The 922,746-nt window shown below is 71.0% G+C and carries 707 protein-coding genes, 1 tRNA gene and 24 pseudogenes (1 of these 732 only partly in view); 396 read left to right on the forward strand and 336 right to left on the reverse strand.

Features of this window, described 5'->3' with window-relative positions; genetic code table 11:
• Positions 1–4: the 3' end of an iron chelate uptake ABC transporter family permease subunit gene (locus OG933_RS40420; protein WP_362534225.1), read on the forward strand. Its footprint begins 1,022 nt before the window's first position; only the last 4 of its 1,026 coding nucleotides appear in the window; its start codon lies off the left edge, out of view; the stop codon is at positions 2–4.
• On the forward strand, positions 1–1,053 hold the full coding sequence (locus OG933_RS40425; RefSeq protein ID WP_405632070.1) for a FecCD family ABC transporter permease: 1,053 nt from the start codon (positions 1–3) through the stop codon (positions 1,051–1,053). Before OG933_RS40420 ends, OG933_RS40425 begins: the two co-directional genes overlap by 4 nt.
• Positions 1,054–1,199: 146 nt before the next feature.
• The gene (locus OG933_RS40430) at positions 1,200–1,718 is read left to right on the forward strand and encodes a MarR family winged helix-turn-helix transcriptional regulator (RefSeq protein ID WP_142268647.1); all 519 of its coding nucleotides are present in this window, start codon (positions 1,200–1,202) and stop codon (positions 1,716–1,718) included.
• Between the two features lie 21 nt (positions 1,719–1,739).
• Here the strand turns inward: OG933_RS40430 and OG933_RS40435 are convergent, their stop codons facing one another.
• Entirely contained in the window at positions 1,740–2,921 is a 1,182-nt protein-coding gene (locus OG933_RS40435) for an MFS transporter (protein ID WP_405633666.1), read from the reverse strand.
• A gap of 81 nt (positions 2,922–3,002) precedes the next feature.
• Here OG933_RS40435 and OG933_RS40440 point away from each other — a divergent pair, with 81 nt between their 5' ends.
• The gene (locus tag OG933_RS40440) at positions 3,003–3,773 is read left to right on the forward strand and encodes an AraC family transcriptional regulator (protein ID WP_405632071.1); all 771 of its coding nucleotides are present in this window, start codon (positions 3,003–3,005) and stop codon (positions 3,771–3,773) included.
• On the opposite strand, the gene OG933_RS40445 is transcribed toward OG933_RS40440, so the two are convergent.
• On the reverse strand, positions 3,770–4,042 hold the full coding sequence (locus OG933_RS40445; protein WP_057604407.1) for a hypothetical protein: 273 nt from the start codon (positions 4,040–4,042) through the stop codon (positions 3,770–3,772). The genes OG933_RS40440 and OG933_RS40445 overlap by 4 nt on opposite strands.
• A 150-nt stretch (positions 4,043–4,192) precedes the next feature.
• On the opposite strand from OG933_RS40445, the gene OG933_RS40450 reads away from it, so the two are divergent.
• From OG933_RS40450 to OG933_RS40460, 3 genes are all read left to right on the forward strand, one after another.
• A complete protein-coding gene (locus OG933_RS40450; RefSeq protein WP_405632073.1) occupies positions 4,193–4,585 on the forward strand; it encodes a hypothetical protein in 393 nt (130 codons plus the stop codon).
• Positions 4,582–5,049, forward strand: a complete 468-nt coding sequence (locus tag OG933_RS40455; RefSeq protein ID WP_362534210.1) for a peroxiredoxin — start codon at positions 4,582–4,584, stop codon at positions 5,047–5,049. Before OG933_RS40450 ends, OG933_RS40455 begins: the two co-directional genes overlap by 4 nt.
• 127 nt (positions 5,050–5,176) lie before the next feature.
• Positions 5,177–7,522: a SpoIIE family protein phosphatase gene (locus tag OG933_RS40460; protein ID WP_405632076.1), complete on the forward strand. Its 2,346-nt coding sequence runs from the start codon at positions 5,177–5,179 to the stop codon at positions 7,520–7,522.
• A 25-nt stretch (positions 7,523–7,547) separates the two neighbouring features.
• Here the strand turns inward: OG933_RS40460 and OG933_RS40465 are convergent, their stop codons facing one another.
• Positions 7,548–8,378: an aldo/keto reductase gene (locus tag OG933_RS40465; protein WP_405632078.1), complete on the reverse strand. Its 831-nt coding sequence runs from the start codon at positions 8,376–8,378 to the stop codon at positions 7,548–7,550.
• Positions 8,379–8,581: 203 nt separating this feature from the next.
• Here OG933_RS40465 and OG933_RS40470 point away from each other — a divergent pair, with 203 nt between their 5' ends.
• On the forward strand, positions 8,582–9,577 hold the full coding sequence (locus tag OG933_RS40470; protein ID WP_405632080.1) for a TauD/TfdA dioxygenase family protein: 996 nt from the start codon (positions 8,582–8,584) through the stop codon (positions 9,575–9,577).
• A gap of 6 nt (positions 9,578–9,583) precedes the next feature.
• Here the strand turns inward: OG933_RS40470 and OG933_RS40475 are convergent, their stop codons facing one another.
• Both OG933_RS40475 and OG933_RS40480 read right to left on the reverse strand, forming a co-directional pair.
• Positions 9,584–10,618 carry an LLM class flavin-dependent oxidoreductase gene (locus OG933_RS40475; RefSeq protein ID WP_405632083.1) on the reverse strand — a complete coding sequence of 345 codons (1,035 nt, stop codon included), beginning with the start codon at positions 10,616–10,618 and terminating at the stop codon, positions 9,584–9,586.
• Positions 10,619–10,717: 99 nt separating this feature from the next.
• Positions 10,718–12,223 (reverse strand): metallophosphoesterase family protein, encoded by a 1,506-nt coding sequence (locus tag OG933_RS40480; protein ID WP_405632084.1) that lies wholly within the window; start codon positions 12,221–12,223, stop codon positions 10,718–10,720.
• A 310-nt stretch (positions 12,224–12,533) separates the two neighbouring features.
• On the opposite strand from OG933_RS40480, the gene OG933_RS40485 reads away from it, so the two are divergent.
• Together OG933_RS40485 and OG933_RS40490 are read left to right on the forward strand one after the other, a co-directional pair.
• Positions 12,534–13,643 carry an LLM class flavin-dependent oxidoreductase gene (locus tag OG933_RS40485; RefSeq protein WP_405632086.1) on the forward strand — a complete coding sequence of 370 codons (1,110 nt, stop codon included), beginning with the start codon at positions 12,534–12,536 and terminating at the stop codon, positions 13,641–13,643.
• Entirely contained in the window at positions 13,640–15,040 is a 1,401-nt protein-coding gene (locus OG933_RS40490) for an NtaA/DmoA family FMN-dependent monooxygenase (RefSeq protein ID WP_405632089.1), read from the forward strand. The genes OG933_RS40485 and OG933_RS40490 overlap by 4 nt, the downstream gene beginning before the upstream one ends.
• On the opposite strand, the gene OG933_RS40495 is transcribed toward OG933_RS40490, so the two are convergent.
• Complete coding sequence (locus OG933_RS40495) at positions 15,000–15,827, reverse strand: MHYT domain-containing protein (RefSeq protein ID WP_405632092.1); 828 nt, start codon at positions 15,825–15,827, stop codon at positions 15,000–15,002. The genes OG933_RS40490 and OG933_RS40495 overlap by 41 nt on opposite strands.
• Before the next feature lie 196 nt (positions 15,828–16,023).
• The gene (locus OG933_RS40500) at positions 16,024–16,872 is read right to left on the reverse strand and encodes a class I SAM-dependent methyltransferase (RefSeq protein WP_405633668.1); all 849 of its coding nucleotides are present in this window, start codon (positions 16,870–16,872) and stop codon (positions 16,024–16,026) included.
• Positions 16,873–17,240: 368 nt separating this feature from the next.
• Here OG933_RS40500 and OG933_RS40505 point away from each other — a divergent pair, with 368 nt between their 5' ends.
• Positions 17,241–19,643 carry a M4 family metallopeptidase gene (locus OG933_RS40505; protein ID WP_405632094.1) on the forward strand — a complete coding sequence of 801 codons (2,403 nt, stop codon included), beginning with the start codon at positions 17,241–17,243 and terminating at the stop codon, positions 19,641–19,643.
• A gap of 143 nt (positions 19,644–19,786) precedes the next feature.
• Here OG933_RS40505 and OG933_RS40510 read toward each other — a convergent pair whose 3' ends face one another.
• The 3 genes from OG933_RS40510 to OG933_RS40520 all read right to left on the reverse strand — a co-directional run bounded on the left by OG933_RS40510 (position 19,787) and on the right by OG933_RS40520 (position 22,715).
• Positions 19,787–20,977: a glycoside hydrolase family 64 protein gene (locus tag OG933_RS40510; protein ID WP_362534180.1), complete on the reverse strand. Its 1,191-nt coding sequence runs from the start codon at positions 20,975–20,977 to the stop codon at positions 19,787–19,789.
• A 226-nt stretch (positions 20,978–21,203) separates the two neighbouring features.
• A complete protein-coding gene (locus tag OG933_RS40515; RefSeq protein ID WP_362536568.1) occupies positions 21,204–21,959 on the reverse strand; it encodes a dienelactone hydrolase family protein in 756 nt (251 codons plus the stop codon).
• A gap of 135 nt (positions 21,960–22,094) precedes the next feature.
• A complete protein-coding gene (locus tag OG933_RS40520) occupies positions 22,095–22,715 on the reverse strand; it encodes an L-threonylcarbamoyladenylate synthase (protein ID WP_362536566.1) in 621 nt (206 codons plus the stop codon).
• Between the two features lie 215 nt (positions 22,716–22,930).
• Between OG933_RS40520 and OG933_RS40525 the strand changes: the two are divergent.
• Positions 22,931–23,294: pseudogene (locus OG933_RS40525) on the forward strand (MFS transporter); the annotation flags it as partial.
• A 110-nt stretch (positions 23,295–23,404) separates the two neighbouring features.
• The gene (locus tag OG933_RS40530) at positions 23,405–24,940 is read left to right on the forward strand and encodes a helix-turn-helix domain-containing protein (protein ID WP_362536570.1); all 1,536 of its coding nucleotides are present in this window, start codon (positions 23,405–23,407) and stop codon (positions 24,938–24,940) included.
• Positions 24,941–25,055: 115 nt separating this feature from the next.
• Here OG933_RS40530 and OG933_RS40535 read toward each other — a convergent pair whose 3' ends face one another.
• The 7 genes and pseudogenes from OG933_RS40535 to OG933_RS40565 all read right to left on the reverse strand — a co-directional run.
• Positions 25,056–26,279: a cytochrome P450 gene (locus OG933_RS40535; protein ID WP_362536564.1), complete on the reverse strand. Its 1,224-nt coding sequence runs from the start codon at positions 26,277–26,279 to the stop codon at positions 25,056–25,058.
• Positions 26,276–27,520: a cytochrome P450 gene (locus tag OG933_RS40540; RefSeq protein ID WP_362536562.1), complete on the reverse strand. Its 1,245-nt coding sequence runs from the start codon at positions 27,518–27,520 to the stop codon at positions 26,276–26,278. Before OG933_RS40540 ends, OG933_RS40535 begins: the two co-directional genes overlap by 4 nt.
• On the reverse strand, positions 27,517–28,146 hold the full coding sequence (locus OG933_RS40545; protein WP_362536560.1) for an ATP/GTP-binding protein: 630 nt from the start codon (positions 28,144–28,146) through the stop codon (positions 27,517–27,519). Before OG933_RS40545 ends, OG933_RS40540 begins: the two co-directional genes overlap by 4 nt.
• Entirely contained in the window at positions 28,115–28,480 is a 366-nt protein-coding gene (locus tag OG933_RS40550; protein WP_362536558.1) for a DUF742 domain-containing protein, read from the reverse strand. The genes OG933_RS40545 and OG933_RS40550 overlap by 32 nt, the downstream gene beginning before the upstream one ends.
• The gene (locus OG933_RS40555; RefSeq protein ID WP_054245159.1) at positions 28,477–28,899 is read right to left on the reverse strand and encodes a roadblock/LC7 domain-containing protein; all 423 of its coding nucleotides are present in this window, start codon (positions 28,897–28,899) and stop codon (positions 28,477–28,479) included. Before OG933_RS40555 ends, OG933_RS40550 begins: the two co-directional genes overlap by 4 nt.
• Positions 28,896–30,332, reverse strand: a complete 1,437-nt coding sequence (locus OG933_RS40560; RefSeq protein ID WP_405632100.1) for a sensor histidine kinase — start codon at positions 30,330–30,332, stop codon at positions 28,896–28,898. Before OG933_RS40560 ends, OG933_RS40555 begins: the two co-directional genes overlap by 4 nt.
• A gap of 156 nt (positions 30,333–30,488) precedes the next feature.
• Positions 30,489–30,668: pseudogene (locus tag OG933_RS40565) on the reverse strand (hypothetical protein); the annotation flags it as partial.
• Positions 30,669–31,002: 334 nt separating this feature from the next.
• Between OG933_RS40565 and OG933_RS40570 the strand changes: the two are divergent.
• On the forward strand, positions 31,003–31,146 hold the full coding sequence (locus tag OG933_RS40570) for a hypothetical protein (protein WP_405632101.1): 144 nt from the start codon (positions 31,003–31,005) through the stop codon (positions 31,144–31,146).
• Between the two features lie 4 nt (positions 31,147–31,150).
• Here OG933_RS40570 and OG933_RS40575 read toward each other — a convergent pair whose 3' ends face one another.
• The 5 genes from OG933_RS40575 to OG933_RS40595 form a co-directional block, all read right to left on the reverse strand.
• A complete protein-coding gene (locus OG933_RS40575; RefSeq protein WP_362535279.1) occupies positions 31,151–31,618 on the reverse strand; it encodes a hypothetical protein in 468 nt (155 codons plus the stop codon).
• Between the two features lie 160 nt (positions 31,619–31,778).
• Positions 31,779–33,038, reverse strand: coding sequence for a DUF3500 domain-containing protein (locus OG933_RS40580; RefSeq protein ID WP_405632104.1), 1,260 nt, complete (start codon positions 33,036–33,038; stop codon positions 31,779–31,781).
• A gap of 177 nt (positions 33,039–33,215) precedes the next feature.
• Positions 33,216–33,584 (reverse strand): helix-turn-helix transcriptional regulator, encoded by a 369-nt coding sequence (locus tag OG933_RS40585; protein WP_020127091.1) that lies wholly within the window; start codon positions 33,582–33,584, stop codon positions 33,216–33,218.
• Between the two features lie 211 nt (positions 33,585–33,795).
• Entirely contained in the window at positions 33,796–34,170 is a 375-nt protein-coding gene (locus tag OG933_RS40590) for a hypothetical protein (RefSeq protein ID WP_028806388.1), read from the reverse strand.
• Between the two features lie 270 nt (positions 34,171–34,440).
• Positions 34,441–35,028, reverse strand: coding sequence for a hypothetical protein (locus tag OG933_RS40595; protein ID WP_362535273.1), 588 nt, complete (start codon positions 35,026–35,028; stop codon positions 34,441–34,443).
• Positions 35,029–35,352: 324 nt separating this feature from the next.
• Here OG933_RS40595 and OG933_RS40600 point away from each other — a divergent pair, with 324 nt between their 5' ends.
• The 6 genes from OG933_RS40600 (at position 35,353) to OG933_RS40625 (ending at position 42,506) form a co-directional block, all read left to right on the forward strand.
• Positions 35,353–36,207: an ABC transporter permease subunit gene (locus tag OG933_RS40600; RefSeq protein ID WP_362535270.1), complete on the forward strand. Its 855-nt coding sequence runs from the start codon at positions 35,353–35,355 to the stop codon at positions 36,205–36,207.
• The gene (locus OG933_RS40605) at positions 36,204–37,091 is read left to right on the forward strand and encodes a carbohydrate ABC transporter permease (RefSeq protein WP_362535267.1); all 888 of its coding nucleotides are present in this window, start codon (positions 36,204–36,206) and stop codon (positions 37,089–37,091) included. Before OG933_RS40600 ends, OG933_RS40605 begins: the two co-directional genes overlap by 4 nt.
• A gap of 152 nt (positions 37,092–37,243) precedes the next feature.
• The gene (locus OG933_RS40610; RefSeq protein WP_362535264.1) at positions 37,244–38,896 is read left to right on the forward strand and encodes an extracellular solute-binding protein; all 1,653 of its coding nucleotides are present in this window, start codon (positions 37,244–37,246) and stop codon (positions 38,894–38,896) included.
• Between the two features lie 49 nt (positions 38,897–38,945).
• Complete coding sequence (locus tag OG933_RS40615) at positions 38,946–40,010, forward strand: LacI family DNA-binding transcriptional regulator (RefSeq protein WP_405632111.1); 1,065 nt, start codon at positions 38,946–38,948, stop codon at positions 40,008–40,010.
• Between the two features lie 14 nt (positions 40,011–40,024).
• Positions 40,025–41,950 (forward strand): DUF2264 domain-containing protein, encoded by a 1,926-nt coding sequence (locus OG933_RS40620; protein WP_405632114.1) that lies wholly within the window; start codon positions 40,025–40,027, stop codon positions 41,948–41,950.
• A gap of 103 nt (positions 41,951–42,053) precedes the next feature.
• Positions 42,054–42,506 (forward strand): flavodoxin family protein, encoded by a 453-nt coding sequence (locus tag OG933_RS40625; protein WP_171395117.1) that lies wholly within the window; start codon positions 42,054–42,056, stop codon positions 42,504–42,506.
• A gap of 21 nt (positions 42,507–42,527) precedes the next feature.
• Here the strand turns inward: OG933_RS40625 and OG933_RS40630 are convergent, their stop codons facing one another.
• The 3 genes from OG933_RS40630 to OG933_RS40640 form a co-directional block, all read right to left on the reverse strand.
• Entirely contained in the window at positions 42,528–43,085 is a 558-nt protein-coding gene (locus tag OG933_RS40630) for a precorrin-3B C(17)-methyltransferase (RefSeq protein WP_405632117.1), read from the reverse strand.
• A 75-nt stretch (positions 43,086–43,160) separates the two neighbouring features.
• Positions 43,161–43,628 (reverse strand): hypothetical protein, encoded by a 468-nt coding sequence (locus OG933_RS40635; RefSeq protein WP_314220616.1) that lies wholly within the window; start codon positions 43,626–43,628, stop codon positions 43,161–43,163.
• Positions 43,629–43,770: 142 nt separating this feature from the next.
• The gene (locus OG933_RS40640; protein ID WP_405632119.1) at positions 43,771–45,714 is read right to left on the reverse strand and encodes a CASTOR/POLLUX-related putative ion channel; all 1,944 of its coding nucleotides are present in this window, start codon (positions 45,712–45,714) and stop codon (positions 43,771–43,773) included.
• Positions 45,715–46,152: 438 nt separating this feature from the next.
• On the opposite strand from OG933_RS40640, the gene OG933_RS40645 reads away from it, so the two are divergent.
• A complete protein-coding gene (locus OG933_RS40645) occupies positions 46,153–48,423 on the forward strand; it encodes a M4 family metallopeptidase (protein WP_405632122.1) in 2,271 nt (756 codons plus the stop codon).
• Positions 48,424–48,606: 183 nt separating this feature from the next.
• Here OG933_RS40645 and OG933_RS40650 read toward each other — a convergent pair whose 3' ends face one another.
• Positions 48,607–49,131: a hypothetical protein gene (locus OG933_RS40650; protein ID WP_362535247.1), complete on the reverse strand. Its 525-nt coding sequence runs from the start codon at positions 49,129–49,131 to the stop codon at positions 48,607–48,609.
• Between the two features lie 428 nt (positions 49,132–49,559).
• Here OG933_RS40650 and OG933_RS40655 point away from each other — a divergent pair, with 428 nt between their 5' ends.
• Complete coding sequence (locus tag OG933_RS40655) at positions 49,560–50,600, forward strand: hypothetical protein (protein WP_405632124.1); 1,041 nt, start codon at positions 49,560–49,562, stop codon at positions 50,598–50,600.
• Positions 50,601–50,765: 165 nt separating this feature from the next.
• Here OG933_RS40655 and OG933_RS40660 read toward each other — a convergent pair whose 3' ends face one another.
• Positions 50,766–51,674: a helix-turn-helix domain-containing protein gene (locus tag OG933_RS40660; RefSeq protein WP_362535288.1), complete on the reverse strand. Its 909-nt coding sequence runs from the start codon at positions 51,672–51,674 to the stop codon at positions 50,766–50,768.
• 130 nt (positions 51,675–51,804) lie between these two features.
• Here OG933_RS40660 and OG933_RS40665 point away from each other — a divergent pair, with 130 nt between their 5' ends.
• Positions 51,805–52,398 (forward strand): MBL fold metallo-hydrolase, encoded by a 594-nt coding sequence (locus tag OG933_RS40665; protein WP_405632126.1) that lies wholly within the window; start codon positions 51,805–51,807, stop codon positions 52,396–52,398.
• 259 nt (positions 52,399–52,657) lie between these two features.
• Here OG933_RS40665 and OG933_RS40670 read toward each other — a convergent pair whose 3' ends face one another.
• On the reverse strand, positions 52,658–53,107 hold the full coding sequence (locus OG933_RS40670; RefSeq protein ID WP_362535238.1) for a spore-associated protein: 450 nt from the start codon (positions 53,105–53,107) through the stop codon (positions 52,658–52,660).
• A gap of 240 nt (positions 53,108–53,347) precedes the next feature.
• Positions 53,348–54,028, reverse strand: coding sequence for a class I SAM-dependent methyltransferase (locus tag OG933_RS40675; protein ID WP_405632129.1), 681 nt, complete (start codon positions 54,026–54,028; stop codon positions 53,348–53,350).
• A 286-nt stretch (positions 54,029–54,314) separates the two neighbouring features.
• Between OG933_RS40675 and OG933_RS40680 the strand changes: the two genes are divergently transcribed.
• The 13 genes from OG933_RS40680 to OG933_RS40740 all read left to right on the forward strand — a co-directional run bounded on the left by OG933_RS40680 (position 54,315) and on the right by OG933_RS40740 (position 69,824).
• On the forward strand, positions 54,315–55,136 hold the full coding sequence (locus OG933_RS40680; RefSeq protein WP_362535286.1) for an endonuclease/exonuclease/phosphatase family protein: 822 nt from the start codon (positions 54,315–54,317) through the stop codon (positions 55,134–55,136).
• Positions 55,137–55,498: 362 nt separating this feature from the next.
• Positions 55,499–57,028, forward strand: coding sequence for an alpha/beta hydrolase domain-containing protein (locus OG933_RS40685; protein ID WP_405632131.1), 1,530 nt, complete (start codon positions 55,499–55,501; stop codon positions 57,026–57,028).
• Between the two features lie 266 nt (positions 57,029–57,294).
• The gene (locus tag OG933_RS40690) at positions 57,295–57,528 is read left to right on the forward strand and encodes a hypothetical protein (protein WP_230193646.1); all 234 of its coding nucleotides are present in this window, start codon (positions 57,295–57,297) and stop codon (positions 57,526–57,528) included.
• A 367-nt stretch (positions 57,529–57,895) separates the two neighbouring features.
• The gene (locus tag OG933_RS40695; protein ID WP_362535231.1) at positions 57,896–59,506 is read left to right on the forward strand and encodes a cation acetate symporter; all 1,611 of its coding nucleotides are present in this window, start codon (positions 57,896–57,898) and stop codon (positions 59,504–59,506) included.
• Between the two features lie 237 nt (positions 59,507–59,743).
• A complete protein-coding gene (locus OG933_RS40700; protein ID WP_405632132.1) occupies positions 59,744–60,115 on the forward strand; it encodes a hypothetical protein in 372 nt (123 codons plus the stop codon).
• Between the two features lie 255 nt (positions 60,116–60,370).
• Complete coding sequence (locus OG933_RS40705) at positions 60,371–61,654, forward strand: cation:proton antiporter (protein ID WP_405632135.1); 1,284 nt, start codon at positions 60,371–60,373, stop codon at positions 61,652–61,654.
• A gap of 466 nt (positions 61,655–62,120) precedes the next feature.
• Positions 62,121–63,104 (forward strand): Gfo/Idh/MocA family protein, encoded by a 984-nt coding sequence (locus OG933_RS40710; RefSeq protein WP_383467288.1) that lies wholly within the window; start codon positions 62,121–62,123, stop codon positions 63,102–63,104.
• Positions 63,101–64,117, forward strand: a complete 1,017-nt coding sequence (locus OG933_RS40715) for a Gfo/Idh/MocA family protein (RefSeq protein WP_405632138.1) — start codon at positions 63,101–63,103, stop codon at positions 64,115–64,117. The genes OG933_RS40710 and OG933_RS40715 overlap by 4 nt, the downstream gene beginning before the upstream one ends.
• A gap of 59 nt (positions 64,118–64,176) precedes the next feature.
• Positions 64,177–64,740 (forward strand): NADPH-dependent FMN reductase, encoded by a 564-nt coding sequence (locus tag OG933_RS40720; protein WP_405633671.1) that lies wholly within the window; start codon positions 64,177–64,179, stop codon positions 64,738–64,740.
• Positions 64,741–64,799: 59 nt separating this feature from the next.
• A complete protein-coding gene (locus OG933_RS40725) occupies positions 64,800–66,089 on the forward strand; it encodes a cytochrome P450 (RefSeq protein ID WP_362535217.1) in 1,290 nt (429 codons plus the stop codon).
• Positions 66,090–66,320: 231 nt separating this feature from the next.
• Positions 66,321–67,019 carry a class I SAM-dependent methyltransferase gene (locus tag OG933_RS40730; RefSeq protein WP_362535214.1) on the forward strand — a complete coding sequence of 233 codons (699 nt, stop codon included), beginning with the start codon at positions 66,321–66,323 and terminating at the stop codon, positions 67,017–67,019.
• A 131-nt stretch (positions 67,020–67,150) separates the two neighbouring features.
• Positions 67,151–68,440, forward strand: a complete 1,290-nt coding sequence (locus OG933_RS40735; RefSeq protein WP_362535212.1) for a cytochrome P450 — start codon at positions 67,151–67,153, stop codon at positions 68,438–68,440.
• Between the two features lie 94 nt (positions 68,441–68,534).
• Complete coding sequence (locus OG933_RS40740; RefSeq protein WP_405632143.1) at positions 68,535–69,824, forward strand: cytochrome P450; 1,290 nt, start codon at positions 68,535–68,537, stop codon at positions 69,822–69,824.
• Positions 69,825–70,048: 224 nt separating this feature from the next.
• Here OG933_RS40740 and OG933_RS40745 read toward each other — a convergent pair whose 3' ends face one another.
• Entirely contained in the window at positions 70,049–71,314 is a 1,266-nt protein-coding gene (locus OG933_RS40745; RefSeq protein WP_362535206.1) for a phthiocerol/phthiodiolone dimycocerosyl transferase family protein, read from the reverse strand.
• A gap of 296 nt (positions 71,315–71,610) precedes the next feature.
• On the opposite strand from OG933_RS40745, the gene OG933_RS40750 reads away from it, so the two are divergent.
• The 15 genes and pseudogenes from OG933_RS40750 to OG933_RS40820 all read left to right on the forward strand — a co-directional run bounded on the left by OG933_RS40750 (position 71,611) and on the right by OG933_RS40820 (position 137,506).
• Positions 71,611–72,702, forward strand: a complete 1,092-nt coding sequence (locus OG933_RS40750) for a cytochrome P450 (RefSeq protein ID WP_362535202.1) — start codon at positions 71,611–71,613, stop codon at positions 72,700–72,702.
• Between the two features lie 31 nt (positions 72,703–72,733).
• A complete protein-coding gene (locus tag OG933_RS40755; RefSeq protein WP_405632146.1) occupies positions 72,734–90,130 on the forward strand; it encodes a type I polyketide synthase in 17,397 nt (5,798 codons plus the stop codon).
• A 33-nt stretch (positions 90,131–90,163) separates the two neighbouring features.
• Complete coding sequence (locus OG933_RS40760) at positions 90,164–101,041, forward strand: type I polyketide synthase (RefSeq protein ID WP_405632148.1); 10,878 nt, start codon at positions 90,164–90,166, stop codon at positions 101,039–101,041.
• A 37-nt stretch (positions 101,042–101,078) separates the two neighbouring features.
• On the forward strand, positions 101,079–111,983 hold the full coding sequence (locus OG933_RS40765; RefSeq protein ID WP_405632150.1) for a type I polyketide synthase: 10,905 nt from the start codon (positions 101,079–101,081) through the stop codon (positions 111,981–111,983).
• A 114-nt stretch (positions 111,984–112,097) separates the two neighbouring features.
• Positions 112,098–117,752 (forward strand): annotated as a pseudogene (locus tag OG933_RS40770) (beta-ketoacyl synthase N-terminal-like domain-containing protein); the annotation flags it as partial.
• A gap of 50 nt (positions 117,753–117,802) precedes the next feature.
• A complete protein-coding gene (locus OG933_RS40775) occupies positions 117,803–128,584 on the forward strand; it encodes a type I polyketide synthase (RefSeq protein ID WP_405632153.1) in 10,782 nt (3,593 codons plus the stop codon).
• Positions 128,581–129,441: an arylamine N-acetyltransferase gene (locus tag OG933_RS40780; RefSeq protein ID WP_362526356.1), complete on the forward strand. Its 861-nt coding sequence runs from the start codon at positions 128,581–128,583 to the stop codon at positions 129,439–129,441. The genes OG933_RS40775 and OG933_RS40780 overlap by 4 nt, the downstream gene beginning before the upstream one ends.
• Positions 129,442–129,574: 133 nt before the next feature.
• A complete protein-coding gene (locus tag OG933_RS40785; RefSeq protein WP_362526359.1) occupies positions 129,575–130,648 on the forward strand; it encodes a 3-dehydroquinate synthase family protein in 1,074 nt (357 codons plus the stop codon).
• Positions 130,649–130,707: 59 nt separating this feature from the next.
• Entirely contained in the window at positions 130,708–131,931 is a 1,224-nt protein-coding gene (locus OG933_RS40790; RefSeq protein ID WP_362526362.1) for a 3-deoxy-7-phosphoheptulonate synthase, read from the forward strand.
• Positions 131,928–132,152 carry a hypothetical protein gene (locus tag OG933_RS40795; protein ID WP_362526364.1) on the forward strand — a complete coding sequence of 75 codons (225 nt, stop codon included), beginning with the start codon at positions 131,928–131,930 and terminating at the stop codon, positions 132,150–132,152. The genes OG933_RS40790 and OG933_RS40795 overlap by 4 nt, the downstream gene beginning before the upstream one ends.
• Positions 132,153–132,313: 161 nt before the next feature.
• Positions 132,314–133,474 carry a 3-amino-5-hydroxybenzoate synthase gene (gene rifK / locus OG933_RS40800; protein WP_362526366.1) on the forward strand — a complete coding sequence of 387 codons (1,161 nt, stop codon included), beginning with the start codon at positions 132,314–132,316 and terminating at the stop codon, positions 133,472–133,474.
• Entirely contained in the window at positions 133,471–134,550 is a 1,080-nt protein-coding gene (locus OG933_RS40805; RefSeq protein ID WP_362526368.1) for a Gfo/Idh/MocA family oxidoreductase, read from the forward strand. The genes rifK and OG933_RS40805 overlap by 4 nt, the downstream gene beginning before the upstream one ends.
• Entirely contained in the window at positions 134,547–135,242 is a 696-nt protein-coding gene (locus tag OG933_RS40810) for an HAD-IA family hydrolase (RefSeq protein WP_405632158.1), read from the forward strand. The genes OG933_RS40805 and OG933_RS40810 overlap by 4 nt, the downstream gene beginning before the upstream one ends.
• A gap of 14 nt (positions 135,243–135,256) precedes the next feature.
• Complete coding sequence (locus tag OG933_RS40815; protein WP_405632160.1) at positions 135,257–136,156, forward strand: ROK family protein; 900 nt, start codon at positions 135,257–135,259, stop codon at positions 136,154–136,156.
• Positions 136,157–136,261: 105 nt separating this feature from the next.
• Positions 136,262–137,506, forward strand: coding sequence for a cytochrome P450 (locus OG933_RS40820; protein ID WP_362526375.1), 1,245 nt, complete (start codon positions 136,262–136,264; stop codon positions 137,504–137,506).
• Positions 137,507–137,707: 201 nt separating this feature from the next.
• Here the strand turns inward: OG933_RS40820 and OG933_RS40825 are convergent, their stop codons facing one another.
• A complete protein-coding gene (locus OG933_RS40825) occupies positions 137,708–139,405 on the reverse strand; it encodes a bifunctional 3-(3-hydroxy-phenyl)propionate/3-hydroxycinnamic acid hydroxylase (RefSeq protein ID WP_362526378.1) in 1,698 nt (565 codons plus the stop codon).
• 347 nt (positions 139,406–139,752) lie between these two features.
• On the opposite strand from OG933_RS40825, the gene OG933_RS40830 reads away from it, so the two are divergent.
• Positions 139,753–141,003 carry a cytochrome P450 gene (locus OG933_RS40830; RefSeq protein ID WP_405632165.1) on the forward strand — a complete coding sequence of 417 codons (1,251 nt, stop codon included), beginning with the start codon at positions 139,753–139,755 and terminating at the stop codon, positions 141,001–141,003.
• Positions 141,004–141,077: 74 nt separating this feature from the next.
• Here the strand turns inward: OG933_RS40830 and OG933_RS40835 are convergent, their stop codons facing one another.
• The 3 genes from OG933_RS40835 to OG933_RS40845 form a co-directional block, all read right to left on the reverse strand.
• Entirely contained in the window at positions 141,078–142,154 is a 1,077-nt protein-coding gene (locus OG933_RS40835) for a methyltransferase (RefSeq protein WP_405632168.1), read from the reverse strand.
• A 74-nt stretch (positions 142,155–142,228) separates the two neighbouring features.
• Positions 142,229–143,032 carry a methyltransferase domain-containing protein gene (locus tag OG933_RS40840; RefSeq protein WP_362526386.1) on the reverse strand — a complete coding sequence of 268 codons (804 nt, stop codon included), beginning with the start codon at positions 143,030–143,032 and terminating at the stop codon, positions 142,229–142,231.
• A 237-nt stretch (positions 143,033–143,269) separates the two neighbouring features.
• Positions 143,270–143,467 carry a 4Fe-4S domain-containing protein gene (locus tag OG933_RS40845; protein WP_362526389.1) on the reverse strand — a complete coding sequence of 66 codons (198 nt, stop codon included), beginning with the start codon at positions 143,465–143,467 and terminating at the stop codon, positions 143,270–143,272.
• A 304-nt stretch (positions 143,468–143,771) separates the two neighbouring features.
• Here OG933_RS40845 and OG933_RS40850 point away from each other — a divergent pair, with 304 nt between their 5' ends.
• Positions 143,772–144,539: a thioesterase II family protein gene (locus tag OG933_RS40850; protein WP_405632172.1), complete on the forward strand. Its 768-nt coding sequence runs from the start codon at positions 143,772–143,774 to the stop codon at positions 144,537–144,539.
• Positions 144,540–144,660: 121 nt separating this feature from the next.
• Here OG933_RS40850 and OG933_RS40855 read toward each other — a convergent pair whose 3' ends face one another.
• The gene (locus OG933_RS40855) at positions 144,661–145,758 is read right to left on the reverse strand and encodes a LuxR C-terminal-related transcriptional regulator (RefSeq protein WP_405632174.1); all 1,098 of its coding nucleotides are present in this window, start codon (positions 145,756–145,758) and stop codon (positions 144,661–144,663) included.
• An 883-nt stretch (positions 145,759–146,641) separates the two neighbouring features.
• Between OG933_RS40855 and OG933_RS40860 the strand changes: the two genes are divergently transcribed.
• Positions 146,642–147,409, forward strand: a complete 768-nt coding sequence (locus OG933_RS40860) for a response regulator transcription factor (RefSeq protein WP_362526398.1) — start codon at positions 146,642–146,644, stop codon at positions 147,407–147,409.
• A gap of 130 nt (positions 147,410–147,539) precedes the next feature.
• On the opposite strand, the gene OG933_RS40865 is transcribed toward OG933_RS40860, so the two are convergent.
• A complete protein-coding gene (locus OG933_RS40865) occupies positions 147,540–147,947 on the reverse strand; it encodes a type II 3-dehydroquinate dehydratase (protein ID WP_405632177.1) in 408 nt (135 codons plus the stop codon).
• A gap of 198 nt (positions 147,948–148,145) precedes the next feature.
• Here OG933_RS40865 and OG933_RS40870 point away from each other — a divergent pair, with 198 nt between their 5' ends.
• Positions 148,146–148,430, forward strand: a complete 285-nt coding sequence (locus OG933_RS40870) for a DUF5988 family protein (protein ID WP_362526404.1) — start codon at positions 148,146–148,148, stop codon at positions 148,428–148,430.
• Positions 148,431–148,540: 110 nt separating this feature from the next.
• A complete protein-coding gene (locus OG933_RS40875) occupies positions 148,541–148,813 on the forward strand; it encodes a hypothetical protein (protein WP_362526407.1) in 273 nt (90 codons plus the stop codon).
• Between the two features lie 61 nt (positions 148,814–148,874).
• On the opposite strand, the gene OG933_RS40880 is transcribed toward OG933_RS40875, so the two are convergent.
• Positions 148,875–151,862: a carbohydrate binding domain-containing protein gene (locus OG933_RS40880; RefSeq protein ID WP_405632182.1), complete on the reverse strand. Its 2,988-nt coding sequence runs from the start codon at positions 151,860–151,862 to the stop codon at positions 148,875–148,877.
• A gap of 203 nt (positions 151,863–152,065) precedes the next feature.
• Between OG933_RS40880 and OG933_RS40885 the strand changes: the two genes are divergently transcribed.
• Positions 152,066–152,398, forward strand: coding sequence for a hypothetical protein (locus tag OG933_RS40885; RefSeq protein WP_405632185.1), 333 nt, complete (start codon positions 152,066–152,068; stop codon positions 152,396–152,398).
• Between the two features lie 163 nt (positions 152,399–152,561).
• On the forward strand, positions 152,562–153,398 hold the full coding sequence (locus OG933_RS40890; RefSeq protein ID WP_405632188.1) for a chitosanase: 837 nt from the start codon (positions 152,562–152,564) through the stop codon (positions 153,396–153,398).
• On the opposite strand, the gene OG933_RS40895 is transcribed toward OG933_RS40890, so the two are convergent.
• The 3 genes from OG933_RS40895 to OG933_RS40905 are packed head-to-tail and all read right to left on the reverse strand — an operon-like array spanning position 153,383 to position 155,988.
• The gene (locus OG933_RS40895) at positions 153,383–154,675 is read right to left on the reverse strand and encodes an acyltransferase family protein (RefSeq protein ID WP_405632191.1); all 1,293 of its coding nucleotides are present in this window, start codon (positions 154,673–154,675) and stop codon (positions 153,383–153,385) included. The two genes, OG933_RS40890 and OG933_RS40895, sit on opposite strands and share 16 nt — an antisense overlap.
• Positions 154,676–154,726: 51 nt before the next feature.
• Positions 154,727–155,344 (reverse strand): hypothetical protein, encoded by a 618-nt coding sequence (locus OG933_RS40900; protein ID WP_362526418.1) that lies wholly within the window; start codon positions 155,342–155,344, stop codon positions 154,727–154,729.
• Positions 155,341–155,988, reverse strand: a complete 648-nt coding sequence (locus tag OG933_RS40905) for a sigma-70 family RNA polymerase sigma factor (RefSeq protein ID WP_362526420.1) — start codon at positions 155,986–155,988, stop codon at positions 155,341–155,343. Before OG933_RS40905 ends, OG933_RS40900 begins: the two co-directional genes overlap by 4 nt.
• A gap of 216 nt (positions 155,989–156,204) precedes the next feature.
• On the opposite strand from OG933_RS40905, the gene OG933_RS40910 reads away from it, so the two are divergent.
• Both OG933_RS40910 and OG933_RS40915 read left to right on the forward strand, forming a co-directional pair.
• Positions 156,205–156,768, forward strand: coding sequence for a hypothetical protein (locus OG933_RS40910; protein ID WP_405632193.1), 564 nt, complete (start codon positions 156,205–156,207; stop codon positions 156,766–156,768).
• Positions 156,769–156,824: 56 nt separating this feature from the next.
• Entirely contained in the window at positions 156,825–157,268 is a 444-nt protein-coding gene (locus OG933_RS40915) for an ATP-binding protein (RefSeq protein WP_405632195.1), read from the forward strand.
• A 163-nt stretch (positions 157,269–157,431) separates the two neighbouring features.
• Here the strand turns inward: OG933_RS40915 and OG933_RS40920 are convergent, their stop codons facing one another.
• Positions 157,432–158,757: an alpha/beta fold hydrolase gene (locus tag OG933_RS40920; RefSeq protein ID WP_405632197.1), complete on the reverse strand. Its 1,326-nt coding sequence runs from the start codon at positions 158,755–158,757 to the stop codon at positions 157,432–157,434.
• A gap of 341 nt (positions 158,758–159,098) precedes the next feature.
• Between OG933_RS40920 and OG933_RS40925 the strand changes: the two genes are divergently transcribed.
• From OG933_RS40925 to OG933_RS40950, 6 genes are all read left to right on the forward strand, one after another.
• Complete coding sequence (locus OG933_RS40925) at positions 159,099–159,746, forward strand: hypothetical protein (RefSeq protein WP_362526431.1); 648 nt, start codon at positions 159,099–159,101, stop codon at positions 159,744–159,746.
• 49 nt (positions 159,747–159,795) lie between these two features.
• Positions 159,796–160,767, forward strand: a complete 972-nt coding sequence (locus OG933_RS40930) for a helix-turn-helix domain-containing protein (protein WP_405633673.1) — start codon at positions 159,796–159,798, stop codon at positions 160,765–160,767.
• 372 nt (positions 160,768–161,139) lie between these two features.
• Positions 161,140–162,690 carry an MFS transporter gene (locus tag OG933_RS40935; RefSeq protein WP_405632200.1) on the forward strand — a complete coding sequence of 517 codons (1,551 nt, stop codon included), beginning with the start codon at positions 161,140–161,142 and terminating at the stop codon, positions 162,688–162,690.
• 76 nt (positions 162,691–162,766) lie between these two features.
• Positions 162,767–163,090 (forward strand): DUF1932 domain-containing protein, encoded by a 324-nt coding sequence (locus tag OG933_RS40940; RefSeq protein WP_405632203.1) that lies wholly within the window; start codon positions 162,767–162,769, stop codon positions 163,088–163,090.
• An 11-nt stretch (positions 163,091–163,101) separates the two neighbouring features.
• The gene (locus OG933_RS40945; protein ID WP_054245302.1) at positions 163,102–163,548 is read left to right on the forward strand and encodes a hypothetical protein; all 447 of its coding nucleotides are present in this window, start codon (positions 163,102–163,104) and stop codon (positions 163,546–163,548) included.
• A 212-nt stretch (positions 163,549–163,760) separates the two neighbouring features.
• Complete coding sequence (locus tag OG933_RS40950; RefSeq protein ID WP_405632206.1) at positions 163,761–164,462, forward strand: 2-phosphosulfolactate phosphatase; 702 nt, start codon at positions 163,761–163,763, stop codon at positions 164,460–164,462.
• 352 nt (positions 164,463–164,814) lie between these two features.
• Here the strand turns inward: OG933_RS40950 and OG933_RS40955 are convergent, their stop codons facing one another.
• The 5 genes from OG933_RS40955 to OG933_RS40975 are packed head-to-tail and all read right to left on the reverse strand — an operon-like array spanning position 164,815 to position 168,986.
• Entirely contained in the window at positions 164,815–165,390 is a 576-nt protein-coding gene (locus OG933_RS40955) for a hypothetical protein (protein WP_405632209.1), read from the reverse strand.
• Positions 165,387–166,784 carry a hypothetical protein gene (locus tag OG933_RS40960; protein ID WP_405632211.1) on the reverse strand — a complete coding sequence of 466 codons (1,398 nt, stop codon included), beginning with the start codon at positions 166,782–166,784 and terminating at the stop codon, positions 165,387–165,389. Before OG933_RS40960 ends, OG933_RS40955 begins: the two co-directional genes overlap by 4 nt.
• Positions 166,781–167,614 carry an ABC transporter ATP-binding protein gene (locus OG933_RS40965; protein ID WP_405632213.1) on the reverse strand — a complete coding sequence of 278 codons (834 nt, stop codon included), beginning with the start codon at positions 167,612–167,614 and terminating at the stop codon, positions 166,781–166,783. Before OG933_RS40965 ends, OG933_RS40960 begins: the two co-directional genes overlap by 4 nt.
• Positions 167,611–168,429: a zf-HC2 domain-containing protein gene (locus OG933_RS40970; RefSeq protein ID WP_405632216.1), complete on the reverse strand. Its 819-nt coding sequence runs from the start codon at positions 168,427–168,429 to the stop codon at positions 167,611–167,613. Before OG933_RS40970 ends, OG933_RS40965 begins: the two co-directional genes overlap by 4 nt.
• Positions 168,426–168,986, reverse strand: a complete 561-nt coding sequence (locus OG933_RS40975) for an RNA polymerase sigma factor (protein WP_362526454.1) — start codon at positions 168,984–168,986, stop codon at positions 168,426–168,428. Before OG933_RS40975 ends, OG933_RS40970 begins: the two co-directional genes overlap by 4 nt.
• Positions 168,987–169,563: 577 nt before the next feature.
• On the opposite strand from OG933_RS40975, the gene OG933_RS40980 reads away from it, so the two are divergent.
• The gene (locus OG933_RS40980) at positions 169,564–172,605 is read left to right on the forward strand and encodes a glycosyl hydrolase (RefSeq protein ID WP_405632218.1); all 3,042 of its coding nucleotides are present in this window, start codon (positions 169,564–169,566) and stop codon (positions 172,603–172,605) included.
• Positions 172,606–172,758: 153 nt separating this feature from the next.
• Complete coding sequence (locus OG933_RS40985; protein ID WP_405632220.1) at positions 172,759–173,868, forward strand: abortive phage infection protein; 1,110 nt, start codon at positions 172,759–172,761, stop codon at positions 173,866–173,868.
• 38 nt (positions 173,869–173,906) lie between these two features.
• On the opposite strand, the gene OG933_RS40990 is transcribed toward OG933_RS40985, so the two are convergent.
• Entirely contained in the window at positions 173,907–174,278 is a 372-nt protein-coding gene (locus OG933_RS40990) for a DUF6083 domain-containing protein (RefSeq protein WP_405632222.1), read from the reverse strand.
• Positions 174,279–174,419: 141 nt separating this feature from the next.
• On the opposite strand from OG933_RS40990, the gene OG933_RS40995 reads away from it, so the two are divergent.
• Positions 174,420–175,460 (forward strand): YihY/virulence factor BrkB family protein, encoded by a 1,041-nt coding sequence (locus OG933_RS40995; RefSeq protein ID WP_405632225.1) that lies wholly within the window; start codon positions 174,420–174,422, stop codon positions 175,458–175,460.
• A gap of 8 nt (positions 175,461–175,468) precedes the next feature.
• Here the strand turns inward: OG933_RS40995 and OG933_RS41000 are convergent, their stop codons facing one another.
• From OG933_RS41000 to OG933_RS41010, 3 genes are all read right to left on the reverse strand, one after another.
• Complete coding sequence (locus OG933_RS41000) at positions 175,469–176,245, reverse strand: polysaccharide deacetylase family protein (protein WP_405632227.1); 777 nt, start codon at positions 176,243–176,245, stop codon at positions 175,469–175,471.
• 188 nt (positions 176,246–176,433) lie between these two features.
• On the reverse strand, positions 176,434–178,350 hold the full coding sequence (locus tag OG933_RS41005) for a glycoside hydrolase family 5 protein (RefSeq protein ID WP_405632229.1): 1,917 nt from the start codon (positions 178,348–178,350) through the stop codon (positions 176,434–176,436).
• A 174-nt stretch (positions 178,351–178,524) separates the two neighbouring features.
• Complete coding sequence (locus OG933_RS41010; RefSeq protein WP_405632232.1) at positions 178,525–179,097, reverse strand: hypothetical protein; 573 nt, start codon at positions 179,095–179,097, stop codon at positions 178,525–178,527.
• 252 nt (positions 179,098–179,349) lie between these two features.
• Here OG933_RS41010 and OG933_RS41015 point away from each other — a divergent pair, with 252 nt between their 5' ends.
• Positions 179,350–180,273, forward strand: a complete 924-nt coding sequence (locus OG933_RS41015; RefSeq protein ID WP_054245213.1) for a TIGR03564 family F420-dependent LLM class oxidoreductase — start codon at positions 179,350–179,352, stop codon at positions 180,271–180,273.
• 18 nt (positions 180,274–180,291) lie between these two features.
• Here OG933_RS41015 and OG933_RS41020 read toward each other — a convergent pair whose 3' ends face one another.
• Positions 180,292–181,656: a hypothetical protein gene (locus OG933_RS41020; RefSeq protein ID WP_405633676.1), complete on the reverse strand. Its 1,365-nt coding sequence runs from the start codon at positions 181,654–181,656 to the stop codon at positions 180,292–180,294.
• A 164-nt stretch (positions 181,657–181,820) separates the two neighbouring features.
• Here OG933_RS41020 and OG933_RS41025 point away from each other — a divergent pair, with 164 nt between their 5' ends.
• Positions 181,821–183,089, forward strand: a complete 1,269-nt coding sequence (locus OG933_RS41025) for a molybdopterin-dependent oxidoreductase (protein WP_405632234.1) — start codon at positions 181,821–181,823, stop codon at positions 183,087–183,089.
• 319 nt (positions 183,090–183,408) lie between these two features.
• Here the strand turns inward: OG933_RS41025 and OG933_RS41030 are convergent, their stop codons facing one another.
• Genes OG933_RS41030 through OG933_RS41040 form a run of 3 tightly spaced genes read right to left on the reverse strand, consistent with a single transcriptional unit; the run spans position 183,409 to position 185,551 of the window.
• Complete coding sequence (locus OG933_RS41030) at positions 183,409–184,242, reverse strand: class I SAM-dependent methyltransferase (protein ID WP_405632236.1); 834 nt, start codon at positions 184,240–184,242, stop codon at positions 183,409–183,411.
• Positions 184,239–184,856 (reverse strand): DUF2064 domain-containing protein, encoded by a 618-nt coding sequence (locus OG933_RS41035; protein ID WP_020127149.1) that lies wholly within the window; start codon positions 184,854–184,856, stop codon positions 184,239–184,241. Before OG933_RS41035 ends, OG933_RS41030 begins: the two co-directional genes overlap by 4 nt.
• Entirely contained in the window at positions 184,853–185,551 is a 699-nt protein-coding gene (locus OG933_RS41040; RefSeq protein ID WP_405632239.1) for a glycosyltransferase family 2 protein, read from the reverse strand. The genes OG933_RS41035 and OG933_RS41040 overlap by 4 nt, the downstream gene beginning before the upstream one ends.
• 114 nt (positions 185,552–185,665) lie before the next feature.
• Here OG933_RS41040 and OG933_RS41045 point away from each other — a divergent pair, with 114 nt between their 5' ends.
• Positions 185,666–186,451, forward strand: coding sequence for a response regulator transcription factor (locus tag OG933_RS41045; RefSeq protein ID WP_405632242.1), 786 nt, complete (start codon positions 185,666–185,668; stop codon positions 186,449–186,451).
• 2 nt (positions 186,452–186,453) lie between these two features.
• Positions 186,454–187,563 carry a sensor histidine kinase gene (locus OG933_RS41050; RefSeq protein ID WP_405632244.1) on the forward strand — a complete coding sequence of 370 codons (1,110 nt, stop codon included), beginning with the start codon at positions 186,454–186,456 and terminating at the stop codon, positions 187,561–187,563.
• Positions 187,564–187,687: 124 nt separating this feature from the next.
• Here the strand turns inward: OG933_RS41050 and OG933_RS41055 are convergent, their stop codons facing one another.
• On the reverse strand, positions 187,688–188,689 hold the full coding sequence (locus OG933_RS41055; protein WP_362526486.1) for an NAD-dependent epimerase/dehydratase family protein: 1,002 nt from the start codon (positions 188,687–188,689) through the stop codon (positions 187,688–187,690).
• Positions 188,690–188,834: 145 nt separating this feature from the next.
• Here OG933_RS41055 and OG933_RS41060 point away from each other — a divergent pair, with 145 nt between their 5' ends.
• Positions 188,835–189,566, forward strand: a complete 732-nt coding sequence (locus OG933_RS41060) for a flavodoxin family protein (protein WP_362526489.1) — start codon at positions 188,835–188,837, stop codon at positions 189,564–189,566.
• 196 nt (positions 189,567–189,762) lie between these two features.
• On the opposite strand, the gene OG933_RS41065 is transcribed toward OG933_RS41060, so the two are convergent.
• From OG933_RS41065 to OG933_RS41100, 8 genes are all read right to left on the reverse strand, one after another.
• Positions 189,763–191,220, reverse strand: coding sequence for an APC family permease (locus OG933_RS41065; protein ID WP_405632246.1), 1,458 nt, complete (start codon positions 191,218–191,220; stop codon positions 189,763–189,765).
• A 254-nt stretch (positions 191,221–191,474) separates the two neighbouring features.
• Positions 191,475–192,125 carry a TetR/AcrR family transcriptional regulator gene (locus OG933_RS41070; RefSeq protein WP_405632248.1) on the reverse strand — a complete coding sequence of 217 codons (651 nt, stop codon included), beginning with the start codon at positions 192,123–192,125 and terminating at the stop codon, positions 191,475–191,477.
• A 68-nt stretch (positions 192,126–192,193) separates the two neighbouring features.
• A complete protein-coding gene (locus tag OG933_RS41075; protein ID WP_405632250.1) occupies positions 192,194–193,048 on the reverse strand; it encodes a fumarylacetoacetate hydrolase family protein in 855 nt (284 codons plus the stop codon).
• A gap of 11 nt (positions 193,049–193,059) precedes the next feature.
• Complete coding sequence (locus tag OG933_RS41080; RefSeq protein WP_362526500.1) at positions 193,060–193,995, reverse strand: 3,4-dihydroxyphenylacetate 2,3-dioxygenase; 936 nt, start codon at positions 193,993–193,995, stop codon at positions 193,060–193,062.
• Positions 193,988–195,448 carry an aldehyde dehydrogenase gene (locus tag OG933_RS41085; RefSeq protein ID WP_405632253.1) on the reverse strand — a complete coding sequence of 487 codons (1,461 nt, stop codon included), beginning with the start codon at positions 195,446–195,448 and terminating at the stop codon, positions 193,988–193,990. Before OG933_RS41085 ends, OG933_RS41080 begins: the two co-directional genes overlap by 8 nt.
• 120 nt (positions 195,449–195,568) lie before the next feature.
• Entirely contained in the window at positions 195,569–196,381 is an 813-nt protein-coding gene (locus tag OG933_RS41090; protein ID WP_362526506.1) for an acetoacetate decarboxylase family protein, read from the reverse strand.
• Between the two features lie 13 nt (positions 196,382–196,394).
• The gene (locus OG933_RS41095) at positions 196,395–197,612 is read right to left on the reverse strand and encodes an NAD(P)/FAD-dependent oxidoreductase (RefSeq protein ID WP_405632255.1); all 1,218 of its coding nucleotides are present in this window, start codon (positions 197,610–197,612) and stop codon (positions 196,395–196,397) included.
• Entirely contained in the window at positions 197,609–197,803 is a 195-nt protein-coding gene (locus OG933_RS41100; protein ID WP_362526510.1) for a ferredoxin, read from the reverse strand. Before OG933_RS41100 ends, OG933_RS41095 begins: the two co-directional genes overlap by 4 nt.
• Before the next feature lie 233 nt (positions 197,804–198,036).
• Between OG933_RS41100 and OG933_RS41105 the strand changes: the two genes are divergently transcribed.
• Both OG933_RS41105 and OG933_RS41110 read left to right on the forward strand, forming a co-directional pair.
• Positions 198,037–199,401 (forward strand): glutamine synthetase family protein, encoded by a 1,365-nt coding sequence (locus tag OG933_RS41105; RefSeq protein ID WP_405632257.1) that lies wholly within the window; start codon positions 198,037–198,039, stop codon positions 199,399–199,401.
• 20 nt (positions 199,402–199,421) lie between these two features.
• Positions 199,422–200,720, forward strand: coding sequence for a cytochrome P450 (locus OG933_RS41110; protein ID WP_405632259.1), 1,299 nt, complete (start codon positions 199,422–199,424; stop codon positions 200,718–200,720).
• 100 nt (positions 200,721–200,820) lie between these two features.
• On the opposite strand, the gene OG933_RS41115 is transcribed toward OG933_RS41110, so the two are convergent.
• The 3 genes from OG933_RS41115 to OG933_RS41125 all read right to left on the reverse strand — a co-directional run bounded on the left by OG933_RS41115 (position 200,821) and on the right by OG933_RS41125 (position 203,956).
• Positions 200,821–201,318, reverse strand: coding sequence for a peptidylprolyl isomerase (locus OG933_RS41115; RefSeq protein WP_171395077.1), 498 nt, complete (start codon positions 201,316–201,318; stop codon positions 200,821–200,823).
• A 95-nt stretch (positions 201,319–201,413) separates the two neighbouring features.
• The gene (locus OG933_RS41120) at positions 201,414–202,892 is read right to left on the reverse strand and encodes a glutamate-cysteine ligase family protein (protein ID WP_362526517.1); all 1,479 of its coding nucleotides are present in this window, start codon (positions 202,890–202,892) and stop codon (positions 201,414–201,416) included.
• Positions 202,893–203,017: 125 nt separating this feature from the next.
• Positions 203,018–203,956, reverse strand: a complete 939-nt coding sequence (locus OG933_RS41125) for a hypothetical protein (protein ID WP_405632262.1) — start codon at positions 203,954–203,956, stop codon at positions 203,018–203,020.
• 169 nt (positions 203,957–204,125) lie between these two features.
• Here OG933_RS41125 and OG933_RS41130 point away from each other — a divergent pair, with 169 nt between their 5' ends.
• Both OG933_RS41130 and OG933_RS41135 read left to right on the forward strand, forming a co-directional pair.
• On the forward strand, positions 204,126–204,545 hold the full coding sequence (locus tag OG933_RS41130; protein ID WP_362526521.1) for a hypothetical protein: 420 nt from the start codon (positions 204,126–204,128) through the stop codon (positions 204,543–204,545).
• A gap of 256 nt (positions 204,546–204,801) precedes the next feature.
• Positions 204,802–206,427, forward strand: coding sequence for an MFS transporter (locus tag OG933_RS41135; protein WP_362526708.1), 1,626 nt, complete (start codon positions 204,802–204,804; stop codon positions 206,425–206,427).
• A 417-nt stretch (positions 206,428–206,844) separates the two neighbouring features.
• On the opposite strand, the gene OG933_RS41140 is transcribed toward OG933_RS41135, so the two are convergent.
• A complete protein-coding gene (locus OG933_RS41140) occupies positions 206,845–208,044 on the reverse strand; it encodes an MFS transporter (protein WP_405632264.1) in 1,200 nt (399 codons plus the stop codon).
• Positions 208,045–208,269: 225 nt separating this feature from the next.
• On the opposite strand from OG933_RS41140, the gene OG933_RS41145 reads away from it, so the two are divergent.
• Positions 208,270–209,775 carry a glycoside hydrolase family 3 N-terminal domain-containing protein gene (locus OG933_RS41145; RefSeq protein ID WP_405632267.1) on the forward strand — a complete coding sequence of 502 codons (1,506 nt, stop codon included), beginning with the start codon at positions 208,270–208,272 and terminating at the stop codon, positions 209,773–209,775.
• 96 nt (positions 209,776–209,871) lie between these two features.
• Here OG933_RS41145 and OG933_RS41150 read toward each other — a convergent pair whose 3' ends face one another.
• Positions 209,872–210,903, reverse strand: coding sequence for a glycosyl hydrolase (locus OG933_RS41150; protein ID WP_362526530.1), 1,032 nt, complete (start codon positions 210,901–210,903; stop codon positions 209,872–209,874).
• 268 nt (positions 210,904–211,171) lie between these two features.
• On the opposite strand from OG933_RS41150, the gene OG933_RS41155 reads away from it, so the two are divergent.
• Positions 211,172–212,200, forward strand: coding sequence for an N-acetylglucosamine kinase (locus tag OG933_RS41155; protein WP_405632270.1), 1,029 nt, complete (start codon positions 211,172–211,174; stop codon positions 212,198–212,200).
• A gap of 214 nt (positions 212,201–212,414) precedes the next feature.
• Complete coding sequence (locus OG933_RS41160) at positions 212,415–214,724, forward strand: glycoside hydrolase family 3 N-terminal domain-containing protein (protein WP_405632273.1); 2,310 nt, start codon at positions 212,415–212,417, stop codon at positions 214,722–214,724.
• Here OG933_RS41160 and OG933_RS41165 read toward each other — a convergent pair.
• The 6 genes from OG933_RS41165 to OG933_RS41190 all read right to left on the reverse strand — a co-directional run bounded on the left by OG933_RS41165 (position 214,688) and on the right by OG933_RS41190 (position 224,243).
• Positions 214,688–215,566 carry a carbohydrate ABC transporter permease gene (locus OG933_RS41165; protein WP_405632276.1) on the reverse strand — a complete coding sequence of 293 codons (879 nt, stop codon included), beginning with the start codon at positions 215,564–215,566 and terminating at the stop codon, positions 214,688–214,690. The genes OG933_RS41160 and OG933_RS41165 overlap by 37 nt on opposite strands.
• The gene (locus tag OG933_RS41170) at positions 215,563–216,612 is read right to left on the reverse strand and encodes a carbohydrate ABC transporter permease (protein WP_405633678.1); all 1,050 of its coding nucleotides are present in this window, start codon (positions 216,610–216,612) and stop codon (positions 215,563–215,565) included. Before OG933_RS41170 ends, OG933_RS41165 begins: the two co-directional genes overlap by 4 nt.
• Positions 216,612–217,982, reverse strand: coding sequence for an extracellular solute-binding protein (locus OG933_RS41175; protein WP_405632277.1), 1,371 nt, complete (start codon positions 217,980–217,982; stop codon positions 216,612–216,614). The genes OG933_RS41170 and OG933_RS41175 overlap by 1 nt, the downstream gene beginning before the upstream one ends.
• Positions 217,983–218,157: 175 nt before the next feature.
• Entirely contained in the window at positions 218,158–218,835 is a 678-nt protein-coding gene (locus tag OG933_RS41180) for a peptidyl-prolyl cis-trans isomerase (protein WP_405633680.1), read from the reverse strand.
• Positions 218,836–218,987: 152 nt separating this feature from the next.
• On the reverse strand, positions 218,988–223,253 hold the full coding sequence (locus OG933_RS41185; RefSeq protein ID WP_405632279.1) for an NEW3 domain-containing protein: 4,266 nt from the start codon (positions 223,251–223,253) through the stop codon (positions 218,988–218,990).
• A 105-nt stretch (positions 223,254–223,358) separates the two neighbouring features.
• Entirely contained in the window at positions 223,359–224,243 is an 885-nt protein-coding gene (locus OG933_RS41190; protein ID WP_362526544.1) for a MurR/RpiR family transcriptional regulator, read from the reverse strand.
• A gap of 218 nt (positions 224,244–224,461) precedes the next feature.
• On the opposite strand from OG933_RS41190, the gene OG933_RS41195 reads away from it, so the two are divergent.
• Entirely contained in the window at positions 224,462–225,226 is a 765-nt protein-coding gene (locus OG933_RS41195) for a sugar isomerase domain-containing protein (RefSeq protein ID WP_405632282.1), read from the forward strand.
• A 92-nt stretch (positions 225,227–225,318) separates the two neighbouring features.
• Here OG933_RS41195 and OG933_RS41200 read toward each other — a convergent pair whose 3' ends face one another.
• Positions 225,319–225,723, reverse strand: a complete 405-nt coding sequence (locus tag OG933_RS41200; RefSeq protein ID WP_405632285.1) for a hypothetical protein — start codon at positions 225,721–225,723, stop codon at positions 225,319–225,321.
• 316 nt (positions 225,724–226,039) lie between these two features.
• On the opposite strand from OG933_RS41200, the gene OG933_RS41205 reads away from it, so the two are divergent.
• A complete protein-coding gene (locus OG933_RS41205; RefSeq protein WP_405632287.1) occupies positions 226,040–227,686 on the forward strand; it encodes a sigma-70 family RNA polymerase sigma factor in 1,647 nt (548 codons plus the stop codon).
• Between the two features lie 21 nt (positions 227,687–227,707).
• Here OG933_RS41205 and OG933_RS41210 read toward each other — a convergent pair whose 3' ends face one another.
• Together OG933_RS41210 and OG933_RS41215 are read right to left on the reverse strand one after the other, a co-directional pair.
• Complete coding sequence (locus tag OG933_RS41210; protein ID WP_405632290.1) at positions 227,708–232,903, reverse strand: hypothetical protein; 5,196 nt, start codon at positions 232,901–232,903, stop codon at positions 227,708–227,710.
• Positions 232,904–233,143: 240 nt separating this feature from the next.
• Positions 233,144–234,325 (reverse strand): S1 family peptidase, encoded by a 1,182-nt coding sequence (locus OG933_RS41215; RefSeq protein WP_362526555.1) that lies wholly within the window; start codon positions 234,323–234,325, stop codon positions 233,144–233,146.
• A gap of 344 nt (positions 234,326–234,669) precedes the next feature.
• On the opposite strand from OG933_RS41215, the gene OG933_RS41220 reads away from it, so the two are divergent.
• Together OG933_RS41220 and OG933_RS41225 are read left to right on the forward strand one after the other, a co-directional pair.
• Positions 234,670–236,427: a cation:proton antiporter gene (locus OG933_RS41220; protein WP_362526557.1), complete on the forward strand. Its 1,758-nt coding sequence runs from the start codon at positions 234,670–234,672 to the stop codon at positions 236,425–236,427.
• On the forward strand, positions 236,424–237,728 hold the full coding sequence (locus OG933_RS41225) for a DUF2254 domain-containing protein (protein WP_362526559.1): 1,305 nt from the start codon (positions 236,424–236,426) through the stop codon (positions 237,726–237,728). The genes OG933_RS41220 and OG933_RS41225 overlap by 4 nt, the downstream gene beginning before the upstream one ends.
• Positions 237,729–237,850: 122 nt before the next feature.
• On the opposite strand, the gene OG933_RS41230 is transcribed toward OG933_RS41225, so the two are convergent.
• On the reverse strand, positions 237,851–239,674 hold the full coding sequence (locus OG933_RS41230) for a glycoside hydrolase family 15 protein (RefSeq protein WP_362526562.1): 1,824 nt from the start codon (positions 239,672–239,674) through the stop codon (positions 237,851–237,853).
• Between the two features lie 209 nt (positions 239,675–239,883).
• Between OG933_RS41230 and OG933_RS41235 the strand changes: the two genes are divergently transcribed.
• The 3 genes from OG933_RS41235 to gap all read left to right on the forward strand — a co-directional run bounded on the left by OG933_RS41235 (position 239,884) and on the right by gap (position 242,556).
• On the forward strand, positions 239,884–240,318 hold the full coding sequence (locus tag OG933_RS41235; protein ID WP_362526564.1) for a hypothetical protein: 435 nt from the start codon (positions 239,884–239,886) through the stop codon (positions 240,316–240,318).
• A 109-nt stretch (positions 240,319–240,427) separates the two neighbouring features.
• On the forward strand, positions 240,428–241,387 hold the full coding sequence (locus OG933_RS41240) for a GlxA family transcriptional regulator (protein ID WP_405632293.1): 960 nt from the start codon (positions 240,428–240,430) through the stop codon (positions 241,385–241,387).
• Positions 241,388–241,557: 170 nt separating this feature from the next.
• Positions 241,558–242,556: a type I glyceraldehyde-3-phosphate dehydrogenase gene (gene gap / locus OG933_RS41245; protein WP_362526567.1), complete on the forward strand. Its 999-nt coding sequence runs from the start codon at positions 241,558–241,560 to the stop codon at positions 242,554–242,556.
• A 171-nt stretch (positions 242,557–242,727) separates the two neighbouring features.
• Here the strand turns inward: gap and OG933_RS41250 are convergent, their stop codons facing one another.
• Positions 242,728–243,609, reverse strand: a complete 882-nt coding sequence (locus OG933_RS41250; protein ID WP_405632296.1) for a helix-turn-helix transcriptional regulator — start codon at positions 243,607–243,609, stop codon at positions 242,728–242,730.
• A gap of 106 nt (positions 243,610–243,715) precedes the next feature.
• Here OG933_RS41250 and OG933_RS41255 point away from each other — a divergent pair, with 106 nt between their 5' ends.
• The gene (locus OG933_RS41255) at positions 243,716–244,414 is read left to right on the forward strand and encodes an SDR family NAD(P)-dependent oxidoreductase (RefSeq protein WP_405632298.1); all 699 of its coding nucleotides are present in this window, start codon (positions 243,716–243,718) and stop codon (positions 244,412–244,414) included.
• A 31-nt stretch (positions 244,415–244,445) separates the two neighbouring features.
• Here the strand turns inward: OG933_RS41255 and OG933_RS41260 are convergent, their stop codons facing one another.
• From OG933_RS41260 to OG933_RS41270, 3 genes are all read right to left on the reverse strand, one after another.
• Positions 244,446–244,982 carry a GNAT family N-acetyltransferase gene (locus OG933_RS41260; protein ID WP_405632301.1) on the reverse strand — a complete coding sequence of 179 codons (537 nt, stop codon included), beginning with the start codon at positions 244,980–244,982 and terminating at the stop codon, positions 244,446–244,448.
• Positions 244,983–245,121: 139 nt separating this feature from the next.
• Positions 245,122–245,784, reverse strand: a complete 663-nt coding sequence (locus tag OG933_RS41265; RefSeq protein ID WP_405632304.1) for a DUF305 domain-containing protein — start codon at positions 245,782–245,784, stop codon at positions 245,122–245,124.
• Between the two features lie 90 nt (positions 245,785–245,874).
• Positions 245,875–246,321 carry a DUF6153 family protein gene (locus tag OG933_RS41270; RefSeq protein WP_405632306.1) on the reverse strand — a complete coding sequence of 149 codons (447 nt, stop codon included), beginning with the start codon at positions 246,319–246,321 and terminating at the stop codon, positions 245,875–245,877.
• A gap of 200 nt (positions 246,322–246,521) precedes the next feature.
• On the opposite strand from OG933_RS41270, the gene OG933_RS41275 reads away from it, so the two are divergent.
• Positions 246,522–247,844, forward strand: a complete 1,323-nt coding sequence (locus tag OG933_RS41275) for a cytochrome P450 (RefSeq protein WP_362526584.1) — start codon at positions 246,522–246,524, stop codon at positions 247,842–247,844.
• Here the strand turns inward: OG933_RS41275 and OG933_RS41280 are convergent.
• The gene (locus OG933_RS41280) at positions 247,841–249,979 is read right to left on the reverse strand and encodes an FUSC family protein (RefSeq protein WP_405632309.1); all 2,139 of its coding nucleotides are present in this window, start codon (positions 249,977–249,979) and stop codon (positions 247,841–247,843) included. The genes OG933_RS41275 and OG933_RS41280 overlap by 4 nt on opposite strands.
• 239 nt (positions 249,980–250,218) lie before the next feature.
• Here OG933_RS41280 and OG933_RS41285 point away from each other — a divergent pair, with 239 nt between their 5' ends.
• Positions 250,219–250,536, forward strand: a complete 318-nt coding sequence (locus OG933_RS41285; protein ID WP_362269788.1) for a hypothetical protein — start codon at positions 250,219–250,221, stop codon at positions 250,534–250,536.
• A gap of 123 nt (positions 250,537–250,659) precedes the next feature.
• Here OG933_RS41285 and OG933_RS41290 read toward each other — a convergent pair whose 3' ends face one another.
• Both OG933_RS41290 and OG933_RS41295 read right to left on the reverse strand, forming a co-directional pair.
• Complete coding sequence (locus OG933_RS41290) at positions 250,660–251,580, reverse strand: SGNH/GDSL hydrolase family protein (RefSeq protein WP_405632312.1); 921 nt, start codon at positions 251,578–251,580, stop codon at positions 250,660–250,662.
• A gap of 190 nt (positions 251,581–251,770) precedes the next feature.
• The gene (locus tag OG933_RS41295) at positions 251,771–252,385 is read right to left on the reverse strand and encodes a TetR/AcrR family transcriptional regulator (protein WP_362526592.1); all 615 of its coding nucleotides are present in this window, start codon (positions 252,383–252,385) and stop codon (positions 251,771–251,773) included.
• Positions 252,386–252,495: 110 nt separating this feature from the next.
• Here OG933_RS41295 and OG933_RS41300 point away from each other — a divergent pair, with 110 nt between their 5' ends.
• Both OG933_RS41300 and OG933_RS41305 read left to right on the forward strand, forming a co-directional pair.
• Complete coding sequence (locus OG933_RS41300; RefSeq protein WP_405632314.1) at positions 252,496–253,230, forward strand: SDR family oxidoreductase; 735 nt, start codon at positions 252,496–252,498, stop codon at positions 253,228–253,230.
• 198 nt (positions 253,231–253,428) lie between these two features.
• The gene (locus OG933_RS41305) at positions 253,429–254,064 is read left to right on the forward strand and encodes a ScbR family autoregulator-binding transcription factor (RefSeq protein WP_405632315.1); all 636 of its coding nucleotides are present in this window, start codon (positions 253,429–253,431) and stop codon (positions 254,062–254,064) included.
• A gap of 151 nt (positions 254,065–254,215) precedes the next feature.
• Here OG933_RS41305 and OG933_RS41310 read toward each other — a convergent pair whose 3' ends face one another.
• Both OG933_RS41310 and OG933_RS41315 read right to left on the reverse strand, forming a co-directional pair.
• Entirely contained in the window at positions 254,216–254,647 is a 432-nt protein-coding gene (locus OG933_RS41310) for a BlaI/MecI/CopY family transcriptional regulator (protein WP_405632318.1), read from the reverse strand.
• 218 nt (positions 254,648–254,865) lie between these two features.
• Entirely contained in the window at positions 254,866–256,395 is a 1,530-nt protein-coding gene (locus OG933_RS41315; protein WP_405632320.1) for an MFS transporter, read from the reverse strand.
• Positions 256,396–256,906: 511 nt separating this feature from the next.
• Between OG933_RS41315 and OG933_RS41320 the strand changes: the two genes are divergently transcribed.
• From OG933_RS41320 to OG933_RS41340, 5 genes are all read left to right on the forward strand, one after another.
• Positions 256,907–257,995 (forward strand): S-(hydroxymethyl)mycothiol dehydrogenase, encoded by a 1,089-nt coding sequence (locus OG933_RS41320; protein WP_405632323.1) that lies wholly within the window; start codon positions 256,907–256,909, stop codon positions 257,993–257,995.
• Positions 257,995–258,627, forward strand: a complete 633-nt coding sequence (locus OG933_RS41325) for an MBL fold metallo-hydrolase (RefSeq protein ID WP_405632326.1) — start codon at positions 257,995–257,997, stop codon at positions 258,625–258,627. The genes OG933_RS41320 and OG933_RS41325 overlap by 1 nt, the downstream gene beginning before the upstream one ends.
• Positions 258,628–258,878: 251 nt before the next feature.
• Positions 258,879–259,241: a bifunctional 3-phenylpropionate/cinnamic acid dioxygenase ferredoxin subunit gene (locus OG933_RS41330; protein WP_054245245.1), complete on the forward strand. Its 363-nt coding sequence runs from the start codon at positions 258,879–258,881 to the stop codon at positions 259,239–259,241.
• Positions 259,238–260,401, forward strand: a complete 1,164-nt coding sequence (locus OG933_RS41335; RefSeq protein ID WP_405632328.1) for an NAD(P)/FAD-dependent oxidoreductase — start codon at positions 259,238–259,240, stop codon at positions 260,399–260,401. Before OG933_RS41330 ends, OG933_RS41335 begins: the two co-directional genes overlap by 4 nt.
• Positions 260,402–260,531: 130 nt before the next feature.
• Complete coding sequence (locus OG933_RS41340) at positions 260,532–261,683, forward strand: aromatic ring-hydroxylating dioxygenase subunit alpha (RefSeq protein WP_405632331.1); 1,152 nt, start codon at positions 260,532–260,534, stop codon at positions 261,681–261,683.
• Here the strand turns inward: OG933_RS41340 and OG933_RS41345 are convergent.
• Positions 261,671–262,417 carry an IclR family transcriptional regulator gene (locus OG933_RS41345; RefSeq protein WP_362526716.1) on the reverse strand — a complete coding sequence of 249 codons (747 nt, stop codon included), beginning with the start codon at positions 262,415–262,417 and terminating at the stop codon, positions 261,671–261,673. The two genes, OG933_RS41340 and OG933_RS41345, sit on opposite strands and share 13 nt — an antisense overlap.
• A gap of 202 nt (positions 262,418–262,619) precedes the next feature.
• Here OG933_RS41345 and betA point away from each other — a divergent pair, with 202 nt between their 5' ends.
• Both betA and OG933_RS41355 read left to right on the forward strand, forming a co-directional pair.
• Complete coding sequence (gene betA, locus OG933_RS41350) at positions 262,620–264,287, forward strand: choline dehydrogenase (RefSeq protein WP_405632334.1); 1,668 nt, start codon at positions 262,620–262,622, stop codon at positions 264,285–264,287.
• 3 nt (positions 264,288–264,290) lie between these two features.
• Complete coding sequence (locus OG933_RS41355) at positions 264,291–265,127, forward strand: 5,10-methylenetetrahydrofolate reductase (protein ID WP_362526615.1); 837 nt, start codon at positions 264,291–264,293, stop codon at positions 265,125–265,127.
• Between the two features lie 171 nt (positions 265,128–265,298).
• Here OG933_RS41355 and purU read toward each other — a convergent pair whose 3' ends face one another.
• On the reverse strand, positions 265,299–266,180 hold the full coding sequence (gene purU / locus OG933_RS41360) for a formyltetrahydrofolate deformylase (RefSeq protein ID WP_020127203.1): 882 nt from the start codon (positions 266,178–266,180) through the stop codon (positions 265,299–265,301).
• 219 nt (positions 266,181–266,399) lie between these two features.
• On the opposite strand from purU, the gene OG933_RS41365 reads away from it, so the two are divergent.
• From OG933_RS41365 to OG933_RS41405, 9 genes and pseudogenes are all read left to right on the forward strand, one after another.
• Positions 266,400–267,869 (forward strand): aldehyde dehydrogenase family protein, encoded by a 1,470-nt coding sequence (locus OG933_RS41365; RefSeq protein ID WP_405632338.1) that lies wholly within the window; start codon positions 266,400–266,402, stop codon positions 267,867–267,869.
• A 20-nt stretch (positions 267,870–267,889) separates the two neighbouring features.
• Entirely contained in the window at positions 267,890–268,978 is a 1,089-nt protein-coding gene (locus OG933_RS41370; protein ID WP_362526619.1) for a glycine betaine/L-proline ABC transporter ATP-binding protein, read from the forward strand.
• Positions 268,978–270,951: an ABC transporter permease gene (locus OG933_RS41375; protein WP_405632340.1), complete on the forward strand. Its 1,974-nt coding sequence runs from the start codon at positions 268,978–268,980 to the stop codon at positions 270,949–270,951. Before OG933_RS41370 ends, OG933_RS41375 begins: the two co-directional genes overlap by 1 nt.
• 11 nt (positions 270,952–270,962) lie before the next feature.
• Positions 270,963–271,940 (forward strand): ABC transporter substrate-binding protein, encoded by a 978-nt coding sequence (locus OG933_RS41380; protein ID WP_362526623.1) that lies wholly within the window; start codon positions 270,963–270,965, stop codon positions 271,938–271,940.
• 207 nt (positions 271,941–272,147) lie between these two features.
• Positions 272,148–274,586 (forward strand): FAD-dependent oxidoreductase, encoded by a 2,439-nt coding sequence (locus OG933_RS41385; protein WP_362526625.1) that lies wholly within the window; start codon positions 272,148–272,150, stop codon positions 274,584–274,586.
• Between the two features lie 173 nt (positions 274,587–274,759).
• A pseudogene (locus OG933_RS41390) lies at positions 274,760–274,891 on the forward strand (serine hydroxymethyltransferase); the annotation flags it as partial.
• Positions 274,888–276,120 (forward strand): sarcosine oxidase subunit beta family protein, encoded by a 1,233-nt coding sequence (locus OG933_RS41395; protein ID WP_362526629.1) that lies wholly within the window; start codon positions 274,888–274,890, stop codon positions 276,118–276,120. The pseudogene OG933_RS41390 and the gene OG933_RS41395, both read left to right, overlap by 4 nt.
• A gap of 11 nt (positions 276,121–276,131) precedes the next feature.
• Positions 276,132–279,566, forward strand: coding sequence for a sarcosine oxidase subunit delta family protein (locus tag OG933_RS41400; protein ID WP_405632343.1), 3,435 nt, complete (start codon positions 276,132–276,134; stop codon positions 279,564–279,566).
• Positions 279,559–280,161, forward strand: a complete 603-nt coding sequence (locus tag OG933_RS41405; protein WP_405632346.1) for a sarcosine oxidase subunit gamma — start codon at positions 279,559–279,561, stop codon at positions 280,159–280,161. Before OG933_RS41400 ends, OG933_RS41405 begins: the two co-directional genes overlap by 8 nt.
• Positions 280,162–280,207: 46 nt before the next feature.
• Here OG933_RS41405 and OG933_RS41410 read toward each other — a convergent pair whose 3' ends face one another.
• Positions 280,208–281,875, reverse strand: a complete 1,668-nt coding sequence (locus OG933_RS41410) for an amidohydrolase (RefSeq protein WP_405632349.1) — start codon at positions 281,873–281,875, stop codon at positions 280,208–280,210.
• Positions 281,876–281,946: 71 nt separating this feature from the next.
• Positions 281,947–283,488: an APC family permease gene (locus OG933_RS41415; protein WP_405632351.1), complete on the reverse strand. Its 1,542-nt coding sequence runs from the start codon at positions 283,486–283,488 to the stop codon at positions 281,947–281,949.
• Between the two features lie 153 nt (positions 283,489–283,641).
• Between OG933_RS41415 and OG933_RS41420 the strand changes: the two genes are divergently transcribed.
• Both OG933_RS41420 and OG933_RS41425 read left to right on the forward strand, forming a co-directional pair.
• Positions 283,642–284,388, forward strand: coding sequence for a TetR/AcrR family transcriptional regulator (locus OG933_RS41420; protein WP_405632353.1), 747 nt, complete (start codon positions 283,642–283,644; stop codon positions 284,386–284,388).
• A gap of 91 nt (positions 284,389–284,479) precedes the next feature.
• The gene (locus OG933_RS41425; RefSeq protein ID WP_405632355.1) at positions 284,480–285,052 is read left to right on the forward strand and encodes a peptidase inhibitor family I36 protein; all 573 of its coding nucleotides are present in this window, start codon (positions 284,480–284,482) and stop codon (positions 285,050–285,052) included.
• Between the two features lie 68 nt (positions 285,053–285,120).
• Here the strand turns inward: OG933_RS41425 and OG933_RS41430 are convergent, their stop codons facing one another.
• Both OG933_RS41430 and OG933_RS41435 read right to left on the reverse strand, forming a co-directional pair.
• Positions 285,121–286,296 carry a spore photoproduct lyase family protein gene (locus OG933_RS41430; protein WP_405632358.1) on the reverse strand — a complete coding sequence of 392 codons (1,176 nt, stop codon included), beginning with the start codon at positions 286,294–286,296 and terminating at the stop codon, positions 285,121–285,123.
• A gap of 76 nt (positions 286,297–286,372) precedes the next feature.
• The gene (locus OG933_RS41435; RefSeq protein ID WP_405632360.1) at positions 286,373–287,371 is read right to left on the reverse strand and encodes a helix-turn-helix transcriptional regulator; all 999 of its coding nucleotides are present in this window, start codon (positions 287,369–287,371) and stop codon (positions 286,373–286,375) included.
• Positions 287,372–287,462: 91 nt separating this feature from the next.
• On the opposite strand from OG933_RS41435, the gene OG933_RS41440 reads away from it, so the two are divergent.
• Positions 287,463–287,885 carry a VOC family protein gene (locus tag OG933_RS41440; protein WP_405632362.1) on the forward strand — a complete coding sequence of 141 codons (423 nt, stop codon included), beginning with the start codon at positions 287,463–287,465 and terminating at the stop codon, positions 287,883–287,885.
• Positions 287,886–287,957: 72 nt separating this feature from the next.
• Here the strand turns inward: OG933_RS41440 and OG933_RS41445 are convergent, their stop codons facing one another.
• Together OG933_RS41445 and OG933_RS41450 are read right to left on the reverse strand one after the other, a co-directional pair.
• Positions 287,958–289,775 carry a serine/threonine-protein kinase gene (locus tag OG933_RS41445; RefSeq protein ID WP_405632365.1) on the reverse strand — a complete coding sequence of 606 codons (1,818 nt, stop codon included), beginning with the start codon at positions 289,773–289,775 and terminating at the stop codon, positions 287,958–287,960.
• Between the two features lie 339 nt (positions 289,776–290,114).
• Positions 290,115–291,092, reverse strand: a complete 978-nt coding sequence (locus OG933_RS41450) for a zinc-binding alcohol dehydrogenase family protein (RefSeq protein ID WP_405632367.1) — start codon at positions 291,090–291,092, stop codon at positions 290,115–290,117.
• 138 nt (positions 291,093–291,230) lie between these two features.
• Here OG933_RS41450 and OG933_RS41455 point away from each other — a divergent pair, with 138 nt between their 5' ends.
• The 4 genes from OG933_RS41455 (at position 291,231) to lexA (ending at position 294,498) form a co-directional block, all read left to right on the forward strand.
• The gene (locus tag OG933_RS41455; protein ID WP_362526660.1) at positions 291,231–291,584 is read left to right on the forward strand and encodes a transcriptional regulator; all 354 of its coding nucleotides are present in this window, start codon (positions 291,231–291,233) and stop codon (positions 291,582–291,584) included.
• A gap of 318 nt (positions 291,585–291,902) precedes the next feature.
• A complete protein-coding gene (locus OG933_RS41460) occupies positions 291,903–292,553 on the forward strand; it encodes a TetR/AcrR family transcriptional regulator C-terminal domain-containing protein (protein ID WP_362526663.1) in 651 nt (216 codons plus the stop codon).
• A 71-nt stretch (positions 292,554–292,624) separates the two neighbouring features.
• Entirely contained in the window at positions 292,625–293,689 is a 1,065-nt protein-coding gene (locus OG933_RS41465) for a threonine aldolase family protein (protein WP_405632371.1), read from the forward strand.
• A gap of 137 nt (positions 293,690–293,826) precedes the next feature.
• Positions 293,827–294,498 (forward strand): transcriptional repressor LexA, encoded by a 672-nt coding sequence (lexA, locus tag OG933_RS41470; protein WP_020127222.1) that lies wholly within the window; start codon positions 293,827–293,829, stop codon positions 294,496–294,498.
• A gap of 59 nt (positions 294,499–294,557) precedes the next feature.
• On the opposite strand, the gene OG933_RS41475 is transcribed toward lexA, so the two are convergent.
• The 5 genes from OG933_RS41475 to abc-f form a co-directional block, all read right to left on the reverse strand.
• Positions 294,558–299,084 (reverse strand): trypsin-like peptidase domain-containing protein, encoded by a 4,527-nt coding sequence (locus OG933_RS41475; protein ID WP_405632374.1) that lies wholly within the window; start codon positions 299,082–299,084, stop codon positions 294,558–294,560.
• A gap of 16 nt (positions 299,085–299,100) precedes the next feature.
• Positions 299,101–299,424: a CU044_2847 family protein gene (locus tag OG933_RS41480; RefSeq protein ID WP_362526672.1), complete on the reverse strand. Its 324-nt coding sequence runs from the start codon at positions 299,422–299,424 to the stop codon at positions 299,101–299,103.
• A gap of 217 nt (positions 299,425–299,641) precedes the next feature.
• Positions 299,642–301,201 carry a mucoidy inhibitor MuiA family protein gene (locus OG933_RS41485; RefSeq protein ID WP_405632375.1) on the reverse strand — a complete coding sequence of 520 codons (1,560 nt, stop codon included), beginning with the start codon at positions 301,199–301,201 and terminating at the stop codon, positions 299,642–299,644.
• A gap of 8 nt (positions 301,202–301,209) precedes the next feature.
• Positions 301,210–303,351, reverse strand: coding sequence for a DUF4139 domain-containing protein (locus tag OG933_RS41490; protein WP_405632378.1), 2,142 nt, complete (start codon positions 303,349–303,351; stop codon positions 301,210–301,212).
• A 229-nt stretch (positions 303,352–303,580) separates the two neighbouring features.
• The gene (abc-f, locus tag OG933_RS41495; RefSeq protein ID WP_405632380.1) at positions 303,581–305,269 is read right to left on the reverse strand and encodes a ribosomal protection-like ABC-F family protein; all 1,689 of its coding nucleotides are present in this window, start codon (positions 305,267–305,269) and stop codon (positions 303,581–303,583) included.
• 352 nt (positions 305,270–305,621) lie between these two features.
• Between abc-f and OG933_RS41500 the strand changes: the two genes are divergently transcribed.
• The 3 genes from OG933_RS41500 (at position 305,622) to OG933_RS41510 (ending at position 310,854) form a co-directional block, all read left to right on the forward strand.
• A complete protein-coding gene (locus OG933_RS41500; protein ID WP_362526684.1) occupies positions 305,622–306,809 on the forward strand; it encodes a glutamate--cysteine ligase in 1,188 nt (395 codons plus the stop codon).
• A 98-nt stretch (positions 306,810–306,907) separates the two neighbouring features.
• A complete protein-coding gene (locus tag OG933_RS41505) occupies positions 306,908–308,692 on the forward strand; it encodes an N-acetylglutaminylglutamine amidotransferase (protein WP_362526686.1) in 1,785 nt (594 codons plus the stop codon).
• A complete protein-coding gene (locus tag OG933_RS41510) occupies positions 308,665–310,854 on the forward strand; it encodes a S9 family peptidase (protein ID WP_405632384.1) in 2,190 nt (729 codons plus the stop codon). Before OG933_RS41505 ends, OG933_RS41510 begins: the two co-directional genes overlap by 28 nt.
• A gap of 18 nt (positions 310,855–310,872) precedes the next feature.
• On the opposite strand, the gene OG933_RS41515 is transcribed toward OG933_RS41510, so the two are convergent.
• Positions 310,873–311,589: a helix-turn-helix domain-containing protein gene (locus OG933_RS41515; RefSeq protein ID WP_362526691.1), complete on the reverse strand. Its 717-nt coding sequence runs from the start codon at positions 311,587–311,589 to the stop codon at positions 310,873–310,875.
• Between the two features lie 222 nt (positions 311,590–311,811).
• On the opposite strand from OG933_RS41515, the gene OG933_RS41520 reads away from it, so the two are divergent.
• The 3 genes from OG933_RS41520 to OG933_RS41530 are packed head-to-tail and all read left to right on the forward strand — an operon-like array spanning position 311,812 to position 314,240.
• On the forward strand, positions 311,812–312,477 hold the full coding sequence (locus OG933_RS41520; RefSeq protein ID WP_405632387.1) for a DUF4097 family beta strand repeat-containing protein: 666 nt from the start codon (positions 311,812–311,814) through the stop codon (positions 312,475–312,477).
• A 12-nt stretch (positions 312,478–312,489) separates the two neighbouring features.
• Positions 312,490–313,452: an ATP-binding cassette domain-containing protein gene (locus OG933_RS41525; protein ID WP_405632389.1), complete on the forward strand. Its 963-nt coding sequence runs from the start codon at positions 312,490–312,492 to the stop codon at positions 313,450–313,452.
• A complete protein-coding gene (locus OG933_RS41530; RefSeq protein WP_405628548.1) occupies positions 313,449–314,240 on the forward strand; it encodes an ABC transporter permease in 792 nt (263 codons plus the stop codon). The genes OG933_RS41525 and OG933_RS41530 overlap by 4 nt, the downstream gene beginning before the upstream one ends.
• Positions 314,241–314,392: 152 nt before the next feature.
• On the opposite strand, the gene OG933_RS41535 is transcribed toward OG933_RS41530, so the two are convergent.
• Entirely contained in the window at positions 314,393–315,235 is an 843-nt protein-coding gene (locus tag OG933_RS41535) for a phosphotransferase (RefSeq protein ID WP_362533754.1), read from the reverse strand.
• Positions 315,236–315,368: 133 nt separating this feature from the next.
• Positions 315,369–318,533 (reverse strand): CHAT domain-containing protein, encoded by a 3,165-nt coding sequence (locus OG933_RS41540; protein ID WP_405632392.1) that lies wholly within the window; start codon positions 318,531–318,533, stop codon positions 315,369–315,371.
• A 136-nt stretch (positions 318,534–318,669) separates the two neighbouring features.
• Here OG933_RS41540 and OG933_RS41545 point away from each other — a divergent pair, with 136 nt between their 5' ends.
• Both OG933_RS41545 and OG933_RS41550 read left to right on the forward strand, forming a co-directional pair.
• The gene (locus OG933_RS41545) at positions 318,670–319,023 is read left to right on the forward strand and encodes a hypothetical protein (RefSeq protein WP_362533760.1); all 354 of its coding nucleotides are present in this window, start codon (positions 318,670–318,672) and stop codon (positions 319,021–319,023) included.
• Positions 319,020–319,922, forward strand: coding sequence for a hypothetical protein (locus OG933_RS41550; protein WP_405632394.1), 903 nt, complete (start codon positions 319,020–319,022; stop codon positions 319,920–319,922). Before OG933_RS41545 ends, OG933_RS41550 begins: the two co-directional genes overlap by 4 nt.
• Before the next feature lie 82 nt (positions 319,923–320,004).
• Here the strand turns inward: OG933_RS41550 and OG933_RS41555 are convergent, their stop codons facing one another.
• Positions 320,005–320,967, reverse strand: coding sequence for a hypothetical protein (locus OG933_RS41555; RefSeq protein ID WP_405632397.1), 963 nt, complete (start codon positions 320,965–320,967; stop codon positions 320,005–320,007).
• Between the two features lie 343 nt (positions 320,968–321,310).
• On the opposite strand from OG933_RS41555, the gene OG933_RS41560 reads away from it, so the two are divergent.
• The 3 genes from OG933_RS41560 to OG933_RS41570 all read left to right on the forward strand — a co-directional run bounded on the left by OG933_RS41560 (position 321,311) and on the right by OG933_RS41570 (position 322,899).
• On the forward strand, positions 321,311–321,664 hold the full coding sequence (locus OG933_RS41560) for a VOC family protein (protein WP_362533767.1): 354 nt from the start codon (positions 321,311–321,313) through the stop codon (positions 321,662–321,664).
• A 115-nt stretch (positions 321,665–321,779) separates the two neighbouring features.
• Entirely contained in the window at positions 321,780–322,469 is a 690-nt protein-coding gene (locus tag OG933_RS41565; protein ID WP_405632399.1) for a M24 family metallopeptidase, read from the forward strand.
• Between the two features lie 64 nt (positions 322,470–322,533).
• On the forward strand, positions 322,534–322,899 hold the full coding sequence (locus tag OG933_RS41570; protein WP_362533773.1) for a S26 family signal peptidase: 366 nt from the start codon (positions 322,534–322,536) through the stop codon (positions 322,897–322,899).
• A gap of 82 nt (positions 322,900–322,981) precedes the next feature.
• Here OG933_RS41570 and OG933_RS41575 read toward each other — a convergent pair whose 3' ends face one another.
• Complete coding sequence (locus tag OG933_RS41575) at positions 322,982–323,806, reverse strand: class I SAM-dependent methyltransferase (protein WP_405632402.1); 825 nt, start codon at positions 323,804–323,806, stop codon at positions 322,982–322,984.
• A 491-nt stretch (positions 323,807–324,297) separates the two neighbouring features.
• On the opposite strand from OG933_RS41575, the gene OG933_RS41580 reads away from it, so the two are divergent.
• Complete coding sequence (locus tag OG933_RS41580; protein WP_405632404.1) at positions 324,298–324,744, forward strand: hypothetical protein; 447 nt, start codon at positions 324,298–324,300, stop codon at positions 324,742–324,744.
• A gap of 75 nt (positions 324,745–324,819) precedes the next feature.
• On the opposite strand, the gene OG933_RS41585 is transcribed toward OG933_RS41580, so the two are convergent.
• Together OG933_RS41585 and arsM are read right to left on the reverse strand one after the other, a co-directional pair.
• Complete coding sequence (locus OG933_RS41585) at positions 324,820–325,500, reverse strand: pyridoxamine 5'-phosphate oxidase family protein (protein ID WP_362533782.1); 681 nt, start codon at positions 325,498–325,500, stop codon at positions 324,820–324,822.
• 455 nt (positions 325,501–325,955) lie between these two features.
• Positions 325,956–326,894 (reverse strand): arsenite methyltransferase, encoded by a 939-nt coding sequence (arsM, locus tag OG933_RS41590; RefSeq protein WP_362533784.1) that lies wholly within the window; start codon positions 326,892–326,894, stop codon positions 325,956–325,958.
• A gap of 105 nt (positions 326,895–326,999) precedes the next feature.
• Here arsM and OG933_RS41595 point away from each other — a divergent pair.
• Positions 327,000–327,191 (forward strand): annotated as a pseudogene (locus OG933_RS41595) (ArsR/SmtB family transcription factor); the annotation flags it as partial.
• Between the two features lie 130 nt (positions 327,192–327,321).
• Here OG933_RS41595 and OG933_RS41600 read toward each other — a convergent pair.
• Together OG933_RS41600 and OG933_RS41605 are read right to left on the reverse strand one after the other, a co-directional pair.
• Positions 327,322–329,484, reverse strand: coding sequence for an FG-GAP-like repeat-containing protein (locus OG933_RS41600; protein ID WP_405632407.1), 2,163 nt, complete (start codon positions 329,482–329,484; stop codon positions 327,322–327,324).
• Positions 329,485–329,647: 163 nt separating this feature from the next.
• Positions 329,648–330,175, reverse strand: a complete 528-nt coding sequence (locus OG933_RS41605) for an AAA family ATPase (protein WP_362533789.1) — start codon at positions 330,173–330,175, stop codon at positions 329,648–329,650.
• Between the two features lie 153 nt (positions 330,176–330,328).
• Between OG933_RS41605 and OG933_RS41610 the strand changes: the two genes are divergently transcribed.
• Both OG933_RS41610 and OG933_RS41615 read left to right on the forward strand, forming a co-directional pair.
• Positions 330,329–330,898: a hypothetical protein gene (locus OG933_RS41610; RefSeq protein ID WP_362533791.1), complete on the forward strand. Its 570-nt coding sequence runs from the start codon at positions 330,329–330,331 to the stop codon at positions 330,896–330,898.
• A gap of 84 nt (positions 330,899–330,982) precedes the next feature.
• On the forward strand, positions 330,983–331,843 hold the full coding sequence (locus tag OG933_RS41615; RefSeq protein ID WP_362533794.1) for an oxygenase MpaB family protein: 861 nt from the start codon (positions 330,983–330,985) through the stop codon (positions 331,841–331,843).
• 85 nt (positions 331,844–331,928) lie between these two features.
• Here OG933_RS41615 and OG933_RS41620 read toward each other — a convergent pair whose 3' ends face one another.
• On the reverse strand, positions 331,929–332,828 hold the full coding sequence (locus OG933_RS41620; RefSeq protein ID WP_405632410.1) for a helix-turn-helix transcriptional regulator: 900 nt from the start codon (positions 332,826–332,828) through the stop codon (positions 331,929–331,931).
• A gap of 221 nt (positions 332,829–333,049) precedes the next feature.
• On the opposite strand from OG933_RS41620, the gene OG933_RS41625 reads away from it, so the two are divergent.
• The 3 genes from OG933_RS41625 to OG933_RS41635 all read left to right on the forward strand — a co-directional run bounded on the left by OG933_RS41625 (position 333,050) and on the right by OG933_RS41635 (position 334,983).
• Positions 333,050–333,370: a carboxymuconolactone decarboxylase family protein gene (locus tag OG933_RS41625; protein ID WP_362272999.1), complete on the forward strand. Its 321-nt coding sequence runs from the start codon at positions 333,050–333,052 to the stop codon at positions 333,368–333,370.
• 74 nt (positions 333,371–333,444) lie between these two features.
• Positions 333,445–333,858, forward strand: a complete 414-nt coding sequence (locus tag OG933_RS41630) for a cupin domain-containing protein (protein WP_405632414.1) — start codon at positions 333,445–333,447, stop codon at positions 333,856–333,858.
• A 102-nt stretch (positions 333,859–333,960) separates the two neighbouring features.
• Positions 333,961–334,983 carry a zinc-dependent alcohol dehydrogenase family protein gene (locus tag OG933_RS41635; RefSeq protein ID WP_405632417.1) on the forward strand — a complete coding sequence of 341 codons (1,023 nt, stop codon included), beginning with the start codon at positions 333,961–333,963 and terminating at the stop codon, positions 334,981–334,983.
• Positions 334,984–335,130: 147 nt separating this feature from the next.
• On the opposite strand, the gene OG933_RS41640 is transcribed toward OG933_RS41635, so the two are convergent.
• Complete coding sequence (locus tag OG933_RS41640; RefSeq protein WP_405633683.1) at positions 335,131–336,597, reverse strand: MFS transporter; 1,467 nt, start codon at positions 336,595–336,597, stop codon at positions 335,131–335,133.
• Positions 336,598–336,942: 345 nt separating this feature from the next.
• On the reverse strand, positions 336,943–338,190 hold the full coding sequence (locus tag OG933_RS41645; protein WP_405632419.1) for a DUF2993 domain-containing protein: 1,248 nt from the start codon (positions 338,188–338,190) through the stop codon (positions 336,943–336,945).
• A 127-nt stretch (positions 338,191–338,317) separates the two neighbouring features.
• Between OG933_RS41645 and OG933_RS41650 the strand changes: the two genes are divergently transcribed.
• The 3 genes from OG933_RS41650 (at position 338,318) to OG933_RS41660 (ending at position 340,999) form a co-directional block, all read left to right on the forward strand.
• Complete coding sequence (locus OG933_RS41650) at positions 338,318–339,106, forward strand: alpha/beta fold hydrolase (protein WP_362533807.1); 789 nt, start codon at positions 338,318–338,320, stop codon at positions 339,104–339,106.
• Between the two features lie 65 nt (positions 339,107–339,171).
• Positions 339,172–340,365: an acyl-CoA dehydrogenase family protein gene (locus OG933_RS41655; protein ID WP_405632421.1), complete on the forward strand. Its 1,194-nt coding sequence runs from the start codon at positions 339,172–339,174 to the stop codon at positions 340,363–340,365.
• A 133-nt stretch (positions 340,366–340,498) separates the two neighbouring features.
• Positions 340,499–340,999 carry a hemerythrin domain-containing protein gene (locus OG933_RS41660; RefSeq protein ID WP_362533812.1) on the forward strand — a complete coding sequence of 167 codons (501 nt, stop codon included), beginning with the start codon at positions 340,499–340,501 and terminating at the stop codon, positions 340,997–340,999.
• A 141-nt stretch (positions 341,000–341,140) separates the two neighbouring features.
• Here the strand turns inward: OG933_RS41660 and OG933_RS41665 are convergent, their stop codons facing one another.
• The 3 genes from OG933_RS41665 to OG933_RS41675 form a co-directional block, all read right to left on the reverse strand.
• Positions 341,141–342,241: an AI-2E family transporter gene (locus OG933_RS41665; protein WP_020127256.1), complete on the reverse strand. Its 1,101-nt coding sequence runs from the start codon at positions 342,239–342,241 to the stop codon at positions 341,141–341,143.
• 247 nt (positions 342,242–342,488) lie between these two features.
• A complete protein-coding gene (locus OG933_RS41670) occupies positions 342,489–342,767 on the reverse strand; it encodes a GlsB/YeaQ/YmgE family stress response membrane protein (protein ID WP_020127257.1) in 279 nt (92 codons plus the stop codon).
• 268 nt (positions 342,768–343,035) lie between these two features.
• Positions 343,036–344,412, reverse strand: a complete 1,377-nt coding sequence (locus OG933_RS41675; RefSeq protein ID WP_405632425.1) for an MFS transporter — start codon at positions 344,410–344,412, stop codon at positions 343,036–343,038.
• Positions 344,413–344,728: 316 nt separating this feature from the next.
• Between OG933_RS41675 and OG933_RS41680 the strand changes: the two genes are divergently transcribed.
• Positions 344,729–345,631 (forward strand): NAD-dependent protein deacetylase, encoded by a 903-nt coding sequence (locus OG933_RS41680; protein ID WP_362533822.1) that lies wholly within the window; start codon positions 344,729–344,731, stop codon positions 345,629–345,631.
• Positions 345,632–345,661: 30 nt separating this feature from the next.
• On the opposite strand, the gene OG933_RS41685 is transcribed toward OG933_RS41680, so the two are convergent.
• Both OG933_RS41685 and OG933_RS41690 read right to left on the reverse strand, forming a co-directional pair.
• Positions 345,662–346,933: an NAD(P)/FAD-dependent oxidoreductase gene (locus OG933_RS41685; protein ID WP_405633685.1), complete on the reverse strand. Its 1,272-nt coding sequence runs from the start codon at positions 346,931–346,933 to the stop codon at positions 345,662–345,664.
• Positions 346,934–347,082: 149 nt separating this feature from the next.
• Entirely contained in the window at positions 347,083–347,535 is a 453-nt protein-coding gene (locus tag OG933_RS41690; RefSeq protein ID WP_405632426.1) for a pyridoxamine 5'-phosphate oxidase family protein, read from the reverse strand.
• Between the two features lie 173 nt (positions 347,536–347,708).
• Here OG933_RS41690 and OG933_RS41695 point away from each other — a divergent pair, with 173 nt between their 5' ends.
• A complete protein-coding gene (locus OG933_RS41695; RefSeq protein WP_405632429.1) occupies positions 347,709–350,501 on the forward strand; it encodes an ATP-binding protein in 2,793 nt (930 codons plus the stop codon).
• 28 nt (positions 350,502–350,529) lie between these two features.
• Here the strand turns inward: OG933_RS41695 and OG933_RS41700 are convergent, their stop codons facing one another.
• The 13 genes from OG933_RS41700 to OG933_RS41760 form a co-directional block, all read right to left on the reverse strand.
• On the reverse strand, positions 350,530–350,982 hold the full coding sequence (locus tag OG933_RS41700; RefSeq protein WP_362533834.1) for a DUF1801 domain-containing protein: 453 nt from the start codon (positions 350,980–350,982) through the stop codon (positions 350,530–350,532).
• Positions 350,983–351,180: 198 nt separating this feature from the next.
• Positions 351,181–351,735: an NADPH-dependent FMN reductase gene (gene ssuE / locus OG933_RS41705; RefSeq protein WP_362533836.1), complete on the reverse strand. Its 555-nt coding sequence runs from the start codon at positions 351,733–351,735 to the stop codon at positions 351,181–351,183.
• A gap of 61 nt (positions 351,736–351,796) precedes the next feature.
• Positions 351,797–352,564, reverse strand: coding sequence for an alpha/beta hydrolase (locus tag OG933_RS41710; RefSeq protein ID WP_405632432.1), 768 nt, complete (start codon positions 352,562–352,564; stop codon positions 351,797–351,799).
• Between the two features lies 1 nt (position 352,565).
• Entirely contained in the window at positions 352,566–353,618 is a 1,053-nt protein-coding gene (locus OG933_RS41715; RefSeq protein WP_405632435.1) for an LLM class flavin-dependent oxidoreductase, read from the reverse strand.
• A gap of 19 nt (positions 353,619–353,637) precedes the next feature.
• Positions 353,638–353,931 (reverse strand): hypothetical protein, encoded by a 294-nt coding sequence (locus OG933_RS41720; protein WP_362533927.1) that lies wholly within the window; start codon positions 353,929–353,931, stop codon positions 353,638–353,640.
• A gap of 138 nt (positions 353,932–354,069) precedes the next feature.
• Entirely contained in the window at positions 354,070–355,410 is a 1,341-nt protein-coding gene (locus tag OG933_RS41725) for an LLM class flavin-dependent oxidoreductase (RefSeq protein WP_405632438.1), read from the reverse strand.
• Positions 355,411–355,433: 23 nt separating this feature from the next.
• A complete protein-coding gene (locus OG933_RS41730) occupies positions 355,434–356,282 on the reverse strand; it encodes an ABC transporter ATP-binding protein (protein ID WP_362533848.1) in 849 nt (282 codons plus the stop codon).
• Entirely contained in the window at positions 356,279–357,157 is an 879-nt protein-coding gene (locus OG933_RS41735) for an ABC transporter ATP-binding protein (RefSeq protein ID WP_405632440.1), read from the reverse strand. Before OG933_RS41735 ends, OG933_RS41730 begins: the two co-directional genes overlap by 4 nt.
• Positions 357,157–358,044, reverse strand: coding sequence for an ABC transporter permease (locus OG933_RS41740; RefSeq protein ID WP_405632442.1), 888 nt, complete (start codon positions 358,042–358,044; stop codon positions 357,157–357,159). Before OG933_RS41740 ends, OG933_RS41735 begins: the two co-directional genes overlap by 1 nt.
• A gap of 2 nt (positions 358,045–358,046) precedes the next feature.
• Positions 358,047–359,075, reverse strand: a complete 1,029-nt coding sequence (locus tag OG933_RS41745) for an ABC transporter permease (protein WP_405632445.1) — start codon at positions 359,073–359,075, stop codon at positions 358,047–358,049.
• Positions 359,076–359,106: 31 nt separating this feature from the next.
• Positions 359,107–360,675 (reverse strand): ABC transporter substrate-binding protein, encoded by a 1,569-nt coding sequence (locus tag OG933_RS41750; protein WP_405632447.1) that lies wholly within the window; start codon positions 360,673–360,675, stop codon positions 359,107–359,109.
• A gap of 481 nt (positions 360,676–361,156) precedes the next feature.
• Complete coding sequence (locus OG933_RS41755) at positions 361,157–362,077, reverse strand: DsbA family protein (RefSeq protein ID WP_405632449.1); 921 nt, start codon at positions 362,075–362,077, stop codon at positions 361,157–361,159.
• Positions 362,074–362,511, reverse strand: a complete 438-nt coding sequence (locus OG933_RS41760) for an Rrf2 family transcriptional regulator (protein ID WP_362533866.1) — start codon at positions 362,509–362,511, stop codon at positions 362,074–362,076. The genes OG933_RS41755 and OG933_RS41760 overlap by 4 nt, the downstream gene beginning before the upstream one ends.
• 138 nt (positions 362,512–362,649) lie before the next feature.
• Between OG933_RS41760 and OG933_RS41765 the strand changes: the two genes are divergently transcribed.
• Positions 362,650–363,156 carry a cupin domain-containing protein gene (locus OG933_RS41765; RefSeq protein WP_405632453.1) on the forward strand — a complete coding sequence of 169 codons (507 nt, stop codon included), beginning with the start codon at positions 362,650–362,652 and terminating at the stop codon, positions 363,154–363,156.
• A gap of 31 nt (positions 363,157–363,187) precedes the next feature.
• Here the strand turns inward: OG933_RS41765 and OG933_RS41770 are convergent, their stop codons facing one another.
• The 3 genes from OG933_RS41770 to OG933_RS41780 form a co-directional block, all read right to left on the reverse strand.
• On the reverse strand, positions 363,188–363,700 hold the full coding sequence (locus OG933_RS41770) for a carboxymuconolactone decarboxylase family protein (RefSeq protein WP_362533872.1): 513 nt from the start codon (positions 363,698–363,700) through the stop codon (positions 363,188–363,190).
• Between the two features lie 146 nt (positions 363,701–363,846).
• A complete protein-coding gene (locus OG933_RS41775; protein ID WP_405632455.1) occupies positions 363,847–365,610 on the reverse strand; it encodes a thiamine pyrophosphate-dependent enzyme in 1,764 nt (587 codons plus the stop codon).
• Between the two features lie 13 nt (positions 365,611–365,623).
• Positions 365,624–367,207, reverse strand: coding sequence for an FMN-binding glutamate synthase family protein (locus OG933_RS41780; protein WP_405632458.1), 1,584 nt, complete (start codon positions 367,205–367,207; stop codon positions 365,624–365,626).
• A 593-nt stretch (positions 367,208–367,800) separates the two neighbouring features.
• On the opposite strand from OG933_RS41780, the gene OG933_RS41785 reads away from it, so the two are divergent.
• Both OG933_RS41785 and OG933_RS41790 read left to right on the forward strand, forming a co-directional pair.
• On the forward strand, positions 367,801–368,004 hold the full coding sequence (locus OG933_RS41785; protein ID WP_009192932.1) for a cold-shock protein: 204 nt from the start codon (positions 367,801–367,803) through the stop codon (positions 368,002–368,004).
• A gap of 53 nt (positions 368,005–368,057) precedes the next feature.
• A tRNA-Met gene (locus tag OG933_RS41790) sits at positions 368,058–368,131 on the forward strand.
• A 66-nt stretch (positions 368,132–368,197) separates the two neighbouring features.
• Here the strand turns inward: OG933_RS41790 and OG933_RS41795 are convergent.
• Entirely contained in the window at positions 368,198–369,709 is a 1,512-nt protein-coding gene (locus OG933_RS41795) for an MDR family MFS transporter (RefSeq protein ID WP_405632459.1), read from the reverse strand.
• Between the two features lie 91 nt (positions 369,710–369,800).
• Here OG933_RS41795 and OG933_RS41800 point away from each other — a divergent pair, with 91 nt between their 5' ends.
• Positions 369,801–370,370 (forward strand): TetR/AcrR family transcriptional regulator, encoded by a 570-nt coding sequence (locus OG933_RS41800; RefSeq protein ID WP_405632464.1) that lies wholly within the window; start codon positions 369,801–369,803, stop codon positions 370,368–370,370.
• 99 nt (positions 370,371–370,469) lie between these two features.
• The gene (locus OG933_RS41805; protein WP_362533930.1) at positions 370,470–371,372 is read left to right on the forward strand and encodes a DMT family transporter; all 903 of its coding nucleotides are present in this window, start codon (positions 370,470–370,472) and stop codon (positions 371,370–371,372) included.
• 170 nt (positions 371,373–371,542) lie between these two features.
• On the opposite strand, the gene OG933_RS41810 is transcribed toward OG933_RS41805, so the two are convergent.
• Entirely contained in the window at positions 371,543–372,067 is a 525-nt protein-coding gene (locus OG933_RS41810) for a cupin domain-containing protein (protein WP_405632467.1), read from the reverse strand.
• 107 nt (positions 372,068–372,174) lie between these two features.
• Between OG933_RS41810 and OG933_RS41815 the strand changes: the two genes are divergently transcribed.
• A complete protein-coding gene (locus OG933_RS41815) occupies positions 372,175–372,816 on the forward strand; it encodes a nucleotidyltransferase domain-containing protein (RefSeq protein ID WP_405632470.1) in 642 nt (213 codons plus the stop codon).
• 102 nt (positions 372,817–372,918) lie between these two features.
• Here OG933_RS41815 and OG933_RS41820 read toward each other — a convergent pair whose 3' ends face one another.
• Entirely contained in the window at positions 372,919–373,050 is a 132-nt protein-coding gene (locus OG933_RS41820) for a hypothetical protein (RefSeq protein ID WP_362533890.1), read from the reverse strand.
• Between the two features lie 32 nt (positions 373,051–373,082).
• Here OG933_RS41820 and OG933_RS41825 point away from each other — a divergent pair, with 32 nt between their 5' ends.
• The gene (locus tag OG933_RS41825; protein ID WP_405632473.1) at positions 373,083–373,679 is read left to right on the forward strand and encodes a TetR/AcrR family transcriptional regulator; all 597 of its coding nucleotides are present in this window, start codon (positions 373,083–373,085) and stop codon (positions 373,677–373,679) included.
• A 135-nt stretch (positions 373,680–373,814) separates the two neighbouring features.
• On the opposite strand, the gene OG933_RS41830 is transcribed toward OG933_RS41825, so the two are convergent.
• Positions 373,815–374,180, reverse strand: a complete 366-nt coding sequence (locus OG933_RS41830) for a YybH family protein (RefSeq protein WP_405632474.1) — start codon at positions 374,178–374,180, stop codon at positions 373,815–373,817.
• Positions 374,181–374,278: 98 nt separating this feature from the next.
• Here OG933_RS41830 and OG933_RS41835 point away from each other — a divergent pair, with 98 nt between their 5' ends.
• Positions 374,279–375,190, forward strand: coding sequence for a LysR family transcriptional regulator (locus OG933_RS41835; RefSeq protein ID WP_405633687.1), 912 nt, complete (start codon positions 374,279–374,281; stop codon positions 375,188–375,190).
• Between the two features lie 18 nt (positions 375,191–375,208).
• Here the strand turns inward: OG933_RS41835 and OG933_RS41840 are convergent, their stop codons facing one another.
• From OG933_RS41840 to OG933_RS41865, 6 genes are all read right to left on the reverse strand, one after another.
• A complete protein-coding gene (locus OG933_RS41840; RefSeq protein ID WP_405632476.1) occupies positions 375,209–375,970 on the reverse strand; it encodes a hypothetical protein in 762 nt (253 codons plus the stop codon).
• 106 nt (positions 375,971–376,076) lie between these two features.
• Positions 376,077–376,325 carry a hypothetical protein gene (locus OG933_RS41845; RefSeq protein WP_362533903.1) on the reverse strand — a complete coding sequence of 83 codons (249 nt, stop codon included), beginning with the start codon at positions 376,323–376,325 and terminating at the stop codon, positions 376,077–376,079.
• 501 nt (positions 376,326–376,826) lie between these two features.
• Positions 376,827–378,437 (reverse strand): cation acetate symporter, encoded by a 1,611-nt coding sequence (locus OG933_RS41850; protein ID WP_405632479.1) that lies wholly within the window; start codon positions 378,435–378,437, stop codon positions 376,827–376,829.
• Entirely contained in the window at positions 378,434–378,904 is a 471-nt protein-coding gene (locus OG933_RS41855) for a DUF485 domain-containing protein (RefSeq protein WP_405632480.1), read from the reverse strand. The genes OG933_RS41850 and OG933_RS41855 overlap by 4 nt, the downstream gene beginning before the upstream one ends.
• 290 nt (positions 378,905–379,194) lie before the next feature.
• Entirely contained in the window at positions 379,195–380,136 is a 942-nt protein-coding gene (locus tag OG933_RS41860; RefSeq protein ID WP_405632483.1) for an ornithine cyclodeaminase family protein, read from the reverse strand.
• Positions 380,133–380,903 carry an IclR family transcriptional regulator gene (locus tag OG933_RS41865; RefSeq protein ID WP_362533915.1) on the reverse strand — a complete coding sequence of 257 codons (771 nt, stop codon included), beginning with the start codon at positions 380,901–380,903 and terminating at the stop codon, positions 380,133–380,135. The genes OG933_RS41860 and OG933_RS41865 overlap by 4 nt, the downstream gene beginning before the upstream one ends.
• 129 nt (positions 380,904–381,032) lie before the next feature.
• Here OG933_RS41865 and OG933_RS41870 point away from each other — a divergent pair, with 129 nt between their 5' ends.
• The 5 genes and pseudogenes from OG933_RS41870 (at position 381,033) to OG933_RS41890 (ending at position 386,079) form a co-directional block, all read left to right on the forward strand.
• Positions 381,033–382,364, forward strand: coding sequence for an amidohydrolase family protein (locus OG933_RS41870; RefSeq protein WP_405632486.1), 1,332 nt, complete (start codon positions 381,033–381,035; stop codon positions 382,362–382,364).
• Positions 382,361–383,434 (forward strand): dipeptidase, encoded by a 1,074-nt coding sequence (locus OG933_RS41875; RefSeq protein WP_405632488.1) that lies wholly within the window; start codon positions 382,361–382,363, stop codon positions 383,432–383,434. Before OG933_RS41870 ends, OG933_RS41875 begins: the two co-directional genes overlap by 4 nt.
• A gap of 120 nt (positions 383,435–383,554) precedes the next feature.
• A complete protein-coding gene (locus OG933_RS41880) occupies positions 383,555–383,902 on the forward strand; it encodes a PRC-barrel domain containing protein (protein WP_362533925.1) in 348 nt (115 codons plus the stop codon).
• Positions 383,903–384,303: 401 nt separating this feature from the next.
• Positions 384,304–384,799 (forward strand): annotated as a pseudogene (locus OG933_RS41885) (STAS domain-containing protein); the annotation flags it as partial.
• Between the two features lie 122 nt (positions 384,800–384,921).
• Positions 384,922–386,079: a hypothetical protein gene (locus OG933_RS41890; RefSeq protein WP_362532136.1), complete on the forward strand. Its 1,158-nt coding sequence runs from the start codon at positions 384,922–384,924 to the stop codon at positions 386,077–386,079.
• A gap of 54 nt (positions 386,080–386,133) precedes the next feature.
• Here OG933_RS41890 and OG933_RS41895 read toward each other — a convergent pair whose 3' ends face one another.
• A complete protein-coding gene (locus OG933_RS41895) occupies positions 386,134–386,937 on the reverse strand; it encodes a maleylpyruvate isomerase family mycothiol-dependent enzyme (protein ID WP_405632491.1) in 804 nt (267 codons plus the stop codon).
• A gap of 171 nt (positions 386,938–387,108) precedes the next feature.
• The gene (locus tag OG933_RS41900) at positions 387,109–388,632 is read right to left on the reverse strand and encodes a hypothetical protein (protein WP_405632494.1); all 1,524 of its coding nucleotides are present in this window, start codon (positions 388,630–388,632) and stop codon (positions 387,109–387,111) included.
• Positions 388,633–388,971: 339 nt separating this feature from the next.
• Here OG933_RS41900 and OG933_RS41905 point away from each other — a divergent pair, with 339 nt between their 5' ends.
• Both OG933_RS41905 and OG933_RS41910 read left to right on the forward strand, forming a co-directional pair.
• Complete coding sequence (locus OG933_RS41905) at positions 388,972–389,463, forward strand: flavin reductase family protein (RefSeq protein ID WP_362532129.1); 492 nt, start codon at positions 388,972–388,974, stop codon at positions 389,461–389,463.
• Positions 389,464–389,556: 93 nt separating this feature from the next.
• Positions 389,557–389,970 carry an amphi-Trp domain-containing protein gene (locus OG933_RS41910; RefSeq protein ID WP_405632497.1) on the forward strand — a complete coding sequence of 138 codons (414 nt, stop codon included), beginning with the start codon at positions 389,557–389,559 and terminating at the stop codon, positions 389,968–389,970.
• A 26-nt stretch (positions 389,971–389,996) separates the two neighbouring features.
• Here OG933_RS41910 and OG933_RS41915 read toward each other — a convergent pair whose 3' ends face one another.
• Positions 389,997–390,437 (reverse strand): MarR family transcriptional regulator, encoded by a 441-nt coding sequence (locus OG933_RS41915; RefSeq protein WP_362532123.1) that lies wholly within the window; start codon positions 390,435–390,437, stop codon positions 389,997–389,999.
• 90 nt (positions 390,438–390,527) lie between these two features.
• Between OG933_RS41915 and OG933_RS41920 the strand changes: the two genes are divergently transcribed.
• Complete coding sequence (locus tag OG933_RS41920) at positions 390,528–390,980, forward strand: nuclear transport factor 2 family protein (protein ID WP_362532121.1); 453 nt, start codon at positions 390,528–390,530, stop codon at positions 390,978–390,980.
• Between the two features lie 60 nt (positions 390,981–391,040).
• Here OG933_RS41920 and OG933_RS41925 read toward each other — a convergent pair whose 3' ends face one another.
• The 7 genes from OG933_RS41925 to OG933_RS41955 form a co-directional block, all read right to left on the reverse strand.
• On the reverse strand, positions 391,041–392,240 hold the full coding sequence (locus tag OG933_RS41925) for a hypothetical protein (RefSeq protein WP_405632502.1): 1,200 nt from the start codon (positions 392,238–392,240) through the stop codon (positions 391,041–391,043).
• A gap of 122 nt (positions 392,241–392,362) precedes the next feature.
• The gene (locus OG933_RS41930) at positions 392,363–392,890 is read right to left on the reverse strand and encodes a SigE family RNA polymerase sigma factor (protein ID WP_362532115.1); all 528 of its coding nucleotides are present in this window, start codon (positions 392,888–392,890) and stop codon (positions 392,363–392,365) included.
• Between the two features lie 286 nt (positions 392,891–393,176).
• Entirely contained in the window at positions 393,177–393,440 is a 264-nt protein-coding gene (locus OG933_RS41935; RefSeq protein ID WP_405632503.1) for a DUF3253 domain-containing protein, read from the reverse strand.
• 31 nt (positions 393,441–393,471) lie between these two features.
• Complete coding sequence (locus OG933_RS41940; RefSeq protein WP_362532109.1) at positions 393,472–393,909, reverse strand: ATP-binding protein; 438 nt, start codon at positions 393,907–393,909, stop codon at positions 393,472–393,474.
• 180 nt (positions 393,910–394,089) lie between these two features.
• Positions 394,090–395,844 (reverse strand): glycoside hydrolase family 3 N-terminal domain-containing protein, encoded by a 1,755-nt coding sequence (locus OG933_RS41945; protein ID WP_362532106.1) that lies wholly within the window; start codon positions 395,842–395,844, stop codon positions 394,090–394,092.
• Between the two features lie 136 nt (positions 395,845–395,980).
• Complete coding sequence (locus OG933_RS41950; RefSeq protein ID WP_405632504.1) at positions 395,981–398,308, reverse strand: family 78 glycoside hydrolase catalytic domain; 2,328 nt, start codon at positions 398,306–398,308, stop codon at positions 395,981–395,983.
• 201 nt (positions 398,309–398,509) lie between these two features.
• Entirely contained in the window at positions 398,510–399,133 is a 624-nt protein-coding gene (locus tag OG933_RS41955) for a TetR/AcrR family transcriptional regulator (RefSeq protein WP_362532100.1), read from the reverse strand.
• Between the two features lie 248 nt (positions 399,134–399,381).
• Here OG933_RS41955 and OG933_RS41960 point away from each other — a divergent pair, with 248 nt between their 5' ends.
• From OG933_RS41960 to OG933_RS41980, 5 genes are all read left to right on the forward strand, one after another.
• Positions 399,382–400,860 carry an MFS transporter gene (locus tag OG933_RS41960; protein WP_405632507.1) on the forward strand — a complete coding sequence of 493 codons (1,479 nt, stop codon included), beginning with the start codon at positions 399,382–399,384 and terminating at the stop codon, positions 400,858–400,860.
• Between the two features lie 68 nt (positions 400,861–400,928).
• The gene (locus OG933_RS41965) at positions 400,929–402,434 is read left to right on the forward strand and encodes a family 43 glycosylhydrolase (RefSeq protein ID WP_405632509.1); all 1,506 of its coding nucleotides are present in this window, start codon (positions 400,929–400,931) and stop codon (positions 402,432–402,434) included.
• 76 nt (positions 402,435–402,510) lie between these two features.
• Positions 402,511–403,326, forward strand: coding sequence for a DUF427 domain-containing protein (locus OG933_RS41970; RefSeq protein ID WP_405632511.1), 816 nt, complete (start codon positions 402,511–402,513; stop codon positions 403,324–403,326).
• A 24-nt stretch (positions 403,327–403,350) separates the two neighbouring features.
• A complete protein-coding gene (locus OG933_RS41975; RefSeq protein WP_405632513.1) occupies positions 403,351–404,055 on the forward strand; it encodes a TetR/AcrR family transcriptional regulator in 705 nt (234 codons plus the stop codon).
• Positions 404,056–404,203: 148 nt separating this feature from the next.
• Entirely contained in the window at positions 404,204–405,193 is a 990-nt protein-coding gene (locus tag OG933_RS41980) for an NAD(P)-dependent alcohol dehydrogenase (protein WP_405632516.1), read from the forward strand.
• A gap of 7 nt (positions 405,194–405,200) precedes the next feature.
• On the opposite strand, the gene OG933_RS41985 is transcribed toward OG933_RS41980, so the two are convergent.
• On the reverse strand, positions 405,201–405,848 hold the full coding sequence (locus OG933_RS41985; protein WP_405632519.1) for a TetR/AcrR family transcriptional regulator: 648 nt from the start codon (positions 405,846–405,848) through the stop codon (positions 405,201–405,203).
• A 284-nt stretch (positions 405,849–406,132) separates the two neighbouring features.
• Between OG933_RS41985 and OG933_RS41990 the strand changes: the two genes are divergently transcribed.
• The 11 genes from OG933_RS41990 to OG933_RS42040 all read left to right on the forward strand — a co-directional run bounded on the left by OG933_RS41990 (position 406,133) and on the right by OG933_RS42040 (position 418,943).
• Positions 406,133–407,341, forward strand: coding sequence for a CaiB/BaiF CoA transferase family protein (locus OG933_RS41990; protein ID WP_405633688.1), 1,209 nt, complete (start codon positions 406,133–406,135; stop codon positions 407,339–407,341).
• Positions 407,341–408,366 carry an LLM class F420-dependent oxidoreductase gene (locus tag OG933_RS41995; RefSeq protein ID WP_405632522.1) on the forward strand — a complete coding sequence of 342 codons (1,026 nt, stop codon included), beginning with the start codon at positions 407,341–407,343 and terminating at the stop codon, positions 408,364–408,366. Before OG933_RS41990 ends, OG933_RS41995 begins: the two co-directional genes overlap by 1 nt.
• Before the next feature lie 28 nt (positions 408,367–408,394).
• Complete coding sequence (locus OG933_RS42000) at positions 408,395–409,537, forward strand: acyl-CoA dehydrogenase family protein (RefSeq protein ID WP_405632524.1); 1,143 nt, start codon at positions 408,395–408,397, stop codon at positions 409,535–409,537.
• A 115-nt stretch (positions 409,538–409,652) separates the two neighbouring features.
• The gene (locus OG933_RS42005; protein WP_362532076.1) at positions 409,653–410,870 is read left to right on the forward strand and encodes an acetyl-CoA C-acetyltransferase; all 1,218 of its coding nucleotides are present in this window, start codon (positions 409,653–409,655) and stop codon (positions 410,868–410,870) included.
• Between the two features lie 355 nt (positions 410,871–411,225).
• Entirely contained in the window at positions 411,226–413,409 is a 2,184-nt protein-coding gene (locus OG933_RS42010) for a 3-hydroxyacyl-CoA dehydrogenase NAD-binding domain-containing protein (protein ID WP_405632526.1), read from the forward strand.
• A gap of 91 nt (positions 413,410–413,500) precedes the next feature.
• Positions 413,501–415,333 carry an AMP-dependent synthetase/ligase gene (locus OG933_RS42015; protein WP_405632527.1) on the forward strand — a complete coding sequence of 611 codons (1,833 nt, stop codon included), beginning with the start codon at positions 413,501–413,503 and terminating at the stop codon, positions 415,331–415,333.
• Positions 415,334–415,651: 318 nt separating this feature from the next.
• A complete protein-coding gene (locus tag OG933_RS42020) occupies positions 415,652–416,335 on the forward strand; it encodes a S1 family peptidase (protein ID WP_362532070.1) in 684 nt (227 codons plus the stop codon).
• A gap of 265 nt (positions 416,336–416,600) precedes the next feature.
• Positions 416,601–417,269, forward strand: coding sequence for a Type 1 glutamine amidotransferase-like domain-containing protein (locus tag OG933_RS42025; RefSeq protein WP_405633690.1), 669 nt, complete (start codon positions 416,601–416,603; stop codon positions 417,267–417,269).
• Positions 417,270–417,763: 494 nt separating this feature from the next.
• A complete protein-coding gene (locus OG933_RS42030; RefSeq protein ID WP_405632530.1) occupies positions 417,764–417,916 on the forward strand; it encodes a hypothetical protein in 153 nt (50 codons plus the stop codon).
• Between the two features lie 28 nt (positions 417,917–417,944).
• Positions 417,945–418,352 (forward strand): NUDIX domain-containing protein, encoded by a 408-nt coding sequence (locus tag OG933_RS42035; protein WP_405632532.1) that lies wholly within the window; start codon positions 417,945–417,947, stop codon positions 418,350–418,352.
• 243 nt (positions 418,353–418,595) lie between these two features.
• The gene (locus OG933_RS42040) at positions 418,596–418,943 is read left to right on the forward strand and encodes a hypothetical protein (RefSeq protein ID WP_405632534.1); all 348 of its coding nucleotides are present in this window, start codon (positions 418,596–418,598) and stop codon (positions 418,941–418,943) included.
• A gap of 176 nt (positions 418,944–419,119) precedes the next feature.
• Here OG933_RS42040 and OG933_RS42045 read toward each other — a convergent pair whose 3' ends face one another.
• Positions 419,120–419,662 carry a DUF6882 domain-containing protein gene (locus OG933_RS42045; RefSeq protein WP_405632535.1) on the reverse strand — a complete coding sequence of 181 codons (543 nt, stop codon included), beginning with the start codon at positions 419,660–419,662 and terminating at the stop codon, positions 419,120–419,122.
• A 70-nt stretch (positions 419,663–419,732) separates the two neighbouring features.
• Here OG933_RS42045 and OG933_RS42050 point away from each other — a divergent pair, with 70 nt between their 5' ends.
• Positions 419,733–420,311 carry a suppressor of fused domain protein gene (locus tag OG933_RS42050; RefSeq protein WP_405632538.1) on the forward strand — a complete coding sequence of 193 codons (579 nt, stop codon included), beginning with the start codon at positions 419,733–419,735 and terminating at the stop codon, positions 420,309–420,311.
• A 133-nt stretch (positions 420,312–420,444) separates the two neighbouring features.
• Here the strand turns inward: OG933_RS42050 and OG933_RS42055 are convergent, their stop codons facing one another.
• Entirely contained in the window at positions 420,445–421,518 is a 1,074-nt protein-coding gene (locus OG933_RS42055) for a hypothetical protein (RefSeq protein WP_405632539.1), read from the reverse strand.
• Between the two features lie 400 nt (positions 421,519–421,918).
• On the opposite strand from OG933_RS42055, the gene OG933_RS42060 reads away from it, so the two are divergent.
• Together OG933_RS42060 and OG933_RS42065 are read left to right on the forward strand one after the other, a co-directional pair.
• The gene (locus tag OG933_RS42060) at positions 421,919–422,578 is read left to right on the forward strand and encodes a zinc-binding dehydrogenase (protein ID WP_405633691.1); all 660 of its coding nucleotides are present in this window, start codon (positions 421,919–421,921) and stop codon (positions 422,576–422,578) included.
• A gap of 128 nt (positions 422,579–422,706) precedes the next feature.
• Entirely contained in the window at positions 422,707–423,426 is a 720-nt protein-coding gene (locus OG933_RS42065) for a hypothetical protein (RefSeq protein ID WP_405632541.1), read from the forward strand.
• Between the two features lie 900 nt (positions 423,427–424,326).
• Here OG933_RS42065 and OG933_RS42070 read toward each other — a convergent pair.
• On the reverse strand, positions 424,327–425,856 hold the full coding sequence (locus OG933_RS42070; RefSeq protein WP_405632543.1) for a carboxylesterase/lipase family protein: 1,530 nt from the start codon (positions 425,854–425,856) through the stop codon (positions 424,327–424,329).
• 1,147 nt (positions 425,857–427,003) lie between these two features.
• Here OG933_RS42070 and OG933_RS42075 point away from each other — a divergent pair.
• A complete protein-coding gene (locus OG933_RS42075; RefSeq protein ID WP_405632546.1) occupies positions 427,004–428,647 on the forward strand; it encodes a GMC oxidoreductase in 1,644 nt (547 codons plus the stop codon).
• Between the two features lie 84 nt (positions 428,648–428,731).
• On the opposite strand, the gene OG933_RS42080 is transcribed toward OG933_RS42075, so the two are convergent.
• From OG933_RS42080 to OG933_RS42100, 5 genes are all read right to left on the reverse strand, one after another.
• Positions 428,732–429,211 carry a carboxymuconolactone decarboxylase family protein gene (locus tag OG933_RS42080; protein ID WP_394643614.1) on the reverse strand — a complete coding sequence of 160 codons (480 nt, stop codon included), beginning with the start codon at positions 429,209–429,211 and terminating at the stop codon, positions 428,732–428,734.
• Positions 429,212–429,302: 91 nt separating this feature from the next.
• Positions 429,303–430,376 (reverse strand): dihydrodipicolinate reductase, encoded by a 1,074-nt coding sequence (locus OG933_RS42085; protein ID WP_405632548.1) that lies wholly within the window; start codon positions 430,374–430,376, stop codon positions 429,303–429,305.
• A 252-nt stretch (positions 430,377–430,628) separates the two neighbouring features.
• A complete protein-coding gene (locus OG933_RS42090) occupies positions 430,629–431,849 on the reverse strand; it encodes a metallophosphoesterase (RefSeq protein WP_405632550.1) in 1,221 nt (406 codons plus the stop codon).
• A gap of 282 nt (positions 431,850–432,131) precedes the next feature.
• Entirely contained in the window at positions 432,132–432,839 is a 708-nt protein-coding gene (locus OG933_RS42095) for a hypothetical protein (RefSeq protein WP_405632552.1), read from the reverse strand.
• A 228-nt stretch (positions 432,840–433,067) separates the two neighbouring features.
• On the reverse strand, positions 433,068–434,207 hold the full coding sequence (locus tag OG933_RS42100; protein WP_405632553.1) for an acyl-CoA dehydrogenase family protein: 1,140 nt from the start codon (positions 434,205–434,207) through the stop codon (positions 433,068–433,070).
• A gap of 146 nt (positions 434,208–434,353) precedes the next feature.
• On the opposite strand from OG933_RS42100, the gene OG933_RS42105 reads away from it, so the two are divergent.
• Positions 434,354–434,980 (forward strand): TetR/AcrR family transcriptional regulator, encoded by a 627-nt coding sequence (locus OG933_RS42105; RefSeq protein WP_020127353.1) that lies wholly within the window; start codon positions 434,354–434,356, stop codon positions 434,978–434,980.
• Between the two features lie 12 nt (positions 434,981–434,992).
• Here OG933_RS42105 and OG933_RS42110 read toward each other — a convergent pair whose 3' ends face one another.
• Genes OG933_RS42110 through OG933_RS42125 form a run of 4 tightly spaced genes read right to left on the reverse strand, consistent with a single transcriptional unit; the run spans position 434,993 to position 439,785 of the window.
• Positions 434,993–436,609 carry an aldehyde dehydrogenase family protein gene (locus OG933_RS42110; protein ID WP_405632555.1) on the reverse strand — a complete coding sequence of 539 codons (1,617 nt, stop codon included), beginning with the start codon at positions 436,607–436,609 and terminating at the stop codon, positions 434,993–434,995.
• Positions 436,606–437,499, reverse strand: a complete 894-nt coding sequence (locus OG933_RS42115; protein WP_405632557.1) for an oxygenase MpaB family protein — start codon at positions 437,497–437,499, stop codon at positions 436,606–436,608. The genes OG933_RS42110 and OG933_RS42115 overlap by 4 nt, the downstream gene beginning before the upstream one ends.
• Positions 437,500–437,535: 36 nt before the next feature.
• Complete coding sequence (locus tag OG933_RS42120) at positions 437,536–439,134, reverse strand: DUF6114 domain-containing protein (protein WP_405632560.1); 1,599 nt, start codon at positions 439,132–439,134, stop codon at positions 437,536–437,538.
• 24 nt (positions 439,135–439,158) lie between these two features.
• Positions 439,159–439,785, reverse strand: a complete 627-nt coding sequence (locus OG933_RS42125) for a DUF6230 family protein (RefSeq protein ID WP_405632563.1) — start codon at positions 439,783–439,785, stop codon at positions 439,159–439,161.
• A gap of 138 nt (positions 439,786–439,923) precedes the next feature.
• Here OG933_RS42125 and OG933_RS42130 point away from each other — a divergent pair, with 138 nt between their 5' ends.
• Positions 439,924–440,853 (forward strand): oxygenase MpaB family protein, encoded by a 930-nt coding sequence (locus OG933_RS42130; protein WP_405632566.1) that lies wholly within the window; start codon positions 439,924–439,926, stop codon positions 440,851–440,853.
• A 1-nt stretch (position 440,854) separates the two neighbouring features.
• Positions 440,855–441,760 (forward strand): oxygenase MpaB family protein, encoded by a 906-nt coding sequence (locus OG933_RS42135; RefSeq protein WP_405632569.1) that lies wholly within the window; start codon positions 440,855–440,857, stop codon positions 441,758–441,760.
• Between the two features lie 68 nt (positions 441,761–441,828).
• Here the strand turns inward: OG933_RS42135 and OG933_RS42140 are convergent, their stop codons facing one another.
• From OG933_RS42140 to OG933_RS42150, 3 genes are all read right to left on the reverse strand, one after another.
• Positions 441,829–442,338, reverse strand: coding sequence for an SRPBCC family protein (locus tag OG933_RS42140; RefSeq protein WP_362532013.1), 510 nt, complete (start codon positions 442,336–442,338; stop codon positions 441,829–441,831).
• 213 nt (positions 442,339–442,551) lie between these two features.
• A complete protein-coding gene (locus OG933_RS42145; protein ID WP_362532139.1) occupies positions 442,552–442,872 on the reverse strand; it encodes a hypothetical protein in 321 nt (106 codons plus the stop codon).
• Positions 442,873–443,040: 168 nt separating this feature from the next.
• A complete protein-coding gene (locus OG933_RS42150; protein ID WP_405632572.1) occupies positions 443,041–443,391 on the reverse strand; it encodes a hypothetical protein in 351 nt (116 codons plus the stop codon).
• A 72-nt stretch (positions 443,392–443,463) separates the two neighbouring features.
• On the opposite strand from OG933_RS42150, the gene OG933_RS42155 reads away from it, so the two are divergent.
• The 4 genes from OG933_RS42155 to OG933_RS42170 all read left to right on the forward strand — a co-directional run bounded on the left by OG933_RS42155 (position 443,464) and on the right by OG933_RS42170 (position 450,448).
• Complete coding sequence (locus OG933_RS42155; RefSeq protein WP_405632574.1) at positions 443,464–444,324, forward strand: alpha/beta fold hydrolase; 861 nt, start codon at positions 443,464–443,466, stop codon at positions 444,322–444,324.
• Between the two features lie 112 nt (positions 444,325–444,436).
• A complete protein-coding gene (locus OG933_RS42160; protein ID WP_362532005.1) occupies positions 444,437–445,207 on the forward strand; it encodes a methyltransferase domain-containing protein in 771 nt (256 codons plus the stop codon).
• Positions 445,208–445,728: 521 nt separating this feature from the next.
• Positions 445,729–446,487, forward strand: coding sequence for an alpha/beta fold hydrolase (locus OG933_RS42165; protein ID WP_362532002.1), 759 nt, complete (start codon positions 445,729–445,731; stop codon positions 446,485–446,487).
• 1,171 nt (positions 446,488–447,658) lie between these two features.
• Positions 447,659–450,448, forward strand: a complete 2,790-nt coding sequence (locus OG933_RS42170; RefSeq protein WP_405632577.1) for a LuxR C-terminal-related transcriptional regulator — start codon at positions 447,659–447,661, stop codon at positions 450,446–450,448.
• Between the two features lie 56 nt (positions 450,449–450,504).
• Here OG933_RS42170 and OG933_RS42175 read toward each other — a convergent pair whose 3' ends face one another.
• From OG933_RS42175 to OG933_RS42210, 8 genes are all read right to left on the reverse strand, one after another.
• Positions 450,505–452,604, reverse strand: coding sequence for an FAD-dependent oxidoreductase (locus tag OG933_RS42175; protein ID WP_405632579.1), 2,100 nt, complete (start codon positions 452,602–452,604; stop codon positions 450,505–450,507).
• A 28-nt stretch (positions 452,605–452,632) separates the two neighbouring features.
• Complete coding sequence (locus OG933_RS42180; protein WP_405632581.1) at positions 452,633–453,475, reverse strand: SDR family oxidoreductase; 843 nt, start codon at positions 453,473–453,475, stop codon at positions 452,633–452,635.
• Positions 453,472–454,641: an acyl-CoA dehydrogenase family protein gene (locus tag OG933_RS42185; protein ID WP_362531990.1), complete on the reverse strand. Its 1,170-nt coding sequence runs from the start codon at positions 454,639–454,641 to the stop codon at positions 453,472–453,474. The genes OG933_RS42180 and OG933_RS42185 overlap by 4 nt, the downstream gene beginning before the upstream one ends.
• A 50-nt stretch (positions 454,642–454,691) precedes the next feature.
• Positions 454,692–457,703, reverse strand: coding sequence for a 3-phosphoshikimate 1-carboxyvinyltransferase (aroA, locus tag OG933_RS42190; RefSeq protein ID WP_405632584.1), 3,012 nt, complete (start codon positions 457,701–457,703; stop codon positions 454,692–454,694).
• A 167-nt stretch (positions 457,704–457,870) separates the two neighbouring features.
• Entirely contained in the window at positions 457,871–459,196 is a 1,326-nt protein-coding gene (locus OG933_RS42195; RefSeq protein ID WP_385248404.1) for a 3-deoxy-7-phosphoheptulonate synthase, read from the reverse strand.
• A gap of 361 nt (positions 459,197–459,557) precedes the next feature.
• Positions 459,558–460,265: an HAD-IA family hydrolase gene (locus tag OG933_RS42200; protein ID WP_362531982.1), complete on the reverse strand. Its 708-nt coding sequence runs from the start codon at positions 460,263–460,265 to the stop codon at positions 459,558–459,560.
• 95 nt (positions 460,266–460,360) lie between these two features.
• On the reverse strand, positions 460,361–461,500 hold the full coding sequence (locus OG933_RS42205; RefSeq protein WP_405632588.1) for a Gfo/Idh/MocA family protein: 1,140 nt from the start codon (positions 461,498–461,500) through the stop codon (positions 460,361–460,363).
• A complete protein-coding gene (locus tag OG933_RS42210) occupies positions 461,497–462,660 on the reverse strand; it encodes a DegT/DnrJ/EryC1/StrS family aminotransferase (protein ID WP_405632591.1) in 1,164 nt (387 codons plus the stop codon). Before OG933_RS42210 ends, OG933_RS42205 begins: the two co-directional genes overlap by 4 nt.
• A gap of 354 nt (positions 462,661–463,014) precedes the next feature.
• Between OG933_RS42210 and OG933_RS42215 the strand changes: the two genes are divergently transcribed.
• The 4 genes from OG933_RS42215 to OG933_RS42230 all read left to right on the forward strand — a co-directional run bounded on the left by OG933_RS42215 (position 463,015) and on the right by OG933_RS42230 (position 467,985).
• Positions 463,015–463,452 (forward strand): type II 3-dehydroquinate dehydratase, encoded by a 438-nt coding sequence (locus OG933_RS42215; protein WP_319302981.1) that lies wholly within the window; start codon positions 463,015–463,017, stop codon positions 463,450–463,452.
• A 97-nt stretch (positions 463,453–463,549) separates the two neighbouring features.
• Positions 463,550–464,476, forward strand: a complete 927-nt coding sequence (locus OG933_RS42220; protein WP_362531971.1) for a GNAT family N-acetyltransferase — start codon at positions 463,550–463,552, stop codon at positions 464,474–464,476.
• Between the two features lie 44 nt (positions 464,477–464,520).
• The gene (locus OG933_RS42225; protein ID WP_405632595.1) at positions 464,521–467,055 is read left to right on the forward strand and encodes an amino acid adenylation domain-containing protein; all 2,535 of its coding nucleotides are present in this window, start codon (positions 464,521–464,523) and stop codon (positions 467,053–467,055) included.
• A 42-nt stretch (positions 467,056–467,097) separates the two neighbouring features.
• Positions 467,098–467,985, forward strand: a complete 888-nt coding sequence (locus tag OG933_RS42230; RefSeq protein WP_405632597.1) for an ROK family protein — start codon at positions 467,098–467,100, stop codon at positions 467,983–467,985.
• A gap of 138 nt (positions 467,986–468,123) precedes the next feature.
• Here the strand turns inward: OG933_RS42230 and OG933_RS42235 are convergent, their stop codons facing one another.
• Entirely contained in the window at positions 468,124–469,161 is a 1,038-nt protein-coding gene (locus OG933_RS42235) for a 3-dehydroquinate synthase family protein (RefSeq protein WP_362531962.1), read from the reverse strand.
• A 347-nt stretch (positions 469,162–469,508) separates the two neighbouring features.
• Here OG933_RS42235 and OG933_RS42240 point away from each other — a divergent pair, with 347 nt between their 5' ends.
• From OG933_RS42240 to OG933_RS42280, 9 genes are all read left to right on the forward strand, one after another.
• Complete coding sequence (locus OG933_RS42240) at positions 469,509–479,009, forward strand: SDR family NAD(P)-dependent oxidoreductase (protein ID WP_405632599.1); 9,501 nt, start codon at positions 469,509–469,511, stop codon at positions 479,007–479,009.
• Between the two features lie 34 nt (positions 479,010–479,043).
• Positions 479,044–484,665 carry a type I polyketide synthase gene (locus tag OG933_RS42245; protein WP_405632602.1) on the forward strand — a complete coding sequence of 1,874 codons (5,622 nt, stop codon included), beginning with the start codon at positions 479,044–479,046 and terminating at the stop codon, positions 484,663–484,665.
• Between the two features lie 205 nt (positions 484,666–484,870).
• On the forward strand, positions 484,871–494,611 hold the full coding sequence (locus OG933_RS42250; RefSeq protein ID WP_405633692.1) for a type I polyketide synthase: 9,741 nt from the start codon (positions 484,871–484,873) through the stop codon (positions 494,609–494,611).
• Between the two features lie 64 nt (positions 494,612–494,675).
• Positions 494,676–505,070 carry a type I polyketide synthase gene (locus tag OG933_RS42255; RefSeq protein WP_405633694.1) on the forward strand — a complete coding sequence of 3,465 codons (10,395 nt, stop codon included), beginning with the start codon at positions 494,676–494,678 and terminating at the stop codon, positions 505,068–505,070.
• Positions 505,071–505,106: 36 nt separating this feature from the next.
• Positions 505,107–515,006, forward strand: a complete 9,900-nt coding sequence (locus OG933_RS42260) for a type I polyketide synthase (protein ID WP_405633696.1) — start codon at positions 505,107–505,109, stop codon at positions 515,004–515,006.
• A gap of 4 nt (positions 515,007–515,010) precedes the next feature.
• Positions 515,011–515,793, forward strand: a complete 783-nt coding sequence (locus tag OG933_RS42265; RefSeq protein WP_362533407.1) for an arylamine N-acetyltransferase — start codon at positions 515,011–515,013, stop codon at positions 515,791–515,793.
• 17 nt (positions 515,794–515,810) lie between these two features.
• Positions 515,811–517,451: a bifunctional 3-(3-hydroxy-phenyl)propionate/3-hydroxycinnamic acid hydroxylase gene (locus tag OG933_RS42270; protein WP_405632605.1), complete on the forward strand. Its 1,641-nt coding sequence runs from the start codon at positions 515,811–515,813 to the stop codon at positions 517,449–517,451.
• Between the two features lie 79 nt (positions 517,452–517,530).
• Positions 517,531–518,463 carry a class I SAM-dependent methyltransferase gene (locus tag OG933_RS42275; protein WP_385254506.1) on the forward strand — a complete coding sequence of 311 codons (933 nt, stop codon included), beginning with the start codon at positions 517,531–517,533 and terminating at the stop codon, positions 518,461–518,463.
• Positions 518,464–518,875: 412 nt separating this feature from the next.
• Positions 518,876–519,469: a malonic semialdehyde reductase gene (locus OG933_RS42280; protein ID WP_362533400.1), complete on the forward strand. Its 594-nt coding sequence runs from the start codon at positions 518,876–518,878 to the stop codon at positions 519,467–519,469.
• A 181-nt stretch (positions 519,470–519,650) separates the two neighbouring features.
• Here the strand turns inward: OG933_RS42280 and OG933_RS42285 are convergent, their stop codons facing one another.
• The 3 genes from OG933_RS42285 to OG933_RS42295 are packed head-to-tail and all read right to left on the reverse strand — an operon-like array spanning position 519,651 to position 523,210.
• Entirely contained in the window at positions 519,651–521,945 is a 2,295-nt protein-coding gene (locus tag OG933_RS42285; protein WP_405632609.1) for an ABC transporter permease, read from the reverse strand.
• Positions 521,946–521,948: 3 nt separating this feature from the next.
• Positions 521,949–522,698 (reverse strand): ABC transporter ATP-binding protein, encoded by a 750-nt coding sequence (locus OG933_RS42290; protein ID WP_362533395.1) that lies wholly within the window; start codon positions 522,696–522,698, stop codon positions 521,949–521,951.
• Positions 522,695–523,210, reverse strand: coding sequence for a PadR family transcriptional regulator (locus OG933_RS42295; protein WP_310431145.1), 516 nt, complete (start codon positions 523,208–523,210; stop codon positions 522,695–522,697). Before OG933_RS42295 ends, OG933_RS42290 begins: the two co-directional genes overlap by 4 nt.
• 124 nt (positions 523,211–523,334) lie before the next feature.
• Between OG933_RS42295 and OG933_RS42300 the strand changes: the two genes are divergently transcribed.
• The 5 genes from OG933_RS42300 to OG933_RS42320 all read left to right on the forward strand — a co-directional run bounded on the left by OG933_RS42300 (position 523,335) and on the right by OG933_RS42320 (position 530,062).
• A complete protein-coding gene (locus OG933_RS42300) occupies positions 523,335–524,603 on the forward strand; it encodes an ABC transporter substrate-binding protein (protein WP_405632612.1) in 1,269 nt (422 codons plus the stop codon).
• Positions 524,604–524,833: 230 nt separating this feature from the next.
• Positions 524,834–526,471, forward strand: coding sequence for a glycoside hydrolase family 13 protein (locus tag OG933_RS42305; protein WP_405633698.1), 1,638 nt, complete (start codon positions 524,834–524,836; stop codon positions 526,469–526,471).
• A 55-nt stretch (positions 526,472–526,526) separates the two neighbouring features.
• Positions 526,527–527,855 (forward strand): ABC transporter substrate-binding protein, encoded by a 1,329-nt coding sequence (locus OG933_RS42310; RefSeq protein ID WP_405633700.1) that lies wholly within the window; start codon positions 526,527–526,529, stop codon positions 527,853–527,855.
• A gap of 6 nt (positions 527,856–527,861) precedes the next feature.
• Complete coding sequence (locus OG933_RS42315; protein ID WP_362533389.1) at positions 527,862–529,220, forward strand: ABC transporter permease subunit; 1,359 nt, start codon at positions 527,862–527,864, stop codon at positions 529,218–529,220.
• Positions 529,217–530,062, forward strand: coding sequence for a carbohydrate ABC transporter permease (locus tag OG933_RS42320; protein ID WP_142268407.1), 846 nt, complete (start codon positions 529,217–529,219; stop codon positions 530,060–530,062). The genes OG933_RS42315 and OG933_RS42320 overlap by 4 nt, the downstream gene beginning before the upstream one ends.
• Before the next feature lie 169 nt (positions 530,063–530,231).
• On the opposite strand, the gene OG933_RS42325 is transcribed toward OG933_RS42320, so the two are convergent.
• Both OG933_RS42325 and OG933_RS42330 read right to left on the reverse strand, forming a co-directional pair.
• Positions 530,232–531,857 (reverse strand): alpha/beta fold hydrolase, encoded by a 1,626-nt coding sequence (locus OG933_RS42325; protein ID WP_405632614.1) that lies wholly within the window; start codon positions 531,855–531,857, stop codon positions 530,232–530,234.
• 14 nt (positions 531,858–531,871) lie between these two features.
• Positions 531,872–533,113 (reverse strand): alpha/beta hydrolase, encoded by a 1,242-nt coding sequence (locus tag OG933_RS42330; RefSeq protein ID WP_405632616.1) that lies wholly within the window; start codon positions 533,111–533,113, stop codon positions 531,872–531,874.
• Positions 533,114–534,230: 1,117 nt separating this feature from the next.
• Here OG933_RS42330 and OG933_RS42335 point away from each other — a divergent pair.
• The 3 genes from OG933_RS42335 to OG933_RS42345 all read left to right on the forward strand — a co-directional run bounded on the left by OG933_RS42335 (position 534,231) and on the right by OG933_RS42345 (position 536,361).
• Entirely contained in the window at positions 534,231–535,064 is an 834-nt protein-coding gene (locus OG933_RS42335) for a DUF4436 family protein (protein WP_405633702.1), read from the forward strand.
• 271 nt (positions 535,065–535,335) lie between these two features.
• A complete protein-coding gene (locus OG933_RS42340) occupies positions 535,336–535,806 on the forward strand; it encodes a hypothetical protein (protein ID WP_362533381.1) in 471 nt (156 codons plus the stop codon).
• 153 nt (positions 535,807–535,959) lie between these two features.
• On the forward strand, positions 535,960–536,361 hold the full coding sequence (locus tag OG933_RS42345) for a gas vesicle structural protein GvpA (RefSeq protein WP_362533378.1): 402 nt from the start codon (positions 535,960–535,962) through the stop codon (positions 536,359–536,361).
• A gap of 244 nt (positions 536,362–536,605) precedes the next feature.
• On the opposite strand, the gene OG933_RS42350 is transcribed toward OG933_RS42345, so the two are convergent.
• Positions 536,606–537,460 carry a peptidoglycan-binding protein gene (locus OG933_RS42350; protein WP_362533376.1) on the reverse strand — a complete coding sequence of 285 codons (855 nt, stop codon included), beginning with the start codon at positions 537,458–537,460 and terminating at the stop codon, positions 536,606–536,608.
• Between the two features lie 337 nt (positions 537,461–537,797).
• Here OG933_RS42350 and OG933_RS42355 point away from each other — a divergent pair, with 337 nt between their 5' ends.
• The 5 genes from OG933_RS42355 to OG933_RS42375 all read left to right on the forward strand — a co-directional run bounded on the left by OG933_RS42355 (position 537,798) and on the right by OG933_RS42375 (position 542,195).
• Positions 537,798–538,091, forward strand: a complete 294-nt coding sequence (locus OG933_RS42355) for a hypothetical protein (RefSeq protein WP_405632619.1) — start codon at positions 537,798–537,800, stop codon at positions 538,089–538,091.
• A gap of 54 nt (positions 538,092–538,145) precedes the next feature.
• Positions 538,146–539,939, forward strand: coding sequence for a S8 family peptidase (locus tag OG933_RS42360; RefSeq protein ID WP_405632621.1), 1,794 nt, complete (start codon positions 538,146–538,148; stop codon positions 539,937–539,939).
• 423 nt (positions 539,940–540,362) lie between these two features.
• Positions 540,363–541,214 (forward strand): RNA polymerase sigma factor SigF, encoded by an 852-nt coding sequence (locus OG933_RS42365; protein ID WP_362273165.1) that lies wholly within the window; start codon positions 540,363–540,365, stop codon positions 541,212–541,214.
• A 172-nt stretch (positions 541,215–541,386) separates the two neighbouring features.
• A complete protein-coding gene (locus tag OG933_RS42370) occupies positions 541,387–541,809 on the forward strand; it encodes a hypothetical protein (protein ID WP_362533370.1) in 423 nt (140 codons plus the stop codon).
• A 17-nt stretch (positions 541,810–541,826) separates the two neighbouring features.
• The gene (locus tag OG933_RS42375; protein WP_405632623.1) at positions 541,827–542,195 is read left to right on the forward strand and encodes a low affinity iron permease family protein; all 369 of its coding nucleotides are present in this window, start codon (positions 541,827–541,829) and stop codon (positions 542,193–542,195) included.
• A 54-nt stretch (positions 542,196–542,249) separates the two neighbouring features.
• Here the strand turns inward: OG933_RS42375 and OG933_RS42380 are convergent, their stop codons facing one another.
• Genes OG933_RS42380 through OG933_RS42390 form a run of 3 tightly spaced genes read right to left on the reverse strand, consistent with a single transcriptional unit; the run spans position 542,250 to position 545,622 of the window.
• On the reverse strand, positions 542,250–543,608 hold the full coding sequence (locus OG933_RS42380; protein WP_362533365.1) for an MFS transporter: 1,359 nt from the start codon (positions 543,606–543,608) through the stop codon (positions 542,250–542,252).
• 59 nt (positions 543,609–543,667) lie between these two features.
• Positions 543,668–544,588 carry an amidohydrolase family protein gene (locus OG933_RS42385; protein WP_405632627.1) on the reverse strand — a complete coding sequence of 307 codons (921 nt, stop codon included), beginning with the start codon at positions 544,586–544,588 and terminating at the stop codon, positions 543,668–543,670.
• A 5-nt stretch (positions 544,589–544,593) separates the two neighbouring features.
• Positions 544,594–545,622: an amidohydrolase family protein gene (locus OG933_RS42390; protein WP_405632630.1), complete on the reverse strand. Its 1,029-nt coding sequence runs from the start codon at positions 545,620–545,622 to the stop codon at positions 544,594–544,596.
• Positions 545,623–545,799: 177 nt separating this feature from the next.
• Here OG933_RS42390 and OG933_RS42395 point away from each other — a divergent pair, with 177 nt between their 5' ends.
• From OG933_RS42395 to OG933_RS42405, 3 genes are read left to right on the forward strand one after another with little or no spacing between them, the layout of a single operon-like run.
• The gene (locus OG933_RS42395; protein ID WP_054237867.1) at positions 545,800–546,474 is read left to right on the forward strand and encodes a response regulator transcription factor; all 675 of its coding nucleotides are present in this window, start codon (positions 545,800–545,802) and stop codon (positions 546,472–546,474) included.
• A 12-nt stretch (positions 546,475–546,486) separates the two neighbouring features.
• Positions 546,487–547,899, forward strand: coding sequence for a sensor histidine kinase (locus OG933_RS42400; RefSeq protein WP_405632633.1), 1,413 nt, complete (start codon positions 546,487–546,489; stop codon positions 547,897–547,899).
• A complete protein-coding gene (locus OG933_RS42405) occupies positions 547,896–548,888 on the forward strand; it encodes a TAXI family TRAP transporter solute-binding subunit (RefSeq protein WP_405632635.1) in 993 nt (330 codons plus the stop codon). Before OG933_RS42400 ends, OG933_RS42405 begins: the two co-directional genes overlap by 4 nt.
• 45 nt (positions 548,889–548,933) lie before the next feature.
• Here OG933_RS42405 and OG933_RS42410 read toward each other — a convergent pair whose 3' ends face one another.
• Positions 548,934–549,797: a helix-turn-helix transcriptional regulator gene (locus OG933_RS42410; protein WP_362533354.1), complete on the reverse strand. Its 864-nt coding sequence runs from the start codon at positions 549,795–549,797 to the stop codon at positions 548,934–548,936.
• A gap of 131 nt (positions 549,798–549,928) precedes the next feature.
• Between OG933_RS42410 and OG933_RS42415 the strand changes: the two genes are divergently transcribed.
• Positions 549,929–550,879, forward strand: a complete 951-nt coding sequence (locus OG933_RS42415; RefSeq protein ID WP_405632637.1) for an NAD(P)-dependent alcohol dehydrogenase — start codon at positions 549,929–549,931, stop codon at positions 550,877–550,879.
• 136 nt (positions 550,880–551,015) lie between these two features.
• Here OG933_RS42415 and OG933_RS42420 read toward each other — a convergent pair whose 3' ends face one another.
• Entirely contained in the window at positions 551,016–551,897 is an 882-nt protein-coding gene (locus OG933_RS42420; RefSeq protein ID WP_405632640.1) for an NAD(P)-dependent oxidoreductase, read from the reverse strand.
• A 96-nt stretch (positions 551,898–551,993) separates the two neighbouring features.
• Here OG933_RS42420 and OG933_RS42425 point away from each other — a divergent pair, with 96 nt between their 5' ends.
• Entirely contained in the window at positions 551,994–552,344 is a 351-nt protein-coding gene (locus tag OG933_RS42425; protein ID WP_405632643.1) for a winged helix-turn-helix transcriptional regulator, read from the forward strand.
• Between the two features lie 103 nt (positions 552,345–552,447).
• On the opposite strand, the gene OG933_RS42430 is transcribed toward OG933_RS42425, so the two are convergent.
• From OG933_RS42430 to OG933_RS42445, 4 genes are read right to left on the reverse strand one after another with little or no spacing between them, the layout of a single operon-like run.
• Positions 552,448–553,569 carry an XdhC family protein gene (locus tag OG933_RS42430; protein ID WP_405632646.1) on the reverse strand — a complete coding sequence of 374 codons (1,122 nt, stop codon included), beginning with the start codon at positions 553,567–553,569 and terminating at the stop codon, positions 552,448–552,450.
• Complete coding sequence (locus OG933_RS42435) at positions 553,562–555,688, reverse strand: xanthine dehydrogenase family protein molybdopterin-binding subunit (RefSeq protein ID WP_405632649.1); 2,127 nt, start codon at positions 555,686–555,688, stop codon at positions 553,562–553,564. Before OG933_RS42435 ends, OG933_RS42430 begins: the two co-directional genes overlap by 8 nt.
• The gene (locus OG933_RS42440; RefSeq protein WP_405632651.1) at positions 555,685–556,677 is read right to left on the reverse strand and encodes an FAD binding domain-containing protein; all 993 of its coding nucleotides are present in this window, start codon (positions 556,675–556,677) and stop codon (positions 555,685–555,687) included. The genes OG933_RS42435 and OG933_RS42440 overlap by 4 nt, the downstream gene beginning before the upstream one ends.
• Entirely contained in the window at positions 556,674–557,252 is a 579-nt protein-coding gene (locus OG933_RS42445; protein ID WP_362273176.1) for a 2Fe-2S iron-sulfur cluster-binding protein, read from the reverse strand. The genes OG933_RS42440 and OG933_RS42445 overlap by 4 nt, the downstream gene beginning before the upstream one ends.
• Positions 557,253–557,504: 252 nt before the next feature.
• Between OG933_RS42445 and OG933_RS42450 the strand changes: the two genes are divergently transcribed.
• Positions 557,505–558,104 carry a TetR/AcrR family transcriptional regulator gene (locus OG933_RS42450; RefSeq protein WP_405632653.1) on the forward strand — a complete coding sequence of 200 codons (600 nt, stop codon included), beginning with the start codon at positions 557,505–557,507 and terminating at the stop codon, positions 558,102–558,104.
• A 305-nt stretch (positions 558,105–558,409) separates the two neighbouring features.
• Positions 558,410–559,612 carry a PP2C family protein-serine/threonine phosphatase gene (locus tag OG933_RS42455; RefSeq protein WP_362533335.1) on the forward strand — a complete coding sequence of 401 codons (1,203 nt, stop codon included), beginning with the start codon at positions 558,410–558,412 and terminating at the stop codon, positions 559,610–559,612.
• Positions 559,613–559,683: 71 nt separating this feature from the next.
• Here OG933_RS42455 and OG933_RS42460 read toward each other — a convergent pair whose 3' ends face one another.
• A complete protein-coding gene (locus tag OG933_RS42460) occupies positions 559,684–560,064 on the reverse strand; it encodes a MerR family transcriptional regulator (RefSeq protein ID WP_362533332.1) in 381 nt (126 codons plus the stop codon).
• Between the two features lie 116 nt (positions 560,065–560,180).
• Between OG933_RS42460 and OG933_RS42465 the strand changes: the two genes are divergently transcribed.
• Entirely contained in the window at positions 560,181–561,254 is a 1,074-nt protein-coding gene (locus OG933_RS42465) for an alkene reductase (RefSeq protein WP_405632656.1), read from the forward strand.
• A gap of 88 nt (positions 561,255–561,342) precedes the next feature.
• Here the strand turns inward: OG933_RS42465 and OG933_RS42470 are convergent, their stop codons facing one another.
• Positions 561,343–563,061 (reverse strand): SpoIIE family protein phosphatase, encoded by a 1,719-nt coding sequence (locus tag OG933_RS42470; protein ID WP_405632659.1) that lies wholly within the window; start codon positions 563,059–563,061, stop codon positions 561,343–561,345.
• 193 nt (positions 563,062–563,254) lie between these two features.
• Between OG933_RS42470 and OG933_RS42475 the strand changes: the two genes are divergently transcribed.
• Entirely contained in the window at positions 563,255–564,100 is an 846-nt protein-coding gene (locus OG933_RS42475) for an RNA polymerase sigma factor SigF (protein WP_405632662.1), read from the forward strand.
• Between the two features lie 51 nt (positions 564,101–564,151).
• On the opposite strand, the gene OG933_RS42480 is transcribed toward OG933_RS42475, so the two are convergent.
• The gene (locus tag OG933_RS42480) at positions 564,152–564,616 is read right to left on the reverse strand and encodes an ATP-binding protein (RefSeq protein WP_362533322.1); all 465 of its coding nucleotides are present in this window, start codon (positions 564,614–564,616) and stop codon (positions 564,152–564,154) included.
• A 313-nt stretch (positions 564,617–564,929) separates the two neighbouring features.
• Positions 564,930–565,841: an aminoglycoside phosphotransferase family protein gene (locus OG933_RS42485; protein WP_362533319.1), complete on the reverse strand. Its 912-nt coding sequence runs from the start codon at positions 565,839–565,841 to the stop codon at positions 564,930–564,932.
• 319 nt (positions 565,842–566,160) lie between these two features.
• On the opposite strand from OG933_RS42485, the gene OG933_RS42490 reads away from it, so the two are divergent.
• Positions 566,161–566,709, forward strand: a complete 549-nt coding sequence (locus OG933_RS42490; RefSeq protein WP_405632667.1) for a DUF1062 domain-containing protein — start codon at positions 566,161–566,163, stop codon at positions 566,707–566,709.
• Positions 566,710–566,813: 104 nt separating this feature from the next.
• On the opposite strand, the gene OG933_RS42495 is transcribed toward OG933_RS42490, so the two are convergent.
• The 4 genes from OG933_RS42495 to OG933_RS42510 form a co-directional block, all read right to left on the reverse strand.
• Positions 566,814–567,410: an HD domain-containing protein gene (locus OG933_RS42495; RefSeq protein WP_362533315.1), complete on the reverse strand. Its 597-nt coding sequence runs from the start codon at positions 567,408–567,410 to the stop codon at positions 566,814–566,816.
• Between the two features lie 207 nt (positions 567,411–567,617).
• Entirely contained in the window at positions 567,618–567,848 is a 231-nt protein-coding gene (locus OG933_RS42500; protein WP_362273196.1) for a hypothetical protein, read from the reverse strand.
• An 84-nt stretch (positions 567,849–567,932) separates the two neighbouring features.
• Positions 567,933–568,616 (reverse strand): hypothetical protein, encoded by a 684-nt coding sequence (locus OG933_RS42505; RefSeq protein ID WP_362533312.1) that lies wholly within the window; start codon positions 568,614–568,616, stop codon positions 567,933–567,935.
• Between the two features lie 210 nt (positions 568,617–568,826).
• The gene (locus OG933_RS42510) at positions 568,827–569,327 is read right to left on the reverse strand and encodes a hypothetical protein (protein WP_362533309.1); all 501 of its coding nucleotides are present in this window, start codon (positions 569,325–569,327) and stop codon (positions 568,827–568,829) included.
• 402 nt (positions 569,328–569,729) lie between these two features.
• On the opposite strand from OG933_RS42510, the gene OG933_RS42515 reads away from it, so the two are divergent.
• Positions 569,730–570,428: a tectonin domain-containing protein gene (locus tag OG933_RS42515; RefSeq protein ID WP_142268321.1), complete on the forward strand. Its 699-nt coding sequence runs from the start codon at positions 569,730–569,732 to the stop codon at positions 570,426–570,428.
• Positions 570,429–570,562: 134 nt separating this feature from the next.
• On the opposite strand, the gene OG933_RS42520 is transcribed toward OG933_RS42515, so the two are convergent.
• From OG933_RS42520 to OG933_RS42535, 4 genes are all read right to left on the reverse strand, one after another.
• A complete protein-coding gene (locus tag OG933_RS42520; RefSeq protein WP_405632672.1) occupies positions 570,563–570,910 on the reverse strand; it encodes a hypothetical protein in 348 nt (115 codons plus the stop codon).
• Positions 570,910–571,080 carry a CsbD family protein gene (locus OG933_RS42525; RefSeq protein ID WP_405632675.1) on the reverse strand — a complete coding sequence of 57 codons (171 nt, stop codon included), beginning with the start codon at positions 571,078–571,080 and terminating at the stop codon, positions 570,910–570,912. The genes OG933_RS42520 and OG933_RS42525 overlap by 1 nt, the downstream gene beginning before the upstream one ends.
• A 206-nt stretch (positions 571,081–571,286) precedes the next feature.
• On the reverse strand, positions 571,287–571,670 hold the full coding sequence (locus OG933_RS42530; protein ID WP_020132044.1) for a hypothetical protein: 384 nt from the start codon (positions 571,668–571,670) through the stop codon (positions 571,287–571,289).
• Positions 571,667–571,873 (reverse strand): hypothetical protein, encoded by a 207-nt coding sequence (locus tag OG933_RS42535; RefSeq protein WP_078615999.1) that lies wholly within the window; start codon positions 571,871–571,873, stop codon positions 571,667–571,669. The genes OG933_RS42530 and OG933_RS42535 overlap by 4 nt, the downstream gene beginning before the upstream one ends.
• Positions 571,874–572,043: 170 nt before the next feature.
• Here OG933_RS42535 and OG933_RS42540 point away from each other — a divergent pair, with 170 nt between their 5' ends.
• From OG933_RS42540 to OG933_RS42555, 4 genes are all read left to right on the forward strand, one after another.
• Positions 572,044–572,811, forward strand: coding sequence for a hypothetical protein (locus OG933_RS42540; RefSeq protein ID WP_405632679.1), 768 nt, complete (start codon positions 572,044–572,046; stop codon positions 572,809–572,811).
• 785 nt (positions 572,812–573,596) lie between these two features.
• Positions 573,597–573,758, forward strand: coding sequence for a hypothetical protein (locus OG933_RS42545; RefSeq protein WP_405632680.1), 162 nt, complete (start codon positions 573,597–573,599; stop codon positions 573,756–573,758).
• 278 nt (positions 573,759–574,036) lie between these two features.
• The gene (locus OG933_RS42550; protein ID WP_054237796.1) at positions 574,037–575,557 is read left to right on the forward strand and encodes a catalase; all 1,521 of its coding nucleotides are present in this window, start codon (positions 574,037–574,039) and stop codon (positions 575,555–575,557) included.
• A gap of 264 nt (positions 575,558–575,821) precedes the next feature.
• Entirely contained in the window at positions 575,822–576,154 is a 333-nt protein-coding gene (locus tag OG933_RS42555; RefSeq protein WP_362533296.1) for a putative quinol monooxygenase, read from the forward strand.
• A gap of 80 nt (positions 576,155–576,234) precedes the next feature.
• Here the strand turns inward: OG933_RS42555 and OG933_RS42560 are convergent, their stop codons facing one another.
• Together OG933_RS42560 and OG933_RS42565 are read right to left on the reverse strand one after the other, a co-directional pair.
• Positions 576,235–576,714, reverse strand: coding sequence for a hypothetical protein (locus tag OG933_RS42560; protein ID WP_362533293.1), 480 nt, complete (start codon positions 576,712–576,714; stop codon positions 576,235–576,237).
• A 243-nt stretch (positions 576,715–576,957) separates the two neighbouring features.
• Positions 576,958–577,521: a TetR/AcrR family transcriptional regulator gene (locus OG933_RS42565; protein ID WP_405632684.1), complete on the reverse strand. Its 564-nt coding sequence runs from the start codon at positions 577,519–577,521 to the stop codon at positions 576,958–576,960.
• 140 nt (positions 577,522–577,661) lie between these two features.
• Here OG933_RS42565 and OG933_RS42570 point away from each other — a divergent pair, with 140 nt between their 5' ends.
• Positions 577,662–578,972 (forward strand): oxygenase MpaB family protein, encoded by a 1,311-nt coding sequence (locus tag OG933_RS42570; protein ID WP_405632687.1) that lies wholly within the window; start codon positions 577,662–577,664, stop codon positions 578,970–578,972.
• An 8-nt stretch (positions 578,973–578,980) separates the two neighbouring features.
• On the opposite strand, the gene OG933_RS42575 is transcribed toward OG933_RS42570, so the two are convergent.
• Positions 578,981–580,381, reverse strand: coding sequence for a hypothetical protein (locus OG933_RS42575; protein ID WP_405632690.1), 1,401 nt, complete (start codon positions 580,379–580,381; stop codon positions 578,981–578,983).
• Positions 580,382–581,052: 671 nt separating this feature from the next.
• On the opposite strand from OG933_RS42575, the gene OG933_RS42580 reads away from it, so the two are divergent.
• Positions 581,053–581,421 (forward strand): hypothetical protein, encoded by a 369-nt coding sequence (locus tag OG933_RS42580; RefSeq protein ID WP_020132033.1) that lies wholly within the window; start codon positions 581,053–581,055, stop codon positions 581,419–581,421.
• A 290-nt stretch (positions 581,422–581,711) separates the two neighbouring features.
• Positions 581,712–585,608: a DNA-binding protein gene (locus tag OG933_RS42585; RefSeq protein ID WP_405632693.1), complete on the forward strand. Its 3,897-nt coding sequence runs from the start codon at positions 581,712–581,714 to the stop codon at positions 585,606–585,608.
• Between the two features lie 45 nt (positions 585,609–585,653).
• Here OG933_RS42585 and OG933_RS42590 read toward each other — a convergent pair whose 3' ends face one another.
• Positions 585,654–586,223 carry a hypothetical protein gene (locus tag OG933_RS42590; RefSeq protein WP_362533280.1) on the reverse strand — a complete coding sequence of 190 codons (570 nt, stop codon included), beginning with the start codon at positions 586,221–586,223 and terminating at the stop codon, positions 585,654–585,656.
• 312 nt (positions 586,224–586,535) lie between these two features.
• On the opposite strand from OG933_RS42590, the gene OG933_RS42595 reads away from it, so the two are divergent.
• From OG933_RS42595 to OG933_RS42605, 3 genes are all read left to right on the forward strand, one after another.
• Positions 586,536–587,540 carry a LacI family DNA-binding transcriptional regulator gene (locus OG933_RS42595; protein WP_362533277.1) on the forward strand — a complete coding sequence of 335 codons (1,005 nt, stop codon included), beginning with the start codon at positions 586,536–586,538 and terminating at the stop codon, positions 587,538–587,540.
• Positions 587,541–587,830: 290 nt separating this feature from the next.
• A complete protein-coding gene (locus OG933_RS42600; RefSeq protein ID WP_405632697.1) occupies positions 587,831–590,800 on the forward strand; it encodes a glycoside hydrolase family 2 TIM barrel-domain containing protein in 2,970 nt (989 codons plus the stop codon).
• A 289-nt stretch (positions 590,801–591,089) separates the two neighbouring features.
• Positions 591,090–592,079, forward strand: coding sequence for an aldo/keto reductase (locus OG933_RS42605; RefSeq protein ID WP_405632698.1), 990 nt, complete (start codon positions 591,090–591,092; stop codon positions 592,077–592,079).
• Positions 592,080–592,178: 99 nt separating this feature from the next.
• Here the strand turns inward: OG933_RS42605 and OG933_RS42610 are convergent, their stop codons facing one another.
• On the reverse strand, positions 592,179–592,823 hold the full coding sequence (locus tag OG933_RS42610) for an MBL fold metallo-hydrolase (protein WP_405632700.1): 645 nt from the start codon (positions 592,821–592,823) through the stop codon (positions 592,179–592,181).
• Between the two features lie 148 nt (positions 592,824–592,971).
• Between OG933_RS42610 and OG933_RS42615 the strand changes: the two genes are divergently transcribed.
• Complete coding sequence (locus OG933_RS42615; RefSeq protein WP_362526023.1) at positions 592,972–593,397, forward strand: MarR family transcriptional regulator; 426 nt, start codon at positions 592,972–592,974, stop codon at positions 593,395–593,397.
• A 38-nt stretch (positions 593,398–593,435) separates the two neighbouring features.
• Here the strand turns inward: OG933_RS42615 and OG933_RS42620 are convergent, their stop codons facing one another.
• The 4 genes from OG933_RS42620 to OG933_RS42635 all read right to left on the reverse strand — a co-directional run bounded on the left by OG933_RS42620 (position 593,436) and on the right by OG933_RS42635 (position 597,047).
• On the reverse strand, positions 593,436–593,993 hold the full coding sequence (locus OG933_RS42620) for a hypothetical protein (RefSeq protein WP_405632702.1): 558 nt from the start codon (positions 593,991–593,993) through the stop codon (positions 593,436–593,438).
• Complete coding sequence (locus tag OG933_RS42625) at positions 593,990–595,720, reverse strand: PHP domain-containing protein (protein ID WP_405632705.1); 1,731 nt, start codon at positions 595,718–595,720, stop codon at positions 593,990–593,992. Before OG933_RS42625 ends, OG933_RS42620 begins: the two co-directional genes overlap by 4 nt.
• A gap of 342 nt (positions 595,721–596,062) precedes the next feature.
• On the reverse strand, positions 596,063–596,806 hold the full coding sequence (locus tag OG933_RS42630) for a VOC family protein (protein ID WP_405632708.1): 744 nt from the start codon (positions 596,804–596,806) through the stop codon (positions 596,063–596,065).
• Between the two features lie 10 nt (positions 596,807–596,816).
• On the reverse strand, positions 596,817–597,047 hold the full coding sequence (locus OG933_RS42635; RefSeq protein ID WP_405632709.1) for a hypothetical protein: 231 nt from the start codon (positions 597,045–597,047) through the stop codon (positions 596,817–596,819).
• A 192-nt stretch (positions 597,048–597,239) separates the two neighbouring features.
• Between OG933_RS42635 and OG933_RS42640 the strand changes: the two genes are divergently transcribed.
• The 8 genes from OG933_RS42640 (at position 597,240) to OG933_RS42675 (ending at position 613,306) form a co-directional block, all read left to right on the forward strand.
• Entirely contained in the window at positions 597,240–599,792 is a 2,553-nt protein-coding gene (locus OG933_RS42640; RefSeq protein ID WP_405632710.1) for a discoidin domain-containing protein, read from the forward strand.
• Positions 599,793–600,044: 252 nt separating this feature from the next.
• Positions 600,045–600,860 (forward strand): DUF4097 family beta strand repeat-containing protein, encoded by an 816-nt coding sequence (locus tag OG933_RS42645; protein WP_405632711.1) that lies wholly within the window; start codon positions 600,045–600,047, stop codon positions 600,858–600,860.
• Between the two features lie 314 nt (positions 600,861–601,174).
• On the forward strand, positions 601,175–603,751 hold the full coding sequence (locus OG933_RS42650) for a beta-L-arabinofuranosidase domain-containing protein (protein ID WP_405632713.1): 2,577 nt from the start codon (positions 601,175–601,177) through the stop codon (positions 603,749–603,751).
• 87 nt (positions 603,752–603,838) lie between these two features.
• Positions 603,839–607,258: a glycosyl hydrolase gene (locus tag OG933_RS42655; RefSeq protein WP_405632715.1), complete on the forward strand. Its 3,420-nt coding sequence runs from the start codon at positions 603,839–603,841 to the stop codon at positions 607,256–607,258.
• 58 nt (positions 607,259–607,316) lie between these two features.
• Entirely contained in the window at positions 607,317–610,562 is a 3,246-nt protein-coding gene (locus tag OG933_RS42660) for a family 78 glycoside hydrolase catalytic domain (RefSeq protein ID WP_405632718.1), read from the forward strand.
• Positions 610,563–610,702: 140 nt separating this feature from the next.
• Positions 610,703–611,407: a VanZ family protein gene (locus tag OG933_RS42665; protein WP_405632719.1), complete on the forward strand. Its 705-nt coding sequence runs from the start codon at positions 610,703–610,705 to the stop codon at positions 611,405–611,407.
• Positions 611,408–611,475: 68 nt separating this feature from the next.
• Positions 611,476–612,210, forward strand: coding sequence for a response regulator transcription factor (locus OG933_RS42670; protein WP_362526000.1), 735 nt, complete (start codon positions 611,476–611,478; stop codon positions 612,208–612,210).
• Positions 612,203–613,306 (forward strand): sensor histidine kinase, encoded by a 1,104-nt coding sequence (locus tag OG933_RS42675; protein ID WP_405632722.1) that lies wholly within the window; start codon positions 612,203–612,205, stop codon positions 613,304–613,306. Before OG933_RS42670 ends, OG933_RS42675 begins: the two co-directional genes overlap by 8 nt.
• A gap of 141 nt (positions 613,307–613,447) precedes the next feature.
• Here OG933_RS42675 and OG933_RS42680 read toward each other — a convergent pair whose 3' ends face one another.
• Positions 613,448–615,745, reverse strand: coding sequence for an ATP-binding protein (locus OG933_RS42680; RefSeq protein ID WP_405632724.1), 2,298 nt, complete (start codon positions 615,743–615,745; stop codon positions 613,448–613,450).
• A 197-nt stretch (positions 615,746–615,942) separates the two neighbouring features.
• On the opposite strand from OG933_RS42680, the gene OG933_RS42685 reads away from it, so the two are divergent.
• Together OG933_RS42685 and OG933_RS42690 are read left to right on the forward strand one after the other, a co-directional pair.
• Positions 615,943–616,842 (forward strand): PIG-L deacetylase family protein, encoded by a 900-nt coding sequence (locus tag OG933_RS42685; protein ID WP_405632725.1) that lies wholly within the window; start codon positions 615,943–615,945, stop codon positions 616,840–616,842.
• Between the two features lie 91 nt (positions 616,843–616,933).
• Positions 616,934–617,611, forward strand: a complete 678-nt coding sequence (locus OG933_RS42690) for a DUF4232 domain-containing protein (RefSeq protein ID WP_405632727.1) — start codon at positions 616,934–616,936, stop codon at positions 617,609–617,611.
• A 164-nt stretch (positions 617,612–617,775) separates the two neighbouring features.
• Here the strand turns inward: OG933_RS42690 and OG933_RS42695 are convergent, their stop codons facing one another.
• Positions 617,776–621,516 carry a family 78 glycoside hydrolase catalytic domain gene (locus OG933_RS42695; protein WP_405632729.1) on the reverse strand — a complete coding sequence of 1,247 codons (3,741 nt, stop codon included), beginning with the start codon at positions 621,514–621,516 and terminating at the stop codon, positions 617,776–617,778.
• A 755-nt stretch (positions 621,517–622,271) separates the two neighbouring features.
• Entirely contained in the window at positions 622,272–623,021 is a 750-nt protein-coding gene (locus OG933_RS42700; RefSeq protein WP_405632732.1) for an SDR family NAD(P)-dependent oxidoreductase, read from the reverse strand.
• 331 nt (positions 623,022–623,352) lie between these two features.
• Between OG933_RS42700 and OG933_RS42705 the strand changes: the two genes are divergently transcribed.
• The 3 genes from OG933_RS42705 (at position 623,353) to OG933_RS42715 (ending at position 625,110) form a co-directional block, all read left to right on the forward strand.
• Positions 623,353–623,565, forward strand: coding sequence for a hypothetical protein (locus tag OG933_RS42705; protein WP_405632734.1), 213 nt, complete (start codon positions 623,353–623,355; stop codon positions 623,563–623,565).
• The gene (locus OG933_RS42710) at positions 623,553–623,732 is read left to right on the forward strand and encodes a hypothetical protein (RefSeq protein WP_405632735.1); all 180 of its coding nucleotides are present in this window, start codon (positions 623,553–623,555) and stop codon (positions 623,730–623,732) included. Before OG933_RS42705 ends, OG933_RS42710 begins: the two co-directional genes overlap by 13 nt.
• A gap of 442 nt (positions 623,733–624,174) precedes the next feature.
• The gene (locus tag OG933_RS42715; RefSeq protein ID WP_405632736.1) at positions 624,175–625,110 is read left to right on the forward strand and encodes an SDR family oxidoreductase; all 936 of its coding nucleotides are present in this window, start codon (positions 624,175–624,177) and stop codon (positions 625,108–625,110) included.
• Positions 625,111–625,162: 52 nt separating this feature from the next.
• Here OG933_RS42715 and OG933_RS42720 read toward each other — a convergent pair whose 3' ends face one another.
• Positions 625,163–625,846: an alpha/beta fold hydrolase gene (locus tag OG933_RS42720; protein WP_405632739.1), complete on the reverse strand. Its 684-nt coding sequence runs from the start codon at positions 625,844–625,846 to the stop codon at positions 625,163–625,165.
• A 252-nt stretch (positions 625,847–626,098) separates the two neighbouring features.
• On the opposite strand from OG933_RS42720, the gene OG933_RS42725 reads away from it, so the two are divergent.
• Both OG933_RS42725 and OG933_RS42730 read left to right on the forward strand, forming a co-directional pair.
• Positions 626,099–626,863: an AraC family transcriptional regulator gene (locus OG933_RS42725; protein WP_405632741.1), complete on the forward strand. Its 765-nt coding sequence runs from the start codon at positions 626,099–626,101 to the stop codon at positions 626,861–626,863.
• A 104-nt stretch (positions 626,864–626,967) separates the two neighbouring features.
• Positions 626,968–627,198 carry a hypothetical protein gene (locus OG933_RS42730; RefSeq protein WP_405632743.1) on the forward strand — a complete coding sequence of 77 codons (231 nt, stop codon included), beginning with the start codon at positions 626,968–626,970 and terminating at the stop codon, positions 627,196–627,198.
• Between the two features lie 114 nt (positions 627,199–627,312).
• On the opposite strand, the gene OG933_RS42735 is transcribed toward OG933_RS42730, so the two are convergent.
• Positions 627,313–628,362, reverse strand: a complete 1,050-nt coding sequence (locus tag OG933_RS42735) for a GDSL-type esterase/lipase family protein (RefSeq protein WP_405632745.1) — start codon at positions 628,360–628,362, stop codon at positions 627,313–627,315.
• Positions 628,363–629,143: 781 nt separating this feature from the next.
• On the opposite strand from OG933_RS42735, the gene OG933_RS42740 reads away from it, so the two are divergent.
• The 7 genes and pseudogenes from OG933_RS42740 to OG933_RS42770 all read left to right on the forward strand — a co-directional run bounded on the left by OG933_RS42740 (position 629,144) and on the right by OG933_RS42770 (position 632,968).
• A complete protein-coding gene (locus OG933_RS42740; RefSeq protein WP_405632748.1) occupies positions 629,144–629,698 on the forward strand; it encodes a hypothetical protein in 555 nt (184 codons plus the stop codon).
• Between the two features lie 805 nt (positions 629,699–630,503).
• Positions 630,504–631,337, forward strand: a complete 834-nt coding sequence (locus OG933_RS42745; protein ID WP_405632750.1) for a PIG-L family deacetylase — start codon at positions 630,504–630,506, stop codon at positions 631,335–631,337.
• Between the two features lie 132 nt (positions 631,338–631,469).
• On the forward strand, positions 631,470–631,736 hold the full coding sequence (locus tag OG933_RS42750) for a hypothetical protein (RefSeq protein WP_405632752.1): 267 nt from the start codon (positions 631,470–631,472) through the stop codon (positions 631,734–631,736).
• Between the two features lie 105 nt (positions 631,737–631,841).
• Positions 631,842–632,004 (forward strand): annotated as a pseudogene (gene rpmG, locus OG933_RS42755) (50S ribosomal protein L33); the annotation flags it as partial.
• Between the two features lie 56 nt (positions 632,005–632,060).
• A complete protein-coding gene (locus OG933_RS42760; protein ID WP_362276829.1) occupies positions 632,061–632,321 on the forward strand; it encodes a type B 50S ribosomal protein L31 in 261 nt (86 codons plus the stop codon).
• A 35-nt stretch (positions 632,322–632,356) separates the two neighbouring features.
• Positions 632,357–632,479: a type B 50S ribosomal protein L36 gene (gene ykgO, locus OG933_RS42765; RefSeq protein ID WP_362525957.1), complete on the forward strand. Its 123-nt coding sequence runs from the start codon at positions 632,357–632,359 to the stop codon at positions 632,477–632,479.
• 315 nt (positions 632,480–632,794) lie between these two features.
• Positions 632,795–632,968, forward strand: coding sequence for a hypothetical protein (locus tag OG933_RS42770; protein ID WP_362525954.1), 174 nt, complete (start codon positions 632,795–632,797; stop codon positions 632,966–632,968).
• 98 nt (positions 632,969–633,066) lie between these two features.
• On the opposite strand, the gene OG933_RS42775 is transcribed toward OG933_RS42770, so the two are convergent.
• The 5 genes from OG933_RS42775 to OG933_RS42795 form a co-directional block, all read right to left on the reverse strand.
• Positions 633,067–635,544 (reverse strand): carbohydrate binding domain-containing protein, encoded by a 2,478-nt coding sequence (locus OG933_RS42775; RefSeq protein ID WP_405632757.1) that lies wholly within the window; start codon positions 635,542–635,544, stop codon positions 633,067–633,069.
• A 206-nt stretch (positions 635,545–635,750) separates the two neighbouring features.
• Positions 635,751–636,608 (reverse strand): glycoside hydrolase family 43 protein, encoded by an 858-nt coding sequence (locus OG933_RS42780; protein WP_362525950.1) that lies wholly within the window; start codon positions 636,606–636,608, stop codon positions 635,751–635,753.
• A gap of 94 nt (positions 636,609–636,702) precedes the next feature.
• A complete protein-coding gene (locus tag OG933_RS42785) occupies positions 636,703–637,632 on the reverse strand; it encodes a carbohydrate ABC transporter permease (protein WP_405632760.1) in 930 nt (309 codons plus the stop codon).
• Between the two features lie 22 nt (positions 637,633–637,654).
• Positions 637,655–638,527 carry a sugar ABC transporter permease gene (locus OG933_RS42790; protein WP_362525945.1) on the reverse strand — a complete coding sequence of 291 codons (873 nt, stop codon included), beginning with the start codon at positions 638,525–638,527 and terminating at the stop codon, positions 637,655–637,657.
• Positions 638,528–638,618: 91 nt separating this feature from the next.
• Complete coding sequence (locus tag OG933_RS42795) at positions 638,619–639,887, reverse strand: extracellular solute-binding protein (RefSeq protein WP_362525942.1); 1,269 nt, start codon at positions 639,885–639,887, stop codon at positions 638,619–638,621.
• Positions 639,888–640,313: 426 nt separating this feature from the next.
• Between OG933_RS42795 and OG933_RS42800 the strand changes: the two genes are divergently transcribed.
• Positions 640,314–641,336, forward strand: coding sequence for a LacI family DNA-binding transcriptional regulator (locus OG933_RS42800; protein ID WP_362525940.1), 1,023 nt, complete (start codon positions 640,314–640,316; stop codon positions 641,334–641,336).
• Positions 641,337–641,711: 375 nt separating this feature from the next.
• On the opposite strand, the gene OG933_RS42805 is transcribed toward OG933_RS42800, so the two are convergent.
• The 4 genes from OG933_RS42805 to OG933_RS42820 form a co-directional block, all read right to left on the reverse strand.
• Positions 641,712–642,710, reverse strand: a complete 999-nt coding sequence (locus tag OG933_RS42805; RefSeq protein ID WP_405632763.1) for an RNA polymerase subunit sigma-70 — start codon at positions 642,708–642,710, stop codon at positions 641,712–641,714.
• Positions 642,711–643,353: 643 nt separating this feature from the next.
• Complete coding sequence (locus tag OG933_RS42810; protein ID WP_405632765.1) at positions 643,354–644,247, reverse strand: hypothetical protein; 894 nt, start codon at positions 644,245–644,247, stop codon at positions 643,354–643,356.
• Complete coding sequence (locus tag OG933_RS42815) at positions 644,232–645,770, reverse strand: hypothetical protein (protein ID WP_405632768.1); 1,539 nt, start codon at positions 645,768–645,770, stop codon at positions 644,232–644,234. The genes OG933_RS42810 and OG933_RS42815 overlap by 16 nt, the downstream gene beginning before the upstream one ends.
• Positions 645,770–646,951, reverse strand: a complete 1,182-nt coding sequence (locus OG933_RS42820) for an FAD-dependent monooxygenase (RefSeq protein ID WP_405632769.1) — start codon at positions 646,949–646,951, stop codon at positions 645,770–645,772. Before OG933_RS42820 ends, OG933_RS42815 begins: the two co-directional genes overlap by 1 nt.
• A 379-nt stretch (positions 646,952–647,330) precedes the next feature.
• Between OG933_RS42820 and OG933_RS42825 the strand changes: the two genes are divergently transcribed.
• Together OG933_RS42825 and OG933_RS42830 are read left to right on the forward strand one after the other, a co-directional pair.
• Entirely contained in the window at positions 647,331–647,801 is a 471-nt protein-coding gene (locus OG933_RS42825; protein ID WP_405632771.1) for a hypothetical protein, read from the forward strand.
• A 628-nt stretch (positions 647,802–648,429) separates the two neighbouring features.
• Positions 648,430–648,951: a GNAT family N-acetyltransferase gene (locus OG933_RS42830; protein ID WP_362525926.1), complete on the forward strand. Its 522-nt coding sequence runs from the start codon at positions 648,430–648,432 to the stop codon at positions 648,949–648,951.
• 80 nt (positions 648,952–649,031) lie between these two features.
• Here the strand turns inward: OG933_RS42830 and OG933_RS42835 are convergent, their stop codons facing one another.
• Entirely contained in the window at positions 649,032–649,577 is a 546-nt protein-coding gene (locus tag OG933_RS42835) for a hypothetical protein (RefSeq protein ID WP_405632772.1), read from the reverse strand.
• Between the two features lie 62 nt (positions 649,578–649,639).
• Here OG933_RS42835 and OG933_RS42840 point away from each other — a divergent pair.
• Positions 649,640–649,847 (forward strand): annotated as a pseudogene (locus OG933_RS42840) (transposase family protein); the annotation flags it as partial.
• A gap of 93 nt (positions 649,848–649,940) precedes the next feature.
• Here OG933_RS42840 and OG933_RS42845 read toward each other — a convergent pair.
• A pseudogene (locus tag OG933_RS42845) lies at positions 649,941–650,069 on the reverse strand (DUF6417 family protein); the annotation flags it as partial.
• Positions 650,070–650,354: 285 nt separating this feature from the next.
• Here OG933_RS42845 and OG933_RS42850 point away from each other — a divergent pair.
• The 6 genes from OG933_RS42850 (at position 650,355) to OG933_RS42875 (ending at position 655,411) form a co-directional block, all read left to right on the forward strand.
• Positions 650,355–650,663 (forward strand): hypothetical protein, encoded by a 309-nt coding sequence (locus tag OG933_RS42850; RefSeq protein WP_405632774.1) that lies wholly within the window; start codon positions 650,355–650,357, stop codon positions 650,661–650,663.
• A gap of 344 nt (positions 650,664–651,007) precedes the next feature.
• Positions 651,008–651,208: a hypothetical protein gene (locus OG933_RS42855; RefSeq protein ID WP_405632776.1), complete on the forward strand. Its 201-nt coding sequence runs from the start codon at positions 651,008–651,010 to the stop codon at positions 651,206–651,208.
• A gap of 49 nt (positions 651,209–651,257) precedes the next feature.
• A complete protein-coding gene (locus OG933_RS42860) occupies positions 651,258–653,177 on the forward strand; it encodes an ABC transporter ATP-binding protein (RefSeq protein ID WP_405632779.1) in 1,920 nt (639 codons plus the stop codon).
• A gap of 139 nt (positions 653,178–653,316) precedes the next feature.
• Positions 653,317–653,673, forward strand: coding sequence for a hypothetical protein (locus OG933_RS42865; RefSeq protein ID WP_405632782.1), 357 nt, complete (start codon positions 653,317–653,319; stop codon positions 653,671–653,673).
• A gap of 273 nt (positions 653,674–653,946) precedes the next feature.
• The gene (locus tag OG933_RS42870) at positions 653,947–654,285 is read left to right on the forward strand and encodes a YciI family protein (RefSeq protein WP_405632784.1); all 339 of its coding nucleotides are present in this window, start codon (positions 653,947–653,949) and stop codon (positions 654,283–654,285) included.
• Positions 654,286–654,790: 505 nt separating this feature from the next.
• Positions 654,791–655,411, forward strand: coding sequence for a hypothetical protein (locus tag OG933_RS42875; protein ID WP_405632785.1), 621 nt, complete (start codon positions 654,791–654,793; stop codon positions 655,409–655,411).
• Positions 655,412–655,889: 478 nt separating this feature from the next.
• Here the strand turns inward: OG933_RS42875 and OG933_RS42880 are convergent, their stop codons facing one another.
• Positions 655,890–656,111 carry a helix-turn-helix domain-containing protein gene (locus OG933_RS42880; protein ID WP_405632787.1) on the reverse strand — a complete coding sequence of 74 codons (222 nt, stop codon included), beginning with the start codon at positions 656,109–656,111 and terminating at the stop codon, positions 655,890–655,892.
• Positions 656,111–656,602, reverse strand: coding sequence for a DUF2975 domain-containing protein (locus OG933_RS42885; protein WP_405632788.1), 492 nt, complete (start codon positions 656,600–656,602; stop codon positions 656,111–656,113). The genes OG933_RS42880 and OG933_RS42885 overlap by 1 nt, the downstream gene beginning before the upstream one ends.
• Positions 656,603–656,957: 355 nt before the next feature.
• Between OG933_RS42885 and OG933_RS42890 the strand changes: the two genes are divergently transcribed.
• On the forward strand, positions 656,958–657,398 hold the full coding sequence (locus OG933_RS42890) for a VOC family protein (protein WP_405632790.1): 441 nt from the start codon (positions 656,958–656,960) through the stop codon (positions 657,396–657,398).
• Positions 657,399–657,697: 299 nt separating this feature from the next.
• On the opposite strand, the gene OG933_RS42895 is transcribed toward OG933_RS42890, so the two are convergent.
• The 10 genes from OG933_RS42895 to OG933_RS42940 are packed head-to-tail and all read right to left on the reverse strand — an operon-like array spanning position 657,698 to position 669,122.
• On the reverse strand, positions 657,698–659,308 hold the full coding sequence (locus OG933_RS42895; protein WP_405632792.1) for an ABC transporter ATP-binding protein: 1,611 nt from the start codon (positions 659,306–659,308) through the stop codon (positions 657,698–657,700).
• Positions 659,305–660,177 carry an ABC transporter permease gene (locus OG933_RS42900; RefSeq protein WP_405633705.1) on the reverse strand — a complete coding sequence of 291 codons (873 nt, stop codon included), beginning with the start codon at positions 660,175–660,177 and terminating at the stop codon, positions 659,305–659,307. Before OG933_RS42900 ends, OG933_RS42895 begins: the two co-directional genes overlap by 4 nt.
• Before the next feature lie 32 nt (positions 660,178–660,209).
• The gene (locus OG933_RS42905; RefSeq protein WP_405632794.1) at positions 660,210–661,163 is read right to left on the reverse strand and encodes an ABC transporter permease; all 954 of its coding nucleotides are present in this window, start codon (positions 661,161–661,163) and stop codon (positions 660,210–660,212) included.
• A complete protein-coding gene (locus OG933_RS42910) occupies positions 661,160–662,758 on the reverse strand; it encodes an ABC transporter substrate-binding protein (protein ID WP_405632797.1) in 1,599 nt (532 codons plus the stop codon). Before OG933_RS42910 ends, OG933_RS42905 begins: the two co-directional genes overlap by 4 nt.
• A 35-nt stretch (positions 662,759–662,793) precedes the next feature.
• Positions 662,794–663,597: a class I SAM-dependent DNA methyltransferase gene (locus OG933_RS42915; protein WP_405632800.1), complete on the reverse strand. Its 804-nt coding sequence runs from the start codon at positions 663,595–663,597 to the stop codon at positions 662,794–662,796.
• Positions 663,598–663,610: 13 nt separating this feature from the next.
• Complete coding sequence (locus OG933_RS42920; protein WP_405632803.1) at positions 663,611–664,873, reverse strand: MFS transporter; 1,263 nt, start codon at positions 664,871–664,873, stop codon at positions 663,611–663,613.
• Complete coding sequence (locus tag OG933_RS42925; protein ID WP_405632806.1) at positions 664,857–665,915, reverse strand: dipeptide epimerase; 1,059 nt, start codon at positions 665,913–665,915, stop codon at positions 664,857–664,859. Before OG933_RS42925 ends, OG933_RS42920 begins: the two co-directional genes overlap by 17 nt.
• Positions 665,912–667,000, reverse strand: a complete 1,089-nt coding sequence (locus tag OG933_RS42930; RefSeq protein WP_362525892.1) for a pyridoxal-phosphate dependent enzyme — start codon at positions 666,998–667,000, stop codon at positions 665,912–665,914. The genes OG933_RS42925 and OG933_RS42930 overlap by 4 nt, the downstream gene beginning before the upstream one ends.
• On the reverse strand, positions 666,997–667,869 hold the full coding sequence (locus OG933_RS42935) for a Rossmann-like domain-containing protein (protein WP_405632809.1): 873 nt from the start codon (positions 667,867–667,869) through the stop codon (positions 666,997–666,999). Before OG933_RS42935 ends, OG933_RS42930 begins: the two co-directional genes overlap by 4 nt.
• Entirely contained in the window at positions 667,866–669,122 is a 1,257-nt protein-coding gene (locus OG933_RS42940) for an ATP-grasp domain-containing protein (RefSeq protein WP_405632812.1), read from the reverse strand. Before OG933_RS42940 ends, OG933_RS42935 begins: the two co-directional genes overlap by 4 nt.
• 362 nt (positions 669,123–669,484) lie before the next feature.
• Here OG933_RS42940 and OG933_RS42945 point away from each other — a divergent pair, with 362 nt between their 5' ends.
• The gene (locus OG933_RS42945) at positions 669,485–669,862 is read left to right on the forward strand and encodes a hypothetical protein (protein WP_362525885.1); all 378 of its coding nucleotides are present in this window, start codon (positions 669,485–669,487) and stop codon (positions 669,860–669,862) included.
• A 55-nt stretch (positions 669,863–669,917) separates the two neighbouring features.
• Here OG933_RS42945 and OG933_RS42950 read toward each other — a convergent pair whose 3' ends face one another.
• From OG933_RS42950 to OG933_RS42975, 6 genes are all read right to left on the reverse strand, one after another.
• Positions 669,918–670,256 (reverse strand): nuclear transport factor 2 family protein, encoded by a 339-nt coding sequence (locus OG933_RS42950; RefSeq protein ID WP_405632815.1) that lies wholly within the window; start codon positions 670,254–670,256, stop codon positions 669,918–669,920.
• Positions 670,257–670,427: 171 nt separating this feature from the next.
• Entirely contained in the window at positions 670,428–671,279 is an 852-nt protein-coding gene (locus OG933_RS42955; RefSeq protein WP_405632818.1) for an aldo/keto reductase, read from the reverse strand.
• A 26-nt stretch (positions 671,280–671,305) separates the two neighbouring features.
• Positions 671,306–672,280, reverse strand: coding sequence for an aldo/keto reductase (locus OG933_RS42960; protein ID WP_405632821.1), 975 nt, complete (start codon positions 672,278–672,280; stop codon positions 671,306–671,308).
• Positions 672,281–672,620: 340 nt separating this feature from the next.
• Entirely contained in the window at positions 672,621–673,250 is a 630-nt protein-coding gene (locus OG933_RS42965; protein ID WP_405632824.1) for a flavodoxin, read from the reverse strand.
• Positions 673,251–673,342: 92 nt separating this feature from the next.
• Complete coding sequence (locus tag OG933_RS42970) at positions 673,343–673,882, reverse strand: NAD(P)H-binding protein (RefSeq protein WP_362525873.1); 540 nt, start codon at positions 673,880–673,882, stop codon at positions 673,343–673,345.
• A gap of 32 nt (positions 673,883–673,914) precedes the next feature.
• A complete protein-coding gene (locus OG933_RS42975) occupies positions 673,915–674,763 on the reverse strand; it encodes an aldo/keto reductase (RefSeq protein ID WP_405632828.1) in 849 nt (282 codons plus the stop codon).
• Positions 674,764–674,929: 166 nt separating this feature from the next.
• Here OG933_RS42975 and OG933_RS42980 point away from each other — a divergent pair, with 166 nt between their 5' ends.
• Positions 674,930–675,847, forward strand: a complete 918-nt coding sequence (locus OG933_RS42980; protein WP_405632831.1) for a helix-turn-helix transcriptional regulator — start codon at positions 674,930–674,932, stop codon at positions 675,845–675,847.
• A 174-nt stretch (positions 675,848–676,021) separates the two neighbouring features.
• Here the strand turns inward: OG933_RS42980 and OG933_RS42985 are convergent, their stop codons facing one another.
• The 6 genes from OG933_RS42985 to OG933_RS43010 form a co-directional block, all read right to left on the reverse strand.
• Positions 676,022–677,500, reverse strand: a complete 1,479-nt coding sequence (locus OG933_RS42985) for an aldehyde dehydrogenase family protein (RefSeq protein ID WP_405632833.1) — start codon at positions 677,498–677,500, stop codon at positions 676,022–676,024.
• A 45-nt stretch (positions 677,501–677,545) separates the two neighbouring features.
• Positions 677,546–678,583, reverse strand: a complete 1,038-nt coding sequence (locus OG933_RS42990; protein ID WP_405632836.1) for an oligopeptide/dipeptide ABC transporter ATP-binding protein — start codon at positions 678,581–678,583, stop codon at positions 677,546–677,548.
• Positions 678,576–680,567 (reverse strand): dipeptide/oligopeptide/nickel ABC transporter permease/ATP-binding protein, encoded by a 1,992-nt coding sequence (locus tag OG933_RS42995; RefSeq protein ID WP_362525858.1) that lies wholly within the window; start codon positions 680,565–680,567, stop codon positions 678,576–678,578. Before OG933_RS42995 ends, OG933_RS42990 begins: the two co-directional genes overlap by 8 nt.
• A complete protein-coding gene (locus tag OG933_RS43000) occupies positions 680,564–681,502 on the reverse strand; it encodes an ABC transporter permease (protein WP_405632838.1) in 939 nt (312 codons plus the stop codon). The genes OG933_RS42995 and OG933_RS43000 overlap by 4 nt, the downstream gene beginning before the upstream one ends.
• Before the next feature lie 66 nt (positions 681,503–681,568).
• The gene (locus tag OG933_RS43005) at positions 681,569–683,191 is read right to left on the reverse strand and encodes an ABC transporter substrate-binding protein (protein WP_405632840.1); all 1,623 of its coding nucleotides are present in this window, start codon (positions 683,189–683,191) and stop codon (positions 681,569–681,571) included.
• Between the two features lie 585 nt (positions 683,192–683,776).
• Complete coding sequence (locus tag OG933_RS43010; protein ID WP_362525849.1) at positions 683,777–684,580, reverse strand: IclR family transcriptional regulator; 804 nt, start codon at positions 684,578–684,580, stop codon at positions 683,777–683,779.
• A 158-nt stretch (positions 684,581–684,738) separates the two neighbouring features.
• Here OG933_RS43010 and OG933_RS43015 point away from each other — a divergent pair, with 158 nt between their 5' ends.
• The 5 genes from OG933_RS43015 (at position 684,739) to OG933_RS43035 (ending at position 689,647) form a co-directional block, all read left to right on the forward strand.
• Complete coding sequence (locus OG933_RS43015; RefSeq protein WP_405632843.1) at positions 684,739–685,605, forward strand: alpha/beta hydrolase; 867 nt, start codon at positions 684,739–684,741, stop codon at positions 685,603–685,605.
• Positions 685,606–685,945: 340 nt separating this feature from the next.
• The gene (locus tag OG933_RS43020; protein ID WP_405632846.1) at positions 685,946–686,533 is read left to right on the forward strand and encodes a carboxymuconolactone decarboxylase family protein; all 588 of its coding nucleotides are present in this window, start codon (positions 685,946–685,948) and stop codon (positions 686,531–686,533) included.
• Complete coding sequence (locus tag OG933_RS43025; protein WP_405632849.1) at positions 686,533–687,465, forward strand: aldo/keto reductase; 933 nt, start codon at positions 686,533–686,535, stop codon at positions 687,463–687,465. Before OG933_RS43020 ends, OG933_RS43025 begins: the two co-directional genes overlap by 1 nt.
• A gap of 56 nt (positions 687,466–687,521) precedes the next feature.
• Complete coding sequence (locus tag OG933_RS43030; RefSeq protein WP_405632851.1) at positions 687,522–688,922, forward strand: MDR family MFS transporter; 1,401 nt, start codon at positions 687,522–687,524, stop codon at positions 688,920–688,922.
• Positions 688,923–689,254: 332 nt separating this feature from the next.
• Positions 689,255–689,647, forward strand: a complete 393-nt coding sequence (locus OG933_RS43035; protein WP_405632853.1) for a hypothetical protein — start codon at positions 689,255–689,257, stop codon at positions 689,645–689,647.
• A 262-nt stretch (positions 689,648–689,909) separates the two neighbouring features.
• Here the strand turns inward: OG933_RS43035 and OG933_RS43040 are convergent, their stop codons facing one another.
• Positions 689,910–690,350: a hypothetical protein gene (locus tag OG933_RS43040; protein ID WP_362525833.1), complete on the reverse strand. Its 441-nt coding sequence runs from the start codon at positions 690,348–690,350 to the stop codon at positions 689,910–689,912.
• Positions 690,351–691,230: 880 nt separating this feature from the next.
• On the opposite strand from OG933_RS43040, the gene OG933_RS43045 reads away from it, so the two are divergent.
• From OG933_RS43045 to OG933_RS43080, 8 genes and pseudogenes are all read left to right on the forward strand, one after another.
• The gene (locus tag OG933_RS43045) at positions 691,231–695,262 is read left to right on the forward strand and encodes an amino acid adenylation domain-containing protein (protein WP_405632854.1); all 4,032 of its coding nucleotides are present in this window, start codon (positions 691,231–691,233) and stop codon (positions 695,260–695,262) included.
• Positions 695,263–695,324: 62 nt separating this feature from the next.
• Positions 695,325–695,933 (forward strand): serine O-acetyltransferase EpsC, encoded by a 609-nt coding sequence (gene epsC / locus OG933_RS43050; protein ID WP_405632856.1) that lies wholly within the window; start codon positions 695,325–695,327, stop codon positions 695,931–695,933.
• A gap of 84 nt (positions 695,934–696,017) precedes the next feature.
• Positions 696,018–696,971: pseudogene (locus tag OG933_RS43055) on the forward strand (acetyl-CoA carboxylase biotin carboxylase subunit family protein); the annotation flags it as partial.
• 27 nt (positions 696,972–696,998) lie between these two features.
• A complete protein-coding gene (locus OG933_RS43060; protein ID WP_405633706.1) occupies positions 696,999–698,258 on the forward strand; it encodes a cysteine synthase in 1,260 nt (419 codons plus the stop codon).
• Positions 698,255–699,529, forward strand: coding sequence for an ATP-grasp domain-containing protein (locus OG933_RS43065; RefSeq protein WP_405632857.1), 1,275 nt, complete (start codon positions 698,255–698,257; stop codon positions 699,527–699,529). Before OG933_RS43060 ends, OG933_RS43065 begins: the two co-directional genes overlap by 4 nt.
• Positions 699,530–699,610: 81 nt before the next feature.
• Positions 699,611–700,867, forward strand: coding sequence for an ATP-grasp domain-containing protein (locus tag OG933_RS43070; RefSeq protein WP_405632858.1), 1,257 nt, complete (start codon positions 699,611–699,613; stop codon positions 700,865–700,867).
• Between the two features lie 50 nt (positions 700,868–700,917).
• A complete protein-coding gene (locus OG933_RS43075) occupies positions 700,918–702,141 on the forward strand; it encodes an MFS transporter (protein ID WP_405632860.1) in 1,224 nt (407 codons plus the stop codon).
• A 61-nt stretch (positions 702,142–702,202) separates the two neighbouring features.
• Positions 702,203–702,655, forward strand: a complete 453-nt coding sequence (locus tag OG933_RS43080; protein WP_054244704.1) for a cupin domain-containing protein — start codon at positions 702,203–702,205, stop codon at positions 702,653–702,655.
• Between the two features lie 71 nt (positions 702,656–702,726).
• On the opposite strand, the gene OG933_RS43085 is transcribed toward OG933_RS43080, so the two are convergent.
• The 5 genes from OG933_RS43085 to OG933_RS43105 all read right to left on the reverse strand — a co-directional run bounded on the left by OG933_RS43085 (position 702,727) and on the right by OG933_RS43105 (position 707,851).
• Positions 702,727–703,275, reverse strand: a complete 549-nt coding sequence (locus tag OG933_RS43085) for a nucleoside deaminase (protein ID WP_362525817.1) — start codon at positions 703,273–703,275, stop codon at positions 702,727–702,729.
• Positions 703,276–703,303: 28 nt separating this feature from the next.
• Positions 703,304–704,140 carry an LLM class flavin-dependent oxidoreductase gene (locus OG933_RS43090; protein ID WP_405632863.1) on the reverse strand — a complete coding sequence of 279 codons (837 nt, stop codon included), beginning with the start codon at positions 704,138–704,140 and terminating at the stop codon, positions 703,304–703,306.
• An 88-nt stretch (positions 704,141–704,228) separates the two neighbouring features.
• Entirely contained in the window at positions 704,229–705,461 is a 1,233-nt protein-coding gene (locus OG933_RS43095) for an MFS transporter (RefSeq protein WP_405632865.1), read from the reverse strand.
• Positions 705,462–705,717: 256 nt separating this feature from the next.
• Positions 705,718–706,743 (reverse strand): transporter substrate-binding domain-containing protein, encoded by a 1,026-nt coding sequence (locus OG933_RS43100; protein ID WP_405632867.1) that lies wholly within the window; start codon positions 706,741–706,743, stop codon positions 705,718–705,720.
• Positions 706,744–707,038: 295 nt separating this feature from the next.
• On the reverse strand, positions 707,039–707,851 hold the full coding sequence (locus OG933_RS43105) for a TauD/TfdA dioxygenase family protein (RefSeq protein WP_405632869.1): 813 nt from the start codon (positions 707,849–707,851) through the stop codon (positions 707,039–707,041).
• Positions 707,852–708,477: 626 nt separating this feature from the next.
• Here OG933_RS43105 and OG933_RS43110 point away from each other — a divergent pair.
• Complete coding sequence (locus OG933_RS43110; RefSeq protein ID WP_362525802.1) at positions 708,478–709,053, forward strand: RNA polymerase sigma factor; 576 nt, start codon at positions 708,478–708,480, stop codon at positions 709,051–709,053.
• Positions 709,050–710,045, forward strand: coding sequence for a hypothetical protein (locus tag OG933_RS43115; RefSeq protein ID WP_362525799.1), 996 nt, complete (start codon positions 709,050–709,052; stop codon positions 710,043–710,045). Before OG933_RS43110 ends, OG933_RS43115 begins: the two co-directional genes overlap by 4 nt.
• A gap of 108 nt (positions 710,046–710,153) precedes the next feature.
• Here the strand turns inward: OG933_RS43115 and OG933_RS43120 are convergent, their stop codons facing one another.
• Positions 710,154–710,693: a YbhB/YbcL family Raf kinase inhibitor-like protein gene (locus OG933_RS43120; RefSeq protein WP_362525796.1), complete on the reverse strand. Its 540-nt coding sequence runs from the start codon at positions 710,691–710,693 to the stop codon at positions 710,154–710,156.
• Positions 710,694–710,868: 175 nt separating this feature from the next.
• Between OG933_RS43120 and OG933_RS43125 the strand changes: the two genes are divergently transcribed.
• Both OG933_RS43125 and OG933_RS43130 read left to right on the forward strand, forming a co-directional pair.
• On the forward strand, positions 710,869–711,573 hold the full coding sequence (locus tag OG933_RS43125; protein ID WP_362525793.1) for a GntR family transcriptional regulator: 705 nt from the start codon (positions 710,869–710,871) through the stop codon (positions 711,571–711,573).
• Positions 711,574–711,637: 64 nt separating this feature from the next.
• Positions 711,638–712,504 (forward strand): SCO6745 family protein, encoded by an 867-nt coding sequence (locus OG933_RS43130; protein ID WP_405632873.1) that lies wholly within the window; start codon positions 711,638–711,640, stop codon positions 712,502–712,504.
• A gap of 153 nt (positions 712,505–712,657) precedes the next feature.
• On the opposite strand, the gene OG933_RS43135 is transcribed toward OG933_RS43130, so the two are convergent.
• Positions 712,658–713,143 carry a DUF427 domain-containing protein gene (locus OG933_RS43135; RefSeq protein ID WP_362525787.1) on the reverse strand — a complete coding sequence of 162 codons (486 nt, stop codon included), beginning with the start codon at positions 713,141–713,143 and terminating at the stop codon, positions 712,658–712,660.
• A gap of 187 nt (positions 713,144–713,330) precedes the next feature.
• On the reverse strand, positions 713,331–714,374 hold the full coding sequence (locus OG933_RS43140; protein ID WP_405632877.1) for a zinc-dependent alcohol dehydrogenase family protein: 1,044 nt from the start codon (positions 714,372–714,374) through the stop codon (positions 713,331–713,333).
• A gap of 108 nt (positions 714,375–714,482) precedes the next feature.
• Between OG933_RS43140 and OG933_RS43145 the strand changes: the two genes are divergently transcribed.
• Positions 714,483–715,409 carry a LysR family transcriptional regulator gene (locus OG933_RS43145; RefSeq protein ID WP_405632879.1) on the forward strand — a complete coding sequence of 309 codons (927 nt, stop codon included), beginning with the start codon at positions 714,483–714,485 and terminating at the stop codon, positions 715,407–715,409.
• A 9-nt stretch (positions 715,410–715,418) separates the two neighbouring features.
• Here OG933_RS43145 and OG933_RS43150 read toward each other — a convergent pair.
• Together OG933_RS43150 and OG933_RS43155 are read right to left on the reverse strand one after the other, a co-directional pair.
• A pseudogene (locus tag OG933_RS43150) lies at positions 715,419–716,024 on the reverse strand (ABC transporter ATP-binding protein).
• On the reverse strand, positions 716,017–716,997 hold the full coding sequence (locus OG933_RS43155; protein WP_405632882.1) for an oligopeptide/dipeptide ABC transporter ATP-binding protein: 981 nt from the start codon (positions 716,995–716,997) through the stop codon (positions 716,017–716,019). Before OG933_RS43155 ends, OG933_RS43150 begins: the two are co-directional and overlap by 8 nt.
• 100 nt (positions 716,998–717,097) lie before the next feature.
• Between OG933_RS43155 and OG933_RS43160 the strand changes: the two genes are divergently transcribed.
• On the forward strand, positions 717,098–718,336 hold the full coding sequence (locus OG933_RS43160; RefSeq protein WP_405632885.1) for an MFS transporter: 1,239 nt from the start codon (positions 717,098–717,100) through the stop codon (positions 718,334–718,336).
• Positions 718,337–718,445: 109 nt separating this feature from the next.
• Here OG933_RS43160 and OG933_RS43165 read toward each other — a convergent pair whose 3' ends face one another.
• Positions 718,446–718,841: a helix-turn-helix domain-containing protein gene (locus OG933_RS43165; RefSeq protein WP_362525779.1), complete on the reverse strand. Its 396-nt coding sequence runs from the start codon at positions 718,839–718,841 to the stop codon at positions 718,446–718,448.
• A 156-nt stretch (positions 718,842–718,997) separates the two neighbouring features.
• On the opposite strand from OG933_RS43165, the gene OG933_RS43170 reads away from it, so the two are divergent.
• The 3 genes from OG933_RS43170 to OG933_RS43180 all read left to right on the forward strand — a co-directional run bounded on the left by OG933_RS43170 (position 718,998) and on the right by OG933_RS43180 (position 722,017).
• Positions 718,998–719,729, forward strand: a complete 732-nt coding sequence (locus tag OG933_RS43170) for an alpha/beta hydrolase family protein (protein WP_362525776.1) — start codon at positions 718,998–719,000, stop codon at positions 719,727–719,729.
• Positions 719,730–720,355: 626 nt separating this feature from the next.
• A complete protein-coding gene (locus OG933_RS43175; protein ID WP_405632888.1) occupies positions 720,356–721,198 on the forward strand; it encodes a phosphotransferase family protein in 843 nt (280 codons plus the stop codon).
• A 252-nt stretch (positions 721,199–721,450) separates the two neighbouring features.
• The gene (locus OG933_RS43180; protein ID WP_362525770.1) at positions 721,451–722,017 is read left to right on the forward strand and encodes an antibiotic biosynthesis monooxygenase; all 567 of its coding nucleotides are present in this window, start codon (positions 721,451–721,453) and stop codon (positions 722,015–722,017) included.
• 533 nt (positions 722,018–722,550) lie between these two features.
• On the opposite strand, the gene OG933_RS43185 is transcribed toward OG933_RS43180, so the two are convergent.
• Complete coding sequence (locus OG933_RS43185) at positions 722,551–722,880, reverse strand: hypothetical protein (protein ID WP_405632891.1); 330 nt, start codon at positions 722,878–722,880, stop codon at positions 722,551–722,553.
• Positions 722,881–722,929: 49 nt separating this feature from the next.
• A complete protein-coding gene (locus OG933_RS43190; RefSeq protein ID WP_405632893.1) occupies positions 722,930–723,487 on the reverse strand; it encodes a DUF3291 domain-containing protein in 558 nt (185 codons plus the stop codon).
• Between the two features lie 273 nt (positions 723,488–723,760).
• Between OG933_RS43190 and OG933_RS43195 the strand changes: the two genes are divergently transcribed.
• Positions 723,761–724,462 (forward strand): SDR family oxidoreductase, encoded by a 702-nt coding sequence (locus OG933_RS43195; RefSeq protein WP_405633707.1) that lies wholly within the window; start codon positions 723,761–723,763, stop codon positions 724,460–724,462.
• Between the two features lie 37 nt (positions 724,463–724,499).
• On the opposite strand, the gene OG933_RS43200 is transcribed toward OG933_RS43195, so the two are convergent.
• Positions 724,500–724,640 carry a hypothetical protein gene (locus tag OG933_RS43200; protein ID WP_405632894.1) on the reverse strand — a complete coding sequence of 47 codons (141 nt, stop codon included), beginning with the start codon at positions 724,638–724,640 and terminating at the stop codon, positions 724,500–724,502.
• A 38-nt stretch (positions 724,641–724,678) separates the two neighbouring features.
• Between OG933_RS43200 and OG933_RS43205 the strand changes: the two genes are divergently transcribed.
• From OG933_RS43205 to OG933_RS43215, 3 genes are all read left to right on the forward strand, one after another.
• Entirely contained in the window at positions 724,679–725,698 is a 1,020-nt protein-coding gene (locus OG933_RS43205) for a hypothetical protein (RefSeq protein WP_405632895.1), read from the forward strand.
• A 377-nt stretch (positions 725,699–726,075) separates the two neighbouring features.
• A complete protein-coding gene (locus tag OG933_RS43210; RefSeq protein WP_405632896.1) occupies positions 726,076–727,029 on the forward strand; it encodes an SMI1/KNR4 family protein in 954 nt (317 codons plus the stop codon).
• A gap of 395 nt (positions 727,030–727,424) precedes the next feature.
• Positions 727,425–728,876: a carboxylesterase family protein gene (locus OG933_RS43215; RefSeq protein WP_405632897.1), complete on the forward strand. Its 1,452-nt coding sequence runs from the start codon at positions 727,425–727,427 to the stop codon at positions 728,874–728,876.
• Positions 728,877–728,968: 92 nt separating this feature from the next.
• On the opposite strand, the pseudogene OG933_RS43220 reads toward OG933_RS43215, so the two are convergent.
• Positions 728,969–729,126 (reverse strand): annotated as a pseudogene (locus OG933_RS43220) (AraC family transcriptional regulator); the annotation flags it as partial.
• Between the two features lie 2 nt (positions 729,127–729,128).
• On the reverse strand, positions 729,129–729,995 hold the full coding sequence (locus tag OG933_RS43225; protein ID WP_405632898.1) for a helix-turn-helix domain-containing protein: 867 nt from the start codon (positions 729,993–729,995) through the stop codon (positions 729,129–729,131).
• 234 nt (positions 729,996–730,229) lie between these two features.
• Here OG933_RS43225 and OG933_RS43230 point away from each other — a divergent pair, with 234 nt between their 5' ends.
• The 4 genes from OG933_RS43230 (at position 730,230) to OG933_RS43245 (ending at position 732,902) form a co-directional block, all read left to right on the forward strand.
• Complete coding sequence (locus OG933_RS43230; RefSeq protein WP_405632901.1) at positions 730,230–730,625, forward strand: MmcQ/YjbR family DNA-binding protein; 396 nt, start codon at positions 730,230–730,232, stop codon at positions 730,623–730,625.
• Positions 730,622–730,990, forward strand: a complete 369-nt coding sequence (locus tag OG933_RS43235) for an MmcQ/YjbR family DNA-binding protein (RefSeq protein ID WP_405632902.1) — start codon at positions 730,622–730,624, stop codon at positions 730,988–730,990. The genes OG933_RS43230 and OG933_RS43235 overlap by 4 nt, the downstream gene beginning before the upstream one ends.
• A 423-nt stretch (positions 730,991–731,413) precedes the next feature.
• Positions 731,414–732,169: an SDR family oxidoreductase gene (locus OG933_RS43240; RefSeq protein ID WP_405632904.1), complete on the forward strand. Its 756-nt coding sequence runs from the start codon at positions 731,414–731,416 to the stop codon at positions 732,167–732,169.
• 40 nt (positions 732,170–732,209) lie between these two features.
• The gene (locus tag OG933_RS43245) at positions 732,210–732,902 is read left to right on the forward strand and encodes a TetR/AcrR family transcriptional regulator (RefSeq protein ID WP_358342372.1); all 693 of its coding nucleotides are present in this window, start codon (positions 732,210–732,212) and stop codon (positions 732,900–732,902) included.
• A gap of 474 nt (positions 732,903–733,376) precedes the next feature.
• On the opposite strand, the gene OG933_RS43250 is transcribed toward OG933_RS43245, so the two are convergent.
• Positions 733,377–734,495, reverse strand: a complete 1,119-nt coding sequence (locus OG933_RS43250; protein ID WP_362525750.1) for an acyl-CoA desaturase — start codon at positions 734,493–734,495, stop codon at positions 733,377–733,379.
• Positions 734,496–734,502: 7 nt separating this feature from the next.
• On the reverse strand, positions 734,503–735,558 hold the full coding sequence (locus tag OG933_RS43255; protein ID WP_405632905.1) for a ferredoxin reductase: 1,056 nt from the start codon (positions 735,556–735,558) through the stop codon (positions 734,503–734,505).
• Positions 735,559–735,645: 87 nt separating this feature from the next.
• Here OG933_RS43255 and OG933_RS43260 point away from each other — a divergent pair, with 87 nt between their 5' ends.
• Complete coding sequence (locus OG933_RS43260; protein ID WP_362525745.1) at positions 735,646–736,788, forward strand: helix-turn-helix domain-containing protein; 1,143 nt, start codon at positions 735,646–735,648, stop codon at positions 736,786–736,788.
• A gap of 169 nt (positions 736,789–736,957) precedes the next feature.
• Positions 736,958–737,302: a thioredoxin domain-containing protein gene (locus OG933_RS43265; protein WP_362525743.1), complete on the forward strand. Its 345-nt coding sequence runs from the start codon at positions 736,958–736,960 to the stop codon at positions 737,300–737,302.
• Between the two features lie 187 nt (positions 737,303–737,489).
• On the opposite strand, the gene OG933_RS43270 is transcribed toward OG933_RS43265, so the two are convergent.
• The 3 genes from OG933_RS43270 to OG933_RS43280 all read right to left on the reverse strand — a co-directional run bounded on the left by OG933_RS43270 (position 737,490) and on the right by OG933_RS43280 (position 741,171).
• Entirely contained in the window at positions 737,490–738,383 is an 894-nt protein-coding gene (locus tag OG933_RS43270; RefSeq protein ID WP_405632907.1) for an RNA polymerase sigma-70 factor, read from the reverse strand.
• Between the two features lie 71 nt (positions 738,384–738,454).
• Positions 738,455–739,633 carry an NAD(P)/FAD-dependent oxidoreductase gene (locus tag OG933_RS43275; protein ID WP_405632910.1) on the reverse strand — a complete coding sequence of 393 codons (1,179 nt, stop codon included), beginning with the start codon at positions 739,631–739,633 and terminating at the stop codon, positions 738,455–738,457.
• 497 nt (positions 739,634–740,130) lie between these two features.
• Positions 740,131–741,171 carry a hypothetical protein gene (locus OG933_RS43280; RefSeq protein WP_362525736.1) on the reverse strand — a complete coding sequence of 347 codons (1,041 nt, stop codon included), beginning with the start codon at positions 741,169–741,171 and terminating at the stop codon, positions 740,131–740,133.
• 132 nt (positions 741,172–741,303) lie between these two features.
• Between OG933_RS43280 and OG933_RS43285 the strand changes: the two genes are divergently transcribed.
• A complete protein-coding gene (locus OG933_RS43285; RefSeq protein WP_405632913.1) occupies positions 741,304–741,504 on the forward strand; it encodes a DUF3459 domain-containing protein in 201 nt (66 codons plus the stop codon).
• Positions 741,505–741,690: 186 nt separating this feature from the next.
• Here OG933_RS43285 and OG933_RS43290 read toward each other — a convergent pair whose 3' ends face one another.
• The 3 genes from OG933_RS43290 to OG933_RS43300 all read right to left on the reverse strand — a co-directional run bounded on the left by OG933_RS43290 (position 741,691) and on the right by OG933_RS43300 (position 745,782).
• The gene (locus OG933_RS43290) at positions 741,691–741,993 is read right to left on the reverse strand and encodes an antibiotic biosynthesis monooxygenase family protein (RefSeq protein WP_362525732.1); all 303 of its coding nucleotides are present in this window, start codon (positions 741,991–741,993) and stop codon (positions 741,691–741,693) included.
• A 42-nt stretch (positions 741,994–742,035) separates the two neighbouring features.
• The gene (locus OG933_RS43295) at positions 742,036–744,597 is read right to left on the reverse strand and encodes a GH32 C-terminal domain-containing protein (RefSeq protein WP_405632916.1); all 2,562 of its coding nucleotides are present in this window, start codon (positions 744,595–744,597) and stop codon (positions 742,036–742,038) included.
• Between the two features lie 222 nt (positions 744,598–744,819).
• Positions 744,820–745,782, reverse strand: coding sequence for a carbohydrate kinase (locus OG933_RS43300; RefSeq protein ID WP_405632918.1), 963 nt, complete (start codon positions 745,780–745,782; stop codon positions 744,820–744,822).
• Between the two features lie 251 nt (positions 745,783–746,033).
• Between OG933_RS43300 and OG933_RS43305 the strand changes: the two genes are divergently transcribed.
• The 6 genes from OG933_RS43305 to OG933_RS43330 all read left to right on the forward strand — a co-directional run bounded on the left by OG933_RS43305 (position 746,034) and on the right by OG933_RS43330 (position 752,590).
• Positions 746,034–747,050: a sugar ABC transporter substrate-binding protein gene (locus OG933_RS43305; protein ID WP_362525726.1), complete on the forward strand. Its 1,017-nt coding sequence runs from the start codon at positions 746,034–746,036 to the stop codon at positions 747,048–747,050.
• 149 nt (positions 747,051–747,199) lie between these two features.
• A complete protein-coding gene (locus OG933_RS43310) occupies positions 747,200–748,195 on the forward strand; it encodes an ABC transporter permease (RefSeq protein WP_054245057.1) in 996 nt (331 codons plus the stop codon).
• On the forward strand, positions 748,192–749,028 hold the full coding sequence (locus OG933_RS43315) for an ATP-binding cassette domain-containing protein (RefSeq protein WP_362525724.1): 837 nt from the start codon (positions 748,192–748,194) through the stop codon (positions 749,026–749,028). Before OG933_RS43310 ends, OG933_RS43315 begins: the two co-directional genes overlap by 4 nt.
• Positions 749,029–749,104: 76 nt before the next feature.
• A complete protein-coding gene (locus OG933_RS43320; RefSeq protein ID WP_405632922.1) occupies positions 749,105–750,136 on the forward strand; it encodes a LacI family DNA-binding transcriptional regulator in 1,032 nt (343 codons plus the stop codon).
• 334 nt (positions 750,137–750,470) lie between these two features.
• Positions 750,471–750,668 carry a hypothetical protein gene (locus tag OG933_RS43325; RefSeq protein ID WP_405632925.1) on the forward strand — a complete coding sequence of 66 codons (198 nt, stop codon included), beginning with the start codon at positions 750,471–750,473 and terminating at the stop codon, positions 750,666–750,668.
• Positions 750,669–751,330: 662 nt separating this feature from the next.
• Positions 751,331–752,590 carry an esterase/lipase family protein gene (locus OG933_RS43330; RefSeq protein WP_405632927.1) on the forward strand — a complete coding sequence of 420 codons (1,260 nt, stop codon included), beginning with the start codon at positions 751,331–751,333 and terminating at the stop codon, positions 752,588–752,590.
• A gap of 393 nt (positions 752,591–752,983) precedes the next feature.
• Here OG933_RS43330 and OG933_RS43335 read toward each other — a convergent pair whose 3' ends face one another.
• The 4 genes from OG933_RS43335 to OG933_RS43350 form a co-directional block, all read right to left on the reverse strand.
• Positions 752,984–754,633: an NAD-dependent malic enzyme gene (locus tag OG933_RS43335; RefSeq protein WP_405632930.1), complete on the reverse strand. Its 1,650-nt coding sequence runs from the start codon at positions 754,631–754,633 to the stop codon at positions 752,984–752,986.
• Positions 754,634–754,702: 69 nt separating this feature from the next.
• Complete coding sequence (locus OG933_RS43340) at positions 754,703–754,831, reverse strand: DUF6207 family protein (RefSeq protein ID WP_405632934.1); 129 nt, start codon at positions 754,829–754,831, stop codon at positions 754,703–754,705.
• A gap of 97 nt (positions 754,832–754,928) precedes the next feature.
• Complete coding sequence (locus OG933_RS43345) at positions 754,929–755,279, reverse strand: STAS domain-containing protein (RefSeq protein WP_362525709.1); 351 nt, start codon at positions 755,277–755,279, stop codon at positions 754,929–754,931.
• Positions 755,280–755,513: 234 nt separating this feature from the next.
• On the reverse strand, positions 755,514–755,714 hold the full coding sequence (locus OG933_RS43350; protein ID WP_405632938.1) for a hypothetical protein: 201 nt from the start codon (positions 755,712–755,714) through the stop codon (positions 755,514–755,516).
• 633 nt (positions 755,715–756,347) lie between these two features.
• Between OG933_RS43350 and OG933_RS43355 the strand changes: the two are divergent.
• Positions 756,348–756,584 (forward strand): annotated as a pseudogene (locus tag OG933_RS43355) (ANTAR domain-containing protein); the annotation flags it as partial.
• Positions 756,585–756,707: 123 nt separating this feature from the next.
• Here the strand turns inward: OG933_RS43355 and OG933_RS43360 are convergent.
• Positions 756,708–757,076, reverse strand: coding sequence for an STAS domain-containing protein (locus OG933_RS43360; protein ID WP_405632941.1), 369 nt, complete (start codon positions 757,074–757,076; stop codon positions 756,708–756,710).
• 160 nt (positions 757,077–757,236) lie between these two features.
• Between OG933_RS43360 and OG933_RS43365 the strand changes: the two genes are divergently transcribed.
• Positions 757,237–757,716 (forward strand): ATP-binding protein, encoded by a 480-nt coding sequence (locus OG933_RS43365; RefSeq protein WP_405632944.1) that lies wholly within the window; start codon positions 757,237–757,239, stop codon positions 757,714–757,716.
• A 201-nt stretch (positions 757,717–757,917) separates the two neighbouring features.
• Here the strand turns inward: OG933_RS43365 and OG933_RS43370 are convergent, their stop codons facing one another.
• Positions 757,918–758,223 (reverse strand): hypothetical protein, encoded by a 306-nt coding sequence (locus OG933_RS43370; RefSeq protein ID WP_362525701.1) that lies wholly within the window; start codon positions 758,221–758,223, stop codon positions 757,918–757,920.
• A 332-nt stretch (positions 758,224–758,555) separates the two neighbouring features.
• Entirely contained in the window at positions 758,556–758,912 is a 357-nt protein-coding gene (locus OG933_RS43375) for a hypothetical protein (RefSeq protein ID WP_405632948.1), read from the reverse strand.
• Between the two features lie 419 nt (positions 758,913–759,331).
• Here OG933_RS43375 and OG933_RS43380 point away from each other — a divergent pair, with 419 nt between their 5' ends.
• The 8 genes and pseudogenes from OG933_RS43380 (at position 759,332) to OG933_RS43415 (ending at position 764,582) form a co-directional block, all read left to right on the forward strand.
• Positions 759,332–759,973: a carbonic anhydrase gene (locus OG933_RS43380; RefSeq protein WP_405632951.1), complete on the forward strand. Its 642-nt coding sequence runs from the start codon at positions 759,332–759,334 to the stop codon at positions 759,971–759,973.
• A gap of 351 nt (positions 759,974–760,324) precedes the next feature.
• Positions 760,325–761,062: a DUF4142 domain-containing protein gene (locus OG933_RS43385; protein WP_405633709.1), complete on the forward strand. Its 738-nt coding sequence runs from the start codon at positions 760,325–760,327 to the stop codon at positions 761,060–761,062.
• Between the two features lie 404 nt (positions 761,063–761,466).
• A complete protein-coding gene (locus tag OG933_RS43390) occupies positions 761,467–761,799 on the forward strand; it encodes a hypothetical protein (protein WP_405632954.1) in 333 nt (110 codons plus the stop codon).
• A 125-nt stretch (positions 761,800–761,924) separates the two neighbouring features.
• On the forward strand, positions 761,925–762,131 hold the full coding sequence (locus OG933_RS43395) for a hypothetical protein (protein WP_405632957.1): 207 nt from the start codon (positions 761,925–761,927) through the stop codon (positions 762,129–762,131).
• A 42-nt stretch (positions 762,132–762,173) separates the two neighbouring features.
• A pseudogene (locus OG933_RS43400) lies at positions 762,174–762,641 on the forward strand (alpha/beta fold hydrolase); the annotation flags it as partial.
• 59 nt (positions 762,642–762,700) lie between these two features.
• The gene (locus tag OG933_RS43405; RefSeq protein ID WP_405632958.1) at positions 762,701–762,832 is read left to right on the forward strand and encodes a hypothetical protein; all 132 of its coding nucleotides are present in this window, start codon (positions 762,701–762,703) and stop codon (positions 762,830–762,832) included.
• Between the two features lie 61 nt (positions 762,833–762,893).
• The gene (locus OG933_RS43410; RefSeq protein WP_405632961.1) at positions 762,894–763,652 is read left to right on the forward strand and encodes an SDR family oxidoreductase; all 759 of its coding nucleotides are present in this window, start codon (positions 762,894–762,896) and stop codon (positions 763,650–763,652) included.
• A 132-nt stretch (positions 763,653–763,784) separates the two neighbouring features.
• Positions 763,785–764,582, forward strand: coding sequence for an SDR family NAD(P)-dependent oxidoreductase (locus OG933_RS43415; protein WP_362525682.1), 798 nt, complete (start codon positions 763,785–763,787; stop codon positions 764,580–764,582).
• A 390-nt stretch (positions 764,583–764,972) separates the two neighbouring features.
• Here the strand turns inward: OG933_RS43415 and OG933_RS43420 are convergent, their stop codons facing one another.
• Complete coding sequence (locus OG933_RS43420) at positions 764,973–765,932, reverse strand: AraC family transcriptional regulator (RefSeq protein WP_405632963.1); 960 nt, start codon at positions 765,930–765,932, stop codon at positions 764,973–764,975.
• A 300-nt stretch (positions 765,933–766,232) separates the two neighbouring features.
• On the opposite strand from OG933_RS43420, the gene OG933_RS43425 reads away from it, so the two are divergent.
• A complete protein-coding gene (locus OG933_RS43425; RefSeq protein WP_362525678.1) occupies positions 766,233–767,105 on the forward strand; it encodes an alpha/beta hydrolase in 873 nt (290 codons plus the stop codon).
• Positions 767,106–767,613: 508 nt separating this feature from the next.
• Positions 767,614–767,919, forward strand: a complete 306-nt coding sequence (locus OG933_RS43430) for a hypothetical protein (RefSeq protein ID WP_405632966.1) — start codon at positions 767,614–767,616, stop codon at positions 767,917–767,919.
• Between the two features lie 19 nt (positions 767,920–767,938).
• Here OG933_RS43430 and OG933_RS43435 read toward each other — a convergent pair whose 3' ends face one another.
• Positions 767,939–768,280, reverse strand: a complete 342-nt coding sequence (locus tag OG933_RS43435; RefSeq protein WP_142270547.1) for a DUF5713 family protein — start codon at positions 768,278–768,280, stop codon at positions 767,939–767,941.
• A gap of 246 nt (positions 768,281–768,526) precedes the next feature.
• Positions 768,527–769,105, reverse strand: coding sequence for a YceI family protein (locus OG933_RS43440; protein WP_362525671.1), 579 nt, complete (start codon positions 769,103–769,105; stop codon positions 768,527–768,529).
• Between the two features lie 100 nt (positions 769,106–769,205).
• Between OG933_RS43440 and OG933_RS43445 the strand changes: the two genes are divergently transcribed.
• Positions 769,206–770,063, forward strand: a complete 858-nt coding sequence (locus OG933_RS43445; protein WP_405632970.1) for a helix-turn-helix domain-containing protein — start codon at positions 769,206–769,208, stop codon at positions 770,061–770,063.
• Between the two features lie 287 nt (positions 770,064–770,350).
• Here OG933_RS43445 and OG933_RS43450 read toward each other — a convergent pair whose 3' ends face one another.
• Entirely contained in the window at positions 770,351–771,313 is a 963-nt protein-coding gene (locus OG933_RS43450) for a zinc-binding dehydrogenase (RefSeq protein ID WP_405632973.1), read from the reverse strand.
• A 166-nt stretch (positions 771,314–771,479) separates the two neighbouring features.
• Between OG933_RS43450 and OG933_RS43455 the strand changes: the two genes are divergently transcribed.
• Entirely contained in the window at positions 771,480–772,124 is a 645-nt protein-coding gene (locus OG933_RS43455; RefSeq protein ID WP_362525662.1) for a helix-turn-helix domain-containing protein, read from the forward strand.
• 389 nt (positions 772,125–772,513) lie between these two features.
• Here OG933_RS43455 and OG933_RS43460 read toward each other — a convergent pair whose 3' ends face one another.
• Positions 772,514–772,765 (reverse strand): acyl carrier protein, encoded by a 252-nt coding sequence (locus OG933_RS43460; protein ID WP_362275533.1) that lies wholly within the window; start codon positions 772,763–772,765, stop codon positions 772,514–772,516.
• A 122-nt stretch (positions 772,766–772,887) separates the two neighbouring features.
• Here OG933_RS43460 and OG933_RS43465 point away from each other — a divergent pair, with 122 nt between their 5' ends.
• On the forward strand, positions 772,888–773,190 hold the full coding sequence (locus tag OG933_RS43465; RefSeq protein ID WP_405632975.1) for an acyl carrier protein: 303 nt from the start codon (positions 772,888–772,890) through the stop codon (positions 773,188–773,190).
• A gap of 86 nt (positions 773,191–773,276) precedes the next feature.
• Positions 773,277–774,344, forward strand: coding sequence for a bis-aminopropyl spermidine synthase family protein (locus OG933_RS43470; RefSeq protein ID WP_362525656.1), 1,068 nt, complete (start codon positions 773,277–773,279; stop codon positions 774,342–774,344).
• Between the two features lie 41 nt (positions 774,345–774,385).
• Here OG933_RS43470 and OG933_RS43475 read toward each other — a convergent pair whose 3' ends face one another.
• Entirely contained in the window at positions 774,386–775,501 is a 1,116-nt protein-coding gene (locus OG933_RS43475; protein WP_405632977.1) for a BtrH N-terminal domain-containing protein, read from the reverse strand.
• A 192-nt stretch (positions 775,502–775,693) separates the two neighbouring features.
• Here OG933_RS43475 and OG933_RS43480 point away from each other — a divergent pair, with 192 nt between their 5' ends.
• Entirely contained in the window at positions 775,694–776,095 is a 402-nt protein-coding gene (locus OG933_RS43480; RefSeq protein WP_242432767.1) for an S-adenosylmethionine decarboxylase family protein, read from the forward strand.
• A gap of 10 nt (positions 776,096–776,105) precedes the next feature.
• Here the strand turns inward: OG933_RS43480 and OG933_RS43485 are convergent, their stop codons facing one another.
• Positions 776,106–776,801, reverse strand: a complete 696-nt coding sequence (locus OG933_RS43485; protein ID WP_405632979.1) for an alpha/beta fold hydrolase — start codon at positions 776,799–776,801, stop codon at positions 776,106–776,108.
• A 13-nt stretch (positions 776,802–776,814) separates the two neighbouring features.
• Positions 776,815–777,888, reverse strand: coding sequence for a hypothetical protein (locus OG933_RS43490; protein WP_405632982.1), 1,074 nt, complete (start codon positions 777,886–777,888; stop codon positions 776,815–776,817).
• A 119-nt stretch (positions 777,889–778,007) separates the two neighbouring features.
• Between OG933_RS43490 and OG933_RS43495 the strand changes: the two genes are divergently transcribed.
• The 4 genes from OG933_RS43495 to OG933_RS43510 are packed head-to-tail and all read left to right on the forward strand — an operon-like array spanning position 778,008 to position 782,138.
• Positions 778,008–778,652: a hypothetical protein gene (locus OG933_RS43495; protein ID WP_362525644.1), complete on the forward strand. Its 645-nt coding sequence runs from the start codon at positions 778,008–778,010 to the stop codon at positions 778,650–778,652.
• Positions 778,649–779,395, forward strand: coding sequence for a 4'-phosphopantetheinyl transferase family protein (locus tag OG933_RS43500; protein ID WP_405632984.1), 747 nt, complete (start codon positions 778,649–778,651; stop codon positions 779,393–779,395). The genes OG933_RS43495 and OG933_RS43500 overlap by 4 nt, the downstream gene beginning before the upstream one ends.
• A 56-nt stretch (positions 779,396–779,451) precedes the next feature.
• Complete coding sequence (locus OG933_RS43505) at positions 779,452–781,194, forward strand: B12-binding domain-containing radical SAM protein (RefSeq protein ID WP_405632987.1); 1,743 nt, start codon at positions 779,452–779,454, stop codon at positions 781,192–781,194.
• On the forward strand, positions 781,191–782,138 hold the full coding sequence (locus OG933_RS43510; protein WP_383477557.1) for a Gfo/Idh/MocA family oxidoreductase: 948 nt from the start codon (positions 781,191–781,193) through the stop codon (positions 782,136–782,138). Before OG933_RS43505 ends, OG933_RS43510 begins: the two co-directional genes overlap by 4 nt.
• Here the strand turns inward: OG933_RS43510 and OG933_RS43515 are convergent.
• Positions 782,120–783,289 (reverse strand): radical SAM protein, encoded by a 1,170-nt coding sequence (locus OG933_RS43515; RefSeq protein WP_405632991.1) that lies wholly within the window; start codon positions 783,287–783,289, stop codon positions 782,120–782,122. The genes OG933_RS43510 and OG933_RS43515 overlap by 19 nt on opposite strands.
• A 232-nt stretch (positions 783,290–783,521) precedes the next feature.
• Here OG933_RS43515 and OG933_RS43520 point away from each other — a divergent pair, with 232 nt between their 5' ends.
• From OG933_RS43520 to OG933_RS43595, 16 genes are all read left to right on the forward strand, one after another.
• Positions 783,522–784,568 carry a 3-dehydroquinate synthase family protein gene (locus OG933_RS43520; RefSeq protein WP_405632994.1) on the forward strand — a complete coding sequence of 349 codons (1,047 nt, stop codon included), beginning with the start codon at positions 783,522–783,524 and terminating at the stop codon, positions 784,566–784,568.
• An 8-nt stretch (positions 784,569–784,576) separates the two neighbouring features.
• Entirely contained in the window at positions 784,577–785,428 is an 852-nt protein-coding gene (locus OG933_RS43525; RefSeq protein ID WP_405632997.1) for a shikimate dehydrogenase family protein, read from the forward strand.
• Entirely contained in the window at positions 785,425–786,576 is a 1,152-nt protein-coding gene (locus tag OG933_RS43530; protein WP_362525623.1) for an aromatic ring-hydroxylating dioxygenase subunit alpha, read from the forward strand. Before OG933_RS43525 ends, OG933_RS43530 begins: the two co-directional genes overlap by 4 nt.
• A gap of 94 nt (positions 786,577–786,670) precedes the next feature.
• The gene (locus tag OG933_RS43535) at positions 786,671–786,922 is read left to right on the forward strand and encodes a phosphopantetheine-binding protein (RefSeq protein ID WP_020129798.1); all 252 of its coding nucleotides are present in this window, start codon (positions 786,671–786,673) and stop codon (positions 786,920–786,922) included.
• A gap of 61 nt (positions 786,923–786,983) precedes the next feature.
• Complete coding sequence (locus OG933_RS43540; RefSeq protein WP_362525620.1) at positions 786,984–787,688, forward strand: FkbM family methyltransferase; 705 nt, start codon at positions 786,984–786,986, stop codon at positions 787,686–787,688.
• A gap of 40 nt (positions 787,689–787,728) precedes the next feature.
• Positions 787,729–789,456, forward strand: coding sequence for a carbamoyltransferase (locus OG933_RS43545; RefSeq protein ID WP_405633000.1), 1,728 nt, complete (start codon positions 787,729–787,731; stop codon positions 789,454–789,456).
• 22 nt (positions 789,457–789,478) lie between these two features.
• Positions 789,479–790,687, forward strand: coding sequence for a DegT/DnrJ/EryC1/StrS family aminotransferase (locus tag OG933_RS43550; RefSeq protein WP_362525614.1), 1,209 nt, complete (start codon positions 789,479–789,481; stop codon positions 790,685–790,687).
• Positions 790,687–791,757 (forward strand): Gfo/Idh/MocA family protein, encoded by a 1,071-nt coding sequence (locus OG933_RS43555; RefSeq protein WP_405633003.1) that lies wholly within the window; start codon positions 790,687–790,689, stop codon positions 791,755–791,757. Before OG933_RS43550 ends, OG933_RS43555 begins: the two co-directional genes overlap by 1 nt.
• The gene (locus OG933_RS43560) at positions 791,754–792,974 is read left to right on the forward strand and encodes a DegT/DnrJ/EryC1/StrS family aminotransferase (RefSeq protein WP_362525608.1); all 1,221 of its coding nucleotides are present in this window, start codon (positions 791,754–791,756) and stop codon (positions 792,972–792,974) included. The genes OG933_RS43555 and OG933_RS43560 overlap by 4 nt, the downstream gene beginning before the upstream one ends.
• The gene (locus OG933_RS43565; RefSeq protein WP_362525605.1) at positions 792,967–793,626 is read left to right on the forward strand and encodes an HAD-IA family hydrolase; all 660 of its coding nucleotides are present in this window, start codon (positions 792,967–792,969) and stop codon (positions 793,624–793,626) included. The genes OG933_RS43560 and OG933_RS43565 overlap by 8 nt, the downstream gene beginning before the upstream one ends.
• Positions 793,623–794,096 (forward strand): type II 3-dehydroquinate dehydratase, encoded by a 474-nt coding sequence (locus tag OG933_RS43570; RefSeq protein ID WP_405633006.1) that lies wholly within the window; start codon positions 793,623–793,625, stop codon positions 794,094–794,096. Before OG933_RS43565 ends, OG933_RS43570 begins: the two co-directional genes overlap by 4 nt.
• The gene (locus OG933_RS43575; protein WP_405633008.1) at positions 794,093–796,240 is read left to right on the forward strand and encodes an AMP-binding protein; all 2,148 of its coding nucleotides are present in this window, start codon (positions 794,093–794,095) and stop codon (positions 796,238–796,240) included. Before OG933_RS43570 ends, OG933_RS43575 begins: the two co-directional genes overlap by 4 nt.
• Entirely contained in the window at positions 796,237–797,202 is a 966-nt protein-coding gene (locus OG933_RS43580) for an ROK family protein (protein ID WP_405633011.1), read from the forward strand. Before OG933_RS43575 ends, OG933_RS43580 begins: the two co-directional genes overlap by 4 nt.
• Positions 797,199–798,071, forward strand: coding sequence for a glycosyltransferase family 2 protein (locus OG933_RS43585; RefSeq protein WP_405633014.1), 873 nt, complete (start codon positions 797,199–797,201; stop codon positions 798,069–798,071). Before OG933_RS43580 ends, OG933_RS43585 begins: the two co-directional genes overlap by 4 nt.
• Positions 798,068–799,471 carry a condensation domain-containing protein gene (locus OG933_RS43590; protein WP_405633017.1) on the forward strand — a complete coding sequence of 468 codons (1,404 nt, stop codon included), beginning with the start codon at positions 798,068–798,070 and terminating at the stop codon, positions 799,469–799,471. The genes OG933_RS43585 and OG933_RS43590 overlap by 4 nt, the downstream gene beginning before the upstream one ends.
• Before the next feature lie 319 nt (positions 799,472–799,790).
• Positions 799,791–801,125: a condensation domain-containing protein gene (locus OG933_RS43595; protein WP_405633020.1), complete on the forward strand. Its 1,335-nt coding sequence runs from the start codon at positions 799,791–799,793 to the stop codon at positions 801,123–801,125.
• A 57-nt stretch (positions 801,126–801,182) separates the two neighbouring features.
• Here OG933_RS43595 and OG933_RS43600 read toward each other — a convergent pair whose 3' ends face one another.
• A complete protein-coding gene (locus OG933_RS43600) occupies positions 801,183–801,488 on the reverse strand; it encodes a phosphopantetheine-binding protein (protein WP_362535020.1) in 306 nt (101 codons plus the stop codon).
• Positions 801,489–801,623: 135 nt separating this feature from the next.
• On the opposite strand from OG933_RS43600, the gene OG933_RS43605 reads away from it, so the two are divergent.
• Positions 801,624–803,030: a condensation domain-containing protein gene (locus tag OG933_RS43605; protein WP_405633024.1), complete on the forward strand. Its 1,407-nt coding sequence runs from the start codon at positions 801,624–801,626 to the stop codon at positions 803,028–803,030.
• A gap of 6 nt (positions 803,031–803,036) precedes the next feature.
• Here the strand turns inward: OG933_RS43605 and OG933_RS43610 are convergent, their stop codons facing one another.
• Positions 803,037–804,815, reverse strand: coding sequence for a condensation domain-containing protein (locus OG933_RS43610; protein ID WP_405633026.1), 1,779 nt, complete (start codon positions 804,813–804,815; stop codon positions 803,037–803,039).
• Positions 804,816–805,088: 273 nt separating this feature from the next.
• On the opposite strand from OG933_RS43610, the gene OG933_RS43615 reads away from it, so the two are divergent.
• Entirely contained in the window at positions 805,089–806,393 is a 1,305-nt protein-coding gene (locus tag OG933_RS43615) for an MFS transporter (RefSeq protein WP_405633029.1), read from the forward strand.
• 226 nt (positions 806,394–806,619) lie between these two features.
• Complete coding sequence (locus tag OG933_RS43620; RefSeq protein ID WP_405633032.1) at positions 806,620–809,808, forward strand: AMP-binding protein; 3,189 nt, start codon at positions 806,620–806,622, stop codon at positions 809,806–809,808.
• A 502-nt stretch (positions 809,809–810,310) separates the two neighbouring features.
• Here the strand turns inward: OG933_RS43620 and OG933_RS43625 are convergent.
• From OG933_RS43625 to OG933_RS43635, 3 genes are read right to left on the reverse strand one after another with little or no spacing between them, the layout of a single operon-like run.
• Positions 810,311–810,865, reverse strand: a complete 555-nt coding sequence (locus OG933_RS43625; RefSeq protein ID WP_405633035.1) for a TIGR03086 family metal-binding protein — start codon at positions 810,863–810,865, stop codon at positions 810,311–810,313.
• Positions 810,862–811,428, reverse strand: coding sequence for an SRPBCC family protein (locus tag OG933_RS43630; protein WP_405633037.1), 567 nt, complete (start codon positions 811,426–811,428; stop codon positions 810,862–810,864). Before OG933_RS43630 ends, OG933_RS43625 begins: the two co-directional genes overlap by 4 nt.
• Positions 811,425–811,787: a metalloregulator ArsR/SmtB family transcription factor gene (locus tag OG933_RS43635; protein ID WP_362535043.1), complete on the reverse strand. Its 363-nt coding sequence runs from the start codon at positions 811,785–811,787 to the stop codon at positions 811,425–811,427. The genes OG933_RS43630 and OG933_RS43635 overlap by 4 nt, the downstream gene beginning before the upstream one ends.
• A gap of 591 nt (positions 811,788–812,378) precedes the next feature.
• Between OG933_RS43635 and OG933_RS43640 the strand changes: the two genes are divergently transcribed.
• The 4 genes and pseudogenes from OG933_RS43640 to OG933_RS43655 all read left to right on the forward strand — a co-directional run bounded on the left by OG933_RS43640 (position 812,379) and on the right by OG933_RS43655 (position 816,404).
• On the forward strand, positions 812,379–812,960 hold the full coding sequence (locus OG933_RS43640) for an RNA polymerase sigma factor (protein ID WP_405633040.1): 582 nt from the start codon (positions 812,379–812,381) through the stop codon (positions 812,958–812,960).
• 170 nt (positions 812,961–813,130) lie between these two features.
• Positions 813,131–814,468: pseudogene (locus OG933_RS43645) on the forward strand (putative bifunctional diguanylate cyclase/phosphodiesterase); the annotation flags it as partial.
• Between the two features lie 117 nt (positions 814,469–814,585).
• Complete coding sequence (locus OG933_RS43650) at positions 814,586–814,876, forward strand: hypothetical protein (protein ID WP_405633043.1); 291 nt, start codon at positions 814,586–814,588, stop codon at positions 814,874–814,876.
• A gap of 142 nt (positions 814,877–815,018) precedes the next feature.
• The gene (locus OG933_RS43655; protein ID WP_405633046.1) at positions 815,019–816,404 is read left to right on the forward strand and encodes a condensation domain-containing protein; all 1,386 of its coding nucleotides are present in this window, start codon (positions 815,019–815,021) and stop codon (positions 816,402–816,404) included.
• A 593-nt stretch (positions 816,405–816,997) separates the two neighbouring features.
• Here the strand turns inward: OG933_RS43655 and OG933_RS43660 are convergent.
• From OG933_RS43660 to OG933_RS43670, 3 genes are read right to left on the reverse strand one after another with little or no spacing between them, the layout of a single operon-like run.
• Positions 816,998–817,945: a hypothetical protein gene (locus OG933_RS43660; RefSeq protein WP_405633049.1), complete on the reverse strand. Its 948-nt coding sequence runs from the start codon at positions 817,943–817,945 to the stop codon at positions 816,998–817,000.
• Positions 817,946–817,960: 15 nt separating this feature from the next.
• A complete protein-coding gene (locus tag OG933_RS43665; protein ID WP_405633052.1) occupies positions 817,961–818,389 on the reverse strand; it encodes a hypothetical protein in 429 nt (142 codons plus the stop codon).
• Positions 818,386–820,953 carry a hypothetical protein gene (locus OG933_RS43670; RefSeq protein ID WP_405633055.1) on the reverse strand — a complete coding sequence of 856 codons (2,568 nt, stop codon included), beginning with the start codon at positions 820,951–820,953 and terminating at the stop codon, positions 818,386–818,388. The genes OG933_RS43665 and OG933_RS43670 overlap by 4 nt, the downstream gene beginning before the upstream one ends.
• A 403-nt stretch (positions 820,954–821,356) precedes the next feature.
• On the opposite strand from OG933_RS43670, the gene OG933_RS43675 reads away from it, so the two are divergent.
• Positions 821,357–825,553: a CHAT domain-containing protein gene (locus OG933_RS43675; protein ID WP_405633056.1), complete on the forward strand. Its 4,197-nt coding sequence runs from the start codon at positions 821,357–821,359 to the stop codon at positions 825,551–825,553.
• A 228-nt stretch (positions 825,554–825,781) separates the two neighbouring features.
• Entirely contained in the window at positions 825,782–825,958 is a 177-nt protein-coding gene (locus tag OG933_RS43680; protein ID WP_405633058.1) for a hypothetical protein, read from the forward strand.
• Between the two features lie 36 nt (positions 825,959–825,994).
• On the opposite strand, the gene OG933_RS43685 is transcribed toward OG933_RS43680, so the two are convergent.
• Both OG933_RS43685 and OG933_RS43690 read right to left on the reverse strand, forming a co-directional pair.
• Positions 825,995–826,756, reverse strand: a complete 762-nt coding sequence (locus OG933_RS43685; RefSeq protein ID WP_362535064.1) for an isocitrate lyase/phosphoenolpyruvate mutase family protein — start codon at positions 826,754–826,756, stop codon at positions 825,995–825,997.
• 1,535 nt (positions 826,757–828,291) lie between these two features.
• Complete coding sequence (locus OG933_RS43690) at positions 828,292–829,539, reverse strand: helix-turn-helix domain-containing protein (RefSeq protein ID WP_405633060.1); 1,248 nt, start codon at positions 829,537–829,539, stop codon at positions 828,292–828,294.
• Between the two features lie 424 nt (positions 829,540–829,963).
• Between OG933_RS43690 and OG933_RS43695 the strand changes: the two genes are divergently transcribed.
• The gene (locus OG933_RS43695) at positions 829,964–830,614 is read left to right on the forward strand and encodes a LuxR family transcriptional regulator (protein WP_405633063.1); all 651 of its coding nucleotides are present in this window, start codon (positions 829,964–829,966) and stop codon (positions 830,612–830,614) included.
• Positions 830,615–831,067: 453 nt separating this feature from the next.
• On the opposite strand, the gene OG933_RS43700 is transcribed toward OG933_RS43695, so the two are convergent.
• Positions 831,068–831,586 (reverse strand): RNA polymerase sigma factor, encoded by a 519-nt coding sequence (locus tag OG933_RS43700; RefSeq protein ID WP_385256534.1) that lies wholly within the window; start codon positions 831,584–831,586, stop codon positions 831,068–831,070.
• 53 nt (positions 831,587–831,639) lie between these two features.
• Positions 831,640–832,932, reverse strand: coding sequence for a phthiocerol/phthiodiolone dimycocerosyl transferase family protein (locus OG933_RS43705; RefSeq protein WP_405633065.1), 1,293 nt, complete (start codon positions 832,930–832,932; stop codon positions 831,640–831,642).
• A 426-nt stretch (positions 832,933–833,358) separates the two neighbouring features.
• Between OG933_RS43705 and OG933_RS43710 the strand changes: the two genes are divergently transcribed.
• The 3 genes from OG933_RS43710 to ccrA are packed head-to-tail and all read left to right on the forward strand — an operon-like array spanning position 833,359 to position 847,059.
• Positions 833,359–841,956 carry an amino acid adenylation domain-containing protein gene (locus OG933_RS43710; RefSeq protein ID WP_405633067.1) on the forward strand — a complete coding sequence of 2,866 codons (8,598 nt, stop codon included), beginning with the start codon at positions 833,359–833,361 and terminating at the stop codon, positions 841,954–841,956.
• Positions 841,949–845,827, forward strand: a complete 3,879-nt coding sequence (locus OG933_RS43715; RefSeq protein WP_405633069.1) for a type I polyketide synthase — start codon at positions 841,949–841,951, stop codon at positions 845,825–845,827. Before OG933_RS43710 ends, OG933_RS43715 begins: the two co-directional genes overlap by 8 nt.
• A gap of 2 nt (positions 845,828–845,829) precedes the next feature.
• Complete coding sequence (ccrA, locus tag OG933_RS43720) at positions 845,830–847,059, forward strand: crotonyl-CoA carboxylase/reductase (RefSeq protein ID WP_405633710.1); 1,230 nt, start codon at positions 845,830–845,832, stop codon at positions 847,057–847,059.
• Positions 847,060–847,246: 187 nt separating this feature from the next.
• On the opposite strand, the gene OG933_RS43725 is transcribed toward ccrA, so the two are convergent.
• Both OG933_RS43725 and OG933_RS43730 read right to left on the reverse strand, forming a co-directional pair.
• A complete protein-coding gene (locus OG933_RS43725; RefSeq protein WP_405633071.1) occupies positions 847,247–848,725 on the reverse strand; it encodes a class I adenylate-forming enzyme family protein in 1,479 nt (492 codons plus the stop codon).
• Positions 848,725–848,979: an acyl carrier protein gene (locus OG933_RS43730; RefSeq protein ID WP_362534779.1), complete on the reverse strand. Its 255-nt coding sequence runs from the start codon at positions 848,977–848,979 to the stop codon at positions 848,725–848,727. Before OG933_RS43730 ends, OG933_RS43725 begins: the two co-directional genes overlap by 1 nt.
• Before the next feature lie 322 nt (positions 848,980–849,301).
• Between OG933_RS43730 and paaA the strand changes: the two genes are divergently transcribed.
• The 10 genes from paaA (at position 849,302) to OG933_RS43780 (ending at position 858,032) form a co-directional block, all read left to right on the forward strand.
• Positions 849,302–850,369 (forward strand): 1,2-phenylacetyl-CoA epoxidase subunit PaaA, encoded by a 1,068-nt coding sequence (paaA, locus tag OG933_RS43735; RefSeq protein WP_405633073.1) that lies wholly within the window; start codon positions 849,302–849,304, stop codon positions 850,367–850,369.
• Positions 850,366–850,707, forward strand: coding sequence for a 1,2-phenylacetyl-CoA epoxidase subunit B (locus OG933_RS43740; protein WP_362534785.1), 342 nt, complete (start codon positions 850,366–850,368; stop codon positions 850,705–850,707). Before paaA ends, OG933_RS43740 begins: the two co-directional genes overlap by 4 nt.
• Positions 850,691–851,491, forward strand: a complete 801-nt coding sequence (gene paaC / locus OG933_RS43745) for a 1,2-phenylacetyl-CoA epoxidase subunit PaaC (RefSeq protein WP_405633075.1) — start codon at positions 850,691–850,693, stop codon at positions 851,489–851,491. The genes OG933_RS43740 and paaC overlap by 17 nt, the downstream gene beginning before the upstream one ends.
• On the forward strand, positions 851,488–851,988 hold the full coding sequence (paaD, locus tag OG933_RS43750) for a 1,2-phenylacetyl-CoA epoxidase subunit PaaD (RefSeq protein ID WP_020129834.1): 501 nt from the start codon (positions 851,488–851,490) through the stop codon (positions 851,986–851,988). The genes paaC and paaD overlap by 4 nt, the downstream gene beginning before the upstream one ends.
• Positions 851,985–853,112, forward strand: coding sequence for a 2Fe-2S iron-sulfur cluster-binding protein (locus OG933_RS43755; protein ID WP_405633077.1), 1,128 nt, complete (start codon positions 851,985–851,987; stop codon positions 853,110–853,112). The genes paaD and OG933_RS43755 overlap by 4 nt, the downstream gene beginning before the upstream one ends.
• Positions 853,113–853,158: 46 nt before the next feature.
• Entirely contained in the window at positions 853,159–853,935 is a 777-nt protein-coding gene (locus tag OG933_RS43760; protein WP_405633079.1) for an SDR family oxidoreductase, read from the forward strand.
• 53 nt (positions 853,936–853,988) lie between these two features.
• Positions 853,989–854,834 (forward strand): tryptophan 2,3-dioxygenase, encoded by an 846-nt coding sequence (locus tag OG933_RS43765; protein ID WP_405633080.1) that lies wholly within the window; start codon positions 853,989–853,991, stop codon positions 854,832–854,834.
• Positions 854,824–855,708 (forward strand): alpha/beta hydrolase family protein, encoded by an 885-nt coding sequence (locus OG933_RS43770; protein WP_405633082.1) that lies wholly within the window; start codon positions 854,824–854,826, stop codon positions 855,706–855,708. The genes OG933_RS43765 and OG933_RS43770 overlap by 11 nt, the downstream gene beginning before the upstream one ends.
• Positions 855,705–856,955 carry a kynureninase gene (locus OG933_RS43775; RefSeq protein ID WP_405633085.1) on the forward strand — a complete coding sequence of 417 codons (1,251 nt, stop codon included), beginning with the start codon at positions 855,705–855,707 and terminating at the stop codon, positions 856,953–856,955. The genes OG933_RS43770 and OG933_RS43775 overlap by 4 nt, the downstream gene beginning before the upstream one ends.
• 303 nt (positions 856,956–857,258) lie before the next feature.
• Positions 857,259–858,032 (forward strand): maleylpyruvate isomerase N-terminal domain-containing protein, encoded by a 774-nt coding sequence (locus OG933_RS43780; RefSeq protein WP_405633087.1) that lies wholly within the window; start codon positions 857,259–857,261, stop codon positions 858,030–858,032.
• 497 nt (positions 858,033–858,529) lie between these two features.
• On the opposite strand, the gene OG933_RS43785 is transcribed toward OG933_RS43780, so the two are convergent.
• Positions 858,530–860,173, reverse strand: coding sequence for a flavin monoamine oxidase family protein (locus tag OG933_RS43785; protein ID WP_405633090.1), 1,644 nt, complete (start codon positions 860,171–860,173; stop codon positions 858,530–858,532).
• Positions 860,174–860,675: 502 nt separating this feature from the next.
• Here OG933_RS43785 and OG933_RS43790 point away from each other — a divergent pair.
• A complete protein-coding gene (locus OG933_RS43790; RefSeq protein WP_362534808.1) occupies positions 860,676–861,725 on the forward strand; it encodes a lytic polysaccharide monooxygenase auxiliary activity family 9 protein in 1,050 nt (349 codons plus the stop codon).
• Between the two features lie 291 nt (positions 861,726–862,016).
• The gene (locus OG933_RS43795) at positions 862,017–862,931 is read left to right on the forward strand and encodes a hypothetical protein (protein WP_405633093.1); all 915 of its coding nucleotides are present in this window, start codon (positions 862,017–862,019) and stop codon (positions 862,929–862,931) included.
• Between the two features lie 438 nt (positions 862,932–863,369).
• On the opposite strand, the gene OG933_RS43800 is transcribed toward OG933_RS43795, so the two are convergent.
• The 4 genes from OG933_RS43800 to OG933_RS43815 all read right to left on the reverse strand — a co-directional run bounded on the left by OG933_RS43800 (position 863,370) and on the right by OG933_RS43815 (position 865,949).
• Entirely contained in the window at positions 863,370–863,810 is a 441-nt protein-coding gene (locus OG933_RS43800; protein WP_405633096.1) for a nuclear transport factor 2 family protein, read from the reverse strand.
• Positions 863,801–864,607 carry an MBL fold metallo-hydrolase gene (locus OG933_RS43805; protein ID WP_405633098.1) on the reverse strand — a complete coding sequence of 269 codons (807 nt, stop codon included), beginning with the start codon at positions 864,605–864,607 and terminating at the stop codon, positions 863,801–863,803. Before OG933_RS43805 ends, OG933_RS43800 begins: the two co-directional genes overlap by 10 nt.
• 506 nt (positions 864,608–865,113) lie before the next feature.
• Positions 865,114–865,608 carry a MarR family transcriptional regulator gene (locus OG933_RS43810; RefSeq protein ID WP_362534820.1) on the reverse strand — a complete coding sequence of 165 codons (495 nt, stop codon included), beginning with the start codon at positions 865,606–865,608 and terminating at the stop codon, positions 865,114–865,116.
• A complete protein-coding gene (locus tag OG933_RS43815; protein WP_405633101.1) occupies positions 865,605–865,949 on the reverse strand; it encodes a hypothetical protein in 345 nt (114 codons plus the stop codon). The genes OG933_RS43810 and OG933_RS43815 overlap by 4 nt, the downstream gene beginning before the upstream one ends.
• Positions 865,950–866,344: 395 nt before the next feature.
• Here OG933_RS43815 and OG933_RS43820 point away from each other — a divergent pair, with 395 nt between their 5' ends.
• From OG933_RS43820 to OG933_RS43840, 5 genes are all read left to right on the forward strand, one after another.
• Entirely contained in the window at positions 866,345–867,988 is a 1,644-nt protein-coding gene (locus OG933_RS43820) for a peptidoglycan-binding protein (protein WP_405633104.1), read from the forward strand.
• A 296-nt stretch (positions 867,989–868,284) separates the two neighbouring features.
• Positions 868,285–871,902 carry a LamG-like jellyroll fold domain-containing protein gene (locus tag OG933_RS43825; protein WP_405633106.1) on the forward strand — a complete coding sequence of 1,206 codons (3,618 nt, stop codon included), beginning with the start codon at positions 868,285–868,287 and terminating at the stop codon, positions 871,900–871,902.
• Positions 871,903–871,999: 97 nt separating this feature from the next.
• A complete protein-coding gene (locus OG933_RS43830; protein ID WP_405633108.1) occupies positions 872,000–878,368 on the forward strand; it encodes an RHS repeat-associated core domain-containing protein in 6,369 nt (2,122 codons plus the stop codon).
• A complete protein-coding gene (locus OG933_RS43835) occupies positions 878,350–878,748 on the forward strand; it encodes a hypothetical protein (protein WP_405633111.1) in 399 nt (132 codons plus the stop codon). The genes OG933_RS43830 and OG933_RS43835 overlap by 19 nt, the downstream gene beginning before the upstream one ends.
• 249 nt (positions 878,749–878,997) lie before the next feature.
• Complete coding sequence (locus OG933_RS43840; RefSeq protein ID WP_405633113.1) at positions 878,998–879,885, forward strand: SCO6745 family protein; 888 nt, start codon at positions 878,998–879,000, stop codon at positions 879,883–879,885.
• A 205-nt stretch (positions 879,886–880,090) separates the two neighbouring features.
• Here OG933_RS43840 and OG933_RS43845 read toward each other — a convergent pair.
• From OG933_RS43845 to OG933_RS43870, 6 genes and pseudogenes are all read right to left on the reverse strand, one after another.
• Positions 880,091–880,378 (reverse strand): annotated as a pseudogene (locus OG933_RS43845) (ABC transporter permease subunit); the annotation flags it as partial.
• 96 nt (positions 880,379–880,474) lie between these two features.
• The gene (locus OG933_RS43850; protein WP_405633116.1) at positions 880,475–881,311 is read right to left on the reverse strand and encodes a CAP domain-containing protein; all 837 of its coding nucleotides are present in this window, start codon (positions 881,309–881,311) and stop codon (positions 880,475–880,477) included.
• Between the two features lie 1,164 nt (positions 881,312–882,475).
• Positions 882,476–882,868 (reverse strand): hypothetical protein, encoded by a 393-nt coding sequence (locus tag OG933_RS43855; protein WP_355904467.1) that lies wholly within the window; start codon positions 882,866–882,868, stop codon positions 882,476–882,478.
• A 14-nt stretch (positions 882,869–882,882) separates the two neighbouring features.
• Positions 882,883–883,686 (reverse strand): FHA domain-containing protein, encoded by an 804-nt coding sequence (locus tag OG933_RS43860; RefSeq protein WP_405633119.1) that lies wholly within the window; start codon positions 883,684–883,686, stop codon positions 882,883–882,885.
• Between the two features lie 252 nt (positions 883,687–883,938).
• A pseudogene (locus OG933_RS43865) lies at positions 883,939–884,103 on the reverse strand (SDR family oxidoreductase); the annotation flags it as partial.
• Between the two features lie 56 nt (positions 884,104–884,159).
• Complete coding sequence (locus tag OG933_RS43870; protein ID WP_405633122.1) at positions 884,160–884,927, reverse strand: hypothetical protein; 768 nt, start codon at positions 884,925–884,927, stop codon at positions 884,160–884,162.
• Between the two features lie 203 nt (positions 884,928–885,130).
• Between OG933_RS43870 and OG933_RS43875 the strand changes: the two genes are divergently transcribed.
• From OG933_RS43875 to OG933_RS43900, 6 genes are all read left to right on the forward strand, one after another.
• The gene (locus tag OG933_RS43875) at positions 885,131–885,580 is read left to right on the forward strand and encodes an Asp23/Gls24 family envelope stress response protein (protein WP_362534848.1); all 450 of its coding nucleotides are present in this window, start codon (positions 885,131–885,133) and stop codon (positions 885,578–885,580) included.
• Positions 885,581–885,624: 44 nt separating this feature from the next.
• A complete protein-coding gene (locus OG933_RS43880; protein ID WP_362534851.1) occupies positions 885,625–885,852 on the forward strand; it encodes a hypothetical protein in 228 nt (75 codons plus the stop codon).
• Positions 885,849–886,295 carry an Asp23/Gls24 family envelope stress response protein gene (locus OG933_RS43885; RefSeq protein ID WP_405633124.1) on the forward strand — a complete coding sequence of 149 codons (447 nt, stop codon included), beginning with the start codon at positions 885,849–885,851 and terminating at the stop codon, positions 886,293–886,295. Before OG933_RS43880 ends, OG933_RS43885 begins: the two co-directional genes overlap by 4 nt.
• A complete protein-coding gene (locus tag OG933_RS43890) occupies positions 886,292–886,981 on the forward strand; it encodes a DUF6286 domain-containing protein (protein WP_405633126.1) in 690 nt (229 codons plus the stop codon). Before OG933_RS43885 ends, OG933_RS43890 begins: the two co-directional genes overlap by 4 nt.
• 10 nt (positions 886,982–886,991) lie before the next feature.
• Positions 886,992–887,585 (forward strand): alkaline shock response membrane anchor protein AmaP, encoded by a 594-nt coding sequence (gene amaP, locus OG933_RS43895; RefSeq protein ID WP_405633127.1) that lies wholly within the window; start codon positions 886,992–886,994, stop codon positions 887,583–887,585.
• Between the two features lie 73 nt (positions 887,586–887,658).
• Positions 887,659–887,829, forward strand: a complete 171-nt coding sequence (locus tag OG933_RS43900) for a hypothetical protein (RefSeq protein WP_405633130.1) — start codon at positions 887,659–887,661, stop codon at positions 887,827–887,829.
• Positions 887,830–887,927: 98 nt separating this feature from the next.
• On the opposite strand, the gene OG933_RS43905 is transcribed toward OG933_RS43900, so the two are convergent.
• From OG933_RS43905 to OG933_RS43920, 4 genes are all read right to left on the reverse strand, one after another.
• Positions 887,928–888,644, reverse strand: a complete 717-nt coding sequence (locus OG933_RS43905) for a GAF and ANTAR domain-containing protein (protein ID WP_362534865.1) — start codon at positions 888,642–888,644, stop codon at positions 887,928–887,930.
• A 79-nt stretch (positions 888,645–888,723) separates the two neighbouring features.
• Complete coding sequence (locus OG933_RS43910; protein WP_405633132.1) at positions 888,724–889,497, reverse strand: ANTAR domain-containing protein; 774 nt, start codon at positions 889,495–889,497, stop codon at positions 888,724–888,726.
• Positions 889,487–889,786 (reverse strand): hypothetical protein, encoded by a 300-nt coding sequence (locus OG933_RS43915; RefSeq protein ID WP_405633134.1) that lies wholly within the window; start codon positions 889,784–889,786, stop codon positions 889,487–889,489. The genes OG933_RS43910 and OG933_RS43915 overlap by 11 nt, the downstream gene beginning before the upstream one ends.
• A 65-nt stretch (positions 889,787–889,851) precedes the next feature.
• A complete protein-coding gene (locus OG933_RS43920; RefSeq protein ID WP_405633135.1) occupies positions 889,852–890,295 on the reverse strand; it encodes an STAS domain-containing protein in 444 nt (147 codons plus the stop codon).
• A gap of 1,320 nt (positions 890,296–891,615) precedes the next feature.
• Between OG933_RS43920 and OG933_RS43925 the strand changes: the two genes are divergently transcribed.
• Positions 891,616–891,954: a hypothetical protein gene (locus tag OG933_RS43925; protein WP_405633137.1), complete on the forward strand. Its 339-nt coding sequence runs from the start codon at positions 891,616–891,618 to the stop codon at positions 891,952–891,954.
• 216 nt (positions 891,955–892,170) lie between these two features.
• Here the strand turns inward: OG933_RS43925 and OG933_RS43930 are convergent, their stop codons facing one another.
• The 3 genes and pseudogenes from OG933_RS43930 to OG933_RS43940 form a co-directional block, all read right to left on the reverse strand.
• Positions 892,171–892,383 carry a hypothetical protein gene (locus tag OG933_RS43930; protein ID WP_405633139.1) on the reverse strand — a complete coding sequence of 71 codons (213 nt, stop codon included), beginning with the start codon at positions 892,381–892,383 and terminating at the stop codon, positions 892,171–892,173.
• 126 nt (positions 892,384–892,509) lie between these two features.
• Positions 892,510–892,678, reverse strand: a pseudogene (locus OG933_RS43935) (transposase family protein); the annotation flags it as partial.
• 890 nt (positions 892,679–893,568) lie between these two features.
• Positions 893,569–893,766, reverse strand: coding sequence for a hypothetical protein (locus OG933_RS43940; protein ID WP_405633142.1), 198 nt, complete (start codon positions 893,764–893,766; stop codon positions 893,569–893,571).
• An 81-nt stretch (positions 893,767–893,847) separates the two neighbouring features.
• On the opposite strand from OG933_RS43940, the gene OG933_RS43945 reads away from it, so the two are divergent.
• From OG933_RS43945 to OG933_RS43995, 11 genes and pseudogenes are all read left to right on the forward strand, one after another.
• Positions 893,848–896,598 (forward strand): hypothetical protein, encoded by a 2,751-nt coding sequence (locus OG933_RS43945; RefSeq protein WP_405633145.1) that lies wholly within the window; start codon positions 893,848–893,850, stop codon positions 896,596–896,598.
• Positions 896,599–896,758: 160 nt separating this feature from the next.
• Positions 896,759–897,490: an SMI1/KNR4 family protein gene (locus OG933_RS43950; protein ID WP_405633147.1), complete on the forward strand. Its 732-nt coding sequence runs from the start codon at positions 896,759–896,761 to the stop codon at positions 897,488–897,490.
• 599 nt (positions 897,491–898,089) lie between these two features.
• The gene (locus tag OG933_RS43955; protein WP_405633149.1) at positions 898,090–900,636 is read left to right on the forward strand and encodes a YncE family protein; all 2,547 of its coding nucleotides are present in this window, start codon (positions 898,090–898,092) and stop codon (positions 900,634–900,636) included.
• Positions 900,637–900,640: 4 nt separating this feature from the next.
• Positions 900,641–900,784: a hypothetical protein gene (locus OG933_RS43960; protein WP_405633152.1), complete on the forward strand. Its 144-nt coding sequence runs from the start codon at positions 900,641–900,643 to the stop codon at positions 900,782–900,784.
• A 268-nt stretch (positions 900,785–901,052) separates the two neighbouring features.
• Positions 901,053–901,322: a CU044_2847 family protein gene (locus OG933_RS43965; protein WP_405633154.1), complete on the forward strand. Its 270-nt coding sequence runs from the start codon at positions 901,053–901,055 to the stop codon at positions 901,320–901,322.
• A gap of 11 nt (positions 901,323–901,333) precedes the next feature.
• Positions 901,334–903,106, forward strand: a pseudogene (locus OG933_RS43970) (AAA family ATPase); the annotation flags it as partial.
• Positions 903,107–903,232: 126 nt separating this feature from the next.
• Positions 903,233–904,771, forward strand: a pseudogene (locus OG933_RS43975) (ATP-binding protein); the annotation flags it as partial.
• 34 nt (positions 904,772–904,805) lie between these two features.
• Positions 904,806–904,982: a hypothetical protein gene (locus OG933_RS43980; protein WP_405633157.1), complete on the forward strand. Its 177-nt coding sequence runs from the start codon at positions 904,806–904,808 to the stop codon at positions 904,980–904,982.
• A gap of 185 nt (positions 904,983–905,167) precedes the next feature.
• Positions 905,168–905,486 (forward strand): annotated as a pseudogene (locus OG933_RS43985) (ATP-binding protein); the annotation flags it as partial.
• A gap of 7 nt (positions 905,487–905,493) precedes the next feature.
• Positions 905,494–905,811: pseudogene (locus tag OG933_RS43990) on the forward strand (ATP-binding protein); the annotation flags it as partial.
• 165 nt (positions 905,812–905,976) lie between these two features.
• Positions 905,977–907,413, forward strand: a complete 1,437-nt coding sequence (locus OG933_RS43995; RefSeq protein WP_405633159.1) for a protein kinase domain-containing protein — start codon at positions 905,977–905,979, stop codon at positions 907,411–907,413.
• Here the strand turns inward: OG933_RS43995 and OG933_RS44000 are convergent.
• Entirely contained in the window at positions 907,362–907,940 is a 579-nt protein-coding gene (locus tag OG933_RS44000; protein ID WP_405633161.1) for a hypothetical protein, read from the reverse strand. The two genes, OG933_RS43995 and OG933_RS44000, sit on opposite strands and share 52 nt — an antisense overlap.
• Before the next feature lie 179 nt (positions 907,941–908,119).
• Here OG933_RS44000 and OG933_RS44005 point away from each other — a divergent pair.
• Positions 908,120–908,263, forward strand: a pseudogene (locus OG933_RS44005) (transposase); the annotation flags it as partial.
• Between the two features lie 98 nt (positions 908,264–908,361).
• Entirely contained in the window at positions 908,362–909,984 is a 1,623-nt protein-coding gene (locus OG933_RS44010) for an MFS transporter (protein WP_405633163.1), read from the forward strand.
• Between the two features lie 456 nt (positions 909,985–910,440).
• On the opposite strand, the gene OG933_RS44015 is transcribed toward OG933_RS44010, so the two are convergent.
• From OG933_RS44015 to OG933_RS44045, 7 genes and pseudogenes are all read right to left on the reverse strand, one after another.
• Entirely contained in the window at positions 910,441–910,734 is a 294-nt protein-coding gene (locus OG933_RS44015) for a DUF1330 domain-containing protein (protein ID WP_405633165.1), read from the reverse strand.
• A gap of 112 nt (positions 910,735–910,846) precedes the next feature.
• A complete protein-coding gene (locus tag OG933_RS44020) occupies positions 910,847–912,301 on the reverse strand; it encodes an MFS transporter (RefSeq protein ID WP_405633166.1) in 1,455 nt (484 codons plus the stop codon).
• Positions 912,302–912,327: 26 nt separating this feature from the next.
• On the reverse strand, positions 912,328–912,786 hold the full coding sequence (locus OG933_RS44025) for a MarR family winged helix-turn-helix transcriptional regulator (protein WP_229876805.1): 459 nt from the start codon (positions 912,784–912,786) through the stop codon (positions 912,328–912,330).
• Positions 912,787–912,817: 31 nt separating this feature from the next.
• Positions 912,818–913,204: a hypothetical protein gene (locus tag OG933_RS44030; RefSeq protein ID WP_405633169.1), complete on the reverse strand. Its 387-nt coding sequence runs from the start codon at positions 913,202–913,204 to the stop codon at positions 912,818–912,820.
• 170 nt (positions 913,205–913,374) lie between these two features.
• Positions 913,375–913,581, reverse strand: a pseudogene (locus OG933_RS44035) (hypothetical protein); the annotation flags it as partial.
• Positions 913,506–913,952: a hypothetical protein gene (locus OG933_RS44040; RefSeq protein WP_362536497.1), complete on the reverse strand. Its 447-nt coding sequence runs from the start codon at positions 913,950–913,952 to the stop codon at positions 913,506–913,508. The gene OG933_RS44040 and the pseudogene OG933_RS44035, both read right to left, overlap by 76 nt.
• A gap of 332 nt (positions 913,953–914,284) precedes the next feature.
• Complete coding sequence (locus tag OG933_RS44045; RefSeq protein ID WP_362536493.1) at positions 914,285–914,974, reverse strand: ScbR family autoregulator-binding transcription factor; 690 nt, start codon at positions 914,972–914,974, stop codon at positions 914,285–914,287.
• Between the two features lie 234 nt (positions 914,975–915,208).
• Here OG933_RS44045 and OG933_RS44050 point away from each other — a divergent pair, with 234 nt between their 5' ends.
• Complete coding sequence (locus OG933_RS44050; RefSeq protein ID WP_405624831.1) at positions 915,209–916,138, forward strand: NAD(P)H-binding protein; 930 nt, start codon at positions 915,209–915,211, stop codon at positions 916,136–916,138.
• An 870-nt stretch (positions 916,139–917,008) separates the two neighbouring features.
• On the opposite strand, the gene OG933_RS44055 is transcribed toward OG933_RS44050, so the two are convergent.
• Positions 917,009–918,001 carry a ScbA/BarX family gamma-butyrolactone biosynthesis protein gene (locus tag OG933_RS44055; RefSeq protein WP_405624830.1) on the reverse strand — a complete coding sequence of 331 codons (993 nt, stop codon included), beginning with the start codon at positions 917,999–918,001 and terminating at the stop codon, positions 917,009–917,011.
• Between the two features lie 332 nt (positions 918,002–918,333).
• On the opposite strand from OG933_RS44055, the gene OG933_RS44060 reads away from it, so the two are divergent.
• The 4 genes from OG933_RS44060 (at position 918,334) to OG933_RS44075 (ending at position 922,184) form a co-directional block, all read left to right on the forward strand.
• Entirely contained in the window at positions 918,334–918,522 is a 189-nt protein-coding gene (locus OG933_RS44060) for an acyl-CoA carboxylase epsilon subunit (RefSeq protein WP_362536487.1), read from the forward strand.
• Between the two features lie 129 nt (positions 918,523–918,651).
• A complete protein-coding gene (locus OG933_RS44065; RefSeq protein ID WP_405633179.1) occupies positions 918,652–920,238 on the forward strand; it encodes an acyl-CoA carboxylase subunit beta in 1,587 nt (528 codons plus the stop codon).
• A 67-nt stretch (positions 920,239–920,305) separates the two neighbouring features.
• Positions 920,306–921,007, forward strand: a complete 702-nt coding sequence (locus OG933_RS44070) for a ScbR family autoregulator-binding transcription factor (protein ID WP_405624829.1) — start codon at positions 920,306–920,308, stop codon at positions 921,005–921,007.
• Positions 921,008–921,329: 322 nt separating this feature from the next.
• Positions 921,330–922,184, forward strand: a complete 855-nt coding sequence (locus OG933_RS44075) for a BTAD domain-containing putative transcriptional regulator (protein ID WP_405624828.1) — start codon at positions 921,330–921,332, stop codon at positions 922,182–922,184.
• Positions 922,185–922,746: the final 562 nt, after the last annotated feature.

Genomic DNA, 922,746 nt, shown 5'->3' on the forward strand with positions numbered 1-922,746 from the left:
GTGAGCCTGCTCGAAGACCGCGGCACCGCGGGCGTGCTGCGCACCGGCCGCTGGTCCCTGCGCTATGCCCGCCGCACGTTGCTGACCTGCGCCGTGACCGCTCTGCTCGCCGCGTGCACGCTGGTGCTCGCCCTCGGTACGGGCAGCTACCGGCTCACCCCCGCGGAGGTGCTCGCCACCCTCGCCGGCGGCGGCCCGCCGGGCGCCGGGTTCATCGTGACGGACCTACGGCTGCCCCGGGCCCTGGTGGCGCTGCTGGTCGGTTTCGGGACGGGCCTGGCGGGAGCGGTGTTCCAGTCGCTCACCCGCAACCCGCTCGGCAGCCCGGACATCATCGGCTTCGGCAACGGCGCCTCGGCCGGCGCGCTCGTCGCGATCATCCTCTTCGACGCCGGCGGCCCGCAGACGGCGCTCGGTGCCGTGTGCGGAGGCCTCGCCACCGCCGCGGTCGTCTACCTCCTCGCCTGGCGGCGGGGTGTGCACGGCTACCGGCTCGTCCTCGTCGGCATCGGCGCCTCAGCCGTGCTCGGCTCGGCGACCGGCTTCCTGTACGTGCGCGCCGACATCGGCAAGGCCGCGCAGGCGGCGAGCTGGATGATCGGCTCGCTCAACGCCCGTGACTGGACCGACGTCCGCATCGCCGCCCTCGGCCTGGTCCCGCTCGTCCCGCTCGTCCTGGTCTACGCCCGGCGGCTGACCCTCCTGGAGATGGGCGACGACACCGCCGCCGCGCTCGGCGTGCCCCCGGAACGCAGTCGGCTGGTCCTGCTGTGCGCCGGTACGGGTCTCACGGCGATGGCGGTTGCCGCGGCCGGTCCGATCCCGTTCGTGGCGATGGCCGCCCCGCAGCTCGCGCGCCGGGTCACGCGCGCCGCGGGGCCCAACCTGCTGCCCGCCGCTTGGACCGGCGCCCTGCTCGTCTCCGCGGCCGACCTCGCCACCCGGCGCCTCACCGGCTCGGCGCTGCTGCCGGTCGGCGTGGTGACGGGCGTGGCGGGCGGCGCGTACCTGGCGTGGCTGCTCAGAGGGGAGCGTGGTGCGGGCCGGATATGAGCCTGGGCTCACGGCCGCGTATGGGTGGCCGCGTACCATCCGGATACGGCGGAGGTGTCGTACGCGGGTCGTCCTTCCGCAGCAGGCGCGGTACACGTGCGCAGTAACTTACTTGAGTTACGCAACAAGATGGTAAAGTGGGTCGCATGTCCACCGAACCCCTGCCGTTGCCCTCCACCGCGACTCCGGAAGTGATCGAGATCGAGCGCGCGCTCACTCGCATCACCTACCTGAGCACCCGCGCCCGCCAGCACGACCGGCTGATGACACTGGCCGGCGTCCCCCTGGACCGCGCCGCCGTGGCGCTGCTGCGGCAGGTCGCCGACTCCGAGCCGCTGCGTCCGGGGGAGCTGGCGCAGCGGCTGGGCGTGGAGGCCTCGCATGTGACCCGTACGGTGCAGCAGCTCCAGAAGTCCGGTTACGTCACCCGGGTCCCCGACCCCGACGACGGCCGGGCCCAGCGGATCCAGCTCACCGAGGCCGGCCGCGCGGCCGTCGGCCGGGTCCGGGACGCGGGCGCCCGGGGGATGCAGCTGGCGCTGGCCGACTGGTCCCCGGACGAGCTCGGACAGCTCGCCACGCTCTTCCACCGCATGGTCGACGACTTCCTCTCCCACTCCATCGAGGACGAGACCGAGCAGCCGGCCGCGGCGCCACGCGCCTGACCCTCGGGACGCGCCCGACCCTCAGGCGCGGGAGCCGGCCACGGGCGACTGAGCGGCGGTGGGGACCGGCTCACGCAGCCCGCGCAACAGGAACCAGGCCACCACCGGCGGTATCAGCAGGGGGAGCAGACCCGTCCGCAGGGACGTGGCGTCCGCGAGCGCGCCCAGGGCCGGCGCGGCCGCACCCCCGATGCTGACCGTCAGTCCCAGGGTGACGCCGCTCGCGGTGCCCATCCGGCGGGGCAGACAGTCCTGGCCCAGCGTCACATGCAGCGAGAACGGCACGTACAGGCCGGCCGAGGCGAGCGCGACGAACAGGTACAGGGGCGGGCCCGGGACCAGGACCACTCCGGCCACCGCCGGCACCGTCACGGCGTACGAGTGCCGCACGACCCGGAGCCGTCCCCAGCGCCCGGCGAGCCGGCTCCCGGCCAGCGTCCCCACGGCGCCGCCCGCGTAGAGCACGCACAGCGCGGCCGTCCCCGCCGCCGCCCCGCCTCCGGTTCGCTGACGGACGTACAGCGAGACGAACGTGCTCAGGCCGACGAAGACGACCGAGCGGCACACCACGGCACCCGACAGACGCAGGAACGCCGGCCAGTCGTCCCGGCCCGCCCCCTCCGCCCGCTCCGCTCCCTCCGCCCGCTCCGCCCCCTCGTCCGTCACCGGGACGGACCCGGCCCGGCCGGCTGCCGAGCGCACCGCGGCCCCGCACAGTGCCACGCCCGCCAGGGCCGGCAGCCCCAGCAGCGGCGAGGCGCGCAGACCCCAGGTCGCGACGACGGCCGCGACCAGCGGCGGGGCGAGCGCGAAGCCGACGTTGCCGCCGAGCGCGAACCAGCCCATCGCCGTGTGGCGGCCGTCCGAGGCGGCCCGCGCCGCCCGCGCGGCCTCGGGGTGGTAGGCGGCGACCCCGAGGCCGGACACGGCCACCGCCGCCAGCGTGAGCGGGTACGAGCCGCCGATCCCGCTGACGGCGATCCCCGTACCGGAGGCCGCCGCCGCGAGCGGCAGCAGCCACGGCATCGCGAACCGGTCGGTCAGCACGCCGAACAGCGGCTGCGCCACCGACGAGAGCAAGGAGGCCGCCAGGACGATTCCCGAGGCGGCGGCGTAGGAGTAGGCACGCTCGGCGACGAAGAAGGGGACCAGCGCGGCCACGGCTCCCTGGTACACGTCCACGCAGGCGTGCCCCAGGGACATCAGGGTGATGGATCGGTTTTTCGGCACGCTGCGATCGTCACGGCCCGGGTGGCTGTCGCGCTTCCGATAATCTGCCGCCTTGTGCCGCACATCCGCCACACTCCGACCGCGCCCACCCGGGTCCAGCCGCTGGCCGCGGGCCGGCGCATCGACGCCCACCGGCACGACGACCACCAGATCGTCTACGCGGGCTCGGGTGTCCTGGCCGTCACGACCGACGCCGGCACCTGGTTCGCTCCCGGCACCCGCGCGCTGTGGGTGCCCGCCGGAACCACGCACGCGCACCGGGCGTACGGCCGGCTCGACCTGCACCTGGTGGGCCTGCCGGCCGACGACAACCCGCTCGGTCTGGACGCGCCGACCGTGCTCGCCGTCAGCCCGCTGCTGCGGGAGCTGATCCTCGCCCACACCCGGGCCCCGGACGACCCGAGCCCCGAACGTGTCCGCCTGCTCGCCGTGCTGCGCGACCAGCTGCGCGCCTCCCCGCAGCAGCCGGCCCGACTGCCCACCCCCGCCGACCCCCGGCTCGCCGAGGTCTGCGCCCTCGTCCACGCCGACCCCGCCGACCAGCGCACGCTCGCCTCCCTCGGCGCCGCCACCGGCACCGGCGAACGCACCCTGAGCCGCCTCTTCCGCCGCGAGTTCGGCATGACCTTCCCCCAGTGGCGCACCCAGTCCCGGCTCTACCACGCCCTGCGTCTGCTGGCCGACGGCACGCCCGTCACGACGGTCGCCCACCGCTGCGGCTGGTCCTCCGCCAGCGCCTTCATCGACGTGTTCCGAAGGGCCTACGGGTACACCCCCGGCCGGCACCCCGGCCGCCACCACGGACGGGCCCCGGACCTGTCCTAGACGCGCACGAAACCGCCGGTCCACTCGTCCTCGTCGAGGGTGTGCTCGTCGATGACGAAACAGTCCGGTTCGTCGGCGAAGCCCGGCAGCAGCCGGGCGCGGCGCCTGCGCTCCGCCGCCTTCTCGGCCGTGGAGTACACGCCGAGCAGCTTGGCGTCGTCGCCGTCCTCCTCGTCGACGTGCACCGTCTCCCCGTCGAGGTGCAGGGTCGACCCGCCTTCACCGGCTTCGTTCCGGTGCCCGATGTGCCACAGCAGATAGACGGTCATCCCGCCAGGCTATCGCCGGCCGCCGCCAACCATGATGCGCCCCGGCCGAGTTGGGGGAGCCCCGGTCCCGGGTCCCGGCTCGCGACCCCGCCTCCGAAGTTCCGCTTACCCTCCAGTAAGGTCGGGCGCCAGGTCATCAGAGGAGGAACCGTGTCCCGGTCCGAACGCTCACCCCTGCTCCTGGCGGGCCTGCTGGCCGGCATGGGGGTGGCCCACTTCGCCGTCCCGCGCCCGTTCGACGCGATCATTCCGCGCACGCTCCCGGGCTCGCCCAGGGCCTGGACGTACGCCAGCGGTGTGGCCGAGCTGGCGCTGGCGGCGGGAGTGGCCCTGCCGCGGACCCGCAGGACGGCCGCGCTGGCCGCGGCCGGGCTCTTCGCCGGCGTCTTCCCCGCCAACGTCAAGATGGCGTGGGACTGGCGGCACCGCCCCACCCCGCTCAAGGCCGCAGCCGTGGCCCGGCTTCCCTTCCAGGTGCCCCTCGTGCTGTGGGCCCGCAATGTCGCCGACGGCGCCGCGAAGACCACGGAGGGACGGTCATGACCAAGGCCCTGGAGACCGGCGACCTCGTCGAGGACTTCGCGCTGCCGGACGAGACCGGCACGGTGCGCAGCCTGACCGACCTGCTCACCGACGGGCCGGTGGTCCTCTTCTTCTACCCCGCCGCCCTCACCGCGGGCTGCACCGCCGAGGCCTGCCACTTCCGTGACCTGGCGGCCGAGTTCGCCGCCGTGGGCGCCCGGCCCGTCGGGATCAGCGGGGACTCCGTCGACCGCCAGCAGGAGTTCGCGGGCCGGCACTCGCTCGGCATGCCGCTGCTCTCCGACGCCGACGGGGCGGTGCGGGAACGGTTCGGCGTGAAGCGCGGCTTCTCCCTCGCCCCCACCAAGCGGGTCACCTTCGTGATAGCGCAGGACCGCACGGTCCTGGAGGTCGTCCGCAGCGAGCTGCGGATGAACACCCACGCCGACCGCGCCCTCGACGCACTGCGCGCCCACGGCGGCTGAGCGCCGGAGCGGGACGGCCGGGGAGACCGGGGAGACCGGGGAGACCGGGGAGACCGGGGAGCGCTGTGCGCCCCGGTCGGGCCCGTCGCGGTTGATGCGTCGGGACAAAGGGACCATTCTTGACGATATGGAGCATGTCGTCGCTGCGGCGGTCATCGATGCTCACGGCATCGTGACGGGCTGGAGCGAAGGTGCCCGTCTGCTGACGGGCCATGCGGCCGAGGAGGCCGTGGGCCGGGCCGCGGCCGACCTGCTCGTCGAGGAGCTCCCGCCGCTCCCGGCGCGGGCCTGGACCCGGCCCGTGCTCGTACGCCACCGCGACGGCCGGCACCTCACCGTGACCGTCACCGCCTGCCCGGTGCTCGGCGCCGACGGGGAGCCCGCCGGCTGGGCCCTCACCGCCGAACGGCCCCCGAGCCCGGAACCGACCCTCGCGGAGAGGGCCTTCCAACAGGCGTCCATGTCCATGTCCGTCTTCGACCCCCACCAGCGCTATCTGCGTCTGAACGAGGTCGCCTGCAAGGTGATGGGCGTCTCCGAGGACGTCCTGCTCGGCCGCCACTTCTCGGACACCGTCCAGGAGGCCGAGCACAGCCGCGGCTTCGACTGGCACCTGCGCCATGTCGCCGAGACCGGCCGTCCGATCCGCTACGAGAGCTGGGCCGGCGCCCCCTCCCTCAACCGGGAGCACGCGTGGACCACCGAGATGTGGCCCGTGCGGGAGCCGTCGGGCGAGGTCGTCGGTGTCGCCCTGGCCGCCTTCGACAGCACCGAGCAGTACTTGGCCCGCCAGCGGCTGGCCGTGCTGAACGAGGCCGCGGCCTCGATCGGTACGACCCTCGACATCGTGCGCACCACCGAGGAGGTGGTCGATCTCCTGGTTCCCCGTTTCGCCGACTTCGTCAGCGTCGACCTGCTGGACTGGGTCCTCGGCGCCGACGAGCCGCCGCCCGTCCCGGACGGCGAGGTGGTGCTGCGCCGAGTCGCCCACGGCTCCGCCCACGAGGGCACCCCCGAGGCGGCGGTCCGCCTCGGCGAGACCGACGTCCATCCGCCGTTCAGTCCACCCGCGCGCGCCCTGCGGGAGGGGCGTGCCGTCCGTATCCAGGCGGGCGAGCCCGATTTCATGAGCTGGCTCGCCGAACGCAACGCGCGCGCTCCCGAGGGCCGTCGTTTCCGCAGCGGCGTCCACTCGGTGATCGCGGTGCCCCTGCTGGCCCGGGGCACCACCCTGGGCGTCCTGGTCGGCGTCCGTATCGCCCATCCCGACGACTACGAGGCCGACGACGCCGTCTTCGCCGAGGAACTCGCCAGCCGGGCCGCCGTCTGCATCGACAACGCCCGCCGCTTCGCCCGCGAACGCACCACCGCCCTCGCCCTCCAGCACAGCCTGCTGCCCCGCGGCCTGCCCGGACAGGCCGCCGTCGAGGTCGCCCACCGCTATCTGCCCAGCGGCTCGACGGCCGGCATCGGTGGTGACTGGTTCGACGTCATCCCGCTCTCCGGCAGCCGGGTCGCCCTCGTCGTCGGCGACGTCGTCGGACACGGCATCGCGTCGACGGCGACCATGGGCCGGCTCTGTATGGCCGTACGCACCCTCGCCGACGTCGATCTGCCGCCCGACGAACTCCTCACCCACCTCGACGACCTCGTCACCCACCTCGCCGGCTACCAGGAGAGCGGCGACGACGAGGTCGCGGAACTGGGCGCCACCTGCCTGTACGCCGTCTACGACCCGGTCAGCCGCCGCCTCGCCCTCGCCGCCGCCGGCCATCCCGCGCCGGCCCTCCTGCTGCCCGACGGCCGCGCGGAGCTGATCCGGATGGCGACGGGCCCCCCGCTCGGGGTCGGCGGGCTGCCCTTCGAGGCGGTCGAACTGGAGCTGCCCGAGGGCGCGGTCGTCGCCCTCTACACCGACGGCCTGATCGAGGACCGCGACCGTGACGTCGACCGCGCCACCGGCGAGCTGTGCAGCGCCCTGACCGCGCCCGCCGCCACGCTCGACGCCCTCTGCGACACCGTGCTCAAGGCGGTCCTGCCGGAAGAGCCCGGCGACGACGTCGCGCTGCTGCTCGCCCGCACCCGGGCGCTCGGCGCGGACCGGGTCGCCGCCTGGGACGTGGAGCCGGACCCCGCCCAGGTCGCCGCCACCCGCCAGGCGGCGACCGAGCAACTGACCGCGTGGGGCCTGGAAGAGGCCGCGTTCGTCACCGAACTCGTCGTCAGCGAACTCGTCACCAACGCCATCCGCTACGGCGCACCCCCCATCCGGCTCCGCCTGATCCGCGACCGCAGCCTCATCTGCGAGGTGTCCGACGGCAGTTCCACCTCCCCGCACCTGCGCCGCGCCCACGCCTTCGACGAGGGCGGGCGAGGCCTGCTGCTGGTCGCGCAGCTCACTCAGCGCTGGGGCAGCCGGCAGACGGACCGGGGCAAGACGATCTGGGCGGAGCAGTCGCTGGAGCTCGAGTGATCACTCCTGGACGGTGCTGCCCCGCTCAGAACTCCTCGTGCACCTCGGGGTCGCCGCCCAGGCGCCGGTGCGGCCGCTGCGCGATCGCCGCCAGCTGCGTCGGCCCGAGTTCGAAGCCGAAGACGTCGAGGTTGGCGCGCTGCCGCTCGGGACTGGACGACTTCGGGATGGGGACGGTGCCGAGCTGGAGGTGCCAGCGCAGGACGACCTGGCCGGGCGTCACGCCCAGCGACTCCGCGACGGAGACGACGGCCGGGTCCTCCAGGAGCGTCGAACCGCGGCCCAGCGGGCTCCAGCTCTCCGTGCGGACGCCCTTGGTCTCGTGGAAGGCGCGCAGCTCGTCCTGGGGGAAGAGCGGGTGCAGCTCGATCTGGTTGACGGACGGCAGCACGCCGGTCTCCTTCTCCAGCCGCTCGATGTGCCCGGCGGTGAAGTTGGAGACACCGATGGACCGGACCAGGCCGTCCTCGCGGAGCTTGATCATGGCCCGCCAGGAGTCGACGAACCTGTCGACCCGGGGCAGCGGCCAGTGGATCAGGTACAGGTCGACATAGTCGAGGCCGAGCCGCTGCCGGGACTCCTCGAAGGAGGCGAGGGTCTCCTCGTAGCCGTGGTGGCGGCCGGGCAGTTTCGTGGCCACCACGATCTCCTCGCGCGGCACCCCGCCGCGGGCCACGCCCCGCCCGACCCCGCTCTCGTTGCGATAGTTCGTCGCCGTGTCGACGAGCCGGTAGCCCAGGCCGAGCGCTTCGGCCACCGACCGCTCCGCCTCGGCGTCGTCCATCGGCCAGGTGCCCAGACCCAGGACCGGGAGCTTCGTACCGTCGTTGAGCGTGTACTCCGGGATGCTGCTCACCAGGGGACCTTTCCTCGACTGTGCCGTACGTGCCGTCCCACCAGCCTCACCGATGAGGCGGGGATCGATCAACCGGAGGCCGCTCGGGGCGGGCGCCCGTCTCCTGTACGGGTGTCCGGACGCCCTGTCGCCAGGCCGCCGATTCGCTGTCACGATCTTCCCGGAGCCGTGACGGACGACGAGTGAAGACGAGCGGAGCACGCATGACGACGGACAGCCGGGCCACCCCCTTCGACGACCCGACGGCCGAGGAGGCCGCGCGGGCGGCCGGAGTGGAGGTGAAGCCGGTCGCCGGACACATCGGCGCCGAGATCGAGGGCGTCGACCTGGCCGCGGGACTCGACGACGCCCAGGTCGCCGTGGTCAGGGCGGCGGTGCGGCGCTGGAAGGTGGTGTTCTTCCGCGGCCAGCGCCTCGACCACGCCGGACACGTGGCGTTCGCGCGACGGTTCGGCGAACCCGTCGTCCTGCGCAGGCGTGGCGGCGCGTCACCGGCGGACTTCCCGGAGATCGAGACGACCGCCGACCGCCTCGAACTGGGCGGGAAGTTCGGCATGGAGCACGAGGAGTGGCTGCGGCGCCGCCGGCACACCCTCCTGCGCGGCTGGCACTGCGACCACGGCGCCCGCGTCGACCCGCCGGCCGCGACGATCCTGCGCGCCGAGACCGTACCGCCCTACGGCGGTGACACGACCTGGTCCAACCTGGCGGCCGCCTACGCCGGACTCTCCGCGCCCCTGCGGGAGTTCCTGGCCGGGCTGCGCGCCGAGCACCGGCTCGGCGTCGGCTACCAGCCCCGCCCCGGCGACGACGCGTACGTCCGCCACCTGCTCGATCACCAGGTCGCCTCGGTGCACCCCCTGGTACGCGTCCACCCCGAGACGGGGGAGCGCGTGCTGTACGTCAACGGCTACTACGTCGAGCAGATCACCGACCTCTCCCGCGCGGAGAGCCGGGCGATCCTGGACATGCTGCTGGAGGAGGCGACCCGCCCCGAGTACACGGTCCGCTTCCGCTGGGAACCGGGCAGCGTGGCGTTCTGGGACAACCGCGCCACCATCCACCTCGCGCCGACCGACAACGCGCATCTGCGCTTCCCCCGCACGATGCACCGGGTGATGCTCACCGGCGAGATCCCCGTCGGCGTGGACGGCAGGCCGTCCGAGCCGGTGACGGGAACCGAGCCGGGCCGCTGGTGAGGGTCCTCACGCTCCGGCGCCGGGCCGCCATCCCAGCGCCGGACCCAGCTTCGTCGCCATGTCGGTGAGGATCTGTACGTAGTCCTCGTGCCCGAAGGTGAACGGCAGGGCGAAGGCGACCTCGTCGATCTCACGGAACGCGGCGTGGGCGTGCAGGCGTTCGGCGATCTCGTCCGAGGTGCCGACCAGGTCCGGGGCGAACAGCAGCCGGGCCGAGCCCTGCGGCGAGGTCGTACGGGGGAGCCGCTTCGCCACGAACTCCTCGTACCTCGCGCGCTGTTCGGGTGAGGCGGAGTCGGTGGGGATGACCACGAGACCCTGCGAGACACGGGCCGCCTCGCCGTCGGGGTGGGCGGCGCGGAAGGCGTGGACGTGGGAGAGCTGGATCTCTGCGAAGTCCCTGGTGTCGTCCGGGCCTTCGGCCTTCACCACGCTGCTGGTGAGGAAGTTCATGCCGTGTTCCCCGGCCCACCGCGCCGAACCCAGGCTGCCCCCGCCGTACCACAGGCGGCGGCCGAGACCGGGGGAGTGCGGCTGCACCACATCGGAGAACACCTCGAAGCCCTCGACCCCGCTGAAGTCGGTGGCGGACTTGCCGCGCACCAGGTCCAGCAGCCGCCGCACCCGCTCGTAGCCGAAGTCCTCCGCGTCGGCGGTGTCCGGGTACAGGGCCTCCTTGACCTGCTCGTAGTGCATCGGCGGGCCGACGCTCACCCCCGGGTTGAGCCGGCCCCCGGCGAGGATGTCGACGGTGGCCAGGTCCTCCGCGAGGCGCAGCGGGTTCTCCCAGCCCAGCGGGATGACCGCGGTGCCGAGCTCGATGCGCCGGGTGCGCTGCGAGGCGGCCGCGAGGACGGCGACGGGAGAGGATATGCCGTACTGGAGGTGCCGGTGACGCACCCAGGCGCTGTCGAAGCCGAGCCGTTCACCCAGCTCGATGATCTCCAGCGTGGTCTCGTGCCCCCGGCCCGGATCGTCCGCGTCGAACAGCCCGATGGTGAGGAAGCCCAGCCTGCGCAAAGGGCGTGAGGTCGGCGGCACGGGGTTCCTCCATCGTTCGACGGCGTGTACGGCCGTACGGCCGTACGGCTGTTGCCGGCGGTGGTCGGCGGTTGTTCGTGGATGGTGCGAGCGGTCGTTTCAGACCAGCGGGATCGTGACCTCGTCCTCGACCGGTGGGTTCAGCTCCTGGGCGCGGTTCCCGGTGGCCGCGAAGCAGCGCAGCCGGACCGACTCCGGGGTGACGTCCAGCCGCAGGAAGCACTTGAAGAACGGTGGGCTGTACGTCACCGAACTCGGCGAGAAGAGCTGGGTGTAGATCTTGCGCACCGGCAGCCGGAGCCGCTTGCGGCGCTCCGGGCGGCTCCCGGTGCCCAGCAGACCGGCCAGCAGGCGGATCCGCCGCGTCACCCTGACCTCCGGGCCCGGCGTGCGGGTCGGCGGGATGCCCAGCCGTTCGGCGACCACCGCCTGGGCCTCGGTCTCGCTGAGGGCGAAGAACCGGCGCAGCCGCAGCCGGCGCCCGTAGAGCCGGCTGTAGAAGGCGAGGGAGTCGCCGCGCAGCGGATAGCAGCGGAAGTCCCGCTCGGTGACGCCGGCGACGGACACCCGGGGGATGGTGTGCGTGGCGTGCATGAACGCGCCCCCGCCGCCCGCGACCACGTACTGCAGCGTCCGCCCGTCGGCCAGCCGCACCGGGTAGCGCTGGTAGTTGTGGATGTCGCCGCCTATGGCCGCCACGTAGTGGTGCTCGGGCGCGCTGACGATCTCGTCGACGGTGCCGCCGCCCTCGATGGGGCACGGGTGGTGCTCGCCGTCGACGTAGAGGGGCGAGCCGGTCACGAGGATCTTGGGGCGCGGGCCCTGCGACACAGCGCGCAGCCACGCGCCCTGCTCGGCGTCCAGCGTGCCCAGCAGCCCGGTGTCGATGCCGATGATCCGCACCGGGCCGGCGTCGATCGCCCAGTACGGTCCGGGCTGCACCGCCCGCTGGCCGGTCGCGGACCTCAACGCGCGTGCCTCGGCCAGGCGTTGGCCGTCGTGTGCGCGTGGCCGGTGCCACAGCAGGGCCCGCAGCCGGGCGCGGCTGAGCAGGCGCGGCGCGGGCTCGGCGGGCAGGGGCGGGGCGTCGCCGCAGAAGACCCGCATGAACGCGCCCAGGTCCTCGTACCAGTCGTGGTTGCCCGGTATCGCGTATATGGGCGCCGGGTAATCCCGGTACGGGCGGAAGAACTTGGTGCCGTAGTCGTCGGCGCTGCCCACCGGATAGATCACGTCACTGGCGAGCACGGCGAAGGACGTGCCCTGACTTGCCCTCAGAAAGCCGGGCACGACGGCGTACTGGGGATCGTCGCCCTCGCCCGTGTCGCCGATGACCATGAAGGAGAAGCTGTCCGGGTCCGTGCGCCGGATGACCTTGTCCTCGGGTGCGCCGGCCGCAGCCCGCTGCGCCACCAGGCGGCCGCGGGTACGGCCCGTCGGGTCGCCGAACCACGACGCCAGCACGCCGTTGCGGGCGGCCCACAGCATCCTGGGGTCCAGCCACGAGACCTTCTCGGTCCGGTCCGGCATGAGCTGCCGGTACGCGCCTCGGTCGGCGCCGACCCAGCCGGCGCCTTCGGCGGTATCGCGTGAGGAGTCAGACACCGGTGCACCGTAGCAATGATCCACAGCGCGGCAGGAGTCCCCCCGGCCGGTTCATGCACCGGCATCTAATGCCCTTGACACTTTCCGGGGCCGACCACGTAGGTTGAAGCGATCTGTCACGAAGGGCGGAGGCCCCCGATGCGCGCACCTGGCACGACACCGCACGGTGTCGGCACGGGCACGCGGCTGATCACCCGACGGCATGTCGACTACTGCCGTACCGCCTCCGCCGTCTGTCCTTCCGCACGCCGCTGACCCCCGCCGGCCCGTCGGGCCGGTCGACTCGTCGTGCCTTTGGAAGGAACTCCCGTTGTCCGGTCCCGCCCTGCGGCTCGCCGTCGAACTCGACGGTGACGGCGCCCACCCCGCGGCCTGGCGCCGCGCCGCCCACTCGCCCGACCATCTGCTCACCCCACGCCGGGTGGCCCGCGTCGCCGCCGCCGCGGAGAACTCCGGGTTCACCCTGATCACGCTGGCGGACGGCGCGCTGCCGCCCGGCGGCACCCCCGACGTCGTCGGCCGCATCGGGGCGGTCGAGCGGGCCGCGTTCCTCGCCGCGTCGACCAGCGTCATCGGCATCGCGCCCGTCGTGCCGGTCACCTACGCCGAACCTTTCCACGTCTCCGGCCAGTTGGCCTCCCTCGACCACATCTCGGTCGGGCGCGGCGGCTGGGTGGTGGGCGAGGAGGAACGTCCCGAGGCGGCCCGGGTCTGGGGCCGTCCGCACGTCGACGGCGAGGCCGCCCGTGCCCGGGAGTCCCGCGACGGAGTCGAGGCCGTCCGCGCCCTGTGGGACTCCTGGGAGGACGACGCGGTCATCCGGTCCGTCGCCACCAGCAGATACCTCGACCGCGACCGGCTGCACTACGTCGACTTCACCGGCGACGCCTACGCGGTGAAGGGCCCGGCCATCGTGCCGCGCCCGCCCCAAGGGCAACTCGTCGTCCTCGGCCGGCCCGACCGCGTCCCCGCCGGGCAGCTCGACGTCGCCCTCGTCGAGGGCCGCGACCTCGGCGCGGTCGCCGCGGCCGCCGCCGACGCCGGAACGCCCCGCACCTTCGCCGAGATCGAGGTCGCCCTCGACACGGCCCACGCCACCGCCGAGGAGCGCGTCGCCGACCTCGAACAGCACGCGCCCTGGACCGACCGCGGACGGCTGCGCCACATCGGCTCCGCCTCCGGACTCGCCGTCCTGCTCGGGCGGTTGCGGGGCGTCGTGGACGGCGTACGCCTGCACCCGCTGGTGCTCGACGAGGATCTGCCGGAGCTTTCCCGGCTCGTCCTGCCGCACCTCTTCGAGCGGCGCCTCGCCCTGCGCCCGCTGCCCGGCGCGTCCCTGCGTACCCACCTGGGCCTGGAGCGCCCCGCCAACCGCTACGCCGCCGGCCCGGACCTCGAGGCCCTTCAGGAGACCCGATGACCCGCACCGACCCCCTCGACGTCCCCCGGCCGGACGCCCGGCTGCACTTCGGTGTCTTCTTCCAGGGCGTCAACCACTGGACCATCTGGTCCGACCCGGCCAGCGGCTCCCAGATCGACCCCGCGAACTTCCGGCGGGTCGCGCAGACCGCCGAACGGGGCCTGTTCGACGCGTTCTTCCTGGGGGAGGGGCTGCGGCTGCGCGAGGTCGACGGACTGATCCACGAACTCGACGTCGCCGGACGGCCCGACGCCATCACCCAGCTCGCCGCGCTGGCCGCCGTCACCGACCGGATCGGCCTGGTCAGCACCTCCAACACCACGTTCAACGAACCCGCCGACCTGGCCCGCCGGCTCTCCGGCCTCGACCTGCTCTCCGAGGGCCGCGCCGGCTGGAACGTGGTGACCACCGACAACGCCTGGACGGGTGCCAACTTCCGGCGCGGCGGCTACCTCGACCACGCCGACCGCTACCGGCGCGCCGAGGAGTTCCTCACCGTGGCCCGCGCCCTGTGGGACGGCTGGGCCGACGGGGCCGTCTCCGGCGCCGCGGGAGCCCCCGCCTGGGCGGCGCCGGGAGCCGTGGGCCGGGTCCGGCACCGGGGGGCGCAGTTCGACGTCGACCTCGCCCCCACCCTGCCCCGCAGCGGCCAGGGCCACCCGGTGATCTTCCAGGCCGGGGACTCCGGCGAGGGACGCGACTTCGCCGCCCGCAACGCCGACGTCGTCTTCTCCGCGCACGGCAACGACTTCGACGACGCGCTCGCGTTCGCCGAGGACCTGCGGCGGCGGCTGCTCGCCGTCGGCCGGCCCGAGGACGACCTGCGCATCCTGCCCGGCACGGAGATCATCATCGGGGCGACGGAGGCGGAGGCGCTGGAGAAGAAGCGCTGGATCCGTCTCCAACAGGTCACCCCGGCAACGGCGTTGGGTGTCGCCGGTCTGCTGTGGGGCCTCGACCTCTCGGACCGGGACGCCGACGGACCGCTGCCCAAGGAGGACCCGGTCGTCGCCGAGAACGACGGCTCGTTCGGCGCCCGGCGCGTCGCCGACCCGCGCACGGTGGTCGCCGAGTGGCGCGAGAAGGCGGAGACACACGGCTGGTCGCTGCGCGAGACCGTCATCGCCCTCGGACCGCAGCGCGGGCACGTCGGCACCCCCGCCGGACTCGCCGACCGGTTCGCCGAATGGGTGCGCCACGGGGCCGTCGACGGCTTCAACGTGACGCCGTACCTCATTCCGGACGGCCTCGACGACATCGTCGACCTGCTCGTGCCGGAACTCCAGGAACGCGGCGTCTACCCCACGCGGTACACGGGCAGGACGCTCCGTGACCACCTGGGCCTGCGCGAGCCCCTCACCCACCGCTCCACGACCGACGGACGGCAGGCGGGCTGACCGCCTCCTCCGCCGTACCGGCCCGCCCCGCCCGGGCGGGCCGGTTCCACTCGCCGTCGCCGAGCACGAGCAGCGGATCGAACATCACCACCACCGCGGCCAGCAGCAGGAAGATCACCGGCCCGATCAGCATCGGCAGCAGCAGCGAGGTGGGGCTGTCGCCGGCCCACGACGAGGTCGCGCCGTGCACATGGACGCTGACCGCGGCCATCGCCGTGTAGTGCATCCCGGACACGGCGACGCCCATCACCAGGCTGGCGCCCAGGCTCGTCAGGAACCCCCGGATCGTGACGGCCGCCCACAGGGCGGCGGTCGCGGCCACCACGGCGATCAGCACCGAGAGCGCCACCGTGCTCGGCGTGTACTCGATGGCGCCGTTGAGCTGGAGGGCAGCCATGCCCAGATAGTGCATGGCGGCGACCCCGATGCCCGTGACGACCCCCGCGAGCGACAGCGACGCCCGGCCGGCGCCCCGGTAGCCCACGATGAACACACCGATGCCGACGACCACGATCGCGACCGCGAGGCTGAGCACGGTCAGGCCGACGTGGTAGCCGATCCGGGTCTCCTCCACCTGGAAGCCGATCATGGCGATGAAGTGCATCGTCCAGATGCCGCAGCCGATCGACGCGGCCCCCAGCGCCAGCCAACCAGGCTTCCACGAGCCGCCGTTGAGCAGTGTCCGCACGATGCAGCGCAGTCCTAACGCTCCTCCCATGCAGGCCATCACAAAAGCCGCCACGGGGGTCACCACCCCGTACCGGAATCCGTCTATCGTGCCTTCCATCATCAACTCCCCCCGAAGTCACGACTGTTCGTGAAGAACGTGTCTACGGGTAAGGGAGTGGCGAAAGCAAGCGTTTCCTGAGAGTCGACGGTCACGTCCGGGTGAAGACCGGCGCGGGAGAGCCTGCCGCCGTCATCGCCGGGTTGTTCTCGCCGGTGACGGCGGACAGGAGCGTGCCCACCGGGTCCGAGCCCGGTCACCGTGGCGAGGTGTCCTTTCCCCAGACGAAGACCTCGGTGCTCGGCCGGCGTTCGGAGAAGCGGCCCGACGCGGAGGCCTCCCGCAGCAGTCGACGCAGGTCCGCCTCGAACGCGTCGCGGCGCGCGCCGAACAGGTGCGGAGCCGAGAACGACATCGAGAACACCCCCGCCACGACGTCGTCGGCCGTGCGTTCGAGCGGCTGTCCGCCGGGCACCACATGACGCCGCGGGCCGGAGAATCCGGCCCTGGCGAGCACCGCGGCCTCACCGCCGGGCGTGCCCTGCGGCAGCACGCCCCGGCCGGCCCGGCGGACCGGCCCGAGGTAGTGCCTGATCAGTTCCTCGATCGCCGCACCGGGCACCGCCGGATGAGGAAGACCGTCGACGGTGAGCGTCTCGCTCTTCAGGTCCGAGATGTGCACCAGGGCACCGCCGGGCCACAGCATGTCCCTGGTGGTCGCGGCCACCAGCTCGCGATCCATCCAGTGGAAGGACTGGCCGAAGGTGGCGACGGTGAACCGGCCCAGACCCGCGGGCAGTTCCTCGGCCCGGGCCCGCACCCACCGAGCCTTCCCGGCCACTCCGCCTCCGGCCGCCTCACGCCTCGCCTCGGCGATCATCTCCGGGTCCGGGTCCACACCGACGACCTCGCCGAACAGGTGGGCCAGAGTCAGCGCGAGGATGCCCGGTCCGCATCCCACGTCGAGGAGCCGCCCCCGTCCGTCGAGACGCAGCGCCTCGGCGAGCGTGTCCGCCAGCCCGGGGGCATAGGGGAGCCGTCCGCGCCGGTAGTGCGCGGCGGTACCCGCGAACAACGTCTCGTCCCACTCCCACCCGGCCACCACGCCGCCCACCGCCCCCGCGCAGATCCCCTTTGTCCGGTTGCCGATGATCTCACGGCCGGGGCGGTGCGCACCGGCCCGAGCGGCCCGCCCCCGGCCGCCGGGACAGGCCGCGCACAGGGCTCTCACAGCGGGGCCGGGGGGTGGGGGCTCCGCCCGCGCCCGGCACCGAGGGATAACCCTTGAAGGGTCGGGCTTTGGCTGACATGCCACTGTCAAGCCTGCCATTCTCCCACCCAACTACCGCGCACCAGCGGCAAGTTGCCTTCCCGTGCTCACGGTCCCGCACAACTCAGCTCGTCCCGGACAGCACACCCGTCTGCCCGGTCTGTCACCGGCCGTTCCCCACGGCCGCCGCAGTAGGAGAACGAGTGAGACCCAACCCCCGCAAGCGGACCACGGTCGGAGCGGCCCTGCTCTCCACCGCCGCACTCGTGGCCCTCGGTGTCCAGACGGTTCCGGCGACCGCGCTGCCCGCAGCCCCCCACCCCAGCCCCGTCCGCGCCGGTGGCCTGCCCGCCGACCTCACTCCCGCCCAGCGCACGACGCTGATCAGGAGTGCCGAGGCGAAGACGACGGACACGGCCGAGTCCCTCGGCCTGGGTGCCCAGGAGAAGCTGGTCGTCAAGGACGTCGTGAACGACAACGACGGCACCCTGCACACGCGTTACGAGCGGACCTACGCCGGTCTGCCCGTCCTCGGCGGCGACCTCGTCGTGCACACGCCCCCGGCCTCGCTGGCCGCCGGCACGGTGAGCACGACCTTCAACAACAACCGCCGCACCGTCTCGGTCAAGTCCACGACCGCCACGTACAGCAAGGCGGCCGCCGAGACCAAGGCCCTGACGGCGGCCAAGGCGCTCGACGCGCAGAACCCCGCCGCCCAGAGCGCGCGCAAGGTGATCTGGGCCGGCGAGGGCACGCCCAAGCTCGCCTGGGAGACCGTGGTGAGCGGCCTCCAGGACGACGGCACGCCGAGCAAGCTGCACGTCATCACCGACGCCGCCACCGGCGCGAAGCTCTCCCAGTTCGAGGGCATCGAGACCGGCACCGGCAACAGCCAGTACAGCGGAACCGTCACCATCGGCACCACGCTGTCCGGCTCGACGTACCAGCTGAACGACACCACGCGCGGCACCCACAAGACGTACAGCCTCAACAACGGCACGTCCGGCACCGGCACCCTGATGACGGACGCCGACGACACCTGGGGCACCGGATCCGGCTCCAACACGCAGACGGCCGGCGTCGACGCGCACTTCGGTGCCCAGACGACCTGGGACTTCTACAAGAACACCTTCGGCCGCAGCGGCATCAAGAACGACGGCGTCGCCGCCTACTCCCGCGTCCACTACAGCACGGCGTACGTCAACGCCTTCTGGGACGACGACTGCTTCTGCATGACCTACGGCGACGGCACCAGCAGCACCCACGCGCTGACCTCGCTGGACGTCGCCGGCCACGAGATGAGCCACGGTGTCACCTCCAACACCGCGAACCTCAACTACACGGGTGAGTCGGGCGGTCTGAACGAGGCCACCTCCGACATCTTCGGCACGGGCGTGGAGTTCTACGCGAACAACTCCTCCGACGTCGGTGACTACCTCATCGGCGAGAAGATCGACATCAACGGGGACGGCACCCCGCTGCGGTACATGGACGAGCCCGACAAGGACGGCGGCTCCGCCGACAGCTGGTACTCCGGCGTCGGCAACCTCGACGTCCACTACTCCTCGGGCCCGGCGAACCACATGTTCTACCTGCTCTCCGAGGGCAGCGGCAGCAAGACCATCAACGGCGTCACCTACAACAGCCCGACCTCCGACGGCGTCGCCGTCGCGGGCATCGGCCGGGCCGCGGCCCTGCAGATCTGGTACAAGGCGCTGACGACGTACATGACGTCCAGCACCAACTACGCGGGCGCCCGCACCGCCGCCCTCAGCGCGGCCACCGCGCTGTACGGCTCCAGCTCCACCCAGTACGCCGGGGTCGGCAACGCCTTCGCCGGCATCAACGTCGGCAGCCACATCACCGTCCCGTCGACGGGCGTCTCGGTGACCAACCCGGGCAGCCAGTCCGCCACGGTCGGCACCGCGGTGAGCCTGCAGATCTCCGCCAGCAGCACCAACAGCGGCTCGCTGACGTACGCCGCGACCGGGCTGCCCGCCGGCCTGTCGATCAGCAGCTCCACCGGCCTGATCTCCGGCACGCCGACGACGGCCGGCTCCTCCAGCACCACCGTCACGGTGACCGACAGCACCGGCGCGACCGCCACCGCGTCGTTCACCTGGACGGTCAGCTCCACCGGCGGCGGCTCCTGCACCGCCACCCAGCTGCTGGGCAACGCGGGCTTCGAGTCGGGCAGCACCACCTGGACGACGACGAGCGGTGTGATCACCAACTCCAGCAGCCAGGCGGCCCGCACCGGCTCCTACAAGGCCTGGCTGGACGGCTACGGATCGACCCACACCGACACGCTGTCGCAGTCGGTGACGATCCCGAGCGGCTGCACCAACACCACGTTCACCTTCTACCTGCACGTCGACACGGCCGAGACCACCACCAGCACGCAGTACGACAAGCTGACGGTCACCGCCGGGTCCACCACCCTGGCCACCTACTCCAACCTCAACGCCGCCAGCGGCTACGTCCAGAAGTCCTTCAGCCTCGGGTCCTTCGCGGGCTCCACCGTGGCGCTGAAGTTCTCGGGCGTCGAGGACTCCTCGCTCCAGACCAGCTTCGTCGTGGACGACACCGCCGTCACGACCGGCTGATCACGACCGGCTGATCCACTCGGACCACGACCGGCTGATCCACTCGGACCGACGACGTCCCGCACGCGGGCTCCCTCCGCGTGCGGGACGTCGTCGTGCGTGCTCCGTTCCGTTCAGTTCACCTCAGTTCACCTCAGTTCAGCTCAGTTCAGCGGGTCGAGCGTCAGGTACGCCTGGCTCGGCGAGCCGTCGTGGACGAGGGACTCCTGCTGCCCGACGTCGTCGAAGGCGAACGCGTACGCCTTGCCGTCCGCCATCTGCGCGTGGATCTTGCGGGCGTAGTGGTTGGTCACCGTGTCCTGGTAGAAGTTCGCCGTCGTGGTGTCCGGCTGGTTGGGATTGACCAGGAGCGTGGAGCGGTTGAAGCCCGCGCACAGGGTGCGGGAGATCGGTCCGCGCACGGCGTCGTTCGGCGCGTCCAGCAGCCGGTGACAGCCGAAGATGCTGTTCGCGTCCGGCTTCTGGAAGCTGGTCACGACCGCTCCGGCGGAGTTGGTGAAGTTCATGACCCCGCCCGAGACCCGGCCGTAGTACTTGGTGCCCGGCTGGTCGGCGAACGGGGTGACGGTCAGAGTGCTGGTCGCGTACTTCTGCCAGACGCGGTTGACGTAGTCGTCCATGACGTTCGCCGGGAGGGCGCCCGTCTCCACCCCGTACAGCGGGGCGAGAGCCCGCAGCACGGTGCCGTCGGACCGGGTCTGGATGAGGTTCGCCCAGCCGCCGGGCTGTCCGCGCAGGGCGTTGAAGAAGCCGTTGTAGCCGCCCGCCTTGAGGTGCCCGGTGCTGATGGTGGTTCCGTCGGCGCGCTGCACGCCGACCGCGTACGGCGCGGAGAACATGTCGACCTGAGTGCTGTTCAGCCACAGCCCGGAGTCGTTGAGCGTGTACTCCGACCAGTTGAACAGGATGTTCCGGTTCGGGTCGGTCGGGTTCTGCACGGCCGGCTGCACCAGTCCGCCGGTGGTCAGTCTGAAGTCGAGCTTCTGTCCGTAGGAGAAGTAGACCCGGCCGGAGAACTTGGGGATCCGGATGGTGGCGGACTGCCCGGCGGCCGGGCCGGCGATCGAGGCGTCGGGCGCGGGTGTGGGCGGGTTGCCGCCGGCGGGCCAGGCGTGGAAGGTGCCGTTCGCGTCCGCCCAGCCCTGCCGGCCCGTCGTCAGCTGGGTGCCGAGGTTGTAGACGTAGAGGCGGTCGCCGCGCCCCGAGTTGTTGGTGATCTTCAGCGGGATGGTGTCGGGGACGGCCGCCTGGGCCGGGGGACCGAGAGAGAGCAGTGCGCCGACGAGAGCGGCTGCTCCGGCGATTCTGAGTGCGTGCGTGATGCTCGAGAGCACTCTCCACCTCCGTGCGGGTAGGCCTGTGGGGTTGGTCCGTACCATGTTGAGAGCGCTCTCAAAGTCGCATCGAGGTTGTGCCCATGTCAACAATCTCGGCAGAACCGGGTGCAGAGGCAGAGGCAGAGGCAGAGGCAGAGGCAGAGGCAGAGGCAGAGGCAGCGAAGAGGGTGGGCCCCCGGCACGGCTCGTGCCGGGGGCCCACCCTCTTCGCTGGTCCCGGTGCTCAGAACGTGCGCTTCAGCAACTCCAGCAGCGCGGCCCAGTGCCGCTCGGCGCCCTTCTCGTCGTACGCGGCGGTGTCGGCCTGCGTGTAGCCGTGCTCGGCGCCGGCGTAGACCTCGCACGTGTGCCGGACGCCCGCCGCCGTGAGGGCCTCCTCGAAGCGCTCGATCTGCTCGGGCGGCAGCGAGTGGTCGTTGTCGGCGTGGCCGAAGTACAGCTCGGCCGTGATGTGCTCGGCCGCCAGGTGGGGGCTGTCCGGCGCGTCGGTCGCGAGCCGCCCGCCGTGGAAACCGGCCGCCGCCGCGACCCGGTCCGGATGGCCGCCGGCCGTCCACAGGACGAGCCGGGCGCCCATGCAGTACCCGGTCAGCGCCACCGGGCCGTCCGCGACCAGCGGGCTCTCCTCCAGCCACCGCAGATAGGCGCCGGCGTCCCGCACGGCGGCCTCGGCGGTGAGGGACTGGATGAGCGGGCCCAGGGCCGCGAAGATCTCCGGACGCGCGCCCGGGTCGATGAACTCGGGCAGCTCCACGACGGGCGCGCGCCCGTGCCGGTAGAACACGTTCGGGACCAGCACCGTGTAACCGGCGTCGGCGAGCCGGTCGGCCATCGCCCGCAGGTGCGGACGCAGCCCGAAGGCGTCCTGGTAGAGCAGCACGCCGGGCCGGGGCGCCCCGTCACCGGGATGCGCGAGATAGGCGTCGGCGACGCCGTCCTCGGTGCGGATGTCCACGGCTGTTCCCTGTACGGAGGTCATGGGGGTGCCTCTCTGCGCGGTGCACTGCGGCGAGCGATCGACCGGCCCGGTGGGGCCGGGCAGCGACCATCGTTGCATGCACCATCCACCTGCTCTCCGGGGCCCTCGGTCCAGGGTGCCGGAGAGCGGAAGGCCCTACTCGAACCGCGAGGTGTCACCCGCCCCGTGCCGCACGATCTCCGCCTCACCCTCGGAGAAGTCGATGACCGTGGTCGGCTCGGTGCCGCAGTCCCCGGAGTCCAGCACGGCGTCCACCACGTGGTCGAGCAGGTCCTTGATCTCCCAGCCCTGGGTCATCGGCTCGTCCTCGCCGGGCAGCAACAGGGTGCTGGACAGCAGCGGTTCACCGAGTTCGGCGAGCAGGGCCTGGGTGACCACATGGTCCGGGATGCGCACGCCCACCGTCTTCTTCTTCGGGTGCTGGAGCATGCGCGGCACCTCCTTGGTCGCCGGGAGGATGAAGGTGTAGCTGCCCGGCGTCGACGCCTTGATCGCGCGGAACACGTCCTTGTCCACCCGGACGAACTGGCCGAGTTGCGCGAAGTCCTGGCACACGAGGGTGAAGTGGTGCCGGTCGTCCAGGTCGCGGATGGCCCGGATCCGGTCGATGCCGTTCTTGCTGCCCAGCCGGCAGCCCAGCGCATAGCAGGAATCCGTCGGGTACGCGATCAGCGCGTCCGCCCGGATGGCGGCCGCGACCTGGGTGATGGTGCGCGGCTGAGGGTTGTCGGGGTGCACGTCGTAGTACTTCGCCATTGGCCGAGCTTATGCCGTGCCAGGGGGCGGCGGCCCCGCAGGACCGCCGTGCGGCTCGCCCAGGAGGAACTGCCGACTGCCGGCGAGCAGCCCCGCTGCCGTCGCGGGGCCCCTCTCCCGGCCGTGGCGCATCCGGCGCCGGGCGACCCGGTCGAGCCCGGTCAGCGCCAGGAAGCCGCGCAGCCGCCGGGAGTCCGGGTCGAACCGGCCGGCCGTACCTCCAGAACATCCGCGGCCGCACACCCGTCGGGGCGGGTGTCCGCAGCCTGTCCGCAGCCTCCCGCTGAGCCTCGCCCCGCTGGTCGCCTCCCCGCTCGGCGCCGCGCTCACCGGCCGGTCGGCACCCGTTTCTGCATGCCGCTCGGCACGGCCCTCCAGGCCGCCGCCTGCTTCGGCCTGCTCACCTGGTCCACGGACTCCTCCTGCGCCACGATGTGGCCGCCGCTCTTCGTGCTGGGCCTGGGTGTCGGCATGGTGACGGCGGCCTCCTCCGACGCCATCGTCGGTGACGCCCGTGTGCAGGACGGCGGTGTGGCCGGCCGACTTCGGGCCACCACCCTCCGGATCGGCGGCGCCCTCGCGGTACCCCGGTCCCGCGGGCGGACGTTCCGCTCCGCGTGAGGTAACGTCCCCGACCGATATGACTGGTTCGGCCCGGACGGGCCGTGAGGGACGAGGAGAGCGCCGAGATGGCCGGCCGGGACGACGGGAACCCCCACACCGACGCGGGCCACGACGCCGGCTCGGCGTGGGCGCAGGAACTCCTCGGACATCTGCGCCCCACCGGCGGCGACCTCCGCAGAGTCCTCGACTGGCTGGCGGACACGCTCGACGCGACCGTCTCCCTGCGCGACGACACGGGCGCCGCGCTCGCCGGACCGCTCACCCCGCTGGACGAGAACCTGGTCGCCGCCGTCACCGGCGGCCGGCTCGCCTCCGCCGCCTGGGAGGGCGAGGGCAGGTCCGTGCGCCTGATCAGGGTCGAACTCCCGCGCCCCGCCTCGTCGGGCGTGCTCGCCGTGAGCCGGACGAGCCCCTTCGACCGGCGCGCCTCCGCCATCGTCACGCACACCGTGGGCGTCCTCGAACTCCTGCTGCGCGCACAGGAGACCGCCGCGACCGGACACCGGCTGGCCCGCGCCACCGCCGACCTGCGCCTCGCCATCCTCCAGCTGCTCATGGTCGAGGACACCGTCGCCGCCCGCCGCGTCGCCGCCGGTCTGTGGCCCGGCCTGCTCGACACCGACACGGCCTGCGTCTACGTGGTCGAGACCAGCCCCGAGGACCGCGACCGGCTCGCGGCGGCCTGCGTGGCGGCGACCCACGACGCGGCCCTCGTGGTGCGCTGTCCCGCCATGGACGGCCACGTCATCGTCGTCGTCCCGGACGACACCGCGGGCCGTGCGCTGCGCGCCCTGTGCGACCGGCACGCCGGCGCGTTCCTCGGCGGCAGCGCCCTCCAGAGCCTCGCCCGCACCGCCACCGCCTACGGACAGGCCGTCAGTGCCCTCGCCGTGGCCCGCTTCCGCCCCGACAAGACGGCCGTCTACGCCGAACGCACCCACCCCGAACGCCTGATGGACCCCGAGGTCCTGCGCACCTGGACGACCCGGCTGCTGCGCCCCCTCGACACCCTCCCGCACCACACCCGCGCCGAACTCCTCGCCACCACCCGGCTCGGCCTGGAGTTCACCGCCGTCAACGCCGCGAAGGTGCTCGGCGTCAGCCGCAACACCGTCCGCGCCCGCATGGAACGCGTCGAGAACCTGCTGCGCGCCGACTTCTCCGACCTCACCGTCCGCGCCGCGGTGCACCTCGCGCTGCACACCCAGGTCGTCATCGCCGGGCACCTGACGGGCACCCAGGCGGCCCCCGCCCGGCTCGGCGAGCTGCTCGGCGGCCCCGCACTGCGCGGCTGGGCGCAGGACCTGCTGGCCCGCCTCGACTCCGACGGCCGGGACCTGCGCGGCACGCTGCGCGCCTGGATCGCCGCCGGCGGCAACGCCGAACGCGCCGCCCAACTGCTCGGCGTGCACGCGCAGACCGTCCGCGAACACGTCCGCAGCGCCGAACCCGTCCTCGAACGTCAGCTCCTCGCGGCCGGCAGCGACCTGTACGAGGTCGTCCTGGCCCATGTGGCGGCGGGCGACCTGGACCAGCCCGACCTGCACGAATCCGCCCCGTGGACGGAACCGGGCCATCCGGACTCACCTGTGCACAGGTGAGTGCTCCGGCGGCCCGAGCGGGCATCGACACGATTCCCAGCCGCTCGCCGGACACGTAGTTTCGAGGAGCGGCGGGGGTACGACCGGAACGGGGGACCGGTCGCACCCCCGTGCTTCAGTCCCGCAGACGGACCGGGATCTCCTGCCAGCCGCTCGCGATGAACGAGGGCACCTGCCGCAGCTCCGCGGCCCCGGTGTCCAGGCTCAGTCCGGGGAACCGGTCGAACAGCGCGGGCAGCGCCGTCAGCGCCTCCATCCGGGCCAGTGGAGCCCCGATGCACCGGTGCACACCGATCCCGAACGCCAGATGGTCGTCCGCCGCGCGTGCCGCGTCGAACACGTCCGCGTCCGCCCCGAAGTGCGCCGGATCCACGTTCGCCGCCGCGTACGTCGTGATGATCGCGTCCCCGGCCGGGATCGTCACCTCACCCACCGTGATGTCGTCGACGGCGAACCGCAGCGGCAGCGTGGCGATCGGCGGGTGCAGCCGCAGCGTCTCGTCGACGACCGCGTCCCAGCCGATCTCGCCCGCGCGGACGGCCGCCAGCTGCTCGGGCCGCCGCAGCAGCGCCACCGCCGCGTTCCCGATGAGGTTCACCGTGGTCTCGAAACCGGCGCCGATGACCAGCAGCAGCGTGTACAGCAGTTCCTCGTCGCCGAGCCGGTCGCCCTCCTCGTCGCGCACGCGGATCAGCTCGGTCGTCATGTCGTCGCCGGGGTGCTCGCGCTTGTACGCGATCAGCCCGCCCAGCACCGTGCCGATCTGTTCCTGGACGTACGCGGCGTGCTCCGGTGTCGGGTCGGTGGTGTCCATGATGGCCGCGACCAGCCGGACGTTGGCCTCCCGCAGATCGTCCGGCACCCCGAACAGTTCACAGACGATCTGCATCGGCAGCGGATGCGCGAAGCCGGCCTTGAGGTCGACGGTGTCGTCGCCCTTCTCCAGCGCGTCCAGCAGCTCCGTGGTGATCGCCTCCACCCGGGTGCGCAGCGCCTCGGTACGCCGGTGGGTGAAGCTCGGCGCCACCAGTTTGCGCAGCCGCGCGTGGTCGGTGCCGTACGTGGAGAGCATGTTGATCACACCGACCCAGCCCAGGATCCAGCCCCAGGAAGGGTGCTCGCCGAGCTCCGCCCACTGCCGCCAGTGCCGCCGCGGGTCCTTGCTGACCCGAGGGTCCAGGATCAGTGCCTTGAGGGTGTCGTACCCGGTGGGCGCCCAGGCCGGAATGCCGCCGGGCAGCTCCACGGGCACGATCGGCCCGAGGGCGCGCAGCCGGGCGCTCTCGGCGTGCACATCGGTGCCGAACGGGTCGAGGACGATGCGGTCGGTCACGGTCACGAACGGACTCCTGAGGGTTCGGAAGCGGGGGAGCGGGGGCTGAAGCGGACGGGCAGCGCGGTCAGCGAACGGTGGAACGGGCCGGGCCGCCAGGTCAGCCGGTCGCGGGGCACGACGGGATCGAGGTCGGGCAGCCACTGGGTGAGCCGTTCGATCGCCTCGGTGACCAGCAGCAGCGTGTGCTGCTTCACCGGACAGGCGTGCGCTCCCGCTCCCCACGACAGATGCGAGGCGTCGTTGGGATGCCGGCCCTCGGTGGCCTCCCGCTCGGCGAGGATCCCGAGTGCCCCGTAGGACACCACCACCGGCACCGCCTCGCGCAGCCACACCCCGTGGAAGGCGACGGGCCGGCGGACGTAGTAGATGCCGTAGTTCGCGAGCGGCGTCTCGTGGTGCAGCACCTCGACCACCGCGTCCATGACGGGGCGGGCGCCGTCGGTGAGGGTGGAGTAGTAGAGCGGGTTGCCGAGGATCCTCGACAGCGTGTTGGACAGCAGGTTGGCGGTCGGCCCGTATCCGGCGCCGAGCGTGAGGAACACCTGCCAGGTGACCTCCTCCCGGGTCAGCCCCGCCGGGTGGTCCAGCAGCCGGCTCGGCAGATCGTCGCCGCGCCGTTCGGTCTTGGCGGCGATGAGGTCCAGGACGTACTGGGCGTACTCCGCCTCGCCCACGGTCGCCCGGTCGCCGCCCTCCATCATCTTGCCCACGCCCGAGTGCAACCGGTCGCCCTGGCTCTCCGGCAGGCCGAACAGGTCGTTGAAGACCAGCGCCATCAGCGGCTCGGCGAAGTCGCCGACCAGGTCGGCCTCACCCCTCGGCCCGATCCGGCCCACCAGCAGCCGCACCGCCCGGTGCACCCGCCCCCGCAGGTCGTGCGGTTCCACCAGGTCGAAGACGTCGATGAGGGTGGTGCGGTAGCGGACGTGCGCCGCCCCGTCGGCGAACAGGGCGTTGGGCCGCCACCGCATCATGCCGAGCACCGGAGAGTCGTCGGGGACGGTCGACTCCCACGCGCGCGGGTCGTGCGAGAACGTCTCCTCGTCGTGCAGCACATCCAGCGCCGCGCGCCGGTCGGTGACCACGTATGCCGGAACTCCGGGCGCCAACTCGCCCCAGCCGACCGGCCCTTGATTGCGCAGTGCCTGGTAGTGGCGGAGCGGGTCGGCCGCGAAGCTCTCGTCCCACAGGCGCACGGGCGCGGAGCGCGCGAAGTCGCGCCGGTCCGGGGGATGGATGGTCACCGGGCCTCCACGGGGTCATGTCCGATCAGATGGTCGACGAGCGCGAGCAGCGCGTCGATCGAGGAGTCGCGGTCCCGCGCGTCGCAGGTCACCATCGGTGTCCCGGGCTCCAGGTCCAGCGCCTGGCGCAGCCGCTCCGCGCCGTAGTGACGGGGCGCGTCGGGGAAGTCGTTGAAGGCCACCGCGTACGGCAGCCCGCTCTCCTCCACCAGGCCGAGCACGTCGAAGGACGCGTCGAGGCGGCGGCTGTCGACGAGGACGAGCGCGCCCAGCGCGCCGTAGGCGATGTCGTCCCACAGCGCGCGGAAGCGCTCCTGTCCCGGCGTGCCGAACAGGTACAGCACGACATCGCCGGGGAGGCTGATCCGCCCGAAGTCGATGGCGACGGTCGTCGTCGACTTCTCCCGCACCCCGGCCAGGTCGTCCACCTCGGCGGACGCCTCGGAGAGGTGTTCCTCGGTGTGCAGCGGCCGGATCTCGGACACCGAGTCGATCAGGGTCGTCTTGCCCACCCCGAACGGCCCCGCGACCAGGATCTTCACCAGGGCGCGGGCGGCGGTGTCGGGGCGGTGGACGGCGCCGGGCGCGCCGGCGCTAGGCGTGGTGTTTGAGGGCGCGGAGGCCATCGGCCACTCTCTTCAGCAGGTCGGGGTCGAACCGTTCGGCGGGCGGGATCGGCGCGCGGGCGAGAACGAGGTCCCGGTCGACGAGGTCGGCCGCCAGCACCCGTACCGCGGAGACCGGCAGTCTGAGCAGCGCCGCCGCCTCCACCACCGCCAGCGAACCGCCCGCCAGCGTGTCCAGCAGGGCCAGTTCGGCGGCCGGCAGGCCGTGCGGCAGCGGCTCCTCGGTGCGGGCGAGCACCGACAGCCGCTCCAGGTGGGGCCGGCTGGGCCGGGCCACACCGCCGGTCGACAGGTACGCGGGGACGAGGGGACGGCCGGCCGGGCGCGGGGTCATGCCGGCGCGTTGTCGTCGGCTCCTCGGGGCGCGGCCGCCATGGCCTTCTCGCCCAGTCGCGCCACCTGGGAGTGGACCCGGTGCGCCAGCAGGTCCAGCCGCATCTCGCCGTCGCCGTACGCGGCCACGCAGGTGCCGTGGTCGGTCGGCACGATCAGCACATAGCCGTGGTCCGACTCGATGACGATCTGGCGTACCTCGGCCCGCTCCCGGTCGGCGAAGGCGGCCGCCGCCGTCCGGCAGGCCCCCTGCACGGTGCTGGTGATGGCGGCCACCCGCTCGGCCGACGGCTGCGACAGGGCGTCGGTGTAGCCCGTCACCAGTCCGTCCCGGGTCAGCATGACGGCGGCCAGCACGTGCGGCACCTGCAGGATCGGTTCCAGCACCCATGCCGTGTCGCCCGTATTACGGCTGGTCATCTCGCCGCTTCCCCCTCGATGTCGATGTCGATGTCGGTGTGGTCCGTGTGGTCGGTCTCGCCGGTCCGGTCGGCCGGGGTGTCCCGGTGGCCGTCCGGTCCGGCGTTCTCGGCGGCGGCGCGGGCCGCCGCCGTGCCGGACTGGAGCGCGCCGAGCGCGGCGGCGGCCTCCTCCGGTCTCCGCGCGGGACTGTGCGCGGGTCTTTGGGCCGGGCTCTCCTCGGGTGCGGCGGCCGGGGTGCGGCGACGGCGCTGCGGCAGGCCGTCGGTGTCCGAGGGCTCGTGATGCCCCGGTGCCGCCTCGGGGACGCCGGACTCCGTGCCGTACGCGTGGGAGGGCGCGGGCCGGTCGGCCGTGGCCTTCCGGGTCGTGCGCGGCGCGCTCGCGGCCGGCGGCCGGTCGGCCGGGTCGAGACGGCTGAGGAGATGACTGTCGACCCGCAGCACCGCCCGCACGCCGCCGTACGGGGAGGCCGAGGAGACATCGACGCCCAGGTCGAACTGCCGGGTGAGACGGCCGATCGCGGCCAGCCCCATGCGCGGCGGATCGCCCAGGTCGGTCAGCAGGATCAGGTCGTCGCCGGCCACCAGTCGCTGGGCACGGTCGCGTTCGTCCCGCGTCATGCCGAGACCCGCGTCGTCGATGGTGACGCACACGCCGTGGTGGACGTGCTCCAGGCTCACCACGACGTCGGTGTCCGGGGCGGAGTGCCGGAGCGCGTTGTCCAGCAGCTCGGCGACGATGATGGCCACCGGCTCGACGGCGTGCGAGACCAGGGCCGTACCGGTCTCGAGGTGGTTGTGGACCTGGACCCGGTGGTAACCCGCGAGCCGGGCCTGACCGCCGGTCACCGCGTCCACCAGGTGCGACTCCTCGCGCGCCAGCCCGACCCACGCCCCGCACACCACGGCGGTGACCTGCGCGCGGCGCAGCGACTGCTCGTTCTCGTGGTCCAGCCGGAACAGGGTCTGCGCCAACTCCGGGTCGTCATAACGCTGTTGGAGTCCGCGCAGCGCGTCCTGGAGCCGGTAAAGGGCCGCCTGGATCTCCCGGGTCGCGCCCCGCATCCCGGCCTGTGCGGCCGCGTCGACCCGGGTGCGCTGGGCGGCCACCTCGGACTGGAGCGCCAGCACCACGTTCTCCAGGGCGATGCCCAGCGGGGTGCCGGTGGTCAGCGGCTGGAGCGGGCCCGGTTCGGCCACGTGCGGATGGGCCACCTGGCGGGCGGCCGCGGGCACCCGGCGGTCGGCCAGATGCTCGACCTCCGCCGTGAACGCCCTCACGGACCCCTCCAGTTGGGTGCGCAATGTGGCGATCTCGGCTCGCTGCCGGGCCTGTTGCCGCCGTAGTCGCAGCAACCCGCCGCCGAGGGCGAGCGCGGACAGTGTGCCGGCGGCCAGGCCGCCGGCCACGAGGTCCGGTAATTCCATCATCGATTCGGTTCCAGGGGGGTCGGGCGTCGTCTCGGTGCTCAGGGCAGGGGCGGATCCGAGAGGCTCGGACCGGGCACTCGCAGCACAGTACACACCGTCATCGATCGATCCCGCACGGTTGAGCGAGACTTGCCTCCCAAAGTGCCCGGTATCTGTTCACTTCTGCGTCGACTGTCTGGATTGCCGTACGCGACAAGGGAGTTGGACGGCCGTGTAGTCGTCGTCGACCAGGTGATGGCTGCCGGCCACGAACGAGGCCCGGTCCGACAGCAGGAAGACGATCAGCGCGGCCGGCTCGGCGGGCCCGCCGAGCCGGCCGGGTGCAGGGCGACGAGACGGGACATGAGTCCCGATGAGACTTGTGTCCCATCGGGACACTACTTGCACCGCAATGCGCTTGTGGGGTGCCGGTGTCGCGTCACGCGGCGGGAGAGCCGGTCGGGCCGGTCCTACGATCGGACGGGGGTGGTCCTCCGAACGGACGGGGGCAGGCCTCCGAACGGGGGTCGCGCTCACCCGTGCCGGTGAGCGCGCGGTGCCCGCGCGTACCACCGGCGCGCCCCTCCCCGTTTGCCCGGGCATGGACCGACCTGCGCCCGTACAGCCCCGAGCCGACTGCCCGTCCGGCCTCCTCCGCGCCGCTCTGTGGGCGGACCGGCCCGGGTGCCGGGTGCCGATCTACGCCCGGCTCGTCGCGGAGTGGCGGGCCCACGGGCGGACCGTGCCCGCCCGCTCGGACCTGCAGTGGGTGCCCTCGCCCTCGGCCTCGGCCCGCCGCCTCCGCCGCGACGAGGACGGCACGTTCCGCCCGTGACGCGCTACCGGCCGCACATCGGGGTCAGCACGGCCAGCGTGCCGTTGGCCTGTCGCAGGGCCAGTTCCAGCGTGGCCGGCGCGTGCAGCATGCCGGTCCCGTCCGGCGGGACCAGCCACTCCAAGAACCGGGCGGCCCGGTAGGGCGGGGGAACCGCCACCCAGGAGCCGCGGCCCGCACGTCTCAGCCCCGCGCCGATCCACCGGGTGCCGGGATCCGGCGGGAGGAAGAACCCGACCCGGTGCGACGCGGTGTCCACGAGTGTGGGTCCCGGGACGGGGCGGGACGCCTGCCACAGCAGATCCAGGGTGAGCAGGCCCAGCCGGTCGGGCACGCTGAGGACGTCCCAGTAACGGCCCGCCTCCAGCAGGGCGATCCCGTCGCCCTGGTCCCATTCCCGCTTGCACAGCCGCGGGTCCGTCGCGGCGGCGGCGAGCCATTCCACGCCGCGCGTCCACATCGCATCGCTCATATCGGCTCCGTGTGACGTCCACCCCCGGCCGCATGCCGAGCGGGCATATGCATGCTCGTAGATATTTCTACATGGCGGAAGGGGTGGCGGACCGTGGCGTTTTGGTGTGTTTCGTTCGAGACCCGAGCCGCTGTTCGGACCCGCGCCGCCCGGCCGGACCCTAGTGGTCGTTCTCCAGGTGCAGCTTGAGCAGGTCCACGCCGTAGTCGCCGCCGTTGGGGGTGCGGATGATGGTGTGGATGTGCTGCTGGGTCGGGGTTCCGCCCGGTCCGCCCATGCCGCCGCCACCGTTGCTGTCCTTGTTGCCGTAGGCGAGCGGCGACTGGGCGTCGTACTCGATGAGGACGACCGGGCTGTGCACGCGGTAGTAGAAGGCCGAGGAGTCCTTGGTCTCGCCGATCCAGTAGAAGTACGTGTCGTCGAGGTGCTCCTCCACCTCCTTCATCTTCACCTCGGCGTGCCCGTCGTCCATGTTGCCGACGTAGACGCGCACCAGATCCAGCAGAGCGCTCTTCTGGGCGGCGGTGAACCCGGAGGCGACGAGGCCCTGGTAGGCGAGCTTGAGGTTGTCCTGGCCGGCGCCGGCCTTCAGGTTGTCCCCGGCCTTGGTCTCCGAGGAGATCGCCTTCTTGCGCTGGGCGTCCGTGAGCGACCGCAGCAGGGTGAGGCCGGCCGTCGTCTCCTTCTTGAAGAGGGTGATCTTCTCGCCGTCATAGGTGGCCGAGGTCGGCTCGGAGCCCATGAAGGTGGGCGTCATGACCACCTGGTCCCCGAGCACGAAGTAGTTGATGGCCACGTGGTGGCCCTCGTACTGGAAGCCCCACGGCGCGGTGGTCGACGGGGTGCCCATGAAGGTGAAGAAGTAGGCGCCCTCGGTGAGCGTGTCCCGGTTGCCGCCGCTGTAGTCGCCCAGGAACGCGTTGAGCTTCATGATGTTGCGGGTCTGGGTGAGTCCCTCGGCGGACAGCGCGACCCCGAGCAGCGCGTAGCCGAGGTCGCGCTGCTTGTCGGTCAGGTCGCCCATCCGGGCGCCCTCACGCTGATAGCCGTCGACGTTGCTCCAGGCCAGCCACTCGTCGTCGTCCACCTCGAAGACGGAGGCCTTGCGCTCCTTCGTGCTCAGCCCGTCCAGGAACGCCTGGGCGGCCTTGACGACCTTGTCGGTGGAGACGTCCGTCGCGTGGATCGAGTACAGGTCGTCCGCGACCTTGCCGTCGGTGGTGACACCGACGAAGTCCGCGTACTTGACCTCGCTCGCTCCGGGGCCCATTCCGCCGGCGCCGCCGCCGGGTCCCCCGGAGGGCATACCGCCCGGGCCGCCGGAGGACGAGGCGGCGCTCGCGGTGTCGGAGGAGCCGGAGGAACAGCCGGTCATGGTCGCCATCGCGGCGACACCGCCGGCGAGCAGCGCCTTGTTCATGAACCAGCGACGGCTGTGTTCGGATGCGGGGGTACGTGGTCGGTGTCCGTGCATGGGCCCCAAACTTCAGGAGGTACCTGAAGGAAACCTGAAACCGGCCCGCTGCCCCCGCCCCCGCCCCCGCCCCCGTCCCGGTCCCGTTCTTCCTGTCCCTCTCCTGACCCCGTTGTTCCCCCATCACGGCCGTCCGGTGCCGCCCTGCGGAACCGGCAGCGGCAGATCGGCCTGGCGCAGCTCCGCCAGCAACTCGTTCTGTCCCGCGAGGAGTTCGGTGAGGATGCGGCGGGCGGCCCGCAGCAGCTCGGCCACGTCGCCGCCCGCGAGCGCGTAGCTGACCGTCGAGCCCTCCCGGATCGACACCACGATCCCCGCGCGGCGCAACACCGCCAACTGCTGGGACAGGCTGGACGGTTCGATCTCGATCTCGGTGAGCAGGTCCCGTACGGCGACGGGGCCGCCCTGGAGCAGTTCGAGGACCCTGATGCGGACCGGGTGCCCGAGCATGCGGAAGAACTCGGCCTTGGCCTGGTAGAGGGGAACCTGCATGATCGATCGCTCGCTCCCTGCCGCGTACGGTGCGTGGTGCGCGATGGCGCGGCGGCCCGCCCGGCCGGCCGTACGCCGCCGCGCGCCACGTGCTGCGTCACGATCCTGGTGGCTGCGGGCTCCGCACACCCGTGTGATGCGCTGATCTGGATGTGTCGAGATGAAGAAATCTTCAATTCGAGGGTGTGCGAAGCCGCGGCCGTCCGGTCGCCTACACCTCGAGCTCGGCCTCGATCCGCTTGAGCTGGTGACGGGCCATGGCCAGGTTGGACCGGCCGCGGTCCAGGACGAGATAGAGGAACAGCCCGCTCCCGCCACGGCCCTTGAGCAGCCGGATGAGGTGGTACTGGCTGGCGAGCGTGATCAGGATGTCCTCGATCTCACCCTTCAGCCCCAGGTGTTCCATGGTGCGGACCTTGGCGCGGATCACATCGGTGTTGCCGGCCGCGGCGACGTTCAGATCGAGGTCCTTGCCTCCGCCGAGTGTGCCGAGTGCCATGCCGCTCGTGTAGTCCACGACGGCGACCCCCACCGCCCCCTCGATCGCGGTCATCGTCTCCTTCATAGAGATCTCCAGATTCGCCACGGCGCTTCTCCTGCCGCTCGTGCGGGCCCGGGCTCCTCCGGCCCCGCTGGTTCCTCGAACGTACGGAGCGTGTCCCCCGACGGAGTGACGCGCTTCGGGACTGGCCCGAGGAACTTCGGATCGGCAAGTTCCCTGAACCCTTTTGAACGTGCGTGTACGGGAGTTGAGCGGATCGGCGACGCTCACGCGAACGTGTGCCCATCGCGCTGATGATCGGCACCGTGCGCACGGCAGTCGGCGCGCCTGACGACGCCTGACCGGGAGTCGGTCTCAGTTCGTGGGCAGCCACTTCTCCAGGGCGCCGATGAGACGGTCCAGCGCGGGTGCGTCGGTGGAGCGGTCCGTCATGACCGTACGGCCGTCGAACTGAAGCGTGTACTGGAACTTGTCCGCCGACCCCATGTCGATCGCGAACGCGGGGACATCGTCGAGCGCCGGATCTCCGAGCAGCGTCCGCAGCGTCGTGAACTGTGCCGCGGTGGTGCGGCGCACCGCGGACTCGCCACTGTCGGTGGTCCGGACCGTGCCGTCGCCCCGGAGGACCACCTGCCGGTTCACCCCGGCGAAGCCGCCGCTGACGGTCATGGTCACCAGCTTCTGGTCCGGGCCGGTGACGGGTACCGGCGACGGGCTCGCCGACGCCGGAACCGACGCGGAGGGCGAGGCGGCGGCGTCGGAGGAAGCGGAGCCGGAGGGCGAGGCGGAAGGTGAGGCGGGTGACGGTGGGGCGTCGGAGACGGTCGCCGTGACGACGGTCTCGTCCGTCGGCTCCGCCGCCTTCCCGTCGTCCCCGGACGAGCAGCCGGCCAACGCCAGCGCCGCGGCCGCGCACACCATCACCGAACTCCGAGTGAGCACCGTTCCCTCCCCTGTGTGTCATGTCCGTGTGTGTCATGTCCCCGAGCACTCCTGTCCCTGAGTACCCGTCATGTCAGGGTGCCATGCCCCGGGTTCGCCCCCGTCGGGGCGCGGCCGGCCGCCTGTGTCAGAAGTGTTGACCGCGTTCTGAAAACGTTTTAACTTCACTTCACTCGACCCTTGAGGGGAGGAGACTCCGTGGCGACGTTGCTGCGTGAGAACCCCAGTAAGTCGGAAGAGAACAGTGCGTCCCGTCGCCCGTTCCGGCGCCGGAAAGAGCGGAAACGTTTTCAGAGAACACACGGCAGGACGCTGTTCCTGCTCATGCTGCCGGGGCTCGCCTACTTCCTCGTGTTCCACTACGGCGCGCTCGCCGGCAACGTCATCGCCTTCAAGGAGTACGTGCCGTTCGACGGGCTCTGGGGCAGCCCATGGGTCGGCCTGGGCAACTTCCGGCGGATGTTCGAGGACGCCGAGTTCTGGGACGCCGTTCTCAACACCCTCTGGATCGCCGTCCTCCAACTCGTCTTCTACTTCCCCGTCCCGCTCGGTCTCGCGCTGCTCCTGCACACCCTCACCTGGAGCACGGTCCGCCGCTTCGTGCAGTCCGTGGCCTATCTGCCGCACTTCGTCTCATGGGTGATCGTCGTCGCCCTGTTCCAACAGGTCCTGGGCGACACGGGCATGGTGAACGGCTACCTCGGCGACGCGGGCCTGCACACCGTCGACATCGTCGGCAACCCCGACGCCTTCCGCCCGCTCGTCGTCGCGCAGGTGATCTGGAAGGACGCCGGCTGGGGCACCATCATCTTCCTCGCCGCGCTCTCCCAGGTCGACGAGCAGAGTTACGAGGCCGCCGCGATCGACGGCGCCGGGCCCTGGCGGCGCTTCTGGCACATCACCCTGCCGGCGATCCGGCCGGTGATCGTGCTGCTGCTCATCATGCGGCTCGGCGACATCCTCTCCGTCGGCTTCGAGCAGATGCTGCTCCAGCGCGACGCCGTCGGCCCGCAGACGGCCGAGGTCATCGACACCTTCGTCTACTACCGGGGCATCGTCGGCGGCGACTACGGATTCGCCGCCGCCGCGGGCCTGTTCAAGGGCCTGGTCGGCGCCCTGCTCGTGTACGCGGCCAACCGGGTCGCCCACCGTCTCGGCGAACAGGGGGTCTACCGGTGAGCACCCACGTCCGCCCCGGCTGGATGGAGAAGCCGCGGCCCGCCACCCAGGCCGCCAAGGCCGTCGCCCTCGCCGCGGTCGTCCTGCTGGTCTGCGTGCCCTTCCTCGTCATCGTGTCGACCTCGCTCGCCGCCCCGCGCGAGGTCGTGGCGAACGGCGGCTGGGTGCTGTGGCCCGAGCACCCCACCCTGGAGGCGTACCGGGACATCCTCGACGGCGGCATCGTCACCCACGCCCTCGCCGTCAGCGCCGGCGTCACGCTCGTCGGCACCGCGCTGAGCCTTCTGTGCACGGTCACCCTCGCCTACGCCCTCTCCCGCCCCGGTGTGTTCGGCGGCCGCCCGGTCCTGCTGCTGATCCTTTTCACCTTCCTCTTCCCGCCGGGCATGATCCCGGGCTTCCTGCTGGTCAAGGAGCTGGACCTGCTGGGCAGTTACGGCTCCCTGGTCCTGCCGGTGCTGGTCAACGTCTTCAACCTGGTCGTGCTGCGCGGGTTCTTCCAGGGCATCCCCGAGGAGCTGTACGAGGCGGCCCGCCTCGACGGCGCCGGGGACTGGCGAGCCCTGTGGTCCATCGTGCTGCCGCTGTCGAAGGCGGCACTCGCCGTGGTCGGACTGTTCTACGCGGTGGCGTACTGGAATTCCTGGTTCTACGCCTCGCTGTACCTCGAGAGCGACCACTGGCCGGTGCAACAGGTGCTGCGCACCTATGTCGTGGCCGGCTCCGGCCTCACCGACACCACCACCGGCGAGGCCACGGTCAACGCGCCGCAGACGATCCAGATGGCCGTGCTGGTGATCGCCACCGTGCCGATCCTGCTCGTCTATCCCTTCCTCCAGAAGTACTTCACCAAGGGCGTGCTCACCGGCGCCGTCAAGAGCTGACCCCGCACTTCGAGAACCGACCCCCACCGCAAGAACCGACCCCACCGCAAGAGCCGACCCCCCCACCGCAAGAGCCGACCCCCCCACCGCAAGAACCGACCCCCCACCGCAAGAGCCGACCCGCACCTCGCCCCGCAGAAAGGTCATTCGTCATGTCCGGCATGTCCCGACGTACGCTGCTGCGATCCGTGGCCGCGGGTGGCGCCGCCGTCGCCGTCCCCGGTCTGCTCACCGCCTGTTCCACCACGGGCTCGGACGACAAGGGCGTCTCCAACGCGGGCAAGGAACTCGCCCCCTGGCCCGCCTACGCCGCTCCCGCCGGCCCCCGGCCCGACCTCGCGCCCACCGAGGCGGGTGTCCAGGCGGGCTTCACGTCCTACCCCTCCTCCCTCGTCACCTCGGTCGCCCGTACCCCCGGCGACGGCACCACCGTGAAGGTCCTGACCGTCACCTTCGGCACCCCGCCCAAGGCGGCGGACCAGAACCAGTACTGGCGGGCCGTCGAGAAGGCCCTCGGCGTCACGATCGAGTTCACGGTGGTCCCGCAGGCCGACTACCAGAAGAAGATGGCCACCGTCATGGCCGGCGACCCCGACTCACTGCCCGACATCATCAACGTCTTCACCAATGTCACCCTGCCGCGCGAGGCCCAGTTCGTACAGCGCAGGGCCGAGGACCTCACGCCGTATCTCTCCGGCGCGGCGGTCCGGGACTACCCCAACCTGGCGGGCATCCCCACCCACGCCTGGCGCGACATGGGCCGCATCGGCGGACGGCTCTACGGCATCCCCCTCGAACGCCCGCTGCCCGGCTCGACCCTCTGGCTCAACCAGGGCCTGTTCACCGAGGCCGGCATGCGAGACGGCTGGGCCTCCACGGACTTCGCCGCCGTCGCCCGCAGGGCCACCCACGGCAAGCGGTACGCGCTCGGCGCCTCCGTGGGCTCCCTCTTCGGCAACGCCGTGCACGCCGCCGCCCACCACGCCCCGAACGGCTGGGCCGTCGACACGAACGGCACCTTCCGTCCCCACTACGGCGACGACCGCCACAAGGCCGCCGTCGCCTTCCAGGCCCAGCTGCGCAAGAACGGGTCCTACCATCCCGACGCCACCTCGATGTCCCAGGTGGACCTCGGCACCCTCTTCCTCAACGGCACCGTCGCCGCCCTCCAGGACGGATTCGGCGCCTACCAGACCCGCTACCCCGACGCCGAGGGACTGCTGACCCCGGTGCCGGCCCTGCCGTACGGCGTCGACGGCACCCCGGGCGGCATCGTCGCCGCCCGCCGCTCCTTCGGCTACACGATCCTCAAGAAGGCCGGGAAGGAACGCGTCCGGATGCTGCTGCGCCTGCTCGACCACCTGGCCGCGCCGTTCGGCACGAAGGAATGGGAACTCGTCCACTACGGCCTGGAGGGCGTCCACTTCACCCGGGGCAAGGACGGCTCCCCGCGGGCGACGAAGCTCGGCGAGGTGGAGAACGTCTCCAACCTGCCGTTCCGCTACCTGGCCGAGGGCCCTCAGGTGCTGTTCCTGCCGGGCCTGCCCGACGCCGTACGCGCGCTGCACACCTGGCAGCGGACGGTCGTACCGGTCGCGATCCGCAATGCCTCCTTCGGCCTGAAGTCCCCGACCGACACCTCCCAGGGCGCCACGCTCAAAGCCCTGATGGACGACACGGTCACCGCCGTCGTCGCCGGCCGTGCCCCGATGTCGGAGTACGACGAGGCGGTGCGGAAGTGGCGCTCCCGGGGCGGCGACAGAATGGCCGCTGAGTACGCCGAGGAGTACGACGCCAACACCTGAGTCGGCGGCAGCGGCGCAACGGACACGGGCGAGGGGAACGGGGTACGACATGACGGCACAGGGACGGGTGACCATCCGCGAGGTGGCCGAACGCGCGGGCGTGTCCGTGGCGACGGTCTCCCGCGTGCTCAGCGGCAACTACCCGGTCCCGCAGGCCACCCGCACCCGGGTGCTGCGCGCCGCCCGCGCCCTCGACTACGTCGCCAACGCCCACGCCCGTGCCCTCGTCGGCGGCGGCCGCAAGACGGTCGCCGTCGTCCTGCGCCAGGTCACCAGCCCGTTCTACGCCCAGGTCGCCGAGGGCGTCGAGGCGGAGGCCGCCACCCACGGCTGGCTCTGCCTGGTCGGGACCACCGGCGGGGACCCGCAGCGCGAACTGGAGTTCGTGCAGCTCATGCGGGAGGAGGGCGCCCGGCTGGTCATCCTGGTCGGCGGGGTCGTCGAGGACGACGCCTACCGTGAGCGCGTCGCGCACTACGCGCAGGCCCTCGCCTCCGCCGGGGCCCGCCTGGTGCTGTGCGGCCGGCCCGCCCCCGACCCCGACATCCCCGCGCTCGTCGTCGAGTTCGACAACGAGGCCGGGGCGCGCGCCATCACCGGGCACCTGCTCTCGGCCGGCCACCGCAGGATCGTCTTCCTCGGCGGACTGCCCGGCAACACCGCCCTGGACGCCCGGGTGCGCGGCTACCGCGCGGCCCTCGCCGGGCACGGGCTCCCGCCGGAGGCCGCCCAGGTCGTCGACTGCGGGCTGGGCCGGGCCGCCGGGCTTCGCGCGATGACCGAACTCCTCAAGGAACGAACGGAGTTCACGGCCGTCTTCGCCGGGGACGACATGGTCGCGGCCGGCGCGCTGCGCGCCATCGCCGAGGCCGGACTGCGGGTCCCCGACGACATCTCCGTCGTCGGCTACAACGACATCCCGCTCGCCGAGGACTTCCACCCACCCCTCACCACCGTGCGCACCCCCGCCGAGGAACTCGGCCGCGCCGCCGTGCGCATCGCCCTGCGCGACCCCGAACAGGCTGCCGCCACCCGCCATCTGCTCGGCACCCACATCGTCGTACGCGACAGCGTCGCCGCGCCTCCACCCGGGCGCGCCCACCGACCGACCTAAGGAACCGCCCCCGTATGACCGCGCCGCACCTGTCGGCCGACGCCGGCCGTCTGCCGCCCCCCGACCCCACTCTGTCCCCGTACACCGGCTACACCCGGGCCCACTGGGAGGCCGCCGCCGACCGGCTGCTCGCCGCGCTCCGCCCGTACGCCGGTCCCGGCCTCGCCCAGTACCGGCTGCCCGGCCGCACCGGCCACTCCGGTGCCTGGTCGGACGGCCTGGAAGGGTACGCCCGCTCGTTCCTGCTGGCCGCCTTCCGGATCGCGGGCTCGGGCGGAGACGTCGGCCCCACGCTGATCGAGCGCTACGCGACCGGTCTCGCCGCCGGTGTCGACCCCCGCCATCCGGAGCACTGGCCGCCCATCACCGACCGGAGCCAGCCCATGGTCGAGGCCGCCTCCGTCGCCCTCGCCCTGCACGAGACCCGTCCCTGGATCTGGGACCGACTGCCCGACAGGACTAGGGAGATGGCGGTCGCCTGGCTGGGCGGTTTCGTCGGCGCCACCGCCAACGACTCCAACTGGCGGCTGTTCCAGGTCATCACCGAGGAGTTCCTCGCCTCCGTCGGCGGGCCGTACGACCGCGCCGAGATCGACGGGGGACTGGACCGCCTCGACGACTGGTACCGGGGCGACGGCTGGTACACCGACGGCGACGGCCGCAAGTTCGACTACTACAACGCCTGGGCCCTGCACCTCTACCCCGTCCTCTGGGCCCGCGTCGCCGGCCACCGCGCGGATCCCGCCCGCGTCGCCACGCACCGCGCCCGCCTGCGCGAGTTCCTCGACAGCCACCAGTACTTCTTCGGCTCCGACGGGGCCCCCGTCCACCAGGGCCGCTCCCTCATCTACCGCTACGCCACCGCCGCCCCGCTGTGGGCGGGCGTCCTCGCCGACGCCACCCCGCTGCCCCCCGGCCGCACCCGACGCCTCGCCTCGGGTGCTCTGAAGCACTTCACCGACCGCCAAGTGCCCGACGAGAAAGGCTTGTTGAGCCTCGGCTGGTACCGGCCCCACCTGCCCGTCACCCAGCCGTACTCGGGCCCCGCCTCCCCGTACTGGGCGAGCAAGGCCTTCCTCGGTCTGCTGCTGCCCGCCGACCACCCGGTGTGGACGGCACCCGAGGAAGCGGGCCCCGTCGACACCGCCGACCGGCAGCTGGCCCTGCCCGCGCCGGGGTGGCTGCTGCACTCCACAGCCGCCGACGGGATCGTCCGCCTGGTCAACCACGGCACCGACCGGCTCCCGCCGCCGCCCGCCGCGTCCGACGACAGCCCGCACTACACGGGCTTCGCCTACTCCACCGCGACGGCCCCCGAGATCCCGCCCCCCGGCGAACCACCCGGCCCTGACAACCGCCTCGCGCTGCTGGCCCCCACGGGCCCGTCCCGTCGCGGCCGCATCCACCCGCTGTACGCGGAGGGCCGGCGCGCGGCGTCCTGGCACACCCCGCTCGGCCCGGACGGGGACGAGCGCCTGCGCATCACCACCGCGAGCGTGGTGCGCGGGCCGTGGGAGATCCGCGTGCACCGCGTCGAGGCCCCCGCCGGCACGCCCGTACGGGCCGGCGGCTGGGCGGTGGCCTGCGACGACGTCCCGCCCCTCGCGCTGACGGGTGAGGCCTGGGCGGTGGCCCGCCGCGCCGACGGTCTCACCTCGGCCCTCGTCGGCCTGTTCGGCTGGGACGACGGCACCGCCGAGGTGGCCCGGGCCCGGGGCCACAACGCCTATGGCGACCACTCGGCCGTTCCAGTCCTCACCGCACCGCACCCGGGCGGCGCGCAGTTGCTGGCGACGCTGGTGGTCCTCACCGCCGACCCGCTCGTCGCGGCGGACGTGCGGACCGGAGCGGGCGCGGTCCTCGTCTCCGACGGCACCCTGGAGGTCCGCTTCCCGGACGGCACACCCGAGACCGTCACGCCGGTGCCCGATCCGGGGTGAGGGCCGACGTGAGCGCCGACGCGCGTCAGATACGGGTCCCGGCCCCTGTCCGGCCGCGGCGTCGCTTGCGGCCGGGCCGGGGGAGCGGGCAGGGTTCCGTGCCGTGGCCACTTTGCTGATCGTCCATCACACCCCCTCGCCCAACTGCCAGGCGCTGTTCGAAGCGGTCGTCTCGGGCGCGACGGCACCGGAGATCGAGGGCGTCCGCGTCGAACGCCGGGCCGCCCTCGCCGCGACCGCCTCCGACGTCCTGGCCGCCGACGCCTACCTGCTGGGCACGCCGGCCAACCTCGGCTATATGTCCGGTGCGCTCAAGCACTTCTTCGACCAGGTGTACTACCCCTGCCTCGACACCACCCGCGGCCGGCCCTTCGGTTACTACGTGCACGGCGGCAACGACGTCACCGGCGCGGTGCGCGGCATCGAGACCATCACCACGGGCCTGGGCTGGCGACGCGCGGCCGAGCCGGTCACCGTCACCGGGGAACCCGACAAGGCGGACGTGGCGGCCTGCTGGGAACTGGGCGCGACGGTCGCGGCCGGCCTGATGGACTGACGGGCGCCGGGCCGCCGTGCGTCAATGCCCGCCCCGCCCGGGCAGACACGTCCCCTCGACCGTGCGCCCGACGACCTCCGCCGTCGCGTGACCGCTGCTGTCGACGGCCCCGTTGACGCACACCCGGCCCTCGCCGCCCCCTACGAGCATGTCGTGCAGGGGGACCAGGAAGTCGCCCTGCACCTCGATCTGCCGCGCCTCCAGGCCGAGCGCCTCGGCGGCGGCCGTCCGCAGCCCGTCCAGGGTGGTCCCCTTGGCCGCGAGTTCCTGGAGCGCGGCGGCCAGCGCCGTCGCCCGGGGTTGCGCTTCCTGCCGCTGCCCGGCGGTGATGGGCTGGGCCTCACGATAGGCGTGGTTCTCGGCGACCCGCTGGTCCCAGCCGTAGCTGATGCACGGAGACGGTGACGCCAGGGTGTCCTCGGGCGGCGGGCAGAAGCCCTTCGCCGAGGCGGAGGGCGAGGAAGCGGTCGAGCCGGCCGCCCGTGGGTCGCTCGACGGATCGGCGCATCCGGCGGTGAAGGCGAGCAGGGCGAGCAGAACCGGGGCGCCGAGCCGCCGCCGTGGCCGTATCCGTGTCATGCCTCGATCATGGCAGGTGGGTAGGACACACGGGCGTCGACACGAGACGTCGGGACGCAGGGGCGTGCGTCGGGCTCAGTTCCAGAGCGGGTACGTCACCACTCGCCCGAACTGCTCCGGCCTGTCCCCGAGGTAGGTGAGGGTGATCCGGCTGTAGTGCTGCACCTGCGGGTTCTTCTTCCACGGCTGCGGCCGGTCCAGCTTCACGACGACGGCGTACGGGTGGAAGGCGCCCGCCGCGCAGTACGGATCGCAGTCGTTGACGACGTTGACCCCGGTGGCCCGCGCCGAGTTCGAGCCCCAGCTGTCCCAGTGCAGCGAGACCAGACGGCTGTTGCCGTCGCCGCACGCGAGGATGAAGTCGCCGGGCCGCACCTTGGCGTGCCAGAGGCAGTCGACCAAAACGGGCGGCGTGGCCTGCCGCACCGCGGCCGCGCGCGCCGTGGGCGGCGACGCGGCCGGCACGGCCGAGGCCGAGCCGACGGCCGCCGTGAGGCCCAACGCCGCACAGAGCATGACCGCTGTTCTCGTCGTGTGTCGCATGTCCGCTCCCGCCCGACGAACCGGGAGCCGTCTGTGCCCGCGCCCGGATGAAGTTCTCTACCGACGCTACGACGGTGAGCGCAAGGGGACCACTCGAACGGCCCAGACCCGCGAGGCGTGGCGACGACCCGGGGTGGACGCGCTAGGAGGCGTCCACCCGCGCCGCCTGGCTCCCTTCCGCCCCACCGGCCTCACCGGCGCCGCCCTCGGCCGCGCCGTCCCGTACGACCACGACGATCTCGTCCGTGCGGCTCCAGACCCGTCTGCCGGCCTTGGCGGGATTGAGCCGGACCCCGTGGTCGGCGGGCGCGGCGGCGGTGTCGTGACAGCGGTAGCCGATCGCGCACTCGCTCCGGTCGCGCGCCGCCGCCACGACCGTGGCGAAGGAGGCGGGACGGTCCGCAAGCACATAGTGAGGTGCCGGGCGCAGCCGCAGCGCGCTGCCGCCGACGGCGAACAGTTCCTCGAACACCCCGGCCAGGTGCCCGTTCTGCGAGACCTGTGCCATGAGCAGCCCCGTCAGCTGTCCGCCGACGACCGCCTCGGAGCCCGGTCCGAGCGGGGCCAGGGCGCGGTTGCGTTCGTCGGCGAGCTCCGCGATCACCGGCACGGCGTGCCCGGTCTCCTGCGCCAGCGATCGCAGGATCAGCAGGACGACCAGCGTGCGGTGGTCCGGCCGGTCGGCGTCGTCGCCGGTGTCCGGCCCGAGCACGATGATCCGGTCGTAGGAGCCCGGGTCGAGACCACGCAGGGACGAGGGGTCGGTCGGATCGGCGGTCGCGCAGGTCACGGTGAGCCCGTCGACGAGCGAGGCTTCCCTGCGTGGTTCCGGCAGCGGCGGTGTCGGTGGCGTCTGCTCCGCCGGGTCGGTGACGACGTGCAGGACCGAGCCCGGCCGAGCGCAGCGGCGCAGCTGGTCGACCAGGTGGGGCGCCCGACGGTTCCAGCCCAGCAGCAGGAAACGCGACGGTTCGACCGGGCCGGCACCGTGCCCGGCCAGGGCCGAGGGCTCCACGAGGTCCCGGCCGTCCTCCCACCGCGCGCCGGCCTCGTCCGGCGCCACGACCACGAGGCGGTCTCCCGGCGCGACGACGGTCTCCGGCGGCGGGCTGAGCAGGGGAGTGCCGTCGGCCCGCACCAGCCCGGCCACCGCGGCCGTCGCGCAGTCGAGCAGGACGTCGCCGAAACGACGTCCCACGAGCTCGGGAGCGGCGGCGAGGTAGAACTCGTCGCCCGCGAAGTCGAGAAGTTCCCGCAGTACCGGCGTCAGGCCCGGGTGGAGCGCGGAGTGCGCGATCAGTCCGGCCGCCGTCCGGTCGGACTCCAGCACGATGCCCCGCGGACCCGCGGCCAGCCGGGCCGCGGTCCGGTACCGCTCGTCCCGTACGCAGGCGACGACGGGCGGGCCCGCGTGCTCGCCGAGGACGGCGCGCAGGGCCAGCAGGGTCCGTACCGTCTCGGCGTCCCCGGCGGCCTCCGTGCCGGGCAGCACGAGCACCGCGTGCGCCGACCCGGGACTGACCAGTCCGAGCGCGTCGGGGTCGGCCGTGGAGCCGCTGCGGCAGATCAGCCGCGTGGTCCCGGTGGGTCCGAGCACGGCCGCCAGCGCCTCCTCCATCTCCGTCTTGTCCCGGTCGGCGAGCACCACGACCGCGCTCCAGCGCTGGTCGGCGCGGGCCGCGACCAGCTCGCCGACCACCGTGAACACCTGTTCCGACCAGCCGAGCACCACCGAGTGGCCCGTCTCCACCACGGTGGAGCGGCCTCGGCGCAGTTCGGTGAGGCGGTCGGTGAGGCCGGTGGTGATCACGCCGATCAGGGTCGACACGTACAGCAGGGCCATCAGACCCAGCAGCACGGACAGCAGCATCCGCAGCGGGGCGCCGGTCACCGCGCCCAGCCGCAGGGTCTCCGCGCTCACCCGCCACACCGCGGTCAGCCGGCCCGACAGCGACCGGGGCGAGGACGGGTCCGTCCACACCAGCAGCGCACTTGCCGGGACGACGATGCCCAGACAGGTCACGGCCAGCCACCCGACCAGCCTGCCGGTGCTGCGGGCCAGTGTGTTGTCGAACCGGTAGCGCATCCGCTCCCGTAACGAAACCGGCTCTCGCCGCTGCCCTTCCACCGCGCCCCCTGTCTCCCGCCGACTCCCGTCGCCGCCTGAACTCGCAGGGTGCTGCCCGGAGTGCCGCGACACGCCGTGGGGATCCCCGTATTCACCCTTTCGGGAACGGGGGCCGCTCTCGCGGCTGAAAACGTGCGCCGAGCAGGGCGGATCCCCAGCAGGACATGGTCATTTCCAGCCGTTGTTTTGGCATTCCCATGACAAACCTGTGCACGCAGTGCCACGCTGCTGCCGAAGTTCACCATTCCTTCACACCCGCATCATGCGGGGCATCCCACTCACCCCCCACCTCCTTCCACCCGCCTGCCGTGCAGCGCTCCGGACCGGCCCCATCCCGCCGTTCCGCCCCACCTCGGCCCCCACCACCGGCCGACCGTCGCACAGAAGGAGAACCCGTTGCCCCGGCGACACCACCCCATCCTCCGGCGCAGACGCGCCACCGCCCTCGCGCTGACGACCATCGGGACCCTGCTCGCTCTGGGAGCCCCCGCCGGTACCGCCGGCGCGGCGCCCGCCGACCCCGGCCCCGCCAAGATCACCGCCACGCCTCGCGCCGGCGCGGCGGCGGCCACCCTGTCTCCGGCCCGCCGGGCCTCGCTGATCAAGAGCGCGCAGACCACGGCCGGCACCACGGCCCAGCGGCTCGCCCTCGGCGCGCAGGAGAAGCTCGTCGTCAGGGACGTCGTCCAGGACGCCGACGGCACCACGCACACCCGCTACGAGCGCACCTACGCCGGACTGCCCGTCCTCGGCGGTGACCTGGTCGTCCACCTCAAGAGCGGCCGGACCACCGTGTCCAGGGCGAGCGGAGCCACGCTCGCGCTGCCGTCCCTCAGCCCGAAGCTCTCCGCGACCAACGCCACCGGCAAGGCTCTCGCGGCCGCGAAGAGCGCCGACGTGACCGGCACCGCGACCGAGCGCGCGCCCCGTCTCGTCGTCTGGGCCGGCGCGGCCAAGCCCGTACTGGCCTGGGAGACGGTCGTCGAAGGCGTCCAGCAGGACGGCACGCCCAGCGAACTCCAGGTGGTCACCGACGCGGCCACGGGCAAGCAGATCCTCGCCGCCGAGAAGGTGCACACCGGCACCGGCACCGGCCAGTACGTCGGCACGGTTCCCGTCGGCAGCACACTGTCGGGATCGACGTACCAGCTCACCGACGGCGACCGCGCCGGGCACAAGACGTACGACCTGAACCAGGGCACCTCCGGAACCGGCACCCTCTTCACGGACGACAACGATGTCTGGGGCACCGGCCTGCCGTCCAACCGCCAGACCGCCGGTGTCGACGTGGCCTTCGGCGCCGCCGCCACCTGGGACTACTACAAGGACGTCTACGGCCGCAACGGCATCCGCAACGACGGCGTCGCCGCCTACAGCCGGGCCCACTACGGCAGCAACTACGTCAACGCCTTCTGGCAGGACAGCTGCTTCTGCATGACCTACGGCGACGGCTCGGGCAACACGCACCCGTTGACCTCGCTCGACGTGGCCGCCCACGAGATGAGTCACGGCGTCACCGCCGCCACCGCCAACCTGACCTACTCGGGCGAGTCCGGCGGTCTCAACGAGGCGACCTCCGACATCTTCGCCGCGGCCGTCGAGTTCCACTCGAACCTCGCCGCCGACCCCGGCGACTACCTCGTCGGCGAGAAGATCGACATCAACGGCAACGGCACCCCGCTGCGTTACATGGACAAGCCCTCCAAGGACGGCTCCTCCCGCGACAGTTGGAGCTCCACCCTGGGCAGCGTCGACGTCCACTACTCGTCGGGCCCCGCGAACCACTTCTTCTACCTGCTCTCCGAGGGCAGCGGCGCCAAGACCGTCAACGGCGTCGCCTACGACAGCCCGACCTACGACGGTCAGGCCGTCACCGGCATCGGCATCGAGAACGCCGCCGCCATCTGGTACCGGGCGCTGACGACGTACATGACCTCGTCCACCAACTACGCGGGCGCCCGCACCGCCACCCTCCAGGCGTCGGCCGACCTGTTCGGCGCGTACAGCCCCACCTACCTCGCCGTCGCCGACGCCTGGGCCGCCATCAACGTCGGCAGCCGCATAGCCCTCGGCGTCAACGTCGCCCCGATCGCCGACCAGACCAGCGGCGTCGGCCAGGCGGTCAGCCTTCAGGTGGACGCCTACACCACCAACACCGGTGCGGGCCTGACCTATGAGGCCACCGGCCTGCCGGACGGCCTGACCCTCGGCGCGAGCGGCCTGATCTCCGGGACGCCGACCGCTCTCGGCACCAGCGACGTCGCCCTCACGGTCACCGACAGCACGGGCGCGTCCGTCACGGACACCTTCACCTGGCGGATCGCGTACATCTACGCCACCGCCACCCGCGTCGACATCCCCGACAACGGCGCCGCGGTGGAGTCCCCGATCACCATCGCGGGCCGCGACGGCAACGCCTCTGCCACCACCTCGGTCTACGTCAACATCGTCCACACCTACCGCGGTGACCTGACCGTCGACCTCGTGGGCCCCGACGGCACCGTCTACTCGCTCCTCAACCGCACCGGCGGCTCCGCCGACAACGTCGACCAGACCTTCACCGTCGACGCCTCGGCCCAGCCGCTCACCGGCACCTGGAAGTTGAGGGTCCAGGACCGCGCGTCGATCGACGTGGGCTACATCCAGCGCTGGCAGCTCACGCCTTGAGCCGGTCGGTCCACACCCTGACCGGTCGGTCCACACCCTGAGTTCACTTTCCGACCGGTTCACTCTCCGACCGCAGACCGCTCGACACCGCCGCCCGGGTCTTCCTGGACCCGGGCGGCGGTGTCGTCCGTACGGGTCCGGGGAGCACGCCGGCCCGGCGCGGCATGCCACCCGGCGGAACGGTCAGGCGGTGCGGCAGAGCACCGCCGGATCGATGGGTGCCGCGGCGCGGACCACCGGCGCGTGCAGGGGATGCGCGGTGCGTCCGGTGGCCGCGGCCTGCGAGCGGTTGCGTGCGAAGACGACGAGTCGCAGCACCGCGAACCGTGCGGCACCGGCGAGTGCGGAGGCGGACAGGTAGACGGCCTGCTCGAGCACCGCGCCGGGTGCCGCCACCAGCTGCTGCAGGATGAGCATCGCCACGCAGGTCACCGCGTAGGCGGCTGCCGCGGACCCGGCCGACTGCGCATGCTGGCGCCAGGTCGCGCGCCCGCCGGTACCGAAGGTGAAGCGGGCGTGCAGCTCGGTGGCGAGGAGCGTGGAGGCCACGGTGATCAGGGCGTTGGCCAGGATCCAGGGAATCCAGGAGCCGAGGGCTGCCACGGCGAAGCTGGAAGCGACCCCTACTCCGCCGCCACAGAGTACGAAGCGGGCGAAGGAACTGATGGCGCCGGGTGATGCCTGCCGTAGGCCCTGTGCTGTCTCCATGATCCGCCCCCTGGAATCGCCCCTTCGCGAAACGCGCGCCTCTCGACTTGCGGGGCCGCCGGCTCGCTGTTTCTTGTTGTGGAAACGCTACGTTGCATTCACGTGGCGAGCAACGAATTAATCGCGCAGATTCTACATAATGCCAGTTCATGGCGATGAAATCGTTGCAATGGCTTCAGCGTTAATGCAACAAACATCTCGAGCTCGTTGCAATGAATCGGAAGTGAACGCTATGCCGGGCACGTTCACCCGATCCTGGATGTCCTCAGCGGCAAGGTGGCGCCGGGCCCTGGGCGGTGTCCTGCCGGCCGGGGAGGCCGGCGAAGTGTCCGGCGCTCGAAGCACGTCGGACCCGTGATGAAATCCGGTGGATCCTCCGCGGCGGGCGCGGCACAATCCCCGGGGAACCGGGGCGAGGGGGAGCTTGTTTGGACGTGTTCGTGTGTGCCGGGTGCGGCACGGAGCTGACCGCATCGGTGTCCCGGGTCGCTCTCCCCGTCCACACCCACCACGGGGGATGGGAGGAACTCCATCCGCCGCTGATGGAGCCCGCGACATACGCCGTCGATCCCCGGCCCACCGGACCGCCCTGGCGGTTGTGGGACGAGGTCGGAGAGGACGCGGCTGTCCTGCAGGGCGTGTACGCGCCCGTGTACTCCGTCTCCTTCGGCGCGCGGAACAGGATCGTCATAGCCCCCGGCGACTCCCGGTCCATGGCCCTGATCCCCGAGAAGTGCGAGGGCTACTGCCGGGGTGTGGACGGCCGGGCCGGCCCCAACCTGGCGTGCGAGGGGTGCGGGCGGGCCGTCGCGACCCGCATGGACGACTGCGGGTTGTGGCAGACGGTGTGGCTGGAACCCGATGCGGTGGTACGGCGCCCCTCGGGGCTCCCGGCCGCTGCGCCTCCCGACTGGGACGACCTGGAGCGCGTCGGGCATCGCGTCCCACCCGTCGAACCCGACGGGTCGTGGAGCCGCCGCTGGGAGGCGGCGGTCGGAGTCACGCTGGCCCACCTCGTCGCTGTCACCGAGAACCGCCCTGTGACGCTCCCCGCCGGCCCCGTCGCCGAGTTGCTCGGCCACGCCGTCGGCCGGTACCTCCCCGCCGGGCCCGATGCCCGTTCCGTGGAGCTGGCCGGCCCGGGGATCCCCATGCCCCGGCCCCGTCCCGACGTCCTGCTCGTCCCTCGCCACCCCCTCACCGGCGCGCCCTGGCGTCCGCCCGGCGACGACGGGGCCGTGGTGCCGCTGGACAGCGGGGTCTGGGCGTACCTGGCTCACCCGGGCGAGACCTCGCCGATGCCCGCGACCGGGGTGCTCCCGGAGGGCGTGCTGCGCGACGACTACCCCTTGCCGCCCGGCCCCTGGCACCCGCTGACTCCCCACCACAACGCCTTCGAGTACACCCTGGTCGGGCTGCCCGCCGTACGTGCTCCCCGGTTGCGCACGTATCGCGACGCGTACCACTAGAGCGTTTCATCCGGATCATGTGGCCGACCGGCGAGGGGATGGGCGCCAGCGCGAAGGCGGCGGCGTCCGGCGCGAAGCGCGCGTGGGCGGTCACCGGGGCCCCTGGCAGCGTCGCTCCGGGCTTCGTCCGAGCCCCGAGTCGGCCCGGCGGGCCCGCGTTGTCCGTTACGGCGTGTTGGTGAAGGAGCGGCGGTAGGAGCGGGGCGGCACTCCCCGGCGGCGCACGAACTGTTCGCGCAGGACGGCCGCGCTTCCGTATCCGACGCGGCGGGCGATCTCCTCGACCGGCAGGTCCGTGGTCTCCAGGAACTCCTCGGCGCGGCTGAGCCGCAGGCTCCGCAGCCAGGCGTGAGGGGTGGTGCCGGTCGCGGCGGTGAAGCGGCGGGCGAAGGAGCGTTTGCTCATCACGGCACGCCGGGCCAGTTCCGCGACGGGAAGCGGCTGGTGGAGGTTCTCGCGGGCCCACGCGAGCACCTCGCCGAGACGCTCGTCGCGGCAGTCTTCGGGGACGGGGGCGGCCAGGTACTGCGCCTGCCCGCCGTCGCGATGGGAGGGCAGCACCACGTCCCGGGCAACGGCGTTGGCCATGGCGGCTCCGTACTCCCGCCTCAGCAGGTGCAGACAGAGATCGAAGCCCGCGGCGGCTCCCGCGCCGGTGATGACGGGTCCTTCGTCGATGTAGAGGGCGTCGGATTCGACGGTGACGTTCGGGTGGCGACGGGCGAGCAACTCGGCGAACCGCCAGTGGGTGGTGGCCCGTCGGCCGTCGAGCAGTCCGGCGGCGGCGAGCGCGAAGGCGCCGACGCAGTGGGCCGCGACCAGTGCGCCGCGCTCGTGCGCGGCCGACAGCGCATCGAGCACGGCCGGTGCGGGCGGTGTGCGGAAGCCGGCCCAAGGCAGGGCGATCACCAGATCGGCGGCGGCGAGCTTGTCCAGGCCGTGCGTGAGGGTGAGCGGCACGCCGACGTCGGTGGGGACCGGCCCGGGCCGGTCCGTGCACAGGGCGAGGTCGAAGCCGGGCAGCGTCGCCCCGTGCGGACCGAAGACCTCGGTGACGATGCCGACGGCGAGCATGCCGACTCCGGGCGGGGCGTACGCGGCGACGGTCGTGAAACGAGGCACCCGGTCAGTGTGGCACTAATCCTGCGATCACCGGCAACTGTGCCACTCGTGAACGACCGTCCTGCCCGGAAGGATTGAGGCCATGACAGACGCACCGCTCGGCCGCAGCGCCGTGTACACGATCCTGACCACCGGATACGTCGGCTCCACCGGCCCCGGAGTCGCCGCCACCGTCTCCTACATCTCCGACGGCGACCGGCATGTGATCTTCGACCCGGGCATGGTGGCGCATCGCGACCGCATCCTCGCTCCGCTCGAGGAGTTGGGGCTCGGCCCCGACGACATCACCGACGTGGTGCTCAGCCATCACCACCCCGACAACACGATGAACGTGGGCCTGTTCGGACGGGCCCGGGTACACGACCACAAGGTGGAGTACCTCGGCGATCAGTGGAGAAACCGGGACGCCGAGGGCTACGAACTCACCCCGTCGCTGCGGCTGATCCGCACCCCGGGCCACAGCGCCGAGGACATCACGCTGCTGGCGGGCACGGAGTCGGGCGTGGTCGCCTTCGCCGGTGACCTGTGGTGGCACGCGGAGGGCCCGGCGGACGACCCGGTGGCCCCCGACCGTGACGTGCTGCGCGCCTCCCGGCTCCGGGTGCTGACCGCCGCGGACCTGATCGTGCCCGGCCACGGCGGCCCGTTCGAGGCCGACGACAACGCGCCACGTTAGCCGCGCCGTCCGGGTGCGTGCCGCGGAATTGCTGGGGGCCGTGGCTGAGCGTCGTCGACAGCCCTGGCGGAGCCGGGTGGATCCGCCAGGGCTGGCCGGACGGTTACGGCCTACTGCCTGTCCTGCACCACGCCGCCACGGCGCCCTCAGGCCGGCCCCGGCGCTGGCGGGCCCGACGGTCGGCGGTCGTTCCGGCCGTCAGTCGCAACGCGGGGACCTTTGGCCCACCTGGTGTGGCGGGCGGTCGGACCGGGGTGGATCACCGGGTGTACGTGGTCCGCTGTTCCTTGAGGGAGGCGCAGTTGGAGCCGATCACCTGTACGTAGGTGTTGGCGATGCCGCCGCCCCAGTCGACGCAGTGGCCCTTGCCGATGACGTAGGAGGGTCCTGCGTACGAGGTGTAGGACCCGTAGTCGTCGTCACCTTCGTTGGTGTCGGGGACGTAGATCCAGGCGGACATGTCCACGCGGGTGCCGGGGTTGTTGCGGATGGTGACGACACAGTTGTTGCCGTTGGTGGCGTTGTAGGCGAGGTAGACGGTGCCCAGCGAGCCGACGGCAGCGGAGTTCACGGTCTTGTAGCCGCTTCCGCAGACTTTCTGCGGGGTGGTGTTGGGTGCGGCGGAGGCGGGTGCCGCCAGGGCGGTGGTGGCCCCCACCGACAGGGCGGCCAGCGCGGCGGCGCCCAGTATGGAGTGAGTGAAGCGCATATTTCCCCCTTGAGTGCTTAGGAGTTGGTTGCTCCTGTCTTATGTGACGGGCAGGGACTTCGGATGGTTGTGCCGGAGTTACCGGTGTTTTCAGACATAACTGGCGGCGTGGTTGGCCGAGTTGGGACGCAACCGTAGGCGCGTGAGGGCTGCGCGACCTCACTTCTCCTTCGTGCTTCGAGCCGCTACGTCGGAGTGGGGCCGTCACCGCGGACCTGCGTGACTCCGTCGGCGGGGCCCTCAGCGCAGTCGGCGCGCCCGGAGCACCAAGTCGTCGGTGTGGTGCGCGCCGGCGCCGCCGTCAGGCGCCACCCGTGGCCGCTGCTCGTCCACCTCCACCTCCCAGTCGTCGTTGAGCAGAGCGGCGACCATCGAAGGCCAGACGTAGTCGGCCGGGTCGAAGCCGCTCTCGTGCGCCGACTGGGCGTCCATGCCCGCGTGGTGTACGAGCAGCAGCACGCCGCCGGGCGCGACCGCCGCGAGCAGCGCTCGCTCGGCTGCGGCGTCGGGGGTGCGCAGCAGGGCCGGGTACTGCGCGGAGACGAGGTCGAAGGAGGCCGGCGGGAGTGCCGCCTCCGTCAGCGCGGCGTGTACCCAGCGAACGCTGAGGCCGGCGTCCCGCGCGTGCCCGGCGGCCCGCTCCAGCGCCACGCCCGAGACCTCGAGCGCGGTCACGTCCCAGCCGGCGCGCGCGAGCCAGACGGCGTCCGCGCCCTCCCCGCAGCCGACGTCGAGCACCCGCCCGGGTGCGAGCCCGGCGACCTCGGCCACGAGCGCGCCGTTGGGCCGGCCGCTCCACAGCTGTTGCCGGTCGGCGTATCGGTTGTCCCACTCCGCCCGCACCGCGGGGTCTCCTACGTATCCGTCGGCGGGCAAGGGGGCGTCGGGCGCGGGCGGTCCTGCTGAGATGTTGTCGGTCACGGGCCCACCGTCGCCCATCGTCCCCCGGTCACGCCACTGCTGTTGCCGGTCCGGCAAAACGGCGTCCGAGCTGGTGCCCGCGGGGCGCTGGAGCGGGCGAGTTCGCCTGGTGGGGCCGGCTCACGTGTGACCTCCCGCCCGTCCAGGTCTTTCAGCGGCGGGGAGAGCGCAGGGAGATCCGCCGTGCCGTATGTGTCGCTGACAGCCTCGTCCCATAACCTCGTACGTGGGGACGTCCGATGCCGTGGACTTCCACTGTGAGGAGGCGATCGTGCCCGGTAGGGGAATGCGTCTGCTGACAGGTGCCTTGATCGTGGCCTGCCTGGCGCTCGTGGGCCACAGCGCGCGGGGTGGTGCCCCCTCCGCCGGGTCACTGCCCGTCGAAGCCGTCAGGGACGTCGTACCGAACCGGGTCATGACGTGGAACCTCTGCAACCCCTGCGAGGAGAGCAACGTCGACCGGGCGGCGGAGATTGCCACGTACGCACCCCAGGTCATCGGCCTGCAAGAGGCGTGCGTGCGTGACGTCGAGGGGATCCGGGACGAACTGGAGAGACGCCACGGGCTGGTCTACCACGTCGCGTACGGGACGGTTCTTCGCAATTGGGGGCGTTGCGGGGGAGTGCCGTGGAATCCGGGGGCCTACGGCCAGGCGCTTCTCTCGGCGGCACCGATGACCGACCTCGTCAACGTGGAATATCCCGACGGCGGATCCGAGGACCGTGGGTACATGGCGGTCACCACCACTGTGGGCGGCCAGCGTCTGCGGGTCTTCAACACACACCTCGCCGAACGACGCCAAGAAGCGGTCCGAGCGGACCAGACCGGCGTGCTCGCCGCTGAAGTCGCCCGGCACAAGCGCGCGATCGTTCTCGGCGACTTCAACGCCGTACCGGACGCCCCCGAACTCGCCGCGATCTGGGAACTGGCCGTGGATGCGGACGCCCAGTGCCGTCCCTCGCCGACCGGCGACTGCAAGACGACCACCGACTGGCAGAGCAAGTTCGACTACATCTTCCTGCGAGGCATCGCCCCGCTCAAGCAGGGTGTGCACCCGACCTCGTACTCGGACCACGATCTGGTGCACGCCGACCTGGATGCAACATAAGTAAGCATTGCGGGGCCGGCTCGACCGGTGTTCCCGAGAGCCGGCGACCCGCCTCGCCCGGCCCGGGCCGCCGTGGTGCTCAGCGCCATCACCACCCGACTCAGGGCTGACGTGCAATGTTCTGCGCTGTGCTGAGTGGGTCAGGAACCCGGCGAGGCAGAGGCCGCGCGGTCTGAGCAGCCGGCCTCCGCCGCACCGATCGCAGCAGTCTCCGAGACCCTGTGCGACACCGCCGGCGCCAGAACCACCGTGGCAGGGGTCGTCGTTGCGCGACACCGGTGAATTCGCCGTTGGCCGCCAGGCGCGGGGGGACGAGAGTGCGTCGACCTGACCATTCGACACGGAATTCACGGAGGCAACCCGTGCGTACGTCCTTCCGGTTACCCCGGCGGTGGGCCACCGCCACCGCCCTCGGAGCGGTGCTCGTCACCACGCTCCTCGGCACGTCACCCGCCCAGGCCGGCCCTGCCCGGGCCGAGGCCGCGAACCCCACCGTCAGCGTCCCGCCGGCCGGCAGCCACGGCTTCCCCTTCCTGGCGGCGGCGGAGGACCTCGGCTCGTTCGGTTACACCGAGAGCGAGTACTTCATCGCGGGCACGGCGACCTCGTACGCCAAGTCGGGGCTGTGGGGCTCCGACGGCCGCTGGAACGTACGTGCGTCCGGCGGCGCCGCGTACAAGAGCCGCCTTCTCGTCCGCCGGCCCGTCGACGCGGCGAAGTTCAACGGCACCGTCGTCGTGGAGTGGCTCAACGTCAGTGGGCAGCTCGAACTCTCCCCGGACTACTGGTTCGAGCGGGACGAGCTGCTGCGCGAGGGATACGCCTGGGTCGGCGTCTCGGCTCAGTCGGTCGGCATCAACGGCGGTCTCGGCGAGATCAAGGGGCTGAAGGGCTGGGATCCGGCCCGGTACGGCAGCCTGGTCCACCCCGGTGACGCCTTCGCCTACGACATCTTCAGCCAGGCGGGACAGGCGCTGCGCACCCCCGACGGGCCCGATCCGCTGGGCGGCCTCACGATCAGGACGCTGCTCGCCGACGGTGAGTCGCAGTCGGCCGGTCTCATGACGACGTACGCCAACGCCGTCCAGCCCGTCTCCGGCGTCTACGACGGCTTCATGGTGCACAGCAACAGCGCCCTCGCCGCACCCATCAGCGGCGACCTGGGCGACATCCTGCTGATGCCGTACCCGTCGCGGATCCGTACCGACCTGTCCGTACCGACGTTCGTCGTGCTCACGGAGACCGATGTGCCGGGGGCGTCCGCGGCGCGGCAGCCCGACACCGACCGCCTCGTGCACTGGGAGGTGGCCGGCACCGCGCACGGCGACCAGTGGGCCTACGACCTCGGCCGGCCGACGGTGATCAGGTCCGCGGGTACGGCCGCACCACAGCCCGACTGCGCCGCCGGATCGGCCCCGTACAACGACGGCCCCGGCCACTACGCGATGAACGCGGCGCTGCACCACCTGGCCGGCTGGGCGCAGGGCGGCCCCCGGCCCGCGAGCGGGGCACAGCTCGACGCAGACCTGCGCGACCCCGCGACGGGCCTGGCCGTCGGCGGCATCCGGCTCCCCGACGTGGCGGTGCCCACGCGTACGCTCACCGGCGCCCGGGACACCGGCGGCAGCGGAGTCTTCTGCGGTCTCTACGGCGCCCGGGACCCGTGGAACGGCGACACCGATCCGTGGGACCGGCACGACGCGGCCGACCCGTCCGACCCGGCTTTCCCGCCCCGGCCGGAACCGGTGCTCAGCCGGTTGTACCCGACGCACGAGGAGTACGTGAGCAAGGTGCGGACGGCCGCGCAGGCCTCCGCGACCGCCGGGTACCTTCTGCCGGAGGACGCGACGACGGTCGTCACCGCCGCCCAGGAGTCGGACATCGGCGGCTGACACTCCATCAACTGCCGTCTGCCGCAGTACTCTCCTCGGCGACCGCCGCGCGCGGCAGGCCATGACACAGCGCCGAGCCGATCGGGCCGCCGTCGCCTCGTCCCGGAGGCGGCTGTGCGGGCGGCGGCTCGGCGCTGCCGATGAGAGCGGGACGACATACCGGGTGACCTCGCCGGACGTCCGTCCGTACGGGTAACTTGATCATGATCTGGGCGTGCCTGCCGAGGGGCAGGGGTAGGAGAATACGCACGGGCGGAGGAACATCGATGAGTGAACGTCAGGACTGCGAGTGGTCGGCGATGACGCCGGCGGACTTCGACCGGGACGTCCCGCTGCGTCTGAACGTGGGGACGGGACCCACCCCTGTGCCGGCCGAACCCGACGAGTACGGCACCGTCCCCCTCTTCGGCAAGGAGCCGCCCGCCCGGCAACCCGCCCGGCAACCCGTCCGGCGCACCGGGGGCCGGTCCGGTCCCGTGGAACAGGACGAGCTGTTCTGACCGGGCCGGGACGACGGCCGTGAACTGAACAACCACGCACGCAAGTCGGTCGTCAACGGGCTGCGTGCGGAGGCGGGGGAGGGACATCGAGGCGAGCCTGTGCCCTCGCACAGCCCCGCCGCGGCCCCGCTGTGCCACCGCCTCCGGCGTGCCCCGTCCGCTGTACGCGGCCCCGGCCGGCTGATGGCATGACCGCCATGTCTTCCGCATCTCCTCCACCGCCAGGCCCGTACGAACCGCATGACACGGACGTACCGAACGGGCCGTACGTACGGAACGGCCCGTGCGCGCCGAACGACCTGTACGCGGCGAAAGCCCCCTGCATTTCCAGGACTTCGTACCCGGCAACGGCACCGGAGGACCGAGCATGACCACCGGCGACGGACATTCGCTCGCCGTCGTGGTCTTCCTCGTCTTCGTCGCGGTGTCCCTGCTGATGTGCGGGCTGGCGGCGGCCGACCTGGACGACCCCGAGCACTTCTACGCGGGGGGCAGCGCCGCCTTCGGCCCGGTCGGCAGCGGACTCGCCATCGCCGGCGACTACATCTCCGCGGCCACCCTGCTCAGCACCACGGGCTCGGTCGCCCTCGACGGCGCCGACGGCATGCTCTTCGCCTGCGCCACCGTCGTCTCGCTCTACCTGGTCATGCGGATCCTGGCCGAACCCCTGCGCCGCGGCGGTGTGTTCACCCTGGGGGACTTCTTCGCCGACCGGCTCGGCGACCTCTCCGTACGCCGTGCTCTCGGCGTCGCCACTCTCGTCGTCCTCACCCCGCTGCTCCTGGTGCAACTCTCCACCGCGGGGCACATCATGGTGGCCATGTTCGGCCTCCCCGCCGGCGCGCTCACCGGCTGCACCGTCGCCGCCGGGACGCTGATGGTCTGCTACGCCGCGTTCGGCGGGATGCGCGGGATCGGTTACGTACAGGTCCTCAAGGTCGGTGTCGTGCTGACCGCGGTGCTGCTCGTGGCCGGGCTCGTCCTGGCCCGGTTCGGATGGTCACCTGCGGGCCTCTTCCACGCCGCTCAGGACCGCTCCGAGGCGGGCGCCGACTACGCGCGCCCCGGACTGCACTTCGGCCACTCCTTCGCCGGGCGCCTCGACCTGATCAGCTTCGAGACCACTCTCCTGCTCGGGGCCGCCTGCCTGCCGCACCTCACCATGCGGCTGCACCCGCTGCGCGACGCCCGTACCGCTCGACGTGCCGTCGGCTGGGCCGTGGGTCCCGTCACCGTGGTGTGCGCCGCGGTGGTGGTGGCCGGACTCGGCGCCTGCGCGCTGATCGGCCGGGACCTGCTGCGGGCCGCCGACCCCGGGGGAGCGACGGCGCTGCTGATGCTGACGGGCGCGCTCGACCCGGTCGCCGGGGGAGTGCGGCACAGCATGGTGTTCGCCACCGTCGCCTGCGCCGTCTTCGTGACCACGCTCGCGGCCGTCGCCGGTATCACCCTGGCGGCCGCCTCCAGCCTCGTCCGCGACTTCGGCGGCCGGCCGGTCCACGGAAGCGCCCGCCGCTCGCCCGGCGGCGAGATCCGCCGGGCGCGGATCGGCATCGTCCTGGTCGGAGCGGCCGCCGTCGTGCTGGCCGTGATCGTCCAGGACCGCGGCCGACTGACGCTGATCTCGCTGTCGTTCACCGTCGCGGCCTCGGTACTCGCTCCGGTCCTGCTGTACGCGCTGTTCCTGCCCGGCCACACAGCCACCGGGGCGCGCTGGACCGTCTACGGGACCCTGCCGCTGATCGCGCTGCTCCTGGCGGGGTCCCCCGCCGTCTCGGGCACGCCCACCGCGCTCTTCCCCGACCGCGACTTCCACTGGTTCCCGCTCCAGACCCCGGGGCTGATCACCATCCCCGCGGGCTTCCTGCTCGGTCTCATCGGCCGCACCCGCCCCGAGTCCCCGCGAGAACCCTGGCACCACGGAACGGGGACCGCGCGCCGTGCCGCACGCAGCCCCGACGCGGCGGGACGCCCCTGAGCCTGTCCGCCGCCGCTCGGCAGTGACTCGTGGGAGGCGATGCCCCCGCCCGTGATCGGCAGTCGTGTGCCGGGGGGGGGGGGGGCGCGCAGCGTGCGCTGTGGGTTCTGCCAGGTGGCGCAGTGGTGTGACGAGATGGGTTTGGGGACGTTCGGGTGGTTCGTCGCCGGTCCTGCAACCGTCGACCGGGCAGGCCGCCTCCTGGACACCAAGCGAACGCCGAATGCTGGAGGTTGTATGCAGGAGTGGCAGTACTCACCGACCGCCGTGACGGTGCCCGAGCTGATCCTGGACCCCTACCGCTGCGGATTCGACGCGCAGACGACTCTGAGCGGGGCGGACTCCGCAGAGCAGTGGGGGGACGAGGACTGGCGCGTGCCGCCGCAGGCGCGGGCGGCCGAGGAGGAGGCACCGAGGTCTGCTCCCGCCCCGAGCCGGCGGTTGCCCCTGGCGATGGCTCCGGCCGACCGGCGCCGTCTGGAGCTGCACGCGGCACTCATCCGAGCGGGAGTCGCGCCCGTGCCAGGAGACCTGCACGCCGTGGAGGCGTTGAGCGCCCTCGACGACACCGTCAACGAGGCCGTCCGGCGCTGGATCGCCGCCTACTGAGCCTGGGGGTTCTGCCGTGGGGCCGGCGTGCGGCGGCATCCCCCGGGGACAAATGGGTGTTGACCCCGATGGTGCCGACCCCCGCCGGTGCGTGATCGTGGAGGAGGCGCCCGGAACGTCGGGCGGCGTCGAGGCGGGCCGGTCGCGGTCGTCGGCGCATCCGTCCAGCTGTCACCATCCGTGAAGGAGAACCGCCCATCCACTCCCGTGCCGTGCAACGAGCCCGACTCCGCCTGCCCGGAAGGGAGGTGACGCATGGGACACGCTGACGCCCTGCTGGCCATGGGCGGCGCCTTCCTCGCCGCGGCCTTCCTCGCCCGCCTCGGCAACCGCATCGGGCTGCCGACCATCCCCCTGTTCACCCTCGCCGGGATGTTGCTCGGCCCGCACACCCCGGGCTTCGTCCTGGTCGAGGACGCCCACGACTTCGAGATGCTGTCGGCACTCGGCCTGGTGCTGCTGCTGTTCTACCTGGGTCTGGAGTTCCACCTCGACGACCTGAAGACCGGCGGCAGACGCCTGGCGCTGGCCGGCGGAAGCTACCTGCTGCTGAACGTCGGCGCCGGACTCGGCTTCGGCCTCGCGCTCGGCTGGGGCACCCGGGAGGCGCTCGTTCTCGCGGGCGTCCTGGGGATATCCTCCTCCGCCATCGTCACCAAGATCCTCATCGACCTGGGCCGTCTCGGGCGTCCGGAGACCCGTCTGATCCTCGGCGTCATCGTGGTGGAGGACGTCTTCCTCGCCCTGTACCTCGCCGCTCTCCAGCCCGTCATCGGTGGCGCGCACGGTGCCGCCGAGGTGCTGGTCCAGGTGTCGAAGGCGTTCGGGTTCCTGCTGGTCCTGGCCGCCACCGCCCGCTGGGGCACGCGGCTCATCGGCCGGCTCATCCATGTACGCGACGACGAACTCCTCGTCATCAGTTTTCTGGGCGCCGCCGTACTCGTCGCCGGAGTCTCCGAGCTCCTCGGTGTCGCGGACGCCATCGGGGCGTTCATGGTCGGTCTGATCCTCGCCCGGACCCCCTCGGCCGCCAGGATCCGCCGGCTGGTGCATCCGCTGCGGGACGCCTTCGCCGCGATCTTCTTCTTCGCGTTCGGACTGGCCATCGACCCGGGTGACTTCGCGGCCGTCCTTGCTCCGGTCGCCCTCGCGGCCACCCTGACCCTCTGCATGAACGTGGCAGCGGGACTGATCGTGGCCCGTCTCCACGGTTACGGTCCCGAGCCCGCCGCGAACATCGCCGCCACGCTCCTGGCCCGCGGCGAGTTCGCGCTGATCCTCGCCGCCATGGCCGCGAGCGCGGGACTCGACGACCGGCTCGCCCCCTTCATCGCCGGGTACGTCCTCGTGCTGGCCGTGCTCGGGCCCGTGGCCGCGGGGCGCGCGCACCTCGTAGTCCGCCTGGTGACCGGAGGCCGCACACCGACCGCTCCGACACGTCCCACGCCCGCCGCCGACGCCGAGCCGGGCGCACCCGACGAACGGGCCGTGCCGGCGACCTCAGCACACCGCTCCGCAGGCACGGAGCGCGTCGTCTGAGAGGAGTGGCCGTCCGGCGCGGCCGCACGCCGGACGGGGATCACGCGCGCCGGGGCGAGGGGGCGATCGCGCCCGCGAGCTGGGTCAACGGCGTCCCGGGCGACCACAGTTGCGGACGTCGCGGACTGTGCCGGACCGACGGGCCGGGCGGTCGTGGTGGCCGCCGAGTCCCGCGTCGGTCGACCTCGGCCCGGCGGCGGATCGCGCCCTGGCCCGGTCCGCCCCGAGGCGGATCCCGCGGTCGAAGCGGCCGCTGAGGCGGTCGCCGTTGCCCTTCCTCAGGTCGACGACTTCCTCGTCGCCGGGCCGGCAGCGTGGCCTCGCAGCAGGTCGAATACGGCCGCCCGCTCGTCGTCCCGTCCCGCACGGCCGCCCGCGTCGCCGTTGACCGACTACCCACGTTGGTGATGGCCCCCGACCAGCGGGCGGACGAGACTGTTCGGACGCGGAAGGGACGGGGGATGCCATGCGGCAGCTCGAGGTGGCGCTGATCGGCGCGGGACTGATAGCACGTCTGCACCTGGACGCCTGGATCGGTGCCGGGGCGTCCGTCCGCATCTATTCCAAGGACGGCCGGGCCGAGGACCTGGCACGCGAATTCGGCGCCAAGGCGGTCGGCTCCCTGGACGACGCACTGAACGGCGTGGACGCCGTGGACATCTGCTCCCCGACCGGAACGCACCACGAGATAGCCATGGCCGCCATCGCCGCGGGCGTCGGGGTGGTGTGCGAGAAGCCGCTGTCGGCAGACGTCGCGGAGGCCGAGGAGATCGTGGCCGCGGCGGAACAGGCCGGAGTGCGCCTCCTGCCCGCCCACGACATACGTTTCGCCCCGGCCTTCGCCCGGCTCCACGAACTGGTGGCGGCAGGTGACCTGGGCACGGGCGCGGTTGCCCGGTTCGCGGTGGCCGGCTACCACCCGCGGCCATGGACCGGTCACGCGTCCGCGCGGTCCGGTGGGATCCTGACCGATCAGATGCTGCACGCCGTCGACATCGCCTACTGGATCTTCGGAGATGTCGTGCGGGTCCACGCCTGCTACCAGGGCGAGATCGCGGCACCGGCCCCGCAAGGGGCCGTCGCGGTCGGAACCGCCGTTCTCACCCACGCGGGCGGCGCGCTCACCCAGATCGTGAGTCGGTGGACGGCGACGCCCCACCCGCCCATTCGCGTCGCCTTCCAGGTCTCGGGCACCGGCGGGACGGTTCTCCACGATTCCGAGTGGCCTCAGGAGATCCAGACCTACGGCGGTGCGGCCGGGGGCCGCGGGTACTTCGGTGAGACACCGTTCGCCTCCGAGATCCGCGAGTTCGCCCAGGCGTTCCTGGGCGGTCCGGAACCACGCCTGGGGCCCCGGGACGCGCTCGCCGCCGTCCGCATCACCCAAGCCGCGGCGGAGTCCGCATGGACGGGTCGGGCCGTGGAACTTTCCGTGGAGGGAGCCGCGTGAAGGTCGCCGTGCTGTCGTTCGCCCACGAGAAGGCCGCGGTCTACGCCCGGCTGTTGCGTGACATGCCGGGCGTCGATCTGGTCACCGCGGACCCCGACGCGCCGGACGACCCCGACGACCCGGCTCGGGGGCGGACCATGGCCCGGCGGCTCGGCGTGGCGTACACGGACGGCTGGGACGAGGTGTTCGCGCTGCGACCCCGGGCCGTGGTGGTCACGAGCGAGATCGCCCGCCGTCGCGAACTGGTCGAGAGGGCGGCCGAGGCCGGGGCGCACGTCCTGTGCGCGCATCCGCCGGCGACCGAGGTGGCGGACGCCCGGGAAATGGTGCGCGCCTGTGAGGACGCGGGCGTCCGGCTGACGCTCGCCTCTCCGGCCTGCTTCGGTCCCGCGTTCGGCGCCGTGCGCCGAAAACTCGCCGACGACGAGACCATCGGCACGCTGATGACCATTCAGGGCGCCCACAACAGCCCACGGCCGCACCTGTCGCATCCTTCGCGGACGCCCGCGGAACCGGCCGACGGCGGGGCAATCGCGGCCAACGCGGCCGTCCTGCTCGACATGGTGGACGCGGTCCTCGGCGGGGAGCCCGCACAGCAGGTGTACGCGCAGGCGAACAGCGTCCTCGGTGGAGAACCGGGCGTCGAGAGCGCGGCGCTCGTCACCGTGCGCTACGCGAGCGGGACGGTCGCGGCCCTCGACTGCAGCCGGAGCCCGTCCGCCGGCCGACCGGCGGCGGGCGGACCGACCATGACCTTCGTCGGAGACCGGGGAAGTGTGGAACTGAACACCGCCCCGCGGCTGCTCGGCGGATTCGCCACCGCCACGGCCGGTGAACGGTGGGAAGCCAGCGGAGCCGACGCGGACGCGGTCATGCTCGGCGAGTTCATCGCCTCGGTCGGCAACGGGCACGGCGCCGGCCCGGACGGCGCCACCGGGGTGCGCACCCTGCGTATCATCCGGGCGGCCTACGCGTCGGTGGCCACCGGCCGGCCCGTCGACGTGGGGTCCTGACCGCGGCGGTTCCGCGTGCGCACGCACCCTCACCCGTCACACCCGGCATGGAGACGCGCATGACCAGAATCGGGATCATCGTCGGCACCACCCGCCCGGGGCGCCTGGGGCCCCAGATCGCGCAGTGGGTCGAGACGTCGGCGAAGACACGTGCGGAGGCGGATTTCGAAATCGTCGACCTCGCCGACTACGACCTCCCCCTGTTCGACGAGCCGCGAGTGCCGCGGCTGGGCGACTACGAGCATGCCCACACCCGCGCATGGAGTGCCAGGATCGCCAGGCTCGACGGGTTCGTGTTCGTCACCCCGGAATACAACTGGTCGATTCCCGCCGTGCTCAAGAACGCCATCGATTTCATCTACACCGAGTGGAACAACAAAGCCGCCGGATTCATCGGGTACGGCAGCAATGTCGGCGGTGCCCGCGCCGTGGAGCACCTGCGACAGATCGCCGGAGCGGTCCAGCTGGCGACCGTGCACACCCAGGTCAACCTGTCGCTCTGGACCGACTGCGAGAACTTCACCACCTTCACGCCAGCCGAAGGCCACGACGCCGTGCTCCAGCGGATGCTGACCGAGGTGATCGCGCTGACCAACGCGCTCGCACCCCTTCGCCAGGCCTGAACCCCGCGTCACGTCCGAAGAAACGCCGCCCCGCAGCCCGTCACGGAACAGGACCATCGATGAGCAGTTCGTCCGCGGTGCCCACCACGGAGTCCACCCCAGCCGCCGACGAGACCGGGCCGGTGTACCGGCGTCCCTTCCCACCGGGGTTCACCGACCGCGGCGGCTGCCCGTTCGATCCGCCCGCCCTGCTCGCCGAGTACCGCGAGCGGGCCGACGTACAGCGGATCGATCTGGCGGACGGCGACACCGCATGGCTGGTCACCGGGTACGACGAGGCCCGCAGACTGCTTGGCGACCCCCGGCTCAGCACCGACCGGCAGCGCAACCCGCGGATCGCGAAACTGCCGCCTGAACTGCGCGAGAAGCTCATGAACGAAAGAGCCGTCGCGGGCAATTTCGTCGCCATGGACGAGCCCGAGCACACGCGCTACCGCAACCTGCTGAACACAGAGTTCACCCTGCGGCGGATACGACGGCTGGAATCGCGGATCCTGGACATCGTCACCGCCCGACTCGACGTCATGCGCGCCGACGGCACCAGCGCCGATCTCGTGCGCGACTTCGCCCTGCCGGTGACGTCCCTGGCGATCTGTGAACTGCTCGGAGTCGCCTCCGAGGACCGCGAAGAGCTCCAGGCGCGGGCCAACAAGACCCTCGACCTGGACGTCTCCTTCGAGGAGCAACTGACTGACCTCGACGAACTGCGCGCGTACATGCGCGGCCAGGTGCGGCGCAAGCGCGTCGCTCCCGCCGACGACATCCTGTCCGGGCTCGTCCACGCCGACACCGAACCGGCCCTCACCGACGACGAGATCGTCGGCATGGCGATCCCGCTCCTCGTCGGCGGACACGAGACGACCGTGAACATGCTGGCGCTGGGCACGTTCGCCCTGCTGGAACACCCCGACCAACTGGCGAAGCTGCGGGCGCACCCCGAGCTGATCGAAGGCGCCGTCGAGGAACTGCTGCGCTACCTGACCATCCATCACCTCGGCATCCTGCGCACCACGACCGAGGCAGTGGAAACCGCGGAGCAGGTCATCCCGGCCGGGGCGATGGTCCTCGTATCGGTGTCCGCGGCCAACCGGGATCCGCGCCGCTACCCCAGGCCGGCCGAACTCGACGTGGGCCGCCCGAGACGGGCGCATCTCGCCTTCGGACACGGCATCCACCGGTGCATCGGCTCGCAGCTGTCCCGCGCCGAGCTGACCGTCGGATTCACCGAACTGCTGCGAAGGCTTCCCGGGCTGCGTCTCGCGGTCCCGGCCGGCGAGATCCCGCTGCGAGACAACATGGCCATCCACGGCGCGCACAGCCTGCCCGTGACCTGGGACGCCACCCCGTAGCCCGTCGTCAGCCAGGCGTCCGAACGGCGGAATTCTGTCCCAGTCGCATTCCGTCACCCTGGAATTCTTCGGGAATTCGGGAAACAACGGGGAATCGCCGAGGGATTTTGTGCTGCCTTTCGAAACGCGTCAAGGATGAAGAGCTACCAGGTCGAGGGATGCTCAGTCGACCATGTCTGCCCCATCCTGGGAGACGCGAACAGGGAATTGTCGGCGACAGGGACGGATTCGATGGCTGAAATCGACGCATACCAGAACTTCGACGCGACGACCGCGGACTACGAACACGCCTATCAGACCGGCGCCCTGTTCGCAGGGGTGGTGCTGGAGCGGATGCCATGGGACATCGGCCGAGCACAGCCGGTGCTGGTGGAACTGGAAAAGGCGGGCCTGGTTTCCGGCGATGTTCTCGACATCGGTTCCGGTCTGGGTGACAACGCAATTCATCTGGCCAGGTGCGGCTATCGCGTGACCGGTCTGGACATCGCCCCCACCGCTGTGGAGAAGGCACGGGCCAGGGCCGCCGAACAGGACGCCGCGGTGACGTTCGCCGTCGGCAACGCGACAAAGCTGGACGGCTACCGGAACCAGTTCGACACGGTGACCAGCAGCCTGGTCTTCCACTGCTTCGGCCCGACGCAGCGCCGCGAGTACGCGGACGCCCTGGCGCGAGTGATGCGGCCCGGAGCGCGGCTGCTCCAGTGGTGCTCCCGAGGCGACGCGGCCGGCCCCGAGCCCATCACCGAGGAGACCGTCCGTTCCGCCTTCAGCGGACCGGGCTGGACGATCAATACCCTGCGCGCCGACCACCTCACGACGACCGTCCTGTCGGAGCAGCTCCGCCAGGACTACCAGGGCGGCAAGCTCGACACCGACGACACCGGCGCCACACTGGTGCCGATCTGGCTGCTGGACGCGACACGCGCCTGAGACGCGACACGCGCCTGATCGCCGCGTGCCCAGCACCCCTGCGACGGACCGGTAGGGCGAGAACCCGGGTCCTCGAGACAACCCCGTCAACGGCGGCCGCGGCGCGAGTCCCGCCGGGAACAGGACCACCGATGAGCAGTTCGTCCGCGGTGCCCGCCACGGAGCCCACCCCGCCGGCGGGCAGCACCCCGTCGATGTTCCGGCTCTACTTCCCCACAGGGTTCACCGATCGCGGCAGCTGCCCGTTCGATCTGCCCGCCCTGCTGGAGGAGTACCGCGAGCGGGCCGAAGTACAGCGGATCGACCTGGCGGACGGCGACACCGGCTGGCTGGTCACCGGCTACGACGACTGCCGCAGCCTGCTGAACGACCCGCGGCTCAGCACCGACCGGCAGCGCAACCCGCGGGTCGCGAAACTGCCGCCGGAACTGCGGGCGAGGCTCATGGACGACACGACACGCGCCGGCGACTTCCTCGCCATGGACGCCCCCGAGCACACGCGCTACCGCCAGCTGCTGAACCGGCAGTTCACCCCGCGGCGGATGCGTCAGCTGGAACCGCGGATCCACGAGATCGTCACCGCCCGGCTCGACGCGATGCTCGCCCAGGGCGCCAGCGCCGATCTGGTACGGGATTTCGCCCTGCCGGTGCCGTCCCTGGTCATCTGTGAACTGCTCGGGGTCGCCCAGGAGGACCGCGCGGACTTCCAGGCGCGTACCAACCAACTCCTCGAAGCGCATGTCTCGTTCGAGGAGCAGATGGCCGGCCTCGACGCACTGCGGCAGAGCATGCACGAGCTGGTGCGGCGCAAGCGCGACGCCCCCGCCGACGACCTGCTGTCCGGGCTCGTCCAGGCCGACATCGAGCCGGCGTTCACCGAGGACGAGATCGTCGGCATGGCGCTCCTGCTGCTCGTCGGCGGGCACGAGACGACCGCGAACATGCTGGCGCTGGGCACGTTCGCCCTGCTGGAACACCCCGAACAGCTCGCGAAGCTGCGCGAGCACCCCGAGCTGATCGACGGAGCGGTCGAGGAACTGCTGCGTTACCTGTCGATCGTGCCCCTCGGCCTGCTGCGCTTCACGACCGAGGAGGTGGAGATCGCGGGCCGGATCATCCCGGCGCGGTCGACGCTCGTCATCTCGGTGCCCGCGGCCAACCGGGACCCGCGCCGCTACGACTGCCCGGCCACGTTCGACGTGAGCCGGCCCCGGCAGGCCAACCTGGCCTTCGGGCACGGTATCCACCAGTGCGTCGGCCAGCAGCTCTCCCGGGCCGAGATGACCGTCGGGTTCACCGAACTGCTGCGGCGGCTGCCCGGACTGCGCCTCACGGTCCCGGCCGACAAGGTCCCGCTGCGCGACCAGGCCGCTCACTACGGCCTGCACAGCCTGCCCGTGGCCTGGGACACCACCGCATAGTCCGCGGCGGTGCCGATCCTCCGCGCCCCACATCTCCGGGACACACCCGCCGACGGCGGCCGGGACGCGCGTCCCGCCGAGAACAGGACCAGCGATGAGCAGTTCGTCCGCAGTGCCCGGCACGGAGCCCACCGCACCGGCCGGCAAGACCCGTTCGGTGTACCGGCTGCCCTATCCACCGGGGTTCACCGACCGCGGCGGCTGCCCGTTCGACCCGCCCACCATGCTCGCCGAGTACCGCGAGCGGGCCGCGGTCCAGCCGCTCGAACTCACCGACGGCGAAATCGGCTGGCTGGTCACCGGATACGACGAGGCGCGCAGACTGCTCAACGACGACCGGCTCAGCGCCAACCGGATGCGCAATCCGCGGATCGCGACGCTGCCGCCGGAACTGCGCGAGAAGCTCCTGGACGAGAAGGCGCGCGCGGGCAACTTCATCGCCATGGACGCGCCCGAGCACACGCGCTACCGCCAGTACCTCAACAAGGAGTTCACCCCACGGCGGATACGGCAGCTGGAACCGCTGATCCACCAGATCGTCACCGAACGCCTCGACGACATGCTCACCCGAGGCGAAAGCGCCGACCTCGTGCCCGCCTTCGCCGTTCCGGTGCCGTCGCTGGTCATCTGTGAGCTGCTCGGGGTCGCCTACGAGGAGCGGGACGAGTTCCAATCACGGGCCAACAAACTGCTCGATCTGGAAGTCTCGTACGAGGACCAGCTGTCCCACCTCGACGACCTGCGGGAGTACATCCGGGGGCAGGTGCGGCACAAGCGCGACGCCCCCGCCGACGACCTCCTGTCCGGGCTCGTCCAGGCCGACATCGAGCCGGCGTTCACCGACGACGAGATCGTCGGCATGGCGGTCCCGCTCCTCGTCGGCGGGCACGACACCACCGCGAACATGCTGGCGCTGGGCACCTTCGCGCTGCTGGAACACCCCGAGCAGCTCGACAGGCTGCGCGAGCATCCCGAGCTGATCGACGGGGCGATCGACGAACTGCTGCGCTACCTGACCATCGTGCACCACGGCCTGCTGCGCCACGCGACCGAGGACGTCGAGATCGCGGGGCAGGTCATTCCGGCGGGAGCGCTGGTCATCATCTCGGTGTCCGAGGCGAACCGGGACCCGCGCCACTACGACACCCCGGCCGCGTTCGACGTCAGCCGCCCCCGGCAGACCCATCTCGCCTTCGGGCAGGGCATCCACCAGTGCATCGGCTCCCAGCTGGTCCGGGCCGAGCTGACCATCGGATTCACCGAACTGCTGCGGCGGCTGCCCGGACTGCGCCTCACGATTCCGGCCGACAAGGTCCCGCTGCGCGACATGATGGTCATCTACGGGGTGCACAGCCTGCCCGTGGCCTGGGACGCCACCCCGTAGCCGGTGAGCCGGACGACCCGCGCACGCCGAAGCCGACGCCGGGACAAGGCCGTTCACGGTCGCGTCCGGCGTCGGCTTCCTCACGACGCACGAGGAGCAGACCTCGACAGCGGGTCCAGAGGCGTCGACGGGGGTGTCGAAGGGGATTCCGCGCGCCGCGGACGAAGTCGGCGCGCGGCTGCGGCCACGCGCCGATCAGCGGCTCACCCCACCGGCACCGGAGATCACGACTCCGGCGTCATACGGGTCAACAGTTCACGCAGACGGTCCAGGCGCCTCGACTGCTCCGCATCCTTCTCGGGCCAGGCAAGAGCGATGCTCAGCCGGCCGGCGAAGGTGCTCACCACGTAGCCCCGGGCGGCCACGAACTGCGCCGGCGCTTCCCTGATGCGGGAAACCATGTTGAAGTTCGTCAGCCGCAGACCGTCCGGCGTCCGCATGGGGGGCACCAGCCCCACGTTCGTCATGCTGATCACGGCGGGTCCCGCTTCCCGCGGCGCCGCCTGCCGCGCCTCGCGCGGAGTGGCGGCGCCGACCGTGTGCCGGTTGATCATGTCCACGATGTCCGGGAGGCTGCGCTGGATGGATCCGTCGGCCAGTCCTGCCCGCAGCCGCTCACCGAACGCGCGACCGATCGCGACGGCATGGGGCTCGATGCCGTCGGTGACCCGGAACCGCACCTCGCCCACCACGTTCGCACCCTCGGTGGCCCCGATCCGAGGAGTGAGACGATTGCGGAGGTTCACCGGGAACCTCAGCACCAGGTCGGTCACCGGCACGTCGCGGAACTCGGCTTCGACGAGCAGGAGGGCGCCCGACACCAGGCCGCTCACCGTGATGTGTGCGCGGCGGCAGAGTTCCGCCAGCGCGGTCGTCTCGGCCGGGGTGAACCGGCATTGGGCAACGTGCCGGACGAGGGGGACCAACCCCGGCGCCGGCACGTCCGTCACGTGCGACGCCCTCGGTGTGGCCGCCCCGGTGGGGACGGCGCCGCGGATGCCGCGCTCGGCCAGCAGGTCCTCCAGTGACCGGGGGAACGGCTGCCGGGGCAGGTCGACCGGCACGCCCTGGATCACATCGGTGTAGCAGGACCACAGTGCCGCGAGCACCCCGATGGAGTGGTGGCCGTCGGCGATGCCGTGATGGGTCAGCAGTGTCACGCTCGCCTCGTCGCCGTCACGCACCACGTTCAGCATGCTCAGTGTCTGACGCTGATCCAACTCCACGCCGGTCAACGGGTGTTCCAGGTCGCCGTCGCAGAATCGGACTTCGGGTCGGGTGCCGGATTCCACGACGTGCAGTCCCTCATCGCCGTTTTCCAGTCGGCCCGCGAGCTGGGGATGGGCGTGGCACACCGCCTCATAGGCAGTCTTCAGGGCGTCAGGGTCCAGTCGGCCGGCGGCGTGCACCATGTAGCCCGTGTAAATCTCTTTGTCGGCGTAGATTCTTTCGGTGGGTGTCAGCGCGCGCCACATTCCGGCTGTTGTCATGAATCGCCCTCCCCGTGCGTGTGCGAGGTCCCGCCAGGCTAGGACGAGTCACGAACCGGCGACATCCCCCGGCCTGGTAGGGCCGGAGCCGTAAGCGGAGTCGACGGACCGGTGCCCGTGACCACGCCTACCAGGTTGAGGGATTCCGTGCCGTCACGGCTCGTCTAGCCTGACTCCAGAGACGGGAGGATTTCATGACTGACGCAATTCCTTTCGAGGTTCCCTGGGCGCGGACCCATCAGTTCGATCCTCCTGCGATATTCGATTCTCTGCGAGAGTCGCGCCCGCTCGCGAAAATGACCTACCCGGACGGACATGTCGGCTGGATCGCCACCAGCCACGAGATGGTGCGTAAGGTCCTCGGTGACCCGAGATTCAGCCACAGCACGGAAATCGGTCACTTCCCCGTGACGCATCAGGGGGAACTCGTACCGAACCATCCGCAGATACCGGGAATGTTCATCCATATGGACCCGCCCGATCACACCAGGTACCGGCGTCGACTGATGGGCGAGTTCACCGCACGCCGGGCGAGCCGGCTGGCGTCACGTGTCGAGGCCGTCGCCGCCGAGCAGGTCGACGTCCTGCGCGAGCACGGGGCCCCCGCGGATCTGGTGCGGGACTTCGCCGGACCGCTGGTCCTGAGGATGCTGTCCGAGCTGGTCGGTCTGCCCTACGAGGAGCGCGAGGAGTACGCCCACGCACCGACCCTCCTGCACGACCCGGACGCGAAGCCGGACGAGGTCGCGTCCGCCTACGAACGGGCGAGTTCCTTCTTCGCCGAGGTCGTCGAAAGAAGGCGGAAGGAGCCCGGGGACGACCTTCTCGGTCGCCTCGTCGCCGAAGGACAGCTGACCACCGAAGAGCTGTGCAATATCGTCACTCTCCTGCTGTTCGCGGGCTATGAGACCACGGAGAGCGCATTGTCCGTCGGGGTTTTCGCCCTGCTGCATCACGCGGATCAATGGGCGGCGATCCGTGCGGACCCGTCGAAGCTCGACCGCGCGGTCGAGGAACTCCTGCGCTATCTCACCGTCAACCAGTACCACACGTACCGCACTGCGTCGGAGGACATCGAACTGAACGGTGAGACGGTCAGGAAGGGGGACACCGTCACCGTGTCCCTGCCCGCGGCCAATCGCGACCCGGCGAAATTCGCATGCCCGGCGGAGCTGAACATCGACCGAGACACCTCGGGGCATGTGGCGTTCGGTTTCGGTATCCATCAGTGCTTGGGCCAGAATCTCGCGCGCGTCGAACTGCGGGCCGGCCTCTCGGCGCTCCTCCGGGCCTTTCCCGACCTTCGGCTTGCCGTCGCGTCCGACGAGGTGCCGCTGCGGCTCAAAGGGTCCGTCTTCGCGGTGAAAAGCCTGCCCGTCTCCTGGTGAGTTCCCCCTCCCCGAAGGGATTTACGGCACCGTGCGCACCGACCTCATCAAGCCACTTCCCGTCGCACTCCTGGAGAACGCGAACCGCTTTCCCGACAAGGTGGCTTTCGAGGACGACCGGCGGGCGGTCACCTACGGCGACCTGGAGACACGGACGCGCAGGCTGGCCGGACAGCTGGCCGGCCTCGGCGTTCGGCACGGCGACCGGGTGGCCATCTGCCTCGGCAACACGGTGTCCACGGTGGAGAGTTACCTGGCGATCGTCCGCGCGGCAGCCGTCGCGGTGCCGCTCAACCCCGTCTCGTCGCCCGCCGAGCTGCGGTACCTGCTGGCCGACAGCGGTGCCGTGGCGGTCATCACCGATCCCGCGCAGGCGGAGCGGCTGCGGCGCTCGTCGGCCATGGCACCCGACACCACACTGCTGGTGACGGGCGGCCTTCCCGTGCCCGCGGGAGCCCACGCGTACGACGAACTCGCCATGAGCGAGCCGACCGAGCCCGCCAGGGACGACCTCGGCCTCGACGAGGTCGCCTGGATGTTCTACACATCGGGGACGACCGGCCGACCCAAGGGTGTCCTGTCGACACAGCGCAACTGCCTCTGGTCCGTCGCCTCCTCCTATGTGCCGATTCCGGGACTGACGGACCAGGACCGGGTGCTCTGGCCGCTCCCGCTGTTCCACAGCCTCTCGCACATCGCCTGCGTGCTCTCCGTCACCGTGGTGGGCGCCACCGCCCGGCTCATGGACGGCAGTTCCGCGGAGGACGTGATCAGGACACTCGGCGAGGACGGCTCGACCTTTCTGGCAGGTGTCCCCACCACGTACCACCACCTGGTGACGGCCGCTCACCAGAACGGATTCTCCGCACCCTCCCTGCGGATCGCCCTGGTCGGTGGAGCGGTCACGGGGTCCGGGCTGCGCCGGGACTTCGAGGAGGTTTTCGGGGTCCCGTTGATCGATGCCTACGGCAGCACCGAGACCTGCGGGGCCATCACCATGAACCCGCCGGACGGCCCCCGGGTCGACGGATCCTGCGGCCTGCCCGTGCCGGGCGTCGCAGTCCGCGTCGTCCACCCCACCACCGGCCTCGACGTACCCGTCGGACAGGAGGGGGAGGTGTGGGTCAGCGGGCCGAACATCATGGTCGGCTACCACAACAGCCCGGAGACGACCGCCGAGGCGATCCGGGACGGCTGGTACCGCACCGGCGACCTGGCCCGGCGGGACGACGCCGGCTACTTCACCATCTGCGGACGGATCAAGGAACTCGTCATCCGGGGAGGGGAGAACATCCACCCCGAGGAAGTCGAGGTGGTCCTGCGCAGCGTCGAGGGCGTCGCCGACGCGGCGGTCGCCGGCGCACCGCACGACACGCTCGGAGAGGTGCCGGTCGCCTACGTGGTCCCTGGTCCCTCCGGGTTCGACACCGCGACGCTGCTCGACCGGTGCCGCGAGCGGCTCTCCGCCTACAAGGTGCCCGAACAGGTCCACGAAGTGGCCGGCATCCCCCGGACCGCGTCCGGCAAGACCAGGCGGGGCCTCCTGGCCGACCGGCCGAGCCGGCTGCGCTACGCGGCGAGCGGACACCACGACGCACTGCTGACCGTGAACTGGGTTCCCGTGACAGCTCCGGCCAACTCCGTTCCCCCGGACGGAAGATGGGCGGTCGTGGGCCCTGCCGGGGCAGAACTCGCCGCCGCACTTGAAGCAGTCGGCACCGAGGTGCGGCGCTATCCGGACCTGGCGGCGGTACGCACCGCCGTGGCCGACGGCGAGACCGCTCAGGACGTGACGGTCCTCCTCCCGCCGACGGAACCCACGGACGCGCGGGATCCATTCACCGTGGGACGCGACAACGCCCGGCTCCTGGCGCAACAGGTGAACGCCTGGTCGGCGCGTCCGGAGTCGGCGGCATCCCGGTTGGTGATCCTCACCCGCGGCGCGGTCGCGGCCTCCGCGCGCGACACCGCCCAGAACTTGGCCGAATCGCCGCTCTGGGCCGTCGCCCGGTCCCTCCAGGAGGACCACCCGGCATCACTCACCGTCCTTGATCTCGACCCAGACCCAGACCCAGGCACAGGCATGCGCGTGACCGGCCTGCTGTCCGCGATCGCGTCCGAGGAGCCGCAGGTCGCGGTGCGGGCGGGTGCGCTGCTGGTCCCCCGGCTGACCCGCCTCCCCGTCTTGGACATCCCCCGGGCGGCGCCCTGGCCCGGAGCGACCGGCACGGTGGTCGTCACCGGAGCGGACACAGCACACGGCGCGGCGATGGCACGCCGACTTGCCACCGTCCACAAGACGGAGAACCTGCTGCTCGTCAGTTCCCCCGGGAGCACCAACACCGGTGCCGGCACCGGCGTCGGAGCCGATGACGAAGCGGCCTGCGCCGGGACAAGCATCATCCGGGTGACCGCGGACGGAGGTGATCCGGGGCCACTGCGAGCCGCGCTGGCCGACCTTCGGCACCCGGTGACCGCGGTGGTGCACGCCGCCGATGATCCCGAACTCGCCCTGCGACTGGACGAGATGACCGCCGAGGACGACCTCTCGGCCTTCCTCGTGGTGTCCGACAGCGCCGGATTGCTGGGCGCGCCCGGCAACCCCGTCGGGGCTGTCAACGGGATCCTGTCCGATGCGGTTGTACGCAACCGCCGGTCGCGGAACCGGCCCGCCTCCTTCCTCGCGTGGGGCGGACGGCCGCGCGACCACGACTCGGCGGGGGACGAAGACACCGGCCGTGGCAACCGGCTCCTCTCCGCGTTCGACCTCGCCCTGACGACGAACCCCGCGTCTCTGGTGGCCCTGAGGCCGGGCACAGCGCCCAGAGGTACCCGGGTTCCCCCGATCCTGCGAGCCTTGACGGAGGAGGGGCAGAACCGGCAGTCCCGGCCCGACGAGGCCGTCACCGCGGACCTGCGTGACCGGCTGTCCGGCCTGGAGGAGCGCGCGCAACTGGCGCTGTTGGAGGAGCTGGTCCGTGAGCGGGCCGCCGCCGTGCTGCAACAGGCGGGACCGGAGCCGATCCCGGCCGACCGCGCCTTCCGAGACCTGGGCTTCACCTCGATGGCCATCGTGGAGCTGCGCGATCGGCTGACGCAGGCCACCGGGCTGCGGCTGCCCACCACCGTCGTCTTCGACCATCCCACCCCGGCAGCGCTTGCCGCCCGCCTACGGGACGAGGTCCTGGGGATCACCGGCCTGGTGGCCGAGCCGGCTATATCGGCCGACCCCGATGAGCCGATAGCGATCGTGGGTATGGCGTGCCGTTTGCCGGGTGGGGTGGCGGGGCCGGCGGATCTGTGGCGGTTGGTGGTCGAGGGCCGGGACGCGGTGTCGTCTTTCCCGGACGACCGGGGCTGGGATCTGGAGGGGCTGTTCGACCCGGATCCCGATCGTGCGGGTACTTCGTACACCAGCCGGGGCGGCTTCCTGCATGAGGCGGGGCTCTTCGATGCGGGGTTCTTCGGTATTTCGCCGCGTGAGGCGTTGGCGATGGATCCGCAGCAGCGGTTGCTGTTGGAGGCGTCGTGGGAGGCCTTGGAGGGCGCCAATGTCGACCCGGTGTCGTTGAAGGGCACCGATGTAGGGGTGTTCTCGGGGGTGTTCGGCCAGGGCTACGGGACCGGCGCCGGGGCGGTCGCGCCGGAGGTGGAAGGCTTCGCGAGCACAGGGTCCGCGGGAAGCGTGGCGTCGGGCCGCGTGTCGTACGTGCTCGGCCTCGAGGGTCCGGCGGTCACTGTGGACACGGCGTGTTCGTCGTCGCTGGTGGCGATGCACTTGGCGGCGCAGGCGCTGCGTCAGGGTGAGTGCTCGATGGCGCTGGCCGGCGGCGCGACGGTGATGGCGACACCCGGCACCTTCGTGGAGTTCTCCCGGCAGCGGGCACTGGCTCCCGACGGGCGCTGCAAGGCGTTCTCCTCGGCGGCCGACGGTACCGGTTGGGCCGAGGGTGTGGGTGTGGTGGTGCTGGAGCGGTTGTCGGTGGCGCGGGAGCGTGGGCACCGGGTGCTCGCGGTGCTGAAGGGCAGTGCGACCAACCAGGACGGTGCGTCCAACGGCTTGACCGCGCCGAACGGTCTGTCGCAGCAGCGGGTCATCCGCAGGGCGCTGGCGAACGCGGGGCTCACCTCGTCCCAGGTGGATGTGGTCGAAGGCCATGGCACGGGGACGGTGCTGGGTGACCCGATCGAGGCGCAGGCTTTGCTGGCCACCTACGGTCAGGGTCGTGACCCGGAACAGCCTTTGTGGTTGGGGTCGTTGAAGTCGAATGTTGGTCATACTCAGGCGGCTGCGGGTGTGGCGGGCGTGATCAAGATGGTGCAGGCGCTGCGGCACGGGGTGCTGCCCGCGACGTTGCATGTGGACTCGCCGACTCCCCAGGTGGACTGGTCGGCGGGTGCTGTGGAGTTGTTGACAGAGGCGCGTGAGTGGCCGCGTAACGGTCGTCCGCGCCGGGCGGGTGTGTCGTCGTTCGGTGTCAGTGGTACGAACGCGCATCTGATCCTGGAGGAGGCGCCCGCCGAATTGGCTGAGCCTGTCTCGGAGGAGGCGGAGCGGGACACCGCTGAGTCGCTGCCGGGTGGTGTGGTGCCGTTGGTGGTGTCGGCGGGGAGTGCGGGTTCGCTGGCGGGTCAGGCGGGGCGTCTGGCGTCGTATGTGGAGTCAGATACCGGTGAGGTGTTGCTGACGCGTGTGGCGGGGGCGTTGGTGTCGGGGCGTGCGCTGTTGGGTGAGCGTGCGGTGGTGGTGGCCGCTTCGGGTGAGGAGGCGGCCGCCGGGTTGCGGGCGCTGGCGCGGGGTGAGGGTGCGGCTGGTGTGGTGACCGGAAAGGCGGCCGGTAGTGCGTCTGGTTCGGGTGTGCCGGGCCGGGTGGTGTGGGTGTTTCCGGGTCAGGGTTCGCAGTGGGTGGGGATGGGCCGGGAGCTGCTGGATTCTTCGCCGGTGTTCGCTGAGCGCATCGCGGAGTGTGGGGCTGTGTTGGAGCGGTGGGTGGACTGGTCGTTGGTTGATGTGTTGCGGGGTGAGGTTGAGCCGGGGTTGTTGGAGCGGGTGGATGTGGTGCAGCCGGCGAGTTTTGCGGTGATGGTGGGTCTGGCTGCGGTGTGGGGTTCGGTGGGGGTGGTGCCGGATGCGGTGGTGGGTCATTCGCAGGGTGAGATAGCGGCGGCGTGTGTGGCGGGTGTGCTGTCGCTGGAGGATGCGGTGCGGGTGGTGGCGCTGCGCAGTCAGGCCATCGCGGGTGAGTTGGCGGGGCGCGGTGGGATGGCGTCCGTTGCGCTGAGTGAGGCGGAGGCGGCTGTCCGGCTGGCCGCGTGGGCGGATCGGGTGGAGGTGGCTGCGGTCAATGGCCCGGCCTCGGTGGTGATCGCCGGTGATGCTTCGGCGCTCGAGGAGGCATTGGAGGTGTTGTCCGAGCAGGGTGTCCGGGTGCGGCGGGTGGCGGTGGATTATGCCTCGCACACCCGGCATGTCGAGGACATCCGGGACACGCTGGACGACGTGCTGGCGGGGATCGTCGCGCAGGCTCCGATCGTGCCGTTCTTCTCGACCGTGACCGGTGATTGGGTCGAGGGTGCCGGGGTTTTGGATGGTGGTTACTGGTATCGGAATCTGCGGGGTCAGGTGCGGTTCGGTCCTGCCGTGACCGATCTGCTGGCGCAGGGGCACGGTGTGTTCGTGGAGGTCAGCGCGCATCCCGTCCTGCTCCAGCCGATCAGCGAGGTCGTGGACGCGACGCAGGCGGATGTGGTGGTGACGGGATCACTGCGCCGTGAGGATGGCGGGATGCGGCGCCTGTTGGCATCGGTGGCGGAGCTGTTCGTCCGGGGTGTCGCGGTGGACTGGGTCAAGGTTCTGCCGGGTGGGGCAGGATCCGCGCCGGTCGACCTACCGACTTACGCCTTCGACCACCAGCACTACTGGCTGCGTGCGGCCGAACCGGCGACGGACGCGGTGTCGTTGGGGCAGGCGAAAGCCGATCATCCGTTGCTGGGCGCGGTCGTCGGTATGCCGAACTCGGCCGGCTTCATGGCCACGTCGAGCTGGTCTCTTCGGTCGCATCCCTGGCTCGTGGACCACGTGGTGTCCGATGCCGTCCTGGTACCGAACACCGCCCTGGTAGAGCTGTCCATCCGACTCGGAGACCTGGCCGCCACCCCCGTCCTCGACGAACTGACCGTCGATACGCCCGTGGTGCTGCCGCAGCGGGGCAGCCGGGCCATCCAGGTCGTCGTCGGCGAGCCCGACCGGGCCCGAAGGCGGTCGTTGGAGATCTACTCCCGTGGCACGGACGCGCCTTCGGACGCACCCTCGGACGCGCAGTGGACGCGGCACGCGCACGGCACGCTGGCTCCCGCCGGAGTCGGCGTGATCGCCCCGCCCGCCGGGCCCGCCACCGAAGTCGCCCTCGACGGTGCCGTTCTGCGGGACGCCGACCGTTACGGCGTGCACCCCGCCCTGCTGGACGCCGCCGTCCGCACGGTCGTCCCCGACGGCATGGTTCCGTCCGTGTGGACCGGGGTGTCGCTGCTGGCGTCGGGTGCCGCCGCACTGAGGGTGCGACCGGGCGGGACCTCGGCGGCGGGTACCGGCCTGCACCTGAGCGACACCTCGGGGCGGCCCGTCATGACCGTCGGAGCGGTCCTGGGAACGCCGTTCTCCCAGGCCGAACAGGGCGGATTCGGCGGGGCGTTGCAGTCCGACGCGCTGTTCCGTGTCGGCTGGACGGAACTGCCGCTTCCCGCCGCGGACCGTGCTCTCGACGTCGTGACCGTCGCGACCGGCGACGATGTCGCGGCCTCGGCCAGGTCTGCCAGGTCTGCCGGGTCGGCCAGGGGGGCTGCCCGTCCGCATGACGTCCTGTTGTACGAGGCTGAGGTGTCCGGCGCGATGGCCGACCCCCGCGTATCGGTCAACGCGGCGTTGGCCGTACTCCAGGCGTGGTTGGCGGAACCCGCTCTGGCGGAAACCCGCTTGGCCGTCGTCACCGGGGACTGTGCCGACCCCGACGCGGCGGCGGTGTGGGGCCTGGTGCGGTCGGCACAGTCGGAGCATCCGGGCCGGATCGTACTGGCGGACCTCGACGACGTCTCCCGGTCCGCTCTGCCGGCCGTGATACTGAGCGGCGAACCGCAGGTGCGGGTGCGCGACGGCCTCGCGGAGGTGCCCCGTCTGGTCCGGGTGCCCGTCCGGCCGGGCGGGTCGACTCCCGACGCCGGGCCGCGGCCGCGCACCCTCGACACCGAAGGCACCGTACTGATCACCGGCGGTACCGGAACGCTCGGTGCGACGACGGCCCGGCATCTGGTCACCACGCACGGCATCCGCCACCTGGTCCTGGCCGGCCGTCGGGGTGAGGCCCCGGAACTGTACGACGAGCTGACCGCGCTGGGTGCGTCCGTCACCGTCGCGACCTGCGACGTGGCGGACCGGGTCCAGCTCGAGACGCTCCTGCGGGGCATACCTGCCGAGCACCCGCTCACCGCCGTGGTGCACGCCGCCGGAGTCCTGGACGACGGGGTGCTCACCGAGCTGACGCCGGAACGAGTCGACACCGTGCTGCGGCCGAAGACGGACGCGGCGCTCCATCTGCACGAGCTCACCCGGGACCTGGACCTGGCCGCGTTCGTGCTGTTCTCGTCCGCTGCGGGCGTGCTGGGCAACCCCGGTCAGGCCAACTACGCCGCGGCCAACGCCTGGATGGACGCGCTGGCGCGACAGCGGCACCGTCTCGGCCTGCCTGCCGTGTCCCTCGCCTGGGGCTACTGGGCGACGGCCAGCGCCATGACGGAGCACCTGGGCGCCGCGGACCTGCGGCGCAATCAGCGTCTGGGCATGGTGGGTCTCTCCGCGACCGAGGGAATGGCCCTCCTGGACGCCATTCTGCGGGGCTCCGTGAGCACCGACGCGGACACGGCCGGCACCCTGGTCGCGGCGAAGCTCGACGTGGCCGCCTTGCGGGCGGCGGCGGGCGCCGACGGGCCGGTACCTGCGCTGCTGCGCGGTCTGGCCCCGTCGCCGCGACCGTCGGTCCGGGCCACCGCTCCGTCCGGACCCATGTCCCTGACGGAGCGCCTGGCCGCTCTGGGCGACGCCGAGCAGACCGAGGCCATGGTCGACCTGGTCCGACGGCATGCCGCCGAGGTGCTCGGACACACCACCGCCGACGCCGTCCGTGCCGACCGGACGTTCAAGGACGCCGGGTTCGACTCGCTGACCGCGGTGGAGCTGCGCAACCGGCTGGCCGCGGCCACCGGGCTCACCCTGTCCCCGGCGATGATCTTCGACCATCCGAAGCCGGCGGCGCTCGCCGGCCATCTGCGCGCCAAGCTCCTCGGCGGCACCTCGCGCCGTCCGGCCGAGCCCGTCGTGCCCGTGGCTCCCGCCGGGACGACCGACGAGCCGATCGCGATCGTGTCGATGGCCTGCCGCTTCCCTGCCGGAGTCCACAGCCCGGAGGATCTCTGGCGGATAGTGGCCGACGGGGTCGACGCCGTCACCGAGTTCCCCGACGACCGGGGCTGGGACACCGATCGGCTCTTCGACGCGGATCCCGACCACCCCGGCACCACCTACGTCCGCCATGGCGCGTTCCTCGACGACGCCGCCGGGTTCGACGCCGCCTTCTTCGGTATCTCACCGAACGAGGCGCTGGCGATGGACCCGCAGCAGCGACTGCTCCTGGAGACGTCCTGGGAGGCGTTCGAGCGGGCCGCGATCGACCCGACCACGCTGGCCGGGCAGGACATCGGCGTGTTCGTCGGGGTCAACAGCCATGACTACAGCGTGCGGATGCACCAGGCGTCCGGCGTCGAGGGATTTCGGCTCACCGGCGGCTCGGGCAGTGTCGTCTCCGGACGTGTCGCCTACCACTTCGGCTTCGAGGGCCCGGCCATCACGGTCGACACGGCCTGTTCCTCCTCACTCGTGGCACTGCACACGGCGACGCAGGCGCTGCACCGCGGCGAGTGCTCCATGGCGCTGGTCGGCGGCGTGATGGTGATGGGGACCGTGGAGACCTTCGTCGAGTTCTCCCGGCAGCGCGGACTGGCACCCGACGGCCGGTGCAAGGCGTTCGCGGAAGGCGCGGACGGTACCGGCTGGTCCGAGGGTGTGGGGCTGCTGCTGGTGGAGCGGCTGTCGGAGGCCCGTCGCCGGGGCCATCAGGTGCTGGCCGTGGTCCGCGGATCGGCAGTGAACCAGGACGGCGCCTCGAACGGTCTGACGGCGCCGAACGGCCCGTCCCAGCAGCGGGTGATCCGCAAGGCCCTGGCCCAGGCCGGGCTGGTCACCTCGGACGTGGACGCCGTGGAGGCGCACGGCACGGGCACCGCGCTCGGCGACCCGATCGAGGCGGAGGCGCTGCTGGCGACCTACGGCCAGGACCGGCCGACGGACCGGCCGCTGTGGCTCGGCTCGGTGAAGTCGAACATCGGGCACACCCAGGCGGCGGCGGGTGTCGCGGGCGTGATCAAGATGGTGATGGCCATGCGGCACGGGGTCCTTCCCCGGACACTGCACGTGGACCGGCCGTCGTCCCACGTCGACTGGTCGGGGGGAGCGGTGGAACTGCTGACCGAAGCGCGCGCCTGGCCGCGGAACGGCCGTCCACGCCGGGCCGGGGTCTCCTCCTTCGGTATCGGCGGCACCAACGCGCACGTCGTTCTCGAGGCGGCACCCGACGATCAGCCGGTGACCCCCACGCCGGGACCCGCGCGGGAACCTGGGCATGAGTCCAGGCCGGAATCGACCGGCGTATCGGGCACGCATCCGGTGCCCGTCCCCGTGCCCGTGCCCGTGCCGGTTCTCGTGTCGGCGCGGACGCCGGCCGGACTGCGTGGGCAGGCCGACCGATTCGCCCGCTTCCTCGACGAGCGGCCCGACGTGCGCCTCGCCGACGCCGCCCACGCGCTCGCCACGACGCGTGCCCAACTCGACCACCGCGCCGTCGTCCTGGCGTCCGACAGGCGCCGACTCCGCGCCGGGCTGAGCGACCTGGAGCACGCGACGGCGAGCCCGGCCGTCGTTTCCGGCACCCCGGTCACGGGCGGACTGGCCTTCCTCTTCACCGGTCAGGGCAGTCAGTGGGCCGGAATGGGCCGTGAACTCGCCGACGCCTACCCGGTGTTCCGCGATGCCTTCGCCGCCGCCTGCGCCGCCCTGGAGAAGCACCTGAACGGCCACCTGGCACGCCCGCTGCGCGACGTGGTGTTCGCCGAGCCGGGATCTCCCGACAGCGAACTGCTGGACCGGACCATGTACACGCAGAGCGCCCTGTTCGCCCTGGAGACCGCGCTGTTCCGGCTCTTCGAGTCCTGGGGGGTGCGACCGGACCTCGTCGCCGGCCATTCGATCGGTGAGATCACCGCCGCGCATGTCTCCGGAGTGCTGGGACTGGACGAGGCGAGCGAACTGGTCGCCGCGCGCGGCCGGTTGATGCAGGCCCTGCCCGAAGGCGGCGCGATGGTCGCCGCCCAGGCGACCGAGGACGAGGTCGCGCCCCTGCTGGAACGGGCGCGAGGCACGGTCTGCGTCGCGGCGGTGAACGGCCCGGACGCGCTGGTGCTCTCCGGTGCCGAGGACGCCGTGCTCACCCTCGCCGAGGAACTGGCGAGCCGCGGCCGCAAGACCCGGCGGCTGGCGGTCAGTCACGCCTTCCACTCACCGCTCATGGAGCCCATGCTCGACGAGTTCCGCACGGTGGTGGAGCACCTGTCGTACCGGCCGGGTGACCTCACCGTCGTCTCCACCCTCACCGGCGAACCGGCCCGGGACGGGCAGCTCGCCACCCCCGACTACTGGGTCGACCAGGCACGTAACGCCGTACGGTTCGGCGAAGCCGTCACCTCGCTGAGCGACCTCGGAGCAACGACGTTCCTCGAACTCGGTCCGGGAGGCGTCCTCGCCGCCATGGCGCTCGGTTCGCTCGGTTCGCCCGGCTCACCGGAGCTGAGCTGCGTCGCGACCCTCCGCAAGGACGGCGCGGAGGCCGGCGATGTCCTGACCGCGCTCGCGGAACTGCATGTGCGTGGCGTGGCCGTGGACTGGACGGCCGTGCTCGACCTGCCGACCTCGGAGACCGGGGCCGACCTGCCCACCTACGCGTTCCAGCACCAGCGCTACTGGGTCGAGACCGACGACGCGGCGACAGGCGGCGCGGAAGCACTCGGCACCATCGGCGCCGGGCACCCGCTGCTCGGCACCATCGTCGAAGTGCCGGGCGACGACGGCGGCAGCGGTGGCGTCCTGCTCACCGGACGCCTGTCGCGGCGAAGCCGGGGCCGACTCCTCGGCCCGACGGCAGTGGCGACGGCGACGGCGACGGCGACGGCGACGGCGACGAACGGTATCACCGGGATACCGGCCGCCGCGCTCCTCGAGATGATCGTCAGGGCCGGCAACGAGGTGGGCTGCGGCAGCCTCGAACAGGTCGTCGTCAAGCAGCCGTTGACGGTCCCGGAGCATGGCCACGCCCAGCTGCGGGTCTCGGTGGACGGGCCCGGCCCGGACGGGCGCCGTCGGGTCGCCGTCCACAGCAGGCCCCTCGACCCGGAGCGAGGCCCCTGGACGTGCCACGCCCGAGCAGTGCTCGTCCCCGCACTCCCGGAGCCGGCCTTCGACCTGCGGACCTGGCCGCTGCCGCCGTCCACGGACGACGTCGTACTCCTCCCCTGGGTGCAGCGCATGTGGCAGCAGGACGGACAGACCTTCGCGGAGCTCTCGCTACCGGATGAACTCGTCGCTGACGCGGCCGAGTTCATCCTCCATCCGGTGCTCCTCGACACCGCCCTTCGCGTGTTGGACTCCCGTACCGTCGACGGCCTGTCCCCAGCGCTCGACTACCACCGCGACCGTGACCTCACCGACTGCACCGGACTGGCGGTGTACGCGGAAGGCGCGGCATCGCTGCGACTGCGGATCACACCGGCACGGGACGGCCGCCATCTGCTGGAACTCGCGGACCCGGCCGGTGAACCCGTCGCGGTCCTGGGCCCGTTGGCCCTGGCCGCCACGCCCGGCGACGGTGCCGAAGCGCCCCAGACGGTGCCGGACGAGCCCGACGAGCCCGACGTCTCCGATGGAGCTGCCGCTGCGCGGACGTCGTCCGTCACTCTCACCCGTCGCGTGGTGCAACGCGAGGAGGGGGCCGGAGAGACGATCGGTGACCGGCTGACCGGATTGTCGATCGCGGAACAGCACCGCGTGCTGAGGGACCTGGTCCAGGAGAGCACGGCGGTCGTGCTCGGCCACCGCGAGTCGGACCGGTTCGCGTTCGACGGGGAACAGTCCTTCAAGAGCTTGGGATTCGACTCCCTCACCGCCGTCAGACTCCGCAACCGCCTGCACGATTTCACCGGGTTGAACCTGCCCAGCACGCTGGTCTTCGACTATCCGACGCCTGGCCTCCTCTCGAACCACCTTCGGGCCGAACTGCTGGGCGAGCGACCCGCACTGACTGCCACGACCATCACGACCACAGCGGCGGCACCGGACACCGACGAGCCGATCGCGATCGTCGGAATGAGCACGCGGCTGCCGGGCGGAGCCGACAGCCCCGAGGAACTGTGGAAGCTGGTCGTCGAACAGCGGGACGCGGTGTCCGGCTTCCCGCTCGACCGCGGCTGGGACCTCGACGGGCTGTACCACCCGGATCCGGACCACCCCGGAACGAGCTACACCCGCTCAGGCGGGTTCCTCCACGAGGCCGCGCGCTTCGACGCCGGGCTCTTCGGCATCTCGCCCCGTGAGGCGCTGGCGATGGATCCGCAGCAGCGACTGCTGCTGGAGACTTCCTGGGAGGCGTTGGAGCGGGCGGGCGTCGACCCGCTCTCCGCGAGGGGCGGTGACATCGGGGTCTTCACCGGAATCGTCCACCACGACTACGTGACCCGACTCCACCGGGTGCCCGAGGACGTTCAGGGCTATCTCATGACCGGCACGGCGGGGAGTGTGGCTTCGGGTCGGGTGTCGTACGTGTTCGGGTTCGAGGGTCCGGCGGTCACTGTGGACACGGCGTGTTCGTCGTCGTTGGTGGCGATGCATCTCGCGGCGCAGGCGCTGCGTCAGGGTGAGTGCTCGATGGCGCTGGCCGGCGGCGCGACGGTGATGGCCAGTCCGGACGCGTTCCTGGAGTTCTCCCGGCAGCGCGGCCTGTCCGCCGACGGGCGCTGCAAGGCGTTCTCCTCGGCGGCCGACGGTACCGGTTGGGCCGAGGGTGTGGGTGTGGTGGTGTTGGAGCGGTTGTCGGTGGCGCGGGAGCGTGGGCATCGGGTGCTGGCGGTGCTGCGGGGCAGTGCGGTGAATCAGGACGGTGCCTCGAACGGCTTGACCGCGCCGAACGGTCCTTCGCAGCAGCGGGTGATCCGCAGGGCGTTGTCCGGTGCGGGTCTGGTCTCGGCGGACGTGGATGTGGTGGAGGGGCATGGGACGGGGACGGCTCTGGGTGATCCGATCGAGGCGCAGGCTTTGTTGGCCACTTACGGGCGGGACCGGGATCCGAAGCGTCCGTTGTGGTTGGGGTCGTTGAAGTCGAACATCGGTCATACGCAGGCGGCTGCGGGTGTGGCGGGCGTGATCAAGATGGTCATGGCCATGCAACACGGTGTCATGCCCCCGACGTTGCATGTGGAGGAGCCCACGCCGGAGGTGGACTGGTCGGCGGGTGCGGTGGAGTTGTTGACCGAGGCGCGTGAGTGGCCGCGTAACGGTCGTCCGCGCCGGGCGGGTGTGTCGTCGTTCGGCGCCAGCGGTACGAACGCGCATCTGATCCTGGAGGAGGCGCCCGCCGAAGTGGCTGAGCCTGTCTCGGAGGAGGCGCAGCGGGACACCGCTGAGTCGGTTCCTGTGGGCGTGGTGCCGGGTGGTGTGGTGCCGTTGGTGGTGTCGGCGCGGAGTGCCGGTTCGCTGGCGGGTCAGGCGGGACGGCTTGCGGAGTTCGTCGAAGGCGCCGGCGGGGTGACGCTGCCGGGTGTGGCGGGGGCGTTGGTGTCGGGGCGTGCGCTGTTGGGTGAGCGTGCGGTTGTGGTGGCCGCTTCGGGTGAGGAGGCGGCCGCCGGGTTGCGGGCGCTGGCGCGGGGTGAGCGTGCCTCCGGGATGGTGACCGGAAAGGCGGGCGGTAGTGCGTCTGGTTCGGGTGTGCCGGGCCGGGTGGTGTGGGTGTTTCCGGGTCAGGGTTCGCAGTGGGTGGGGATGGGCCGGGAGTTGCTGGATTCTTCGCCGGTGTTCGCTGAGCGCATCGCGGAGTGTGCGGCGGTGTTGGAGCGGTGGGTGGACTGGTCGTTGGTTGATGTGTTGCGGGGTGAGGTTGAGCCGGGGTTGTTGGAGCGGGTGGATGTGGTGCAGCCGGCGAGTTTTGCGGTGATGGTGGGTCTGGCTGCGGTGTGGGGTTCGGTGGGGGTGGTGCCGGATGCGGTGGTGGGTCATTCGCAGGGTGAGATAGCGGCGGCGTGTGTGGCGGGTGTGCTGTCGCTGGAGGACGCGGTGCGGGTGGTGGCGCTGCGCAGTCAGGCCATCGCGGGTGAGTTGGCGGGGCGCGGTGGGATGGCATCTGTTGCGTTGAGTGAGGCGGAGGCGGCTGTCCGGCTGGCCGCGTGGGCGGATCGGGTGGAGGTGGCTGCGGTCAATGGCCCGGCCTCGGTGGTGATCGCCGGTGACGTTCTCGCGCTTGACGAGGTGCTTGAGGTGTTGTCCGACCAGGGTGTCCGGGTGCGGCGGGTGGCGGTGGATTATGCCTCGCACACCCGGCATGTGGAGGACATTCAGGGCACGTTGGCTGATGCGCTGGCGGGGATCGTCGCGCAGGCTCCGATCGTGCCGTTCTTCTCGACCGTGACCGGTGATTGGGTCGAGGACGCTGGTGTTTTGGATGGTGGTTACTGGTATCGGAATCTGCGGGGTCAGGTGCGGTTCGGTCCTGCCGTGAGCGATCTGCTGGCGCAGGGCCATGGTGTGTTCGTGGAGGTCAGTGCGCATCCCGTCCTGCTCCAGCCGATCAGCGAGGTCGTGGACGCGACGCAGGCGGATGTGGTGGTGACGGGATCACTGCGCCGTGAGGATGGCGGGATGCGGCGCCTGTTGGCATCGATGGCCGAACTGTTCGTCCGGGGTGTCGCGGTGGACTGGAGCAAGGTTCTCCCGCAAGCGGCGGTCGACGAGCGGGTGGACCTGCCGACTTACGCCTTCGACCGCCAGCACTACTGGTTGGGGGAGGCGGAAGCGTCCGACTCCGCCGCCGACGCTGCCGGAGGCGGGGACTCCGACTTCTGGGAGGCAGTCGAGCAGGCCGATCTGGGTACCCTCACCGAGCTGCTTGAGTTGGCGTCGGGCGACCAGCGCAGCGCCCTGAGCACCGTGGTTCCCGTGCTGGCGGAATGGCGAGGCAAGCGCCGCGAGAGGTCGACCGCGGAGAGGCTGCGCTATCACGTCACCTGGCAGCCGTTGGAGCGTGAAGCGGGTGGCGTGCCGAGTGGCCGCTGGCTGGTGGTCGTACCGTCCGACCGTCCGGACGACGCGGGGATCGACGCCCTGCTGGCGGAACTGACCGGTCAGGGACTCGACATGGTCCTGCTGGAGGTCGGAGAACCCGACCGCACCCGGGATCGGCTCGGCGAGCGGCTGACCGACGTCCTGGCCGCGCACGACCCGACCGGCGTGCTGTCCCTGCTCGGCTTCGACCAACAGCCGGGAAGCGGCCCGCAGGACCCGACCGCGATCACGGCGTCGACGCTCGCGCTCGTCCAGGCCCTGGGGGACAGCACCGCCACGCCACCCCTGTGGTGCCTGACCAGGGGAGCGGTGAACATCGGCATCCACGACACCCTCACGGCACCGGCCCAGGCGTCGCTGTGGGGCCTGGGTCGCGCCGCGGCGCTCGAACGCCTCGACCGGTGGGGCGGTCTGGTCGACCTGCCCGCCGTCACCGATCCGCGCGCGGTCCGGTACCTGCTCGGAGTGCTGAACTCCGCCGCCGGTGAGGACCAACTCGCGGTCCGACGATCGGGCGTGTACACCCGGAGGCTGGTGCGTAAATCCGTACCGGACTCCACCCGCGACGCCCGCTGGCGGCCCCGGGGCACGGTCCTGGTGACCGGTGGCGCCGAAGGGCTGGGCAAGCATGTCGCGGTCTGGCTCGCGCTCGCCGGCGCCGACCGGCTCGTCGTCACCACCACCGCGCACGCCCCCGACCGGAGTCTGTCGGAACTAAGAGCCGAACTGGCCGAGTTGGGCGTCGGTACCACGGTGGAGTCATGCCGCGACTCCGACCGGGAGGCGATCGCGCGACTGGTCTCCGTTGCGTCCCCGGAGCAGCAGCTCACGGCCGTGGTGCACGCCGCCGACATCACCCGGACCAGTTCCGTCGACGACACCGGCGTGCACGATCTCATCGACGTGTTCACGGCCAAGGTGCACACGGCGATATGGCTGGACGAGCTGCTAGACGATACGCAGCTCGACGCGTTCGTCGTCTTCTCCTCGATCGCGGGCGTGTGGGGCGGCGGTGGGCAGGGCCCCTCCGGAGCGGCGAACGCCGTCCTCGACGCCCTGGTCGAACGGCGTCGCGCCCGGGGCCTGCGGGCCACGTCGATCGCCTGGGGAGCCCTCGACCAGATCGGCGTGGGCATGGACGAGGCCGCCCTCGCCCAACTCCGCCGCCGTGGTGTCCTGCCCATGGCCCCCCAGCTGGCGGTCACCGCGATGGTGCAGGCGGTGCAGGGCAACGAGAAGTTCGTGACGGTCGCCGACATGGACTGGGGCGCCTTCATCCCCGCGTTCACCTCGGTGCGCACCAGCCCCTTGTTCGCCGACCTGCCGGAAGCGAGGACAGCACTTCAGGCATCGCAGGGCGACAGCGAGAACAGCGACACATCGTCCTCCCTCGCGGACTCCCTGCGAGCGGTCTCGGACACCGAGCAACACCGCGTCCTGCTCCGGCTGGTCCGCGGCCACGCCTCGACGGTCCTCGGCCACAGCGGCGCGGAGGGCATCGGCCCGCGCCAGGCGTTCCAGGAAGTCGGCTTCGACTCGCTGGCCGCCGTCAACCTGCGCAACAGTCTGCACGCCGCCACGGGACTGCGCCTGCCCGCGACGCTGATCTTCGACTACCCCACCCCCGAGGCGCTGGTCGGCTACCTGCGCTCCGAACTTCTCCGCGCGGACGACGCCGACCCGGAAGGGCGCGAGGACGACCTCAGGCGGGTCCTGGCGTCCGTGCCGTTCGCCCGTTTCCAGGAGGCGGGCGTCCTGGACACCCTCCTTGGCCTCGCCGATACCGAGGCCGATACGAACGCCGGTACCAGGGGCGATCCCCATGCCGACGCCGGTGCCGGCGTGTCGGTCGGCGACGCGTCGGCGACCCCCGACGACATGGAACTGATCGACGCCATGGACATCGCCGGTCTCGTGCAACGGGCCTTGGGCAAGACGAGCTGACCACCGATGGTGAACGAATCGTGGAGGATGGTTATGTCGGCGCCAGACGAGCAGATCGTTCAGGCACTGCGTGCGTCGCTGAAGGACAACGCCCGGCTTCAGCAGGAGAACAGCACACTCGTCGCAGCAGCCGCAGAGCCCATCGCGATCGTCTCCATGGCCTGCCGGTACGCCGGCGGAATCCGCGGTCCGGAGGACCTCTGGCGGGTGGTGTCCGAGGGCACCGACGTGTACACCGCCTTCCCGGAGGACCGCGGCTGGGACGTCGAGGGCCTCTACCACCCGGACCCCGACAACCCCGGTACGACGTATGTACGAGAGGGCGCCTTCCTGCACGATGCGGCGCAGTTCGACGCCGGCTTCTTCGGTATCTCGCCGCGTGAGGCCCTGGCCATGGACCCCCAGCAGCGACAACTGCTGGAGGTGTCCTGGGAGACCTTCGAGCGGGGCGGCATCGACCCCCACTCGGTACGGGGCGGCGACGTCGGGGTGTTCGCCGGAATCGTGCACCAGGACTATGCGCCCGACCTCAGCGGGTTCGAGGGATTCCTGAGTCTGGAGCGAGCCCTGGGCACCGCCGGCGGCGTAGCGTCCGGGCGGGTCGCCTACACCCTGGGACTCGAGGGGCCCGCCGTGACGGTCGACACCATGTGCTCGTCCTCGCTCGTGGCGATACACCTCGCCGCGCAGGCACTGCGCCGGGGCGAGTGCTCGATGGCGCTCGCCGGCGGTTCGACGGTGATGGCGACACCCGGCGGGTTCGTCGGCTTCGCGCGTCAGCGAGCACTCGCCTTCGACGGGCGCTGCAAGTCCTACGCCGCGTGCGCCGACGGATCGGGCTGGGCCGAGGGCGTGGGCGTGGTGCTGTTGGAGCGGCTGTCGGTGGCGCGCGAGCGCGGGCACCAAGTGCTGGCCGTGATACGCGGCAGCGCGGTGAACCAGGACGGTGCCTCGAACGGCCTGACGGCGCCGAACGGTCCGGCGCAGCAGCGGGTGATCCGCAAGGCGCTGGCAGGCGCCGGCCTCTCAGCGTCCGAGGTGGACGCGGTGGAGGGCCACGGTACGGGCACCGTGCTGGGCGATCCGATAGAGACGCAGGCGTTGCTGGCCACCTACGGACAGGGCAGGGAACCGGAACAACCGCTGTGGCTCGGCTCGGTCAAGTCTGTCATCGGGCATACCCAGGCGGCGTCCGGTGTGGCGGGCGTGATCAAGATGGTGCAGGCGCTGCGGCACGGGGTGCTGCCCGCGACGTTGCATGTGGACTCGCCGACTCCCCAGGTGGACTGGTCGGCGGGTGCTGTGGAGTTGTTGACAGAGGCGCGTGAGTGGCCGCGCAACGGCCGTCCGCGCAGGGCCGGGGTCTCCGCCTTCGGAGCCAGTGGTACGAACGCCCATCTGATCCTGGAGGAAGCGCCTGCCGTTGATGGGGAGGAGACGCGGGAGCCGCTGGTGCGGGGTGGTGTGGTGCCGTTGGTGGTGTCGGCGGGGAGTGCGGGTTCGCTGGCGGGGCAGGCGGGGCGTCTGGCGTCGTTTGTGGAGTCGGGTGCTGGTGGGGTGTCGTTGGCGGGTGTGGCGGGGGCGTTGGTGTCGGGGCGTGCGCTGTTGGGTGAGCGTGCGGTGGTGGTGGCCGACTCGGGTGAGCAGGCGTTGGCGGGGTTGCGGGCGCTGGCGCGCGGCGAAGGCGGTCAGGACCTGGTGGCTGGTAGTGCGTCTGGTTCGGGTGTGCCGGGCCGGGTGGTGTGGGTGTTTCCGGGTCAGGGTTCGCAGTGGGTGGGGATGGGCCGGGAGTTGCTGGATTCTTCGCCGGTGTTCGCTGAGCGCATCGCGGAGTGTGGGGCTGCGCTGGAGCGGTGGGTGGACTGGTCGTTGGTTGATGTGTTGCGGGGTGAGGTTGAGCCGGGGTTGTTGGAGCGGGTGGATGTGGTGCAGCCGGCGAGTTTTGCGGTGATGGTGGGTCTGGCTGCGGTGTGGGGTTCGGTGGGGGTGGTGCCGGATGCGGTGGTGGGTCATTCGCAGGGTGAGATAGCGGCGGCGTGTGTGGCGGGTGTGCTGTCGCTGGAGGACGCGGTGCGGGTGGTGGCGCTGCGCAGTCAGGCCATCGCGGGTGAGTTGGCGGGGCGCGGTGGGATGGCGTCTGTTGCGCTGAGTGAGGCGGAGGCGGTCGAGAGGTTGGCCGCGTGGGCGGATCGGGTGGAGGTGGCTGCGGTCAATGGTCCGGCCTCGGTGGTGATCGCCGGTGATGCTTCGGCGCTCGAGGAGGCATTGGAGGTGTTGTCCGACCAGGGTGTCCGGGTGCGGCGGGTGGCGGTGGATTATGCCTCGCACACCCGGCATGTCGAGGACATCCGGGACACGCTGGACGACGTGCTGGCGGGGATCGTCGCGCAGGCTCCGATCGTGCCGTTCTTCTCGACCGTGACCGGTGATTGGGTCGAGGACGCTGGTGTTTTGGATGGTGGTTACTGGTATCGGAATCTGCGGGGTCAGGTGCGGTTCGGTCCTGCCGTGACCGATCTGCTGGCGCAGGGCCATGGTGTGTTCGTGGAGGTCAGCGCGCATCCCGTCCTGCTCCAGCCGATCAGCGAGGTCGTGGACGCGACGCAGGCGGATGTGGTGGTGACGGGATCACTGCGCCGTGAGGATGGCGGTCTGCGGCGCCTGTTGGCATCGATGGCCGAACTGTTCGTCCGGGGTGTGACCGTGGACTGGGTCAAGGTTCTGCCGGGTGGGGCAGGATCCGCGCCGGTCGACCTACCGACTTACGCCTTCGACCACCAGCACTACTGGATCCAGATGGCAGGTTCGGCGACGGACGCGGAGTCGTTGGGTCTGGCGGGGGCTGATCATCCGTTGTTGGGTGCGGTGGTGCGGTTGCCGCAGTCCGACGGGTTGGTCTTCACGTCGCGGTTGTCGTTGCGGTCGCATCCGTGGCTGGCTGATCATGCGATCGGTGGCGTGGTGATCGTCCCCGGCACGGTGTACGTCGATCTCGCGGTGCGGGCCGGCGACGAGTTCGGCTATGGCGTCCTCGAAGAGCTCGTGATCGAGGCCCCGCTGGTGCTGCCCGAGCGAGGCGGGGTACGGCTCCAGATCGCGGTGGGCGGACCGGGCGAGAACGGCTCGCGCACGGTGGACGTGTACTCCCTGCGCGAGGACGCCACCGATGAGGGTGGTGCGGACGCGTGGACGAGGCACGCCACCGGACTGTTGTCCGCCTCGCCGACGAATCACGGGATGGAACCGGTGTTCGACTTCGCGGCCTGGCCGCCGTCGGGTGCGCAACCGGTGGAGGTCGGGGGCTTCTATGCCGACCTGGTCGAGCGTGGCTACGCGTACGGTCCGGCGTTCCAGGGCTTGCGGGCGGTGTGGCGACGCGGTGACGAGGTGTTCGCCGAGGCCGTCCTGCCGGAGGAACAGCGGGCGGACGCAGGCAGGTTCGGCATTCACCCGGCGCTGCTGGACGCCGCTCTCCATACGAACGCCTTCGCCCATCCGGACGACGACCGCCAGGTGCTGCCGTTCGCGTGGAACGGACTGCTGCTGCATGCCATGGGGGCCTCGGCGCTGCGGGTGCGGGTCGCTCCCTGCGGTCAGGATGCGCTGTCGTTCCAGGCTGCCGACGAGGCCGGTGGCCTGGTCATGACCATGGACTCGCTGGTGTCACTGCCTGTGTCCACCGACCAGTTGGGCGGTGCGGCGGCGGACACGGCGTTCGCTGACTCGTTGTTCGGGGTGGAGTGGGTGGAGTTGCCTGCGGCGCAGGGGGTGGGGGTGTCGCCGTCGTGGGTGGCGGTGGCCTCTGCGGACGAGGTGACGGCGCTGGCGGGGAGCACGGATGTTCCGGCGGTGGTGGTTCTGGAGGCTGTCGGTGGTGGCGGGGTGGACGCGGTGTTGGCGTTGTCGTCCCGCGTGTTGGAGATAGTGCAGGCGTGGTTGTCGGCCGGGGCGGGACTGGATGAGTCACGGTTGGTGGTGCTGACCCGGGGCGCGGTACCCGCTGGCGGTGAAGCGGACGTGAGTGACCCGGCGGGAGCGGCGGTGTGGGGTCTGGTTCGTGCCGCGCAGGCCGAGCACCCCGACCGGATCATCCTGCTGGACATCGATCCTGCTGCCGATGCTGGTGTGGAACCCGTGCTGGGTCCGTTGCTGGCCAGTGGGGAGCCTCAGGTCGCTGTCCGTGGCACGACACTGTCCGCCCCCCGGCTCGTCAGGGTCGGCGGTGCGGTACCGGATGCTGTCGATGTGCCGGCCGTGTTCGGGGCCGAGGGGACCGTCCTGGTCACCGGTGGAACCGGCGCGTTGGGTGCTCTGGTGGCCCGGCATCTGGTGGCCAGGCATGGTGTGCGGCGTGTGCTGCTGGCCAGCCGTCGGGGTCCGGATGCCGAGGGTGTGCCGGAGTTGGTCGCCGAGCTCAGTGAGCAGGGGGCGTTGGTCTCGGTCGCGGCCTGTGATCTGTCTGATCGTGAGCAGGTCCGGGCCCTGTTGGCGTCGGTGCCGGACGAGCACCGTCTGACGGGCGTGGTGCATCTGGCTGGTGTGCTGGACGACGGGGTGATCGGGGCGTTGACCCCGGAGCGGTTGGCGGGGGTGTTCGCGCCGAAGGTGGACGCGGTCCGGCACCTCGACGACCTGACCCGTGACATGGACCTCGACGCGTTCATCGTCTTCTCGTCCGCTGCCGCACTCATGGGGTCGGCGGGGCAGGGCAACTACGCGGCGGCGAATGCGTTCCTGGACGGGTTGATGGCCAACCGCCGGGCGGCGGGCCTGCCCGGCCTGTCCCTCGCCTGGGGCCTGTGGGAGCAGACAGCCGGCATGACCGCTCACCTCAGCGCCATGGACCAGGCACGTATGAGCCGTGGTGGTGTGCTGGCGATGACGCCGGTCGAGGGACTGGCCATTTTCGACATCGGCCTGCACACGGGCCGAGCGCTGCTGGTGCCGATCAAGCTGGACCTGCCGGCGCTGCGCAGCCAGGCCGCGGCGGGCGGGGGAGTCCCGCATCTGCTGCGCGGCCTGGTACGCGCAGGTCGGCGCGTGGCGCGGGCGGCAGCCGGGCACAGCGGCGGCCTGGTCCGCCGGCTCGCCGGGCTCCCCCCGGCCGAGCAGGAGAGCGCCCTGCTGACCATCGTCCAGACCGAGGCAGGCGCTGTCCTGGGCTTCAGCGGACCCGAACTGGCCCAGGGGACACGGGGGTTCAGCGACATCGGCTTCGACTCCCTGACCGCGGTCGAGTTGCGGAACCGACTGAGCGCGGCGACCGGAGTGAAGCTGCCCGCCACGCTGATCTTCGACTATCCGACTCCCTCGGTGCTGGCCCGCCATCTACGCGAACAACTCGGTGACACGGCCGGCGCACCTGCCCCGGCTGTGGCCGTCGTCGCGGCTCCCGACGAACCGATCGCGATCGTCGGGATGGCGTGCAGGCTGCCGGGCGGCGTGGCGGACCCCGAGGATCTGTGGCGGTTGGTTCACGAGGGCCGTGAGGGCATGTCGCCCTTCCCTGAGGATCGGGGCTGGGATCTGGAGGGCCTGTTCGACCCGGACCCCGACAGCGCGGGCACCTCGTACACCAGCCGGGGCGGTTTCCTGCCCGGGGCGGGGCTTTTCGATGCGGGGTTCTTCGGGATTTCGCCGCGTGAGGCGCTGGCGATGGACCCGCAGCAGCGGCTACTGCTGGAGACCTCCTGGGAGGCGTTGGAACGGGCGGGCATCGACCCGACCACCGCCCGGGGCAGCGACATCGGAGTCTTCTCGGGCGTCTCCATCCACGACTATCTCGAGTCCCTCAGCAACATGCCCGCGGAACTCGAAGGCTTCGTCACGACCGCCACGGCGGGGAGTGTGGCTTCGGGTCGGGTGTCGTACGTGTTCGGGTTCGAGGGTCCGGCGGTCACTGTGGACACGGCGTGTTCGTCGTCGTTGGTGGCGATGCATCTCGCGGCGCAGGCGCTGCGTCAGGGTGAGTGCTCGATGGCGCTGGCCGGCGGTGTCGCCGTGATGGGATCGCCGATCGGCGTCCTCGGCATGTCGCGGCAGCGGGGCCTGGCCGCTGACGGCAAGTGCAAGGCGTACGCGGACGGCGCGGACGGCACGGTGTTGTCCGAGGGCGTCGGTCTGGTGGTGCTGGAGCGGTTGTCGGTGGCGCGGGAGCGTGGGCATCGGGTGCTGGCGGTACTGAAGGGCAGCGCGGTGAACCAGGACGGCGCCTCGAACGGCCTGACGGCGCCGAACGGTCCTTCGCAGCAGCGGGTGATCCGCAAGGCTTTGGCCAGCGCTGCGCTTTCCCCATCCGAGGTGGATGTGGTCGAAGGCCATGGCACGGGGACGGTGCTGGGTGACCCGATCGAGGCGCAGGCTTTGTTGGCCACCTATGGACAGGGCCGTGACCCGGAACGGCCCTTGTGGTTGGGGTCGTTGAAGTCGAATGTTGGTCATACGCAGGCGGCTGCGGGTGTGGCGGGCGTGATCAAGATGGTGCAGGCGCTGCGCCATGGCGTGATGCCGCCCACGCTGCATGTGCAGGAGCCCACGACGAGCGTCGACTGGACCGAGGGCGCCATCGAGCTGCTGGCGGAGGCGCGTGAGTGGCCGCGCAACGGTCGTCCGCGCCGGGCCGGGGTCTCCTCGTTCGGGATCAGCGGTACGAACGCGCATCTGATCCTGGAGGAGGCGCCCGCCGAAGTGGCTGAGTCTGTCTTTGTTCCGGAGGACTCGGAGTCTGTCTCGCGCGTGGCGGTGCGGGGTGGTGTGGTGCCGTTGGTGGTGTCGGCGGGGAGTGCGGGTTCGCTGGCGGGTCAGGCGGGGCGTCTGGCGTCGTTTGTGGAGTCAGATACCGGTGAGGTGTGGCTGACGCGTGTGGCGGGGGCGTTGGTGTCGGGGCGTGCGCTGTTGGGTGAGCGTGCGGTGGTGGTCGCGGGTTCGTCCGAGGAGGCGCTGACTGGGCTGTCGGCCCTGGCTCGGGGTGAGGGTGCGGCTGGTGTGGTGACCGGAAAGGCGGCCGGTAGTGCGTCTGGTTCGGGTGTGCCGGGCCGGGTGGTGTGGGTGTTTCCGGGTCAGGGTTCGCAGTGGGTGGGGATGGGCCGGGAGTTGCTGGATTCTTCGCCGGTGTTCGCTGAGCGGGTGGCGGAGTGTGGGGCTGTGTTGGAGCGGTGGGTGGACTGGTCGTTGGTTGATGTGTTGCGGGGTGAGGTCGAGCCGGGGTTGTTGGAGCGGGTGGATGTGGTGCAGCCGGCGAGTTTTGCGGTGATGGTGGGTCTGGCTGCGGTGTGGGGTTCGGTGGGGGTGGTGCCGGATGCGGTGGTGGGTCATTCGCAGGGTGAGATAGCCGCGGCGTGTGTGGCGGGTGTGCTGTCGCTGGAGGATGCGGTGCGGGTGGTGGCGCTGCGCAGTCAGGCCATCGCGGGTGAGTTGGCGGGGCGCGGTGGGATGGCGTCCGTTGCGTTGAGTGAGGAAGCGGCGGCCGTTCGGCTGGCCGCGTGGGCGGACTGTGTCGAGGTGGCTGCGGTCAATGGCCCGGCTTCGGTGGTGATCGCCGGTGACGTTCTCGCGCTTGACGAGGCGCTTGAGGCGTTGTCGGGGGAGGGTGTCCGGGTGCGGCGGGTGGCGGTGGATTACGCCTCGCACACCCGGCATGTGGAGGACATCAGGGACACGTTGGCTGATGCTCTGGCGGATGTGCATGCCCAGGCACCCAATGTTCCGTTCTTCTCGTCCGTGACCGGTGATTGGGTCGAGGACGCTGGTGTTTTGGATGGTGGTTACTGGTATCGGAATCTGCGGGGTCAGGTGCGGTTCGGTCCTGCCGTGAGCGATCTGCTGGCGCAGGGCCATGGTGTGTTCGTGGAGGTCAGTGCGCATCCCGTCCTGCTCCAGCCGATCAGCGAGGTCGTGGACGCGACGCAGGCGGATGTGGTGGTGACGGGATCACTGCGCCGCGAAGACGGCGGGATGCGGCGCCTGTTGGCATCGATGGCGGAGCTGTTCGTCCGGGGTGTCGCGGTGGACTGGACAGGCGTACTCCCCGCGGGGACGGGGACTCAGCCTGCACCGGTCGACCTGCCGACCTATGCCTTCGACCATCAGCACTATTGGCTTCAGCCGGCCGTGCAGGCGACGGACGCGGAGTCGTTGGGTCTGGCGGGGGCTGATCATCCGTTGTTGGGTGCGTCGGTGCGGTTGCCGCAGTCCGATGGGTTGGTCTTCACGTCGCGGTTGTCGTTGCGGTCGCATCCGTGGCTGGCCGATCACGCGGTCGGTGGTGTGGTGCTGGTTCCGGGTACCGGGCTGGTGGAGTTGGTGGTGCGGGCGGGTGATGAGGCCGGGTGCAGTGTCCTGGATGAGTTGGTGATCGAGGCGCCGATCGTGGTGCCCGAGCGTGGTGGGGTCCGGCTCCAGGTCGCGATCGGCGGACCGGACGAGGCAGGTTCCCGCACGGTGGAGATCTACTCCCTGTCCGAGCACAGCACCGACGACGACGGTGGTGGCGCGGAGGCATGGACACGGCACGCCGCGGGACTGCTGTCGTCGGTGGCCGCTCGGTCGGGTGGCTCCGGGTTCGACTTCGCCGCTTGGCCGCCCGCGGGTGCGCAGCCGGTCGAGGCCGACGATTTCTACGCCGAATTGGTCCAGCACGGATATGGGTACGGTCCGGCGTTCCAGGGGGTGCGGGCGGTGTGGCGACGGGGCGAGGAGGTCTTCGCCGAGGTCGCTCTGCCCGAGGAACAGCGTAAGGAGGCCGGCAGGTTCGGCATTCACCCCGCGCTACTGGACGCGTCCCTGCACGCAGTGTTGCTTGCCGCCGGAACGCCTGAGGGTGACATCGAACGTGAAGCGGACGGCCACGCGGTGCGGCAACCGCTGGACTGGAACCGGCTGGTGCTGCACGCCTCGGGTGCCTCCGTGCTGCGGGTTCGCCTGGCCACCGACGGCTCCGGCGCCCTGTCACTGGAGGCGGCGGATGAGACCGGCGGCCTGGTGGTGACGGCGGACTCGCTGGCGTTGCGGCCGGTGTCCGTGGAGCAGTTGGAGACGGCGGCGGACGCAGCGGTCACCAACTCGTTGTTCGCGGTGGAGTGGGCGGAGTTGCCTGCGGCGCAGGGGGTGGGGGTGTCGCCGTCGTGGGTGGCGGTGGCCACGGCTGACGACGTTACGGTGCTGGCCGCGAGCACGGATGTTCCGGCGGTGGTGGTTCTGGAGGCTGTCGGTGGTGAGGGGGTGGACGCGGTGTTGGCGTTGTCGTCCCGCGTGTTGGGGGTGGTGCAGGCGTGGTTGTCGGCCGGGGCGGTGTTGGAGGAGTCGCGGTTGGTGGTGCTGACCCGGGGCGCGGTACCCGCTGGCGGTGAAGCGGATGTGAGTGACCCGGCGGGAGCGGCGGTGTGGGGTCTGGTTCGTGCCGCGCAGGCCGAGCACCCCGACCGGATCATCCTGCTGGACATCGATCCTGCCGCCGATGCTGGTGTGGAACCCGTGCTGGGTCCGTTGCTGGCCAGTGGGGAGCCGCAGGTCGCTGGCCGTGGCACGGCGCTGTCAGTCCCTCGGCTGGTCCGTGCCACTGGTGGAGTTTCGGATGTTCCGGCGGTGTTCGGTGCGGAGGGAACGGTTCTGGTGTCGGGTGCGGGCTCGTTGGGTGCTTTGGCGGCCCGGCATCTGGTGGCCCGGTACGGGGTGCGGCGTCTGCTGCTGGCCAGTCGTCGGGGTCCGGATGCCGAGGGTGTGCCGGAACTGGTCGCCGAGCTCACCGGGCAGGGGGCCACCGTGTCGGTCGCGGCCTGTGATCTGTCCGACCGTGAGCAGGTCCGGGCCCTGCTGGCCTCGGTGCCCGACGAGCACCGTCTGACGGGCGTTGTGCATACCGCCGGTGTATTGGACGCCGGGGTGATCGGCACATTGACCCCGGAGCGGTTGGCGAGGGTGTTCGCGCCGAAGGTGGATGCGGTGCGGTATCTCGATGAGCTGACCCGTGGTCTGGCTCTTGATGCGTTCGTCGTCTATTCGTCCGTGTCGTCTGTGTTCATGGGTGCGGGCAGTGGGAGTTATGCGGCGGCGAACGCGTTCTTGGACGGGTTGATGGCGGGCCGTCGGGCGGAGGGGCTGCCGGGTCTGTCCCTGGCCTGGGGGTTGTGGGAGCAGTCGGCCGGTATGGCGGCGGGTACCGATGATCTCACCCGGGCGCGGATGAACCGGCGTGGTGGTCTGCGGGCGATGACGTCGGTGGAGGGGATGGAACTCTTCGATGCCGCTGTGGGGTCCGGGCGGGCGTTGTTGGTGCCGGCGAAGCTGGATCTGCGGGGGGTGCGGGCCGGTGCCGCGGCCGATGGTGGGATTCCGCACCTGTTGCGGGGTCTCGTCCCCTCGGGGCGGCAGCTGGCGCGGGCGGCGGGTACCGGTGACGAGCAGCGCCAGCTCTCCGGCCGGCTGGCCGGACTGCCCCCCGCCGAGCAGGCACAGGTCCTGCTCAACCTGGTGCGGGCCCGGGCCGCGACCGTGCTCGGGCATGCCGGGCCGGAGGGCGTTCGAGCGGATATCGCGTTCAAGGACGTCGGCTTCGACTCGCTCACTTCCGTGGAACTGCGCAACCGACTGCGTGAATCGACCGGTCTGAAACTTCCCGCCACACTGGTCTTCGACTATCCCACTCCGGAGGCCATCGCGCGCTATCTGCACCAAGAACTACTCCCGGACGGCGCCGCGGTGGGCCTGGGTGTGGACGAGGAACGGCTGCGGAACGCGCTCGTCTCAGTTCCCCTGATCCGGTTCAGGGAAGCGGGATTGCTGGATGCTCTCATGAAGCTGGTTGCTCCCGGCGATGAGGCGTTGGACGTCGGCGCGATCGACAAGGCCGATGAGGACAGGGCGATTTCCGAGCTCGATGTCGATGATCTCGTGCAACTGGCGCTTGGCGACTAACAATCCTTCGAAATTGCTGAATGATGGGGGCAATTAAGTGAGTGCGTCATACGAAAAGGTCGTCCAGGCGCTGCGGAAGTCGCTGGAAGAGGTCGGCTCGCTGAAGAAGCAGAATCGCCAACTTCTCGGCGTTTCGCGCGAACCGATAGCGATCGTGGGTATGGCGTGCCGTTTGCCGGGTGGGGTGGCGGGGCCGGCGGATCTGTGGCGGTTGGTGGTCGAGGGCCGGGACGCGGTGTCGTCTTTCCCGGACGACCGGGGGTGGGACCTGGAGGGTCTGTTCGATCCGGATCCGGACCACCCGGGCACCTCCTACACCCGTCGGGGCGGCTTCCTGCATGAGGCGGGGCTCTTCGACGCGGGGTTCTTCGGGATCTCGCCGCGTGAGGCGCTGGCGATGGATCCGCAGCAGCGGTTGCTGTTGGAGGCGTCATGGGAGGCATTGGAGGGCGCCAATGTCGACCCGGTGTCGTTGAAGGGCACCGATGTAGGGGTGTTCTCCGGGGTGTTCGGCCAGGGCTACGTCGCACCGGGGGCCGATGTGGTCACGCCGGAGTTGGAGGGTTTCGCGGGCACAGGGGGCTCGTCGAGCGTGGCTTCGGGTCGGGTGTCGTACGTGTTCGGGTTCGAGGGTCCGGCGGTCACTGTGGACACGGCGTGTTCGTCGTCGTTGGTGGCGATGCACTTGGCGGCGCAGGCGCTGCGTCAGGGTGAGTGCTCGATGGCGCTGGCCGGTGGCGCGACGGTGATGGCGACGCCAGGTGCCTTCGTGGAGTTCTCCCGGCAGCGCGGCCTGGCCCTCGACGGGCGCTGCAAGGCGTTCTCCTCGGCGGCCGACGGGACCGGTTGGGCCGAGGGTGTGGGTGTGGTGGTGCTGGAGCGGTTGTCGGTGGCGCGGGAGCGTGGGCATCGGGTGCTGGCGGTGCTGCGGGGCAGTGCGGTGAATCAGGACGGTGCCTCGAACGGCCTGACGGCGCCGAACGGTCCTTCGCAGCAGCGGGTGATCCGCAGGGCGCTGGACACGGCGGGACTCACGCCCACGGACGTGGACGTGGTGGAGGGGCATGGGACCGGGACGGCTCTGGGTGATCCGATCGAGGCGCAGGCGTTGCTGGCCACTTACGGGCGGGACAGGGATCCGAAGCGTCCGTTGTGGTTGGGGTCGTTGAAGTCGAACATCGGTCATACGCAGGCGGCTGCGGGTGTGGCGGGCGTGATCAAGATGGTGCAGGCGCTGCGGCACGGGGTGATGCCGCCCACGCTGCATGTGGACGCGCCCACGCCGGAGGTGGACTGGTCGGCGGGTGCGGTGGAGTTGTTGACAGAGGCGCGTGAGTGGCCGCGTAACGGTCGTCCGCGCAGGGCCGGTGTGTCTGCGTTCGGTGTCAGTGGCACCAACGCGCATCTGATCCTGGAGGAAGCGCCTGCCGTTGATGGGGAAGGGACGCGGGAGCCGCTGGTGCGGGGTGGTGTGGTGCCGTTGGTGGTGTCGGCGGGGAGTGCGGGTTCGCTGGCGGGTCAGGCGGGGCGTCTGGCGTCGTTTGTGGAGTCAGATACCGGTGAGGTGTGGCTGACGCGTGTGGCGGGGGCGTTGGTGTTGGGGCGTGCGCTGTTGGGTGAGCGTGCGGTGGTGGTGGCGGGTTCGTCCGAGGAGGCGCTGACTGGGCTGTCGGCCCTGGCGCGGGGTGAGGGTGCGGCTGGTGTGGTGAGTGGTAGTGCGTCTGGTTCGGGTGTGCCGGGCAAGGTCGTGTGGGTGTTCCCGGGCCAGGGTTCGCAGTGGGTGGGGATGGGCCGGGAGTTGCTGGATTCTTCGCCGGTGTTCGCTGGGCGCATCGCGGAGTGTGCGGCGGTGTTGGAGCGGTGGGTGGACTGGTCGCTGGTGAAGGTTCTGCGGGGTGAGGTCGAGTCGGGGTTGTTGGAGCGGGTGGATGTGGTGCAGCCGGCGAGTTTTGCGGTGATGGTGGGTCTGGCTGCGGTGTGGGGTTCGGTGGGGGTGGTGCCGGATGCGGTGGTGGGTCATTCGCAGGGTGAGATAGCCGCGGCGTGTGTGGCGGGTGTGCTGTCGCTGGAGGATGCGGTGCGGGTGGTGGCGCTGCGCAGTCAGGCCATCGCGGGTGAGTTGGCGGGGCGCGGTGGGATGGCGTCCGTTGCGTTGAGTGAGGAAGCGGCGGCCGTCCGGCTGGCCGCGTGGGCGGACTGTGTCGAGGTGGCTGCGGTCAATGGCCCGGCCTCGGTGGTGATCGCCGGTGACGTTCTCGCGCTTGACGAGGCGCTTGAGGCGTTGTCGGGGGAGGGTGTCCGGGTGCGGCGGGTGGCGGTGGATTACGCCTCGCACACCCGGCATGTCGAGGACATCAGGGACACGTTGGCTGATGCGCTGGCGGATGTGCATGCCCAGGCACCCAATGTTCCGTTCTTCTCGACCGTGACCGGTGATTGGGTCGAGGACGCTGGTGTTCTGGATGGTGGTTACTGGTATCGGAATCTGCGGGGTCAGGTGCGGTTCGGTCCTGCCGTGACCGATCTGCTGGCGCAGGGCCATGGTGTGTTCGTGGAGGTCAGTGCGCACCCTGTCCTGCTCCAGCCGATCAGCGAGGTCGTGGACGCGACGCAGGCGGATGTGGTGGTGACGGGTTCACTGCGCCGCGAAGACGGCGGGATGCGGCGCCTGTTGGCATCGATGGCCGAACTGTTCGTCCGGGGCGTGACCGTGGACTGGGCCAAGGTTCTCCCGCAAGCGGCGGTCGACGAGCGGGTGGACCTGCCGACTTACGCCTTCGACCATCAGCACTATTGGCTTCAGCCGGCCGTGCAGGCGACGGACGCGGAGTCGTTGGGTCTGGCGGGGGCTGATCATCCGTTGTTGGGCGCGTCGGTGCGGTTGCCGCAGTCCGACGGGTTGGTCTTCACGTCGCGGTTGTCGTTGCGGTCGCATCCGTGGCTGGCTGATCATGCGGTCGGCGGCGTGACGATTGTCCCCGGTACCGGGCTGGTGGAGTTGGCGGTGCGGGCGGGTGACGAGGCCGGGTGCAGTGTCCTGGATGAGTTGGTGATCGAGGCGCCGCTCGTGGTGCCCGAGCGAGGCGGGGTCCGGCTCCAGGTCGCGATCGGCGGACCGGACGACACAGGTTCCCGCACGGTGGAGATCTACTCCCTGTCCGAGCACAGCACCGACGACGACGGTGGTGGCGCGGAGGCATGGACACGGCACGCCGCCGGACTACTGTCCTCGGCCACCGCGCATGGGACGGAATTCGATTTCGCCGCCTGGCCGCCGCCCGGCGCGCAGAAGGTCGATCTGGATGTCGCCGACTTCTATGCCGGTTTGTTGGAGCGTGGTGTCGGTTATGGTCCGGCGTTCCAGGGGGTGCGGGCGGTGTGGCGGCGCGGCGAGGAGGTCTTCGCCGAGGTCGCTCTGCCCGAGGAACAGCGCAAGGAGGCCGGCGGGTTCGGCATCCATCCGGCGCTGCTGGACGCGGCTGTGCAGGTGGGGTCGTTCGGCGGTCAGGTGGACGAGGGCGCGGCGGATCCCGGGGTGCCGGTGTTGGCGTTCGCGTGGAATGGGTTCGTGCTGCATGCCGTGGGTGCGTCGGCGTTGCGGGTGCGGGTCGCTCCGTGCGGGCCGGATGCGTTGTCGGTCGAGGCTGCCGACGAGACGGGCGGCCTGGTAGCGACGATGGACTCGCTGGTGTCCCGGCCGGTGTCCACCGAACAGTTGGGTGCTGCGACGGTGCATGAGAGCCGTGATTCGTTGTTCGCGGTGGAGTGGGTGGAGTTGCCTGCGGTGCACGGGGTGGGGGTGTCGCCGTCGTGGGTGGCGGTGGCCTCTGCGGACGAGGTGACGGCGCTGGCGGGGAGCACGGATGTTCCGGCGGTGGTGGTTCTGGAGGCTGTCGGTGGTGGCGGGGTGGACGCGGTGTTGGCGTTGTCGTCCCGCGTGTTGGAGATAGTGCAGGCGTGGTTGTCGGCCGGGGCGGCGTTGGAGGAGTCGCGGTTGGTGGTGCTGACCCGGGGCGCGGTGCCGGCGGGTGGTGAAGGGGTCGTGAGTGATCCGGCTGCGGCGGCGGTGTGGGGTCTGGTTCGTGCCGCGCAGGCCGAGCACCCCGACCGGATCATCCTGCTGGACATCGATCCTGCCGCCGATGCTGGTGTGCAGCCGGTGCTGGGTTCGGCATTGGCCAGTGGGGAGCCGCAGGTCGCCACGCGTGGCACGGTGCTGACGGTCCCTCGACTCGCGCGCAGCGCATATCAACGTTCCGCTACGGGCGCGGTGTTCGGGCTGGAGGGGACGGTCCTGGTTGCGGGCGCGGGGTCGTTGGGTGGTCTGGTGGCCCGGCATCTGGTGGCCCGGTACGGGGTGCGGCGTCTGCTGCTGGCCAGTCGTCGGGGTCCGGATGCCGAGGGTGTGCCGGAGCTGGTCGCCGAGCTCACCGGGCAGGGGGCGTGGGTCTCGGTCGCGGCCTGTGATCTGTCCGATCGTGAGCAGGTCCAGGCGCTCCTGGCGTCGGTGCCGGACGAGCACCGCCTGACGGGCGTGGTTCACACAGCCGGTGTGTTCGATGACGGGGTGATCGGGGCGTTGACCCCGGAGCGCCTGGCGGGGGTTTTCGCGCCGAAGGTGGACGCCGTGCGGCACCTCGACGAGTTGACCCGTGGCCTGGACCTCGACGCGTTCGTCGCCTTCTCCTCCGTCGCGGGGGTGTTCGGGGGCGGTGGCCAGGGCAACTACGCGGCGGCGAATGCCTTCCTGGACGGGTTGATGGCCAACCGTCGGGCGGCGGGCCTGCCCGGGGTGTCGCTCGCCTGGGGCCTGTGGGAGGAGCGCCTCGGCATGGCCGCCCACCTCAGCAGCGTCGACCAGGCGCGTGCGAGCCGTGGTGGTGTGCTTGCGATCACCGCTGAGGAGGGCATGGACCTGTTCGACGCCGCCGTCGAGTCCGGCCAGTCGCTGCTGGTGCCGATCAAGCTGGACCTGCGGGAGTTGCGTGCTGGCGTGGCCGACGGCGGCTCAGTGCCGCACCTGCTGCGCGGTCTGGTGCGGGCGGCGCGACAACCGGCGCGGGCGGCAGGTACCGGCGGCGCGAGCCGGAAGTTGTCCGACCGGATCGCCGGACTGCCCGAGGCAGACCAGGAGGCTCTGCTGCTCGAGGTGGTGCGTGCCCAGGCCGCGGTAGTGCTCGGGCATGCCGGGCCTGCGGGCGTCCGGTCGGACATGGCGTTCAAGGACGCCGGGTTCGACTCGCTCACGTCCGTGGAACTGCGCAACCGGCTGAGTGAGGCTATTGGTCTGAAGCTTCCTCCCACGCTGGTCTTCGACTATCCGACCCCGCTCGTCCTCGCCCGCTACCTGCGCGACGAGTTCGGTGACGTGGCACCGGTGCCAGTGACGCCGACGATCGTGGCGGCCGACGCGGGAGAGCCGATAGCGATCGTGGGTATGGCATGCCGGCTGCCGGGTGGGGTGGCGGGGCCGGAGGATTTGTGGCGCTTGGTGGTCGAGGGCCGGGACGCTGTGGCGCCCTTCCCCGACGACCGGGGCTGGGATCTGGAGAGCCTGGTCGACCCCGACCCTGACAGCTCAGGCACTTCGTACACCAGTCAGGGCGGTTTCCTTCGGGGGGCGGGGCTTTTCGATGCGGGGTTCTTCGGGATCTCGCCGCGTGAGGCGCTGGCGATGGATCCGCAGCAGCGGCTGTTGCTTGAGGCATCGTGGGAGGCCTGGGAAGGCGCCGGTGTCGACCCGGTGTCGTTGAAGGGCACCGATGTAGGGGTGTTCTCCGGGGTGTCCAGTCAGGGTTATGGGACCGGAGTGCTCGCGCCGGAGTTGGAGGGCTTCGCGGGCACGGGGTTGGCGTCGAGCGTGGCCTCGGGCCGGGTGTCGTACGTGTTCGGTCTGGAGGGGCCGGCGGTGTCCGTGGACACGGCGTGTTCGTCGTCGTTGGTGGCGATGCATCTCGCGGCGCAGGCGCTGCGTCAGGGTGAGTGCTCGATGGCGCTGGCCGGCGGCGCCATGGTGATGGCGACACCCGGCACCTTCGTGACGTTCTCCCGGCAGCGGGGTCTGGCTTCTGACGGGCGGTGCAAGGCGTTTTCCTCGGGTGCGGACGGCATGGGTCTGGCCGAGGGTGTGGGTGTGGTGGTGCTGGAGCGGTTGTCGGTGGCGCGGGAGCGTGGGCATCGGGTGCTGGCGGTGCTGCGGGGCAGTGCGGTGAATCAGGACGGTGCCTCGAACGGCTTGACCGCGCCGAACGGTCCTTCGCAGCAGCGGGTCATTCGCAGGGCACTGGACACGGCGGGACTCGCGACCACGGACGTGGATGTGGTGGAGGGGCACGGGACCGGGACGGCCCTGGGTGATCCGATCGAGGCGCAGGCTTTGTTGGCCACCTACGGTCAGGGCCGTGACCCGGAACGGCCTTTGTGGTTGGGGTCGTTGAAGTCGAACATCGGTCATACGCAGGCGGCGGCGGGCGTGGCCAGTGTGATCAAGATGGTCATGGCCATGCAGCACGGCGTCATGCCCCCGACGTTGCATGTGGAGGAGCCCACGCCGGAGGTGGACTGGTCGGCGGGTGCGGTGGAGTTGTTGACCGAGGCGCGTGAGTGGCCGCGTAACGGTCGTCCGCGCCGGGCGGGTGTGTCGTCATTCGGCGTCAGTGGTACGAACGCGCATCTGATCCTGGAGGAGGCGCCCGCCGAAGTGGCTGAGCCTGTCTCGGAGGAGGCGCAGCGGGACACCGCTGAGTCGGTTCCTGTGGGCGTGGTGCCGGGTGGTGTGGTGCCGTTGGTGGTGTCGGCGCGGAGTGCCGGTTCGCTGGCGGGTCAGGCGGGACGGCTTGCGGAGTTCGTCGAAGGTGCCGACGGGGTGACGCTGCCGGGTGTGGCCGGAGCTTTGGTGTCGAAGCGTGCGCTGTTGAGTGAGCGTGCGGTTGTGGTGGCCGCTTCGGGTGAGGAGGCGGCCGCCGGGTTGCGGGCGCTGGCGCGGGGTGAGCGTGCCTCCGGGATGGTGACCGGAAAGGCGGCCGGTAGTGCGTCTGGTTCGGGTGTGCCGGGCCGGGTGGTGTGGGTGTTCCCGGGTCAGGGTTCGCAGTGGGTGGGGATGGGCCGGGAGTTGCTGGATTCTTCGCCGGTGTTCGCTGAGCGCATCGCGGAGTGTGCGGCTGCGCTGGAGCGGTGGGTGGACTGGTCGCTGGTGAAGGTTCTGCGGGGTGAGGTCGAGTCGGGGTTGTTGGAGCGAGTGGATGTGGTGCAGCCGGCGAGTTTTGCGGTGATGGTGGGTCTGGCTGCGGTGTGGGCTTCGGTGGGGGTGGTGCCGGATGCGGTGGTGGGTCATTCGCAGGGTGAGATAGCCGCGGCGTGTGTGGCGGGTGTGCTGTCGCTGGAGGATGCGGTGCGGGTGGTGGCGCTGCGCAGTCAGGCCATCGCGGGTGAGTTGGCGGGGCGCGGTGGGATGGCGTCTGTTGCGTTGAGTGAGGAAGCGGCGGCCGTTCGGCTGGCCGCGTGGGCGGACTGTGTCGAGGTGGCTGCGGTCAATGGCCCGGCCTCGGTGGTGATCGCCGGTGACGTTGCCGCGCTCGAGGAGGCATTGGAGGCACTGTCCGAGCAGGGTGTCCGGGTGCGGCGGGTGGCGGTGGATTATGCCTCGCACACCCGGCATGTGGAGGACATTCAGGGCACGTTGGCTGATGCGCTGGCGGGGATCGTCGCGCAGGCTCCGATCGTGCCGTTCTTCTCGTCCGTGACCGGTGATTGGGTCGAGGACGCTGGGGTTTTGGATGGTGGTTACTGGTATCGGAATCTGCGGGGTCAGGTGCGGTTCGGTCCTGCTGTGACCGATCTGCTGGCGCAGGGCCATGGTGTGTTCGTGGAGGTCAGTGCGCATCCTGTCCTGCTCCAGCCGATCAGCGAGGTCGTGGACGCGACGCAGGCCGATGTGGTGGTGACGGGATCACTGCGCCGCGAAGACGGCGGTCTGCGGCGCCTGCTGGCATCGATGGCGGAACTGTTCGTCCGGGGTGTCGCGGTGGACTGGACAGGCGTACTCCCCACGGGGACGGGGACTCAGCCTGCACCGGTCGACCTGCCGACCTATGCCTTCGACCATCAGCACTATTGGCTTCAGCCGGCCGTGCAGGCGACGGACGCGGAATCCTTGGGTCTGGCCGGGGCTGATCATCCGTTGTTGGGTGCGTCGGTGCGGTTGCCGCAGTCCGACGGGTTGGTCTTCACGTCGCGGTTGTCGTTGCGGTCGCATCCGTGGCTGGCCGATCACGCGATCGGCGGCGTGACGATTGTCCCCGGTACCGGGCTGGTGGAGTTGGCGGTGCGGGCGGGTGACGAGGCCGGGTGCAGTGTCCTGGATGAGTTGGTGATCGAGGCGCCGCTCGTGGTGCCCGAGCGAGGCGGGGTCCGGCTCCAGGTCGCGATCGGCGGACCGGACGAGGCAGGTTCCCGCACCGTGGAGATCTACTCTCTGCCCGAGCACAGCACCGACGACGACGGTGGTGGCGCGGAGGCATGGACACGGCACGCCACCGGACTGCTGTCGTCGGTGGCCGCTCGGTCGGGTGGCTCCGGGTTCGACTTCGCCGCTTGGCCGCCCGCGGGTGCGCAGCCGGTCGAGGCCGACGATTTCTACGCCGAATTGGTCCAGCACGGATATGGGTACGGTCCGGCGTTCCAGGGGGTGCGGGCGGTGTGGCGACGGGGCGAGGAGGTCTTCGCCGAGGTCGCTCTGCCCGAGGAACAGCGTAAGGAGGCCGGCGGGTTCGGCATCCATCCGGCGCTGCTGGACGCGGCTGTGCAGGTGGGGTCGTTCGGCGGTCAGGTGGACGAGGGCGCGGCGGATCCCGGGGTGCCGGTGTTGGCGTTCGCGTGGAATGGGTTCGTGCTGCATGCCGTGGGTGCGTCGGCGTTGCGGGTGCGGGTCGCTCCGTGCGGGCCGGATGCGCTGTCGGTCGAGGCTGCCGACGAGACGGGCGGCCTCGTGGTGACGATGGACTCGCTGGTGTCCCGGCCGGTGTCCACCGAACAGTTGGGTGCTGCGACGGTGCATGAGAGCCGTGATTCGTTGTTCGCGGTGGAGTGGGCGGAGTTGCCTGCGGTGCACGGGGTGGGGGTGTCGCCGTCGTGGGCGGCGGTGGCCTCTGCGGACGAGGTGACGGCGCTGGCCGCGAGCACGGATGTTCCGGCGGTGGTGGTTCTGGAGGCTGTCGGTGGTGGCGGGGTGGACGCGGTGTTGGCGTTGTCGTCCCGCGTGTTGGAGATAGTGCAGGCGTGGTTGTCGGCCGGGGCGGGACTGGATGAGTCACGGTTGGTGGTGCTGACCCGGGGCGCGGTACCCGCTGGCGGTGAAGCGGACGTGAGTGACCCGGCGGGAGCGGCGGTGTGGGGTCTGGTTCGTGCCGCGCAGGCCGAGCACCCCGACCGGATCATCCTGCTGGACATCGATCCTGCCGCCGATGCTGGTGTGCAGCCGGTGCTGGGTTCGGTGCTGGCCAGTGGGGAACCGCAGGCCGCTGTCCGGGGCACGGCGCTGACGGTACCTCGGCTCGCCCGTACTGCTTCTCGAGTTCTCGACACGGAGGCGGTGTTCGAGCCGCAAGGGACCGTTCTGGTCTCGGGTGCCGGGACGTTGGGTGGTCTGGTGGCCCGGCACTTGGTCACCCGGCACGGGGTGCGGCATCTCCTGCTGGCCAGCCGACGAGGCCCGGACGCCGAGGGTGTGCCGGAGCTGGTCGCCGAGCTCAGTGAGCAGGGGGCGTTGGTCTCGGTCGCGGCCTGTGATCTGTCCGATCGTGAGCAGGTCCAGGCGCTCCTGGCGTCGGTGCCGGACGAGCACCGCCTGACCGGTGTGGTCCATACGGCGGGGGTGTTTGACGCCGGAGTGATCGGGGCGTTGACCCCGGAGCGGCTGGCGGGAGTGTTCGCGCCGAAGGTGGACGCGGTCCGGCACCTCGACGACCTGACCCGTGACATGGACCTCGACGCGTTCATCGTCTACTCGTCCGCCTCGTCCGTGTTCATGGGCGCGGGAAGTGCCGGCTATGCGGCGGCGAATGCGTTCCTGGACGGGTTGATGGCCAACCGCCGGGCGGCGGGCCTGCCCGGGCTGTCACTCGCCTGGGGTCCGTGGGAGCAGACCACCGGCATGGCTGACAACATCGACGACCTCACCAGGACCCGGATGAGTAGGCGTGACGGGCGCGGGGGAGTCATGGCCCTCAAGTCCGCTGAGGGCATGGAGCTGTTCGGTGCCGCTCTGGGGTCAGGTCAGTCGCTGCTCGTGCCGGTCAGGCTGGATCTGCGGGGGGTACGGGCCGACGCGGCGGCCGGCGCCGGTGTGCCGCACCTGCTGCGTGGCCTCGTACCGGTCGGCAGGCAGCAGGCGCGTACGGCGGGCGCCGGCGACGGGCATCGGAAGTTGTCCGACCGGCTGGCCGGGCTCCCCGCGGCACAGCGGCAGGCCCTGCTGCTCGACATGGTGCGTGCTCAGGCGGCGGCCGTGCTCGGGCATGCCGGACCGGAGGGTGTTCGAGCGGAGACGGCGTTCAACGAGGCCGGGTTCGACTCGCTGACCTCCGTGGAACTGCGCAACCGACTGCGGGAGGCGAGCGGGCTGAAGCTGCCCGCCACGCTGGTCTTCGACTACCCCACCCCGCTGGCTCTCTCGGGCTATTTGCTTGGCGAACTCGCCGTGGACGAGGCGTCCGCCGCGGATCCGGTGCTGGCCGGCCTCGCCGGTCTGGAGGCTGCCATCGAGACGGCGGCGGCCGATGAACAAGCCGGCGAGCGGATCACCGTACGTCTGCGGGAACTGCTGAAGGCAGCTGAGGCGGCGGGCGCTCGTGAAGAGGCCCCTGGATCCACGGCCACCCCCGACCAGGATCTTGAAACCGCCAGCGACGAGGAGTTGTTCGCGCTCTTCGACCGGCTGGACTGACCCGGACCGGTGCGGGTGGGCCCGGGTGGGCCCGCCCGCACGGCCCGCACGGACGGTGGTGCGGGGAATCGACCGAAGGCAATCACGCACAGACTTCCTGGGGAGCTGAATTCAGTGGCTGACGAGGTACAACTCCGCGACTACCTCAAGAGGGCCATCGCCGACGCCCGCGACGCCCGTAAGCGGCTGCGCGCGGTCCAGGAGCAGGCGCGGGAGCCGATCGCCATCGTGTCGATGGCGTGCCGGTACCCGGGCGGTGTGGCTTCACCCGGTGACCTCTGGCGGCTGGTGGCCGACGGAGTCGATGCCGTCTCTGGCTTCCCGGACGACCGGGGGTGGGATCTGGAGGGTCTGTTCGATCCGGATCCGGACCACCCGGGCACCTCCTACACCAGTCAGGGCGGTTTCCTTCGGGGGGCGGGGCTCTTCGATGCGGGGTTCTTCGGGATCTCGCCGCGTGAGGCGCTGGCGATGGATCCGCAGCAGCGGCTGTTGCTTGAGGCATCGTGGGAGGCCTTGGAGGACGGCGGTATCGACCCGGTGTCGTTGAAGGGCACCGACGTCGGGGTGTTCTCCGGGCTGTCGGGCCAAGGCTACGGGGCCGGTGTGGGTGTGGTTACGCCGGAGTTGGAGGGCTTCGCGGGTACGGGGGCTTCGTCGAGTGTGGCGTCGGGCCGGGTGTCATACGTGTTCGGTTTCGAGGGTCCGGCGGTCACGTTGGACACGGCGTGTTCGTCGTCGTTGGTGGCGATGCATCTGGCGGCGCAGGCGCTGCGTCAGGGTGAGTGCTCGATGGCGCTGGCCGGCGGCGTGATGGTGATGTCTACGCCCGGCTCCTTTGTGGCCTTCTCCCGGCAGCGGGGTCTGGCTTCTGACGGGCGGTGCAAGGCGTTTTCCTCGGGCGCGGACGGCATGGGTCTGGCCGAGGGTGTGGGTGTGGTGGTGCTGGAGCGGTTGTCGGTGGCGCGGGAGCGTGGGCATCGGGTGCTGGCGGTGCTGCGGGGCAGTGCGGTGAATCAGGACGGTGCGTCGAACGGCTTGACGGCGCCGAACGGTCCTTCGCAGCAGCGGGTGATCCGCAGGGCGCTGTCCGGTGCGGGTCTGGTCTCGGCGGACGTGGATGTGGTGGAGGCGCACGGGACCGGGACGGCCCTGGGCGATCCGATCGAGGCACAGGCCTTGCTGGCCACCTACGGTCAGGACCGGGACCCTGAACAGCCTTTGTGGCTGGGGTCGTTGAAGTCGAACATCGGTCACACGCAGGCGGCGGCGGGCGTGGCCAGCGTGATCAAGATGGTCATGGCCATACAGCACGGTGTCATGCCCCCGACGTTGCATGTGGAGGAGCCCACGCCGGAGGTGGACTGGTCGGCGGGTGCTGTGGAGTTGTTGACCGAGGCGCGTGAGTGGCCGCGTAACGGTCGTCCGCGCCGGGCGGGTGTGTCGTCGTTCGGTGTCAGTGGTACGAACGCGCATCTGATCCTGGAGGAGGCGCCCGCCGAAGTGGCTGAGTCTGTCTTTGTTCCGGAGGACTCGGAGTCTGTCTCGCGCGTGGCGGTGCGGGGTGGTGTGGTGCCGTTGGTGGTGTCGGCGGGGAGTGCGGGTTCGCTGGCGGGTCAGGCGGTACGTCTGGCGTCGTTTGTGGAGTCGGGTGCTGGTGGGGTGTCGTTGGCGGGTGTGGCGGGGGCGTTGGTGTCGGGGCGTGCGCTGTTGGGTGAGCGAGCGGTGGTGGTCGCGGGTTCGTCCGAGGAGGCGCTGACTGGGCTGTCGGCCCTGGCTCGGGGTGAGAGTGCGGCTGGTGTGGTGGCTGGTAGTGCGTCTGGTTCGGGTGTGCCGGGCCGGGTGGTGTGGGTGTTTCCGGGTCAGGGTTCGCAGTGGGTGGGGATGGGTCGGGAGTTGCTGGATTCTTCGCCGGTGTTCGCTGGGCGCATCGCGGAGTGTGCGGCTGCGCTGGAGCGGTGGGTGGACTGGTCGCTGGTGAAGGTTCTGCGGGGTGAGGTCGAGTCGGGGTTGTTGGAGCGAGTGGATGTGGTGCAGCCGGCGAGTTTTGCGGTGATGGTGGGTCTGGCTGCGGTGTGGGCTTCGGTGGGGGTGGTGCCGGATGCGGTGGTGGGTCATTCGCAGGGTGAGATAGCGGCGGCGTGTGTGGCGGGTGTGCTGTCGCTGGAGGATGCGGTGCGGGTGGTGGCGCTGCGCAGTCAGGCCATCGCGGGTGAGTTGGCGGGGCGCGGTGGGATGGCGTCCGTTGCGCTGAGTGAGGCGGAGGCGGCTGTCCGGCTGGCCGCGTGGGCGGATCGGGTGGAGGTGGCTGCGGTCAATGGCCCGGCTTCGGTGGTGATCGCCGGTGACGTTCTCGCGCTTGACGAGGCGCTTGAGGCGTTGTCCGACCAGGGTGTCCGGGTGCGGCGGGTGGCGGTGGATTATGCCTCGCACACCCGGCATGTGGAGGACATCCGGGACACGCTGGACGACGTGCTGGCGGGGATCGTCGCGCAGGCTCCGATCGTGCCGTTCTTCTCGACCGTGACCGGTGATTGGGTCGAGGACGCTGGTGTTTTGGATGGTGGTTACTGGTATCGGAATCTGCGGGGTCAGGTGCGGTTCGGTCCTGCCGTGAGCGATCTGCTGGCGCAGGGCCATGGTGTGTTCGTGGAGGTCAGTGCGCATCCTGTCCTGCTCCAGCCGATCAGCGAGGTCGTGGACGCGACGCAGGCGGATGTGGTGGTGACGGGTTCACTGCGCCGCGAAGACGGCGGGATGCGGCGCCTGCTGGCATCGATGGCGGAACTGTTCGTCCGGGGTGTCGCGGTGGACTGGACAGGCGTACTCCCCACGGGGACGGGGACTCAGCCTGCACCGGTCGACCTGCCGACCTATGCCTTCGACCATCAGCACTATTGGCTTCAGCCGGCCGTGCAGGCGACGGACGCGGAATCCTTGGGTCTGGCGGGGGCTGATCATCCGTTGTTGGGCGCGTCGGTGCGGTTGCCGCAGTCCGACGGGTTGGTCTTCACGTCGCGGTTGTCGTTGCGGTCGCATCCGTGGCTGGCCGATCACGCGGTCGGTGGTGTGGTGCTGGTTCCGGGTACCGGGCTGGTGGAGTTGGTGGTGCGGGCGGGTGATGAGGCCGGGTGCAGTGTCCTGGATGAGTTGGTGATCGAGGCGCCGCTCGTGGTGCCCGAGCGTGGCGGGGTCCGGCTCCAGGTCGCGGTCGGCGGACCGGACGAGACCGGCTCGCGCACCGTGGACGTGTACTCCCTGCGGGAAGACACCGCCGACCATGACGGCGCGGACGCGTGGACACGGCACGCCACCGGCATGCTGTCGTCGGCGAACGCCCAAACAGCTGGCCGCGGCGATGGGTTCGATTTCGCCGCCTGGCCGCCGCCCGGCGCGCAGAAGGTCGATCTGGATGTCGCCGACTTCTATGCCGGTTTGTTGGAGCGTGGTGTCGGTTATGGTCCGGCGTTCCAGGGGGTGCGGGCGGTGTGGCGGCGCGGCGAGGAGGTCTTCGCCGAGGTCGCTCTGCCCGAGGAACAGCGTAAGGAGGCCGGCGGGTTCGGCATCCATCCGGCGCTGCTGGACGCGGCTGTGCAGGTGGGGTCGTTCGGTGGTCAGGTGGACGAGGGCGCGGCGGATCCCGGGGTGCCGGTGTTGGCGTTCGCGTGGAATGGGTTCGTGCTGCATGCCGTGGGTGCGTCGGCGTTGCGGGTGCGGGTCGCTCCGTGCGGGCCGGATGCGTTGTCGGTCGAGGCTGCCGACGAGACGGGCGGCCTGGTAGCGACGATGGACTCGCTGGTGTCCCGGCCGGTGTCCGTGGAGCAGTTGGAGACGGCGGCGGACGCAGCGGTCACCAACTCGTTGTTCGCGGTGGAGTGGGTGGAGTTGCCTGCGGTGCACGGGGTGGGGGTGTCGCCGTCGTGGGTGGCCGTGGCCTCTGCGGACGAGGTGACGGCGCTGGCCGCGAGCACGGATGTTCCGGCGGTGGTGGTTCTGGAGACCGTCGGTGGTGACGGCGTGGACGCGGTGTTGGCGTTGTCGTCCCGCGTGTTGGAGATAGTGCAGGCGTGGTTGTCGGCCGGGGCGGCGTTGGAGGAGTCGCGGTTGGTGGTGCTGACCCGGGGCGCGGTACCCGCTGGCGGTGAAGCGGACGTGAGTGACCCGGCGGGAGCGGCGGTGTGGGGTCTGGTTCGTGCCGCGCAGGCCGAGCACCCCGACCGGATCATCCTGCTGGATGTCGACCCGGCGTCGGACGGCACAGCGGGATCCGCGCGGGGACCCGCATGGGGATCCGCACGGGCATCTGAATGGGGATCCGTGCTGGGTGCGGTGCTGGCCGGTGGAGAGCCGCAGGTCGCGGTGCGCGGAACCACTCTCTCCATACCCCGCCTCGCCCCCGCCACCGGCCAAGGGCCGTATGACGCAGGCGTGTTCGGGCCGGAGGGAACGGTCCTGGTGTCGGGCGCCGGATCGTTGGGCGCTCTCGCGGCCCGGCACTTGGTCACCCGGCACGGGGTGCGGCATGTGTTGCTGGCCAGCCGCCAGGGTGTGGAGGCGGAGGGCGTGCCGGAGTTGGTCGCCGAGCTCACCGGGCAGGGGGCGTTGGTCTCGGTCGCGGCCTGTGATCTGTCCGACCGTGACCAGGTCCGGGCGCTCCTGGCGTCGGTGCCGGACGAGCACCGCCTGACCGGTGTGGTCCATACGGCGGGGGTGTTCGACGCCGGAGTGATCGGGGCGTTGACCCCGGAGCGGCTGGCGGGGGTGTTCGCGCCGAAGGTGGACGCGGTCCGGCACCTCGATGAGCTGACCCGTGGCCTGGACCTCGACGCGTTCATCGTCTACTCGTCCGCCTCGTCCGTGTTCATGGGCGCGGGAAGTGCCGGCTATGCGGCGGCGAATGCGTTCCTGGACGGGTTGATGGCCAACCGCCGGGCGGCGGGCCTGCCCGGGCTGTCACTCGCCTGGGGCACCTGGGAGCACACCACCAACATGACAGCCCATCTCAGCAACGTCGACCAGGCACGTATGAGCAGGCGGGCGAGCCGTGGCGGCGTCGTGGCGCTCAAGCCCGCTGAGGGTATGGAGCTGTTCGATGCTTCCGTGGGGTCAGGTCAGTCGCTGCTGGTGCCGGTCAGGCTGGATCTGCGGGGGGTACGGGCCGATGCGGCGGCCGGCGCCGGTGTGCCGCACCTGCTGCGTGGCCTCGTACCGGTCGGCAGGCAGTCCGCGCGGGCAGCGTCCACGACCGACGGCGGCCTGCTGCACCGCCTGGCCGGGCTTGCCGAGGCCGAGCAGGAAGCACTGCTGCTCGACCTGGTGCGTGCTCAGGCGGCGGCCGTGCTCGGTTATGCCGGGCCGGCGGGTGTCCGGGCGGAGACGGCGTTCAAGGATGTCGGGTTCGACTCGCTGACCTCCGTGGAACTGCGCAACCGACTGCGGGAGGCGAGCGGGCTGAAGCTGCCTGCCACGCTGGTCTTCGATCATCCGACCCCGCTGGTCCTCGCCCGTCACCTGCGCGACGAGCTCGGTATCAGTGACGACGTGCTTTCCCGGGTGAACGCGAGGATCGAAGACGTCGAGTCGCTGATCAGTGGTCTGCGCCTTGACGAATCCATGAGATCCAGTATCGCGATTCGGCTTCAGGGTCTGGTGGCCAGGTGCAACGGAGCGCTTGAGCAGACGGAATTCTCCATGGTGTCGGAAAAACTGGAATCCGCGTCGGCGGACGAGGTTCTCGACTTTATCGATGACGAACTGGGTCTCGGTTGAGATCGGTTCGAGGCTTCGCGGCTCCGTCAAACCTTCGTGAGGACTGAAGAATGGCCACGGACGAAAAGCTCCTCAAGTACCTCAAGCGCGTCACGACCGAGTTGCACAACCTGCGCAAGCAGGGCTCATCGCATGCGGGTGAGCCGATAGCGATCGTGGGTATGGCGTGCCGTTTGCCGGGTGGGGTGGCGGGGCCGGCGGATCTGTGGCGGTTGGTGTGTGAGGGCCGGGACGCGGTGTCGGGGTTCCCCGACGACCGGGGCTGGGAACTGGAGGGTCTGTTCGACCCGGATCCGGACCACCCGGGCACCTCCTACACCGATCAGGGCGGTTTCCTTCGGGGGGCGGGGCTCTTTGATGCGGGGTTCTTCGGGATCTCGCCGCGTGAGGCGTTGGCGATGGATCCGCAGCAGCGGTTGCTGTTGGAGGCGTCGTGGGAGGCGTTGGAGGACGGCGGTATCGACCCGGTGTCGTTGAAGGGCACCGATGTCGGGGTGTTCTCCGGCGTGTGTGGTCAGGGCTACGGGGCCGGTTCCGGCGGTGTCGCACCGGAGTTGGAGAGTTTCACCGGCACGGGTGTCGCGGGGAGTGTGGCGTCGGGTCGGGTGTCGTACGTGTTCGGGTTCGAGGGTCCGGCGGTCACTGTGGACACGGCCTGTTCGTCGTCGTTGGTGGCGATCCATCTGGCGGCGCAGGCGCTGCGTCAGGGTGAGTGCTCGATGGCGCTGGCCGGCGGCGCGATGGTGATGTCGACGCCTGGCACCTTTGTGGCGTTCTCCCGGCAGCGGGGCATGGCCGCGGATGGGCGGTGCAAGGCGTACGCGGACGGCGCGGACGGCATGGGTCTGGCCGAGGGTGTGGGTGTGGTGGTGCTGGAGCGGTTGTCGGTGGCGCGGGAGCGTGGGCATCGGGTGCTGGCGGTCGTACGGGGCAGCGCGGTGAACCAGGACGGTGCCTCGAACGGCCTGACGGCACCGAACGGTCCTTCGCAGCAGCGGGTGATCCGCAGGGCGTTGTCCGGTGCGGGTCTGGTCTCGGCGGACGTGGATGTGGTGGAGGGGCATGGGACCGGGACGGCTCTGGGTGATCCGATCGAGGCGCAGGCGTTGCTGGCCACCTACGGTCAGGGCCGTGACCTGGAACGGCCCTTGTGGCTGGGGTCGTTGAAGTCGAACATCGGTCATACGCAGCAGGCCGCGGGCGTGGCCAGTGTGATCAAGATGGTGCAGGCGCTGCGGCACGGGGTGATGCCGCCCACGCTGCATGTGGAGGAGCCCACGAAGGAGGTGGACTGGTCGGCGGGTGCCATCGAGCTGCTGGCGGAGGCGCGTGAGTGGCCGCGCAACGACCGTCCACGCCGGGCCGGGGTCTCCTCGTTCGGGATCAGCGGGACGAACGCCCATCTGATCCTGGAGGAAGCACCGCCGGAGGACGCGGAGCCTGACCCCGAACAGCCGGCGTCTGCGGGTGCCGTGTCCTTGGTGCTGTCGGCGCGGAGCGTCGGTTCCCTGGCGGGTCAGGCCGGTCGGCTGGCGTCGCTCGTCGAACGCGCCGGTGGGGTGTCGTTGGCGGGTGTGGCGGGTGCGTTGGTGTCGAGGCGTGCCCTGTTGGGTGAGCGTGCGGTGGTGGTCGCGGGTTCGTCCGAGGAGGCGTTGGCCGGGCTGACGGCGCTGGCGCGGGGTGAGAGTGCGGCTGGTGTGGTGAGTGGAAGGGCTGCCGGTTCGGGCGCGCCGGGAAAGGTCGTGTGGGTGTTCCCGGGGCAGGGATCCCAGCGAGTCGGAATGGGCCGGGAGCTGTACGAGCGGTATCCGGTGTTCGCGGAGGCGCTGGACGAGGCGTGTGCGCAGTTGGACGCGTGTCTCGCCGGGTGGGTTGATCATCCGGTACGGGATGTGGTGCTGGGCAGGGTGACCCCGAGCGCCGTGCTTCTGGACCAGACCGTGTTCACGCAGGCGGGGCTGTTCGCGCTGGAGAGCGCTCTGTTTCGGCTGGTGGAGTCCTGGGGCGTGCGGCCGGACGCGGTGATCGGACATTCGATCGGCGAGGTTGCTGCCGCGTATGCGGCGGGTGCGCTGTCGTTGCCGGACGCGGCACGAGTGGTCGCGGCCCGCGGCTGGCTGATGCAGGCACTGCCGCCGGGCGGCGCGATGGTCGCGGTGGCCGCCGGGGAGGACGAGGTCGCCGGGCTCCTGGGAGAGGGCGTGGAGGTCGCGGCGGTGAACGGCCCGTCCTCGGTGGTGCTCTCCGGCGACCAGGACGCGGTCCTCGCGGTGGCCGACCGGTTGCGGGAGCGGGGATTCAAAACGAAGCGGCTGGCGGTTTCGCACGCGTTCCACTCCCTGCGGATGGAGCCGATGCTTGCCGACTTCGCCGCCGAACTGAGCGAGGTGGAGTGGCGGCCGCCCGTGATCCCGGTGATCTCGAACGTGAGCGGCCGGCCGGCCGAACCCGGGGAACTCGCCGACGCCCAGTACTGGGCGAGGCATGTCCGGCGGCCCGTGCGGTTCGCCGACGGGATCGCCGCCGCGGTGCGGTACGGCGGCGCGCTGTTCGTGGAACTGGGTCCGGGCGCCGCCCTGTCCGGCTTGGTCGAGGAGACAGCCACCGCTACGACGACCGAGGCGACATGTGTCGCGGCCCTGCGAGACGGCCGTTCCGAAACGCAGACCCTGCTGGCTTCGGTGGCGGAGCTGTTCGTCCGGGGTGTGACCGTGGACTGGGGCAAGGTTCTGCCGGGTGGGGCGGGATCCGCGCCGGTCGACCTGCCGACTTACGCCTTCGACCATCAGCACTACTGGATCCAGATGGCAGGTTCGGCGACGGACGCGGAGTCGTTGGGTCTGGCGGGGGCTGATCATCCGTTGTTGGGCGCGTCGGTGCGGTTGCCGCAGTCCGATGGGTTGGTCTTCACGTCGCGGTTGTCGTTGCGGTCGCATCCGTGGCTGGCCGATCACGCGGTCGGCGGCGTGACGATTGTCCCCGGTACCGGGCTGGTGGAGTTGGCGGTGCGGGCGGGTGACGAGGCCGGGTGCAGTGTCCTGGATGAGTTGGTGATCGAGGCGCCGCTCGTGGTGCCCGAGCGAGGCGGGGTCCGGCTCCAGGTCGCGATCGGCGGACCGGACGACACAGGCTCGCGCACCGTGGACGTGTACTCCCTGCGGGAAGACACCGCCGACCATGACGGCGCGGACGCGTGGACACGGCACGCCACTGGCATGCTGTCGTCGGCGACCGCCCAACCAGGTGGCGTGGGTTCCGCGTTCGACTTCGGCACCTGGCCGCCGCCCGGCGCACAGCCGTTGGACGTGGACGCCGGGGATTTCTACGACGGTCTGCTCGAGCGCGGTTACGCCTATGGTCCGGCGTTCCAGGGCCTGCGGGCGGCGTGGCGACGCGGCGAGGAGATCTTCGCCGAGGTCGCTCTGCCCGAGGAACAGCGTAAGGAGGCCGACGGGTTCGGCATTCACCCGGCGCTTCTGGACGCGTCCCTGCACGCAGGGATGCTTGCCGCCGCGTCGGACACGACGGAGGAGACATCCCCCGGCGAGCCTGTACTGCCGTTCGCGTGGAACGGCCTCGTGCTGCATGCCGTGGGTGCCTCGGCGCTGCGGGTACGCCTGGCGCCGGGAGGACTTGGCGCCGTGTCGCTTGCGGCGGCGGATGAGGCCGGTGGCCTCGTGGTGACGATGGACTCGCTGGTGTCCCGGCCGGTGTCCGCCGAGCAGTTGGGTGCTGCGGTGGTGGATGAGAGCCGTGATTCGTTGTTCGCGGTGGAGTGGGTGGAGTTGCCTGCGGCTGAGGGGGTGGAGGTGTCGCCGTCGTGGGTGGCGGTGGCCTCTGCGGACGAGGTGACGGCGCTGGCCGCGAGCACGGATGTTCCGGCGGTGGTGGTTCTGGAGGCTGTCGGTGGTGGCGGGGTGGACGCGGTGTTGGCGTTGTCGTCCCGCGTGTTGGGGGTGGTGCAGGCGTGGTTGTCGGCCGGGGCGGTGTTGGAGGAGTCGCGGTTGGTGGTGCTGACCCGGGGCGCGGTACCCGCTGGCGGTGAAGCGGACGTGAGTGACCCGGCGGGAGCGGCGGTGTGGGGTCTGGTTCGTGCCGCGCAGGCCGAGCACCCCCATCCATTCGTCCTGTTGGACATCGATGCCGATGCCGATGCTGGTGTGGAGCGGGTCCTGGGTTCGGCATTGGCCAGTGGGGAGCCGCAGGTCGCCACGCGTGGCACGGTGCTGACGGTCCCTCGACTCGTGCGCAGCGCACATCAACATGCCTCCACGGGCGCGGTGTTCGGGCTGGAGGGGACGGTCCTGGTTGCGGGCGCGGGGTCGTTGGGTGGTCTGGTGGCCCGGCATCTGGTGGCCAGGCATGGCGTGCGGCATGTGCTGCTGGCCAGCCGTCGGGGTCCGGATGCCGAGGGTGTGCCGGAGTTGGTCGCCGAGCTCAGTGAGCAGGGGGCGTTGGTCTCGGTCGCGGTCTGTGATCTGTCCGACCGTGACCAGGTCCGGGCGCTCCTGGCGTCGGTGCCGGACGAGCACCGCCTGACGGGCGTGGTTCACACAGCCGGTGTGCTGGACGACGGGGTGATCGGGGCGTTGACCCCGGAGCGGCTGGCGGGGGTGTTCGCGCCGAAGGTGGACGCGGTCCGGCACCTCGACGACCTGACCCGTGACATGGACCTCGACGCGTTCGTCGTGTTCTCGTCCGCCTCGGGGGTGTTCGGGTCGGCGGGGCAGGGCAACTACGCGGCGGCGAATGCCTTCCTGGACGGGTTGATGGCCAACCGTCGGGCGGCGGGCCTGCCCGGCCTGTCCCTCGCCTGGGGCCTGTGGGAGCAGACAGCCGGCATGACCGCTCACCTGGAGGGTGTCGACCAGGCGCGTGCGAGCCGTGGTGGCGTGCTGGCGATCCTGGAGACGGAGGGTGTGGAACTGTTCGACGCCGCCCTCACCTCCGGGCAGGCGTTGCTGGTGCCGATCAAGCTGGACCTGCGGGCGCTGCGAACCCAGGCCGGGGCCGGCGGTGGTCTGCCGCATCTGCTCCGCGGTCTGGTGCGGACGGGGCGGCAGGTCGCGCGGGCGGCATCTTCCACCGACGGTGGACTGGCGCGACGGCTGGCCGGACTGGCCGAGGCCGAGCAGGAGTCGCTGCTTCTCGATCTGGTGCGTGCCCAGGCCGCGGCCGTGCTCGGGCATGCCGGGCCTGCCGGTGTCCGGGCGGACACGGCGTTCAACGAGGCCGGGTTCGACTCGCTCACTTCCGTGGAACTGCGCAACCGACTGCGTGAGGCGACCGGTCTCAAGCTGCCCGCCACGCTGATCTTCGACTACCCGGCCCCGCTGCCGCTCGCCCGCTACCTGCGCGACGAGCTCGGTGACACGGTGGCGAGCACTCCCTCGGCTGCTCCGGCGGTTGCTGCGGATCCCAACGAACCGATCGCGATCGTCGGGATGGCGTGCAGGCTGCCCGGCGATGTGGCGGACCCCGAGGATCTGTGGCGGTTGGTTCACGAGGGCCGTGAGGGCATGTCGCCCTTCCCTGAGGACCGGGGCTGGGATCTGGAGGACCTGTTCGACCCGGACCCCGACAGCGTGGGCACCTCGTACACCAGCCAGGGCGGATTCGTACGCGGAGCCGGGCTCTTCGATGCGGGGTTCTTCGGGATCTCGCCGCGTGAGGCGCTGGCGATGGATCCGCAGCAGCGGTTGCTGTTGGAGGCGTCGTGGGAGGCGTTGGAGGACGTCGGTGTCGACCCGTCGTCGTTGAAGGGCACCGACGTCGGGGTGTTCTCCGGCGTGTCCAGTCAGGGCTATGGGGCCGGTGCCGTCGCGCCGGAACTGGAGGGCTTCGCGAGCACGGGTACCGCGTCGAGTGTGGCGTCGGGCCGGGTGTCGTATGTGTTCGGGTTCGAGGGTCCGGCGGTCTCCGTGGACACGGCGTGTTCGTCGTCGCTGGTGGCGATCCATCTGGCGGCCCAGGCGCTCAGGCAGGGCGAGTGCTCTACGGCGCTGTCCGGCGGCGTCACGGTGATGGCGACACCCGTCAGCTTCGTGGAGTTCTCCCGCCAGCGAGGCCTGGCAAGGGACGGGCGGTGCAAGGCGTACGCGGACGGCGCGGATGGCACGGGCTGGGCCGAGGGTGTGGGTGTGGTGGTGCTGGAGCGGTTGTCGGTGGCGCGGGAGCGTGGGCATCGGGTGCTGGCGGTGCTGCGGGGCAGTGCGGTGAATCAGGACGGTGCGTCGAACGGCTTGACGGCGCCGAACGGTCCTTCGCAGCAGCGGGTGATCCGCAGGGCGCTGGACACGGCGGGACTCACGCCCACGGACGTGGACGTGGTGGAGGGGCATGGGACCGGGACGGCTCTGGGTGATCCGATCGAGGCGCAGGCGTTGCTGGCCACTTACGGGCGGGACAGGGATCCGAAGCGTCCGTTGTGGTTGGGGTCGTTGAAGTCGAACATCGGTCATACGCAGGCGGCTGCGGGTGTGGCGGGCGTGATCAAGATGGTGCAGGCGCTGCGGCACGGGGTGATGCCGCCCACGCTGCACGTGCAGGAGCCCACGAAGCAGGTGGACTGGTCGGCGGGTGCGGTGGAGTTGTTGACCGAGGCGCGTGAGTGGCCGCGCAACGGTCGTCCGCGCCGGGCCGGAGTCTCCTCGTTCGGGATCAGCGGTACGAACGCGCATCTGATCCTGGAGGAAGCGCCTGCCGTTGATGGGGAGGAGACGCGGGAGCCGCTGGTGCGGGGTGGTGTGGTGCCGTTGGTGGTGTCGGCGGGGAGTGCGGGTTCGCTGGCGGGTCAGGCGGGGCGTCTGGCGTCGTTTGTGGAGTCGGGTGCTGGTGGGGTGTCGTTGGCGGGTGTGGCGGGGGCGTTGGTGTCGGGGCGTGCGCTGTTGGGTGAGCGTGCGGTGGTGGTGGCCGACTCGGGTGAGCAGGCGTTGGCGGGGTTGCGGGCGCTGGCGCGCGGCGAAGGCGGTCAGGACCTGGTGGCTGGTAGTGCGTCTGGTTCGGGTGTGCCGGGCAAGGTCGTGTGGGTGTTCCCGGGCCAGGGTTCGCAGTGGGTGGGGATGGGCCGGGAGTTGCTGGATTCTTCGCCGGTGTTCGCTGAGCGCATCGCGGAGTGTGGGGCTGCGCTGGAGCGGTGGGTGGACTGGTCGCTGGTGAAGGTTCTGCGGGGTGAGGTTGAGCCGGGGTTGTTGGAGCGGGTGGATGTGGTGCAGCCGGCGAGTTTTGCGGTGATGGTGGGTCTGGCTGCGGTGTGGGGTTCGGTGGGGGTGGTGCCGGATGCGGTGGTGGGTCATTCGCAGGGTGAGATAGCGGCGGCGTGTGTGGCGGGTGTGCTGTCGCTGGAGGATGCGGTGCGGGTGGTGGCGCTGCGCAGTCAGGCCATCGTGGATGAGTTGGCGGGGCGCGGTGGGATGGCGTCTGTTGCGCTGAGTGAGGAAGCGGCGGCCGTCCGGCTGGCCGCGTGGGCGGATCGGGTGGAGGTGGCTGCGGTCAATGGCCCGGCCTCGGTGGTGATCGCCGGTGACGTTGCCGCGCTTGACGAGGCGCTTGAGGCGTTGTCGGGGGAGGGTGTCCGGGTGCGGCGGGTGGCGGTGGATTACGCCTCGCACACCCGGCATGTCGAGGACATCAGGGACACGTTGGCTGATGCGCTGGCGGATGTGCATGCCCAGGCACCCAATGTTCCGTTCTTCTCGACCGTGACCGGTGATTGGGTCGAGGACGCTGGTGTTCTGGATGGTGGTTACTGGTATCGGAATCTGCGGGGTCAGGTGCGGTTCGGTCCTGCCGTGACCGATCTGCTGGCGCAGGGCCATGGTGTGTTCGTGGAGGTCAGTGCGCATCCCGTCCTGCTCCAGCCGATCAGCGAGGTCGTGGACGCGACGCAGGCGGATGTGGTGGTGACGGGTTCACTGCGCCGTGAGGATGGCGGGATGCGGCGCCTGTTGGCATCGATGGCCGAACTGTTCGTCCGGGGCGTGACCGTGGACTGGGCCAAGGTTCTCCCGCAAGCGGCGGTCGACGAGCGGGTGGACCTGCCGACTTACGCCTTCGACCATCAGCACTATTGGCTTCAGCCGGCCGTGCAGGCGACGGACGCGGAGTCGTTGGGTCTGGCGGGGGCTGATCATCCGTTGTTGGGCGCGTCGGTGCGGTTGCCGCAGTCCGATGGGTTGGTCTTCACGTCGCGGTTGTCGTTGCGGTCGCATCCGTGGCTGGCCGATCACGCGGTCGGTGGTGTGGTGCTGGTTCCGGGTACCGGGCTGGTGGAGTTGGTGGTCCGGGCGGGTGATGAGGCCGGGTGCAGTGTCCTGGATGAGTTGGTGATCGAGGCGCCGCTCGTGGTGCCCGAGCGTGGCGGGGTCCGGCTCCAGGTCGCGATCGGCGGACCGGACGAGACCGGCTCGCGCACCGTGGACGTGTACTCCCTGCGGGAAGACACCGCCGACCATGACGGCGCGGACGCGTGGACACGGCACGCCACCGGCATGCTGTCGTCGGCGAACGCCCAACCAGCTGACCGCGGCGATGGGTTCGACTTCGCCGCCTGGCCGCCGCCCGACGCGGAGCCGGTGGATATCAGCGACGGCTATGGCCTCCTGGCCCAGGGAGGCTACGGGTACGGTCCGGCGTTCCAGGGGGTGCGGGCGGTGTGGCGACGCGGCGAGGAGGTCTTCGCCGAGGTCGCTCTGCCCGAGGAACAGCGTAAGCAGGCCGGCAGGTTCGGCATCCATCCCGCGCTGCTGGACGCTGCCTTGCACTCGACCATGCTGAACGCTGTGGCGGCGGTCATGGCCGAAGGCCAAGGCCAAGGCCAAGGCCAAGGCCAAGGCCAAGGCCAAGGCCAAGGCGACGGCGAATCGGGCGGGCTGGAGCTACGGCTGCCGTTCGCGTGGAACGGGCTGGAACTGCACGCGGCCGGTGCCTCGGTGCTGCGTGTGCGGGTCGGACGACCCGAGCGCGACGCACTGTCGCTGGAGGCGGTGGACGAAACCGGCGGCCTGGTGGTGACGATGGAGTCACTGGTGGGCCGGGTGGTGTCGGCCGAGCAGCTGGATACGGCGGCCGGCTCGGCGCGTGCGCACTCGCTGTTCCAGGTGGGGTGGACCGCGCTGCCCCCGGTGCGTGGAATGGAGCCGACACCGTCCTGGGTCGCGGTGAGCACCGCGGAACAGGTGGCGACCCTGGCCGACGACGTGGCATCGGGCGCGGCAGCCCCGGCGGTGGCGGTTCTGGAAGCCGTCGGTGGCGACGGCGAGGAGCCGGTACTGGTTCTGGCCTGCCAGGTCCTGGAAGTGGTGCAGTGCTGGCTGGCCGGGGCGGGACTGGAGGAGTCGCGGTTGGTGGTGCTGACCCGGGGCGCGGTGCCGGCCGGCGGTGAAGCGGATGTGAGTGACCCGGCGGGAGCGGCGGTGTGGGGTCTGGTTCGTGCCGCGCAGGCCGAGCACCCCGACCGGATCATCCTGCTGGACATCGATCCTGCCTCCGGCGACACATCGGGAGCCGCGTCGGCGTCGGGGTCCGCGGTCGGATCCGGGTCGGGGTCCGAGGTCGGATCCGGGTTGGGATCCGCCTTGGACTCGGTGCTGGGAGCGGTGCTGGCCAGTGGTGAGCCGCAGATCGCGGTGCGCGGAACGACCCTCTCGATGCCCAGGCTGGTCCGTGCCACTGATGAAGTTTCGGATGTTCCGGCGGTGTTCGGTGCGGAGGGAACGGTTCTGGTGTCGGGTGCGGGCTCGTTGGGTGCTTTGGCGGCCCGGCATCTGGTGGCCCGGTACGGGGTGCGGCGTCTGCTGCTGGCCAGTCGTCGGGGTCCGGATGCCGAGGGTGTGCCGGAGTTGGTCGCCGAGCTCAGTGAGCAGGGGGCGTTGGTCTCGGTCGCGGCCTGTGATCTGTCTGATCGTGAGCAGGTCCGGGCCCTGTTGGCGTCGGTGCCGGACGAGCACCGTCTGACTGGCGTGGTGCACACCGCGGGCGTGACCGATGACGGGGTGATCGGCACATTGACCCCGGAGCGGTTGGCGAGGGTGTTCGCGCCGAAGGTGGATGCGGTGCGGTATCTCGATGAGCTGACCCGTGGTCTGGCTCTTGATGCGTTCGTCGTCTATTCGTCCGTGTCGTCTGTGTTCATGGGTGCGGGCAGTGGGAGTTATGCGGCGGCGAACGCGTTCTTGGACGGGTTGATGGCGGGCCGTCGGGCGGAGGGGCTGCCGGGTCTGTCCCTGGCCTGGGGGTTGTGGGAGCAGTCGGCCGGTATGGCGGCGGGTACCGATGATCTCACCCGGGCGCGGATGAACCGGCGTGGTGGTCTGCGGGCGATGACGTCGGTGGAGGGGATGGAACTCTTCGATGCCGCTGTGGGGTCCGGGCGGGCGTTGTTGGTGCCGGCGAAGCTGGATCTGCGGGGGGTGCGGGCCGGTGCCGCGGCCGATGGTGGGATTCCGCACCTGTTGCGGGGTCTCGTCCCCTCGGGGCGGCAGCTGGCGCGGGCGGCGGGTACCGGTGACGAGCAGCGCCAGCTCTCCGGCCGGCTGGCCGGACTGCCCCCCGCCGAGCAGGCACAGGTCCTGCTCAACCTGGTGCGGGCTCAGGTGGTCGCCGTTCTGGGCTACCCCGCGACCCACCACATCGACGTGGACCAGGGGCTCTTCGAGATCGGCTTCGACTCCCTCACCGCCATCGAGCTGCGCAACCGCCTTCGCAACGCCACGGAAAGGAAGCTCTCGCCCAATCTCGTCTTCGACTATCCGACGCCAGGAATGCTCGCCGGCCATCTGCACGAGCTGATGTGCGGCGAACAGGCGTCAGCCCATGGAGCGATCTCGGTATGAAAGAGGGTGACGATGTGTTCGACGTGGGAAAATATCTTCAGCGGATAGGCTGGAGCGGAGAGGCCGGTGTGGACATCGCGACATTACGCGCACTGCACAAGAAGCACCTCATGGCGATTCCGTACAACGGCGCCGGCCAGGATCTCAGAAACGGGATACGCCTCGTCGACCTCGACGAGAACGCATTGTTCGAGACGAGCATTGTCAACCGGCAGGGCGGGACCTGTTTCGAGCTGGCCCGGCTGTTCCACCGGCTGCTCGGCGAACTGGGCTACGACGTCACGCTGATGGCGGGAAGTACGGCCGAAGGCCGGGAGAACTTCGGGCTGGACGTCGAGCACATGCTCAACCGTGTTGCCCTGGACGGCGCTGAATGGCTCGTGGACGTCGGCTACCCGGGGCCCTCCTTCATCGAGCCATTGCTGGTCACCGACTCGGTGCAGACCCAGTACGGGTGCCAGTACCGGCTGGTCGACCACGAGTCCGGGTTCGCTCTCCAGCGCCGGGGAAGGGTCAGCCGGTGGAGCGTCGTCTACACCTTCACGAGGAAAGCCCGGCAGTGGAGCGACTGGCAGGAGCTGGAGGACCGTCTCAACCGGGAGTTCGCGTCGGACGGGTCCGAAGCGTGCCCGATCGCGCGGGGAACGGACCGCCTCTTCCGGGAGATCGAGGCGGACACGAGAGCGTACGACGGTCAGGACGTTCTGTGCGGCCGGACTTTCGACGACGGCCAGATCGTACTGAAAGGGCGACGCTATCTGACGGTCCGTGACGGTCGCGAGGAAGTGCACACGATCACGGACGACGGCGAGCACCGGAAGCTGGTCTCCCGCATTCTGTCGGGCGAGTTCAGCTGAATTCGGAAGGGGAATCCGATGGTGAAGGACACGGCTGACGTGATGCCGAGCGGCGGTGCCGACGCAGCGCCGCGCGGCCGAGCGGAACGGGCCGAGACGCCACTGCGCACGGCGGCGGGCCGGTAGAGACGCCATGACCTCCGTCCCGCTGCGCCTCAGAGATCATTCGTACGACGTGCTCATCGGCCCGGGGGCACGCACGTCGCTCGCCGAGGTCGTCCGACGGCTGGGCGCCAGACGGGCCGTCGTCGTGTCGGCCCGGCCTGCGCCATGGGTGCCCGACACCGGGGTGGAGACCCTGCTGCTGCCGGCCCGGGACGGTGAGCGGGACAAGACCCTCGCCACCGTGGAGGCCTTGTGCGGTGAGTTCGCACGGTTCGGGCTCACCAGGTCCGACGTCGTCGTCTCGTGCGGTGGCGGGACGACCACCGATGTGGTCGGGCTGGCGGCCGCGCTCTACCACCGTGGCGTGCCCGTGGTGCACCTGCCCACGTCGCTGCTTGCCCAGGTGGACGCCAGTGTCGGCGGGAAGACGGCGGTGAACCTTCCGGCCGGCAAGAACCTGGTCGGCGCGTACTGGCAGCCCAGCGCGGTGCTGTGCGACACCGAGTATCTGTCGACCCTGCCCCCGCGGGAGATGCTGAACGGTCTCGGTGAGATCGCCCGGTGCCACTTCATCGGAGCGGCGGACCTGCGTGGGCTGCCGCCGGCGGAACAGATCGCCGCCAGTGTGACGCTCAAGGCGCGGATCGTGGAGATGGACGAGCGGGACACCGGAGTACGGCACCTGCTCAACTACGGTCACACGCTCGGCCACGCGCTCGAGAGGGCGACCGACTTCGCGCTGCGGCACGGCGAGGCGGTGGCGGTCGGGACGGTTTTCGCTGGTGTACTCGCCGGTGTACTGGGCCGTGTCCCTCAGGCCCGTGTGTCGGAACACCGGGAGGTCGTCCGGTACTACGGTCTGCCCACCGCCCTGCCCGTCGAGGCCGATGCCGCGGCTCTCGTACGTCTGATGCGGCACGACAAGAAGGCGATCACCGGACTCGCCTTCGTGCTGGACGGACCGAAGGGCGCGGAACTGGTGAGCGACGTGCCGCGGGAAGCGGTCGAGCACGCCCTGGACCGGATGCCCCGAGCACCCCTCGCCGATCTCGTCGGCGAAGCCACGCTCGGTGCCTCCACGACCGATACGGCCAGGAAATGAGGCACTTTCGGCGGTGGCCGGCTGATCTCGGCGGACCGGCCGGCGCGCATCACGCGTCGGTGGACCAGCTGCTGGCGGGCAGACTGGAGGCGGCGCTGGCCAGGCCCGCCGCTCAGCAACCGGTCTGGCCGGACCCCGAGCGGGCGAGAGAGGCGAGGGCATCGCTGAGCCGGGCCGAGCCGATCGTGACGCCGGCCGAGACCGCACGGCTGGCCGGTCGGCTCGCGGCGGTCGCGCGCGGGGAGGCGTTCCTGCTCCAGGGGGGTGACTGCGCCGAGACGTTCGCCGAGAACAGCGAAGCCCATCTGCGGGCCAACCTGCGGACTCTGGTGCACATGGCCGCCGAACTCACCCGCCGGGCAGGACTGCCCGTCGTCAAGATCGCCAGGATGGCCGGGCAGTACGCCAAGCCCCGCTCCAAGGCCGTGGACGCGCGGGGCCTGCCCGTCTACCGCGGCGACATGGTGAACTCCGTCGAGCCCACACCCGAGGCCCGGACGCCCGATCCCCACCGGATGCTGAGGGCCCACGCCGACGCGGCGGACGCGAGGGCTCTGGTCCACACGTTCCGCCGAAGCCATGAGGGCGACGACATCTACGTAAGTCACGAAGCGCTCCTGCTCGACTACGAGCGGTCCTTGCTGTGGGCCGACATCAGCGGGCCGGAACCTCGTCTGTCCAGCGGGCTGGGGCACTTCCTGTGGATCGGCGAGCGCACCCGTCGGCTCGACGGCGCGCACATCGCGTTCGCGGAACTGCTCTCCAACCCGATCGGCCTCAAGCTCGGGCCGGGCACGACCCCGGAGAAGGCGGTCGAATACGTGCGGCGGCTCGACCCGCACGGTGAACCGGGGCGGCTGACACTGGTGAGCCGGATGGGACACACACGGGTCCGCGATGTCCTGCTGCCGATCGTGGAGAAGGTCGCCGCCTCCGGTCACCAGGTGATCTGGCAGTGCGATCCGATGCACGGCAACACCTACACGTCGGCCAACGGATACAAGACCCGCCAGTTCCGGCACATAGCCGACGAGATCGCCGGCTTCTTCGCAGTGCACCGACGGCTGGGCACCCACCCCGGCGGCATTCACGTCGAGGTGACGGGCGACGACGTCACGGAGTGCGTGGGGGGTGCCGCGGGCATCTCGGAGGCCGACCTGCCCGCCCGCTACCGCACGGCCTGCGATCCCCGGCTCAACGCGGAGCAGTCGATGGAACTCGCGGTCCGCGTCGCGGAGATGGTGGCGGACGGCGTCGCGGAGAAGAAGGTGAGGCTGCGATGACCGGCCATCCGCCCGGCACGCCCCTCACGGGCACCACCCGGCTGTACGCCGTCCTGGGCGATCCCGCCGCCCGGGTCCAGGCGCCCACCCTGATGGATCCGGTCTTCGCCCGCCCGGGCATCGACGCGGTGCTCGTCCCCGTGCACGCCCGGCCGCGGGACCTGGAGCACATCGCGTGCTCGACGGGCAACTGGGCTCCCATCAGGTCTTCTTCGGCCTGAACCGAGCGTTGCGGCGACTACCGGACCGAGGGATGCGGGGGCGACCGGCAGAGCTCTACGTTGGACCTGTTGTCCCAGCTTTCCTCGCACCGCACATGACGCTGCACGGGGCGGAGCGTGCGCGTCTTCCGCGATCCCGAGTCAGCCATGTTTGGAGAGACATGAACGTGCGACAAGCGCCGGAGTTCCCCCAGTGGCCTCAGTACGACGAGGGCGAGCGGGAAGGCCTTCTCCGTGCGCTCGAGCAGGGCCAGTGGTGGCGGATGGGCGGAAACGAAGTCGACTCCTTCGAGCGGGAGTTCGCCGAACACCACGGTGCCGCCCACGCCCTCGCGGTCACGAACGGAACCCACGCGCTGGAACTCGCCCTTCAGTGCATGGGGGTCGGTCCGGGATCCGAAGTCGTCGTCCCGGCGTTCACGTTCATCTCCTCCTCCCAGGCGGCGCAGCGACTCGGGGCCGTCGCCGTCCCCGTGGACGTCGACAGACACACCTACTCCCTCGACGTGGCCGCGGCCGCGGCGGCGGTGACGCCGCGGACCCGGGTGATCATGCCCGTCCACATGGCGGGATTCATGGCGGACATGGACGCGCTGGCGAAGCTCTCCGCCGACACGGGCGTCCCGCTGCTCCAGGACGCCGCGCATGCCCACGGCGCTCGCTGGCGGGGAAAGCGGGTCGGCGAGCTCGGCTCCGTCGCCGCGTTCAGCTTCCAGAACGGCAAGCTGATGACCGCGGGCGAGGGCGGCGCCGTGCTGTTCCCGGACACGGAGATGTACGAGACCGCGTTCCTGCGGCACAGTTGCGGACGGCCTCGCGCCGATCGCCGGTACCTGCATGAGATCGCCGGCTCCAATCTGCGGCTCAACGAGTTCTCCGCAGCGGTATTGCGCGCGCAGCTGGGGCGCCTGGACGCCCAGTTGAGTACCCGTCAGAAGCGCTGGGCGCTGCTGAGCCGCCTGCTCACGCCGATCGACGGCGTCATCCCGCAACGAGGTGACGAGCGTACCGACTTCCCCTCGCACTACATGGCGATGTTCCGGGTGCCGGGCATCGGGGAGGAGAACCGCAACGCCCTGGTCGACCGGCTGGTGGCGGCCGGGCTTCCGGCGTTCGCGGGCTTCCGCGCGATCTACCGCACCGACGCCTTCTGGGAGATCAACGCCCCTGACGCGAGCCCGGACGAGATCGCCGAGCGCTGCCCCGTCACGGAGGCCATCAGCCAGGACTGCGTCTGGCTGCACCACCGCGTGCTGCTCGCCACCGAGCAGGACATGCACCGGACGGCCGCGATCGTCGCGGACGCTGTGGCCGCCGTATGAGCGTCAGGGTGGCCGTCGTCGGACTCGGCTGGGCAGGACGGGAGTTGTGGCTCCCGCTGCTGAGGGAACACACCGGGTTCGACGTGGTGGCCGTCGTCGACACCGAACCCGCGGCGCGGGCCGCGTTCGAGGGGACGCCGGGCGTCCCGGTGCACCCGTCGGTGGAGGCGCTCACCGCCCGGACGGTGGACCTCGCCGTCGTCGCCGTACCCAACCACCTGCACGCCGAGGTGGCCGGCGCCCTGCTCCGGAAGGGCATTTCCGTCTTCCTGGAGAAGCCGGTGTGTCTGACCTCCGACGAGGCCGACACCCTCGCCGCAGCCGAACGCGGGGGCGGCGGCATGCTGCTCGCGGGCAGCGCCGCCCCTTACCGCGGGGACGTGGAAGCCCTGGCACGTCTGGTGCCGGATCTGGGCCGGATCCGCCATGTCGACCTGTCCTGGGTCCGGGCGCGCGGTGTACCGCAGGCCGGCGGCTGGTTCACCCGGCGCAGCAAGGCCGGCGGCGGCGTGCTGTTCGACCTCGGCTGGCATCTGTTCGACACGCTCACGTCCCTGCTCGGTCCCGCCCGCTTCGCACAGGTCGTCGGCGTGACGTCGGACGACTTCGTCAACGGCGGTGCCTGGGGCGCGACATGGCGTCAGGACCGGCCCGTCGCCGACGCCGTCTCAGACGTCGAGGACACCGCGCGGGGCTTCTTCGTCCGGGACGACGGGGTTTCCGTGTCGTTGTGCGCCGGCTGGGCGTCGCACGAGGCGCTGGACGTGTCCCGGATCCAGGTGACGGGCAGCGCCGGGACCGCCGAGCTGAGGTGCACCTTCGGATTCAGCCCTCACCGCCACCCCCGGTCGGAGCTGACCCTGACCCGGGAAGGCGCCACGACTTCGATCCCGGTGCCGGACGAGCCGATCGGCTACGAGTACAGGCGGCAACTGGACGGCCTCGCCGTGATCCTGACCGAACCGGACAACCGCGGCAGGGCCATCGGCGAGGCCCGTACGACCGTCCGGGGCATCGAGGGTTTCTACGCGTCGGCCCGTTCCCCGCACGCCCGCAAGGTGGTGGGGATCGCGTGACAGCCCCCAAGACCGGGCGGTCGGCAACCGTGACGGAGACACTGCCACCGGTCAGGCGTGCCGTGATCTTCGACCTGGACGGAGTCCTCGTCGACAGTTTCGCGGTGATGAACGAGGCGTTCGCCCTCGCGTACGAGGAGGTGGTGGGCGAGGGGCCCGCGCCCTTCGAGGAGTACCGACGCCACCTCGGGCGCTACTTCCCGGACATCATGCGGATCATGGGTCTGCCGCTGGAGATGGAGGAGCCGTTCGTCCGCGAGAGCTACCGGCTCGCGCACCGGGTGCCGGTCTTCGAGGGCATTGTCGAGCTGCTGCTGACGCTGCGGGTGCGGGGGCTCCGGCTCGCGGTCGCCACCGGCAAGAGCGGGCCGCGGGCACGCTCCCTCCTCGAACAGCTGGGTCTGCTTCCCTTCTTCGCCCATGTGATCGGCTCGGACGAGGTCGAGCACCCGAAGCCGGCCCCGGACATCGTGCTGCACGCGCTCGACCTGTTGGGGCTGCCCGCCGAGCAGGCCATCATGGTCGGCGACGCACCGACCGACCTCGCCAGCGCCCAGGGCGCCGGAGTGACCTCGGCCGCCGCACTGTGGGCCGTGTCCGATGTGGACGAACTGCTCGCCGCCCGGCCGGCCGCCGTCCTGCGCCGCCCGGCCGACCTGTTGGCACTGTGCCGGTCCGTGCCCCGCGACTGAGGACCACCGAGGCGATGGAGAAGATCCACTACCTCGGTGTCGACATCGGGGGCACCAAGGTGGCCTTCCGGGTGGAGGCCGACGCGGAGTGCGTCGACGAGACCGTGTTTCCCTGGGCTCCCCGGCACAGCGCGGCCCGCGACCTTGCCCAACTCGGGTCTTTCGTGGGCGAGTTGCGAACACGGCTGGGAGTGTCCTTCCGGGCAGTGGGAGTCGCGGTGCCCGCGACGGTCGGACCGGCCGGACGGGTCACCGCCTGGCCGAGCCGACCGGAGTGGGCCGGGACGGATCTGGCGGTGGCACTGCCCGCGCTCTTCCCCGGCGCAGCCGTGGCCTGGGCGGACGACGGCGATCTCGGCGCACTCGCCGAGGCCCGGCGCTCGGGTTGTGACGATCTGCTCTACCTGGGGGTGGGTACGGGCGTCGGCGGCGGACTCGTGCTGAACGGCGAGCTGTGCCCGGGACTCGGCCGCGGATCCTTCGAGATCGGACATTTGGTGGTGGAGATGAGCGGTCCGCGGTGTCTCTGCGGCCGCCGGGGGTGCCTCCAGGCGATCGCCTCCGGCCCGGCCACCCTGCGCCGCGCGACTCGGCTGCGGGGGAGGACGGTCCCCTTCGACGACCTGCGGCAGGCATGGTGCGACGGCCGGCCGTGGGCGGTCTCCGTGATCAGGCGGACCTGCCGGGCGCTGGCCGTCGCGGCGATCGGCGTCCAGGAATTGGTCCATCCGCGACTCGTGCTGCTCGGCGGCGGCTTCGCGAGCGGTATCCCGGGCTTCGTCGAAGCCGTGTCCGCATACCTCGCGGAGCTGGCCCGCCCAGGCCTGCTCCCGCTGCCCGTGAGGCCGGCCGCGTCGGGAGGCCTGTCCTCGCTGCACGGCGCGGTGTCGCTCGCCCGCCTGGCAGCGCCCTGACCCGTCAGATCCCGTCAGACCCCGTCAGGCCCTTCAGGTCCCGCTTCCGCAGAGCGGGAACCGCCTTCGCCCGCCACCGAAGCTCGACACAGAAGAGGGAGACCCATGACCGCTACCGCAGAGAACTCCGCCGACCCGATCGACCTGCTCTCGCCGGACCTGACCGCCGAACCGTTCGCCAGGTACGCGCGGATGCGTGAGCAGGCGCCGGTGCTCACCGGCACCGTGCTGGGGTCGCCGATGTGGCTGGTCACCCGTTACGACGACGTACGCCAGGTCCTCACCGACCCGCGGTTCGTCACCGACCCGGCATCGGTACAGGGAGCGGGCCAGGACGGAGAGCACGCGATCCTGAAGCAGCTCGACATCCCGTCCGACGTGGTCGACCTCATCGAGAAGGCGATGATGAACCTCGACGGCGCGGCCCACACCAGGCTGCGCAAGCTGGTCTCCCGGGCGTTCACCGCGCGACGGGTGGCCGAGATGCGTCCGCGGATCGAGGAGATCACCGCGAGGCTGCTCGACCGGATGGCCGACGCGGGGCGCGACGGAGCCCCGGTCGACCTCGTGGAGGCGTTCTGCTATCCGGTGCCGATCGCCGTGATCTGCGAGATGGTCGGGATCGACGAGGCCGACCGCCCGCAGTGGCACCGTTGGGGGCGTGTGCTGTCCCTGATGCAGGTCGAGCTCCTGCCGACCATCCTGCGCGAGTGCGCCGACCACGTGATGGACGTCATCACCCGGCGGCGCGCGGAGCCGCGTGACGACCTGATCTCCGCGCTCGTACAGGTCCAGGAGGACGACGGAGACCGCCTCTCCGACCGGGAGATGGTCACCCTGGTCTTCACCATGGTGACCGCCGGGCACGAGTCGACGACGTACCTGATCGGCAACTCGGTGCTCGCCCTGCTCGAACACCCGGACCAGCTCGCGCTGCTGCGCGAGGATCCGTCCCGGTGGCAGCCGGCGGTGCGCGAGCTCATGCGCCTGGGGCCCTCCCAGTTTGCACAGCCCCGGTACGCGGCGGAGGAGATCGAGCTGGGCGGGATGAAGATCCCGGCGGGCTCGGCGGTCACCCCGCTGCTCCTGGCCGCCAACACCGACCCGCGCAAGTACGCCGACCCCGAGCGGCTGGACGTCTGCCGGGGAGCCGGGAGCCACGTCGGGTTCGGGATGGGCGCGCACCACTGCCTCGGTGCTCCGCTGGCCTACCAGGAGGCGGAGGTGGCGCTGCAGGCACTGTTCACCCGGTTCCCGGACCTCTCCCTCGCGGTGCCGCGCGAGCAGATCCCGTGGGCGCTGCGGCCCGGGTTCACCCGGGTCGAGAAGCTCCCGCTGCGGCTCCGCTGAGCGCGCCCCGGCCGGCTCTGCTGGCCGCCCCCGTCGGCCGGCCCGGCCGGCGGGGGCCCGCCCGCACCGCACCGGAGCGGGCGGCCTGCACGTACGGGGATCAGGCCGGCGCGGATCCTCGGAGAGCCCCTCTTCCGGGCGGCCCGATCGTCCCCGCCGCGCGTCTCCCACCTGCCCGATCGCGCCGTGCCCTCGGCGCCGTCAGCCGGCCCGGTCGGACACGCCGGCCGGCACCGCGGCGCTCAACCGGTCCCGCAAGCCGTCGACCAGGGCTCGGGTGTCCACGGGGCCGCTCGCCGCGCCGAAGACGTGGTAGTCCGGACGGACGAGCAGCGAAGTAGCCCCGAACCGCGCCAGATACGGTCCGTAGACGTCGTCCAGGTCCACCACACCGACCACGGCCGCCCGCCCGCCGTCGGCCTCCGCGGTCGACGCCGGCACCCGCTCGTCGGGGGTGTGCCCGGTCGGCAGCAGCCGCACCACATGGGCCCCCAGGCCGACCAGGAAGGAAAGCCGGTCCGCGTCGAGCGCGCTGAGCGGATCGTCGGTCGTCAGCAGGACGAAACCACGGCCGACGACGTCGTCGAACAGACCGCTGCTGCCCGCCCGGCCCACTCGTCCCTGTGGGACGACCTCACCCGCCGGCGGCTCGGCCGTGTCCGCTCCCGGACGCCGGTGCAGCAGCCCGCCCGAGAGCGGCCTCGCCGGCTCGGGCCGGGTCGGTGGCCGACCGCGCCGATTGGCGAGCACCGTGGCATCCCGCTCCGCGGCGGCCACCGGATCCGTCACACAGATCACCCGGCCCAGCTGGACAGACGCCAGGATCGACTCCCGGGCCTGTGCGCGGCGTTCCTCCGGATAGCTGTCCAGGAGGGACTCGGCCGCCAGGCCGCTCAGCGTCAGGTCCAGCTTCCACGCCAGGTTGACGACGTCCCGGATCCCGGAGCACATGCCCTGTCCGGCGAAGGGCGGCATGAGATGCGCCGCGTCACCGGCCAGCAGGACATGGCCCACCCGCCACCGGTCGGCCCAACTGGCCTGGAACATGTACGTGGTGCTGCGCAGCAGGGTGGCGGTGTCGGGGGTGACGCCGAAGGGCGCCAGCAGCCGCCACGCCGTCTCGTCCCGGTTGAGTTCGGCGGTGCTCTCACCCGGCAGACGCATGAACTCCCAGCGCCGGCGCCCGGGGCCGCTGCCCACCAGGGTCGTGGGCCTGGCCGGATCGCAGACCTGCACGTTGGTGGGGGTGAACTCGCGTGGCGGCCGCAGTTCGATGTCGCAGAGCAGCCACTCGTAGGAGAACCCGAGGTCCGTGACGGAGACGTCGAGGTGGTCGCGGACGAAGCTGTTGGCGCCGTCGCACCCCACGACCCACCTCGCGGAGAGGATCCGGGTCGTTCCGTCGCCGGTGGCGGCGGTCACCTGCACCTGCTGCTCGCCGTCGGTGATGCCCACGACCTCGTGCCCGCGCAGTACCGTGATCCCGCGAAGCGCCGCCGCTCTGGCGGCGAGCAGTTCCTCCAGGGCGGGCTGGTGCATCGTATTGGCGTCCGGCCAGCCGTAGGGGCCGGCTGTGGTGAACGCGATGTCCAGCAGTGCCGCTCCGGCGGCGGTCCGCCACTGGTAGCCGTTGGCCGGTTCCGTGATCCGGCCCAGATCCGGGCCGATCCCGGTGGCGGCCAGGAGCCGTGCGGTCTCCCCGTCGAAACTGGTCGCCCGGGGAAGCGGGTACGGCCGGACCCGCCGTTCGAGTACGATCACCCGCCGGCCGCGCTGGGCGAGCAGCACCGACAGCGCGGCACCGATCGGCCCGTTGCCCACGATGACGACGTCCGCGTCCGTCGAATCCGTCGCGTCCATCGGGTCTGCCGGGTTCGGCTTCGGGTCGTGTGGTCGCATGGTTGCCATCGGGGACCTATGCGCGTGCTGCCGGCAGATCGGCGAGGACTTCGGAAAACGACGTCAAGGAAAACCTCACAGGTATGCGCTGTCCGCGGAGCTGAATTCCGCCACGCTGGAAATCGCTGGAATAGTATTCCCCTCCTCGAAACGTGTCAAGAAGCGAAAAACCTTACCAGGTCGGGGGATGTTCGTCCGGCCATTGCTGTTTTAGCCTGCCGAAAGGCCGTGTCGACCGATCAGGTGTTTCCCAGCCGGCGGCGTACTTCGAGAAACGGGTCCTTCGGTTTTATCCGGCCCGAACGACAATGCCCGTCCAGATTTTCTGACATGGAAGGGGGAGAGCCATGACCGCTACCGCCGAGAACTCGGCCGACCCGATCGAACTGCTCTCGCCGGAGCTGACAGCCGACCCGTTCGGCGGGTACGCGCGCATACGTGAACAGGCCCCGATGATGACGGGCACGATCGTGGACGGCGCTCCGCCGATGTGGCTGGTCACCCGTTACGACGACGTGCGTCGGGTCCTCACCGACCCGCGGTTCCTCAACAACCCGGCGGCGGGGCCCACGCCGGGCGGCTCCTCGATCATGAAGCTGCTCAAGATCCCGTCCGACCTGGTCGACTACCTCGCCGACAAGCTCATGCAGATCGACGGCGCCGACCACCGCCGTCAGCGGAAGCTGGTCTCCCGGGTGTTCACCGCGCGACGGGTGGCCGAGATGCGTCCGCGGATCGAGGAGATCACCGCGAGGCTGCTCGACCGGATGGCCGACGCGAGCCGCGACGGAGCCCCGGTCGACCTCATGGAGGCGTTCTGCTATCCGGTGCCGATCGCCGTGATCTGCGAGCTGGTCGGGATAGACGAGGCCGACCGGCCCCGGTGGGGCGAGTGGGGGCGCGTGCTGTCCTCGCCCGTGGAGTACATCGAGCGCGTCCCGGACGTTCTGCGCGAGTGCGTCGACCACGTGCTCGACGTGATCGCGCGCCGGCGCGCGGAGCCGCGCGACGACCTGGTCTCCGTCCTGGTGCAGGCCCAGGAGGAAGACGGCGACCGTCTCTCCGACCGCGAGTTGGTCACCCTCGTCTTCACCCTGGTGATCACCGGGTACGAGACGACGACGTACATGCTCGGCAACTCGGTGCTCGCCCTGCTCGAACACCCGGACCAGCTCGCGCTGCTGCGCGCGGACCCCTCCCGGTGGCCGCAGGCGGTGCATGAGCTCATGCGCCTGGGGCCCGCCCAGTGGGGACTGCCCCGGTATCCGACGGAGGAGGTCGAAGTGGGCGGCAAGACGATCCCGGCGGGGTCGCCGGTCATGCCGCTGCTGCTGGCCGCCAACACCGACCCGCGCAAGTACGACGACCCCGAGCGGCTGGACGTCTGCCGGGACAGCGGGCAGAGCCATCTCGGATTCGGACAGGGGGCGCACTACTGCCTCGGCGCGCCGCTGGCCCTGCTGGAGGCGGAGGTGGCGCTGCAGGCGCTGTTCACCCGGTTCCCGGATCCCTCCCTCGCGGTGGAGCGCGAGAAGATCCCGTGGGTGCCGCGGCCAGGAGTCACCCGGGTCACGCGGCTGCCGCTGCGACTCGCCTGAACGCCGCTCCCGCCGGTCGGAGCGGCCGGCGGGAGCGGCGGGGGCGGCCGGCGCTCACCACGGCGCCGGTCCGGCTACGCGACCTTCGTCGCGCACAGGATGCCGTGCGCGATCAGTGCTCCCGGCATGTGGGCGAGATCCTGGGCGACCGTCCTGGTGACCTTGAACCCGCACTCCTCCACCCACTTCCGGTAGGTCGCGAGCTTCTGCGGCCCGCCCTGGCCCATGGTGCAGCCGAGGAAGTAGGCGGGGAAGAGGTCGACGCCGACACTGCTGGACTCCCTGACGTCGTCGGGGTACACCGGCACCAGGATGTTGATCTGCCCACCGACCTTCAGTGCCCTGTTGACGCCGTTGAGGATCCTGAGCACGTCCTTTCTGTCGAACATGTCCAGGAAATGCTTGATCAGGACGATGTCGAAACCCTGGGGAACGCTTTCGAAGACGTCACCGCCGATGAACGAGCAATGCTTCTCCACGCCTTGAGCTCTGAAATTCTCCAGGCATTCCCGCTCTTTCTCGGGCAGGTCGAAAGTCGTCACGCGCAGTCCGGGTGACGCCTTCGCCCGATAGGTCATGATCGCTCCCAGACCGGTGTTCCCGGCGAGGTCGAGGACCTGTGAGCCGGACGCTATGTGGACGTTGCGGAGAAACCAGGGATCCATGTGAGCGGTGACGTCGTCCATCATCGTCGCCCAGGATTCGCGCAGGTCCTTGTGCTCGGCCACGGCCTCGTAGAGATTCCCCTCGAAGCCGTAGAGCTTGTCCAGGCCGACGATCGTGCCCGTACGGACGCTTTCGGTGAGGTAGAACATCTGCCTGAGCATGACCACCTTGATCATGTTCATCACCTGGAGGACACGCCTGAGGTCGGTCTCGGCGATGCCCGCGAACGCGTCGAGGGAGTAGCCGCCGGAACGCTTGTCGTAGGAGACGAAGCCCTCCTTGACCGACAGGTGGAGGAGCTGCTCCACGGCGTCCGGCGCGGCGCCGACGGCGTTCCCGAGCTGGGCCGCGGTCATGCCGGGGGTCTTGCGGAGCGCATCGACCAGACCGAGCTCGAAACACGACAAAAGGATCATGAACCTCGCGGGTCCCACCATGTACTCGCGAAGTCGTAGGAACGTGGCTACTGCGGTCATCGCGGTCATCGCACTGATTCCTTAGCTCGGTTGGTCGTCCGGCGCAACGTCCTGATCCGGCTCGAGGCCGCGTCCCGCCCGACTCAGGCAGGACGCCGGGCGACGATCCTGGCGTGATGGAGTCGGGCCCTGTCCGCCTCGAACACGGCCCGCAGCACTTCGTCCACGAACTCGTCGGCGCGCTCGCCCAGCGCGGCGGCCTGGGTGGCGAACCCGGCCAGCTTGTACCGCCGGCGCAGCTCGGGCAGCTCCGACGGGTCCAGGCCGGGACCCTTCGCGCTCAACGCGTGGACGATCTCCGGTTCGTAGTGGGTGATCTCCAGTCCGGTGTCCACGAGGATCTCCGCCACTTCCTCGGCCGGATACTCGTGCATGGCAGGCTGCGCCCCGGCGAGCAGGTCCTTCCACTTCGGGCTGTCCGCGATCTCTCGCAGGATCCCGAACATCCCGGGACCGTCACCTCGCGGCTGGGCACCGGTCCACTGGAGCACGACGTACCCACCCGGACGCAGCGCGCGGGCCATCCGGCGCAACGGCGCGTCGACCTCGGTCACCCAGTGCAGCACCCAGGAGGAATGGACCACGGTGAAACGCTCCTGCGGGAGGTCCAGCCGCTCCGCCGTGCGGACCTCGGCGTGCACGGGGAGTCCGGCACACCGCTGCCGGGTGGCGTCCACCATGGACGGTGACGCGTCGCATGCCCAGACGTCGAAACCCCGCTCCGCGGCGGTGCGCGCTATCTCCCCGGTTCCGCAGCCGATCTCGGCGAACGCCCCGCCTTGTTCCAGAACGTCGCCCGCGAGCGAGAGCGCGGCGAGTGCCGTTTTGACGTGCGGTGTGTTCACCTGCGCGTAATCCTCGGCCAGCCAGGCACTGGTTGCGGTCATCGACGATGTCCTTTCTCTGCCGGGAACCGTGCGGCGCCGAGTGGAATCGGCGGACCCATCGCCCGAAATCGCGCCGCCGCCCGGGACATGGGAAATCCCTGCCGATCCCGCGACGCGCACCGGGCCTTTGCAAAGTAGGGCAGGAGCGACAGGCTGGGCATCCCCCGATCTGATAGGCCCCCGTCCGGGGGGCGGGGGGTGGCACCGACCACTGCGGCAACAGGCCCGCCGACACGGTCATTCGGCCAGCGAGAGGGCCCCGCTCGGGCAGATGTGAACTGCTTCGCGAGCCCTTTTCACCAGGAACTCGCCCTCCGGCTCGGAGTTCAGCACGACGACGGTGCCGTCCTCCTCGCTCTGGTCGAACAGTTCCGGCCCGCTGAGCGCGCACTGGCCTGCGCCGACACACTTGCCGGTGTCCGCGATGATCTTCATGAAATTGCCTCCTACCAGATGACCGGCAGCCGGCCGACCGGAGTTCGCGTACACGACGGAGGGCGGGCCTATTCCAGGGGTCGAACGTCCCGGCCGGGCGTCATCCCGACTCACCCCGAAATGCGGCGTGATGAGCAGACGAGGGGCTATCAGACCGAGGGATGCCCGACCGGTGACACCTCTCCTACTCTGCCGAGGGACGACACAAGTCGCGGGGTCGGCACGGATCCCACCGTCGACCGTCGGCCGACCCGCGGTCGAGGCAAGCGTGCCAAAAGGCGATTCCTGAAAGGAATTTCAGCCAGTGCCTCAACCAGCGGAGCAGTTCGAACGATGGATCCGTCGATTTCACCCGGCGCCGGACAGCAGAGCCCGCCTGGTGTGCCTGCCGCACGCCGGTGGATCGGCGAGCTTCTTCTTTCCGGTCTCCAAGGCGCTCGCGCCCGAGGTGGAGGTGCTCGCGGTCCAGTACCCGGGGCGGCAGGACCGGCGCCACGAGCCGAATGTCTCCGGCCTCCCGGACCTGGCCGACCGGATATTCGCGGCGCTGCGCCCTCTCGATGATCGTCCCCTCGCGTTGTTCGGGCACAGCATGGGCGCCGTGCTGGCCTACGAGATCGCGCTGCGCATGCAGGACTCCGGACTCCCCGCACCCGTGCGGCTCTTCGTCTCCGGCCGCCGGGCCCCGTCCCGCCACCGCGACGAGCGGGTGCACCTGCGATCGGACGCGCAGATCGTCGCCGAGATTCGGATGCTGAGCGGCACCGACGCGGCCGTGCTGGCCGACCCCGAGGTGCTGGACATGATCATGCCCGCCGTCCGCAGCGACTACCGTGCCGTCGAGACGTACCGGTACGACCCCGGCAGGATGCTGGACTGTCCGGTGACGGTGCTGACCGGAGACAGCGATCCCCGGGTCTCGATCGACGAAGCGGCAGCCTGGGAGGTGCACGCCACCGGGCCGACGGAGCTCCAACTGCTCCCCGGTGGTCACTTCTTCCTCGTCGATCAGAGTGAACGCGTGATCGGACTCGTGGCGGAGAAACTGGGTGGCCAGGGCGTCGGTACGTAGGCCGGGGCCGCTGTCCGAGGCGATCCGGCTCCGGCCGGCGCGTCGCCGACGGGCTCCCGTTCGCGGAGGGGAACACCTGCCGGCCGCGGCTTCGTCGCAATGGGTCCGGCTGTACCGGATGTCAGTATTCACCACTCGACACCCGGCTCCACGTTCGCGTCAGTTCCACGCGAGAAGCCACGTTCATTTTCCGGAAGATCTTCTTCAGATGGAAAGCCACCGTGTGGCCGGAGATGAACAGACGCTCACCGACCTGGGAGTTCGTGAAGCCGTGGCTCACCAACTCGGCGACGGCAGCTTCCGTGTTGGTGAGGGAGTCGACGTTGACGCTGTGGGTGGCGTACTGCGGATAGCGGCCACGCCGCACGCCGAGCGAGCGAAGCCTGCTGACGACCCTACGGGCATCTCGTGGCGCCGCGGAGCTGGAATATCCGTCCACCGCTCGTTCGAGGACCTCGACCGCCCGATCACGTTCATGATGCGGTGCGGAGAGGAGTTTCCCGGCATCTTCGTAGGCCGAGGCACCGGCCCACAGGTCCAGATGCGATTCGGCTGCCACGATGAGCTTTTGCGGATTCTCCTCCAGTAACCCGTCGGCATGTGCCGCTGCCGCTTCCAGGGAACGGAGCCCGCGGTTGCGTGCGGCGAGCCCGGATGCTTCGTCGACGACACGCTTGGCGAGAGGTTCTTCGTCCAGGTCTTTCGCGGCCCGGACAAGCCACGAGGCGGCGGCCGGTTGCGAGGCCAGCAGCTCGAGCACCAGCTGGTCGTCCCTGATGATGCCCGCGACGAGATGAGCGGCGCTCACTGCGCCTCCCTGCACCTCCTGGAGCTGAGCGGCGGCCCAGGCGCACTGGCTGGGGCCGTGGAGGGTGTTGCCGAGCAGGGCGTCGTCCCGCAGCTGGTTCGCGAAGTCCAGGCTCACGCTCATGTTGCCCTGCCGCAGAGCGCTCAGTGCCATCACGGTGTGCGCGGCGGGAAGCAGGCAGTTGAGGCCGGCCTCCCGTGCCTGGTGAACACCCTTCCCTGCCAGTTCGACAGCGGTGTCGACGTCCCCCTGGGTGAACGCGAGGTCCGCCGCGCAGATCAGTGAGGCCGCCACCAGCTCGCCGGTGCCCTCGATGCCGGTCCGCACTTCCTCCACGCTGTCGAGTACACGTGCCGCGGAGGCCGGCTCGCGGATTCTGACCAGGAGGGTGGAATACCAGACTTTCGCCATACCCAGGCAATTTCCGTCATATGTGGGGTGCGTTTCACTGGATGTGGCCGCCCAGCGTATGGCCTCCGTCAGATCCCCGCGCGACCAGGCGGAGAAGGAGAGCGCGGAGAGCCGAACGGGCTCGCAGGAGGTGCTTTCACAGGCATACGACACAGAAAGAGAGGGCCTCGACTGCAGGGGAAAACAGGTATTGGGCATCACATCTCCTGGCCTGGGGTCATCGTCACGCTCGGATGTTCTCTGTGGGGGCTACCGGCAGCGCTGACCATCGGCATTCGGCGCCTCGCCGGCCGCCCTGCATCCTCGGATCACGGACCGGAGGGAGGTGGGCGTGCGGCACGAGGCGGTACCGGATGACGCGAGATGGTGGGGGGAGGGAAGAAGGGGGAGTGAGCTCGAGTTGGGCCTGGCTTGTTCGGACGATCCGATCTTAAAGCCCGGAAGTGCAGAGTTACTTCAGCAGAAATGAAGTATTAATTTAAAACTACTGTCGAGTAACGTGCAATTCTTGCCACCTGCGATATGCCCGGATCTGTCGTGCCCTTCCCGGCTGCAACTGGCCTGTGGCCCGGTCGCGGAGCTAGTCCGTCAGGCCGGGCCATGGTGTGAGGTGGCTCGCGCGCGGCTGAGAGGTGATCCCGGAAGCGGCACGTCACTCGCGTGACGGACCGCGCTCGCCTCGCGCTCGCCGGTCGTTTCGCCCGCGCCCGTTGTCCGATGCCCGTATCCGCACGGCGCCTCCGGCGCACTCGGCGACAACTGCCCTGCGCCCTCTGTCAGTTCATGTGCGCGTAGATCAACGGGCCATGGCTGCTTCCGTTTCGGACCAATAGGAGCCGGGTATGTCTTCAGGCTGGATCAATGGATCCGGGTGGGTTTACGGGTGGAACCCGGACAGCTTTGGCGGAAAACGAGGGGAAATGTTTTGGGAAAGTCATCCGTCCGCGTTCTGTTGGTAAGCGATGATGCAGGCCTGAATGGCGCCTTGCATAAACCGCCGTTCCCCGCAAAATACACGATCATTATGGCGGCCACCGGCGGCGAGGCCGTGGAGAACTTTCCTGATTTCGACCTGTTGCTCTTCGACTCTTCCACGCCGGGCCTGGACAGTTACGAGGTCTGTAAGAGGGTCCGCACGCAGACGTCCGTGCCGATCATCATTCTCGGACCGTATGTCAACGAGATCGACCGGGTGCTCGCGCTGAATGCCGGAGCGGACTACTGCGTCGTCAAATCAGACTCGCTCCACGAGTTGAAAGCGAGTATGGATGCCGTCATACGGAGATCGCGTATGCCTCATCGGCAGGTCCACAGGCCGCCGGCCAGGGCCGGGGAGACATTGATCGTGGGGTCCCTGCGTCTGAATCTGCGCAACCGTGATGTCGCCCTCGACGGTCGGCAGATCCAACTGACCCCGAAGGAGTTCGATCTGCTCTCCATGCTGATGGAGGACCCCGACACCGTGCACACCCGCAAAGCCATCATCTCCCGGGTGTGGAAAGATCACTGGTTCGGCTCGACGCGGACTCTCGACGTCCACATCGGGGCCCTACGCCAGAAGCTCGGCTCCTACGACTGGATCGAGACCAAACGTGGAATCGGCTTCCGGCTCGGTTCCGCACCGTCACCGACCGCGCGGGACTCACCGTAACCGCAGAGGTGTCCACGCGGTGAAAGCGCGGGCCTAGTCGGAAACCCCGCGCGGCAGCCGGGCCCGCGTGCCCGACGTCGGTCATGTCCGTCTCGCGGACCCCTCTCGTGCACACTCCCGGGCTCTCAGGTCACGTGGCGTCGCCCGGACAGCCGCAACAGGGCCTGGCGGCCAGACGATGGCCGAAGGCTCCCAGGTCGACCACCACGCCGCTCGCCAGAGGGGCGATCACCGATTCGTGGCGGAATTGTTCGCGGGCCCATACGTTGCTGAGGTGCACCTCGACCCAGGGCGGGGAATAGCTTGCCAGCGCGTCGCGAAGACTCCATCCGGCAATCATGAGAGCACCTGGATTGACGATCGCCCCGACAGTGGTGTCACCGTGCTCGTGAATCGCGCCGACGAGATCTCCCTCCCCGTCGCGCTGGATCGAGAGAACTTCCCACCCTGGACGCTCACCTCCTCGTCGACCGCCGCTTCGATGTCGGCCAACGTATCGGTGCCGTATATCCACCTCCATGGTGTCGATGCCGTGCACGATGCACCACCATCAGAATGGGTAGTTCCCGCGGCACACGAGCGTCGGACGGCTTGCCGGGAAACCGCTTCGGCGCTACCAGCATGGGTAGACTTTCCGTATCGGGCGGACAAGAAAGCCCTCACTCGTACCCCTCCTCCCTTCGCTCCGTTTACGCTCGGCGGAAGTCCTACGACTGACCGGGAGTTGAGGACGGCCGTGGTCGAGCGACCCGGTTCCGGCGGCCGCGAGCGGCTGGTCCAGAGGGTGAGGAAAATCATGGACGACAATGGCGCCCCCAACGTTTTTCTGCGCGGCGGGATTCGCACGGCGATCGCCGACGAGGAACGGCTGCGCTTTCTGCCCGATCTCGACGTGGACAAGGTCAAGGTACTGTGCGGCAATCGCTATGAGCACTTCGAGGCCAGTTCCGAGACGACGGTGGTCGACGACCGCGAACTGAGGGTCTTCGTGTGGACATCTTGCACCTACGTGGCGGAGTGACCCGTCGGTGGCGCGTGGGGACCTCGCCCCGGAGGTCATTTCTCCGCCAGGGCCTCGGCCGAAGAGTGCTCAACGGGCCGTTGTCAGTGGTGGATGACAAGCTGCTGGTCATGGACGAGGTTGAGTTCTTGCGGGGCCGGGTCTACGGCGCCGACCACGACGACGCGGGACCCCGACCGGAGCGCGTGTACGGGCAGCTCGTGGGCGGCCCGCTGGACGGGCTGCTCCTGGACGTCACGGACCGGCCCGCCCACGAGCTGCGCGAGGTGGTGCTGATCACCGAGATAGGCCGCTACGGGCCCGGCGGCCGCGCCGTGTACGGACGACGTGCCGGCGACGACCGCCGTTTCGACTGGTTGGGCGACGCGCCGGGCGCCCCCTGAGCCGGCCTCCTGAACCGTCTCCTGGACCGGTCTGTGAACCGGTTCAGGTTCCCGCGCGCTGCTACTTCAGATAGGGCCCGTCGGCGCCGATCTTCCCGGGCCCGTTCAGTACGTACACCCGTAGGTTGCCCTTGCCCGGGGCGGCTACCGACAGGGTGCCGTTCGAGACGCTCCGCACGTCACCCGTGACGGCGTCCGTGTACGTGCCGTTCGGGATGCCGGTGAAGCTCGCCCCGCCGGTGACCGTCACCAGCGCGAAGCTGTCCGTGCCGCCGCTGGTGTAGCGGCGTTTGAAGGCCATCTCGCCGCTGATTCCGTCGGTCGAGTACTGGCCCGTCTGCAGGGCCGGGACCGCCCTGCGGATGTGGTTCAGCCGCTGGAGGTGCTTGACCAGTGGCTGGGCCAGGGTGGTGGCGACCGTGCCGCTCGCACTCGCGACCGTGCCGAAGTCCGAGGCGGTGACGGTACCGGCCAGGTGGTCGCCGAAGTAGGCGCGCCCGGTGGACGCCAGCGGGCAGCTCGGCCCGCAGTCGATCTGCTTGCCCTTCTGGAACTCGATCTCCGAGCCGTAGTACAGCGTCGGGATGCCGCGGAAGGTCCACATGAGCGCCATGTTCTCGGCCCAGGCGTCGGTGCCGCCGCTGTAGCGCGTGCTCGACTTGTTCGGCCCGTAGTCGTGGCTGTCCACGTAGACCACGTTGTAGGTGGCGTCGTTGACGCTGTCGTCGGAGTCCTTGCCGTTGCCGAAGGCGTTCTGCGCGTCGCCGAAGTTCATGTGCATCCGCATGTCGATGATGTTCATGCCGGAGAACTGGCTGCGGTCGGGCGCGTGATAGCTGTTGCCGCTCAGGAAGGCGTTGGCCGACGTCGGCTGGTTCGCGGTGCCGAGATTGTTCTCGTAGGTGAACTGCTCGATGGCCGCCGTCTCGTCGTCCGCGCTGTACTCCTTGCGCTCCTTCCAGGTGAAGAACTGCGCGGAGTGGTTCACGGAGCCGCGGTTCCACTTGTCGTTGACGAAGGCGCCGACCTCACCGAAGACGAAGAAGTTCCTGGCCGCCTCCGTGCCGAACTTCTGGGTGACCCGGTCGTAGATGGCGGGCAGGAAACGACGGTTCCACGTCACGCGCGGGATGTGGACGGCCGTGTCGATCCGGAAGCCGTCGACGCCCATGTCGATGTACTTGTCGTAGGCGCCGATGAGGTAGTTCTGCACGGGCGTCGACTCGGTGTCGAAATCGGCCAGGTCCTCGTGCAGCCAGCAGGACCGGGAGTCCTCGCCCTCCCAGTTGCCGATCCAGCACCGGTGGTAGTAGGCCTTGGGGAACATGCCCGAAGTGGGGCTCGGCCACTGGCAGTTGTAGAGGGTGGAGCCCTCGACGCTCTTGCCTCCGGTGGGCTTGCCCCAGTTGAGACAGGTGTTGCCGGTCGGCTCGGCCGTCGACCACAGGTCACCGTTGTAGTAGGACTTCCCCGACTTGGGTTCGACGGTCAGGCCGTCGTACGCGAAGCCTTCGGCCTTCTCGTCGTAGTACCAGCTCCACTGGGAGTCGCGGACCCCGTACACGGTCGGCGTGAACAGACCCTTGGCACCCCAGCGTGAGCTGTGGTTGTAGACGACGTCCTGGTAGATCTTCATGCCCTTGGCGTGCGCCGCGTTGATCAGGTCCTGGTAGGAGGCGCCGGCGGACTCCAGGCGCGGGTCGACCTTGTAGAAGTCGTAGCCGTGATAGCCGTGGTAGTCGTAGTCCGAGCGGTTGAGCACGACGGGCGTGATCCAGACCGCCGAGAATCCGAGGGCCTTGATGTAGTCGAGCTTCTCGACCAGGCCCTTGAAGTCCCCGCGGAACATGGGGTCGTTGTTCGCCGCGTTTCCGGACTTGACGTGCTGGCTGCCGCCGCGGTCGTTCGCGGTGTCGCCGTCGTGGAAGCGGGCGGTGAGCACGAAGTAGATGGGGTCCTTGCGCGGATCGGTGCCCAGCGGAGTGCCGGCCGCCGGGGAAGGCGCGCGCTCACCGGTCGTCGCGGTAGCCGCGGCGGAGGCGGGCGAGGTGTTGCCGGCCGCGTCGACCGCCTTCACCGTGTACGTGTAGGCGGTCTTCTCCTCGAGCCCGGAGTCGGAGAACACCGTCGAGCCGACATCGGTGACCACCGTCCCCAAGGTGCCTCCGGTGCGCGTGACCTGATACTTCGTCACGCCCTTGTTGTCGGTGGCCGCGTCCCAGCTCACCGCCACCGACGTGTCGGTGGCGCTCGCCGTGACCCCGGCCGGGGCGGTCGGTGGCTCGGTGTCGGGCACCTCGGCCGCGCACGGGTTCGCCGCGCCGGAGGTGACCGTCCGGTCCTTCACGGTCGTGGTGCCGAGCGGGATCGGGTAGTCCGCGCCGTTGTTGTTGTCCCAGACCCCGTTGCCGTTGTTGAACGCGGCCTTGAGCGACGTCGCCGTACCGATGTCCAGGGTCTTCTTCCACCAGCCCGTGCAGGCGGCCTCCATGCCGACGCCGGGGGTCGTCGTCCAGGAACCGCCGGTGGGCGCGTAGTGGATGTTGGCGGTGGTCCATCCGGAGGTGGCGGTCGAGTAGTAGACGGTGGCCTCGTTGCCGCTGCCCGTCTCCGTGCCGGCGCACGGATCGCTGTGCGCGATCACGCCGTCCTTGACGGTCACGGCGCCGGTCCCCAGCGTGTAGTTGCCGCCGCCGTTGTTGTCCCAGGTGCCGCTGCCGTTGTTGAAGGTGGCCTGGAGCCCCGCGGCCGAGCCGAGGTCGACGGTCTGCCTCACCCAGTCGGCGCAGGCGGCCTCCATGAGTACGCCGGGGACCGTGGTCCAGGTGCCGCCGTCGGGGGCGTAGTGCAGATAGGTCGCGGACCAGTTCTTCGTCTTCGTGTAGTAGAAGACGGTCGCCGTGTTGGCGGCGGCGGCGGTTGTCCGCAAGGGGACGGGGTCGGGTTCGGACGGGCCCGCGAGCAGTCCGAACAGCCCGGCCGCCGCCAGGGCGGCGGCGAGCGGACGTGGTGGCCTGCGTCTGCGGGGCGTTGTCGGTGCGCGCCTCATGGCCTCTCCCGGTACGGGCAGCGGATGGAGGGAGTCGCCATGAAAGAGCAACCGGCAACTTCCTGAAAGGACTTGCGCACGGAAGTTACAGGGGCATGCCACCTCCGTAAAGGGATCGCGCGGTGCGCGAGAGGGGGCGGGTCACCTGCGCCGGAGCGAACGGAACAATGGCTTCCATTCCGGGAGGGTGATCAAATGTGCGAATGTCCACAGGATTCACGCCCGCTTCCCGGGTGACGACCGCGACGCCGACGGTCCGCCATGGCTGGCACAAGCTGCTTATCGGCCTTTTTCTGCTGGGGCGGGTCGCGCGTGTCCCGGCCGCCATGGACGCCACGACGGGGGCGACCCCTTCGGGCTGGTGGCACGTGGTGTGGGAGGTGCTCGCCCTGGTGCTAGCCGCCTTCGCGGTGAGTGAGTGGGAGATCCTCCGGGCGGCGGCCTGGCGCATGTCCGTCACGCAGTGGATCTGCATGATCGTGTTCCATGTCGGGCTGCTCGGTTTCCTGACCTCTCAGGTGCTCCAACTGTTCTAGTTCCCGGCCCGCGTGACGGTGGGTCAGTGGCGGTGGGGCCGTTTGTTCGATCGCACGAACATGGCTTCGATGGGTTACTTCTGTCGCCAAGGCTTGATAGGAAACTTTCCTGTCAGTCGCAGTGCAGCCTCACCCCACCCCCCACTCCTCACCTGGAGCCACTGTGGTGCACATATCCCGGCCGGTCGACGGCCCCACCCCCACCTCCCGCCGCCTCTTCCTCGCCCTCACCGGCGCCCTGGCCGCCGCGCCGCTTCTCGACGCCCGCCGGGCGACCGCGGCCACCGCGGCGAAGAGCCTCGACGACCCGGCGAAGAAGGAGATCGCCATGAAGCTGGTGTCGAGCGCGGAGAACTCCTCGCTCGACTGGAAGGCCCAGTACCAGTACATCGAGGACATCGGCGACGGCCGGGGCTACACCGCCGGCATCATCGGGTTCTGCTCCGGAACCCACGACATGCTCGACCTCGTACAGCTCTACAGCGACCGCAAGCCCGGCAACGTCCTCGCCAAGTACCTGCCCGCCCTGCGCGAGGTCGACGGCACCGACTCGCATTCCGGTCTCGACCCGAACTACCCGAAGGACTGGCGCAAGGCAGCCCAGGACACCGCCTTCCAGCAGGCCCAGAACGACGAGCGCGACCGCGTCTACTTCAATCCCGCCGTCCGGCAGGGCAAGACGGACGGCCTGCGGGTCCTCGGCCAGTTCGCCTACTACGACGCCATCGTCATGCACGGTGACGGAACCGACCCCACGAGCTTCCGCAACATCCGCAGGCGGGCGCTGACGAAGGCCAAGCCGCCGGCCCAGGGCGGTGACGAGACGACGTATCTCAACGCCTTCCTCGACGCCCGGGTCTGGGCCATGAAGCAGGAGGAGGCGCACAGCGACACCAGCCGGGTCGACACCGCCCAGCGCGTCTTCCTGCGCAACGGCAACCTCGACCTCGACCCGCCCCTGGACTGGAAGGTCTACGGCGACAGCTACCACATCGGCTGACCGCCTCCGCCTGATCCCGGCTGGAAGCGGCGCGCCAGTCTGCGGCCCCACGCCTGACCCGGTACCTCGACATACCGATAGGTCAGTGCGCACAGCGGCAGCAGCACGGCGAAGAACGCCGCCTCCAGCGCGGGCACGTCCTGCCGCCACCGGCCGACCGTGCCGTCGGTCACCGCCAGCAGCACCGGATGCACCAGGTAGACCGAATAGCTGATCGTTCCCAGCGCGGTCACCGATCGCGGTACCCGAAGACGGCGCGCCGCCAGTCCGGCGCCGAAGGTGAACGCGGCCGCCAGGAACGCCAGGATCCAGCCGCGCCGGGTGAAGTGGGCGCCGTCGCCCTGCCCGTAGGCACTGCCCACGGCGCAGGCGAGCACCACGGCGGCCGTGCCGGCCACGCGCCACCGGCCGGCCCCGCCGTTCTCGGCCCGGTGGACCGCGGTGCCCAGGAACATCACGGCGAGAATCACCAGCCCCTCCCACATCGCGACCGTGCCGTTGAAAGCGACCAGAACGAGCGCTGACACCCCGCCCAGCACGCCTCCGGTCACACGGAGCACGGGTGTCCCGGCGCTCGCACAGCAGATGGCGAGCACCAGGGCGATGGCGGCGAGCACGACCAGCGGGCCGGTCCCGACCGCGCCGGAGAGCGCGGAGACCGGCAGCGCGCCCCCCACTGCCGCGCTCACGGCGGCGAGCGCGGCCAGGGCACAGGCGATCGCCGCCGACCGACGGTGCAGACGGACCGTGAAGAGCGCGACGGCCAGCAGATAGAAGGCCATCTCGTAGGAGAGGGTCCACAGGACCAGAAGGACGCTCGGTGTCCCCAGCAGCTCCTGGAGCAGGGTGACATGGGCGACGGCGACCGTGGTCAGGCTCTGCCGGCCCGGACCGGCGCGCAACTCGGCGACGCCCAGCAGGTCGAGCGCGAGCACCGCGGTGACGGCGGCCGCCCACAGCGGGTACATGCGGAACACCCGTCCGATCCAGAACGACCGGACGCAGCCCCGGCGCTCCAGTGACGCGGGGACGATGTACCCGCTCACCAGGAAGAACAGCAGGACGCCGTACCGCCCGATGTTGAACTGCGGCATCAGCTCCTGCCGGAACTGCGGCAGGAACGCGTACGACGAATGGTCGAAGACCACGGCGAGAGCCGCGACGGCGCGCAACGCGTCGAGCCAGCCCAGTCGCGTCGACGGGAGCGATCGGAGTGACTGTTCGATTACGGAGGGTGACTTCTCCGGGCGTGGAGGAACCAGGGGCGGGGGTTGCATACGTGGACCGGATCCTGTGCGGGTGAGGGGTTCGTCAGGCTGGGGCAGGCGCTAGTCGTCCGGCAGGGCGACCTTCATCGGAACGCAGGGCTCGGCCTGGCTCCTGGTGGAGTACAACTCCACGGCGCGCGGCCGGGACATGCCCTCCATGTTCTCGAAGGTCAGTACGTTGCCCCGGCGCAGGGTCAGGTCCCAACCGGCCTTGATCGGGATGACGGGGACACGGTTGCCGTGTCTGTCGACGGCCCGGACCGGGAGCGGGGTGAACTCGCTGCGCTCGCAGACATAGCCCGGGGCCAGCACGTCGATGGTCACCTCGATGCCCCACGCGCTCACCCTCGTCGCGAGTTCGCGCTGGGCCGCGACGTCGATCGACTGGTCCTTCACGGTGAGTGTGACGGTGCCGTCTCCGTGGCGCTCCACCGCGTACGCCGTCGAGTAGGGCGACGATCCGGGCACCACCGCCGCACCGAACCAGGCCACCGCGCAGGCCGCCGCGACGACGGCGATCCGGGGCGGGGTGAACAGCCGGCGCACGGACGCCCTCGCCCCGCCGCCACCGGGTTCGGCCGTGGTCGGCCCGGCTCGGTGGGTTCCTGCCTCGCGCAGCTCGATCTCCCTCTTGAGCTCGTCCAGGAGCCGGTCCTCGAACGTCCGCCTCGTGCTCATGCTTCCCCCCTCGCGATGTACAGCAGCGGTACGTCCGGCGTCGTGGCCTCCGCGGAACTCGTGCGGGTGGCCGGGGGCGTCGTCTCCGCGCCCTGGGCCTCCGCCTCCCGCCGCAGTGCCTTGCGGGCGCGGTGCAGTCGTACGCGGGCCGTGACCTGGCGTATCCCCAGTGCGGCCGCCGCCTCCGTGACCGTGAGCTGGTCCACCGCGATCAACTCCATGACGGCCCGCTCGCCCTCGGGAAGCCTCGCCAGCGCGGCCAGGGCGCGCCGGCCGGGGCTCTCCGCGTCGAGTCTGTCCTCGATGCGGACGATGTCGTCGGCCTCCAGCAGCCGCCGCCCGGAGAAGCGCAGGTCGCGTTCCGTCTCCCGGGCGACCCGGCGCCGCTCCGACGACACCACGTTGCGGGCGATGCCGAACAGCCAGGCCGTCTCGCTGCCGAGGTCCGGCCGGTAGGAGTGCGCCGAACGCAGGACGGCGAGGAAGATCTCGGCCGTCAGGTCGGCCGCGGTGTGCGGGTCGTCGACGCGCCGGGCCACGAACCGCATCACCGGGTCCAGGTGGCGGCGGTAGAACTCCTCGAAGAGCCGAGGGTCACGTACCGCCGCGGCGGGCCCGCCCGGTAACCGTTCCGCGTCGTCCACAGGCGTCTCCTCCTCGGGTCCTTCAAAGGCGCTACACCCGTTCTTGGAACGAGGTGCGAAAAGCGTTACAGAAAGAACCCGGGCCCGGCCGGAGACACAGGGCCCGAGCGAAAGCGTGGCACTGTTGCGCACACAACCGATCACTCGGTACATGACAGAAGCGATCCATGCGACACCTGCCGGGCGCGGCACGCGCCAGAAAGGGAGTTCTCGGACGTGTTGGCCCTGTTGGGACTGGCGGCTCTGTTCGCGAGCCCGCTCTGGTGCATCGCCGTAGTCGTCAAGCTCGTCTCCGTCGCGCTGCCGGGACGGCGGCCGGACCGGGCCGTGCACCTGTTGCGCTGGTCGGCCGGGATGGCGGTCGCGGCGGCCGTCGGCTGCTACCTGCTCGCGAGCGGAGCGGTGGCGTTCGCCGAGCACGAGTCCCGGTCCGGCGCCGACTCGTCCCCCGCGCCCGCCTGCCGGGGGGAGGAGGTCCCGCGGGAGACCCGCCTGCACCTGGTGACCCACCGGGCCTCCTATTTCCCGCCCGGCTTCGACTGCGTACTCGACGACGGGAACACCTACGAGAGCAGCGGCGTCTACGAGACGCTGAACACGTGCGTCGTCGTCTTCGCGGTCGGCGCCGGTGTCCTCGCGGCGTCGGCCGGGTTCGTTGCGGCCCGCCGGGACCGGGCGCGGGCCGCGCCGGGCGCGGACGGTGACCCCGGCACGCCTCCGGGTGACACCTCGGACGACGAGCGGCACGATGACCGAGTGAGTGGTGCGGCTGGTGCGTAGGGGGTGGGTTCGCGGGTAGTCGCGCCGATATGAACGGGGTAGTGAAGGCGGTCCGGATGGAACCTGTCCCGCCCGACCAGGGTTCTTCCGCCCCCGGCGGGAACCCTGCCGAGACGACGGTGGCGCTGGACGGCAAGGACGGTTGTATCGCCCGGGCGCGCCGCCTCACGGGCGACTTCCTGCGTCGCGTGCAGAGCCGGGACGGTCTCGCCGTGTCGGACCGGGCCGTGGACCTGTCCGAGCTCGTGGTGAGCGAGCTGGTCACGAACGCGCTCAGATACGCGCCCGGTCCGGTCCTGCTCCAGCTGCGCATCGCCGGGGCCGCGGTGGAGATCGTCGTGTGGGACAGCGATCCGGCGCTGCCGGTGCCCCAGGCGCCTGATCCGACGCGGGTGGGCCAGCACGGCCTGGAGATCGTGCGGGCGGTGGTGGAGAACTTCGTCGTCGCGCAGGAGCCGGTCGGCAAGCGGATCGTCGCCCGCCTGGGTCTGTCGGACTGACGCGGGCCGAGGCCGTCCGACGCAGGCCGACTCGGTCGACTCCGGCGGACGGCCGTGTGCCTGTGCCTGCGCCCGGCCCGTATCCGTGACCCGGCGACGACCGGTACGTCGCGACCGGGCGTACCGGCCGCCGCCGAGTGACTCGTGTCAGGGGCGGAGAATGTCAGGGCTGGAGAGGAAGGGTGGCGCAGTTGGACGTGACCGGCCTGGCGTTGAGCCGGTCGGTCAGCCAGGAGATCGCGTCGCCCTGGTCGACGAGCAACGGTGTGAAGTGGTTGATCAGGGACCGGCCGAGACCGGGCAGGATCACGGGCTTGTAGGTGACGTCGGCGCCCTTGGCGCACCATGCGACGGCGAGGGCGCGCGCCTGTGCGTGCGGTACCAGGTCGTCGGCGGTGCCGGTCGCCACCCGGACCGGAGACGCCGGCTCGAGGGTGCCGATGCGCTGGTCGGCCAGGAACGCCTTGAGGGCCGGCTCGGCCTGGACGATGTCGCTGAGTGAGCGCCCGTCCGTGGTCCAGTGGGTGCTGCTGGCCGAGTTGTAGGAGAGGAGCGCGTCGCCCACGCACATCGTCGACAGGTCCTTGAGCGCGGCGCGGCCGGCCGCGTTCAGGTGCGCTTCGGCGATCGGTACGAGAGCCGGATCGGACTCCAGGAAGCCGTTCACCGACCAGCCCAGCGCGCCGGCCAGGTCGCTGCCGTCGATGGCCTTGGTGACGGCGACCAGGTCGGCGGGCGGAGCCCCGGTGTAGGTCCCGGCGAGGGTGACGTCGGGGGCGTAGGAGGGCTGGAGTTCGGCGGCGGCGGCCGTGGCCCCGCCGCCCTGGCTGTAACCGAACAGCGCCACCCGGGAGCCGGACGTCAGTGACGTGGCGTCGAGGGAACGGACGGCGCGGACGGCGTCCAGAACGGCGTGGGCCTCGTCGACCCGGTTGACGTAGGTGTGCAGCCGGTCGGTCGCGCCCAGCCCGGTGTAGTCCGTGACCACGACGGCGATGCCCCGGGCGAGCAGACGGTAGATCGCCAGGTCCTCGTAACCGACCGACAGCGTCTGGCCGTTGACGACGAGCGGGTGTTCGAGGCCGAGGGAGGCGGCGCACTGGTCGCCCTGGCCCATCGTGCCGGGTGCCACGACGACCAGGGGCCGTGGTCCGGTGCCCGTCCAGCGGGCCGTCGGTTCGATGTAGGCGCCGGTGACGGCCATGGGGCGGCCGGCCGAGTCCGTGGACTTGTACATCAGGCGGGTCGCCGTGCCGGGCAGTGGTCCGTCGATGCCCGGCAGGCTCAACGCCAGCGGGAGCGGTTCGGAGCGGATCAGAGTGCCGTCGGCGGACGGAAGGGCGGCGGGCGGGTTGTAGAACGTGGGGATGGTGACGCCGCGCGAGACCACGGCGTCCGACTGCGTGGCCGCGTCGGCGGGTACGGCGGTGACGCCCAGGCAGGCAGCGGCGGTGACGGCTGCGGCCAGCAGGCGGGTGGGGGCGGGCATGGCGGACCTCCGGTGAGGGGGAGGCCGAGCCTTCGTCTGCGGCTCGGGTGGCGGACGGCCCGGTGGGGTGCGGACCGTGACGACCGAGCGGCACGGGGCTCCGGTCGTCCACCATTGCCCCGTACCGCTCTTAGACGAACTGTCAGGACCGTAGCGAGAGCGGGGTTACCTCGGGTAGCGGTCGGTAGGTTACGTTTCAGTAATATGACTGCCGAGTAGCAAGTTCGAAGCCGTCCTCCCGCCGATCACTCGCATCACAACGAGCGCCCAAAAGCGGCCCCTTGGCGGCAATCTCTGACAAAACAAGACCGCGAGGTCGCCTGTCGCTAGCGTCCCGAGCCATGAACACCGACCGCACGCGCGGCGCGCAGCTCGGCGACCACGCCTCCCGTGACGACGCCTTCGTGCCACCCCAGCCCGGCACCCACCACTCCTCGACGCAGACGGCGACCGCGAGCGGCAGCGCCAGGATCACGCAGAAGAACACCCAGATGAAGTTCTCGATCCCGGTGATCGGGCCCCTGCTGAGCATGGCGTACGCCCATCCGCTGATCGCCGGGCTCACCGCCCTGGCGGTCGTCGGGGGAGGAGGCGCCGCGGTCACGGCAGCCCTGCCCGACGCGACGTCCTCGCCCTCGACCGCGCTGGTGCGCGGCTTCGTCATGGAGCAGTCGGACGGTCAGAAAGCCCCCACGGGTTACGACTTCACGTCCACACCGCCCGTGGTCGCCGACGCCGGCACGGACGCCTTCTACGTCCAGGGCGGCTTTCTGATGTCCACCAACGGCAGGCTGGCCTCGTGGGGTTCGTCCGGGGTGCCCACGGCGGAGGGCTGCCGCAAGGCCGTCACCGACGAACCGGTACGCAAGACGTCCGTCTACATCGGATACGCGGTGTGCTATCTCGACCGCAACGGCGATCCCGGCTATCTCACCTTCACCGCCTCCGACGCCAAGTCCATCACCGTCGACACCGCTCACCTGGGCTGATCCCACCGCTGCCAACGGGCCGGTGACGCCGGTGTGGTTGACTACGCTCGTGCTGCACGAGTCGGTCTTCCGCACCACGGACCTGCCGGTGGGCGACCGGTTCGAGGCGTGGGCGGAGCGCATGGGCCGGACCCACGCGCCCATGCGGCTCAGCAGCGATCGCCACGCGGACTACCGCGGCTCCCAACGCGTGATCGCGCTGGGCGACGTCGTCGTGTGGCCGGCCACCTTCGACCAACTGGTCTTCCGCCGTACGCCGAAACTCATCCGCGAGTCCGACCCCGAGACGTACCACCTGTCCCTCCTGCTGAAGGGCGAGGGGGCGGCCGACTGGGGCAGACAGCAGGCGGCCTACCGGATGAACGACTTCCACATCAACTCCTCCTCGCGGTCGTGGGAGGTGCTCACCGGCTCCGAGCCCGTCACCGTCCTCGGCGTCGAGGTCCCGCGTGCTCTGGTGGCCGTGCCGGGGCACCGGGCGGACCAGGTGCTGGGGAGCCTCCTGTCGGGCCGCGAGGGGATCGGCGCGCTGCTCTCGCAGTTCCTCCGTCAACTGGTCGCGGACACCTCCTCGTACCAGCCCTCGGACGCACCACGGCTGGGCACGGTCATCGCCGACCTGGTCACGGCCCTCTTCGCGCACACCGTGGACGCCGACCTCCGGCTCCCGCCGGAGACCCGTGACCGCACCCTCGTCCTGCACGCCAAGACGTTCATCCACCGGCACCTGGACGACCCGGACCTGACCCCCGCCGGGATCGCCGCCGCACACCACGTCTCCCGCAGCTATCTGTACCGCGTCTTCCAGGCCGAAGGCCTCACCGTGGCCTCCTACATCCGCGACCAGCGGCTGGAGCACGCCCGCCGCGACCTCGCCGACCCCCGGCTGCGCGCCCTGCCCATCCGCGCCGTCGCCGCCCGCTGGGGCTATCCCCGGGCCGCCGAGTTCACGCGGGCCTTCCGCACCGCCTACGGGCTCCCGCCCAGCGAACTGCGCGAACAGGCGCTGACCGAGGCGTAGGACGGTCTGCTTCCGGGTTCCTCTCGGCTGCCTCGGCTGCCCCTCGGCTTCCCCCGGCACCACCGGTGGACGCTCCGCCAAGCAGATGTGGACCGTCCGCCAACGACATACCACCCGCCCCTCCCGCATCCTGGTGATCACCGCGGCGCACCGCCGCGACAACGGGGGCCGTGCCAGGACGACGGGGGAGTCCTGGCACGGCACGGCCCCGCCCGCCCGCGCGCACCGCTCACGGACGGCCCGCGGATGGGTCACGGATGATCGAGTGGTGACGGTCCGGCCACGGGCGTACCGTCTAACGGTGGACCCGACAGCGGACGCCTCCGTCTACTGACCTCTCCCCAGGGCCCGCTCCCGAGCGGGCGACACGTCATGAGCAGCCTCCCGCAGCCGACCTCAGCACCCCGGACCACCGCCCGACAGGGTGGCGGGGGCAACTCGATGGCGCTGCTGGTGATCGCCTCGTGTCAGCTGATGGTGGTTCTGGACATCACCATCGTGAACATCGCGCTGCCGGACATCCAGCGCTCCCTGGACTTCTCCACCACCAGCCTGGCCTGGGTGGTCAACGCCTACACCCTCACCTTCGGCGGCCTGCTGCTGCTCGGCGGCCGGGTCGGCGACATCCTCGGCAGACGGCGGGTGTTCATCTTCGGAGTGCTGCTCTTCGTCCTCGCCTCCCTGCTCGGCGGACTCGCCCAGAACGAGGCCCAACTCCTCGCCGCGCGCGCCCTTCAGGGCGTCGGCGGCGCCATCGCGTCCCCGACCGCCCTGTCCCTGGTCAGCACGACCTTCCAGGAAGGACCCGAGCGCAACCGGGCGTTCGGGGTCTTCGCCGCGGTCTCGGCGGGCGGCGGTGCGATCGGCCTGCTCGCGGGCGGGATCCTCGTGGAGTGGCTGAACTGGCGGTGGGTGCTGTTCGTCAACGTTCCCATCGGACTGCTCATCGCCCTCGCCACGCCCCGCTTCATCAAGGAATCCGAGCGCCACCCCGGCCACTTCGACATCGCCGGCGCGCTGACCTCCACCGTGGGCATGGTGTTGCTGGTCTACGGGTTCATCAGAGCCGCGCAGGAAGGGTGGCGGGACACGCTCACGATCGCCTCGTTCGTCGCGGCCGTCGTCGTCCTCGCGGTGTTCATCCTGGTCGAGCGGCGCTCCCGGCAGCCGATCACGCCGCTGCACATGTTCGCCGACCGCAACAGAGCGGGCACCTACGGCATCATGCTGTGCCTCGCCGCCGCGATCTTCGGCATGTTCTTCTTCCTCACGCTCTTCGTGCAGAACGTGCTCGACTTCAGCCCGCTCGCGGCCGGGTTCGCCTTCCTGCCGGTCAGCGCGGTCATCGCGGTCGGCGCCGGCCTCGCCTCGCGGTTCCTGCCCACGTACGGCCCCAAGCCGTTCATGGTGGTAGGCGCGATCCTCGCGGCCGGAGGCCTGTCCTGGCTGACCCTGACCGACGTCCACTCCACGTACGCGGGCAGCGTCCTCGGCCCGATGCTCGTCTTCAGCCTGGGCATGGGCATGGAGTTCGTCTCGCTCACGCTGATGGCGCTCTCGAACGTGTCCCCACTGGAGACCGGCGCGGCCTCCGGGCTCCTCAACGCCACCCAGCAGGTGGGCGGTTCGCTCGGCCTGTCCATCCTGGTCACGATGTACGGCACCGCGAGCCGCAACGAGGCGGAGAATCAGATCCCCGACTTCCTGGCCCAGGCGACCCCGGCCGAACGCCTGAACTTCCGGCGCACCGGTCAACTCCCCGCCCCCTGGTCCGACGAGGTCCTCACGGCCGGCGTCTCGGCCGCCTTCGTCATGGCGGCGATCTTCACGGTCCTCGCCGCTCTGATCGCGATCATCGTGATTCAGGTCCGCCCCTCGGACCTGGAACGCCTCAAGGGCGGCACGTTTCCGGGCGGCGGTTGAGACGCGACTCACCGTCAGGCACGGTGAGGGTGACCGCCGTGGTTCGAGGGGGCCGCCTGCCGGTCAGGGTCCGCACATGGGGCATCGAGACGTGGGAATTCTGCATCCGCTCGACCTGGCGCGACAGATGCTGCCGGACACCCCGCCGGCCGGTACGGAACACCTGGCCACAGCCGGGCCGCGGGCATGGCGCCGGGAGCCGGAGAGGCGCGAGATCGCGCAGGCCTGCCGGGGAGCGGGCGTACCGTCCGTCTTCGCCGAGGCCGCCGCGGAGACGTTCGCCCGGTGGGAAGCGCACCAGGACGACGCGGCCGTGACGGGTGAGCGGTTGATCGCCGATCTCGTTCAGGGGACTTCGCCGTCCATGTCGCGCGACCGGACGGGTTTGCCGTTGCGGTGAGCGGCAACGCGATGTCCATGAGTGAACCGAACAGGAAGACGAGTGAACAGTCCGCAGCCGAGCGGGTGACCGCGTCCAAGGCCCGGCGCACGGCGGACAAGGCGACCGCTCCGGCGGCCCGGGCCGCGAAGAGCGCCGCGACGAAGACGGACGACGCCGCGTCGGCCACCAGGTCCGGAGTCCAGCGCTCGGCCGAGGCGACGACCGGTGCCGTGCAGAGCGCGGCGCACAGTGCCTCACGCGGGGTCGAGGCGGGCCGTCAGGCGATCGTCGCGACGTCGGGGCAGGTCGCCGCGACCGCCAAGACGGCCTGGACGGTCATCGCGCACCGGAAGCTGATCGCCGCCGGTGTCGGCGCGGGCCTTTCCGCGCTGACGGCGGCCTCGTACGCCGTGGGCCGTCGCTCCGGCCGTCACCCGCAAGGCCCTCTCACCCGGCTCACCGGCGGTCGGATCTGACCCTTTGAGGTCGCGGTCAGGAGATCGGCCCCCGGCGGGTTCCCGCCGGGGGCCGGGTCGTGCCCGGCCCGATCGCGCACAGGTCGTCAGATCCGCAGCCGGGGGGCAGCTCAGCGGTGGGCGTTGCCTTCCAGGCACTCCGGCGAGACCTTCGATGTGAAGCGTGCCACTGTCCAAGCGCTTCGGGTGGGGCATAGGCGATCATTCCAGGTATGGACGCTCGTTTCCTCGGCATCGCTGATCTGGTCGAAGCTCCGTCCGTGGCGGTCGTGGTCGACGTCATGCGTGCTTACACCGTGGCTGCCTGGGCCTTTGCCCAGGGGGCGGAAAAGATCGTTCTTGCCGAGTCGCTGGACGAGGCCCTGGCGCTCAAGGCTCGCCACCCGGATTGGGTGGCACTCAAGGACGGTCCGCCCGCGCCCGGGTTCGACGCCGTCAACTCCCCGGGCCTGCTGCGGTCGGTCGACCTCGGCGGACGGACCGTTGTGCAGAAGACCACGGCAGGGACGGTCGGCGCCCTGGCGGTCAAGGAGGCGTCGCTGGTGCTGTGCGCCGGCTTCGTGGTGGCGGAGGCGACGGCTCAGCTCTTGCGGACGCGCGGGAGTGACCGTGTCACGTTCGTGGTCACCGGCGAAGACGGGCAGGCCGAGGAAGATCTGGCGTGTGCTCAGTACATCGCTCGCAGGGTCGACGAGGCCGGGACCGACGCCGCTGAGTTCCTGCGCCGCGCTGCCGAGTCGCGCGCCGCCGCCGAACTGGCCGAGGGGGTGCGTCAAGGAGTCCATCCCGACGACGTCGCGCTCTGTCTGGAGCTCGACCGGTTCCCCTTCGCCATGGTGGCGACCTTGGAAGGCGCACTGATGGTCCTGCGTCCAGTGAGTCCCCGAAACGACTCGGGCGGCACCGGGAGTTGATCGAGCGGTCCCCCGCCGCGTGGTGATCGGTCAGGGACGGGGGCAGCCGCCGTACGACGTCATCGGCTTGCCGTTCGCGTCGTCGAGGCAGCCGCCGACGTACGAGCCGCCGCCGACAACATTGGCGGGAAGGTTGGCGGGCACCGAAGTCACCGTGTTGCAGTGCGTGCTGCTGCTCCTGGGGCCGAGCGGCGCTCCGTTCCGGCGGACCCGATCCCAGTCGAGCGTGACCGTACCCGCGCTGAACAGTTCGCGCGGTTCACCGGAGCCCGGGCCCTGCGGATCGCCCGTCCTGCCCCGGTAGTAGTCGACGACCTTGGTGCGGATGCCGCACGCGACCGCGCCGCGGTCGTCACCGTCTCGGTCCCGCGACGGCGTAGGCCGCGGTGCCGGCGACCGCGAGGACCAGGGCCGTCCAGGTGCCCTCTGCCGTGCCGGGCGGCAGCAGCATCCAACCCACCACCCGCATCGGCGCACTCGTCGGGGGCGGGGCGAGGAACGAGAACGAGAGCCAGGCGAACGGCAGCGTCCAGGCGTACCGGCCGCCCGCGAGCGCCGCGCCCAGGGCGACCAGTCCCATCAGGCCCGCGCTGTCCCGGACGACGAACGCGGTGGTGGCCAGGTTCTCGCCCATCGACTGCACGGTCAGCAGCAGCGTGCCGACCACCACCCCGCAGAGCAGCACGTGTGCCGCTCTGCGGGGCACCCAGCGGATCGCGGCCGTGCGGTCCAGCGCGAGGTCCTGCCCGCCGAGCCCGATCGAGGCTGCCATCGCCCCCGTGGCGAGGACGAGCACCGGCAGCCGCGGATCACCGGGCCCCCCGCTGCCGTCCCGGGCGAGTGGCCACACCACCACCGCGCTGATCAGCACCGCGGCGAGCGACGCCGGTACCTGGCGCGAGCGCGCGTACAGGGACAGCCATCTCACCGGGACGCACCACCGCTCAGCGCGTCGAACGCGTCGCCCTCGCAGGAGAACGCGGCCGTGCGCATCGCGTCGATCCGTGAGAGCTGTTCGGCCCGCGGCAGCGCCTCGAGTTCCTTCCACACCGGGCGGGTCTCGGCGTCGACCTCGCGGCGCAGCCCCGCCGACAAGGTGCCGGGAAGCGGCCGGAGTTCCCCGAGGACCCAGCCCACCGCGACGGTCTGCGCGAATTCGTCGTTCCCGAAGCTGCTCCAGCCGACGGGGGAGCACCCCGGCACCATGCCCTTGGCGATCAGGGCCCGGGTCAGCTCCTCGCCCTTCGCGGCGGCGATGATGTCGTCGTCGAAGTCGAAGAGCACGGTCGTGCGGGACCACTGCGGCGTGGAGCCTTCCGGCAGCACGGTGGCGTTCTCCCGGACCGTGACCGGCGCCTGGCCGCCCAGGGCGGCACGCAGCCGGCGCAGCGCCTCCTTCCCCGGGCCCGCGAGGCCGGCGAGTCGCCCCTGCTGTGTCTTCGTCACGCACACCGGGCCGTCGCACACCAGCTCCGCGGCGGCCTCGTCGACGACGTAGATCCGGTGCGGGTCGGCGGGCAGGACGAGCAGGGCGAGCGCCGCGCCCGCCAGGACGGGTGTCAGGGCGATCAGCCGGGCACGCGGGGTCGCGGCGACCAGCAGCGCGAAACCGGTCGCGGCCATGGCGAGCAGCCAGATCGTCTGCCCGACGTGCACGGAGGCGGAGAGTGTGAGGAGTGCGTTGCGCGCCTCCTGCACCGCCGGTGACAGCAGGGAGATCCGGTTCGGCTCCGTGCTCGGGACCCCCGTCGCGGTGGTCGTCTCCGTCCGCCCCAACGACATCTGCATGAGTGCCGTGAACACGAAGGCGCCCATGGCCAGCGCGGGCGGCGTGAGCACGGACGGCAGGGCCCGCCCGGCCCCCATGCCCAGCACGGCCCCCGCGACGAGAGAGAGTGCCCCCACCAGCGAGATCGGCAGCCACCCGAGGTGCGTGTACTGCGTGTTGGCGACCACCTGGACCGCGCCCACGAGGACGAGGAGCGCAAAGGCCGTGGTCAGCGTGACCGCCGTCGGGCCCGCCAGCGCGGTCGCGCGGTGCCGGGCGGGCCGCGGCGTGCTCGTCAGCAGCTCGGACATCTTCGAGCGGTGGTCGCGCAGGCCCTGCAGCGCCCCGAGCCCCACGGTGAGCGGCCACAGGTAGAACAGCAGGCCGCGGGTCCACAGAGCCATGGACGTCCACTGGGCCGTCCACGCCGTGGTCCCCGTCCACCACGATCCGGGAATCAGGTACAGGAACGCCAGCGCCGGCAGCAGGACCACGGCACCGGCCCACGGGGCGACGGAGCGCCTCAGCTCGATACGCAGAACGCGGACGTTCACCAAGTGCCCCTTCCCTGCTCGGGCTTGAGCAGCAGCGCCGAGTAGCCGCGCTCCAGTGGACTGTCACCCACGTGCTCGGGGCCGCCCACCGAGGCCAACTCGTCCGGAGGGCCCTGGAAGACCAGCCGGCCCTCGGCGAACACCACCACACCGGTGCAGGCGGCGGCGACGTCCTCCACCAGATGGGTCGAGACGACCACACAGGTGTCCGTGCCCAACTCCTGCAGCAGTTCACGGAAGCGCAGCCGCTGCGCCGGGTCCAGGCCCACCGTCGGCTCGTCCAGCAGCAGGATCGTCGGGTCGTTGACGATCGCCTGGGCGATGCCGACCCTGCGCACCATGCCGCCCGACAGGGTCTTCATTTTCTCGTCGGCACGGTCGGCCAGACCCACCCGCTCCACGGCGCGCTGCACGGCGGCCGGGATGTCCGCCTTGGGCACCTCCTTCAACCAGGCCATGTACTCGACGAACTCACGCACCGTGAAGCGCTTGTAGTAGCCGAACTCCTGCGGCAGGTAACCGATCCGGCGGCGCAGCGCACGGTGCTCGCCCATGCCGGCCGCGGACTCGCCGAGCATCTCCAGGGTGCCCTCGGTGGGGCGCAGTACGGTGGCCAGCGTCCGGATGAGGGTGGTCTTGCCTGCCCCGTTGGGGCCGAGAAGGCCGTGTACGCCGGTGCCCAATGACAGGTCGAGGCCGTTGACGGCCATCCGTTTCCTGCCGACCCTGACCTTCAGCCCGGTCGCCCGGATCTCCCAGGCGTAGGCCGTCGGTGCGAGGTCGGCCGCACTCACCGCGGACGTCATGTGGTGTTCCTTCCGGATCGTCATCGATGGGCTCCCAGCACGGAGTACGCGCCTCTGCGGGCGATCACGACACCGATGCCGAGTGCGAGGATCAGCCCCCACGCGGGCAGACCGCCCGTCTGCAGGGCGAAGCTCGTACGGCTGGTGGCCAGGGTCGGCGCCACGACCACGGCGGCCCACACGGCAGCCAGCACGACGGCGGCGCGGGTCACCCCGACGACACCGCCGAGCGCCAGCGTCGCCGTAGTGAAGGCCAGACAGGGCAGCAGCCACTGAGCCACCATCACCCCCGTCATCCAGCCGCCCACCGACAGCGCGGGCACGACCACGGCGAGCACGGACGCGGTGCGTCGCAGCACCAGATAGAGCCCGGCCCTGGGCACCGAGGCCGTCAGTTCGTACGCCGGATCCAGGCCGCGCGACCAGGACGCCGCGACGCCGAGCACGGGCAGAACCGGCGCGAGCAGGAGCACCAGCGACACCTCGCCGTAGCCGGTGTCGGCCAGGTCGAGCAGCAGGGCCAGCAGCGTCACGCCCACGACCATGGCCAGCCACGGCACCATCGTCGGCGTCATCCATCGCGACAGCGGCGCCGACCGGCGCCGGCCGCGCGGCATCGTGGCGGTGACCGCCAACCGGGGTTCGAGGCCGGACCATACCCTGTCTACCAGCGCCGCCACGGCGGGCACCTCGGCCTCGACGGTGGCGGACAGCCGGTCACGGCACCCCCGGCACGTCTCCAGATGGGCCTCCACCGCCCACACCTCGTCGGCGGTGAGGTCCGCGCCGCCGCGCGCGTAACCGTCGATGATCCGCTCCGACGCGTGTTCCCTGCTCATGCCAGTGCCCTCCGCATCGCGATCCGGGCCCGGCGGGCACGGGTCTTGACCGTTCCCTCGGGCAATCCGAGCAGGACCGCGGTCTCCCGGACGGACAGTCCGTCGAGCACCATCGCCTGCAGTACCTGTCTCAACTCCGGCGCGAGGCACCGCAGCGCGTCCCCGACATCGCCGCCGACGGTCGCCGCCAGGGCTTCCTCCTCGGCGGCGGGCGCCGCGTCGAGCACGGCGGCGGCGGGCGGCGGTTCCGCGTGGTGAGCCCTGCGCCGGAACGCGTCGACGAGACGGCGCGCCGCGATCGTCCACAGCCAACCGGTGGCCGATCCTCCGACCGCGGCCCCGGCGAAGGCGCCCGCCGCGCGCCACACCGCCAGATACGTCTCCTGCATGACCTCCGCGACGATCTGCTCGTCCACACACCGGCGGCGCAGCCGCACCGCCAACCACGGCGACGTACGGCGGTACAGCTCCTCGAACGCGGCACGGTCACCTCTGGCCACCAGCCGGACGAGACGCTCCTCGTCCAGTGCGCGCGGTGCCTTGCTGATTGATCTCACACCGGCTAGACGCCCGCGCCGGACCGCAGGTTTTCCTCCCGACGTGATCCCCGCCACATGCGGAAGACCCGTGGGCTCCACTCCGCTGAAGCTTCGCCCGTCGACGCGGCGGTTGTTGCGCCGGTCCGGAGGGTCCCGCCGGCGCCGTACGGGGCCTGCTCGACGGGGGTCGTCGCCCTACTGCGCGAGCGGCGCGCGGCCCGCTGCCCGCGGTATCGCCTCTCATCCTGTGCAACTTCCCAGCAGCAAACCGGACATCGCCGTCACCCGTCGCCCAAGGGCTCCCTCAAGGACTCTCTCGAGGGCTTTCCCAGGGCTCCCCAAGGGCTCGCCGAGAACCTCGCCGCCGTCCGCGCCGCGATCGAGCCTCGAAGTCCGTCGTGCTCGCCGCCCACCCCTGTGATGTGCGCGCCACCCCGCCGCCCCGCCACTATCCCCCGCGCCACCACTTCCCGCGTCCTCTTCTCGACTTGATCCGTCCGACGTCTTGACCTTGCTCCGAGCCGAGGCTTAGCGTTCCCGCGTTCGAGTCGGATTGAAACGATTCAAAACCAAGAACGATCATCTGGGAGCGCTCATGCGGGAACCGGTCGAGCAGGTCGAGCAGGGCGGCGGAATGTCACGGCGGGCGGTTCTCGCCGCCGGGGCGACGGTGGGTATCGCGGCCGGGATCGTGGCTGCCGTGGGATCCGGGACGGCGGCCGCGGCGGCGCCGTCCGTCACCGGGGCGCCGGGCCCCGCCGCCGACTGGTTCGCCGCTCCCGCCCGTTCGGTGCGGCCCAAGTTCCGCTGGTGGTGGCCGGACGGTCTGGTGAACACCGACGAGATCGCCCGCGAGATCGACCAGATCGCGGACGCGGGATTCGGCGGCGCGGAGATCGCCGCCGTCCATCACAGCATCAAGGACAAGTCGGTCCTCGACACCGCGCACCACGGGTGGGGCAGCCGGCCGTGGCGCGACGGCGTCGAGGCAGCGCTGCGCCGGGCCGCGAGACGGGGCCTCACCATCGACCTCACGCTCGGCCCGAGCTGGCCCGTCGCGGTCCCCGGTGTCACCCCGGACGACGACGCGGCCGCCAAGGAACTCGTCCACGGCCGGGCCTCGTTGAGCGCCGGAGCCACCTTCCGGGGACCGGTGCCGCCACCCGTGCACGCGCCCGCCGCCGGTGTGACCCGGCAGCGGCTCCTCGCCGTACAGGCCGCCCGCGTCGAACCCGCGTACTCCACGCGCAAGGAGACCGGACTCGACGTCTCCAGCGTCCGCGACCTCACCTCCTTCGTCGCCGAGGACGGCTCCCTGACCTGGACGGCTCCCGACACGGGGGACTGGACGCTGATCTCCTACTGGACGCGCGGCAGCGGTCAGCAGCCCGAGTCCGGCCCGCACTCCGCGCCCGCCGCCTACGTCGTCGACCACCTCGACCCGGCGGGCACCGCGGCCGTCACCGGGTTCTGGGAGCAGCAGCTGCTGACCCCCACCGTGCGGAGCCTGCTGAAGGCGGCCGGCGGCGCCTTCTTCGAGGACTCCGTGGAGCTGGAGACGGACGGCCTGACCTGGACCCCGTCCCTGCCGGACGCCTTCGCCGAGCACACCGGCCGGCCCCTGCTGCCCTACCTGCCCGTCCTCGTCCTGAGCGACAGCAACCAGGTGTTCGCCTTCGAGGCGCAGCTGACCCGGCAGATCAGACACGACTTCTGGGAGACCTTCTCGGAACTCTTCAACCGGCACCACGTGCGCGCACTGCGCAACTGGGCCCACTCCCTCGGCATGACCCTGCGCGCCCAGCCCTACGGACTGCAGACCGACGCGATCGAGTCCGCGGCGATCCTCGACATCCCCGAGGGCGAATCCCTCGGCTTCAAGAACCTCGACGACTTCCGCTGCCTCGCGGGCGGCAGGGACATGGCGGGCCACACGGTGCTGTCCTGCGAGTCGGGCGCCTACAACGGCTCCGCGTACAGCACCACCTGGGACCGCTTCCTGCGCACCATGGGCGGCGCCTACGCGGCCGGCGTCAACCAGACCGTCGTCCACGGGTTCTCCTACGCCACCGCGCCCGGCGTGAGCTGGCCCGGCTTCGCCGCCTTCAGCCCGTACAACGGCGCCTCGGGATACGGCGAGTCGTGGGGACCCCGGCAGCCCAGCTGGCACCACGTGGCGGACATCGCCGCCTACCTCGGCCGGGTGCACGGCGTGCTCCAGTCCGGCACCGCCCGCGCCGACGTCGCCGTCTTCCGGCAGACCGGCTACGCCGCCACCGGCATCGGCGCGTCCTGGTTCACCGCGACCGGCATTCCACTCGGCTGGACCCACCAGTTCCTCAGCGGTCCGCTGCTCGACCTGCCGAACGCCACCGTCTCGGGCGGCCGGCTCGCCCCGAACGGGCCTGCCTACAAGGCCCTGTTCGTCGAGGGCGACTTCTTCTACTCCTCCACTCCCACCCTCGCCACGGCCGACGCCCGCCGCCTGCTGACGCTGGCCGAGGCCGGCCTGCCGATCGTCCTGCTGGGCGCCTTCGACCAGCCGCTCACCCCGGGGGTCCCCGACGACGGCGAGACCGACCGGCTGCGGGAGCTCCTGGCCCGGCTGCTCGCCCTGCCCCACGTCACCCGGGTCACCGACAAGGCCGCCGTGGGCGACGCCCTCGCCGGGCTCGGAGTCACCCCGGACGTACGCCACGCCACCTCCTCCACGCTTCTGAACGCACACCGCGTCACCCGGGACGCCGACTTCTACTACCTCTGCAACGGCAAGCACGCGGAGACGGTCAAACCGCCCGTGGCCGCCATCGACCACCAGGTGACGCTGCGCCACACCCGTCGCACACGGGGCGGGACGACGATCCCCTACCTGCTCGACCCCTGGACGGGAGAAGCCACGCGCATCGCCCGGTACACCGAGGACGACGGCGACGTCACCGTGCGGGTCGCCCTCCAGCCCGGCCAGGTGATGATCGTCGCGCTGGGCCGTCCTGGACTCTTCGGCGACCGCAACGGGGCCAAGCCGCACGTCGTCGACACGGACGCCTCCGAAGTCCTCTTCGACGGGCGCTCGCTGACGGTCCGTTCGACCGAGGCGGGCACCCGCACGACCCGGCTGTCCTCGGGCCGTACGGTCACCACGACCATCCCGTCCGTACCCGCCCCCATCACCCCGGGCCGCTGGCAGCTGGACGTCGACGACTGGTACCCCGGATCCTCCCCGACCCGGACCGACCACGTACACCGCACGCTGACCCTCGACACGCTGCTGCCCTGGTCGGGGATCCCGGAACTGGCCGACTCCGCGGGCATCGGACGCTACCGGACGACGATCGACCTGCCCGCCGGGTGGACCTCCGCGCACGGCGCCCACCTGGAACTCGGCCAGGTCTCCGACACCGCCCGTGTCACCGTCAACGGCACCGGCGCCCCGCCCCTCGACCGTCTCCACCCGGTCGTCGACGTGGGCCCTCTGCTCCGGCGCGGGCGCAACGTGATCGAGGTCGAGGTGGCGATCCCGCTCGTCAACCGGCTCCGGGTCGCCCAGCCCGCGGTCTTCGGCGCCGTCGCCCGACAGGACTTCGGTCTCGTCGGACCCGTACGGCTCGTCCCGTACGGGCAGGGCACGATCGGCTGAGGGAACGGGGCCGGGGCGCGACCGGGCCACGCCTTTCGGACGTGTCCCGGCCGCCGGAACGACCGCAGGACCGGCCCCCTCACCGACCTTCGTCGCGCCGATCCAGACCATCGGCCGACTGCGTCCTGCGCGTGCCACCGGCACCGTGGGGGCATGGAGCGAACCAATCGGATCAGTCGGGCGGGTTTCCTGGCCGGGACGGCGGCGGTCGGCGCGGCGGCCGTGCTCGGACCGGCGGGACGGGCGCACGCCACGGGACGAGGGCGCGGGCTGCGACACCGGGGCGTCGTCTACACCGTGGGGGAGGGCGAGACCCCGGCCACGGGGTGGACCGCCGAGCGGATGCGGGCGGACCTGCGCGCCATCCGCCACGACCTGCACGCCGACACGGTCGACGTCACCGGCGACGGCGTGGAACGCCTCGCCGCGACCGCGACCGAGGCCGCCGAACACGGCCTGCACGTATGGCTTCAGCCCACGCTCGGGGACGTCCCGGCGCGGGACATCCTCGAACACCTCGCGGAGACCGGCCGGGTCGCGCAGCGGCTGCGCAGGCAGGGCGCGAGCGTGGACTTCAGCGTGGGCTGCGAGTTCTGGCTCTTCGTGCCCGGCATCGTGCCGGGGGAGACGGTGCTGGAGCGCGTACGCAACCTCATGAACGGGACCTACGACCCCGTGGTCATGCAGCGCCGTCTGGACGCCTTCACGGCGCGGGCCGCAAGGACCGGCCGCTCGGTCTTCGACGGCCGGCTGTCCTACGCCGCCGCACAGGACGACCGGGTCGACTGGTCCCTGTTCGACGTCGTCGGCATCGACTACTACTCCTCCTTCGCACGACCCGCCGACCATGTGAAAGAGCTGCGCCGCCACACGCGCTGGGGGAAGCCCATGGCCATCACCGAGTTCGGCACCTGCGCCTATGTGGGTGCCCCGGACACGGGCGGCATGGGGTGGGACGTGGTCGACTACGACAAGGACCCTGAGGAGATCAAGGGCCACCTGGTCCGCAGCGAACGCACCCAGGCCGACTACGTCAGCACACTCCTCGACGTCTTCGAGTCGATGGGGCTGTACGCGGCGATGGCCTTCGAGTTCGTCACCCCGGACGCCCCGCACCGCGCCGACGACCCCCGCTACGACCTCGACATGGCGTCCTACGCCGTCACCAGAACCGTGCAGAGGCGCCCCGGTCACCCGGAAGCCGGCTGGCACTGGGAACCGAAGCAGGCCTTCCACGCCCTGGCCCGCCACTACGGCCGGTGAGCCGCCCCGCGTTGAGCGGACCGACCGGCTCCGCGCGGCTACCCCGCGTCCGGGAAGCCGATCTCCTCCGGCGCCGCCTCCGGCCCTTCGCGCGGCCCCTCCTGCGCCCGCCCGCTCTCCGACCGCTCCCCCCGGCGCGCGTTCTCCGCCCGCATGGCCGTCAACCACGGCCACAGGTCCGGGAGCAGTTGCGCCGCGCACGGCAGCCGGTGCTCGACGCGGCAGCGCTGGGTCGGAACCGGCGGGCGCACCCCGTACACCGTCACCCGCCCGTCGGACAGGACGATCCACCGATGCTCCGCGGGTACGAGGTGGGCGAGGACGTCCACCCCCGGCTCCAGCAGCACCCGGTCCTGTTCCAGCGTCAGTACCCGGTCCTGCGGCAGTCCGCAGTACGGGCACGTGTACATCCGGTCCCCCACGGTCGTGCAAGGGCCCGCGCGGGCCCAGGGCGAGTCCCCGCCAGGTCGGGAGTTCGGTCAGACTCACTCGGGTTCCGGTCGCTGTCCTGGCCGACGCATGGAACGGCCGGACGCGGTTACTCCGTTGTCATGGCACGCACATCGAAATCCGACCATGACGACACCACGCCGTCGGCGACCGGTCGGGCGGGCACGTCGGGGCCGGACGAGCAGGTGGAACGGCGGACGCCGGACGGTCCCGGGCAGTTGCCGAAGCGCGCCTGGCCGGCCGTGCTCACGGGCACCCTGCGGGAGTTCAAGGACGACGAACTCACGGACCGGGCCGCGGCACTGACGTACTACGGGGTGCTGTCGATGTTCCCGGCCCTGCTGGTGCTGGTGTCGCTCCTGGGGCTGGCGGGAAAGTCGGCGACCGACGAGGTCCTGGACAACCTCCGCAAGGTGGCGCCCGGTTCGGCCCGCGACATCATCAGCGACGCGGTGCAGCAGTTGCAGGGCCGGGGCGGCGTCGGCTCGGTCATGGCGATCGTCGGTCTGGTGCTGGCGGTGTGGTCGGCCTCCGGCTACACGGCGGCCTTCATCCGCAGCGCCAACGCGGTCTACGACATGCCCGAGGGGCGGCCGGTGTGGAAGGTGCTGCCGCTGCGCGTGGGGGTGACGGTGGTGCTTCTGGTGCTCACGGTCGCCAGCGCGCTGATCGTGGTGTTCACCGGCGGTCTGGCCCGGCAGGCCGGCGCAGCGCTGGGCATCGGGGACACGGCGCTGACCGTGTGGTCCATCGCGAAGTGGCCGGTGCTGGTGCTCCTGGTCACGATCATGATCGCCCTGCTGTACTGGGCGACGCCGAACGTCCGGGGGCGCGGACTGCGGTGGATCACGCCCGGGAGCGTGCTGGCGTTGGTGATCTGGCTGATCGCCTCCGCCGGCTTCGCCTTCTACGTGGCCAATTTCGGCTCGTACAACAAGACGTACGGCACGCTCGCCGGTGTCATCGTCTTCCTGGTGTGGCTGTGGATCAGCAACATCGCGATCCTGCTGGGCCTGGAGTTCGACGCCGAGCTGGCCCGGCAGCGGGCCGTGGCCGGCGGACTGCCCGAGGGCGAGGAACCGTACGTCCGGCCCCGGGACACCCGTGCCTGGAGCGAGGACGACAGGGGCGGCGCGCGGTGACCGCGCGTTCAGCGCACCGGGAAGCCGAAGGAGTACCCCTGCTGCTGCAGCCACGGCAGGATCTCGCGCAGGGCCGCCGCGGTCTGTGAGCGGTCCCCGCCCGCGTCGTGGAAGAGGATCGTCGGGCCGTTGGACACCTCGCTCTTCACGGTGGCCACGATGGCGGCGGCGCCCGGCCGTTCGAAGTCCTTGGTGTCGACGTTCCAGCCCAGCGGCCGCATCCCGCGGGAGGCGGCGAGATTGCGGCTGTAGGGGGTGAAGGCGCCGCCCGGCGCCCGGTAGTACACCGGTCGGACGCCCCCGGAGGCTTCGGTGATCATCCGTTCGGCGTCCAGGATCTGCTGCGACTGGTAGGAGTCGGGCTTGGTGTCCATGGTGGTGTCGTGCGAGACGGTGTGGTTGCACAGCCGGTGGCCGTCCGCCACCACGGCCTTGACCAGGTCGGGGTGGGCCTGGGCCTGCGTGCCCACCATGCAGAAGGTCGCCTTCACACCGTTCTCCCGCAGCACCTCGAGGACCTGCGGAGTCCAGTCGGGGTCGGGACCGTCGTCGATCGTGATGTTCACGCCGCGGGCACCGTGGTCCGAGGCATGGGCGATGTCCACCGACACCCGGGCGGGCGCGGAACCCGCGGAGGGGCGCGCCGAGGCGTCCGCTCCGGCCTGCCCTCCGTCCACCGGTCCGGCCTGCGCGGTCCACACCGAGGTGACGGCGGCCATCGCCGTCACACCGACTGCCGCCGCGATAACCCGGCCGTACCATCCCCGCCCGCCATGCCGCGCCATGTCTGCCCTGTTCGTGTCGTGTCGGTGGATCCCGTGCCCCGGTGATCCCGTGCAGCTGTGAGGACGGTGAAAGGGCCCGGCGGGATCCGCCTGTTACCGATCACGGACAATTTCGCAGGGGTTCCGGGACGCAAGGGCGTCCGCGCCCCCAACAGGCGCTCGTCGGGAGCCTGTTGGGGGCGCGCCGTTCACGGGCCCAGCGGCACGCACAGCAGGGCGGCGGGGCCCGGTGTGCTGCCGAACCGGGTGGTGAAGGCGATGCCCGCGGCGTACTCGTCGGCGGCGCACTGGCCCTTGTAGTGGCCCTGGGCGAAGTCGCCGCCGGTGTCGGCGGGCCGGTTGTCGGACCGGTCGAACCAGACGGTCCGTCCGGACCGGCCCAGCGCGGTGCGGGCGGGCACGCACAGGGCGGCCGACACGCGCTCCCCGCGGCCGCTGTGGCCGATGAGGAACTGCCCGGCGGGGCACTGGAGTTTGGTGTAGCCGCCGGCCCAGTCGCCGCCGGCGGGGACGTGGCGTTCGTCGGTGACGACCGTCTGCGCGCCGTCCGGGGCGCGAAGGTCACCGCCGGGGGTGTCGGTGCACAGACCCCGGCCGCCGGTGTGGCTGAGGCCGATCAGCCGAAGTCCGTCCGGGCAGGCGGCCTTGGACGCCCCGGGATCCCAGTCCCCGCCGGCCCGTACCCGCCGGGACTGCACCGCGTCGCCGTGATCGGTGGCGAGCATGCGCCGGACCGGCACCGGCGGGACGGTCCCCGTGCGGGTCGCGGATGTCATGAGGTGATCCCAGGCGGCACCGCGCCAGTCGGCCTCGTCGAGGATGCCGTACCGGCGCCCCGTCGTGTCGTAGCGCAGCAGCGCCCAGTCGTCGTGGCCCTCCCAGCCGACCAGGGGCCAGTACGCGAAGTCGGCGTCGTGGTCGGCGAAGTAGTCGGTGAGGTTGCCGAACCAGGTGCGGGCGGCGGCGCCGGTCTCCCGGGCGCCGATGCCGAACTCGCTGATCCACACGGGGGCGGAGTAGTGCTGTCCCTCCGCGGTGACGAAGAAGGCCTGGTCGGTGAGGACCTGGGACAGCTGGTCGCGGGTCAGGTCCTGGTAGCGCGGGTCGTGGGTCTCGCCGATCCCGGTGGCACCGCTGTGCCGGGGGCCGGTGTAGCCGTAGAAGTGGGCGGAGTAGACCAGCTTGTGCGCGTCCAGCAGCGTGTGCGAGAGCGTGCGGACGGGCGTGAGGGTGGGGCGCTCGTGGGGCAGCCCGTCCACGGGCAGTCCGGTCCAGTTGATGCCTTCGACGACGATGAGGAGGTCGGGGTCGGCCTCGGTGAGGATGCGGTCCGCCGCGAGTTGGGCCGCCGCGTACCAGTCGTGGTCGTCGCCGAGGCCCCAGTTGGGGTCGTCCAGGATGTCACGGCGCACCTCGTTGTAGAGATCCGCGCCCACGACACGGGAGTCGGCGGAGTAGCGGCGGGCCATGAAGACCCAGTCGTCCGTCCACTGCCGGGTGGTCCGGCCGCTGTTCCAGCGTTCGTTGCCGTCCACGCCGCAGCACCAGCGGGTGGTGTTGGTGTGGTTGTTGAGGATGACCGCGAACCCGTCGCCGGTGAGGGCGGCCACGACGGCGTCGAAGATCTGCAGGGGTGTGCTGCCGCGCAGGCGCGGGTTGGCCGCGACCGCGGTGTCCGGCACCGGGGTCGTCGTGCGGATCATCTCGTTGGAGAACGGCAGCCGGATGCTGTTGATGCCGAGCCGGTGGAAGTCGGCGAGCAGCTCGGACAGCGGGGCGCGGTCCAGGCCGAGGGGTATGCCGGAGGAGTTCTGGCCGGCGTGGTGGTTCGCGGGATCGGCGGCGCTGCCGCTTCCCGACCACGAGCCCTGGGCACCGTCCCAGTTGGCGGACTTCAGGCGGAAGCGGCGGCCTTGCGCGTCGACGATGTAGCGGCCCCGGGTGGACAGGGGCGGCTGCCAGTCCTCCGCCGCCGGGGGAGCGGCCTCGGTGGCGGAAGCGGCGGCGACGGCGTCCTGGGCGGCGGCCGCGGTCGGTGCTGGGGCCAGCAGCGTGAGCATCACGGCTGCTGATGTCAGGTACTTGACAAGTCTGAAGGTCTGCATCCGGTCCTCTGCGGGGCGCGGTGGGGGTGGCGAACGGCGACCGACAGCCTACGAAATCCCGGCCGGGATGTCCCGGGGGCCGCGGGAACCCGCGCTCGCGACGTGCGTACCCTCGCCGCGCCCGGCGCTCGGCCCCAGGAGGCCGGGCGCCGGGGACGGTCCGGACGGCCGGTGTCACCAGGCGTGCGCGACGTCCACCACGAGGTGGTCGGCCAGGCGCAGCACCCGGAACGGCAGGCGTGCGCGAACGCCGAGCCCGAACTGCGTCACTCCTTCGAAACTCCCGGCGTACCGGGTGTCCCGGAAGGTGCTGTATCCCGTGAGGTTCACGCCCGGCAGCGGCTGTGCCACCCGGCCCGGATAGGTGGGGGTGCCGGTCTCGGGGTCGTAGGAGGGCGCGTTGACCCGCACCTCCAGGATGGCACCGCCGCCGACGGCGATGGGGCGGCCCGAGCCGTCCTGGTAGAGCCGGTCGACATACGCGACCGAGAAGCCGAGTTCGGCGGCGCCCGCGCCCGGCACGTCGACGACGAACCGGTCGTAGCAGTCGTGGCGGCCGGTCCTGACGTTCGTCAGCGGCGTCGCCGTGCCGGCGAAGTACGTCTTGTCCAGGCTGCCCCAGCCGGTGGGGCAGGCCGTGGCGGCCCGGGTGGCCGTGGCCGGGGCGGCGGTGGCCGGGACCGCGGCCACACCCAGGGTGGCGGCCAGCAGAGCGGCGGTGGCCCAGAGTGTTCTGTTTCGCACCATGATCTCCCCCGAAGGACGTGTGTGGTGATGTGTCGGTTAAAAACAGAGACAACCTGATTGCCCCATAGGTTGCACTGTTCTCCGTCTCGATGTGGCGTCAGTGTGCCCGGCCGCCTCGGGCGGTCGCGAACGGGCGCGCGGGCTCCGGCGGGCCGGGCGCCGGACGCGCGTCACACGCTCGTTCACACGACTGACAAAGAGCCGTCACACGGCACCGGAATGCCCGGCCGGCCGCCCCTGGTTCTCGCTGACATGACCTTGGGAGTAGCACTCGACGCGAGCGACGCCGACAACCAGATCGACGCCACCGTGCGGCTCGCGCAGGAGGCCCGGGCCGCCGGGCTGCGGTCCGCCTGGTTCGGGCAGACCTTCGGCGCGGACTCACCCCAGCTCGCGGCGATCGTCGGGCGCGAAGTGCCCGGCCTGCACGTGGGGACGTCCGCGATTCCCGTCTTCGGCCGCCACCCGCTGCTGGTCTCCAGCCAGGCCCAGACCGCCCAGGCGGCCACGCACGGTCGCTACCATCTCGGACTGGCGCTCGGCACCAAGCTCCTGACCGAGACCGGCTTCGGCATCCCCTTCGAACGGCCCATCGCCCGACTGCGTGAATTCCTCACCGCCCTGCGGCAGTTGACGGAGACCGGCGCCGCCGACTTCCACGGTGAACTGCTCACCGCGACCACCCCGCTCCCGGCGCGGGTGCCGGGCGCCGAGGCCGGCGTGCCGTTGCTCGTCGCCGCGATGGGTCCCCAGGCGCTCCGGGCCAGCGGCGAGCTGGCGGACGGGATCCTGCCCTACCTGGCGGGACCGCGCGCCCTGGAGGAGCACATCGTCCCGGCGGTCACCGCCGCGGCCCGGGCCGCGGGGCGCCCCGCGCCCCGGATCGTCGCCCTGGTGTACGGAGTGGTCACCGACGACGCCGACGCCGTACGGGAGAAGGCCACCGAAAAGCTCGCGTTCTACGAACAGTTCCCGTCCTACGCGCGGGTCGTCGAACTCTCCGGCGGCCGGCGGGCCGGCGACGTGGCGGTGATCGGCGACGAGCGGACGGTCGCCGCCGAGGTGCGCCGCTACCGCGACGCCGGGGCGACGGAGGTGGTGTTCTCGGGCACGGGCATCGCCGGGGCCGCCGCCCGCCGCCGCACCTGGGCACTCCTCGGAGAACTCGCCGGCTGAGCGCCGGCGCGCCCCGGCTCACCAGCCGGTCAGCAACAGATGGTTGAGCAGCAGGGCCAGTGCGGCCTGGGCGGCCAGCCAGGCACGCGGGCGGGTGAGGAACGCGCAGGACGGGAGGAGCCACAGGGCGAACGGGAGCCAGATGCGTTCCGTCTCGGCCTTGCTCATGCCGGACAGGTCGGCGACGAGCAGGGCGAGCAGGGCGGCGGCCACGAGGAGGGCGAGGCGGGCGTCCGCGCCGGAGCGGTGCGGGCCGTCGGGCCGCGCGAGGCTCCCGCCGCGACGGTGGCGGAGCGTCGCGCCGGTCCGCCGGAGGCCGGCCGCCGTCGCCAGACCCGTGATCAGGACCGCGCAGGCGAGGTTGGCCCACACCCAGTAGCCGTAGGGGCGGATCCCGCCCGCGCCCTGCCGGTAGCGCGTGACCAGCAGCCGGTACGCCTCCCACCAGTCGAATCCGGCGACGGTGAACGCCGTCGGCACGACGGCCGCCCCGGCGAGCAGAAGGACGAGCAGCTCGGGACGCTCCCGGACGCGCCCCCGGCCGAGCAGCAGCACCGCCGCGCCGATGAGCGCGAAGAGCGTGAGGCCGTAGGAGAGGTAGCAGGTCAGGCCGAAGAGCAGGCCCGAGCCCAGCGCGGCGCTCCCGACCCGGCGTCCGGTGACCGCCAGGGCCAGCAGCGCCACGGACCACGCGGCGACCGCCGCGAAGTACGCGTCCGCCGAGGTCCCCATCCACACCGCGGCCGGAGCCAGCACCAGGAAGGGTGCCGCCCGCCGCGCGAGCCCCTCGTCGGCCAGCGCCCGCACCGCCACCAGGACGGCCACACAGGCCGTCGCGCCGACGGCGACGCACCAGGTTCCGGCCCAGCCCCCGCCCCGCAGCCCGATCCGGTCGAGCAGGACGAACGTCAGCGTGGCCGCCGGGGGATGACCGGCGACATGCGCGGGCCAGTTGTCCGGGGACTCCAGCAGGATGTGGTGGGTGAAGTCGCGCAGGGCCGCCGGGACGTCGTGGAAACGGCCGACGACCTGGAGGTACTCGTGGCGGGAGGTGAGCCGGCCGGCGACGCCCCGCTGCCAGCCGTCGATCAGGGCGAGCGAGAGGATCCAGGCCGTGGCCGTGCCCCAGGCCGCCGCCAGCAGGGCCCGCCAGGGCAGGCGGGCGGCCAGGGCGGGACCGTACCCCACGGTCGCGACCGCCACGACGACGGCCACCGGCGTGCCCGGTCCCAGATGAGGCCCCCAACTTCCCAGCAGGGGAGGCCAGTTGACGCGCAAAGTGTGATGGGCGTGCTGGATGTGGTGGCCGATCAGCACGGCCGCCGTCACGAGCAGGACGGCGGCGCCCACCGCGTACAGGTCGCGGCGGAGGTCGCGGGTGATGCCGCCCGAGCGTCGGACGCGCGGCTCGGTGGAGCGCAGGGTGCTGTTCACACCGGCACGCTAGGCCGGGCGGCGGGTCGCGGGCCGCCGTCCGGGCCGGACGTCAGCGTTTCGTCATGGGTCGCGCACCCGTTTCCGGCGGTGCCCCGGCCTACGGTCGGATCATGCGAGACGACACACGGCTCCCCACCTCCCCCGGCTTCTGGCGCAGCCCGCTGCGCGGCCCCTGGTTCACCTCGGTGCTCGGCCTGGTGCTGCTCGCCGGCATCACGGTGCTGTTCGTGACGGGCCTGGTCTCGTACGCCGCCTACAACCCGGACCTCTCCCCGGTGAACGACAAGACCCCGGACAAGGGGATCCTCGGCTTCTACCTCTTCTCCTGGCCGACCGACCCGCACTGGCTGTACCGGGTCAACCAGGGCGTGCACGTCACTCTCGGCGTCACCCTGATCCCCGTCCTGCTGGCCAAACTGTGGTCGGTCGTGCCGAAGCTCTTCACGCTGCCGCCGGCCCGCTCGCTCGCCCACGCGCTCGAACGGATCTCCCTGCTGTTGCTGGTCGGCGGCGCGCTGTTCGAGTTCACGACCGGCGTGCTCAACGTCCAGCTCGACTACGTCTTCCCCGGCTCCTTCTACCCCCTGCACTTCTACGGCGCATGGGTCTTCTTCGCCGCGTTCGTCGCCCACGCCGTGCTGAAGGTCCCGGCGGCCGTACGCAATCTGCGCCGCCTGCGGGCGGAGGAGCCGGCCTCGTCGCAGGAGTCCGCGCCCGCGCCCGAACAGGAGCTCGTCTCCCCGCGCCCGGACCCCGCGACCGTCTCCCGGCGGGGAGCGCTGTGGTTCGTCGGAGGCGGCTCGCTGCTGCTGTTCGCCACGACGGCCGGCCAGAGCTTCGACGGACCGCTGCGGCGCACCGCCCTGCTCGCTCCGCACGGCGGACCCGATCCGGGCAGCGGCCCGAACGGCTTCCAGATCAACAAGACGGCGGCGTACGCCGGGATCACCGCGCCGGAGACGGACGAGGACGCCTGGCGCCTCGTCGTCACGGGGCGCTCCGGCATTTTTCGCCTCAGCCGCGCCCAGCTCCGTGAGCTCCCGCTGCACAGTGCGGCGTTGCCCATCGCCTGCGTCGAGGGCTGGTCGACCTCGGACCAGTGGTGGCGGGGCGTACGGCTCCGGGACCTGGCCGCGCTCGTCGGCCACGACGATCCGCCGGACGTGTTCGTCGAGTCCCTCCAACGGCGCGGCGCCTTCCGCCACGCCGCCCTGCGCGCCAACCAGGTCGCCGACCCGCGCTCCCTGCTCGCCCTGTACGTCAACGGCGAGTCCCTGACCCCCGACCACGGCTACCCGGCGCGCGTCATCGTGCCCGCCGCGCCCGGCGTGCTCAACACCAAGTGGGTGGCCCGGATGACCTTCGGAGAGACGCGATGACGCCCGTGCGACCCCGGCCGGTGATCGGCAGCCCCTTCCAGATCCTCCTGCTCGCCTGCTCGTTCGCGCTCGCCGCCTACGCGGGCGTACGTCTCCTCGCCGACGACTGGTTCGGCGTGGCGCTGTGGTGGGTGGGAGCGGCGCTGCTGCACGACCTCGTGCTGCTGCCCCTGTACGCAGTGGCCGACCGGGCCGTCGTACAGGGGCTCGGCGCGACCGGTCATCGGCGCCTGACGATGTACGTCCGGGTACCGGCCGCGCTCTCCGCCTTGCTGCTGCTCGTATGGTTCCCGCTGATCAGCGGGATGGTGGAGCTCCGCTACCGGTCGGCCACCGGCCGCTCGGCGGACGGGTTCCTCGCCCACTGGCTGCTGATCACCGCGGTGCTCTTCGGCGGCTCGGCGCTGCTCCTCGCGCTGCGACTGCGCAGGGCGAGGAAGCAGCGGCCGCCGGCCGTCCACTGACCGGCCGTCCGCCAGCCCTCGCGGTGCGCGTACCGCAGCAGGGCCGGCGTGCCGAGCCGCGCCCAGGGGAACGCCCGGCCGGTGCCGCCCGCCTCGGGCAGGCCGACGACCTCGACCTCGGCCCGCTCGTCCACGTCCACCGGCGCGGTCTCGGCGATCAGCAGGCCACCCGGGACGAGCAGATCGGCAGCCCGGCGCAGCAGGGCGAGCGGGTCACCGCCGATGCCGACATTGCCGTCGATGAGCAGCACGGTCGCCCAGCGCCCCTCGCCCGGCAACGGGTCGAAGACCGACCGCCGCAGCGCCTGGCCGCCCAGCTCCAGCGTGTGGGCGACGGCGGCCTCGCTGACGTCGATGCCCAGCACGGGCCGTCCCCGGGCGGCGAGTTCGGCCACCAGCCGGCCGGGCCCGCAGCCCACGTCCAGTACGGCTCCCTCGCACCGGTCCAGGATCGCCAGATCGGCCGGGTCGGCGCGGGCGCACCACCGTTCCACCTCCAGCGGCAGCAGCCAGCCGTCGGCGCGGCGCAGGAACAGCGGGCCCCGGCCCGTGCGCAGCGCGGCGCTGTACGGGTCGGCGGCGGCCCAGTCGGTGGCGACCCCCGCGATCCCTGCAGCCCCCGCGGCCTCTGCCGCGTCGGCGTCGGCGTCGGCGGGGCCGGCCCCGGTGAGGTCGTACGCGGTGCTCATCGGCTCACCGCCGCCGTGCACCCGGCGAGACGGTCGGCGAAGCGGCTGTGCGGGGCCAGCGCGGCGACGGCCGTCGCGTCCGCGGCCGTGTCCACGTCCCGCAGACACGGCAGGTCGCGCACCCGCAGCCCCGCGCCGACGAGCCGCGCCCGCTGCGCGGCCCCCGTCGAAGGCGTCGACATGGGCACGCCCCGCAGCAGAGCGGGATCGGGCTCGGCGAGCCCCAGCGCCCAGAAGCCGCCGTCCCGCGCCGGGCCGAAGTACGCGTCGCAGCCGTCGAAGTCGGCGGTCAGCAGCTCCGGCGTCACCTGCGGAGTGTCCATCCCGATGAGAAGGGCAGGGCCGTCGCACCGGGCGAAGGCGTCCGCGAGCCGTTCGTCGAGCCCGCCCGCGCACTGCGGTACGACGTCGAAACCGGACGGCAGCCAGGGCCCGGGGGCGCCGTCCAGCACCAGGACGCGGCGGGAGGCGGGCGTGGCCGCCACCACCCGCAGGGTGTCGGACAGCGCCGCCTCCGCGAGCGCCGCCGCCTCCCGTGGGGTGAACGGCGGGGTGAGCCGGGTCTTCACCCGGCCCGGCAGCGGCTCCTTGGCGATGACGAGCAGCGTGGTCACCGTGCGACTCCTTCGCGCGCCGGAACGCCGTTGAGGACGCGGCTCATGTCCCGGACCGCCTGCCAGGTGCCCCGCCAGGTGCCCGTCACCTTCGAGACGCCCGTACGGGGCAGGTAGGGGACGTCGTGCTCGGTGATCCGCCAGCCCGCGTCGGCCGCGCGCACCACCATCTCCAGCGGGTAGCCGCTGCGCCGGTCGGTGAGCCCGAGGGCGAGCAGCGGTTCACGGCGGGCGGCCCGCAGCGGGCCGAGGTCGTGCAGGCGCAGCCCGGTGCGGCGGCGCAGCAGCCGGGCGAGCGCGAGGTTGCCGGCTCGGGCGTGCGCGGGCCACGCGCCCCGGCCGCTGGGCCGCCTGCGGCCGAGCACCAGATCGGCCGTGCCGGCGCGGACCTCGTGGACGAACGGCGCGAGCAGCGCCGGGTCGAGGGAGGCGTCGCAGTCGCAGAAGCAGACGATGTCGGCGGTGGCCGCGGTCAGTCCGGCGTGGCAGGCGGCACCGAAGCCCCGGCGGGGCTCGTGGACGACTCTCGCGCCGAGTGCGCGGGCGATCTCCGGCGAGCCGTCGGTCGATCCGTTGTCGACGACGAGGGCCCGCCAGCCGCTCGGCACACGGGCGAGCACCCAGGGGAGTGCCTCGGCCTCGTTGAGACAGGGGAGCACGACATCTACTTCTACGTCCGTGGTCACGGTCTTCACCCTACGAACGCGAACAGGACAAACCGGGCTTCGGCTCCTTACGAAACGCGGACGTCCGGGCGCCGGGGCGCCCGAGGCGCGGCACGGACCGGGTCGCGGTGCGAGGCTGGGCGCATGCAGCAGTCGCACGAGTCCCCGCCCCCTCCACCGGCATCGGCCCGGGTCCTGGTCGTGGACGACGACCCCACGGTCTCGGAGGTCGTCGCCGGATACCTGGACCGGGCCGGCTATGTCGTCGACCGGGCCGACGACGGCCCGACCGCGCTGAACCGGGCCGCCGCGCACTGGCCCGACCTGGTGGTGCTGGACCTGATGCTGCCCGGCATGGACGGTCTGGAGGTGTGCCGCCGGATGCGCGGGCACGGGCCCGTGCCGGTCATCATGCTGACCGCGCGCGGCGACGAGGACGACCGCATCCTGGGCCTGGAGGTCGGCGCCGACGACTACGTCACCAAGCCCTTCAGCCCCCGCGAACTCGTCCTGCGGGTGGAGTCGGTGCTGCGCCGCAGCCGGCCCCCCACCGGTGCGCGGGTGCTGGGCGCGGCCGGCCTGTCCCTCGATCCCGGCGCCCGCCGCGCCACCAAGGACGGCGTCGAACTCGCCCTCACCCTGCGCGAGTTCGACCTGCTCGCGTTCTTCCTGCGGCATCCCGGGCGGGCGTTCGGCCGGGAGGACCTGATGCACGAGGTGTGGGGCTGGGAGTTCGGTGACCTGTCCACCGTGACCGTCCATGTGCGCCGGCTGCGCGGCAAGGTCGAGGACGACCCGGCGCGGCCGCAGCTGATCCGGACGGTGTGGGGCGTGGGCTACCGCTTCGAACCCGGATCCGACCGAGAACCCGGATCCGACCGAGAACCCGGATCCGACCGAGAACCCGGACCCGACCGAGAGGGGGAGTGACCGTGCGCGACACCCTGCTCATCGCCCTGTTCGCCTTCCTCGGAGCCCTGCTCGCCGGGCTGGTCGGCGCGGGGGCGCTGTGGCTGCTGCGCCGCCGTTCGCTCACCGCGTCGCTCACCGTGGTGGCCGCCGTCGCCGTGACCGCGATGCTGGCGGGCACACTGGCCGTGGCGCAGGCGATGTTCCTGTCCGGGCACGACCTGAGCGTCGTGACGACGGTCGTGGCCATGGCCGCGGTGGTGTCGCTGGCCACCGCCCTTCTGCTCGGCCGCTGGGTGGTCGCCCGCAGCCGTGAACTCACCCGTGCCGCCCGTTCGTTCGGCGACGGCGGTGCCTTCACCGCCCCCGACGGCCCGGCCACCGCCGAACTGGACGCGCTGAGCCGTGAGCTGGCGGCGACCAGCGGGAAGCTCGCCGAGTCCCGGGACCGCGAACGCGCGCTGGAGGCGTCCAGACGCGAACTCGTCGCCTGGATCTCGCACGACCTGCGCACTCCGCTGGCCGGACTGCGGGCGATGTCGGAGGCGCTGGAGGACGGCGTCGCGGCCGACCCCGACCGCTATCTGCGCCAGATCCGCACCGAGGTGGAGCGGCTCAACGACATGGTGGGCGACCTGTTCGAGCTCTCCCGCATACACGCCGGAGCGCTCGCCCTGTCCACCTCCCGCATGTCCGTGTACGACCTGGTCGGCGACGCCCTCGCCGGCGCCGACCCGCTCGCCCGCGAACACGGCGTGCGGCTCGTCGGCGGCCGGGTCGAGCCCCTTCCGGTCGAGGTGGACGGCAAGGAGATGAGCCGGGTGCTGGGCAACCTGCTCGTCAACGCCATCCGGCGCACACCCGCCGACGGCACGGTCGCCGTCGCCGCCGAACGCTCGCCCGCCGGGGTCGTCGTCTCCGTCACCGACGGCTGCGGCGGCATCCCCGAGGAGGATCTGCCGCGCGTCTTCGACACCGGATGGCGCGGCACACACGCCCGGACGCCGCCGGCCGGCGCGGGGCTCGGCCTCGCCATCGTGCGGGGGATCGTGGAGGCCCACCAGGGGTGGGCCACGGTACGCAACATCCCCGGCGGCTGCCGCTTCGAGGTGACCCTGCCGAGGGCCCCCTGAGACTCCGCGGACGCCGGACGCCGGACGCCGGACGCCGGACGCCGGACGCCGGACGCCGGACGCCGGACGCCCGACGCCCGACGCCCGACGCCCGACGCGTGGCGCGTGGCGCGTGGCGCGCGGTTCAGTCCCCGCGCAGTCCGGCCCGCGCGAACTCCCGCATGCCCTCCTGGAAACCGACCTGGGGCTTCCAGCCCAGCTCGGCCCGCAGCCGTTCGGAGTCCGCCGTGATGTGGCGGACGTCGCCCAGCCGGTACTCGCCGGTGACGACCGGCTGGGGCCCGCCGTACGCGGCGGCCAGGGCCCGGGCCATCTCGCCCACCGTGTGCGGCTCCCCGCTGCCGGTGTTGTACGCCGTCAGCGTGCCCTTCGGTGTGCCGGCGTCCAGCGCGGCCAGGTTGGCCGCGGCCACGTCCCGTACGTGCACGAAGTCCCGCCGCTGCCGCCCGTCCTCGAAGACGCGCGGGGCCTCGCCCCGGGCCAGCGCGGAGCGGAAGAAGGAGGCGACTCCGGCGTACGGGGTGTCCCGGGGCATCCGGGGCCCGTACACGTTGTGGTAGCGCAGCGACACCGCCGTCCCGCCCGTCGACCTGGCCCAGGCGGCGGCCAGATGCTCCTGGGCGAGCTTGGTCGTGGCGTACACGTTGCGCGGGTCGGCGGGGGCGTCCTCGGCGACGAGCCCGGGGGCGAGAGCCCTGCCGCACGCCGGGCACGGCGGCTCGAACCGTCCCGCGTCCAGATCGGCGACGGCCCGTGGCCGCGGTCGCACCACCCCGTGCTCCCGGCACTCGTAGCGACCCTCCCCGTAGACGACCATCGACCCGGCGAGCACGAGCCGCCCGACGCCGGCCGCGGCCATGGCGGCGAGCAGGACGGCCGTTCCCAGGTCGTTGCGTGAGACGTATTCCGCCGCGTCGGTGACCCCGTCGCCGAGCCCGACCATCGCGGCCTGGTGACAGACGGCGTCGACGCCGCCGAGGGCGCGGGCGACGGCGGCGGGATCGCGCACGTCGGCGGCGGGGTCCTGCCGGACGTCGTACACGAGCGCCTCGTGCCCGCGCGCACGCAGGGCGTCGACGACATGGGACCCGATGAATCCGGCACCGCCGGTGACCAGTACACGCATACGGCCACGCTAGGGCCGCGGCCGGGCCGGGCCCCGTGACCCGCCCGGCACGTCATCACTCCGTAAGACGCGGCACGCGCGTCGAACCGGGACGGAACGCACTCTTCGCGAGACGCTTCCCAGGCCTTCAGCAAGGGAGACCGTCATGGCAGCCTCGCCCTCCTCCGGCGACACGTACCGCTTCGCCGACCTCAGCGCCCTGTTCGTCAACTGCACCCTCAAACCGTCTCCGCAGCTCAGCCACACCCAGGGCCTGGTCGACAAGAGCCGGGCCGTCATGGACGCGCACGGGGTGACCACCGACGAGATCCGCGCCGTCGACCACGACATCGCCCCCGGTGTCTACCCGGACATGACCGCGCACGGCTTCGCCACCGACGCCTGGCCGGCCCTGTACGAGCGGGTGATGGCGGCCGACATCCTGGTGCTGGCCGGACCGATCTGGCTCGGCGACAACAGCTCCGTGACGAAGAAGGTCGTCGAGCGCCTCTACAGCTGCTCCAGCCTGCTCAACCCGCAGGGCCAGTACGCCTTCTACGGCCGGGTCGGCGGCTGTCTGATCACCGGCAACGAGGACGGCGTGAAGCACTGCGCGATGAACCTGCTCTACAGCCTCCAGCACCTCGGCTACACGATCCCGCCGCAGGCGGACGCCGGCTGGATCGGCCCGGCGGGTCCCGGGCCTTCGTACCTGGATCCCGGCTCGGGCGGTCCGGAGAACGACTTCACCAACCGCAACACGACCTTCATGACGTGGAACCTGATGCACCTCGCGGCAATGCTCAAGCGCAACGGCGGCGTCCCCGCCCACGGCAACCGGCGTTCGGAGTGGGACGCGGGCTGCCGCTTCGACGCGCCCAACCCCGACTACCGCTGACGTCGGACGCCGACAACCGCCGACAACCGCCGACGTCCGGCGGCGACGGCCCATCGGCATCGGGAGCCTGCGGAACACTGCCGGAACCCGGCAGTGCGCGGGCCCCTGCCGGGCGCGCATCATGACTCGCGGGGAGCACTGCGGAGGGTTCCGGTGCCCGGCATCCACCAGGTGCCGGACACCGGAACCCCGGAGGTCAGCGCGTCGCGGCCGGCCTCTGCCGGGTCAGCCTCGCCACGACGAGGCCCAGGACCAGGACCGCCGGGACGGTCAGCTGGAGCCAGACGGACGTGGTCGCGTCGCCGCCGATGAGGGTGGTGAAGTTCTCGATGATGAGCCAGATCGCACCGGCGATGCCGAGCGCGCCCAGAACCGGTGCGACCAGCGTGTTCCAGGGCCGGGTGTCGGCACGTGAGCGGCGGAAGAAGACGATCACGGAGACCGAGGTCAGGAAATAGAGAAGCATGATCCCCAGGACGGCGACTCCGCTGAACCACGAGAAGAGGGTCAGCACCGGGTCCTTCCCCAGCAGCGCGAACGGCATGACGAGGGCCACCGAGATCGCCGTCTGGACGATGCCGGCCACCCAGGGGGAGTGGCGCCGGTTGAGCCCGGTGAGGCGGTGCGGCAGCAGGCCTTCCCGGCCCAGGGAGAACAGATAGCGGTTGGCCGAGTTGTGGAACGCCAGGATGCCGGCGAACAGCGAGGTGGCCAGCAGGACGGGCAGCACGTCACCGGTCCACGCGCCGAACTGCGCCGCGATGGGGGCGAAGACGAAGGTCGTGGCATCGCCGGACTCCAGCGCCTTTCCCGCCTCGGCCGTCGCCGTGGACGCGCCGTGCGCGGAGACCAGCATCCAGGAGGTGAAGGCGAAGAAGCAGGTGATCACCGCGACCGACAGGTAGGTGGCGCGCGGCACCGTCTTCCTGGGCTCGCGGGCCTCCTCGCCGTAGATGGCGGTGGCCTCGAAGCCGAACATCGACGCCACCGCGAACATCAGGGCCACCCCGGGAGCGCCCTGGAGCGCGGCGTGCGGCGAGAAGCTGTCGCCGAGGCCGAGGCCCTCGGGGCCGCCGCCCTTGAAGAGGGTGACCAGGGCGAAGACGATCAGGACGCTGAATTCGGCGAGGACGAACACGGCCAGCAGTTTGGCGCCCATCTCGATCCCGGCGGCGCCGAGGACCTGGACGATCACCATGGTGAGCAGCGTCCAGATCCACCACGCGATGCGGACGTCGGTGTAGTGCTCGACCAGTCCGCTCACCGTCGCTCCGTAGAGCCCGTACATGGCGGCCTGGATCGCGCAGTAGGCGAAGAGGGCGACACCGGCGCTGCCGGAACCGGCCGAGCGCCCCAGGCCCTTGCCGATGTAGGTGTAGAAGGCGCCGGCGTCCACGACGTGGCGGCCCATGGCGACGAAGCCGATGGAGAACAGCAGGACCACGACGCCGGCCGCGAGATACGCGGCGGGGGCGCCGGTGCCGTTGCCGATCGCGATGGCGATGGGGACGGCCCCGGCGATGCCGGTCAGCGGCGCCTGGGCGGAAAGGACGAAGAAGAGGATGCCCAGGACGCCGAGGGAATCGGGTTTGAGCCTTCCTGTCATGGATGAATCGTGCGCGGTGTGCGATGCGACCGCCGTCTGACTGTCCACTCGGATCACCTGTCGGGGGACGGGGAGGATGGGGAGTTTGATTTGAAGCCAAACGAGGTGCCTCATGGTGGGTTCGAACTATCCGTTTGGCAAGGGGGTGCGACGGGATTTTTCCGCCCGGTCCCGCGTCTTTCGCACGGCCGTGACTCCGGTGCCGGAGCGGCCGGTCGCCCGGCGGGGCGGCGCCGGGCGCGGGACGGCGAAGGCCCCGGACGCAAAGACGTCCGGGGCCCGAGAACGCGCAGGTCGGACGGTCAGGCGGGGGCTTCCCCAGGGGTATCGCCGACGGTGTCCCCGTCGGCGTCCCCGTCGGCGTCGAGGAGCCTCAGCAGGGAGCGCAGCTCCTCCAGGGCCGCGTCCGTGACGCCGGGCTCGCCCAGGACCAGCTGATGCAGCACCAGACCCTCCAGTGCCGCGAAGACCAGCCGGGTCAGCGCCGTGTCCGCGCCGGCCGGCAGCATCCGGCTCAGCTCGCGCCGGGTGGCGTCGAAGTACTCGTCGTACAGCGCGCGGATCTGCGGGAGCAGCTCCGGCCTGCGGCGCGCCTCGAGCAGCAGCTCGTACTGGAAGGCCTGGGTGTCCGGGTCCGCCGTGACCATGTCGGACAGGCCGGTCGAGAAGTCCGCGACCTTGCCGGTGCCGGGTTCGAGGGCGCTGATGTTCAGCGAGGTGCGGATGGTGTGGGCGAGCGCCTCCTCGATCAGCGCGTCACGCGAACCGAAGTGATGCACGACCAGGCCGTGGGTGACCCCGGCCTCCTGCGCCACGGCCCGGTAGGTGAGCTTGCGCAGTCCGCCCCGCGCCACCACCCGCACGGCCGCCGTCAGCAGCGCCTCGCGTCCCTCGCCGTAGTGCAGACGCCTGCGGGGCTGTCGGCTCTCGGGGGCGTCTGCGGAATCGGCCATGGCGGTGACCCTACCCGGGCCCGCCCGGACGGCCGCCTCGAGCCGGCGGCGGCGCTCTTCCGGCGGCATCAGCGCCGGGGCGGACGGATACCGCGGAACTTCCAGTCGCCGCCGAGCGCGGTGGAAAGCACCTCCTCGGACTCGGTGGGCTGCGCCCCGACGTCGGCGCGGACCGGGGTCGGGCCGGTCACGACGTGGTTGGTGAGCCGGCCGAGGCCCTCGACCTCGACCTCGACGACGTCGCCGGGCCGGACGGGGCGTGAGTTGGCCGGAGTGCCCGACAGCAGGACGTCACCGGGGTACAGGGTGATCGTCCGGGCGATGTCGGCGACGAGGTAGTGCATGTCCCACTGCATCTCGTCGGTCGAACCGTCCTGCACGACCTTGCCGTTGACGTAGGTGCGCAGGCTCTTGCCGCGGAAGTCCCAGTCGGTGACCAGGCCGGGGCCGAGCGGGCACAGGGTGTCGGAGCCCTTGACCCGGAGCATGGAACCGGCGTCCGTGTCGCGGAAGTCGTGCAGCCCGTAGTCGTTGGCGATCGTGTAGCCGGCGATGTACTCGCCCGCCTCGGCCGGGGAGATGTTGCGTGCCGTCCTGCCGATGACGATGGCGACCTCGCCCTCGTAGTTGAGCCACTTGCACCCGTCGGGGCGGACGACGGCGCCTCGGTGGGAGTTGAGCGAGGAGACCGGCTTGTGGAAGTAGGTCGGGGTGTCCGGGAGGTCGATCCCGAACTCGTCGACGCGGCTGCGGTGGTTGAGGTGGACGGCGATCACCTTGGAGGGGACCACCGGGGGCAGGTGCCGCGCCTCGTCGGTCCTGACGCGGCGGCCGTCCCCGGCGGCGAGTTCGTCCCCGTCGACGGTGACCTGGACGACGGCGCCGTCCAGGAGGATGCGGCGGTACTCGGGAGAAGCAGCCATGGCGGGCCTTCCTAGGAGCGGCGGTGGGGATGGTGCGGGGCGGCGGGCGCCGGGAGGCCCGTGCCGGTCCAGCCGTCGGCGGGCCGGTCGAACCACAGGTGGGCCTGGCCGGTGCCGACGGAGTTCTCGTACGCGCCGTACTGGCGGGCCCGGGCGGTGCAGGCCTGTTCGCCGAGGGCGCCGGCCAGCATCAGATAGTGGAAGAACTTCGCCTCGGGCTTGTACTTCCAGAACGCGTCCATGGTGTCCAGCACCTTGTCGTGGCGGCCCTCCTTGAACCAGGCGATGCGTTCCTGGTCCGCCTCGCGGGCCTGCGGGGTGCGGATGTGGACCAGGTCGCTGGCCTCGTGGTCACGGATCTCGCGCAGCGGCCAGAAGGTGTGGGAGAGGGCGCCCGAGGCGATGAGGAGCACCCGGCGGCCGGGGGTGGCGGCGATGCCGTCCGCGAGCGCGCGGCCCAGCCGCAGATGGTCCTCCATGTCGCCGGTCTGGCAGACCCCGATGGTCACCCACCGCTTGTCCGGCAGCCCTTCGCCGAGGAACTTCCAGAGGTTGGTGGTGGCGTAGTAGATCGGCAGGTGGTCGTCCTCGATCGCGGTGATCCAGGTGCCGTGCCGGTCCGCGAACGACGCGATGTGGTGGGCGAGTTCGGGGTCCCCGGGGAAGTCGTACGGCATCCGGCACATGCCGCGCGGCAGCTCCTCGGAGGTGAACAGACCGGCGCGGCGGTGCTGGGCGGTGACGACGAACTCGACCGTCGTCGCCCAGTGGGAGTCGAGGACGACGACGGTGTCGTAGTCGTCCCGTGCGAAGACGTCCTCGCGGAGCTGGTGGAGTCCGGTGACCAGGGTGATCTCCTTGCCCTCGTTCAGCTCCAGCCGGTCGGCCTCGGGCAGCACGATGGTGGGGACGTGGGCGAGGAGTCCCGCCCCGACGATCTCACCCATGGTTCTTCCATCCGTTCGGCGCGGTGACGGTGTTCTTGACGTCGCAGTAGAAGTCGAAGCTCCACGTTCCGCCCTCGCGGCCGACGCCGGAGTGGCGTGAGCCGCCGAAGGGTGCCTGGAGATCGCGCACGAAGAAGCAGTTGACCCAGACCGTGCCCGCCACCAGCTGCGCGGTGACGCGCTCGGCACGCTCGTGGTCGCCGGTGGCGACGGTCGCCGCGAGGCCGAAGCGGGTGTCGTCGGCGAGGCGGACGGCCTCCTCCTCGGTACCGAAGGTCTGGAGGGTCAGGACCGGTCCGAAGACCTCCTCCTGCACGATCTCCGAGTCCTGGGCGACGTCGGTGAGGAGCGTCGGCGCGTAGTACTGCCCGTCCCGGCGGTGGCCACCGATGACCGCACGTGCTCCGGCCTCGACCGCCCGCCGCACGAAGCCGTCGATCTTCTCCAGCTGTCGAGGGTGGATGGTGGGCCCGACGTCGGTCGTCTCCTCGCGCGGGTCGCCCTGCACGAGCGCGGACGCCTTATCGACGAACCGGCGCGTGAACTCCTCGGCGACCGTCTCCTCGACGAGGATCCGGGTGGCCGCGAGGCACACCTGCCCGGCGTTGTCGTACTGCTCGACGGCGAGATCGACGGCGAGGTCCAGATCGGCGTCGGCGAACACCAGCAGCGGTGACTTGCCGCCGAGTTCGAGGCTGAGCGGGGTCAGCCGGGCGGCGGCCGACCCGGCGATGCGCCTGGCCGTCGGCACGGATCCGGTGAAGCTGATCCGGCGGACGTCCGGGTGCGAGGTGAGCGCGTCGCCGATCTCCGAGCCGTAGCCCTGGACGACGTTGAGGACACCGGCGGGCAGCCCGGCCTCGGCGGCGATGTCGGCGAGCAGCGAGGCGGTCAGCGGGGACCATTCGGCGGGCTTGAGCACGACCGTGTTCCCGGCGGCCAGGGCCGGCGCGACCTTCCAGGTGGCCAGCATCAGCGGGGCGTTCCACGGTGTGATGAGCACGCTGGGGCCGGCCGGGTCCCACGAGACGTGGTTGGTGTGGCCGCGGGTCTCGAAGTCCTCGTGCTCCAGCCGCAGCAGCCAGTCGGCGAAGAAGCGGAAGTTGTGCGCCACACGGGGCATCACGCCCCGCCGGTGCGAGCGCAGCAGGGCGCCGTTGTCGGTGGTCTCCACGATCGCGAGCTCGTCGAGCCGCTTCTCGACGCCGTCGGCGACGGCGTGCAGGACGCGGGCGCGTTCGGCGGGGGAGGTGGCGGCCCAGGCGGGGAAGGCGGCCTTGGCGGCGGCGACGGCGGCCTCGGCCTCGGCGGGCCCGCCACGGGCGATCTCGCCCAGGGTGCTGCCGTCGATCGGCGAGGTGTCGGTGAACGTCTCGGCGGAGGCGACGCGTCGGCCGCCGATCCAGTGCCGGGTGTCGACGGAAACACCGGCGACGATGACCTTGTCAGCCATGGGAACGGCTCCTTCGGGGCGAGGGGGCGGGATACCTGCCAGGGGCGCGGGCCGGGGCGGTCCGGGGCTCCGCCGCGTGGGCGCGACCGGCCCCGGACCACCCGCACGTCGACGACGACCTCATTCGGCATCCGCCTTCGACGTCCCGGACTCCAGCAGCCGCCCGCCGTCCCAGACGACCCCCACCTGCCGGTAGTAGGCGGCGATCGGCTCGCGGATCTCCAGCCGGGCCAGCTCCTCGGTGGGCGCCTCGAACAGCGCCAGCTCCGCGTCGCCGGTCCAGGCCTGCCCCGCCTCGAAGGACGCGGCGCCGGACTCGATCAGCTCGTCCAGGGCGAACCCCTTGCCCTTCTCGATCGACGGCAGCAGGCGGTGGTGCGCCATGGGGTGCCCGTTGACGAAGCCGTTCGTCCGCGACGGCTCCCGCAGGGTCACCACGGCCTCGGCCAGCCGCCGGTCGGCGGCTGCGAGGGTCGCGCCGAACCGGGCTCCGGCCTCGATGCGCGGTGCGGGCCCGTACGGGTGCGGCCGGGTCTGGTGGATCGAGCCGAGCTTCTTCGGGTAGCCCTGGTGCAGTCCGCGGGCGATCGCGAAGTCCTTGTCGACCCAGATGTACACGCACCGCGAGTACGTGCGCCCCCGGTAGCCGCAGCGGACGACCGCGAAGGCCTCCTTGTACTGGGAGCGCACGGGGTCGAGCAGCTCCGCGCCCGAGGAGGAGCAGGACTGCCAGTCGGCCCAGACCAGCGCGACCGCGCCCGGGTCCTCGTCGGCCAACTCCAGTGGTGCGGGCAGCAGTTCACGGACGCGGGCGGGGTCGGTGCGGTACTCGACGGTGAGCAGGTCACCCGAGTAGCGCCAGGGCGGGGACGGGACGAGCGACGAGGAGCCGGTCGCCGTCCTGGGGTGGAAGTATCCGCGGACGGTGGTCATGTCAGGGGGTTCCTTAGGTGGTGAGAGCGGGTTGCCGGAGCAGTTCGGCGCGATGGCGGGCGGCGGCGGACACGGTGGCGGGGCCGCCCAGGGCCACGACGCCGACCAGTCGGCCCTCGTGGTGGTAGCCGACCAGGACGTCGGCGGCCGGGTCGCCGTCCAGGACCCGCACATCGCCCCTGCCGAGCGCGGGCGCGCCGAAGGACTGGAGCCGGAAGCCGTGCTGGTCGCTCCAGAAGGAGGGCAGGGGCGCGAAGGGTGCCGGCTCGGGACCCTCGCCGGTGAGCCGGGCGGCCAGCACCTTCGCCGCGTGCTTGGCGGTGTCGGTGGGGATGCACCAGTGCTCGACCCGGCGGGGAACGCCGTCGTAGCGGGCGTTGGGGAAACGCGCCACATCGCCGACCGCGACCACGTCGGGCCGCCCGCCGACCCGGAGCTGCTCGTCGGTGAGCACGCCGTCGGCCAGGTCGAGGCCATTGCCGTCCAGCCACTCGGTGTTCGCGAGCGAGCCGACCGATTCCACCACGACGTCGGCGGGCAGGACGGTGCCGTCGTCGAGCAGTACGCCCGTGACCCGGTCCTCGCCCTCGAACCCGGCGACGCCCGTCCCGAGCACGAAACGCACTCCGTGCTCCTGGTGGCGCTTCAGCAGCGCGCGTCCGAGCAGTTCTCCGAGCGGGCCCACCATGGGCAGGGGCAGCGGGTCGACGACGGTCACCTCGGCGACGCCGAGGCTCACGGCGGTGGCGGCCACCTCGCAGCCGATGAACCCGGCGCCGACCACGACCACCCGGACACCCGGCCCGGTCAGCTCGTCACGCAGCCCCCGGGCGTCGTCGACGGTGCGGATCGCGTGGCGGCCGACGAACGGCCCGGGACAGGCCAGCCGGCGGGGCCGCATGCCGGTGGCGACGACGAGAGCGTCGTACGCGATCTCCGACCCGTCGTCGAGGGCGACGATCCGCTCGTCGAGGCGGGCGGCCACCGCCTTCGTGCCGAGGCGCCACTGCGCGTCGGCCACGCTCGCGCGGGGACGGAAGGCCAGCGACTCGAAGGGCGCCTTCCCGGCCAGCACCTCCTTGGAGAGTGGGGGCCGGTTGTAGGGCATGTGCGGCTCGTCGCCGACGAGCGTGATCGCCCCCGTCCAGCCGGCCGCGCGCAGCTGCTCGGCGGTGCGCAGTCCGGCCATGGAGGCGCCGGCCACGACGACCCCTGCACGGTGCGACGTCATGATCGGGCCTCGATCCGGATGGCCTGGAGCGGACAGACGTCGGCGGCTTCCTCGACCTCGTCGAGCAACGCGTCGTCGGGGTCGCTGACGTAGGCCAGGCGCCCGTTCCCGTCGAGCCGGAAGACGTCGGGGGCCGCGAAGACGCACTGGCCGTGGTCCTGGCACTTGTTCATGTCGACGACGACCTTCATGGCCGGTCCTCCTGGGAGTGTGGGGGCCCGACCGCTGTCGGCCGGGCCCCGGCCAGGAGGTCCGAGGACCGGACCTCCAACTCATTTGGCTTCAAACAACATAGGAAGCCGCACCCCCCTGGTCAATACCTGTCCAGGTGGATAATTTTTTGCCGCCGACCCCTTGCGGGGCGATGGGGCCGTTCATATCGTTTGGCACCAAACAACCGGCACCAGCCGCCGAGGAGACCACGGTGAGCGCAACGCAGACACCGGACCCCCGTCAGCACCAGGAGCGGCTCGCCGCCGAGGGCATCGACGTGGTCCGGGTGACCTATCCCGACCTCATCGGCACCGAGCGCGCCCGCGACGTCCTGCTCGACCAACTGCCGGCCGCCTGCGAGCACGGGCTCGCGTTCTGCCGGGCCGTCTACCACACCTCGCCCCAGGGGGACGTCGTCCCCGTGAGCGGCGGCCTGGACGCCGGACTGCCCGACGTCACCGTGCGCCCGGACCTCGACACCCTGGTCGCCCTGCCCTGGGAACCCGGGGTCGCGACCTGCCTCGGGGAGGTGGTCGACCCGGCGACCGGGGCACCCGCCGCCGAGTCACCCCGTGACCTGCTGCGCTCGGTGCTCGCCCGGTGCGCCGAGCAGGGACTGCGCCCGGTGGTCGGCCCCGAACTCGAATACTTCCTGTGCGACGCGGACCCGGCGTCCCCGAGCAGGTACACGCGTTACTCGGGAGCCACCGGTGTGGTCTACACGGCCGGCCTGCGCGCCGACCCCGACAACCACCTGCTGCGCACCCTGCGCCTGCTGCGCGACCTCCGCATCGGCGTCACCAACGGCAACCACGAATTCGACGGCGGCCAGTTCGAGATCAATCTGACGCACTCCGAGGCGCTGTCGGCCGCCGACCGCGCTTTCCGCTTCAAGTCCGCCGTCAAGGAACTCGCACGCAAGGAGGGACGGCTCGCCACCTTCATGGCCAAGCCGTTCAACGACGCCGGCGGCTCCGGATTCCACCTCCATCTGTCCTTCGAGGCCATGGACGAGGAGAGCGGGCACAACGTCCTCGACGACCCCTCGGGCCCCTACGGCCTGTCCGCCACCGCCCGGCACGCCGTCGCGGGACTCCTCGCCCACGCCCCGGCCCTCGCCGCCCTCGCCAACCCGACGGTCAACTCCTACAAGCGCTTCGGCCCGGACACCCTCGCGCCCTGGCTGATCGACTGGGGACTGGACAACCGCAGCGCCATGGTCCGCATCCCGCCCGAGCGCGGCTCCGGCGCCCGGCTGGAGCTGCGCCTCGGCGACGCCGGCGCCAATCCGTACCTGCTGATCGCGGGCACGATCGCCGCCGCCCTGCTCGGTGTGCGGGCGGGGGAGGAGCCCCCGGCCCCGCTGGAGGGCTACGGCTACGACACCGCCCGGGCGGCCGTCCTGCCGATGGGCCTGTCCGCCGCCCTCGACGCGCTGGAGGCGGACACCGCCCTCACCGACGTGCTCGGCAAGGACTTCACCACCTCGTACCTCAGCTACAAGCGCAACGAGGTCGAACGCTTCCAACGGCATGTCACCGACTGGGAGTTCACCGAGTACGCCTACCACCTGTGACGTCCAGGAGACCGAACGCCATGACCGCTTCCGCCCCGCTCCCCTCCGTGCGCGACGCCGTGCCGGCGCCCATGCCGCTGGACGAGGTGAACCTCGCCGACCTCGACAACTTCACCGACGGCGTCACGCCCTGGCGCATGTTCCACACCTTGCGCCACCAGGACCCGGTGCACTGGCAGCCCGAAGACGCGCCGAACAACGGCTTCTGGGCGCTGACCCGGCACGCGGACATCGCCCGCGTCGACCGGGACGCGGAGACCTTCACCTCGACGCGGTTCGTCAACCTGGAGGAGGTGGACGACGACCAGATCAAGAAACGCGCCTCCATCCTGGAACTCGACGGTGTGCGCCACCGGGCGCTGCGCAGCCTCATCCAGCGACAGTTCGGCGCGGGCGTGATCAACGGCTACACCGACTTCCTGCGCGGCCTCACCGCCACCACCCTGGACACGGCTCTCGCGAAGGGCACCTTCGACTTCGTCGCCGACGTCTCCGCCGACTTCCCCATCAACGTCCTCGCCCGGCTCCTCGACGTACCGCCGGAGGACAACCAGCGGCTCATCGACTGGGGCAACCGCATCATCGGCAACACCGACCCCGACTACGCGGACGTCCTGCTGCACAGCGCGGAGAGCGAGCAGTACCGCGATCTGCCCTTCCGATCGCCCGCCTCGCTGGAGGTGTTCGACTACGGCCGGGAGCTGGCCCGGCAGCGGCGCGGCAAGGACGGCACCGACCTGGTCTCGCGCCTGGTCAACACCCCACCGCGCGACGGCGTCCCGCTCTCCGGGCAGGACTTCGACAACTACTTCCTGCTGCTGGTCGTCGCGGGCAACGAGACGACCCGCCACACCATCACGCACTCGATGCTGGCCCTGCTCCAGCACCCGGAGCAGCTCGCCCGCCTCCAGCAGGACCCGGCCCTGATCCCGGTCGCGGTCGAGGAGTTCCTGCGCTGGGCGTCCCCCGTCTACCACTTCCGCCGCACGGCGACCCGGGACGTGGAAATGGGCGGCAAGCAGATCAGGGAGGGCGACAAGGTCGTCATGTGGTTCGCCTCCGGCAACCGTGACGAGGAGGTCTTCGGCAACCCGTACGACTTCGACGTCAGCCGGCAGAACAACGACCACGTCACGTTCGGCAAGGGCAGCCCGCACCTGTGCCTGGGCAATCTGCTGGCCCGGACCGAGATCCGCATCATGTTCGAGGAGCTGATCCCGCGGCTGGCGGGCATCCGGCCGGCCGGCGAGGTCCCGCGCGTGCGGTCCAACTTCGTCAACGGCATCAAGAAGCTGCCGGTCGAGGTGACCCTGGCCTGACCAGGCCGAGCCGACCCGCGCACCCGCGCCCCGTACGACACGACGGCGCTCGCGCCGCCGGCCGGGGGTGACCCCGGCCGGCGGGCGCTCGAGACCGGGGTCAGAGCTGGCCGGACTCCGCGATGGTGATCTTCGCCGAGGTCGAACCGCTGCGCGAGCCGTAGGACTCGATCTTCTTGACGAGGGCCATGCTGGCCTCGTCGGCGACCTCGCCGAACACCACGTGCTTGCCGTCGAGCCAGTCGGTGACGATCGTGGTGATGAAGAACTGCGAGCCGTTGCTGTTGGGGCCGGCGTTGGCCATGGAGAGCAGGCCGGGCCGGTCGTGCTTGAGCTGGAAGTTCTCGTCGGCGAACTTCTCGCCGTAGATGCTCTTGCCGCCCGTTCCGTTGCCGCGGGTGAAGTCGCCACCCTGGAGCATGAAGTCGGGGATGACCCGGTGGAAGGAAGAGCCGGCGAAACCGAAGCCCTTCTCGCCGGTGGCCAGCGCGCGGAAGTTCTCGGCCGTCTTGGGGACGACGTCTTCGAACAGGTTGAAGTTGATCCGCCCGGCGGGCTCGTCGTTGATGGTGATGTCGAAGTAGATCTTGAACGTCATGGTTCTATCCTGCACGGTCGAGCGGGCCCTGCCGAATCGAGGGGTCGTGTCGGCCCTCACAGCCGCCGATCGGGGCGGTCGGCGAGGGCCGCCGCTCAGTCGACCGGCCAGGTGTGGGCGGGGGCGTTGAGGTGCATGTAGTCGATGTAGAGCTGCGTCATCCGCCGCAGCGCCTCGTGGCGGCCGGCCTGGGCGGAGGCGGTGATGCGATGGAACATCTCCTTCTGCCAGACGGCGCCGTTACGGCCGGTGACGCACCGCTGTTCGATGATTCCGAGCAGTGGCTCCCGCCAGGCCGCGTCCATCCCGGAGAGTTCCAGACCCCGGTGGGCCAGCGGCAGCAGGCGCCGCAGGACGAGCTCGGCCACCGGCGCCTCGCCCATGCCGGGCCAGTACAGCCGGGCGTCGATGCCGTCCCGCGCCGCCGTGTGCAGATTGTCCTCGGCGGCCCGGAAGGACATCCGCGACCACACCGGCCGCTCGTCCTCCACCAGGGCCCGGGTGATGCCGTAGTAGAAGGCGCCGTTGGCGAGCGTGTCGGCGACGGTCGGACCGGCCGGCAGACAGCGGTTCTCCACCCGCACGTGGGGCTGGTCGTTGGCGACGGCGTAGACCGGCCGGTTCCAGCGGTAGATGGTGCCGTTGTGCAGGGTCAGCTCGCCCAGCTCCGGCACGTCCCCTCCGGACAGCGTCTCGCGCGGATCCTGCTCGTCGCACAGGGGCAGCAGCGCGGGGAAGTAGCGCAGGTTCTCCTCGAAGAGGTCGAAGACGCTGGTGATCCACCGCTCCCCGAACCACACCCGGGGCCGTACGCCCTGCACCTTGATCTCCTGCGGGCGGGTGTCGGTGGCCTGCTCGAACAGCGGGATACGGGTCTCGTGCCACAACTCCTTCCCGAACAGGAACGGCGAGTTGGCCGCCAGCGCCACCTGGACGCCGGCGACCGCCTGCGCCGCGTTCCAGTAGGCGGCGAACTCGTCGGGGGAGACCTGGAGATGGAACTGCGTACTGGTGCACGCGGCCTCCGGGGTGATCGTGTCCGCGTAGGTCCGCAGCCGGTCGACACCGTCCATCTCGATGTGCAGATCCTCGCCCCGCGCGGCGAACACCTGGTCGTTGAGCAGCCGGTAGCGGGCGTTCTCCGACAGCGCCGACTCGCCGACGTCCTCCTGCCGCAGCGTCGGGAGGATACCGATCATGATCAGATGCGTGCCCACCGTCCGGGCACGCTGCTCGGCGTGGTTGAGCGCGCCACGGATCTCCGCCTCCCAGGCGTCGGGGCCGCCCTGCGTCAGACGGCGCGGCGGCACGTTGATCTCGAGGTTGAAGCGGCCGAGCTCGGTGGACCAGGCGGGATCCGCGATCGCGTCGAGCACGTCGCTGTTGCGCATCGTCGGCTCGGCCTCGTCGTCGACCAGGTTCAGCTCGATCTCGAGACCCACCCGGGGCCGCTCGGACTCGAACCGCGACTCGCGCAGCATCTGCGCGAACACGTCGAGGCACTCCTGCATCTTGATCCGGTACCGGCGGCGGTCCTCGCGGGTGAAGACCAGCGCCGGGACGTCACGTCCCATCGGCCCTCCCGGCTTGCCCTGTGTCGGACGCCCTCGCCTCCAGCGTCGCACCACCGGACGCCCCCCACCATGCGGGAAGCGCGGCCCGCGGGCGCACCCCGCCCGGCGCCCGGACACCGGGAGGCCTACGGGCCCGGTTCGGCCAGCCGGTCCACCTCCTGCGCGGCCTCCCGGGCCGCCCGCTCGGCCCGGTCCACCGCCTGAGCGGCGGTCCGCAGCCGTTCCTCGGCCTCCTTCTGCTCCTGCTCGGCCTGCCGGAGCTCCTGGCGCGCCTGACGCAGCCGCTCCTGTGCCGCGGACTCGCGCTCACGGGCCCGGTCGTGCCGCTCGCGGGCCTGCTGGAGCGATGCGTCGGCATCGGCCCGTCCGGCACTCAGCGCCCGCAGCCGGCGGTCGGCGGCTTCCGCCGACCGCCGGGCCTGGCCGAGCTGCCGCTGCCGTAGGCGGCGCCGCTCGGCGAGTTCGTCCTTCGCCCGGGACCGCGTGTCCGGCGCTGCGGGCGCCGGTCGGGCCGGCCCGTGCGAGGGGCCGACGGCGGCCGCGCCACGGGACGGGAAGTCGGCCGGCGGGGTGAGGGCACTCTCCAGGCGACCGGTGGCCCACCGCTGCGCCGCGTCCTCGTCGGCGAGCACCGCGCGCAGGGTGGACTCGACGTCCTGCCGAGCCGCGCCCGACAACGGATGCCCGGCCTCACGAGCCAGCTCGGCGGCCTGCCGGGACAGCGCGGAGACGACGCTCCGGCGCTGCTCGGACAGCTCCCTGATCCCGTCGGCGTCCAGGGACCGGTACGCCTCGCGCAGCGCCCGTCCCAGCTCCAGGAACCGCCCGCTCTCCTGCGGCTGCGAGCGCAGCAGCACGTTGGCCGCCCAGGCCGCGAGCGTGGGGCGACGGGCGGCATGGATCCGACGGGCCTCGTCGCCGCGCCCGTCGCGCTTGGCCTCGGCCGCCAGCTGCTCCCGTCGGGCGACGAAGCCGGACGGCGGTGTGGCGTAGAGCTCGTCGAGCAGCCGCTCCACGTCCTGCCCCGCAGCGGGTCGAGCGGGTCGTGCACCCTTGCGCGCCATGATCAGCAGCGTCCACCCGGCCGGGCCCACACGCATCCCGACAGCGGGAGAGCCGGGGCAGCGCTGGGTTCCGGCCAACCTGATCGCCCCTGAGTACGCGTACTCAGGTCCGGGGACGATCACCCCGGCAGAGTGTGGGGTTCATGACACATCACGGAGGAGAGCGAACATGAGCCGAGCGAGAAAATCCCTGTTCATGACGGTGCTGGCCGCCGGTGCGCTGACGGGTGCCGGTACGGCGCCCGCCGCCGCGGCCGGGGATCCGCTGCTGCCGCACCCCGGTCCGGACGGCCTGGTGTGGGTGGAGGAGTGGACGGGGGACGGCGGCGTCGCGTCGGGAGGCGCCTCGAACGGCCTGCCGACCGTCCTCACGGTGGCCTGCGAGGGCGGTGGCAGCGTGCGGGTGACGATGTGGTCGCAGGAGGAGGCCGAGGTCGCCGCGTTCTCGGTCGACTGCCCGGCCGGGAGCGCCGGGGTGGGCTCGGCGACCATGGCCGCCGGCGTGGTGCGGCCGGGCTCCTTCACCGTGGGAGTGGACGCTTCGGCCGATGCCGTCCGGTGGTCGCTGACGGTGACTCAACCGGAGTAGCGGACCCCCACCCCCGAGCGCGGCGGGAGCGGCGGGAGCGCCCGCGCGGCCGTGCGGACCCCGTCCCCGCTCGCGGTCCGCACCGGCTCCCCCTGCCTCCCCGCCGCCCTGCTCGTGGCCGCCGTCGCGGCCGCCACGACTGCTCATGTGTCCATGGCGGGCGCGCCTGACCCTCTGTGACGACGCCCCTTCCTGACGGCGATGTGCACCGGATGCGTCGTCAGCCGAGCGGGTTCAGACTGAGGGCGTGACTGGCATGTACACCAAACAGCAGGCGGGGAGTGCGCAGGAGGGCCCGCGCAGGCCTTCGCAGTCGCTGGCCCTCGCGGCCATGATGTTCGCGGTGTCGATGACGTTCATCGACCAGACCATCGTGTCGATCGCCACGCCGGACATCGTCCGCGAACTCGGCCTGTCCGCCTCCGGTATGCAGTGGGTCGTCAACGCCTATCTGCTGGCGTTGGCCGCGTTCTTCGCCCTCGGCGGACGTCTGGCGGACCTGCTCGGTCCGCGCCGCGTCGTCGTGGCGGGCACCTTGGTGTTCGTGGTCTCGTCGGTCCTGTGCGGCTGCGTACCCAGCGGCGACTTCGCGCTGACATGGCTCATCGTCTTCCGGGCCACCCAGGGGCTCGGCGCGGCCCTGCTCTTCCCCGCCGCGCTGGCGGTGGTCGTGGCGGTCTTCCCGGTGGAGCGGCGCGGCCGCGCCCTCGCCCTGTTCTTCGGTGTCACCGGCGCCCTGACCGCCATCGGGCCGCTCCTCGGCGGCTGGCTCACCGGCTGGACCTGGCGGGCGATCTTCTGGGTCAACGTGCCCGTGGCCGTCGTCGCGTTGATCCTGACCGCGCTCGCCCATGTCTCCGACCGCCGCCGTGACGAGCCTCTGGACGTGCGGGGCGCCGTGCTGATCGCGATCGGCATGGGCGGGAGCGTGCTCGGCTTCCAGCAGGCGTCGGCGTGGGGCTGGGACAGCGTGCTCACCTGGGTCTGCATCCTGGGCGGTCTGGCTGTGCTGTGGCTGTTCTGCCGCTACGAACGGCGCACGGCCCACCCGCTGGTCCAGCTCGCGGTCTTCAAGGACCGCGCCTTCGTGGTCGACGGACTCGTGCTGTTCTTCTCCATGCTCGCGTTCGTCCCGCTGTTCTTCTTCGCCTCCGTATACGCGCAGGTGTCCCTGAGCGCCTCGCCCAACCAGGCAGCCCTGTATCTGCTGTACGTCTTCGCGGGCTTCGCGCTCGCCTCGCAGTGGGGCGGGCGGATCCTGGACAAGCGCGGCGCGCGGCCGACCCTGAAGATCGGCTGTGTGGTCGGAGCGGTGGGCTTCGCGCTCTGGGCCGGGAAGCTGACCGATCTGTCGATGCACGACCAGTGGCCCTACGCGGCCCTCGCGGGGGCCGGCATCGGCTTCGTTCTCGCGCCCGCCTCCACCGACGCCGTGAACCGGGCCATCGACGCCTCCTACGGCGAGGTCACCGGCATCACCCAGACGATCCGCAACTACGCGGCGAGCGTCGGCCTGGCACTCTACGGATCCCTGCTGACCCACCGGATGACCGAGAACGTCGACGACACGCTGCGGTCGGGTGGAATGCCGTCCGGGACCGCGGAGAGCACGGCGAAGAGCGTCGCCGAGGCGATCACCGGCACCGGCGACGACCAGAAGCTCAGCGCCGGGGGCTCGGCGGTCGCGCGGACGGTACAGGAGTCGATGCCGGAGATCCGGATGGACTTCGCCGAGGCCAACCAGTGGGTGTTCTACGGGATGGCGATCGCCCTGGGTATCGGATACCTGTGCGCGATCCGGCATCCCGGCGGCACGAGCGGCACGGAACGGACCGACGTGCCGTCGGGCGGCCGCTCGCACACCCGTGACCGGGCTTCCTGACGACGGGGACGGGGACGGGGACGGGCGACGGGCGTTGGGCGTTGGGCGTCTGGCGTTGGGCGTTGGGCGTGGGACCCGGCACCCGGCACCCGGTCCCTGGTAGCGGGAAGCCGGTAGCCGGGAAAGCCGTTCGGCTTCCCCGGCTACGGGGACTCAGCGGCTGCGAACGGCGCTGGTGGTGAAGAATCCCGTGGCCGCGGCGCTGAGCAGGGCGCAGACGGCGAGGAAGGCGGTACGTCGCATCGAGGGGCCTTTCCGGTGATGACGGATGGGTTCTGCACAACGCCGGGCGGCCCCCTGTCGCTTCGCCCCGGGACCGACCCCACCCGTACGGCTGCGGCCAAGCGTGTATGCGTGCCGCCCCGGCCCGCGACGCCGGTGCCGTGGGCCCGGTGCGCGATCGCCCCGTCCGGGGACTCAGGCGTGCACGTCCTCCACCCGTACCGGCCGCCGGAGCAGATAGGCCCCCGCCGTCGAGACGAGGACGGCCATGCACCCGATGAACACCAGCCCGGCACCCTCCAGGCCGAGGGGACCCACCAGCACACCGACGCCGATCACCGGCACCGAGATGCCCGCGTAGGCCACCACGAAGAGCGTCGAGATCACCGCCGCGCGCCGGTCCTCGGGAGACGCCCCGGCCACCGCGGACAACGCCCCACGAAACGCCAGCCCCTGGCCGACCCCGCCGACGATCGCGCTCAGCACCACCAGCGCCAGCACCTCCCACCGCAACGCGCCCGCGAGCAGCGCCAGCCCGGCCAGGAGCGCGGCGCAGCCCAGCGGCAGCGACCGCCCGACCCCGACCCGGCCGACGACCAGCTGCCCGGCGGTCGAGGCGAAGAAGGCCAGCGCGACGATGAGACCGCTCACGGCGTGGTTGCTCACGTCGAGGGAGTCGGCGAGGAACGCCGGGCTGACCGAGGTGAACACGCCGAACAGCGCGAACCCCACGAACGAGGCGATCGCCGCCGGCCCGAACACCGCCCGCACCTCGGGGGGCAGGCCGGGCCGCTGCGGCCGTACGGTACGCAGCGCCCTGCGGTGCCGCACGGTCTCCGGGAGCCACGCCACGACGCCGACCGAACAGGCCACCAGGGCGAGATGCACGACGAACGGCAGGTACAGCGGCCGGTCGGCGTACTGCGCGAGCACTCCGGCGAGCAGCGGACCGCAGCCCAGCCCGCCCATGTTGGCGGCCGTCGCGACGAACGTGGCCCGGGAGGCGCCGCCGGGCGGTGACAGGTCCATCACGTACGCCGTGGCGGCCCCGGTGAACAGCCCGGCGGACAGCCCCGACAGCAGCCGTCCCGCGTACAGCCAGCCCAGCCCGGTGGCGGCCAGGAAACACACGGCGCTCGCCGCGGCGCAGCCCAGGCCCATCATCAGCACCGGACGTCTGCCCACGGTGTCCGAGGCGTTGCCGGCCAGCAGCAGCACACCGATGACCCCGAAGGCGTACACCGCGTAGACGACGGTGACCGTCAGCTCGGAGAAGCCGAACTTCTCCTGGTAGAGAGGGTAGAGGGGGGTCGGCAGCGTGGTTCCGGCCATGCACGCGGCGAAGACGGCTCCGCCGAGCAGACACGGGAGCCATCCTCGGTGATCACGGTCCATGGCGGCGACAGTAACCCCGCGCGGGGTCCCGCCGAGGCCCGACGTGCCCGACACCGTGCCCGGCACCCCCTGAGCCGCCGCACCGTCCCGGCGTCCCTGCCGGAGCCCGTCCCGGGCGTCGGATCGCCCCGGGATCCGATGGCGACGGCGGCCGCGAGCGGCGTGGTGAATCGTTAATCCACCGAAATATTGACTTTCGGCTTGACGAGCCAGAGGATTCCGGGGGTGACGCACTCCGCCCCCGGGCCCACCGGCCCGGCACTCTCCGCCGACCTCGACGAGGCGGCCCACCGTTGTCTCGTCGCGGGATTCGACGGCACGACCACCGTCCCCGACACCCTGAAACGGCTCGTCGACCGCGGACTGGGCGGGGTCATCCTGTTCACGCGCAACGTCCGCGACGCCGACCAGGTCCGCGAACTCACCGGCACACTGCGGACGTTGCGCCCTGACCTGCTGATCGCCATCGACAACGAGGGCGGCGGCATCGGGCACCTGGCGGCCGCGGGCGCCCCCGAGGTACCCGGCTCCTGGGCGCTCGGTGTCACGGACGACCCGCTGCTCACCGCCGCCTGCGCCGACGCCCTGGCGGGACACCTGCTCTCGCTCGGCATCACCGCCTCCTACGCCCCCGTCGCCGATGTCCAGCGCCGGCCCGAGAACCCCATCGTGCGCACCCGCGCCTTCGGATCCGACCCCGAGCTGGTCTCCCGGCATCTGCGCGCCTGGATCGGGGCCACCGAGGCACGCGGCGTGGCCTCCTGCGCCAAGCACTTCCCCGGGCACGGCGGGACCGTCACCGACAGCCACCACGAGCTCGCGGTCGACCCGCGGCCCTACGACCGGCTCGACCTCGCGCCCTTCCGGGCGGCCGTCGAGGCCGGCGTGCCCATGCTGATGAGCGCCCATGTCGTGTTCCCGGCCCTGGACCCGGACCGGCCCGCCACCCTCAGTCCGCGCATCCTCTCCGACCTGCTCCGCGGCGAACTCGGCTTCGACGGTGTGCTGGTGAGCGACGCGCTGGAGATGAAGGCCATCGCCGACCGCTACGGCGAGGCGGCCGGCGCGCGTCTCGCGCTCACCGCGGGAGCGGACCAGGTCATCGTCGCCGTGCCGGACCTGGAGGTCACCCTCGCCTGCCGGGACGCCGTGCTCGACGCCCTGCGGTCGGGGGAGCTGCCCGAGGCACGGGTGGCCGAGGCCGCGGAGCGGGTACGACGGCTCGCGCTGCGCTACGCGCTGCCCTACCGGCCGGGCGCGGTGGCCGCGTGGGACACGGAGGCCGGGCTGACCGCGGCGCGGCGGGCCGTGCGGAGCGCGGGGCCGTCGCCGCGACCGGGCCCGGGCGCCCATGTCGTCGACCTGTTCCCCGCCCCGCACCCCGCCCTCAACTGGGGCGGCGAGGACCTCCTGACCGCCTGGCACGCCCTCGACCCGACGGTCACCGGGACGGCGGTCGCCGGGGAGCCGGAGGACGCCGGGAGCGTCGTGGAGGTCGTCGTCGAGGAGGTGCTGCGGGCGGCCGAGGGGCGGCCGCTGGTCGTCGCCGTGTGCGACGCCGGGCTGTACGTCTGGCAGGGGCGCCTGCGGGACGCGCTGCTGGCGGCGCGACCGGACGCCCTGCTGGTCTCCACCGGGTTGCCGGAGCCGGGCAGCGCGGTGTGCGCGCACGGCAGGGGGCGGGTCAACCTGCGGGCGCTGGCGGAGGTCCTGACGGGCCGCACCTCCTGACCGGGGCGGAGACTCCGGGGCCGGAGTTCCGGCCGGCCCCGGTCCTCGCCCCTGTTTCCGCCCTCGCCTCCGCCACCGCAACCGCCTCCGGGTGTCTCACTTGCCGTCGATCAGCTCCGTGATCCCCCTCGCGGCCAGGTGTGCCGTGTCCGCCGCGCGCTCCGCCAGGACCACGGCCGGGCGGGTTCCCTCCTGGCGCAGCCGCATCCAGGCGTCGAAGAACGCGCCGCCGGGGCCGGACACCGAACGCGTGGACGGGGTGCAGTGCAGGACCAGGGCCGTGGTCCGGGCCGGCGGAGGGCCGGAGGCGGCGCGGAGGTCGGTCACCGTGGCGGACAGGGCCTCCGCGATCGGCTTGGGCCGGCCCGCGGAGTCGAACAGGCCCAGCGTGTACTCCAGCTCCGGGAAGTCGGCCAGCGAGCGGTCGACGTCGTGGGAGCACCACCAGGTGACGCCCCACAGCCGTGCGCAGCCGGCCGCGTTGAGCAGGGTCGCGCGGGCGAAGTCGGGGGCGTCGGCGGCCGGGATGTGCGGCTCGGGCGCCCCGGTCTCCTGGACCCATACCGGGCGGGCCGGATCGGTGGCGTAGGCCGCCGCCAGTTCCGTCCCGTACTCCGCGAGATGGTGCACCTGCGGTGAGCGCGGACCGTAGCGCCGCGCGCAGTCGGCGGAGAACACCCACGGGTGGACGGTGGTCAGGTCGCCCTTGCGGGCCGAGGCCTGCGGGGTGAACGGGTGGTCGTCGCCGTACCAGGCGGCGTCGTACGCCGAGTGCGTGACCAGGCCGACGCCGTCGCCCAGTCCGTCCCGCGCGGCGGCCAGCAGCGTGTCGAGGTAGTGGTCCACCTCGGCCACCGACACCGGGTTGTGCTCGACCAGGTTGTTGAGCTCGTTGCCGAGCTGGAGCCCGAGGAGACGGGGGTGGCCCGACAGCGCGCGGCCCAGCGTGCGCAGCAGCAGCGCCTGGGCCTCGATCGCCCCGGGGTCGGTGAACACGTTGCGGTGGTGCCAGCTGCGCGTCCACTCCGGGTAGAAGTCGAAGCTCGACAGATGCCCCTGGACGCCGTCCACCAGGACGTCCAGGCCGCACTCGGCGGCCAGGTCCACCAGGCGGACCAGCTGGTCCACGGCCGACGCGCGGACCAGCGTGCGGTTGGGCTGGAGCAGCGGCCACAGATGGAAGACCCGGACGTGGTCCAGACCCAGCCCGGCGATCTGTGCCAGGTCCTCGCGCGCGAGCCCGGGATCGAAGTCGTGCCAGGCGTGGAACCAGCCCCGGCGTGGGGTGTAGTTGACACCGAAGCGGAGCTCGGGCGCGGACCGGTGCGTGTCGATGGTGTCCTCCTCGCGAGACGGACCTTGTCTCGGGCGAATGTATCAACCACCATGGGATGCAATGAATAGTGATTTGAACCAAGTCCGCGATCTCGTGGTCGGACTCGACGCCGGCGGCACGCGCACGCGTGCCGTCCTGGCGGACCTCGGCGACGGCCGGACCCGGGGCGAGGGCACGGCGGGGCCGGGCAACGCGCTGACCGTGCCCGGTCCCGAGCTCGCCGACCACCTCGCCGAGGCGCTCGCCCGGGCGGTGCCCGAACCGCTGCGCGGGCGGGTGGCCGCGGTGGCGGGCGGCTTCGCCGGCACCGGCCACCAGCGCCAGGGCGCCGACGAGCCCGGCCGGGTGCGGGCCCGCACGGCCCTGTCCGGCGCGCTCGCCCGGCTGGGCATCACCGCCCCGACGGTCGACGTGCACAGCGACATCGAGACCACGTTCGCCACCGCCCCCGGCCATCCCGCCGACGGCCTGGTCCTGGTGGCCGGCACCGGCGCGGTCGCGGCCCGGATCGCCGCCCGGGCGCCGACCGCGACCTCCGGCGGCGACGGCTGGCTCCTCGGGGACGACGGCAGCGGCTTCTGGATCGGCCGCGCGGCAGTCCGCTCGGCCCTGCGGGCGGCCGACGGCCGGGGTGCGCCCACCGTCCTCGCCCGCGCGGTCGGCCGTGAGCTGGGGCTGCCGCCGGGCGTCCTGCCCCCCGAGGCCTACGGCGTCACGGACACCGCTGCCTGGAGCGCGGTCCTGCGCACCGCCTACCGCGCGCAGCTGCTGCCCGCCGTCATGGACCGGCCGCCGGTCCGGCTGGCCGACCACGCGCCGCTGGTCGTCCGGGCCGCCGAGGAGGAGGACTCCGTCGCCGGCGAGATCCTGCGGGAGGCCGCGCGCCGGCTGACGCAGACCGTGACGGCCCTGGCCCCGCGCCCGGGCGAACCCCTGGTGGTCACCGGCGGCCTGCTCGCCCCGCACGGCCCCCTGCTCACCCCCCTCACCGAACGCCTGGCCCACCTCGCGCTCACGCTCACCCCCGTGTCGGACGGCTCCCCGGGCGCCGTGGCCCTGGCCCGCCTCGCCCACCGCACCGCCCGCTGAAGCGCCCCGCGCAAGAGCACCTCATGCCCCTCGAGGACCACCCGGCCGTTCCGTACCAGGATCCCCGCCACGACACCCCACCGCACCGCCCGCTGACGCGCCCCGCGCATGAACACCTCATGCCCCTCCAGGACCTCCCCGCCGCTCCGTGCTCGCCGGATTTCTGTCACGCCCACCGCGCCGCCCCCTGACGCGTCCCGCGCAAGGACCTCCCATGCCCTCTCAGGACCACCCGGCCGTCCCGTACCTCGACCCGGCCGCCCCGCTGGACACCCGTGTCGCCGATCTTCTTGCCCGGATGACCCCGCGGGAGAAGGTCGGCCAGCTCAATCAGCGGATGTACGGCTGGGACGCCTACCGCCGCACAGCCGCCGGGGACTTCGAACTCACCGAGGCCCTGCACGCCGAGACCGAGCGCTTCGAAGGTCTCGGCGCCCTCTACGGACTGATGCGGGCCGACGCCTGGTCCGGCGTCGACCACGGCGACGGACCCGGCATCGAGGACAGCGCCGACCTCGCCGACCTGGTCCAGCGCCATGTGCTGGAGCGCAGCCGGCTGCGGATCCCCGCCCTGTTCGTCGAGGAGGTGCCGCACGGGCACATGGCCCTCGACGGCACCGTCCTCCCCGTCAACCTGGCGATCGGCGCCACCTGGGACCCCGCCCTGTACGAGCGGGCGGCGGCCCACGCCGCCGCCGAACTGCGGGCCCGGGGCGGCCATCTGGCGCTCGTCTCCGCGCTGGACATCGCACGGGACCCGCGCTGGGGACGCACCGAGGAGTGCTTCGGCGAGGACCCGTACCTCGCGGCCCGGCTGACGGAGGCACTGGTCCGGGGGATGCAGGGCACAGGGGAGCGGTTCGCGGCGGACAAGGCGCCCGTCGTCCTCAAGCATTTCGCCGGCCAGGGCGCCACGGTCGGCGGCCGCAACTCCGCCGAGTCCGAACTCGGCCCGCGTGAACTGCACGAGATCCATCTCCCGGCCGCCCGGGCCGGAGTCCGGGCCGGGGCCGCCGCCGTGATGGCCGCCTACAACGAGGTGGACGGTCTGCCCTGCTGCGGCAACCGTGCCCTGCTCACCGGACTGCTCCGCGAACGGTGGGGTTTCGGGGGCCTGGTCATGGCCGACGGGCTGGCCGTGGACCGGCTGGCCCGCATCACCGGTGACAAGGTCTCCGCCGGGGCTCTCGCCCTCGACGCCGGAGTCGACCTCAGCCTCTGGGACGAGGGCTTCACCCACCTGGCGGAGGCCGTCGAACGGGGCCTGGTGAGCGAGGCCGCCCTGGACGCCGCCGTCGCCCGCGTCCTGCAACTGAAGTTCCGGCTGGGCCTGTTCGAGCAGCCGTACACCCGCCGTGCGGCGGTGCCCGTGGACGCCGGACGGGAACTGAGCACCGAGCTGGCCAGGGCCTGCGTCACCCTCCTGCACAACACCGGGGGCGTCCTCCCGGTCGGGCCGGACGTGCGGCGCGTCGCCGTGCTCGGCCCGCACGCCGCCACCACCGCGCACCAGCTCGGTGACTACACCGCCCCTCAGCGCCCCGGCACCGGCGTGAGCGTCCTCGACGCGCTGCGCCGCCTCGCCCCGCCCGGCACGGACGTCCGCCACGCCAGGGGCGCGGCCCTCACCGGCGCCGACCTCACCGGCATCCCCGAGGCGGTCGCGACGGCCGCCGCCAGTGACCTGGCCGTACTGGTGCTGGGCGGCAGCAGCGCCCGGACCCCCGACACGGAGTTCGACGCCAACGGGGCCGCGCGGACCGTCGTGTCCGAGATGACCTGCGGCGAAGGCGTCGACCTCGCCGGGCTGCGGCTGGGCCGGGCCCAGCACACGCTCCTGGACGCGGTCACGGCCACCGGCACACCCACCGTCGTCGTCCTCGTCCAGGGCCGCCCGCACGCCGTGCCGGAGGCGGCGGACCGGGCCGCCGCGCTGCTCACCGCCTGGTATCCGGGCCCGTGGGGCGGCGAGGCGATCGCCGAAGTGCTTCTCGGGCTCACCGAACCCGTCGGCCGGCTGTCCGTCTCCGTGCCGCGCGCGGCGGACCGGCTCCCCGTCCACTACAACCACAAGGACACCGAGTACGGCTCCTACGTCGACGGCGACGCCGGGCCCCTCTACTCCTTCGGGCACGGGCTGTCGTACACGACGTTCCACCACGGGCCGCCCCGGGCGGCCGGGCACACCGTCGAGGTCGACGTCACCAACACCGGCACGCGGCGCGGTCGCAGCGTCGTCCAGCTCTACGTCCGCCGGCTGCGCGCGCCGGTCTGGCCGCGCACGCTCGAACTGCGGGCGTTCCGGAGCGTGGAGCTCGCGCCGGGGGAGCGTCGCACGGTCGCGATACACCTCGGCGCCGACCAACTGGAGCTGGTCGGCGCCGATCTGGAGACGGCCGTACCGTCACAGGCGGTGGAGATCCGGGTGGCTGTGTCGGCAGGCGAGGCGCTCACCGCCGTCCCCCTCGTGCTCGAGGTCGGGCGCGTTCAGAGTTTGACGGCCCCCGACGACACGCCCTTGTAGAACCACCGCTGCGTGATCACGAACAGCACCAGTACCGGGACCACCGAGATCACCGAGCCGGCCATCACCACCCGCTGGTCGTAGCCGAACGACGAGCTCTGCAGCCGGGAGAGCCCCAGCGTCAGCGTCATGTGGTCCTCGGAGCGCAGCACGATCAGCGGCCAGAGGAAGTCGTCCCAGGCACTGATGAAGGTGTTGACCGTGACCACCAGGATCGCGCCCCAGGCGGACGGCAGATACAGGTACCGGAAGCGCTGCCACTCGTTCGCGCCGTCGAGCATCGCCGAGTCCTCGATCTCGCGCGGCACCGCGAGGAACGCACCGCGCATCAGCAGGACGTTGATGGCGCCGACGAATCCGGGCAGCCACACGCCCGCCAGATTGTCGACCAGACCCAGGTCGCGGATGCTCAGGAACAGCGACACCATGATCGACTCGAACGGGAACATCATGGAGGCGACCAGCACGACCCAGACCGCTCTGCGGCCCTTCCAGCCCGGCTTGGACAGGATGTAGCCGGCCGTGGTGGAGAACAGCAGCTGACTGGTGACCGACAGGGCGACCACGATCACGCTGTTCCTGATGTACGTGGCCACCGGCACCTGGTCGAAGACCTGCCGGTAGGCCCGCAGCGTCGGGTGGTGCGGCAGCAGCGAGGCGTCCGCCCCGAAGACGTCCTCACTCGTGCTCTTCAGCGAGGCCAGGAGCTGCCAGACCAGCGGGCCGACGGTGATGCCCAGCACGAAGAGCAACAGCAGGTAGCGGACGACCAGTTCACGGGGGCGGCCGTACTCCCGCCAGCGCGGCACCAGCCGCCGGGGCCTGTCCACCGCCGTCGTCATGACTCGTCCTCCTTCGTCAGGCGCTGCGCCAGCAGGGTCAGCCCCAGTGTCAGCGCGAACAGGGCCACACTGACCGCCGAGCCGTAGCCGGCGTTGCCGGTGAGGGGGTCCAGGCCGACGTCCCGGATGTAGAAGGGCAGGGTGCGGTCGGCGCCGCCGGGCCCGCCGGTGGAGCTGCCCAGCATGTAGATCTCCGTGAACACCCGCAGCGAGCCGATGCCGGTCAGGGTGCCGACCAGCATCATGGCCTGCCGCACACCCGGCACCGTGATGTGCCAGAAGCGGCGGACCGTACCGGCGCCGTCCATGGACGCCGCCTCGTGGAGCTCCTTCGGCACGTTCCCCAGCGCGGCCAGATAAAAGATCATGTACCAGCCGAGCCCCTTCCACAGCGTCAGGCCCATGGCGGAGAACAGGATCAGCCAGGAGTCGGACAGGAACGGGATGGCGTCCCTGATCAGATGGGCCTTCTCCAGCCAGGTGTTGATCAGCCCGTCGTCGGCGAGCAGCCACTGCCAGCTCAGTCCCACGACCACGCTGGAGGCGAGCACCGGCGTGTAGAAGGCGGAACGGAAGAAGCCGATGCCGGGCAGGTTCTTCTCGACCAGGACGGCCAGCATCAGCGGCAGCAGCACCATCAGCGGTACGACGATCACCGCGTACAGGACGCTGTTGCGGGTCGCGAGCCAGAAGTCGGAGTCGTCGAGCATCCGGGTGTAGTTGGACAGTCCGACGAAGTCCGCGGCGCCGCCGAGCGGCTTGGCGTCGGTGAACGACAGCAGGACGGTGTTGAGGAACGGGAACACGCCGAACACCACCGCGCAGACCACGGCGGGCGCGGTCCACAGCCAGGGCAGCCACCAACGGCGGTACAGCGCGGCTCCGTTGGCACCGGCCGAGGGGCCTGGCAAGAGGGCCCGGCCGAGGCGGCGGACCCGGGACGGGGCCGGGCCCGGTACGGAGGCTGCGCGCCCCCCACCGGGCAGGGAGACGGTGCGCTCCGCACCGGGCACGGACACCGGGTTCGTGGTCTGGGCCGCCACGATCAGCCCGCCTGCTTCAGCAGCTCGTCGGCCTTCGACTGGGCGTCCTTCACGGCCTGTTCGGGGCTCTTCTTGCCCTGCATCGCCAGCTGCACCTGCGCCACGATCGCGTTCTGCACGGCCGGGGAGAGGTTGGTCTGGTACGCGGTGGTGGTCTTGAGCTGTTCGGCGACGAGCTTGCGGGCCTCGGAGAAGGGGTCGTCCCCGGTCACCTTCTGGAAGAACGGGTCGTCCAGCGAGGCGGTGGTCGTCGGGAAGATCACCACGTCCGGGTCCTTGCACCAGGCCGTCTGGTTCTCGGCGTCGGTGAGGAACTTCGCGAAGGCGAGCGCCGCGGGCGCGTGCTTGCTGGTGGCGGCGACCCCGATGTACTGCGGCGCCCCCGTGGTGTGGCCGAGCTTGTCGTAGGGCTGCTGGCCGACGCCGGTCCTGGCGTACACCGACGGGCTGTTCTGCTTCACGAACCGCACGAAGCTCGGGTTCGTCGAGCCGTAGGCGACCTTGCCCTGGCTGTACAGCGTGGAGGGGTCGTTGCTGGAGGACAGCGAGTCCTTCGGCATCGCTCCCTCCTTGTACAGCTTGGCCATCCAGGCGACCCACTCGGTGGTCCGCGGATCGTCGGCGAAGACGGCGGACTTGCCGTCGTCGGCCAGCACCTTGATGTTCATCTGGTCGAAGTCGGCGGGGATCCGCCAGACCGGGTTCGCCATCGTCGCGTAGTACTTGCCCTGGCCCGCCTTGGCGATCTTCTCGTAGTCGGCGAACAGCCCGAACAGGGTCGTCGGAGGTTTCGCCGGGTCGATCCCGGCCCGCTCCAGCAGATCGGTGTTGTACGTCAGGACGATGCCGCCGGTGTACCAGGGGAGCACCGTGTGCTGCGGCATGCCCGAGGAGTCCTTCATGGTGCTGGAGTTCCAGAACGCCGGGACGAACGGCGTCTTGGCGTCCGGGTCCTTGACGCCGAGGTCGAGCAGGTAGCCGGCCTTGGTGAGGGCGGTCCCCGTCTCGGAGTTGAGGTTGAGGACGTCCGGCAACGTACAGGCCTGGGCGTCGGCGACGGTGCGCTGGGTGAAGGTGTTGTCGCCGGGGTCGTCGATCCACTTGACCGACGCGTCGGGGTGGGCCTTCTCGAACGCCTTGATCACCCCGTTGAAGAAGTCGCCGAAGTCTTTCTTCAGGTTGGTCGTCTGGAAGGTGATCTTCCCCTCGACGTCCCCGGTGAGCTTCCCGGAACCGACGTTGCCCTGGTCGACCTCGCAGCCGCCGGCCGTGGCGTCCCCGCTGTCGGAGCCGCCCGACAGGCCGCAGCCGGCCGTGGTCAGGGCCAGGGCTATGACGCCTGCCACGGTTCCGGTCAGTCTTCCCGCACGCATGTTGCCTCCTGCGATCCGTCAGCCGCTGACGCGGGCTGCTGGCCCGAAGCGCTGGCTCGAACTGCTGGTTCAAACCACCAACTTCGACTCCGATTGATGAAAAGGTGGACCAGAATTCATCGGAGGTCAATGGCTTGCCGTGTTGCTTTTCGGTTCCGTGTGGTTACCGGCGTGTTCAGTGCCGGTGCTCGTGGTCCGGGTGCGACGGATCGCCCGGGTGCTCGTGCCCGGGCGCGTACTCCACCTCGGCGCGGGCCCGGTCCAGCCAGTCGAAGAAGGCCTGCCGGCCCACCGCCCGCCGCAACTCCCGCACCACCTCGTCCCGGACCTCCGCGTACGGCAGGAAGTCCCCGGCGCCGGCCACTCCGTACGGGTCGACACCGCGCCGCAGCGCCCCGGGGGTGAGGAACCGGTCCGGATTGCGGTCGTAGTAGGCCCGTGCGGCCCGCTCCGGCACCTGCTGCTCGGCCTCCAGCGCCGCCAGCAGGGCGCGCACGGCGGGGGAGTGGGCGAGTGCCACGGCGACGATGCTGCCCAGGTCGGCGACCTCGGTCCCGGAAACCGCGAGCACCCGCGCCGGGGACACCTCGGGCGGCGGTGCGAGACCGCGCTCGGCGCAGGCGCGGCGGGCCAGTTCGTCGACGACCACGACCTGCGTGGCCCACCGTCTGCGCTGCCGCTGCGCGCGCGCCAGTGCCTCCGGGCGCGTCTCCCGCTCCCGGGCGGGCACCGCGTCCAGCACCGCCTCCACCCGCTCCCCGGGCACGGCCTCCCCACGCACCAGCGCCGCGTGCCCGCCCGGCCCTGGGCGCGCGGCCGACGCCGCTCGTCCGTGTGCCGGCCCGTCGAGCACCGGCGCGTCCTTGCTCCCGGCGTGGTGTGTCGTCGGGGGTGCCTGTCCGGGTGCGGCCTCGGTTCCCGCCACCGCGTGCCCGCCCGGGGCGCGGTGTGTCGTCGGTGCCGGCCGTCCGGGTGCGGGCTCGTCTCCCACGAGGGTGGGTCCGCTCATGACGTCACCTCCAGGACGACCGCCTCCGTGTAGGCCACGCAGCCGTGCCAACCCGCCTTGACCATCAGCCAGTACGAGCCCGGCGGCACCGCCGAACCGTCCACCTCCACCTCGCACACCGCGCTCTCCCCGGCGGGCACCGCGAACCCCTGGCAGCCCGGCCCCACACCGGCCCAGGTGCCCCAGGACGACAGTGCCCACAGGGTTCCGCCCACCGGCCCGCGCGTGGTGTTGCGCACGCGCACCGGCACCCGCACCCGCTCGCCCCGGCGCACCTCGATCCGGTCGACGCCCAGCTCCATCACCAGGCTCGGCCCGGTCCGACCGTCGGGTCCGCCCGGCGGGGCCTCCCCGGGCACGTCCAGGGCGACCACGTCCTCGTAGGTCTGTCCGCCGTACGCCAGTCGTGCGGCGAGCGGGTACCGGCCCGGCACGGGGTCCGCCGGCGGAGTGACGGTGACCTCGGTGAGCGTGAAGCCGCCCGGGCCGAGCGCGTACGGCAGCGCGGCGGGCTCGGCGCTCCAGCCGGGTGGCACATCGAGGGCCACCGTGCCCGACACCGGCGCGTCGGTGAGTTCGGAGGAGACGCGGACCGTCGCGGTGACGGGGCCGGCGGCGGTGAGCGCGGCCGGTGCGAGGTGGACGGCCACGGGCAGGTTGCCCCGGGGCGCCGGCCCGGAGTTGTGCAGCCAGTACCGGGTGTACACCGGCTGGGCGGGTTCCCGCGCGGCGATCCCGGGCCCCTCCGCCCGCGGGCCGGCCGACGGCGAGGCCAGCACGGTGGCCACCTCGAAACCCGTCAGGTCCAGCTCCAACGCGCCGTCCGCGCCGGGGTCCAGGGGCTGACCGGGCCGTTCGAGCACGTCCGCCCGGCTGCCCGCCGTCCAGGGCGAGGGACCCGCCAGCCGCGCCCGCACCGGCCGTCCGTCCACCTCGTGCGCCCGCACGACGATCCCGCGCCCGGGGTCCGGCGGTGCGGTGCCGCCCCGGGCCAGCGGGGAGCCGGCCGGCTTCAGCGCGTCCAGCAGCACCCGGCCCTCGGGACGGAGCGTCAGCAGGGTCGCGTTCCTCGGCAGGTCGGCCGGCGTCTCGCGGGGCTCGCGCAGTCGCGCGGTGAGCGGATGGTTGAAGGCATGCCCGGCGCGCGGCCAGCCCAGCTCGCGCCAGTCGCCCTCGCCCGCGACGACGGCGTACTCGAAGGTGTGCGACCAGCGCTGGAGCTGGAAGGCGGAGCCGTCCGGCGCGGTACGCCGGGGCGGGTCGACCCAGATACCGGAGGGCCAGCCCGTGCACGAGCGCATGAGGGACATGTAGAGGTCGCCGGCGGAGGTGACCACACAGCCCGGCGTGCCCCGGTTGAGGACCGCGAAGCCCCGGCCGTCCCACGCGTCGCCCGGCGGCAGCGCCTCCCCGCCGCCGGCCGCGGTGGCCCGTACGGTCGCGTCGTCCAGGTCGGCGACCAGCGCGTCGACGGCCTTCACGTCGTCCTCGGGGCCGACGCCTGCCACCACCAGCAGCGGCAGCCGTTCCAGGTCGCGCAGGTCGGCGCCGGGCACCCACTCCTCGCGCAGCGAGGCGCGGGGCGCCACCCACACGACGGCCAGTCCCTCCTCGGCGAGTTGGCGGCGCACCTCGCGGGCCGCCGCCGGGTCCCAGCCCAGAGCCTCGGCGACCACGGGATTGCGCTCCGGGCCGCCCACGGCGATCCGGATGTCGGGCAGGTTGGAGTCGACCTCCAGGTCGCCGTAGCGCGGGCCGCCCCCGATCGTCGAGGTGGCCGTGACGCCCACCCGCACCAGGGCCGCGGCGAGGGGGGTGCCCAGCTCGCCGGCGGCGTCCCAGTCGGCGAACACCAGCTCCGCGACGCCGATCGACCGGTGGCCGAGCAGCCGGCCCGCGCCGTCGTGGACGGCGACGCGGGCCGTGGAGCCCAGGCCGAACCAGGAGTTCGCGGGGTTGTCCAGCGTCCAGGGGAACCGCTCGCTGTCGACCTCCACGAACCCGAAGCCGCGCCCGACGACGGCGTCCGCGACCTCGTGCACCGGAAGCCCGCCCCGCACGTCCGAGGGCCAGCGCACCCGGATCAGCCGGTCCGCGCCGTCGTAGCCGTCGACGGTCGTCGTCACGTCCAGCCGGTCCACGCCCGCCCAGAGGGTGAGCCGCTGGGTGTACCGGAACAGCCCGAGGTCGGCCCGGACGGTGATGCGGGAGCCGGCCGGCGAGTGCTCGACATCGATGTCGGCGGTCACGTCACGGCTGCGGGCCGCGGTGGTGCCGGTCGGCGTGAGGTGCCAGGGGCCCTCCCCGAAGCGCGGATGCCGCGGATACTCCTCCTGCACCACCAGTTCGTTGCCGATGTCCCCGGGCCGCAGCAGCTCGCGGCCGCCCTCGGTGAGCGCGCGCAGACTGCTGACGCCTCCGCCGCGCGCGGGGTCGACCGTCACCTCGTAGAACGTGTTGCGGATCGTGGCCCCCTCGCCGGCGGTCCAGCCGGGCGTCCGGCCCTCGGCGAGGGAGAGCGCCTTGAGGCCCATGCCCGGCACCTCGGGTACGACGACCCGCAGCGTGCCGTCCTCGACCACCGAGGGCAGCGGCAGGCCGTCGACGTCCAGCGGGACCAGCCCGGGGTCGGCGACGGTCAGCACGTCGCTGCGTCGCCAGGTCGCGGAGTTGAAGACGACCAGGTCGGACGTGCCGCCGGGCAGCGCGACCACCCTGCGGGCCAGCGCGTCGGTCGCGTCGGTGTGCACCGCCCCGGCGAGGTCGTACAGCTCCCGCCAGCCGGTGAGCAGGTCGATGTAGACCTGGTCCGACTCCGAGCCGGTGATCGCGTCGTGGTGGGCGCCGTAGATCAGCTGTCGCCAGGCCTTGTCCAGGGCCGCGTCCGGGAAGGGGTGCCCGGCGACGAGGGAGGCGAGCGTCGCCCAGGCCTCGGCGTCGGCGAGCAGTGTCTCGCCGTACCGCTGGGCCTGTTTGGTGTCGATGTAGGAGACGTCTTTGCCGGTGTAGACCGGGTTCATGTCCCGGGTCTGCGGGGACGCCGTCCGCCCCTCCCGCTCCAACTCCGCCCGGACGGCGGCGAAGAAGTCCCGGGGCACGCCGCTGACGAACCGGGGCCAGACGTACCGGGCGTTCCAGTCGCGGTGGATGCCCATCACCCAGCGGCACGGCGGGGCGTAGTCGCCGCCGACGGGCAGCAGGACGTTGCGCGTGAGCGCGACCGTCTTCAGACCCCGGAAGAGCTTGAGCGCGGCGGCCTCCGCCTCGGGCAGCGTGGGCGCGTTGTCGATGACCCAGCCGGCGCCGTAGTGGTTGACCATGTAGGCGGTCAGCAGCCCGCGTCCGGAGGGGGCGATCCAGCTGAACTCGGCCGGGAACTGCATGCGTTGGGGGTCGCGGGGCTCCTCGCCGAACACCGAGAGGGCCGGCCCCCACTGGTGGAACGGGCCGCGCGCCCAGGAACTGGAGGTGACGCCCGCGTCCGCCATCAGCCCCGGGAACTGCGGGTCGTGCCCGAAGGCGTCCAGCTGCCAGGCGGTCTCCGGCGCCGCCCCGATGATCCCGCGCTGGAAGCCGTCCCCGTACAGCGCGTTGCGTACGGTCGCCTCCGCGCCGGTGAGGTTGGTGTTGGGCTCGTTGTAGGTGCCGCCCATGATCTCGACCCGGCCGGTGCGGATCAGCTGGCGCAGGAAGGCCCGCTCCTCGGGGAAGGCGTCCCAGTAGGGCTTGAGGTAGTCGACCTCCGCGAGCACGAAGGTGTAGGCCGGGTCGCGCCGGGCCAGGTCGCAGTGGGCCCGCACCAGGCTCATGCCGGACTGGCCGCGCGAGTCGAAGGTCCGGGCGGGCAGTCCGGTGGCGGCCGGGTCGTCGGCGACGTCCCAGGTCTCGGTGTAGGCGGCCTGGGTGTTCCACCAGACGGGGTCGTAGTGGAAGTGGCTGACCATGAACATCGTCCAGCCGGGCTCGGCGGCGGTGAACCGGGCGGTGTGCCGGGCCGTCCGGGATCCGTCGGTGGCGGTGACCGTGATCTCGCGGTGGTCGCCGGGGGCGAGGCCGTCGACGACCACGGGTATCTCGGCGCGTACGGTGCCGTCCTCGCCGACGGTGACAGCGCTCTGGCCGACACTGCGGACGCCCGGGCCCGCCACGCTCAGCCGGACCGACCGGCCGGGGTCGTGCCCGATGTCGACGGCGACCACCTGGTGCGGCTCGTCCTCCGTGCCGGTGAAGAGCTCGGTCGACTCGACGGAGATGACACGCATGGGGCTCCTAGGAGTGCGCGGGGGAGCCCCATCCTGGCACCGCTGGGTGGTTCAATCAACCATCTCTTGTCATTTTGGTTGGCTCATCCATGCATGACAGGTGGCTCAGCGGGTTCGCCGGGCCTTCACCGCGTGCGCCCCGGCGATGTGGTCGGTCAGCGCGAGGGAGGCGCTCGCCCGCTGATAGGAGAGCTGGCCGACCCGTACGTAGAGACAGTCGATGAGCATGAGCACCGAGTGACGCGCCCCGATGCTGCCGGTGCGGAAGCTGGTCTCCGAGGAGGAGGAGATCAGCCGCACGTCGGCGGCGCGGGCCAGTGGTGAACGTGAGTCGGCGGTGAGGGCGACGGTCGTGGCGCCGCGCTCCTTGGCCAGCTCGAACGGCTCGATCGTCTCCCGGGTCGCCCCGGAGTGGGAGATGCCGATCGCCACGTCCGCCGGGGTCAGCAGGGCGGCCGAGGTGGTGGCCGCGTGCACCTCGGTCCAGCCGCGCACCGCGCAGCCGATCCGGAACAGCCGGGTCTCGGTCTCCTGGGCGACCGCGCCGCTGCCGCCTACGCCGTAGACGTCGATGCGCCGGGCGCGGGCCACGGCCTGGGCCGCGCGCTCGATCGCGTCCAGGTCGATCCGGTCGATGGTCTGCTGGACGGCCCGCAGGTCGGCGGTGCCGACGACCTGGACGACCCGCTCCAGGCTGTCGTCGGGGGAGATGTCCGGACCGATCTCGGCGCTGCCCCAGTCGGAGGATTCGCCGCGGCCGCGCTCCTGGGCCAGTTCGATCAGCAGGTGCTGGTAGGAGTCGAGGCCGACGGCCCGGCAGAACCGGGTGACGGTGGCCTGGGAGGTGCCGGTGCGACGCCCCAGCTCGGCGGCCGAGCAGTGGGTGACGGCGGCCGGATCCTCCAGGATCAGCTCGCCGACCTTCCGCAGGGAGCCGGCCAGCCGGGGCAACTCGGTGCGGATCAGGGTGGTGACATCGGTCGAGGGCATGCAGAGAAGGTACCAGCCACCCGTTCACGCGAGCTTTGAATACCAGGACCCAGGGCGCTCTGCGCGCCGTGTCCGAGGACGCTTCGAGCGCCGGGTCGAGGGACACCGGCACCCGGCGGACCCGGCCGGGCCCGTTGCCCGCTGCACTCATCCTATGATTTATTGATTCATCGATAGCCGTGTGTGGGGTGGTTCAATCCACCAGTGGGGAGTGTGACGTGACCGTCGAGTCCGTGAGTGCCGAGACCTTCGCGCGCGAGAGCCTGGCCGTCCTGCAGCGCCTCACCGAGTCGGCGCGCGACGACGTGAGCGCGGCCGCCGCGCTGATCGCCGACTGCGTCCGCGAGGACGGCGTGATCCAGGCCTTCGGCACCGGCCACTCCCAGGCCCTCGTCCTGGAACTCGCAGGCCGGGCCGGCGGACTGGTACCCACCAACCGGCTCCAGATGGCCGACCTCGTCCTTCACGGCGGCGACCGCCCCGGCGTCCTCGACGACCCGCTTCTCGAACGGCAGCCCGGCATCGCGCTGCGCCTCTACGAACTCGCCGCGCCCCGCCCCCAGGACCTCTTCGTCGTCATCTCCAACTCCGGGGTCAACGGCGTCGTGGTCGAGATGGCCCTGCACGCCAAGGAGCGCGGGCACCGGCTCCTCGCCATCACCTCCCTCGCCCACACCGCGGCCGTGCCGGCCGTCCACCCCAGCGGCAGGAAGCTCGCCGACCTCGCCGACGTCGCCCTCGACAACGCGGCCCCGCCCGGCGACGCCCTCCTCCCGCTGCCCGGCGGCGGCGCGGTCTGCGCCCTGTCCACGCTCACCGGGGCCCTGTTGGTGCAGATGACGGTCGCCGAGGCCGCCGCCCAACTCCTCGCCTCCGGCGACCGCCCCCCGGTCTACGTCTCCGCCAACGTGCCCGGCGGCTTCGAGGGCAACCTGGAGCTGGAGCGGCGGTACGCCGGACGGATCCGGCGCACCGCGAGCTAAACGCTCCGCCGGTGCGGCCCGGGGCCAGGGCCCCGCACGAACGGCGGGGCCCGATGGGGGTGTGTGTGGCGGGAGCGCTCGTGCGGCTGAACTCATGCGTTCGCGAGCCGCGCTCGGTCGAACCACTCCCTGGTCGCCGTACCGCTGGAGAGGGCCACCAGCAGCGCACCCGCGGCGGCGCCGGCGCTCCAGGCGAAGTGCTGGGTCAGGGCGGCGGCCAGACTCCCCAGGGCGATCAGCCAGCCGACGACGACCGCACCCCTGCGCACCGCGCCACCACCCTCGGCGAACCTCGCCGAGATGACCAGCGACGTCACGGCGAGCGTCGCGCACCCCGCCGCCGCGAGCAGCAGCATCCCGACGACCAGCCCGCCCAGCGCGCCGGACTCGAAGACGGCCGCGGCCGCCGTCAGTCGTACCGAGCCGGCGACGCCCGACAGGCCCAGGGCGACGAGCAGCGCGCGGGCATATCTGGCCGTAACAGGCATTCGCGTCATAGGGGTTCCTCGTGCCGTGCGGACTTCGGTCGCCGGGGGCGTGGGACACGGCGGGCCGGCCGGGCCACCGTAGTCGGCGCGGCCACCAGGCCGGAACCCCTGCGACGAGGGCGAGGACGAGCCCTCGCGCACCCCCGAGAACGCGCCACCGCGGCCGACGTCCCGGGCGCGATGTGACGGGTCCCATTGCACTCATGGCCCCGAACCGGTGACCCTCTCCTCGCACGAATTTCCGAGGAACTGTTATCCGTTGCTTCCGCAGAGATCCCCCATATGACGGACAGCATCGTTCGGCGTCGAGGACAGGGAAGTCTCAATGAGTACACGGCACACGGTGGAGGCGGTGGCGCTGGTCACCGCCGCCCGGGCGGGCGATCAGGCGGCCCAGGACGCGCTCGTCGGCGCATACCTGCCGCTCGTCTACAACATCGTGGGCCGGGCGTTGAACGGTTCGGTGGACGTCGACGACGTCGTGCAGGACACCATGTTGCGTGCCCTCGACTCGCTGGGCTCGCTGCGGGATCCCGCGAGCTTCCGCTCCTGGCTGGTGGCCATCTCGATGAACCAGGTCCGTGCGCACTGGAACCGGCAGCAGCCCGTCCAGGGCGCCATGGAGGAGGCCGACGACGTCGCCGATCCGGGGGCCGACTTCGTCGATCTGACCATCGTGCAACTCCAGCTGTCCGGCCAGCGGCAGGAGACCGCGCGGGCGACGCGCTGGCTGGAGCCCGACGACCGGGGACTGCTGTCCCTGTGGTGGCTGGAGTGCGCCGGTGAACTGACCCGGGCCGAGATCGCCGCGGCCCTGGACCTGACGCCGGAACACACGGCGGTCCGCGTACAGCGGATGAAGGCACAGCTGGAGGCGGCCCGGGTCGTCGTGCGGGCGCTGGACTCGCGGCCGCAGTGCCCGGAACTGCGCGGCGCGCTCGCGGGCTGGGACGGCCGGCCCTCGGCGTTGTGGCGCAAGCGCACCGCCCGGCACGCACGCGGCTGCGCACACTGCTCGGGCCTGTGGAGCGGGCTGATGCCCGCCGAGGGTCTGCTGGCCGGGCTGGCGCTGGTCGCGGCGTCGTCCGCGCTGCTGGCGAGGACGAACTCCGCCACCGACACCATCGCCGTGGTCGGTTCGGCGTCCCCGGTCGCCGCGGGCGAGGAACCGGGCGGATCGCTCCCGCCGGTGAACCGCCGTGCCACGAAGGACCGGACCACCTCCCGCACCGACGCCCGTCGCAGGCGGCGTACCCGTCGGCGGGCGGTCGGCGGCGCGGTCGTGGCCGCCTGCGTGGCGGGCGGCGGCCTCTACTACTTCGGCACGCAGCCGGACGGCGGGACGGGGGAGAGCACCGCCGTACAGCCCGCTGACGACGTACTCGCCCCGGACCGCCCCACGCCGGACAGCGCCCGCAGCGGCTCGCCGTCGCCGTCCCCGTCCCCGACGGCCTCCGCGTCGAAGTCGCCGAGTGCGAGCGCCTCGCCGTCCCCGAGCCCCAGCCGGACCGTGGTCGCGGCGGCCCCGGCGAAGTCGCCCGAGCCGAAGCGGACCGCTTCCCGGACGCCGACCGTGCAGGCGGGTTCGTCCGATCTCGCGACCCAGGTGATCGCCCTGGTCAACGAGGAGCGGGCGACGGCCGGCTGCGGCCCCCTCACGGACGACAGCCTGCTGCGTGACGCCGCACAGGGCCACTCCGACGACATGGCCGCCCGTGACTTCTTCGACCACACCAACCCTGACGGCGCCGACCCCGGCCAGCGCATCACGGCCGCCGGGTACCGCTGGTCCACCTACGGCGAGAACATAGCCAAGGGGCAGCAGACGGCCTCGTCGGTGATGACGTCCTGGATGAACAGCGAAGGGCACCGGGCCAACATCCTGAACTGCGCCTTCAAGAACATCGGCGTGGGAATCCACGACGGCGCCGGCGGCCCGTGGTGGACACAGAACTTCGGCGCCAAACTCTGACCCACCGCCGCGACCGACGCATCAGGCCAGGTGGCCCCCCGGATCCCGCAGACGGCCGGCGTTCGCCGCGTCGGCCAGCATGTGTCGCACGGCGGGCGCGGGCATCCGGACGACCACCGGCTCCGGCAGCGTGACCTCCTGTACGGCCGTCCCGCGGCGACCCGAACGCACCCGGTCGCTCACCTCCGCCACCGCCCGCACGTCCAGCGTGAACTGCACCAGCACCGACTCGGCCTTGGGCTTGTGCAGCGGTATCGAACCGGCGGCGTTGGCGGCGGTCGCGGTGGCACTGCCGGAGCCGTCCACGGTGCCGAGGAGCTGGTTCATCCGGAACTCGTCCGCGTTCAGCACCCCCGCGCCCAGCAGGCCGCGCGCCGATCGGCCGTGCTCGTCGGCCTGCTGGCCGTCCGTACCCGCCGGACGCGGCGCGTCCAGCCCGCTCTGCGCGACCGTCTCGAAAGTCATCTTGTCGCCGACGCCCAGCACCCGGCCGCCGCGCAGCCGGGCGTGCAGCGAGGCGCGCAGGTCCTGGCCCGACGCGCCGGTCGCGTGCACCGGCGGAAGGTCGACGCCCGCGGCGGTCAGCAGCGGCAGCGCCGCGATCAGCCACTCCGTGGAAACGGCCTCGCGCAGCAGGTGAGAGGCCGCCTCGCCGCCGGTGCGGAACCGCGCGCCGCCCCCGGCCCGCCGGACCGCGTCGTCGACCGCCTGCTGCACCCTGGGCGTGCCCCGGAACCCGTTTACCTGGGCCTCCATCGGCAGCCGGACCCCGGAGTCACGCCAGGGACCGAGCCGGTCGGCACCGGCGTCCGCCGCGTCCACCGCGTGCACACCGACCTGCTGGGGCGGTACCGGGGCCAGTTGCGACAGCGCACGCAGATCCGCGGCGAGCACCCGGTGGGTCAGGCTCAGGCCCTTCAACGGCGCGAGGGCCACCCGGCGGTTGCCGGAGAACACCTCCAGAGTCGCCTCGATCGGCACGTTCATCCGGGCCGACGGGGCGGACGCCGCCTCCGCGACGGTCTTCACGCCCAGCTGGGCCCGCCCGACACCCACGGAGCGGCGCGAGTCGCTCGTGCCGAGACCCAGTCCCGCGGCGGCGCCGACGCTCTTCAACTGGCCCGCGCCCCCGTCGGGCTTCCCCGAACCGGCCAGGACCGCCTCGACGCCCCGGCTGTCGCTCTCGTCGTGTGCACCGGCCCGCTGGGCGGCGGCGGAGGTGATGTACTCCATGTCCCGGCCGTCGGACGCGGTCTCCACATAGCTGCCGCGCCCGGTCCTGCGGATGCGGAACAGCGCCCGGTAGGGCCGTTTGCGTCCGTCGAGCAGCTCGACGCCCACCCCGCCGTCCATCGCGCTCGACAACAGGCCCGCCGAGCCGTCCCGGTCGAGGACCCGCAGCAGCCGCTGCACATTGTCGTTGCGGTCCGTCAGACGGGTACGCGGCAGGAGTTCGTCCGCGAGGGAGGCGCCGAGGCGGCCCCGGATCCCCTCCAGCAGCGGCACGAAGTCGGGCAGATCCTCGATCATGCCGAAGCCGAGCGGGAGCGACTCGGCCAGGGCGGGCACGGGGGACGGGGGAACCAGGGGCGCGCTCTTCGGGGCACCGACGGAGGCCGACGTGCCCGCTGCCGAGGTCTCCGCCTCCTGACCGGCCCGTACCGTCCCGGCGGGCCGCGCGGACCGGCCGGATCTCCCGGTTTCCCCAGCTTTCCCGGTTTCCCCAGTTCTCCCGGTTGTCCCGGACCGACCGGACGTCCCGGCCGACGTCGTGCCCGAACCGGAGGCCGTGTCCTCGCGCCCCTGTTCGCCCGGTACCTTCAGTCCCGCCGCCCGCAGCTGACGCTCGGTCAGCCACACCGCGACCGCCCCCGGCACCGTACGGCCACCGCGTGCCACGTACGGACCCCCGCCCGTCACCGCGACCTCGGCGACCATGCGCACCACCAGATCGCACTGCACCAGATAGAGCGGGCTCTTGCGGGAGGTGTGCGCGTTGCGTTCGACGGTGCCGACCAGCGTGGACGCCGTCGTGTCGCCGCTGCCCAGGCTGCGGCCGGCCGCCACCCCCTCGGCGAGTCGCCACTCGGCGCCGTTCTCCGCGCCCGTCAGGCCGCCCTGTACCGAGACGTGGTGACTCGTGCCCTCCTGCCCGGTGACCTGATGCCCGCCCAGCACGAAGGTCTCGGTGCCCGCCCCCGTGCCCTGGTGGACGACCCGCCCACCGGTCAGCGCGAACCGGGTGCCGACCGCGCCGGTGAGCCCGGCCAGCCGCCGCGCATGCCGCAGGTTCTGCACCACCCAGCCCGCCGAGACGGCCTGCCGCAGCGCCGCCGTCACCGCCTGCGGGCTGAACCGGTCCTCGATCGCGAGCCGCGGCGCGAGCCCCTCCGTCTCCAGCGCCCGGTCCTCGCGCGCCTCCTTGTTGCGGGCGGCCGCCCGCGCCAGCAGCTCGAAGGCCAGGTCCCGCACCGGCTGCCCGTCGCCCACGGTCTCCACCAGCGTCCAGTCCCGCACGCCCCGCCTGCCGCCCAGCTGGCGCGACGCCAGACCGGCCAGGTCACCGATGCCCGCCGCCGCGAACTCCGTCCGCGTATCACGGTGGCCCGCCCCGCGGGCGGCGGTCGCCTCGTCCAGCTGCCGCTTGGCATCGCCGTCCAGGGTGAACGCGGTCGGGGTGAGCAGCCGCACGTCCTGCGCGTCGAGGGGCAGCGTCCCGACCCGCTCGGCGGCGGGCGCGTCCCGGCCCGGCACGCCGGGGGTGAGCGCGCGGGCCGCCTTGCGCTGCCGGGAGGTCATGGTGACGTCGACGTTCAGGCTCAACGCCCCGCCGAACACGCTCGCGTCCTCGGAACCGTTGGTGAGGACATCGGTTCGCAGGGTCGGCCCGGCCATGCCGCGCCGGGTCGTCGTACGCCCCTTCTCGGCACGCGCCGACAGGGTCAGGGCGCCGGGGATCAGCCGGAACTGGCCGAGCGCCATCCCGCCGACCGTGCGTGAACTCGCCCGCCCGCTCTGGAGGTTGCTCGTGACGCCCGCGTGGCTGCGGACGAGCCAGTCCGCGGTCTCACCGAGGTGACCGGTCTCCCGCAGTGAACCGGTGACCTTCAGCTGCACGTCGTGCGCGTGGAAGCGGGACTTGCGGCGCAACCGCACCCGGACGCCGGTGGACAGCAACTGGTCCTTGTTGACCCGCAGGTTGGTCTCCGACAGGACGGTCACCAGCTCGCGGTAGTTGCGCCGCTGGACCTCGGCCTCCTCAGGGCTGAGATCACGCGGCTGCTCCTCCTCGCCGAAGGCGGGAAGATACCCGGCGAGCCGCGCATCGGTGGCGAACAGCCGCGTCACGGCCCGCATCATCGGCGCGGTGTCCAGCCGGCTGATCGCCACGCTGGAGCCCATCGCGCCGAACGGCAGGTGCCGCGCGTCGTGCTCGGCGGCGCCGTCCTCGCCCGCCCGCTCGCCGTTCTCCGCCAGGTCCTGCTCGGTCGCGCTGGCCTTCCCCTTGCCCTTGACATCCTTCCCGGCACGCTCCGGACGCTTGACGAACTCGCCCGCCGTCACCCCCTCGGGCAGCGGCAGTCCCAGCTCCTGGGCCTCGTCGGCCCGCAGCGAGACCCACACCCGCATCGTGTGGTGCGCGGTACGGCCGCCGCCCCGTGCCCTGGTCAGGGGCGAGGTCGGACCGGTGCCCTCGACGGTGAACAGCACGGTGCCCAGATAGAGCACCTTCTCGCCGCGGACCTCCGCGCCCTGCCGGCTGGACACGGTCTGCTCGGCCACGCTGAACCGCGCCTTGCGCGCCCCGGCGACGGGCATGACGGTGCCGCGGACGGCGGCCGCGTTGCCGAGGACACCGAACCCCGCCGCCGGACCGGCGCCGAAGGCACCGCCCCGGCCCTTGCCCGCGGTGTCCGTCACCGCGTGCTGCGCCTGCTGGTGGGTGCGCAACTGCGTCTTGCCGGTGCTCCATCCGGGGGCCAGCTCGGTGAACGCGGCCCGCATCCGGTAGGTGCCGGTGGTGCTGCCGTCCCTGCTGGTCAGATCCTCGCCGACGACCCCGTCACGCAGCAGCCGGGGCAGGTCCTCCAGCACGGTGGCGGTGGCGGTGGCCTCGTACAGCCGGGCCCGGCCGGGAGCACCGGGCCAGGTCAGGGACGGATGCAGCGCGGAGGCGACGGCGTCGAAGAGCCCCCCGCCGCCCTGGTGCGGCGCGGCACGGTCCGAGACGGCGACCGGGGCCATGGAATCGGCCAGCGACACGGCCCGGGCGGTCTCGGGCGCCACGGGACGCGGCCGGGGTACGGGCCCGGCGGCCGTCGGGACCAGATGCTCCACCGGCACCCGCATGGTCAGGGCGCCGGACCCGGCGGCGTTGCGGGCCGAGCGTTCGCCGTCCTTCATGATCCGCACGTGGTAGCGGACCCGGCGCGGTACCTCGACCGATCCCTTGTCACTGCGCAGCACCCGCGGCTCCGCCATGTTCCGCTGGGTGCGGGAGTCCCGGGACGACTGGAAGGGCTGGGCGTTGACGGTGGCCGCCCCGCCGACCCAGACGCCGGGTGCGACCGGGGCCAGTCCGAACCCGGTGAACGCCACCCCCTTCGACGCGGATCCGCTCGTACTCTGAGCCACGGTGGCGGCCGTGTTGTGCTGCACGTCGACCTTGGTGGCCGCGCCCTCGCTGTCCGGACCCGCGGCGGAGAAGACGCCGGGGCGGTCGTCGTCGGCGGGCGAGAGGCTCACCGTGACGTCGTAACGGTCCGTACCCCGCACCCCGGTGACGGCGAAGGCCCGGCCGCGCCCGAAGAAGGACTCGGGCCGCCCGGCGAGCTCCGCGGCGATCTCGGCGACCACCCCGTCGCGCCGCCCGACGGCATCGGCCAGCGTGGTGGTGACGAACTCGTGGCCGGTGAGCCCGTACGCCGTGGACAGTCCCGCCGCCTCCATGTCCCGCAGATACGGGGGGAGTTCGAGGGCGTCGTTCTCGACCTCCTCGATGGCGGGCGGCACCTGCGGGGGCCTGCGACGGGCGGTGGACGGGCCGGCCGCGTTCAGCGCGGCGACGGTCGCCGCGTTGCCCGCGCTCTGCTGAAGCCCCAGGAGAGGGTTCGCGCCACTGCTCCGACCGGCCGCGTGGGGCGCCCGGGTCGCCCGCGGGAACCGTTCGAGGGCACTGCCGTGACGGTCGTCGCCCGTCTGCCGCTGTTGTCGCACGCGCGTCAGCGTAGGGACGCTCCGACGGCTGGTCAGGCAGCACGTCAAGTGTTCAACTGCCGTACGCCAGAAGGTCGTCGGACCCCTGCGCGGGACGGGGACGACCGGCCCCCGGGCAGGGGTCCCCGCGATGTCCGCGCGACCCGGGTGGGGCTCCGCACGCCGGACGCACGCCGGACACGCGCCGGACGTACACCGTGCGTACGCGGAAGCACGGAACCCCCGGGTCCTCCTTCGCGGTCAGTAGGTGTGGAGGGTGAGCCCGTAGCGGTTGAGGATCTCGTTCACCGGCTGGAACCACGTCTCACCGCCGCCGGAGCAGTTGCCCCAGCCGCCGGAGGTGACGCCCTGTGCCTGGTCGCCGCTGATGAACGAGCCGCCGGAGTCGCCGCCTTCGGCACAGACGCTCGTCTTCGTCATCTGGTGCACCGCGCCCTGGCTGTAGTTGACGGTCTCGTTCTTCGCCAGCACCGCGCCACAGTGCCAGTGCGTGGTCGACCCGGACCGGCAGACGGAGGCACCCACCGGCGCCTCGGCCGAGCCGCGCACCAACTGGTCGGAGACCGTGCCCCAGCCGAGCACGACCGGCACCGTCCACCAGCCGCTGCCCACGTTGACCCAGGCGTAGTCGTTGTCGGGGAACGAGGAGCCCTGGAAGTTGCCGATGTACGAGCCGTCCCAGCCCCGGACACCCGCACCGGCCTGGCCGCAGTGACCGGCCGTGACGAACCCGCCGTGGACCGAGAAGCCGATCGAGCAGCGGACGTTGCCCGTGTAGTAGGGGTCGCCGCCGACAGTGCCCGCCGCGAAGGTGCGCGGGGCCGCGGCGACCGTCTCGACGGTCACGGGACCGGCGGCACGGGCCTGCGTCAGGAACCGCTGGACATCGTTGTCGGAGGTCTTGCCCCGGACGACCGTGACCACCACGGTGTTCGCCGCCGGGTCGACGTGCCAGCCACCCACGGCCGAGGGGGCGGAGAGCCGGTCGATGCGCGACTTCGCGGCGTCCAGCATCCGTGCGCTGTGCTCGACGACCCGGACCCCGGCTCCCTGGGCACGGATCGCCGCGCGCGTGGCCTGCGAACTCTTTGAGGTGACGGCCACGGTGAGGCGGCCGTCGGCGGCGTCGAACCAGGACCCGGCGTACGCCGACCCCGCAGTGCGGCGCGCCCTCGGCTCGAGCGCGGTGGCGTCGCGCTCGGCCTCGAGCCGGGCCACCGCCTGCTCCTTCGTGAGCCCGAACTCCTTCCGCATGCCGTCGAGCAGTGCGGCGGAGGCGGGGGCGGCGTCGGCGGCCGACGGGGAGGAGGAGGCCGTGGCACCGCCCCCGCTCGCCGCCGCGGGCAGCGTGCCCGCGCCACCGAGCCCGGCCAGGGTGAGGAGCGCGGCCAGGCAGACGTGCTTGAACCTTGTGCGTCTCATGGGAGTTGCCCTTCGTCGTTCCAGGAAGTGGGGTGGAACAGCGGATGGGTGAGAGCGCTCTCAGATGTGGCGCGGCAGAGCCTAGCCGGGTCCGGTTGTCAGGTCTAGGCCAATGCGAGCCCTGTTTCCGCCCCGCCTCCGGCCGAAGAGCGGTCCGCTCAGGGCCCGTGGGACCTCGGCGGGGTCTCGGTGGGCCGATGGAGTGGTGGGAGCCGTGTCCGGCTGGGACGGGCGGGTGCGGGGCGTGCGGACGCGGTTGAATCCCACCGGCCTGAGAGTCATGGGCTTTCAGAGTCAAGGGCCTCAGAGTCAAGGGCTGCAGAGTCAAGAGGAGGACAACCGCTATGACCGGCGAGGACATCCTCCTGGGTATCGCCCTGACCGTCGCCCTCGCCACGGGCTCGCAGATCCTGGCGAACAAGCTGCGTGTCCCCGCGCTGATCGTCCTACTGCCGGTCGGCTTCACGGCCGGCGCCCTGACCGACGTCATTCACCCCGGCCAGCTCGTCGGCCCCGACTTCCCCGCGCTGGTCTCGCTGTCCGTCGCCGTGATCCTCTACGACGCCGGTCTCGGACTGAACCTGCGCAACCTCACCGGCCGTACCCGTGGCACCGTCGTGCGGCTGCTGATCATCGGCATCCTGGTCACCTTCTTCGCCGTCGCGGGCATCGGGCCGGCCCTGTTCGACATCCCACTGCGGGTGGCGGCGATGATCGGCGTGATCCTCGTGGTGTCCGGCCCCACCGTCGTCGGCCCCCTGCTCGAATACGTCAGGCCGACGGACAAGCTGCGGCGCATCCTGATCTGGGAAGGAACACTGACCGACCCGATCGGCGGCATTCTCGGCGCCATCGTCTTCCACGCGGTCGCGACCAGCCATCAGATCGACATCGGCCGGGGCTACCAGATCGGCCAGTTCCTCCTCAGCATGGGCGTGGGCCTCGCGGGCGGCGCGGTGGCCACCGTCGTCCTGTGGCTGGCCCTGCACAAGCTGAGGCTCGGCGAGACGCTCGGCACCCTCGCCCAGCTGGCGACGGTGATCCTCGTCTCCGCGCTCTGCGACATCGTCCGCGACGACACCGGCCTCATCGCCGCCATCGTCACCGGACTCGCCATCACCAACCTGCCCGGGATGGACATGCCGGCCCGCAGGCCGTTCCTCGAAACGCTCGTCCAGATGATCATCGGTCTGCTGTTCATCTCCATCTCCTCCGCCGTCACCCCCGCGTCCGTGGTGCCCGTGCTCGTCCCCTCCCTGATCCTGATCGCCGTACTCGTCCTCCTCATCCGGCCGCTCGTCGCGTACGCGGCGGCCCGGGGGTCCGATCTCACCGTGGGCGAATGGGGCTTCATCGGGTGGATGGCACCGCGCGGCATCGTCGCCGCGTCGACCGCGTCCGCCTTCTCCGCCACCCTGGTGGCCAAGGGCCTGCCCGGTGCGTCCAAGATCCTTCCGATCACCTTCCTCGTGATCGTGGGGACGGTCCTGCTCTACGCGCTGACCGCCGCGCCCGTGGCCCGGAAACTGGAGGTCGTCCGGTCGGCGCGGACCCGCCCTCTTCTGGTCGGCGGGGCCCCGTGGGTGATCGGCCTGGGGCAGGCCCTGAAGACCGCGGGACTCGACGTGCTGATGTGGGCCGGACTCGACGAGGAACGCGAGCGGATCACCTCGGCCGGGATCGACCTCGCCCAGGGCGAGATGCTGGCGACCGCGACCAACCCCCGAGCCCGCCTGGAGGGCGTGACGGCGGTGTTCCTGCTCACCGACGACGACGATTTCAACGCCCTCGCCTCGGTCGTCATCAAGGACAACGTGCAGGGGCCCGTCTACCGGGTGGGGCCGCCGCGGGACAGCCACGGGGTGGTCGCCCCCTACACCGGCGGCGACATCCTCTTCGGCCGCGCACTCGTCCGCCAGCACCTCGCGGCCCGCTACGAGCGGGGTGCCCGCTTCCAGGTGCAGCCCGGATCCACGCCGGTCCCCCCGGACCACGACATCCTGTTCGTCGTCCGCGCCGACGGCCGGCTGGCTCCGGTCACCGGGACCCAGACCATCACACCGCTGCCGGGCGACACCGCCGTTCTGATGGGTTCCGTATGACCTCCTGGGCCGCCCGCTTCCGACTGCGGCAGTACGTCAAGGCCAGTCTCTGGATCGTCCCGCTGTTCGGGCTCGTGCTCGGCGTCGCGCTGGCCGAGGCGGCAGCCGCCGTGGACGGGGCGTCCTGGCTGCCCACGAGCTGGGACTACTCCGCGTCGACCGCGACCAGTGTCCTCAGCTCCGTGGTCGGATCGATGATCGCGCTGCTCGGGTTCGTCGTCACCATCGGCGTCCTCGTCATCCAGCAGGCCACCGGCACCCTCTCACCGCGGTACATGCGGCTCTGGTACCGCGACCGGTTGCAGAAGGCGGTGCTGGGCACCTTCACCGGCACTTTCGCCTTCGCGTACACGCTGCTGCGGAGCATCGAGACGGACTCGGTGCCCAACCTCGGCGTGACCACGGCCGGGATCGCCGTCTCCGCCAGCCTCCTGCTCCTGCTGATCTACCTCAACCGCTTCACCCACAACCTGCGGCCGGTGGCGATCGCGGACATCGTGGGACGCTCGGGCGAACAGGTCATCCATCACGCGGCGGCACACCTGCGGAGCACCGCCGCGCCCGACAAGGCGCCGCCGACGACCGGCTCGGTGACCCGCATCCGGTCGGAACGCGGCGGTGTCGTCCAGGCGTTGAACGCACCCGGCATGGTCGCGCTCGCGGCCCGGCACGACTGCGTGTTCGTGCTGGTCGCCTCCGTCGGCGACTTCGTGCCGCCCGGCGGCACCGTCGTCGAGGTCCACGGCGCCGCGTCCCCGCCAGACACACAGCGGGTGACGGACCTGCTCGCCCTCGGGGCGGAGCGGACGATCGAGCAGGACCCGGCCTTCGCCCTGCGCATCCTGGTCGACATCGCCATCCGCGCCCTGTCACCCGCCGTCAACGACCCCACCACCGCCGTCCAGGTGCTGAACCACATCGAGGCGTTCCTGCACACCGTCGGCCGCGCCGGACCCCGCAGCCACTACGAGCTCGCCGACGACCGTGGCCGGCTGCGCCTCGTGCTGTCCGGCCGGCCCTGGGAGGACTACCTGGAGCTCGCGGTCACCGAGATCCGCGACTACGGCGCGACCTCCGTCCAGGTCTGCCGACGGCTCCGGGCCCTGCTCGAAGGTCTCCTCGCGAGCCTGCCGGACGAGTGCGGGCCCGCGCTGCACGCCGAACTCCGCCTCCTCGACGAGGCTGTCGAAAGGGAGTTCGCGGACGACCTCCGTCGCACCGAGGCACGGACGGCCGACTCCCAGGGCATCGGGGGACGGCGCACCCGGGACGCTGCCCCCGGTGCTGCACCGCCCGACTAGCCCGGCCCGTAGGGACCTCTTCCCGGCCGGCCGCCGTCCCGTCCCGGCGGGCGGACGGGCGGACCCGGTCACCGCGGCCCGTGGGGCTCGAAGCCCGCCGGCGTGAACCCGCCGACTCCGGCTCAGCCGAGCCGCCGCTGCCGGTCGATGGCCTCGTCCAGGGTCGATGCCGCCATGATGAGGGACAGATGGGTGAACGCCTGCGGGAAGTTGCCGAGTTGCTCGCCACTCGGGCCGATCTCCTCGGCGAACAGGCCGACATGGTTGGCGTAGGTGTGCATCTTCTCGAAGGTGTAGCGCGCCGGCCGGACGCGCCCGGCCCGGGCCATGGCGTCGACGTAGAGGTACGTGCAGAGGCTGAAGGTGCCCTCCGAGCCGCGCAGGCCGTCCGGGGAAGCGGCCGGGTCGTACCGGTACACGAGACTGTCCGAGACGAGCTTGCGCTCCATCGCGTCCAGGGTGGAGAGCCAGCCGGGGCTCTTCGCGGCGAGGAAACCCACGCGCGGGATCAGCAGGAGGGAGGCGTCGAGAACGTCCCCGCCGTAGTGCTGCACCAGGGCCTGCTCGGCCTGGCTCCAGCCCTTGTCCATCACCTGGTCGAGGATGGTGTCGCGGGCGTCGCGCCAGCGCGGGATGTCGGCGGGGCGGCTCAGCTCGGTCGCCATGCGGATGCCCCGGTCGAAGGCGACCCAGCACATCACCCGGCTGAACGTGAAGTCGTTACGGCCTCCGCGGGTCTCCCAGACGCCCTCGTCGGGACGGTCCCAGTTGTCGCACAGCCAGTCCAGCGTCCGGGCCAGCCCCTTCCAGCCGTGGTAACCCAGCTCCACGCCGATGTCCATGCCCTCGGCCATGGCGTAGAGGGACTCGCCGTAGATGTCGAGCTGCAACTGGTCGGCGGCCGCGTTGCCGGCCCGGACCGGCCTCGATCCCCGGTAGCCCTCCCAGTGGTCGAGGGTCTCCTCGGTCAGGTGCGGGTCCCCGTCGACCCGGTACATGATCTGGAGGCGTTCGCCGGGCAGCTCCGCCCGGTCGTGCATCCGGTCGCCCAGCCACTTGGTGAACGCCGACGCCTCCTCGGTGAACCCGAGGTCGAGCAGGGCCCGTACCGAGAGCGATCCGTCCCGCACCCACGAGTACCGGTAGTCCCAGTTGCGCTCACCGCCGACCTGTTCCGGCAGGCCCATGGTGGCGGCGGCGACCGGCGCACCGGTCGGGTGGTAGGTGAGGAGTTTGATCGTGATGGCGGAGCGGTTCACCATCTCGCCCCAACGCCCCCGGTAGTGGGAGGTGCGCAGCCACTTCTGCCAGAAGTCCACCTCGCGCCACAAAGCGGACGTCACGCCGTCGACCGTGGGCGGCGGTGGTGCCTCACCGTCGACCGCGCACGTGGTGAAGACGGCGACGGCCGACTCGTCGCTGCCGAGCGTGACCGCACCCCGCACGTCCTGCCCGTCCCGCGCGAGCGGAAAGCTGGCCTGCAGATGACCGGCGATCCCGGGGCCCCGGAACACCGCCTCCTGGGTCCGCAGATCGAGCTCGTGCTCGGCCCGGCCGTAGTCGAAGCGCGGCCTGCACTCCAGCAGGAACCGCACGGTGCCGCGCACCACGCGAATCACCCGCATCAGGCAGTGGCGGTCGGTGGGGACACGGCTGGTGTTCGCCGGCATCCAGTCGATGACCTCGCCGACGCCCTCCGGCGACATGAACCTCGTGACCAGCACGCCGGTGTCCGGGTAGTAGAGCTGCTTGCACGTCATGTCGGCATGCTCGGGAGCCAGCCGGAAGTGCCCACCACGGTCGTGGTCGAGCAGGGAGGCGAAGACACTGGGCGAGTCGAACCTCGGCGAGCAGAACCAGTTCACCACGCCCTGGGAGGACACCAGGGCGGCGGTCTGCAGGTCGCCGACGAGACCGTGGTCGGCGATCGGGGGATAGCGGTCCATGAGCGTCCAATCCCAAGGGTGCCGTCGCCGTCCACTATCCGGCAGGCCATGCGGAGGCGCCTGTCGGAGCCACCGTCGGCAAGGCCCGTCGGCCCGTGGCCGGCCGCCGACGGCACCCACGCGCCGGGCGTCCGAGGACGCCCGGCCGCGCAACCCCAACGGACCATCACTGATGGCGACCTGCCGTGGTGCTGCGTCTGATGGATCCCATGCAGCGACAAGCCTCTCTCCCGGACGACGCCGTACCTCCGATGGAACGCTCGCACTGGGTGGCCTTCGCCGGGATCCTGCTGCTGGTCAGCGCTCTGTTCAACCTGCTCAACGGATTCGTGGCGATCTTCAATCACGGCTACTACTCGACCGTCTACTCCCAGGGCAACCGGCTGCTCATCTTCAACTACACGGCCTGGGGCTGGATCTGGGTCGTCATCGGCATCGTGATGGCCCTGGCGGGCATCGGCGTGCTCGTGGGCTCCAGGGCGGCACGGCTGACGGGCATCTGTCTGGCGGTGTTCTGCCTGGTCGGGCAGATGATCTTCCTGCCGGTCTACCCGTTCTGGTCGCTGGCCACCATGGTCGTGTCCGCGCTGGTCGTCTACGGGCTGATCGCCGAGCCGCGGCACGTGCCCGGGGCGCACGTCTAGCGGGGCACCGCAGGAAGGCGCCGCATCGGGATCCGCCCGACCACCCGGTGCCACGGGGCGCGAGCGGTGCCTCCGGTACCGCGGCCCGTACCCCCGTACCCTGTTGCGGGTGTCGTCCTCCTCCCGCCTGCAACGTGTCGCCGTCCTTGTGCTCGAGGGGGCCAAGCCGCTCGACGTCGGCATTCCCGCACAGGTGTTCACCACCCGCGCGAGCATGCCGTACGAGGTGCGGGTGTGCGGCGCGGCGCCCGGGCTGGTGACCGGCGGGGACGGGCTGTCGTACCACGTGGCCCACGGCCTGGACGCGCTCGACTGGGCCGACGTCGTCTTTCTTCCCGGCTACCGGTTTCCGGACCTCGACGACCCGCCCCGGGCCGTCCTGCACGCGCTGCTGGCCGCCCACGCCCGGGGCGCCCGGCTGGCGGCCATCTCGACGGGGGCCTTCGCGCTCGCCGCCACGGGGCTGCTCGACGGCAGACGCGCCACGACCCACTGGCACTACACCCGGGCGCTGGCGGCGAAGCATCCGCTCGTCCAGGTCGACGAGAACGTCCTGTTCGTCGACGAGGGCAGCGTGCTGACGTCGGCCGGCGCCGCATCCGGGATCGACCTGTGCCTGCACATCCTGCGCCGCGACCTCGGGGTGGCCGCCTCGAACCACGCGGCCCGGCGCCTGGTCGCCGCGCCCTACCGCAGCGGGGGTCAGGCGCAGTACGTGCCGCGCAGCGTGCCGGAGCCACTGGGCGAGCGGTTCGCCGCGACCCGCGAGTGGGCGCTGCACCGACTGGACGAGCCCCTCACCCTCGAGACGATGGCCCGGCACGCCGCCGTCTCGGAACGCACCTTCTCGCGGCGCTTCGTCGAGGACACCGGTTACACACCCATGCAGTGGGTCATGCGCGCCCGTATCGACATGGCCCGCGAGCTGCTCGAACGCTCCGAACGCGGCGTCGAGCAGATCGCCGGCGACGTCGGACTCGGTACGGGGGCGAACCTCCGGACGCACTTCCAGCAGATCCTCGGCACCACACCCAGCGAATACCGGCGCACCTTCGCGAAGGGCGAGTAGCCGCTCCGCCGGACATGCGGGGCACGGCCGGACGGGCGGGGCACGCCCGGACAGGCCGGGGACGCCGGGTGGCGAGATCCTTTCGAACCATGGCGCTCACGCCCAGGTCACCGATGGCCGCCACACGCGAGGCTGGTGGCGAACCGAAGGACCGAAGGGACATCACTTTCATGACTCGCATCGCCGTCAACGGATTCGGCCGCATCGGACGCAACGTGCTGCGCGCGCTCCTCCAGCGAGACAGCGACCTCGAGATCGTCGCCGTCAACGACCTCACGGAACCCGCCACGCTCGCGCGCCTGCTCGCCTTCGACTCGACGGCCGGCCGACTCGGCCGCCCGGTCGACGTCGACGGCGACGTCCTCGTCGTCGACGGCCGTCGTATCAAGGTGCTCGCCGAGCGCGAGCCGGCGCGACTGCCCTGGGCCGAGCTCGGCGTCGACATCGTGCTGGAGGCGACCGGCCGGTTCACCTCCGCCAAGGACGCCCGCGCCCACCTCGACGCGGGCGCGAAGAAGGTCCTGGTCAGCGCACCCTCGGACGGGGCGGACGTCACGCTCGCGTACGGCGTCAACACCGACGCCTACGACCCCGAGCTGCACACGATCGTCTCGAACGCCTCGTGCACGACCAATGCGCTCGCCCCGCTGGCCTCCGTACTCGACGACCTCGCCGGCATCGAGCACGGCTTCATGACGACGGTGCACGCCTACACGCAGGAGCAGAACCTCCAGGACGGTCCGCACCGCGACCCGCGCCGCGCCCGCGCCGCCGGCGTCAACATCGTGCCCACCACGACGGGCGCCGCCAAGGCGATCGGCCACGTGCTGCCGAACCTCGACGGCAAGCTGTCGGGGGACTCGATCCGGGTGCCGATCCCGGTGGGTTCGATCGTCGAGCTCAACACGACCGTCGCCCGCGACGTGACGCGCGAGGACGTGCTGGCGGCGTACCGCACCGCGGCCGAGGGCCCGCTCGCCGGCGTCCTCGAGTACTCGGAGGACGCGCTCGTGTCGTCCGACATCGTCGGCAACCCGGCCTCCTCGATCTTCGACTCGGCCCTCACCCGCGTCGAAGGCCGCCACGTCAAGGTGGTCGCCTGGTACGACAACGAGTGGGGCTTCTCCCACCGTGTGATCGACACCCTCGAACTCCTCGCCGCGCGCTGACGGCAGGCACTCCCGGCCCCTCCGGCCGTTCGCGGATCGCCCCGCGAACGGCCGGCGGCATGTCACCGCACGCCTTCCCGGCACGACCGGCGGCTGCCGGACCTGCCGGACCTGCCGGATGTGCCGGACGTGCCGGATCTGCAGGATCTGCGCGAGCGCGTCCGAGAGTGGTCAGCGGCTGCGCGTGGGTGCGCTGTCGAGGTCGGCAGCCAACGCGAGCCGCAACCTGGTCGCGTGCGCGCTGCCGGGCAGCGCGCTCAAGATCACGATCTTGAGGTCCGACTCGCCGTCGGTCAGGACGTCGCAGTCCACTTCGACGGGACCGACCTGGGGGTGTTCGATCGTCTTGCGGTCCTCGCGGTGCGCCCCCACCGCGCCGCTCGCCCACAGCCGGGCGAACGTCGGATTGCCGACGGTGAGGACACGGATCAGCTCGGCCAGGCCCGCGTCGTCGGGGAAGCGACCGGTGGCGCGGCGCAGGTCGGACACGATGGCGAGGTCCGAGTCGGCGCCGTTCCGCACGACCACCGGCCAGCAGGCGATGCGCACGGCGTCGGAACCGACCGGGAACCGCTCACGGGCGAAGTTGCGCAGTTCCGGGGGCGTGGTCGACGGATCACCGAGCAGCGCCGCCCACCCGCGGTTCCACCAGATCATCCGCCAGTCCGCCGCGAACACGGCGACCGCGACGTCTCCGAGCCGGTTCAGCACGCGGTGCACGCCCGGCGGAAGGTCATCGGGGATCACGTCGTCGCGCGGGGGGACCAGCCCGGCCATGCGGTACAGGTGGTCCCGCTCGGGGACGGTCAGGCGCAGGGCGCGTGCGAGAGAGGCGACGACCTGGGCCGAAGGGGCCGTGGCCCGCCCCTGCTCCAGGCGCACCACGTAGTCGACCGACACGCCGGCCCGATCGGCGAGTTCCTCGCGACGCAGCCCGACCGCGCGGCGGGTCCGGGCAGACGGCAGCCCCACGGCCGACGGGGACAGCCGCTCTCGCCAGGCACGGATCGTCGCGCCCAGTCCAGCTCCCGCTCTCGTCGCCATGGCGTCCATCCTGCCCCACTCCCTCCCCGACCGTGGTCGTGGTGATCGTGGTACTGCCGTTCCTACGGTCGAAGCGTCCCTGGCCGGGGCCCGCCGCGGTGGGCACGATCGACGCATGACCACCACGTTCATCACCGGAGCCAACAAGGGCCTCGGCCACGAGACCGCCCGCCGCCTCATCGCACTCGGTCACACCGTGATCCTGGGAGCCCGGGATCCGGAGCGGGGCGCCGCGGCCGCGGCCGCGCTCGGCGCGCGATGCGTCCGTATCGACGTCACCGACGAGGCCTCCGTCGTCGCCGCGGCGGCCGATGTCGCCGCCCACGAAGGCGTACTCGACGTCCTGATCAACAACGCCGGCGTGCACGGTCCGCACGGCGATCCCGGCGAACTGACCGGCGCGGACGCGCTGGGCGTCTTCGATGTCAACGTCTTCGGCGTGGTCCGGACGACCACCGCCTTCCTCCCGCTGCTGCGCCGGTCGTCCGACCCGGTCGTCATCAACGTCAGCAGCGGCATGGGGTCGCTCGCCCTCACGCACGACCCGTCACGGGCCGAGTCCTCCGCCGTCGCCCCTCTCTACGCCGCTTCGAAGGCGGCCCTCACCATGTTGACCACGCAGTACGCCAAGGGGCTGAAGGACATCCGCGTCAACGCCGCCGATCCCGGCTACACCGCCACCGATCTCAACGGCCACAGCGGCCCGCAGTCCGTCACCGAGGGCACCGACGCGATCGTCCGCCTCGCGACCGAGGGGCCCGGCGCCGGCTCGGGACGCTTCATCGACCGCACCGGCCCGATCGACCTGTTCTGAGGCAGCGGGGTGGTTCGAGACGCGCAGGGCGTCACATCGGGAGCGAGAACAGGCGTACCGGACCCGAAGGCCAGCGTGCGTTGTCGTGCAGGGGCGTCACCATGGTGCGCAACGGCATGGTCACCACGCGGGCTTCGGGCTGTTCGACGCGTACGTCCTCGTCGAGCGGATGCCACCCGAGGCGCTGGTACAGCGGCACGAGCGGGGGCCGGCAGAACAGGAGCGCGTGCGAAGGACCCATCGTGCGGGCGTGCCGGAGTGCCGCCGCGATCACCAGCCGAGCCAGTCCCTGGCCCCGCACGTCGGGTGCGACGGCCACTCCGCCGACCCCCACGACCTCCGTCCCGGTGTCGCCGACCGCGACGGACAGCCGTAGCAGGCCGGTGTGTGCCACCAGCCGGCCGCCCTGTCTGACGCCGAAGTGGTCTTCCTTGGGCAGCCAGCTCAGACCGGTCGCCGCGACACCGAAGGGGTCGTCGCCACCGCCGAGGATCTCGTCCTGCTCAGCTCTGGTGTAGCGAAGGAGCCGTACTGCGGTCGGAGTTGCGGAGGACGGGTTCTGAGGCATCCTCACATGATGATCTCTCCGTCCACGGGCCTGCCAGGGGGAGTGCTCGGCCGAGCCGGCCTCCGGCCCTTTGCGACCCGCAGCTCGGGCGACGGGGCAGAGGGGGCCGGTGCGTGATCCGGCCCCCTCCTCCCGTTCGTCAGCGCTTGCCGAGGAGCTTGTTCATCTCGGCGATCTCGGCCGTCTGCGCGGTGACGATGTCGTCGGCCATGGACGTGGCGGGGCCGTACATGCCCTTGCTCTGCTCGGTGGTGGCCATGGCCACGGCGCCCTCGTGGTGGTCGATCATCATGGTCAGGAACATGGTGTCGAAGTCCGTGCCGGACGCCTTGTCGAGTTCGTCCATGTCCGAGCCGTCGCTCATGCCGGGCATCCCGGACCCGGCCGAGTGGTCCATGCCGGGCATGGGTTCCGTCGTGCTGTCGGACGACGTCGGGACGTCCTCGCCCCAGGACGTCAGCCAGCCGCCGATGGTCCTGATCTCCGGGCCCTGCGCCTCCTCGATGCGCGAGGCGAGGCCCTTGACCCCGGCGGACGAGGCCCGGTCGGCGGCGAGTTCGGCCATCTCGAGGGCCTGCTGGTGGTGGGGGATCATGCCCTGCGCGAAGGACACGTCCTGGGCGTTGTGCGCTCCGGCCGTGGCGTCGGCGCTCGTCGACGACGACGCGGAGCTGTGACCGCCCGTGTGTCCGCTGCCGCTGTCGTTGCTGCTGTCGTTGCCGCATGCGGCGAGGACGAGCGCGGCGGTGACAGCGGCGGCCGTGAGAGCGGCGCGATGGGTCAGGGTACGGGTGTTGCGCATGCTGAAACTCCTGCTGTGCTGTGCGAAAAGGGATCCGGACCTGTCGAGGCGCACCGCGTCGCCGAGTGGTGACGTGGTGCCGAGTGGTGTCTAGATCCGCAGGAGTTGGAGTTCCGCCAGGGAGGGTGGCGCGCGTGCGCCGTGCGGGGCCTCGGCCGCGTACGGGCAGACGGCGTCGGCGCGTACGGGGACGGTCACCGGGTCGGGAACGAGCGCGGGCAGAGCCGGCGCGCCGCTCACCGCGGCGGCCCGGCAGGTCGGGTCGGCGTGATGGAGGTGTCCTCCACCGCAGTCCCCGCCGTCCCCCGCGCAGTCCTCATGAGCGCTGACCGAGGGAGCGCTGACCGAGACGGCGCTGACCGAGACGGCGCTGACCGAGCCGGCCGCCCTGTGCTGGGGCACGGCGTGTTCGTGGACGGTGCCGCCGGGCGACAGGGCGTGCATGGCCAGCAGCCCGGCGAGCAGGCCGAGCACGAGCAGCGCCCGCCACCGCCACACGGGCGGTCGCGCCGGGTGCTGCTGCTCGCGACTCCTCATCGGGATCATCCTAGGCGGAACCTGTCCAACACCTGCGCGTCGTCCGGGCATTGCGGTGCGCCGGGCACGAGGCGCAGCCGCGAGCCGTAGTCTCGGGGCGGCTTCGGTGCGCTGTCACCGAAGGTGTCCGATCCCGTACAGTCCGCTCAGCGCACGCGCTCCGTCGCGGCCCGTCACGGCGGTTGACCAGGAGAAGAATCATGGAATCCGAAGCCGGTCACGGCTCACTCCCGCTCGATTCCGGAACGGGGCGGCCGGTGCCCGAAGTCGAGCCCGGAATCGTGGAGCGGTGGCGCTCGGAGAGAGGCGAACTGGTCGAGTTGCTGGCCCAGGTGCGTGAACGGTGCGGCGGTGTCGCCGCGTTCCGGCTCGGGCCGTCCCGCACCGTGCTCGTCACCGACCCGTCGGCGGTCCAGCACGTCCTCGCCCGGTACCCGGAGCGGTACGTCAAGCGCTCCCACCGCGCCCGTCTGCTGATCGGCGACGGGGTCCTCGCCGCCACCGGTACGGCGTGGAAGCGGCAACGCCGCTTGTTGCAGTCCCAGTTCACCGGCACCGGGATGCGCCGCCACGAACAGCGGATCACCGAGGCCGCCCGGACCACCGCCGGACGCTGGGCCGGGTACGCCCGTACCGGGCAGAGTCTCGATGTCGGGCGGGAGATGCGCCGCTTCGCCCTGGACGCCATCTGGCGCTCCCTCACCGGCCATCCCCTCGACGACGATACCGAGCGCGAACTGGACGCCGTGGCGGTGGTGGCGACCGCCCTGCCGACGCTGCCCGCGGACGCCTCCGAGGCGCGGGACGCCGTCGCCGCCGATCTCGCCCGGATCGACGCGGTCGCCGGGCACGCCATCGAGGCCGCCCGAAACGGGGCGCCCGGCCCCGAGGGACCGGGCCTGTTGCGTGTCCTGACCGACGCCGGCGCCGAACACCCCGAATACAGCGACCAGCTGATCCGCGACGAGTTGGTCACGCTGCTCGCGGCCGGGCACGAGACCACCGCGACCACACTGACCTGGCTGTATCTGCTCCTCGACCGGCACCCCGCCGCCCGCGAACAGACGCTCGGCGCCGGCGGCGAAGGCTCGCCGGAGCGCCGTCAGGCCATCCAGGCCCTGATCCACGAGACACTCCGGCTCTACCCGTCCGCGTGGATCCTGCCCCGCCACGCCGCCGAGGACGACGTCCTCGCCGGCTACACCGTCGAGGCGGGCACCGACCTCCTCGTCTGCCCGTACCTCACGCACCGCGATCCCGAACTGTGGCCGGACCCGGAGCACTTCGCCCCTCGGCGGTTCGTCACCCCGGGCGGTCGGCCCGCGCACCTGGGCGCCTACTTCCCCTTCGGCATCGGCCCCCGTGCCTGTCTCGGTGTGCAGTTCGCGCTCCGCGAGTCGACCGTCCTGCTCGAACACCTGCTGCCCGCCCACACCCTGGCCTTCTCCTCCATCCCCACCAAGGCGGCGTACGGCATGACCGTCCGTCCCGACGGGCCCACCGTCGCGACCTTGGCGGGTTAGGGCGCTCGGGTCCCGACCGGTGGCTCAGTGCCGGCGCCAGGGCCAGTGCCAGGGCCAGTGCTGGTCCGGAGGTCCGCTGCGAGCGCGTCGAGCCATACCTCGATGTCGGTCAGGAGGGACTGGACCCGTGGCGGGACCTCGGAGGGCAGGGAGGGTGGCGGGGTCAGCCGGACATGGACGCCGCCCGGAGGGAAGTCGGCAGCCCGGACGATCGCTGTCTCCGCCTCCTCGCTGATGTGCCGGGCCCAGTCCAGGGCCGCGGGCGGCAGCTCGAGCGCAGGCTCCGTCCGGGGCAGCCAGTAGGCGCCGACCAGGACACGGGAGCCGAAGTTGAGGGCGGCGAGGTAGTCGGTTTCGGGCTCGCGGGCAGGGGAGGCGGGCTCGGTGCGGTACTGCGCGTACGAGCCCTCCGCGATGCGAAGCCGGTGCAGCGTCAGCCGGACGGCCCGGTGACCGGCGTCGCCGCCGTCCGCCGGGCCGTCGCCGGTCACGGCGGCGGTCGTGGTCCGCACCACGGGTGCTGCGGACCGGAGCAGCGCCGCCATGCTGCGCCGCGTCTCGGCGCGGGCCCCGAACGGCCAGGCGAGCACACCGCACAGCAGCCCGACCGCACTCCCGGTCAGCACGTCCACGACACGCATCTCCGCGAGCCGCCACGTCACGGGCGCGATCTGCGCGAACGCCGTGGAGACGACCAGGGTGAACAGCCCCTGCGCCCAGGCCGGGCCCTCCAGGGGCCCCACCGCGAAGGCGATCAGCATCATCGGTACGAGCAGGTACGCGTACACGTCGGTGGCCTGGCCCGCCCCGATGAGGAGCAGACCGGCGGCGAGCGCGCCGGCCAGCGTGCCCACGACGGCCGCGCGGACGGCGGACCAGGTGGCGCCCGCCGTGGTCCGGCCCAGGGTCAGCACGGTCAGCAGCACCCAGAAACCGTGCGACAGGTCGAGCGAGCCCGCCACCAGGCGGGCGAGTGCGAGACCGCACGCGCTGCGCAGCGCGTTCTGGAAGACGACGGAACGCCGCGTCAGATTGCCGGTGAGGCGGATGGTGAACAGGCGGACCGTCGGCATCCGCGCGTACCAGAACTGCTCCCGGGGCAGGCCGTACACCGGCTGACGGCCGTCGAGCGCCAGGGCGACGGCCGTGCGCACGGTCACGGCGGAGACCGCGATCGTCAGCACCGTCGACTGCCGCAGCAGCACCTGGTGCGGGCGGGAGACGCGCTCGCCGGGGTCGCCGTCGCGTGCGGCAAGGAACTGGGCGGTCATCTCCTCGATCAGCTCGGGCCCCTCCGCGGGACGGGACCGGCGCAGCGCGCCGGCCGTCTCGGCGCAGGTCGCCGCGATGCCGTGCAGGAGGTTCTGCGATGCCGTGTCCGAGTGCGTGGAGTGCATTTCGGTGAGGGCGGCCAGCTGGTCGACGAGGCGCCGAGCCGCGGATCCCGCCTGGGCGAGCGCTCGGTCCGTCCGTCCCGCTCCGGTCGGGCGGGCACCGGCAGGCTGCTGCGAGAAGCGCAGGCCCCGGCCGGCTGCCCGCAGCCGTCCGGCCAGACCGGGTTCCGGGCCTTCGGTATGGATCAGGGAGCGGGTGGCGCGGGCCGCGAGGTCCAGGGTGTCGGCGATCCGGTCGCCGTACGAGGGATCCGGCGGATCGGGGAGCACCGCCACCTCGCACAGGACGAGGGACACCCCGCCGATGGCTACCCCGGTCAACCGCTGGGGCAGCGTCTCCGGGGCGAAGGGCGGGAAACAGGCGAGGATGTAGAACAGCTGAAGCCCGGGGACGGTGCCGGCCAGACGCGGGCCGCACATCGAGCCGAACATCAGCACGAACCCGACGAGCAGCATGCCCGCCACGGCCGACCAGGTCTGGACGGCCAGGGCCGTGCCGGCGGCGGTGAGGACGGCGGCGGGCGGCAGGGCGCGCAGTACGGTCACGGCGCGTCGGCGGCCGGACCCCGGCACCGGCGAGAGAACGCCGAACGCGATCGGCGTGAACAGGGCGTAGACCGCGGTCACGGGCTGATCGAGGAGATACGCGGCCGGATAGAACCCGGCCGCCGCGGCGACCGTGACACGCGTCGCACGCCGGCCGGCCCGGACGGATTCGGCGAGCGACGGCCGCTTGGGCATCAGCGCTCCTCTCCGCGCGCCACCCGAGGATCATCCGCGGCTTTCAGTGTCGCGCGGGTCGGGTGGTCACGCAGTCGGGCGCGGGTTCCGGGCGTTGCTCGGCCCGTCCGGAGGAGACAGGGGGCGGTCGGCGGGGCCTACCGGAGCAGAGCGGAGATCGATCGCCCCGCTCCGGGGTATGCGGGAGGGAACCCGAGGACCTGAGGACCCGAGGACGCGAGGAAAGGAACAGAAACACCATGACGACGTACGTGATCACCGTGCCCGGCACCTTCACCACCGAGGTCGAGGACGAGACGCGAACGCGGCTGAGTCAGGCCCTGCGCCCGGCCGATCCGCACCACACGCGGATGGGCAACGCGCAGGACCTCGACCCGCTCACCGTGAACGAGGACGACACGTTCACCATCCGGCTCGCCGTCGAAGCGGACAGCGGTCCGCACGCGGAGGAGGACGCCCGCAGGCTCGCGGACTCCGCCCTGCACGCCGCGGGGCTCGACGACACGAGCGCGCCGCTCGGACCGGCGGTGGTCACCGGTATCGACTCCGACGTGTGAGCCGGCCGGGCGAGCCGGGGCCGCGACGGGCCCCGGCCGGACGGGCCGACGCGGAGTCGGACGGGCCGACGCGGAGTCGGACGGCGCCGGACATCCGCCGTCGCCCGTCGGCCGTCCGCCGGTTCAGTGACCGCCCCGGCCGTGCGTCAGCCGCTGCCACACGGCCCCCGCCATGGCCGCCTCACCCTTGGCGTTGGGGTGCGCGGGAGCCGCGGGGGACGTGGGCTGCAACGGCTCGATCCATCGCTCCGCCGGGGGTTTGCACATGTCGTGGCCGATGGTCGGGCCGTAGGTGTCGACGTACTCGGCGTGGTTCCAGCGCGCCACCAGACGGAGCATCAGGTTGAGCCGCTTGCCGGTGTCCCGCAGGTAGGGGAAGTCCTGCGTGGCGAACGGCACCGAGGGGGCACAGCCGCTGCCGTCGTCGGGCAGCAGGTCCGGATACCCGACGACGAGGATCCGGGCGTGCGGGGCCCGGTCGTGCACGGCCTGGAGCACCCGGGCGACCTTGGGGCCGGTCCTGGCTATCGCCACGGTGAGCTGGTCGACGCCCGAGGCGCCGTAGTGGCGCTGGCACGGGTTGCCGGTCGGGTCCTGCGCGGACAACTGGGCGCAGGTGCCGATGATGGAGCCGAAGCCCATGTCGTTGCCGCCGATCTGGACGGTCACGAGGTCGCTGTTCCGGCCCACCGCGTCGAGTTGGGGGCCGTTCGTGCCCTGCGCCTTCCACATCTGCTCGGTGGTCGCCCCGCCGCAACTGACGTCCTTGAACGTGACGTTACGAAGCCGCGTGGCCACGATCGACGGGTAATTGTGGTCGGAGCGGGCGCAGTTGGCGTCCACCTGCCGGGGGATGAGGGGGCCGGAGGTGTAGGAGTCGCCGAGCGCCACATACCGGTTGCCGCCTCCGCCTCCGCCTCCGCCGTGCGCCGCGGCCGGTGCCGCGGAAGCGGCGACCAGCGCACAACTGCCCAGTGCGGCCAGGAAGGTGACGCCCTTTCGGCGGTGACCGGCCGGTCCTCCCGTGCGAACGTCGCGCTGCATCGAGTTCCTCCCCCTTGAAGCCCACACCCCGTCGACGACGCCGTCCCGTACGGTCGGCGTGCCGTTCGACTGGGCTTGTATACCGTCCAGTAGGTCACCGGGGCCAGAGCCGGGAGCGAACCCGTTGCCGCAAGAAGCGGGGGGACCGCGTCCGGAGGGAGGGAGCCGCGCCCGTGTCTTGCGTCCCTCGTCAGGCGCGGACGCCACGCAGCAGGTTGGCGATCAGGCTTGTCGCGAACTCCTCGGTGACGGGCAGGCTGGGCATCAGCAGGCGGTGGTAGCAGGCACCCCACAGCTGGTCCACGAGGACCTCGGGATCGACGTCGGGGCGCAGCTGACCTTCTGCCTGTGCCCGCCGCATCCGCCGGACCGCCAGTTCCCGCCGCGGGCCCGAGTAGCGTTCCAGCAGGGCGGCGGACAGCTCGGGATCGGTCTGTGCCTGGCCGATGAGCTCGGCGATCACTCGCCCGGCGGGCGTCTCGGTGAGTATCCGCACGAACGCGCGAAGCTGCGCCGTGAGGTCGGCCTCGACGTCGTCGCTCTCCGGGAAGGCCAGTACGGACTCCACGGCGTGGAAGTAGCCGTCGAGGGCGAGCGCGCCCTTGGACGGCCACCATTTGTAGATCGTCGTCTTGCTGACCCCGGCCCGCTCCGCGACCGCCTCGATGGTGAACGTTGCCATGCCTTTGTCGAGGAGCAGGGCGCCGGCCGCGTCGAGGACGTCCGCCCGTACCTCGGCGGCAGGCCGCCGGCCCCGACCGCGCCGTGGTCTGGGTGCGGCTTCGGGTTCCGACCGTTCCTGCATCGCACCGACCTCCAGGCATCGTCCGACAGACCCACAGCCTGGCATATGGACGCAGCGTTCACAACGTGGTTATATGGACTCAGCGTTCATAAATGAACTGGAGGCACATCATGTCCGAGACCACACGCGTCGCACTCGTCACCGGCGCTTCCGGAGGGATCGGCCGGGCCGTGGCCCGGCGGCTCGCGACCGAGGGAATGGCCGTCGGCGTGCACTACGCGGGCAACAAGGCGGCGGCACAGGAGACCGTCGCCGCCGTCGAGGCGGCGGGCGGCCGGGCGATCGCGGTCACCGGGGACGTGGCCGACGAGGGAGCCATGGCCGACGCCTTCTCGGCGGTGGAGGGGGCCTTCGGCGGGATCGACGTCGTGGTCCACACCGCCGGTGTGATGACCTTGGCGCCGATCGCCGCATTCGATCTCGACGCCTTCGACCGGCTGATGCGGACCAACGTCCGCGGGGCCTTCGTCGTGGCCCGGGAGGCGGCGCGCCGTGTCCGCGACGGCGGGGCGGTGGTCACCTTCTCCACCTCGGTGACCCGGCTGGCCTTCCCCGGGTACGCGCCCTACGCGGCGAGCAAGGGGGCCGTCGAGGCCATGACGCTGGTGCTGGCCCGCGAGATGCGAGGACGGGACGTCACCGTCAACGCCGTCGCGCCCGGTCCGACCGCGACGCCGCTCTTCCTCGAAGGTAAGGATCAGGAGACGATCGACCGCCTCGCCGCGCAGCCCCCGCTGGAGCGTCTCGGGACACCCGAGGACATCGCCGAGACCGTGGCCTTCCTGGCGGGCCCGGGGCGTTGGGTCAACGGGCAGGTCCTCTTCGCGAACGGCGGCATCGCCTGATACCTCGACTCGCCCTGCCCCAATCCCACCCTGTCCCAGCCCCACCCTGCCCCCCAGTAGTGATCGAGATCGCATCGTCCCGTATAAAAATACCAAACGTGCGGTTTACTTAGTGATCGCCGGGTGGAATGCTCTCCACGTTCCGGGTCGGGGGCCCGGTCCCGCGTCGTCCTGTACGGGCTGAGGGAGGGAGACCTGATGGGCATGCAGGCGCGAGCGGTGCGCACACGTCAGTCTCTTGTCCGAGCGGCCGCCGAGCTGTTCGCCGCCGAGGGGTACGCGCGGGCTTCCCTTCCCGTCATCAGCGAGCGGGCCGGTGTCAGTACCGGCGCCCTGCATTTCCATTTCGCGAACAAGAGCGACCTCGCCGCAGAGGTGGAGAGGGCGGCGGCGGACTCCGTGGAGGAACTGGCGGAGCGATGTCGCAGCACGGCGGACACGCTGCTGCAGTCCCTGGTCCACACGGCGTGCAGCCTGCTCCTGGCCGTGGTCACCGATCCCGTGATCAGGGCGGGGTTCCGGCTCAGCGGTGATCCGTCCCGTAAGAACGGGGCGATGATGCTGCAATGGTGGCGGGCGTGGGTGCACGATCTCATCGTCCAGGCGCAGCGGGAGGGGGAGCTCGCCCAGGACGTCTCGGTCGACGCCGCGACGACCGTGATCGTGGCGGCGACGGCGGGGTTCGAGGTGTTGGGCGCGACCGACCGCGACTGGCTCTCGGCAGACCGCGTGACGCAGTTGTGGACCTTCCTCCTGCCCTGGCTCGCGGGCTCACCGGACCACGCCCCGTTGCTGTCGGGGATCGGGGAGGCCCTGGGGGAACTGTCCGAATAGCCGTGTACTCCTCGTTGAGCAGCTCTGACACAGCCTCGCCCCTCTGCCCGGTGCCCTATCGAAGGGCGCACACGAAGTCACCCCCGGCGCGCCGAAGTTCCACGCGGACGCCCGGGCCAAGAAGGTCCACCAGGACGGGCAGGTGATTCGTTCATGTGCGGATCGTCGCCCCGCCGCGCGAGGCCCCGCCGTCGGGCCCCTCGTCGAGCAGGGTCCGTAGGCGTTCCCTGTCCTGCGGGCCGAGGTCGGCGACGAAGCGGGCGAGGGCGGTGGCCCTGTCGGCGTCCTTGTTCAGTTCGGCGTGCATACGGCGGGCGGTGAGGCCGGGCGGGTCCTGGGCGGGGGTGTAGACGTAGCCCCGGCCGGCGTGGGCGCGGGTGACCGCGCCCTTGGCGTGCAGGCGCGTCAGGATCGTCGTCACCGTGGTGCGTGCCAGGTCCGTTCCGAGTGCCAGCCGGACCGCGATCGGGGTGAGCGGGCCGTCGGCGGCCCAGAGCGCGGCCAGGACACTCGCCTCCAGCTCACCCGCGGGACGACGGTCCGGCCGCCGGCCGGCCGGCCGGTCTTCGTGTCCCTCTGGCATGGGAAGGCCCTCGACTCTCGATCGTCCACCGATCGTCCACAGTGCGGTAGACCGTCTACGCGGTTGTAGTCACTCGGACTGTAGTCGGCCGGGCCGGGGTCGGGGGCGGACGTCCTTCTGGACGTGGATTCCGAGAGGGCCGCGAGGGGCCGCCCGGTCCGCGGTGGCCGGTCGGGCTGTTGTGACCGACCGGCCACCGTCGGTGGGCGGGGCTGAAGTCAGCCCAGGTGGACGGCGGGTGCCCCCTCGACGTGCTGTTGCCTCTTCGCGTTGATGGCGGCCGCGGTGACGGCCAGCGCGGCGAGGAACATGACCGCGGTGATGGCGAAGGCCGCGGTGTAGCCGTGGGTCAGTGCCTCGCTCGCCTTCCCGATACGGGCCGAGTCGCCCGTGGCCAGGCCCCGGTAGAGGGCGGAGGCCGCGCCGGGGAGCCGGTCGTCGGCGGCGTTGGTGGAGACGGTCGACAGGACGGCGAGGCCGAGCGCGCCGCCGATCTGCTGGGCGGTGTTGAGCAGCGCGGAGGCGATGCCCGTCTCGTGACCCTCCACGGCGTGCACCGCGCCGAGGGTCATCGGCACGAAACTCATGCCGAGACCGAGAGCGGTCACGAACATCGCGGGCATGAGGTGGGTCGTGAAGGACGAGTCCGGGGTGAGGGCGGTGAACCAGAACATGCCGCCGGCGGCGACCAGCAGACCGGGTGCGGCCACGAGACGCGGGGCGACGTGGGTGACGAGCCTGGAGCTCGCGCCGGCGGCGATGCCCATGCCGAGGCTGAAGGGCAGATAGGCGAAGCCCGTCTTGACGGCGCTGTAGCCGAGGATCAGCTGCATGTAGAGGGTGAGGAAGTAGAAGAAGGCGATCATGCCGGCGCCGATGAACAGCATCGTCGCGTAACTGCCGGTGCGCGTACGGTCCTTGAACAGGTGCAACGGCATCAGCGGATGTTCGGCACGCCGCTGGGCGAAGAGGAAGACGCCCAGCAGTACGGCGGCCGAGAAGAAGGACATGAGCGTGAGACTGTCGGTCCAGCCGTGCTCGCCGCCCCGGGTGATGCCGTAGACCAGGGCGATCAGCCCGCCGGTGCCGGTGACCGCGCCGGGCACGTCGAGGCGTCCGGGGTGGCGCTCGGCCTCGACGAGCAGCCGGGTGCCGGCCAGGACCGCCGCTCCGATGGGGATGTTGACGAAGAACACCCAGCGCCAGTCCAGGACGTCGGTCAGCACCCCGCCGAGCAGCAGGCCGATGGTGGCGCCGATGCCGGCCATGGCCGCGTAGACACCCATCGCCTTGTTCCGTTCCCTGCCCGCCGGGAACGTGGTGGTGATCAGGGCCAGCGCGCTGGGCGCCGCGAGCGCCGCGCCGACGCCCTGGAGCACGCGGGCCAGGATGAGCAGACCCTCGTCGGGGGCGAGGCCGCCGAGCAGGGAGGCCAGGGTGAACACGGCGATGCCGGCGCGGAAGAGGCGCCGCCGCCCGTAGAGGTCACCGGCCCGGCCGCCGAGCAGCAGCAGCCCGCCGAAGGCGAGGGCGTAGGAGTTGACGATCCAGGCGAGGTTCGCGTCGGACACGTCGAGCTCGGTCTGGATGCTCGGCAGGGCGATGTTGGTGATGGTGGCGTCGAGGATCAGCATCAACTGGGCGGCGGCGATCACGATCAGGGCGAGGCCCAGATGGCGTCCGCCGGGGGAGCCGGAACGTGTGTCCGCGTCGGCCGCAGCGATGACGGTCGCGCTGTCGGAAGGCATGGCAGAACTCCAGGGAGTGGTGGGTGAATACATTCCCGAGAGCGCCGGATGGGGAGAACGCCCCGCTGATCCGTGGGAATGTGCGAGCCAGACCATAACACCCGTTTCCATTCTGATGGGACCCGGAAAGCGGTTCGGCGGATGTGGTCCTTCTCGCCCTTGACGTTTCCGTCGACGTCCGCTCAACAGGCCTGGTCACATGCGTTGTTGGGATTTGCTTTTTCCCGCGCGGTGTGTGCAGCGAGAATTCCACGGGAAGGGTGTTGCTCACACTTTCCTGGGTTTTGCAAATCAAGCAGAGCTCTGCTTTTCCTGTTCCGGATCGGCCCCGGTGCGGCCTTTTGGTGAAAGAGGGATGACGCGACCTGGATCCCTGCTCGTCGTGCGAGCGCCGTCCGGCCGCGGGGGCCTTGACCTCCGGTGGACGCTCAACCATGCTCGTTGCGGCACGCGAGATGCGTGTCGTAATGAGCAACATCAGTCGAGGTCTCGTACCAGCCGAGGAGTGGCCATGACGCACCAGGTCCGTGCTGTCGTCGCGCGGGGCAAGGGCGCCCCCGTCAGCCTGGAAACGATCATCGTGCCGGATCCCGGGCCGGGCGAGGCGCTGGTGAAGATCGAAGCCTGCGGGGTCTGTCACACCGATCTGCACTACCGCGAGGGCGGCATCAACGACGACTTCCCCTTCCTGCTGGGGCACGAGGCCGCGGGTGTCGTGGAGTCGGTGGGGGAGGGTGTCACCGAGGTGTCGCCCGGCGATTTCGTCATCCTCAACTGGCGTGCGGTGTGCGGCCGGTGCCGCGCCTGCCGGCGCGGACGGCCCTGGTACTGCTTCGCCACCCACAACGCCGGGCAGAAGATGACCCTCGCTTCGACCGGGCAGGAGCTGTCCCCGGCGCTCGGTATCGGCGCGTTCGCGGAGAAGACGCTGGTGGCGGCCGGTCAGTGCACCAAGGTCGACCGGGCCGCGTCGGCGGCCGCCGCGGGGCTGCTCGGCTGCGGCGTGATGGCGGGCATCGGCGCCGCCATCAACACCGGGAACGTCGGGCGCGGTGACAGTGTGGCCGTCATCGGGTGTGGCGGCGTCGGGGACGCGGCGGTCGTCGGGTCGCGGCTGGCAGGCGCCGCGACCGTCATCGCGGTGGACATCGACGACCGGAAGCTGGCCACGGCCAGGAGACTGGGCGCGACCCACACCGTCAACTCCAGGGAATCCGACCCGGTCGAGGCGATCCGCGAGCTGACCGGCGGTTTCGGCGCCGACGTGGTCATCGAGGCGGTGGGCCGCCCGGAGACGTACCGGCAGGCCTTCTATGCCCGCGACCTCGCCGGTACGGTCGTCCTGGTCGGCGTGCCGACCCCGGAGATGAAGCTCGAGCTGCCGCTGCTGGACGTCTTCGGGCGTGGCGGCACGCTGAGGTCGTCCTGGTACGGAGACTGCCTGCCCTCCCGCGACTTCCCCGTGCTCATCGACCTCTATCTGCAGGGGCGGCTGGATCTGGACGCCTTCGTCACGGAGACCATCGGGCTGGACGAGGTCGAGAAGGCCTTCGACCGTATGCACGGTGGCGAGGTCCTGCGCTCGGTGGTGCTCCTCTGATGCCCGGCGCGCGCATCGAACACCTGGTCACCTCCGGGACGTTCTCGCTGGACGGCGGCACCTGGGACGTCGAGAACAACGTGTGGATCATCGGGGACGACGAGGAGGTGATCGTCGTCGACGCCGCGCACGACGCCGGGGCCATCGCCGAGGCCCTCGGCGGACGCACCCTGCGGGCCATCGTGTGCACCCATGCCCACAACGACCACATCGACGCCGCGCCCGCACTCGCCGCGCGCACCGGCGCCCCGGTCCTGCTCCATCCCGACGACCTGCCGCTGTGGAAGCAGACCCACCCCGATCGCGCGCCCGACGGCGAACTGGCCGAAGGGCAGGTCCTCGAGGTGGCCGGCGTCTCGCTGACCGTGCTGCACACCCCCGGCCACGCCCCCGGCGCTGTCTGCCTCCACGCGCCGGCGCTGACGGCGCTCTTCGGCGGCGACACCCTCTTCGCCGGCGGGCCGGGGGCGACGGGAAGGTCGTACAGCGACTTCCCGACCATCGTCGACTCGATCCGGGGCCGGCTGCTCACGCTGCCCCAGGACACCGTCGTGTACACCGGGCACGGAGAGACGACCACCGTCGCCGCCGAGACTCCGCACCTTCAGGAGTGGCTCGACCGGGGCTTCTGAACCCCCGGAAGGCACAGGGCGACGCGCCCGTTTCCTCGCCCGTCACGGGGCGAGGGGGCGGGCCGCCTTCATGTCCCCGGCGCGGGTGGGAGCAGCCGCTCGCCGTGTTGCCTATGGCGCACAGTATTGCGTCAGAGGCAACGCCAGGTGCCGAGTTGTACGGCTCGTGAATGCCTTGACAAGGATTCGGGCCGACTTCAGACTGATGTTGCGCTTACCGCAATCCGTTTCGTTATACGCACCGAGGTGTCATGAAGATTCCCGCGTGCCGTCTCGCGGATCTCCCGCGAGGTGAGGCCTTCCGGCTCGACATCGATCCGCCGGTCTCGGTGTTCCATACCGACGACGGCGAGCTCTTCGCCATCGACGACACCTGCACCCATCAGGACGCCTCGCTCGCCGACGGCTGGCTGGAGGGCTGTGAGGTGGAATGCCCGTTGCATGCCTCGAAGTTCGACCTGCGCACCGGCGCCGTCGACGCCCCGCCGGCCAAGCTCCCGGTGCGCACGCACGAGGTCGTCGTCGAGGACGGCATGATCCATGTCCGGGTGTCGACGGACGCCCCCAACCTGCCGCCCTGTGTCGCGTCCCGGCTCGCCGGGGGTACCGCGTGAGGACCGTGGCCGTGGTGGGCGCCTCGCTCGCCGGACTGTCGGCGGCGCGCTCGCTGCGGAAACAGGGCTACGACGGACGGCTGGTCGTCATCGGCGACGAGTTCCATCGCCCGTACGACCGGCCGCCGCTGTCCAAGGAGTTCCTGGCCGGCACCCTCGGCGAGGCCGATCTCGCGCTGGAGGCGCAGGACGAGGACCTGGGCGCGGAGTGGCTGCTCGGCACCCGCGCCACCGGCCTGGACCGCGCCGACCGTGCCGTGCGGCTGGCCGACGGGCGGGAGGTCCGCGTCGACGGCCTCGTCATCGCTACCGGCGCCGCCGCTCGCAGGCTCCCCGGCTCCGACGGCCTGGCCGGCGTGCACGTCCTGCGGACCCTGGACGACGCCCGCGCCCTGCGCGACGAACTGGCCCGGGGCGGACGGCTGGTGGTGATCGGCGGCGGATTCATCGGCGCCGAGGTGGCCTCCACCGCCTACGCCCTGGGGCTCGACGTGACGGTCGTCGAGGTGGCTCCGACGCCGCTGGCCGGGCCGCTCGGCGCGACCATGGGCGGCATCGTCTCCGGCCTGCACGCGGACCACGGCGTACGGCTGCTGTGCGGTGTGGGGGTCAAGGGGCTGAGCGGGGAGCGGTGTGTGGACGCCGTCCTGCTCGAGGACGGCCGCAGCATCCCGGCCGACATCGTCGTCGTCGGTGTGGGCGCTCGCCCGTGCGTGGAGTGGCTCGAGGGATCCGGTGTCGAGCTGGACAACGGCGTCAAATGCGGCGCCGACGGCCGCACCGCCCTGGCCGGGGTGGTCGCGGTCGGCGACTGCGCCAACTGGTACGACCCCCGCGCCGGCGCCCACCGCCGTGTCGAGCACTGGACCGGCGCGCGGGAGCGCCCCGACGCGGCCGTCGCCACGCTGCTGGCGGGGGGCGCGGTGGTGCCGGGTGTGCCCCGGCCGCCGTACTTCTGGTCCGACCAGTACGGCGTCAGGATCCAGTTCGCCGGTCACGCGGCCGGCGCCGACAGTGTGAGCGTCGAGGAAGGTGCCGTGGACGACCGCAACGTCCTGGCCGTCTACCGGCGTGCCGGAGAGCCGGTCGCGGTGCTCGGCATGAACCAGCCGCGGCTGTTCACGCGCTGGCGCAAGCAGCTCGCCGCCGCGACGTCTTGACACCACCCCTGTGGCATCCCATGCTGCGGTTGCATATGGCACGCAGCGTTGCTTCATGCACAACGCCGTCCGGAGTCGCTCTTCCCGGCGCGTGAATGTCCCCTCCACGACGTTTCCCGAGGAGTGCCCTGTGACCTCGACCAGTCTGCCGGACAGCCTGATCGCCACCCTCCCCGGCTCCTCCTACACGGATCCGGCGATCTTCGCCCAGGAGCAGGAGCGCATCTTCGAGACCATGTGGTTCTGCGTCGCGCGCGCCTCGGAGCTGGCGAAGCCCGGTGCCTTCCGCACCGTCGACGTGGGCCGCGAGAGCATCCTCGTGACCCGCGCGCGTGACAACGCCGTTCGTGCCTACTTCAATGTGTGCCGGCACCGCGGCGCCAAGCTCTGCACCGAGGAGAGGGGCGAGGTCAAGCGGGCCTTCCAGTGCCCGTACCACGCCTGGACGTACGACCTGAACGGCAAGCTCGTCGCGGCGCCCAATCTCACCAAGATGCCCGACGTCGGGCGCACCGAGTACGGTCTGGTCGCCGTGGCGGTGCGCGAATGGCTCGGCTATGTCTGGGTGTGTCTCGCGGAGGACCCGCCGTCCTTCGAGGAGGCCGTCATCGGTGATGTCGTCGCCCGCCTCGGCGACGTGGATTCGATCGAGCGCTACGACATCGACAACCTCTCGGTCGGCCGGCGCATCGTCTACGACGTGAAGGCGAACTGGAAGCTCATCATCGAGAACTTCATGGAGTGCTACCACTGCGCCACGATCCACCCCGAACTCACGGAGGTGCTGCCCGAGTTCGCCGACGGATACGCCGCGCAGTACTACGTCGGGCACGGCGCGGAGTTCGGTGCGGAGGTGCAGGGGTTCACGGTCGACGGTTCCGAGGGGCTGGACCGCATCCCCGGTGTGGCGGACGACCAGGACCGCCGCTACTACGCGATCACGGTCAGGCCGCAGGTCTTCGTCAACCTCGTCCCTGACCATGTCATCTTCCATCGGATGTACCCGGTGGCCGTCGACCGCACGATCGTCGAGTGCGACTGGCTCTACCTTCCGCACGTCGTCGAGAGCGGCAAGGACGTCAGCCGGTCCGTGGAACTCTTCGACCGGGTCAACCGGCAGGACTTCGACGCGTGCGAGCGCACACAGCCCGGGATGAGCTCCCGGATGTACGCCAAGGGCGGGGTGCTGGTGCCCAGCGAGCACCACATCGGCGCGTTCCACGACTGGGTGAACGAGCGCCTGGGCGGCAGCCCCGGTGGTGGGGCCGGTCAGCCCAGGTAGCCCATCCGGTGGCTGATCTCCTCGGCGCCCTTGAGCAGCACCGGGGAGAGCTCGTGCAGACGCTCCTCGGTGAAGCGGTACGCGGGACCCGAGGCGCTGAGCGCCGCGATGACCTCTCCGTCGCGGTTGCGGACCGGCGCGGCCATGGCGTGCAGGCCGATCTCCAGTTCCTCCAGGGTCCAGGCGTAGCCGCGCTCCCGGGCCTCGGCGAGGTTCTTCTCGATCTTGGTCTTCGCGGTGATGGTGCGGGGGGTGACCTTCTTCATCCCGGTCTCGGCCAGCAGCGCGGCACGCTCCTTGGCGGGGAGGTGGGCCAGCAGGATCTTGCCGCTGGAGGTGGCGTGCAACGGGGTCAGCTGGCCGACCCAGTTGTGCGCGGTGATGGCCCCGGGGCCGCGCACCTGGTAGAGGTTGATCGCGTAGTGCTCCTGCATGACGGCGATGTTGACCGTCTCGCCGATCTCCTCGGCGAGGCGCTCACAGACGGGGCGGCCCTGCTGGGTGATGTCGATGCGTCCGGTCACCGCACCGGCCAGGCGAACGATGCCGAAGCCGAGACGGTACTTGCCGCGCTCGCCCGCCTGCTCCACCAGACCGCGCGCCTCCAGGGCGCCGAGCAGACGAAACGCGGTGGACTTGTGCACGTCGATTTCGGCGGCCACCTCGCTGACGCCCGCCTCGCCGCGTTGGGCGAGGATTTCGAGGACGCTGATGGCGCGGTCCACCGACTGCACTCCGCCGGCCTGCGAACTTGTCGTTTCGGTGTCTTGGCTGTGGTTGCTCACAGCACAACTATACGCGCAGTAAACAACTCGACCGCAAGCAACGAAGCCGAAACAAAGACCTTGCAAGTTGCGTCGTTCGCAACCTGGTGCGCATGACGCTACCTCTATTAGCATGCCTCGCGTATCTACGGCGCGAGCGAGACGAGGCACCATGGCTCCCCTGCAATACGACTTCGTCATCGTCGGCGGCGGATCTGCCGGCAGCGCACTGGCGAACCGACTCTCCGCGGACCCGGCGAACCGCGTGCTGGTGCTGGAGGCCGGGCGTTCCGACTACCCGTGGGACGTCTTCATCCATATGCCCGCGGCGTTGACCTACCCGATCGGCAGCCGGTTCTACGACTGGAAGTACGAGAGCGAGCCCGAGCCCCACATGGGGGGCCGGCGCGTCTACCACGCGCGCGGCAAGGTGCTCGGCGGTTCCAGCAGCATCAACGGCATGATCTTCCAGCGCGGCAACCCGATGGACTACGAGCGCTGGGCGGCCGACCCCGGCATGCAGACCTGGGACTACGCGCACTGTCTGCCGTACTTCCGGCGCATGGAGAACTGTCTCGCCGCCGACCCGGACGACGAGTTCCGCGGCCACGACGGCCCCCTCGTCCTCGAACGCGGTCCCGCGACCAACCCGCTCTTCGGCGCCTTCCTCGAGGCCACCCGGGAAGCCGGCTACGCACCCACCGACGACGTCAACGGCTTCCGGCAGGAGGGGTTTGCCAAGTTCGACCGCAACGTCCACCGGGGACGCCGCCTGTCGGCCTCGAAGGCGTACCTCAAGCCCGTCAGGAAGCGGCCCAACCTCACGGTCAGGACCCGCGCCCTCGTCACGCGGGTGCTCTTCGAGGGCAAGCGGGCCGTCGGCGTCGAGTACCGGCGCGGCAAGGGCGCACCCCAGCAGGTCCGCGCCGCCGAAGTCATCCTGTGCGGCGGCGCGATCAACTCCCCGCAGCTGCTCCAGCTCTCCGGCGTCGGTAACGCGGAGGAGCTGAGCGCCCTGGGTATCGACGTCGTGCACGACCTTCCGGGTGTCGGCGAGAACATGCAGGACCACCTGGAGGTCTACGTCCAGTACGCCTGTAGGCAACCGGTCTCCATGCAGCCGTACATGGCCAAGTGGCGCGCCCCCTTCATCGGGCTGCAGTGGCTCTTCCGCAAGGGGCCCGCCGCGACCAACCACTTTGAGGCCGGCGGCTTCGCGCGCAGCAACGAGGACGTGGACTACCCCAACCTGATGTTCCACTTCCTGCCGATCGCGGTCCGCTACGACGGCTCCTCGCCGGCCGGCGGCCACGGCTACCAGGTGCACGTGGGCCCGATGTACTCCGACGCCATCGGCTCGGTGAAGATCAAGAGCAAGGATCCGCGCGAGCACCCTGCCCTGCGGTTCAACTACCTCTCCACCGAGCAGGACCGACGCGAGTGGGTCGAGGCGATCCGGGTGGCGCGCAGGATCCTCGACCAGCCCGCGCTCGCCCCTTACAGCGACGGGGAGATCTCCCCCGGCCGGAACGTGGCGACGGACGAGGAGATCCTCGCCTGGGTCGCGAAGGAGGGCGAGACCGCCCTGCACCCGTCCTGTACGTGCAAGATGGGCACCGACGAGATGTCCGTCGTCGACCCCACCAGCATGCGGGTGCACGGCATGGAGGGGCTGCGCGTGGTGGACGCCTCGGTGATGCCGTACGTCACCAACGGCAACATCTACGCGCCGGTGATGATGATCGCCGAGAAGGCCGCCGACCTGATCCTCGGCAAGGAGCCGCAGCCGCCGTCGAAGGCCGCGTACTACCGTCACCGCGATGCCCAGCAGGCCGGGTAGACGTTGGCCGGTTCAGGGCTGAGGACGCTGCTGGAGAGCGTCCGCTACGAGGTGCTGCCCGCGAAGGCGACCGAGGACAAGGTCCTCGCCCATGTCCCGCGCGAGGTCGTCGTCACCGTGACGGCGTCGCCGGTCAAGGGCCTGGAACCGACCCTCGACCTCGCCACCCGGCTCGCGGCGCACGGTTACCGCGTCGTCCCGCACGTGCCCGCGCGGCTGCTGCGCGACGAGGTGCACCTCAAGGAGGTCGTCGATCGGCTGCGCGAGGTGGGCGTGGACGACGTGTTCGTCCCCGCGGGCGACGCCGACCCGCCGGCCGGCACCTACGACGGGGCGCTGCCGGTGCTGCGGCGGCTGAGTGAGCTGGGCGGGCCCTTCGCCCGCGTCGGCATCGCCGGCTATCCCGAGAGCCATCCGCTCATCCACGACGACATCACCGTGCAGGCCATGTGGGACAAGCGCCGGCACGCCACCTACCTCGTGAGCAACCTCTGCTTCGACCCACGGGTGCTGGGCGACTGGCTCGTCCGGATCCGGCGCCGGGACATCACCCTGCCCGTCCACCTGGGCGTCGCGGGGCCGGTGCAACGGGCGAAGCTGCTGTCCATGGCGGCGAAGATCGGCGTGGGGGAGTCGACCCGTTTCCTGACCGGGCACGCCTCGTGGTTCCTGCGGTTCGCCGCACCCGGTGGGTACTCACCCGACAGGCTGCTGGCGCGTACCGAGAAGGCGCTCACCGCGCCGTCGGCGGGCGTCGCGGGGCTGCACCTGTTCACGTTCAACCAGATCGCGGAGACGGAACGGTGGCGCCGCGCCGTGCGGGAGCGGCTCGGCGGCTGAGGTGGATTCAGCGGACCTTGCCGGGGGCTGTGCCCCCCGGACCCCCCTTCGGCCCTGAACGGGCCTCGTCCTCAAGCGCCGGACGGGCTGAATCACCTGTGCGGCGCTTGTATACGGAACAGACGAAGGGCGGGGCCGGAAACCGGCCCCGCCCCCCTCGTGCCGTACCGCTCAGCGGAAGACCACCGTGCGGTTGCCGTACACCATGACGCGGCTCTCGCTGTGCCACTTCACCGCGTGCGCGAGCACCTGGGCCTCCACGTCCCGGCCGACCGTGACCAGGTCCCCGGGGCCGAGCGAGTGGTCCACCCTGACGACGTCCTGCTCGATGATCTGCCCCTCGTCCAGGTCCGGGGTCACATAGTGCGCCGTCGCGCCGACGAGCTTCACGCCGCGGTCGTAGGCCTGGTCGTAGGGTCGCGCGCCCTTGAAGCTGGGGAGGAAGGAGTGGTGGATGTTGATGGCGTGACCCTCGAGCTGCTTGCACAGGTCGTCGGAGAGGATCTGCATGTAGCGGGCCAGCACCACCAGGTCGACGTCCAGGTCCCTCACCAGCTCCAGCAGGCGCGCCTCGGCCTCGGCCTTGGTGTCCCTGGTGACGGGGATGTGGTGGAAGGGGATGCCGTACGTCCGCGCCAGGCCCTCGAAGTCCCGGTGGTTGGAGACGATCGCCGGGATCTCGATGTTGAGTGCGCCGGTGCGCTGGCGGAACAGCAGATCGTTGAGGCAGTGACCGAACCGGGACACCATGATCAGGGTGCGGGTCGGCGTCGAGGCCTCGCTCAGCGTCCAGGTGATGCCGTACGCCTCGGCGACGGGACCGAATCGGTAACGCAGTGTTTTCACCTGCGCGTCCGGATCGGAAACGTCGAAGTGAACCCTCATGAAGAAACGGCCCTGCAGCCGATCGTCGAACTGCTGACTTTCCAGGATGTTGCCCGAGTTCCTGACGAGGAAGCCGCTCACCGCGTGGACCAGTCCGGCGCTGTCGGGACAGGAGAGGGTGAGGACGTACTCACGACCGGGCTGCGGACCAGGGTACTCAGCGGACACAGCGACCTCCGTCGGTGCGTATTGCACAACATGGTGAGCGATACGCAACATCGTCGGCTCGACGCCGCTTTCGGTCAAGGGCGGCCGCACAAGTACCCGCATGGCGAAATCGTCATCCGCCAACCCCTTGACGCAGGTCCGTGGCGTTCGTCAAGGTGTTCCACCACAAGCAATTGAATGCATGATGCGCAACGCATTTCGGCTGAAGGGCATTGGCGCGTGGCAGACCTGTATGTGGCTGGGGAATGGCGGGACCCGTCGGCCGGTGGGCGCCGGGAGATCCGCTGCCCCGCCGACGGCTCCCTCACCGCGACCGTCTCGGAAGGGACGCGTCCCGACACCGAGGCGGCGATCGCCGCAGCCCGCCGCGCCTTCGACGAGGGACCCTGGCCGCGCACCTCCGAGCGGGAGCGCGGCGCGCTGCTGCTGCGCACCGCCGACATCGTCGAGCGCGATGCCAAGGAGTTCGCCCGCGCGGAGTCGCTGGACACCGGCAAGCGGCTGGTGGAGAGCGAGTACGACATCGCCGACGTGGTCTCCTGCTTCCGCTACTACGGCGGGATCGGCGGTACCGACGCCGGCCGTGTGATCGACACCGGCCGCGACGACGCCGTCAGCCGCGTCGTCTACGAGCCGATCGGCGTGTGCGGGCTGATCACCCCCTGGAACTACCCACTGCTGCAAGCGAGTTGGAAGGTCGCCCCGGCCCTCCTGGCCAGCAACACGATCGTCCTCAAACCCAGCGAGCTGACCCCCTCCACCTCGATCCTGCTGATGAAGGCGCTGGCGGAGGCCGGACTCCCGGCCGGCGCCGCCAACCTCGTCCTGGGCACCGGGCCCGAGGTCGGCGCCCCGCTCTCCGAGGACCCCGCCGTCGACATGGTCTCCTTCACCGGCGGCCTGGAGACCGGCAAACGGATCATGGCCACCGCCGCGGCGACCGTGAAGAAGGTGGCGCTGGAACTCGGCGGCAAGAACCCCAACGTGATCTTCGCCGACGCCGACTTCGAGACGGCCGTGGACTTCGCTCTCACGGCCGTCTTTCTGCATTCCGGGCAGGTCTGCTCGGCCGGTGCCCGGCTGATCGTGGAGGACTCGCTGCACGACCGGCTCGTCGACGAGGTCGTCCGCCGCGCCCGGCGGATCCGCCTCGGCGGGCCCTTCGACCCCGAGGCCGAGACCGGGGCGCTGATCTCCGCACAGCACCGGGAGAAGGTCGAGGCGTATGTCGCGGCGGGCCTCGCCGAGGGGGCCGTGCTGCGCTGCGGCGGCGAACGGCCCGACGACCCGGCCCTCGCCGACGGCTTCTACTACCCGCCGACCGTCCTCGACGAGTGCCGGCAGGACATGCGTGTCGTGCACGAGGAGTCCTTCGGGCCCGTGCTCACCGTGGAGCGCTTCACCGACGAGGACGACGCCGTGCGGATCGCCAACGACACCGAGTACGGACTGGCCGGGGCCGTGTGGACGCAGGACGCGGGCAGGGCCCAGCGGGTGGCCCGGCGGCTGCGTCACGGCACGGTGTGGATCAACGACTACCACCCCTATGTGCCGCAAGCGGAATGGGGTGGCTTCGGGCATTCGGGCGTGGGCCGGGAGTTGGGACCGACCGGCCTGGACGAGTACCGAGAGCCCAAACACATCTGGCAGAACATCCAACCCCGGCCGCAACACTGGTTCCGCGGCTGAATGCCGAAGAGAGGTCGATCATGACCCCAACACAGACCGAGGTGCCGCAGCGGCGCGGCGCGCCCGAGGATTCGGACGGTACTCCGGTCATATCCGTGCGCCGGCTGTGGAAGGTGTTCGGGCCCAAGGCCGACCAGGTGCCGGACTCGGAGGAGTTGTGCGGCCTCACCCGCCGCGAGCTCATGGACCGTACGGGCTGCACCGCCGCCGTACGCGATGTGAACTTCGACGTCCGCAAGGGCGAGGTGTTCGTCGTCATGGGCCTGTCCGGCTCGGGCAAGTCCACGCTGGTGCGATGTCTGACCCGGCTGATCGAACCCACCGCCGGTGAACTCGTCTTCGAGGGCGAGGACATCCGCGAAGCGGACCCCAGACGCCTGCGCGACCTGCGGCGCCGCAAGTTCTCCATGGTCTTCCAGCACTTCGGACTGCTGCCGCACCGCCGGGTCGTCGACAACGTGGCCTTCGGCCTGGAGATCCGCGGCATGAGCAGGGCCGAACGCAACAAGCGGGCCCTGGAGGTCGTCGAACTGGTCGGCCTCTCCGGCTACGAGAACTCCTACCCCGACCAGCTCTCGGGCGGGATGCAGCAGCGCGTCGGCCTCGCCCGGGCGCTGGCGGGCAACCCGGACGTGCTCTTCTTCGACGAGCCCTTCTCGGCGCTCGACCCGCTGATCCGCCGCGATATGCAGAACGAGGTCATCCGGCTGCACCACGAGGTCGGCAAGACCATGGTGTTCATCACCCACGACCTCTCCGAGGCGCTCAAGCTGGGCGACCGCATCCTGATCATGCGCGACGGCAAGATGGTCCAGTGCGGCACCGGCGACGAGCTGGTGGGCGCCCCGGCCGACGACTACGTACGCGAGTTCGTCAAGGACGTGCCGCGCGGCGATGTCCTCACCCTCCGGTGGATCATGCGCCCGGCCGAGCCCGACGACGCCCTGGACGGTCCCGAACTGGGCCCGGACGTCGTGGTGAAGGAGGCCACCCGGGCGGTGCTGGCTGCGGACAGGCCGGTCAAGGTCGTGGAGCACGGCAAGCTGCTCGGCATCGTCGGTGACGAGGAGATCCTCGCGGTGGTCGCCGGGCACGAGGGCGGGGCGTGATGGCCGTCGCCCTGGAGAAGTCCGTCCCCCTGGCCGGCGTGCGCAAACTCCGCCGGCGCACGGTGGTGGCCGCGATCCTGGTGGCCTGGCTGCTCCTCTTCGTCGTCCTCCGCGGAAAGCAGACGCTGACCCTGGCGGCGGCGGACCTCACCGACCTGCACCGGTGGTTCAACGACGTCAACGACTCGATCGGCGCGGACCGCAACTCCAACCCGCTGTTCCTCTACTTCTTCAACGAGATCCGCCTGGTCATCGACAACCTGGTGACCTTCATCCAGCACCTGATCTCACAGCCCTCCGCCGGCCGCCCCCTTCCGCAGATCGGATGGCTCGGCGTCGTCGGCATCGTGGGCTACGTCTCCTGGGCCGTGGGCAACTGGCGGGTCGCCCTGCTGGCCGTCGCGGGCTTCACCTTCCTGGGCCTGCAGGGTCTGTGGCAGGAGAGCATGGACACCCTGTCGCTCACGCTCTCCGCGGTCTTCGTGGCGCTGCTGTTCGCGATCCCGCTGGGCGTGTGGGCGGGCCTCTCGGACCGGGTCAACCGGATCGTGACGCCCTTTCTGGACTTCATGCAGACGATGCCGACCTTCGTCTACCTCGCCCCGCTGACCCTGTTCTTCCTGATCGGCGGGGCCTCCGCGACGATCGCCACCGTGATCTACGCGGCACCGCCCGCGATCCGCATCACCGCGCACGCCATCCGTTCCGTGCCGGAGACCACCGTCGAGGCCGCCGAATCGCTGGGCGCGACCCGACGGCAGGCACTGCTGAAGGTGCTGCTGCCCATGTCCAAGCGGACCGTGGTGATGGGCGTCAATCAGTCGATCATGGCCGCCCTGGCCATGGTGACCATCGCGGCGCTGATCGACGCGCCCGGCCTCGGCAAGACCGTCGTGCAGGCTCTCCAGTCGCTCGACGTGGGGACGGCCTTCAACGCGGGGCTCGCCATCGTCGTCATGGCGATCGTCCTCGACCGGGTCACCACCGCGGCCAGCGCCCGTGCGGAGACGGCCCGGCGTTCGAAGAACCGCTTCCTCAAGTGGCGCGGGCCGCTGCTGGGTGCGGGCGCGGTGGTCACGGCCGTCCTCGTGTATCTGTCGCACACCTACCTCTGGGCGGCGGAGTTCCCCGGCGACGGCGGCACCGGCAGCTCCATCGCGAGCGCGGCCGACACCGCGACCGGTTGGGCGCAGGACAACCTGTCGGGGCTCACCAACGCCTTCCGCGACGGCATCACCAACGGCCTGCTCAACCCGTTCCAGTCGCTGCTCACCGACTCCCCGTGGTGGCTCGTGGCCGCGGTGCTGATCGCGCTGGGCGCCGTGCTCGGCGGCGCGCGGGCCGGGGTCACCACGGCCGTCTGCCTGGGCCTGCTGGTCGGCACCGGCCTGTGGTCGGACGCGATGACGACATTGGCGTCGACCCTCGTGGCGACGGTGCTGGTCATGCTGCTCGGCATGGTCCTCGGGGTGTGGATGGGGCGCAGTCCGCTCGTCGACCGGCTGCTGCGGCCCACGCTGGACGCGGCGCAGGTCATGCCGCCGTTCGTCTATCTCGTGCCGTTCCTGGCGCTGTTCGGCGCGACCCGCTTCACGGCCATCGTCGCCGCGATCGTCTACGCGGCGCCGGTCGCCATCAAGATCATCGCTGACGGGGTGCGGGCCGTGCCCGAGACCACCGTCGAGGCGGCCACGTCCGCCGGGTGCAACACCTGGCAGATCATCACCAAGGTTCAACTGCCGATGTCACGCAGTGCCCTGACGCTCGCGACCAACCAGGGCCTGATCTACGTGCTGTCGATGGTTGTTGTGGGCGGCCTGGTAGGAGCGGGCGCCCTCGGCTACGACGTCGTGGCCGGCTTCTCGCAGGGGCAGCTGTACGGGAAGGGGCTCGCGGCGGGACTCGCCATCGTCCTTCTCGGAGTCATGTTCGACCGGATCACCCAGGCAGCGGCGCGACGCGCGAGCGCTTAAGGAGCACCAGCATGGCAACACACGTACGACAGTGGAGAACCGGCGTGGCCGGGATATCCGTCGTGACTGTCATCGGGCTGACCCTCACCGCCTGCGGCGGCGCGAAGGTCGGCGACGACTCCGCGGATTCGGGCAGCTCGGGCAAGTGCGGCACCTTCAATCTCGCCGTCAACCCGTGGGTGGGCTACGAGGCGGACGCGGCGGTCGTCGCCTACGTCGCGCAGCACGACCTCGGCTGTACGGTCAACAAGAAGGACCTGAAGGAGGAGATCGCCTGGCAGGGCTTCGGGACGGGCGAGGTCGACGCCGTCCTGGAGAACTGGGGCCACGACGATCTGAAGAAGAAGTACATCACCGACCAGAAGACCGCCGTGACGGCCGGCTCGACCGGCAACAAGGGCATCATCGGCTGGTACGTGCCGCCGTGGCTGGCCAAGGCGCACCCGGACATCACCGACTGGAAGAACCTGAACAAGTACGCCGCGAACTTCAAGACCTCCGAGTCCGGCGGCAAGGGTCAGCTGCTGGACGGGGACCCGTCGTACGTCACCAACGACGAGGCCCTGGTGAAGAATCTGAAGCTGGACTTCAAGGTGGTGTACGCGGGCAGCGAGACCGCGCTCATCCAGTCGTTCCGCAAGGCCGAGAAGAACAAGGAATGGGTGATCGGCTACTTCTACGAGCCGCAGTGGTTCCTGTCCGAGGTGCCGTTGGCCAAGGTCGACCTGCCCGCCTACACGTCGGGCTGCGACGCCGATGCGGCGAAGATCGCCTGTGACTATCCCGTCTACGACCTCGACAAGATCGTCAGCGCCAAGTTCGCGAAGTCCGGCAGCCCGGCCTACGACCTGGTGAAGAAGTTCAACTGGACGAACGACGACCAGAACACCGTGGCCAAGTACATCGCGGTGGACAAGCTGTCGCCGGACGCGGCGGCCAAGAAGTGGGTGGAGGCCAACCGCGACAAGGTCGACGCCTGGATCAAGTAACCCACGTCGGCAGGACGGTCGGAGATGCCCGGCGGGCGGTGTGCACCTGTGTGCGCCGCCCGCCGGGCATTGCCGCGTTTCGGGCTGTTTCCCGACGTCACCGGACCTCTTGACACCCCCTGTCCGCGACAGGCACATTGAGTTGCGCAACCTGAACTATGTTGCGCAGCAAGCAACTCGACTGGTTTTCGATCCGGAGGTGCGGCGATGGCGGGACCCCGAGTGGTGATCATCGGAGCGGGCGTCGTGGGAGCGGCACTCGCGGACGAGATCTCCGCGCGCGGCTGGACCGATGTGACCGTGGTCGACCAGGGCCCGCTCCCCGCGACCGGGGGCTCCACGTCGCACGCCCCGGGCCTGGTCTTCCAGACGAACTCCTCCAAGACCATGACCGAGCTGGCCCGCTACACCGTCGAGAAGTTCTGCTCCCTCGACGTCGACGGCAAGCCCTGCTTCCTCCAGGTCGGCGGCCTCGAAGTGGCCACCACCCCCGAACGCCTCGCGGAACTGCACCGCCGCCTCGGCTGGATCACCGCCTGGGGCATCGAGGCGCGCCTGCTGAGCGCCGCCGAGTGCGTCGAGCAGCACCCGCTGATCGACCCGGACCGGATCCTCGGCGGCCTCCTCATCCCGACCGACGGGATCGCCAAGGCCGTCCTCGCCGTCGAGGCGCAGATCCGCCGGGCCACCGAGCGCGGCGTCACCTTCCTGGCCCGCCACGAAGTGCTGGACGTACAGCGGAGCGAGGGCCGGGTGACCGGTGTCCTCACCGACCGCGGCGAGATCGCGGCCGACATCGTGGTGTGCTGCGCCGGCATCTGGGGCCCGAGGATCGCCCGCATGGTCGGCATGAACCTCCCGCTGACCCCGCTCGCCCACCAGCTCGCCTGGACCGGACCGGTCCCGGCGCTCGCGGGCCGAACGGAGGAGGCGGTGCGGCCGATCCTGCGCCACCAGGACGCCGACCTGTACTACCGCGACCGCTTCGACGGCATCGGCATCGGGTACTACGGCCACCGCCCGATGCCCGTCTCGGCCGACGACATCCTCTCCGTCGACGAGGCCGACGACATGCCGTCGGTCCTGAAGTTCACCGAGGACGACTTCGCCGACGCCTGGACCGAGACCCGGTCCCTGCTCCCCGCGACGCAGGAGGCCAAGGTCGAGGAAGGCATCAACGGCCTGTTCTCCTTCACCACCGACAACTTCCCGCTGCTGGGCGAGTCCCCGGACGTCAAGGGCTTCTGGGTGGCCGAGGCGGTCTGGGTCACGCACTCGGCGGGCGTCGGCCGGGCCATGGCCGAATGGCTGGTCGACGGCTTCTGCTCGTCCTTCGACCTGCACGAGTGCGACGTCAACCGCTTCGAGCCGCACCAGCTGTCCCCGGAGTACGTCCTGGCCCGCGACTGCCGCAACTTCGTCGAGGTCTACGACATCCTCCACCCCCTCCAGCCGTCGGGCGACCCGCGTCCGATCCGCACGAGCCCCTTCCACACCCGCCAGCAGGAGCACGGCGCGTTCTTCCTGGAGGCGAACGGCTGGGAGCGCCCGCAGTGGTACGAGGCCAACGCGGGACTGGCCGAGGGCCGCAACATCCCGACGCCCGACGACTGGGCCGCGAAGTACTGGTCGCCCGTCGTCGGCGCCGAGGCACAGGCCACCCGCGAGACCGTCGCGATGTACGACATGACCGCCCTCAAGCGGCTCGAGGTCAGCGGCCGGGGTGCCGCGGACTTCCTGGAGGGGCTGACCACCGGCAAGGTCGCCAAGTCGGTCGGCTCGGTGACGTACACCCTGCTCCTGGACCGGGACGGCGGCATCCGCAGCGATGTCACCGTCGCCCGCCTGGCCCCCGATCTCTTCCAGGTCGGCGCCAACGGCAACCTGGACCTCGACTGGTTCGCCCGTCGCCTCCCCGCCGACGGCACCGTGCAGGTCCGCGACATCACCCCCGGCACCTGCTGCATCGGCCTGTGGGGCCCCCTGGCCCGCAAGGTCCTCCAGCCGCTGACGGACGAGGACTTCTCCAATGACGGCCTGAAGTACTTCCGCGCCAAGCGCGCCTACATCGGCTCGGTGCCCGTCACCGCGATGCGGCTGTCGTACGTGGGGGAGCTCGGCTGGGAGCTCTACACCACCGCCGACCAGGGCCTGAAACTGTGGGACACCCTGTGGCGGGCGGCGAAGCCGCTCGGCGGCGTCATCGCCGGCCGCGGCGCCTTCAACAGCCTCCGCCTGGAGAAGGGTTACCGCTCCTTCGGTACCGACATGACCTTCGAGCACGACCCCTACGAGGCCGGGGTCGGCTTCGCCGTCAAGCTCGACAAGGGCGACTTCCTCGGCAAGGCCGCCCTGGAGCGCCGCAAGGAAGACGTCCGGCGCAGGCTGACCTGTCTCACCATCGACGACCCGCGGTCGGTCGTCCTGGGCAAGGAGCCGGTCTACGACGGCGACCGCGCGGTCGGCTACGTCACCAGCGCCGCCTACGGCTACACGATCGGCAAGGGCATCGCCTACGCCTGGCTCCCCGCGGAACTCGCCGTCCCCGGGACGGTGGTCCACATCGGCTACTTCGACCAGCGGGTCGAGGCGGTCGTGGCCGAGGAACCGCTGTTCGACCCGACGATGTCCCGCCTCCGTGGCTGAGCGGGCCGCAGGGGACCCCGCGAGGGGTCGTCATCCATCCGCGGGTGCGTCGTGGCCGGTCGCGCGGTTCCCCGCGCCCCGTGGGGCGTTGCAGCTCAGGCTCGTAGGAAGGAGCACGGTCGATGACTGCACAGTCGGCTGACGGCAGGGCGACCGCCGCAGACATCCGCTACGAACTCGCCGACGTCATCGCGCCGGCCCTCCGGCCCGAGCAGGACATCGCCGCACCGCGCGCCCGCACCGAGGCCCTCGCGGCCAAGCACCCGCTCTCTCCGCACCCCTCGCACGACGGAGCTGTCCGATGAGCCCCAGCACCCCCGGCGCCGACCTCCCCGACCACCCCGACCGGCTCTGGCGCAACCCCGAACCCAGGCGGTCGTACGACGTGATCGTCGTGGGTGGCGGCGGCCACGGCCTGGCCACCGCCCACTACCTGGCGAGGAACCACGGCATCACCAATGTCGCGGTCCTGGAGAAGGGCTGGCTGGGCGGCGGCAACATGGCCCGCAACACCACGATCATCCGCTCCAACTACCTGTGGGACGAGAGCGCCGGCATCTACGAACACGCCCTCAGACTCTGGGAAGGGCTGGCGGAAGAGCTCGACTACCCGATCCTCTTCTCCCAGCGCGGCGTGCTGAACCTCGCCCACAGCCTCCAGGACGTCCGCGACAGCGTGCGCCGGGTCGAGGCCAACCGGCTCAACGGCGTCGACGCCGAGTGGCTCGACGCCGAGCAGGTCAAAGAGGTCTGCCCGATCGTCAACATCTCACCCGACGTGCGCTACCCGGTCCTCGGCGGCACCTACCAGCCGCGCGCCGGCATCGCCAAACACGACTACGTCGCCTGGGGATTCGCCCGCTCCGCGGACGCGGCCGGCATCGACATCATCCAGAACTGCGAGGTCACCGGCCTGGACGTGGTCGGCGGCCGGGTGGTCGGCGTGCAGACCACGCGCGGACCCATCGCCGCGGGCAAGGTAGCCCTGTGCTCGGCCGGTCACACCTCGGTCCTCGCCGCCATGGCCGGCATCGAACTCCCCCTCCAGAGCCACCCGTTGCAGGCCCTGGTCTCCGAACTCCTGGAGCCCGTCCACCCCACGGTGGTCATGTCCAACGCCGTCCACGTGTACGTCAGCCAGGCGCACAAGGGCGAACTGGTGATGGGCGCCGGCATCGACGCGTACAACTCCTACACCCAGCGCGGCGCCTTCCACATCATCGAAGAGCAGATGTCCGCCGCCCTGGAGCTCTTCCCGGTCTTCGCCCGCGCCCATGTGCTGCGCACCTGGGGCGGCATCGTCGACGTCAGCCCGGACGCCTCGCCGATCGTCGGCCTCAGCCCGGTCGACAACCTGTATCTCAACTGCGGGTGGGGCACGGGCGGTTTCAAGGCCACCCCGGGCGTCGGCTGGGTCTACGCCCACACCATCGCCCACGACACCCCCCACTCCCTCAACGCCCCCTTCTCGCTCGACCGTTTCACCACCGGCGCGCTCGTCGACGAGCACGGCGCGGCCGCGGTGGCCCACTAGGGAGCCGAACGATGCTGCTCATTTCCTGCCCGTGGTGCGGGCCCCGCGACGAGGCCGAGTTCCACTACGGCGGCCAGGCGCACGTGCCCTACCCCGAGGACTCCGCCGCCCTCACCGACGAGGAGTGGGCGCGCTACCTCTTCTTCCGCGACAACCCCAAGGGCCCGTTCGCCGAGCGCTGGAGCCACGCGGCGGGCTGCCGCAAGTGGTTCAACGCGGTGCGCGACACCTCGACGAACGAGGTCCTGGCGGTGTACCGGCCGGGAGAGACCCGCCCGCCCCTCTCACAGTCCGGCGCGGCCGCTTCGGCTCTCGGCCCGGCCACTTCGGTTGCCGAGCCGGGCGCTTCGGCTGCCGCCCAGGCCACTTCGGCTCCCGCCTCGGCCAGCCCGGCCATCCCGGCCCGTCCGGCCACCATCGAGCCCGGTCCGGCGATCCCGGCTCGTCCGGTCACTTCGTTGCCCGGTCGGGCAGTTCCAGCCCGTCCGGCGTTTGAGGACGAGGCCCCTTCAGGGCCGAACGGGGGCCCGGGGGCGGAGCCCCCGGCACGGCAGGCGAGCCAACCGCACCGCCTGGCCACCGGCGGCCGCATCGACCGCGACAACCCCCTCACCTTCACCTTCGACGGCACCGAGTACCAGGGCTACCGAGGCGACACCCTCGCCTCCGCCCTCCTCGCCAACGGCGTCATCGCGACAGCGACCAGCATCAAACTCGGCCGCCCCCGCGGCATCTTCTCCGCCGGCGTGGAGGAACCCAACGCCGTCATCCAGATCGAGGAACCCTTCCCCGAGCCGATGCTCCCCGCGACGACGGTCGAGCTGCACGACGGCCTCGTCGCGACCAGCCTCCCCGGCCAGGGCCGCCTGGCCACCGAACCGGACCCCGCCCGCTACGACGCCGTACACGCCCACTGCGACCTGCTGGTCGTCGGCGCGGGCCCGGCCGGCCTCGCGGCCGCGGCGGCGGCAGCACGGAGCGGCGCCCGCGTCATCCTCGCCGACGACCAGCCGGAACCCGGCGGCAGCCTGCTCGGCACCGGCGACCACCTCGACTGGGTGGAGGCGACGCGCGCAGAGCTCGAAGCCGCCCCCGAGGTACGCGTCCTGCCGCGCACCACCGTCTTCGGCCACTACGACGACAACCACCTCCTCGCCGTCGAGCGCCGCACCAACCACCTCGGCGCCGAGGCCCCGGAGCAGGTCTCCCGCGAGCGTGTCTGGCGGATCCGCGCCCGGCGCGTGGTGCTCGCGACCGGCGCCCACGAGCGCTCGCTGGCGTTCGGCGACAACGACCGCCCCGGTGTGATGCTGGCCGCCTCGGCCCGGACGTACCTCCACCGGTACTCGGTGCTGCCCGGCCGGCAAGCGGTGGTGTTCACCACCAACGACAGCGCCTACGCCGCCGCGCTCGACCTGGCGGTGGCGGGAGTGGACGTCGCGGCGATCGTCGACACCCGGCCCGAGCCGGGGGAGTGGGCCGAGCGCGCCCGGTCCGCCGGGCTCGTGGTCCTGGCCGGACACGCGGTCACGGACACCCGGGGCGGGACCCGCCTCACCGCCGTCACCGTCGCCCCGTACGGCGAGTCCGCGGAACAGCGGACGGCGCCCGAACAGGGGACGGCGCCCGAACAGCAAGCGGTGCTGGGACAGCAAGTCGCGCCGGGACAGCGAGAGTTCGCCGTCGACCTGCTCCTGGTGTCCGGTGGCTGGAACCCCGTCGCGCATCTGTTCAGCCAGGCGGGCGGCAAGCTCCGCCACGACGACGTGCTCGGCACGTTCGTTCCCGACAGCTGCCGTCAGGCCGTGGAGGTCGTGGGCAGCGCGAACGGGGTCTTCGATCTCGCCACGGCCCTCGCGCAGGGCGCGGCGGCCGGCGCCCGCGCGGTCGAGGCGGAGGGTCACCCCTGCGGGGCGCCGGCCCTCCCGGCCGTAGCCGCCGCACCGCACACCCCGCCCATGCAGGTGTTCGCCGTCCCGACCTCCACCGGAGCCCCCCGGTTCGTCGACCTCCAACGCGATGTCACGGTCGACGACCTGGCGCGGGCGACCGGGGCGGGCCTGCGCTCGGTGGAGCACACCAAGCGCTACACCACGGCCGGCACCGCCAACGACCAGGGCAAGACGGGCGGAGCGCTGGCGAGCGGGATCGTCGCCGAACTCCTCGGCGTGGACATCTCGGCGCTCGGTCTGCCCACGTTCCGGCCGCCGTACGTCCCCGTCTCCTTCGCCGCGCTCGCCGGCCGCGACCGCGGCGCGCTGTCCGACCCGATCCGTACGACCGCCGTCCACGCGTGGCATGTCGCGCACGGCGCCCTGTTCGAGAACGTCGGCCAGTGGAAGCGGCCCTGGTACTACCCGCGGGACGGTGAGGACATGCAGGCGGCCGTGCTGCGCGAGTGCGCGGCCGCCCGGGAGGGCGTCGCGTTCATGGACGCCTCCACCCTCGGCAAGATCGACGTACAGGGCCCGGACGCCGCCGTCTTCCTCGACCGGCTCTACACCAACATGATGAGCACCCTGAAGGTCGGCATGATCCGCTACGGAGTCATGTGCCGCCTGGACGGCATGATCTTCGACGACGGAACGGTCATCCGCCTCGCCCAGGACCGCTTCCTGGTCACCACCACCACGGGCAACGCGGCCGCCGTACTGGACTGGATGGAGGAGTGGCTCCAGACCGAGTGGCCCGAACTCCGCGTCCACTGCACCTCGGTCACCGAGCAGTGGGCCACCGTCGCCCTGGTCGGCCCGCGTTCGCGCGCGGTGCTCGGCTCGCTCGCACCGCGGCTGGCCGTCGCCAACGACGACTTCCCGTTCATGGCGTGGCGGGACACGACGGTCGCGGGCATCGACGCGAGGGTGTGCCGGATCAGCTTCTCCGGTGAACTCGCCTACGAGATCAACGTGTCGCCGTGGGAGGCCCTCGCCCTGTGGGAGGCGCTGTACGAGGCGGGCGCCCCGTACGGCATCACGCCCTACGGCACGGAGACCATGCACGTCCTGCGGGCCGAGAAGGGCTACCCGATCATCGGCCAGGACAGCGACGGCACCGTCACGCCGCAGGACCTCGGGATGGGCTGGGCGGTGTCGAAGAAGAAGCCCGACTTCATCGGCAAGCGCTCGTACGCCCGCGCCGACACCGTCCGCGCCGACCGCAAACACCTGGTGGGTCTGCTCCCCGAGGACCCGGGGACCTTCCTGCCCGAGGGCACCCACCTGGTCGCCGACGGTGTGCTGCCCGCGCCGCCCGTCCCGATGCTCGGCCATGTCACCTCCAGCTATCGCAGCGCCGCCCTCGGCCGTACCTTCGCGCTCGCCCTGGTCAAGGGCGGCCGGGACCGTATCGGCGAACGTCTCTACGCGCCCGTGGGCGACCGGTTGGTTCCGGTGACGGTCGCAAGCCCCGTCCTCTACGACCCCGAGGGAGCCCGCCGCGATGGCTGACACCGTTTCGACCGCACGGCGGCGCAGCCCGCTGGCGCATGCCGCCGACCGTCTCGCCGCCGCGACGCGCTCGTCCGGTGGTGCCGTCCGCCTGGCCGAAGTTCCCTTCCTGGCCCAGCTGAACGTCCGCCTCGACGCCAAGAGTCCGGCGGCGGACGCCGTCGGACTCGCCCTGGGGCTGCAACTGCCCCTGGAACCCGACACCGTCGTGCGCGGAGGGGACCTGCGCGCGGTGTGGCTCGGCCCCGACGAGTGGCTGGTGGTGGGCCTGCCCGGTACCCGGCGGGATCTGGAGAGCCGGATCCGCGCGGCGGCGGGGGACACGTCCGTCTCCGTCACCGACGTGTCCGCCCAGCGCACCACCCTCCTGGTCGGCGGACCGCGGGCCCGCGACCTGCTGTCCCACGGCTGCCGGTTGGATCTGCACCCGCGGGCCTTCGGCCCCGGCCGGTGTGCCCAGACGACGCTGGCCCGCACCCAGGTCGTCCTGGTGGCCCGCGACGAGCCCGGGGCGGGCTTCTGGGTGCTGGTGCGCTCCTCCTTCGCCGACCACCTGACGAACTGGCTGCTGGACGCGGCCGTGGAATACAGGTGAACGCACATGGATGAACGCGTACGGGTGAAGGCGTACGGGTGCCTCCTCAGGCGTCGGGCGCCGCGTGGACGCGTTCCCCCGCCACGAAGGTCTGGAGGACCCGGGTGGCCGCGATCTCCTCGGGCGGGCCGCTGAACGGGTCCCGGTCGAGGACGACGAGGTCGGCGGCCTTGCCGACGGTGATGCTGCCCGTGAGGTCGTCGAGGTGGTTCACATGGGCGCTGCCCGCCGTGTACGCGGCGAGGGCGGCGCCGAGGTCGAGGCGTTGTCCGGGCAGGAACCGCGGGGTGCCCTCGGGGGCGTCCGGGGAGAGACGGTTGACGGCGACGTGGATGGCCTGGAGCGGGTCGGGGCTGCTCACCGGCCAGTCGCTGCCCGCGGCGAGCGTCGCGCCGGCACGCAGCAGGTCGCCGAAGGGGTACTGCCGGGCGCCGCGTTCGGGGCCCAGGAACGGCAGCGTGAGTTCGTCCATCTGCGGCTCGTGGGCGGCCCACAGCATCTGGAGGTTGGCGGTGGCGCCCAGCGCCCGGAACCGGCGTACGTCGTCGGGGTGGACGACCTGGAGGTGCGCCAGATGATGGCGGGTGTCCCGGGTGCCGTTGGCGGTCCGGGCGGCCTCGACGGCGTCGAGCGCCTCTCGCACGGCGCGGTCGCCGAGGGCGTGGAAGTGGACCTGGAAGCCGAGTCCGTCGAGTTCGGTGACGTACTTCTTCAGCTCGCCGGGCTCGACGAAGCTGATGCCGCTGGTGTCCGCGGCGCAGCCGCAACCGGTGAGGTACGGGTCGAGCATGGCCGCGGTGTGGTTCTCGGCGATGCCGTCCTGCATGATCTTCACCGCGCCGGCGCGGAACCGGCCTCCGCTCAACTCCTGCCTGCGCGCCACGAGTTCCGGGATCTGCTCGGCTCCGCGCTCGCGGTCCCACCAGAGCGCGCCGACGACGCGGGCGGTGAGCAGCCCCCGGTCCAGGGCCGTGCGGTAGGAGGGGGCCGGGTCGGTCATGTTGGCGTAGGCGCCGACGATGGCGTCCTGCCAGGCGGTGACACCGTGCGAGTGCAGCACGGCCTGGGCGCGCAGCAGGGCGGCCAGCTGTTCCTCGGGGGTGGGGTCGGGCACCAGCCGGCCCACCAGGTGGACGGCTCCCTCCTGGAGCATGCCGGTCGGGTTTCCGTCCGCGTCGCGTTCGATGCGGCCGTCGGCGGGGTCGGGGGTGCGGGCGTCGATACCGGCCCGTTCCAGCGCCCGGGTGTTGACCCAGGCGCCGTGGTGGTCGCGGTTGGGCAGGAAGACCGGCCGGTCGGGGACGACGGTGTCGAGGGCCGCGGCGGTGGGGGCGCCGCCGGGGAAGGCCTCCAGGGACCAGCCGCCGCCGGTGATCCATGCGGCGTCCGGGTGCCGGTCGGCGTACGTCCGGATCCGCCGCAGGTACTCGGCGGGGTCGACGGTGTCGGCGAGGTGACACAGGCCGAGTTCCAGGCCCGCGCCCTGCGGGTGCACATGGGCGTCCTGGAAGCCGGGCAGCAGGAGCTTGCCGGCGAGGTCGACGACCTCGGTACCCGGGCCGATCAGCGCGTGCACCTCGTCGTGGCCGACGGCCGTGATCCGCCCGCCGCGCACGGCCACGGCGGTGGCGCGGCTGCGCGCAGGATCGACGGTGTGGACGGGCCCGCCGGTGAACACGAGTTCGGCGGGGCCCGTGACCTGGGACTGCGACATGGGTGTGGACTCCATGGAAGGGGATGAGGGCGGAGGGAGAGCGGAGCGGGCGGCCGGGAGCGGGTCGGGACTCAGACGGCCGAGCGGTCCATGGGCAGGACGAGGGCCTCGGCGTCGGTACCGCGTCCGGTGGTGAAGTACGGCGACCGGCGGACGTACTTGGCGACCGCGGCCATGCCGAGGCCGGCGAGGACGATGACGGCGGGCAGGGAGAACATGAACCAGCCGTTGTCGGGGCTGAGTTCGAAGTGGTCGCTCATGGTCAGGTACGAGTATCCGAGATAGCCGCCGAGGCCCAGCAGCACCAGACCGGACACGGCGGGCACCCCCACGGCGAGCACCGCCGTGCGCAGCCCCTCGCGCCCGGCGGAGCGGAAGCGGACGGCGCACGCGAGCGCGGTGAGTCCGTAGTAGAGGGCGACGAGCAGACCGATGGCGTTGACGGCGGCCAGCAGCATGTCGCTCAGCCGCGGCATGGCGACGGCCAGCACGGCGATCGCGGAGGCGATGGCCAGCACCACGACCGTTCCGGCGGCGGGCGTGCCGTACCGCGGGTGCACCCGGGTCCACACCGGGCCCATGGTGCGGTCCCGGCCCATCGCGAGCAGTCCGCGCGCCGTGGGGATCAGCGTCGACTGCACGGAGGCCGCCGCGGAGAACATCAGGGCGACCACGGGCAGGGTGGCCCAGGGTTCGGCGGCCAGCTTCTGCGCGAGGTACGGCAGGGCCTGCGGGCCGTTCTCGATGAGCTCCGTCAGACTCATCTCCCGCTGGAAGGCGACCGAGGCGAAGAGGAACAGGCCGAGCATCGCGAACAGGGCGATCAGTCCGCCGCGGGCCGCGTCGCCCGGCTTCCTGGTCTCCTCGGTGACGCTGAAGGCCGCGTCCCAGCCCCAGAAGAAGAACACCGCGAGGACCATGCCCTGGGCGAAGGCGGTGCCGTCGGCGATCTCGAAGGGGTTGAACCAGGAGAGCGAGAAGGACTGCCCGCCGGTGATCAGGGCCCAGCCGCAGAACCCCAGCAGCACGGCGTACTCGAAGACCAGCAGGACGAACTGGAAGCGGGTGGTGGCGCGCGTGCCCGTGACGGCGAGGGCCGTCAGGCCGAGCAGCAGCACCAGCCCGACGGCCGTACTGACGCCGGTGGACGCCGGATCGAGGGTGATGCCCGCCAGGGTGCGCAGTCCCGCCTTGTTGGCGAAGATCAGGACAACCGAGCCCATCACCGCGCTGGTGTAGGCGCAGAAGATCACCGAGCCGACGACGGTGACCCAGCCGGTCAGGAATCCCGGCCAGGGGCCGAGGGACCTGCCGACCCAGGTGTAGCCGTTGCCGCAGTTGGGTTCGGAGCGGTTGAGACGGGCGTAGGCGGTGGCGATACCGAGCACGGGCAGGAAGGCGAGGAGCAGCAGCGCCGGGGCCTGGAGGCCCACGATGGTGGCGATCGTGCCCATGCCGATGGCGATGCTGGTGGTGGCGGCGGTGCTGGAGGCCGCGATGGCGACCCCGTCGACGACGCCGAGGGAGCGGCGCAGTCCGGTGCCGGGTCCATGGGACGGGGCGGGTGACGGGGGAGCGGGCGGGGTGGACGGCCGAGGGGACAGGGACGGCATGAAGGGCTCCTCGCGGGGAGGGGAGGACGAGGGGAAGAGCCGCGCGGGACTGTGATGGAACACCTGGCGCGAGTCTTGCGTCAATCCTGTTGACATAAGGGTGCGGGCCCCCTTCACTGCTGCTACGCGGCCCCGACCGACAGGAGCACCGCCATGACCACCCGTGTCCCGCAGGAGCGCAGCCGCCGTCGCCCCACGCGCTCGGGGGTGCTGCTGTCGGAGGAGCTGATCGTGGAGACCGCGCTGCGGCTGATCGGCGAGCACGGTTCCGAGGCGCTCAGTGTGCGCAGGCTCGGCACCGCCCTCGGCTGTGACCCCAGCGCCCTCTACCGCTACTTCCGCGGCACCGACGACCTGGTGCTCGCCGTCGCCGACCGCATCATCGGCGACGCCATGGCGGGCTTCGCCCCCGGGGACGACTGGGTGGCCGCACTGCGCGAGATGGCCCTGCGGGTCCGCGCCGGATACCTCGCGCACCCCCGCGCGGCCGCCTTCGCCTCGTACCGGGTGACCCGGCGGCCCCACGAGATCCGGGCCGTGGAGACCGGGATCGGTCTCCTGCTCTCCGCGGGTTTCGGACCGGCCGACGCGACGCGTCTGTATCTGACGTTCATCGACACCGTGCTCGGCCACGCGGCCATGGACGCCGCGTTCCAGGCGCTCCCGCTGCAGCAGCGGGAAAGTGACGAGCGGGCGTGGAGCGAGGTGTACCAAGGGCTGGACCCCGCGTCGTATCCCGCGCTGACCACGGTGCGCCGAGAGCTGCACGCCCTGGGGGAGAGCTCTTTCGAGGTGGCGATCGACCTGCTGCTGGAGGCGCTGAGGGCCCGTGCGGCCGCTTTCGAGCCAAAACCGTGCGGGGCCGTACGGCTCCTTGACCCCACGAACCGCACCCAATAGACATGAGCATGACCAGGCCGACATTGCCGGAGTCGATGCACCAAGGGGGACAAAGGCGCCATCGGCCACCAGTGCCAAGCAAGGGGGAAGAGTGAAGAAAGTCAGCTCGGTCCTACTGGCCACCGCGCTCGCGGCGACCGGGGTACTGCTCGCAGGTCCGGCGTCGGCGGCGGTCACCGCGGACTCGGCGGTGGGCGGTGCCGTCGCGACACTCGGACAGCAGAAGATCAACCTCCAGCAGGACGGCTGGGGCGCCGCACAGAGCTGCGTGGTGTACTCCACGTCATCGGTGCGCTGCTTCAAGACGCACGCGGAGGCGGACAAGGCGCTCGGCTACTCCCGCGCCACCGACCCCCTGATGGCCGGCAGGAGCGAAGCCCAGATCCAGGCCACACCGGCCTGCGCGAGCGGCTGGCTCTGCCTGTACCAGGACATCAACGGCGGCGGACGCCGGTTGATCTTCAGCGACTACTACTGGCAGAACCTCAACGAGTACGGCTTCAGCGACCAGACGTCGTCGTGGCGCAACAACCAGGGGTCGAGCCAGTGGGGTTGGCTCGCCCGGGACGAGGGTGGCAACGGCGGGCAGATCTCCATCAGCCCCAACACCTACAGCTCCAACCTGGGCGCCTACAACGACTGGGCGAGCTCGGTCGCCGCCTGACCTCCGAGGCCGGGGTTCCACACGTGTTCGAGGGGCGGCACCTTCCGGGAGGTGCCGCCCCTCTCGTCTCAGAACGCGTAGCGCACCCGCAGCCAGGGGGCCCGGGAGGCGATCAGCGCACGAAGTCGGTCCACCGCCCGCCCCTTCACGGGACTCGCGTAGCGGACGTTCAGCGCGCCGTTCTCGGAGCGTTTGGTCTCCTGCAGGTCCGGTCGCCACAGGGCGTCCTCGGCCCGGGGGTGCCAGCCCAGGTTCACCTCGTGCAGCTCCCGGTTGTGCGTCAGCATGATCACCTCGGCGGCGGCCTGCCGCTTCACCCGGTCGGGCAGGACGTCGTCGAGCCGGTCCAGGAGTTCCGCCCAGGCCTCCTCCCAGCCGGGGCGGACGACGACGGGCGAGAGGTTGAAGTGCACCTCGTAGCCGGCGTCCAGGAAGTCCGCGGCAGCGGCGATCCGCTCGGCGACCGGCGAGGTGCGCACGTCCAGCAGCCGGGAGTCCTCCGGGGGCATCACCGAGAAGCGGATGCGGGTCCGGCCGCGCGGGTCCAGCGTCAGCAGGTCCGGGTTGACGAATTTGGTCGCGAAGGACGCCTTGGCCGTCGGCCACAACCGGAACGCGTGCACGAGATCCGCGGTGTTGTCGCAGATCAGCGCGTCCACCGAGCAGTCGCCGTTCTCGCCGATGTCGTACACCCAGGCCTCGGGGTCGCACTGGTTCGGCTCGGGCTTCGGGCCCTGCCGGGCGATGTGCCGGCCGATGTGGGCGATGATCCGGTCGATGTTGGTGAAGACGGTGACCGGGTTGGCGTATCCCTTGCGGCGCGGCACGTAGCAGTAGGCGCAGGCCATCGCGCAGCCGTTGGAGGCGCCCGGTGCGATCCAGTCGGCGGACCGGCCGTTGGCACGCGTCCTCGGCGACTTCCGCTCCCCGAGGACGAGCGTCTCGCCCTTGACGCGCACCCAGCGCGCGACGTTTCCCTCGTTGCCGTGCAGCCCCGGGATGCCCCAGTGGGACTCGACCTCGACCAGCCGCGCCCGGGGAAACCGGGCGATGATCTGCCGGCCGCGCGGGGAGGCGGCGGCCGCCGGCTCGGCGTGGATCTCCCGTACGGGCAGCAGTCGCCGCGCGGCGTCGGAGTCACGGAAGGACGGCCGGCCGGTGCTCGCAGGGGGCTCGGGGCCGATGGCGTCGAGCCCGAACAGGGCGTCGGAGCCGTCGTCCGGGTCCGCGGACGGGGAGTGCATGCACGTTCCGGTTCGGCTGGAGCGGGACTGAACGGATGACGCGGACGAATCCGCACCGCCCAGCTTACGGCGCACGTCAGCGCGGCGCCGTCCCCCGGGCCCGGTCCGCGAGGCGGTCCGCGAGCGCGATCACGAGGTCGCGCAGTTCATCGGGGCGCTCGATGGTGAACGGCCGGTCGAGGGAGGCGAGTACCGGAGGCAGCCAGTCGAGTCGCTCGGCCCGCAGTTCGACGAGCAGCCAGCGCTCGGTCGCCGGATCCGTGCCCGCCGCGGAGGCGGGATCCGTCACGCGCGCGACGCTCGCGGGAAGCCGGGCGCGGATCTGCTCGACCGTCCCGTGGATCCGCAAGGTCACCTCGTGCCGGTAGGCCGCCGTGGCGAACCCGGACAGGACACGCTGCGCCGGGTCCGGTCCGGTGGGTGCCTCGAACGACCCGGGCAGGGTCCTCGCGTCGGTGACGCGGTCGAGTCGGAGGGTCCGTTCCTCCCCGATCCCGGGGTCCGTGCCGGTGACGTACCACCGGCCCTCGTGGGCCACCACCCCGTACGGGTGCAGCGTGCGGTCGCTGCGCCGGCCGCCGCGGTCGGTGTACCTGACCGAGACCGGTCGGCGGTGATGTACCGCGTCGGCGAGGGTGAGCAGCACCCCGGCGTCGGGGGTGGCGAACTCGCCGGGAGGCTCCGTGAAGGCGAGGGATGCCAGGACGGTGTCGAGCCGGCGGGCGAGGCGCTCCGGCAGCACGCGCCGGATCTTGGCCGCCGCCGTCTCGCTCGCGGTGGCTGTCGCCGTCGTCAGCCCCGCTCGGCGGCCTGCCACCAGGCCGAGCAGTACGGCGATCGCCTCGTCGTCGCCGAGCATGAGCGGAGGCAGGCGGTAGCCGGGGGCGAGGCGGTAGCCGCCGTAGCGGCCGCGCACCGACTCGACGGGGACGTCGAGGTCGATCAGCTGGTCCACGTACCGCCGCACGGTGCGTCCGTCCACGCCGAGCCGGTCGGCGAGTTCGCGCATGGTCCGGGTGCCGCCCGACTGGAGCAGTTCCAGGAGGGTGAGGACGCGGCCGGTGGGTCGGGACATGTTTCGAGCCTAGCGCGCATAGTGGACCGATTCTGTCCACTATTCGTTCTAGCGTGCGAGGCGCAACGGCTTCAGAACCAAGGAGAGCACCATGGACTTCGTCTCGATCAGGATCATCACCGGTGACGTCGCACGCCTCGTCGCGTTCTACGAGCAGGCCACCGGAGTGCAGGCGACGTGGTTCACCGAGGACTTCGCCGAACTCGGGACGCCCGGCGCCACCCTCGCCCTCGCCGGCACCCGTACGGTCCCGCTGTTCGCGCCGGGCTCGTCCCGCCCCGCCGACAACCACAGCGTGATCCTCGAGTTCCTCGTCGACGACGTGGACCGCGTGCACGGCAACCTGACCGGCTTCGTGACCGACTTCGTCAACGAGCCCACCACCATGCCCTGGGGCAACCGGTCGCTGCTCTTCCGCGACCCGGACGGCAACCTCGTCAACTTCTTCACCCCGGTCACCCCGGCGGCGATCGCGAAGTTCGCCCCGGACGACCGGGTGGCACCGGCCTCGTGAGGCGGCGCCTCGGCAGCGGGAGGCCGCCGAGCGGGACGCGGTTCCCCGGGCCCCGCAGGCGGCCGTGGCCCGCTACTCGGCCGTGACGAACCGCAGTCGGCGGCGGACACGGGGCGGGGCGTTCCTGCGGGCCCGGATCTCCTGGACGACGGCGACGACGACGATCACGGCCCAGCCCACCGAGAACACCCCGGCCTGGTCGTCCGAACCGAGGGCCAGCCAGCCGACTCCCAGGCCGCCCAGGGTCAGGCCGGCCGCCGCCGCGAGGGGCGAGGGGCGCCGCCGGCTCAAGGCGCGGACGAGGCAGAGCGTGGCGAGGGCGAGCGCCGGCACGGCGAGGATCTCGATGTTGTCGTGCGCGGTGTAGTCCTGGCTGACGTCGGCCTGCGCGGGATCGTAACCGCCGCTGTAGTCGTCCTCGAAGAGCCGGTGGCCGGAGGAGTCGGCCGGCAGCTCGTAGTACGCCCCGTAGGAGGAGTCGTAGTAGTAGAGGGTGCTGAAGTCGGACTCCGTGACCGAGGTGTAGTCGTAGTCGTCGACCCCGCCGCCGACCGCGACGCTCGCCATGACCAGAGCCCCGGCGCCCCACCACAGCAGCGTCGAGGTGACGGGAAGCCAGCGGAACAGGGCGAGCCCGAGCACGACGGCGGCCACCCACACACCGACGAGCTCGTCGGAGGCGTCCGCGTACGCGTCCTGGTAGCCGATGGTGACGACGCCGGAGACGACGATGCCCAGCAGGGCGACGATCCGGCCGGTGGTGACGGTGAACCGCCGCTCGCCGGGCGAGGACGACCGGCCGCCGCTCGTCGGCGCGGCGTACGGCGTCCGGGCACCACCGTCCGCGGCGCCGGGCACGACCGGGTCGACCGGCCCACCGGGAGGCGGGACCGCGGGCCTGGGCGGCGTCAGTGCGGTACGGGTCTCCTGTTGCGCCAGCGCCGTGTGCCCGGGACCCGCCTCGGTGTCGGCCTTCGTGCGCGCGGGCGGCACGGCGGGCGCGGGCGGCGTGGCCGGGGCCTGGGCGGTGGTCCGCGGCTTCGGCGCGGCGGCCGGGGTGCTGAGCGCGGTGAGGGTCGCCGCCAACGTGTCCCGCAGCTCGGCCGCGCTGCCGAGCCGCTGCTCACGGTCCTTCGCCAGGGTCCGGAGCACGAGGTCGTCCACCACGGCCGGGATCTGCGGGCGCAGCCGGGACGGCGCGACCGGCTCCTGGCTGATGTGCTGGTGCATCACCGCGAAGGGGGAGTCGCCGAGGAACGGGGGGCGCCCGGTGAGCAGTTCGTAGAGCAGGCAGCCCGTGGAGTACTGGTCGGAGCGGCCGTCCACCGGCCGGCCCGTGAGCTGCTCGGGGGAGAGGTAGGCGGGGGTGCCCACCGTCATGCCCGTCGCGGTGAGGCGGGTGGTGGTCTCCGCGACGACCTTCGCGATCCCGAAGTCCAGGACTTTGATGCCGCCTTCGGAGGTCAGCATGACGTTGGACGGTTTGATGTCGCGGTGGATCAGGCCCTGGGAGTGGCTGTGGGCGAGGGCGTCGGCGATGTCCCTGGCGACCGCCAGCGCCCTGACGACCGTGAACGCGCCGTCGGCCAGGGCGGCGGTCAGCGTGCGCCCCTCGATGAACTCCATGACCAGGAACGGAGTTGTCCCGTCGTCGGTGGTGTCCTCGCCGACGTCGTGCAGCACGGCGACGTTCCGGTGGTTGAGCGAGGCCACGGTGCGCGCCTCGCGACGGAACCGGACGCGGAACTCCTCGTGCCGGGTGAGTTCCGGCGGCAACACCTTCACCGCGACGGTGCGGCCGAGCTCCCGGTCGGTGGCGCGCCAGACCTCCCCCATTCCGCCGCGTCCGACGGCCTCGACCAGTTCGTATCTGTCCGCGAGCACCCGCATGGCCTGCCCCCCCTGGTGGCACAGGGCGGCGCGCGACAACAGCACGGCCGCCCGAAGTTCCGGAACGGCGGCAGACGAAAGGGCGGCACATCCGGAACTCCCCGGTGGCGGTGTGTCTTTCGCCCGACCGCCCGCTCACCCTACTGGCCAAAATCCACCCAAGGGATATTCGGAACTTATCAGTACAGATGTGCGACTCCTGTGGGTCTCCCCTCGCGCCTCGCGCCCGCGCATGGCGTCGTTCCGCACGGGCGTGGACATCCTGGCCGACGGGGAAGTGGTCGCCGGGGTGCACGGCGCGACCGGGGGCGGCCGGCCGGGTGCGCGCCGTGACCGCCCTCAGCCGGCCGTCCGCAGCAGCAGCTTCCCCGTCGATGTGCGCCCGCCCATCAGCCGGTGCGCCTCGGCCGCGTCCTCCAGCGGGAACTCCGCGGTGACCGGGAGGCTCACCGTGCCGTCGGAGACCGTACGGAAGGCGCGCTCGGCGAGGGCGCGCAGTGCCTCGGGCGCGGACCGGGCGAGCCCCAGGATGGAGAAGCCGCCGACCGAACGGCCCTGCGCGTACAGCTCGGGCTGCCCGACGTGCCACGGTTCGGCGCCACTCGCGTTCCCGAAGGACACCAGGCGTCCGAAGACGGCGAGCGCGTCGAGACCGCGGTGCAGGGTGTCGCCGCCCACCGGGTCGAGCACCAGGTCGACCCCCCTGTCGCCGGTGGCGCGGCGGACCTCGTCGGCGAAGGTGTCACCGACGAACACCTCGTCGTAGCCGTGCTTGAGCGCGTGTTCGGCCTTCGCCGCGGACGACACCACGCCGTACACGGCGCCGGCGCCCGCCGCCCGGGCCAGCTGACCGGCCACCGTGCCGATGCCGCCGGCCGCGCCCTGCACCAGCACCGTCTCCCCGGCCCGCAGCCGCCCGACCTCGTGGAGCAGGGCGTACGCGGTGGGCACCACGGTGGGCAAGGTGGCGGCGGTACGCAGGTCCAGGCCCTCGGGGAGCGGGAAGACGGTGACGGCGTCGGCGACGACCACCTCGGCGTAGGCGCCACCGTCGACCAGCGCGGCGACCTCCTGCCCGGCCCGCAGCCCCTGAACGCCGTCGCCCACGGCCCGGACCCGCCCGGACACTTCCAGGCCGGGCCGGAACGGCAGCGACCGCACCCGGTATCCCTCGGCGCGCGCCTTGAGATCGGCGAAGTTCACGCCGACGTAGGCGGCGTCGATGGAGACCTGGCCCGGCCCGGGTTCGGGGGTCTCGGCCCGGACGACCCGCAGCACCTCGGGGGCGCCGTACTCCCGGAACTCGACTGCGCGCATGACGGATCACCGCACCCTTCGATGAGTGTTCAACGAGAAGCGAACACTGGGACTGTAAGATATCCGTCGAACACTCGGCAACCCGCCGGGACGCTCCGTGAGGTGTCCCGTCGGGGCATGCGTGGAGACGGGAGGGGCATGTCGAACGAGGCTGCGGGCGGTGGTCACCGTGCGGCGCCGGTGCACACGGATCCCCGGGAGGTGTCCGTGCTGACAGCGCTGTCGGCGGTCTCCGACCCGGTGCGCATCAAGCTGATCCGCGACCTGGCGGGCTCCGCCGACTGGACGCGTAGCTGCGGCAGCTTCGACGTGCCCGTCGGCAAGGCCGCGCTCAGTCACCACTTCTCGGTCCTGCGCGGCGCCGGCCTGGTCGAACAGCGCGACGAGGGCCCGAAGCGGGTCAACCGACTGCGCCGCGAGGAGTTCGAGGAGCGCTTTCCCGGGCTGCTCGCCCTGCTGCTGCGTGACGACGGGGTCGTAGCCGCCGACTGATCGGCGGGCCCCACGCGCCGAGGCCTGCCGTCTGGCCGCCTCCCGTCCGCGAGGCGGCGCGCTGACGCTGATGGGCTGATGGGCTGATGGGCTGATGGGTCGATGGGGCGGCGATGTGCCGATGCGGCGGCGATGTGCCGATGTCCTTTTGGTTCGATATGTCGATGCGCTGAGCCGGTGAGAGTCGGCCAACCTCGGGTCAGGGGCGGGTGCTTCAGCCGCTTCGACGGTCACTTCGGCGGATCGGCGGACCGGCGGAATGAGTGGCGGCCTCGCTGCGGCCGCCCGTTCGATACGGCGTACCGTACGATGACTCGTATGCCCCGTCACTCCCCTTCGCTGGACCGCGCGACGCCGGACCGTATCGCCGAGACCGCCCTGTTCCTGATCGACGAGGGCGGCCCGGAGGCACTGACGTTCCGGGCGCTGGCCACCCGCCTGGAGATCTCCCTCGCCTCCCTTCAGCGTCGCTGCACCGACCTGGCCGGCCTGCTGGACCTGTGCACCGATCACCTGGCCGCCCGGCTGCCGGAGGTCGACCCCGACGCCGACTGGGCGGCTGCCACCGGGACCCGCTTCACCGCGCTGTACCGACTGCTGGCGACCCGTCCGGGACTGCTCGCCCTGCGCGGGGCGCGGCCCTGGCTCGGCCCGAACCTGCTGGCCCGCCTGGTGGAGCCGCAGCTCGCCCACAGTCTTGCGGCCGGCATGACCACCGAGGAGGCGATCGTCGCGTACCGGCGCATGTACCTGCTCACCCTCGGCAGCGCGAGCTTCGTCGACCACCGGGACCCGAAGTCCGCCCAAGCGGCGACCCGCACCGCGCTGGCCGCGCTCGACCCCGGTGAATTCCCGGCGCTGACCGGCAACCTGACCGCGATCGTCTCCGCCGTGACCGACCACGAGGTCTACCACGGTGCCCTGGACCAGCTCATCCGTGCGGCGGACCCGCGCCGGTCCGCCCCGTGACACCCCGTTCCCCGGCACCGGGCGCCGCCCCTGCCGCGTCGAGCCGTCAACGCAAAGCGAGGACTTCCGCCATGAGCACCACTGCCCCCGCCACCGCCCCCGTCGCGCGCGTCTTCAGCAGCGACAACGCCGCCGGCGCCTCCCCGGAGATCATCGAGGCCGTGGCCCGGGCGGCCTCGGGCCAGGCCATGCCCTACGGCGCCGACGAGAGCACGGCCGCGGTCCGGCGTCGTCTGAGCGACCTCTTCGAGCGTGAGGTCGATGTGCTGCCGGTCTCCACGGGGTCCGCCGCGAACGCGCTGAGTCTGGCCGCGTTGACGCCGCCCTGGGGGAGTGTCCTGTGCCACCGTGACAGCCACATCAACAACGACGAATGCGGGGCGCCCGAGTTCTACACGGCGGGCGCCAAGCTCGTGCCGCTCGGCGGTGACGACGCCAAGATCGACCCCGGTGAACTGCGCGCGGCCGCACGGCACAAGGCAGGGGACGTGCACAGCGTCGAGCCCTCGGTGGTGAGCGTCACCCAGGCCACGGAGACCGGAGCGGTCTACACCCTCGACGAGATCCGCACCCTCGGTTCGGTCGCCGGGGAGGCGGGGCTGCGGCTGCACATGGACGGCGCCCGGTTCGCCGGAGCCGTCGCCTCACTCGGCTGTACCCCGGCCGAGCTGACCTGGCGGGCGGGCGTCGACCTGCTGTCCTTCGGGGCCACCAAGAACGGCACGATGACCGCCGACGCGATCGTCGTCTTCGACCGTTCCCTCACCGCCGAACTGTCTTTCCGGGCCAAGCGCGCCGGTCAGCTCGCGTCCAAGATGCGCTTCCACGCCGCCCAGCTCGACGCCTACCTCACCGACGACCTGTGGCTGCGCAACGCGACCCACGCGGGCACCATGGCCGTCCGACTCCAGGAGGGTCTGAAAGCGATACCCCAGGTCGGCCTGCTCGGCACCGCCGACGCCAACATCGTCTTCTGCCGTCTGCCCCGACAGGTCACCGAGGGGCTCCTGGCCGACGGCTACGCCTTCTACCACGACCGCTGGGCGCCGGGCGTCGTCCGCTTCGTCACCTCCTTCGCCACCGCGCCGGAGGACGTCGACCACCTTCTCCGGGCCGTCGAGCGCCACGTCGTCTGACCGGCCGAAGTCGCGGGACGGCGGCACCGAGAACCCGGATCACGGGCCCCCGAGCCGGGGGATTCGATAAGGTGTTCCATTTATGGGGGATGACAGGTTAGGGTCATTCCGAACGATCTTGCACGGAGGTGCCCCGGATGGAGAACACCGCGTCCGCCCGCCGGGGGCGTCCCCCGGGGCCCCGGACCGCCGAAGGAGAGCTGACGAACCGCCAGTCGGCCATCGTCCGCTACATCACGGAGTCGGTCGAACGGCAGGGCTACCCGCCGTCCATGCGGGAGATCGGCCAGGCCGTGGAACTCGCCAGCACGTCCTCGGTCGCTCATCAGCTCATGGCCCTCGAACGCAAGGGCGTGCTCTACCGGGATCCGCAACGTCCCCGCGCCTACCGGGTCCGGCCCTCCTGGGCGCCCGACCTCGGCGGCAGGAGCGAGACGCGGGTGGATGTGCCGCTCGTCGGGCGGATCGCCGCCGGCGCCCCGCTGCTCGCCGAGGAGATGGTCGAGGACGTCTACGCCCTGCCCCGCCAAGTCGTGGGCGACGGCGACCTGTTCGCCCTGACGGTCTCCGGCGACTCCATGATCGACGCGGCGATCTGCGACGGCGACATCGTGACCGTACGGCGCCAGGACAGCGCCGATCACGGGGACGTCGTCGCCGCGCTCCTGGGCGACGAGGCCACCGTCAAGGTGCTGCGCCGACAGGACGGGCAGGTGTGGCTCATGCCCCGCAACCCGGCCTACGCGCCGATCCGCGGCGACGAGGCGCAGATCCTCGGCAAGGTCGTCGGCGTCCTGCGCGTGCTCTAGGCGGGCGCGCCACCCGCGCGCGGACCGCACGGGTGGCTTCGCGCCGTCGGGCGGCCTGGTCAGCAACTCTTGAGGTACTCCGTGTCGCCCGCGTACCGCTGCCAGGCCGTCGGCGACAGTCCCGCGTCGGCCAGTCGGGCGCAGGCCCGGCGGGGCAGGTCGTGGCGGGCGGACAGCACGGGGGACAGGTCCCACAGGTCGACCTGCGTGATGGTCTGAGAAGCCAGCGTCCGGCCGTCGGGGAGAAACGCCATCGCCAAAGGCATCGGCAGTCGGTTGTGCAGGGCCGGGCCCATCCTGCGGGGCTGGCTCGGGTCGGTCAGGTCCCAGAGCAGCACCGTCCCGATTCCGATGCCCGCCGCCAGTACGGAGCGGTCGGGAGACACGGCGACCGACCCCACCGGACCGTCCTGGACCGCGGTGAGGTGCGACAGGCGGCTGGGGCTGCGCACGTCCGACACGTCCCACAGGGACAGGGCCGCGGTGCTGTGACCGACCACGAGCAGCTTGCCGTCGGCGGAGAGGGTGAACGACGAGCGCTCGCTGCCGATCTGGCCGAGGTTCGTGGTGCTGATCTTCGTGGGGTGCCCGGAGCCGGTCGGCACCTTCCAGAACACCGCCTTGCCGTCCGTGCCCACGGTGAGCAGCGTGTGTGTCGACTGAGCGAAGGACACCAGGCGGAGACCGCTGGGATGTGTCAACTCCGCCCGGCGGAAGGCTCGTTCCGGATGACTCGTGTCCCAGAGGATGACCTTGCCGTTGAAGTCACCCGTCGCCAGCAGGGATCCGTCGGGCGACCAGCCGTAGGCCTGGGGCACGCCTTTGTGGCCCCGCAGCGGGCTGCCCTGTGGCCGCGTCTTGCCGCCGTCCGTCCTCCGGAGCACGACATCCGTCAGCCGCTCGCCGCCTGCGGTGGCCAGCAGATCCCCCTCGGGGGAGAGCGCGGAACCCAGCGCTGCCTGTCGCCACTCGTCCGGCAGGCCGGGCCCGGGGTTGACGACCGATTCCAGAGACCGGGCGCGGTCGGGCCGCCCGACGTCCCACAGGAGGGTCTTGCCGTCGGTGGCGCTGCTCGCCAGGAGGGTTCCTCCGGCGGTGAGTTTCCCTGTGGTGGAGCCGGTGGCGTGACCTGCCAGCGGGGTGCCGAGCCGGCGCGGTCGCTCCCGGTCGGCCGTGTTCCACAACAGGACCCTGCCGTCGATGCCGCCGGTGGCCAGAAGGTGGTGGGAGACGTCGGCGGCCATGGCGTTCACCGTGGCACCGTGGACGAGCGGCATGTCCGTGCGCTGGAACGGCAGGGTGTCGAGCCGCACGAGCTGCACGCGGCCGTCGTCGCCGCCGCAGGCCAGTAAGCCGTCACCGATGAACGCCACCCTTCGCACCGGACTGTAGAGGCCGACATAGACGGAGGACGAGGTGTCCTGCAGTTCCTTCGGATGGCGCGGGTCCTGGATGTCCCACACGGAGATGTGTGCGGAGAGGGTGCCGAGAACCAATGTGCGATGGTCGGCCGACAGGGCCACGGAGGTGACACGGTTCAACTCGTCGGGGAGCGGCAGGGGGGCGCCGAGTTCGTGGAAGGCGGCGCCGGCCGTGTCCCACAACCGGACGGAGTTCCTTCCGTCACTGGTGATCAGAAGATTGCCGTCGGCGGACAGGGCAAGACGGTCGGCCTTGTCCGACGGGTCGCCACCGTGTTTGATCCTGACCGTCGGCTTGGCTGTGGCGGTTCCGCCGGGATCGATGTGGACGTCCAGGACGTAGCTGTTGCGGTAGTTGGCCAACGCGAGCCGGTGGCCGTCGCCCGACCATACGGCGGAGGTGATGGGCGCGCTGGACACCGTCGCCGAGCCGATTCTCACCGGGGCGGCGCCACGAGCGGTACTCCAGAGTGCCAAATCCTTCGAGTCCCCGACCGCCAGCACCTTGCTGTCCGGACGCCAGGCGAGCGCACCGACCGCGCTCGCATCGACCTTGCTTTCGGACTTCCCGATGTACGTGGGCCGTTCCGGGCGGGAGATGTCCCAGAACCGCACGGACCCGTCGGCGCCCCCCGCCGCCAGCATGCGAGCGTCGGGGGAGAGGGCGAGTGAGGTCGGTTCGGTGCCGAGGCCGTCGAGGGTGGCGAGGTGACTGGAGGTCGTCAGCGTTTCGAGCAGACTCGTCCGCGTCGCCGGCTCGGCCGCGTCCAGCTTGTAGGCCGCCAACCCCAACTGGAGGGCGAGCCGGGGGTCGCTGACGCGGAGCGCCTCGGCGTTTCCCACCAGGTTGCGGGCGGTGGTCCTGCGGGCTTGTGCAGCGGCTTGGCGGGCCTGTGCCGCGGCCTGCTCCGACGAGGCTCTGCGCTGCCACAGGAACAGTCCCGACGCGATCACGGCCAGGGTGAGTACACAGGCCAACGAGACCTTGATCCGCCGTGCCCTGCGGGCCACGGCACGCCTTCGCGCCTGACTCGTGGCGACGAAGTCGGCGATGCCGTCGGGCAGTCCACGCTGCTTCGACCATACGAGCCCCGCGGCGAGATCGGTCCCGTCCAACAGGTCACCCGGGTCGGGGGCGTCGGACTTGCCGGTGCCTTGTCGCCCCGACCCGGCGAAGCGCGCCTGGCGCTCGGCCGTGCGGTGCAGCCAGGACTGGAACTCCTGGTCCGCGGCCACCCAGTCGCGCAGTGTGCCCCAGTCGCGGATCAGGGCGTCGTGGACGAGTTCGGCGGTCGCCGGGGCCTGACCGCCGCCGGCGCGAGGTGCCACCCGGGTCGTGATGATCCGCCGCTTGAGCAGGAGGCCCAGCACCACGTCGAAGTCCTGGCCGACCCGCTCACCGGACTCCTGGTCGACCCTCTCGACCTTCTCGTGCTTCTCGTCCTTCTCGTCCTTTTCTTCGACCTCCCGGCCGTCCGCCGCCGGATCCGCTGCCAGGGCGCGCAGATGGTCCAGGGACACCTGACGGCGGGTGGCGGGAATCGCGTGGACGTCGTCGGCGGGGCGTACCAGCGCCGTCAGGATCCGCTCCGCGATGAGCCGGAGTTCGGGCGCGAGCCCCCGGAGCGCGTGGTCGCACCACGCCGTGAGACTCCCGGCGACCCCGCCGAGCCGCTGGTACGCGTCGTGGGTGAGTCGGCCGTCGCGGCGGTCCTCCCACAGCCGGCTCAGCGTCAGCTGGAGAGCCGGCAGCAGTGTCGCCGATGCCTTCCGGTCGGCGGCGGCAGCCGGGTCGGCCGCCAGCACGTCCGAGATGATCCTTTCCGGCAGACCCTCTTCCAGGTGCGCACCCGCGACCCGTGCCGGCTCGGCGATGACGTCTCGCAGTTCCGGGATGTCCAGGGTGGTACGCACCGGGAACAGGCCCGGTGTCACGGCCTTCAGCAGATCCGGGGCCGAGGAGGCCAGCCGGGCGAAGTAGTCGTCCCGCATGACCAGGATCAGACTGACGGCGCTGTCCGAATCGATCACCGCGACAAGCTGCCGGGCGATGTCCGCCAGGACCTCGTCCGGCGTCGCCGTACCGGAAGCCGTACCGGAAGCCGTGCCGGTGAAGAGCTCCTCGAACTGATCGATGACGACGAGCAGACGGCGTGTCGTCGGTTCTCCGGCCAGCCGGCGTTCCACCGCCGAGGCGATGTCCTCGGTGGCGGCACCGGTCAGTCCGGCCGCTTCCAGCTCGCCCGTCAGATCCTGCCCCGGCCGGGCCGTCACGGCCAGCCACCGGCTGCTGCCGGGCACCCTGCCCTCGGCCAGGGCGGGGAGCAGGCCGGCCCGGACGAGGGACGACTTGCCCGCACCCGAGGGGCCGAGCAGCAGCATGACCCGCCGCTGCCTCTCCAGCACGGCCAGAGCCTCCTCCACGACGGCTTCCCGGCCGTGGAAGTACCTGGCGTGCTCCTCGGTGAACGGCTCGAGCCCCCGATAGGGACTGACCCGGCTCTCGGACAGCAGGGGCCAGGCCTCCCGCAGAGTCCGGGTGGGCGTGGCGTAGGCGACGTCCAGGCCTCTGAGGAAGGGGTCCTGGGGCGTGATCGCCGTGGTCATCCCGATGACCAGGCCCGTCGTCTCGTCCACGACCGGGGCGCCGCTGAAGCCCGACGTGAGGTCGTTGGCGTCGGTCAGTTGCATCAGCGCGGGTGTGTCGCCGCCGGCCGGGATCAGATCACCGGCCGTGCAGAAGCCGTAGCGGCCGCTGTCGGGCGAGTGGGCCGGAAACCCGAACGAACGTACCCGATGACCGCGACACCCCTCGGCGGATCCGAGGGCCAGCGGCACGGAGCCCGCCGGCGGTTCTTCCAGCCGCAGGACGGCGATGTCCTCGGCGTCGGGCGTCCGCCAGCCCTCCACCTGCACGCGGGCCGCGGTCCGCGGTGCGCCCGGGAGGTGGGGGAACTCGAGGTCTATTCGGGCACCGGGACCACCGCCGGCGGCGCGGACCACGTGGGCACAGGTGAGGACGAGGTCGTGAGCGACGAGGAATCCCGTCCCCGCCGTGCTGTCGCCCGCGGCCCGCACCCGGGCGATCGAGTGGGTGATCGAGGCGGTTCCGGTTCCGGCGTCCGCCCCGGCGGGAGGGATCGGGGTGCCGTGGGGATGTGTCATGTCGTGGCCCCCACCCCTACCGCGAGGTCCCGTTGTCGCTCCAGGCGGCTCTCACCTTCATGTGCACCGCGCCCGTCCCCTTGGTGATGACGGCTCCCGCCTCGGCGGACAGGGTCACGCCGAACTCCACCTCGATCTCGTCGGGACCGGCCCGCCTCAACTGGTCCAGCACCGCTCGTGCGGCATCGCCCACCGGTGTCAGAGACTGTTGCAGTGTCTGGGGCAGCTCCCTCACGGCGTCCCCGAACCGGCCGACCTTGACGGGACCGTCGTGTTCCGCCGCGGCCTCGAACTGGATGACGCCCCCGCCTTCCAGCGGAACCCTGACCACGCTGTGCATGTAGCTCCCCCCATGTCCGGCACCTTTCGTGGTGACCGGATGGGCGCCGACGCTACTGGGCCCGGACCTCGCGGACCCTGCGGATCGAGGTGAGGGGTGCCGCTGTTCATACGGAACGGTGAGCGTTCATACGCATGTTCATACGGATCGGCGAGCGCGAGGCATGCGAATCGTCGGAGACGCCGTCCAGCGCGTGGTGTCCACGCGGGACGGCGCCCTACAGCCCGGCGACCTTCGCGCTCGCCGACAGCTCGTAGACGAGGGTGACGGTGCGTCGGCCGCCGGGTGGCAGGGCCAGGCTCCAGCAGGCGATGCCATCGGCGTCGACCGTGTCGGGGGCGGGAGAGCAGGCCTCCTTGCGCAGCCGTACCTCCACCGCCGAGACCTCGGAGACCGGGATCCGTTCGCGCAGGACGATGACCCGTTCGCCGTGTTCGCCGGGGGAGGAGAACCGGGACACGTGGAGCGTGACGGTGCGGGTGACCACGGTCCGCTGGGTGAGCGTGGCGGTGTCCCGGGTCTCCTCGGTGTGCCGGACGACCCGATGGTCGTCGCGGCTGCCGTAGGCAAGTTCGACGGGGGCGTGCGGAGCGGTGAAGTCCAGGGTGCCGCGGCCGGTGAATCCGCTGCCGCGGATCAGGTCGACGGGTCCGGCGAGCAGTGCGTGGCCGGACCGGTTGTCGAACCGCGCCACCTGCGTGACCAGCGGGGACAGCTCGGGTGTGCAGGCGTACTCGATGCTCGCGGTCGTGGCGAAGGAGGACAGCGGCACACGGTGGGCGCGGCCGTCCGCGGGCACGGAGACCGGCGCGGGGGAGTTCAGCACCCGCACCTCGTCGCCGTCGTCCACTCCCGGCAGCCCGAGCACCGGTACCGGACCGAGGTCCGCGATCTCCTCCTCGCGCAGCTCGACGTCGACGGAGCGGCGCTCTGCGGAGGTCCGGTCCTGGAGCGTCAGGCGGTCCTCGTCCAGCCGGGGTGGCTCGGTGGACTGTGCGGAGCGTGCCGTCGACAGCGTCAGCCGTACGTCGGACCAGTCCTCGCCGGTGCGCTGCCAGACCATCGCGTCGGTCTCCAGCGTGAGGGACTCGCCGTCGAGTACCGCCCGGTAGGCGGGCCGCCACAGCGCACACGGGGTGAGGTGGCTGACGCGCAGGTCGGCCGGTCCGGCGGCCGTGGCCTCCAGGGTCAGTTCGATGTGCCCGACCAGTTCGGCGGGTTGCTCCTCGGAGAGTTCCATGACCCGCCGGGCCTCGGCGAGTTCGGCGCCGAGTCCTGCCAGTCGGGCGTCCACGGTGCGCAGTTGCTCGCCGTAGGAGTCGCGTTCCTCGTCCACCCGGTCCAGTTCGCGGGTCCAGCGGAGCCCTTCGGATTCTCCGGAGCCGGCGCCTTCGCCGATCTCCCGCAGCAGATCGGCGGCGAGACGGCCCAGCGCGTCGACGCGGGCGTGCAGCCGGTCGCGCCGACGCCCGAGGGCGAGCAGCTCCTCCTCGAGCGTGTGCACGCGGTGGCGCAGGGCGGAGTCGCCGTCGGCGGGCCGCGGCCCGCGCGGCGTCCAGTCGCGGACGATCCGCACGTCGAGCACGGTCGCCGGGTGTTCGGCGGTCAGCTCGGCGTGGAGCGTACGGTCGACGGCCAGCGCGCTGACCGGCCCGAGGCGCAGCCGGTGGACTCCCGCCTCCAGGTCGAGCACGGTGGTGCGCTCGACGTGGGCGCGGTCCTCCAGACAGGTGACGGCGGTGACGGGGAGGGGGATCGGCTGCGGTGCCATGGACATGGGGTGTGTCAGCTCCTGCGGTTGCCGCCGGCCAGCGTCTTGGCGGACGCGATACGGATCTCGTAGCCGCCGTCGAGGGCGGTGGTGGTGCCGGCGGGCAGGTCCACCCGCCAGACGCGGGTGCCGGGTGCGTGCCGCTCCGGGCCCGCGCCGTCCCGGGGCGCCGTCCAGTCGGCCCGTTCCTCGATCCGGATGTCCGCGTCGGAGGTGACCGGGACCCGCTCGCGGACCTCGACCGTGACGGGCTCGCCGAGCTGGTTGGCCAGCTCCACGTGGACGCGGTGGTCGAGCACCGTGGTGCTGCTGCGCAGCCCCGAGGTCGACTCGTGCAGGTTCGTACGGCGGGTGACCCGGACGCCCTGGGCCGGACCGAGCCCCACCCGGCACTCGCCGCCCGGGGCGAGCGTGGGCAGGGCGGTGGTGAGCAGGAAATCGTCACCGGCGGTGACCTCCACCGGGCCGGCCAGCAGTGCCTGGTCGGTGGAGTTGGAGAGCACCAGCGTCGCGTAGACGGTCTGTTCCACGGACGGCACGCAGAGGTACTCGGTGCGCAGACCGACCGGGATCTCGCCGACGGTGACGGTGTGCCAGGTGCCGTCCGAGGGAATGTCGGCGCGGGCCACGGCGTCGAAGCGGTGGTCGAAGGAGCCGGCCGATTCGCGGGGCCGCACCGCATGTCCGGGGAGCGGCAGTGCCGTCACCGCCTCGGCACGGCGGCGGTGCTCGGCCGCCACCGGGTCGAAGGGGGAGTCCGCAAACAGCAGGCCCCGGCGACCGGCCTGCTCGGCCGGGCCGCACAACACGAGGGCGGTGTAGTCGAGTTCGGCGCCGCTCGGCCGGGGCGGACCGGCCGCCGGCGCGGCAGGCTGCGGTGGTGGAGCGCCGCCAGGGGCCGCGGGTGCCAGGGGTGGTGCTGCCGCCCGGGCGGGGGCAGCCGGGGGAGCCATGGCGGCGGCCGCCGCGAGGGGCATGCTGCGGGCTCGCGGCCTGCCGCCCGGTCGCGACGGGACAGGCTGCGAGGACTCGTTCGACCCGCCGCCGACGGGCTGGGGGTATGCGCTGCCTGCGCTGCCCGGCGCAGGGGGCGGTGCGCCGTAGGCAGGCGGGGCCGCGGCGAGTGACTCGCCGTACCCCTGCGGTGCCGGCGGCATCGGCGCAACCGGACCGGGCGCGGAGCCGGCCGCCGCGGCCACGGCGAGGGAGCCGCCCCCGGGAGTGAGGGGCCCGGTCGGCCGAAGGGGTGCCACGTCGTACCCGGCGAACAGGTCGGCCAGGCCCGTCGGAGGCTCACGCCAGCCCGACGGCAGAGGCGCGGGCTGACGGCGTCCGATCCGCAGTGAGCGGAGCCTGGGCAGGTCGGTACGGCGCCGTAGGTCGGCGGTGGCCAGGGCGATGCGCACACCGGTCCAGTCCTCGCCGGTGCGCTGGGCGACCGAGGCGCGGAGCACCAGACGGCCGCTGCTGTCGTCCTGACGGTAGGTGAGACGGTAGGTCGGCACCCAGACCGCGCCCGGTACGCCGTACTCCAGCTCCACTTCCGCGTCACCGGTGCCGTCGAGGGTCAGAACCGCCGAGACGGTGGTCTCCACATGAGCCGCCGGTGCGTCGGTGGAGGCGCGGGCGAGCCGGTCGGCGGCGACGGAGAGCGCGTGATCGGCCTGGCCCAGCGCCTCCTCCAGCTCGACGAGGCGGGTGTGCAGCCCGGCCAGCCGCTCGTCGACGAACTCGGCGAGCTCCAGCCACGCGTCGACCGGGGTGCGGCGGTGCGGGTCATCGCGCCTGCGGGCCGGCGGGACCGGCCGCAGCCCCTTGACCTCCTCGATCAGCCGCAGTTGCCGGTCCAGACGACCCTGTGCCGCCGCGCGCTCGTCGAGCAGCCGCTCCACCTCACGCCGCAGGGATTCGGGGGCGGGCGCGGCGAGCGGCTCGGCCTCGACCTCCACCCGTGCCTCGGTGACGCGTACGCCGGTGGCGCTGGTGACCCGGGCCCGCAGGGACCCGGGGTCCAGTGAGCGGGGCAGTCCCCCCACCCGCACCCGGCCGTCCGGCGGCACGCTGCCCGAGGCCAGGCGGCGGCAGACCGCGCCCTGGGCGTAGACCACCACCGAATCGAGGGTCGATCCCCACCGCTGTGTCGTCCGAGCTGTCATGTGCCTCGCCCCCCGGCCGTGTCCGTGCTGAGCGAAGCCTACGCGGAGCGGCGACGGACCTGGTCGAACGGGCTGGAATACCGCCGTCTCACAGCGTGGCGAACGCCCGGCAGGACGCGTGCGTCTCGCCCTTGAGCGGCCGAACGGCCCGCCGCCGAGGGGCCGTTCGGTGCGGGCAGGTGGGCAGGTGGGACGGTGGGCAGGTGGGACGGTGGGTGGAAGAAGGTCGTCAGTTCCGGCCCTGCTGGTCGGCGGCCATGGGCAGTTCCAGGCGGGGTCCGTGGAAGCGTTCGCGCAGGAGCCGGTCGTGCGTCACCACGACCAGCGTGCCGGTGTAGCGGGCCAGGGCGGCCTCGATCTCTTCCACCAGGGCGGGAGCCAGGTGGTTCGTCGGCTCGTCGAGCAGGAGCAGATCGAGTGGGCCGGCCGTCACGAGCCGGGCCAGTTCGAGCTTGCGGCGCTGTCCGACGGACAGGTTCCGTACGGGAACAGTGAGATCGGCGGCGCGGAACAGGCCGAGCGAGAGGAGGGCGTCGGCGTGTTCGTCGGGCAGGCCGGCCCGGTCGGCCGCGAATGCGGCGAGCAGCGTGCGGGCATCGAAGGCGTCGCCGGGCGCCCTTTGCTGACGGAGGAAGCCGACCCGGCGCGGCCGCCGCACGTTTCCGGCGTCGGGCGTCAGTTCCCCTGCCAGCAACTGGAGAAGGGTGCTCTTGCCGGCACCGTTGGGTCCGGTGACGAGGAGTCGGTCACCCGGGGCGAGTTCCAGGGACGGAACGTACAACCGCCCGGTGACCAGGACGCCTTCCAGGTGCGCTGACGTCGATGTGTCCTCGGCGGTCGGCGTGGCTTCGAGGCGGCCGGTGAACCGCAGGGGCTGCGGAGGCGGCGGCACGGGGTGCTCCGTGAGCCGTTGCAACCGCTCGCGCGCGTTCCGGATGCGGCTCTGTGCGCCGTGTGCCCGCGAGCGCGCCCGAAAGGCGCCGGCACCGCTGAACCCTCTCGGCCCCTTGCTGGGGATCCCGGCCAGCAGCCCGATACCGGAGTCGGCGAGGTGTTCCTGCCGGGCGACCTCGTTGCGCCATTGCTCGTGATCCCACGCCCACCTGGCGCGGGCCGCTGCCTTGGCGGCGAGGAAGCCGGCGTATCCATCGCCGTAGCGCCGTACCGTGCGCCGGTCGTGGTCCACTTCCAGGACGGTGCCGGTGACGGCTTCCAGGAACGCCCGATCGTGCGTGGCCACGACGACCGTGCCCCGATGACGGCGCAGATGTCCTTCGAGCCAGGCCACGGCCTCGTCGTCCAGGTCGTTGGTCGGCTCGTCGAGCAGCAGGAGTTCGGGGGCCGAGGCCAGGGTCGCGGCGAGCGCGAGCCGGGAGCGCTGTCCTCCGGAGAGGGTGCTCAGCACCCGCTCCCGGTCCAGTGGCGCGGGCTCGCCGAGCCGGCGCAAATTCACCTCGACCCGGCGATCCGCTCCGTACCCGTCCCGCGCGTCGAACTCGGCCACCAGCGCGGCGTAGCGCTCGAACTCCGCGGGGCCGGCCGTGCGCAGTGTGGCCTCGGCGACGCGCATACGGTGTTCCAGGGCGCGCAGTTCGCCCAGTACGTGATCCACGGCATCGCCCACGCGCGCCGAACCGGGCAGATCGAGGGTCTGGCGCAGGTGGCCGATCCCGCCCGGTGCGACGACGGTCAGGCGGCCGTCGTCGACCGGCTCCTGTCCTGCGAGCAACCGCAGGAGCGTGGACTTCCCAGAGCCGTTGTCCCCGACGATCCCGACCCTTTCGCCCGGTCGGACGGTGAGAGACACGCGGTCGAGCACCCTGCGGTCGCCGTAGCGCTTGGTCACCTCGGCAAGAGCGATCTGGGACGTGGTGAGAGGAGAGGCGGTGACGGTGGTGTCGACGGGAGCACGGTGCAAGAGCAGTCCTTTGCCGGGCGAGCAGGAACGGGCGGCGAGCAGCGGGAGTGCCGGGCTGCCGGCCGATGAAAACCAAGCTAGACGAGACGGTTCGTCTCGTCAACGAGGAGAGGTGGATTCGACCCCGCCAAGCCTTCGCGACGGCACAGTCGGCGGCCTCGGGCGCGGCCGGACCCCGGATGTCAGCAGCCGTGCGCCTGTCCATCCGTGATTTGCTGGCGTCACATATGCAATGTGTGCTTATAAATCGGCGATCTGGTGACTCGGAGCCCCTCACCTGCCGCAATGCGCGCCGGTGAGGGACCCTTCGCCTGCGGCGAACAGCCGCTTCGCATCACCCCGAGGAGTGACCGTGAGCGTTCGTATCGGAGTGGAGGAGGAGTTCCACGTCCTGGAGGTGGAGAGCGGGCTGCTCGTGCCGCGCGCCAATTCGCTCCTGCGACGCCTCCCGAGGCGTACCTTCACCACCGAGCTGCACCAGTCCACCGTGGAGTCGAACAGCGAGGTGCACACGTCCCTCGACGATCTGTACGCCGACCTCGCCGCGACGAGACGGCAGCTCGACGCGGCCGCCTCTTCGCTGGGCCTCGCGGCGGTGGCCGCAGGCGCGGCGCCACTCGCTCCGGCGGCAGCCGCGCACCCCACCGCCGGAGCGCGCTATCGCCGCATGGTCGAGGACTACCGCACGGTCGCCGACGAGCAGCTCATCTGCGGTGCCCAGGTCCATGTGGACGTTCCCGACCGCGACACGGCGGTGCGGGTGATGTGCGCGGTCTCCGGCTGGCTGCCCGTGCTGCTCGCGCTCTCCGCCAGTTCGCCGTTCTGGCAGGGGGCCGACACCGGGTACGCGAGCTGGCGCACCATGCTCTGGCAGCGCTGGCCCACCGCGGGCCCGGTCGGCTGCTTCGCGAGCGCGGACGAGTACGACGCCACGGTGCGCGACCTCGTCGGGTCCGGGATCATCAGCGACCCGGGGATGATCTATTACGACGTACGCCCCTCCGCGCACCTCCAGACGCTGGAACTGCGCATCTGTGATTCCTGTCCCCGCGCGGAGACCGTCGTGCTCGTCGCCGGACTGTTCCGCGCCCTGGTCACCGAGGCCCGCGAGCGGCTCGGGACGGGCGGTGCCCCCGGCTGCGACGGCCGGCACGAGTGGCTGCGCGGCGCCTCCTGGCGGGCGGCCCGGTCCGGGCTCGAAGGCGGCCTGGTGGATCCCGGGACCCACCAGGAGGCACCCGCCGGGGAGGTCGTGCGCACGCTGCTCACCAGGCTGCGCCCCGCCCTGGAGGCGGACGGCGACTGGGAGACCGTCCGCTCGTTGGCGGAGGAGGCCCTCGCCGCCGGCAGTGCGGCGCGCCGCATGCGCCATGTCGTGGAGGAAGAGGATCTGCTGGCCTGTGTCGACATGCTGATCGCCGAGACCCGTGGCGAACGCACCCCCGGCAGGGCGGCGGCCACCCACCGCGGGAACCCTGCGCAGGCCACCGGTGTGACGGACCCCGCCCAACCGTTCGCGCGACCGCTGACCCGCAGGTGAGTCGCCATGGTCACGGACGAACCATTCCCCTGCGCCGACCGTCCGGTACCCATGTACCGGCGGTCGGCCCACGCCGAACGAAACGGAGGCGGCACATCATGTGCGGTCTGAGCGGGGAGATCCGCTTCGACGGTCACCGACCCGATCTCGCGGCCGTCGAGCGCATGAGCGAGCGGCTCGCCGCCCGTGGTCCCGACGGCCGGGGAGTCTGGACGAGAGGCGCGGTGGCCCTGGGACATCGGCGACTGAAGATCATCGACCTGTCGGACCTCGCGGCGCAGCCGATGACCGACTCCCGCGCCGGGCTCACCGGAGTCTTCAACGGCTGTGTGTACAACTACCGGGAGCTGCGCGAAGAGCTGCGGAGCCTGGGCCACCGGTTCACGACGACATCCGACACCGAGGTGGTGCTGAAGGCCTACCGGCAGTGGGGCACCGCCTGCGTGGAGCGCTTCTACGGCATGTTCGCCTTCGCCCTCGTCGAGCACCGGTCCGGACGCGTGGTGCTGGGGCGCGACCGGCTGGGGATCAAGCCCCTGTACCTGGCACGGACGCCGGGACGGCTGCGGTTCGCGTCCTCCCTGCCCGCCCTTCTCGCCGCCGGCGGTGTGGACACCTCACTCGATCCGGTCGCCGTCCACCAGTACCTGAGCTGGCACGCCACGGTCGCCGCCCCGCGTACCGTCCTCGGCGGTGTGCGCAAGCTCCCGCCGGCCACCGTGCGGATCGTCGAACCGGACGGCACCCATCACGACCACCGCTACTGGCAGCCGTCGTACACGCGCCGGGCCGAGTACGCGGCGATGGGCGCGCACGACTGGCGCGACGCGATGCTGGAGGCGCTGCGTACGGCCGTACGCCGACGGATGGTCTCCGACGTCCAGGTCGGCGTCCTGCTCTCCGGCGGCCTGGACTCCAGCCTGATCGTCGCGCTGCTGGCACAGGCGGGGCAGCGGGACCTGATGACGTTCAGCGTGGGGTTCGAGTCGGAGGGCGGGGAGGAGGGCGACGAGTTCCGGTACTCGGACCTGGTGGCCAGGGAGTTCGGCACCGACCACCGTCGGCTGATGGTGCCCTCCGACCGGGTGTCGACGGCCCTGGACGGTGCCGTCGCGGCGATGAGCGAGCCGATGACCAGCCACGACGTGGTCGCCTTCTATCTGCTGTCCGAGCAGGTTTCCAAGGAGGTGAAGGTCGTGCAGAGCGGACAGGGCGCCGACGAGGTGCTCGCCGGTTACCACTGGTACCCGCGGCTCGCCGAGGCCGCCCGCGCGGACGCGGCCGAGCGGTACGCCGACACGTACTTCGACCGGCCGCACGCCGACCTCACCCGGATCCTGGAACCCGGCATGCTGCCCGGCGACGACGTCTCGGGCCGTTTCGTGCGGGACCACATGGCGGTCCCCGGAGCCGAGACGGCCCTGGACGCGGCCCTGCGTCTGGACACGCACGTGATGCTCGTCGACGACCCGGTCAAGCGGGTCGACAACATGACCATGGCCTGGGGGCTGGAGGCCCGAGTGCCGTTCCTCGACCACGAACTGGTCGAGCTGGCCGCGGCCTGCCCGCCGGAACTCAAGCTGGCCGACGGCGGCAAGGGCGTGCTGAAGGCAGCCGGCCGTCAGCTGCTGCCGCGGGACATCGTCGACCGACCCAAGGGCTACTTCCCGGTCCCGGCGATCAGGCACATGGCGGGCCCCGTCCTGAAGCGGGTACGCGAAGCGCTCGAGGCACCCGAGGCGAGGCGGCGCGGCCTCTTCCAGGAGTCCTACGTGTCCCAGCTCCTCGAGGCGCCCGACGAGCACCGCACCAAACGGGGAGCGAACGCCCTGTGGCAGATAGCGTTGCTGGAGATATGGCTGCAGACGCACGGCATCACGTGAGTGGCGGGCTGAGCGCGGCGGCGGCCCTGGCCGGCGACCCGGTCGCCCCGCCGCCCCCCGACACGCGGGTGGCGGACGCGAGTGGCACCGCCTTCGCGGCCGCCCCGGCCCCGGCGCCGGTCCCCCTGCCCGAGGCGAGCGGTCCGCGGGACGCCGTGACCCGGCTGCGCTCTCACGGCTGCTGGTATCCCTCCGCCAACCCCGACGGCTCCGAGGCGGCCTTCATCTGCGACCGGGGCGGCGTCCCCCAGCTGTGGGCCGGGCCCCTCGCCGGGGGCGAGGTGCACCTCCTCGACTCCTTGCCGGACCCGGTCAAGGAGGTGTCCTGGTCACCGGACGGCCGCTGGATCGCCTACACCACCGCACCGGGCGGTGGCGAGCACACCCGGGTGCTGTGCGTACGACCCGACGGCACCGGCCGCCGCGTGCTGGCCGGGGCCGACCCGGGCCATACCGCCCACCTGGGCTGCTGGGCGCACGACGGCTCGGCCGTCGCCGTCACGCTCGCCGCGCCGGGCGCCGGCACGCCGCAGAACGGGGCGGGACCGGCCCGTGCCGACGCCGCCCTGCCGGCCAACTGGGCCGACAGGGACGGCCGGGCGACACTCCTGGGCGGAACTCCGTACGACACCGCACCGGGAACGGGGCAGACCGTCACGGCGGCCGACGCCCCCGAGCCCCCGGTACCGTCGGTCCGTCCCGACGGAGGGCTGTCGGCCTACCTGATCGACCCCGACGGTCTGGCGTCCCCCGTCCTCCTCGCCACGGAGACGCACGCCGCCACCCTGCGGGTGTGCGACATCAGCCGCGACGGCGGTCTCGTGCTGCTGCGCCGGGGGCCGCGAGGACGGCGCGAGGCCGTCGTCCGGCGCACGGCCGACTCGGCCACCACGTGCACCGTGCCGGTCGCCGACGGAGATCCGTGGATCGGACGGTTCTCACCCGACCGGCGGACGCTGTGGCTGCGCAGCGACGCCGAACGCGAGTACGCGGCACTTCTCGCCGTCGCCCTCGGCACCGACGGCCTGCCGCACGGCACGTCCGTCATGGCGGAACGGCAGGACAGCGACCTCGACCTCCTGGCGTTCTCGCACGACGGCCGCACCGCCGCACTGTCCTGGAACGAACGGGGCGAGAGCCGGCTCGAACTCGTCGAACCCCTCCCGACGCGGCGGGCCCCCTACGGCCCGCTGGCCACGACGACCGTCCCGCTGCCGCACGAGGTCGTCACCCGCGTCGAGAGGGCCGGCCCGCGGGGACTGCTGCCCGCGCTGTCCGGTTCCCAGCGCCGCCCCGGGGTGTGGTGGGCCGCCGAGGGCGTTTCCCTGATGCGTACACCCTGGTCCTCCCGTGACGAGGACGCCACCGCGCCGGACCGCCGGCCCGTACGCCCCGTCCTCCTGCGGCTCACGGCGCGGGACGGGCTGCCCCTGAGCGGCTGGTACTACCGGGCGCCGGGCCGGGCGCCGGGTGACCCGGCGCCCTGCGTGATCCACCTGCACGGCGGTCCGGAAGAGCACGAACGCCCGGTCTTCAGCCCGCTCTACCACGAGTTGACCGGGCGTGGGCTGGACGTCTTCGCTCCCGACGTCCGAGGCTCCTCGGGGCACGGCAGATCGTTCGTCGACGCCGACCTGGGCGCCGGACGCTTCGCCGCGCTGGACGACGTCGCGGACTGCGCGGCCCACGCGGTGCCCGCGGGCCCCGCCGACCCGACCCGACTGGCGGTCATGGGGCGCTCGTACGGCGGTTACCTGACGTTCGCCTCCCTCGTACGGCACCCGGATCTGTTCCGCACCGGCGTCGCCGTCTGCGGTATGTCGGACCTCGCGACCTTCTTCGCCGGTACGGAACCCTGGCTCGCCGAGTCGGCTGCCCACAAGTACGGCCACCCCGAGCGCGACCGCGAACTGCTGCGGGAGCTCTCGCCGATGACCCGCATCGACGCGCTGCGCGTCCCCCTGCTCGCCGTCCACGGCGAACACGACACCAACGTGCCGCCGGGGGAGTCCGAGCAGTTCGTACGGGCGGCGCGCGACCGCGGCATCCCGGCCGAGCTGCTCACCCTGAGGGACGAGGGGCACGACTTCCTGCGCGCGGACAACCGCCGACTGTTCCGCCGAGCCGCCGCGGACTGGCTGGAACGCCACCTGACCGGTTGAACCGCCCGGTCGGCAGCCCTAGGGTGCCTTGGCTTTCGTGTGGAGGACCTCGCGGGCCTGCTCCGCGGCGCGGGTTATGCCCTCGGCGACGAAGTCGACGAAGCGGGCGATGTTCTCGAGGCGGGCGGCGGCCGGGGTGTCGGAGCCGAGGACCCCGACGCCCTGCCGAGCGGCCTCGGCGAGCAGGGCGCTGGACCGGGCACTGGCGATCGTCGACTGATAGAAGACGTCGTCGTCGACGAGGTAGCGCTCGCGGCGGCCTTCGCCCCGTTCCCGGCCGATGAGGCCCTGGCTCTCGAGGAACGCGACCGCCTTGGACACGGACGCCGGGCTGACCTCCAGGCGCTGGACGAGCTCGGACGCGGTGAGGCTGCCCGCGTCGGTGGTGTAGAGGCAGGTCAGCACCCGGGACATCATCTTGGGCAGGCCCTGTCCCATGAGGAGGGTGGTGAACATCTCCTCGTACTCGCGCACGGCCTCGGCGTCCCGTCCGTGGGCCGGCGCGGGCGCCGCTCCCCGGGGAGCGGCCTGCCTGCGCCGGTGGGTGCGGCGTTCGGTCGCGTGGTGGGCCAGGTCGGCGCGGTAGGCGGTGGGGCCGCCGTTGCGCATCACCTCACGCGTGATCGTCGAGGTCGGACGATCGAGACGTCTGGCGATCTCCGCGTAGGCGAGGCCGTCGGCCAGACCCAGCGAGATCTGCTGGCGTTCCTGCTGGGTGAGTCTGCCTCCCGGCATTGCGATCTCCTTCGTGCGCCGTGGTGTCGCCAGCATAGCGTTCACTCCCCATCCATTGCAACGAACGGACATGCTGTCGTTGCATTGAATTCCAAACCATTGCAACGATTTATGGGCTCTGAACTGCAAGTATGTTGATGTAGTGCAACGAAGACGTTGATGGATCAGTGAATGCAACGTAGCTTTTCCGGTGTCAGAAACAACGGACCGAAGGAGAGCACGATGCACAAGTTCGAGACCCCCGCCCCGATCGCCGCCGTCCTCGACATCCCCGCGGGGCGCATCCGGTTCATCGCCGCCGACCGGGCCGACACCACCGTCGAGGTCCTGCCCGCTGACGCCTCGAACAGCCGCGACGTGAAGGCCGCGGAGCAGGCCCGGGTCGAATACGGCGGCGGCGTCCTGCGGATCGAGGCCTCGGCGCAGAACCGGATCCTCGGCAACTCCGGAGCCATCGAGGTGACCATCCAACTGCCCGCCGATTCCTGGGTCGAGGCGAAGGCGGCCAGCGCCGAGTTCCGAGGCGTCGGACGGCTCGGCGACGTCGTCATCGAGGGATCGCACGGCGCGATCAAGCTCGACGAGGCCGCGAGCGCCCGCCTCACCCTGCTCGCCGGTGACGTCGCGGTCGGCCGTCTCAAGGGCCCTGCCGAGATCAGCACCAAGAAGGGCGACATCCGGATCACCGAGGCCGTGCGCGGCACGGTCGTGCTGCGCACCGACGCCGGCGAGGTGTCGGTCGGCGCCGCCCGCGGAGTCTCCGCCTCCCTGGACGCCGGCACCGGCTACGGCCGGGTCGACAACGCGCTCAAGAACACCGACGGCGTCGCCGGCCTGAACATCCACGCGACCACCGCCTACGGCGACATCGTCGCCCGCAGCCTCTGAGGAGCATGCGTCATGACCGACCCGGCCATCGCGGCGAACGGGCTGCGCAAGTCCTACGGCGACAAGACCGTCCTCGACGGCATCGACCTGACCGTCCCCGAAGGAACGGTCTTCTCCCTGCTCGGCCCGAACGGCGCCGGCAAGACCACCGCCGTCAAGATCCTCTCGACCCTCATCTCCCCCGACCACGGATCCGGCGAGATCCGCGTCGGTGGCCACGACCTCGCGGCCGATCCGCGGGCGGTGCGTGCCGCGATCGGTGTCACCGGGCAGTTCTCCGCGGTGGACGGGCTGATCACCGGTGAGGAGAACATGCTCCTCATGGCGGACCTGCACCACCTGTCCAGGGCGGAGGGGCGGCGGGTCGCCGCCGCCCTGCTGGAGCGCTTCGACCTGGTCGAGGCCGCGAAGAAGCCCGCCTCGACCTACTCCGGCGGCATGAAGCGCCGCCTCGACATCGCCATGACCCTCGTCGGCAGCCCGCGGATCATCTTCCTCGACGAGCCGACCACCGGCCTGGACCCACGCTCCCGGCACAACATGTGGCAGATCATCCGCGAACTGGTCTCCGACGGCGTCACCGTCTTCCTCACCACCCAGTACCTGGAAGAGGCCGACGAACTCGCCGACCGCATCGCCGTGCTCAACGACGGCAGGATCGCCGCCGAGGGCAGCGCCGAAGAACTCAAGCGGCTCGTCCCCGGCGGACACGTCCGGCTCCGCTTCGCCGACCCGGCCGCCTACCAGGACGCCGCCTCCACGCTGCGCGAGGCCACCCGCGACGACGAGGCGCTCGCCCTGCAGATCCCCAGCGACGGCAGCCAGCGCGAGCTGCGCTCGATCCTCGACCGCCTCGACACGGCCGGCATCGAGGCCGACGAACTGACCGTGCACACCCCCGACCTCGACGACGTCTTCTTCGCCCTCACCGCCTCCACCACCGTCCCCGGCCAGCCCAAGGAGAACGCCCGATGAGCTCCCTCACCCTCGCCGTACGCGACTCCACCACCATGCTGCGCCGCAACCTCCTGCACGCCCGGCGCTACCCGTCGATGACACTGAACCTGCTGCTCACGCCCGTCATGCTGCTGCTGCTCTTCGTCTACGTCTTCGGCGACGCGATGAGCGCGGGCATCGGCGGCGACGGCGCCGACCGCTCCGCATACATCGCCTACCTCGTACCGGGCCTGCTGCTGATGACCATCGGCTCCACCACGATCGGCACCGCGGTCTCCGTCTCCATGGACATGACCGAGGGCATCATCGCCCGCTTCCGCACCCTGGCGATCCACCGCGGATCCGTGCTCTTCGGACACGTCGTCGGCAGCGTGATCCAATGCGTCATGAGCGTCACCCTCGCCGCAGCCGTCGGAGTCGCCATCGGCTTCCGGTCCACCGACGCCACCCCCCTGGAATGGCTGGCGGCCTTCGCCCTGCTCGTCCTCTTCGCCACCGCCCTCACCTGGATCGCCGTCGGCATGGGCCTGTCCAGCCCCAACGCCGAAGCGGCCAGCAACAACGCCATGCCGCTGATCTTCCTGCCGCTCATCTCCAGCGCCTTCGTCCCGGTCGACGCGATGCCGGGCTGGTTCCAGCCCATCGCCGAGTACCAGCCGTTCACCCCGGCCATCGAAACCCTCCGCGGACTCCTCCTCGGCAGCGAGATCGGCCACAACGCATGGCTCGCCGTCGCCTGGTGCCTCGGACTCACCGCCCTCGGCTACTTCTGGTCCAAGTCACTGTTCGACCGCGACCCGAAGTAGCCGTCGTGACAACGCGGGCCGCCTCCCGCCCCTTGCTCCGCCCGAGGGCGGCGTACTCCGACACCGCGTCGGCGCACGCCGCCCTGTTTGATGGGACAGGCCGTGGCAGGTGAAGTTCCACGGATGGCAAGGCCCAGACCTGGGGCCGGTGTCTACTCGGAGTGACGTCCCGGGGCTGGTCGGTCCAGCAGAGCGGCCGTGAACGCCTCGCGGTGCGTCACGAGCCACTCCTGAATACGGTTCCAACGATGCCAACCGCCACGCTCCGACAGCGCCTGGGTGTAGAGGGGATCACCGGCAGCCACGCGGTCGGCGACGAAGGCCCGGCAGGAAGCGGTGGCCTGCTCGACGACTCCGGGCAGTTCGGCGCGCTCCCGCGGGGAGAGGCCGTAACCGTCGGCGAGGATCCGCAGTCGCGTCAGGGTATCCAGCCCGGCGGGGTAGAGGGCCGCCGCGGACGCGGGGTCGAGCATCGGCACCCAGTAACGGGCGGTCATGGCGACGTCCCACACCGGTCGGCCCGGGGCCGCCAGATCGAAATCGATCAGAGCCGTGGCACTGCCGTCCCGGAAGACGACATTTTCCAGGCACACATCGTTGTGGCACAGCATCGTTCCTCCCTCCGGGTCGGCCAGCGCCCGCGGCCACTTCGCGCGAGCGTCGACCGCGATGGCCGCGCCGGCCTCGTGCAGTCGCCGCAGCAGACCGCCCACCGACCTCAGCGCGGTCTCCGTCATCACCCAGCGAGGAAACGGCGGAAGGGCGACATCGCCGGGGATGTAGGTCAGCTGTTCACGTCCGTCCGCAGTGAGCCGGACCGGGGTCGGAGCCGCGTCGAAGCCGTGCTCCGCGAGCGCGATCAGGTGCGCGTGGAGGGCGCGCGCGGTGCGCGGTGCCGGGCGTTCCACCAGCGCACCGCGACGGAAGACCGCCCCCGCGTTCACCATGCCGCCTGGCAGCGCTTCGCCGTCTGTCGCCTCGCTCTCAGCGGTCATGCCGATCACGCTACCGCCAGGCTTCGTCCCGGCAGACCGGGCCGACCGGGCCCATCGGGCCGCGCAGGTCAACTCCCCACCCGGCCTTGCCGCTTCGGGCACCTGTGCGCCCGCTGGGCCTGCGGGACGGCCGTCAGATGCCGGTGTGCACGTACGCGGCCCACTTCGTGGGGAGCCTCGGGGCCGCGTCCCGCATCGTGCGGATCGTGCGGTGCAGGGCCAGGGCGGGCGTGTCGTCCAGGTGGGCGTAGAACTGCGCCGCCACATCGGCCGCCCGGTGGTCGCCGACCGGCCACCGGGTCGCGATGACGTGCGGGAAGCCCGCCACCATCAGCGAGGAGGCGATGTCCAACGTCTCGTTGTGTGCCGCGGAGCCCGACGCGGCCGTCGAGCAGGCCGAGAGATAGGCGAGTTCGGCATGCTCCAGACGCATCCGGAAGATGTCGGAGACCAGGAGCGGGCGGTCGTGCAGGAGCAGGTGGCTGGTGGACGGGTTGCGGGGGTCGGCGGTGCCGTGGCAGGCGAAGTGCGCCCAGTGGGCGTCCGGCAGTTTCCGCGCCACCGCGTCGAAGGTGGCGTCTGCGCCGGACAACAGGTCCGTCGATCGCACCCGGCGGGCGAAGTGGGCGCGTTCCTCGCGCGTCCGGGTCAGGCTTCCGTAGCCGGGGGCCTCGGAGACCTCCACCACCAAGCCGCGCCTTCGGTCAGGGGATACGGAGGGTCTGGTGCGGGCATGGCGGAGGGCGCGGATGCTCGGGACGTACGAGGAGACCGCGCGGTCCAGGACGCTCACCGCACGCTCGTGATCGCCCGCCGCGTGCACGGGGAGCGTGGCCAGCGGTCCGGTGAGGGCCCACCACACGCGGGGCCATACGGTGTCGGCCGTCCCGTGGTCCGCGTCGTCGGACAACGTGGTCGTGAGGCCGAGGCAGTCCAGGACGGGAGCGGCCAGGACGTCCCAGAGCCAGCCGAGTGTGGCGCGTACCCCTGCCTGCGCCGTGAACCGTTCGGCGGGTGAGCCGGTCTCCGCCGCGGCCACGTCCACGGGGAACTTCGCCGTCCGGGCCGCCAGTTCGTGGCCGGTGAGGCCGGGCAGCCGCAAGGTCCGTACGCCGCCCGCGGTGAGGATCAGGGCGTCCGAGCGTCGCGGTGTGACGTTGACCGAGATGATCGGCCCCGGTCCGGCCACCGGGCGCAGGTCCTGCGCACCGGTCTCGTGGAGGAACCCCTCGAAGCCGGGGAGCGCCCTGATCCGGCGCATTGCGGCATCCCAGTGGGCGTCCGCGGCCCGGCGCCGCGCCGGATCGGCGTCATCGAGCAGGGCGGTCAGCCGGAGCAGTTCACCGTCCAGTCCGGGATCGCCGGTGCGCAGTCTCGCCCGGTCCTCCGGGTGGCTCAGCCGGTGGGCCGCGAGCAGGCCGCGTCCGCGCTCCAGGATCAGCAGCGCATCGCCCGGACGCCCCGCCTCCAGGGTGGCGGCCACCGCCGCCTCCACCAAGTCTCCCTGCCCACTAAGCACTTGACGTTGATCCGCGAGCGGGCGGTAGGGGGAGAGGAGCCGGGGCAGCAGGTTGACGGCGCGCCCGTAGGACGCCGCCGCCTCGCCCCAGTACCCCGCGGCCTCGGCGGTCTCGGCCTGGAAACGGACCGTCCTGAGCTCCTCGGACCCGGACAGCGGTGCGTCCGCCGCGTCGGCGAGGAGGGCGATGGCCTCGTCCAACGCGGCGCCGTCGCCGAACAGTTCGTGCCTGCTGCGCAGACAGCGGGCGAGTCCGACGGCGAGCCTGGCCCTGAGGGCGGGCGTGCCCGTACGCAGTTCCAGGGCGGTGCGCCAGGCCTCCTCCGCCTCGTCCAGCGCCGCCCGGTCGTGCCCGTCGTGCGCCACCGTGCGCAGGGCGTCGCCGAGCAGACGCAGGAGGCCGATCCGATCGGTGATCGCGTCGTCGGGGCAGGACAGGACGGAGCGCAGGATGCCTGCGGCCTCGTCCCGTGCTTCCGGCAGGCCCACCGCCCGGTGCCGGATCATCAGGAGACGGGCCAGGTTGGCCGACTTCTCGCGGCGCATCAGCGCACCCTCCGCGAGGTCGAGGGCGCGACGCTGCACGTCGACGGCCTCCGCGAGATCCTCGGCGCGCAACTCCCGGTCGTAGCGCTGCGACAGCGACATGGCGAGCCCCTGGAGGCAGGAGGAGAGGGCGCCGGGTGCGGCCGTACGGACCGCCCGACGGTGCAGGTCGATCGCCTCGGCGGCCGGACCGCTCTCGCCGGTGAGGCTGTGCTGGAGCTGGAGCGCACCGGCGAGCGCGACGCTGCGCTCCGACCACTGCGCGCCGCCCGCGGGAGCCCTGCTCCGGCACAGCCGGGCCAGCAACACCATGGATTCCGCCGCCGCGACATCCCCGACCCCCTCGGCCCGCAGCTTCAGGGCGGGGATCAGACACCTCTGCGCGGCGTCGAGGAGGTGTCCGAAGCCTTCAGGGAGGGTCTTGGCGTGCTCCATGGCGCGGTTCAGTGTCGCGATCGCGTCGTCCAACTCGGCCATGTCCCCCTCCCGTTCGTAACACCAGGTCAGATAGGTGCCCACGAGCTGGAGATGTCCGTGGTCGCTCTCGATCAGCAGCGCCATGACCTCCGCGGAGAGGCCCGCGACGGAGCTGTCCGCCAACCGCCGCGCCACGGAGTCCCGCAGCCGGCCCACCGCACGGCGCACCTCGCCCACATCCTCGGCGGCCACCGCCTCCACGATGCGCAGACGGCCGACCCCGACGATGATCTCCAGGCCCCGCGGATGCGCGTCGGGCAGTTCGGCCAGCAACGCCTCGAAGCGCTCACGGAACGGCCGCAGACCGCCGAGGTTCCCGTCCAGCGACGGCAACGCGTCCTCCAGCCGTCCGACCTCCGCCACGAAAGCGGCCATGGTCCGCCGCGCTGCCCGCTCCCTGCGGGCGAGCACTCTGCGCAGCCGCACGGGAACAGCACGGGGCTTCACTCGGTGCACCGTCCCGAAGGCGACCTCGGCCAGGCGAAGGAGACGCTGGTCCTCCTCGGGACGACCGGTGCCGATCCGGTACTGGTACCAACCGCACCGACCCAGCACCTCCCACCCGCGAAGCGTCAGCTCGTGCCCACCGTCGACCTCCCCCGGCGAGAGCGGGCCACCGGGCGGCGAGTGAAGGGCCTCCAGCAGATTCCAGGACTCGTGCGCCGCCTCCGCGCACAGCAGCACCGTCGGATTCCGGAGCAGCCGATAGCGCCTGACGCGCCTTTCCAGCGCGGTGACCAGATGCTCCTGGACCACAACTCATCCTTTCGGCTGCCCTGTTCGGGGCTGTTCGGGACTGTTCGTGACGGGGACTCCACTGTCCGTAATTATCATGACGGAGCACGACACCTCGACGACCTGTGCCTGACGACCTGCCGGGAGGCCTCGCCCAGTGCTGCCCGAAACCGACCCCGACCTCGCCGACTTCTGTGCCGGACTGACCCGGTTGCGCAGAGCGATGGGCCAGGAACCGGGCCCGGCCGCCGAGTTGGACGCCGTGCTCGCGGCCGTGCGGGAAGGGCAGCGGGTCGGCCCGCTGCTCTCCCGGCTCGGGATCTCGCCGGACGACGGCGAACACCGCGGCCCCGGGGCCGGTGTCCCGGGCCTTCGAGGCGGTCGCGGTCGCACGGACATGTACGTCTGCCCGGCAGGCCTGTGCGCCCGGGCGGAAGAGCGGATGCCGGGCGGCCGTATTCCCCGTTGCAAGGTGCACGACCGGCCCCTCGAACCGGACGACCGCCCGTGAACGGACTCCTGGGCGAGCTGGGCAAACGCCTCCTCGACAGCTGGATGTCGCGGCTGGCACTGCCCGGTCTGCTGTACATCGCGACCGTGGCGGTCGCCGTACTGGCGGGGCAGGCCGACGCGTTGGACGCCCGGGTGGTGCTGGCCGGCCTCGACCGGTGGGCGGCCGCGCTCGGGGCCGCCCCGGTCATCTCCCAGATCGGTGCCGCGGCGGGTGTGGCCCTCGCCTCGCTCGCCGCCGGGCTGGCGGTACGCGCCGCCGCCCCGCTGGTGGAGGCCTGCTGGACCGGCCACTGGCCCGGCTGGGCCCGCCGGCTGGAGGCTCACCGCATCGCAGCCAGGGAGGCCGAATGGGAGCGGGCGCACCGGGAGTTCGTCGCGCTGCGCAACATCGGGGAGGACGGCCGGACCCCGCAGGAGGAACGCGAGCTGGCGCGGTGGGCCGAGGCACGGAACGCCATCGCGCTCGCCAGGCCGTCCCGCCCGACCCACATGGGTGACCGGGTCGCCGCGGTAGAGACCCGGGTGCACCACGAGTACGGCATCGATCTGGTGTCGGCGTGGCCCCGGCTGTGGCTGGTGCTGACGGATGCGGAGCGCGGCGAAGTCGTCGCAGCCCGGGGCCTGTTCGACGCGAAGGTGGTCCAGGCCGCCTGGGCGTGCGGCTATCTGCTGGTGGCACTCGTGTGGTGGCCCGCGGCTGTGGTGGGTCTCGTGGTGGGGGCGTCGGCATGGTGGGACGGGCGGACCGCGATCACCGAGTACGCCGATCTCGTGGAGTCCGTCGTGGACCTGCGCCGCCGGGAACTGGCGGTGGCGGCCGGGGTACTGGGGGAGGGGGCGACCTGGGAGGACGGCACCGGGCGGGCGCTCGGCCGACTGTTCCGAAAGGGGGCGTAGTCGCCCCGGCGCGGACCGGTGCCGTCGGTGTGACGCGGCGCGGAGGGCCGAGTTTGTCGGGCCGCCACGGGGCCGGCCGGGCTCAGCGGTCCTCGGGCGCCTCGAACTCGTCGAGCATCCTCGTCAGCATCGCGGAGAAGGGCTGCGAGGCCGCCAACGTCAGTTCCGCCGGTCCTCCGGCGCCGGAGGACATGCCGAGCGTGATCTCCTCCGCCCTGTCGTCGTGCCACCAGTACAGGGTCTCGTCGAGCGAGTCGCTCGCCGCACCGCTCCGGCGCAGCATCGCCGGGATGCGCTCCCGCATCGTCTGCATGACCACGACGGTGTCGGCGTCCCGTACGACGTGGAAACACAGCACGTTCGGCAACGGGATCATCACCACCGCGCCGAAACGCAGCGGATCCTTGGCCACCTCGGGCAACCGCAGCAGCTGCGCCGACGCATCCGTTCCCCCGGTCAGCACCGTGATGGGCTGCTCGCCCCGCAGCCGGTACCGGCACCCTCGCAGGTTGTGCAGCGCCATGGCCCACAACTCCGCGGTGTCCACGGAGAGACGGGCGAGGTCGGCCACCTTGACCCGGGGCCAGTCGAGCTCGGCGCGACCGTCCTTGTCCCGCACGACCATGGCGAGTTGCGCGACGAGACCGGCGCCGAGGTGTCTCTCCACCGACCGGTCCCGTTGCCCGGATTCTTTTCGGCGCGCGATCCTGGGGACCAGGCGGCCGCGGAGCCCCTCGACACCCTCTCCGAGGAGCTGCTGCCGGATCTGCTCGGCCTCTGCCTCCTGCCGATCGCAGAATTCGGTCAGTCCGGCCACCAGGAGCTCGTCCGCGATCAGCTTGGGCCAGCCGAACTCCGGCCTGCTGCGTGCCAGTTCGGCCAGCGGCCGGAGGTCCACCCGGGCGGGGCCGAGCGCTCTTGCCACGTCCTCGCTGATGACCAGCCGCGCGATGCCCGCCGCTTCGTCGAACTCCTGTGGGCTGTTGTGCTGTGCGAGCCCCTGCCTGACGCATTTCCTGAACTGGCCCCACTGCCGGGACGTCATCCACGCGCACCACGCGGGTGGCGCGGAGCTACGGCCGAACATCCTCACGTTCCCTCCCCGATCCGAACTGCCACCTTGCCCGGCAAGGTCGCCGCAGGGTCGGCGCTTCTCGCCGACTTCCCCCGTACGGATCTGAGGCGAGAGGGAGTTCGACAGCGGTGGCAGGACAAGGAATCGGGCAACTGGCCGCCGCCTGGGCCGCCCGGCACTTGCCCGATCACGCCATTGCGGTCACCTCCGCCCTCGGCCGCGCTCCGGCCCTGCCCGCACCGGTGACACGGGGGTGAAGAGGGCGGTGGTGTGGTGCCGGGCCGCCCCATCGGCGGCCTGGCAAGATGGCGGCATGGAACGTGTGCTTGGAATCGGTGGGTACTTCCTGCGGGCTGCCGACCCGGCGGCGCTGAGCGCCTGGTATCGCGACTGCCTGGGCCTGGACGCCGATGAGAACGGCCTGTGGCGTCAGGAAGCCGGGCCTACCGTGTTCGCGACGTTCGAGTCCGGAACCGACTACTTCGGGTCCCGCACCCAGCAGACCATGCTCAACTTCCGGGTCCGCGACCTGGACGCGATGCTCGCGCAATTGCGTGCCGGGGGAACGGACGTGACCGAGGAAACGCAGGACATGGAGGGCGTCGGCCGTTTCGGCTGGGTCACCGACCCCGAGGGCAATCGGATCGAGCTGTGGCAGCCCGCCTGACCGCGCCACGCTGACGCCGTCGCCGATTCCGGGTGGCGTTCGCCGGCACGGAGTCGTTCCCCGTCGAAGGATTCTGGGTTGCCGAAGATCGATCCCTGCTTCTACGGTCGGCTCCATGGCGGACGACGAGACCACGCGCGCGGCACGACTGCTGGACGCGCAGGCGAAGGCCGCACGGCTCTTCGCGGAGATCGACAAGCGCGGGCTGGTGGCACCCGGCCAGGGGGAGCGGGCGGTCAGTGACCGCGTCCGTGACCTGGCGAACGAGCTCTTCGGCACCACCCGGCACTGGCACAAGCGGATCGTCCGCTCCGGCCCGAACACGCTGGCGCCGTACAAGGAGAACCCGCCGGACCGGGTGATCGGCGCGGACGACATCGTCTTCGCCGACTTCGGGCCGATCTTCGAGGAGTACGAGGCCGACTTCGGCCGCACCTTCGTCCTCGGGGACGACCCGGTGAAGCGGCGGCTCCGGGACGACCTGCCGAAGGTCTTCGAGGCCGGCAAGCGGTTCTTCGAGAGCGACCCGGACATCACCGGGAAGGCGCTGTACGCCGAGGTCGAGCGGCTGGCCGCCGGCTTCGGGTGGGAACTGGGCGGCTGGCACGCCGGGCACCTGGTGGGGGAGTTCCCGCACGAGAAGATCGACGGCGCGGACCCGGAGTCGTACATCACCCCCGCCAACGACACCCCGCTGCGGCGCACCGACAAGGCCGACCGTCACTGCCACTGGATCCTCGAGATCCACCTCGTCGACCGCGAACACGGCTTCGGCGGCTTCCACGAGGAACTGCTCACCCTCTGACCCGACCCGACCCGACCGAAATAATTCGGTGGGGTCATGACGGGAGAACTGCCACGATCACCTCATGGGTGCGTTGGATGCAGTGGCGAGCCGGGTTGCCGGAGGCGCCACCGTGGTGTTCCGGCCCAGCGGCTCTTCGATGGTCCCGCTGATACGCAGTCGGCAGCAGACCGTCGTCGCTCCCGTCGATCCGTCGAAGTTGGACGTCGGGGACATCGTCCTGGCCCGTGTCTCCGGGACGGTCTACCTGCACCTGGTGTCGGCCTTGGACCCCGCCAGGAAGCGGGTTCAGATCAGCAACAACCGTGGCCACGTCAACGGCTGGACCGGCTACGACCGTGTCTTCGGTATTTGCGTGGCAGTCGACGGCGTCACCCGGTCGGGAGCCGCAGGCAAGGCGCTCGCGACCGACTCCGACGACTCCTCCTGAACCTGCCGCTCCAGCGGCATCGGGCCGTCGGACCACGCGCATGGCTGAAGGAGTACGCGTCCCGCGAGAGTCCGGCGGGTTGTCACGGACCCTCCTCGGGTTTCCACCCCCAGGCGGTGAGCATGCCGGCGGACAGCGCGGCGCATTCGGCGGAGTCCACGTAGCGGACCGCCTCGTCGACGGCCGTGTCGTCGACGAGACCGGTGGCGAGCATCGCCGCTCGGCTCCGCTCCCAGGTGTCCGCCCAGAAGCGGCTGATGGGGCTGCCCGGCAGCAGCGGCGGCACATGGATCTCGGCGGCGACGGCATCGAGCCCCGCCTCACGCAGCAGGTGAGGGTACGACGGCACCCAGGAGACGTCGGTGCCGATGGTGGCCCGCAGGCCTTGCCACATCGCCCGCATGACAGTGCTGTACGGCGTGCCGGGCGTCCGGTCGCTCGTGAGGTCGACCGCGTCGCTGAGCACCAGCACACCACCGGGCGCGACGAGTTCGGCCAACGCGGTGATCAGGCGGTCGCGTTCGGGCAGGTGCATCAGCACGAAGCGGGCGTGGACGAGCGAGAAGACGCCGGGGAGGGCGTCCGGCGCGCTGATGTCGGCTTCCAGCACGTCGAGCCCGGGCACGGGCCGAGCGCCGAGGAAGCGGACGTCGCGGTCCACGGCGAGCACGCTCGCCACCCCGGCCTCCTCCAGCAGCCGGCGGGAGACCGTGCCGGTGCCGGCCCCGACGTCGAGGCAGTGCCACCCCGGGCCGACCCCGAGGGCCCGCAGTCGCGCCATGGTGGTGTCGTCGTAGGCGAGGGCGCCGAAGTCGATGCGCTCGCCCTCACCTGCCTGTTCGGGACGGAAGACGGCCTCGCCGTAGCGGCCGCCGCCCGGCGCGCCCTGGCGCGGGGCGCCGCTCACGTCGCGATCGGCGTGACGTCGGAGGTGCGGACCGAGACACGTGCCGATGCCCGGTCGGCAGGCGGCCGGCGCAACGGTTCGTCGAACAGGTTCATGGCCGGACCTCTTCACACGGTGGGGGGCGGTGTCGGGCGGCCCGTCCCGAGGCCGCCACCCCACCGATCTTCTCCGGACGGCAGCCCGCACAACCGAGGCGCGCCGCGCCTGAGCCGATCGGCCGCGGGAAGGCGCGCCGCACGACGCCGAACGCCGGCATGTCACCGACCGGCCGTGATGCGGCGTCCTCCCGCTCCGCGCCGGCGCGGCGGACCACGGCGCACGGGTCCCGTACCGCAGGCATGCCGCCCGGGCGGAGCCGGCGACACGCCCGACTGTCACATCCCCGTGGCGGCCCTGTCACAGGGCCCCGCCGAAATCCCCCCTGAGCGGCCATCGCCCGTCCTGACCATGGCACCATGCCCTTTTTGGCACCACCGTCCAGGGGGGACACCATGCGCACCAGCGCAACCATCGCCACCGCTGCTCTGCTCCTCGCCGCGCTCACCGCCTGCTCCTCGTCCGAGGAGACACCGGCCGCGAGCGACAGCGGGACACCCGCCGCCGAGCCCACGGTCAGCGTTCCCGCGGACCACGAGGGCGACGACCTCAAGGCCGCCGTCGCCGTCTACACCGCCGCGTACTTCGCCGCCGACACCGATACCGCGTACGCCATGCTGTCCGCGCGCTGCGCGAAGGAGATCACCAAGGACGCGTACGCCGGCGTCGTACAGCAGGCGAAGACGGACTACGGGCCCGACCACGCGGCGACGGACGTGCAGGCCGACGTGTCGGGGGACCTCGGCCGGGCCACCTACAAGGTGGAGGGCCTGCCCAAGTTCGATCAGACGAAGCAGCCGTGGGCGTTGGAGGGCGACGCCTGGAAGTACGACGCCTGCTGACGGAGCGCGGAGCACGGAGCACGACGGCAAGTCCCGCCGGACGAGGCCTCGCCCTGCGCCGAGTCCGTCCGCCGATCACCCGAGACGAGTGCCGCTGCGGGACCCGATGTGGTCGGGCGGTTCGCTGCCGGCCGGGAGCAGGGGGTCGGTCTCGGGTTCGCCCCAGGTCGAGACCAGGGGAAGGACACCGGCCCAGATCCCGAGGGCGGCGTCGGGTCCGTCCCCGTCGTCGGGCCCGCCCGTGCGTATCTTGACCGACGCTTCCTCGAGCGAGAGGGCGAGCAGGACCGTCGCCGCCAGTTCCTTGCGGTTCGGTCGGCGTGCGTAGTCCCACTGTGCCGGTGCGGCCTGTTCGGTCAGGCAGCGCAGCCCTTCGAGCTTCTCCTCCGGATCCGTGACCAGGCGCGGCACGCCGTAGATCATCGCGCTGCGGTAGTTCACGCCGTGCTCGAACACCGACCGGGCGAGGACGAGACCGTCGATGTGCGTGACCGTGACGCACACCGTTGCCCGGGGCGAGGCGATCAGGCTTCGGCCGGCCACCGATCCGTGGAAATAGAGGTTCCGTCGGTCGTTCCCGTAGACGGTGGGAACGACCATCGGGTGCCCGTCGACGACCACCCCGAGGTGGCAGACGAAGCCCGCGTCAAGGATCGCTTCGAGTGCGCCACGGTCCAGGCTGCCCTGCTCCCGCAGGCGACGGTGACGGGTGCGGTCGGTGTTCGGCAGGGTGGGAGGGAGAGGGCTGTGGGTCACGTCGGTCCTTTCGCTGCGTGCGCAGACAGAAGCTACCGATATCGTCGCTTCATCGCCAGGTATCAACTGGATCAGTTTTCATGGGTCATGAACGCAACTGAAATCGAAGCATAGGTGACGTGAGGTCGGTGGGCGTAGGGTTCCGCATGAAAGCGTTGATCGCTGCCGTCTTCTTCTTCTGCGGTGAAGGCGGCGAGGAGCGTCGCGTCCTGTACGCGGACTCCGAAGGGGGTGCGGCGCTGGTGGCGATCGGCCTGCCCGAACTCCTACGGCTCCTGCTGGTCGTCCCCTGGTGGCGCGACTGTCGGCTGTTCTCGGTGGAGGAGAGTCGTCGGCTGGCGGCCCGACTACCTGGAGGACATGCCGGACCTCGACGCCCGGCGGGACCGTGCCGCCACGGCCCGGCAGTACCCGGGCGGGCTCACCGGGCCTTGCGCAGAAGGTGGATCCGCCGCCTATTCCTGCGTCGGCGCCGCGGGAGACGATGTCGTGCCGTCCGCACCGTTCCGGCAGGCGCATCCAGAGGCGGTCTTGGCCTCGGTGACGGTCAGCGCGGCATCGACAGCGGACTCGGCCGGGGTGCAGCAGGCGTCGACGCCGCAGCACGCGTCAGCCGACTCCGCCGTCTCGGTGGGGAGTTCGGCCGTCACCGGCTTGGTGGCGTGGACGATCGCGGAGTGCAAGCCGTCCGAGACCGAGTGGGTCGGGGTGATCCTGACGTCGGTGAACCCGGCTGCCTCGAGGCCGGCGCGGTACTCGGCGAAGGAGAGCGCGCCCGCGATGCATCCGGCGTAGTCACCGCGTTCGGCCCGCTGGTCGGGGGTGAGGGTGTCGTCGGCGACGACATCGGAGACGCCGATCCGGCCGCCGGGCTTGAGTACGCGGAAGGTCTCGGCGAACACGGCCGGCTTGTCGACGGACAGGTTGATCACGCAGTTCGAGATCACCACGTCGATGGTGTCGGCCGGGAGCGGGATGGCCTCGATGGTGCCCTTGAGGAACTCCACGTTCGTCGCGCCCGCCTTCCGCGCGTTGGCCAGGGCCAGGGAGAGCATCTCCTCGGTCATGTCCAGCCCGTACGCCTTGCCGGCCGGACCGACGCGGCGGGCGGAGAGCAGGACGTCGATGCCGCCGCCGGAACCGAGGTCGAGGACGCGCTCGCCCTCGCGCAGCTCGGCGACGGCGGTGGGGTTGCCGCAGCCGAGGGAGGCGGCCACCGCCTCGGCCGGCAGGGTGTCGCGCTCGTCGGCGGCGTACAGGGTGGAGCCGAAGTTCTCGTCCACCTCGATGGGCTCGGGGCCGCAGCACGCGGAGCCGCCCTCGGTGACGCTCACGGCTGCCGCGGCGTATCGCCGACGGACGGTTTCGCGCAGGGCGGTGGTCTGTTCGCTCATGAGGCACTCCTGGGTGACGGGGCGTGGCGGCGCCCCGGAACGGCCTGTATTGATGTTCGTTGATGCAAGCTTGTGCCTTGGATCGAAAAACGTCAACATAGAGGAATGTCGAAACAGGGGCTTGGGGTCTTCGGCCAGGACACCACCTGCTGCCAGGGTCTCGCCGGCCCCCTCGACGAGGAGCGCGCCGCGGAGCCGGCCAAGGTGTTCAAGGCGCTGGGGGACCCGGTACGGCTGCGGCTGCTGTCGATGATCGCCTCGCGCGGGGAGGGCGGCGAGATCTGCGTCTGCGAGGTGCCCTGGGAACCGAAGGAAGCGTTCCGTGCGCTCGCCAGCCGTATAGGCGCTATAGGGCGCTGTGAGGCGCGCACGGGGCGCGAGGGGCAGGGCGGCGCCCGCTCGGCAGCCGTCGGTGCTGCCCTAAGCCCTACGACAGTGCGCCGTAGTTCTGCCAGCCGGAGGCGAGGGTGTAAGTGGCGCTGAAAGTGCCGTCGCCCCAGCCCTTGTTGCGCAGCAGCCTGCCGTCGGTGGTCCGGGAGACCAGGTCGGGGAAACCGTCGCCGGTGACATCGCCGACCGCGACGATCGCGTTGCGGTCGACGCCCCAGTCCCGGAACACCAGCGTCCGCGGCTTGAAGCCGCCCGTGCCGTTGCCGTCGTAGCGCCACAGCTCGCCGCCGGCGTCCCGCGCGATGAGGTCGCCGATGCCGTCGCCGGTCACGTCGGCGGCGCCGACGACGGTGTAGCCCTTCCACCCGGTACCGATGCGCACACCCGGGTCCAGAGCGCCGTGGGCGTTGGACTTGTACAGGTAGAGGTAGCCGGTCGTGGTCTGGCGGGCCAGCAGGTCGGGGTGGTGGTCACCGGTGAAGTCGTCGGCGGCGACGACGGTGTCGAAGCCGTTCCAGCCGGAACCGACCAGCGTGCGCTCGGCGTCGGGCAGGAAGATGCCGGTGCAGCCGCCGGAGTGCCGGTACAGCTTGCCGTCGGTGGTCCTGCTGAGCATGTCGGAGCAGCCGTCGCCGGTCATGTCACCGACGGGGACGAAGCGCGTGCCGGGGCTCCAGCCCGACCAGCCCCGGGAGTCGGTCAGCCTGCCGTCGGCGAACCGGTGGGCTTCGAGCAGGCCGCCGCCGGTCATCGTGTACAGCTCGCCGTAGCCGTCGGTGTCGGCGTCGTGGAAGGCGGACCGGCCACCGGAAAGCAGGAAACTCCCGGTCGGGAGGGTGCGGACGGCGCCGCCGTCGCCCGGGTCCACGGTCATGGTCCAGTGGTAGCGGCCGCTCACCGCCTTCGCGCCCGCGTCGTCCTTGCCGTCCCAGGAGGCGCGGACGGCGGCGCCCTCGTGGGAGCTGCCGGTGAGGGTGCGGACGGTGGTGCCGTACGCGTCCTTGATGGTGAGCTTCCAGGACGCGGGCGGGCGGGTGAACCGCCAGCTGCTCTCCCACAGCCGGTCACTCGCCGCGCGCAGGTCCACCGTGGGGTCGGCGCGCCAGTCGAACAGGCTGATCCGTGACCGCGGCACCGTCACCGGCCGGATGTGGATCATCTGCTCGCCGTCGACGTAGGCCACATGGCCGCCGTACCGGTCGACGGTGAGCATGCCGACCCAGGCCCCCTCGGGGGCCGTGAAGAACGGGGAGGTGGCGGCAGGGTGGCCCCCGCCGAGGTGGAAGTCGGTGAGCGTCACCCTCCGCCCGTCCTCGGACTGCTGGACCAGATAGCCGTCGCCGACCTCGGCGGGCAGCGCACCGGGGACGGGGATGTTCTTGCCGGTGCTGTTGTCCCACACCCCGGCCCTGTCGGACGCGGAGCAGCGCCAGTACAGCCACCGCCCCACCGCCTGTAGGTCGTCGGGGACGCAGCCGGAGCCGAGCGCCAGGTTCGCCGTGCTCGCCTTGGTGACCAGGTCGTACGAGTTGACCGTGCCGACGGTGCTGCCCGGCTTCCAGATCTTCGTGCCCCAGATCGACACCGCGGTGACCGAGCGGGTGTGGACCTGCCCCGGGTAGGACACGCCCGGGGCGAAGGAGCCGATGCGCTGCACGCCCTCGTCGTCGACCGCGACATACGAACCGCCGGCCGCCACCACATGGTCCGGTGACTCCCAGTCGAACGTGCCGAGCCCGAGCTCGCTCTGGGGAGCCCCGCCGCCCAGGGCTTCCTGGCCCCCGAACGGCGTCATGAAGCCGACCCGGCCGTCGCCGAGCGCCCACAGCTTGGAGTAGAACCCGCTGCACGTGTACTCCGCGGGGTCGACGCCCTCGCACGGGTAGTTCGTCCAGACCTGGGGTACCGCGAGCTGCCGGGGCCCCGGCTGTGGGGTGCCGACGGCCGGGAGGTCGAACTCCCACAGCCCGCGTGCGGTCTCGGGGTCCGCCGTCCCCAGCACGCTGAGCTTTCCACCGCCCAGCGCGAGGGTCTCGACATAGGCCTTGAGGTCGCCCCTGGTGCCGAACGGGACCACTATCTCGTCGTCGGCCGCCGGCGCAGCCGTTGCCGGCGCCGGGGAGAGGCCGAGGCCACCGACCGCCAGCGCGACGGCGGTCCCGATCGTGAGCGAGGTGTGTCTGATCGCGCGAGTGGTCATGTCAGCCCCCTGGGTGACGAGGAGTCCCGCCGTCGTCTTGGAAGCTATGACCCTCAGGACACCTCGCGGGTTGTACGGAACCGAATGACGGTCAGTCGCCGGCCGGGCCCCATCGTCGTCGCGTCCGTCGGCGCCGGGTTCACCCCGGCCCCAGCGGGCGGCCTCAACCCTTGACGGCCTCCGCGATCCGCAAGGCGGCCTGAGCGGGCGTGAGATGCGTGGTGTCGACGACCTCGGCCTCACCGTGCAGCCATGTGCGGGCCGCTTCGGCGTAGGGCTCGAGGTACTCGAGGCGGAACAGGGAGGGGCCGAGAACAGTGTCCGCCTCGATGCGCCCACGGAGGGTCTCCTGGTCGGCGTGGAGGACGAAGTGCCTGACCGGGATGGCATGGTGGGCGAGACCCGCGCTGATCTCGCGCCAGTACTGCTCGACCAGGACGGTCATGGGCATCACCAGAGTGCCGCCGGTGTAGTCGAGCACGCGGCGGGCGGTCTCGACGACGAGCGGCCGCCACGGCGGCCAGTGCTGGAAGTTGTCCGTCCCGGGCCCGGGCAGCCCCGGTGTGATGTCCATGAGTGTCTCGCCGACCTTCTCGGCGTCCAACACCCTTGAATCCGGGATCAGTTGCTGCACGAGTGCGCTGGTCGTCGTCTTGCCTGCGCCGTGGGTGCCGTTGAGCCATACGATCATGGGACTCAACGCTAGCGCCGAGCGGTCCGAAGGAACGGGCACGGCGGAGATCCGGCACGGTCCGGCGTTTCCCGGCGGTGCGGACCATCGAGATCAGGCACTTGCCGCGGTGCGGGAACGTTCACGGGGGAGAGGCGGAGAAGGAGGGCGAGGGTGGAGCTGTCGTCGGAGGCGAAGGCGTTCGAGGAGCTGGTGCGGCAGGGCGGGGATCCTCGGAGCGCCGCGGTCTCCGTCTGCGTCGGCTTGGGCATCCCGCCCGCGGAGGCACACAGGCGGGTACGTGACGCGGAGCCCCTCTTCGCCGATCTCGGACCGGAGGAGGAAGAGGTGCTCGCCCTCTTCCTCGACCTGTCGGATGTCTTTGTCGTCGACCGCCGACTCGACGCGCGCGAGCAGCAGATCCATGACCTGCTCGGCAGGGCGGTCGGCGCCATGGGGGCTGTCCGCAGCGGGCTCGGCCACAGTCTGCACCGGTGGCTGCGGACCGGAGAGCTGACCCGGTCCTACCTCTCCCTGGCCAGGGGAAACCAGGTCAAGGCCACCGGCGACCCCTCCGTCTACTGGTCCGCTCTCGTTGCCGCAGGGGAGCTGCTTGCGGTCGGACAGGACGGCGGCGAGCAGGAAAGCCTCGCGCAGGCGCGAGCGCACTGCCGACGCATGGCCGCGCAGCATGCCGCCGCACAGCATTCCGCCGCACAGCAACCCGTCGAACCCACAGAGTGAGGAGGGTGCCTCGCTGAACCCGCCGCCATGCCCGGATCCGGGCGGCATCGCGGACACTGGAGAGCAGGAGAAGGGAGGCCGACCGTGCTGACCCTCGTCCGTGAGCGGCTGGGCCGAGCCCTGTTCCGCCGCGTCGCCGGGCCCGACGGACCGGCGACACGTGCCCGTATCCACCAGACTCCCGGCCCGCGCTGGTTCGAACCGGACCGCCCGATCCGCGTGGTCCACGGTGACGCCTCGATGTTCATCGGCGGGCTGAGCGCGCTGCTGTTGCAGTCCCTGCACCCGCTCGCCATGGCCGCGGTGGCCGGGCATTCCGGATACCGCGGCGACCCGTGGGGCCGGCTCCAACGCACCAGCACCTTCCTGGCCGTCACGACCTACGGCACGGCCCCGGACGCTCAGCAGGCGGTCGACATCGTCCGCCACATCCATGAGGGAATCCGCGGGACGACGGCCGAGGGCGTGCCCTACCACGCGACCGATCCGCACCTGCTCGGCTGGGTGCACGCGGCCGAGACGGACAGCTTCCTGCGCGCCCACGAACGCTTCGGCGCCCACCCGCTGGACGCCGCCGGGTACGACGGCTACGTCGCCGACACCGCGCGGGTCGCCGAGGCGCTGGGGGTGAGCGACCCACCGCGCGATCGACGCGAGCTGTGCGAGCGGCTGACCGCCTACCGGCACGAACTTCGTACCACGCCCGAGGCTCGCGCCGCCGCCCGCTTCCTGCTGTTCCGGCCGCCCCTGCCCCTTGCCGTACGGCCCTTCTACGGCGGGCTGGCCGCGAACGCCGTCGTGCTGCTCCCGCCCTGGGCCCGGGGCATGCTGTGGCTGCCCAGGGTGCCGGTCGTCGAGGATCTCGCCGTACGCCCCACCGGACAGGCCCTGACCCGGACCATCCGCTGGGTCATGACCCCACCGCGCGAGTCCCGCCCGACGTGATCGCGCGCCACCCCGTGGCTCGGCCGGCCCCCCTGTACGGATGGGTTGCGCAGCGCTGGAGCCGGAGTCGGAGTCGGAGCCGGAGCTACCGCCGACGCGAGTGATCCTCGCTGGCGTCGTTGCCGGTGGGGTGAGGCTGTTCGGTGGCCGCCCAGGTGGCGAGGAGCCGCAGGGCGTCGTGGTCGGGTGTGCCGGGGGCGCTGCTGTAGGCGGTGAGGGTCAGGCCGGGCTGGGCGGGCAGTTCCATGGCGTCGAAGTCGAGGGTGATCTCGCCGACAGCGGGGTGGCGGAAGGACTTGCGGCCCGTGTGGTGCAGGCGCACGTTGTGTTTGGCCCAGGCGGTGCGGAACTCCTCGCTGCGGGTGACGAGTTCGCCGACCAGCCCGGTCAGCTCGCTGTCGTGCGGGGCCCGCCCGGCTTCGGTGCGCAGCAGGGCGACGGTGGTGTTCACGGACCCCTCCCAGTCGGGGAAGAAGGCGCGGCCGCCCGGGTCGAGGAACTGAAAACGGGCGATGTTGACCGGCCGCACGGCGCCCGGGGTGAACAACGGGGAGTACAGGGCGCGGCCGAGGCCGTTGACGGCGAGGATGTCCAAGCGGCCGTTGCGGATGAAGGCCGGGGAGTCGGTCATGGAGTTCAGGACGCGCAGGACGCTGTCCGGGAGCGGGCCGCGGGCACGCCTGCCACGACGGGCGGGACGCTTGGCGGCGGCGCGGGCCAGGTCGTGGAGATGAGCACGCTCGGCTTCGTCCAGCTGGAGGGCGTTCGCCACGGCGTCGAGGACTTCCTCCGAGGCTCCGGCGAGGTGGCCGCGCTCCAGGCGGACGTAGTAGTCGATGCTGACGCCCGCGAGCAGGGCGACTTCCTCGCGACGCAGGCCCGGTACGCGCCGATTGCCACCGTAGGCGGGCAGACCGGCCTGCTGCGGGGTGATGTTGGCGCGGCGGGAGGCCAGGAAGGCGCGGATGTCGCTCTCGGTGCTCACGCACTCCAGGCTAGGCCGGGCGGTACCCCTGTGGGGGGCCCTGTCAGTACCTGTAACGGCAGACCCTTCTCCACCTCCTCGAGCTCAGGTTTCCTCGTTCTGGGCAGCGGTCGGGGCTCCGGCGCCGCCGGGACACAGGTTCTGGGCCGCTGCGCGACGGCCGTGCCGGCCGGACAGTGGACATGACCGTTTCGCCCGTTTTCGAGCAAGGAGTCCTTCGTATGCCCAAGCAGTCCGCACCCCAGGCGCTGGCCGGGATCGCACCGAAGCTTGTCGAGGTCACCGACGAGGTCCTGTTCGGTGACGTCTGGGAGCGTCCCGGGCTGTCGCCGCGCGACCGCAGCCTGGTCACCGTGAGCGTGCTGGCCGCTCTCTACCGCACCGAGCAGCTCGGCTACCACCTGGGCGTGGCCCTGGACAACGGGCTGAGCGTCGAGGAGCTGTCCGAGGCGATCACGCACCTGGCCTTCTACGCGGGCTGGCCCAATGCCATGACCGCGATCACCCAGCTCAAGAAGATCGCCGAAGAGCGAAGCGCCTGAACAGCGCGGCAGAGCGGCATCGCCACGGTCCCGGCACCGCCGCGCCCGTCTCCCCTCGATCAAGGATCCAAGCCATGGAACACATCACCTCGACCCCCACCCTCAAGGCCCCGGCCGAGCGCTTCACCGGTGACGTCTACCTCAACATGATCTCGACTCCCGCGGAGCCGGCCCGGCTGGCCGCCGCTCTGGTGCGCTTCACCCCCGGCGCCCGCACCAACTGGCATGCGCACGCCCTGGGACAGGTCCTGCACGTCACCGACGGTGTCGGCCTGGTGGGCACCCGTGACGGCACGGTCGTCCGCGTCAGCGCCGGCGAGACCGTCACGTGTCCGCCCGCCGAGGAGCACTGGCACGGCGCCACCGACACCACCCTCATGGCCCACCTCGCCCTGGTGGTCGGTGACGCCACCGGCGACGGCACCACCTGGCTGGAGCCGGTCACCGACGACCAGTACGCGGCCGCCCTCGCCACTGTCAGCGGCTGACGGCCGAGCGCCGCGAAAGCGGCAAGGTGCCACGACGTGGCCACTCGGCCCACCCGGCCGCCCGCCGCGGCCGTCCCCCCCAACAAAGCAAGGAGCAACGCCATGCGTGGTGTCGTGATGCACGCCCCCGGTGACTTCCGGGTGGAAGAGCGCGAGGATCCGAGGATCCTGCACCCGACGGACGCCGTGATCCGGGTGTCGGCGGCCTGTGTGTGCGGCTCGGACCTGTGGCCCTACCGCGGGGCCGAGCCCATCGACGGACCGTCCCCGATCGGCCACGAGTACGTCGGCGTCGTGGAGGAGGTCGGCAGCGCGGTCACCACCGTCAAGCCCGGTCAGTTCGTGGTCGGCGGCTTCTCGGCCTCCGACAACACCTGCGAGAACTGCCGTGCCGGCTACCAGACTTCCTGCGTCCGGCGCGAGTGGATGAACGAGATGGGCGCCCAGTCGGAGCGACTGCGCGTCCCGCTCGCCGACGGCACGCTCGTCGCCACCCCGGGCACCCCCGACGAGGACCTGATCCCGAGCCTGCTGACCGCCTCCGACGTGCTCGGCACCGGCTGGTTCGCCGCCGTGGCCGCGCAGGCCGGGCCGGGCAGGACGGTCGCCGTGGTCGGCGACGGCGCGGTCGGCCTGCTCGGCGTGCTGTCCGCCAGGCAGCTGGGCGCCGAACGGATCATCGCCATGAGCCGCCACGCGTCCCGGCAGAAGCTCGCCCTGGACTTCGGCGCCACCGACATCGTCACCGAGCGCGGCGACGCCGGCGTGGAGAAGATCAAGGAGCTGACGGGAGGCTATGGCGCCCATGCGGTCATCGAGGCCGTCGGCACCCAGGAATCGATGCTCCAGGCGATCCGCTCCACCCGCCCCGGCGGTCACGTCGGCTATGTCGGCGTGTCCCACGACGTGACGCTGGACGGCCAGGAGCTCTTCTTCTCCCACGCCCACCTGCACGGCGGCCCGGCCCCGGTGCGTCGGTTCCTGCCGCAGCTGATCGACCTCATCTGGAACCGCCGCATCGACCCGGGCAAGGTCTTCGACCTCACCCTTCCGCTGGAGCGGGCCGCCGACGCCTACAGGGCGATGGACGAGCGCCGCGCCGTCAAGGTCCTGCTGAAGCCCTGACCCGGCGATCCGAACGCCGTGATTCACCGGGCAGGGCGGGCAAGAGGTGATCAAGGTGGCGAACGGGTGAGGCGAGGGACTCCTGCGGGTCCTGGCCGGCGGTGTCGACGACGACGCGGACGTCCGCCGCGGCGCCCGCGTCCCGCGTCAGCGGCGGTCGGACGTCTCGCGGCCGACCCGGTACAACTCCTGCGAGGTGACGATCAGTTCCCGGCGCTCCTTCTTCGATCCCACCATCGGCTGGGAGCCGTGGAGGGACACCTGGGCGCTCTCGGGCAGGAAGCGGACCGTGAACAGCCCGATGGCACCGGCGGCCATGAGGTAGTACGCGGGCACCATGTCGTTTCCGGTGACGCTCACCAGCGCCTCCGTGACCAGGGGGGTGGTACCGCCGAACGCGGCCACCGCGAAGTTGAAGCCGATGCCCATGGCCGCGTAGCGGACGGCCGTCGGGAACAGCGCGGGCAGCGTCGCGGCGCTCGGCGCGGCGAAGCACGCCAGCAGGGTGGACAGGATCAGCACACCGCAGACCGGCAGCCAGGTTCCGTCCATCTTGATCAGCAGGAAGGCGGGAATGGCGAGCACGATCATTCCCGCCGCCGCGAAGCCGTAGAGGGGGCGTCGGCCGACGTGGTCGCTGAGCCTGCCGAGGAAGGTGATCAGCAGCACGATCCACACCATGCCGACGAGCACGAGGACGTCCGCCGAACTGCTGGAGCGGCCGAGGGTCTCCGTCTGATACGTGGGCAGGAATCCCGTGACCATGTAGTTGGTGACGTTGTAGAGCAGTACCAGTCCCATGCAGATGAGCAGGGCCCGCCAGTGGTCCTTGATGATGGTCCTGAACTCGGTGCCCGCCGATTCCTTGGCGAGGCTCTCCTCGTGTTCGTCGAGCTGCTGCTGGAACGCGGGCGACTCTTCGAGCTTGAGACGCATGTAGAGGCCGATCGCGCCGAGCGGGCCCGCGATGAGGAACGGGATCCGCCAGCCCCACGAGAGCATCTCGGCGTCGCTGAGCGCGAGATTGAGCAGGGTGACCAGGGCGGAGCCCAGCGCGTAGCCGACGAAGGTGCCGAAGTCGAGCCAGCTGGAGAGGAAGCCGCGACGACGGTCGGGCGAGTACTCGGCGACGAAGGTCGTGGCGCCCCCGTACTCGCCGCCGGTGGAGAAGCCCTGCACCATGCGGGCGAGCAGCAGCAGGATCGGGGCGGCGATGCCGATGGTGGCGTAACTGGGGATGAGACCGATGGCGAACGTGCCGGCCGCCATCATGATCATGGTGGTGGCGAGTACCTTCTGCCGGCCGAGGCGGTCCCCGAGCGGCCCGAAGACGAGGCCGCCGAGCGGGCGTACGACGAACGCGGCCGCGAAGGTGGCGAAGGACGAGATCACCTGGGCGGCGGGTGACGCTCCGGGGAAGAAGACCTTGCCGAGGGTGGCGGCGAGGTAGCTGTAGACGCCGAAGTCGAACCATTCCATGCAGTTGCCGAGTGCCGAGGCGCTGACCGCACGTCGGAGCAGCGGTGGTTCGACGACCTGGACGTCCTCGTCGCGGAAGGGGCGCTTGTTCCGCCTCAGCCTGCGTGTCAGGTCCTGGCGGACCTGGGCGGGCATGCCGGCGATGTCGGTCGGCCCGGACCGCGCTGGGTCGGGCTGCCCGTCGGTCAGTAGGTCAGCCACTGAAGTTCCTTACTCGTCTTGCGTGAGGTGACCTGGCAGCAGAGTGGGACACCAGGTGTTTGCTGTGCCAATAGTGGCTTGTGCCCTCATTCGCACGGCTCACGCAAGAACGACGGACACGCCGACCTCTCACGCTCGGCAGGGGGGAGGGGGCGGCGCAGACCTCCCCAGGCAGAGCCGCCCCCCGGCATCACAGCTGCCACACCCCGCATGCCCGCGAAACCGTCCTGCACACCTGCCTCTTGGGTACCCGCTTTCACGGTCGCACCGGCACGCGGATCACGAACTGCCCAGGGCCAGCCCCGAGCCCGTCAGCCGCACCCGGATGCCGTCCTTCTCCACGCGCACGTACTGCAGCCGCATGTCCCCCGTCTTCGGCTCCGGCAGTTGGAAGGCGAGGGAGAGCCGGTCGGCGAGGGCCGGGCGGGTGAGCTGGGACAGGGCGTTGAGGAGGTCGGGGTCGAGGCCCAGACCGCGGAGCACTTCAGGGTTGTCCAGGGCCAGGTCGATGAGGTTGAGGGTCTGCGCCTGGCGGGCGAAGCGCGGGGAGCCGGTCAGTTCGGCGAGCTTGCCGTCGTCGCTCAGGGCCTCGCGCACGGCCGCCTCGGGCACCCCCAGTCGCTGCACGACGGCCGGGACCGACAGCAGTGCCTTCGCCTTACGGGTCTCCCGCGCGACGTCGGCGGAGGCCTTCGGGGTGAGGTGCAGTCCGTCCGAGGCGCGCGTGCCGGGGCGGTAGGTGGCCAGGTCCCCGATGTCCAGGCGTATACCGCCGATCTGCGTGCCGATGCCCCGCTCGCCCTGTCGCCGGATCGTGGCCTCGGCGCGCAGTCGTAGGTCGTGCCCGGCGACCGGCAGGATGCCGCGGGCCTTGACCCGGTCACGGCCGTCGCCGGTGAACATCACCTGGGAGGCGCCGAGTTCGCGGTTGAGGTCGGCGAAGGACAGCAGGACGTCACCGTCGAGCCGGGGGACGTGGGCGCCGCGCACGGAGGTGAGCCCGTCGGCGTCCAGCCGGATGTCGTGAGCCGTGGCCGACACCTTCGCCAGCGACACCCGGTCGGCGGACACGTCCGGCACGGTCACCCGTACCGAGTCCAGCCGCTTGTCGGCGAGTTGGGTGAGGAAGGGGAAGCCGCCGATCTCCACCTCGGGCGCCGCGGCCAGGTCCAACTGGTCCTTGAGGGTGTCCGCGGCCTTGTGCTCGGCGTACAGCAGCGCCCAGCGGTCGGCGAGGGTGACGAAGGCGGCGAGGACGACGAGGCTCACCACGGCCTTCGCCGCGAGCGGCAGACCGGCGAAACGGCCCCGCCGGCGCCGGCCGCCGCGGCGGTGGACGGGCGGGGTCCACTCCGGCTCCCGTTCCGGCTCCTGCTCTGCCCTTTGCTCGGCGGTGCCCTCGCCCAGGAACGCGTCCAGAGGACCGTCGTCGAGGGCGCCGAGTTCCTCGTAGGGATCGGGCGGCGCTGCGGAGCGGTCGTAGGGACGGGGATGCGGATCCGGATCTATGCGGTGGGGGGTGCGCATCGACTCATCCGAACATGCGCACCACCCCTGCCCGCAAGTTGAACCCCGGGTATGCGACTTAGTTCACGATAATGATCTCCGGTAATAGGGTCCTCGCAGCACCTGCACGACGAGTGAAGAAGGGCCGATGCAGCACACGACAACGCCTGACGGGGTCCGTATCGCCTACCAGGTCCGAGGCGAGGGAGCGCCACTCGTCCTGCTGGCGGGTCAGGCGAACAACCACCACTGGTGGGACGGGGTACGCGACGACTTCCACGCCGAACGCAGCACCGTCACGGTCGACTACCGCGGCACGGGGGAGAGCGACAAGCCCGACATCCCCTACAGCACCGAGATCTTCGCGCAGGACGTGATCGCGGTGCTCGACGAACTCGGCATCGACCGGGCCGACGTCTACGGCACGTCCATGGGGGGACGCGTAGGCCAGCAGCTCGCGGCCCGCCATCCGGAGCGTGTGCGCGCCCTGGTGCTCGGCTGCACGTCGCCCGGTGGCCCGCACGCCGTCGAACGCGACAACGACGTCCGCAGGTCGTTGGTACAACCGCAAGCCGGTGCGGCCCGACAGGCCCTGCTCGATCTGATGTACACCCCGGGCTGGCTGGCGACCCACCCCGGCCCCCATCGGACGCTCGGCGATCCGGCCATGCCTCCGTACGCCCAACGACGCCACCTGGTGGCCAGCAACCAGCACGACGCGTGGGACCTCCTGCCCGGCATCGGCGCACCCACTCTGGTCGTGCACGGCAGCGACGACCTGCTCAACCCGGCCGCCAACGCGCCCCTGCTCGCGAACCGCGTTCCCGGTGCCCGGCTGCACATGATCCCCGGAGCGCGGCACGCCTATTTCGAGGAATTCCGAGCCGTCGCAAGCCCGCTCGTCCTGGACTTCCTCACCACGGCGCCGCCCCGGTAACGGGACCCCCGGGCGACGACGTCAACAGTGCGCATTGCTCGGCACAACCGTGGAAGAAGGGCCCCATGACTTCACTCACGGAACACCAGAACATGGCCGACCTCTACGACTTCGAGTCCGTTCTCACGGACGAGGAGCGCAAGGTCCTGCTCAGGACAAGGTCGTTCATGCGTGACGAGGTCCAGCCGCTGGTGGCAGAGCACTGGGCCGACGGCACCTTCCCCATGGAGCTGATCAGTCGTTTCCGGGAGAGTGGACTGGTCGGACTGTCCTACGAGGGCTATGGCGACCACGGCCCCGCCGCCAGCCATCTGCTGACCGGGATGATGGCGATGGAGATGAGCCGGGTCGACGCTTCGGTCGCCACCTTCTTCGGCGTCCACAACGGACTTGCCATGTACGCGATCCACGCAGGCGGCGACCAGGCCCAGCGCGACCGCTGGCTGCCCGGCATGGCGAGCATGGACACCATCGGGGCGTTCGCCCTCACGGAACCGCTCGACGGCTCCGACATCGCGGCAGGCATGCACACCACCGCCCAGCGGGACGGCGACACCTGGGTGCTCAACGGCGCCAAGCGCTGGATCGGCAACGCCACCTTCGCCGACCACATCGTCGTCTGGGCCCGCGATGTCGACGACGACCAGGTCAAGGGATTCGTCGTCGACAAGGGCACGCCCGGATTCAAGGCGGAGAAGATCGCCCACAAGACGTCGTTGCGCATCGTCGAGAACGCGGACGTCACCCTCACGGACGTCCGGGTGCCGGAAAGCGATCGGCTGCAGAACGCGTCCTCCTTCCGTGACGTCGCGGAAGTCCTGCGTGCCACGCGCAGTGGGGTCGCCTGGCAGGCCCTCGGTGTCATGATCGGCGCGTACGAGCTGGCCCTGCGCTATGCCACGCAGAGGCAGCAGTTCGGCCGTCCGCTCGCGGGTTTCCAGCTCGTGCAGGACCTCCTGGTGAAGAGCCTGGGCAACATCACTTCGAGCTGGGGCATGCTGCATCGGCTCGCCGGGTTGCAGGACGCCGGGGTGTTCCGGGACGAGCACTCGTCCCTGGCCAAGGCCCACGTCACCGCCCGTATGCGCGAGGTCGTGGCCTGGTCCCGGGAGATCTTCGGGGGCAACGGCATCGTCCTGGAGTACGACGTGGCGCGCTTCTTCGCGGATGCGGAGGCCATCTACTCGTTCGAAGGCACCCGGGAGATGAACACGCTGATCGTCGGGAAGGCGATCACCGGACAGAGCGCCTTCGTCTGATCGGCCGGGGGAGCGGCGCCGGGCACGCACGGGCGCAGGGATCAATGCAGGGATCAATGAAGACGGCCGGCCGGGGTACTCGGTCCTTCCCCAGGTTCCTCGTACGAAAGTGAAGCCCGTTCCCATGGCCGACATGCCTGACACGCCTGACACGCGAGACGTCGTTGCACTCATTCTCCAGGATCACCGAAGAATGGAGGACCTCTTCCGTCTGATGCGCAGCGTCGAAGCCGACCGGGCAGCCGCTCTTCGGGAGTTCGCCGACCTGTTGATCGCGCACGCGCTGGCGGAAGAGGCGAAGGTGTACCCCGCCCTCAAGCGCTTCAAGAAGATCGAGGACGAGGAGGTCGAGCACGGCGAGGAGGAGCACGAGGAGGGCAACAAGGCGCTTCTCGGGCTCCTGGAGGTCGACGAGGTCGGCTCCGAGGAGTGGGACGAGAAGCTGGAAGAGCTCGTGGAGGCCATCGCCCACCACACCGACGAGGAGGAGCGCACAATCCTCAACGGTGCCCGTGAGAACGTCGCCATGGAGCGACGGGAGGAGCTGGGCGAGGCGTTCCTGGAGGAGAGGGAGCGTCAGCTGAAGGCCGGCTGCGGCGCTGTGGACAACGTGCGCCGCATGGTCCGCTCCTGACCGCGGCTCGTCGGGTGACCTCGCAATCCCGCCCGGCGAGCCCTTGTGGGAGTCACCGACGCCCTGGCTCGCCGGCGGCGACGAACCGTCCTGCCGGCGATCCGCAGCTGTGCGACCTGCCCTGTCGGCCCGATCCGCGCCTCATTCCGGGCCGTCGGTGCGAGTGCGCAGGGCCTGGTGGACGGACCACACCACGGCCACCAGCGGTACGGCGACCACGGCGCCGATCACCCCCGCCGCGACCGCTCCGCCGACGACCGCCAGCGCGACCACCACCGGGTGCAACCGGACGGCCCAGCTCATCACGATGGGGTGCAGGAGGTGGCCCTCGATCTGGCCGATCACCACGATCAGGGCCACGACGACCAGGGCGATGACCGCTCCCTTCGACGCGAGTGCGACGACCGCCGCGATCGACAGGGCGATCGGCGAGCCGATCAGCGGAATGAACGCGGCCAGGAACTCCAGCAGCGCCAACGGCACCGCAAGAGGCACCCCCAGAGCGAACAGTGCGATACCCACGAGGACCGCGTTGGTCGCGGCCACCAGCAGGATGCCGTGGGTGTAACCGGTGAAAGTCCGCCAGGCGGCCCGGCCCGCGACCGTGACCTGCCGCCGTGCCCCGTCGTGGAGCTGGTCGCACACCCACTGCCATTGCCGGTCGCCGGAGTACGTGAAGAAGACCGCGCAGAACACGGCCAGCGCGAGCACGGTCAGCACCTCGACCAGTCGGCTCGCGCCGCTGAGCGCCGTACTGATGAGGGTGGAACGGTGGCTCGACAGGAGCTTGCCGATCCGGGACTGGAGATCGTCGAACGCGTCCGGGGGAAGGCGGAAGGGCGGTTCCTCCAGCTGGCGTTCGATCCGGTCGATCCCCGTGACGAACTCCTTCTCCAGCCCACTTCGCTGATCCGCCGCGGTCTCACCCACCAGGGCCAGCGCGCCGAGGACGAGGACGATGCCGCCGACGAGCGCGGCGGCGACCGCGAGCGGCCGGGGCATGAAGCGCGCGAGGAGCCCGGTCACGGGGCGGAGTACGGCGGTGATGACCAGCCCCAGGAAGACGGCGACGGCGATCCGGTGAAACTGCCCGAGCACGGAGAAGGTGACGTGGACGACGACGCCGACGGCGATGATCCGCCACGCGTACGCGGCCGCGGTCCGCAGCAGACCCGGTACGTGCGGCTCCTCGCTGCTCGGACGTTCGAGCGGCGGGGTGGGCTGATCGGGGGGTGTGGGCATCTCATGCCCGTACCACTCGCCGACCGCCGGGGAGCGGCGGAGCCCCAAAGTTCCCCCGAAGGCCGGTAAGGGCTGTCGCCTCTCATCGCGGCCGGGTCGCGGTGCTCGGCCGGACTGCCCCCTGGACGAGGTCCCGCGCCGTGCCCACCGCGGCGCCCCCGGGCCCCTTCGCGCAACGCCGACGGCTCCCACCCCGGGGACAGGGTAGGAGCCGTTCGGATGCCTTACCGTCTACGACGTCGGCGGTTCACGCGTGGCGGTGCGAACGCCGGTTGCCCGTGACGAGGCGGTAGAGGGCGAGCAGGATGAAGGAGCCCACGATCGCTGCGATCCAGGTGGAGAGGTCGAAGAACCCGTCGATGGAGTCGACGCCGAAGATCTCCTTGCCGAGCCAGCCGCCGAGCAGACCGCCGGCTATGCCGATGAGCATGGTGATGATGATGCCGCCCGGGTCCTTGCCCGGCATCAAGGCCTTGGCGATGGCGCCGGCGAGCAGACCGATCACGATCCACGCGATGATGCCCATGGTGTTTCTCCGCTTCGTCGTGTAAAGACAGTGTCAGTTTCTCGTGTGCACCGATTGCCTTCGAACAAACGTCTATGGCGAAGACTTGGTGGGACGAGGAGCGACGCCCGGCTTCGAAGCGGGGGAGGGCGGGAGGCGCGGGGGCGGTGCGGGTGCCCGTGGTGGCGCACGGTCCGCGCGATCGCCTCCTCGATCCGGCCGACGGGCCGTCAAGGCCCCGCCGACCGGAGCCCGGTGTCCCGGGCGAGCGGTTCGGAGGTCCTCGGCCCTACAGCGAGGGTGCCGAGCCCGGCAGCGGACGCCCCGCGGACTCGGCCATGAACCACACCGCCACGCCGCCGATCACGGCCGCGGCCATCATGTAGTACGCGGGCATCATCATGTTCCCGGTCGCCCCGATCAGGGCCGTCACCACCAGCGGGGTGGTGCCGCCGAAGAGCGACACGGAGACGTTGAAGCCGATCGACAGCGATCCGTAGCGGACCTTCGTCGGGAACAGCGCCGGCAGGGCGGCCGGCATCGCCGCCGTGAAGCAGACCAGCAGCAGGCCGAGCGCGCCCATGCCGAGCGCGACCGCGAACAGGCTGCCCTGGCGGATCAGCAGCAGGGCGGGGACGGACAGCAACAGGAAGCCCGCACAGCCCGCGGCGATCACCGGTCGGCGGCCCACACGGTCCGTCAGGGCTCCCGCGAAGGGCTGGACGATCATCATGACGGCCATCACGCCGAGTACGACGAGCAGGCCGTGCGTCTCGTCGTAGTGGAGCTCACCGGTCAGATAGCTCGGCATGTACGACAGCAGCATGTAGTCGGTGACGTTGAAGACCAGCACCAGGCCGACGCAGAGCAGCAGCGCCCGCCACTGGCCCGTGATCATCCGGAGCAGCGGCACCTTCGTGCGGCTCGACTCGGCCTTCTCGATCTCGGCCGCGAACGCCGGGGTCTCCTCCAGCCGCATCCGCAGATAGAGGCCGATGATGCCCATCGGGCCCGCGATCAGGAACGGGATCCGCCAGCCCCAGCTCAGCAGGTCCTCCGTGGAAAGCAGAGCGGTCATCACCGTGACCAGGCCGGCACCGCCGATGTACCCGGCGAGCGTGCCGAACTCCAGCCAGCTGCCGAGGAAGCCGCGCCGCTTGTCGGGCGCGTATTCGGCGATGAAGGTGGAGGCGCCCGCGTACTCGCCGCCGGTGGAGAAGCCCTGCACCAGGCGGGCCGCCAGCAGGAGCACCGGGGCTCCGACGCCGATCGACGCGTACGACGGGATGAGGCCGATGGCGAAGGTGCCCGCGGCCATCATGATCATGGTGAGGGCCAGCACCTTCTGACGGCCGACGCGGTCGCCGAGCGGCCCGAAGACCATGCCGCCGATCGGTCGCACGAGGAAGGCGGCGGCAAAGGCGCCGAAGGTGGAGAGCAGCTGGGTGGTCGGGTTCCCGGACGGGAAGAAGACCTTGCCCAGGGTGACCGCGATGTAGCTGTAGACACCGAAGTCGAACCATTCCATCGCGTTGCCCAGCGCGGCGGCGCGCACCGCGCGTTTCACCAGTGCGGGGTCCGTGACGGTGGCGTTCTTCGGGGCGACGGCGTTCTTCGGAACGGTCGGGAGGGATGTCGGGGGAGACGCGACTGTGGCACTCGGCAAAGCTTCGCTCGCCTACTTTCGTCGGGGGCAGGGACGGGTCTGCTCGACGGCGCCGGCGGCAGGCCAAAGAGCGACGATAGGCGGACATGTCCCCCTCACGGGCTGTGCGCACTTCGCTGCATACTGCATGTAAATGCGGTGTGGGCAGGCCCGCAGTGCCGCTCCGGAGGGCACTTCACGGGATCATGTTGTGACCCATCTCGCGTCCCGCGAAGGCAACCGGAGCTCGGGGCCGGGCCGAGCCCGCTCGGAGCCGTGGCTCGGTCACGGACACGGACTCGGACACTGCGGGCGGCCCGTTCCGTACCCTGGCGGCATGCGCATGCGCCCCACTCTGAGCTGGACCCCCGCCGAGGACCTGCCGCCGGGCACGACCGATCCGGAGCAGGTCGTCGACGCGCTGAGCGCCGGCGGCGTACTGGTGCTCAGCGGGGCGGGCATCTCCACGGAGTCGGGCATCCCCGACTACCGGGGCGAGGGCGGGAGCCTGAGTCGGCACACCCCGATGACCTACCAGGACTTCACCTCCGATCCCCAGGCCCGGCGCCGTTACTGGGCGCGCAGCCACCTCGGATGGCGCACCTTCGGGCGCGCCCGTCCCAATGCCGGGCACCGGGCGGTGGCCGCGTTCGCGCGGCACGGTCTCCTCGCGGGCCTGATCACCCAGAACGTCGACGGCTTGCACCAGGCCGCCGGCAGCGAGGACGTCGTGGAACTCCACGGGAGCCTGGGCCGGGTCGTCTGTCTGTCCTGCGGTGTCTTCAGCCCGCGTCGCGAGCTCGCCCGGCGGCTGGCGGAGGCCAATGCGGACTTCGAGCCCGTGGCGGCGGCGATCAACCCGGACGGCGACGCCGACCTCACCGACGCACAGGTCGGGGACTTTCGGGTGGTGCCCTGCACGGTCTGCGGCGGCATCCTCAAACCGGACGTGGTGTTCTTCGGCGAAACCGTTCCGCCGCCGCGGGTGGAGCACTGCCGCACGCTGGTCCGCGAGGCGACCTCACTGCTGGTTCTGGGCTCCTCGCTGACGGTGATGTCCGGACTTCGGTTCGTCCGCCAGGCGGGCCGGGCCGGGAAGCCCGTGCTGATCGTCAACCGGGACCCGACCCGGGGCGACCAGCACGCCCTCACGCGGGTCGCACTCCCCTTGGGAACGACCCTCACCGCCGTGGCCGGCCGGCTGGGCGTCCTGCTCGACGACCAGGCGGCGCCTGCGTGAGACCGTGACGGCGAGCCTGGCGAATCCGCGCTACCTGCCGAGGTCGCGCAGCACCTCCCTGGCAGCGCGCGCACCCGAGGCCATCGCCCCTTGGACCGAGCCCGTGGCCCGGTGGTCACCGCACACGTATCTGCCCCGCGCCACCCGGGTCGTGCGGCTGAGTTCCTGAGGGGGCGCCATCACGGGCAACGCGTCGGGCACCGTACGGACGGTCAGCAGCTCCCAGCGGTCGGCATCGGTGTCGTAGACCTCGCTCAGCGGCGCGCGCAGCGCGCGTTCCCGGCCTTCGGCGTCCGCGCCGAGCACCGAGGTGGCCACGAGCGCCCGGCCGGAGGGTGCGTAGGAGGCGGCCACGTTGCTCAGCACGCACGTGTTGAGGAAGCGGCGCCGGGTGTCCACCAGCAAAGCGGGTTCGTTCAGCGGCGGGCCCGGCATGACGTGGTAGTAGGTCGTCACCACGCGGTACGCGGGCACGGTGATGTCGGGCAGCAGGGTTCCGGCTGGTCCCGGGCCCGTGGCCACCACCACGGCGCGCGCCGGGACGAGTTCGCGGGAGGCGGTCTCCACGCCGTCGTCCGTCAGACGCTCGACCGGCGTCTCCAGTCGCACGGTGGCCTTCGGCAGTGACGCCGCCAAGGCGAGAGGTACGGCACCGATGCCGGTGGCGGGCAGGCTCAGGGTGCCGCGCAGCATGCTGCGCCACACGAGATGGAAGACCCGGGCGGACGTCTCCAGCCGGTCCTCCAGGAACACCCCGGACAGGAAGGGCAGGAAGAAGCGCTCGACGAACGCGTCGGTGAAGCCCGCGTCGGCGAGAGCCTTGCGTGTGGTGCGATCCGGCCGCCGCTTCAGCCGGTGCGGCGGGGCCACCGCGTCCGAGGCCGAGAGGGCGCCCAGCGCCGCCAGGTCGCGCGGTCCCGCGAGGCGCCCCGACAGGAGGTCGACGAGCGTGGACGGGTGAGCGCGGGGGTCGGTCAGGCGGCGCCTGCCCGTGTCGGTGTGGATGAGGACGCCCCGGTCGAAGGGCCGCAGGTCCAGCCCGTCCCCTGCCAGGCGTCGCCGGACCTGTGGGTAGGACGGGTTGAAGACCTGGAAGCCACGGTCGATCACGAAGCCGTGCACCCGGTCGGAGCGCATCCGGCCACCGACCCCGTCGGAGGCCTCCAGGATCCGCACGCCGACGCCGGCGGCCAGCAGGTCCTGAGCACAGGCGAGGCCGGCGACGCCTGCTCCGATCACCACGACGTCCGATGATCGTTCGGTTGCGCTCACGTTGTTTCCCTCCATCACCGGGTCGCCCATGGGCATGAACGCACGAACGCACCAGTGCCGGTATGCGGATTCGTGCCGTCCACTCCACTTCGCTCCCGACCGGTGGAGCGGATGCAGCTCGGCTCCGCTCCCAGGAGTCGTGGCAGGTGGCGGAGTCGAGTTCGCCTCCGGCCGGAGCGTCAGGTCAGCCACCGGCCGTCGCGCATCAGCTCGCGGCCGGACAGCTCGTCCTCCTCGCGCCAGGCCTGAATACGGCGCGGGACGATCCGGAACCAGCGATACGACGTGGCCGGCACACGCGGATCGAAACCGGCGCGTTCGGCGAACCGGTCGCCTCGCTCCCGCGGCAGCCCGTCGAGTTCGAGGACTTCGACCTCGCCGTCGATCATGGTGACGTCGCGGGTGCGGCCCAGGGCCAGCCGAACGACACGGGTCGTGGCCAGGTTCCTGCCGGTGGGGCTGTTCGTCGGGGTGGCCAGCAACAGCGCCTCCCCGTCCCAGTCGAAGGACAGCGGTACGAGGTACGGCGCGCCGTCCGCCGAGGCACTGGCCACCCAGACATCGACGTCATGGGAAAGCCGGTGCTCGGTGTCGTGGCGACGCTGGGCGTGGGAACGGGGTTCGGCGTCCATCGGTCCTCCGGAAGTCCGTCGTGGTCACGATCGGCAGAAGTCCGGTCGTGGGTCACGATCGGCCCGGGAAGCCCGCCGGGCCGATCGCCGTGGTCACACACTCCCCCGGCCCGGGTACGGGGCGCCTCCGTGCCCACCACGGAATCCGCCACGGACCAACGGATAATGAGGCGGTGATCAGTTCAGAGATATCCGCCCGGGAAGCCCAGGTGCTCGCACTGCTGGGGGAGCACCTCAGCAACGCGGAGATCGCCGCGCGGTTGGTCATCTCCGTACGCACCGTCGAGTCGCATGTGTCCTCGCTGTTGCGCAAGCTCCAACTGCCGGACCGGCGGGCGCTCGCCCGGTACGCGGCCGATTCCGCCCCTACCGAGCCGTCGCGCCCGGTACCCGCCCTGCCGGCACCGCTGACGGCGTTCGTCGGCCGGGTGACGGAGCGCGGGCAGTTGGCCGAGGCGGTGACAGCGCACCAACTGGTGACCGTGGTCGGCCCGGGTGGGGTGGGCAAGACGCGCCTCGCGCTGGCGGTGGCGGCGGACGTGGCCGACGACTTCCCCGACGGGGTGTGGTTCGTCGACCTGGTCCCGGTCACCGAGCCGGGTCGGGTGGGCGCGGCCGTCGCGGCGGCCGTGGGGGTGGGCGAGCAACCGGGGCGCGGCATCGACGACGCGGTGCTCGCCGCGCTGACGGACCGTCGGACGCTGCTGGTGCTGGACAACTGCGAGCGGGTGAGCGACGCGGTGGCGCCGTTCCTGGAGCGGCTGTTGGCGGCCTGTCCGCGGTTGCGGGTGCTCGTGACCAGCCGGGCCAGGCTGATGGTGCCGTTCGAGCGGGTCTTCCAGGTCCCGCCGCTCTCGCGGGCGGGCGGTGACCGGTCGGACGCGGTGGCCCTGTTCATGGACCGCGCGTCGACGGTCGGCCAGCCGCCTGGTCCGGCATCGAACGAGGAGGTCGTGACCATCTGCGAACGGCTCGGCGGCATGGCGCTGGCGATCGAGCTGGCGGCGGCACGGTGGTCCACCCTCGGACTGGACGGCCTCACGGCGGGCCTCTCCGATCAGCTGCGGATCCTCACCGGCGGACCCCGCGCCGACGACCGGCACCGGTCGGTGCGGGCGGTGCTGGACTGGAGCCATGACCTGCTGGAGCCGCAGAGCCGGGCATTGCTGCGCCGGGTGTCGGTGTTCGTGGCGCCATTCACCGCCGAGGCGGCCGCCGAGGTCGCCGGGTTCGCTCCGCTGGATCCGGCCGCGGTCGTCGACGGGCTCGGCAGACTCGCCGAACAGAGCCTCCTGGCCGTGACCCCGTCGGCCACCGGCACCCGGTACCACGCGCTGGAGACCATCCGCCAGTACGGGACGGAGCGGCTCACCGACGCCGACGAGCTTGTCCGGGTCCGATCACGCCACCTGGACTGGTGCTCGACCGGCGCGCGTGTCCTCCTCGCAGCGTCGGGCGCGGACTGGCGCGCCCGGTTCGAGGCCGTGGCGGACGACCTCCGGGCCGCCCTCACCTGGGCGTCCGACCGGCCGGTTCGGCGCGCGGACGCGCGTCGCCTCGCCCTGTCCCTGGCCGAGCTGGCCTTCCTCCGCAACCTGCTCGGCGAGTCCCAGCAGCGGTACGAGCAGGCGGCCGGGCTCTCCGACGACGCCGACGGGGCCGCGGCACTGCGGCAGGCCGCCGCGGTGGCCGGGTGCCGAAGGCTCGGTGACGACATGTTCCGGCTGCACCGCGCCGCGGGAGACGCCGCGCGCCGGGCCGGGAACACCGCCGGTGCGGGCCGCGACCTGGCGGCCGCCGCCACCAACGCGTACCGCTTCTCCAGTACGTTCACGCAGGTTCCCTCCAGGGCAGAGGTGACCACCCTGCTCGCGGCGGCGCAGGAGCTGGCCGGCGATGCCCCGGCCGCTCAGGCCGCTGTCGCGCTGGCCGAGGCGGCGGTGGTCGCGGACGCGTTCGGCGCCGTCCAGGGCGACCTGGACAACACCGTGGAGGAGACCCTCGTACGCGCCGAACGTGCTGTCGACCTCGCCCGGCGCACGGGCGACCCGGTGGCGGAGTCGGCCGCCCTCGACGCGCTCTCCGGGGCCCGGAGCTGGACCGGTGAGGCCTTCGCCGCCGCGGCTGCCGCCCGGCGCCGGATCGACGTCCTGGACTCGGCGCCGCGTACCCCGGCCGGTGCGCACGAGCTCATGGACGCCCTCGCCATGGCCGCCGGAACCGCCGTCGGCGTGGGCCGGCTGCCGGAAGCCCGCCGGTGGGGCGGACAGCTCGCCGACCACCCGCTGCTGGCCGAGGTGGGGCACCACGCCACGTCCTGGCTGCTGGTCGCGGACGCGTTCGCCGGCCATGCCGACCAGGTGCTCACCGGCAGTGCGCGGTTCCTCGACGCGTGGGAGCAGAGCGGCCGTCAGCGGTCGTTCTCGCTCGGCCCCGCCGCCGCTTCGGTCGCCATGGTGCACGCCCTGCGCGGCGACCACGACAGCCGGGACACCTGGCGCGCGATCGTCGACCGGGCGGGCAACGCACCGGAGCACCGCCACGGCTACGGTGCGGTCTTCGACGCCATGGTGCTGCTCCACCACGGGGACGCCGATGCGGCGTCGCAGCGGGTCGACCCGGAGCCGGAACAGGTGTGGAAGTGGGTGTCCTGGGTCTGGCTCCACTGGTACGTGGCACTCCGGGCGGAGGCCGCGGTGCTCGCCGGGCACCCGGAAGCCCGCGCCCGGATCGACGCCGCCCGCACCGTGGTCACCGGCAATCCGATCGCCACCGCCCAGGTGGACCGCGCGCAGGCCCTGCTCGACGGCGACCCGGCGCGGCAACTCGCCGCCGCCGCGGCCTTCGACGCGGCCGGCTGCCCCTACCAGTCGGCACGCACCCTGCTGCTCGCCGGGGGCGAGCATGCCGCCGCCGGTACGGCCGCGCTTGCCGACCTCGGACTCGCACCCCTGCCGGTCCGGTAGCCGATCGACCCGCGCGGCCGGCGCGCCGTCAGCTCACCGCCTGCTTCACCAGTGCGGCGATCCGCGCCTGCGCCTCGGCCGTCACCTCGGTCAGGGCGAAGGCGGTCGCCCACATCGTGCCCTCGTCCAGCTTCGCCGGGTCGTTGAACCCGAGTGTCGCGTAGCGCGACTTGAACTTCGCCGCGCTCTGGAAGAAGCAGACGACCTTGCCGTCCAGCGCGTAGGCGGGCATCCCGTACCAGAGCTTCGGCGCGAGGGCCGGGGCGTTGGCCGTGACGACGGCATGGACGACTTCGGCCATCGCCCGGTCGGAGTCCTCCATCTCGGCGATCTTCGTGAGCACGTCCCGCTCCGCCTCCGCCGCCTTGTCCGCGGGGGAGCCGCGGCGCGCCGCCTTCTTCTGCCCCTCGGCGTGCTCCTTCATCGCGGCCCGCTCCTCGGCCGTGAATCCCTCGTACGTGCTGCCGTCGGTGCTGGTCATGGTTGCTCCCGTGGTCAAGGCGTGGGCCGCGATCGGCCCGGCGGGTCCTGCCGGGCCCGTCGCTGTGGGTCACAGCCTCTCCCGGCCGGCGACGGAGCGCCTCCGTGCTGACCACGGAAACCACCACGGAGAGGGCCCGTGCCCCGGACCAGGGCCCGTGCCCCGGACCAGGGCCCGCGGCACGGATGAGCCGGCGCCTCAGCCCGTGGCGGCGAGCCGGTCCGTGCGGCCGCCCAACGCGGCGGAGAACTGGTCCGTGACCTGCTCCAGGGCCACCGCGGCAGCGGGCGCGAGGAGTGGCGCGCCGACGTCCGCCGCGATGTCCCGGTCGAGCGTGAACCAGCCGGGCACGATGTGTGCCGCGCCCATGGAACTGAGGACCGGGCGCAGGGCGTAGTCGATCGCCAGCACATGGGCCGTGCTGCCGCCGGTGGCGAGCGGCAGCACGGTCTTGCCGGTCAGCGCGTACTGCGGGAGCAGGTCGAGAAGCGACTTCAACAGGCCCGAGTAGGCGGCCTTGTACACGGGCGTGCCGATCACCACCCCGTCCGCCCGCGCGAACAGCTCCGCGGCGGCGACGATCGCCGGATGCCCGAAGTCCGCGCCGAGCAGCGCCTCGGGAGGCAGGGTGCGGACCTCCAGCGGGGTCACCTCGTGCCCCTGCCGCCGCAGCCGGTCGTCCAGGTGCCGCAGCAGCCGGGTGGTGCGGGAGGTGGGGGAGGGACTTCCGGAGACGGACAGGATGGCAGCCATGCGGGACCTTCCGGGGATGAGGTTCAGACGTGTGAACAGGGCGGACTCGTACGGCGGTTGCTCACCACGCGCTCGACCGCACGGTGATCACCGGGCGCAGCTCGTTGCGGAGCGTTTCGAGGAACGAGACGACCTCGGCCGCCGCCGAACGGTGCTGGAGGTCGTTGAGGACGTCGTGATGAGCGCCGTGCACGACCGAAAGACGGGCGTGGGGCAGTGACTTCGCCGTGCGCGCCAGCGCCTCGTGGTCGGCGAGGGGATCGGCGTCCCCGACGAGAAGCAGCACAGGGACGTCGACATCACTGTCGTGGACGGCGGTGAGCAGGGCGTCCGGCAGGGCGTCGTCGAGCGCGCCCCGCCGCACCTGGGGATCCTCGGTGAGCACGCCCCGGTGGGCGGGGCAGGAGGTGCGGACGGCTAGTTCGTCGTCCCAGCTCTCCACGGTGCCCGCGGTCCGTCCGGGCAGGCCGGCCAGGACGAGGGCGTCGGGCCGCCGGGCGGCCGGTGTCCCGGTCCGGGCGAGGAGCGCGGCGATCGCGACGGCGCCCGAGTCGGCTCCGACGAGCACGACGGGCCGGACCACCTCGCCCTCGGACACGGTGCTCTCGACGGCGTCGGCGACCTGGGCGGCGAAGCCGTCCAGCGAGGAGCCCGGGTCCTCGGCGGCGAGGTCCGGGCCGTCGATCACCCGCACGCGGTAGGCGTCCGCGGCGAGCCGCCTGCCGAGGCGGGCGTAGGTCGCGCGGGTCTCGCCCCGGCCGGGAACGACGACGACGGTGCCGCGGATGCGCAGGCCCTCGGGGCCGTGATGGTCGCTGTACTGGGTCATGTCACACTCCTGCGGATGCGGATGCGGATGCGGATGCGGGTTCGGCCTGGCGCGCGGGCGTCCAGCCCAGCGCGGGGGCCACTTCGGTCGCGATGAGTTCGAGCGCGCGGACGGTCGCGTCGTGGTCGGGGACGGCGGGGTTGAACTGGGCGATCAGATCCGTCGTGACGGGCAGGACCCTCTCCTGCCGCAGCGCCGCGACGATCTCGTCGGGGTGGCCGTAGAAGCAGTGGAAGCGGCGCAGTGCCTCGTCCGCGTCCAGCCCCTCGGGGAACGCGCCGTGCTGTGCCATGCGCAGTGCCGCGCGGTGGACGTCGTCACCGATGTGGCGCAGCGCGGTGCGCCGGTCCTTGGCGGGGAACACGAAACGGGAGAGGCCGACGCGCGGACGGCGCGGTCCGTCCCAGGCCGCGAGGAAGGCGTCGGCCCAGGGGCGCTGCACCTCGTCGGTGGGCGCGTCGAAACCGTACGCCGCACGGTTGAGCAGCAGGTTCGAACCGTGCTCCGCGGCGTACACGGCGCCCTGCGCGCTGAACACGCCCTGCCATACCCGGTCGGCGAAGTCTCCCGGCGCGGGCTGGATCCGGAATCCGGGCGCGCCCACCTCCCGGCCCGCCAGGGCCTGGCGCAGGACGTCGAGGTTCCGGCTGGTCAGCTCGCGCTTGCGGGCGACGTCCCGGCCGAAGGCGGCGTACTCCAGGTCGCTCGATCCGCTGCCCACACCGATCTCGACCCGCCCGCCGCTGAGGGTGTCGACGGTGGCGATGTCCTCGGCGAGGCGGACCGGGTTCTCCAGTGGCAGGACGGTCACCGCGGTGCCGAGCCGGATGCGGGTGGTGCGCGCCGCCGCGTGGGCGAGGAAGGTCCACGGGGAGGACAGCCCACCGCCGCCGAGCGGGACGTGGTGCTGGGCGACCCAGCCGATGTCGAAGCCGAGTTCGTCGGCGACGGTGAACAGTTCCTGGGCGTTGCGGTAGGTGCGGGCGAAGTCGTCGTCGCGGCCCTGGACATGGGTGAGGAAGCCCAGCCGGAGGCGAGGTCTCTCGCTCGTCATGGGGGACGGCCTTTCGTAGTCAGGCTGTGGTGCCCACGGCGTCCGGAACGAACGCGTCGGTGCCGTCGGGCGCCGGGGCGGGGGCGGGGGCGAGGCCCAGCACCCGGTCGAGGACCGCGCCGGCACCGCCCGCGGGCAGCCGCTCACCGCGCCACACGACGTGCTGGTCGGGGCGGATCAGGACGTTGGCGGTGCCGTAGGCGGCGCGTGCCGAGGGGTCGGAGAGGTGGACGACGGTGAAGGGCAGCGAACGGGCGGCCGCGGCCACGGCGAAGGCCCGCTCGACGGTCCGGTCCTCGGTGAGGACGAGCAGACCGACGGAGGTGCCAGGCCCACCGGGCCCGCGCCGACGATCAGGACGTCGACCGCCGACGGGGGAGTGGCGTCGGGGAAGCGGACGGTGTGCACGTCACGGCCTCCCGTGACCGACAGTTCGCTCATGTCGGCGCCCTCAGTCCCGTGCGAGCTGCGGCTGGCGGGCGTGCCGGTTGGCCGGGACGGGCAGTCCGAGGTTGCCGCGCAGGGTGTCGGCCGCGTACTCGGTGCGGAACAGGCCGCGCTTCTGGAGGATCGGCACCACACCGTCGACGAAGAGGTTCAGCTCCTCCTCGGTGCGGAAGGCGAGGTTGATGCCGTCGAAGGTCCCCGCGTCGAACCAGCGCTCGATGGTGTCGGCGACGGTGCGCGGGTCCCCCACGAACGGCGACTGACGGAACTGGTTGACCGACTCGGCTACTTGACGCAGCGTCAGCTGCTCCGTGCGGGCCCGTTCGATGAGCTTCGCCGCGCCGGTGCGGCCGCCCTTCTCGGCGAGGTGCGCGACATCCGGGAAGGGGGCGTCCAGGTCGTGCGCGCTGAAGTCGTAGGCCCCGAAGGAACGGCCCAGCAGGGCGAGGTTGCGGTCGAAGTCGTTGTCCTCCTCGAAGATCTCCCGCTCGCGGCGGCGGGCCGCCTCGTCGGTGGCGGCGACGACCGGGCCGCCGTGGATGAAGATCTTGATGTGGTCCGGGTCGCGGCCGTAGGAGGCGGTGCGCTTCTTGATGTCGGTGTAGTACTCCCGCGCCTGCTCCAGGGTGCCGCCGGGCGCGTAGATGCCCTCGGCGACCCGGGCTGCGAGATCGCGGCCCTCCTCGGAGACCCCGGCCTGGAAGATGACCGGCTGGCCCTGCGGGGAGCGGGAGAGGTTGAGCGGTCCGGCCACCTTGAAGTGCTCGCCCACGTGGTCGAGTTCGTGCAGCTTGGACGGGTCCAGGAAGACACCCCGCTCGACGTCGGCGGGGAAGGCGTCGTCCTCGTAGGAGTCCCACAGCCCGCGGGCGACCTGGACGAACTCCAGGGCGCGGCCGTAGCGGGTGGTGTAGTCGAGGTGCTCGTCCAGCCCGTAGTTGCGGGAGGTGCCGGTGTCGAAGCTGGTGACGACGTTCCAGCCCGCGCGGCCGCCGCTGATGTGGTCGAGCGAGGAGAACCGGCGGGCGAGGTTGAACGGCGAGTTGTACGTCGAGCTCGCGGTGCCCACCAGGCCGATGTGCCGGGTGTGGGTGGCGACCGCGGACAGCAGGGTCAGCGGCTCCAGGCGGTTGAGGTAGTGCGCCGGGTAGGTGGCGTTGATGAACTGGCTGTCCACGATGAACAGGGCGTCGAACAGGGCGTGTTCGGCCGCCTGCGCCAACCGGATGTAGTAGTCGATGTCGATGCTGGAGTTCTTCGCGACGCGCGGGTCCTTCCACAGGCCGTGCTGGCCCGGGCCGCCGACGCCGTAGGGGTGGAGGGCGAGGTGAATCGTGCGGGACATGAAGGTTCCTGTCTGTCGTGGGCTCAGGCGTGCAACAGGGCGCGCAGCGCTTCGCGTTCGGCCCGGTCGGCCGGCGCGCTGTGCAGGGTGGGCGCGGACCTGACGAGCAGGCGGGTGTAGGGGTGGCGCGGTGTGTTGATGACGTCGGCGGCGGCGCCGACCTCGACCGACTCGCCCTGGTACAGCACCGCGATGCGGTCGGCGACACCGGCCACGGAGCCGAGGTCGTGGGAGATGAAGACGAGGGCGACCCCGTCGGCGCGGAGCTCCTTGAGGATCTGGAGGACCTGGACCCGGTTGGCCGAGTCCAGGGCGCTGACCGGCTCGTCCAGGATCACCAGACGCGGTTCGGTGACCAGGGCCCGAGCCACCGCGACGCGCTGGCGCTGCCCGCCGGAGAGCTCGCCGGGCAGCCGGTCGAGGAGGTCCTCGGTGAGGTGGACCCGGGCGAGGAAGGCCCGCACCCGGCCGGCCGCCTCGGCGCGGGGGACGCCCTGGACGAGGAGCGGCTCGGCGAGCGAGTCCTCGATGGTGAGATCCGGGTCGAGACTGCGCAGGGGGTCCTGGAAGACGTACTGGACGACGCCCCGGCGGCGCAGCGCGCGCCACTGGCGGGGACCGTAGGCGCCGACCTCCTCGCCGTCGATGACGATCGAGCCGGCCGAGGCGCGCACCAGGCCGAGCACGGTCCGCGCGAGCGTGGACTTGCCGGAGCCGGTCTCGCCGATGACGCCGACCGTCTCTCCCGGGGCGATGCTCAAGGAGACGTCGTGCAGGGCGCGGCGGCGCCGGCGGCGCGGTCCGTAGTGCACTTCCAGGCCCTCGACGGACAGGACCGGGGCGGTGGGTTCCCGGTGCGGATCGGTGCTCACGCGTCCTCCTCGGGGGCCAGGAACCTGTCCAGCCCGTACTGCTCGTGCTCGGCGATCAGGAGCCGGGTGTACTCGTGGCGGGGGTGGTGGAGGACCTCGTGGGTCGGGCCCTGTTCGACCACCTCGCCCTGCCGCAGGACGAGGACCTCGTCGCACAGCTGGGCGACGACGGCCAGGTCGTGGGAGACCACGACGAGGGCGAGACCGGTCCGTTCGCGCAGGTCGGCCAGCAGGTCGAGGATCTCCGCCTGGACGGTGACGTCGAGCGCGGTCGTGGCCTCGTCGGCGATCAGGACGCGCGGGCCGGCGGCGATCGCCGCGGCGATGAGCACCCGCTGGAGCATGCCGCCGGACAGCTCGTAGGTGTACTGGCCGTACACCAGCTCCGGGTCCCGCAGATGCACCGCGCGCAGCAGCTCGATCGTCTGCCGGCGCGCCTCGCGCCGCCTGACCTTCTTCTTGACCCGGATCACCTCGGCGACCTGTGCGCCCACGCGGATCGAGGGGTTGAGGTAGGAGGCCGGGTCCTGGAAGACCGCGCTGATCGTCGAGCCGCGCAGAGAGGTCCACTCGGCGGGGGAGAACCCGGTGATGTCGCGGCCGTCCAGCTCGATCGAACCGCCGGTGACCTCGAAGTGGGCGGGCAGGATGCCCAGGGCGGCCCGGCAGGTGAGCGTCTTGCCGCTGCCGGACTCGCCGACGATGCCCACGGTCCGGCCCGGGGTGAGGTCGAAGCTCACCCCGTGGACGATCTCCCGTCCGGCGGCCTGGTCGCTGATGCGCACCTCGCGCACCGACAGCACGGGCTGCGACGGCCGGACCGGCTTCGCGGTGTGCTCGGGGGGCGCTTGCAGCTTCTCGGACAGCGTGCTCATCACGCACCTCCGGCGGGAGCGGGGTCGGCCTTGTCGAGTCGGTTGGCGCGGGCCCTGCGGTTGTTGAGCAGCGCGCGGCCCGCCTCGCCGGAGACATCGCGGATGGCGTCGGCGAGGAGGTTGCAGGCCCAGACCGTGACCACGATCAGCAGCGCCGGCGTGAGCGGCGCCCACGGGCGGTGGCTCAGGTAGCCGAGGTCCGAGGCGAGCAGACCGCCCCAGGTGGGTGCGGGCGGCTGCACGCCGATGCCGAGGAAGGTCAGGCTCGACACGATCACGAAGCCGACGCCGACGGTCTGGGCGAGGGCGACCGCGATGGGCGGGAGCACCTTGACCCAGACGTGGCGGCGCACGACCCGGCCGAGGGAGGCCCCGGAGACGATCGCGGCCTCCACGTACTGCGAGCGGGCCACGGCCAGGGTGGCGGCGCGGGAGACCCGGTAGAACAGCGGGGAGACCAGCACCCCGGTGACGAGCATCGCCTGGGTGATGCCGTTGCCGAGCAGCGCGACGACCGCGACGGCGAACAGCAGGAAGGGCAGGGCGACCAGGGTGTCGGCGAGCCGGAGGGTGATCCATTCGAAGGCCCGGCCCAGGTACACCGACAGGATCCCGGGGACCACCCCGACCACCAGCGCGGTCAGCGCGACCTCCAGCGAGCCGAGCACGCTGACCCGGGAACCGTCGAGGAGCCGGCTCAGCACGTCCCGGCCCAGGTAGTCGGTCCCCAGCCAGTGCGCGCCGGAAGCGGCGGCGAGGGTGTTGTCGCTGGTCGCCAGCGGATCCTGGGGAGCCAGCAGTGGGCCGAGCACGGCGAGGACGGCGATCACGGCCAGCACGGCGACGGCGATCCGCCCGGACGGCAGGGCCAGAACACGGCGTACCACGGTCACACCCCCCGTTGCGATGCGGGCGTCACACGCGCCAGCACCAGGTTGACGAACAGGTTGAACACCACGACCAGGACGATCGACACGACGAGGACCCCCTGCACGGCCGGTACGTCACCGGCCTGCGCGGAGTCGTTGGCGAACCGGCCGAACCCCTGGAGACCGAAGATCCACTCCGTGACGACGGACGCACCGACGAGGGAGGGGAACTTCAGGCCGAGGGTCGCGAGCGCCGGGCCGAGACCGTTGCGCAGCACATGGCCGAAGAAGACCCGGCGTGGGCCGAGACCCCTGACGACGGCGCCCGTCACGTAGTTCTCGCGGTAGGCCGCGATGAGACTGGAGCGCAGTTGGCGGGCGACGTCGGCGACGACGTCGAAGCTCAACGCGACGGCGGGCAGGGTGATGTGGGCGAGCCACGGCCCGAGCCCCTGCTCCGCCGGGATGTACCCGGCGGAGGGGAACAGCTTGAGTTGCACGGCGAGGACCGCGACCAGCACGATCCCGACGACGAAGGCCGGCATCACCGAGATCGCCGTGACGAAGCCGGTGATGGCACGGTCGATCCAGGTCGTGCGGCGCAGGGCCGCGACCGTGCCGAGGGCGAAGCCCACGACCACGCCGATCAGCAGCGCGAAGGCCGCCACCGACAGGCTCACGCCGAGCCCGAGGCCGATCAGGGTGGAGATGTCGGCGCCGTTGGTCCAGCTCGTCCCGAGCTGTCCGTGCAGGACGCCGTTGAACCAGTCGCCGTACTGCACCAGGAAGGGCCGGTCCAGGCCCCACTGTGCCTCGACCCTGGCGATCGCCTCGGGTGTCGCGTCCTCGCCCAGCTGGATCCGCGCCGGGCTGAGCCCGCTGAGCGAGCGCAGCGCGAACGTCACGAACGTCGCGACCAGGAAGACCGGCACGAAGATCGCGATCGACCGGGCGAGGGTGGCCAGGACGCGGCCGAGTGTGTGCCGCGTTCCGGCCGCGGCGACCGTGCGACGGACGTCGGGTGTGGCCTGAGCCTGCGTCGTCGTCATGGGGTGCCCCCTCTCAGTGGTGGACGGAGTGTCAGCTGCCGCCGATGGTCACGCCGGTCCAGTCGATGTGGGCCGGGTTCTTCGGCAGGCCGGAGATGGACTTGCTCTTGGCGATGAGGTTCGGCTGGGAGTACGTGAACACCAGCGCCCTGCTCTGGAGGCCGGCCCGGGTCGCGGCCTGGAGGACCTTCGTGTAGTCGGGCGAGTCCAGCGGGGTCTGGCGGACCTTGGCGACGGCCGCCTCGAAGCCGGCCGGCTCGTAGGGCGAGCTGAGGTTGAGCGGGCCGTTGGGGCCGAAGTGCGCGGTCAGGGTCTGCACCGCCGAGTCCCGCCCGGTGGTGCCGTACAGCGAGAACGTCAGGTCCTTGGCGAAGAACGGCGTCGACCAGTTCTTGTCGATCTTGATGGTGACGGTGATGCCGACCTTCGCCAGCTGCGACTGGACGATCTCCGCCTGGGGGTCGTCCGCCGGGATGACCAGGTTCAGCTTGATCTCACCGGACTTGTATCCCGCCTCGGCGAGCAGCTTCTTCGACTTCGCGGGGTCGTAGGCGTAGGCGTCCGCCGACTCGGGGTCGTAGGCCACGTATCCCTTGGGGAAGGGCTGGTCGGTCACCTCGCCGTAGCCGAACGTCAGCTTGTCGACGAACTCCTGACGGTTGATCGCGTGACGGACCGCGTCGACGACCTTGTCGTGGTCGAACGGAGCCTTGTTGATGTTGAGGCTGATGTTGGAGGCGTTGAACCCGGGCTGGACGAAGACGTCGAGGCCGGCCTTCTTGGCGGCGTCCGCCTGACTGGGGCGGATGTCGGCGAAGTTGTAGACGCCGGTCTGGAGGCCGGAGACCACCGTGGACGCGTCGGGGGCCGAGGTCAGTTCGACGTTGTCGATGTGGATGTTCTCGGCGTCCCAGTAGTCGGGGTTCTTCTTCAGGACCGCCTTGGTGCCCGGCACGATCTGGGTGACGACGAACGGGCCCGCGCCGACCGGGTTCTGGTCCAGCTTCTCCGGGGACTTCGCCGCCTTGGGGCTGGTGATCTGCAGGACGCGCTCCCCGAGCAACTGGGGGATCTGGTAGTCGACCTGACTGAGCCGGACGACCGCGTCGAGCCCCTTGGCGGCCACCGACTTGATGGAGGTCAGGTCGCCGAAGAGCGCCGAGTTCTTCTGGTTCTTGGCGCGTTCGATGGCCGCCTTCACCGCGGCGGCGTCGACCGGCTCCCCGTCGCTGAACTTGAGTCCCGGGCGCAGATGGAAGGTGATCTGGTCGCCCTTCGCGTTGTACTCCCAGCTCTTGGCCAGGTCGGGCACGGCCTTGCCGCTCTCGTCGGTGCGGGTCAAGGAGGCGTACACCAGGGCGAGTTCGCGGAACTGGGCACCGCTGCCGCCGACCACCGGGTCCCAGTGGGTGGGGAAGTAGGAGGAGGTCCACTTCAGAGTGGCGTTGCCGCTCGCCGAGGCGCTCTCACCGCCGCAGGCGCCGAGAGCCGGGACGAGCACGGTGGCGAGGGCGGTCCCCAGGGCGGCGGAGCGCAGCCGGCCCCGGCGCGAGGAGGGGAGGTTCAGTCTGGGGCGGCGCGGCGTGAGTCGTCCGAACATCTCAATTCTTTCTTCGAGGGCTCCGGCCGTGTCAGGGCTGAGGGCTCGTGAACGAGGGCGTGTGCCGCGGCTTCGGACGTCGGTCCGCGCCGGAGCGGACATGCCGGCGCGCTGCGGTGCGCACAGGGGCATGCCGGGCTCAGGCGTGAGGCGTCGGCCAAGTCGCGGGGGAGTGCCGGGATGTGTGAGGAAGGCAGGCGAGGAGTCGCGAAGGGGACGGCGCGAGATGACGGGCGTTGCGCGGACGAACGGCGGGAGGCCGGTGTCGGCTTGTACGGTCAGGCGCCTGTGGACCGCGGGCGGCGGGCGGTCAGCGACAGAGAGCGCTACAGGTGCGCCGCAGGTCCACGTAGCGGCACACCACACCGGGGTGCGTCGTGAGCATGCTGCACATCCTGGGGTCAGCCGTCAGGGCCTGTCAATGGACACCAAAAGGTGTCTCATTCGGCGGGACGGACTCCGAGTGCTGATCAGAGCCCTGTCACGGGGCGGGCGTTGAGCCGCGCCCGGCGGCCGGGTGCGTTCGGGCCTCGTCGGGATGCAGCCACACAGGGCCGCCTGCCGTCTCCAGCCGGACGGCGCCCGCAGGCGGCCATGAACCACGGGTGAGCAGCCCGCGTTCCGGCTCGGTGAGGCTACGGTAGCGCGCGAGCGCCTCCGTCGGATCCAGTCGCGCGGGGGCCGCCGCCAGCCCCGGCTCCAGGGCGTCGACCGCGGCGGTGTACTCCTCGTAGGACCGCCAGCCGGGCACCGCACGGGCGCCGGCGGGCGAACGGAAGAGCAGCGTCGGCAGCGCGTACCGGTGCCCGCCGTCGGGGGTCTCCTTGGCGGCGCCGGGATGCGGGGAGGACCCGTCCGGCACGGACAGCACCGCGTGGACCGGCCGACGTGCCTCGGCGCGGTCGGCGCGCACCCGGTCGAGTACGGCTGTCGAGGCCGCGTCGGCCGCCAGCCGCTCGTGGGCCAGCCCCGGCACACCCTGCGCCGCCGACAACGCGAGCGCGGGCGTGTCCGCGGGCTCGCCCAGGACGAAGACGCTCTCGCGCAGCCGGCGCAGCACCCGCTCGGCCACCTCGGTCCCCTGGAGTTCGGCGGCCTTGGCGACCAGCGAGACGGGCCACGAACTCGCCGCCACCCGGCTGAGCCTGTACGCCCTGGGCGCGTGGGTGTGCCCGCTGATGTCCTCGACGTAGCGGGAGTACCAGGCGGTCTCGGCGGCCGGGTCGGGGGCCGGGTCGTCGTCGTGGTCGAAGAGGATGCAGTACACGCGACGCCAGTGGACCCGGCCGCCCAGGGCCGCACGCAGCCCGCGGAAGACGGGCTCCGAACCCCAGGCCCACGGGCACAGCGGATCGGTGTACTCCACCACCTCGACCGGCGCACGACCTGCCTCGTTCGTCACGCGGCTCCCTTCCGGCGGTCCAGCTGTCCGCCCACTGCCTCGGGCAGCAGCGCGGTCAGCGTGGTTTTGCCCAGGACGGCGGCGGCGTCCGCCTCGATACGGCGCCACACCCCGGGCAGGCCGGAGGCGGGGCCGGGATAGTCGAGCCCGGCCAGCGGCTCGCCCCGCAGGGTGATCAACTCGCCGTCCACGGCGTGCGAGACGTCGAGCAGGGTGATCTCGTCGGCGGGCCGGCCGAGCCAGTACCCGCCTTCGCAGCCGCGCTGGCTGCGTACCAGACCGGCCCTCCGCAGCTCGCCCACCACGGACTTGAGGAAGCGGAACGGGATCTGCTGCGAGGAGGCGATGGCCTCGCACGTCAGGGGGCGGTCGGGTTCGCGGGCGAGCTCCAACAGGGCCCGCGTGGCGTAGTCCGCCTTCGCGGAGATATGCATGCGCACATGATGCCCGAAGAGCGGGCCGCAACCAGGACTTCCTTCCTCTCTCCACCTCTGTTGCGGGAACATTGCCGCAGGTGAAGCGCAATGGACACCTCTTGACATCCTTTTCGGAGCGGCTCTAGCGTCCGACCCATGAGCGAGCCGCTGACCACCCCCGGCGAAGGATTCCACCCCCATCTCGGTGACGGAGCGGGCCACCCGGCGACGCCTCTGCGCGGCCGGCTGCACCACATCCGCGCCGACGAACTCGACCGCGACACCGCCCAGACCGGAGGCATGCGCAGGTTCGCCGCCGTCAGCGGCACGACGGTGGGCTCCGAGAAGCTGTGGATGGGCCAGACGCACGTCGCCCCTTCGACCTCGTCCTCGGACCATCACCACGGCGAGTCCGAGACCGCCATCCATGTGGTGAGCGGACACCCCGAGTTCGTCTTCCTCGACGACTCCGGCGGCACCCCGCAGGAGATACGGCTGCGCACCTCTCCCGGCGACTACATCTTCGTCCCCCCGTTCGTGCCGCATCGCGAGGAGAACCCGGACCCGGCCGAGGAGGCCGTGGTGGTCATCGCCCGCAGCACCCAGGAGGCGATCGTCGTCAACCTGCCGCACCTGTACGTACTGGGGCACGAGCAGGACTGACCGGCCGGGAACCGCCGAGTGCGGAGGCGGCTCAGTACGGGCTGGTCTCGCCCTCGGTCGTCACACCGAAGGTGTTCAGGAAGTTGCTGACGAGCTGGTAGAAGCCGACCGTGATGACGAGGTCGGAGAGCTGACCCACCGTGAGGAACTCCAGCACCTCCGCGCGCTCGGCGTCGCTCAGGGTGTGCCGGGCGAGCAGCCGGTCCGTGCAGCGCAGGACCGACGCCTCCTCGTCCGACAGCCCCTCCGTGGAACCGGTCGCGGCAGCGCCGATCGCGGCCTGGCCCAGACCGACCAGGCGGCCGATGTTCTCGTGGTGGTGGACCTCGTACGGCGCCTGGTAGACGCGGCCCACCCGCACGATGGCGAGCTCGCGCAAGCGGTCCGGGAGCGAGTTGCGCTGCAGAATCGCGTCGGCCATGTCCAGGAGCTCGGGGGCGAGTCGGGGCGAGTGCATGATCATGCGGAAGACGTTGAGCGAGCCGCGCGCGGTGACGGCCTCCCGCAGCTCCGCCGGCAGGGCCGTCAGGTCGGGGTACTCCATGCGGGACTCCTTCGTCAGCGGACGGCTCGGCGGAACTGCCGGAGCGGATCGGTGCCGTCCCACTGTGCCGCGAGACCCCGGAGCGGCGCGAGGACACCGCCCCCGGGGCAGGGCGCGGTCGTGGAGCCGCGGCGCCGGCCGAGCGGTCAGTGCGCGTCCGTGTCCCCCTGGCTGCGCACGACCTCCTTCACCTTGGCCACCGCGAAGCCCCAGCCCTGCGCGACCGTCGGCTTGGCCGGGACGGCGATCTCGTCGGGGTTGGTGAGCACGTCGAGCAGGACGGGCCCGGGGGTGCTGAACGCCCGGCGGACCGACTCCTCCAGTTCGGCCGGGTCGGTCACCCGGATGCCGGTGATGCCCATGGCCGTGGCGACGGCGGCGAAGTCGGGGTTGTCCAGCACGGTGCCGAACTCCGGGAGCCCGGCCTGTTCCTGTTCGAGTTTGACCATGCCGAGGCGGCGGTTGTCGAAGACGACGAGCTTGACGGGGAGCCGGCTCGTCCTCAGTGTCATGAGGTCGCCGAGGAGCATGCTCAGCCCGCCGTCGCCGCAGAAGGCCACCACCTGGCGGTCCCGGTCCAGGCACTGGGCGCCGAGGGCCTGGGGCATGGCGTTGGCCATGGAGCCCAGGTTGTAGGAGCCGATCAGCTGCCGCTCGCCGCGCATCTCGACGAAACGCGAGAGCCACACGGTGGCCATGCCCGTGTCGGAGGTGAAGACGGCGTCGTCGTCGGCGAGGCGGTCCACCACGGCGGCCAGCGCCTCCGGACGGATGTCACCGGCGCGGTTGTCCAGCGCGGAGCGGAGGCGGCCCACCACACCCTTGTCGTGCGCCGGGTCGGCGAGCCGCGCCTGACCCTCGCGCCACCGCTCGAAGTGTTTGCGGGCGTCCTCCAGGTGCGAGCGGTCGCGCGCGCCCTCGCTCCCGGCGGGCGCGGCGCCGAGCTGGGCCAGGAGATCCCGGACGGTCGCGCCCGTGTCACCGACGAGCCCCACCTCCACGGGCACCCGGCGCCCGATGTGGGCGGCCTCGGTGTCCACCTGGATGACGGTTCGGCCCTCCGGATACCAGTCCCGGTAGGGGAAGTCGGTGCCCAGCAGCAGGAGGGTGTCCGCGTCCTGCAGAGCCGACGCGGCCGCCGGGTTGCCGATCAGCCCGGTCTGGCCGACCTGGAAGGGATTGGCGTCGCCCTCGAATCCCTCCTTCGCCTTCAGCGTGAGCACCATCGGCGCGGCCAGCCGGTCGGCCAGGGCCAGTACGTCCTCGCGCGCGGCGCGGGCGCCTCGTCCGACGAGCAGCGTGACCCGCCGCGCCCGGTCGAGCAGCTCGGCCGCCCGCCGGACGGCGGGCCCGTCCGGTCGGCTCACCGGGGCGTTCAGCGAGAACCGGGCCGGGCGGTCCGCGCTCAGCTCCCGTTCCCCCAGGTCACCGGGGACGGTCAGAACGGCGACGCCCTTGCGGCCCAGCGCGGTGCGCACCGCCGTCTCCAGCATCTGCGGCAGCTGGTCGCCCGAGGTGATCGTGGCCCGGAAGACGGCCACGTCACTGAAGAGCGCGTCGTTGTCGACCTCCTGGAAGTAGTCGCTGCCGAGTTCGGCGAGCGGGACCTGTCCGGCGATCGCCAGCACCGGCGTGCGGCTCTTGGCCGCGTCGTACAGCCCGTTGAGCAGGTGCACCGAGCCGGGTCCGACGGTGCCCATGCACACGCCCAGAGTGCCGCTGAGCTGCGACTGGGCGCTCGCGGCGAAGGCCGCGGCCTCCTCGTGCCGACAGCCCACCCACTCCAGGCCCTCGGTGGTGCGGATGGCGTCGGTCAGCGGGTTGAGGGCGTCGCCGACGACGCCGAAGACCTGGCGCACGCCAAGTTCGCTCAGCGCGTCCACGATGACGCGCGCGACGGTTCGGGCCACGGGATCCTCCAGATCAGACGGTGAAACGGTCGGGGTCGGCGGCGTTCCAGTCGGCCGCCCAGGAGACGGGCGGCTCGGCGAGCAACTGCCCGGGCGCCAGCCACTCGTAGAGTTCCTCGAAGGAACATTCGGTGCGGGGGTCGATGCGCCGGCGGAGCATATGAGGACGCAACTGCGCGGGATCGGTGACGCCCATGGACGCCATGATCTGCAACGCGCTCGCCACCGTCGCCTCCTGCAGGCGCCGGACGCGGAGCGTCTTGTCGCCGACGTGGAGCGCGCGGGCCCGCCGGGGGTCCTGCGTGGTGACACCGGTGGGGCAGGTGTTCGTATGGCACCGCTGCGCCTGGATGCAGCCGACGGCGAACATCATCGCCCGTGCGGCGTTACCGTAGTCGGCGCCCTGCACCATGCGCTTGACCAGGTCCGTACCGGTGGCGATCTTGCCGCTGGCGCCGATCCTGACCCGGTCGCGCAGACCGGTGCCGACGAGGGCGTTGTGCACGGTCAGGAGCCCCTCGGTGAGCGGGGTGCCGACGTGGTCGGCGAACTCCAGGGGCGCGGCCCCGGTGCCGCCCTCCGCCCCGTCCACCACGATGAAGTCCGGGGCGGTGCCCTCCGCCAGCATCGCCTTGCACACGGCGAGGAACTGTCGGCGCGACCCCACGCAGAGTTTGAAACCGGTCGGCTTCCCACCGGACAGTTCGCGCATCCTGGCGATGAAGCGCACGAGTTCGCGCGGCGTGGAGAACACCCGGTGGTAGGGCGGTGAGATCACCGTCCGGCCCGGGGGCACGTCCCGCACCCGGGCGATCTCGGCGTTGACCTTCGCTCCGGGCAGGACTCCGCCGATGCCGGGCTTCGCGCCCTGCGAGAGCTTGAGCGACACGCACTTCACGTGCTCGTGCGCGGCCTTGTCGGCGAACTCCCGCGGGTCGAAGTCGCCGTCGTCGGTCCGGCAGCCGAAGTAGCCGGTGCCGATCTCCCAGACGAGGTCACCGCCCGGCCGCAGGTGGTACTCCGACAGTCCGCCCTCGCCGGTGTCGTGGGCGAAACCCCCGGCCGCGGCACCCCCGTTGAGGGCGAGGATCGCGTTCGCCGAGAGCGAGCCGAAACTCATCGCCGACACGTTCAGCAGCGCCATGTCGTACGGGCGGCCGCAGTCGGGTCCGCCGATCCGCACCCGCGGTGCGGCCTTCGGCACCGGACACGGCGCCATCGACGGAACCAGGAACTCGTAGCCGGGGCGGTAGACGTCCCGCTCGGTGCCGTACGGCTGCTCGGCGTCGGTTCCCTTCGCCCGTTCGTAGACGATGGTGCGTGTGTCCCGGTCGAAGGGACGGCCGTCGAAGTTGCGCTCGACGAAGTACTGCTGCAGTTCCGGGCGGATCCTCTCCAGGAGGAAGCGGGCGTGCCCGATGACGGGATAGTTGCGCAGCACGGAGTGCCGGCGCTGCATCAGGTCCCATGCGCCCAGCAGGCCCGGCACGAGCAGCGGCGCGGCGGCGAACCACCACCACGGCGAAATTCCCACCGCGGCCGCACCCGCCACGAGCGCGCCGGCCAGAGCGAGGACCACCAGTCCGATACGTGTCACCTCCCCCGCGTTGCCCGACTGCCGACGATCATGTCCCCCGTTCCTTCCGGAGATCGTCAAGAAATGGGACGCGGAGATTCACGAGGTGACCAGCACCCTCGCTTCCGAGGGCGGGCGCGGGCGCGCTGAGCTGTCGGCGGGTGATGAGGCAGCGGGTAAGTGCGCGGCCCGTACGCCGGGCCGGACCGGTGCTACCGGGTGACCGCATTGAGCACCGGTTGGGTGCGCGGTGGTACGTCCGCCGGACCGAGTTCCCGCAGGATCGGGACGGGTCCTGCCGAACTGCCGGAACGCCTCCTCGGACTCCCGGACGTCCACGACCAGCCAGCCGTCGTCGCTGGGGGCGGAAGTGGTGCGAGATAGGTCCGGGCACGGAGAACAATCGGGACATCGGCGGCATGTGGCCCGTGAGCGCGGCACGCGCGGGAAGGGGGCCGCATCGGGGTCCGGCAACTCGAGCGCTGTGTCCGGCAGTTAGGTCGGATAACTGCCTCGCCGACGGGGTAGGACGAACGCCGGGTGCCTTCCGGTCGTGGACGGCCCCGCACACAGAGCAGCCGGGACCTCCCGGCAAGGATCGAAGGACGAGCAGCATGGCCAGCGGCACCGTGAAGTGGTTCAACTCCGAAAAGGGCTTCGGCTTCATCGCCCAGGACGGCGGCGGACCGGACGTTTTCGCCCACTACTCCAACATCTCCGGCAACGGCTACCGGGAGCTGGTGGAGGGAGAGCCGGTCACCTTCGACGTGACCCAGGGGCAGAAGGGGCCGCAGGCCGAGAACATCGTCCGCGGCTGAGACGGCCGCCCGGCGCAGCACCCCGTGGATCACGTGTAGGGTGGCATCACCGACGCGGGGTGGAGCAGCTCGGTAGCTCGCTGGGCTCATAACCCAGAGGTCGCAGGTTCAAATCCTGTCCCCGCTACGAGAAGAAGGGGCCCGGCATCGCCGGGCCCCTTCGCCGTGAAGGCACCCAAGGTCTCGACGACGGTCACGCGCCGGGTGATGACCGACCGGACAGCTCCTCTACCTCGGCGGCGGCGCCTTTTTCTGCCTGGTCGGCAGGGACCGGTGGCTTGGGGCGGCCGGGCAGGAACAGACACAGCGGGACGGCGACGGCGGTGAAGGCCACCGACCACCAGAAGGCGGCGTCGAAGCCGTCGGCCAGGTCGCCCGGCGTGTGGGCGTCCCCGGCGGAGTGCTGGAAGATGACGGCGAGCACGGCGATGCCCACCGAGCCGCCGATCTGCTGGGCGACGCGGGTGATGATGCTGGCGTCGGGGATCTCCTCGTGTCGCAGGCCCACGTAGGCGGCGCCGAAGGGCGCGATCATGGCGGCGCCCAGGCCGATGCCGCGGACGAACAGTGCGCCCATGAGCAGGACCTCGTCGGTGTCGGCGGTGACGAAGGCGAACGGCACCGTGGCCGCGGTGACGAAGGCGAACGCGGTGAAGGCGACCCAGCGGGGACCGAAGCGGTCGGTGTACGTGCCTGCCAGTCCGCGTGCGACGAGCGCGCCGACGCCCTGCGGAATGAGCAGCAGCCCCGCGCCGAGGGCGTCCTCGCCGCGGACCTGCTGGAAGTACAGGGGCAGCAGCATCATCGCCCCGTACAGGGAGATGCCGGCCAGGAACACCAGGGCGGAGGAGGAGGCCACCGCGCGGTGGCGGAACAGCCGCAGATTCACCAGCGCCCCGGCGCGCGGCAGTGCCCAGGCGACGAAGCCGCCGAGCAGGGCGAGTCCGCCGATCACCGGGATGAGGACGTCGGCGCCGGTGAGGCCCGCGCTGCCCTCGACCCGGGAGAGGCCGTAGAGGGTGACGGCGACGCCGGGGGAGAGCAGGAGCAGGCCGACGACGTCCAGGCGGGCGCGGGGGCGGCCCGGCGCGGGACGGTCGTGGGGCAGGTTGCGCCAGGCGAGCAGGCCACCGACGACACAGAAGGGGAGGTTGACGAAGAAGAGCCAACGCCAGTCGGCCAGATGCAGGATGAGGCCGCCCAGGACCGGGCCGAGGATCGGGCCGAGTGCGGTGGGCACGCTGATGACGGCCATGACCTTGCCGATGTTGCGGCCCTTGGCGGCCTGCATGATCAGTGTGGCCGTGAGCGGCATCATGATGCCGCCCGCTATGCCCTGGACGACGCGGAAGGCGATGAGGCTGGTCGCGTTCCACGCCAGCGCGCTCAGGATCGAGCCGAGCAGGAACACGCCCAGGGACGCGATCCACAGACGTCTGCCGCCGAGTCGTGACTGGGCCCATCCGGCGAGCGGGATGGTGACGAACAGGGCCAGCAGATAGCCGGTACTCACCCACTGGATCGTGGACAGCGGCGCATCGAGTTCCTTCGCCAGGCTGTCGAGGGCGACGCTGACGATGGTGGTGTCGAAGACGACGGCGAGGGCGCCCACGATGACGGTGAACGCCGTGCGCCACACGGCGGGGTCCATACGGTCGGGGTCCACCGCGGCGGGCGTGGGTCCGGTCCGGTCGGCAGTACTCATGAACAGTCACCTTAAGATACAGAGGCCTATCTTACGGCTGCCAGAGTAGGGCGCTAGAATAAGATAGGCAAGTCTATTCAAGGGAGGGTGGATGCCCGAGCGACGCCGCGGAGCGGCACTGGAGAAGGCGCTCCTCGATGCGGCCTGGGAAGAACTCACGGACAACGGCTACGCCAGGTTCACCATGGACGCCGTCGTGCGGCGCGCGGGCACCAGCCCCCCTGTGCTCTACCGTCGCTGGTCAGACCGCGACCAACTGGTCCGGGCGGCCATCGTCCACACCCTGAAGGAGTACCGACTCGACAACCCCGACACGGGAAGCCTGCGGGAGGACGTCCTCACCCTCATGCGAGAGATCAACACCACCCGTGTCCAGTTCATCACCGTCATGAGCGTGCAACTGGCCGGCTACTACCAGGAGACCGGCACCAGCCCCGCCGACCTGCGCGACCCCCTCGCGACGGGACGCAAGGAGGCTCTCGACGTGCTCTTCGACCGCGCCGTCGACCGCGGCGAGATCAGACGGGAACTCCTCACCGAACGCATCAAGTCCCTCCCCTTCGACCTGCTGCGCCAGGAAATCCTCACGACCTTCGCCCCCGTGCCCGACCACGTCCTGGAGGAGATCGTCGACACGGTCTTCCTCCCTCTGGTGCGCTGACCGCGCAGTCCCGCACCCACGTTCAATGCCGGGTGCGGGTGCCGAGAAAATTCATGTGCCGCCGGCCACCCGACCGTCGACAATCCACGCGTGGCCACCATGAACATCGACAGCACTGGTCGTGGCCCGTCGCCACGGCCCTCCCTGACCGCGTCGGCCGGACGCACCTTCGGCACGGTTCCGCCGACGGCGCTGGTGCTGCTCGGCATCGTCAGCGTTCAGGTGGGCTCGGCATTGGCCAAGAACCTGTTCAGCGCGGTGGGCAGCTTCGGGACGGTTTCGTTGCGACTGTTCTTCGCGGCGGCGGTGTTGATGCTGTTGTGGAGGCCGTCGCTGCGCATGAAGCGTCGCGCGTGGACCGTGGTGCTCGGCTACGGCGTGATTCTCGGCTTGATGAACCTGTGCTTCTACCTGGCGCTGGCCCGGATCCCGCTGGGGATCGCGGTGACGGTCGAGTTCCTCGGGCCGCTGACGGTGGCGTTGGCCGGGTCGAGGCGATGGCCGGACGCTCTCTGGGTCGCCCTCGCGGCAGGGGGTGTGGTCCTGCTGATGGAGGGGCGCGGCGACCTGAACCTTGCCGGATTTCTGTTCGCCCTCGCCGCCGGAACCTGTTGGGGCCTGTACATCCTGGTCGGCGCGGCGCTCGGCCGCCACACCACGGAAGGCAACGGTCTGGCCCTGGGAATGGCCGTCGCGGCGCTGGTGACTGTGCCGTTCGGCGTGGCCGACAGCGGAACGGCGCTGGTTCAGCCGTGGGTCCTGGTCGCGGGGCTCGGCGTCGCACTGCTGTCGTCGGTGATCCCGTACTCGCTGGACCTGGAAGCGCTCCGCAGGATCCCACCGCGCGTGTTCGGCATCCTGATGAGCCTCGAGCCGGCGATGGCGGCCCTCGTCGGCCTCATCGTGCTCCAGGAGTCGCTGCGTTGGTCGCAGTGGATCGCGGTGCTGTGCGTGGTGGCCGCGTCGGCGGGCGCCGCACGCGGCACCCGCCCGGAGGTGTAGCCGCCGACCCGGCTCACCGCTCCCACCGAGCCGCTCCCACGGAGCCGCTCCCACGGAGCCGGTCCCACGAGGCGGATCACGGCTGCGCACGGGTGGGTACGCGACGGCACCGCCCAACGGTCATGTCCTGGCGCCCCTTTCGGGACGCCTTCGTTCGCTGCGGGCAGGCCTCAGCCGCGTGCGGCGAGCGCCTCGCGCCACGCCGGGCTGTCGACGTAGTGGTTGTCGAACCGCTCCGAGGAGTCCTTGATCTCCTGCGGGTCGGCCTCGCCGCGCATCACCCGGCCGAGGAGCCGCAGGTAGTCGAAGCGGTCGGCACCCGGGGTGAAGACGAACAGCACGTCGGCGGTCCTGCCCGGCGCCGCGGCGAAGGCGTGCGGGGTGTGCGGCGGCACGACGAGGAAGTCGCCCGCCTCCAGGACGATGATCTCCTCACCCACCAGTACCTGGAGCGCTCCGTCGATCACGAAGAACGCCTCGGACGCCTTGGTGTGCAGGTGGGCGGGCGCCCCGACAGCGCCCTCGGCGAACGACGACCGGTAGCTGGTGAGCCGCCCGCCGGTGTGGCTCGAGTCCGCGAGAAGTGTCATGACACTGCTGGGGTCACGGGTCGTCTCGGCGTCGGCGGCGCGGGTGAGGATCGGGGCGACGGTCGCGGTCCGAGCGGTCTGCGTGGTCTCGTTGTTCTTCGTCATGACTACGACTCTAGGTAGTCGATCGACCGGCGTGGGGGTGCACTTTGGCGTCAGGATCGTGGGTCAATTTTCTCGACGTCAACCAGCGGTCCCAGTAGGTTGTGCCGATGACCGAACCCCTGCCGCCCGGCGGCACCGTGCCCGATGCGGACGAACTGCAGGCCCGGTGGGCGGATGCCTGGGCGCCGGAGCGGGCAGCGGAGCGGTTGGGTGGGGTGGGCGCGCCCTGGTGCATCGCCGCGGGGTGGGCGCTGGATCTGTTTCGCGGGGCGCCGTCGCGGCCGCACGGTGATCTGGAGATCGCGGTGCCCGCGGCGGGATTTCCCGAGATCCGGGACCGTTTCCCCGAGTACGCCTGGGACGCGGTGGGTTCGGGACGGGTCTGGGCGGGGGCGGGAACCGAGGCACTGGCGGCCACGTACCAGACCTGGCTCCGGGATCCGGTGAGCGGCCGGTTCCTGTTCGACGTCTTTCGCGAGCCGCACGAGGGCATGACGTGGGTCTGCCGACGGGACGAGAGTCTGCGGCTGCCGTACGACGCGATCATCGAGCGGACGGCGGACGGAATCCCCTACCTGATACCGGAGTTGGTGCTGCTGTTCAAGGCGAAGGCGACCCGGCCCAAGGATCGGGCGGACTTCGACGAAGTGCTTCCGCTGCTGGGCCGGGCGCGGCGGGATCGCCTCGGCGAGTGGCTGGACCTTGTGCATCCCGGACACCCGTGGCTGGCGGAGCTGGCCCGGCGGTGATGCGGGGCCGCGCCCGGCGACCACCGGCGACAGTCCGTTGACGGCTGCGGCCGGAGCGATCCGTGCGTCGGCATCACCAAGTGTGCGCGGCCGCAGGGTCGTTCATTCCTCCGCAAGGCCGTCATGGAGGTCGAGGGTCCAGTTCTGACTGACGAGGTCGTGGCCGAAACCGTGATGGGGTTCCTCGTCGGCGAGGAGGAAACCGAAGTGTTCGTAGATCCTGCGGGCGGACACGAGGTTGTTCGTGGTCCACAGCGGCTAGGACCATGTCCCCGGAAACCGCAAACCCCTCTCCGCGCCAGACCCAGTTGCTCGAGGCCGCTTACCAGTACGCGCTCACGCACGGTCTGGCCGACCTGTCGCTTCGCCCGCTGGCCGAGGCCATCGGCTCCAGTACGCGGGTGCTGATGTTCCTCTTCGGCAACAAGGACGGACTCGTGCGCGCCCTGCTGGAGCGGGGTCGTGCCGATGAACTGGCGCTTCTGGCGCGACTTCGCCAGGCCGACCGCCCTGTCGGCCTGGTTCCGGCGGCCGATCAGGTGTGGACCTGGCTCGCCGCCGACGAGCACCGCCCGCTGCTGCGTCTGTGGGCCGAGGCCTACACCCGCTCCCTCGTCGAACCCGACGGCCCCTGGGCCGGGTTCGCCAAGGCCACCGTGGACGACTGGCTCGACGTCCTGGCCGCCTGTCAGCCGCCGTCGGAGCGAGACGCCGAGGACGGTGTCATCCGCCGCACTTTGACGCTGGCGGTACTCCGAGGGGCCTTGCTCGACCTTCTCGCCACGGACGACGAGCGCAGGGTCACCGCCGCCGTCCAGCGGCAGTTGGCCCTCCTGCGTCGTGAGGACGGCGACGAGTCGTGAGCGCGGTTCGGCGGCCGCGCGCCCCGGTGGGCCCTGCCGCCCTCCCGCACCCCGCGAGCCGGTCGCGTGCGGACCTGCGCAGCGAAGCGACCGCCCGGCATGTCGTCGGTTCCCCTGAGTCGCCGCTGCGCGGCGTCAGCGGGCGGGCGGGGCGAACTCGGGCTGGTCGAGCACGCGCAGCCAGGTCCCGTCGGACTGGCGTCGGACGACCTGTGCCCGGGCGCCGGCCCCGTCCCGCGGCGGGGTCGAGGTGAGGGCGATGTCGCCGCTGATCAGCGTCGGCAGCGGCGGTTCCGGTTCGAAGCGGGGGCGGTTGGCCAGAACCTTCTCCCACAGGGCGCGGATCGCTTCCCGCCCCACCGTCAGCCGGCCGGGCGGGTAGGCCAGCACCGCGTCCTCCTCGTAGAGCGCGGCGACCCCGGCCGCGTCACCCGCGTTGGACCGTTCGACGAACAAGCGGGTGATGTCCTCGGGCCGCTCGGCCTTCTCGTACTCCTGCACGGGTTCCTCCTGAACTTCGGCTTCGATGCTCTCCAGCCTTGTCGGCCGCCGATCAGAAGTCCAACAGATGGATTTTCTGGAAGCTAGAATCTGTAGTCATGGATCTGAGGCAGCTCGAATACTTCGTCGCGGTCGCCGAGGAGCGGAACTTCACCCGGGCGGCCGGGCGGGTCCACATCAGCCAGTCCGGCGTCAGCGCGCAGATCCGCCAGTTGGAACGTGAACTCGGTGCCGAGCTGTTCGACCGGTCGGGGCGTACCGTCACCCTGACCGTCGCGGGACGTGCCGCGCTCGAACATGCCCGCGCCGCACTGGCCGCAGCCGAGGCGGTCGGCCAGGTGGTGGGACAGGTGACCGGTCTGATCCGGGGCCGGCTCACGGTCGGCATGGTCATCGGCTGCACCCTCACCCCGCTGTTCGACGCCCTCGCCGCGTTTCACCGGCTGCATCAGGGTGTGGAGATCTCACTGCTGGAGGACAACTCCGACAGGCTCGTCGAGGGAGTGCGCGCCGACGTCGTCGATCTGGCCCTCGTCGGCACCGCAGGCGCCGCCCCGGAGGGGCTGGACTCACTGACGGTCATCAGCGAGCGGCTCGTGGCGGCTGTTCCCGCGGGGCACCCGTTGGCGAAACAGCGCCGGGTCACTCTGCGCGATCTGGTCGCCCATCCGCTCGTCTGCATGCCCGCCGGCACCGGCCTGCGCGCGGTGCTCGACCGCGCTTGTGCCGCACAGAGCCTGCAACCCGCGATCGGGCTGCAGGCCGGCGCCGCGGATGCCATTGCCGATCTGGCTTCCCGTGGACTGGGTGTCGCAGTCCTCAGCGAGTCGATGGCCGCGAGCTACGGTGACCGGCTCACCGCGCGCGTCATCGACGACATCGAGACACCAGCGGTGCTCGCACTGATCTGGAAGAGCACGCACAACCCGGCTGTGCGCGAGTTGGTCGTGCACAGCCGACGAGCGTTCACCCAGGTCGATCCGGCCCAAGGGCTGTCGCCCGTCCGGTGAATGATCCAGGTGTGCGTCTCAGGTCGTGCCGGCGAACAGCTCCTGCAACGGCTGAGCCGAGTCGGTGCCGGAGTGGCCGAAGGGAGCGTCGAAGCTCCAGACCATGAAGAGCAGGAAGACCACCAGGGCGCTGAACGCGGTGGCCAGCATCAACTCCCGGGCCGAGCGACGGATCTGAAGGGCGTAGAGCAGGCCGAGCGTGACGATCCCGCCGGCGATCAGGCCGAACCAGACCACCCCCGGCAGGGTGCTGCCGGCGCTGTCGAGGCGCTGGTGGCGCGCGTCGTCGGCGGCGGCGACCTGGTCGAGGAGCGGCTGGTAGGCCTGGGCCTGGAGTTCGTCGGTGGGCGTGTGGTGCGCGATGTCGCTGCGGATGCGGGTCAGCAGACGGCCCCCGGTGGCGTCGATCGGACCGTCGTCCTCCATGGCCGGCCACTCGGCGGTCACGGCGTGCCGGGCGTAGGCGTCGATGTGCTGCCGGACCCGGGTGTGGAAGGCGGCGGGGTAGACGTCCAGGCGCTGGTTGATCTCGTACAGCGCCTGGGCCTCGCGCTGCACGGTGTCCTCGGCGGCGCCGCGGGCCTCCCAGACGCCGGCGATCGCCAGGCCCAGGACGATGGCGTAGACCACGCCGACCATCATCACCATGTACTCGAGGACGTCGGGTGTCTGCGAGGTGTCCTCGTCGTCCGCCACACGGCGGTGGCGCATCACGGTGGCGGCGACCACGAAGGCGCAGACCAGCGCGCAGGCCAGGGTGTAGATCAGCCATTCCGGCACAGCAGGACTCCAGGATGAGCAGATGAGCAGATGAGCAGATGAGCAGATGAGAAATGAGCGGATGGGCGAGCTGAGTGGACGAGGTGAAGGGCGGCCCGTGGGCGGGTCAGCCGCCGTTGCGGCGCCGGGAGCCCGGGCGTAGCGCGGCGGCGGCCAGGATGGCCGGGGTGGTGATCACGACGGTGGTCATCGTGGTGGACAGGCCGGCGGGTGCCGGACGTGCCGAGCCGCCGCCGTAGTGGAAGCGGGGCACCCAGCGGAAGGGTGCGGCGCGGGGCGCCGGCGCGGGAGTCGGCGCAGGGGCGGGCGCGTCGTCGGTGGCGTCGGCCTCGGGCGGCGGTTCCGGCGCGGGCACCGGGCGTTCGACGGGCCGGGGGAGTGGGGCTGCCGAACGGGGCGGAGCCGGTGGGGCGTCGACAGGGCGCGTTGCGTGTGCCGCCCGAGCCGGCTGTTCCACCGGTGCCGAAACGGCCGGCGTGCGTGGTGGCCGTGGTGCGTGCGGAGGCGACGAAGGGGCGGCGGGCCGAGGTCGGGAGGGGGCGCCGATCTCGACCCAGCCGTCGTCGGAACACACCACCACGTGCGTGGTGGTGGGAGTGGTGTCGACGACGACCGCGGGTCCGCAGGTGCCCGGCAGCGGGCAGAGCGCGGCGGCGGTTCCGAGACCGACGGTGATCCAGCCGCTCACCAATGCTGTTCCTCTCGGCTGACGGTGCGTGTGCCTCGGACGGAGGCGCACATGAGTGGCTGCCGATGCGCGCACCGGGCGGTGGCCGTTCGGCAACAGGAGTAACGATCATGCTCGGCTCGGGGACACGGCTGCGGTTCGGGCCCGTCCGGTTCGGGCCGGGCGGGTTCAGCGGCTCCTGGGGCTTGGCGGTCCGGCGAGGAGGACGGCTTCGATGGCGGCGTAGCGCTCCCGTTCGCGTGCGGTCGCCTTCCTGCCGGACAGGACGGTGCCGAGCAGGCCGCAGAGGAAGCCCGCCGGTACCGAGACGAGAGCCGTGGTCGTGAAGGGGAACCAGTTGAAGTCGACTTCCGGGAAAGCCGATCCGGGAGAGCCGGAGACGAGGTTGGTGCCGGTCATCAGGACGAGAACGCTGACCGACCCGCCGATCAGCGTGCACAGCAGGCCGGCGCGGGTGAAGCGCCGCCAGAAGAGGCTGTAGACGAGGGCGGGGGCGATGGCCGACGCGCCGAGGCAGAAGGAGACGGTGGCGAGCGGCTGCAGGCTGCGGTGCTGGGCGATGACGGCGAGCAGGATGACGGGGAGGCCCACGGCCAGGGCGGCCAGCCGCGCCAGGGCCATCTCGCGCAGCGGCGAGACGTTCGGGCGGGCCGCGGCGATGTCGTGGGCCAGGGAGTTGGCGCAGGCCAGCGTCATGCTGGCCACGGAGGCCAGCAGGGTCAGGAAGATCGCCGTCGTGACGGTGGCGAACAACAGGCTCTCCGGGCGCGACAGGTGCATCCCGAACGCGGCGCGCGAACCGAGCAGGTAGGCGGTGTTGCCGCGCGGGTCGGCTCCGGCGACGCCCGCGCGCCCGATGAGGGCCGTGGCGCCCACGCCGATGACGGTGATCACGGCGATGAACAGGGTGACCGTCGAGATCGCCCAGGACATCGCGCGGCGCACCTGGGGAGCGCTGCCGGCGGTGTACATCCGCATGGTGACGTGCGGCAGGCAGGCGCCGCCCAGCACGATGGCGCACTGGGTGCTCACCATGTCGAGGCCGCGGTGCGGCCCGTTGGCGAACTGCAGGCCGTAGCGCAGGAAGTTCTCCTCGGCGCCGCTGCCGCGGGCGGCGGTCCGGAACAGGTTCCGGGGGCTCCAGCCGAAGGTGTGCAGGATGAGTCCGGCGACGACCAGGCCGGAGCCGAGCAGGATCACCGTTTTGAGGATCTGGATCAGGGCGGTGCCGCGCATGCCCCCGATGGCCGCGTAGCTGATCATCAGGGTGCCCGCCCCGACGATGCAGCCGGTCCGCATCGCACTGTCGGAGAAACCGAGGACGTACGCCAGCAACTGGCCCACCCCGGCCAGTTGTACGACCATCATCGGCACCAGCGAGGCGAGGGTGACCACACACGCGGTGATGCGCACCGCGCGGCCGGGCAGCCGTCTGCCGAGCGCGTCGGCCATGGTGAACCGGCCGGTGTGATGCAGGGGTTCGGCCAGCAGGACCATCAGGAGAAGCAGGGACAGCACGGTGCTCAGGGCCAGTACCACACCGTCGTAGCCGCACAGCGCGATGACCCCGCCGATGGTGAGCACGGTGGCGGCGGAGATGTAGTCACCTGCGATGGCGAGGCCGTTGCGCAGGGGCGACAGGGAGCGGTAGCCGGTGTAGAACTCGTCGAGGTCGTCGCGGTCGGGACCGGTCAGCACGCACAGCATGAGCGTCAGGGCCACGACACTCGAGAACGCCACCAGGGACCAGGACTGCGCGGAGCCGTCGAAGTCCGTCACGGCCGTGGCTCCTCGGGCGGGACGGGGTCGGGTCGGCGGTGTACGCGCCGGGCCAGCGGGTCGACGTACCGGCGCGCGGTGTACTCGTAGAGGAGCACGGCCAGCCAGGTGACCGGCAGTTGGACCAGGGCGAGGCAGAGTCCGGTGGGAAGGCCGCCCGGGGCGAGGCGGGTCATGACGGCGGGGGCTTCGACGGTGAGGGTGAGAAAGACGGCGAAGTAGCCGAGCGCGGCGAACGTGGCGACGCGCCGCTGCCAGCGGCAGGCCCGGCGCAGCCGGCGGAGGTCGCGGTGTCTGCCGGTCCACTGCTGGGCACGTTCCGGCAGACGCGTGTCGGCGGGCAGGCGCGTGTCGTCCGGCAGGCGTGTGTCGTCCGGCGGGGCGGCCCACCGCGGGATCGCGGTGGGGGAGGCGTGCCGTCCGGGCCGGTGCCGCGCCGGGTATAAGTCCGAGCTGTCGGAGGACATCCCAAGATCTCCTACTGGGTCGTGGGCCCCAAGAGGTGCGGCCCGCGCGAACATGGGGAGGGGGTTCGTGTGTTCGGGTCACCGCACGCTATGCGGGTGTCGGACCGTGCGCAGAGACTTCCGTGAACTCCCTGATGAGGACCGCTGCGGCGCTCTGACCTCGGATGTTGTGGGAGTGGCGGGTGTGATGTGGGGGCACGGCGGTGCTGTGCCGGGCCGCGCGGGTCGAATCGTTCGAACGGGTGCCGGGCGAGGTCCGTGGGGATTCGGCGGCTCCCGGCGCCGACGCGCTAGCGGGGCGGCTCGTCCGTACGGCGACCGGTCGCCGTACGGTGGACGACGTGTGCGGCGGCCACGTCCAGGGCGGCGTGGCCGGTGGACTTGAACACGGTGAGCTGGTCCTGGGAGGTCCGGCCGGGCGCCTCGCCGCACAGGACGGAGCCCAGGAGGACGACGGCGCTGTCCCTCGGCAGCCCCTGCAACTCGTGGGCGCCGGAGGGCGGGGGAGTGGCGGCGGCACCGGGCCACTCCGTGAAGAGTGCGGCGTCCCGGATGGTGTCGTCGTCGAGTTCGGGCCCGTGCGAGCCGCCGACCGAGCTCACGTGGGTGCCCGGGGCGAGCCATGCGCGGCGCAGGACGGGGCGGGTCGCGCCGGTGCAGCAGTACACGGTGGACGCCTCGCGTACGGCGGTCTCGATGTCGTCCGTCGCACGGCCCGCCGGGTGCAGGGCGGCCAGCGCGCGGGCCGCTTCGGGGGAGCGGCCCGCGACGGTGACGGGTTCGGCGGGGCGGAGCGCGGCGAGGAGGGAGACCTGGGCCCGCGCCTGGGCGCCGGTGCCGACGACCACGACAGGTCCGGGCCGGGCCAGGGTCCAGGCGCTGTGCGTGGCTGCCGCCGCGGTGCGCCAGGCCGTCACGGGTTCGGCGTCCATGACGGCCAGGGGACGGCCGTCCTCGGGGTCGAAGAGGGCCACGATGCCCCGGTGGGTGCTGCGCCCGGGGTGGGCGGGGTCGGCGAACACCGACACGAGTTTCGCCGCGAGGCCGAGACCCGGCACGTATCCGGGCATGGCGCCCAGCAGACCGCCGGGCGCGAAGGCCGCTATCCGGGGCGGCGCGGACACCGTGTCCCGGGCCACGGCGACGAGTGCGTCGGACACGGCGGCCATCAGGAGGCGCGGGTCGAGGGCCGCCGCGGTGGCCGCCCGGTCGAGGACGAGGACGTCGTTCACGCGCCGCTCGCCGTGCCCGGGCCGGACAGCAGGCCGCGGAGGGTGTCCACCGCCGAGGCGAGTTCCTCCCGCAGGCGGCGCATCCGGGGTTCGTCGATCTCGGCATCCGGCCCGACCACGGTGACGGCGCACACCGGTGCCCCGGGCACCGGGACGACGGCGCGGCTCAGCGAGGCGACGAACTGCTCGTTGCGGCCGTGCTCGACGGCGAACCCGTCGGCCTCGGTCCGCTCGAGGTCGGCGAGCAGACCCGCGTCGCCGTCCAGGGGATGTCCCGCCTTGCGGGCCACGTCGAGGTAGGGGCCGCGTGCCTGCGGGGGCAGTGCGGCCACCAGGGCGAGAGGGCCGGCGAACCGGTGGACGGGCAGTGCCTCGTCCCGGAGGGTGCTGATCATCGCCAGCCGGTCCGGGCGGATCACGTCCACCACCCGGGAGCCGTCGTTCTCGAGGACCTGGAGGTTGACCATCATGCCGGTGCGCGCGGAGAGGTCCTCCAGCACCGGGCGGGCCAGCGAGGTCAGCGAGTTGTGCGCCGCCCGGGCCGACAGGCGCAGGACGGCGGTGCCCGGCAGATAGCGGTCGTCGACACGCAGCACCCAGCCGCGGCGGACCAGGTCCACGAGGACGCGGTAGGCGGTCGCCCGGTGCAGCCCGACCTCGTCGGCGAGGTCGGTGAGCCGGGGCGGCCGGGGGGCGCGGGCGACGGCCTCGACCAGGTCCAGCGCCTTGTCCACGGCCGTTCGCGGTGCTTGCGTCGCTTGCGGCATCGAAACCCTTCCCGGTGACCGGACGGACCGTCCCGACGGGGCGTGTCCGGCGCCGGGATTCAGGGGTAGGGTATCGCGTGTTTCGAGTAGCGAGAACGTTGTTACGTAGAGCGTAACAGATCGAGAGTGGTGACCTTGACGAACGAGAGTTCCGGGGCGGCGAACCCCTTCGCGCCGCCCGAGGCCGGCGAGTTGGTGGTCTACCGCGACCTCACGCTGTTCGACGGGACCGGCAGCGCGCCCCGGCCCGCCGTGTCGCTCGTCGTGGACGGTTCCGTGATCCGGTCCGTCGCGGACGAGACGGACGTGGCGGCCGCCCTCGCCGACGGCGCCGAAGTCGTCGACCTCACCGGTCACTTCGTCACGCCCGGCCTCATCGACGCGCACCAGCACCTCGCCACTCCGCCCGACCGTCCGGCCGCCGAAGCGGTCCTGCGCCGCCTCGTCCACAGCGGCGTCACGGCCGTGCGGGACATGGCGGACGACCTGCGTCAGGTCGGGGACCTCGCGCGGGCCGCGCTGGTGGGCGAGATCGCCGCCCCGGACATCCACTACGCGGCCCTCATGGCGGGCCCGGGCTTCTTCGACGACCCCCGCACCCACCAGGTGACCCAGGGCGCCGTCCCCGGACACGTGCCCTGGATGCAGGCCGTCACCGACGCGACCGACCTCCCTCTGGCAGTGGCCCTGGCCCGCGGAACCTACGCGTCGGCCATCAAGGTCTACGCCGACCTGGAAGCGGGCCTCGTCGCCGCCGTCACCGCCGAGGCGCACCGGCAGGGCATCCCGGTGTGGGCGCACGCGGCCGTGTTCCCCGCCACGCCCGGCGAGGTCGTCGCGGCCGGCGTGGACACTGTCTCGCATGTGACCCTGCTGGCCCACGAGGCCGCCAAGGAGCCGCTGACCAGTTACAAGAACAAGCCGGCCGTCGATCACGAGAGTCTGGTCACCGGCGAGGACGCGCGGCTCGACGCGCTCTTCGCCCGGATGCGGGAGCGGGACGTCGTCCTGGACGCGACCGCCGGCATGTGGGCGAGCGCGGAGCTCGCAGGCGACGACCCGGAGAGCGCCGAACGTGCCCGCCGACAGACCGAGTTGGCCATCGCGCTCACGGCGCAGGCGCACCGGGCGGGCGTGGCGCTGGCCACCGGCACCGACTACGAGACCGCCCCCGGCGAGCCGTTCCCCGCCCTCTACGAGGAACTCGCCTTCCTGGTGAGGCGATGCGGCATCCCGGCCCCGGACGTGCTCCGCTCCGCGACCCTCGTCGGCGCACGCAGCGCCGGCACCGCACACCTGACGGGCAGCGTCGAGCCGGGCAAACTGGCCGACTTCGCGGTCTTCGCGCGGGATCCGCTGGCCGACATCGACCACCTGCGCACCATCACCCTCACCGTCAAACGGGGCCGCCGCTTCCCGCGCGCCGCCTACGCCACCACCCCATCCCGGGAGACCCGTTGACCGGCACCGGCACGCCCCTGATCATCAACGCGCTGGGACAGCTCGACAACCCCAACGCCCCGCAGTCGATGGCGGCGGCGGGAGACCTCAACCCGACCAGCGAGCAGTACACCGTCGACACCCGGGCGCTGGCCGAGGCGAGAGCCTCCGGCCTGACCGCCGTCAACATCACCCTCGGCTATGTGATGGGTGACCTGCCGCCCTACGAACACACCCTGCACGAGATCGACATCTGGGACGGCATCATCGACCGGCATCCGGACGACCTGCTGAAGGTGACCGGCGTCGCCGACATCCGCACGGCCGCCTGCGACGGACGCGTCGGCGTCATCTACGGCTTCCAGAACGCGGTGGCCGTCGGGGACGACGCGGCCCGGATCGCCACCTTCGCCGAACGCGGGGTGCGCGTCGTCCAGTTGACCTACAACCAGGCCAACCACCTCGGCGGCGGCTCGATGGCACCGTCCGGCACGGGGCTGACCGCGTTCGGACGCGAGGTGATCGACGCCCTCAACGACCACCACGTCATGGTCGACCTGTCGCACAGCGGTGAGCGGACCTGTCTGGACGCCGCCACGCACTCCCGTGTCCCCGTGTCGATCAACCACACGGGGTGTCGCGCGCTGACCGATCTGCCCCGCAACAAGTCCGACGAGGAACTGCGTCTGGTGGCCTCCCGCGGCGGCTTCGTCGGCATCTACTTCATGCCGTTCCTCAGCCCCACCGGCCACGCGCGCGCCGCCGACGTGGTCGAGCACATCGCGCACGCCGTGGACGTCTGCGGCGAGGACCACGTCGGCATCGGAACCGACGGGCCCGTCACCGCGATCGACGACCTCGACGCCTACCGCGCCCGGCTGGCCGAGCACGTGGCGCAGCGCCAGGAGGCCGGGGTCTCCGCGGCCGGCGAACGGGCGGACACCTATCCCTTCGTGGTCGACCTGCGGGGCGTGGACCAGTTCCGCGAGCTGATACGGCTGCTGGAACAGCGCGGCTACTCCTCCGGCCGCATCGAGAAGATCATGGGGCGCAACTTCGTCGACTACGCGGAACGGGTGTGGACGGCGTAGCCCCGCGACGGGCGCCGTGATGTTTCCCGCACGTCTCCCGCATGTCTTCCGCACGTCTCCCGCACGTCTGTCACCCGCCTGAGCGGGCACTAGCAGGAACAGGACGACAGGGAGGACATCGTGAGCCAATACCGCGCACACCACGTGCCGACCGCCGGCCACACCCCGGACGACGACCTGACCGGATACCAGGTCGACGCCACGGACGGTCACGTCGGCAAGGTCAGCAAGTACTCCAGGGACCTCGGCCCGCGCTTCCTGGTGGTGCACACCGGCCTGTGGGTACTCGGCAAGGACGTGGTGATCCCGTCGGGCGAGGTCCTGGGCATCGACCACGAAGCCCGCATCGTGCAGCTGGCCCGGACGAAGGCACAGGCCAAGTCGGCACCCGTCTTCGACGCCGACACATACCTGGGCGATCCGCGCCACCGCGACCAACTGGGCGGCCGGCACGGATCCGGCCACTGACACGAGCGGCCCGCACCCGTCGACGGGTGCGGGCCGCTCGCAGTTCAGGGGATCGCAGCCTCGGGAGAGCCCGCTCCGCGCGTGCTGCGTCAAGTGGCCCATGACGCCGGTGACTTCGAGCAGGCGGGTGAGGTAGGTCGGCTCCGTCGCCGGTGTCGTGGTCGAGGTATCCGTGGATCGCCACACGCAGCGTGTGCGCGTCGGCGGCCTGGACGGTCAGGGTGAACTCCGCCGGCGGACAGGGGGTGGAGGTCATGCGGTGATTCCCAGGCCGGAGTCGGTCGGCGTCGCGGGCAGGGTGTCGGTGGGGCGTTGAGGAAGCAGAGGGCGCGTGGGTAGTCGCGCAGCCGATCGGCCAGGATGTCCAGCCCCAGGCGCAGGCTGCCGGCGGTACCCGGCGGGTGGTGATGGTGTCGTTCGCGACGTTCGACTGGCACTCCGTCGCCCCGAAGTCACTCAAGCGGATGCCCGCCGGGGGAGATCGCCGTCATGGTGATCACCGTCATTTGCGTGGTCGCCACCCACAACCTCGCCATCGGCGTCGTCGTCGGCTCGATCACCGCCATGGTCGTCTTCGCCAAGCGCGTCGCCCACCTCGCCGAGGTCACCGCCGTCACGGATCCCGACCGCACCACCGTCGTCCACCGCGTGACCGGCGAGCTGTTCTTCGCCTCCTCCAACGACCTCGTCGGCCGGTTCGACTACGCCACCGACCCCGACCGGGTCGTCATCGACCTGTCCGACGCCCACATCTGGGACGCCTCCTCCGTCGCCGCCCTGGACACCGTCGAGACCAGGTACGCCCAGCGCGGCAAGACCGTGGAGATCACCGGCCCGAACGAACCCAGCGCTCACCTCCACGGAAAGCTCAGCGGCGAACTGTCAGCCGGACACTGACCGGACTCGCCCCTCCGGCCGCCACCGGCGGCACAAGGCACATGCCGCAACTGATCATCACCCCCTACTCTTCGGCTGGTTGAAACAATCACCGACAGAGGATCAAGACGGGGGAAGGCACCATGACATATCGGCGCGCGGTGATACCGGCACTGGTCGGCGGTCTGCTGATCACGTTGTTGCTGTGGTGGGCGGGGGCGAGCGCGCAGGCACTCCAACTGCGCGGCACCAGCAGCGTCTTCGACGTCCAGTCCGTGACCGAACTCCGGCGATGGCTCGCACCCTGGTCGTACGACCCGCCGACGGGGTCGCTGTCGGACGGCGCCGCGGGCGGGGACGCGGCCTCGACCGGAGCCACCCGGTACAGCGATCTGTACAGCACCGCCCTGCAGATCAGGTTCGTGGCGGTCTTCGTGTTCTTCGTGGCCGGCGCGCTGCTCCTGGTCCACAGAATTCCGCCGACGCAGGGCCGCACGCCCGCCACGCTGCTCGCGGTGTGGGCCTGGGCTCCCGTGGCCGCGACGCTGGCCGTGACGGTCTCCGCGCCGTGGCTGATCGTGTCCCGGGGCCACGGCAGCTACCGGTTCCTGCCCCAGCTGGCGGGCGTGATCGCGTCGAGCGGGCCGGTCACGGTGTTCGTGGGGCTGCTGACCGCCGTGGTCACGGTGCTCGTCGCGCGTCTCACCGCCAAGGACGCGGAGCCGCAGCCCCGGCAGAGTGTGCCGCCGCGTGCCGCCCGCCTGGCCGCGAGTGTCGGGACCGCGGTGGTCGCGCTGTCGGTGGTGATCCTCTCGTACCAGTCGGTCGCGGCCTGGATCCAGACGTCCTTCGGCGGCGGAGGCCTGCTGTCCGAGCCCGGCGACCTGCTGCGTCAGTGGCTGCTGCTCGGCGCGTGGACGGACCCGGCGACCGGACCGCTCGGCGACTGGCTGCTGTACCGAGCCGTCGACGTGCTCATGCTGGTCGTGGTGTGGTGGGCGCTGCGGCTGCTGCCCGGCCTGCTGACCCGGACCACGGTCCCCGCGATGGCGGTGGGCGCGGTCTGCGCAACGGTGTGGGGACTGCTGGCGAGCCAGGTACTGCACATGGCGATCGACGACACCGTCGACGTGTGGGGCCCCGTGTACCTGTTCTCGAAGCTCGGCACCGGCATTCCGGCCGCCCTCACCTTCGGCATCCTGGCGGGACCGGCGGCCCTGGTGACACTGCGGCTGGCCGGGGGCCGGGACACCGGCGAGTCCCCCGGTGAAGTAGGCCAGTCAAGTAGGCCAGTCAAGTAGGCCAGTCAAGTAGGCCGGTGAAGTGACCCGGCGACCCAAGGGAACGAAGGGGACCTATTTGCGGAGCCAGAAGCCGGATCGTGCCAGCCACAGGGTCAGCAGGTCGGCGTCCCCGTACACCTCGACGGACGGGTCGGCCGGGGTGCGGCGGCCGTACAGGAGCAGCACGAGGTCGGTGAGGGGGGCGCGTACCGCCACCGCGGCCTTCTCGTGGGCGTGGCTCCAGGTGATCGGCTCACCCGTGAGGTCCACCAGCCACTCGGCCCGACGGACGTCGGTCGCGTGCAGGTGCAGCGTGCGGTCGGGGCCGGTGAGCGGCGGGGCGTCCGGCCCGGCGGCCTCCAGGACCCGGGGCAGCGAACCGAAGCCCATCCACTCGTCCAGGGCGTCCCGGGCCAGGTCCTCGCGTACGGCGAAGGGGGCGTCCGTGACGAAGGCGGCGTCGGCGGCGTGCAGGGTCGTCTCGTGGGTCATCCGCCTGGCCCAGAAGCGCGCGGTGCCGCTCGGGGCGACCGTCCACACCGGGGCGTCGGGACCGGCGTCGAGGAGAGCGCCGGTCAGCTCCGCGGCGCCGTCGGCGAGCCAGGCGTCCAGGGCGGCTGGGGTCTCGGGGCCGGCCGAGAAGACGTCGTCGACCAGGTCGTGAGGGACCGGCCCGGTGGCCCGGGTGCGGACGATCCGCGCCGCCCAGCGGTGGGTGCCGCCGACGTGCCGGGCGAGCTGGGTGAGGGACCAGCCGGGACAGGTGGGAACGGGAGTACCCGCCGGGCCTGCCTCGGCGCACCGCACGGCGGCGCGCAACTCGTCGGTCCGGGAGCTGATTTCGGAACAGTACGCGTCGAGGCTCACGTCATTCACCCGGACACCGTAGGACGCACGGACGGAGTCCGTGTCGGATCCGGTCACCGTGCCGGTCCCTCACTCCGGCGTCCTCCGCCGCTGACCGGCCCGCGTCCGCCAAGTCCCTGTCCGGCCTGCCCCGTCGCCCCGTCGCCCCGTCGCCCGTCGCCCCGTCGGCCCGTCCGCCGGTCAGGGTCGGGCGACCCGTACGGTGAGCGGGTTGTTGAAGTAGCCGGAGGCGGACTGCTGTTCGTGGAAGCTCTCGCCCGGGCCGCCGCCGTAGACGCGGAAGAACCAGGCACGACCGGTGTGATCCTCGAAGTCCTCCTGGAGCCTGCGCCGCGGGAGTCCCTGGATGTCCCTGATGGCCGGATCCGTGCACAGCCTGCGCATCACGTCGTCGAACTTCTTCTTGAACGCCTGCTGGTCGTCGCTCTCCTGCAGCGCGCTGACGGAGCTGAACCAGCCGCCGGACTTCTTCGCCCGCTGGTAGAGCGTGTCGTACAGCTCCTCACGCGCGACCCGGTCGAAGTCGTTGCGGGCGTAGTTCTCCAGCGTGACCCGGCAGCTGCCGTCCAGGGAGGAGGCGACGACAGCCGCGAAGTGATACCCCCAGACGTTGTCGCCGCGGGCCGCGGGCGGCTGCACGGAGTGGTCGCGCTGGTCCTCGGCGGCCATGCTGAAGATCGCGAACCCCTCACCGACGCCGGGTGCCGCGTGCTGATTGACACCCAGCCGGGCGGCGGTCCCGTCGCGTCCGCCGTTCCTGACGGCCTCGCCGTACACCCGTCCGTTGTCCGGCGCCGCCCGGTCCCTGGCCCCGGCCGCGTCGACCGCCCCGGGCACGTCCAGGCCGCCGTCGGGTGAGGAGGCGATCTGCCCGGCGAGGCTGCTGATCCGTGGATCGCTGTCGGAGCCGGGGGTGATGTCGAAGCCTCCGGCGCCGCCACCGAGCACCACCCGGCTCGTCTTGTCCCGGCTGGAGCCCATCAGTTTGCAGGCCACCGTGATGCAGGTGCTGCGCACCAGCGAGACGAACTCCTCGCTCGCGGACTGCTGCGCCTGCTGCGCGAGCACCGGCTGTACCCGGGTGAGCCGCCGACCGCCGACGGTGATGCTCCTGCCCTGGAGCGCGAGCCGCACGATGCTGCCCGCAGCGTCCAGGGAGGCGTTGGCGTTGTCGACGACCTGCTGGACGGCGTAGAACTCCTTCGGCTCGTCCTTGTCGAGCACGGCGAGCGTGCCGTCGTTCGCGACGCGCAGCCCCGCTTCGGCGGGTTTGACCTCACGGGCGGGGAAGCGGATGCGCTCGGGGACGCCAGGAGGGCCCAGGGTGGCACCGCTGCCGGCCACCACCCGGGCGTCCTGCTCCTGCTCCATGAAGTGCGGGCCCCTGTCGCCCTCCTCGCGGTGTGCCGGGTAGCTGCCGCCGGGGACGGTGCCGATCCGCTGGACGACATGGCGGGCGGAGCCGGTCGGGCCGCTGCTCCGCGCGCTGTTCACGGCGCCGACCGTCCGGCTCAGTGCCGCGTTGCCCGCGCTCTGTTGCAGCGCGGCGATGGTGTCCGCGCCGGCTCGGGTGGCGAGCCCACGGCCGGAAAGGTCGGCCCAGACACGAGCCGCCACGCCGGGCGCCGCGGGCACCGTCGAACGCCGGGCAGGCTGCTGTCCGGCATAGGCGGACGCCGGGTCCTGTTCTGCTCTGCGCACCATGTCCGTCTGTCCGTGTGTTTCCTCTTCAGGTGCCGGTCACGTGACACGTCCCCGCGTTCCGGGGGTGTCTCGTCGGCGTCGTACCGATCAGCGTGGACCGGCCGGGCAATCCGTCTCAAGGGCTGCGGGGCAGCCGACGGGGAAGACTTCCGTGGCCTTTCGCGCAGCCACGATGCTCCTGACGGGGGATGGAACGGTCGCGGGGACACGAACGGTGGTAGCCGCAGCGTGCGATGTCGGTCGTGTAGACCGATGGGCGACGGGAACCAGAGTCTCGCCCGGTGCGAGGCCGGAGTACGGCCGGCCGGGATCTCGGACGGCCGGTGGAGGGGTAGCGGTATGACGGATTTCGACGCGTTCACCGACCTGCTGAATCCCGACATGTGCGTCGTGACGGCCGGGGCGGGTGGCGAGCGGGCGGGCTGCCTCGTGGGTTTCGCCTCCCAGTGCTCCATGCGGCCGGTGCGGTTCGTGGTGTGGCTGTCGAAAGTGAACCGGACCTATGACGTGGCCTGCGCCGCCGAGTTCCTCGCCGTGCATCTGCTGACGCCCGAACAGTTCGCACTGGCCGACCTGTTCGGGGGTGAGACCGGCGACCGGGTGGACAAGTTCGCGCGGGCGCGCTGGACGGAGGGGCACGGCGGTGCCGTCGTCCTCCAGGACGCGGCCGCGTGGTTCGTCGGCAGGATCGGGCAGCGGATCGATGCGGGGGACCATGTCGGTTTCGTCCTGGACCCGGTGCGGTCGGGTGCGCAGGGCGAGCCCGACGGCCGTCCGCTGCTGAGGCTCGCGGACGCCCTCACCATCGAACCGGGGCACCCGGTGGACTGACCTGCGCGCGGTTGCCGTCGCACCGGATGTCCGATGCCGTGCATGACCCCAGAATTGGCGTTATGTGTTGTTCATGCCGGATCGGAGGCGTTCATGAAGGACCTCAAGTTTGAGCAGAAGCGTTCGCTGTCACGTCTGGAGGCGGCCGACCAGCTCACGGCCCTCGCGGCTGCGCTGAGGGAGGGCGGGGATGTGGAACTGGAGTTCGGTCCCGGGACGCTGAGCCTGCGGATCCCCGACGACCTGCGCACCGAGATCGAGGTCGAGGTCGGCGACGGGGAGATCGAGCTGGAGTTCGAGTTCAAGTGGCCGACCGCACCGACCCGGGCAGCGCCGCCGCGGGCGGCCACGGCCACCAAGGAGGCCACGGCCACCAAGGAGGCCACCAGCCGGAAGAGGGCGCCCGCCAAAGCGCCGGCCAAACCCGGACGGAGCAGCGCGGGCGCAGGCAGGAGCAGAACCGCGAAGACGGCCGCGACGAAGACGGCCGCGACGAAGACGACCTGAGTCGTGCCGATCCGGCAGGCGGACCGTCACGGTGATTCGTGGTGGGCGAGGACTCGGCCGAGCAGGCGGGTCAGGGTCTGGCGGTCCTCGGCCGGCAGCGGTTCCAGCAGGTCGTCCTGCACCTGATCGAGCAGCTGATCCATGCGCCGCAGCTGCTGGACACCGTCCGGGGTGAGGGTCACCCTGTTGCGCCGACCGTGATCCGGGTCCGGCGTCCGGTCGACGAAGCCCTGTTCGACCAGTTGATTGACGGCCGTCACGACATCGCTGCGGTCGACGCGGCACCGGCGGCCGAGCTCGGCCTGGCTCGCGGGTCCGAACTCGTGCAGTGCCGCCAGGATGCGGTAGTGGTACCCGCGTGCCCCGGCGGCGGTGAAGCCGTCGAACACCAGTCGGCGGGCGTGCACGGCGAGCTGGGTGATCAGCCAGCTCGGCTTCACCGTCAAGCGCTCGGGGATCTCGTCCATGACGACCACTCTATAAGTGTTGGTGGCACCAACACTGTGTCGGTAGTGTTGGTGCCACCCATATTGGAGTCGCCGTCAGAAGGAGACGTGGTGTCCGCTGCCGACCGGATCGCCGATCGTGTCGAGATCGCCGAACTCTTCGCCCGCCTGGCCAATCTGCTGGACGAATGTCGACACGACGACGTCGCGACCGTCTACCACGACGACATCGTGGTGCGTGGGCCGAACGGCGAACTGCGCGGCCTCGACGAAGTGACCGCCCTGCTGAAGCGGAGCCAGGTCGAGGGAGAGCACACCCAGCACGTGCACGGTGACGTGCTGGTACATGTCGACGGCGACCGCGCGAAGGCCACGGCGAACCAGCTCGTGTACTTCTACCGGGACGGCGAACCGCCCCACCGGACAAGCGGCCTGCGATCGGCCTGCACCGCCGTGCTGACCTCGGCGGGCTGGCGGTTCAGCGAGATGCGGATCACGCTTGCCTGGACGCAGGGGACACCGCGGGTCGTTCCGGCGCCCGGCACGGGTGATCCCGGCCAGTGAACGGCTGCCGCGCCGTTCACCCCTCCCGGGCGGGCCGAACGTCTCGCCGCGTCGCCGGCACTACCGGGCGAGCAGCCAGGACCGGCTGGTGGCGATGGTCTTGAGTTCCTCGGTCGTGATCAAGGGGGCGGCGCCGCTCTTCTTGGACGTCGGGCTCGGAGCGTTGTAGGCGGAGATGGAGATCCACAGCCCGTTCACCCGGAGCGCGTCGACCCGGAGCCGGACGACTCCCGGCTGCTGGCCGGGCAGTTGCCGGGTGCCCACCTTGGTGCCGTCGGACAGGGTCTCGTTCCACGCCTCCTTGTCGCCGGCGATCCGGCCGACCTCGATGTAGGTCCGGTTGCTGCTCTCGGAGTCGGACACGACGACATGGCCCTCCACTGCGGTGCCCCCCTCCGAGTAGATGTGCAGGCGCGCGGGCAGCAGGTCCTTGAGCAGGGGCAGGAAGTCGCCCGGCTCGGCCTGGGAGCCGGGATCGATCGTCCCCAAGGAGTTGGGTTCCCCGGCGGGGGTGAAGGAGCCGTCGACGAACATCGCCAGGTAGCGCAGCTTGCCCGGGCTCATACGGGGGTTGCGGGTCACGGGTTCCGTGTCGGCGTTGATCGTCGACGCCACGTTGTTGGTGGCGACCTCGATGAGGTACCCGCTGGGCGAGAGCATCGTGACCGCCCATTTCTTGATCCCGCCCGCCTTGCCCGCCTCGGTGTACCCCTTCACGGCCCGGTTGTCGGGCTGTGTCGTGCACTCCTCGTACGGAGAATCCCCTTCGGGCGGGCAGGTGATCAGCTCCTTGAGATCCTCGTCGGCCGGGTCGACCCGGCGCACCGAGAGCGTGACCCTCGCCGCGCTGAAGCCATCCTCGAAGTCGATCGAGGCCGTCGCGGGTCGGCTCGCCTCGGAACTTCCCGTTGCCTGGAGCTTGGGGTGCGCGACGGCGATCCCGGAGACCTCCATACCGTTCTGGAGGATGTTCTCCATGTCCTTGGCGGTGACCGCGAAGTGTCCGTAGCCACCTCCCGGTGGCGGCGTCGAGGCCAGGCCGCCGACCTTGCCGTCGTCGTCCTGCCCGCCGCCCAGTTGGACACCGGCCGTCGCCACGAGAACGACGGCCAGCGCACTCCCGGCCATGACGGAGGCGCGGCGGCGGGCCAGCCTGCGGCGGCCGCGCAGCAGGCTGCCTTCCGCCAGGGACCGCCGGTCGGCGGTGAAGGTGCCCGCCGTGTCGCGGAGTACCTTCCCGAGTTCGTCTTCGAAGGGCATACGGAACCACCAGTTCCTGTGTGGGTGCGGACGGGAGTGCGGAGCGATGAACGGGACGGGCCCTCGTGGGCCCGGTTGTTCGCAGCAGTGGGGAAACGAACGGCGGAGGCCGGGCCGGGTGGTCAGGCCGGGGCGATCAGTTCGGCGAGGCTGCCCCCGAGCCGTTCGCGGAGTTTCGCCAGCGCCCGGGTCGAGCGGGTGCGTACGGCCGCGGAACTCACGTTCATCGCGTCGGCGGTGTCCTCCACGCTGCGGTCCTCCCAGTAGCGCAGCACCACCACCGCCCGGTCCTTGGGCGGCAGTTCCCGCAGGGCCTGGAGCAGCGCGAGCCGCAGCGCCGGGTCGTCCGTGCTCCGGGTCGGCGGGGCGTCCGGCAGGTCCGCCAGCGGGCGCTCGGCCGCGGAGTACCGCCGACGGTGTGTCAGGAAGGTACGGACGAGAACCGTCTGGGCGTACGCCGCGGGGTTGTCGATCCGGGACATCCGACCCCACAGGGTGTACATCCGGCTGAGCGTCTCCTGCACCAGGTCCTCGGCGAGGTGAGTGTCTCCACTGGTGAGCAGGCATGCGGAGCGGAGCAGATGCCCGGCGCGTCCGGTGGCGAACTCCATGAACTCATCTGTCCGGGACGATGTCCGGGACCTTCTCATTCCCACCCCTCGGTGCCTTTCCGTTGGCCTACACCTCACCGACGCGGTGGACCGGGGCAAATGTTTCAGATGAGTTCGGCGAGCGTCCGGCGAGGTGTGCGCGGGGAGGGGCCGCCGTAGGGCGTGGGGACACATGGGGAGCGAAGTCGCTCGCGATGCGGTGGTGGCGTCCCTGCCCGGCCTGAGCGGGAGCTCCGGCTACCGCCCGCCGCGCGGCCCTCGGTCGGCCTGGCGTTGTCACCCCTGCCATGTGAACCGCGTGGGCGGTTCGTCGTGGTGGGGGCCGTCAGCGTGTCCGGCGGATCCTGATCGGACCACGGGCCGTCGTCGGGTCGACGGGCTCTCCGCCCTGAGTGATCTCCACCAGACCCGCCCGGGACAGCCGCCGGGCCGCGGCACGCGTGGGCTCCATCAGCCGCCGCCACCCGTCGTCCGAACCTTGGTGCACCGACCGGGCGACCTCGGACGGGCAGACCGACGCGTCCGGCCGCCGCCGTCCCAGGAGGTCGAGGATGGCGCGTTCGAGCCGCTCGCCCTCGTCGGCTGTCATGGGGTGGGCCTCCTCTCGGTGACCGGGCCTGTCATCCCGAGCCGGTCGCTCCGGGCGCGGCGGACGGAGGCGCTTGAAAGCAGGCGGTGACGCTCTTGCCGCGGGGGCAGGGATAGGCCTCCCATTTGTCGGCGAGGGCATCGACCAGCAGCAGACCGCGCCCGCCGGGGGCGCTGGTGCCCGGATCGCGCGGCTCGGGCAGCCGAGGCGAGTCGTCATGCACGGTGACGTGCAGGCACTCCTCGTCCCAGGTGAGGATCAGCTGCGCCGCGCTACGGGCATGCACGTGGGCGTTGGTGACCAGCTCGGACACCGCCAGCAGGATCGAATCCACCAGATCCGGTGCTGTCCGCGTCCAGCCGAGCGTGGCCACATGCGCACGCGTCCACTCCCTGGCGACCTTCACCCCACTGCTCACCGGGAGCGAGCGCGCCCATCCGACAGCCTTCAACGGTGAGTCCTTCGCCATGCTCTCTCCTTGGGCCGACCAGTCGGGTCCGTCCCGTGTGCCCAGAAACACCAGGTCCAAGCCGGACGCAGGGCCGGGCACGTGCGGGCACGCGCGCGATGCCGGGGCGTTGTGCCCCGGCAACCCGGTGGATCCGTTCAGCGCTGTGTCGGATCCCGTCGGCGGCAGAGGGCGAAGGCGTCAGGCCCCGGCCGGATAGCGCAGGCCGTGGCCGAAGGGGTAGAGCGGGTCGGCGCTCTCCTGGGGCACGTCGGGGTGTCCGGCCTCGACCTCGGCCATGGAACGGGGGAGTTGGAAGGGCAGCGAGCCCTCCGGCACGGCCCGGCCGAACAGGAGGTCGAGCAGGGCGCGGTCGCCAGTGCCGTACACGGCGAGGAGTGCCGCCGAGCGGTCGGCGATCTCGGGGATGACGGCCGGGCGTTCCAGGTGGATCGCCACGACGGTGGGTACGGCGTCGAGCAGGCGGAGGATCTCCTTGAGGCGCTCCTCGGGGAAGTCGAGCCGGCCGGCGTGGAAGAAGGACTCGAACAGTCCGGGCCGGGGTTCGTACGGCGTGGTCAGGCGCAGCAGCGCGAGGTCGGCGTCGGCGGGGTCGGCGACCAGGTCGGCGTACTCGGCGGCCGTCGTCGGATCGACGCCCTCGACGTAGAGACGGGGCCTGCCGGACAGGGGCAGCGGCCCGCTCTTGAGCAGGGTGGCCGAGCGGCGCTGGGCGATCTCGCCGGCGGCGTGGAAGTCGGCGTGGCCGACGATCTCCTCGGCGGCGTCGGGATCGACGTAGCGCCGGTCGTCGAACAGGCCCAGGCGGAACTTCTCGCCGAGCAGCCGGACCACGGAGGCGTCGAGCCGCGACTCCTCGAGCCGGCCCGTGCGCACCAGGTCCACGATCAGTTCGGGGCAGGACTCGCCGCCGACCTGGTCGGCGCCCGCGTGCAGGATCTTCAGCAGCCGCTCGGCGGGGGAGAGGTCCTCCACACCCCAGGCCCGCGCCAGGTGGGGCTCGCCCATGACCAACTGGTCGGTGACCAGGCCCCAGTCGGTGCAGACGATGCCGTCGAAGCCCAGCTTCTCGCGCAGCAGTCCGGTGATGATGCCGCGGTTGAAGCCGAAGCCGACCTCCTCGTGCTCGGTGCCGACGGGCATGCCGTAGTACGGCATGACCTGGGTGGCGCCCGCGGCGATGGCGGCCTTGAAGGGCAAGAGGTGGTGGTCGAAGAAGCCGCCGGGGTAGACCTGCTCCTTGCCGTAGGGGAAGTGCGGGTCCTCGCCGTCCTTCTGCGGTCCGCCGCCGGGGAAGTGCTTGACCATCGCGGCGACGCTGTCGGCGCCGAGGCCGTCGCCCGGTCCGCTCAGTCCCTCGATGTAGGCGGCGACGAGTCGTGACGTCAGGTCGGCGTCCTCGCCGAACGTGCCCGAGCCGCGCGCCCAGCGGGGCTCGGTCGCCAGGTCGATCTGCGGGTGCAGGGCGACCCGCAGACCGACGGCCAGGTACTCGCGGCGCACGGTGTCCGCGTACCGCCGTACGAGTTCGGCGTCGCCGACGGCCGCGAGGCCCAGCGACTCCGGCCACTGGGAGAACGGGCCGGCCAGCATCGCGGTGCCCGGGTTGTCGGTGAAGGCATGGCGGGGGTCGGTGGAGAGGGTGACCGGAATACCGAGGCGGGTGTCGGCGGCCAGCTGCTGGACATGGTTGTGCAGGTCGGCCATCTGGCGCGGACTGCCCGCTCCGAGCAGGTTGAAGTGGGACATCAGGCTCTCGGCCATCATCTCCTCGGCGGTGCGCCCGGCGGGTGCGGGCCGGTCGCCGATGCCGATGACGTGGTGGAAGAGCAGTCCGGCCTTCTCCTCGACGGTCATGCGCGCCAGCAGGTCGGCCACGCGCTCGGTGACGCTGTTTCGGGGGTCCTGGTACGGGTGGGTCACTGCGTGCTCCATGGGTGGGGGTTCGCGGGTGGGGGAGTACGGGGCGGCGCGGGGCCGGGGTCGGCGGCCGGCGAAGTGACGGCGGCGAGGCTCCGCGCGAGGGCGGCCGGGCGTACGGCGGTCTCCGTGCCCGTGAGGCCGCCGTGCGTCACTTCTGGGGCTGGGGCTGTGGCTGTGGCTGGGGCTGTTGCTGCGGAAGCGGAGTGTGGAAGGTGTGCCGTCCGGGCCCCGCGGTCACCGGTTCGGCGCCCGGCAGGTCGACGAGGGCGGAGGTGTCCGGGGGCACGAGGAGGTCCAGCAGAAGCAGGTCGCCCTCGACACGCCAGGCGGTCTCGGCCCGGCCGTACGGAGTCTCGTGCGCGGCGCGGGCCCAGGTGAGGCCGCCGCCCGGGCGGGGACGGACCAGGAGTCGGCGGTAGCCGGGTTCGGCGGGCGCCAGACCGGCGACGGTGCGGTGCATCCAGTCGGCGACCGCTCCGAGGGCGTAGTGGTTGAAGGAGGTCATCTCGCCGGGATTGACGCCGCCGTCGGGAAGCATGCTGTCCCAGCGTTCCCAGACGGTCGTGGCGCCCATGTCCACCTGGTACAGCCAGGACGGGCCGGAGCGCTCCGTCAGCAGTCCGAAGGCGGTGTCCACGTGTCCGGTGTCGGTCAGCGCGTCGCACACCAGCGGGGTGCCGAGGAACCCGGTGCCGATGCGGTGGTCGCCCGACGCCACGAGGTCCGCCAGCCGGCGTCCGGCCTCGGCGCGTTCGGCGTCGTCCTCCAGCAGTCGGAAGCACAGGGCGAGGGCGTGCGCGGTCTGGGTCTCCTCCACCAGCTGCCCGCCCCCGGCATGGAAACGGTGCCGAAAGGCCTCGCGGACCGAGTCGGCCAGGGCGCCGTAGTGCTCGGCGTCGTCCCGCTCCGCCAGCACGTGGGCGGTACGGGCCAGCAGCCGGGCCGCGTGGGCGAAGTACGCGGTGGCGACGAGGCTGGAGGAGGTCGTCGACCGTCCGGGGTCGTCGGCCGGTGCGGCCGGGTCCAGCCAGTCGCCGAACTGGAAGCCCTCACCCCAGATCCGGCCGTCCCCGGCGATGCGGTCGACGGCGTCGACCCAGCCGCGCATGGAGGCGTACTGGGCGCGCAGCACCTCGGTGTCGCCGTAGCGCTCGTACAGCACCCAGGGGACGATCACGGCGGCGTCGCACCATCCGGCCATCGGCGGATTGCCCGGCGGGATCGGGACGGGGGTGATCACCGGGATCGCGGGGCTGAACACCGGGGGGACGCCCCGCTCGTCGTCGCGCTGGTCGGCGGCCAGATCGCACAGCCAGGAGCGCAGGAACGCGCGGACGTCGTAGAGGAAGGCGGCGGTGGGGGCGAAGACCTGCACGTCACCGGTCCAGCCGAGCCGCTCGTCGCGCTGCGGGCAGTCGGTGGGCACGTCGAGGAAGTTGCCGCGCATCCCCCACACCACGTTCTCGTGCAGCCGGTTCAGCGAGGCGTCGGAGCAGGAGAACCAGCCGGTGGGGCGCAGGTCGCTGTGCAGGACGACGGCGCTCACGTCGGCCGGGGCCGGCTCGCCGGGCCAGGCGTCGATCTCGGCGTAGCGGAAGCCGTGGAAGGTGAAGCGGGGTTCCCACACCTCGCCGTCCGCGTCGCCGCGCAGGGTGTAACGGTCGGTGGCGGTGGCGTGCCGCAGCGGACGGGTGCACAGCTCGCCGTCCTCCAGGACCTCCGCGTGCCGCAGGGTGACGGTTCGGCCCGCCTCGCCCCGGACGCGGATGCGCAGCCGTCCGACCAGGTTCTGGCCGAAGTCGACGAGGGTGCGGCCGGTGGGGGAGGTGGTGACGGCGACGGGGGCGACGGACTCGATACGGCGCACCGGCGGGCTGTCGGCCTCGAAGAGCACGGAGGTGTCGAACGGCAGGAGTCGCACCGGCGCCCAGGCCGAGGCGTCGAAGCCGGGCTCGCTCCACCCGGCCTGCTCACGGCGCGCGTCGTACTCCTCGCCCTCGTAGAGACCCGCCGCGGTCACGGGCCCGGCGCTCCAGCGCCAGTCCCCGCCCGTGGTGACGGTGTGGGCGGTGCCGTCGGCGTACTCGATCCGCAGCTCGGCGAGCAGACCCGTGTCCTCGCCGTAGATGTTCCGCGTGCCGCCGTTGAAGCCGAGCAGCCCCCGGTACCAGCCGTCCGCCAGGTGCGCCCCCCAGGCGTTGGCCCCCTCGCGCAGCAGGTCCGTCACGTCGAAGACCTGGTAGCGGTGGCGGTGGCGGTAGCTCGTCCAGCCGGGGGCGAGGACGTGGTCGCCCACCACGGCGCCGTTGAGTTCCAGCTCGTACACGCCGAGCGCGGTGACGGAGAGCCGGGCCGCTTCGACCGCTGCCCGCACGGTGAACTCGCCGCGCAGCAGAGCGGCCGGCCGGGCCGCGGTGGCGGACGGCTGTGCCGGTCGGGAGGGGGAGATGACGCGGGCGGTCCAGGGGTGGGGCATGTCGAGTCCTCGGCGCCGTGGGCGTTGGTGTCGGGTGCGTGGGTCCCGTGGGACGGAGATGAGCAGGCTCGATCATGCGCACCAATACCTAGTGAACGCTAGGTGTTGGCCTGTATGAGGTGAATCACATGGACTGAATGGACATGAGCATGTCAAGCAAAGCGCCGTACCGGCCGACCGGCTTGCCCTGCCCGAGTCGGCCTACAGCCCCTGGCCGTCGGCGGAGATGGAGCGCATCAGCCGGTCCAGGTGGGCGTGCATCACCGGGACGAGGTCGAAGGAGCGGCCGGAGGCGAGCCACTGCTGTCGCAGTCCGGCGTCGACGGCGGCGCATTCGCGCGCGATGCCGTCGTGGTCCAGGTCGGGCAGGAGTTCGCCGTTGTGGCTGCCGGCGCGCAGTCGCTCCGCGAGCTCCTTCACGCCCTTCTCCTGCCAGTGGGCGAAGAAGTCGTGGGCCGGATGGTCCGGCGCGGTCGCCTCGGCGGAGACCACGACGGCGAGCTCCACCATGCCCGGCATGGTGAGCGTCTCCGCGGTGTCCTCCACATGGCAGCGGAACGCGTCCCGCACCGACTCCGACACCCGCTGCCACTGGGTGTCCATGCGGTCGTGCCAGTGCTCGACCACGGCCAGGAGCAGCTGCTGCTTGTCGCGGAAGTGGTGCAGCAGTCCGGCGTCGGTGATCTCGGCGTCCCGGGCGATGCGGGCGAGGGAGGTCTTGCGGTAGCCGTCCTGCCCGAAGCGCAGCAGGGCCGCCTCGAGGATCTGGGTGCGCCGTGCCCGGCCTGCCGTGTAGCCGCCGCGCGGTCCCCTGGGTGTCGCCATGGAAGAACGGTACCGGGGTGCTGTGTGGCGTCCGTGGCGGGCGGGGGGCGCCCTGTGTGCGTGTGACATGGGTCACCCTGCGAACACCTAGTAAGCACTAGGTGTTCGGGTCATCATCGACGTCACGCGACGACGGATTGCCACGCTGTCACCTCCCGGTGAGCGACGTGTCACGGCGGGTTCGATCCTCCGCGCACCCCCACAGCTCCTCTCACTCCCTTCGGCACCTCCGTGAAAGGAGGGCTGGCATGACACCGACGTCGCCAAGCCCCTCACTCGACATCGCGCCGCCCGCCAAGGCCGGCGGAGGCTGGAACCTCCGCCTGGTCGCCGTGCTGATCGCGCTCGCCTGGCCCACCCAGCTGCTGGCCGCCGGCGGAATCCTCGGCGCCAACGCCACCGCGAGCGTCGCGCAGAGCTTCCACACCACCCAGGTGGCGTGGTTCGGCCTCACGCTCACCCTGGTGACCACCCTGCTGACGCCGTTCGCCATCAAGCTGGGCGACCTGTACGGCAGGAAGCGCGTCATGCTCGCCATGATGGCGCTCGGTGCCGGCGGCGAGGCGCTGGCCGCTCTGGCCGGAGACTTCTGGCTGGTGCTGGTCGGCCGCGCGATCGCCGGCTTCTACGGCCCGTTCGGCGCGCTCTCCTTCGCCGCGGTGCGCGACATCTTCCCGCGTCGGCTGGTCAAGTCGGCCAGCGGCATGATCGGCAGCAGCGTCGGACTGGTCGCCCTCGGCACCCCCTTCCTCGCCGGATGGCTCGTCGACCACTGGGGCTACCGAGGCGCCCTGTGGTTCCTCGCCGCCGCCACCGCCGTCGCGTTCCTGCTGGTCGCCCTGGTGGTGCCGGAGACACCGCGGCACGCCTTCGACTCGGGTTTCGACTGGACGGGCGGACTGGTCCTCGGCGGCGGTCTCACCGCCGTGATCTACGCCGTCGGACAGGGCCAGAGCTGGGGCTGGACGGACGTCCGCACGCTCGGCTGGCTCGGTGCCGGCGCTGCCGCCCTGATCGCGTTCCTGTTCGTCGAGCGGGCCAGCGCCCACCCCATCCTCGACCTGAAGGTTCTGCGCCGGCGCCCCGTGGCCCTGGCGCTCACGGCCGGCGGCCTGGCCCAGACCGTCGCGTTCACGATGCCGGGACTGGCCATTCTGCTGGCCCTCTTCCCGCACATCCCCGGCGTCTCGGCCGGACTGGGATGGACGGCGCAGCACAACGCCGTGGTCAGCGTGAGCTGGAACCTGGTGATGTTCGGGACCGGCATCCTCGTCAGCCGCTTCCTGCGCAACCTGGACCCGCGCAAGGTCTGGATCGCCGGCCTGACGGTGATGGCCGTCGGCTACGCGCTCGTCGGCTTCTTCCACGGCAACGAGCTGGAACTCTCCCTGACGTCCTGCGTCGCCAACATCGGCGCCGGTGTCGTGGTGGCGGGAGCGCCGGTGCTCGTGGTCGGCGTCGTCTCCCGTGACGAACAGGGACTGGGCAGCGGCATGCTCAACATGCTGATCAGCCTGTTCGGCGCCATCGTCACCGCCGGCGCGTACGCCCTCCTCAGCGCCCACAGCACCGTGGTCGACGGCACCGCCTTCTACCAGGACGCCGGCTATGCCTGGGTCTTCTGGCTCGGCGCCCTCGTCACGCTCCTGGCCCTGGCGCTCTCCCTGTTCATCCCGCCGCTGCGTGATCCCGAGAACGAGGACGCGGTGGACGCGGTGGCCGTCTGAGCGGGCCGGGCGCCCACCCCTGCCCCGCCCCGCACCCCGCCCGCGACCGACCACCAGAAAGTCACGCCGTGCAGCTGCCCGTCCGTCCGGTCCTCCCCGGCTTCCGTCCCGACCCCAGCGTCTGCCGGGTGGGAGACGTGTACTACCTCGCCAACTCCAGCTTCGAATACGCGCCGGGCGTGCCGATCCACCGGTCGACCGATCTGCGCACCTGGGAACACCTCGGCCACGCGCTCGACCGGCCGGCGCAGTTGCCGCTGGAGGGGGTGTCGGCCTCGGGAGGCATCCTGGCGCCGACCCTTCGCCATCACGACGGCCGCTTCTGGATGATCAGCACCCTCCTGGTGGGCGAGCCGAAAATGTTCCTGGTCACCGCCGAAGACGCGGCCGGTCCCTGGTCGGACCCGGTGTGGATCCCCGACGCGCTGGGCATCGACCCCGACCTCGCCTGGGACGACGACGGCGCCTGCCTGTTGACCTGGACCCGCTTCGGCGAGGGGATCGTGCAGGCCGTGCTGGATCCGCGGACCGGCGCCCTGCTCACCGAGCGACGGCGGCTGTGGCAGGGGACGGGCGGCAAGTTCCCCGAGGGCCCGCACCTGTACCGCATCGGCGCGCTCTGGTACCTGCTCATCGCCGAGGGCGGCACCGAACGCGGTCACGCCGTCACCATCGCCCGGGGGCCTTCCCCGTCCGGCCCCTTCGAGGCGTGCCCCGGCAATCCGATCCTCACCGCGCGCGGCAGCGACGCCCCCGTCCAGAGCACCGGTCACGCGGACCTCGTGCGGCGCCCCGACGGTACGTGGGCGATGGTCTACCTGGGTGTGCGACCGCGCGGCAGCAGCCCCGAGTGGCACGTACTCGGCCGGGAGACCTTCGCCTGCGAGGTGCGCTGGAGCGAGGGCTGGCCCGGCCCGGCCGCACCGATCCAGCCGGACGCCGCACCGGCCTTCACCGAGCACCTGACGGAAACGGGGCAGCCCCTGCCGCCGTCCTGGGTGGCGCCCGGCGCGTTCCCCGCCGACGTGCTGAAGACGACGGACCACGGCCGACGACTGACCGCGACGGGCGGACCTGCCTTCGTGGGCCGCCGCCAGGAGCACCTCTACCTGCGGGCGCGGGCCACGGTGGTCACCGACGGGCAGGACGGGGGACCCGGCGGATCCGGCGGACTGGAGCTGCGGATCGACGCCCGTCACGCCGTGCGCGTCGAAGTGACGGACGGCCGTGTGCGTGCCGTCGCCCGGATCGGCGCGGCGCACGCGGTGCTGGGCGAAGCCGCCGTCACCGGGGCCGCCGCCACCGGCGGTACGACCCTCGAACTGCGCGTCGTACCGCACAGCGCCGCCACGGCCTTCGGCACCGACATGGGGCCCGACGAAGTCGTCGCCGGTCTCCACGGCACGGACGGATTCCGCGAACTCGGCCGCATCGACGGCCGGTACCTCTCGACCGAGGTCGCCGCGGGCATGACGGGCCGGACCGTCGGACTCACCTGCTCCGAGGGCGAAGTGCTGTTCCGGTCGTTCACCTACAGCGGGGCCGACGACCCGGAGGCACTGGACGGACGGTGAGAGCGGTCCCTGTTCGGGGAACGCGGAGGACGAGCGGAGCGTTCGATGGAGGGTTCCATCGAGGGAGGAAACGGACATGACCAGGCTCAGCACCGCCGACTCCGTACGCACCACCCCTGAAGGTCTCCTCTGGGAGCCCAGCCCGCGCTGGGTCCGGGGCCGCAAGGGCGAGTTCACCGTCGTCGACAGCCGGCATCCGGTCCTCGTGTGGGAGCCCGGCGTGCCGGTGCCCCTGTACGCCTTCCCGCGCGAGGAGGTCCGCGAGGACCTGCTGCGGCCGGCGAAGAACCCGCCGGTCGGCACGCACACGGGCTCGCGGGTCTTCTACGACCTCGAGGTGGCCGGCGAGCTGCTGGAGAACGCGGCCTGGACCTTCCCCGCGGAGGACCTGGCCGGTCACCTCGCCTTCGAGTGGTTCCGGCGCACGGGCAGGGGACTCGACCATTGGTACGAGGAAGAGGAGGAGATCTTCATCCACCCCCGCGACCCGCACAAGCGTGTCGACGCCCTGCCCAGCAGCCGGCACGTCCGGATCGAGATCGACGGCACGGTCGTCGCCGACACCCGCCGCCCGGTCCTCCTCTTCGAGACCGGCCTGCCCACCCGCTACTACATCCCCCGCGAGGACGTCCGCCTCGACCTGTTCACCCCCACCGACCACCGCACCGGCTGCCCCTACAAGGGCACCGCCACGTACTGGTCCTGGACCGGCGAGGCGGACGTCCCGCCCCACATCGTGTGGAGCTACCCCACGCCGGTGCCCGCCGTGGCCGCCATCGGCGAGCTGCTCGCCTTCTACAACGAGGCGGTCGACATCACCGTGGACGGCGAGCGCCTCGAACGCCCCGTCACCCCCTTCACGCATACGCTGTTGTCCCGCCCGGCGCCCTGACGGCGTCGTCGAACGGCAGAGGAGATGGTGGAGATAACGACGAAGGCGGTCGTCGCCGCGCAGTCCCGCCCGCCGCTGAGCAGGGGACGGGTGCTGAGTGCCGCCGTCGCCCTGGCCGACGAAGGCGGAGTCGACGCGCTCAGCATGCGCAACATCGCCCAGGCGCTCGGCGTCGTGCCGATGGCGCTGTACAAGCACGTGGCGAACAAGAACGAGTTGCTGGACGGCATGATCGACGTCCTCATGGACGAGATCGACCCACCGGCCGACGACACCGACTGGAAGACCACCGTCCGTCGGCGGGTGCTGTCGGCCCACCGCATGCTGTTGCGCCACCCATGGGCGCCCGCGGTCATCGAGTCACGGACGAAGGCGCGGGCCACTCCCACCCCGGCGGTGATGGCGTACCTGGACTCGATGATCGGGATCTTCCGGGCCGGGGGTTTCTCGATCCGCCTGGTCCATCACGCGATGCATGTCATGGGCAGCCGTCTGCTGGGCTTCTCCCAGGAGCTGTTCGAGGACAGCGCCGACGGCCGCGAGCCGGACCCGGACGCGATGCCGCCCGAGGAGATGGCCGCGCGCTACCCGCACATCACCGAACTGGCCATGGCGGTCGCCCATGACCCGGAGTCCGTCGTCGGCGCGGGCTGCGACGACCAGTTCGAGTTCGAGTTCGCTCTGGACCTGACACTGGACGGCCTCGAACGGCTCCTGGGCACGACCTGACCGTCCTTCCCTCCCGCTTTCCCCCTTGACGGGTGTACGCCGTACACCTACCGTGCCCGACAGAGGTGTACGGCGTACACCGACCATGCCGGAAGGCATCTGTGGGGAGCTCCTCGGCCATCGATGCCACGAAAGAGGGGGCAACTCGATGAAGGCGATCGTGCAGGAGAGGTTCGGCCCGCCGGACGTCCTGGAGCTGGTGGACACCGACCGGCCCGAGGTCTCGGCCGGCCAGGTGTCGATACGGGTGCGCGCCGCCGCGCTGAACCCCTACGACTGGCACATGCTGCGCGGCGATCCCTACGTGGCGCGGCTGATGGGAGGCGTGGGGCTGACGCGGCCGAAATGCCGGGTGGCCGGCATCGACGTCGCCGGACAGGTCGAGTCGGTCGGCGCCGGTGTACAAGGCCTCCGGCCGGGCGACGAGGTGCTGGGCTTCTGTCACGGCTCCTTCGCCGAGTACGCGCGCACCACCGCGGATCTGCTGGTCCCCAAGCCCGCGGGCCTGACCTTCGAGCAGGCCGCGGCGGTACCGATGGCGGCGGTGACCGCCCTGCGCGGGGTCCAGACCGTGGGCCAGGTGCGGGCCGGGCAGCGGGTGCTGGTCAACGGAGCCGCCGGTGGCGTCGGGACGTTCGCCGTGCAGATCGCGGTGGCCCTGGATGCCGAGGTCACCGGGGTGTGCGGCACATCCAACGTCGATCTGGTGCGCTCGCTCGGCGCCGCGCACATCGTCGACCACACACGGGAAGACTTCACGGAAGGAAGCGAGCGCTACGACGTGATCCTGGACAACGTCGGCAACCGCCCGCTGAGTCGGCTGCGTCAGGTCCTCACCCCGACAGGCACACTCGTGGCCAACGGCGGCGGCTCGCCCGGCCGGGTGTTCGGTGCGGTGGGTTCCATGCTCCGGGTGATCGCGGTCAACGGGTTCGTCCGCCAACAGCTCCGGACGATCCTCCCGTCGACCCCGGCCGGACCGGCCCGGGAGGACCTGCTCGCCGTCACCGCGCTCATCGAGGCGGGCAGCCTCACCCCGGTGATCGACCGGACCTACCCGCTGGCCGCCGCGGCCGAGGGCGTGCGGTATCTGGAGCGGGGGCACGCGCGCGGCAAGGCCGTGATCACGGTGGCGTGACGGAAAGTCAGAACGGGCGCGGTCCGGCGGCCTCCGCGCAGCCCACCGTGCCGAGGCAGAGAAGGACGTGCCGCTCGGCGATCTCCGCCGCGCCGAGAGGGCCGTCGGCCCGGTACCAGTTGGCCACCCCCTGACACATGATCAGAACGGCCCGGACCGCGTCGGCCGGGATGGGTGTGGTGAACACTTCCTGGGCGATGCCCGCCCGCACGGTGTCAAGGAGCATGTGCTCGAGGTAGTCCCGCAGGGCCACGTACCGGGCCCGGTTCGCCGGTTCGAGACTGCGTATCTCGGTGTCCAGGAAGGCCAGTCCCTTGCGGTTGGCCATGTACAGCACGATGGACTCGACCATGGCGCGGAAGCGGGGGAGCGGCTCGTCGCCGGCCTCCGCCGCGGCGGCCCGGCAACGGTCGAGCACGTCCTTGATGGACGTCTCCAGCAGGGTGGCCAGCAGCGCCTGCTTGTTGGCGTAGTGGTAATAGAGCGCGGGAACGGTGACTCCGACCCGGCCGGCGATGTCCCGTACCGAAGTGCCGTGGTAGCCGTGCTCGTTGAAGGCCTCCATGGCGTGCACCAGGATCGGGTGCAGGTCCAGCGGCGCGTAGGTGCGCCAGTGGGGCGCGGCGGCGGTCTCCTGGCGGGGCTGCGTGCTCAAGGATGCTCCTCCGGTGCGGTGCCGACGAGCGACATCGTACGTCCCCGCGCGCCTGAAGGCGCCCCTCGTGCCGCTTAATGTCCGCTCAGTAACTCCGAGACCCGTGGCAGGTTTCGTCGGCGGGCGCCTTTGTGGCGCGTGGGTTTTCGGGCTGAATGAGTGGAATTCAAGGGCTCAACTGCCCTCGGAACAACTGGTGTTACGACCATTGACCGGCTGCCCTCTCCTCTCTACCTTCTTAGCGAGCGCTAAGTAGACCGGAGTTCGGAGGGCTGATGAGCGCGATGAGGGACACCACGACGCACCGGGACGCGAGGACCGTGCGGCAGGCGGCACCGGCGAGCCGCCGGGCCGGGCCGCTGACCGGCGTACGGGTGGTGGAACTGGCGGGGATCGGGCCCGCGCCGTTCGCCGCGATGCTGCTCGGCGATCTGGGCGCCGACGTCGTCCGCGTCGACCGGCCGGGGACGCCGGTCCTCGGCGTCGACGCGGCCTTCGACGTCACCAACCGCAACAAGCGATCCGTCCTGGTCGACCTGAAGTCGGACGACGGGCCCGGCACCGTACGGGCGTTGGCGGCCCGCGCCGACATCCTGATCGAGGGCTTCCGACCGGGAGTGGCCGAGCGGCTGGGAGTGGGCCCGCGGGAGTGCCTGGCCGTCAACCCGGCCCTGGTGTACGGCCGGATGACCGGCTGGGGCCAGGACGGTCCGCTGGCGCCCCGGGCCGGGCACGACATCGGCTACATCGCCACCGTGGGCGCACTCGGCATGATCGGCGCCCCCGAAGGCCCGCCCGTGATCCCCGCCAACCTGCTCGGCGACTACGCGGGCGGCTCGCTCTACCTCGTCGCCGGAGCGCTCGCCGCCCTGCTGACCGCCCGGACGACGGGAGAGGGGCAGGTGGTGGACGCGGCGATCGTCGACGGCACCGCCCACCTCACCGCCCTCGTCCAGGGCATGCTCGCGTCGGGGGCGTGGCAGGACGCCCGGGGCCACAACCTGCTGGACGGCGGGTGCCCCTACTACGCCGTCTACGAGACGGCCGACGGCGGCTGGATGGCGGTCGGTGCGCTGGAGCCCGCGTTCTACGCCGCGTTCGTCCGCCTCCTCGGCCTCGACGCCGAGGACCTGCCGGACCGGGCCGACCCGCGCCGGTGGCCGGAACTGCGGGCCGCCTTCGCGGCGCGCTTCGGATCCGACGGGCGTGCTGCCTGGACCGCCGTCTTCGAAGGCACGGACGCCTGCGTCGCCCCGGTGCTCTCTCTGCGGGAGGCCGCCCGCCACCCGCACCTCAGGGCCCGCGGCACCTTCACCGAGGAACACGGCATGGTCCAGCCCGGCCTGGCGCCCCGTTTCTCCGCGACACCCGGCGCGCTGCGGCTGCCGCCGGCCCGCCCCGGAGCACACCACGACGAGGTGGCCCGGGACTGGCGCGTCCCGGAACTGACCGGAGCCCCGCGGCCCGCCACCCACCCCGAGGACGGACGCTGATGGAACTCTCCACCCCCTTGCAGTACGCCGGTGACCCCCGCGCCGCCGCCGACGAGGCGGCCGCGCTGGAGACGGCCGGACTCGACGCGATCTGGGTCGCCGAGGCCTACGGCTTCGACTCCCCGACGATCATGGGATATCTGGCCGCCCGCACCGATCGCCTCCGCATCGGCTCCGCCGTGCTCAACGTGTACTCCCGCACCCCCGCGCTGATCGCGCAGACCGCGGCCGGACTCGACGCCCTGACCGGTGGCCGCGCCCTGCTCGGCATCGGCGCCTCCGGCCCTCAGGTGGTGGAGGGATGGCACGGCCGCCGCTACGACCGGCCCCTCGGCCGCACCCGCGAGACGATCGGGCTCGCCCGCCGCATCTGGCGGCGCGAGGTGATCGAGCACCACGGCATCACCGACCTGCCCCTGCCGCCCGAGAAGGGCGGCACGCTCGGCAAACCGCTGAAGCTGCTGACCCGCCCGGTGCGCGACACCATCCCGGTGTACGTGGCCGCGCTCGGTCCCGCGAACGTCCGGATGACCGCCGAACTCGCCGACGGATGGCTGCCGTTCCTCTATGTGCCCGAACAGGCGGCGAAGGTCTGGGGCGGCCCGCTGGCCGAGGGCGCGGCGCTGCGCGCCCCGGAACTCGGCCCGCTGTCCGTCGTCGCCGGCGGGCTGCTGGCGGTCGGGGACGACGCCGAGGGGGTCCGCGACCTGATGCGGCCCGTCATCGCCCTGTACGTCGGAGGCATGGGCGCTCCGGGCCGCAACTTCTACTACGACCTGGTCTGTTCCTACGGCTACGAGGCCGAGGCCGCCGCCGTCCAGGAGCACTTCCTGGCGGGCCGCAGGCGCGAGGCGGAGGCCGCGGTCCCCGCCGAACTGTGTGAACTGGTCTGTCTTGCGGGCCCCGAGGGCTATGTGCGCGAACGGGTCGAGGCGTTCCGGGAGGCGGGCGTCACGATGCTCAACGTCACTCCCGTCGGACGCGATCCGGCCCGTCTCGTCGAGCTCGTCAGGAACTGGCTCTGAACGACGATTCCCCGACCCGGAGGCGACCATGGAACGAGACCTGTACACGGCGGAGCACGAGGCGTTCCGCGAAACCGTCCGCACCTTCCTCGCCAAGGAGGTGCTGCCGCACCACGACCGCTGGGAGCGGGACGGAGTCGTCAGCCGTGACGTCTGGCGCGCGGCGGGCCGCCAGGGCCTGCTGGGCCTCGCGGTGCCGCAGGAGTACGGCGGCGGAGGAACCGACGACTTCCGCTACAGCGCCGTCCTGATCGAGGAGTTCGCGCGGGCGGGAGCGTCCGGCGTGGCGCTCAGCCTGCACAACGACATCGTCGGCCCCTATCTCACCCGGCTCGCCACCGACGAGCAGAAGCGGCGCTGGCTGCCCGGATTCACCTCCGGCGAGACCGTCACGGCCATCGCCATGACCGAACCCGGAGCGGGCTCCGACCTCCAGGGCATCCGCACCACCGCCACCGACCGGGGTGACCACTACCTTCTCAACGGCGCCAAGACGTTCATCTCCAACGGCATCCTCGCCGACCTGGTCGTCGTCGTGGCCCGCACCACCCCCGAGGGCGGCAGCTCCGGGCAGAGCCTGCTCGTCGTCGAACGCGGCACGAAGGGCTTCGAGCGGGGCCGCAACCTCGACAAGATCGGCCAGAAGGCCCAGGACACCGCCGAGTTGTTCTTTGACGACGTGCGGGTGCCCAAGGACAACCTGCTGGGCGGGGAGAACCAGGCCTTCGCCGCCCTGATGGCCAACCTCGCCCAGGAACGGCTCGCCATCGCCGTGGGCGCGGCGGCCGCGGCCGAACACGTCCTGGAACTCACCCGCGCGTATGTGAAGCAGCGCGAGGCGTTCGGCCGCCCCCTGGCCCGGCTCCAGCACATCCGCTTCGAGATCGCCGAGATGGCCACCGAGTGCGCCGTCACCCGGACCTTCGTCGACCGCTGCGTCACCGAGCACGGCGCGGGCCGGCTCGACGCCGTACACGCCTCGATGGCCAAGTGGTGGGCGACCGAACTCCAGAAGCGGGTCGTCGACCGCTGCCTCCAACTGCACGGCGGCTACGGCTATATGACGGAGTACCAGGTCGCCAGGGCGTTCCTCGACAGCCGGGTCCAGACGATCTACGGCGGGACCACCGAGATCATGAAGGAGATCATCGGCCGCGCGCTGCTGGCCTGAGCGCCCCGCCTTCCCCTTCGCACCCGGCGCTCCCACGCCGCCGCCGAGTCCCGCCGCCGAGTCCCGCCGCCGAGTCCCTCCGCCGACTCCCTCCACCCGACCGGAAGGTCACCCTGTGACGACCAGCGAAGCGTATGTGTACGAGGCGATCCGCACCCCCCGCGGCCGAGGCAGGCCGGGCGGCGCGCTGCACGGCACCAAGCCCGTCGACCTGGTCGTCGGACTGATCGACGAGGTGCGCCGCCGGTTCCCCGGCCTGGACCCGGCCGGCATCGACGACATCGTCCTCGGCGTCGTCAGCCCGGTCGGCGACCAGGGTGCCGACATCGCCAGGACCGCCGCGATGGCCGCCGGGCTGCCCGACACCGTCGCCGGCGTCCAGGAGAACCGCTTCTGTGCCTCCGGTCTGGAAGCCGTCAACCTCGCCGCCGCCAAGGTGCGTTCCGGCTGGGAGGACCTGGTCCTGGCCGGCGGGGTGGAGTCCATGTCCCGCACCCCCATGGGCAGCGACGGCGGCGCCTGGGCACTCGACCCCCTGACCAACCACGACACCGGCTTCGTCCCCCAGGGCATCGGCGCCGACCTGATCGCCACGCTCGAGGGGTTCGGCCGCCGGGACGTCGACGCCTACGCGGCCGAGTCCCAGGAGCGGGCCGCCCGGGCATGGAAGGAAGGCCGCTTCGCGCGCTCCGTCGTCCCCGTACGGGACCGCAACGGACTGCTGGTCCTCGACCGGGACGAACACCTCAGGCCCGGCACGACCACGGACTCCCTCGCCACGCTCCAGCCGTCCTTCGCGGCCGCCGGCGAACTCGGCGGATTCGACGCGGTCGCCCTCCAGAAGTACCACTGGATCGAACGCGTCGACCACGTCCACCACGCGGGCAACTCCTCCGGCATCGTGGACGGAGCGGCGCTCACCGTCGTCGGCTCCGCCGAGGCCGGCCGGCGGCACGGACTGACCCCGCGAGCCCGGATCGTCTCCGCCGCCGTCTCCGGAGCCGACCCGACGATCATGCTGACCGGGCCCGCCCCGGCCTCCCGAAAGGCACTCGACAGAGCCGGCCTGACGGTCGGCGATCTCGACCTGGTCGAGATCAACGAGGCGTTCGCGGCGGTGGTGCTGCGCTTCGTCAAGGACCTCGGCCTGGACCGCGAGAAGGTCAACGTCAACGGCGGCGCCATCGCCATGGGCCATCCGCTCGGGGCGACCGGAGCCATGATCCTCGGCACGCTCGTGGACGAACTCGAGCGTCGCGACCTGCGCCTCGGGCTCGCCACCCTGTGCGTCGGCGGCGGCATGGGCATCGCCACCGTCGTCGAACGCCTGTGAACGCCCAGCCCCCTGACCTCCCCATCGGCCGCGCGCAGGGCGCCCCATCGGCCCTGCCCCTGACCTGACCTGCCCTGACCTGTCCCGGCCGGCCCGCGTCGGTCCCGCCGTCATCGGCCCTGCCCCTGACCTGCCCAGACCGTGCCCGTGTCGGTCCCGCCCCCATCCGCCCAGCCTCGGTCCCGCCCCCCCATCCGTGGTCCGGCACAGCTCCCGCCCCACCCCGCCCTGCCCAGGACCCGCCCCACCCCGCCCGGCGCAGTCCTGCTCCTGTCCCGCCCGCGCCACCCCGCGCCGTCCGCGCGACCCCCGTCCGCCCCTGTGGGGCACGCACACCCGTAGGAGAGCGCATCCCATGGCCCCCGAAGCCGAAAGCCGCACCATCCGCTGGGAAGAGGACGCCGACCACGTGGTCACGCTCGTCCTCGACGACCCCGATCAGTCCGCCAACACCATGAACGCGGCGTTCATCGACTCACTCGACGCCACCGCCGACCGGCTCGAGGACCGTCGCGACAGCCTCAGGGGCGTCATCGTGACCTCGGCCAAGAAGACCTTCTTCGCGGGCGGCGACCTGCGGGACCTGGTCGCCGTCACCCCCGAGACCGCCGGCGCGTCGTTCGAGGCCGGCATGCGCGTCAAGCGTGCCCTGCGCCGGATGGAGACACTGGGCGTACCCGTCGTGGCCGCCGTCAACGGCGCGGCCCTGGGCGGCGGTTACGAGATCGCGCTCGCCTGCCACCACCGCGTGGTACTGGACCGGCCCGACGCCCGCGTGGGCCTGCCGGAGGTGACCTTCGGGCTGCTGCCCGGCGGAGGCGGCGTGACCCGCACGGTACGGATGTTCGGCATCGCCGACGCGCTGCGCAAGGTATTGCTGGAGGGCCGTCGGTACGCCCCGGCCGACGCCCTCGCGGCCGGTCTGGTCGACGAGATCGCCGCCGACCCCGATGAACTGCTCGCCCGTGCCCGGGCCTTCGTCGACGCCCATCCGCGGTCCGTGCAGCCGTGGGACGTGCCCGGCCACCGCATCCCGGGCGGCACCCCGTCCCACCCGGCGCTCGCCGCGCAGCTGCCCGCCTTCCCCGCCTCTCTCCGCAAACAGCTGGGCGGAGCGCCCTACCCGGCGCCGCGCAACATCCTCGCCGCCGCGGTGGAGGGCGCCCAGGTCGACATCGACACCGCCTTCGTGACCGAGGCCCGGTACCTCACCGACCTGGTGACCGGGCAGACCGCCAAGAACATGATCCAGGGCTTCTTCTTCGACGCGCAGGCGGTCGCGTCGGGTGCCAACCGCCCACAGCGCATCGCCTCCCGCACGGTGTCCAGGGTGGCCGTCCTGGGCGCCGGAATGATGGGCGCGGGCATCGCGTACTCGTGTGCCAGGGCAGGCATCGAGGTCGTGCTGAAGGACGTCTCCGCCGAGGCCGCCGAGCGGGGCAAGGCCTACTCCGCGCGCCTGCTGGACCGAGCCGTGGCCAACGGCCGTACGACCGAGGCCGAACGCGCCACGCTCCTGACCCGCATCACCGCCACGGCCGACGCCCGCGACCTGGTGGGCTGCGACGCGGTGATCGAGGCGGTGTTCGAGGACCCCGCGTTGAAGGGCACGGTGTTCCGGGAGGCCGAGAGCGCCGTCGCGGCCGACGCCCTGCTGTGCTCCAACACCTCCACCCTGCCCATCGGCGTGCTCGCCCGTGCGGTCGGATGGCCGAAGGACTTCGTCGGCCTGCACTTCTTCTCGCCCGTCGACCGGATGCGGCTGGTGGAGATCGTCCGCGGTGAGCAGACCGGGGACGAGGCCCTCGCCCGCGCCTTCGACCTGGTCCGGCAGATCGGCAAGACCCCGATCGTCGTCAACGACAGCCGGGGCTTCTTCACCTCCCGCGTCATCGGCCACTTCATCGACGAGGGCGTGGCGATGGTCGGCGAGGGACACGATCCGGCGACCGTCGAACAGGCCGCCGCGCAGGCCGGCTATCCGGCCAGGGTGCTCGCCCTGCTGGACGACCTGACGCTCACTCTGCCGCGCCGGATCCGCGAGGAGACCCGGCGTGCCGCCGAGGAAGCGGGCAGGGACTGGCGGCCCCATCCGGCGCACGCCGTCGTCGACCGCATGATCGACGAGTTCGGGCGCCCCGGACGCAGCGGCGGAGCCGGCTTCTACGACTACGAGGACGGTCGCCGTTCGGGGCTCTGGCCCGGACTGCGGGAGCACTTCACCGACCCGGCCCTGCGCGGGGCCGACCTCGCCGAACTCCGGGAGCGGATGCTCTTCGTCGAGGCCCTCGACTCCGTGCGCTGCCTGGAGGAGGGCGTGCTCGTCTCCGTCGCGGACGCCAACGTCGGCTCGCTGCTCGGCATCGGTTTCCCGGCGTGGACGGGCGGCGTGCTCCAGTACGTCAACGGCCACCCCGGCGGTCTGCCGGGCTTCGTGACCCGCGCACGCGAACTCGCCGAGCTGCACGGAGACCGCTTCGCCCCGCCCGAACTGCTGCTCCGCAAGGCCGAGCGCGGTGAGACCTTCACCGACCGCTGACCCCCCACCCCCACCCACCCCACACCCGACCCGACCCGACCCGACTCGATCCGACTCCGATCCGATCCGTCCAGCACGCCAGGAGGCCGTCATGACATCTGCCCCGCGCACCGACGGGGACCCACAAGGAGAACCGGCGGCGCCGTCCACGCTGCCTCAACTCCTGGAACGCAACGCCCGCCTCCATCCGGACCTGCCCGCCCTGTCCTGGCGGACCCCGGACGGCGCCGCGTGGTCCACGCTCACCTGGGCGGAGGTCCGGGACCGCACCACGGAACTCGCCGCCGGTCTCGCCGCGCTCGGCGTGGGCCGCGGCGACCACGTCCTGTTGATGATGGCCAACCGTCCCGAGCACTGGCTGTCCGACCTCGCGCTGGTGCGCCTCGGCGCCGTGCCGGTCAGCGTCTACGGCACCGCTGCGCCCGAACAGATCACCCACATCGCGCGCAACTGCCGGGCGGCGCTGGCGGTGGTGGAAGGCGCCGCCCAGGCAGCCGTATGGGCGCCGCTGCTCGACGACGACGCCACGCCGCTCGGACGGCTCGTGGTGGTGGAGGACGGGGAGGAGGGCCACCACCTGCCCTACGCGGCGTTGACCCGCGAGCCGGTCCCGGAGGGCTTCGGCAAGGCGCTGGACACGGCCCGCCCCGGGGACGCGCTCACCGTCGTCTACACCTCCGGGACCACCGGTGAGCCCAAGGGCGTGGTCCTCACCCATGAGCAGGTGCTCGCCAACGCCGTCGCGCTCGACGAGGTGGTGGATCTGCCGCCGCACGTCGAGCACATCTGCTACCTGCCGTTCGCCCATATCGCGGAGCGGATGCTCGGCATCTACCTGCCCTGTCACCGTGCCTCGCACGTCCATCTCTGCGCCGATCCGGCCACCGTGGCCGAAGCGGTGCGCGAGCTGCGGCCCCGGCAGTTCTTCGGTGTGCCGAGGGTCTGGGAGAAGCTGGCCGCGGCGGTCCGCGCCGGACTGACCCTGCTGCCCGAGGAGCGGCGCAAGGCCGTGGAGGAGGCCGCGGAGGTGGCCCGCGAGCACGTCGGCTTCCAGGAGCGCGGCGAGGAACCGCCGGCCGCGCTCGCGGACGCGTACGCACGGTGTCGCGAGACGGTGCTGCTGCCCCTGCTGGCCGCGGGCGGCCTCGACCGGGTCGCCTGGGCCGCCAGCGCGTCCGCGCCGATGCCGCTGGACGTGGTGCGGTTCTGGGCCGGCTTCGGCATCGTCGTCATGGACGCGTGGGGCCTGACCGAGACCGCGGGCGTGACGACGGCCAACAGCCCCCGCACCGGATTCCGGCTGGGCTCGGTGGGCCGCCCGGTGTCGAGCGTGCGGGTACGCACCGCCGCGGACGGCGAGCTCCAGGTGCGCGGCTCCTCCGTCTTCGCCGGCTATCTGTGGCCGGACGGCACGGTCGGCCCCGCGCTCGACGAGGAGGGGTGGCTGCACACGGGCGACATCGGCCGGGTCGACGAGGACGGCTTCGTCTGGGTCACCGACCGGAAGAAGGAGATGATCATCACCTCGACGGGCAAGAACGTCTCCCCGGCCCTCGTGGAGAACGCCCTGAAGGAACACCCGCTGATCGGCCAGGCGATGGTGCACGGCGACCACCACTCCTACCTCGTCGCGCTGCTGGTGCTCGACCCCGAGGCGGCGCCCGCCTGGGCCGCCTCGCACGGTCTGGAGAACGGCGCGGACCTCGCGGCGCTGGCCGCGCATCCCGCCGTCATCGAGGAGGTCGACCGTGCCGTGGCCGCCGCCAACAGCCGCCTCAACCGCACCGAACAGGTCAAGCGGTACCGGCTGTTGGCTCAGGAGTGGGGACCGGCGACCGGCGAACTGACTCCGTCGCTGAAACTGCGCCGCCGGGTCGTCCGGGACAAGTACGCCACCGAACTGACCGGCCTCTACAGCGACTGACCGCTACGGAGACCCACCTCGAGGCCGGCGCCCTGGACCGCACAACCGCCGGTGATCACCAGAGGGTAGGGGGCCCCGATGGGGTCCCCCGGCCACTGCGCGAGTCCGTAGCAACTCGGCCCCCCCCGGGCCCCAGGGCGGTCGGTTCGGACCGGACGGCGGTGAGGACGGCCGGTGAGGACGGCCGGTGAGAACGGCCGGTGAGAACGGCCGGTGAGGACGGCGGTACGGCCGGACCGCGTCTGTCGCCGCGGACGCCGCCTCCCGCACGATGGAGGCACTGCCCGGTACGAGCCGACCGACTCCCCTGGAGGGGCCGTGAGACGTCCGCACACCCGCCTGACGATGTTCACCACGGTGGTGACAGCGGTGGTCGCCCTGCTGTTCGGCACCGGTACGGGCACCACAGCCGTCCAGGTGCCCACGATCCGCGGGGGCACCCTGCTGTACGCGGCCACCGGCGCCCAGTGTGTCGTCGGCTTCAACGCGGTGAGCGGGTCCAACCGCTACGCCGTCATGGCCGGTCACTGTTCCGGCACCTACACCACCACCTGGTACGCGGACGCGGCCCACACCCTGCCGGTCGGCGTCACCGCGGGCGCCTCCTATCCGATCGACGACTACGGCGTGGTCCGCTACACCACGAGCGCGCTGGTCCTGCCCGGTGACATCGCGCTGGGCGGGGGCGTCTACCAGGACGTGACCGGGGCCGCGAACCCGGCGATCGGACGGTCCGTCTGCCACGTCGGACGGACCAGCGGCGTCCACTGCGGGACGGTGACCGCGGTCAACGCCACGGTCAATTACGCCGACGGCGCGGTCCACGGTCTGTTCCGCTCCACCGCGTGCTCGGAACCGGGCGACACCGGGGCGCCGGCCTACTCCGGATCGATCGCCCTCGGGTTCGCGGTGGGCTCCTCAGGCAACTGCGCGTCCGGTGGCGTCACCTACTACCAGCCCGTCGCGGAGGTCCTCTCGGTCTTCGGCCTGACTCTGTACTGACCATCCCCCCCGCCCGCCGATGTGCCACAACCGGCCGTCCGTGCGCGCCATGTCAGAGGCTGCTGGCAGCATCGCCGCCTTGAACGTCAGCCGTACCACCCCGCCGCGGCCGCTCGACGTGGCCGCGGTCTTCCCTCGACCGGGCCCGTTGGCGGACCTGATCCAGTGAGCTGCCAGCGCCTGCTTCTGATGCGGCCATGCCATGGCGGTTCTGGTGGATCCTGGGTTCGTTGCGCGCGCCCGTCAGTCGTGCTTGGCTCGGCCGATGAACTTTCTGCTGACGGCGAGTGGCCTGCGCAACGACACACTGCGGGACGCGCTGCGGGACATGCTGGGAAAGCCGTTCGGATCGGCGAACGTCGTGTTCGTTCCCACGGCATCGGTCGCCGAGCCCGGGGACCACGGATGGGTCGTCGAGGACATGAACCGGCTGCACGGCCTCGGCTGGCGGGAGTTCGACGTCCTGGAGCTGAACGGCCTGCCCCGGGAGATGGTGCTCGACCGGCTGCTCCACGCCGACGTCATCTATGCCGAGGGCGGCAGCCACTACCATCTCGCGCGCAGCATCACCGGCAACGGCCTGGCCGACGGCTTCCTGGAGGCGTTGCAGCGACGGGTCTACGTGGGGGTCAGCGCCGGATCAATGATCTTCAGCCGTAATCTCACCGGACACTCCGCCGACGTCATCGGGGACGCCGCGGACCTCCACGTGCTCGGCGCGACGACCGTGGAGCCGCCGTTCGGCCTCTTCGACTGGTATCTCAAACCCCACCTGTACTCGCCGGATTTCCCCGAGCGGGACGACGCCTGGGCTGATCGCATCGCTGAGCGGGCGGACTTCCCGATCTACTTCATCGACGACGAGACGGCCGTTCGCGTCAGGGACGGCAAGGTGGATGTCATTTCCGAAGGCCGGTGGCGGTTCCATCCGTGACCTCGTCCTCGGCAACGGCTGTGGCGCGTCTCAGGGACTGCCGCAGCCAGTGGCTCCGCCGGGGCAGGTGACGCTGTCGTTGGACGCCAAGCCCGCGATCCCCAGCACCAGGACGATGAGAGCCAGGATGATCAAAGGCACGTTGTCCGCAGCCCAACTGCCGTGCTCGCGCGGAGGTTTCGGAGCGCTGGGCTGTGGGCTCGCATTGTCGCGTGCGGGCTCGGCACCGGGCTCGTCGTGTCCCGCTGTCGCCATCGTCACCCACCGTCGTCGTCCCTTTCATGATGACACGGCATCGAACCCCACCCGTCAAGCCCCGTGCCGTGCGGGCTCCCCGAGGAGGTTCGCCTCGTTCGGGTCCTGTCCGCGAATGGGCAGGTACAGGACGCCCGGGCTCTCCGCAGGCAGGGGAGGCCCCGAGGGCGGGGGCCGCATCGGGGGCTGTTCACCGTGCACCCGCTCGGCTACCCAGGGCCCACCCGGCTCACCCGCAGATGCCGACGGACTACGTTCTGCGCCCGGACCAGAGTCCCACGCTGATCCGCGAACCCGTGCGCCTACGGCCCATTCCCGAGTTCCTCCTCCAGCACGGCGAACTGGCGTCGGTGACGGTAAGGGAGTTCGCCGGACCGACGGTGCTGACGTAGACGATGCCCACCGATATGGTCCCGAGCCATGGCGACTGGCAACGGCGTGCCGGAGAAGGTGGCGTGGATCCTGGTTCGGGACGACCGGGTGTTGGTGACGCGTAGTCACGGCAGAGATCGCTTCTACTTCCCGGGCGGTCATCGTGAGCCGGGCGAGTCCGACGGCGAGACCCTGGTGCGGGAGATCGACGAGGAACTGCAGGCGACGATCGACCCCGGTTCCATGGTGCACTTCGGCACTTTCGAGATCGGCGAGGGCCATCCGGATCACGGCCCCTTCCGGATGATCTGTTACACCGCCGATCACAGCGGTGAGCTCACCCCGTCGATGGAGATCGCCGAGAAGGCGTGGTTCCGCTACGCCGATCGGAACCGAGTCTCGGCCGTCGACGAGATGGTCTTCGACGCGCTTCACGAGGCTGGGCGGCTTTCCTGATCCCGTGACCGCTGTACAGCAGCGAAGTACAGCAACCACCACGACCGCAGCCGACCGCCAACAACCTTCGACGGCTGACTCACCAGCCCACCAGCCCACCAGCTCACCAGACCTCAATGACCTTCCAGCCGAGAGTTCGGGACGAAGAGGTCACGTGCCACAGTCCGGGCTGCGCCGCCCGGCGACGGCTGCCCGCGACTCTGCCAGTCCGTCTTCGAGCCGGGCCAGGTAGAGTTGGCCGTCATGGCTCTGGAGACCTACGCCGGGCCAGATGAGGAGTGGGTCCACCAGGCCGCGATCAGGCTGAGCGAAGGGCACCTTCACCGTCTGGCCCACTGGCTGAACTCCGCCGAACGAGAACTGGGCGCCTCCCGCTGGTACGCCGACGAACCCTCAGAGATATCACCCCAATCGCACCGCTTCGCAGTCGAGTTCATCAACGGGCTGACCGACAAGGAAAGCCCCTGGGCGACCGGAGCCGCGGTAAGCCGGGTGCCATACGCCTGCACGCGTGTGCCCCGGTCCTCGACACCGCTCCGCCGCAGGTCAGTGCATCAATTGCCGATACAGAACCCGAGCTTGCCAAGCTGAGGGCTCAGGGCACCGAGCCGAGGGGTACGTTGCAAGGACGCCGGTCAGCCGCCGGCGTTACATCGGCTGCGGCGCCGTCCAGGTGCCGCAGTTCCCACCACGCTGAGGGGCTGGGACGCCGTTGCTGCCAGTGAGGCCAGGCACCGGACCGTCATGGGGTCGCGGCCCCGGTTCCGCTAGTCGATGTTGATGTTGAAGGTGGACGTGCTGCCATCCGCGGCGGTCAGCGTGACCGGCCCGAACGTGATGATCGCGACGGAGTTGGCTCCCGGGCCCCGATAGAAGCCGGCTGCTTTGGTGATCCGGACAGCCAGAGCCGCGAGGGTTGCCGCAGTCTGCTCGTCGGCGTCTACCTTCGGTTGGGCCAGAGCGTGATGGCCATGTGCTTCTGCCCAGTCCCGAACCGTTCGGGCGTCGCGACTCATCTCCGGGAGGATGCTGTCGTTCGCCCAGGCCCACAGCCACGAACCCGACGAAGGGCTGAAGCTGGCCAGGATCTGCGCGGGCGCCGTCGCGGTCTTCTCGGGGAAGGTCCAGGTGATGAGGCCCGTCCTCTGATCCAGACCCCAGCGGTCCGCAGAGCCCAGCCCCCAGGACACGTGCGCCTGAGCCAGCTGGTCGATGATGTCTTCGCCCTGCAACAGCAGCGTGCTCAGGTCCGCGGGATCCACTCCCTGAGCAGGGCTCTCCGACTTCCTGGCGCGCTTGAACAATCCCATGCCGCGAAGTCTGCCAGAGGCCGCTGACCAGCCGACGACCTGTATCGGGGGTCTGAGGCAGGATGATCAGATGCCGAACACCGCTGCGCGCTCCGCTCTACTCGATCATCTCCGCAAGACGCTACCGGGCCGTGTCATCGACGAGGTCCCAGGGGTCTACGGCCCGATCGAGGACCGCGCGCCCGGATTTCGGGTGTTCCGGGTCCACCCGGCTCACCCTGGCGACTGGTGGCTGTACGTGACGTCCGGATGCTGGGAATCAACGCAGCACGACGGCCATGGAGCCGAGTTCTTTCTCGCGGCGCCGCGCGACGAGTGGCTCAACCTGGAGAGCGTCACGATGAACGCGTACTACCACTGCGGACCGGCCCACCAACGACTCGATGTGGGACACACCGTGCCGATCGGCAGACCCTGGCTCGACGACTCGAACTGTGATCACTACCTGGTGAGCCTGCCCTATCCATTCGGCCCCGAGTTCGAGATCTGCGAGTGGGGCCATGGCGCCCATGCCCGGATCCTGTGGCTGCTGCCGATCACCAAGGCGGAGAAGGACTTCCGGCGGGAGGCCGGGCTGGAGGCGTTGGAGAGCCGATTCGAGGACCTGGAGATCGACCCGGTTGATCCCCGGCGAGCATCCGTGGTCTGAATCGCGGCGGCCGAGGAATAGGGCCGAACGCGTGATCCCCGACGGAGTCAGGGCGTCCTGGTCCCGGCGAAAGCCGGCGACCCAAGCCTGATCAACATTGCGCTGGAGAAGGTGGTGGAGGCGGCCGGGGCGATCAGTAGAAGCGGCGGATGAAGACGTCCGACTTGCCGTTGGTGTCGTCGGGCACGATGTTGTCGGCCGTGGAATGGAAGACCACGTCGCGCCCACCGGCGCTGACCGCGTCGGTACCGGCCGAGGCGGGCTCGTTCGAGACGATCTCGTCGGTGCCCGTCTCCAGGTCGCGCAGCATGAGCGACGGTCCGTTCGTGTCGTGTGGGGCGTACAGCAGATAGCGGCCGCTGGGATCGATGGCTACGCCCCGCACGTTCGGCACCAGTTGGTCGGTGCCCGAACTCTCGTCGTGGACGTAGGTGTCGGAGCCCGAGAGGTAGACGACCTTGCTGCCGTCCTTGCTGAGTTGGACGAGTGTCGCCGCCTTGGACGGGCCCTCGATCGGGCCGGCGGAGGTGTTGTCGGTCCGGTCCCACACGAAGACGTCCTCCGCCTGGCCGTCCTGGTAGGCGACAAAGCGGCCGTCGCCGCTGATGGACGGCCGGGCCGAGACGGTGTGGTCGAACTCGGCGACGGTCTCCGTGGTGTCGGCGCGCCAGTCCCGTACCTCGATGCGCTGCCGGGACGGCGGTCGATTGAAGGTGGCGGCCTGGGCGATGTAGCGGCCGTCCGCGCTGAGCGACGGCTGGCTGCAGCTGAGGCCCGGGCAGTTGATGCCGATCGTGCTTCCCGAGCTCACCTGGGACAGGAAGGCCTTCGTGTCTCTGAACAACAGCCCCCACAGGGCGGCGTATTGCCCGTCACCGCTGATCACCGGGCGCTGGATCGGGGAGGTGACGGTGCTCATCAGCGTGGTCTGGCTCGTCCGCTGGTCGCGGACGAACACCCTTTCCCCTGTGGCCGGGTTGGCGGGTGTGAGGTTCTTGGCCACCGACGAGAAGGCGATACGCCGGCCGTCGGTCGTGATGGTGGCGCCGGCGGAGTCGCCGTCGCCCTGGGTGCCGTCGGTCGCGACACTGATCCGCTCGACCCCGGCTCCGCTGTCGCTCGTGACGCCCGGCACGGTCATGGGCTCAGCCGAAGCTGCTCCCGGCAGCACCGCCGTGACCGCGCAGACCACGACCGTGGCGCTCAAGGCGGTCCGCACACGTCTGGCCGCGCTCCGATGCGCGATTCCCCTCATTTTTCCCCCAAGGCAGCGCATGGTCCTTCATCCCGGTTCCCCACCGGAGGGCCACAAGCATGCAACCGTGATGGCGCTGTGGGGTCAATGCGGCGCATGACTATCGAGAGGTGCGGTTCCGGTCAGCTGAGAGAGGTCGGCTTCGCAGCGCGCACGGCCATAGGGGGCTGCCCGGTGAGACACCGGTTGGGAAGGCCGAGCAGGGACATGAGGTGACGAGCGGAGACGACACGGCGAGCGGATGGCCGCGCGAGGACCTCAGCGCCGCGAGAACGCCCGAGCGCTTCGGTGGATGCACTACCCGTGCCGGTGGAGGTTTCCGACGCCTGTGCACGCGCACCTGAGCCGGTCCATGCGCGCCCCCTTTTGTGGGCCGTGCCGGCGCGCCACTGCATGGGGCGCTGGGAGATCGCTTCTACGGCGCCGCGACGGGTCGGGCCGCCGTCGACCTGGTCGTGGTCGACCCCTCCGGGGCGGACACGCGACAGGCGGCGTCAACGCGCAGCCGGAGGGCCTGCAGCGGATCACCGACGCCATCGCCGTCGGTGAGCTCACCGTGCCGATCGCTGCCACCTTCCCCACCGAGGGGATCCGGGAAGCCGTGCAACTGCAAGCAGGACGTCGCGCACACGGAAAGATCGTGACAGCCCCTTCGCGCTTGGAGCTCCATAAGTCGACTCACGGAGCTCCAGAAGACCGCTGTCACCATTGCCATGCGACGACAGACCACGTCACCGCGCCGCCCACTCCGGACGAGGGGCATTGCGTGAGAAGCGAAGCCGGCTCGGGGCAGACAGTGCGAGGGGCGGCGCATCTCCCTGTGTACAGCCGGCCACTCGTTCGAAGGGGTCGGCCGGCGAGACATTCGATGTCGAGACTGTCGGCATGCCCGGGCGGCGAGAGGGAGAACTTCCAGCAGCAGCGCGGCTTCGGCATGTCGACGAGGGACGGGCCGGGTCCTCCGGCACCGAACGAGGTACTACTTCGTTCGTGCCGTCCAGGCTGGCTGTGATGATCAACGCCCCTCACCGGCCCCGAACCAGGGCGTGGACGCCGTAGAGAGGTCTGGGCGAGCCTCTGCTCTTGTACGCGGCGCTCCCGGGAACTTGCAGCTGGTGCATGTGGGAGAAAATGACGGACATGAACATCGAACAGGCCGTCGCGGAGATCCGGAACGCAGAGGAGGTACCTGGCCTGCCCATGGCCTGGCGATGGTCGCCCATGTCGCGCTTCATGTTCTCCCTCGCCATGGATGACGACGGAGGCTGGGCCTACCAGATGAACTCTCTGGACGTCCACGACGAAGGTCTGACCAGGGCTGTTCTTGAGTTCGCGAGACAGCGCCGCCTCGGGCGCGGGCCAGACGCCAGACCGCTCACGATCGCCACGGGCTTCTCGTACGGGACCTACCGGTTCGACTCGGTGGCAGCGGCTTCACCGCCCGTGCACGGCTACCACCACGGGCGCAACGAGGCCCTTAACGAGGTCGTCTCAGGGGTCTTCCCGGCATACCGGTGTGAGTTCCGCGGAGACGAGAGCCTGGAGGAGGCGGTTCTGCGCAAGCGCATGCTGCAGTCGACGATCATCTCCCGGCCCCCGGTTCCGTACCTGCGGATGCGATACGAGAACACCAGGACCAAAGGCGGCAGCGTAGGTCCGTCGCGCGGATTCACCACGCACGACGTGCTCCTGAGGGAGCTCGTACTCCTCGAAGACGCTCCGGGGAGTTTCGTGGAGTTCGAGAACTCCCTCGGCGAGGTGTGGAACATCGAGTGGAACGGTTCCTGGCTGGTGAACGACAGAACCCAGGACACACCACCCTCCGAAAGCTGGGTGGCGTCGGCTCTGGGATCTCCGTAAAGGTTCGACCCGCGTCCTCCATCAGCCGTACTCGTCACGGCATCGCGGTCAGACCCCCCGCAGCTACCAGATTTGGCCATCGCGCCTGGTACGCGTGTCCTCGCCTGCCGCCGTTCGTCGGGTGGCTGCGCGGTCGGTCCTGCACCGTCCAGGCGTTGGTGCAGCCGTTCGCCCCTGTCGCTCAGTGAGTATCCGGCCGGAGACTTCTCCAGCCGGAGCACCACTTCTTCCACGGCCCGAACTGTCGGCCACACCGCACCCGATAGATCCCGACTTCGTCGAGGAACTGCGGCAGGCTTACCACCACGACCCCGCTCTGGACCGCTTCGACCGCTGGCGCTTGGCACCGAGCCCCGATCTGCCGCGCCCCGATCTGCCGCTGACGATCCCAACCACCCCGGTCATCGTGACTCCGCAACGGTGGGGGCGCGTCCCGCTGGCCTTCCAGCGCTGCGCGGACGACCGGGCGCTGCCGACGGCCGTGCAGGATCTGATGATCGCGGAAGCCGATCGGGCCATGCCCGGAAACCCGTTCACCGTGCGCACCGTCGGCAGCAGAGCCGCGCCCGCTCTTACCCGCCGGCACGGGTCGACGGTGCTCGCCGTCGCGCCCCTGAGGCCTGGATCCTGGCTTGGCCCAGTTGCAGGCTCGTGGTGGTGTAGCGCGGCGCGATGCGCCGCAGCACCGGGTGGGCGGGCCGATCAACTGGTACATCAGGACGTAGGACTTGGTCTTCGCCACGCAGACGGTGGGGGCGGATCTCGGCTCATCTCACCCGTCGCCCGGACCGGTGTTCCTGCCGGTCCGGGCGTCCTGCTCATCGTTATTCTTTCCGGGCTGACGTCCCGCTGGTCTCCGGGCCCACGTCCTGTCGGGTCGGTTGTCGTGCGGGCCCGCTCTCAGTAGGCGGTGATCTGAGACTCCAGCCAGTCCTTCAGGAAGGCAAACTTGGCCAGGGAGTCCGCCGAGTCGATCACCTTGGTCGGCGTGCCGAGTTCGAGGGTGAGCGGCCTGGCGGTGCGCAGTGCGGGCCAGGTCGGCAGGTTCCTGCCGTTCGGGTCACCGTGGGCGGCGAAGTTGACCAAATAGGAGGACGCCGTGTCGGCGACCCTGTGGTCCGTCGAGGTCCAGGGGCGGTCGGTGCCGTACAGGTTGCCCAACATGTAGTTGATCTCAGCCCCGTGGTAGGCGCCCACCATATCGGTGCCCACGATCGGGTTGGTGGTATCGGTGCCGGGCGGGGCCTGGGTGAACCAGTAAGTGAAGACCGCGCTGCGGTTGCCTGCGACCGACGTGAACTGAGTTCCCCACAGGAACGTGGAGACCCGCTCCTCGTCGCGGCAGTACGCGTTGTACTGCGCGGCGGCCTCAGGGGCGGTCGACGCGGGGTAGAGCCACAGGAACGCCTGCGCCTTCTCGCCGAAGGTCTCGGCGGCGAACTCCCGCAACGCGGCGACCGTCATGTTGAGGGTGGGCGAAGCGCCGTTCTCGTCCTTGTTGTTGCCGGTGAGCACCGGGATGTCGGTCTCGGTCCGGGAGGTCATGGCACCGGTGTACGTGGTGGGTAGCACGTAGCCGTCGAGCACGTTGCCGAAGCCGGTCGCGTTGGCCGGGGCGTCCTTCGTGAACGTCTTCTCCACCAGATCGGCCGCGCTGATGGCACGCAGCCCGGCGAGGGACGAGACACCGAGGTACTTCTCGTACGCGGTGCCCACTGCCTCCGCGTCGGCGAGCGGGCTGTAACCGCCGGCGACGTGTCCCAGTGAGGGGTCCTTGGTGTACTGGACGCCGGCCCACAGGGCGCCCCGGTGGAACAGGCCGCGGGCAAGTCTCGAAATCATCAGGATGTTGACGAACGACGAGCCGTGCGACCAGCCGGCGAGCGTCACCCGGTCCGGATCGCCGCCGAACGCGGCGATGTTGGCGCGTACCCACTTAAGACACGCGACGGTGTCCTGAGTGCCCCAGTTGCCGGAGCCACGCCCGGTCTCGCGGCTCAGCTCGGGCAGGGCGAGGCCCCCGAAGGGGCCGACGCGGTGGTTGAAGGTGACCACGACAGCGCCCTTGTCCGCGAGGCGCGCGCCGTCGTAGATGGGCTGCGAGGCCCACATCGCGGAGTTGCGGCCTCCGTAGATCCACACGATGACGGGCCGGCGCTCCCTCGCGGAGATCGCGCCCGTCCAGATGTTCAGATTGAGGCAGTCCTCGCTCAGCTCGGGCACCTGGTCGGCGGGGATGCCGGTGACCGGCTGCGGACAGGCGGGTCCCCAGGAGTCGGCGGCCCGGACGCCCTTCCACGAGGGGGCCGGCCGCGGTGCGCGCCACCGGTTGCGGCCCGCTGTGGAGGCGGCGTACGGAATTCCCTTGTAGACACTGACTCCGGGAAGGGCGGCTTCGGCCCCGGTGACCAGGCCGGACGTGGTGCGCACGGGCGTCCTCGGGTCGCGCACCGCGCCGCGACTGCCGTCGCTCGATCCGCGTGACGCCGCGGCGGCGGACACGGCTCCGAGTCCGCCGGCCGTCGCGCCCGCCGCGGCGACACCGACGGATCCTACGACTAGGCGGCGACGGCTGATGCTCCACGGTCGCGCCGGTTGTGTGACGGTGCGAGGGTTGTGCTCCTCTGATTTCACGGACTGTCTCCTACGGCTCATGGTGAGGATTGACGCGGGACGGCGGTGTTCCCGTCTCCCCACCGCCGTCGCCGGGTCCGGCGCCCCATGCTTGAGGGCTCCCGCCGTGACATCAAGATCAAGTTCACCTCTCACAGGCCCGTCGCCGCACACTTAACTTGCAGGGTTGGGTGGCCCTCACGAGCAGTGCGAGTTCAACCGCCGGGCACCTGTCGGCTGTCGTCCGCTTGGCACAGGATTCGCGGAGGCCCTGCCAGTCGACGGGTGGCGATGTGACCTGCGGGAAGAGCGGGCAAACAGCGGTGCCGTTCATGAGGGCACGACGAACCACCGCCATCCTGCGCAGCCACGACACCCTCGTCAGCGGCGCTCCGGTCCGGGAGTAATGGTTCGATCCGCGTCCAGTGCAGTGTTCCGTCCCCGTGGTCGGGCTTGTTGTCGGGGGTATTGCGCAGACCACGCCGCAGTGGCTATCGCCTACGGCGCAGCGTCTACGGCGCCTGTCAGTCCGGCCAGCAGCGGGGCGGGTAGACGGCCGGTGAGTCAGACCGGTGCCGAGCAAGAGGGGGTCGACGGACTCGCGCAGGGCACTGCCGACGCTGACGACGATCCCGAAGCCGCCCGACAGTAGACCGCGCGGTCGCTGCCCGCTGGAGCCGCAGCCGAGATGCGGATGCGTTACGTCGACCAGCCGAGCTGAGCCGTCCCGGCTCCGAGCACAGCAGTGCGCTGCGACGGCCGCGAGAGTCGGGCAGAGGTGCTGACGTCCCACGCCCGTTCACGAACAAGTGCGAGCCAGACTCCGGGCGGCGGAGTCCGGGGACAGGCCGTGCATGTGATGCCCAATATGTGATCTTTTGAAAGTTACCTCAGGGTATGGCGTGACTTCTCGTGTGGGTGCCAGTAGAACCCGTTTCACTCTATGGAGAGTGAGGAGCCGCGCATGAACGACGATTCCCCACGTGGGAGGCGCCTGAGAGGTGTATCCCGTCGAAGATTCATCAGTGGAACTGGTTCCCTTCTCGGGTCGGCCGCGCTCGCCGGGCATGTGGTCCCGGCCCACGCCGCCACCGCAGCCGCATCCGCGGTGATCGAACCGGGCGCGCACGTGCCCGTCCTCGTGATCGGCACCGGCTACGGCGGCTCCGTGGCCGCTCTGCGACTGGCCCAGGCAGGTGTCGACGTCCACATGATCGAGATGGGCATGGCCTGGGACACTCCCGGGTCGGACGGCAAGATCTTCGCCAACACCACCAGCCCCGACTACCGGTCCTTCTGGCTGCGTACCAGGACGAAGCAGCCGCTCAGCAACTTCCTCGGCTTCCCCATCGACAAGGACGTCCCGCGCTACACCGGAATCCTGGACGCCGAGGAGATGGGCGGGATCATCGTCTATCAGGGCCGGGGCGTCGGCGGCGGTTCACTGGTCAACGGAGGTATGGCGGTCACTCCCAGGCGGGAGAACTTCGGCGCCGTCCTGCCGTCGGTCGACGCCGACGAGATGTACTCCGTCTACTACCCGCGCGCCAACGCGGGTCTCGGCGTCGCCACGGTCGACCCGACGTGGTTCGAGACCGCCGACTGCTACCAGTACGCGCGGGTCGGCCGTAAGCACGCCCAGCGTTCGGGCTTCCCGTTCGTCTTCGTGCCCGACGTGTACGACTGGGACTACATGGAGCAGGAGGCCGCCGGGACCGTACCCAAGTCCGCGCTCGCGGGCGAGATCCTCTATGGCAACAACTATGGCAAGAAGTCCCTGCAGAAGACCTACCTCGCCCTCGCGAAGGCGACCGGACGGGTCTCCATCTCGCCCCTGCACAAGGTCACTTCGGTCGCCCCGGCAACAGCAGGCGGCTACACGGTCGTCATCGACCGCCTCGACACCAGCGGCAACACCACCGCGACCAAGACCGTCACCGCGGACCGGGTGTTCTTCGCGGCCGGCAGCGTCGGCACCAGCAAGCTCCTGGTCAAGCTCAAGGCGACCGGCGCGCTGCCGGGCCTCAACAGCGAGGTGGGCAAGGGCTGGGGCGACAACGGCAACGTGATGTGCGGCCGCGCCAACCACCTGTGGGACCCCACCGGCGCCCTGCAGTCGTCCATCCCGTGCTCCGGCATCGACAACTGGACCGCGGGCGGCGCGTTCGCCGAGGTGGCCCCACTGCCCACCGGCATCGAGACCTTCGCCTCGTTCTACCTGTCGATCACCAAGAACCCCAACCGCGCCCAGTTCTCGTGGAACGCGGCGGCGGGCACGGTCGACCTCAACTGGCAGACCGCCTGGAAGCAGCCGTCCATCGACATGGCCAAGACGATCTTCGACAAGATCAACGCCAAGGAAGGGACGATCTACCGCACCGACCTCTTCGGCGCCTACAAGATCTGGGGCGACCATCTCACGTACCACCCCCTCGGTGGCGCCGTGCTCAACAAGGCGACGGACAACTACGGCCGCCTGCACGGACATCCGGGCCTGTACGTCATCGACGGCGCCCTCGTCCCGGGCAACACCAGCGTCAATCCGTTCGTCACCATCACCGCACTCGCCGAACGAAACATAGAAGCGATCATCGCCGCGGACCTGTAGCGGTTACCCGAGCACGGGTGAGAGGGGAGTCAGAAAGGAACGAAACCAGGGCCGCCCGGACTCGCCGGACGGCCCCGGACCGGTTCAGTGCCCCGGCAGTACACACATGGCGTCGAGCCCCAGCACACGGTTGAGCCGCCCGAACGCCAGCCACGAGCCGAGGCTCATGGTCAGTTCCACGATCTCGGTCTGGCTGTAGTGCGCGGTCATCCGGTCCCAGAACTCGTCGTCGAGGCCGTGGTGATCCAGGGCGTACCGCTCCGCGTACTCGGCGGCCAGGCGGGTGCGCTCGTCGAAGGCGTCGGTCGTGCGCCACTCGGCCACCGCGTCGGCGAACTCCTCCTCGACCTTCTGCTCGTCCCGCTCGGTCCGCCAGTCGAGGCAGAAGAGACAGCCGTTGATCTGCGCGATCCGCAGCCGCGCCGCCTCGAACTCGCGCAGTCCCAGGGTCGTATGGGCGTAGACGGACAGTGAGAAGTTCGCGGCGGCGAGCCCGATGCCGGGGACCATGTCGCCCCACACGTACTCGATCGGGTTCTTGCCTTCGGGGATGTCGACGTTCATCCGGGACTCCTTCGTGTACGCCCCTGGCCCCGGCCGGCGACAGGAGGCGCGTCCTGGTGGTGTCGGAGGGATACGGAAGGGGGCGTCGGCGTCACTTCCCGCCGAGCCTTCCTGTCGCCGGCCGCAGTGGGACGTCGAGCGCGTCGTACAGTCCGGGCTCCGCATCCACGAGCCAGTCGATCGCGCCGACCAGCCGGCCGACCGCGGTGGCGTTCCCGCCCGCGGACCGGTTCTCGCCCTCGTCGGTCGCCTCGACGGTGACCACGATGCGAGGACGGCCCTCGATGATCACTCGGTGCGCCCCGTCGCCGTTGGGCGGTGACGGCCAATCCGGGGCGCAGGAAGGGTGGATCCGGGTGATGTGCTCGATGACGAGGCGGGGTTCCCCCTTGACGAAGCCCTGCACCTCGAACCGCACCGCGCCCTGGGTACCCGCGTCGAACTCGCCCATGGTCCGGGTGCTCACCGTCGCGTCGAGCGCGCGGCGCTCCAAGGTCTCACGGATCTCGTCGAGTTCGACACCGAGGGCTCTGGCCATCAGCCGAATCTGCCCGCCCCACACCATGGTCGGGATCGACGGGGCGAGCATCAGCGGCTCGTAGTCCATCGGCTGGCCCATCCCGACCAGATACCTGACCGACTCCTCCTGCTCGTACGTGGAGTAGTCGAAGATCTCCTGGCAGCGGACGGCGTCGACGACCGTGCCCAGGCCGCTCATCAGCAGCGGAAGTACGTCATTGCCCCAGCCCGGGTCGACGCCGGACACGAACAGCGACCCTCCGCCGTCGGCTATGGCGGCGAGCACCGGGTCGCGGAACTCGGGCGGGGCGTTGCGCTGGTCGTAGAGCGGGTACAGCGCCGGAGTGACGACCACGGCACCCGCCCGGATCGCGGCGCCGATGTCGGCCAGCGCCTCGTCGGGCCGGATGTCGCCCGATGCCGCGTACACCACCGCCCGGGGGCGCTCGCCCAGCACGGCGTCGATGTCGTCGGTCGCCGAGATGCCCAGGCCTCGACCGAGGCCGCCGAGGTCACCCGCGTCGCGCCCGACCTTCTCGGGGTTGTGAACGAGTACGGCCGAGAGATCGAGCGCCGGATGCGCCTCGACCGCACGGATCGCCGCACGGCCGACGTTGCCGGTACCCCAGACCACCGTGGAAATCATACGCAGGAGCGTAATCTGACGAGCCGTCAGTTTCCATACCCTTGCACCGACCTCGACGGCGTGCCGCGTGGAGCGCACTGACTCAGGTCTGCTCGCGTGACGGCGACTTGAGACAGCGGCCCTCGGCAGGCCCGGGCGGGGAGAACACTGCGCTGTCCAGCAGGAACACCACCGTGCCGTACACCGCGTGCGGTTGGGGCCCGATCCTCGGCTCGCGGACTGCTCCAAGCGGCTGTGTCGGCCCGTCGAGTGCTACATCGACGTGGGCAGGTGCGGGGAGCGGAGCACGAGCAGGGTGATCTCGCTGGGGGCGAAGACGCGGAACGGCGGGCCCCAGAAGCCGGTGCCGCGGCTGGTGTAGAGGAGGGTTCGGGGGCCGTGGTGGCTGAGGCCGGCGAGGGCGGGCTGGTCGATGCGGACCAGGTGGTGGAAGGGCCAGATCTGGCCGCCGTGGGTGTGACCGGAGAGCTGGAGGTCGATGCCGGCTGCTGCCGCCCGGTCGATGAACTTGGGCTGGTGGGCCAGGAGCAGGACGGGCAGGTCGGGGTCGGCGCCGGTCAAGGCGCCGGCGAGGTGGGCGCGGTGGCCTGCCAGGCCGGAGGACTCGGCGGTGACGTCGTCCACGCCGGCGACCACGAGGGTGTCGCCCCCGCGTTCGAGCAGCAGATGGCGGTTGCGCAGCGGCTCCCAGCCCAGTTCGTCCATCAGGTCGACCCAGCCCTGGGCCTCGCTGTAGTACTCGTGGTTGCCGGTGACGTACACACGTGCCTGGGTGGCTCGCACGGTTCCGAGTGGGGCGGCCTGGGCGCGGCGGCGTTCGGCCGTGCCGTCAGCGATGTCGCCGGTGTGGCAGACCAGGTCGGCTTCCAGGGTGTTCACCGTCTCGCACACCCGTGCCGACCAGCGGGCGCGATCAAGTGGGCCGTAGTGGGTGTCGGTGATGAGGACGACGCGGGTCCCGTCCAACCCGGCACCCAGCCGTGGGAGTTGGACGTCGAGCCGGCGCACGCGTGGCACGCGGCGGGCCTCGGCGTAGCCCCAGGCGAGCAGCACGGCGGCTGTGCCGAGGACGGCCCACGTGACGATTCGGGCCCGGTCCTGACTCTCGCCGACACCGGCCACGGTCAGGGCGAGCCGCAAGAAGATGCCGAGCAGGACGGACCAGGTGAACAGAACCCAACTCGTGCCCAGCAGGGTGTCACCGACGATCGCCGCCCGGTCCTGCTGACGCCGGCCGTGGCCGCGCATCATCGCGAGCGGCATACCGACGAGGCCGAGGACGAACAGTGCGGTGCCGGCCGGCGTGACAGGCGGCGGCCAGTGCTGGCCGGTGTACAGGAGCACCCAGCAGGGCACGGTCCACAGAAGTACAGGGGCGATCAGGGGGAGATAGCGCATCAGGCGGTGCAGTCGGCTCTGCCGCGGAGCTCGCGCATCGCTGTCGGCGGGTCGGGTGTTGCTGGTGTCGGTCACGCTTCCCCTCTCTGACCAGGCTGCCGTCTCGCGCACTGTATCGGGTCGCTCTCGGGCCGACCGGACCGGCGTTCATGGGCGCGGTCCTTTGGGGCGAAGGGTTCTTTGCGGGATGGCAGGACTCCGCCGCAGACACCTGTCTCTGCGGCAGTCGTCGATCCTGTCCTCGAGAATCAGGGCCCGGGCGTGCACGTGACTGTGAAGCCGTCGCAGTGCCGTCGGTCCGCCGGGCCACACCGGCGGTGTCGTGCAGCGGGTGGAACGGGGGCCAGGCGGTGGGCGTCAGCGTGAGGCCCTGCCACGTCCCGCGACCTGCCCCTGCCCTGGATGCAGCTGCTCGTACACGGGCGCGAACTCGAACGGGTACTCCACACAGGTCTCGCCCGCGAAGCACTGCACGGCGTGGCGGCGCATCCGGGGTCCGTAGGCGGCGTGGTCGATCAGGTCCGTATAGGTCTGTCGCTCGCCCAGCTCCAGGAGGCCCGCGGTGTCGGCCAGGTAGACGTCGAAGCCCGGGTACATGATGCCGAGGTACGGCATGTCGTCCAGGTCGAGCGCGAGGACCGGGTACTCGCCCTCCTCGTCGGGCTCGGTGACGGCCAGGATCCGTCGTGAGTCCGACCCGCCGGGCAGGACGAAGCACTCCGGGAAGCGCCCGGACAGCCACGCGAACGGCTCTGCCCAGAAGTCGCCCATCTCGTCCCCGACCACCTGGTCGATCGACCGCGGCGCGAACCCGCCGTCCGGGGCGAACCACCCGTACCGCTCCAGCAGGCTGGTGTCGTACGCCAGCCAGGAGCGCAGGCTCGGTGGCAACGGGCGCCCCGACGGGAACACGGCCCGCGCGAGTACCTCCTCGGGCATCGGTCTGGCCTCGCCGCCCTCCACCCAGGGCACGTTCACGTGCGGCAGCAGATGCGGCAGCGCGCTCGCTCCAGGATCGCGGCGCACGGCCTCGACGACCTGCTCGGTCAACGGCACTCCGTGCATGGGACTTACCTCCGGTTCGTGTGACCAAGGGGTGCGATCAAGGGATGCAGGGGCTGGCCCGGCCTGCGAACCGCTGCTCCACGATCGGTATCGCCCGCCTGCGCAACCTTAGGCGTCGTGACGGACGCGGGACTCCGGCCCGGCCCGGGACGCATCGGTGAGGATGCGCTCCGGCCCGGGAGGGGCAGGGGAGGCCGTCGGGCTCGAGGCGTCCGGGGCCGAGCGGTCTCAGAGGCCGTAGCTCTTGCCGATGATGTCGCGCTGGATCTCGCTGGTGCCCCCGTAGACGGTGGAGACGACGGCGGCGCGCAGATGGCGTTCCATGCCGTACTCGGTGGCGTAGCCGTAGCCGCCCATCATCTGCATGCACTCCAGCGCGACGTGCTTGGCCGTCTCGGTGGCCTTGAGCTTGGCCATCGACGCCTCGCGCGGGAAGAGCCGGTCCGGCCGGGCGTCGCAGTCCGACGCCACCTCACGCACCAGCAACCGGGCACACTCGATCTCCGTGGCGAGGTCCGCCACGCGGTGCCGCAGCGCCTGGAAGGAGCCGACGGGCCGGCCGAACTGCTCGCGCTCGCGTACGTAGGCGACCGCGTCGTCGAAGGCGCGGCGGGCCAGGCCCAGCATGTTGGCCGCCAGGAAGAGCCGCTCGTGGTTCAGCCCCGCCATCAACTGGCGCCAGCCGGAGCCGACTTCACCGACGACCGCGTCCGCGGGCAGCCGTACGCCGGTGAGGAACACGTCGTTGACCTCGCGGCCGCCCATGGTCTCGATGCCCCGCACCTCCACTCCCGGCGTGTTCATGGGGACGTGGAACATCGTGAGCCCCTCGTGCCGGTCCCCACCCGTCCGTGCCACCAGCAACATGCTCTCGGCGACATGGGCGTTCGAGATCCAGGTCTTCTGACCTTCGACGAGCCAGCTCCCGTCGGGCCGCCGCTCGGCGCGGCAGCGCAGGGCGGCCACGTCGGAACCGGCGCCGGGCTCCGACATCGCGACGGACAGCACTCGGCCCCGCGCGGCGCCGCCGAGCACCGTACGGCGCTGCTCCTCGGTGCCGAAACGCTCGTACACCTTGGCGGTGATCACGGTGGTGACGAAGCCGCCGGCGGGCACCAGCCCGTAGGAGGTCTCCTCCAGGAAGACACAGGCGTCGGCGAGGCCGCCGCCTTCGCCGCCGTACTCCTCGGGCAGGCATACGCCGAGCCAGCCGAGGTCGGCGAGCATGGCGTAGATCTTGGGGTTGTGGGGTTCCCGGCCGCCCTGGGTGAGCGCGTCGCGCTGCACGGGACTTCCGCACTCGCGCTGGGCGAATTCACGTACGGCATTGGCGAAATCGGACTGCTGCGGGGTGAGGCGACTGCCCATGGGTCCTCCGAACACAAGGGAATGGTGTGGTGGGACGAATGGCGTGGTGGGACAAATGGCGTGGTGGGGCACAGGATGAGATACAAATGTATGGTAGTTGTTTCACTGTCTCTATGGAGAGGAGTGCGGGTACCGTGAAAGGCACCATGAAGACATCTGCGAACGACTCCCTGCTGGCCCGGGCCATCGCCCGGCCGGAGACAGAGGAAAAGCTGGCGCGGCAGATCCTCGACGCCGCCCTGGAGCAGTTCACGACCTTCGGCCTGCGCCGCTCCTCGGTCGAGGACGTCGCCAAACGGGCCGGCGTCTCGCGCGTCACGGTGTACCGCCGCTTCCAGAGCAAGGACGGACTGGTCGAGGCGTGCCTGCTGCGCGAGGGCAGCCGCTTCTTCCAGAAACTGGACTCCGCCGTCGCCTCGCTGCCGACGATGGAGGACCGAGTGGTGGAGGGCTTCGTGGTCGCCCTGCGGCACACCAGGGCCCATCCGCTGTTCGGCGGACTGCTGAAGCTCGAACCCGAAGTGGTTCTGCCCTACTTCACCGTCCAGGGCGGCGCCTCCCTCGCCGCCACCACCGACTACCTGACCGCCCATCTGCGGCGCGCCCAGCACACCGAGGGCCGCCCGGAGACCGACCCCCGGCCGGTGGCGGAGCTGATGGTGCGCGTCGCGGTCTCCTTCCTCCTCAACCCGGCCGGCTGCATCGAGCTGGACGACGAGGAACAGGCCCGCGCCTTCGCCCGCAGATACCTCGCGCCGCTGCTCGACGCCTGACCCTGCGCGCGGTCAACGCCGGGAGTGCAGCCACCGCATGAGCGCGACGGCCCTGGCCTTCGTCGCGGCCGGGGTCGCGAACGACGTCAGATCGATCGGCGGAGCGAAGCGCCGGACGGTCACCGACTGCGGGGCGGTGAAGGCCCGCAGTCCGTCCGCGCCGTGGATCCGGCCGAAGCCGGAGTCGCCGGACCCGCCGAACGGCAGGGCCGGGACGGCGGCGAAGCCCAGCACCGAGTCGACGGAGACCGCGCCCGCGCGCAGCCGGGAGGCCAGCGCGGCACCGGCGCGACCGCTGCCGCCGAACACCGCGGCGCCCAGCGCGTAGCGCGACGCGTTCGCGCGCCGAACCGCCTCCTCCTCGTCCGCCACGGCGTTCACCGCGACCGTCGGCCCGAACGTCTCCTCGGTCATGGCAGGCGAGTCCTCCGGCACGTCGACCAGGACCACCGGCTCCACGAAAGCCCCGGCCGCCGGCGCCGAATCCGTGCCGCCGAGCGCCGCGCCCGCCCCCGCCGCCAGCGCATCGTGCACATGCCGCCGCACCACCGCCGTCTGGTCCGGCATCGTCATCGGACCGTAGGCCGCGTCGGGACCGGCACCCGGCCGCAGACCCCGGGCCCGCTCCACCACCTTCTCGCACAGCTCCGCGTGCACCTGCCGTACGGCGTAGACGCGTTCGACGCCCGCGCAGGTCTGCCCTGCGTTGCCCATCGCACCCCACACGATCGCATCGGCCGCGGCATCCAGATCGGCGCCCGCCGTCACGATGACCGCGTCCTTGCCCCCGCACTCCGCGAGGAACGGCGTGAGCGACTCGGCGCACACCGCCATCACCTTGCGCGCGGTCCCCGGGGAGCCGGTGAAGGCGACCTTGTCGACTCCCGAGCGGGCCAGCGCCCCGCCGGTCGCCGCGGCCCCGGTGACGACGGTGAACAGCCCGGCGTACTCGGGCACGGCCACGTCGAACAGCTCGGCGAGCAGCACTCCCGTACCGGGCGTGTACTCGGACGGCTTGAAGACCACGGCGTTGCCGGCCGCCAGGGCGTAGCCGATGGACCCCATCGGCGTGTACACGGGGTAGTTCCAGGGGCCGATCACCCCGACGACGCCGAGCGGACGGCGGACCACGGTCGCCGCCTGATGTATCGCCACCGCCCCGGAGCGCACCCGGCGCCGGCGCAGCACGCGCCCGGCGTTGCGGGCCGCCCAGGACAGGTGCTCCAGGGTGAGCAGCAGTTCCAGTTCGGCGTCCTGCCGGGGCTTGCCGGTCTCCGCCGCGACGGTCCCCGCCACGGTGTCCAGGCCCGACGCCAACTCCCGCTTCCAGCGCAGCAGATGGCCGCGCCGCTCGCCGGCGGACAGGGCAGCCCAACGGGCTCCGGCCGCCCGCGCCCGCCGCACGGCACGGTCGACGTCCAGCGGCCCGTGCACCGGGTACGCGGCAAGGGTCTCGCCGGTGACGGGGGAGCGGGAGGTGAAGCTGTCCGGCGGGGGAGTGCGCCGCTCGACGCAACCTGCCCGCGCGCCGTCCGCGGTGGAACCGGGTTCTGTGGGACCGGCGGTGTCGGTGGAGCCCGGTTCCGTGGGTCCGGCGGGCCGGTCGGCGTTCTCGGTGGTGTGTGTCATCGGTGCTCCATCGGTGGGTTCTCGTCGGCGAGCGGGGCCGGCGGCCTGTGGTGGGCCCAGTGCGGGCCGAGGTCGTCGAGCGTCCAGCCGAAGGGGTAGCTGCGGGGTTTCGGGCGGCTCGGCCACCAGCCGGGCCGGGCGGGCAGAAGGCGGGTCAGCAGGGCGCGGGTCCGCAGGAGGAGGTGGGCCGCCGTGCGCACCGGGCGCGGCTGCGGGCGGAAGCCGAGCGCGGTCAGCAGCGGTTCGTCCAGGACGGCCAGCGCGAGGCGGGCCACGAGCGGTCGCAGCGGCCGGGGGTACCAGTCGGTGATGATCCGCAGGGTGGCCGCGGCGACCCGCCGATTGGCGGGGTCGTACGCGAACATCTCCTTCTCGTAGGTGTCGTGGAGCTGTTCGAAGCCGGCGTAGTCGGCGGGGAGCCCGGTGATCCCCATCATCTCGCCCATGTGCCGGCCCACCAGGGCCAGACTCTCGGCCTCCTGCGGGCACAGCGGCCGCCAGCCGTACCGGTCGATCCACCGTTTGGGTCCGACCACGGTGGTCGCCAGGACGTAGAGATAGTCCTCGTTGGCTATGCGGTAGCGGCCGTGGATGCGGTTGAGGTGCCGGGCGGTGGCCCGCCCGTGCGGGGAGTCCATCCCATGGCGGACCATCTCGTACGCGACCAGTACCGTGTCGTCGTACCGCTTCTGTCCCGCGCGTTCGAACTCCTGTGTGCGGTCCAGGAGTTGGGATATGCGGGGTACGCCGTAGTCGCGCAGGAAGGCGACGGACACGCCCTGCATGTAGTCCCAGGGGAACTCGTACCGGGTGATCCACCGGAAGATCTCCTCGTGGTCGCGTCGGGGATCCATCCGGCGGATCCGTTCGAGCCGGCTGTAGCGGCCCATGGGTGATGCCTCCTGTCGGGCTGTCGGGCTGTCGGGCTATCGGGTGTGGCTGTGCGCCCTCAGGTCGGAGAAGTTGACCGTCTCGGCGTCGACCAGCACCTGGCCGGCCTCCACGGCGGTGACCGACAGCTCGGGCAGCTGCACGGCGATCGGCAGGTTGGCCGGCACGACGTCGGCGCCGATGCAGATGCGCGGGGTGGCGACGTCGATGACGGGGATGGTGAGGGAGCCGGAGAGCTGGGTGACGTAGATGTCGACCTGGGGGATGTCGAGGTCCACGTCGATCGTCTGCACCTGGCCGGGCGTCTCCAGACGGAAGGTGTAGCCGTCCGCGACGAGCCGGTCCGCGTGCACCCACAGCACCTTGAGCCGCCCGCCGCCGACCGTCCCGAGATACGTGGCGCCGTGGATGATGGCCCCGTAGGCGGTCAGGCTGTCCGCGCCGACCTGGGGGTAGACGCTGTTGACCGGGTAGGTCGCCCGGGGGCGGCCCGGCTGGTCCCCGACGACGACGGGCGGGCGCAGGGCCGTCAGGTCGTCGGGGTCCTCGGGCATCCCGCCCGGCTCGGGGTTGGGCAGACCGCCGGTGTCGACGCCGGTCAGGCACGGGAGGGTGACCTGGGGGCCCAGGGCGGTCCCGGGCCGGTCCGCGGCCGCTCCGGTGCCGGATCCGTCGTCCGGACCGTTCCCCTGGCCGGCGTCGTCCCCCGGCGAGCCTGAGCCGACGGAAGGGCCGACGGAAGGGCTCGGGGTGACGCCGGGCGAGGCGGATCCCGTGGGGGACGGAGTGGTCTGCGGGGACCCCGATGGGGTGGCGGACGGCGCCGTGGAAGAGGCGCCGCCCGGCCCCCACTCCCAAGGCCATCCGCTCGTCGGCCAGGGCAGCGGGAACAGGGTGGTGCCGCCCGCCGCCGAGGCGCCGGTGGCACCCGGGAGCATCGCCGCCGCCAGCGCCGTGGTCAGGACGAAGAGGACCGCGCCCCGCGTACCGGCCCGGCGCCCGCGGTACCGGGCTCGGCCCTCATCGGCTTTTGGGCGGCCGCTCGCTCCGTCCCTGCCCGTTCCGTATCCGCTCGCTCCGTCCCCGCCCGTTCCGTATCCGGTGGCCAGGGACTCGGCGGCCCGCTCCGCACGGGCTGCCGCGTCCGCGGACCGCGCGGAGGCGGCGCCTTCACCTGCTGGTGGATCTCCGGCGTCTTCCTCGGGGTGCCGGTTCCCCGGCATCCAGCCGAAGGCCATGGAGGAGCCGATGAGGCCGGCCAGCATGCCGATGCCGAAACCGCCCAGGTTCGTCGTCGCCATCGAGGTCAGGGACGCGACGGCGGTGACGACCGAGACGAACATGCGCTGGTCGGGCTTGAAGAGGAAGAAGATCCCGCCCGCGACGAGGACCACGCTGATACCGACGGCCGACATCGCGCCGACCCCGACCCTGATCATCAGCGGCAGCGGGGCGAGCGGGATGGAGACCATCTCGACACCGCCCGCGATCACCCACACCGCGGCCCAGAAAGGACGTCTCCTGCGCCAGGCGCGCAGCGAGCGGCGAGCCCGTGGCGCGGGCAGGATCCGGTCGAGCCAGTCCCCGGTCTCCCGGGCCAGCTCCGACAGGAAGCCGAGAACGAAAGCGAACATGGTCGAGTCCGTCTCTCGGCGCCGTCAGAAGCACTGCTTGCCGGAACGGCTGAACTCGATCTCCAGCTTCTCCAGCGTCAGCGTGCCGCCGTTGGCCGAGTAGGCGGTGCTCCGCAGGTCATGGGCGACGGCGGTGTCGGCCTGCACTCCGAACACGCCCTTCGGCCCGGTCACGCCCGGCGCGCCGGTCAGGGTGGACGCGTCCCGGCCGGCCTCCACGCCGGTGACCTTGCCGCCGCCTCCGGTGAGCGCGTCGGCGTTCACCACGAGGTCGGTGCCCGCGAGCGGCTTGTCCGCGCCCGAGTGCACCAGCATGGAGATCTCTCCGACCAGCGGCAGCTTCTGCTTGAGCGAGACGCACACGTCGGAGACGGTGCCGTCCTTGACGGCCGCGAGCAGGACCGGCTTGGCGTCGTCGGCCGAGCCGCCGATGGTGGAGGGGAAGGACGACACACCCTGCGCGGTGACCTCCGAGGCGGACACCTTGAACGCCGTGCCGGACACGGCGAACGAGGCGGCGATCGCCCCTTCCGCGAGCGCGATGCCCAGTGCGCCCACCGCCAGGGTGCAGGGGACGAACATCAGGGCGCTGCGCCGCCAGTGCGTCCGACCCTCGTCCGCGTTTCCGGTATGTGCATATCTGTCCCTCATGGTGTTTTCCTTACCTTTAGGGGTGCATGCCGGGATCTCGTGTCGGGGTGCCGTCGAGAGAGTCGAAGATACAAAAACTATTGACTTGTTTCACGGGGCGCGTCAATACTCCGGACACGACGGAGAAACGGAGGCGTCATGACCGGCGTACCGCACACGTCAGAGGGATCAACTCAGCTGAAGCCAAGGGGAGTTGAGATACCCGCGCAGATACGGGCGCCGCGCAGGGGAGGCGTCGTCTGGCGCTGCTTCGGCGACGTCCGCGCCACCCTGATGGCACCCCAGCTGCTGCTTCTCCAGGTCTCGCACCCCGTGGTCGGGGCAGGCGTCGCCGACCACAGCAACTTCCGCGCCGAGCCCTGGCCCCGCCTGATCCGCACCCTGCTCTCGCTCACCACGGTCGTCTACGGCGGTCAGGAGGCGGCCACCGCCGAGGCGCGCCGCCTCCTCCACGTGCACACCGCGATGAAGGGCACCGACGCGCAGGGCCGCCGCTACCACGCCCTCAACCCCGAGGCGTACCACTGGGTGCACGCGACCCTGGTCAAGGGCCCAGTGGACGCGCTTCGCCTGTTCGGCAAGGGCATGTCGGACGGCGAACTGGACGAGTACTACCGCGGGATGCGGGACGTGGGCCGCGTATGGGGCCTGAAGGAGCATCACCTTCCGCCGGACTGGCCCGCGTTCATCGACTACTACGACGAGATGGTCACCCACCGGCTGGAGTTCAACCAGTCGGTCCAGGACGTCCTCGACGAACTCGCCCGACCCGCCAAGCCGTTCCGCCGACTGCCCGGTCCGCTCTGGTCGCCCTTCGCCCGGCTCGCCGCGCACTACGCCCTGCTGGTCACCGTGGGGACCCTGCCCCCGGTCCTGCGTGAGCGGTTGCACCTGACCTGGAGCCCCCGGCAGGAACGCGCCCTGCGCCGCTTCGCCCGCGTCGTGCGCCTCCTGATGGCCCTCGTGCTGCCGCCGTTGAGGATCGCCGTCTCCCTCGCCATCGCCTACTGGGCCACCCACCGGCCCGGCACCGACCCCGCCACCCGGCGGCCGCTGGGAGCGTGCTGACGTGAACGCCCGCCCGGAACACCCCACGACCGCCGCCGCCCGACCCGGACGAGGCGACCCCGGCGCCCGCCTCGGCCCGGAGCCGTTCGGCCCGGGAACGATCCTCTGGGACATCGCCGGTGACGTACGTCTGCTGCTCTCCCTGCCGGCCGCCGTCGTGCTCCAGGTCGCCCACCCGGCGGTCGGAGCCGGCGTCGACGAGCACTCCGTGTTCCGCACCGACCCCTGGGGCCGGGCGCGCCGCTCCCTGGAATCCCTCCAGCTGTGGATCTACGGGGGTGAGCGGGCGATCGAGGAGGGCCGCAGGCTGCGCACGGTGCACAAGAGCATCAGCGGCACCGACACCCGCGGCCGCCCGTACCACGCGCTCACCCCCGCCCACTACGCCTGGGTGCACGCCACCGCCTACCCGGCCTTTCTGTCGTCCGCCCGGTACCTGTCCCGTCCGCTCGACGAGGACGAGGAACGCCGGCTGTACGACGAACTGCTCCGGCTCGGCGACATCCTCGGCATCGGACGCCGGGACATGCCGGCCACGCCCGAGGAGTACTGGCCGTACTTCGAGCGGATGGTCCGGGACGAGCTGGAGAACACGGTGGTCGTACGTGAACTGCTCGACCCGCAGCGGCCGGTTCCCCCGCCCGACGGCTCGGGCGCCCTCGTGCGCAGACTCTGGCCCCTGTTCCACCCGCCCCTGGCCCGGCTCCACGTATTCGTCACGACCGGTCTGCTGCCGCCCGTCGTCCGTGACCACCTGGGGGTGACGTGGACGGCGCGGGACGAGCGCAGGATGCGCCGTCTGGGCTTCGTCGTCCGTACGCTCGTCCCGCTGCTGCCGGAACGTCTGCGCTACCTGCCCGTGGCCCGCGCGGCCCGGCGCGCGGCCCGGCGCGCCGCCCGCGCCTGAGCCGGGCCCCCCTTCGCGCCGTCCAGGGACGGGCTGGGCCGGATGGGCGCTGGGCCGGGTGGGCGGGATCAGGAAGGGGACTCCGCTTCGAGCTCCCGCTTCAGGTTGCGCAGCGTCCTGGCGATGTTGTCCGTCTGGAAGTCGGCGAACGTGCGGCCGCCGGTGGCGACCCGGTCGAAGGCATGGGCGACGACGGACGGCCAGGCCCGCCGGTCGTCCGTCCAGGTCTCCGTGACGCGGGTGGCGCCGCCTTCGGGCTCGAAGCGGTACTCCCAGGTGGCGATCGGACCTCGCAGCCGCGGCCGGTTCAGCCCGATCGCGTGCACCCGGAAGGCGAAGCGGCGTCCGGAGTCCGCGGCCGTCACCGTGCACCGCGTGACCCAGCGGAACGCCCCCCGCTTGTTCCGTCCCTCGAACGTGGTCCCCAGCGCGGCCGACGTGTCCGGTGCCGGCACGGTGGCCCCGAGGTTCTCCGGACTCCACCGTCCCATCTGCGCGGGCCGGCTGACCGCCTCGTAGGCCGCCTCCGGCGGGACCTCTATCACGATGCTGTCGGACACGGTGAACCTGCGGGCCACGGCGACTCCAATCTCAGGGAACGCGCAGCTTACTCGCCAGTAGCAAGAGTGCGGAACGCGCCGGTGCCGCTGCCGGGCGGCACCCCTCGCGGCATGTATGAGCGCCTTATCGAGCAGGAGCCTTCGAAGCGGTCCGGACGGGCGCGGCGATCCACGCCGGACGGGGGCGTCATACGGGGGCGTCACGCGCGTCGGGCCTCCAGGAAGGGGGCGTCACGCGCGGTCGGGAGCCTCCAGGAAGCGGAGCAGCACGGCGGCCTCCGCGCGGAGCAGCGCGGCTCGGTCGGCGTGCGCGGGCGCCGTCAACTGCGCTGCGGCCGCGAGACGTTCGTCGGCTTCGGCACGCACCACGGCCAGCACACCCTGCTCGCTCAGTTCACACCGCGCCGCCTCCGTGGCGCCGGCTCCGACCGGCGACTGCTCCAGGGCCGAGCCACGGAGCTCGGCTTCGCCCACGGGCACCGCCTCGGCATTGTCCAGCGCGGCGAGCGTCGTGCGCAGGGCGCTCACCGCGGCCTTGTCACGGGCGCGCATCGCTTCCGGCAGTGCTTGACGCATACGAAGACGTAGAGACATGTCGGTGACCTTAGGGCGGCGCCCCTGGAGTCACAACGCGATATGGGCGAGGGCACCGGACGTACGGCCGACCGGGGCGGTGCCGGCGCCGCCACACCCCGAAAGGACCGCTCGCACTCGATCGGGTCAAAGGCGCTCGGCGATCCTGCCCGCGACTTCCACCGCGATCTCGATCGCCCGTGCCGCGAGTGGGGAGTGCGTGCGATGCGCATTCGTGGACGCGCAGCGACGCGTCGGAGCCGATGTCGGCACTGTGGACGGTGAGTCGCGGCAGGACGGCCGAACCCATGCCGGCGCGCACCATCGACAGCACGGTCTCGTGTGTTCCACGTCGCCGTAGACGCGGCCGTCCAAGAACATCAGGTCGAGCTCCTGGACCTGCGGCTGGTTGGTCTCCTCCTCGAACAGCCTGATGTCGCAGTCGGGGTGCTCGTCCCGAAGTCCCGGTACGACCAGCGGCAGGATCACGTTGGACACGCTCTGGAAGGTGCCGATGTCGACCCGGCCTGGGCCCGCCCGAAATGGACCGCTTGCTCTAGCGTGGCGTTCATGACCGATCACCCCTCGCACGGCGAGCGGCTCGTCGAGATCGACGATGTCGGGCTGTGCTTCGAGACCTTCGGAAATCCCGCGGACCCGGCGATCCTGCTCATCGACGGTGCGACCGCCTCGATGCTGTGGTGGGAGACCGAGCTGTGCGAACGGATCGCGCGTGGCGACCGGTTCGTGATCCGCTACGACAACCGGGACACCGGCAGATCCACCAGCTACCCGCCGGGGCGGCCGGGCTACACGTTCACCGACCTGGCCGGAGACGCGCTCGGCATCCTGGACGCCCTGCACATCGAGCGCGCACACGTCGTCTGCCGGTCCATGTCCGGCGGACTCGGGCTCATCATCGGGGTGGACCACCCCGACCGGGTGGAGTCACTGACGTTCGTCTCCACCTCCACGGGCGAGGACGGCCTCCCGCCCCCGTCGGACGCACTCGCCGACGGCATTCCCGCCGATCCGGACCCCGCCGATTCCGCCGCGGTGGTGGACTTCGTCGTCGCATCGGCCAAGGCGTGCTCGGGCGGCTCGCCCTACTTCGACGAGACGGCCACGCGCGCGCTGGTCGAGCGGGACGTGGCCCGCACTCGCACCATCGCGTCCACCCTCGTCAACCACTACGCGATGAGCTTCGACGGGTCGTCCCGCGATTTCGCCGCCGTCAAGGCGCCGACCCTGGTGGTGCACGGCGACCACGACCCGGTTTTCCCGCTCCCACACGGACACGCGCTGCGCGACGCGATTCCCGGCGCGACGCTGCTGATCCTGGAAGGCGCCGGACACGACCTGCCGAAGCCGCTGTGGGACGTGTTCGTCCCGGCTCTGCTCCGGCACACCGGAGGCGGCCGACCACGGTAGCGTCGAACCGCCGCGCCCGCGCCGGAAAAAAAACGGTGTCGCTGGACCAGGTGCGAGGCGTACCGCGCGACGACCCGGCCGACATCAGTAGCGAGAGGATCCGGTGACGGTGATGTCCGACCTGTTCGACTACGACGCGGAATTGCGCCTGCACAACGAAGTCTTCCGCGCCGCCGCCCGCGTCGGCTCTCACGACCGTGTGCTCGACATCGGCTGCGGCACCGGCCAGTCCACGCGCGAGGCCGCCCGCGCCGCCGTCGACGGAAGCGCGCTGGGCGTCGATCTGTCCGCACCCATGCTCGAACGGGCCCGCCGGCTCAGCGACGACCAGGGGCTGGCCAACGTCACCTTCCAGCAGGCGGACGCGCAGGTCCACCCCTTTCCACCGGAGCGTTTCGACCTCTGTATCAGCAGGTTCGGAACGATGTTCTTCGCCGACCCGGTCGCCGCGTTCACCAACATCGGGCGGGCTCTGCGCCCCGCGGCGCGCCTGGTGCTGCTGGTCTGGCAGGAACGCGACCGCAATGAGTGGGCCACCGCGATCCGCCGGAGCCTCACCACCGCATCGGCCACACCCCACGGACCGAACCCGTTCTCACTCGCCGACCCGACCGTCACGGAAGGCATCCTGACGGCGGCCGGCTTCGCGGAAGTCGGCTTCACCGACGTGCGCGAGCCCGTCTACTACGGCCCCGACAGCGCCACCGCCTTCGATGCCGTGCTCCGCCTCTGGGAAGTCAAAGACCTGCTGGCCGACCTCGACGACGCGACGGCCGAGCAAGCACACGCGCGGCTGCGCACCACCCTTGACGCCCACAACACCGACGGCGGCGTGTACTTCGACTCGCGTGCCTGGATCGTCACGGCTCGCCGCCGTCATTGACACCTGCTCGGACGATCGGATCTGTGCCACGGTGAGGATGACGATGCTGGTGGGGTCGTTTCTGGTGGGTGGGCTCGTCGCCTCGAAGCGACGTTGGCATGGACGCTGTGTGCGGCGAGGGCCTGATTGCGGGTTCCCGTCGGGAGCAGGGTGTCCGGCACCAGGAACACGACGGACGAGTTCCACGGGGCACACCGAGCATCGTGGACTCGGAGTTTAAGGGGGGGAGTGACGCAAAGTAGGGGGTGTATGCGCTGGCGGGGCCGGGGTGTCGCACCGTCCAATGGATAGGTACGGTCCACCCGCTCCTGAAACTCTCCGGGGCAGGGTGGGCGACAGGCCGCGGGGCTCGCGGGTTCTGCGGTCTCGTGGGCAGGTTCCGCCGCGTCCGGCGTGGGCATCCTGGGAGCCGGTGGGAGTCGAGGCCCCGCGGGGGGCGGGGTTCGGCCGTACCGCTTCCTGGTCGGCGAAAGGGGCTCCGCGACCACCCGTGAACCGAAACCGAAGGGACACACCCGAGCATGGCGACGAACTCCGATAAGTGGATCAGGCGTTACCACCCCGCCCCGGACGCCCCGACGCGCCTGGTCTGCTTTCCGCACGCCGGTGGCTCCGCGACGTTCTACCACCCCGTCTCACGTGCGCTGTCGCCCGAGATCGACGTGGTGGCGGTGCAGTATCCGGGACGCCAGGATCGCCGTACGGAACCCCTCGTGAGCAGCATCGAGGAACTGGCGAACCTCATCGTGGTGGAGCTCGAGCCCTGGGCCGACCGACCGTTGACGTTCTTCGGGCACAGCATGGGCGCGTCGTTGGCCTATGAGGTGGCGCTGCGGCTGGAAGCCAGGGGAACGACGTTGCTCGGTCTCTTCGTTTCCGGACGCCGGGCACCCTCCCGGTGGCGGGACGAGCGTGTGCACCAGGCAGGCGAGGAAGAGCTCCTCGCGGAACTGCGGAAGCTCAGTGGCACGGATCCTGCCGTCCTGGGGGACGCGGAGATCCTGCGGATGATTCTCCCCGCGGTGCGCAGCGACTACCGCGCCGCGGAGACCTACCGCCCGGAGCCGGGGCGAGTGGGCTGCCCCGTGGTGGTCATGTTCGGGAACGACGACCCGAAGGTGACCGAGGAGGAGGCCCGCTCCTGGGCCGAGCACACGACGCAGGAAGCCACTTTTCGCGTTTACGACGGTGGGCACTTCTACCTGAATTCCCATGCACCGCAGGTTATTCAGGAGATTCGCCAGTTCGTCGCGGAATGCGGACCCGTGGCAGCGAAGTGAAGTCCGGCAACTCGTCGGCCATGCCGGTGACTTGTCTGTTGAAGATCCCGAGAACGGGAGGGGCCGGCGATGGCCTGCGTTCGCGTTTTGGCGAGGACTTGCGGCGTCTGAGTTCAGGATCGGTGCTTCACCGCGAGTCCGCATCGGCTGGGCGCAAACGGAACCGCCGGGGGGAACCGGTTCCGCGTCATTCGAGGCTTTCCGTGGTGGTGTGGTCACCACTGGTGATCCGCAACGTACACATGCCTCCCATGCGCCGGTCGCGGCGCCTTTCCTCGGCCGCCCGCAGTGAGCGTCCGCAAGGCTGAGGGTCAGACCGGTGGGTGGTCGCCCGTCCCAGTGCTGCGAGCGGTGGCCTGTCGTACAGATGCCTTCGGCGGGCCGGACCGGTGGGAGGCCGGCGGACTCCGCGTGCGTCCAGCACCCCCCCGCCATGGCAGATCCCCGCACCTCACCCAGTCTTCGCCCTCGTGTCGAGCCCGCGGCGCCCGCGGTGCGGCAGCCCGGACAGTCGGCGCCCTGGGCGGCTTCACCGTCGGCGCCGCCCCGGTGGGTCCCATCCGATGCGAACGGTCGCAAGCCGTGCCTTCACCCGGTCCGCCGCCTCGGCTCCCAGCCGCACGAGCGCCGCAACCCACCGAGTATGTGCACGGGTATATCCAGCAGAGTGCCCGGAGCCGACGGAAAGCAGAATTCTGCTCCGAATGTCCGGATAGTGTGATCTGGACCCTCTGATGTGGTGCAGAGTGACCGTCGAAAGTGAACTCGGGCGACATCGAACCTTATTCGTTGCTTATCTCGGTGCGCGTCGGCGAGGTTGTGCATAGGGGTCCGTGTCGGAGGTCGTCGGTGCCATCGGCTGTGGCGGTGGGGGCATGCGTCACTGCCCTAAAGTTTTACCCCACGGTTCCCTTCGGAGCGGGTGCCGCTGCCCGAAATGACTCCGGTCTGAAATGCGATACCGCGGAAAGGGTTGTTGACCGGGTTAGCGTGGCATCTGGAACTGTGTGAACGGCTTTCAGGGAAGATGCATGAGCTCCTTATGTGATGTCCGCTCAGGCGGGACGGAATGGCGGCAGTCCACATGTGACGCAGAGGGAGGCATGACTTGCGAGCTGCCGCCGGGCGGCTCTTCGGTTCCGGTCCGTACGTGGCATCGGGAACCGTGCTGATGGAACGTGAGGAGCAACTCGCGCGCGTGCGAGCCTGGTTGGCCTCTCCGCAGCCGGCGGTGGGACAGGTGATCCTGCTGGAGGGGACCGTGGGAGCGGGCAAGACGGAGTTCCTGCGGGAGGTGGCGCAGTGCGCCCACGCCGCCGAGGCCATCCTCCTGAATGCCGTCTGCTCCTCCGAGGAGCGGGATCTGCCGTTCGGGGCACTCAGCCAGCTGTTCGACAGCCCGGCGCTTCCGGTGGAACTGCGCAGACGCATCTCCCCGGTACTGCGCGGGCTCATGCTCTCGACCCGGGCCGAGAGCATGCACGAGGCCGTGGAGCGCAACAGGGCCGAGATCCTGTACGACCTCTTCCTGCCCGTCACGGAACTGGCTGCCACGACACCGGTCGTGGTGTGTGTGGATGACATCGACCACATGGACGTGCCGTCACAGCAGTCCCTGCTGTATCTGGTCCGCCGACTGAGCTCGGCACCGCTGTTGATGGTGCTCACCGAACTGGCCGAGTCGAGCGGGACCCACTCCCCGTTCCATGCCGAACTTCTGCGCCATGCCTCCGTCGTGTCCGTCCGGCTCGCACCACTCTCCCCACAGGCCGTACGCACCCTGATCGATCGGCGTCTCGGAGCGGGAGCGGCCCGCGAGCTGAGTGACGCCTTCATCGCCTACAGCGGTGGCAACCCACGGCTGCTCGGCGCCCTGATCCACGACGAGCGGCTCGGCGGAGAGGTCCGGCAACAGGGATACGGACGAGCGCTGTTGAACTGCCTGCACCGCAGTCAACCCGACACACTGCGGGTGGCTCGCGCCATGGCGGTCTACGGCGACGAGGCCTCGTCCGAGGAACTCGGAGCACTGGTCGACGCGGACACGGGCACCGTCGAGCGGGCGCTGCGCACCATGACCGAGGCCGGGCTGCTGAGGGACGGCCGGTTCCGGCACGGGCTGGCCGCGCGCACCGTGCTGGACGACCTGCCCGCTGCGGACCGCGTGCAACTGCATCACCGAGCCGCGCGACTGCTCTACAACCAGGGTGCCGCGGTGGCCGACGCCGCCCATCACCTGGCCGAGGCCGGTCAGGTCCCGGAGCCCTGGGCGCTGCGCGTGCTGCTGGAGGCGTCTTCGGAGGCGCTGCTGCACGGTGCGGTGCAACGTGCTCTGCGGTACCTGAACTCGGCTCAGGGGGCATGCACGAACGAGCGGGACCGGTGGGCGATCCGGGCCAGGCTCGCTCAGGCCGAATGGCAGCTCAACCCTTCGGCATCGCTGCGGCACCTGCTCGCGCTCACGGAGGCGGTCCGCAGCGACCAGCTGGATCCCCACGAGACGATGCTGCTCGTGCGACAACTGCTGTGGCTGCACCGTACACAGGAGGCCGCCGACATCCTTTCGCTGCTCCGCAAGCGGGCGGCGCGTCTGCCGTCCGCGGGAATCGTGCCGCCGCCCGACACGCCGAAGCAGTCGGCTGACCTGCAGGACATGGAGGTGTGGCTGGCCTGTACGTATCCGCCGCTCGCGGGACGGGTACAGAGCGGGCCCGTGACCACCGGCCCCGAGGGCGCGCCCGCCACCCGGGGCCGGGCCTTCTGGCTGCAGTCGATCGGCGCGCTCTCCGGCGGCCTCGTCCGCAGGCGCAGCGGAGAGATGCAGGAGTGGGCCTCGCACGTCCTCGGTCAGCTCGACCTCAACCACAACGCCCCCTGGGCCGAGGAGGCGACCCTCCTCGCGTTGATGTCGCTGGTCTACAGCGGCAGGCTGAGCGACGCGGCCAACCGGTGCCGGAGCCTGGACGAGCGCCGAAACGGGCGCCCCTCCCCGATGTGGCAGGGCATCCTGGACGCCGCCGACGCGGAGATCCGGCTGCGACGGGGCGATCTCAGGGAAGCCGTGAAACGCGGAGTGTCGGCCCTGGAACATGTGTCCGTCCAGGGCTGGGGCACCGCCGCCGGCCTGCCGCTGGGCACCCTGATCCTGGCCCACACCCGCATGGGGGAGTTCGACGAGGCCACGGCGCTCGTCACCCGGGGCATCCCCGACGAGATGTTCCAGAGCCGGTACGGGCTGCACTACCTGTATGCACGAGGGCACTACTACCTGGCGATGAACCGTACGCGCGCGGCGCTCGGAGACTTCCTCTCCTGCGGTGAACTCATGGGGAAGTGGGGCATGGACCTGCCCGGCATCGTGCCCTGGCGGACCAGCGCGGCCGAGGCGTGGTTGCTGCAGGGCAACCGCGACCAGGCCAAGCGCCTGGTGAAGGACCAGCTGGCCCTTCCCGGTCCGGAGGACACCGTGAGCCGGGCGCTCGCCCTGCGGCTGATGGCCGTGTTCAGTTCGCCGGGTCAGCGCCCGCGCCTGCTGAGCGAGGCCGCCGACATCCTGGAGGCGGACGGCCGTGCCTACGAACTGGCCAGGACGCTGTCCGACCTGGGCCGGGCCCACCACGCGCTGGGCAAGCACCGCCGGGCGCGGGTGATCATCCGCCGTGCCTGGAGAGTGGCCCACCTCTGTCATGCGGAACCCCTGTGCAAGGAACTGCTGCCGGACACGAGCGGTGAGGCGGGCCCGGCGGAGGACGAGGAGAGAACGACGGCCGTCGCCTCGCTGACCAACTCCGAGCGCAGGATCGCCTCCATGGCGGTCATGGGGTACACCAACCGGGAGATCGCGGAGAAGTTGTTCATCACGCCCAGTACGGTCGAGCAGCATCTGACCCGGGTCTACCGCAAGCTGGCCGTCAAGAACCGCCAGAGTCTGCCGGGCTATCTGCGCAGCGAATCCGGCTGACCCGCCCGGCCCGACGGCGCCGCGCCCCGCATCGGCCGAGCACTCCGGGTCCCGCACTACCCGGTCCGTCCCGACCTCCTCGACGCGGCCCGTTCCACGATGCGGTGCGCGGCGCGCAGTCCTTGCGCGGTGGCCCGGACGGCGTTGAGCGACCGGGCGTCGGCGGCGCCACCGGCGGTCTCGAAGGGGACCCCGGCCCCGCGGAGCACGGCGGCCACCTCCCGTCGGGTTTCCTGGCCGGTGGCGAGGACGACATGGTCGGCGGCGACCAACCGCCTTACCCCTCCTGTCTCGACGACGACCACACCGTCCCGGGTGATCTCCTCGTACGTGACGTCGGTGAGCAGGCGTACTCCGCGAGCGCGCAGTTCTTCCATGACCACCCACCGGGTGGACGGGCCGATTCCGGTGCCGATCCTGCCGCTGCGCCGCATCACGGTGACCTGACGGGAACCGCCGGCCGGGGCGGCGGTGGCCCGTGACACCGGGACGGCTTCCGGCGGTGCTGTCATGGCCCGGGAGGCGAGGAACTCCTCGGAGGTCAGGGCAGGGGAGGAGCCACTGGTGAGGAGGTGCGCCAGGTCGACCGCGATCCCGCCGCCGCCGATGATGGCGACACACCGACCGAGGGCGGCGGGGTCGGCGAACGCCTGTGCGTAGTCAAGGACATGCGGCAGGTCGATGCCGGGAAGGTCCGGCCGGTGAGGGCGGACCCCGGTGGCGAGGACCACTCCGTCCATGGTGCGCAGGACGGGCACGTCCCGCGCACCGATGCGGTGCCCCAGGTACACGGGCACGTTCAGGTGGTCGAGTTCCTGCTCCCGCTGTCGTACGGTCGCGGCGAAGTCCGCCTTGCCCGGCACCCGGGCGGCCAGCCGGAACTGGCCGCCGGGCTCGTCGGCCGCCTCGTAGACCTCGACCTTGTGCCCGAGTCTCGCCAGGGTGCGGGCCGCCTCCAGTCCCGCGAGCCCCGCGCCGATCACGGCGTACCTGCCCCGGCGCGCGGGAGACGGCCGGGCCGGGAACTCACGCTCGTGGCCGGCCCGCGGATTGACCAGGCAGGACACCCGCTCGGTGCCGAAGGACCGGTCGATGCATGCCTCGTTGCAGGCGATGCAGAGGTCCACCGATGTGCTCGGCCCGGTACGGGACTTGTCGACGATGGCCGGGTCCGCGAGGAACGGGCGGGCCATGGCCACCAGATCGACGTCGCCCCCGGCCAGCACCTCCTCGGCCTGCGCGAGCCGGTTGAAACGGTTGGAGGCGATGACGGGCACCGTGCCGTGACCCGCTGCCCGCAGGGCCCGCTTGACCCGCTGGGCGTACACGGCCCAGGTGCCCGCCGGTACCTGTGCCTGCACGGTCGGCACCGGGGACTCGTGCCAGCCGACGCCCACCGCGAGCGCGTCGGCGCCGGCTCCGGCGAGCTCCACGGCGAGCGCGGCCGTCTCCTCCCACGGGGTGCCGTCGTCCATGAGGTCGGCACCCGACATCCGGAAGAGCACCGGGAAGGCCGGTCCTACCGAGGCCCGTACGGCCCGCAGCACCTCGACAGGGAAGCGCCGGCGCCGCCCGGCGTCGCCGCCCCAGGCGTCGTCGCGCCGATTGGTGAGGGGCGCGGTGAACTGATTGATCAGATAGCCCTCGGAACCCATCACCTCGACGGCGTCGAAGCCCAGCTCGTACGCCCGTTCCGCCCCCCGGGCGAAGGCGGCGACGGTCCCGGTGATCTGTTCCTCCGTCATCGTCCGTGGAACGGTGCGGGAGAACCGGCTGTACACGGCGGACGGCGCGAGGGGCGCGGCGCCGTCCGCCCCGGGGGTGCCGGGCAGCGCGTATCGCCCGGCATGGAAGAGTTGGAGGGCGATAAGACCCCCGGCGTCGTGCACCGCGCGGGCGGCCAGGCGCAGCGCCGACCGGTGCTTCTCGTCGTCGAGAACGCCGTAACCGGGGCCGCCGGACCCCGCCGGGTTCACCGCGGAGCCGCCTGTGACGATCAGGCCGGCGCCGCCCCGCACACGTTCCGTGTAGAACGCGGCCAGGGCCGCGCCGCCGTCGTCCAGGGTCTCCAGGTTCAGGTGCATGGCCCCCATGACGATGCGGTGCGGCACTGTCAGGCCACCGATCACGTAGGGCCTGAAGACCTGGTCCAACACCTGCCATCCCTCTTCTCGGTCGTTGCGTTCAGGCGTCGCGGGTCGGCCGGGGCGGCAGCGCCAGCGCCTCACCGGCGTCCGCGAAGAACGGCGGCGCGACGACGCTGAGCCCGCCGTCGACCACGAGGGTCTGCCCGGTGATGTAGCCCGCCCCCTCGCCGAGCAGGAAGGCGATGGTGTCGGCCATCTCCCGCACGGTGCCGGGACGGCGCGCGGGGATGCGGTCGAGGACGCCCTGCATGGGCGGCATGCCCTCCACGTTGTAGAAGAACTCCAGCGAATCGGAGTCGATCAGACCGCCGTTGACCCCGTTGACGTTGATGCCGTAGGGCGCGAACTCCACCGCCATGTAACGCACCCACGACTCTATGGCGGCCTTCATGCCGCCCAGCATCGCGTAGGTGGGGTAGGCGCGGATGGAACCGTAGGAGGACAGCGCGACGATCCGGCCGCCGTTGTCCATCAGCTTCACGGCCTGCTGCGCCCCCAGGACGAACGGCCGCAGGTTCATCGCGTACGAGCGGTCCAGGTGGTGCGGGCCGAGATCGATGATGCTCTTGAACGCGCTCGCCGCGGCGTTGGAGACGAAGTGGTCGAGCCGCCCGCAGCGCCGCGCCACCTCGTCGAACAGCGTCGTGACGCCCTCGGTGGTCTCGACGTCCGCCTGGACCGCGAAGCCCTGACCACCTGCCTCCTCGACCTCGGCGACGGTCTTCTGAGCCAGGTCGGCGTTCTTCTTGTAGTTGACGACCACGGTGCCACCGCGTTCGGCGAGGGTGAGGGCCAGAGCTCGGCCGATGCCGCGGGAGGCCCCGGTGATCAGCGAGACCTGCTCGCGGTCGGGCGTCTGCCGGTGGTGCGGGCTGTTCATCGGATCGTTCCCTCTCCGTCCCGGGACGTTGTGCGCTGGAGCAACTCGCGGAAGACGACGGCCTTCTGCACCTCGTTGGTGCCTTCCTCGAAGCGCTGGGCACGCGCGTCGCGGTACACACGCTCGATCTTCTGCGACTTCCAGTAACCGAGCCCGCCGTGCACCTGGAGCGCCTTGTCGGTGACGTTCGTCAGCATCGTCACCGCGTGCATCTTCGACATCGACGACTGCATGGACGCGTCGTCCGCTCCCTCCTCGAAGCGGCGCGCCGCGTGCAGGACCAGCTGCCGTGCCGCCTCGATGTCCGCCGCGTTCTCAGCGAGCATGAACTGGATGGCCTGGCGCTGGGTAAGCGTCTTGCCGAAGGTCACACGGTTGCGGGCGTATTCGACGGCCAGCTGCTGGGCGCGCTGCGCGAGCCCTACGCAGCTCATCGCCACGGAGATCCGGGACGGGGTGAGGAAGCCGCCGAGGAACACCTCCAGGCCCTGGCCCTCCGCACCGAGCCGGTGGTCGACCGGCACCGGGGTGCGGTCGAAGGCCAGCGACGCATGGTCGGTACCCGTGACGCCCATGGTGTTGGAGGTGTCCTCGACCGTGACGCCCGGGGCGTCACGCGGCACCAGCAGGGCCATCGTGCCCTCGTGCCCGGTGCTGCCCTCGACCCGGGCGGCCAGCAGGTAGTAGTCGCAGCGCACCCCGAAGGTGATCAGGTGCTTGCGTCCTGAGAGGTAGTACGTGTCGCCCTCGCGCACCACCGACGTGGTGATGTCCGCGCCGGTGCCGTTGCCCGGTTCGGTGAGGGTGAAGGCGATCTTGATCTCACCGGTGACGGAGGGAATGACAAAGCGCTTGCGCTGCTCGTCGTCGGCGTGGCCGTCCATCGATCGCCAGATGCCGTTGACCACGTGCACGATCATGCGTACGGATCCGTGCGATCGGGAGAAGACCTCCATCAACTCCATCCAGCGTACGAAGCCGAGGCCCTGGCCGCCGTACTCCTCGGGAGCGGCTATCCGCAGGAACCCCAGGCCGTTCAGCTCGGCCCACAACTCCTCGGGCACCCGCCCGGTCTCCTCGATGCGTTCGGCCCAGCGCTCGCCGGGTCCCTCCACCCACTGTTCGACCTGGGTACGCAGCTCGTGGAACTGCTGCTCGTCCGTCATGTGCCACCTCTGTCCTTGTTCCGTCGTTCCGGTCCGCTGTCCGTCGCGTGTCAGCCGGCGTCCTCGTCGTGGGGCCGCAAACCACGGGCCAGCGCCCGCAGTTCCCACTTCTTCACCTTGCCGATGGGGTTGCGCGGCAGGGCGTCGATCCGCTCCAGACGCTCCGGCCAGTACTGTTTGGCCACCTCGTGTTCGTCGAGGTGACGCCGCATCTCCTCGAAGGTCAGCTCCGTACCGCCAGCAGGGACCACGAAGGCGCAGGCGCGCTCGCCGAGGCGCTCGTCCGGCATGGCCACCACCGCGACGTCGTCCACCGAGGGGTGTCCGAACAGCAGTTGTTCGATCTCCGCGACGGGTATCTTCTCGCCGCCGCGGTTGATCACATCCTTGACCCGCCCGGTGATCCGCAGGAAGCCCTCGGTGTCGATCGTCGCCAGATCGCCCGTGCGGTACCAGCCGTCCTCGGTGAACGCCTGGGAGGTCAGGTCGGGACGCTCGAGGTAACCGGCGAAGACCGTGGGGGAACGCAGCTCGAAGTTGCCCTCCTTGCCCGCGGGCAGCACCAGCCCTTCGTCGTCGGTGATCCGCAGCTCGATGCCGTCCAGCGCGCGGCCGTCGGAACCCCAGCGCTGCCGGGGCTCGTCGCCGGGTGACGACAACGCGCCCAGGCAGGTCTCCGTGGTGCCGAAGGCCCCGCACACGTCGGTGCGCAGCACCCGCCCGGCCCGCTCCGCCAGACCCCGCGGCACCATGGCTCCGGTCGCCACGAAGATCCGCAGGTGCTGCGGCGTTTCGCCGCTCTCCTCCACGGCCTTCACCAGGTCGGACAGGAACGGCGTCGCGGCCTGCACGAACGTCGCCCGGTGGTCGTTGAGCGACTGCAGTGCTCGCTTGGCGTCCCACTCGGGCTGCAGGATCTGCGGCACGCCCAGTACCAGGGCGAGCACCATGCCGTAGAGGAAGCCCGTCTGGTGCGCGAGCGGCGACGGCACCCAGATCGCGTCCTGCCTACCGAGCCCGAGGTGCCCGATCTCCATCGCGGCGGCCCTGACCAGGTTGCGCGTGGGCTGGGTGACCCCCTTCGGTTCGCTGGTGGTGCCCGAGGTGAAGAGCAGCTGCGCCGTCATCTCCGGTGTCGGTGCGAGGGCGTCGAGCATCACGCGGTCGACCGCCGTCGCCGACAGCGCCTGCCCCCAGTCCTGCACGGTCGTCCCGCCCGTAGGGGACTCGGGCAGCTGAGCGGAGCCGCCTGCGGTGGCCAGGACCACCACGTGCTCCAGGTCCAGGTCCGAGCCGTCCTCAGCGACCAGGTCCAGCGCCTCCTCGGCGGGCAGGCGCGAGCGGTGCCGGTCCACCACGACCAGCACCCGTGCCTTGGAGCGCCGCAGGACGAAACCGAGCTCGCGCTTGCGGAAGAACGGGATGACCGGGCAGCACACGGCCCCGATGCGCAGGGCGGCCAGCGACAGCACCACGAACTCGATACGGTTCGGCAGCTGGTACGCCACGTTCTCGCCCGGCCGTACCCCGAGCCGCAGCAGCAGGGCCGCCGCACGGTCCACCTGCTCGGCCAGCTCGCTCCAGGTGATCATCTCGTCGCGGTCGGAGCGCACGTCCACGACGGCTGTGTCCTGTGGCCGGGCCTCGGCCCTTCGGCGCAGCCACTGCGGCAGCGTGACCCGCGAGGCGGGGTCGACGGCCTCCGGCGTCGTCCCGGGGGCACCGGCGCCCGCACCGTCACCGGCGGGGCCCGCCGAGCCGTCCTCCACCGACATGGGCACGGTGAGCGTGTTCATCGCGTCGAGGAACGTCGGGTACGAGATGCGGTACGCGTTCGGATAGGTCAGCGTCGAATGCCCCCGTGCCCGTGACGACGCCACCGCGAGCGACATCAGGACGCGGTGGTCGTTGAACGAGGACAGCTTGGCCCCGGTCAGGCCGTCCACGCCCCGGACCCGCAGCGCGTCGTCCGACAGTGCCAGGCGGCCGCCCATGGAGTTGAGCTGGAGCATGGCGGCGGCCCGGTCGGACTCCTTGAGCCGGGTGTGCGCGATGTTGCGGAACACCGACTCGCCGCGCGCGAACGTGGCGAGAGTCGACAGGATCGGCAGCATGTCGGGGATGTCGCGGCAGTCGACGTCGACCGCGGTGAGCCGCGGCTTGTCCTGCCGGATGCGGAGACCGCCGGCCGCCTCGTCGGTCTCCATCGGTACGCCCATGGAGCGTGCGACGTCGAGGAAGTGGAACTCGGGGTGATCGGCCGGGCCACCCTCCAGCGTGGTGATCCCGCGCAGCAGCACATCACTGGGGTGCAGAGCCGCGGTTGCGATGCCGAACGCGGCCGAGCCGATGTCCGGCGGCAGCGTCAGCTCGACGCTGCGCGCCTGCTGGTCGGGCTCGATGTCGAAGCGCCGCCAGTCCTCGGAGACGGTCACCTCGAGGCCGAACTGCCGCATCATCGCCACAGTCAGTTCCAGGTAAGGGCGTTCGTTGAGTTCGCCCTCCACCTCGATGGTGGTGTGCCGCGTCGCGAACGGGGCCAGCAGGATCAGGCCCGAGACCCACTGGGACAGGGTTCCCGCGATGGTGACGTGGCCGCCCGTGGGTCTGCGGCCCTGTACGTGGATGGGCGGGCAGTCGTCGGCCGACTCCAGCTGGACTCCCATCTGTTCGAGGGCGCGCAGCAGGGGGCCGACCGGGCGTCGTCTGAAGTACTTCTGCCCGGTCACCGACACGGCGCGGTCCGACAGTGAGGCCAGACCGATCATGAAGTACAGCGTCGTGCCGGAGCTTCCGGCGGAGATTGCCTCCCGGCGGGGCCTGTACCGCCCGCCGAGTCCATGTACCACGAAGGTGTCACCGTCCCTGGCGATCTGCACACCGAGGTCGCGCAGCAGTCGCACGGTGTACCCGACGTGACGTGCGTCGGACAGCCCGTGGACGCGGCTGACGCCGTCGGCGAGCGAGGCGAGGATCAGCGCACGATGCGCGTGGTATTTCGAGTGGGGGACAGGAATCTCACCGGTGACACAGTGCTGAATTCCGTTGACGAGAAGGTGCATGGGTCCTACTACTCCCTGACTGTGGGATGGCAGCCGAGACAGGAAAGAAGACGGTCCGAATCCTCACGGCACACCGAAGCCGAAGCGTCAATCACACGCACACGGAAAAATCGGACGCCGACCTCGCAGGGTCAGAAATTCGAAACAGGACGTTCCGGGAACCCGCCCTACGTCTGGTTGAGTCGCAACGCGGAGTGGTTCCGTGTCTCGAACTCCTGGTAATCCGGAGCGGAATGCGTTGACCGGCGACCCGGGATTGCCCGCGCTTCCCGGACCACCCGTGACCCGTCTCCGGGCGCGGAGGGCCGGACGTCCACGTCGGACCAGGCGGAGACCAGCGATACGGCCTGTTCCGGATTGAGCCGCGGGTCGCACAGGCTGGTACGCCGGACGGCCTTCCCCTCGTACACGGAGACGTCCGCGGCACATTCGAGGACGTCGTCGGGGGTGGTCTCCAGGTGCAGTCCGCCCGCCGTGCCGCCGACGTCGGTCACGGCCCGGAGGAATCCCCGGACCTCCCGTGCCATGGTCTCCAGCAGGCGGGTCTTGTGCCCGTCCGGGCCGACGACGGTGTTCCCGTGCATGGGGTCGCTGAGCCAGATCACTGGATGGCCGGCCACCCGGACCGCCTCCACGAGCGCGGGCAGTCGGTCGGTGACCGTCTCGGCGCCCATGCGTGCGATGAGGGTGAGCCGGCCCGGTTCCCGCAGCGGATCGAGCCGTTCGCACAGGACGGTGATCTCCTCCACGGTGGTGGTCGGACCGACCTTCACGGCGACCGGGTTGACGATGCCGGCGACGAGGTCCAGGTGAGCGCCGTCCAGCTGACGGGTCCGCTCACCAATCCACGGCCAGTGGGTGGAGCCGAGCCAGCGGCGCCCGTCACCCAGCTCACGGATCAGGGGCACTTCGTAGTCGAGGACGAGCGCCTCGTGGCTCGTCCAGACCCGGGGTTCTATCAGGGGCTGGTGATCCAAGACCGCGCGGCCGCGCCAGCCCAGGTGCTCCATGACATCGCCGGCCGTCATGTACGAGGTCAGCAGGCGCAGCGGATCGTGCCGCCGGCTTTCCGGGTCGCGCTCCGGGCCGTTGACCATGTGGCCCCGGTAGACCGGCAGTTCCAGGTCCCCGATCCGTTCGAGGTGCCTGGATCGCGGTTTGGCGAACTGGCCCGCGATACGTCCGACCCGCACGACCGGCTTGTGGGTGGTCATCTTCAGTGTCGCGGCGAGCAGGTCGAGCACCGCGGATTTGCGCGACACGTACTCGGCGTCGCACTCACCCGGGTTCTCGGCGCAGTCCCCGGCCTGCACCACCAGGGCTTCGCCCCGGGCCACCTGGGCCAGCAGCGTCCGCAGCACCCGAACGTCCTCCGCCCTGACCAGCGGCCGACGTCCGGCCAGTACCTTCCGGATGCGCCGGACCTGTGACGGGTCGTCCCACTCGGGTTGTTGCAGGGCCGGCTTACGCATGTCGGTCACGGCTCTTCCCACGTCGGGTCTCCGGTGAAATATCGGTCGAGATATGACTGCGATCATTGGAGGATGATTCTCGAAGACCCTTCGACAGCCTCCGGTGGGCACCGTGGAAGGTCGGGAACGGGCTGTGGATCCCATAGCCCGGTGAATGCCACTGGATTTTCCTCCATCGGATTCTCGGAATGGTGATCCTCGGCGTCCGGAACCACCGCGTCGGGACAGTCCGATCGGGATGTCGGCCCCGTGAATGTTCCTGTCCGAGCTTTCCATCGCTCGGCCCCCGCCCCAATCCCCTGGGGATCCCCTACTCCCCCCTAGGTGACGCCTCTGAGCTGGGCTGGGCGGCCCCCGATGACGCGGAGCACGTCCTCCAGGATCAGGGCGTGCGGGATCTGCCGACACACACCCCGAGCAGTTCCGAGGGGGAGCGCAGCACGACATCCGGGCTTTCCGCGAGGAGGGTCTCCTCGTCGGTCTCGCCCCACAGAGCGGCTACGGCGGCGACGCCGGCGCCCCGCGCGCTGGTGAGGTCGGTGACCGCGTCGCCGACCATGACCGTCCGCGAGGGGTCGCAGCCGAGCACGCCCAGTGCCTTGAACACGATGTCGGGGGCCGGCTTGGGGTGTTCCACCTCGTCGGAGCCGATCACCACGGTGAACAGGTCCAGCAGCCCGAGCTGTTCGAGGAGCGAACGGGCCCGCGGTCCGCTCTTGCCGGTGGCGACGGCGAGTCCGATATCGCGGGCCCGCAGCTCCCTGAGCATCTCCGGTACGCCGTCGAAGACCGGGACGAGGTGAGCGAGCCGGTAGCTCTCACGGACGAACGGGGCCTCCATCTCCAGCGGCAGCCCCATGATCCGCATGATGTCGGGGAAGTAGCGGCCCAGATGGCGCTCATACTCCTCGAACGGGGGCTCGCCGTCCCCCACCACCTCGGCGTAGGCGGTGGTGAACGCCTGGCGCATCACGGCGAAGCTGTTGACGAGCACCCCGTCGAGATCGAAGACGACCGCGGCTATCGGCTGTGCCTCGTTGTCCCAGGTGCCGGGGGTGGCGGGGCCTTGGCTGGTTCCAAGACTGTCCATGGCGCTGTGGTGCTCTCCTTCGTGGGGCGGCGGCTTCGGGTGTGGGACCGCTGCCGCCGGGGTACGGGTCCCGGCCGAATCGGTGGTCGTGCCGGTCACGCCCGGTGCGCCCGGTGCGACCGGGGTTTCTCCTGCGCGGCGCGGGCCGAGGAGTAGATCCGCTCGATGGCGCCGATGGTGCGCCGCGCCTCCTCGATGGCCCGGCGTGGACCGGCCGGGTCCCGCAGCTGGGCGAGCAACTCGTCGAGCTGCCGGTCGTACTCCGTGCCGATGGGCTCTTCGGGCACCGGGACCCCGCGGGTGCGGCCGTCGTCGGTGCGGGTCAGTTCCGGGTGCTCCAGGCGGTTGGGGCTGAAGCCGAAGGTGCACCGCAGGGTCGCACTGCCCACGCTGCCGTCGATCCGGACGCGGGTGATGTCGCGCTCCTCGTGCGAGGCCCAACTGGCGTGCAGCGACACTGAGACACCCTCGTCGGTGACGAGGAACGCGCGGGCGGTGTCCTCGACGTCGACGACGCCGACGTCGGCCCGCTCGTTCTCCTGGCCGTCCTCGGCCTTCGCGGCGCGCCAGGAGACCCGTGCGGAGTCCCGCGCGATGAAGTCGCCCGAGACCGCGCCGGTGACCTGCGTGAAGTTCGCGGAGCCCAGCAAAGGCGTGGCGATGTCGAAGAGATGCCAGCCGAGGTCCACCAGAGCCCCGCCGCCCGACAGCCGGCGCCGGGTGAACCAGCCGCCCGCGTCCGGCACGCCCCGGGCACGCACCCAGGACAGCTCGATGTGGCGGATCGTGCCCAGGTCTCCGGCGCTCGCGAGCAGGGAGCGGACGTCGGCCCGGTGGCGGGCGGCGCTGCCCGCCAGGAGCCGTGCACCGCCGACGCGTTCGGCTTCGGCCAGCTGCCCCGCCTCCGCCGACGTCAGGCACACCGGCTTCTCGAGGAAGACCGGGATGCCCTTGTGGAGCAGGCCGGCGGCGATCTCGCAGTGCAGGTGGTTGGGGACGGCCACGATGGCCAGGTCCACCTCTGCGGGGTCCGCGTCGTGCACGGCCGCCAGGACCGGGGTGTCCGGGAACTCCGCAGCGACGGCCGCGCGCGAGGCCGGGTCGGGGTCGACCGCCGCGTTCACGGCGAAGCCGGGATGGCGACGCAGCCGCGGCAGCCAGATGGAGCGAGCCGCCCAGCCCAGTCCCACGACAGCGGTGCGGATCGGCCGGCCGTCGTGGTTCGCCGCGGTCATGAGCCGACGACGTCGGCTATGACGGCGGCGACCTCGTGCATGTGTTCCTCGGTGCCGAGCAGCGTCCGGTGGTGCAGCCACAGACAGTCGGACGTCAGTGCCTCGGAGTTGGGGCAGCGACGGGCCAGTTCGTCCACCGACAGGTCCGGCGCGCCCATCTCCCAGAAGGCGTCCGTGCGGTAGACCGAGCGGAACGCCACGAACGCGGGGACACCTCGCTCGATGAGGGTGTCGACCACCTGCGCGCGCCGTTCCTCGGTGATGCCAGGGACCCGGAACATGGCCATGTAGTGCGGGTTGCGGTCTGCCCGGGGGTCCAGCCGCTGCGGCAGCACGCCGGGGATCTCGGCGAGCAGCGAGGACAGCAACGGCCATCGTTCCTCACGTGTTTGGATCTGCCCGTCCAGGCGCGCGAGCTGGGCGCGCAGCACAGAGGCGGAGAACTCGTTGAGCCGGAAGTTGGAGCCCGAGGTGCGGTGGAAGTAGCCGCGGTCGCCGCGCGGGCGTCCGCAGCTGTGCCGGACGAAGGCCTGTTCCGCCATCTCGGCGGTCGGGAACAGCACCGCACCGCCCTCGCCCGCCGTCATCAGCTTGCCGTTCTGGAAGGAGAACGCGGCGACCGAGCCCAGCTCACCGACCCGCCGGCCGTTCCAGGTGGCGCCCTGGGCGTGTGCCGCGTCCTGGATCAGCGGCACACCGGATTCGGCGGCGACCTTGTCGAGGGAGTCCATGTCGGCGAACTGGCCGGCCATGTGCACGGGCATGATGGCGCGGGTCTTCGCAGTGATGGCTCTGGCGGCCTCGGCCGGATCGATGCAGTACGTCTCCGGGTCCACGTCCACCGGCACCACGACCGCGCCGAGGCGCTGAGCGGCCTGGGACGAGGAGATGAAGGTGAAGGCCGGCACGATCACCTCGGCGCCGGGGCCGACACCCATGACCTCCAGAGCCAGTTCGAGGGCGTGCGTGCCGTTCGTGACGGCCAGTGCGTGCTCGCTCCCGTGGTACTCGGCGAACTCCCGCTCGAAGGCGTCGACCTCGCCACCGCCCATGCGCCACCACTGACCCTGCTCCAGCGCACGTATGAGGCCGGTCCGCTCCGCGTCGTCGTACTGCGGCCATGCCGGAAGGTCTGAGCCCAGTCGCACACCACTGCTCATGCTGTTCCTTGCTCCTTCGGTCTACGCGCATGCGAATACTGCCGCAGCGAAAGCCACGGAGGTCACGACGCGGAACCACCCCTCATGAGGGGGGTGTTCACACGGACGCCGGCGCCGGCACACGACCTCGGTGCGGTCCGCGCGCCCGGCCGGGCAGGTCGGCAGCAGTCCCCGGACGGGGTCGGTCGTCGCAATTAGCACGCTAACCCAGTGGTTGGCGAGGCGTCATTCCCCTGGTGACCCCCCTATGTTCCCCCTTGTGATTGCGGGCATACCGGGGAGCGGTGTTTACCTGTCAATGGCCGTGCTATAAAAAGCACTTCCCGGTGGTTCCGTACAGACAAAGGGTGTGCATTGAGCAGGCTTCTGTTGGTGAACGGGCCGAATCTCGGCATCCTCGGGAGCCGTCAGCCCGAGATCTACGGAACGGATACGCTCGCCGATATCGAAGGATGGGTCGCCGAAGAAGTGGCGGACCGCGGCTGGAAAGTGGAAGCGTTCCAGCACGACGGTGAGGCGGAGATGATCCGCACCATCCAGGGCAACTACGACTCCGTCGGCGCGATCGTCAATCCCGCCGCCCTGATGATGGCCGGCTGGGGACTGAGGGACGCGCTGGCCAACTATCCGCGCCCGTGGATCGAGGTCCACCTCTCCAATGTCTGGGCCCGCGAGCAGTTCCGGCACGAGTCGGTGACCGGACCGCTCGCCACCGGAGTGATCTTCGGACTGGGTGCCACGGGCTATCGGCTCGCCGCCCGCGCGTTGCTGGAGAAGGTCACCGACCGCTGACGCGGTGCCACCGGCCGTGAGAGACCCCCAGGTTCCCGTGGAGCCGCGCCCGCGCGGCATCGCCACGGACACGACTGAAAGCCGAGGACAGGACACCATGCCCCAGGTACAGACGGCGGAATCAGTGCTGGCCGCCCACCGCGACCGGCTGCGCCCCGTCGACCGGATGATTCCGGAGGCCGATGCGCTGCCGGAGCCCAGCGAAGGCGAAGAACTGCTGGAGGTCGACGGGGCGCAGGGCCTGCTGACGCACACCCGTGTCGACGCCGACGCGCTGGAGGCGGTGCTCGGCCCGCTCGACCGCTGGGAGCTGACCCCCCGGGTCTCGGGGCCCGACGAGATGGCCGCTCTGCTCACGCACTGGCAGCAGTACATGCAGAGCCACCCGGAACGCCCCGGTGCGGACTCCATGGCCGCCGTCGAGTGGCCCAGCCGCGACGTGGGCATGACCCGGGTCCTGCGTGCCTTCGGATTCGTTCCCGAGTTCGTGATGATCGGCCGGGTCAAGGGCACCGACCTGGTACCCGAGTCGGGGCGGGTCCACGTGCGGCGGGCCACCCCCGAGGACAGCGAGGCGGTGTTCGAACTGCAGATGGTGGAGACCCGGTTCGACGCCGCCGTCAGCGGCGCCGTCGAGCGCGCCACGACCGAGGCGCTGCTGCGCGAGGAGATCACCGCGTCGTTCAAGCGCGACGAACCGCTGATCTGGGTCGCCGAGTACGAGGGCGGGATCGTGGGCATGCACCGGGGCGAGGATCCCTCCGAGCCGCAGCAGGCGTGGCTCGCGACGAAGATCACCGCCACCCCCGTCGCGCATCTGGTCTGCCAGGCAGTCAAGGAGGGCTATCGCGGCCTCGGTATCGGCACCTCCCTCGCCAACCACGTCCACGCCGAGCTGGATGCCATGGGCATCGGCGCGTCGGTCGGCTACCACGCGATGTTCAACCCGATCTCCACGCCGTTCTGGCACCGCCACGGCTGGCGGCCGTACTGGAACCGCTGGATGCGCACCCCGGCCGTCTGAGCGGCACCGTGCCGAGAATCCGTACGAGCCCTGTGGAGGGGAACATGCTGGTGAAGGCGCTGGAGGAGCGGGCCGACTCCGTTGCGGACCTCACGGCCCTCGAATGCGAGGGTGTGGAGCTCACTTACCGGGAGGCGCACGAGCAGGCCAACCGGCTCGCCCGCCACCTGGTCGCCCGGGGTGTGGGGCCCGACCGCGTCGTCGCGGTGATGCTGCCACGTTCCACGGACCTGTTGGTGGCACTGCTGGCGGTGCTGAAGGCGGGCGGGGCCTACTTGGCGCTCGACCCGGAACACCCCGCCGAGCGTGTGGCTTTCCAGGTCCGTGACGCCGCTCCGGTCGCCCTGCTGACGTCGACCCGCATCCCCGCCGACCGCACCGAACTGGGTGTTCCCCGCGTCGTGCTGGACGAACCCGCGACGGCCGCGACGCTCGCCGAACTGCCCTCCGGGCATCTGACGGACGCCGAGCGGGCCGCCCCGCCGCAGCCCGAGGACCTCGCGTACGTCATCTACACCTCGGGTTCCACCGGCACCCCCAAGGGCGTCGAGATCCCCTTGCGCGCCTTGCACAACCTGCTGGAGGCGATGCGGGAGCGGCTGTCCATGGGACCCGGTGACCGCATGCTGTCGGTCACCACCGCCACCTTCGACATGTCGGTGCCCGAGCTGTTCCTGCCGTACTACACCGGTGCCCGCGCGGTCATCGCGCCCCGTGCCACCGGGCAGGACCCGCAGGCGCTGGGCGACCTGATCGTCCGCGGGAGGATCGGCACCGCTCAGGCCACCCCCACTCACTGGCACATGCTGGCCACCGTCAGTCCCGAGGCGCTGCGCGGCCTGCGCATCCTCGTCGGCGGCGAGGCGCTGTCGGAGAAGCTGGCGGCGGCGCTGCTCGACCTCGGTGCCGAGGTCGTCCAGTGGTACGGGCCCACGGAGACCACCGTGTGGTCAACGGTCCACCCGGTCACCGGGCCCGAGGACGCCGCCGTCATCGGCAAGCCCCTGCGCAACACCCGGCTGTACGTCCTCGACGAGGACCTGGTGCCCGTCGAGGCCGGTACCGAGGGCGAGCTGTTCATCGCCGGCGCAGGAGTGGCCCGCGGCTACCTCAACCGGCCGGAGCTGACCGCCGAACGTTTCCTGCCCGACCGTTTCGGCGACGGCAGCGCCCTGATGTACCGCACGGGCGATGTGGTGCGGCTGCGCCCGGACAGCGACCTTGAGTACGTCGGCCGTGCCGACCACCAGGTCAAGCTGCACGGCTTCCGGATGGAACTCGGCGAGATCGAGGCCGTCCTGGAGCGGTCCGAGGACATCGACCAGGCGGCCGCGACGGTCCGCGAGGACCGGCCCGGCGACCGCCGCCTCGTGGCCTACGTGACAGCCGCCCCCGGCCGTGTGCCCGACGTCAAGGAGCTGCGGAACTTCGTGGCGGACAGACTGCCTCTGTACATGGTGCCGTCCGCCGTGGTGGCCCTGGGGGAGTTCCCTCTCACCCCCAACGGCAAGCTCGACCGCAAGGCGCTGCCGGCCCCGGTCGTCGCGCAGACGGCGATGGTGGAGACGCACCTCACGCAGTCGGAACTGCTCCTCAGCCGGCTCTTCGCCGAGGTGCTCGGTGTGGAGCAGGTCGGACCACGCGACAGCTTCTTCGACCTCGGCGGCTCCTCGGTGCTCGCGGCACGGCTGCTGGCCCGGGTGCGCTCCGAGATGCAATGGGAGCTGTCGATCCGGATGCTGGTGGAGTCCCCGACGCCGGCCGAGCTCTCCCGGCGGCTGACGGGTGAGGAGCCGCAGGACTCCTTCGACGTACTGCTGCCGCTGATGACCAAGGGCTCGGCACGGCCGCTGTTCTGCATGCGCCACCTCGGCGGCACCGCCTGGTGCTACGGAGTGCTCGCCCAGCACTTCAGCCTGGAGTACCCCCTCTACGGCCTCCAGTCGCACACCTTCCAGGAGTTCGACACCCCCGTCGACAGCATCGCGGCCATGGCGGCGGACTACGCGGACCGCATCAGCGGCGTGCAGCCCACGGGCCCGTACCGCATTCTCGGCTGGTCCTTCGGGGGCATCCTCGCCCACGCCGTCGCCGCCGAGTTCCAGAAGCGCGGTGAGGAGATCGAGTTCCTCGGCGTGTTCAACACCAACCCGCACATCACGGACAAGGAGGACCGTGACGAGCAGGGCCTGATCGAACTGATCCTGCTGATCAACGGCAAGGACCTCGCCGCATACGAGCGCCCGCTCACGTACGAGGACGTCGCCGAATTCGCCGACATGGCGACGAACTACGCCTGGCGCGGCAGGAAGAGCGCGGCCGAGACCTTCGTCGAGACCATGCTGACCGACCTCGGCGCCTGGAAGGCCCACACGCCCGAGAAGTACAGCGGCGCCATGCACCTGTTCGCGGCCGAACCCAGCCCGGTGGCCGAAGCGGCCTCCAGCGAGGCATGGGCGCCGTACGTCGCGGGCGACATCGTGCGACACGAACTGGGTTGCGGCCACGAGGAGATGCTCAGCAGCCCCCGCGTGCTCCGCCAGGTCGCGGAGATCGTCACCGACCACCTCAGGGACTGACCCGGCCGGGAGGCAGCCATCCCCTACCACCTGGGCATCGACGTGGGCGGCACGAAGGTCGCCCTGCGTGCGGAGCACACGGACGGCACCGTGCGCGAGGCCGGCTTCCGGTGGCCACGGCCTCCCGGCAGGCCCGTGCGCGCGGCTGCGGACCTGGACCTGCTCGCCCGGCGGATCCGGGAGCTGTGCGCCGTCGCCCCGGACGAGTTGGCGGGCGTCGGCGTGGCGATGCCCGCCACCCTGGACGCGGCGGGCGTCGTCACCGCCTGGCCCAACCGCCCGGGCTGGACCGGCCTCGACCTCGGCGGCGTGCTGCGCGAGGTCTTCGGCACCGCGGAGGTGGCCTGCGCCGACGACGGCGACCTCGCCGCGCTCGCCGAAGCACATGCGGCGGGCCGTCCCGACCTGCTGTATCTCGGAGTCGGCACCGGCGTCGGCGGCGGGATCGTCCTGGGCGGCAGACTGCTGCCCGGCCCCTCGCGGGGTTCCTGCGAGATCGGCCACCTGATCGTGGACCGGTCCGGGGAACTGTGTGACTGCGGGCGCCGTGGCTGTGTCCAGTCCGTGGCCTCGGGCCCCGCCGTACTGCGCCGGGCCGCCCGCGCCCGCGGCACCGAGGTGACCTTCCCCGAGCTGGCGCAGGCTCTCGCCGACGGCACGTCCTGGGCGGCCGACGCCGTACGCGAGGGCTGTGCGGCGCTGGCCGCGGCCGCTGTCGGGGTGGGCGAACTGCTTCGCCCCGCAGCCGTCGTGGTCGGTGGCGGATTCGCCGACGCCCTGCCCGGCTTCACCGAAACGGTCGGGGCGGAGACGGCGCGACTGGCCCGCCCAGGTTTCCCGCCGCCGCCCGTGGAGCCCGCCCGCCTCGGTGGACTCTCTTCACTGCACGGGGCGGTCCTGCTGGCCAAGGGCCGTACGCCGGAGAACTGAGACCGGGCGGATCACGGAATCGACGGCCGTCATGGCCGGCGGTGGCCCGCCCGCCGCCGGGAACGACGTGGTCCGCGCCGGTCCGGACGAACTCCTCGTCCGGACCGGCGCGAACCGTCCGTCGCACGCAGACCTTTCTCAGGCCGCCGCGCGCGGCATCTCCGCCAGCACCCGCGCGACGACGTCCTCCGGCAGGTCAGGCACCAGCTCGGCGCCGGCCTTGCCGTCCAGCACGAAGGTCAGCCCGGACATCGCCTTCTTGTCCAGCCGTACGAGCTCGATCAGCCGGGCCGGAGCGACATCCGCGGGCAGCTCGTGGGGCAGTCCGTAGTGACGCACCACTTCCAGGTGCTCCGCCGTCCGCTGCTCGTCGATCCGGCCCATGGCCCGGGCGAGCCGCCCCGCGAACACGGTGCCGATCGCCACCGCCTCGCCGTGCCGCAGCCGGAAGTCCGTGGCCAGCTCCAACGCGTGGCCCAGGGTGTGGCCGTAGTTGAGCAGGTGGCGCAGGCCGGTGTCGCGCTCGTCGGCGGACACGATCTGTGCCTTGCGCGCCACACTCGCCGCGATCTGCTCCGGCAACGACAGCTCCCGCAGGTCGCCGGCGCCGATGAAGTGGCAGCGGGCGATCTCCCCATAACCGTTGAGCATCTCCCGCTCGGGCAGCGTCTCCAGGTAGTCGGTGTCGCACAGCACCGCGCTGGGCTGCCAGTAGGCGCCGATGAGGTTCTTGCCCTCGGGTGTGTTCACCGCGGTCTTGCCGCCTACGCTGGCGTCCACCTGCGCGAGCAGCGTGGTCGGCAGATGCACCACGGACACCCCGCGGTGGAAGAGGGCGGCGGCGAGGCCCACGACGTCCGTCGTGGTGCCGCCGCCGACGGAGACGACGACGTCGTCACGGGTCAGGCCGAAGCGCACGAACTCCCGGCACAGCGATTCGACAGTGCCGAGGGTCTTGTCCCTCTCGCCGTCACGGGCTCGCATGACCAGCGAGGGCACGCCGGGGTCGGGAATCCAGGCGTCCGGCCGTGCCGAGACCACCGCCGCCCGCCGCGCTCCCAGCCGCTCGACGGTCCCGGACAGCGAGTGCCGCACCCCGGATCCGATGTCGACGGGATAGGCGCGATCGCCGAGTTCCACCCGGATACGGGTGTGATGGGATGTCGAATTCGTCATGTCCGTGTGTGTCCCTTTCTCTGCTGTCCCGCCGTCGCGGGAAGCTGCCGGGAAAAGAATTCCCGCTCCCAGGGCACTGGCGGAAATGATGGCCGCTCATCACGTCTGCATTCCGGGCCGACAGCCAATAACACGATGACTGTCAGTACGGCGACGGAGCCTAATGCCGTCGGTCCGCCGCTTCAAACCTCTGCTGATTAATTCTGGTCACTCTTCAGGTTAGGGATGCGTAGGGGGGTGATGAGGGGGTGTGGGGGAGCGTCGCATGACAAGAATGTGCCGGGTAGGGCGAACCATCTGCCCTTGCGGACTGCCCGTCTGCTCTCGCCCCGGAGGGATGACGACACATGTTGCGCACGGAGCTGATCCGGCCGCTTCCCGAGCTGCTGGTCCACCAGGCCCGGCACTTCGGTGCCAAGATCGCCTACCGGGACGCCCGACGGAGCGTCAGCTACACCGACCTGGAGGCGCGGACCCGGCGATTGGCCGGACACCTGGCGGAGTTGCGACTGCAACCGGGCGACCGTGCGGCCATCTGCCTGGGCAACCGCGTCGAGATCGTCGAGAGTTACTACGCCATCACCCGGGCCAGCGCCATCGGCGTCCCCGTCAACCCGCAGAGCAGTGACGCGGAACTCGCGCACGTCCTCGACGACAGCGGTGCCCGGATCGTCGTCACCGATCACCCGCACGTGGAACAGCTGCGGCGCCTGCTTCCGGACCGTCCGCACCTGACGGTCGTCCTGGTCGGCGACCAGCCGGTGCCGTCGGGCTTCCTGCCCTACGAATCGTTCGCGACCCGGGAACCCGCCATGCCGGCTCGTGACGACCTCGGTCTCGACGATCTGGCGTGGATGCTCTACACCTCGGGCACCACCGGCAGGCCCAAGGGCGTGCTCTCCACCCAGCGCAACTGCCTGTGGTCGGTGGCCGCCTGCTATGTGCCGGTGCCCGGACTCGGTCCCGAGGACCGCGTCGTCTGGCCTCTGCCTCTGTTCCACAGCCTCTCGCACATCGCCTGTGTGCTCTCCGTGGTGGCCGTGGGCGCCAGCGCCCGCATCGTCGACGGTCTGTCGGCGGAGGACGTGCTCGCCGCACTGGACGAGGAGCGCGCCACCTTCCTGGCCGGCGTGCCCACCCTGCTGCACTATCTGCTCGACGCGGCCCGCGACCGCGGCTTCACCGCTCCACGGCTGCGCGTGGCCCTGGTGGGTGGCGCGGTCACTACGGCATCGCTGCGCCGGTCGTTCGAGCGTGTCTTCGGCGTTCCCCTCATCGACGCCTACGGCTCCACCGAGACCTGTGGGTCCATCACCGTCAACTGGCCCTCGGGTGCCCGCGCCGAGGGCTCCTGCGGCCTGCCGGTGGTGGGTCTGGGAGTACGCCTGGTGGACACGCGGACCGGCGAGGACGTCGCTGACGGCCAGGAGGGCGAGGTGTGGGTGCGCGGGCCGAGTGTCATGGCCGGCTATCACAACCAGCCCGAAGCCACCGCGGCCGCCTTCCACGACGGCTGGTACCGCACCGGCGACCTGGCCCGCCGTGACGAGGCCGGCTACTTCACGATCACCGGCCGCAGGAAGGAACTGATCATCCGCGCCGGGGAGAACATCCACCCGGGAGAGGTGGAGGAGGTCATGCGCACCGTCCCCGGTGTCGCCGACGTCGCGGTGGTCGGCAAGCCGCACGACGTGCTGGGCGAGGTACCGGTCGCGTTCATCGTTCCCGGCTCTCAGGGACCGGACACGGAACGGCTGTTCGCCGAGTGCCGCGAACGCCTCTCCTACTTCAAGGTGCCCGAGGAGCTCTACGAGATCGAGACGATCCCGCGCACCGCTTCGGGCAAGATCGTGCGGCATCGGCTGCTGGAGACGCCCGCCCGGTTGCGCGCCACCAGCAGCGGCCTGTACGACTCGCTGTTCCGCGTCGACTGGATACCCAGATCCCGGCTTTCCCTGGGCGGAGCCCCGGGCGAGCCGGGCGATTGGGCGCTGGCGGGCTCCGACTCGCTCGGCCTGGCCGCCGCCCTCCAGGACGCCGGCGTACCGTGCGAGGTCCACACCGACCTGGCCGCCGCCCGCACGGCCGCCCGGGGCGGCACCGGCGTCCTCCTCGCGGACCGGACCGCCTACGACGCAGGGGCGGGCATCGAGGAGTTCGTCGCGTCCCTGCAGGACTGGCCGGCCGACCACCGCAACGAGAACCTCTCACTCGTGGTCCTCACCCGGCGTGCCGTGGCCGTCGGCGACGGCGAGGACGTACAGGACCCCGCGCACACCCCGCTGTGGGGCATGGTCCGCGCGCTGCAGACCGAGCACCCGGGCAGGTTCGTGCTCGCCGACCTCGACAGCGACGGTCTCGGCGAGGACGGCGCGCGATCCCTGGCCGCCGCCGTGAACGCAGGTGAATCGCAGTTCGCCATCCGCTCCGGTGTGGCCCTGCTGCCGCGCTTCGCCCGCGTCTCCATGGACCGCGAGGAGCCGCCCCTTCCGCTGCTCGACCCCGATGGAACAGTCCTGGTCACCGGCGCCGCCACCGCCCAGGGAGCCGCGCTCGCCCGCCACCTCGTGACCGCGCACGACGCCCGCCACCTGCTGCTGGCCTTCGCCCCCGGACACGGCGACGAGAGCGTACAGACGCTGTGCACCGAACTCGCCGGAGCCGGCGCCCGCGCCACCGCCGTCGCGTGCGACGCGGGCGACCGCGCCGCGCTCGCCGAGCTGCTCGCGGAGCGTGGCCGGCCACCGCTGACGGCCGTGGTGCACGCGGAGGAGATCACCGGAACCGGCACCGTGTCCGCCGCGGCGCACGCCCTGCACGACCTGACCGCCGACCGCGACCTGGCCGCCTTCGTCCTGTGCTCCTCTCCCCTGGGAGTCCTGGGCGCCCCCGGCGCCGGCGACATCGCGGCCGAGAGCGCCGCGCTGGAGGCGCTGGCCCAGCACCGGCGCGCCCACGGCCTGCCCGCGTTGTCCCTGGCCTGGGGACCCTGGAACGACGGCGCGGTCGAGGGCGCCGTACCCTTCGCGGCGGGCGAACTCACCGAACAGCAAGCCCTGGTGATGTTCGACGCCGCGCACGCCGCCGGCGAGGCCGCGTTCATCGCGATGCGCCTCGACAACGCCGCCCTGCTCACCGGCCCGGTCCCCGCACCGTTGCTCGGCCTGATCGACACCACGGCTCAGGAGGTGCGCACCGAGACCTCGGAGCTGCGCGGCCGACTGGAGAGCCTGCCCGCCGAGGAGCAGGAGGAAATCCTGCTGCGGCTGGTGCGCACCGAGGCCGCCGCGGTCCTCGGACGCACCGGCACCGAGGACGTCCCGGCCGACCGGGCCTTCAAGGAACTGGGGTTCAGCTCCGTGATGGTCGTGGCCCTGCGCGACCGGCTCAGCACCGCCACCGGACTGCGGCTTCCCGCCACCAGTGCCTTCGACCACCCCACCCCCGAAGCCCTGGCGCACCGGCTGCTGTACGAGGTCTCCGGCGAGTCCGCCGACGTCCCGGCCCTGCCCGCCCCCGCGGCGGTCTCCGACGAGCCGATCGCCATCGTCTCGATGGGCTGCCGGCTGCCGGGCGGCGTCACGTCACCCGAGGACCTGTGGCGTCTGGTGGCCGACGGCGCCGACGGCCGCTCCCCGTTCCCGTCCGACCGGGGCTGGAACCTGGAGGAGCTGTACGACCCGGACCCCGACGCCGCCGGAAAGTCGTACGTCACGGAGGGCGGCTTCCTGGACGACGTGGCCGGCTTCGACGCCGAGTTCTTCGGGATCTCCCCGCGCGAGGCGTTGGCGATGGACCCCCAGCAGCGGCTCCTCCTGGAGACCTCCTGGGAGGTCTTCGAACGCGCGGGCCTGGACATGAGGGCCCTGCACGGCGCGGACATCGGCGTCTTCGCAGGGGTCATGTACCACGACTACACCACCCGGGCGGTGCGGCCCGCGAGGGAGATCGAGGGCTACCTCGGCGTCGGCGGCGCGGGCAGCGTCGTCTCCGGCCGGGTGTCGTACACCTTCGGCTTCGAAGGCCCCGCCGTGACGGTGGACACGGCGTGCTCGTCCTCGCTGGTCGCCCTGCATCTCGCCGCCCAGGCGCTGCGCGCGGGGGAGTGCTCCCTGGCGCTGGCAGGCGGTGTCGCGGTGATGGCGACCCCGGGCAGCTTCGTCGAGTTCTCGCGGCAGCGTGGACTCGCTCCCGACGGACGCTGCAAGGCCTTCGCCGCCGCGGCAGACGGCACCAGCTGGTCCGAGGGCGTGGCTCTGCTGCTCCTGGAGCGGCTGTCGGACGCCCGCCGCAACGGCCACGAGGTCCTCGCCGTCGTCCGCGGCTCCGCCATCAACCAGGACGGCGCCTCCAACGGTCTCACCGCGCCCAACGGCCCCTCGCAGCAGCGCGTCATCCGCCAGGCCCTCGCCAACGCGGACCTCACCCCCGCCGACGTCGACGCCGTCGAGGCGCATGGCACCGGCACCTCCCTCGGCGACCCGATCGAGGCGCAGGCCCTTCTCGCCACCTACGGTCAGGAACGGCCCGGCGACGGCCACCCGCTGTGGCTCGGCTCCCTCAAGTCCAACATCGGCCACGCGCAGGCCGCCGCCGGTGCGGCAGGCGTGATCAAGATGGTGCAGGCGATGCGGCACGGCGTGCTGCCCCGCACGCTGCACGTCGACGCCCCGACGCCCGAAGTGGACTGGACCCGCGGCGCGGTCGAACTGCTCACCGAGCCCAGGCCCTGGCCCGAGACCGGGCGCCCGCGCCGCGCGGGCGTGTCCTCCTTCGGCATCAGCGGCACCAACGCCCACGTCATCCTCGAACAGCCCACCGAGGACCCCGCCACGACTCCCGCCGACGGACCGGACACGGCGGACCCGGCGGAGCGGGCGCTGCCCGACGGGCTCGTCCCGCTCGTCCTCTCCGCCAAGTCTCCACAGGCACTGTGCGCGCAGGCCGGACGCGTCGCCGCCCTTCTCGACGCGGAGCCGGCGCCCGCCCTGGCCGACGTCGCCCTCACGCTCAGCGGCCGCTCCGCCTTCGAGCACCGCGCGGTCGTGGTCGCCGGCTCCGCGGAGGAGGCCCGCAACGCCCTGGCGGCCCTGGCCGCCGGCGACGGCACGACCGGCACCGCCACCGACGGCAAACTCGCCGTCGTCTTCTCCGGCCAGGGCGCGCAACGCCCCGGGACGGGCCGCGAACTGTACGCGTCGTTCCCGGTGTACGCCCGCGCCTTCGACGAGGTCTGCACCACCCTGGACCGCTGGCTCGACCGCCCGCTGCGGGACGTCGTCCTCGCCGAACCCGGCACTCCCGACGCGGACCTGCTCGACCGGACCGCCTACACCCAGGCAGCCCTGTTCGCCGTGGGAGTGGCCCTCTACCGGCTGGTCGAGTCCTGGGGCGTGCGCCCCGACCTGGTCGCCGGGCACTCCATCGGTGAACTCGTCGCCGCCCACGTGGCCGGTGTGTGGTCCCTGGAGGACGCCGCGGCCCTGGTCGCCGCTCGCGGCGCGATGATGCAGCGGCTGCCCGAGGGCGGTGCCATGATCGCCGTGCAGGCCACCGAGGACGAGGCCGTCGCCGAGCTCACCGAGGGAGTCGCCGTCGCGGCGCTCAACGGCCCCGAAGCCGTCGTCCTCTCCGGTGACGCTCCCGCCGTCGAAGCCGTGGCTGCCGTGCTCGCGGCCCGCGGCCGCAAGACGAAACGGCTGCGCGTCTCGCACGCCTTCCACTCGCCGCGCATGGAACCGATGCTCGACGCCTTCCACGAGGTCGCCGCCGGACTGAGCTTCCACACCCCCGTCCTGCCCGTCGTCTCCAACCTGACCGGCTCCCTCGCCGACCCCGCACAGCTGTGCGCCCCCGAGTACTGGGTACGCCACGTCCGCGGCACGGTCCGCTTCGCCGACGGCCTGCGCACCCTGCGCGAACAGGGCGTCACCACCGTGCTCGAACTCGGGCCCGGCGGAGTGCTCACCGCCATGGCGCAGGACTGCCTTCCCGAGGCCGTCGACTGCGTGGCCGCACTGCGCGACGGACGGCCGGAACCCGCGACGCTGGTCGCGGCCGTCGCCCGGGCACACACCAGGGGTGCCCGCGTCGACTGGCCCTCCCTGTTCGCCGGCAGCGCCGCCCGAGGCACCGTCGTACCGACGTACGCCTTTCAGCACCGGCGCTACTGGCTCGACGCCGCCCCCGGCGCCGGTGACCTCGGAGCCGCGGGCATCACCACGGCCGGCCACCCGCTGCTGACCGCGGCAGTGGAACTACCCGAGGCCGATGCCGTCACCTTCACCGGACGCCTGTCCACGGCCGACCGGCCCTGGCTCGCCGACCACGCGGTCGACGGCACGGTCCTGCTGGCCGGCACGGCGCTGGTCGAGATGGCCGTCCGGGCCGGCGACGAGGTCGGGCACGGCGCCGTCCGCGAACTCGTCCTGGCTGCGCCCCTGGTGCTGCCCGCCGACGGTGCGGTGCGTATCCGCGTGCACGTCGGCGCGCCCGACGAGACCGGCGACCGACCCGTCGCCGTTCACTCCCGCCCCGACGGCGACGAGGGTGCGTGGACCCGCCACGCGAGCGGCGCCCTGACACGGACGAACTCCGACGACGCTCCGGGCACCGACACCGCCCCGTGGCCCCCGCCGAACGCCACGGCCGTGCCCGTCACGGACTTCTACCGGCAACGCGCCGAGGCCGGCTACGAGTACGGCCCCGCCTTTCAGGGACTGCGCGCGGTGTGGACCGACGGAGAGGAGATCTTCGCCGACATCGCCCTCGACGACGAACACCACGACGACGCCGACCTGTTCGGCCTGCACCCGGCCCTCTTCGACGCCGCCCTGCACCCCAGCGCCTTCGGCGGCGTCGCCGAGCCCGGCGACGGAAGGCGTCTGCTGCCCTTCGCGTGGAACGGCGTACGACTGCACGCCTCGGGGGCCAAGGCCCTGCGGGTCCGACTGTCCCCCGCCGGAGAGAGCGGGGTGTCCCTGCGCATCACCGACGCCACCGGAGCCCCGATCGTCGACGTCGACTCCCTCGTCCTGCGCCCCGTGGCGGCCGAACACCTGCGCCCGGCCACCGAAGCCGGACACGAATCCCTGTTCCGTACGACGTGGACGTCGCTGCCGGTCACGGCGCGCGCGGACGGCCCCCACGGCATCCGCGCCCTCGACGCCACCGGCGACGGCACCTCGGCCGAGGACGTACACGCCCTCGCCGACCGCGTGCTGGGAGACCTCCAGGCATTTCTGGCCGCGCCCGGCGACGACACATCACGGCTGCTGGTGGTCACCAGGGGCGCCGTCGCCGTTCATGACGGCGAGAGCGTCACCGACCCGGCGGCAGCCGCGGTCTGGGGCCTGGTGCGCTCCGCCCAGGCCGAGCACCCCGACCGCTTCGTCCTGGCCGACGTCGACGGACACGACGCCTCCCGCGACGCGCTCGCCGGACTCCCGGCGGTGGCCGCGGCCCTGGAGGAGTCGCAGTTCGCGGTACGTGACGGCGAGGTGTCCGTGCCCCGCCTCGTCCGCGCCGCCGCGGTCGGCCTGACGGTCCCGGACGGCGCCGGCACCTGGCACCTGGACACCACCGGGCCCGGCACCCTGGAGAACCTGGCCCTCGTGCCGAACGCCGAATCCGGCCCGCCGGCCCCCGGCCAGGTCCGTGTGGCCGTCCGCGCCGCGGGCATGAACTTCCGCGACGTCATGATCGCTCTGGACATGTACCCCGGGCGGGCCGCGATCGGCGGCGAGGGCGCGGGCATCGTCCTGGAGACCGGCCCCGGCGTGACCGGCCTGTCGCCCGGTGACCGGGTCATGGGCCTGTTCCCCGGCGGGGCGTTCGGTCCGGAGGCCGTGACCGACCACCGCAGGCTCGTCCGCGTCCCCCCGGGATGGACCTTCGCACAGGCCGCCGCCGCGCCCATCGCGTTCCTCACCGCCCTCTACGGCCTGCGCGACCTGGCCGGCGTCCGGCCCGGTGAGACCGTCCTGGTCCACGCCGCGGCGGGCGGCGTCGGCATGGCCGCCGTCCAGGTCGCCCGTCACCTGGGCGCCGAGGTCTATGGCACCGCCAGCCCCGGCAAGTGGGACACCCTCCGTGCCCGCGGACTCGACGACGCGCACCTCGCCAACTCCCGCACCACCGATTTCGAGCAGCACTTCCTCGGCACCACCGACGGCCGCGGCGTCGACGTCGTCCTCGACGCACTGGCCGGCGAGTTCGTCGACGCGTCCCTGCGCCTGCTGCCGCGGGGCGGGCGCTTCCTGGAGATGGGCAAGACCGACATCCGTGACGCCACCGAGGTCGCCGAACGCCACCCTGGGGTCGCGTACCGTGCCTTCGACCTCGCGGAGGCGGACGACGACCGGGTCCGGGAGCTGCTGGACGAACTCGTCGACCTCATCGACCGCGGAGCCCTCACCCCGCTGCCGGTGACGGCATGGGACGTACGGCACGCCCCGGACGCCTTCCGGCACCTCAGCCGGGCCCGCCACACCGGCAAGGCCGTCCTGACCCTGCCACGCCGGCCCGACCCCGACGGTACCGTCCTGGTCACCGGTGGCACCGGCTCCCTCGGCGCACTCGTCGCCCGCCACCTCGTCACCGAACACGGCGCCCGCAACCTGCTGCTCACCAGCAGGCGCGGCCCCGGCGCGCCCGGCGCGCGGGAACTCACCGCCGAACTCACCGCCCTGGGCGCGACCGTACGTGTCGAGGCCTGCGACGCCGCCGACCGCGACGCCCTGGCCCTGCTGCTGGACTCCGTCCCGGCGACCGCGCCCCTGACGGCCGTCGTGCACACCGCGGGCGTCGTCGACGACGGCGTGCTCGCCGCGCTCACCCCGCAGCGGATGGCCACCGTCCTGCGGCCCAAGGCCGACGCCGCCCTCAACCTGCACGAGCTGACCCGGGACCTCGACCTCGCCGCCTGGGTGCTGTTCTCCTCGGCCGCCGGTGTCCTCGGCAACCCCGGGCAGGCCAACTACGCGGCAGCCAACTCCTTCCTCGACGGACTCGCCCGCGTCCGCCGAGCCGCAGGACTGCCCGCGGTGTCGCTCGCCTGGGGCCTGTGGTCGCACGCGAGCGGCATGACCGGCACCCTTGCCGAGGCCGACCTCCGGCGCACCGAACGCGACGGCGTGCTCGGGCTGACGGCCGAGGAGGGCCTGGCCCTCCTCGACGCCGCCCTGACCGTCGGGGAACCGGCCCTCGTGCCGATCCGGCTCGACCTGAGCGTGCTGCGCGACCGGGCCGCTTCCGGCGGGCTTCCCCCGATGCTGCGCGCACTCGTGCGCGCGCCGCGCCGCGCCGCTGCAGCCGGTACGGCCCACGGACGCACTCTGGCCGAACGGCTCGCGCAACTCCCCGCGCAGGAGAAGGCCGCCCTCGTCCTGGACGTGGTCCTCAAGGAAGCCGCGACCGTCCTCGGTCACTCCGACGCCTCACTGGTCGTACCCGACCGCGCCTTCAAGGAGGCCGGGTTCGACTCGCTGACAGCGGTGGAACTGCGCAACCGGCTCGGCAGGGCGGCAGGTACCAGGCTGCCCACGACGGCCGTGTTCGACTACCCGGCGCCCACCGCGCTCGCCGACTACCTGCTCAAGGCACTCGACCAGGAATCCGATCCGGTCGCGGCCAGACTCGACGCCCTGGAAGCGGCGCTCGACGCCCTGCTGGCGGAGGAGCTGGAGCACTCCGGCATCCACTCCCGCCTGCGGTTCCTCGGTTCGAGGCTCGAAGAAGCCGCCCTGCAGGGCGGCCTCGACGAGCGAGGCGACCGGACCCGGCACCTCGAAGGCGCCACCGCCGACGACGTCTACGCCTTCATCGACAACGAGCTCGGGCTCGGCTGACCCGCCAGGCACGCGGAAGAGGGGATCAGGTTCCATGACCACCGACGAGAAGGCTCTCACCTACCTCAAGCGGGTCTCGGCCGAGCTGCAGCAGACGCGGGAGAAGCTGCGCGAGGAGCAGAACCGGCGCACCGAACCCATCGCCATCGTGGCCATGGGCTGCAGGCTGCCGGGAGGAGTGACCTCCCCCGACGGGCTGTGGCGGCTGGTGTCCGAGGGCACCGACGCCGTCGGCGTCTTCCCGGCCGACCGTGGCTGGGACCTCGACACCCTCTACGACCCCGACCCGGACGTGTCCGGCACGTCCTACGTCCGTGAGGGCGGCTTCCTCGACGACGTGGCCGGTTTCGACGCGCCCTTCTTCGGGATCTCCCCGCGCGAGGCGTTGGCGATGGATCCGCAGCAGCGGCTGCTCCTGGAGACCTCCTGGGAGACCCTGGAGCGTGCCGGGATCGATCCCTCCACCCTCAAGGGCGAGAGCGTCGGCGTCTTCACCGGCGTCGCCGGACAGGAATACGCCCCCCGCATGGGCACCGGCTCCGAGGAGATCGAGGGTTACGTCCTCACCGGCGGCGCGGGCAGCGTCGTTTCCGGACGGGTGGCGTACACCCTCGGCTTCGAGGGCCCCGCGGTGACGGTCGACACCGCGTGCTCGTCGTCCCTGGTGGCGATCCACCTCGCCGCTCAGGCGCTGCGTTCCGGCGAGTGCTCGCTCGCGCTGGCGGGCGGCGTCGCCGTGATGTCGACCCCGGGCGCCTTCGTGGAGTTCTCGCGCCAGCGCGGACTGGCCCCGGACGGCCGCTGCAAGGCGTTCGCTGCCGCGGCGGACGGCACCGCGTGGGCCGAGGGGGTGGGTGTCCTGCTGCTGGAGCGGCTGTCGGACGCCCGCCGCAACGGCCACGCCGTCCTCGCGGTCGTGCGCGGCAGCGCGGTCAACCAGGACGGCGCCTCCAACGGTCTGACCGCGCCCAACGGCCCTTCCCAGCAGCGGGTGATCCGGCAGGCGCTGGAGAACGCCCGGCTGTCCGCGGCGGATGTCGACGTGGTGGAGGCGCACGGCACCGGCACGTCCCTCGGTGACCCGATCGAGGCACAGGCACTCCTCACCACCTACGGCCGCTCCCGCCCCGAGGACTCGCCCCTGTGGCTGGGTTCGCTGAAGTCCAACATCGGTCACACACAGGCCGCCGCGGGTGTGGCGGGTGTGATCAAGATGGTGCAGGCGATGCGGCACGGTGTGCTGCCGAAGACGTTGCATGTGGACGCTCCGACGCCTGAGGTGGACTGGTCGGCGGGTGCGGTCGAGTTGCTGACGGAGGCGCGGGAGTGGCCCGAGCGGGACGAGCCGCGGCGTGCCGGTGTGTCGTCCTTCGGCATCAGCGGCACCAACGCGCACATCATCCTGGAGCAGGTCAGGCCCGAGGAACCCTCCGACACCCCCGCTCCGGCAAGGACGGGCCCCGGCGGCTTCGTACCGCTCACCCTGTCGGGCACGACCCCCGAAGCTCTGCGCGCCCAGGCGGCCTCCCTCGCCGACCACCTCCGTGCCCACCCGGGCACCCCTCTGCACGACACGGCCCTGTCGCTCCTGGCCACGCGAACTCGCTTTCCACATCGCGGTGTTGTGGTCGCCGGCACGCACCAGGAGGCCGTGGAGCGTCTGGCGGCCCTCGCTGTCGCGCCCGACACCGCACCGCCGGTTCTTGGTGGTGGGGGTGTGGTGTTCGTGTTTCCGGGTCAGGGGGCGCAGTGGGTGGGGATGGCGTTGGGGTTGTTGTCGGAGTCGGTGGTGTTTGCGGAGTGGATGGGGCGGTGTGGGGAGGCGTTGGCGCCGTTTGTGGGGTGGTCGTTGGTTGATGTGTTGGGTGATGAGGAGGCGTTGGGGCGGGTTGATGTGGTGCAGCCTGTGTTGTGGGCTGTGATGGTGTCGTTGGCGGGGTTGTGGCGGTCGGTGGGTGTGGAGCCGGCTGGTGTGGTGGGTCATTCGCAGGGGGAGATCGCGGCTGCGTGTGTGGTGGGTGCGTTGTCGTTGGAGGATGGTGCGCGGGTGGTGGCGGGGCGTAGTGCGGTGATTGCGTCGTCGCTTGCGGGTGGGGGTGGGATGTTGTCGGTTGGTTTGCCGGTGGGTGTGGTGGAGGGGCGTTTGGGTGGGGGGTTGTCGGTTGCTGCGGTGAATGGTCCGTCGTCGGTGGTGGTGGCGGGTGGGGTGGATGTGTTGGGGGTGTTGGAGGGGGAGTTGCGTGCTGAGGGGGTGCGGGTGCGTCGGGTTGCGGTGGATTACGCGTCTCATTCGGTGGAGGTGGAGCGGGTTGAGGGTGAGTTGGCGGGGGTGTTGGAGGGTGTGTCGGCGGTGTCGTCGGGGGTGCCGTTCTATTCGACGGTGACGGGTGGGGTGGTGGACACGGTGTTGTTGGACGGGGGGTATTGGTATCGGAATCTGCGGGAGCCGGTGCGTTTGGAGGAGGTGACGCGGCAGCTGTTGGGTGAGGGGCGGCGGGTGTTTGTGGAGATGAGTCCGCATCCGGTGCTGGGTTTTGTGGTGGCGGAGACGATGGGTGCGGTGGGTGTGGAGGGTCTGGTGGTGGGGTCGTTGCGTCGTGGTGAGGGGGGTTTGGAGCGGTTCTTGCGGTCGGTGGGTGAGGTGTTTGCGGGGGGTGTTGATGTTGATTGGGAGGCTGCTTTCGATGCGCGGGGGGCCCGGCGGGTGGAGTTGCCGACGTATCCCTTCCAACACCAGCGCTACTGGCTGAAGACGGAACACGCCGAAGGCGACGTCTCGTCCGCCGGCCTCACCCCTTCCGAACACCCGCTCCTGGGCGCCGCCGTGGAACTGCCCGGAACCGGCGGCGTCGCCTTCACCGGCCGCTGGTCCGTACGCACCCATTCCTGGCTCGCCGACCACGCCGTGTGGGGCACGGCCCTGCTGCCCGGCACCGGCTTCGTCGACCTGGTCCTCACCGCCGGCGCCGCGGCCGACTGCGGAGCCCTGGAGGAACTCGTCATCGAGGCACCCCTCATCCTTCCCGAGGACGGCGGCATCCAGGTCCGCGTCGAGATCGCCGAACCCGACGAGTCCGGCCGCCGCGCCGTCTGGGTCCACTCCCGCGCCGAGGGCGACGAACCCGGCTGGACGCGCCACGCCACCGGCACGCTCGTCCCCGAGGACCTCGACTCCTTTGAGCCCACGCTCGCCTGGCCACCGGCCGACGCCACCCCCGTACCCGTGGACGTCGAGTCCGTGTACGCGGGCCTGGCCGAGCGCGGCTACGAGTACGGTCCCGCCTTCCAGGGGCTGCGCGCGGTGTGGACCCGCGACGACGAGATATTCGCCGAGGTCGCGCTGCCCGAGCAGCAGCAGGAGGACGCGGGACGCTTCTCCCTGCACCCCGCCCTGTTCGACGCCTCGCTGCACGCCCCGCTGATCTACGGCGCCGGTCTGCCGCGACTGCCCTTCTCTTGGAACGGCATCACCCTGTGGACCCGCGGAGCCTCCCGCCTGCGGGCACACTTCGTCCCGGCGGGCGAGGAGACCTGGCAGGTCACCGTCACCGACCACAGGGGCGCCCCCGTCGCCCGCATCGACGCCCTCATAGGCCGTCAGGTGACCCAGGAACAGCTCGCCGGAGCCCGGCTGGCCCGCGAAACCGGCTCCTCGCGGCTGGACAACATGGTTTACGGCACGACCTGGACCCCGGCCGAGGCCACGGACCCGGCAGCGGCTCCCACCGGCACCTGGCTGGTCGCGGTGCCCGCAGGCCGCACGGATGACGCCACCGTCACCGCGTGCCTCACCGCCCTCGGCGAGCGGGGCACCCACGTCGTACCACTGCCCGTAGACGGATCCGGCCGCGGTGCCCTCACCGACCTCCTCGCCGGCGCGGTGCCCGACGTGAACGCCGTCACGGGCGTCCTGTCCCTGCTCGCTCTCGACGAGACCGGCCACCCCGGCCACCCCGGAGTCACCGGCGGTCTGGCGGCGACGCTCGTCCTGGTCCAGGCGCTCGGCGACGCCGGCATCGAGGCACCGCTCTGGCTCGCCACCCAGAACGCCGTCGCCACCTCCGACACCGACCCGGTGCACAGCACCGATCAGGCCGCTCTGTGGGGACTCGGCCAGGTCACCGCGCTCGAACACCCGGGCCGCTGGGGCGGACTGATCGACCTCCCCGCCACCCTCGACGACGAGACGGGCACCCTGCTCATCACGCTGCTCGGCGGCGGCATCGGCGAGGAGGACCAACTCGCCCTGCGCGACGGCACGGTCCTCGTCCGACGCCTGGAGCGGACACCGCTGTACCGGCCGCAGCCGGACGAGACGCCGTGGCAGCCCACCGGCACCGTACTGATCACCGGCGGGACCGGAGCCCTCGGCGGCCACGCCGCCCGCCGGATGGCCGCAGGCGGCGCCGGACACGTGGTTCTCGTCAGCCGCCGCGGCCCCGACAGCCCGGGCGCCGCCGAACTGACCGCCGAACTCGCCGAGGCCGGCGCCCGGGTCACCGTGGCCGCCGTCGACGTCACCGACCGGCAGGCGCTGGCGGACCTGCTGGCGAAGCTGACGGCGGACGGCGACCCGGTGCGCACGGTGGTGCACGCCGCCGGCGTCAACGGCTTCGGCTCCCTGGAGGAGACGACACTCGACGACTTCGGCGCCGTAGTGTCGGCCAAGGTGGCAGGCGCGGCCCACCTCGACGCACTGCTCGGCGACACCCCCCTGGACGCGTTCATCGTGTTCTCGTCCATCGCGGGAGTCTGGGGCAGCGGCAGCCAGAGCGCCTACTCCGCGGGCAACGCCTACCTGGACGCCCTGGCCCTGCGCCGGAAGGGCCAGGGCCTGACCGCCACCTCCATCGCCTGGGGCGCCTGGGCCGGCGGCGGCATGGTCGATGCCACCTCGGCACCACAACTGCGCCGCCAGGGCATCGAGACCGTACGCCCCGAGCTGATGCTGACCGCCCTCGAACGCGCCCTGACGGGCGGTCAGAGCGGCCTCACCGTTGCCAACATCGACTGGAAGCGCTTCCACGCGGCGTTCACCACACCCCGGCCCTCCGCGCTTCTCCAGGGCGTACCCGAGGTCCGCCGCATCGCGGCGGCCGAAGCCCGCGAAAGGCTCGCGGACCTCGCCACGGCCGGCTCGCTGCGCCAGCGCCTGGCCGGCCTCGAAGAGGGCGCTCAGAACGAGATACTGCTGGACCTGGTCCGCGCGGAGACGGCCGTCGTTCTCGGCCACCGGGACGCACACGCCGTCCACCCGGACCGTGCCTTCCAGGAGCTGGGCTTCGACTCGCTCACCGCCGTCGAACTGCGCAACAAGCTGTCCGCGGCCACTGGCCTGCGGCTGCCCGCCACGCTGCTCTTCGACCACCCGGCGCCGGCTGTGCTCGTCGCACACCTGCGCCAGGCGCTCGCTCCCGAGGGCGGGCCCTCTGTGCACCGGGCGGTCGCCGAGGTCGAGAAGCTCAGGACCCTGCTCGCCTCCGTACCCGACGACCGGGCGGTCCGCGCCCAGGTCACCACCACCCTGCAGGTCCTGCTGGCCAAGTGGTCCCCGGACACCGCCCAGGACGGAACGGACGACGACCTCGAGTCGGTCACCGACGACGAGGTCTTCGACATCATCGACAACGAGTTCAACGAGTTCACGGCTTCCTGACGCAGCCGTCCCCGCCGCCCACTCGCCGTCAGAAGTCTTTCTCTAGGAGCTGACCTTTCCCATGGCCGACGACAAGAAGTACCGCGAATACCTCAACAAGGCCGTTGCCACCGCCCGTCAGGCAACCCGCCGACTGCGCGAGGTCGAGGAGAGGGCTTGGGAGCCCATCGCCATCGTCGGTATGGCCTGTCGTCTGCCGGGAGGCGTGACCTCTCCCGAGGACCTCTGGCGGCTGGTGGCCGACGGCGTCGACGGCATCACCTCCTTCCCGACCGACCGAGGCTGGGACCTGGCTGGCATCTACGACCCGGACCCCGACGCCCCGGGCACGTCCTACGTCCGTGAGGGCGGCTTCCTCGACGACGTGGCCGGTTTCGACGCGCCCTTCTTCGGGATCTCCCCGCGCGAGGCGTTGGCGATGGATCCGCAGCAGCGGCTGCTCCTGGAGACCTCCTGGGAGGTCTTCGAACGCGCCAACATCGACCCCACCTCCCTGCGCGGCCGCAGGATCGGCTTCTACACCGGCGTCATGCACCACGACTACGCCCCGCGCGTACGACAGGTCCCCGAGGACCTGGAGGCGTACCTCGGACGCGGCAGCACCGGCAGCTTCGCCTCGGGGCGCGTGTCGTACACGCTCGGCATCGAAGGCCCCTCGGTGACGGTCGACACCGCCTGCTCCTCGTCGCTGGTCGCCATCCACCTCGCCGTCCAGTCCCTGCGCACCGGCGAGTCGGAGATGGCGTTGGCGGGCGGCGCGGCCGTGATGGCCGACAGCAAGATGTTTGTCGAGTTCTCCCGCCAGCGCGGGCTCTCCCCGGACGGCCGGTGCCGCGCCTTCGCCGCCGGCGCCAACGGCACCGGCTTCTCCGAGGGGGTGGGTGTCCTGCTGCTGGAGCGGCTGTCGGACGCCCGCCGCAACGGCCACGACATCCTGGCCGTCGTCCGCGGCACCGCCGTGAACCAGGACGGCGCGTCCAACGGCCTCACCTCGCCCAACGGCCCCGCCCAGCGGGAGGTGATCCGGCAGGCGCTGGAGAACGCCCGGCTGTCCGCGGCGGACGTCGACGTGGTGGAGGCGCACGGCACCGGCACGTCCCTCGGTGACCCGATCGAGGCACAGGCCCTTCTCGCCACCTACGGCCAGGAGCGGCCCGGCGACGACCGCCCGCTGTGGCTGGGTTCGCTGAAGTCCAACATCGGTCACGCCCAGTCGGCCGCGGGTGTGGCGGGTGTGATCAAGATGGTGCAGGCGATGCGGCACGGTGTGCTGCCGAAGACGCTGCACGTGGACGCTCCGACGCCTGAGGTGGACTGGTCGGCGGGTGCGGTCGAGTTGCTGACGGAGGCGCGGGAGTGGCCCGAGCGGGACGAGCCGCGGCGTGCCGGTGTGTCGTCCTTCGGTCTCAGCGGCACCAACGCCCACGTCGTCATCGAGTCCGCACAGGCCGCGGCCCCCACGTCCGAGGAGTCCGGCCCGGCGGACCCCGAAGCCACCGCACCCGGTGCACCCGTCGAGTCCACGCCGACGGCTGCCGAACAGGTCGTGCCCCAGGGCGTGGTGCCGCTGGCCCTGTCGGGCAAGACCCCCGACGCCCTGCGCGAGCAGGCGAGGCGGCTCGCCGCCTTCCTGGAGGACCGGCCCGAGACCGCACTGCACGACGTCGCCCTCTCCTTGACCTCACGCGCGGCGTTCGACCACCGCGGCGTGGTGGTCGCCGGCACTCGGCAGGAAGCACTGAGCCGCCTCACCGCCCTGGCAGAGAACACCTCTGTACCACCGCCGGTTCTTGGTGGTGGGGGTGTGGTGTTCGTGTTTCCGGGTCAGGGGGCGCAGTGGGTGGGGATGGCGTTGGGGTTGTTGTCGGAGTCGGTGGTGTTTGCGGAGTGGATGGGGCGGTGTGGGGAGGCGTTGGCGCCGTTTGTGGGGTGGTCGTTGGTTGATGTGTTGGGTGATGAGGAGGCGTTGGGGCGGGTTGATGTGGTGCAGCCTGTGTTGTGGGCTGTGATGGTGTCGTTGGCGGGGTTGTGGCGGTCGGTGGGTGTGGAGCCGGCTGGTGTGGTGGGTCATTCGCAGGGGGAGATCGCGGCTGCGTGTGTGGTGGGTGCGTTGTCGTTGGAGGATGGTGCGCGGGTGGTGGCGGGGCGTAGTGCGGTGATTGCGTCGTCGCTTGCGGGTGGGGGTGGGATGTTGTCGGTTGGTTTGCCGGTGGGTGTGGTGGAGGGGCGTTTGGGTGGGGGGTTGTCGGTTGCTGCGGTGAATGGTCCGTCGTCGGTGGTGGTGGCGGGTGGGGTGGATGTGTTGGGGGTGTTGGAGGGGGAGTTGCGTGCTGAGGGGGTGCGGGTGCGTCGGGTTGCGGTGGATTACGCGTCTCATTCGGTGGAGGTGGAGCGGGTTGAGGGTGAGTTGGCGGGGGTGTTGGAGGGTGTGTCGGCGGTGTCGTCGGGGGTGCCGTTCTATTCGACGGTGACGGGTGGGGTGGTGGACACGGTGTTGTTGGACGGGGGGTATTGGTATCGGAATCTGCGGGAGCCGGTGCGTTTGGAGGAGGTGACGCGGCAGCTGTTGGGTGAGGGGCGGCGGGTGTTTGTGGAGATGAGTCCGCATCCGGTGCTGGGTTTTGTGGTGGCGGAGACGATGGGTGCGGTGGGTGTGGAGGGTCTGGTGGTGGGGTCGTTGCGTCGTGGTGAGGGGGGTTTGGAGCGGTTCTTGCGGTCGGTGGGTGAGGTGTTTGCGGGGGGTGTTGATGTTGATTGGGAGGCTGCTTTCGATGCGCGGGGGGCCCGGCGGGTGGAGTTGCCGACGTATCCCTTCCAACACCAGCGCTACTGGCTCGATGCGAACGACAGGCCCGCCGTCGAGGCCGACCCCGTCGACACCGCCTTCTGGGCCGCGATCGAAGCCGGTGACACCGACGCCCTCGCCGACGACCTCCAGCTCAAGGCCTCCGTACTCGACGAAGTCCTGCCCGCACTCTCCTCCTGGCGACGCCGCCGACGAGAACGGTCCGTCGTCGACGGATGGCGCTACCACCTCGGCTGGGAACGGATCGACACCACCGGCACCCTCTCCGGCACCTGGCTCATAGCCGCCAGCACCGACAGCGGCCCGCTCGCCGAAGCCGTCACCACCGGTCTCACCGAGCGCGGCGCGCAGATCGTGCGCATCCAGGTCGACACCGAGAACACGGACCGGGAGGCGCTGGCCGCCGCCCTCCCCGACCAGCCCTTCGCGGGGATCGTGTCGCTCCTGGCACTCGACGGCCGTCCGCACCCCGTCCACACCACCTGGTCGCGCGGCACGATCGGCACCGTGACCCTCGTCCAGGCCCTCGGCGACGCCGGCATCGAGGCACCCCTGTGGGCGGTCACGTCCGGCGGCGTCGCCGTCGCAGACCCCGCCGAGCTGACCGACATCTCGCAGCACGTCATGTGGGGCATCGGCACCGTCCTGGCACTGGACCACCCCCGGACCTGGGGCGGCCTCGTCGACCTGCCATCCGGCACCGACGAACCCGACCCGCACACCCTCGACCTGCTGTGCGCCGCCCTCTCCGGAGCCGACGAGGAGGACCAACTCGCCGTACGCCCCGACGGCCTGCACGCCCGCCGCATGCGCCGCGCCCCGCTGGAGGACACCCCGGCCCCCAAGCCCTGGACTCCGCGCGGCACCGTCCTGATCACCGGTGGCACCGGCGGCACAGGAGCCCACGTCGCCCGCCGACTCGCCGAGCTCGGCGCCGAACATCTGGTGCTGACCAGCCGCCGCGGCCCCGACGCCCCCGGCGCCGGTGAACTCCGCACCGAACTCGAGGCCCACGGCACCCGGGTCACCATCACCGCATGCGACATCGCCGACCGTGACACGGTCGCCGCCCTCCTTGACACTGTCCCCGCCGAACTGCCACTGACCGCCGTCCTGCACCTCGCCGGCGCGCCCCAGACCGAATCACCCCTGTCCGGGCTCACGGTCGAGCAGTTCGCCGAGATGGGCCGCGCCAAGATCGCCGGCGCCCGTCACCTGGACGACCTGCTCGGTGACCGCGAACTCGACGCCTTCGTCCTCTTCTCCTCCGGCGCCACCGCCTGGGGCAGCAACGGCCTGACTTCGTACGGCGGAGCCAACGCGTACCTCGACGCGCTGGCCCACCACCGACGCGCCCGCGGACTGACTGCCACCTCCATCGCCTGGGGCGCGTGGGACGGCGGCGGCATGGTCGACGCGTCGATGGCGGGGGAGTTCGCCAAGCTCGGCCTTTCCCTGATGGAACCCCACCTCGGTGTGGCCGCAATGATGCAGGCCGTCGAGCACGACGAGACCCACGTGGTCGTCGCCGGCATTGACTGGACCCGCTTCGCACCGGCCTTCACCCTCAGCCGTTCCCGGCCCCTGCTGCGCGGCCTGCCCGAGGTGACCGAACTCCTCGTGGGCAACACCGAGGACCGCCCCGGCACCGATGCCTCCGCTCTCCGTGCCGAACTCCTGGAGCTCTCACCTGCCGAACAGGAGCACCTGCTGGTGCGCCTGGTGCGGACCGAAGCCGGAGCGGTCCTGGGACACACGGACGCCGAAGGCGTCGAGGAGGACAGGGCGTTCAAGGAAATCGGCTTCGACTCGGTCACCGCGGTCGAACTGCGCAACCGTCTCAACGCCGCCACACAGCTGCGCCTGCCCGCCACCCTTGTCTTCGACTACCCGAACCCCAGGGCGCTGGCCGACCACCTCCGCGCGGAACTCGTCGGCGACGGTGCCGCCGCGGTCCTGCCCGCCGCCGCACCGTCACCGTCCTCCGCGGCCGACGATCCGATCGCGATCGTCTCCATGGGCTGCCGCCTCCCCGGCGGCGTGACCTCACCCGAGGAACTGTGGACCCTGCTCGCCGAGGGCAGCGACGCGCTTGTCGACTTCCCGGCCGACCGCGGATGGGACCTGGACAGTCTGCTCTCCGACGACCCGGACGCCCCCGGCACGACCTACGTCCGCAAGGGCGGTTTCCTGCACGGCGTCGCCGACTTCGACGCCGGGTTTTTCGGCATCAACCCCCGTGAGGCGTTGGCGATGGATCCGCAGCAGCGGCTGCTGCTGGAGACCTCCTGGGAGGTCTTCGAGCGGGCGGGCATCGACCCGATGTCACTGCGGGGCAAGGACGTCGGCGTCTTCACCGGCATGGGAGCCCAGGACTACACCCCGCGCCTCGGCGGCGGTGCCGATGGCACCGAGGGCTATGCCCTGACCGGCAGTGCGGGCAGCGTCGCCTCAGGCCGAGTGTCGTACGTCCTGGGGCTGGAGGGACCCGCGCTCACCATCGACACGGCGTGTTCGTCGTCGTTGGTGGCGATGCACTCCGCGATGCAGGCGCTGCGCAATGGTGAGTGCTCGCTCGCCCTGGCCGGCGGCGTGGCAGTGATGTCCAGCCCCGGCGTCTTCGTCGAGTTCTCGCGGCAGCGGGGCCTGGCGCCGGACGGACGCTGCAAGGCGTTCGCCGAGGGCGCGGACGGCACGGGCTGGGCCGAGGGCGTAGGAGTCGTCCTGCTGGAGCGTCTGTCGGACGCGCGCCGCAACGGCCACGAGGTGCTGGCTCTGGTGCGGGGCAGCGCGGTGAACCAGGACGGTGCGTCCAACGGCCTGACCGCTCCGAACGGTCCCTCCCAACAGCGGGTGATCCGCCAGGCGTTGGCGAACGCCGGCTTGTCGGCGGCGGACGTGGATGCGGTGGAGGCGCACGGTACGGGCACCTCGCTGGGTGATCCGATCGAGGCGCAGGCGTTGATCGCGACCTACGGTCAGGAGCGGCCCGGCGACGACCGTCCACTGCTGCTCGGGGCCCTGAAGTCGAACCTCGGTCACACGGGAGCCACCGCGGGTGTGGCGGGTGTGATCAAGATGGTGCAGGCGATGCGGCACGGTGTGCTGCCGAAGACGCTGCATGTGGATGCTCCGTCGTCGGAGGTGGACTGGTCGGCGGGTGCGGTGGAGTTGCTGACGGAGTCGCGGGTCTGGCCGGCAGCAGCGGACCGTCCTAGGCGTGCGGGTGTGTCGGCGTTCGGTATCAGTGGGACGAATGCGCACGTGATTTTGGAGGCTGTTGAGCCTGCGGGCCCGGTGGAGCGTGCGGGAGCGCCGGGTGGCGCGGTGCGGGATGGCGTGGTGCCGTTGGTGGTGTCGGGGAGGTCGCCGGAGGCGGTGCGCGCTCAGGCGGCGCGGCTGGCCGGGTTCCTTGGCCAGGAACCTGGCCTGAGTCTCACGGATGTGGCGTATTCGCTGGCGACGGCGCGTGCTCGTTTTGATCATCGTGCGGTGGTGGTGGCGGGTTCGGTGGAGGAGGCGCGGGAGGGGCTCGCGTCGGTGGATCCGCAGGGTGTGGTGGCGGGTCGTCTGGGTGTGTTGTTCACGGGTCAGGGTGCGCAGCGGGTGGGGATGGGGCGTGAACTGCACGCTGTTTTCCCGGTGTTCGCGGAGGCGTTCGACGAGGTGTGCGCGGCTGTGGACGAGAGTCTGGGCCGTTCGCTGAAGGATCTGGTCTTCGAGGGCGGGGATCTGCTGGACGAGACGCGGTATGCGCAGCCGGCTCTGTTCGCGGTTGAGGTGGCGTTGTTCCGGTTGGTGGAGTCGTGGGGTGTGCGTGCTGATGTCGTGGCGGGTCATTCGATCGGTGAGGTGACGGCTGCGTTTGTGGCGCGTGTGTGGTCGTTGGAGGATGCGGCGGCTTTGGTGGTGGCGCGGGGCAGGTTGATGCAGGCGTTGCCGTCGGGTGGGGTGATGTTCGCGGTCGAGGCGGCGGAGGACGAGGTCACGCCCCTGTTGACCGACGGTGTGAGTATTGCCGCGGTCAATGGTGCGACGTCGCTGGTGCTGTCGGGCGCGGAGGATGCGGTGGCGGCGGTGGTGTCCCGTTTCGAGGATCGCCGTACCAAGCGGTTGCGGGTGTCGCATGCTTTTCATTCGTCGTTGATGGATCCGATGCTGGAGGAGTTCCGTCGGGTTGTGGCGGGGCTGACGTTTCACGAGCCGGTGCTGCCGGTGGTGTCGAATCTGACCGGTGAGGTGGCGGACGCGGGTCGGTTGTGTTCGCCGGAGTACTGGGTTGAGCATGTGCGCGGCACGGTCCGTTTCCACGACGGTGTCCAGGCATTACGCGACCAGAAGGTTTCCACGTTCGTGGAGCTGGGGCCTGATGGTGTGCTGTCGGCGATGGTGGCGCAGGACTGCGTCCCCTCGCTGCGGCGGGATCTGGCGGAGGACCGGGCCCTGCTCACCGCGCTCGGGCAGTTGCACAGTCGTGGTGTCGATGTCGACTGGGAGAAGGTGTTCGCCGGGACCGGCGCACAGCGTGTGGACCTGCCCACGTACGCCTTCCAACGCCAGCGCTATTGGCTGGCCGCCACCACTTCGACGACTGACGTGTCGCTGGGGCACCCGCTGCTCAGCGCGGTGATGGCAGTGCCGGAGACAGGTGGTGTGCTGTGCACTGGACGATTGTCGCGCAAGGCGCAGCCATGGCTGGTAGAGGACTCCCTGTCGGGCACAGGCACAGGCACAGGCACCGGCATGGTGCCGGGGGCCGCCTTGGTCGAACTGGCGATCCGCGCGGGCGATGAGGTCGGCGCCGGCACGGTGCGTGGGCTGACGATCGAGACACCGGTCGTGTTGCCCGCCACGGGAGCACTTCGTGTGCAGGTCTCCGTCGGGGGCGCCGACGACGAGGGGCACCGCACGGTCGGCGTGTATACCCGTGCCGAACAGGGCGATGAGCCCTGGACCCGCCACGCCACCGGCACGCTGATGCCCTCTGGCGCGGTTCCGGCACCAATTGGTGACGCGGCCGCGCAGGATGAGTACATCGAGCTCGCTCTGGACGAGGAACTCGCCGCGGACGCTGGACGCTTCGGTCTGCACCCGGTGCTTCTGGAGGCCGCGGCCCATGCGAACGGGCACTCCGGTCTGTCCGCGGAGTGGCGTGGGGTGACCCTGCACGCCACCGGTGCCGCGGCCGTCCGGATGCGGGTGACACCGGCCGAGAGTGGTTCCGACGCGTCGTGCCTGGAAATCTTCGATGCCGATGGTGCGGGTGTTCCGGTTGCGTCGGTGGAGTCGCTCGTGTTGCGGGCGGTCACTGAGGAGCAGTTGCGGGTGTCGGGTGGCGGTGGTGGTGATGCGTTGTTCCGGGTGGAGTGGTCGCCTGTGCCGGTGCGTGACGACGCGGACGACGTCGGGGTGGAGCTGGTGGAGGTGGAGTCGGCTGCGCTGAGTGCTGAGGATGTTCGCCAGGTCTCTGCTGGTGTTCTGTCTGCTGTGCAGTCGTTTCTTGTGTCGTCGGGTTCGGGGCGTTTGGTGGTGGTGACGCGGGGCGCGGTGGTTGTTGCTGTGGGGGGCGGGTCTGGTGGGGTGGATCCGGTGGTGGCTGCGGTGTGGGGTCTGGTGCGTTCGGCGCAGGCGGAGAATCCCGGCCGGATTGTTCTGCTTGATGTGGCGGCGGGTGATCCTGTGCCTGTTGGTGGGGTGTTGGCGGGTGTGGTGGCTTTGGGTGAGCCGCAGGTTGCGGTGCGTTCGGGCGGGGTGTTCGTGCCGCGGCTGGTGCGTGCGGTCGTGGCGTCGTCGGCTGAGCCGGTGTTCCGTTCGGGTGGGACGGTGTTGGTGACGGGTGGGACCGGCTCGTTGGGTGCGGTGGTGGCGCGGCATCTGGTTGCGGTGCATGGTGTGCGCAGTCTGGTGTTGACCAGTCGGCGGGGCTTGGACGCGCCCGGGGCGCGGACGCTGAAGGCGGAGCTGGAGCAGGCCGGCGCCGTGGTGCGGGTTGCGGCGTGTGATGTGGCCGATCGTGATGCGTTGGCCGGGTTGCTGGCCGGTGTTCCTGTTGATGCTCCGTTGTCGGGTGTGGTGCATACCGCTGGTGTGCTGGATGACGGTGTGATTGCGGGGTTGACGGCGGAGCGGTTGGCGGGGGTGTTCCGTCCGAAGGTGGATGCGGTGTTGACGTTGCATGAGGCGACGCGGGGCATGGACCTGGATGCCTTTGTCCTGTATTCCTCGGCGTCGGGTGTGCTGGGTGGTCCGGGGCAGGGCAACTATTCGGCTGCGAATGCGTTTTTGGATGCTTTCGCGCAGTGGCGCCGGGGGCAGGGTCTGCCCGCGGTGTCGCTGGCGTGGGGCCTGTGGGGCGACACAGGCGGCATGGCGGGTGCCCTCGACGAGACGGACCAGGCACGCATGCGGCGCAGCGGTGTCCGTCCGTTGTCCGTCGAAGAGGGCATGGCGCTCTTCGACGCCGGTCTCGGTGCTGACGAACCAGCGCTGGTACCCGTGAAGTTCGACCTCACGGCACTGGCCGCACAAGCGGGAGCCGGCCAACTGGCGGCCTTGTTGCAGGGATTGGTGCGCCGACCCCGGCGTACCGTCCGCACCGATGCCGCCGGTGGCACCGGCAACGTGGCGGAGGAGTCCCTGGCCGACCGGTTGGCGAAGATGCCGCAACCTGAGCGGCAGCGTGCCCTGCTCGACCTGGTGAGTGCCGACGCCGCGATCGTCCTGGGCGGCCGTCGCGGGCGGGATGCCATTGCGCCGGACCGTGCCTTCAAGGACCTCGGCTTCGACTCGCTCACAGGCGTGGAACTGCGCAACCGGCTCACGGCGGCCACAGGGATCCAACTCCCCGCCTCGGCCGTCTTCGACTACCCGACGCCGGCCGCTCTCGCCGACGTCCTGCTTGAGCAACTGGGCGTCTCGCCGATGTCCGTGCTCGCCGAACTGGACCGACTGGAAGCGGCGTTGAGCAGTACGTCCCTGGGCGACGATGTCCTGGCCCAGACGGCCAAGCGCCTGCAAACCCTGGCGACCCGGTGTGCGGCGTCCGGTGCCCTCGTGGAGGACGAGGCGAACTTTGACCTCGATTCCGCCTCCGACGACGAACTCTTCAGCTTCGCAGAGAACGAGCTCGGCTCTTCCTGACAGCGGCGCCGGCCCCCACACCTGTTGAGCAGAAGGACTTTCGATGAGCACGAACGACGACAAGCTGCGCGACTACCTCAAGCGAGCCCTCGCCGATCTCAGCCAGGCGCGCAAGCGGCTGCGCGAGGTCGAATCCGAGAAGGCGGACCCGATCGCGATCGTCTCCATGGGCTGCCGCCTCCCCGGCGGCGTGTCCTCGCCCGAGGACCTGTGGGAGCTGGTCGCAGGGGGAACCGACGGCATCTCCGCGTTCCCGACCGACCGCGGCTGGGACGTGAACGGGTTGTTCGACCCCGACCCCGAGCGCCCCGGGAAGTCGTACGTCAAGGAGGGCGGCTTCGTCACCGACGCCGCTGAGTTCGACGCCGCCTTCTTCGGAATCAGTCCGCGTGAGGCGTTGGCGATGGATCCGCAGCAGCGGCTGCTGCTGGAGACCTCGTGGGAGGTCTTCGAGCGGGCGGGCATCGACCCGACCTCGCTGCGGGGCCGCAACGTGGGTGTCTTCGCCGGGACCAAGCCTCAGGACTACATCCCGAGCCTTGAGGGCGGGGAGTCCAGCACCGAGGGATACGCCCTGACCGGCAGCGCCGGTGCGGTCACCTCCGGCCGTGTCTCGTACACGTTCGGCTTCGAGGGCCCCGCCGTCTCCATCGACACCGCCTGCTCCTCCGCGCTGGTCGCCATCCACCTGGCAGCTCAGGCGCTGCGCAGCGGCGAGTGCTCACTCGCGCTCGCCGGCGGTGTGTCCGTCATGGCCACGCCGGGCGCGTTCGTGGCCTTCTCGAGGCAGCGAGGACTGGCGTCGGACGCGCGCTGCAAGGCGTTCGCAGAGGGCGCGGACGGTACGTCGTGGGCGGAGGGTGTGGGTCTGCTCCTGTTGGAGCGTCTGTCGGACGCGCGGCGCAACGGCCACGACGTCCTGGCGGTCGTGCGCGGCAGTGCGGTGAACCAGGACGGCGCGTCCAACGGTCTCACCGCGCCCAACGGTCCCTCGCAGCGACGTGTCATCCGCCAGGCACTGACCAACTCCGGGCTGCTCGCCACGGACGTCGATGCGGTGGAGGCGCACGGTACGGGTACGTCGTTGGGTGATCCGATCGAGGCGCAGGCGTTGATCGCGACCTACGGGCAAGGGCGCCCGGCGGACCGGCCGTTGTGGCTCGGCTCGGTGAAGTCGAACCTCGGTCACACCCAGGCGACCGCGGGTGTGGCGGGTGTGATCAAGATGGTGCAGGCGATGCGGCACGGTGTGCTGCCGAAGACGCTGCATGTGGATGCTCCGTCGTCTGAGGTGGACTGGTCGGCGGGTGCGGTGGAGTTGCTGACGGAGTCGCGGGTCTGGCCGGCAGCAGCGGACCGTCCTAGGCGTGCGGGTGTGTCGGCGTTCGGTATCAGTGGGACGAATGCGCACGTGATCCTTGAGGCTGTTGAGCCTGCGGTTCGGGTGGAGCGTGCGGTGGTGCCGGACGGGGTGGTGCCGTTGGTGGTGTCGGGGAAGTCGCCGGAGGCGGTGCGCGCACAGGCGGCGCGGCTGGCCGGGTTCCTTGACCAGGAGCGTGGGCTGACTCTGTCCGATGTGGCGTTTTCGCTGGCGACGGCTCGTGCTCGTTTTGATCATCGTGCGGTGGTGGTGGCGGGTTCGGTGGAGGAGGCGCGGGAGGGGCTTGCGTCGGTGGATCCGCAGGGTGTGGTGGCGGGTCGTCTGGGTGTGTTGTTCACGGGTCAGGGTGCGCAGCGGGTGGGGATGGGGCGTGAACTGCACGCTGTTTTCCCGGTGTTCGCGGAGGCCTTCGACGAGGTGTGCGCGGCTGTGGACGAGATTCTGGGCCGTTCGCTGAAGGATCTGGTCTTCGAGGGCGGGGACCTGCTCGACGAGACGCGGTATGCGCAGCCGGCCCTCTTCGCGGTTGAGGTGGCGTTGTTCCGGTTGGTGGAGTCGTGGGGTGTGCGTCCCCACTACCTGGCGGGTCATTCGATTGGTGAGGTGACGGCTGCGTTTGTGGCGGGTGTGTGGTCGTTGGAGGATGCGGCGGCTTTGGTGGTGGCGCGGGGCAGGTTGATGCAGGCGTTGCCGTCGGGTGGGGTGATGTTCGCGGTCGAGGCGGCGGAGGACGAGGTCACGCCGTTGTTGACCGACGGTGTGAGTATCGCTGCGGTCAATGGTGCGACGTCGTTGGTGCTGTCGGGTGCGGGGGATGCGGTGGCGGCGGTGGTGGCCCGTTTCGAGGACCGCCGTACCAAGCGGTTGCGGGTGTCGCATGCTTTTCATTCGTCGTTGATGGATCCGATGCTGGAGGAGTTCCGTCGGGTTGTGGCGGGGCTGACGTTTCACGAGCCGGTGCTGCCGGTGGTGTCGAATCTGACCGGTGAGGTGGCGGACGCGGGTCGGTTGTGTTCGCCGGAGTACTGGGTTGAGCATGTGCGGGGCACGGTCCGTTTCCACGACGGTGTCCAGGCATTACGCGACCAGAAGGTTTCCACGTTCGTGGAGCTGGGGCCTGACGGTGTGCTGTCGGCGATGGTGGCGCAGGACTGCGTCCCCTCACTGCGGCGGGATCTTGCGGAGGACCGGGCCCTGCTCACCGCGCTCGGGCAGTTGCACAGTCGTGGTGTCGATGTGGACTGGGAGAAGGTGTTCGCCGGGACCGGCGCACAGCGTGTGGACCTTCCCACCTACGCCTTCCAACGCCAGCGGTTCTGGTTGAACCCGTCGGTGTCCGGCGGGGATCCAGCCCTGGCCACCGGACATCCGCTGCTCGACATCGTGGTGGGTGTGCCCGAGACGGGTGGTGTCGTTGCCACTGGCCGGTTGTCGCTGGTCACGCAGCCATGGTTGGCGGACCACGCCGTGTCCGGCACGGTCCTGCTGCCGGGTGCTGCTCTGGTGGAGTTGGCGATTCGCGCGGGCGACGAGGTTGGTGCGGGGGTACTGCGGGAGCTGGTGATCGAGGCTCCGCTGGTGGTTCCCGATGAGGGCGCGGTGCGTATCCAGGTCTCAGTCGGTGAGGACATCGGCAGCGGAGTGAGGCCGGTCGCGGTGTACTCACGGCCCGACGACACAGAGGCCGACAGTCCGTGGGTGCGTCATGCGAGTGGTCAACTGGGTGCGGAGGTTGCTGTCCCTGCTGCCGGGTTCGGTGTGTGGCCGCCGGAGGGTGCGGTAGCCGTGGATGTGTCGCACCTGTACACAGAGCTGGGCGCCCGCGGTTACGGCTATGGGCCGGTTTTTGAGGGGCTGCGTGCGGTGTGGCGGCGTAAGGACGAGGTGTTCGCGGAAGTCGCGTTGCCGGCGAGTGAGGTGGACTCGGTCGGCGGGTTCGGTCTGCACCCGGCGCTTCTGGATGCGGCGCTGCACGCCGGGGCTTTCTCCGGTGCGCGTGAGTCCGACGGGGACGGGCTGTTCCTGCCGTTCGCGTGGAGTGGTGTGTCCCTGCATGCTTCGGGTGCGTCGTCGTTGCGGGTCCGGCTGACATCGACGGGGGCGGAGTCGCTGTCGTTGGATCTGGCCGATGGTGCGGGTGTTCCGGTTGCGTCGGTGGAGTCGCTCGTGTTGCGGGCGGTCACTGAGGAGCAGTTGCGGGTGTCGGGCGGCGGTGGTGGTGATGCGTTGTTCCGGGTGGAGTGGTCTCCTGTGCCGGTGCGTGACGACGCGGATGCCGCGGCCGATGTGGAGGTTCTGGAGGTGCCGTCGGCTGCGCCGGATGCCGGGGCTGTGGTTGCGGTGACTGCTGGTGTTCTGTCTGCTGTGCAGTCGTTTCTTGTGTCGTCGGGTTCGGGGCGTTTGGTGGTGGTGACGCGGGGCGCGGTGGTTGTTGCTGTGGGGGGCGGGTCTGGTGGGGTGGATCCGGTGGTGGCTGCGGTGTGGGGTCTGGTGCGTTCGGCGCAGGCGGAGAATCCCGGCCGGATTGTTCTGCTTGATGTGGCGGCGGGTGATCCTGTGCCTGTTGGTGGGGTGTTGGCGGGTGTGGTGGCTTTGGGTGAGCCGCAGGTTGCGGTGCGTTCGGGCGGGGTGTTCGTGCCGCGGCTGGTGCGTGCGGTCGTGGCGTCGTCGGCTGAGCCGGTGTTCCGTTCGGGTGGGACGGTGTTGGTGACGGGTGGGACCGGCTCGTTGGGTGCGGTGGTGGCGCGGCATCTGGTTGCGGTGCATGGTGTGCGCAGTCTGGTGTTGACCAGTCGGCGGGGCTTGGACGCGCCCGGGGCGCGGACGCTGAAGGCGGAGCTGGAGCAGGCCGGCGCCGTGGTGCGGGTTGCGGCGTGTGATGTGGCCGATCGTGATGCGTTGGCCGGGTTGCTGGCCGGTGTTCCTGTTGATGCTCCGTTGTCGGGTGTGGTGCATACCGCTGGTGTGCTGGATGACGGTGTGATTGCGGGGTTGACGGCGGAGCGGTTGGCGGGGGTGTTCCGTCCGAAGGTGGATGCGGTGTTGACGTTGCATGAGGCGACGCGGGGCATGGATCTGGACGCGTTTGTCCTGTATTCCTCGGCGTCGGGTGTGCTGGGTGGTCCGGGGCAGGGCAACTATTCGGCTGCGAATGCGTTTTTGGATGCTTTCGCGCAGTGGCGCCGGGGGCAGGGTCTGCCCGCGGTGTCGCTGGCGTGGGGCCTGTGGGGTGCGTCGAGTGCGATGACGGGTTCGCTCGGGGAGTCCGACCAGGCCCGTATGAGCCGTGGTGGTATTCGTCCGTTGTCCGTCGAAGAGGGCATGGCGCTCTTCGACGCCGGTCTCGGCGCTGACGAAGCGCACCTGGTTCCCGTCAAGTTCGACTTCGCCGCCCTCACCGAGCAGGCGGCCACCGACCGGATGCCCTCCATGCTGCGGGGCCTGGTCCGCAGACCACGGCGGACCGCGGTCGCTGAGACCAGCAGCACCATCGGCGACTCCTTGACCGGTTCTTTGGCGGCGCTCACGGTCGACGAGCAGAAGCGTCATCTCGTTGAGTTGGTGTCGGGTGAGGTTGCGGTGGTGTTGGGGCATGCGGGTGCGGGGAGTATCGGTGCCGGGCAGGCGTTCAACGATCTTGGTTTTGATTCGTTGACGGCGGTGGAGTTGCGGAACCGTTTGAATGCGGTGACGGGTCTTCGGTTGCCGGCGACGTTGATCTTTGATTATCCGTCGCCGGGTGTGCTGGCTGAGTTTTTGCGTCTGGAGTTGGTGGGCGAGGAGGCGGTGGCCGCTGAGTCGGTGGCGGGCCGGGGGCTGTCTGCGGTTTCGGTGGCGGAGGATCCGATCGCGATTGTGGCGATGGGGTGCCGGCTGCCCGGTGGTGTGGCTTCGCCGGAGGATCTGTGGCGTCTGGTGGCCGAGGGGCGTGATGGCATCTCGGCGTTCCCGGAGGACCGGGGCTGGGATGTGGCGCGGTTGTTCGATCCTGATCCGGACGCGGTGGGTAAGTCGACGGTTCGCCATGGTGGGTTCTTGCATGATGCGGGGGAGTTCGATCCGGCGTTCTTCGGGATCAGTCCGCGTGAGGCGTTGGCGATGGATCCGCAGCAGCGGTTGCTGCTGGAGACGTCGTGGGAGGTGCTGGAGCGGGCCGGGATCGATCCGACGTCGCTGAAGGGCAGCCGGACGGGCGTCTTCACCGGCGCCATGTACCACGACTACAGCGAGGCGGTGGCCGCGGGCAGTCTGGCCTCCGGCCGTATCTCGTACGCTCTCGGGCTCGAGGGCCCTTCCCTGACAGTGGACACGGCGTGTTCGTCCTCGTTGGTGGCGATGCACTCGGCGATGCAGTCCCTGCGGAATGGTGAGTGCTCGCTCGCCCTGGCCGGAGGTGTGGCGGTGATGTCCACACCGATCGCGTTCGTGCAGTTCTCGCGGCAGCGGGGCCTTGCTGCGGACGGACGGTGCAAGTCGTTCGCGGCGGGTGCGGACGGCACGTCATGGGCTGAGGGCGTGGGCCTGGTGCTGCTGGAGCGTCTGTCGGACGCCCGCCGCAACGGGCACGAGGTGCTGGCTCTGGTGCGGGGCAGTGCGGTGAACCAGGACGGTGCGTCGAACGGCCTGACCGCTCCGAACGGTCCCTCCCAGCAGCGGGTGATCCGGCAGGCGTTGGCGAGTGCAGGTCTGTCGGCGGCTGACATCGATGTTGTCGAGGCGCACGGTACGGGTACGTCGTTGGGTGATCCGATCGAGGCGCAGGCGTTGATCGCGACTTATGGTCAGGAGCGGCCCGGTCAGGACCGGCCGTTGTGGCTGGGTTCGTTGAAGTCGAACATCGGTCATGCGCAGGCCGCTGCGGGTGTGGCGGGTGTGATCAAGATGGTGCAGGCGATGCGGCATGGTGTGCTGCCGAAGACACTGCATGTGGATGAGCCGTCGCCGAAGGTGGACTGGTCGGCGGGTGCGGTGGAACTGCTCACCGAGTCGCGGCAGTGGCCGGCAGAGCCGTTCCGTCCGCGCCGCGCGGCGGTCTCCTCCTTCGGTATCAGTGGGACGAATGCGCACGTGATCCTTGAGGCTGTTGAGCCTGCGGTTCGGGTGGAGCGTGCGGTGGTGCCGGATGGGGTGGTGCCGTTGGTGGTGTCGGGGAGGTCGCCGGAGGCGGTGCGCGTGCAGGCGGCGCGTCTGGCCGGGTTCCTTGGCCAGGAACCTGGCCTGAGTCTCACGGATGTGGCGCTTTCGCTGGCGGTGGCGCGTGCTCGTTTTGATCATCGTGTGGTGGTGGTGGCGGGTTCGGTGGAGGAGGCGCGGGAGGGGCTTGCGTCGGTGGATCCGCAAGTAGTGATTCCGGGTCGTCTGGGTGTGTTGTTCACGGGTCAGGGTGCGCAGCGGGTGGGGATGGGGCGTGAACTGCACGCCGCGTTCCCGGTGTTCGCGGAGGCCTTCGACGAGGTGTGCGCGGCTGTGGACGAGATTCTGGGCCGTTCGCTGAAGGATCTGGTCTTCGAGGGCGGGGATCTGCTGGATGAGACGCGGTATGCGCAGCCGGCTCTGTTTGCGGTTGAGGTGGCGTTGTTCCGGTTGGTGGAGTCGTGGGGTGTGCGTCCCCACTACCTGGCGGGTCATTCGATTGGTGAGGTGACGGCTGCGTTTGTGGCGGGTGTGTGGTCGTTGGAGGATGCGGCGGCTTTGGTGGTGGCGCGGGGCAGGTTGATGCAGGCGTTGCCGTCGGGTGGGGTGATGTTCGCGGTCGAGGCGGCGGAGGACGAGGTCACGCCGTTGTTGACCGACGGTGTGAGTATCGCTGCGGTCAATGGTGCGACGTCGTTGGTGCTGTCGGGTGCGGGGGATGCGGTTGCGGCGGTGGTGGCCCGTTTCGAGGACCGCCGTACCAAGCGGTTGCGGGTGTCGCATGCTTTTCATTCGTCGTTGATGGATCCGATGCTGGAGGAGTTCCGTCGGGTTGTGGCGGGGCTGACGTTTCACGAGCCGGTGCTGCCGGTGGTGTCGAATCTGACGGGTGAGGTGGCGGACGCGGGTCGGTTGTGTTCGCCGGAGTACTGGGTGGAGCATGTGCGGGGCACGGTCCGTTTCCACGACGGTGTCCAGGCATTACGGGACCAGAAGGTTTCCACGTTCGTGGAGTTGGGGCCTGATGGGGTGCTGTCGGGAATGGTGGCGCAGGACTGTGTGCCGTCGCTGCGGCGGGATCTTGCGGAGGACCGGGCGCTGCTGGTCACTCTCGGGCAGTTGCACTCGCGTGGTGTCGATGTCGACTGGGAGAAGGTTTTTGCCGGGGCCGGTGCCCGCCGTGTGGACCTGCCCACGTACGCCTTCCAGCGCCAGCGGTTCTGGCTGAACTCGAACGTGCCGGTCGCTGACCCCGCGTTCGCGCTCGAACATCCGCTGCTCGACTCGGTGATCAGTGTTCCCGACACCGGTGGCGTCCTGTGTACCGGCCGGCTGTCGCTGGCCGCGCAGCCCTGGCTGGCGGACCACGCCGTGTCCGGCACCGTCCTCCTGCCGGGTACCGCCCTCGTGGAACTCGCCGTCCGCGCCGGGGACGAGGTCCGTACGGGGGCGTTGCGCGAGCTGGTGATCGAGGCTCCGCTGGTGATTCCCGATGGGGGTGCGATACGGGTGCAGGTCTCGGTCGGAGCGGACACCGGCAGCGGTGTACGGCCGGTCGCGGTGTACTCACGGCCCGACGACACAGAGGCCGACAGTCCGTGGGTGCGTCATGCGAGTGGTCAACTGGGTGCGGAGGTTGCTGTCCCTGCTGCCGGGTTCGGTGTGTGGCCGCCGGAGGGCGCGGTGGCCGTGGACGTGTCAGACGCGTATGAGAAGTTGACCGACCGTGGTTATGGCTATGGGCCGGTGTTCCAGGGATTGCGTGCGGTGTGGCGCCGAGACGACGAGGTGTTCGCGGAAGTCGCGTTGCCGTCGGGTGAGGTGGATTCGGCTGCCGGGTTCGGTCTGCACCCGGCGTTGCTGGATGCCGCGCTGCACGCGGGGGCCTTCGCCGGTGCGCGCGAGTCCGATGGCGAGGGGCTGTTCCTGCCGTTCGCGTGGAATGGTGTGTCCTTGCATGCTTCGGGCGCGTCGTCGTTGCGGGTCCGGCTGACATCGACGGGGGCGGAGTCGCTGTCGTTGGATCTGGCCGACGGTGAGGGTGTTCCGGTGGCGTCGGTGGAGTCGCTCGTGCTGCGGGCGGTCACTGAGGAGCAGTTGCGGGTGTCCGGTGGCGGTGATGGTGATGCGTTGTTCCGGGTGGAGTGGTCGCCTGTGCCGGTGCGTGAGGACGCGGACGACGTCGAGGTCGAGGTCGAGGTCTTGGAGGTGCCGTCGGCCTCGTTGGATGCCCGGGCTGTGCGTGAGGTGACCGCTGGTGTGCTGTCTGCTGCGCAGTCGTTCCTTGGGTCTTCGGGTTCGGGTTGGCTGGTGGTGGTGACGCGGGGTGCGGTGGATGTGGGTGTCGGGGGTGGGTCTGCTGGGGTGGATCCGGTGGCGGCTGCGGTGTGGGGCTTGATGCGTTCGGCGCAGGCGGAGAGTCCGGGTCGGGTGGTTTTGGTGGATGTGGCGGCGGGTGAACCAGTGCCTGTTGGTGGGGTGTTGGCGGGTGTCGTGGCTTCGGGCGAGTCGCAGGTCGCGGTGCGTTCGGGCGGGGTGTTCGTGCCGCGGCTGGTGCGGGTGGTGGCGGTGCCGTCGGGGGGTGGGGTGTTTCGGCCCGGTGGGACGGTGTTGGTGACGGGTGGTACTGGGACGTTGGGTGCTGTGGTGGCCCGGCATCTGGTTGCGGTGCATGGGGTGCGGAGTCTGGTGCTGGCCAGTCGGCGGGGTATTGATGCTCCGGGTGCGGTGGCGTTGAGGGCGGAGTTGGAGCGGGCTGGGGCGGAGGTGGTCGTGGCGGCGTGTGATGTGGCCGATCGTGATGCGCTGGCCGAGTTGGTGGGGAGTGTTCCTGCGGGGGCTCCGTTGTCGGGTGTGGTGCATACCGCTGGTGTGCTGGATGACGGTGTGATCGCGGGGTTGACGCCGGAGCGGTTGGCGGGGGTGTTCCGTCCGAAGGTTGATGCGGTGTTGACGCTGCATGAGGCGACGCGGGACCTGGACCTGGACGCGTTTGTCCTGTACTCCTCGGCGTCGGGTGTGCTGGGTGGTCCGGGGCAGGGCAACTACTCGGCTGCGAACGCGTTCTTGGACGGGTTTGCTCGGTGGCGTCGAGGGCAGGGTCTGTCGGCGGTGTCGCTGGCGTGGGGTCTGTGGGATGACATCGGGGGCATGGCCGGCGCCCTCGACCAAACGGACCAGGCACGCATGCGGCGCAGCGGTATTCGCCCGTTGTCCGTCGAGGAGGGCATGGCGCTGTTCGACGCCGCGATCGGTGCCGATGAACCGGCTCCGATACCGGTCAAGTTCGACCTCACCGCACTGTCCGCACAAGCGGGGGCCGACCAACTGCCCTCCATCTTGAAGGGGTTGGTGCGCAAACTCCGGCGCAATGCCGCCGTCGGCGGACCAGTCCCCGCCGATTCCCTCTCGGTCCGGCTGGCGGGGCTCCCGGAGGAGGCGCAAACGGAGGCGCTGCTGGACCTGGTCCGCGACGAAGTCGCCGTCGTGCTCGGGCACACCGACCCCGGGAACATCATTCCGGGACAGGCGTTCAGCGAGCTGGGCTTCGACTCGCTCACCGCGGTCGAGCTGCGCAACCGGCTGGCGGGGGCGACGGGCATCTCGCTGCCGGCCACGCTGATCTTCGACTACCCTTCACCCGCCGCGATCACCGAGCATCTGCGCGCGGAGCTGATCCCGGACGCCGCGACCGGAACGGTGGAACTCGCCGACGTGGACGAGGTCGGGCTGCGCAAGGCCCTCGCCTCTGTACCCCTCAACCGGCTCGAGGAGCTGGGCGTGCTTCAGCAGTTGCTGCGTCTCGTGGCCGCGACTCCCGGGGCGGCGGACTCCGGCGCGACCACCGTCGCCTCCTCGGCAACACGGCAGAACGCCGCGCACCTGATCGCCGATATGGACGTCGCCGACCTCATCGAACGCGCGATGGGCAACACCACCAACTGAGCCCGTTGCGGCCTACGGAGGAACTCAAACATGTCTGTGTCCGAGGACAAGCTTGTCGCGGCACTGCGCGCCTCGCTCGTGGAGAACGAGCAACTGAAAGAGGAGCGCGACCGGATCCTTGCGGCCTCGTCCGAACCGATCGCGATCGTCTCGGCCGCGTGCCGACTGCCCGGTGGTGTGGCTTCGCCGGAGGACCTGTGGCGTCTCGTGGCCGAGGAACGTGACGGCATCACACCGTTTCCGGAGAACCGGGGATGGGACGTCGACGGAATCTACGACCCCACCCCCGGCCTGGCCGACAAGTCCTACGTTCGGGAGGGCGGCTTCCTGCATGATGCGGGGGAGTTCGACGCGGCGTTCTTCGGGATCAGTCCGCGTGAGGCGTTGGCGATGGATCCGCAGCAGCGGTTGCTGTTGGAGACGTCGTGGGAGGTGTTGGAGCGGGCCGGTATTGATCCGGCGTCGCTGAAGGGCAGCCGGACGGGTGTCTTCGCCGGCCTGATGTACCACGACTACGAAGCGGCCGTGGCCGCCGGAAGCATCGTCTCGGGCCGGGTGGCGTACACCTTCGGGTTCGAAGGACCCGCGGTGACGGTGGACACGGCGTGCTCGTCGTCGCTGGTGGCGATGCACTCGGCCATGCAGGCGCTGCGGAACGGTGAGTGTTCGCTCGCCCTGGCCGGAGGCGTGGCCGTGATGTCCACGCCCGGCAGTTTCATCGAGTTCTCGCGCCAGCGGGGTCTGGCGCCGGATGGGCGGTGCAAGTCGTTCGCGGCGGGTGCGGACGGCACGTCATGGGCTGAGGGCGTGGGCCTGGTGCTGCTGGAGCGTCTGTCGGACGCCCGCCGTAACGGCCATGAGGTGCTGGCTCTGGTGCGGGGCAGTGCGGTGAACCAGGACGGTGCGTCGAACGGTCTGACCGCTCCGAACGGTCCCTCTCAGCAGCGGGTGATCCGGCAGGCGTTGGCGAACGCCGGCTTGTCGGCGGCGGACGTGGATGCGGTGGAGGCGCACGGTACGGGTACGTCGTTGGGTGATCCGATCGAGGCGCAGGCGTTGATCGCGACTTATGGTCAGGAGCGGCCCGGTCAGGACCGGCCGCTGTGGCTGGGTTCGTTGAAGTCGAACATCGGTCACGCCCAGTCGGCTGCGGGTGTGGCGGGTGTGATCAAGATGGTGCAGGCGATGCGGCATGGTGTGCTGCCGAAGACACTGCATGTGGATGAGCCGTCGCCGAAGGTGGACTGGTCGGCGGGTGCGGTGGAACTGCTCACCGAGTCGCGGCAGTGGCCGGCGACGCCGTTCCGTCCGCGCCGGGCCGCTGTCTCTTCCTTCGGCATCAGCGGCACCAATGCCCACGTCATCCTGGAAGCCGTCGAGAACGACGCTCCCGAACCGACCCCGACGCGCAGGCTCGTACCGCTCGTTCTGTCGGGGAGGTCGCCGGAGGCGGTGCGCGCTCAGGCCCGGCGTCTGGCCGGCCATCTGGAACTGCACCGTGGACTGGGCCTCACGGACGTGGCGTTTTCGCTGGCGGTGACGCGTGCTCGTTTTGATCATCGTGCGGTGGTGGTGGCGGGTTCGGTGGAGGAGGCGCGGGAGGGGCTTGCGTCGGTGGATCCGCAGGGTGTGGTGGCGGGTCGTCTGGGTGTGTTGTTCACGGGTCAGGGTGCGCAGCGGGTGGGGATGGGGCGTGAACTGCACGCTGTTTTCCCGGTGTTCGCGGAGGCCTTCGACGAGGTGTGCGCGGCTGTGGACGAGATTCTGGGCCGTTCGCTGAAGGATCTGGTCTTCGAGGGCGGGGACCTGCTCGACGAGACGCGGTATGCGCAGCCGGCCCTCTTCGCGGTTGAGGTGGCGTTGTTCCGGTTGGTGGAGTCGTGGGGTGTGCGTCCCCACTACCTGGCGGGTCATTCGATCGGTGAGGTGACGGCTGCGTTTGTGGCGGGTGTGTGGTCGTTGGAGGATGCGGCGGCTTTGGTGGTGGCGCGGGGCAGGTTGATGCAGGCGTTGCCGTCGGGTGGGGTGATGTTCGCGGTCGAGGCGGCGGAGGACGAGGTCACGCCGTTGTTGACCGACGGTGTGAGTATCGCTGCGGTCAATGGTGCGACGTCGTTGGTGCTGTCGGGTGCGGGGGATGCGGTCGCGGCGGTGGTGGCCCGTTTCGAGGACCGCCGTACCAAGCGGTTGCGGGTGTCGCATGCTTTTCATTCGTCGTTGATGGATCCGATGCTGGAGGAGTTCCGTCGGGTTGTGACGGGGCTGACGTATCGCGAGCCGGTGCTGCCGGTGGTGTCGAATCTGACCGGTGAGGTGGCGGACGCGGGTCGGTTGTGTTCGCCGGAGTACTGGGTGGAGCATGTGCGGGGCACGGTCCGGTTCCACGACGGTGTCCAGGCATTACGCGACCAGAAGGTTTCCACGTTCGTGGAGTTGGGGCCTGATGGGGTGCTGTCGGGAATGGTGGCGCAGGACTGCGTCCCCTCGCTGCGGCGGGATCTGGCGGAGGACCGGGCGCTGCTGGTCACTCTCGGGCAGTTGCACTCGCGTGGTGTCGATGTGGACTGGGAGAAGGTTTTTGCCGGGGCCGGTGCCCGCCGTGTGGACCTGCCCACGTACGCCTTCCAACGCCAGCGGTTCTGGCTGAACTCGAACGTGCCGGTCGCTGACCCCGCGTTCGCGGTGGAGCATCCGCTGCTCGACTCGGTGATCAGTGTTCCCGACACCGGTGGTGTCGTTGCCACTGGCCGGTTGTCGCTGGCCGCGCAGCCGTGGCTGGCTGACCACGCCGTGTCCGGTACGGTCCTGCTGCCGGGTACCGCTCTTGTGGAACTCGCTGTCCGTGCCGGGGACGAGGTCGGTGCGCGGTCCCTGCGTGAGTTGATCATCGAAGCCCCTCTCGTGATCCCTGACAGGGGCGCGGTGCGTATCCAGGTCTCGGTCGGTGCGGACACCGGCGGTGTACGGCCGGTCGCGGTGTACTCACGGCCCGACGACACCGAGGCCGGCAGCCCGTGGGTCCGCCACGCCAGCGGCCAGCTCGACGACGACGCACCGGCCTTCGACGCCGCCTTCGGGGTCTGGCCCCCCGAGGGTGCGCAACCCGTCGACCTGACCGGCTTCTACGCGGACCAGGCGAGCGCCGGATACGCGTACGGTCCCCTGTTCCAGGGCCTCAACACGCTGTGGACCCTCGGAGAGGAGATCTACGCCGAGGTCGCGCTTCCGGCGGACGATGCCGAGGCGGCGGCCGGGTTCGGCCTGCATCCCGCACTTCTCGACGCGGTCCTGCATTGCGGCGCCTTCACCGACCGGAAGGCCGAGGAGGGGAAGCTCATTCTGCCGTTCGCGTGGAACGGCATGACTCTGCACGCCTCCGGCGCCACCAGCCTGCGGGTGCGCATGACGCCCACCGGACCCGAATCGGTGGCGCTGGAACTGGCCGACGGAGAGGGCACCCCCGTCGCGTCGGTCGAGTCGCTCGTGCTGCGCGCGGTCGCCGACGAGCAGCTCAAGGCCGCCGGGCGGACCGGTCCCGGTACGGACGCCCTGTTCGCCGTCGAGTGGACCGCGATGCCGGCCGGAGCGACATCCGACACCACTGCCGCAGTCGTTCCGCACCCGGTCTCCATGGCCTTGGACGTCGAGGAACTGGTGCGGTCCGGCGCGTCGATGCCGGAGGTGCTGGTCGTCGACGCCGTCGACGGTGTCGTCAGCCCCGAACGGGTCCGCGGCCTCGTCGGCCGTGTCCTCGGCATCCTTCAGGCATTCCTTGCCGCACCGGAACTCGAGGCGACCCGCCTGCTCGTCGTGACGCGCGGCGCGGTCGGGGTCTCCGGCGACCCCGAGGTGACCGACCCGGCGGGCTCCGCGGTCTGGGGCCTGGTACGCGCTGCGCAGGCCGAAAACCCGGGCCGCGTCCTGCTGATGGACGTGGACGAAATCCAGGCGTCCCGGTCGGCCCTGGCGGGTGTACTCGCCACCGGGGAGGCTCAGGTGGCGCTGCGCGCCGACGTCGCCCACACGCCCCGGCTGGTGCGGGCCGCGGCCGACTCCGTCAGCGACCCCGTACTGGATCCTACGGGGACCGTGCTCGTCACCGGCGGCACCGGAACGCTGGGCAGCCTGGTCGCTCGGCATCTCGTCGCCGCACACGGTGTACGCCACCTGCTGCTGACCAGCCGTCGCGGACCGGAGGCGCCCGGCGCCGAAGAACTGACGGCAGAGCTGGAGGCGGCGGGAGCGAGCGTCACCGTGGTGGCTTGCGACGTGTCGAAGCGCAGGGCGGTGAAGAAGCTTCTCGCGGCGGTCTCGCCCGATGCGCCGCTGACCGGCGTTGTGCACGTGGCGGGAGTCCTCGACGACGGTGTGATCGCGAGCCTGACGCAGGAGCGGATCGGCGCCGCCTTCCGACCCAAGGTCGATGCCGCGCTGATGCTGCACGAGCTGACACGCGACATGAATCTGTCGGCGTTCGTCCTGTTCTCCTCGGCCGCCGGAGTGATCGGTGGTCCGGGGCAGGGCAACTACTCGGCGGCGAACGCGTTCCTGGATGCCTTCGCGCAGTGGCGCCGGGCGCAGGGTCTGCCTGCCGTCTCCCTGGCCTGGGGCCTCTGGGCCGAGTCCGGCGGCATGATCGCGACGATGAGTGAGTCGGACCAGGCCCGTATGGGCCGGGGCGGCGTGCTCCCGCTGGCCACCGAGGACGGCATGGCCTTGCTCGACACGGCCCTGTCCGGCGAGGCCTCCGTGCTCGTTCCGGTGAAGTTCGACTTCGCCGCCCTGACGGAACAGGCACGGGCTGGGCAGCTGCCGGCAATGCTGCGCGGGCTGGTCCGCCGGCCGCGCCGCACGGCGCGGACCGCGGCCGCAGACACCGGCTCGGCCACGGGTGACACCTTGGCGGATCGCCTCGCGACGCTGACCCATGAGGCACAGCAACGTCATCTCGTTGAGTTGGTGTCGGGTGAGGTTGCGGTGGTGTTGGGGCATGCGGGTGCGGGGAGTATCGGTGCCGGGCAGGCGTTCAACGATCTTGGTTTTGATTCGTTGACGGCGGTGGAGTTGCGGAACCGTTTGAATGCGGTGACGGGTCTTCGGTTGCCGGCGACGTTGATTTTTGATTATCCGTCGCCGGGTGTGCTGGCTGAGTTTTTGCGTCTGGAGTTGGTGGGCGAGGAGGCGGTGGCCGCTGAGTCGGTGGCGGGCCGGGGGCTGTCTGCGGTTTCGGTGGCGGAGGATCCGATCGCGATTGTGGCGATGGGGTGCCGGCTGCCCGGTGGTGTGGCTTCGCCGGAGGATCTGTGGCGTCTGGTGGCCGAGGGGCGTGATGGTATCTCGGCGTTCCCGGAGGACCGGGGCTGGGATGTGGCGCGGTTGTTCGATCCTGATCCGGACGCGGTGGGTAAGTCGACGGTTCGCCATGGTGGGTTCTTGCATGATGCGGGGGAGTTCGATCCGGCGTTCTTCGGGGTCAGTCCGCGTGAGGCGTTGGCGATGGATCCGCAGCAGCGGTTGCTGTTGGAGACGTCGTGGGAGGTGTTGGAGCGGGCCGGTATTGATCCGACGTCGCTGAAAGGCAGCCGGACGGGTGTCTTCGCCGGCGCCATGTACCACGACTACGCCACCAACCTCACGCGCGTACCGGAGGAACTGGAGGGCTTCCTCGGCAACGGCAACGCGGGCAGCTTCATCTCAGGTCGGGTGGCGTACACCTTCGGGTTCGAGGGTCCGGCAGTGACGGTGGACACGGCGTGTTCGTCATCGCTGGTGGCGATGCACTCGGCCATGCAGGCGCTGCGGAACGGTGAATGCTCGCTCGCCCTGGCCGGAGGCGTGGCCGTGATGTCCACGCCCGGCAGTTTCATCGAGTTCTCGCGCCAGCGGGGCCTTGCTGCGGACGGACGGTGCAAGTCGTTCGCGGCGGGTGCGGACGGCACGTCATGGGCTGAGGGCGTGGGCCTGGTGCTGCTGGAGCGTCTGTCGGACGCGCGGCGTAACGGCCACGAGGTGCTGGCCCTCGTGCGAGGCGCGGCGATCAACCAGGACGGCGCGTCGAACGGCATCACCGCGCCGAACGGTCCGTCCCAGCAGCGGGTGATCCGGCAGGCGTTGGCGAACGCCGGCTTGTCGGCGGCGGACGTGGATGCGGTGGAGGCGCACGGTACGGGCACCTCGTTGGGTGATCCGATCGAGGCGCAGGCGTTGATCGCGACGTACGGTCAGGAGCGGTCCGGTGTGGACCGGCCGTTGTGGCTGGGTTCGTTGAAGTCGAACATCGGTCACGCCCAGTCGGCCGCGGGTGTGGCGGGTGTGATCAAGATGGTGCAGGCGATGCGGCACGGTGTGCTGCCGAAGACACTGCATGTGGATGAGCCGTCGCCGAAGGTGGACTGGTCGGCGGGTGCCGTGGAACTGCTCACCGAGTCGCGGCAGTGGCCGGCGACGCCGGACCGTCCGCGCCGCGCGGCGGTCTCCTCCTTCGGCCTGAGCGGTACGAATGCGCACGTGATCATCGAGGGCGTTGAGACTGGGGTTCGGGTAGAGCGTGCGGGAGCGCCGGGTGGCGCGGTGCGGGATGGGGTGGTGCCGTTGGTGGTGTCGGGGAGGTCGCCGGAGGCGGTGCGCGCTCAAGCGGCGCGGCTGGCCGGGTTCCTTGGCCAGGAACCTGGCCTGAGTCTCACGGATGTGGCGTTTTCGCTGGCGGTGGCGCGTGCTCGTTTCGATCACCGTGCGGTGGTGGTGGCGGGTTCGGTGGAGGAGGCGCGGGAGGGGCTTGCGTCGGTGGATCCGCAAGTAGTGATTCCGGGTCGTCTGGGTGTGTTGTTCACGGGTCAGGGTGCGCAGCGGGTGGGGATGGGGCGTGAACTGCACGCCGCGTTCCCGGTGTTCGCGGATGCGTTCGACGAGGTGTGCGCGGCCGTGGACGAGAGTCTGGGCCGTTCGCTGAAAAATCTGGTCTTCGAGGGCGGGGACCTGCTCGACGAGACGCGGTATGCGCAGCCGGCCCTCTTCGCGGTTGAGGTGGCGTTGTTCCGGTTGGTGGAGTCCTGGGGTGTGCGTGCTGATGTTGTGGCGGGTCATTCGATCGGTGAGGTGACGGCTGCGTTTGTGGCGGGTGTGTGGTCGTTGGAGGATGCGGCGGCTTTGGTGGTGGCGCGGGGCAGGTTGATGCAGGCGTTGCCGTCGGGTGGGGTGATGCTCGCGGTCGAGGCGGCGGAGGACGAGGTCACGCCGTTGTTGACCGACGGTGTGAGTATCGCTGCGGTCAATGGTGCGACGTCGTTGGTGCTGTCGGGTGCGGGGGATGCGGTCGCGGCGGTGGTGGCCCGTTTCGAGGACCGCCGTACCAAGCGGTTGCGGGTGTCGCATGCTTTTCATTCGTCGTTGATGGATCCGATGCTGGAGGAGTTCCGTCGGGTTGTGACGGGGCTGACGTATCGCGAGCCGGTGCTGCCGGTGGTGTCGAATCTGACCGGTGAGGTGGCGGACGCGGGTCGGTTGTGTTCGCCGGAGTACTGGGTGGAGCATGTGCGCGGCACGGTCCGGTTCCACGACGGTGTCCAGGCATTACGCGACCAGAAGGTATCCACGTTCGTGGAGCTGGGGCCTGACGGTGTGCTGTCGGCGATGGTGGCGCAGGACTGCGTCCCCTCGCTGCGGCGGGATCTATCGGAGGACCGGGCCCTGCTGCTCACTCTCGGGCAGTTGCACAGTCGTGGTGTCGATGTCGACTGGGAGAAGGTGTTCGCCGGGACCGGCGCACAGCGTGTGGACCTTCCCACGTACGCCTTCCAGCGCCAGCGCTACTGGATCGAGGGCGACGAACCGGCCGTTCCCGAGAAGGCGGCCGATCCGGTCGACGCGGCGTTCTGGGACATCGTGGACAGCGGCGACGCGAACTCGCTGGCCCGGTCTCTACGGCTCGATGCCTCCGCCCTGGACGGCGTGCTGCCCGCTCTGTCCTCGTGGCGCCGCCGCCACCGGGACCAGGCTGTGCTGGACGGCTGGCGGTACCGGATCGACTGGCGGCCGATAACGGACACACTGTTATCAGGTGCTGCCGTCGCCGACGGCACCTGGCTGATGCTGGTGCCCGCAGGGCAGGCTGACGCGATGGCGGAGGCCACGAGCGGCGCGCTGACCGCGCACGGTGGTCGCGTCGTGCGGGTGGACGTGGACGGTGAGGACCGCAAGGGCCTGGCGGAACTCGTCCGGGTGGGTCTGGACACGGCGAAGGCCACACCGGTCGGGGTGGTGTCCCTGCTGCCACTGGACGAGCGGCCGGACGCCGGCCATCCGACACTGTCGCGGGGTACGGCCGCCACCATCACCCTCGTCCAGTCGCTCAAGGATCTGGACATCACCGCCCCGCTGTGGTGCCTGACTTCCGGAGCCGTCGCGGTCCGGGAGGACGGAGAGGTGAGGAGCGAGACTCAGCCCATGATCTGGGGTCTCGGCACCGTATTGGCTCTCGACCACCCCAGGTCCTGGGGCGGGCTGGTCGATGTGGCCGCCGGGCCGGACGAGACGGCGCTGGGCCGGCTGGTCGCCGTGCTCTGCGGAGAGAACGGCGAGGACCAGGTGGCGATCCGGGCCACGGGCGCGTACGCGCGTCGTATGACCCGGGCCGAGTCCACCGCTGCCGACGGCACGGTGTCCAGTGAACCCTGGAGGCCACACGGCACGGTCCTGGTCACCGGCGGTACCGGTGGCATCGGCGCTCACGTGGCGCGTTGGGCCGCGGGTCGGGGTGCCGAGCACCTGCTGCTGCTCAGTCGCCGAGGCCGGGCCGCCGAAGGGGCGGACGCGCTGGAGGCGGAGCTGACCGCACTCGGCGCCCGCGTCACCGTAGTGGCCTGCGACGTCACCGACCGGACCGCGCTCGCCGAGGTGATCGCCGCGGTTCCGTCCGACATGCTTGTCTCCGCTGTCTTCCACGCGGCGGGCGCCGCACAGGAACCCACGCAACTGGCGGACAGCAGCGTCGCGGAGTTCGCCGAGGTGAGCCGGGCGAAGGTCGCCGGTGCCGTGCACCTCGACGCCCTGTTCGCCGACCATCCGCTGGACGCCTTCGTGGTGTTCTCCTCCGGCGCCGCTGTCTGGGGCGGTGCGGGGCAGGGCGGTTACGCGGCCGCCAACGCCTTCGTCGAAGCGCTCGCACATCGGCGGCGCGCCGAGGGCCGGGCGGCGACCGCTGTGGCCTGGGGTGCCTGGGCCGGCGGTGGCATGGTCGACGAGACCGTGGCCGAGGAGTTCGCGGAGGTCGGCATCGAGCTGATGCGGCCTGAACTCGCGGTCGAGGCCCTGGGCCAGGCGATGGCGGGCGGCGAGGGGCACCTCGTGGTCGCGGGTATCGACTGGTCGCGGTTCACGCCGTCCTACACGGTGGCCAGGGAACGCCCGCTGCTGCGGGAACTGCCCGAGGCCGCCGCTCTCACGGTCACCGGCACCGCCACCGACAGTGGCAAGGATGCGAAGACGGGGGACGACGGCAAGGCGCTGCGGGCGCGGCTTTTGCGTCTGTCCCCTCAGGAGCGGCTGACGGTCCTCACCGACCTGGTGCTGGCGGAGGCCGGACTGGTGCTCGGTCACGCCGCCGGCTCGACGGTGGTCGAGGACGGGCTCGCCTTCCTCGACATCGGCTTCGACTCGCTGACCGGTCTCGAACTGCGCAACCGCCTCAACCGGATGTCGGGACTCGACCTGCCGCAGGGCCTGATCTTCGACTTCCCCACCGCCGGCATGATCGCCGAGCTGATGCTGGACGCCCTCGAGCCCGAACTGACCGTCACACCGGAGACGGTCGCCGAGGAGATCGACAAGTTGGAATCGGCACTGGCTCCGACTCTGCACGACGACGCGTCGCGTACGCGGGCCGTCTCGCGGCTGCGTGAGCTGCTGGCCAAGTGGGACCACACGGAGAAGGGAAAGTAACCGGATGTTCGAGGTGGAGACCTACTTGCACCGTCTGGGGTTCACGGAGGTGCCCGAGCCCAGCTCCGAGACGCTTCGCGCACTGCACAAGAAGCACCTGATGTCGATTGCCTACGACAGCAGTCACTTCATCAAGAGCTTCACCGGCTTCCGTAACGTCGTCGACATCGACATCGACGACACGTTTCGGGCGATCGTCGTCGAGGGCGCGGGCGGTGTGTGCCACGACCTGAGCGGCCTGTTCCGCAGGCTCCTGACCGAACTCGGTTACGACGTCTCGATCCTGGCCGCGTCGCAGCGCTGGCCCAACGGGCAGTTCGGGCCGGACTTCGAGCACACCTTCACCTGTGTGCGGCTGGACGGCGAGACCTGGCTTGTCGACGTGGGCTTCGCCGGACCGTCGTATCTGGAACCGCTGCGGATGACCGACGAGGTGCAGCACCAGTTCGGCTGCTCCTATCGGCTCACGGCGGACGGCACCTACCACGTGCTGGAACGCAGGGCCGCGACCGGCGACTGGCGGTCGGTGTACCGGTTCGAGTCGAAAGCCCGGGCCGTCTCCGACTGGGACAGTCCGCGGGACTCCGCCGCCGAGCAGATCGTGAAGGACTCGCTGTTCGCCGGGACCGTGCTGCGCGGCCGTGCCACCGACATCGGGCAGCTCGTCCTCACGGGAAGGCGGCTGCTGACAGTGGAGAACGGTCTCGAAACGACCCGCACCCTGATCGACAAGGCCGAGTTCGAGCGCGTGGTGAAGGACATCCTCGCAGGCGCAGGCAACGGCTGAGGCGGGACCGGACGGAGATGACAGTGGAGACGCAGACGGCCGGCGGCGGGACCGAGACGGAAGCCGTCACCGACACGGACGTGGCCGTCGTCGGCTACGGCCCGGTGGGGCAGGTGCTGGCGATCCTGCTGGCCCGGCGCGGCTGGCGGGTCACGGTCGTGGAGCGCTGGTCCCAGCCGTACCCCATGCCGCGGGCCGTTGGCTTCGACGACGAGGCTGCCCGTATCCTGGCGGCCGCCGGCATCGGGCCCTTCCTCGACAAGTTCGGGGAGAACTCACGGGACTACGCCTGGCGCAACGCCGCCGGCGACACCCTGCTGCACATGGAGAGCGCCGCGAACGGCCACTGCGGTTGGCCGCAAGCGACCGCCATGTACCAGCCGGGACTGGAGGCCATGCTCATCGAGCGGGGCACCGACTTCCCGAACCTGCGGGTCGTCCGCGGACAGGAGGTCGTCGAACTCGACGACCGCGGCGACCTGGTCGAGGTGATCTCCGAGGACCCAGACGAGCAGGAACACACTTTCACCGCGCGGTACGTCGTGGGGTGCGACGGGGCCAACAGCTTCGTCCGGGAGTCCATGGAGAGTTCTCTCACCGACCTCGGGTTCTTCTACGACTGGCTGATCTGCGACGTCGTACTGGACGAGCCGCGCGACTTCCGTCCCAACAACCTGCAGATCTGCGACCCGCAGCGGCCGCGGACCGCCGTGTCGGCCGGCCCCGGGCACCGCCGCTTCGAGTTCATGCGGCTGCCGGGCGAGAACATCGAGGAGCTGAGGCGCGACGACACCCTGTGGCGCATGCTGGAGATGTTCTCCGTCCACCCGGACAACGCGACACTCGAACGGCACGCCGTCTACACCTTCCAGGCCCGCTGGGCGGGGGAGTGGCGCAAGGGCCGGCTGCTGATAGCGGGGGACGCCGCACACCTCATGCCGCCCTTCGCGGGGCAGGGCATGTGCTCGGGCTTCCGGGACGTGGCCAACCTTTCATGGAAGCTCGACCTGGCACTGCGCGGTCTCGCCGACGACTCAGTACTCGACACCTATACCGTCGAGCGCCGGGCGCACGTCCAGAACGCCGTCACCACGTCCGTGAAACTCGGCAAGGTCATCTGCGTGACCGATCCCGCAGCCGCCGCCGACCGGGACGCGATCATGCTGGCTGCCCGCGACCGCGAGGGCGCCGCCGCGCTGCCGATGTCGACCGTGGTCCCCCTCGACGAAGGCCTGTTCCAACGGGCCAGCGACGGCACGCCACTGAGGCCGGCCGGCACCCTGTTCCCACAGGCCAGGGTGGCGGACGCCGAAGGGGAGGGACTGCTCGACGAGATCGTCGGACTGGGCTTCGTACTGCTCGCCGTCAGCGATCCGGCGGCGCTGCTCGACGACCGGCGGCGCGTCTTCCTCGACGGTCTCGGCACGCGCTGCGCGTACATCCTGCCCGCGGGCACGGAACCCGGGAAGTCCGGTCCCGGCGCTGTGGTCGACATCGAGTGCCGCTATCTGCCGTACCTGGCCGAGAACGGCGCGACGGCCGTGCTGGTGCGCCCCGACTTCACCGTCTTCGGCGCGGCGAACGGACCCGAGGAACTGGGCGAACTGGTGGACCAACTCGCCCACCGGCTGGGGGCACCGCTCCCGGCTGCCGACTGAAAACCCCCGCCCTGGCGAATTTACCGATTTCTGGCAGCACCATGAGAAAGGAACACGGAACATGGGTGCACGCGAAGATATGTATGGCTTGTTCACAAGTGTCAACGAGATCAACCTGACAAATGATCAGGACGCTCAGAGCGCCAAGGAGGGCACACACAAGAAGAACATCTCCACCAGCTACGACCTGCAGGCCAGGATGTCGAAGAAGGGCATCCTGTGGAACTGGGGTTACCACGACGACCAGGTGGCCAAGGAGATCAGCGCCCGCATTCCCGGATTCCTCGACTACGACACGGACGGCTTCTCCGAGGAGCTGTACTTCGCCGCACTCAGGGAGGTGCCGCTCGACCTGGACGACTACGCGGACAAGTTCGTTCTCGAGGTCGGCTGCGGACTGGGCGAGGGCCTGAACTTTCTCTCCCGTGTCGTCGACGCGAAGAGCATGATCGGCCTCGACCTGTCGGACCAGGCCGTCAAGCGGGCCAACGCCTCGTTGTCCCGCAAGGGCCTGCGCTATGTCCAGGGCGACGCGGAGAACCTGCCGTTCGAGGACGGCGAGGTCGACGTCCTGGTGAACATCGAGAGCGCGCACAACTACCCGAGTCTGGAGAAGTTCCTGAAGGAGGTGGCGCGGGTGCTCAAGCCGGGCGGCCACTTCACGCACGTCGACCTCTACACCACGCAACGCCACGCATTCCTGAAGGAGCTCCAGGAGACAGACCTCGGCCTGGAGTGGGTGCTTGACCGTGACATCTCGCCCCAGGTGCGGGCCGCGATCCACGGGCGGCTGTCCCCGGAGGGGTCCTTCCACAAGGCACTGCGGGAGCAGCGGGTCGGTGCCATCCAGCGGCACATGGCCAAGCGGGTCGGCCCGGAGGCCGTGGGCGGCTCCTTCGCGGGCTACACCGACAGCGGCTCCACCAGACTGCTGAAGAAGATGGGCGTGCTGCCGTCGCAGTTCATGCCGCCGGTGGACAGCTACCGGCACTACGTGGCCAAGAAGATCTGATCTTCGTCCGCTGAGCTCCTGCAGCTGGCGTCGGGGCACTGCCGACAACTGCTGCCCACGCAGCACCGTGCAGCGTGAGGCAGGGGCATGATGACGACCCGAGAACGTTCACTCGTCGCCGGGCCGGCGCGGCACGGCCTGGGCTTGCCGCCGATGACGGTGGCGTCCTCGGCGTCGCCCTTGCCGGTGGGTGACCGGTGGAAGACGCTCCCCCAATCTCCAATACCGCGAATGGGAAATGCGTGTCACCGGCCGCCGTTGCGTTATGGCTCAAAAAGGTCGAGCGATATCGCCATTTCCGCTCCGCGGTAGGCAGGTGCAGCTTCTCTCAGGTATTCTCCCGACCGTGCAGAAATGGTCGAAAAATTCACCCATGAGTCGACCGTTCCCCTCGTTCGCAAGGAATGTATCCATGTCTCTCAGTCTCGACCCCGCGGCGCAGGACCTGCTCTTCCGGCAGGCCCGTACCGCCAACACGTTCACCGAGGAACCGGTGACGGACGAGCAGGTTCAAGCCATCTACGACCTGGTCAAGTACGCTCCCACGTCGCTGAACCAGCAGCCGCTCCGTATCGTCCTGGTTCGTTCGGACGAGGCTCGCCGGCGTCTGGTCCAGCACCTCGCCGAAGGGAACAACAAGAAGGCCGAGACGGCGCCGCTGGTCGCGATTCTCGCCGCGGACAACGAGTTCCACGAGGAGCTTCCGGAGCAGCTCCCACATTTTCCGCAGGCCAAGGACCTGATGTACTCCGACCGGAGCGTGCGGGAACAATCCGCAAATTTCAATGCCGCTCTGCAGGTGGGCTATTTCATTCTCGGGATTCGGGCTGCGGGCCTGGCCGCCGGCCCGATGACCGGATTCGATGCCGACGGCATCAACAAGGAGTTCTTCGCCGACGGCGAGCACTCGGTTCTCGCCGTGGTCAACATGGGCAAGCCGGGTGAAAACGCATGGTTCGACCGTTCCCCCCGCCTTGCCTATGACCAGGTGGTCACGACGGTCTGACGCACCTGATCAGCCGTGCTCACCCGGTCGACGACCGGGTGAGCCCCGGACGGTTTGGGCGTCCTGTGCGGGCGGGGCCCACGAGGGAGACGTCGAACGTCACCCTGTGAGTTCCCTCGCCCGACCTCAATCTTGCCCGGCTCCGGGGGACCTCAAGGCGTCCGGCCCTCACTTCCGCGGGCTACGCCACCGCGCTCATCGTGTCCGCGAGGCGGCGCCGGGAGGCGCGGGTCGCCGGCAGCGCGGCGAGTGCCACGGCGCCCAGCAACGCCGTCGCGCCGAACGCGGTCAGTGCCACGGGGGACGGAGCCTGTGCGATTCCGGCTCCGATGCCGCTCGACCGGCCCTGGGCGTCGATCAACCAGGAGGAGAGGGGCAGGCCCACCGCCATGGCCACGGCGATCGCGGCCCCCACGGTGCACCCCGTGGCCGTGACGGTGATCGCGGTGATCTGCCGTGGCGACAAGCCGATCGCCTTGAAGGCGAGCAGATCCCGTTCGCTCTCGCGCAGCGCACCGCCGATGCTGGTCAGCAGATCGACGAGCCCGATGAGCGCCAGGACGCCGAGCAGGCCGACGACGACACTGCGCAGGGGCGACAGACCGTCGGCGGGGTTCGTCACGGTGTGCACGTCCAGCTGTCCACGCCCGGCCGCGGCGCTCAGTTCGGCGGCGACGCGGTGCGGATCCGCGCCGTCCCGCAGCCGGACCTGGTACAGCGTCGGCCGGAGTTCGGCGTCGTTCCCCCGGAGGGTGTCGAGCGATGTGGAGATGACCCGGCCGGCGTTCTCCGGCTCGATGCTGCGGCCGACGATGTGCAGGATCTGGGGCCGGCCGCTCACCGTCATGCGCACCCAGTCGCCGACCCGGACGTCCAGCAGGTCCAGCAGTCCCTGCCCGGCCACCGCCTCGTCGGAACCGTGCGCGGGGTGGCCCTCGGCCAGCGTGTAGGGGTACGGATCCGTACGGGTGCCGAGACCGCGCAGGGCGATCGTCGCCGTCTGGCCCGGCACCAGGGCCGCCACCTCGACGCCCGGATAGGCGGCGGCGACCTCGGGACGCTGGGCCAGCAGCTCCCGGGTCGCGGCGTCGCTCAGGCCGTCGTCGGCGCGGACGGTGAGCGCGGCCGCCAGCCCCATCTCCTCCGGCGTGCGGTGGAAGCGGTCGATGGTCGTCCACGCGCTCATCGCCACCACGATCAGCGTCAGCGGCAGCGCGAGGCGGACGATCGTGGCCAGTGAACGCGGGCGACGCGTGAACGCCTTGTGCCAGCCGAGGACCAGCGCGGGCGGCAGCCGCAGGCCGAGCGCGCGACGCGCCACGCCCGACAGCCGCCCCCCGGCCGGGCCTGCGGTCCGCGGCACTGGAACCGGCGGCACCCGGCCCGCCCGCCAGGCCGCGAGCCCGGTGGTCGCGCCGATGAACAGCACCACTCCCACCGGCACCACGACCAGGGTCGCCGCATGTCCCGGCAGCCCCTGCCACACCCCGACCGCGTCCCCCAGCCGCCCCGGCAGCCGGCTGCCCAGCGCCTGGGTGAGCCCCGCCGCGGCCACGGCGCCCAGCAGCGCGTAGGCGAGATGCTGGAGCAGGAAGACCCGCATGACCTGGCCCGGTGTGAAACCGATCGCCTTGAGGATCGAGATGTCCCGCAGATGCCCTCGGATGCGGGTACCGATGGCCCCGTGCACGGCGAGTCCGGCGGCGACGAGCGCGCCGAGACCGAACAGGCCGAGTATCTGGCCGAGCAGCCGGTCGTCGCCCTGCGCCTCGGCTCGCGCCTGCTGCCAGGTGGCGACCTCCCGCACGGCGCCGGCGCCGAGCACGGTGACGGCGCGCTGGACGGCGTAGTCGGTGTCCCCGGGATCCGTCAGACGCAGCCCGATCACCTGACCGCGGTCGGTGCCCGTGCGCGGCACGGTGGACGGCAGCGCCCAGGCAAGGCCCGGCTGCTCACCCTGGCGGTAGTGCGGCTCGGGGCTGTCGGCGACGCCGAGGACGGTCAGCGTCGCGGCACCGCCCGGCAGGGTGAGCACATCTCCGGGCTCGGCCAGCAGCGCCCGGGCGAGGCTGCTCTCCAGCACCACACCGTCGGGCCTCCCCGGGTCGAGCCAGCGGCCGGAGACGAGCAGGGGCCGTCCGACCGCGGGTCGCTCGGTGGTGCCACGCAGTTCGACCGGGGCGCGGGCGCCGCGGGAGGCGACCGTGGTGGAAGCGGTGGGGTAGGGGCCGGCGACGGACTCGACGCCGGCCAGCCCGGCGAGCCTGGCCGTATCGGCCGAGGGACCGGTGTGGATCGACACGTGTGCGCCACGGGACTGGGTGAAGACACGTTCCCAAGGGTTCGTCGCGTACCCGAAGAGCGCCGCCGCCAGCAGCAGGGAGGTGACGACGCCGACGGTGGCGAGCACCAAAAACAGCGCTTCACCGCGATGCGTCCGCAGGTCCGAGTGCGCCCAGCGCAGCGTGGCTCGCATGGGTCAGTCCTTCAGTTCCAGCACCGCGGATATCCCCTTGCGGGGTGACGGCGTGCCGTCGAGCGTCGCGTCGTCGGCGATCCGCCCGTCGAAGAAGCTGATCACCCGGTCCGCGGTGCTCGCCATGCGCGCGTCATGGGTGACCAGGAGGATGGTCTGGCCGCGCTGGTGGAACCGGGACAGCAGCCGGGTCACCTCGCGGGTGCCCTTGCTGTCCAGGCTGCCCGCGGGCTCGTCCGCGAGCAGCAGGGGCGGATGGTTCACCAGGGCCCGGGCCAGCGCCACCCGCTGCTGTTCGCCGCCGGACAGCTCACCGGGCATGCTCCGCTCCTTGCCGGTCAGGCCGAGCTCGGCCAGCAGCTCCTCCCGCTCCGCGCGGGCCCGCTTGGGGGAGACCCCGGCCAGCAGCGCGGGCAGTTCGACGTTGTCGGCGACGGACAGGTTGGAGACCAGGTTGAAGAACTGGAAGACGACGCCGATCCGGCGCCGGCGGGCCACGGCCCACTGCGCCTCGCTGTAGCCGTCCGTGCACACGCCGTCCAGCCAGATGCTGCCGCTGTCCGGCCGCTGCAGGCCGCCCAGCAGATGCAGCAGCGTCGACTTCCCGGCGCCGGACGGACCGGTGACGGCCACGAACTCGCCCTGCCGCACACACAGGTCCACCCCGCGCACGGCATGGGCGGGAGCGCCCTCGCCGTGGTGGGTCTTCACGAGACCCTCGGCCCGCAGCGCAGGAGTGGGGGTGTCGTTCACTCCGGCTCCTCCAGTTCTTCCTGGCAGCGCTCCAGCCAGTCGAGGTCGGCCTGCAGGTGCAGCATGGCGCCCTCGATGAGCAGCCGGGCCGTCCGGTTGTCGCGGTTCTCGCCGGTGACGAGCTTCGACAGGGTGCGCATGGTGTTCAGGTAGTGGCGTCGTTGCTTGTTGATCAGGGCGATCTGGTCGGCGAGACCGGTCTGCGGGGCGAGCGCGAGCTTCATGAAGAACTCGTCCCGCAACCGCGGCTCGTCCGCCGTCTCCTCGTACCAGACGCGCAGCGCTTCCTGGCCGGCGTCCGTGAGGTGGTAGATCTTCTTGTTGGGCCGACTCGACTGCTCGACCTCCTCGCCCTCGATCAGCCCCGTCTTCTCGAGGCGGCTCAGAGTCACGTAGATCTGGCCGATGTTCGGCTGAGGGTACGCGGCGCCCAACAGTCGCTCAAGGTCCTGCTTGAGCTCGTAGCCGTGGGCCGGGCCGCGCGCCAGCAGGGCCAGGAGGGGCAGGCGCACTCGTGCTGTCCTCCTCGCAGCCTCGTATTGTGTTCCAGGCCCTAGTATCGCCCATACCTAACGGGTATACATAGCCTCTGACTCCGGGCGAGGGTGCCCGGCGCCGGTGTACTGGGAGGAACCTATGCGGTGGATACGTGCCGCCGGTAGGGGCCTCCTCGTTCTCGCCGTCGTCCTGGCCGGTTACGGCGCTTCCGGCGCCCGGGCGGCAGGCGGGCCGGAGGGGCGCGGACCGCTCACCCTCGCCACCGCCGGCGACCTCACCGGCTATCTCGGCCCGCTGCTCCAGGGCTGGAACCGGGCCCATCCCGGCGAGAAGGTCACCCTCGTCGAACTGCCGGACTCGGCGGACGAGTCGCGCGCCCAGATGATCACCGATCTGCGCGGCGGCACCCGCAGCCGGTTCGACGTCCTCAACATCGACGTCGCCTGGACCTCGGAGTTCGCCGCCGCCGGCTGGATCCGCCCGCTGCCGCGCGACCGTTTTCCGCTGGACACCTTCCTCCGGCCGGTCGTGGACACGGCGACGTACGACGGCCGGCTGTACGCCGTCCCCTACGTCACCAACGCCGGGCTGCTCCTCTACCGCAAGGACGTCCTCGCCGAGGAGGGCGTCCCGCCGCCCCGCACCTGGGCCGAACTGGAGCGGGCCGCGAAGACCATCGCGCCCCGGCACGGACTCGACGGCTACGCGGGGCAGTTCCTGCCCTACGAGGGCCTCACCGTCAATGCGGCCGAGGCCGTGTACTCGGCGGGCGGCACGATCCTCGGCGACGAGGGCGACCGCGTCACCGTCGACTCGGCCGCCCGCGAGGGCATCGGGTTCCTCGCCCGCGGCGTCCGGGACGGTTGGGTGCCGAAGGAGGCCCTGACCTACACGGAGGAGGAGTCCCGGCAGGCCTTCCAGGACGGACACCTCCTCTTCCTGCGCAACTGGCCCTACGCGTACGTCAGCGCCTCCGCCACGGGCTCCGCGCTCGCCGGCAAGGTCGGCGCCGTACCGCTGCCGGGGCGCGACGGGCCCGGCACCAGCGTGCTCGGCGGCTCCAACCTGGCCGTCAACACCCATGCCGAGCACCCCGACACCGCCGCGCGCCTGATCGCGTACCTCACCAGCGAGGGCGTCCAGCGGCAGGTGCTCACCCGGGGCGCGCTGCCGCCCGTACGCGCGGATCTGTACGAGGACCCGGAACTGGTGCGCCGGTTCCCGTACCTGCCGACCCTGCGCGCGAGCGTCCTGACGGCCGCGCCGCGGCCCAAGAGCCCGCGCTACGACCAGGTCAGCATGGTGGTTCAGGCGGTCGTGCACGACGCGATGTCCGGGCACTCGACGCCCGAGGCGGCGGTACGTCGGCTGGCCCGGGAGCTGGCAGCCATCTCCCGCCGCGGCTGACTTCCCTCAGCCGACATCGACCTTCCCTAGTTACATGTTAGGTAACGCCGATGTATCAACCGGGTGCGATTTGCCCCGGTAACTTCACTTCTGTCACCCCCGCTCGTCAGATGACTGCTGCCTGTTCGTTGACACCTCCGTGAAACGCCTACATAACATGCATGCATAACAGTCAGCCCGCACAGACAGGCCAACGGGTGAGCTCCCAGCACATCGACACGCGCATCGACATGCGCATCGACACGCACCACTGGTGGCGTGAAGCAGTGATCTACCAGGTGTACGTCCGCAGCTTCCTGGACAGCACCGGCGACGGCGTCGGCGATCTCGCCGGAGTCCGCGCCGGACTGCCGTACCTGAAGAAGCTGGGTGTCGACGGGATCTGGCTGAGCCCCTTCTACCCCTCCCCGCAAGCCGACCACGGCTACGACGTCGCCGACTACTGCGACGTCGACCCGCTCTTCGGCGACCTCGCCGAGTTCGACCGGCTGGTGGCGGCCGCCCGGCGGCTGGGCGTCAAGGTGTTGCTCGACATCGTCCCCAACCACTGCTCCAGCGAGCACCCCTGGTTCCGCGAGGCGCTGGCCTCGGCGCCGGGCAGTCCCGCCCGGGCCCGGTTCCACTTCGCCGACGGGCGGGGAGCGGACGGCGCCGAGCCGCCCAACAACTGGCACGCCATGTTCGGCGGCCCGGCCTGGAGCCGGGTGACCGAGGCGGACGGCCGTCCGGGCCAGTGGTACCTGCACATGTTCACGCCCGAACAGCCCGACTGGAACTGGCGCGACCCCGAGGTCGGCGCGTACTTCGACCGTGCACTGCGGTTCTGGCTGGACCGGGGCGTCGACGGCTTCCGCATCGATGTGGCCGCCGGCCTCTTCAAGCACCCCGAGCTGCCCGACTCGCCGGATCCCGAGGCCGATGCCCGCACCCGCGACTCCGTCAACCCGCTCGCCTGGAACCAGCCCGAGGTGCACAACGTGTGGCGGCGCTGGCGGGCGGTGTGCGAGGAGTACACGGCACACGACGGCCGCGAACGGCTCCTGGTCGGCGAGGTCTCGGTCCCGACCGCCCGCGAACACGCGCTGTACGTCCGCCCCGACGAACTCCACCAGGCCTTCTTCTTCGACCTGCTGAGCGCCTCCTGGGACGCCGACGCCTTCCGCAAGGTCATCACCGAGGCCATGCAGGACATCGCCGGAACGGGGTCGACCGTCACCTGGGTCCTCAACAACCACGATCAGGTCCGCACGGTCACCCGCTACGGCGAGCCGGCCGTGGAGGGCAGCGGCCTCGGTGCCGCCCGCGCCCGCGCCGCCGCCCTGCTGTTGCTGGCGCTGCCCGGTGCCGCGTACATCTACCAGGGCGAGGAGCTTGGCCTGCCCGAGGTCGTCGACCTGCCCGACGACGTGCTCACCGACCCGATCTTCCGCCGTACCGGCAGCCGGGCCCGTATCCGCGACGGCTGCCGGGTACCGCTGCCGTGGTCCGGGCAGGCCTCACCGTTCGGCTTCACCTCCGGCGTCGACGCCACCAAACCCTGGCTGCCGCAGCCCGACTACTTCGCCGAGTACGCCACCGATCGCGCCCTCGCAGACACCCGCTCCTTCTGGCACCTCTACCGCGACGGCCTTCAGCTGCGCGCCACCCTGCCCCAGCTGGGCGAGGGCACGCTGCGCTGGCTCGACACCCAGCCCGGCGTCCTCGCCTTCGCCCGTGGCGACGGGCTGGTCTGCGCCGTCAACTTCGGAACGGCACCCGCCCCGGCGCCCGTTCCCGGCATCCCCCTGCTGTCCAGCGGCCCCTGCCGGGCCGGGGTGCTCCCCGGCTCCACGGCCGCCTGGTGGATCGGTGACGACACCGACTCCTGAGCACGACCACCTCTCCATCCGCCGCCAACTCCCCTTCTACGAACGGACATCAACGATGATGCGACGACGTACCACCCTGCTCAGCGGCTGCACCGCTCTCGTCCTGGCACTCGGCGCCACCGCCTGCGGAGGCGGCGACCCCGTCTCTGCGGGCGGCGGCGACAAGGCACTGGGCGGTCAGACGGTCACCGTGGCCGGCGTCTGGTCCGGTGCCGAGCAGAAGAACTTCCAGAAGGTGCTGGACGCGTTCGCCGAGAAGACCGGCGCCAAGACCCAGTTCGTGTCCACCGGCGACAACGTCTCCACCGTCGTCGGCAGCAAGATCGAAGGCGGCAACGCCCCCGACGTCGTGATGGTCCCGCAGGTCGGCGTGCTCCAGCAGTTCGCCGGCAACGGCTGGCTCGAGCCGCTGTCGTCGACCACCCAGAAGTCCGTCGCCGCCAACTACGCGAAGGTCTGGAAGGACTACGGCAGCGTCAAGGGCACCCTCTACGGCCTCTACTTCAAGGCAGCCCACAAGTCGACCGTCTGGTACAGCCCCGCCGCCCTCGACCAGGCCGGCGTCCAGCCCCCGAAGACCTACGACGAGATGCTGAAGGCCGGGCGGACCGTCTCTGACTCGGGCCTCGCAGCCTTCTCCGTCGCGGGCCAGGACGGCTGGACGCTCACCGACTGGTTCGAGAACGTCTACCTCTCCCAGGCCGGACCCGAGAAGTACGACGCCCTCGCCGCCCACGAACTGAAGTGGACCGACCAGAGCGTGGTCGACGCCCTCACCACGCTCGGCAAGCTCTTCCAGGACAAGCAGCTCCTCGCGGGCGGCCAGAAGGGCGCTCTCAACACCGACTTCCCGGGCTCCGTCGAGAAGGTCTTCGGGCCCGAGCCCGAAGCGGGCATGGTCTACGAGGGCGACTTCGTCGCAGGCGTCGCCAAGGACCAGTTCGGCCGGAAGATCGGCCAGGACGCCAACTTCTTCGCGTTCCCGCCCGTCGGCGGGGGCGAGGCACCCGTGGTCAGCGGCGGCGACGCGGCCGTCGTCCTCAAGGACGGCAAGAACTCCAAGGCCGGCATGGCGCTGCTGGAGTACCTGGCCACCCCGGAGGCCGCCGCCGTCTGGGCCGAGACGGGCGGCTTCCTCTCCCCGAACAAGAAGCTCGACCTCGCCTCCTACGGCGACGACGTCACCCGCACCACCGCCAAGTCGCTCATCACCGCCGGGGACTCCGTCCGCTTCGACATGTCCGACCAGGCCCCGGCCGCGTTCGGCGGGACGAAGGGCGCCGGCGAGTGGAAGATCCTCCAGGACTTCCTGCGCGACCCGTCCGACCCGAAGGCCACCGCGGCGCAGCTGGAGACCGCCGCGGCCAAGGCCTACAAGGGCTGACCGGCGATGACCGCCACGCTCACGAAGACGGCCGCACCACCCGCCGCCGCGACCGTCGCCCGCAAGCGGCGGGCCCGGCGGCGGGGCAGGACCGTCGCCCTGCTCTTCGTCCTGCCCGCGCTGCTCCTGCTCGGCGCCCTCGTCGTCTACCCCGTGCTGTTCTCGGTCGGCCGCAGCTTCTTCGACGCCTCCGGGACCCAGTTCGTGGGCGGCGACAACTACACCGAGATGTTCCGCGACCCGGCCACCCTCAAAGCCGTACGCAACACCGCGATCTGGGTGGTCGTGGCGCCGACCCTGCTGACCGGCCTGGGCCTGATCCTCGCCGTGCTCGTCGAGAAGATCCGCTGGGCCACGGCCTTCAAGCTGCTGCTCTTCATGCCCATGGCCGTCTCCTTCCTCGCCGCGGGCATCATCTTCCGGCTCGCCTACGACGAGGACCCCGACAAGGGCGTCCTGAACGCGGCGGCCGTCGGCGTCCACGACGCCTTCCAGGACACCGCCTCCTACCCGACCGCCCGCGCCCGTGACGGCGAGGGCCTGACCCGGGGCGCCGACGGCTCGTACCGCACCGGCACGAGCGTGTCGCCCGGCGACACGGTCGCCCTCGGCCTGGTCGGCGTCGCGCCCAAGGAGCTGCCGGCCGGCGCGGAACCGGCCTACCCGGCGGCCGCCCGCACAGCGGGCCCCGGCGAACTGCGCGGAGTCGTCTACCTGGACTTCACCCCCGGCGGGGGAGGGAAGCAGGGTGTGGTGGACCGCCGGGAGAGCGGGCTGCCGAAGATGGAGGTCGAGGCGGTGCGCGACGGCAGGACCGTCGCGAGCACCACCACCGCGGCCGACGGCTCCTTCCGCTTCCCCGGCCTGGAGACAGGCTCGTACACCGTCACCCTCCCCGGCTCGAACTTCGCCCAGCCCTACGACGGCGTGTCCTGGCTCGGCCCTGCACTGGTCACCCCGGCGATCATCGGCGCCTACCTGTGGATCTGGACGGGCTTCGCGATGGTGCTGATCGGCGCGGGCCTGTCCACGCTGCCGCGTGACTCGCTCGAGGCCGCGCGGATGGACGGCGCCAACGAGTGGCAGGTGTTCCGCCGGATCACCGTGCCGCTGCTGGCGCCCGTGCTCACGGTGGTCTTCGTGACCCTCGTGATCAACGTGATGAAGGTGTTCGACCTCGTCTACATCATCGCCCCCGGCCCGGTGCAGGAGGACGCCACCGTGCTGGCCACCCAGATGTGGCTGGTGTCCTTCGGCGGCGGCAACGACCAGGGACTGGGCAGCGCCCTCGGCGTGCTGCTCCTGCTGCTGGTGATCCCCGCCATGGTCTTCAACGTCCGTCGTTTCCGAGGGAGTCAGCGATGAACCTCAGTGCGCTTCGGCGCGGGCTCGGCAACAGCCTGGTGCAGGCCGTCCTCGTGGTCATCGGACTGCTCTGGCTCACGCCGCTCGCCGGACTGCTCGTGTCGTCCCTGCGGTCGGCGCAGGACACGGCCAAGGGCGGCTGGTGGACGGCGATCACCAGTCCGGGCCAGCTGTCCTTCGACAACTACACATCGTTGCTGGGCAACGCCGGGATGACGCAGGCGTTCTGGAACACCGTGCTGATCTCGGTGCCGACGACGCTCTTGGTGGTGGCGATCGCCGCACTGGCGGGGTACGCCTTCGCCTGGCTGGAGTTCCCCGGCCGTGACGCCCTCTTCCTGCTCGTGGTCGCGCTCCTGGTGGTGCCCGTGCAGATCGGCCTGCTGCCGGTGGCCAAACTCTTCGGCCAACTGGGGCTGTTCGGCACGATTCCCGGCGTCGTACTCTTCCACGTCTCCTACGGCCTGCCGTTCGCGATCTTCCTGCTGCGGAACTACTTCGCCGAGATACCGCGGGAGATGCTGGAGGCGGCCCGCATGGACGGGGGCAACGAGTGGCGCATCTTCACCCGGCTCGTGCTGCCGGTGGGACGGCCCGCCCTGGCGAGCCTGGCCATCTTCCAGTTCCTGTGGGTGTGGAACGACATGCTGGTGGCGCTGCTGTTCGCCGACAGCTCCTCCCAGCCGCTGACCGTGGAACTCCAGTCGCAGATACGGCAGTTCGGCAGCAACATCGATGTGCTCGCGCCGGGCGCGTTCCTGTCCCTGATCGTCCCGGTGGCCGTGTTCTTCGCCTTCCAGCGGCACTTCGTGCAGGGGGTCATGGCGGGGTCCGTGAAGTAGGCCCGGTGCCGGCGCCCCGTGGCTCCAGTCGGACACCCTGGGCGAACTTCCGCGAACGCAGGTGCGGACGGACAACTGGGCCTGCACCACCGGGGCCTGCATCCACCACGTCGGAGGATGCAGGCCCCGCCGGTTCCGGCGCCGTGGGCGGCGGTCGCCGGCAAGCGACCTACGGTGCGATCTCGAACTGCGGTGGCTGGAGTCCCGCGACGCAGCTGGTGTCCGGCGCGGCAGGGCGGGCGAAGAACGACGTGGTGATCGTCTGCGCGCACCGCGAGTCGGCGAACACCACGTGCGCGACGTAAGGGACCGTGACGGCGGTGGAGCGACTCAGCGTACGGGCGACGTACGCCCCGTTGCTCGGCGCCGTCTGGGCGTCGAACCCGCCGGACAGGGCGAGGGTCGGGATGTCGCTGCGGGTCACGTCCCGGACCCACGGGGGCGCCGGGGGGACGTCCCAGGCACGGCAGTCGTCGTGGAGCCAGGCGAGTTGCGGGGCGTTGGCCAGCATCGATCGGGGGAACGTCGGGAACGCGCGGCGTCCGCCCCGGATGATGTCGGCCCGGCTCTCGTACGGAGTCCACTGACTGCAGAAGACGCCGTAGACCAGCCCGTGGGCGACCCTTCCGATGGCCTGCGGGCTGTACTTGCCGCCCGCGAGCTGCTCGGCGATCCGCTGCGGGTTGCCGTGGGCCAGTTCGTCGATCGAGCGCGGCACCCCGGCAGCCACGTGGGTGGCCGAGGTCAGCCAGGTGACCAGGTTGCCCCCGTCCAGCACGACCTTCACCGGCTCCGGGTGGACCGGGACCGTGACGGTGGTGGTGATCGGCTTGGCCTCCAGCTCACTGACGAGGCGGAGGAAGGTGGCCTTCAGGTGCGGGTAGCGGGTGTTGCAGGCGGGCTGCTTCTCGCAGGCCTTGAACAGGCCGTCGAAACCCTCTCGTGCCGCCTTCCAGGTCACGGCCCCGCCGGCGATGGACGGCGGCAGGACGCCGTCGATGCCGACCGAGCGGATGCCCTTCGGGTGCAGGCGCATGTAGTTGAGCGCCAGGTGGGTGCCGTAGGAGATCCCGAAGACGTTCCACTTCTTGACACCCAGTGTCTTGCGCAGGGCGTCGTAGTCGGCCGAGCTCTCGATGTCGTTGTAGGTGCTGCGGTCGGCGCCCTTTGCGTCCACGCGGTCGCGGCAGGCCCGGGTCGCCTCGACGTGCAGGCGCCCGGTGGACGGCGCGTTGGAGACGAGGCCGAGGGCGCGGGCGTTGAACCGGTCGATGTTCGGGCAGGTGAGCTCCGGGTCGGCCGAGTAGGTGCCGCGCTGGGACATGAAGATCACGTCGCGGTCGCGGTTCAGGTGGCCGGCGAGCGCCATCGGGATCTCGGAGACCGCGTCGTCGCCGGGGCCGCCGGCGAGCCACACGATCGGGTCGGGCGCCGGGCGGCTGCGCTCCGCGGGCATGATCGCGACAGCGAGGGTGATCGTGCGTCCGTCGTGGCCCCCGTACCCCTGGGGTTCCTTGGGCCCCTTGGCCTGGGAACGCTTCTCGGGCACGGTGAGGGTGCCGCAGCGGGCGCGCGCGAGATCGGGGATCGGGTCCGCGGTCCTGGGGCAGGGGCCCGGTTCGAAGTGGGCGTCGCCCACCGTACGGGCGACCGTGCCGATCGGCCGGTCGGTGCCGGACTCGGCGTGTGCGGGCATCGCGGCGAGGCCGACGACGAGGGCGCCGGCCGTGGCTCCGGCCAGCGTTGCCGGGAGCCGTCGAGCGGGGCGCCGGCTGAGGGTCGTACCAGGGGACATCGTGCGTACTCCGGTCAGGGGACGATGGTGAACGGTTTGGGTCGGACTCCCGGCACGCAGCCGGTGTCGGGCGCGGTCGGCCGCGCCAGGAACGAGAGCAGCACCGACGCGGCGCAGGGGTTCTGCGGCACCACCCAGTGGGTGATTCCGGGAATCACCACCGCGGTCGAGCGGGGCAGCGTACGGCCGGTGAACGGCCCCCAGCTCGCCCCGGTCTTGGCGTCGAAGGTGCCGGTGATGATGAGCGCGGGCACCTTGCTGCGGGTGGCCACCCGCTGGACCGCGGTGCGGTCCGGGACGTTCCAGACACGGCACAGGTCGTGCTCGAAGGGCAGCTGCGGTGCGTGGGCCAGCACGGAGTCCGGCCATCCGGGGAAGGCCCGGCGACCCGCCTCGAGCACGTCGCGCTTCGAGAAACCAGGGACCCACTCGGCGCAGGCCACCGAGTGCGTCAGCCCGTGGGCGAACTCGCCGATGGCGGGCGTCGCGCCGGCGGCCTGGGCCCGTGCGAGGCGCTCCGGATGGCCGGCGGCGAGTTCGTAGAGCGCCGCGGGGACGTCGGCGGACGGTACCAGTTGGCCGTTGGCGACCAGCAGGTTCACCAGCGTGCCCCCGTCGAGGACGACCTTCACCGGGGTTCCGCCACCGGGCGGCGGTACGGTCAGCGTCAGGGGGTTCGCCTCCAGCCGCCGGACCTGTTGGGTGAGCGTGCGGGACAGGTGCGGGTAGCGGGACTTGCAGGCGGGCTGGGCCGCGCACGCCGCGAAGATCGCGTTGATCCCCTCCTGGGCGCTGTCCCAGGCCCACGGCAGGCTCACGATCTGTGGCGGCACGACCGAGTCGATCGCCAGCGAGCGGATGCCCTGGGGGTGTCGGCGCAGGTAGGTGAGGCCCAGGTCGGTGCCGTAGGAGTAGCCGTAGACGTTCCACTTCTTGATGCCCAGGGCCTTGCGGAGGGCGGCGAAGTCCGCGGCGTTCTCGGTGGTGTTGTAGGCCGTGAGGTCGTTCCCCTCGGCCGTCAGACGGTCCCGGCACGCCTTCGCCGCGCGTACCAGCCCTCGTCCGGTGGACGGCGCGTCGTAGGGCAGGCCGACGGCGGTCGCGTTGAACCGGTCCATCTCCGGGCAGGCGAGGTTCGGCTGTGAGTGGAGGGTGCCGCGCTGGGCCACGACGATGAGATCGCGGTCGCGGTTCACGTCGGAGTCGATCAGGAAGGGGATGGCGCCGAACGCGTCTCCGCCGGGACCGCCCTCCATGAACACCACCGGGTCCGCGGCCCGCGTCTTCGACGCTGCCGGAATGATGGCGACGGCCAGCCGGATGGTCCGCCTCGTGGGGCGCTCGCGGTTCTCGGGGACCTCCAGGAAGCCGCACCGCCCGGGAACCGGGTCCGGCGTCTGCGGGCAGGGGCCCGGTACGAACCGTGCCGGATGCCGCGGCGGCGGCCCGTCGGCAGGCGTCGACCGGGCGCTGCTCGGCGCGGTCCCGACCGCACCGAGGACACCCAGACACGCGGCGAGGAGCGCCGCGTTCGTACGCGCCCTCCGGCCGAGTCGAGGACGGGTGTGTCGAGCCCGGCTCCGTAGGGGTGTCCCGGCCCCGGAAAGGGAGGGCAGGGGCCCGGGACCGATGTCGTGTTCCGCCATGTGATCTCGTCTCTCTGACGTCCCTGGCCACTCCGGTCGGGGGACGGTTGGCATGGCTGCGCCCCGCCGCACGGCCGGGCAGGGCGCTACGCCAGCCTGCGATCGGGCCGGGGCTTGCACCACTCGTCGCCTCCACTTGGAGCAGCCCCGCCTTGGACCGGACGCTGTCCACGGTCACCCGGTCACCGGTCGGCGGGGGCGGGGAGCCATCCCCCTCCGGCGGTGGTCGCTCGGCCGTATGCCGGAGGCCGCCTGTCCCGGGCAGGCGGCGGGCGCGCGCTTCGGTGCCGCCGCATCGTCCGCATGCACGTCCTCGGGCCACCCCGTAGCGTGGATTACGTGCGGTCCGCCAACACTGCCTCGGCGTCGCCCGGGTGGCGCCATGGCTGTCGGTCGGCGCGGCATCACGGCACTCCGGCAGCGGCGCACCCGCAGCGGACCTCAACCCTCCGAAGTTCGAGATGGCACTGAGCCGGTCTCGGTCCAGGTGGCGAAAGCGGGTGGTGTCCGTGAATCGGATGGCGTCGTTGTGTGCCGCTGAGGGTGCGTTGGCTGTGGTCGAAGAAGGGCGCAACGGGGCCGGAATCCTCCTTGTCGTGTGGAACGCGGAACCACCGGACAACTTCCGTGCGGCGAACCGACTGCCGGGCATCCGGACCAAGTGATGCGTCAGGGCCGTCCGGCACCTGCCGACCCGCGTCACCCACGACGTTCCGGAGGGTCCCTCCTGCCCGTGCTCATCCCCATCGCGTTCCTGATCGTGGTGGCGGTGGCCGTCGGCTCGTGGCTGCAGGTCACCGAGCGGCGCGCGGTCGACACGGTGCACACCGTCGGTTCCCCGGCCGCCGACCGGGTGGACGTGGAGGCCGTCGTCCAAAGTGTCGACGCCACGGGCAGAGAGCTGGTGCTGCGGGTCTGGGTGACCCCGCGCGGGAGCCTCGGCGAGGCCGACGGGGCGGCCCCGGTGGCCGATCTCAGCCTCCAGACCTCGGGGGCGACCCTCAGCGACCTGGAGTTCGCGGCGCACGAGCGGCTCGCGACACGGGACGTGCAGGTTGCGCTCACCGGCGGATCGATCAGTGACTACCCGTTCGACACCTACGAGACCGACATCGCGTTCCGGGCACAGCTGGACGGCAAGCAGGTGCCGGTACGGATGCTGTTCTCCAACAACGACACGCTCTTCTCGATCTCCGTGCAACCCGTGCCCTCCCGGCAGGAGGCCGTGGTGGCGCTGAGGCTGGCGCGATCGGGCAGCCTGCTCGCCTTCGCGGTCTTCATGATGGTGGTGATGTGGGCGCTGGCGGTGTCCGTGCTCATCGGGGCCTGGTACCTGACGACCCGCAGTGAGGACCTCGTCTGGCCCGGCCTCGCCTGGATGGCCGCCACCCTGTTCGCCCTGGCCGCGTTCCGTAACACCGCCCCCGGCACGCCCCCGATCGGCTGCGTGCTGGACTGGTTCGCCTTCCTGTGGGCCGAGACCGTCATCGCCCTCTGCCTGATCACCGTGGTCATCACCGGCGTCAACAAGGCCATACACCAGGACGCGCCGCGCACGTAGTGACTCCGGCCCCTGGTCGAGACCGCCGGTGAGGGCCCCCGTGCCCATGGCGGTGTTCCGGCGCGGGCGCCGGGTCGACGAGCGTCCGCAACGGCCCGTCCGAGCGCAGCGGCGCCTCGCACGACGCGAACAGCGCGTCACCCCGTGCGGTCGGACCGGTGGGCAGCCGGTGGGCAACCGGTCGGCAATCGCGATGCGTTCACGGTGTGGTGACATGGGGTCCGCGGTATCGGGCACACGCGATGGAATGCAGGGAAACCAGACGTATGCCATGAGCGACGCGCACGGCCGACCTGGAACACGGGAAGGCGCCGCACCACGGCGGGCCGAGGGAAGGCACCGGCGCACCGGACGGCGAGGGGGCCGGTGGCACCGCAGGCTGCTGGCCTATCGCGCCGTCGAGTTGCTGCCCTCGTCCTCCCCGGGAGGCGGCGCGGGCGAGGAGTGTCTGCTCCTGGTGTACATCCGCAAGGTGGTCGGACGGGTCACCTATCGAGCGTGCGACGAGTGCGCCGAGGGTGTGATCACCGGTGTCGTCCTGGACGAACCGTTCCGCGACTGCGGGCTGGGCACCAGGGCACTGTCGCATCTGCGCTCGCGGCACCCCGACGTCACCTGGCGCACCACACTCGACACCCGCCTGACTCGCGATCTGCTGCGCCGGATGCGCATCCCCAGGGCGGCCGTGGCGGGGAACTGCTCCCACGGCCGGCCCGGCGTCGTCGCCCCCGCCGGTACCTGAGCGGGCGCCGTCAGGCCCGTCTCACCGAGGGCTCGTACATGCGTTTGGCCGCGGGATGTGCGGCAACTTGCACAGGTAGTCCGCACCGCACCGCACCGAGGAACAGCGCCGACGAGACCACGCAGAGACATCAGGGCAAGGGGGTTTGCCGTCATGACCGTGGCGACGCAGCAGGGCGGCGGGGGCGGTTCCAGCGGCCTCTACGACGTCCTCGAGCTCATTCTCGACCGAGGACTGGTGATCGACGCCTTCGTGCGCGTCTCGGTGGTCGGCATCGAAATCCTCAAGATCGACATACGCATCGTCGTCGCCAGCGTCGACACCTACCTGCGCTTCGCCGAGGCGTGCAACCGGCTCGACCTGGAGTCGGGACCACGCAAGCCGGCCGGGCTCATGGAACTCACGGAGAAGATCACCGAGTCCGGCGCCCGCGGCAAGACCAAGGGCGCGCTGTCCGGCGCCGCGGAGACGATCTTCAGCGCCTATCAGCAGGCCCGTGACGAGGGTCAGAGGCGTCAGGGGACACGGTCCGCGCGCAGAAGGCAGACCGATTGAAGCCCAGCGCGCGAGCCGGTCGGCATCGGCTGTCGAGCGGACAGTCGAGCAGGAGTGAGCCTGCTGGTCGGCTGCAGCAGCGCCCTTCTCGCAAGCGGCGCACCCTCGCAGACTGTGTGCTGCCGCTGACCGTTACAGGCGCCCACTGCTTCGACCATGCGCCTGATGAGATACGCGCGCAAACTCGGCAGCCTGCGAGAACGCGAGTTGTCCGACGGTCGGTCCGTTCGTCGTCCACAGAGCCTCAGACCTCGGGGACACCCAGCCTGTCCCAGCTGAACCGGCCGGGGACGCCGTCGGCAGCGCTGCCCTCCAGCCCCAGCTTCTGCTGCCACGCGGAGTAGGAGCGCACATCGCCCGGTCCCCACACATCGATACCGGTGCCGGACGTGTAGCGGTCGCAGTCTTCGGCGACGAGCCGGGTGTGCATCCCCGCGATGACGGGCGATCTGCGTCCCTTCCGGAAGAACGACGCACCGGGGAACGGCTCGAACCGGGGCCCCACAGGCGTCGGTTCATCCGGCCGGGACACGAACGACGGCCAGGAGCCGGGGTCTACATGGTCGTTCTCCGGGACGTGGGCATGGGCGTACCACCCGCCCTGCGACTTCCACTTCGCGGCCGGACACGTGTTGCGGGACAGGGAGGTCGGACGGCCCATGGGCCAGAAGTCCGGTACGCCCCAGGAGCTGATCCACGCGTTCAGCACGTCCCAGCCCTTGCAGGGGGTGTCGACCAGCCTGACGAACACCTGGCCGTTGACGCGACAGTGCGGGAAGAAGAGGGCCTCGATCTGGATGACGACTTTCCCCGACCGGTTCGTGCGAAATCCACCGTCTTCGTCGAACACGGCTTTACTGCGGGAAGTCGCAGGGAAGAACTGGGCGAACGTCCCCGTGAAGGGATCCCAGAGGATGTGCGGAGCTTGTCCCCTGCCGCTTCCTTTGAAGAAGCTCTTGAGGTCGGCGAAGGGGACCAGATTCAGCGGAGCCGCGGCGGTGGCCTCCTCGTCCGCCGTGATGTGCGCGATCGCCCTTGCGGGGAAGCCGGGGTCACAGGGCGCATGGTCCCCGAGATCCACCTTGAGAGCTTGGGGCATCCATGGATCAGGCATCGTGCAGACCTTCCCTCGTCGCATCGCACACGACCGTGGGGTGCCGCAGGGGTGAAACGGGACAGCGGACGCCGGCCGAACAACGGTCCGTGCAGCGGGCCTTCCCGATTCCTACGATGCGTCTGCCGGGGGCCCGCGGCAAACGGGGGCGTCAGGAGGGGAATGGGAATGTTCGTGCGGCGACGGAATGGCGGGCCATGCCCATGATGCCTACGGTGGTATGAGAGGCAATGTCGCACGAACGGTCACCGACACGAGAACGAGGTCGGCGCACCGAGTGCGAACGGACGCGGGGGGCCGCTCACCGGAACAGGTGGGGAAGATGCGCGCTGACAAGCTCGGTTCGGCCGCACGGCGTGCGCTGTCGGAGGTCGGTGAGGCAGTCGGCCCCACTCCTTTCCAGGTGCTCATCCGGGTGACGGGGGAACCCGGTGAGGAACAGCGTCGGCAGATCGCCGACGCCGGCGCGCGGGTGGGCTTTGCGGCGGGCGATGTCCTGACCGCGGCGGTCGCCCCCGGCGATCTCGGACGCTTGACGGAAGTCGACTGTGTCGCCTACGTGGAGCTGTCCGAACCCCTCCGCCCTGAGGGGGGCGCCTGGCCACAGAAACAGTGATCGCCCGTCCTCCATGGTGAAGGGCCGGCGATACCGCCAGAGAGAAGACCGCTCATGCTCGACTCACGGCTGAAGTTCCTGACATCCCGGGCCGAGGAAGGCCCGGCGGAGCTGGTGGGCCTCGAGTCCACCGGCCGTTTCGCGCTCACGACCGAAGGGGTGAGGACGCCCCGTGTGCGCGTACTGCTGCGCTTGGCCGAGGGGCACGGCGCCGATGATCTGGGAGAGCTGTCCCGGGACATGGGGCTGACGGTGCTCACCCGGGCCGGGGACGTGGTCGGCGGTGAGATCGGGATCGACCGCCTCACGGAGCTCGACGAGTTGGAAGCCGTCGGCTACGTCGAGGCGTCCCGCCCGACCCTGCCGGAACTGGACGCCGCCGTGCCCGAGACCAAGGCCGACAAGGTGCACACCGGACCGCCCGGACTCCGCGGGGCCGGTGTGATCGTGGGGGTGGTCGACAGTGGCATCGACTGGCGCCACGGCTGCTTCCGTGACCCGACCGGGAAGTCCCGCATCCTGCGCATCTGGGACCAGAACCTCACTCCGGAAGCAGGTGAGTCCTCGCCGGCGCCGTTCGGTCACGGAGTGGAATACGAACGTTCCGCGATCGACAGCGCATTGAGTGCTCCGAACCCGATGAGCATCGTGCGTCACATGGACGACAGCATGGGCCATGGCACCCACGTGGCGGGCATCGCCGCCGGTGACGGGTCGTCGGCCGGCAATGGCAAACCGGCGTTCACCTTTGTCGGCATAGCGCCCGAGGCGGATCTGGTCGTCGTGGCCAACCGGGTGACGACGGAGGCCATGGGCGATTCCATGGGCACGCTCGAGGCCGTCGGCTACATCTTCAAGGTCGCCGAGACCCTCGGGCGGCCTGCGGTCGTGAACATCAGCCAGGGCGACAATCTGGGGCCCCACGACGGTTCCAGCCTGCTGGAACGCGGCATCGACAACCTGCTCAACGCGCCGGGGCGCGCACTGGTGAAGTCGGCGGGCAACGCGGCGAACGCCGGTGTGCACGCGACGGGCCAGGTCACGGAGGGAGGCAGCGACGTCGTGCAGTTCCTGGTACCCGTCGGCGACAACTCGCCGGACACGCTGGACATCTGGTATTCGGGCGCCGACCGTCTCTCCCTGCGGATCTCCACCCCCAATGGCACGGCGAGCGCCGAAGTAGCCCCCGGCAGCACGATCGACGGGCTGGATCTCCCCGGGGGGAACAAGGCCTTCATCGACTCCGTCGTGCACCACTCCCAGAACGGCGACAACCGCATCTACATTCAGCTGAGCCCGGGAAGCCAGACAGCGATCCGCCCCGGCACCTGGAGCCTGACGCTCATCGGCCGGGCCGTGGCCGACAGCGGCCGCTGGCACGCCTGGATGGAGAGGGGCCGGACCGTTCCCCAGTTCATCGGCTCGCACCGAAACGACGAGACAACCATCTCCGTGCCCGGGACCAGTCGGAAGGTCGTCACCGCCGCCTCCTACATCACCAAGGGTGCGGGGCAGGGAAACCTCTCCACCTTCTCCAGCCGGGGCCCCACGCGCGACGGCCGCCACGCGCCGACACTCGCCGCTCCGGGCCAGGCCATCACCTCGGCGCTGGTAGGAGCCTCGGGAGCGAGCCAGTACCAGCCCATGTCCGGCACGAGCATGGCCGCACCGCATCTCACCGGAGTGTGCGCCCTCATGCTGCAGTCGAGTCCCACGCTGACCCAGGACAACCTCGTCCTGCTCCTGACCAGTTCGGCCCGGCTGGACCCCTTCACCGGCGGGGCGCCCAGCGACGACTGGGGGGCGGGGAAGGTGGACGCGGCAGCGGCTGTCGACTCCGTGACCTGACCCCGTGACCTGACCCCGTGCCTGACCGGTCGACACCCGCACTGTGCATCCTGGCCCACGTCCTATCTGTCCTCAGCCCTGCTCGGCCCCGCCAAGGAGGTGAGGACGCGCCGGGTCTTGCTCTCGGGGTGCTCGCAGAGCGCCCCCCCGCCCTCCCGCGCCGCGTCCTCGACTCCAGGCTGTCCCCACCCCCCTCGGACCGCGGTCCAGCGGCGATTCTTCTACCGGTCCCGCATCGGCGGGAGCTCGCGATCTCCTGTCCCCGAGGTACCGGCCGGCAGCGCCCCGGCCCCGGCCGGACGGCGAGTTCCCGCCCGCTCGCCCCGGCACTTCTGTCGGGCATGTGCATGCTCTGCGGATGAGGGGGTAGACGCGGCGACATCAGCTCGAACGCAGGGCACCGGCAGGGTGGGGAGATCTCAGATGACGACGACGATCGCGCAAGCGGCCGAGGAGCAGACGACAGCGGCACTGCCTGTGGTACCCGAACCGGGCAAGATGGCGCCCAAGGACGCCCGCAGCCTGTCGAAGTTGTTCTTCGCGAAGCTGGCGGTGCTCGAGGAAGGCACGCCCGAGTACCAGTACGCGCGCAACACCCTGATCGAGATGAACATGTCCCTGGTCCGCTTCGCGGCCGGCCGGTTCCGCAATCGGGGCGGCGCGGACGGGATGGAGGACATCGTCCAGGTCGGCGTCATCGGGCTGATCAAGGCCATCGACCGGTTCGAGATATCCCGTGAGGTGGAGTTCACCTCCTTCGCCATCCCGTACATCGTCGGTGAGATCAAGCGCTTCTTCCGGGATACCTCCTGGTCCGTGCATGTGCCGCGCCGCCTGCAAGAGGCACGCGTGCAGCTGGCGAAGGCCACCGAGGAGCTCCAGAGCCGTATGGGCCGGACCCCCACGGTCAAGGAGCTGGCGGACCTGATGGACCTGACCGAGGAGGAGGTCATCGAGGCCCGGCTCGCGTCCAACGGCTACAACTCCGCCTCCCTGGACGCCACCATCGGCGGCGGCCCCGACGGCGAGACGGCACTGGCGGACTTCATCGGGTCCGACGACGCGGCCATGGAACTGGTGGAGGACTTCCACACGCTGGCGCCCCTGCTCGCCCAGCTCGACGAGCGTGAACGGCACATCCTCCACTGGCGGTTCGTCGAGGAGCTGACCCAGGCGCAGATCGGCGAACGGCTCGGCTGCTCGCAGATGCACGTGTCGCGCCTGCTCTCCGGCACCCTGAAGCGCCTGCGCGCGGGCATGCTCACCACCCACTGAACCGACGCCCGACGCCCGACGCCCGACGCCCGACGCCCAACACCTGACGCCCAACACCTGACGCCCAACACCTGACGCCCAACACCTGACGCCCAACACCCGTGGCCCGACACCCGTGGCCCTGGGCGCGGAAGCCCACCCGGGCCCGGGCATGTACCAGAGAGGACCTGTGGTGAGCGAAAGCGGTGCCGCGCTCCCGCCGATCGACGCGCATCTGGAGATCCTGCTGCGGCTGGTCGACGCGCAGCCCGAGGCGGCCCTCAAGATCTGCCTGACCACGCCCGGTGGAATCGTCGCGGGGAACCTGGTCGGATCCCGTACGTGGGCCGACCGGTGGGAGCACGTGGTGTCGACGGCCACCGGAGCGGAAGACGCGGCCGACCACATGGCACACCTGGCGCACACCGTCCGGTCCGCCCTGAAGGAGGCCGATGCGGAGCCGGGAACGGGGGACGGGCTGCACGGGTTCATCCACCTCGTCGACGTCACGTTCCTGTCCGTGCCCGGGACCGCCACCGCTCCGCTGTGGCGTGGCCGGCTGGGCGATGTCTCCGGCTGGGCCCTGGGGGCTCCCGCCGACCGGCCGGCCTCGTGAAGACCGCCGGTGACCTGATGGCACCACAGCACCCCGCGCACCGGGACGGCGACCGGCCGGGGCGCTTCACGCGCCTGGCCGAACACGCCTCGAACTTCACCAGTTCTCCCGCCTTCTTCGGCGTGTGCCTCGTCCTGGTCGCCGCCGCGATCACCGCGCACGCGCTGAAGCTGCCCACGCCGTGGCTGCTGTTGGTGGGCGAGACGATGTCCGCCGTCTCGCTGCTGCTCCTGGCACTGCTCAAGAATTCCGAACGGCGAGCCGAGCACGCCATCCAGCGCAAGCTCGACGCCATCGCCGCCGCATTGCTGGAGATCCAGCGGCGGGAACCGGGAGCGGCGAGCGAGGAACTCCGCCAGGCCATCAGTATGGAGAAGCAGGCCTGACCAGTGTTCCGAGCGCGCGCCGCGTGGCTCCGAGCAGCCCTGCCCCGGGCCGCCTCAGGCGGGGAGGCTCACGCGTTGCCGCTCCGCCTGGGCGATGCGGGCCGATCGCGTGCGGGTGCCGAAGGCGGCCAGGGCGATCGCGCCGAGCAGCCAGGTGCCGGCGATGAAGTAGAAGACGCTCTGATAGCCGTGGCCGTTGTAGAGCGCCGCGACGATCAGCGGACCGGCGGCGTTCGACAGCCGGCCCAGGCCGTAGGAGACGCTCGTGCCCAGGGAGCGGCTGCGGGTGTCGAAGAGCTCGGGGGAGTAGGCGTAGGCGAGGGCGGTGTAGCCGCGCTCGAAGAGGTTCACCAGGAATCCGAACACGATGATGAGGACCGGGTTGAAGGTGAGCCCGTACAGCAGACCGCATGCCGCGATCACCGTGCCGAAGGCGACGAGGCACCACTTGCGCTCGAAGCGGTCGGTGACCAGGGAGGCCAGATAGCAGCCGAGCGGTGCGCCGACCGTGGTCAGGGCCACGTAGAAGACGGACTTCTCGACACTGAAGCCCTCCTTGGCCAGCAGGGTGGGCGCCCAGCTGGAGTAGCCGAAGAAGCCGATGGTCTGCGTCGTCCACAGCACCGTGAGCAGCAGCGTCGGGAACAGGTACTTCTTCTGCAGGAGCAGCCGCAGGGGTGCCTTCGTCGACGGTGTCTCGTCGACCGGCGGCGCGGGCTCGGGAAGGGGACCCTTCTCCGCCGTGACGCTCTCCTCGATCTCCCGGAGGACCGCGTCCGCCTTGGCGTGGTCTCCCCGGCTCTCCAGCCAGCGGGGTGACTCCTTGAGGTGCCGGGTGAACAGCACGAGCAGGATGCCCAGCGAGCCCCAGAGGTAGACCAGCCGCCACGACCAGTCGTTGAGCGGGACGACGGCGCTGGCGATGAGGTTGGTGACGGGCGTTCCGCAGATGCCGATGACGATGGCGTACGCCTGGTACTTGCCGCGGATCGCCGACGGGTACATCTCGTTGACGTAGACGACCCCCACGACCGTCATCGCGGACAGTCCCGCCGAGGTCAGGACGCGGAACACGCCGAGGGACACGAGGTCCCAGGAGAAGACCGCCGCGAACGAGGAGATGCCGAAGAACAGCGTCGTCCACAGCAGCGCCCGTTTGCGGCCCCACCGGTCGGAGATGGACCCGGCGACGATCGCCCCGAGGAACATGCCGACGAACGAGAGCGAGGTGACGTAGGCGACCTGGTCGACGGTCAGGCCCCACAGCTTGATCAGTTTCGGCGCGGTGGTGGCGAAGCTGTTGATGTCCGCGAACTCGAAGAAGTAGGCGAAGGCGACGGCGAGCAGGGTGACTTTGTGGAACCGGGAGACCGGAAGCCTGTCCAGCCGGTTCAGCGCGTTGGCGTGTTGCATGAGCGGCCCTTGTCGAAGTGGGTGGAAACGCACGGGGAATACGGGGGAGCCCGGGGACGTCAGAGGTGCTCGCCGGGCCAGTAGAGGCCCATCGGGTTGGCGACGAGGAGCTTGTGCCGCTGCTCCGCGGTGACCGCCACCTGCGACACGTGATCGACGAGGAGTCCGTCGTCGGGCATGTGGCCGGTGAGGTTGGGGTGCGGCCAGTCGGTGCCCCACAGCACCCGGTCGGGGAACTCCTCGACGACGCGGCGGCCGAAGGGGACGACGTCGGTGTAGGCGTGCCGTTCGCCGTTCAGGGCGGCGGGCCCCGTCACGCTGAGGCGTTCGGGACAACTCACCTTCACCCAGACGTCGTTGTCGTCGACGAAGCGCAGGAACCGGGTGAACTGCGGCCCGTCCACGGGCTGGGTCACGTCCGGTCGTCCCATGTGGTCGACCACCAGCGGGACGGGCAACGACCCGAAGAAGCCCTCCAGTTCGGGCAGGTCGGCACTCTCGAAGTAGAGGACGACGTGCCAGCCGAGCGGGGCGACCTTCTTGGCGATGGTGTGCAGGTCGTCCTCGGGCGAGGTGTCGACCAGACGCCGTACGAAGTTGAACCGCACTCCGCGCACGCCCGCCGCGTCGAGTGCGAGCAGCTCGCCCTCGCTGATGGCCGGGCGGACCGTCGCGATGCCGCGCGCCCTGCTGCCGGCGGCTCGGACGGCGTCGACCATGGCGCTGTTGTCCGCGCCGTGGCAGGTGGCCTGCACGATGACGTTGCGGTCGACGCCCAGGTGGTCGCGGAGCGCGAACAGATCCTCCTTGCCGCCGTCGCAGGGCGTGTACTTCCGCTCCGGCGCGAAGGGGAAGTCGGCCTGCGGGCCGAAGACGTGACAGTGCGTGTCGACGGTCCCCGGCGGCAGCCGGAAGGCCGGTGCGGACGGGTTGCGGTACCAGTCCAGCCAGCCGGGGGTCTTGGGGGAGGGAGTGCTCATGTGCCTCACCGCCCCTGGCGCTTCAGTAGCGCGTCCAGGCGCGGGTACACGGAGCGGGCGTTGTGCTCCTGGATCGCCGCGAGGTCGTCCGCGGACAGCTCGGCCGCCTCCGCGTAGCGACCGGTGTCGTCGAAGTGGTGGCCGGTGCACGGGTCGATGTCGCGGACGGCGCCGATCATCTCCGAGGCGAAGAGGATGTTGCGGGCCGGGACGACGTCGTAGAGGAGATCCGAGCCGGGCTGGTGGTAGACGCAGGTGTCGAAGAAGACGTTGCCCAGGACGTGTTCCTCCAGTGGAGGCTTCCCGAGCGCCATCGCCAGGCCCCGGAAGCGGCCCCAGTGGTAGGGGACGGCGCCGCCGCCGTGGGGGATGACGAACCGCAGCGTCGGGAAGTCGGCGAACAGGTCACCCTGGACGAGCTGCATGAACGCCGTGGTGTCGGCGTTCAGGTAGTGCGCGCCGGTGGTGTGGAAGGCGGGATTGACGCTCGTGCTGACGTGGACCATCGCCGGGATGTCGTACTCCACCATCTTCTCGTAGACGGGGTACCACGAGCGGTCGGTGAGCGGCGGCGCGGTCCAGTGACCGCCCGAGGGGTCGGGGTTCAGGTTGAGGGCGACGGCGCCGTACTCCTCCACGCAGCGGGTGAGTTCCGGGAGGCAGGTCGCGGGGTCGACACCGGGGGACTGCGGCAGCATCGCGGCGGGCACGAAGCGTTCCGGATACAACCGGCTCACCCGGAAGCAGAGTTCGTTGCAGAGGGCCGCCCAGGCGGCTGAGGTCTCGAAGTCCCCGACGTGATGCGCCATGAACGACGCGCGGGGCGAGAAGACCGTCAGGTCGATGCCGCGTTCGTCCATCAGCCGCAACTGGTTCGGCTCGATGGTCTCGCGCAGCTCGTCGTCGTCGATACGCAGATCCGCGCGGGCCGGGGCGGCGGCCGACGGGTCGGTGAGGGAGGCGATCTGCCGGTTGCGCCATGCCTCCAGGGCCGGCGGGGCGGTCGTGTAGTGACCGTGACAGTCGATGATCATTACGGCGTCCTTCTCGGGCTGCTGGGTGCCGTGCAGCCTGGCTCCGCCCCGCACCGGCGGACGAGAGGACCGAGCACAGAACTAACCTCCCCTTAACACTCCGGCGGGTGCGCGGTCGGTGTGGTTTACATTCGGCTGGAGGCAGTGGCCGGGAGTGGCCGAAAGGAGGTGGTCAGGGTGCAGATCCTGCTGGCCGAGGACGACGACGGTGTGGCCGCGGCACTCGTGGAGGTCCTGTACGACCATGGTCATGTCACCCGGCGGGTCCGGTACGGCAGGGAGGTGCTGACCTACCACCGCAGCTCCGACCTGCTGCTTCTCGATCTGGGCCTGCCCGACACCGACGGCCTGGACGTGTTGCGCGCCCTGCGCGCGGTGAGCGACATGTCGGTGGTGGTGCTCACCGCCCGCGGCGACGAGCGCTCGGTCGTGCGCGGACTGCGGCTCGGAGCCGACGACTACCTCGTCAAGCCGGTCCGACTCGCCGAGCTGCTCGCCCGGATCGACGCCGTCACCAGGCGAAACGCGGCAAAGAATGCCTCCTCCGTACGGACGGCCCGTGCGGGTGACGTCGAGGTGGATCTCGACGCGCGCCGGGTCCGGGTCGCCGGGGCGGAGATCGAACTGACCACCAAGGAGTTCGACATCCTCGCCGTGCTGGCCGGGCGTGCGGGTACGGCGGTCAGCCGCGAGCAGCTCCTGGACGAGGTGTGGGGCGACGCCCGCCACGCCGTGTCCCGGTCCCTCGACGTCCACCTCACCCAGCTGCGCGCCAAGCTGCGCCGCCCCGAGCTGCTCACCACGATCCGGGGCTTCGGCTACCGCTTCGGGGACCTCGGGAACGAGGACTGAGGGGAACCACGCGTGCGCACCCGGGTCCAGGCCGCACTCCTGCTGTTCGTCGTGATCGCGGTGGCCGCGTTCGCCGTACCGCTGCTGCTGTTCACCGCCTCCGACCGCACCCAGCAGCTCGTCCTCGCCCGCAGCGCCGACCTCGACCGCTTCGCCTCCCTCATGGACCAGGCCGCCTCGACCGGCGACACCTCGGCCGTCGCCGCCGAGGCGCGACGCTACACACAGCTGTACGGCGAACCACTCGTCGTCACCGACACGCGCCGCAACCCCGTCGTCCAGACCGGCGGCATGCGCGCCGCCGACCCCGACGTCGCACGGCTGCTCGACGCGGCGCTGCGCAACCAGACCGCGCACCCCACGGGGGCGCTGCGCCCCTGGTCGCGGGGATCGCGGATGTTCGCCGAGCCCGCGGGCACCGGGACCCGGGTCTCCGGGGCCGTCGTGCTGCGGGCCTCGGTCGGGACCGCGGCGCAGGACATCACCCGGCGCTGGGCCGCCGTCCTCGCGGGCGCCGCTCTGGTCGCCGTCGCCTGCACGGTCCTCGCCCGGGCCGCGACGAGGTGGGTGGTCAGCCCGCTGCGCCGCCTCGACCGTGCCGTCGGCCGGCTCGCCGCGGGACTCCCGCCCGAACAGACCCGGGCCGGCGGCCCGCCCGAACTGCGCCGGCTCGCGATCGGCTTCAACCGCATGGCACGTACGGTCACGGCGGCCCTGGAACAGCAGCGCAGGCTCGTCGCCGACACGTCCCACCAGATGCGCAACCCCATGGCGGCGCTGCGGCTCCGCGTCGACGCCCTGCACACCCACCTGCCCGCGTCGGCGAGCCGCACCTACACCGGGGTCACCACCGAGCTCGACCGCCTGGAGACCCTCCTCGACGACATGCTCGCCCTCGCCGCCGCGGAACACCGGGCCGGAGAGCTGACGGTGACCGACGGCTCGGACGCCGACTGCGACCTCACGGCAGTGGCGGCCGCCCAGCACCGCCTGTGGGAGCCGGTCGCCCACCGCGCCGGAGCCCGCCTCACGCTCCGGGCCGCACCGGCCCGGGTCACGGCCGCCTGCACGGACCGCGAGCTCGCCCAGATCACCGACATCCTCGTGGACAACGCCATCAAGTACGCGGGCCCGGGCGCCGAGATCTCGCTGCGCTGCACCACCGAAGGCAGGCTCGCGGTCCTCACGGTGACCGACGACGGACCCGGCCTGGGCACGGAGGAGCTGGCGCTGGCCACCACGCGGTTCTGGCGTTCGGGCCGGCAACGGCACGACGGCACCGCGGGTACGGGACTGGGCCTGGCCATCGCCGAACAGCTGCTGGCGGGCCGGGGCGGCCGACTGGAGCTGGAACCCGCGCGACCGCGGGGGCTGCGGGCCAGGGCGGTCGTACCGCGCCCGCCGGGCGACGGAGGTGCCCCATGACCCGTCCCGTCGACCGCCGCGCCCTTCTCCATGCCGCTCTCGGCACGGCCGCCGTCGCCGTCCTCGGGGGCGCGCTCACGGCCGACGCCTCCCGGCAGCTGCCCGGCCCGAGCGGTGTCCTGCGTGTCGCGACCGGCGAGCCCACAGCCTTCTACGCGGCTTTCGGCCGCCTCCTCGCCGCAGAGCTCGAAGCGGCGTATCCCCGGCTGACCTGCCGCGTCCGTACCACCGCGGGCAGCGTCACCAACATCGAACTGCTCCGCGACCACCGCGCAGACGTCGCGCTCGTCCTCACCGACACCGCGCTGGCGGCCCAGGGCACCGACCTCTTCCCGCACCCCGTGCCCCTGCGCGCGCTCGGCAGGGTGTACGAGACCTACCTCCAGTTCGTCGTCCGCGCCGACTCGCCCGTACGCGCGGTGTCCGACCTGACGGGACACACCGTCTCGCTCGGCGCCACCGGATCGGGCGCGGCCGTACTCGGCGAACGGATCCTGCACGCCGCGGGGCTTTCCCCCGGCACCGACGTGCCCGTCAGCCATCTCCCGCTGGCCGACGCGGCCGACGCGGTGCGGACGGGCTCGGTCGACGCGCTGCTCGTCGCGGGCGGCGTACCGTTGCCCACCCTGTCCGACCTCGACGACCGCGTCGGCCTGCGGTTCCTGCCGCTGGCCGGTCTGCTGCCCCGGCTGGGCGGCCGCGACGGCCTGGCCGGGTCGGGCCTGGAGGAGGTGTCCTTGCCGCAGGGCGCGTACCGGTCGGCGGGCGGGGTCGGCACCATCGGAGTGTCCAACCTGCTGGTGTGCCGCCCCGATCTCCCCCGCGGCGTCGCGGACGCGCTGACCCGCCTGCTGGCCCTGCGGGCAAGCGCCCTCGTGCCCGGCAATGCCGTCGGTACCCAGTTCCTCGACGTCGGCAGCCTGATCGGTACGGGCGGCATCGCACTGCACCCCGGCGCGGTCGCGGCGTACCGCTCGCTGCACGGCTGAGCCACATCGCACGCCGCACGTGACGGCCGCCCGACGTGCCTCGGGTCAGCCGGCGTCGAGCAGGCCGGCGAGCAGTTGGAGCCGCTCGGCGTCGGGGCCGCCCTCGACGGCGGTGTACACGATCAGCATCGGGCCGGGAGTGCCCGGCAACGGGTAGGCGTCCCAGTCCAGGTTCATCTCCCCGACCAGGGGATGGTTCACGCGCATCCGGCCGCGCGTCGTCTCCCCCACGTCGTGGCGGGCCCACAGCGTCGCGAACTCGTCGCTGCGCACCGCCAGTTCGCCGACCAGCTCCGCGGCGCGCGGGTGCCCCGGATCGGCGGCGACCTGGGCGCGCAGCATCGCGGTCAGCTCGGCGACGGTGGCGGCCCGTTCCGGGCAGGTCTGGTCGGCTTCCGGGTGCAGCAGGAGCGAAAGCAAGTTGCGCTCCGTCACCGGGAGGCGGGTGAAGTCGCCCAGCAGCGCGCCGGCCGGGGGGCTCCAGGCCAGTACGTCCAGGTAGCGGCCCACGACCAGTGCGGGCGAGGGCATCGTACGCAGCAACCGCCGTGTGGTGTCCGGTACCTGCTCCGGTTCGTACCGGCGCGGGGCGCGGACCGGGGTACGCGCGGCGGCGGCGAGGCTGTGCAGGTGCCGACACTCCTCGGCGGAGAAGTTCAGGGCGCGCGCGAGGGCGTCCAGGACCTGTTCGGAGGGCCGCACGTCGCGTCCCTGCTCCATCCGCTGGTAGTAGTCCGAACTCACCCCCGCCAGCAGGGCCAGTTCCTCCCGCCGGAGCCCGGCGACACGCCGCCTCGGGCCGGGTTCGAGGCCGACGTCCTCCGGCCGCAGCCGGGTCCGGCGGGTCCGCAGGAACGCGGCGAGTTCACGGCGGGGCTCGTCGGTCGGCGCGAGGGGGTCGTCGGTCACCGCGCCAGTATGCCTCGGGCACCGCCCGCAAGGGTGGGTCTGCCGGTCCCAGGAAAAGGCGGGCGACCGTGATGCCGCGAGCGGGGACCAGTATCGGTTCCACACCGGACGACCACGGAAGGAACAGCGACATGAAGGCCGCTCAGATCACGGGTTACGGCGCACCGGACGTCCTGCGCGTCAACGATGTCGACCGGCCGGTCCCCGGTGCCGGCGAGGTCCTGGTGTCGGTCGAGGCGTCCAGCGTGAACGGACACGATGTGATCGTCCGCGCCGGGGAGTTGAAGATGGTGTCGGGGCGCCGCTTCCCGATCGGCGCGGGGCTGGACTTCGCCGGCGTCGTCGTGGAGACCGGCTCCGATGTCGAGAGCCACCGGGCCGGGGACCGGGTGTGGGGCACGGTGCATCCCCGGCAGCGGCACACCACCGCGGGGGCCGCCGAGTACGTCGTGGTCCCCACCGACCGGATCGCACCCGCCCCCGCGGGCCTCTCGCCGGTCGACGCGGCCTCCCTCGTCGTGGCGGGTGTCACGGCGCTGATCGCACTGCGCGACAGCGTGCGCCTGGCGGGCGGCGAACGGGTCCTCGTACGGGGCGCGGCGGGCGGTGTCGGCACAGCCGCCGTGCAACTGGCTCACGCAATGGGCGGCCATGTCACCGCGCTGGCCCGCGACCGCCACGCCCAACTGCTCACCGGCCTCGGTGCCGACGAAGTCCTCGACTACGGTTCCACCACCTCGGACCGGATCGGACCGTTCGACGTCATCGTCGACACCGTCGGCTCGGAACTGCACTGCTACCGAAGCCGGTTGGCCAAGGGCGGCCGGATGGTGACCGTCGGACTGTCGGCCGGCGCCCTGGCCGCGATCGCCGCGTCGAGCGTGCACGGCTCCCGCCGCATCCGCACCTTCAGTGCCAATCCCGACAGCGCCGTGCTGCGCGACCTGACCGACCATGTCGCCTCGGGTGCGCTGCGCCCGGTGGTCGACAGCGTGTACCCGCTCGCGGACATCGCCGCGGCGCACACGGCATTCGAACGCGGCGGAGCCGTGGGCAAGCACGTGATCGCGGTGTCCGCGTAGCTCCGTGGTCCTCGCGAGTGCCCGCGGGTCCCTGGTTTCGTCCGGGACGGACCGACGCGCGGCCGGCGTTGCTCGTCGGGGGAACGGTCACCAGCCGGTCACCGGCACGGTGACCGCCATGGCGGCCTGCTGCCGATCAGCGCATCAGCAGGTCGATCACGCCCGTCAGGTCCTCCTCGTCGCTGCCCTCGCCCAGGCGGCGGCGCATCAGGTCGAAGTAGGGCTTGAGCAATTCGGGGCTGACGCCCTGCTGCTCGGCGGTGCTCAGCAGGGTCGGGGTGCCGGCCACCTGCATGGCGAGCGGGGAGGAGACCTCTTTGGTGTAGTCGCCGCTCCGCAGACGATCGGCGGTGCGGTGAACCGCTGGAGCCATCGCGACGAGCCAGTCAGCGAGCAGCGGGGCGAGCGACGTCGGATCGATGTCCTCCTTGCGGATCAGGGCGAAGGCGTGCGCGGACCCGGCGAACATCCCGTACATGGCGCTGAGCAGGGCCACGTCGTGCAGGGCCGCGAAGCCCGCGTCCTCGCCGACGTAGGTGGTGCCGGCCGGGACCCCCAAGGTCTCCCGGTGCCGCTCGAACAGCTCCCGCGAGCCGCTGTAGAAGACGTAACCTCCGGCTTCCCGGACACCGATCATCGGTGGGACGGCCATAATCCCACCGTCCAGGTATCGGGCGCCGCATTCGCGGGCCCACTCGGCGCGGGCGCGGGCCTGGGCAGGAGTACTGGTGGTCAGGTTGACCAGGTCCCTGTCGGCCAGGTCGGCGCCGGCCAACACCTCGTCGACCGAGGCGTCGTCGAGCAGACATACGACGACCAGGGTGCTCGCCGCGACCGCGTCGGCGACGCTGTCCGCGACCCTCGCACCCTCGGCGGCGAGCGCCGCGGAGCGGTGCGGGTTGCGGTTCCAGACGGTGAGCGGGTGACCGGCGGCGAGCCAGGTACGGGCCAGCGCGGCACCCATCGCGCCGAGACCCAGCAGCGTGACGGCGCTCTTCTCAACAGTGTTCTGTGTCATGCCGATCAGGCTGGTCGCAGGCCCTGGCGTGATCAAGTACGTACTTGGGAGTGGGTGGTTACCCTGGGGTGAGCGAGCACGTCAGAAGGGTGGGGCATGACGACGCTGAACAGGCCGGGCGCACCGGACGGCCACGCCTGCGGGATCGACACCGCGATGGAGGTGATCGGCGGCAAGTGGAAGGTGCTGCTCCTCTGGGCGCTCCACGAGCACCCCCACCGACGCTTCGGCGAGCTGCGTCGACTGCTTCCGGGGATCACCGAGAAGGTGCTGGCCTCCCACCTGCGTGAGATGGAAGCGGACGGTGTCGTGCACCGCGTCTCCTATGACGAGGTGCCGCCCCGCGTCGAGTACTCACTGACCGAGGACGGCACGCGCCTCAACGACGCACTCCGTCCGCTGGCCGCCTGGGGAAGGGAGCGGCCGACCGTTCGGCCGTCGGGATGAGCGGTCCGGCGGAAGCGGTCGGGCCCGACAACACAGGGGCCCGCCCTCGGAGTTGTGTCCGGGGCGGGCCGCTCGCGTGCGGCGCGGGCCGCGCCGTCGGGCCTCAGGCGGAGTGGCGTTGGTGGATCGGTCTGTCCGAACCGGTCAACGGCAGGCCCGTCCCGCCCCGGCGGGCGGCGACGATCTCCGCCGTGATCGACAGGGCGGTCTCCTCCGGTGTACGCCCTCCGAGGTCCAGGCCGATGGGTGACCTCAGCCGCGCCAACTCGTGCTCTCGCAGGCCGATGTCGCGCAGCCGCCGGTCCCGGTCGGCGTGGGTGCGGTGGGAACCCATCGCACCGACGAACGACACCGGCAACCGCAGCGCGACCTCCAGCAGCGGGACGTCGAACTTGGCGTCGTGGGTGAGCACGCACACCACGGTGCGCCCGTCCGTCCGGGTACCCCGCAGATAGCGGTGCGGCCAGTCCACGACGACCTCGTCGGCCTCGGGGAAACGCTCCGGGGTGGTGAAGACGGGCCGGGCGTCGCACACGGTGACGTGATAGCCGAGGAACTTGCCGGCCCGGACCAGTGCCGCCGCGAAGTCGACGGCACCGAACACGATCATCCGGGGCGGCGGCACGCTCGTCTCGACGAGCAGGGTGAGGCCGCCGGGGCAGTGTGATCCGTCCTGCGACAGCTCGACCGTGGCGGTGCGGCCCGTGTCGAGCGCGGCCAGGGCGTGTGCCGTGGCGGTGCGGTCGAGGTCCTCGTGTCCGCCGAGCCCGCCCTCGCGGGAGCCGTCGGCGCGCACGAGCAGCGCGGCACCGAGAAGCGCCCCGGGACCGCGGACGACCCTGACGAGCGCGACGGGCTCGCCCCGCGCCGACGTGTCCAGGGCGCAGCGCAGCAGCGCACCGACCGGACCGTCCGCCGTGACCGGGGTGACCAGGACGTCGAGGACCCCGCCGCATGTGAGTCCCACGGCGAAGGCGTCCTCGTCGCTGTAGCCGAAGCGTTCGAGCACGCTGTCGCCGGTCTCCAGCGCCAGGGCGCACAGGTCGTAGACCGACGCCTCCACGCACCCGCCGGACACCGACCCGATGACGGTGCCCTCCCCGTCGACGGCGAGCGCGGCGCCCGGGCCGCGTGGGGCGCTGCCGCCGACGGACACGACGGTCGCGACGGCGGCCTCGCGGCCCTCGGCCAGCCAGTCGCCCAGCTGCGGCGCGAGGTCAAGCATCGCGGCCGCCCGTCAGGACCCGGTCGGGGCGGATGGGCAGGCTGCGGTGGCGTACGCCGGTCGCGTGCCACACGGCGTTGGCGACGGCGGCGGCCGCGCCGACGATGCCGATCTCACCGATGCCCTTGATGCCGACCGGGTCGTCGGGGTCGTCGTCCGCCACCCAGTGCGCCTCGACCCGCGAGACGTCGGCGTGCGTCGCCACGTGGTAGCCCGCGAGATCCGCTCCGACGGGACCGCCGGAGGCCGCGTCGCGCGCGGCTTCCTCGTGCAGGGCCATGGAGATGCCCCAGATCATGCCGCCGGTGAACTGGCCACGCGCGGTCAGGGGGTTGACGATGCGCCCCGCCGCGAACACGCCGAGCATGTGCCGCACCCGGACCTCGCCCGTGGCGGTGTCGACGGCGACCTCGGCGAACTGCGCGCCGAACGAGTGCCGTTCCTTCTGCGCGAGGGCGCCGATCGCCGCAGTGGTGTCGGAGCGCACGGTGATGCCCTCGGCCGGGATCGCCGCGCCCGGCACGAGCCGGTCGCGCAGTTCGCCCGCGGCGGCCATGACGGCCCAGGACCAGGACCGGGTGCCCATGGAACCGCCCGCGATCATCGCGAACCCGAACGCGCTGTCACCGAGGCGTACTTGTACGCGGCCCGGCGGAACGTCCAGGGCGTCCGCGGCGACCAGGGTGAGGGCGGTCCGTGCGCCGGTGCCGATGTCCGCCGCCGCGATCCGTACGGTGAAGCGGCCGTCCGCCTCGGCGGTGATCGAGGCCGTGGACGGGGCGGCGCCGGCGCCGAAGGAAGCCGCCGCGGTGCCGGTGCCGAGCAGCCAGCGCCCCTCGCGCCGCACCCCGGGCCGCGGGTCGCGCCGGTCCCAGCCGAAGCGCCGGGCGCCTTCCTCGAAACAGGCGCGCAGATTGCGGCCGGCGAAGGGGAGACCGGAGACCGGGCCCCGGTCCGGTTCATTGCGCAGACGGAGCTCGATCGGGTCGATGCCGCACCGGTGGGCGAGTTCGTCGAGCGCGGCCTCCAGCGCGAAGGACCCCGGCGCCTCGCCCGGGGCGCGCATCCAGGTGGGGCTCGGCACGTCGAGCGGTACGACCCGGTTCTCCGTGTGGTGGGCGTCGGCGTCGTACATCACCCGGGCCACGCCGGCGCTCGGCTCGACGAACTCGTGCACGGTGGAGGTGCGGCTGAGCGAGAGGTGGTCCAGGGCGCGCAGCCGTCCGTCGGTGTCCGCCCCGAGCCTGACCCGCTGGATCGTGGGACTGCGGTGGCCGGCCAGCGTGAACATCTGACGCCGGGTCAGGACGACGCGCACCGGACGCCCGACCATCCTGGACGCCATCACGGCGGCGACCTGGTGGGCACGCACGCCCTTGCTGCCGAAGCCACCGCCGACGTGCTCCGAACGCACCCGCACCGACGCGGGATCGAGCGAGAAGAGGTTCGCCAGTTCCGCGACGACCCAGGTGGCACCTTGGTTGGAGTCCACCACCTCGAGCCGGTCGGCCTCCCAGCGGGCGGTGGCCGCGTGGGGCTCCATGGGGTGATGGTGTTCTTCGGGAGTGGTGTACGTGGCGTCCACGACGACGGCGGACGCGGCGAGTTCGGCCTCCAGGTCACCCTTGTGCGTCACGGCGGGCATATGGCCGTCGGACGGGTGGGCGTCGGGGTGGTCGCCGGTGAACCCGACGTCGTGCGGGGTCTGTTCGTAGTGGACGACCAGGGCCTCGGCGGCCTCGCGCGCCTCCTCGGACGTCTCGGCGACCACCAGCGCCACCGGCCAGCCCAGGTGCGGCACATGGTCGTTCTGGAAGACCGCGCAGGTCGGGTCCGGGGCGGTCCCCAGCAGGCCGATGTAGTCGGTCTTCAGCGGCGTGGCGTTGCGATGGTCCAGTACGGCGAGGACGCCGGGCATCGCGAGGACGGCGTCCGCCTCGACGTCCCGGATCCGGCCGCGGGCCACCGTGGACAACACCAGCCAGCCGTGGGCGAGTTCGGCGAAGGGGATCTCGCCCGCGTACCGGGCCGCACCGGTGACCTTGTCCCGCCCCTCCACACGGACGTGACCGGTGCCCACGGCACGGACGCGGGCGAGGGGCGCCTCGGTCGTCGTCATCGGGCGGCCTCCTCGGCGAGTTCGCTCAGCACGGCCACGGTCAGGTTGCGCATCAGGGTCACCTTGAATCCGTTGTGCGACAGGGGTCGGGCCGCCGCCAGTTCGGCGTCCGCGGCGGCCGCGAACGACTCGGCGTCGGCGGGTGCCCCGGTCAGGATCCGCTCGGCGGCGCGGGCCCGCCAGGGCCGGGAGGCGACCGCGCCGAACGCCAGGCGCACCTCATGCACGACACCGTCGCGGACGTCGAGCGCGGCGGCGACCGAGCCGACGGCGAACGCGTAGGACGCGCGCTCGCGGACCTTCCGGTAGCGGGAACGGGCGGCGACCGGAGCCGGCGGCAGGGTGACGCCGGTGATCAGCGCGCCCGGCGGCAGGGCCGTCTCGCGGTGCGGGGTGTCGGCGACCGGGAGATAGAGCCAGCCCAGCGGCAGTTCGCCCGGTCCCTGGGCGGTCTCGTAGTGCACCATGCCGTCGAGGGCGGCCAGCGCGACGGCCATGTCCGACGGGTGCACGGCCACGCAGTGCGCGGAAGCGCCGAGGACGGCGTGGTTGCGGTTCTCGCCCCTGACGGCCGGACAGCCGCTGCCGGGATCCCGCTTGTTGCAGGCTCCGGTGGTGTCGGCGAAGTAGGCGCAGCGGGTGCGCTGGAGCAGATTGCCGCCGACGGTGGCCATGTTGCGCAGCTGGCCGGAGGCACCGGCGAGCACCGCCTGCGCCAGCACGGGGTAGCGGGTGCGGACCAGGGGATGGGCGGCGAGGTCGCTGTTGGTGACGGTCGCGCCGATGCGCAGGCCGCCGGCCGGGGTCGGCTCGACGCGGTCCAGCGGCAGGCCGCGTACGTCGACCAGTCGTCCCGGACGTTCGACGCCGGTCTTCATCAGATCGACCAGGTTGGTGCCGCCGGCGAGGTAGCGCGCGTCCGGATCGGAGTCGAGCAGCGCGACGGCGCTCGCCACGTCGGAGGCCTTCCGATAGCCGAACTCCCTCATGCCGCAGGCTCCTTCGATTCCGGTCCGGCATCGGTGCGCGCCGCGGGCCCGGATTCCGCGGCCCTGGTGACGGCCTCGACGATCGAGGGATAGGCGGCGCAGCGGCACAGGTTGCCGCTCATGCGCTCACGGATCTCGTCCGGGGTCAGGGGTGGTGGTCCGGCCGCGGGCCGTACGTCGGCCGAGGCGGCGCTCGGCCATCCGGCGGCGTGTTCCGCGAGCACACCGATCGCCGAACAGATCTGGCCCGGTGTGCAGTAACCGCACTGGTAGCCGTCGAGATCGAGGAAGGCCTGCTGTACCGGGTGCAGCCGGTCGCCGTCCGCCACGCCCTCGATGGTGGTGACCTCACGCCCCTCGGCCGCGACCGCGAGCTGGAGGCAGGCCACGGTCCTGCGGCCGTCGACCAGAACGGTGCAGGCTCCGCACTGCCCCTGGTCGCAGCCCTTCTTGGTGCCGGTGAGGTCGAGTCGCTCGCGGAGTGCGTCGAGCAGGGTGGTGCGGTGGTCGACGGGCAGCGTGTGCCGCTCGCCGTTGATGTGCAGGGTGATGACGCTGGACGTCGGTAAGGCCATGAGAGCTTCTTTCACGCTTCCGGAACCAGATGCGGCGGCCGCCGGTGCCTGGCGACTGCCGAGGTACGTCGTTCGGGGGCGGGGTGGGTGCACGGGACGGCGCTGACGGTGGCCACGGACTCCCGCGCGGAACAGGCCGGGGCTATGGTTGAACCCAACCGGACAATCGTCCGCTACCGGCAAACGTAACGGACAGTTGTCCGCTTAGCAAGGGTGGGGTTCGGCCGGCCGCGCACCCCCGAGGAGAGTCGAGTGCAGCACAAGAAGGACGCGCCCCTGCGCTCGGACGCACAACGCAACCGTGAGCGCATTCTCGAGGTGGCCCTGGCCGAGCTGACGCTGTGCCCCGACGCCCCGCTCAGCGCGATCGCCAAGAAGGCGGGCGTCGGACAGGGCACCTTCTACCGCAACTTTCCCCACCGCGAGGCCCTCGTCCTGGAGATCTACCGCCACGAGATACGTCAGGTCGCCGACAGCGCGGCCCAGCTGCTCGAACAGCTGCCGCCGGAGCAGGCCCTGCGCGCCTGGATGGACCGGCTGGCCGAGTTCGCCATGACCAAGGCCGGACTCGCCGACGCGATCCGCCTCGCCACCAGCACACCGGGCGGCCCCGAGAAGCCGACGCACACCCCCGTCACCGACGCGGCCGAACTCCTCCTGCGCGCCAACGACGCGGTGGGCGCCATCCGGCCGGGCATGACCCCCGACGACCTGGTCCTCGCCATCGGCGGCCTGTGGCAGCTGGCACCCACGGACGACTGGCGCCCGCGCGCCGCCCGGCTCCTCGACCTCGTCATGGACGGGTTGCGCGCCGGTGCGCCCGGGGCCGGCGGCCAGGCTCACCCGTCTTGACCCGGGCGCCGGTCGGTGCCAGGTCCGTCCGGTCGAGTTCGGTACGACGTGCCGTCCGCCCCGCGGAACCGGTCGGCCCAGGACCACGGCGAGCGCCTGGACCGGAGCCCGGCCCGCCGACGTCTCGTTCGTCGGCCGGTCCGGGGCGGACACGAACAGACCTCCTTCGGGACGCTGGTGGGCGAACACGGCGTCCGGCAGGGCGTTTTCCGTCTGACCCGCCGTCCTGACCAGGCAAGACGAGGAAATTGGGTGATGTTGCGGAGAGTCGGGGAAGAAGATGCGACAGCCGATAGGAGGTTGTCGTGGAGGGTGGAGATCTGGAACTGGGCGAATTGCTGGCCGCCGCGGAGGCGGCGCCGCCCGGTGAGTCCGTCGACGTCGTGGCGCACGATCTGCAGAAGCGGTTCGGCGCGGAGCGAGTGTCCTTCCTGTTCGTCGACCTCATCGGTCAGCGACTGGTACGGCTCGTCGCGGCCGGCGACGAGGCGGCGGACGATGCGGACGATGCGGAGCCGATCGACCTGGACGGCAGCGTGTACGACAGCGTTCTGCGCAGCCAGCGTCAGCATGTGGAACCGGACGGCCAGGGCGGACGGCGCGTCATCACGCCGGTAACCAACCGCGGCGACTGCATCGGCGTCCTGGAGGTCACCCTCCAGTCCGCCGACGACACGGTGCTGCGGCAGGTCCGCGACGCGGCACACGCGCTGGCCTACATCATCGTCACGGACCGCCGCTTCACCGACCTTTACCACCTGGGCCGGCGCACCACCGAGACCAGCCTGGCCGCGGAGATCCAGCATCAGCTGCTTCCCTCGGCGCCCTGCTGCGAGGCGGACGAGTTCACCCTCGCCGCCGGGCTGGTCCCGGCCGACGACATCGGTGGCGACACCTACGACTACACCCTGGACCGCGGCACCCTGCACCTGTCCATCACCGACGCCATGGGCCACGACACGAACTCGGCCCTGCTGGCCACCCTGCTGGTCGGCGCGCTGCGCCGGGCCCGCCGCAGCGGCTGCGACGCCCTCAAGCAGGCCCGCCACGCCCACGAGGCCCTGCTCAGTCACGGCCGTGGCCTGGCCACCGGGCAGTTGCTGTGCGTCGACCTCGAAACAGGTCTGTGCGAACTGGTCAACGCCGGTCACCCCCGGCCGCTGCGGCTGCGCGACGGCATCGTCGAAGAGGTCAGGCTGGCCGTCAACCTGCCCTTCGGAGTGGTGGCGCCCACCGCCTACCGCGTACAGGAACTGCAACTGCGGCCCGGAGACCGGCTGGTCCTGCTGACCGACGGAATGCAGGACCGCGACGCCGCGGCCGTCGACCTGGCTTCGGTCATCCACGACACCCGCGCGCTGCACCCGCGTGAAGCCGTCCGGAGCCTGACCGCCGCGGTGCTCGACGCCTGCCGCGGCAACCTCAAGGACGACGCCACGGTCCTGATACTGGACTGGCACGGAAACCGCCGCCGGCCGGACGAGTCCGGACCCGCCCCGCTGAGATGAGCCGCAGCGACCCGAGTCGTGTCAGGCGTACGGCGCACGACGGCTTTTAGAGGCGGCCCGGGGTTCGCCGCTCAACCGGCCGCCGTCGCCGCCCCCAGCTGTTCCCGGTGCGCCCGGGCCGAGGCCATCAGCCCGTCGAGGGCGTCCCGGGTCCGCACGAGGTCGGCGATGTGGGCGGAGAGCCGGTCGCGTTCCAGCGCCATCCGCTCCAGCGCGGAGTCGGAGTTCGCCTCGCTGGGCGCGTCGACGCAGGGCAGCAGCTCGGCGATGGTGCGACTCGACAGACCCGCGGTGTACAGCGCTTGGATGAACGCGACCCGCTCGACCTCGTACTCCGTGTAGTGCCGTTGCCCGCTGGCGCTGCGGGTGCTGGTGAGCAGCCCCTGCTCTTCGTAGTAGCGCACGGACCGCACACTCACTTCGGCCCGTGACGCGAGCTCCCCGATCCGCATGAAGTCCTCCCGGCTGTGTCTCACGTCACAACAGCTTGCCTCTGACGTCAATGTGAGGTTTTAGCGTAGCCGTTGTGCCCGACAACCGGGCGCCGCGGACCGCCAAGGAGCCCGACATGACGACCCTTTTCACCGGCTACCGGCTCGGCGACCTGACCCTGCCCAACCGGGTGGTCATGGCCCCGATGACCCGGGTCCGGGCCGCCGCCGGCGGACTGGCCACGCCGTCGATGGCGGCCTACTACGCCCAGCGGGCCACCGCCGGACTGATCGTCAGCGAAGGCGTGCAGCCGAGCGTGATCGGACAGTCCAACCCGGGAACACCGGGACTGCACACCGATGAGCAGGTCGCCGCGTGGCGGCCCGCGACCGAGGCGGTCCACGCCAACGGCGGACGGATCTTCGCCCAGCTCATGCACGGGGGCCGGGTCTCGCACCCCGACACCACCGGCATGCAGCCGGTCGGGCCCTCGGCCGTCCCCGCCGTCGGCGACGTGTTCACCCCCACCGGGCCCCAGGCCGCCCCGATGCCCCGCGCCCTGGCCACCGCCGAAGTGCCCGAACACGCCCGGTCCTACGCCCAGGCCGCCCGCCGCGCCATCGACGCGGGCTTCGACGGCGTGGAACTGCACGGCGCCAACGGCTACTTGATCTCGCAGTTCCTCTCGTCCAACGCCAACCTGCGCAACGACCACTACGCGGGCTCGATCGCCAACCGGATCAGGTTCGCCGTCGAGGCCGCCACCGCCACCGTCGAGGCCGTCGGCGCGGCCAGGACCGGCATCCGGCTCTCACCCGGCGCAACGTTCTGGGGCGTGGAGGAGAGCGATGTACCCGAGCTGTACACCGCGCTGCTGGCCGAACTGGCCCGCCTCGAAGTGGCGTACGTGCACCTCGAGGCCACCACCGACGAGGAGGTGCTCCTCACCCTGCGCCGGGCGTGGCCGGGCGCCCTCGTCATCAACCCCGTGGTCCCCATGGGCCCCAAGCAGACCGGCCGGGACGACGCCGACCACTGGCTGGCCCTGGGGGCCGACCTCATCAGCTTCGGCCGTGCCTTCATCGCCAACCCCGACCTGGTCGAGCGGCTGCGCGGCGGGCTCCCGATCGCCCCCGTCGACGAGAGCACGTACTACCAGGGCGGCGACGACGGCTACCTGACCTATCCGGCCCACCAGTACGCGGCCTGACCGGCTCGACCGCGAGCGGCACACAACGAGCCGAACCGGCACGGGCGTGGGCGGGAGAAGCAGGAGGCCGGCGACCGGAGCGTAGGGGTCACGGCCGGCTGGGCGCCCGCAAGGCGAGCAGGGCGACGTCGTCGTCGTTGGCGGCCGGGCGGACCCGGCGCAGCAGCCGGTCGGTGAAGGAGTCCAGCGGGCGGTGGGCGAGGGCTGCGGCGTGCCGGCGCAGTCGGTGCAGGCCCTCGTCGAGGGTGTGGCCGGGTTCCTCGATCAGGCCGTCGGTGTACAGCAGGAGGGTCGATCCCGGCGGCAGCAAGGCGGTGCCGTCGGTGCGGGGCTGGCCGGCTCCGGTGCCCAGGAGGATGCCGTGGCCGCCGGTGAGGTAGTCGGCCAGGCCGTCATGGCTGATCAGCAGGGGCGGAGGGTGGCCGGCGTTGCTCCAGGACAGTTTCCACCGGCCTTCGTCGGCCTCTTCGACCCGGGCGAGGATCATGGTGGCCATGGTGACGTCGGTGATGTGCATGACCGCCTCGTCGAGGCGTTCGACGATCCGGCTGGGGGGCTCCGGCAGGGCCCAGGCGTAGGCGCGGAGCATGTTGCGCACCTGGGCCATGCCGGCCGCCGCCTCCAGGTCGTGTCCGACGACGTCGCCGATGGCCAGGGCGGTGGCGCCGTCGGACAGGGAGAAGGCGTCGTACCAGTCGCCCCCCACCTGCGAGGCGTCGGGCGCGGGCAGGTAGCGGACCGCCATCTGCAACCCGGACACGCGCGGCATCTGCGGCAGCAGATGGTTCTGCATGGTCTCGGCGACCTTGCGCTGGCGCTGGTAGAGGCGCGCGTTGTCCAGAGCCAGGCCGGCGCGCCGGGCGATGTCCTCGATCAGGGGAAGGTCGGCGGTCTTGAAGTCCCCCGGCTGCCCGGCGCGGCCCAGGGTCAGGGCGCCGAGGACGGCGCGGGTGCTGCGGATGGGCGCGATGGCCGCGGAGTGCACTCCGGTGGCGTCGAACAGGCGGCGCTGTTCGACCGCGATGCCGGAATCCGGCGGCCCCTGGTAGGTCTGCGGGCCGGCCAGCGTCGAGGCGACTCCGCGCAGGGCCCTGGACAAGGGCATCGGGGATTCCTCGGGGACCGGCGGCATCGGTCCCTGAAGTTCTTCGTGCGGCACCAGGGCGTCACCGTCCGCCTCGACGACGACAGTGCGCCACACCTCGTCACGTTCGGTGATCAGATCGATGATGACCCAGTCCGCCAGCCGGGGCACCACCAGAGTCACCAGCCGCTGCAGCGCCTCGTCGACATCAAGGGTGGAGGTCAGCTGGGTGGTGGTCGCGGCCAGGAGCGCGAGCCGTTCGAGGTCCGGCAGCAGGGTGCCCGCCTGCCCCGGCCGCGCGTCGGTCTCTTGCGGTTGCCGGCCGTGGAACAGGACGAGCGTGCCCCGTTCGCACCCACCGAGAGCGAACGGGGTGATCAGCCACGAGATGGGCCGCGCGGTGCCGTCTCCATGTGCGAAGTAGTCCTCCTCGGCCTGAGCGGTGCCCCCGGCGTGGAAAGCCTGCCGCATACGGCACTGGGTCCTCGGCAAGGGCTGGCCGTGGGCGTCCCGGTGCAGCAGGTCGTGCGCGTCATGGCCGAGGAGATCTTCGGCCGGCCGGTCCAGGAACCGTTCGGTGCGCGAGTTGACGGCGAGGATGCGGCCCTGCTCGTCGACGACGTAGGCTCCGGTCCCGAAGGCTTCCAGCACCTCGGCGACCGCGGCGGCAGGCGCCGACAGAAGCCGTCTCGCGTGGCTCTGCGTGTGCTCCGGTCCTGGCATGCCCTGATCTCCTCAGCTGGCGGGCAGCACGTCCGTTCGACGTATCCGCTTGTTCCGACTGCCCCGTACCGATGAATCCCACCCTCCGGGTGAGCGCCGGCATAGGTGCACAATGAGGGGGTATCCGCGCGGCGGTGCCGGTTGCGTCCAGCCGGCGGAGGCGATCGGGCTTCGATACCGGGAGGGGCAGGTCATGGAACTGATGAGGGCGACGGCTACGGACACGCAGGCGCGCGAGTTGCCGGAGGTCGGCGACCCCTCTCGCGTCGCGCCGAGGGACGCCCGCGAGCTGTCCCGGCTGTTCTTCGACCGGCTTGCGGTGCTGGAGGAAGGCACGCCGGAGCACCAGTATGCGCGCAACACGCTGATCGAGATGAACATGTCGCTCGTCCGCTTCGCGGCCGGCCGGTTCCGCAGCCGGGGGCCGGAGGAGATGGAGGACATCGTCCAGGTCGGCATGATCGGCCTGATCAAGGCGATCGACCGCTTCGACCTCTCCCGGGAGGCGGAGTTCACCTCCTTCGCCATCCCCTACATCGTGGGTGAGATCAAGCGGTTCTTCCGCGACACCACCTGGGCCGTGCACGTGCCTCGCCGGCTCCAGGAAGCCCGCGTCCAGCTCGCGCGCGCCACGGAGGAGCTGCGCAGCCGTCTCGGCCGCACCCCGACGGTGAAGGAGCTGTCGGAGCTCATGAGCCTTTCCGAGGAAGAGGTGTGCGAGGCCCGCCTCGCAGCGAACGGCTACAACTCCTCCTCCCTGGATGCCGCCCTCAGCGGCAGCGAGGACGGCGAAGCGGCGCTGCAGGACTTCATCGGCGCCGAGGACCGGGGCCTGGAGCTGGTGGAGGACTTCCACGCCCTGGCCCCGCTGCTCGCCGAGCTCGGTGAGCGGGACCGGCAGATCCTCCACATGCGGTTCGTGGAGGAACTCACCCAGGCCCAGATCGGGGAACACCTGGGCGTCTCGCAGATGCATGTCTCCCGACTGCTGTCGCGCACCCTCGCCCGGCTGCGCGAAGGTATGCTCACCCCGCACTGAGGCGGCGCCGCGAGCGAGGCGGGCACACCACCAGCATCGGCCTGCGACCGCTCAGGCGGGCATGCTCCGGCCGACGGGCGGGCGCAGGCGGAGCTGGGCGACGATCTCCTTGCCGGTTTCCAGGGCGATGGTGTGCAGCTGGTCGCACAGCCGGGTGACCAGGTACAGGCCGTGCCCGCCGACGCGGCGGGCGTCGTGCGCGCGCAGTTCGAGCGTGCGCGGGGAGCTGTCACGCACGGTGATGCGCAGCAGGGCGGCATCGGGCGTCACCTCCAGCGCCAGGTCGCCCGGACCGGGTGCGTGGCGCAGCGCATTGGCGACCAGCTCACTGACGACGAGCTGGGCGTCCTGGCTCGGCCGGTCGTCAGGGGGGTGGCCGGCGTCGGCCAGCAGGGTACGTACGGCTGCTCGGGCTTCAGCGATCGATACGTCTTCCGTGTCCCAGGCGGCGCTGTATCGCAGGGGCGCCGCGGTTTCCTGTTCATCCGATTCCCGGTTCTCCAGCGCGGTGACCATAGAACTCTTTCCCGTGGGTCGTTCCTCGTCGTTCGTCACAGTTGTCGTTGTCGCATATATCCGCCTACCCACTGTCGCCTCGCTCATGGGGCATTCCTGCCCTCGGTGACGGACGCGAGGGACGGGGCGGGCGCCCGTGAAGTACTCGTGCGGGCCGCAGGAGGAGACCTGGGACAGACCCGCAGGGTGGCCGGGCGGCCCTGGACCTCGCCGGACAGCTCTCGGCCGGCTGCGTGCGTGACCGGCCTCGCTGCCGGACGTCGAAGCCGGCCCCGGCGCACGTCACCGTGCCCGCGCCTCACACCGCCTCGGCTCAGCCCAGCGTGTCCAGCAGGGCGGTGACGTAGGCGTCCAGTCTCTCTTCCGCGGCCCGCGTCGTCAGCTCGGCCCTCCCGGCCTCCCGCCACGGCCGCGTCACCCATTGCAGGCCCGCCGCGAACGCCAGCCCGTCGAGCAGCCGCCAGTACAACCGCTCGCTCGCGGCCGCGGCCAGCACCCCGCCGGCCTCCTCATACGCCGCGGCGAACCGCAGACCCCACGCCGGGCCGTGCAGCAGCGCGAGGTTGGTGGAGCAGTGCGCCACATCGAGATCCGCCGGACCCCAGGAGGTCTGCACCCAGTCGACGACCCCGGTGATCCGGGGACCCGCCGGGCTTCGGGGCACCACGTCGAACAGCACATTGCCGGGGTGGAAGTCCCGGTGCAGGAACCGCCCCTCATAGGGCGGCGCAGGCCGGCGGATCACATCGGTCGCCGCCGCCCATGCCGCGGCGTCGGCCCCCTCCGGAGGGACGACGGCGTCGGCCGTCGTCCATGCCTCGTACGCCTGGGGCCGCTCGGCGGGCCGTAACGCGTGGATCGCCACGAGCTGGCGGGCCAGCAGGGGGACGCGCGCCTCCAGTCCCTCGTCGTCCAGGACCGTCCGGCCCGCCAGATGTGTCATCAGGAGCGACGGATACTCGCACTGCGCGGCGGTCGGATCGACCGCGACCGGTTCGGGAGCCGGTACATCGGTCCCCGCGAGCAGGGCGAGGACGCCGGCCTCGCGGTTCAGCAGCTCCTCGGCGTTCTCCACGAAGGACGGGTCGACGAAAGTCCGCAGGACCAGATCGCGGGTGTCCCCGTCCCGCGTCCCGACGGTCAGCCGCCGCATCTCAGCGGTGATGCCACCGTGCAGCGCCTCGGTTCTGACGATCCGTTCGCCGACGTCCAGATGCCGGCCCACCCAAGCCAGGGTCGACGGTCGGACGGCCCCGGTCCCACTGCGGTTGGTCACCGAGCCAGCCCATCATCCGGGCGGCGGCCCACGCAAAAGCTTTGTCGGAGGTGATCTGCCGGACTGGACCTGGCGGTGAGGCGCCGCTCGAAAACCGGTGGAACAGCGCCGCTGTGCGCCACTACCGTGCTGCCGAACGAAGTCGTCTGGGCAAGGATGTGCCGTTGTACACCGTGTGAGACCTCCCGAGTGCTGATTCGTCGCGCGTCGCGCATGTGCGCCGCGCTGCTTTTTGCTGCGGACTTCTCACTGAAACCGGTGTACTTCTGTGCTCAATAGCTGGGTGGTCACCCCCACCTGCCTGCCGACCGTTCTCCGCCGTTGCCACGCGTGCGCGTCCGATCGCTTCCGGGCGAACGGCAAATTTCGCGTCAACGCGAACCACAAGCTCCTCGATGCCTGGCTCCTCGCGCTCTGTACCGCCTGCGGGGACACGGCAAAGCTCACGGTCCTGGAGCGGATGAACGTGCGCTCCGTACGTCCTGAGCTGCTGGACCGGCTGCACGACAACGACCCCGCCCTGGCAGCCGAGTTGCTCCAGGACCCGGCCGTGCGGCGCCGTAATCGCATCGCCCTCGACTGGGACGACGCCTGGCGTCTCGACACCGGCGGATCGGATCACCTGGACAGCGAGGTGATCGACGTCTCGGTCCGCTTCGCGGCTCGGATCCCTGTCCGGCCGGTGCGACTCATCGCTGACGGCTGCGGTCTGTCGCGGGCCGAGGTCGAGAGGCTGATCACGGAGGGGAGTCTCGTTTCGGCAGTCCGGCTGAGCGGCAGGCTCTCCGGCGACTTCACCTTCACGCTCAAGCGCTGAGCCCTCTTCGGGACCGGGGCCTGTCCGGCAGTTTCGCCGGACAGGCCCCCAGCCTGTCGTTCGCGAGCGCCCGCGCGGTCGCCGTCGCAGGGTCGCCGCCGGCCTCAGACCTGCGCGTGGCCGTATCGCTCCCTGACCGAGGTCAGGTCGGGTTCGCCGAACCGGGCCCGCAGGAGGCCGAATGCCTGGACCTTGTCCACGCCGAACTTCTCCACGCGCGTGGCATAGGTGTCGGCGGTCAGGAACGTAGGGGGATTCGTCTTGCTGTGGAACTTGTCCGCGTACATCACCAGTTGCTCTTCGACGGTCTCGGCCAGATAGTCGGCCTCGGGTATGCCGAGCCCCTGATTGCGGACGTCGTGCCGGGTGAGACCCACTCCCGTGTGGCAGGAGCAGAAGCGGCGCAGGCGCTCCGGGAAGCCCTCCTCGTGGAGGAGCTCGTAGCCGAGGACGCCATGGCGGATGTAGTTGCGGTGATCGATGTGACCGGCCTGGTCGTACAGCCGGTAGACGCCGATGTCGTGGAGCAGGGCGCCGACACGGACGAGGTCGGCGTCGACGGGGAGGTCCGTCTGTGCGACAAGCTGCTCGGCGATGCCGCTGACGATTTCGCAGTGGGTGAAGACGAGGTCCAGAGCCTCGTCCGATGGCGCGTACCGCTCGTGCAGCGCGCGTATTTCATCGACCGTCGGAAGGATCACTTCGGCAGCGTACCGAACTGCACCTGAAGGGGCCCGGGTTGGCCCGCTCGGGCTGCGGTCGGGGCCACGCGTGGCCTGAGGTGATCAGTAGCGGTGTCCTCTGCGGGGCCCTGGGGGTGAGTGCCGCCTGCATTCGGGGGGCGCCGTCGGCTGTCGGCGTGCTCGGTTTGATGGGGGGCGTGCACTGGGGGAGTACGGGAGTGCGCGTCATTCCCCGAAGGGGTAGGGCGGGCATTGCCGGCTTGACGGGTGCGCCCCGCAGTGCGCGTCCAGACCTCGCCATGCCAGGACCAGCGCGGCAAGGGCCGCGGCGAGTACGCACAGGTAGAGGATCCACCACCGCAGGGCCGCCCGGGGCGGCCCCTGCAATGTCGACAGGCCGACGCCCCCCGTGAGCAATACGACCCAGCCGAGCACGAACACCAGCAGAATCAGCACGCGGCCTCCGAGGTGGTCGTCCAGCGGGCGGACAAGTCAACACGGGTGGACGAGTGAACGGTAGTGCGCGGGACGACCCGGCTGTCAGGGGGTGAAGACCTCGTCGAGGCGGTCGATGGCTCCGCTGCCGTCGAGGTGGTAGGTGAAGACCAGCCCGGAGTTCGGGTGTGCCTCGAGCCAGTCGAGGAACTCCTGGACGCCGATGGGCTGGTTCTCGGTGCTCTCCACGATGGGGTTGGTCACGGTGACGTAGGCGGCCTGATCCATCGGGATGTAGGTCTCTTTGCCGACTGTCTCGAACGGTGCGCCGTCCGAGTCGGGCGAACCGCAACCCCAGTTGCCGTACTTGACGATCAAGCTGAGAGATCCCCCCTCCGGCGTGTAGCGGTAGACCGCGACCTCGTCGGGGGAGATGGGCATCTTGTGGTCACAGTCGTCGGCATCGCCGTCGGCGCCCGCCGACCCCGTCGCCGTGGGGGCCGGGGGCTTGGAGGCAACCGGGACGACACTGGGGGACTTGACCCCGCTCCCCGCGCCCGTGGAAGCCGCCGTGCCGGGCTTCTTGCTCGTCGCGGCGGCGTCCGCCCCTGTCTTGGCGCCGGTGCCGATCGCCGTCGTCGCGCTCGGCTTGGCCTCACTGCCGGCGCCCGCCGTGCCGCCGTCCCCGGAGCAGCCTGTGAGACCCAGCGCACTCGCGGCGCACACGCCCAGCACGACCGCTCGGACGGCGCCCGGTCTGCGGCGGCTCTTCCTCGGCGGGTGGTTCATGTTCGTCCCCCAACTTGCTTGTTCGAGATCTCCGTGAGCCTTGGCGGCTCGGGAGGAAGGGACGAGTTTCAGCCGCCGGCAGTTGCGCCCTGGCCAATTTGTTATGTGTCGGTCGTGTACGCGTCCACACCTGAGGTGGGAACCAACGCGGCTCGTGCGTCTGTGGGCCGAGGCGTCCAAGACCTCCCCGACGGTGCGGCAGCGGGTCGGTTATGCCTGCGTCCAGGCTTGGAGCAGGGCCTCCCGCGCGTGTTGCTTCGGTGTTGCCTCCTGGCCGTGCTCGGAGCCCCAGGCTTCGAGGGCTCGCACGTCCGCGGTTCCCGCCACGAAGCGGGCGAGCAGGTCCTGGGAGAGCGCTGTCTCCTCGGCGCCGTATCCTCCGGCCGCCGCCGAGTACACCGTCACCTGCTCCGGCTCGTACTCCGTTTCCAGCCGCAGCGTCATCGCGGTCGGGCCCTCGCCGATGAAGGCGCCGGCCGCGGCCGAGATCACCGATCCGACGAGCTTCGACACGCGGCCCGACGGGCTCTCGGTGGGCACGTCCTCGATGACCGCGGAACGGAGTTCTTCCCACGTCCACGTCCGTGAGCCGTCTGGGTCCAGGGCTTCCGGCCCGTCGGAGGTCAGCCGGACACCACCCCCGAAGGCGGTCGGCGGCGACCCCACGTACACCGCGTCCGAAGTGATCCAGAACAGTCCGACCATCGCCACGCCCGACTCCCACTCTCGTTCTCTCCGGCACGGCCCCCGCCCGCAACCCATACCGTCCGGCTGGAGCGGAGCGCCGCCGACACGCCGTGGCGCCGTGCCGGGACGATGTCGCCGCTCACGGGGCCGGCCCTCCGGTGCGCCTGCGGCCGGGGCTGGGGCGTCTGGGCCGGACGTCCTCAGCGGCGGGGACATGGTGCCTCCATGTGGGTTACAGCGTTTCTGGCCTTTCGGGAGCCGCCACCGACTTTCCGGTTCCCGTGCTCCCGGAGGGCGGGGTGGTACCAAACATCGATTTCTGGATATTTTAAGCGGTCAATCGGCATATAGCGCTGTTTAGGTGTCCTAGTCGCATCGCATGTACCGGATGCAACGTGCAGTGTGCGACGTGAAAGGGGCACAGGCATGGCTGACTGGAAGCAGATCTCCGGTGGTCTGACGACGATCTCGGTGGGGTCGCGGACCCATGTGTGGGGGGTGAACTCCTCGGGGCAGATCTACCGGTACACCGGGCACGACGCGAACCCGTGGGTCGGTATCCCGGGGCGTGCGGTGGACATCGGTGTGGCCGCGGACGGGACGGTGTGGCACGTCAACTCCGCGGGTGGGATCTTCCGTTACACCGGGGACCAGGGCTCCACGGACTGGGTCGGCGTCAGCGGCGGGTTAGCCCGCATCTCGGTGGGGTCGCGGACTCACGTGTGGGGCGTCAACTCGCTGGGGCAGATCTACCGGTACACCGGGCACGACGCGAACCCGTGGGTCGGTATCCCGGGGCGTGCGGTGGACATCGGTGTGGCCGCGGACGGGACGGTGTGGCACGTCAACTCCGCGGGTGGGATCTTCCGTTACACCGGGGACCAGGGCTCCACCGACTGGGTCCCGGTCTCGGGAGGTCTGTCGCGCATCTCCGTCGGCTCCCGGACCAACGTCTGGGGCGTCAACTCCTCCGACCAGATCTACCGTTACACCGGCCACGACGCCAACCCCTGGACGGGCATCCCCGGCGCCGCGGTCGACGTCGGTGCTGCCGCCGACGGCACCGTCTGGGTCGTCAACTCGGCCGGCGGCATCTACCGCTACACCGGGGACCAGCCGAGCTGACCTTGTGAGCAAGGCCGTGCGGGTCCCGGTCCACCGTGACCGGGACCCGCACACCGATCGGCACATCGACCCGCACATCGCTCGCCCGCTCAAGGGCACGGACGGGCCACCTCGCATGACGCCTGCGGCAGGTGCTAGAGCTGGAGCAGTCGACGGGTGATCTCCCGGTACTGCCTCAGCGCGTGCCGGAGTTCGTCGGACGGGGTTGCGGAGTCCTGGTCCTCCCAGGCGGCACGCAGGGCACGCCGCTGTTCCGCGAGGGCGTCGACGAGTTGGGCGGCGGCTTCGTCGTAGGCGCTCTCCGCCTCCTCCAGTGCCTCGCGCGGGGTGTCGGTGAAGGTGTTGAGGGCGTGCCCGAGGAGCAGGGCGATCTTGTCCCGATCGCGCAACGGGAGCAGCGGCTCCGGGCCCGGGGTGCGGCGCTCGGCGGGGCGCCCGGTTTGTCCCGCGGGCTGCTGGGCGCGTGTTTGGTCGTACATCATCAGGTGCCGCTTCCGTTCCGCCCGAAGGCGCTCTTGGTCTTCTCCACGGCCTGCTTCAGACTCCCGGCGACCAGGATGATCCTGCCCGGGTGCGGCTGCGGCTGCGGCTGCGGTCGAAGTCGTTGTTCGGGGGTGACCTGGCCCAAGCCTTCGATGGTCCCGTCCTGCATCGTCTGCGCCGTGTCTCTGATCGGCCGGGCGGAACGCATCACCTGTGTCTCGTAGTGGCCCGACCCTGTGCCGTGCTGCCAGTCAACGTCCGGCGCGGGCGGGTGTCAACGCGGTGACCATACGATCCGGGCCGCAGCGCATGACCCAGGCCGCGATATTCGCACCGAGGTCGAGGAGCCCGTTCCTGTCGTTCGATTCCAGCGCCTCACTCGGTTCGCCAGGACTCCAGGCGCTGCGCGATGGTGCGCAGATCGGCTTCCTGCGCGCGGACCGCCCGTGCGAGCTCGTACAGTTCGTCGTCCTTGGCCTGGAGGGGCTGACCGGAGACGTGCATGTACTGGCTGGTGCAGGCCCAGCCGATCACCAGGTTGTAGTCCGTGAAGGGGCGCAAAAGCAGCGCGGTGTGCAGGAAGGTCGCGGCCCGGGAGCCGATCTCCTCGTAGTAGAGGACGCCGCGCTCCCGCTCGAACTTGTGCCGGTCGGCCATGATCGCCAGAGTGCCCCAGTCCGCGATGGGCACGTTGAGCGGGGAGATCGCCGACTGGATCTGCAGGACCCAGCCGACGTCGACACGGATGATCGGGCTCACCGCTGTCCCTCAGGGAAGCGGGCGGCGATGCCGGGCAGGATCCGGGCAGCTTCGGCGACCGCGCCTTCGACGAAAGAGATCCGGTCGGCTTCCTCCACCGTCACATCGTGTACGTGCTGCTTGAGACTCCGGCCCGTCAGAGCGGCCCGCTCGCGCAGCCGTGCCATCTCTTCTTCGCTGAATTCCACATTGAGTGCAGGCATGGCTTCACGGTACCGCCATTGGTACCGCACGCGGTACCCGACTGGGGCGAGCAGGTCAAGGCCGCTCCGGCCGCGCAGCACCCTGCTCTGAGTACGCCTACTCATGCCGACCCGCATCGGGGCGGCGACGATGGGCTGGTTGTGCGGAACGTACGAACGGGAGGCGGGGCATGGGCAGGTTCCTGGGGGCGGTGGCAGCCGTCGTCGCGGCGGCCGCGGCGTTGGTCTTCGCATACGTGGCAGGTGCACCGCCCGCGGTGGTGCTCGCCGTCGGGGCGGGCGTGCTGAGCCTTCTGTGGCTGATGCTCCTTCTCACGCTGCCCTGGAACCTCTACTTCCGTGCGCACGCGGTGCTCGCCGAGATCGCGGTGAGCCGGGAGAAGGGCATCGAGGTCTCCCAGGCCCGGGATGCCGAGGCCGCTCGGATCGCCCGTACGATGCTGCGGACGGCGGTCGCGGGTCATGTCCTGACGGTGGCGGTCGTCCTCTCCGTGACCTGGGCGACGGGTGAGTTCACGGGCTACTGGTTCGCGGCGTTCTTCCTGCTGAGCACCTTCTTCCGACCGGCCGGCGCGTATTTCGGCCAGCTCCGCCGGCGTCTGGGCACGCTCCTGAAGGACGTCACGTACCCGCGGGACGACGTCGTCGAGGTCCGGGCCCGGGTGGACCGCGCCGAGGCCGGGACGCGGGCCCTGGAGGAGAAGGCGGAGGAACAGTACAAGGCCCTCGCCGAACTGCGCCGCACGGTGGATGCGCTGGCCATGAGCACGTACGAGCGGGCCGAAGAGGTCGACCGCAGAATCGTCGCGCTGGGGCGGGAGTTCGAGTCCACGGTGAACCGGCTCACCGACAATCAGGACATCATCGCGGGCGTGAAGGCGTTCCTGCGCCTGCTGCGCACCACCGACGTAACCGACAGCGCCCCGACCTCCGGGTGACAGGGGCCTGATGGCTGGAGGCGCGGCAGCGCCACCCCGCACAGGAACAGATGCGCCGTCGGCGCGGCGCCCACCGCTTGAGAACACCTGCGGGCTGGCTGACAGTGGGAAGCATGAGCCGCCACCGAAGTCCACCACGCAGGGCGCCGTGGATCGTGGGTGGGGCAGCCGTCCTTGTGGCGGGTGGCCTGGGAATCTGGGGGCTGACGGCATCGGACGGCGGTACCCCTCGGCCGACGCCGTCGGTCTCGAGCGACCTGTCCTTGCCCACGCTCGACCCACTGCCGTCCCTGACGGCCGAGCCGGAGACCTCCAGTACGGCGCGTCCCAGCCCCACGGAAACCCGGGCCGCCCCCTCCACGGCGACGGCCGGGCACCCCACGCGCCCCAGCGACCAGGGGACAGCCGGCCGCACCCCTTCCCCCTCGCGGTCTTCGGCCGTGCCGATGAAGACATCGGCGCCGGCAACGTCCGAGACGCCCGCACGGTCACCACGGCCATCGCTCACTTCGCTGGCACAGCCGCGACCGTCAGCACCAGCAACAGCAACAGCAACAGCAACAGCAACAGCAACGACAGCGCCGACGCCGACATCGACATCGACATCGACATCGACCATGTCCGTACCGGCCGTACCGGCCGTACCGCCCGTACCGTCCGCGCCATCCGTGTCCGCATCGCCGTCGGTGCCGACCGTCTCCGCACCGCCTTCTACCCCGGTGCCCGCCCAGTCACCGACGGCCGAAAGCAGCCCGACGGCAGCGACGATTTGGTACACGTCCTCTGTGGCTCAGGCCGCTGCTCAGCGCATGGCCACCTCGGGGACGGTGGGTGACCCGGCGTGCTCGCTGTCGGCCCTGGGCGACCCCGACCCGAATCTGGTGCCGCAAGCCGGCCGCATCGGTATCGGTACGTACGGCCAGTACTGGTGCCTGATCTGGCAGTGATCGCTTCGCTCTCCGGGCACTCTCCGCCGGCGGGCGGTCGGGCCGGGAACAGCACCCCGGCCGCTCTCCTCGCTGCCGGGACGTTTACCGCAGCCGCTGCGGGTCACGCGGCTGACGGAGAGCGAAAGGCGCCACCAGGATCCGCTGAGGACGATGCGAGCGTGTCCGTGCGGCCCGAGCCGGGGCAGGGAGTGTTCCGCCCCCTGCGCCGGGCGGACGTCCGGGCGTCAGCGCCGGACCAGCCCGCTCGTCGCAGCCGCGAGACGAAAGGCAGACGCATGACGGAGATCCGACCCGCCACCACGACCGACTCGGGCGCCCCGGCGGAGAGTGACGAACACTCGCTCACCGTGGGGCCCGGGGGACCGATCCTGTTGCAGGACGCCTATCTGATCGAACAGATGGCGCAGTTCAACCGGGAGCGGATCCCCGAGCGCCAGCCACACGCCAAGGGAAGCGGGGCCTTCGGCCGCTTCGAGGTGACGCACGACGTCAGCGCGTACACCAAGGCAGCCGTGTTCCAGCCGGGTACGCGTACCGACCTGGTCACCCGCTTCTCGACCGTGGCCGGCGAGCGCGGCAGCCCGGACACCTGGCGTGACCCGCGCGGCTTCGCGGTGAAGTTCTACACCAGCGAAGGCAACTACGACATGGTCGGCAACAACACGCCGGTGTTCTTCGTGAAGGACCCGATGAAGTTCCAGCACTTCATCCGCTCGCAGAAGCGCCGCGCCGACAACAACCTGCGCGACCACGACATGCAGTGGGACTTCTGGACCCTTTCCCCGGAGTCCGCCCACCAGGTCACCTGGCTGATGGGAGACCGCGGCATCCCGCGGACCTGGCGCCACATGAACGGCTACACGTCCCACACCTATATGTGGATCAATGCCGAGGGTGAGCGGTTCTGGGTGAAATACCACTTCAAGACCGATCAGGGTGTCGAGTGCTTCACCCAGCACGAGGCCGATCAGATGGCCGCGGTGGACACGGACTACCACACGCGTGATCTCTTCGAGCACATCCGGGACGGTGACTTCCCCAGCTGGACCCTGCACGTGCAGGTGATGCCGTACGGGGACGCGGCGGGGTATCGATTCAACCCCTTCGATCTCACCAAGGTGTGGCCGCACGGCGACTACCCGCTCATCCCGGTCGGCCGCATGACGCTCGACCGCAATCCCACCGACAACCACGCCGAGATCGAGCAGGCGGCCTTCCAGCCCAACAACCTGGTCCCCGGCATCGGACCGAGCCCGGACCGTATGCTCCTGGCCCGGCTGTTCTCGTACGCGGACGCGCACCGCTACCGCATCGGTGCCAACTACCAGCAGCTTCCCGTGAACGCACCCGTCGTCGACGTCCACACGTATTCGAAGGACGGGGCGATGGCCTACCGCAAGACGACCGATCCGGTCTACGCGCCGAACTCCAAGGGCGGCCCCGAGGCCGATACCGCCCACTACGGCAGCCCGCCCAGCTGGGAGGCCGACGGCGAGATCACCCGTAGCGCCTATGTCTCCCACCCGGAGGACGACGACTGGGGCCAGCCCGGCACCATGGTGCGCGAGGTCCTCGACGACGACGCCCGCGACCGCTTGGTCGACAACGTCGTAGGACATCTCCTCAACGGTGTCACCGAGCCTGTCCTCGAGCGTGCCTTCGAGTACTGGTCGAACATCGACGAATCCATCGGCAAGCGCATCGCGGACGGTGTGCGAGCCAAGGCCGACGAGAAGGATCCCAAGGCCGCCGAACAGGGCAATCCCGCACGACGGGCCATGCAGCACAAGGCATGAGGCTCACTCGGCACCGCTGAGTTGCGCCCGAGCCCTCGGACGAACAGCACACCGCCGACGCTCAGCGGCACGCCGGCTTCGCGCCGGGAAGGCGACGCCTGCGCCGACGCGAAGTCCGCCGCCGTCGAGCGTCGTGCGCACACCGGCTCGTCGGCGAGGGCCGGGTGCGCGGCCGTGGCATGGTCGGTTCCTGACGAGGCCGCCGACGGCCCGGCGAGGGGTGCCGCCACCCCGAGGGCCGTCCACGACACACCAGGAAAGCTCATGATCTTCATCACCGCCCGGTTCCGCGTCCTTCCCCAGCACGCGGACGACTGGCCCGACATCACCCGAGGCTTCACCCTCGCGACGCGCGACGAGCCCGGGTGTCTCTGGTTCGACTGGTCGCGCAGCGTCGACGACCCTGCCGAGTACGTGCTCACCGAGGCGTTCCGCGACGACGAGGCCGGTTCGGCCCACGTCTCCTCCGAGCATTTCGCCGCGGCCTGCGCCGAGCTGCCGTCGTACCTCGCCGAGACCCCCAGGATCGTGAACGTGACCGTCCCGCAGAACGACTGGTCCCTGCTCGGGGAAATGGCGGTACGGGACGACCGCTGACGCATCCGGTCCGGCGCCCCGGCAACAACCGGGGCGCCCTCGACCGGATGCAGTGATGGCGATCCGTCCGGCGCGGTCGGTCAGACTCGGGTGACGCTGAACTCGGGGTTGAAGTTCTGCTTGAACTGGTCGACGGTCACGGTGTGGATCTGGGCGTCCGCGGGGTCCCAGTAGCGGACCGCGTCGGGCTGGCCAAGCGCTTTCCCGATGGCCAGGGCGACCACGAAGTGGTGGTCGATGGCAACGGCCGCGGGGAACATCTGGCGGAGCTTGTTGCCGTCCCAGTCGGGGGAGTACCAGCGCGCGGGCAGGCGCAGCGTCGGCCCGCCGGGCAGCTGGTTGAGACGCTCGACCAGCAGGTTGGTGTTGGCGGTGTTCTGACCGTGGGTGAGATCGCCAAGTGCGGTGTGGGTGGCCACCGTGCTCCAGGGCAGCCCGGCCACCGCGCCGAGGCAGAAGGCCCAGCACTCCATGGAGCCCGGGTCCTGCATGCGCGCCGTGTGCGGCAGGGACTCCTTGCCGTAGAAGGTGTAGCCGTTGTCTTGCCACTGAATGGACATTTTTCCTCCCCTGTACGCAGGCCTGCCGGGACCCGACATGTCCGTCAGGCGGAACGGCAGGTGCATTCATCGTGAAGGTACCGGGAAATGCCGTTTGCAGTGTGAATTAGTGATATCTCACCAATAAACATATTGTCCGATAGGTTTTCTTGTGTTGCTCGTGTTTTCAGAGACGAACAGTGGTGCGACGGTGGTGGACGGCCCTGCCGGACGGCGTGGCCGGCCTTCCGGTCAAGGGCAGCGTCACGGTGGCGGCCTGAGGTAGTTGAGAGCGAGCCGGGTGAGTTCCTCGAGGAACTGTTCCCTCGGTATGGGAGGCCGGTCGAGCAGGTAACGAACGGTCAGGTGCTCGACGGTGCGCACCAGCATCCACACCGCCGCGTCGAGAGGCGTGTCCGGGCGCAGGCCTCCGCGCTGTGTCGTCAGATAGGCGCGGACCAGCTCGCCGATGCGCTCTTCGAAGGCCCTCAGGGCGCGGCCGTCGTCAAGCCGCGGGCCGTGCTCGACCGCGGCGCGAAGAAGCGGCGGCTCGACGTCGAGTCCGTCCAACAGCGCTGCCAGCGTTGCCCGGACGATCACGGGCGCCGGCTGCTCGAAGCAGCCGGACATCCGGGTGGTGACGCTGGAGACGAGTGTGTCGCTGTAGCGTTCCAGAACCGCCGAGACGATGGCGTCCTTGTGGGGGAAGTACTGGTACAGCGAGCCGGGGCTGATCCCCGCGGTCGTCGCGATCCGACTGGTCGACGCGCCCTCGTAGCCGTACTCGGCCAGGACCTGCCGACCTGCGTCCAGGATGCGTTCCACCATCGCCCGGGACCGCTCCTGGCTCGGCCTCCTGCGCGGTGAAACGCGAGCGGCCGTGCTGCCACGCGCGTTTCGGCGAGGCGATGACATGGGCGTCAGCAGACGAATTGAACGCGAGTACGACAGACAGTCAGCATCGACTCATGGTCGCACACGAGCCGCAGCAGCGTGATACCCCCGTCGGGCCGAGTGACGTGACGACGCCCCCCTCTCCGTCCTCTCCGTATCCGCGACGCTTTCGCGCGACCGAGGGCCTCAACCGTCGTCTGGGCAGACCGCTGCGGCTGTTGCTGGGACGCCAGGGCAAGGTCGATCCGGCCTTGTTGGCGGCCATCGGCGAGCGGTTGACGACACGCGACGAACTCGGAGCGGCCCTGGCGGGCGCCCTGCGGATCACTGACACGGCGCATCCGGACCGGGTGACCATGAGGCAGTTCCGCACCGCGCTCGCCGACGGGATCGACGCGCTGGCGAACCCTCCCGCGGCGCTGCGGGAATTCTTCGCCGCAGTGGAGCCGGTGCCGGACTGGGTCGACTTCGATCTGGTCGACGAGGGCGGCCGGGTGGCCCGCAGGTTCGGCCGCAACGCCGCCGACGTGATGCTCCAGTTGGCGTTGATCGGCTCCTACCGGTTCGACGGACCGCCTCGTCTGCTGGTCGAGACCGGTGGCCTCACCGGCGGTTCGGCCCTGCGCAGGGTTGCCGAGACCCAGCATTGGGCCACCGCGGTCACCGGCCACGACGCCATGCGCCGCTCCGGTCCGGGCTTTCGCCTCACCGTGCACGTCCGTCTCATGCACGCGCTGGTCAACCATCAGGCGGAGCACAGCGGGCAATGGGACACCGAGCGCTGGGGGCTGCCGGTCAACCAGTCCGATCTGGCCGCGACCCTCGGCCTGTTCAACGCCGTCCAACTGCTCGGCGTACGACTGCTCGGCGTACGCGTCACCCGTGCCGAGTCTCGCGCGCTGATGCACCTGTGGAAGTACGTCGGCCATCTGCTGGGCGTGGACGAGGATTGGCTCTGCGATCACGAACGGCTCCAACATCGTCTCAACTACCACCTGTTACTCACCCAGAGCTACGGCGGCCCGGTCGGCCCGGCCCTCGCCAACGCGCTTGTGGAGGCCCAGACCGCCCTGCACTTCGCCCGCTTCGCCCGTGTGCGCCGCGCCTACGCCCGAGCGCGGCTGCTGAGCATGCTGCGGTACTTTCTCGGCCGCCGCGGCGTGCGGGACCTGGACCTGCCGGTGGCCCTGCCGTGGGCGGTGCCGCCCCTGCTGGCCGTCAACCTCCTGCGCTACAACGTCCTCGGTCGCACTGCGGCGGGCCGCGCCTACCTGCTGCGCAGCGGAGACCGGTTCATCCGACGGAACCTGCGGCGCTACTTCGGTGAACATGCCCCCGATGTCGGGGCACTCGGGGTCGGGCCGTCGGCAGGACCCTCGCGCTGACGGAGACCTCAGGGAGCGATACCGACGCCGTCGATGCGGCTCCAGGACTTCTCCTGAGCGGCGGTCATGGCCGGCCAGACGAGTCCACCTGGCCGTGCGTTGACCCGTGAGGCGTAGGAGCTCGGGTGGAAGTCCGGAGCGTAGTGGCAGCCGGTGCCGTACGCAGGGTCGAACCGCGCGCAGGACGCCGCGATCGACCCGGGCGTCGGCTTCTTCCCGGTGCGCACCCACCTGTCCAGGGCGAAGACCGAGCCGGCGTATTCGGAGTCGCTCAGCGCGCTGTGCTCGCTCTCTTCGGTGAAGGTCTGCACCAAGTGCTCTGCCCGATGCGCTCCTTGCAGGGTGGCGCGGTAGGCGGCCTCGTGCTGGACGAACGCCGTCGGATCGTCGATCGCGTGGAGCGTGAGGACCGGAATGCCGACCTTGCCGGTGAGGTTGCTGTCGTAGGACAGGTCTCGTACGGCGGTCGGGTCGGCGGAGAACCGCTCGACGCCGGCGTTGAGCGCCTTGTCGTCGTGTGAACCGGAGTACCGCACACCCATGTTGCTGAACGGATTGCGATCGCCGAGCCGGTTGTGCACGATGTCGCGGAAGGTGAAGGTCGCGAACTGCAGATGTGCATCCAGGGTTCGCTCGGGGATCTTCGTGACGTTGAGGATGTCGTCGAGGTTGCGCTGCTGCAGCGCGGTCCGATCCTGCGGGGCGGAAGCGTATCCCGTGCATTCCAGCAGGCGGGCGCGGAGCCCGGCCGCTGTCATGGTCGAGCCGGGGCGCAGCCCCTCCCACAGCGGGTACTGAGGCTCGCTGGGACGGGGGTGGTTCTGGCAGTAGTACTGGTAGACCACGCGCAGGTCGACCCGGTAGTCGTACCCGCGTGAGCCGCCGCCGAGGACACCGCTGGTGAGGAGGGCTCCGTCGTAGGGGCCGTTCTTCTTGCCGTAGACCTCCACGACCTTGGCGGCGACGTTCCCTCCCCAGGACTGGCCGTGCACATAGGTCCGCTTCGGCCTGCCGAACTCCCGGACGAACAGGCGGCGCAGGTTCTCGGTGTCGGCGGCAGCCATCCGGGTGCCGTAGCCACCGCGACGGTAGGACGAGCCGGCCCAGGCGTACCCCTCCTTCGCCATGACCGACCAGCGGTCCAGATCACTGACGCTGCGGGCGGGGTCGGATCCTTCGCCGAGGTCGGGCCCCCCGTGGGCGTGCACGACGAGCGAGCCGTTCCATTTCTTGGGGACGGCGATCGCGTAGTGGGCGCCGTTCGTATCCTGACCGGTGTAGCACGTGGCCCTGCCCGCCAGGCTCGACGGGCAGGTGACGGATGCCGGACGGCCCGCGTCGGCGCGGGCGGAAGGTGCGCCGGTGAGAGCGCCGATGACCACCCCGGCAAGGCAGGCGGCCGACCACACGCGGCGCTGCCTACCGGATCGGAACCAGTTGGGGACGTGTGGATGCGTTCTGGACCTGTCCAAGGTGTGGCTCTTCCCTGTCCTCGGGGGCGCACCGTTGCGCCTCGCGTCGCGATGCTAGGAAGGCCGCAGCCGAGGGGCCACGCTCTTGATCGTTGTGTTCATAGTGTTCGCTCGGCAATGCGCCGACTCGCAGGAAGACCGGGGAGCGGGTGCCTTCCGCCACAGGGCGGTCATGGCGGACCCACCTCGTCAGGAGCTCCGAGCGGGCATTGCGTCCGTCGGGCCGCGATGGCATTCGCCTCTCACGGGCGGTGTCCCGTACCGGATCGTCCTCATGGGCATCCGAACGCTCGAGGTTCGGGCCGTCATTCCGATCGGCCGACGCAATTCGCCGGTGAACGTTTTCTCAACGCCGCTGAGAAGGATGCGCCTCATCGCGGGCCGTTGTCGAATGATATTCACATTACGCCTGAGGTGGCCATCGACGGTGATTGCGATTTCCGGGGTTGCCTCCTTCCTGGTGACCGCGCTGCTCGCGGCCGGTTTCCCGGCTTGCCGTGATGACGGGAAACAGGAAACCCGTCGACCTCCCGGGACCCTGCGGCCAGTCTGATGACGAGAGACCGAGCACGACCTGCGACCAGGCAGGACGACCGCAAGGGGGAAACATGCGCAAGTTGTTCAGTGGGGCCGTCGCACTGGCCACCGCCGCCACGGCGCTGGTGGCGCTGACCGGCACGGCCGAGGCCAAGCCGGCGGCCGACTGGGCCGGGTGCCCGTCCGGTGCCGTCTGTATCTACCCGCAGAACCAGGACCCCGCCCAGAGCCCGAGCAACATCTACTGGAGCTACGGCGCCCACAACCTGAGCAACCAGGTCGGCTGGCACTGGGTCCTCAACAACCAGACCGGTGGCGCCTCGGCGGAACTGTGCCTGAACTACGGCGGCACGAACTGCAACTACACGATCGGGAATCCGCCGAGGGGTGTGTGGGCCGACCTCACGCCGGTCAACTCGATCAAACTGAACCGGCCGTAAGGCCTTTCGCACGGGGGAACGTCCGGAATCGCGTGCGCGGTTCCGGACGTCCGTTTTTCCGCCATACTCTCGCGCCACGCCGGTGAAAGTCTTGATCGGCCGTCACATTGCCGCAGTACTCTGGATGTCGGCCGTTTCACGGCTCATGCGTGCGACACCCGGGGGATGTGGTGGGGGAGCAGCAGCACACCGGCGACCGATGTGAACCGCCACCGCCCGAAGGAACCGTTCCGGACTTTCCCGCGCAGCTGAGACGACTCCGCCGACAGCGCGGGCTCTCGCTGGCCGACATGGCGCGGCAGACGCACTACAGCAAGGGCTACCTCAGCAAGATCGAGACGGGCGCGAAGCGAGCCACCGTCGACGTCGCGCGGCGTTGCGACCAGATCCTGCGGGCCGAGGGCGGGCTGCTGCGGCTGCTGACGAAGAGCCCCGAGAACGCCGAGGAAGCTGACAACGCGGCGAGTTCCGAGAGAACGGCGAACCCGGCCAACCCGGCGGCCCCGGCGACCCCCGGGAACGCGCAGAACGCGGGCGACGCGCAGGCTGGGCTGGGTGACGGTGTCGCGCCCGGGCGGACGGAGTTCGACACTGTCCGTCCCTACCGGGGGCTGTCGGCGTTCACCGCGCAGGACGCGGGATGGTTCTTCGGCCGCGAGCGGGCCACCGCCGCCCTGGTCGAGAGGGTCTTCGAACGGATCGGCAGCGGGCCCCTGATGGTCGTCGCCCCTTCGGGTGCCGGCAAGTCGTCCCTGTTCAACGCGGGTCTCGTACCGGCCTTCCGAAACCCCGGCGGCTTCCCCATGCCGGGCGCCGAGCGGTGGCCGGTGGTGGCGTTCACGCCCACCGCGCACCCACTGGAGGAGCTGCTGACCGGCTTCGCGAAAGCGCTGGACGGCGATCTCGGCGTCACCGTGCGGCAGTTGCGGGACCGGCCCGAGATCCTGCTGGAGGCGGTGCGGCGCACGGTGGACGACAGCGCCTGCGACGACGGGGGCAGACGGCCACCGCCGGTCCGTCCGGTGCTCCTCGTCGACCAGTTCGAGGAGCTGTTCACGCTCTGCTCCGACGAGGACGAGCGGCGTGCTTTCGTCCGGGTGCTGTGCGCCGTGTCGACGTCCCGTCGCCCATCGGATCCGGCGGACTTCTCCGGTCGTGATCCGGCCGTGGTGGTCCTGGGCGTACGGGCCGACCTGTCCGGCATGTGTGTCGAACTCCCCGAGCTGGCAACGGTGTTCACCGACGGGCTGTTCGTACTGCCCCCGATGTCCGTCGCCGGGCTGCGGGAGGCGATCACCCGCCCCGCCGAGCTCGCCGGACTCGCCCTGGAACCGGGTCTCGTCCCCCTGTTGCTGCGCGACGCCGGTCTGCGCGACGAACCGGCAGGGCTGCCCGGCAGCGAACGGGGAGCGCTGCCCGGCGACGGGTCGGGAGGGTCGCCCGGCGCCGGATCGGACGTCGGGCGCGCCCTGCCGGACGTCACTCCCTCCGGTGCGCTGCCGCTGATCTCCCACGCGCTGCTGACCACCTGGCAGCGGCGCGAGGGCGCCACCCTGACCGTCGCGGGGTACGAGCGCACCGGCGGGATCCGGGGGGCGGTCGCACGGACCGCCGAGGATGTGTTCGCGGGCCTGTACCCGGCCGAGCAGCAGACGATCCGCAGGATTCTGGTGCGCCTGGTCCATGTGGCCGACGGCACCGGACCGGCCCGGTGCCGGATGAGCCGGGCCGCGCTGATGGAGCGGCTCGCCGACACGGACGGCGCCACGGCCGCCCTGGACGCCTTCGTGCGGGCCCGCCTGATCACCGCCGACCGCGACACGGTCGAGATCGCCCACGAGGCCCTGCTGCACGCCTGGCCCCGGCTGCGCGGCTGGATCGACGCCGACCGGCACGGGCTGCTGATCCACCAGCAACTCGCGCACGCCGCCGAGGAGTGGGAGCGCGAGGGCGGCGATCCGTCCGCCCTCTACCGGGGCACCCGGCTGGACACCGTCCAGGCGTGGGCCGAGGAACTGGACGGCCGGAGCCGGCTCAGCGCGCAGGAGGAGGCGTTCCTGCGCGCGAGCCGGGCCGAGGAGGCCGACCGGCAGCGGCAGGCCCGGCGGCAGGTCCGGCGCCGGCAGGGCACGCTGGCCACGCTGGTCGTGCTGCTGGCCCTCGCCGTGGTCGCCGGAGCGCTGGCGTACCGGCAGCGCGCGGACGCGCTGCAGCAGGAGCGGGTCGCCCGTTCCCGGGCACTCGCCGCGCAGTCCGCCTCGCTGGCCGCCGGTCAGCCCGAGGCTTCGATGCGGCTCGCCGGGGAGGCCTACCGCTCCCAGGAGACGCCCGAGGCGCGCGGCGCCCTGCTGAGCACACAGGCGCAGCCCTTCTCGGCCCGGCTCGGTGGGCATCGCGGGCCGGTCAACTCGGTGGCGTTCGCGCCCGACGGGCGCACGCTCGCGACGGCCAGTTCGGACGGCACGGTGACCCTGCGACGGCTCGCGGACCGCCGTACGACCGCCACGTTCACGATGTCCGGGCGGGTGCGGTCGGTCGCCTTCAGCCCCGACGGACGTGCGCTCGCGGCCGGTGCCACGGACGCGCCGGTGCAGCTGTGGGGCGCGGCCGACCATCGTACGAAGGTGGTGTTGCCGGCCGGCACCGCGGGCGCCCGGGCCGTGGCCTTCGACCCTCGGGGCGGCACCCTGGCCGTCGCGGCGCGCGACGGCACGGTCCAGGTGTGGGACACCGACCGGGGGCGCCGCGTCGCGTCCTTCACCGGTCATGTCGGGCAGGTCGACGCGCTGGCGTACGCCCCGGACGGCCGGACGCTCGCGTCGGCCGGCGCCGACCGGACCGTCCGGCTGTGGGACACGGTGCACGACCGGCTCTCAGGCGTGCTGGAAGGGCACAGCGACGAGGTGTACGGCGTGGCGTTCGCGCCGGACGGACGGAGCCTGGCCAGCGGGGGAGCGGACCGGACCGTACGGCTGTGGGACCTGGCACGGCACCGGACGACCTCGGTCCTGAGCGGGCACAGCGACGACGTCAACGCGGTCGCCTACACCCCGGACGGCGCCACGGTCGTCAGCGCGGGAGGCGACGGCACGACCCGTCTGTGGGACGTGCACAGCGGGATGCAGACGCTGACGCTCACCGGCCACACCGACTACACGATGGGCGTGGCCGTGAACGCCGACGGAACCATGCTCGCCACCGCCGGGTTCGACCAGTCGGTGGTGCTGTGGGACCTGGGCGGGCCGGTGCTGACGGCCCGTCCGTACACCGAGATCTGGCAGTCCGCCTACAGCCCCGACGGGAAACTGCTGGCGACCGCCGACACCGATCACACGGTGCGGCTGTGGGACGTGGCGCGGCACCGGCCCGTCACGACCCTGCGGGGGCATCGCTCGGCCGTGTTCTCGGTGGCGTTCGCCCCCGACGGGCGCACCTTGGCCTCGGGCGGTTCCGACGGCACGGTCCGGCTGTGGGACGTCGTCACCCACCGCCTCCTCGGCACGCTCACCGGGCATCACGGGGACGTGTTCTCGGTGGCGTTCGCCCCGGACGGCGCGCTGCTGGCGTCGGCGGGCGCCGACCGTACGGTGCGGCTGTGGGACGTGGCCACCCGCCGCCCCCTGGCCACGCTCACCGGCCACACGGACTTCGTCAACGACGTCACCTTCAGCCCCGACGGCCGCACCCTCGCGAGCGCGGGTGACGATCTGACCGTACGGCTGTGGGACGTGGCGGGCCGCAGGCCGCCGACCACGCTCACCGGGCACACGGGTGCGGTGCGGGGAGTGGCGTTCGGCCCGGACGGCCGGGCCCTGGCGAGCAGCGGCAACGACGGGACCGTACGCCTGTGGGACGTGCGCCGACACCGTCCCACGGCGGTGTTGCGGGGCCACACCGGCTCGGTGCGCGGTATCGCGTTCTCCCCCGACGGCCGCTTGCTGGCCAGCAGCGGCAGCGACCGTACGGTGCGGCTGTGGGACGTGGCGGCGCGGCGGCCCTGGGCCACGCTGACCGGGCACACGAACGCGGTGTGGGGCACCGTGTTCGCCCCTGACGGGCGGACGGTGGCCAGCAGCAGCAACGACGGGACCGTACGGCTGTGGAACCTGGACGTGTCGGCCCGGTTCGCCGCGATCTGCCGGCTGCGGCTGTCCGGGGCGGGTGCTTCGGCGTGCTCGTACCGCTGACCGCAACCACAGCAGCCGACGCACCCGCCAGGAGCCGGCGACGGCTCAGGAGACGGCGACCACCACGTTGAACCACGGGGTGCTGATCGACCTCAGCGGCGAGTCCAGCTTCTGGAGGTTGAGACGGTAGGTGCCGGCCGGCAGCACCCCGCCGCCGGGCAGCGGCCCCAGGGGCAGGTAGCGCCCGTTGGCCACACCGGCGCGGTTGTACGTCCACACGCCCGCCGACGTGTGCATGATCGTGTAAGCCCCCCTGCTCAGCGAGGGGTTGACGGCGGACCGCCGGGTCGCCTCCAGGGCGAAGGAGGCGCCCGCGTACGACGGCACGCGCGCGGGCCGGGTGAGGGTGAAGCTGAAGTACCGGTTGGCGTAGCCGGCGCCGGACGTGAGCGGCGGGCAGTTGACCGCGACCACGGTCCGTCCGGTCACGTTCCCGAGGGAGACGGGATTGCTGTAGGAGCCCGAGCCGAGCAGCCGACGGCAGTCGTACTGGTAGGTCGCCGCCGAGGCCGGCGGAGCGGCCACCAGCGCCGACGCGGCGGCGGTGACGACGGCGGCCGCGACGACGCCCGCCCGGCGTGACAGCCGTCCGAGCGTCCTGTCGATGAGTGTCATGAGCAGTTTCCCCCTCTGCGGGCCCGGGGTCCCGGACCGTGGTGAACAGCGGATCCGGCGCCGAATCTAGGGCCGCCGTCAGCCGCCCGTCGGGCGGTGACCGATGCACGGACGGAAGAGATCACCGATGACGGTGCGTGGGAGTAATGGCGCACCGGGAGACACGGGTTGATCGTGTGGGACCTCCCGGAGCCCGGCACGGACGGCACCCGGGCCGCGAGCAGACCCGGCTTCGTCGGGCCCTTCGGCCCGTGCATACTCAGGCTCTGCGCACGCACCGGCGTTCGCGAGCGAAGAAGAAGGAGGTGGGCGATGGTGTCGACACCGGGGGCCGAGCCCCGGAAGATCACGATCAACGACGTCGCCAGGTCCGCCGGAGTGTCCCGACAGACCGTGTCTCGGGCGCTCAACGACAAGGGCGAGATCGACGGCGACACCAAGCAGCGCGTGCTCGACGCGGCGCGCGCGCTCGGGTACCGCCCGAGCCGCTTCGCCCGGGGGCTGGTCCGCCAGGACACCATGACCATCGGGCTGGTCATCCCCGACCTGCTCAACCCGTTCTTCACCGAGGTCGCCGCCGGGGCTCTGGAGGCGGCCAGATCCCGCGGCTGGCACGTGGTCGTGTACGCCACGGCGGACCGGGCGGACGAGGAACGCGGCACACTCCAGGTGATCACCTCGCAGGTGGACGCGGTGATCGGCTACTTCAGCTGCTCGGAGAGCGAGCTGGAGTCGTACACCCGGGGCATGCCGGTGGTGCTGATCGGCCGTGAGGGCCGCAGCACGCGGTTCAGCTCGATCCGGATCGACGGCGAGCAGGGCGTCCGTGCCGCGGTCGCGCACCTGGTCGCGGAGGGGCACACCCGGATCGGCATGCTGGACCACCGGACCCGCGCCGAGCCCAGCATCCGGCACGACTGGTTCACGGCGGCGGCGCGGGAGCACGGGATCGACACCCACCTGGTGGCCGATGCCGACCAGACGGCCGACGGGGGAGGGGCGGCGCTCAGAACCCTGCTCGCCGCTCGTCCCGAGGTCACCGCGGTCTTCACCTTCAACGACATCATCGCCGTCGGCGCACTCCGTGAGGCACGCAGGCTCGGCCGCGGCGTCCCGCGGGATCTGGCGGTGATCGGCTTCGACGGCCTCCAGCTCGGAGCACTCGTCGAACCCCCGCTGTCCAGCGTCGCCCTGGACACGCGAAAGCTCGGAGCACTCGCCATCGAGCAGCTCGCCCGACTGCTGTCGGGGCTGGGCACGTCGGAGGCCGACGATCTGGTCGTCCACGCGGAGCTGCACCTGAGCGGATCGGCCTGACGTCACAACCTGATGTCACGGCCTGCTGTCACGCCTGACGTCACGGACGGCCGTCCGCCCCGAATGTCTTGACATGGCTCCGCGCCCGAGCGCAGACTTCCGAACATTCCACCCCACCCATCGAGATTCATCTGCAGGAACCCTGAAGGCAGTCCCGTGAGCGCTCCCGTGAACGTTCACGGGAGCGCTCACGGGGCAGTGAGAAGCCGTCCGGCAGGCCAGTCGCCCGCCGGTCGGTGATCTCTGCCGGCCCCGGATCCCGTTCGTCACCCAGAAGGAGTCGTGACCTCTTGCTCTCCGAGTTCTCCCCCCATGTTTCGGACACCGCGCCGGGCCGCGGTGCGCTCCGCCCGGCGCGCTCGTGGCTGCACTCGGACGCGCCCGCCCGCTCGTTGAACGGGCCCTGGCGGTTCCGGCTGTCACCCACGGCGTCCGTGGCGGAGGACTTCGCGGCCGAGGACTTCGACGACCGGAGCTGGGAAGACCTGCCCGTACCCTCCCACTGGGTGCTCGGAGGCGACGGCGCCCACGGCCGTCCGATCTACACGAACGTCCAGTTCCCGTTCCCCATCGACCCACCGCACGTCCCGGACGAGAACCCCACCGGCGACCACCGCCGCCACTTCGACCTGCCCGCCGACTGGGCGGACGCCGAGCGTGTGGTGCTGCGGTTCGACGGTGTCGAGTCGCTCTTCCGGGTCTGGGTGAACGGGGCGGAGATCGGCAGCGCCGCCGGCAGCCGGCTCGCCCACGAATTCGACGTGACGTCCGCGGTCCGCCCGGGCGACAACGTCGTCGCCGTACGGGTGTACCAGTGGTCGGCGGCCAGTTACGTCGAGGACCAGGACCAGTGGTGGCTGCCGGGCATCTTCCGCGACGTCACCCTGATCGCCCGCCCGGCCGGCGGCCTGGAGGACGTCTGGCTGCGGACCGGGTTCGCCGACGGGCACGGCCGGGTCGACGTGGAGATCGCCGCCGAGCCGACGGCCTACCCGGTCACCCTGCGCATCCCCGAACTCGGCATCGAGCGCACCTGGTCCGACCCGGCCGAGGTGACCCCCTTCGACATCGCCGACGTGCAACCCTGGTCGGCCGAGCGGCCGCGCCTGTACGACGTGACCGTGTCGACGGCCGCCGAGACCGTCACGCTGCGGGCGGGCTTCCGCACGGTCGAGATCCGCGGCGACCAGTTCCTCGTCAACGGCCGTCGCGTCGTGTTCCACGGCGTGAACCGCCACGAGACCCATCCGCTGCGCGGCCGTGTCTTCGACGAGGAGCATGCCCGCGAGGATCTGGCCCGCATGAAGCGGTTCAACGTGAACGCGATCCGCACCAGCCACTACCCGCCGCACCCGCGCCTGCTCGACCTCGCCGACGAGCTCGGATTCTGGGTCGTCCTCGAATGCGACCTCGAGACGCACGGCTTCGAGAAATTGGACTGGGTCGGCAATCCCAGCGACGACCCGACCTGGCGCGCGGCGTACCTCGACCGCATCGAGCGCACCGTGGAACGCGACAAGAACCACCCCAGCATCGTGATCTGGTCGCTCGGCAACGAGGCGGGCACCGGCAGCAACCTCGCCGCCATGTCGGCGTGGGTCCACGCCCGCGACGCCGAACGCCCCGTGCACTACGAGGGCGACTACACCGGCGAGTACACCGACGTCTACTCGCGCATGTACGCCTCGGTGCCGGAGACCGAGCAGATCGGCACCGACGGATCCCGCTTCCCGCTGCTGCAGTGCACTCCCGCCCAGGGCGCCCGGCAGCGCACCAAGCCGTTCCTGCTGTGCGAGTACGCGCACGCGATGGGCAACGGTCCGGGGGCGTTCGACCAGTACGAGGCGCTGGTCCACCGGTACCCGCGGCTGCACGGCGGCTTCGTCTGGGAGTGGCGCGACCACGGCATCTCGACCACCACCGCGGACGGGACGCCGTACTACGCGTACGGCGGCGACTTCGGGGAGGTCGTGCACGACGGGAACTTCGTCATGGACGGCATGCTGTTGAGCGATGACGTCCCGACGCCGAGCCTTCACGAGTTCAAGGCGGTCGTCCAGCCGATCCGCTTCGCCTTCGACGGCGACAAGGTGACGATCGCCAATCTGCGGCACACCGCGGACACGTCCGACCTGCGCTTCCGCTGGCGTGTCGAGCACGACGGCACGCCCGTCGACTCCGGCTACCTGGAGGTCCCGGCCGTCGTGGCGGGCGACTCGGGCCGGGTTTCGCTGCCGAGGCTCCCGGTGGCGCCGGACGCCGAGACCTGGCTCACCGTCGAGGCGGTGCTGGCGGCCGGAACCGCGTGGGCAGCCGAAGGGCACGTGGTCGCGACCGCCCAACTGGACCGCTCGCTGCACCACCCCGTGCGGGCTGCGCGCGCCCGGACCGGTTGGAAGCCCGGCGACGGAACGCTGACGCTGGGCCGCGCCGAGTTCGTCGACGGATCCCTCACACGCCTCGGCGGCCGCGAGGTGACCGGCCCGCGGCTGGAACTGTTCCGTGCGCCGACCGACAACGACGAAGGCGCGTGGGGCGATGTCGCGGAGAGCGACGCGAACATCGCCGGGGTGTCCAACGCCGAGCTGTGGCGGCGCGACGGCCTCGACCGGCTGACCACGCGCCGGGTGTCGGTGGAGCGCACCACCGGGGCCCTGCGCACGGTCGACAAGGTCTCCGCGGCGAACTCGGGATCGTGGGTGATGGTCGAGTCCGTCTGGTCGCTGGAGGGCGACGAGGTGGAGCTGCGGGTGGAGATCGAGCCGTCGCGCGGGTGGCACACGGTGTGGCCGAGGATCGGGATCCGGTTCGACCTGCCCGACGGGGACGCTCCCGTCGACGGCGCCGAGTGGTTCGGTCTCGGCCCGCTCGAGTCCTACCCCGACAGCCTGCGGGCGGCACGCACGGGCCGCTTCTCCGCCACGGTCCGCGACCTGGCGGTCGACTACGCGCGTCCCCAGGAAACCGGACACCGCTCCGCACTGCGCCGGTTGACGCTGACGAGCGCCGAGACCGAGGTGCTGCGCATCGAGGCGCTCCCCGACACACGCGGTCGCCGCCCCGGCTTCACCCTCAGCCGGCACACCCCTCAGGAGATCGCCCGAGCGGCACATCCGTTCGAACTGTCGACCTCGACGACGAGCCACCTGATCGTCGACGCCGCCCAGCACGGGCTCGGCTCGCGCGCGTGTGGCCCGGACGTGTGGCCCGAGTACGCCCTCCGCCCGGAATCCCGCACGATCAGGCTGCGCCTCACCTGATCCGCCACCGGGCCTGCGCCGCACGGGACCTTCGTGCGGCGCAGGCCCCGGCAGGTCGTCCCTCCTGCGACGACTGACTGCTGATCCGCCTGCAACGTCGGCTTGCGCTGGAGTGCGCTCCAGGTCGTAGCGTCGCAGACACCACGGAGCACGAAGCCCGTCCCTTCCGGGGCCCCTCACGGGATGCCGGGCGGCTGGATTCGTCGCTAGATGGATGGAGGGCTCCGTGCGATCCGAACGACGAACGACGAACGACGAACGAGTGCGCAGAGAAAGGCTGGGACACGGCATGCAGAAGCGCAGTCTGCGGGACCTCCAGGTATCGGCCATCGGCCTGGGATGCATGGGGATGTCCGCCTTCTACGGATCCACCGATCGGGCGGAGGGGATCGCGACCATCCGGCACGCCCTGGACCTCGGGGTGAACTTCCTCGACACCGCGCAGATGTACGGCCCGCTCACCAACGAGTCGCTGCTCGGCGAGGCGATCCGGGGGCATCGCGAGCAGTACGTGATCGCGACGAAGTTCAACTACCGGATGGACAACGCCGTACCCGGCGACATCAGCACGGTCGGCCCGCAGGACGGCTCGGCCGAGCACGTCCGCAGCTCGGTCCACGGCTCCCTGGAGCGGCTGGGGACCAGCCACATCGACCTGTACTACCAGCACCGGGTCGACCCGAACGTACCCATCGAGGAGACGGTCGGCGCGTTGGGCGAGCTGGTCGCCGAGGGCAAAGTGCGCTACATCGGCCTGAGCGAGGCGAGCGCGGAGACCATCCGGCGTGCCCACGCCGTGCACCCGATCACCGCGGTGCAGAGCGAGTACTCGCTGTGGTCACGGGACGTGGAGGCCGAGGTGCTGCCCGCCTGCCGTGAGCTGGGCATCGGGTTCGTGCCGTACTCGCCGCTCGGCCGCGGTTTCCTCGCCGGGCGGTTCACCTCGCCGGACGAGCTGGACGCGAACGACTGGCGCCGGGAGAACCCGCGCTTCCAGGACGCCAACCTGGCGGCGAACCTGCGGCTGGCGGCAAAGGTGAAGGAGATCGCCGCCGAGAAGGACGTGACCCCGGCCCAGCTGGCCATCGCCTGGGTGCTGGCGCAGGGCGAGGACCTGGTGCCGATCCCGGGCACCAAGCGTCGTACCTACCTGGAGCAGAACGCCGGCGCGGTGGACATCGCGCTGACCAAGGAGGACCTGGCCCGCATCGATGCGGAGCTTCCCGAGGCGGCGGGCGAACGGTACGACGAGGCAGGGATGCGAGCCGTCGACCGCTAGCCGGGAGGGGTGCGCGGAACGGGCGCCGGCAGCAACTGACAGTTCTGCCGGCGATGTCGAAGCCGCCGACCGCATGCCCGCTTCCTGGAGTCCGGCGCCTTACAGCTGCACGGTGGTGCCGGGCTCGAGGCGGCTGATCGGGGTGCCGGTCAGGCCGTTCTCGCCCAGGAGGTTGGCGGTGGACTGCTGGCCGAGGTCGCTGAGCATGAGTTCGTGGATCTGGATGATGCGCTCGGGCTTGACGGCGCGGACGAAGTCGGCGGCTTCGCCGAGCTTGGTCCACGGGCCACTGGTCGGCAGCAGGAGGGTGTGCACGGGAGCGTCGGGCACGAAGTAGGCGTCGCCGGGGTGGTAGAGGGCTCCGTCGTCGAAGAGGTAGCCGACGTTGTCGGGGCACGGGATGTCGGCGTGGATCAGCGCGTGGCGGTGGCCGTGGACGGTGGCGGTGAGGGAGCCGACGGTGAGGGTGTCGCCCGCGGCGACGGCGTGGACGCGGCTGTTCCGGCTGCCCAGGGCGGTCGCCACGGCGGCGGTGCCGTACACCTGTAGCTCGGGCCGGGCTTCGAGCGCGGCGGCGACGAGCTTCTCGTCGAAGTGGTCGAAGTGTTCGTGAGTGATCAGTACGGCGTGCGCCCGGGAGACGGCCCCGGCCGCGTCCGGGGTGAAGGCGCCGGGGTCGATGACCAGCCGAGTGTCGTCCTTCTCGAGCGTGACGCAGGCGTGGGCGTGCTTGGTGAGCTTCACCGCGGGTCCTTCCGGTACGAACGATTTCCTGCAATTAAACTGTACACCTGGACTGTAGATAACGTTCGAGGAGGGCGGCTCGCTCACGGGATGAAACAAGGCACCCAAGCTGTACAGCTTGGTTGGTCAGTGTGAGTAGGCTGGCGCCATGGACGACAACCAGCTGGCCGAAGAGCTTCGCCTGACCATCGGACAGCTCGTGCGTACCGTGCGCGCCGCCGACACCATGCCTCCCGGCGAGGCCGCCGTCCTGGGCTACCTGGACCGCAGCGGCCCGATGACCACCGCCGACGTAGCTCAACAGCGGGGAGTCACCCACCAGTCGGCCGCCAAGGCGGTCAAGGAACTCCTCGGTCAGGGCTTTGTGCATGCCGAGGCGCACCCCAGCGACGGCCGCAAGCTCCTGCTCCACCTCACACCCGCGGGAAGTGACCGCCTGGCGGAGGAGCGCCGACGCCGAGCGGACTGGCTCGGCACCGCGATCAACGACGTCCTGAACTCCGAGGAGCGCGAGACGCTGGCCGCGGCGGTGCCCCTGCTGTCACGCCTGACCGCACGCTTGAAAGCCAAGTAGGCCGGACCCCGTTGCGGGGTTCTCGCGGCGCTGACATCTCAGTGGTCCGCGCAGCAGGGCGTCGGGTCGGGAACCTCGAACGGGACCAGGGTGCCGCCCACGGCGGGCATCGCGGTGAGCACCAGCTCACCGCTCTGCCACAGCGGACGCACATGACTGTGCGTCACCAGCGGCATGGACGGGTCAGGTCGACCAGCCGCCCCCAGTACCGCGACGTGGTCGATCGCGGACACGGACAGCACCTCCTCGATCGACAGCGTGCCGCGCAGAACGTCCGCTCCGGGGTACAGCACCGCGCGGCCCACGGCGTCGGGGGCGCCCTCGGTCACCTCGTACCCCATGGCCACCAGACGCGCGCGCACGTCGTCCAGTTCCTCGCCCGACTCCGGTGCGAGGGAGACGACGACGCGCGGCCGCTCGCCCCGCACGAGGTGGGTACAGCCGAACCCCCCTCCGGTGAGGGGGAGTTCGGCCGCGAACGTGCGGAGCAGGTGGTCGGCGGCGCGCAGATCGCGCAGACCGGCGTCCACCGTGAGGACGTACGGCGTGAGGTCGTGCGGCGTGAGGTCGTGCGGCGTGCGGACGGGCCGTGTCACGACGGCAGTACCCACACCGGGTTGGTGTAGAACCACAGGTCGGCCCACGGGTCGGCGTCGCCGACGACATCGATCGCCGGGCCGGCCGGGTCGACGGCCGCACCCATGGCGCCGACGGCGCTGCGGTTGCCGTCCGAGCCGCGCAGTCGGACGTACACCGGCCGGTCCACGCGTCCGAGGTCGTAGGTGAGCCGTACCGTCCCGCTCGACTTGTTCACCTCGTAGGTGCGGACGACCTTCGCGGTCGGCGCGGTGAACGTGTCCCTGTCGGAAACCGGTCCCGTGACATCGCCCTGGATGACGTCCACGCGCGCCAACTCAGGTGCAAAGCAAGCCCAGTTGGCGCCTCCGGCGAGCGCCACGTCGACCGTCAGCGTCACCTTCGTGCCCTTCTTCACGTGCAGGGCGCCGCCGAGGGTGGCCCAGCGGCTGCCGCCGGAGACCCGCACGTCGAGCCCGCTGAGCAGCTGGCCGTGGTCGACCCAGATGCGCCCGGCGCGGATGCCGTCCATGACGGCGGCGTACGAGAAGCCGTCGGAGCCGACGTGGGTACGGCTGTACTGGCCGGGCCAGTAGTCGCCCTGGGAGATGTCGATCCGGCCGCCGTAGACCGGGTCCTGGTAGCGGCCGTCGGTGTTGAAGTCGCCGCCGGGGCCGCGCACGGCGGTGTCGGCGTAGACCTGGTGGGAGTCGGAGTTGGCGGTGATCCACCAGGGCTTGCCCTCGGCGATCAGGCTGTCCCACAGGCCGCCGACGGTGGCCGTCATCCAGTCGAAGCCGCCCCAGGTCCGGTAGCTCTCCAGGGGATACCCGGCAAAGGAGTTGGCGCTCGGGCTGTTGTCGTAGATACCTCGAGCGCGGGCCGGGCCGAGCGGGGCGGGCAGGCCGGCGGCCTGGTGGCCGGGCGCGCCCTCGAAGCCGACGGCGATCTGGTGACTCGTGGGCGTCGCGTCGCGCCACGCGCGGATCTCGTGCGGGGAGTCGACACCGCGCCGCGCCGGGTGGTTGGCGAGCATCAGCGCGTCCTTGACCTTCCGGCGTCGGACCTGCTCGCCGAGGAAAGCCAGACCGGCGACGGCGAGGGCCTCGTTGGCGGGCGTCGAGTCGGAGGCGTTCTTGACGCTGCCGTCGTAGTCGGTTTCGAACTGCTTCAGGACGGAGACCTCGTTCTGCCCCGGGTGGACGAAGACGGTGCCGTGTTCCGCGCCCGGGATGTTCCACTCCAGGCCCTGGAAGACGAGAGTGTCCTCGTGTGCGGTCCGGGCCTCCTTGATGTCCGGGTTGACCTTCTCCACGCCGATCTTGGCGTGCGTGGTGCTGCCGTGGTCGGTGATGACCAGCCAGTCCATACCGTGCCTGGCGCCCTGCCGGACCTGGTCGACGACGCGGTACTTGCCGTCGCTGCTGTACTGGGTGTGGATGTGGTGGTCGCCGGCCAGCCAGAGGAAGCCGTTGGAGCGTCGGCCGCCGCCGGCGGAGGCTGCCGGGGCGGCGGCGGCCGGAGTCGCTCCCGCCGTCTGGCCGAGCACGCTTCCGGCGGCCAACCCGGCGCCGAGCAGTCCGGCGCGGCGCAGCAGCGAACGGCGGGACCGCTGCTCGGGGCTGAGTGCCTGGTCGGGCACGGAGGCATCGAAGGCGGCGGGCAGCGCGGGGGCGGCCTCGTGGTCGTGGTGGTGCTCCTGGCCGTGATGGTGATGGCCGTGCGCGTGTCCGTGCCCGTGTCCCATGATGCCCTCCCGATTGCCGCTGCCTTCTGCGGCGGCCTTGCGCGGCGCGCGTGTGCCGCGTGAGGAGGATGAGGGCGAAGCATGAACGGTGAACGACCACTGGGTGAGCGGCGGCCGACCCGGACGCGGCGGCTGAGGCCTGTCCCGCATCGATCGAAGAAATGAGTCAGGAATCGGTTGTGCGAAAGACGAGACCGGTGCGGCCGCGAGCCGCAGCGGCGACTCCAGTACGTGCGCCCCGCCGGGAACCGGGTCCCAGCCCGGCCCGCGACACGTGGTTCCGGCACGGCTGACGGTGGGTGTGGCCGACGGCGGGTGTCGTCAAGGCATCAAGGCTCCACGTCAGGACGGGGCGAGGACGCAGAACTCGTGGCCCTCCGGGTCGGTCAGGCACGTCCACGGGACATCGCCCTGGCCGAGGTCGAGGTCGGTGGCGCCGAGCGCCCGCAGTCGGTCCACCTCCGCTGCTTTGTCGTCACCGGGGTACGGCAGCAGGTCGAGATGGACGCGGTCCGGCACGGTCTTCACGTCGGGAGTGCGGAGAAACTCCAGATACGGGCCGCCGGCACCCTTGGCGGAGCGCAACGACGCATGATCGTCGGTCACGTCGTGCACGGTCCAGTCCGTCGCCTCGCCCCAGAACCGGGCCATGGCCCGCGGATCCGAGCAGTCGACCACCACGGTGGCGATCGGCCCGGTGTCCTGGTAGATCTCCCGGGGCTCCAGCACGCAGAACTCGTTGCCCTCCGGGTCGGCGAGGACCGTCCACGGCACGGTGCCCTGACCCACGTGGACGGGCGTCGCACCGAGTTCCCTCAGGCGCGCGACCAACTCCGCCTGATGGGCCGCCGAGGTGGTGGCGAGATCGAGGTGCACACGGTTCTTCGTCGTCGTCTTGGGTTCCGGGACGGGAACGACGTCGATGCCGAGGGCGACCGGGTCCGGCCAGACGAGGCCGCCGGCGGGTCCGACGTAGGTGGTGACACCGGGGCTGTAGGCACTCCAGCCGAGCGCCTCCGCCCAGAACCGGCCGACCGCCGAGCCGTCAACAGCCTTGATGTTCACCTGAACAGGTCGCAGTGCCATGTCCGCGATCCTATGCGCCCGAGCCGCAGACGACCTCCGCAGGCACCGTCGCCGTTCCTTGCTGCCACTGCCACTGCCACTGCCACTGCCACTGCCACTGCCACTGCCACTGCTGCTGCCACGCAGGCGCGATCGGCGACCGCCCTCGCCCACGAGCCGACCCCGCCACGGACACCTCGACCCGGACGGGCAGGCGGGCCGGTGCCCGGAGGCCGAGCCGACAGTCTCGCCGTGCGGGCATGTCGTCAACATGTCAAGGGATGCGGCGAAAGAAGGTCCGGAAAGATTTCAACTTTCGAAGGCTTGCCGAGACTGAGAACTCATCAGTTAAATCAAGACGTGAACTAAGCGTCGCAGCAGTGACCTTGGCGTACCGCCGCGGCTGCTGCCGGCGCCCTCGTGTCCTTTTCCCGACGCACCCGCAGGGACCTTCATGAGACTCAGATCCCTGGGTGTCGCGCTCGCCGCCACGGCAGCGCTGATCACCCTGCCCACCATCCAGCCACCAGTGGCTGTGGCTGCCGACGCCAACCTGTCCCAGGGCAGAACGGCAACGGCATCCTCGAACGAGAACGCGGGCACGCCCGCGCCCTACGCGGTCGACGGCGACACCGGCACCCGGTGGTCCTCGGCGGCCACCGACGACCAGTGGCTGCAGGTCGACCTCGGAACCGCCGCCACGATCAGCCAGGTCGTCGTCAACTGGGAGGCGGCCTACGGCAAGGACTACAAGATCCAGTCCTCGTCCGACGGCAGCACCTGGACCGACCTGCGCACGGTCACGGGCGGAGACGGCGGCACCGACACGCTCGCGGTCTCCGGCCAAGGCCGGTACGTACGTCTGCAGGGCGTCCACCGGGCGACGCAATGGGGCTACTCCGTCTGGGAGTTCCAGGTGTTCGGCACCACCGGCGGAACGCCTCAGCCCGGTGCCTGCTCCACCGTCAACTCGGCGCAGGGCAAGACCGCTTCGGCGTCCTCGACGGAGAATGCCGGCACCCCCGCGTCCGCCGCGTTCGACGGCAGCGATTCCACCCGCTGGTCCAGCCAGGCCTCGGACCCGCAGTGGCTGAGCGTCGATCTGGGCTCGTCCCAGGACATCTGCGGGATCGACCTGAACTGGGAAGCCGCGTACGGCAAGGACTTCCAGATCCAGGCCTCCGCCGACGGCCAGAACTGGAACACCCTCAAGACCGTCACCGGCGCGACCGGCGGTCGCGCCTCCTACGACGTCAGCGGGACGGGCCGCTACGTCCGCGTTCTCGGGACGGCCCGCGGGACGGCCTACGGCTACTCGCTCTGGGAGTTCGCCGTCCACACCACGTCCGGCGGCACCGGAGGCCCGGTCCAGGGCGGCGGCGACCTCGGTCCGAACGTGATCGTCGTCGACCCCTCCACGCCCAACCTCCAGCAGCGGTTCGACCAGGTCTTCGCCCAGCAGGAGTCCGCGCAGTTCGGCTCCGGTCGCTACCAGTTCCTGCTCAAGCCGGGAACCTACAACGGCATCAACGCCCAACTCGGCTTCTACACCTCCGTATCAGGCCTCGGACTGAACCCCGACGACACCCAGATCAACGGCGACATCACCGTGGACGCGGGCTGGTTCAACGGCAACGCCACGCAGAACTTCTGGCGTTCGGCGGAGAACCTGGCGATCACACCGTCGAACGGCACAGACCGCTGGGCCGTCGCCCAGGCCGCGCCGTTCCGCCGCATTCACGTCAAGGGCGGCCTCAACCTCGCCCCCAACGGCTACGGATGGGCCTCCGGCGGCTACATCGCCGACTCCAAGATCGACGGCACGGTCGGCCCCTACTCCCAGCAGCAGTGGTACACCCGGGACAGCTCCGTGGGCGGCTGGACCAACGGCGTGTGGAACATGACGTTCACCGGCGTCCAGGGTGCCCCGGCGACCAACTTCGACACCGGCCCCTACACCACGCTGGACACCACCCCGATCTCCCGCGAGAAGCCGTTCCTGTACCTCGACGGCAACGACTACAAGGTCTTCGTCCCCGCCAAGCGCACCAACGCGCGCGGTGTGTCCTGGCCCGCCAACGCCGGGACCTCGCTCCCGCTCAGCCAGTTCTACGTCGTCAAACCCGGCGCGACGGCCGCCACCATCAACACCGCACTGGCCCAGGGCCTGAACCTGCTGTTCACGCCAGGCGTCTACCACCTCGACCAGACGATCAACGTCACCCGCGCCGACACCGTGGTGCTCGGGCTGGGCCTGGCGACCATCGTGCCCGACGGGGGTGTCGACGCCTTGCACGTCGCGGACGTCGACGGCGTCCGGCTGGCCGGATTCCTCATCGACGCCGGTGCCACCCGGTCCGACACCCTGCTGCAGATCGGCCCGGCCGGAGCGGCCTCGGACCACTCCGCCAACCCGACCACCATGCAGGACGTTTTCATCCGCATCGGCGGCGCGGGCCCCGGCCTGGCTACCGACTCCGTCGTGGTCAACAGCGACGACGTCGTCATCGATCACACCTGGATCTGGCGTGCCGACCATGGCGAAGGCGTGGGCTGGGAGACCAACCGGGCCGACTACGGACTGCGGGTCAACGGCGACGACGTCCTGGCCACCGGCCTGTTCGTGGAGCACTTCAACAAGTACGACGTCCTATGGAGCGGCGAGAGAGGGCGCACGATCTTCTTCCAGAACGAGAAGGCCTACGACGCCCCCAACGCCGCCGCGGTCACGCACGACGGCATCGTCGGATGGGCGGCCTACAAGGTCGCCGACACGGTGGCCGTGCACGAGGCCTGGGGTCTGGGCAGCTACTGCAACTACACCTCCGATCCCTCGATCGTGCAGCGCCACGGCTTCCAGGTCCCGGTCAAGGCGGGCGTCAAGATGCACAACCTCCAGGTGATCTCCCTGGGAGGCAAGGGCCAGTACGCCCATGTCATCAACGACACCGGCGCCCCGACCTCGGGAACGGACACCGTGCCGTCGAAGGTGACCTCGTTCCCCTGATCCACGGGAGGGACGGCGCATCGCACCGTTGAACCCGCTGCCGGGGCCATGAGTCAGTGGCCCCGGCAGCGGGGTGACCGCCGTCAGGAGACGTTCGAGGTGGGTGGGAGGCTCTCGAAGCAAGCTGAGCGAGCTCCCGGGGGCGGTCAGTCGTCGAAGCAGGCCTTGGCGACGGCGTAGGTGTCCACGTAGCGGTGGTAGCGGGTGATCAGCCCGTCTTGGAACATGCGAGGCGAGCGGTGTGCCGCGGTCATGACCGTGCCGACTCGGGGCACCCGGACGGGCATGAAGGCGAAGCCGGCAAGGCGCGTGCTGCTTGGGACCGTTGTGCTGACGGTCCTCCCCTTCGCCGTGTCATGCGGTGACCAGGAACACGAGGGAGCCGGTGGACCGGCCGCGGCGGGGACGCCCGCCCTCGCGCGATCCGGGACCCACCTCGTCATCACCACCGAGAACGGGCTGGTGCTGCGCCCCGCCGACGGCCGTCGTGTCACCGTCGACGATCGCGCCGACGGCGAATGGTCGCACGACGACGGCACCTGGACCCTGGACCTGTCCTGCACGGACACGGACGGGGAGGGGGAGCGGGAGCGGGGCGAGGAAGCATGTCCCCGAACGCCCTACGTGAAGGTCCCGGACGGCGTGAGTGTCACGGTCAGTGCCCGCAACGCGGGCGTCGACGTGGCGGGACTCGCCGCGGCGCTGGACGTCACGACCGTCAACGGCGATGTGACGGTGACGCGTTCAGGGAAGGACGACGCACCGGTACGGCTGGCCACCCGCAACGGCTCGGTGCGCGCGACGGGGCTCGACGCGGGCCGGCTGCACGCGGCGACGACCAACGGTGACGTGATCCTCGCGTGCGCCACCGCGCCGTCGGGAGTCACCGCCGCCACCACCAACGGCTCGGTCGCCGTCACCGTTCCGCACGACGCCCCCGCGTATCTGGTCACGGCCGGTACGGACAACGGCCGGGCCACGGTGGGCGTGCCCACGAGCGACGACCGCCGGGGCCCGGCGATGACCCTGACGACGGTCAACGGTGACGTCGGCGTGCGCCGCGACTGAGCCCGGCGGCCCGCGGTCCCGGCCAATTGAACGTTTCAATGACCTGGCTCAAGGTGGACCCGTGATGCGGCGTGAAGGGGAAACCTTCCACTGTACGTCACATCACGGCTCTGAGCTGGGAGTTAGGCATCTGCTCACGGGCGGCTTCGATCAATCCCTGTGAGAAGTCTTGACGCTTGTCATGGTCGAGCTTAGCGTCTGCGCCTGCACAGTAGAACGATTCAATTCAGCGCAGCGCAGCGCTTCGCCCGTCGGTGCGGAGTGGCGGCTGTCTGTCTCGTGCTTCCGCGTCCTGCTGAAGGGAGTCCCGCACGTTGCCCGCACCACGCGACACCGCCGGCCCGTCCCGCCGTCAGATGCTGTTCACCGCCACGACCGCGGTGGCCGTCACGGCGGTCGGCCCCACCGCGGCGGCCCGCGCCGCCGATGCGGCACCCCGCCCGGTCGAAGACGGGGGAGGGGTCGGTGCCGACCCCGCCCTCGCCGCCTTCGACCTGTCCGAGGTCCGGCTCCTGGAGAGCCCCTTTCTCGCCAACATGCGTCGCACCTGCGCCTATCTGCTCTTCGTGGACGCCGACCGGCTTCTGCACACCTTCCGCAGGACCGTCGGCCTGCCCTCCACGGCCGAGCCCTGCGGCGGCTGGGAGGCTCCCGACGTCCAGCTCCGTGGCCACACCACGGGCCATCTGCTCAGCGGGCTGGCCCAGGCGCACGCCGCCACCGGTGACTCCGCGTACGCGGACAAGGGCAGGGCTCTCGTCACCGCGCTCGCCGAGTGCCAGCGGGCGGCCCCGGCCGTCGGCTTCACGCCCGGCTACCTCTCGGCGTTCCCCGAGGCGGTCTTCGACCAGCTGGAGGCGGGCGGGAAGCCCTGGGCGCCCTACTACACCCTGCACAAGATCATGGCGGGTCTGCTCGACCAGTACCGGCTGAGCGGCAACCGCGAAGCCCTGGAGGTGCTGCGGGCGATGGCCGCGTGGGCCGAGGCCCGCACCGCGCCGCTGTCCTACGAGCGGATGCAGAACCTGCTGAAGGTCGAGTTCGGCGGCATGAACGACGTGCTGACGCGGCTGTACCAGGTGACGGGCGACCCCGCCCACCTGCGCACCGCCCGGCGGTTCGACCACGAGGAGCTGTACGCCCCGCTCGCCGCCGGCCGTGACGAGCTCGCGGGCCGCCACGCCAACACCGAGATCGCCAAGATCGTCGGAACGGTCCCGTCCTACGAGGCCACGGGGGAGTCCCGCTACCTGGACATCGCGGACACCTTCTGGACGACCGTCGTACGCCACCACTCGTACGCCATCGGCGGTAACTCCAACCAGGAACTCTTCGGGCCGCCCGACGAGATCGTCAGCAGGCTCTCCGAGGTCACCTGCGAGAACTGCAACAGCTACAACATGCTGAAACTGGGGCGGCATCTCTTCCTGCACCGCCCCGACCGCGCGGAGTACATGGATCACTACGAGTGGACCCTCTACAACCAGATGCTGGCGGAGCAGGACCCCGACTCGGCGCACGGGTTCGTCACCTACTACACCGGTCTGTGGGCCGGTTCCCGGCGCGAACCCAAGGGTGGACTCGGCTCGGCCCCGGGCAGCTACAGCGGTGACTACGACAACTTCTCCTGCGACCACGGCACCGGCCTGGAGACCCACACCAAGTTCGCCGACTCGGTCTACTTCCGCTCCCGTGACCACCGGTCGCCGTCGCTCTACGTCAATCTGTTCATTCCCTCCGAAGTCCGCTGGCGGCAGGGTGGAGTGACGGTCCGTCAACAGACGCGGTACCCGTCGCAGGGGCAGACACGGCTCACCGTCACCGCGGGGCGGGGGCGCTTCGCGCTGCGGATCCGGATCCCCGCCTGGGTGGCCGACACCGGACACGCCGCCGCGCTGAAGGTCAACGGACACCCGTTCACCACGCGGGTCCGCCCCGGTTCGTACGCCACCGTGGAACGCTCCTGGCGCGCCGGGGACACGGTCGAACTGACCCTCCCGCGCCGGGCCGTGTGGACCCCGGCACCCGACAACCCCCAGGTGACCTCGCTGTCGTACGGCCCTCTGGTGCTGGCGGGCGAGTACGGCGACACCGAACTCGCCACGGTCCCGACGATCCGCCCGCAGTCGCTGCGCCCCGTCACCGGCACCTCCACCCGGTTCACCGCGCTCGCGGACGACCGGTCCGTGGCACTGCGGCCGTTCCACGAGGTGCACCACCAGCGCTACAACGTCTACTGGGCGGTGACCCCGCGCCGGGGCCGTGCCCGGGACGTCGCCCATTATCCGTTCGACGAGGGGACGGGCGCCGCCGCCGACCGCACCGGCAGTTTTTCCGACGCGACGCCGTCCCCGGGCGCCACCTGGGAGGACGACGGCACCGGGCCGGCCGTGTCCCTCAACGGCAGCGGCGGTCATGTCGCCCTGCCCGCAGGCCTGTTGAGCGGGCTGGACGAGGTGACGATCAGCGTCCGGGTCCGGGTCGACACCCTCGCCGCCTCGGCCCGCGTCTTCGACTTCGGCTATCACAAGGACACCTATCTCTTCCTGGCCGCCACCACCGGCGCAGGGCGCGCCCGGGCCGCGCTGAAGATCGCCGGCATGGAGCGGGAGGACTTCGTCGACGCCACCGACCCCCTGCCCCTGGGCCGTTGGGCGCACCTCGCGCTCACCCTGGGCGGCAGCACCGCAGTGCTCTACCTGGACGGCGCCGAGGCGGGCCGCAACCCGGCCATGGTCGCGAGCCCGCTGCTGCTCGGCAGGACCACCCGCAGCTATCTCGGGCGCTCACAGAACAGCACCCACCCGTATCTGCACGGTGCGGTACGCGATCTGCGGGTGCACAACCGGGCCCTCACCGCGTCCGAAGCGGCGCGGCTGACGGCCGGCTGAGCACGTCACCCGTTCGCACCCGCAGCACCCGCACCTTCCTCTTCCGATCCGTCACGGCCGCGCGCCGCACTTCGCAGGAGCTCACGCATGTCCGACATCACCCCCGGCCAGACCCCCGAAGTCCCGCTGTCCAGACGCGGATTCGTCGCCGCCGCGAGCATCGGCACCGCCGTCGCCACGGGCCTGCCCGGTCTCGGCCTCGCCGTACCGGCCGCCTCCGCCGCGCCCCGGGATCCGGCACCCGCCCCCGATGCCTTCACCACCCGGCGCTTCACCGACCCGCCCAAGGACAGCCGCCCTACGGTCTACTGGTACTGGAACGGCCCCGTCACCGCGGAACTCGTCGACCGGCAGCTGGCCGACCTGCGGGACAAGGGCATGTACGAGGTGATCCTCTTCTCCTTCGACAACGATGCCATGCGGCCCGTCTTCTTCACCGAGGACTGGTTCGACATCGTCGAGCACGTGCTGCGCACCGCGGAACGCACCGGAATGCGCGTGTGGCTGTTCAACGACGACCACTTCCCGAGCGGTCGGGCCGGCGAGTACATCGTCAAGGGCGGCACGGTCGGCTCCCGCACCTACCGGCCCCGCCCGGACCTCCGGCTCAAGGCCCTGTGGCGTTCCACCACGGTGGTCCAGGGTCCGGCCCGCGCCGACCTGCGCCGCAGCACCGGCGTGGGCGTGGAGGCCGGACACCTGGTCGCCGACGCAGCGGTCCTCGGCGGGGCCACCGTGCTGCGCGGCGGGGAGCGGTGGAGCGACCTGACCGTCACCGCGAGCGCCAAGGCCGACCACACCGCCGCCGGGCTCGTCGTACGGGCCTCCGCGGACGCCCTGGACGGCTACGCGGTCGCCTTCGACCAGACCGGTGTCGTCACCGTGCAGCGACTGACCCGGGACGCCGACCCCGTGCAACTGCTGCGCAGCACCCGGACCGACGGCTTCAACAAGACCAAGTACCACACCCTCGCCGTCACCGTCCGCGGCGCCACCGTCTCGGTCACCCTCGACGGCCGAGACAAGGGCTCCGTGACCGACGAGCACCACCCCTCGGGCAGCGTCGGCGTGCGTGCGGTCGGTGACGAACGCGGCCTGTGGGACAGCCTCGCCGTCACCGCGGCCGACGGCACCACGCTGTACTCGACGACGTTCGACGACGCGGCCGCCGCGGGCGACTTCCCCGAGCGGGAGTCCCTCGGCGTCACGGCCGTCGCCGCCGCGGCCCGCCCGGCCGGCTCCACCGACGGCTCCGACGTGGTCGACCTGACGGCACGGCTCGCGAAGGACGGCAGCTGGCAGGTCCCCGAGGGACGTTGGCAGATCGACCTGTTCGGCGGCGTGCCGCTGATCGACGACACCCAGGGCTACAGCCGCAGTTACGTGGACCTGCTCGACGACGAGCCCGTACGGCTCTTCCTCGACATCGTCCCCGGCGAGTACCACCGCCGCTTCCGCCGGTACTTCGGCACCGTCGTCCCCGGCTTCTGGGACGACGAGCCGTTCTTCGCCTCCGCCGAGGCCCACTTCAAGCGGCTGCCCTGGTCGCCGACGCTCGACAAGGCGCTGCGCGCGGTGGACGTCGAGCCCGGCGTCGCCTATGCCGCCGCCTTCGACGACCTCGGCCGCACCGGCCGGATCGCGCGCGGCCGCTACTGGCAGGCCGTCTCCAACCGGTTCGCCCGGTACTTCCGCGCCCAGGCCCGCTGGTGCGAGGAGCGGGACGTCGCTCTGATCACCAACCCGCTCTACGACGAGGCCGCCCCCACCAAGCGCATCCCCACCACCGGTGACCTGCACAAGGTCAACCAGTGGGCCCAGGTCCCCGGCGGCGACATCATCACCGCCGAGTACGTGGCCGGGCAGCAGACCATGCTGCCGCGCAACCCCGTCTCGGTCGCCCACCAGATGGGCCGCGAACGCGCCCTGATGGAGATGTTCGGCAACATGGGCTGGCAGGTCACCCCCGGCTTCGTGCACGCGACCGTCGGGGCGCAGGCCGCCCGCGGGGTCAACCTCACCGTCCTGCACGCGCTGTGGACCGACGAGGCGGTCGTCTACTTCCCGCCGCCCTTCGGCCCCCGCGCACCCTGGTGGTGGTCCATGCGACCGCTCGCCGAGTGGATCGGCCGGGTCATGGAGGCCGGCCGCGGCACGTCCGCCGCCCGTACGGCGATCCTCCAGCCGCAGCGGGCCGCCGAACAGTGGTCCGGCACCGACCGGCAGGGCCAGATCGACGGCGCCCTCGCCGACGCCGCCTACGCGCTGGAGCGCGCCCAGGTCGACTTCGACCTCCTTCACGAGGGCGCCCTCACCGAAGACCCGGACCTGTTGGCCCACGCCCGGGTGCGGTCCGGCCGCCTCGCCGTCGGAGACGCCCGCTACGACCTCGTCGTGCTGCCGGTCGTCCCGACCCTGGACGCGGCCACCGTCCGCGCCCTGACCGACTTCGTGCGGGCCGGGGGCACCGTCGTCGCCGTGGGCACGCTGCCCGCCGACGAGGCCGACGGCAACGACCGCTCCCTGACCCGCGCCCTCAACGACCTGTTCGGCGACGGTGTCCCCGGCAGCCGCACCCTCGGACGGGGACACGCGGTGCGTGTCGCCGACGTGACCGCCCTGGGAGCGGCCGCGCAGGACGCCGGCGCGGCGGTCGCCGTCCTGGAACCCGCCCGGGAGGCGATCCGGGCCCTGCGCGTCACCCGGGGAGACGACACCGCCTTCCTCTTCAACAACGAGAGCGCCACGGCCGTCGCGACCACCGCGGTCCTGGCCGCCGAGGGCGTCCCGGAGCTGTGGGACCCGGCGACCGGTGAGACCACACCGGCCCCCGTCCACCGGACGAGCAGGCGCGGCCTGCACCTACCGCTGACCTTCCAGGCGTACGAGACCCGGATCGTCGTCGTGCGCCGCCACGCCACGGCCCCGCCCCACCTCACCGAAGCCTCCGCGGACGTCCTCTCCGTCGAGCGGCACGGCCGCGAACTGCGGGCCACGGTCGAGGTGTCGGAGCCCGGCACCCATCGGCTCACCGGTACCGACTCCGGCCGCACCTACCGGGGCACGGTCCGCGTCGACGACCCGCTCACACCGGTCCCCGTCACCGGCGACTGGACGCTCACCCTGGACCGCGACGGCGACACCCCGGTCACCGGCCCGCTCGGCAGCTGGACCGCCACCGCCCCGCTGTTCTCCGGCAGCGGCACCTACACCACGCGGATCGACGTGGACCGCGCCGTCCTCGACGGCCGGCGCGTCCTGCTCGACCTCGGCGACGTGCGCGACGTGGCCGGGGTGACGGTCAACGGCCAGGAACTCGACCCGCTGCTGTGGGCGCCGTTCGTCACGGACGTCACCGGCCTGCTCGTCCCCGGAGACAACCGCCTCGCCGTACGCGTCTCCAACACCCTCTCCAACGAGCGCAACAAGCCGCTGCCCTCCGGGCTGCTCGGCCCGGTGAGCCTGCGCTTCCGGCGCCGCGTGACCGCCGTGCTCGACCGCGTCTGACGCGCACCCCCAGCAGAAGGAACCACTTCCCGCAGGAACCACTCCCCGAAGGACCTCCATGCCCAGATCCGGATCCCGCGTCGGACGGCGGCGCCTCGCCCTCCTGCTGCCCGCCGCAGTGACCGCCTTCGTCACCGCCGTCTCCGGCACCGTCACGGCCTCCGCCGCGACCGCCGGCACCCTCACCCCAGGGCACCTGCGCACCCAGCACCTCGACGAGGCGCTCGGCATCGACGACACCACCCCGGTGCTCAGCTGGCAGACCACGGCCCGCACCGCGAGCGTCCTGCAGGGCGCCTACCGCATCCAGGCGGCCACCTCGGCCGAGCGCCTGCGGTCCGGCCGGGCCGACCTGTGGGACTCCGGGAAGGTCTCCTCCGCCGTACCGGAGACGACCTACGCGGGCCGCGCGCTCGGCTCCCGCACCCGCGTCCACTGGCGCGTCATGCTCTGGTCCGGGGCCGGCCGCGACTCCGGCTGGAGCGACACCGCCGTCTTCGAGACCGGGCTGACCCGGGCGTCCGACTGGAACGCCGACTGGATCACCCACCCCGACTGGCGGCTGAGCGAGCGGCAGATCGAGCCGGTCGTCGTCGAACTGCCCCGCACCACCGCCCGTTACCTCCGGCTCGACGTGAGCCGCCTCGGCCTTCCCCTGAAGGAGAGCGTCGACGCCCGCACCTGGCGGCTCCAGCTCGGCGAGATCGACGTGCGGGACTCGGGGACCGCCACGACGGGACTCGCCAAGGGCGCCGCGGTCACCGCCTCCGAGACGACCACCATCCGCAAGACCTACGAGCCGGCCCTCGCCGTGGACGGCCTGCCCAACAGCGCCCTGCAGACCGCCGCCGGCTACTCCAGCGCGGCCCACACCTCCGCCGACACCTCGGCCACCCCCGTCACCCTCACCCTCGACCTCAAGTCGGCCAAGACCTTCGACCAGGTGGCGCTCCATCCGCGCGCGGACGTCCTCACCGCCGAAGGCCGCGTGCCGAACTTCCCCGTCGACTACGCCCTGTCCACGGCCGACGCCGCGACCGGACCGTACACCCGGCTCTCCGCGGTCACCGGCCAGCAGCCACCGAAGCCGTACCTTCCCGCCGGACTGCCGCTGCTCGCCGACGACTTCACGCTGCCGCGCGGCGTGCGCAACGCCCGCCTGTACATCGCCGGTCTGGGCATCTACGACGCCACCCTCAACGGCGAGCCGGTGGGCGACGCCGTGCTGGAGCCGGCCAACACCGACTACCGCGAGCGCGTCCAGTACGCCACCTACGACGTCACCGACCGGCTGCGAGCGGGCGCCAACACCCTCGGCGTGGCGCTGGGCAACGGGATGTCCAACGTCGTCAGCACCGCCGACCGCTACCGCAAGCTGTACGGCAACATCAGCGACCCCAAGCTCGTCGCGCAGTTGGAGATCACCCTCGCCGACGGCAGCGTCCGCACCGTGACGAGCGGCGACGACTGGCGCACCACGCTCGGCCCCACCACCTCCAGCAACTGGTACGGCGGCGAGGACCACGACGCCCGCCGCGAGCTCCCGCACTGGGACGAGCCCCGGGGCGACCACCGCTCCTGGGACCGCGCGGTCACCGTCGCCGCCCCGGGCACCACGGACGCGCCCGCCGCGCTCAGCGCCCGTGAGACCGAACCGATCCGGGTCGTGCAGACCCTGACCGGCAAGGAGGTCGCCGCAGCCGCGGGGAGCCGCGTCTTCGATCTGGGCCGCAACATCGCCGGCTGGCCGGAGATCACCGTCAGCGCCCCCGCCGGCACGGAGGTCCGCGTCTACCCGGCCGAGAGCCTCAAGGACGGCCACGCCTTCCAGTCCATCAGCAACGTCGGCGGCCCCCTGTGGGACAGCTACACCACCCGCGACACGCGCAGTGCCACCTGGCATCCGACGTTCAGCTACCACGGCTTCCGCTACCTGGAGTTGAGGGGCCTGCCCGACGGGGCGATGGTCACCGTGCGCGGCAAGGTGCTGCGCACCGACAACGCCTCGGCGGGCACCTTCACCAGCTCCGACCCGCTGATCAACGGCATCCACGGCCTGATCCGCCGGGCCGTCGAGGGCAACATGATGAGCGTCCTCACCGACTGCCCGAGCCGGGAGAAGCTGGGCTGGCTCGAACAGGACCAGCTGGTCTTCCCCGCACTGGCCGCCAACTACGACATGCAGGCCCACCTGCGCAAGATCGTCCGGGACATGGCGGACGCGCAGACCGCCGAGGGGCTGATCCCGAGCACCGTTCCCGAGTACACGAGCCTGCCGGGCGCGTACCGCAACGACTCCAACTGGGGCGGCGCTTTCGTCCTGGTGCCCTGGCAGCTCTACACCACCTACGGCGACGCCGACACCCTGCGCACCTACTACCCGCGCATGCGGCAGTACGCGGCCTTCCTCCAGACCCAGGTGACCGACGGCATCCTCGACTACGGCCTCGGCGACTGGTTCACCCCGGACCGCACCTTCCCGCGCGCGGTGGCCGGGACGTACGGCTACTGGCGCGTCGTGGACGCCCTCGCCCGGATCTCCACCGTCCTCGGCGACGACACGGCGGCGGCGGACTACCGGACGAAGGCCGACACCGCCGCCCGGGCCCTGGCGGCCAAGTACTACGACGCGGCGACCGGCACCTTCGCGGGCGGCGGCCAGGGGGCGGAGGCCCTCGCCCTCGACATGGGCGCCTACCCGGAAGGACAGAAGGACCGCCTGCTGGCCCACTTCACCGGAGCCGTCGAGACCGCGGGTTTCCACCTGCTGCTGGGGGAGATCTCCCTGCCCGCCGCCTTCCGGGTCCTCTCCGAGGCCGGCCGCGACGACGTCGTCCAGCGCATCGCCACCCTGACCACCAGCCCCAGTTACGGCTACCAGGTGGCCGCAGGCAACACCACGCTCGGCGAATCCTGGGACGGCGGCCCCGGCCAGTCGCAGAACCACTTCATGCTCGGAGCCATCGACTCCTGGTTCACCAGCAGGGTCGCCGGCATCGCGCAGACCCCCGGATCGGTGGGCTACGCGGAACTGCTCATCGACCCGGCCGTCGAGGGCGACCTGACCTCGGCGTCCGGCTCGTACCGCACCCCGTACGGTCTCGCCCGCACCGACTGGGCCCGCACGGACGACCGCTTCCGCCTGACGGTGGAGGTGCCGGCCGGCAGCACGGCGGAGATCCACGTCCCCACCGGTGACGGCCACGCCACCGCCCCCAAGGGCACGCGCCTGGTGCGCGCCACGGCCACCGAGTCCGTGTACGCGGTCGGTTCGGGGCACTGGACCTTCGGCTCGACGCTGTAGCCCTCGGCCCTTCAGACCCACCGCGGCCGAGTCACCGGGACCAGGTGTCCGACTCGGCCGCGGTGGGCCGTCGCCGCCTGTCGCGGGCGTATCGAAAACCGCATACGCCGCCGCAACGGCCGTCCGTCTCCAATGGGGGCGTGAATCACAACGCATCTCCGTCCGCATCGCCCCGCCGCACGCGCAGGGTCGTGCTTCTCGGCCTGGCGGTCCTCGGCCTCGCGAGCGCCCTGTTCGTCGTGCGGCGGCCGCTCATGATGTCCGCTCCGATGTGCATGGCCGGGCGGTGGCACGGCTGCTTCGACACCTTCAACGGCGTGGTGCTGGTGACGTTGGTCGCACTGCCGTCGGCCGTGCTGGTGGTGTGGGCTCTGGCGCTCCGTCGGCGTGCCGCCGGCGTCACGTGGGCCTGGCGGATGTCGCTGGCGGAGGTGGGCATGGTCCACGGGACGGTGCCGTTCCTGTGGTTGACCATGATGCCGGGCGGCGAGGCCGACACCGCCCCCGCCCGGGTGAGCCTGGTTCCGCTGCGGGACCTGGTCACGATGGGGACCCTCGGAATCGTCGGCAACCTGCTGGTCTTCGCGTCACTGGGGTTCTTCGCCCCGATGCGGTTCGCGGCGCCGGCGTCCCTGCCGCGGATCCTGGCCCTCGGGGCGGGCTGCTCGGCCCTGGTCGAGACCGCACAGTACGTCCTGCGGCTCGACCGGGTGTCCTCCGTGGACGACGTACTGGTCAACGCCACCGGCGCCGTGCTGGCCGGCCTGGCCTCGCGCCGCTGGTGGCGCACCACGGCGGAAGCGCCGTCGGACCGGCCCCGCCCCGCGCCGGCACCGGCCGGCTGAGTCGCGTGCCCGGTGGACACATGTGTCCGCATACGCCGGCGATATGCGGGGCTGCTTAGGCTGCGGACATGCGCGTACTGATCGTGGAGGACGAGCCCTACCTGGCCGAAGCCGTCCGTGACGGTCTGCGGCTGGAGGCGATCGCCGCCGACATCGCCGGCGACGGCGACACCGCCCTGGAACTGCTCAACGTCAACTCCTACGACCTCGCGGTCCTGGACCGCGACATCCCCGGCCCCTCCGGCGACGAGGTCGCCCGGCGCATCGTCGCCTCCGGCAGCGGCATCCCGATCCTCATGCTCACCGCCGCCGACCGGATCGACGACAAGGCCTCCGGCTTCGGCCTTGGCGCCGACGACTACCTCACCAAACCGTTCGAGCTGCGGGAGCTCGTCCTGCGACTGAGGGCGCTCGACCGCAGACGCGCGCATGCCCGGCCCCCGGTCCGTGAGATCGCGGGCCTGCGGCTCGACCCCTTCCGCCGGGAGGTCTTCCGCGACGGACGCTACGTCGCGCTCACCCGTAAGCAGTTCGCCGTCCTCGAAGTCCTCGTGGCCGCCGAGGGCGGGGTCGTCAGCGCCGAAGAGCTGCTGGAACGGGCCTGGGACGAGAACGCCGACCCCCTCACCAACGCCGTGCGCATCACCGTCTCCGCACTGCGCAAACGGCTCGGCGAACCCTGGATCATCGCCACGGTGCCCGGCGTCGGCTACCGGATCGACGTCGGCACGAACACCGTTGCCCCCGGCGGGGACAGCGCCCCCGGCACCAACGCCACCGGCCCCGGCGGCACCGATGCATAGACGCCCAGGGCACAGCGCCCGGCTGAAACTGACCCTCAGCTATGCCGGATTCCTCTTCGTCGCCGGCACTCTCCTGCTGGCCGTCATGTGGGTGTTCGTGCTGCGCTGGCTGCCGGCCGACGACCCCAGATCCCTCCAGGAGAAGTTCGGCGCCGTGATCATCGTCGGGCCCAACCGCTCCGACCTCCTGCGCGGCTTCGCCCCCGCCGCGGCCACGGCGCTGGCCTTCCTCCTCGTGTTCGGCCTCCTGGGGGGATGGCTCCTCGCCGGCCGGATGCTCGCACCGCTCACACAGATCACCGAAGCGGCACGGATGGCCGGGAAGGGGTCGCTGTCCCACCGGATCCGCATGAAGGGCCGCCAGGACGAGTTCCGTGAGCTCTCCGACGCGTTCGACTCGATGCTCGACCAACTCGAGTCCCACGTCGCCGAGCAGCAGAGGTTCGCCGCGAACGCCTCCCACGAACTGCGCACCCCGCTGGCGATCTCGCGGACCCTCCTCGACGTCGCCCGCAAGGACCCCACGCGGGACCGGGGCGAACTCATCGAACGCCTGCACGCCGTCAATACGCGGGCGATCGACCTCACCGAGGCCCTTCTGCTGCTCGGCCGCGGCGACCGCGGACACTTCACCCGCGAGAGCGTCGACCTCTCCCTCCTCGCCGAAGAGGCCGCCGAAACGCTCCTTCCCCTCGCCGAACAGCGCCGGATCATCCTCGACGTCACCGGCGGGCCGGCCCGGACCAGCGGCTCCGCGGAGCTCCTGCTGCGGATGGTGACGAACCTCGTCCAGAACGCCGTCGTCCACAACCTCCCCGCCGACGGCACCGTGACGGTCCACACCGAGGCGCACGGCGACACGAGCGTGCTGCGGGTCGAGAACACGGGCCGTCGGCTCCCACCGGAACGGGTACCGACCCTCACCGAACCCTTCCGGCGCGGAACGGAACGCGTACGCACCGACGAGCACGCAGGCGTCGGCCTCGGCCTGGCCATCGTGCACAGCATCGTCCGCGCCCACGACGGGACCCTCGACCTCGTCCCCCTCCCCACCGGAGGTCTCCTCGTCACGGTTAGGCTCCCCGGCACGCGGTAGGCGATCGTCCCCGAGCGGAGCCCGGACGGACGCCCCGCTCCGCGCGGCGCGGACCGCGCTGCACCGCCCCAGCGCCGCACCCCCGTTGATGTGCGGCAGCTTCCCCCGTCAGGTACGCGGTCCCGGGCGAAGCCAGGTGCGTCAGGAGCCCGTGTTCAGTTCGTCGAGGGCCAGTGCGGAGGCGGCTTCGCCCTGCAGCGGGCTCCTCAGCGCGGCGAGGGCGTCCCGGGCGGCGAGCAGCGTCTGACGGGCCTCCGGATGACGCAGTGCGCTGAGGACGCGGCCCAGGTCGAGGCGGGCCGGCTCGGCCCAGGCGGGCATCTGCGCGGTCTCGAAGTAGGCGAGGGCGCGGCGGAGCGGAGGTTCGGCTTCGTGCCGGCGGCCCATGGCCGCCAGGTCGTTGCCGATCTGCTGGTGGGCGACGGCGTGGTACATCGCGATCAGCCCGTCGGGCATCCCCGGGATCCCGCTGCCGCAGATGTCCGCGCAGCGGCGGTGGATGTCCAGGGCCTCGCCCGTCCGGCCGGCCTGGCGCAGGTGGGCGCCTAGAGTGTTCAGGACGGTGAGCTCGGCCAGCCGGGCCTGCGGGGAGGACTGCGCGCCCAGGCAGCGGGCGGCCTCGCGCAGGCGCGCGTGCGCCTCGTCCGCCCGGCCCAGCCGATGCAGGGCCCCCGCGCCATAGCCGAGCGCCCAGCCCACCTGGAGTTCGTCCTGACTGTCACGGGCCGCGACGAGCGCGGCGTCGGCGGTCGTCAGGGCGGCGTGCGGGTCGTGGAGACAGAGGTTGTAGGCCCAGGCGAGGTAGTTGAGGTGGACGGCCTCTTCCCGTGTGTCGCCCAGGGCGCGGGCCGCGTCGGCGGAGCGCCGGAACACCTCCGCCCACAGCTCCCAGTGCTGGTTGAGGTCCGAGAACCAGTGCATCGCCTCCGCCGTGTCCAGGACCTGCCGGTGGTGCCCGGTGTCGTGGGCCCGGCGCAGTGCGGCGAGCCATTGGTGGCGTTCGTTCTCCAGCCAGGCCCGGGCCTCTTCCCGGTCGAGGGGCGCTCCGCTGGGATCGGGGTCGCCGTGCGGGGCGTCCTGATGGTGTTCGACGTCGAAACGGAGGGCGGCGGCGGTGGCCCGGCGCAGCATCCACCGGGCCGCCCGGTCCAGCGCCGCTTCTCGCTCCCGCGGATCGTCCTCGGCTTCCGTCTGCTCGGCGGCGTACAGCTTGAGCAGGTCGTGGAACCGGTAGCGCTCCGCGGCGGGGTCGCTCTGCAGCAGCCCTGCGTCGGTCAACTCCTCCGCACAGGCCGCCGCGTCGGCGTACGGCAGGTCGGCCAGGAGGGCCACTGTCGCGGGGCTGAAGTCGGGACCGGCGGCGAGCGAGGCGCGGCGCAGAAACGTCCGTGCCGCCGGGGGCAGTTGTCGGTACGACAGGGCGAAGGCGGCGCGTACCCGCAGGTTCCCGGCCTGGAGACCGTCCAGTCGACGGCCTTCGGCGGCGAGCCGGGCGACGAGCTTGTCGAGGCGCTCGTGCGGTCTGCTGTGGAGCCGCTGACCGGCGATCCGGACGGCCAGGGGCAGGTGTCCGCACAGGTCGGCCAGGTCACGGGCGGCCTGGGTCTCCGCCTGGATCCGTTCCGGGCCGATGATGCGGGTCAGGAGCTGGACCGCTTCCTCGCGCCGCAGGAGGGCCAGATCGGTGCGGTGCACCGACTCCAGGCCTGCCAGGGAGTTCCTGCTGGTGACGATCGTCAGCGACGGGCCGTCGCCGGGCAGCAGGGGGCGGATCTGGTCTTCGTCGGCCGCGTTGTCCAGCAGCAGAAGGACGCGCCGGTCGCCGACCATGGACCGCCACAGCCCGGACCGGTCGTCCGTGTCGGCCGGGATCGCGGCGGGTGAGACTCCCAGCGCCCGCAGCAACCGGGCGAGTGCGTCGCGCGGTGTGGTCGGCTCGGGATCCATGCCGTGCAGGTCGAGGGCGTACCGGCCGTCCGGGAAGCGCGGTGCGAGTCGGTGCGCGGCGCGTACCGCGAACGCGGTCTTGCCCAGGCCCGGCTGGCCCGTGACCACGTTCACCGCCGCACGGGCGGGGTCGGCGTGTTCCGCCAGGTCCTCGAGACGCGCGAGGGCCGGCTCGCGGGCCGTGAAGTCGTGGAGGTCGCGCGGCAACGCCAAGGCGGTGTGCACGGCCGGCGCGGGTGCCGTCCGAGGACGGCCCAGGGCGGCGGCCCGCTCCAGTCGCCCGGCGGCGGCATCGTCCAGGCCCAGCGCTTCGGCCAGTGCCTGCACGGTGCGACGCTGCGGTCCACGGGTCCGCCCGCGCTCCATGTCCGCCAACGCGCGCACGCTCACGCCGCCGGCATGGGCCAGTGCCTCCTGGCTGAGTCCGGCGTGCACGCGCAGTGCGCGCACCTGCTGCCCGAAGTCCCCCGTGGCGGGTGCGCCACTCCACACAGTCGATGTCCCCGATCACCGGACCCGTCCGGATGCGAGCCCCGGCAGAAGTATGGCCGATGGCAGTTCTGCAGGTGAAACCGCCTGGGCCGGCGGCCCGGGGAGTGATCGACTGGCGGCGGGCGAGGGGCTGACCTCCTCTCGCCCGCGAGGTCCGCTGTCGCGCGGACCACCGACCGTCAAACGGGGAATCTCTGATGAACAGCATCGATGGGCCGACCTTCGCCGTATCCAGGCGGAGCGTTCTGGCAGCGGGGGCGTTGACCGCCGCGGCCGTCGTCCACCAGTCCGTGCGGGCTCCCGCGGCCTCGGCCGCCGCCAAGCCGGCCATCTTCTACTCGCCGCACCAGGACGACGACGCGATCGGCCTGGCCGGGTCGATCCTGGAGCACAGGGCGGCGGGGCGGCCCGTCTATCTGGTGCTGGTCAGCGACGGCAGGAACCCTGATCTGGCCCGCCTCATGAACACCGACCCCTGCCCGCTGACCACATGGGCCGACCCGCATCCGTGCGCCGCCGGGGGCAGCCACCGCCTCTCCTGGCCCACCGACGGCACCAACAAGATCGTCGCCGCCCGGACCGCCGAGTTCATGGCCTCCGCGAAGGCGCTCGGCGTGGACAAGGTCATCAACTTCAAGATCGCGGACGACGGCTTCTCCGGCACCGCCGCCTACGACCGGCTCGTGGACCGGATCGCGACGAAGGTGGAGGCCCTCGCGGAGCGGTATCCCGGCGCGTCGCACAAGTTCTCCGCCGGCTGGCTGGAGCACACCGAGACGCACAAGGCGTGCAGCGACGTGGCCTACCGGCTGATGAACGACGGCACGATCTCGGACGTGCGTTTCCACCACGTCTACGCCTACGCGCGTCCGCGTGCCCGGCGCGCCGACGGCGCGGCGTACGTGCTGAACATCCCCGGCTCCCACATGAAGACCAAGCGCAACGCGATGTACGCCTACAACACCTGGGACCCCGGCCGGAACCTGTACGCACTCGGCTACCACAGCGTCCCCGAGCTGCTGGAGGCCGCGCACGACGACCCCCGCGAGTTCGTCCACACGCTCCCGTCCGACTACCGCCCGGGCAAGGGCAACTGACGACCGCGCGAGCACCGCACCTGGACATCGCCCGGACATCGGCCGACGGCAGCTCGCCGCGGCCCCGCACCACTCACAGGGAACCCTCCTCATGAACGCACTGCGTCACCGCTCCACCCTGCTCGCCACCGCGGGCGCGGCCGTCCTCGCGCTTGCCCTCACCGGGTGTCAGGACGGCACGGACGCCGATTCCGCCGCGCAGACGGCCGCCTCCGCGACGGCCGACGCGGCTCAGGGGCAGGCGACCGGCACCCCGGCCCCGGCAGACTCGGCCGAATCGAACGGGTCCGCGGCCGGGGGATCCACGGGCAACACCGGAGGAGGCGACTCCGACACCGCCTCCGCCACGACCCCGGTCTGCGCCGCGGGGGACGTCGGCATCACCGCCGCCACCCAGGACGGCCCGCCCTACACCCACCTCGTCCTGACGGCGAAGAACACCTCCGGCCACTCCTGCCGGCTGACGGGCTTTCCGCACATCCAGTTCCTGGAGAGCCACAAGCAGGACGTCCCGGCCGTGGCCAAGAGCAAGCCGGGCACGCCGGTCGTCCTTCAGGCGGGCGAGCCGGCCTACGCGCTGGTGAAGCTGTCGGACGGCGGCACCGACGAGGACAACGAGCCCGTTTCGGCGTTCTCCGTGGTGCTCGACGGCGACTCGACCGTCATCGCCGTCACCGCGCCCGGCAGCGGTGGTGTCGCCGTCGACCCCGCCAAGGCGCTCACCGGCTACTGGACACCCGAACTCCGCAACGGCGCGGACGACTTCTGACGGTTCTGCGACCTTCCGGGGGTCGGACGCCGCCGGACGGCACGGCGGGCCACGCCGGGCCGGTCGGGACAGAGCCGCACTCGTCTGCTCGCGGCGGGCGGCGGGGCCGGGGGCCGGACGCGCGGGGACGGCGCCGCTCCTCCGTCCCCGCATGCCGGCGATGGTCAGGCGGTCGCGGTGAAGGTGTAGTGCCCGGCGGGCAGGTGGTAGCTCGCCGGGCCTGCCGGGACGGCCTGCGTCGGGGCGACGACCGATTCCGGCCGTGGGGTGGGCACGGTGACGGTGGCGAACGTGTTGACGGGGACGGTGACACGAAGCTTCAGCCGGCTGCCGGAGACCGACCAGCTGCTTGACGCGCTGCCGTAGGGAGTGGCGTACGTACTGACGGCGGAGGTCAGGCCGCCGCCGGGCCGTGGCGCGATGCGCAGAGAGGCGTAGCCGGGGCCGGCGGGGCCGAGTCCGCCGACCTGGCGATAGAGGAAGTCGCCGACCGAGCCGAGACCGTAGTGGTTGAAGGAATTCATGCCCGGGTCGTTGAACGAGCCGTCGGGGCGGATGCCGTCCCAGCGTTCCCAGATCGTGGTGGCGCCCTGGTCGATCATGTATCCCCAGCCCGGGAAGCCGCGCTGCAGCAGTATCCGGTAGGCGGTCTCGACATGGCCGTGGTCGGCCAGTACGGGCAGCAGGTTCTCCACGCCGAGGAAGCCGACGCTGAGGTGTCCGTCCGTCGCCGCGACCTTGGCGGCGAGCTTGTCCGCGGCCGGCCGGGCCAGGGAGGAGGGCAGCAACTCGAAGGCCAGCGCCAGCACATAACCGGTCTGGGTGTTGCCACGGACGGTGCCGTCGTCCGTGACGAATCGGGCGCGGAAGGCCGCCGCCACCCGGTCGGCGAGCTGTCCGTAGGCGGTGGCCTCCGCGCTGCGGCCGGTGGCGGCAGCCATACGGGACACCAGACGTGCCGACCAGGCGAAGTAGGCCGTGCAGATGAGGTCCTGAGCCGTGTTGTCGTCGACGTTCAGCCAGTCGCCGAAGGTCTGCTGATCGCGTATCAGGTCGCTGCCGGAGGTGTCGCGCAGATAGTCGACCCACTTGGCCATGGCCGTGAAGTGCTCGTCGACGACGGTGAGGTCACCGAAGCGCTGCCACAACGTGTAGGGAATGATCGTTCCCGCGTCACCCCATCCGGCAGTGCCGGAACCGGCGATGACCGCGGGCGCGACGTCGGTGAAGGCGCCGTTGGCCTGCTGGGCGTCCGTCAGGTCGTCGACGAACTTGGTCAGGAGGGCGTGCGTGTCGAGATTGAAGGCGGAAGTCGCGCAGAAGGCCGCGATGTCTCCTGTCCAGCCCAGGCGTTCGTCCCGCTGGGGGCAGTCGGTCGGGATCGAGAGCATGTTGCTGCGCTCGCCCCACACGATGTTGTGCTGCAGCTTGTTGATCAGCGCGTCGGAGGTGCTGAACGTGCCCGGCTGCCCGGCGTCGGTCCATACCGCGCGGCCGACGACGGTGGTGTCGCCGGGCCGGAAACCGGAAGGCAGTCCGCTGAGTTCGACGTAACGGTAGCCGTGGACGGTGAACCGGGGCTCGTACGTCTCGACGCTCCCGGTGCCGGCGAGGGTGAAACAGTCGGTGGCCTGGGCGGCGCGCAGGTTCGTGGTGTAGAGCGTGCCGTCGGGGTTGAGGACCTCCCCGTGCCGGACGGTGACCATGGTGCCGGCGTCACCGCGGACCGCGATGCGGTTCCAGCCGGTGAAGTTCTGCCCCAGGTCGAAGATCCACACCCCCGGTTGTGGCTGGGTGATCGACACGGAGCGGAACTCGTGCTGGACGGTGACACCGTTGTCGACCTGGGCCACCAGTGGGGGAGTGGGTCCGTCGTGCACGACGACGGCCGCCCAGTCGCTGTCGTCGAAGCCGGCCGAGTCCCAGCCTTCGGTGTGCAGACGCGCGTCGTAGGTTTCGCCGTGGTACAGATCGTCCGCCGTGATGGCGCCTGTGCCGGTCTTCCAACTGCTGTCCGTCGTCACCAGTTGAGTGGATCCGTCGGTGAATGTGATGAGCAGCTGCGCCGCGTAGAACGGCTGAGTGCCGTAGCGCTGGTTGCCGGCGAAGCCCAGACTGCCGGAGAACCAGCCGTTGCCGAGCCACGCGCCGAGCGCGTTCGCTCCCCGCCGGACGTGCGCGGTGACGTCGAACACCTTGTACTGCACGCGCTTGGTGTAGTCGGTCCACCCGGGGGCCAGCACGTCGTCGCCGACCTTCGCACCGTTGAATCGGGTCTCGTGCAGACCGAGCGCGGTGGTCAGCAGCCGTGCCGAGGCGACCCGCCCACGCACGGTGAAGCTCTTGCGCAGGAGCGGGGCCGGCCCGACGACCCGGACGCCGGATCCCCATGGGCCGGCACCGTACGAGGCGACCGCGCGTGCCGCGGGCCAGGCCCCGTCGTCGTATCCGGGGGCTTCCCACCCTGAGGGCGCGTCCTGGTGCGCCTTCCACGATCCGTCCGTCACCACGGCCGGGCCGTCGGGCACCAGGAGTTTGGCGATGACGCCGGCCGGGGACCGGCTCGTGTTCCGGCTCGCGACGGCGATCGTGTTGTCGCCGCTGCGAAGGTGCGCGGTGACATCGACCAGTGCGGCGCTCTTCCACGAGTCGGTCACTCGTCTTGAGGTGCTCACCGGAGCCCCGTTGACCCAGACATCGGCGGTGTCGTCCCCGGTCACGATCAGGCTCGCGACGGCGGGGACATCGGTCAAGCCGAAGGTGCGCCGGAAGAAGCGGGTGGCGGCGGGTACTCCGGCCGCGGGATCGCCCTCCGGGTACCAGATCCAGGTGGCCCCCGACAGATCAGGGCCGGGCGGCCGCCCGATGAACGCGGCGGACCACTCGTCCGCGGCCGACAGCAGCCCGGTCTCGAACCACTGCGGCTTGCTCCACGAGGCCGCCCGGCCCTGGACGTCCCAGACACACATCCGCCAGAAATAGCGGGTCAGGCTCTTCAGGGGCTTGCCTGCGTAGGCGATGTCGATCTGCCGGTCGGACGGGACCCGGCCGCTGTCCCACAGGTCGCCGGAGCCCCGGGCCGTGGACGAGACCTGGATCCGGTAGCCGCCCTGGCGCTGCTGCTGCTCCGTCGAGTCGAGGACCCAGCCGAAGCGCGGGTGTGCTGCGTCCACGCCCAGCGGGCTGGCGCGACGCTCCACGGTGCAGGCGTCCACGCTCAGCGGTGAAGGCGCGGCGAGATCGGGGGCGGCGACCCCGGCGTACCAGGGTGCCGTTCCGTAGGCGCCGAGATCGCGGGCGGCCGGCCAGCCTTCGACACCGGAGCCGGGCTGTTCCCATCCCGAGGACACGGCCTTGCCCGCGACCCAGCGCCCGTCGGTGACGACATCGGTCGTGCCACCGGTGGTCACGACGCGCAGCCGTCCGATGACCCCGGCCGAGCCGCCCTGGTTCCGGCTTGCCAGTGCGATGGTGTTGCTCCCCGTGGTCACGGCCGACCGCAGATCCACGTACAGCGCGTTGCGCCAGGAACGGGCGACTCTGGGCGAGCCGGCCAGCGGCTTCCCGTTGAGCCACACATCGACGGTGTCGTCGCCGGTGACGACGAGCTGTGCGTCGGTCACCTCGCCCTCCGCGACGGTGAAAGCGGTACGGAAGTAGCGGTGTCCGGTGGGGGCGTCGGTGCCGGGATTCCCTTCCGGGTACCAGATCCAATGGGCCCGGGACAGCTCGACGGGCTCGGCGCGCGGTGCGCCGGTGGCCGCCTGTGCGTGGCCGGCGGCTCCCGTCGCGATGACACCCGCAGCCAGCGCCGACGCCGTGCCGAGGAAGTGGCGTCGACTGAACGGGGGTTGTTCGGGGTGCGCGGGCGAGTCGGGGGTGGGGGGAGTGGTCTGGCTTGCCAACGGAGTACTCCTTCTCGCGGGTCAGGCGAAGCAGGACGGCCGGGCTGAGCGGTGGGTTCGGACGGCGGCTCCCGGTCCGGGCGCATGCCTGTGGTGGGTGGACGACGACCGGTTCGACGGCAGCACACAGCGAGCCTCGGCAATGGTATTGAATCGTTTCAAACTGCCAAGGCGATGGAAAACTATGAGAGTTGACGAGTGACGTCAATAGATCCGCCACGTCGTCCGCTTGCGTTCGCACCCCCACTGGGTGCCGGCGCGTCGTGACTTCGGTGGGACGTCAGCGCACGGCAGAGACCGAGGGGGCCGGGTCGGGGCCCTGCTGGGACCGTGGCGCGAGCGACGCGGACCTGGCGGCATGCTGCCGCCGCGCATGACGGGGGAGCCGCAGGAGGAACTTCCCGGTGTGACTTCGCCGGACCCGACGATCACGGACCCGCCCGCCCGAGCGGCGGGTTGACCGCCAAGCTGCACCTGGCGGTCGAGCAGCCGCAGAGGCTCCTCACCCTGCTCGTCGCCGTCGGGCGGCGCGCTGACTGGCCGATGCGCGACCACGCCCACCACGCCCACCACGCCCACCACGCCCTGCGTATGTCCGCTTCGTCAGCCGGAAGGCGATGGGGCACCTGCCCCTGCCTGAACAGTGACGGCGTTGCTCGGTCGGTGCTGGAAGGTACCGCCCGAGCAACGCCGCCCACGCACACCGAACCGGCCACTTTCATGACATGCCTTGGCGGTTCGGCGGCAGACGAGCTTCACCGGCCCAGTGCCGCGCCCCCGTTGATGTGCAGCAGTTGCCCCGTCATGTACGCGGCCTCGGGCGAAGCCACGTAGTGGACGGCGGCGGCGATCTCCGACGGCAGGCCGGCGCGGCCCGTCAGGGACTGGGCGACCCGGGAGGCGACGAAGTCCGGTGTGGCGCGGTCTCCGAAGAACTCGGTGTCGGCGACGAATCCCGGGGCGACCGCGTTCGCGGTGATGCCTTCGGGGCCGAGCCGCTGGGCGAGGTCGTACGTGTAGCTGTTGATCCAGCCCTTCGAACCGCCGTAGGAGCCGGCGCCCCGCAAGGACGCGATCGAGGAGAGCTGGATGATGCGGCCCCCTGGTCGGCGCATGTGGGGGAGCAGAGCCTCGGTGAGGAGAACGGCGGTCAGGACGTTGGCGTCGAAGTTGCGGCGGTAGCTGTCGGCGATCGCGGCGAGCGAGCCGTCGTGCGAAGGAGCGACGTTGCCGCCGGCGTTGGCGACCAGAACCCCGAGTGGTGTCTCGTCCGCGGTGATGAACTCGACTGCTCCGCCTACCTGTTCGGGGTCCGAGAGGTCGGCCGCGTACCAGCCGGCCGTCGACTCGCCGTGGGCGTCGTTCAACTCCTCGGCAGCCTTGCGCAGCACGTCCTCGCGCCGGCCGAGCAGGACGACACGGTCCCCGTCGGCGGCGAACCTGCGTGCGGTCGCCAGTCCGATGCCGGTTCCGCCCCCTGACACCACAACACGGCGCTGCAGCATGGCCGTCCTTCCCACCGCGTCATCGTCTTCGGATGTGAATCGCAGTCATGTCCATGTACGGGCACGCGCGACGCTACGGAGTGCATGACGACTCGTCAAGAGGCGGTGCGTCGAACAGTGGCGCCGAGGCTCGGGGGGTCGGCGCCGACCCATTCAAGGTCGCCGCGCGCGAGCATGCCCGTGCCCGTCGTGTTCCCGTCCTCATGGATGCCAACGACCGAGGGCTGCTGGACGTCGAGCGCTCGACGAAGAGCCGGACCGACCCCTCTTCCACGGCCGCGGAGGTGAGCTGACCGCGCGGGAAGTACGCGGTCTCGACCCGGCGGGTGCCATGGCGTACCTGCTTCAGGTCTGTGACGAGAGCCGCCTCAGCCCCGTCATGACCGATGCGCCCGGCCGGATCGGCCGCACCCTGTCCAGCTGGCCGCAGTTGGCCAGTGGTGTGATGCTCGGCGGCGCCCTGGTCACCGACACCGCGCGGCGCATCCTGCTGGGCCGCCCGGTGGCGTCGGGCCGCTGGATCACGCCCGAATGCGCGACGTGATGCTCGCGGCGGGTCTGCACCCCGAGGCCACGCTTCGCCAACTGTTCAACACCCAGGGTGTCTGGCACGACGTCGCCACCTACGCGGCTGTGGCCCCGGAATGGATTCCGCAGGCCAGCGCCGCCGAACGGCACATCCTCGGCGGGGACGCACTGCTTCCCGCCTGACGGCCGCCCGCAAAGCACGGCCCGGACGGCCGGACGGCCACCCCGGCACCGTGCCGACCGGCGGGGACCTGGCTCGCCCCTTCTGCGGCACGACGTGGCAGGAGGGGCGTCGGCTCGGGCAGGACGAGACAGTCTCCGAACCGTCTCCGACTGCGCGAGCGGCTCGCGCAGTCGGAAGGCCCGCCCGCTCGCCCACTCGCCCGCCCGTCCGCTCGCCCGGCCGGCCGGAACGAGGACTCGGCCCACGCTGCCGCGCACGTGTGGCGGCCGTCGCCGCATCGTGCAGGAATGAGGCTGTACGGGTCAGAAGACCCGTAGACCCGTATGCGAGGTTCCGCCGGGTACACCGGTAGGACTGCCGTCGGCGGAGGCAAGCGGAGGTTCGGTGGCTGGTCGGTGGCTGGTCGGTGGCCGGTCGGTGGCATGGAAGGAACGAGGGCCGATGCGCGAGACTCCCGGTGCCGGTCGGCGCCACGGTAGGCACGAAACGCCGCTGAGCGGGCGGGTCGCGGTCGTCACCGGTGCCGCTCGTGGGGTCGGTGAAGCCCTCGCGCGACGCCTGTCCAGCGCCGGGATGCTCGTGGCGCTGGTCGGTCGCGAGGAGGAATCGCTCCGCCGGGCGGCTGCCTCCATGCCCAACCGGAGCGTCTGCATCGAAGCCGACGTCACCGATTCCGCAGCCCTGGACCGGGCGGCCCGGCAGGTCAGCGGAACGCTGGGCCGGGCGAGCGTGGTCGTGGCCAATGCCGGCATCGCCACCGGAGGTCCCTTCGTCCGCACCCCGGCCGACCTCTGGCAGCGGGTCGTCGACGTCAACCTCACCGGATCCGCCAACACCGCCAGGTCGTTCCTGCCCCAGCTCGCCGACACCCGCGGCTACTTCCTCCAGATCGCCTCCACCGCCGCCTTCGGCTCCGCCCCGATGATGAGCGCCTACTGTGCTTCCAAAGCCGGTGCGGAGTCGTTCGCGCTGGCTCTGCGTGGCGAGGTGGAATCCGAGGGCATCACGGTCGGAATCGCCTACCTTCACTGGACCGGAACCGACATGGTCACCGGCATCAGCGACCATCCCGTCCTGCAGGCCCTGCGCCGCAATCAGCCCCGCTTCGCACAGCGCGTCCACAGCCCCGACCAGGTGGCCGACTGGCTGACCGCCGGCATCACCCGCCGCGCCCGTCACATCTACGCACCCCCGTGGCTCCGCTGGTGCCAGCCGTTGAGGCCTGCCTTCCCAGCGATCGTCACCCACCTCGCACGGCGTGAGCTGCGCCGGCTGTCGCCGACGGAGCTGGCCGGTGACGTCGGCGTCCTGGGCGTCGGCGGCCGCGCCGACTGGGACGCCCACCGAGCATCCACCCGCCCCCCTCCGTTCGAGTAGCCACCTGTGCCGCTGAGGGTGACCTGAAGCTCCCCCGACCGATCGTCGACAACTACTCATCCGCGACGCATTCGCCGAGCAGTAGTGCAGCGACCGCCCCCGGGGCCTCATGCATCGCGTCGTGGCCGGTTGGCAGGTCGTGGACCTGCCAACCGGGGTCGGCCTGGAGCCGGGTGCGGAGTTCAGCGAACGGCGTCCGGTCTTCCCATCCCGAGCAGTAGACGAACTCCCGACGGGGGACCTGGGCGAGCGTGCCTGTGAGCCGGATCGTCTGCAAGAACGAGGCGAGGGGATGGGGACGGCGGCGGGGATCGCCGCCGTCCGGGGGTCGGACGGCGTAGCCGGTGGTCGCAGCGCCGGCAGCGAACGCTTCCCGGTAGCGCTCGGTCGTCGACGACCAGCACGACTCGCCATCGCGCGGTACGTAGGCGTCGAGGTGCACCAGTCGTGAGATCCGGCCGCCAGCGCGATCGGCGGCGGCGGCGATCACCATCCCGCCGTAGCTGTGGCCGACCAGCGTCGCGCTGGTGATGTGGGCGCGATCGAGGAGCCGCAATACGTCGCCGGCGTGCGTGTCGAGGTTGGCGGTCGCGACCGTCACGTGGTCGTCGTCCGACCGCAGACCGGTCAGGGTCAGGGCGTGAACGGCATGACCGGCACGCTCCAGCAGCGGAGTCACCGCCTCGAACGACCAGGAGCCGTGCCAGCCGCCGGGCACGAGGACGAACGTCGCCATGGGTTTCTCCCTCTTCTGTCGAGCCGCGGTACCGAGGCACGCTGCCTCGATGACATGTGGATCGGTCGGGCGCTCTGCGCGACTGAAGACCACTCCGCATGGAGCAGTGTCACCAGATGAGGGCGTGGCCGGCTGCCGATAGAATGCCAACTGATGCCTGTTCGCCGCCAACCTCCCCGGAGCGCCGGTGTGACGTCACATGTGTGGCCGTCCGGCGGGCGCCACCTCTGGCCATCCGGCGAAACAAGCGCAGTGCAGTCGCACGCACGGGGACACCTCGTGTACGCAGCCAGTGGCGTATTGACAGTTCGCACCGAGCGCGGCACGTCGATCGTTCCCGCCAACCGGGTCGCCTGGACCCCCGCCGGGTTCACGCACCACCACCGCGCTCACGGCGACACCGATATGCGGATCGTCTTTCTCGCGCCGTCCCTCGCCCGGCTCGTACCGGACCATCCCGCCGTGTTCCTGGCCTCCGACCTCGCCCGCGAGGTCCTGCTCGCCCTGACCGGCCCCCGCAACTACGCCGACGCCGCACCCGACTACAGCCGCTCCGCGCGCTCTCGCCTCCTTCGAGTCCTCGTCGACGAACTCCGCGAAGCACACGAACAGCCCCTGCACCTGCCGGAGCCACGGGACGACCGACTGCAAGCCATTGCCCGGATGCTGTACGAGAAGCCGGCGGACAACGCCACGCTGGCCGAACTCGGGAGGACGATCGGGGCCAGCCCCCGCACCCTCAGCCGACTGTTTCGCAACGAACTCGGCATGACCTTCTATGAATGGCGCACGCAGCTACGCATCCACCACGCACTCGTGCTCCTCGCCGACGGCCACGACACCACCCGAACCGCCTACGCCTGCGGCTGGGCCAACCCCAGCAGCTTCATCGCAGCGTTCACCGACATCATCGGAACGACCCCTGGCCGCTACCGAACCAGTCGCCGGACCACCGCCCGCCGCATCCCAACTCCCCACGGTGGTTCAGTCCTCGGGGTGATTCGTCGTCGCACGTGAGTTCTGGGAACCGCGCTGCCGGCACAGGCGACATCTTTGATGTCGCAGTGGTGTTGCTGTGCTCGGCTCCGGTCGCTCACCGCGTTCATCGAGGGAGACTGTTGGTGTTTTCGGCACTGCTGGGTGTTCTGGGAGGACTGCTCCTGCCTGTTGCCGTCCTCATGCTGATCGTCGGCAGATCGCTGCTCTGGGGCCCCGACGCGCTGGAACTGCCCTGGCGCCTCCTCTATGTGCTGGTCCTCGCCGTGCTCGTCCTGGTCGTCGGCCTGGCGCTGTGGACCGATTCCGGCTGCGGTGCCGACTGCGGACCAGTGGTGACGCCCGTGTTCCCCTGACACATGGCGCTTTCGGCCTGCAAGCGTGACCGGGCGCGGGCGGCGGTCCGGGGCAGGGCGGTGGCCACCGTTGCGGCGATGCTCCGAGAACATCCCGCCGCCCACCGGGCAGTCTTAGGACGCCGAACACGTGGCGGTCACCGAAGGCGTGCCCGCCGCAGCCGGCGTCCTCGCGAGGAAGCCGAAGGTGGTGCTCGCCCCCGCCGTCACCGTGCCGTTCCACCCGGCGTTGCGCACCGTCGTCCCGGTCAGCGTGCCGTTCCAGACCTGGGTGAGCTGGCTGCCCGTAGGGAATGCGAGGGTCACCGCCCAGGAGGAGATCGCCGCCGTGGACGAGCTGTTGGTGACCGTCACCTCACCCTGATAGCCGCCCTGCCACACCGACACCGCCCGGAAAGCCGCCGAGCAGCCACCGCTCCCGGGGTCCCCGGGGTCCCCTGGGTCACCCGGGGTGAGCAGGGCCGACAGCGCCGGGTACCAGCGGGCCGCCATCTTGGCGTCGCCCGAGGCGTTGGGGTGGACGCCGTCGTAGGTGTCCGTGGCCGTGTCGAAGCCCGTCCACTGGTCGACGACGGTTACCGGCGACTGCGCGGTGGTGATGCCGTCGGCCCAGGCCGGAATACGCTGGTTGAAGGCCACTGTACGAGCGGCACACTCGGCGCAGCTGCTCGGATTGATCGGGATGAGCTGGGCGACCAGCACCTTCATCGCCGGGTTGCTGGCCCGCATCTGGCCGACCAGCTTGGTGTACGCGGCGAGGATGGTGTCCGGCGCGATGCTGCTCCAGACGTCGTTTGTGCCGAAGTGCATGACAACGATGTCTGGCCGGGTTGCCGCCAGCCATCCGGGCAACAGGTTCTGGTCGGCTGTGGCGGTGGCCTGGAAGCCCCCGTGGCCTTCGTTGTCGGCGTCGTGTGTGAGGGCGCAGCTCTGGGCGTTCAGTGTGCCGACGAAGTCGATGTCGGTGTAGCCGGCGTTCTGCAGCTGGTTCCAGAGGAGGGAGCGCCAGCAGCCCGGGGAGCCGGTGATGGAATCGCCGAGCGGCATGATCCGTACCGGGGTCGCGGCCGCGGCGGACGGGGCACCGGCCAGGCCGAGACCGGCGGCGAAGACGAGCAGGGCGGCCAGGAAAGTGGCGAGGAGGGGGTGGCATCTGCTGCGCACGGGGTGTCCTTCCCGAAGTGGGGCGGGAGTGGGAACGGGAGTGCGGTACGCGTGTATGGGAGCGCTCCCATTGGTTGCGTGCTGTTCATCAAGCCACCGTTGTCGCCGACACGTCAATATCCCGGACGAGCCCGGACTGAGTCCGTCACTGCGCGCTGGGGCGCAGCCGCCTCGCCGACGAGGCCTCCCCGGCGTCGCCGGCCCGGCGCGAGCTGCGGTCCTTGTCGACGGGCAGCGCGCGGATGCCCTCCGCCGGTTCTGGGTGCCGGAGGGAGCCGCAGGTGATCGGTCAGGCCTGAACACCGCCTCCAGGGAGGGCGGTTCACGGATCCGGCGGATGGCGGCCAGGGGCACCTTCAGCGCGGTCGGCGAACTGATGAGGCGGTACTCCGCCGTGGCCTGTCTCGGTGTCTTCGGGGCGAGCCCGGTCGGTGTGCACTGCGACCTCGGCGTTTCGGGGCATTTTCCGAACCCCCTTGTTCCTGTCGCAACCCGCGCTGGAACCTGTGGAACATGGGGACAAGCGGGCCGTTTGCGGATGCATCGGCAAGAGCCTGTTCCGCTCTGACTGCCGCGCCGATTTCCCACGGACTCCCGGCGGAGTTCCTGGCGGATTCCCGCACCCCTCCGGCGCGGACCCGCTGGCCGATCCCCATCCGAAATGCCCGCGTAATCCCTGGTGAAGAGGGTCGCCGCGCCTGCTAGTCTTCGGCGTCTTGCCGCACACTCGTGCGCACACACCACACCACGCGTCGCATCAGTCCCATGGGGGGATCCTGTCATGACCCAGTCAGCTCCGCCGCCGTCCGAAGGCAACCCGTTCGCCCAGCAGCCCGCCGCCGCCCCGCAGCCCACCGACGGCAACCCCTATGCCCAGCAGCCCGGTGCCGCCCCATCTCCCCAGGCCCCGTTCACGCCCGCTGCCGCGCCGGCCCGCAACAACCTCGCCCTGGGCCTGGTCGTCGCCGTCGTCGTGGCCCTGGTCACCGCTGGTATCTACGGCGCGATCGTCGGCGCGACCGAGTACGAGATCGGCTACGCGGCCGTCGGCGTCGGTTTCCTCATCGGCTTTGCGGCCGGCAAGATCGGTGGCACCAACCCGGTCCTGCCCGTGGTGAGCGCCCTGCTGTCGCTGGGCGCGGTCTACCTCGGCCAGCTCATCGGCATCGCGATGATCGGCGCCGACGAGCTCGACGTCTCCGCGACCTCGCTGTTCACCGAGCACTTCGACCTGCTGACCGAGGGCTGGAGCGAGACGGCCGACGCGATGACCTTCCTGTTTCTCGCCATCGGCGCGTTCGCCGCGTTCTCCGGCGCGAAGAAGGCCGCCCTGTAATAACGCGGGTGCCGCGTGAACACGCAACCCGCGCATGAGCATGCGCAGCGCGCGAAGGGGCCCGTTCACCTCACGGTGAATGGGCCCACCTGCTGCGGACTTCCCACAACAGGTGCTGACACGTCGAGTCTGATCGTTGATCATGATTGCGCGGTGGGGAACGCGACGCGTGAAGCACTCGTCGGCGGCCGGAGGATCATGGGCTTGTCGGCCGCAGCTATCGCTGAACTCGTAGCCGAGGTGGGCCCTTTGCGGCACGAACGGCGCCAGGCCACGCTCGTGTTCGCTGACCGGCTTCCAGCCACGCTCGTCCACCTCCGCCACGGGTTTGCACGACGTGCCGGCCTGCCGGTTCAGCGTGGACCGCTCCACCGTCACCCGGGCCATCGGTGAGATACGGCCCTCGGGGGCCGAGCGGGGGCGCACGATCAGCCCCGGGGACGTCCGGCTCCCACGCTCGCCCAAGTCATCGACCACCTCGGTGTGAGCGGGCAGACGGAACCGAGGTCCCCTGGGGAGCGGACGGCAGCACTGACCTGTACTGCTGGCACCCACGGCACCCCCGAGGAGTGGCCGGTGGTGCTCTTCAGCCATGGGGACGACACCTGGACTCGCTTCGATTGCGGGTCGCGCCGGGAACAGCCGGACGGGTCGGCACGGTTGCATCGACCGAGGGACCGGCGCCGCACGGGCGGGGAACGGGGAGACCACAGAGTCGTCCGCCCCGAGAGGATCCGGGCCCTGGGATCGCGGTACGCCCGCCGCGCACTCGGACCAAGACATATTTCTGCAGGAGGACTGTTTCATGACTGACCGGCCCTTGACGCTCATGGCAGTACACGCTCACCCCGACGACGAGGCCACCGGAACCGGAGGGGTCCTCGCGCGGTACGCGGCGGAAGGCATCCGCACGGTTCTCGTGACGTGTACCGACGGCGGTTGCGGTGACGGACCGGGGGGTGTCAAGCCCGGCGATCCCGGGCACGATCCGGCGGCGGTCGCCTTGATGCGCCGTCAGGAACTCGAGGCGAGCTGTGAGGTCCTGAAGATCAGCGATCTGGAGCTGCTGGACTATGCCGACTCCGGGATGATGGGCTGGCCGAGCAACGACGCCCCCGGATCCTTCTGGCAGACCCCCGTGCAAGAGGGCGCGGCCCGACTCGCGGAACTCATGCGGCTCTACCGACCTGATGTGGTCGTCACCTACGACGAGAACGGCTTCTACGGCCACCCCGATCACATCCAGGCCCACCGCATCACGATGGCGGCGCTGGAGATGACCGCGCTGACACCGAAGGTGTACTGGACCACGATGCCCCGCTCGATGATGCAGCGGTTCGGCGAGACCATGCGCGAGTTTCATGAGGACATGCCGGAGCCCGATCCTGCCGAGGCCGCCGCGATGGCCGAGATCGGCCTGCCCGACGATGAGATCAGCACGTGGGTGGACACCATCGCGTTCAGCGGTCAGAAGTTCGACGCGCTGGCCGCCCACGCCAGTCAGGGCGAGAACATCTTCTTCCTCAAGATGGGCAAGGAGAGGTTCGGCGAGTTGATGGGCACGGAGACCTTCGTACGTGTCCAGGACGCCACCGGCGCGGCCATACCTGAGAACGATCTGTTCGCCGGACTGCGCTGATCCGCCGTCCCACCGGCGGGGCACCGCACATGAACGGCCCCTGACCAGGCGGAACAGTCAGAGGCCGTTGTGCTGTGCGGTGCCCGTTCGCCACCGGGGGTTCCCCATCGGCTACGAATTGGAGGAGTGGCCATGGGGCTGCTGATCTCAACCGCGCTTCTCGCCCTTCTTCAATGGAGCCTGAAGTTGATGCAGCTCGGGGGCGCGGTCCTCTGCCTGTCGGGCGTGGCTTTGCTCCTCTGGCGCTTCCGGGTTGCGCACAGGCGTGAGGCAACTGGCGGCTTGCCGCAGGCGCTGCCATGGCCAACCTATGTAATTGGCGGCATCGGCATCTCCTTGCTGGTGGCTGCCTCCGTGGCGCTCACGGTGGGGGAGTGGCTGGGCGTGTTCGAAAGCTGAGCGGCATAGCCCCGTTGGTCGGGAATGAGGTGGCCGGGGCGGTTGTTCCAGAGCATGTGACTGACATGCTCCGGTCATCCGGGGTGTGGGTGAGAGGAGGACCTCATGGCGCGCAACAGCATGCGTCCCGTCGTCACGCCGAAGTCGACGGCCGGGACCGGCGTCACCTGCGTGACGCGCTAGAACCGCCGCAACGACCCCGACCGGCTCGTTCTGCCGCAAGTACGACCCGCTCGCCGGGAAGCGCATCGCCTTCCGCGAGGAACGCTGGACCACGCTTCCGCCCCGGGCGGACAGCCATACAGCCATAAGGAAGGAAACCCCATGAGGCCCCGCATCCATCCCGAATCCCGGCTGGTCGCCTTCCGTGACCGCGCCGCGAACGCCCTCTTCCTCACCCGCTCCACGGCGGCCTCGGCCCGGACGATCGAGTGGGAGGACGGCAACACCTATCCGCTGATCGATGTCGACATCTCATCGGCCAGTCACCCGTTCTACACCGGGACCTCGAGGGTCGTGGACACCGCTGGGCGGGTGGAGCGGTTCGAGCGCCGCTACGGCCGCGCAGCCACGGCCCGGCCCTGACCGCGGGCCGTCGTCCGAACAGGAGGAAGCAGACCATGAAGGTACGTAAGTCGCTGCGTTCGCTGAAATCGAGACCGGGGGCCCAGGTGGTCCGCCGCCGGGGCGTGGTCTTCGTCGTCAACAAGCAGAACCCCCGCTTCAAGGCCCGCCAAGGCTGACAGCGCGCCCGTCCGGCCGGTGAGGGGGACGGGAATGCCGGCATGGTCGGCTGCGTTGTCACGCGCTTTCGCCTACGGCTCCGGGCCGGCGTTCTTGCCGGCGCGGAGCCGTACCCGTTCCCGCCGCTGACGCGGCCGGTCCGCGGCGGCCGAGCGTGTTCAGCCGGGCAGAACACGGCCTGCCTGCCCACCTGCCTGCCCACCTGCCTGTCGGCTGCCGCCACGCCCCTCGGCGGCGGCGTGATCGTCCACGGGCGACTCGGCGTGCTTACGGCTGCCGGGGGCGGGGAAACGATGATCCCTATGACGAGCGCGATGCAGAACTACAGTCTCCTTTGGACCGACCCGGACGGCACCCCGCAGGCGTCCGCGGGCAGGTACGACAAGCGGTCCGCGAAGCACCGCCGCACGGAACTGAGAGCCGTGGGCTGCACCCGTGTGGAGATCGTGCCGGTCAGACCCGGCGAAGTTCCCGAGCCGGTTTCCTGAGGGAGGGCCGGCGGGCGGGTCGGCGGGCGGGCGGGCGGGTCGGTTCGACCCGCCCGCCCACCTTTGCTGAGACCTTTCTCGTAAGGTGCCGGTCGTGGTCAGGAGAGCTTGAGCAGGGTGTAGTCGTCGCAGTATCCGGCCGAGGAGCCGGCGTTCTTGTAGCAGTAGACGGCGGCCGAGGTGGTGGTGGCGCCCGTCGTGAAGAAGATCGGCTGCTGGGCGTAGGACGTCGTCGAGGTCCGCAGATATGTTTCCGTCCCGCCGAAGCTCTTCACGCCGACTGCCACTTCCTCACCGGCGGTGGCTGTCTTGGCCCAGCCGGCCAGCAGGTAGGTGCCGCCGGAGCTGAGACCACTGACCGTCTGGATCGCTCCGCTGGCGCTGACCCCGGTCTGCAGGGAGTACGTTCCGCTGCGTGCGTTGGACGCGACCACGCTGGACGCCGTACCCGCGCTCTGGGCCCAGGGCGTCAGGGCGCCCGTCTCGAAGCCCGCGTTGGTGACTGTGTTGGTGGCGGACGACAGGGCCTCCACCGCGAGGTCGTCACAGTTGCCGGTCCCGGTGCCGCCGGTGTTCTTCCAGCAGTAGATCAGGGCGGAGGTGTTGGAACCGCCGGTGGTGAACAGCACCGCGGCCTGGGAGTACGACGTCGTCGCCACGTTGGTGAACGTCTCGGTGCCGCCGTAATTCTTGACGCCGATGGCGAGGGTTTCGCCGGCGTTGGCCACCTTGGCCCAGCCGGTGAGGAGGTAGGTCGTGTTGGGGGTGAGGCCGGTCAGGTTCTGGTTGGCGCCGCTGCCGCCGGCCTGGGTGGTCAGGGCGTAGCCGCCGGTGCGGGCGCCCGCGGGGGTGACGGAGGGGGCGGCGCCGCTGTTGGTCCAGGGGCTCATCGCGCCGGTCTCGAAGCCGGCGTTGGAGACGAGGTTGCCGCCGGTGCCGTTGTAGGCGCCGATGTTGGGCGCGGCCGTCGCGGAGACGGTGTTGCCGAAGGCGTCCTTGCCCCCGTTGCCGCTGATGACCGTGCCGGCCCGGACGACGGGGGAGGAGGGGTGGACCTGGTAGGCGCCCGCGCCGGTGAAGGACGAGGAGGTGTTCGTGTTGCCGGGGTTGCGGAACTCGGGGTCGGTGACGACCTTGGCCGCGTCGGCGGGCTCGGACGACGGGTGGGTGCCGTAGAAGAGGTTGTTGGAGTAGACGGACCCGGAGCTGGTGGTGAAGTAGCCGCCGGTGCCGTAGTTGAACACCGCGTTGTTGCGGAAGGACAGGGTTCCGGTGACGCTGCCACCCCGGCGCGAGTAGAGGATCGGGGTGTTCAGGCCGCTCTGGTTGACGTAGACGCTGTTGTTGTAGATGAGCGGTACGGCGACCGAACTGCCGCTCTTGTTGGGGATGTTGCCGACGAAGTGGAACACGCCCGTGCCGTGAGTCGGGGTGCCGGCGGCGGGACAGCCGGCGTTGGTGCCGTCGTTCTCGCTGATGTTGTAGCGGATCACCGTGCCGTCGCTGGGCACGGTCGAGGTGGGCTCGTTGGCGATGGTGAAGGGCGGCATCACCAGCATGAAACCGCCGAGGTTCTGGTGGCTGTAGTTGTACTGGAACGTGGTGTTGTGGTTGCCCCAGTCGACGTCGAAGCCGGTGCCGTCGGCGCCGTTGACGTGGCAGTAGACCTCGTTGTTCTGCACCACGGTGTCGTTGCTGCCGGACATCCAGATGCCGGCGGAGGCTCCGTTGCAGTACTGGCCGGAGGGCGGGCAGGTGTTCTTGGCGCCGCCGTAGCCGGCCTTGTTGCCGTCTATGAGGGCGCCGTCGTTCTTGACGACGAGGATGTCGTCGGCGCCGTCGTAGGTCATGGTGTTGCCGCGAATGACCGTGCCGGTGGTCTGACCCGTGCCCTGGCCGTCGCCGTCCGGGGTGACGGCGACGGCGATGCGGTCGACGTGGTCGAAGGTGTTGTTCTCGACCACGACGTCGTCCCAGGTGGAGACGGGGGTGGTGTGGTCGGTCTGGACGCCGACGCCCGCGTTGGTGGCGTACCAGCCGCCTGAGTAGCCGCTGATGTGGTGGATGTTCATGTCATGCACCCGGATGTGGTGCAGGATGCCGCCGGAGCTGTTCTCGGCGAGGACGCCGGAGCGGTAGGCGGGCGAGGCGGCGGCGTTGGTCAGCTCCAGACCGCCTATCTCCCAGTACTGCTGGTTGAGCAGGTGGATGACGGGACCGGTGGCGCCGTTCGCGTTGATGACCGGCTTGGCGCCGGTGCCGTAGGCGCCCATGGTCACGGGGCTGCCGGAGGCGCCGGAGCCGCCGGGGGTGAGCTGGCCGGTGCAGGTGGTGCCGGCGGCGAAGAGGATGCTGTCGCCGGCGCCGAAGGTGGTGCTGTTGACACTGCTCACCGAGTTCCAGGGGCTGGACTGGGTGCCGCTGCCGTTGGTGGCGGCCGAGCAGTTGACGTAGTAGCTGGTGCCCGCGGCCAGGGCGGTGTGGGCCGGGAGGAGGAGGGCGCCCGTCAGGGTGGCGAGCAGGGTGAGGATGCGGGACGCCCGGACTCCCGGGCGGTCCGTTCTGCGACGCTTCATTGCGACGCTCCTTGGTGGGTGAAGGTGTCCTCCGCGCCGCGGACCGCGACGCGGATCTTCCTGCACCGGACGGGCCGCTTGACGCGGACGCGCCCGGAGTCTGTGGTGTGGCCGGCGCCGGTTCTGCCACGCGCGAGGGGCTCACGGGCAGGAGGCGAGCCCGTCGGACCGCGCGGGGAAAGCCCCACGCGCCGGCGAGCTGTGTCTCACCGGGTCGGGAGCGACGCCAGGAGGGGCGTTTCGAGGACGGAGGCATGGCGCATGCCCGAGGGCAGAGCCAGTGAGGCGAGCTCCCACTCCACGCCGTTCTTGCTGCGGACCGCTCCGTACCTTCCCTCGAGGTAATGGTCGAAGATCATGACCGCTTCGTCTCCGCGGCGGAAGATCGACGGCCCTTCCACCACGGAAGGCGTGACCGGCCCGGTGGAGGCGCTGTACGGGCCGCCGGGGGTGTCGAAGGTGGTCAGGTGGATGTCCTTGTGGGCGGTGGCGAGATCGTTGGTGCCACGCTCGTCCTTGTAGGCCATGAGGAATCCGCCGCCGTCCAGCTCCCGCACGGTGGCGTCGATGACCGTGTGACCGGGGTCGAAGAAGACAGCGGGAGCGGAGAAGGTTCTGAAGTCCTCGGTGGTGCAGTGCCAGATGCGGTGGTTCTGACCGACGTGCTCGAAGTTGCGGCCCTCGGCGGTGCTCCCGGCCTCGACGACCGACGACCAGATGAGGTGGTAGAGCCCGGTCCTGCGGTCCAGGAAGAACTCCGGTGCCCAGGCGTTGAGGGCTCCCTCCACTGCGGCCATGATCGGGAGAAGTTCCTGCTCGGACCAGGTGAGAAGGTCGGCTGAGGTGGCGTGGACGATATGAGGACTTGTCCAGCCGTCGGTGGCCAGCAGATGGAACAGGCCGTCGGGGCCCACCCCGATGAACGGATCCCGGAGCCTGCCGGTGCCGACCGTGCCCCGCAGCACGGGCCGACCGCCGTTCACCGTCGCGAAATTCTCGCCGTCGTGGCTGCAGGCCAGGTGGAGCGCCTCGTCGGCGTCGGTGAAGTAGGAGACCACGTACATCGGTGGATGGTCCTTCCGGGACATCGGGGCATGGGGGTGCCCCGGGGACGGTGAGGTCGTCATGTGCTGGAGGCCGCGGATCAGCAGGCGGGGTTCAGGACTTGACCGCTCCGGCGGACATGCCGGCGACCACCTGGCGCTGGAAGAAGATGAAGATGATCAGCAGCGGCAGGACGCCGAGCAGCGCGGCTGGGAAGAGCGTGGTCGGTTGCACGGTGTGCGGGTCGATGAACGAGTAGGCGTTGACCATGACGGTCCGTTTGCCGGGGTCCTGCAGGAACACCAGGGGGACCAGCAGGTCGTTCCAGATCTGCAGGGAGACGAAGGTCAGGAGCGTGCTGGTGACCGGGCGCAGCAGCGGCAGGATGATCGTGAAGAAGGTACGGAAGGCGCCGCAGCCGTCGAGTGCCGCCGCCTCCTCCAGGTCTGCCGGGATGGAGCGGATGAAGCTGGTGTAGAAGAACACGGCGACCGGCAGGTTGAGGGCCGTGTAGATGAGGACGACGCCCGTGTAGCTGTCCAGCAGGTTCAGATCGCGCATCAACAGGTACAGCGGAGCCACCACGACGAAGACGGGGACGGACGTGCCCAGGATGAACAGCCGGTACACCGCGGTGGACCAGTGCTGGGTGATCCGCGCGAGTGGATAGGCGGCGAGCGAGCCGATCACGGTGATGACGACGCACGAAAGGCTGGTGATGAGCAGTGTGTTGAGGGTGCTTCGCCCGTAGTGGATCTGGCTGAAGGCGTCGGAGAAGTTCTTCAGGGTCAGTGAGTGCGGGATGCCCAGCGGGGAGCGGGCCACGTCGGCCGCGGTGCGCAGCGAGGTGACGACCGTGAAGAGGAAGGGCAGGACGAACAGCAGCGTGCCCAGGCAGAGCAGGGCGGTGCCGAGGCCGCCGGCGAGCCGGCGCAGCGGATCACGGGAGGCCCTCGGTGGCTCGCCGGGGGACTCGGGGCTCCCGTGCCTGCCGACGGGGGAGGTCCGGGTCTTGAGCGGCGCGGAGGTGATGTCTGAAGTCATGGTGGCGATCCGTCAGCTTCCGTCAGATTCGTCGCTCGCGGAGCCGGAGCATGGATGAGGTGGCGCTGGACAGGACGACCACGGTCACGAGGAGGACGACCGACAGCGCGATGCCGTAGGCGAACTTCCCGCCGCCGAAGACGTTGCGGTACACCAGCAGCGTCAGCGTGTCCGTGGCTCCGGCCGGGCCGCCGTTGGTCAGCACGAGGGGGAACTCGAAGACCTTCAGTGAGCCGATCAGGCTGAGCGTCACGTTGACCGTGAGCGCCGGGGCGAGCAGGGGCCATTCGATACTGAGGAAGCGCCGCCAGCCGCTCGCGCCGTCCAGCGCGGCCGCCTCCAGGAGTTCGGTCGGCATGCTCATGTAACTGGCGAGGAAGATCGCGCAGGAGTAGCCGGTGAACATCCAGATGTTGACGGCGGCCACCGAGTACAGCGCGGTCGAGGTGTCGCCGAGCCAGACGTGGTGGAGACCGTGCAGGCCGACCGTGTCGAGGAGTGCGTTGATGCCGCCGGTCGGGGCGAACAGGTAGGACCAGATGAAGGCGGCCATGACGGGTGAGATCAGCGTCGGCGTGAGCAGGACGACGTTGAGCACCTTGCGGACCTTGGGGCGGCGGAACAGCATGCTCGCGAAGAGCAGGCCGAGGCCGTTCTGGACGACCACGACGACGACCGCGTACAGCACGGTGTGCCACAGGGCGTCGGTGACGGCCGGGTCGTCGGCCATGGTGCGGTACTGCTGGGTGCCGACGAAGTGGGCGATCGGGCCGCCGAGGCTGTCGGTCATGCTCAGATAGACGCCTCGGGCCAGTGGATACAGCATGAACACGCCGTACACGACGATGGCCGGCAGCAGGAAGGCGGCCATGGTGGCGCGCCGTCGGTGGAACACGGGGATCCTCCTCTTGCCCGGAAGGGCCGTGGTGGGGGCGGTCGGTGAGCCGCTGACTCCGCGCCCCCACCAGGGCTGACCGGGGGCCGGGTTACTTGGCGGACGCCGCTGTCTGGATGTCCTTGAGGGTCTGCGCGGCGGACGCCTTGCCCAGCAGGTAGGCCTGGATCTTGGAGCCGGTCGTGGTCTCGGCCGCGGCGGCGTACCAGGAGTCGGACGGGAGGATCCGGTATCGGCCTTCCTCGAAGGCCGTGGTGAACGCGGTGGTCTCGGTGCTCTCCGGCGTCAGTCCGCTGATGAAGGGCGACTCGGCGTGCTCGGCCTCGAGGTACTTGGAGAGGTTGTTGTTCTGCGACCAGAACTTGACGTACTCGCGCGCCGCGTCACCCTGCTCGGACTGGGAGTTGACGCCCCACATGGTGCCGGAGAAGAGCATCCCGTTGGGCTTGGTGCCCGCGGCACCGCCCGGCCAGGGGGCGAAGGAGACCGGGAATCCGGCCTTCTCGACGTTGGAGACCTGCCACGCGCCCTGGTACCAGAAGGCGCTCTTGCCGGCGCTGAAGTCCTGCGGGCCCTGCGACCACTCGTCGACGCCGAGCTCGTTCTTCCAGTTGACGTACCCCTGGTCCTCCAGCGTCTTCAGCTGCTGCAGGGGTTCCTTCCAGTCCGGGGCGAAGGAGGCCTTGCCGTCCCGGAAGTCGGCGTCCCACTGCTTGTTCTTCTGGTAGACCAGGGTCGATCCGGCGGCCTGGAAGACCGAGCTGCCGGTCCAGCCCGACTTGTCGGGCAGCGCGATGGGATCGATGCCGGCCTTCTTGACCTTGCCGAGGTCGGCGAGGAACGTCGGCCAGTCCGCGGGGACTTCGGTGATTCCGGCCTTCTTGAGCAGGTCCATGTTGGCGTACAGACCGATGCCGATCAGCTCCATGGGCATGGCCAGGGTCTTGCCGTCGACCTGCGCGAACTGCTTGGCGTCGGGGGTGATGCGGCTCGCCCACGACTCACCGGACAGGTCGGCGAGGTATCCGGAGGCGCCCCACTTCTTCATCCGGTCCGTGTCGACCATGATCACGTCGCCGGCCTTGCCGCCCAGCAGTTCGGGCTGGAGCTTCTGCGTGTAGGTGTCGTTCGCGGTGATGTACTCGAAGTCGACCTTGATCTTCGGATGGGCCTTCTCGAACGCCTTGTTGATCTCGGCGACGTTGGCGGGCTCCGCGCCACCGCCCTTCCACGCCTGCACGTGAAGGGTCACGGTGCCGTCGGCGGAGGCGCCCGACGACCCGTCTCCGCAAGCGGCCAGCGACATCGCCATGGCGGCGACCGTGGTGGCGACCGCGATACATCTCCCAGAACGCTTCATTGCACACCTCACCCGTCGGTAGGTACCGACAGTCATGTCTGAAGGGGATTTGAATCGATGTGAACCGATCAGCCTGTGCCGTGTGGGTGCAGCGCTGATTCGCATGAAAAGGGCCGGTCGACCCGAGTTTCGGCGAACTCATGTGCCGATGGCCAGGGACTGTAACGCAAAACTTAGCGGACATCTATACGTAACTTTCCGTGGCCGGTGAAGGCGCTCGATGTTGCCGATCGCCCTCGGGCGTCATGCGGGCAACCCCCACCTCCGCCCTGTTCGCAGGGTCGAACCGTGCTTCCTGGGAGGCCGCCGTTGACGTTGACTGCAACTTATCGTTAAAGTTTCCTGAAGTTTCCAGTCCATGTGGTGGTGAAGAGGATCTAAAGTCTTCACCAGGTGCCAAACGGCCCATCGGCAGAAGGAGTTGGGGTGGCAGGGCGGGTGACCATCGCGCAGGTGGCCGAGGAGGCCGGCGTCTCCGCGATGACCGTGTCCAACGTCGTGAACGGCAAGCCGGGAGCCTCCGAGGAGACCCGGCGGCGCGTCATGGAGGTGGCCGGGCGCCTCGGATACCGGCCCAACGTCTCCGCTCGCAACCTCAAGGCCGGCCGCAGCGGGCTCATCGGCCTCATCGCGCTGGATCTCACGAGCCAGTACGGCCTGGAAATCCTCCGGGGCGTCGCCGACGAGCTGGCCAGTGCCGAGCAGGAACTGCTCGTCAATGCCTCGTACCACGACGCGGGGCGGGAGAAGGACCGGATCGAGTTCCTGGCACGTGGCCTCGTCGACGGTGTACTCATGATCGCGCCCGTCCTGGAGAACGAGACGGTCGAGCTGCTGCGCCGGCAGAAACTGCCCTGCGTCATCATCGATCCCCGCCGGCTGGCCGTGCCCCTGCCCCGGCTGAGCGTCGACAACTACCACGGGATGCGTCAGGGCACACAGCACCTGATCGACCTGGGGCACACCCGTATCGCCTACCTCCGCGGCGAGGAGGATCTCGAGAGCACGTCCATCCGCTTCCAGGGCTTCGAGGACGCGATGCGGCTCGCCGGGCTGAAGGTCGACGAGCAGCTGGTCGCCTCGTGCGACTTCTCCTACGCCAGCGGCTTCCGGGCCGCCTCCCACCTCCTCGCCGAGCACCGTCCGACGGCGATCGTCGCGGGCGCCGACCTGATGGCGCTCGGCGCCATCGACGCCGCCCGCGCATGCGGCCTCACCGTGCCCACCGACTGCTCGGTCGTCGGTTTCGACGACCTCCCACAGGCGGCACAGAGCTTTCCCGGTCTGACCACCGTGCGTCAGCCACTGCACGACATGGGCCAGAAGGCGGCCCGCGCACTGCTGTCCGTCATCGACGGGCAGCGGCTGCTCATGGATCACATGGAGGTGGGCACCCAGCTCGTGGTGCGCAACTCGACCGCCCCGCCGCCCGGTGACAGCACGGCGTGACCTGCGCGATGCGCTTCGGGGGGTGCCCTTACGCGTAGGTTCTCGCGGCGCGTTCGCGAGCAAGCTGATCGGCTGATCGGGAGGGAGCGGGGGAGCGGGCGCCCTCGGCGGTGGCCGCGTGGGGCCACCGCCCGTTGCGGGTCGATGTCGTTCGTCCTTGCCGAGTGGCTGTGGGCGCTCCAGGCTTGGCCACCTGCGCGCCGCTGAGCCCTTTTTCCAGCAGGCGCAGGCGCAGGCGCAGGCGCAGGTGTCGGGGCTCGGCTGCGAGTGCGTCAATCGGTCCGGGTGCCGAGGCCCCGCGCCAGGGTGGGGGTCATCACCGTCGCAGGGACGAGATGTAGCCCGATGAGGGCAGCGCGAGCGTCCACAGCGGGACTACTCCGTGCCGTCCGCCGGCAGGCGCTCCGGCAGCCCGAGCCGCGGGAACCGGTCGTCGTGGAACGTGACGATCTCGGTGATCGCCCCGCCGACGACGCGCAGGACGTCGATCGTCAGCGGCAGGTACGCGCCCTCCCGCTTCCGCCAGAGGTAGAAAGCGACGGCGGGCTGCCGGTTCACGGAGGTGAGGACGGCGCGCAGGCCCTTCATGCCCTCGAAGCCGCTCTCGATCCAGTCGTTCACCACCGCGTCGCGGCCGACGTACAGGCCCGGTGTGGGCGGCATCGAGCTGCGGACGTCGTCCCGCAGCAACGCGGCGAGCGTCTCGACGTCCGTGGCCACGCTGGCGTCGGTATAGCGGCGCACCAGCTGGCGCGTCCCGGCGTCCTGTTCGCCGCCGGTCCAGTCCTGCCGCTCGGCGGGCAGGCGCTCCCGCAGGCCGGCGCGGGCCCGCTGCAATGCGCTGTTCACGGAGTTGACGGAGTCCCCGAGGAACTCCGCGACGTCTTTCGCCGGCCAGCCGAGCACGTCCCGCAGGATCAGCACGGCCCGTGGGCGTGGCGCGAGGTGCTGGACTGCGACCAGGTACGCCAGCTCGATCGTCTCCCGCGCGACGGCGACGATCTCCGGCTCGTCCGCGTCGCCCGCGGGCAGCTCGTCGAGCAGCCGGTCCGGGTAGGGCTGCAGCCACGGCACCTCGCCGCCGGTCGCGGGCTCCGGGCGGCATTTGGCGAGCAGGTCCAGGCAGGCGTTGGTGGCGATCCGGTACAGCCAGGCCCGGAACGTCGACCGCCCCTCGAAGGTCTCCCGCCGCCGCCAGGCACGGAGGAACGTTTCCTGCACGGCGTCCTCGGCGTCCTCGAACGACCCGAGCATCCGGTAGCAGTGCACGTGCAGCTCCCGCCGGTGCCGCTCCGCCAGCCCTGAGAACGCCGACTCATCGACCTCGCCCAGACCGCTCACGCCCAGCTCCTCCAGTCGCGTGTCCGCACTCATCACGTCATCCTTCCGCCTCGTCGTGTCCCGTCGTAGGTGTGACGGGTGCGGGCGCAAAAACTCATCACTGTGGTCGGTCGGCCCGCGGCCGACGGCGAGGAGCGCGGGCTATGGCGGCTCAGCCTTCATCCCGCTTGCCGAGGCCGCCCTCGATGACCTGCCGCCTTCACGTTCACGCGGCTGCTGGAACCCCGGAACGCGACCTGGTGCGTGATGAGGAACAGACACCCCGACCGATGTCACCGGCCGGCTCCACACGGTCACCCACGGCCCGGCGGCGACCTCGCGCGACGGCACCCGGCCCGGGGACTGTGTCGGCGGGCCGACGTTCGCCGACGCTCGGATCACCGCCGACCCGTACCGGATCCACGCCGTCGGCCTCTGCCTCACCCGCTCCGCGGTCCTCACCACCTGGCCCGTCGACGACTGTCTCGCCCCGCTGGGCACGTTCCGCCGCGACCTCACCGAGCCGCACGGCGTGATCGCCGCACTGCTCGCCGGATGCGGCGGTGATCCTGGCGCACCCGGGCCCTGGCGCTCGGATCGACTTCGCGATGGCGCCAGGGCCGAACCCGCGCAGCGGGCGCGGCTCGCGGACGACCCTTCCCTCAAGGTGCGGGCCGCTCTCGCGCACGTGCGCACTTCAGGCCTCGTCTTGCCTGCGCCGCCTGACGAACCATCTGCCCGCCAGTGCCAGGACGGCCAGCGTCGCTGCCGCCGGCGGCCAGTGGTGCCAGTGCCAGAGCGGATGCTGCCACCGCCACAGCGGCGCGGATGTGGCGTCGACGGAGATCGTCTCGCGGTCGTTGCCCGGCACGGGGTCCTTCGGACCGTACACGGTGATGGAGCCCTTGGCGCCGGGGATCCGCTTGTCGATGCGGATGTGGAAGCCGAAGGTGATCGAGGATCCGGCCGATGGCGAAAAGTCGCACAGGAAGAAGTAGTTGTCCTCGTCCTGTGGCGGCCGGCAGGCGTATCGCCGATCGTCGTCGTCCCCTTCCCAGGGAATGGACGTGACGGTGGTTCCGGGCGGCGGTACGACCGCGAAGGATCCGGCTTCGCCGTCGGGGGAACCAGGGCCCAGGTTCGTCACACCGAGCCGGACCACGACGGTGTCCCCCACCCTGCCCTTTACCGTTTCGGTGACGGGCACGTAGTCCGCAGGCGTCGGCCGGGACGGACCGACGGCGAAGGCCGGGCCGACGTGCGCCAAGTCGGCGCCATGGACCGCGGTGGTCGCCGACACGCGGGTGGTATCGGGCCGTTGAGGCCGTCGGCTCGGGTGGCCGGTGGGCAGTGGACCGTCGGTTTCCCTCCGGGCGCCGTTCTTGACGGGCACCGTGGATGGATCGGCCCGCAAGGTGGTGGGAACCCCCACCGACTGCTGGGGTTGTGCCCACACCGGCCCTATCGCCGTGCCGAGCGCGAGCAGGAACAGGACGGCAGCGCCGATACGTCCGAGCGTCCACGCACGGATGCGTTCCACGCGCGTATGGTGGAGCGCTCGCCGGGGCGGCCCGGTCAGTCCTTCGGCCACGGCGACGCCTTGGCGCACAGGTACGGACGCGCGAGCAGCAGACCGGTGCCGGTCATGGCGATGCCGAAGTAGACCGGCGCGAGGTGGAGGAAGTCGGTGTAGTGGATCGCGCCGTGCACCACGACAGCCGGCAGGAAGCCGGCGGCCGCCGCCGCGGCCAGGGTCCAGAACACCCAGGCCTCACCCCGCCGCCAGCCCCACGCGCTGAGCAGGGTGATGGCCACTGCGGCGGCCATCAGGGCACCGCCGAACCCCGCCCGGTCGTGGGCGATGAACGGCGTCAGCCGGGGGTTCACGGTTTCCAGCGTCTGCGTACTGGTGCCCAGGAAGGCCAGGTCGCTTGGCACGAAGACACCGGTCAGACCGACCACCGAGATCACCGCTCCACCGACGAACAGCCCCGCTCCCGTGACGATCAGCAGCAACTGGCCGGCCAGCGCCCGGCGGCGCTCCGGCTCCGGACCTTCGGGCGCCAGGCGCCACCGCGGTGTGTGCGGGGTCCGACGGACCGCGGCCACGAACATCGGAAACAGCACGAGGGTGGTGGCCGTGTGCAGGGGTTCCACGAAGCCGGTGGCCAAGAAGTAGAACAAGGTGGGGAAGCCGATCGTCCCCGAGAGCAGATACACCTCGCGGGCCCAGGGCCAGCCGCGTCTGATCCCTCCCATGGCGAGGCCGGTGTAGAGGGCGCCGATCGCCACCATGGTCCCGGCCATGGTGATCCGGTCGTGCTGGAGGAAGTGCACGAGGTGGTGGTTGACGCCATGCAGATCGTGCAGCGTCATGCCGAGGTAGTCGCGGTCGTACCAGAGCAGCACGGGTCCGAGCGTGATCGCCGCGGCGCCGAGTCCGGCGCCCGTCATGCCGAGGCCGACGAGGAACGCCCACCACCAGACGGGCCATCGGCGGGGATCGCGTCCGACGTCCCGCAGTACCGGAGCGGGCGCGGTGGGCGTGGCTGCCTCGGTGACCCGTTGGAACCAGCCGGGTCCGGCCGCGACGAGCACGCCGGGCCGGGCGAGCACGACGGCGCTCGGTTCCTTGAGCACGGCGGCCGCGGCGGTGACCGAGGGGTCGGACACATGGACCACGTGCGGGTCGTCGCTGCTGGTGAACCCGTCGACGTGGGGCTTGAGGGCGGCCTCGGCCGCCGGGTCGCATGCGCCGACCACCAGCGGGACCGAGCGGCCGGCAGCGGCCTCGCGTACCGTCGCGGCGTCGTCCGCGGAGACGGGCGCCACCTCGACGACACCAGCTCCGAGCGGGGGCAGGGCGCGTACCGCTTCGCGGGCGAGTGCGGGCGGGACGGATATGCCGAGGCGGACGGCCACGGGCACGCCGGCGATCTCGCCGGCGAGGCCCTCGGGCGGATGACGGTGAGCGAATCCCCGGGCGATCATCCGCGCGCCGGCGGGACGCGAGCCGATCGAGGCCAGCAGCCGCAGTGCGGTTCGCTGCGAACGCCGCCGACCGAGGATGCCGGCGGCCATGCCGCGCAGCGGGTGATACGTCCAGTCCGGCATCAGGGGCTCTCGCTCTTCGTCGTGGTCACCGGGTCACCGGGCGGGGTCCAGCCGAGCACCGGCGTCATGGAACGCAGCGTCGCCCGCGTCGGTGCCAGCCGGGCGGCCGTGTCGCGCAGCAGCACTGCGGGCGGCCACGACAGCTGGCCGATTGCGCCCAGCCGGGCGGAACGGCGCGTGACGGCCTGGGTCCGGGGGCGGCGCAACAGGTCGTACGAGCGGAGCGCGGCGGCCACGTCCGGGATGCCGTCGAGGCAGTGTGCGAGGGTGAGCGCATCCTCCAGTGCCTGGCATGCGCCCTGGCCCAGGTTGGGGGTCATGGCATGGGCCGCGTCGCCCAGCAGCGCGACCCGGCCGCGGACGAAGGAGGACAGCGGCGGCAGCTCGTACAGGTCGTGTCGGAGCACCGCGTCCACGGGCGTGGCAGCCAGAAGGGCGGGGATGGGGTCCGGCCAGGACCCGAACCGGCGCAGCAGTTCGGCGTACTCGGATGAGCCGGAGGACGCTCCCGCCGGCAGCGAGGCCGTTGCGAAGCAGTACATTCGCCCGCCGAGCAGCGCCGTGTAGCCGAACCGCGCCCCGCGGCCCCAGGTCACTGCGCCCTGCGAGGGCGGCTCGGCGAGAGGCCCGGTGACCATGCGCCAGCCTGTGTAACCGGCGTACCGGGGGCCGGCCGCCTCGGGCCACAGGGCACGGCGGACCGCACTGCGCAGCCCGTCGGCGCCGACCACGAGGTCGGGCCGCGACTCGCCCCTACGGTGATCGACGACCAAGCCGGGTACACCGTCGCGGACCGCGGACACCTCACTGCCCGGCCGCAGGCTGTCAGCGGGCAGCGCGTCGGCGAGCGCCCGCAACAGGTCTGCGCGGTGCAGGACCACCAGGGGGTGGCCGAAGCGGCGCGTCAGCTCCGCGTTCTCCGTACGGGACAGCCATCGGCCCTGGCGGTCGCGTACGCCGCCTACGGCCTCGACGGCGCCGAGTGCCCGGACGGTGTCGCCCAGACCGAGTGCATCGAGCGCGTGCAGCGCGTTCGGCCACAGGGAGATCCCGGCGCCGATCTCGGTGAACTCCGGGGCACGTTCCAGCACCTCGACGCGCCAACCGCGGCGATGCAGGGCGACGGCCGCCGCGAGCCCGCCGATCCCGCCGCCGACGATGGTCGCGGCGCGCTGCGGCATGGGTCCTCGCTCTGGGTTCGGGGGCGCCGCCCCCGGTCAAGTGGTGGTCAGTCCGGTGCCCGAGCTCAAGCGGCATACGACGCGGCGCAGGCCCGGCTGAGCAGCGCCTCATGGCAACATGCCGACAGGTGCCTGTCAATGTGCCGGCCGTCGCAGGCGCTGGTGTCCTGCGCTGCGCCGTCGCGGGACGGGGCAACGGGTGTGTGCGCGCCGCTGTCCACTGCGATCTTGCTCCGAAGCCACCGGGTTCGAGGGACCTGGACGGTGTCCTCGTGGGAACCCTCTGGGAGCGTCGGGGTTTTGGCCGGAGGTGCCGCGCGGGATCGGCTATGTCCCGTGCGCCAAGATGGGGCCTCCGATCGTTGGAGGGAGCACGGGGATGAGCTATGACCTGCAGGCAGTGATCGCCGGCAGAGAGCTGCTGCGAGCCGCTTCGCGGGAGCTGCCCGCTGCTCGGCTGGCATCGCTCGGACATGGCCTCGCACTGATGCCGATGACGGACGCCCTCTTCGATTCCGTCGCAGATGGCAGCGATGCGGGCGCTTTGGGGTTCTGGCGCCTGCCTGGAGGGTTCGAGAAGACCCTCGCGGACTGGTCGGCCGCAGGGCCGGTGGCCTACGTGGAAGCCGAGTACTTCGGCGGCGTGGGCGAGCAGCATGCTGTCGTGTGGGAGGGCGGCACCATCGTGTGGGGGCCGCTCCAGGTGCCGGAGGGCCGGCCTTTCCCGCCGGCCGGCAGCGCCATCTCGCAGGCACTTCGACGGCTGGGCATCGTGGCAGACGCCGGAGAGGACGAGTTCTCCGTTGTGGGATTGGGCCGTCACCGACACAGTGACGGATGGATCGCCTGAGCTGTGCCTTCAGGATTCCCGCCTGAACGAGCAAGTTCCTGGCTCCGCGCGCGGAACCTGCCCCAAATGTGTCCGGCCGAGGCGGCCGTCAGCAGGGGCATGAGGATTGCCGCTCGGCACTGACTCGCAGGGACGGCAGCGGCGTTGTCGGTCATGAGGACCGTCGCTGCACCTCTACAATTCCACACCGCCGCCGCACTGAGCGTCGGCCAGGCAACATCCTGGCTACCCATCGCCCTGACGAACTGCGGGCGCAGGTGTCGCTGTCCGCGGATGTCTCCCGCCGGCTGCGTGCCCTCGCGGCCCGGGCCGGCCTGCGGCCCGGGCACGTCTTGGCCCAACTCGCCGACCGTGTAGACATCGACGACGGCATGGTGAGCGTCGAACGCTTCGTCCCGCAGCCTCCGCACGCCGGCTGCTCCTGTCTGGGGGCCCGGCACAGGGTGAGGCGGCGGCGCAATGAGGGATGCGCCGCTCCCACACGTGTCTGTCCCAAGCCGACTGGCCACACCTGCGGCGCCCGGTTCCAAAGACTCGCTGGGTATGCTCCTTCGGTCCTTGCTTCGGTCAGGGGAGTTGCTGAGTGGCCCGGTCAGATGGACCTGTTCTGCGTACCCAGAGACTTGTGATGGAGCCGATTCGCCGCGAGGACAGCGACGATCTCTTCGAGGCCGTGGTCAGCCAGGACAGCGTGATGCGATGGCTGGCGACCGGCCAAGCGGACAGCCGATCCGTGGCCGAGGCCATGTGCGACGAACATGTCGCCCACTGGGCCAGACACGGATACGGCGACTATGCGGTCAGGGATGCTGCAACGCACGCGTTCCTCGGCAGGGTCGGACTGCGCAATCGGGCCGGGTACGGAGTTGACCTCGGTTTCGCCCTGCACCCGCGGGCGCAGGGCCGCGGGATCGCCGGCGAAGCGGGCCGCGCGTGCCTGGACCTGGCGTTTGGCCCCCTCGCGCTCCCTGTCGTCTTCGCGTTCGTCCTGCCCGGCAACACGGCCTCGATCGCGGTACTGCGCCGCCTGGGCGCCCAGGCAGACGGGACGGTCCAGTCCAGTGGCCTGCATTGCCTGCGTTACCGATTCGACCCCACCGTCATGACCGCTACAGAACATGTAGTGGACAACGGTGGGCCGGGCTTTTAGCTGGTCCAGGCTCCCGCCCCAGGGCGCCGCTGGAGTCGGCGGAGAGTCTGCTATCCAGGTCGTTTGCTCTGGAGCCCAGGTCAGGTCGTAGAGCTGGCCCGAGCGGTTGACGGTGGCGAGCCATCCCGAAGGGGGCCGTCGGATGAGGGCTTGAGAGACGAGGGCTTATCCCGCCACTCGTCCGCCACATCGCGGTACTCGTCGAGGGCGGGGTTACGACTTCCGCCCGGTGCGTAGGCCGGGGACCGATCCGCGTGGAGCGGCACATGGGCGCAGTACCAGGCCCGCTTGGCGCCTGCTTGCTCCGCATCCGTGCCTGTCTGCAGATAGCCGAGCAGTGCGATCATGACTCGGCGGCGTCCGAATGCGTATACCGCTGGTTCGACGAACCAACGGCAGAAGCTGGGATCCGGGTCGTAGACGGCTGCGGCCATCAACGGGGCGAAGAGCTCTTCGGGCAAGCAGGCGCGTTCGAGTAGTGGCTTACGTGCCGCATGGGCCAGGTGCCGTGCGCGGCGCGCTTCCGGCACGTCAGCCAGGCTTCCGAGGTCCAGCAGCCGCGCCACCTCGGCGGTGCATGACAAAAATGAGGGTTGATCTGCCTCGTTGTGCTCTTCTTCGGCCATGGCGGCATTCTGGACCGACCTCGGGCCGAAGTGCACGGGGCGACGGTTGCTGCTCCGTGCCCGGCGGCTATCAGGGCACCGGAATGGTCATCCCGCACCGCCGCCGCAAAGGCGAAGAACTTCCGGCCTGGAAGGAGGAACACAACCGGAGCCACAGGCAGGTGCGCGCCCAGGTCGAGCACACCCTCGCCCGTATGAAGGGGTGGAGGATCCTCCGAGACTGCCGCCTCAAGGGCGACGGCGTTTCATCAAGCGATGCTCGGTATCGCCGCCTACCCGACCTCGCCCTGGCCGGGTAGCCGAACGGATGGCGGTGCGGCCTTCCTTGCCTATCCCCGACTCCAAGATCATCTCAACGTCGTAGTCCCGGCCGAAGCGGTTGGCCTCCGTTGTGGACCGGTCAGTCAGCGCAGCCAGAACCCCGTACGCCATCGACTGCATCTGCTCCTGCGTCAGATGCAGCCGCCACCGTCCCGCGCCGCGGTCGTGCACGGCTGTGCGAACCTGCTCGGCAGGCTCCGGCGCCGGCCCACGACCTCAACTGGTCGGCCAGACCGCCCTAGCACGCGGTAGCCATCCGTACCCGGAGCTCGCGAGGGCGGCTTGCCGTGCGCGGACATTTGGGCTCAGGGCCTGCTGCCGTTGTCCGGAAGGAGACGAATTCCCGGAATTCGGGCAGTGGGGCCTCGACGTGAGCTCCCTACTCAGGCGCAACGCGCATGCGCATGAGTACGTACCCCGATGCCCGTGGCGGTCGGTGCTGGTGAAGTGGCTCTCATGACGACGCAGAACTTCGTGCCTCAGCGCCGAGCAGACCACCCGACCTGGTGGAGGATCCCCCTGGTGGCCTCTGCGCTCGGCCTGCCGGTCCTCGCCCTGGAGTACAGCGCGATCCGCGCGCAGGCGGGCATGGGGCAGTACGGAGCAGCGCTCTACTGGGCCGTCGCACTGTTCGCCGCGGCCTGGGTTCTCCCCCACCGCCGCTCGTTCAAGACGCTCCGCATCCTGGCGGCCGGAGCAGCCTTGGTGATCACGCTTCTGCCGGTGACGCTTCTGCTGCTACTGAGCGTGATGCTGGCCGGCTGACGACCACGCCACAAATTCCGTCCAGGCGACTGAGGGTGAGAGGAAACGCTCTCCCAGGGGCGCCAGGCTCTGCGTCGGTAGGAGTGCTTCGAGGAGGCCCTCGCGGCCATCGCCGACGCATTCGAATCGCTGCCGGCTGTCGATCCGGCGATGCGCTCAAGCACCTCGAAACCCGACGGCATCCCGGCGGGCAAACTGCTCGCCGTCCTCGATGACGCGATCGCCGGGCTTGCGCGATGCCCAGTGGGAAACCCGCTGACTGCTCGGCTTCGACGGCCTGTGCGACCGTCGTGCGGGCGGAAGAGATGCGCCGGGTGCTCCGAGGTCAGTGAGCCCGAGCAGGCGTGCGCGAACTCATCGACCTTGCCGATGCTTTTGGCGGCCCCGACAACGTCAGCTGCGGAGTCGCCGACGGCATGGAGCTCCGGCAGCAGCAGGAGCGAGCGGCATGCGGCTGCACCCACTACGGCAAGGACACGTCCGCTGCGCACGCTGAGCACCGTGGTGTCCGGTTCTCGCCGGTCCGCGGTAAATGCCTGGACTGAGGACCGTCCCGAACGGGACACTTCCGACTTCCGAACCACCGGGAGTGTGATGGGGACAACAGACACGCAAGGGCCGACGCCGGGCAGGAGCGCGGTCGTTCTGGCGCTGCGCCGCTACGGTCGGGAACTGCTGAGACTGCGACGGCTGGCCCTGCCCGCGCTGCTGCTGCCCGCCGTGGGCAACATCGGCACCCGCTACGTCGCCCCCCTGCTGATCGCCAAACTGGCAGGCCAGGCTGCCGACGACGACGGTCTCACGCTCAGCTCGGCGCTGCCGTACGTGCTGGGCTTCGGCGTGACGCTGCTGCTCGCCGAGGCTGTGTGGCGCGTGGGGCAGCACTGCCTGAACCGCGTGGACGCCCTCGGCATGGAACACCTGTACGTCAGCGGCATGGAGGAACTTCTCGCCAAGGACGCGGCATTCTTCCATGACAACTTCGCCGGCTCGCTGACCAAACGGGTGCTGAGCTTCGGCAAGCGCTTCGAGGACTTCGTGGACACGGTGACGTACCGGATCGTGGGCAGTCTCGTCCCCCTGGTGTTCGGTGCCGTGGTGCTGTGGAGCTACGAACCGATGCTCGTCGCCGGCCTTCTGGTGATGATCGCGCTGACGGTGCTGGCCGCGACACCGCTGATCCGTCGTCGGCAGAGGCTCGTCAACGACCGTGAGGCGGCGTTCGCCCGGGTCTCCGGTCACGTCGCCGACAGCCTCATGAACATGGAGACCATCCGGGCCTTCGCGGCCGAGCGTCGGGAGGCCGACGAACACCGCAGCCGTGTCGCGGATTCCCGGCGCCTGACGCTGCGGTCGTGGGACTACGGCAATCTGCGCGTCGACACCCTGATCGCCCCCATGTCCGTACTGACGAACGTACTGGGCCTGTTGGTCGCCATCGTCTTCGGTGGCCCGGGCCAGGGAGTGGAGGAGGTAGTCGTTGCCTTCACCTACTACTCCAACGCCACCCAGATCATGTTCGAGTTCAACCAGATCTATCGGCGTCTGGAGAGCTCGATGACCGAGGCCGCGCAGTTCACGGAGCTGTTGCTGGATCCGCCCACCGTGCTCGACCCGGCGGAACCCGAGCCACTCGCACCGCGGGACACAGGCATCCGCTTCGAGGCGGTGACCTTCGCCCACGCGGGCGCGAAGCCGATTTTCCAGGCACTCGACCTCGACGTGCCCGCAGGCGCACGGATCGGTCTGGTCGGCAGGTCCGGCGGAGGCAAGACCACACTCACCCGGCTTCTGTTGCGCATGTCGGACATCGGCGACGGACGCATCCTGATCGGTGGTCAGAACATCAGCGGGTTGCGGCAGGCCGACCTGCGCTCGCTCATCGCCTACGTCCCGCAGGAACCCGCCATGTTCCACCGCAGCCTGCGGGACAACATCGCCTTCGCCCGGCCAGGCGCCACCGACAAGGAGATCCACGCGGCGGCCGCGGCCGCCCACGTCACGGAGTTCGTCGACCAACTCCCCGACGGCTTCGGCACTCTGGTGGGGGAGCGGGGAGTGAAACTCTCGGGCGGGCAGCGTCAGCGCGTCGCCCTCGCCAGGGCCATCCTGCGCGACGCCCCGATCCTGCTGCTCGACGAGGCCACCAGCGCGCTGGACTCGGAGAGCGAACTCCTCGTCCAGGACGCCCTGTGGCGGTTGATGGACGGACGTACGGCCCTCGTGGTCGCCCACCGTCTGAGCACCGTCGCCGGTATGGACCGTCTCGTCGTCCTCGACCGGGGAAGCGTCGTCGAGCAGGGCACCCACGAGGAACTGCTCACATCGAACGGTGCCTACGCCAAGCTGTGGCAGCACCAGTCGGGCGGCTTCCTCGGCGAGAGCGCCGAGTCGGTCCCCGGATGCCCGATCCCGGGAGCCGGTTCCAGCGGGCTGCCCGGACCGGCCGACCCGGCGCCGGACGGGGACCGCAGGACGTCGTCGCACGCTCGTACGAGCACCGGTTCCACGTGACCGATCCGCTCACGGGCATCCTCGCCCGCCGGCGCTGTCAGGAGGAAGCGAAGCCCGACTGAGTCGATCACGAGGTCGCTGTCATCCGGCCGCCCGCGCGGGCATGACGACCGCTACGCGTGTGGTGAAGACTGGGCAGATGCCTCATGACCCCGGCGGACTCCTGTTCGTCGCGTTCGGTTCCGTACTCGTCGCCGCCGGCTTCATCTGGAAGGGGCGCGTCCTGCGCCCCCTCTCGATGAAACGGACCCAGGCGGCCGCAATCCGGGACCGTTCCAGAAACCTGCTCCGTTCTGCGGACATGGCGATCGCCGAAGCGCGCCGCCGGGCGGCACGCGGCGAACCGGCCATCGTCACGGTCGGGGACGTGACCAGGGTGGCGTGCCGGCACTACGGGCACGTCCTCGTGGAGCGCGACGAGGCGGCTGCCGCCCTCCGCCGGCGCTTCGAGGCCGCCGGCTGCCGCGCGGACTGCATGACCGATGCCTTCAACTGACCGCCTCCTCGGTGTTGAAGAGGCTGTGAAAGGCGTATGGGCGATCATGTCCGTCGTCGGCTGAAGCCGTCCGTGCAGCCGATCCGCCCCGTGCAGCCGATCGGCCGCGCTCCGTCTTGGTTGCGCTACGGCTCCCAACCGACGTCCTGGGCCGGCGGTTGGTGCTCTCGTAGCGCCCTGTTTCGGAGGGTGGGCGAGTGTCGGTCCTGAGGGGAGGCGTTCGTCGTATCGTGAGAGGCCGCCGAAGGAGGCCGACGGCCGAGGGAGCCATGCATGACGCGGTACCTGATCTCGTTCGATGACGGCGCGATGACCTTTCCCGAGGAGGAGTTGCCCGAGGTGGCCGAGGCTTCGCACGAGGTGGTGCGGGAGGCTCAGGACGCCGGTGTGTGGGTCTTCGGTGGCGGCCTGGAAAGGCAGCAGGCCAGCGTCGTGGCCACCGACGGGACCGTCGCCGACGGCCCGTACCCGGAGACCAAGGCGGTTATTGGCGGGTTTTCGATCATCGATGTGCCCACACGTGAGGACGCGCTGGAGTGGGCTGCCAAGATCGCCGCCGCTTGCCGCTGTGCGCAAGAGGTCCGGGAGATCATGCCCGACTCGGCCGTCTGATCGACGAGGACCTGACCCGGCTGGGGCACGGGTCGGAAGTGGCTCGTGCCTTGCGGGTTCGGCATGCTGCGTGCCTGGGGGCGACGGAGTGGGCGGTCCGCAACAACCGTTGCTGTTCTCCCAGTTGGGTAGTGCCTGAAGGCCTGCGGCGTCGTCGGGGTGCACCAGTACTGTCTGCCGGCTGCCCGCCGAGATGACGAAGTCTCCTTCCCGCCGCTGCTTCGCATCCTCGTTTCCCCGATCGGAGTCGCGGCGACCTCGCCGAGCCGGCCTGGTCCTTGGCTTCCTGAAGGCCGGCATGCAGGTTCGCCGGAACTTCGCCTGCGTCACGTGTGATCGCCGCCGCTGTCAAGCCCGCATAGCAGGCCAGCCACGGGGGCCCACCGAAATCGCCCCGACGGGAACCTTATTCACCACGATCGGGTGATCTTTTCGGGTTTGGCGCAACCAGGCAGCTCTTTCGCTAGTAACACACCCGTAAGTCATATTCATCTCAGGGGGCGACATGAGCCAGCAATTCCCGCAGCAGCCGCACCAGCCCAACCAGCAACAGCCCGGATGGGGTGGCCCCCAGACTCCTCCGGGATACGCCGCCCCGCCTTTCCAGCCGCTCCCGCCCAAGAAGCCGGGCGCGGGCAAGATCATCGGACTGGGCTGCGCCGGAGTCATCGGCCTGTTCGTCGTGATCGGCATCGTCGGAGCCGCGACGAGCGGCGGCGACTCCACGGACAACAGCAACAAGGACAAGGCCGTGGCGGCCACCGGCAAGTCGACGACCGACGACGCCAAGGACGAGCCTGCGAAGGAAGAGCCCGCCAAGGAGGAAAACCCGGTCGAGTCCACCAAGACGCAGGCCGAGGAATTCCAGGCCTGCGTGGCCAAGTCCGGCACGCCCACCGAGCAGGCTGCGATCAAGCACGTCACGAAGGTCACCGGCGCCGACAAGCGGAACAACATCCTGGATGCTCCCGAGGTGTTCACCGACTTCAGCGGCGGACTGATGGGACCGCACCAGGGCGAGGGCAAGCTGATCGCTTCCGCGTTCACGTCGTGCTATGAGTCCGACAACGGGTTGGTGACCGTCTACGACAAGAACGGCGAGATCCTCGCCAACGCCAACTACTGATCCGTCCGACTGCCACGTTCCGGTAGCAGACTGCCCTCCCGGGCCTCCCGGGCCTCCCGGGCCTCCCGGGCCTCCCGGGCCTCCCGGGCCCCCGGGCCCCGCTGGGCCATCCCCTTCGCGGCCGGGTCTTCTGCCTCGGAGACGTGCTCTACGCGCTCGGCCCAGTCTCAACCTGACCGTCGGCCCCAGCGCGCCGGTCGGCCGGCCAGTGGCCCGCCGCCCGGTCCAGCGTGTCGCCGTCGATGCGGCCCGGCTGCCGCCGCACCGTCGGTTCCGCCGGCAGGCACCGCTTCGGGGGCAGCGGATCGGGCCGTACGCGAAGGCGCTCCATTGCAGCAGGCGCGGGATCTCCTGGGGCACGGCTCGGGATGCTCGCGGGGTTGCTCCAAGGCAGGCGGGATCGGCGCTGATGCGTCGGCAGGCACGGTCTTCCACCGGGATCACGGCGTCGAGAACTCCATGATCTTGGAAGGGCCCGTCAGTCGGCTGCGGCGTCCTCGGGCTCCCAGCGCAGCAGGTCGCCCGGCTGGCACTCGAGCACCTCGCAGAGCGCGGCGAGCGTCGCGAAGCGCACCGCCTTGGCGCGGCCGTTCTTGAGTACCGCCAGGTTGGCGGGAGTGATCCCTACGCGGTCCGCGAGCTCGCCCACGGACATCTTCCGCCTGGCCAGCATCACGTCGATGTCGACGGCGATCGGCATCAGATCACCTCGTCCAGCTCGGCCTGCATCTGCGCCGCTTCGATGTCGCGCGCGACGGCCTGGGCGAGCAGCATCCGCAGCACGAGCACGATGAGCGCGACTCCCAGGATGGCCACGCCAACCCCGCCCATGATGACGGTGACGCCCGGGTCGTCCCGCTGGCCCGGCGCATTGATGGCCGTGACCGCGAACCACACGAGGGCCGCCGCCACGATCGCGCCGATCACGCCGTCCACGTACCGGAAGGCGGCGTGGGAGAACACGGTTCCGCGTCGCACCATGGTCACCAGCCGCCATACGCAGACCAGGGCGACCTGGGCCGACACCATGCCCAAGATCGTGATCACGCGCAGCGCGGTCAGCGGGAGCGACCCGTCCTCCGGGTCGTTCCCGCTGACCAATGTCCACACCATCAATGCCTGTACGAACACGGTGCCGGCGAGCACCACCACGAGCAGGGCGCGCAGCGCACGCACGGTCAGCTTTCCCATGACCCATCCTTCCATCGAATCGCGATGGGAATCTATCGAGATTCGATAGATGAAGCAAGGGCTGGGGTGCGGGGTGGGCGGCGCGGGTCGGGGGAGAGAGTTGTCCGGCCAGGGCGCGGGCGGCGCGTCGTGCGTGTCGTGGACCTTGTGGGTGCGCCACGTTCTGGCGGTGGGGTGGTAGGGCTCGGTGAGTCGTTCCAAGCACAGTCGAGAGTTCCTCGAGGGTGGTGCGGCGTCGCCGGTAGGGCCAGGGCATGACTTCGGCGGCCTGAGGATGTCGAGAACGTGCCAGCGGCTCCGTCCCAGGGGCATCAGCGGCCACCCCCGGCCGCACGAGGAAGAAGGAGAAACCAGCATGGCGATTCAGCGGATGGACAACGTCGGCATCGTCGTCGAGGACATGGATGCCGCCATCGCGTTCTTTGTGGAACTCGGTATGGAGCAGGAGGGCAGGGCGGAGGTCGGGGGTCTCGTCGCCGACCGGTGCACCGGACTCGACGGTGTCCGTTGTGACATCGCGATGCTCCGGACCCCGGACGGTCACAGCCGGCTCGAGCTGGCGAGGTACCGCAGCCCCGAGGTGATCAGCGACGGGCCGCGCAACCGGCCGCACAACGTTCTGGGCACGCACCGCGTCATGTTCGCCGTCGACGACATCGAGGACACCGTTGCCCGCCTGCGCCCTCACGGCGCCGAACTCCTCGGCGGGATCGCCCGGTTCGAGGACAGCTATCTGCTCTGCTACGTCCGCGGCCCGGAGGGCATCATCGTCGGACTGGCCGAGCAGCTGCGCTGAGAAGCAACAACAGTCAGCCGACGTCAGCCCGAACCCCGTGTGGGTGGAGATCGACCTCGACGCCGTAGGGCTCTTCCCCCGCACCGACACACCGGCGGCCGGTGGCGGGACCGCAGGTGATCCAGCATCTGCACCACAGCCCGCACCGTCACGGGGCAGGCGAACCCGGCGGACTGGTTCAGACGTACGGCTTCAAGACCACTACCGCCCGTCACGTCCGCATCCAGGCCACCGAGCTCGGTGCCCCAGCGACCGGCGAAACCACCAAGTCCCGCCTGCAGCCGGCCGGCGTGCGACGGTCAGCTGCGCGTTCCCGCCCCCAGCCGTGTCGTTGTTTCCATGAGTGACATGGTGAACGGGTGGCTCGGCGCGGTGAGGACTCGCTGTGCCGGGCCCTGTTCGACGATTTCGCCGGCGTCCAGTACGGCGATGCGGTGGGCCAGGGTCGCGGTGTTCAGGTCGTGGGTGATCAGGGCCAGGGAGAGGTCGTCGCGGTCGCGGAGCAGGGCGGTGAGCATGCCGAGGATGTCCCGGCGGGTGATCGGGTCGAGACCGGAGGTGATCTCGTCGCAGATGAGGACACGGGGCTGGGCCAGCAGGGCGCGGGCGAGGGCAGCGCGCTGGAGTTCGCCGCCGGAGAGCTGTCCGGGGCGTCGGCGGACCAGGTGCTCCGGCAGGCCGAGGCCGCTCAGAGTGGCCAGGGCCTCCCGTGTCGCGGGGGTGGACGCGGTGCCGCGTAGCCGTATCGCGGTGCGGGCGACCTGGTGCAGCACGGGGCGGTGTTCGTCGAAGGCGGCACGCGCGTCCTGGAAGACGTACTGCACGGCCGCCAGTTGGGCGCGGCTGCGGTCACGCAGGCTGCGGGGCAGCGGTGTGCCGTCGAGGAGGATCTCTCCGTCGTGTTCGCGGTGCAGTCCGGCCAGGCAGCGGGCGAGGGTGGTCTTGCCGCTTCCGGAGCGGCCGACGACGGCCAGGCTCTCGCCCGCGCACAGGTCGAGTTCGGCCGAACGCAGTACGTCGGTCGTGCCGCGGGTGCTTTGGCGGTGACGGGCGGTCAGGTCGCGGACGCGCAGGACGGGGCGGCCGGTGCCGGTCGAGCCTTCCGATCGCGTGAACTGCGGTTGCCTGGCCAGTAGTTCGCGGGTCCATTCGTGCCGGGGTGCGAACAACAGACGCTGGGCCGGGCCAGACTCCACGACCTGGCCCGCCCGCATGACGATCACCTCGTCGGCGAGTGACCGTACGACGTCCAGGTCGTGGCTGAGCAGAACGACGGCGATGCCACGTGCCGCGACGGCCGCCAACTGGTCGACGATCCGGGCCTTGGTCAGGGCGTCCTGACCGGTGGTGGGTTCGTCGGCGACGACGACCCGGGCGCCCAGCAGCAGGGCCTGGGCGAGGACCACGCGTTGTTGCTGGCCACCGGAGAGCTGGTGCGGGTAGCGGCGCAACATGGTTTCGGCGTTCGGGAATTGGGCTTGGGCGAGGGCGTGCAGGACGCGTTCGCGGGCCGCCGACCGGCGCTTGGCACGGGGCAGGTGGCGTACCTGGGCGCGGGCGATGTCCGTCAGGAGGGCGGTGATGCGGCGGGCAGGGTTGAGGGCTGCGGCCGGGTGCTGAGGGATGTAGCCGACCAGTCCGTCGGCGGCCAGGCGTACGTCGCCGGTGACGTGGGCGCCGGGTGGGTACTCGCCGAGCAGGGCGAGGCCGGTGGTGGTCTTGCCGCTGCCGGATGTGCCGATCAGGGCGGTGACCTTGCCGGGGAGAGCCTTGAGGCTCACTCCGTGGACGAGCGCCCTGCCGCCGACCTCGACGCGCAGGTTCCGGATCTCGGCCACAGGCTCCTCGGTGGTGTGCCCGGGGCCGACGGGACTGCCGACCTGCTCCGTCGTGTCGTCTGTGGGGTTCACGGGCGTGCTTCCCTCCCTGTCCGGCTGCGGGTGGTCCTGGTCGCGTCGAGGAGCGTCTTGCCCCGGCCCCGGCCCCGGCCCCGGCCCCGGCCCCAGTCCCAGTCCCGCTCGCTTGGGCGGGCGTCCACGAGCGCGGCGTCGAAGAGGAGGTTGGTGCCCATCGTCAGGGCGATGATCAGCAGGGCGGGGACGACCACGGCCCACGGCTGGACGAAGAGGCCGATGCGGTTGCGGTCGACCATGACCGCCCAGTCGGCGGCATCCGGGGCGACCCCGGCACCGAGGAAGGCGGCCGTGGCCACGAGGTACAGCACGCCGGTCAGCCGGGTTCCGGTGTCGGCGGCCAGGGTGCGCAGCATGGAGCGGCCGACGTAGCCGACGGCGATGCGCCACCAGGTCTCGCCCTGCATGCGCAGCGCCTCGACCGCGGGCCGGGCGGCGGCCTCCGCGGCGGCGGCGCGCACGAGCCTGGCCGCGTCCGGCACGTTCACCAGTGCTACCAGCAGGGCCAGACCGACGGGGCCGGGGGAGAACACGGTGGCGGCCAGCAGGATCAGCAGCAGCGACGGGACGGCGAGCAGGACGTCCAGGGGCCGCATCAGCAGTTCCTCCAGCAGGCGGCGACGGGTCAGCGCCGCGAGCAGGCCGACGGGGAGCGCGACGAGATACGACAGGGCGGTGGCGGCTAGGGCGGTCAGCACCACCGGCCTGCCGCCGTGCAGTACCTGACGCCATACGTCACGGCCCACGAAGTCGGTGCCGAGCCAGTGGCCGGCGCCGAGGGTGAAGGACGCCGTCCGCGGCCCTGGTCCGCCCGCGAACAGCGGGCCGAGCAGGGCGAGCACGAGGGGGAGGGCGACGACCGTCATGCCGAGGGCAAAGCGGGCCGTCCGCAACTTCGTCACGCGACCACACCCGCCCGAGGGGCCAGACGGTGGGCGACGAGATCCGCGCCCAGATTCAGCACGACGGTCAGCATGCCGAACACCACGGCGAGCCCCTGGACGACCGGCAGGTCGCGTTCGGCGACGGCGTTGAGCAGGACGGTGCCGAGTCCCGGGATCACGTAGAGCGCCTCCACGACGATGACGCCGCACAGCAGCCAGTCGATGGTGCGGGCGAGTTGCTGGGCCGCGGGGGCGAGGGCGCCCGGAAGAGCGTGGGTGTAGCGGATACGGGTGCCGGAGATGCCGTAGCGGCGGGCCTGGGCCACGTAGGGGGAGGCGAGCGCATCGATCATGCCGGCCCGCACCAGGCGGGACAGGGAGCAGACCGGGCGGGCCAGCAGGACGAGCACGGGCAGGACGAGCGCGGCCGGGTGACTTAACAGGTCGGTGCCGTAGCCGACTGCGGTGGGCGGCAGCCAGCGCAGCTGCAGGGCGAACACGGTCACCAGCAGGATCCCGAGGGCGAACTCGGGCAGCGCGTACACGGCGAGCGTGACCGAGCTGATCAGCCGGTCGACGAGGCGGCCTTCATGACGGGCGGCGAGCACGCCGAGGCCGAAGCCGGTCGGGACGAGCAGGGCCGCAGTGAGCGTGGCCAGCAGCAGGGTCGGTCCGAAACCGTCGGAGATGTACTGGCCGACCGGGCGGCCGGACGTCAGGGAGGTGCCGAGTTCGCCGTGGAGCAGGCCCGTCACCCAGTCGGTGAGCCGCTCGTGGGCGGGCCGGTCGAGGTGCATGGCCTCGCGGAGGGCGGCGATCCGGGCCGGGTCGGGCTGGTCGCCGGCCAGGGCGACGGCGGCGTCACCCGGCAGCGCCTCGGTGAGCGCGAAGACCAGCAGTACTACGGCAATGGTCTGCAGGGCGCCGAGGAGCAGCCGCCGGGCGACGAAGGAACGCAGTCCGCTCACGCGAGCCAGACCTTGTCGAAGCGGGCCCAGTCGAGCGTGTTGGCGGGAGCCTTGGCCGAAACTCCCTTCACCCTTCGGGCCGTGCCGAGGATCCAATCGGCGAAGCCCCAGATGAGGAACCCGCCCTCGGTGTACAGACGGCGCTGCATCCGCTCGTAGACGGCTGCCCGTTCGGTCTTGTCGCGGGTGGACTGGGCCTGTTGGTAGAGCGCGTCGAAGTCCTTGTGCTTCCACTTGGTGGCGTTGGTGGTGGAGTCGCTGAGCAGGCGCTGGGAGATGTGGGCCTCGACGGGCATGGCTCCGGAGCGGTAGCAGCACAGGGTGCCGTTGTCGAGGATGTCGGCCCAGTAGGAGTCCTTGCTGCCCATCTTGACGTCGATGGTGACGCCCGCCTTCCGTGCCTGGTCGCGGAAGATGCCGGCGGCTTCGACGAAGCCGGCGGCGACGGCCGAAGTGTCCAGGGTGATCTTCAGGTTCTCGGCGCCGGCCTGCTTGAGCAGGGCGCGGGCCCTGTCGAGGTCCTGTCCGCGCTGGGGGAGGCCGTCGGCGTAGTACTCGTAGCCCTTGCCGAACAGGTCGTTGCCGATCACACCCGCGCCGGACAGGGCGCCGTCGATGAGTTCCTCGCGGTCGGCGATGAGGAAGAACGCCTCGCGTACTCGCTTGTCGTCGAAGGGGGCCCGGTCGGTCTTCATCGCGAAGCCCTGCATGGCGCTGCCAGGGAGCCGCACGATCGCGATCTGCCCCTTGCCTTCGTGGGCGCGCGCGGAGGTGGGGTCGAGTTCGTGGGCGTACTCGACCTGTCCGCCGAGGAGTGCGTTGACGCGGGCGGACTCCTCGTTGGCGACGACGAACTCGAGCTCGTCGAGGTGCGGGGCGCCCTCCCAGTAGTCGTCGTAGCGGCGGAAGACGGCCGAGCGGCCGGGGGCGAAGGAGACGAACAGGAAGGGACCGGAGCCGATCGGCTTCGTGTCGAAGCCGCCTGACTCCCCGGAGTTCTCCGGGACGACGTAGGCGCCGAACGCTGCCAGGACGTTGGGGAATTCGGCGGTGGGCCGCTTGAGGACGAACTCGATGCCGCGCTCGCCGGTCGCTCGGCTGGTGTCGAGGTCGATGGGCTCCAGAGACGCCCTGGCGCGGAATGCCTGCTTGGGGTCGGCGATGCGGCGGTAGCTGTAGAGGACGTCGGCGGCGGTGACCGGCCTTCCGTCGTGGAAGGTCGCCTTGCGCAGGGTCACCTGCCAGCGGTCCAGGGTCTTGTTCGCCTCCCAGTTCTCGGCGAGGCGGGGCCGGGCGGACAGGTCGGCGCCGAAGTCGGCGAGCTTGTCGTACAGCGCCTTGGCGCGGGCGGCGTCGGCGAAGAGGTTGGCCAGGTGCGGGTCGAGGGTCTCGCCGGCGCCTCCTCCGGCGAACGCAGCGCGCAGCCGACCGCCCTTCGTGGGCTTGCCGTCGCCCTCACGGTCGGTGTCTTTCGCGGAGCCGGAGCCGGAGCCGGAGCCGCACCCGGTGAGAACGAGCGCGCCGAGTGAGGCGGCGCCCGTGGCGGCGGCGAGGAAGCCGCGGCGATGCAGGCCGGGGAAGCGCTCGTCGTGCATGGGATTCCTTTGGGTGTGGTGTGGACGAAGAGGAGTCAGTGGGAGTCGGTGAGGCGCGCGACGAGGTGCAGTCGGTCCGCATCCGTGGTGTCGCCGGGCAGCCGGCCTTGCGGCCACGGCGGTTCGGTGCGCGGGCCGGGCCCGTCGTGGAGTTCGAGCACCTCGAAGCCGTGCGCGGCCAGCAGGTGACGCAGTTCCTGAGGGAACAGCAGCCGCCACGCGGAACGCTGCTCGACCGGTGCCGACCCGTCGCCGGTGGTCCACACGCGCCTGCGGCGCAGGAGCTGGGCCGTACGGTCCACGGTGAGCGTGGTGGTGGACCGGTGGACGATGCCCTGCCAGGTGAAGGAATGGACGGTGGGCGTGTCCAGCAGGTCGGTACGGCCGAGGAAGTAGGCGCCGTTGCGCATCTCCGCCACCAGGAGACCGCGGGGAGCCAGAGCGCGGCGGCAGGAGGAGAGGAAGGCGTGGAGCTGCTCGTTGGTGTGGCAGTACAGCAGAGCGCTGTCCAGGCACACGACGGCGTCGAACACGCCCCGGCCCAGGTCGAAGCCGCACAGGTCGGCACGGACGTACGCGGGCCCGGGGTGGTGGGTGCGCGCGTGGGCGAGCATCGCCTCGGACAGGTCGGCACCGGTCACGTCGCGGCCGACGCTGTGGAGGTGGGCGGAGTCGCGTCCGGTGCCGCAGCCCATGTCGAGCACGCGCGGTCCTGCCCCGTGCCGCCCGAGGCGGTCCTGCGTCCAGCGTCCGGCCAGCCGGTCGGGGTCGGGGAAGCGGGCCTCGTACAGCTCGGGGTTGTCGGTGAGCAGGTTGTGCGGAAACGTCGTAGAGGTCATGCCAAGTCCCTCCTCAGGCAGGTGCGGGAACGGCGGGCTTCGACGGGCTCGGCAGCGACCCGAGCCGGTGCAGCCAGGCCACGCCCAGCGCGGAGACGAGCCCGAACAGGGCACAGCACGTCCATGGCAGCCAGCCGGCGTCGCCCCGCTCCCCGGTGTCCATGGCCCAGCCGACGACGGTGTTGCCGACGGCGGCGGCGATGCCGGAGAACACGTAGAAGATGCCGAAGTAGGTGCCGGTCAGCTCCGACCGGCCGAAACCGGGAACGAGCTCCATCACGAACGGCTGGGCGACCATCACCCCGAGGTAGAGCAGCAGGGCTCCGACCAGGACGGGCAGCGCGTGCAGCACCGCGTCGGCAGTGCCGTCCGGGCCGCCGGAGCCGCCCGCCGTCACCGCGGGCGGCAGGAACGCCAGCGCCATCAGCCCCAGGCCCCTCGCCATCCAGCGCGCGCGGTCCCCCCGCTCCTTGAGGGTGCGGGTGATGCGCAGTTGCAGTGTCAGGTTGGCGACGGTGCCCACGAGGAAGACGAGTCCGGCGGCGCCGTCCCAGCCGGTGGCCTGCCGGGCACCGGCGGGCAGGAGCAGGTACAGCTGGTTCTCCAGGGTGAACATGCCGACCATGGCGAGCGCGAAGGCGAGGAAGGCCCTGTTGCCCAGCACCTCGCGCCAGTCCGCGAGGACCGTGCCCTTGCTCGGCTCGACCTTCCGGACGGGCAGCACGAGGGCCTGTGCGACGGTGAGCGCGGCGAAGATCCCGGCGGCGGTGAGCGCGGACGTGCGGAAGTCCACGAGCAGCAGCGCGCTGCCCAGCAGGGGGCCGATCAGGGCGCCGGTGGTGGCGAACACGTTGAACAGGGCGAACGCCTCGGCCTTGCGCTCGGCAGCCTCCTGCGCGATGTAGGTGCGTACGGCGGGGTTGAACAGTGCCCCGGCGAGCCCGCTGAGGACGGACGCGGCGAGCAGCACGGCCAGGTCGTCGCCGAGCGCGAACAGGGCGAACCCGGCGGTGCGCAGGGCGCAGCCGGCGATGATGACGCCGCGTGCGCCGAGCCGGTCGGAGGCGGAGCCGCCGATGATGAACAGCCCCTGCTGGCTGAGGTTGCGAACGCCGAGCACGATGCCCACCACGGCCGCCGACATGCCCAGGTGGTCGGTGAGATGGGTGGCGAGGTAGGGGATGAGGAGGTAGAAGCCGATGTTGACACCGAGCTGGTTGACCAGCAGGAGCTGTACCGCGAGCGGGAAACGCCTCATCTCACGCCACGCCCTCATTCGCCCCCACCTCCTGAACTCCCAGGCCGGGACGGTCACTTGCGCGTACGACGCCGTCCCCGCCGCCGATCCCGGTCCACGGGTCGTGGGCGAGCAGCAGGTGCCCGTCCAGGTCGGCCCAGCGGGCCCGGTCGGCGAGGTGGACCGCGGGGGCGAGGCCGAGACTGCTGGCGGTCAGGCAGCCCAGCATCAGCTCCGTGCCACTGCCCGCGATCAACTCGGCGATACGCAGGGCCGCGTGCACCCCGCCGCACTTGGCGAGCTTGACGTTGACGCCCTGGACGCGGCCCGCCAGGCGGCGCACGTCCTCCAGATCGACGGCGTCCTCGTCGGCGATGACGGGCAGCGGCGAGCGTGCGGCCAGCGCACCCAGCGCTGCCGGGTCGCCGGGCGCGACGGGCTGCTCGACGGCCTCGACGCCGAGGTCGGCGAACCGGTGCAGCAGCGCCTCGGCCTGCGCCACCGTCCAGGCGCCGTTGGGGTCGAGCAGGAGCCGGGCGCGCGGCGCCGCGTCGCGGATCACGCGGACGCGCTCCACGTCGTCCTCCGGGTCGGGAGTTCCCGCTTTGACCTTGATGACTTCGAAGCCACCCGCCGACAGACAGCGCGCCTGCGCCGCCGCGTGGGCGAGGGAGGTGATGCCGATGGTGCGGGCGGTGGCCGCGACCGGAGGTGCGGTGACACCGAGCAGCCGGTGGACGGGGCTGCCCGCACGCTTGCCGACGAGGTCGAGCAGCGCAGCCTCGACGCCGGCGGTCACGGCCGGGGGAGTGCCCTCACCGGCCAACTCGCCCACCCGTAGCGCCTCCAGGGCGTTCTCCGGGTCGGGGAAGCGGGCGAGATCCGTACCGACGGCGGTGAGGAACCGTTCCAACGTTTCAGCGTCGAGCCTGTAGTAGACGCTGGTGACGGCCTCGCCGTGGCCGGTGAGGCCGTCGTGTTCGACGGTCAGCCACACGGCGTCGCGCGCGGTCATGACGGAGCGGGAGATGCGCAGCGGCTCGGTGAGTTCGAGGCGTACGGTGCGCAGGCCGGCCTTCACTTGGTCCCTTCCGGATCGGATACGGCCTTCAGCGGGTCGGTGACACGGGTGCAGCGCACCCAGCCGGTGGCCTCGGCCGCGCGGGGGTGCGGGATCTCGACCGGGCGGGTGGCCGCCGTGGCGGGATCGAGGCCGTGGACCGCGGCGAAGTCGTCGTCATAGACCGTGCCGAGATAGCGGTGCGGGCCGTCGGGAAAGACGGTGGCGACCACCGTGCCCGGGTGGACACGGGCTGCCCAGGCGGCGACGCGGGCGGCGGCGCCCGTGCTCCAGCCGCCGCTGACGAAGCTGCCGCGCGCCAGGCGACGGCAGCTGTCCACGGCCTCGGCCGGGCCGACCCAGTGGACCTCGTCGAAGGCTTCGTAGGCGACGTTGCGCGGGTGGATGCTGCTGCCCAGGCCGCGCATCAGCCTCGGTCGTGCGGGCTGACCGAAGATGGTGGAGCCGGTCGAGTCGACACCGATCAACCGCAGCGCGGGCCAGCGCCGTCGCAGTGGGCCGATGATCCCCGCGCTGTGGCCGCCGGTGCCCACACTGCACACCAGGATGTCCAGGTGGTCGAGCCCGTCGATGAGTTCGGCGGCCAAGGAGGCGTAACCGACGCTGTTGTCAGGGTTGTTGTACTGGTCCGGCCAGTACGCGCCGGGCAGCCCGGCGAGCAGTTCCCGCAGCCGGCCCAGCCGCGCCGCCTGCCAGCCGCCCCGGGGCGCAGGGCGGTCCACGATCTCCAGCCGCACCCCATGGGCACGCAGCAACTGCCGCATGACTGGTTCCAGTTCACTGTCTCCGACCAGCACGACGGGGTGGCCGAGAGCCTGGCCCGCGAAGGCCAGCCCGATGCCGAGCGTGCCCGAGGTGGACTCCACCACCGGTGCGCCGGGCCGCAGTTCGCCGCGCTCGCGGGCGCCCAGCAGCATCGACACCGCCGCCCGCGCCTTCATCCCGCCCGCCGCGAGCCCTTCGAGTTTGGCCCAGAAGCCGGGGTGCGGGCCGGGCACGTCGGCCGTGATGCGGACCAGGGGCGTGCGGCCGAGCAGGGCGAGCAGTTCCGGGCGGGCGAGGGGACGCACTGCCGTCGTGGTCATCGACCGGCCTCCGGACAGGGGCCGCCGTACCGGTGGACGGTGCCGGGACCGCCGTCGAGCCAGAAGAACGGGTACGGCTCGGCGCACACCGCGCTCACCCCGTGGCCGAGAAAGCGGGGCAGTACGGCGCTGCCGGTCTGGGCGAACATCACCAGCTGCTTGCCATGAGCCAGCGCGTGCTGCCGCAGCGGCTCGAAAGTGTCGTTGCCCAGCGTCATCCCGGACACCAGCAGGGCGTCGCAGCGCCCGGCCCCGGCGAGGGCGTCGGTGGCGACCGCCTCGCCCCACTCGGTCAGCCCGCCCTTGAGGTCACAGGGCACATAGTTCAGGCCGCGCGAACGCAGCTCCTCAAGAAGGGAGTTGACGACACCCACCACCAGCACGGTCGCCTCCGCCGGGAGATCGAGGAGCGCGACGACGGCCTTCGCCCGGGCTCGGGACTTCTCCAGCGACGTCCCGGCGGGCAGCGGGACGGCCCGCGCCCCGTTCCGTGGAGTGTGTGGAGTGACGTGCATCAGATAGGCGTCCAGCGCGGCCACGCGCACCGCCGGCAGCGGATGCTCCAGCAGCCGGGCCACGCTCGCGCCCACACATTCCTCGACCGCTCGGTCGGGCAGGGCCCCGGGCTCGACCGCGCACGAGCCGACGGCCCTGCCCAGACGCAGGCCGAGAACCTCGTTGCGATAACCGGTGCCGCGCCCGTCGTGCCGTACGGCCTGCCGGGTGGTGAAGGCCACGGCGATCCGCTGCGTCGCCGGATCCGGACCCAGCCCACCGGCGCGTACGCGCGCTACGAGCTCGTAGTACGAGTCGAACGTCTCGTACGTCTCGACCGTCGCCGTGCGGGCTGTGCCCGAAGTGGCGGTCATCGGATCACCAACCCGGACCGCAGCCGACCGAGCAGGACCTCGACGTGGTCGCGGGCGCCCAGCCCCTCGGCGTCACCCGCCATGACGTGCCCGAGGTACTCGTTGTTGCTGCCCGCCGCCTCCACCTGCGTACCGGGCACGGCGAGCTCCACCTCCAGCACACCTGGTGCACTCCGCAGCTCGCCACCGTCCAGCGACTCGAGCGTGCCCGACCTCTGAGGCACGAGGAAGCCGATGGCTGCGCTGCACAGCCCTGTGTCGCTGCGCCGCAGGTCGGGCTCGCGCCCGAGGGACACCTCCACGAAGGCCGCGGCCAGGTCGATTCCGGTCACATGGCGGACCAGCTCGGTGATGCGGTTTCCGGCGGGACGCGGGTTGACCTCGACCACGCGCGGACCGGCCGAGGTCAGCTTGATCTCGGTGTGCGCCACCACACCGTCCACCAGCCCGAGTGCCTTGAGCGCGGCGAGGGCGGTCTGCTCTGCGGCCTCGGCATCGGCCGCCGGGAGGGCGGCCGGGAACATGTGCCCGGTCTCGATGAAGGCGGGCGCCCCGCCGACGCTCTTGTCGGTCACGCCCACCACGTGGACAGCGCCCGCGTGCGATACCGTCTCGACGCTCACCTCGGGGCCGTCCATCAGCTCCTCCAGCAGGACGGCGGGCTCCCGCCTCTGCCCGCGGGCGTTGACCGGAAAGTCCGACAGCACCCGTACGGCAGCGGCGAGTTGCTCCTCGTCGTCCACCCGTCGCACGTACATGCCCGCGCACAGGTCGACCGGCTTGACGACCAGCGGGTAGCCGATCTCCCGTGCCGCGCCCACGATGTCGGCCCACTCCTCGTGCACGGCGAAGCGCGGCCCGGGGACCCCCGCGTCGGCGAGGACACGGCGGGTGGCGTCCTTGCGACAGGCGCTCTCGACCGCCTCCGGGGACGAGCCCGGCAGACCCAGATGCCCGGCGATCCGCGCCGCAGTCGGCAGGTAGTAGTCGCAGGAAGTGATCACGCCGTCGAAGCGCAGCACCTCGTGCAGCCGCTCGATCTCCGGCAGCAGAACGTCGGCGTCGTTGGTGTCGGAGGTGATCACGTTGCGGGCGCCGAGCAGTGGGTGTGCCACCCCCTCGGGCGCGGAGCGGAGGTAGTGGTGCAGGTCGCGGGTGAGGAACGTGAACTCGTGCCCGCCCTCCCGGATCGCCCGTGGCAGCAGTCTGCTCATCGACCCGACCCAGCTCTCGACCATCAGCAGATGAGCCACAACTCCCCTTTACATGCCAGCGGTTCAAACGTCAGGGCAGCCCGAAGAACCCTCAGACGGAAGGGGGGACGCGGGCTCCACGCAGGAACACGCTAGCGATAATCATTTTCATTTACCAGTCCCAGGTCGATGTGGCTCGTCGGAAGACATGCCTCTGCCGGGGGAGGGGATCGTGTCCGACTCGGCGGCGGCTCGCTTCGTGTACGGGCTCACTACGGCCGGGAGTCCGTCCGCACGATCGGTTGCCAACCGACCGCGGCGGCCTCGCCGCTGAGCAGACGGACGGCTACCGTGTCACTGGCCGATACAGCACCACTCGTTTACCTGGGGGAGCAGCCTTGCCAAGGAAAGTCAGCGCGATCGTGGCCGCAGTCGCGGCGGCAGCTGTGCCGGTTCTCGCGGGGGCGCCGGCCGCCACCGCCGCCACGACCGCCTACCCCACCACCTACTTCTCCGTGCAATCGGGCGACAGCTGGTATGCCGGCCAAATCACCTGGTACAACCGGTCGGTCAGCCTCGACGGAGATCTCAACGCCTACGGGTGCAAGCGTGCGTACGGTATCGCGTGGGCAGGCACCACCCCGCTGGACGAACGGAGCACCAGCACCCACTGCGACAACTACACGGATCAGAACATCTCCCTTGCCGCGAACGTCCCCGGCGGAGCCGACCATGTCCGGATCAACCTGACCGACGCCAACGGGAAGGTTCTCGCCTACAGGTACTACTACCGCCCGTGAGGTGAGCAGGATCGTGGGTGTGTGGCCCATGTCGGTCGTTGGCCGCGAGGGCTTGTCATACTTTGCCGCCGAAGAAGACCTGCACCTCCTGGATGAGCCCGTCCCGGACAGTGATCGCCTCCATGTTGCGGTGCCTGTCGCCCGTTGTGAGCACGTACTCGTAGTGGAGGAAGACCAGTTCTTCGTCTGCGGGGACGACGTGGAGCAGACGCTGCTCCGTCATCCGATCGGCCGTGGGGAAACACCGCTCGAAGAACGCTGCCTTGTCGATGTGATCGTCCTGTGGGCTGGTGAACGAGAATCCGTCGGCGTAGAGAGCGAAGGCGGCGTCACGGTCCTGCGACCTGTAGTGCTGAAAGGCCGCTTCGGCGACGGCTGTCGGACTGCTGGTCATGCGGGCTCCTCGATCGGACGGCTGGCCCTGTTCGCCACCGTACAACCGCGTTTCGCGCCCTGCGGTGGCGAGACCGCCGCGGAACCGGCCCCTCCCGGGCCCCCGGACCCCCGGGCCCCCGGGAATTGCTCTCGGCCGCCCGCCAGTGCCCCGGTGCTTCAGGTCCCGGGGTCAGCCGTCCAGCCGCCGCGCGCTGAGCCACTTCACGATCTCCGGGTCATGGTGGTCGAAGAACAGCGAGGCTCCGGTGTCCAGGGCGGCGATGGCCGCCATCTGGTCGTCGGTGAGCGCGAAGTCGAAGACGTCGAGGTTCTCCGCCATCCGCTCGGGGCGTACCGACTTCGGGATCGAGGCGACGCCCCGCTCGACCGCCCAGCGCAGTACCACCTGGCCCACCGACTTCCCGTGGCGCCGCGCGATCTCACTCAGTACGGGGTTGGTGAACAGACCGTTCTTGCCCTCGGCGAAGCCGCCCCAGGCCTGGTGCTGGACGCCCTGTTCGCGCATGAGGTCCTGGTAGTCGGCGCGCTGGAAGAAGGGGTGGGTCTCGATCTGGTTGACGGCGGGCGTGACCTCGTTGTTGATGATCAGGTCGAGGAGGCGGTCGGGGTAGAAGTTGGAGACGCCGATGGCCCTGGCGCGGCCCTGCCGGTTCAGCTCCTCCATGGCGCGCCACTGGCCGTACACGTCGCCGTAGGGCTGGTGCATCAGGTACAGGTCCAGATGGTCGAGCCCGAGCTTGGTCAGCGACGCCTCGAAGGCACGCTTGGTGTTCTCCTCGCCGGGCGCCTCCTGGACGTACAGCTTGGTGGCGACGAAGAGCTCCTCGCGCGGGATGCCGCTGTTCTTGATCGCGCGGCCCACGGCCTCCTCGTTGCCGTACGAGGCCGCCGTGTCGAGCAACCGGTAGCCGGCCGCGAGGGCCTCGGTGACCACGCGTTCGGTCTCGTCGGACGGGATCTGGAAGACGCCGAAGCCGAGGATCGGCATCTCGACGCCGTTGTTCAGGGTGACGTTCTGCATGGCTCTTTTCCTTTGGCGGGGCAGGCTCAGCGTTCGAGCATCTTCAGCTGGGCTTCGGTGTGGGTGGCGCCGGCCGCGGGCGGGAGGCTCGTCAACCGGTCGAGCTGGGCGGGGGTGAGCCGGAGCGCGTCGGCGGCGGTGTTCTCTTCGAGACGGTGGACGCGCTTGGTACCGGGGATGGGGGCGATGTCGTCGCCCTGGGCGAGCAGCCAGGCGATGGCGACCTGGGCCGGGGTGGCGTCGGCTTCGGCGGCCACGGCCTGGACCTCGTCGGCCAGGCGCAGGTTGTGCTGGAAGTTCTCGCCGGTGAAGCGCGGGTTGTCCCGCCGGAAGTCGTCCTCGGCGAAGTCGGTGGAGCGGATCGCGCCGGTGAGGAAGCCGCGGCCCAGCGGCGCGAACGGGACGAAGCCGATGCCGAGTTCGCGCAGCGTCGGCAGCACCCGTGCTTCCGGTTCGCGTGTGAAGAGGGAGTACTCGGACTGCACGGCGGTGACCGGTGCGACGGCGTTCGCGCGGCGGATCGTCTCCGGCCCGGCCTCGGACAGGCCGAACGCGCGGACCTTGCCTTCGGCGATCAGCTCGCCCACGGCGCCCGCCGTCTCTTCGATGGGGACGTCCGGGTCGACCCGGTGCTGGTAGAACAGGTCGATGTGGTCCGTGCCGAGGCGCCGCAGCGATCCCTCGAAGGCGGTGCGGATGTTGGCCGCGCTGGAGTCCAGGTTCCCCGGCCCGTCGCCTCCGTGGGAGACCAGACCGAACTTCGTCGCCAGCACCACCTGGTCGCGGTGTCCCTTCAGGGCCCGGCCGAGCAGTTCCTCGTTGGTGTACGGACCGTAGATCTCGGCGGTGTCGATGAAGGTGACGCCCAGCTCGAGGGCGCGGTGCACGGTCCGGATGGACTCCGCCTCGTCGGTCCCGGCGCCGGTGTATCCCTGGGACATGCCCATCGCGCCCAGACCGATCCGGGAAACCTCGAGGTCACGCAGGTGGATGTGGTGCATCAAAGCTCTCCGCTCCGTCGTTTTCGGGTCGGTTCCTCGTGTTGTTCTCGGTGGACGGCTTCGTCGCCCCCGGGCCGGCCGTTCCCACTCTGGCCCGGGCGTCCGGCCACCGCCTGCTGCGCGCTCTGGACCCATGGCGGCAGGGCCGGACCGGACATGGCCTCACGCGCCGAGCGACACCGCGCTCGCGGGCCTTGCGGGCCTCCTGGGAAGCGTAGGGGCAGGTCGCCCCCGTTTGGCGGCTGAGCGGCCCCGGTGACGGGCCGCGCTGTTCGGGGGAGCGACGGAGTCCCCCACCACACGGCAGCGGAGGATCCCGCCGACGCTGCCTCGGCACGGTTCAGTCCCGGAGCAGGCCGACCCGGCCCAGCCACGACCCAACGGCACCGTCGGCGTCCCGGACCTTCTCGCCCTGTACCGCCAGTCCTTCGCCGATGGTCGCGCCCGGGCAGGACCTCGCGTAGTCGCGCTCGGTGGTGCCCAGTCCGCTCATGGCATACGTCGTGATCGGAAGGACGGTCCTGCCGCGGAAGTCGAACCGTTCCGCGAAGGTCGACATGATCATCGGTGCTCGGACGTTCCAGACGGGACTGGCCAGCAGCACGGTGTCGTAACGCTCCAGCGAGGACGGGAGGTTGGCGATGGCCGGCCGCGCATCGGCCTCCTGCTCGCGGACGTTGCGTGCGACCGTCTCGTCGTAGTCGTCGGGGTAGGGGTCGACGGCTTCGATGCGATGCAGATCGCACTCGATGCGCTCGCCGATCATGCGGGCGAGGACCTCGGTGTTTCCGACCTCGAGGTCGGTGCGCCCGCCGTAGAAGTAGTTCTCGCCCGCCCGGGAGAAGTAGGCCAGCAGGACCCGCTTGCCGGGCGAGCCGGGCGAGCCCGTCGAGGCAGGTCGTTCGGTGCTCTTAGACGCCGCCCCGCCGGACGGGGACGCGGAACATCCGGTGATGTGGACACCGGTCATGACGGTGGCTCCTCCCAGAAGTACGCCACGAAGGAGCATGCGGCGCCCCGGTGTGGCCGGTTTCGCCGATCCGGTGCGGGGTTCGCGCGCCGTCATGCGCCGGGCCCACCGAGGGAGCGGACGGCGTCGAGATCCGCCCGCAGCGGTTGCGGCTCGGCTTCGACAGGCAGGTCGGCGGGGTCCAGTACGCCGTCCACGGAGCCGGAAGGGTCGGTCTCGAGGGTGCCGAAGAGCTCTGCCCAGTCGGCCGGCTCTTCGCCTTCGGTGGCGGTGAGCTCGAACGTCTTGCCCGAACGTGCCACGCGTGGCCGGGCGCCGTCCAGGGCCCGCAGGAGGTTGCGCACGCCGCCGTGGTCGATGTGCGCGCGGGCGTCCGGCCGGGAGTCCCCGTCCGATCCGTGGGCGAGCAGCATCGCGTCGACTCCCTGGACCGCGGCACGCAGGGAGGCGGGATCCTCCAGGTCTCCCTGCACGAGGTCGACGCCGGGGAGCAGCCGCTCGGCCCGCCGCACGTCGCGTACCAGTGCCCGCGGCCTCAGGCCGTGCCGTTGTGCGGCCGCCACCGCGACCCGGCCGATGCTGCCGGTCGCGCCGACCACGAGTACGTCGGTGATGTTCTGCTGGTGGGACATGATGAGCCCTCGCTGTTGCGCTCGCGGGTCGGTCAGTCGTGGATGCGGAGGCTGCTGATCCGGCTGACCGCCGCAGGGTCACGGTGGTCGAAGAACAGCGAGCCACCCGTGTCCACGGTGGCGATGGACGCCATCTGGTCGTCGGTGAGCGCGAAGTCGAAGACGTCGATGTTCTCCTTCATCCGGTCGGTGCGAACCGACTTGGGGATGGCGACGATCTCCCGCTGGACGAGCCAGCGCAGCACGACCTGTGCCACGGACCGGTCGTGCTGTTCGGCGATGCCGACCAGTACCGGGTGCGTGAAGAGGTTGTTCTTGCCCTCGGCGAACCCGCCCCACGACTCGATCTGCACGCCCCGCTCGCGCATCAGCTCCTGGTCGTCGATGCGCTGGAAGAAGGGATGGGTCTCGATCTGGTTGACCGCGGGCGTGACCTCGTTGTGTTCGATCAGGTCCACGAGCCGGTCGGGGTGGAAGTTGGAGACGCCGACGGCCTTGGCCCGGCCCTCGCGGTTCAGCTTCTCCATGGCGCGCCAGGAGCCGTGGACGTCGCCGTAGGGCTGGTGGATCAGGTAGAGGTCGAGGTAGTCCAGGCCGAGGTTGCGCAGCGAGGTCTCGAAGGCGCGCGCGGTGTTCTCCTCGCCGGTGTCCTGCACCCACAGCTTCGTGGTGACGAACAGTTCCTCGCGCGGGATCCCACTGTTCTTGATGGCACGGCCGACGGCCTCCTCGTTGCCGTACGCGGCGGCGGTGTCGAGAAGCCGGTAGCCGGCGGCGAGGGCGTCGGTGACCGCCTGCTCGGTCTGGTCCGGCGCGATCTGGAACACGCCGAAGCCGAGGATCGGCATCGTGACGCCGTTGTTGAGGGTGACGGTCTGCATGGGACGTTCCCTTCGTGCGGGCAGTGCGCTGAGCTGACAGGATCCGAGCCTCGCGCGATTCCGGTGCCGGTGGCAGGCCGAGCTGGGCCAGGGAGCGGGGTTCGGGGGTATGACAGGGCCCCCCACGTGCCTGCCGCGCAGGTCAGAACGGTGTGACACTGGCGATATGGCATCCGAGCGGAGCAGCGGCAAGAGCGGCGACATGGAGCTGGGCCGGTTCCTGCACGCGCGTCGCACCCAGACCACCCCCGACCAGGTCGGCCTCACCGTGGGAACGGGGCTGCGCCGCACCCCCGGCCTGCGCCGCGAGGAAGTGGCCACGCTCGCCGGCATCAGCATCGACTACTACGTCCGCCTGGAGCGCGGCAAGGAGACCCGCCCCGGCCCCTCCGTGCTGGACGCCCTCGCCCGCGCCCTGCGGCTCGACGACGCGGAGCACCAGCACCTGCGCGAGCTCGCCGCCCGCGCCGCCCGGTATGCCCCCGAGCCTCCGCCCCCGCCCGGCCGGACCGTGCGCCCCCACCTCAAGCTCGTCCTGGAGACGCTGCGGCCCGGCCCCGCCTACGTCATCAGCCGCAGCATGGACCTGCTCGCCTGGAATCCGGGCGGCCTCGCCCTGTACGCGGGCCTCGCCGACTGGCCCGCGAGGCAGCGCAACCTCGCCCGCTACCTCTTCCTCCACCCCACGGCACGTACTCTCTTCCCCGACTGGGAGTACCAGGTCCGCGGCTGTGTCGCCCGGCTCCGCGCCCAGGCCGGCATCGACCCCGACGCACCCGACCTCACCAGCCTGGTGGGCGAGCTCCTGCTCAAGAGCCCGGACTTCGCCCAGCTGTGGGAGCGCTACGACGTCGGCGGGCGCAAGAAGACACAGAAGACCTTCCACCACCCCCAGGTCGGCGTCCTCACGCTCACCGGTCAGAGCATGGTCCTCGAAGACACCCCGGGGCAGCGCCTCGGCGTCTACACCGCCGAACCCGGCACCCCCGACCACGACGCCGTGCTCCTGCTGGACATGATCGTGCCGGACCCGACCGGTGCTGAGGCCGCGGAGCCCGAACAGCAACACCGTGCACAGCCCTGACCCGCGGCGCCCTGCCCGCCCCCGGTCGTCAGGCATCCAGACATCCACGCATCTCGGGACCTCGGCCGACGTGCTGACACCTCCAGGAGTCGGCCAGCGGGAAGACCGCGTCGACCATGAGCCGGGGCTCGCACCGCGTCGCAGACGGGCACGAGCCGACCGGCGGTCCGGGGTTCAGGCGGCGTTGATGACGACGCACTTCACCTGGGTCCAGTCCTCCAGGTAGTCGGGGCCCATGGAGCGGCCGAATCCGCTGTGCTTGTAGCCGCCGAAGGGCGCGCCGATCGCTCCGGCGGGTCCGCCGTCGCCGAGGGTGTTGACGGCGACCTGGCCGGCCTGGACGTGCCGGGCCAGCCGGATCGCGCGGCCGACATCCTGCGTCCAGACGGTCGCGGTCAGTCCGTAGCGGGTGCCGTTGGCGATGGCGACGGCCTCCTCCTCGTCCTCGTAGGTGACCACGGACAGGACGGGGCCGAAGATCTCCTCCTGGGCGATGCGCATGCCGGGGGTGACGCGGTCGAAGAGCGTTGGCTCGACGAAGTGCCCGTCGTCGTACGGGGCTCCGGTCAACTTGCCGCCGCCGACGACGACTTCGGCGCCCTCGGCACGGCCGATGGCCAGGTAGTCCAGCACCCGCCTCTCCTGCCGGGCGTTGATGAGCGGGCCCATGTCGACCGGCTGGTCCCACAGGCCGACCCGCACGGCACGGAAGTGCTCGGCCAGCTCCCCGACCAGCCGGGCGTGCAGGGAGGAGTGGACCAGGACACGCGAACCGGCCGCGCAGACCTGGCCGCTGTTCATGACGATGCTGCGCACGATCGCCGGTACGGCTTTGGCGAGGTCGGCGTCGGGCAGCACGATCTGCGGGGACTTGCCGCCGAGTTCGAGCTGGAGCGGGACGAGGTTGCGGGCGCAGGCCTCCATCACGGCGGTGCCGGTGGCGGGCGAGCCGGTGAAGCTCATCTTGCGGATGCCGGGGTGGGCGGGCAGGGCGGCGCCGGCCTCGGAGCCGTATCCGGTGACCACGTTGAGGACGCCGGGCGGCAGACCCGCCTCCTGGGCCAGCCGCGCCAGATACAGAGCGGTGAGCGGGGCGTCCTCGGCGGGCTTGAGGACGACGGTGTTGCCGGCGGCGATCGGGGCCGCGGTGTTGAACACCGTCATGGGGCCGGGCGCGTTCCAGGGGATGATCGCGCCGACCACGCCGTACGGCTCGCGCAGGGTCAGGCCCAGGACGTCCGGGGAGCGGGTGGGCAGGGTGTCGCCGAAGACCTTGTCGGCCTTGCCCGCGAGGTAGGTGAGGCGTGCGGCGATGGGGGAGGGGCCTACGGGGTGGCCGACCTCCATGGCTTCCAGGCGGTTGATGTCGTCGTCGTGCTCGCGCACCAACTCGGCCCAGCGGTAGAGGAGTTCGCCGCGTACGGCGGGGCTGGTGTCGCGCCAGGCGGGCAGTGCCGCCTCGGCCGAGCGTACGGCGTCGTCGATGTCCTCGGCGGTGCCGCGCGGGACCCGGGCCAGCAGGGCGCCCGTGGCGGGATTGACGACGTCGATCGTGGCCTTGGACCGGGCGGGCACCCACTCGCCGGTGATCAGGTGGGTGCCGTCGGGCAGTAGCGCGGCGATGTCGAGCGGGGCGGGGACGGTGGTGGGCATCGTGCTCCTTGTGCGGTGGGGGCAGGGGTGAGGGGTGCCGGCCGATCAGGCGGCACCGGCTGATGTCCGGCCGGGCAGGGCTGTGCCCGCCCCGATCTCGTCCCGCCGATGGCACGCGACGGCGACCCCGTCCTGCTCCACGAGTTCGGGCTGGGTGGACCAGCAGGTCTCCTGGGCGAACGGACAGCGGGGAGCGAAGGCGCAGCCCTCACTGACGCGCCCCGAGGCGGTGGTGGCCGCGCTCGCGAGGCGACGCTCGGCCTGGCGGCGGCGTTGGGCGACCGGGTCGGGGACCGGGGCCGCGGCGAGCAGGGCGCGGGTGTAGGGGTGGGCGGGGTGCTCGGCGACCAGCGCGGCCGGGCCGCGCTCGACTACCCGGCCCGCGTAGAGGACGACGATGGTGTCGCTGAGGTAGCGGACCACAGCCAGGTCGTGGGAGACGAACAGGTAGCTGAGGCCGCGCGTGCGCTTGAGACGGGCCAGCAGGTTGAGGACCTGGGCCTGGACCGACAGGTCGAGTGCGCTGACCGCCTCGTCGCACACGACGAAGTCGGGCTCCATCACCAACGCCCTTGCGATGGGGATGCGTTGGCGCTGACCGCCGGAGAACGCCGCCGGGTGGCGGTGGGCGGCGCCGGGCGGCAGTCCGACGTCGTCCAGGGCGCGCAGGACGCGCTCGCGGATCTCGTCCGCGGGCAGGCCCAGGTTGTACCGCAGGGCCTCGGCGAGCGTGTCGCCCACCGTGTGGGCGGGGTTCATGGAGCCGTACGGGTCCTGGAAGACCACCTGCATACGGCGGGCCAGCAGTCGGCGGTCCGCGCGTGAGCTGTGCGTGATGTCGGCGCCGTCGAACTCGATGCTGCCGCCGGTCGCCGGCACCAGCCCCAGCACCGCGGAACCGATGGTCGACTTGCCGGAGCCGGACTCGCCGACCAGGCCGACGGTCTCGCCGCGCCCCACGGTCAGGTCCACGCCGCGTACGGCGTTGACGTCACCGCCGCGCAGCCGGGTCCGGCGGTAGGTGACGTCGAGTCCACGCACCCGGAGAAGTTCGTCGACTTCCTGAGCGGTCCGATCACTCATGTGTTCCTCCTCCGATCAGCTCCAGTGGGCGGATGCACCGGGTCGACCGTTCCAGCTCGACCAGATGAGAGATCACGACGGGTTTCTCCTTGCAGGCGTCGGTCACCCGCGGGCAGCGGTTCTGGAAGTGGCAGCCGACGGGCCACTGGGCCGGGGGCGGTACCGCGCCCTCGACGGCGGGCAGCGGCTGGCCGGGCAGGGCGTGGTGGGGGTCGGAGCCGAGCAGTCCGGCCGTGTAGGGGTGGGCCGGCGTGGTCACCAGCGCGGTGACCTCGGCCTCCTCGACGACCTCGCCGGCGTACATCACCACCGCCCGGTCGCCCAGGTCGGCCAGCACGCCCCAGTCGTGGGTGATGAGGATGACGGCCGTGCCGGATGCCTGGAGTTCGCGCAGCAGGTCGAGGATCTCGGCCTGCACGGTCACGTCGAGGGCGGTGGTGGGCTCGTCGGCGATCACCAGGGCAGGGTCGCCCGCCAGCGCGGCCGCGATACCGACGCGTTGTGCCATACCGCCGGACAACTGGTGGGGGTAGCTGCCGGCCACCCGGGCGGGGTCGGGCAGCCGTACCTTCTCGAAGAGCTCCAGCGTGCGCTCCCGGGCCTGCCTGCGGGAGCAGCCGGTGTGCAGGCGCACGGCCTCGGCGACCTGGGCGCCGGCGGTGAAGGACGGGTCGAGGCCGGCGACGGGGTCCTGGGAGATCCATCCGATACGGCGTCCGCGCACCTTGCGCAGCGCCGCCGCGCCCGCCCGGGCGAGGTCGGCGCCCTCGAAGAGGATGGTGCCGGAGGCGATCCGGCCGCCCGGGGGCAGCATGCCGAGGAGCGAGGTGGCGGTGACGGTCTTGCCGCAGCCGGTCTCGCCGACGATGCCCAGCACCTCGCCGGCCCGCAGGTCGAACGACACATCCCGGATGACCTCGGTGGGCGTGCCCTCGATGCGCAGGGACACCGTCAGACCGCGCACCGACAGCAGGGCGTCGGGGTCCGGCTCCTCGATCAGCCGCGGGGTGTCGGAGGCCCTGGCCCGCAACGGCTCGGGAGAGGCTCCCCGGGGCCGGCCCATACGGCGGGACGGCGGCTTGTCGGCCGGGGGTGAGTACCGTTCGGCGAGTGTGTCGCGCAGGCCGTCGCTGAGCAGGCCGAGCGCCAGGATGAAGCTGATGATCATGAAGCCGGAGGGCACGAGGAGCCACGGATCGGTGCCGATGTTCTTGGACGCCTCGGCGATCATGCTGCCCCAGCTGGCCTCGGTGGTGCCCAGGCCGAGGAAGCCGAGTCCGGTCTCCAGGAGGACGGCGTAGGCGCCGAACACGGACGCCTGGACGAGGACGGCGCCGGTGACGCGCGGCAGGACGTGCCGGCGGATGATGACCCGGTCGCCGATGCCGCCCGCGACGGCCGCCCGGACGTACAGCTCCTCCTTCACACCGAGTGTGGCGGAGCGGACCACTCGGGCGAGCAGCGGCGCCCCGAGGAGGCCGTTGGCGGCCATGGCGGCGCTCTCGTTGTCGGTGAAGACCGCGAGGACCACCAGCAGCACGATGATGACGGGGACGGCGGAGATCAGGTCGGCGGTCTTGAGGACGAACCGGTCGAACCAGCCGCCACGGTAGCCCGCGATCATTCCGGCCGGGACGCCGAGCGTCAGATAGCCGGCCAGGGTGATCACCACGCCGAGCATGGTGATCTGCCCGCCGTGCATCAGCCGGCTGAGCACGTCCCGGCCCAGCTCGCCGGTGCCCAACAGGTGGGCGCCGCCGGGGCCCTGGAGCGCGGCGGTCAGGTCCTGCTCGTCGGGATCGTAAGGAGCGAGTGGGCCGGCGAACACGGTGACCAGGACGACGAGGAGGAGATAGCCGGCGGAGACGGCCGCGGCCGGCTTGCGCAGCAGCCGGGCGGCGAACCCGCGCTGCGCGGCGCCCCGCCGCGGATCTTCCCGTCCACTCTCGTGCGCCGTCTGACGTGCGATCACCGGGGTCTTCATGTCCGCACCTTCGGGTTGAGCATCGTGTACACCACTTCGATCAGCAGGTTGATCAGCATCACGGTGACCGTGAAGACGAGGGCGACGCCCTGGACCATCGGGATGTCCTGGGTCTGCGCGGCGGTGACGGCCAGCCCGCCGAGGCCCGGCATCACGAACAGGGTCTCGGCGAGGACGGTGCCGCCGAACAGCGTCACCACGACCACACCCAGGACGGTGACGATCGGAGCGGCCGCGTTGCGCAGCACGTGCCGGAAGATCACCGACCGCTCCGGGACACCGCGCGCCCGCAGTACGCGGACGTACTCGCGGTCGAGCTGGGTGAGCACGCCGTCGCGGGTCTGCTTGGCCACGGGAGCGGTGGCCGGCACGCCCAGCGTCAGCACGGGCAGTACAAGCGATTCGAACCACTGCACCGGCGACTCGGTGAACGGGACGTAGCCCGAGACGGGGAAGACCGGCAGCTGTACGGCGAACGCGGTCATCAGCACCAGGCCGAACCAGAAGTTCGGCACGGCGAGCCCGACCAGTGAGATGCCGTCCACGGCCCGCCCGAGCCATCCGCCTTTCAAAGCACTGAGCACACCGAGAACTACCCCCGCCAGCGCGGCCACCAGGATCGCGCCCGCGATCAACGAGAGCGTGACGCCGATCCGGGAGGTGAGCTGGTCGCTCACCGGTACCCCGGAGGTGAGGGAGTCGCCGAGGTCGCCGTGCAGGGCGCCGGTCAGCCAGTCCCCGTAGCGGACCGGCAGCGAGTGGTCGAGGCCGAGTTGCCTGTCGAGGGCCGCGACCTGGGCGGGACTGGCGTTCGCGCCGAGGATGGTGCGACCCGGGTCGCCCGGGACCAGGCTGGTCAGGACGAACGTCAGGACGCTTACACCGAACACCACCGGGACCGCGCCGAGCAGCCAGCGGAAGAGGATCCTGTGCATCTCACCTCACTCCTTTCTTGGGCCGGGCGGCCCCCGTCGTTCAGGTACGGGGGCCGCCCGGAGCGCTTACTTGGTGGCGTAGAAGGCCAGCGGGCTGGCGAAGGGCGCGCCCGCGCTGACCTTCACCCCGCCGATGCCGGGACGGACGTAGTAGTTGACCGGGGTGAAGGCGACCGGGGCGAACCAGGCGTTCTTCACCAGGTACTCCTGCATCTGCCGGTCGAGCTCGGCCCGCTCGGCGGGTTCGGCCGCGGCGGCCTTGTCGAAGAGGGCGGTCAGTTCCGGCGAGGTGCTGCCGAAGCCGTTGAAGACCTTGGAGCCGGGCATGAACAGGTCCAGGCCCTCCAGGTACATCGGCTCCTCGGTGAACCCGCCCGAGACGGCCGGGTACTTCTTGTTGGTCTGGTTCTCGACGAAGGAGGTGATGCTGGTGACCGCGTTGACCTTCACCTTGATGCCGACCTTGGACAGCTGGCCGGCGATCGCCTGGGCCATGGTGTCGAAACCGACGAACGTGGCCGCGAGGACGGGGAGTTCGAAGCCGTCGGCGTAACCGGCCTCCTTCAGCAGCTCCTCGGCCTTCGTCGGGTTGTAGGTGTAGTGGTCCGCGAGGTCTTCCGAGTAGCCGTCCCCGCCCTTGATCACGGTCTGCACGGTGGGCGTGCCCTGGTCGCCCAGGAGCGCCTTGGTGACCGCCTCCCGGTCGATGGCGTAGTTGATCGCCTGCCGGACCCGGACGTCACCGAGCGGCTTGGACACCGCTCCCTCGCGGTCGATGAGGCTGAGCCCCTGGAGAATCACCGGGAGGCCGACGGTGGACATGCCGGCGGACTCGGCCGAGGCGGCGGAGGTGTAGTCGCCCTTGTAGACGTCGATCTGGCCGGTCTTCATGGCGTTGACCGCGGTCTGGCCGTTCTGGACGATCCGGATCACGATCTTCTTGTAGTGCTGTTTGGACTTGTCGTAGTAGTTCGGGTTGGCGGTGTACGTGTAGTGGTCGCCCGCCACACTGTCGGAGGGCTCGTAGACGTACGGCCCGGCGCCCTGGCTGGTCCTGGTCGGCGTCAGACTCGACGCGGCGGCAAGGCCCTTGGGGCTGATGATCTGGCCGATGCCGTACGACTGGGTCAGCAGAGTGGGCAGGATCGGGTTGGCCTTGGCCAGCTCGATGGTCAGCGCCAGCGGGCCGGTGACCGTGATGGTCGCGTCGGTGAGGTAGTGGGCCTGGTTGCCCTGCGCCTTCTTCGCGTACTCCAGGGACGCCTTGACCGCGTCGGCGGTCACGGCCGCGCCGTCGGCGAACCTCACGCCCGAGCGCAGCGTGACGGACAGCTCCGTGTTTCCGGTGCCGACGTACTTCCAGGACTGCGCGAGCGCCGGCTCCACCTTGCCCTCGGGGGAGAGGTAGAACAGCGACTCGTACGACAGCATCGTGAAGTCGACGAACCCGAGGTCGAGACTGCCCGGGTTCAGGGTGGGTGGCGCCTGCTGCTCGGCGACGGTGAGGGTGTCGCCCGCCACCGCCTTGCCGGTGCTCTGGGCGCCGCCGGCCGTGTCGGTGCCGCCGCCGCAGGCGGTCAGCGTGAGAGCGAGCATGGCGGACAGGGCTACCAGGCCACCGCGGGTGAAGCGGGCGGCCCGGCGTGCTCTCGGGCCGGGCAGGTGGGAAGCGGAGTCGAGGGGGTGCATGTCTTCTCCTTGCGCCACGGGAGATCCGCCACGGCGGCGGAGACCGGAAGGGCGGGCAGCTGAAGGTGATGAGGAACATCCGCACGCGCCGGGCACGGGCGATGAGGGGGCACGGCCCGGGTGGCACCCAAGAACGGGATCCACCTGCGCGTGTTCACGGAAGGGTGCGAGCCGGCCGGCGGAGGGCCGGAAGGTGAGGGGGCGGGTGCGTCGCCGGGGACCGCCGTGCGGTGACGGCCGGAGACAGGCCGTGGCAGACCGACGGTCTTCAGGGATGAGCGGCGACGAACCGGAGGTGCTCCCGCTGCTCGCGAGGATCAGGCTCGGATGCTGAGGTGGTGCCGGCTCACCGGGGGCTGGCCGGTGAACAGGGGCGTGGGCGTCTTCCTCCCGCAGTGCGGACGAGACGCGATCGGCCCAGTGGTGTAACCCTGCTGAAACGACGCCCTGCTGTCCAGCGTCCGTGCAAGGCGAATGGGGCGACGGACACGCATGATAAGCGTGCGGATCATGACCTGGTGCACGGGCGGGGTGTTGTTGTAAAGGAGGGCGTCATCGACGCGTCCGCCTGAATCGGGAATGGGCTCAGCCCAGCAGGCCGTGCAATGCGTCCGCCGTCGTACGTGCGAAGCCGACCCAGCTCAGGAGGGTCTCGCGCGTTTCCAGGAAGGTGATCGTCGAGACGTTGACGGCACCGATGACCGAGTTCTTGGCGTCGCGTACCGGCACGGCGAGGCAGCGTACGCCGAGTTCGTTCTCCTCGTCGTCCAGCGCGAAACCCTGCTCGCGCACCTTGGCGAGTTCCGCGCGCAGTTCGGCGGGATCGGTGAGCGAGTTCTCCGTACGGGGCGGCAGACCCAACCTGTCCACCAGAGAAGTGAGTTGCTCGTCGTCGAGGCCGGCGAGGACGCACTTGCCGATCGCGGTGGTGTGCAGCGGCAGCTGCATGCCCACCCGGGAGGAGTCCTGCACCGGGTTCGGGCCCGCCACCTTGACCAGCAGGGTGATCGCATCGCCGGTGCGCACGCCGATCTGCACCGTGTGGCCGATTCTCCGGCCGAGCACCTCCAGCTCGGCGCGCATCACCTGGTCCTCCTCGCAGCCCTGGGTGATCCGGGCGGCGAGCGCGCGGATCCGCGGTCCGGGGCCGTAGCCGCCGGAGCCGTCGGAGGCCAGAAAACCGGTGGCAACGAGGTTCTGCATGATGCGGTGGGCGCTGGCCTTGGGCACCCCGGCGGCCGCGGCGACATCGCCCAGCCGATGCGGATAACCGGGTGCCGACGCCGCCTCCAGCAGGTTGAGCGCCTTGTCGGTGGCGTTGCCCGCGAGGGAACTCCGCCCGCCGCGGCCGCCGTTCTGTGAGTCCCCTGAAGTTTCGATCCCGGCCATTGACAGGCTCCCGTCCCAGCGTTTCACTGATGAGCGTTCCACAAGAGAATACGTCATTCCACGTAATGGAACGTCCGGGTGGTGGGTCGGAGGGCTGCCGCACCTGCCTCGGAGGACCCCGGTTCGCACCACAACCTATCCCCGAGAGGACAAGCCCCGTGGCCGAGAAGGTTCACAAGGTACGCACGACTCCCGAGCAGATGGCAGAGATCGAACAGCAGTGGATCGACGAGGTCCTTGCGGACCAGGAGCTCACCACCTTCGGTCTCTACCCGCAGCCCTCGCGCGGCAGCGCGGATGCCCAGGGCAGCTACCAGCTCTACCTCCCGCCCCGGTACGAGGCCGAGCCGGAACGACGGTTCCCAGTCATCTACTGGCTGCACGGCGGTTTCGGCAATGCCCGTCAGGGCTCCGACATGGTTGCGCGGATCGACAAGGCGATCCGGAACGAGGTGATGCCTCCCGCGATCGTCGTCGTTCCGCAGATCCTGCCGATCGGCTGGTACGTCGACTCCAAGGACGGCGCCCGCCCGCTGGCCCAGATCACGGCCTTCGACCTGGTCCAGCACATGGACGACACCTACCGGACGATTCCCGAGGCCCAGGCCCGTACCGTCGAGGGCTTCTCGATGGGCGGCTTCGGCGCCCTCCACCTCGGCCTGAAGTACCCGAAGATCTTCGGGAAGGTGTCGGCGGTCGCCCCCGCGATCCTGCGCTACCTCAAGGACGAGCCCGAGGACCGGGTCAACAACACCTACTTCGGTGACCAGGAGTACTACGACCTCTGCCACCCCTGGAGCCTGGTCCTCGCCAACGCCCCGGAACTGCGCCGCACCAGTCAGGTCCGCCTGCTGTCCGGCCGGCTCGACACCCGTCTGGCACCCACCATCCGTGACCTGGACGACCGCTTCACGGCCCTCGACGTGCCGCACGACTTCTTCGAGTTCCCGGACGCCGACCACGAGTACGCGGACATCATGGACGGCTACGGCGACAAGTACTACGCCTGGTGGCGCACCGCCTGACCCCCTGCCCCCCTGCCCCCCTGCGTCCACGCCTTCCTCCAGCGGGTTGAACACCCCGTCCGGGGTGCTCCCCGCACCCGAGTCGCCACGCTGCCCCCCTTCCCGCCCGGCCGGCCGACGGGCCACCGCCCTCGGCCCCACCGGTGCCGACCGCCCGTGCCCCGGGGCGCCTCCCCCTTCACCGTCCCCGACCGCGGGACCGCACGCCCGTGGCGCGCGGCCGGTGGTCACGGACGGCCCTGCCCCGGGCACGGGCCTGTCCGGCGGACTCTCACCGCCGTCTCCCGTGGGAGCAGACATCGACTCGGTGACCCCACCTCTCCCGAAAGGCAGCGCGACCATGCGCCTGAAACCGATCACCAGCCTGACCCCCGAACAGAGCGAACTCCTCGAAACCATCGTCGGCCCCGGGGTCGAACCGCCCCCGCCCTTCCTCGCCTGGGCCCGCAACATCGAACTGGCCCACTGGGTCGAGAACCTCGGCCGCTACTGCCGCAACGAGTCGCGGTTCCCGCAGCGCCTGCGCGAGCTGAGCGTGCTGATCGCCGGCCGCCGCTTCGACAGTCAGGCCGCCTGGAACGCCCACATCCAGCAGGCCATCGCGGAAGGCATCCCGGCCGAGTGCCTGGACCGCCTCGCGCGCGGCGAAGACCCCGGCTTCAAGGCCGAGGACGAGCGCGTCTTCCACGCCTTCGCGCACGAGATGCTCTACGACCACTTCGTCACGGACACCACCTACGCGGAGGCCATCGGGTTGTTCGGTGAGGAAGGCGTGCTGGACCTGATCGGCTGCATCGGCAGCTTCAGCATGTCCGCGATGATGCTCAACACCTTCCACATCCCGCTCCGGCCGCACCTGCCGCGGCCCTTCGCCGACGTCGACGGATTCCGACGGGTGGACGTCCCGAACCATGAGGGCGGGGCCTGATGCCGCATTCCCCCCTGCGGTTGCTCGACGGACTCTTCGACGAGGAAGGCATGGAGACCGCCGCGCACAGATTCGTCCTCGGTGGTCCCTTCGGAGCGGAGCCCGCCGAGACCACCGCCGAGCGGCTCGCCCACTTCGCACACGCCGGCGGGCTGCTCGTCGAGACCTCGCACAGTTACGCCGGCGGGAAGGCCGAGGCGGCGGTCGGCGACTGGCTGCGCAAGAACCCCGGCAGACTGGGGGTGGCCACCAAGGTCGGCCACGACACGACCGGCGGGGACATCCCGCTGAGCCGGGACACCGTGTTCGAGCACGTGCGGTCCGCGCTGGAGAACCTCGGCGTCGAGGCCATCGACGTCCTCCTCTACCACTGTGACGACCCCGACCGGCCGGTCGCCGAACTCGCGGACACCCTCGTGAGCCTCGTGGACGCCGGACACGTCCGCCGCGTCGGTGTCTCCAACTGGCACGCCGAGCGGTTGTCGGAGCTCGCCGCCGAACTCGGCGAGCGGCACCACACTCCCGTCGCCAGCTATCAGTTCAGCCTCGCCGAGCCCGACCCGGCGCTGCTGGAAGGCAGCCTGCACGCCGACAGCGCCGTACTCGGCGTCGTGCGCGAGCACCGCCTGCCGCTGATCAGCTGGTCCTCGCAGGCCCGCGGCCACTTCGCGCGGACCGGACCCAAGGGGCTGGGAGGCAAGCCCGATCCCTACGACACCGAGGACAACCGCGCCCGCCGGCTGCGCTGCCGGGAACTCGCCGACCAACTCGGCACCCGGCCCGAGACCGTGGCCCTGGCCTGGACTCTCCACCATCCCGGTGTGTGGCCGTCCATCGGAGCGAGGACGACCGCCCAGATCGACAACTCGCTCCAGGCGCGCCGTCTCACCCTGACCGAGGAGCAGGTCCGCTGGCTTCGGGACGGCCGGTGAGCTCCGAGCACCCGACAGGCCCCGGCCCTTCCCCGAGATTCGGTCACCGGGTTTCCGTGAAGGTCGCCGTCTGTGTGGTGTTCGTCGCCGCGAACTTCATGGCGATCATGGACACCACGATCGTCAACGTGGCCCTCCCGGCCATCGGCCGCGACTTCGGCGTGGACGCCTCCGGCCTGAGCTCCGTCAACGTCGGCTACCTCGTGGCCCTCGCGGTCTTCATCCCCGTCTCCGGCTGGCTCGGCAGCCGCTTCGGCACCCGGCGCACCGCACTGACCGCTCTGCTGCTGTTCACCGTGGCCTCCGGCCTGTGCGCCACCGCCGGCTCGCTCGAAGCGCTCACCGGGTACCGCGTCCTGCAGGGCGTCGGCGGCGGTCTGCTCGCCCCCGTCGGCATGACGATGATGCTGCGGGCGTTCCCCGTGGCCGAGCGGCTGCGGGCGCAGCAGTACGTCATGCTGCCGACCGCCGTCGCTCCCGCCCTCGGACCCGTCCTGGGCGGCTGGCTCGTGGACACCGCCTCCTGGCACTGGGTCTTCCTCGTCAACCTGCCGGTCGGAGCGCTCGCCCTGCTCTTCGGGCTGGGCGTGCTGCCCGACTTCCCCGGCCCGGGCGCGCCCCGTTTCGACGTGCCCGGTTTCGTCCTCGCGGGCGGCGGCCTCGCGGCGGTCCTGTACGCCCTCACCGGCGCCCCGGATCGGGGCTGGGGAAGCGGCGCCGTCCTGGTCCCACTGGTGGGCGGCGTCGTGTTCCTCGCCGCGTTGGTTCCATGGGAGCTGCGGGCCAGGCATCCGATGATCGATCTGTGGGTGGCCAAGGACCAGGTGTTCCGTACGACCCAGCTGGTCCTGCTGCCCACCGGGGCCGCCTTCATGGGAGTGCTCTACCTGTTTCCCCAGTTCCTGCAGACCGACTTGGGCTACGACGCTCTCCACTCGGGCCTGGCCACGTTCCCGGAGGCGCTCGGCATGCTGACCGCCTCCCAGATCGTGCCCCGTCTCCACGACCGGGTCGGCCCCCGCCGCCTGATGGTCGTGGGCGGGGCCGGGGCCGCGCTGATCATCGTCCTCCTGGCGATCCTCACGGTCACCCCGCAGCCCCTCGCCCTGTACCCGTCGATGTACCTGCTCGGGACATCCGTCGGCCTGCTCTTCGCGAGCGCCCAGAACACGGCCTTCGTCACGATCCCGCCCTCCCGTACGGCCGACGCCACCACCCTCCTCAACATGCAGCGGCAGACCGCCGGCGCCTTCGGAGTGGCCCTGGCCGGGACACTGGCGGCATCGCCGGCTTCACCGGCCGGTACCGACGGCGCGTTCGCCTACCGGATCGCCTTCTTCGCCCTGGCCGCCCTGTGCCTGTGCGCCTCCCTCGTCGCCCTCCGCGTCAGCGACCGACGCGTCCGGGAGGCCTACGGCGCCGCCGACCCGCGTCCCGCCCACCAAGAGGCCGCGTGACCGGGGCACGCCTTGCCCAGCGCAGAACCGGATCCGAGCCCATGACCCACGGGAGAGTGGTGGGCGGAGCGTGAACGGCACGGGTAGGTCCGTTGTGCTCGCGGATGGCCTTGAGTGAGTGTCAGGTCCATCATGGCTGTTCGGAGCCGGTTTCGGTAGGACTCAGCGCACGTCCGTTCGACCTTGTGGCAGCCGGTGTCGCGCGCCAGACTCGTCGTCATCCACTCTCCGGCCAACGTGCCGGCAGCCTCTATCGGCTGCCGGCGCGTTCGCCGTGCTGTCTCGCCGTGTGACGTGCACCGGCCGGGGGGTGGCGGGACGAAGGGGGATCGATGGATCAGGACATGGTGGTGCTGGCGAGGGTCAGGCTGCTCAGTGCCAACCGGCGGGTGGTGCGCGGTGCAGAGGGGCTGTGGATCTACCGCGTTTTGACACGGGTCGAGCCGGAGGCGTACGGGTCGAAGCTGGCGTACGTCCTGGTGGAGGCGAGCGCGTCGCCCCTGGTGCGGGAGTTGCCCGATCGACGGTTGGCCTTGTTGGACGAGGCTGTGGAGGTGGCGAAGGCCCTCGGTGAGTCGAACCCCTACCGGGCGAAGATGCTGGCGAGGGCCCTGGCCGCCAGGCAGCGGGAGTTGGAGGGTCGCCGCCTGACCCTGCGGGTGCCGGGCGTCGACTCCCCGGACGGCGACGAAGGTGGATGCCCGGTCCCGACGGAGCAGGCCTGAGACAGCGGGCGCCGACGACCGCGCGGGCTTCGTCGGCGCCCGCTGAACTGGCTACCGAGGCCCAGGTCGACCTGGCCAGCGACCACCCGGCGGGCGGCCGTGCGATGCCGGTGGGCGCCCACCGCCTGACCACGGCCGCCCGTGCAGACTCACGTCTCCCGGCGTTCCGCGTCGGTGCGGCAGCCAGGTCCAGATCGAGGACGGTGATGCCGTGACCCAGGACCTCATCGACGTCGACGCGAGTGCGCGCTGGTGATCCCGGTCAGCGGCGGCCAGTGGCCAGGATGAGGAGGAACTGGCCGCCGCCCGCCTCGATGCCGGCGGTCACCGGCAGCCCCGGTGCCAGTCGGGAGAACCGGTCCACCAGCCAATCCGCTGCCTCTTGGGCGTCCTGCCTGGTCGGACAGCGGCCCACGATCTCGCGGCCCCCCTTGCGCTCCAGCCTCGCGGCAACGGTGATCAACTGCGCGGGTTCGACCACGTACAGGCGGTCCGGCCAGGCGATGACCGCCTTGACCGCGCCCTTGCGGGTGTTGCACCCGCGGTGCGCGAGCCGCTCGGCGACCTTGGCCTTCCGGTCGGCGGTCCGGCTGTCGACGCTGGGCCCCTGCGGGTCGTTCACCGACTTGTCGGGGTCGACCGGTTCGTCGCACACCCAGCAGCGCCAGCCGTCGCGCTCAGCCACATCATCAAGGAGACTCATCCCAGCAAACTAGCCTGCCCGGCCGCCACCGCCGCACACCAGGGCCACGGCACCCTCCAGCCACCTCCCGACTCCTGGCCTCGGAATGAAGGCCACCGTGGTGACCGTACGACCGAAGCGGTACCAACTGCTCCGGTGGCGCCCTCCGTTGCAAGTCCGTGAACGCTTCTTTAAGGCCCCGACTCCGTCGGTCGGCCGCAACGCGGAGCCGGCCGCATGAGGCATTCGCTCCAGCAGACGGCCAGAAAATGTTCCGGTGAGGGGTGGTCGGCGGACTCGCATCGGCTGTCGTGAAACAGGCCCCTGCGACACCAGCCGGATGAGGGCCTCCGCGTCGCGCCGACGGCGGACAACTGGAGCAACCTCCCTCTGTTTGCACCCCGCAACGCTTCGGCCATCCCGACCTGGCCGAGAGTGCAGCGGTGGTAATCGCCCCAAAAGGGATCAGCGTGTGCGTTTCTCGATCTCGCGTGGGTCATGTGCATCGTGTACCTTCCGATTGCTTGCGGAGATGACTGACTTGTTTTGGCCTGCGCAGCGTCCTCCGGGGGGAAGGCGCAAGATCGTGACGGGCATGAAGATTGGTTGGGGGAGGCGTAAAAGGCATGTCTGCACGACCCCTTGAGCAAACGCAGCGCCCCTGTGGGCGATGTACCGACAGGCGCTGAGCGCCGCCCTGGCGCCCTATGGTCCCGGCAGGGTTCTCCTGCGACCGATCATGTAAACGTCACGTGATTTCGACTGCTTCCATCCAAGGCGAAGCCCATCGGCGATCGCGCTTCTCGCATGCCTGATTTCGCGAGCGTGTGACGCGCGTCGACTCAAAATTGACGAATTCTAGGTTCGAAGGATGATGGCGAAACTAACGGGGTCCGAGGAATTGTCCCTGTCAGACATGCTGGGCGCGGTCACCGTCGCCCAGCCCGACCGGACTGCCGTCTCCTGCGGCACGGAGCGGCTGACCTTTCGGCAACTCAGCGAGCGCAGCGGGACCATGGCCGGCTACCTTCGGCGGCTCGGTGCGGTGAACGAGCCCGTCGGCATCTTCATGGAGCCGTCCGTCGATCTCATGGCCAGTGTCTGGGGCGTCCTGCACGCAGGCGCCGCCTATCTGCCGCTGTCGCCGGAATACCCGGATGAACGTGTCCGCTACATGATCGCGGACTCAGGAATCAAGGTCATCCTGGTCGACGAGTCCTTGGCGTCCCGACTGGCCGCGATCACGCCACCGGGAACGAAGATCGTCACCGTCGCGCAGACCCAGACCCCCCTGGAAGCCGAACCGGACACCGGTTCCGCCGCTCCGTCCGCCACCTCGCCCGCACAGAGCCACAGCCTCGCGTACGTGATCTACACCTCGGGGAGCACGGGCAACCCGAAGGGCATCGGCATCGAGCACCACAGCATCGTCAGCCAGATGCGCTGGCTGGCCGACGAGCAGGGGCTCGACGACCGCAGGACGGTGCTGCAGAAGACGCCCCTGAGTTTCGACGCGGCCCAGTGGGAGATCCTGGCACCGGCCTGCGGCAGCAGCGTGGTGATGAGCGGACCAGGCCTCTACGCCGACCCCGGCGGGCTCATCGACCTGATCGTGGAGCACAGGGTGACCACCGTTCAGGGGGTGCCGACGCTGCTGCAGGGGCTCGTCGACACCGGACGGCTGTCCGACTGCGCCTCGCTCACCCATGTCTTCAGCGGCGGTGAGTCGCTCACCAGGAACCTGGCGACCGAACTGCTCGACGCGTTACCGGATCTGACTCTGGTCAACCTGTACGGCCCGAGCGAGTGCACGATCAACGCGTCGGCCCACACCGTGGACCGCGGCACCGTCCAGCACGGTCCCGACCACATCTCCATCGGCCGACCGGTCCGGGGCATGAGCTTCCACATCCTCGACGCCGCCCGCCGGCCCGTGGCACGTGGTGAGTCGGGTGAACTCCACATCGCCGGACGCCAACTCGCCCGCGGGTACCTGAACAACCCCGAGCTGACCGCCGAACGCTTCATCACCAACCCGTTCGCCACCGATCCCGAATCCGCCCGTCTGTACCGCACCGGCGACCTGGCCAGGTGGAACGACGACGGCACCGTGCAGTTCCTCGGCCGTACCGACAGCCAGGTCAAGCTGCGCGGCTTCCGGGTCGAGCTGGACGAGATCAAGGTGTCCATCGAAAAGCACGACTGGGTCAAGCGCGCCGCCGTCCTGGTCCGCGACGACACCAGAGTCGGCGCCAATCTCATCGCCTTCATAGAGCTCGACCCCCAGCGGGCCGCGCTGATGGACCAGGGCAACCACGGTACCCATCACCAGTCGAAGCAGAGCAGACTGCAACTCAAGGCGCAGCTGGCGAATCTGGGTGTGCGGCAGGAAGACGGAGTGGCCGTCGTCGAGCTGCCCGGACGCGCGGCGACGGCCCGGCAGCGGCGCACGGTGTTCGCCCGCAAGACGTACCGCTTCTACGAAGGCGGCGAGGTCGAACGGGCCGACATCATGGCCCTGCTCGCCCACCCGACGGAACAACCGGCCGCCCCCCGCGACCCGGACACCCTGACGTTGTCCGAACTCGGCACCCTGCTCCGCTATTTCGGGCAGTTCCCCAGCGGTGAACGGCTGCTTCCCAAGTACGGCTACGCCTCTCCCGGCTCGTTGTACGCGACGCAGTTGTACCTGGAGCTGTCCGGTGTCGCGGGTCTCGAACCGGGCTACTACTACCACCACCCGATCAATCACCGGCTCGTGCTGATCAGCCCCGCTCCGGTCGGCACCCCGAGGCTGCGCGTCCACTTCATCGGGCGCCGGTCGGCCATCGAGCCCGTCTACCGCAACAACATCCGGGAAGTTCTCCACTTCGAAGCAGGCCACGTGGTCGGCCTGTTCGACCAGGTCCTGCCCGAGTACGGGTTGCGCATCAACGCCCGCCCGGGGGCGTCCGAGGTCAAGGATCTGCTGGGCTGCCCGGACGAGGACCACTACCTGGGCACGTACGAGGTGGAGACGGCCGCCGCCCCGGCCGTCGACAGCCCGGTCGACCTGTATGTGCAGGCCCATCCCGACCGGATCGCCGATCTGGACCCCGGCCAGTACCGGTATGACGGCGCCGAACTGGTGTGCGTGTCCGACCACCTGATTCGCAAGCAGGATGTCATCGCCATCAACCAGGAGGTCTACGACCGCGCGAGTTTCGGGATCAGCGTGATCGGCCGAGCGTCCGAACCCTGGCAGCGCTACGCCGACCTCGGCCGGGAACTGCAGCGCCTCCAGATGAACGACCTCGACCTCGGGCTGATGTCCTCCGGCTACAGCTCGGAGACCGGCAACCCCCTGCCGTCCGCCCGGCGCATCGCGCACCTCGTCGACCTCGGCCCGGACGCCGCGTCCTATTTCGCCGTCGGTGGCCGGATCAGTGCCGAGCAGCGGCTCAGCGAGGGCATGAAGGAGGACTCCGTCCACATGCGGGGGCCGGCCGAGATCGTCAAGGACAACCTGGCCGAGTCCCTGCCGCCGTACATGGTGCCGAACCGGGTCACCGTGCTGGACTCCTTCCCGCTCACCCCGAACGGCAAGATCGACCACCAGGCCCTGCGCGAGCTGGACAAGGCCGCCATGGAGGACACCGAGGCGCCGGTAGTCCCCCCGCGTACGCCCACCGAGGAGGCCATCGCCGCGCTGTGGCGCAAGGTGCTCGGACAGGACCGGGTCTCGATCCGGGACAACTTCTTCGCGGCCGGGGGCCATTCGCTGACCGCGGTCAACCTGGTCGGCCGGATCAACCGGGAGCTCGGCAGTTCCCTGCCGCTCCAGGTGCTGTTCGACGCACCGACCATCGCCGAGCTGGCCAGACGCGTCGACCGTGAGCCCGCGACCGCGCTGCCCAGGCTCGTACGACTGCGAGCCGGAGACGGCGGACGGCCGGTCTTCTGCTGGCCCGGGCTGGGTGGCTACCCGATGAGCCTGCGGCTGCTGGCCGGCAGGCTGGAACTGGACCGGCCGTTCCTCGGAATCCAGGCCTACGGCGTCAACGCGGGCGAGATCGCGTACCCGACGTTCGACGAGATGGTCGCCAAGGACATCGAACTCATCCGGGAGGTCCAGCCGGTCGGCCCGTACACCCTGTGGGGTTACTCCTTCGGGGCCCGGGTCGCGTTCGAGACGGCCCGTCAACTGGAACGCGCCGGCGAGCGGGTCGACGAGGTGATCCTGATCGCACCGGGCAAGCCGCCCGTGGAAACCCGCGCCGAGACGCCCACCGAGGCGGCGGTCAGCTTCGCCGACCACACCTTCGTCGCGATTCTCTATTCGGTGTTCGCCGGAAACCTCGAGCGGTCGGCGGTCGACGCGTGCCTGGCCGCGACCCACGACGAAGACTCCTTCATCGCATTCGTCTGCGGCCGGTTCGAGCACCTGGAGCGGGAACTGGTGCGCAGGATCGTCGGCGTGGTGCGGAAGACCTTTCTCTTCGAGTACGCCCCTCACGAACTGGCCGAGCGCAGCATCGCGGCGCCGATCACGGTATTCCGGGCCGACGGCGACCAGGACTCCTTCATCGATTCCGGTCACACGCTGTCGAGCACACCCCTCAGGGTCAGCCGACTCAGGGCTGATCACTACGAACTGCTGCGCACGAACGGAATAGCCGAACTCGTCACCGCAATTCAGGCCGCACGACTCCCCAGAAAGGCCATCGGAGTGCCTCACGTCAGCATCAAGCATTTCCCGAACAACCTCGAAGCCGACCAGATCTCCGCCCTCGTCGACGCGATCACCAGCGCGGTCCGGACCGCGTTCTCGGTCGACGAAGGCGCCGTGTCGATCGCCCTCGAACCGGTGGCCCAGGACGTCTGGACCGAGCGGGTGTACATACCGGAGATCGTCGAAGGCACCGGCAAGCTGGTCAAATCCCCGAATTACTGAGGCCGGCCATCGAATTCGACGGCACCACAGGAAAACCAGGACATGCCATGACGGAGGATCGTATGCGTAGGGTGATCAGCAGGGCGAGGGAAGACCTCTCCGTGATCGTCGCGCGGGACCCGTCGATCCGCACCCGCGCGGAGGCACTGCTCCACCCCGCGCTGCCCGCGCTGTGGACCCACCGGCTGGCACATGCCCTGTACATCCGTGGGCACCGTCAGCTCGCCCGGCTCCTGGCCTACCTGGCCCGCGCGGTGACCGGCGGCATCGAAATCCATCCGGGCGCGACGCTGGGTCGGCGCGTGTTCATCGATCACGGGGCCGCGGTGGTCATCGGGGAGACGGCCGAGGTCGGTGACGATGTCACGATCTTCCACCAGGTCACGCTGGGCGCGGTCGGCTGGTGGCGGGACGGGCGCCGCGAACCCGGTGCCCGCCGGCATCCGGTCGTCGGCGACCGGGTGGTGCTCGGTACCAACGCGATCGTGCTCGGGCCGGTCACCGTCGGCGACGACGCGTTGATCGGCGCCGGTTCGCTGGTTCTGGGCGACGTGCCACCGGCCGCCCGGGTGATGGCCCCCGAAGCCGAGGTCGTGCAGCGGCTCTCGGCAGCGGATCGCGAGGAGGCCGACCAGCTGCTGCGCGCGCTGGCCACCTCCGGGTGCTGGTGACGGCCCGCCCGATTCCGTTCGCCGTTCAGCGTCTGCCGTTGTCGTTCCATCCGACCACGTGTCGGCATGCCATTGGAGGCATAGATGATTCACGTCGGTGTCGTGGAGAGCAACCTCTCCGGATCCGGCTTCGAAGGCCTGCAGATCATCAAGGAACTCGATTGCCGCGTCACCTTCTTCACCCGCGACCTGGACCGGTACCTGGAAGTGCCGGGCGGACCGGCCTACTTCGACAACTACGTCGACGAGATCGTGCACTGCGAGACGAACACCTTCGAGGGCCTTCTGCCGCACGTGCACGCGGCCGGGGCCGAGCATCCCTTTGACGCGTTCCTGACCCTGGCGGAGTACGACGTGGTCGTGGCCGCCGAGGTGGCGGTCCACCTCGGACTTCCCACGGTCAGCGTCGACGGCGTCGCGACGGCACGCAACAAGGCGCTGATGCGCCGACGGTGCGCCGAACTCGGCGTCGCGATACCGGCGTTCCGCACCGTGCGGAATCCCGCCGAGGCCGAGGCGGCCGCGGCGGAGATCGGCCTGCCCTGCGTGGTGAAACCGGCCGACGAGACCAGCAGTGCCGACGTCCGGCTGGTGGAGACCGCGGCCGAGGCGGCTGAGCATGTCGCACTGATCCGGTCCCGGGTGGAGAACACCCGCGGCCAGGCCCGCTATCACGAGCTGATGGTCGAGGAGTACCTCAGCGGCCCCGAGGTCAGTGTGGAGGTGCTGGCCGACGGCGACCGGTACGAGGTGTTCGGAGTGACCGACAAGTCGGTCACCGGCCAGGGCTACTTCGTCGAGCTGGCCCACACCTTCCCCTCCAGCCTGCCCGAGCCGGTGGTGCGCGCCTGCGGCGACCTCGCCGTGGAAGCGCTCCGCGCGGTCGGGTTCGACCTGGGCATGGCCCATGTCGAGATCAAGGTGACCGAGTCCGGGCCCAAGCTCATCGAGATCAACCCGCGGCCCGCGGGCGGCAAGATCACCTACCTGGTGGACCGCGCTCTCGGGATCCGGTCCCTGGAGCTGGTGGCCCGGCAGTACCTCGGGCAGCCGCTGCCGGCCCGGGTGCTTCCCGAGCGGCCGGTCGGCGGCGCCGCCATCCGCTACCTGACCGCGCGGCCCGGCCGAGTCGTGTCGGTCGGCGGGCAGCAGCGGGCTGCCGCCCTGCCCGGCGTGGAGGAGGTCGTCGTCAAGCCCAAGCCGGGTTCCGTGGTGCGGGAGTTGCGTCGCAACGGCGACCGCGCCGGACATGTGCTCGTGGTGGCCGAGACCGCCGAGCTCGCGGCGCGCACCGCGGAGGCGGCCGCGCAGGAGATCAGCATCCGGACCGAGCAGGTCGCCCGGCGCCCGGTCGCGGACTCACTGGTCGACCTGATCGGTGGGACGCCGCTGCTCCGGCTGCCGGTTCACCGCATCGTGGACGGTGCCCCGGCCGACGCCGAGGTGCTGGCGAAGCTGGAACTGTTCAACCCCTGGTCCAGCAGCAAGGACCGGGCCGCGCTGTCGATGCTGCGCGGCGCCGAGGAGCGGGGGCTGCTCTCCCCGGGAGACGGCACCGTGATCGAGGCGACCTCGGGCAACACCGGCATCTCGCTGGCCGCGCTGTCGGCGGCCCGCGGCTACCGCTGCGTCATCGTGCTGCCGGACAACGCCACTCAGGAGCGGGTGGCCATGCTCCGCTCGCTCGGCGCCCAGGTGGTACGGACCCCGCACACGGGCGGCTACCAGGCGGCGGTCGACAAGGCCGAGGAACTCCACCGGCAGACCCCCGGCTCGTGGTTCTGCTGCCAGCACGACAACCCGGACAACACACGCGCCCACTACGAGACGACCGGCCCCGAGATCTGGAGCGACGCCGACGGGCGGATCGACGTGTTCGTCTGCGGAGTGGGCACCGGCGGCACGCTCAGTGGCGCCGGGCGGTACCTGCGCGAGAGCCATCCCGCGGTCCGGATCGTGGCGGTGGAACCGGCGGGCTCGCCGCTGCTGTCCGGAGGCGAGCCCGGCACCCACACCATCCCGGGCTTCAACGGCGGCTTCATCGCGCCCACCACGGAACGGAACCTCATCGACGAGGTCATCGCGGTCTCCGACGCGGACGCCCTGGACACCACCCGACGCCTCGCACAGCGCGCCGGACTGATGGTCGGTGTGTCGGCCGGTGCCGTCGTCCACGCGTCCGGCGTCCTGGCCGCCCGTCCGGAGTACCGGGGCCGGCGCATCGTGACCCTGCTGCCCGACACCGGCGAGCGGTACCTGAGCCTGCTCGGCCGCGAGGCCGAGCAGGTACCGGCCGCGGCCGCGCACAACGGCGGTGCCCGGTGACGGCGCACGGCCCCACCGATGACCGGCCCCGCCTGCTGATGGTGATGCCGTACCGCCAGTTCGTACGGAAAGCACAGGCCGAGGGGTTCTGGGTCGGTGCGATCTGGGACCCCCGGCTGGAGTCGCCGGACTACCTCGACGACGTGCGCGCCCTGGCGGACCTGTTCGTGTCGGCCGACTTCCGGGACGCGGAGCTGCTGCGCCACACCCTCCACGAGGTGGCCCAGGAACACCGCGCCACGCTGATCTACCACATCGGCAGGGAGGAAACGATGGTCACCGCCTACGAGGTGGCCGAGGACCTGCACACCGAGCTCAACCCGGCCGCGGCGATCCGCCTTCTCGCCGACAAGCGAGCGATGCGGGACCTGCTCGCCCGGCACGGGCTGTCCCCGGTGTCCTACGAGGCCGCACCGACGCGGCATGAGGTGCCGGACGCGGTCGAGCGCATCGGCTACCCGGCCGTGGTCAAGCCGACCGCGCTGGCCGGCAGCCGAGGGGTGTTCCTGTGGCAGGAGGCGCAGGACCGCGCGGCCTGGACCGCACTCGTCGACCAGTACGGCTACGACGGCCCGTTCCTCGTCGAGGAGTATCTGCGGGGTCCCGAATACAGCGTGGAGACGCTGAGCAGGGACGGCCGGCACCAGGTCGTCGGCATCACCGAGAAGCTGCTGGGACCACCCCCGCTCTTCGTGGAAGTGGGGCACGTGCATCCGGCGCCGCTGCCCCAGGACCGCCGGCGGGCCGTCGAGGAACTCACCACGCAGTTCCTCACGACGTGCGGGTACCGGTTCGGCCCCGCGCACACCGAGGTGATCTGGACACCGAACGGCCCGCGCATCGTCGAGTCGCAGGCCCGGCTCGGCGGTGACCGGATACCGCGGCTCGTCGAGCTCGCCACCGGACTCGACATCGAACAGGCGATCTTCGCCGCCCTGGCGGACAGACCGGCCGAGCCCGCCGAGCCCACGGCGACCGCGATCGTGCGGTTCTTCACCTTTCCACCCGGCCGCGTCGACGAGATCCACGGCCTGGAGACAGCCGCTCGGCTCGGACACGTCGACGAGCTGAGCCTCCGGCTGCGGCCGGGCGACACCGTACCGGCGGTCGTCGACTCCAAGAGCCGGCACGGGCACGTCATCGTCTTCGGCGCCTCTCCCGAGGAGGCCCGCGCCCGCTGCGCGGAGGTGCTCGCCGCCATCGAGGTCGTCATCGACGACACGTCCGTACGAGCGGACGGTCGCGCCGGAGCGCTCGGTACGCCCGTATGAGCACCGCCGGTCACGAGTCCCCCCACCCCGAAGAAAGGCAGTGACGATGCAGTGGTCCACACCCACGACCAGGAGGTCGCCATGAGCACCCCCGCCACCGACGCACAGGTGGTGTTCGTCGGCTACAACGCGGCCTACCTGCGCGCCATCGACGGGAGCGTCCCCAGCGGGTCGGTCGTGGTGATCGAGGAACCCGACATCATCCGCAAGCGCCGACTGCAGGACGCGGCGGCACGCTTCGACTGCCTGGACCGGATCGTCCCGGCGGGCTACCAGCAGTCGGCCGAGGCCCTCGACCTGGCGGCCGAGCTGACGGCCGCGCGGCCGGTGGCCGCCGTCGTCCCGGGGCTGGAGTACGCGGTGCCGGCAACGGCCGCGTTGGCCGAGAAGCTCGGGCTGCCGGGAGCGACCGAAACGGCCGCGCAGGCGCTGCGGGACAAGGTCCGGCTGCGCGAGGTCTCCGGCGCGGGCGGCGTCCGCAATCCGCGCTGGCGCGAGGTGCACGGCCCCGCGGACATCCTCGAGTTCGCCGGCGACGGTCCGGTCGTGGTCAAGCCGGCGAACCGGCAGGCGAGTGTCGGCGTGCAACTGCTCGACTCGGTCGACGCCGCCACCGCGGCGCAGGCATGGCGGCGGACCTCGTCCGCCGCCGAGTACGAGCAGGTGCCCGACCGGCAGCTGGCATGGCGCTTCCTCGCCGAGGAACGCCTGCGGGGTCCCGAGTACAGCGTGGAGGCGCTGGTACGGCAGGGCGAGATCATCTTCGAGAACGTCACGGCCAAGACCGTCGTCCCGGGCCCGTATCCCGTCGAGCTCGGCCATCTGCTGCCTGCCCCGCTCGACCAGGACACGCAGGCCGCGTTCGAGACGGCCATGCGGGCGCTGGTCGCCGCGATCGGCTTCCGGACCGGCATCCTGCACGCGGAGTGGATCCTGACCGAGTCGGGCCCGACGCTGGTCGAATGCGCCGGCCGCTGCCCTGGTGACTACCTGATCGACCTCATCGACCTGGCATACGAAACACGGATCAGGCTGACCCTGATCGACCTGCTGGCCGGCCGTACGGTCACCCTGCCCCGCTCCGCGCGGCAGACCTCGGCGATCCGGTTCCTGGCCGCCGAGCCGGGCACCGTGACGGAGGTCGCCGGCGTGGACACAGCGCAGGGGTTGCCCGGCGTCCACGTCGCGGAGGTGGATGTCGAGGCAGGCCAGGAGGTCCGGCCGTGGGCATCCTCCTGGGACCGCGCCGGGCACGTCATCGCGACCGGCCCGGACGCGGACACCACCCGTCAGCGCGTCCTGGACGCGGACGCTGCCATCCGCATCGCTACCGATTGAGGAAACACATGTCTGTTCTGTGGCAACGCGTCCGCGGATGGCGCGGGTCCATGCCCGGAGGATCGGTCGGCACAAGGCTGGCCGTGATGGCGATGATCGACGCGGTGGGCACCGGTGCCTTCCTGGCCGTCTCCGTGCCGTTCGTCACCAGGTCGGTGCACCTGTCCGAGGGCAACCTCGGTTTCGGCCTGGCCTTGTCGGCCGCCATCGCCCTGGCCACGGCCATTCCGATCGGCATCCTGGCCGACCGGATCGGCCCGAAGAAGGTGCTGGTCGGGGTGAGCCTGTGGCGCTGCGCCTGCTTCGTGGTCTACCCGCTCGTCCAGAACCTGTGGCAGTTCCTGACCGTGGTGTGCCTGCTCGGCCTGGTCGACAAGGCGGCGGCACCGATGGAACAGGCCCTCGTCGGGCAGGCGACGGCGGCCGACGACCGGGTCAGGGTGGTGGCGATCCTCCGGTCGCTGCGCAACGTCGGCTTCACCCTCGGCGCCCTCCTGGGCGGCATCGGGCTGCTGATCGACACCCGGGCGGGGTACACCGCGATCCTGCTGGTCAACGCCGCCTCCTTCGCCGTGCTCGCGAGCCTGGCCGCCCGGCTGCCGGTGCTCAACGCGTCGGCGAAGAGCCTGCGTCGGCGCTTCTCGGTCAGTGTGCTGCGGGACGGATCGTTCCTGTCGTTCACCGGCATCAACGCCGTGCTCACCATGCACATGACCCTGCTGAGCATCGGTATCCCGCTGTGGATCGTCGGGCACACCGACGTCTCCTCGGCGCTGATCTCCCCCCTGGTGGCGGTCAACACCGTGCTCGCAGTCGCCCTGCAGGTGCGGGCCAGCCGGGGGACCGACACCATCGCCGGCGCCGCACGGGCCCTGGTATGGGCCGGCATCTCCCTCGCGGTCTGCTGCCTGCTGCTCGTCGCGGCGCCGAAGCTGCCGGTCGTCCTGGGCGTCGGCGTGCTGCTGCTGGCCATGGTCGCGCTGACCGGCGGCGAGTTGTTCCAGTCCGCCGGTGGCTGGGGCGGCTCCTACCTGCTCGCGGTGCCCGGTCAGGAAGGCGTCTACCTCTCGGTCTTCTGGCTCGGCGTGGCCGTCCAGCAGATCGCGGCACCGGTCCTGGTCAGCCTGGTCGTCACGGCCGGCTCCACCGGATGGGTCGTCCTGGCCGCGCTGTTCGCCGTCTGCGGACTTGCCGCGCCGGCCATCGGCCGATGGGCACAGGCACAGGCGGCCGGCAGGCACCGACCGGACCCGAGCCTGGCCGAGGCCACGTAACCACCATGCATGCCGCTCCCGTAGTCGAGTCGGCACAGTTGATCACCACTCAAGGAGAGACATGTCCGTTCCGCTGTATGTTCCTTCGGGCGAAGGCGAGTTCGTCAACATCCGGGACACCAAGAGGACGTACCTCAAGCTCACCACGCCGGACTCCAACGGCGAGTTCGGCTTCTTCGAGCACCACATGGCTCCGGAGGCGAGCGGTGCCAGCCCGCACATCCACAAGGACTCCACCGAGATGTTCTACGTGGTGAAGGGTGAGATCGAGTTCACCATCGGCGACCGCAAGGTCGTGGGTGAACCCGGCGCGTTCGCCTACATACCCAAGGGCGAGCCGCACGGCTTCACGAACAGGGGCAACGAGGACGCCACGCTGCTGATCATGTTCTACCCGATCTACAACCGTGAGGACTACTTCCGCGGCTTGGGGCGCCTGACGGCCAACGGGCGCAACCCCAGCCTGGAGGAACTGCAGGAGCACATGGCGAAGTACGACCAGTTCATGGTCTGACCCGCGAATCCACGGCAACGAACGGGGCCTGGCAGCGATTCCGCTGCCAGGCCCCGGTGTTCATGCCGGCGTCAGGCGCTCGCGCTGCTCCCGGTGCGGGCACGCCACTGCAACTCCCGTACCTGTTCGGCGAGTTCCGGGACGGGACCCGCCACCACGAGGCCGGGCACGACGTCCTGGATCGACAGCGGACTCAAGGGCGAGGTGACCGGCACGCCCCACTCCGCCTTCCAGTCCCGAGCTTGCTGGGACGAGCTCGCGTACACGATGCGGCCCAGTCCTGCCCACCCGTGTGCGGCCGCGCACATCGGGCAGTGCTCACCCGAGGTGTACACGGTCGCCGTGGCCCGCTCCTCGGCGCTCAGGTGGGTCGCGGCCCAGCGGGCGAGTTCGAATTCGGGGTGCCGGGTCGGGTCGCCCGTGGTGGACTCGCGGTTGCGGTCCTCGGCAAGGATCTTGCCGTCCGCATCGACGAGCACGGATCCGAACGGCCAGTCGCCGGCCTCCACCGCCTCGGCCGCCAGCTCGATGCAGCGACGCAGATAGGGCAGTTCGGCTTCGGGGACGGTGGTGGAGCGGTCGGCGCCGCTCTCGGGAAGGTCGTGGTCGTTGAGGGCCACTGATACTCCGTCTCGTTGGGGGTGTCGGCTAGGGCCGGTGCGCGGCCACCGTCGCCAGCGCCTGCCACGCCGCCTCGGGCCGCAGGGTTTCGTTCGGATCGCCGTGGTACGGATCGAGCAGCACGGTTTCGGCACCGGCAAGGCGCAATTCCTCGATGTCCTCGAGAATCTGCTCGAGGGTTCCCTCGCCGGCCCGGCGATCCGGGTCGTCGATCGGCCTTTCCGTGAGCCGGAGATAGATGCGCGGCGCCAACTCCGGTACCGGCTGATCGAGCTCGGCCGCAATATCCTTCAGTCGATCCAAGGCGTCCCTGAACCAGGGCATCGTGAACCGCAGTGGATGCCATGGAGAACCAAGTCGAACGGCACGCCTTATTGCGGCGTCGCTGTTGCCGCCGACCCAGATGGGAATCTGTCCGCAGCGATAGTCGTCGTCGTTCTCCCATGCGACACGTAGGGCCCGAAGGAGTTCGTCGGTCAGAGCACCACGCCGTTCGAACGGGATGCCCAGCGCCTCGAACTCCTCCCGTGCCCAACCGACCCCGACGCCGAGGATCAGCCGGCCGCCGCTGAGTTGTTGCAGGTTGGCAGCCATGCGGGCGACCAGCAGCGGGGGCCGGTAGGGCGCGATGAGCACCGTCGTGCCCAGCTCTATCCTCGTCGTGATTCCGGCCAGCCAGGAGAGAGTTGTGAACGGTTCGTAAAATGGGGCGGGATATTGCCGGGCGACATCCGATGTGATCGCCACATGGTCGGAGAGCATCAACAGGTCGAATCCGAGACCCTCCGAGGTTTTGGCCCAGCGGGCCAGGTTGTCCGGGTTCGCACCCGGACCGAAGTTGGGGACATTCACACCGATCCGCATGACCCAACACTAGCAACTGGCGCTCAACTGCGTGCAGTTGTCGGCCAGGCTCCCGGCGGAGCGAATGCACGGGGGGAGTGGCGGTCGGTCAGTTGTCCTGAGATGAACCGCATTTCTTCGAATCCGGCAGATGCGCTCTGCGAAGGTCCAGGAGGAAGAATGCGGCCAGCACGGCCGCCGTCGCCGGGAAGAGGGTGGACGGGCCGCCGAGGGAGAGCAGGGGGCCGCCCGCGAGTGATCCGATCCCGGTACCGCCGTCGAAGGCGATGTTCCATGCGACCCCGGCCACGCCGAGGCCGCCGGGGCGGTCGCCGGCCGCCTGCATGGCGAGGACCAGGGTGGCGCTCTGGACCGCGCCGAAGCCCGCCCCGAACAGGGCTGTACCGGCCAGCAGCAGAGCGGGGTCGTGAGACGCCGCGCCCGAGGCGGTGCCGATCGTCGTGGCCACAACGGCGGGCAGGAGCACCTGTCGGCCGCCGTACCTGTCGATGAGCCACCCGGCTCCGAGCCGGGAGAGCACGGTGGAGGCCTGCGCGGCGAGCAGCGCCCCGGGCGCGGCCGAGGCGGTCAGCGGCAGGAAGGTGAAGACGACGCCGTAGGCCGTGGTGGAGGCGGCCTCCACCATGAGGGGGCCGGTCATGGGGCGCAGCGACCGCCATGTTCCGTGCGGGGTCCACGGGCGGCCGGAGCGAGGTCCGGCCGGGCGGGCGGGCGCGGCGGTGCGAGAAAGGCCGAACGAGCCGACCACGACCAGTGCGGCCGTGCCCGCCGCCAGTGCGAAGGCGAGCCCGTACGCCTCCTGCCGGGCCAGGGCGATGCCCAGCGGAGCCCCCAGGACGCCGGCGACACCGACCACCGCGCCGTACCAGCCGAGGGCTCGCCCCCGGTTGCCGGACGGGAACAGCTCAGCGGTGAAGGTGACACCGGCGACGACGAACACGCCGAAGCCCAGCCCGCGTACTGCCGCGAGGCCGGTCAGGGCGGGCAGCGTGGAGACAGCCGGCAGGACCAGGCACGGCAGCCCGAGCAGCGCACCGCTCATGGCGAGTGCGTACCTTCGTCCGAGCCGCGCGAAGAGCCACGGTGTGAAGGGCTGGACGACCAAGGTGGCCGCCATCAGGGTGGCGGTGAGCACTCCGGCGCCCGACGGTCCGGCGCCGGAGCGGACGGCGTACGCGGGCATCGCGGAAAGTGTCAGATTGAAGCCGGCGAAGCCACCGAACGCGGCGATCAGGGTGCCGGCGATCGCTGTCCGCCTTCGCCCGGCGGAGGGCGCCGGGCAGGGGTCGGTCGAGGCGGACGAGTCCGCGGGTGTGATCATCGCAGCCCGGCCGCGCCCTGGAGCCTGGTGCGCAGCGAGCCTTGGTACGGGCCGCGGAACGGCGTCACTGCGAAGAGAAGATCGGTCAGGGCAAGCATGACGCCGGGGCCCTTCTTTGTCTGGCGGACGACGAGCCGACGCGCCCTTCGCGACGGCACGCTCTGTGGCCCGCGACCGACGAGGACACGACCGGTGCGGCCGAACCCGCTCCGGGGCCGCGCAGGTGACGATGGCGGGCCCCGGAGCGGGTGGCGGATCAGGAGTTGTCGAGCGGCAGCCCGGGCGGGTTGACCTCGGACTTGGCGACGGCCTCGTTGGAGAGGTTCCAGGCGGCCAGCCACTTGGCGTACTGACCGTTCTTGATCAGGTAGTTGATCGCGTCGGCGATCGGCTCGGCGAGACCGCTGTCCTTCTTGGAGGTGGCCGCGATCAGGCCCTGGAGCGTCTCGCCGGCGCCGGAGAAGGTGCCCGCGTTGGCCGTGGGCTTGTTCGTCTTCGCGGTCTGGGTGATGTGGTAGGAGATGCTCGGGTTGGGCCCGAAGTGAGCATCGATCTTGCCGCTGTTGAGCGCCAGGTAGACGCCGTTGTTGTCCGGATAGTGCTTGATGGTGAGCTTCTTGCCCTCGCTCTGCAGCTTCTTCTGCCACTCGATGAGGATGCGCTCCTGATTGGTGCCCGAGCTGACCGAGACGGTCTTGCCTGCGAGGTTCTCGTAGTCGCCGTCGAACTTCCAGTCGGCGGACTTCAGCACCTCGAAGGCGAGGTTGTCCTGCCGGTAGGAGGCGAACTCGTACTTCTCCTTGCGCTCCTCGGTGTCGGTGACGTTCGAGAAGGCGACGTCCACCTTGCCGCCGTCGATACCGATGAAGAGGTTCTCCCAGGTGAAGTTCTTGCTCTCCGGCTCGAGGCCGAGGACCGCGGCGACGAGGCGGCCGATGTCGGTCTCGGAACCGGTGAGGGTCTTCTGGTCGTCACCCACGTAGTCGAGCGGGGCGGAACCGGATGGCAGAGCGCCGTGGCCGATCACCAGTCTGCCGCTCTTTCTTATGGCATCGGGCAGCTCGGCGCTGATCGACTTGACCTCGGACACCTCGAGAGTGGTCTCGGTGGCGGCGCCGTTGGAGAACTGACCGATGGTCACGCTTCCGGAGGCGGCGTCGGCCGTCTTGGTGGCGGCGTCACTGTCACCACCGCAGGCGGCAAGCGCGGTGGCGAGGGTGGCGACAGCGGTCGCCACGGTGATGCCGCGTACCAGGCTACGTCGGGTGAAGTGGGTAGACATGGCCGTTCCTTGTCGCTCGGGAGAAGGTGGTGGAGTGGGGGGAGATCGTGGATGCGCCGTGGGGTCGCGGTGGACTGCGGTGGGTCGGACGACCTTGCTCAGGAGGTCCTCGGTCCGCTCGTACTCGGGCTTGTCGAGGACGTGAGGGCGCGCGAGATCGACGATCTCGACGCCTCGATGAAGACGACCGGACCGGCGATCGCGCGGGCGAAGCCGATCTTCTGGGCGGCGGCACCCAGGTCGGTACGGATGGGCGTGAAGTCCTCGGTGATGGCGAGGACTTCACCGCCCCTGGTCAGACCGCGGGTTGCCGGACCGGCTCCACTCCGATGACCTTGCGGTAGGCGCGGGCGCCGCCGCCGTAGTCGTCCACGGCGTAGTGCCAGGTCGCCCGGTTGTCCCAGAGCACGAAGTCGCCCGGGTCCCAGCCGAACCGGATCGTGTAGTCGGGCGACGACGCGTGCCGCAGCAGATGGTCGAGGAGCACCTTGCCCTCCGACGGCGTGAGGCCGGTCAGACCGATCGCCGACGTGCTGAGGAACAGCCCCTTCCGGCCCGTCTCGGGGTGCTCGAGGACGACCGGATGTTCGACGGTCTCCCCGACCGGGGTCCGTTTGCTGCCTTGCGCGTAGTTCCCCGCGTTGCCGTCGTAGACCGCGCCGACCGATTCGAGCAGCACCTTGAACGGCTCGGACAAATCGTCGTACGCCGCCTGGAGATCGGCCCAGAGTGTGTGCCCACCCAGCTCGGGCACCACTTCGTAGGTCAGTGACTCGATCGCGAAGACGGGCTGCCGCCACAGACCGCCGATGTGCCAGGTACTGGCCTTGCCCGTCCTGCGGACGTCGTAGGGGTAGACCAGCGCGTGGGCGGGGTCCTTCACGGCGGTCGGGTGGTCGAACGGTTCCGCGAAGACACGTACCGCCTCGACGTGCTGAGCGGGAGTCAGATGCTGGCCGCGGAAGACCAGCACCTTGTGCTCCCGGAAGGCGCGGCGCAGTTCCTCGGCGGTACGGTCGTCGACGCCTGCCTTCAGATCGATGCCGGTCACCTCCGCACCGAACCGCGGTCCCGCCCGCCGGATCTCGTAGCGCGCGACAGTGCTCATGGCTCTCCCTCTGTGTGCTGCCGTTACGGGGATGTCATGCCGGGGTCGCCTCCTGCTGGACAGGCGAAGGCGACGTCAGACGCGGCGACACATCGACGCGTCGACACGCGCCAGATCCACGTACAACCTGCGGTGCAGCAGCACTGGAATGCTCACGCCACCATGTCTACCAGCCCGGACCGAGACGGATCATTGCAGGTGCATGAAGCTTCCGGGCAGGTCGGCCGGGCGCCGGGGGTGCTGCGTGCGCCGGGCCCGCCGCGCCGCGTCAGGAGCCCACGGTTCCACTTGCTTGGGTGGCGCCTGACCTGGCAGATGTCACAACACGCCGCGGAATCAGCACTGTTGTGATGCGAGTGAGTGGGATGGGTGCTTCTGTGAAAGGAAAGAGCGAGGCATGGAGCCTGTGATCGTCGGAGCGGTGGTGACCGTGGCCGTCAGTGTCGTCAACGCCGTAGTGAAGATCGCTCAGCGGCGGCTCAACGTGTCGGTGGAGATAGCACGTATCACTGAGACGGCACAGACCGAGCGGGTGCGATTCCTCGCCCGGCGGGCCGTTCCGGCTGCTCCGTACCGGCCCCGCCGTCTCGAGGCGGGGACGGCCCACCGGAGCGGGGGTGACGATCATGGAGGACGCCCCCAGCGTTGAGGTGGGTCTGGCCGAGCCGCTGGAGACCGCGGACGGTCCGCAACCGGGGATCCAGCTTGCCGGGGCCCTGCACAACGAGCAGTACCCCGCGCTCGTCCGCTTCCTGCTCCTGCACGGAGCCTCCTGGAACGAGGCGCAGGACGCTGCCCAGGACGCCTTCACCCAGATGTGCGCCCCGGGCGTCAGCGTCGTCTATCCCAGGGCCTGGCTGCGCACCGTGGCCTGGCGGTCCTGGGTGAGCCAGCAGGTGAGACTCGAAGAGACCTGCGCGGAGCTGCCCGAGCCGCAGCCGGGCCTGCGCTGGCAGACACCGGCGCACGCCGCCGAGCTGGGAGAGGAAGAACGCCGGGTGCTGTCCCTACTGCTTCAGCTCCCCGCCAAGCAACGCGCCGCCATGGCCTGGCACCTGGACGGATTCACCACCGAGGAGAGCGCACGCGCCATGGGCACCACACAGGCGGCGGTCCGGCAGAACCTGGCCCGCGCCAGAGCAGCACTCAAGGAAGGCCTGCGGCTCGACGGCCGGTACGTCAACGAGAGGGGGAAGGCATGACGCCCGACGGCCCCCGCGCACAGCAGCAGGGCGACCGCTGCGGGGACGGCGTCGACGCCCTGCTCGCCGCAGCGCACCACCAGCTCGGCATCGCCGTCACGGACCGCGTCAACGCCCGGGGCGGACCGCCCGAACTGCGCACCCCGGACCTGGCACTGGACCGCCTCCTGGCGGCGAGCCACCGCTCCCTGGGGCACGGCGTCAGCCGCCGTCTGTCCAGGGAGGCCAGCGCCGCCCTGGCCCAGCGACACTCCGCGCACCGAGCACGCATGGGCGCGAAGGGATCCCTGTCCCGCCGACCGGCGGCGGTCCGTGTGAAGTACCGCGAGGACGCCCTGCGCAGGGTGCACCTCTACTGGCCCTTCGACCTGGCCGAGGCCATGCATGAGGCCATCCGCATGGTCCAGGACCTGTGCGACCTCCTCGGCGACGCGGCGCAACCGCTGGGCGATGCCCTCGTCATGGTCACCAGGCTTCGCGACCACCTCGAGCGGGTGTCCCAGCTGCCCGAACCGCACCGTCCGCCCATGTCGCTGACCGGACTGGACTACCTCGACGCGGTCGAGTCCGTCCTTGCCGACCCCGCCGAGCGGCTCGCCGGCGGCCTTCACGCCATCCGGGAGCTGCTCGACGAAGAACTCGCACCCACCGTCGCGGCCCTCGACCCGGGCGGGCGCCCGTATCTCTTCGGTGTCGACGCCGTGGCCCAGGACCTCATCGACGACCTGGCCGTCGCCTGCGAGGAGGCCGACATGCTCGCCCGGGCCGTGGCAGAAGTCGAACGAGCCAGTAACGACTTCGTCGGAGCGGACCTCAGCAGCGCCAAACTGGACGGCGTGCTTCTGGAGGGAATCCTGTGGGACGCCACCACGTTGTGGCCCGCCCAGTGGGAAACCCGTGTACGTCATGCGTCGCTGCCGTGCGGCGCGGAGGAAGGGATCCTCATCGTCGCTGCGGAAGGCTCCGATTCGGTGGTCCCGGCGGAGGCGTAGGACCTGGCGTGTGTACCTGAGGCCTCGGGTGCACAGCCCATGCGCACACTGCCTCACGGCGCCGGGGGAGTCGGGAGCACAGGAGGAGGCGGGTCTCCTGACTGTTCCTCAGGCGGGCGTTTCGGCGGTGGCGGTCAGGACCGCGCGGCCGAGGATGTGGCCGGCCATGGTGAAGCCGAGGGCGGCCGGAGTGGCGTCGGCGGGGACGCCGATGGCGTCGACGTCGAGGGCGTGCACCACGGTGAAGTAGCGGTGCGGGCCGTGACCCGCCGGCGGGGCGGCGCCTATGAAGCGGGCCGCTCGGGCGTCGTTGGGCAGCTGGAATGCGCCTTCGGGAAGGCCCGAGCCGGTGTCGTCGCCGGCGCCTTCGGGCAACCCGGTGACGGTGGCGGGGATGTCGGCGACCGCCCAGTGCCAGAACCCGGACCCGGTGGGGGCGTCGGGGTCGTAGACGGTGACGGCGTAGCTCCTGGTGCCTTCCGGGGCGCCGCTCCAGGACAGCTGTGGGGAGACGTCCTTCCCGCCGGGAACGCCGAAGAGTCCGGAGTACTGCTCGATCGACCAGGCTGCGCCGTCGGCGACGGTGGTGCTGGCAACGCTGAAAGAGGCCGCCTCGGGGAGGCGGGCGAAGGGGTCGTTGGCGCTCATGGCGTCGTTCCTTTCGGTCCGTGCTGTGGGGTGGCGGTGATGCGGCCGACGGAGGTTGCGCCCCGGCGGCGCCAGGAGCCGTCGCCACCGTCGCCCGGTGCTCACCACCGAGATCGACTGAGATCGACGATAACATCAATAATCGATTATCCATCCGATCGTCTATTCTGTAGGCATGAGCCGAACGACCCACACCTCCGCCTCGTCGGGGAAGCAGATGCTCTCCGAGCAGGTCTACACACACCTGCGGGACGCGATCATGCGCGGGGATCACGCCCCCGGTGACGCCCTCAAACCCCAAGACCTCGCCAAAGAGCAGGGCGTGAGCCTGGCCGTCGTGCGCGAGGCGCTCGTGCGGGTGGTCGGTGAGGGCCTCGCCGACCGGCTGCCCAACCGGGGCTTCGCCGTCCCGGCCTTCTCCGACCGCCGCTGGCAGGAGATCGCGGAAGCGCGCCGGACCGTCGAACCGGCCATGCTGCGTATGTCCGTCGAACGCGGCGACGTCGACTGGGAAGCCCGCGTACGAGCCGCCCATCACCGACTGAGCCGTACCCCGGCGTACGTACCGGAGGAGGGCGAGCACTACAGCAGCGCATGGGCCGAAGCCCATCGAGTCTTCCACCGCACCCTGCTGGAGGGGTGCGGCAACCTCGTCCTGCTGGAGACCTTCGACCGGATGTGGACCGCGAGCGAGCTGGCGCGCCGCTGGTCGGCGCACCGCAACCCCGGCAGGGACGGCGCCCTGGAACATCGCCGGCTGGAAGAGGCCGCGCTCGCCCGCGATGCCGACACCGCGGCCGAGGTCCTGACCCGACACCTCACCCAGACCGCGGCCGGACTGACCGACTGCCCCCACCACGAACCCACGGAGGAGGCCTGATGTCTCGCCGACCCGGCCGCACGACCGTACGACCGCACCTGATCACCGATACCGGAGCCACAGCATGACTTCTTCCAGCGACGCGAGCACTGGCCGCCGCTGTCACCACGCCGTCAGTCCCCTGCACGCGGCCGTGTACTTCGCACCGGAGCGGCAGGACGAACTCGCGGCGCTCGGGCTGGAGAGAGGGGCCATGTCCTACTACGCGGGACGCGCCGCCCCGCTCGGTGCCGTCGGCGCGGGCACGGTCACCGCGACGTTCTACAACTTCAACCACGAGCATGTGCAGCGGTACATCCCCGCCGCCTGGGCGGTCGCCACACCGGAGGCGGTGCTCGCGGCGGTGCTGCGCGGTGTGGACGGGATGCTGCGGCGGCTGCTCGGAGCGGAGGTCCTCGCGTCGAAGGAGCTGGCCGAGGCGGCCGGGCTGGCGCTGCGCGCCACCGAGGCGTGCCACCGCGAGGCGCGCCCGCTGTACGCCGCGCACGCCGGCCTCCCGGTGCCCGAAGAACCCCACCTGGCCCTGTGGCACGCCGCGACGCTGCTGCGCGAGCACCGGGGTGACGGCCACCTCGCCGCCCTGGCCATCGCCGGCCTGTCCGGCATCGAGGCGCTGGTCCTGCACAACGCCACGGGCACGGCACCGACGTCGGCCCTGTTCAGGCGTACCCGCGGATGGTCCGCGCAGCAGTGGGACGCCGCCCGGGAGCAGTTGCGTGAGCGCGGCCTGCTGGACGAAGCAGGGGACCTCACGCAGGCAGGCGCGATCCTGCGCGGCGAGGCCGAAGTGCTCACCGACCGCCTCGACGCCGCCCCGTACGCCCACCTCGGCGCGACCGCCACCGCACGCCTCACCGAACTGGCCGGTGACATCTCCAGAACCGTCAGAGCAGCGGGCGCCTTCCCCGCGGCGCTCCTCGGCAAGGGCTGAGGGTCGGGATCGGGGCCGGGAGGTCCGGCGCCCTCGCCATGGACCGCGGGGCAGTTGGGGGCCGGTGTTCCGGATCCGCCGGCGCGATTGACGTAAGCCCTCGGCTTGGGCGACTGCCGCGATGAGCGCCCGAGCGGGGGTTCCCGGTTCCGGTCACCAGCCGTGCGTGTGCGCGCCTCCCTTGAACGGCCCCCGGACCTCGGGGGTGATCCACCCTCCGTAGAAGTCGCCCTCCTGTGGCCGCACCGCGTGGCCGTCGACGGTGCAGCGGTCGACTCTGCCGGCGTAGAAGGCGAAGTGGTCGACGAGGTCTTCGTAGGGCGGCCGCGGATCGGAATAGCTCCATGCGGCGAGGGCGCGGATGTCGGATCCCACCAGGATGTCCCAGAAGGCGGCCCTCCCCTTCCACTCGCACCAGGCGTGATGGGAGGCAGCCCGAAGGAGGTCCGTACGGACGTCGCCCGGGGGGACGTAGAACACCGGTGGGTGGCTGGTCTCCATGATCTTCAGAGCGCCGGTGGTGTCGGCGAGGATCTGCCCGGCGCACTCGACGACGATCCGCCGTGGGTCGCGGTGCAGGGCGGGCGGACGGGGGTAGTCCCACACCGACTCCGCAGGGGTGGTCTCATGTGACGGCATGGAGGCCTCTCTTCCGGAACAGAACGATCGGTCACCCTTCCTTCCGCACAGACACCGGCTGCGGATGAGGTCGTCTCCGTCGGCCTTGGGGGCCGCGGATCGTCGCTTTCGCGGGCACACGCTCCCGCAGCGAAGATCACGGCATCCGCCCCGGACAGTGTCCTGAGGGCCGTGGCGGGTCGTGCCTTCAGAAAGCGATGCGGATCTTGAGGGCCGTGCGGTCGTCCATGGCGCGGTAGCCGTCCGGCACCCCGTCGAGGTCCACGGTGCGGTCGAAGACCAGGCCGGGGTCGATCGCGCCGGACAGCACGTCCGGCAGCAGCTCGGGAATGTACGCGCGTGCGGGGGCGACGCCGCCGGCCAGCGTGACGTTCCGGTCGAACATCCGGGAGATGTCGACACCGGCGCTGCCGCCGTGCGGCACGCCGACGTAGCCGACCGCGCCGCCGTCGCGGGCGATGGAGATCGCGGTGCGCATCGACTCCTCGGTGCCGACGGCCTCCAGTACCGCGTGTGCGCCCTGGCCGCCGGTCAGCTCCTTGACCGCCTCGATCGCGGCCTCTCCGCGCTCGGCGACCACCTCGGTGGCGCCGAAGCCACGGGCGATCGCGGTGCGCTGCTCGTGCCGGCCCAAGGCGATGATCCGGCCGGCGCCGAGGCGCTGCGCGGCGAGCACACCGCACAGCCCGACCGCGCCGTCGCCGACCACGGCGACCGTGGCGCCGGGCCGCACTCGGGCGGCGACCGCGGCGTGGTGGCCGGTGCTCATCACGTCGGAGAGGGCGAGCAGGCTGGGCAGCAGCTTCTCCTCGTCGGCTGTCTCCTTGGGCAGCTTGACCAAGGTGCCGTCGGCGAACGGGACGCGGACGGCCTCGCCCTGGCCGCCGTCGGAGCCGACCTCGCCCCAGAAGCCGCCTTGCGGGCAGGAGGTCTGCAAGCCCTCTCGGCAGTAGTCGCAGGTGCCGTCGGACCAGACGAACGGGGCGACCACGAAGTCACCCGGGCGCAAGTCCCGCACCTCGGAGCCGACCGCCTCGACCGTGCCGAGGAACTCGTGCCCGATCCGTTGACCCGCCGTGCGGGAGGCGACACCGCGGTACGCCCAGAGGTCGCTGCCGCAGATGCAGGCGCTCACCACCCGCACTACGGCGTCGGTCGGCTTACGGACCACCGGGTCGGGCGCCTCCTCGATCCGGATGTCGTGGGGACCGTGGATCACGGTGGCACGCATGAAGACTCCTGGACACTGATCGGGACATGGGCTGATCACGCCAGGGTCGCCGCGCATATGTTCTGGTGTCCAGCTACATCTCCTTCACCACCTCTTTAAGATGAACTAATGCTTGATGTTCGACGACTCATCCTCCTGCGTGACCTCGCTGCCCACGGCACGGTGACGGCCGTGGCCGAGCTCCACAGCGTCACGCCCTCCGCCGTCTCGCAACAACTACGGCTCCTGGAGGACGAGACCCGCACCCGCCTGCTGGAACGCACCGGCCGCTCCATCCACCTCACCGCCGCCGGCCGCCGACTGGCTGAAGACACCGGAAACGTGCTCGCGGCACTCGAAAAGGCCCAGAACCGACTGCACACCGGCACCGGGGAGCCGACCGGACCCCTCCACATCGCCTGCTTCCCCAGCGCGCTTGCACCGGTGGCCGCCCCCCTCGGCGAAGCCCTGGAGAGCGTCCACAGGGACCTGCGGCTGCATATCACCGAGGCCGAACCCGAGGCCGCCGTAAGACTGCTGCTCGAGCGACGCGTCGACCTCGCGCTGCTCTACCGCTACACCAACCTCGCCGCACCCCCGCACCCCGGCGTCGAGGCCCACACCCTGAGGGCCGATCCACTGGTCGCGATCCTGCAGACCGACCACCCGGCGGCCGGCCCCGAGCGATCCGCGATCGACCTGCGGGAACTCGCGGACACCCCGTGGATCACCGCCCCGCCCCAAACAGCCTGCGGGGACGCCGTCCTCCAGGCCTGCCGATCGGCCGGCTTCACACCTCAGGTACGGCACACTTGCACCGACTTCTCCGCCATGATCGCTCTCGCCGCAAGCGGCGGCCACACGGTCCTCATCCCGCACATGGCCGCAGCTCACCTCCCGCCGACCCTGACGGCGCGACCGGTGACGGACCACACGCTCACCCGCACGATCGAGATCGCTGTCCGTCATGGCACAGCGCACGAACCCGCGATCGCCGCCTGCCTCGACGAACTTCGCACTCTCGGTAACCAGCACGGCAGACACGACGCAGACTGAAATCCTTGCTCACCCATAGGAGGACGATTTCCGTCTGTCGCACCGTGGTCGGGTGCGACTCCGGGTGGGTTGCTGCTTCTTCGCCTCTCCGCCCAGCGTGTCCCAGTCGACCGTGCGATCGCACGAACGGTGCAGGAGTACCCGGTCGTGACCCACGGCGAGCAGGCCGGCGCCGGTGGCCCGGCGGTATTCCTCGACCACCGTGACCAGGGCGGCCGTGGTGGAGGCGTCGAGCATCGCCGTCATCTCGTCGCACACCAGCCAGCGCGGGCGCAGCACGAGGGCGCGGGCCAGGCAGGCGCGTTGCAACTGGCCGTCGCTGACTTCGTGCGGGCGTCGGCTCAGCAGGTCGGGGGGTCAGGCCGACGCCCTCGGCCAGTTCGGGAACCCGGTCGGGGACGGCCTCGCGTCGGCCGGTGGTGCGCAGAGGCTCGGCGATCAGGTCGTGGAGTCGGGGCGGTGCAGGAGCGCGGTGACGCGGGCAAGGGTGGACTTGCCGCAGCCGCTGGGACCGAGCAGCCCGACGGCATCGCCGGGCATGACCGACAGGGAGACGTCCCGCACCACAGGGGTGTGCCGGTCGTATCCGGCCGTGATGCTTCGCAGTTCAAGCACGGCGGTCCTCCTGTGCGTGCGGGTGGTGGCAGACGACAGCCCCCGCCATCCGGGGCAGCGTGGCGCAGGCCTCGGTTGCCCGGTCGCAGCGGGCGGCGAAGGCGCGGCCGTCGGGCAGGTCGCCGAGTTCCGGGGGCATGCCGGGGATGGGGGAGAAGGCAGGGTCGGGGAGGGCCTGGAGGAGACCTCGGCTGTACGGGTGGCGGGGGCCGGGGGAGCCGAAGAACGTCTGCGCGTCGGCGAGTTCGACGATCCGGCCGGCGTACATCACGGCGACACGGTCGGCGATGCGTTCGGCCGCAGCCAGGTCGTGGGTGATCATCAGCAGGCCTTGTCCAGCGGCGTCCACGGGGCGCCGTAGCTCGTCGACCGTGCGGTCGACCAGGTCACGGTCGAGCCCGGTTGTCGGTTCGTCGGCGAGCAGCAGGGGCGCGTCGCCGACGAGCGCGAGGGCCGTGGCGGCGCGCTGGGCGAGGCCGCCGGAGAACTGGTGGGGGTGCCGGTCGAGGTGGTCGGCCGGAAACGCGGCAAGCGGCCCGTAGGCGGGCCGTCCCGCGCCATCGAGGATCTTGTCGACCATGACCTCGCGGTCCACTGCGGCGTCGAGTGCCTGCCGTATCGCCCGGTCGCCGGTGACCTTGTTCTCTGGGGGGAGCGTGACGGTCCGGAAGTCGTACGACTTCGCGTCGTACGACTTGAGGCCGTCGTCGCCCTTGAAGGTCGCTGCCAGGTTGGGCGGGAGGATCGCACCGTCCAGATCACCGGAGCGCAGCCGGGTGGCGCGCACGTTGTCGTCCGCGATGACCGCCATGGTGAACGTCTTCACCTTCGGCGCGCCGCCCCAGTACTTCGGGTTCGCCTTGAAGGTGAGCTTCTCGCCCTTGCTCCAGGAGGCGAGGACATACGGTCCGGTGCCGACCGGCTTGGTGTTGAACGAGCCGGTGTTGGGGTTGCTGCGACCAATGTGCGACAAGGGGCTACCCAGTGAGTTCTGGCAACAGTCTTGCTATTGCAAGTAATGTGCAACAAGCTAGGCGGACCCTTACTGCCAGCCTGTGACGTGGAGCCTTGTCATGCCCCGCCTGATACCGGACGCCGGACCGCAGCGCGTCCTCGCGGCCTCGAACTTCGTCTACACCGTCGGCAGCGGCCTCTATCTGACCGCCGGAGTGCTGTACTTCACCGAAGCGGTGCACCTTCCGGCAGACCAGGTGGGGCTCGGGCTCGGCATCGCCGGTCTGGTCGCGCTGGCCCTCGGTGTCGCGGTCGGACATCTGGCGGACCGCTACGGAGCGCGTGGTGTCTACGCGGTCACCCTTGTGGTTCAGGCGTTGGCCACGGCGGGCTTCGTGCTCGTGGACGGCTTCTGGCCGTTCGTGCTCGCGGTCGGCGCGGCTGCCGGGGCGAAGGCGGCCGGAACCGCCGCCCGCTCCCCGCTCATCAGGCACTACGGAGGGGATCGGCCGCAGGAGTTCCGGGCCTATCTCCGCGCGGTGACCAACGTCGGCATCTCCCTCGGCGCGCTGGGAGCGGGCTGGGTCGTACAAGTGGGCACCCTGACGGCCTACCAGCTCATGGCCGCCGGCAACGCGATCGCCTTCGTGGTCTCCGCGGCGCTGCTGATCCTGCTCCCGCCGGTCGCGCCGCTCCCGGCCACCCGCGGCCCCCGCTGGATCGCCCTCCGCGACCGCCCCTACCTGCTGCTCACCGTCCTCGACGGCATCATGGCCATCCAATTCAAGGTGCTCACCGTGGCCATCCCGCTCTGGCTGGTCGGTGCCACCACAGCCCCGCGCTGGCTCATCTCGGGCACCATGCTCACCGGGACCGTCATCGTCGTCGCATTCCAGGTACGCGCCAGCCGCAACATCGATTCCCCCGAGGCCGGCGGCAACGCCTACCGCCGGGCAGGAGTGGCCTTTCTCATCGCCTGCTCACTGATCTCCCTTTCCGCGGGCATACCGGCATGGGCTGCCGCAACCCTGCTCATCGTCGCCGTGGTGATCCACACGGTCGGTGAACTCTGGCACGCCGCAGCCGGCTTCGAGGTGTCCTTCGCCCTCGCCCCGGAGCACGCCACGGGCCAGTACTTGGGAGTGTTCGGCCTGGGAGCCGGACTGGCCGAGGCCCTCGGACCAGGTCTGCTCATCGCGCTCTGCATCACCTGGGGCCGCCCCGGCTGGTACGTCGTCGGAGCCATGTTTGCCCTGACCGGCCTGGCAGCACCACTCGCTGTCCGCTGGGCACAACAACGCCGCCGGCACGCTCCGCAGACGCAGCCTGACGCCTTGGAGAAGACGCAAGCAGCCTGACCGACCGATGAATTGGCTCGACGTGCCGGCCGGGCGAGCGGTGAGTTTCCGGCCCGGCCCGGCCGACATTTGGGCGCCTGCCGATGCGCGAGTACAGCCGGTGAGAGGGTCAGGCGGGCGAGGCGTCAGGGCGGGCGTCGTATTCGGCGCGGGCGGCGTCGATGTGCGTCAAGTGCGTGACGCTCCACTCCAACAGGGGTGCGGTGGCTTCGCGGAGGGTCCTGCCCATCGGAGTGAGTTCGTAACTGACGTGCGGCGGCATGACGTTGCGGACGGTTCGTGTGAGGATCCCGTCGCGTTCCAGGCCGCGCAGGGTGACGGTGAGCATGCGCTGGCTGATCCCGTCGACGGCCCGCTTGAGTTCGGTGAAGCGGCGTGGCCCCTGGCTGAGGTTCCGCACGATCAGCAGCGACCACTTGTCGCCGACGATGCCGAGCACTTCACGGGCCTGGCACGGGTCCTCCGGCCGTGCCGGCCGCGACTCGCCGCCCACTGCGCCGCTCATGGTTACCTCCAGAGAACCGGGGCACCGAAATGTGCCTTATTGATCAAAGTGCGGCAGGTGCAGCACGATGATTTCGGTTCCTGAAGAGTACCGAGGCACAAACAGGAACCGTAAGGCTCCCGCGCCTCCACACCCGAAGAGGAAACAATTTCTTTTATGTCAACTTTTCTGCTGGTACACGGCGCCTGGCACAGCGGCCAGTGCTGGGAGCGGGTGGTCCCGCTGCTGGAATCGGCCGGACACCGCGTGTTCGCGCCCTCACTGACCGGCTACGGCGACAAGGCACACCTCCTCGGTCCCGAGGTGGGGCTCGACACGCACGTTGCGGACGTCGTCAAGCTGATCCACGAGGAGAACCTGACCGAGGTGGTCCTCGTGGGTCACAGCTACGCGGGGCTGGTCGTCTCGTCCGTGGCCAACGAGGTACCGGAACGAATCGCGCACCTGGTGTACCTCGACGCGATGGTCCCGGAGCACGGCGAGACCGCCGTCGATGTGCAGCCCATGACCCAGAACCTGATCGACCTGGCCGCCAAGTCCGACAACGGCTGGCGCATCCCGCCACTGCCCGAGATGCCTCCGCCCCTCGGCCTGTTCGGAGTCACCGACCCGGCGGATGTCGCATGGCTGCGTGCGACGCTCTCCGACCAGCCGGTGCGCTGCCTGCGGCAACCGGTCCGGCTGGACAACCCTGCCGTGGACTCCATTCCGCGCACGCACATCCACTGCGTCGGCGCAGAGCCGGAAGGCATCGTGCGACGGCCCGTCCCCGCGACCCAGCCCAACGGCTCCCCAGCACGGATACGGGAACTGCCGACCGGGCACGACTGCATGATCACCATGCCGGCGGACCTGAGCGAACTGCTGCTTGAATCCACCCTTCGGTAGCGTCCGGACCGTAACTGCGACAGCGACGCGGGCCAGTACGGCTCCACCGATCGAGCGAGCGCATCAATCTCGGCGACACGTTCTTCCACAACGGCCCGCTCGTGCGAGGCACGGGCGAGGTCGTAGCCGTCGCGGGGGCGGCCCTCGAAGCGGTCCTGCAGGCTGAGGCCGGCGAGGACGAGCACTTCGAGGCTCACGTCGCGGAGCATGGTGGCGGTGGTCGGTGCCTCGCCCCGGCAGCGGCGCGCGTTGTCCTGTTCGTCTGCGTCGTAGTGCAGCCATGCGCAGTGCTCGGCGGTCTCCCCGGTAAGCAGTTGGAGCTGATGCCGATCGTCTCCTGATAGGTGCCGGTGCTGACGACCCTGCGGACGCGCGTCAGATGCCGGACCCCGTCGGATCCCCTCGCCTCATGTCCACATCAACGACCCGGACGCGAACCAGTGACATGATCGGCCGAATAAATCCGAGGGCCTGTACAGGTCGCGTTTTGCGATGCTTATCGCCGGGTCCGGGTCCGGGTCCGGGTCCGGGTCCGGGTTTGGCTGGCGAACGATGTTCACGAGGACGTCGGGGACGTAGCCGTTGTCCCAGGTGCGTAGGTGTACTCAACGATGAGGGAGAGCGGTATGGAGCCATTGGAACTCCGGCGCGCAGTTGAGGCAGGACGGGCGACCGCTTCGGAGCTGGGCCTTCAGGTCGACGATGCGATCGTCATCCACAACTCGGACCGCGTCGCACTGCGCCTGGTCCCTTGTGATGTTCTGGCTCGGGTCGCGCCTTCGGGGCATCTGGCTGATTCCGAGTTCGAAGTAGAGGTCGCTCGCCGTCTCGCCGCCGTCGACGCTCCGGTGGCTGAGCTCGACCATCGGGTCGAGCCCCGAGTCCATGTGCGTGACGCCTTTGCCATTTCGCTCTGGACCTACTACGAACCTGTGCGATCAGATATCGCGCCGGCTGACTACGCGGACGTGTTCCTGCGGCACCATGCCGCCCTGCGCCAGATCGATCTGGACGCACCGCATTTCACCGATCGAGTCGCCGTGGCACTGAGAGAGGTGAACGACCGGGAGCAGTCCCCCGAACTGCCCGATTCTGACCGGAAACTCCTCAGCGACACACTCAGGGGACTGAGCGCCGCGATCAGCATCGACAAAGCCGGCGACCAGTTGTTGCACGGCGAGCCTCATCCGGGCAACCTCCTGAACACGAGGAGAGGGCCGCTTTTCGTAGACCTCGCCACGTGCTGCCGTGGGCCGATCGAGTTCGATCTCGCCCATGCGCCCGAAGAAGTGGGAAAACACTATGCGGGGGCTGACCACGGCCTGATTCACCGGTGCCGAGCCCTGAACTGGGCGATGTTCTCGGCCTGGCGCTGGCGCCGAGACGACCAGATGCCGGACCGGGGCCACTGGAGAGTGGAGGGGCTCAACCAGGTCCGTGCTGCACTCGATCGCTGCGGACTGGGCTGAACCGGAGACAGAGAGCCTGCTGGGTCCCGATCCGCTGCGCCGTGTGCGGCATCCCGACACGGAGCAGCGGACCGCGACCGGTGCCGCCGATGCCGAGCGTGTGGTTCATGCGCACCGCGCGCAGCGTCAACGGCCTCCCAGGCCTCTGGTCGATCACCAGTCGATCACCGCCGACCACCGGCCACCCTCGCTCACAGGGGCGCGTGAGACCTCGAGGCATGACCCCGTGCCCTACGTGGCACACGGGTGAGCATGAGCACCACTGGAGTACGGCAGGGCGAGCCGGTCACCACGGTCCTCACCTGGGAGGTGCGCCCGGGCCGGGAGCAGGAGTTCGAGGACTGGACGCACGGGATCACCCGTTGCGCCCGACGGTTCCCCGGAAACGAGGGCGTCTCGTGGCTGCACCCCGAGGAAGGCCACCGCTTCCACGCGATGCTGCGCTGGTCCGATCCGCACCGGCTCGCCGCGTGGCTGGAGTCGGACGAGCGGGCGTCCTGGCACGCCCGGATCGAGGGTGTCGCCACGGAGATCGGCAGCGAGCGGCAGTCGACGTCCGGGATGGAGACCTGGTTCAACCTGCCCGGCACCACCGTGCAGGCCCCGCCCCGCTGGAAGATGGTGCTCACCACGTTCCTCGGCGCCTATCCGTTCACGCTGCTGATCCAGTGGCTGGTGGCGCCCCACACGGGCGCCTGGCCCCTACCGCTACGGGCCGCCGTGTTCCCGATCGTGCTGCTGCCGACGCTGACGTATCTGGTGATGCCGAGGCTGAGCCGCCTGCTGCGGCGGTGGCTCTATCCTCCGCCGGACCGGTGATCAGGTGTTCCCCGGCGATGCCGGAGCGCAGCACGAACAGGGTGTCCTGGAGCAGACCGCGCTTCGTGCGGAGCACAGATGAAGGCCTCCCGCAGGTGTGAGGGCGGGCGCGGGGGCGACTCGGCAGGAGAGAGGTTGGGCAGTCAGCCTCCCAGGCTCTTCGCCGACCATGGACGGCGAAGAGCCCCGTCCCACGCTCGACGTACGCGGCGAGCGCCGATCCCAGCTCCCGCACCGACAGGGCGGGTCCATCCGGCAGCGCCCCCGAGAGCGAGCGCCTGAAGCTCAGATCCGTCCTGGCCAGCTGCCCTGAACCGAAGGCCCTCACCGGACACGTCCGCGCGTTCGGCAAGATGCTCACCAGCTCCAGGGTGATCGGCCCCCACAGTGGATCAAGGCGGTCCGCGCCGACGACCTGCCCGGTCTCCACGCCTTCGTCAACGGCCTCGACGGGATCTCGCCGCCGCCGGCCTCGGTTTGTTGCGGAAGCGAGTCCTTGTTGCCTGATCGCAGCTCTGGCACTCGCTGTCAGCTCAGCTGATCGCAAGCACCACGGGATCGACGCCCAGCTTGTTTCTGCATAAATCGACGGCCCGCGTGACCCAGGCGGTCACGGCGTCGTGATCTGCCGCGATCGCGTGAAGCTCACGAGCCTTCTCCTGGGCTTCGACCATCCAAGGCGCCAACGCGTCCTCTCGTAGGACTCGCTCGAAGTGATCGCGGGCCACGCCAGGGTCCCCAATGAGGGCGGCTGCGATCCCGGCGTCGAAGCTGTCCCGGAGGAATCCCCGCCGCACCGGTCTGGACATCAGGTAGCGGGCGACGTTCGGCAGAACCGGGAACTTCTCTCTCAGCGCGGTCACGTTCGCAATCGAGGCGTTTGACAGCGAACCCGTTGTTCAGGCTTCCCGGTCAGCGAACCTGGTCGCTCTTCGGCCCGATGCCTTTGATCCTGGTCGGGGTTTCGTCCGGGGCGAATGAGTGGTGGAAGGTGAAGGCGTGCGGCGCGGAGCCGTGGTCCTGGAGGTGCTCCAGTCTGGAAACTCCGTCCTGCCAGGTGGGTATCACGCCGTCAGAGACCCACCAGCACAAGTAATTCGGGTGTCCCGTCCTCTCGAACCAGTCGTAACGCCTGTTCAGCGCCTCACGGTGCAGACCGGTGTAGACGGCGTCGAAGGCGGGGCGCAGGTCGGTCCAGAGTGAGAGTGTCGCGGCCAGGGCGGTGGTTTCCACCGTACGGCCCTTGCCGTACCAGGTCGGTACGACGAACTCTCCCCATGCACCCCAGTCCGCCCCGAAGAGCATGCCCCGGTCGCCGTCTGCCGCTTCGGCGCGCGCGAGGTATCCGGGGTGCTGACTGATATTCCGGTAGACGGCCTCGCCAGTGTCGTAGAACTCGCGGGTGAGAGGTGCGGGATCGGCGAGAGGTGACTTCAGGACGCCGAATGTGTACAGAGCAAGATGGGGCATGCGTCTCTCCCTGATTGAGGCTGCCTGGCGTGGACCCGGTTCGGTGGCTTACGCATGGGGTCGAGGGTTCGTGGGGCATGACCGACTCATCCCGTGGCGGGTGGCTCAGCCTGAAGGAACTCCTGCGCGACCGTGGGCGATCGCCGAAGACCAGGTGAAGGTAGCTGCTTCTGCGGGCCCTGTCGAAGTTGCGTTTTCCTTGTCCAAGTGGCCTCTCGCACCGGTCATTGCAGGGGCTGGGGCTGGGGCTGGGGCGGTGAAGGGCGGGGCAGGCTGCGGCGTACCAGTGATCCACTTCGGTCGATCGGTTCGCCCGCCATGCCGTCCGCACGGACCCCCTACGACGACCGTATGAGCTGGGGCAGCGAGCCCGGCGCGACCGAAGTGATCAGCCAGTCTCTGGCCGAACACGGTGCGTCCACCACCGCGATCGAGGCGGATCTCGCCGACGGGGATACCCCGGCACGCGTCTTCGACAAGGTTGAACAGCGTATGGGCAGTGTCACCGCGCTGGTGATGAGTCACTGCGAGTCTGTCGACTCTGGGCTGCTTGACACCACCGTCGAGAGTTTCGACCGGCACTTCGCTGTCAATGCGCGCGCCACCTGGCTGCTCATTCGCGAGTTCGGACGCCGCTTCACCGCAGAACGGGGAACCGGCCGGATCGTCAGCCTCACCAGTGATCACACCGTCGGCAACCTGCCCTACGGGGCGAGCAAGGGAGCCCTGGACCGCATCACGCTGGCCGCCGCCCACGAACTCGCCCACCTCGGCGTGACCGCCAACGCGATCAATCCCGGCCCGGTCGACACCGGCTGGATGCCCGAGGAAGTCCGGGAGCACTGCGTCCGCAGCACCCCGCTCGGTCGGCTGGGCACTCCGCAGGACACCGCGCACCTCGTGGACTTCCTGTGCTCCAGGGAGGGCGAGTGGATCAACGGGCAGCTGCTGATGAGCAACGGTGGCCTCGCGTAGACGCCCAAAGTCCGATTCTCAAGCGCCACATGCTCGGTCACGCCTTGCGGAGGAGTTCGAATCTCGCGCGGCCGAAGATCTGGCGCTTCAGCATGCTGATCCGGTTGCCGGGCGCGCCGGCCGCCGCAGGGTACGACCCGGCCATCGAAATACTCACGAGTTCGGACAGCACGGGCACGTCTGAGCGGTCCGTCGTGGTGGCCTAGGGTCTGCGCCATGATCAGAACCACGCCGCCGCGCCCGGTACACGTCGAAGGGCTCTTTCCGAAGCTGGGCGCGTTCCGGGGTGTAACGACCCGACTGCATCCGCGGCCGGGGAGCCCGGACGCATCGGTCAGCTCGATCGGCGGTCCTCTGCTGTGGCCAGTCGACGAACCGTGGCCGGTGTGCACCGAGCCGCACAAACGGAGCCGTGGTTACCGCATCGCGGACATCCATCGCGGGCGGCAGGTACTCGCGGACGCCTGGGCCCGTGACCGTCCCGACGACGCCGAACGGGACCTGCTCATGGAGCTCGGCCGTAAGCACCGCGACCAGAAGGTCGCCGACACCGATCCGATCCCGCTGATCGGCCTGGTTCAGCTCTATCGGCGGGACGTCCCCGGCCTCGCGTCGGGCCCGGACGGCTGCGACCTGCTCCAGGTGCTCTGGTGCCCGTTCGAGGCACATGGCCCTACCCGTTACGGCCTGGTCCTGCACGTGCGCTGGCGCCGTTCTGATCAGGTGGTCATGCCGCTGGACGCTCCGCCGCAGCCGTCCCTGGTCGGCTTCGAGGGCTCGGTCGCCGAGCCATGCGTGCTGCACCCCGAGCAGGTCGTCACCTACCCGTACGCCGGCTTGCTCCCGGCCAGGCTGGAGAAAAGGATCGACGCCTGGGAGACGGCCCAGGAACGGAAGGCAGAAAAGCACGACCTGGACGACGAACTGGTCACTTACCACCACGATCTGTCGATTCCACAGGGCTGCCGCGTGGGCGGTTTCCCCTCCTGGCACACGACCGATCCCCACCCGATGAACTGCGAAGCCTGTGCCGCACCGATGGCTCTCCTGCTGACCATCGACAGCAACGAGTGGGACGGCGCCCACGGCAGCTGGATGCCCACCGAGGAATGGGACGTCCCGGCGCAGCTGCGGGACCGCTGCCCCACGAAGCTCACGGTTGGCCGAGACGGCCTCCTGAACGTCTTCGCCTGCCCGACCGAGCCCGGACACCCCCATCGATGGAGCATCCAATAGGCGGAGCAGAGCCCCTCCCCACGTCTCACGTGATCTTCGCGTCGTACGGTTCGCGCCGGGACGACATCCCGGACCGCCCGGGTTGAGGCGCTCAGACGTTCAGGGGTTCGGGGTGGCAGGTGATGAGGGCCTCGGTGCCGGCCGGCGGGGGAGTGCGGGGTCAGGCAGCGGTTCGTGGTGCGAGGGCCTGCTCGAGGGTGAGGCAGAGGGATGACGTCGTCGAGGCCGACGATGTGCAGCAGCTGCGTCACGGGCCTGGGGGTGTGGGCCAGGCGCGGCCGGCCGTCCCGGGCACGGTCGGCGTAACGGTGAGGGCGCGAGGCCTACTGTGTAGGGCCTCGTACGCCTCTTGTCCGATCAGCGAGGAGCAGCAGACTGTGAACGTCGAGATCGAACCGGTTCTGCGCGACACTGCGGCACAGTTAGGGGCCGGTGTCCCGTACGCGCTGAAGGTCGTGGCCGGTCAGTTGGCCGAGGATCCGGACATGGGTGTGCCCTCAGGGCTGCCCGGTGTCCTCACCGTGACGGTCGATGGCGATCTTTTCGAGGACTGCCCCGACCTGTTCGTCGGATACATCCGGGAGCCGGACTGGATCCAGATCCGCTTCGTGAGGCCGGTTTCCCCGGCCGAGCCGTCTGGCGAACTTCCAGACCAGGAGCGGGAGCAGGGCCGAGACCAGGAGCAGCATGCCGACCCTGTCACCGCTGCGGTCACCGTACGCGAGGTCGCCGATGCCTGGCATCGCATCACCAGCTGGCTCCAGATCAACGCCCCCGACTCGTACGCCGCGCTCCGTGACGGCGCCAGTGCCGCTGCCATCGCCGCGCTGGAAGCGGAACTCGGCATCCCGATACCCGTCGAACTGCGCGCCCTGTGGATGTTGACCGCAGGTGACGACGGGGCCGATGGCTGGGGATGCCTTCCGGGGAACATGGCTCTGATGTCCCTGGACGCAGTGGCCGCCCGCTATCGGCTGAAGACGGACGCCCAGGCCCATCAGGACACCCTCGACGGCAATCGCCCCGAAGAGGAGCAGACCATCGTGTGGGAGGCGACCCGGATTCCGCTGGTTGCCCTGAGTCCGGCCGACAGCACCATGGGTCTGTATCTGGACGCCGCGTCCGGCTACCTGGGTTCATGGTCTCGCTACAACGAAGGTTCCGACGAAGTACTCGACACGCTGGTCACTTATCTGGAAGAGGCTGCCGACATGCTGGAGGCCCCCGCCCTGGCCACGCGGGACAAGCCTGGCTTGATCGGCGGGACGCTGGTGTGGCTCAGCAGTATCGACGCTGCTCGGAAAGATCGGTGGCAGCCGGTGACCGGCTGACCCACCCTGAGAGGGTCCGACTCCGCACGTCAGCGGGCGAGCTGGGCGAGGTAGCCGTCCCGCTTGATCTAGGCGCTGTTGAACTGTCCGCGGGATAGAGTCCGGCGCCATGTCGATCACGGGAAGGCGGGTGCACCTCACTAGGAGGTACAGAGAGGTGTCACCTGATGACCACCGGGTGACTGCTGTCCGCTCGGCGATTCATCGGAGTCCAGGGAATGCTTGGAGAGCGTCACCGCGAGCGATCAGCCGCCGACACGCCGCGCGAAACACCCGAACCGCACCGGAAGGAATCTCACGCCATGACCGCGCCCGCGCCTAAGGCTCCGACTGCACCAGGGGTGCGGTCCTGGTGGGGAATCCCGTTCGCCACCGCCGAGCGATACCGCCGCCCCGTGGTCGCGGATTTCGATCCGGACCGCCCCTGTGACCGCAAGGGCGTCGTCTCTGTCCAGCCCGACAGCGGCGACTGGCTCGAAGCGGACAACGGGATGGGCGAGGACTGCCTGAACCTGAACGTGTGGGCTCCCGAGCAGCCGACCGGGACGGCGCTTCCAGTGGCCGTGTACATCCATGGCGGCGGATTCGAGTACGGCGCGAACACGCAGATCACCTCGAACGCCGCCGGTCTCGCCGCGTCGGGGCGCGTGGTGAGCGTGTCGGTCAACTACCGGCTCGGCGCACTGGGCGCGCTCTCGCTCTCCCAGTACGGCGGGCGGCTCGCCGAGGCCAGCAACCTCGGCCTGCAGGACGTCATCGCCGCGCTTGCCTGGGTCAAGCAGAACATCGCCTCCTTCGGTGGCGACCCCGACGACGTCACCGTCTTCGGCCACAGCGCCGGCGCCTACTCCACCCTCGGGCTGCTCGGGACCTCCTCCGCGGACGGCCTGTACCGGCGACTGGCCGGGTTCTCCGGCGCGCCCTCGCGTCTCGTCCCGGCCTGGTGGGCCGAGGAGCTCGCGGAGCGGTTCGTCACCGAACTCGGTGTCGCGGGCAACCCCGACAAGCTGATCGATCTCGACGCGGCCTCCCTGGTGGCCGCCCTGCGCAAGGTCTGTCCGACGGATCTCGGAGTCCGTGGCGGGATGGACAACCAGAGCCTCGGCGTCGTCCTGGACGCCGAACAGCCCGGCGGGGTGGTGCACGCCCACCCCCTGGAAGTCCTGGCCTCGGGCTCGCACCGGGACATCGACATACTCCTGAGCACGGCCGGCGACGAGATGGGCTGGTGGGTGGCGAACGACCTCGACCGGTTCGACCCGCACACCGTCGACCGCGTCACCGACGAATTCGCGGGGTGGCGCATTCCCCGCTCCCGCGCCAAGAGGATCGTCGATACCTACGACCAGGGCGGCCGCACCCCAGCCGAGGTCCGCGCCGCGTCCCTGACGGACTACATCTTCACGCTCCCCGCAGCCCGTGGCGCTCTGGCCCACGCCGCCGCGGGCGGCAACGCCCATCTCCTCATGATCGGACCCGCCGAGGGCGCGCCCGCCGTGCACGGCACCGAGATGTACGCCCTGGTCGGCCAGGGCGCAGCCCTGAACAGGCCGACCGTGACACGCGTATCCGCGACATCGTCCTCGACTTCGTCACCGGCGAGCAGACCCGCCTGTGGCCCGCCGTCACGGACCGGCCCACCTCGGGAAGTGTCGGCAACCCTCCCTACGAGCCCAGCGCCCACCACCAGGCAGTCCTCGACCTGTTCGGGAACATCGCCCGCCCCTGACGGCCGTCGGACGATACGGAACAGCGCAGGGCCACCACGGGCTGATCACCTGGGTTCCTGCGCCTGGAGCCCGGCTGGACCTTCCCACGGGGCGAGCACCGTAAGGAGCTCGGTATGAGCCAGCCGAGGGCAGGAGGTGACGCCGCACCGGGGACGATGGGGGCCGTCGTCGTCACCCGGCCCGGCGGCCTCGACGTACTCGAGATCCAGTTTGCCGGTGGCGTCCCGGGCGGCAGGCTCAGGGTGCGGATGGAACAGCCGAGCAACTCGGCGTAATCCGCGGCTTGGTGCAGTTCGCGAAAGTGCAGCTCCAAGACGTCCAGGAAGCGCCCGTACCTGTCGGCGCGGCCCGTGCCGGCCGTGGCCGACATCATCTACTGGTCACCCGACCAGGGGGAGGAGGGGGGACGGCCGTGGCCTCGCGGGCCGCGAAGGCGGCCGGGGTGAGGCCGGTGCGGTCGCGGAAGAAGCGGCCGAAGTTCGCGGGGTCGGTGAAGCCGAGGTGGACGGCCACAGTCCGGGCATCCCACCGGGCACCTCCCAGCAGGCGTCGGGCTTCCAGGAGGCGCCGCTCGTCGATGAGCTCGCGTACCCCCTTGCCGGTGGCGTCCCGGGCGGCGCGGCTGAGGGTGCGGACCGAGCAGCCGAGCAACTCGGCGTAGTCCGCGGCTTGGTGCAGTTCGCGAAAGTGCAGCTCCAAGGCATCCAGGAAGCGTCCGTACTTGTCGGCGCGGCCGGTGCCGGCCGTGGCCGTGGCCGTGCCGATGGGGGCGATGTCCGGGGAGTTGGCCAGGCGCAGCAGCAACGATTCGAGCAGGCTGCGCCGCAGGGCGTGGTGGATGTCGAGGGGGCGGCGCCCCAGTGCCCGGTGTTCGTCCAGGAGTTGAAGTGCCGTCTGCTGGAGCCAGGCGGTGTCGTCGGGGTGCGGGCTGAGCACGGCAGGGGCCTCGTGCGCGGTGAGCGGGGCCAGGAGACGGGCGAGGTCGGGCCGCAACACGTCCGGTTCGAACAGGATGAACGGGCCGCGGGCCGCGCCGGGCGGATGCCAGCACTGCACGTGCCCGGGACGCACCCACAGCCACTGGCCGGGGGCGACGGTCCGCGTGACGTGGTCGACGTCGTGCCGCAACTCACCCTCGGTGACCAGGATCAGGTAGTGGAAGGTGGCACGGCCCGGACGGGGCGGGTTCCACGGCCAGTCGTCGTGCTGGGCGAAGAAATCCTCGACGGTACTCACCTCAAGGCCGTACGGAGTACCGACCGGGGGCTGGAAACCGTACAGCGGAACCGCAGCCGGTCCTGCCTGCCTGCTCGGCCCGGAGTGTCGCTTGTCGACCATCACGTGTCCGCAGCCTACCGCCCTTCGAGTCGGCTTCGACGGAAGGATGGGACGTGCCACCGCGCCCGCGCGGCGCGCCCTCCGCCCTTTTCGATGCCACAGTCCGTCACCACCTGAGAAGGCTCACCACCCATGAACGGATCGGCCCTGCACAAGACCGCCGCCGACTGCGCGGAGGAACTCCCCGGAGCCCAGCTGGAGCACCCCTTCGGCCCCGACTGGGAGGTCTACAAGGTACGAGGCAAGGTGTTCATGCTGATGACCGAAGTCCCGGGGCGTCCCGTCGTGATTCTCAAGGCGGACCCCGGCGAGGCCCAGGCCCTGCGGGAGCAGTACAGCCACATCACCCCCGGCTACCACATGAACAAGAAGCACTGGATCACCCTGGAGAGCGGAGAAGGCGTCGACAAGGAGCTCGTCAGGGAGCTCGTCACCGACTCCTACCGGCTCGTCGTCGCCCATCTGCCCAAGGCCGAGCGGCCTGTCGACCCGCACACCTACGGCACCGGCACGCGGGCGGCCCGGTGAACGCGGCCGGTGACCGGCTCCAGGACACCGCTCGCCAGGCGGCCCTGGCCCTCCCCGACGTCAGCCACGGCTACCCCTTCACCCCGGGACTCGACGTGTACAAGGTCGCGGGCAAGGTGTTCCTGATCGTCACCGACGACCCGGACGATCAGATCGTCACGGTCAAGTGCGAACCCGAACACGCCCGCGCTCAAGTACGCAGCTACGCCTCGATCACACCGGGCCGCTATCTCGACAAGCGCCACTGGATCTCGCTTGGGCCGGGACCCGGCATCACCGAGCGGCTGGTCACCGACGCGGTCGAGGATTCCTACGACCTGGTGACCGAGCGGCTGCCGCGACGCGACCGCCCCGGTGCCCGATGAGCGCCGCGAGCTTCCCCGCGAACGCGAACGGCGAGCCCTCGCTCGTCAGCGTCGCGCGATAGGGCTCGCCCCGTCCGTACATGCCCGCCTGCGCCCCACAAAGGGGAAGACGTCGTCAGGCAGGACCACCTCTTCGCCGCGGACGCCGCTGCTGAGCCCGCACGGTCGCCCAGCAGCGCCTCAGCGCCACCATCCTGCGGGGCCGCCCGGCGTCGGGAAGATCACCCGCCCGGCTCCTCGCGGACGGCAGCGACATCGCCTTCGAGCCGGTGTCGGCCACTGTCGGCCACCTTCTCCGGCGTGGCCGAACCGCTCCGGACCCCCGATGGTAAGTGGATCGACTTGCCTCATGGGCGGTGCGGGAGTTAGCTTCAAGTGGTGAGTCCTTTGACTTACCTTACGACTCGGCGAGGAACAATGAACATGAATCGTCTTGCGGGCAAGCGCGCCCTCATCACCGGCGGCACGAGTGGGATCGGTCTGGAGACCGCGCAGCGCTTTGTCGCGGAGGGCGCCGACGTGCTGGTCACGGGCGTAACCCCGGCCAGCATCGACAAGGCGCGGCAGATCCTCGGGGACAAGGTGCCGGTGGTGCGGGCCGATGCGCGCGATCTCGATGCGCAGCGCGGCCTGGCGGAGCGGGTGCGTGAGCACTTCGGGAAGCTGGACGTGGCGTTCCTGAACGCCGGCGTCTCGGACTGGCGGCCGTTCGAGGACCACACGGAGGACAGTTTCGACCGGCTCTTCGACATCAACGTCAAGAGCGTCTTCTTTCTCACGCAGGCCCTGGTGCCCGTGCTGGCCAACCCGTCCTCGGTCATCCTCAACGCGTCCAACAGCGCGCACGGCGGCTACGGGCAGTCGAACGCCTACGCCGCGACGAAGGCGGCTGTCGGCTCCCTGATGCGGTCGTGGAACGCGGACCTGCTCAGGTCGCACGGCATCCGGTTCAACGCGGTCAGTCCCGGCCCGGTGGACACTCCGCTGTACTCAAAGCTCGGGATCGAGGACCCCGCGCAGCAGTCGGCGGTTCTGGAAGCGATCAGCTCCGGCATTCCTCTGGGGCGCATGGGTCTGCCCGAGGAGGTCGCGGAAGCCGTCGTGTACCTGGCCTCCGATGTCTCCGCCTTCGCCGTGGGCCAGGACCTTATCCTGGACGGTGGCCAGACCGTTCTCTGACAGCGAGGATGCGGCTGGGAGACGGGCGAGGGGCGTGGACATGTCGGTGGCGGACCGTGACCGAGCAGAAACCGGTGGCGATACGTGCCAGGCCGGGTATCACGCGCAGATCAAAGCGGAGAACCGCGCGCGCATCATCCGCGCCGCCCGCGACCTCTTCCTCGCCCGGGGATACGACAAGACCTCCCTGGCCCAGATCGCCAGGGAGGCCCGCGTCTCCACCGGCACCCTCTTCAAGCGGTACCCCTCCAAGGCTGCGCTGTTCGCGGCCGTCACCTCCGAACAGTGGCAGCTGGACGTGCAGTACGCCGAACCGCCCCCGCCCGGCGATCCCCGCTACGGGCTGGACCACATCGGCCGCGACTACGCCTGCCTGGTCTCGCGGCCCGGCACTGCGGCGCTGTGCCGCCTCATCATCACCGAACTTCCCCAGATGCCGGAACTCGCCGACATCGTCGGCACCGGCTTCGCCATCGACCGCGGCCCCTTCTTCGACCGGCTCCGCGACTACCTGGACGCCGAAGCGCAGGCCGGCACACTCGACTTCCGTTCGGCCGACGGACAGACACAGCCGGCATCCGCAGTGGCCGAACAGTTCCTCGGCATGATCTGCGGCCAGCTCCTGTGGCCTCAACTCGTACGCACCGACTTCGTCCCGCCCGACCCCACCGACACCACGATCGTGGACGAAGCCGTCGCCCTCATGCTCACCCGCTATCGCACCGGATCCTGAACCCCGGATCACCAGTTCACGCTGCCAGGACCCCGAGACGGCGCCCTACCGTGACGGGTGCAGTGTGCAGGTATGGGTGACTCGACCGACAACGAATACGGGCGAGCGAGACCGGTCCTCCGATCAACCAACAGCGGCCGACAGCCGAGCCCGGACCGTGGCCTCCCGGTACTGCTGACGTGCGCCCCCGGCGTCGCGCTCGGTGGCGCCTCCTGGCAGCGGGTGATCGGCAATCCGAGTGCGCGCACGCACCCGACTACCGGCCCGACCACGGCAGGTCAGCGCACTGCAACACCTCGCCGGGGGCTGTGTGCCGAGCTCCTGGCGCACGTCCGGGCAGCGCAGCCGGACACCGGGCTGCCCGGATCCCATGTCGTACGGTCTGATGTCGCGGCCGCCCATCGTCCGCAACGGATCTCACCGAAACCGGCGGTGCCGCCGGTACGGCCGAAAGATCTGAACCAATACCGGGAATCAGGCCGCGACGAGCTCCTGCTCGCGGTCCGGCGTCTTGACCTTGGGCTTCTTGTTCGGCAGCGAGAGCCGGAAGACCTTGTGCCACGCGGAGAACACCTGCTTGGGCAGCGGCCCGGTGACGTACTCCAGCTCGTACTTCTCGAACAGTGCGCGCACCTTCACCGCGACCTCGGCGTACCGGTTGCTCGGCAGGTCCGGGAACAGGTGGTGCTCGATCTGGTGCGACAGGTTGCCGGTCATGAAGTGCATGGCCCTGCTGCCGCTGATGTTCGCCGAGCCCATCATCTGGCGCAGGTACCACTGGCCGCGCGTCTCGCCCTTGATCGACCGGCGCTCGAAGACCTGCACGCCCTCGGGGAAGTGCCCGCACATGATCACCGAGTGGGTCCAGATGTTGCGGACCAGGTTCGCGGTGAACGTGGCGGCGAGCGTGGTGAGGAACGACGGGCCCGAGAGCAGCGGGTGGATCACGTAGTCCTTGAGTACCTGCTTGCGGATCTTGCGGCCCACGGCCTTGGCCCGCGCGCGGAACTCCGGGTTCTTGCGGCGGCGCTTGTGCAGGTTCTTGCCGAGCTCCAGGTCGTACGCTGCGATGCCGTACTCGAAGAAGCAGGCGTTGATGAAGTTCCACAGCGGCTGGCCGAGGTGGAACGGGTGCCACCTCTGGTCCTCGTCGACGCGCATGATGCCGTAGCCGAGGTCGTTGTCCTTGCCGATCACGTTGGTGTACGTGTGGTGCAGCTCGTTGTGCGAGTGCTTCCACTGCTCGGACGGCGAGACGTGATCCCACTCCCAGGTGGTGGAGTGGATCTTCGGGTCCCGCATCCAGTCCCACTGGCCGTGCAGGATGTTGTGGCCGATCTCCATGTTGTCCATGATCTTCGCCACGGACAGACCGGCGGTGCCGATCAGCCACGCGGGCGGGAAGAACGAGAACAGCAGCACGCCCCTGCTGACCAGCTCGAGCTTGCGCTGCGCCGAGATGACCTTACGGATGTAGGCGGCGTCCTTCTCGCCGCGGCCGGCGATCACCTCGTCGCGGATCGCGTCCAGCTCGCGGCCGAGCTCCTCGATCTGCTCCGCGGTCAGGTGGGCGGTGGGGTCGATGGCGGTCAAGGTGCTCCTACCGTTCGATGTCGCAGGGGCCCGCGGCGGCGGACACACAGGTCTGGATGAGGACGCCCGGCTCGGCCTCGGTGATCTCGCCGGTGCGCAGGTCTCGGACGGCGCCGGCCTTGAGCGGCGTGATGCAGCCGAAACAGATGCCCATGCGGCACCCGGAGGGCATGAGCACGCCGGCCTCCTCGCCGACGTCCAGCAACGGCGTGGCGCCGTCCGCGTCGACGGTCTTGCCGGTGGCGCTGAACGTGACCTCGCCGCCGTCGCCGGCGACGACGATGCTGGGGCGGAAGCGTTCGGTGTGTAGGCGCTCTTGTACGCCGTGCGCGGTCCAGTGCTCTTCGGCGGCGTCGAGCAGGCCCGCGGGCCCGCAGGCCCAGGTCTCGCGCTCGGCCCAGTCGGGCACGAGTTCGTCGAGACGGGCGATGTCGAGCATGCCGTCCGTGTCGGTGTGCACCTCGGTGAGCCGCAGCTTCTTGTCCGCGACCAGGTCGTGCAGTTCGTTGCGGAAGATCACGTCCTGCGGCTGTGGCGCGCAGTGGATCATGACGACGTCGTCGAACTCGGTGTCGCGCAGCATGCCCATCACGGGCGTGATGCCGCTGCCGGCCGTCAGGTAGAGCACCTTGGCGGGCTTGGCCTGCGGCAGCACGAAGTCACCGGTCGGCTGGTCGAGCTGGATCAGCGTGCCCGGTTTCGCCCTGCGGACCAGGTGGTTGCTGACCTTGCCGTCCGGGATCGCCTTCACGGTGATCGTGACGCGGCCGTCCTGGCGGTTCGTCGGCGAGGTGAGGGAGTAGGCACGCCACAGGCGCACCCCGTCGACGTCGACCCCGATCCGCACGTACTGACCGGCCGTGTGGCCGCGCCAGCCCCGTCCCGGCCTGATCACGACAGTCGCGGCGTCACCCGTCTCGGGGTGCACGGCCTCGATGCGCCCACGCAGGTCAGCGCCCGCACGCAGCGGGCTGACCAGGTCGAGGTAGTCCGACGGCAGCAGCGGCGTCGTGACCATCTCCAGCAGTTTCCACGCCCTGCTGCGGAGGGCTGTACTCGTCATGACTCCAGCTTGCTGTGCCTCAAGGCGTAAAGTCCTGACCGCAGGACGTGAATCTGGTCGGCTGAATTGTTCGCAGGGAATAGAAACGTGAGCCATGCAATCCGGAGGGCCAGCGAACTGGCCCTGGACGAGACGACGGTCACCGTGCTTCGGGCCGCGCTGAAGACCACCGCCGACGAGGTCGTCGAGGCGATCATCGACGAGGTCCCTCCCTACGCCAACGCCCTTTCGGGCCACATGGGCGCCACCATCCGCCGAGCCGTCCGCACCGCCCTGGGGCACTACCTGGACCTCGCCAGCGGGAACGCCACAGGCGGCGACGCCGGTGACGCGGCCTACGAGCTGGGCCGCGGCGAGGTGCGCGACGGCCGTTCGATGGACGCCCTGCTCAGTGCCTACCGCGTCGGCGCCCGCGTGGCCTGGCGATGCCTGGCAGCGGGTGCCGTACCCGCAGGTCTGCCCGCCGCCGAGGTCGCCAAGTTCGCCGAGCTGACCTTCGCCTACATCGACGAGCTCTCCGCCGCGAGCGCCGCGGGCCACGCCGACGAACTGGGCGCCCGGGGCAGGGCCCACGAGCGCCACCTGGAGCACCTGGCCCGCGACCTCCTCGCCGGTGCGAGCCCGGACGTGCTGTTGGCCTCTGTTCAACGGGCCGGATGGCAGCCTCCCGTTTCGCTGACCGCGGTCCTGCTGCCCGCCGCCCAGGCCCGGCCTGCCTACCGCGTGCTCGACGACCCGAGCACCCTCGTCCTCGACGATCTGCCGGACGCCACCGGTGTGCTGCTCGTCCCCGATGCCGACCGATCACATCTCTTGCGGCAGCTGACCGACCGCACCGCCGTGGTCGGCCCGGCCCGGCCATGGACTCGTGCGTCCGCCTCGTACGCACGAGCCGTACGCGCGCGCTCCCTCTCCTCTGATATTCGCGACACCGAGGACCACCTGCCCGAGCTGGTGCTGAGCGCCGACGCGGACGCGTTCGCAGACCTGCGTGCCCGAGCCCTCGCACCGCTGCGGACCCTGCCTGCCGCGACCGCACGGCGGCTGGAGGAGACGTTGCGGGCGTGGCTGCTGCACCAGGGCAGGCGGGACGAGGTGGCGGCGGCGTTGTTCGTTCATCCCCAGACGGTCCGGTACCGGATGTCGCAGCTGCGGGAGCTGTTTCCGGATCTCGCATCGCCACACCGGGTCCTTGAACTGACGCTGGCGGTCGGTCTTCGGGTCAGCTGACGCGTACTTCGACCGTCCACGACCGCGTCCCGCGAGCGGTCCAGGAATCGTGCCTCGTTCTCGGTGCCATTGTGACGATGCGCACCGGCCCGCTCGTCGACGCGCTCATCGAGCATCTCTCGCGAGGGATGATGGGGATGGAATGACGGAACGTGAGGTCAGGAGTTTCATGGCGAAGCGGGTTCACCGACCCCGTGAGGACGCGGAGTTCAATTTCATCCTCGGGATGAGCGGAGTTCCGGTCCTCGCGTACTTCACCGGGACATGGCCCAAGGCGATCGAGCCCTGCCGGGTGATGGACCTCGTCGTGGGTGACATCGCCGACGACTACACGGGCCGCCTGACGGCCGTCCGCGCCGACATCACGCGTTGTCCGGCCGCGACCGAGCGATACGGGATCACCGGAGCCCCGTCCTACGTCCTGCTGAAGGAGGGAGAGGTGGTGGCGCACGGCACGGGGCCCATGACCGTCGCCGAGGTACGGAAGTTCCTGGACGGCCACCTCTGTCGATGACTTCGGCTCCGCGGCCCAGTCGGGCGGCAGGGCGGGGTTGACGGTCGGGGCGGTCAGCATCGGTGGGGGCAGGTGCCGGTCACCGGGGATCCTCAAGCGACGGGCTGCGCCCGCCCTGAATAGCTCGTTCCGGTCCAGGGGCCTGCCGGTCATGCTTCGGGACTGAATGGTTTCGGGACTGAATGCTTCAGGGCAGCGCCAAGCTGTTGTCGGGGGTCAGGCCGCTGAGCTTCTCGGGGTTGACCTGGAAGCGCAGGTACAGGATGCGGCCGTCGACGAGGTCGAACGAGAAGGCGCCGACCGTGTGTCCGTCGAGGGTGGCCAGGACACCGAGCTCGCCGTTGATGACGGCTGGCTCCATCGTCAGGGCGGCCAGTGCGGGCTTGGCCAGGAAACCCACGAGCCAGCGCGCGACGTGGTCGGTGCCGTGGAGGGGGCGGCGGGCGGCGGTGACCTTGCCGCCGCCGTCGGACCAAGCGGTGACCTCGGGGGCGAGCAGCTCCATGACGGCGTTCAGGTCGCCGCCCGCGCAGGCCTCCAGGAAGCGGGCGGTGATTTTCCGGCGCCGGGTCTGGTCGGCGTCGAAGCGGGGGCGGCGGGCCTGGACATGCTCGCGTGCGCGGTGGGCGATCTGGCGGACTGTCGGCTCGGGACGTTCGAGGGTCTCGGCGATCTCGGCGTGCGAGTAGCCGAAGACCTCGCGAAGCAGGAAGACGGCGCGTTCGACGGGACTGAGGGTTTCCAGCACGACCAGCATCGCGGTGGAGACGCTGTCGGCCAGTTCGGTCTCCGCGGCGATGTCGGGGGAGGTCAACAGGGGCTCGGGGAGCCACGGCCCGACGTAGGTCTCGCGGGTTGCCCGTGCGGAGGTGAGGCGGTTCAACGAGAGGTTGGTGACCGTGCGCACCAGATAGGCCTTGGGGTGGCGGATCGCGTCGTGGTCCGCGGCGCTCCAGCTCAGCCAGGTGTCCTGGAGGACGTCCTCGGCGTCGGTGACGCTGCCCAGCATGCGGTAGGCGGTGGCGAACAGGAGCCTGCGGTGTTCGATGTACGGGTCCTGCTCGTCCCTGGCGTCGACCATCGGCTCATGCTGCCAGGGCCGTAACAGGGCGGCAAGGCCCGAGATCATGGCGCTGGGAGCCTGTGCCCCCGTCATCGCGCGGGCTTGCGGGTGGCGCGGCCGCCTTTGGAGACGATGGTGGTGACGTTCATGCGCTTGCTGAGCCGGTAGGTCGTGAGCGGGCTGCCGCTGACCATCTCCTTGTACGCGACGGCGCTCCGGCCGGTGAGGTGCATGCGGCGGGGGGTTTCGTCGGCCTTGGTGAACTGGATGACGGCGTCACGGCGGCCGAGGCTGACCGGCTGGTGGAAGTAGCCGAAGCGGAACGGCTTGACGGCCTTGCCGCGCACGAGCTGCGCGATGGCGTCGGCGGTGTACTGGGCGGTGGGCAGGCCGCTCTGGCAGGAGCCGTGGATCTGTCCCCAGGCCAGACGGACGGCGGCGGCGTCGCCGATGGCGTGGATCTCCGGGTGGGAAACCGAACGCAGGGTGGCGTCGACCAGGATCAGGCCGTGGTCGTCGGTGGCGATCCCGGCGTCGGCGGCGAGCGGCGACACCTTGACGCCGGTGGTCCACAGGCAGGCGTCCGAGGGGACGAGCCGGCCGTCGGCCAGTTCGACGGCGTCGGGCAGCACCTTGGTGACGCGGGCGCCGGTCTCAAGAGTGACGCCGAGGCGGTCCAGCGCGCCGTAGAGGTAGGCGCGGGCCTTGGGACCCAGCATGCCGCCGGGCTCGTCCAGGCTGATCAGCGTGACGTTCAGGCCAGGGTGGCCATCGGCGATCTCGGTGGCCGCCTCGATGCCGGTCAGGCCCCCGCCGCAGACCGTGACCGTGCCGCCGGACGCGGCGACCTCGGTGAGGCGCGTGGCAAACCGACCGGCGGTCTCCGGGTTGTCGAGGGTGAACGCGTGGACGTCGGCACCGGGGACCTTGCCGGTCTCGGTCGAGCTTCCCAGCGCGTAGACGAGCGTGTCGTACCCGAGGGTCTTGGTGCCGTCGAGGGTGATCTGCCGGGCCTCGGGCTCGATGGCGGTGGCGGTGCCCTGGACGAACGTGACGCCGGTCCCGGCGAGCAGGTCGGGGATCTGATGGTCGGCCAGCTCCTGACCGGCGGCGATCTGGTGCATCCGCAGCCGCTCGACGAACCGGCTCGACGGGTTGACCAGGGTGATCTTCACGTCGGTCCGGCGGGTGCGGTGGGCCAGCCGGACGGCGCTGAACAAGCCCGTGTAGCCGGCGCCGAGGACGACGATGTGGTGGCCGTTGTTCATCGGATCTCCCAAGGTCGGGCACCGGCATCGGTGCCGGTGACGCCCATGGGACAAGCAGCCCGCACCGGACGTGACAGGCTGCAGATGTGAGCCGCATCACATCATGCATTGGTCGTTGGTGTGCTGACCCCAAGGGAGCCGGCCTCCGCCGGCGACTCCAGCGTCAGGCCCTCGACGGCGCAGACCGAGAGGCGCCCGCGCCCGGCTCAACGTGCCCACGCGCTGGGCGTTCCATCCTGCAGGGATATCGGCGGGACCCCGGTCTCCACGGTGGCCGTCCCATTTCGGCAATGCGCTGCTGAGCTGTCCGCGGGGGGCCGCCGCCTCATGTCTTTCGCGGCGGTTGCGGTGGACCGAGATCGAGCGCCGGCTGATCGGTGGGCGGCGGTGGTGGGGCCCCATCGAGTCCGGTCACTGCCTCCTGACGAGTCCGGTCACTGCCCCCTGAAGGGACTGCCCGGTCCCTCAGCCCCGCGGCGCCGGACGTTCCTCGACGGTCAGTCCGGCGGGTGCTGAAAGCGACTCGACCCGGCCGTCGGAGTTGAGTATGCCGGTGGCCAGGAGGTGGCCCATGTTGCTCGTGACGGAGTCGACGGGGCGGCCGGAGTCGTCGAGTGCCATGGCGGGATAGGGGCCGTGCTGGTCGGAGACCCAGAACCGGGCGCGGAAGCGGTCGGCGAGGTCGGCGGCGAAGGTCCGCCGGCGTTCGCCGTCGGGCAGTTCGAAGGCGTCGAGGAGCGCGGCCCCGGCGAGGGCCGCTTCGTAGGCGTAGCCCTGTACTTCGGCGAGGGCCAGGGGGCTTGGGCGAGGCGGCCGTCGGCGAACCGGGCTGCGTCCGCGGAGCCCTTCCAGCCCTGGTTGGTCAGACCGGTGCCGCTGTGGTCGATGTAGGAGAGGAAGCCGTCCCCGGCTCGGGCCGCGGCGTCGATCCAGCCGAGGGCCGCCTCGAGCGCGGGCAGCAGTGGTTCGATGTCGTCGGCGGGCAGGCCCCAGCGCCATGCGTCGTGGAGCAGGCAGATCCACAGGGGGGTCGCGTCGACCGTGCCGTAGTAGACGGGAGGCAGACGAAGGCCCATGCCGTCGTCGAAGACGTCGCGCCGCACCTCGTGGAGGATCTTGCCCGGCTCTTCCTCCGCGGCCGGGTCGGTGCGGGTGCCCTGCTGGGCGGCCAGGGTGCGCAGGGTGCCCAGCGCGAGGTCGGTGCCCAGGGGCGGCATCCGTGCGGCCCACAGGCTGTCGCGGCCGAAGAGCGTGAAGAACCAGGGGATGCCCGCGCCGAGGAAGGTGTCGCCGGGCGACGCAGCCGTGGCCAGGCGCAGCGAGTGGAGGTCGTCCAGACTCTGCGCGACGAGGGCGGGCAGTCGGCGGTCGTCGGCGGTGACATCCGGACGCCGCCAAGTGGGCCGGGAATCCGCGGCCTTGACGACCGCGTCGGGTTCGGAGACCTCGACGATCAGGCGCAGGTCGGTGCTCTCGCCGGGTTTGACGGTGAGGGTCCAGGTCAGCGCGCAACGCTCGGCGTCGGGCGTCGGAACCACACTTCCTCAAGTGCGCTCTGGAGGCGGACAGGTTGCGTGAGGTGATCGACCGTACGATCACCGATCTGGCGAAGGTCGGCGCCCCCGCGGAAGTCCCGCACCGCCGAAGCCAACCAGGCCGACCGCGCCTCCATGCTCCAGCTCTACCGCTCCGCCCTGCGCCTGCGCCGCACCAACCCCCACCTGCGCAGCGAGGAGTTCCGCTGGCGGGACAGCCCGGCCGACACCCTCCTCTTCGAACGCGGCAACGGCCTGCTGTGCGCGGTCAACCTCTCCGACCACCCGATCCCGCTCCCGTACCCGGCAGCCCCCTCCTGGCCTCAGGAGCACTGACCAGGAACGGGCTGCTGCCCCCCGACACCACCGTCCTGCTGCACCTGGACTGACGGACGGACGGCGACGCCCGGCTCGGCCGCTTCGCGGGCATGGTCGGCGTGCTCCGGGATGATGTGAGAGATGCCGCACCGCCGCGTCGCCGAAGCCAGGTGCGGCCGATCTGTCCCAGTTCGACCTGGCTCGTTACGTATTCGTGGCCAGCGGGTTCAGGAAGGTCAGCACGGAGGCGTCCTCTTCGATCAGCGGGACGAGGACGGCGTTGAACGGGCCGCCGTACGGGGCGTTCAGGTGCGCCTGGAAGGCGTCCTCGTCCCGGTACACCTCGAAGATCCAGAAGGCGCGCCCGTCGGCCGCCTTGGTGTAGACGTCGAAGGCGATGTTGCCTTCCTCCTCGCGCACCTTCAGGGCGTAGTCGCCGATCAGACGGGCGACCTCGTCCTCGGCTCCCTCGCGGGCGGTGAACTCGGCGAGCAGGGTCTTCTTCACGGTCTCGTTCTCCTTGTCAGTGGCGGACGTCAGTCTCAGGGGTCACTCGTGGGCGGAGCCGAGGTGCCAGACAACGGCCTTGTCCAGTTTCACCGAGCCGTTCTCGGCGAAGACCTGCACTCCCTGGCTGGCGGGGTCGGGGAAGATCTGGTCGGTGATCGCGGCCTCGCCGCTGCCGCCGAAGACCTCGACGGACGACCAGTCGACGAGGATCCGCAGCTTCACCTTGCCGTTCTCGGCCTTCAGCGGTGCGGTCTGGATGCCGGGGAAGGTGCTGTTGAAGTCGACGGCGCCGGAGCGGGTGCGGTCGACGTACAGCTCCTGTGTTGTGGCGTCGTAGCCGATGACGGTCCCCTCACCAGCGGCTCCCGTGCGTACCTTCAGACCGAACCGGTCGGCGTCCTCGAGGGAGAACGTCGCCTCGATGTCGAGCGCCTTGCCCTGGGCCGCGGGACCGATCAGTGTCTCGGAGGTGTTCTTTACGGTGACGCCGGACGCCGACACCGCGTTCGGCTGCCGCAGGGACGTCACGCTGTTCACGGGCTCGCTGGTCAGCCGGATACTGCCGTCGACCGTACGCAGGGCCATCTCCCGGGGGATGCTCTGCGCGCCGCGCCAGGGTGACGTGGGGACGACCCCGCTGTAGTCCCAGTTGTTCATCCAGCCGATCATGTACCGCTTGCCGCCCGGCGCGTCCTCCCAGGACACCGCCGCGTAGTAGTCCTTGCCGTGGTCGGCCCAGTCGGCGCGTTGTACGACGGACTTTGCGGCCGTTTCGGCGGCGGTGAACCGGTCGGCGAGGAGGTGGCCCCAGCCGGAGGTGTTCATGTCGACGATCTGGATCTGCGCCTGCTTGCCGACGTAGGGGCGCATGTCGAAGGAGGCCCAGTCCAGGGTCTCGCTGTTGGAGCCGGTGGCGCTGCGGACGACCTTGCCGTCGACGATCAGGTTGACGGCCGTCTCCTGGGAGACGGGCTGAGCCTGGGTGTCCGAGAGCATGATGTGGTCGACGTTTATGTGGCCCCAGCCGCCGCTGCTGTCGTCGACGATCTTGATCTGCGCCTTCTTGCCGGCGAGGTCCTTGACGTCCCAGGAGGCCCAGTTGAGCGCCTCGCCGTCCTGTCCGGTGGCGCTGCGGACCACGTTGCCGTCGACGAGCAGTTCGACCGCGGTCGGGCTGTCCGAACCGGTGGGGTGGTTGCCGCCGCCCACAAGGAAGTTGACGTAGTTCTTGTCGAGGGTGAACTCGGGCGAGGTGAGGGTGCCGGTGCTGGTGTCGCCGTCCAGGTAGCTGTTGACCAGGCCGTCGCCCAGGAAGCCGGAGACTTCCTGCTGGTTGCCGAGGGTGCCGGTGGCTGGTGAGGTGCCGAAGGCGTCCCCGGTCGTCGTCCAGTCGCCGTAGGTGCCGCCCTCGAAGTCGGCGATGACCGTGCCCGCGGGCGGCGGGCCCTGCTCCATGACGGTTCCGTCGACGTGCGGGTGCCGACCACCACCTACCTTGAAGTTCAGGTACTTGCTGTCGACGGTGAAGGAGGGCGAGGTCAGGGTGCCGGTGGAGGCGTCACCCGAGTGGAAGCTGTTGGCGAGACCCTTGCCGTCGTAGCCGGAGACGGCCCCCTGTCCGTCCACCGCCCCTGCGGCCGGCGCGGTACCGAACGCGGTGCCCGTGGCCGTCCACGAGCCGAAGTCGGTGCCCTCGAAGTCCTGCACCACCGTGCCGGTGGGCGGGGTGTAGGTGCCCTTGTCCTCGGCGGTGAACTTGGTGCCGTCGAAGTCGCCGACGAAGTACTGGGCGGCCGAACCGCCCGCGATGCCACCGGGGTTGATGTTGACGACCAGCACCCACTTGATCTTCTTCTTGTTCCCGTCGACCGCCAGGGGGAACAGGTCGGGGCACTCCCACACCCCTCCGGTCGCCCCGGACGGCCCGAACTCGCTCTGCAGCGTCCAGTCCTTGAGGTTCTTGGACGAGTAGAACCGCACCTTGTGCTCGGCGGACATCGACACCGTCATCAGCCAGCTCTTCGTCGGCGCGTACCACTGGACCTTGGGGTCGCGGAAGTCCTTGGAGCCGATGTCGATGACGGGATTGCCCTGATACCTGGTCCAGGTGCGGCCGCGGTCGGTGCTGTAGGCGAGCGACTGCGCCTGGATGCCCGTGTCCTTCTTGTGGCTGGTGTAGATCGCCACCATGGGCGGGTTCTTCTTCGTGCCGAAGCCGGTGGTGTTGTCCCGGTCGACGACCGCGCTGCCGGAGAACACCATCTCCTTGTCGTCGTGCGACAGGGCGAGCGGCAGCTGCTTCCAGTGCACGAGATCCTTGCTGACGGCGTGGCCCCAGGACATGTCGCCCCAGGAGTTGCCGTTGGGGTTGTACTGGTAGAAGAGGTGGTATTCGCCCTCGTAGTACACGAGGCCGTTGGGGTCGTTCATCCAGTTCTTCTCCGGCGTGAAGTGGAACTGGGGCCGGTAGGTCTCGGAGTACGGCGGGGTGTCGGCGGCTACGGCCTGGGGGGCGAGCGGGGCCGCGGACAGGGCGCAGACGGTCGCCACCGCCGCGGCCGTCCGTGTGCGGGCATGCCGGGATACGCGTCCAGAGCTCATGATGTCTCCTGTGCTGCGGCCGGCCGCGCAGCGAAGCCTGCTGCCCGGCGCGGATCCGGCCGAAAAAGTGACGCCTTGCCGGCCCGTCGTCCACGACACCGGCGAGGAGTGTCATCGTTGACTTGTGTCATCGATGACACCGAGTGGCCCGATGATGGGGGCAACCCGGCCGATACGTCAACGGTCAGGCCGTGATGTTCTGCCGAGCGGCATGCTGGCCCGTCAGGCGCGGTCGGCTGCGGCGAACTGCGCCAGCTGGCTCTGCCACGGCGGGTTCGGGCCGACGACAGAGCAGGTCAGGGCTGCTACGCGGGTGCCGAAGCGGCAGGCTTCCGCGACATCGTCCAAGCAGAGTTCCGTCAGCCGGCCCCCCAGGAGCCCACGAGCGCCGAGGTGGTGCAGCAGGCCGGCGGTGAAGGAGTCGCCTGCCCCGACCGTGTCGGCGACGCTCGTCGAGACGGCGGGCACCTGGACCTGTTCGCCGTCGAGCGAGGCCAGGACACCGTCGGCACCGCGCGTGATCACAACGAGCCGCGCCCCGGCCGCGTGCCAGATGTCGCACGCCCGCTCGGGCGGGGTGCCCGGCAGCAGGAGTTCCAGGTCGTCCTCGCTCAGCCGCAGCACGTCGGCGAGGCTGCACCAGTGCGCCAGGCGGGCCCGGTAGACGTCCGGATGGACCAGCAGCGGCCGGACGTTGGGGTCGATGCTGATCGTCGCGCGAGGGGCCGCGGCCGCCAGGAATTCCTCGACCACCGTCGCGCCGGGCTGCTGGACCAGGGCCAGGGATCCGGTGTGCAGGCAGGCGGTTTCGGACAGGTCGACGCGCGCCAGTTCCTCGGGCGTCCACTGCCAGTCGGCCGTCTTCTGGGCGTGGAAGGAGAACGCGGCCTGCCCCTGGGCATCCAGCTCCGCCACGGCCAGGGTGCTGGGCTCCGCGGCCTGCACGGCGTCCGACAGGTCCACCCCCGACGCCTGGAGATGGGCACGGAACAGGCGGCCGAACACGTCGCCCGACAGGCGCGCGAGGAAGCGGGCCGGGGTACCGAGACGGGCCAGGGACACCGCCGTGTTCGCAGGTCCGCCGCCCGGCAGTACACGCAGGGCGAGTTCGTTCGAGGTGTTCGCGGGTTCGGCGAACGCGTCCGCGACGCATTCCCCCAGGACGGTGATCTGACGCGGGTTCATGGGCTGCTCTTCTCTGGCGGTCGTACGGGGCGTGCCGGTCATGCGGGAAGGCGGCTGCCGGACAGCCGCGCTGGGCGGCGGCCACGGATGTTTGCCGATTTGTGACGAGCGCGGGGCATTGACGTTTCCGGGAGACGGAGTCCATCATCCTCGCCAGGCAGTGTCAACGATGACATAAGTCAACGATGACACCCCGGGCGGCGTGCTCTGATCCCCAATTCGTGCCGCTCGCTATCTCACAGGAGTCGATCATGTCTCGCACCACTCGCCTGTCCTCCTCCCTCCTCAGAGCCGCAGCGGTCACGGGCGTCGCGGCACTCACCCTGACGGCCTGCGGGTCCGGCTCCGGATCGGGCTCCACGAGCTCCGGCTCGGGCGAGGTGAAAGTCGGTCTGATCACCAAGACCGACACCAACCCGTTCTTCGTGAAGATGAAGGAGGGCGCGGAGAAGGCCGCCAAGGAGAACGGTGCCCAACTGTCCACCGCAGCGGGCAAGTTCGACGGGGACAACGCCGGGCAGGTCACCGCCATCGAGAACATGGTGGCCGCGGGGGTGAAGGGCATCCTGATCACCCCGAGCGACTCCAAGGCGATCGTGCCCGCGATCCAGAAGGCCCGTGCCAAGGGTGTTCTGGTCATCGCACTGGACACGCCGACCGAGCCGGAGAGCGCGGTCGACGCTCTCTTCGCCACCGACAACCTCAAGGCCGGTGAGCTGGTCGGCGAGTACGCCAAGGCCGCCATGAAGGGCAAGACGGCGAAGATAGCCGCCCTCGACCTGGCGCCGGGCGTGTCCGTCGGCGTCCAGCGACACAACGGTTTCCTCAAGGGCTTCGGCGCCACCGACAAGGACGTCGTGTGCGCCCAGGACACCGGTGGCGACCAGGCCAAGGGCCAGACCGCGATGGAGAACTGCCTCCAGAAGTCACCCGACATCAACGTCGTCTACACCATCAACGAACCGGCGGCCCTTGGCGCGTACACCGCGTTGAAGGCCAAGGGCCGGGAGAAGGACGTCCTGATCGTCTCCGTCGACGGCGGCTGCACCGGCACGCAGGCCGTCAAGGACGGCAAGATCGCCGCGACTTCGCAGCAGTACCCGCTGAAGATGGCCGCCGAGGGCGTCAAGGCAGTCGTGACATACGCCAAGGACGGCAAGAAGGCGTCCGGCTACACCGACACCGGGGTCACGCTGATCACCGACAAGGCGCAGACCGGGGTCACGTCGAAGGACACCGCATTCGGCCTGGACAACTGCTGGGGCTGAGGCCCCAGGACCGTACGACTCCGCCACTCCACTCAGCGGGGCGGTCGGCCCACCTCCCCGACCGGGGGCGGCCGCCCCCCTTGTCCCGTCGGCGGGGCTTCCGCCCTCGTCCTCCGACAAGGACATCTGTCTTCCGACAAGGACTTCGCATGACAGCCACGACAACGCCGTACTCGGAGCTCAAGGCACCGACCACGGCCCGCAGACTGCTCACGGCGCCGACCACCGGACCCCTGGCAGCCCTCCTCCTGGCCTGCGCCTTCTTCTCCTTCTCGACCGACCAGTTCCTGACCGGCGGGAACTTCTCGCTGATCGTGCAACAGGTCATGGTCGTGGGCACCCTCGCCATCGGGCAGACCCTGATCATCCTCACGGCGGGGATCGACCTGTCGTGCGGGGCCGTGATGGCGTTCGGCAGCATCGTGATCGCCAAGATGGCCGCCGAGGGCTCCCTGCCCCCGCTCCTCGCCATCGCCCTGGGCCTGGCGGTCTGCGGCGGGTTCGGTCTGCTCAACGGGCTGCTGGTGCAGAAGATCCCGCTGCCGCCGTTCATCGTCACCCTCGGCATGCTCAACGTGGCGTTCGCGCTGACCCACATCTACTCCGAGGAGCAGACGGTCACCAACCTGCCCGGCCCGCTGACAGCCCTCGGAGAGACCTTCCCGCTGGGCCACACGGACATCACGTACGGCTCCCTCGTCACGATCGCTTTGTTCCTCGTCCTCGCCTACGCGCTGAGCAGCACCGGGTGGGGCCGGCACGTGTACGCCCTGGGCAACAGCGCCGAGGCCGCCCGGCTGAACGGCATCCGCACCTCCCGCCTCACCATCGGCATCTACACCGTCGCCGGCCTGCTGTACGGCATCGCCGCCCTGCTGCTCATCTCCCGCACCGGAGTCGGCGACCCGCAGGCGGGGCAGACCGACAACCTCGACAGCATCACCGCCGTGGTCCTCGGCGGCACCAGCCTCTTCGGCGGACGCGGCTCGGTCCTGGGCACCTTCATCGGCGTCCTCATCGTCGGCGTGTTCCGCAACGGCCTCCAGCTGATGGGCGTCGCCTCCATCTACCAGACCCTGATCACCGGAGTCCTGGTCATCCTCGCGGTGACCGTCGACCAGCTCTCCCGGAAGAAGGCACGATGACCGCCACCTCCTCCCACACGCCCGTGCTGCAGGCCCGCGGTCTGGTCAAGCGGTACGGCCAGGTCACCGCCATCGACGGCGCCGACTTCGACCTGCTTCCCGGCGAGGTCCTCGCCGTCATCGGCGACAACGGCGCCGGCAAGACCAGCCTGATCAAAGCCCTCACCGGCGCGGTGACCCCCGACGCGGGCGAGATACGGCTCAACGGCGAGCCCATCACCTTCTCCGGCCCGCAGAGCGCCCGCGCCCACGGCATCGAGACCGTTTATCAGGACCTCGCCGTGGCCGCCTCCATGGACATCGCCTCGAACATGTTCCTCGGGCGCGAGCTGCGCCGCCCCGGCGCCCTCGGCACGGTCTTCCGCATGCTGGACAAGAAACGCATGCGCCAGGAGGCCGCCGAGCACATGGCCGACCTGAAGATCGGACTGCGCTCGCTGACGCAGTCGGTGGAGACGCTCTCCGGCGGACAGCGGCAGGCCGTCGCGGTCGCCCGTTCCGTCGCCTGGGCCCGCTCCGTCGTCGTCATGGACGAACCCACCGCCGCCCTCGGCGTCAAGGAGTCCGGCCAGGTCCTCGACCTGATCCGCCGGGTCCGCGACAAGGGCATGCCGGTCGTCCTGATCAGTCACAACATGCCCCACGTCTTCGAGATCGCCGACCGGATCCACGTCCACCGCCTCGGCCGGCGCGCTGCCGTGATCAAGCCCTCCGACTATTCCATGGCCGAGGTCGTCGCCATCATGACCGGCGCGCTCACCGTCGACGAAGCCGGAGATACTGTCGTAGCGGATTCGGAGGCCGCGAAGGCCGCCGGAGTCCAGGCCACCTGACAGCACAACCCCGCTCTCGCAGTCTCCGGCCAAGGCCGTGGCCGGAACCGAGAGCCCTCAGGAGACGGTTTCCTCCATGGCAGCGAACCGCCGCCCCACCCTGGCCGATGTCGCCCGAGAAGTCGGCGTCAGCGCCAAGACGGTTTCCCGAGTCCTCAACGAGGACGGACCCGCCTCCGCGCAGACCAGGGAACAGGTACTGGCCGCAGTGGCCAAGCTCGGCTTCCAGCCGAACCTCATGGCCCGCAACATCCGCGTCGGCGGCCCGGACACCACCATCGGTCTGGTCATCCCCGATCTCGCCAACCCCTTCTTCGGAGCTGTGGCTCGCGCCATCGAGGACACCGTCCGCGAACGCGGACTGACCCTGCTCATGGGCTCCTCCGCGGACGACCCCGAGCGCGAACGTGCTCTGACGGACAAGTTCCTCGCCCGCCGCGTCAGCATCCTGATCGTCGTCCCGTCCGTCGGCGCCGACCACTCCCACCTCAAGTCCCAGCGCACGGCTGGACTGCCAGTGATCTTCCTCGACCGACCCGGAGTCGGCCTCGCCACGGACAGCATCGTCAGCTCCAACCGCGCCGGAGCCCACGACGGCGTCGCCCACCTCGTCGCCCACGGACACCGGCGCATCGGCTTCGTCGGCGACCTGCCCCTGAAGCTGTACACCCGCCGTGAACGACTGGCCGGCTACCGCTCGGCACTCCAGGAAGCCGACATCGCCTACGACCGCTCGCTCGTCGCCAACGCCCACGACCAGCGGGGGGCCGAAGCCGCGACCGCCCAACTCCTCGGCCTGGCCGATCCACCCACCGCGCTGTTCGCCGGCAACAACATCATGGCGCTGGGGATAGTCGCCGAACTGGCACGCAGCAAGCGCAAGGACGTCGCCGTCGTCGCCTTCGACGACGTCTCGCTCGCCGAGGCACTCGAGCCGGCCCTGACCGCCGTAGCCCAGGACGCGGAAGAACTCGGCAGAACAGCAGCGACCACCGCGCTGACCCGCCTGGACGGGGACCGCACTCGAGCGCGCACCATCACCGTTCCCACCCGGCTGATCGTCCGAGGCTCGGGCGAGCTCCCTGTCCCCGCGCTACAGGAAGCGTGACGCCGTGACGTGCGTTGGGTCGTTCACCTCCCGGTTGATCGATCCGGAACGAGAGTCAGTGCTGCACTATTACGCACTGACCGTGGTGTGGTTCCAGAAAACCGGCGGTGCACCGGGGCGCAGTCCAGTGGCACCCGCCTCAAGGTTTGCTGCCACGGGGCGGATGTCATGGAGGGGCAGTCGGCGGTTCGGCTGGCCGCTGTGTCTGGAGAATTCTGACCCCCGGCTCGCTGTTCTCGTCGACGTGCGGTTGTTGCCCATGTAGGGGTGACTGCCCGAGCGGGCTCGTGGTGCGTAGCCCCAGCGGACTGGCCACTCCCGCAAGGCCCAGGACGTGCCGGGCCGTCAGACGGGTCGGCACGTCCTGGGATCGGTCTCCCAGCACTCCAACATCAAGCTGCACACGGTCGCCGAGAGGGTGATCGACTGGGCGCTGGGGCGTCAGCCGCTGCCGGAGCCGGTGGGTCATGAGCTGGGCGAGGCCGTAGAGCGCCGCTCGCGGCAGGGCGATGCGCCGGACCAGCCTCGGTAGGGCGCTCAGGGGTTGAGGGCCTGTTCGAGGGTGGGGTGGCAGGTGATGAGGGCGTTGATGCCGCCAACTGCAGGACGTACAGGACGGGCTTTTGCGCCAGCGATCCGCCATCCGTCGGCGCTGCTGGCGGCCTGGCGGCCTGGCGGCCTGGCGTGCGGTGACGTGGCGTCGGCCCTGACTACGTGTTCTTGACCTCGGGGGCCGTTCACGCTCTAGAGGCCACCGTCGCGGCGATCAGCCCGATCGCAGCCGGGGGGCGGGATCAGGAGTCGTCATGTGTCACCCGGTGAAACGCCATCCGCCGAAGGCGGGGACCTACGGCATCTCCCATCCGGAGCTGCCCGAACTGCGCGCCCCAGGAGCACGACGTCGCGCGCTTTCTGCGCCCGGAAATCGACGCCTCAGGCCTCGACGGCATCCTCACCCTCACCGAACGCATAGCAGCGCGCCGCAGCATCACCGGCTTTCATGACCTGCTGGCAAGCGACAACGAGTGGGAGCCGGGCACGCCCCGCGTACGCGAGGCGCCAGGAAAGGAGTGAAAAAGGCTGTTTCATCCCTGGGAAGAGTGATCTCACCGCATTCGGGCGGGGAACGGATGCGCGCGCCGAGACGATATCCGCGTTCGGCATGACCGGCCGCACCATCAAGGAGTCGTCGAAATGTCCAAGCCTGTCGTCAATATCTGGGGTACCCCTGAAAGGGCTGAGCCCTCAGCCGCGCAAGCGGAGCCCTGGGACACCAAGTGGGATCTCCGTAACCCGGCCACGAGCGGCACCGCCTGGGTGTTCTACAGCTCCTCCGACCAGACGGCCGTCCAGCGGCCGGTGATCCTCTCCGACGGCTTCGCCCCGGGAGCCAGCAACGGCCGGCAGCTCTACGACGGCCTGGAGAACGGGGCCTACCCGTTCATCTCCACGCTGCGCGAGGCCGGCTTCGACGTCGTCCTGCTCGGCTACGCCGACCGCACAGCGTCCATCCCCGACAACGCCGCCGTCGCGATCGAGTGCATCATGCGGACGATCGCCGACCGCGTGGGCGACGCCCCGCTGACAGTGGGCGGCTTCAGCATGGGAGGACTGGTCACCCGCTATGCCCTGGCCAAGATGGAGCGCCAGCGGATGAGCCACGAGACCGCCACCTACCTCTCCTACGACACCCCGCACTGCGGCGCGTGGCTGCCCCTGGGAGTCCAGGCGTTCGCCCACTTCGTGAAGGAACACTGGGGCAGTGACAACCAACTCCTCAGCGCCTACTCCGACCTGGTCAACAGCCCCGCCGCGCGCCAGATGCTGCGCTGGCACCTCGCCACCGCCACCGACACCACCCTCGACGTCGCCGCCGGCCAGCACCAGGACCGGACCGACTTCCTGAACGCACTCGAGCGGATGGGCGACTGGCCCCAGATCCCCCGTCTGCTCGGTGTCGCCAACGGAACGGGCACCGGCACCGGGAACAGCATCCCCGCTGACGACGCCGCGATGGCCGCCCTCGGACCGAACGTGAGCGCCCAGCTGCGCACCCAGGGACCGGGAAGGCAGACTGTCGCCCAGATGGCTGAGGCACGCGAGGCCCCGGTCTCCATCAACACCACCGGTTTTCCCGAGCTCGACGGCGCTCCCGGCGGCCTCTTCCCCAAGGCCCCCCTGCTGGGTGACGCCGCCAACTTCGGCATGGCCGCCATGCTGGCCGGCCTCGTCAACGGCGATCCGGCGGAACTCACGCACAACACCTCCACCTTCGTCCCCACCATCAGCGCCGTGGCATCGGCCGACATCGACGACCACAACGCTCTCTACAGCAAAGTCGAACGCGAAGAGAGCCGGCTCCACGACTTCCTCTGCGCCACCAGTAACGAGGGCCACACGGTCATGACCCGAGAACTCGGTGAGTGGATCGTGGCCAAGCTCCAGGAAGCGTAAGCAGCCGACTTAGGCGGCCGGGTCTTCACCAGAACGGGAAGCATCAGGCCCTGGGGCTCGCCCCGGGGCCTGTGCGCTGCGACGGAGTACGGCGTAGCTGCCATGTCGGCCTGCGTGTGTCCTGGGTGACAGCGACGTAGAGATCGAGAACGAGAAGAACACCCCCGTCGACTGCGCGGCCCGACCGCCGCCACAGGCTGCACCGGCCAAGCGCCCATGGCCGTAGAGCGTCCGGTTTCTCAGGCCGCGAGCACGTCCCGCGGCCGCAGCGGCGAGACCGTGATGGTTTCGGAGCACCGATCGGAGAGCCGGTCTTCGTGCGCAGGTTTCTGAACCCCCTGCGAAGAAAGTGGCGCACTCCTACCGCGTGTCCGCTCTGCTGGGGGCAGCCTGTCATTGTGCGTACTCAGGGCTCCATTGGGCAGCCTCGACAGCCGCGCGCAGTTCCTCCTGCGTGGCCTTCGGGGCGACGCCGTCCTGTACCGCCGCTGTCGCTGCGGCCATCGCGATCTCCCGGGCAGCGTCCCGCATCTCCCGCAGCGGGGGCAGCAGGGGCGCGGGGGCCTCACTGTCCTGGGGGGCGAACTGGGCGGCGCAGTCACCGACCGCGCGGGCGGCGGCCACCATCATGCGGTCCGTGACCCGGGTGGCCCGGCTTGCGGTGACCGCCAGGCCGATGGCGGGGAACACGTACACGTTGTTCGCCTGGGCGACCGGCACCTCGCGGCCGTCGACCGTCACCGGCGGGAACGGGGAACCCGTGGCGACCAGAACCTTGCCGTCCGTCCAGCGCACGAGGTCGGCGGGGTCGGCCTCGGCATGGGAGGTCGGGTTGGACAGCGGGAAGATCACCGGGCGCTCGCAGGAGGCCGCCATCCGCCGCACGATCTCCTCGGTGAAGGCGCCGTGCGCAGTGGAGAGCCCGATCAGCACGGTCGGCTCGACCCGGTCCACCACCTCGGCCAGGCTGTACGACTCCTGCTCGTCGTCGCGGGCGTAGACCCGCTGCTCGTCGGTCAAGTCGGCACGGGAGCCGGTCAGCAGCCCATCGACGTCCACGAACCAGAATCGCGAGGCGGCATCCGCTTGCGGCATGCCGTCGTCGACCAGAGCGCTGCGGATCATGTCGGCCACGCCGACCGCGGCGGAGCCCGCGCCGAGGATCACGATCCGCTGGTCGGTGAGCCGGGTCCGCGTCACCCGCACGGCCGTGGTCAGTGCGCCGAGCGCGACGGCCGCGGTGCCCTGGATGTCGTCGTTGAAAGTCAGAAGCCGGTCCTGGTAGCGGGTAAGAATGCGCCGGGCTTGTGCCGTGGCGAAGTCCTCCCACTGCAACAAGGTCCCCGGCATCTCGGCCTCCACGGCCGCGACCAGCGCCTCCACCAGCTCGTCGTACTCGGTCCCGGTGACCCGGCGCTCGCGGCGGCCCAGGTAGTGCGGGTTGTCGAGCAGTTCCTCGTTGTCCGTCCCGGCGTCCAGCAGGATCGGCAGCGTACGAGCGGGGTGGATGCCTCCGATCGCTGTGTAGAGGCTGAGCTTGCCGATCGGGATGCCCATGCCGCCGACCCCCTGGTCGCCCAGGCCGAGAATGCGCTGGCCGTCGGTGACGACGATGACGTCCACGTCCTTGTGCGGGCGGTTGCGCAGGATGTCCCGGAAGCGGTGCCGGTCCTCGTAGGACAGGAACAGTCCCCGTGGGCGGCGGTAGATCTCGCTGAAGCGGCGGCACGCCTCGCCGACCGTCGGGGTGTAGACGACGGGCAGCATCTCCTCCAGGTGGCGGGTGACCAGTCGATGGAACAGCACCTCGTTGGTGTCTTGGAGCTGGCGCAGGTAGATGTGCCGGTTCAGCGGCTTGTCGTAGCCGACGAACGCCGCGTACGCGCGATCGGCCTGGTCGTCCAGGGTCTCCACCGCGGCCGGCAGCAGCCCGTCAAGGCCGAACTCCGCTCGCTCCGTCGCGCTGAACGCGGTCCCCTTGTTGTGCAGAGGGTCGGACAGAAGCGCGGTGCCCTGGGTGCCTTGCGAATCGTTCCTTGTCATACTTCCTCGCCTGCCCCGCATGTCCTCGTTCTCATGCCAAGCTGTCGGCAAGGCGTTGGCAAGGAACGGTCACCGGCCCGCCATGTCCTCGATTCCGGGAGACAGGGCACACATGAAGGCGGTCTGGTCGTCGCAGGGGGCGACTTCCACCACGGCCAGCCCCGGCTCCGCGACATGCACTGCGTTGATCGGCCTCATGCATGGCACTACGCACCAGCACCCGCAGAAGTTCGCCGATCCCGCCGTCTTCACCCGACCGGGTAGAGGGCCGGTATGGCGGGCGACTCCGGTCTCTTCAGGCGGGGAGGGCGGCTTGGAGCGTGGCATACGTCGGCAGGAGCTCATCGAGGCCGACGATGTGCAGCAGCCGCTGCACGGCTGGGGGAACGTTCGCCAGGCGAAGCCAGCCGTCGCTCTTCTGCGCGGCACGGTGGGCGTGGACGAGGAAGTGGATGCCGCTGGTGTCCATGAACGTGACGTGCTCGAAGTCGATGACCGTGCATGGCGCGCATCGATCGCCTCCGCCGCAGTCGAACGCCCAGCCCACAAATCCCACACTGCTGTGGTCGATCTCGCCGCGCGGCGTCAGGACGTGCACGCCCTGAGTGGTCGTGTGCTGGGAGACAGCCAGAAGGGATGCGTCCATGGGACCACCTCGTTCTTCCTCCGTGGAAGCCCCACGGAGTCGACATCCCCACGCAAACGCAGGACCCGTTGCGATGTCAACAAAATCTGGGTTCGTATACCTCGCCCCTGCGTGGGATGGACATGGGGCCGGCACCGGGATCGTGTGGGGTGAGGCAACAACCCCTGCCGAGTCCTGAGGGGGCTTGCCCTGCCCGGCCTGGAAGACCCGTCCCTCAGAGGCCCGCGCGGCGGCTTACCCGGAGGCATCGGCCGTCTTCTGCTCGCGATCGTGCCTGAGCGCGGCACGGGCCGCGGGGACGTCGGCGGGGGTGAGCTTGCCCCAGAACGCGTGGCTGACGATCAACGCTTTTGCTTGCCTCGCCCCGCGGCCGGGGATCTCCGCGGGGTCCTGGGTGTTGGCCAGGTCCTGGGCGAAGTTGTACGAGGCTGCCACGAGGCAAGGGCGCTGCCGTTCGAACAGGTGGACGGTTGCTGTGTGGAAGAGTGCCTGTTCAACCCGCCACCATCAAGCTGGATTGATCGTTGACGTTGCCATGAAGACGCCTCGCTTCCTAGCAGCAGCCGCGCTTGCTGTCGTAGCCACCATCGCCGTGGCTACCCCCGCTTCCGCCGTGTCCCTGCCCCCGCCAGCGCCGACGCTGAACTTCATCGGCAGCATCGTGGTGAAGGTTCTTGCTGGAGGTGCAGATTTGGTTGGTCTGTAGCCTGGCGATCCGCCCGTAGGCCGCAACTGCGCTTCAGGGAGGCAGCTATCGGCCGCCGAACGGGCCACCCCAGCCAAGGGCGGGCCGCCGTGACGGGCCGTCCGGCGGGTACGTCGTGCCGTCGCCGTCCCCTTTCGTGAACGCGGCTGTTGGCCGCGCGGAGCGGGTGTGCGAGCGGATGTGAGGGCGACTCGGCGGGGGAGGGGTTGGGGAGACAGCCTCTCGGGTTCTTCACCGGCCGCGGTCGGTGAAGAACTCCTCCCCCCGTTTCATGTGATCTTCGTGTCGCGTGGGGAGTGTCTTGCAGTTGCGGTTGGGGGCAGGCGTACGGGAAACGTCCGCCCCTGTATGGAGACCCGGCCATGACGACCTCGTCCCGTGTTCCGCGGCGCCTGCCCGACGACGGCACGCGCAACGCCGTAGCGGCCGGCTGTCTGGAGCAGGAGAACGCGCAGCTGAGGCGCGCGGTTGTTTCCCACGCGACGGTCGACCAGGCCCTCGGTGTCCTCGTCGCGGTCCACCGGATTGCGCCGGCTGCCGGGTTCGGGGTGCTGCGTGAGGTCTCCCAGCACACCAACATCAAGCTGCACACGGTCGCCGAAATGGTGATCGACTGGGCGCTGGGGCAGCAGCCGCTACCGGAGACGGTGGCGCGGGAGCTGGACCGGGCCGTGCAGCGTTGCTCGCGGCAGGAGGATGCCGGACCGGCCTCAGTAGGGCACTCAGGGGTTGAGGGCCTGCTCGAGGGTGGGGTGGCAGGTGATGACGGCGTCGATGCCGACCAGCTGCAGGACGTGCAGGACGGGGTTCTGTGCGGCGGCGATGCGCAGCCAGCCGTCGGTGCTGGTGACGGCTTGGTGGGCGGTGACGAAGACGTTGATGCCGCTGGAGTCCATGAAGGTCACGCCGCTGAGGTCGACCACGATCCGCGACGCCTGTGCCGTGCCGTCCTCTGGGAGCAGGGCGTTGCTGAGGACGTTCTTGACGTCGTGGTCGATCTCGCCCTGCACGGTGACGACGCGCACGCCGTCGACCGTGCGGTGCGCGACGGAGAACCGGTCGGGCCGGTCCGCTTGCTCGATGTAGCTCACCGTCTCCTCGAAATGCGCTTGGGCCTGCCCCCGGGACAGGGCGTGCACGGACGATTCTGCCCCACCGCCTGAACCCCATGCACGCAGACGGCCGTGGCGAATAACATGCCTCTGGCATGTAGGACGGGATCGGGGGTAGTGGCGCGCTCGTGAATGGTGAATGAGGGCGACGCCCGAGGCATCCCAAGACGACGGTGACGGCCGTCCCGAGCCGGTGATGCGCACCGGCTACGCCCTGGACGGAGACGGCAGCTGCATCGCCAAGGCCCGACACCACGCGGTCGCCTTTCTCGACCAGGCCGACGGCGACCACCGTTTGGCCGTATCCGCGCGGGCGCGAGACCTCACCCAGCTGGTCGTCAGCGAACTGGTCACCAACGCCCTCAAGTACGCCCCCGGCCCGGTCCTGATGGAATTGCGGATCAACACCCAGGCCGTGGACGTCGTCGTGTGGGACAGCGACCCCACGGTGCCCGCGGCCCGGTCGGCCAACCCCGACCGGGTCGGCCAGCACGGCCTGGAGATCGTCAAAGCTATTGCCGAGGCCCTCGTCGTCGAGCAGCAGCCGGTCGGTAAACGCATCACGGCCCGCATCCCGCTGTCCGACACCCCGACAGCGACACCGCAGCCTCCGGCCTGACCTGGCGGCCACCCCCGGCCTGGTACTGCGCCTGGTACTGCGCGATGCGTGCCGAGGACGTATCGGCTGGAGGGAGTGCGTGGTTCTGATCCCGGACACGGTGCAGTCCGGGATGTCAGGCACGCGCTGATGGTGGGGATCAGCTGTTGAGCTGTGCTTTGCGTGCGAGGGGTCGCGATTTGTGTTCTCGTGCGTTTCAGGTCAGGGCGTCGGAGGCACGGCGCGGTGGAGAGGTTCGAGGTCTCCGTGGAGGGCGGCGTGGAGTGCGGCTGCGAGTTCGCGGGCTCGTTCTTCGCTCGACACGTTGTGCATCATGAAGTAGATCGGTCCTGCGTAGGCGTCCGCACCGATTTCGCGGTCGTGGACCAGGCGGCTGAACGCGGCCCGGACAGCCTCGTTCACGGTGTCGTCGACGGAGTGTCCGGGTCCGGCGGTGAGCGTGTCCGCCTTCACGGTCCACCGCGGACCGTCGGATTCGATAGCGACGAACACGGCTCGGTGCGCCATGGCCTGCCTGTATGCCGTGTGGAAAGCATCGGCGCCGGAGACGTCCGGGACGAGAGGGGCGGGGCAGGGAACCGGCAGCGGCTGCATAGGGAGATTGTGCAAGAGGGCGGTAGCACTTACGTCTGTCGACACCCCGCGGCTCGGTCTGCCGGCCCTGCCCGTGAACGAGCGCTTGTACACCGGGTGGCTGCGTTCTCCCCCGGACTGTGACCCCGGGGCACGCGACGGCCCGACCGTGATGGCGAGGTGCTGAGCCTCCCGCGCGGTAGTCGGTCGGCTTCATCGTCGTCGTGACTCGCTGTCAGTCGCGTGTGCTGCGCGGTCACTCGGGTTCAGCCCAGGAGGGTGGGGATACCGGGGGTGAGCCAACGCAGGCGGTCGGTGAGGTCCGCTTGTTCGAAGGCGGTGACGATGTCCTCACGCACCCGGGAGAAGTGTGCCCAGGATGCGTAGTGGACCGGGACAACGCCCTTGGCGCCGAGCGAACGGGTGAGTTCGGCCCCTTGAGCGCCGTCGAGGGTAATGGCCGGCTCGCCGATCTCATCGACCTGTGCGGCTCCGAAGTGCAGGATGACGGTGCCGAAGCGGTACTGCGCCGGAGCCAGGTCGAAGACCGGATCGGTCAGGAGCCGGAAGCCGCCGATTTCCAGCACGGTGGTGACGGCCGTCGAACCAGGGGCCTTGTTCAAGGATCACCGGACGGTGGATCAGCGTGCCGGATCGCTCCGAGCGCCCGGGGCCGGCGAGGTGACCGCCACACTCGCTGAGCAGAAGGAGGACGGAACAACGAAAAGGGACGTCGTGGCGGCGCTGCTGGCGCAGGCCCTCCACGGAGGGGACCGTGAGTGATCCCGGGCTGTCCGCCCTCGTTCGGCCGACAGCGCGGGCAGCGCCTCGCTCGTTGTGGGGGTATGAATGACATGCAGGGCGTTGTGGACCAGTGGCCACCCGGGGCGGGGTCGCAGCGCCGCGCGCTGAGGTACCACCTCGAGACCGCCCTCGCCTGGCGCCTGGGGGTAGTGCCCCAGCCCTTCGGCGTGGCCCTCTCCGACGAGCCGAGGCAGGGCCAGGCGGCGCCACGGATGGTGCCGGCTCATAGGCTGCGGCCATGACCGAAATCGCGGCCCCGACGCCCCGTGACGCATTCGCGCTCCTGCTGGCCGGAAACCAGCGCTTCGTCGCCGGCGCCCCTGAGCACCCCAACCAGGACGCCACCCGTCGCGCCGAGATCGCGCCGGCCCAGCAGCCCTTTGCCGTCCTGTTCGGATGCTCCGACTCCCGGCTGGCCGCTGAGATCATCTTCGACCGCGGCTTGGGTGACCTGTTCGTCGTGCGCACCGCGGGCCACGTCATGGGTGCGGAAGTGCTGGGCAGCATCGAGTACGGGGTGGACGTACTGGGCTGCCCGCTGGTGATGGTGCTCGGTCACGATTCGTGCGGCGCGGTCGGCGCGGCGTGCGCCGCGCTGGAGGACGGCACGGTGCCGGCCGGGTACGTCCGAGACGTCGTGGAGCGCGTGACTTCCAGCGTGCTGGCGGCGCGGGCCGCCGGTCGGGTGGAGCCGGAGGAGATTCTCGCCGAGCACATAAGGCACACCGTCGACCTGCTGCTGGACCGCTCCCGGGTGCTCGCCGAGAGAGTCGCCGCCGGGCAAGCCGCCGTGGTCGGGCTGTGCTACCGCCTGGCTGACGGCAGTGCGCAGCTCGTCGCGTCCCGTGGCCTCGACGCAGCGGTGCCCACCGCGTCCTGACATTCCCCAACCGTGCTGCTCAGCGTGAGCTGGCCGCGGTCGCAGGGGCCCGTCCAAGCAGGGACCCGCACAAGCAGGGACCCGGATAAGTGGACGAGGACCTCGACCAGCCCCCGGGGGGACAGGGCCGACCTCACCCTCCGCACCCCCGTCGAGCTCGATGCCTCCAGCTTCGGTTTGTTCTCTTTGAGGGCCTAGAGGCTCTTTCTGTGTCCTGCCTATGAAGACGTTGCTGGGTCTGATGAGCCGGAATGGCGCCGCGCGCGTAGTTCTCTTCATCCGCTCCCCATCGGGTGAGCAAGTCAGCGGATTTCCTGACGGGCAGGAGGACTGGTGCAACTTTCGCGGAACATGGTGGGCGCTGTCGTCGTAGGGGGCGCACTGACCCTGACACTGGGTGCGCTGGCCTACCCGTCGATGCTCGGACTTGACACCGTGTCGACCTCGACGGACCGGATCATCGCCAACACCCAGTGGGGTCCGTTCACCGAGGGCGACCGCGCCTTCGTCGTGGCGGTGCGCGCTGCCGGTCTGTGGGAGCATCCGGTCGGGCTGATCGGGCTCCAGAAGGGGCAGAGCAAGGGGGTCCTCACCGCCAGCCAGCACCTGGTCGACGGGCACGCGGCCCTGGACGAGACCTGCCGCAAGATCGCGCCGCTGCTGAACGTGACCCTGCCCAACATCGCCAGTCCGCAGCAGGAAGGGTTCGTCAACACCTTGAAGGCGGACCAGGGCAAGCAGTTCGACGTCGACTTCGCCAACATCCTGCGCATGACGCACGGTTCGATCTTCAACACGGTGGCGAAGATCCGCTCGACGACGAAGAACACGCTGGTGCGCGCGCTGGCCGACCAGGCCAACGACACCGTCCTGGACCACATCACGGTGATGGAGCAGACCGGTCTGGTCGACTTCGACACCACGCTGTTCACCCAGACCACCCCGCCGAAGCTGCCCAAGTCGGACATGACCCCGCCGGTCCCGCCCGTCGGCCAGCCGCTGATCGTTCTGCCCCCGCCGGCGAACGCCACGTCCACCCCGGTGGACCTGGGACCCGCCATGAACGGCCCGGCCGCCAACGGCAGCTAGGCGGGCGACAGCAGGGCCCACGGCACCCGGGGGAGGCGGATGGCCGCCAGCCAGTGGGAGCCGTCCGGTGATGCCAGGCGGTGACGTGTTGCCGGCCACCGGCTCGCCCAACCGATCGGACACATGCGCCGCCGAAGACGGGTCCTCGAAGGCCCGGTCGAGGTACGTCTCGCCGGGGAAGATCGGACAGGCGCATCCGCAGCCCATGGTGGTGCCCAGCGGTCGCCGACATCCGGCTGTTCGCATCGGTCTGCCGATCCACCGGCGCGGACGCAGCGCTTTTATCCGTCCTCATTGCAATCGTGCAGGTCGCACGGCCGGCGGCCAGGGCGGGTTCGCCGTCTGCGCTACGGCTTGGCGTGGGCTCCCTGGCGGCGGGCTTTGACGTGCTCGGGGAGGAAGCGGTGCGTCAGGAAGTCGCACCGCTCGGCATCACCACCCTCCTCGTCGAGCCCGGACCGTTCCGCACCGACTGGGCGGGCCGCTCGGCCAACGAGACCCTGCCCGAGCGGGAGATCGCCGACTACGCGGAAACGGTCGGCGCCCAGCGCGCCGCGTTCCGGGCGGACACCGGCAACGAGCCCGGCGACCCCGCGGCCGCCGCCCGGGCACTCCTCACCTCCCTGGCAGGCGCGACCCGCTCTCGCGACGCCGTCTGCGACTTGGCCGACTTCGACGGTCCGATCGAGGCGTGGGAGGCAACGCTCATCTGCGCCCGTTCGGCATCTGCCTGCTAGGCGCTCCGGGGCCGACGAGCCCACCGCATGTGCGAACCACCCGCCCCGCGGACGCGCAGCCCACGGCCACGGCCACCGTGGCCGCGGACCGAGTCCCGCCCCGCCCGATGGAGAGGCCAGTTTCGATGACGACGACGTCCCCCAGCGCCGACCTTCCCGCTCGCTCCGCAGTGCCGGGCAGCCAGGTAGAGATCACCCACGGACGGGCCTGGACCGACCAGGACGCCGGGGTCCGCATTGGCTACACCCTCGCCGAGCCCGCCGGCTCCCCGCAGGAACCTGAGAAGACCGTCCTGCTCATCCACGGCGCTCCCCAGACCCGGCACGCCTGACGCAAGCCACTGATCCCGCTCGCGGAGGCCGGCAACCGGGTCATCGCCCCCGACTACCGCGGTGCCGACGCGTCAACCAAACCGCGCGACGGCTACGACAACTGCACCAATGCCGCCGACCTGCACGCCCTGGTCCACGACCGCCTCGGCATCGACAGCCCGATCTCCGTCGTCGGCCACGACCTCGGCTCGATGCCCGCCCTCGGCTACGCCCTGCGCTACCGCGACGTCGTCGTCAGCCTCACCACCATGGAAGCGCCGCTGCCCGGCACCGACCACCACGAGCAGCGCAAGACCGCGAAGAGCGCCTGGCACTTCGACTTCCACGCCCACCCCGACATCGCCGTCCACCTCATCCACGGCCGCGAACGCTGGTACATCACCCGCTTCTTCGACGACCTCACCTACCGGCCCGACGCGATGACGAACGCGGACATCGACGTCTACGCCCGGCCTTCGAGGCCCCCGGCGCGACGCGCGCGCTGTGCGAGATCTACCGAGAACTCGACCACGACGCAGCCGTCCACCGTGACGCCGGCGCCCAGGCCCTGGCGGCCAACTACCAGCCCATGTGCGAGGAGATCGCCGAGAACGTCACCGGACACCTCGTCCCCGACGCCGGCCACTGGGTCGCCGAGGAGAACCCCGCGTGCTTCACCCGCATGTTCCTCGACTTCGACGCCTCCACCCGCGCCGGCTGACCAGCCCACGCCCCACCCCACCCCACCCATGCCAGCAACCCCGGACCGAAGGAGAACCACCGTGGCTGACATCGCCGCCAACCACCTGCAGGGCCGCGTGAGCGTCATCACCGGAGCCTCCTCCGGCATCGGCGCCGCCACCGCCCGCGCCCTGGCCACCCGCGGCGCTCACGTAGTCCTCGCCGCCCGCAACGTCGACAAGCTCGACGATCTGGTCACCGGCATCCGCGAGGCCGGCGGCACCGCCACCGCACGGATCACCGACGTCACCCGCCCCGACGACGTCGAAGGGCTCATCGACTTCGCCCAGGCCGAGTTCGGTCCCGTCGACCACCTCGTCAACAACGCCGGCCTGATGCTGTTCTCCCAGTGGGCCGACCGCGCGGCCGACGACTGGAACAAGATGATCGACACCAACATCCGCGGCTACCTGCACGCGATCAGCGCCGTACTGCCGGGCATGATCGCCCGCCGCTCCGGCCACATCCTGAACATGAGCTCGGTCGCCGGCATCCGCGTCGGCGGTTCCAGCGGCGTCTACAGCGCCACCAAGTTCTTCATCCGCGGCATCACCGACAGCCTCCGCCAAGAGGTCGGCACCGCACACGGCATCCAGATCTCCATGATCAGCCCCGGCGTCATCGACACCGGCTGGGCCGACAAGGTCACCAACGATGACGCCAGGCGAACCGCCCAGGACCTCAACGAGGGTGCCATCCATCCCGACGGCGTCGCCGACGCCGTGGTGTACGCCCTTGACCAGCCCGCCGACGTCACTGTCAACGACCTGGTCATCCACCCCACCCGCCAGCAATGGTGACCTGCACCCTCCCGACGTGCCCGCCCTGGCGAGCGATGCCACTGTGAAACCGGGGCAGGCGCCACCCAAGCACCGGGTCGGCCACCGGCAGCCACCCGTACCCCCTGCCCACACCGATGAAGGGACCACCTCGTGACCCGCACCCCAGACAGCCGGCCGCTGGCCCTGGTGACCGGCGCCTCCTCCGGCATCGGCTACGAACTCGCGACCCTATTCGCCATCAACGGCTTCGACGTCATCGCCACCGGCCGCAGTGACAAGACCGACCAGGCCGCCACCGACCTCGCCCGGCACGGCACCACGGTCATCCCCGTACGCGCCGACCTTGCCCGCGCCGACGGCGTCCAGACCGTGTGGCGCGCGGTGGAGGAGACCGGACGCCCGCTGGACGTGGCCGTCCTCAACGCCGGGCGCAGCATCGGCGGCGCCTTCCTCGACACCGACCTCGACGACGAACTCGCCCTCATCGACCTGAACGTCACCTCCGTCGTCCACCTCGCCAAACACGTCGCCCGCCACATGGCCGCCCACGGCCGCGGGCGCATCCTGATCACCTCATCGCTGTCCGCGACCCTGCCCACCCCCTACGAGACGGTCTACGGACCCTCGCGCGCCTTCACCCGCATGTTCGCCCTCGGCCTGCGCGAAGAACTCAAGGAACACGGGATCACCGTCACCACCCTCCTGCCCGGCGCCACCGACAGCGACTTCCACGCCCGCGCCGGCATGGACAACACCGCCTTCGGCCCCGGCATGAAGAAGAACAGCCGCAAGGACGTCGCCCGCCAGGGCTTCCTCGCCCTGATGAACGGCGATGCCGAAGTCATCGGCGGCGACGCCGCCACCAAACGCACCGCCTGGAAGAACCGCTTCCTGCCCGAACCGCTCAAGGCCGCACGCCATGCCCGCATGGCCAAACCGCGGACCTGAACGCCGTACGCCGCCTCATGATGTCGGGGACCCTGCCGCTCCCGACTGGTCTGGGACGTCCTGGACGCCGCGGCCGGGAACCCGTGGGGTTTCCGGCAGTGGGACGCCGGCGATCGCGAGGGCGCGCATCGCGTCCGTCGGTCAGCTGGCGGTCATCTTCTTCGCCAACCGCGCGATGCGCACCTGTCCATGCTGGACATCGTCTGGCTCGGATAGCCACCTGTGGCCATGGTCCGCTCCCGGACTCGGTGGTGGTCCGGCCGCGGCACGCGGAGCCGGAGGATTGGTGCGGCGAGGGCCTGGTGTGGGCGGCGCTCAAGTGCGCGGAGGGCGGGGCACCTCGACCGCTACGGTGCCCTGCCCTGGCATGGGGGGAACGGGGCGGGGTGGTCAGTGTGTGTGGAGGCGGCGCCATTCGCGTGGGGTGACGCCGTAGGCGGTTCGGAAGCGTCGGCTGAAGTGGCTGGGGCTCGTGAAGCCGCAACGCATCGCCAGTGCGGAGACCGGCAGGTGGGCGTGGTGGGGGGAGCGGAGCAGGCGGCGGGCGGCTTCCAGGCGTTCGTGGATGATCCACTGTTCGAGGCTGAGGCCGGCCTGGCTGAGCAGGGTGTAGAGCTGGCGGCGGGAGATGGCGTGGGCTCGCGCGATCCGGTCCGGGGTGAGTCCGGGGTCGGTGAGGTGCCCGCGGACGTACGCGATGATCCGGGTGGTGAGGGTGTCGTTCAGGGCTTCGCGGGTCCTGGGGTCCCGTGGGTCGTGGGCGGCCGAGGTGAGCAGGGCCCGGACCAGTTCCGTGGTGGCGTCGGCCAGAGCAGGTGCGCCCGGATCCGCGGCGAGGGTGTCGGGGTCGCGCCGCAGTGCGCGCAGGTGGTCGAGCAGGAGGTCGTGCAGGGGGCTCGAGCGGAGCTGGAGTGAGGCCCGGACCACGGAGTCCACCGGGAGACCGAGGTGTTCCATGTCGATGGTGACAGCCATCGAAGAGCCTTCGCCGGACCAGCCGTAGCGGCGGGGTGAGAGCTCGTGGAAAACAGCGATGTCGGTGGGACCGAGGGTGTAGCGTTCGCCACCGTTCTCGGCCCGGTGGACGCCGTGGGTCTGGAGCGATATCGAGATCACCGGCCGGTCGCGGTGCCAGCGGACGTGCCGGGAGGTGCGGCTGACCTCGAAGCCGGTGCAGTCCATGTCGAAGAGGTCGAGCGAGCCGATCCGCCAGGTCTGGACGCGGGCCCGCAGGCCGCCGGCCGGGTCTTCGTGGTGGATGTCGTTCGGAACCGAGGTGTCGTTCATCGCGTTGCGGAACGCCTCCACCCGGTCCTGTGGTGCGAGCGTGTCCAGGTCCAGCAGCAGCAACGGTCCGGCCCCTCTCCTCGTCCGTCATGTCGTCTTGGCAGAACCATTTTGATGTTCCGTCAGTCCGTTGCGCGAGGCTCGTCATGCGCGTGGACCTGCTCTGCACGCAGGGGCAGGTCCTGTGCGTTCAGGGGCGACCTGCGGCCTCGCGGGCTCTCTAGGGTTCTGGATGTCTCGCCGCACCGCTACGGGGACGCCTCGGTCCGCGTCACCCCTGTGTGCGTGCTCGCCGGGGCCCGGCCGCCGCCGCGCGGCCGCTGGGCTGGTCGGCACCGCAACCCGCCACAACGAGGAGTCACCATGAGTATTCCGTCCGACAGCGCTTCCTTCGCACGAGACCTCGCCGAGGTCGAGCGGGCGAACGCCGGCGGCCGGGTCCCGGTCGTCTTCATCCACGGACTGTGGCTGCTGCCGACCAGCTGGCAGCGGTGGGCCACGGTCTTCGAGGAGGCCGGCTTCGCTCCGGTCCTGCCGGGATGGCCGGACGACCCGCAGAACGTGGAGGAGGCGCACGCCCACCCCGAGGCCTTCGCGGGCAAGAGCGTGGGCCAGGTCGCCGACCACTTCTGCGACCTGATCGGCCGCCTTGACCGCAAGCCCGTGGTGATCGGCCACTCCTTCGGCGGCCTGATCACCCAGATCACCGCCGGGCGCGGCCTGTCCCAGGCATCGGTGGCGATCGACCCGGCCCCCTTCCGGGGCGTGCTGCCCCTGCCGCTGTCCTCCCTGCGGGCCGCGAGCGCCGTGCTCGGCAACCCGGCCAACTACCACCGGGCCGTCCCGCTGACGTTCGATCAGTTCCGCTACGCCTTCGCCAACGCCGTCAGCGAGGAGGAGGCGCTGCAGCTGTACGCCGCTTTCGCGGTGGCCGCTCCGGGCGAGCCGCTGTTCCAGGCGGCAGCCGCCAACCTCAACCCCTGGACCGAGGCCAAGGTGGACACCCTGGCAGCCGACCGCGGCCCTCTGCTGGTCATCTCGGGGGAGAAGGACAACACCGTGCCCTGGTCCATCGCCAACGCTGCCTACAAGAAGCAGGCACAGAACGCGCACGCCGTCACGGAGATCACCGAACTCCCGGGCCGGGGCCACTCCCTGACGATCGACAGCGGATGGCGCGAGGTCGCCGACACCGCGCTGGCCTTTATTCGCCGCTTCGTTGACCCCACTGCCTGACACCCTGGTCCAGGGCAGAACCGGCCGGGCCGACCCCGAACCGCCCGCTGCCGGTCGCGCGACGACGTCCCCGGTACGCGGTTCTGCGTGGGTCTGCCCAGGCTACGGCGCGGTGAGCCGGTCCCGGTGGGCGCCGTTTGCCCAGGCAGGCGAACGTTGACGGGTCAGGGTCTGAGACCGGGGGAGGGGAATGCCCTCATCGCGTCTGAGTGCTTGCGGCTGGGGACGCTGAGGGAATGCCGGAGTGATGCCGCGGGACAAGTCGGGGGTGTCGGGGCGGCAGTGGGTGCAGGGCCGCGAATTCGCCGGGGCCGAGAGGGCCGGGGAGAAACGCCGGGGCGAGATTCGCCGACGCGCGGGTGGTGCCCGTGTCGAACCCCACGCCGACCAGCGCGGTCGCGAGTCCGGGGACTGCGGGGAACCAGACCAGCAGCGCCCCATCAGCCCCCGCGCACGGGACGCCACGGCAGGCTCGGACTCCCGCAGCCAGGTCAGGAACGAAGGCCGCATGGCGCTCGGCCGCGTGGCGCTCGGCCGCGTGGCGGGCGTCGGCGGCGCAGCGCATGGCCACGGCATCGGCGACGTCGGCGATGGAATCGGGGTCCGGGTCCTCGCGCTCGAACAGCATGCGGAGCTCCGCGTCCTCGTCCGACGGGCCGACCCGTTCGGCCCCGGTGAAGGCACGCGCGGTGTCGAAGGGCAGGACGTCGTCGCGCAGGTCACCGAGAGCGACAGCATGCGGCAGGTGCAGAGCTGTTGCCCGATCGGATACGCGGCGACTGCGCTGGGCGCAGTCCTCAACGAGGGTCTGTGACCGGCAGACGGGCCGTAGCTCACCAATTGCGGGTGGCGATCAGCTCCTCGACGTCCGCATCTGCGAACCCGTAAGCCGACGCGACAAACCAGAAGTCCTCAGCGATCTCCTCGCGAGCCACCGTCTCGATCTCGCTCCCTGCCGCCTCGAACTCCGCCTCCAGCAGGTTGAACTCCTCCGTCGCGGCTTGTGTGAGCACATATAGGGCCGCCACGTCCGACGGCTCCTCAGCCTCGATCCGCTCGCAGAGCCGCAGCAGAATCGCCTTGCCCTGGTCGACGACGTGATCGGGGAAGTACGTGTCCGCGTACAGGGGCCGCAGAAACGCCCGCCCTGCTACCTGCTCGTTGGTGATCGGCATAGCGCCCCCGAACTCGTAGATGAACCAATGCGCCGATCATGCACCAGACCACTGACAGTCGTGCTCTCCCCGGAGTCCGAGGGCAGGGGACGCCCATGGCCGTCACTCCAGGAGCGCGCAAACGGCCGCTCCAGCGGGTTGCCGACCGGCGGCGCTCGCCCTTGGCGAGGCGGGCGAGCGGCCGAAGGGTCTGCGACCCGGCGCCGCGCCCCGACCAGCCGCGGGGGACACCGAGTTCGCTCTGCGTCAGCTGCTCTGGCCCTGCGGTTCGACGAACTGCATGTCCAGCTGCACCTTGACGACGTCACTGAGGAGACCGGTCCCGAAGTCGAGCCCGAATTCGCTGCGCCGGATCTCGCCCGTGGCCTCGAAGCCGGCGTGCTTCCTCCGGTCCGCGGGGAACTCCACCGCCCCTCCGAACTCGACGGCCAAACTGACCGGCCGGGTCACGTCCCCGATGGTCAACTCCCCTTCCAGGGACCACTCCCCGTCCGTCCCGGACACCGAAGTCGACCGGAACGTCATCGTCGGCCGCTTCTCCACGTCGAGCAGATCGGCCGAGCGGGTGTGGGCGTCGCGGTCGGGGTTGCCGGTGTCGATGGAGGCCAGGGCGATCTCGGCGCTCGCCCGCACCTCGTCGAGCGTCTCACCGACGGACAGCCCGGCCTCGAAGTCCAGGAACCGACCGCGCACCTTGGCGATGCCCAGGTGCCGGATGGTGAAGTGGACCGCCGAGTGCAGGGGGTCGAGCTCCCAGTCGCCGGGGGCGAGAGGCAGAGCGGAGACGGAGGTGGTGGAGGCGTTCGCGGTGTTGTCGTAAGTCATGAATCCACCCTGCGAGTTCGGCGTCCCGGTAGGGAGACCGGGCTGAGGGTGGTAGTGACAGAGACACCCTCCGCGAAGCCACGGGCGGTACGGTCGATCGGTGAGCGACAACGAGCTGGGGACTTTCCTGCGCACCCGCCGAGAAGCCATCACTCCCGCCGAGGTGGGCCTGCCCGCGGGCGCCCGCCGCCGCACCCCCGGGCTGCGACGGGCCGAACTCGCCACCCTCGCCGGCATCAGCGTCGAGTACCTCATCCGGCTGGAACAGGGCCGCGACCGCAACCCCTCCGCCCAGGTCCTCGGCGCCCTCACCGAGGCGCTGCGGCTGTCGACGGCCGACCACCTCCTGCTCCGCCGACTGGCCAAGGAACACGGTATGGACAAGGTGCTCTGCCAGTCGGCCACCGCACCGCCGGTCCGGACCGTGCGCACCACGGTCCGGGCGCTCCTCGACCGCCTGGAGCCCGCACCGGCCGTGCTGCTCAACTGGATCGGCGACATCCTGGCCTGCACGAGGGGCTACGAGCGGTATGCCCGCCCGCTCGGCCTGCTCGACGGCGACCGGCCCAACATGGTGCGGTACGTGTTCACGGACCCCCGCGCCCGTGCGGTACACCCCGAGTGGGACCGGATCGCCGACGACCAGATCGCCTACCTGCGCAACGAGGCCTCGCTGCAAGACCCGCATGTGGCCGCACTCACCGCGGAGTTGATGGCGACAGCGGGGGCGGACTTCCGCGAGCGCCTCGCTGCCGTGCCGACCATGCCCAGCCGGTTCGGAACCGATCTCGTCGACCATCCCGAGGTGGGCCGCCTGCGGATGTCGTACGAGACCCTCGCCTTCCCGGACGAGGGACAGCGGTTGGTGGTGCACATGCCCGCCGACGAGGCCACGGGTATGGCGCTCGACCGCCTCAACGGCCGCAGACCCGGCATGTTGAGAGCGGTGAGCGGCTGAGCCTGCCGTCCGCGAGGGCGCACTCGACGTGCGGGGGTGTCGGGCGAAGTCGGTGATGACGACGACCCGGTCGGTGCTGCCGTCCTTCAGTGCCTCGTAACCCTCTGCGACGAGCCGGCCGGTGGAGGCGCAGAGCCTCTTCCCGGCCCGCGGCGAGACAGGCCTGGTGGAAGCATGGCTGTTTTGGCTGGTACAGGAGCCGAGAACCCGCCGAGACCCGCCGAGAACCCGCTGAAACCCGCTGAGGGCGCGCCGTGACCGCGGGTCCGGGCTCGGAGCGCGTCCGCTCAGGGCACGAGCACCACTCGGCCGAACACCGTGCCCGCGTCCATCGCGCGATGGGCCGACACCGCCTGGCTGAGCGGCAGCGTCCCGTGCACGACCGTACGCAGGTCCCCGCGCGCGGCATCGGCGAACTGGGACGACCGCACGGCCTGCCGGTCGGGGCCGGGCACGGTGTCGGCGCTGAAGGTGGCGAACGACAGCGACTTGCGGAAGGCGGCCATCAGCCGCGTACCGAAGTCCGCCGGGGGCTGCCCCCCGACCACCCCGACAGCCACATAGCGCCCGTTGGTGTTGAGCATCTCCAGGAAATCGGGAAGCCGGGGGCCGCCCACGATGTCGATCACCACGTCGAAGCCCCTCGGCGCGCCCGCGCCGCCCGCGCCGGAGCGGTCGAGAACCACGGTCGCGCCCAGGTCCCGCAGGCGGGCCCCACGCTGCGCCGACGAGGTGGTGACCGCCACCGCGCCCGCGCCGCCGCCTGCCGCGAGCTGGACCGCCGTGATCCCGATGCTGCCCGCGGCGCCCCGTACGAGCACCGTCTCGCCGGGCGTGAACCGCGCCCGGTCCAGGGCGAAGTGGGCGACCACGCCGGAGCCGCCGAGAGCCACCGCGTCGGCGCCGGTCAGGCCGTCGGGCAGCGGGAGGACATCGTCGACCGAGGCCACGGCCTGCTCGGCGTACCCACCGGACAGACCGGTGAACGCCCATACCCGCCGCCCGATCCACGAGGCGTCCACGCCCTCTCCCACCGCGCTGACGCTTCCCACGACCTCGCTGCCGAGGACATGTCCCTCCCGGAAGCCGTAGGCGGCGAGCGTTCCCCGGCGGATCACGGCGTCCACACCCCCCACCCCGATCGCCTCCGTGGCGATCCGTACCTGACCCGGGGCAGGTACGGGCAGGGGCAGGTCGACGACCTCCAGGCCGTCAGGGCTTCCGAATGTTTTGATGACGACGGCTTTCATCGCTGCTCCTCGAGCCGGTGGAGGTACGGGGCGCCGCTGTCGCGGCCGTGGGCGGCGGACCGGCCTCCACGGCCCGGGCACCACCGGCGGAGTGCGAGGACGAGGAGGCGGCACTGCCATCGGACCGTAACGGACGCCCCCGTCCGTTTGGCTAAAGTGAGAAACGATGACCAGTCACTTGTCTCGGACCGTTCGTGCCGACGCGCGCGACAACCGCGCCCGCATCCTGGACGCCGCCCGCGCGGTGTTCGGCGAGGAAGGCCTGGGCGCGCCCATGCGCGAGGTCGCCCGGCATGCCGGTGTCGGCCCCGCCACGCTGTACCGGCACTTCCCGGCCAAGCAGGAACTGATCGCCGAGGCCTTCGCCGACCAGCGGCGGGCCTGCCGCGCCGTCGTCCACGACGCCCTGACGGCCATGGACCCGTGGGACGGGTTCCGGAGCCTGGTCGAGCGGATCTGCGAACTCCACGCGCACAGCCGTGGATTCGCCGACGCCTTCATGACGGCCTTTCCCGAGGCCATGGACTTCGCCGCCGACCGGGAGCGGACTCTGCGCGCGGTCACCGAGCTGGCCCGTCGTGCCCAGGAGACGGGTAGGCTCCGCCCCGGCTTCGTCGTCGACGACCTGGTCCTCATGCTCATGGCCCACCGGGGCTTGCAGAACACGCCGCACGACTCCCGGGTCACGGCCTCCCGCCGATTCGCCGCCTACATGATCGAGGCGTTCCGCGCCCCGCCGGAGGCGGGACCGGCTACGCCGCTGCCGCCGGCACCGCACCTGCGGCTCGCGCACTCACCTGGCCCGCCGTGAACCGGCCCTTCGGGCGGTCCGCGGGTCCTTCCAGCCGTCCCCGGAGATATCGGTGACCTTCCTCGCTGACGCAGCGACTCCTGTCGTCCGTATCGCACGTGGCCGGGGTGCGACCTTCCGTCGAAGCCATGACGACAGATGCGAACTCGATCACGCACACGTCAACGAAGAGGCCCGCCGCTCTGGCCAGGTCAGACAGGACGTCTCGGGCGCCTGATCTCCCGTCGCGCGGTGTGCAGGCGATGGTCGGTGAGGGTGGGAAGACCTGCACCTCCTGAATGAGCCCGTCCCAGCTGGTCGACTTGACTCCGGCCGGCCGCGCCCCGGCATCGCGTCCTGTCGGCCAGGGCCGACAACCGGCCCTGGGCGAGAGCGAGTTCGCGGTGCGCTCAGGTGCGGGGGAGCCTCGACAGACTGTCCCACAGGGTCGACGGTGTCTCGAAGGTCTCCATGACCAGCATCTCGTCCGGCAGTTCCACCGAGAACCTGTCCTCCAGCTCCGCCACCAGGCCCAGCAACGTCAGCGAATCCAGGCCCAGTTCCGTCAGACTCGCGTGCGCGTCGACGGGTGTCTCCTCGTCGAGGAAGGGGAGTGACTGCCGGAGCGCGGATTCGAAGTCGCTGTAGGAAAGGTCGTTCACGGGCTGCTCCTCGATGCTGTGGGGCCTGTGGGCGACGACTGCGCCCCCGTACCGGTCAGGGTAGTCCGTACGCGATCAAGAAGGGGAGCCAGTTTCTGAAACAATCTGTTCATGTTTGGCCAATGATTTCCCCGAGCAAGTATGCCGGTGTGACGAGTCATCAGAGGAATGAATTATTCTATGACGTATCCATACTTCTGAAATCGGTCGACGATACATTCGATCCGGAACGGATCGCGCCTGACGCGCATTTACTTTCCCTCACGTTGGGATCCTTGCAGCTACTGGAGTTCCTGAATCGGCTGGAGGAGCGGTTCTTGATCTCCATTCCCGATGAGGATCTCGTCGTCGACCGCTTCTCCACCTTGGAGAAAATCGTCGCCTACGTCGCCTCGCGGCAGACAGAAGCCGGGGGCGGGAGGTGAGTACGGAGCAACACGCCGCGTGGTCCCGGGTCCTACGGAATGCGGGGCCTGACGAGGTGTGCGACCCGCGGGCCACGGTGCGCGCGGTGGCCCAGGTCGTCCAGCGCGCGTGGGGCGGCGGGCGGCTCGACGACATCGTCCGTGGCTCGATGACGGTCAACTCCGGGCTGTGGGTGCTCTCGCGGCTGTGCCGGGACGGCGTGACGCGTGTCGACCCCGACGGCACGGTGCAACGCACCGCCGGGTCCCCGGCCGCCCGCGACGACGGAGCGCCGGGGTTGGTCGACCTCACGCTCGCCGACGGGCTCGTCGACTGGGATGTCCTGGCCGAGGTCCTGGCTCGGCGAACCTACGCACCGGACCCGGAGCTGCACCAGAGCTTCGACACCTTCGCCTCGTTGCGGCGACGGCTCGCGGTCATGGACTACTACGACGACCTCGACGGCCGGACGGTGCTGCAACTCGGCGACGACGAGATGTTCGGCGTGGCCATCGGGCTGGCGGACGGTGTGCGGCATGTGCATGTCGCGGACACCGACGAGCGGGTGCTCAGGTCGATCGGGGACGAAGCGGACCGGCTCGCGCTGGGCCTCACCACGCACGTCGTCGACGTACGCCACGACCGGCCGGAACTCCCCGGCGTGGACACGTTCTTCGTGAGCGGGCTGAAGGATCCCGGTGGTCTCTTCCTGTTCGTGGCGACCGCCGTGTCGACCGTGTCAGGAGCGGGCGCGGTCGGCTATGTCAGTTTTGATCTCGACGTGTACCGGGCCGGCAGCGGTTCCGGCCAGGGCGAGGAGCCGGCGCAGCGGGAGGTGCTGCGAATGTTCGACCGGCTCGACTGCACCGTCACCGCTCTCCTGCCCGGCGACGACGGGCTGTTGGAGGACTCGGTCCTGGCGGACCTGGGCGAGGCCACTCGGGGCGCGGCGCGACATGACGCCTCCCCGACGGAGCTCGGGGCGCAGCTGCGGAGACTGATCGCCCAGCGGCCCGCCGGTGCCGACCTGTTGCTCTACCAACCCGGGTTTCCGCACGCCCAGCTCAGGCCCATCTCGCTCGCCCGTATCGAGACCGGCCCGGCGAGCAGGCGGCTGGCGAACCGCTACCTCGGGTTCCTCCAGAGCGCGGTGCCGGCCGCGGGCGGCAGCTGAAAACCGTCTGCCACGACGTGACTCCGGACGGACCGAGCGCATCAGGCTCCGTCGATGCAGGTAGGGTCGGCGGACTGTCGGCCCGGCTCGGCAAGGGATTCCCGCAGCCTCGCGTTCCACTCCTTTTCCAGGGTCACTGTCTCGGTGATGAGATCGGCGATGCGCTGTACTGCCACGGATCCCTTGCGGAAGCGCAGGAAGAAATAGTTCCGGGTCATTTCCCAGCGCCGGGAGAGGGCTTCCGCGTCGGCGGCCCGCTGGATCAGCGGCGGGAGTGCACAGGTCTCGGCGGCTGCCCGCAGGAAGCGCGCGTTCAGGGCGCGTTGGCTGGCCAACTCGCCGAACCAGGCGCTGACCTCGATCGTCCCCACAGGGCTGAGCGAGGCGAAGGCGTCCGGGGTGGCGCGCAGTTCGTCAGCGCACGCGGTGGCCAGATCCGCGCCGGCGGAAAAGTGCGCGTTCCCCGCGACGGCGGAGCGGAACCGCTCCTGTCTTGTCTCCTCTCGCCTCTCCTCGTGTGTCTCCTTCTGTGCCGCCTCGTGTGCTTCCCCGGGTTCGAGCGGGCCGGTCTTCACGACCGCCGTGCGGTTCCGCCAGTCGGGGTCGCCCCTGCGGGCTTCGCCGAGCGCGTCCGAGGACATGGCGGTGAACAGCGTGTTGCTGTCCATGAAACCGTCGAAGAGGGACCCCTGATAGCGGTCGACGATCCTCAATACGCCGTCATTCTCAACGCCGTTGCCGCCCTCGGGACGGATCACTATCCGGTGTGAATGGTGCTGCTGGCCGTGGAACGAGCTGTGAGGGACGTGGAAGGTATCCACCCAGGCGATCACCGGATTCCCGTCCGACAGCTGAGCCCGGATGTATTCCTCGGCTCGTCGCGAATTGGGGTGATGAATATGATCGATGGTGAGGCCGTACCATTCGCTCAGGATCTCCTCGGGCGTCCGACGGTGGATCCCGATCTGTTCAACGGGCCATTCGGATTCGACAGTGTCCGTCCTGCGGTGGTATCCCCAGTGATCTCCCAGAACGCTCGGATCGTGACCGAGCCAGGCCGCCGTGATGCCGAAGGTCGCCGAAATGCAGTCAAGTGCCAGGAAATCCCGGTCCGATGCGCCTTGCCGCTCCAAGAACCCCGCTCCTTCGTTGTCCATCGCCGTCCGCAGTTTTCCGGCCAATCCGACGTGACCTCCCGCGATACCCTTGACGCAGGGTGCCCGGGAGCCTTAGAGCGCGCCGGATGCTACGCTGCGCCCCGCCGGGCCGTCGGTGAACCGGCCTCGCCGACCTTCCACTTCAGCCGTCAGACCAGCACATACCTATCTGAAAGGAGACGGGGGCGAGCGTTGAGCGGCCTCCGGTTCCCCATGACCAACTCCAGCAGTCCCGCCACCGAGGAAATAAACGTCGACGATCTGTGCTCGTACGCAGTCGACGTATGGGTGAGCGACCACAGCATCCTGACCGACGAGCAGCGCCTCCTCAAGGTCCTGCGCACGGCCGCCGAGAAGGGGAACGCCACGGTACTCGGTGAGTCCTCGCACATCTTCCCGAACGGCGCCGTCACCGCCATCCTCCTTCTCTCCGCCTCGCACCTGAGCATCCACACCTGGCCGGAATTCAGCCTCGCCAACATCGACCTGCTCGCGTACGGCCGCCTGAACGGCGAACGGATGATGCAGAGCGTCGAGTTGGGACTCTCGCCCACGAGGATCAACGTGACGCGCATGCTGCGCGCGGTGCACTGACCCGCACCGTTCACAGCCACCCCGACAGCGAGGTGAGGAACGCGTCGAAGCTGTCCCGGTGGATCGCGTGCGTGGCGTCCGGCACGGTCCGCACCTCGAACCCCCGCCGTGTCAGCTCCGCCCGCATCTCCCCGCTCACCAGCGTGCTCGGCTCCGCCGCCTGGACGAGGGAGCGGACGACCGGCTTCTCCGGAGTGTGATCGGTGGCGCGGTACGCGGAGAGGGCGAGCGCGGACCTCTCGTCCCAGGCGTCCAGCGCCGCCAGCTCGGCCGCTATCTCCCGCTCTCCCCACTGCGGGCGCAGACTCTTGATCAGCAGCCGAGGGGCGCGCTTGAAGAGGGTGAAGACGGCCGGGTCGAGGGTGCCGTCCGGGCCACCGAGCCGCCAGGCGGGCTCCGAGTAGACGGCACGCTCCGGCTCCAGTTCCGACACGGCGAGAACCAGGGCCAGGGCGCCGAGCGAATGGCCCAGCGCCAGCTCCGGGCCGCGCGGGAGTGTCTCCAGCAGGTCCTGTGCGAACAGATGCGGCGCGTATACGCCCCGGCCACTGCCGCCGTGCCCGCGCAGGTCCACGGCGAGGACACGGTAGCCCCTGCCGGTCAGGACCGGGACCAGCTCGTGCCAGGTGCGGTGGTCGGCCATGAGGCCGTGGACGAGGACGGCGACACGGTCGCCGGTGCCCCACTCCCGTGTGTGCAGTCGCATGCCGCGCCCGCCCTCACCCGGCCGCGGCGGCTTCCTCCGCCGCCGCGGCCGCCAACTCACCGAATGCGTCGGCGGATTCCGGCAGCACCCACAGGCGTTCCGCCCACCCCGGCGCGCCGAGCTGCCGGCCGTGCCGGACGATCCGCTTCGAGACCGCCTCCAGTACCTGGAGCCGGTAGGGCCACAGCGCCTCGTGCTTGGTGCGTACCGCCGCCTCCGACGCCGGGATCAGCACGGGGACCGGCGCGACCTGCTCGGGGCCGACCGCGAGGCGGCCGGCTTCGGCCGTGGCGTCGGCGAACAGCGAGTACGGCATGTCCTCGTAGAACGCGACCCGTTCGGGCTCCAGCGTCTTGTGGGCGATCAGGTGCAGCGCGGCCTGCCGGGTCAGGACGTGGTCGACGTGCCCGCCCACGGCCAGCGGCAGGAGCACCGGGCCACCGCCCGCCACCTCGGTGGCCAGGTCCGCGGCGACGCGCTCGAACAGCTCCGGCTCCGTCGCACGGGCCGTGTCCACCGACTCCGGCCCGAGGAAGTAGCCGTCCCGCCAGGCGGGGCGGTCGGCTGCATCCATGTGCCCGAGCACGGTCAGCTCCGCGCCCAGTACCCCACACGCCACGTGCTCCTCTGCCAACAGCAGGCGCGAGGCGAGCGCGGGGCGGCTCCGATAGTGAGGACGGCGCGTCCACGTCTCGTGCGAGAACACGTCCACCACCCGGCCGCCGAACCGGGCGAGCAGTGCGCCCAGGGCGAGTTGGGCGTCGTCCGGATGGGGAGACAGAACGGTCAGGGCGCGTGACGGCTGCGAGCGGGGCCGCGGAGCGGCGACCACCAGACCCGCCGTATGCCAGTCGGCGATCAACTCCCTTTCCTGGGAAGGCCAGGAGCGGTACGGCCGGGTGCCGTCGCATGCGTGCCACAGCTCCGTGGCCGACAAGGGGAAGAGGGCCGGATCGACCGACTCGCCGAGGAACCGTACCCCGGCACCGTCGAACTCGGTGTGCGGCAGCCGAATCGGCCGGTCGTCCGCCAGGAGTGCGTGCGTCGTGCGCCGGACCAAGGGGGCGGGGGAAGGGCGCTCTGGCATGCGCAGGAGTGTAGACCAAGGGTCGATCATGGAACTATGGGAAGGAGAAAGAGAGTTAGAGCACGCGACAGGTCTGTGATCCACTCTGTGATCCGCACGCGACGAGAGGCTCGAACAGCATGTACGTACTCGCCCAGGGACTTGCTGCGCCGGAAGCCACCCGTCTGCGAGAGGCCTGTGAGCGCACCGGACTGCCGCTGAAGGAGCCGGCGGCGCAGGACCGGCGGGAGTTGGCCGCGCACGTCGCCGACGACCTTCTCGTCGCCTTCGTGGCCGCCGAGGCGGACGGCTCGGCGCCGCTCGAACTGCGCGAGATCACCCGCGAAGGCGCCTACGCGGTCCTCGTACAGTCGGCGCCGACCGCCAAGGGCACACTGGCGGCGGTCCGTTCGGGCGCGGGCTTCGTCATGGCCGCGCCGCTCGGCGTCGAACGCCTCGTGTCCTTCCTGACCTACCTGCGGGACGTCGCCGCCCCCGCGTCCGCCCAGATCCTCGACCTGGACGAGACCGGCGCGCTCACCACACCGTCCGCGTCCGTGCGGCTGTCGGACGCCGAGGCCAAGGCGCTGCGCGCGCTCGCCGACCGCCGGGCCGTCATCGTCCCCCGGCCCGACCTGCTGCGGCTGACCGGCGAGGACCCGCGGGACGTCATCGAGTCGCTGCGGGCCCGGTTCCGGGAGGTCGGTTCGGGCGCCCAGATCCTCAAGGTGCCGCACATGGGGTTCCGGCTGGTCGGGGAAGTGCGGCTGAAGGCCGGCGCGTGACAGCGGCGGTCCTGCCTCCGCGCCCGGTGCAGGTGTGGTGGGCCCGCCTGGCCGACGCCCACCCGGACCTGGTGGGACTGCTCGATCCCGTGGAACGCGGCCGCTACGAGGCCACGGCCGACCCCGGCAACAGGCGCCGGTTCCTCGCGGGCTGCGCGGTCAGCCGGGTGGTGCTCGGCGAACTGCTGGACCTGCTGCCCGCCGACGTGCCCCTGCGGCGCGTGTGCGGGCGCTGCGGCGGGCCGCACGGCAAGGTCACGCTCGACGTGCCGACCGGGAGCGTCCACGGGGACGTCCGCTTCTCCGTCTCGCACAGCGGGGATGTGATCGGGTTCGCCGTCTGCCGCGGCGCGGACGTCGGGCTCGACGTCGAGGACGGCGCCGGCACCGATGTGGAGAAGGTGGCCCCCCGTGTCCTCGCCGACACGGAACTGGCCGCTCTGCAGGCCCGCCCGGCGGCCGAACGGCAGGCGGCCTTTCTGCGCTACTGGACGCGCAAGGAGTCCGTGCTGAAGGCGATCGGCGTCGGTTTGCGTGTTCCGCTGCGCCGACTCGAGGTGTCGGATCCCAAGGTGGCACCGGTCGTGTTGAGTTGGCCTGAAGAGATGGATACCCGTCAAGAAGTGCGTATGGCGGATACGGTGGTTGACACGACGCACCCCGCGTCGGTCTCGGTGACGGGAACAACCGAAGTGACACTCGTACGGCACGACACGTCGGCGATGCTCCGGGCGTGGCAATAACTCCGTTTATTCTGCATCGACTTCGTTTACGGACCACGGGGAAGGGTTAGGGTCAGATGTCGGACGTCGTGTTGTTGACCCCGCGTGAGATAGCCACGGGGGCACTCAGCCTGAACAACCAGAACGTGACCGTCACCGACGAGGAGTACGTCCAACTCGACCCGGCGCTACGGATTTTCTACGAGAAGGTCCGGGAGAATCTGGGCCTGGCCTGCATCACCGGATATCTGCGCAACGCCGGACACTCCGTCACATCCCTGAATTTGCACGGCCGTACGCCCAGCGACGATGCCATCATCGAGCTCATCCGCCGTGAGCGCCCCCGCTTCGTCGGCATCAGCATCATGTACGACCTGCACATCATCGATGCCATCCGGCTCATCCGGTGCGCGCGGATCGCCGACCCGGACGTCTTCATCGCCATCGGCGGCGCCTTCTGCACCTACAACGCCAAGCTCATCGCCGAGCAGGTACCCGAGGCCGACTGTGTCACCTTCGGCGAGGGTGAGCTGACGGTCGTCGGGATCATGGACCGGCTGACCGCCGGGACCGACTGGCGGGAGACGCCCGGGCTGTTCTACCGCGACGGCGACCGGGTGCGCAGCAGCGGCATGCCCGTGCTGCCGGACCTCGGCAACCTCGTCTGGCCGGCCCGTGACGTGCTTCAGTACCACAAGGCGGCTGGCATCGCGACGCCCGTGGCCTCCACGTTCACCAGCCGAGGGTGCCACGCCAAGTGCACCTTCTGCTACGCGCCCCGCCAGCCCGGAGTGGTGGACGGCTTCTGGCGGATGCGGCCGCCCGGTGACGTCGTCGACGAGATCGAGTACCTGCAAAGGGAGTTCGGGACCCGTTTCATCTGGTTCAACGACGACAACTTCGGTGGGGCGTTCGGCGACGGCTTCGCGCACGCCGTCGAGTTCGCCGAGACCGTACTCAGCCGTGGTCTGAAGTTCCAGTTCCACTGTGAGTTCCGGGTCGACTCCGGGCTGATCGACCACGAGGCTCTCGACCTGCTGCACCGGGCGGGGCTCTCGTCCGCGCTGCTGGGCATCGAGTCCGGGTCTCCCGGCATGCTGCGGCGGTTCAAGAAGGGCACCACGGTGGCCTACAACCTGGACGCGGCCCGCATGTTCAAGCGCAAGGGCCTCGGCCTCGACCCCGGCTGGATCATGATCGAGCCGAAGACCACCATCGACGAACTCTGGGAGAACCTCGAGTTCATCGTGGCCGCTCGGATCCACGAGGCGGACAACCCGTTCTTCCTTATCAACCGCGCCATCGCGCTGCGCGGCACCGAGATGTACGACAAGATCGAGGAGCCGCTGCCGCTGGCCGACATCGAAGGCCTGGAGGGCGACGCCTACGAGATCCTGCGCACCGCTCGCCGTGACTACCGCGTGCCGGACCCCCGCGTCGAGGCCCTGTGGAGCGCGTGGAGCGAGGTCGGCGAGGAGATCAGCGACCGCAAGGAGAACGTCCTGCCGTTCATCGCCCAGAAGATCGCCCTGGGCGCCCGCCGGCTACGGGGGACGGAGCACAATCCGCGCGCTTTCCTCAGCCGCCTGCGGGCCTGGCGCAACGGGCTGCCGGAGCTGTTCCTCGCCTTCATGAACTACGGACTCGTCCTCGCCGAGACCGACCCGCCCGACCTCGCCACCCGGCTCACCGCCGACCTGCGGGACCTGGTGGCCGACTACGACGCCGAGCACCTCGGCGAGTCCTTCCAGGAATTCGGCGAGCGGGTGGAGCGCGTCTGCGGCGCCGAGGCCCTCGTCGCGGCGGGAGTGGGCCGATGACCCTGCGCTACGGAGTGGTCGGCTGTGGTCGCGTCTTCCAGCGCTATCACCTGCCCGTTGTCACCGACCACGAGGACTACACCCTCGTCGCCGCCTGCGACACCGACGCCGACAGTGCTCGCTCGGTCCTCGGCGCGGCGGCCGACGGCGTCCTGGTCACCACCAGCCTGGAGGAGTTCCTCACGGTCGGCAGGCCGGACGTGGTGGCGGTGTGCACCCCCAACGACGCCCACACCGAGCCCGTGCTCGCGGCACTCGCGGCCGGGGCGCACGTCCTGTGCGAGAAGCCGCTGGCCGCCGACGTGGCCGAGGCACGCGACCTGGCGCGGGCGGCCGGTGCCGACCGGCTCGCGGTCAACCTGCCCTACCGCTTCCACGAGCTGGTGCCGGCCTTCCTGAAGGCGCTTCCCGAGGGCCCCTGTGAGATCACCCTGACCTTCACCACCGCCGGCCAGCGGCTGTGGCGGCCGGTGACGAACTGGTACGGCGACGCGGCGCGGGCCGGCGGCGGGGCACTGGTCGACCTCGGCGCGCATGCCCTGGACCTGCTGATCACCGTCTTCGGGCGGCCCCGCCCGGTCTCCTGCCGGGTCGACGCGGCAGGGGTGGAGGAGCGGGTCGTGGCCGACCTGGAGTTCCCGGCAGGTCATGCGACGCTGCGCATCGACCGCCGCAGCCGGGTCATGGGCCTCACCCTGGAGGCCACCGCCGCCAGTGGCGAGAGCACCGTGCTGGACCTGCGACGCGGCGAGGTGCGCAGCGCCGCGGGCACGGTCACGGCCGAGGACCGCCGGCCCGAGCTGGCGGCGATCCGCGGCTTCCTCGATACGGTGGCGGGCCGGGCCCGGGGCCGCGTGGTGGCCCCGGCGCAGGCGTTGGAGGTGCAGGAACTCATCGTGGCGCTGTACGCCGAAGCAGAGTGCGATCAGGAACTGACGCTCTGAGCGACGCCCTGGCCGGTTGCGGGGGCGTCGGATATGACCGGCCGGAAGGTCTCCTTCAGCTCCCGCAGCCGGGCGCGTGAGCGCTCGCCCGAGTACAGGTGCGTCGCGCCGATCTCCTCTTCCGTGATCCGGTCGAGGAAGAACAGGTTGATGACGTCGGACGGTGTGGCGCAGGTCTTGCAGAAGCTGAACCGCGGCCGGTCGTGCATGAACAGGTCGTAGTGCTGGTGCGAGCCGTACTGGTCGAGGAGCAGCTTGCGGTCCTGTGCCAGGTTGCCCATGGGTTTGACCCAGGCGTGCGGGCATGCGGAGACATCGCCCTGGCCGAAGAGCTGGGCCATGGTCGCCGTGACGAAACAGCCGAGGGTGCGCACGTTCGTCTTGAGCTGTTCGGCCATGTGCTCGACGTAGGCGCGCGGCGGCAGGACGTCCACGAACTCGTCGTAGCGCTCCACCAGCGGCATCAGGTGGTCGCCGGGCGGCGGGCCCATCCGCTCGGCGGTGTCGCCGCGTACGGGGAAGAAGTACAGCGTGGTGCTGCCCGCGACCTCGTCGCGCAGGTACTGGGCGAACTCCAGCTGGCCCGCGTAGTTGGCGTCGGTGAGCACCGACTGGATGTCGATGCGCAGCCCGGCCTCGGCCGCCGCGTGGAGACTGCGCATGATGACGTCGTGCAGCTTCGCCTGCTTCGGGGGCAGGCGGTGCCGGTTCAGCTCAAGGGTGTGTCCGTCCAGGGAGATGTTCAGCTGGACGTTGCCCATCGCGGCGAGGGCCTCGATGCGCCGTTCGTTGAGGAACACACCGTTGGTGATGACCTGGACGGTCTCGTAGCGGCGGCTGGCCTCCTGGACGAACTCGGTGGACCCCTTCAGCCAGAAGAACTCACCGCCGGACAGCCGCAGAATGGGCGCGTCCACGTGCTCGTGGTACATGTCCAGTATCTCGTGCCAGTCCTGACGGCGATCGGTGGTGAGCCGCAGCCGTGCGTCCGGCACGTTCATGAGGAGGTTGTACTCCTCGGTGAGGCAGTAGGAACAGCGCATTTGGCAGAGTTGTTCCTCGATGACCATGTCGTTCATCAGGAAGGGGAGTCGACCGCCTTCGGCCGCCGAGGCGGTGAGTGCGGTACGAAACTTTTCCTTAAGGCGCATGAAAGTCCCCGTTTTGCGGTCGGCTTGGGATTTACGGCCAGGTCGCTCGACCGGTCAACCCTAACTGTTCGTCAACCATGTAGCCATAGGACCCAGTTGGGACTCCATGACCGTGAAACATTCTGTACATGCCGGGAACCGGCGGTCTTCACGTCGGGGGGTGGACCTTGATCGGCACCGTTGGTTAGCATGCCGTCGGTGAAGGCCGGACAGCCACGGGGGCACTGAAGGCATGAGCGCAATCCGCCGTATCGACGTCACGCTGAAAGACCACGACTACGCCGTCCACGTCGGATCCGGCGCTCGTCGACTGCTGCCGGCCGTCCTGAAGGAACTGGGCGTCGGCCGCGTCGCTCTGGTGAGCGCCCTGCCGGAGAGAGAACTTCCCGATCCCGGTGTGCCGTTCACGGTCGTGCCGGTGTCCGACGGCGAGCAGCACAAGACGCTCGCCTCGGTGGAGTCGTACTGCCGCGCCTTCGTCGGCGCGGGGCTGACCCGGTCCGACGCCGTGATCGCCTGCGGTGGCGGCACGACGACGGACACCGTCGGCCTGGCCGCCGCCCTCTACCACCGCGGCATCAAGGTCGTGCACCTGCCGACCACGCTGCTCGCCCAGGTCGACGCGAGCGTCGGCGGCAAGACCGCGGTCAACCTGCCCGAGGGCAAGAACCTGGTCGGTGCCTACTGGCAGCCCAGCGCGGTGCTGTGCGACACGGACTTCCTGCACACCCTGCCCCGGCGCGAACTGCTCAGCGGATACGGGGAGATAGCCCGCTGCGCGTTCATCGGCGCCGGCGATCTGCGCGGGCTCGACCTGACCGAGCAGATCGTGGCGAGCGTGACGCTGAAGGCGTCGGTCGTCGCCCGTGACGAACGCGACCGGGGCCCACGCCACATCCTCAACTACGGCCACACCCTCGGGCACGCCATCGAGCGTGCCACCGACTACGTCTGGCGGCACGGCGAGGCGGTCGCGGTCGGCACCGTGTTCGCCGGGCTGCTCGCGGGTCGGCTGGGCCGCGTCGACCGGCACAGGGTGGCCGAGCACCAGGAGATGGTGGAGAGCTTCGGACTGCCCACCTGGCTGCCGTCCGGCGTGTCCGTGGCGACCCTGGTGGAGCTGATGCGGCGCGACAAGAAGGGGCAGGACGCCGACGCCGGACTGACGTTCGTCCTGGACGGCCCCCGAGGGGTCGAGCTGGTGCCCGGCGTCGACGAGCACCTGGTCTCCTCCGTCCTGGCGGACCTGCCTTCGGGCGCCGCCCCCACCTCGGCCTGAGGAGCGCCATGCCCGACGCCCCGCCCGGCCCGAGCGTCATCTCGGGCACGACCCGCCTCTACGTGGTCCTGGGAGACCCGGTGGCCCAGGTGCGCGCCCCCGGCCTGCTGAACGACCTGTTCGCCCGTACCGCGCGGGACGCCGTGCTGGTTCCCGTGCATGTCGGTCCCGACGGCCTCGCGGAGGTGATGCGCGGACTGCGCCGGATGCGCAACCTCGACGGGATCCTCGTCACCGTGCCGCACAAGATCGAGGTGTGCCGGTACGCCGACCTGCTGGGCCCGGCCGCCGAAGTGGCCGGCAGCGCCAACGCTCTGCGCAGGAACCCCGACGGGACCTGGCTCGCCGAGAACTTCGACGGCGCCGGCTTCGTCCACGGGCTGCGCCTCCACGGCCAGGACCCCGCGGGCGCGACCGTCGCCCTGGCCGGGGCCGGCGGCGCCGGACGGGCCGTCGCCGCGGCCCTGCTCACCGCCGGCGTCGCCCGGCTGCGGCTGTACGACCCCGACCCCATCCGCCGGGAAGACGTACTGGCCCGGCTGGACGCACGCTGGCCGGGTCGCGTGACGGTCGGCGCGGAGGGCGACTTCGACGGCGACGGCGCCGACATCGCGGTGAACGCGACCCCGCTGGGTATGCGTCCCGGTGACCTGCTGCCCTTCGACCTCGCACGACTGCCGCGTACCTGTGCGGTCGCCGACATCATCATGAAGCCGGCCGAGACCGCCCTGCTCAAGGCCGCCCGGGAGAGCGGACGCCCCGTCGTGTACGGCCGCCACATGCTCGACAGTCAGGTGCTCCTGTACGAGGAGTTCTTCGCACTGCACGCACCGGAAGGAAACGGGAGGTGGGAGCCGTGATCGACCATGCCCAGGCTGTGGCCCTCGCGCAGCGGGCCCTGGCGCACCTGGAGGCCGGCACGACGGACCAGGCCGAGGACGTGCTGCGGGTCCCCGTCACGGAATACCTCGACCCCGACCGGTGGCGGCGGGAGGTCGACGTCGTCTTCAAACGGGTCCCGCTCGCGCTCGCGCTCTCCGTCGAACTCCCGGGCGCCGGCTCCTACAAGGCCCTGGACGCGCTGGGCACCCCGGTCCTGCTCACCCGTGGACAGGACGGCGTCGTACGGGCGTTCCTCAACGTCTGCCGCCACCGCGGTGCCCAGCTGTGCCCGGCCGGAACCGGCACCCGGCACCGCTTCCGCTGTCCTTACCACGCCTGGGTGTACGACGACCGGGGCGGCCTCGTCGCCGTGCACAAGCCCGGCACCTTCGGGGACGTCGACACCGCCGAAATGGGGCTGCGCCCCCTGCCCGTCGTGGAGAGCCTCGGCTTCGTATGGGTGTGCCTCACCCCGGGCGCCGCGATCGACCTGGACGCCTGGCTCGGGGACTACGCGCGCGAGCTGGAGCGGCTCGAACTCGACAAGTGGCACGTCTACGAGCAGCGCGAACTGGCCGGCCCCGGCTGGAAGGTAGCCTTCGACGGCTATCTGGAGAGCTACCACATCCAGGCACTGCACCGCACCACGTTCGCCCCGACGTCCACCTCCAACCTGATGGTGGTGGACTCCTTCGGGCCGCACCAGCGGATTCTGTACCCGGTCAAGTCGCTCCGGACGCTGCGGGACATCCCGGTCGAGGACTGGGACCCCGCACCGCACTGCGGCACCGTCTACACCGTTTTCCCCAACGTGTCGATCGCCGGCACCTGGGAAGGACACGGAGTCGTCTCCCAGATCATGCCCGGCCCGGGCGTGGACCGAAGCAGCACCGTGCAGACCATCCTGACGCGCGTGCCGCCGGTCACCGAGGAGGACCGTCGCTACACGGCGGAGTTCAGCGAACTCGTCGAAAGGGGCGTGGCGGACGAGGACTATCGCACCGGATTTGACGTACAGGCAGCTTTGTCCTCCGGGGCGAATACGCACTTTTTGTTCGGACGCAACGAGTTGGCGTTGCAGCATCACCATCGCTGGTTGGACCGCCTGCTTGCAGAAGCCAACTAGTCACTCCACAAGCGCTTTTGAGGCTTAGTCAGGATGGACAGCCTCTGACCCACCGACTAGATTGTCACTCGTCCGAACGAATGAAAGGCTGTCTGTGAACCGCGACGAAGTGCTCCAGGAGATCCACCAAATCGCCAAGGAGTTTGCCGCCTCCAGTGGTCGTACGGTGAACGAGAACAGCAGCAACTTCCTCGAAGCCTATGGATTCACCTCGCTGGACGCGCTGGAGTTCCTGCTTCTCCTCGAAGAGCGCTTCGGTGTGACGTTCGAGGACGAGGACCTCACCGAGGACACGCTCACCTCCGAGGACCGGCTGGCCGACTACGTCGTCGAACGTCTCGGCTGAGTCCCGGGGGCCCCGCCAAATGACACCCCTGAAGCTGACAGAAGTCGCTGAGGGATTCTCCGTGCACGCCGTCAGCGCGCTGGACGCGCGCTTTCTGTACCGAGAGATGTTCGAAGGCGGAACCTACGACGGTATTTCCCTTCCCGACGAGCCGTTCGTCATCGACGTCGGGGCGAACATCGGGCTCTTCACGCTCTTCGTGAAGCAGCGCCGGCCCAAGGCGCGCATCGTGGCCTTCGAGCCGCTGCCCGAACTCGTCGCGGCCCTGCACGCCAACGTGGCGGAGTTCGGCCTCCACGACGTGTCCGTGCACGAGACGGCCCTGGGGAGCGAGGAGGCGGCCGGCGTGTCCTTCCGCTACTACCCGCTGCTCCCCAGCAGTTCGACGCTGTACCCGCAGGATCAGGGTCAGCTGAGGGAACTGCTGGGAAAGAGCTTTCCGCCGCGGGTCGTGGAGCGGATGTTCCAGGGACGCGAGACCACGGTCACCGTCGAACGGCTCTCCCGGCACATCGGCACCGACCGACCCGTCGATCTTTTGAAGATCGACGCGGTGGGCTCCGAACTGGAGATCCTGCGGGGTGTCGACGTGGAACTGCGCCCCCTGCTGCGCAACGTTCTCATCGACGTCCAGGACGTGCACGGCCGGGTCGCCGAACTCTGTCTGTATCTGCGGGAGATGGGCCTGGAGCCCAGCGTTTCGAAACCGCCGATGGCGGACGGAGAGGACACGCTGAACCACCTGATCCACGCCGTGCGGCCGTGACACAAGGAATCCTGCGAGCTCAAAGAGGGGGAACACAGGGATGCTGACGCTCGGCCTGGGCGGGTCCAATCACGACTTCGCCGCCTGTCTCGTCTCCGACGGCGTCATCGCCGCGGGAATCGAGGAGGAGCGGGTACGCCGGGTCAAGTACTCGGTCGGAGTCAACTCACTGTTCAACGAGTCGTGGCGGTACTGCCTCGACATGGCTCAGGCACGCCTCGCGGACGTCGACGTCATCGTCGCCGACGACACGCTGCTGGCACCCGCGTACTTTCCCTTCCGTAAGCGCATTCACCTGATACGTCATCACATGGCGCACGCCGCCAGCACTTTCTTCCCCTCGCCCTTCGAACGGGCCGCCATTCTCGTGGTCGACGGAGCGGGCAGCCTGATCGACGACCAGGGCGTGGAGACCCTCACCACCGCCGTCGGCGAGGGCACCACCATCACCGAGCTGTCCAAGGTGCTCGGCACCAACTGGTCCACCGACGGCCTCAGCGCCCTTCGGGTCTACCAGGCCGGCGACAGCGACCACTCCCTCGGCTACATGTACAAGGCGGTCAGCAAGGCCATCGGCTTCGTCCTGTACGAGAACGAGTACGAAGGCCGCCACTGGTACCTGTCCGAAGACGGCAAGACGATGGGGCTCGCGCCCTACGGAACCCCGCGCTACTGCAAGGAGTTCCGCGACTACCTCACGCTGCTGCCCGACGGCCGCTACGAACTGCACCTCAAGAACGGCGGACTGCTCGACTTCATCGAGCACGCCCTCGACGGCTACACGGGCGACGAGCGCTTCGCCCGCGCCGCCGATCTGGCCTACGCGGCCCAGGACACGCTGGAGGAGACCCTCCTGCACGTCGCCCGCCGACTCCACGCGGACACCGGGCTCACCGATCTGTGCCTGGCCGGCGGAGTCGCGCTGAACTGCGTGGCCAACGGCCGCCTGCTGCGCGAGACTCCCTTCGAGAACGTCTTCGTGCAGCCCGCCGCGGGCGACGGAGGCTGCGCCGTCGGCAACGCCTACTACGGTTACCACGTCATCGCCGGCCGGCCCCGCGAAAAGCCCGCCCGCACCGCCCAGCGCCACGCCTACCTGGGCCGCACCTACGACGACGGCGAGGTACGGGCCGCGCTCGATGCCTTCGGACTGCCCTACCGCAAAGTGGACGAGCCGTCCCGGATCGGGGCCGAACTGCTTGCGCAGGGCAAGCTTCTGGGCTGGTTCACCGGCGGGGCGGAGTTCGGACCGCGCGCTCTGGGCCACCGCAGCATCCTGGCCGATCCCCGGCGCGCCGAGATGAAGGACATCATCAACGCCCGCGTCAAGCACCGCGAGCCCTTCCGGCCCTTCGCCCCGGCGGTACTGCGCGAGCATGCGGCCGACTACTTCGACCTCGACATCGAGTCGCCGTACATGCTGATCGTGGCCCCGGTCCGGCCCGAGAAGCAGGGCGAGGTCCCGGCCATCGTGCACGTCGACGGCACCGCCCGGGTGCAGACCGTGACAGCCGAGGACAACGGCGCCTACCACGGGCTGATCGAGCACTTCCACCGGTTGACCGGAGTTCCGGTGGTGCTCAACACATCGTTCAACGACAACGGTCAGCCGATCGTCGAGACCCCGCAGCAGGCCCTCGAGTTCTACGGCGGCAGCCGGCTGGACTGGATGATCATCGAAAACTACGTGGTGGCGCACTCGGCCGACGACCTGGAGGCCCTGGCGTCCTCCCTGTCGTCGGCGACCGGCAGCCCCGCCACCGACTGAGACCGACTGAGAGGGACGCACTGTGGCTCTGGCACTCGACGGCGGGAATCCGGTCCGCCGCCACGACTTTCCGGCCTGGCCCTACCACGACGACACCGAACGCGCGGCGCTGATCCGCGCAGTCGACCAGGGCCAGTGGTGGCGAGTCGGCGGTTCCGAGATCACCTCTTTCGAGGCGGAGTTCGGCGAGTACCACGGCGGCACGACGCTCGCCGTCACCAACGGTACCCACGCCCTGGAACTCGGCCTGGAACTGCTGGGCCTGAAGCCGGGCGACGAGGTGATCGTGCCCGCCTTCACGTTCATCTCCACCTCCATCGCGGTACAGCGCGCGGGCGGCGTCCCGGTCCCGGTCGACGTGGACCCCGTGACGTACTGCCTCGACCCGCAGACGCTGGAGGCGGTCCGCACACCACGGACACGCGTCGTCATCCCGGTCCACATGGCCGGGCACGTCGCCGACATGGACGCCATCGGAGCCTGGGCCGCCCGGCACGACATCGTCGTCTTCCAGGACGCCGCGCACGCGCACGGCGCCGTCTGGTCCGGCCGGCGCGTCGGCGACTTCGGTACGCTCGCCGCGTTCAGCTTCCAGAACGGCAAGCTGATGACCGCGGGCGAGGGCGGGGCGCTGCTCCTGCCGTCGCAGGAGTGGTTCGACGAGGCGTTCTCCCGGCACAGCTGCGGCCGGCCCCTCGGCGACACGAACTACGAACACCGCACCCCGTCCTCCAACTACCGCATGACGGAGTTCGCCGGGGCCGTCCTGCGCGCCCAGCTCGCACGGCTCGCCGAGCAGAACGCACGCCGCGAGAGCCGCTGGAAGACGCTGTCCGCGGCGCTGCGCGACATCCCGGGAGTGGTCCCACAGGGCCGCGACCCGCGCTGTGACCTCAACCCGCACTACATGGCCATGGCCGCCCTCGACCCCGCGGCGCACCCCGGGATCGACCGTGACCTGCTGGTCAGGGCGCTGGTCGCCGAGGGCATACCCGCCTTCGTCAATTACCCGCCGGTCTACCGCACCCAGGCCCACGAGGCGCTGCTCGGCAACGGACTGCCGGACACGGCCGAGCTCGCCGAGCGCAACCCGGTCAGCGAACACCTGGGCGCGCACGGCTTCTGGCTGCACCACCGGGTGCTGCTCGGCACGGACGCCGACTGCGCCGACGTCGCGGAGGCCGTGGCCAAGGTGCTGACCGAGCTGGCGGGGAAGAAGCGTTCCGCTTGATGAGGGTCGCCGTCATCGGACTGGGCTGGGTGGCCCGCGAGGTATGGCTGCCCCGGCTGGTCAAGCACCCGGACTTCGACGTCGTCGCCGTGGTGGAGCCGCGACCCGAGGCCGTGGAGCGGGCCGCCGCCCTGGTGGGCGGGGCGCGGGTGTACGGCGGGTACCAGGAGCTCGGGCCGCGTGAGGCCGACCTCGTGTTCGTCCTCACCCCGAACCACACCCACGGCGCCCACGCGAGCCACTTCCTGCGCCAGGGCCTCGCCGTGTTTCTGGAGAAGCCCACCGGCACCGACTTCGGCCACCTGCGGCTCCTCGAAGACGCCGCCCGCGACGGCGGGGGGCGGCTGCTGCTGTCCACCGCCGCTCGCCACCGCGCGGACGTGGGGGAGCTGGCGCGTCTCGTCGCCGACGGGGCGCTCGGCACGCCCCGCCACGCCGAGCTGAGCTGGGTGCGCTCCCGGGGCATTCCCGGCAGCGACTGGTTCGCCCGCAGGGAGACGGCCGGCGGCGGGGTCCTGGTCGACCTGGGCTGGCACGTCATCGACGTCCTGCACCACCTGTGGGGTGCCTCCGGCGTGCGCCACGCCACCGCCCTCGCCTCCAGCGACTTCCTCACCCGCGCGGGCTGGGGCGCGGACTGGCACACGGGCACGGCCGGCCTGGCGAACGCCGATGTGGAGGACCAGCTCACCGCCCTGGTGGCCACCGAGCGATACGGAATGCACCTGCGCTTCGCCTGGGCCTCGCACGAGCCGGTCGACCGCACCCGGCTGGTGCTGCACGGCACCGCGGGCACCGCCGAGCTGACCACCACGTTCGGCTTCAGCCCCCGACGTGTCGGCGAACCGGCGCTCACACTCCGCCAGGCGGGATCAGAGCGCCGGGTGCCGCTTCCCCCGGCCGGCGTCGGCGACGAGTACGACCAGCAACTCGACGCGCTGGCCACCGAACTGGCCCGGCCCGACGCCACGGACCGGGCGCTGCGCGAGGCCCGCGAAGCCCTGGCCGTCGTCGAGGCCTGTTACCGCGCCACGTCCGCCCGTTGGACAGCACCGGAGACGAATTCATGACTGCATCCCTGTCCGAGCCCACGGCGCTGCGCTACGAGCCGCTGCGCGGCCTCGCCCTGTGGGGCCAGGAGGAGAAGGCCGCCGCACTGGACGTGCTGGAGAGCCGCTCCCTGTTCCGGTACTACGGTCCCGCGCTCCAGCGCCGCGTCGAGCGGTTCGAGGAGCGGTTCGCCGCCCTGCACCAGGCACCCCACGCGGTCGGCGTGTCCTCCGGCACCGCCGCCCTGACCTGCGCCCTGATCGGCCTGGGGATACCCGAGGGCGGTGAGGTCATCGTGCCGTCGGCCACCTTCATCGGCTGCGTCAACGCCATCGTGGCCGCGCGCGGCGTCCCCGTCTTCGCCGACATCGACGAGTCGCTCACCCTCGACCCGACGGCGTGGGAGAAGCTCGTCACCGAGCGGACCTTCGCGGTCATGCCCGTCCACCTGAACAACGCCGCCGCCGACATGGACCCCATCCTGGCCGTCGCCCGTGAGCACGGCATCCGGGTCCTGGAGGACGCCGCCCAGGCCTGCGGGGTCAGCTACCGGGGGCGCCCGGTGGGCTCGATCGGTGACGCGGGGGCCTTCAGTTTCCAGCTGGAGAAGAACATCACCGCCGGTGAGGGCGGCGCCGTCGTCACGACGGACCCCGACGTCCACGACCGCGTGGTCCGCTACCAGGACCAGGGCGGGCAGTTCACCACCTCACGCAGCGGCGAGCGTGGCGGTGCCGCCGGCGAGGCCTTCCTCGGCGCCAACCTGAGGATGACCGAGATCGCCGGCGCCCTGCTGTCCGTACAGCTGGAACGGCTCACGCCGATGCTGCGACGGCTGCGCGACATCGCCCGGACCGTCCGCGCGGACCTCGCCGACCTGGAGCTCGAGTGGCGGCGGCTGCCGGACGAGGAGGGCAGCGGCGGCGATCTCACGGTCCTGCTGGACGACCGCATGGCCGCCCGCCGGTTCGTCACCGTGCTCACCGCGGCCGGCATCCCCGCGGCCACGCTCTATTCGGGCCGCCTGGTCCAGCAGAACCCCGCCGTCCGCGCCGGCCGCACCCCCTGGGGCGTCGCCTGGGACGCCACCGCGCGCCTGCGCGCCAGCGAGGCCGTGCTGGGCCGGTCCGTCACCGTCGGACTCGGCGCGACCATGACGGACGACGACGTGGCCCATCTGGTGGCGAGCATGCGGACGGCGTCCGAGGCCGTCCGAAAGGGAGCGAACCGTGAGTGACCTCTGGCCGCGGGCCGTCGTCCTGGACCTGGACGGCGTTCTCATCGACAGCATCCACGTGATGCGCAGGGCTTTCCAGCGGGCGTACGACCTCACGGTCGGCGACGGCGAGGCACCCTTCGAGGAGTACCTGACCCACCTCGGGCGGCACATGCCCGACACCTTGGCGATCATGGGCCTGCCCGTCGGGATGTACGAGCCGTTCGTCGTCGAGAGCCGCAAGCTGGTCCACGAGATCGAGCCGTGCCCCGGCGCCGCGGAACTGCTCGCCGGACTGCGCGAGGCCGGCGTTCCGACCGCCGTCGCCACCGGCAAGACCCATGGCCGTGCCGTGGAGGCACTGGCGGCAACCGGCCTGCTGGACCTGGTGGACGCGGTGTGCGGCAGCGACGAGGTGGCGCACGGCAAGCCGGCTCCCGACATCGTCCTGCTCGCCCTGGAGAAGATCGGCGCCGCCGCCGAGGGCGCCGTCATGGTCGGCGACTCCGTGCTGGACCTGCGGGCCGGCCGCGCGGCCGGCACCCGTACGGCCGCCGGCCTCTGGGGCCAGGGCGACCGGGAGGAACTGCTCGCCCACCGGCCCGAACTGGTGGCCGGCTCGTGTGCCGAGCTTGCCGCCCTGCTGCACCGCCGTGAAGGGACCCCCGCGTGACCATCGCCCAGACCTCCCGTGACCTGCTGCTGCTCAACGGCCCCAACCTGGGCACGCTCGGCACGCGCGAACCCGGGATCTACGGCACCACCACCCTCGCCGAGGTGGAGGAGTCGGTGGCCGAGCTGCTGGCCCGCGCCGGATACGGGCTGCGCAGCGAACAACACGACGGCGAGGGCGAGTTGATCCGTGCCCTGCACGAACACCGGGACACCGCCGCCGCGATCGTCAATCCCGGCGCGCTGATGATCGCCGGCTGGAGCCTGCGCGACGCCCTCGCCGACTACCCGGCGCCCTGGGCCGAGGTGCACATCTCCAACGTCTGGGCCCGCGAGTCCTTCCGGCACAACTCCGTCGTCTCGCCCCTCGCAGTGGGCGTCATCGCGGGCTTCGGCACCCACGGGTACGAACTCGCCGCCGAGGCACTGGTACGGCGGCTGGAGACGGCGGCGCAGGGTACGGCCAAGTGAGTGCCGCGAACCTGTGGGAGGCACTCTCCCGGGCGGAACTCGACCCGGACGCGCCCGCGCTCGGCGACCTGTCCCGCCGGGTGGCCGTCGTACGCGTGACCGAGCTGGCCGGACGGCTGCGCGCACAGGGCGTACGGCCCGCCGAGGTCGTCGGCCTCCAAGGTCCCAACCAGCCGGAATGGGTGCTGGGCCTGCTCGCGCTGACGGCGGTGGGTGCCTGCCCCCTGCTGCTGCCCGCGGACTCGCCACCGGCGGAGACCCGCAGGCTGCTGAGGACCGCCGGCGCCCGGCGGACGCTGGTGACGGACCCGGGTGAGGCGGACGGGGCGGTGCTTCGGGCGCAGGACGGCGTCGTGGACGACGGGCCCGTCGGTGCCGGGATCATCGCGGCCGAGGCGGACTCCGATCCGGCCGCCCACGCCCCGGGCACGGTGATCCTGGTTTCCTCCGGGTCGACCGGGACGCCCAAGCTCGTGCCCCGGTCGCCGCGTTCCGTGCTCGACGAGGGCGTGCGCTACCACCACGCCGGTCTGGCGCTGCCGGACGACCGCGTACTGCTGCCGCTGCCGCTGAGCCACGCCTACGCGCTCGGCTGGCTGGCCGGTGCGCTGGTGGCCGGGGCGCACGTGGACCCGGTGCCGCCGCGTGCCGTCGGCGCCGTGCACAGCCGACTGCGCGAGCGGGCGACGGTCCTGGTCACCGTGCCCGGCCTGGCCCGCGTCCTGGCGCGCAGGCGGGCCCTGACCGACGACGCTCCGTTCCCCGCGTTGCGCCGGGTGATGGCAGGCGCCGGATACGTGGACGCCGAACTGGACGCGCTGTGGACCCGCACCCTCGGAGTGGGAGTCTCCCGCAACTACGGCTCCAGCGAGACGGGCTCCGTGCTGTGGGGAGACCCCGGACTGCCGTCGGGAGCCGTCGGCCGTCCGATGCCCGGTGTGCGGGTCGACCTGCTGGACCCCGACGGCACGCCGCTGCCCGGCCAGGAGGCGGCCCAGGGAGAACTCGCCGTCGTCCTGGAGGACGGCTCGGTCCACCGCCTGCACGACCTCGCCGATCGCGACGAGCACGGAGTCCACCGCATCCTGGGCAGAGCCCGGCGCGGAGTGGTCCGTCGGGGGGCCCGCTGGGTCTCCACGATGGAGGTCGAGTCGGTGCTCCGGGCGGCCCCCGGCGTCGCCGACGTCTCGGTCACGGCGACGGGTGCGGACGACTCGGACGACCAGGGGCTCACCGTCGAGTACGTGCCCGCCGACGCCCAACTGGCCGCTCCGGCACGGGTGCAGGCGTACGCCCGTGCCGAACTGGCCGCGTTCAAGGTGCCCGACAGCTTCCAGCCGCGCTACCGGCTGCGCCGCTCCGCCGTCGGCAAGGCGCAGGCGGCCCCCGTCTACCGCCTCGCGCGCGCCGCCCGCCCCGGGACCACGGCCGAGCAGGTCATGGCGGCGGCCCTCACCGAACTCGGCCTGCCCCCGCTCCTGGCCCAGGGCGGCACCGCCCCCGACCTGGCCGGGACGGCGGGGCTGCGCGCGGACGTGCTGGCGCCCGTGCTGGACACCGCCTGCGCGCTGGGGCTGCTGGTCACGGACACCGCCACGGCCGGTGCGCCGGACGCCTGGGCGTACTCCCCGGACGTCGTGCCGGTCGGCCGGACGCTGGCGGCCCGGGTGCGCGGCGAAGCGGCGGGCGACCGACCGACGCTGCCGGCCGCGCCCGCCGGACCTCCGGCAGCGGAGAAGGCCCTGCGTGCGAGCGTCGAGGCGCTGCTGGCCGAGGCCGCCGTCGACGGTGCGCTCCTGGAGATCGGCGACGGCGGTGCCCCACCGGCGGCCGACGCCGAGTACGGCGCCTGCGTGGTCCTCGGGGGTGTCCACGGCCCGGCCGCCCAACTCGGCCCGCTCGCCGCACTGCTGAGGCCGAAGGGACTGCTCGTGATCGCTGACGCCTTCGTCCCCGACCCGCTCGCCCTCACCGACGACCTGAGCCGGACGACGGCGGTCCGCTGGCTCGTCGACGGACACCTCCACTGGTGGACGACGCAGGAGCTGCGGGCAGGGCTGGAGGCCGTGGGGCTGCGGGTGGAGGAGAGCCGCGATGCCGAACAGGCGCCGTACGCGATCCTCGTCGCCCGGAAGCCGTCGTGACCGGTGACCGCCCGCGCACGCACCCCGGCACGGCGGGCGGCGTCCTCGCCGTGGACATCGGAGGCACCAAGCTCGCCCTGCGCGCGATTGCCGCCGGTGCGGCCGTGTACGAGCGCACCGTGCCGTGGCCCGTCGGCGGTGACGCGGGAGGCGAGTCGGAGCTGATGGAGGCGTCCGTCGCCGAGGCGGTCGGCGCGCTGGGGGGAGCCCCCGTCCGGATCGGCGTGGCGGCGGCGCCCAACGTCGACGCCGACGGATCCGTGCTGAGCTGGCCCAATCGGCCCGACTGGGTGGGCCGTTCGCTGACCGCGCCCTTCGCCGGCAGCGGCGCCGAGGTCCTCTTCGGCGACGACGCGACGCTCGCCGGGCTGGCGGAGGCCATGTCCACGGGCAGCCGGGACCTGGTCTACCTGGGCATCGGCACGGGCGTCGGCGGCGGGCTGGTCAGTGGTGGCCGACTGCTGACCGGCGCCTGGGGCACGGCGGGCGAGCTGGGCCACCTGGTGGTCGATCCGCGGGGCCCGCGCTGCCGGTGCGGCACGCGTGGCTGTCTTCAGGCCGTGGTCTCGGCCGAGGCGCTGGCCGCGCACGCCGCCGCGGCACGTGGACTTCCCACGACGAGCGCCGAACTGGTGGCGGGAGTGGACCGCGCCGAACCGTGGGCGGATCGCACTCTCGACCACGCGGCCGACTCGATAGCCGGCGCGCTGCGGGTCCTCGTGGAACTCGTCCAGCCCGCGCAGGTACGCATCGGGGGCGGCCTCGGAGCCGCGCTCGCGCCCCTGCCCCGCAGGGTCGCGCGCCGCCTGGCCGCGAAGGCCCGCCCGGGCCGGCCCCTCCCCGAGGTCGGTCCGGCCGTCCATGGTCCGCACTCCTCCCTCGCCGGCGCGGCCCTGCTCGCCGCTCACGGCACGAGCGTGCTCGGCGGGGCGGACCTGTTCCGCGAGGGGTGCCCGTCATGACCCGGCCGACGGTCAGTGTGGTCATCCCGACCCGTGACAAGGCGGACAGCCTGCGGCTCGTCCTGGCCTGCCTGGCTCGTCAGTCGTGCCCGGAGCCCCACGAGATCGTGGTCGTCGACGACGGCTGCACCGACGGCACCGCCGACGTCGTGACGGCAGCCGCCGCACAGCTGCCCCTGCACACCGTGCCGGGACCGCGGGCGGGCCGCGCCGCCGCACGCAACGCCGGGGCGGCCGCGGCGCGCGGCGGCCTGCTGGTCTTCCTGGACGACGACATCATGCTCCCGCCGCAGGCCCTGGCAGCCCACCTCGCCGGGCACACCGGCCGGGAGCCCGGTTGCGTTCACGGACCGGTCCGTGAACTTCCCGCCGCCCGGCGTCTGTTGGCCGCCGCGCGGGACGAACTCCTCCCCGACCCCCATGCGGCGGCGACGAGCGGCCGGTTCGGGCGCACGGTGGCGAACGCCCTGGAATCCCTGGTGACGAGCATGACCACGGGTGAACTCGACCCCGTGGCACCCTGGTTGACCTGCATCGGAGCCAACACCTCCATGCCGTACGGGCTGTGGGAGCGATCCGGGGGCTACGACGAGTCGTTCGGTACGACATGGGGGTGCGAGGACCTCGAACTCGGCCTGCGTCTGTGGTCGTCGGGGGCGGGGATGCGCCTCGCTCCCGACGCACCGGGCGTCCACCTCACCCACGAACGCGCCGACCGCTGGGAACAGCACACGGTGAACCTCGCCCGGTTCACCGAGAAGCACCCCGTGCCCGCCGTACGCGCCCTCCCGGAGCTGCTCGGCCCCTCGGGAAACAGCCGCCGCTACGTCACGGCCGTACGGACCCTGGAAGAGAGCTCCCGCCCATGATCCACGAAGTCAGTACCCACCCTCCCTCGGCCGGCCCCGCCGCGCTGCCCCTGTTCTCCCGCCAGGACTGGTGCTGGGAGTGGACCCGCAGCTACACCGGTGACTCCACGCCGATCGAGTCGTCCGAGACCCTGCTGTTCAGCGGGCCGCTCGACACGGGAGCACTGCGGGACACGCTGGCCGAGATCGGTACTCGGCACGAGGCGCTGCGTCTGCACCTCGTGGCAGGCGCCGGGCCGGACCCGTCCGCGGTCTGGCCCGGACAGGGGCTGCGGCCGTCGCCGGGGCCGCTGGACGTCGTACGGGCCGCACCGGGGGATCGTGTGGCGGAGGTGACGCGGATCCTCTCACGGCCTCTCGACCTGACGGACCGCATGACGCGCACGACCCTGGTGCGGACGGCGGAGGAGGAGCACGTCCTCGTCGCGCAGTTCCACCACCTGATCTTCGACAGCACGTCCCACCGCCTGTTCCGGAACCTGCTCGCCGATGGCTACCGGGAGCGTGTCGCACCGGGCGACGGCACCGCCAAGCGCCCTGGCGAGCCCGCGAGTTACACCGGCCTGATCAGCCGCGAGCACGCACCCGAGGTACGTTCCGCCGTGCACGGGCGGGCAGCGGCCCTCGCCGAGGAACTGCGGGCGTACGGTGCGGCGGACCCGCTGGCGGGCGATACCGGGGCGGTCGTTGCCGAGGCGGAGTTCGGCTCCCTGCCGGTGGCGCTGACGGCCGAGCGGACCCGGCTGTTGCTGCGGCGCTCGCGCGCCGAGCGCGTCACGCTCCACACCGTTCTGCTGGCTGCCCTCGGCCACGCCGTCGCCACGGTGTACGAGCGGGACCGCCTGGTGTGCTCCGTGTACACGCACGGGCGGACCTCCGCGAGCGCCCGCGAGACGCTCGGCCTGTTCAGTACCGTGGTCCCGGTACCGGTCGACACGCGGTACCGGTCCCTGACGGAATTCCTCAAGGCCGTCCAAGGCAGTGTCCAGCGGGCCTCGGGCTCCGCCGACCTGCCGTTCAGTGAGATCGCCTCCCGCGTCCTGGACCGCCCGCCGGGCGAGGGGGCCTACTACCGCAGCGCTCTGGCCCACCTGGAACTGCGGCTGAGCGGAGTGACCGGCTGGCTGCCGGAGGAGCCGAACCCGGTGCCGGCGATGCCGTCCGGGCTCGCCGTGACCCCGCAGGACCTGTATCCCGAGCACCCGTTCCCGGTCTTCGCCGGCCCCGAGCAGGCGCTGGCGTGCGCCAGCACCCTCTTCGCCGACCTGGAGATCGCGGACGGGGCCCTCACGGGCTCCCTGTGGTACGAGAAGCACTATCACGACGCCACAAGGGCGGCACGGGTGGGCGAGATATTCATGCACTTCATAGAGCGATTGAGTGAGGGCGGCGTTCCATGATGCGTCGTCAGAAATGGCTGCGCTGAACGGCATTGCCGAAATTTTACGGATATGCCGAACCGTCACGGTCTTACGGCAAGCCTTATTGACGGGAGATCACTCCGCCTGGAAGCATTCCCCTGCCGCCGACCGGTGGCAGAGGAACCCGCCTACAAAGAGGGGAAGTTGACATGACGAAGGTCAACTCTGTAAGCCTCGCACTCATCAATCTCGAGCAGCTCCGCCGCCAGGCCGCGGCGAAGTAGTACCACCGACAAGTGCCGTACGGGAGTCGCGACTTCTCGTACGGCACTCGTCGCATCTTCGGGCGAGGGAGCGCATGAACCGGGCAAGTGGAAGTGCCTACGCCGCGGAATTGAGCCGTCAGCAGCAACGGCTCTGGGAAGTGGAGTGCGTGGTTCGAGGAAGCGCGCTGCTGCACACCGGCATTGCGCTGCGCCTCGACGGAATGCTCGACGAGAAAAGGCTTTCCCACGCCGTCACGGCCGTATTTCAGCGACATGAACTGCTCAACACGGGCTTCCACGCGGACGGCGAGACGCTGACCCTCGGTCCGGCCACGCACCACGAGCCGCGCGTCCTGCACCGCACGGACCTGCGCGCCGACCGGGCCGGACACCTCGCCGAGGTACGCCGAGCGGCGGCCGCGGCCCATGCGGAGGTCTTCCCCCTGGCCGGTGAGCCCCTGGCGCGCGCCCACCTGACACTTCTCGGTGACGGCAGCGGCGTCCTGCTCCTCACCTTCCACCGGCTCGTGATGGACCTGTTCTCCTTGCATCAGGTGGTGACGGACCTTCAGGAGGCGTACCGGGTCGGACCGGACGAGCCACTCCCGCCGGCGGACCGGTATTCCGCACTTCTGGCCACCCGCGAGCACCGCAGGTCCGCCGACTGGGAGTTCTGGCGCACGGAGCTGTCCGGCTTCCCCACGCCGTGGATCGGCGAGCGGCGGCCGCAGCCGGGCTGGCTGCCTGACGGCGCCGAACTGCGCGTTCCCCTCGACGCCGCCCTGTCCGGCCTGATCCGGGCGAACGCCCGCGCCGCGCGCTGCACGCCCACGGTGTACGTCACCGCCGCGGCAGCCCGACGGGTGCTGGAGCGCTCCGGGGCCGCCGACCTGGTCCTCGGCACCATGTCCGCGAACCGCATGAACTCCGACGCGGTGGGTCCGCTCGCCCAGGCGGTCCTCGTCCGCGTCGGGCCCTCGGCCCCGCACGGTGACCAGGAGGTGCTCGCCCAGGTGCGGCGCGGGCTGCGCGAGGGAATCGCGCACCAGGGAGTGGAGTTCGAGGAGATCGTCGACCTGCTCACGGACGGGATGGGTGTCGCGCGCGACGACCTGGCCCCGCTGAGCGTGAGCGTGACAGCGGACTCCTGGCAGGGTTCCGTGGCGGGACTCGCCTTCACCCTCTTCGACCTGGACGACGACCTGGACGACGATCGGGGCGACGATCGGGGCGAAGGGGAGGCCGAGGAGGAGGACGAGGGCGCCGCCGGGCCGGTGGTCCGCCCTTCCCAGCTGGACCTGGAGTTCAACCTGTCCGGAGCACGGCCGCAGTTGGTCCTCACCTACGACCGCCGGTGCTTCGGCGCACCGTGGTGCGAACGGTTCGCGGCCGACCTGCTGACCGACCTGGAGACCGGCCGCGGCTGATCAGGCCCTCGGACCGGACGGGCCACCGTTCGCTCGGGTCTGGCCACCGTCGCTCGGTCAGGCCGTCCCGCCACGTGTGCGGTCGATCGTCTCCAGCCCCAGCCGTCGTACGTCCCCGAAGCGCGCCTCGTCGAGAAGCGCGGTCATCAGAGTGACGTCCAAGTCCTCGACGTCCGGGGCGAATTCCGCGGCCTGCGAGGCGATCCGGGCCGCGTCGATCGAGGTGCCTCCGGCGTCGTAGAAGTCCGAGTCCTCCTGCGGGAGGGAGCCGAGCACGCCGTGCCATGCCTGAGCGAGGGCCGCCGCGAGACCGTCGAGTCCCTGCGGACCCTCCCGCGTTGCCGAGGTGTCCACATCCGCCATGGCAGGAACATAACGCACCCCGCTCACCTCCATCCGAAGTTTTACAGTTGTGTGGCATGACCGCTCTGACGAGGGGATATGCCGTGCGCCGAGGGTAGCGTCGACAGCGTTACGGCGTCCTCCACAAGGCAGGTCATGACGGCGACATCCCCTGGGTCAGATCAAGGACTTCCCCTCTCCTCGCGTCAGGAGTGGTGCTGGGAGTGGGAGAGGTGTTACGACGAGTTCTATCCCAAGGCCGTCTCCCTCGACTGTTCGACCACCCTCCGCATGCGAGGGGCCCTGGACATCGGCGCGTTACGCGAGGCGCTGGCCGAAGTCGCCCTGCGCCACGACGCGTTGAGGCTGCGGCTGCTCGACCCAGGGACCCCGATCGAGCAGGTGGTCCGACCGCGGCAGGCGCTGCGTCCGGAGCCGTTCCCCCTGGAGACCATGGACCTGGGCGACGCACTGCGCCGACGGGAACTGCACGAGATCCTCCTCGACCTGACCACACGGCCCTTCGAGGTCACCGACTGGCTGTCGCGGGCCACCCTGCTGCGGCTGGCCGCCGACGACCACGTCCTGCTGACCAGCTTCCACCACCTGGTCTTCGACGAGCCGAGCCATCAGATCTATCTGCGCGACCTCGCCCACTTCTACAACCGCCGCGTGGCCGCCCCCGGTGCCGCCGGCATCCGACCGTCCTTGTCCTACGAGGAGTTCGTCCGCACCGAGAACACATCTCGAGCCCGCCTCGACGCCGCGTCCCGCCTGGCGGGCTGGGCGGACCGGCTGCGCGCCCACGGATCCGGGGACCTCCTGCCCGGCCGCGCCGACGGGTTCCTCCCGCTCCAGCACCAGTACGACAGCGTCCCCCTGGACCTGTCGGCCGAAGAGTCCCGGCGGCTGCTGCGCGCGGCCCGCGGTGAGCGCGTCTCCCTGTACGCGCTGCTCGCGGCGGCGCTGGCCCGGACACTGGGTGGCTTCTACGGCCGCGAGCGGCTGATCCTCTCCACGCCCTCGCACGGCCGTGTGCGCCCCGAGACCCGCTCCGCCGTCGGCCTGTTCTCCAACATGATCCAGGTGCCGGTGGACCTGGGGCGGACCTCACCGAGCGGACTGTTCCGGCAGGTCGACGGCGTCCTCAGGGACGCCTCGGCAGTCGTCGATCTGCCGTTCGGCCGGCTCGCCGAGGCCGTCCTGGGCCGCCAGGGCGACGCGGCCTTCTACCGCCACGCCCTGGCGCACGCGGAGTTGCGCCTGTACGGGGTGACCGGCTGGATCGTCGACCGACGGGAACACGAGTTGCCCATGCACGGACTGCGCACCGGCCTCGCCCCCTACTACCAGGATTTCTCCCGGCTCAAATACGCGACACCACAGTCGTCCCTGGCCGCCGCGGCCACTCTCTCGGTCGGCCTCACCATGGAGGCGGGCCGGCTGACCGGCGCACTGCGCTACGAGACGACGTACCACGGACGCCGGACGGCCGAAGCCCTGGCGAACGGCTTCCGGGGACGGCTGACCGATCTGGCGCGGGTCGGGGCCCGCAGGGCGTGAGTCCCGTCAGGCCCCGGCCGTGTCGGGGGAGCGCCGGGCGGGGGACTCCCGGCCCGGCCCTTCCGCGAGGACCTCGTACCGCCGCCACTCCTCCACCGTGGCAGGCACATCGGGACCCGACCCGCAGACGACGTACCGGTGCGGGGCCATGACGAACCTGTGCCCGGGCAGGGCGGCCAGCAGCAGCCGGTGCACCTCCGGCGGACCAGGCGGCTGCTGGGGCTGCCGGGGCACGAGGTACGCCGTCAGACGGGGGCGGCCGCCGGGGCCGGGTTCGACGAAGACCTGGGCGGAGCGTGGGGACAGCGTCCGCGTGAGCAGTGCCTGTACCTCGGCCGGATCGATCCAGCAGCCGTCCACGAGCACCAGGTCCTCGCGTCGGTCCAGCCCGGCCAGTGCCGCGGCGTCCCGGACGAGGTCCTTCGGTCGCGGCGCGTCGTCCGCGGCGGCCCGCAGGAGGATCTCCTCCAGACAGGTGAGGAAGCCGGTGAGCCGGCGGCGGGAGAAGAGTGCCGTGTCCGCGGAGAGCGTGACCTCGAAGCATCCCGACACGCGCCACACGTCGACGTAGAACTTGCCCGGCTCCCACTCCTCGAAGCCGCCGTCGTCATCGAAGGCCGTGAGCTCGTGCGCCGTGTCCTGGGCCGTCGGCGCCCCGTCCTCTCCTTGATCGCCGTATCCGTGGATGTTGAGGAAGCACTCCAGATCCAGGTCGACGCCTCGGGCGGACGCCACCGACGCGGTGAGCAGATCGAGCCGCCGCGGGTCGCGCTCGCCGACGCGGTAGGCGCGCAGGGATGCCTGCCACGCGGCGTGCGCGAGGTCCCGGAACGGGAGATCGGCGACCGTGAGGGCCACCGGGATGATCTGGAAGAAGGTACCGACCGAGTTGCGGCTCTCCACGGACGTCCGGTTCGCGCAGAAGAGCCGGAACGTGGCGTCCTCCAGCCCGCTGATCGCGCTGACCAGCACCGCGAGGGCGCCGGTCAGCACCGCGTTGGCGGTCGTGCCGTGGCGTGCGGCGGCCTCCGCCAGCGCACGTGCCGCCGCGCGGGAACGCATCGTGATCTTCGGGAATCGGGGGGATTCGGGAGTCCGCAGCGGAAGCGGGAACCGGTCGTTGGGGAAGCGCGAGAGCTGAGCGGTCCAGAACGCCTCGGCCCTGGCCTCGCTGCGGCCACCGGCCCGGCGCTGCGCCGCGGCGTGCTCGCTCGGTTGCAGCAGCGGGCGGGGAGGCCGGGCGGACAGGACGTCACGTTCCTCGGGGGCCGCCGACAAGAGCTCCTTGAGGTCACCGGCGATCACCTGGACGCCCCAGCCGTCGGTCGCGACATGGGACAGACACAACGCCACCCCGGACACGACGCCCGAGACGGTGATCACCGCGATACGCAGGGGCCACTCGAACACGGTGAAGGGAAGGCGCCTGAGCTCCTCCAGGACGGCCCCGGTCGCCTCGTGGCCTCCGCGGTGGTGGACCCGGACAGGGACCCTCCCGCTCGCGCAGACGAACTGCTGATACCCGCCGTCCTTGCGTACGTTGAGCCGCGTTCGCAGGGACTCGTGGCGCTCGATCACCACCCGGAGAGCCTCACGGACGTCGTCGAGCGTCGTCATCGTTCCCGCCTCGCACTCGATCAGCAGGTCGAGGTTCATGTGGTCCGTGTACGGAGCGGAGTTCTCCATCCACCGGCACACCTGATCCTGACTCCAGGTGAGGTCGGCGGCGCCCCAGGTGGCGGCGTCGAACTCGACGTGGACCAGTTCGGTTGCGTGGCGACTCATTGATCGGCCGTCTCCTCGGTCGCTGGGGTCGGACGGGACAGCTGCGGGGGCCGGTCGCGTCGCGCCAACTGCCTTACCGCGCACGGCTGGAAGACAGTGGTGTGAAGATTCCTGAGGACCGGTGATCACCCGTTCGAACTCACATATTCTGTCCGGCGTCGCGTTCGGATACACGGGGTACTGCGTGGTGCGGTCGCGCCGGGCGGGCCGAGAGAGGAGCGGACGGGTGAGTCACGCACGAGGTCCGGCAACGGACCCGACGGGGGACATGCGATGACCGACGGACTGGCGGCTCGACTACCACTGGACCTACTGCGCGAGCGGAACCTGCGACGGCTGTTCTGCGCGCAGGCCGCCTCGGTCCTGGGCAGCAGCATGATGCCCATCGCGCTGTCCTTCGCCGTGCTGGAACACGGCGGCGGGGCGAGCGGGGTCGGCCTGGTACTGGGCGCGCAGACCGCGCCCCTCATCGTGTTCCTGCTGGCGGGCGGTGTGCTGGCGGACCGGTGGGGCCGCCGGGTCACCATGATCGGGAGCGACCTCACCCGCGCGGCCATCGAAATCACCGTCGTGGTCATCCTGCTGACCGTCGGCATGCCGCTGGGCGGCTTCGTCGCCTTCGCCGCGGCGCTCTCCGTGGCAGCCGCGTTCTTCCACCCGGCCTTCCACGGGTTCGTCCCCGAGGTCGTCGCCGGCAAACGCCTCCAGGAGGCCAACGCCCTCGGTTCCACGCTCAATTCGATCGGCTCGCTGCTCGGACCCGCCGTCGCCGGCGCGCTGGTGGCCTGGACCGATCCCGCCTGGGTCATCGCCATCGACGCGGCGACCTTCCTGGCCAGCGCGCTGTTCCTGGCCGGAGTGCGCACCTCGTCGTCCGCCACGAAGTCCGCCCGCGAGGACGAGAGTTTCTTTCAGCAACTGCGCCACGGATGGCGGGAGTTCAGCTCACGCACCTGGTTGTGGTCCCTGCTCGTCTACACGTCGCTGGCGTCCACCTTCGTTCTGGGGCCCGTGATGGTGCTGGGCATCGCCTTCGTCGGTGGCAAGGAGAACGGTGCCGCCCAATGGGGCACCGTCATGGCCGCGCAGGGAGTCGGCTCACTCCTCGGCGGGTTCGCGGGAATGCGGTTGCGCTTCCGCAGGCCGCTGCTGGTGTCCGTCTTCTGCACGTTCGGTCTGGGAGCCTTCGCCGGTCTCCTCGCCGTGCGCGCGCCCGTCTACGTCCTGGTGCTGGGCTCGCTGCTGTCCGGCGCGGGATTCGCGCTGCTGCACATCCTCTGGACGAGCGCCCTCCAGGCCGATGTGCCGTCCGACGCGATGTCCCGTGTCAGCGCGTACGACGGTGTGGCGACCGTGCTCTCCATGACCGTGGGCTACTGGTGGGCGGCCCCGACCGCGGAGCGTCTCGGGGCCACGTCGTTGCTCTGGTTCGGCGTGGTGTGGACCGTGGCGAGCGCCGCCGCGATGGTCACGCTGCCGCAGATCCGCCGGTCCGCGTCGGCAACGGAGAAGGACGAGGACGAGAACGAGGACGACGGGATCACCCCGGAGGCCCGGGAGCCCTCCACGACGCACTGAGAAGCGTGGGAGGCGATCAGGGGCGGCAGAGCCGTCTCGGCCGCCTCGGGGGAGTGGGCCGCCGCGGCTCTCCCGGGTGAGTGCGCGGCGTCGCTCCGCCGTGCGATCCCCGACGTCTTCGCAGTGGTTTCCCGACGTGGCATGTCCCCGGGCGGGAGTCGTCCGACGCCAAGGAACGAAAGGGAAGTCGATGCCTCAGCCCGCTCTTTCGATCATCGCCGGAGGCGTGAGCCCCGTCCCGGGCGATGTGTACGCCATGTTCCGCGCGCAGGCCGAACGCCATCCCGGAGGGACAGCGGTCCGGCAGGGCGACGAGGCCCGCACCTATCGCGAACTGCACGCAGCCGCAGAGGAGTTGGCCGGCCGACTGTACCGTCGTGGGGTGCGCCCCGGTACGCCGGTCGCTGTGCACATGGAGCGTGGTGTCCACGCGGTGGTTGCCCTGCTGGCCGTTCTGCGGCTCGGAGCCACCTATGTGCCGCTCGACGTGCACCACCCGCTGGAGCGTTCCCGGACCGCTCTGCGTGCCGCCGGCGCGACCTGCGTACTCGTCTGCGGGGACGCGCCGTTCGAAGACGCCGAAGACGCCGAAGCCGTCGATCTGCTCCGTCCCGAACCGGGGGAGGAGGTCCCCGCCACCGCACCGTCACCCGCCCTCGACGATCCGGCCTACATCCTGTTCACGTCGGGGTCGACCGGCGAGCCCAAGGGGGCCCGGCTTCCCTACCGTGCCCTGTCGAATCTGGTCTCCTGGCTGCGTCGTAAGGCGAGCGTGGGCGTGGGGGCCCGTACGGTCCAGTTCTCCCGGGTGAGCTTCGACGTGTTTCTCACGGAGGTGCTCGGCACTCTGACCACCGGCGGTGAGCTGCTGGTGCTCGACGAGTCCCGCCGGGCGGACGTCGAATACCTCCTGCGGTTCTGCGAGGACCGGGGGGTCCAGCGGCTCCACCTGCCGTTCTCGGCGCTCCGCCCCTTCGCCGAGTGGGCGCAGCACAGGAAGGCCTCGCTGCCGAGTCTCGTCGAGATCTCCACGGCCGGTGAACAGCCCTATGTGACAGCCGCGTTGGAGCGACTCCTGAGCACCGGTGAGCGGCCGATCCGGCTCACGAACCAGTACGGACCCACGGAGACCCACGTGGTCACAGAGGCGATCCTCACCGGCGATCCGGCCGGCTGGCCGCGTACGCCGACCGCCGGAGTCGCCCTCGACAACACCGTCGTCGCCCTGCTGGACACCGCGGGCGCCGTCTTACCGCTGGGCGACGAGGGCGAGGTGAGCGTCGTCGGCGCGCAGGTGGGGCTCGGCTATCTGGGGCCGGTGTCCACAGCGCCGGGAGCGGGTTTCGGCCCTGTCGAAGCGCTGGGTGGACGCTGGGGCTACCGCACCGGCGACCTGGGCCGGATCGAGGGCGGCGAACTGGTCCTGCGCGGTCGGATGGACGACCAGGTGAAGATCAGCGGCCACCGCGTGGAGCCCGGCGAGATCGAGATCCTCGCCGACCGTGCCGCGAGCCTCGCCGAAGTCGCCGCCGTGGCCGTGGACACGCCCGGCGGTACGCGGACCATGGCGCTCTTCGTGGTGCCGGCGCCGGGATCCACCGTGGACCCGGACGCTCTGCGCGGCGCACTCGCCCGCCGCCTGCCGGAGGCCGTGGTCCCCAGCCGTGTCGTCCTGTGCGATGCGCTGCCCCGCACCAGCACGGGCAAGATCGACCGCAGAAGCCTGGCCGAGCGCCCCGCCGACCGGGCCGTCGCCGCCGTCCTGTCGGCACCGGGTCCCGAACTCCCCGTTGACGAGGCGCGGATCGCGGGTCGACTGGCCGCGGTGCTGGGCCTCGACCGGGTTCTGGCGGCGGATTCCCTGCTCTCCCTGGGCGGCAGCTCGTTGCAGGCGATGACCCTGATGACCGAGCTGGCGGCCGAGTTCGGCAGCACGCCCTCGATGGACCGGCTGCTGGGCGGCGCGACCGTGTCCGAGCTGGCCGGGCAGCTGCGGGCGGGCGGATGGGAGGAGTCCGACGAGAACCGCCTGCCTCACGAGGCGACCCACTCCGTCCCGGCCGCCCCAGCCGAACGGCCCCTCCCAGCCGCCCCAGCCGACCCGCCCGTCCCAGCCATCCCCGCCGACCCCACCGTCCCAGCCGACCCCACCGTTCCGTCCGTGTCCGCCGGTGCGTCCGGGAAGAGCTCGACGCCATTGCTCCCCGCGTCGACCGTGCAGTCCGAGATCTGGCTCGCCGGCCGGCTCGGCGACCCGACGGCGTACAACGTGACGATCGCCCTCGACATCGCCGGCAGGCTGGACCGCGCACGTCTGCGGCACGCCCTGCGGCGCACCATCGCCCGGCATCCGGCACTGCGTTCACTCCTGAAGCGCAAGCGTGACCGTATCTTCGTCCACCGTCCGCAGGACTGGCTCACCCCGTTCGAGTACGAAGTCGTCGGCAGGGGGGAGACGCGGAGCGGCTCGGAAGCGAGTGAAAGAGCCTTCGCCGACCGGCCGTTCGACGTGGCAACGGACCTGCCGATCCGCATGACCCTGCTGCGCGGCCCGAGCCAGGACCGGCTGGTCGTCGCGTTCCACCAGCACGCGGTGGACGCCGCAGGCATACAGACGGTCATCGACGATCTGGCCCACTGGTACCGCACCCCCGACGGCGCCCGGGAAGGAGCGACGGACGAGGCCTTGGACGCAGCGGCACCCGGTCCGGACCCGGCGGACGCCACCACACTGGCGTACTGGAGATCGGCCCTCGCGCGCGTCACCCTGGCCCATACGACCTGGCTGCGGCGCGAGGGCGGCTCTCCCTCCGGCCGGCCGGTTCACCGGCGCCTGGAGCTTCCGTACGACCTGCTGCACCCGCACCGGAGCGCACCCGAGAACGGCACGGTCACCCGGTTCGCGAGGATCATCGGTACCTTCGCACAGGCCGCGCACGCTGTCGGAGCGCCTGAGGAGTTCCTCACCGGCGTCGTCACGACGCGCCGCGTTCCAGGAGCCTCTCCCGCCGTGGGCTGCCACTTGGGTCTCCTGCCGATCCTGCTGCGGCCTGCGGCCGGGCTCTCCGACACGGTGACCGCCGTACACGCCGCCATGGCGACGGCGCTGTCCCACCGGCAGATCTCCTTGGGCGAGCTGGCCTCCGTCCTGCCGAAGGGCCCGGTCCTCACCACGACGTTCGGACTCGACGACGCGGAGAAACGCGAGATCGACTTCGCGGGCACCCGTGCCACGACCCGCTACGTCCAGGCGCGTACTCTCCAGTTCCCCCTCGCTCTCACCCCGTGGACGAGCCCGCTGGGCACCGCGGCCCTGGACGCGGTATTCGACGACGGCCTCTACCTGCCGCACACCGTCGACGCCCTGCTCAAGGAATGGACCCGCCTCCTGAGCCACTCCGCAGACCGACTCTGAGCGGGTGCGCCCCATGGGGCAGGTGCCGGTAGATCTCGCGGGCGACGAACCGTTGCGGCCCCGCAGCGGTGGGCGAACGCCGCTTGCGAGCGGAGTCGGTCGGGATTGTCGCCCGCACTGGTCAAGAGCCGTCCGGCGGTCTCGGGGCCGACGCCGGGCAGGGTGACCGGCCTCAGGACAGCCTGGGTGACCTACGGCCGGATCTCCAGCTCCCGGGTGGACAGTCAGCACGGACGGAGCGGTGATGACGAGGGTGCGGATCCGGTTGATGGTCCGGGTGCGGGCCTGACCGCGCTCTTGCGGACCACCCGTAGAGCCTGCACCCCGTAGACCAGCAGCCGTGTCCGGCCACTTGCATCCGCGATCACGCGGCGTCGCGACTTCACGAGCGCCAGGACTCTGCGCCCGCCTCGCTACTTCGATACCACCGCGCCTGTCCGCGCGACCTCTGATGCACGCGAAGGACGGCTTACTACGGGGACGGCGGACCAGTCCAGATCGCTCAGGGGGTGCGTCCGATGAAGGCGAGCAGGCGTGTCTGCACGTCGGCGCTCTCGGGGACCTCAACCCTGGGTCCGTACTGCCCGCTTTTGCGGAGCACGTCGTCGAGCGGCAGCATCCCCTCGAGCATCCGGGCACACCTGACCGGGTCGAGGGTCTCCTCCTGGCCACTGGCCCGCGCCAGGTCCCAGGTGTGCATGAAGACGTCGGCCGTATAGAAGCGGTCGACCGCCTGGTCGAGCGGAATCTCGCCGATGTGTGGGTTCGACAGGACCTTGCCCGCTGTGGCCGGGTCGTCGAGGAGCGCCTGCACCCCGTCGCAGTGGACCGTCCAGGCCGCGACCGGATCGTTGTCGACCGAGGGCCCCTGGGGAAGTTCGACGCCGGCGCCGGACTTCAGGAAGGCCGGGAACCATTCGACGAGGTGGCGCACCACGTCCCGGGCGACCCAGCCTTCGCACGGCGCCGGGTTGTCCCATGCCGCCGGGCTCACGCCGCGCACGCGCTGTGTGAAAGCTCCTGCGACGATGCGGTGTTCATCAGCTGCGCTCGTCATGGGTTCAGGCCCTTCCCGTCGGTCCGAAGTTCCTCGGTGGAGTCGGCGCTGTGGTCGCCCTTGCCGTTCTCACGGCCCGCGAGCAGTTCGTCGAGCCGCTCGTATCCCTGGCGGACGCCGTCCTGCATACCGCTCTTGATGATCGCGTCGCGGGCCTCGAAGGACTCCATGACCGATGTCGTGGTGACGCGGGTCCGGCCACCGAGATCCTCGAAGACGGCCTTCTCCAGGCTGACGCTGTCCGGGAAACCGTCGTAGGCGAAGGTCTGCACGATGCGTTCCTGGGGGCGCACCTCGTGGAACACACCGCGGAAGCCGTACTCGGTGCCGTCGTCCTCGAGATGCACGTAGCGGTACGCGCCGCCGCTGCGGGCGTCGTACTCGTCGATCCGCATGGTGAGCCGGCGCGGGCCGAGCCACTGGACGACGAGGTCGGGGTCGGTATAGGCCGTGAACACACGGTCCGGCGAGGCGTTGAACTCCCGGGTGATGACGATGGTCGGCAGCGCCGGGTCGGCCTCGATCCGCGTCTCGAGCCGACCGCCGGCCTCTGTGGTGCTCATGATGCTTCCTCCCTGGGCACGTCTTCCTGCGCGGGCCGTTGCTCCATCTGCTCGAGCACAGCGTCGAGCCGACGGAAGCGGTCCTCCGCCTCACGGCGGTAGCGCTCGATCCACTTCGTCATCAGGTCGAACACCTCACCTTCGAGGTGGCAGGGCCGCCGCTGGGCGTCCCTGGTGCGGCTGACGAGGCCGGCGTCCTCCAGGACCTTGATGTGCTTCGATACGGCCTGGACGGTCACGTCATAGGGCTCGGCCAGTTCGTTCACCGTGGCGTCTCCGCCGGCCAGCCTCGCGACGATGTCGCGCCGGGTCGGGTCGGCCAGTGCGGAGAAGACCCGGGACAGCCGGTCGTCGACCACTTCCCACCTACCTTATTCAACCTCTTGATTGAATAAGGGTATGACCGGGTCCGCTGCTTTGTCAACCAATCGGTTGAGTAAGCGCGGAGCGCTGCGCTTGCCGAGGGCGATGGCGAGGCGCCCCCAGGGCTCGGCAGCCGCGCTCACGCCAACTCGACCTCAGCGCCCGGCGGCTACAACGACGCGGACGCGGTCCAGCAGCTGTTGGACCCCGCCGGAAGCGCACGCTCAACAATGGGTCGACTTGACAGTAGGGCCTGCTCATCGGCGGAAGCAGCCGGCTGCCGTCCAGCGCTGCTCAGCACCTCAGGCGTGAGGAGTGACTCAGATCACATAGCTGATGGTGTCGTGGACTCGGCCGGCCAGAGCCTCGTAAAGGGCGACAAGGAGCCGCCTTGCCTACCTCAACCCTTGCGACAGGACGAATGTGCTTACGTTACTTCTGACTCTGGCGTCCACCTCCGCCACAGCGCTGGCCGCGGCAGGCTTCCACTGGCTGCGGGACCGCTCCCGCGAGCGGCTCTACCGAAATGTCGCTGAATCACTCCCGAGCGGCGGAACTGTCCGAGAACATCAGCCTGACGGCTCCGCATGGGAGCTACGGATCCCGGCCGACGGGAGCTGACGGTGAGTGAATTCCATTCCGAGTACGACAGGTGCTACCGGACTTGCCACCGAGGCCTGGTAGTGATGGCGACCCACATGCTGGCCGGGGACCTCCATCATGCGCAGGACCTGGTCAACGACGCGTTCGTCAAGGCATTCCGGGCATGGGACACGATCGACAACCCCAAGCACTGGCTCAAGAAGGTCATCGCCCGCGACGCCATCAGGAGCAAGCGGCAATGGAAAAAGCGCCTGGCCGACCTGGCCCGGATTCACGCTGCCGAGCGTTCTCGCCCCGTCCCTGATCCAGCCGCCCTGACCGAGCAACGCGAGGACTACAACCGTGTCATGAGAGCACTGAGTGCTCTGAGTGACCGCCAGCGCACCATCGCCGTGCTCTGCTGGCACGAGGAATGGTCACAGACACAAGTCGCAGAAGCGCTCGGTATCACGCCGAGCAGCGTTGCCAAACACCTGAACAGGGCGTCCGCCAAACTGGCACGCGAGTTCGGAGCCCATGGCGAGACGCTCAACTACTTCCACAACGAGCGGAAGGATCCGCTGTGACCTGGTTCCGGCGGCACTCACCCGACCCGGATCACGACCCCGCCATCAAGGACCATCTCGCCCGCTCCGCCGCCTGGCTGCACACACAACTGGCCCAGACCGGCGACCAACAGGACGAAACCCTCACCGAGATCAAACGCCGAGCCAGCGGCACTGCCCGCCGAAAGACCCGCCCACGCCCTCGGCGGCGCGACCTTGATGCCCTGACCGGTCTGCCCCGCCGCGCCTGGCTGATGAAAAGGACCGAGACGCTGCTCCACGACGCCGAACGCGCCGGTGTCCGAGCCGCCCTGATACTGATCGACTTCAACCGGTTCCGGGCAGTCAACCACACCCTGGGCCACCAGGCCGGCGATCACCTGCTGCGCCAGATCGCCGACCGGCTGCGTCACGCCCTTCCCCGCGACGCGGAAGCCGCACACATGGGCGCGGACGAGTTCGCCGTCATCCTGCCTGCCGCCACGTCCGCGGAGTCGGTGGCCGCTGTCACCGAGTCCCTTCTGGACACCCTTCAATCCCCGTTCTGCCTTGCCGAACTCACCCTGGTTCTGGAGGCCAGCACAGGAGTGGTGCTCTTCCCCGATCATGCGCTCGACGCAGAGCAGATGCTCCGCTGCGCGGATGTGGCGATGTACCGGGCGAAGCGGGACCTCGCAGGGGTGCAGGTGTACGACCCGGCGTGGAACGCTCCTGCGTCCAGCCGCCTTGCGCTCACGGCTGACCTGCTCCACGCACTGGACGCAAACCAGGTGGAGCTCCACTATCAGCCCAAGGTCCGCTTCGATGGCGAGGTGATCGCTCTGGAAGCCTTGCCCCGATGGGTTCACCCCCAGCGAGGCAACGTGCCCCCCGACGAGTTCTTGGCCCTCGCGGAGTCGTCGGGACTGATGCGACGCCTCACGCAGTACTTGCTCGCAGCCGCGGTCACTCAGGTCGCCCGCTGGCGAGCCCTCGGCCTGCGAGCGACCGTGTCCGTCAACGTCTCACCGCACGACATCCACACACAGGGCTTCGCCGACTCGCTCCTCGGCCTCCTGGCCCGCCACCATCTGCCGGGACAAGCACTCCAGCTGGAAGTCACCGAGGAAGTCCTGAACCAGGACCCCCTCCGTGCCGCCGAATCGCTGGACCACCTGGTCCGCCACGGGGTGAGGATGTCCCTGGACGCCTTCGGTACCGGCTACTCCTCGCTGGTACGCCTGCGCCGCCTCCGCCTGTCAGAGCTGAAGATCGACCGCTCTCTCGTGGCCAGGATGGCCATCGAACCCGAAGACGCCGAGATCGTGCGCTGCTCGGTCGACCTGGCCCACTCACTCGGACTGCTGGTCGTTGCCGAGGGGGTCGAGGACGACGACACCTGGGACCGCTTGCGCGATATGGGCTGTGATGCCGTACAGGGCTGGCTCGTGGCTGCTGCCATGCCCGCCGAGGAGGCCACGGCTTGGCTGGTCACCCACGAGCGCGGCCCCGCAACCATCAGTCGCCCCACTCGAGACTCAGGCCGATGAAGACAGACCGTCCGCACGCCCCTGAACCCCGGCAAAGCCGGTCGTCGGCGCTTCCTGACCGGTTGGGCTCTCACCCGAAGGGCTCCGGGTGTACTGCTGCACACGGCTGCGGAGTCGGTGCCGCTGCTACGGGTGTGCCCGCACTACGGCGGACCGCCCGGGAAGGCCACCGTCGACACGGCGACGGACCGGCGGTGCAACCTCCCGCACCATGGCAACGTTGCTGGGCTTGCCGTCTGCCGGGACGCGGCCGCGGACCTCGACATGAAGGACGAGCGCACCACAACCGGCGCCGGGACGGTGGCGCCGCGGGCGCTGAGCGGCACCGCGCTTGCGGCCCTGAACGCCCGGCCGGCCGCCGAACGCTCCGCGTCCTCGCCCGGCCCCTCGACCTCACCGACCGGATGACGCACACGGCCCTGCTCCGCCCCGGCCCGCAGGAGCACGTCCTGGTGAGGCAGTTCCACCAACTGACCGCCGACGGCGCCTTCCTCACAGGACCGGCGTCGGCCCCCACTCTGTCCCGCAGTACCCGACCCCAAGGCAGGGCATGAAATCGACCACCGGTCCCCGGCACCCGGCACTTCCGCTCTCCTCGCGCCAGGAATTGTGCTGGGAGTGGGAGCGCTGCCACGGCAAGCCCTATCCTGCGGTGGTCTCGATCGACTGCTCGACCGCCCTGCGGCTCCTGGGGCCGCTGGACGCCGGCGCGCTGCGGGAGGCCTTCGCCGAGGTCACACTCCACCACGACGCCCTGCGCCTGCGGCTGGACGGGCCGCCGGAGCGAGTCGCCGACGTCGTCCGGCCTCACCAGACGCTTCGCGCAACGCCTCTTCCGCTGGAGGAGGCCGTGCTGCCCGCGCGGCCGTACCCGCTCCTGGTGGACCTCAGCACCCGCCCCTTCGACGTCACCGAAGCCCTGGGACGCGCCTACCTGCTGCGCGCGGCCCCCGACCACCACGTCCTGCTCACCTGCTTCCACCACCTGGTGTTCGACGCGGCCAGCCACCGCCTCTTCCTCAGCGACCTGGCCCACGCGTACAACCGGAGGGTGGCCGCCGGGGTACCGCTGCGGCCCGCCTTCTCCTACCTCGACCTCATCCGCGACGAGTCCACCCGCCCGGCCCTGGACGACCGCGCAGCCCGCCTGGCCGCCCGGGCCGCGCTGTTACAGGCGTACGGCGCCGGGGACCTGCTGCCAGGCCGTACCGCCGGGCCCCCGGCGCTGCGCCACCACTACGACGAGGAACCCCTCGACTTCTCCACCGGGCAGACCCGGCAACTTCTGCACGCCGCCCGGGCCGCCAGGGTCTCCCTGTACTCGCTGCTGACCGCGGCGTTCGCCGACGCCCTCGGCCGTCACTTCGGCCGCGAAAGGATGATCCTCTCCACGCCGTCCCACGGCCGGCTGCGGCCCGAACACCGCACCGCCGTCGGTGACTTCGCCAACATGGTGCAGATCCCGGTGGACGTGTCGCGGGACGGCGGGCACCGGCTGCTGCGGCAGGCGCACGAGGCCGTCCGCGAGGCCTCGGCCACCGTCGACCTGCCGTTCGGGCTGCTCGCCGAGACCGTACTGGGTCGCAGCGGCGACGCCGGCTTCTTTCGGTACGCCCTCGGGCACGCCGCGCTGCGCCTGCACGGGGTGACCGGCTGGGCCCTGGACCGGCAGCGCGACGACGCCACCCCGATGCACGCGATGCGCACCGACCTCATGCCGATAAGCCAGGACTCTTCCCGTTTGACCTACGCCACCCGCCAGGCGTCCGACGCGGCGGCGGCCACGCTCGCGCTCAGTCTCACCATGACGCAGGACGCCCGCCTGTCGGGGGCACTGCGCCACGAGAGGGCCTATCACGGCCCGGACACCGCACGCTCGATCCTGCACCACCTCCGTGAACGCCTGGGCGCACTGTCCGGCTCGGCCGGGACGTGAGGCGTCGGCAACCGGTGCGGGCGCAGGGAGCCGGAGGCGCGCGCCGCATGGCAGGGCGTACACGTACTACCGCCGGGACCCCAACGCGTCGATGGTCCGGTGCGCACAGACGGCCCGCGCAAGCGCCCGCCGATACGTCTTCCCGCACATCGTTGGCTTCGTCCAACAGCCGGTCCAGCGCGGCCTGGTGTCGTCGATAGCGGCTTGTTCTTCGTCAGTGAGCGGGATCGTAGCCCGCATGCGCCGGAGGTTGTCCTTCGCCTCCAGGAGTCGGGCCCTGCTGGAGTGCTTCGGAGCGTAGAAGTCGCAGCGGGCGCAGGCCATGCGGTGCGGGCACTGCTCGAAGAAGGTGTACATGCAGTAGTCATTTCGACTGGGGGCACGTCAGCGAGCGGCATCGGGCGGCGGGGCCGTGGCGGTGCGTACAGGCGCGCAGGCCGTCGGCCGGCAGGCGGCGGGCCTCGTCGCGGTCGACGGGCCGGCGGCGCTTGCCCATCAGCACAGCTACGAACTCCTGGCCTGACCGGCGGGCTCACTCCACAAGAGCCGCACCCAACTGGGTCCGGCGTCCTGAGCTTTCCGGGCGGAGTGGGTCATGCCGGGTCGGAGAAGCGCGGCTCGGCGGCGACTGAACCGTTCTCCAGATAGGCGGACAGCGCCTCGCCGCCCGCCCGTTCCTCGGCGGGCGAGGCGGGAAGCGGCCAGCGCAGGCCCTGGTACAGCAGCCCCCGGTGCACGTCGAAGCAGGCCACGAAGATCTCTCCGTACGACACTGCCGCGTTCAGCGCCCGGAAGTAGGAGGTGCCGCAGACGACCGCCCCCAGCGGAAGCACCCACCAGGCCCAGGGCGTCCACACGACGAGCAGCATGCCCCACAGCCACGCCTGCGCGGCTCCGCTCAACCGCTGCCGGGCGTCCTCCACCTCCTTCTTCGCCTCGTCCGGCAGCAGCAGCCACAGCCGTGGCCAGCAAACCTCGGTGTGCAGTCCGTAGCGCGCTCGCGGCCGGTCCTCGAAGGCGCTGAGTATGTTGCCCAGGCGGGTGGCCATGTGTCGGCTCGGGTCCGTGGGCGCCAGCAGGTAGCGGCGTTGGAGTTCGGCGTACGTGCGGCGCTGCCGCCAGTCGAGAGCCTCGTCCGACACGCCGGCCAGTTCGCGCAGCCGCCGGGTGTCCCGCCGGATCCGCTCGCTGCGGCGGTCGAGCAACGGCTTTTGCAGCCAGTCGAGGCGACGCGGCCAGTACCCCGACAGGGCTCGCACCACCGGGACCGTGAGCCGTTGCGCGGCGAGGGCCGACAGCATGACGACGATCAGCGAGGCCGTGACGAGGAGGCCCTGCATGATCGCGGGCAGTGTGCGCACCTGCTCTCCCAGCTGCCTGGCGACGGCCGTCCAGCCGTCGTGGTGGAGGGAGGGGCGGGTGCGGTTCCAGTGCCAGGCGATCGCCCCGGTGGCCCAGAAGAGCAGGGCAGGTGACAGCAGGAGGGCCATCCAGCGCTCGGCCAGCTTGCCACCCAGTCCGTTCCAGAACGGGCCGAGCACGGTCAGGCCTCCCTGTCAGGCGGTGCCGGGGGCCGCGAAGCCGGCGGCCCGGAAGACGAGTACCACGTCCGTGTGGACCGGGCAGCGCTCCGGCGGCGAATCCGGATCGTCCACGCCGAGCACCGTCCAGACGTAGTGGTCCTCCCTGGGACAGACGAATCGGTCCTTCGCCACGGGGGTTCCCGAGGAGAAGGTGGGCTCCAGTCCCCGCCATCCGACGGTGCTGGGCAGGAGTTCGTCCATCCGGTGTCTGGTCGTTTCGTGACGGGAGAGCAGGCGGTACAGCTCGTCCTCGTGGTCCGCCCTGGCGTCGGGGTCGGTCTCGGCGTTCGCCCTGCGCACCAGCGCGGCCAGCGGCCCGGCCAGCGCCGCCGCCTCGGGCCACCTATCCAGTTCGCGCAGGACGCGCCCGGCCACCTCGACGATGTCACCGTCCTCGTTCATGGTTTTCCTCCGTTCTCCAAGTCCTCCAGGACGCGGTCGAGTTCGGCCCAGGCCGCACGTAACGCACCTCTACCCGAACCGGACCCGGCGGTGTCCAGGGACGACTTCTCCAGACGCAGGAGCCGCTCGGCGGCGGCCGCTCCCTGCGCGGCGCGCGGCCCCGGCAGCTCACGGGCGGCGGTGCCGAGCAGGTCGCGGATCGTGTCCATGTCCGCCACCGGCGTGCTGCCGCCCGGCGAGGGCCGGGCCAGTTCGTCGCGCGTCCTGGCCGCCAGGTGTGCCAAGGAGCGGAACCGGCGCGCCGCCTCCGCTCCGCCGGCCAGCCGGACCCGCGCCACCAGCCGGGCCGTCGTACGGGCGAAGGCGAGCGCTTCGGCCGTCTCGTCCGCGGCGCCCCTGCCGTGTGCCCATACGGCCCATTCGCAGGCGGCGGCGAACCGGGAGCGCAGGTCGCCCTGTTCGGCGTGCCCGCTGGCGAGCCGGTAGGTCTCCGTGGCCCGTCCCGTCTCCCCGCTCGCGAGCAGCACCTGTGCCAGGCCGCGCAACTGCGCGGGCAGGGCGGGCCATTGGGCGCGGGGCACGGCGAGGGCGAACTCGAAGAGTTCCGCGGCCCGTTCGAGGTCGTCGTCCGATCCGAGACGCCGGTGGCGGGCGAGCATGCTGTGTGCCAGGCTGTCGACCAGCCTCGGGCGTTGGACGTACTGGGCGCCCAGCACTCCGAGCGCTTTCTCCCCCTCGGCTATCGCGGTGTCGTTGTCCACGGGGTCGCCCGCGATCCGCCAGCGCTCGGCGAGCAGGAGGGATCGCCACACCGGGAGGAAGCGAGCGTAGACCGAGTCCGCCGGTGCCGTCGCGGCGAACTCGCGCACCGCTTCCAGCGCCGCCGACAACCGCGAGGCGGGCTCCGCGTCCGGCTTGTCCGTCGTTCGGCCCTCGTCCAGCGCGTACGCCACCTTCGCGGAGGCGAGGTGGTGGAGCCGCTCCGACAGCACCGGGTCGTCGGGCGGCGTGCGCTCGACGGCGCGGCCGAGCAGCTCGACCGCCCGGCGGACATCGGCCTCGTCGCTCGTGCGACCGTGCCGGGTCAGATGCGCCACGCCAAGGTTGTTGAGGGCGTACGCGAGGTGTTCGCCGCCCGCGGAGCCGACGGCGAGCACCTTCTCGTGCGCTGCGACCGCGCGGTCCAGATCGCCGGTCCGGCCGTAGAACTCGTACCGAAGCCGCAGACAGCTGCCGAGGTTGGACAGGAGGGCCAGCTCGTTCTGGGACTCGAGTCCCGCCAGGTCGGTGGCTTCCTCCAGCGCACGGATGGCCTCGTTGAGGTCGTGCGCGTTCGGACTGATCATCACCCTGTCGCGCAGTGCCATCCCGAGTTCGCCGAGCTGATGCGCGTGCGCTGTCGGTTCGGTCGGCCCCGGCCCGGCTTCCCGGGCGGCGCACAGCAGCCGGCGCAGTTCGATGGCCCGGTCGAGGTCGCTGCGGCTGCGCCGGCGGACGAACGTCGCCTGCAGGGTGTCGGCGAGGGCTTCGAGGTAGGGGGCGCGGTCATGTTCCGGGCAGGCGTCGAGTTCGCTCTGGGCGAGTCGCACGACGTGGTCCAGGGTGTCGGCCAGGGTGTCGGCCAGGCCGGCCTGCCGGCTCATGAGCCGCAGCAGCGCGCCGTGCTCCTCCCGGATCTCGTGCTGCAGCGCGGTTTCGCCGTCCAGCGCCCGGAGCGCTGTGCGCAGCGCGTCGGCGGCCGCTTCGAGATGGGCGAAGCGGTGGGTCGCCTGAAAGGCGCTCATGTGGGCCCAGCAGAGCCCGCGCCATCCGTAACTGCGTTCTCCCGGCGGTCGGGCCAGCCGCGTGATGGTCTCGGCAAGGTCCTGCCGCGCCGCCACGCAAGCCGCCCACGTCTGCTCGGTCGCCTTCTGCTTGGCGCGAGCGGCGGACTTCTCGGCCGCCCGCACGGCTCGGGCGAGTTCCTTGGGAACCTCGCGGCGGTCGGAGGCCTTCCAGTCGAGAAGTTCGTCGTAGGCCTGCTCGATCCCGACCTTCTCGCAGCGGTCCAGCAAGCCGTCCAGCTCGTCGAGGGCGCTGAGGGCCGATGGGTCCGGCGCGTGCTGTCGTCGCATGCGGGCCCGTACTTCCCGCGCTTCCGTGCCCAGCAACTCCGGCTTTTCCAGGATGAGTTGACGCGAAGTCCGCCAGGACCGCTCGGCGGCGAACGTGTGCAGCAGCTGGTTCAGGTACTGCTCCCGCAGGGGCGTCAAGGCCATGGGAACGCCGCAGCAGTCCGCGTACCGGGGTCCGTTGCCGCACCAGCACGGATCGCCGGGCGGCGGCGGCCAGTCGAGGAACGTTTCGCAGCCTTCCCCCGCGTAGCCGATGACGTGGTCCCTGTCCCAGGGGTCGAGGCCCTCGGACGCGCACCATTCCAGATAGGCGTCGACCGTCACGACGGCGATCTGGCACTGCTCGGCGACGGGCGCGAGTTCCCGGAGAAAGCCTTCGTGCCGCAAGGAGTACGCCGGGAAGTCGAACCCTTGCCAATCGGTGTCGAAGTCCGACCACAGCCGACGCATTCGATGGAATTCTTCTTCCGGCAGCCACCAGCACGTGGCAAGCGGAACCAGCTCTTCGGAATCCTCGCTTTCGGGCACTCCCCTGTCCTCGCCCCCCGATCCCACGCAAAGGGATCTCGTCCCCGGATTGTGTCAGGCATGCTGGGTTCCGTCCGTGTCTTCGCCGGATTCACCGGAACCGGCGCGCACCGATCCCAGGGGGTCACGAATGGGCCTGTCACTGCCCGCGGGGAGCCACCCCACAAGGATCACCTGTATCTCGGCGACCGGCGTGGAGAATAATTCGAACAATTCTTCCCCCCTGCCATCCGTATTCGCGTTCGTCGCTTTCGCGCTGGACCTCGAGGGCACAAGGGGAGAGGACGCAAAGGGAACGGTTTACGTCACAGCCTTCGAAGACATCGTGGAGTCCTATACCGAGGATCCGCATGGACCCCTGGGGCATCTGCTGCGCGGGGTGGCCACGGAGTCCGCCCTCACCGAGCTGTCTCCCGTGCAGCGCATCGCGGTGCTGTTGTCGGTGGCGAACGTGCTCGCCGGACACCAGGTCCATGTGGCCGACGCCAGGTCCGCGGCGGAACACGCCCTTGTCGAAGCCCGGTCGGCGAGCCGGGCCGGTGACGGGCTGCTCACCGAGGCGCTCGTACGGGCAGGCCGACTGATCTCGTGTCTGACCCTCGACGCGGCGGACCGCGACCGCGGGTTCGGTCTGCTCGACGAGGCCGCCGCTTCGGCCGGCCCCGAGCTGCTGACACGGATCGCCCACGCACGCGGACTCGCCTACCTGATCTCGCACTCCGAAGGCGGCGGGATCCAGGATGTGGAGCGGTCCCTGTCCGCGTACCGGTCGGCGCCGGCCAAGACGCCGGCGCACTCCCCGCATTGGCTGGAGTGGCGCGTGGGCCTGGCCATGGCACTCGTCCAGCGCTACCGGAGCCTGCATGAGTGGGAGAACCTCACCGAGGCTGTCGACGTCCTCGGTACGGCCCTGGCCGAGGATCCGGAGGGCGAGTCCCAGGTGGGCGCGTGCTACGACCTCGTACTCGACGCGCTCGACGCGCTTCTCGGCCGCGTCGTCGGCGGGCAGGAGCTGGACCGGGCGGTCGGCCTGGCCGAGGCCCTGTCGTCCGGTCCGGCCGCGGCGGCCGTCCCCGGGCTTCGCGACCACGCCCTGTTCACGCTCGCTTGCCTGCTCGACCGTCGCTGGCAACTGGCCCAGGAGCCGACCGACCTCCGACGCGCCCTGGACCTTCTGACCGCCCTGCGGGACGCGGCCTCCCCGGAAGCGCCCGCATCGGCGGAAGTCCTCGCCGCGCTGGCCATGGTCATGTTCCGGTACGGCGAACGGCCCGGTGAAGGCGAGCGGATCGACCAGGCGCTGCTCCTCGTCGACGAGGCACTCACCCGGGTACCGGAGGACTCCGCCCAGGGCGCGATCTGCCTGCAGGACCGGGCCGTGCTGCTGACCGCCAGAGCGAAGCGGGACGGTGACCCGGCGGACCTGGAGGACGCGTTGACGCTGCTCGAACGGGCCGCGCGTCAGCCTCAGGCCGCGAGCAGCGCCCGGGTGAGCCTGGGCCTCGCCCTGCTGACGTACCATCAGCAGACGCAGGAGCAAGCCCCGTTGGACCGCACGATCGAGGAGCTGGAGGCCGCGGTCACCGCGGCGAACGGGCCCCACGCCTGGATGCGCGCGACGGAAGCCCTGCACCATGTGCTCGCAGTGCGGTACGGCGCGCTGGGCGCGAGCGAGGACCTGGAGCGCATGCGGGCTCTCGCGGAAGAGGCGCGGACGGCCTTCGCGGACTCACCCGGCCTGGACGTCGGTCTCTCCTACCAACTGGCGGGCGCCCTCAACTTCCGTTTCTCGACAACCGGTGACCGTAGCGTCCTGTCCGAGGCGGTCGCCGTCCTCGACGCCCTGCCGGCCTCCGGCGGGGCGGACTCCCAACGGCAGGACCACACCCGGGCGGAGATCGCGGTGGAACTGCGGCACAGCTATCTGGCCGATGGCGACGCCACCCAGCTGTTCAAGGCCATCGCGCTGCTGGAGGACGCGCTGCCCCGGCAACCGGCGCACAGCTTCGCCCGTGCGCAGATCCTGGGGCTGCTGGGACTGTGCCGACGCGACCGCTACATCCACTCCGGCGACGGAGCCGACCTGGACGCGGCGGTCGACGAGTTCACCGAGGCGCTCACCCACCTCACGGAGACGCACGACAAGTACGCGGAGATCGCCACGAATCTCGGCCTTGCCCTGTGGGACCGATACGGCCGGGACGGCCGCCTGCACGACCTCGACCGCGCGATCGACGCACTCGACACCGTCCTGAACGGTCCCACCGGGGGCGGTGAGTACCCCGCCGCCGCTCTCAACACCCTGGGGGTCGCGCTGCGCGACCGCTATCACCTCTCCGCCGACCCGAGGGATCTGCAGCGCTGCGTCGCTGCCCTCGAACGGGCCACCGCCTCCTCCCCGGCCACCGCCCACGCCCTGCTGCCCGGCGTCGTCCTCAACAACTACGGCGCCGCCCTCCTGGACCGCTACGGTGCCACCGGCGACCTCCTGGATCTCACCCGGTCCGCCGACGCGTACGAGGAGTCGGTCGCCACCGCGCCCGCGGGCAGCCCGAACCGGCCGAGGTTCCTGGTCAACCTCGCCGCTGGACTCCTCTTCCGGTACCAGCATCTGTACGACATCCAGGACCTCGACCGGGCGGTACGGCTGCTCGACGAGGCACTCGCGGAGTCGCCCGACGGCTGGGTCAACCGTCCCACGACGCTGATGGCGCAGGCCCGGATGCTGTACACCCGCTATCGGCAACTGGGCCGACGCGCCGATCGCCGCCGCGCGGTGGAGGCGTACCGCACCGGCTGCACCGCCGGGCTGGCCACACAGCCAGGGCCCGCACTGGTCACGGCCGCGGCGTGGGCGGAGTGGGCCTTCGAGGAGGGTGTCTGGTCCGAGGCCGCGGAGGCGTGCGGCCTCGCCTTCCAGGCCATGGCCGGACTCTTCGAGGCGCAGTTCGGCAGGGGGCACAAAGAGCGCTGGCTGCGCGCGGCCCAGGGTTTCCCGGCCCGGGCCGCCTATGCCCTGGCCCAGGAGGGCGCGCCGCGGGACGCGGTCGTCGCACTGGAACGCGGTCGTGCGCTCCAGTTGAGCGAGGTGCTGGAGCGGGACCGGGCCCATCTCGACGATCTGATCGAGGACGGGCACGGGGACAGCGTGCGTCGCTATCAGCGGGCCAACAGAGAGTGGGCCGAACAGATCAACACCTGGGAAGCCGGCCAGGGACTCACCCCCGAGCCCTCGGGCGTGGCCCGGTCCGCCGGCGCGGCCGACGGGGACCGGCTGCGCGCGGCCCGACAGGAACTCGACGCCGCCATCGCGGAAATCCGCCGGGTCAAGGGCGACTTCCTGAGGGCACCCGGATTCGACGACATCGCCGCCGCCTGTTCCGTGCCGCTCGTCTATCTGGCGGCCACCGGCGCGGGTGGCGTGGCGTTGGTCGTGACCGCGGGCGGCGAGTCGGTGCGGACCGTGTGGCTGCCCGAGCTGACCGAGGGCGCCGTGACGCTCCGGGTTCAGGATCTGCGCGAGGCGCACGACGGGCGGGGGCGGGAACCGGGGGTGTGGCTCGGCACCCTGGACGCCGTCACCGCCTGGCTGTGGAACGCCGTGATGGGACCCGTCCTGGAGTGCCTGGGCACCGGAACGAGCGCGGTGCTCGTGCCGTCCGGGCTGATCGGTCTGCTGCCGCTGCATGCCGCGTGGACGCCCGACGCCTCACGTCCGACGGCGCGCCGTTACGCGATGGACGAGTGTGTGCTCAGCTACACGCCGAACGCCCGCAGCCTGCGCACCGCCCAGGAGATTGCCGACCGGGTGCCCTTCGGCTCGCTGCTCACGCTCCACGACCCCTTGCCCAGCCGGCACGAGCCCCTCTCCTTCGCCGCCTGCGAAGTGGCCGCGGCGCGCGCCCACTTCGCCTCCTCGCACGGGCTGTGCCATGAGGCCGCCGATGTCCAGGCCGTCAAGGACGCGTTGGGCCGTCACCAGGTGCACCACTTCGCCTGCCATGGCGTCGTCAATCTCAGTGAACCCCTGCTCAGCGCCGTCCTCCTCGCCGACGACCAACCGCTCCTGCTGGGCGACCTGCTTCGGATGCGGCTGACGCGCGACGGTTCGGGCGGGGTACGGCTGGTGATCCTGTCCAGTTGCGAGAGCCAGGTGCCGGGGCTGGTCCTGCCCGACGAGACCGTGAGCCTGCCGACCGGTCTGCTTCAGGCGGGAGTCGCCGGGATCACGGCCACCCAGTGGGCGGTGCAGGGGCTGGCCTCCTGTCTGCTGACGACCCGTTTCCACCAGGAGCTCCAGCGGCCCGACGCCACTCCCGCGGCGGCCCTGCGGGCGGCGCAGCAGTGGGTCAGGGACACCACGAACGAGGAGAAGGCGGCCGAACTCCAGAACGCCGCGGGCACCCGTCTGCCCCGCGACGCCGTACGTCCCCTGTGGCGGGCACTGGTCCGCAGAGCGCCGCACGAGCGGTCTTTCGCCCACATTTGCGACTGGGCGCCGTTCTCCCACGTCGGCGTGTGAGCCACGCCGTTCCGGGGAGCTGCGCGCGCGAGCGTTGAGCCACCGTCGCCGGGTCGGCGGGGGCCGTACTTGATTTCCACCAGGAGCTCCAGCGGCCCGACGCCACGCGACGACCCGCCCGAAGCCCGGCCGTCACCTGGTGGCCGTGAACCGGCCGAGGCCTTCGCGGCCACGCGGCCTGTGTCGAAGCCCCGACGGGATCGGTACGTCACTGAGGTCGCCCTCCCCGTGACGGGCACGTGGAAGAACCCCGGTGCGGAGTGTGCGCTGGCGGACACCAGCCTCATCGCCCCGAAGGCCGGGCGGCCGCTGCTGTCCGTCGAGGCCGACGACTGCACCGAGGAAGCCCCGGTCGGCGCAGCCGAGTTCGACAAGCACACGCGTCACTTCCCCCGTGAGGTGTAGGACGCCGACGGCCGGCCCCGTCGCTCGATCAGCTGCTCAGGGCTTCCACGAGCCGAGCACGTCCTTCATCGCATCCGTCATCGCGAACTGCAGCAGTGGGCCGTAGGTGATCCGGCCGACGCCCAGGCGGCGGAAGCGCTCAAGATCGTGCCTGACGGGATGGGCCGTGGAGTTCACGGGAACGGCGATGGCGCCAGTCACCGCCGCGAGCAGGTCGTCGTCGTCCTGAATACCCACCGGGTAGACGCTGTCGGCACCGGCCTGCTCCAGGGCTCGCAGTCGCTCGATCGCCTCGTCGAGGACGCCGGAAGCGTCCTTCGCGTGCAGGAAGAGGTCGGTGCGCCCGTTCACCCAGACCGGAACTCCGGCGTCGTCAGCCGCCGCGCGCAGGCCGGCGATGTAGCTCGCGTGCTCCTGTGTGCTGCGCATGCGGCCGCCGTCCGAGTGGACGGTGTCCTCGATGTTGAGACCGGCGCCGCCGACCTCGATGAGCCCAGCGATGAGATCCGCGGGCTTCTGTCCGTATCCGGCCTCCAGGTCCACGGACACGGGGACGTCGACCGCCGCGATGATCGGCCTGACGGCGGTGAGCACTTCCTCGAAGGTCTGCCCCTCGTGGTCGTCGGCTCCCCGGGAGTCGGCGAGCGGATGACTGCCGACCGTCAGCGCGGGGAACCCGACGGCGGCTGCGGTCCGCGCGGACCAGACGTCCCAGACGGTCGGCAGCACGAGCGGCTTGTACTCGGAGTGCAGCTGCTTGAGGCGTTGAGCGCGTTCAACAGTGGTGCGAGAGTCCATGTCACGGACGCTACACCTGGATGCCACGAATAACGTGCCGGAGGGGCGCCGCCCGGTGACGGAAAGGTGCAGCCCGGTTCCTTTCTGGGTTGCTGACGTGGACAGGGGGCGGGGCGATCTCAGAGATGCCGCATCCGGCTCCGAACACGACCGGCTCCATCTTTCAGCCGTTGATCCTGTGACTGAGGGCGGTCTCGCCAGTGGCTTCGCCGAGCTGCCGTGCCCTCTCCTCGATGATCAGGTCGGCGGTTCTCATACAGAGAGGGATCACTGCAAGGCCGCGGGGCATGGCTGGAGTTGTTCGCGTACCGCCTTTTGCAAGGGGTTCTGCGCGGCCCACTACCAGCAGAGGGAGCGCGGAAGAGTGTTGCGCCCGGTAAGGGAGAGAGCGGACTCGTATCGGCGAAAGATCTGTGAGTTCGAGGGGGCGGCAAGGAGACGAAAGCCCTGGGGCTCTGCCCTGGACACTACCGTCAGCGGCAGCTCGGCAAGACACTTACCTCGTTGCGGGTGGTTGAGCGGAAGTCGTGCCGTGTCGACTTCTGCATACGGACCGAGTCCGCGAAGGGGTACTGCGCCGCGCATTAAGACCAACGACCACCCGAGCAAGCCCGGTCCGTCTTCGGTGACGGTGCGGGCTTGCGTGCGGTGATGGCGCAGGAACAGGAGTACCTCGGCCACGATCAATGGGCAGATCTGGTCGTCTCTGTCTCTGCTGTTCGACGCATGTTGATCGACATGATGCACTTTGTTCGTAGCGCTCTCGCACCTTCTCCCCGTCGCGCAGGGCGCGGCGCGCGGCGAAGTGCCTCCAGCGCGGGACGGACCCCACGCCCTGCTGGGCTGCCACCAACTCGGCGCTGACCGCGTCCACGGCGCCGGCGTAGGCGAGAGCGGCCTCGACCCAACGACGGCAGGTCTCCGGCGTGCACGAGGCGAGGTCTCCGGCATTGTCATGCGGTCGCCAGGTCTCAACCAGGAAGAAGGGGGCCGGACCGGTCCCGTCGAGCAGACTGTCGGGCCAGTGCCGGTGGACGCGGACCTTGTGGTCGCGTGGGCGCACCGATTCCTGGTCCTGCTGCCGGGGCATGGACGGCGTGTAGTGGGCAGGATGCGGCAGTGCCAAGTGGCTCATCGGCTCACCCCCGTGATTCCGTCTCTCCAGGGTGCCCGCAGCACCGTCGCCGAGGCAATGCCCCCACGCTCCCCGGCTGTGGCACGCCACGGCCGGATCGCGTTCCGAAAGACCCTCTGACCGGGGCCTCCACCACCGACATCACGACATCGGTGCCGATGCCACAGCGTCCCCGTCCGGCTCCAGGCTGACCGCACCGTCCGCCGCCCTTGGCCACGTCATTCCGGTGAGTGCACGACGCACTCGGGCGACACCGATCCGTCCCTGGTTGAGCCTGCAGTAGAGGGCCCCCTGGCCGCGGCGGGGGCGCCCGCCGCCCACGCCTGGCGTGCCGGAGCGGACCCGCCACCCGCCACCCGGGGACCACGGACTCGCCGTCCTCAGACCGGAGGGGCGGCGTCTAGCGCACGGCGCCTCCGACGCCCGGGGCGCGTACGTCGGCCAGTGTGGTGGCCAGGGACCGCCAGACGTGGGTGGCCAGATCGAGGTTGTGGGCGTCCGTCGCCTGCTGCCCGAGGCGGCGCAGGGCCGCGACGCCCTGGTCGACCCGGCCCTCCAGGATCATCAGACGGCCCTCCAGGACCGCCAGCCGTACCCGGTCCCCGTGCGGCAGCCGGAGTTCGCCGTCCGGCGGCAGCGCGCCGCACAGCGTCCGGGCGTCGTCCAACCGGCCCTGGTGGAAGGCGAGATGGGCCCGCAGAGCGCGTACCTCCTGCAACTGGATCGGGGTGCCGATGAGTCCGAGGACCACGTCGGCCTCGCCGAGCCACCGCTCCGCCGCCGCCACGCACGGCGGTGACATCTGGAGCGCGGCGGCCGTCGCCGCCGTACGCAGCCGGGTCCACAGGATCAGGTCGTCGCCGCCCCGGAGCAGTGCCAGCGCCCCCTCCAGCCGGGACCGGGCGGTCCGGTGGTCGCCCCGCCGATCGGCGACCACCGAGGCGGTCCACAAGGCTTCGGCGGCCGGCTGGGGAGCGGCCGTGGGCAGCAACTCGCTCTCCAGCTCACGTACATGGCGCTCGGCCGCTTCCAGCCGGCCGAGCCCGGTCTCGACGGCGATCAGCACCGTCTGGGCGGCCATGACGTCGGCGGCCGGCAGCCGCTCGGCGCGCGCGACAGCGAGCGCGGTGACGGCGGCCGGTTCCGCCGCCCGTGCCTTGCCCAGGGCGTACAGACAGCGCGCGTACTGCACATGGGACCGCACCCGGAGGTCGGGTGCCGCGATCAGTTCGCTCAGTTCGATCAGCTCGCGCAGATGACCGCGCTCCTGCTCGAAGTCTCCCTGCCCACCGCTGATCCGGCCGAGCAGCCACAGCGCCTGCCAGCGGCCGACGGGGTCGTCGTGCTCGTCGTCGCGCACCGCCTGGAGGAGGGCGGTGGCGCTGTCCGTGCCCGGCGGTGCCGAGGTCGCGGCGGCGAGCGCGCGGCTCAGGCAACCGCCCGCCCGCGGCTCGGTCAACGCGGTGACGTCCACGCCGAGTTGCTGTGCCAGATAGCTGACGGTCCGTCCGGTGGGCCGGCGTTCGCCCGACTCCAGACGGGAGAGGTATCCGGTGGACATGCCCTCACCGACGACCGCAGCCTGGCTCAAGCCCCGCTCGAGCCTGAGCTTCCTCAGCTGCCGGCCGAAGTGCGGCTGCTCAAGCATTTCGCCCTCTGATCCCCTGAGGTCCTTTTGAGTCTTCTGATCGCCCCGTGTTTTCGAGGCCACGTCCGGAAGTTGCCCATACTTTAGGGAGGCTTGGCAATGGGGGCAACATGGTTGCGCACCCGAGGTTTCTCCTGTCATTTGCCATGGCTCCCTGCATACCGAGTTTCGGAACGACCGGGCGGAGGATGCTGTTTGGCTGAAATTGCCCCATGGCCAAAAGAGTTGGCAATGGGCGCGCCCGGCTAGGCAAACACTTGCCAGGCGGGTTGTCCGGCCATAGCCTCCGAGTTGCCGACCTGATGTGATATCGCCCCAACCCGGTGGCGGCCGCGCGAAAGTGACGCGCGGACAACGTTGTCTCGCGGGGTTGCCGGAAAGGGCGGGGTGCATCGAAACCCCCATGTACAGAGGGAAAGACGGTATGTCCGTGGTGACCACAAGCATCACCGCCTCATCCACCACCGTCGTCAAGGCGGGCGCCGGCGTGAACCGCCGCCGCACCTACACGGCCCATGTATGTCCGAAGGGCATGACCATCACGGCCGCGGAAGCCGATTTCGCGGCACAGTTCGGGGCGAGCCCCGGCGGGATATGCGACCGCACGCTGAGCGATCTGCTCCGGGCAGGCACGCCCGAGTTGCTGCGTCATCGTTTCACCGACCTTTCCGAGGGCCGCACGAACTGGTTCACCGAGCGGGTGGCCGGCCGGCACGACAGCGGCCGTGTCTTCGCCGCCGACCTGACGGCGATAGCGGTCACCGGCGCGACCGGGCCGGCCGGACTGGTCCTCCTGCTGAGCCCCCTGAGGGCGGCGGGCGAGCCGTACCCCCGCGAACTGACGCTCAGCGAACTCGACGTGCAGGTCCTGGAGGGCGTGGCGGGTGGTGCGTCGACCGTGCAGCTGGCCGGCCGCCTGTACCTGAGCCGTCAGGGCGTCGAGTACCGCGTGCGCCTGCTGCTGCGCCGTTTCGACGCTCCCAACCGGCCCGCCCTGGTGGCCCGCGCCCACGCGCTCGGGCTGTTCGCGCCGGGCCAGTGGCCCCCACGGGTACTGCCGGAGCTCATCGAGTAACGGGCGCGACGGGGGACACACGGCGGGCGGTGGCCGTCGGCGGGACGATCCCGCCGACGGCCACCGTCGCGTCCGTCCCGGGGCCCCGGCGGGCACCGTGCGCCCGTCGGGGCGCGAGGTGCGGTGCGTGCTCCGTCGGGCACCTGCTCGAAGCACTCGGGGGAGTGCCGGCCGGCCATCCTCGTGCGGCGTGCAACCGGGCTCCGGGCGGAAGCGGAGTACGGGCGTGCCAGGCGGCGCGACGGGACGCCCGCGGCCCGCCGGGGGTCCAGGGCCTTTCTCCCCGGTCCCGCCGCGGGGCGCGGCGTCGGCAGGCGCCTCCGCCGCGTCGCCGTCACGCCCGGACACTCCGCGCGGACCGGCTCCTCCGCCGCGCGTCCGCGCGCGGCGGATTTCGCTCGGGCCGGCCGCAAGGCACTGCCTCCGGGCGCGGCGGGATCCACAGGACGGGCCTCAAGCCGCCGAGGGCTGCCAGGCCTCCCGGAAGCGCAGTCGGGCGCGGTGCAGCCGGGACCGTACGGTGCCCACCGGCAGTGACAGGACACGTGCCATCTCCTCCTCGTTGAGGCCGTAGGCGCGCAGGGTGAGGACCTGCCGGTGGGACATGGACAGCCGGTCCAGCACATCGCTGATGTGCACGGCGTCCAGCGGGTTCGCCTCCTGTCCCGGCTCGACCCGCTGGTACGGCCCCTCCTCACCGGCCCGTTTCACCGTGCGCACGGCCTCGCGGACCGTCACCGAACGCACCCAGCCGTAGAACGCGGTCGGCTCCCGCAGCGTGCGCAGACCCCGGTAGACGGCGAGGAGCGCCTCCTGCGTGGCGTCCGCGCCGTCGTCGTGCGTGATGGACCGGCACAGTCGTGCGACGTACGGGACGATCCCGGTCAGCAGTTGGTTCATGGCCTGTTCGTCGCCCGCCTGGGCGCGCGGCAGCAGCGCCAGGGGCGTGGGGATGTCGCTGACGTTGCTCATGTCGGCGCAGGGCTCCTTACGGTGGCCGGTGAGGTGCGGTGCGGTGGGCCGCCTCAGCCCGCCGCCGTGGGGACGGGCTCGACGGCGGCGGCGCAGGCGTCGAGCACCGCACCGACCCCGTCGCGGAAGGCCCGGACGAACTCCGGGCTGAAACAGGCGGTGAAGTACGGGAACTCGATGGCCAGCCGTCCCTCGAACGAGACGACACAGGCCATCACCGGGCTGCGCCCGGCCGCCGGGAAGTACTGCTCCCGGGCGGGCACCAGCCGGACGTCGGTGGCCTCCAGGCCCTCCGGCAGCCGGGGCCCCGGGACGACGCCCATGTTCGTGGCGATCACCGTCGCCAGTTGCAGCGTGGGGTTGCGCGGGATCTCGGGCGTGATCCGCATCTCGTGGTAGGGGCCGTCGCCCGCGACGAAGTCGCCGAGCCGGGAGTGGACGGTGCGGGCCAGCTCGACCGGGTCCGACTCCGGGGCGACGTCCAGGGCCTGGAGGTGGCTGGTGACGGCGGGCACCATCACCAGGGCGGGCACCGGCGGTGACAGCCGCGAGCGCAGATCGACGGGGGAGAGGCAGCGCAGGGCACGCGGCTCGCCGCCGGGCAGACGTCGGCGCGCCGTCGTGAGCAGGGCCGCGGCGACCAGGGCGTGGACGGTCACGCCCGTCGTACGGGCGGTGCGGCGCAGCCGGCCGGTGCGTTCCTCGTCCAGCGTCAGCCGGCACACCTCGATACGGCCCTCGACGGCGGACGGATCCGTGACGTCGTACGCCACCAGCTCCGCCGGGTGCCGGCGCGCTTCGTCCACGCGCCGTTCCAGGTACGCGGTCGTCGCCGCCTCGTCCACCTCGGGCAGCAACTCGCTCACGGGCACCGCCCAGCCGGGGGTGCCGTCCGCGGCGCCGGGCCGCTCCTCGCCCTCGGCCAGGGCCCGGTAGCGTTCCCAGATCTCGTTGTGCAGGGCGATGCCGCTGTGTCCGTCGACGACGGTGTGGTCCACCGAGAGCACGAACAGGTGGCCGTCTCCCTCGGGCGCGCTCACCAGGACCGCCCGGCTCAGGGGCCCGCCGACGGGCAGCGGCGTGTTCAGCTCCGTGGCGTAGGCGTCCTCGGCGGCGCCGGTCCGGGTGCTCAGCCGGGGGCGCGCGGCCTCGTCCAGCAGGTCCAGCGCGAAGCCCTCGCCGTCCGGCACGATGCGGGTCCGCAGCGCCGGATGCGCCTCGGTGACCGCGTCGAACGCGGCCGACAGCGCCTCGATGTCGAGACGGCCGCGCAGGGTGCAGGAGAGCACCGCTCGGCTTCGCTGCCCGACGTACAGCGTCTCTACCGGACACAACGCACGGCGCATGACCCAGGCCCTCTTTTCGTCCGCTCATTCCCGGAATACCGCGCGCCGACCATCGGTCGGCGCCGCGGATCCGGCTCAACGTCCTTTCGAGAGTGCACGGTCGGGCCGGTGCGAATCCAGCCGATGCGGAGCGCCCGGGTAAAGTCTCGTGTTTTCCCTAAAGTTCGTCGCGGGCGCGGCTATCCCGGAACCCGCGTTCTTTAGGGAAAAACCTGAATTCCGTTCGCGGGGCCGGATCGGGCTTGACCGGATTCGCCCGGCTGCCCCAGCGTGAGGACCTCGTGAACCGGCGGCGGGCCGCGATACGGCCACGTCCCCGGAGCGCGACCGTAAATGCCGGCCCGGTGGGCCGGGGCCGCTTCCCTGTCAGACCGACCGGGCTCTTTCCGGCCGGGCCGTTACGGCTTGCCACGTGAGGGTTGTGCTATGTCACTCCACGAGGAGTCTCTCCCCGAGGACGAACGTCGACCGCTGTCCGGCGCACAGGAAGGCCTCTGGTACGCGCAGCGGCTCGCCCCCGACAGCGCCGCGTACAACACCGCGGAGGCGGTGGAGATCCACGGCGGCCTGGACACCGCTCTGTTCGAGGCGGCGCTGCGCCGCACGGTCGGCGAGGCCGGCACCTTCGCGCTGCGCTTCCTCGACACCGACGACGGCCCCCGCTGCCGACCGGCGCCGGACGCCGACGACTGGCCGCTGCACCGGGTCGACGTGAGCGACGCCGCGGACCCGGAGGCCGCCGCCTGGAAACTGATCCGCGCGGACCTCGCGACCCCGGTGGACACCGACAAGGGCCCGCTGTTCGCGCACACCCTCCTCACCCTCGCCGCCGACCGCCACATCTGGCTGCTGCGGGCCCATCACCTCCTGCTCGACGGCTACAGCTACAAGCTCCTCGGCCGCCGCCTGGCCGACGTCCACAACGCGCTGGCCGAGGGCCGCGACCCCGGCCCCGGCGGCTTCGCGCCCGTCGGCCGGCTGCGGACCGAGGAGGCCGCCTACCTCGCCTCCGAACGCCGTGACCGTGACCGCGACCACTGGACCCGCCGCCTGGCGGACCTGCCGGAACCGGCCCGCCTCACCCGCCGTACGGCCCCGCCGCGCGCCCCGTTCCTGCGCCACACCGTCGAACTCGGTTCCCTGGACGCCGAGGCGCTGTCCGCCGCGGCCGCCGGCCTGGGCATCACCCACGCCGACCTGCTCGCCACCGCTCTCGCCGTCTACCTGCACCGCATGACCGGCACGGATGACCTCGTCCTCGGCATGGCCACCATGAGCCGGCTCGGCAGCGCCGCCCTGCGCACCCCGGGGACCGCCTCCGACGTGCTGCCCCTGCGCGTCACCGCACGACCGGGCACCCCCTTGGCGGAGTTCGCGCGCACGGTGGCCGACGAACTGGCCGCATTACGACGGCACCAGCAGTACCGGGGCGAGTTCATCCGCCGCGACCTCGGCCTCCTCGGCACCGGGCGCCGCCTGCACGGACCCGTGCTGAACATCGTCCCCTTCACCGAGGAACTGGACTTCGCCGGCAGCACGGCGACCTGGCACCACCTGTCGGGCGGCGCCGTGGACGACCTCCAGATCAACGTCCGGCCCGGCACCCGGCCCGGCGCCCTCTGGCTGGCCTTCGACGCCAACCCCCACCTGTACGAGGCGGACGAACTCGCCCTGCACGGTGAGCGGTTCCTCGCGCTGCTGCGGCGGCTGGCGCAGACGGCGCCCACCACCGCGCTCGCCGATCTGGACCTGCTGCTGCCCGGCGAGCACCCGCGCGGCCGGCCGGTACGCGAGTTCCCGGTCACCGGCACGCTCACCGAGCTGTTCGAGCGGCAGGTGCACGCCCGGCCCGGACGGATCGCCGTCACCCACCAGGGCGCACACCTCACCTACGGGCAACTCAATGAAGAGGCCAACCGGTTGGCCCGGCTGCTCGTCGAACGCGGCGCAGGACCGGGCCGGACGGTGGCCCTCGCGCTGCACCGGGGCCCGCGGCTGCTGCCCGCCCTGCTGGCGGTCCTCAAGACCGGAGCCGCCTACCTCCCGCTGGACCCCGCCCACCCGGCCGAACGCCTGCGCCTGGTCATGGCGGACGTGGCGCCCGTCCTCCTGGTCACCGAGGGCGGCCTCGCCGCGGACCTCGGCGGTGACGTCACCACCGTCGTCCTGGACGAGCCCGCCGTCACCGCCGACCTCGCCGCGCGCCCGGCCGCCGACCTGACCGACGCCGACCGCGGCGGACCGACCGGCCCGACGCACATCGCGTACGTCATCCACACCTCCGGCTCCACCGGCCGCCCCAAGGGCGTGCCCGTCCCGCATGCCAACGTGGTCCGGCTGTTCGCCGCGTCGGCCGAGCACTTCGACTTCGGCGCCGACGACGTGTGGACCCTCTTCCACTCCTACTCCTTCGACTTCTCCGTCTGGGAGATCTGGGGCGCCCTGCTGCACGGCGGCAGGCTCGTCGTCGTGCCGTACGCCGTGAGCCGTTCCCCACGGGACTTCCTGCGGCTGCTGCACGACGAGGGCGTCACCGTCCTCAACCAGACACCGTCCGCCTTCGAACAGCTGGTGGACGCCGACGAGGAGCCCACCGCCGGAGCGCTGCGCTACGTCGTGTTCGGCGGGGAGACGCTGCGTCCCGAACGGCTGCGCCCGTGGACCGCCCGGCACGGCCTCGACCGGCCGGCCCTGGTGAACATGTACGGCATCACCGAGACCACTGTGCACGTCACCCACCACCGCCTCACCCCGGACGACCTGACGGACCCCCGCCGGGGCAACGTCGTCGGCACCCCGCTCGCCGACCTGCGCGTGTACCTCCTGGACCCGCAGGGCCGGCCCGTGCCGCCGGGCGCCGTCGGCGAGCTGTACGTCACCGGCGCCGGGGTGACCCCCGGCTATCTGCACCGCCCCGAACTGACCGCCGACCGCTTCCTGGACGACCCCCACGGCCCGCCCGGCAGCCGCATGTACCGCTCGGGCGACCTGGCGCGGCTCCGCGCCGACGGCGCCCTCGACCACCTCGGCCGCGCCGACCGGCAGGTGCAGCTGCGAGGCTTCCGGGTCGAGCCCGGCGAGATCGAGGCCGTCCTCGCCGAGCACCCCGGCATCGCCCGCGCCGCCGTCGTCGTGCGCCGTGCCGACCACGGCGCCGAGCAGCTCGTCGCCTATCTCGTGACCACCGGTGAACGACCGCCCGCCGCGGCCGAGGTGCGCGCCCACGCGGCCGCCCACCTGCCCGAGCACATGGTTCCCGCCGCCTGTGTGCTCATGGACACCCTGCCGCTGACCGCCAACGGCAAGCTGGACACCGACGCGCTGCCCGCGCCCGACCTCACCGGCGCGGCGGCCGGCGCCCGCCCCGCGAGCACCGAACAGGCGCTGGTGTGCGCCCTGTTCGAGGACGTGCTGAAGCTGCCCCGGGACACCGTCGGCATCGACGCCAACTTCTTCGACCTGGGCGGCGACTCGCTGCTCGCCACCCGGCTGCTGGCCCGGCTGCGCCACGGGTCCGGCACCGACGTGCCGATCACCGCCCTGTTCGAAGGTCCGTCGCCCGCCGCCCTCGCCCGGCACCTCGACGGCCGCCCCGGCACGGCTCCCGGCCGGCCCGCTCTCGGCGAGCGGCCCCGCCCGGAGCGCGTCCCGCTGTCCTACGCCCAGGAACGCATGCGGTTCCTGAACCGGCTCGACGGCTCCACGGCGACGTACAACATCCCGCTCGTCGTGCCGCTCGGCGCCGCCGCCGACACCGAGGCGCTGCGTGCCGCGCTGGGCGACCTCGCCGACCGGCACGAGATCCTGCGCACGGTGCTCGCCGACCACGACGGCACGCCGTACCAGCGGATCCTGCCGGCCGGCGGGCCGCGCCCGCCGCTGCCTGCCGTCGACTGCCCCGCCGACGAGATCGGCGCGCACCTGGCCGCCGCCTCCCGCCACCGCTTCGACCTCACCGGCAAACCTCCCCTGCGGGCCTGGCTGTTCGGCACCGGTGAGGACCGGACCCTGCTGCTCGTCCTGCACCACAGCGCCGCCGACGGCTGGTCCCTGCGGCCCCTCGCCGACGACCTGACCACGGCCTACGCGGCACGCCGCGCGGGCACCGCCCCGGCGTGGGACGCGCCCTGCGCGCAGTACGCGGACTACACGCTCTGGCAGCGCGCCCTGCTCGCCCCCGGGCCGGACGGTACGGGACACGCCGAGCGGCTCACCGCGCACTGGCGGCAGGCGCTGGCCGCGGCACCGCAGGAGTGCACCCTGCCCGGCGACCGGCCCCGGCCGACGGCACCGCGCGACGGCGCCCATGTCACCGAGCACGTGCCCGCCGCCCTGCACCGCGACCTCACCGGCCTCGCCGAGCGCGAGGGCAGCAGCCTGTTCATGCTGCTGCACGCCGCCGTCAGCGCCCTGCTCACCCGCTGCGGAGCCGGTGAGGACATCGTGCTGGGCGTCCCCGTCGCCGGGCGCTCCGAACCCGGCCTGGACGATCTGATCGGCCTGGTCACCAACACCCTGGTGCTGCGCGCCGACACCTCGGGCAACCCCGCCTTCCGTGAACTGCTGGCCCGCGTCCGGCCCGGCGACCTGGCCGCGCTCGGCCACCAGGAACTGCCCTTCGACCGGCTGGTCGACGAACTGAACCCGCCCCGCCGGCCCGGCCGGCACCCGCTGTTCCAGGTCATGCTCGCCCTGCAGAACAACGAGCCCGCCGTGCTCCGCCTCGACGGGCACCCGGCGCTGCTGCGGCCCACCGCCACCGGCACCGCCAAGTTCGACCTCTTCGTGGACGTCCTCGAACGGCACACCGCCGACGGCACCCCCGACGGCCTGGACCTGCACATCGAGTACGCCACCGACCTGTACGACCCGTCCACCGCCGAGGAGTTCGCCCGCTCGCTGGGCCGGCTGCTCGCGGCGGTGAGCGCCGACCCGGACGTACGGCTCGGCCGGCTCCCGGCGCCCGCGCCGCGCACACCGGCCGAGGCACCCGGCCCCGACACCACAGGTCTGACCGAGGCCGCCCGGTCCGTGCCCGGCATCCGCGACGCCGTCGCGCTGCCCGCGGCCGACGGCGGACCGCCCCGGCTGTTCGTGGTACCGGGCCGCGCGGAGGCCACCGAGGCCGTCGAACGCCTGCTGGAGCGCACCGGCGCCACGACCGTCGGCGTCACCGCCGTCAGCACCCTGCCCCGCGATGCCGACGGTGCCCTCGACCCGGCCGCCCTCACCGCCCTGCCCGCCGTCGACCGCGCCGCCGCCGGGGCCTGGCAACAGCGCCTCGCCCGCGTCACCGGTGTCGGCGCCGCCGAGGCACGGGTCGAGGACACCCCGCGGGAACTGGCCCGCAGGCACGCCGCCGCCCCGCGCCGCGCCGCACCGGCGTCCGACGGCGGCACCCGTGGGGCGGCCGGGACACGGCCCGCCCTCAGCGAGGGCCCCGAGCAGGCCGAACCCACCGTCGCCACCTGGGCCCAGGCCCTGGTACGGGCCGCCGACCACGCGCGGGGCGACATCGTGCACGTCCACCCCGACGGCAGCGAGACCCGCCGTGACTACGCCTCCCTCGTCCCCGAGGCCTCCCGGGTCCTCGCCGGACTCCGGCGTGCCGGACTGCGCCCCGGCGACCAGGTGATCCTCCAGTGCGACGTCGGTGAGGACTTCCTCGCGGTGCTGTGGGGCTGCATCCTCGGCGGCTTCGTCGCCGTACCGCTCACCGTGCCCGCCTCCTACGACACCCCCTCGGCCGCCCTCACCAAACTGGAGGGCATCTGGCGGATGCTCGGCCGGCCCTGGATCGTCTGCTCGCCCGCGCTGGAGGCGGGCCTGCGCGACCGGATCGGCCACGACGGCGGGTCCGGTCTCCGGCTGACCACGGCCGACGCCCTGCGGGACGCGCCCGAGGACCGCGACTGGTACGCCGCGCAGCCCGACGACCTCATCCTGATGCTGATGACCTCGGGCAGCACCGGCCTGCCCAAGGCCGTCCGGCTGACCCACCGCAACGTGCTGGCCCGCTCCGCCGCCACCGAGGCCATGAACGGACTCGGCGCCGACGACGTGACCCTGAACTGGATCCCGCTCGACCACGTCACCGGCGTCGTCATGTTCCACCTGCGGGACCTCTATCTGGGCTGCCGGCAGATCCACGCGCCCACCTCCTGGATCCTCCAGGACCCGCCGCGCTGGATGGACCTCGCCCACCGGCACCGGGTCAGCGTGACCTGGGCCCCCAACTTCGCCTTCGGGCTGCTCGCCGGACAGGCCCCGCGCTTCGCGGACCGCGACTGGGACCTGACCCCGATGCGGCTGGTGATGAACGCCGGCGAGGTCGTCGTGGCCGCCGCCGCCCGCGGCTTCCTGCACGCGCTGCGGCCCTTCGGACTGCCGCAGGACGTGATGCACCCCGGCTGGGGCATGTCCGAGACCTGCTCGGTGGTCACGGACGCGGTGCTGCCCGCCGAACCGCCCGGCACCGACGAGACGTTCGTCAGCTGCGGCCTGCCCTACCCCGGCTTCGCCATGCGCGTCGTCGGCGAGGACACCACCGTGCTCACCGAGGGCGAGGCCGGCCGACTCCAGGTCCGGGGCACCTCCGTGACCGGCGGCTACCACGACAACCCGGCGGCCAACGCCGAGGCGTTCACCGACGACGGCTGGTTCGACACCGGCGACCTGGCGTTCCTGCGCGACGGCGAGCTGTTCATCACCGGCCGCGCCAAGGACGTCATCATCGTCAACGGCGTCAACCACTACAGCCACGAGATCGAGACCTGCGTCGAGGAACTGCCCGCCGTGGTCCGCAGCTTCACCGCGGCCTGCGCGGTCCGCTCCGACGCGTCCGCCGCCACCGACGAACTCGCCCTGTTCTTCCACCTCGCCCCCGTCCCCGACCGCGCCGCCGCGCTGCGGGAGATCGCGGGCAAGGTCACCCGCGAGATCGGCGTCAGCCCCGCCTTCCTGGTCCCGGTCGGCCCCGGCGACATCCCCAAGACCGAGATCGGCAAGATCCAGCGGACCAAGCTGCGCAAGAGCTTCGAGGCGGGAGACTTCGACGACGCCGTCCGTGAGGCCCACCTGCTGCTGGGCACCGCCGCCACCCTCCCCGACTGGTTCCTGAAGCCCGTGTGGCAGCCGGCCGCCCCACGCGCCCCGCGCGTCCTGCCGCCCGGCCGGCACACCCTGGTCCTGGCCTGCGACGGCCCCGGCACCCACGGCCTCGCCGACCGCCTGGCCCGGGCCCTGCGCGCCGACGGCGTCCGCTGCACCGTCGCCACGGACGGACCGTCCTACGAACGCCTCGACGCCGCCCGCTACCGGATCCGGCCCGCCGAGGACGCCGACCACACGGCGCTGCTGCGGGACCTGGCCGCCGACGAGCGGCCGGTCGACGCCGTCGTCCACCTCACGGCCCCGCACGGCGGCGACGCGGCCCCGGACGAGTCGGCCGCCCGCACCCTGCTGGCGCTCGCCCGGGCGCTCGGCACCCGGCCGGCGGACCTGCTCCACGTGACGGTGGACGCCCAGGCGGTCGGCGCGGGCGAAGCGCCCTCCCCGGCCCAGGCCATGGCCGGCGCGGTCCTGAAGTCGCTGCGGGAGGAGTCACCGGGGCTGCGCTGCGTCCACCTGGACGTCGAACGGGACACCGACCCCGTACCGCTCGTGACGGCGGAGGCCGCGCAGCAGCCCGTGGACACCGAGGTGGCCCACCGCGGCGGCCGGCGTCACGTGCGCCGGCTGGCCCCGCTGCCCGAGGCGCCCGACCGCAAGGAGCCGCCCGCCACCGACGGCTTCCACCTCGTCAGCGGAGGGCTCGGCGGAGTCGGCGGCGCACTGGCCGCCCACCTGCTGGCGACCCCCGGCGCCCGCCTGCTCCTCCTCGGCCGCAGTCCGCTGCCCGAGGACGGCGGAACCCACCAGCGGCTGCGAGAGCTGGGCGACGTGCGCTACGCGTGCGCCGACGTCACCGACGAGGACCAGGTGCGGGCGGCGGTGGACGGGGCCACCGAGGCCTGGGGCGTCCCCCTGACATCGGTCTGGCATCTGGCCGGCGCACTCGTGGAGCGGCCCGTCGGCGACCTGGACCCGGACGCCTGGCGCTCGGCGCTGGACGCCAAGGCGCACGGCGCCTGGACCCTGCACCGGGTCAGCGCCGACCATCCGGTGACCTCGTTCGTGCTGTTCTCCTCCGTCAACGGCTGGTTCGGCGGCGCCATGAACACCGCCTACGCCGCGGCCAACGCCTACCTCGACGCGCTCGCCCTGCACCGCCGCGCCCGGGGCCTGCCCGCGCAGAGCCTGGCCTGGAGCATGTGGCACGAGCGGGGCATGAGCAGCGGCTACGGTCTCACCGCCCTCACCGAGGCACGCGGCTACCGGGTACTGGACGCGGCCGCCGCACTGCGCTCCCTCGATCTCGCCCGCACCCTGGACGAACCCCATCTGCTGATCGGCGCCGACCGCACCGCCCCCTGGGTCCGCAGCCATGTCGCCGAACCGGCCCGGCAGGTACGGCGGCTCGCCGCCCGCGTCGCGCTGGAGGACGGCGCCGACCTCGGCGCCCTGCACCGGGCGGCTGCCGACGCCGCGGGCGTCGCCCCATGGGTGCTGCGCGCCGCCGGCAGCGCCGAACGGCCGGAGGCCGCCGACGACACCGGGGGACGGATCCACGCCCTGGAACAGCGGCTCGCCGAGCTGTGGTGCGGGGTGCTGCACCGCGACCGGGTCGGCCGGGACGAGAACTTCTTCGACCTGGGCGGCAACTCCCTGCTCCTGGTCGGCGCGCAGAGCGCCGTCAACCAGGAGTTCGGCTGCGAGCTGACCGTGGTCGACCTGTTCGCGCACCCCACCGTGCGCGACCTGGCCCGCCACCTCGTCGGCCGTACGACGGCCCCCGGGGCCCCGACGGACGGCGCCGGGGATCCGCCGAGCGGGCTGGACCGGGCGAAGGAACAGGCACGACGGCAGCGCGCGGCCCGGGCCCGCCGCTCCGCACCGAACGGAAAGGGCCAAGGCCATGCATGAGACCAACGGGCCGCTGGACACACCGGAGGAGGACCTGCCGGCCGTCGCCGTCATCGGCATGGCCGGCCGGTTTCCCGGCGCCGACGACCTCGACGCGTTCTGGGACAACCTGGCCGCGGGCCGCGAAGCCGTACGACCCGTCACCGACGAGGAGTTCCTGGCCGCCGGCGGCGACCCGCGCGACCTGGACGACCCGTCGCTGATCCGCATGGCCTCCGTCGTCGAGGGCATCGACCGCTTCGACTCCGGATTCTTCGGCTACCTGCCCGCCGACGCCGCCGTGGTCGACCCCCAGCAGCGCCTGCTGCTGGAGAGCGCCTACCACGCCCTGGAGAACGCGGGCTGCCTCGCGCCCGGCACCGATCACGGCACCTTCGGCGTGTACGCGGGCGCCGGCGACAGCCGGTACTACCCCGCCCACGTCCACCCCCGCCACGCCGGACAGCCCGGCTCCGTCGAGCTGGTGCACGCGGCCACCGCCAACTCCCTGGGCACCCTCGCCCCCCGCATCTCCTACGAACTGGGCCTGACCGGCCCCAGCGTGTCCCTCCAGACGGCCTGCTCCACCGCGCTCGTCGCCGTGCACACCGCCTGCCAGGACCTGCTCGACCACCGCTGCGACACCGCCCTCGCCGCCGCCGTCTCCCTCAACCCCTCGGCGGCGCTCGGCTACCGGCACGTACCCGACGGGCCCTTCTCGCCCGACGGACACTGCCGGGCGTTCGCCGCGGACGCCGCCGGCACCTCCTCCGGGGACGGCGTCGGCGCGGTCGTCCTCAAACGGCTGGCGGACGCCCTGGCCGACGGCGACCGCGTCCGGGCCGTGATCCGGGGCAGTGCCGTCAACAACGACGGACGGCGCAAGGTCGGCTTCAGCGCGCCCAGTTCCGCCGGACAGACCGAGGTCGTGCTGGCCGCGCAGGCCCAGGCGATGGTGGACGCCGACAGCATCGGCCTGGTCGAGGCGCACGGCACCGCGACGCGCCTCGGCGACCCCATCGAGGTGGCCGCGCTCACCGAGGCGTTCCGGGAGTCCACCCGACGGCGCGGTTACTGCGCGCTGGGCTCGGTGAAGACCAACATCGGCCATCTGGGCGCGGCGGCCGGCATCGCCGGGCTCATCAAGGCGGTCCTCGCCCTGGAACACCGGCAGATCCCGCCCAGCCTGCACTTCGACCGGCCCAACCCGCTCATCGACTTCGCGGCCGGACCGTTCCGCGTCCCCACCGCGCTGGAGGACTGGCCCGCCGCCGGCCACCCCCGGCGGGCCGCGGTCAGCGCCTTCGGGATCGGCGGCACCAACGCCCACGTCGTCCTGGAGGAGGCCCCCGCTCCCGCGCCCGTACCGCCGCGCGCCCCCGAGGACGGCGGCCGCCTGGTGCTGCCGCTGTCCGCCCGGACCGCCGGCGCCCTGCGCGGCCAGGCCGAGACGCTCGCCCGCCACCTGGAACGCCGCCCGGGCCTGCGCCTGGACGACGTGGCGCACACGCTGCGCACCCACCGCCCCGCCCTGCGCCACCGCCTGACCGTCAGCGCCGCCTCCCGCGAGGAGGCCCTGTCCGCCCTGCGGGCCGCCGCCCCCGACACCCCGGCCGTGCCGGACGAACCCGCCCGGGTGGCGTTCCTGCTGCCGGGCGGCGGCACCCAGTACCCGGGCATGGGCGCCGAGCTGTACCGCGACAGGGACGTCTACCGCGACACCGTGGACGAGTGCGCCCGCATCCTGCGCCCCGTCCTCGGCACCGACCTGCGCACCTCCCTCTTCGAGGGCGCACCGGCCGACCACACCGCCACCTTCCTGGGCCTGGTCGTCACCGAGTACGCCCTCGCGCGCACCCTGATGGCCGCCGGGGTCCGCCCCGACGCGCTCATCGGCCACTCCCTGGGTGAGTACACGGCCGCCTGCCTGGCCGGGGTCATCGACCTCGCGGACATGCTGCCCCTGGTCACCGAACGGATCCGGCTGATCAGCGGGGCGGGCGGAGCGACCGTCGGTGTGGCGGCCCCGGCCGAGGAGGTACTGCCGCTGCTCGACGAGGAGTTGTCCCTGGCCGCGGTGAACGGGCCCGCCGCCTGCACCGTCGCCGGGTACGAGGAGGCCGTGGCCCGCTTCGAGCGGGAACTCGCCCGCCGGGACCTCCCGTTCCGCCGGGTGCGGATACCGGCCGCCGCCCACTCCCACGTCCTGGACCCGGTGCTGGAGACGTACGAGCGGCACCTGCGCGGCGTCACCCTGCGCCCGCCCCGCATCCCGTTCGTCACCAGCGTCACCGGCACCTGGATCACCGACGCCCAGGCGACCTCGGTCCGGCACTGGCGCGACCACACCCGCCGCACCGTGCGGTTCACCGACGCCATCACGGCCCTGTGGGAGCGCGGGCGCCCGGTCCTGGTGGAGATCGGACCGGCGGACACCCTGACCGGACTGGCCGCCGCCCAGCTGGACCCGGACACACCGGTGACGGTCACCACCATGCGGCACGCCAAGGCCGACGCCCGCGACGGCTTCGTCCTCGCCGAGGCGCTGGGCCGGCTGTGGAGCGCCGGTGCGGACACCGCGCTCCCGCCGGTGCCGGGCACGCCGCGGCCGGTGCCGCTGCCGCCGTACGCCTTCGAACGGCACCGGCACTGGATCGACGCCCCCGGCGCCCGCTCCACCGCGTCCGACACCCCGGACACGGTCCAGGACGAGCCGCACCTCGCGCCCCGGCCCCGGCTCACCACCGAGGCCGTGCCGCCGCGCACCGAGCGGGAACAGGCCGTCGTCCGGCTGTGGGAGCGGACCCTCGGCATCGGCGGCATCGGCGTCCACGACAACTTCTTCGACCTCGGCGGCGACTCCATGCGGGCCGTCCTGCTGGCGGGCCGGCTCCGCCGGGCCGGGGTGCTCGACGTGCCCGCCGCCACCCTGCTGGCCGCGCCGACCGTCGCCGGTGTCCTCGCCGCCACCGAGGACACCGACGACCAGCGGTCCGGCGGCACCGCGAACGCCCTCGCCCCTCTGCTGCCGCTGCGCCGCGAGGGCGGCGCCGCACCACTGTTCTGCGTTCACCCGGGCGCCGGCGTCTCCTGGCGCTACACCGGCCTGCTGCCCCACCTCGGCGGCGACCAGCCGGTGTACGGCATCCAGGCCGCCGGTCTCGACGGCACCCGGCCGCCCGCACCCGACGCCCCGGCCATGGTCGCCTCCTACGTCGATCTGGTCCGCGAGGTCCAGCCGCACGGCCCCTACCGGCTGCTGGGCTGGTCGTACGGCGGCTTCGTCGCCCACGCGATGGCCTGCGCGCTCCAGGAACAGGGGGAGCGGGTGGAACTGCTGGCCATGCTGGACGCCCCGCAGCCGTACGCGAGCGCGTACGACGCCGGGACGGCCGAGCGCCAGGTGGCGGCCCTGCTGATGCGGGTGGCCGGCCTGCCCGTGCCCCCGGACGGCGGCCCGCCCGCGGTGGCGACCGTCCTGGACCTCATCGACGCCAAGGTCACGGCGGATCCCGCCGGTTCTCCGGTCGACCGCGCGCAGGCCGCCGCCGTCGCCGACGTCATGCGCAACAACCTGCGCCTCGCCCCCCGGTTCGAGCCCGGTGTCTTCCACGGGGACGTCCTGTTCTTCAGCGCCGACGACGAACCGGCGACGGACTTCACCGGCGACCTCGCCGTACAGCCCGGCAAGGCGGACGCCTGGCGTGCCCACGTGCGCGGCACCCTGCACGACCACCGCGTGCCGTGCGGGCACTACGAGATGACCGAACCCGAGCCCCTCGCCCTGATCGGCACGGCGGTTGCCAAGGCACTGCGCGGCACCGCCGATCCCACCGCGCCCGTACCCGCTACGCCCCCCGGGGGCCCCGACCGTCCAGGAGACCCCGCATGACCGTGACCGCACCCCAGGACCTCTACGAACTCGGTGACGCGCCCGAACCGGGCACCGTGCCACGGAAGATGTACGCCTCGCTGATCCGCCGGGAGCGCTACGGGCAGCCCGTCGACGCGTTCCGCACCGAGGTGGTCGACGTCCCACCGGTCCGCCGTGGCCAGGTGCTGGTCAAGGTGATGGCGGCGGGCGTCAACTACAACAACGTATGGGCGGCGCTGGGGAAGCCGCTCGACGTGATCGCCGCCCGGCAGAAGGCCGGTGCGGTCGAGGACTTCCACATCGGCGGCTCCGACCTGTCGGGCGTCGTGTGGGCCGTCGGAGAGGACGTCAGGGGCGTTCGGCTCGGGGACGAGGTCGTCGTGCTCGCCAGCCGCTGGGACGAGTCGGCCGAGGACATCCGCCTGGGCGGTGACCCGGCCGCGTCCGTCAGCCAGCGGGTGTGGGGCTATGAGGAGAACTACGGCTCCTTCGCCCAGTTCGCTGTCGTGGACGACTACATGTGCCACCCCAAGCCCGCCCGGCTGTCCTGGGCGGCCGCCGCCTGCTACATGGCGACCGCGGCCACCGCCTACCGGCAGTTGTTCGGCTGGGACCCGCACACCGTCCGGCCCGGCGACCCGGTGCTGATCTGGGGCGGTGCCGGTGGCCTGGGCAGCATCGCCATCCAGCTCGTCCGGCACGTCGGCGGCATCCCGGTCGCCGTCGTCTCCAGCGAGGAACGCGGCGCGTTCTGCATGCGGCTCGGCGCCGAGGGCTGGATCGACCGGCGCGACTTCGACCACTGGGGCCGGATGCCCGATACCTCCGACGACGCCGCGATGAGCCGCTGGCTGTCCGGGGCGCGGGCCTTCGGGCGGCGCTTCTGGGACGTGCTCGGCGAGCGGCGCAGCCCCCGGATCGTGCTGGAGCACTCCGGCGCCGACACCATCCCCACCTCCGTCTATCTGTGCGACAACGCGGGCATGGTCGTCATCTGCGGCGGCACCACCGGCTACAACGGCGACGTCGACCTGCGGTTCCTGTGGATGCGGCAGAAGCGGCTCCAGGGCTCGCACGCCGCCTGCGCCCGCGAGGCCCGTGAGATCACCCGGCTGATCGACCAGGGTGTCGTCGACCCGTGCCTGTCCCGGACCTTCGGTTTCGAGGAGATCGGCCTGGCCCACCAACTCATCCACGAGAACCGTCACCCGATGGGGAACATGGCGGTCCTGGTCAACGCGTCGGAGTAGAGCGTGCGGTGGCCGGGCCGTCCGACGGCCGGCCCGGCCACCGCCCCTGCGACCGAAGACCCGCGGTCCGGCGCGGCACGGTGAGCCGGCCCGCGAGGGACTCGACACCGGCCGGGCCCGGCCACCGGGGGAACGGTGGCGGGGCCCGGTGCCGGCGGTCGGGGAGGCCGCGGGGAGGCGCGTGCCCTCAGGTCCGCAGCAGCTTCTTGACGATCTTCCCGGCGGGGTTGCGGGGCACCTGCTCGATGAACTCCACTCGCCGCGGCCTCTTGTAGGGGGCGAGCAACCCCGAGATGTGGCCCAGCAGTTCCCGGGCGCCGGTGTCCGGCTCGGCCACCACGTACGCCAGCGGCACCTCGCCGTAGTCCTCGTCCGCCATCCCGACGACCGCCGCGTCCCGCACCGCCGGGTGGCTCATCAGGGCGCGCTCGATCTCCGAGGGGTAGACGTTCTGGCCGGCCCGGATGATGACGTCCTTGGTGCGGTCCACGAGGTGGATGCGTCCCGCCGCGTCCACGAACCCCAGGTCCCCGGTCCTGATCCACCCGTCGAGGTCGATCTCCCGGGTGGCCTGCGGATCGTTCCAGTAGCCCTGCATCACACCGGGTCCGCGCACCACGATCTCGCCGATCTCGCCGCGCGGCGACTCCGTCCCGTCCGAGCCCACCGCGCGGGCGGACATACCCGGGATCACGCGACCGCAGGGGATGCGCGCGGTGGCGTCCCCGGGCGCGGGGTGCTCGTCGGGGCCGAGGGTGACGAACGGGCCGCCGACCTCCGTCATGCCGTACACCTGCCGGAAGCCGCAGCCGAGGCGCCGTACGGCCTCCTCGTACACGTCGAGGGGCATGGGGGCGGCGCCGTACAGGATCTCCCGGAGCGTGGACAGGTCGGTGCGGTCCGCGCCCTTGGCCTGGAGCATGAAGCGCACCATCTGCGGGACCATCCACATGTGGGTCGCCCGGTGCCGTTCCACCGCGGCCAGCGCCCGCTGCGGGGTGAAGCCCGGCATGAGCACGATGGTGGCGCCCGTCGCCATGTAGGTCAGGGACACCACCATGCTGCCGTGGTACAGCGGGCAGCAGTTGACCATCACGATGTCGTCGGTGGGCCGGGCCTGCACCAGCCAGCCCAGGGCGATGGCGCGGAACGAGGCGCCGTCGACCGTGACGCCCTTGGCCCGCCCGGTGGTCGCCGAGGTGTGCAGCACGGCCACCGGATCGGTGTCGGCCACGGGCGGCAGCTCCCGCCGTGCCGCCACACTGCCCAGTGCCTCGAAGGCCGGCTTGTCGAACGCCATCGTGATCCGCACCGAGGCGGGGAACTCCGGCTGGCGGTCGAGCAGTTCGGACTCGCCGAACACGGCGACCGCGCCGACGCGTGCCACGATGTCGGCGACCTCGGGCACGGCCAGGCTGTGGTTCAGCGGTACGAACAGCGCGCCGAGGCGGGCGAGCGCGAAGTAGGTCTCCAGCACCTCGATCCGGTCCTTGGAGAGCACGGCGACACGGTCACCGTGCTCGATTCCCAGCTCCGCGAATCCCCGCGCGAGTTCGAGCGTACGGTCGTCGAGACCGGCCCAGGTGACCGCGCGCCGCTCGTCGACCAGTGCCGTCCGCCCGGGAAAGCACTGCCGGTTGCGTTCCAGCAGCTGCGTGAGCCACATCAGGCACCGCCACCGGCACCGGCAGCGGACCGCTCGGCCACGAAACGCTCGTAGTCGGCGATCGTCTGCAGCTTCTCCATGTCGTCTGCGGTGATCTCCACTCCGGCCCGCTGCTCGACCAGCAGCACCAGCCGTACCAGGTCCCCGGAGTCGATGCCGCTCGCGGCGAGGTCGAGGTCGTCACCGACCCGCCCGGCGTCGGCGAACTCCTCCGTGCCGGTCAGCTCGACCAGCAACTCCCTGACGGTGCTCATGGTTACCCCTTTCGCCCGGCAGGCCGACCGCCGAGCGGATCGCGTCCTTCGCCTGTCACCCGAACAAGAGGCCCCCGCGCCGAACCGCAATCCCCGCACCCCCGCGTGACGTTTGTCACGCGCCCCATCCGGCACGCCGGGGGATTGCGGGCCTCCCGCACGGCCTCTTTCCCAGACGGAGGCCGCGCCCGATCCACCGGGCGAGGCGGACGCAACGGCGCCCGGGAAGCACCGAAGGAGTGATGCCAGTGCCCAGGCGAGGGGTCCGGTCCAGGGGCGTGTACGTCCCCGCCCCGGCGCGGATCGGCCGGGGAGGCGCGGCATGAGCGCGGTAGGGCCCGCCGACACCGCGGCCGCCGGCGAGGACGAACCGACGGCGAGGTTCGAGGCGCTCGTCGGCGCCGGTGAGGCCGTCGAACCGCGCGACTGGATGCCCGACGGCTACCGCCGCATGGTGCTCCGGCAGCTCGCGCAGCACGCCCACTCCGAGATCATCGGCATGCAGCCGGAGGGCGCCTGGCTCACCCGGGCGCCCTCCCTGCACCGCAAGTCGGTGCTCATCGCCAAGGTCCAGGACGAGGCCGGCCACGGCCTGTACCTGTACTCCGCCGCCGAGACGCTGGGCGTGGACCGCGCCGACCTGCTGGACGCCCTGCACCAGGGCCGCCAGCGCGCCTCGGCGACTTTCGACCACCCCGCGCTGACCTGGGCCGACACCGGCACCATCGCCTGGCTGACGGACGGCGCCGCCGTCATCAACCAGGCCCCGCTGTGCCGTACTTCGTACGGACCCTACGCACGGGCCATGCGGCGCGTCTGCCAGGAGGAGGCCTTCCACGTACGGCAGGGCTACGACCTGATGCGCGCCCTGTGCGAGGGGACACCGGCACAGAAGGCGATGGCGCAGGACGCGGTGGACCGCTGGTGGCTGCCGGCCGTGGCGCTGATGTTCGGCCCGCCCGACACCGAGGCGGGCGGCGCCGACGCGCGCACCGCGGCGGTCGGTGCCGCGGTCTCGCGCCGCGCCATGGCCTGGGGCATCAAGCGGCACACCAACGACGAACTGCGCGCGCGTTTCGTCGACAGCTGCGTCCCGCAGGCCGAACGTCTCGGCCTGACCCTGCCCGACCCGGCGATCCGCTGGAACGAGGAACGCGGCCACTACGACTTCACCCCGGTCGACTGGGACGTCTACCGGCGCGCGCTGGGCGAGGACACGCACTGGGCCCGGCAGCGCGTCGCCCACCGGCGCGCGGCGCACGAGGACGGCGCCTGGGTACGGGAGGCCGCCGCCGCGTACGCCGCCCGCACCCGGGACCGCGACGGGGCGGCCGGCCAGGACGCCGGTGCGCACGGGCACGGGCACGACCGCACGGAGGTACGGGCATGAGCGGCGGGCAGTCGGAAGGCGCCCCGGCGGCGCGGCCGGAGGGCGTCCCCGCGTCCTGGGAGGTCTTCCTGCGGCCCCGGCGCGGACTCTCCCACCAGCACGTGGGCTCGGTACGCGCCTACGACCCGGACACCGCCCTGCTCAGGGCGCGTGACCTCTACACCCGCCGGGGCGACCCGCTGTCGCTGTGGGTGGTCCGCTCGGACGCGGTGCACACCGCCTCCCCGGACGAACGCGACCCGTACTTCGCCAACGCGCGGCACAAGCCGTACCGGTACCCCCAGCAGTTCGTGCCGCTGACGACCGAGAGGAGCCCCGAAGGTGGCCACGACGACTGAGCGGGCGGCCGCCACCGAGGCGGACGGCCGCACCGACCCCCGGCTCGCCGTCCAGCTGCTGCGCCTCGGCGACGACGCCCTCGTCCTCGGCCAGCGGCTGTGCCAGTGGATCACCCGGGCCCCCACCATCGAGGAGGACCTGGCGCTGTCCAACATCGCCCTCGACCTCGTCGGCCAGGCCCGGCTGTTGCTCACCCTCGCCGGACGCCTCGACGGCACCGGACGCGACGAGGACGACCTCGCCTTCGCCCGGACCGACCGCGAGTTCACCAACGCTCTGCTCACCGAGCTGCCCAACGGCGACTTCGCGGCCACCGTCGCCCGGCAACTCGTCTACACCCACTACGCCGTGGCGTACTACGGGGCGCTCGGCGGCTGCGCGGACCCCGAACTGGCCGCGTTCGGACAGCGGGCCGCCAAGGAGATCGCCTTCCACCGGATGCACGCCGACACCTGGACCGAACGCCTCGGCCTCGGGACCGCCGAGAGCGCCCGCCGCATGCAGGAGGGCCTCGATCACGTGTGGCCGTACACGGCGGAACTCTTCGACGAGGACGACCCGGTACGCGACCTCGCCGCCGCCGGAACGGCCCCCTCGCCCGCCCCGCTGCGCTCGGGATGGGAGCGGAGCACGACAGAGGTGATCACCCGGGCCGGACTCACCGTGCCGTCCCCCCGCTGGCGGGCCCGGGGCGGCCGTGCGGGCCTGCACACCGAGGAGTTCGCGTCCCTGGTCGCCGAACTCCAGTCGGTGCGCCGCCAGTTCCCCGGAGGTACCTGGTGAACGGCGGCACGGCCCTCGCGGCATCGGAGGTCCGCGCCCGGGTGGAGGCGGTGCCGGACCCGGAGCTGCCCTTCCTCGCCCTCGGCGACCTCGGAGTGATCGGCTCGGTCGGCCCTGCTGCCGACGGACGTCTCGAGGTGGAGTTCACCCCCACCTACCTGGGCTGCCCGGCACTGGCCGCCATGGCCTCCTCGATCCGCGACGTCCTGACGGACTGCGGCCACCCCGACGCCCGGGTACGGCAGGTGCTGTCCCCGGTGTGGACGACGGACCGCATCACCGCGGCCGGCCGCGCCAAGCTCGCCGCCCACGGCATCGCCCCGCCCACGCCCGCACCGGGGGACGGCCCGGTCCTCGTCCGGCTCACCGGGGTGCCCTGTCCGCACTGCGGTTCCCGAGCCACCCGGCCGCACAGTGCGTTCGGCCCCACCCGCTGCCAGTCGATGCTGCGCTGCACCGCCTGCCGCGAGCTGTTCCCCCACCTGAGCGCGCTATGACGACGCGTCCGAACCCCGTCCTCGCGACCGACGGCGCCCGTCGGCGCACAGGCTGGCACCGGCTCCCGGTCACCGCCGTCCAGCACCTCACCGGCGACGCCGTCGCCGTCACCCTGGACGTACCGGACCCCCTGCGCGCCACCTTCGCGCACCGGCCCGGCGAGCACGTCGTCGTCCGGCACCGCCGCTCGGGCGAGGAACTGCGCCGCAGCTACTCGGTGTGCCCGCCGCCCGAGGCGCCCGGCGCGCTGCGGCTGGTGATCAAGCGGGGCGCCCCGGACGGCTTCGGCGCGTACGCGCTGACCCGTCTGGCACCCGGCGACCGCCTCGAACTCTCCGCGCCCGCCGGGGCCTTCGCCCTGCCCGAGCTGCCCGGAGCCCAACACGTGCTGATCGCGGGCGGCTCAGGCATCACCCCGCTCGCGGCCATGGCCGCGAGCGCGCTGCGCACGGACCCCACCTGCCGGGTCCATCTCGTCCACTCGGCGCCCACGGCCGCGGACGCCCTGCTCGCCGACGAACTCGCCCTGCTCAAGGACGCGTTCGTCGACCGGTTCACCGTGCTGCACATACTGACCCGCGAAGGACGCCCGCCCCTGGGCGGCCGGATCGATGCCGAGCGCCTGCCGCGGCTGCTCGCCGCGCTGGACATCCGGCCGGGCCCGGACACCACCTTCGCCCTGTGCGGTCCGGCCGGTCTCATCGCCACCGTCCGGCGGGCGCTGACGGACGCGGGAGCCGACCCGGCCCTGGTCCGCTCCGAACTGTTCGCCCTCGGCGACACCCCGCCGCTCCCGCCCGTACCCGGCACCCCACCCGTACCCGGCGCGCCGCGCATCCCTGAGGGCACCCGGGTCACCGCCCTCTACGACGGCCACCGCCGGGTCGTCACCGCCGGGCCGCGGGACCCCGCGCTCCTCGACGCGCTGCTGCGCGACCACCCGGACGTGCCGTACGCCTGCCGCGAGGGCATCTGCGGCAGCTGCCGTGCCAAGGTCCTCACCGGCGAGGTCGCGACCGGCCCCCAGTACGCCCTCGACGCCGGGCAACTGGCCGCCGGCTACACGCTCACCTGCCGCGCCAGGCCCCTCGGCAGCGAGGTCACCGTCGACTTCGACGCATGACGGCACCCGCCCCGGCCACCACCCACCCCAGCAGAAGGAGAACGCGATGACCACCCCCCTGCGGCACGCGGGCAGGACCGCTCTGGTCACCGGCGGCAGCCGCGGCATCGGCCGGGCCGTCGCCCGCCGGCTGGCCGGCGAGGGCGCCCTCGTGGCCGTCCACTACGGACACGACCACGAGGCGGCCGAGCGCACCGTCAAGGAGATCGAGACCGACGGCGGACGCGCCTTCCCGGTCCACGCCGAACTGGGCGTGCCCGGTGACGCCGACACCCTGTGGACGGCCTTCGACCACGCCCTCGCCGGGCAGGACGCCGCACCCGGCCTGGACATCCTCGTCAACAACGCCGGCATCACCGTCCCGCGCCGGATCGCGGACGTCACCGAGGACGACTACGACCGGGCGTTCGCGATCAACACCAGGGCGCCGTTCTTCATCATCCAGCGCGGTCTGGACCGGCTGCGCGACGGCAGCCGGATCGTGAACGTCTCCTCGGTCGCCACGCGCGTCGCCTTTCCGCCGATCATCGCCTACACCATGACCAAGGCCGCCCTCGACTACCTCACCCTGGCCCTCGCCCAGGAGTTGGGACCGCGGGGCATCACGGTGAACAGCGTCGCGCCCGGCTACACCGAGACGGAGATCAACCCGACGCTCGCCGTCCCGGAGATCCGCCAGAGGTGCGAGGCGGCCTCCGTGTTCGGACGGCTCGGCGCCCCCGCGGACATCGCCGACGTCGTCTCCTTCGTGGCGAGCGACGACGCCCGCTGGGTGACCGGCCAGTGGATCGACGCCTCCGGCGGAGTCCACCTCGGCCCGTGAGCCCCGCGCCCGTCCCGCCGCGCCGCCCGCGGCAGCAACAGGAGGCCCTCACCATGAACGACGGCACGTCCGCACCGGCCCGGGCCGCGGACGACTCACTCACCCGGCCCTTCGACGGTGCCAGCCCCTACGACGCCTATGTGCACGCGTCCGTCCTCAACAACCTCCAGCAGCCCCTCACCGAGGCACCCGACGAGATGGGTTTCGTCGTCACCACCCAGGTGATGGAGCTGTGGTTCACCCTGATCGTCCACGAGTGGCGCAGCGCCGGCACGGCCTTCGCCAAGGACGACTTGGACGCCGCCATGGACGCCCTGGCACGCAGCCGCCGCGCCCTGACCGCCCTCAACGCCGCCTGGGCGCCCCTGGCCGCTCTGACCCCCGCCCGCTTCAACGGCTTCCGAGCCGCGTTCGGCCAGGCCTCGGGCTTCCAGTCCGCGATGTACCGGCAACTGGAGTTCCTGCTCGGCGACAAGTCCGAGGCGATGCTCCGCCTGCACCAGGGCGACCCCGACGTGCACGAGGCGCTCAGCGACACCCACCGCCAGCCGTCCCTGTACGACGAGGTGCTCGGCTTTCTGCACCGGCGGGGGCTGCCGGTTCCGGAGCACGTCCGGGAGCGCGACGTGAGCGCGCCCTACACGTCGGACCCGGGCGTCGTGGAGGTGTGGCGGCTGATCTACTCCGGCCCCCAGCACCATCCGCTGCTCTTCCTCGGCGAACTGCTCACCGACATAGCCGAACTCGTCCTGCGCTGGCGCTTCGACCACGTCATGGTCGTCCGCCGGGCCATGGGCACCAAGAGCGGCAGCGCCGGCTCCACGGGCCTCGCCTGGCTCGAACAGCGCGCGAACCGGCCGGTCTTCCCGGAGCTGTGGGAGGTGCGCGGTGGGGTCTAGGGCGATCTCCGCCTTCGCGGCGGAGGAGGAGAAGCGGGTACTGAGCCTGAAGCCGGTGCTGGCTCCGGCGCACGGCCGCTACGGCGACCACCCGCACCAGGCCTACGACGCCTGGCCGGCCGGGGACCCCGGCGCCCCCCTGGTGATCCTGCTGCACGGCGGCTACTGGCGCTACGACCGCATGCACCTCACTCCTTTCGCCGCCTACCTCTGCGAGCAGGGCTTCGACGTGCTGCTGCCGGGCTTCCGCCGCTCCGGCGGGGCCGGCGGCCATCCCGAGACCTTCGACGACGTGGCCCGGATCGTGGACACCCTTCCCGAGGGGCGGCCCTACGTCCTGGCCGGCCACTGTTCCGGCGGCCATCTGGCCCTGTGGTGCGCGGCGCGCGGCCTGCTGCCCGACGGCTCCCGCTGGCACACCGGCACCCTCCCGACCGGCGTGCTCGCACTCGCCCCGATCACGGACCTCACCGCCACCCGCCGGGACGGCCTCAGCAACGACGCGGCCCTGCAACTCCTCGGGGGAGAGGCCGTGTTCGAGGAACGGCTGCCCGCCGTCGACCCTCTCACCCTGCTGCGCGGGGCCGGTACCACCGGTGTGCCGACGGTGCTGCTGCACGGCGCCGCGGACGAGGAGGTCCCGCTCACCCAGTTCACCGACTACGCGGCCGTGCACGAGGACCTGAGGACGGTCGTGCTGCCCGGCACCGGCCACTACACCCTCATCGAGCCCGGAGCCCCCGGAGCCCGCGCGGTCGCCGACACCCTGTGGGAGATGTCCGCCGGCTTCGCCGCACCGCGCGACGGCACCGACCCGGCCACCGCCCCCCGCACCGATACCGGCACCGCCCCAGGGAGGGTCACGCACCCATGACCGCCACCACCCCGCTCGAAGACCGGGCCGCCCGCGCCGACGCCGAGGACGCCTTGGCCCCGCTGGCCGAGCGGTTCGTCCTCCCCGAGGGCGTCATCTACCTCGACGGCAACTCCCTGGGCCCGCTGCCCGCCGCCGTCCCGCCCGCCCTGGCGGACGTCGTGGCCCGCCAGTGGGGCACCGGCCTGATCGGCTCCTGGAACGACAGCGGCTGGTGGGACGCGCCCCTGCGGATCGGCGACACCATCGGCCGCCTCGTCGGCGCCGCGCCGGGGCAGACGGTGGCGGGCGACTCCACCAGCGTGCAGCTGTTCACCGCGCTCAGCGCGGCCACCGCGCTGCGCCCCGACCGGCCGCTGCTGGTCACGGATCCCGGCCACTTCCCCACCGACCGCTACCTCGCCGACGCGGTGGCCCGCCGAGGCGACGCCCTGGAGGTGTGCCGGATACCCCCGGCCGACCTGGAGAAGTTCCTCGCCGAACAGGGCTCCCGGGTGGCGGCGGTCAGCTACTCACCGGTCGACTTCCGCACCGGCGAGCTGTGCGACATGGCGGCGCTGACCGAGGCCACGCACCGGGCCGGCGCGCTCGCGGTGTGGGACCTGTGCCACGCCGCCGGGGCGATGCCGCTGCACCTCGACGCCCTGGAGGTGGACCTCGCCGTCGGCTGCGGCTACAAGTTCCTCAACGGCGGCCCCGGCGCGCCCGCCTGGCTCTACGCCGCCCGCCGTCACCACGATGCCCTCGACACCCCGCTGACCGGCTGGAACGGCCATGCGAGCCCCTTCGCCATGGACCGGGACTACACACCCGCCCCGGGCATCGCCCGCGCCCGTATCGGCACCCCGCCCATCCTGTCCCTGCTCGCCCTGGAGGCGGCCCTCACCGTCTTCGAGGACGTGGACCTGGCACAACTGCGGGCCAAGAGCGTGTCGTTGACGGATTTCTTCCTGACCTGCGCCGAGGAACTGCTCACCCCGCTGGACATCACCCCGGTGACCCCCCGGGACGCGGCCCGCCGGGGCAGCCATGTGTCCCTGCGCCACCCGCACGCCCTCGGCCTGACCCGGGCCCTGGCGGACCGGAGCGTCGTCATCGACATGCGCGCCCCCGACCTGCTCCGCTTCGGCGTCAACGCCCTCTACACCACCCACACCGAACTGCTCACCGCCGCACAGCGCTTGAGCGCCATCGTGCGCGAGTCGTCCTACGACCCCGCACCCTCACCGTCGGGCCCGGTCACCTGAGCCTGAACTCCGCGTCGAACTCCCGCCTCTTGCCCGCCTCAACCCTCGTTCGGCACGGGGGCGGGGCGGGACGTACAGCACCCCGTTCATCACCTGGCGGTGGTCCCGCCACCGGCCACACCGCCCGTTGCTCACCGGGAGGAGCGGCGCAGGCCGCTTCCACTGAGCATCCGTCAGATCACCCCTATGCCCCACAGCCCTAGCAACGGCTCACCTGATCGCCAGGCCACGGCCCAGCTCTCGTTTCACCCCCCCCGACAAATTCGCTACCCGGCGGCCGGAGCGCCGTGATACACAACCGACGTGCAAAAAATCTTAGAGTTCCCCGAGGTCCTGCGGCTGATCGAAGACCGCTCGGCCGCGTTCCGCGCTGCGATCGCGTCCGCCCCCGACCTTGACGTCCAGGTCCCGACCTGCCCGGACTGGACGCTGCACGAACTGGCGCAGCACCTCGGTGACGGCCGCCGCCGCCAGGCCGCCATCGTCGCGGCGGGCCCGGGCGCTGAGCCCCCGGCGAGGACGGACCCGAAGGGCGCCCCGACCGCGCCCCGCGACCACGAAGCCCTGGACGCCTGGCTCGCCGAGTCGACCGAGCTCATGCTCGACGCGATGCGCGAGGCCGGCCCGGACCGCGGCTGCTGGACCTGGTGGGGCCGCTCGCAGGCCCCGGAGACCAGCGGAGCCGTGGCCCGGCACCAGATCCAGGAGATCGCCGTCCACACCTACGACGCCCAGCTCACCCAGGGCGCCGCACAGCCGCTGCCGACGGACGTCGCGGTCGAGGGCGTCGACGAGTTCCTGACGACCGTCTCGGCGACGACCGTCCCCTGGCCGTTCAAGCCGGCAACCATCGACCTGCACACGACCGAGGGCCGCTCCTGGCGCCTGACCCTCAACCCCGACGGCGTCCGCTGCGACGACCTCGCCGCCGACGCGGAGCCGGGCGACATGGCGATGCGAGGCGCAGCGAGCGAACTGGTCCTCTACTTCTACGCGCGCGTCCCGCTCGACGGCCTGGAGACCACCGGCGACACCGAGCCGATGGAGCAGCTCGCAGACTGGGACCCGAACGCGTAAAACGCGCACTTGTGACGCAACTGTCGGTGGTGCGCGCGCTCCTGCGGGCGCCACTGGGCCCGAGGTTGCGGACATCGCGCGGCTGCGGGCCTGCTGTTCAAGGGCGAAGGGCTCTCGCTCGTCCTGACGCCCGGTCAGCGGGCCGACTGCACCCAGTTCGAGGCTGTCATGGGACGGATCCGGGTGCCCCGCCTGGCCACCGGCCGGCCTCGCACGACACCCCCGACAGCGTCAGCGCCGACCAGGCCTGCAGCAACCGTCGCACCCGCGCCTACCTGCGTGGACGCGGGATCCGGCACGTCATCCCGGAGAAAGCCGACCCGCCGGCGGCCGTCTGCGGCCCGGCATGGTGCTCGCCTCCGGGCGGCCCCCTGGCCGTCCGTACGAGGACCTCGGGTCGGACCTCAGCGACCAGGGCCTTGAACCAGCGGGAATGACCTGGCTGTCAGCGGGTCGGTCGGGGCCCGGCTGCTGTGGACCGGGCCCCGAGCGTGTGTTCAGAGTCCTTGCGTCAGGAAGACGGCGTCCGGGACCTGGACGGTCTCGGGGGCGGTGCGGGGGAGGAGGCCGAGGATCTGAGCGACGACGTACTGTGCCGACATCATGGCTCCCTCCTGCCAGCCGGGCAGCGGTGACGCCTGGTCGCCGACGACGTAGAAGCGGCCGTCGCCCTCGGGCTGCAGGACCTGCTTGTAGGCGACCTGGTGGTCGGGGTCGGCCGGGTCCCAGTCGGCCCAGCCGCCGAGCTGGTGGGGCACCTTGTGCCAGGCGATGGTCACTCCCAGGTCATGAGGCACGGTGGTCTTCTCCCGGAACTCGCGGTGCATCTGTGCGGCGCCGTCCCGGGCCAGGCGCAGCCGGTCGGCCGGCGCGAGTTTGCCCATGTCCTCGGCGTGGTCGCCGAAGTTGTACGCCCCGGTGAGGGTGCCCGCCTTGGAGAAGTAGTCGTTGGACGGGTACCAGAACTGGGTGATGGGGTGGTCGGTCCAGCTGATGCCTCCGTAGATCTGGTTGTGATCGTCCTCCCAGAACCGCCGGTTGGCCTGCCAGCCGACCTTGCATGTCGGTGCGAAGCCCACCGCTTTCATGGCGTTCCGGAATCCCGTGGAGAAGCCGGTCAGCGTGAGCTGCTTCAGGACCGGCAGCGGGATGTTGCTCACGCAGTAGTCGGCCGTCGTCGTCAGTTCCTGTCCGCCCGTGCGGTAGGTGACCCTGGCCCCGTCGCCCGTCAGGTCGATCGAGGTGACCTCGGCCTCGAGTTCGACGGTCACGTCGTACTCGGAGGTGATCCGCTCGGTGAGGGCGTGGACGATCTTGTCCATGCCGCCGACGGGCTGGAACATCGTGGCCTGCCACAGGTAGTCCACCGGCTGGTAGAACCTGTGCTTCCAGAACTCCGACTGAATCAGTTCGGCGAGGGGCAACGGGGGCGCGGGCCGGGGGAATTCGTGGACGTCGAGGGGCTCGTCGTAGCCGGAGCGGGTGGAGCCGTGGTACTCGCCTTCCTCGTCCAGGTCGCCGAACTTGCGCAGCAGGTCCCGCAGCGGTCCGGTGAACTCGTCGCTCTCGTTCAGGGTGGCGGACAGGAGCGCGGCGAGGTGGCCGCGGGTGTCGTTGGCGATCCGCCGGTTGCGCCAGGTCTGACCGGGCGGGGTGTGTCCCGCGCTGTGCAGGACGTTCGCCGTCGTCTCCATGATGTACGGCTCCAGGGACACCCCGAGGTCGGTGCAGTAGTTGAGGACTCGGCGGTGGTGGTACGGGATGCGGCCGGGGCCGAGGTTGAGGTACAGGTCCTCGTCGAAGGCGCAGGTGTGGGTCAGCACCGGCCTGTTGCCCTCGCCGTCGAGTTCGTACAGCTTGTCGCCCTTGCGGGCGGTGCGGTTGCGGCCGCCGGTGCGGGTCTGGGGCTCCAGGACCGTGCATCGGTAGCCGAGCCTGCCCAGCTCGTAGGCGGCGGTGAGTCCGCCGACGCCCGCCCCGAGGATGAGTACCGACGGCTCCTCGCCGGCCGCCGCGCGTGGTGCGGCGGCGAAGTCCGGCGCGGTGCCTTCGCCGGAGCTCAGCGGGCCGGCGAGGCCGGACATGGCGTGGTAGAGCGACTGTGCGGATTCGGAGGGGGTGGCGGACGTGCGTGTACTCATGGCTCACCTCTCGGGTGGGACGGGAAGGTGCCGCTCCCGGTTCGTCTGGCTCCTGTGGCTTGTGCGGTGAAGAAGCCCGTGGGACCGGCCGCGGGACGGCCCCGAAGGAGACGAGACCTGGCCATGAAGTGCCGCGCGAAGTACGAGTTCGGCCTGCGCAAATGGTCCTTCCCGGTCTGTCGCAGGCGGACGCCGACCGTCCGGGTGAGCACACGGAACGGAAGCCGACGCACGCCGGCGTGCGCCCGCGCCTGCCGGCCCGCGGCGGACAACCTTCAAGGAGCCGTGTGCGGCCGGAGGGAGGTGACTGCGGTGCCGGGCACGGCCAGGAGCAGCCCGGAACCCCGGTCTGACGCTTCAAGGAGCCCCTGCTTGCCACCAGTGGCTCACCGCGCTTGCGGCATATGCCACCGTAAATAATCTGGTTAGTGGCAATAAGGGTGGTTAGGTGCGTGGTTTCGCGCTGGACCACCCGTTCCGTGCGACTGGAGGAGTTCACAAGATGCAGCAGCCTCACCCGGCGGACCTGCGCGCGGTGGCGACCTACCGCGATGACGGTGATGTCAAGCTTGAAGGCATCTCACTCACCTGGCGGATCGGCGCGAACGCCGCCGACCAGGGCACCACGGAGCCGTCCGACTGGAACAACGGGCGCCCGGACTACCCGCACCACTACGAGGTGTGGCTGGACGGGCGTCCCGCGCAGACGGTGGACCTGTACTGGGCGACCTGGTATCCGCACTGGCAGTCGGCCAACCGGCACTGGGTGTGCCTCGGAGAGGCCCCCGCCCGCGAGTACCGGGTGAAGGTCCGGGCCCGGCACGCCGACGGCGCCTGGGGGCCGTTCACGGATGAGGTCACCGTCGACACGTCCACGTCCACGCCCTACAACGCGCACATCCCCGCGCGCGCCGAGGAGCGCGGGGAGGGCGGCCGGGAGCGGCACGGGAGTCTGGAGTTCCCGGCCAGCCGGGCGATCCGGGCGATCCGTGACGAGGACGATGCGCCGATCTGCCAGAAGGCGCGCGAGTTGAACACCTCGACCACCTGGCAGGAAGTGGTGCCTCCCGGCACAGCCGGCAACCCGCCGTGGAACGAGGCCCGCGGGTACCTGGAGTACCGCAAGTTCTTCCAGGGTGCCAACGTGGCATCGGCAGCGAATCCCGCCTTCCAGGGCCTGGACCTGGCCGGCGGGGACGGCCTGGGCGACTGGCCGACCAGCACGCTGGAGGCCGTCGACGGCCGGCACACCTTCACCTACAACTACCGGCAGAACCACATGGGCCCGAAGTGGACTCACCAGTGGTTCATCACCACACAGGACTGGGACCCGGCCCAGGGAATCTCCTGGGACATGCTGGAGCCGACGCCCTTCATGGTCGAGTACCACGGCGGCGGCACGCACGCCGACCCGCAGTTGCAGTACACCACCGAGGCATTGGCCTCACGGCGGGGACGACACGCCATCGTCAACATCTGGGGCGGCGGCGACGCCGGACACGACTTCAAGGGCGAGTTCTTCGTCAGCGTCTCCGACGTCGAATTCCGCTAGGCCCGCGCTGCGATGTCGGACAACCACCGGGCAGCACGACTTACCGGTCCGTGAGACCGGTGGGCGCGCGTCGCCGAACCGGTGCGGCCGCCGCTGACTACTGCGCAGGCCAGGGAGGTGACGGCCGGACTGCGCAAGGCGGTGGACGACGTCCGGCGCTCTGTGGCGGTACACCCCGGTTACGGAACGGGCGGGCGGCGAAGCTGACAGCGAGGCAACGATCCATGGCCATTAGCCGTCTCGTCAACCGAGAGGGCGCTGAGTCGGTGTCCGTCAGGAACGGAGCAAAGCGTGTTGATCGGCTTGCTGACTGCCGCTGCGGCATCCGTCTGTTACGGCACAGGCTCAGTCCTGCAAGCCATCGGGTCCCGCAGGTCCGCGCGGAGCGGTGCGGCCACCACTGCCAGCACCCAGTACGGGGGGCCCAGCCTCTCCTCCACCGCGAAGGCCGCGATGACCTGGGAATTCGTCGTCGGTACCGTCCTCGACTTCGTGGGCTTCGCACTGGGTGCACTGGCTGCGCGGCTACTGCCCCTGTTCCTCTCGCAAACCGTGATCAGCGCCAACCTGATCATCACCGCCGTGCTGAGTGTCAGGCTCCTCCGTATCCGGCTGACTCGCGCCGAGTGGACGTCCATCGGCGTGGTCTGCGGGGCGCTCGTTCTGCTCGCGACGGCGGCGGGGGAGGAGGGCAGTGGACACGGCATCCCGATCGCCACGCACTGGTGGCTCCTGGCGATCTCGCTTGCTCTGATGGTGGGCGGCACGCTCGCGGTACGCCTCCTTGGTCCCCGCGCCGCGATTCTTGCCGGACTGCTGTCCGGACTCGGTTTCGGCGCGCTCGGCGTGGGCGTCCGTGTCCTGAACGGCGTCGCCCCCTTCGATCTGGCCGTCATGCTGACGGATCCCGCCCTGTACGCGATCGTGACGGCCGGCGTAGGTGGGATGTACCTGCACACCGTCGCTTTGCAGATCGGTTCGGTCAACGCGGCCACGGCGGCTCTGGTCGTCGGCGAGACCGTGTTGCCCGGCGCAATCGGCGTGCTGTGGCTCGGCGACGCCTCACGGGCTGGTCTCGCCTGGATGGCGATGCTCGGCTTCGTCCTGGCGGTGGCAGGCGCGGTCGCGGTGGCATGGTTCGGCGGGCCCGCGGCGCATGTGGAGGAGCAGCCGCAGCAGGCGGCAGAACTGACTCCCACGCGCTGAAGACCCGACTCAGGCTGGCGGTACGGCCCGTGAGGATCTGACCCATGCGGAGTGGGATCGACTGGAGTCGTTCCTCCCTCGCGGCGGTGTGCGCGGGGGCCGGCGGAGTGATCACCATCGGGTGATCAACGGGATTCTGACTCCGTCGTCCCATTGGGCGACGGTGGCGTGCAACTCCATAGCGTTGTGGTGATTGCGCGCGAGCCGGTACGTCATCTCCAGGCGACAGGGCCCCTCACAGGGGTTGGCAGGCGCGTGCCGCGGATGCCACCCGAGGGATGCCGATGCCACCGACTCGCGTCGGTCAGTAATAGCTGATGCCCTCACGCCGCGGCGTGAGGGCATCAGCTTCCGTGCACGAGGTGCGCTATGGGCCATGGCACGGGAGCTGCAGCATTGCTCAGTCCGTCAGTCCGTCAGTCCGTCAGCCCTCTGCTCTCAACCCGTCATCGCGTCACGGACGAGTGCGGTGTCGACGAACTGCTCGAAGCGGACGATCCTTCCGCCACGAACGACGAAGTGGTGGGCGACACGGACGCCGAGTCGCTTTCCGGTCGCCTTGTTCGCGGCCGTGTAGCGGGCGAGGACGACGACGTTCTCGCCGTCGGCCACATAGGTGTCGTCGTGCGCGATCCACTCGTCCCATTCCAGGGCGAGCCTTTCCATGACACCGGAGGTGACGCCCTCGGGGGTGCGGTACGTACCGGCCAGTGGGAAGCCGGCCATCTCGGTCCACTCCACGTCGGGGGAGAGGGTGGCGCGCAGGGCCTCCAGATCGCCTGCCGCCGAGGCCAGGTACTGCCGGCGGACGATGTCCGCGGGGGCGTCGGAGTTCGCGCATTCGGTGTTGCTCGGCGTGGTCATGGCCGTCACCCCCATGCCATCTCGCCCTTGGCGACCTTCGCACCGATCTGTGCGGCGATCAGCATGCCGTTGTCGGGGTGGCGCCGGACGAGAGCGTCGGTCAGCGCGGCCGCGTCGGCGGCTTTGCCGAGCTCCTCTTCGAAGGCGGTCAGGTAGTCACGCGTGGCCGTGATGGCGGACGCGTCGGCCGGGGTGCCCGGCAGACGGTGACCGGGGACGACCAGCTGCGGATCGAGGGTGGCCATGTCGTCCAGCAGGTCGATCCACGCGGCCCGCTGCTCGGGCCTGGCGGTGTCGGCGACCCACACGTGCTCCTGCTGGAACAGCAGGACGCCGCCGAGAAGGGCACGGTGCTCGAGCTGCCACAGGTAGTGGCGGTCGGGCAGTTCCGCTCCGCCGCCCCTGAGGTGGAAGCGGTGGCCTTCGAGGGTGATGTCGTCGGTCAGCGGCTCGATGTCGACGAGGCGGGTGGGCAGGTTCGCCCCGAGCGACGCCCATGCCTTGAGCTTGCCTTCGTAGGAGTGCTGGATGTGCTCGATGACGTGGTCGGTGGCGACGAACCTGGCGTCGGGGAAGGCGTCGGCGAGGATCTCGGCGCCGAAGTAGAAGTCGGGGTCGCCGTGGCTGATGAAGACGGTGGTCAGGTTCTTGCCGGAGTCGAGTACCTCGGCGGCCAGTCGGTGGCCGTCGGCGCGGGTGAAGCCGGCGTCGACGAGCAGCGCCTCGCTCTCGCCGGTGACGAGGGTGGCGGTCTTGTTCTTGATGCCTGCGGGGAAGTCAAGGTCGAGGACCTTGAAGGACAGCGTGCTCATGAGTGCTCCTGGGGCGGGATTGCGGGGCGGGATTGCGGGCGGAGATTCAGGACGTGCGAGCGGTGCGTGCGACGGCGAGGCGGTGGTCGACCTCGTCGGAGGTGGCGTGGCCGCGGGCCAGGGTGACGGTGCGCGAGCCGTCGACGGCGAGTGGTGTGGGGAAGGCGGTGACGCCCCACCGCGCGGTCCGGCGGAAGTCGGCCGCTGCCGCCTTCTGGGCCTGCGGCGCTCGGAACGCGGCGACCGCGACGGCGGCGTCCGGTCCGGCCGCTTCGGCGCCCTGACGGTAGGTGGCAGCGGCGGCGGACAGGTCGTGCCCGTCGAAGTAGATCGAAAACGTAGACCAGCTTCATCGACGACCTCGCCAGGGTGTGGCGCCCACCTCATGCGAGCGATTCACCTGAGGAAACAGTAACTGACTCGTCAGGTATTTCGGCGCGGCTGTGACCTGCGCCACATGGGCAGGCTTGATCTCATACGCCCAGCGCTGAGCCCCTCGGCGCAGGTCAGGGCAGGCGGGGCAACACGTCCCGGGCCGAGTGGCTGAGGAGGCGAAGGTCTTCGGCGAACCGCCGACGGTCCTCGGCCGGAAGCGGCTCCACGAAATACCGCTCGATGTTCTCCACGTGCACGCGTGAGGCGCGAACCGTCGTCTCCTCGCCCAGCGGGGTGAGCCGCACCAGCTTCGCGCGCCGGTCGTCGGGGGAATCCGCACGCGTGACCAGACCCGCGGCCTCCATGCGGTCCACCAGACGGGTGGCGCCGCCCGTGGTGAGGACCTGTTCCTGGGCGATGGCACGCATCGACAGGCCCGGCGCGCCGGCCCGCCCGAGGATCAGCAGCACCTCGAACATCAGATGGCTGACACCGCACTCCTCTTCGAGTGCGCGCCCGAGGATGTACTCCAGCCGGTTGGCCGCCCCCTGCAGCCGTCCGAAGGCCAGGATCAACTCGTGATCCGCGGCCTCCTTCGCCGACCCGATCCCCGCTTGCTCGCTCACGGTCCCGCCGCCCCTCTCGCTGTTCCGGGTATCACCGTACCGATCATGTCCGAGAGCGGCGGGGTGACAGTCGAGATGGCCCGCCCCACGCTACGGGCCGAGGTCGAGAATGCCTCGGCGGGCGGCCTCGGAGAGGACTGCTGCTCTGTTGTCGACGCCGAGTTTCCCGCTTCACCGAGGAACGAGAACTCGGTGAAGGAACGATGTTCTTCCAGCTCATCGTTGCTGGCGTCGCGAAGCCGGGCCTCCCCGCGCATCCACAAGGCCCGGCGGTGGTCGGAGCCGACGGAGGCGATTGATCCGAGGAGCGTCCCGATGACGGCAAGGACGGTGGCGATCATGCTCTGCTCTCTTGGTCGGTCGACCCGGAGCAGGCGGCGGGCCGGTTCACGCGGTCGAACTCGGGTGAGCGGCCGCACGGTTGCTGCTGGGCCTGCCGTCGGACCTGCCACATCCTCGTCGATGTGGGCCTCGGTGGGGGAGAGTTTTGGTGGGAACCGGGTTGGCGCAGCGGACAGTTCGTCTGGGAGGGCCTGGTCGTCTCCCTCGTCGGCTCTGGCCGTCACCGTCCCGCCGAGCCGTCACCTGAGCCGGCTTCTCAGCAGGTCAGAGCGGGGGATCGTCCCGTCATGACGTCATTTCCGCCGCATCGGTGGTGCCCTCGCGTCTTGCGCTCCACTCTCGTCTCGCCACCTGTGCACAGCCGATCGACCCACGAAGGAGAGAGCTCACAGCCATGGGAAGACTCGCATTCCGCGCTCATGCCGAGGACGAGAACACACGGCACCGGGGCGCCCTCCGCTCCACGACAGGGTGGCGGATCCGGATCGGCACCGTCGCAGCCACCGCGGCAATGGTCTCGGCCGGCATCGTGCTCGGTGCCGAACCGGCGGTGGCGGCGCCGGTCGCGATCAAGCTGACCTCCGTGTCCTGCCCCACCGAGATCGTGCAGGACCAGGTGAGCGGCTGCGTCACGGAGCTGCAGAACCTGCTCAACGCGCACGGCGCCGGTCTGGTGGTGGACGGTCAGTTCGGGCCGAGCACGCTCTACGCGGTCCGTGAGTACCAGGCCGCGACCGCGATCGCCGTGGACGGGCGGGTGGGCCCCGCGACCAAGAGCAAGCTGTACGCGACCGGAGGCTCGGCACCCGCCCCCATCAGCCTTCTGTCCTCCTCATGCCCGGCGAACGTCGTCCAGGGCGACAAGGGCGGATGCGTCACCGAACTGCAGCGCCTGCTGCGCCACCACGGCTACGCGGTCGACGTGGACGGCGACTTCGGCGCCGGGACGGCGAGCGCCGTCCGCAGCTTCCAGTCCGCCCACGGCCTCACGGCCGACGGTCAGGTCGGCGCGAACACCGAGCGAGCCCTCTACGACACCGACGAGTCGCCGTCGACGAGCCTGGACCTGAGGTCGGCGTCCTGCCCGCAGAACATCGTGGAGGGGCAGAGCGGCGGTTGCGTCGCCACGCTGCAGGCGCTGCTGAACGGCAAGGGCCGGCAGCTCGACGTCGATGGCGAGTTCGGCCCCGCGACCCTGGCGGCCGTCAAGGCATTCCAGTCCGCGACCGGTCTCGCCGCCGACGGCGAGGTCGGTCCGAACACCAAGGCCGCCCTGTACTCGAACATCGGCGGGGGTGGCGGCGACGGCGCACCCGCGCCGGTCGACCTGAACTCCGCCTCCTGCCCGAACGAGATCGTGCAGGGGCAGCGCAGCGGCTGTGTCACCGAGCTGCAGAGCCTGCTCAACCACCACGGTGCCGATCTCGCCGTCGACGGCGACTTCGGCTCGCTGACCGACAGTGCCGTCAGGGACTTCCAGGCCGAGAAGGGTCTCTCGGTCGACGGCCACGTGGGATCGAACACCAAGGCGGCACTGTACGGCGCGGTCACCCCGCCGTCGTCGCCCCCGCCCGGCGGCGGGTACGCCAAGATCCTCGACGTGGCCGAGGGCGAGGCCGGCACCGTCGAGGGCAGTGCCCGCGCGAACAGCTACGGGTCGGCCGTGGGCCTGTCGCTTTCCACCAGCAACTACGCCTGGTGCGCGACCTTCGTGAGCTGGGTGGCCAAGCAGACCGGGGCCACTTCCTACCGCAACTCCTATGTCTCGGGCTGGGTCAAGCAGGCACGGGCCGGCAACTACCACCTGTCGGTGACGACAGCCCCGCAGCCGGGCGACATCGTGGCCTTCGACTGGGATGGTGGCAGCGACTTCACCGGTGGCAACGAGCACATAGGCATCGTGCGGACGGTCTCCGGATCGTCCTTCACCACCGTCGAGGGCAACACGGGCAATCCCGTCGGTGACAGCGACGGCGTCTACGTCAAGTCCCGTGCCACGAACAACGGTTACGACGTGGTCTTCATCAGGGTCCGCTGAGCGAACCACCGACCCGAATCCACCGTCCCATCGGTTGCGAAGCCGAACTGGTGGGACGGGGGAGTGGCCTGTGGGCGGGGCTGGGCCCGTATCCCGCACACGCATCCCGCACACGAACCGCCGCCGCCGACCGCCGACCGCCGAAACTGTGTAACTCCTGTGCGTCTTGTGATTCTTGTCTCCGAGTTCGCCATTGGTCATGGAGAGGTCAATGGATAACCTCCCTCCGACCAGAAAGATCAAGAAAATTTAAGATCACAGGGGGACTTGTGCGACCACCACGTCGCAGAAGCACCGTGCGCGCGGCGTTGACCACCGCCTGCGCAGCACTGGTACTGGGGAGCGGGATACCGGCGCACGCCGTCGACCCGCAGTCCGAGGGGCCCGGCGTGCCGGCCGACGCGGCAGCGCAGGGCAAGGAGTTCTGGGAGGACGACTCCCTGCCTGCGAGCACCGCAGAACAGCAGGCGTCGCAGCAGGCGGTCGCCACGGGACGGCCCGTCGGGGTGGCCGCGCTGACCACCGCCACCAGCCGAGTCGTCGCCAACCCCGACGGCACGTTCACCGCCGAGAGCGCGACCTCTCCCGAACGCGTCCGCAAAGACGGTCGCTGGACCGGCATCGACACCACGCTGGTGAAGCAGGCGAACGGCACCCTCGCCCCGCGCGCCGCGGAGGACATCCGGCTCTCCGGCGGCGGCGCGGACCGGCAGTTGGCCCGCATCTCGACCGGCGGCCGGGAGTACGCCGTGTCGTCGCCGTGGGCGCTGCCCGTGCCCGAGACCGACGGCTCATCGGCCGTGTACCGGTCGGTGCTGCCGGGCGTGGACCTCGCCGTGCAGGTGCATCCGGACGGCTTCACCTACCACCTGGTGGTGCACTCGCGGCAGGCCGCGGCACAGGCCGGCCTCGAACGGGTGCGCTTCCCGATCGCGACACGCGGCCTGACGGTCCATACGGACGCCTCGGGAGTGGCCACCTTCGCTGACGATGCCGGACACGCGGTCGTGTCCAGTGGCTCGGCGCTGATGTGGGACGCGGGCGGGGCTCCGGCGTCTTCGACGACCCACGCATCGGGAGGTGCGACCGCCTCCGCAACCGCCAGGTCCGGCGTGAAGGCAACGACCATCGGCCCGGCGGCCGAGCTCCCCGCCGCCGTCGTCGCCGACACCCTCGACGCCGCACCCGACTCCCGTACCGCCGTCATGGACACCGCCGTCACCGGCGATGCCCTGTCCATCACGCCGGACCAGGACTTCCTCGCCGACGACGACACCGTCTACCCCGTCGTCCTCGACCCGCCCGCGGTGAAGGCGACGCTGACGGGCTGGACGACGATCTGGTCCAACGAGCCCAGGACCAGCTTCTGGAAGACCAAGCACGCGCTCGGCGTCGGCTACGACGCCTACGTCGACAACAAGAAGGCCCGCTCCCTCTTCCAGTTCGACACCCGCAAGGTCGCCGGGAAGAAGATCCTCGGTGCGACCTTCACGCCGTACGCGATCTGGTCGGCGAACTGCGTCAAGCACGACGTCGACCTGTACCGCACCAGCCAGATCTCGTCGAGGACGACCTGGAGCGAGAACCCGCCCAAGTGGTACGCGAAGGTCGACACGGTCTCCGCGGCCAAGGGCCACTCGTCCGACTGCCCCGACGGCGACATCGAGTTCGACGCGACCGCTGCCGTGGCGTACACGGCGAAAGCCAAGGACACCCTGACCACGCTCGGCCTGCGCGCCGACGAGGGCGACCCCATCGCGTGGAAGCAGTTCATGTCGCCGCTCGACCCGGACGCGACCTCCTCGCGCAAGCCCCGCCTGTCGATCACCTACGTCACCCCGCCCACCGGCAAGCCGTCCTCGGTGAAGATGTCCGACCCGAAGGTGTCCTGCTCGGCGGCCTCCACGCCCGCGCTGATCCGCGACACCACCCCGCGGCTGACGGCCACGCCGACCTCGGCGGACGCCTCCAACTCCTCGCTGCGCCCCGAGTTCGAGCTGTACAAGGGCACCGCCACCACGCCGACCTCGCTGAAACCGTCCTCGTGGACGGACAGCGGCACAGCCGGCACCGTGCCCACGGCCACCCTCACCAACGACGTCGTGTACAAGTTCCGGGCGCGCACCGAGTACAAGTACTCCTGGAAGGGCGCGAACCACTCGCTGTTCGGCCCCTGGTCGAGCTACTGCCACTTCAAGGTGGACAGCAAGGGCCCGCCCGCACCGAAGGTGTCCTCCACCGTCTACAAGGAGTGCGCGGGCACGACCTGCGACGCGGCCGACCCGGAGTACGGCAGCGTCGGCATGACAGCGGCGTTCAAGGTGGACGCGGGTGCCAATGGCGTACGGCGCTACGACTGGTGGCTCAACGGCGTGCCGCTCGGCAGCAAGACGTTCACGGCCAACACACCGACCTACGAAATCGAGGCCGCGCCCGACAAGCGCCTGACCAACACCCTGCGCGTGCAGACGTTCGACGGTGCGGGCAACCCGGGCAGCCACTACGACTACCTGTTCAAGGCGGCCAAGGGCGCCGGCCCGGTGGCCGCCTGGAACCTCGACGACGGCGACGGCACGACAGCCGCCGACGGCTCCGGTCAGAACCGGCCACTGACGCTGACCGCCGCGTCCTGGACCGGCACGGCACGCCTCGCCGGCGGTCTGCGCGGCGACGGCGCCGCCGTTGCCGGCGCCACGGCGGGCCCCGCGCTGGACACCACCAACAGCTTCACCGTGTCCGCGTGGGCCCGGTTGACGTCGAAGAGCCACATCTCCACCGTCGTCACACAGAGCGGCACCCGTGCCGGCAGCTTCCAGCTGTACTACTCGTCGTCGCTCGACCGTTGGGTCTTCAACCGCTACTCGGCCGACTCCGACAGCCCGGTCATTACCCGCGCCCAGTCGGCGAAGCCGCCGGTGCTCGGCGCGTGGACCCATCTGCTGGGTGTGTACGACCAGAACAAGAAGCAGCTGCGCCTGTACGTCAACGGCCGACTGCAGGCCACCACGGCCTACTCGGCCACCGCGTGGGCGGCCAAGGGCCCCTTCGAGGTGGGGCGCATGAAGGCGGGCGGCGCCTACACGGACTACTTCCAGGGCGACCTCGACCAGGTCGAGGCATGGAACCGTGTGGTCTTCGACAACGAGCTGGAGGCCATCGCCAACGCCGAGAATCCGGCCACCGGCCGGACGCAGGCCGCGCTGCTGGCCGGCTGGCTGTTCGACGAGAGCGCCGGGACCACGGCCGCCGACGCCAGCGGCCGCGGCCACACCCTCCAGCTCGAGACGGGCGCGGCCTTCGCGGCGAGCGAGGACCCGGCGCACGGCTCCGTGCTGGAGCTCGACGAGACCAAGGCGGGCAAGGCCACCGCGGCCGTGCCGCTCGACGAGTCGGGCAGCTTCACCCTGGCCGGCTGGGTGAACCTGGCTGCGCAGTCCAAGTTGGAGGACACCACCACCGCCCACTCGCCGACCGTGTTCGCCCACCCGGGCGCGGCCCGCAACTCCTTCCGCCTTTGGTACCGGCAGGAGGCGGGTGAGGCCATCGGCGACTGGAACTTCGGCCGCTACGAGACCGACGTGGTCGGCGGCCCCGGCGCCACGGTCGTCTCCGACGAGGTCAACCCGCCCGACGGCTGGGTGCACGTCACCGCCGTCTACGACGGCGTCAACCGGTCGATCAAGCTCTACCTCGCCGGTGAGCGGCAGGGCGACGAGGACGGTGTGCTCAGCGAGGACGCCTTCCAGCCCGCCGGTCCGCTGATGGTCGGCGGCGCCCGCCGCCACGACAACGGCGGCTGGGGCAACTCCCTGCCCGGTCAGCTGGACGATCTGCGGGTGTACGCGGGCGTCCTGTCCGAGGCCGACATCACCCAGCTGGCGACGGTGGACGAACCGCCGGTGCCCGTCGAGTAGCCCGTCCCTCTCCGGTCGGCGTACCGGGCCGCGCGCCCGGTACGCCGCCGTACTCCGAGCCATCTCACCAACGTCTCGAATCCGGGAGAACCCCCACGTGGTATCCAGGAACAGCTCACTGCTGCCCAAAAACTGGGCCTGGCGCAGAGCGACCCGCCGCCGGCTGGCGGCCGTCGTCCTGCCCGTGTCCACGGCGGTCGTCGCCGGTCTGCTCGGCGCCGCGCCGGCGCAGGCGGACCAGGGCCGCGACCACAGCGCCCTGCAGAAGGCGGCGCACGGCAAGGCCGAGGTCTTCGATGCGAAGCACCTCGAAGTGAAGGACCCGACGGTGGCCGCGGCACGCCGCACGCTCGCCAAGGCGCGGGCGAAGGTGGTGTGGCCCGACGCGTCCGCGGTGCGGGTGCAGCCCCGCGCCGCGACCCGCACCGCCAAGGGCATACGCGCGGCCGCCCCGGCCGCGGTCGCCCCGGAGGTCCGCGTCCTCGACCGCAGGGCCACCGACCGGCTCGGCATCGACGGCCTGGTCTTCAGCGTCACCGCCGCGCAGAGCGGCGCGCAGGCCACCACCGTCGACTACAGCTCCTTCGCCGACGCCTACAGCGGCAACTGGTCCTCGCGCCTGCGCCTGGTACGGCTGCCGGAGTGCGCGCTGACCACGCCGGAACAGGCGCGCTGCCGTACCACGACGCCGGTGGCGTCCGAGAACGACGCCGAGGCGGAGACGGTGACCGCGCAGGTCACCGCGCCCAAGGCGAAGAGCGCCATGGTCCTCGCCCTGTCCGCGGCCGCCTCCTCCGACCAGGGCAGCTACGAGGCCACCCCGCTGGCCGCGTCCTCCACCTGGGCGGCGGGCGGCTCCAACGGCGACTTCACCTGGAACTATCCGCTGCAGACCCCGCCGGCGCCCGCGGGCCCGGCCCCGAGTCTGGCGATCAACTACTCCGCGCAGAGCGTGGACGGCCGCACCTCCTCCTCGGGCGCGCAGCCGTCCTGGATCGGCGAGGGTTTCGACCTGCCGGCGTCCTACATCGAGCGGGCGTACTCCAGCTGCGAGGACGACGGCCAGGACAAGAAGTACGACCTGTGCTGGAAGGAGGACAACGCCTCCCTCGTCCTCAACGGCAAGTCCACGCCCCTGGTGAAGGGCGCCGACGGTACGTGGCGGCCCAAGAGCGACGACGGTGAGCGCGTCGTGCGGGAGACCGGCGCCGCCAACGGCGACGACGGTGACACCGGCGACAAGGGCGAGTCCTGGACCGTGACCGGCGTCGACGGAACGCAGTACGTGTTCGGCAAGAACCGTCTGCCCGGCTGGAGTTCGGGCAAGGACGAGACGAACTCCGTATGGACCGTCCCGGTGTTCGGCGACGACGACAAGGAGCCCGGTTACTCCTCCGGCGACTCCTTCGGCGGCCGCGCCAAAACGCAGGCCTGGCGGTGGAACCTCGACTACGTCGTGGACCCGCACGGCAACGTGATGACGTACTGGTACGACAAGGAGACCAACCACTACGCCAAGAACGGCACCACCGGCAACGGCACCGCGTACACGCGCGGCGGCTGGCTCAAGCGCATCGACTACGGCCAGCGCAGCGACACCGTCTTCTCCCAGCCGGCTTCCGCCCGGGTGAAGTTCACGGTCGCCGAACGCTGTCTTCCGGTCTCCGGCGGCGAGTCCTGCGGTTCGCTGACCTCCGCCAACCGCAACGCCTGGCCCGACGTGCCGTTCGACCTGATCTGCGCGGCCGACAAGCCGTGCACCGACCAGCCCAGCCCGGCCTTCTTCACCCGCAAGCGCCTCACCGACGTCACCACCCAGGTGCACGACGGCGCCGGCACCGCCGAAAGCGACTTCCGCGCCGTCAACGCCTGGCATCTGGAGCAGTCCTTCCCCGACCCGGGCGACGGCTCCGACCCCGGCCTGTGGCTGAAGTCCATCCAGCGCACCGGCAAGACCGGCGCCGACGTCTCGCTGCCCGCGATCACCTTCAGCGGCGTCCAGTTGCACAACCGGGTCGACAAGACCGGCGACGACGTGGTCCCGTTCATCAAGTGGCGGGTGCGTACGGTCACCTCGGAGACCGGCTCCAAGCTGACGGTGAACTACTCCAAGGAGGACTGCGTCGCCGGGACGGACGTCCCGGCCAAGCTCGACGCCAACACCCGCCGCTGCTACCCGGTGAAGTGGATCCCGCCGTCCAACCCGACGCCGGGGACGAATCCGCAGCCGCGCACCGACTGGTTCCACAAGTACGTCGTCACCCAGGTCACCGAGTCCGATCCGACCGGCGGCGCCCCGTTGAAGCAGACCGACTACACCTATTCCGGCGGCGGCGCGTGGGGGTACGACGACGAGTCGCCCATCACCCCGGCCAAGTACCGCACCTGGAACATCTGGCGCGGCTACCAGAAGGTCAACACCACCACCGGTGAGGCGGCGAGCACCCGCTCGAGGACGACCGCCCTCTACTACCGGGGCATGGACGGCGACAAACAGTCCGACGGCACCACCCGCAAGGAGACGGTCACCGACTCCCAGGGCGTGTCGAAGACCGACTCCGAGCAGTTCGCCGGCCAGCTGCGCGAGCAGATCACCTACGCCGGCGTCGACGGCCCCGAGGTGACCGCGACGGTGGAAACCCCCTGGTCGCGTACGACGGCCACGGCCAAGCACTCCTACGGCACGGTCAACGCGTACCTGGTCCGCACCGGCGTCTCGACGACCCGCACCGCGCTGTCCGGCGGCAGCGAGATGACCGCGACGAAGTCGACGACGTACGACCCGAAGACCGGTCTGACGCTGAAGGAGGAGACCGACGCGGCCGGCGAGAAGGACTGCACGGTCACCGAGTACGCCGCCAACACCACGGCCTGGATCCTGAACCTCCCCCAGCGGGTGGAGCACGTCTCCACCGGCTGCGACCAGACCCCGAAGCGCACGGGCGATCCCAGGACCACCGACGTGATCTCGGACGTGCGCACGTCCTACGACGGCCAGGCCTGGGGCAAGGCGCCCACCAGGGGCGAAGCCACCAAGGTCCAGCGGGTCACCGGCTACAGCGGCGCCGGCGCCCTGCTGCAGACCGTCGCCACGGCCAAGTTCGACGCCCTGGGCCGCCCCACCGACACCTGGGATGCCCAGGGCACCCGCACCGGCCACACCGACTACACCCCGGCGGCCGGCGGCCCGCTGGCCAAGACCGTCGAGTTCAACGCCCTCGATCACACCACCACCACGGAGTACGCCCCCGACTGGGGCGTGCGCACGGCCACCACCGACCCCAACGGCAACCGCACCGAGCTGTCCTACGACAGCTTCGGCCAGCTGTCCGCCGTATGGCTGGCCGACCGCGACCGGTCGGCGGACCAGGCGCCGAACTACCGCTACGAGTACAAGGTGCAGAACACGGCCGCTTCGTGGGTGGCCAGCAAGTCGCTGAACAACGACGGCACGACCTACCGCACCACGTACGAGATCTTCGACGCGCTGCTGCGGTCGCGCCAGACCCAGACGCCTGCCGCGAGCGGCACGGGCCGGATCGTCACCGAGACCAAGTACGACACCCGCGGCCTGACCGTGGAGACGGCGGCCGACTACACCGACACCAAGCCTGCCTCCGGCGAGCTGGCCACGCTGCTGACGGCGCCCCCCGCGGGCACCGAGACCGTCTACGACGGTGCCGGGCGGGCCACGGTCGAGAAGGTCCTCACCAACGGCAAGGAGTTCTCCCGTACCAGGCACACCTACAGCGGTGACACCACGCTCGTCGAACCGCCCGCCGGCGCCCCGGCCGTCCGCGAGAAGGTGGACGCCCGCGGCCGCACGGTCGAGAAGCTGGAGTACGACGGCAACGCGGTGAGCACGACGTTCACCCGCCTCACCTACGGCTACGACCACGCCGACCGGCTCGCCGAGGTGAAGGACGACGACGGCAACCGCTGGGCGTTCGGCTACGACTTCCTGGGCCACAAGGACAGCACCACGGACCCCGACGCGGGCGCGACCTCGTACGAGTTCGACGGCCTCGACCGTCTCGTGTCGACGACCGACGCACGCGGCGTGATCCTCGGCCACACCTACGACCTGCTGGGCCGCCCGACCGGCCGCCTGGACGGCAGGGTGCCCGTCGTCGACGGCAAGCCGGCTCCCGAGGACGCCAGGTACCTGGCGCGTTGGACCTACGACACGGTGGCCAAGGGCCGGCTGACCTCCGCGATCCGGTACGTCGGCGGCAAGACCGGTGACGTGTACGCGAAGACCAACGCCAAGTACGACAAGCTCTATCGCGTCCTGAACGAGCAGTACACGATCAGCAAGAGCGAGGGCGGGCTGGCGGGCGCCTCCGGCGTGTGGACGATCGCCAACGCCTACAACACCGACGGCAGCCTCAAGAAGCGGACCGTCCCCGCGATGGGCGGACTCGACCAGGAGGTCCTGGACTACGGCTACACCGAGCAGGGGATGCCGGACACCCTCAAGGGCCTGACCGGCATCGTCCAGAACACGGACTACCTCCCGGCCGGTGAGCAGATCCGCACCACCCTGGGCGTCTCCTCGACCGCGAACTGGACGGAGATCAACCGCAGTTACGAGAGCGGCACCAAGCGGCTCGCCCGGCAGAGCGTCGTCTCCGAGACACACTCCGGCACGGACTCCGACATCGCCTACCGCTACGACCTCGCCGGCAACCCGGTCGACATCGAGGAGAAGGCGATCAGTCCGGGCGACCGGCAGTGCTTCACCTACGACGGTCACCGCCGGCTGAAGTCCGCGTGGACCGCGACCGGCGACTGCGCCACAGCGCCGGCCAAGAACACCGTGGGCGGCCCGGCCGCGTACTGGCAGTCGTTCACCTACGACAGCGCCGGCAACCGCGAGACGGTCAGCGACCAGCTGTCCGGGACCACCTCCTCGTACGTCTACAAGACGGCCGACCAGACCCGTCCGCACGCACTGGCCTCGACCGAGACCAAGAAGGACGGCGCGGTCACCGCGGCCACCGCCTACACCTACGACCTCGCCGGAAACACCGACACCCGGACCGTCAGCGGCCGGACGCAGGACCTCGACTGGAACACCGAGAACACCCTGCACAAGGTCACCGAGGCCGACGGAACGGTCACCGAGTTCCTCGACGACGCCGACGGCGGCCGGCTCATCCGGCGCGACAAGACCGGCACCACTCTGTACCTCGGTGAAACCGAGCTGCGGCTGGACAGGGCGAGCGGCAAGGTGGCGGCCACCCGCACTTACGTCCACGGCGGACAGACCGTCGCCGTGCGCACGCCGGCCGGACTGACCTGGATCGCGAGCGACCACAACGGCACCGCGAGTGTGCAGGTCGACGCGGCCACGCAGGCGGTCACCCGGCGGCACATGACGCCCTTCGGTGAGGACCGGGGGAAGGCGGCCGGGGCCGCCTGGGTCGGCGAGAAGCACTTCGTCGGCGGCACCAAGGATCCGACCGGCCTTGTCCACCTCGGCGCCCGTGACTACGACCCGACCACCGGGCGCTTCGTCAGCGTCGACCCCGTCGCCGATTTCAGCGACGCGCAGCAGATCAACGGTTACGCCTACGGCAACAACAACCCGGTCACCTTCGCCGACCCCGACGGCAAGTTCTTCGGCGCGCTCATCGCGCTGATCGTCGCCGTCGTCCGGGCCGTCATGGCCGTGCTGAACTACGTCCGCTGGCGGTCGAGCCAGTCCGCGAGCTCCGGCGGCATGTCGACCATGGGCAGCGCCAACTACGCCTCCGCCAAGGCCGACTCCTGCCCCCTGATACAGCGCAACTACGGCATCTGTGACAACAAGGAGCCGGAGGACGCGCGGGAGCAGGGCAGCTTCAAGGACATCCTCGGCGGCATCGGCAACGCCATCACCGAGGGCCTCGACGCCGTCGAGTACGCCACCGAGCCCTGGTGCTGGGGCGGCAACTCCAGCTGTGGCGTCAACGACGACTACAAGGAGTTCACCGAGAAGCACGGCGTCGACGAGAACACCAAGAACTACGACGCCGGAAAGGACTTCACCGACGCGGCGTCCATGTTCAACCTCGCCGGACTCGCCCGGCACTTCCTGAAGAACCTCTTCAAGAAGGCCGCGAAGAAGAACGCGCCGAAGCCGAGTGTGCCGGAGGTCAAGAAGATCGACGGCTGGATGCCCGAGACCGTTCTGGACAAGGTTCCCGAGGGCTTCGGGCCGATGAAGCCGACGAAGAAGGGAGTGGGCTACCGTTTCCCCGGGCCGAAGCAGGACGGCATCAGGATCGACAAGGGGAACCTGAACAACTCCCAGCCCTTCCAGCAGGTCGACCATGTCGTGATCAACTCCGGTGGACGGGTGATCGGCCGCGACGGCAAACCCATCAAGGGCGCCATCAACGGCGACGATCACAATGCCTACATGGCACACATCCCCCTGGAGGACTGGCTGAAGTGGGAGACATGGAACAGCCCGACGTGATGATGAGCGGAGTCGAGTTCCCGGACGCGCGGCTCAACGTGGTGGCGGTGCTGGAGTCCCTGGCGGACACCGGTCACCAGCGCCGGGTGTGGCTCGACCGCGGCCCGGCTCCGGACGACGCCGTCGACAACCTGGACCTGGTCGTGCACGTCCTCTTCGACGACTCGCGGGTCCTGGAGGACCCCGAGGAGACCGTGGGAGAGGTGCTGCGGTCCCGGGACGAGGCGCGGGCCGCGCGGGCGCTGGCCGAGGTGCTGGGGCCGCTCGTCGACGAGCTGGGTGACGTCGGCGACGAGGTCTATCTGGCGTCGCCCCGGTGGCCGGACGTAGTGACGGCCGCGCGGGACGTGCTCGAGGCGATGCGCGGCGACGACCGCTGAGGGAGATGGTCCCCGAGGGGCCGGGCCACCGCGCACGCGTGGCCCGGCCCCTCGGCGTTCACCGGGGGGTGCGGGGTGCGGGGTGCGTGGTCACCGTGAACGGGCGCCGAGAACTGGTTGCAGGGCAGTGGCCGCCGGAGCCGCTCTCCGATAACTTACCGACCAGACGGTATGCCTGGGCGTACCCCACGCGCCGTCGCGTGCTCGATCAACACCACGTTTCATCCGCCACTGGATGGAGAGCCGCACATGACGCAGAACGTGAACCGCGACAGCCTGGCCCTTGCGCGCAAGACCTGGAGAACTCTCGAGCCCTACCACGGGGGTGTCTACTTCTCGCCCGAAGCCGCGGATGAGTACGCCGCGTTGGGCGTGGACGGCAGGACGGGGTACTTCGCGTCCCGCTCCGCCGCGCTCGGCGCTGCTCCCGCGGATCTCGTCATCGCCACGTTCTACAACTTCAATCCCCAGCTGGTGCGCCGGGCCATACCCGCTGCATGGGAAGCCGCCACCCCGCAGCGGTTCGCCGCCGCCCGGCTCTCCGGGATCGATACCACGCTCCGCCGCATCCTCGGCGCGGACATCTCCTCACCGGCGCTGGCTCGCGCGGCGGAATTGGCCCGCAGCGCGGCTGAAGCGAGCGTGTGCCACCCACAGGGCCGCCCCCTCTTCGCCGCGCACGCGGCACTGCCGTGGCCGAGCGCACCCCACCTCGTGCTCTGGCACGCGCAGACGCTGCTGCGGGAGTTCCGCGGCGACGGTCATGTGGCGGCACTGCTGGCTGCCGGACTGAGCGGCATCGAGGCTCTCGTCACGCACGCCGCCACAGGGGAGATCGACGCAGGGGTGCTGCGCGCCTCACGGGCATGGACGCCGGAGCAATGGGAACAAACCGTGCAGAACCTGCGCGAACGTGGATGGCTCGACGACGGACCCCACCTGGCTCTGACCGAAGACGGTGCGCGGCGCAGGGCGGAGATCGAGCACACCACCGACAGACTGGCCGCCCTCCCCTACATCACGCTCGGTCCTGCCGCGGCTGCGGAACTCCGTTCGCTGGCAAGGCCGTTCAGCCTTGCGGTTGCCGAAGAGCTCCTGCCGTGGGCAGTGGACCGCCTCAGCGCAGACAGTGCATGACAGGAGAGGGCAAGGTGGTGGATTCTCGTTCGGCAGCGGCCGACCGGTCCGCCGCGTCACCCGCAGGCGCTGCCTGCCAGGCGGCGGCGCGCAGGAGGAGAGGGTGCCGGGCGGGCCCATGCATCGCCCGTCGCCGCCCTCACGCCTGCCCTGCCCGCGACGCGGGGCCGGCGGACCCGTGCGGGTACAGCGGGATCCGAGGCGGTCATCGCCGGCCCGCCCATTCGCCGTCCAGCGCGCGGGAGATGCGGTTGACCGCCAGGACGAGTGCCGCGACGGTCAGACCCGCGAGCGTCGACACCCGCCATGTGTCTGCCAGGTAGTCGCGGCCGTCGGCGATCAGCGTGCCCCACTCGGGAGCGGGCGGCGTGGCGCCGTAGCCGAGGAAACTCAGCGCGGACACCGACAGCACGGCCGTGCCCAGGTCGAGTGTCGCCAGGCTCAGTACCGGACCCGCCGCGTTCGGCGGCACGTGCCGGAACAGGACCGTGTACGGGTGCCTGGGCGGCGGCAACGGGGTCTCGGTGGATCGTGCGGCGGTGCGCACAGCACGGGCCTGTGTCGGGACCCCGTTGCCCTGGTGCCGCCCCTACCGCGCGGTTCCGAAGTCCTGGGTCCAGTAGCTGCCGGGCTGTGCCAGGCCGACGCCGATTTCCTTGAAGGCGCAGTTGAGGATGTTCGCCTTGTGGCCGGGGCTGGACATCCAGCCCGACATGACCTGCTCGGGTGTGGTGTAACCGTAGGCGACGTTCTCGCCGTAGGTGCTCCAGACGTAGCCGGCGCGGGTGATCCGGGCGCCAGGGTCGGACCCGTCGGACCCGGTGTGTGACATGTTCTGCTGGGCCGCCATGTCCTCGCTGTGTGCCTGGGCGGCCTTGGTCAGGACCGCGTTCAGCGTCACGGGCGAGCAACCGACCTTGCTGCGCTCGGCGTTGACCAGTTGCACGATACGGGCACTGGTTCCGGATGCGGGGGCGGCTGCCTTCGAGGTGCTGGGGGACGTGGGGGTCGCGGAGGCGGAGGTGGTGGCCTTCGGATTGGGGGAAGGCGTGGAGATCTCGGCCTTGGCGGCCGTGTTCTTCGCAATGCTCGATGGTCTGGTGGGCTTGGGCTTGGGCTTGAGCTTCGTCGCGGTGGGCTTGGGAGTGCCCACAGGGGCTGTCGGCGACTGTGATGCAGCCGGACTGGGCTCGCTGTGCCCACTGCCGTTCCAGCCGCGGGCCCAGTCGCTGTGCTCGGTGTGATTCCGGACGGCGTCGTTCCTCCCGTCCTTGGCGGCGGTCTTCGCGGCGCTGTCGAGCCGGTATCCGCCGCTGTCCTGCCAGTCGCTACAGGCCAGTGCGACGGATGGCACGCCCAGGGTGGTCATGGTGACGGCGGCGATGACTATTCGCCGGTAATGCTCTTTTTTGCGGTGCTTACCCATGTGTGACCTCACTCGGTAATCGCCGAGCGCCCCTGGTGTGGCTGGCTCTGCACGGATTCGGCTCCTGAACTGCGGAGACACCCGGCGGGGCCGTCATTCTCAGGATGGCTTCATGCAGAGAGCAATGGCCCTTCGTACTACGTTGCTTCGTAGACTTGCACTGCCCTTGCAATGGGCGTATCGGCGTGCTGCTCCGGCCTCCGCGAATTCTCGGGAGCCCTGTCGATCCGTCAGGAACGTTCGGCCTTCAAGTGCGGGAGCGGGGTGCCGAGCGGGAGGGTGCGCATCCAGTCAGGTGCGATGCGCACGTATGCCAAGTCAGACAAATCCCATATGTCGCCGTTACGGCATCTACTATCGAGGCCGCTTAGTACTTGGGGTCGATGTGGCGGATGTCACGGAATGGTGACTTCCACTTCCGGTCATCCCTCGGACGTCGCGTTGCCCATCGGGTCTTTTCGGCGCAGGATCGCGGGGGACCTGCTGAGCACGGTCCGCGACCGTTCACGACGGTGTCGTGTGCCGGAGAGGGCCGCGGGCGACCCGAGGCGACGGTGGGCAGAGTGGAAACCACGTGCTCGCGATGGGCGCGCGAGGACACGCGGGTGCGCCCAGGATCAGGCAGTCCATGCCGCGGTCGATCATCGCCTCGATGCCCCCGGCTTCGTCTGCACAACTTCAGGCCCACGACCGCCCCCCCCAGATGGGTAACCGGTTCCACCAAGGCCATTGCGCGCACGTCGCCGTCGCCCTGATCCCCGCCTTGCGGAGATGGCCCCGCGACCAGACGATCCAGGCCGTCGGTGTCATACCTGTGGACGCCGATCGGGACACTCTCCTCGGGACGATCGGCCGTCGGATCCTGACCGGCTTGGACGACCGGCACGCCACCCCTGCCGCCCGGCGCCGACACCGCATCCTGGCCCTGCTCCAGGAAGACCCCACGCGTCTTTGACAACCCCGCGACATAGCCGCCCACTTCGGCGACATCACTCTGGAGACATGTACAGGCAACTCAATCGGTGGGCCACCAGCGGCCTCATCCACAAACTCGGCCCCGGCCTCTACGCCGCAACACCATGGTCTCCAACCCCACTTGCGTGACCCACGAAAACGCCAACTACCCGGCCTTGGGTGAGGGCCCTCTCCGTCAGCCTCCTCCCATCAGCCTGCGATCGCCCGCAAGATCGGCTGGCCGAGTGCGCCGAGCCAGCCCGCGAGCGCTCCGAGCGGCCCGATCAGCCCGGTGCCGGCCGTGGCCAGCGCACCCGCCGAGGACAGCAGCCGGGTGATCCGGCCGAGCCGGCCCGCCACTGCCTCCCGGTCCGGCTCCGGCCGGGCGACCTCCTCGTCCAGCGAGTCCAGCTCGGCCCGCACCTCGGGCTCGACTGCTGGCGGCAGCGCCGTCCGCTCGATCGACGCCCTCAGTTCCCGGACCAGGCCGCGCACCTCCTGCCCGCCCGCCGTGAAGACGGCCGACTGGCCACCGTGAACGGTCTGGTTCCCGGCGACGTTGTTGACCACGCCGCCCTGCTGGTTGCCGATGTTGAAGGCCATGGCTCCCCATCTCCTCACCGCTGCCAGGACGCCTGCCGCTCGGCATCCTCGAAGCGGCGGCGCCGGGACGTCGTCACGATGTGCAGAACGATCCCGATGACCGTCAGAACCGTCCCGAGAGCCGCCATCGCGAACCCGACCGCCCCTACCGGCACCCCGGCCACCTTCGGTCCGAGCAGCTCCGGGGAGGAGTCGAAGTTCGAACTCCCCGACGAAATATCGTCGTTGGTCCTGGCAATGAATCGAATGATCACCCAGCCGTAGATCCCGCCCCCGACCAGAAAGAGCAGGAAGCCGAGCATGATCAGGTGTCGCGCCCTGGTACGGGTCGCGGCGACCTCCTTGAAAAAGCTCTCGCGCTGCGCCTGCTGAACGTAGTTGTACTGGTTCCCGGCGACGTTGCTCAGCCGGTCGGCCTGCTGCTCCCCGATGTCGAACCGACGCTCGCCGCCGGGCGGCGTACGGCCGGCCTCGCGCGGAACGGTCCGGTCGGCGAGGCGCAGCTCTTCGTAATGCACCTCTAAGGGCCCAAAATCCAGCACGTCGCCCGAGTGCAGCACCTGCTGCCCGAGCACCGGGTGACCGTTCAGCATGGTGCCGTTGGTGGAGGCCAGATCCTCGACGGTGGTCCGGCCCGAGGCCCGCCACACCACCGCGTGCCGTCGGCTGACGCCCGGATCGCCCACCTGGATCTGGCAGTCGGAGTCCCGCCCGACCAGCATCGGCTGGTCGTCGAGGACGAAGACCCGGCCGCGCAGCCGATCAGGGCGGTCGACCACGAGTTGCGGTAGGTCGCGCTCTCGCAGAGGCGGGTCCATGGCACGACCTCCTGCCTTGGCGAAGCATCCGGCGTCGGGCGAAACGATTCGGTCGCCTGTTCTCGTGATCCTCACCTTCCAGTAAAGGCCGATCGGCCCCGTCCTGCCACAGCATCCCGGACGGCCGGAACTCGGCAGTGCGTTCGGCCGCCGTTCCCTCGGTCCGCAGCCCTCCGATCCCGACGGGCTGGTCTCTTCTCCGCGACTCCGGCCCGTGCCCGTCCGGCCGCCCGCCTCTCCGTGCGCGACGAGCGCGTCCAGCTGAGCCTCATCCGTGACGTCCGCGGTGATCGCGGCCGCCTTGTACCCGGCCGCGGCCAGACGCTCCGCCTCCTCGGCGATCAGCCTCTCGCGCCGGGCGGAGAGCACGACGCTCGCGCCGGCCTCGGCGAACCGCCGCGCCGTGGCCAGGCCGATACCGGACGCCGCGAGCCCTGCCCTGCGGGCGGCCGGCGCTACTTTGCGGACACGCCCTAGGCCGCGGTCCCTGTGATGAGGACGGCCGCGGTGACCGGGCCCGGGGCGTCGAGGGTGGCCGCGTCGGCCACGGCGGCCCGGACGGCCCGCGCGACTCCCAGTGGGTGGTGTCCTGGGGCGACCGCGAGGTGGACCTCGATGTGCCGGCCTGGTGGATCGTCATGGTCCTCCACCTTGACCGGGCGGCTTCCCCGCACGGCGGTGAGGCCGGCGACGCCCGGAACAGCCGTCGCGATGTCCGCCAGCTCACCGGCGCGCCCTCGCATGGAGCCTGGTCCGGTGACCGGGGGCGAGCTTCGCGCGGCGGCTTCCGGCGCGGGCTGCATGGCCGTCGTCGAGGTTCGCGGCCTGACTTGGTCCGTCTCCGAGACCTCATGGAGATCCGTGATGTGCAGGTCGGCTGTCACGGTGGCCAGGCCGAGCCGTTCAGCGGCCGCGCTGAGCAGCACGCCCCTCAACCGGGTGGCGGTTTCGGGCAGTGACCGGCCGAGGGATGCGGTGAAGGCGGCTTCGATCCTGAGCGGGCCGGGCGGAAGGGCACCGGCCGGGGGACGGACGGCCGGCTCGGAGACGGGCTCGAGGGGTGCCGACCCGACGCGCAGGGACTCCAGCCGAACACCGGGAATCCCGGCGGCCGCACGCCCCAGGGCCCGGACGGCCGCTTGCTCGGTGATCCATGTCCCGTCGTCCGGCCAGCCGAGCGGGAGCAGCCGACCGAGGTCGAGCTGGTGCCCCGCTGCCTGCGTCCACGCCTCGGTTTCCACCCGCCTCTCACCCTCTTGCTCCCATGGCCGCAGCTCTCGTTCTGTCGCACTGCGCCCGGCGTGTCCGCGGGGCTCCGGACAGGGACGCCCGGCCACTCGTCGGACCACTCGGTTGAACTGTCTATAACGACTCAAAGCATACTAAAACGACTACAATATCAACGGTGAGTGCCGTGTGAGTGTCTTGAGGGAGGAATGTCCCGATGACTGAGAACACCGGCGTGAAGAACACCGGCGTCAAGCCCGGCGGCGCGCCCGGTTCCCGCGGCCGGACGACCGTCGCCGATGTGGTGGTGGAGAAGATCGTCGGAATGGCGGCACGGGACGTGCTCGGCGTCTATGCCCTGGGCGGTGGGCTCGCCCGCTCGATGGGAGCCATGCGGGAGCGGGTGCCAGGCGCCGGCAGTGGCAAATCCGCCACGCGCGGGGTCAGTGTTGAGGTCGGAGAGCTGCAGGCGGCCATCGACCTGGAGATCGTCGTCGACTACGGCGTCTCGATCACGGACGTGGCCGCCGCGGTGCGGGAGAACGTGATCTCCGCGGTGGAGCGGATGGCGGGTCGGGAAGTGGTGGAAGTCAACATCACGGTCAGCGACGTGAAGCTGCCGACCGACGAGGAGGACGAAGGGGAGGAGCGGCAGCGGATCCAGTAGCCGGGGCGCGCGCGGAGCAGCCCGCTTGAGTGAAGGAGCGCGTGATGAGCAGGGCCTTGGTGGGCTTGATGGCCGGAATGGCGCTGGGTTTCGCGGCGTATTTCGGCAGCTTCTGGGCTTTCCTGCTGGTGCTGGGGTTGGGTGTCGTCGGTCTCGTGATCGGACGGTTCACGGAAGGCGATCTCGAACCGGGCGACTTCGTCCGCCGCCGGGACCGCCAGGAGCGGATCCGCGACGACCGGCGACGGACTCGGGGAGACTGGCGGCAGTGACCGGTGAAGCAGATCGGCGTCCGGCCGTTCCCCGCGAGGAGCGCGGTGCGATCACCGTCGCCGACCGGGTCGTTGCGAAGATTGCCGCCCATGTGGCGCGCGAGGCGCTGAGCGGGTTCACCGAGTCGGCCCGCCGCGTACCGCCGGGCCGCCGGACGCCACGTGTGAACACGTCCGTGCGGCGGGCACCGGGGCGGAACACCGCAGGGCGAGACGCCGAGTCCGCCGCGCTACGGCGGGCGGCACTCGGCGAGGCGCGGCTGCGCATCGCCCTCGAGCTCGGCTATCCGTCCGACATCGGGGCGCAGTGCGCCGCGGTGCGCCGGGAGGTCACCGAACGGCTCAGGACTTGGGCCGGCATGGACGTGTCCGACCTCGTGGTGTCGGTCGAGAGGCTGCACTCGGTGCACGGACGGCACACGGACCGGGCGAGGGTGAGATGAGCGCGCACACCTGGCGGCAGTCGACCGGTGCCGGCGACAGCGACCTTCCCGCCGATCCCGGACATGCGGCTCCGTCCGCCGATGACACCCCGGGCACAGGCGCGACGGCCGCGATCGACGCGTCAGGCCGGCCGGCGCGTCGCTTCTGGTCGGCGCGGCGGATCCCCGCGGCCCTCGTGGCCCTGCTGTCCGCCGCGGCCGTCGGATTGCTCCTGTACGACGTGGTCTCGGTGCGGGCAGGCCGGTCCGCGATGAGCTGGCGGCGGCAGCTCGCCGAGGAACTGGCCACACGGACGCTGGACGACGTCTGGGTGATCGTCGGGGCCGCGGTGGCGATGGCCCTCGGCCTGTGGCTCTTCCTGCTGGCGGTGACGCCGGGTCTGCGCAGGCTGCTGCCCATGCGGCAGCCCACCGTCATCCCCGGTACGGAGGATGTCCGAGCCGGGCTCGACCGCCGCGCGGCCGCCCTGGTGCTGCGTGACTGGGCGATGCGGGTGCCCGGTGTCCGGTCGGCCCGGATCGCTGTCGGCCGCCGGAAGGTCAAAGTCCTGGCACAGGCCCATTTCCGCGGGCTCGAGGAGGTCCGCGAGGATCTGGCCGCCACGCTGGGGGAGGCCGTGGCGTCCTTGGGTCTCGCCCGACAACCCACACTGACCGTGCGCGTCCGGCGCCCGAAGAAGGGCTGAGGTGATCCTGATGCGCAAAACAGTGAACCGGGTGCTGCTGGGACTTCTCGGCCTCGGACTGTTCGCCCTGGGCGGCGGCGTGCTGTTGGGAGGGCTGGATCTCCAGCGCCGCTGGGGATTCGTCATGCCGGGCTGGTGGCCCTTCCTCGGGCCGGACGATGTGCTGTTGGGCGCCGAGGGACGCACCCGGTGGCGGGACGAGGGCTGGTGGTGGCCGACCGTGATCGCGGTGCTCGCCCTGCTGCTGGTCCTGCTGTTGTGGTGGCTCCTCGCGCAGCGCGGACATCGCCTGGACCGGGTCCTCGTCCACAGCGAGGACGGCGCGGCGGTCCGACTCGACGGCCGCACGCTGGAGGACGCCATCGAGGAAGAGGCGCGCGCCCTGGGCGGGGTCACGCGGGCTCAGGTCCGGCTGTCGGGCCGACGCACCGCCCCCACCGCACGCGTCAGGCTGATGCTGGAGCCGTACGCGGATCCGGCGCGAACTCTGGGACAGCTCAGCCGCGACACACTCGCACACGCACGAGACTCCGCAGGCCTGGACCGCCTCCCGTCGAAGGTCCGACTACGGGAAGCCCGCCACCGCGCCCGACGGACCGCCTGAGATCCCCCGGGCCGAAACCCCAAACGGGGGCAGCGGCCGCCACCGCACCTTCCTTCCCAGGAGGCCTGCCGTCATGGTCCTCTTCCTGACCCTGCTCGTCGCCGGAATCGCTCTGGTCGCCATCGGCGTGACTGTCGACGGCTTGCTCCATCTGGCTTCCGCCGGCGTCATACTCCTCGTCGTCGATCTGCTCTACCTGGTGGCCCGCTCGCTCTGGCGCTCCACCCGGCGCCCGGCACGCTGAACGGACCGGCCCCACGAGCGGTCCCCGTCATGGCCACGGGCACCGCCGACTGATCGAGGACGGCGCGGAGCGGCAGCGGGCTCGCGTCGGCCTGCCGGTCAGGACCCCAGACCGGCGAGGGGTTCGGAGTCGTCGATGAAGGCGCGGGCCACATCGGCCAGGCGCCGGTTGTGGGCGCGGGCGTAGCCGCGCAGCGCGCTGAATGCCCGCTCCATGTCGATGCCCTGGCGTTCGGCGAGTTTCCCCTTGGCCTGTTCGATCAGCACGCGGCTGTTCAACGCCGTGTGCAGCTGCTCGTTGAGCACGGTGCTGCGGTGGGCGGTGCGCTGTTGCAACAGGCTGATGGTGGCGACGTCGGCCAGCGCCTGCGCGACGAGTGTGGCGGTCGGTTCGAAGGGGCCGGGCGCGGCGCGGAACAGGTTCAGGGCGCCCACGGTCTCGTCCCGCAGGCGCATGGGCAGCGCCTGGACGGCCCCGAACCCGCTGCGGTGGGCTGCCGTGACGAAGCGTGGCCAGCGAGCGACCTCCTGGGTCAGGTCGTGGATGATCACCGGTGCGCCGGTGTGGAAGCACTGGAGACAGGGGCCTTCGTCGTTCTGGAGCTGGAAGAGTTCCAGCAGCCGCACCCGTTCGTCGGAGGCGGCCATGACGCGGAGTTTGCCGTCCTGGTCGGCGAGCAGCACCCCGGCGGCGCTCGCGTCGAGCATGCCGACGCAGCGGTCGGTCAGCAGGCGCAGGAAGTCGATGAGGTCGAAGTCGGCGACCAGATTGTCGGCCAGCTCGACGAAGGTTTTGGCCAGAAGTTGTTGATCCATCGTGGGCACCCTCGATTGAGACCAGTCCCTGCCCGAAGGGGCGGGAAGTACGGCACGTTCCTCGGCCGGCAGCGATACGTCAGGTTGCCTCCTCGGCCTGCTCCGGCTCGGCGTCCGGTGGGAAGCGAAGTCGGCGGGCCACCACGTCGGCGGCCACGTCGGCGAGCCGGCGTCCCCGCGCATAGGCGTGGGCGCGGAGCAGGACGAAGGCCTCATCGATGCCGACTCCGAGCTGGACCGTGAGCATCCCGCTGGCCTGGTCGATCTCCGCCCGGTACGCGCCCAGGTCCTCGAAGCCGGGGTCCGGCACCGGTCCGTCGGTCGGTGCGCCCGTCGGTGCGCCCGTCGCGTCGATCCTTGCGTCGAGCAGGAGGAGGGTCGCCAGATCGGCGAACGCCAGCGCGTCGGCCAGTTCCTCCGTGTCGAGCACGGTCGGAGTGTCGGCGTACAGGTCGAGGACTCCCGGGCTGATCGCGCCCATCTGGAGGGGGAGCGAGAAGACCGCGCGGGCTCCGGCCTCCAGGGCTGCATCGGCGAACACGGCCCAGTGATCCTGTAGTTCGACGGTGAGCAGATCGGGTGTCAGGACGGCCGAGCCGCGTGCGAAGGCTTCCACGCAAGGCCCCTCACCCAGTGTGAGCTGGAGCTCTTCCAGTCGCGCGCTGATGTGGTCGGTGCTGCACAGTGGGTGGCTCGCCGTGGTCCGGGACATCGCCGACAGCCCGGCCCCTCCGACCGGGAGTGCGGCCACGGCCGCGGTGCACACGTCCACCACACCGATCCGGGTACCCCGTCGGGCGGCCTGCTCGGCCACCAGCACCCGGATGCGGGCCGACCTGCTGTCAGAGCCCACTCGGGCCACCGCCTTCGGGCCGCGTGACACGGCCCTTCGGTTCCGCCCCGTAGGTGGCGTCGAGTGATGCCTGACGCTCGGTCAACAGCCGCTCCTGCGCGGGAGCGGCGGGGAAGCGGCCCTGCGGGTGCGGCCGGACCAGGATGTCGGCGAGCGCGAAGCCCCGGCCGGGCACGGTGAGTCGTCCGATGCCGGACGCCGATGGTCCGTCGAGGCCGGGCCGCAAGGAGCCGAGCGAGCCGAGCCGCCAGGAGCCGTCGACGCGTACCGGAGACCGACGTGATCGCACCGGATCCATGGCGGACGGCCCGCCGCCTTCAGGCTTCCGGGACCCCTGCTGCCGAGGGCCGACCGTCATCGCACATCGCCCGAGAGAACAGACGCCGTCGGGATCGACCCGCGCGGCGGGGACGGGGCGGGCAGGGCCGGAGCGTAGCCGGGACGAGAGGGCAGCGGGCCGGACGAAGGGCCGAGCAGGAGGAAGCCGCAGCCGGTGAGGTCGAGCAGCCGGGCCAGCACCGGCGGCGGATGGTGCAGCCGCACGACCCCGCCGGCCGCGGCGGTCCGTTGCGCGGCGCGGAGGAAGGCGTTGAGGCCGCTGCAGTCGCAGAAGCGGACGGAGGTGAGGTCGACGTCGATGGTGTGGACCCCCTCGCGCAGGCACTGCTCCAGGCAAGCGCACAGCAACGGCGCGGAGTCGAAATCGATCTCACCGGACAGGGCGATCAGCGCCTGATTCCCGCGGTCATGGCGGCGCACGGTGAGCTGGGGGAACTGAGGGAGCTGGGGAAGGAGCATGACGCCTCGGTTCGGAAGACCATCCGGCAGCGGGCGCGGTGGCACCGGATTCCCGGCCTCCGGGCCGCGCTGCCGACAGGGGCGTACGTTCGGCGGAGGCAGAGCAACGGCCGGTCCGACAGCCTGCACAGCAGGACATGGGCCCACCCGGTTCCCTCCAGGGATGCGCGGGGTGACGGACGAAGAGTCCGCGGCCCGCAGCCATCTGCGTTCAGCAACAGCATGCCGCCGGGGTCTGGGACGTCTGCACCGCAGCATAGTCCTCGTGCCGGGTGACGGACGGTCCGAAGTCGGCCTGTCCCGGGATGCGGACGGTGCGGAAGCGCGGCAAAGAACGTGCCCGCCGGCCGGGCAGTCGGCTCCCGCCTGCCAGGGGGATCTGGCCGGTGCCAGAGACGTGCGCCGCACTGGTCCTCGTGCAACCAGGATCTGCGATCGGGCGTCTCAGGAGTCGCCGCCGACCCGTTGGGAGGCCATATTGCCCCGCTCACGTCCGCGTACGGCTCGCTTACGCGTCCGCCAAGTCCCGGCCCGCCCGCCCATTCACCCCACTTCGCTGTCTCTTCGGCGCGCGTCACCCAGCCCGCCGGATTCTGCGGTTCGTCGGATGTGGCAGTGGAGCACCGAGTCGTACAGGCGAGTGGAATGGGAGAAGCACACCGCCGTCATAGCGGCCGTGGTCGCTGCCGTGGGGCTGGCACTCACGGCATGGGGCACCGTCAAGTCGGCCCAGGTCGCCGATGATCAGCTCACCCAGTCCCAGGAGCAGCGGGAGGACAGCGTGCGTAGCCAGGCCTCACGGATCACCATGTGGGCGCAGGGGGGAACCCTGTTCATAGCCAATCGATCACCTGATCCCGCCAACGCCCTTCTGGTATCGCCTTGGGGAGGACGGGACCAGTTGATCGGCACACTGCCACCCTGCACGCGGATGGAGATTTCGCGCGGCACCCGCGAACATCTCATGCCCCCAACGGGAGACGTTGCAGCTCTCCAGTTTTCGGATGCCGACGGTCGAGGCTGGTCCCGGACCTCGCATGGACGGTTGTCCGCCCTCAAAACGCCAACGCCATGGCTCGGGGGCTTCGACCTCTACGCGGGAGAACCCCGCGAGACGCTCACAGGCCAAGGGGTACGCCTCGAGGAAATGGACGACTGCGGGACTGGCAACTGACCCTCTCGTCGCGGCCTCAACGGGCTGCCCCGCGCCCCTGACGCGCGACGCCACCGGAGCGCGGCTTCGTCCTGCGCAGCGGGAGATCGGGCGCACCTTGCCGCACGAGGTCGGGCCGGCCGCTTCACCCGGGACGTAGACGCACGATGACGCCCGAGCCCGAACCTGCCGAGAACGGCCTCGTCACGACCTCAACGGGCAGCCCCGCGCCCCTGACGCGGGCGACGCCGGCCGGGCGCGGCTTCATCGGCTTCGTGCCGTTCGCCGACCTCCCGCACAGCGCCGTCCCGGCCGGGGAGGGCATCTACGTCGTGCTGCGCCCCGCCGCCTCGCCCCCGGCCTTCCTCGCACGCAGCCCCTCCGGCCACCGCAAGGGCCACGACCCCTCCATGACGACCGCCACCCTGAACACCGCCTGGGTGCCCGGCGCCACAGTGGTCTACGTCGGCAAGGCCGCTGGCCGCCAAGGGCTGAGAAACGGCTGAACGCCTACCGCCGCCAGGGCCAGGGTCGCAACGCCGGCCACAGCGGCGGCGAGTACATCTGGCAGCTTGCCGACTCCGACACGCTCCTCGTCGCCTGGCGCACCGCGACCGATCCGCCCGCCGGCCAGGCCGAGGCGGAGTTGATCGCGGAATTCACCGCGCTTCACGGAGCGCTCCCCTTCGCCAACCGCAACCGGGGCTCCTCGATCCGGTACCTCAGGTCCCGCTTGGGTCGTTCGCGGTGATACCGATGCTTTGTCGCATGACGCGGCGCATGTCGCTGAGCTGGTCCCAGATCCCCTCGATCTGAGGGCGGGCCTCCTCCAGGGATTCGTCCTCCCGATGCGGCGGGATCTTGCCGTCGAGGCGCTTGAGGACCCCATACATCCGGTTGAGCCTGCGGCGGACGTCATCGGCGGTGGCAAGCACGTCATCCGGGACCCGCATCTGCGCTTCGGAGTACCGCGCCCGGTGCTCGCGCCGCGCGTCGTCCAGACGTGACCTCAGGTCGTCCGTGACGTGCCCGAATCGGAGCCCGTGCCAGAAGTTCGGCGACGGCGATCTGCGCGAGGGTGTCGTGCTTGCGCAGGTACACCAAGGCGACCAGCGCGCGCTGGTGCGGAGGGAGCTTGCAGCGGCGGTCACCCTCACGGGTGACGATGAGCATGGTGACCCACTCAACCAGCGCGTACGGCAGGTCGAGGGCGGCAGGATGGGGAACCAACGAGGCTCCTGTGCCGCTGGGTTGAGACTTCGAACACCTCCCCCAACGGCACAGGAGCCTCGTGCGTTGCGGGTCCCTCCGCCGTGAGGCAAACGGCTTGTCACACGCCCTGACGCGGCGGCACTTCCGCCACCGACTGCGGAGGGTGTGTGACAGGCTCGACAGCTCATTGGATCAGGTCGGTGTGCGGATGCTCGGGAGAGGTCGGGCAGACGTAGATCTGCATGTTGTCGGTGCTGCCGACTTCGACCTTGGTCGGCTGCGAGGGGTTCTGGCCACAGCAATGACCGGCGGTGTTGGCGGCGTAGGCGGCGGCCTGCCTCCAGGGCGCGTACCGAACTCGACACCGCCCAACCCGGAGGCGAAACGTAGTGAACTGCCACGCGTTCCCACGTCGCACGTGCCTGGTCGCTGCGGCCCATCTCCGCAAGCGTCTTTGCCAGCGCCGCCACCACCTGGGGCTGGTCCTTCTCGTTGACGGTATTCCATGCGGCGTCGGCTCCGGCCTCGTCGTGGCGGGCCGAGTTGAGGGCGGCCCAGGAGCCAGCATCGAGGTGCCCGGTCGTCCAGGGCGGCCTGCCGCCAGCCGCGATCACGGGTGGTGTGGCAGACCTGGCCCAGGGAGGCGCCGGTGAGCGCGGCGATATAGGCGCCCGCTAACGTGGTTCTGCCCAGCCACTGTGTGGCCGGAATCGTCAGCTGGTCAGCGTCGATGCAATTCATGAATGCCCGAAGAGCAGCTCGTGGACGTGGCGATGTTGGCGGCAGCCCTCGCACGCAGCCGGTTGCGTTCGGCCCAGCGGCCAGGATGTCCTCGCTGAACTCCTCGACCGTGTGGATCGCCCACAGGAGCAGCGGGCCATGGTCTGCTGTTGGCGCCCCGCAGCAGGTCAGGTGAGGAAGGCGGCGAGGGCGCCGCTCACGGCAGCGGCGAGCGTGAGGACCGCGGCGAAGGCGGTGGCGGCGCGGGTCAGGGCGGCGGGGTAGGTGGCGCCGTCCAGGCGGGCGATCTTGCCCGCGCCGGCGGCAGCAAGTAGCGCGACGACGAGCACGAGTGCGGCGGTGAGAAGAACGACGGCGACCTTCACGCAAGCTCCCAGTACACGATGGGGTGTTGTCGGGGTCGAAGGTCGCGGAAGTGGTGTGCGCCGGGGTTCGCTCGGACGAAGATGAACACAAGCGAACACTTCACGGCCGGGGGCGAGGACGTGCACGACGAGCAGAATGGCGACAGCCCGGCGCTCACCGAGCTGCGCGGGCGGCTGGCCGAAGGGCTGGCCCGTATCCGGCTGAACAAGACGGATCTGGCCGGCCGTGCCGGCCTGGGGCGCACGACCGTGTCAGAGGCATTCCAGAGCGACGGGCCGGTGCCGTCGGAGCAGACCGTTGCGGCGCTGGCCCGCGCGCTGAAGCTGCCTGCTGGGAAGTTGCTGCAACTGCGGCGAGACGCGGTCGAGGGCGCACAGCGTCCAAGTCCGGGCCGTCCGATCGGAGATTGGGAACCTCACGATCTTGAGGTCCACCCGGCCAGCAGTACAGCTGCTGGCGCCGATGGAAATGGGGGACGGGCGCTGTCAGGGTACGTGCGGCGCCGGCATGACCTGGTGTTGGTCGAAGCAGTCCGGGATGTCGAAGCCGGCCGCAGCCGGATCGTGGTGCTGGTGGGCGGCTCTTCGACAGGGAAGACGCGGGCGTGCTGGGAGGCCGTGCAACCTCTCGGCGAAAAGTGGCGGCTGTGGCATCCCTTCGATCCGACCCGCGCTGAGGCTGCCCTCGATGACCTGCACCGTCTCCAGCCTCACACCGTGGTGTGGTTGAACGAGGCCCAGCACTACCTCGGCGACCGGGCAACCGGCGAGCGCATCGCTGCGGCCGTGCACAGCCTGCTCACCGCCCCAGAACGGAGTCCCGTGCTGGTGCTGGGCACACTCTGGCCTGAGTTCGCCGCCCGGTACACCGCCTTGGCCCCTTCGAGTGAGGACGACCCCCACAGCCGGGCCCGGGAACTGCTCGCTGGGAACACCCTGACCGTCCCGGATGCGTTCGACGCGCACGCTCTCGCCAGGGCGGACACTCTTGCGCGAAGCGGTGACCGGCTGCTGGCCGACGCTCTCAGCCGTGCCAGTACCGACGGGCGGGTGACTCAGGACCTGGCCGGAGCGCCCGAACTCCTCAACCGCTACCTGCATGCGAGCCCGCCGGCCAAAGCAGTATTGGAAGCGGCGATGGACGCGCGCCGCCTCGGCGTCGGCTTGTACCTTCCCCAGGCATTCCTCACCGAAGCCGCTGGGGACTACCTCACTGACACCGACTACGACCAGCTCACCGAGGATTGGGCTGGGCGGGCCTTCGCCGAACTCGCCGAACCAGTCCATGGCAAGCAAGCGCCCCTCCGCCGAACCACTCCCCGACCCAGACGGCGCCCGTCCACCCCCTCACCTATCGACGCCCCGGCCGCGCACGCTGCGGGGTCGCTATTCCGGCTCGCCGACTACCTCGAGCAACATGGCGGCACCACTCGCAGAAGCCTGTGCCCGCCTGCTTCCTTCTGGCACGCCGCTCACACTCATCTCACCCACCCCGACGACTTGGACAACCTCGTCCGAGCGGCCCTCGAGCGGCATCGCCTGCAATGGGCTCACCATCTCCGCCACCGCGCCGCCGATCACGGCAGCCCCGCAGCTCTGCACCACCTGGCCGGAGGCCGGGAAGTGGCCGGGGACAGAGAAGGCGCTGAGAGCCTCTACCGGCAGGCAGCCGGTTGCGGCGACAGCGACGCCCTGGTCCGTCTGGCCCTGATGCGGAAAGAGGCCGGGGACGAGGCCAGCGCCGTGGCCCTGGCCCGGCAAGCCGCCCACCACGGCAACACCCTAGGCCTGCGCCTCTTCGCCGTAATGCGACAGGAGGCCGGAGATGCGGCCGGCGCCGAGGCTCTGGCCCGAGAAGCAGCCGACCACGGCAACAGCTACGCCCTGCACCAACTGGCCGAGATGCGGGAGGAGTCCGGGCACAGGGAAAGCGCCGAGGCCCTGGCCAGACAGGCCGCCGACTCCGGCAACAGCTACGTCCTGCACCGCCTGGCCGTGATGCGGGAGGAAGCCGGCGACCCAGAGAGCGCCGAGGCCCTGGCCCGACAGGCCGCCGACCAAGACGACCCCCACGCCCTGCACTTCCTGGGCGAGATGAGGCAGCGGGCAGGAGATCTCCAAGGCGCTGAGGACCTCTACCGCCAGGCCGCCATCCTCGGTCACACCCACGCCCTAGTCATCGTGGCCGAGATGAGACAGCGGGCCGCAGACCCCCAAGGCGCTGAGGACCTCTACCGCCTGGCAGCCGACCAAGGCAACGGCGATGCGCTGTCCCGCCTTGCCATGAGGCGGCAAGAGGTCGGGGACGAAACCGGTGCCGAGAATCTAGCCTGGCAGGCCGTCGAGCACGGCAATCCCCATGCCCTTCGCCGCCTCGCCGTCATGCGGGAAGAGGCGGGGGACCGGGAAGGGGCCGAGGCCTTGGCCCGACAGGCCGCTGGTCACGGCAACCCCCACGTACTGCGCGGCTTGGCCGCGATGCGGGAGCGGGCTGGGGACCGAGAGGCCGCTGAGGACTTCTACCGTCTGGCCGCCGACCAAGGCAACACGGTCTCTCTGACCCAGCTGGCCGTGATGCGAGAGGAGGCCGGGCACCCGCAAGACGCCGAGGCCCTGGCCCGCAGGGCCGCCGATTATGGCAACAGTGACGCCTTGTACCGGCTGGTCGTGATGCGGGAGAAAGCCGGGGACCGGGAGGGTGCCGAGGCCTTGGCCCGACAGGCCGCCGACTATGGCACAGCCAGCAAACAGGGCTCGGCACTCGTAAGGCTGTGGCCCGACGGCCTGGACCCAGACGGCACCCCCTCCAGCTGGTTGCCCGAAAATGACTGAACCGCTCGGTGCCTGATGAGGCAAGGCGCCTCTCGTCAGGCCGAGTTTGAGCAACAGATGTTGATCAAGAAGCGCGAGACTGTTGCCGAGTTCCCAGAAGGCGTGGTCGGCGTGTCGGGGTGCGAAGAGGGCTGACGAGCGGGACGGATATCGTCCTGGCATGACACATGCGTTCGATCTTGCTGCGTCTCTCGCCAGGGGCGTCGATGGCCGCAGTGGTGCGTGGAACTTCATCCAGGGCTTTGCTGCCCACTGGGTCCGCGGCCTGGAGGACGGCGACGGGTGGGCGGAGGCCGATCTGCTCGCGGCGGAGCAGAGGCTGGGTGTCCGGCTGCCGACGGCGCTGCGCGAGGCTTATCTGCTGTTCGGTCGCCGCCAAGATCTGACCAGTAACCACGACGTGCTGCTGGACCCGGCTGAGCTGTACGTGGACGACGCCAGGGAAGCCCTGGTCTTCCGGCACGAGAACCAGGGAGCCGCGTCGTGGGGAATACTCCTGAACAGCCTCCAGGACGACGATCCTGCGGTGTTCATACGGCCTGACCTGGCCGACAAGAGCGCCGAGCGGTGGGAGCCCTGGCTGGAGCATTTGTCCCTCTGCTTCGTCGAGATCGTTCTGTCCGAGTCTGTGCAGGCGCAGGCGGATGAAGAGCCGTGTGACTTCCTCGACGCGGATGACGACAGCGTCGAACTCCTGGAGGAGAACGCCGTCCGGCTGCCGTTCCCCGCCTATCCCATCGGCGAGGAGCACGGCTCCCGGTGGTTCCTGGGCCAGGACGTCCTTCTGCGCGAAGACGCTGGTGTGGCCATCCTGGCCCGCGGCCGGACGGCAGCAGACCTCGACCGCGTTCGTGACCTGATCCCGGGCGACTGGCTCAACGACTATCGCTGACCAAGTACCGGGCTCCTGCCGACCGGGCAGCCAGAATGGCCCGTGCCAGTGTCTGGGAAGGTGCTGAACCGGTTTCGGCGCGAGCAACAGCATCCAGGAGCGCTTCTGATGACGGTCCGCCTGAAGTGCCTGGTGTCCCGCAGCGGCAGCTGGGACCTGATCTCGCCCGGTGTCCGGCGAGGCATGTGGACTTCCTGAATGTGCCGGTGTTGGCAGGTACGAGAACGCTAGCCCTGGTGACACGGGGTGTTCAAGAGCGAGGGCGTCTGGGGCAGCGGTCGACGATGGCCCGCAGAGCCGGGGGAAACGTCTTGGTCCAGCCGGTGCCGGAGTCGCCGATGGGACAGCGGTTTGAACCAGCGCCGGGGTGAAGGTGGGCTCGCGGTCGTCGAAGCAGTCGCGCCTGGCCCGACGGCCGTTCGTGAGCCCGGCCGGGGGCGGCACCGGCGGGTCGGCGCTCGGCGGAAGTCACCGCGGCACTGGCGCCCCGGCGGACGTCGCCGCGGACTGCCCGCCCGAAGTGGGCCCCTGCTACCGGGCGTGTCGGGTCGGCGGGTTATGGTCCCGCTGCTCGTTCAATTTTTTCTCACAGGAGCCTCATGCGCCTCAGACAGGTCTCCCTGGTCGCGACCCTCTCGCTCGCGGCCGGCCTGACCACCGCCACCGTCGGACTGGCCGGCTCCGCGGTGTACGCCGACGACACGACCGCGCTGCCGCTCTCCGGTTACGCGCACCTGGTGGTCGACCCCGCCCACCAGCACGTCTTCGTCAGCCAGGGCGCCGGATCGACCGGGATCGTGGTGACCGATCTGTCCGGCACCCCGATCACCACCGTTGCGGGGGAGCAGGGCGCCACCGGTCTGGCGCTGTCGCCCGACGGCGGCACGCTGTACGTGGCGCTGGCGGACGGCGGCGCGATCGCCGCGATCGACACCGCGACGCTCACCGAGACCGCCCGGTGGTCCACCGGCGCGGGCAGCTCCCCGGTCTCCGTCGCGGTGGCGGGCGGCCGCGTCTGGTACGGCTACACGGCCGACGGCAAGGGCGGGATCGGCTCGGTCGACCCGTCCGCGCCCGCGCCGGCAGCGATCCCGCAACCTGCCCTGTCGCAGTGGACGACCGCACCGCTGCTCGCCACGGGCGGCGATGTGCTCGCGGCCGAGGAACCGCAGGGCAACCTCAGTCACGTGGCGACCTTCGGCGTCGCGTCGGGCACGGCGTCGGTCAAGGCGGACACCCTGGTCCACGGCGGCACGGCAACCGGGCTCGCCGTCACCGGCGACGGCACGCGGGTGCTGCTGGCCGCCCCGCAGCAGCTCGCCCTGCGGGCGTACCGCAGTACGGACCTTGCGGCCGCAGACCCCGCCGGGTACTTCACCGGCGGCTCCGGTTCCGCGCCTGGCTCGGTGGTCGTCGACACCGACGGCACGGTCGCCGTCGCCGGCACCTCCGGCGTCTACCTCTACGCCGGCACGAACACCCTCGCCGAGAACCACCTCACCTTGCCGTCCGGCACGGTCGCTCCGGACGGCCTGGAGTGGGGCGCCGACGGCACGACCCTCTACGCCGTCACCAAGAACTCCTCGGGTGCCTACAGCCTGAACGTGCTGGGCGCCCCGAAGCTGACGGACAGCGAACTCGCCCTGCGGCACCCGCAGTACGCGGTGCCGACCGAGCGGTACACGGTCAGTGGGTCGCTGAGCACCCGCGGCCTCCTGCCGGCCGGCGCCGCGCTGAAGGTCACCCGCGACGGCACCGCCCTGCCCGACACCACACTCGGCGCGGACGGCACGTTCACGTTCACCGACCTCCGGCAGGACGAGGGCACATACACCTACCAGGTGGCATACGCCGGTGACGCCACCCACCGCCCCGCGGCGGCCTCACTGGTCGTGAACGTGGCGAAGCTGCCCACCGATGTCGTGGGCACCGACATCACCTCGGCGAACCCCGGCTCGGTCGTCCTCACCGGCCGCCTCATGGCCCAGCTGGGCCTGGGCACCTTCCCGCAGGGCACCACCGTCCAGGTGGCCCGGCGCGACGAGAGCACCCAGCAGACCGTGCCGCTGGGATCCGTACCCGTGGACCCGGCCACCCTCCGGTTCACCGTCACCGACGCTCCGGGCGTCGCCGGCTCGTTCATGTACGTCTTCACGTACGCCGGGGACGCCACCCACCAGCCGTCCGAGAGCGGCATGAGCCTCGTGGTCGCCCCGTACGCCCCGGCGCTGACGCTGAGCGCCCCGGCGAGCGCCGTCCGAGGGGCGGCCCTGTCCTTCGGCGGCAAGCTCGGTGACGGCCCGTACGCCGCCGGCCGGACGGTCACCGTCTCCCGCAAGGACGCCGCCCACAGCACCCCGGAGACCTGGACCACGCCGGTGGCCGCCGACGGCACCATCACGGTGAAGAACACCCCCGACATCGGCGGCGCCAACACCTACACGGTCACCTACCCGGGTGACGCCTCCCACAAGGCGGCCACCGCGGTCGCCACCGTCCAGGTGTCCCGCGCGGCGACCGCCCTGACCGTCACCAGCAGCGCGCCCTCGTACGCGTACGGCGCGACGGCCACCGTCACCGCGCACCTGGGCACCACATACAACGGCCGCATGGTGTCGATCTTCGCCACGCCCCACGGCGGGGCGAAGACCCTGGTCACGACGGGCACCGTGGACGCCTACGGCAACCTGAAGACCACTTACAAGGTCACCCGCAACACCACCTTCACCGCGTCCTTCGCGGGCGACTACCGCTACGCCCCCGCGACGGCCACCCGCGCAGTCAACGGCTACGTGAAGATCGCGACGGCGCTCGGCGGCTACTACACGAGCACCACGTACAGCGGGATCACCTACCGCGTCTTCCACAAGACGGTGAAGCCCACGGTGACCGCGACCGTCACGCCCAACAAAGCCGGCCAGTGCGAGCGCTTCGAGGTCCAGCGGTACTACAGCGCCGCCTGGCACACGCTCACCACGTCGGGCTGCTACGCCCTGTCGTCGACGAGCAGCGCGAAGGCACCGCTCAGCCTCACCAACGCGCTCAACCAGAAGTTCCGCGTCCGCTCCAAGTACGAGCGCTCCACGAAGGACCTCGGCAACGTGAGCACGTGGGGCGGCTGGCTCTACTTCGTGGTGCGCACCTGAACCCGTGACCTGGCCGGAGGCGGCCCGGACGACGCTGGGCCGTGCCCGCCGTGTGCAGCCTGGCGTACGCCGCACCGGCCCCCTGCTGGACCAGGGCACGGGCCCGGTCCAGGCGCCGGTGGTGACGGTGCCGGCCCGCTGGTGGTAGCAGCGCTGCTCACTCACATGGGCAGCTACCGGGCCCGCATCGTCGGCGGCTACCCTCGGTCGGCTGGTCCGCTGCACCCGGTGCCGGGACATGGTCACCGCACGACGCACTTCTTCCCCGTAACCCTGCGAAGGGAAGACGTGATGTCCGAGGATGAACGCGGCGGCTTCGGTCCAGAGGCCGATGCCTGTGGTGCTTCTTAGGGGAGGGATCGCGCGTGGGGCGGTTATTCGAGATGCCGCTGGATGACAGTGGCACAGAAAGAGCCGTGTTCGAGATCGATGACGACCTCATGGGCACAGACCTTGAACTGGCAGCCGGTGATGGTGCGATTGCTCGTGCACGGGTGTCCGTGCACGATGCCCTGAATCAGGTGAGACCGACGCTGTCGCGGGTAGCTGAGGCAGTCCGGGAGCTGAAGCCGGACGAGGCGGAAATCGCGTTCGGCCTGAAGATGGGCGGCGAGACCGGCGTGATCATTTCCAAGGGGACCGCTGAAGTGAACTTCACCGTTCGGCTGGTCTGGAACCGCCCCTGACTCACATGGGCATGCAGCGTGAGGGCTTCCTCGTCAAGGTGCGCCTGGGGACCAGCGATGCTCCCGTCGGCGTGGGGTTCGTTGTGGGCAGCAAGGAAATCGTGACGTGCGCACATGTGGTCAACGCGGCTTTAGGGCGAGAAAAGGGCACTTGTGAGCGTCCCCCGGCTGAAACGCGTATTCAGGTCGAGTTCCCGCTGCTGGGTGACGCCGAAGGCGCACCGCTGCGCAACTGTCGCATTGCCGCTTGGGATCCCCCTCCCGGCGCTGGCCGTCCAGGCCGTGACACAGCCGGACTGGTCCTGGTCGGCGGAGATGCATTGCCGGCGAGCGCCGGAGCAGCACGGCTGGTCGATGCGCGAGCCGGCGCAGCCAACGATGCTCAGGTGGCGGTGTTCGGCTATCCGGGCAAGCCGTCCCGCAGAGTCAACGGCGCCTGGAGTACATGTGTACTGCGTGGAGCCGTCGGCGGCGGCCTGATCCAGCTGGACTCTGGCAGTGAGTCGGCTCTGCGAACGCAGCCCGGGTACAGCGGAGCGCCAGTGATCACCACCGACCGGTGGGGAGACGCAGTCATAGGCATGCTCGCCGTGGCGAGCCGGGACGGCGCGGCGGAGGACGCCTACGCGGTGCCGCTGTCAGAAGTGGCTGCGGCCTGGCCCGAGGTGCTCGGCCACAGCGTCCTTCCGCCGTGCCCGTACCGCGGTCTTCAGACGTTCACGGCTGCGGACGCGCAGGCCGGGGTCTTCGTGGGCCGGGAACGCGAGGTCGAGCGGCTGCGGAACATGGTCAGGGCGCAACCCCTCATTGTGGTCACGGGCCCGTCAGGGGTGGGCAAGTCGTCGCTCGTGGCGGCCGGCTTACAGCCAGCGCTGGCGGCGGACGGATGGGCCGTTGCATCGTTCCGCCCGGGCGCGGCACCGTACGTAGCCGTAGCCCGGGCCTTGTTAGATCTTGAGAGACCGGCCGGGGACTACTCTCTTGAACAGCTGGACACCCGGGCCCGTTCACTGCGAGAGGAGGGCTTCTGGCCGGTCGCCAGCCGAATAGCTTTGCTCACCGGCCGACGTCTGGCGTTGATCTGCGACCAGTTCGAAGAGGTAGTCAGCAGTGACCGCAACGCCGAGAAGCCACTGGAGTTCCTTCAGCACATGCTGCCACCCCCGGACACCCTGCGGAACGCAGATGTCCGCCTGGTATGTACCCTGCGAGCGGACTTCCTTCCCGATCTGCTCGAACTACCCGACGTAGGACTGCGCCTCCAGGACCGGCAGCTGAATGTCTCGCCACTGGATGAAGCAGCATTGACCCGGGTGATTGTCGAGCCAGCGGAACTCTCGGGCGTCACTTTCACCCCGGGACTGGCGAAAACGATCGCCCGCGAAGCGGGTAAAGCAGCGGGGAGCCTCCCGCTCCTGGAATTCGCCCTGACAGAACTCTGGCCGACACAGCAGCAGCGGCGCATCAGCTTCGACAGCTATCACGGTCTGGGCGGAGTCTCTGGAGCCCTGAACCGGCACGCGGAAAAGGCGTACTACATCCTCGCGCAGCAGGTGGACGAGCGCCGGATCCGTCGTGTCCTGCTTTCGATGGTGCGAGCCCGTGGGGGTGCGGGCAGTGCCGTCAGGGTCGCCGCCCAGCGATCTCACCTCGCCACTGACTGGTATATAGCCCAACTCCTCGCACAACCTGAGCAGAGACTGGTCACTCTCGGCTCCAACGGACCGGACACCGCGGAAATCGCACATGAGGCGTTGATTCGAGAGTGGGACCGCTTGGCGGCCTGGGTCGATGAAGACGCCGAATTTCAGCAATGGCTCGCTGTCATGGAGGAGCGTGCCTCCGATGGAGACCTACTGTCCGCTACTCGGGTGGTCGAGGCACAAGGGTGGCTGGAGGAGCGCAGCGCCGACATTCCCCAGCAAGTGGCCAGTCTGATTGAGGACAGCAGGTCAGCAGTCCTGGAGCAACAGCGGACCAAACTGTTGCTGAGTGAATCACAAGAGCTGGCCAAGCAGCTGCAGGTCTCGAACGCCGAGCTGGAGGAGAAGGCAGAGCTCTTGGCTACCTTGAACCAAGATATCGAGGTGAAGAATAGCGAGATCGAGCAAGCCCGACAGGCCCTGGAGGAGCGTGCCGAACAACTCGCTGTCTCCATGCGCTACACGTCCGAGTTCGTGGCGAACATTTCGCATGAGCTGCGCACACCACTGAATTCGCTGCTGATTCTCGCGAAGCTGCTCTCCGCTAACGCGGAGGGCAACCTTTCGGAACGGCAGATACAGTTCGCCGAGACCATCCACGGCGCGGGCTCGGAGCTGCTGCAGCTGATCAACGACATCCTGGACCTGTCCATGGTCGAGGCGGGCAAGATGGACGTGCTTCCCACCCCCATCGCCCTGGTTCAGCTGGTGGACTATGTTGAGGCGACTTTCCGGCCGCTAACAGACGAGAAGGGCCTGGACTTCTCGGTCAAGGTCTCCCCAGATCTGCCCGCGATGCTGCACACCGACGAGCAGCGGCTACTGCAAGTGCTGCGCAATCTGCTGTCCAACGCAGTCAAGTTCACAGACAGCGGGTCGGTGAAGCTGCTCATCCGCCCGGCCAGATCAGATATGCCGTCCGCGATCCGCGAGCACCTGCTGGAGATGGGTTCACTGAGCGACGCGGACGCCGAACTGATCGCGTTCTGCGTGAAAGACACCGGAATCGGTATCGCAGCCGGCCAGATGAAGGTGATCTTCCAGGCGTTCCGGCAGGGCGACACCACGTTCAGCAGAAAGTACGGCGGTACGGGACTAGGGCTGTCCATCGCCCGCGATATCGCGCACCTGCTTGGCGGCGAAATCCACCCGGACAGCGAACCAGACCGCGGCTCCACCTTCACCCTCTACCTCCCCCTGGCACCCGACGGGGCTCCGCCAGGCCCGGGTGAGTCAGCCGATGCCAGTCCTCAATTCCTCATACCGAGATCCGCAGCCGCCACCCGAACGCTCACCACGCGCGAGAACGGCGGACCCCCTACCGTCCAAGACGCACAGTTACCGCCCACACTGCTCGCTTGCCGGTTCAAAGGTGAGAGGGTGCTCCTCATCGATGACGACATCCGCACCGTGTTCGCCCTGGCGAGCGTGCTGGAGCAGCACGGGCTTGACGTGATGTATGCGGAGAACGGGCGTGAGGGCATCGAAGTATTGGAGCAACGTGATGATGTGACGGCCATTCTGGTCGACATCACCATGCCGGAGATGGACGGCTACGCAACCACGGTAGCGATCCGACGGATGCCGCAGTTCGCCGGGCTTCCGATCATCGCACTCACCGCGAAGGCCATGGAGGGAGACCGGGAGAAGGCCATCGAATCCGGTGTTTCCGACTACATCACCAAGCCAATCGACACTGATCAGTTACTCCGCGTTATGGAACGGTGGATCCCAGCCGGTCGATGACACTGGATGTCAGGGCGGCCGTTCGGGGGTGCGGATGGTGCGGATGGTGCGGATGGTGCGGATGGTGCGGATGGTGCGGATGGTGCGGATGGTGCGGATGGTGCGCCAGGCTGGCGGCGACCAGCGCGGCGGGCAGTTCATCCACCGGCCCGAAGATGCCGCCGTCGTACATGACGAGACAGGCCATCTGCAGAACTCCCGTATGCCGTGAATGCGTACCTGCCGCTACGGGAAGCCGCCCGCGCCGTCCTCCTCGACGCCGACCCTCGCGTCCTGCTGCTGCGCTACGCGGAGCAAGGGGGGTTACCGGGCCACACCCGGCGGCTCCCTCGAGGAAATCGAAACCCATGCCGCCGAGGCGTTGGTGACCAGCTCGCTGACCACCGGAGAAGCGCCGTGACCGTCAAACGCCACCGCGGACTGACCGAGCAGGCCGCCGACGCGGCCATCGAGGCATCCTGCAAGGCACTGCGACTGCCCACGATCAGGGGCCAGTTCGCCGACATCGCCGAGGAAGCGGCCAAGGGCCGGATGACCTATCGGGGGTTCGTCGCGGAGCTGCTGCTGGCCGAGTGCGACGACCGGGCCCGCCGGCGTTCCGAGCGCCGGATCAAGGCCGCCTCTTTCCCCCGGGAAAAGTCTCTGCGGCAATTCGATTTCGACGCCAACCCGAACCATCGACCCGGCCGTGATCCACACCCTCGCATCCTGCGAATGTCGCTCCCGCGCGCACGAGGGACCTGACCCAGCTGGTGGTCGGCGAGCTGGTCACCAACGCCTGCAAGTACGCCCCAGGCCCGGTCCTGGTGGAACTGCGGATCAGCGCCTACGCCATGGACGTCGTCGTGTGGGACAGCGACCCCACCGTCCCCGCGGCCCGGGCCGCGGACCCCGGCCGGATCGGCCAGCACGGCCTGGAGATCGTCAAAGCTGTCGCCGAGGACCTCGTCGTCGAGCAGCAGCCGGTCGGCAAACGCATCACCGCCCGCATCCCCTGCTCGGCCCGTCGGCAGCGAGTCCGGGGCCGGCCCTCCGTCTGACGGGCGGAGGCAGGGTGGCCGGGGTGATCCGCCCCGGCCGGCCTGAGGCGGTGCCGCAGGGGAGGTGCCACGGGTAGTCCGGTGCCGTGCGGGTACCCGCGGTCGGAAGCCCGCCGCCGGCGGGCGCACGCCGGAAGCGTCCGTCAGAAAAGTGGGAGAAAAACATTGGGGTTCCGCGAGTCGGGTTTCGCACTGGCTTCTCGGTGCTCCGCCCGGATACTGGCCGGCCGGTACCGCCTGGACGCGCTCATCGGTTCGGGTGGTGCCGCGGACGTCCACCGTGGCTTTGACTTGAGACTGCGTCGGCCGGTGGCCGTCAAACTCTTCCGGCCCGACACCGGTTTCGACACAGAGGAAGCCTTCCTGAGCGAGGCCATGATCCTGGCCCGGTTGCAGCATCCCGGACTGGTGACCGCCTATGACGCGGGACGGCACGACGGTGACGCCTATCTGGTCATGCAACTGATCGAAGGCCACACCCTCAAGGCGCGCATCGCCGAGGGTCCCCTGTCTCCCGGAGCCACCGCCACGGTCGGTGCCGGCCTCGCCGATGCCCTGGCCCACGCGCACGAGGCGGGAATCGTCCACCGTGACGTCAAGCCGTCCAATGTCATCCTGGACGCATCCGGTCATGCCCATCTCACCGACTTCGGTATATCCCGGCTGCTCGATGCCACCACATGCACCGCCACCGGCACCCTCATCGGCACGGCGGCCTATCTCTCGCCCGAACAGGTCCTGGGCCGGCCCGTCGGACGGCCGGCCGACGTCTACGCCCTGGGGCTGGTACTTCTCGAATGCCTCACCGGCAGGCTCGAATACGACGGCGGTCCCCTGGAAGCGGCGATAGCGCGGCTTCACCGCGCGCCCCGCCTCCCGGACTTCCTCCCCGCGGAACTCGCCGCCCTGCTGAGGGACATGACCGCTCTGGACGAGCAGACACGCCCCACGGCACCCGACTGCGCCCGGACACTGACCGCCCTGTCCGCCCTGTCCACCGGCACGGACCGCACAGACCTAGCGCCCCGTCTGCCCGCAGCCTGCGTCACGAGCATCGCCGCGGACCGGCAGCCTGCCGAGGGCACCACTGGTACCCGCAAGAAGCCGCTGCTCGCCCCGGAGCGGCCCCTCGCCCAAGCGGCCCCCCGAGCCGCTTCGGCACCCGTTCGCACCCGGAGCCGCTTCCTGATGGCCGGGGCAACTGCCGCACTCGCCGCCGCAATGGCCGCCACCCTCGCCGTCGCCGACGGTTCCTCGCAGCACGGCGCCGACAGCAAGGCTGCCCGCCCTGCCGACGGTCCGGCCGCGACCTCCCCTTCCCCCGGCACCCCAGAAGACGGCAACGGCACCTCCGTCACACCGGCGCCACAGCCGTCCGCCGGCCACACCAGCTCCACCCCCGCACACAGCGCCCGCCCGGTACCGGCAAACCTCACCCCGGCGCCAGGCACCGCCACCCCCCGGCAGGACACGACCGACGCCGCAGCGCGCCCCGCGACCAAGACCGCGAGCGCACCGCCCGGTCAAGCAAAGAAAGAGGCGACCACGGGTCAGGGCAACGCACAGAGCGCGGAAAAGGCGACGAAGCACAAGGAGAAGTAGCTGCGCCGTCCACTGAGTGAAAAGGACGACACCATGGCAGCAGACCGGCGTTCGGCGGCACTGTCGTGGCGGCGGTGCCGCTCGCGTTCATGCCCCTTGCCCAGGGGGCGGCACAGGCCGTCGTGGTCGAGGACCGGCTCGACCGGGCAGCCCGTCAGCACCAGGTCCCAGCGGTCGGTGCTGACGTTGTCGCGATCGTCCGCCACCGTCACCGTGCCGAGCACCTTGTGCGGCAGCTCCTGGCCGGCCTGCTTCGCCGTGAAGTTCTCCGAGAGTTCCTTGAGGGTGAAGTCGCGCTGCAGGTAGATCTTCGGGCTGCTCTCGCCCGGCTCGAGGACGATGACGCCGGCGGGGCTGGGCCGCCAGTCCTCGTCGGCCACGACCAGGTCGCCGTCGAACCGGGCCTCCACTCTGCGGTCGCTGAGGTTCTCCAGGACCAGAACCTGCTGGAGCACGAGCCGGTTGGCGCCGTCCTGATCCGCCGGGAAGTGCCAGCGATGCCCCTGCGGCCATGTATTGCACGGCATTCCCGTGTGGTTCCACGCCTAAGGCTCCCACGGTGGGGGACTCAGCGTGAGGGTGACGTCCGGGGCCTGGGAGTCGAGCCGGCTGCGGATCGCGTCCGCGGTCATCAGCTGACTGGTCTTCAGCGATGCGCGCGTGAGGAACGCTTGCCACACGACGCCGAAGAAGGCCAGCGTGCCGCCGACATGTGGTCGAGCGCATGATCGCCTGGCTGCACGGCTTCCGCCGCCTGCGGATCCGCTGGGAACGACGCGACGACAACCACGAAGCCTTCCTCGGCCTCGCCACATGCCTGATCACCCACCGCCATGTCCAACGCCTTTGATGGGACCTCTTAGTGGGCGTGTCATCCCAATGGGGCGATGTGCGGCACGTCGGATCAGGCAAGACTCTCGCGAAGCCCAACTTCGCCCCGGAGGTTCCATGCCGAAAAGCCGCGCGCCTCGCATCGACGTTCCGCGCGAGGCCCCGGCGCGGGCGTCACTCGTCTTGACGTCCCTGATCATCGTTGCCGCCGTGGCCAACTTGAACCTGTCGGTGGCCAATGTGGCACTGCCCGCGATCGGGAAGGCCTTCGACTCCTCCCAGGCCGAGCTGAACCTGATCGCCGTGGGGTACTCCCTCGGCCTGGCCGCATCGGTGCTCTATCTGGGTGCGGTCGGCGACCGTCACGGCCGCAAGCTGCTACTGCTCCTCGGCATCGCTCTGTCCATCCCCGCCTGCCTACTCGCCGCGTACGCGCCGAACGACACCGTCCTCGTGGCGGCCCGGATCCTCGGCGGGCTCTCGGCCGGCATGGCCTACCCGACCACCCTGGCGCTGATCACCGCCCTGTGGGCGGGGCCGGCGCGGACGAAGTCGATCGCGCTGTGGTCGGCCCTGGGCGGCGGCATCTCCATGCTCGGGCCGGTGATCGCGGGCGCCCTGCTCGAACGCTTCTACTGGGGGTCGGTGTTCCTGATCACCCTGCCCCTTGCCGTGGTCGCGCTGGTCATGGCCCTGCTGTTCGTCCCCGCGCACGCCAACGAGTCGGCTGAACCGGTGGACAACCTCGGCGGCATCCTCTCCGTCTTCCTGGTCGCGGGACTGGTGCTGGCGATCAATTTCGCCGCCGTCCCCGACCAGGGGTCACTGGTCGTCGGCCTCGCCGTGATCGCCCTGGCTGCCGGAGCGGCGTTCTTCTGGCGTCAGCGCCGGGCTCCGAACCCGTTGTACGACCTCCACATCGCCGGCCGGCGCACCTTCTGGGTCGCCGCATGCGCGGGAATCATCGTGTGGGGCTCCATGATGGGGTCGGCGTTCATCAGCCAGCAGTACCTGCAGAACGTGCTCGAGTACAGCCCCGTCGAAGCCGGCGCCGCCATCCTCCCCCTCGTCGTGATGATGGTGCTCGTGGCACCACGGTCCGCGAAGCTGGTCGAGAGACGCGGCGCCCGCACGACCCTGCTGATCGGTTACGCGTTCCTCTTCCTCGCCTTCGCCTGGATGTTGCTGTTCTGGGGCGAGGACAGCGGCTACTGGCAGATCGGCTTCGCCTACGTGCTCATCGGTATCGGCGCCGGCCTCGCCGGGACGCCCTCATCCCACTCGCTGACCGGATCGGTGCCCGTGCGACGGGTCGGCATGGCCTCAGGCACCGCCGACCTGCAACGCGACCTCGGCGGGGCCATCATGCAGTCCGTCATGGGCGTGCTCCTCACCGCCGGCTATGCCTCGGCCTTCAGCGCGGCGATCGCCGCTTCTCCCGAGAGCAAGGACGTGTCGGAGCAGGTCCAGAGCGAGCTGACGAAGTCGTTCGCCTCCGCCGGGCAGGTCGCCCAGCAGCACCCCCGCTATGCCGAGCAGATCGTCGCGGCAGCACGCAAGTCGTTCCTCCACGGCGACGACTGGGCGTACACCGTCGGCCTGGCCGCGATCGCCCTGGGTGCGCTGCTGATCTTCTTCATGTTCCCGCACCGGGATGCCGAGCGGGAACTCCTACGGCGCTACTGCACCGAGGACTCCGCCCCCGCCGCCACCGAGAGGCCGAGCGGACCGGGAGCCTGAGGCCGGCCGGTCAGCCGGTCGCCGACCGTGTCCGTGCGCGGCCTTGCCCCAGAGCCGTCGAAAGCAGGTCTGAGGACCGGACTGACGCGGGCGAGGGTGTGGGCGTGGCCTGCTTGACCAGCCGGGCCCTCACCTGCAGAGTCGGAACGCAGCACCGCGGCCAGTGCCGGAACCTCGCGCACGAAGCCGGCCACATCGACGGCCCACGCGGCCTTTCGCACGGCCCGTATACGGGACTCGACCCCGCTGCGCCGGTGCCGTCCAGGACGAACAGCAGCCGCGGGAACAGCGGGTACTGCCTGCGCCACTGTTCGCTCGGCAGCCCCGAACGCGGCGACCGTACGCCGGCCACCGACAGGGGCGGGGGCGTACCGGTGGAACGGTTTCAGTGCCCTGTGATCAGTTCGATGAGTGGGCCATTCGGCTTCGTGTTCGTCGCCGACGCAGCCTCGATCGTCAGTCGAGGCCTTCGATGATGCGGAAGTCGCGCTCGACGCCGTCAGCAAGTGCGGCCAGCGCTTCCTGGTAGGCCGCACTCGCATGTGCGGCGACCGCCTGTTCGAAGCTGTCGAACTCGATCAGGACGGTGCGCTCGGCGATTCCGGCGTCGTGTGCGAGGACCCGGCCGCCGCGGGCGAGCAGCCGCCCGCCCGCGGCCTCGACGGCTGGACCAGCCAGCTTGTTGTAGGCAGCCAGCTTCTCGGGGTCCGCAATAGTGCGGTAAGCGCTGACCCAATAGCCCTTGGCCACGGTACCTCCTGTGTTCGGAATTGATGCTCAGAAGCATGCTCAGATCCATGGCCGGCGCGCTGTGGGTCAGCGATCCGACGGAGACGGCGTCGAAGTCGGACGGCTTCGATCCTCAGCTTCCGGTTCGACTCGACCGGCCCACGCCCGGCACACCGACTGGGGCTGTGATCGGATTGGTCTCGGGTGAGCGTCGGCGGGCGAGGGTGAGGCCGGCCATCGTCGTGATCGCCATCGCGGCGACGCCGACCAGCGCCGCGGTCGTGTAGGCGTCGTCGTTCGGGAAGAGGCGGCCCGGGGCGGTGCCGACGGCCAGGACCAGACCGCCGATGGCGCTGCCCAGGGAGTACCCGACGCTGCGGACGACGTAGTTGAAGCTCATGGCGCTCGACGTCTCGCTCTTGGGGGTGACGGCCAGGATGACGCCGGGCATGGCGGCCGAGAAGCTGCCGACGCCGAAGCCCAGCACGCCCATGGCCGCGAGCAGTTCGGCCAGGTTGGACCGGGCGGTGGCGAACAGGACGAACCCGCCGCCGACGATGGCGGCGCTGCCGGCCAGGAGCAGGGGGCCGTCGATCCGTTCGCGGACCCGCGGCGTGAGCTTGCCGGCGACGAACCCCAGCACGGAGAACGGGATGAGGACCAGCCCCGCCACGAAGGTGGTCAGTCCGAAGCCGTAGCCGGCACTGTGCGGCGTCTGCGCATAGCGGGTGATGAGTGTGAGCAGGAGGTACATGCCGCTCCCGCCGACGAACATGGCGAGGTTCGCCCCGGCGACCGCCGGGTGCCGTACCGCCCGGACGTCGACCAGGGGCGTCTTGGTTCGCAGTTCGGAAACGGTCCAGACGCAGAGCAGGAGTACGGCGGCGACGGCAAGGGTCACCGCCACGGCGAGGTGTCGGCTCCACAGGCTCCTCTCGCCGGCCAGGAACAGGACGAGGAGCAGTCCACCCGCCAGGACGAGCGCACCGGCCACGTTCACGTGAGCGGAGCGGCCTTCGGGGGCTGCGGGCATGGAGCGCCACGCGGTCACGAAGGCGATGGCGGTGACGAGCAGGCCGAGGCCGTAGGCGGCCCGTAGTCCGCCGAACTCGGCGAGCAGCGCGGCCAGCGGGTAGCCGACGCCGGCTCCGATGATGGAGACCACTGAGATCAGGGCGATCGTGGCCGCGCTGCGCTCCTCGGGAAGATGGTCGCGGGCCACGCCCATCATCAGCGCCGTGAGACCGAGTCCGACGCCTTGGGCCGCTCTGCCCACGAGCAGCCAGGCGAACGGCAGCGGCAGCACGGTGAGCGCGCTGCCGACGACGACGATCGCCAGCGTGGCGAGAATCGTGGCCCGCCGGTGCGGACCGGCTCCGAGCCGGCCGAGGACGGGTGTGGCGACGGCGCCGCTGAGCAGGGCGATGGTCAGCGTCCACTGCGCGCTGTCGAGGGAGACGTGGAACGTGGTCGCCACGCTGGTGATGAGCGGCGTCCCGAGGCTGGCGACCGCTGCCACGACCAGGGCGATGAACATCAGGGCGGGGACCAGCAGACGTGCCTGGGAACGTATCAGGGCAGTGCTCATGGGCTGGTCATGAGCCTGGGGCGCGGTCACCGGTCCGACTCCTCTCGGGCGTGGCTTTCGAGCTCCGCCAGATGCAGCAGCGCCGGAAGGGCTGCTGCCAAGGCCTCGACCTCGTCACCGGTGAGTTCGTCGATCAACCGCGCGTACGCGTCGACGCCCGCCTGGCGTCGCGTCCGGACGTACGACGCGCCGGCCTCGGTCAGGCACACCAGCGTGACCCGCTTGTCGGACGGATCGCCCTTCCGCTCGACCAGCCCGGATTCCTCCATCACCCGGACCAGGACGGTCATCGCGGGCTGGGTGACGCCCTCGGCCACCGCCAGATCGGTGATCCGTCGCGGGCCGGTCTTGTCCAGGGTGGCCAAGGTGGCGGCGGACGTCAGGCTCATGTCGCGGGGAAGGCGTCTCACGGCCCTGGTGGCCAGACCGTAGAGGGCTGACCCGATGGCATCGGAAGCGCCGTGCGCGGCGTCTCGGCGACTCATGCCTGAAGCATAGCAGTTTTATATAAATCCATTATGTATCTCCCGGGTACCCGACATCCGCCGCGGCGGCGGCGCCCCGCAGCTTGTCCTCCAGCTGCCGGCGGAAGAACTGGGCGTCGAACTCGGCGCTCTCGCCCTGCTCGGTGAGGCCGACCTCCATCAGGTAGGACCCCAGCGTCTCCTGGACGACCTCCCAGTCCAGCAGCTGCTCGGACCAGTCGGCGTACTCCTCCGAGCCGACCACCGCGACGTCGCCGGTGCGCAGTTCCTCGGCGAGCGCGGTGAAGACCATCGCCTCGAAGTGCTTGCGCACGAACTGCCCGGTCCGGGTCTTGTCGACCACCACCTTGCGCCAGTTCTGGGTGGCGAAGGAGATGTCGACCTCCTTGCCCTCCTCGTTGAAGGCGGTGATGTACATCGTGCGCCACGAGCCCGTCCCCGACTCAGGGGTTCGGGGTAGTCGCGTGACGCCCGGTTGGTGGCGGACTGCCAGCTCAGCGGCGGTGCTCTTAGGACGTGGCAGGCGAAGCCCCGGGCGGCCAGCAGTGGACGGATCTCATGGACGGCCCGGGTGATCGTTGAGCGGTCCACGCCGTAGAGAACAGCCAGAGCTGCATGAGGAAGCTGGAACCGCAGGACGATCAGGGTGGCGATGATCCGGTCGGTGAAATGACGTCGATCTACACTCCATCGCTTGCGGTTGCGGCGATGCGGGCGGCTCAGGAGGCGTCGAGCGCGCCCACGGCCGCACGGATGTGGGCCGGCACGAGACGCGGCCGCTCTCCGGCGCACCACCAGGAGAGCTGCCCCTCCGCCTCGCGTGCATGCATGCCCAGGTTGTGTTCGACGCACAGGGGCCACGCCTGCCACAGACGCTCAGCGACGGTATCCTGCGCGGCGTCGGCGACGATCGCCAAGGCATGAGCAAGGTCTTCGGCCACCTTTGGGTACAAGTGACCGCCGTGCCACTCGCCATTGGCCAGCGCAACGTAGACATACTCCGGCTCGCCCGCCTCGTAGGAAGGCTGGGCCACCAGTTGCAGGGGCCCCTGCTCAGGAAGAGTCACTGCCAAGTCCCGGTTGAGGAGCGCAAGAGCCTCGTCCCACAAGGGGTACTCGCCCAGCGAGACGCGACGGAGCCCGGGACTGTCAAAGAGAGCATGCATAGGGCCATCCTCCACTACGGACGGCCGACCCCAATCGCGCACCAGGTCGTAAGGCCGACGGTGAGGACTATGCCAAACTCCGCGGAGCGGTAGGCGAGATGGCCAGCGGTGATGCCCAGGACGACGAGCAGGGGCCGATACCGGCGCCGACTGCGGCACTGGCGTAGGCGCAGATACCGGTGCCGTCCTCGACACCGGCATCGGCCGCGACATCGGTGCAGACATCGGCCGCGGCGCTGGCGTCGGCATCGGCGCGGGTGCCGGCACCGGCGCAGATACCGGTGCGGTCGCATGCGCGGGTGTCGGGTGGGGGTGGGTGTTGGGGTGTGGGGTTAGCTGACGGGGGTGGGTTGGGGGGTGGGGGTGGGGGGGTGTTGGGTGTGGTGGTGGGCGTGTAGTTCGGCGTCGACGGCGGCGCCGCGGGTGCGGGTGAGGTCGACGGAGGCGAGGACGGAGGGCATGACGACGCTGGGCAGGACGTGGCGCAGGAGGGCGTTGACGCGTTGGGGGAGGTCTTGGTGGTCGCAGACGGCCTGGGACATGGCCTGGACGCCGGCGAAGGATCCGACCATGACGTCGGCGGTCTCGACGGCGTTGACGTGGGGGAGGAGTTCGCCTTGGGCCTGGGCTTTTTCGAGGAGGTCGCGGGAGATGTGTGACCAGCGCAGGAAGGGTCCGCTGCGGTCGAGGCCGAGGGCCTGCTGGTCGAGGGAGAGGCGTACGCCGGCGCGGACCATCGCGTCGGTCTGCAGGCGGTGGGCGTGCAGCATGACGGTGTCGACGAACTGCTGGATCTTGCAGGTGCGGTCGGGGATGGGCAGTAGTTGGTCCTGTTCGTGCAGGACTCCCTCGGCGAGGTGTTCCTTGGAGGGGAAGTGGAAGTAGAGCGCGCCCTTGGTCACCCCGGCGGTGGTGAGGATCTCGCTGATCGTCGCGGCCTGGTAGCCGTGTTCCTCGAAGACCTTGGCCGCTGCCGAGAGGATGGTCTGCCGGGTCCGGATCGCCCTGTCCTGTTTCACCACGTTCGGTCTCCTTCTGTTTCGATGAGCCCGGAGACCCATTAAAAAAACCGCCCAGTTTGTATCTTACAGGCGGTTGGGGTTCGTGCACCCCTTGCGGCTGTACGACATTCAATGAGTTGTTCTTGGTCCATCGGGCGGAAGGCGGGGTGTCGGGGCGGTGGGCGGATCGGGCCGGGGCGGGTGGGGACGGGTCGCGGGGCGGCGCGGGCCGGGGCGGGCGGGGAGGGGTGTGCGGTGATTTTGGTGACGGGGGCCACGGGGACGGTCGGGCGGGAAGTGGTGGGGCGGTTGCCGGCCGGGGCGGGGGTGCGGGTGATGGCCAGGGATCCTGCGAGGATCGCGGGGGTGGCTGCGGGGGTGGAGGCGGTGGCGGGGGACTACGGGGATCCGGGTTCGCTGGCGCGGGTTCTGCGGGGGGTGCGGACGGCGTTCCTCGTCACGGCCCGGGTGGGCGGTGGTGACGATGCGGTGTTCGTGGCCGCGGCGCGTGCGGCGGGTGTGCGGCGGGTGGTGAAACTCTCCGCGGCGGCTGTCCTCGACGAGGGGGCGGGTGATCTGATCACGCGGTGGCAGCGTGAGAGTGAGGGGCTGCTGCGCGGTTCCGGTATGGAGTGGACCCTGCTGCGTCCGCGGGCGTTCATGTCCAACTGCCTGTCCTGGGCGGGCCCGGTGCGCTGTGAGGGTGTGGTGCGTGCCCTGTACGGGGAGGCGGCGCATGCCTGTGTGGATCCCGCGGACGTGGCGCGGGCGGCGGTGCGGGTGCTGACCGAGGAGGGGCATGCCGGGCGTGCCTACACCCTGACGGGGCCGCAGGCGCTCAGTGCCGTCGAGCAGACGCGGCAGCTGGGCGCTGTGCTCGGTGTCGCGCTGCGTTTCGAGGAGTTGAGCCCCGCTCAGGCGCGTGCGGCTCTGGCCGGGCGTTATCCGCCGGCGGTGGTCGAGGCGCTGCTGGACAGTGCGCAGCGGCTGAAGGCGGGTGCCAAGGCCGGGGTGCAGGACACCGTCGGCAGGCTGACGGGCCGTCCGGCGCGTACCTTCCGGCAGTGGGCCGCCGCGCATGCCGTGTCCTTCGGCGCGCTCGGTGATGCGGCCGGGCCGCGGCCGCCGCAGGCCGGGCCGCGGGCATCGGGGCCCGGGGCGGGCACGGCGGGCACGGCCCCGTAGGGCCGGTGCCACGCCCCGCGGTCTCCGCGGTCTCCGCGCCTCCGCGCCTCCGCGGTCTCCGCGGTCTCCGCGGTCTCCGCGGTCTCCGCGGTCTCCGCGGTCTCCGCGGTCTCCGCGGCCTCGCGGCCTCAGTGGCCAGGATGTGAGGGGGCTTGCTGTCTGGCTGGCGGGTCCCGCTGCGGCGGGGAGCTGTCGTGGCCGGGCCGGGGGCGGGCCGGGGGCGGGCTGCCGCAGGGCGGGCTGCCCGGTGCCCGCTGCGCGCCGGTAAGGGGGAGGAGGCGCGCAGCGGGCGGGGGAGGGGCCCCGGCGCGCCGGCAGGGCCGCGAGGGCCGGCGCCCTGCGGCCGGGCGCCGGCCGGTGCCGGGAGCGGTGCCGCTGTCACGGTATGAGGCGGCGTGGCTGCCCCTTTTTCGGGGCGGTCACCGGCAGGGCGGGGGCGGGGGGATGGCCGCGGATGCGGTGGGGGCCGTCGCGGCCGGCCCGGGTGCGGGCCACCACGGGGACGCCGGTCCCCGCCCGCCCGCACGGCCCCGCCGCTGCGCCTGCGCGGGGAGGCCTGCGCGGGCGGGGCTTGTGCGGGGGGAGGCTCCGGTGCGGGCGGGTTCTGTGCGGGGAGGTCCCGGTGCGGCGTCAGGGCCGCGCCGCGCCGTCCGCCGGCCCGTGCCCTGAAGGCCCCTGCCCTGGAGGCCGTGTCCTGCGCTCCGGGGCCCGCGTCGTGGGATCGGGGCCCTGCGGCCGGGCCCCGTGTCCTGCGGCCGGTGTCGGGTGGTGCGAGGTCCCGCGTCGTGGGGTCCGGGCCCTGCGCCGCGGGTCCCGCGGCCGGGGTCCCGCGGCCGGGGTCGTGGGGCCGGGGTCGTGGGGCCCGGGGGCTCAGATGGTGAGTGGTGCTGCTGTGACGGTGGAGCGGAAGACGGGTGTTCCGTGCTGGTGGGCGGTGACGAGGACGGCGGGTCCGCGTTGTGCGGGGGTGCGGGTCAGGCGGCGGGCCTCGATGAGGCAGGGGGCGTCCAGTTCCGCGTACTTGGTGAATTCGCCGGTGATGCCGAGCGGGAGGGTGTTGTGGCCCAGGAGTGCCGTGGTGGCCTGGCGGGCGGCTTCCAGCAGCACCATTCCGGGCACGTGGTCGACGGGGTGGTCGAAGAGGATGGGGTGGGCGGTGTCGGCGCGCAGCTGCCAGCGGTCGGGCTGTCCGATGGGGGACAGCACGACGTCCATGGGGGAGACGCGGCCGACGTTCTGGGGCGCGGCCGGGGCGGTCAGCGGCAGCGGGCGGTGCATGCTGGCGGCGCGCTCGCCGCGCAGGCGTTCGTAGACCTTGGCGGAGGTGCAGGTGAAGGTGGCCGATCCGGTGGCCGCGATGTGGCCGCCCCGGCGGATCACCGCGTCGTAGTGGAGGCCGGCCAGCTCGCCGCGGCGGCGCTTGATGTCGCTGCAGGAGATCTCCAGTTCGACCGAGGCGGGCGCGTCGCCGACGCGCAGGTGCGCCGGTTCGACGGCGATCGCGAGGTCCCACATGAGGAAGTGGTGGTCGAGGGGGACGCCGAACTCCGCGTGGGCCAGGAGCGATCCGGCCTGCCGGATCGTCTCGGCCGCGATCAGCGGGTCGTGGCAGCCGTCCACGGCGGCGAAGAAGCTGTGCCCGCGCGGCCACTGGGCGGAGACGGTGAAGCGCTCGTCGTCCACGCGCGCCCAGTCGGTCAGCATGACCTCGGCGACGCTCGCGCGGTGGACGAGTTCCTTCGGGACGGTGGTGGTCAGGGACCGGAAGAGGAGGGCGCCGGTTCCTGCCAGGGGCGTCGGGCCGCTGTGGTTGCGTACTGCGCCGGATATCGCGCCGTTCATACGGAACGTGCTCGCAGACATGGGTCCCCCTGAGTGCCTTGACTTGAATGTGAGTTGGCAGATCCCTCAGGACAGCGAAGATACATACCACCCGGTTTAATTTCTAGAAGGAACGCGGCACTCCAGTCCGGTGAAAAATGGAGCGATGTATTCCCAAATGTAGGGATGATCACCCGGCGGCCGTGGTGACCACCTGTGACTCCTGGGTTCTGCGGGGTCACCGCGGCGCGCGGGCCCGGCCGCGGACCGGGTGCGCGGGGCACCCGGTGTCCCGTATCTCAAGCGATCTCAAAGCCGTTCTTGAGCGGCCTGGCCGACGGTGTCTGCAGGCCCGAGGAAGGGGGACCGCTCGGATGGGGACGGAAGAAGCCCTGATCAGGGTGGAGCGAGGACGGCCCGGCGAGGCGGAACTGGCCGCCGTGGTCGCGGTGCTGCTCGCTCTGCAGGCAGGTGCGCGGCAGACGGCCGGCCCGGCGCCGGCCGCCCGGATGCGCTGGTGGCGCGGGCCGGACGCCTACACGGCGCCCGGCAGCTGGCGCTGACCCCGGGGGGAAGGGATCCCTCCGGATTCCCCCCACCAATGGAAACCGCTCAGGCGGTTTGTTAAGATGCTCGACGGACCCGGGGCGGGACCTCCTCGGCCCTGCCCCAGGAAGGCACCTGACATGGCGATGACGACTGCCCCGGCACCGGCCGAACCGGTGCCCACCGATATACGCGGGCGCGTGGCGGAACTGCACAGCATCCGTGAGCAGGCGCTGGCCGGGCCCGGGGAGCGGGCGACGGCGGCGCAGCACGCCAAGGGCAAGCTGACCGCCCGCGAGCGGATCGGGCTGCTCCTGGACCCCGGCTCCTTCCAGGAGGTCGAGCAGCTGCGCCGGCACCGGGCGAGCGGTTTCGGGCTGGAGGTGAAGAAGCCGTACACGGACGGTGTGATCACCGGCTGGGGCACGGTGGAGGGCCGTACCGTCTTCGTGTACGCGCACGACTTCCGCATCTTCGGCGGCGCGCTGGGCGAGGCCCACGCCGCGAAGATCCACAAGATCATGGACATGGCCATCGCCACCGGAGCCCCGCTGGTCTCGCTCAACGACGGCGCCGGCGCCCGTATCCAGGAGGGCGTCTCCGCCCTCGCCGGCTACGGCGGCATCTTCCAGCGCAACACCCGCGCCTCCGGCGTCATCCCGCAGATCTCCGTCATCCTGGGCCCCTGCGCGGGCGGCGCGGCCTACAGCCCCGCCCTGACCGACTTCGTCTTCATGGTCCGCGAGACCTCACAGATGTTCATCACCGGCCCCGACGTCGTCAGAGCCGTCACCGGCGAGGAGATCACCCAGAACGGCCTCGGCGGCGCCGACGTGCACGCCGAGACCTCCGGCGTGTGCCACTTCGCCTACGACGACGAGGAGACCTGCCTCGCCGAGGTGCGCTACCTGCTGTCCCTGCTCCCGCAGAACAACCGGGAGGCCCCGCCCGCGGCACCCTGCGCCGACCCGGCCGGCCGGCGCGCGGACGGCCTGCTCGACCTGGTCCCCGCCGACGGCAACCGGCCCTACGACATGGCCCGCGTCATCGAGGAGATCGTCGACGACGGCGAGTACCTCCAGGTCCACGAGCGCTGGGCGACCAACATCATCTGCGCCCTGGCCCGCCTGGACGGCCGGGCCGTCGCCCTCGTCGCCAACCAGCCCCAGGCCCTGGCCGGTGTCCTGGACATCGAGGCGTCGGAGAAAGCCGCACGCTTCGTCCAGATGTGCGACGCCTTCAACATCCCGATCATCACCCTGCTCGACGTCCCCGGCTTCCTGCCGGGCGTCGACCAGGAGCACGGCGGCATCATCCGCCACGGCGCGAAGCTGCTCTACGCCTACTGCAACGCCACCGTGCCGCGGATCTCGCTGATCCTGCGCAAGGCCTACGGCGGCGCCTACATCGTCATGGACTCCCAGTCCATCGGCGCCGACCTGACACTGGCCTGGCCGACGAACGAGATCGCCGTGATGGGCGCCGAAGGCGCCGCCAACGTCATCTTCCGCCGCCAGATCGCCGAGGCCGAGGACCCCGAGGCCATGCGGCAGAAGATGGTCAAGGAATACAGGTCCGAGCTCATGCACCCCTACTACGCGGCCGAACGCGGCCTGGTCGACGACGTCATCGACCCCGCCGAGACCCGCGGCGTCCTCGTCCGTTCCCTGGCCATGCTGCGCAGCAAACACGCCGACCTGCCCTCCCGCAAGCACGGCAACCCCCCGCAATAGCACGACGTTCGCGGGAGCCGCCGGTGCCGGTGCGGTGCCGGCCCTCCCGTCCCCCAGGAGAGCGCACATGGTCAAACAGGAGCGAGCGGCCCGCACCCGGCATGCGCTGATCCGGGCCGCCGCCACGGTGTTCGCCGAGGAGGGATTCGTCACCGCGTCACTGAGCACCATCAGCCGGCGCGCCGGGGTCAGCAACGGCGCGCTGCACTTCCACTTCGCCAACAAGCACCTGCTCGCCGAAGCCGTCGAGGCCGAGGCCGCCGAGGCCGTCCGCCGCATCACCGAGGCCGCCCAGGCCCGCCAGGGCGGCTCCTGCCTGCAGTCGGTGGTGGACGCCACCCACGAGCTGATGGGCAGCCTCGCCCACGACAGCGTGGTGCGCGGCGGCTTCGAACTCGCCGGCGCCCTCACACCCCGCGCGCAGGCCTCCCCGCGCACCCGGTGGCAGCACTGGGTGGAGGACACACTGCGCCGGGCCGAGCACAGCGGCGCCCTGGCGCAAGGGGTCTCCGGGGCGGACGGCGCCCACGTCATCGTCGCCGCCACCGCGGGCTTCGAGGTCCTCGGCGGCCAGGACCCCTCCTGGCTGTCGCGGCAGACCATCACCGGCTTCTGGGAGGTGCTGCTGCCCCGGCTCGCCGACTGCCGGGACCTGGACGCCCTGGTGTGCGCCGGCTCGCAGCGGCCGGGCGCCGTCCCCCCGCGCGAGCCGCCCCCGCGCGAGCCGCCCCCGCGGGAGCGGTCCGCGCAGGTCAGCCCCGACCGATAACAGACCGTACGGTCTGTCAAATGGCCCGGCGTGGGAACACGGACCCCCTTTTCCTCCCCCTGGGGGGCGCCGGTGCGGCCCGGAACAGGCGCCCCGGACCCGTGAATTCCGCCCCAGGTGAGAGATTTCGCCCGATCCTGTGCGGTATACGCCCGCGATCGGGGAGAGAAAATACAGGGTGCGCGGTTTGATATTGACAGACCGCGCGTGCTGTTCTTAGCCTGGGCGGGGCGCCGGACCGGCATCTGTCGACGGCCACACAGGCATCTGTTGACGGCCACCCAATGACCGGAGCACTCGGGCACACAACAGGGGAGATCGAGTGGACATCGAGATACTCGGCGCATTGGCCGTACAGGAGAACGGGGTCTCCATCACGCCGACGGCCCCCAAGCCCCGCCAGGTCCTGGCCCTGCTGGCGCTGCACGCCGACCGGGTGGTGTCCGTCTCCGACCTGATCGAGGAGCTCTGGGGCACCACCCCGCCGCGCAGCGCCCGCACCACCCTGCAGACCTACGTCCTGCAGCTGCGCGAACTCATCTCCCTGGCCCTGGACGGGGACGGGCACGGCGAGCCGCAGGGCACCGGCGGCACGGGCGCGCGGCGCACCGCCAAGGAAGTACTGGTCACCATGCCCAGCGGCTACCTGCTGGCGAGCGGCGGCGGCGCGAGCGACGTCCGCACCTTCGAACGCCTCTCGGGCATGGGGTACCGGGCCATGGACGCCGGCGACTTCCCCGGCGCCGCACGGCAGCTGCGCGAGGCACTCGCCCTGTGGACCGGCACCGCCTTCGCGGACGTGCAGACCGGCGAGCAGCTGGACATGGAGATCAAGCGCCTGGAGGAGAACCGGCTGTGCGCGCTCGACCAGCGCATCGAGGCCGACCTGCGGCTGGGACGCCACCGCGAACTGCTGGCCGAGCTCACCGTCCTGGTCAACCGCTACCGCACACACGAGAGCCTGCACGGCCAGTTCATGCTCGCCCTGTACCGCTCGGGACGGCGCGGCGAGGCCCTGGAGGTCTACCAGCGGCTGCGCGCCACGCTCGTCCGCGACCTCGGCCTGGAGCCGTCCGCGGGGCTGCAGCGCATGCAGCGCTCCATCCTCACGGCCAGCCCCGAGCCCGCGCCGGCGGCATCCGGCACCGCCAAGGAGCGCCTGGTCCCCACCAGCTGAGCCACCGCACCGCTTCCCGGGACTCCCGCGCGGCCGGGTGACGCCCGGCCCGCCGGCGCCCCGGGAAGCGGCAGGCGCCGGCTTGAAAAGACCCCGGGGAACTGCCCACGCCGCCCCCGGCGTTGTCCCGCACGCCGAGCCGGGCGAACCGCTCGCAGCAGCAGCGGCAGCAGCGGCGGGCGGCGGCAGGTCCGGGAGCCGGGCGGCAGCCGGGGAACTGCCCACGCCGCCCCCGGCGTTGTCCCGCGCGCCGAGCCGGGCGAACCGCTCGCAGCGGCGGCGGGCGGCGGCAGGTCCGGGAGCCGGGCGGCCGCGGGGGACAGTGTTCGTGGCCAGGACCCGGAGGCCGGCAGCCCCGGGCCAGGAGGAGCGCCGTCCGCCCGACGACCCGGCAGCGGCGCCCTGGCCCTGACCGCTGACCCGGTGCGACGCCCTCACAGGTGATGCGCGCTCCGGACGGGCGATGCGCACCCCGGTCCGCTTCCCCCCTTCGGCCGTGCGGCCGTCCCGGCCGCCTGCGCGCGCCGGCGCGGTCCGCAGGTCCTGTTCCGCCGTGCCGGCG

Origin of the sequence: Streptomyces sp. NBC_00016 (genome assembly GCF_045040885.1) — a bacterium.
Lineage (GTDB): Bacteria > Actinomycetota > Actinomycetes > Streptomycetales > Streptomycetaceae > Streptomyces > Streptomyces coriariae.

What these genes read in the sequence shown, in the direction of transcription:
- OG933_RS44020 (WP_405633166.1), bottom strand. Translation starts at nt 912,301, where the DNA reads ATGAGCACTGCCCTGATACGTTCCCAGGCACGTCTGCTGGTCCCCGCC.
- OG933_RS42715 (WP_405632736.1), top strand. Translation starts at nt 624,175, where the DNA reads ATGCGCGAGACTCCCGGTGCCGGTCGGCGCCACGGTAGGCACGAAACG.
- OG933_RS42035 (WP_405632532.1), top strand. Translation starts at nt 417,945, where the DNA reads ATGGCGACTGGCAACGGCGTGCCGGAGAAGGTGGCGTGGATCCTGGTT.
- OG933_RS43775 (WP_405633085.1), top strand. Translation starts at nt 855,705, where the DNA reads ATGACCGCCACCACCCCGCTCGAAGACCGGGCCGCCCGCGCCGACGCC.
- OG933_RS41320 (WP_405632323.1), top strand. Translation starts at nt 256,907, where the DNA reads ATGACGCACCAGGTCCGTGCTGTCGTCGCGCGGGGCAAGGGCGCCCCC.
- OG933_RS40825 (WP_362526378.1), bottom strand. Translation starts at nt 139,405, where the DNA reads ATGCGACCACACGACCCGAAGCCGAACCCGGCAGACCCGATGGACGCG.
- OG933_RS42010 (WP_405632526.1), top strand. Translation starts at nt 411,226, where the DNA reads ATGGCCCCCGAAGCCGAAAGCCGCACCATCCGCTGGGAAGAGGACGCC.
- OG933_RS43025 (WP_405632849.1), top strand. Translation starts at nt 686,533, where the DNA reads ATGCCGCATTCCCCCCTGCGGTTGCTCGACGGACTCTTCGACGAGGAA.
- OG933_RS41125 (WP_405632262.1), bottom strand. Translation starts at nt 203,956, where the DNA reads ATGGCGCGCAAGGGTGCACGACCCGCTCGACCCGCTGCGGGGCAGGAC.
- OG933_RS41980 (WP_405632516.1), top strand. Translation starts at nt 404,204, where the DNA reads ATGAAGGCGATCGTGCAGGAGAGGTTCGGCCCGCCGGACGTCCTGGAG.
- OG933_RS42655 (WP_405632715.1), top strand. Translation starts at nt 603,839, where the DNA reads ATGTCCGACATCACCCCCGGCCAGACCCCCGAAGTCCCGCTGTCCAGA.
- OG933_RS42325 (WP_405632614.1), bottom strand. Translation starts at nt 531,857, where the DNA reads ATGTCCCCTGGTACGACCCTCAGCCGGCGCCCCGCTCGACGGCTCCCG.
- OG933_RS42860 (WP_405632779.1), top strand. Translation starts at nt 651,258, where the DNA reads ATGGGGACAACAGACACGCAAGGGCCGACGCCGGGCAGGAGCGCGGTC.
- OG933_RS42305 (WP_405633698.1), top strand. Translation starts at nt 524,834, where the DNA reads ATGCGCATCGACACGCACCACTGGTGGCGTGAAGCAGTGATCTACCAG.
- OG933_RS43475 (WP_405632977.1), bottom strand. Translation starts at nt 775,501, where the DNA reads ATGGACAACGAAGGAGCGGGGTTCTTGGAGCGGCAAGGCGCATCGGAC.
- OG933_RS42975 (WP_405632828.1), bottom strand. Translation starts at nt 674,763, where the DNA reads ATGCAGACCGTCACCCTCAACAACGGCGTCACGATGCCGATCCTCGGC.
- OG933_RS42300 (WP_405632612.1), top strand. Translation starts at nt 523,335, where the DNA reads ATGCGGTGGATACGTGCCGCCGGTAGGGGCCTCCTCGTTCTCGCCGTC.
- OG933_RS43230 (WP_405632901.1), top strand. Translation starts at nt 730,230, where the DNA reads ATGAACGGATCGGCCCTGCACAAGACCGCCGCCGACTGCGCGGAGGAA.
- OG933_RS41890 (WP_362532136.1), top strand. Translation starts at nt 384,922, where the DNA reads ATGACATATCGGCGCGCGGTGATACCGGCACTGGTCGGCGGTCTGCTG.
- OG933_RS41485 (WP_405632375.1), bottom strand. Translation starts at nt 301,201, where the DNA reads ATGTCCATGGCACCGCAGCCGATCCCCCTCCCCGTCACCGCCGTCACC.
- OG933_RS42240 (WP_405632599.1), top strand. Translation starts at nt 469,509, where the DNA reads ATGTTGCGCACGGAGCTGATCCGGCCGCTTCCCGAGCTGCTGGTCCAC.
- OG933_RS43700 (WP_385256534.1), bottom strand. Translation starts at nt 831,586, where the DNA reads ATGAGCAACGTCAGCGACATCCCCACGCCCCTGGCGCTGCTGCCGCGC.
- OG933_RS43690 (WP_405633060.1), bottom strand. Translation starts at nt 829,539, where the DNA reads ATGCTTGAGCAGCCGCACTTCGGCCGGCAGCTGAGGAAGCTCAGGCTC.
- OG933_RS42915 (WP_405632800.1), bottom strand. Translation starts at nt 663,597, where the DNA reads ATGACCTCTACGACGTTTCCGCACAACCTGCTCACCGACAACCCCGAG.
- OG933_RS42375 (WP_405632623.1), top strand. Translation starts at nt 541,827, where the DNA reads ATGGCACCACAGCACCCCGCGCACCGGGACGGCGACCGGCCGGGGCGC.
- OG933_RS43980 (WP_405633157.1), top strand. Translation starts at nt 904,806, where the DNA reads ATGGTGCGGATGGTGCGGATGGTGCGGATGGTGCGGATGGTGCGGATG.
- OG933_RS40720 (WP_405633671.1), top strand. Translation starts at nt 64,177, where the DNA reads ATGACCAGAATCGGGATCATCGTCGGCACCACCCGCCCGGGGCGCCTG.
- OG933_RS43295 (WP_405632916.1), bottom strand. Translation starts at nt 744,597, where the DNA reads ATGAGCTCTGGACGCGTATCCCGGCATGCCCGCACACGGACGGCCGCG.
- OG933_RS42625 (WP_405632705.1), bottom strand. Translation starts at nt 595,720, where the DNA reads ATGGGACACGGGCACGGACACGCGCACGGCCATCACCATCACGGCCAG.
- OG933_RS43900 (WP_405633130.1), top strand. Translation starts at nt 887,659, where the DNA reads ATGGTCCTCTTCCTGACCCTGCTCGTCGCCGGAATCGCTCTGGTCGCC.
- OG933_RS40695 (WP_362535231.1), top strand. Translation starts at nt 57,896, where the DNA reads ATGACCACCGGCGACGGACATTCGCTCGCCGTCGTGGTCTTCCTCGTC.
- OG933_RS41805 (WP_362533930.1), top strand. Translation starts at nt 370,470, where the DNA reads ATGAACATCGACAGCACTGGTCGTGGCCCGTCGCCACGGCCCTCCCTG.
- OG933_RS43495 (WP_362525644.1), top strand. Translation starts at nt 778,008, where the DNA reads ATGTACGTACTCGCCCAGGGACTTGCTGCGCCGGAAGCCACCCGTCTG.
- OG933_RS42050 (WP_405632538.1), top strand. Translation starts at nt 419,733, where the DNA reads ATGCCGAACACCGCTGCGCGCTCCGCTCTACTCGATCATCTCCGCAAG.
- OG933_RS43140 (WP_405632877.1), bottom strand. Translation starts at nt 714,374, where the DNA reads ATGCGTGCCACCGTGATCCACGGTCCCCACGACATCCGGATCGAGGAG.
- OG933_RS42105 (WP_020127353.1), top strand. Translation starts at nt 434,354, where the DNA reads ATGAAGACATCTGCGAACGACTCCCTGCTGGCCCGGGCCATCGCCCGG.
- OG933_RS43505 (WP_405632987.1), top strand. Translation starts at nt 779,452, where the DNA reads ATGTCGGACGTCGTGTTGTTGACCCCGCGTGAGATAGCCACGGGGGCA.
- OG933_RS44065 (WP_405633179.1), top strand. Translation starts at nt 918,652, where the DNA reads ATGACGACTGCCCCGGCACCGGCCGAACCGGTGCCCACCGATATACGC.
- OG933_RS40920 (WP_405632197.1), bottom strand. Translation starts at nt 158,757, where the DNA reads ATGCCCGCCCCCACCCGCCTGCTGGCCGCAGCCGTCACCGCCGCTGCC.
- OG933_RS43520 (WP_405632994.1), top strand. Translation starts at nt 783,522, where the DNA reads ATGAGCGCAATCCGCCGTATCGACGTCACGCTGAAAGACCACGACTAC.
- OG933_RS43510 (WP_383477557.1), top strand. Translation starts at nt 781,191, where the DNA reads ATGACCCTGCGCTACGGAGTGGTCGGCTGTGGTCGCGTCTTCCAGCGC.
- OG933_RS42830 (WP_362525926.1), top strand. Translation starts at nt 648,430, where the DNA reads ATGGAGCCGATTCGCCGCGAGGACAGCGACGATCTCTTCGAGGCCGTG.
- OG933_RS42565 (WP_405632684.1), bottom strand. Translation starts at nt 577,521, where the DNA reads ATGGTGGAACGCATCCTGGACGCAGGTCGGCAGGTCCTGGCCGAGTAC.
- OG933_RS41605 (WP_362533789.1), bottom strand. Translation starts at nt 330,175, where the DNA reads ATGATCGTATGGCTCAACGGCACCCACGGCGCAGGCAAGACGACGACC.
- OG933_RS43820 (WP_405633104.1), top strand. Translation starts at nt 866,345, where the DNA reads ATGGGAAGACTCGCATTCCGCGCTCATGCCGAGGACGAGAACACACGG.
- OG933_RS42380 (WP_362533365.1), bottom strand. Translation starts at nt 543,608, where the DNA reads ATGCAACACGCCAACGCGCTGAACCGGCTGGACAGGCTTCCGGTCTCC.
- OG933_RS40985 (WP_405632220.1), top strand. Translation starts at nt 172,759, where the DNA reads ATGGAGCGAACCAATCGGATCAGTCGGGCGGGTTTCCTGGCCGGGACG.
- OG933_RS41520 (WP_405632387.1), top strand. Translation starts at nt 311,812, where the DNA reads ATGCACAAGTTCGAGACCCCCGCCCCGATCGCCGCCGTCCTCGACATC.
- OG933_RS40600 (WP_362535270.1), top strand. Translation starts at nt 35,353, where the DNA reads ATGCTGCCGGGGCTCGCCTACTTCCTCGTGTTCCACTACGGCGCGCTC.
- OG933_RS42285 (WP_405632609.1), bottom strand. Translation starts at nt 521,945, where the DNA reads ATGCGAGCCACGCTGCGCTGGGCGCACTCGGACCTGCGGACGCATCGC.
- OG933_RS41135 (WP_362526708.1), top strand. Translation starts at nt 204,802, where the DNA reads ATGTACACCAAACAGCAGGCGGGGAGTGCGCAGGAGGGCCCGCGCAGG.
- OG933_RS41260 (WP_405632301.1), bottom strand. Translation starts at nt 244,982, where the DNA reads ATGCCTCAGAACCCGTCCTCCGCAACTCCGACCGCAGTACGGCTCCTT.
- OG933_RS43610 (WP_405633026.1), bottom strand. Translation starts at nt 804,815, where the DNA reads ATGAGTCGCCACGCAACCGAACTGGTCCACGTCGAGTTCGACGCCGCC.
- OG933_RS43080 (WP_054244704.1), top strand. Translation starts at nt 702,203, where the DNA reads ATGTCCGTTCCGCTGTATGTTCCTTCGGGCGAAGGCGAGTTCGTCAAC.
- OG933_RS40520 (WP_362536566.1), bottom strand. Translation starts at nt 22,715, where the DNA reads ATGGCGAAGTACTACGACGTGCACCCCGACAACCCTCAGCCGCGCACC.
- OG933_RS41465 (WP_405632371.1), top strand. Translation starts at nt 292,625, where the DNA reads ATGAGCACCACTGCCCCCGCCACCGCCCCCGTCGCGCGCGTCTTCAGC.
- OG933_RS43365 (WP_405632944.1), top strand. Translation starts at nt 757,237, where the DNA reads ATGAGGGCGACGCCCGAGGCATCCCAAGACGACGGTGACGGCCGTCCC.
- OG933_RS42985 (WP_405632833.1), bottom strand. Translation starts at nt 677,500, where the DNA reads ATGCCCACCACCGTCCCCGCCCCGCTCGACATCGCCGCGCTACTGCCC.
- OG933_RS41445 (WP_405632365.1), bottom strand. Translation starts at nt 289,775, where the DNA reads ATGCGGGTGCTCGCGGACAGATACGAACTGGTCGAGGCCGTCGGACGC.
- OG933_RS42825 (WP_405632771.1), top strand. Translation starts at nt 647,331, where the DNA reads ATGAGCTATGACCTGCAGGCAGTGATCGCCGGCAGAGAGCTGCTGCGA.
- OG933_RS42535 (WP_078615999.1), bottom strand. Translation starts at nt 571,873, where the DNA reads ATGCCTGCACTCAATGTGGAATTCAGCGAAGAAGAGATGGCACGGCTG.
- OG933_RS41630 (WP_405632414.1), top strand. Translation starts at nt 333,445, where the DNA reads ATGGAACACATCACCTCGACCCCCACCCTCAAGGCCCCGGCCGAGCGC.
- OG933_RS42585 (WP_405632693.1), top strand. Translation starts at nt 581,712, where the DNA reads ATGGCGCGGCAGACGCACTACAGCAAGGGCTACCTCAGCAAGATCGAG.
- OG933_RS41045 (WP_405632242.1), top strand. Translation starts at nt 185,666, where the DNA reads ATGCAGCAGTCGCACGAGTCCCCGCCCCCTCCACCGGCATCGGCCCGG.
- OG933_RS43000 (WP_405632838.1), bottom strand. Translation starts at nt 681,502, where the DNA reads ATGCACAGGATCCTCTTCCGCTGGCTGCTCGGCGCGGTCCCGGTGGTG.
- OG933_RS41940 (WP_362532109.1), bottom strand. Translation starts at nt 393,909, where the DNA reads ATGGCGAAGGACTCACCGTTGAAGGCTGTCGGATGGGCGCGCTCGCTC.
- OG933_RS43600 (WP_362535020.1), bottom strand. Translation starts at nt 801,488, where the DNA reads ATGGCGGATGTGGACACCTCGGCAACGCGGGAGGGTCCGCAGGGACTC.
- OG933_RS40690 (WP_230193646.1), top strand. Translation starts at nt 57,295, where the DNA reads ATGAGTGAACGTCAGGACTGCGAGTGGTCGGCGATGACGCCGGCGGAC.
- OG933_RS43275 (WP_405632910.1), bottom strand. Translation starts at nt 739,633, where the DNA reads ATGAACAACGGCCACCACATCGTCGTCCTCGGCGCCGGCTACACGGGC.
- OG933_RS43005 (WP_405632840.1), bottom strand. Translation starts at nt 683,191, where the DNA reads ATGCACCCCCTCGACTCCGCTTCCCACCTGCCCGGCCCGAGAGCACGC.
- OG933_RS43875 (WP_362534848.1), top strand. Translation starts at nt 885,131, where the DNA reads ATGACTGAGAACACCGGCGTGAAGAACACCGGCGTCAAGCCCGGCGGC.
- OG933_RS43075 (WP_405632860.1), top strand. Translation starts at nt 700,918, where the DNA reads ATGCCCGGAGGATCGGTCGGCACAAGGCTGGCCGTGATGGCGATGATC.
- OG933_RS41770 (WP_362533872.1), bottom strand. Translation starts at nt 363,700, where the DNA reads ATGGAGTACCCCGACCTGACGGCCCTGCCGGCGGAGCTGCGGGAGGCC.
- OG933_RS41600 (WP_405632407.1), bottom strand. Translation starts at nt 329,484, where the DNA reads ATGACCACTCGCGCGATCAGACACACCTCGCTCACGATCGGGACCGCC.
- OG933_RS43035 (WP_405632853.1), top strand. Translation starts at nt 689,255, where the DNA reads ATGGATCAGGACATGGTGGTGCTGGCGAGGGTCAGGCTGCTCAGTGCC.
- OG933_RS41155 (WP_405632270.1), top strand. Translation starts at nt 211,172, where the DNA reads ATGAATAGTGATTTGAACCAAGTCCGCGATCTCGTGGTCGGACTCGAC.
- OG933_RS41405 (WP_405632346.1), top strand. Translation starts at nt 279,559, where the DNA reads ATGGCTGACACCGTTTCGACCGCACGGCGGCGCAGCCCGCTGGCGCAT.
- OG933_RS42355 (WP_405632619.1), top strand. Translation starts at nt 537,798, where the DNA reads ATGCGCGCTGACAAGCTCGGTTCGGCCGCACGGCGTGCGCTGTCGGAG.
- OG933_RS43300 (WP_405632918.1), bottom strand. Translation starts at nt 745,782, where the DNA reads ATGAACCCGCGTCAGATCACCGTCCTGGGGGAATGCGTCGCGGACGCG.
- OG933_RS42920 (WP_405632803.1), bottom strand. Translation starts at nt 664,873, where the DNA reads ATGAGGGCGTGGCGTGAGATGAGGCGTTTCCCGCTCGCGGTACAGCTC.
- OG933_RS43815 (WP_405633101.1), bottom strand. Translation starts at nt 865,949, where the DNA reads ATGATCGCCACCGTCCTTGCCGTCATCGGGACGCTCCTCGGATCAATC.
- OG933_RS41990 (WP_405633688.1), top strand. Translation starts at nt 406,133, where the DNA reads ATGAGGGACACCACGACGCACCGGGACGCGAGGACCGTGCGGCAGGCG.
- OG933_RS42065 (WP_405632541.1), top strand. Translation starts at nt 422,707, where the DNA reads ATGAACATCGAACAGGCCGTCGCGGAGATCCGGAACGCAGAGGAGGTA.
- OG933_RS42770 (WP_362525954.1), top strand. Translation starts at nt 632,795, where the DNA reads ATGCAGAACTACAGTCTCCTTTGGACCGACCCGGACGGCACCCCGCAG.
- OG933_RS42870 (WP_405632784.1), top strand. Translation starts at nt 653,947, where the DNA reads ATGACGCGGTACCTGATCTCGTTCGATGACGGCGCGATGACCTTTCCC.
- OG933_RS43525 (WP_405632997.1), top strand. Translation starts at nt 784,577, where the DNA reads ATGCCCGACGCCCCGCCCGGCCCGAGCGTCATCTCGGGCACGACCCGC.
- OG933_RS42310 (WP_405633700.1), top strand. Translation starts at nt 526,527, where the DNA reads ATGATGCGACGACGTACCACCCTGCTCAGCGGCTGCACCGCTCTCGTC.
- OG933_RS41070 (WP_405632248.1), bottom strand. Translation starts at nt 192,125, where the DNA reads ATGGCCGATTCCGCAGACGCCCCCGAGAGCCGACAGCCCCGCAGGCGT.
- OG933_RS42595 (WP_362533277.1), top strand. Translation starts at nt 586,536, where the DNA reads ATGGTGTCGACACCGGGGGCCGAGCCCCGGAAGATCACGATCAACGAC.
- OG933_RS41185 (WP_405632279.1), bottom strand. Translation starts at nt 223,253, where the DNA reads ATGCGTGTCATCTCCGTCGAGTCGACCGAGCTCTTCACCGGCACGGAG.
- OG933_RS41745 (WP_405632445.1), bottom strand. Translation starts at nt 359,075, where the DNA reads ATGACGACGACGCAGGCTCAGGCCACACCCGACGTCCGTCGCACGGTC.
- OG933_RS42875 (WP_405632785.1), top strand. Translation starts at nt 654,791, where the DNA reads ATGAGCCAGCAATTCCCGCAGCAGCCGCACCAGCCCAACCAGCAACAG.
- OG933_RS41475 (WP_405632374.1), bottom strand. Translation starts at nt 299,084, where the DNA reads ATGACACATCCCCACGGCACCCCGATCCCTCCCGCCGGGGCGGACGCC.
- OG933_RS43695 (WP_405633063.1), top strand. Translation starts at nt 829,964, where the DNA reads ATGTCCGTGGTGACCACAAGCATCACCGCCTCATCCACCACCGTCGTC.
- OG933_RS42780 (WP_362525950.1), bottom strand. Translation starts at nt 636,608, where the DNA reads ATGTACGTGGTCTCCTACTTCACCGACGCCGACGAGGCGCTCCACCTG.
- OG933_RS42990 (WP_405632836.1), bottom strand. Translation starts at nt 678,583, where the DNA reads ATGAGTGATCGGACCGCTCAGGAAGTCGACGAACTTCTCCGGGTGCGT.
- OG933_RS43385 (WP_405633709.1), top strand. Translation starts at nt 760,325, where the DNA reads ATGGTGGGCGCTGTCGTCGTAGGGGGCGCACTGACCCTGACACTGGGT.
- OG933_RS41110 (WP_405632259.1), top strand. Translation starts at nt 199,422, where the DNA reads ATGACCGCTTCCGCCCCGCTCCCCTCCGTGCGCGACGCCGTGCCGGCG.
- OG933_RS40885 (WP_405632185.1), top strand. Translation starts at nt 152,066, where the DNA reads ATGTCCACAGGATTCACGCCCGCTTCCCGGGTGACGACCGCGACGCCG.
- OG933_RS42835 (WP_405632772.1), bottom strand. Translation starts at nt 649,577, where the DNA reads ATGGCCGAAGAAGAGCACAACGAGGCAGATCAACCCTCATTTTTGTCA.
- OG933_RS42505 (WP_362533312.1), bottom strand. Translation starts at nt 568,616, where the DNA reads ATGAACCACCCGCCGAGGAAGAGCCGCCGCAGACCGGGCGCCGTCCGA.
- OG933_RS43370 (WP_362525701.1), bottom strand. Translation starts at nt 758,223, where the DNA reads ATGGCGCACCGAGCCGTGTTCGTCGCTATCGAATCCGACGGTCCGCGG.
- OG933_RS42995 (WP_362525858.1), bottom strand. Translation starts at nt 680,567, where the DNA reads ATGAAGACCCCGGTGATCGCACGTCAGACGGCGCACGAGAGTGGACGG.
- OG933_RS43175 (WP_405632888.1), top strand. Translation starts at nt 720,356, where the DNA reads ATGGAGCCATTGGAACTCCGGCGCGCAGTTGAGGCAGGACGGGCGACC.
- OG933_RS42030 (WP_405632530.1), top strand. Translation starts at nt 417,764, where the DNA reads ATGCCGACGGACTACGTTCTGCGCCCGGACCAGAGTCCCACGCTGATC.
- OG933_RS42420 (WP_405632640.1), bottom strand. Translation starts at nt 551,897, where the DNA reads ATGACACAGAACACTGTTGAGAAGAGCGCCGTCACGCTGCTGGGTCTC.
- OG933_RS42675 (WP_405632722.1), top strand. Translation starts at nt 612,203, where the DNA reads ATGCATAGACGCCCAGGGCACAGCGCCCGGCTGAAACTGACCCTCAGC.
- OG933_RS41525 (WP_405632389.1), top strand. Translation starts at nt 312,490, where the DNA reads ATGACCGACCCGGCCATCGCGGCGAACGGGCTGCGCAAGTCCTACGGC.
- OG933_RS42095 (WP_405632552.1), bottom strand. Translation starts at nt 432,839, where the DNA reads ATGCACGGAGTGCCGTTGACCGAGCAGGTCGTCGAGGCCGTGCGCCGC.
- OG933_RS41375 (WP_405632340.1), top strand. Translation starts at nt 268,978, where the DNA reads ATGGCCGTCGCCCTGGAGAAGTCCGTCCCCCTGGCCGGCGTGCGCAAA.
- OG933_RS43110 (WP_362525802.1), top strand. Translation starts at nt 708,478, where the DNA reads ATGGAGGACGCCCCCAGCGTTGAGGTGGGTCTGGCCGAGCCGCTGGAG.
- OG933_RS41420 (WP_405632353.1), top strand. Translation starts at nt 283,642, where the DNA reads ATGACCACCCGTGTCCCGCAGGAGCGCAGCCGCCGTCGCCCCACGCGC.
- OG933_RS40495 (WP_405632092.1), bottom strand. Translation starts at nt 15,827, where the DNA reads ATGGAAGGCACGATAGACGGATTCCGGTACGGGGTGGTGACCCCCGTG.
- OG933_RS43905 (WP_362534865.1), bottom strand. Translation starts at nt 888,644, where the DNA reads ATGGATCAACAACTTCTGGCCAAAACCTTCGTCGAGCTGGCCGACAAT.
- OG933_RS41225 (WP_362526559.1), top strand. Translation starts at nt 236,424, where the DNA reads ATGACCTCCTGGGCCGCCCGCTTCCGACTGCGGCAGTACGTCAAGGCC.
- OG933_RS43395 (WP_405632957.1), top strand. Translation starts at nt 761,925, where the DNA reads ATGACGACGACGTCCCCCAGCGCCGACCTTCCCGCTCGCTCCGCAGTG.
- OG933_RS42445 (WP_362273176.1), bottom strand. Translation starts at nt 557,252, where the DNA reads ATGGCCTTACCGACGTCCAGCGTCATCACCCTGCACATCAACGGCGAG.
- OG933_RS43850 (WP_405633116.1), bottom strand. Translation starts at nt 881,311, where the DNA reads ATGGGTAAGCACCGCAAAAAAGAGCATTACCGGCGAATAGTCATCGCC.
- OG933_RS42440 (WP_405632651.1), bottom strand. Translation starts at nt 556,677, where the DNA reads ATGAGGGAGTTCGGCTATCGGAAGGCCTCCGACGTGGCGAGCGCCGTC.
- OG933_RS41625 (WP_362272999.1), top strand. Translation starts at nt 333,050, where the DNA reads ATGCCCAAGCAGTCCGCACCCCAGGCGCTGGCCGGGATCGCACCGAAG.
- OG933_RS41530 (WP_405628548.1), top strand. Translation starts at nt 313,449, where the DNA reads ATGAGCTCCCTCACCCTCGCCGTACGCGACTCCACCACCATGCTGCGC.
- OG933_RS40730 (WP_362535214.1), top strand. Translation starts at nt 66,321, where the DNA reads ATGGCTGAAATCGACGCATACCAGAACTTCGACGCGACGACCGCGGAC.
- OG933_RS43190 (WP_405632893.1), bottom strand. Translation starts at nt 723,487, where the DNA reads ATGCCCCATCTTGCTCTGTACACATTCGGCGTCCTGAAGTCACCTCTC.
- OG933_RS43490 (WP_405632982.1), bottom strand. Translation starts at nt 777,888, where the DNA reads ATGCCAGAGCGCCCTTCCCCCGCCCCCTTGGTCCGGCGCACGACGCAC.
- OG933_RS43330 (WP_405632927.1), top strand. Translation starts at nt 751,331, where the DNA reads ATGTCCAAGCCTGTCGTCAATATCTGGGGTACCCCTGAAAGGGCTGAG.
- OG933_RS40875 (WP_362526407.1), top strand. Translation starts at nt 148,541, where the DNA reads ATGGACGAGGTTGAGTTCTTGCGGGGCCGGGTCTACGGCGCCGACCAC.
- OG933_RS41325 (WP_405632326.1), top strand. Translation starts at nt 257,995, where the DNA reads ATGCCCGGCGCGCGCATCGAACACCTGGTCACCTCCGGGACGTTCTCG.
- OG933_RS41785 (WP_009192932.1), top strand. Translation starts at nt 367,801, where the DNA reads ATGGCCAGCGGCACCGTGAAGTGGTTCAACTCCGAAAAGGGCTTCGGC.
- OG933_RS41305 (WP_405632315.1), top strand. Translation starts at nt 253,429, where the DNA reads ATGGGCATGCAGGCGCGAGCGGTGCGCACACGTCAGTCTCTTGTCCGA.
- OG933_RS41115 (WP_171395077.1), bottom strand. Translation starts at nt 201,318, where the DNA reads ATGACGTTCAAGATCTACTTCGACATCACCATCAACGACGAGCCCGCC.
- OG933_RS41165 (WP_405632276.1), bottom strand. Translation starts at nt 215,566, where the DNA reads ATGACGACGGCGGTGGACAGGCCCCGGCGGCTGGTGCCGCGCTGGCGG.
- OG933_RS44000 (WP_405633161.1), bottom strand. Translation starts at nt 907,940, where the DNA reads ATGCCGTGCAATACATGGCCGCAGGGGCATCGCTGGCACTTCCCGGCG.
- OG933_RS41205 (WP_405632287.1), top strand. Translation starts at nt 226,040, where the DNA reads ATGAGTACACGGCACACGGTGGAGGCGGTGGCGCTGGTCACCGCCGCC.
- OG933_RS44025 (WP_229876805.1), bottom strand. Translation starts at nt 912,786, where the DNA reads ATGAGTCGCCGAGACGCCGCGCACGGCGCTTCCGATGCCATCGGGTCA.
- OG933_RS43340 (WP_405632934.1), bottom strand. Translation starts at nt 754,831, where the DNA reads ATGAGGCCGATCAACGCAGTGCATGTCGCGGAGCCGGGGCTGGCCGTG.
- OG933_RS40775 (WP_405632153.1), top strand. Translation starts at nt 117,803, where the DNA reads ATGGCCACGGACGAAAAGCTCCTCAAGTACCTCAAGCGCGTCACGACC.
- OG933_RS40550 (WP_362536558.1), bottom strand. Translation starts at nt 28,480, where the DNA reads ATGACCCCGCGCCCGGCCGGCCGTCCCCTCGTCCCCGCGTACCTGTCG.
- gap (WP_362526567.1), top strand. Translation starts at nt 241,558, where the DNA reads ATGACTCGCATCGCCGTCAACGGATTCGGCCGCATCGGACGCAACGTG.
- OG933_RS40750 (WP_362535202.1), top strand. Translation starts at nt 71,611, where the DNA reads ATGACCTACCCGGACGGACATGTCGGCTGGATCGCCACCAGCCACGAG.
- OG933_RS42360 (WP_405632621.1), top strand. Translation starts at nt 538,146, where the DNA reads ATGCTCGACTCACGGCTGAAGTTCCTGACATCCCGGGCCGAGGAAGGC.
- OG933_RS40840 (WP_362526386.1), bottom strand. Translation starts at nt 143,032, where the DNA reads ATGACCGCAACCAGTGCCTGGCTGGCCGAGGATTACGCGCAGGTGAAC.
- OG933_RS41725 (WP_405632438.1), bottom strand. Translation starts at nt 355,410, where the DNA reads ATGTCCCGCACGATTCACCTCGCCCTCCACCCCTACGGCGTCGGCGGC.
- OG933_RS42080 (WP_394643614.1), bottom strand. Translation starts at nt 429,211, where the DNA reads ATGAACGTCGACATCCCCGAAGGCAAGAACCCGATCGAGTACGTGTGG.
- OG933_RS42425 (WP_405632643.1), top strand. Translation starts at nt 551,994, where the DNA reads ATGACGACGCTGAACAGGCCGGGCGCACCGGACGGCCACGCCTGCGGG.
- ssuE (WP_362533836.1), bottom strand. Translation starts at nt 351,735, where the DNA reads ATGGCTGCCATCCTGTCCGTCTCCGGAAGTCCCTCCCCCACCTCCCGC.
- OG933_RS42890 (WP_405632790.1), top strand. Translation starts at nt 656,958, where the DNA reads ATGGCGATTCAGCGGATGGACAACGTCGGCATCGTCGTCGAGGACATG.
- OG933_RS42815 (WP_405632768.1), bottom strand. Translation starts at nt 645,770, where the DNA reads ATGCCGGACTGGACGTATCACCCGCTGCGCGGCATGGCCGCCGGCATC.
- OG933_RS43485 (WP_405632979.1), bottom strand. Translation starts at nt 776,801, where the DNA reads ATGCGACTGCACACACGGGAGTGGGGCACCGGCGACCGTGTCGCCGTC.
- OG933_RS40580 (WP_405632104.1), bottom strand. Translation starts at nt 33,038, where the DNA reads ATGAACAAGGCGCTGCTCGCCGGCGGTGTCGCCGCGATGGCGACCATG.
- OG933_RS42480 (WP_362533322.1), bottom strand. Translation starts at nt 564,616, where the DNA reads ATGGTCACCGCGCTGGAGAACCGGGAATCGGATGAACAGGAAACCGCG.
- OG933_RS40880 (WP_405632182.1), bottom strand. Translation starts at nt 151,862, where the DNA reads ATGAGGCGCGCACCGACAACGCCCCGCAGACGCAGGCCACCACGTCCG.
- OG933_RS43880 (WP_362534851.1), top strand. Translation starts at nt 885,625, where the DNA reads ATGAGCAGGGCCTTGGTGGGCTTGATGGCCGGAATGGCGCTGGGTTTC.
- OG933_RS41140 (WP_405632264.1), bottom strand. Translation starts at nt 208,044, where the DNA reads ATGGACCGTGATCACCGAGGATGGCTCCCGTGTCTGCTCGGCGGAGCC.
- OG933_RS40620 (WP_405632114.1), top strand. Translation starts at nt 40,025, where the DNA reads ATGACCGCGCCGCACCTGTCGGCCGACGCCGGCCGTCTGCCGCCCCCC.
- OG933_RS40945 (WP_054245302.1), top strand. Translation starts at nt 163,102, where the DNA reads ATGTCCATGAGTGAACCGAACAGGAAGACGAGTGAACAGTCCGCAGCC.
- OG933_RS41660 (WP_362533812.1), top strand. Translation starts at nt 340,499, where the DNA reads ATGCCTGACACGCCTGACACGCGAGACGTCGTTGCACTCATTCTCCAG.
- OG933_RS41280 (WP_405632309.1), bottom strand. Translation starts at nt 249,979, where the DNA reads ATGCCCAAGCGGCCGTCGCTCGCCGAATCCGTCCGGGCCGGCCGGCGT.
- OG933_RS42955 (WP_405632818.1), bottom strand. Translation starts at nt 671,279, where the DNA reads ATGCAGAACGTCACCCTGAACAACGGCGTCGAGATGCCGATCCTCGGC.
- OG933_RS41290 (WP_405632312.1), bottom strand. Translation starts at nt 251,580, where the DNA reads ATGCAGCGCGACGTTCGCACGGGAGGACCGGCCGGTCACCGCCGAAAG.
- OG933_RS41670 (WP_020127257.1), bottom strand. Translation starts at nt 342,767, where the DNA reads ATGGGCATCATCGCGTGGATCGTGATCGGTCTGCTCGCCGGCGCCATC.
- OG933_RS43715 (WP_405633069.1), top strand. Translation starts at nt 841,949, where the DNA reads ATGCATGAGACCAACGGGCCGCTGGACACACCGGAGGAGGACCTGCCG.
- amaP (WP_405633127.1), top strand. Translation starts at nt 886,992, where the DNA reads ATGCGCAAAACAGTGAACCGGGTGCTGCTGGGACTTCTCGGCCTCGGA.
- OG933_RS41490 (WP_405632378.1), bottom strand. Translation starts at nt 303,351, where the DNA reads ATGACAGCTCGGACGACACAGCGGTGGGGATCGACCCTCGATTCGGTG.
- OG933_RS40940 (WP_405632203.1), top strand. Translation starts at nt 162,767, where the DNA reads ATGGGGCATCGAGACGTGGGAATTCTGCATCCGCTCGACCTGGCGCGA.
- OG933_RS43105 (WP_405632869.1), bottom strand. Translation starts at nt 707,851, where the DNA reads ATGAGCACTGTCGCGCGCTACGAGATCCGGCGGGCGGGACCGCGGTTC.
- OG933_RS40805 (WP_362526368.1), top strand. Translation starts at nt 133,471, where the DNA reads ATGAGCGTCAGGGTGGCCGTCGTCGGACTCGGCTGGGCAGGACGGGAG.
- OG933_RS43255 (WP_405632905.1), bottom strand. Translation starts at nt 735,558, where the DNA reads ATGACGAGTACAGCCCTCCGCAGCAGGGCGTGGAAACTGCTGGAGATG.
- ykgO (WP_362525957.1), top strand. Translation starts at nt 632,357, where the DNA reads ATGAAGGTACGTAAGTCGCTGCGTTCGCTGAAATCGAGACCGGGGGCC.
- OG933_RS42685 (WP_405632725.1), top strand. Translation starts at nt 615,943, where the DNA reads ATGAACAGCATCGATGGGCCGACCTTCGCCGTATCCAGGCGGAGCGTT.
- OG933_RS42520 (WP_405632672.1), bottom strand. Translation starts at nt 570,910, where the DNA reads ATGATGTACGACCAAACACGCGCCCAGCAGCCCGCGGGACAAACCGGG.
- OG933_RS40665 (WP_405632126.1), top strand. Translation starts at nt 51,805, where the DNA reads ATGACAGACGCACCGCTCGGCCGCAGCGCCGTGTACACGATCCTGACC.
- OG933_RS40470 (WP_405632080.1), top strand. Translation starts at nt 8,582, where the DNA reads ATGACGACGGACAGCCGGGCCACCCCCTTCGACGACCCGACGGCCGAG.
- OG933_RS40990 (WP_405632222.1), bottom strand. Translation starts at nt 174,278, where the DNA reads ATGTACACGTGCCCGTACTGCGGACTGCCGCAGGACCGGGTACTGACG.
- OG933_RS43595 (WP_405633020.1), top strand. Translation starts at nt 799,791, where the DNA reads ATGAACCGGGCAAGTGGAAGTGCCTACGCCGCGGAATTGAGCCGTCAG.
- OG933_RS41560 (WP_362533767.1), top strand. Translation starts at nt 321,311, where the DNA reads ATGGAACGTGTGCTTGGAATCGGTGGGTACTTCCTGCGGGCTGCCGAC.
- OG933_RS43955 (WP_405633149.1), top strand. Translation starts at nt 898,090, where the DNA reads ATGCGCCTCAGACAGGTCTCCCTGGTCGCGACCCTCTCGCTCGCGGCC.
- OG933_RS41000 (WP_405632227.1), bottom strand. Translation starts at nt 176,245, where the DNA reads ATGGCGCGGCATGGCGGGCGGGGATGGTACGGCCGGGTTATCGCGGCG.
- OG933_RS40830 (WP_405632165.1), top strand. Translation starts at nt 139,753, where the DNA reads ATGACCGCTACCGCCGAGAACTCGGCCGACCCGATCGAACTGCTCTCG.
- OG933_RS40710 (WP_383467288.1), top strand. Translation starts at nt 62,121, where the DNA reads ATGCGGCAGCTCGAGGTGGCGCTGATCGGCGCGGGACTGATAGCACGT.
- OG933_RS41440 (WP_405632362.1), top strand. Translation starts at nt 287,463, where the DNA reads ATGGACTTCGTCTCGATCAGGATCATCACCGGTGACGTCGCACGCCTC.
- OG933_RS40760 (WP_405632148.1), top strand. Translation starts at nt 90,164, where the DNA reads ATGTCGGCGCCAGACGAGCAGATCGTTCAGGCACTGCGTGCGTCGCTG.
- OG933_RS41970 (WP_405632511.1), top strand. Translation starts at nt 402,511, where the DNA reads ATGACCAGGCTCAGCACCGCCGACTCCGTACGCACCACCCCTGAAGGT.
- OG933_RS42340 (WP_362533381.1), top strand. Translation starts at nt 535,336, where the DNA reads ATGAGCGACGCGCACGGCCGACCTGGAACACGGGAAGGCGCCGCACCA.
- OG933_RS44055 (WP_405624830.1), bottom strand. Translation starts at nt 918,001, where the DNA reads ATGTCTGCGAGCACGTTCCGTATGAACGGCGCGATATCCGGCGCAGTA.
- OG933_RS43010 (WP_362525849.1), bottom strand. Translation starts at nt 684,580, where the DNA reads ATGGCCGGGATCGAAACTTCAGGGGACTCACAGAACGGCGGCCGCGGC.
- OG933_RS43630 (WP_405633037.1), bottom strand. Translation starts at nt 811,428, where the DNA reads ATGAGCACCACAGAGGCCGGCGGTCGGCTCGAGACGCGGATCGAGGCC.
- OG933_RS41765 (WP_405632453.1), top strand. Translation starts at nt 362,650, where the DNA reads ATGAGCGAGCCGCTGACCACCCCCGGCGAAGGATTCCACCCCCATCTC.
- OG933_RS41975 (WP_405632513.1), top strand. Translation starts at nt 403,351, where the DNA reads ATGGTGGAGATAACGACGAAGGCGGTCGTCGCCGCGCAGTCCCGCCCG.
- OG933_RS41030 (WP_405632236.1), bottom strand. Translation starts at nt 184,242, where the DNA reads ATGAGCACCGCGTACGACCTCACCGGGGCCGGCCCCGCCGACGCCGAC.
- OG933_RS43435 (WP_142270547.1), bottom strand. Translation starts at nt 768,280, where the DNA reads ATGCCGATCACCAACGAGCAGGTAGCAGGGCGGGCGTTTCTGCGGCCC.
- OG933_RS40455 (WP_362534210.1), top strand. Translation starts at nt 4,582, where the DNA reads ATGACCAAGGCCCTGGAGACCGGCGACCTCGTCGAGGACTTCGCGCTG.
- OG933_RS42630 (WP_405632708.1), bottom strand. Translation starts at nt 596,806, where the DNA reads ATGGCACTGCGACCTGTTCAGGTGAACATCAAGGCTGTTGACGGCTCG.
- OG933_RS40735 (WP_362535212.1), top strand. Translation starts at nt 67,151, where the DNA reads ATGAGCAGTTCGTCCGCGGTGCCCGCCACGGAGCCCACCCCGCCGGCG.
- OG933_RS41090 (WP_362526506.1), bottom strand. Translation starts at nt 196,381, where the DNA reads ATGACCACCGTCCGCGGATACTTCCACCCCAGGACGGCGACCGGCTCC.
- OG933_RS43040 (WP_362525833.1), bottom strand. Translation starts at nt 690,350, where the DNA reads ATGAGTCTCCTTGATGATGTGGCTGAGCGCGACGGCTGGCGCTGCTGG.
- OG933_RS40490 (WP_405632089.1), top strand. Translation starts at nt 13,640, where the DNA reads ATGACCCGCACCGACCCCCTCGACGTCCCCCGGCCGGACGCCCGGCTG.
- OG933_RS43345 (WP_362525709.1), bottom strand. Translation starts at nt 755,279, where the DNA reads ATGGACGCATCCCTTCTGGCTGTCTCCCAGCACACGACCACTCAGGGC.
- OG933_RS42775 (WP_405632757.1), bottom strand. Translation starts at nt 635,544, where the DNA reads ATGAAGCGTCGCAGAACGGACCGCCCGGGAGTCCGGGCGTCCCGCATC.
- OG933_RS43320 (WP_405632922.1), top strand. Translation starts at nt 749,105, where the DNA reads ATGGCAGCGAACCGCCGCCCCACCCTGGCCGATGTCGCCCGAGAAGTC.
- OG933_RS40705 (WP_405632135.1), top strand. Translation starts at nt 60,371, where the DNA reads ATGGGACACGCTGACGCCCTGCTGGCCATGGGCGGCGCCTTCCTCGCC.
- OG933_RS42910 (WP_405632797.1), bottom strand. Translation starts at nt 662,758, where the DNA reads ATGCACGACGAGCGCTTCCCCGGCCTGCATCGCCGCGGCTTCCTCGCC.
- OG933_RS43430 (WP_405632966.1), top strand. Translation starts at nt 767,614, where the DNA reads ATGGCGCTCGGCCGCGTGGCGCTCGGCCGCGTGGCGGGCGTCGGCGGC.
- OG933_RS42220 (WP_362531971.1), top strand. Translation starts at nt 463,550, where the DNA reads ATGCCCCAGGTACAGACGGCGGAATCAGTGCTGGCCGCCCACCGCGAC.
- OG933_RS41055 (WP_362526486.1), bottom strand. Translation starts at nt 188,689, where the DNA reads ATGCGTGTACTGGTCACCGGCGGTGCCGGATTCATCGGGTCCCATGTC.
- OG933_RS41810 (WP_405632467.1), bottom strand. Translation starts at nt 372,067, where the DNA reads ATGACGAAGAACAACGAGACCACGCAGACCGCTCGGACCGCGACCGTC.
- OG933_RS41945 (WP_362532106.1), bottom strand. Translation starts at nt 395,844, where the DNA reads ATGGAGCACGCAGTGACCCACCCGTACCAGGACCCCCGAAACAGCGTC.
- OG933_RS41665 (WP_020127256.1), bottom strand. Translation starts at nt 342,241, where the DNA reads ATGCCCACACCCCCCGATCAGCCCACCCCGCCGCTCGAACGTCCGAGC.
- OG933_RS40815 (WP_405632160.1), top strand. Translation starts at nt 135,257, where the DNA reads ATGGAGAAGATCCACTACCTCGGTGTCGACATCGGGGGCACCAAGGTG.
- OG933_RS43145 (WP_405632879.1), top strand. Translation starts at nt 714,483, where the DNA reads ATGCTTGATGTTCGACGACTCATCCTCCTGCGTGACCTCGCTGCCCAC.
- OG933_RS42700 (WP_405632732.1), bottom strand. Translation starts at nt 623,021, where the DNA reads ATGCTGCAGCGCCGTGTTGTGGTGTCAGGGGGCGGAACCGGCATCGGA.
- OG933_RS41005 (WP_405632229.1), bottom strand. Translation starts at nt 178,350, where the DNA reads ATGCAGACCTTCAGACTTGTCAAGTACCTGACATCAGCAGCCGTGATG.
- OG933_RS42740 (WP_405632748.1), top strand. Translation starts at nt 629,144, where the DNA reads ATGACCCAGTCAGCTCCGCCGCCGTCCGAAGGCAACCCGTTCGCCCAG.
- OG933_RS43740 (WP_362534785.1), top strand. Translation starts at nt 850,366, where the DNA reads ATGAGCGGCGGGCAGTCGGAAGGCGCCCCGGCGGCGCGGCCGGAGGGC.
- OG933_RS40610 (WP_362535264.1), top strand. Translation starts at nt 37,244, where the DNA reads ATGTCCGGCATGTCCCGACGTACGCTGCTGCGATCCGTGGCCGCGGGT.
- OG933_RS41680 (WP_362533822.1), top strand. Translation starts at nt 344,729, where the DNA reads ATGCGCATGCGCCCCACTCTGAGCTGGACCCCCGCCGAGGACCTGCCG.
- OG933_RS43855 (WP_355904467.1), bottom strand. Translation starts at nt 882,868, where the DNA reads ATGGCCTTCAACATCGGCAACCAGCAGGGCGGCGTGGTCAACAACGTC.
- OG933_RS43305 (WP_362525726.1), top strand. Translation starts at nt 746,034, where the DNA reads ATGTCTCGCACCACTCGCCTGTCCTCCTCCCTCCTCAGAGCCGCAGCG.
- OG933_RS40640 (WP_405632119.1), bottom strand. Translation starts at nt 45,714, where the DNA reads ATGCGCTACCGGTTCGACAACACACTGGCCCGCAGCACCGGCAGGCTG.
- OG933_RS40635 (WP_314220616.1), bottom strand. Translation starts at nt 43,628, where the DNA reads ATGCGACACACGACGAGAACAGCGGTCATGCTCTGTGCGGCGTTGGGC.
- OG933_RS41330 (WP_054245245.1), top strand. Translation starts at nt 258,879, where the DNA reads ATGAAGATTCCCGCGTGCCGTCTCGCGGATCTCCCGCGAGGTGAGGCC.
- OG933_RS40555 (WP_054245159.1), bottom strand. Translation starts at nt 28,899, where the DNA reads ATGACCAGCCGTAATACGGGCGACACGGCATGGGTGCTGGAACCGATC.
- OG933_RS41025 (WP_405632234.1), top strand. Translation starts at nt 181,821, where the DNA reads ATGCGAGACGACACACGGCTCCCCACCTCCCCCGGCTTCTGGCGCAGC.
- OG933_RS43670 (WP_405633055.1), bottom strand. Translation starts at nt 820,953, where the DNA reads ATGCGTCGGCTGTGGTCGGACTTCGACACCGATTGGCAAGGGTTCGAC.
- OG933_RS42015 (WP_405632527.1), top strand. Translation starts at nt 413,501, where the DNA reads ATGACATCTGCCCCGCGCACCGACGGGGACCCACAAGGAGAACCGGCG.
- OG933_RS43425 (WP_362525678.1), top strand. Translation starts at nt 766,233, where the DNA reads ATGAGTATTCCGTCCGACAGCGCTTCCTTCGCACGAGACCTCGCCGAG.
- OG933_RS43800 (WP_405633096.1), bottom strand. Translation starts at nt 863,810, where the DNA reads ATGGGGGTGACGGCCATGACCACGCCGAGCAACACCGAATGCGCGAAC.
- OG933_RS41430 (WP_405632358.1), bottom strand. Translation starts at nt 286,296, where the DNA reads ATGCACTCCCCGTCCGCGGACCCGGACGACGGCTCCGACGCCCTGTTC.
- OG933_RS41835 (WP_405633687.1), top strand. Translation starts at nt 374,279, where the DNA reads ATGGATCTGAGGCAGCTCGAATACTTCGTCGCGGTCGCCGAGGAGCGG.
- OG933_RS40515 (WP_362536568.1), bottom strand. Translation starts at nt 21,959, where the DNA reads ATGACCTCCGTACAGGGAACAGCCGTGGACATCCGCACCGAGGACGGC.
- OG933_RS40745 (WP_362535206.1), bottom strand. Translation starts at nt 71,314, where the DNA reads ATGACAACAGCCGGAATGTGGCGCGCGCTGACACCCACCGAAAGAATC.
- OG933_RS40895 (WP_405632191.1), bottom strand. Translation starts at nt 154,675, where the DNA reads ATGCAACCCCCGCCCCTGGTTCCTCCACGCCCGGAGAAGTCACCCTCC.
- OG933_RS42950 (WP_405632815.1), bottom strand. Translation starts at nt 670,256, where the DNA reads ATGACCAGCAGTCCGACAGCCGTCGCCGAAGCGGCCTTTCAGCACTAC.
- OG933_RS40700 (WP_405632132.1), top strand. Translation starts at nt 59,744, where the DNA reads ATGCAGGAGTGGCAGTACTCACCGACCGCCGTGACGGTGCCCGAGCTG.
- OG933_RS43950 (WP_405633147.1), top strand. Translation starts at nt 896,759, where the DNA reads ATGACACATGCGTTCGATCTTGCTGCGTCTCTCGCCAGGGGCGTCGAT.
- OG933_RS43135 (WP_362525787.1), bottom strand. Translation starts at nt 713,143, where the DNA reads ATGCCGTCACATGAGACCACCCCTGCGGAGTCGGTGTGGGACTACCCC.
- OG933_RS41800 (WP_405632464.1), top strand. Translation starts at nt 369,801, where the DNA reads ATGCCCGAGCGACGCCGCGGAGCGGCACTGGAGAAGGCGCTCCTCGAT.
- OG933_RS42555 (WP_362533296.1), top strand. Translation starts at nt 575,822, where the DNA reads ATGATCTTCATCACCGCCCGGTTCCGCGTCCTTCCCCAGCACGCGGAC.
- OG933_RS43405 (WP_405632958.1), top strand. Translation starts at nt 762,701, where the DNA reads ATGTGCGAGGAGATCGCCGAGAACGTCACCGGACACCTCGTCCCCGAC.
- OG933_RS41960 (WP_405632507.1), top strand. Translation starts at nt 399,382, where the DNA reads ATGACACCGACGTCGCCAAGCCCCTCACTCGACATCGCGCCGCCCGCC.
- OG933_RS41715 (WP_405632435.1), bottom strand. Translation starts at nt 353,618, where the DNA reads ATGACGAGCGAGAGACCTCGCCTCCGGCTGGGCTTCCTCACCCATGTC.
- OG933_RS42040 (WP_405632534.1), top strand. Translation starts at nt 418,596, where the DNA reads ATGGCTCTGGAGACCTACGCCGGGCCAGATGAGGAGTGGGTCCACCAG.
- OG933_RS41555 (WP_405632397.1), bottom strand. Translation starts at nt 320,967, where the DNA reads ATGACGTCCCGGCAGTGGGGCCAGTTCAGGAAATGCGTCAGGCAGGGG.
- OG933_RS41955 (WP_362532100.1), bottom strand. Translation starts at nt 399,133, where the DNA reads ATGGCGACACCCAGGGGACCGCGCGGCGGCTACACGGCAGGCCGGGCA.
- OG933_RS41750 (WP_405632447.1), bottom strand. Translation starts at nt 360,675, where the DNA reads ATGTTCGGACGACTCACGCCGCGCCGCCCCAGACTGAACCTCCCCTCC.
- OG933_RS41190 (WP_362526544.1), bottom strand. Translation starts at nt 224,243, where the DNA reads ATGCCCTCGACCGATGTCACCACCCTGATCCGCACCGAGTTGCCCCGG.
- OG933_RS43710 (WP_405633067.1), top strand. Translation starts at nt 833,359, where the DNA reads ATGTCACTCCACGAGGAGTCTCTCCCCGAGGACGAACGTCGACCGCTG.
- OG933_RS43380 (WP_405632951.1), top strand. Translation starts at nt 759,332, where the DNA reads ATGACCGAAATCGCGGCCCCGACGCCCCGTGACGCATTCGCGCTCCTG.
- rifK (WP_362526366.1), top strand. Translation starts at nt 132,314, where the DNA reads ATGAACGTGCGACAAGCGCCGGAGTTCCCCCAGTGGCCTCAGTACGAC.
- OG933_RS41435 (WP_405632360.1), bottom strand. Translation starts at nt 287,371, where the DNA reads ATGTCCCGACCCACCGGCCGCGTCCTCACCCTCCTGGAACTGCTCCAG.
- OG933_RS41275 (WP_362526584.1), top strand. Translation starts at nt 246,522, where the DNA reads ATGGAATCCGAAGCCGGTCACGGCTCACTCCCGCTCGATTCCGGAACG.
- OG933_RS40530 (WP_362536570.1), top strand. Translation starts at nt 23,405, where the DNA reads ATGGCCGGCCGGGACGACGGGAACCCCCACACCGACGCGGGCCACGAC.
- OG933_RS41300 (WP_405632314.1), top strand. Translation starts at nt 252,496, where the DNA reads ATGTCCGAGACCACACGCGTCGCACTCGTCACCGGCGCTTCCGGAGGG.
- OG933_RS41285 (WP_362269788.1), top strand. Translation starts at nt 250,219, where the DNA reads ATGACGACGTACGTGATCACCGTGCCCGGCACCTTCACCACCGAGGTC.
- OG933_RS41265 (WP_405632304.1), bottom strand. Translation starts at nt 245,784, where the DNA reads ATGCGCAACACCCGTACCCTGACCCATCGCGCCGCTCTCACGGCCGCC.
- OG933_RS43640 (WP_405633040.1), top strand. Translation starts at nt 812,379, where the DNA reads ATGGGAGCTACGGATCCCGGCCGACGGGAGCTGACGGTGAGTGAATTC.
- OG933_RS41130 (WP_362526521.1), top strand. Translation starts at nt 204,126, where the DNA reads ATGAGCCGAGCGAGAAAATCCCTGTTCATGACGGTGCTGGCCGCCGGT.
- OG933_RS41815 (WP_405632470.1), top strand. Translation starts at nt 372,175, where the DNA reads ATGACCGAACCCCTGCCGCCCGGCGGCACCGTGCCCGATGCGGACGAA.
- OG933_RS40780 (WP_362526356.1), top strand. Translation starts at nt 128,581, where the DNA reads ATGAAAGAGGGTGACGATGTGTTCGACGTGGGAAAATATCTTCAGCGG.
- OG933_RS42085 (WP_405632548.1), bottom strand. Translation starts at nt 430,376, where the DNA reads ATGATTTCCACGGTGGTCTGGGGTACCGGCAACGTCGGCCGTGCGGCG.
- OG933_RS43840 (WP_405633113.1), top strand. Translation starts at nt 878,998, where the DNA reads ATGACGCAGAACGTGAACCGCGACAGCCTGGCCCTTGCGCGCAAGACC.
- OG933_RS42540 (WP_405632679.1), top strand. Translation starts at nt 572,044, where the DNA reads ATGGGCAGGTTCCTGGGGGCGGTGGCAGCCGTCGTCGCGGCGGCCGCG.
- OG933_RS40915 (WP_405632195.1), top strand. Translation starts at nt 156,825, where the DNA reads ATGGAACCTGTCCCGCCCGACCAGGGTTCTTCCGCCCCCGGCGGGAAC.
- OG933_RS43805 (WP_405633098.1), bottom strand. Translation starts at nt 864,607, where the DNA reads ATGAGCACGCTGTCCTTCAAGGTCCTCGACCTTGACTTCCCCGCAGGC.
- OG933_RS40900 (WP_362526418.1), bottom strand. Translation starts at nt 155,344, where the DNA reads ATGAGCACGAGGCGGACGTTCGAGGACCGGCTCCTGGACGAGCTCAAG.
- OG933_RS41710 (WP_405632432.1), bottom strand. Translation starts at nt 352,564, where the DNA reads ATGACCCAGTACAGCGACCATCACGGCCCCGAGGGCCTGCGCATCCGC.
- OG933_RS42880 (WP_405632787.1), bottom strand. Translation starts at nt 656,111, where the DNA reads ATGCCGATCGCCGTCGACATCGACGTGATGCTGGCCAGGCGGAAGATG.
- OG933_RS40630 (WP_405632117.1), bottom strand. Translation starts at nt 43,085, where the DNA reads ATGACACGGATACGGCCACGGCGGCGGCTCGGCGCCCCGGTTCTGCTC.
- OG933_RS40740 (WP_405632143.1), top strand. Translation starts at nt 68,535, where the DNA reads ATGAGCAGTTCGTCCGCAGTGCCCGGCACGGAGCCCACCGCACCGGCC.
- OG933_RS43925 (WP_405633137.1), top strand. Translation starts at nt 891,616, where the DNA reads ATGACGCCCGAGCCCGAACCTGCCGAGAACGGCCTCGTCACGACCTCA.
- OG933_RS42900 (WP_405633705.1), bottom strand. Translation starts at nt 660,177, where the DNA reads ATGACGGTCGTCGCCCTCCCCCTCGTGCTCGCCCTGCTCGGCCCGCTG.
- OG933_RS42935 (WP_405632809.1), bottom strand. Translation starts at nt 667,869, where the DNA reads ATGACCGCCACTTCGGGCACAGCCCGCACGGCGACGGTCGAGACGTAC.
- OG933_RS41535 (WP_362533754.1), bottom strand. Translation starts at nt 315,235, where the DNA reads ATGACCGCTGAGAGCGAGGCGACAGACGGCGAAGCGCTGCCAGGCGGC.
- OG933_RS41950 (WP_405632504.1), bottom strand. Translation starts at nt 398,308, where the DNA reads ATGCCCCACCCCTGGACCGCCCGCGTCATCTCCCCCTCCCGACCGGCA.
- OG933_RS41200 (WP_405632285.1), bottom strand. Translation starts at nt 225,723, where the DNA reads ATGACGCGAATGCCTGTTACGGCCAGATATGCCCGCGCGCTGCTCGTC.
- OG933_RS42660 (WP_405632718.1), top strand. Translation starts at nt 607,317, where the DNA reads ATGCCCAGATCCGGATCCCGCGTCGGACGGCGGCGCCTCGCCCTCCTG.
- OG933_RS41380 (WP_362526623.1), top strand. Translation starts at nt 270,963, where the DNA reads ATGGCAACACACGTACGACAGTGGAGAACCGGCGTGGCCGGGATATCC.
- OG933_RS42795 (WP_362525942.1), bottom strand. Translation starts at nt 639,887, where the DNA reads ATGAAGCGTTCTGGGAGATGTATCGCGGTCGCCACCACGGTCGCCGCC.
- OG933_RS43760 (WP_405633079.1), top strand. Translation starts at nt 853,159, where the DNA reads ATGACCACCCCCCTGCGGCACGCGGGCAGGACCGCTCTGGTCACCGGC.
- OG933_RS41795 (WP_405632459.1), bottom strand. Translation starts at nt 369,709, where the DNA reads ATGAGTACTGCCGACCGGACCGGACCCACGCCCGCCGCGGTGGACCCC.
- OG933_RS42155 (WP_405632574.1), top strand. Translation starts at nt 443,464, where the DNA reads ATGACCGATCACCCCTCGCACGGCGAGCGGCTCGTCGAGATCGACGAT.
- OG933_RS41075 (WP_405632250.1), bottom strand. Translation starts at nt 193,048, where the DNA reads ATGGCTGCTTCTCCCGAGTACCGCCGCATCCTCCTGGACGGCGCCGTC.
- OG933_RS42205 (WP_405632588.1), bottom strand. Translation starts at nt 461,500, where the DNA reads ATGACCGCGGCGAACCACGACGGCCGGCCGATCCGCACCGCTGTCGTG.
- OG933_RS42430 (WP_405632646.1), bottom strand. Translation starts at nt 553,569, where the DNA reads ATGCTTGACCTCGCGCCGCAGCTGGGCGACTGGCTGGCCGAGGGCCGC.
- OG933_RS42640 (WP_405632710.1), top strand. Translation starts at nt 597,240, where the DNA reads ATGAGACTCAGATCCCTGGGTGTCGCGCTCGCCGCCACGGCAGCGCTG.
- OG933_RS42570 (WP_405632687.1), top strand. Translation starts at nt 577,662, where the DNA reads ATGGTCGCACACGAGCCGCAGCAGCGTGATACCCCCGTCGGGCCGAGT.
- OG933_RS41995 (WP_405632522.1), top strand. Translation starts at nt 407,341, where the DNA reads ATGGAACTCTCCACCCCCTTGCAGTACGCCGGTGACCCCCGCGCCGCC.
- OG933_RS42645 (WP_405632711.1), top strand. Translation starts at nt 600,045, where the DNA reads ATGACCGTGCCGACTCGGGGCACCCGGACGGGCATGAAGGCGAAGCCG.
- OG933_RS43545 (WP_405633000.1), top strand. Translation starts at nt 787,729, where the DNA reads ATGCTGACGCTCGGCCTGGGCGGGTCCAATCACGACTTCGCCGCCTGT.
- OG933_RS43920 (WP_405633135.1), bottom strand. Translation starts at nt 890,295, where the DNA reads ATGCTCCTTCCCCAGCTCCCTCAGTTCCCCCAGCTCACCGTGCGCCGC.
- OG933_RS43465 (WP_405632975.1), top strand. Translation starts at nt 772,888, where the DNA reads ATGATTTCCCCGAGCAAGTATGCCGGTGTGACGAGTCATCAGAGGAAT.
- OG933_RS41085 (WP_405632253.1), bottom strand. Translation starts at nt 195,448, where the DNA reads ATGGCTGACAAGGTCATCGTCGCCGGTGTTTCCGTCGACACCCGGCAC.
- OG933_RS41935 (WP_405632503.1), bottom strand. Translation starts at nt 393,440, where the DNA reads ATGACAGCCGACGAGGGCGAGCGGCTCGAACGCGCCATCCTCGACCTC.
- OG933_RS40935 (WP_405632200.1), top strand. Translation starts at nt 161,140, where the DNA reads ATGAGCAGCCTCCCGCAGCCGACCTCAGCACCCCGGACCACCGCCCGA.
- OG933_RS40585 (WP_020127091.1), bottom strand. Translation starts at nt 33,584, where the DNA reads ATGCAGGTTCCCCTCTACCAGGCCAAGGCCGAGTTCTTCCGCATGCTC.
- OG933_RS43555 (WP_405633003.1), top strand. Translation starts at nt 790,687, where the DNA reads ATGAGGGTCGCCGTCATCGGACTGGGCTGGGTGGCCCGCGAGGTATGG.
- OG933_RS41915 (WP_362532123.1), bottom strand. Translation starts at nt 390,437, where the DNA reads ATGGACGAGATCCCCGAGCGCTTGACGGTGAAGCCGAGCTGGCTGATC.
- OG933_RS43450 (WP_405632973.1), bottom strand. Translation starts at nt 771,313, where the DNA reads ATGAAAGCCGTCGTCATCAAAACATTCGGAAGCCCTGACGGCCTGGAG.
- OG933_RS42550 (WP_054237796.1), top strand. Translation starts at nt 574,037, where the DNA reads ATGACGGAGATCCGACCCGCCACCACGACCGACTCGGGCGCCCCGGCG.
- arsM (WP_362533784.1), bottom strand. Translation starts at nt 326,894, where the DNA reads ATGAGCGAACAGACCACCGCCCTGCGCGAAACCGTCCGTCGGCGATAC.
- OG933_RS41100 (WP_362526510.1), bottom strand. Translation starts at nt 197,803, where the DNA reads ATGAAGGTCGTCGTCGACATGAACAAGTGCCAGGACCACGGCCAGTGC.
- OG933_RS42720 (WP_405632739.1), bottom strand. Translation starts at nt 625,846, where the DNA reads ATGGCGACGTTCGTCCTCGTGCCCGGCGGCTGGCACGGCTCCTGGTCG.
- OG933_RS44040 (WP_362536497.1), bottom strand. Translation starts at nt 913,952, where the DNA reads ATGCATGCTCTCTTTGACAGTCCCGGGCTCCGTCGCGTCTCGCTGGGC.
- OG933_RS42160 (WP_362532005.1), top strand. Translation starts at nt 444,437, where the DNA reads ATGTCCGACCTGTTCGACTACGACGCGGAATTGCGCCTGCACAACGAA.
- OG933_RS40560 (WP_405632100.1), bottom strand. Translation starts at nt 30,332, where the DNA reads ATGATGGAATTACCGGACCTCGTGGCCGGCGGCCTGGCCGCCGGCACA.
- OG933_RS42165 (WP_362532002.1), top strand. Translation starts at nt 445,729, where the DNA reads ATGGCGACGAACTCCGATAAGTGGATCAGGCGTTACCACCCCGCCCCG.
- OG933_RS40980 (WP_405632218.1), top strand. Translation starts at nt 169,564, where the DNA reads ATGCGGGAACCGGTCGAGCAGGTCGAGCAGGGCGGCGGAATGTCACGG.
- OG933_RS43860 (WP_405633119.1), bottom strand. Translation starts at nt 883,686, where the DNA reads ATGGACCCGCCTCTGCGAGAGCGCGACCTACCGCAACTCGTGGTCGAC.
- OG933_RS42330 (WP_405632616.1), bottom strand. Translation starts at nt 533,113, where the DNA reads ATGGAGGGCGGTCCCGGCGGAGACGCGTTCGGCGCCATCCCCTTCCTG.
- OG933_RS40575 (WP_362535279.1), bottom strand. Translation starts at nt 31,618, where the DNA reads ATGAGCGATGCGATGTGGACGCGCGGCGTGGAATGGCTCGCCGCCGCC.
- OG933_RS43615 (WP_405633029.1), top strand. Translation starts at nt 805,089, where the DNA reads ATGACCGACGGACTGGCGGCTCGACTACCACTGGACCTACTGCGCGAG.
- OG933_RS40435 (WP_405633666.1), bottom strand. Translation starts at nt 2,921, where the DNA reads ATGTCCCTGGGGCACGCCTGCGTGGACGTGTACCAGGGAGCCGTGGCC.
- OG933_RS42315 (WP_362533389.1), top strand. Translation starts at nt 527,862, where the DNA reads ATGACCGCCACGCTCACGAAGACGGCCGCACCACCCGCCGCCGCGACC.
- OG933_RS43245 (WP_358342372.1), top strand. Translation starts at nt 732,210, where the DNA reads ATGTCGGTGGCGGACCGTGACCGAGCAGAAACCGGTGGCGATACGTGC.
- OG933_RS41650 (WP_362533807.1), top strand. Translation starts at nt 338,318, where the DNA reads ATGCAGCACACGACAACGCCTGACGGGGTCCGTATCGCCTACCAGGTC.
- OG933_RS41925 (WP_405632502.1), bottom strand. Translation starts at nt 392,240, where the DNA reads ATGCCCTTCGAAGACGAACTCGGGAAGGTACTCCGCGACACGGCGGGC.
- OG933_RS42580 (WP_020132033.1), top strand. Translation starts at nt 581,053, where the DNA reads ATGCGCAAGTTGTTCAGTGGGGCCGTCGCACTGGCCACCGCCGCCACG.
- OG933_RS41910 (WP_405632497.1), top strand. Translation starts at nt 389,557, where the DNA reads ATGAAGGACCTCAAGTTTGAGCAGAAGCGTTCGCTGTCACGTCTGGAG.
- OG933_RS42670 (WP_362526000.1), top strand. Translation starts at nt 611,476, where the DNA reads ATGCGCGTACTGATCGTGGAGGACGAGCCCTACCTGGCCGAAGCCGTC.
- OG933_RS43270 (WP_405632907.1), bottom strand. Translation starts at nt 738,383, where the DNA reads ATGGTCGACGCCAGGGACGAGCAGGACCCGTACATCGAACACCGCAGG.
- OG933_RS43440 (WP_362525671.1), bottom strand. Translation starts at nt 769,105, where the DNA reads ATGACTTACGACAACACCGCGAACGCCTCCACCACCTCCGTCTCCGCT.
- OG933_RS43265 (WP_362525743.1), top strand. Translation starts at nt 736,958, where the DNA reads ATGGCGAAGCGGGTTCACCGACCCCGTGAGGACGCGGAGTTCAATTTC.
- OG933_RS41255 (WP_405632298.1), top strand. Translation starts at nt 243,716, where the DNA reads ATGACCACCACGTTCATCACCGGAGCCAACAAGGGCCTCGGCCACGAG.
- OG933_RS41855 (WP_405632480.1), bottom strand. Translation starts at nt 378,904, where the DNA reads ATGTCCTCCGACAGCTCGGACTTATACCCGGCGCGGCACCGGCCCGGA.
- OG933_RS41685 (WP_405633685.1), bottom strand. Translation starts at nt 346,933, where the DNA reads ATGGGCGACCCGGTGATGGAGGGAAACAACGTGAGCGCAACCGAACGA.
- OG933_RS40965 (WP_405632213.1), bottom strand. Translation starts at nt 167,614, where the DNA reads ATGACGATCCGGAAGGAACACCACATGACGTCCGCGGTGAGTGCGGCC.
- OG933_RS43115 (WP_362525799.1), top strand. Translation starts at nt 709,050, where the DNA reads ATGACGCCCGACGGCCCCCGCGCACAGCAGCAGGGCGACCGCTGCGGG.
- OG933_RS43790 (WP_362534808.1), top strand. Translation starts at nt 860,676, where the DNA reads ATGCAGCAGCCTCACCCGGCGGACCTGCGCGCGGTGGCGACCTACCGC.
- OG933_RS41400 (WP_405632343.1), top strand. Translation starts at nt 276,132, where the DNA reads ATGCTGCTCATTTCCTGCCCGTGGTGCGGGCCCCGCGACGAGGCCGAG.
- OG933_RS41905 (WP_362532129.1), top strand. Translation starts at nt 388,972, where the DNA reads ATGACGGATTTCGACGCGTTCACCGACCTGCTGAATCCCGACATGTGC.
- OG933_RS43335 (WP_405632930.1), bottom strand. Translation starts at nt 754,633, where the DNA reads ATGACAAGGAACGATTCGCAAGGCACCCAGGGCACCGCGCTTCTGTCC.
- OG933_RS43205 (WP_405632895.1), top strand. Translation starts at nt 724,679, where the DNA reads ATGATCAGAACCACGCCGCCGCGCCCGGTACACGTCGAAGGGCTCTTT.
- OG933_RS41640 (WP_405633683.1), bottom strand. Translation starts at nt 336,597, where the DNA reads ATGCCCGCCCAGGTCCGCCAGGACCTGACACGCAGGCTGAGGCGGAAC.
- OG933_RS41510 (WP_405632384.1), top strand. Translation starts at nt 308,665, where the DNA reads ATGGCTGCAGACGCACGGCATCACGTGAGTGGCGGGCTGAGCGCGGCG.
- OG933_RS43890 (WP_405633126.1), top strand. Translation starts at nt 886,292, where the DNA reads ATGAGCGCGCACACCTGGCGGCAGTCGACCGGTGCCGGCGACAGCGAC.
- OG933_RS44010 (WP_405633163.1), top strand. Translation starts at nt 908,362, where the DNA reads ATGCCGAAAAGCCGCGCGCCTCGCATCGACGTTCCGCGCGAGGCCCCG.
- OG933_RS42560 (WP_362533293.1), bottom strand. Translation starts at nt 576,714, where the DNA reads ATGTCCATTCAGTGGCAAGACAACGGCTACACCTTCTACGGCAAGGAG.
- OG933_RS44070 (WP_405624829.1), top strand. Translation starts at nt 920,306, where the DNA reads ATGGTCAAACAGGAGCGAGCGGCCCGCACCCGGCATGCGCTGATCCGG.
- OG933_RS42265 (WP_362533407.1), top strand. Translation starts at nt 515,011, where the DNA reads ATGTTCGAGGTGGAGACCTACTTGCACCGTCTGGGGTTCACGGAGGTG.
- OG933_RS42820 (WP_405632769.1), bottom strand. Translation starts at nt 646,951, where the DNA reads ATGCCGCAGCGCGCCGCGACCATCGTCGGCGGCGGGATCGGCGGGCTC.
- OG933_RS41015 (WP_054245213.1), top strand. Translation starts at nt 179,350, where the DNA reads ATGACCTTGGGAGTAGCACTCGACGCGAGCGACGCCGACAACCAGATC.
- OG933_RS41645 (WP_405632419.1), bottom strand. Translation starts at nt 338,190, where the DNA reads ATGCGCACCCCCCACCGCATAGATCCGGATCCGCATCCCCGTCCCTAC.
- OG933_RS43125 (WP_362525793.1), top strand. Translation starts at nt 710,869, where the DNA reads ATGAGCCGAACGACCCACACCTCCGCCTCGTCGGGGAAGCAGATGCTC.
- OG933_RS42145 (WP_362532139.1), bottom strand. Translation starts at nt 442,872, where the DNA reads ATGCGCGCCCGTGACAAGGCCGCGGTGAGCGCCCTGCGCACGACGCTC.
- OG933_RS43835 (WP_405633111.1), top strand. Translation starts at nt 878,350, where the DNA reads ATGGAACAGCCCGACGTGATGATGAGCGGAGTCGAGTTCCCGGACGCG.
- OG933_RS42405 (WP_405632635.1), top strand. Translation starts at nt 547,896, where the DNA reads ATGACCCGTCCCGTCGACCGCCGCGCCCTTCTCCATGCCGCTCTCGGC.
- OG933_RS43180 (WP_362525770.1), top strand. Translation starts at nt 721,451, where the DNA reads ATGAGCACCACTGGAGTACGGCAGGGCGAGCCGGTCACCACGGTCCTC.
- OG933_RS44060 (WP_362536487.1), top strand. Translation starts at nt 918,334, where the DNA reads ATGGGGACGGAAGAAGCCCTGATCAGGGTGGAGCGAGGACGGCCCGGC.
- OG933_RS41865 (WP_362533915.1), bottom strand. Translation starts at nt 380,903, where the DNA reads ATGCCGCAAGCGACGCAAGCACCGCGAACGGCCGTGGACAAGGCGCTG.
- aroA (WP_405632584.1), bottom strand. Translation starts at nt 457,703, where the DNA reads ATGCACCTTCTCGTCAACGGAATTCAGCACTGTGTCACCGGTGAGATT.
- OG933_RS42170 (WP_405632577.1), top strand. Translation starts at nt 447,659, where the DNA reads ATGGAACGTGAGGAGCAACTCGCGCGCGTGCGAGCCTGGTTGGCCTCT.
- OG933_RS41160 (WP_405632273.1), top strand. Translation starts at nt 212,415, where the DNA reads ATGCCCTCTCAGGACCACCCGGCCGTCCCGTACCTCGACCCGGCCGCC.
- OG933_RS41565 (WP_405632399.1), top strand. Translation starts at nt 321,780, where the DNA reads ATGGCGGACGACGAGACCACGCGCGCGGCACGACTGCTGGACGCGCAG.
- OG933_RS42270 (WP_405632605.1), top strand. Translation starts at nt 515,811, where the DNA reads ATGACAGTGGAGACGCAGACGGCCGGCGGCGGGACCGAGACGGAAGCC.
- OG933_RS42000 (WP_405632524.1), top strand. Translation starts at nt 408,395, where the DNA reads ATGGAACGAGACCTGTACACGGCGGAGCACGAGGCGTTCCGCGAAACC.
- OG933_RS43625 (WP_405633035.1), bottom strand. Translation starts at nt 810,865, where the DNA reads ATGACGAGCGCAGCTGATGAACACCGCATCGTCGCAGGAGCTTTCACA.
- OG933_RS43685 (WP_362535064.1), bottom strand. Translation starts at nt 826,756, where the DNA reads ATGGACTCTCGCACCACTGTTGAACGCGCTCAACGCCTCAAGCAGCTG.
- OG933_RS42390 (WP_405632630.1), bottom strand. Translation starts at nt 545,622, where the DNA reads ATGATCATCGACTGTCACGGTCACTACACGACCGCCCCGCCGGCCCTG.
- OG933_RS42615 (WP_362526023.1), top strand. Translation starts at nt 592,972, where the DNA reads ATGGACGACAACCAGCTGGCCGAAGAGCTTCGCCTGACCATCGGACAG.
- OG933_RS42590 (WP_362533280.1), bottom strand. Translation starts at nt 586,223, where the DNA reads ATGACACTCATCGACAGGACGCTCGGACGGCTGTCACGCCGGGCGGGC.
- OG933_RS41215 (WP_362526555.1), bottom strand. Translation starts at nt 234,325, where the DNA reads ATGAGACGCACAAGGTTCAAGCACGTCTGCCTGGCCGCGCTCCTCACC.
- OG933_RS42705 (WP_405632734.1), top strand. Translation starts at nt 623,353, where the DNA reads ATGGCGTACCTGCTTCAGGTCTGTGACGAGAGCCGCCTCAGCCCCGTC.
- betA (WP_405632334.1), top strand. Translation starts at nt 262,620, where the DNA reads ATGGCTCCCCTGCAATACGACTTCGTCATCGTCGGCGGCGGATCTGCC.
- OG933_RS42710 (WP_405632735.1), top strand. Translation starts at nt 623,553, where the DNA reads ATGCGCGACGTGATGCTCGCGGCGGGTCTGCACCCCGAGGCCACGCTT.
- OG933_RS41735 (WP_405632440.1), bottom strand. Translation starts at nt 357,157, where the DNA reads ATGAGCACGCTGTCCGAGAAGCTGCAAGCGCCCCCCGAGCACACCGCG.
- OG933_RS41930 (WP_362532115.1), bottom strand. Translation starts at nt 392,890, where the DNA reads ATGAGAAGGTCCCGGACATCGTCCCGGACAGATGAGTTCATGGAGTTC.
- OG933_RS43165 (WP_362525779.1), bottom strand. Translation starts at nt 718,841, where the DNA reads ATGAGCGGCGCAGTGGGCGGCGAGTCGCGGCCGGCACGGCCGGAGGAC.
- OG933_RS41175 (WP_405632277.1), bottom strand. Translation starts at nt 217,982, where the DNA reads ATGCGTGCGGGAAGACTGACCGGAACCGTGGCAGGCGTCATAGCCCTG.
- OG933_RS43945 (WP_405633145.1), top strand. Translation starts at nt 893,848, where the DNA reads ATGAACACAAGCGAACACTTCACGGCCGGGGGCGAGGACGTGCACGAC.
- OG933_RS43120 (WP_362525796.1), bottom strand. Translation starts at nt 710,693, where the DNA reads ATGAGCGCCAACGACCCCTTCGCCCGCCTCCCCGAGGCGGCCTCTTTC.
- OG933_RS41635 (WP_405632417.1), top strand. Translation starts at nt 333,961, where the DNA reads ATGCGTGGTGTCGTGATGCACGCCCCCGGTGACTTCCGGGTGGAAGAG.
- OG933_RS40725 (WP_362535217.1), top strand. Translation starts at nt 64,800, where the DNA reads ATGAGCAGTTCGTCCGCGGTGCCCACCACGGAGTCCACCCCAGCCGCC.
- OG933_RS40970 (WP_405632216.1), bottom strand. Translation starts at nt 168,429, where the DNA reads ATGAGCAGGGAACACGCGTCGGAGCGGATCATCGACGGTTACGCGCGC.
- OG933_RS42385 (WP_405632627.1), bottom strand. Translation starts at nt 544,588, where the DNA reads ATGAGCACTCCCTCCCCCAAGACCCCCGGCTGGCTGGACTGGTACCGC.
- OG933_RS42235 (WP_362531962.1), bottom strand. Translation starts at nt 469,161, where the DNA reads ATGACGAATTCGACATCCCATCACACCCGTATCCGGGTGGAACTCGGC.
- epsC (WP_405632856.1), top strand. Translation starts at nt 695,325, where the DNA reads ATGCGTAGGGTGATCAGCAGGGCGAGGGAAGACCTCTCCGTGATCGTC.
- OG933_RS42275 (WP_385254506.1), top strand. Translation starts at nt 517,531, where the DNA reads ATGTATGGCTTGTTCACAAGTGTCAACGAGATCAACCTGACAAATGAT.
- OG933_RS41310 (WP_405632318.1), bottom strand. Translation starts at nt 254,647, where the DNA reads ATGCCAGAGGGACACGAAGACCGGCCGGCCGGCCGGCGGCCGGACCGT.
- OG933_RS41580 (WP_405632404.1), top strand. Translation starts at nt 324,298, where the DNA reads ATGCGCACCAGCGCAACCATCGCCACCGCTGCTCTGCTCCTCGCCGCG.
- OG933_RS43170 (WP_362525776.1), top strand. Translation starts at nt 718,998, where the DNA reads ATGTCAACTTTTCTGCTGGTACACGGCGCCTGGCACAGCGGCCAGTGC.
- OG933_RS42025 (WP_405633690.1), top strand. Translation starts at nt 416,601, where the DNA reads ATGAACTTTCTGCTGACGGCGAGTGGCCTGCGCAACGACACACTGCGG.
- OG933_RS42350 (WP_362533376.1), bottom strand. Translation starts at nt 537,460, where the DNA reads ATGCCCCAAGCTCTCAAGGTGGATCTCGGGGACCATGCGCCCTGTGAC.
- OG933_RS41450 (WP_405632367.1), bottom strand. Translation starts at nt 291,092, where the DNA reads ATGCGCGCAGTCGAGTTCCGGGAGTACGGCGCCCCCGAGGTGCTGCGG.
- OG933_RS41385 (WP_362526625.1), top strand. Translation starts at nt 272,148, where the DNA reads ATGGCGGGACCCCGAGTGGTGATCATCGGAGCGGGCGTCGTGGGAGCG.
- OG933_RS42970 (WP_362525873.1), bottom strand. Translation starts at nt 673,882, where the DNA reads ATGTCCCACCAGCAGAACATCACCGACGTACTCGTGGTCGGCGCGACC.
- OG933_RS43585 (WP_405633014.1), top strand. Translation starts at nt 797,199, where the DNA reads ATGACCCGGCCGACGGTCAGTGTGGTCATCCCGACCCGTGACAAGGCG.
- OG933_RS42760 (WP_362276829.1), top strand. Translation starts at nt 632,061, where the DNA reads ATGAGGCCCCGCATCCATCCCGAATCCCGGCTGGTCGCCTTCCGTGAC.
- OG933_RS42130 (WP_405632566.1), top strand. Translation starts at nt 439,924, where the DNA reads ATGACCGGCGTACCGCACACGTCAGAGGGATCAACTCAGCTGAAGCCA.
- OG933_RS43785 (WP_405633090.1), bottom strand. Translation starts at nt 860,173, where the DNA reads ATGAGTACACGCACGTCCGCCACCCCCTCCGAATCCGCACAGTCGCTC.
- OG933_RS42180 (WP_405632581.1), bottom strand. Translation starts at nt 453,475, where the DNA reads ATGAACAGCCCGCACCACCGGCAGACGCCCGACCGCGAGCAGGTCTCG.
- OG933_RS43095 (WP_405632865.1), bottom strand. Translation starts at nt 705,461, where the DNA reads ATGATCACACCCGCGGACTCGTCCGCCTCGACCGACCCCTGCCCGGCG.
- OG933_RS41655 (WP_405632421.1), top strand. Translation starts at nt 339,172, where the DNA reads ATGACTTCACTCACGGAACACCAGAACATGGCCGACCTCTACGACTTC.
- OG933_RS40845 (WP_362526389.1), bottom strand. Translation starts at nt 143,467, where the DNA reads ATGAAGATCATCGCGGACACCGGCAAGTGTGTCGGCGCAGGCCAGTGC.
- OG933_RS43755 (WP_405633077.1), top strand. Translation starts at nt 851,985, where the DNA reads ATGACGACGCGTCCGAACCCCGTCCTCGCGACCGACGGCGCCCGTCGG.
- OG933_RS42280 (WP_362533400.1), top strand. Translation starts at nt 518,876, where the DNA reads ATGTCTCTCAGTCTCGACCCCGCGGCGCAGGACCTGCTCTTCCGGCAG.
- OG933_RS42690 (WP_405632727.1), top strand. Translation starts at nt 616,934, where the DNA reads ATGAACGCACTGCGTCACCGCTCCACCCTGCTCGCCACCGCGGGCGCG.
- OG933_RS42525 (WP_405632675.1), bottom strand. Translation starts at nt 571,080, where the DNA reads ATGCAGGACGGGACCATCGAAGGCTTGGGCCAGGTCACCCCCGAACAA.
- OG933_RS42060 (WP_405633691.1), top strand. Translation starts at nt 421,919, where the DNA reads ATGCGCGCCCCCTTTTGTGGGCCGTGCCGGCGCGCCACTGCATGGGGC.
- OG933_RS43160 (WP_405632885.1), top strand. Translation starts at nt 717,098, where the DNA reads ATGCCCCGCCTGATACCGGACGCCGGACCGCAGCGCGTCCTCGCGGCC.
- OG933_RS43070 (WP_405632858.1), top strand. Translation starts at nt 699,611, where the DNA reads ATGAGCACCCCCGCCACCGACGCACAGGTGGTGTTCGTCGGCTACAAC.
- OG933_RS41480 (WP_362526672.1), bottom strand. Translation starts at nt 299,424, where the DNA reads ATGCACAGCGTGGTCAGGGTTCCGCTGGAAGGCGGGGGCGTCATCCAG.
- OG933_RS40855 (WP_405632174.1), bottom strand. Translation starts at nt 145,758, where the DNA reads ATGGCGAAAGTCTGGTATTCCACCCTCCTGGTCAGAATCCGCGAGCCG.
- OG933_RS41900 (WP_405632494.1), bottom strand. Translation starts at nt 388,632, where the DNA reads ATGGTGCGCAGAGCAGAACAGGACCCGGCGTCCGCCTATGCCGGACAG.
- OG933_RS41235 (WP_362526564.1), top strand. Translation starts at nt 239,884, where the DNA reads ATGCAGCGACAAGCCTCTCTCCCGGACGACGCCGTACCTCCGATGGAA.
- OG933_RS41095 (WP_405632255.1), bottom strand. Translation starts at nt 197,612, where the DNA reads ATGACGTCGCACCGTGCAGGGGTCGTCGTGGCCGGCGCCTCCATGGCC.
- OG933_RS42345 (WP_362533378.1), top strand. Translation starts at nt 535,960, where the DNA reads ATGACCGTGGCGACGCAGCAGGGCGGCGGGGGCGGTTCCAGCGGCCTC.
- OG933_RS42960 (WP_405632821.1), bottom strand. Translation starts at nt 672,280, where the DNA reads ATGCACCACATCCACCTGCGTGACCTCGAGGTTTCCCGGATCGGTCTG.
- OG933_RS41295 (WP_362526592.1), bottom strand. Translation starts at nt 252,385, where the DNA reads ATGCAGGAACGGTCGGAACCCGAAGCCGCACCCAGACCACGGCGCGGT.
- OG933_RS42965 (WP_405632824.1), bottom strand. Translation starts at nt 673,250, where the DNA reads ATGACCGGTGTCCACATCACCGGATGTTCCGCGTCCCCGTCCGGCGGG.
- OG933_RS43315 (WP_362525724.1), top strand. Translation starts at nt 748,192, where the DNA reads ATGACCGCCACCTCCTCCCACACGCCCGTGCTGCAGGCCCGCGGTCTG.
- OG933_RS42210 (WP_405632591.1), bottom strand. Translation starts at nt 462,660, where the DNA reads ATGAGCAGTGGTGTGCGACTGGGCTCAGACCTTCCGGCATGGCCGCAG.
- OG933_RS40430 (WP_142268647.1), top strand. Translation starts at nt 1,200, where the DNA reads ATGTCCACCGAACCCCTGCCGTTGCCCTCCACCGCGACTCCGGAAGTG.
- OG933_RS42075 (WP_405632546.1), top strand. Translation starts at nt 427,004, where the DNA reads ATGAACGACGATTCCCCACGTGGGAGGCGCCTGAGAGGTGTATCCCGT.
- OG933_RS41570 (WP_362533773.1), top strand. Translation starts at nt 322,534, where the DNA reads ATGGGTGCGTTGGATGCAGTGGCGAGCCGGGTTGCCGGAGGCGCCACC.
- OG933_RS42365 (WP_362273165.1), top strand. Translation starts at nt 540,363, where the DNA reads ATGACGACGACGATCGCGCAAGCGGCCGAGGAGCAGACGACAGCGGCA.
- OG933_RS43705 (WP_405633065.1), bottom strand. Translation starts at nt 832,932, where the DNA reads ATGCGCCGTGCGTTGTGTCCGGTAGAGACGCTGTACGTCGGGCAGCGA.
- OG933_RS40995 (WP_405632225.1), top strand. Translation starts at nt 174,420, where the DNA reads ATGGCACGCACATCGAAATCCGACCATGACGACACCACGCCGTCGGCG.
- OG933_RS42245 (WP_405632602.1), top strand. Translation starts at nt 479,044, where the DNA reads ATGACCACCGACGAGAAGGCTCTCACCTACCTCAAGCGGGTCTCGGCC.
- OG933_RS41460 (WP_362526663.1), top strand. Translation starts at nt 291,903, where the DNA reads ATGCCCCGTCACTCCCCTTCGCTGGACCGCGCGACGCCGGACCGTATC.
- OG933_RS40795 (WP_362526364.1), top strand. Translation starts at nt 131,928, where the DNA reads ATGACCGGCCATCCGCCCGGCACGCCCCTCACGGGCACCACCCGGCTG.
- OG933_RS41690 (WP_405632426.1), bottom strand. Translation starts at nt 347,535, where the DNA reads ATGGACGCCGAACCCCGTTCCCACGCCCAGCGTCGCCACGACACCGAG.
- OG933_RS42885 (WP_405632788.1), bottom strand. Translation starts at nt 656,602, where the DNA reads ATGGGAAAGCTGACCGTGCGTGCGCTGCGCGCCCTGCTCGTGGTGGTG.
- OG933_RS42115 (WP_405632557.1), bottom strand. Translation starts at nt 437,499, where the DNA reads ATGGGCCGCTACAGCCGGCTCGAACGGATCCGCCGGATGGATCCCCGA.
- OG933_RS43455 (WP_362525662.1), top strand. Translation starts at nt 771,480, where the DNA reads ATGACCAGTCACTTGTCTCGGACCGTTCGTGCCGACGCGCGCGACAAC.
- paaA (WP_405633073.1), top strand. Translation starts at nt 849,302, where the DNA reads ATGAGCGCGGTAGGGCCCGCCGACACCGCGGCCGCCGGCGAGGACGAA.
- OG933_RS40835 (WP_405632168.1), bottom strand. Translation starts at nt 142,154, where the DNA reads ATGACCGCGATGACCGCAGTAGCCACGTTCCTACGACTTCGCGAGTAC.
- OG933_RS42865 (WP_405632782.1), top strand. Translation starts at nt 653,317, where the DNA reads ATGCCTCATGACCCCGGCGGACTCCTGTTCGTCGCGTTCGGTTCCGTA.
- OG933_RS42805 (WP_405632763.1), bottom strand. Translation starts at nt 642,710, where the DNA reads ATGAGTGCGGACACGCGACTGGAGGAGCTGGGCGTGAGCGGTCTGGGC.
- OG933_RS43515 (WP_405632991.1), bottom strand. Translation starts at nt 783,289, where the DNA reads ATGCGCCTTAAGGAAAAGTTTCGTACCGCACTCACCGCCTCGGCGGCC.
- OG933_RS43665 (WP_405633052.1), bottom strand. Translation starts at nt 818,389, where the DNA reads ATGAACGAGGACGGTGACATCGTCGAGGTGGCCGGGCGCGTCCTGCGC.
- OG933_RS43730 (WP_362534779.1), bottom strand. Translation starts at nt 848,979, where the DNA reads ATGAGCACCGTCAGGGAGTTGCTGGTCGAGCTGACCGGCACGGAGGAG.
- OG933_RS41120 (WP_362526517.1), bottom strand. Translation starts at nt 202,892, where the DNA reads ATGGGACGTGACGTCCCGGCGCTGGTCTTCACCCGCGAGGACCGCCGC.
- OG933_RS42980 (WP_405632831.1), top strand. Translation starts at nt 674,930, where the DNA reads ATGGCATCCGAGCGGAGCAGCGGCAAGAGCGGCGACATGGAGCTGGGC.
- OG933_RS42110 (WP_405632555.1), bottom strand. Translation starts at nt 436,609, where the DNA reads ATGACACACACCACCGAGAACGCCGACCGGCCCGCCGGACCCACGGAA.
- OG933_RS41505 (WP_362526686.1), top strand. Translation starts at nt 306,908, where the DNA reads ATGTGCGGTCTGAGCGGGGAGATCCGCTTCGACGGTCACCGACCCGAT.
- OG933_RS43590 (WP_405633017.1), top strand. Translation starts at nt 798,068, where the DNA reads ATGATCCACGAAGTCAGTACCCACCCTCCCTCGGCCGGCCCCGCCGCG.
- OG933_RS41220 (WP_362526557.1), top strand. Translation starts at nt 234,670, where the DNA reads ATGACCGGCGAGGACATCCTCCTGGGTATCGCCCTGACCGTCGCCCTC.
- OG933_RS43100 (WP_405632867.1), bottom strand. Translation starts at nt 706,743, where the DNA reads ATGTCTACCCACTTCACCCGACGTAGCCTGGTACGCGGCATCACCGTG.
- OG933_RS40785 (WP_362526359.1), top strand. Translation starts at nt 129,575, where the DNA reads ATGACCTCCGTCCCGCTGCGCCTCAGAGATCATTCGTACGACGTGCTC.
- OG933_RS42750 (WP_405632752.1), top strand. Translation starts at nt 631,470, where the DNA reads ATGGGGCTGCTGATCTCAACCGCGCTTCTCGCCCTTCTTCAATGGAGC.
- OG933_RS40650 (WP_362535247.1), bottom strand. Translation starts at nt 49,131, where the DNA reads ATGGAGACAGCACAGGGCCTACGGCAGGCATCACCCGGCGCCATCAGT.
- OG933_RS42120 (WP_405632560.1), bottom strand. Translation starts at nt 439,134, where the DNA reads ATGTTCGCTTTCGTTCTCGGCTTCCTGTCGGAGCTGGCCCGGGAGACC.
- OG933_RS43725 (WP_405633071.1), bottom strand. Translation starts at nt 848,725, where the DNA reads ATGTGGCTCACGCAGCTGCTGGAACGCAACCGGCAGTGCTTTCCCGGG.
- OG933_RS42435 (WP_405632649.1), bottom strand. Translation starts at nt 555,688, where the DNA reads ATGACGACGACCGAGGCGCCCCTCGCCCGCGTCCGTGCCGTGGGCACC.
- OG933_RS40670 (WP_362535238.1), bottom strand. Translation starts at nt 53,107, where the DNA reads ATGCGCTTCACTCACTCCATACTGGGCGCCGCCGCGCTGGCCGCCCTG.
- OG933_RS41080 (WP_362526500.1), bottom strand. Translation starts at nt 193,995, where the DNA reads ATGGGTGAGATCGTCGGGGCGGGACTCCTCGCCCACGTCCCCACCATC.
- OG933_RS41455 (WP_362526660.1), top strand. Translation starts at nt 291,231, where the DNA reads ATGTCGAACGAGGCTGCGGGCGGTGGTCACCGTGCGGCGCCGGTGCAC.
- OG933_RS42460 (WP_362533332.1), bottom strand. Translation starts at nt 560,064, where the DNA reads ATGCGGATCGGGGAGCTCGCGTCACGGGCCGAAGTGAGTGTGCGGTCC.
- OG933_RS41315 (WP_405632320.1), bottom strand. Translation starts at nt 256,395, where the DNA reads ATGCCTTCCGACAGCGCGACCGTCATCGCTGCGGCCGACGCGGACACA.
- OG933_RS40820 (WP_362526375.1), top strand. Translation starts at nt 136,262, where the DNA reads ATGACCGCTACCGCAGAGAACTCCGCCGACCCGATCGACCTGCTCTCG.
- OG933_RS41060 (WP_362526489.1), top strand. Translation starts at nt 188,835, where the DNA reads ATGGCAGCCTCGCCCTCCTCCGGCGACACGTACCGCTTCGCCGACCTC.
- OG933_RS41410 (WP_405632349.1), bottom strand. Translation starts at nt 281,875, where the DNA reads ATGTCGCAGTCCCAGGTCACGGGCCCCGCCGAACTCGTGTTCACCGGC.
- OG933_RS41415 (WP_405632351.1), bottom strand. Translation starts at nt 283,488, where the DNA reads ATGCCGTCCCTGTCCCCTCGGCCGTCCACCCCGCCCGCTCCCCCGTCA.
- OG933_RS42415 (WP_405632637.1), top strand. Translation starts at nt 549,929, where the DNA reads ATGAAGGCCGCTCAGATCACGGGTTACGGCGCACCGGACGTCCTGCGC.
- OG933_RS44030 (WP_405633169.1), bottom strand. Translation starts at nt 913,204, where the DNA reads ATGTACATCACCGCCTTCAACGAGGAGGGCAAGGAGGTCGACATCTCC.
- OG933_RS42745 (WP_405632750.1), top strand. Translation starts at nt 630,504, where the DNA reads ATGACTGACCGGCCCTTGACGCTCATGGCAGTACACGCTCACCCCGAC.
- OG933_RS41825 (WP_405632473.1), top strand. Translation starts at nt 373,083, where the DNA reads ATGTCCCCGGAAACCGCAAACCCCTCTCCGCGCCAGACCCAGTTGCTC.
- OG933_RS40615 (WP_405632111.1), top strand. Translation starts at nt 38,946, where the DNA reads ATGACGGCACAGGGACGGGTGACCATCCGCGAGGTGGCCGAACGCGCG.
- OG933_RS43285 (WP_405632913.1), top strand. Translation starts at nt 741,304, where the DNA reads ATGCTCCAGCTCTACCGCTCCGCCCTGCGCCTGCGCCGCACCAACCCC.
- OG933_RS41370 (WP_362526619.1), top strand. Translation starts at nt 267,890, where the DNA reads ATGACCCCAACACAGACCGAGGTGCCGCAGCGGCGCGGCGCGCCCGAG.
- OG933_RS41395 (WP_362526629.1), top strand. Translation starts at nt 274,888, where the DNA reads ATGAGCCCCAGCACCCCCGGCGCCGACCTCCCCGACCACCCCGACCGG.
- OG933_RS41230 (WP_362526562.1), bottom strand. Translation starts at nt 239,674, where the DNA reads ATGGACCGCTATCCCCCGATCGCCGACCACGGTCTCGTCGGCGACCTG.
- OG933_RS42200 (WP_362531982.1), bottom strand. Translation starts at nt 460,265, where the DNA reads ATGGACAGTCTTGGAACCAGCCAAGGCCCCGCCACCCCCGGCACCTGG.
- OG933_RS43130 (WP_405632873.1), top strand. Translation starts at nt 711,638, where the DNA reads ATGACTTCTTCCAGCGACGCGAGCACTGGCCGCCGCTGTCACCACGCC.
- OG933_RS40660 (WP_362535288.1), bottom strand. Translation starts at nt 51,674, where the DNA reads ATGCTCGCCGTCGGCATCGTCACCGAGGTCTTCGGTCCGCACGGGGCG.
- OG933_RS42475 (WP_405632662.1), top strand. Translation starts at nt 563,255, where the DNA reads ATGGAACTGATGAGGGCGACGGCTACGGACACGCAGGCGCGCGAGTTG.
- OG933_RS41010 (WP_405632232.1), bottom strand. Translation starts at nt 179,097, where the DNA reads ATGGTGCGAAACAGAACACTCTGGGCCACCGCCGCTCTGCTGGCCGCC.
- OG933_RS41760 (WP_362533866.1), bottom strand. Translation starts at nt 362,511, where the DNA reads ATGCATATCTCCGCGAAGGCGGACTACGCCACGCGGGCCCTGTTGGAG.
- OG933_RS43560 (WP_362525608.1), top strand. Translation starts at nt 791,754, where the DNA reads ATGACTGCATCCCTGTCCGAGCCCACGGCGCTGCGCTACGAGCCGCTG.
- OG933_RS43655 (WP_405633046.1), top strand. Translation starts at nt 815,019, where the DNA reads ATGAAATCGACCACCGGTCCCCGGCACCCGGCACTTCCGCTCTCCTCG.
- OG933_RS42470 (WP_405632659.1), bottom strand. Translation starts at nt 563,061, where the DNA reads ATGCCAGGACCGGAGCACACGCAGAGCCACGCGAGACGGCTTCTGTCG.
- OG933_RS42320 (WP_142268407.1), top strand. Translation starts at nt 529,217, where the DNA reads ATGAACCTCAGTGCGCTTCGGCGCGGGCTCGGCAACAGCCTGGTGCAG.
- OG933_RS43020 (WP_405632846.1), top strand. Translation starts at nt 685,946, where the DNA reads ATGCGCCTGAAACCGATCACCAGCCTGACCCCCGAACAGAGCGAACTC.
- OG933_RS41700 (WP_362533834.1), bottom strand. Translation starts at nt 350,982, where the DNA reads ATGACCAGCACCGACGGCAGCACGTACGAGGGATTCACGGCCGAGGAG.
- OG933_RS42225 (WP_405632595.1), top strand. Translation starts at nt 464,521, where the DNA reads ATGCTGGTGAAGGCGCTGGAGGAGCGGGCCGACTCCGTTGCGGACCTC.
- OG933_RS41250 (WP_405632296.1), bottom strand. Translation starts at nt 243,609, where the DNA reads ATGGACGCCATGGCGACGAGAGCGGGAGCTGGACTGGGCGCGACGATC.
- OG933_RS41270 (WP_405632306.1), bottom strand. Translation starts at nt 246,321, where the DNA reads ATGAGGAGTCGCGAGCAGCAGCACCCGGCGCGACCGCCCGTGTGGCGG.
- lexA (WP_020127222.1), top strand. Translation starts at nt 293,827, where the DNA reads ATGGAGAACACCGCGTCCGCCCGCCGGGGGCGTCCCCCGGGGCCCCGG.
- OG933_RS42185 (WP_362531990.1), bottom strand. Translation starts at nt 454,641, where the DNA reads ATGACGGACGAGCAGCAGTTCCACGAGCTGCGTACCCAGGTCGAACAG.
- OG933_RS42100 (WP_405632553.1), bottom strand. Translation starts at nt 434,207, where the DNA reads ATGGGCAGTCGCCTCACCCCGCAGCAGTCCGATTTCGCCAATGCCGTA.
- OG933_RS41515 (WP_362526691.1), bottom strand. Translation starts at nt 311,589, where the DNA reads ATGCCGGGAGGCAGACTCACCCAGCAGGAACGCCAGCAGATCTCGCTG.
- OG933_RS43310 (WP_054245057.1), top strand. Translation starts at nt 747,200, where the DNA reads ATGACAGCCACGACAACGCCGTACTCGGAGCTCAAGGCACCGACCACG.
- OG933_RS42605 (WP_405632698.1), top strand. Translation starts at nt 591,090, where the DNA reads ATGCAGAAGCGCAGTCTGCGGGACCTCCAGGTATCGGCCATCGGCCTG.
- OG933_RS42045 (WP_405632535.1), bottom strand. Translation starts at nt 419,662, where the DNA reads ATGGGATTGTTCAAGCGCGCCAGGAAGTCGGAGAGCCCTGCTCAGGGA.
- OG933_RS43090 (WP_405632863.1), bottom strand. Translation starts at nt 704,140, where the DNA reads ATGCGGATCGGTGTGAATGTCCCCAACTTCGGTCCGGGTGCGAACCCG.
- OG933_RS43765 (WP_405633080.1), top strand. Translation starts at nt 853,989, where the DNA reads ATGAACGACGGCACGTCCGCACCGGCCCGGGCCGCGGACGACTCACTC.
- OG933_RS42930 (WP_362525892.1), bottom strand. Translation starts at nt 667,000, where the DNA reads ATGACCACGACGGCAGTGCGTCCCCTCGCCCGCCCGGAACTGCTCGCC.
- OG933_RS42635 (WP_405632709.1), bottom strand. Translation starts at nt 597,047, where the DNA reads ATGCCCGCACGGCGAGACTGTCGGCTCGGCCTCCGGGCACCGGCCCGC.
- OG933_RS40545 (WP_362536560.1), bottom strand. Translation starts at nt 28,146, where the DNA reads ATGGCCTCCGCGCCCTCAAACACCACGCCTAGCGCCGGCGCGCCCGGC.
- OG933_RS42465 (WP_405632656.1), top strand. Translation starts at nt 560,181, where the DNA reads ATGACGACCCTTTTCACCGGCTACCGGCTCGGCGACCTGACCCTGCCC.
- OG933_RS40680 (WP_362535286.1), top strand. Translation starts at nt 54,315, where the DNA reads ATGCGTCTGCTGACAGGTGCCTTGATCGTGGCCTGCCTGGCGCTCGTG.
- OG933_RS40445 (WP_057604407.1), bottom strand. Translation starts at nt 4,042, where the DNA reads ATGACCGTCTATCTGCTGTGGCACATCGGGCACCGGAACGAAGCCGGT.
- OG933_RS40950 (WP_405632206.1), top strand. Translation starts at nt 163,761, where the DNA reads ATGGACGCTCGTTTCCTCGGCATCGCTGATCTGGTCGAAGCTCCGTCC.
- OG933_RS42850 (WP_405632774.1), top strand. Translation starts at nt 650,355, where the DNA reads ATGACGACGCAGAACTTCGTGCCTCAGCGCCGAGCAGACCACCCGACC.
- OG933_RS42515 (WP_142268321.1), top strand. Translation starts at nt 569,730, where the DNA reads ATGGCTGACTGGAAGCAGATCTCCGGTGGTCTGACGACGATCTCGGTG.
- OG933_RS40460 (WP_405632076.1), top strand. Translation starts at nt 5,177, where the DNA reads ATGGAGCATGTCGTCGCTGCGGCGGTCATCGATGCTCACGGCATCGTG.
- OG933_RS43240 (WP_405632904.1), top strand. Translation starts at nt 731,414, where the DNA reads ATGAATCGTCTTGCGGGCAAGCGCGCCCTCATCACCGGCGGCACGAGT.
- OG933_RS42785 (WP_405632760.1), bottom strand. Translation starts at nt 637,632, where the DNA reads ATGACTTCAGACATCACCTCCGCGCCGCTCAAGACCCGGACCTCCCCC.
- OG933_RS40925 (WP_362526431.1), top strand. Translation starts at nt 159,099, where the DNA reads ATGAACACCGACCGCACGCGCGGCGCGCAGCTCGGCGACCACGCCTCC.
- OG933_RS42125 (WP_405632563.1), bottom strand. Translation starts at nt 439,785, where the DNA reads ATGAGGGACAGATATGCACATACCGGAAACGCGGACGAGGGTCGGACG.
- OG933_RS43605 (WP_405633024.1), top strand. Translation starts at nt 801,624, where the DNA reads ATGACGGCGACATCCCCTGGGTCAGATCAAGGACTTCCCCTCTCCTCG.